Genomic DNA, 918,396 nt, shown 5'->3' with positions numbered 1-918,396 from the left:
GGACTAGTCTGCTCAGCCACACGGGCGGACCGGCGACGATCTCGGAAGTCGGGGCAGAAAACTCTCAAGTGGATACGTTGAGTGAACCCGTGGTGGGCCACCTTCGGGACGTCCAGGTCCGCCGGCTCAGAGTCGCCCCCGTGAAGATGTCCGGCGCTGGAGCCTCGCCCTTTGGGTAGGTGACCGGATCCGGGTCCCAGCGGAGTGCTCACCTTGACGCAGGCCGCCACAGCCGATGCTGGATCGTTTTGCGCAGGTCAGGCACCCAGCAGTACCGAGAATCTAAAGGGAGTCTTACTTCCAGCGGTCGAACGGCCGGTCCAGGGTGTACTTGCCGTCGTCCCCCAGAACGAGCATCCGCACCTCGCCGTTCCCGGGGTTCGACAGTGACTCGAACTCCGACACCGTCCAGTGGAACCACCGCATGCAGAACAGCCTCATGGCCAGGCCATGGGTGACGATGAGGACGTTCGGCGGGTGGTCGGGGTCCTCGAAGCTGCGGAACAGGCTCTCCAGGAAGCCGCCGACCCGGTCGTAGACATCGGCGCCGGACTCGCCCTGTGCGAAGCGGTAGAAGAAGTGGCCGTACGCGTCCCGGTAGGCCTTCTGAAGGCGGACCTCGTCCCGGTCCTGCCAGTTGCCCCAGTCCTGCTCGCGCAGCCGGGGTTCCTCGCGCACCCGTATGAGTCCGGGGTCGAGGTGGAACGCACGCAGGGTCTCGTGCGTACGACGGTACGGGGAGACGTACACGCTGACGTGCTCGTCGCCGAAGAGCTCGCGCAGCTGCTCGCCCGTAGCCTCCGCCTGCCGCCGCCCGCGCTCGGTCAGCGCCAGGGCGTGGTCGGGCTCACGCTCGTAGACGGAGTCATCAACATTGCCCGTCGACTCGCCGTGCCGGACAAGGACGATGCGCCGTGGTCGTGCCATGCCAAGACCCTAGATCGGGTGAGGGCCGGCGGAGCACTCCTACCGCACCCATACAGCGTAGGTCACACGATTCCTGCACCACAGGTCACATCGGTCGCACGCCTGCCCGAGTCGGAACGGTTCCGTCCGGGCCCCGCGGCGTCACACAGCGCCGCACCCCTCCGAGCAACCGCCGCACCGTCCGGGGCACCTGTGCTCCGCGCGAGCTCAGACCGTCCAGCCCGACTCCATGTCCACGACGTCCCCGGTGAGCGCCGCAACGTCCGCCTCCGTCTGGGCCCTCAGGGCGAGCCGCTCCACGCGTTCCGTGCGGTACTTGCCGTGCTCGGCGGCCGAGCGCCACATCGACAGCACCAGGAACTCGTTCCCCGGTGCCTCACCGAACAGCCCGCGCACCATGCCGGGCGAGCCCGCCATCGCCGGGTTCCAGACCTTCTCCTGCATCAGCACGAAGTGTTCGGCCCGCTCCTCGTGGATGCGGCAGAGCGCCACCCGGAGCAGGTCGGCGTCGGTGAAGCGCGGTTCGAAACCGGTCTTCACGTCGAAGCGATAGTCGAAGAGCCTCACCTGGGCGTCCTTGAACGTACCCGCCTGGGCCGACGCGAGCCGGTCGTGCGACCGTGCCATGAAGGAGTCGTAGAAGGCGCGGCTCTCCCAGAACGCGAAAATGTGCGCCACGTCCGGCCGTCCCCGGCTCCAGCCACCCCCCTGCCCGCGAAATCCCGGCTCCCCCAGAAGCCCCGCCCACTTCCGCTGCCCCCGCTCGAAACCGCGGCGGTCCACCACGGTGCAGCGAATCCACTTGACCAGCACCGCGCCATGGTAAGGCCCCCGAGCGTGGCGTCGGTCACTCTCGGGTGGACCACTCCCCCACGCGCTCACCCATGCGCGTGGCAGGATGGACAAACGGTCATGAGGGCCCGGCAGTTGGGTCCGACGGACGGGTCGGCACGGGGAAGGGGACTGTGGTGGACGGGCTCAACAAGGGGCTTCGCAAGGTCGAGATCGCGGTGCGGTGGGATCCCAGTCCGGCGGGGCAGCCGTCCACCGACCTGGACCTGGTCGCGGCTGCCTACCTGGCGGACGATCCGCACGGCGACCCCGCATACGTGGTGCACTTCGACAGCCGCTCGCCCGACGGCACGATCACTCTCAACCGGGACAGCAAGGACGGCCAGGGCTTCGGCTACGACGAAGTGATGACGCTGGAACTCGACCGGCTCGACGTCCGGTACGCGCGCGTGGTGGTCGGTGTCGTCATCCAGCAGCGCCCGGCGGAGCGCACCTTCGTCAGTGTGAGCAACCCCGGATTGCGTATCCGCGAGGGGTACACCGTCCTCGCGGAGGACGACTTCGGGAGTGTCCTCGCGGCGACGGCGGCGACGGTCGCGGAGTTCACCCGGGAGGGCTCCGGCCCGTGGGACTTCCGGTCCGGCCTGCGTGGTTTCGAAGGCGATCCCGTGGACTTCACCAGCACGATGGGCGCGGCACAGCGCCCCTGAGCCCGCCAGCGACGAGGCAGGCAGAACGACAGGGGCACCGCCCGCAGGCGGTGCCCCTGTCGTCATCGGCTCATGCGTTCGGCGTCAGCTGCAGCCGCTGGTCGAGCCGCAGCCCTCGCAGATGTAGCAGGAACCGGCGCGCTGCATCTTCGTGCCGCAGGAGAAGCACAGCGGGGCGTCGGCCTGGATGCCCAGTTGCATCTCCACCAGTTCGGCACTGGTGTGGGCCTGCTGCGGGACGGGCTTGGCCGCCTCCTCGGACTTCGGAGCGGTGACGGCCTTCAGCTCCTGAGCGCGCGGCGCCGACTGCGCCAGACCCTCGACGTCGACCTCGTCCTCGGACGGCTCGTACGAACCGGTCTCCAGGTGACGCTGACGCTCCTCGGCCGAGTGGATGCCGAGCGCGGAGCGCGTCTCGAAGGGCAGGAAGTCCAGCGCCAGGCGGCGGAAGATGTAGTCGACGATCGACTGCGCCATCCGCACGTCCGGGTCGTCCGTCATACCGGCCGGCTCGAAGCGCATGTTGGTGAACTTCGAGACGTACGTCTCCAGCGGCACGCCGTACTGGAGGCCGACGGAGACGGCGATGGAGAAGGCGTCCATCATGCCCGCGAGGGTCGAGCCCTGCTTGGACATCTTGAGGAAGACCTCACCGAGACCGTCGTCCGGGTAGGAGTTGGCCGTCATGTAGCCCTCGGCGCCGCCGACGGTGAAGGACGTGGTGATGCCGGGACGTCCCTTCGGCAGGCGCTTGCGGACCGGGCGGTACTCGACGACCTTCTCGACCGCGGTACGGATCGTGTCCTCGGTCTTCTCGGTGATCTCCGCCTTCTCCTTCTCCTTGGTCTTGGCGGAGAGGGGCTGGCCGACCTTGCAGTTGTCGCGGTAGATCGCGAGCGCCTTGACGCCGAGCTTCCAGGCCTCGAAGTAGATCTCCTCGACCTCCTCGACGGTCGCCGTCTCCGGCATGTTGACCGTCTTGGAGATGGCGCCGGAGATCCACGGCTGGATCGCGGCCATCATGCGGACGTGGCCCATCGGGGAGATGGCCCGCTCGCCCATGGCGCAGTCGAAGACCTCGTAGTGCTCGGGCTTGAGGCCCGGGGCGTCGATCACGTTGCCGTTCTCGGCGATGTGGGCGACGATCGCCTCGATCTGCTCTTCCAGGTAGCCCATGCGGCGCAGGGCCTGCGGGACGGTGCCGTTGACGATCTGCATCGAGCCGCCGCCGACCAGCTTCTTGAACTTGACCAGCGCGAGGTCGGGCTCGACACCGGTGGTGTCGCAGGACATCGCCAGGCCGATGGTGCCGGTCGGGGCGAGCACGGACGCCTGGGAGTTACGGAAACCGTTCTTCTCGCCGATGCGCAGCACGTCTCCCCAGGCCTCGCTGGCGGCGGCCCACACCGGGGTGTCCAGGTCGTCCATGCGGACGGCCTTGTCGTTGGCGTCCGAGTGCTGCTTCATGACGCGCTTGTGGGCGTCGGCGTTGCGGGCGTAGCCGTCGTACGGGCCGACGACCGAGGCGAGTTCGGCGGAGCGCCGGTACGCCGTGCCCGTCATCAGGGAGGTGATGGCGCCGGCGAGGGCGCGGCCGCCGTCGGAGTCGTAGGCGTGGCCCGTGGCCATCAGCAGGGCGCCGAGGTTGGCGTAGCCGATACCGAGCTGGCGGAACGCGCGCGTGTTCTCGCCGATCTTCTGCGTCGGGAAGTCCGCGAAGCAGATCGAGATGTCCATCGCGGTGATGACCAGCTCGACGACCTTCTGGAAGCGCTCGGCCTCGAAGGACTGGTTGCCCTTGCCGTCGTCCTTCAGGAACTTCATCAGGTTCAGCGAGGCCAGGTTGCAGGACGTGTTGTCCAGGTGCATGTACTCGCTGCACGGGTTCGACGCGGTGATCCGGCCGGACTCGGGGCAGGTGTGCCAGGTGTTGATGGTGTCGTCGTACTGGATGCCGGGGTCGGCGCAGGCCCAGGCGGCCTCGGCGATCTTGCGGAAGAGCCCCTTGGCGTCGACCTCTTCGATGACCTCGCCGGTCATCCGGCCGCGCAGCCCGAACTGGCTGCCCTGCTCGACCGCCGTCATGAACTCGTCGTTCACACGGACCGAGTTGTTGGCGTTCTGGTACTGGACGGACGTGATGTCGTCGCCGCCCAGGTCCATGTCGTAGCCGGCGTCGCGCAGGACGCGGATCTTCTCTTCTTCCTTGACCTTGGTCTCGATGAAGTCCTCGATGTCCGGGTGGTCCACATCGAGGACGACCATCTTGGCGGCGCGGCGGGTGGCGCCACCGGACTTGATCGTTCCTGCGGAGGCGTCGGCGCCGCGCATGAAGGAGACCGGGCCGGAGGCGTTGCCGCCGGAGGACAGCAGCTCCTTGGAGGAGCGGATCCGGGAGAGGTTCAGGCCGGCACCGGAGCCGCCCTTGAAGATCATGCCCTCTTCCTTGTACCAGTCGAGGATCGACTCCATGGAGTCGTCGACGGACAGGATGAAGCAGGCGGAGACCTGCTGGGGCTGCGGCGTGCCCACGTTGAACCACACGGGGCTGTTGAAGCTGAAGATCTGGTGCAGGAGGGCGTAGGCCAGCTCGTGCTCGAAGATCTCGGCGTCGGCGGGCGAGGCGAAGTACTTGTAGTCCTCACCGGCCTTCCGGTACGTCTTCACGATGCGGTCGATCAGCTGCTTGAGGCTGGTCTCGCGCTGCGGGGTGCCCACGGCACCGCGGAAGTACTTGCTGGTGACGATGTTGACCGCGTTCACCGACCAGAAGTCGGGGAACTCGACGCCGCGCTGCTCGAAGTTGACCGAGCCGTCGCGCCAGTTGGTCATGACGACGTCACGACGCTCCCAGGCCACCTCGTCGTAGGGGTGGACCCCAGGGGTGGTGTGGATGCGCTCGACACGCAGGCCCTTGCTCGCCTTGGGGCTCTTGGCGCGGGAACTCCGTGCCGGACCGCTCGCCGTCTCTGTCATGCCGCCTCCCTGTACGGGCGAAAACGCCCTGAAGTGCCCCGTTGTTCCCGTGGCACGGTGTTCTGTCTGGTGTTGCGGGCACCCACTCACATCGCCCGCAACAGGTCTTCTCGCCGCCGTCCGGCCGGGCCCGGAGCTGCCTTCCGGGTCCGGTCCGCCGGTCAGTCGGCGGCGCCGGCGGGCTGGGGGACCTGTTCCGCCCCTCCGGACCCGCGGTCGTCTTCTTGGCTCCCCGCGGCCGTGTCCTCGCGGTCTCCGTCGTCCGCGCCGGGGTGTCCCGTCTGCACCCTGAGCTCCTCGATGGCCGCCTCGAAGTCGTCCAGCGAGTTGAAGGCCCGGTAGACGGAGGCGAAGCGCAGGTATGCGACGAGATCGAGCTCCTGCAACGGGCCGAGTATGGCCAGCCCCACGTCGTGGGTGGTCAGCTCGGCGCTTCCGGTCGCTCGCACCGCCTCCTCGACCCGTTGGCCGAGCTGGGCCAGCGCGTCCTCGGTGACGGGACGCCCCTGGCACGCTTTGCGCACACCATTGATGATCTTCGTACGACTGAAGGGCTCGGTGACTCCGGACCGCTTCACCACCATGAGCGAGCACGTCTCCACGGTCGTGAAACGACGGGAGCAGTCAGGGCACTGGCGGCGCCTGCGGATCGACGTGCCGTCGTCGGTCGTACGACTGTCGACGACACGGCTGTCGGGGTGCCTGCAGAAGGGGCAGTGCATGGATTCCCAACCCTCCTCACAGCAGACTCAATAGCCTCGCGGGCCTCTTGCGCCCCACGAAGCAGCCCCAAGCATAGGCGATGACCATGGGCCTCAAGACCCGGGGGACCACAACTTCTGGGCTGCCGCCGCAATCCAACCACTAGATGTGGGGATTGGCTCATACATCCAGGCCGTTCCCGCGTGTCGCGCACGTAGGCGCAGGTGGCGTGCGGCGGGTCGAGCCGCACCGACCCCGCGCACCTCCGGAGGCACCGCCGCCGACGGCTCCATCCGGGACACGGCCGCATCCGTTCCGGCACAGCCGTATCGCCGCGGCACATGCGGAGATACCGTGGGCGCCGCGGGGAGGGGACGTGGGACTCCCGCACAGATGAGGGCTGCTCCCGGGCCAGGGGAATGCCGGATGGCAGACTGGGGCACCAGTCCACGAAGTGATCACCCCGGCGGTGAAGAGTACAGCAATGAGCCCTTTTGCCCGCCAGGTGGCACGGCTGCCAATACACCCGGACACATGATCGCGTCCGTTGATTCGCGATTTTTCACTCGAACGTGTGTTTGGCGCAACCTTTCGAAAGCAACTACCGTTGTCCAGCAGGGAGACCATCGAGAGGGGCCGACGTGACCACCACCGCAGACAGTGCCGCCATCGCTGCCCAGGACCACTCCCAGGGCCGACTGGAGCCGGTGCATGCGATGAACGAAGCCACGAACCCTGAGGGGCACAAGCGCTCCCTGCCGGGCCGACCTCCGGGCATCCGGGCAGACAGCTCCGGACTCACCGATCGCCAGCGCCGCGTGATCGAGGTCATCAGGGACTCGGTGCAGCGACGGGGCTACCCGCCGTCGATGCGGGAGATCGGTCAGGCCGTCGGCCTCTCCAGCACCTCCTCCGTCGCACACCAGCTGATGGCCCTGGAGCGCAAGGGCTTCCTGCGCCGCGACCCGCACCGCCCGCGCGCCTACGAGGTGCGCGGTTCCGACCAGGCCGCCTCGGTGCAGCCCACGGACACGGCGGGCAAGCCGGCCGCGTCATACGTGCCGCTGGTCGGCCGGATCGCCGCCGGTGGCCCGATCCTCGCCGAGGAATCCGTCGAGGACGTCTTCCCTCTCCCCCGCCAGCTCGTCGGCGACGGTGAGCTGTTCGTCCTCAAGGTCGTGGGTGACTCGATGATCGAGGCTGCGATCTGCGACGGCGACTGGGTCACGGTGCGCCGTCAGCCGGTCGCCGAGAACGGCGACATCGTGGCCGCGATGCTCGACGGCGAAGCCACCGTCAAGCGCTTCAAGCGCGAGGACGGCCATGTCTGGCTCCTGCCGCACAACGCGGCCTACGAGCCGATCCCCGGCGACGACGCGACCATCCTCGGCAAGGTGGTGGCCGTACTGCGGCGCGTCTGACACCGCGCACCGAGTCGGGCGGGCCGCTCGGGCCCGCCCTCAGACCGGGCCCCGGAACCCCTGCGCCGGTTCCGGGGCCCTGCGCTGTCCCGGGCCGTTGGTCGGACCGCGGTTCAGCTCCGGAGACGAGTGAGCTGTGGGGGTGGGCCGCGGCCCACCCCCACAGCTCACTCGTCTTCCGACTGCAGGGCAGCCGCGTCGATGGCCGCCAGCGACTTCCGTACCTGGTTACGGTCCGTGGTGAACCAGAAGTCGGGCAGTGACGCCTTCAGGTACCCCCCGTACCGGGCCGTCGCCAGACGCTGGTCGAGGACGGCGACCACTCCGCGGTCCCCAGACGCCCGAACGAGACGGCCGGCGCCCTGGGCCATGAGGAGTGCCGCATGGGTGGCGGCGACCGCCATGAAGCCGTTGCCGCCCGCCTCCTCGACGGCCTTCTGGCGGGCGCTCATCAGGGGGTCGTCAGGGCGCGGGAACGGAATCTTGTCCATGACGACCAACTGGCAGCTGGGCCCCGGGACATCCACACCCTGCCAGAGCGACAGCGTGCCGAAGAGGCAGGTCTTCGGATCGGCCGCGAAGTTCTTGATCAGCTCACCGAGTGTCTCTTCGCCCTGCAGAAGGATCGGATACTCGGGGATCCGGGAACGCAGCTCCTCGGCGGCCAGCTGGGCGCCCCGCATCGAGGAGAACAGGCCGAGGGTACGGCCGCCCGCCGCCTGGATCAGCTCCGTGAGCTCGTCGAGCATGTCCGCACGATCGCCGTCCCGCGCGGGACGGGCCAGGTGCTTGGCGACGTACAGGATGCCCTGCTTGCGGTAGTCGAAGGGCGAGCCGACGTCGATGCCCTTCCACTGCGGGACGTCGTCACCTTCGGTGCCTTCGGGGGCGAGGCCCAGGGAGGCACCAACGCCGTTGAAGTCGCCGCCCAGTTTCAGCGTCGCCGACGTCAGGACCACGGAGCGGTCCGCGAAGAGCTTCTCCCGCAGCAGTCCGGAGACGGACATGGGGGCGACACGCAGGGAGGCACCGAAACGGTCGTGGCGCTCGTACCAGACCACGTCCCACTCGGAGCCGTTCGTGATGCGCTCCGCCACGTCGTGCACGTTCTCCACGGAGGCGAGGGCCTGCTTGCGGACAGCGTCCTCGTCCTGGACGGATTTGTCGCGGGTCGCGCCGATCCCGGAGATGACCGTGCGGCACGCATCCCGCAGCGCCATGAGGGCATACCCAAGGTCCTCGGGAATCTCCTCCAGGCGGCCCGGCAGCGCCAGCTCCATCAGACGCTCGAAACCCTCGGCGGCGGTCTGGAGCTGGTCGGCGGCCTTCTCGTTGACGAGTTTCGCGGCACGGCGCACCGCGCGGTTGACCTGGCCGGGGGTGAGCTCGCCGGTGGCGACTCCGGTGACCCGGGAAACCAGTTCGTGCGCCTCGTCGACGATCAGCACCTCGTGCTGTGGGAGGACCGGGGCGCCTTCGATGGCGTCGATCGCGAGCAGCGCGTGGTTGGTGACGACGACCTCGGCGAGCTTCGCCCGTTCGCGGGCCATCTCGGCGAAGCACTCGGCGCCGTACGCGCACTTCGAGGCACCCAGGCACTCCCTCGACGACACCGACACCTGCGCCCAGGCCCGGTCCGAGATGCCGGGCGTGAGGTCGTCACGGTCGCCGGTCTCGGTCTCGTCGGCCCAGTCGCGCACCCGCAGCAGGTCCTGGCCCAGTTTGCTGGTGGGCGCGGCGGCCTCGAACTGGTCGAAGAGGCCCTCCTCCTCGTCCTGCGGGACCCCTTCGTGCAGCCGGTGCAGGCAGAGGTAGTTCGACCGGCCCTTGAGCATCGCGAACTCCGGACGGCGGCGCAGCAGGGGGTGCAGCGACTCGACCGTTCTCGGCAGGTCGCGCTCCACCAGCTGGCGCTGCAGGGCCAGGGTGGCGGTCGCGACGACCACCCGCTCCCCCTGCGCCAGCGCGGGTACCAGGTACCCCAGCGACTTGCCGGTACCGGTGCCGGCCTGGACCAGCAGGTGGGAGCCGTCGTCGATCGCTTCCTCGACGGCTTCGGCCATGGCCACCTGACCTGGGCGCTCCGTGCCGCCGACGGCAGTGACGGCAGCATGCAGGAGTTCGGGGAGTGAGGGCTTCGTCATAGCCCGACCACCCTACGACCCTGCACTGACAAACGGGTGATCAAGGCGAGGGTGGGGGCGGGGGCGGGGGCGGGGGACGGGATCAAGACCGTGGGCTCCTCGGGGGCATGGCGGGTGGGTGGGTGAGTGGCCGACTGCGAGGGCGAGGTCGTGGCGAAGCCGCTCCAAAGATTCGCGCGGCAGACGGGAACTGCGGCGGGACGGGCCGCGTTCAATGAGTGATGGCGCGGTTACACAGTGCTATTGGAAGGAGCCGGAGGGACCGGTCTCGGACCATGAGGGCGGCCCGCTTGGCGGGCAGGTCGACCTCGGCGGAGAGCCGGAAGCCGGCGGTCAGAAAAGCGGCGATGGAGGGGGTGTTGCGAATGTCAGGTTCCGCGATGACGCGTGCGCAGGAGGGCCGCCGCGCGAGAACGAGATCGGCCACGGTTCGCAGCAGCAGACCGCCGAGACCACGCCCCCGGTTCGCGACCGCACCGATCAGAAGGTGGATCCCGGTGTCATGAGGCCTGGCCGGGTAATGGCGGGCCAGCGGGTCGAGATCCGCCCGGTAGATCTCCCAGTAGCTCATCGGTGTTCCGTCCAGTAGACCGACGCACGGCACGCTGCGCCCGTCGCCGGCGAGCTGGGTCCGCAAGTGGTGCTCGACCACGTCCTGCGGTCCGGACAGCCCCCAGAACGCCGCGGCTATGGGGTCGTTCATCCAACGGCTGATGAGCGGAAGGTCGTGATCGATGCGCGCGGGGACGAGGTGGAACTCGCCTGCAGGCGTGTGGGCCGGACCCCATTCGGCGACACGGTCGAGGAGGTCGTCGAGGAGATTCTCGTGCCTGCCCGCTCGTGGCGGAGGCGTGCCGGGCACTGCGCCGGGAGCCGATGCGTCCCCGATGCCGGCACCGGGGACGGCACGGGACCGGGCACCGGAGACCACGTCAGTCGTGACAGGGGCGGTGATACCGGTCGCGGCGATCGGGTCGGAGGGAGGCACCAAACGCTCCTCTCGGTAGGTGGTGGGGCGTGTCCTCAGGGAGGAGATGAAGGAGGTTCAGTCGTGGTCAGCGTCGATCAGGGTGGTCAGGAGTGCAGGGGGTTGGCGATGCTCACGTAGACGGACTGGCTGTCGACCGGGCCGACCAGTTCGTCGAGGCCGTGCAGCCGGGTCAGAAGGTTGGCCTTGCAGCGCAGGACGGGCGAGTCGAGCAGCCGGGCGGGCAGCGAGCTGCGCAACCGGGCCGGACCGGAGGCCGCGTTTGAAAGGAAACGGCGGAAGGCGGCGAGCAGCAGCCGCTCGTCGGCCAGCCCTTGGGAGCCGAACCCGCCGATGAGGCCGAACACGTTGTTGACCACCAGGTAGTACACGAGGCGCTCGTCGGTGACCTCGTCACCTACGAATGTGTCGCTCCGCTCTCCGATCCCGGGCAACCGGGTGTCGAGCTCCACGCGCCGCGACTCGCGGAAGTAGTAGCCCTGGTTGTCGCGGTAGCGGCCTCCCGTGGGCCAGCCGTCTGGGTCCAGCAGAAGCAGGGTGTTCTGCTGGTGTGCCTCCAGGGCGATACCGGCCTCGCCGTCCAGCCAGAGGACGGGGCGCACCACATGGGCGAGGTAGCGCAGGAACCACTCGACGGCGACGGCTCCACGGGGGCGGCCGGTGCGCCGGGCAAGACGCGTGACGACCTCGGCGAGCCGGGATCGCAAGGCCGGGTCGTGCTCGGCCGAGTGTCCTGGCGGGTCCTCAGGCAGGGTCGGCGAGCACGGGCGTGGCGAGACGAGGCCGGCGACACAGGAGACATCGTCCGAGAGGCTGAACGGGTTGTGGCGGATCACCACGTCCAGGCCGGGCACCGGGGCTCCGTCGGGTGTGTCGACGGCGAGCCAGGCGGGGTCCCGAACGATGTCGAAGTCCGGGTGCGCGGCCCGCCACTGCTGTGCGAGGCCGCTGCGGAGCAGGCGGTGGACCTCGACGCCGCGATGAAGTTCCTTGCGGAGGTTCTCGCGACGGGAGTTGGTGATGCGCAGGCCCAGGGAGAGCTTGAGCATCGCGGGGGCATGGGTGCGGTAGACGGTTCGCACGGAGGAGGTGGGATGCCAGCGAGGGCCGCTGGTGCCGAGGTCTCGGAGCAGTCCGGCGTCGAGCAGGGCAGCTGTCTCCGGCCGGTGGCGGATCTCGTGTGCCTGCCAGGGGTGCAGGGGCAGCAGGACGTACTCGTCCGGCAGCGCCGGGGCGGGACCGGCGAGGCGGGCGGTGAGCCGGGGGGCGGCGACAGGGCGGCCGCGTTCGGTCCAGGAGGAGTCGGTGGCGAGGACGGAAGGAGCGACAGCCATCCAGTGCAACGGGAACGAGCCGCGCGACTCGGGTGAGTACAGGAGGGCTTGCGCCTCGGAGAGACCTTCGCGGCTCTTCGGGGTCGGGTGCAGGGGGTGTCCGAGGAGGAGTGCCTGCTCCGCTGACAGGAAGGGGTCGGGACCGTCGGCCGGTCGTTCCCGCCGGGCGGCGACGAAGCCGGCGACGCGTCGGAGGGAGTCGGCAACGCCCGAGACGAGCTCGGTGCCGTCGCCGAGGCCGGCGGTGATGGGGCTGGGGGTGGCCATGGGGAAGGAGTCGTGTGCGCGGTCGTCGCCAGGGCCGTCTGCAGACATCTCCCTGGTGAGCAGGGCGGCGAGCGTGAGGGCGTCGACCGGTGGGGCGCTGTCGGGAGCGTCGGCCAGACGAGGTGGGCCGAAGCGGTGCCAGCTCGTCGGAGACCAGTAGCGGACCGGGGCGGACAAGGCCGTGCCGCTGACGGGAAGGGGGATGCGCAGCAGGCCGTCGGCCGGGGCGTACTGGTTGGTCTCGCGCGCCCAGCAGCGGAGCAGGTTCTCCACGGTGGCGGCCTGGGCGACGGTGTGCGGGTCGGAATGCGTCAGAGGGTCAGGGCCATGGCCCTGGCTCAGCCCCTGGGCAAATTTCGCCATCGGCCGCTGATGAGGGACCCGCGGGTTCGGTGACATCCCAGACGGCCGGGCGCCGACGGAGCCTTGTCCAGGCGTCGGGGTGTGCGAGTCGGGGGGGGGGGGGGGGGTGGCGTTCACGGCGGGTACCTCTTGGGGTGGTCCGGATCATGCTGGCGTTGGCTGCGTTGGCTGCGTTGGCTGCGTTGGCTGCGTTGGCTGCGTTGGCTGCGGAGGAGCCTCACTCGGGGCCTGGCTGCGCGGCGCCAGGGAGCGGCGCGCGGGCTGTGATGGGGGGTTCTGGGCGTGCGGGCTTGTTGGTCATACGGGCTGTGGTCGTGCGGGCTTGTTGTCCGTGCCGACTGCGGGCGTGCGAGCTCATGGCGCGCCAGGCGGCTGACAGACGGGCTGCTGACATCCAGGCGGCTGACAGACAGGCGGCTGGCGAACAGACAGCCGGCAGGCAGACACAGGGCGGGCGGGCAGGCAGACACGGCAGGCAGGCAGGCGGCTGAGGGAAGACGCCTCGCGCGGGCACCGCGCGACTCCGGTGCCGTAGAAGCTCACCGCGGCTCAGGGTGCGGCTGCCGGGCCACCCCCACGGCATCGAGCCGCTGTCCGGACGGCGTCAGCCAAGCGGTCCAGTACGGCGGCCGCTTGTTCATCGGTGAGGGTCAGAGGGGGCAGCAGTTGTACGACGCTGGCGTGACGGCCGCCGAGTCCGACGATGAGGCCGCGCCGCAGGCACTCCTGCTGGACCGCAGCGGCCAGTTCGGGGGCAGCGGGCAAGGGGTGGCGTCCGCTGCGCGGCATGACCGATGCCGCCACGCCGCCCTCCACAGCACTAGGAGCGCCCGAGAAAACGGAGTCCCCCTCCGCCTCCGGATCCACCAGCTCGACCCCGATCATCAGTCCCCGCCCCCGCACATCCCCCACGCACGCCAACTCCGAGGTGAGTTCCTGCAATTGGCCCAGCATGTGCTGCCCCAGGGTCGCCGCGCGCTCGGCGAGGGCGTTCTCGCGGACGTGGGCGAGGGTTGCCGTGCCGGCGGCGACGGCGAGCTGGTTGCCGGGGAAGGTGCCGACGGGGGCACCGGGCTCCGCGATGTCGAGGTCGTCGCGGTAGACCACGACGGCCAGCGGCAGGCTGCCGCCGATGGCCTTGGAGAGCACCATCACGTCGGGGGTCACACCGCTGTGCTCCACCGCCCAGAAAGCGCCGGTCCGGCCCACGCCGGTGTGGATCTCGTCGACGATCAGCGGGATGGACCGGTCGGCGGTGAGCTGCCGCATGCGCCGCAACCAGGCGTGCGGTGCGGGGATCACGCCGCCCTCACTCTGGACGGGCTCGACGATCATCCCCGCGGGCAGCGGCACCCCGGGCCCGGGGTCGTCGAGGAGGGACTCGGTCCAGCGGGCGGCGAGGTCGGCGCCACGCTCGCCCCCGACGCCGAAGGGGCAGCGGTAGTCCTGCGGGTAGGGCAGGCGGGCGACCCGCGGGTCCGGGGTGTCCGCCAAGGTGCCGCCGAGGACCATGCCGGTAGTTCCGCGCCCGGAGCCGGTGAACGCAAGGAGGCCGCTCCGACCGGTCGCCGCGCGTACCAGCGCGTAGGCGGTCTCGACGGCTTCGCTGCCGGCCGGTCCGCAGAAGCGCACTCGTGCTCGCTCGGCGATGCCTGGCGGGAGGGTGAGGTACAGCTCGGCGAGGAAGGCATCCTTCGCGGGTGTCGCCAGATCAAGGGCGTTCAGGGGTGCGCCGGAGTCGAGGACCTTGCGGATGGCCTCCAGGACGACCGGGTGGTTGTGGCCGAGGGCGAGGGTGCCGGCGCCGGAGAGGCAGTCCAGGTAGCGGCGGCCGTCCGCGCCCTCGATCGTCAGTCCCCGCGCTCGCACCGGAACGATCGGCAGGGCCCGGGCGTAGGTCCGGGCGGCGGGTTCGCGCGCGGCTTGGCGGCGCAGGATTGCCTCGGGCCCGTTGCGCGATGCGAGCGCGGTGGCGTCAACGGCTCCGCCTGGGAGGGATTTCACCTGCGTACGCCCCACAGCGGCCTCCTCCGACGCACAACCCCCATGGGTGGACTCCGCCACGATTTCCCTGACCTCCCACTGGGCACGGGCACAGAGGACCGCGCACAGACAGCAGGCCCCCCACCGCTACCAACCCCGGATCACTCACCGGGTTACGGGTTGCCTCAAGATCCTTTCCGTAACGGAACTGTTGCGGACCCGTCGGATCGCCCCCACAGCCACCGCATAGTGTGTGGTGCCGTTCCCGGACGCCGTGCGCTCGTCCCGAACGTCCCGTGCGACAGCGGGAATCGGGGCTATAGCACCGGTTGCTCCACGTTCGTTCCGTATCAGGGGGAGTCAGATCATGCGATCCACACGGCCGTCGTCCCATGTCAGCCGAGGGGGAAGGGCGGGCCGCAGGAACTCCCCCGTACTGGCCGCCGTGGCACTCGCCTCGGCGCTCGCGCTGACCGCCACCGCCTGCGAGTCGGGCGACGCCACGGCGGGCGGTGAGGCCTCCGCGTCGGCCACCGCTTCCGACGACGGCAAGCTCAGGATCCCGGACGACATCAGGGACCGGCTCCGCGAGCACGGGATCGATGTCGACAAGTGGAAGAACGGCGCCTGGAAGAACTGGGACCGGGACGACTGGCTGCGCGAGGCCAACGAGTACATCAACCCGATCATCGAGGGGCTGTGGAACCCGGACCGGATGCGCGAGGCCGAGGAGCCCGACCAGGGCGTCGACGACAGCGACCTCTCCGGAGACCAAGGTGTGACCGACCCGACGCCCGAGCCGGTCGAGGCGCAGGCCCTGCCGCCGTCGTACCACGCCAACGCCCCGACGGCCGGGAAGGTGTTCTTCGATTCTCCCAAGGGCTCGGCCGTCTGCTCGGCGACCGTGGTGAAGGACCCGGCGCACCCCGGCAAGTCCAACCTGGTGTGGACGGCGGGCCACTGCGTGCACGCGGGCAAGAAGGGCGGCTGGTACCGCAACATCGCGTTCGTGCCGTCGTACAACGACGACGGCAGGCCGGTGGAGGAACTGCAGAACGCCACCCGTGAGGACGTCGCTCCCTACGGTGTCTGGTGGGGCGACTGGGCGCAGACCTCGGACCAGTGGATCGAGCAGGGCGGGTCGACGGGCGGCGACGGCGCGCCGTACGACTTCGCGGTCATCCATGTGACGCCGGAGAAGGGAAGCGGCGGCAAGTCGCTGGAGGAGATGGTCGGTTCGGCGCTGCCGGTCGACTTCAAGGCGCCCGCAGTGCCGCAGGCGAAGAGCCTCACGGCGATCGGCTACCCCGCCGCGCCGCCCTACGACGGGCAGAAGCTGTACCGGTGCGAGGACCGGCCCGGGCGGCTGTCCGTCACCGCGTCGGATCCGACGATGTACCGCATCGGCTGCACCATGACCGGTGGTTCGTCGGGCGGCGGCTGGGTCGCGACCGGCTCGGACGGCAAGCCGGCGCTGGTGTCCAACACCTCGATCGGTCCGGTGACGTCGGGCTGGCTGGCCGGACCGCGCCTGGGCGGCGTGGCCAAGGGCGTGTACGACTCGGTCAGCAAGAAGTTCGCCGGCCGGTGACCGCCGGCTCAACGGCACCGTCGGTGGGGCGGCACACCCCGCGGAAACCTTCACCGCCCCACCCCGGTACACCCTCAACTCCCCGGGCATAGTGGGGTGTCGCGCGGGCCGCCTACGCCCATGTTCATGACATGCGCACGTAGGACCTGCCCCCGCACCGCCACCAGGCCCAGCACCAGCACCAGCACCAGCACCAGCACCAGCACCAGCACCAGCACCAGCACCAGCACCAAATTCATACGCGCAACGGGGGTCATCTCACCATGCGTTCCACACGTACGCCCGCAGCCAGGCGCGGGCGGCGCACCGTCCTCGCCGCCACCGGGCTCGTCGCCGCCCTGGCGCTCACCGCCACCGCCTGTGGCGGTTCGGCGGACTCGGCGAGCGGCAAACCCGACGTCGCCTCCTCGCAGGCCGCGGCGAACGGCAGCGGCAGCGGCGGCAAGGTCAAGATCCCGGCCGATCTCGCGGGCAAGCTCAAGGAGCACGGGATCGATGTCGACCGCTGGAGGGACGGCGGCTGGAAGGACTGGGACAAGGACAAGTGGCTCAGTGACGCCAAGGACTTCGTCAACCCGGTGATCGCGGGCCTCTGGAAGCCGGAGCGGATGCAATCCGCCGAGGAGGCCGACAAGACGGTCACGACGAAGGACGCGTCGGCCGGCCAGAGCGTCAGCGACCCGGATCCGGCTCCTGTCCGGGCGCAGGCGGAGAAGACGCCGTACCACCGCAACGCGGCGCCGGTCGGCAAGGTCTTCTTCGACTCCCCCGACGGCCCGGCCGTCTGCTCCGGCACGGTCGTCAAGGACGTCAACCACCCGGGCAAGTCCAACCTGGTGTGGACGGCGGGCCACTGCGTGCACGCCGGCGGCAACGGCGGCTGGTACCGCAACATCATGTTCGTCCCGGCCTACAACGACCTCGGCAAGTCCGAGGCGGAGATCAGCAACGCGAACCCGGCCGAGGTCGCCCCCTACGGCAACTGGTGGGCGAACTGGGCCTCGACCTCGAACCAGTGGATCCAGGGCGGTTCGGAGAGCGGCGGTGACGGAGCCGCGTACGACTACGCCGTGCTGCACGTGAAGCCGGAGCAGGGCGCCAAGTCCCTGGAGGAGACGGTCGGCGCCGCGCTGGACGTGGACTTCTCCGCCCCGTCCGCGGCCGAGGCCGCCAAGATGGGCGCCTGGGGCTACCCGGCCGCGCCGCCCTACAACGGCGAGAAGATGTTCAAGTGCATCGACCTCCCGGGCCGGTTCTCGCTCAGCCCGTCCCTGCCGACGATGTACCGCATCGGCTGCGACATGACCGGCGGTTCGTCCGGCGGTGGCTGGTTCCGGGTCGTGAACGGCAAGTCGGTGCTGGTCTCCAACACCTCGATCGGCCCGGCCGACAACACCTGGCTGGCAGGTCCGCAGCTGGGCCGCGACGCCGAAGCCCTCTACCAGAACATGAGCAAGACGTACGGCGGTCAGTGACCCCTGCACGATGAAGGCCCGCTCCCCGGTAACAGGGGGCGGGCCTTCTGGCGGTCCCTCAGGTCACGGCGCCGACCGGGTCGTGCTCAGAGCGCCGGCGCCGGAACGTACGGCGTGAGTTCCGCCGCCAGTTCCTCATGTACCCGCACCTTGAGCAGGGTGCCCTCCGGGGTGTGCTCCTCGGAGATCACCTCGCCCTCGTCGTGGGCACGGGCGACCAGCTTGCCGTGCGTGTACGGCACGAGCGCCTCGATCTCGACCGATGGCCGCGGCAGCTCGTTGTCGATGAGCGCGAGCAGTTCCTCGATGCCCTGGCCGGTGCGGGCCGAGATGGCGATGGACCGCTTCTCGACGCGCAGCAGGCGCTGGAGCGTCAGCGGATCGGCCGCGTCCGCCTTGTTGATCACGACGATCTCGGGCACGTCGGTGGCGCCGACGTCCCGGACCACCTCGCGTACGGCGGCCAGCTGCTCCTCCGGGAACGGGTGCGAACCGTCCACCACGTGCAGGATCAGGTCGGACTCGCCGACCTCCTCCATCGTGGAGCGGAACGCCTCGACCAGGTGGTGGGGCAGATGACGCACAAATCCGACCGTGTCGGCCAGTGTGTACAGCCGTCCGCTCGGGGTCTCGGCCCGGCGCACGGTCGGGTCGAGGGTCGCGAACAGGGCGTTCTCGACCAGCACGCCCGCGCCCGTGAGGCGGTTGAGCAGCGAGGACTTGCCGGCGTTGGTGTAGCCCGCGATGGCGACGGACGGCACCTTGTGGCGCTTGCGCTCCTGGCGCTTGATCTCGCGGCCGGTCTTCATCTCCGCGATCTCCCGGCGCATCTTCGCCATCTTCTCGCGGATCCGGCGCCGGTCCGTCTCGATCTTGGTCTCACCGGGACCACGGGTGGCGAGGCCGCCGCCCTTGCCGCCGCCCATCTGCCGGGACAGCGACTGACCCCAGCCGCGCAGTCGCGGCAGCATGTACTGCATCTGTGCGAGAGCGACCTGCGCCTTGCCCTCTCGGGACTTGGCGTGCTGGGCGAAGATGTCCAGGATCAGAGCCGTCCGGTCGATGACCTTGACCTTGACGACGTCCTCGAGGTGGATCAGCTGGCCGGGGCTGAGCTCACCGTCGCAGATGACGGTGTCCGCGCCCGTCTCGACGACGACGTCGCGCAGTTCCTCGGCCTTGCCGGAGCCGATGTACGTGGCCGCGTCGGGCTTGTCGCGGCGCTGGGTGACGCCGTCGAGTACCAGTGCGCCGGCCGTCTCCGCGAGGGCGGCGAGCTCCGCGAGGGAGTTCTCCGCGTCCTGCACGGTTCCCGAGGTCCAGACGCCGACGAGGACGACCCGCTCCAGACGGAGCTGGCGGTACTCGACCTCGGTGACGTCCTCGAGTTCGGTGGAGAGGCCCACCACACGGCGCAGAGCCGCGCGGTCGGAGCGGTCGAACTGGTCGCCGTCCCGCTCTCCGTCGATCTCGTGGCTCCAGGCGACGTCCTCTTCCATCAGGGCATCGGCCCGAAAACCCTCGGGGTGGCTGTGCGCGAAGCGCTTGGAGTCCTGGGAAAAGGAAGAAGAGGAGGTCATTGGATCCTTACGTCGATGGGAAGCCGTTCACTGTCTGCAACGCGCGGGCGGTCCGGGAGATTCCCCGGCGCCCCGTACCGCGCCGACCTGAAGATGTTCGCACGGCACGGGGCGTCTCGTCACTGTGTTATCGGGCGGACGTCCTCACCGCGCTCGGGCCTGCTCCGCCTTGGCCTGCGAGTTCGCTGCCGGGGCCTGCGGGGCATCTGCCGGTGCTTGCGGCTTCGCTGCCTGGGCCTGCGGGCTAGCTGCCGGTGCTTGCGGCTTCGCTGCCGGGGCCTGCGGCTTCGCGGGCGTCTCCGGCTTCCAGTCCGGGTGCCCAGGCATCGGCGGGGTCTTCTCGCCGTACAGCCAGTCCTGGAAGAAGCCGTCGAGGTCGCGCCCGGAGATCTCGGAGGCGAGCCGGACGAAGTCTTCCGTGGTGGCCGTATCGTCCTGGTGGCGGACGACCCAGGCGCGTTCCAGGCGTTCGAAGGCCGGGCGGCCGATCTCCTGGCGCAGGGCGTAGAGGACGAGGGCGGCCCCGTCGTAGACGTTGGGCCGGAAGATGCCGGTCTTGCGGGCGGGGTCGGGGGCCTTGGGGGCGGCGGGGGGCCCACCGGCGGCGCGCCAGCGGTCGGAGGCGCCGTAGGCGGCCTTCATCCGGTCCCGCATCGGCTTGCCGGCCTGTTCCTCGGCGTACAGCGCCTCGTACCAGGTGGCGTGCCCCTCGTTGAGCCACAGATCGGACCAGGTCCGGGGGGTGACGCTGTTGCCGAACCACTGGTGGGCCACCTCGTGGACCATGATCGACTCGACGTACCACGGAGGGTAGACCGGCTCGGTGAAGAGTTCCCGTTCGAAGAGCGAGAGCGTCTGGGTCTCCAGTTCGAAGCCGGTGGTGGCGTCGGCCACGAGCAGGCCGTACGTCTCGAAGGGGTAGCGGCCGACCTTGCTCTCCATCCAGGCGATCTGACCGGGGGTCTTCTCCAGCCAGGGTTCGAGTGCCTCGCGGTGGCGGGTCGGTACGACGTCCCGTACGGGCAGGCCGTGCGGGCCGGTGCGGTGCAGCACCGTGGAGCGGCCGATGGACACCTGGGCGAGCTCGGTGGCCATGGGGTGCTGGGTGCGGTAGGTCCAGGTCGTCGAGCCGCCGGACTTCTCCACTCCGGCGGCCAGGCCGCCCGCGACGGCCGTGTGACCGTCGGGCGCGGTCACACGGAAGGTGAACATCGCCTTGTCGGAGGGGTGGTCGTTGCAGGGGAACACCAGGTGCGCCGCGTCGGCCTGGTTGGCCATGGCGAGGCCGTCGGCCGTGCGCACCCAGCCGCCCTCACGGCCCTCGGCGGGCACGGGATCACTGGTGTGCCGCACGGTGATCCGCATCCAGGTGCCGTCCGACACCGAGTCCTCCGGTGTGATCACCAGGTCCTCGCCCGCGGAGCGGAACTCCGCGGGGTCGCCGTCGACCTCGACCGACTCGACCTTGCCGTGGGCGAAGTCCAGGTTGACGCGCTCCAGGTCGGCGGTCGTCCAGGCGTCGATGGTGGTGACGGCCTGCAGCGGCTCGCTGTTGTTGCCCGGATAGGTGAAGGCGAGGTCGTACGACGCCACGTCGTAGCCGGGGTTTCCGAGGTACGGGAAGAGGCGGTCGCCGACGCCGAGCGGGACGACAGGGGCGCTCGCGGCGACGAGGCAGACGGAGACGGCCGAGGTCAGCAGGGCGGCTGCGGTCCGGCGACGGGTGGGGGTGTTGGCCTGGCTGTGGGGGGTCAGGAGCATGCCCCACGGCTATCAGCGCGCGGGCGGGCGGCGGGGACGGCGCGCTTTCGTCCCACCCGAACCGGGGACCGGGGCCTGCGCCGGGTGCCGCCCCGGCTGCCCGGGAGGCGCTCTTCGGAGTCGTCCTGCACTCCTCACGGAGGCCGTCCCGAGGCCGTCCGCACGCCCGGGCCGGTCAGCCGCCCTGCGGCTGCGGCTGCGCCCGGCTGACGTCGTACACCCCGGCCACGTTGCGCATCGCGCGCATCAGCGCGGGCAGGTGGCCGGCGTCCGGCAGCTGCACGGTGTAGGTGTGCCGCACCTGCTGCTGGGTCGGGGGCTCGACGGTCGCCGAGACGATCTCGGCGCCTTCGGAGGCCATGGCCTCGGTGAGGTCGGCCAGCAGATGGGGACGGACGAACGATTCGGCGACCAGCGTCACCCGGCACTCGGCGGTCTCTCCCCAGCGCACGCCGACCGCCGCACGCCCCGCGTCCTTCATGCGCGCCACAGCGGGGCACTCCACGCGGTGCACGGTGACCGCTCCCCCGCGTACGGCGAAGCCGGTGATCTCGTCGGGCGGTACGGGCGTGCAGCAGCGGGCGAGCCGGACGGTCGCTCCCGGCAGGTCGGAGAGGACGTGACCGGTGCCGGGGCGCCCGGCGGGCTGCTGGGGGGCCGCGTCCGGGTCGGGTGCGCCGACGGGCCGCGGAGCCGTCCGGTCCTCGGCGATCCGCGCCTCGCTCTGCTGCTGGGACTCCGCCTGAACCGGATGCGCGGTCAGCCACCGCTGGATGGCGATCCGGGCCGCGGGTGTGTGGGCATGCTCCAGCCACTCCCGGGAGGGCTCCGACGCCGGGTCCTGGCCCATGAGGAGCTGGACGGTGTCGCCGTCCTTGAGGACGGTGCTCAGCGTCGCCAAGCGGCCGTTCACCCGGGCGCCGATACAGGCGTGCGCGTCCTCGCCGTACTGCGCGTAGGCGGCGTCCACGCAGGTCGCGCCCTCGGGCAGGCCGAGTGTGCCGCCGTCCGGCCGGAAGACGGTGATCTCGCGGTCCTGTGCGAGGTCCTCGCGCAGGGTCGACCAGAAGTGGTCGGGGTCGGGTGCCGCCTCCTGCCAGTCGAGGAGCCGGGAGAGCCAGCCCGGGCGGGTGGGGTCGACGCGCTCACCGTCGGCCGGGTCCTCGGGGGCCGGCGCGTACGGGTTACCGAGGGCGACGACGCCGGCCTCGGCGACCTTGTGCATCTGGTGCGTGCGGATGAGGACCTCGACGACCTGGCCGTCCTCGCGCGCCACGGCCGTGTGCAGCGACTGGTAGAGGTTGAACTTCGGTACGGCGATGAAGTCCTTGAACTCGGAGACCACCGGCTTCATGCAGGTGTGCAGTTCGCCCAGGACGCCGTAGCAGTCGGCGTCCTCGTTCACCAGGACCAGGACGCGGCCGAAGTCGGAGCCGCGGAGCCGGCCGCGTTTGCGGGAGACGCGGTGCACCGAGACGAAGTGGCGGGGGCGGATGAGGACTTCGGCCTGGATGTCCGCCTCGCGCAGCACACCGCGTACTTCGTCGGCGACTTCGGCGAGGGGGTCGTCCGCGCGGGCGGCGTTGCGGACGATCAGCTCCCGGGTGTGCGCGTACTCCTCGGGATGCAGGATCGCGAAGACCAGGTCTTCCAGTTCGGTCTTGAGCGCCTGGACGCCGAGCCGTTCGGCGAGCGGGATGAGCACGTCACGTGTCACCTTGGCGATGCGCTCCTGCTTCTCGGGACGCATGACGCCGAGGGTGCGCATGTTGTGCAGCCGGTCGGCGAGTTTGATCGACATGACGCGAACGTCGTTGCCGGTGGCGACCAGCATCTTGCGGAAGGTCTCGGGCTCGGCGGCGGCGCCGTAGTCGACCTTCTCCAGTTTCGTGACGCCGTCGACGAGGTAGCGGACCTCCTCGCCGAACTGGTCGCGGACCTGGTCGAGTGTCACGTCCGTGTCCTCGACCGTGTCGTGCAGCAGGGACGCGGTCAACGTCGTGGTCTCGGCGCCGAGTTCGGCCAGGATCAGGGTCACGGCGAGGGGGTGCGTGATGTACGGCTCGCCGCTCTTGCGCATCTGGCCGCGGTGCGATGACTCGGCCAGGACGTAGGCGTGGCGCAAGGGTTCGAGGTCCGCGTCGGGGTGGTGGGCGCGGTGGGCCTCGACGACATGGCTGATGGCGTCGGGCAGCCGGCCACGGGCGGCGGGGCCGAGCAGGGCCGCGCGGCCGAGGCGGCGCAGGTCGATCCGGGGGCGGGCCTTTCTGCGGGGGGCTGTCGGCGTCACCGGTCCTGACACCGCGCCCGGCATCGGGCCTGGGGTCACGGAATTCGTGGCCTCCGCACTCATGGGCACCTCCGGCTGCGTCAACCGGCGGACGGGGTGCCCCAGAGCGGACACGGCTCAGGGGGCGGCTTCGGTCCCCGTCCGGGCCGGTGCTTGATGCTACCGAGCCCACCACGCTCGACTGACCGCCTCTCGCCGAGCGTGAAACTGATCACCCATTCGAGGGATGAATGTGAGGTTTGTACCCCTGTTGGTCACGACCTTCGCTGTGCAATTCCCGCCAAGTGGCCGGTTATCGACGATGGTTTCGGGTCGGGTGGCCGATGGGGCGCGGGTGTTTCAGGACGAGCGGTGCCGGCTCACGCGGACGTGGCGGCGTCCAGCCAGGCCGCGTCGATCTCGCCCTCGGCCACGATCACGGCCGGGCCCGTCATCTCGATCTCGCCGTCGGGCCGCTCGGTGATCACCAGGGTGCCGCCGGGGACGTCCACGGTGTAGGTCACGGGGGTGCCGGTGGCGGTCGGGTCGGCGCCGTCGCGGCGGGCGGTGGCCACGGCGACCGCACAGGCGCCCGTGCCGCAGGAGCGGGTCTCACCGGAGCCGCGCTCGTGCACGCGCAGCGCGACGTGCCCGGGGCCGCGGTCGGCCACGAACTCGACGTTCACACCGTCCGGGTAGGCGGCGGCCGGGCTGAAGGGGGGCGGGGAGAGCAGGTCGCCCGCGTGCGCCAGGTCGTCCACGAAGGCGACAGCGTGCGGGTTGCCCATGTTGACGTTGCGCGCGGGCCAGCTGCGCTCGCCGACGCTCACCGTGACGTCGCCGTCCGGGAGCACCGCCCGGCCCATGCCGACGGTCACGTCGCCGTTCTTGGCGAGGTGCACGGTCTTCACACCCCCGCGAGTGGCGACCGCGAGGTCTCCCTCGGTGGCGTGACCGGCGCGCTGGAGGTAGCGCGCGAACACCCGCACGCCGTTGCCGCACATCTCCGCGATCGAGCCGTCGCCGTTGCGGTAGTCCATGAACCACTCCGCCTCGGCCGCCATCCCCTCGGCCTCCGGGTGGGCGGCGGAGCGGACGACGTGCAGCAGGCCGTCACCCCCGATGCCCGCGCGCCGGTCGCACAGGGCGGCGACGGCGGCCGGGGGCAGGTCGATGGCGTTCTCGGGGTCGGGGACGATCACGAAGTCGTTCTCGGTGCCGTGACCCTTGAGGAAGGCGATCCGCGTGCTCATGCCTCGATCGTAACGGGGCACCCGTCCCCTACCGCAGGCGTGCCACCCGCCACACGGCGAGGACCACCACGAGGGCCACGACCAGGGCGTACGCGAGGACGACCCGCCAGTCGGGCCTGCGGCCGGAGCCGCGGGCCGGCAGGCCCGGCAAGGTGTAGCCGACACGGCGGGCGGCCATCATGCCCCAGCCTGCCGCGCAGGAGCAGATCAGCAGGCCCAGCATGGCGATGACGGCCCCGCTGTCGCCGAAGTCGAAGGCGAGCGGGAAGGCGAACATCAGGGAGCCGAGTGCCGCGAGCCCCACGATGGGGGCCAGCTGCCAGATGCGGAGCCGGCGCTGCGGGCGCAGCTCGACCTCGACCTCGTCGGCGAACATGTCATCGGGCTCGGGCCCGTCGTCCGTCACGCCCTGCGTCTCGTCGGGCCCGTCGGAGCTGAGGTGGTCCGCCTCCTGCTCGGGCGCGGCCGCGGGCTCCGGCTCATCCCGCTCGGCGGTGATGTGATCGGTGCTTCGTGCGGTGTCGCGAGGGCCGGCCTCCATCGCCACGCGCCCTCCCAACTAGGACTCAACTCGGTCGATCGAAGCTCGATGATGGCACGCCGTCGAAGGACCGGATGACGGCCTGTGCGTCCCGATGCCATGACGTGATCAGGCTGTAACCGGTCGTTCGACCAAGGACAGCGCGAGCTGCGGAAGTTCCGTGAGATCGGCTGCCGCCCCACTCAACCAGTGCACCCGCGGGTCGCGCCTGAACCATGAATCCTGGCGGCGCGCGAAGCGCTTGGTGGCACGGACGGTCTCGGTCCGCGCTTCCTCCAGGGTGCACTCCCCGGCGAGCGCCGCGAGCACCTGCTGGTAGCCGAGCGCGCGCGAGGCCGTACGCCCTTCACGCAACCCCTGCGCCTGGAGTGCGCTCACCTCGTCCACGAGGCCGGCGTCCCACATCCGGTCGACCCGCCGCGCGATGCGCTCGTCGAGCTCGGGGCGGGCCACGTCGACACCGATCTGAAGGGTGTCGTACACCGAGTCGTGGCCGGGGAGGTTGGCCGTGAACGGTTTGCCGGTGATCTCGATCACCTCCAGGGCGCGGACGACCCGGCGGCCGTTGCTCGGCAGGATCGCGCGAGCGGCCTCGGGATCGGCGGCGGCCAGGCGGGCGTGCAGTGCGCCGGGGCCGCGCAGCGTGAGTTCCTCTTCCAGGCGGGCGCGGACCTCGGGGTCGGTGCCGGGGAACTCCAGGTTGTCGACGGCCCCGCGCACATAGAGTCCGGAGCCGCCGACCAGGATCGGCCAGCGGCCCTCGGCGAGCAGGGCATCGATCCGTTCCCGGGCCAGGCGCTGGTACTCGGCGACGGACGCCGTGACGGTCACGTCCCAGATGTCCAGCAGATGGTGGGGGACGCCCCCACGTTCCTCGGGCGTCAGCTTGGCGGTGCCGATGTCCATCCCTCGGTAGAGCTGCATGGAGTCGGCGTTGACGACCTCGCCGCCGAGACGCTGGGCCAGGAAGACGCCCAGATCGGACTTTCCGGCCGCAGTAGGTCCGACGACGGCGATGACGCGGGGGGCGGGGGGTGCACTGCTCACCGCCCCAGTCTCGCAAACCTCGGGCCCTGGTCTCGAACGAGTTACGTGACGCCACGGCCGCGGGGTCGTTGCCCGTTGCGAGGTTCCTGCCGCCGGATCGCAGAGGCGGTGGCCCGGCCCGCGCAATCCGACGCACCGGGCAACGCGGGATTTCGCCCGCACGAGTAACGTATGGAGTGGATATGGGCGTTTTTGCACGACTTCTCCGGCGGTCGAAGGCCACGGCGGAGACGCCTGCGGCCGAGGCTCAGACCGACACGGCGAAGGCCGGGCCCGAGGAGGAGGAGGCCGAGGCCACGGAGGCGAAGGGCACCGACGGAGCCGGGGAAGCGGCGGAGCCGGCCGGTGAGGCCGCCGCCGAGGTCGCCGAGTCCGAGGGCGTCGAGATCCCCAAGCAGCAGTCCACCGAGAAGGCGGCCGACAACGAGGCCGGTGAGGGCGCCCGTACGTGACCGCCCGGCGGCGTGAGGGAAGGTGAGCCATGGGTCTCCTGCACAACGTGAAAGCCAAACTGGGCCCGGCCAAGGGCAAGGTCTCGGATCTCGCACAGCGGCACGAGGACAAGATCCACCACGGTCTCGACAAGGCCGCTCAGGCCGTCGACAAGAGGACCAAGGGCAAGTACAGCGACAGGATCCAGTCGGGCACGGGCCGGGCCAAGGGCGCCATGGGCCGCCTCGCGCACCAGGGCGGGAGTGGTCCGGACGGGGATGGCCCGACACCGCCGCCGGGCACAGGGGCCATGCCGCCGGAGGCGGGCCGCACGGCACCGCCGCGGGACCCGGGTGGCACCACGCCGCCGGACGACGCACCACCGTCTGCTTCCTGACGCGGACCTCGGCACTCTGAAGGGCACATCGGCGGACGGCCGCGGAGCACCTGCTCCCGGCCGTCCCCGCCGCTTGTCTCGTCCGCGACGCTGTTCGCTGCCCTGTCGGCCGGCCTCCCGCTCTACGACCAGCTGGCGACGATGTACCCCACGCCGTACGGAGCGTCCTCGTAGAGCAGCGATGCGCCGAGGTCCGCGCCCTCGGCCGCGCCCGCCAGGACCTGCCAGGGGGCCCGGCCGGACGCCTTCAGCTCGTGGGCCAGCCCGGTGTCGAGCGCGCTGAGCGCGGCCACGTCCGCCGCACCGAGTGCCCGTGCGACCTCCGCGTCGAACGGGGCCGCCCGTTCGTCCAGATAGCCCGGAGCCTTGAGCGTCCGGCACGCGCTGGCGTCCCCCATCACCAGCAGGGCCACTCGTTCGTCCCGGGCGGCGATGTCCCTTCCGGTGTCCGCGCACAGCTCGGGCGGGTACGACTCCCCAACCCCGAGGCCCTCGACCGGGGCGTCGGACCACCCGGTCCGCTCCAGCAGCCAGGCCGCCACCGCCAGCGCGTACGGCAGTCGCGGTCGCGGGTCCGCGCCCTCGGCCGCTCCCAGCCGTACATCGAGGCCGACGCCGAAGCCCCGGAAGGACCCCGCCGTTCCCTCCGGGTACGCCTCCGGCTCTGCGCCGTCCACCGGGCCGACGACCACGAGTCGGCCGGGTCGGGCGGCGGCGAGCACGCCCAGCGCGTCCGCGCAGGCGTCCCGCGCGGCGTCCAGTTCCGGGGCGGCGCCCGCGGCGACCTCGGGCACCAGCAGGGGCGGGCAGGGGCAGACAGCGGCGGCGACAAGCATGATCGGCAGAGTAACTCTCAGGAGCCGCTGCCACCGCACAGGGCGGCAGCGGTCCGGGTCAGTCGCAGCCGCACCCGCTCGCCACGGCCGACAGGGGCTCGGGGGCGCCGATCTTCGGCAGTCCCAGCATCACCCCGGCGGGCTTGGCCTTCTCGGCCGCGTTCCGCTTCTCCCAGGCGTCGCCCGCGCGCGTACGGCGCACGTCCAGCACGGTCCCCTCGGCCAGGAGGTGGTGCGGGGCGGCGTAGGTGATCTCGACGGTGACCACGTCGCCGGGGCGGACCTCCTGGTCCGGCTTGGTGAAGTGGACCAGGCGGTTGTCCGGGGCGCGGCCGGACAGGCGGTGGGTGGTGTCGTCCTTGCGGCCCTCACCCTCGGCGACCATCAGCTCCAGTGTGCGGCCGACCTGCTTCTTGTTCTCCTCCCAGGAGATCTCCTCCTGGAGGGCGACGAGCCGCTCGTAGCGCTCCTGGACGACCTTCTTGGGGATCTGTCCGTCCATCTCGGCGGCCGGGGTGCCGGGGCGCTTGGAGTACTGGAAGGTGAAGGCCTGGGCGAAGCGAGCCTCGCGCACCACGTGCAGCGTCTGCTCGAAGTCCTCCTCGGTCTCGCCGGGGAAGCCCACGATGATGTCCGTGCTGATCGCGGCGTGCGGGATGGCGGCGCGGACCTTCTCGATGATGCCCAGGAAGCGCTCCTGGCGGTAGGAGCGGCGCATCGCCTTCAGGACCGGGTCGGAGCCGGACTGGAGCGGCATGTGCAGCTGCGGCATCACGTTCGGCGTCTCGGCCATGGCGGCGATGACGTCGTCGGTGAAGTCCCGCGGGTGCGGGGAGGTGAAACGGACGCGCTCCAGCCCGTCGATCTTCCCGCAGGCCCGCAGCAGCTTGCTGAAGGCCTCGCGGTCGCCGATGTCAGAGCCGTACGCGTTGACGTTCTGGCCGAGCAGCGTGATCTCGGAGACACCCTCGGCCACCAGGGCCTCGATCTCGGCGAGGATGTCGCCGGGGCGGCGGTCCTTCTCCTTGCCGCGCAGGGCCGGGACGATGCAGAAGGTGCAGGTGTTGTTGCAGCCGACGGAGATGGAGACCCAGGCCGCGTAGGCGCTCTCGCGGCGGGTGGGCAGCGTCGAGGGGAACGCCTCCAGCGACTCGGCGATCTCGACCTGCGCCTCCTCCTGCACGCGGGCGCGCTCCAGCAGGACGGGCAGCTTGCCGATGTTGTGCGTGCCGAAGACGACGTCCACCCAGGGCGCCCGCTTCACGATGGTGTCGCGGTCCTTCTGCGCGAGGCAGCCGCCGACCGCGATCTGCATGCCGGGGCGGCTCGCCTTCTTCGGGGCGAGGTGGCCGAGGTTGCCGTACAGCTTGTTGTCGGCGTTCTCACGCACGGCGCAGGTGTTGAAGACGACGACGTCCGCCCCGTCGGCGCCCTCGGGGGCGCGGACGTAACCCGCGTCCTCCAGCAGTCCGGACAACCGCTCGGAGTCGTGGACGTTCATCTGGCACCCGTAGGTGCGTACCTCGTATGTGCGCGTGCCGCCCACTGACTGGCTCCGGTCGATGCTGCTCATGGGGACAAGGGTAGGCGGTCGGCGAAAGTGGCTCGGCCGCCTGTGGACAACCGCCGCCCCGGCCTCAGGGCTCGATGAGTCCCGCCCTGATCGCGTAGCGGGTCAGCTCCAGGCGGTCACGCATGCCGAGCTTCTGGAGGAGGTTGGCACGGTGGCGCTCGACCGTCTTGGCGCTGATGAAGAGGAGTTCGCCGATCTCCTTCGAGGTGTGGCCCTCGGCCACCAGCTTGAGGATCTCCTCCTCGCGTTCGGTGATGGCCCTCTCGGGCAGGCCGTCGCCCCGGTGCAGCCGCTCCAGGTAGGAGCGGACGAGGGCGCGTTCGGCGCCGGGGTAGATGAACGGCTCGTCGCGCACGGCCGCCCGGCAGGCCTCGACCAGGTCGCGGTCCGCGACGGACTTGAGGACGTAGCCGCTGGCCCCGGCCCTGAGCGCCTCGAAGAAGTACTCCTCGTTGTCGTACATGGTCAGGATCAGGATGTGCAGGCCGGGCAGCCGGCGGGAGAGTTCCCGGGCCGCCTGGAGGCCGGTCATGCGGGGCATGGCCACGTCCAGGACGGCCAGGTCGACGGCGGTCTCGCGGGCGCGTGCGACGGCCTCGGCCCCGTCGCCGGCCTCGGCGACGACCGTCAGGTCAGGTTCCCCGTCCAGGATGAGGCGCACGCCCCGGCGTACGAGGGTGTGGTCGTCGGCGAGCAGGACGCGGACCGGCGTGGACATCAGCGGGGTCCTTCCGTCGCCGGTACGCCTGTTGTCACCGGTATGCGCAGCCGTACGTCGGTGCCCCCGCCCGGGGCCGGTTCCAGGGCCAGGGCGGCGCCGATCAGCAGGGCGCGTTCGCGCATGCCCGTGATGCCGGCGCCCTCGACGGCGTGGCCGAGGCCCGTGCCGTTGTCCCGGACGAGGAGTTCGACGCCGCCGGGGACCGGCTGGAGGCGGAGTTCGGCGCGGTCGGCCGCGGCGTGCCGGGCGGTGTTGGTCAGCCCCTCCTGGGCGACCCGGTAGACGACGAGTTCCGCTTCCGGGGTCAGGGCGGGCAGATCGCCGGTGACGTGGTGGCGCACGGTCAGCCCGTGGGTCGTGAACTCGCCGGCGAGCGAGCGCAGGGCGCTGGCCAGCCCGAGTTCCTCCAGGACACCGGGGCGCAGCCGGCGGGCGATCCGGCGGATCTCGTCCAGGCCGGCCCGGGTCGCCTCCTGCGCCTGGCCGACCTCCTCGCGAAGGCCCTCGGGCGCCCGGTCGGCGACGCGCTTGAGCTGGAGGAGGACGGCGGTCAGGGTCTGCCCGACCTCGTCGTGGAGCTCGCGTGCGATCCGGTGCCGTTCGCTCTCCTGTGCGGACAGGGCCCGCGCGGCGCCCGCGGCCCGTTCGGCCTCCAGCCGGTCGAGCATGGTGTTGTACGTGGTGATCAGCCCGGCCGTCTCAGCCGGTCCCGCGACCACCGGCCGGGAGCCCGGACGCAGCAGGTCCGCGGTGGCCATGGCCCGGTCCAGCCGCTGCAGGGGCACCAGGCCGAACCGCAGCACGAGTGCGTTGCCCGCGAGCAGCACCACCAGGCCGCAGAGCAGGACTAGGGCCTCGCCCGCGAGAACGGGTGTGGACACGGTGACCGGGCCGAGCAGCAACGCCGTGGCCACGACCAGGCCGGCGGCGTTGAGCGAGAAGATCCGCCAGAACAACGACACGCTTCCGGATCCGCTCCTCCCCGCCTTCGCACCCTGCACGGCCCCCTCCACCCTCTCCGGCGGCCGGCCGCTGCGTATATCCGTCACGACACCCATGTCGCCACCGTACGACCGGATGGGAGCATGCGGACTTGACCCGTTCGATGATCGAGACCGTTCAGCAGACCGACCATGCACGACAAACAAGACGAACAAGGGGAAGTAACGTGTCAGCTCCGCGCCTGAGGGCGACGCCGCTGCCGGGTATCGGGGTCCAGTACGACCTGGAGACCCGTGAACACCGGCATCTGTCGGTGGTGGCACACCGCGACGGCACGCGCACGGTGAACGTGTACCGGCCCGACGACCCCGACTCCTGCGCCCAGTCCCTGAAGCTGACCAGCTCGGAGGCGGGGTCGCTGATCGACGCGCTGAAGCCGTCCCACCACAGCCCGAGCCTGCTGTACACCACGGATCTGGGACTGGTCGCCGAGCGGATCGAGGTGGCCGCGACCTCGCGCTGGAACGGGCGGCTGCTGGGCGACATGCGGATGCGGACGGAGACGGGCGCCTCGGTGGTGGCCGTGCTGCGCCGGGCCGAGGCCATCCCGTCGCCCGCGCCGGACTTCCGGCTGGCCGGTGGTGACACCCTGATCGTCGTCGGGACCCGTGAGGGTGTCGACGCGGCCGCGACCATACTCGAGCGGGAGTGAGCCGTTGCACTCCGCGGTTCTGCTCATCGAGTTCGGTTCCATCATTCTCGGCCTCGGCCTGCTGGGCCGGTTCGCCGGCCGCTTCCAGCTCTCGCCGATACCCCTCTACCTCCTGGCCGGTCTGGCCTTCGGTGAGGGCGGTCTGCTGCCGCTGGGCGCGAGCGAGGAGTTCGTCGCCATCGGCGCGGAGATCGGCGTCATCCTCCTGCTGCTGATGCTGGGCCTGGAGTACACGGCGACCGACCTGGTCTCCAACCTCAAGACCCACTACCCCTCCGGTCTGGTCGACTGCGCCCTCAACGCGCTGCCCGGCGCTGCCGTGGCGCTGCTGCTCGGCTGGGGTCCGGTGGCCGCCGTCGTACTGGCCGGTGTCACGTGGATCTCGTCGTCCGGTGTGATCGCGAAGGTACTGGGCGACCTGGGCCGGGTCGGCAACCGGGAGACGCCGGTCATCCTCAGTGTGCTGGTGCTGGAGGATCTGGCGATGGCGGTGTACCTGCCCATCGTCACGGCGCTGGTGGCGGGCGTCGGGCTGATGGCCGGGAGCGTGACCCTGGCGATCGCGCTGGGCGCGGCGGGGCTCGTGCTGTTCCTGGCCGTGCGCTACGGCAGGCTCATCTCGCGGTTCGTCTCCAGCGACGACCCGGAGAAGCTGCTGCTGGTCGTGCTGGGTCTGACGATCCTGGTCGCGGGTGTCGCGCAGCAGCTCCAGGTCTCCGCGGCGGTGGGGGCCTTCCTGGTGGGCATCGCGCTGTCGGGGGAGGTCGCGGAGGGTGCGCACACCTTGCTGAGCCCCCTGCGTGACCTGTTCGCGGCGGTCTTCTTCGTCTTCTTCGGGCTGCACACCGACCCGTCGAGCATCCCGCCCGTCCTGCTGCCGGCCCTCGGACTGGCCGTCGTCACCGCGCTGACGAAGATCGCCACCGGATACTGGGCGGCCCGGCGGGCCGGGATCTCCGTGAAGGGTCGCTGGCGGGCGGGCGGCGCGCTGGTGGCCCGCGGTGAGTTCTCCATCGTCATCGCCGGCCTGGCGGTCGCGGCCGGGATCGAACCGTCCCTAGGCCCGCTGGCCACGGCCTACGTCCTGATCCTGGTCGTTCTGGGCCCGCTCACCGCGCGCTACACCGAGCCGGTGGCGACCTGGTGGGCCCGGCGACGCGAGCCCAGCCGCCCCGAGCCCGCACCCCGGGCGGCCGAGGCCGAGGCACCGGTCGCCGACTGAGGAGGCGGTGGGCCGGGCGGCCCGGAGCGTGACCCCCTGGTCAGGCGCCCCCGCCCGGCACCCACCCCTGTCCGCGCAGCACCCCCCGTACGTCCGGCGCCTCGTAGTGCTCCCCCTTGAGGACCTTGCCGTCCTCGCGGCGGGAGACGGAGCCGTCGGGGCCGATCTTCGTCATGTTGGAGCGGTGGATCTCGGCGAGCACCGCGTCCAGGTCGATGCCGTGCACGAGGGCGGTGCCGTACGCGACGTAGACCACGTCCGCCAGTTCGTGCGCGAGCCGGTCGAGCGGACCCCGCACCGACACCTCGGCGACCTCCCGGGCCTCCTCCGCGAGAAGCTCACCCCGGTGGGCCGCCAGTTCCGGGGAGACCTCCGTGGGCGTGCTGCGGGCGTCCAGGCCGAAGGCCAGGTGGAACGCACGGACCAGGTCGGCGGGCGAAGAGCTCATGGGGGCGACTGTAGTGGCGACCACTGACAGTCCCCCGCCCCGCCCCTGTGACCCCTGCCCTGGTCAGCGGGCACCCCGGCTGGCAGGATCGCCCGCATGTCCAGAACGCTCCCCCCTGTCGGCAGGCGCCGGGCCCTGCTGGGCGGCACCGCCGCCCTCGTGGTCCTCGGCCTGCTGCTGTGGTGGCTGCGTCCCTGGGCGCAGGAGCCGCCGAGCGGGACGATCACGTTCAGCACGGGCACCCGCGCCGGGGTCTACCACGAGTACGGCGAACTCCTGCGCAACGAGATCGACAAGGACATGCCCGACCTGAAGGTGCGGCTGCTGACCAGCGCCGGCTCGCAGGAGAACGTCGCCGACGTGGCGAGCGGCGATTCCGACTTCGCGATCGCCGCCGCCGACGCGGTCGCCACGTACAAGCTCGACAACAGCCCGGGGGCCGACCGGCTGCGCGGCGTCGCCCGCCTGTACGACGACTACGTCCAGCTCGTCGTGCCGCCCGACTCGGACATCCGCTCCGTCGCCGACCTGCGGGGCAAGCGCGTGGCCATAGGGCTGCCCGACTCCGGCGTGCGGCTGATAGCCAAGGGTGTGCTCAAGGCGGCCGGCATCGACCCGGAGAAGGACATCGAGCCGTCCTCGGACGGCATCGACACCGGACCCAAGCGCCTGGGGCACGGCCTCGATGCGTTCTTCTGGTCGGGCGGACTGCCCACGGACGGTCTCAGCCGCCTGGCCAACAAGTCGGCATCGGCCTTCCGGTTCGTGCCCATCGACGCCACGCTCGTGGCCAAGCTGCACGACCAGGGCGGTGCCACGCGCTACTACCGCGCCACGAAGATGCCGGAATCGGCCTACCCCTCCATCCAGCGCGGCAAGCCGGTCCCCACTCTCGCCGTGTCCAACCTGCTGGTCACCCGCAGCGACATGGATCCCCGGCTCACCGAGTGGCTGACCCGTACGGTGCTGGACAGCCGGGACCTCATCGGGGCGACCGTCCACTCCGCCCAGCTGGTCGACGTCCGCACGGCGATCTACACCGACCCGCTGCAACTGCATGCCGGTGCCCAGCGCTACTACCAGTCGGTCAAGCCGTAGCGCCCGGCCTCTCCCGATCCTCGCCCTTTGTCAGGCCGTAGGCGCCGACCGCGGCACCGCCACCGTCACCTTCAGCCCGTGCGGCTCGTGTCGGTCGTACGTGATCGAACCGCCGCCCGCCGCGAGCAGCGCCCGGGAGATGGACAGCCCGAGACCCGAGCCCTTGATGTTCTGATGCCGGCCGCTGCGCCAGAAGCGGTCGCCGACGCGGGCCAGTTCCTCGTCGGTGAGGCCGGGGCCGTGGTCGGTGACGACGACGGTGGTGGTGTCGCCGTGGGAGGCGACGCTCACCTCGACGCTCTCGTCCTCGGGCGTGAACTTCACCGCGTTGTCGATGACCGCGTCCAGCGCGCTGGACAGGGCGACCGGGTCGGCCCACGCGGTCGTCGGCGGGCAGTCCCCCACCAGACGCACCCCCTTGGCCTCGGCGGTGGGCGTCCAGGCCGCGAGACGTTCGGCGGCGAGCTCGCCGATGTCGGTGATCTTCAGATCCGCCTCGGTGTGCTCGGCCAGCGCCAGGTCGAGCAGGTCGTCCAGGACCTGCGCGAGACGCTTGCCCTCGGCTTGCACCGAGGCGATCTCCTTGTTGCCCTCGGGCAGCTCGAAGGAGAGCAGCTCGATGCGCAGCAGCAGCGCCGCGAGGGGGTTGCGCAGCTGGTGCGAGGCGTCGGCGACGAAGGCGCGCTGCTGCTCCAGCACGTCCTCGACGTTGTCGGCCATCTCGTTGAACGACCTTGCCAGGCGCTGGAGTTCCGGCGGCCCGCCGGCGGCTGCGACCCGGGACTTGAGCCGCCCGGTGGCGATGTCGTGGGTGGTGGCGTCCAGGACCCGTACGGGCTTGAGCACCCAGCCGGTCAGCCGCAGGGCGGCACCGACGGCCAGCAGCATCGCGGCGAACTCACCCGTGGCGATGACCAGCCAGCCGTGCAGCGTGCGCGAGCGCATCTGTCCGGTGGGCGAGTCGGTGACGACGACCGCGACGACGTCCCCGTCCCGGATGACCGGCGAGGCCACCACGAGGTTGCGGCGCTGCCAGGGCCACACCTGCTTCGGATCGTGGCTGCGGCGGCTGAGCTTCGCCTCGGAGAAGGCGTCCCAGACCTCGCCCTCCCTCGGCAGGGACCAGTCGGCCGGGGCGTGGGCCATGGCCACGCCGGTGCGGTAGAAGACACCGGAGCGGATGCCGTAGACCTCGTAGTAGCTGCGCAGCTCGCTGCTGAGGGTGGCCAGCCGCTCGTTCTCGAACGCGCCGGTGGTCCCGTCGGGCGAGTCGGTGACGAACTGCGCGAGGGCCGCGAAGCGGGCCGTGTCGTCGATGCGGTCGACGACGACCTTCTGCTGCTGCGCGCCCGCGAGGCTGACGGCGAGCGGGATGCCGAGGGCGAGCAGCACGGCGGCCATCAGGATGATGAGCAGCGGGAGCAGACGAGTGCGCACCCGGCCCCGCTAACCGGCAGGCGCGACGAGCCGGTAGCCGACCCCGCGTACGGTCTCGATGAGGGCCGGCATCCGCAGCTTGGCGCGCAGGGACGCGACATGCACCTCCAGGGTGCGCCCGGTCCCTTCCCAGCTGGTCCGCCACACCTCGCTGATGATCTGCTCCCGGCGGAAGACCACCCCGGGCCGCTGCGCGAGGAGGGCCAGCAGGTCGAACTCCTTGCGGGTCAGCTGCACCACCGACCCGTCCACACTGACCCGGCGGGTGGGCAGCTCGATGTGCACCGGGCCGAGCCGCAGCTCGGTCTCGATGCCGCTGGAGGTGTCCTCGTGGGAGGTCCGCCGGCTGACCGCGTGGATGCGGGCGAGCAGTTCCCCGGTGTCGTAGGGCTTCACCACGTAGTCGTCGGCGCCGAGGTTGAGGCCGTGGATGCGGGAGCGCACGTCGGAGCGCGCGGTGACCATGATCACCGGGGTGCTGGTGCGCTTGCGGATCTTGCCGCAGACCTCGTATCCGTCCTGGTCGGGCAGGCCGAGGTCGAGGAGGACGACGCCGAAGCAGTCGACCTCCGGGACGAGTGCCTGGAGGGCCTCCTCACCGCTGCGCGCGTGGGTGACGTCGAACCCGTGCCGCGCCAGAACCGCCGACAGGGCGGCGGCGACGTGGTTGTCGTCCTCGACGAGCAGCAGTCTCACGTGGGCCCCCTTCGGTTCACTGGCCGTACGATCTGAATGTGTACAAAAAACGTGTGCACGCGCGCGCGTGCACCTTGTGCAGTCACGCTGATGGATGAGGACGGCGTCAAGAGGGTTCCGGTTGCGGACCGCTTCCGTTACCCGGCTGGTATGAGCGCCGCTCCCAAGTGCTACGACACGTGTCCGATTGCTATCGGATCGTGATGCTCAGATTCCCCTCAGATGTAATGACGCAGGTCGTACGGGGTCACTACTGTCCTCCGAAACCGAGGAGGACGGAGCCTGAGAGCGATGACCGAAGTATCGGTGGCCAAGGAAGATGTGGCCGCGACCGGAGAACTGGTCGTCCTGAAGAGCGTCAACAAGCACTTCGGCGCGTTGCACGTACTCCAGGACATCGACCTGACGATCGCCCGCGGTGAAGTCGTCGTGGTCATCGGGCCCTCCGGGTCCGGCAAGTCCACCCTGTGCCGCACCATCAACCGCCTGGAGTCGACCGACTCCGGCACGATCACGATCGACGGCAAGCCGCTGCCCGCCGAGGGCAAGGCGCTCGCGAAGCTGCGCGCCGACGTCGGGATGGTCTTCCAGTCCTTCAACCTCTTCGCGCACAAGACCGTGCTCGAGAACGTGATGCTCGGCCAGATCAAGGTCCGCAAGAAGGACAAGAAGGCGGCCGAGGAGCGGGCCCGGGCCCTGCTCGACCGGGTCGGTGTGGGCGCGCAGGCCGAGAAGTACCCGGCTCAGCTCTCCGGCGGCCAGCAGCAGCGCGTCGCCATCGCACGGGCCCTGGCCATGGAGCCGAAGGTGATGCTCTTCGACGAGCCGACCTCCGCGCTCGACCCCGAGATGATCAACGAGGTGCTGGAGGTCATGCAGCAGCTCGCCCGCGACGGCATGACCATGATCGTCGTCACCCATGAGATGGGTTTCGCACGATCGGCTGCAAACCGCGTGGTGTTCATGGCGGACGGCCGAATCGTCGAGGAGGCTGCGCCCGACCAGTTCTTCAGCAATCCGCGCAGCGATCGTGCCAAGGACTTCCTTTCGAAGATCCTGCATCACTGACGGCGCGGGTCGCGTCCGAGGCGATCCGCGTCACCCGCAACGACGGTTTTCTCTTCACGGCAAAGGATGTTCACCATGAAGCTCCGCAAGGTCTCCGCTGCGGCCGCCACCGCTCTCGTCCTCGCTCTGACCGCCACCGCCTGTGGTGGCGACGACGGCGGTGACTCCAACGGCTCCGGCTCCGGCGGCGGCGACAAGATCAAGATCGGCATCAAGTACGACCAGCCCGGTCTGGGCCTGAAGGAGCCCGACGGTTCCTTCTCCGGCTTCGACGTGGACGTGGCGACGTACGTGGCCAAGGAACTGGGCTACGAGCCCAACCAGATCGAGTGGGTCGAGACCAAGAGCGCCGACCGTGAGAACGCGCTGTCCCGCGGCGACGTGAAGATGATCGCGGCCACGTACTCGATCACCGACGAGCGCAAGCAGAAGGTCGACTTCGCCGGTCCGTACCTGCTGGCCCACCAGGACCTGCTGGTGAAGGCAGACTCGGACATTAAGGAAGGCACCGACCTCAACGGCAAGAAGCTGTGCTCGGTGACTGGCTCCACCTCGGCTCAGAACGTCAAGAACGAGATCGCCCCGAAGGCTCAGTTGCAGGAGCTCGGCGGCTACTCGGAGTGCATCGCGGGCCTGCAGAGCGGTGCCCTCGACGCCGTGACCACGGACGACGCGATCCTCGCCGGCTTCGCGGCGCAGGACCAGTACAAGGGCCAGTTCAAGCTCACCGGACTGAAGCTCAGCAACGAGAACTACGGCATCGGTGTGAAGAAGGGCGCCACCGAGACCCTGAACAAGATCAACGACGCGCTGGAGAAGATGGTCAGCGACGGCGCCTGGGACACGGCCGTCGAGGACAACTTCGGACCTGCGAACTACAAGAACGAGGAAGCCCCGAAGATCGGTCAGATCGTCCAGTAACGCGGGACTCCGCCGACGCAGGATCCCCGCGATCACAGCGGGGATCCGCAGGCGCGCCGCCGCCCATCGCTTCTCCGGCGGCGGCGCGGCACGTCCGCCACCTAAGCCACACACCCGGAAGCGCGGGAGATCGTGTTCGACTTTCTTTCTGACTATGACAACCCGACCCTGCTGGGTGCCTTCTGGGTCACGGTGCAGCTCACCGTCTTCTCGGCCGTCGGCTCCCTGATCTGGGGCACCCTACTGGCGGCCATGCGGGTCAGCCCTGTCCCGCTCATGCGCGGCTTCGGCACCGCCTATGTGAACCTCGTCCGTAACATCCCCTTGACCGTTATCATCGTCTTCACCTCGCTGGGCCTCGCCAACATCTTCGGGGTGACGATGGGCACCGAGGAACTAAAGGTCAGAGCCTTCCGCCTGGCGGTCCTGGGCCTCGTCGCCTACACCGCGGCCTTCGTCTGCGAGGCCATCCGCTCCGGCATCAACACCGTGCCCGTCGGGCAGGCCGAGGCGGCACGGGCCATCGGGCTCAGCTTCAGCCAGGTATTGAGGCTCGTGGTACTGCCGCAGGCGTTCCGCTCCGTCATCGGACCGCTGGCCAACGTGCTCATCGCGTTGACCAAGAACACCACCGTGGCGGCCGCGATCGGCGTGGCGGAGGCCGCCCTCCTGATGAAGGAAATGATCGAGAACGAGGCACAGACGCTGCTCATCGGCGCGGTCTTCGCCTTCGGGTTCGTGGTACTGACCCTGCCCACCGGCCTGTTCCTCGGCTGGCTGAGCAAGCGACTGGCGGTGAAGCGATGACGTCCGTTCTCTACGACGCCCCCGGCCCGAAGGCCAAGCGGCGCAACGTGCTGTTCTCGGTGGTCTTCTTCGTCCTGCTCGCCCTGTTGCTGTGGTGGGTGTGGCAGACGCTGGACGACAAGGGCCAGCTGAAGTGGTCCCTGTGGGAGCCGTTCACCACGTCCGAGGCCTGGACGACCTACCTGCTGCCGGGACTGGCCGACACGCTGAAGGCCGCAGCTCTCGCCATGGTCATCGCCCTCCCTCTGGGCGCCGTCCTCGGCATCGCACGCATGTCCGACCACCGCTGGGTGCGCATCCCGGCCGGCGCGGTGGTCGAGTTCTTCCGGGCGATCCCGGTGCTGCTGCTGATGCTGTTCGCCAACGAGTTCTACGTCCGCTCCACGGGTATCCCCAGCGACGAGCGGCCTCTGTACGCGGTGGTCACCGGCCTGGTGCTCTACAACGCCTCGGTCCTCGCAGAGATCGTACGAGCCGGCATCTTGTCCCTGCCCAAGGGCCAGTCGGAAGCCGCCATGGCGATCGGCCTGCGCAAGAGCCAGACGATGTCGAGCATCCTGCTGCCGCAGGCCGTCACCGCGATGCTGCCCGCCATCGTCAGCCAGCTGGTCGTCATCGTGAAGGACACCGCGCTGGGCGGCGTGATGCTCGGGTTCACCGAGCTCCTCAACACGCGGAGCACCCTCGCGGCCAACTACGCGAACGTCATCCCCAGCTTCATCGTGGTGGCGGTCATCTTCATCGTGCTGAACTTCATCCTCACGTCCTTCGCCTCCTGGCTGGAGGGCAGGCTGCGCCGCAGCAAGCGGAGCACGGGTGCTGTTCTCGGTGCCGACAAGGTGGACGACGTGAACGCGGCCGAGGTGGGCGGCACCTACGGGACCGGTGCCGGCGGCTCCATCTGACAGCCCGACAACCTCTCCTTTTGTGGCCCGCCGGGTATCCGGCGGGCCACAATTGTGCCGGTGCAGAAGCCGGCCGCTGACCCCCTTCCCTGACACCCCCTCAAGTGACGAGCGTGTCGCCCCGCTACCCTTGTTGCGTTGCATGATCGCCACCAGCCCTCGTCACTTGACGCAAGCACCGGCAATGGGTTGCATACGTTCTGTGATCGTGCACCCTGCTCCAACTTCCTGTTCACCTACGTCTCTCAGGACACCACCGCGGGCAGGGGGCGCCACGCCGTGGACCCGGTGATCATCGTCGGAGCGGGGCCCGTCGGGCTCACGCTCGCCCTTGCACTGGCACGTCAGGAAGTCCCTTGCGTCGTCCTCGACGAGGGCCCGGGCAAGGACGAACCCCGGGCGGCACGCACCGTCGTCCTGCGCGAGGACACCGCCGCCCTCGTGGAACGACTGACCGGCATGCCGCTCGCCCGAGCCGGTGCGCGCTGGGCCGGATGGCGGTCGATGCGGCGCAAGCAGGTGATGCGCGAGATCGTCTTCGACGGCGCCGAGCCCGTTCCCCTGCACATCGCCCAGCACGTGCTGACCGGCGCTCTGCGCGCCGCCCTCACCGGCGAACGGCTCGTCAGAATCGCCGTGGAGAGCCGCCTCGACGGGATCGAGCAGGAGCCCTCCGGCGTCACCGCACACACTCGCGGTCCCAAGGGCACCTGGTGGCGCGGCAGTTTCCTGGTCGGCTGCGACGGCCCCCGCTCGACCGTGCGCAAGCTGCAGGACATCCGCTTCCCGGGCCGTACGGCGGTGGAACGTCACGCCGTCGCCGCGCTCCGTACGGAACTGCCCTGGCACGACGAGGCGTTGCTGCACCGCCTGCCGCCCTGGCGCATGTCCGGCCCCTCCGCCGGCGAAGTCACCGCCCGGCCACTGCCGGACGGCGTCTGGCGCCTGGACTGGCTCCTGCCGCCCGGCAAGGACCTGGTCACACCCGAACTGCTGCTCACCCGCATCCGGGAGACCCTGGCCGGCTGGGCGGGTGGCACGACCCCGCCGTACGAGCTGCTGGACACCGGAGTCCACACCGTCCACCACCGGCTGGCCCGCCGCTGGCGCGCCGACCGCGTTTTCCTCGCCGGGGACGCTGCCCACCTGCTCGGCGCGCTGGGCACCCACGGGCTGGACGAGGGCCTGCGGGACGCCGACAACCTCGCCTGGAAACTGGCCCTGGCCTGGCACCACGGCCCGCACGAAGCGCTCCTCGACAGCTACCAGACCGAACGCCGGGCGGTCGTCGCCGCCCGGCTCCGCGCCGCCGACCAGGCGCTGCCGCTGCTGCGCGGCGGTGCGGGGCTGCGCGCCGTCGTACCCGGCTCCTCCCGGGGCCACGACGCCCTCCTCACGGAGGGTCACCTGGGGCACGGCCAGCTCGGCGCGCCGGGGGCGTACGCCGACTCGCCGCTCGCGCCCCAACGCCTCGACGGGCAGATCCCGGTCGAGACACCGCTAGGCGCACCCGTCACCGACGTACGGGTCACCGCGGAGGACGGCACCTTCGTACGGCTACGGGACCGGCTCGGCCGCGGCGCGCTGCTCGTGGTGCTGATCGCGCCGGGCACGGGCGTCTGGGAACGCAAGCACTGGGTCGGCGCCGGCATCATGCCGCAGCTCGCGGCGGCGGTGACGGCACTGCCGCACCCCGCCGAACTGCTGGTCGCCGAGAGTTATCCGGGCGCGGCCGCGCACACGGTGCTTCTGGTGCGTCCCGACGGCCACCTCGTCACCGCGCTGGGCGGAGTGCGCCCGGCCGACCTGTACGCGGCGGCGGAGGCCACCGTGGGCGGGCCGCTGAAGGCGCAGGCAGAGGCCGGTGCTTCGGCAGGCTCGCACTGACATCGACCCCCCGGTGATCTGCTCACTGTCACGGTGCGTCCGCATGGTGACAGTGAGTTGACCCGTCCAGGCGGTCGTGGTGTACTCCGGTGCGTGACCGACACCTGTGTGCGCCTGTGGCGGAGGGTCCATATGGACCTCGTCCGCTATGCGGGCTGCGTGTGTCGACCGTCCTGCTGACTTCGCATTCCACTTCGCACGGTGCGCGCCGCGCTCTGGCCGCGTCGGCTTCCGCGCCTCCTTCGCGAACCCTCATCAGGACCCTCAGGACGGCAACCCGTGTCTGTATCCCCATCTGTATCCCCGTCTGTATCCCCATCTGCGGCCTCCTCCGCCTCCTCCTCCGCCGGTTCGGCTCCCACGCAGGCCGATCTCTACGACTTCGTCCGGCGCACGGCCGCCGACACCGAGCTGATCAACTCCCTGCCGCTCGACCCGGAGGGCCGCACCTGGGTGCGGCTGGACGGGCCGGGCGGCAGCGAGGCCTGGCTGATCGGCTGGCCGCCCGGCACGGGCACCGGCTGGCACGACCACGCCGACTCGGTCGGCGCCTTCCTGACCGCGTCGGGCGAGCTCAAGGAGAACTCGCTCGCCGCGCGGCTGCCCACCGACGGCTGGAAGACGCTGGAACTCACCGAGGACGTGGACCGGGAACGCCGGCTGCGGGCCGGCCAGGGCCGCGCTTTCGGCCGGCACCACGTGCACGAGGTGCTCAACGAGTCCCCCGACCTGCACGCGATCTCCGTCCACGCCTACTACCCGCCCCTGCCGCAGATCCGCCGCTACAGCCGCAGCGGTCCGGTCCTGCGCCTGGAGCAGGTCGAGCGCCCGGAGGACTGGCAGTGAGCGCCGGTCCCGCGCCGGCGAGCCGCGACCCCCAACAGCCCGTCGGCATCGACGCGTTGCTGGAGCGGGTCCGGGCGGGCTACGAGCGCATCGAACCGCAGGAGGCGCACGAGGCCGCCCGGGCCGGCGACGCGCTCCTGGTCGACATCCGCTACGCCGCCCTGCGCGAACGGGACGGCCTCATCCCTGGCGCCCTCGTCGTCGAGCGCAACGAACTGGAATGGCGCCTCGACCCCCAGGGCAGCCACCGTCTCCCCGAGGCCACCAGCCACGCCCTGCGCATCGTCGTGATCTGCAACGAGGGCTATGCGTCCAGTCTCGCGGCCCAGTCCTTGCACCAGCTGGGACTGCACCGGGCCACGGATCTGGTGGGCGGCTTCCAGGCATGGCGAGGGGCGGGGCTTCCGGTGGCGTGAGCCGGAGCCCCGGGAGCCGAGTCGTCGGTCGGCTGCCTGCCGCTGCTGCAGGCCGTCTTCAACACCGCCCCGCTCGGCTCAGAACCCCTCGTCCGCCAGAAACTCCGTGTCCTCGCCCTCTTCCTCCAGCGCCTGCCTCACCACGCGCAGCGCCATGCCCTCGGGGTAACCCTTGCGGGCGAGCATGCCCGCAAGGCGGCGGAGGCGTTTGTCGCGGTCGAGGCCGCGAGTGGAGCGGAGCTTGCGGTCGACGAGGTCCCGCGCGGTCGACTCCTCCTGCTCGGAGTCGAGCTGGGAGACGGCCTCGTCGATCAATGTGGAGTCGACGCCCTTGGTTCGCAGTTCCCGGGCGAGCGCACGCCGGGCCAGCCCCCGTCCGTGGTGACGTGATTCCACCCAGGCGTCCGCGAAGGCCCCGTCGTTGATGAGGCCGACCTCTTCGAACCGGGACAGCACCTCCTCGGCCGCGTCGTCCGGGATCTGCCGCTTGCGCAAGGCGTCGGCGAGTTGCTTACGGGTCCGCGGGGTCCCGGTGAGCAGGCGCAGGCAGATCGCCCGAGCCTGCTCGACCGGGTCCCCCGGAGGTGCCTCCCGCTCGGCCCTCGACGAGGAAGGGGCACCCCCGTCCTCGGCGTCAGGGGCCGTCTCGCCGAAGCCACGCCGACGACGACCGCGCCTGCCGCGTGGCCCGCCGTCACGCGAGCCGCTTCCAGGCGAGCCGCCCCCGTACGGCCCGGTGTCGTCCCCGTCTTCGTGCAGCCGGTCCCCCTCGGGGGGTGTTTCCCCGGAGCCGTCCTCCCTGCCCAGGGCTGAGCACATGTCGCCTCCGGTGCCCCTCCCCCGTGGGGCACCGGAGGCGGCGTACTCGTACTCCGCCCAGTCGGTTCGCCGTGTCACGGGTCAGCTCTTGGCTGCGGCGGCCTTGGACTTGGCGGTCTTGGCCGGTGCCGGGGCGGGGACAGCGGGTGCCGCGTCGTCCGGTGCGGAGACCGCGGCGTCCTTGCCCGGCTCGGCGGCCGGCTCCTCGGGGCGCACGCCGACGCCCAGCTTCTCCTTGATCTTCTTCTCGATCTCGTTGGCCAGGTCGGGGTTGTCCTTCAGGAAGTTGCGCGCGTTCTCCTTGCCCTGGCCGAGCTGGTCGCCCTCGTACGTGTACCAGGCGCCGGCCTTGCGGACGAAGCCGTGCTCCACACCCATGTCGATCAGGCCGCCCTCGCGGCTGATGCCGTGGCCGTAGAGGATGTCGAACTCGGCCTGCTTGAAGGGCGGCGCGACCTTGTTCTTGACGACCTTGCAGCGGGTGCGGTTGCCGACCGCGTCCGTGCCGTCCTTCAGGGTCTCGATGCGGCGGATGTCGATGCGCACCGAGGCGTAGAACTTGAGCGCCCGGCCGCCGGTCGTGGTCTCCGGGGAGCCGAACATCACGCCGATCTTCTCGCGGAGCTGGTTGATGAAGATCGCGGTGGTCTTGGACTGGTTGAGCGCGCTGGTGATCTTCCGCAGGGCCTGGCTCATCAGGCGGGCCTGCAGACCGACGTGGCTGTCGCCCATCTCGCCCTCGATCTCCGCACGCGGTACGAGCGCGGCGACGGAGTCGATGACGATGAGGTCGAGGGCGCCGGAGCGGACCAGCATGTCCACGATCTCCAGGGCCTGCTCACCATTGTCGGGCTGGGAGAGGATGAGGTTGTCGATGTCGACGCCGAGCTTCTTCGCGTACTCGGGGTCGAGTGCGTGCTCCGCGTCGACGAAGGCGACCTGGCCTCCGGCCTTCTGCGCGTTCGCCACCGCGTGCAGGGTCAGGGTGGTCTTACCGGAGGATTCCGGTCCGTAGATCTCGACGACACGGCCGCGGGGCAGGCCGCCCACGCCTAGGGCCACGTCCAGGGCGGTGGACCCGGTCGGGATGACCTCGATGGGCTCGTTGGTCCGATCGCCCATGCGCATGACCGCGCCCTTGCCGAATTGCCGTTCAATCTGTGCGAGTGCGGCATCCAGGGCCTTCTCGCGGTCGGTTCCTGCCATGGGTTCCACCCGATTTGCTTGAGTCGATCGCTTCACGTCAAAGACGCTAACGCCTGCCACTGACAATGCGCCCCGACGCACGTCCGGCCTGTGGATAACTCGGGCATTTACCTACCCAAAGTACGTCGAAATGCCCTTCGTTGAGCCTCGCCGGTGCCCCCATGAGAATGGATGTTCGATTTTCGTGTCAAGCGCACCCCTCGGCACGGCGCGTCCCGCACCACCGCACCCCACGGCCCGTGTCGGGTCTGCTCGTGCCGGAGTACCGTGTGCTTGCACAGACGATGCGCACACTCAAGGGGGAGATGGGATGTGCCGGATCACCGCGGCGGGCAAGGAAGCCGCCGTCGCACGGTTCCTGCAGGAGTTTCCGGAGGCACCGCACACCGGCCGGGATCACCCCGCACTGCGCGGCTGTGACGACATCGCCTGGGCAGACTTCCCCGGGTGCCCCACCGGGGTCCCCGCCCTCCTGCGCAGTCTGCTCGATCCCACCGCGGCCGCCGAGGCCGAGCGGGTGCTCTGCAACGTCCTGATGGACAGTGCCTTCGCCCTGGGCCCGGCCATGCCGGCAGCGCTTCCGTTCCTGCTCCGCCTCGCCGCCGATCCGGCGGTGCCGGTGCGGACCGAGCTGGTCGAGGTCCTGTTCGTCGTCGCGGAGCTCTCGCACCCCGTCGACGGAAGCAGTGAGCAGGCGATCCGGTTCCTGGGCAGCGACCGCGACCACCCGGAACGCGCACGATGCCGAGCCGTGTTCTCTGAGCATGCCGAAGTGGTGCGCGGTCTGCTGGACGACCGGTCACTGCCGGGCGGGCTCATCCCGCCCGACGAGCGGGCGAGCCTGTTGAAGGCCGCGGCCGCGTAGCAGCCGCGCGGTCCGTGCCGCTCAGGAAGAGCTCTCCCCCGAGCCCCCGCTCCCGGGCCAATCCGCCCCCGGCCGCCGTGCCCACAACCCCCTCGCCCGCGCGAGCATGCCCGCCCCGTCTCCCCGTCGGTGGTGGCCGTGCACCCGGGGATCGTCCGTGACGTCGTAGCGCCTGACATACGCCCCGAGGAACGCCTGGAGTGTGGCGATGGCAGGGATGGCAATGAGCGCACCGACGGCGCCGAGGAGGGCGGTGCCGGCGATGACCGAGCCGAAGGCGACGGCGGGGTGGATGTCGACGGTCTTGGAGGTCAGCTTGGGCTGCAGCACGTAGTTCTCGAACTGCTGGTAGATCACGACGAAGATCAGCACCCACAGCGCGTACCAGGGATCCACCGTGAACGCGATCAGCATGGGCAGGGCGCCCGCGAGGTACGTGCCGATGGTGGGGATGAACTGCGACACCAGGCCCACCCACACGGCGAGCACGGGCGCGTAGGGCACGTCCAGAGCCTGCAACAGGACGAAGTGCGCCGCACCGGAGATCAGCGCCATCAGGCCGCGGGAGTAGATGTAGCCGCCGGTCTTGTTCACGGCGATCTCCCACGCGCGCAGCACCTCCGCCTGGCGGGCGGGCGGCAGGACGGAGCAGATCGTGCGGCGCAGTCGCGGGCCGTCCGCGGCGAAGTAGAACGAGAACAGGGCGATCGTGAGCAACTGGAAGAGGCCCCCGATGACCTGGGCGGACACGTCCAGGACGCCGGTGGCGCTGTTCTGGACGTAGTTGCGCAGCCAGTCGGAGCGGAGCACGCCCTCCTGGATGTCAACACGTTTCAGGTCGGTCTTGAAGTGCGTGTTGATCCAGTTGATGACGGAGTCGAGGTACTCGGGGAAGCCCTCGATCAGCTTGATGATCTGGTCCGCGAGGACGGAACCGAGCACGGTGACGAAACCGGCCGACACGACCATCACGCCGATGAAGACGACGAACGCGGCGAACCCTCTGCGCATGCCTCGCGAGGCCATCCAGCTCACCGCGGGCTCGATGGCCAGGGCCAGGAAGAATGCGATGAGGATGTTGATCAGCAGGCCGGTGAGCTGGTGGAAGGCCCAGCTGCCCAGCTGGAACACGGCGACGAGGGCGAGCGCGAGCACCATGGCACGGGGCAGCCAGCGCGGCATGCGACCGTTCGCCCCGGCCCCGCCGACCGGGGGGCGAACAGGCGGCGTCGTGCCGGAAGCTGAGGACTGCTGGGCTGCCTGCCCGGTCTCGTCAGTGGGTGCCACGGTCCAAGTCTCGCCCACGCCCCCGACAGCCGTCTGCCCGCCCTGCGATCTTCGTGACCGGGCAGCGATGTCCGGCACCGGCCGACCGGTCCGGCTGCTGCTCCCGCCCGTCGGTCCAACACCTGACGCCTGACTCCTGCTGGCCCCGCCCATCGGCCCGACACCTGCCGGATGATGCTCCCGCCCGTCGGCCCGACACCTGTCGGCCGATGGTCCCCGGCGCTCGCCGGCAGCGGTCAGCGCCTCTCCCGGGGCACGTCCATCACCGAGCAGACCACCTGCCAGACCTCTTTGGCGCCCCAGCCGGCCTCCAGCGCCTCGTTCACCGTGCGCCCGCCCAGCTCGGACATCACGTGATCACGCGCGAAGGTTTCGGCGTAACCAGGACCGAAGTGCTCCGCCATTCGCTGCCAGAAGACCGTCAACCGCATGCCTCCAGTATCCCGCCCCTGGGGTGGGCCTGGGCCGTGACCGCCTGCCGGCGCCGCTTCGCGCCCTACGGTCTGACCCATGGCCGAAACAGGAGCTACCGCAGTCCCCCCGACGCCCCCGTCGCACAGCCCCGTCGCGCGCGCGGAGCGTTTCGTCTGGCTCACCGCGCGCGTGCTCGAGCAGCGCCGCTTCGCCCACCACTTCCGGGGCGCCGCCGCCGACCCGGTGGAGACCGCCCTGGACGCCTACCGCAACGAGGACGGCGGGTACGGCCACGCGCTGGAGCCCGATCTCCGCGGCCCGGTCAGCCAGCCCTTGCACACCGCGCACGCCCTGCGTGTGCTGGACGCGGTCGGACGCTGCGCCGGCCAGCGCGTGGAACGCATGTGCCGCTACCTGACGTCCGTGTCCATGGCGGACGGCGCCCTCCCGGCGATCCACCCCAGCCAGCGCGACTACCCCACGGCTCCCTTCGTGACGGTGGTGGACGACCCGCCCAGCGACCTCCTGGCCACCGGGCCGGTGGTGGGACTGCTGCACCGCAACGGGGTGTGGCACGCCTGGCTCTTCCGGGCGACGGACTTCTGCTGGCAGGCGGTCGAGTCCCTGGAGAAGTCGCACCCGTACGAGATCGAGGCCGCCGTGGCCTTCCTGGACTCCGCCCCCGACCGTCCGCGCGCTGAGGCGGCCGCCGCCCGTCTCGGCCGCCTGGTCCGCGCACACCGCCTCGTGGCCCTGGATCCCGGCGACCTCGACGCCTGTCCGGTGTCCCCCGGCTACGCCCCGGGGGAGCACCACTTCCCGTACGACTACGCGCGGACACCGCGCTCCCTCGCGCGCGCGTGGTTCACGGACGACGAGATGGCCCGGTCCCTGGACCATCTCGCGGCCCAGCAGCAGGAAGACGGCGGCTGGCCCGTCCGGTGGCGGCGCTGGGCCCCGGCCCCCGCCCTGGAAGCACGCCCGCTCGTGACGATCGAGGCCCTGCGCGTGCTCAGCGCGTACGGCCGCGCCATCGACTGATCATCCGGCCCCCATGGCCCGCACCCCGGCGGTCACCAGCACGGCCGCGGCGACGACCAGCAGGAACGGGGCACGCAGCATCAGCGCGACGGCCGCGGCGGCGAGTCCGGCGGCCCGCGCGTCCAGCACCAGCGTCTGCCCGTCGGCGAAGGTCTGTTGGGCGGTGAGGGCCGCGAGCAGCGCGACGGGCAGCAGCGCGGCGAGGCGTTTGACGAGGGGCCGCTCCAGGGCTCCCGCCGGCACCAGGAGCCCGGCGAGCTTGACGGCGTAGCACCCGAGGACGGTCACGCCGATCGCGATCCAGACGTTCACCGCGCGTCCCCCCTTCCCCGGCGCCGGCCGTCCGCCCACAGCACGGCCGGCGCCGCCAGCGCGGCCAGGAGCACCGGTACCCCGGCGGGCAGGACGGGCAGCAGCCCGAGTCCCAGCAGCACGGCGAGCCCGGCGACGGCCCGCTCGGTGCCGGTCTTCAGCATCGGCGCGAGCAGCGCCAGGAACACCGCGGGCCCGGCGGCGTCCAGGCCCCACGCGTCGGTGTCCCCGATGGCCTCGGCGCCCAGGGCGCCGAGCACTGTCGTGAGGTTCCACAGGAGGTACAGGGTCAGCCCGGTCACGACGAATCCGAGCCGTGCGGCGCGTCGCGTGGGCTGGGCGAGTGCGACGGCGGCCGTCTCGTCGATCACCCACTGGGCGGCGAACGGCCGTACCGCGCGCGGGAGGGCCAGCAGCTGGGACAGACGCAAACCGTAGAAGGCGTTCCGCACGCCGAGGAAGAGGGCCCCGGCGGCGGCGGTGAACGGGCCGCCTCCGGCCGCGATGGCCCCCACCAGGGCGAACTGGGACGCGCCGGTGAACACCAGAAGACTGAGCGCGCACGTCTGCAGCAGCGTGAGTCCGCTGCCGGCCGAGGTCACTCCGAAGGCGAACCCGGACAGCCCGACGGCCACCCCGACCCCCAGGGCGTCGCGCACGACGGCCCGGTCCGCCTTCCCACCGATGTCCACGTCTTCATCTTCGAGAGCTGTCCGATCTGCCACACCCGCACGCTACGGCCGGCGGCTACCGCTGGTCTTGTACGTTCTTGCGCTCCCTCTGGTACGCGCCCGGGGGCACACCGACCATCCGGGTGAAGTGCCGGTTGAGGTGTGGCTGATCGGTGAACCCGACGGCGACGGCGACCTCGGAGGGCGCCGTCCCCGCGTCCAGCAGCTGCCGCGCACGCCGTACCCGCGCGTCTGTGAGCCACGCGTGCGGCGGCATGCCGTAGACGTCGCGGAAGGCCCTCAGCAGGGCGAACGGGCTGGTCCCGAGGTCGGCCGCCAGCCGCTCCAGGCTCGGCGGGCATGCCATCCGTTCCTCCAGCACACCACGCGCGCGTGCCGCGATGCGGGCTCCCGCCGTCCGCACCTCCCGCCGTGGCAAGGGCCCGCCGTTCAACCGCAGCAGCCTGGTCACCGCGACGCGCAGCAGCGTGTCCGCGGCCAGCGCGTTGCCTTCCTCAGCGGCCCGCAGCACCTGGTGCACCAGGCCCACGGCGTAGGGATCGTCCACGACCGGGCTGACGAACCCCGGCGTCCCCCGCAGAGCCGTCGTCTCGGCCGCGATCTCCGCCACCACGCCGGGCGGCGGGTACACGGCCCCGTACCGCCACCCTTCGGGCACCCCGGCTCGCCCGGTGTGCGGCGTATCGGGGTTCACCAGGGCGAGGGCACCGGCCCCCGCGTACTGATCACCCCCGCCGTGGTGGAACACCTCCACCCCGTCGGCGATGGCGGCGATCACGAAGTTCTCGTGCGTGTGCCGGACGAACGTCTTGTGCACGTACCGGGCCCGCAGCAGATCGACCCCGGGCAGCTCGTCGTACTGCCAGTGGCGTGCGCGCTCGTTCATACGACCATTGTCCGCGGGGGCGATCGGGGCGCGGCACCGCCGGCCGGCACCGACGCCCGGAACGGCAGGCCGGGAGGCAGGCGCGGGCCCGTTGTCAGTGCCGAGGTGCACGATGGACGCATGCCCAGCAATGCGCACCGAGCCCTGGACGGCTTCTCCCCCGCGACCCGCGCCTGGTTCACGGGTGCCTTCTCCGCGCCCACCTCGGCCCAGGCCGGTGCGTGGCAGGCCATCCACGAGGGCTCGGACGTGTTGGTCGTCGCCCCCACCGGCTCCGGAAAGACCCTGGCTGCTTTCCTGGCCGCTCTGGACCAGCTGGCCTCGGCGCCTCCCCCCGCCGACCCGAAGAAGCGCTGCCGCGTCCTGTACGTCTCGCCCCTGAAGGCCCTGGCGGTGGACGTCGAGCGCAACCTGCGCAGTCCGCTGACCGGCATCCGCCAGGAGTCCGTGCGCCTCGGCCTGCCCGAGCCCGAGGTCAGGGTGGGCATCCGCTCGGGCGACACCCCCGCCGCCGAGCGCCGCGCCCTGTCGACCCGTCCGCCGGACATCCTGATCACGACCCCGGAATCGCTGTTCCTGATGCTGACGTCGGCGGCGCGCGAGGCGCTGGCCGGCGTGGAAACGGTGATCCTCGACGAGGTGCACGCGGTCGCCGGCACCAAGCGCGGCGCCCATCTCGCGCTCTCCCTGGAGCGGCTGGACGACCTCCTCCCGAAGCCCGCCCGCCGCATCGGCCTCTCCGCGACGGTCCGGCCGGTGGACGAGGTGGCCCGTTACCTCTCGCCGCGCGGCAAGGTGGAGATCGTCCAGCCGGAGTCGGGCAAGGAGTTCGACCTGTCGGTGGTCGTCCCGGTCGAGGATCTGGGCGAGCTGGGCGGCTCCCCGGTGGCGGACGGCCAGGAGGGCGCCGAGCGCCCGTCCATCTGGCCGCATGTGGAGGAGCGGATCGCCGACCTCGTCCAGTCCCACCGCTCGACGATCGTCTTCGCGAACTCCCGCCGCCTCGCGGAGCGCCTCTGCAACCGCCTGAACGAGATCGCGTACGAACGGGCCACGGGTGAGACGCTCGACGAGCACCACTCCCCCGCAGAGCTCATGGGCGGCTCGGGAGCGGCCCAGGGCGCCCCCCAGGTCATCGCCCGCGCCCACCACGGCTCGGTCTCCAAGGAGCAGCGCGCCCTGGTCGAGGAGGACCTGAAGGCGGGGCGCCTGCCCGCGGTGGTGGCGACGTCCAGTCTCGAACTGGGCATCGACATGGGTGCGGTGGACCTGGTCGTGCAGGTGGAGTCGCCGCCCTCCGTCGCCTCCGGCCTGCAGCGCGTCGGCCGGGCGGGGCACCAGGTGGGCGCGGTCTCCACCGGTGTGGTCTTCCCGAAGTACCGCGGCGACCTGGTGCAGGCGGCGGTGGTCACCGAGCGCATGCGCACCGGCTCCATCGAGTCCCTCAAGGTCCCCGCCAACCCCCTGGACGTCCTGGCGCAGCAGGTGGTCGCCATGACGGCCCTGGACACATGGCAGTTCGACGACCTCCTCGCCGCCGTCCGCCGGGCCGCCCCGTTCGCCTCGCTTCCCGAGTCGGCCTTCACGGCGGTCCTCGACATGCTGGCCGGCCGCTACCCGTCCGACGCGTTCGCGGAGCTGCGCCCGCGCGTGGTGTGGGACCGGGTCACCGGCGAGATCACCGGCCGCCCCGGCGCACAGCGCCTCGCCGTCACCTCCGGCGGCACGATCCCCGACCGGGGCCTCTTCGGCGTCTTCCTCGCGGGCGCCGACCCCAAGAAGGGCGGCGGCCGGGTCGGCGAGCTCGACGAGGAGATGGTCTACGAGTCCCGCGTCGGCGACGTCTTCACGCTCGGCACCAGCTCCTGGCGCATCGAGGACATCACCCGCGACCGCGTCCTGGTCTCCCCGGCCCCCGGCGTGCCGGGCCGGCTGCCCTTCTGGAAGGGTGACCAGCTGGGCCGCCCGCTGGAACTGGGCCGGGCCGTGGGCGCGTTCCTGCGGGAGGTCGGCTCGCTGCCCGAGGACGACGCCCGCCTCCGGCTCCTCGCCGCCGGCCTGGACGCCTGGGCGGCGGACAACGTGCTGTCGTACCTGGCCGAGCAGCGCGAGGCCTGCGGCCACATCCCGGACGACCGGACGATCGTCGTGGAGCGCTTCCGTGACGAGCTCGGCGACTGGCGCGTGGTCGTGCACTCGCCGTTCGGCGCCCAGGTGCACGCCCCGTGGGCGCTGGCGCTCGGCGCGAAGCTGTCCGAGCGGTACGGCATGGACGCGCAGGTCATGCACGCCGACGACGGCATCGTGCTGCGCCTGCCGGACGCCGACCTCATGGGCCTGGACCTGCTGGACCAGGAGCCGGTGAAGACGGGCCGGGAGTACGACGCCGAGCAGGCCCCCGTAGGCGCGGCGGACGTCGTCTTCGACAAGGGCGAGGTCGACCAGGTCGTCACCGACCAGGTGGGCAGTTCCGCCCTGTTCGCCTCCCGCTTCCGTGAGTGTGCCGCCCGCGCGTTGCTGCTGCCGCGCCGCAACCCGGGCAAGCGCACCCCGCTGTGGCAGCAGCGGCAGCGCGCCTCGCAGCTGTTGCAGGTGGCGAGCGAGTTCGGCTCGTTCCCGATCGTCCTGGAGGCGGTCCGCGAGTGTCTCCAGGACGTCTTCGACGTCCCCGGCCTCGTGGAGCTGATGGGGGACCTGGAGTCCCGCAAGGTCCGCCTGGTCGAGGTCACCACGGCCGAACCGTCTCCCTTCGCGCGCTCCCTGCTCTTCGGCTACGTGGCCCAGTTCCTGTACGAGGGCGACTCCCCGCTGGCCGAGCGCCGCGCCGCCGCCCTGTCGCTGGACTCCCGCCTGCTGGCCGAGCTCCTCGGCCAGGCGGAGCTGCGCGAGCTGCTCGACGCTGAGGTGCTGACCGAGCTGGAGCGCGAGCTCCAGTGGCGCACCGACGACCGCCGGGTCAAGGACGCCGAGGGCGTCGCGGACCTCCTGCGTCTCCTCGGCCCGCTCACGGAGGCGGAACTGGCCGAGCGGGGCGCCGAACCGCAGTGGGCGCAGGAACTCGCCGGTGCCCGCCGCGCCATCCGGGTCCGGATCGCGGGCCAGGACCACTGGGCGGCGATCGAGGACGCGGGCCGCCTGCGCGACGCGCTGGGCACGGCCCTGCCGGTCGGTGTCCCGGAGGCCTTCACAGAGCCCGTCAAGGACCCGCTCGGCGACCTCCTCGCCCGCTACGCCCGCACCCACGGCCCGTTCACTTCGGTCACGGCAGCGGCCCGCTTCGGCCTGGGTGTCGCCGTCACCGAAGGCGCCCTCCAGCGGCTCGCGGCGGCGGGCCGGGTCGTACAGGGCGAGTTCCACCCGGCCGGGATCGGCCAGGAGTGGTGCGACGCTGCCGTGCTGCGCCGACTGCGCCGGCGCTCCCTGGCCGCCCTGCGGCACGAACTGGAGCCGGTGCCCCCGGCCGCCCTCGCCCAGTTCCTCCCCCAGTGGCAGCACATCGGCAAGGGCCACTCCCTGCGCGGCATCGACGGGCTGGTCCGGGCCATCGAGCAGGTCCAGGGCGCGTCCGTACCGGCGTCCGCCCTGGAGAAACTGGTCCTGCCCTCCCGAGTCGTGAACTACACCCCGGCGATGCTGGACGAGCTGACCGCAGCCGGAGAGGTGGTCTGGGCCGGGGCGGGTTCCCTCCCCGGCAAGGACGGCTGGGTCTCCCTCTACCTGGCGGACGCGGCCCCCCTGCTCCTGCCGCCCCCGCACCCCCTGGAGCTGACCGCCCTGCACCAGTCCGTCCTGGACACCCTCTCCGGCGGCTACGGCCTGTTCTTCCGCCAGATCGCCGACCAGATCCGCGCCACCACGCACCCCGAGGCCACCGACCCCCAGCTGGCCGACGCCCTCTGGGACCTGGCCTGGTCCGGCCACCTGACGAACGACACGCTCACCCCCATGCGCTCCCTGCTCGGCTCGGGCCGCACCGCGGGGTCCACGGCCCACCGCGCGAAGCGCGCGGTCCCGCGCGGCCGCTACGGCTCCCTGACGGCCGCGGCGCGCACCGCGTCCCGCTCCGGCCCGCCGACGGTCGCCGGCCGCTGGTCCCTGCTCCCCGCCCATGAGCCCGACCCCACCGTGCGGGCTCATGCCCTCGCCCGCACCCTCCTCGACCGGCACGGTGTGGTCACCAGGGGTGCGGTGTCGGCGGAGGGCGTCGAGGGCGGCTTCTCGGCGACGTACCGCGTCCTGTCCGTCTTCGAGGAGAGCGGCCAGGCCCGCCGCGGCTACGTGGTGGAGGGTCTCGGCGCCGCGCAGTTCGCGATGGACGGCGCGGTGGACCGCCTGCGCGCGGTGTCCAACGCCCGTGACCGCGGCGAGAACCTGCCCGGCCCCCCTCCCGCCTCCGGACCCGCCCCGTTCCCCACCACTGGTCTCATCGGCCCGGACGACTCGGCCCTCGCCCACGACTTCGCCGGACCGGACGACTCAACCCCCTCCCACGACCACACCGACGCCCCCGGCCCCGACGGCTTCCCCGACTTCGACGCCTCCTACGACGCCCCGCGCCCGTCGCCCGGCGAGTGGGTCTCGCCCCGCGACTACGCCCCGCAGGTGGCACCCTCCTGGCAGAACGGCGGGCGCGCAGCGTACGACCAGGGGTTCGCGGGCCGGCGTACCCGCCCTGACGGCGCCTCCCGGGCCGTCGTCCTCGCCGCCGCCGACCCGGCGAACGCGTACGGCGCCGCCCTGGCCTGGCCCGAGCCCCCGACCGGCGCCGGACACAAGCCGGGCCGCAAAGCGGGCTCCCTGGTAGTACTCGTCGACGGTGAACTGACCCTCTACATGGAGCGGGGCGGCAAGACTCTGCTGGCCTGGGCCGCCGACCCGGACGGCGCCCCCACTGACGACCCCCGTCTGCGCAGCGCCGCGGAGGCCCTCGCCGCGGCGGCCCGCGCCGGCTCGCTCGGCACGGTCACGGTGGAGCGCGTCAACGGCGCCCAGGCCCTGACGTCCCCCATCGGGACCCTCCTGGAAGGAGCGGGCTTCATCGCGACCCCCCGAGGACTCCGCCTGCGCGCCTGACGCCCCGGCCACACAGCCGATCGGGCCCAGCAAGCAGCCGGCCAGCCCCGCACACAGCCGCTCGGCCGCCCACACGGCCGTCGTGCCACCCTTGACCCATGCCCGAAGGTGACACGGTCTGGCAGGCCGCGAGGCGGTTGCACGACGCCCTCGCGGGCACGGTGCTGACCCGCAGCGATCTCCGGGTCCCGCGCTTCGCCACGGCCGACCTCACGGGCCGAGCGGTCCTGGACGTCACCGCGCGCGGCAAGCATCTCCTCACCCGTATCGAGGGCGGCCTCACCCTCCACTCCCACCTGCGCATGGACGGCTCCTGGAAGGTGTACGGGCACGGCCAGCGCTGGAGCGGAGGTCCCGGCCACCAGATCCGCGCGATCCTCGGCAACACCGACCGCACCGCCGTCGGCTACCGCCTTCCCGTCCTGGAACTGCTGCGCACCACCGACGAGCACCGCGCGGTCGGCCATCTCGGCCCCGACCTCCTGGGGCCCGACTGGGACCCCGACCGGGCCCTCGCCAACGTCCTCCAGGACCCCGCCCGCGAACTCGGCGAGGCCCTGCTCGACCAGCGCAACCTCGCCGGCATCGGCAATGTCTACAAGAGCGAGCTCTGCTTCCTGCTAGGCGTCACCCCGTGGCTCCCGGCCGGCGACCTTCCCCCCGACCGCGCCACGAAGCTGCCCGCGCTCGCCAAGAAGCTGCTGGAGGCCAACCGCGACCGCCCGATCCGCAGCACGACGGGCCGCCGCGGCCAGGACCTCTTCGTCTACGGCCGCGCACCCCGCCCCTGCCTGCGCTGCCGCACCTCGATCCGCGTCGCCGACCAGGGCGACGGCTCCCGCGAACGCCCCACCTACTGGTGCCCCACCTGCCAGCCCGGCCCTGCCCCAGCCTCGGCCCGGCGCAGCCACACCAATTGACGGACCGTCAGAAGCGCTCGTACGGTCCTCGTATGCCCGTCACGGCGTACGACCTCTCCGGCCGCACCGCGTTCGTCACCGGCGCCGCGAGCGGCATCGGCCGCGCCTCGGCGCTGCTGCTCGCCGAGGCGGGGGCGACCGTGCACTGCGCGGACCGTGACACCGCGGGTCTGCACGGGACGGCGGCCCTGATCAAGGACAGCGGCGGCACCGCCCGCACCCACACCCTCGACGTCACCGACCGGGCCGGGCTGCGGCAGGCCCTCACCTCCTGTGAACGCCTGGACGCCCTGGCCGCGGTCGCCGGGATCATGCACCGCAGTCCCGTGCTGGAGACCCGGGACGAGGACCTCGACCGGGTCCTCGACGTCAACTTCAAAGGAGTGCTGTACGCCTGCCAGGAGGCCGCCCGCCTCATGATCGACCGCGGCACCCGGGGCAGCATCGTCACGATGGCCTCGGGCGCCGTCGACACGGGCGGCCCCGGGCTGCTCTGCTACGGCGCGGCCAAGGCGGCGGTGGTGCAGCTCACGAAGACACTCGCGACGGAGGTCGGCCGGCACGGCATCCGTGTCAACGCGGTAGCGCCGGGCTGGATCCGTACGCCGATGACCGACCGCGGCGACAGCGGCTCCCAGGCACACACGGAGTCCGTCATGGCCCGGATGTCGCCGCTGGGCCGTGTGGGCGAGCCCGAGGACATCGCCCACACGGTCCTGCACCTGGTCTCCGACGCCTCGGCCTTCACGACGGGCCAGATCCTCCGCCCGAACGGAGGTGTGGCCATGCCGTGGTGACAGAGCCCCCGCCCGTCAGACACGCCCCGCGACCCAGACACGCCGCCGGGCCACCACCCCCTCGCAGCAGACTCCGCAGCAGCCGAAGCACCGCCTACCCTCCCCCCGACTTCGCCCGCGGCGCATGACCGCCTCCGGCCCGGGCCCCGACCCCGGCCTGCAGAACCCTCCGCCACCGCCCCGCCCCCACAACCCCCCGAGCCCGCCGCTTGGGCACGCAGTGCACGGGCAGCACGCTCAGCCCCCACCCCCCGGCCGCGACCGCCGCCTCCAGCGCCCCCGCCTCGGGCACGGCCACCACGCGCACCACGGCCCACCACCACAGCGCCCCCAGCCCCAGCGCGACCCCGTGAACCCCCCAGTGCCGGCTCCCCCAGCGCGCTATCCCCGCCATGGCCGCAACCCCCAGCCCGACGCTATGCAGCCACCCGGACCGGCGGACAGGGCGCACCACGGGCACACGGGCGCACCGCACACACCGTTCACGCCGCGCACGTCGCACAGACGGCGCACGCGCACACCGTGCACCGTCCCGCCAGCGCCCACCAGACCTGCACCGCACACCCCATCGGCCCCACGCACCCGACCCACGCCGCGCGGCCCTCCGCACAGCATGGGCATGGGTGCGGGACGCCGCGACGCGGTGGCGAAACTCGCGCCCGGCGCGTCACCCGCTCCCGCGCCCTCTTCCGTCACCCGTTCTCGGCCTGGAACATCCAGTGATGCTTCTCCAGGTCGGCCGTGATCCCGATGAAGATGTCCTGGCTCACCGGATCCGGCTCACCAGTCGACTCGACCCGCTCGCGCATCCGTGCGATCACCGCGCCCAGCGCTTCGACGAGCGTGCGCACGGCGGTCGTGTCGTCGACCCATCCTTCGGGGGTCACCCCGATCCCGCTGCCGACGGCCACCGTCGCGGCGCGCCCGTCAGGGGAGATCCCTAGGGCCGCGGCGCGCTCGGCCACGGTGTCGGAGTACTTCCGCGCGGTGTCGACGACCTCGTCGAGCTGGAGATGCACGGAGCGGAAACGCTGCCCCACCACGTTCCAGTGGATCTGCTTCGCCACGAGGGCGAGGTCCACCAGGTCGACCAGGGCACCTTGCAGCGCCTCGGACACGGTCTTCAGGCTCGCGTCCGACAACGGGCTCTTCACGACGTACATCCGCACCTCCGAGGACTGCCCCCGCCATCCCCTCAACGATGACCGTCGCACGCCCCACCGGCAAACGCACACACATCGGACAGGTCTGGGCGCGACGGCGACAGCCGGCCCCGGGCAAGCGAAAACCCCGGGCGGCACCCCTCCGGTTCTTCCGGAGAGGCCCGGCCGGGGCCTCGATCATGCCGTGGGAGCGCAGAGCCTCACGCGGCGACGACGTCCACCGCTTCGGCAGGCGCCTTGATGGTCACCCGTTCCGGTGGCACGCCGGTCACCGACACGGAACCCAGCATCGAGCGAACCGGCGTGGGTACAGGCTCGCTGGGGGTGGCCGCTGCAGACTGGGCCAGCTCGGCGAGGGCGAGCTCGTCGCTCACTTCCCGCATGAGCTCGGACATCCGTACGTCCAACGCGTCGCAGATGGCGGAGAGCAGCTCGGAGGAAGCCTCCTTCTGCCCCCGCTCCACCTCGGAGAGATAGCCGAGTGAGACTCGGGCGGACGAGGAGACTTCGCGCAGAGTACGGCCCTGGCGCTGGCGCTGCCGACGCAGCACGTCACCCAGCAGGCGACGGAGCAGAATCATCGGTGGCTCCCTCCTCGGACCGCGTAGCCGCATCCATTACGCCCCACCGTACCGCCTTGCGCCGCGGCCGTGCGGGGAGCGATGTCGTGTTCACTCAGGGCTGCAAACATCAAAACCCCCCGTTCCGTTCCGTATCCTGTGCCCGCTCATTCCCAGTCTGTTCGCTCGCAAGCTCCTTCAGAAGCAGTGCGAGTACGCTCCGTACACTCTCTCTACGAATTTCCGCGCGGTCGCCGTTCAACCGCAGAGCCTCCACTTTTCCGCCGCCGGCAGAACCGGAATCGGCTCGGGCAGGTCCGTCCACGGCGACGAAAACCGTGCCGACGGCCTGTCCGTCCTGCGGCTCGGGACCCGCGACACCGGTGGTCGCGATGCCCCAGTCGGTGCCGAGCGCCTTGCGTACGCCCGCCGCCATCTCGGCCGCGACCTGCGGATCCACGGCTCCACGCGCCGCCAGCAGGGCGGCGTCGACCCCGAGCAGGTCACGCTTCAGGTCAGTGGCGTAGGCGGTCACCGAGCCCCGGAAGACCTTGGACGCCCCGGGGACGGATGTGATGTCCGCCGCAACGAGGCCACCGGTCAGCGACTCCGCGACAGCGAGCGTCTCACCCTTCACCGTGAGTAGTCGCACCACGTCGGTGGCCGTGGAACTCACGCTTCCTTCTCCTCCAACGCGGCCTTGCGCTCGGCGATTCCCTGCCTGCGCAGCACAATGGCCTGTTTCACATAGTCGAGTCCGGTCACCACGGTCAGCACGACCGCCGCGGCCATCACCCACCACCTCAGAGTGGCCAGCCACCCCGTCAGAGCCAGCACGTACATACCGACGGCCACGCCCTGGGTGAGGGTCTTCAGCTTGCCGCCACGGCTGGCGGGGATCACGCCGTACCGGATGACCCAGAAACGCAGCAGGGTGACCCCGAGTTCCCGGCCGAGGATGACGCCGGTCACCCACCAGGGCAGATCGCCGAGCGCGGACAGGCAGACCAGCGCCGCCCCCATGATCGCCTTGTCGGCGATGGGGTCGGCGATCTTCCCGAAGTCCGTGACCAGGTTGTACGTGCGTGCCAGGTGACCGTCGAACAGGTCGGTGATCATGGCGATGGCGAAGGCGGCCCAGGCGAGGGACCGCCACGCCGGGTCGTAGCCGCCGTCGGCGAGCATCAGCGCGACGAAGGCCGGTACGAGGACCAGCCGGAGCATGGTCAGGAGGTTGGCGATGTTCCAGACGCTGGCCTGGTTGACGGCCGCGGCAGCGATCTTCCCGCCCCGCGGGGTCTTCCCGTCGCCCTGCGCGTCGAGGCCACCGTCCTCACCGGGCACGGCCTCGCCGGCACCGGACACCGCCCCGGCAGTCCCGCCGTCACCCACACCGGCCGAGGCTCCGGGCGCCCCGCCCTCGGCCGACCGCACGGCTGAGACAGCGGGCGTCGCAGCGGCCGCACCGGCCGCTGCCCTCCGCGCGCCGGAGGCGCCTCCCGCCGCGGATGCCGGGACACCGGTCATCTGCCCGCCTCCTCACTCCACGCAGGCGACGTGAGCGAGCCCTGGAGCGGCTCGGCCACCAGGTCGACACCCTCCGTACCGACCACCTTCGCTTCGACCATACGGCCGACACGCAGACCCGCGCCGCTCGTGAGGAGCACCTGGCCGTCCGTCTCGGGCGCCTGGTGCTCCGCACGGCCGTGCACACCGTCCTCGTCGACGGACTCGACGAGGACCCGCACGCTCTGGCCGACGCGGTCCTCGGCCCGCTGCGAGACGAGTTCCTCGGCCAATCGCGAGATGTGGGCCAGCCGCTCGGCGACGACGTCCTCGTCGAGCTTGTCGTCGTAGGTCGCCGCCTCGGTGCCCTCCTCGTCGGAGTAGCCGAAGACGCCGATGGCGTCGAGCCGCGCACCGTTCAGGAACCGCTCCAGCTCGGCGAGGTCGGCCTCGCTCTCGCCGGGGAAGCCGACGATGAAGTTGGAGCGCACACCGGCCTCGGGCGCCTTGCTGCGGATGGTGTCGAGCAGTTCCAGGAACCGGTCGGTGTCGCCGAAGCGACGCATCGCGCGCAGCACGCCGGGCGCGGAGTGCTGGAAGGACAGGTCGAAGTAGGGCGCGATCTTCGGGGTCGAGGTGAGCACGTCGATGAGACCGGGCCGCATCTCGGCGGGCTGGAGATAGCTGACGCGCACCCGCTCGATGCCGTCGACGTCGGCGAGCTCGGGCAGCAGCGACTCCAGCAGGCGGATGTCGCCGAGGTCCTTGCCGTAGGAGGTGTTGTTCTCGGAGACCAGCATGACCTCCTTCACGCCCTGCTCGGCCAGCCACCTCGTCTCGTTCAGCACGTCGCTGGGGCGGCGGGAGATGAAGGAGCCGCGGAAGGACGGGATGGCGCAGAAGGAGCAGCGCCGGTCGCAGCCGGAGGCGAGCTTGACGGAGGCGACCGGGGAGCCGTCCAGGCGGCGGCGCAGGGGTGCTCGCGGGCCGGAGGCCGGGGCGAGGCCCTCCGGGAGGTCCGCGGGCGCGACGGCGGGCTCGGCCGGGCCGTGCCCGGGCAGCGCGACGTCGGCCGCCGACTCCTGGCGCTCCGCCGGGCTGATGGGCAGCAGCTTGCGCCGGTCGCGCGGGGTGTGCGAGGCGTGGATGCCGCCGTTGAGGATGGTCTGCAGGCGGTCCGAGATGTCCGAGTAGTCGTCGAAGCCGAGCACGCCGTCGGCCTCGGGGAGGGCTTCGGCGAGTTCCTTGCCGTACCGCTCGGCCATGCAGCCCACCGCCACGACGGCCTGGGTTCTGCCGTGCCCCTTGAGGTCGTTGGCTTCGAGGAGGGCGTCGACGGAGTCCTTCTTGGCGGCTTCGACGAAGCCACAGGTGTTCACGACGGCGACGTCCGCTTCCTCGGCGTCCTCCACGAGCTGCCAGCCGTCCGCCTCCAAACGGCCTGCGAGCTCCTCCGAGTCCACCTCGTTACGGGCGCAGCCAAGGGTGACGAGTGCGACGGTACGGCGTTCAGGCATGGGCTCAAGACTACTTCGTCCCGCTGACACCCCACGTCGACGGGGTTGGCCGTTTCCCGGCCAACCCCGTATCAACTGGACCTTTCGGTCCGATCACCCGGCTTCGGGGTCGCCCTTCGTGTACGTCAGGCGTTCGACGGACCCACGCGGGAAGTTCTCCTCGATCTTCTTTCCGTTGACGAAGAGGTCGATCGCGCCGGCGTCTCCGAGGACGAGCTGGACCTTCGAGCTGTCCTGGAAGGTCTTGGTGTCGCCGTGCTTGAGAACACCGTCGAAGATCATCCGGCCGTTGTGGTCCTTGGCGGCGATCCAGCTGCGGTCTTCGGCGGCGACCACGCGGACCGTCACCTTGTCCTGCGGCACGGCCGCGATGGCACTGTCGGACGGCTCGGGCTCGGGGTCGGCGGGCTTCTTGGTCTTGGTGGTCGGGGAGGCGGAGTCGCCGGGGGTGGAGCCCTCGGCCACGTTCGCCTCGCTGCTGCCGTCGTCGCCGCCCTGGAACATCGTGAAGCCGACGAACCCGATCACGGCGACGATCGCGGCGACCATGGCCGCGGTCCAGTTGGGACCCCGCCGCTCCGGACGGATGCGTTCCGCCTCGAAGAGAGGAGCTGCCGGGGTCGGTGCCGGACGCCCGCCGTGCTCGTCGCCGTACTGTGCGAGCAGCGGAGCGGGATCGAGGTGGACGGCCTTGGCCAGGGTCCTGATGTGCCCACGGGCGTAGACGTCTCCGCCGCAGGGGGAGAAGTCGTCCGCCTCGATCGCGTGCACGATGTTCATGCGGACCCGGGTGGCGCTACTCACGTCGTCGACGGTCAGCCCGGCGGCGATACGAGCCTGCTGCAGGGCATGGCCGATGGAGGGGCGGGCTTCCTCGTGGTCTGCTTCGACGTGCTCGTTTTCGAACGGACGCTCGTCTTCAGGGGAGTTGCCGATGGACACGGGGGCGCCTTTCGAGCGTGTAGCCGCCTGTGCTGGAAGTTCAGTCTAGGGGGGTACCAAAAGGGTGGGGCAACCGGGCGGTGTCACTTTGTACGCCATCGGAATGGCCCGACATTCCGATGGTGGGCTCGCTGGTTGTCGCTTCCCTCAACTTGACGTACGCCGCAGGGAAACGGTTGCTCGATGATCCCTTACGGGTGAGTCACGATCCGGACACCCGTTTGCCGTAACGCCCCCGCGAGGCGATCACCGCGTCCCGTTTCCCTACCCTTCAGACTCCCCCCGGATCAGGGCGAGCACGCCATCCAGCTCGTCAGGCTTCACAAGAACGTCACGAGCCTTCGAACCCTCGCTCGGACCGACGATGTTCCGGGACTCCATCAGGTCCATCAGCCGGCCGGCCTTGGCGAAGCCGACCCGCAGCTTGCGCTGGAGCATGGACGTCGACCCGAACTGCGTGGAGACGACCAGTTCGGCCGCCTGGCACAGCAGGTCGAGGTCGTCGCCGATGTCCTCGTCGATCTCCTTCTTCTGCTTGGTGCCCACGACGACGTCGTCCCGGAAGACCGGCGTCATCTGGTCCTTGCAGTGCCGCACGACGCCCGCGATCTCCTCCTCGGTGACGAAGGCGCCCTGCATACGGGTGGGCTTGTTGGCCCCCATGGGAAGGAACAGCCCGTCGCCCTTGCCGATGAGCTTCTCGGCGCCCGGCTGGTCGAGGATGACCCGCGAGTCGGCCAGCGAGGACGTGGCGAACGCCAGCCGGGACGGCACGTTCGCCTTGATCAGACCGGTGACGACGTCCACGGACGGCCGCTGCGTGGCGAGCACGAGGTGAATGCCGGCCGCGCGCGCGAGCTGCGTGATGCGCACGATCGCGTCCTCGACGTCCCGCGGCGCGACCATCATCAGGTCGGCGAGCTCGTCGACGATGACCAGTAGGTACGGGTACGGCTGGAGCTCACGCTCACTGCCCTCGGGCGGTTTGGCCTTCCCCTCGCGCACGGCCTTGTTGAAGTCGTCGATGTGCCGGTAGCCGTAGGCCGCCAGGTCGTCGTAGCGCAGGTCCATCTCGCGTACGACCCACTGGAGCGCCTCGGCGGCCCGCTTGGGGTTGGTGATGATCGGCGTGATCAGGTGCGGGATGCCCTCGTACGCGGTCAGTTCGACCCGCTTGGGGTCGACCAGGATCATCCGCACGTCCTCGGGGGTCGCCCGCATCATCACCGAGGTGATCAGGCAGTTGATGCAGGACGACTTGCCGGAGCCGGTGGCGCCGGCGACCAGCATGTGCGGCATTTTCGCCAGCGAGTGCATGACGTAGCCGCCCTCGACGTCCTTGCCGAAGGCGACCAGCATCGGGTCGTCGTCCTCGGCGGACTCCGCCAGACGCAGTACGTCCCCGAGGTTGACCATCTCCCGGTCGGTGTTGGGGATCTCGATGCCGACCGCGGACTTGCCGGGGATCGGGCTGATGATCCGCACGTCCGGGCTGGCGACGGCGTAGGCGATGTTCTTGGTCAGCGCGGTGATGCGCTCGACCTTCACGGCGGGGCCGAGCTCGACCTCGTAGCGGGTGACCGTCGGCCCGCGCGTGAAGCCGGTGACGCTGGCGTCCACTTTGAACTCGGTGAAGACCGTCGTCAGCGACTCGACGATGAGGTCGTTGGCGGCGCTGCGCGCCTTGCCCGGGCCGCCGCGCTCCAGCAGGTCGAGGGAGGGCAGGGAGTAGGTGATGTCGCCGGAGAGCTGGAGCTGCTCCGCGCGCGGGGGCAGGTCGCGGGGTTCGGCGGGCGGGGACTTGGTGAGGTCGCGGACGCCCGCCCTCGGCTTCTGCGGCTCGGGCTCGTCCTGCTCGGGCCTGTCCTGCTTGGCCTTGCCCTGCTTGGCCTTGTCCTGCTGGGGGCGTGCGGCCGGGACGGGCGTCGGCGTGGTCGCCTCCTGGTCCCCCACCCGTACGCCCTGGGTCAGGTCGGCGACGATCGGGGAGGGCGGCATGCCGTGCAGCACGGCCCCGTCGAGCGCGGCAGCGGCCGCCGCGGCGACGTCCACGGCGTCCCTGCGCCGGTCCATGTCGGGCTGCGGCACCGCCGAGCGGCGAGGGCGGCCACGGCGCCGGGTGAGGGCCTCCTCCTCGGCGCTGTCCGGGTCGTACGCCGCGGGCGCCGGCGCGCGCCTGCCGCGCGGGCGCGCGGGCAGCGCCTCGCGCCACTGCTCCTCGTAGCGCTCGTCGTCCTCGGCGAAGGCGAACTCGTCCTCGGCCGGGTCGCGGAGGATGCCGAGACGCACCCCGAGCAGCCGCAGCCGCTGCGGAATGGCGTTGACCGGGGTGGCCGTGACGACCAGCAGCCCGAAGACGGTCAGCAGCACCAGCAGCGGCACGGCGAGCACGTCCCCCATGGCGTACGACAACGGCGTCGCCATGGCCCAGCCGATGAGACCGCCGGCGTCTCTTATGGCCTGCATGCCGTCACCGCGCGCGGGTGAGCCGCACGCGATGTGGACCTGGCCGAGCACGCCGATGACGAGCGCGGACAGGCCGATGACGATGCGTCCGTTGGCCTCGGGCTTCTCCGGGTGACGGATGAACCGCACGGCGATGACGGCGAGCAGTATCGGCACGAGCAGGTCGAGCCGGCCGAAGGCGCCGGTCACCAGGATCTCGACGAGGTCGCCCACAGGGCCCTTGAGATCGGCCCAGGTGCCCGCGGCGACGATCAGTGCGATACCGAGCAGCAGCAGGGCGACGCCGTCCTTGCGGTGGGCCGGGTCGAGGTTCTTCGCGCCCTGCCCTATGCCGCGGAACACGGCGCCGACGGCGTGCGCGACACCGAGCCAGACGGCCCGCACGAGTCGGTAGATGCCGCCGGTGGGACTGGGGGCCGGTTTGGGCGCGACCTTCTTGGCCGCGGCCTTCCTGGCGGGCGCCTTCTTCGCGGGAGCCTTCTTGGCGGCGGCCTTCTTCGCCGGAGCCTTGGCGGCCGCCTTCTTCGCGGGCGGCGGCTTCTTGGCTGCGGAGGGACGTGAGGCCATGGGTGTGAGGTTACCGGGGGAGACGACAGGGGACACGCGTGTCTACCGCTTCACCCGTTCGTGTCGCTCTGGGAGAGGCACCAAACTGACGCGCGGTCATGGCTGGACAATAATCCGGCCTGCGCACGCGTCAGTTCTGCGGGGACACCGAGGACGTGCTCCCGGTGCCCGGCTCCAGCGCGTCCAGCGCCCGCCGCAACCCCGTGAGCTTGCGCTCCAGATGAGCCGCCGTGGCCACCGCGGCGGCGTCCGTCGACTCGTCGTTGAGCTGCTTGGTCAGCGCTTCGGCCTGCTCCTCGACGGCCGCGAGCCGTGCGGAGAGCTCCGCGAGCAGCCCGGCCGACTCCTTGGCCTCGCCGCCCGCGTCCTTGCCGTTGCCCTCCAACTGGAGCCGCAGCAGCGATGCCTGCTCCCGCAGCTGGCAGTTCTTCATGTACAGCTCGACGAAGACGGAGACCTTCGCGCGCAGCACCCACGGGTCGAACGGCTTGGAGATGTAGTCCACCGCGCCCGCCGCGTAGCCCCGGAAGGTGTGGTGCGGGCCGTGGTTGATCGCCGTGAGGAAGATGATCGGGATGTCCCGCGTCCGCTCGCGGCGCTTGATGTGCGCGGCCGTCTCGAAGCCGTCCATACCCGGCATCTGGACGTCCAGCAGGATGACCGCGAAGTCGTCCGTGAGCAGCGCTTTGAGCGCTTCCTCCCCGGACGATGCCCGCACCAGCGTCTGATCGAGCGCAGAGAGGATCGCCTCCAGCGCCAGCAGATTCTCCGGCCGGTCATCGACCAGGAGGATCTTGGCCTTCTGCACCATGGCCCGCCCTCCTCGCCCCGGCGTGGGGCCTCCCCTGTCCGCAGGTCCTGCGGCAGCACCGGTGGGTGCCGCCCCAGGGGACGACTCCCTTGCGCCGCCCGTCCTTGTGCCGGTCATCGTAGCCGCACCCTGCCCGTCGCCACACCCTGTCACCGGGATGTCACTGTGCACGTAGCAGAAACGCAGCAGGAGACCAGAAGGTTCCCCAGATCTTGTACTTCTACACGACTATGCGCACACCGAGTCGGCGACTCCGCGTGAACACCGAACCTTCCCGGCATGGTCGCGCAACTGCCCAATCTTCCCCTCATTCCCCTCGCATCCACTGATCCATCACCGCCAGCAGGTGATCGGGGTCGACGGGCTTCGTCACGTAGTCGGAAGCGCCCGACTCGATCGCCTTCTCACGGTCGCCCTTCATCGCCTTCGCGGTCAGCGCGATGATCGGCAGCCCGGCGAACTGCGGCATCCTGCGGATCGCCGTGGTCGTCGCGTACCCGTCCATCTCGGGCATCATGATGTCCATCAGCACGACCGCCACGTCGTCGTGCTGCTCCAGGACCTCGATGCCCTCACGCCCGTTCTCCGCGTACAGCACGGACAGGCCGTGCTGTTCCAGGACGCTGGTCAGGGCGAAGACGTTGCGGATGTCGTCGTCGACGATCAGGACCTTCTGGCCGCCGAACCGGATGCCGCGGTTCGCCTTCGGCGCCGGCTCCTGCTCGGACGGGGTCCACTGATCCAGCTGCGCGGGGCGCGGCGGCAGCTCGGGCATCCTGCGGCGTCGCCGGAACAAGGCGGCGGGCCCGTTCTGCGTCTCGCGGTACGAACTCACCTCGGCCGGCGTCTCGGCCTCCACGTCCGACAGCTCCGACGTCGACGCCACCAGGTCGCCGGCCTCCAGGGCGGGCAGCTGCTGCTGGTAGCCCTGCGGCGGCAGTTCGCTGGGGTGCAACGGCAGATACAGCGTGAACGTCGAACCACGGCCGGGCTCGCTCTGCGCGTAAATCTCACCACCGAGCAACTGCGCGATCTCCCGCGAGATGGACAACCCCAGACCCGTACCGCCGTACTTGCGGCTGGTCGTGCCGTCGGCCTGCTTGAACGCCTCGAAGATCACCCGCATCTTGCTGGACGCGATACCGATGCCCGTGTCGGTCACCGAGAACGCGATGAGCCCGGCGTCCACATCGGTCAGCGACCCGGTCTCCAGCAGCTGCTCCCGGATCTTCTGCGGCACATCCTCCCGCGCCGGCCTGATCACCAGCTCCACCGACCCGGAGTCGGTGAACTTCACCGCGTTCGACAGCAGGTTGCGCAGCACCTGCAGCAGCCGCTGTTCGTCCGTGTGCAGCGTCGCCGGCAGCTCCGGCGAGACCCGCACGGACAGGTCCAGGCCCTTCTCCGCGGTCAGCGGCCGGAAGGTGGCCTCCACGTAGTCCACGAGCTGGACGAGTGCGATCCGTGTCGGGGAGACGTCCATCTTGCCCGCCTCGACCTTCGACAGGTCGAGGATGTCGTTGATGAGCTGGAGCAGGTCCGAACCGGCTCCGTGGATCGTCTCGGCGAACTCGACCTGCTTCGGGGAGAGGTTCCCCTCGGCGTTGTCGGCGAGCAGCTTGGCCAGGATCAGCAGCGAGTTGAGCGGCGTACGCAGCTCGTGCGACATGTTCGCCAGGAACTCGCTCTTGTAGCGCATCGACACCGCGAGCTGCTCGGCGCGCTCCTCCAGGACCTGCCGCGCCTCCTCGATCTCGGTGTTCTTCACCTCGATGTCGCGGTTCTGCTGGGCCAGCAGCTCGGCCTTCTCCTCCAGTTCGGCGTTGGAGGCCTGGAGTGCCTTCTGCCGCTGCTCCAACTCTGCCGAACGCTCGCGCAGTTGCTCGGTCAGCTCCTGCGACTGCGCCAGCAGCAGCTCGGTCTTGGTGTTGACGGAGATGGTGTTGACGCTCGTCGCGATCATCTCCGCGATCTGGTTCAGGAAGTCCTTCTGGATCTGCGTGAACGGCGTGAAGGACGCCAGCTCGATGACACCGAGCACGCTGCCCTCGAACAGCACCGGCAGCACGATCACCTGCGCGGGCGGCGCCTCACCGAGCCCCGAGGAGATCTTCAGATAGCCGCTCGGCGCGTTCTCCACGAGGATCGTGCGCTTCTCCTCGGCAGCCGTCCCGACCAGCGCCTCACCGGGCTGGAACGACGTCGGCATGGAGCCCATCGAGTAGCCGTACGAGCCGAGCATGCGCAGCTCGTACTGGTCCTCGTCCGTGGCGCTCATGTCCTCGCCGTCGACGAGCGGCATCGCCACGAAGAACGCCCCGTGCTGCGCCGAGACCACCGGCGTCAGCTCACTCATGATCAGCGAGGCCACGTCCTCCAGGTCGCGGCGGCCCTGCATCAGCGCCGAGATCCTCGCCAGGTTGCCCTTGAGCCAGTCCTGCTCCTTGTTGGCGATCGTGGTGTCGCGCAGGTTGGCGATCATCTTGTTGATGTAGTCCTGGAGTTCCTGGATCTCCCCGGACGCGTCCACGTCGATCTTCAGGTTCAGGTCGCCGCGGGTCACCGCGGTCGCCACGCGCGCGATGGCACGCACCTGCCGGGTCAGGTTCCCGGCCATCTCGTTCACCGACTCGGTCAGGTCCCGCCAGGTGCCGTCCACGTCCCGCACGCGTGCCTGGCCGCCGAGCTGCCCTTCCGTGCCCACCTCACGGGCGACCCGGGTGACCTCCTCCGCGAAGGACGACAGCTGGTCGACCATCGTGTTGATGGTCGTCTTCAGCTCCAGGATCTCGCCGCGCGCGTCGATGTCGATCTTCTTCGTCAGGTCACCCTTGGCGATGGCCGTGGTCACCATGGCGATGTTGCGCACCTGACCGGTCAGGTTGGACGCCATCTGGTTCACGGACTCGGTGAGGTCCTTCCACGTGCCGGCCACACCCGGTACGTGCGCCTGGCCGCCGAGGATGCCGTCCGTGCCCACCTCACGAGCCACCTTGGTGACCTGCTCGGCGAACGAACTCAGCGTCTTGACCATCGTGTTGATGGTGTCGGCGAGCTGCGCGACCTCGCCGCGCGCCTCGATGGTGACCTGCCGCGTCAGATCACCGTTGGCGACCGCCGCCGAGACCTGGGAGATGTTCCGCACCTGGGTGGTGAGGTTCTTGGCCATCAGGTTGACGTTGTCGCTCAGGTCCTTCCAGATGCCCGTGACACCCGGCACGTGCGCCTGGCCGCCCAGGATGCCCTCGGTGCCCACCTCACGGGCCACCCGGGTCACCTGCTCGGCGAAGGACGACAGCTGGTCCACCATCGTGTTGACGGTCGTGACCAGTTCGAGGATCTCGCCCTTGGCGTCGACGGTGATCTTCTTCGACAGATCACCCCGGGCCACCGCCGTCGTGACCTCGGCGATGTTGCGCACCTGGATGGTCAGGTTGTTGGCCATGCCGTTCACGGACTGGGTGAGGTCCTTCCAGGTGCCGGAGACGCCCTGCACCTCGGCCTGGCCGCCGAGGATGCCCTCCGTACCCACCTCACGGGCCACACGCGTGACCTCCTCGGCGAACGACGACAGCTGGTCCACCATCGTGTTCAGCGTGTTCTTCAGCTCCAGGATCTCGCCGCGCGCGTCCACGGTGATCTTCTGCGACAGGTCACCCCGGGCCACCGCCGTGGCCACCTGGGCGATGTTGCGCACCTGGCCGGTCAGGTTGGACGCCATGCCGTTCACGGAGTCCGTCAGGTCACGCCACACACCGGCCACACCCGGCACCTGCGCCTGACCGCCCAGCCGGCCGTCCGTACCCACCTCGCGCGCGACCCGGGTCACCTGGTCGGCGAAGGCCGAGAGCTGGTCGACCATCGTGTTGATGGTGTTCTTCAGCTCCAGGATCTCGCCGCGCGCGTCGACGTCGATCTTCTGCGACAGGTCACCCCGGGCCACCGCCGTCGTCACCTGCGCGATGTTGCGCACCTGGGAAGTGAGGTTCCCGGCCATCGAGTTGACGGAGTCGGTGAGCTCCTTCCACGTGCCCGACACGCCGTCCACCCGGGCCTGCCCGCCCAGGCGGCCCTCCGTGCCCACGTCCCGGGCCATCCGCGTCACCTGGTCGGCGAAGCTCGACAGCTGGTCCACCATCGTGTTCACGGTGTTCTTCAGCTTGAGCATCTCGCCGGAGACGTCGACGGTGACCTTCTGCGAGAGGTCGCCGTTGGCCACCGCCGTCGTCACCTGGGCGATGTTCCTCACCTGACCGGTGAGGTTCCGGAACGCCGTGTTGACGGAGTCCGTCAGGTCCTTCCAGGTGCCCGCCGCACCCGGTACCTGCGCCTGGCCGCCCAGCTCACCCTCGACACCGATCTCCCGCGCCACACGCGTCACTTCGGCACCGAACGCGGACAGCTGGTCGACCATCGTGTTGACGGTGTTCTTCAGCTCCAGCATCTCGCCGGCCACGTCCACCGTGACCTTCTGCGACAGATCACCATTGGCCACCGCCGTCGTGACGGCGGCGATGTCCCGCACCTGAGTGGTCAGATTCCGGAAGACCGTGTTCACCGAATCGGTGAGGTCCTTCCACGTCCCCGCCGCACCCGGCACGTTCGCCTGACCGCCGAGCTGCCCCTCGGCCCCGACCTCGTTGGCCACGCGCGTGACCTCGTCGGCGAAGATCCGCAGCGTCTCGGTCATCTGGTTGATCGTGTCGGCGAGCTGCGCGACCTCACCGCGCGCCGGCACGGTCACCTTGCGCGACAGGTCACCGTTGGCGACCGCGGTCGTCACCTCCGCGATCCCGCGCACCTGGGCCGTGAGGTTCCCGGCCATGGTGTTCACCGAATCGGTGAGTTCCTTCCACACCCCGGCCACGCCCGGCACCTGCGCCTGACCGCCCAGCGCGCCCTCGGTACCCACCTCGCGGGCCACCCGGGTCACCTCGGAGGAGAACGCGGAGAGCTGGTCCACCATCGTGTTGACGGTGTTCTTCAGCTCCAGCATCTCGCCGGCGACCTGGACCGTGACCTTCCGGGACAGATCACCCTTGGCGACCGCCGTCGTCACCAGCGCGATGTCCCTCACCTGGGCCGTCAGCCGGTACGCCATGGTGTTGACGGAATCCGTCAGGTCCCGCCACGAACCCGACATGCCCCGCACCCGGGCCTGCCCGCCCAGCTTGCCCTCGGTGCCCACCTCACTGGCCACACGCGTGACCTCGTCGGTGAACGTCGACAGCTGGTCGACCAGGTTGTTGACGGTCCGCCCGACCTTCAGGAACTCGCCCCGCAGGGGCTGACTGTTCCCGTCCGGCACCTGCGTCCGCAGCTCCATCCGCGGCGACAGGTCACCCTCCGCCACCGCCGACAGCACCCGGCCGACCTCGGAAACCGGCCGCACCAGGTCGTCGACCAGGGCGTTCGAGTTGTCGATCGCCGTCGCCCAGGAGCCCTCGCAGGCACCCGTCTCCAGCCGCTCGGTGAGCTTGCCCTCACGGCCCACCATCCGCCGCACCCGCGACAGCTCACCCGTCAGATGCAGATTGCGGTCGGCCACCTCGTTGAAGACAGCCGCGATCTCGGCCATCACGCCGTCGCCCGACACCGTGAGCCGCTTGCGGAAGTTCCCGTCCCGCATCGACACCAGGGCCGCCATCAGCCGGTTCAGGGCCGCCGTGTCCACCTCGGTCGTGCCACTACGCACCTTGCCCTGGTTGATCGGGGACTGTCCGCCTTTCGCGCGCGTCTTCTTGCCACGCGTCGCTGCGCCAGACTCCACTGTGTCCCTCCCGCAGGGGTCGACCGTCTCTGCTGTGCTCGGGTACCACGCTCGGCGTACCAGTTACTACTGCGTATTCTCTGCCCTGCATGCCAGGCCGTCTCCAGGGGGCTGCTGCCCAAGGTCACCTCCGGGCACACAGCCTGTCCCGACCTTCATCAGAAGCTTGCCCAGTGTTTCACCCTGGCCGAACCAGGCCATAACAGTTCGGCAGCTTCGCACATCGTCCGCACACCCTCCGGACGGAAACACTGCAGACCGGCATCCGCATGGACCGCGAAGGTAAGTAACCTTGCATCCGGCTGTCCAGCCGCGCCGGTCCGTCCGGCCTGGGCGGTGGCACGAAGACGAGCGGGCATCGGAGGGGCGGCCGCACACAACATGACCACCGGACTGATCCCGGGGGGACAGCCCCCGGACCCCCGGCCGACGGGCGCCCTGCCCCAGCAGCGGCGCGAGCCGGCCGGCCACGCAGCCCAGCACGTCGAGAACCGGTCGAGGAGTTCTGTGATCACCGCGCGCGCGGCCGCCAGTTTCGAGCCCGTCGGGCGCTCGGTCGCGAGCGCCCGCTCCTTCGTCCGCGACACCCTCCAGGGCTGGGGCTTCGCGGACATCGTCGACGACGCCGTCGTTCTCACGAGCGAACTGGTGACCAACGCCGTGGTCCACGCCGGCACCTCCGCCGACGTGCTCTGCCTGCGCAGCGACGACGGCGTCCGCATCGAGGTGGCCGACCGCTACCCCGAACGCGAGATCCCCCTCCAGGCGACGGCCGTCAACATGGGCAGCCCCGACCGGGAGGGCGGCCGCGGCCTCCAGCTGTGCGCGGCCCTCGCCGGCCGCTGGGGCGTCGAATACATCCCCACCCACAAGACCGTCTGGTTCCAACTGGACCTGCCCGCACGCGTGGTGGGCACCCGCTCGGCCGGACCGGCCCTCCCCTCCGACCTCCTCCCCCTCGCCGACAGCCGGGTCCGCGTGGCCGTCATCCAGGTCGACCGCACCGGCCACATCGCCGCCTGGAACGAGGACGCCGAAGACCTCTTCGGCTACGCGGCCGAGCAGGTCACCGGCAAGCCCCTCACCGACCTCGCGGCCTGGCCGCACACCCCCGGCACCAGCACCGGCATCGCGGAGGCCCTGCGCCTCTCCCGCTGGGAAGGCAGCTACGGCATCCGCGCCGCCACCGGCCGCGTCACCCCCGTCTACGCCTCCCACCTGCGCGTCCGCGACACCGGCGGCGAACCGTCAACCGTGTGCCTCCTGGTACGGGACCACGAACGGGCAGTTCTGCAGACCCCGCTGCGCGGCCCCGCCTCCGACACCTCCACCGGCTCCGAGGGCCAGAACACCGACCCCTTCGAGGTGTTCATCGGCTACCCCGCACCGGACGACCTCGACGGCCTCCTCCAGCGCACGGTGGAGCGCGCCCGCGACATGCTCGACGGCGACTCGGCGTTCCTCCTGCTGGCCACCGATGACGAGACGGAGCTGGAGGTCCGTGCCTCCACGGGCCTGCCCTCGGCCCGCCAGCGCTTCGCACGCGTCCCCGTCGAGGCGGGCCCCGGCCGCTACGGTTCGGCCCGCATGCCGGCCGTCCACGACGATCTGACGGCGGTCCCCGGCGCCGTACCGTTGCTGAACGGCACGGGCATGCGCTCGGTCGTCACGGTCCCGCTGAAGGTGGAGGGCCGCCTCACCGGCTCCCTCGGCGTCGCCGCGGAGGCGCCCGGCAGATACTCCAACGAGGAGGCCTTGCGCCTCCAGTTCGCCGCCGACCGCATCGCACTCGCCGTCGAATCGGCCCGCCTCGGCGAACTGGAACGCCTGCGCCGCGGCTCCCTGAACTTCCTCGTCGAGGCCTCCGACCTGCTCGCGGGCACCCTGGACCGCGACCAGACCCTGGCCCTGATGGCCCAGATGACGGTGCCCACCCTCGCCACCTGGTGCGCCGTCTACACCATCGCCCACCAGGCCTCGGAGCCGTATCTGTCGTACGTCCTGCATGAGGACGAGGAACTCATCGACGGCATCAAGTCCCTGCTGTCGAAGATCGCCCCGCCCGACCCGGTCCCCACCCCCGGAGCCCGCGTCTGGTCGGCCCCCGGCGAGATGGCCCACCAGGCGGCTCTGCGCAGCTCCATGCGCAGCCTCGGTCTCAGCGGCAGCCAGACCCGCCAGGTCACCCCCGGCATCGGCCCCACCCTCGCGACCGCCTCCGCCGTCGGCGGCGAGACCGTGGTCCTCCCGCTGGTCGCCCGCAACCGCGTCATCGGCATGCTGACCCTCGGCAAGCCCACCGACGAGCACTTCCGCCAGGAGATCCTGGAACTGGCCGAGGATCTCTCCCGCCGGGCCGCCCTGGCCCTGGACAACGCCCGCCTCTACTCGGAGCGCACGGCGATCAGCCAGTCCCTCCAGCGCAGCCTCCTGCCCCCGGAGCTCCCCGAGATCGACGGCGTCGAGGTCGAGGTCATCTACCGCGCCGCCGGCGAGGGCAACGAAGTCGGCGGCGACTTCTACGACGTCTTCCCCATCCGCGACGGCACCTACGGCTTCGCCATCGGCGACGTCTGCGGCACGGGCCCGAACGCGGCAGCGGTCACCGGCCTGGCCCGCCACGCCCTGCGCCTCCTGGCCCGCGAGGGCCTCACCGGCCCGACGGTTCTGGAGCGCCTGAACTCCGCGATCCTCGACGAAGGCGCCCGCAGCCGCTTCCTCACCCTCCTCTACGGCGAGATGCGCCCGCAGGAGGACGGCAGCGCGGAACTGAAGGTCGTCTGTGCCGGCCACCCGCTCCCGCTGCGCCTGCGCCAGGACGGCACGGTCGAACCGGCCGCGGAGCCCCAGCCCCTGCTCGGCGTCATCGAGGACCTGGAGCTCTACGAGCAGACCGTCACCCTCGACCCGGGCGATGTCCTCCTGTGTGTCACGGACGGCGTCACCGAACGCCGGGAGGGCGCCCGCATGCTCGGCGACGACGGCCTCGCCGACGTCCTCACCACCTGCACGGGCCTCACGGCCGGCGCGGTGGCGGCCCGCATCATGCGCGCGGTGGAACGCTTCGCGTCGGACGCCCCTTCGGACGACATGGCAATTCTCGCGATGCGCGTCCCCGGCCTCCACAAGGACTAGGAAATGCGAAAGGCCCCACCCGTGAGGGTGGGGCCTTTATGCTGGAGCCCCCAAGCGGAATCGAACCGCTGACCTTCTCCTTACCATGGAGACGCTCTACCGACTGAGCTATAGGGGCCTGTTGCTTTGCGAGGTCTCCCCCGCGGCAACGGAATAGATCATACCCCGAACAGACCCGTGCTCCCAACCACGTCAGAAGGCGGGCTGGAGAAGCCCTCCGAGGGCGTTGCAGGCCGACACGATCCGATGCATGTCCCGCTTGGTCAACGACGCATCCACGGGCAGCGCAAGAGTCTCATCGGAAGCCCGCTCGGTCTCCGGCAGCGCGACACAGCGACGGAATTCGGGCAGCCGGTGCACAGGCGTCTTCACCGGCACCCGGCACTCGACTCCCCTGGCCCGCACGGCCCGAGCGAAGGCGTCCCGATCGGGCCGCCCATTGCCCGGAACCCGCACGACGTACTGCTGGTAGGTGTGCCCGTCACCGTCGTCAGGCGTCCGCACACCCCTCAACTTGGCATCGAGATAAGCCGCGCGCTCCCTGCGCCGCGCTATCTCGTCGTACGGCGCCTCCGACTCTCCTTGCTCCAGCACCAGCAGCCCATGCCGCTGCCCGAGGGCGTGCAGCCGAGCGATGTCGGCGAGCCGGCCGAAGCGGTGGACGACGACCACGGCAGCGGTCCGCGAGGTGACCGCTGCTTCCACAGCAGCTGCGTCGAGACAGTAGGTGGCGGGGTCTATGTCGGCGAACACCGGCAGAGCCCCGGCCATGGTCACGGCTTCGGCGACCTCGACGTTCCCGAAGGCCGGCACGACGACCTCGTCACCGAGTCCGACCCCGGCAGCCCTGAGCATTGCAGCAGTACCCATGCAGTGGATGCTCGTTGCGCAACGTGAACTTCAAGTGACGCGCAACAAAAAAGGGTTGGACCCGGAACCGAAGTTCCAGGTCCAACCCTTTCAATGATTGTTCGGCGGCGTCCTACTCTCCCACAGGGTCCCCCCTGCAGTACCATCGGCGCTGTAAGGCTTAGCTTCCGGGTTCGGAATGTAACCGGGCGTTTCCCCTACGCTATAACCACCGAAACACTATGAAACTGTCGAACCATGCCACACCATACCGTGACCATGGCATGGGGCTGTTCGTGGTTTCAGAACCAACACAGTGGACGCGAGCAACTGAGGACAAGCCCTCGGCCTATTAGTACCGGTCAACTCCACACGTTACCGTGCTTCCATATCCGGCCTATCAACCCAGTCGTCTACTGGGAGCCTTACCCTCTCAAGGAGGTGGGAATACTCATCTCGAAGCAGGCTTCCCGCTTAGATGCTTTCAGCGGTTATCCCTCCCGAACGTAGCCAACCAGCCATGCCCTTGGCAGGACAACTGGCACACCAGAGGTTCGTCCGTCCCGGTCCTCTCGTACTAGGGACAGCCCTTCTCAATATTCCTACGCGCACAGCGGATAGGGACCGAACTGTCTCACGACGTTCTAAACCCAGCTCGCGTACCGCTTTAATGGGCGAACAGCCCAACCCTTGGGACCGACTCCAGCCCCAGGATGCGACGAGCCGACATCGAGGTGCCAAACCATCCCGTCGATATGGACTCTTGGGGAAGATCAGCCTGTTATCCCCGGGGTACCTTTTATCCGTTGAGCGACGGCGCTTCCACAAGCCACCGCCGGATCACTAGTCCCGACTTTCGTCCCTGCTCGACCCGTCGGTCTCACAGTCAAGCTCCCTTGTGCACTTACACTCAACACCTGATTGCCAACCAGGCTGAGGGAACCTTTGGGCGCCTCCGTTACTCTTTAGGAGGCAACCGCCCCAGTTAAACTACCCATCAGACACTGTCCCTGATCCGGATCACGGACCCAGGTTAGACATCCAGCACGACCAGACTGGTATTTCAACGACGACTCCCCCTGAACTGGCGTCCAGAGTTCACAGTCTCCCAGCTATCCTACACAAGCCGAACCGAACACCAATATCAAACTGTAGTAAAGGTCCCGGGGTCTTTCCGTCCTGCTGCGCGAAACGAGCATCTTTACTCGTAGTGCAATTTCACCGGGCCTATGGTTGAGACAGTCGAGAAGTCGTTACGCCATTCGTGCAGGTCGGAACTTACCCGACAAGGAATTTCGCTACCTTAGGATGGTTATAGTTACCACCGCCGTTTACTGGCGCTTAAGTTCTCAGCTTCGCCCAGACGAATCTGAGCTAACCGGTCCCCTTAACGTTCCAGCACCGGGCAGGCGTCAGTCCGTATACATCGCCTTACGGCTTCGCACGGACCTGTGTTTTTAGTAAACAGTCGCTTCTCGCTGGTCTCTGCGGCCACCCCCAGCTCACCGTGTAAAACGGATCACCAGACGTGGCCCCCCTTCTCCCGAAGTTACGGGGGCATTTTGCCGAGTTCCTTAACCATAGTTCACCCGAACGCCTCGGTATTCTCTACCTGACCACCTGAGTCGGTTTAGGGTACGGGCCGCCATGAAACTCGCTAGAGGCTTTTCTCGACAGCATAGGATCATCCACTTCACCACAATCGGCTCGGCATCAGGTCTCAGCCTCATGTGATCCGGATTTACCTGGATCACGGCCTACACCCTTACCCCGGGACAACCACCGCCCGGGATGGACTACCTTCCTGCGTCACCCCATCACTCACCTACTAACCGCTTGGTTCAGCGGCTCCACCACTTTCCTTTCCCCGAAGGGTCCGGAACGGCTTCACGGCCTTAGCATCACGATGCTCGATGTTTGACGCTTCACAGCGGGTACCGGAATATCAACCGGTTATCCATCGACTACGCCTGTCGGCCTCGCCTTAGGTCCCGACTTACCCTGGGCAGATCAGCTTGACCCAGGAACCCTTAGTCAATCGGCGCACACGTTTCTCACGTGTGTATCGCTACTCATGCCTGCATTCTCACTCGTGAACCGTCCACAACTACCTTCCGGTGCTGCTTCACCCGGCACACGACGCTCCCCTACCCATCACGATCCCCGTTGGGGGTATATATCGCAATGACACGACTTCGGCGGTACGCTTGAGCCCCGCTACATTGTCGGCGCGGAATCACTAGACCAGTGAGCTATTACGCACTCTTTCAAGGGTGGCTGCTTCTAAGCCAACCTCCTGGTTGTCTCTGCGACTCCACATCCTTTCCCACTTAGCGTACGCTTAGGGGCCTTAGTCGATGCTCTGGGCTGTTTCCCTCTCGACCATGGAGCTTATCCCCCACAGTCTCACTGCCGCGCTCTCACTTACCGGCATTCGGAGTTTGGCTAAGGTCAGTAACCCGGTAGGGCCCATCGCCTATCCAGTGCTCTACCTCCGGCAAGAAACACACGACGCTGCACCTAAATGCATTTCGGGGAGAACCAGCTATCACGGAGTTTGATTGGCCTTTCACCCCTAACCACAGGTCATCCCCCAGGTTTTCAACCCTGGTGGGTTCGGTCCTCCACGAAGTCTTACCTCCGCTTCAACCTGCCCATGGCTAGATCACTCCGCTTCGGGTCTTGAGCGTGCTACTGAAACGCCCTATTCGGACTCGCTTTCGCTACGGCTTCCCCACACGGGTTAACCTCGCAACACACCGCAAACTCGCAGGCTCATTCTTCAAAAGGCACGCAGTCACGAGAACAAGGCAAGCCTTGTTCCGACGCTCCCACGGCTTGTAGGCACACGGTTTCAGGTACTATTTCACTCCGCTCCCGCGGTACTTTTCACCATTCCCTCACGGTACTATCCGCTATCGGTCACCAGGGAATATTTAGGCTTAGCGGGTGGTCCCGCCAGATTCACACGGGATTTCTCGGGCCCCGTGCTACTTGGGTGTCTCTCAAACGAGCCGCTGATGTTTCGACTACGGGGGTCTTACCCTCTACGCCGGACCTTTCGCATGTCCTTCGCCTACATCAACGGTTTCTGACTCGTCCTGTTGCCGGCAGACAACAGAAGAGAGATCCCACAACCCCGCATACGCAACCCCTGCCGGGTCTCACACGTATACGGTTTAGCCTCATCCGGTTTCGCTCGCCACTACTCCCGGAATCACGGTTGTTTTCTCTTCCTGCGGGTACTGAGATGTTTCACTTCCCCGCGTTCCCTCCACACTGCCTATGTGTTCAGCAGCGGGTGACAGCCCATGACGACTGCCGGGTTTCCCCATTCGGAAACCCCCGGATCAAAGCCTGGTTGACGACTCCCCGGGGACTATCGTGGCCTCCCACGTCCTTCATCGGTTCCTGGTGCCAAGGCATCCACCGTGCGCCCTTAAAAACTTGGCCACAGATGCTCGCGTCCACTGTGCAGTTCTCAAACAACGACCAGCCACCCATCACCCCGCCCTCACAGGCGAGTTCACTGGGGCCGGCGACTGAGGAAGTTCATTCCCTCAGACACCCAACAGCGTGCCCGGCCAAGTCCCGTCCGGAGATCGTGCGTTCCACGCTCTTGCGAGCAGTACTAGCAGCCTCCGACCCGAGGTCCTGACCGAATAGTCAACGTTCCACCCATGAGCAACCAGCATCAGACATTCGCCGATGTACTGGCCTCTGACCTCACCCCGAAGGGATCGGTAAGAAGTGCTCCTTAGAAAGGAGGTGATCCAGCCGCACCTTCCGGTACGGCTACCTTGTTACGACTTCGTCCCAATCGCCAGTCCCACCTTCGACAGCTCCCTCCCACAAGGGGTTGGGCCACCGGCTTCGGGTGTTACCGACTTTCGTGACGTGACGGGCGGTGTGTACAAGGCCCGGGAACGTATTCACCGCAGCAATGCTGATCTGCGATTACTAGCAACTCCGACTTCATGGGGTCGAGTTGCAGACCCCAATCCGAACTGAGACCGGCTTTTTGAGATTCGCTCCACCTCGCGGTATCGCAGCTCATTGTACCGGCCATTGTAGCACGTGTGCAGCCCAAGACATAAGGGGCATGATGACTTGACGTCGTCCCCACCTTCCTCCGAGTTGACCCCGGCGGTCTCCTGTGAGTCCCCATCACCCCGAAGGGCATGCTGGCAACACAGAACAAGGGTTGCGCTCGTTGCGGGACTTAACCCAACATCTCACGACACGAGCTGACGACAGCCATGCACCACCTGTACACCGACCACAAGGGGGGCACTATCTCTAATGCTTTCCGGTGTATGTCAAGCCTTGGTAAGGTTCTTCGCGTTGCGTCGAATTAAGCCACATGCTCCGCTGCTTGTGCGGGCCCCCGTCAATTCCTTTGAGTTTTAGCCTTGCGGCCGTACTCCCCAGGCGGGGAACTTAATGCGTTAGCTGCGGCACCGACGACGTGGAATGTCGCCAACACCTAGTTCCCACCGTTTACGGCGTGGACTACCAGGGTATCTAATCCTGTTCGCTCCCCACGCTTTCGCTCCTCAGCGTCAGTAATGGCCCAGAGATCCGCCTTCGCCACCGGTGTTCCTCCTGATATCTGCGCATTTCACCGCTACACCAGGAATTCCGATCTCCCCTACCACACTCTAGCTAGCCCGTATCGAATGCAGACCCGGGGTTAAGCCCCGGGCTTTCACACCCGACGTGACAAGCCGCCTACGAGCTCTTTACGCCCAATAATTCCGGACAACGCTCGCGCCCTACGTATTACCGCGGCTGCTGGCACGTAGTTAGCCGGCGCTTCTTCTGCAGGTACCGTCACTTTCGCTTCTTCCCTGCTGAAAGAGGTTTACAACCCGAAGGCCGTCATCCCTCACGCGGCGTCGCTGCATCAGGCTTTCGCCCATTGTGCAATATTCCCCACTGCTGCCTCCCGTAGGAGTCTGGGCCGTGTCTCAGTCCCAGTGTGGCCGGTCGCCCTCTCAGGCCGGCTACCCGTCGTCGCCTTGGTGAGCCATTACCTCACCAACAAGCTGATAGGCCGCGGGCTCATCCTTCACCGCCGGAGCTTTTAACCTCCACCCAGGAGGATGGAAGTGTTATCCGGTATTAGACCCCGTTTCCAGGGCTTGTCCCAGAGTGAAGGGCAGATTGCCCACGTGTTACTCACCCGTTCGCCACTAATCCCCACCGAAGTGGTTCATCGTTCGACTTGCATGTGTTAAGCACGCCGCCAGCGTTCGTCCTGAGCCAGGATCAAACTCTCCGTGAATGTTTTCCCGTAATCGGGATGAACACCACGAGAGCGGAACAGTCAGGCGGAATAGGCCCGACCGTTCACAGCGTCCTCGCTGTGTTTTCTTCAAAGGAACCTCGCCCCAGCCGTTATGGCCGGAGACGGGGTATCAACATATCTGGCGTTGACTTTTGGCACGCTGTTGAGTTCTCAAGGAACGGTCGCTTCCTTTGTACTCACCCTCTCGGGCTTTCCTCCGGGCGCTTCCCTTCGGTCTTGCGTTTCCGACTCTATCAGATCTTTCCGATCCGATTTCCTCGGTGCTTTCCAGGTTCCCGCTTCCGCGTTTCCCTTTCCGGCGGTTCCGACTTTATCAGAAGTTCTGAGTCGGAATTCCCTCTCCGGCCGGACATGTTCCCTGGTGCCTGAGTTGGCCCGGGTGCCCCGTCGGGAGGAGTTGTAAACCTACTGGAGCGGGGCGCCTCGATGCAAATCGAGGCGCCCCGCTCCCAGTTGGCGTCGGCTCAGAGCCGACGGGCCGTCAGACCTCCACCACCACAGGCAGGATCATCGGCCGGCGCCGGTAGGTGTCCGAGACCCACTTGCCCAGCGTGCGGCGCACGAGCTGCTGGAGCTGGTGGGGTTCGACCACGCCGTCCTGGGCGGAGCGTTCGAGCACCTCCGTGATCCTGGGGATCACGTCAGCGAAGGCTGAGTCCTCGATGCCGGAGCCCCTGGCCTGGATGTGCGGGCCGCCGGTGATCTTCCCCGTGGAGGAGTCGATGACCAGGAAGACCGAGATGATGCCTTCGTCGCCGAGGATCCTGCGGTCCTTCAGGGCCGGCTCTCCCACGTCACCGACGGAAAGACCGTCGACGTAGACGTAGCCCGCCTGGACCTTGCCGGAGATCCTGGCCTTGCCCTCGACGAGGTCGACGGCGACGCCGTCCTCGGCGATGACGATGCGGTCGTGCGGTACGCCGGTCAGGGCGCCCAGTTCGGCGTTGGCGCGCAGGTGGCGCCATTCACCGTGCACCGGCATCAGGTTCTTCGGACGGCAGATGTTGTAGAAGTACAGCAGCTCGCCCGCGGACGCGTGGCCGGAGACGTGCACCTTGGCGTTGCCCTTGTGGACCACGTTGGCGCCCCAGCGGGTGAGGCCGTTGATCACGCGGTAGACGGCGTTCTCGTTGCCGGGGATCAGGGACGACGCGAGGATGACCGTGTCGCCCTGGACGATGCGGATCTGGTGGTCGCGGTTGGCCATGCGGGACAGGGCCGCCATCGGTTCGCCCTGGGAGCCCGTGCAGACCAGGACCACCTCGCTGTCCGGGAGGTCGTCGAGCGTCTTGACGTCCACGACCAGGCCCGGGGGGACCTTCAGGTAGCCCAGGTCGCGCGCGATGCCCATGTTGCGGACCATCGAGCGGCCGACGAAGGCGACGCGGCGGCCGTATTCGTGCGCCGCGTCCAGGATCTGCTGGATGCGGTGCACGTGGCTGGCGAAGCTCGCGACGATGATGCGCTTGCGGGCGCCGGCGAAGACCTGGCGCAGGACGTTGGAGATCTCCCGCTCGGGCGGGACGAAGCCCGGCACCTCGGCGTTCGTCGAGTCCGAGAGGAGGAGGTCGATGCCCTCCTCGCTCAGGCGTGCGAATGCGTGGAGGTCCGTGAGGCGGCTGTCCAGCGGGAGCTGGTCCATCTTGAAGTCGCCGGTGTGGACCGCCATGCCCGCGGGGGTGCGGATGGCCACGGCCAGCGCGTCCGGGATGGAGTGGTTGACCGCGATGAACTCGCAGTCGAAGGGGCCGATGCGCTCGCGGTGCCCCTCCGCCACCTCCAGCGTGTAGGGGCGGATGCGGTGCTCCTGGAGCTTGGCCTCGATGAGGGCGAGGGTCAGCTTGGAGCCGATCAGCGGGATGTCCGGCTTCTCGCGCAGGAGGAAGGGGACACCGCCGATGTGGTCCTCGTGCCCGTGCGTGAGCACGATGCCCTCGATGTCGTCGAGGCGGTCCCTGATGGACGAGAAGTCCGGCAGGATCAGGTCGATGCCGGGCTGCTCCTCCTCGGGGAAGAGCACTCCGCAGTCGACGATCAGGAGGCGGCCGCCGAATTCGAAGACCGTCATGTTCCGGCCGATTTCGCCGAGGCCGCCGAGCGGAGTGACGCGCAGGCCGCCCTCGGGGAGCGGCGGGGGCGTGCGGAGTTCGGGATGCGGATGACTCAAAAGACTCTCCTCACCACGCGCGCCACGTACCGGTGGGCACGTGGCGCGCGTGACGTTCGTGCAGAAGCAGTTGTCTGTGTGGGGTGTGCGGGCACCGGTGGCCCGCCTATTCAGTTGTGAAGCAGTTGCACGGAGATCCGCGCGAAGTCTGTTGTCAGAGCTGTACCCCGCCGGCGGCAAGATCGATCTTGAGCTGTTCGATCTCGTCGGGCGCGCACTCGACCATGGGGGCGCGCAGCGGCCCGCCGGGCAGTCCCTGCAGGGCGAGTGCCGCCTTGGTCGTCATCACGCCCTGGGTGCGGAACATCCCCGTGTAGACGGGGAGCAGCTGCTGGTGGATCTCGGTGGCCTTCTGGACGTCGCCGGAGGTGTACGCCTCGACCAGGGCGCGCAGCTCGGGGGTGACGACGTGGCCGACGACGGAGACGAAGCCGACCGCGCCGACCGAGAGCAGGGGCAGGTTCAGCATGTCGTCGCCGGAGTACCAGGCGAGGCCGGAGCGGGCGATGGCCCAGCTGGCGCGGCCGAGGTCGCCCTTGGCGTCCTTGTTGGCGACGATCCGCGGGTGCTCGGCGAGGCGGACGAGCGTCTCGGTGTTGATCGGGACGCCGCTGCGGCCGGGGATGTCGTAGAGCATCACCGGCAGGCCGGTGGTGTCGGCGACGGCCGTGAAGTGCCGGTAGAGGCCCTCCTGCGGAGGCTTGTTGTAGTACGGGGTCACGACGAGCAGGCCGTGCGCTCCGGTGCGCTCCGCCGTCCGGGCGAGCTCCATGCTGTGGTGCGTGTCGTTGGTGCCGACTCCGGCCACCACGTGGGCACGGTCTCCGACCGCCTCCAGGACCGCCCGTACGAGATCCGCTTTCTCCGCGTCGCTGGTGGTCGGGGACTCGCCGGTGGTGCCGTTGATGATCAGGCCGTCGTTGCCTGCGTCCACCAGGTGGGCGGCGAGCCGCTGCGCGCCGTCGAGGTCGAGTGCGCCGTCCGCCGTGAAGGGCGTGACCATGGCGGTGAGGACCCGCCCGAAGGGGGTCTGCGGAGTCGAGGTCGGAGCCATGGGTTACACGCTACTCGTTGCTCAGGACAGGGTCTGCCCGCGGGGCAGGCGACAAGTCGCGACAAAGGTGGAGCCCGGCACTGCCTGCTCGGGGGTTCAAGCAGTGCCGGACCCGTTTGATCAGGCTAGATGAACTTCTCCAAATGCCGCAATACGGACACTTCGCGCGGCTGAACCGTACATCTGTACCTGGCCGGGGGACGGGGGGGTGCGTGCGTTACGGCGCCACGCGTCCGTTCGCGTTGAAGGCGGCGTAGGTGAGCGGCATGAGCCGGGACCACTCGGCCTCCATCTTCTCGCCGACCATCTCGATCTCTCGCTGCGGGAAGGACGGGACCTTCGCCAGCTCGTGCTGGGTGCGCAGGCCGAGGAAGTGCATCAGCGAGCGGGCGTTGCAGGTGGCGTACATCGAGGAGTACAGGCCGACCGGGAGGACCGCACGGGCCACCTCGCGGGCGACACCGGCGGCGAGCATCTCCTGGTAGGCCTCGTACGCCTGCCGGTACGAGTCCTCCATCACACGGCCGACGAGCTCCTGCTGCGCCTGGGTGCCCTCCACGAAGACGTACTTGCCCGGGCGGCCCTCCTGGACCAGCTTGCGGGACTCGTCCGGGACGTAGAAGACGGGCTGGAGCTCGCGGTAGCGGCCGCTCTCCTCGTTGTACGACCAGCCGACGCGGTGCCGCATGAACTCGCGGAAGACGAAGATCGGGGCGCTGATGAGGAAGGTCATCGAGTTGTGCTCGAAAGGGCTGCCGTGCCGGTCCCGCATCAGATAGTTGATCAGGCCCTTGGAGCGCTCGGGGTCCTTCTTCAGCTCGTCCAGGGACTGCTCGCCGAGGGTCGAGACGCGGGCGGCGAAGAGGACGTCCGCGTCGGACGCGGTGTGCTTGACCAGCTCGACGGTGACGTCGCTGCGGTAGCTGGGTTTGAGGTCGTCGGCGGGAGTGTCGGTCACGGTTGGCAGGGCCTTCCCATCTCGTCGTGTGGCGACGCCACTCTACGGCCCGGCCAATTCAGTGCGATCGGTGGCGTGCCGCAATGAAGTCGGTGAAACAGGGCACCTCTGAGGGAGTTCGTTCGTCTCTACAGACGAAAGTGATCCGTTCCACCCTTGAAGGAGACGTACCCCTGATGTTCGGTCGGCGTGAACCCGTGCCGTTTGCCTTCGTAGCCGAGGCCGACAGGTTCCGCAGCAATGTCACTCCCCCACCGCGCGAGCGGTCGTCCGTCGGTGAAGTGGCCGGCCGCTGGCTGCTGGGGCTCACCATCGTGGCGGGTCTCGTGGGGTCCCTGGTCATCGGGACGCCCGCGCTGTCGCCCGGCAAGACGGCTGATCAGCCTCAGCAGTCGCAGGCGTCCGAGAGCCGCTGAACCGCACCGCTGCGGCGGTGACTCCATCCGGCCCCCCGCCAGTGGTGACCGGGGACACAGATCGGTAGCCTCACCGGGCACAGCCCACGCATGGATCGAGTGAGGACCAGCCGTGCCCCTGCCCTTCCTGACGGCCGACCGCGTTTTCGAGGCGGCGGACGACGTTCCGTTGCCCCACGACGACCGTGACCGCTGGCGGCGGCCGTACCGGCCCGGGCCGTGGCGCGTCGGAGTTGCGGCGCTCGCGCTGCTGCTCGCCTCGTTCGTGCTGTTCGCGGCGGTCATCATCGCCGCGACGGCCGAACTGACGTCGGCGGGAGTCGTGTTCGCCCTGGCGCTGCTCGTCATCGCCGCAGCGCTGCGGCTGCTGCGCATGGGCGTGTGGGTCAGCGCGCGCGGGCTGCGGCACGTGGGGTTCCTCACGACGCGTACGGCGTCCTGGGAGCAGGTCGCCTCCGTGCGTACGGTGCAGCAGCCGGTGCGCTGGCTGGGTCTGCCGCGGACCGTGCAGGGGCAGGCGCTGCTGCTCGGACGCCGGGGCGACACCGCCGGTCCGGTGCCGGTGATGACGACGCACAACGCGGACTTCCTGGGACGCGTGGTGGCTTTCGACCGGGCGGCGGACTCGGTCGAGGCGTGGGCCGAGGAGTACGGCCCGCGCTGATCTCCGCTACCTCATGCCGGCGGGGCCGGACCGTGCATACGGTCCGGCCCCGCCGGCATGTGTGTGGGCTGCTGTTCAGGCCGCTTCGGGCTGCTTGCCGTCGTGCAGGGCGATCGCGCGCTGCATCGCCTTGCGGGCGCGCGGGGTGTCGCGGGCGTCGTGGTAGGCGACGGCGAGGCGGAACCAGGTGCGCCAGTCGTCGGGGGCGTCCTCCGTCTCGGCCTTGCGCCTGGCGAAGACCTCATCGGCCGAGTCGCGGTCGATGCGCCCGCTGGGGGTGCGCCGCAGTTCGTCGACGGGCAGACCGCCCTCGGCGTCGAGTTCGGCGGCGAGTCGGCTCGCCTTGCGGGCGAACTGGGTGTTCTTCCACAGGAACCACAGGCCGATGACCGGCAAGATCAGCACGGCGACACCGAAGGTGACGGTGAGGGGCGTGCCGGTCTCGATGAGCAGGACGCCGCGGCTGCCGACCAGGACGAAGTAGACGACCAGGACGGCGGCCGTGAGGGCGTAGGTGAGCTTCGCGCGCATGACGGTCAGAGGCTCAGTTCAGGTCCAGGAAGTGTTCCAGGCCGAACGTCAGGCCCGGGGTGCTCACCACGCGGCGGGCGCCGAGCAGGATGCCCGGCATGAAGCTGCTGTGGTGGAGGGAGTCGTGCCGGACCGTGAGGGTCTCGCCCTCGGCGCCGAGCAGGACCTCCTGGTGGGCGAGCAGTCCGCGCAGCCGGACCGCGTGGACCGGGACTCCGTCGACGTCGGCGCCGCGGGCGCCGTCCAGGGCGGTGGCCGTGGCGTCGGGCGCCGGGGCGGTGCCGGCGACGCGGCGGGCCTCGGCGATGAGCTGGGCGGTGCGCGTGGCGGTGCCGGAGGGGGCGTCCACCTTGTTCGGGTGGTGCAGCTCGACGACCTCGACCGACTCGAAGTAGGGGGCGGCGAGCTGCGCGAACTTCATCGTGAGGACGGCCCCGATGGAGAAGTTCGGCGCGATGAGCACGCCCGTCCCGGGCGAGGCGGACAGCCAGCCGTTCAGCTGCGCGAGGCGCTCGTCGGTCCAGCCGGTGGTGCCGACGACCGCATGGATGCCGTGGCCGACGCAGAAGTCGAGGTTGGCCATCACCGAGTCGGGCGTGGTCAGTTCGACCGCGACCTGGGCGCCGGATTCGGTCAGCGTCTCCAGCTTGTCGCCCCGGCCGAGGGCGGCGACCAGTTCGAGGTCCTCGGCGGCTTCGACGGCTCGTACGGCTTCGGAGCCGATCCGGCCCTTGGCGCCGAGGACCGCCACGCGCAGCTTGCTCATCTCTTGTGCTTCCTTCACCGGGGAATGGTCAGGCGACGGCGTCGTTCAGGCGGGCCGCCTGTTTGTCCTTCAGCGGGCCGATGACCGACAGGGAGGGCCGCCGTCCCAGGATCTCGCGGGCGACCTCGCGGACGTCGTCCGGGGTGACCGACGTTATCCGGGCCAGCATGTCGTCGACGGACATCTGCTCGCCCCAGCACAGCTCGCTCTTGCCGATACGGTTCATCAGCGCACCGGTGTCCTCCAGGCCGAGGACCGTGGAGCCCTGGAGCTGGCCGATCGCACGCCCTATCTCGTCGTCGGAGAGGCCGTGCTCGGCGACGTGGTCGAGTTCGTCGCGGCAGATCTTCAGCACGTCGTGGACCTGCGAGGGCCTGCAGCCGGCGTAGACGCCGAACAGGCCGCAGTCGGCGAAGCCGGAGGTGTACGAGTACACGCTGTAGGCCAGGCCCCGCTTCTCGCGGACCTCCTGGAAGAGGCGGGAGGACATGCCGCCGCCGAGGGCGGTGTTCAGCACGCCCAGGGCCCAGCGCCGTTCGTCCGTGCGGGACAGGCCGGGCATGCCGAGCACGACGTGCGCCTGCTCGGTCTTGCGGTCGACCAGCTCGACGCGGCCCGCGGTGCGCAGGGCCCGCTTGCCGCTGCGCGGGGCCACGGGGTCGGCTGCGAGGTCCTTGAGGGCACCGGCCTTCTCGAAGGCGGCACGGACCTGTCGTACGACCTTGGCGTGGTCGACGTTGCCGGCGCAGGCGACGACCAGGTGCGTCGGGTCGTAGTGCTTCTTGTAGAAGCGGCGGATGCGGTCGGCGGTGAGGGCGTTGACCGTGTCGACCGTGCCGAGGACCGGGCGGCCGAGGGGGTTGTCGCCGAACATCGTGTGCGCGAACAGGTCGTGCACGCAGTCGCCCGGGTCGTCCTCGGTCATGGCGATCTCTTCGAGGATCGCGCCGCGCTCGACGTTGACGTCCTCTTCGAGGATGAGGGAGCCCGTGAGCATGTCGCAGACGACGTCGATGGCGAGCGGCAGGTCGGTGTCGAGCACGCGTGCGTAGTAGCACGTGTACTCCTTCGCCGTGAACGCGTTCATCTCACCGCCGACCGCGTCGAGCGCGGAGGAGATGTCCAGGGCGGACCTGCGGCCGGTGCCCTTGAAGAGCAGGTGCTCCAGGTAGTGGGTGGCGCCGTTCAGGGCCGGGGTCTCGTCGCGGGAGCCGACGTGCGCCCAGATGCCGAAGGTCGCGGAGCGGACCGAGGGCAGGGTTTCGGTGACGATGCGCAGGCCGCCGGGGAGGGTGGTCTTGCGGACCGTGCCGATGCCGTTCCGGCCCTTGATGAGGGTTTGGGTACGGGCGACGGCCCGCGCCTCCGAGGAGGTGCGGGCCGTCGCCTGGAAGCCGCGGGACGTCACTTGTCGCCGTCGTCCTTCTTCTCGTCGCCGTCTTCGCCCTCGATGACCGGGATCAGGGAGAGCTTGCCGCGGGAGTCGATCTCGGCGATCTCGACCTGGACCTTGGCGCCCACGCCGAGGACGTCCTCGACGTTCTCCACGCGCTTGCCGCCGGCGAGCTTGCGGATCTGCGAGATGTGCAGCAGTCCGTCCTTGCCCGGCAGCAGCGACACGAACGCGCCGAAGGTGGTCGTCTTCACGACCGTGCCCAGGTAGCGCTCGCCGACCTCCGGCATGGTCGGGTTGGCGATGCCGTTGATCGTGGTGCGGGCGGCCTCGGCGGACGGTCCGTCGACCGCGCCGATGTAGATCGTGCCGTCGTCCTCGATCGTGATGTCGGCGCCGGTGTCCTCCTGGATCTGGTTGATCATCTTGCCCTTGGGGCCGATGACCTCGCCGATCTTGTCCACGGGGATCTTGACGGTGATGATCCGCGGGGCGTTCGGGGACATCTCGTCCGGCGTGTCGATCGCTTCCATCATCACGTCGAGGATGTGGAGGCGGGCGTCACGGGCCTGCTTGAGGGCCGCGGCCAGGACGGAGGCCGGGATGCCGTCCAGCTTGGTGTCGAGCTGGAGGGCGGTCACGAAGTCCTTCGTGCCGGCGACCTTGAAGTCCATGTCACCGAAGGCGTCCTCCGCACCGAGGATGTCGGTGAGGGTGACGTAGTGCGTCTCGCCCTCGATCTCCTGGGAGATCAGGCCCATGGCGATACCGGCGACGGGGGCCTTCAGCGGCACACCGGCGTTCAGCAGCGACATGGTGGAGGCGCAGACCGAGCCCATGGACGTCGAGCCGTTGGAGCTCAGCGCCTCGGAGACCTGGCGGATCGCGTAGGGGAACTCCTCGCGCGTCGGCAGGACCGGCACCAGGGCGCGCTCGGCGAGGGCACCGTGGCCGATCTCGCGGCGCTTGGGGGAGCCGACTCGGCCCGTCTCGCCGGTGGAGTACGGCGGGAAGTTGTAGTTGTGCATGTAGCGCTTGCGGGTCACCGGGGAGAGGGTGTCCAGCTGCTGCTCCATGCGGAGCATGTTCAGGGTGGTGACGCCCAGGATCTGGGTCTCGCCACGCTCGAACACGGCGGAGCCGTGGACCCGCGGGATGGCCTCGACCTCGGCGGCCAGGGTGCGGATGTCGGTGACACCGCGGCCGTCGATGCGCTTCTTCTCCTTGATGACGCGCTCACGGACCAGGGTCTTGGTCAGCGAGCGGTACGCGGCGGAGATCTCCTTCTCGCGGCCCTCGAACTCCGGCAGGAGCTTCTCGGCGGCGAGCGCCTTGACGCGGTCCAGCTCCGACTCGCGCTCCTGCTTGCCGGCGATGGTCAGCGCGGAGGCGAGCTCCGGCTTGACGGCGGCGGTGAGCGCCTCCAGGACGTCGTCCTGGTAGTCGAGGAAGACCGGGAACTCGCCGGTGGGCTTGGCGGCCTTCGCGGCGAGGTCGGCCTGGGCCTTGCAGAGCACCTTGATGAAGGGCTTCGCGGCGTCCAGACCGGCGGCGACGACCTCCTCGGTCGGCGCCTCGGCGCCGCCCTCGACCAGCTTGATGGTCTTCTCGGTGGCCTCGGCCTCGACCATCATGATCGCGACGTCGCCGTCCTCCAGGGCGCGGCCCGCGACGACCATGTCGAAGACGGCGTCCTCGAGCTCGCTGTGCGTCGGGAAGGCCACCCACTGGCCACTGATCAGCGCGACGCGGACGCCACCGATCGGGCCGGAGAAGGGCAGGCCGGCCAGCTGCGTGGACGCGGACGCGGCGTTGATCGCGACGACGTCGTACAGGTGGTCGGGGTTGAGCGCCATGATCGTGGCGACGACCTGGATCTCGTTGCGCAGGCCCTTCTTGAAGGAGGGGCGCAGCGGGCGGTCGATCAGGCGGCAGGTGAGGATCGCGTCCTCGGAGGGACGGCCCTCACGGCGGAAGAAGCTGCCGGGGATCTTGCCGGCGGCGTACATCCGCTCCTCGACGTCCACCGTGAGGGGGAAGAAGTCGAGCTGGTCCTTGGGGTTCTTGGAGGCGGTGGTGGCCGACAGCACCATGGTGTCGTCGTCCAGGTACGCCACGGCGGAGCCGGCGGCCTGCTTGGCCAGGCGGCCCGTCTCGAAGCGGATGGTGCGGGTACCGAAGGCGCCATTGTCGATGACGGCCTCGGCGTAGTGGGTCTCGTTCTCCACTAGTGTTCTCTCCTCGTCCTCGTCTCCCGGCCCGTGTGGCAGGGGGACGGTTGCGGAGAAGCGCGCCGTGCTGTGCGGGCCGGTCTTCGATCGAAGCACCCGGGGGTCACTCTCCCGGGGGCCACTACCGAGGACCGGCGGCGGCTGGGTGCGCCTCTCCTCTTCTTGTCGTGCTGTGTCGTCTTCTTGTCGTGCTGTGTCGTCCGTATTGCGTTGTGCTACCACACTACAAAGCAGTGGTGACACTCCGCACGTACAGCAAAGGGAGCGGCCCCCATTCTCCGGGAACCGCTCCCCTCACGGCGTCTTACTTGGCGCCCGCCGCACCGCGGCGGATGCCGAGGCGGTCGACCAGCGCGCGGAAGCGCTGGATGTCCTTCTTCGCCAGGTACTGGAGAAGGCGGCGACGCTGACCCACGAGGATCAGCAGACCACGGCGGGAGTGGTGGTCGTGCTTGTGGGTCTTGAGGTGCTCGGTCAGGTCCGAGATGCGGCGCGAGAGCATGGCGACCTGGACCTCGGGAGAGCCGGTGTCGCCCTCCTTCTGGCCGAACTCGGTGATGATCTGCTTCTTCGTAGCGGCGTCGAGCGGCACGCGTACTCCTCGTAGTCTGTGATGGCCACCGAGTGCCCCCGGTCTGTGTCTCGGGGGAGCTTCCATGACTCGGAAGGCGGGGATCCGCTGGGCGCGGCCTCCAGAGCGGTGAGCTCCGGGGGTGCGTACACAAACGGCCGTCGACCAGGGTACCAGGCGGCCGGGGCCCTCTTTGCCCTGGTCCTTCGAACGCCCCGGCGGAGCGGAGGGGGCCACTAGGGTGGGCAGATTCGGATCGTTCGTACGTCGGGAAGGGGTCGCTGCGGCATGGCGGAGACGGCTGAGGAGATCAAGGCACGCAAGGAGCGGGAGCGGGACGAGCTCTACGCCCTCGACATCTCCGGTGTCGAGTGGCACAGCGCGCCGGGTACCGAGGGGCACGAGGAGCGGGTCGAGATCGCCTACCTGCCCGAGGGGGCCGTGGCGATGCGGTCGTCGCTCGACCCGGACACGGTGCTGCGCTACACGGAGGCGGAGTGGCGGGCGTTCGTGCTGGGGGCCCGGGACGGGGAGTTCGATCTTGAGCCGGGGGCGCGCAGTGGGGGGCCTGGCCCGGAGTGACGGGCGGGCACGGGAGGCCCTACCGGGTCGTCGGACAGTCCCGACGGCCCGGTCATCGAGTCGGCGAGTCCCTGTGCGGCGCTGCCTCGTGGCGGTCGGCGACGTGTCCGAGCGAGCGGGAAACGGGTTCCACGACGGCCCTGCCGCCGCCGCTGCCCCGCTGGACGGCGGACCGGCGCCCCGCGACGTCGGTCGACGCTTCCCGCAGGTCTGCTGGATTCGCCGCCCGGACGGACCGGGTGGACACGGATGGCAGCAGGGCGGGGCTCAGCTGGTCATCGAGCGGACTGCCGAGTACACGTCGAACACCGCCAGGGTCAGCGGCACCAGGGTCAGCAGCACGAAGCCCTCGGCGATCTCCAGGAAGCGTCCCCAGAACGGGGTGAGGCCACCGCGCGAGACGATCAAACCGATCGCCGTGAGGAGCGCGGCCGTCGCGGCGATCGCCGCGACGAGCCAGATGGTCCGGATGTCGAGGTCGCTGCGGTCGCCCGTGAGGGCCTCGCGGACGACCGAGTGCGGCGGATTGAGTGCCAGCCCCAGGCCGAGCAGTACGAGAGAGGCGAGACCGGCGGCCAGGACGGGGGCCACCTGGCCGGTGTACCGGAAGAGATGGGCGCGCATCAGCATGGCCAGGCCGGTCGCCAGGGCCAGGAGCTGGGCCCAGACATTCTCGGAGAACCCGAGGACCGCCGAGGAACCGACGGCGAGCAGTGCGCAGCCGCCCACCAGACCGACCAGGAGTTCGTGTCCACGCCGTGCCTGGGCGGCGACCCGCTCGGCGTCGACCGGCTCCTGGGGGGCGGGGTCTGTGTCGTACGCGCTGCGCGGGGCCGTGTTCGGGGTGTCGAAGCCGATCGGGAGCCGGGCGAAGCGCATCGACAGCCCCGGCAGGAAGGCCAGGCCTCCGACGGCGATCGGGGCGCACAGGGCGGCGATCTCGGAAGGCGACCAGTCGGCGAGGATCGCCGCGAACACGGCGATCAGACTGATGGCGGAGGCGACGACGAAGCCGACGAACGGGCCGTCCCCGCTCGGCGAGCACAGGGTGAGCAGGACCGAGGCCAGCAGCACCGCCGCACAGGCGAGGAGGAACTGGAGCCGGCCGATGCCCTGTCCGTCGGCGAGCGGCAGGAGCCCCGAGCCCGCCACGCCGACGTTGGGGAGCGCGCCGAGCCCCAGGGCGATGGCCGAGGCCCGGTCGTCGTAGACCCGGGCGCGCACGCAGGCCAGGACGACCAGGAGGACACCGGCGACGCCGGCGAGGATGCCGGGCAGGCTGTTCATGTCGTGCAGCGGGTCGCCCATCCAGGCCACGAAGGCCAGCAGGACAGGCAGTACGCCTCCCCCGACGAGACCCGCCGCGCGCGTCAGGTCGCCGCTCCACAAGGTGCGCTCGCTGGTCACGGCGGAGGCGACCGCCTCGGAGACGTCGTCGAAGACGGCGGGCGGCAGCGACTCGGCGAACGGGCGCAGCGCGAGGAGTTCGCCGTCGAGGATGCGCTGGGCGGCGAAGGAACGGGCACTGTCGAGGACAGTGCCGTCCCGGCGGACCAGGTGGTAGCCGACGGGCGCGCCCTCGGCGGGGCTTTGCCGGGTGAGTGTGAGGATCTCCGGATACAGGTCGGCGACCGGGATGTCGTCGGGCAGCGCCACGTCGATCCGGCTGTCGGGCGCGACGATGGTGACGCGGCAGAAACCGAGACCCGTGCCCGCCCCGGCGGGAGTTCCCGTTCCGGGTCCCCTTCCGGTGACTGCCGCGGAGGCCGTCATGCTCACCTGCTGCTCCCCCTCAGTGATGATTCTTTACCCACGGTACGAAAGTCCTGCGCGGTTTCCCGTCCCCTGTGACCGATCGTGCGGCGAGGTCGCGGGAACAGCCCTTGGTGCCGGTCGCCGGGCTTCCGCAGTCGGCGGGATCTGACGCAATGCCCCGTTCGCTCCGGCTCAAGTCGCGTGTGCCGACGAGAACTTCCGGCACCCTATCGCCCTTGCGTCCGAGGGAATCAGTAGGATCGCGCGGCGGCCTGCGTCCGCCTGACACGGGGCGGCGGACGGACTCTCGGGCTGGTCAAGGGAATGGATGCCAGTGAGCCACATCGTCGTGAAGCGCCCGCCTCGGGTGCTGCCGTCCGAAGTGTCCACGCAGGACATCATCCTGCAGCCTCCGCCGGAGCTTCCGCGGGGCCACCGGGAGAGCGTGCTGATGCAACTCCTGCCGACGTTGGGCATGGGTGGCTCGGTGGTCTTCTTCTTCACGAGCGGACAGCCGTTCATGAGGATCATGGGCATGGTCATGATCGCCTCGACCATCGCCATGTCCGTCGCGATGGTGATCCGCTTCCGTCGCGGCTCCCAGGGGGAGTTGGCGGACATGCGCCGCGACTACCTGAGCTACCTGGCGCAGACCCGGCGCACGGCCGTCGACACGGCGAAGGCACAGCGTGACGCGCAGTACTTCCTCCACCCCTCCCCCGAACAGCTGTGGGCCCTGGTCGCGGAGGGCAGCCGGGTGTGGGAACGACGCTCCGGTGACGAGGACTTCGGCCAGGTTCGCATCGGCCTCGGCGCGCAGGCCCTCGCCAGGGCCCTCGTCGCCCCCGAAACCGCCCCGGTCGAGCAGCTGGAGCCGCTGACCGCGGGTGCGATGCAGCGCTTCCTCGCCGTCCACAGCACCCTGGACGACCTGCCGATGGCGGTCTCGTTGCGTGCCTTCTACCACGTCACGATCAGCGGCGACCCGCACTCCGTACGGTCCTCCGCCCGGGCCATCACCGGCTCGCTGGCCGCACTGCACTCCCCGGAGGATCTGCTCATCGTGGTGGCGGCGGGACGCGAGGCCCTGCCCCACTGGGAGTGGGCCAAGTGGCTGCCGCACGTCCAAGCGCCCGGGGCCGTGGACGGAGCGGGCAGCCGCAGGCTGATCGACAGCGACAGCCGCGAACTGGAGAACCTCCTCGCCACCCGGCTGACCGGCCGCCCGCGCTTCCACCCGAACGGGGCGCCCCTGCCGGAGGAGCCCCACATCGTCGTCGTACTCGACGGTCTCACCCTGCCGCCGGACTCGGTCCTGGCCAATCCCGAAGGGCTCCAGGGGGTCACCGTCCTCGAGGTGATCCCCGGCGACCTCATCACGGGCGGCGGCGAGCTCTCCATCGTCGTACGGCCCGAAGCGCTGCACCTGGAGTCGGGACACGGCGTCGTCTACGAAGGGACCCCCGACGTCCTCTCCTACGAGTCCGCCGAAGCCCTCGCCCGGCAGCTGGCCCCGCTGCGGATGGCCTCCGGCGGTGACGACGACGAACCACTTCTCGCCAACCTGGAGTTCACCGATCTGCTGAACCTCGGTGACGCGGCGTCCGTCGACACCCAGCGCACCTGGCGGCCGCGGTCGCTGGCGGAGCGGCTGCGGGTGCCGATCGGTGTCGGCGAGGACGGCCGCCCCGTGATGCTGGACCTCAAGGAGGCCGCGCAGGAGGGCATGGGCCCGCACGGCCTGTGCGTCGGTGCCACCGGCTCCGGCAAGTCGGAGCTGCTGCGCACGCTGGTACTGGGCCTCGCGGTCACCCATTCGTCGGAGACGCTGAACTTCGTCCTCGCGGACTTCAAGGGCGGCGCGACCTTCGCCGGGATGGCGCAGATGCCCCACGTGGCGGCCGTCATCACCAACCTCGCGGACGACCTCACCCTGGTCGACCGCATGGGCGACTCCATCCGCGGCGAACTCAACCGCCGCCAGGAGATGCTGCGCGACGCGGGCAACTACGCCAACATCCACGACTACGAGAAGGCCCGCGCGGCCGGTGCCGCCCTGCAGCCCATTCCGTCGCTGGTGCTGGTCATCGACGAGTTCAGTGAGCTGCTGACGGCGAAGCCCGACTTCATCGAGATGTTCGTGCAGATCGGCCGCATCGGCCGGTCACTCGGTGTGCATCTGCTGCTGGCGTCGCAGCGCCTGGAGGAAGGCCGCCTGCGCGGTCTGGAGACCTACCTGTCGTACCGGGTCGGTCTGCGCACCTTCTCCGCCGCGGAGTCCCGCGCGGCGATCGGCGTACCCGACGCCTATGAGCTGCCGAACGTCCCGGGCTCCGGCCTTCTGAAGTTCGGTACGGACGAGATGGTGCGTTTCAAGGCGGCCTACGTCTCCGGCGTGTACCGCTCGGGCACGCAGCGAGCCGCGCTGGGCGGCGGCCCGCTGCCGATGGACCGGCGGCCGGTGCTGTTCACGGCGGCCGAGGTGCCGGTGCAGTACGTGGCTGTGCCACAGCAGCGCCCGTCGACTTCGGACGGTCCGGAGGTCGACGACGCGCTCGCCGACACCGTGCTCGACGTGATCGTGCGCCGGCTGGAGGCCCAGGGCCCGGCGGCTCACCAGGTGTGGCTGCCGCCGCTGGACAGTCCGCCGCCGCTCGACGAACTCCTGCCCGGCCTCACAGCGGTACAGGGCCGCGGCCTCACACAGCCGGGCTACGAGGGGGCTGGCCGCCTGGTCGTGCCCGCGGGCCTGGTGGACAAGCCCTACGAGCAGCGCCGCGACCCGCTCTGGGTCGACTTCTCCGGCGCGGCCGGCCACATGCAGATCATCGGCGGCCCGCAGTCCGGCAAGTCGACACTGCTGCGCACCCTGATCTCGGCGTTCGCCCTCACGCACACGCCGTACGAAGTGCAGTTCTACGGCCTCGACTTCGGCGGTGGCGGCATGGCGGCGGTGGCCGGCCTGCCGCACGTGGGCGGGGTCGCCTCGCGCCTGGATCCGGAGCGGGTGCGGCGCACGGTGGCCGAGGTGTACGGCGTGCTGAACCGTCGCGAGGAGTACTTCCGCTCCGCGGGCATCGCCTCGATCGCGGACTTCCGGGCCAGGCGGGCCCGGGGCGAGATCCCGGTCACGGACCAGCCCTGGGGCGACGTGTTCCTGGTCATCGACGGCTGGGGCAACTTCCGCGCGGACTACGAGGCGATGGACCAGGTGATCCACGACATCGCGGCGCGCGGTCTCGGCTACGGCGTCCACCTGATCCTCACGGCCTCACGCTCGATGGAGGTCAGGGCCAACCTCAAGGACCACCTGATGAACCGCCTGGAGCTGCGGCTCGGCGACACGATGGACTCCGAACTGGACCGCAAGGTGGCCGCGAACGTGCCGGCGGGGGTGCCCGGCCGCGGACAGGCGCCGCAGAAGCTGCATTTCATGGCGGCGGTGCCGCGCATAGACGGTCTCACCTCCGACACGGACCTGGCCGACGCCACGGCCGCCCTCGCAACCGAGGTCTCCCGGCACTGGCAGGCCCCCGGCGCCCCCGAAGTCCGTCTGCTGCCGCGCGAGTTCCCGGCCGATCGGCTTCCTCCGGGCGATCGCTTCCCGCGCCGCGGCGTCGCCTTCGCCCTCGACGAGGACAACCTCGAACCGGTCTTCGTGGACTTCGAGCAGGACCCGTTCTTCCTCGTCTTCGGCGAGAGCGAGTCGGGCAAGTCGAACCTGCTGCGGCTGCTGATCAAGCAGCTGACGCAGCGGTACTCGGGCGACGAGGCCAAGCTGTTCGTCATCGACAACCGGCGCTCGCTGCTGGACGTGACGCCGTCGTCGCACCTCGCCGAATACATCCCCATGTCCAATTCCATGGACCACCACATGGCCGCCCTGGCGGACCTGATGAAGCGCCGCACACCGACCGCCGACGTCACCGCCCAGCAGCTGCGGGACCGGAGCTGGTGGCGCGGACCCACGGTGTACGTCGTCATCGACGACTACGACCTCGTGGCCACGTCGAGCGGCAACCCGCTGGCGGGACTGACGGAACTCCTGCCGTTCGCCCGGGATGTGGGGGTGCGGTTCATCATCGCGCGGTCTACGGCGGGCGCGGGGCGGGCGTCTTACGAGGCGTTCATGCAGCGGGTGAAGGAGCTGGGGGCGCAGGGGGTTGTGCTGGCCGGCGATCCGGGTGAGGGAGATCTGCTGGGCGGGGTTCGGCCGCGTCCTATGCCTGCGGGGCGGGGGGTCTTTGTGTCTCGGCGGGGGGGGAAGCCGTTGGTGCAGGTGGGGTTGAGTCCGGAAGGAGCGTTCTGATGGTTGGGGTAGGGATCTTCCTGCTCCCGTTGGCTCTGGTGCTCGTCGGGCTCGGTGCGGCCGATCAGCGGGCGCTGTGATGGTGGATTTCTGGAGCGTTCGCTCTGGGATCCTGAGGTGAACGACCCGTCGAGCTCGAGGTATCGGTGGCAGCGGATCGTGGCGTTCGTCTGGGCAGTGGCAATGATTGAGGATGGTTGCGCGTAGGTTTGCGATCGCGGCTCAGATGTGACTTGAGGGGAAAGTGTGTGGGGTCCGAGACTCGCTTGAACGGGCTCACGAGCCCGGTCTGTTACGCGTTCGACAGAGTGACCGTGCATCGGACGGTATTACGGGGACACGGGGAAGGGGTCCGACGCCATGGCGTGGGATGAATGGGAGCAGCTGAAGTCGCAGGCAGCTCAGGACGGCTCAACGCGGATGCAACTGAACCAGCTGGACCCTGGCGACGGCGGACGACCTGCGGCGGATCCGAGCCACTATGGCGACCTGAAGGTCAGCCAGAAAGACCTGGCGAAGATCGGCCAGAACGCCTTCGACCTGTACGACGATCTGTGGAACAAGGGGCGCAGAGCGGTCCCCACCAGCGAGAGCGCCGCTGGAACCCTGACAAAGGGCGGGTTCGCCCTCGGCAGCGCACTCCAACACGTGGCGCTCCGCTGGGACCAGCAGCTGTCCTCCCTCCGTGACGCGTGCGCACACATCTCAAACCACATGCGAGTCACCAAGAATTTGCACGCCGACGACGACGGCTACATCCGCCGGCAGATGAGCAGCATCGACCTGCTGGACGCGGGCTTCGACGAGCGCGTCGGCCCTCCTGGCAAGCAGAACTCGGTCTACGGCGAACCCGATGACAAGAAGGGCAAGGACTAATGGATCTCGACGCCCTTCGCAAAGCCGACTTCAGTTTGCTCGACGATGCCGTTGACGACTGGTCGACGATGGTCAAGGACCTGGAGACACTGAAGGAAGAAGCCGAAAAGGGCCTTCGAGGCACTGCCAACAAGGCCGAGTGGGCGGGTGTCAACGCCGACGTCTCCAAGGAGTTCATCGGCAAGACGACCGAGGAGTTCAAGGACGCACACGGCCAGGCGGACTCCATCTACAAGATCCTCAGGGACACCCGGAACGAGCTGAAGGGCTACAAGGGGCAGCTCCTCGACGCCATTGAACGGGGCCGTCAGAAGAAGCTGACGGTGATCGGTTACGAAGGGGGCTTCACCGTCACCACGGATGTCCCGCCGGAAGGCCGCGTCCAGGAGGACAAGGACAACAAAGGCGAAATCACCGCGCTTCGAGACGAGCTCCAAAAGATCCTCGACAAGGCCACGGAGAGCGACAAGTCAGCCAGCACGGTCCTCAAAGCCATTGCCGACCAGAGCAGGCTGGGCTTCTCGGACGCCAACTACAACAGCCGGGACGAGGCGGCCGACGCGATCAAGAAAGCCGACGAGCTGGCCAGGCTGGCGAAGAAGAAGCCCGAGGACCTCACCCCCGCGGACTTCGACCGGCTCAACAAGGGGCTCAAGGACTACGCGGACGACGAACTGTTCGCGGAGCGCTTCGCCACGACCCTCGGACCGAACGGGACGCTCAACTTCTGGACCGGTGTCAACGATCCGCACAGCGCCTGGGAACTGGGCCATAAGCGGTCCGACAAGTTCGACGACCTGCAGAAGAACCTCAGTCTCACGCTTGCTACGGCATCACAGAGCGACAGCGCCGACATGTCGGACTGGAAGTACAGAATGACCGACCTGGCGGACAAGCCCGTGGGTCGCAACGGCGGTTTCCCCCTCGGGGTGCAGGTCATGACCAACCTGATGCGGTTCGGCAACTACGACGACCGATTCCTCGCCGACTACGGCGACAAGGTGATCGAGACGGAGAAGAAGTTCACGGGCAACGGGCGCCACGGGGCTTGGACCCGCACGGGCGGCGACCAGCTCCTCAACCGCACCGGCACCGACTCGGGCTGGGACCCGATGACTGGGTACCTCAAGGGGCTGTCCAATAACCCGGATGCGGCTACGGAGTTCTTCAACGGCACCTTCGTTACGAAGGATGAGGATCACGATTTCACGCACGACACTGACGGGGACGGGAAGGAGGGAAAGAGGACTCTCAGCAACTTTGACTACCTGTTCGAAGAGCGCGACTGGCCACAGGACACGGATAACAAGGGCGAGGACAGCATCGCCGGGCGGAACTATCTTGCTGCTGCTTTGGAGGCGGCTACTACGGGGCATCCGGCGGGAGAGATTCCTACAGTGGATACGCCATCGCACAATGCCGAGCAAAGCAAGCTCATGCAGAGCTTGGTTTCATCCATCGGAGAAGACCCCGAGCGCCTGACCAAGTACGGCTATATGTCCGACAGTGTCGGTCAGATCACTTCGGAGTATCTGCCGGACATGAACCGGGCCATGAGCGACGTTCCAAGGGACTCCACGTCGGAAAAGTGGCAGAGTATCGAGAGGCTGTACCCGGTTGCCGGCTTCGAGGCCAAGCTGGAGCACACAGACGTAACCAAGCTCCTTTTTGCTGTCGGTCAGAACGAACAGGGGTACGCCGCTGTCGAGGTCGGCCAGAAGGCGTACATGGGAAAACTGATGGACCACCACTTGGACCCGACCCTGCCGGCAGATCAGCGGGTCTCCGACGATCACAAGCTCGTCATCGAACAAATCGCATCGCGGTCGGGTGAAGTATCTGGGACCCTCAACCTCGGTGTGCGGGAAGCCATCGGGTCTGAAGCCTCAGACAAGGACAAGGACTACGAACACTCGGTTGCCCAGCGTAAGAACATGATTTCCGGCGGGGTTGGCACCGTCGTTGGGGTGGGAACCTCTTTCGTTGCAACCCCTTGGGTGGGAGCAATGGTTGGCGGGGCCGCGGGAACAGCGACCAGCACGGTACTGGAGTCGGTATATAAGGACGCTGAAGGTCACGCCCTAAGCGATGCCCAGAAGACCGGTGGGCAATTCTGGACTGAAGGGCAGGTAAGAAATGGCACGATCGCAGAGGATGGAGCGCGAGCCGCGGCGAGAGAACATGATTCGCTAGACGTCGACGATGCTGGAATGATTGCGCGCGAGGCCGCACGTCAGGGCTATCTAAATTCACAAGCAATTGTCGAAGGGCAAGCCCCCGGAAGCTTGACCGATTTCTGATCACTTCGACCTGATAGAGGACCCAGCATGACGCCCGACCGAACGACCCTTCGGAAGTTCCGTCTGATCTCAGCAGCCATACTCACAACCCTCACCTTGGCGATTACGGGATGCGGCGGCGATGAGCAGAAGCGCGAATATGCGATTCCTATCACTCTGTGCGGAACTGCTGTAGACAGCGACGCTCTTACTCCCTTCCTTCCCGCAGGACAGAAGATCACCGTGAAGGATAAATCCTACTCTGGAGCTAAGGGGTGTCAGGTCACTGTAGACAGCAAGTTGATTTTCACCACCAGCCAGGTATGGCTAGAAGAGGGTAATACGACGGCCTTCGTAGCGGCCAGGCAGTCCCTCAACAGGGCCAGCCATTCCGCAGAGTCAGGAAGGTTCCGGTACTCCGAATACGAAGCATTTGGAAAAGCCCGGGGCTGCGTCGACACCAAGTACAAGCAAGAGCTCTATACCATCATGCAAGCATCGGGCTCAAACCATAGGGACGCCGAAGCCATGAAACGCCTCATCATTTCATATACCAACGAAGTCGAGAAATCAGCTGAATGCAAGGCAGGAGCCTTGTAGCGAAGCAGCCAATCATTGCTGCCGTTGAAGGAACACTGGCCGATCACATCCTGAGGAATCGGATCACCCACCCGAAGCCGCACTCCTTGGACTTGTCGGGCAATATGAATACTCCAGACGTGTCGACGCGGCCGTCGAGAAAACGACCCTGCAGAGCATCTCCTAGTTTCTGGATCGTGTGGATCATCCGCTTGGGGCGGGAGTTGACGCGGCAACACCACCGGGCGTGAAGCTGGCGAACTTCAGAGGGCCTGAGGTGACCACCGACGACACATTCACCTAGCTACGCCAGCTCCATCGTTGAAAAATGGCCGCGCCATCTATCAGCAGAACTGACTGCATTACCCACCAACGCCCAAGTCATCGGGGATGTTCGGCTCATTGGTACATGCCAGCTCATCCCGCAGCGTGCGAGCCAGCTTGACGGCCAACTGCCGGTGGAACGCCTCCGAGACTCTCGGGGGACCCGGCGCGCTGACCCTAATTTCGAGAAGCACCTGGGCCTGCTCACTTGCGCCCTTGATGGCACAACGAAAAACAAGATCGACGTCCCGGCCCACGCCTGAGGGGTCAGCTGCGTAGACGTCCGCGGCTGCACGATGCCAGCGTTCGGTGTTGGTCTGCACGGCCTTCAGGGAGTCTGCTGCCCACCTCGCCGTCGAAGTAAAACGGCCGTTGCCCGAAATCCCACAGGCGTCGTACTCTTCGAATCCCATGAATTTGTCGTAGGGGTCAATCGCTTCTTGAGTCAGACCTTCCTTGAGCTGCTCAACAGAAAGAGCGCTATTGGAGAACTTGAGATCGCCGGAATCAAGAGTACCCCGCAGAGACTCCATGTTCTTTGCTCCGAGCAGGCCGTTACAGGTTTTCCACTGCGTGGGGTATTCTTCGCTCAGCTCAGCTCCGGAGCAGCCGGAAAGCACGACACCTGCGACAACGACGCTGAAAACCGGAAAGAGTTTGCTGCCGATCACGCCAAATCACCTTCCCTCCCATCCCAGAGGCGTCAGCCTGTTCCGGCCTACAGTTCGGGCGGCATCTTGAAGCCGGGCCGGAAGTCCCGCGTTGGACTTACAATCGAGCAGATCGGAAAAGCGCGGCTTGATTCGTAGATAATGCGCTAATTGTCCTCCTGAGCCACCTTCTCGGAATCGGAAACTTCAACTTTGGATCGGGATTCCCCCGCACCAACACCGTCGCTCCGGTGCCTGGATTGAACCTCTGCTGGAGCACTGGAAGTAGAGCAACTGATCAACGCAGTACAGGGTGGGCACCTCCCGTGCGTGCCCACCCTGGTTCTGCGATTGCGCGCTCCTACTGGAAGTAGCTGGCGCCCTTCAGGTCGCCGCCTCGGTAGTCACCGCCGGCGGTGCTGACTCGCTGTGAGATGTTGACCAGCGCCTGGTGGATGCCCCGCGCGTGTGTGTCCCACTGCTTGGACTTCTTCTGGAACTCCTCGTACGCTTCGCCGCCCCAGCCCGCGGACACGTTGAGCACGGCCTGCTTCAGGGCCTCGAGGTCCTCCTCGAGCTTCTTTGCCTGATTGCCGAGCTCGGTGGCGAGCGCATCCATGGTGCCGTAGGTGACGGCAAGTTCGTCGTAGTGGGCTCCGGACATCTTTCCCTCGTTTCTATGCAGATTTCAGCCGGACTGCGCAGCCCGGACCGCGGTGCGGCTCGCTGCCGCCGATGGCTCGTCAGCAGCCTCAGTAGCTGTTGAGCGCCGAAGTCTTGCCACCGAGATCGTCTACCGAGATCTGCTTGAGGTCGGCTTCGATCTGGTTCTCGAGGTTGCGCTTGTCGGTCTTGTTCAGGTTGATGCCCTCGAGGAAGTCGTCGAGCATCTTGCCGATCGCGACCATGTGCTGGTTGATTTCCGTCTGCTTCGTGTTGAACGCCTGGGCGCCCTGTCCCCTCCAGGCCTTCTCGATCATGTCGATCGTGCCCTGCAGCTTCGCGAGCGATCCCCTGATGTTGTCGTATCGATCGACGACCTCGGTCTGAAGCCTCTGTACGTCGCCTTCATTAAGCTTGCGGTCGACCATTTCGGCACTCCCCTTCGTAAGAGCTGTGGTTCGCTTCCGAGCGCGTCATCGCGCCGGAGAGGTCGTGTGTGACCGGTTGACGTGCGTGAGTTGTCATGCTTTTCGCCGCGAGCGGATCACCGCGAAGGCACCGCCGCCGATCACCAGGGCCGCCCCTGCGGCTCCGAGAGCGACCCACGTCGTGGTGTTGTCGGACGACTCCGAGGTCGATCCTGACGCCGAAGTCTGGCCGCCAGAAGTGTTCTTGGGGGCCTGTGACGAGCTTGATGCGGGAGCGGAGGGGGAGGCGGTGACGCCCGTGACACCGGTTCCGTTCTCGAAGCTGAGGGGGTCGGTTGCGGCCGACCCGGGGCTGATGTCGCTGTTCTCCAGCACCTTGCGGGGGCGGACCAAGCCGTAGCCCAGATAATTGCTCGGCTTATTCTTCGGCCAGTCGCGGCTCGCTGTGTCGATCAGACAGCGGAGAACCTGGTTGGCGGTCCAATTGGGGTGGGCGGACCAGATGAGGGCGGCTGAGGCGGAGGCGATGGCAGTGGCCATACTCGTTCCTCGTCCGTCGCAGTAAGAGCGAAATCTGGCGTCGCACCACGTGGGCACGTTGAGACCAGGAGCTGCCAGATCGACATAGTTGCCGTGCTCCGAGAATTCGCCCACTTTCCCCTTATCATCTGCGGCAGCCACCCCTACCACGTAGGGGTAGGCCGCAGGGTAGTCGATGAAGTTCTTGGATTCAGCATCGTTGCCGGTGCTGGCAAACATCAACTTGCCCTTGGAATGGGCGTACTTGATGGCCTTCTCCTCGTCCGGGTCGATGAAGCGACCGCCGTAGGACATGTTGATGATCTGAGCATCGCTGTCCGCAGCCGCCTTAATCGCATCCGCCGCGGAGGGGGTCTTCTTCTTGTCGGTCTCGTTCTTAACACCGTTGACGAGCATCCGAATGGGGATGATCTTCGTCCCAGGGGCCAAGCCCTGCATACCCCCTCCGGCACCAGTCCCGGCAATCAATTCCGCCATGCTGGTGCCGTGGCCGTCATAGTCCTCGGTAGCGTTGTACGAGACTGCATCCGGTACCTCGTCTCCGAGCACCTGACCCTTCAGGGAGGGTGTATCGGGATTCACACCGGTGTCCAGCACGGCAACCTTGACGCCCTTGCCGGTGCTGATCTTCCACATGCCTTCGGCGTGCATCGCGTTCAAGTACCACTGCTTCGACTGGGCGTCTGCGGCGGCCGCACTCGGAGCCAGCCCCGAAGACGCGACTGCGAAAGCACCGAGTGCCGCGTACACGGTGGACACCCGTCCTCCGGCACGTCCTGCGAAGAACGCCGTCAATCCACCACGTGGGCTGGTCCCTGTCATGCCTCTGTAGATCCTCGCTCTGATCAGTCAGTCACTGGTGGCGTGTTGCGTCGCGAGGTCTCCGGTTGGGACTCACCCTCACGATCCCTGCGGTTCGTGTTGCGTCGATTTCCCGTGCGGTCGTGCGGCGCGCCTGCGGCGCCTCCGGCCGGTCCACCGCTTCTCCCTGCTGGGGCTCGGCCCTTGGGTGTACCAACGACGCCGTCGGCATTGCCCGCGGCTAGACGCGCAGTCTGGCCCGGAGGAGCGCCAGGAGTGTTCGGCGCCCCGATCACTCCGCGCTGCCCGATTTGGCCGACGGGTGCACGGGAGCCGGTGTTGCCGCCGGCGCCGACGACCGGACCGCGCGGGACCTGGGAACCGGTCACCCCTTGAGGACCTGTGGCGGGTCTTCCTCCGACGATTCCATTACCGCGCGCCGCACCTGTGGAACTCGCACCGCCCACGCGGTCGCTCGTCGGTCCCCCGACGGTGCGTGGCATCCCGCCGGAGACGCCTCGGCCCACGGGGGAAGCGCTGCCACCTCGAGCACCTGACTGCCCCGGGTTGGTGGCGTGACCCATCGGGCCGGTCGTACCGCGACCGCCGACGGTGCCGCTCGAAGCACCTGTACGACCCTGAGCCGAGATCGGGGCCCTGTTGCCGTTCGCTCCGCCGAAGCCCGAGGTGCGGCCGGCCAACCCGCTCTTGGCAGGTGGAACCGTGCCGGAGGGGAAGGGTGGGGTGATTCCACCATTGCTGCTCGGACCCGTCACCGTATGTGGCGCATTGGTAAGCGGCCTTGTGGTTTCCTGGGGCGGCAGGGTGCCTACGCTGTCGATCCTCGTGCCAACGTTTCCATCCTGCGCAATGGCCGAGTCGTCCACTTTCCTCAGCGGCGGCGTGGTGTCTCCCGAACGCGGGTGTTCTGATCCCCTGTTCGGAGTGTCATGTCCGGCAACCATGGACTCACTAACGGCCGCAAGTCCACCGGAGCTTTGCGCTTCCCCAGCGTCGCGGGGGGACCGGTAGTTCGGATCCGGCTTAGGCACTCCCACATCCGGCATAGGCTCGAACGTCGGCGGCTCCTGCCCCGCCATGATCTCTTCCGACACTGCGTAGAAGGACGCCAGCCGGTTCATCTGGTTGATCGCCTCTTGGCGGTCCTTCTCGGCCTTGACCGCAGCCGCGTACTCCGCGTTGCTCTCGGTTTGCTTGGGCGTCGGAATGTCCGCGACCGCCTTGGGGTCCTCTCGGGTGTCGCGGGGCGGCATGGCGCTGCGGACGGAGGCGAGGCCCGTGGCCGCTGCCGTGATCTGGGTGCCGGCGGCGTCGGCGAAGGCGGCGAGTTTGCGGGCGTGGATGACGAGATTGGCGCCCCACTTGCGAAAGGCCTCGCCCGACTCGCCTTCCCAGTCGACCCGGGTGATGTGGCCTTCGAGTTCCTCGGCGGCGTCTTCGATGGCGGTCTGGGCGTTCAGCAGGGCAGTGCCCGCAAGTTCCAAGTCCTCCGGTTTTGCGGACTCGACCATGTCGATCATGGCGTTCAGGGCGTGGCCCTCGAAGTTCGTCTTGCCGAAGACACGGGGGACTTTCCAGCCGAAGGGGAGAAGCTGGGCCACGCCCGTCGCACCACTCACCATGTCGATGACGTTGACCTGCGCCGCGGCCTGTTCCCTCTCCGCCTGGTGCGGTACCGGGTGTTCCTGCTCTTCACTCATCAGTACAGGTCACCTGCCTGGTCGTCATCAGAACGTTCTGGCGCGGTCTTGCCCTGCTTCGCAGCCTCCGCAGCTTCCCTCTCCTGCTTCGCTTCAAGCTGCTGACGGCCGATCTCAGTCCTGATCTCCCAGAACCGCCGCCGCTCCTCCTCGTCGATGTTGCTGAAGTTTCCGCCCGCGCCCATGACGGCGATCTGCATCGCCTCGATCTGAAGGCCCAGGTTCTTGGAGAGTGCGGTGAGGCGTTCGTGGACGCGCTCGTACTGGCTGTGGAGACCCTTGGCCTCGGCGAAGCCGCCCGAGCCGCTGAAGGAGGCCTCGGAGAGGGCGTGCGCCGCGATCTTCTGCGGGCTGCCGGGTGAGCCCTCGAATGTGGAGAGCACGGCATCGACACGCTTCTTGAAGGTTCCCAGTGCCTCCAAGCCGACTTTGAAACCCTCCGCAGGCAGCATGCCTTCCCTCCCCGTTCCCCGTTTGTTAAGTCGTTGAGCGGTGCACAGGTGATCACCGATCGGCACACTCGATCACCACTGTAGTCAACGTGTGTGACACAACCAACTGAACTTCGTGGTATGCGAGTTGCCAGGGGGACCAGACCGGCTGAGCCACGAAGTCAGCAACCCCCCTGCCGCGTCGTCACCGCGAAGTCGTACGAAGGGACCGTCACCGTCCCCTCACCTCCCCCGATTCCCGGCGGCTCATAGTCCCCGTCCTTCGACCGGGTGCGTGTGACCTGCATACAGAAGGCCGAGTCACCGCCGGTGACCGTGTAACGCGCCTCGGAGGGCGTATTCGAGTCGGCGGGTGTCGCATTCACGCCGTACTGCGGGGCGTCGCCACCGCCGTGCTCGACGACTTCCTGCTCGATTTTTGTCGCGTATTCGTCGATCCAGCCGGTGTCGTCGTCCTCGGCATAGATGTCGCCGAAACCGGAACTGCCGTCCAAGGCGTCCGTGGCACCCTGCACCGCAGTCGTCAACTCGGTGTCGTCCCACGCCGTGTCATCGGAGACCTTGAAGCCCTGCACACACAGGTAGATGCCGACGCCGGCCAGGGCGACGAACACGACACGAGCGGCGATGAAGGAGGCGTCGGACAGTTCTTCGGCCGACGGGTTGGTGCCGGCGCGCCACGCCCGGACGCGGTCCGCCTTGACGCAGGCCATGGCCAGCAGCACGGCGGACAGGATGAGGCCGAGGACATTCAGTTCGGTCAGCGCGTCCATGGTCCGCCGCCCTCCACCCGTCGCTTCTGCCTGCGTCGCGCGTCCCGGATTGCCACCGCCGTGCCGCCCATCCCCGCGACGAGGACCACCGCGCCCACGGCCACGTAGGTGGCGAGGCGGGCGTTGCGTTCCTCGGCGGTTTCGCCGATCTGGAACTTGGCCGGGGTGGGGGCTTCCGGTCTGCCCAGGCCTGCTTGGGGGTTGGGGGACTCTATGGGGCGTTCGTCCTGCGTCAGGGCTCGTACGGGGTCGACCACTCCCCAGCCGACCAGACGGTCGTGGCCCGCGGTGGTGCGCTCCGCGGTCTGCTCGATCTGGGCGACGATCTGCCGGGCCGTCCAGTCGCGGTGTTTCGCCTTGATCAGAGCCGCGAGGCCGGCGACGTACGGCGCCGAGAAGCTCGTACCGTTGTCGGAGCAGTGGCCGCCCTTGGGGACGGTGGAGATCATGTCGACACCGGGGGCCGCGACGCCGACGAACTCGCCGGACTGGGAGAAGGCGGCGCGCTCGTTGTTGCGGTCCGAGGCGGCGACGGCGAGGACGCCCTCGTAGGAAGCCGGGTAGGTCTCCTTGACGTTGCCGCCGAGGCCGTCGTTGCCCGCCGAGGCCACGACCACGATCTTCCGGGCCAGAGCTTGGTCGATCGCCAGCTTCAGATCGGACGTCGACGTCATCGGCTTCGTGGTGTCCTGGGAGATGTTGATGACGTGGGCCCCGGCCTGAATGGCGTAGCGGATCGCTCTGGTCAGGGTGCCGACGTCGCCGTTGCCCTCCGCGTCGTTCTGCTGGATCGGGATGATCGTCGCGTCGGGGGCCAGGCCCACGAAGCCGGTGCCCTTGGCGGGGCGGGCCGCGATGATGCCGGCGACCTTGGTGCCGTGGCCGACCGTGTCCGTGGTGCCGTTCTCCTTGCCCCGCTCGATCGGGTTGCCGTCGTCGTCCTTGAGGTTCTCGGGCAGGAAATTGCGGCCGCTCTTCACGTCGACCGCGTCGGTGAGTTGGGGATTCGTCACGTCGACGCCGGTGTCGATCACCGCCACCCGCATGCCCTTGCCCGTGGACTGGCTCCACAGCTCGTCCAGGAGGACGCGCTGCAGGGACCAGGGGCGGCCCGGGTACTTGCCGTTGGGGAACGCGCACTGGTCCGAGTACGGCAGGTCGGCCGCCGTCGCCGGGGGCGCGAGGACGACGGGGGCGGTCGTGAGCAGAGTCGCCGCCGTCACCGCGGTCGCCCTGCGGAGGAAGGAGGGCACGTGTGGCATGTCCGGACCCCTCAGGAACCCTGCGGCTGGCGTGCCGCCGTCGTCGACAGGCGTGGGCCGGTCGGCAGGAACTCCGACCAGGCGACGGGGATCGGCGCGGGGTCCACGTCCTTGTAGCCGAGCCGGGTCTGGGCCTGCTGGGCCTCCTGCTGGGCCTGCCGGCGGTCCTTGGCCGTCGTACCGATGCCGGCGTCGTCCGCGCCGCTGTCGGCGTTGGACTGCAGGACGTAGCGCAGGCCCGTGTCGGTGACGAGGAAGACGGGGCCGGCCTTGGTCTCCCTGCCCTGGAACTGGCGGTAGAGCTGGCCGGAGCCGGGCGTGACGTAGGCGCTGGAGGAGCCGGTGGGGAGCTTGGCCGGGAAATCCGTGCCGGCCCAGGTGCTCAGGGTCGTGGCCCCCGAGCCGGCGTCGACGCCGCGCAGGACGTTGCAGACGGTGCCGCGGCCTCCTGCGGTGCCGGAAGCATCGTTGACGGGCTGGGGGTCCTCGGTGGGCCAGCGGTGCTCGGTACCGAAGGGCTTGCCGGGGACGATCGCACCCGGGCTCATGTCCTTGGCTGCACCGGCCTGGCCGAGGGAGGCCAGGTCCTCGCTGAACAGCAGGAGTTGGGCCACGAAGGCCGAGACGGGGGCGACCCGGCCGGGCAAGACCACGTAGTACTGATCGCTGTTGAGGTCGGACGCCTTGAGGACCATGCCGACCTTGTTGGTCTTGTCGTCCAGTTGGCCTGGGGCGTCGGCCGCGACACCGATCTGATCGGGGATCTTCGGGAAGGAGATCGGGTCGCCGGTGTGCAGGGTCTCCAGCCACTCACGGGAGACCTTCTGCGGCTTGCGTCCGGAGCCGACGACGGCGCGCAGCAGCAGTTCGTTGCTCTTGTCGACGGGGTACGAGCGTCCGCTCGCGTCCACCACGTAGTGCTTCCCGTCCGGGGCCACCACGTAGAGCAGTTGCCCGCCCGTCAGTTTCTCGCCCTTGCCCTCGGTCGCCTTCAAGTCGCGGGAGGCGAGGACCAGGGCGGCCTTCTGGATGGACTCCCCGCCCGCGCTGGGGCGTTCACAGACCGCCCAGCGCTTCTCGCCGCCCGCCTCGGACGCCGAAGGGAGACGGTCGGGCGCGTACGGGATGCCGATGGTGGCTCCGTGGGGGATCTTGCCGTTGTCGAGGACGGACTCGGCGACGGTCACCACATCGCCCTGGCCTTCGTTGAGGAGCAGCTTCGCGGAGGCCATGTTGAGGACCGGGTGCAGCTGGACCTGTTTGCCGGTCTTCAGGACGACGTAGCGCGTGGTCGAGTCGCTGGCGACGATCACCTTGGCGTTGGGTTCGTCCCAGCCTTTGGGCGCGGTGGGCTTGAACATGCCCCAGGCCCCGAAGACGGCCATGACGACCACGGCCACGATGGCGCCGGGGATGACCGCTCGCAGTGGACGCGGTGCCCCCTCGTCCGAACCGTCGGGCGACGACTGCAAGAAGGCCGCGAGCATGCGGCGCTTCGCGAAGGTGTAGGCATTGAGCTGGTCGCGCCGAGATGCCATCTCTGCTTGTCTCTCCCCGTGTTCAGATGTGCCGCGCTCGCCTGGTGTGTCATGGCCGACCGCCCCGGTGTCAGAGCGGCCCCCTACTATGCCTGGTATCCGCGGGGACTTGTGTTGCGGGTAGGGTGCCCGGGCCTTCACAGGCGTGGTGCGGTGCTGAGACACCAGCGAGTCGTCAGCAGAACGGGGGGATGGAGTGATGGTTTCCGGAACGCGCGCCCGGTCCCGCGACCGATCGCGGACGCGGGGTGCTTCGGCGCCCGGGCAGGGACCGGTGCAGCAACCGGCCTCGCCGGGGGCGCTCCACTCCAAGGTGCGTTCGGGTCAGGTCGGGGCGTTCCGGTTGCAACGCCTTGTCCTGTTCGAGGTCGCGGCCGCCGCCGTGCTCGTCGGATGGGTGATCGATCCCGTGGCCGTGGTGCCTGCGGCTGTCCTCGCCGGCTGTCTGGTGCTGCTCTCCTTCCTCCGTCGCCGCGGGCGTTCCCTGCCCGAGTGGTTGGCCACGGCTCAGGCGTTGCGTGCACGGCAGCGGCGGGCCGCGAGTACGCCGATACCGGAGGGCACGGAGCCGGGGCTGGCGCCGGCCGTGGAGTGCGACCCGAGTCTGCGGACGTACACGTACAGCGGCCGCGACCGTCGCCCCGTCGGAATCGTCGGGGACGGTACGTTCGTCACCGCGGTCCTGCATGTCGAGGCCGACGCCACCGCGCTGCGGGCCGAGCGGAACAAACAGCCGTTGCCGCTCTCTCTGGTGCACGACGCCTTGGATGTGGACGGTATCCGGCTGGAGTCGGCTCAGGTCGTGCTCCACACCCAGCCCGCGCCGGCGATCCATCTGCCCCGGCAGTCCGTGGCAGTCGCCAACTACGCTCCCCTGCAGGAGCAGACGGGTGCGCCGGCCGTACGCATCACGTGGATCGCGTTGAAGCTCGATCCGGAACTGTGCGCGGAAGCGGTGGCCGCCCGCGGGGGCGGCCTGGTCGGAGCGCAGAAGTGCGTCGTGCGTGCCGCCGATCATCTCGCGAGCCGACTCACCGGATCCGGATTCCGGGCGACCCTCCTCGACGAGGAGCAGCTGACCGCCGCCATCGCCACGTCGGCCTGTGCCAACCCGCTGGTGACGGCGGAGGCCGGGCGGACGGACACGCGGGAGCGGCGGACCGAGGAGTCGGGCCGGAACTGGCGCTGTGACAACCGCAGACACACCACGTACTGGATTCGCCGGTGGCCCGCCCTGGGTGGGGAGAGGGCGCCGTCGCTGCCGCAGCTCGTCGCTCTGGTGACGGCCGTCCCCACCCTCGCCACCACCTTCAGCCTCGCGCTCAGGCGGGGGGAGCGGAACGAGGTGTCCGTCTGCGGGCACCTGCGGGTGACCGGGCGCAGCGACGACGAACTCGTCGCCGCCCGGCGCGCGGTGCAGGCTGCGGCCCGGCACACAGGCATGGGGCTCTCCCGACTCGACCGGGAACAGGTGCCCGGCATGCTGGCCACTCTGCCCCTCGGAGGTGCCCGGTGACGGCGACGACCCCGCGCGTAGGACAGGCGGCGGCCACCGGACGGGGCGAACCGCAGTCCTCTGCCCCCGAGCGGGCGCGTGAACTACTGCGCCGCGGCTTCGGATTGATCGGTCCGAGACACCCTCGGCACTCCGTGACCGTCGACCAACTGGACACCCTCGCCCTTCCCGTCGCCGACGACGGCGTCGTCATCGGCGTGGACGCGGAGAACCGGCCCGCTGTACTCGGGCTCAACCGGCCGCTGCCGTACGACGTCGTGCTCATCGGCGGGCTGTGGACCGTGCAGGTCATCGCGCTCAGGGCGGCGGCGACGGGGACGCGGGTCGCCGTGGAGACGGCGCGGGCGCAGGTCTGGATGCCGATGGTGCACGCCATGGGGGGCGGTCAGAACGGGATGGCCGTGTACGACGTCGGGCGGGTGCCGCCTCTGGGTGCCTCGGCCGGTACGCCGGTGCTGGTGGTGCGGGACTGCGGGATGCGGCCACCCCGTGGTCGCGTGGTCTCCGGGCCCTGGCAGTCGGTGCTGACCCTGTTGCCGTACGTCAGCCCGGTCGCTCCGCGGCTCCTGCGGCAGGCGCGGCTGGTGGGCATTCAGAGGGTGTCGCCCGACGAAGCCACGGAACTGGGCCGCACGATGGCGCTCACCCGGGCCGAAATGGACTCCCTGCCGGGGCTCTCCGACGGCCTCACCCTGTGGTGTACCGACCGCGATCGGCAGTACGTGATGACACAGCCCACGGATGCGGAGACCGGGTTGTTGGGTACGCCACGTCGGATGGACTGACGGGCCTGGCAGCGAAACCGTTCACAGCACCCGGTTTGTCGACTGTTGCGCCAGCAATTGCGTCGCATTTGCCTGGTTTTCGAGGTCCAGCGTTGCTGTGGAGGGGCAGACAGGCCTGCCGGGTCGGGGCGTGTGGTGATTAGGCTGGGACAGGGATCGACGTCGGACCGCGTGGAGTAGGCGTCGGCGTCCCAGGGCAAGCGGGGGAGCCTGTGGAGCGGACGACCTCGGACGACCTCTGACACGCCTCAAACGACTTCGCACGACGTCGGACGACAAGCAAGGGTCGCCCCAGCACGGCATGAGGGTGCTCGACCACACCAGGAGGAACACTGTGAGCAGCGATCGGGACGGGAACCGCGGGGGCTGGGCGACACCCGGCGATGACCAGCCCGACGCGGAGTCCGCAGCGGAGATGACGGGCGAGTTCACCATCGACTACGCGCCGCCCGCCTGGTACACGCAGAACGCATCGGGGAACTCGTCCTCGGGACAGGGGGCGGGGGCGGGGGCGCCCGAGGAGTCCAGTCCTTCGGCGGCTGCCGGAGGGCCCGGGGGTTCCGGGGCGCCCGGGGGCTCAGGAATGCCGAAGGGGCCGGTGCCGCCGCTGCCCGGGCTGACTCCGCCGCCGCATGCCAATCCGTCCGGTGGGGCCTCGGCCTTCTCGGCGCAGAGTCCCGGTCAGGGACCGGCCTCGGCGTCGCAGCCGGCTCCGGCGCCCGGTGTGCCCTTCACGCCGCCCGCGCCGGCGCCCGCTCCGGGTGCTCCGTTCACGCCTCCGGCGCCCGCGCCGGGTGCGCCCTTCACTCCGCCGGCTGCCGGAGGCCCGGCCGGTGTGCCCAGGTTGCCGATGGGGAGCGGTTTCGAGCCGCAGGCGTCGCAGCAGGCGCAGTCCGAGGCGCCCCAGGCGGGCCCGGCCTCTCCCACCGCTGTGCCGCACATCCCCGTGGGTGGGTATCAGGCGCAGTGGACGCCGTCGGCTCCACCGGAGACGGCCCCGGCTGCTCCGGAGGTGGCTCCTGCCGCTCCGCACGCTCCCGAGGCTCCGGCCACTCCTCCTGCCACCCCTCCCGCCGCCTCCGGGACTCCCGAGGCTCCGGCTGTGGCTGCCGGTGCGGCAGAGCCGTCGGCCGGTGATCTGGAGAGCGGCGCCACCATGCGCTTCTCCGCCGTCGCCCTGAAGCGGGAGATCGAGGAGCGGGCCGCCGCGGAGGCGGTTTCCACGCCCGACGTGCCCGGCACCCCCGACGCCAACGACACCTCCGACACCTCCGACGCTTCCGACGCCCCCGAGGTGCCGGGTGTCGAGGACAAGGGCGAAGGCGAGATCGAGGCTGAGGGCAGCGCTGTCCGCGCGGATGACACGGAGGACCACGGCCCTGACGCGGAGACCGACGACGCCTCCGACAGGGTCTCGGAGTACGCGCTGGACGCGGACGCCTTCGCAGACGTGCCGTCGGCCGAGGAGGCCGAGCCGGAGGAGACGCGGCCGGAGGGCGCAGACGCGGAGCCCGTGGTTGTCGAACCGCCTGCCGTGGCAGCCGACGACAGCGAGTCCGACGACGCCGCCGTCCAGGACGGGGCGCCCGCCGACGACGCCCGTTCGGAAGAAGCCGAAGACAAGGACGCCGAGGCGGACAACACTTCGCTCGAGGACGCCCCGTCTCAGGCCCACGCACCCGAGGACGTCCGGCCCGAGGATGCCCTGCCGGCCGGCGCCGAACCCCCGCGTGAGGACGCCGTCGCTGCTCCTGAGGAGCCCTCCGACGCGCCCCACGCCGACCTCGCGTCCTCGGAGGGCGAGCCGGAGGACGCCGTACCGGCCGCCCCGGCCCCCGAAGCCCCGGCTCCGCAGAGCACGCCGTCCGACTCGGTTCCCCCGATCCCGCAGGGTGTCCCGCCGTTGCCGCCGTCGTACCAGCCGGCGGCCCCGGCGCCCGCGCACCAGTGGCCCGTGCAGCCTCAGCAGCAGCCCCAGCCGGAGGCGCGGCCCGCCGATCCGCAGGTGCCGGTGCAGGGTCAGGCGCCGGTGCCGCCGCAGCACTCGGTACCGGGCCAGCAGCCGCCGTTCCAGCCCCAGGCTCCGCAGCCCGCGCCTGCCGCGTGGAACCAGCAGCCCGCACCGACGCCGCCCAACCAGCCGCCGGCCCAGCCCGTACCGCAGCCCGGGGGTTACGGCTTCCCGCACCCGGGAGCCCCGGCCCCGGCCGCGCCGAACGCACAGGGCGGCTACGGCTTCCCGCACCCCGGCGGCCCCCCCCCGGCCGCGCAGCCCCCGGCCCAGCAGCCGGACGGCCCGCACGCGCCCCACGCGCAGGGCGGCTACGGCTTCCCCCAGCAGGGCGCCCCCGCCCCCGCCGCACCGCAGCCCCCGGCCCAGCACCCCGCCACTCCGCCCGCCCCCGCACCGACCCCTCAGGGCGGCTACGGCTTCCCCCGGCAGGGCGCCCCCGCCCCCGCCGCACCCACCCCCCGGGACGGCTACGGCTTCCCGCCGCCCGGCGTCCCCGACGCCCAAGGCGGGTACGGCTTCCCCCAGCCGCCGGTCCGGCAGCCACAGCCCCAGGCGCAGCCCGGCGTACCCCCGCAGGCCCAGCCGCAGCCCGAGGCCCAGCCTCCGCACGCCGGGCAGCCCGGCCCGTCGGGGCAGCCTCACCCCGGGCAACAGCCGCCGCAGCAGCCCGTGGACCCCCGTACCGGTGCCGCCTGGCCGCAGCCCATGCAGCACGACCAACGGCAGCCGACCAACCCCGGAGCGGCGCCGCTCGGTTACACCGCCGCCGTGGAGCTGTCGTCCGACCGGCTGCTCAACAGCAAGAAGCAGAAGGCGAAGAGCAGCCGTCCGGCGGCCGGTGGCGGCCGGTTCAAGATCGGCGGCAAGAAGGAGGAGGCCGAGCGGCAGCGCAAGCTGGAGCTGATCCGCACGCCCGTGCTGTCCTGCTACCGGATCGCCGTGATCAGCCTCAAGGGCGGTGTCGGCAAGACGACCACGACCACCGCGCTGGGCTCCACGCTCGCCACCGAGCGGCAGGACAAGATCCTCGCGATCGACGCCAACCCGGATGCCGGCACCCTCGGGCGCCGTGTGCGGCGCGAGACCGGCGCGACCATCCGTGACCTCGTCCAGGCGATCCCGTACCTCAACTCGTACATGGACATCCGGCGGTTCACGTCTCAGGCGCCCTCCGGTCTGGAGATCATCGCCAACGACGTCGACCCGGCCGTGTCCACGACCTTCAACGATGAGGACTACCGGCGCGCGATCGACGTGCTGGGCAAGCAGTACCCGGTGATCCTCACCGACTCCGGTACCGGTCTGCTGTACAGCGCCATGCGCGGTGTGCTGGACCTCGCCGACCAGCTCATCATCATCTCGACGCCGTCTGTGGACGGGGCGAGCAGTGCGAGCACGACCCTGGACTGGCTGTCCGCGCACGGGTACGCCGACCTCGTCTCGCGGTCCATCACCGTCATCTCCGGGGTGCGCGAGACCGGCAAGATGATCAAGGTCGAGGACATCGTGACGCACTTCGAGACGCGCTGCCGTGGTGTCGTCGTCGTGCCCTTCGACGAGCACCTCGCCGCCGGTGCCGAGGTCGACCTCGACATGATGCGGCCGAAGGTGCGGGAGGCGTACTTCAATCTCACGGCGATGGTCGCCGAGGACTTCATCCGCCACCAGCAGGCGCACGGCCTGTGGACCTCCGACGGCAACCCGCCGCCGGTCGCGGCCCCGCCGCTGCCCGGGCAGGCCGTGCCGGGTCAGCCCGGGCCCGGGCAGCCCTACGCCCAGCCGGGGCAGCCGCCGTACCCCGGGCAGCAGCAGCCGGCACCTGGTCAGCCGGGCCCGTACCCGCAGCAGCCACAGCCCGGCCAGCCCTACGCCCAGCCGGGACAGCCCTACGCCCAGCCCGGCCAGCCCTACGCCCAGCCGGGACAGCCGCAGCCGTACCCGCAGGCCGCGGGCCAGCCGCCCTACCCGCAGCCGGGGCAGCCGGGGCAGCAACCCGGGCAACCGGCGGCCCACCCCGGCCAGCCGTACCCGCAGCCCGGGCAGCCCCCGGCCGCTCCCCCGCAGCCGGGCTACGGCTACCCCCAGCCGGGACAACCCGGCCAGCCCGGCTACCCGGCCCAGCCCGACGGGCAGACCCCGCCGCCCCCGCCTCCGACGCAGTAATCACCTCACCCGATCGGCCCCTTCTCAGGGGCCGATCCCTGCCCGGCCCGCGCCGTTCCGACTCGGCGCGGGCCTCGGCGCGTTCAGGGGCGGAATTCCGTTGCCAGGCCCTGGCCAGGGGCGCGTCAGTGGTCTCCACCAATGAGTGCGAAAAGCTCGCCAATTCGTTATTTCCGCAGGCCACAAGGGGTGAACGCGCCGTTGACGGGTGGAGACGGCCGCTGGTACACACACATCACGCATCTGACAGCTGATCAACCCGTCCTTCCCGTCCGAGCGATGACGCGAGGTCCGACCATGGGCACGAACGATCAGAACCGCAGCCTCCCGCACGGCCTCCGGCTCGTCGCCCTGGCCGGGGCCGCCGCGCTCACCCTCACCGCCGGTCTCGCGACCCCGCTCGACCCGGCTCCCCAGCAGGCCCGGGCGGCCGACGACGGCAAGAAGGTGCTGACCGTCGCCGTGGCGCAGAGCGTGGACTCGCTCAGCCCGTTCCTCGCGGTCCGGCTGCTCAGCACGAGCATCCACCGGCTCATGTACGAGTACCTGACCAACTACGACCCCAAGGACAACCACGCCATCGCGGGCCTGGCCACCAAGTGGGAGCCGTCGCCGGACAAGCTGACCTGGACCTACACGATCCGCTCCAACTCCAAGTGGTCGGACGGGCAGCAGGCCACCGCCGAGGACGCGGCCTGGACCTTCAACAAGATGATGACCGACACCGGCGCTGCCACGGCGAACGGCAGCTACGTCGGGAACTTCCGGAAGGTGACGGCCCCGAGCCCCACCAAGCTGGTCATCGAGCTGAAGAAGCCGCAGGCCACGATGGCCGCGCTGGACGTGCCGATCGTGCCGAAGCACGTGTGGGAGAAGGTCTCGGACTTCTCCGAGTTCAACAACGACAAGAGCTTCCCCGTCGTGGGCAACGGGCCGTTCGTGCTCAGCGGCTACAAGGCCGACAGCTACGTCCGGCTCAAGGCCAACAAGAGCTTCTGGCGCGGGTCGCCGAAGTTCGACGAGCTGGTCTTCCGCTACTACAAGGACCAGGACGCGGCCGTGTCGGCGCTGCGCAAGGGCGAGGTGTCCTTCGTCGCCGGGTCCCCGTCCCTGACGCCCGCTCAGGCGGAGTCCCTGAAGGGCGCGGACGACATCCAGGTCAACGACGCCCCCGGCCGCCGCTTCTACGCCCTCGCCACCAACCCGGGCGCCAAGGCCAAGAACGGCGAGAAGTTCGGCGACGGCCACCCCTCCCTGCTGGACCAGCGGGTGCGCAACGCGCTGTTCCGGGCCGTGGACCGCGAGGCCATCATCGACAAGGTGTTCCGGGGCCACGCCGTCGAGGGCGAGGGCTACATCCCGCCGCGCTTCCAGGACTACTTCTGGAAGCCGTCCGCGAGCCAGAAGCTGGCCTACGACCCGGCCGAGGCGGCCCGGCTGCTCGACCGGGCGGGGTACAGGAAGAACGGTGACGGCAAGCGCGTCGGCAAGGACGGCAAGCCCATCACCTACCGCGTGCTGTGCCACGCCACCGACCCGAACGACAAGGCGGTCGGCAAGTACCTCCAGGAGTGGTGGGGCGAGCTCGGTATCGGCGTCCGGCTCAACTGCCTGGACAACGTGACGGACCCGTGGCTGGCCGGCAAGTACGACCTGGCGTTCGACGGCTGGTCGGTCAACCCCGACCCGGACTTCGTACTGTCCATCCACACCTGCGGGGCCCTCCCCGCGACGCCCGAGGAGACGGGCGCGACGGACAACTTCATCTGCGACAAGAAGTACGACGATCTCTACGCCCGGCAGCTGACCGAGTACGACCCCGCCAAACGGGCGGACATCGTCAAGCAGATGGAGTCGCGGCTGTACGACCTCGGGTACATGAACGTCATGGCGTATCCGAACGCGGTCGAGGCCTTCCGGACGGACCAGATCAAGTCGATCACGACCATGCCGGCGAAAGCGGGCAACATCTACGGCCAGGACGGCTACTGGAGCTGGTGGTCGGCGGTCCCGGCGGACTCCGGCGGATCCTCCGACAACGCCTCGTCGACCGGGGTCGTGGTCGGGATCGTCGCGGGTGTCGTGATCCTCGGCGGGCTAGGCGCCTTCGCGGCGATGCGGCGGCGGGCCACCGCCGAGGAACGCGAGTGAAGCGGCGAGCGGGTACTCATGACCGCTGACGCGACCCCCGCGCTGGTCGAGGACGAACAGCGGACGGCGGCCGGGCCACGGGTACGCAGGAGTTCCGCGTACCCGCGGTACCTGGCGGGGAAGGTGGCCGGTGCCGCCGTCTCGCTGCTGGCCGTCCTCGTGACCAGCTTCTTCCTCTTCCGGCTGATTCCCGGCGACCCGGTGAAGACCATGACGGGCGGCCGTCAGGTGTCGGCGGAGCAGCTGGCCGCCTACCGCGAGGAGTTCGGGCTCGACCTGCCGCTGTGGCGGCAGTTCACGGACTACTGCGGCAAGGCCCTCACGGGTGACTTCGGGACGTCGTACCAGTTCCGCGCCCCCGTCGTCGACAAGATCACCGAGGCGCTGCCGAACACCCTGCTGCTCACCGGTACCGCCTTCGTCCTCTACACCGCGCTGGGCATCTTCCTCGGCACCCGGTCGGCGTGGCGGCACGGCAAGCTGGGCGACCGCGTCAACACGGGGCTCGCGCTGACGCTGTACTCCATCCCGTCCTTCTGGCTGGGGCTGCTGCTGATCATCGTGCTGTCGGTGGGCATCGGCCCGCTGCCCGGGATGTTCCCGACCGGCGGCATGGAGTCGGGCGGCGAGGAGGGCTTCGCGTACGTGCTCGACGTGGCACACCATCTGGTGCTTCCGGTGGTGACCCTGGTGGCCGTGGAGTACGGGCAGACGCTGCTGGTCACGCGGTCGGCGCTGCTGGACGAGATGGGCAGCGACTATCTGACGACCGCGCGGGCCAAGGGGCTGCGCGACGACCTCGTCCGCCGCCGGCACGCCGTGCCGAACGCGCTGCTGCCGACCGTGACGCTGATCTTCATCAACCTGGGCCGGACGGTGGCGGGCGTGATCCTCGTGGAGACGGTGTTCTCCTGGCCCGGCCTCGGCGGGCTGTTCTACCAGGCGCTGAGCGTGCCCGATCTGCCGCTCGTGCAGGGCCTGTTCTTCGTGTTCGCCGCCGCGGTGATCCTGATGAACACCCTCGCCGACCTGGTCTATCCGCTGCTCGACCCCCGGGTGGCCCGATGACGACGTCGACCGGCACGGCCCCGGGCCCGCGCGCCCTCGCCCGGCAGCGCCGCAGGGCGTCCGTCGCCCGCTTCTGGCGGCAGTACCGCTCCGAACGGGCGGGGCTGTACGGCCTGACCGCGCTCTCGCTGTGCGCGCTGCTGGCGCTCTTCGCACCGCTGTTCGTCGGCTCCGACGTGAGCAGTGTGACGGACGCGCCGGGGCGTCCGATGCAGAGCCCGAGCGCCGAGTTCCCGCTCGGCACCGACCAGTTCGGGCGGGACCTGCTGGGCCTGGTGATCTGGGGCTCGCGGGTGTCGCTGCTGGTCGGGCTGCTCGCCGCCGTGCTGTCGGTGGCGATCGGCACCCTGATCGGTGTGACGGCGGGGCACTTCAAGGGCTGGTACGCGACGGTGATGATGCGGATCACCGACTGGTTCCTGGTGATGCCGACGCTGGTGCTGGCGATCGCCCTGGCGACCGTGATGTCCCGGTCGCTGACCACGACCGTCGTGGCGATCGGCGTGACCACCTGGCCGACCACTGCCCGGCTGGTGCGCGCCCAGACCCTCGCCGTGGAGACCAGGCCGTACATCGAGCGGGCGCAGGCGCTGGGCGGCGGCCACTGGCACATCATGTCCCGGCACGTCCTGCCGAATGTGATGCCGCTGGTACTGGCCCAGACGACCCTGATCATCTCCTCGGCCATCCTCGCGGAGGCGACCCTCGCCTTCCTCGGCCTGGGCGACCCCACGGTCGTGTCGTGGGGCGGACTGCTCCAGGACGCGCGCGAGGCGGGCGCGGTCAGTGCCGGGGACTGGTGGTACCTGGTGCCGCCGGGCATCGCCATCGCCGTGGTGGCACTGGCGTTCACGCTGTGCGGGCGCGCCGTGGAGTCCGTCCTCAACCCCAGGCTGGGGGTGTCGCGTTGAGCCTGCTCGACGTCAGGAACCTGACCGTGACGTACGCGGGCGGGGTGGCCGCCGTGCGCGGGGTCGATCTGCGCCTGGAGGCGGGTCACAAGCTCGGCCTCGCCGGGGAGTCCGGTTGCGGCAAGTCCACGCTGGCGCTGGCCCTGCTGCGGCTGCTGCCGGCGGGCGCACGGATCACCGGCGAGGTGCTCCTCGACGGCGAGGACGTGCTGGCCATGAAGTGGGGCCGGGTCCGGGCGGTCCGCTGGGCCGGGGCCTCCGTCGTCTTCCAGGGCGCGATGCACTCCCTCAACGCGGTGCACCGCATCGGCGACCAGATCGCCGAGCCGATCCTGCTGCACAAGAAGGCCACCGCGGCCGGGGCGAAGAGGAAGACCGGTGAACTGCTGGAGCAGGTCGGTCTCCCGGCGGCCCGCGCCGACGCCTATCCGCACGAACTGTCCGGCGGCCAGCGCCAGCGGGTCATGATCGCCATGGCCCTGGCCTGCGATCCCCGGCTGATCATCGCCGACGAGCCGACGACCGCACTCGACGTGATGATCCAGGCCCAGATCCTCCGGCTCATCGAGCAGCTCGTCGCGGACCAGGACCTCGGCCTGATCATGATCAGCCATGACCTGGCGGTCCTCGCCGACACCTGCGACCGGCTCGCGGTGATGTACGCGGGCCGGGTGGTCGAGGAGGGCCCGGCCGCCCAGGTGTACGAGGACGCCCGGCACCCGTACGCCCGGGCCCTGTCGGCCGCGTTCCCGCGCATCGGCGACCCGGCGTCCCGGTTCGCGCCGCAGGGACTGGCGGGCGACCCACCGGACCCGGCCGCGCTGCCGTCCGGCTGCACGTTCCATCCGCGCTGCCCGGTGGCGCTGGAGTCGTGCCCGGAGGAGGACCCGCTGCTGCGGACCGCGGGGCCGGAACGCCGGGCGGCGTGCGTGCTGGTCGGGCCACCGGCGGATGTACCCCGCGGTGCCCGAGAGGAACCAGAGCCCCTGGAGGAAGCGAGGCCCGGCACGCCATGACCACATCGCCCACCGCCCCCGAGGTCACCACGGCCCCGCTGCTGAGCGCCCAGGGCCTCTACGTCACCTTCCCCGGACGGCACGGCGGCCCCCGGGCCCGCGCGGTGGACGGCGTCGACCTGGACATCCGCCCCGGCGAGATCGTCGCTCTGGTCGGCGAGTCCGGCTGCGGCAAGACGACCCTGGCCCGCAGCCTGCTCGGTCTGGTCGAGCCGACGGCGGGCCGGGTCACCTTCGACGGTCGCCCCCTGGACTACTCCGGCCGGTCCCTCAAGGCCTACCGCAAACGCGTCCAGCTGGTCCTCCAGGACCCGAGCGGCTCGCTCAACCCCCGGCACACGGTCTACGACGCGGTCGCCGAGGGACCGCGCATCCACGGCTACGGCGGCGACGAACGCACGGCGGTCGCCGAGGCCCTGTCCCGGGCGGGCCTGCGCCCCCCGGAGCGCTTCTTCCTGCGCTACCCGCACGAACTGTCCGGCGGGCAGCGCCAGCGGGTCGTCATCGCCGGGGCGCTCGTCCTGGAACCCGAACTCCTCGTCGCCGACGAACCGGTGGCGTCCCTCGACGCCTCGGTGCGCGGCGAGATCCTCGCCCTGCTGCTCCGGCTGCGCACCGAACTGGGCCTGTCCGCCCTGGTGGTCACGCACGACCTCGGTCTGGCGTGGAACATCGCCGACCGGGTCACCGTGATGTACCTGGGCCGGATCGTGGAGACGGGCGCGGTGGAGCAGGTGCTGACGGCCCCCCGGCACCCGTACACCCAGGCCCTGCTGTCCGTCCTCCCCGAGGCCCCGGGCGCCCCGGTGGTCCTCACGGGCGAGCCCCCGGATCCGTCCCGCGTCCCGTCGGGCTGCCGCTTCCACGCCCGCTGCCAGATCCTCGCGAGCGGCGAGGCGGAACGGGCGGGTGTCGCGGACGCGTGCCGCACCCAGGATCCGGAGATCCTCGACGGCGACGGCACGGCCCAGGTGGCATGCCACTGGGCGACGCGCTGAAGGCCAAGGGCCCCTGAGCCATGCGGACAGCCCGGCTAGGTGTGAGACCCCCCGGCGTGGGCGAGGGCGCCGGGGGTCCGGCAGCCGACGATCGCCGGGGCCTCCTGGACGAGCGTGTCGTCGGTGAGCGCGTGCACCATGAACAGGGCGAAGTCCACCCGCCGCGTCAGGTTGCCGGCCAGTACCGGGTCGCCCACGTGCCGGCTCCACACGGGCAGGCCCTGGCTCTCGCCCTCCTCCAGGGAGCTGCCGCGCACCACGGTCCACCGGGTGTCGCTGGCGAACACCCGCCGGCACGCCTCGACCTGGTCGTCGAGTTCGACGGCGCGGACGAGCTTGGCCAGCACGGTGGCGATCCGTACGCCCAGTACGAACAGCCGTGAGTACGTGTCCTTGCCGTCGCGGCTGATGTGCCAGCCGCAGGAGAAGACCAGGCGCGCGCCCGGCCGTGCGTGGTCGAGCACCGCCTGCGCCGTGCCCGACGCGTACTGCCGTACACCCCACGGCACCAGTACCGTCAGCACCCCGTCGCACCCGGCGACCGCCCGCCGGATCACCTCCGGGTCGTTCGTGTCTCCGGGGACGACGGTGATCCGGCCCTCGAACGCGGCCAGCTTCGGCACGCTGCGTTCCCGGCACACCCCGACCACTTCGTAGCCGCGCTCCAGCGCGTGCCCGACCATGTACTGCCCGAGCTTCCCCGAAGCCCCGATGACGCAGACCTTCTTCACACGTTCCGTGTCCATGGCGCAGTCCCCTTCGCCGGGATGCCTACCTTATGTTGTAAGGCAAGCTAGCCTTATGCTGTAAGGCGGTCAAGGGGAGTGCACGGCGAAAAGCGAGCAGGAGGGCCGGATGGGCGCGGGGAACAAGGGCCGGCGGGGGGCGTCGGAGCGCACTCCGCTCAGCCGCGAGCGCGTGATCCGCACGGCGGTGGCGGTGGCGGACGAGAAGGGGGCGAACGCGCTCACCATGCGGGCCATCGCCGGACCACTCGGCGTCGAGGCGATGTCGCTCTACCACCACGTCGCGGGCCGGGAAGACATCCTCGACGGCATGGTGGACGCGGTGTTCGGCGAGATCGACCTACCGCCGCGCGACACGGACTGGAAGAGTGCCCTGCGCCACCGCGCGGACTCCGCCCGTGCCGTACTGCGGCGCCACCCCTGGGCCGTCGGCCTCATGGACTCCCGCTCCCAGCCCGGCCCGGCGACCCTGCGCCATCACGACGCCGTCATCGGAACGCTGCGCGCCGGAGGATTCTCCGTCCCCATGGCCGCGCACGCCGTCTCGCTGATCGACAGCTATCTGTACGGGTTCGTGCTCCAAGAGCTGAGCCTGCCCTTCACAGGCGCCGCCGAGCTGGACGAGGTGGCGGGCGCCATCGTGCGCGACATGCCCGCCGACACCTACCCCCACCTCACCGAACTGGCCACCGAGCACGTCCTCAAGCCCGGCTACGACTACGCCGACGAGTTCGCCTTCGGCCTCACCCTCATCCTCGACGCCCTCCACCCGGACGAGGCCGCGAGCGCGTAGCGAGTCGGCGGAGGTGCCAAGGAGGTGTAGCGAGTACGCGGAGGTGCCGGGGAGGTCAGGCGGATCGCTCGGCCGCCGCCACCAGCTCCCGGCAGCGCTTGACGTCCTCGGCCATCTGCTCCAGCAGCGCGTCCAGCGTGTCGAACCTGGCCTGCCCTCGCACGAACGACAGGAAGTCGACGGCGACATGGAGGCCGTACAGGTCGAGCCCCACCCGGTCGATGGCGTACGCCTCCACCGTGCGCTCGGTCCCCTCGAACTGCGGATTGGTCCCCACGGAGATCGCGGCCGGCATCGCCTCGCCCTGGGCGTGCAGCCAGCCGGCGTACACACCGTCGGCCGGGATGGCCGTGTGCGGCAGCGTCTCGACGTTGGCCGTCGGGAAGCCCAGTTCGCGCCCGCGCTGGGCGCCCCGGACGACGACGCCCTCCACCCGGTGCGGCCGGCCGAGGATCTCCGCCGCGCCCTCGACGTCACCCTCGGCGACCAGCCGCCGCGTCAGCGTGGAGGAGAACGGCTCACCGCCGCCCGCCGCACCGGTCACGTACAGGTCGACGACCTCGACCTCGAAGTCGTAGGTCTTGCCCTGCGTGGCGAGGAACTCCACGTTCCCGGCGGCCTTGTGGCCGAAGCGGAAGTTGGGGCCCTCGACGACCGCCTTGGCGTGCAGCTTGTCGACCAGGACCTTGACGACGAAGTCAGCCGGGGACAGCTTCGAGAACTCGGTCGTGAAGGGGAGGATGAGCACCGCGTCCACGCCCAGGTCAGCCATGAGTTCGGCGCGGCGGTGGTGCGGCGCGAGCAGCGGCGGGTGGCTGCCGGGGCGCACGACCTCGCTGGGGTGCGGGTCGAAGGCGACGACGACGGCGGGCACGCCCAGCTCCCGGGCGCGGTCCACGGCATGCCGGATGATCAGCTGGTGCCCGCGGTGCACTCCGTCGTAGGAGCCGATGGTGACGACGCTGCGCCCCCAGTCCTGGGGGATGTCCTCCAAGCCACGCCAGCGCTGCACTGTGCCTGCTCCTTGTCGAAAGCTCGTCGAACCCGTGTCCGGTCGTTGTCCGTGGTTGCCTCGTGCGCAGGACTAAGGGTGCCATGCCGGGTGTCTCCTGCCCGCATCGGCATGGGGGCTGTGACAGGGCGCACGACACCGTACTGCCGCCCGGCGCCTGGAGGCGGTCACGCGGGGACGCCGGCGCCCGCCAGGTTCTCGATCATCCGGTGGGAACTCGGCCCGACCAGCGCCGCCCACTCCTCGGGCGCCTCGGCCAGCCAGGCGGCCGCGCGGGCGGCGAAGCCGGGCACGTGCCGGCCCAGGTCGACCAGGGCGCGGTCGAAGCGGGTGGCGCCCTCCGGGGTGCGCACGAGGAGCAGTCCGATGCGGTGGACGAGGTCGCGCAGGTCGTCCCCGCTGTTGCGGGCGGCGGCGTGCAGGAGGGCGTCCAGGACGTCGGTGTCGTGCTCGCGGGCGAGGAGCGCGTCGCGCAGTTCACGGCGCAGCGGACGCGAGGCGGGGATGCCGGGCGGGGTGAGGACGGCGGCCAGGGCGCAGCGCAGCCGCACCGGGCCGTCCTCCAGCAGGCCCGTGATCAGCGGCAGGAGCACGGGCCGGGCGGCGGGGCCACGGTCGAGCCGCTGGTCGGCGTACGCGGCGGTGTACCCGGCGAGTTCCGGCCGCAGCGAGGCCGCCCGGCACACCAGTGCGGCGACCCGCCGGGCCAGGCCGGGCGGGGCGGCGTCGGCGAGTGCCCGCAGGGCCTCCTCCGCGTCCGGCCGCTCCAGCCGGGCCGCGAAGGCCCCGAGGACCGGCTCGGGATCGGTCAGGAGGGCTCCGGCGAGCGCGTCCGGTGAGAACCGCGGGTCGCCCGCCGCGAAGTACTCCAGCGCCCGCGGGAGGTAGCGGGCCCGGGTGTGCGGGTCCTGGACGAGGAGGGCGAGCGCGCCGCCGTGCAGGGCACGGTCGGCGGGGCGGGCGAGCAGGGTGAGGGCCGCATAGCGCAGGAGGGCGCGGTCGCCTCCGGTGTTCACGTGGGGTGCGACGCGCAGTCCGTGCACCACCGCGGCGCTCCGGCGCCCGGGCCGCTCGTCGCGCGCCCACCGGTCGACGGCCCGGCACACGACCGACGGCTCCTCCTCCGCCAGCACGGCGAGCAGTTCGTCGGCCCGCCGGTGCGCACGGTCGACGAGCACGTCCGTCAGACCGTCCAGCGCGCCGTGCCGGTGGGTGTGCAGGAGCGCCTGGGCAGCCGTGGCCACGGTCGCGTGCGGGGTGGCGGGCAGCGGCTGCTCGTCGTCGAACCAGCGGGCGAGCTGCGGTTGCACGGCGGCGGGGTCGGCGGCGAGGAGTGCGGCGACGGCGTCCAGGAAGCGGGGTCCGGACTCGCACGGCGGCCCGTCGGCGTGGACCAGCCGCCGCAGCAGGGCGCAGCGCGCCTCTTCCGGGAGCCTGACGCCGGTCCAGAAGGGGGGCCCGAGCTCGTCCGGCACGGGCCGCTCCTGCCGCCGCCAGGCCACGATCCGGTCGGCGAGCAGCCGCAGCACCTCTGTGTACGGTGCCGCGTCGGGCAGGGCCGACAGCGTCCCGGCGAGCAGCCGGGCGGCCCACCAGGAGCGCGGATCGGCGTCCAGGGCGTGCACCAGGTCGGCCAGACGGGAGGTCAGCCGACCGGGGCCGTGCTGGCGGCCGAGGCACAGCAGGGCCTGGACGACCGGCCCGATGCGGTGGTGCGGCACGGGGTCGGACGGGGCGTCCTCGGCGCGGTGGACGAGGGCGTGCAGGGCTTCGTCGAGGTCGAGGTGCATGCCCTGGAGCCAGTCGGCGAGCCCCTCGTGCGCGAAGCGGTAGCCGGGTCCGGCGGGCACGAGCAGGCCCTCGGCGAGCACGGCCGACGCCCAGCCGCTGCCGCCGCCGAGCCGCTCCGGGGCGGTCCCCCACGGGAACACGGCCGCGAAGGCCTCCGGGTCCAGGTCCCCCGGCCCCGGTCCGAGGCTGCGCCGGGCGGCCTCGTGCACCTGCCCGGCGACCTTCGCGGCCAGGCGGCGTACGGCGGTGCCGTGCAGGCCGTCGCCGGCGGCCAGGCGCTGGGCGATCCGCAGGGACATCAGGTCGAGGTAGGCCGCGAAGACGTCGTCCCGGTCGGCCGCGGCCGCCTCGGGGGGCTCGGTGAGGGCCGCCCGGACCTCGGCGAGCAGACCGAGGGTGAGGGGATGCCGGGCGTCGGCCGGGGCGAGGGCGTGATCGGCGAGGCCGTGACGCCGGTACGCCTCCCGCGCCTCGCCCTCGGTGAGGTCGCCGAGACCCACGCACGGCTCCGCGGGGAAGGGCGCGGTCTCCCAGTACTCCGCCCGGCACGCCACCACCAGCCGGGCTCCCGTCTCCCGCAGCCACCGCGTGGTCCCGTCCGTCCAGTCGGTCAGACGGCGGGTCAGCGCCGGGGGCATCTCCTCGGGGCCGTCGAGCAGGAGCAGCAGCGGGCGGCCCTCGGACCGGGCGAGGTGGGCCAGGCGCTCGGGCGTGATGTCGCCCGGGCCGGACGGGGCGGAGGCGGCCACGGCGGGGGCGGCCCGGTTCAGCGCCCGGTGTGCCGCGTCCGCCACCGACGCGTCGCCGTCCCGCAGTTCACTGCCGCGCAGCCAGAGCGTGGGCTGCCCGTCCCGCCGGCGCCGCGCCGCGAGCGCCGCGAGTTCCGTCGTACGACCGCTGCCCGGGGGGCCGACGAGGCCGAGCACGGCGGCCGGGCCGCCGGTGAACGCGCTGATCCCGGCCGTCACGGCCGCCCGTTCGACCGGGTGCGGGACGCCGGTGCCGCCGGGCGGTCCCTCCAGCGCCACCGAGGCGGCGGTCAGGTCCAGTACCCCGGCCAGATTGAGGTCCGCGCCGTACGCGGGAACCGTCGCCGCGTTCTCGTCGAGCACGTCGGCCAGTGGCTGTGCGGCACCGGGGAGCCGGGAACGCAGCGGTACGGCGAATCCGACGTCGCGGTGATCGGAGCTGAGGGCGGTGCCCAGCACCCCGATCACGGCACCGGTCCCGGCGTCGAGCACGGGGCCGCCGGCCGCTCCGCCGCCCAGCCGCAGCGCGTCCCGCCCTGCCGTGCCGACCGCCAGTTCCAGCGCGTCGTCGAGGCGGTGGAAGCGGTCCGTGGCCGCGTAGGTCACGGAGGTCGAGCCCAGCAGCCGTGCCTCGCGCCAGCCGCCGGCGGCGATCCGCACGTAGGTGCCGGTCCTGGCCCCTTCCCGCACGGTGACGGGCAGCGGCGGCACGCCGAGCCCCTCGGTCCGTACGAGGGCCAGGTCCAGCGCGGGCAGCGGGGTGACCGCGTCGGCGGACACGACCCGGCGGCGGTCCCCGGCGCCGTACAGGACGAGCCGGGGCAGGCCGTCGACGGCCTCGTGGCTGGTGATCAGCGTGCCGTGGTGGTCGGCCAGGAAGCCGGTGCCGCGGGGGCGGCCGACCAGGTCGTGGATGCGGACGAGGGCGTTACCGGGGACCGCCCCGTCCTCGTGCCGTGCTGGTCCGGGGAGGTCCGGGGAGCCTTGTGGGCTGTCGTCCGTCTCCCGGGACCGGTTCCGCGACGCCATCGTCGAGCCTCCCCGCCGTACACCCGTGCCCTTGTGTTCGACAGTAGGGGCGGGATGATCAGCGGGACAGATCGCTCTGCGAAAGCGCCCCCTTCCGCTCCCCCGGTTCACTCCGAGCGCCCGCACGGACGGGTGAAGGAACGGGGGAGCCTGGATACACCCTAGGGGTGGGGGAACCGAGGGGGACCGTGGAGCGGCGGCAGTGGAGGTACCCCGTGGCTGCCGCTCCACGGGCGGACCGGCCCCGGTTCCTCCCGTCAGGCGAAGACGGCCAGGCTCTTGGCCTTGCCCCGGTGGTCCTCCACGAGCGCGAGGAAGCGGCCCTCCGGGTCGAAGACGGCGACGGGGCCGGAGCCCGCGTACGTCTCGGGCATGTCCAGCCGCACTCCGTTGGTGAGCAGCTTGGCCCGGCGGGTGTCGACGTCCCAGCGGGGGAACGCGGCCGTGGCGGCCTCGGCGATCGGCATCACCGTCAGCTCCTGCTGGAGCTGGTCGAGGGTGCGGGCCGCGTCCAGCTTGTAGGGGCCGACGCGGGTGCGGCGCAGGGCGGTGAGGTGACCGCCTACGCCCAGGCCGGCGCCCAGGTCACGGGCGAGGGCGCGGATGTAGGTGCCGGAGGAGCAGACGACCGAGACGACCAGGTCGAGGACGGCAGTGCCGTCGTCGGCGACGGCGTCCCGGACGTCGTACACACCGAAGGAGGCGACCGTCACGGGCCGGGCCGGGATCTCGAACTCCTCGCCCTCCCGGGCCCGCTTGTACGACCGCACGCCGTTGATCTTGATGGCGCTGACCTTGGACGGCACCTGCATGATGTCGCCGGTCAGGGCGGCGATGCCGGCGTCGATGGCGTCGCGGGTGACCTCGGAGGCGTCCGTGGAGGAGGTGATCTCCCCCTCGGCGTCGTCCGTGAGGGTGTTCTGCCCGAGCCGGATGGTGCCCAGGTACTCCTTCTCGGTCAGCGCGAGGTGGCCGAGAAGCTTGGTGGCCTTCTCGACGCCGAGGACGAGGACGCCCGTCGCCATCGGGTCGAGGGTGCCGGCGTGCCCGACGCGTCGCGTTCTGGCGATGCCGCGCATCTTGGCGACGACGTCGTGCGAAGTGAAGCCCGACGGCTTGTCGACGATGACAAGGCCGTCGGGCGTGGTGTGCTTCTGGGTCATTCTGCGCCGGTGTCCGTCTCGTCGTCCTCGTCGGGCTTGCGGTACGGGTCGGCGTCGCCGGCGTACTTCGCGCCCGCGGACGCCTCGCGCACCTTCTCGTCGGACATGCGCGCCTTGTCGAGGAGGTCCTCGATGGCGCGGGCGTTGTCCGGGAGGGCGTCCATGACGAAGGCCAGGGTCGGCGTGAACTTCACCCCGGCGGCCCGGCCCACCTCGGAGCGCAGGATGCCCTTGGCGCTCTCCAGGCCGGCGGCGGCCGCCGCGCGCTCCTCGTCGTCCCCGTACACCGTGTAGAAGACGGTCGCCTCCCTGAGGTCGCCCGTGACCCGGGTGTCCGTGATGGTGACGTGCGAGCCGAGCCGCGGGTCCTTGATCCCGCGCTGCAGCTTCTGCGCCACCACCTCTCGGATGAGGTCCGCCAGCCTCTTGGCACGCGCGTTGTCGGCCACTGGTCCGTCTCCTTAAGTGCTTACTTGTTGCTTCAGTCTTCGTCGCTGTGGAGCCTGCGTCGAACCGAGAGCAGTTCGACTTCGGGCCGCCCGGCGACGAGCCGCTCACAGCGGTCCAGGACGTCGGTCAGGTGTCCCGTCTCCCCTGAGACCACCGCGAGCCCGATCTCGGCCCTGCGGTGGAGGTCCTGGTGACCCGTCTCGGCCGCGCTCACCCCGTACTTGCGCTGGAGTTCGGCCACGATCGGACGGACCAGAGAGCGTTTCTCCTTGAGCGAGTGGACGTCGCCGAGGAGCAGATCGAAGGACAGAGTCCCCACATACATGTGTGTATCCGGATGTCCCGCCGGTTCGGGGTACGGGCGCCACGCTTCGACGCCGATACGGGAACCGTACACGCAACGGCCGGGGCCGATCGACGGAATAAGTCCCGCCGATCGGCCCCGATCGTGACTCAGGTCAGACGCGCGGCTTCTCGCGCATCTCGTACGTCGCGATGACGTCGTCGACCTTGATGTCGTTGAAGTTGCCGAGGTTGATACCGCCCTCGAACCCTTCGCGAATCTCGGTGACGTCGTCCTTGAAGCGACGCAGACCCTCGATGTTGAGGCTCTCCGCGACCACCTTGCCGTCGCGGATGAGGCGCGCCTTGGTGTTGCGCTTGACCTCGCCGGAGCGGATGAGAACACCCGCGATGTTGCCCAGCTTGGACGACTTGAAGACCTCGCGGATCTCCGCCGTGCCGAGCTCGACCTCCTCGTACTCCGGCTTGAGCATGCCCTTGAGGGCCGCCTCGATCTCCTCGATCGCCTGGTAGATGACCGAGTAGTACCGGACGTCGACACCCTCGCGCTCGGCCATCTGCTGCGCACGCCCGGCGGCGCGCACGTTGAAGCCGATGACGATGGCGTCGGAGCCCATGGCCAGGTCGATGTCGGACTCCGTGACCGCACCGACACCACGGTGCAGGACGCGGATGTCGACCTCTTCGCCGACGTCCAGCTGGAGCAGCGAGGACTCGAGCGCCTCGACCGATCCGGAAGCGTCACCCTTGATGATCAGGTTCAGCTGCTGGACCTCGCCGGCCTTGAGCACCTTGTCCAGGTCCTCCAGCGACACGCGGCGCGTGCGCTTGGCGAACGCGGCGTTCCGCTCACGGGCGGCGCGCTTCTCGGCGATCTGACGGGCCGTACGGTCCTCGTCGACCACCAGGAAGTTGTCGCCCGCGCCCGGGACGTTGGTCAGGCCCAGGACCTGAACCGGCGTCGAGGGACCGGCCTCGGCAACGCTGTTGCCGTTGTCGTCGTGCATCGCCCGGACTCGGCCGTACGCGTCGCCGACCACCATGGTGTCGCCGACCCGCAGCGTGCCGCGCTGGACGAGGACCGTCGACACGGCACCACGGCCGCGGTCGAGACGGGACTCGATCGAGATGCCCTGCGCGTCCTGGTTCGGGTTGGCCCGCAGGTCGAGCGAGGCGTCGGCCGTGAGGATCACGGCCTCCAGCAGGGAGTCGATGTGCAGACCCTGCTTGGCGGAGATGTCGACGAACATGGTGTCGCCGCCGTACTCCTCGGCCACCAGGCCGTACTCGGTCAGCTGACCGCGCACCTTGGTCGGGTCGGCGCCCTCGACGTCGATCTTGTTGACCGCGACGACGATCGGGACCTCGGCCGCCTTGGCGTGGTTGAGCGCCTCGACCGTCTGCGGCATGACGCCGTCGTTGGCCGCGACGACCAGGATCGCGATGTCCGTCGACCGGGCACCACGGGCACGCATGGCGGTGAACGCCTCGTGACCCGGGGTGTCGATGAAGGTGATCTTGCGCTCTTCTTCGTTGACCTCGGTCGCGACCTGGTAGGCACCGATGTGCTGGGTGATGCCGCCGGCCTCGCCCGCGATGACGTTCGTCTTGCGGATGGCGTCGAGGAGCCGGGTCTTACCGTGGTCGACGTGACCCATGACGGTGACGACGGGCGGGCGGACCATCAGGTCCTCCTCGTCGCCCTCGTCCTCGCCGAACTCGATGTCGAAGGACTCCAGGAGCTCGCGGTCCTCCTCCTCGGGGCTGACGATCTGAACCGTGTAGTTCATCTCGTCGGCGAGGAGCTGCAGCGTCTCGTCGGAGACGGACTGCGTGGCAGTGACCATCTCGCCGAGGTTCATCATGACCGCGACGAGCGACGCCGGGTTGGCGTTGATCTTCTCCGCGAAGTCGGTGAGGGAAGCACCGCGCGACAGGCGAACGGTCTCGCCGTTGCCGCGAGGCAGCATCACACCGCCGACCGACGGGGCCTGCATGGCCTCGTACTCCTGGCGCCTCTGCCGCTTCGACTTGCGGCCACGACGCGCGGGACCACCGGGACGACCGAAGGCACCCTGCGTGCCACCACGGCCACCGGGACCGCCGGGACGGCCACCGAAGCCGGGACGGCCACCGCCACCGGGACCACCCGGACGGCCGGCGAAACCGCCGCCACCGCCACCGGGACCACCGGGACGGCCGGCGAAACCGCCACCGCCGCCACCGGGACGGCCGGCGAAGCCGCCGCCACCCGGACGGCCGGCGCCGCCACCGGGACGACCACCGCCGCCACCGGGACCGCGGCCGCCGGGGCCACCGCCGCCGGGACGCGGACCGGCAGCCGGACGCTGCGGCATCATGCCGGGGTTCGGACGCGGGCCACCGGGACCGCCGCCGGGACGCGGACCGCCGCCCTGCGGACGGGGCATGCCGCCCGGGGTCGGACGCGCGCCGCCCGGAGCCTGAGGACGAGGACCGCCGCCGGCACCCTGCGGACGGGGGCCGCCCTGGCCCTGGCCCTGCGGACGCGGGGCGCCACCGGGCGCACCGGGGCCGCCCGGACGCGGGGCACCGCCCGGACGGGGCGCCTGCGGGCGCGCCATGCCGGTGGAGCCACCAGAGGTGAACGGGTTGTTGCCCGGGCGGGGACCCGCCGGACGGGCACCGGGACGCGGAGCGCCGCCGCCCGGACGCTGGGCGCCGGGACGGTCGCCACGGTCACCGCGGCCCTGGCCGGGACCGCCCTGGCGCGGAGCACCCGGACGCGGCGCCTGGCCGGCCGGACGCGGGGCGCCCGGACGCGGGCCGGAGCCCTGGCCCTGGCCCTGGCTCTGGCCTTGGCCCTGGGAGGCGGCCGGTGCGGCGGGAGCCGCCGGGGGTGCCGTGAACTCGGGCGTGGTCGGAGCCGGGGACGCCGGGGCGGGCCGCGGCGCGGGCTTCGGGCCCGGGGTGGGACGGGGGCCGGGAGCGGCCGGCGCGGCGGGAGCCGCGGGCTTCTCTGCGGCGGCCGGCTTGGGGGCCGGCGGGCGCGGGGCGGCCGGACGGGCAGCCTGCGCGGGTGAGGGGGCGCCCGGCTTCGCCGGGGCAGCCTTGCGGGCAGGGGCGGACTTGCCGCCTCCGCTGCCCTGCTGGAGGGCGTCCGTCAGTTTGCGTACAACAGGCGCTTCGATCGTCGAAGACGCCGAACGGACGAATTCACCGAGTTCCTGGAGCTTGGCCATGACGACCTTGCTCTCGACGCCGAACTCCTTGGCGAGTTCGTAGACCCGGACCTTAGCCACTTCGCTCCTTTGAGGTCCGGGTTGCGTCCGGACCGTCGCTAGTTCATGGGCGTACTCATCGCGTACTCATCGAGTGCTCATCGCAATCTCGACCTGCTTTCGACTCGCGAGGTACCTAGCCGCACGGGGTTCCGTACGGCACGTCTTACGTTGTTGCCTGCTCGGCAACTGTTGTCTGCTCGACGTATCGGCGCAACGCCTTTGTGTCGAGCGGCCCCGGGACGCGCAGTGCCCGCGGGAACGCCCGGCGGCGTACCGCCTGGTCGAGACAGACCGGTGCGGGGTGAACGTACGCACCCCGGCCGGGCAGCGTACCGCGTGGATCAGGGACGCACTCGTCCTTGATCGCCACGGTCCGCAGCAGTTCGGCCTTGGCCGCTCGCTCCCGACACCCCACACAGGTGCGTTCAGGGCATGCGCGGGCGCGCGTCCGGCCAGACACTGTTAAGTCTACCTCCCCGTACGCCCCTCACCCCTTTGGGGCAGGGATCGAACAGTTGCCGCGCGTGAAGCTGTCGTGATCTGAACGACGCGCGGCTTGGATCTATTCCTCGGAGCTGTTCCCGGCCGGTTCGGTGTCCGGGCGGATGTCGATGCGCCAGCCGGTCAGGCGGGCCGCGAGGCGGGCGTTCTGCCCTTCCTTGCCGATGGCCAGGGACAGCTGGTAGTCGGGCACGGTTACCCGGGCCGACCGGGTCGCCATGTCCACGATCTCCACCTTGGAGACCCGGGCCGGGGACAGCGCGTTCGCCACCATGTCGCCCGGGTCCTCCGACCAGTCGACGATGTCGATCTTCTCACCGTTCAGCTCGCCCATGACGTTGCGCACGCGGCCGCCCATGGGGCCGATGCAGGCGCCCTTGGCGTTCAGGCCGGAGCGGGTGGACCGTACGGCGATCTTCGTGCGGTGACCGGCCTCACGGGCGATCGCGGCGATCTCGACCGAACCGTCGGCGATCTCCGGCACCTCCAGGGCGAAGAGCTTCTTCACCAGGTTGGGGTGCGTGCGCGACAGCGTCACGGACGGGCCGCGGACGCCCTTGGCGACCCGGACGACGTAGCTGCGCAGCCGCATGCCGTGCTGGTAGGTCTCCCCCGGCACCTGCTCCTGCACGGGCAGGATGGCCTCAAGCTTGCCGATGTCGACCAGCACGTTCTTCGGGTCGCGGCCCTGCTGGACCACGCCGGTGACGATGTCGCCCTCGCGGCCGGCGTACTCGCCGAGCGTGGCGTCGTCCTCGGCGTCGCGCAGGCGCTGCAGGATGACCTGCTTGGCCGTGGTGGCGGCGATACGGCCGAAACCGGACGGGGTGTCGTCGAACTCGCGGGGCTCCTGGCCCTCCTCGAGGTCGTCGGGGTCCTCCTTCGCCCACACGGTCACATGGCCGGTCTCCCGGTTGAGCTCCACGCGCGCGTGGCGGCGGCTTCCCTCGGTGCGGTGGTAGGCGATGAGGAGGGCCGATTCGATCGCCTCGACCAGCAGGGGGAAGGAGATCTCCTTCTCCCGTACCAAGCCCCGCAGGGCGCTCATGTCGATGTCCACGGCTACGCCTCCTCTTCCTTCTTGTTGTCCTTGCGGCTGAACTCGACCTGGACACGCGCCCGGACGATGTCGTCGAAGGCGATTCTGCGCGCGGTGGCCCTGCGGCCGTTCACTCCGGGCACCTCGGTGTCGACACCCTCGTCGTCGACCTTCAGGATCCTGGCGACCAGCTCGCCGCCCTCGGCCAGCTGGAACTTCACCAGCCGCTCCGTGGCGCGGACGTAGTGCCGGTGTTCCGTGAGGAGGCGCTCCGCGCCCGGGGTGCCGACCTCGAGGGTGTACTCGCCCTCGCCCATCGCGTCCGTCTCGTCGAGCTTCGCCGAGAGCACGCGGCTCACATCGGCGATCTGGTCCAGGTCGGCGCCCGTGTCCGAGTCGACGACGACGCGGAGCACACGCTTGCGTCCGACGGAGTCCACTTCGATCTCTTCGAGGTCCAGGCCCTGAGAGGTGACGAGCGGCTCCAGCAGTCCTCGCAGCCTCTCGCTCTGGGTGGTGCTCATCCGGGTGACTCCTCGGCCGCGTGTGCTGTTGTGGGATGGGTCGCGTGTCTGGTCAAAGGGTATCCGGTCGCAGGGAGTGTTGCCGTCCACCCGGTCACGAACGGTGCCGCTGAGTGATGCGGGGCGGGGGCCCGGGTACCGTGATCACGGGCGTGCAGCCCTCGCAGTCCCTTCTTTCTCGAATGTTTCTCGAAACGAGCCCCGAGGACGTCTGACGTGCCGTTCCCCCCATCGCCGCGTGCCCGCTCGGGGCCGCGCAGAAGGAGTCTGCTCGCCGTCGCCCCGGCAGCTCTCGCCCTGGCGGGCTGCACCGGCGGGGATTCCGGTGGCCCGGCCGGGGACGGCCTGCGGGCCGCCGACCGGGCACGCGCGCGTGCGGCCCGCGACAGCGAGGCTCTGGCAGAGCGCTACGACGCGGTGATCGCCGCCCGGCCGGGACTGGCGGGCCGGCTGCGGCCGCTGCGCGAGGAGGTCGTACGGCACGCGCGGGCCCTCGGCGGTGGCCGGAAAGCGTCGCCTTCGGCGTCCCCTTCGGCACCGGTGTCCTCTTCGGCACCGGTGTCCTCTTCGGCCTCGCCCTCGCCCTCCGCGGCCGTGCCGGACAACGACAAGGACGCCCTCGCCCACCTCGCCACGGCGGAGAAGGAGCTCGCCGACCGGCGGGCCAAGGCGCTGGGCGGGGTGCCGGGCGAGCTGGCGCGGCTGCTGGCGTCGGTGGCGGCGGCCGGAGCGGTGCACGTGTATCTGCTGACGGAGGGGGACGCGTGAGCGAGGAGAAGGACCGGGAGCTGCGGGCCCTGCAGGCCGCGCTGGCGGCCGAGCACGCGGCGGTGTACGGCTACGGCGTCGTCGGCGGGAGGATCGCCGAGGGCCGCCGCACCGAGGCGGTCACGGCGTACGACGCGCACCGGGCACGCCGGGATGCGCTGGTGCGTGAGGTGAAGGACCTGGGGGGCCGGCCGGTGGCCGCGTCCGCCGGTTACGCGCTGCCGTTCCAGGTGCCGGACTCGGCGGCGGCCGTGCGGCTCGCCGCCGAGCTGGAGGACCGGGTGGCCGGGGTGTACGCCGACCTGGTGCGCGCGGCGGGCGGCGGGCGGCGGGCCCTGGCCGCCGAGGCACTGCGGGAGGCGGCGGTACGGGCGGTGCGCTGGCGCGGCGAGAGCGTAGCCTTCCCTGGGCTCGCGGAGCGGGCCGGCACGGCCCCGCCCTCGGCGGCGCCGACGGCGTGACCCGCACGGGGCACGCACCGAGGACGGCACGAAGGGAACGACTCGCTCATGGTCTTCGAACCGCCGAAGCGCCTGGTCAGGGCGCTCGGTGAGACGGCGCCGGACGGTGACGACTGGCTGGAGGAGCTGCCCGGGGCGGCGCAGCGGGCCGTCACGCTACGCGAGTTGACCGTGGAGCGGGTGCAGGTACCCGGCGGGCGCAGCAGCCTGGTCGTGCTGGTGCGGGCGGCGGACGGGACGCCGGCCGTGCTCAAGCTGGCGCCGGGCCGGGCCCGCCCGGAGGCGGAAAGGGCCGCGCTGGCGCACTGGGCCGGGCGGGGTGCGGTGCAGCTGCTGGAGCCCTTCTCCGCGGAGGGGGTCCTGCTGCTGGAGCGGCTGCATCCGGACGTGTCGGTGCGGTCGCTGCCGGAGGCGAAGGCGCTGCTGGAGGCGGCGGGGACGTTGCGGCGGCTGTGGGTGGAACCGCCCGCCGGCTTCCCCTTCGAGACCGTGGCCGAGCGGACCGGGCGGCAGGCGGCGGCGATGCGGGCGCGCGCGCAGGCCGCTCCCGAGGTGGCGCCCCTGGTCGGCGTGGCGCTCGCGGCGCGCGAGGAGCTGCTGGCCGCGCCGCCCGAACACCGGCTGCTGCACGGCACGTTCCGGCAGAGCAAGGTGCTCGCCGGGGAGCGGATGCCGTGGCTGGCCGTGGGACCCGACCCGGTGGTCGGCGAGTGCGCCTTCGATCTGGCCCGGCTGGTCCGGGACCGGGTGGAGGACCTGATCGCCCAGCCGTCCGGCGCGGCCACGACCCGGCGCCGGGTGAAGCGGCTCGCCGAGTCCCTGGACGTGGACCAGGAACGGCTGCGGGGCTGGACGCTGTTCCGGGCGGTGGAGTCGGGCGTGCGCGCCGGGCGGGTCGGACGGCCGCGCGATGCGGAGCTGCTGCTGGAGTTCGCGAGCTGGCTGTAGGGCGTGGGGCCGCAGGGCCCGCGTGCTGCGCCCCGGGCCGCCGGCTCGGACCGTGTCGTCGGGCACCGGGCGGACTGATTCGGCCAGTCCGCCCGGTGCTGCCGGTGCTACGCCGTGAGGCGGGCGACGGCCTCCTCGACGGTCAGTTCCTCGCGCTCGCCGGTGCGGCGGTCCTTCAGTTCCACCACGCCGTCGGCCGCGCGCCGGCCGGCCACCAGGATCTGCGGTACGCCGATCAGCTCGGAGTCCGTGAACTTGACGCCCGGGGAGACGCCGGGGCGGTCGTCGACCAGGACGCGGACACCGGCGGCGGCCAGCTTCTGGGAGATGTCCAGGGCCAGTTCGGTCTGGAGGGCCTTGCCGGCGGCGACCACGTGGACGTCGGCCGGAGCGACCTCGGCGGGCCAGCAGAGCCCCTTGTCGTCGGCGCTCTGCTCGGCCAGGGCGGCGACCGCGCGGGAGACGCCGATGCCGTACGAGCCCATGGTGACGCGGACCGGCTTGCCGTTCTGGCCGAGGACGTCGAGCTTGAGGGCGTCGGCGTACTTGCGGCCCAGCTGGAAGATGTGGCCGATCTCGATGGCGCGGTCGAGGACGAGGCCCGTGCCGCACTTCGGGCAGGGATCGCCCTCCTGCACGACCACGACGTCGACGTACTGGTCGACCTCGAAGTCGCGGCCCGCTACGACGTTCTTCGTGTGCGTGCCGGCCTTGTTCGCGCCGGTGATCCAGGACGTGCCGGGTGCCACGCGCGGGTCGGCGATGTACGTGACCTTCTCCAGGCCCCGCGGTCCGACGTAGCCGCGGACCAGGTCGGGGCGGGCCGCGAAGTCCGTCTCGGTGACCAGTTCGACGGTGGCCGGGGCGAAGTGCGCCTCGACCTTGTCCATGTCGACCTCGCGGTCCCCGGGGACGCCCACGGCGACGATCTCGCCGTCGACCTTCACGAGGAGGTTCTTCAGCGTGGCCGAGGCCGGGACGCCGAGGGAGGCGGCGAGGGTCTCGATGGTGGGGGTGTCGGGGGTCGGGATGTCCTCGGCGGCCGGCACGTCCGAGGCGTCGACAGACGTCAACTCGTACGTGATCGCCTCGGTGTTGGCGGCGAAGTCGCAGTTCGGGCAGTCGGCGAAGGTGTCCTCGCCGGCCTCGGCGGGGGCGAGGAACTCCTCGGACTTGGAGCCGCCCATGGCGCCGGCCGTCGCGGCGCAGATGCGGTAGTCGAGGCCGAGGCGCGCGAAGATCTTCTGGTAGGCCTCGCGGTGCAGGGCGTAGGACTTGGCGAGGCCCTCGTCCTCGGTGTCGAAGGAGTAGGAGTCCTTCATGAGGAACTCGCGGCCGCGCAGGATGCCGGCGCGGGGCCGGGCCTCGTCGCGGTACTTGTTCTGGATCTGGTAGAGGATCACCGGCAGGTCCTTGTAGGAGGACGCCTGGTCCTTCACCAGGAGGGTGAAGATCTCCTCGTGGGTGGGGCCGAGGAGGTAGTCGCCGCCCTTGCGGTCCTGGAGGCGGAACAGCTCGGGGCCGTACTCCTCCCAGCGGCCGGTGGCCTCGTAGGGCTCGCGCGGGAGGATGGCGGGGAGCAGGACTTCCTGGGCGCCGACGGCGTCCATCTCCTCACGGACGATCCGCTCGACGTTGGCCAGCACCTTCTTGCCGAGGGGCAGCCAGCTCCAGATGCCGGCGGCGGTGCGGCGTACGTAGCCGGCGCGGACGAGGAGCTTGTGGCTGAGGACCTCGGCGTCCGCCGGGTCGTCGCGCAACGTCTTCGCCAACAACTGGGACATGCGCTGGACCGGTGCGTTCGCCATGGTTCCTCTGCTCCTGCTGCTGGGGGTCCCCCGCTCGAGCGGAGCCGAGAGTGGGGGAAGGTGATGGCAGGAGGTTATCCGGGGGGTGCGCGGCGGTGGAAATCGGTTAACGACGGAGGAGCGGGAGCGGGGCTCCCATCACGGCGTACGGCTTCGGGGCACTCGGGAAGAGGACCTGGCGGGCGAGGTCCTGGTAGCCGAGGGAGCGGTAGAGGGCGCGGGCGGGGCTCTCGGTGTCGATCGCGGAGAGGATCGAGCGGGGTTCGGCGGCGTCGTCGGTGATCGTGGTGATCAGGGAGCGTCCGAGGCCGCGGTTCTGGTACGCGGGGTGGACGTGCAGTTCGGTGATCACGAAGCTGTCGTCGAGCCAGTGGTCGTTGTCCTGGGCGCGGAGGTAGGGCTCCACGACGGTGGACCACCAGTGGGTGCGGTCGTTGGGCATGCCGTAGACGAAGCCGACGAGGCTGCCGTCGGCTGTGGCGCCGAGGGCGCGGGCCCCTGGGTACGTCATGTGGCGCAGGACGATCTGGCGTCGGACGGCTACCTCGTCCGGGCCTAGGCCGAAGGCCACGGCTTGGACGGCCAGCGCCTCGTCTACGTGGGCGGAGAGGTCGAGTGGGCCGATCACCAGGTCCATGGCGGGGAGCCTACAGGGGCGGATTCGGTTGGCGTACGGGTGCGGGCCGCATGTGGTTGCTCGCGCCCACGCGGCGGAGCCGCACAGCGGATACAGCCCCGCGCCCCTGAGGGCCCTTCAGAACAGGACGCTCATGAACGCTCCCACTTCCCGGAAGCCCACCCTCTGATAAGCCCTTCTGGCCGCCGTGTTGAAGTCGTTGACGTAGAGGCTGACCACGGGGGCGACGTCGGCCAGGGCGTAGCGCAGTACGGCCGCCATGCCGGGGGCCGCCAGGCCGGTGCCCCGGTACTCGGGGGCCACCCACACACCCTGGATCTGGCAGGCGCGGTCCGTCGCGGCGCCGATCTCGGCCTTGAAGACGACCTTGCCGTCGGCGTCGAAGCGGGCGAAGGCGCGGCCGGAGCCGACGAGTTCGGCTACGCGGGCCTGGTAGAGCAGGCCGCCGTCACCGGCCAGCGGGGAGACGCCGACCTCCTCGGTGAACATCGCGACGCACGCCGGCATGATCCTCTCCATCTCGTCCTTGCGGACGCGACGGACGTAGGGGTCCGGGGTGAGGTCGGCCGGGAGGCGGTCGGTGACCATGAGCGGCTGGTGCCGGCGGACTTCGCGGGCCGGGCCCCACTGCGGTTCCAGCAGCCGCCACAGGTCGGAGGTGGCGCCGGAGGGGCCGACGATGGAGGAGCAGCGGCGGCCGGCCCTGCGCGCACGGTCGGCGAAGGCGCGAATGGCGCGCGGGCCGGCGCAGATCGGGACCAGGTTGGCGCCGGCGTAGCAGAGGGAGGTGAGGATGCCGTCCTCGTACCAGCCCCACATCTCGCCGCCGAGCCGCCACGGGTCGAGTCCGGCGATCTGCACACGGGACGTCACGAAGGCGTTCGCGACCGGCTCGCGGTCGAGGACGGCGAGCGCCGCGTCCAGGTCGCTCGGTTCGAGGACCCGTGAGGTGGTCTGCGTCAACACGTGCGGGCCTCACGAACTGGGGTTGCTGGTCTCCGCACTATAGCTGCGCTGCTTGAGCGGGACGCCTCCGAGCTCGGGGCTTCTGGGCCGGCGGGCGGCTGCGGGTCGTCTGTGGCTGGTCGCGCAGTTCCCCGCGCCCCCAGGAAAGGGCGCGGGGAAACCGGCGACAACAACATCAGCCCGCGACCGCCACCGACGGCTCACCCGAGGTCACGCCGTCCTTCTCCATCTGCTCGGCCAGCTTCATGGCCTCTTCGATGAGGGTCTCCACGATCTTGGACTCGGGGACGGTCTTGATGACCTCGCCCTTGACGAAGATCTGGCCCTTGCCGTTGCCGGAGGCGACGCCGAGGTCGGCCTCGCGGGCCTCGCCGGGGCCGTTCACGACGCAGCCCATGACGGCGACGCGGAGCGGGACCTCCATGCCGGTGAGGCCGGCGGTGACCTCTTCGGCCAGCTTGTAGACGTCGACCTGGGCGCGGCCGCAGGACGGGCAGGAGACGATCTCCAGGCCGCGCTCCTTGAGGTTCAGGGACTCCAGGATCTGGATGCCGACCTTGACCTCCTCGGCCGGGGGCGCCGAGAGCGAGACGCGGATCGTGTCACCGATGCCCTGGGAGAGGAGCGCGCCGAAGGCGACGGCCGACTTGATGGTGCCCTGGAAGGCCGGTCCCGCCTCCGTGACGCCGAGGTGCAGCGGGTAGTCGCACTGGGCGGCGAGCTGCTTGTAGGCCTCGATCATGACGACCGGGTCGTTGTGCTTGACGGAGATCTTGATGTCGCGGAAGTCGTGCTCCTCGAAGAGGGACGCCTCCCACAGGGCCGACTCGACCAGGGCCTCGGGGGTCGCCTTGCCGTACTTCTGGAGGAGACGCCGGTCGAGGGAGCCCGCGTTGACGCCGATGCGGATCGGGGTGCCGTGGTCCCGGGCCGCCTTGGCGATCTCCTTGACCTTGTCGTCGAACTGCTTGATGTTGCCGGGGTTGACGCGGACCGCAGCGCAGCCGGCCTCGATGGCCGCGAAGACGTACTTCGGCTGGAAGTGGATGTCGGCGATGACCGGGATCTGCGACTTGCGGGCGATGGTCGCGAGGGCGTCGGCGTCGTCCTGGGTGGGGCAGGCGACCCGGACGATCTGGCAGCCCGAGGCGGTGAGTTCGGCGATCTGCTGGAGCGTGGAGCCGATGTCGGAGGTGCGCGTCGTGGTCATCGACTGCACCGAGACGGGGGCGTCTCCGCCGACGGCCACGGATCCGACCTGGATCTGGCGGCTCTTCCGGCGCTCGGCGAGCTTGGTCGGAACGGACGGCATGCCGAGAGAAATCGCAGTCATCTGCTGTGCAACCCCAAGTCGTGGATCAAGGTCCGGTCCCGTGAGCAGCGGGCTCCGAGCTTCGAGATTACGGCACATGCCTCGGGGCGGGCACATCCCACCCACCGTGCCACCCGATGGGAGGCGGCCCGGCGAAAAGCATGCCGGGCCGCCGCGAACGCCGTATGACTAGGAGATTCTCACCGGGTTGACCACGTCCGCGATCAGGACCAGGATCGTGAAGCAGATGAAGATCCCCGCGACGACGTAGGCGACCGGCATGAGCTTCGCCACGTCGAAGGGGCCCGGGTCGGGCCGGCGCAGCACCTTGGCCGTGTTGCGGCGCAGCGACTCCCACAGGGCTCCCGCGATGTGGCCGCCGTCGAGCGGCAGCAGCGGGAGCATGTTGAACAGGAACAGGGAGAGGTTGAAGCCGGCGACCAGCATGAGGGCCATGGCCAGCTGCTGGGTGGGCGGGATGTCGAGGGTGAAGATCTCGCCGCCGACGCGGGCCGCGCCGACCACGCCCATCGGGGAGTCGGCCTCGCGCGGGGCGCCGTCGAAGGCCGCGTTCCACAGGGCGGGGACCTTGCCGGGCAGGGCGGCGAGGGAGTCGACGGCCTCGCCGATGCGGTCGCCCATCCAGGTCACGGAGTCGCCGAAGTCCTGCTTGACCACGCCCGTGGCGGCGCTGAAGCCGAGGAAGCCCGCCTGGACGTACTGGCCTTCGACGATCTGACCGGAGGAGTCCTTCTTGGCGACCTGGTTCGTGGCGATCTTCGCGTGCAGGGTGACGTCCCGGCCGTCCCGCTCGACGACGAGCGGCACCTCCTTGCCGGGGGTGGCGCGGATCAGGTCGGAGAGCTTGTTCCAGTCGTCGGTCTTCACCCCGTCGAAGGAGACGATCTTGTCGCCCGCCTTGAGGCCGGCCGCGGCGGCCGGGGCGGCCGGGTCGCCCTTCTCGCACTTGTCGCGGTTCTCGTTCTGCGCGATGACGCACTGGGAGACCGAGCTGACCGTGGTGGTCTGCTGGGTGATGCCGAAGCCCATCAGGACGGTGAGGAACAGCGCCACCGCGAGGACCAGGTTCATGAAGGGGCCCGCGAACATCACGATCACGCGCTTCCAGGGGGAGCGCGTGTAGAACATGCGGTTCTCGTCGCCCGGCTTGAGCTCCTCGTAGGCGGCGGTACGGGCGTCCTCGATCATGCCGCGCCACGGGGAGGTGGAGCGGGCCTCCATCCGGCCGTCGGGCCCGGGCGGGAACATGCCGATCATGCGGATGTAGCCGCCGAACGGGATGGCCTTGATGCCGTACTCCGTCTCGCCCTTGTTGCGCGAGAAGAGGGTGGGGCCGAAGCCGACCATGTACTGCGGCACGCGGATGCCGAAGAGCTTGGCGGTGGACAGGTGCCCCAGCTCGTGCCACGCGATCGAGAACAGCAGGCCGACCGCGAAGAGGAGTATGCCGAGGATGAACATCAGGGTCGTCATGCACGGGCCTCCGCCGTCTGTGCCGCCAGTTGCCGGGCCCGGGTCCGCGCCCAGGTCTCCGCTTCGAGGACGTCCGACACGGTGAGTGAGGTTCCCGTACGCGGGGTGCCGTGCTCCTCGACGACCCGGGTGACGGTGTCCATGATCCCGTCGAAGGGCAGTGCGCCCTGGCGGAACGCCTCCACGCACTCCTCGTTGGCCGCATTGAACACCGCCGGGGCGGTGCCCGCGAGCTCGCCCACGTGCCGGGCGAGGTTCACCGAGGGGAAGGCCTCGTTGTCGAGCGGGAAGAACTCCCAGGTCGAAGCCTTGCTCCAGTCGAAGGTGGGCGCCGCGTCGGGCACGCGCTCGGGCCAGCCGAGGCCGATGGCGATGGGCCCGCGCATGTCGGGCGGGGTCGCCTGGGCCAGTGTCGATCCATCCGTGAACTCAACCATCGAGTGGACATACGACTGGGGATGCACGACGACCTCAATGCGGTCGAAGGGAATGTCGTAGAGGAGGTGCGCCTCGATGACCTCCAGGCCCTTGTTGACGAGGGTCGCGGAGTTGATCGTGATGACCGGGCCCATGGCCCAGGTGGGGTGCGCGAGGGCGTCCTCGACGGTGACGCCCGCGAGCTCGGCCTTCGTGCGGCCGCGGAAGGGGCCGCCGGAGGCGGTGACGACCAGCTTGCGGACGTCGGCGCGGGTGCCGGCGGCCAGGGCCTGGAAGAGGGCGGCGTGCTCGGAGTCGACCGGGATGATCTGCCCGGGCTTGGCGAGGGCCTTGACCAGCGGGCCGCCCACGATGAGCGACTCCTTGTTGGCGAGCGCGAGGGTGCGGCCCGCCTCCAGGGCGGCCAGGGTCGGGGCGAGTCCGATGGAGCCGGTGATGCCGTTCAGGACGGTGTGGCAGTCGGAGGCCGCGACCTGGGACGCCGCGTCCGGGCCGGCGAGGATCTCGGGGAGCGGCCCGCTCGTGCCGTACTGCGCGGTGAGCGCCTCACGCAGGGCCGGTACGACGTCCTCGCGGGCCACGGCGACCGTCCGCACCCGTAGCCGGTACGCCTGCTCGGCGAGGAGGGCGACCCGGCCGCCGTTGGCCGAGAGGCCGGTGACCCGGAACCGGCCGGGGTTGCGCAGCACGAGGTCGATGGCCTGGGTGCCGATGGACCCGGTGGAGCCGAGGATCACCACGTCCTTGGGGCCGTCTCCCGCTACGGGGTCGTAGACCAGATGCGGATCGGCGAGGGGGGCTGGACTGTCGCTCATTGCTCCATTGTTGCCGTAAGGCCGGTGTGTGAGGACAGCGCATCCCCCTCACGGGGGCGCGCGCCATACCGGCGCACGCCCCTGTGAGGGCCGGGTCTACCTGATGGGCCGGTGGACGTTCTCCCGCTGCGACGGTCCCGGTGTCGCGTCCGCGATCCAGGGCCCCTCGCCCGACGGGTCGACGATGCCCTGCTCCAGCCACTCGTACGTGCCGGACAGGACGCCCTTGACGACCTTGCGGTCGAGGTCGTCGGTGTTGGTCCACAGGCGGGTGAAGAGCTCCTCGACGCGGATCCTGGCCTGGCGGCAGAAGACGTCGGCGAGCTGGTAGGCCTCGCGGCCGTGGTCGCCCTGGCTGCGCAGGAGCTCGGCCCGCACGCAGGACGCGCTCATGGCGAACAGCTCGGCGCCGATGTCGACGATCCGGCCGAGGAAGCCCTGCTTGGACTCCATCCGGCCCTGCCAGCGGGACATGGCGTAGAAGGTGGAGCGGGCGAGCTTGCGGGCGGTGCGCTCGACGTAGCGCAGGTGCCCGGAGAGGTCCACCTCGTGCTTGAACTCGCTGTAGGAGGCGGGCAGCCGGCCGGGGCCCGCGACCAGCTTCGGCAGCCACTTGGCGTAGAAGACGCCGGCGTTCGCACCCGCCCTGGCCTTGTCGCCGAGGGACTTCTCGGGGTCGATGAGGTCGCCGGCGACCGAGAGGTGGGCGTCGACGGCCTCGCGGGCGATCAGCAGGTGCATGATCTCGGTGGAGCCCTCGAAGATGCGGTTGATGCGCAGGTCGCGCAGGAGCTGTTCGGCGGGGACGCCGCGCTCGCCGCGGGCCCTCAGGGACTCGGCCGTCTCGAAGCCGCGTCCGCCGCGGATCTGGACGAGCTCGTCGGCCATCGTCCAGGCCATCTCGGAGGCGTAGAGCTTGGCGAGGGCGCCTTCGATGCGGATGTCGTTGCGGTCCTCGTCGGCCATCTGCGAGGCCAGGTCCGTCACGGCCTCCAGGGCGAAGGTGGTGGCCGCGATGAAGGAGATCTTGGAGCCCACCGCCTCGTGGTGCGCGACGGGCTTGCCCCACTGCTCGCGGGCCGCCGACCACTCCCGGGCGATCTTCAGGCACCACTTGCCGGCCGCGACGCAGGACGCCGGCAGGGAGAGCCTGCCGGTGTTGAGCGTGGTCAGGGCGATCTTGAGGCCCTGGCCCTCCTCGCCGACGCGGTTGGCGGCGGGGACGCGGACCTGGTGGAAGCGGGTGACGCCGTTCTCGATGCCGCGCAGGCCCATGAAGGCGTTGCGGTTCTCGACGGTGACACCCGGCGCGTTCGTCTCGACGACGAAGGCGGTGATGCCGCCGCGGTGGCCCTCGCTCTTCGGGACCCGGGCCATGACGACCAGCAGGTCGGCGACGACGCCGTTGGTGGTCCACAACTTCACGCCGTCGAGGACGTAGTCGTCGCCGTCCGGGATCGCGGTGGTGGCGAGGCGGGCCGGGTCGGAGCCGACGTCGGGCTCGGTGAGCAGGAAGGCGCTGATGTCCGTGCGGGCGCAGCGCGGCAGGAAGCGCTCCCGCTGCTCCTGGGTGCCGAACAGTTTCAGGGGCTGGGGCACGCCGATCGACTGGTGCGCGGAGAGCAGCACGCCGATCGCGGCGCTGGCCGAGCCTGCCAGGGAGAGCGCCTTGTTGTAGTACACCTGCCCGAGGCCGAGGCCGCCGTACTTGGTGTCGATCTTCATGCCGAAGGCGCCGAGCTCCTTCAGCCCGTCGATCACCTCGTCGGGGATGCGGGCCTCGCGCTCGATGAGGGCCCCGTCGACCTTCGTCTCGACGAAGTCGCGGAGCTTGGCGAGGAACTCCTCGCCGCGCTGGGCCGCCTCGTCGTCCGGGAGGGGGTGGGGATGGATGAGGTCGAGCCGGAAGCGGCCGAGGAACAGCTCCTTGGCGAAGCTGGGCTTGCGCCAGTGCTGTTCCCGGGCGGCCTCCGCCACCTCACGGGCCTCCCGCTCGGTGACGGCGGGACGGGAAGAAGGGGTGGTGGAAGCGGACATGAGGGGCACCTCGCCGCAACTAGAAGATGGAGGACCGTTTCGTTACCGACCAGTGCTACTGGATCGTTGGTACCCGAATCCGGACGCTCCCACCAGTCCTCGCGCGTCCGTTCAGCCGAAGGGGGCGCGGCACGCCCGGCACTTGTCGCGCGCCCGACGACGGTGTTGCATCGAGGTGCCGTCCCGGTGGACGAGTCCTGCTCTGAGAGCGCTCCGGAAAATCCGCATCGAAGCGCTTCGACAACCTATGGACACCCACTCCTGCTGGAGCTACTGTCGAACCACCCTCCCCCACCCTTATCAGCTACGCGCACTGTCGAAGCGCTTCACAAGAGCTTGGAGAGCTGGATGGTCACCCTCGCCGAGGTCGCCCAGCACGCCGGAGTCTCGGCGAGCACGGTGAGCTATGTCCTCAGCGGCAAGCGGTCCATCTCCGCGAACACCCGGCAGCGGGTCGAGCGGAGCATCCGCGAGCTCGGGTACCACCCGAACGCCGGGGCCCGTGCCCTGGCCAGCAGCAAGTCGAACATCATCGCGCTGATGGTCCCGCTGCGCACGGACATGTACGTGCCCGTGATGATGGAGATCGCCATCGCCGTGGCGACCTCCGCCCGCGCCCACGGGTACGACGTGCTGCTGCTCACCGGCGAGGAGGGCCCCGACGCGGTGCGCCGCGTGGCGGGCAGCGGGATCGCCGACGGGATGATCCTGATGGACGTCGAGCTCGACGACGAGCGGCTGCCGCTGCTGCGCGCGACGGACCAGCCGTCCGTGCTGATCGGGCTGCCCGCCGACACCGCGGGGCTGACCTGCGTCGATCTGGACTTCCGGGCGACGGGCGCGCTGTGCGTGGAGCACCTGGCCAAGCAGGGGCACCAGGACATCGCCGTCGTCGGGGAGGCTCCTGCCGTCTACGAGCGGCACACCGGCTTCGCCGAACGCACCCTGGACGGGCTCAGGACCCGTTCCCGGGAGCTGGGCGTGCGGCTGCTGCACCGGCCGTGCGAGGGCGGGTACGACGCGATGGCGGTGACGCTCGCGCGGATCCTCGACGAGCGCCCGGACACCTCGGGGCTCATCGTGCAGAACGAGTCGGCGGTGGAGCCGCTGCTCGCGCTGCTGCGGCAGCAGGGCCGGGCCGTGCCGGAGGACGTGTCGGTGGTCGCGGTCTGCCCGGACCAGGTCGCGATGCAGGCCTCGGTGCGACTCACGTCGGTGGCCATCCCCGCGCAGGAGATGGGGCGGCACGCCGTGGAGCACCTGGTGGCCAAGCTCGACGGGCGCGGCAGCGACGACGTCGTGCTGATCGCGCCCGAGCTGACGGTCCGGGGGAGCACGGGGCCGGCGCCGAGCCGGTCGTAGTCACTCCCTGCCATTGAACAGCGCCCCTTCCGGGGCACCCCCATGTCTGCTTCCGCACAGGAGCCCGCCTCGTGAACAAGCCTGCTGAAACCCAGCCCCAGGTGAGCCTGGCGCAGTCCTCCCCGACCGTCGGCACGTTCCGCGAGCGGGACGGCGCGCTGGAGTGGAGCGGCCGCCAGGAGACCCTCCGGATCGAGCCGTGGGGTCCGGACGCGGTCCGGGTACGTGCCCGGCTCGGCGGCCCGGTCCTCGAAGGACTCCCGGGCGCCCTGCTCGACGAGGCTCCCGCGACGGCGGCCACGGTGAAGATCGAGGACGGCCGCGGGCAGCTGACCGTCGGCGCGCTCACCGTCGAGGTGAGCGCCGAGGGTCTGATCCGCTTCCTGCGCACGGAGGACTCCGAGGAGATCCTCGCCGAGGACCGCGCCCACTTCTGGTGGCCCGGCTCCCGCCTCTACACGGCCGTCGGCAACGGCCACCACCGCCTGGAGCAGCGGTTCGCCGCCTACGACGACGAGAAGCTGTACGGCCTCGGCCAGCACCAGCACGGGCGCCTCGACCAGAAGGGCCTGGTCCTGGACCTGGTCCAGCGCAACGCCGAGGTCGGCATCCCGGTGCTCAGCTCCAGCCGTGGCTACACCCTGCTGTGGAACAACCCGGCGATCGGCCGGGTGGAGCTGGCGCACAACGGCACCCGCTGGGTCGCCGACTCGGCCCGGCAGATCGACTACTGGATCACGGCGGGCGATCCGGCCGACGGCCAGCGCCGCTACAGCGCGGTGACCGGCCGCAGCCCGATGCTGCCGGAGTGGGCGGCGGGCTTCTGGCAGTGCAAGCTGCGCTACCGCACCCAGGACGAACTGATGGCGGTGGCCCGGGAGTACAAGCGGCGGGGGCTGCCCATCTCGGCGATCGTCTGCGACTTCTTCCACTGGACGCACCTGGGCGACTGGAAGTTCGACCCGAAGGAGTGGCCGGACCCGGCGGCGATGGTGCGCGAGCTGGAGGAGCTCGGCATCAAGCTGGTGGTGAGCGTCTGGCCATCGGTGTCGCCGCTCAGCGAGAACCACCCCGTCCTGGAGCAGCGCGGCTGGTTCATCGGCACCCAGTACGGGCCGATGGCGCACGCCGACTGGCCCGACAAGGAGGTCGCCTCCACCGTCCAGGTGGCCTTCTACGACGCCACCAACCCGGAGGCCCGGGAGTTCGTGTGGTCGAAGGTGAAGGAGAACTACCTCGACCCGTACGGCATCACGGCGTTCTGGCTGGACGCCTGCGAGCCGGAGCTGAAGCCCGGCTTCCAGGAGAACCTGCGCTACTGGGCGGGCCCGGGCCTGGAGGTCGGCAACGCCTACCCGGCGGAGAACGCCCGCACGTTCTACGAGGGCCTGGCCGCCACCGGCGAGGAGGAGATCGTCACCCTCAACCGCTCGGCGTGGGCGGGCAGTCAGCGCTACGGCGCCGCCCTGTGGTCCGGTGACATCGGCACGGACTTCCCGACCCTGCGCCGCCAGATCGCGGCCGGCCTCAACACCGCCCTGTCGGGCATCCCGTGGTGGAACACCGACATCGGCGGCTTCCACGGCGGCGACCCGGACGACCCGGCCTACCGGGAGGTGATGGTCCGCTGGTTCCAGTTCGGCGCGCTGTCCCCGCTGATGCGGCTGCACGGCTTCCGCGACCCTGGCATGCCGCTGGGCCCGGAGATGACGGGCGGCCCGAACGAGGTGTGGTCGTACGGCGAGGAGGCCGGGGCGATCCTGGAGCGGTACCTGCGGCTGCGCGAGCGGCTGAAGCCGTACGTTATGGACGTGATGCGGGCGGCCCACGAGGAGGGCCTGCCGGTGATGCGGCCGCTGTTCCTGGAGTTCCCCGACGACCAGGCGGCCTGGTCGGTCGACGACTCCTACCTGTTCGGCCCCGACCTGCTGGTCGCCCCGGTGCTGACGGCCGGCGCCACCGCCCGTACGGCGTACCTGCCGGCCGGGGCGTCCTGGACGGACGCGTGGACGGGTGAGACGTACGAGGGCGGCCGGGCCGTGACGGTCGACGCCCCGCTGGACCGCATCCCGCTGTTCCTGCGGGACGGGGCACGGCTGCCTGTAGCGGAGTAGCCGTGCGGAGGGGACGGCCGGGGCGCGGGCCGCAGTCGGGTTCCGGCCGTCTCCCCAACTCACCTGCGACAAGGAGCAGTTCGGTGGATAGGGTCTTGGCGTGGCCTCTTCACCGCTCGCCCTCACCGTGGCCGGTCTGCTGCTGCGGCCGGCCTTCGGGTCCCGTCATGATCCCGGCCGGGTCTTCGACCGCATCGTGGTGGAGGCCGGTGAGGCGCCGGGAGACCGGGAGTTCGTCGACGGCTTCCGGGCCCTGCTGGGCTGGTGGGCGAAGGCGGAGCACCTCACCCCGGTCGGCTGGCAGGCCGCGCAGGGGCACGTCCGGCGGCATCTCGCCAACCGGGCGCGGGTGCGGCGGCTGATCGCCGAGCACCCGGAGATCGAGCGGGAACCCGTCGAGAAGCCGGTGTTCGTCGTGGGGCTGCCCCGCACCGCGACCACCGTCACGCACTCGGTGCTGTCGATCTCCGAGGAGCACCGCAGCCCCCTGCTGTGGGAACTGCTGGCGCCGGACCTGGAGTTGCCGCCCCGGGAGCGGCGCAGGGCGATCGCGGCCGGGCGGCGGATGGTCCGGGGCACGGACCTGTTCGCGCCGCGCTTCCGCGACATCCACGCGATGGCCGCCGAGGGCCCGGAGGAGTGCACGTTCGCGCTGCCGCACGCCCTGATGCCGTTCTCCCAGGCGCGCATCCCCGAGTACCGGGCCTGGCACTGCGCGCGGGACTTCACCGCCGACTACCGGTACCTCAAGCAGGTCTACCAGGTGCTCCAGCACGGCCGTCCGCGGCGGCGCTGGATGCTCAAGTCCCCCATGCACCTGGAGAACCTGGACGCGCTGCTGACGGTGTTCCCCGACGCGACGATCGTGTGGTGCCACCGCGATCCGGTGACCGTCGTGGCGTCCTTCTGCTCCCTGATCGAGCACGGCATGGCCGTCAGCACCCGCCCCGTCGACCTGGCCGGCATCGGAGCCACCTGGCTGGAGCTGCTGAGCCGGGCCATGACGCGCGGCCTCGCGGCCCGGGCGGCCATCCCGCCGGAGCAGTTGGTGGACGCCCCGTACGCCTGGCTCGGTTCCGACCCGGCGTCCGGCGCGCCGAAGCTCTACGCCGCCGTCGGCGCCCCGTGGACCGAGACCGACGCGGCCCGCCTCCCCGCGGCCGTCGACCGCCCCAAGGGCACCCGCAAGCACACCTACGACCTGTCCCGCTACGGCCTGACCCGCGACGAGGTCGAGTCGGCCTTCGCGGACTACAACGTGCTGCGGGCCGGGGTCGACCGCGCCTGACGGCACGGCCGGCCCCGGCCCCCGCGACGGATCAGCTGCTGCTGACCGTCAGGTTGTTGGTGGTGAAGTTCAGCCCGCCGGACGACGAGGTGACCTCGTAGCCGAACTGCACGTCACCGATCGTCTCGTTGCCCATCCACTTCTTCGTGTCCTTGATCCACTTCAGGATCGGCAGGATGTTCACGGTGCCGGAGCTGGAGTTGGAGGTGCGGATGAACGAGAACACCTCGTTGGCGCCGTTGGTGCCCTTGAAGACGTTCCAGGAGTGGCCGCCGAGGCTGACGCTGCCCTGCGAGGAGCCGATCGGGCCGACGGGCCCGGTCTTGTTGACCCAGAGCATGATCTCGTAGTCGTGGTCGGTGTCCCAGATGTCGTACGACGTGTTGTACGCGCCGGACGACGGGACGCTGACGTTGTAGCTGCTGGAGAGCGAGCGCAGCGAGGTGATCGACTTGTTGATCGCCTTCGTCTGGTTCGGGTAGGACTTGATGCCGCCGGTGTTGGGGTGGTTGGCCCAGACGCCCCAGTTGGTACCGGAGTTGGCCCAGATGCACTGGCTGCCGGCGCCACTGCCCCAGATGTTGTTGTAGAGCGTGTAGCCGTTCAGGTTGGTCTGGCCCCACTGGTCGCAGGAGTTCCAGACGGCGGCGGAGGCGGGGGCCGAGGCGAGGCCGACGGTGGCGCCGAGGGCCAGGGCGGGGGCCAGCAGGGCCTTGGTGACCCTGCTCAGCGTGCGTGATGCCATGGTGTCCCTTCCATGGGGGGGGGGGATGGGGGGAACTACCACGTCCTCAGGGTGAGGAGGTGGTCTTCTCCGGCGACCAGGTGGAGGGATTCTGCGCCGGAGGAAGTCCGAAGTTCGACGCGGTGGGTGCGGCCGGGCCTGATGACGGCGGTGGCACCGTCCCGCGTCCAGGTGAGGTCGAGCTCGGCCCCGAACCGGGTGCGCACCCCGCGCAGGGCGCCCTCGGGGTACACCGACGGCAGCGCGGGCAGCAGGACCAGCCGGTCGGGGGTCGACTGGACGAGCATCTCGATGAGCACGGCGGGCAGGGTGTGCGCGGCGTCGGCGTTGTAGACGTCGCGCTTCGGGTAATGGGCGCTCATCAGGGAGGCGTGGAAGAAGTCGCCGTCCAGGACCTGGCCGAGGGCGTGGGCGACGCGGTCCGTGTCCCGGAGCCGGGCCGCGACGAGGGCGTGGTGGAGGTGGCCGTGCGCGGAGTCGTTCTCGGCGCCGCGCAGTTCGAGGGCCCGGTGTGCGGCGGCGGCCAGTTCGGGGGTGTCGTAGGGGGTGATCTCGTCGAGCGGCCAGACGCCGTAGAGGTGGCTGAGGTGGCGGTGGTCATAGGAGTCGGCGAGGCCGGGCCAGGCCCATTCGGCCAGGGCTCCGTCCTCGTTGATCCGGTACGGGGGGAGCCGGTCGGCGAGGGCGTTCCAGCGGTCGGCGTCGGGGCCCGGGTGGTGGGCGGCGGCCGTGCGCAGGGCGTGGCGGGCCGCGGAGAGGTCCATGGCGGCGTTGATCGTGCCCCAGCTCCCGCCCGCCGGCCGGTTCTCGGGCGAGTAGGACGGGACGACCACGAGGTGGCCGTTCTCGTCCGTCCTGGTGAGGAAGTCCTCGTAGAACAGTGCGACTTCGGCGAGGGCGGCGGCGGTGCGGGGGTCGCGGGTGCCGTGCGTCTCGTCGTGGTCGACGAGCGGCTTGAGCAGCCAGTCGGCGCCCGCGGTCCACAGGTGCAGCGGGTACTCGCGGTTGTAGTGGTAGGAGTGGCCGGACTCGCCGTCGGTGTGGGCGGGGGCGACGACGCCCCGGGTGCCGAAGATCGCGCGGGCGTTGTCGCGCCAGTCGGGGAGCTGGCGGTGTACCAGGTTCGCGAGGGCCTCGGTGACCTCGGGAAGGGCGGCGGCAGCGGCCGAGGCGGTCTGGAGGTTGAGGTTGGCGTCGTTGGTGAACGCACCCGACCAGGCGGTGTCCCAGTCGCCGGTCCACAGTCCGGTCAGACGGGGTGGGAAGAGGCCACTGGAGGACAGCAGGTGGTAGCGCCCGGCGGCGAAGAGACGCTCCAGCAGGGCCGCGCTGCGGGGCCTCGTCAGCAACTCGGATCCCGGCAGGGCCCGTTCGGCGGGGTCGGCGGCGAGGTCGAGGGTGACCCGCTCGTAGGCGGTGCGGTGCAGGGCGGTGTGGCGGTCGAGGAGCTCGTCGTAATCCGTGGGCAGGTCGCGCAGGGCCCGTCCCTCGGCGACCACGTCGAGCTCGCCGGTGTGCCGGTGCACCCGGGTGAGGAGCAGCACGGACCGGGCGCCCTCGATGCGCACGCCCGGAGGCACGAGGGCGGCCGTGCCGCCGGTGACGGTGACCTGGGTGACACCGGTGCAGGCCCGGTCGCCGTCCGGGTAGCGGACGCGCAGGCTGAGCAGGGCGCCCTCGGGGGTGAGGACGGCCCCGTGGCCGATGCCCAGCCGGACGGGGGCGCCGGGCAGCCGGGGGTCCAGGTCGATGTCGAGGGTGAGGCCGGGCCCGGTGACGTGCTGGACGATCACGTCGTCGGCGCGGGAGACGAAGACGCGGCCGGCCCACCCGGCACAGGTCGTGCTCACCACTCCGGTGGTGAAGTCGACGTCCCGCCGGTAGTCGTGGCCGCCGTCCCCGGGCCGTACCAGCCGGACCTGGAAGGCGGGGTGGAAAGGCTGCACCCACTGGTGGGGGCGCCCGTCGGTGAAGCCCTCGGCGGCGGTCGTGTCGCCCGCCAGGAGACGGTCCTGGAGCCCGGGCAGGTCAGCGGCGAGCTGCGGGGGGCGGGGATCCCGGCCGTTGGGCCGCACCAGCGTGTGGTGGGTGACGACGACCCGCTCGGCGTGCGGATCGCCGAAGACCAGGGCGCCGTGCCGGCCGTTGCCGCTGAGGAAGGCGTCCTCCCAGCGGGCGGCCGGGTGCGGCTCCCAGGTGCCGTGGACGGGGGCGGAGGCGGTCATGGCCGGAGCACCGCCGCCTCGTAGCGGCCGAGGGTGACCCGGTCGGTGACGTCGGTACCGGTCAGCAGGTCACGGTGGGTGCCGGGCACCTCGACGGTCACCGGCTCGCGGCCGTGGTTGAACACGAACAGCACCTCGCCCCGGCGTACGGCCTCGACCTGCTCGGGGAGCCCGTCGAGCACCGGCCGGACACCCGCTTTGGCGGCGATCGAGGCCAGCAGGCCCCGCAGCGCCCCGGGCTCGGGGAGCGTGGAGACGTACCAGGCCCGGCCCTTGCGCAGGACGGCGGGCAGTCCGTCGAGTTCGCCGCCCTTGTACGGGACGGTCTCCTCGGCGGTGCCGTCTCCCTCCAGTTCCTCGGACCACAGCGTTCCGCTGAAGCCCTCGCAGGCGACGGTCTCCCCCTCGTCCAGGGGCCACCACTCGTGCAGCGTGCGGATGCCGAACAGTTCGCGCAGCCGGGCGTCCATGCCGCCGGGGCGGACCCGGTCGTCCTCGTCGGCGACACCGGTCTGGAACCCGCAGACGAGGGTGCCGCCCTGCCGTACATAGGCGAGGAGGTTGTCGGTCGCGGTGTCGGTGAGGGCGTACAGCTGCGGCACGACGACCAGCGAGTACGGCGTCAGGTCGTGCTCGGGGTGGGCGAAGTCGGTGGTGAGGTGTGCCTGCCACAGGGCCCGGTGCCAGGCGCGCAGGACGTCCGGGTACTCCACCCGGCTGGACAGGCGGCCGTCCTGGGCGCCGGCCCACCAGGCGTGCCAGTCGTGCAGGACGGCGACGTTCGCGGTGAGGTGCCGGCCGCTCACCTCGGGCGCGATCCGCTCCAGGTCGGCGCCGAGCCGCTTGACCTCCTGGTACGTCCGGCCCTCCTCCCCCGCGTGGCTGACCATGCCGGAGTGGAACTTCTCCGCGCCCTGCCGGGACTGGCGCCACTGGAAGTAGCAGACGGCGTCGGCGCCCCGGGCCACGGCCTGGAGGGACCAGAGCCGGTTGAGGCCGCGCGGCTTGGGGTGGTTCACGCCCCGCCAGTTGACCGGCCCGGCCGCCTGCTCCATCAGCATCCAGGGCCCGCGCGCCTGGGAGCGGGTCATGTCCTGGACCAGGGCGCCGTTCTGCGCGCCGAGCGGGTCGCGCGGGTCCGGGTAGAGGTCGACGGAGACGACGTCCTCCTCCTCGGCCCAGCGCCAGGCGTCCTGTCCGAACCACAGCGGCATGAAGTTGCTGGTGACCGGCAGGTGCGGGGTGTGCCGCCGGACGATGTCCCGTTCGGCGGTGTAACACTCCAGGAGCATGTCGGAGGTGAAGCGGCGGAAGTCCAGGACCTGGCCGGGGTTGCGCAGGTAGTGCGGCAGGCGGGGCGGCAGGATGCCGTCCCAGGTGTCGTAGCCCTGGCTCCAGAAGGCGGTGCCCCAGGCCTCGTTGAGGGCGTCGAGCGTGCCGTACTTCTCGCGCAGCCAGCGGCGGAAGGCGGCGGCCGCCTCGTCGCCGTAGTCGTAGGTGCAGTACTCGTTGTTGATGTGCCACATCGTCAGGGCCGGGTGGCCGCCGTAGCGGGCGGCCAGGTCCTCGGTGATGGCGGCGGCGTAGCGCCGGTAGGTGGCGCTGGAGTGCGAGAAGTGCTGCCGGCCGCCCCACCACTCGGTGCGGCCGTCCTCGGTGACGGGAAGGGTGTCGGGGTGCAGCCGGCCCATCCAGGGCGGGGGCGAGGAGGTGGGGGTGGCGAGGACGACGCCGATGCCGCTGTCGTGCATCAGGTCCATCAGCGTGTCCAGCCAGCCGAACTCCCGCGCTCCCGGCTCCGGTTCGAGCGCCGACCAGGAGAAGACGCCGAGGGTGACCGAGTTGACGCCGGCGGCCTTCATCAGCCGGACGTCCTCGTGCCAGGTCTCCTCGGGCCACTGCTCGGGGTTGTAGTCGCCGCCGTAGAGGAGACGGCCCCGGGTCGCATCGCTGAGGGCGGGCACCGTCGGCTCCGGCATCAGACGGGCTCCCCGTACTGCACGCCGCGGCCGTTTGTGGCGATGTAGACCCGGCCGTAGACGCGCGGGTCGCCGGTGACGGCGGCGCCGATCCAGCCCCACTGGTGCTGGTCGTCGTTGATCCGCGTCCAGGTCTTCGCCTCGTCGTCCGAGCGGTACACGGCGGTGATGGTCTCCGTGGAGCCGACCATGTAGATCGCCGGGTAGGAGGCGCCCTCGGCCGCCTTGCCGAAGCCGAGGGTGTACGAGGCCCAGCAGCTGGCGACCTTGGTGAAGGTCGCGCCGCCGTCGGTCGACCGGTACAGCCCGTTCCACTTCAGGCTCAGCCACAGGTGACCGGAGCGCCCGGGCGTGACGGCGAGCTGGAATTCGGTGTCCCCCGAGTTCAGGCCGGTGGCCCGCGCGGTGAAGGTCCGGCCGCCGTCGGTGCTGGCGTGGAGCGTGCCGGTGGTGGTGTCGAAGGCGTAGAAGCGGGTCGGGTCGACGGGGTCCGCGACCGGCGCGGCACCCTTCGGGTAGGAGGTGACCTCGGTCCAGGTGGCGCCGTTGTCCGCCGAGCGGTGGGCCGGGTACTTGGTGCCGTCCCAGTGCGCGAAGGACCACAGCAGCACGCTGCCGTCGGCGTTGGTGACGATCGGCCCGGGCGCGTCCTTGGCGATGGCGGGCTGCGCCTTGAAGGGCGCCCAGGTCTTACCGCCGTCGTTCGAGAAGGCGCCGTTGCCGTTGTCGCCCCAGCCTGACCGGACCACGTACGACGGCTTGGCCGCGGCCAGGGACAGGCCCGTCGCCGAGCCGAACACCGGGTTCGACGCCATGCCGCGCGACGGCGATGCCGTGAGCCGCTCGTGGTACATCACGCCGACGTCCCCGGAGCCGCTGATCAGATGCGCCTCGCCGCTCGGAGGCGAGACCAGCTGGCGGACGGACGCCTCCTCCAGGCCGCGGATCTGCGGAGCCCAGTGCTTGAGGTCGCGGGTGCCGTAGAGGGTGGCGCCGGTGCCGTAGACGACGTGCCGGGAGTCGTACGGGTCGAGGCCGACGGCCTGGATCCACCAGCCGAACTTGGGCTTGTCGGCGCCGAACGTGAGGAAGGGCGTCTCGGAGACGTCGAGGACGGCCTTGTCCTTCAGGGACTTCCAGGTGCGGCCGCCGTCGGTGGTGCGGTACAGGGTGTCGATCAGCGACCAGCGGTTGTTGGTGGACACGACGACGGTGCCGGGGCGGCGGGCGTCGACGGCACAGCCGCCGTAGCCGAAGGAGTCGGTCCCGCCGTCGCCCGTCGGCCCGCCGGGCTTCACGGGTGTGACCTCGGTCCACTTCCCGGTGGTCGTACGCAGCTTGTGCACGCTGCCGTCGGACTGGCCGTTGGGGCCCGGCGCGTTGGCGTACGTCACGTACAGCTCGCAGGTGTGCCGGTCGTACGCGGCCCGGACCGGGACCTTGGCGGCGGTGCCCTTGGGCTGCCCGGGGACGGCCTTCCAGGTGGTGCCGTCGGCGGTTGTGTAGAGGTTCGCGGAGGTGCCGTCGGAGTCGCCCCAGCCGGCGTAGACGGTACGGCCCGCGGCGACGAGGAGTGTGATGCCCTGCCCGGTGGCGCTCGGGGCGGCCGGGAAGCTCACGGCCTGCCAAGTGGCTCCCCGGTCGGTGGACTTGAGCAGCCCGTCGTGGCGGGTGCCGAGCCACAGCGTGTCGCTGTCCCGGGGGTCGACCAGCAGTCGCTCACCGCAGCCGCGCCCGTCCTCGTTGGCTCCGAGCTTCACGGTGAGGTCGGTGCGCTTCCAGGTCGCGCCGCGGTCCTCGGACCGCAGCACGGCACCGTTGCCGGCCCAGGACTGCGCGTACGTACCCAGAGAGAGGTACAGCCGGTTCGGATGGGCCGGGTCGACGGCCATGGCCTCCACCCCGAGCAGGTTCCAGTCGTCCCAGCCGATGTGGTCGGTCAGCGGGACCCACCGGTCGGTCCGGTCGTCCCAGCGGTAGGCACCGCCGATGTCGGTGCGGGCGTAGGCGAGGCCGCGGACGGAAGGGTGGAACAGCACCCCGGTGACGAATCCCGTGCCGCCCTGGACGGCGTTGCGCCAGCGGTAGGCGGTCTCCGCGGAGGCGGCGGCCTGCGCACGCCCCTGGGTCATCGGAAGGGCGGTGACGGCGGCGGCGGCAGCGGTCCCGGCGAGCACGGCTCGTCTGCTGAGGTGGAACGTGCGCATGACATACCTCGGTTCTTGCACAAAGGGGAAGTGGATGCCCCTTCTCGGGGGCGCGGGGAACTGCGCGAACAACCACGACGAAGCCGCGCTCGACACACAGACCGACAGCTACGGCGAGCACTCATCCAAGGGGCATTACCCCTTGACGGCCCCCGTGAGCATGCCCTTCTTGAAGTGCTTCTGGACGAACGGGGAGAGGACGGCCACCGGCAGCAGGGCCAGCACCATCACCGCCATCTGGATCGCGAGCGGCGAGAGCTGGCCGGTGTTGATCTGTGCCTGGAGGCCCACCGGACGCTGCTGCATCTGCACCAGCTGGATCATCACGTTCTGCAACGGCATCATCTCCTGGTCGGTCAGGTAGATCGACGCGTTGAACCAGGCGCTCCAGTAGCCGACGGCGTAGAAGAGGCCGATCACGGCGAGGACCGCGCGGGAGAGCGGCAGAACGATCTTCCACAGGATCCGCCAGTCGCCGGCCCCGTCGATGCGGGCGCTGTCGATCAGCTCCTGGGAGATGTTCATGAAGAACGCGCGCAGCACCAGGATGTTGAAGACGCTCACGGCGCTCGGCAGGATCAGCGCCAGATAGGTGTCCGTCAGGCCGAGGGCCTGCACCAGCAGATAGGTGGGGATGAGGCCGGCCCCGAAGAACATCGTCGCCAGCAGCGTCATCAGGATTCCGCGGTGTCCGAGCGAGCCGCTGCGCGACAGGCCGTACGCACACAGGACCGACACCGTCATGCTGAACAGCGTGCCGACCACGGTCACACCGATGCTGACCAGGGTGGCCTTCTGGACCTGTCCGCCGCTGAGGAGTTCCTGGTAGGCGATGAAGGTGATGCCCTGGGGGATCACCACCAGGCCGCCGGCCTCGTCGATGGTCTTCTTGGACTGGAGGCTGGTGACGATGACGATCCACAGCGGGAAGAGGATGGCCAGGCAGGCAAGGGTCAGGGCGATTCCCTTGCCGGCCAGTCCGGCCTTGTTGGGCGGCTCCTCCCAGACGGGGCGGGGCGGGGCCGCCCACCGGCTCGGTTTCCTGACGCCATGCGCGTCGTCGGGCGGAGTGTCGAGGACGGCGGTCACTTCTTGTACACCCCCTGCTCACCCATGAGATGGGCCACCTTGTTGGCGATCAGTACGAGCGCCAGCCCGACCACGCCCTTGATGAGCCCGGCGGCGGCGGCATAGCTGAAGTCCTGGTTGCGGATGCCGTTCCACCACACGTAGGTGTCGAGGACCTCCGAGGCGTTGACACCCACGGCTTGTCGTTGGAGGAGCAGTTGCTCGAATCCGACGGTGAGGGCGTCGCCGACGCGCAGCACGAGCAGGAGGGCGATCACCGGCCTCAGGGCGGGCAGCGTGATGTGCCACATGCGCCGCCAGCGTCCGGCCCCGTCCATGGCGGCGGCCTCGTACAGGTCGCCGGAGACCGAGGAGAGCGCGGCGAGGAAGACGATGATGCCCCAGCCCGCGTCCTTCCAGACGGTCTGGGCCGTGACCAGGTACTTGAAGACCTCCGGGTCGGTCATCACGTCGAAGCCCTCGTAGCCGTGCTGGCGCAGGGTCTGGGCGATGATCCCGGCGCCGCCGAAGATCTGCATGAAGACGGTGACGACGAGGACCCAGGAGAAGAAGTGCGGCAGGTACATGACCGCTTGGGCCACCGCCCGCACCCGGGGCCTGACCACACTGTTGATGAGCAGCGCGAGCAGGATGGGGATCGGGAAGTAGAGCACCAGCTGCAGGAAGAACAGGACCAGGGTGTTCTGCACCGCGTGCCAGAAGGCCGAGTCGGCGAAGATCCGCTCGAACTGCTCGATGCCGATCCAGGGGCTGTTGAAGATGGCGACGAAGCCGTTGTCACCGGCGTACGGGTCGTAGTCCTGGAAGGCCACCACATTGCCGAGGATCGGTATGTAGTTGAAGACCAGGATCAGCAGGACCGCCGGCAGTGTCATGAGGATCAGCGTGCGGTCACGCCTGAATCTGAGCTTCAGGCTCAGCTTGCCCGGGTTCTTCTTCCCGCCGCGGGCCCGGCGTCCGGCGGCGCCGCCGGACGCCGCCGGAGTCCTCGCGGGGGTCTTCGCCTCGGTCGTCGTCCGAGGCACCGTGCTGTTGGACACGGCCTTCTCCTTGCCTGAGCCCCGGATCAGTTCGCCGAGCCGTTGTCGTCGAGCAGCTTCTTGTACCAGTCGCGCAGGTCGTCGCCGCCCTTCTTCTTCCAGTCGGCCACGGCCTGCTGCACGTCGCTGATCTTCTTCCGGCCGCGCACCACGTCGTCCTCGAGCTGCTCGAAGTCGTCGGCGAGGTTGGCCCAGCGGGTGGGCTCGGTGACGGTCAGCCCGTAGAAGGTGGACTTCTTGGTGAAGGCCCCCATGCGCTGCTGCCACTCGACGATGCCCCGGGTGATGTCCGGGAAGTCGGGGTAGGCGACGTACGGTGCGGGGTTGCCCGTGAGGTCGTAGGTGCTGCTGACCTCGTTGATGCCCTGCTGCGTCTTGGTCGGCAGGCCGTTCTTCACCGTGTAGTCGGTGCCCTCGACGCCGTAGGCGGTGAGCATGAACTCCTTGGTGCCGTAGGGAGCGGCGCAGAAGTTGCAGAGCGCGAGGAAGTCCTTGATCTGCTGCTTGCTCGCCTTCTTGCTGATGAAGGTGAACATGCCGCCCGGCTGGCCGGCCCAGAGCGTGGGATCGCCCCCGTCGGGCCCGAAGATGTCGAACACGCCCATCTCGAAGTCGGGGTTCTGGGTCCGCTGTTCGGCGGTCTTGCCCCACCAGTCGGAGATGTTGTTGTTGTAGACCAGAACCTGTCCGGCGGTGAAGCGGTTGGCCGCGCTGCCGCCGGCCTTGCCCGAGACCGCGTCCGGGTGGACCACCTTCGCCGCGTAGAGCTTGCGCGTCCACTCCAGGGCTTCCAGGTACTGCTCGGTCTCGATGCGGTTGACGAGCTTGCCGTCCTCCATGTTCCACCACAGCGCCTTGTCGCCGCCCGGCTGGACACCGAAGATCTGCAGGGCCGACCACTTCATGTCGTCGCAGGCCCACACCTTCGACTTGGCCCGGGTCGCCTCCTTCGCCCAGGACAGGAACTCCTCGGGGCTCTTCGGGACGGCGTAGCCCTCCTTGTCGAAGAGGTCCTTGCGGTACATGGCCGCCATGCCGGTGACGTAGGAGCTCGGCATCGGGATCGCGCGGAGCTGGCCGCCGAAGATCCCTCGCTGCCACGCGTCGGTGGGCACCGCCGCGAGGTTCGGGTAGTCCTTGACCTTGTCGCCGGACAGGTACGGGCCGAGGTCGGCGAACTTGGCGTTGATCGCGCTGGGTATCCGGCCCGTCAGGTTCCAGTCGGGCACCACCACGGCGTCGGGGATGTCGCTGGAGGCGAGGATCGCGCCGAGCTTCTGGTCGTAGGTGACGCCGTCCTGGTTCTGCCAGGTGATGTCCACGCCGATGGCCTTGTTCATGGCCGTGTAGTACGGGTTGTCGCCCTTGGGCGGGGCGCCCCAGTAGGGGGCCATGATGGTCAGCTTGCCGCCGCTGCCCAGCTTCTGCGCCACCGAGGTCTTCAGCTCGGCGGCCGGGATCGCCTTGGTGAAGCCGACCGGCGAGCCGTTCTTCGAGGGGATGTCCGGGGTCACGACCTGCGACGCGACGAAGGCCGGGAGGATCTTCGCGGCCTTCTTGCCCGACGTGGCCCCGTCCTTCTGTCCCTCCTGCCCGCCACCACAGGCGGCGAGCAGCGGCATCCCGCCCGCCACGGCCGCGGTGGCGACCGCCGTGGAGGCGAGGAAGCTTCTCCGGCTGGGTCCGGAGGAGGCGGAGGCGGCGTTCGTCATTGCGTCAACCCTTCATGGCGCACCAGGACACCCGGCGGAGGGCCGTCGGCTGCGGTGTCTCGAGTGGAACTGGCTGAGCCGAAGCGATACTCCGACGCGTGACGCGGAATGTGCACCACCGGGTGGCGGACTTCACAGTCGAAGCGCTTCGATGTTGCTGCGAGGTTAAGTGAACACCCAGGGGCGCACAAGGGGCGATTCCAAGATTCCTCCGAGGTGTGCACGATCGAAACCAGCCGCGCTCGCCGCTTGGAATGCCACCGAAAGCCCGGAGTTGTTGCACCGGTGTGTCTTGACACCCACCCCCACATCCAATGAGCATCGAAGCGCTTCGAAAGGGTCTTGCCGCTCCATCGCAAAGGGATTCCCACGTGACCGCACACCCGCCGCCCATGCCGCCGTTCCGCGATCCGCGCCTGCCGTTCGCCAAGCGGATCGACGACCTCCTGTCGCGGCTCACGATCGAGGAGAAGACCGCCTTCCTGCACCAGTTCGCGCCCGCCGTGGAGCGGCTCGGTATCGCCGCCTTCCGTACCGGCCAGGAGGCCCTGCACGGCGTGGCGTGGATGGGCCCGGCGACGGTGTTCCCGCAGGCGGTGGGCCTCGGCGCCACCTGGAACCCGGAGCTGGTGCGGCGCGTGGGCGACGCGGTGTCCAGGGAGGTCCGCGCGATGCGCGCCAAGGACGACCGGGTCGGCCTCAACGTCTGGGCCCCGACGGTCAACCTGCTGCGCCACCCCCTGTGGGGGCGCAACGAGGAGGGCTACTCGGAGGACCCGAAGCTCACCTCGGCGATCGCCACGGCCTACACGCACGGTCTGCGCGGTGACCACCCCACCTACTGGCGCACCGCGCCCGTGCTGAAGCACTGGCTGGCCCACAACAACGAGACCGACCGTTCCACTGCGTCGAGCTCGGTGCGCCCGCGCGTGCTGCACGAGTACGACCTGCGGGCCTTCCGCGAGACCGTCGAGGCGGGCGCGGTGGCCGGGGTGATGCCGGCGTACAACCTGGTCAACGGCCGTCCCAACCACGTCTCCCCGTACCTGTCCGAGCATCTGCGGACCTGGACCGAGGAGGACCTGCTGGTCTGCTCGGACGCGGGCGCGCCGAGCAACCTGGTGGACTCCGAGCACTACTTCGACACCCACGAGGAGGCCACCGCCGCCTCCCTCGTCGCGGGGGTCGACAGCTTCACCGACCACGGCACGGACTCCTCGCAGATGACCGGGCGGCTGCGCGGCGCCCTGGAGCGCGGTCTGCTGACCGAGGCCGATGTCGACACGGCCGTCCGCCGCCAGCTCTCGGTCCGTTTCCGGCTCGGCGAGTTCGACCCGGAGTACGACCCGCACGACGCGACCGGCGAGTTCGACACCCCGGCGCACCGCGCCCTCGCCCAGGAGGCCGCCGAGCAGGCGATCGTGCTGCTCAAGAACGACGGGGTACTGCCGCTCGCCCCGGACACCCGGATCGCCGTGGTGGGCCTGCTCGCCGACGAGTGCAAGCTCGACTGGTACAGCGGCAGCCTCATCCACCGTTCGACCCCGCTGGAGGGCCTGTACGAGCGGTTCGGCGCGGAGCGGGTGGAGTTCGCGGAGGGCGTGGACCGGGTCCGGCTGAAGACCTCCACGGGTGCGTTCCTGCACGTGCCGGTGGCCGAGGGGGCCGCCGCCGAGGCGCGCGGGGCCGAGGGCGCGCTCGACCCGGCCCTGCTCACGGGCCGCACCGACCTGCCCGCGCTCACGACCGACGCCGACGGCACCGAACTGGCGCTCGCCGACTGGGGCGGGGGCGTCCTCACTCTGCGCGCCCCCGACGGCCGCTACCTCTCGGTGGCGGACGACGGCTACCTCCGCGCCTCCGCCGACCAGCCGGGCGGCTGGATCGTGCAGGAGACCTTCCGCCTGGAACCGCACGGGAACGGGCACCTCCTCAAGCACCTGGGGACAGGTCGCCACGTGTGTGTCTCCGCCGACGGCGTGAAGGTTGCCGACGAAGGTTCCGAGGTCTTCGAGCTGGTCGTCGCCGAGCGGGGCGAGGATGCGGTGGCGCGTGCCGCCGCGGGGGCCGACGTGGTCGTGGTGGTCGCGGGCAACGACCCGTACATCAACGGCCGCGAGACCGAGGACCGTACGACCCTGCGCCTGCCGGAACACCAGGAACGGCTGTTGCGGGCGGCCCGCGCGGCGAACCCGGCCACCGTGCTGGCGCTGGTCTCCGCCTACCCGTACGCCGTCGACCCCGCCGGGCTCCCGGCGGTGCTGTGGACCGCGCACGGCGGCCAGGCGGCCGGCACCGCCCTGGCCCGTGTCCTGGCCGGTGACGTCTCCCCCGCCGGCCGCCTCCCGCAGACCTGGTACGCCGACGACGCCGACCTGCCCGGCCTCCTCGACTACGACGTGATCGGCTCCCGCCAGACGTACCTCTACTTCGAGGGGACGCCCCTGTTCCCCTTCGGACACGGCCTGTCGTACGCCCGGTTCGGGTACGGCGACCTGACGGCCCGGGCCGGCGAGGAGACCGTGCGCGTCTCCTTCTCCGTCACCAACACCGGTGACGTCACGGCCGACGAGGTGGCCCAGCTCTACGCCCGGGCGGTCGACGCCTGCGTGCCGCGGCCGCGCCGCGAGCTGCTGGACCACCGCCGCGTCACCCTCGACCCGGGGGCGACGGCCGAGCTGGGCTTCGACGTCCCGCTGAGCGCCTTCGGGTGCTTCGACGTCGCGCAGGACCGGTGGCGCGTGGCCCCGGGCGCGTACGAGCTGCTGGCCGGGGCGTCCAGTGAGGACGTCCGGCTGCGGGAGGTGATCACGCTCGACGGCGAGCCGGCCCTGCCGCGCGCGGTCGTCGCGAACGGCCTTCCCGCCGCCGGGTTCGACGAGCACGACGGCATCGAGATCGTCGACCGGACGAAGGTGTCGGGCGACGCGGTGACCCCGGCGGGCCCGGCGACGGGCGAACTGGTCTACCGCGCCTGTGACTTCGGGCGGGGCATCTCCGAGGTGACGGTGGAGGTGGCCGGCGAGGGAACGGTCGAGCTGTCCCTCGACGGCGGCCCGGTCCTGGCGGTGCTGTCGCCCGCCGCACCGACCCCGGGCCCGTACGACTACGTCTCACTGAGCGCGTCCGTCGTCGCCGCGGGCGTCCACGACGTGCACCTCAGGCTGCGCGGCCCGCTGCGGCTCGCGCACGTCGGCTTCTCCGGTTGAGGGTCCGGAGCAGGCCGGCGTAAAGAAGGGGCCCGGCACCGGAAGGCATCGGTGCCGGGCCTCTTCATGGAGCTTACATGAAAATGGTTCTCATCAGCTAGAGGTCGATGCCGGTGAGGACCAGCACCCGCTCGTACGTGTAGTCCTCCATGGCGAACCGCACGCCCTCACGGCCCACGCCGGACTGCTTGACGCCGCCGTACGGCATCTGGTCGGCGCGGTAGGACGGCACGTCGCCGATGACGACACCGCCGACCTCCAGGGCCCGGTGGGCGCGGAAGGCGGTCTGCAGGTCGTGGGTGAACACGCCCGCCTGGAGGCCGTACTTGGAGTCGTTGACGGCGGCGAAGGCAGCGGCCTCGCCGTCCGCCTTCTGCACGGTGAGGACCGGTCCGAAGACCTCCTCGCAGGAGATCGTGACGTCGGCGGGGACCTCGGCCAGGACGGTCGGCGCGTAGGAGGCGCCGTCGCGCTTGCCACCGGTGAGCAGCCGCGCCCCGGCGTCCACGGCCTCCTGGACCCACGTCTCGACGCGCTTGGCGGCGTCCTCGCTGACCAGCGGGCCGACGTCGGTGGCGTCATCGCCCGGGTCGCCGGTGACCTGGGCCTCGACGGCGGCGACGATGCGCGGCAGCAGCCGGTCGTACACCGAGGCGTCGGCGATGACCCGCTGCACGGAGATGCAGGACTGGCCGCCCTGGTAGTTGGAGAACGTGGCGATGCGGTTCGCCGCCCACTGAAGGTCCTCGTCGCTCGCCCAGTCGGCGAGGACGACGGCCGCGCCGTTGCCGCCCAGCTCCAGGGTGCAGTGCTTGCGCGGCACCGAGTCCATGATCGCGTAGCCGACCTTCTCGGAACCGGTGAAGGAGATGACGGGCAGCCGCTCGTCCTGCACCAGGGCCGGCATCTTGTCGTTGGCGACGGGGAGGATGCTCCAGGACCCCGCGGGCAGCTCGGTCTCGGCGAGCAGATCGCCGATGATCAGGCCGGACAGCGGGGTCGCCGGGGCCGGCTTGAGGATGATCGGGGCGCCGGCGGCCATGGCCGGGGCGATCTTGTGGGCGCAGAGGTTCAGCGGGAAGTTGAAGGGCGCGATGCCGAGCACGACACCCTTCGGGAAGCGGCGGGTCAGGGCGAGCCGGCCCTGGCCGCCGAGGTCGGTGTCGAGCCGCTGGGCCTCGCCGCCGTTGAACCGCCGGGCCTCCTCGGCCGCGAACCGGAAGACGGACACGGCCCGGCCGACCTCGCCGCGCGCCCACTTCATCGGCTTGCCGTTCTCGGCGGAGATCAGCCGCGCGATCTCCTCGGTGCGCTCGACGAGGCGCTTGCTGACGTGGTCGAGCGCGGCGGCCCGGACATGGGCGGGGGTGGCGGCGAACTCGTCCAGAACGGCGTGCGCGGCGGCCACGGCCTCCTCGACCTGCGCGTCCGTCGGCACGCTCACCGTGCCGACGAGCCGCCCGTCCCAGGGGGAGGTGACGTCGAAGGTGTCCTCGCCGGTGGCCTGGCGGCCGGCGAGCCAGAAGGCGTGGGTGGAGGTCATGGGTTCCGGCCCTTCGGCGTTGGGGGTGATCCTGTGCTGCGGGATCAACGGTAGGGGCGAGGTGACCGAACGGCGTTTGTCCGAGCCGTAGCAGTGCGGGACGCGGACACTCCGGTTTGGCTACTCGGTGGTGGCCGCCTTCAGGGCCAGCCACAGCTCCATCCGGACGTCCGGGTCGTCCAGGGACCGGCCGAGGATCTCCTCCACCCGGCGCATGCGGTAGCGCAGGGTGTGCCGGTGGACGCCGAGGTCGGCCGCCGCCGCGTCCCACTGGCCGTGCTTGGACAGCCAGGCGCGCAGGGACGCGACGAGGTCGCCGCGGCCCGTGGCGTCGTGCTCGTACAGCGGCCGCAGCATGCCGTCGGCGAAGGCCCGCACCGCGTCGTCCGCCAGCAGCGGCAGCACCGATCCGGCCGCCATCCGCTCGTGCTCCACGAGGACGCGCCCGCGCCGCCGCGCCACCGACAGCGCCTGTTCGGCCTGCTTGTACGCGGCGGACGCGGCGATGGGCCCGGCCGGTGCCGACAGGCCCACGACCAGTTCGTCCTCCTCGCCGCCCGGCACCTTCTCGCGTATCCCCGCCCGGGCCGTCTCCAGGGCGGCCGCGTACTCCCCGCAGGCCGCCGCGGCGGCGCCGCCGTCCGCGGCCAGCACCACCAGCCGCTCCCCCTCCGGCACCACCAGCACGGCCTCGCCGGCCCGGGCCGCCGCGGACTCCACGACGTCGGCGAGGGCCGCGAGGGGGTCGCCGCCGGGGTCGGCCGCGGCGAGCGCGGCGGCCGAGTGCCGCTCGGCGGGGGCAGCGCCCTTGTGGACCTCGGCGCGGGCCAGCGCGGCCGACGCCGACACCGGCACCCGCTCCGCGACCAGCATCCGGAACGGCGCGTCCAGCAGCCCGCCGTACAGGTCACCGGCGACCGCACGGGCGTGGTCCGGCTCTCCGGCCAGCAGCATGCGCAGCACCGCCGTACCGACCCGCTGCTCGGCGGCCTGGAGGGACCGGGAGCGTTCCGTGGTCAGGGTCAGCAGCGCGATGGCCGAGTGGACGGCGTAGCGCTCGGCGGTGCCCGGGGCGGCGGCCGTGCCCACGGCCAGGGCCGCCCGGGGGCGGCGGCCGGTGCCGAGGGTGTGCAGCTCGACCCGGTCCTCGTTCTCCGGGCCGCCGACCACGGAGGAGGCGGGCGCGGGACGGTCCCGCAGCTTCTGCACGTCACCGGTGAGGCGCGCGGCGCGCCGCGCCGCCCACTCCGGTGCCGTGGCGACGACCGCGCCCGAGGCGTCGTACAGCGCCGCCCAGCCGTCGACCTGCGCGGCCAGCGCGGCCAGCAGCCCCTCCGGCCCGCCGGCCTGGGCCTGCCGGGTCAGCTCGCGCTGGGCGGCGAACCCGGCGGTGACGGCCCGGTACTGGTCGGCGGCGATCGCGGCGGAGACGGCCTTGCTGATGGCGAGGAAGGGGGTGCGGCGCGGGACCTCCAGCAGCGGCAGGCCCTCCTTTTCGGCCGCGTCGACGAGCGCGGCGGGGATCTCCTCGTAGTTGACGCCGACGGCGAAGCCGAGCCCGGCCACTCCGGCCCCGGCCAGCCGTCGCACGTAGCGGCGCATGGCCTGAGGGTCCTCGGCGTCCAGCTTGAGCGCGGTGATCAGCAGCAGTTCCCCGCCCTCCATGTAGGGGACGGGGTCGGCGAGCTCGCTGGGGTGCGCCCAACGGACCGGCACGTCGAGGCGGTCTGCGCCCGCCCGCACGGTCAGCTTCAGCGCGGAGTGGTGGACGAGCGAGGCGAGCGTCGGGGGCATGAGGCCTTCTGCGTCAGGGCTGTGTGATCACTGTGTCTTTTGGCCGCCGCGTATGAACGACCTGTGACGATTCTGCCTCACCGTACGGTCCCTTCGTGCCCGCACGGGTGGGAAGGGGCCCCACGGTCCCTGCCTTCCACCCCGGCGGGAGGAGGGGTCAGCCCCGCAGATTCACCAGCAGCGGAGGCGCGTGCTCGCCCTTGACGTCGGTCAGCGACAGCACCGCGTGCCCAGCCGGTACCCCGTGCGCCAGCTCGGAGGCGGACCAGCGCTCCCGCTCGACCTGCCGCACGGTCACCGCCCGCGCGGTCGCGGCCTTGCCGGTGATCACCCGGCGCAGCATGTGGACGGCCTTGCCGGCCGGGGTCTCCGCGATGATCTGCCGGTCGGTGACGTCGCGGGCCTCGGTCCACTCCTTGCCCCACACCTCGGCGAAGTCCTGCCCGTCCCACGGGGTGAGCCCCGACAGCGCCATCCGGCAGCCGGTCGCGCCGAGCAGCGGCCCGCGCAGCGGCCGGGCCACGTCGTCCAGGGTCCGCAGGGTCAGCACGACCCCGGCGTTGCCGGACCGCAGCCGCTGGATGCCGCGCACGGCCTCGGGCGTCACCACGCCGGTGGCGTCGTCCAGCAGCAGGCAGGCGAACAGCGACCGGTCCTCGCGCACGGCGACACTGGCCGTGAACTGCGCGAGCACCAGCCGGGCCAGCATCTTGGAGGCGTCGGCGTGGCCGCGCTGGGGCAGGTCGACGCGCACCCGCACCGGGTGGTCGAGGGCCTTGAGCGTGAAGGGCCGGGACTGCCCGGAGGTGTCGAAGAACCCGGCGAAGGCCGGCCGGTCGAGCAGCGCGACACGGTCGCCGAGCACCCCGGCGACGTCACCGGGCTGCCCCATCTGCCGCTCCCGGGCGTCGAGTTCGCGCAGCAGCGACTCCTGCCCGGCTTCCTGGAGTCCCTGCCGCAGCGCGGCGAACGGCCCCGGCGCCCCGTCCAGAAGCTGCCGCAGCTCGGGTACTGAGGGGAAACGCCCGTGCACGGCCCGGAACGGCCCGAGCAGCTGGGCGAGGACGGTGGTGGAGCGGCGGCTGTCGCTGCCGGGGTGCGGATCGGCGAGGTCCCCGACGAGCGCCTCGGCGAGCACGGCCGCGGCCTCGTCCGGGTCGGTGCTGCCGCCGTAGAGATCGAGGTCGTACTCGGAGTCCTGGTTCCCGATCCGTACGACCACGTCGTACGCGTCGGCCGGTCCGAGCCCCGCGCCGGCCGCCCCGACGACGACCACGGCGGCGCGCCCGGCGAGGGCGTGCAGGCAGAGCGACTCGGCGAGCGGGCGGACGACGGTCCCGGTCTTGCCGGATCCGGCGGGGCCGACGACGACGAGCGAGGTGCCGAGCAGGTCGGGCCCGAGGGCGAGCCCCGTGCCGCGGTAGGCGTACGGGTTGCGGGCGTCGTCCACGGTGGTGCCGAGCCGCACCTGCCCGGTGACGAGGTCGTGCCGGGCGAGCCGGGCGGGCAGGTCGCGCTCCCCGGAGGGGTGCAGGCACGCGGCGGCGCCGTCCTTGAGGACGGCGCCGCTGAAGGTGGCGAGGCTGTGCCGTCCGGTGCGCACGCCCTGCCAGGCTCGGAGGATCCGGGCGTGGTCGACGTCCCGCATCAGCCCGGTGCGGGCCTCGGCGGCGAGGCGCTCGGCGGCGTCGGCGGCCCCGGCGGCGCGCAGCTCGTTCCACTGGGCCGGGTCGTCCTCGGGCGCGGTACGGGTCTCCTGCGGCTGAGACCGGCGGAAACGCGGGGTGACGAAGCGGCGCCACAGCTCGCCCCAGCGGCCGAGCCGGGCCGCCCCGACCATGATCGCCAGGGCGACGAGCAGCTCGTAACCCTGGTAGACGATGAACGTCCCGGTCTCCCCGAGATCGCTGTCGCCGCCGCGCCAGGCGTCGGGAACGATCAGGTCGAACGGCACCCACCACCAGGTGCCGAGGTAGCCGTTCTGCAGCAGCGACCAGACCAGCCATCCCACGAGGAAGGCGATCAGCGCCCCGCTCAGCAGCTGCCGGGTAGGGATCTCCTCGGGTTCCTCCGCGGGCCGCGGCCGGTGGCCGAACCGCCACACGCCCGGCGCGGCGTCGGGCCGAGGCGCGCGCAGCCAGGCGAGGAAGGCCGACCCGTCCGGCAGCGGCGGTGTCACCGGCGCCCGGGGGGGCAGGGGAGGCATCGCGGGCACCTCCGGAGGCCCCGCCGGGCGCGGTACGGGACTCGCATGCGTACCCCGCGCGTCCTGCGTCCCGTCGCTGTCCATCGCCCTTGCCCCCTGACCAGCCGCTCCGTCCACCATCAGCGAGCCAATCTAACGCCCTCCCCTGGGGAGTTCACCGCTTACACGGCCGGGTCGTGGGCACCGGGTCCACGAGACTGCCATGTCCACCCCGGACAAGGCGCTCCGCCGACAACGCCCACATGGAGCATGCCCACCCCCCTGTCCCCGCCCTAGCCTGCGAGAAAAGAAGCCAAGCGTCCGTCGAGACCATCCGCACCACCCCAGGAGCCCCGCATGACCGCACTTCCGCAGGAGCGCCGCGTCGTCACCGCCATTCCCGGCCCGAAGTCGCAGGAGCTTCAGGCCCGCCGTACCGCCGCGGTCGCGCAGGGCGTGGGGTCCGTGCTGCCCGTGTTCACGGCGCGTGCCGGTGGCGGGATCATCGAGGACGTCGACGGGAACCGGCTGATCGACTTCGGGTCGGGCATCGCCGTGACGTCCGTGGGTGCCTCCGCCGAGGCCGTCGTACGGCGGGCGTCGGCGCAGCTCGCCGACTTCACCCACACCTGCTTCATGGTCACGCCCTACGAGGGGTACGTCGAGGTCGCCGAGGCGCTCGCCGAGCTGACCCCCGGTGACCACGCCAAGAAGAGCGCCCTGTTCAACTCCGGCGCCGAGGCCGTCGAGAACGCCGTGAAGATCGCGCGGGCGTACACCAAGCGCCAGGCCGTCGTGGTGTTCGACCACGGCTACCACGGCCGCACCAACCTCACCATGGCGCTGACCGCGAAGAACATGCCGTACAAGCACGGCTTCGGCCCGTTCGCCCCCGAGGTGTACCGGGTGCCGGTGGCGTACGGCTACCGCTGGCCGACCGGGCCCGAGAACGCCGGCCCCGAGGCCGCCGCGCAGGCCATCGACCAGATCAGCAAGCAGGTCGGCGCCGAGAACGTCGCCGCGGTCATCATCGAGCCGGTGCTCGGCGAGGGCGGCTTCATCGAGCCGGCCAAGGGCTTCCTGCCGGCGATCAGCAAGTTCGCCGAGGACAACGGCATCGTCTTCGTCGCCGACGAGATCCAGTCCGGCTTCTGCCGTACGGGCCAGTGGTTCGCGTGTGAGGACGAGGGCATCGTCCCGGACCTGATCACGACGGCGAAGGGCATCGCGGGCGGTCTGCCGCTCGCGGCCGTCACCGGGCGCGCCGAGATCATGGACGCCGCGCACGCCGGCGGCCTGGGCGGCACCTACGGCGGCAACCCGGTCGCCTGCGCGGGTGCGCTCGGCTCGATCGAGACGATGAAGGAGCTCGACCTCAACGCCAAGGCGAAGAACATCGAGGCGATCATGAAGGCCCGCCTCGGTGCCATGGCCGAGAAGTTCGACATCATCGGCGACGTGCGCGGGCGCGGCGCGATGATCGCCATCGAGCTGGTCAAGGACCGCGCCACGAAGGAGCCGAACCCGGAGGCGACCGGCGCGCTCGCCAAGGCGTGCCACGCCGAGGGCCTGCTGGTCCTGACCTGTGGCACCTACGGCAACGTACTCCGCTTCCTGCCCCCGCTGGTGATCGGCGAGGACCTGCTGAACGAGGGCCTCGACATCATCGAGCAGGCGTTCTCCCGTATCTGAACCCCCTGACGCGCGCATCTGAGCCCCCGTCGGGGCAGGTGAGCCGCCCCGGTTCCGCTACCGGGGCGGCGAGCGGCAGAGCGTGTGAAGAAGGTGTGCGAGGTGGATGACAGGGGGCCCCATGGCCTGTCCTGCGCCCCGCCCCTGTCGTAGGTTCTACCCAGATGAGAGATACACCCCGCCCGCAGGGGACTGTGGGTGACATCAGGCCGGGGCCTCCCCAGCTTCGACCTGGTCGTGCCCTCGCGCACACAACCGGAGCCTGAGGCTCTGGATCTCCTCACCGATCGGACAGTCGCCCGCCCCAAACCCCCCGGGGCGCGCGACGTTCCGGTCCGTACGGCCGCCCCGGAACCACCCCCCCTGTTCCGGGGCGGCCGACCTCCGTTTCCGCCCCCTTGTACGGCATCGCGACTTCTGGTCAAGCCTTCGCGGGCTCCGGGCGGTGAATCCCCCGCGGGCGGTAGCCCAGGACGTCGGCGACGCCGACGACGTCCGCGAGCAGCCAGATGATCGCCAGCCACATCTCCGTGCCCTGAAGCCCGGGTTCACGTCCCGGGCCGGTGCCGTCGGACGTGGGGCCGAAACCGAAGCCCTGGCCGGGGTGCCAGCGGCCCAGGGCGGCGGAGAGCCGGGACGCCGCCCAGGCGCGGGCCTCCTCGCCCCGGTGGGTGGTCTGCCGGGCACAGAGCCACAGGGGGTGGATCACGTCCAGGACGTTGCAGGCGTTGTCCCGGCCCGGGGTGAAGTGGCGGGGGTCGCGCGCGTGGTCGAGGACGGTGTCGATCACCCGCTCCGGGTACGGCACGGGCAGGCCGAACTGCGCGAAGGAACCGCGGGTGAGCCGGTAGTAGCCGTTGACCATCTGCAGGCGCCCGGACTCCCGGGTGGGTGAGCCCCACATCCCGGTCCACGGATCCGCGTGGGTGTGCAGCCAGCCGAACAGCGCCTCCAGCGCGCCCGGCGCGGCCGCCTCGCCTCCGGCGCGCAGGTTCCAGTGCGCGGCGGTGGCCCAGGAGTCGACCCACGCCCCGGCGTGCCAGGCACGGTCGGTCCAGGGCAGTTCGCCGAGGTGCCGGACCAGCCGGCCGGCCGTCGTGGTCCGCACCGCGTGGACCGGGTGGGCGAAGGAACTGCCGAGCAGGTCGAGCGCGTAGCCGACGCACAGCACGTGGTAGGCGCAGTCGCCGTCCGGCGGCCCGGCGGGGCCCGGGAGCGGCGCGGGGGCACCGTACTCGGGGACCAGGCCGGTGGCGGGGTCCTGCAACGCCCGGAGCCGCTCCAGGTGTTCGGGGGCGGTCAGGTGCGGCGGTACGTCGCCGAGGAGCAGGTCGGCGATCTCGACGGCGTCGCAGTGGGCCCGGACGGTCGGCGCGGTGCCGGGCCGGTCGGCGTAGCGGCCGGTGTCCGGGCGCCAGGAGCGGTCGAGGAGGTCGGTCGCCTGGGCCCGGGCGGTACGGGCGAACGCCCTGAGTTCCTCGGCGAGCGCTTCGGGGCGGGCCGGGCGCTGCGCTCCGCGCGGCTCGCGCCGGTCACGGAGGCGGCGTGCCGGATTGCCCGCCGCCACCGACCACGCCGGCAGGTCCTTGGTGACGACCGCCCCCGCGCCGATGACGCAGTGGTCGCCGATGGTGACCCCGTCCACGACGACCACGTGCGAGCCGATCCACACGTCGTCCCCGACCGTGATCCCCCGGCAGGTGACCGGCTGCCGGTGAACCGGCAGGTCGGGCGCGGAGCCGTGGTTGAAGCCGAGGAGCGCGGTGTGGGCGCCGATGCGCACCCCGTCCCCGAGGGTGACGGTGCCCCGCACCACCGTGAAGGGGTTGACGGTGCAGTCCGCTCCCGTGCGTATCTCGCCGGTGACATAGGCCTGGGCCGCGATGTACGAGCGGTCGCCCAGGTGCAGGACGTCCGGGTGCACCGCGGCGCTCTCCGCGACGAAGCAGTCCTCGCCCAGTCGCACCTCCCCGGGCCCCGTGAACAGCCGCTTCTGCCGCTGCTCCTGGGCCGCCCGCTGCCGTTCCGAGGCCTGTCCGGCGAAGAGCCACGGACAGTGCTCGAAGAGGCCGTCGTCGGGTGACGGGTGGTTCACGTGATCCTCCGCAGGGGCCGCGAGTGGACGTCGGTGCTCGTGCCAAGCTGTGCCCCATGCCGATCGCCGCGAACCAGGAACGCACCGCGCTCCCGGGCTCCGTCGCTCTCCTGCTCGCCCTTCCGGCCCTCCTCTTCGCCGTGATCACCTGGCAGGTCGTCACCGACGGCCCGCTCGTGCGGCTCGACGAGCGGCTCAGCCGTGTCCTGGTGAACCCGGACCGCTGCTCCGAACTCCTCGCCGACCTGGGCAACGTCCAGGTCGCCGTCCCCGTCCTCGCCGTCGCGCTCGGGTACGTCGCCGTACGCCACCGCCGCGCGGGCGGAGACCGGTGGTGGCTGCCCGTCGCCGCGGGGGCGCTGCTCATGGCCCTGGTCCCGGCGCTGGTCGTCCCGCTCAAGGAACTCACCGACCGCCCGGGCACCCCGGTCGTCCCGCCCGGCACCGGCTACTACCCCTCGGGTCACACCGCCACCGCCGCCGTCGCCTACGGCTGCGCGACCCTGCTGCTGCTCCCCTGGCTCCGCACGGCCCTGGCCCGCCGCACCCTGATCACCCTCTGCGTCGCCCTGGTCTTCGGCGCGAGCTACGGCCTGGTCCGCCGCGGCTACCACTGGCCGCTGGACGTGGTGGGCAGTTGGTGTCTGTGTTCGGTGCTGCTGACGTCGCTGTGGCTGTCCGTCCGGGCGGTGACCATGCCCGGCCGGTCTCAACCACCAGGTCCCTGACCGTCGTTCTCCGTCGCCAGCCCTGCCGCCGCCTCGTGCATGGCCAGTTCCAGCAGGGCCGGGTCGGTCAGCAGTCCCGAGCCGTCGGGTGGTACCAGCCAGCGGACGCCACCGGGGGAGGAGCGGCCCGGGTACGGCACGACGATCCAGGTGCCGGCGCCCGCCGTGCGGATGCCGGTGCCGAGCCAGCGGGCGGCGGTGCCCGGGGGCACGAAGAAGCCCATGCGCGCGTCACCGAAGTCGACGAGCACGGGCCCCTGCCGGTCCAGGACACGGCTCAGCACGTCGAGCGTGGCGTAGCCGAGTTCGCCGGGCAGGATGAGCACGTCCCAGGCGCTGCCGGCCGGCAGCAGCGCCACCCCGAGCGGGTTGCGCTCCCACTCCCAGCGGCAGGCCTCGGGATCGGGTGCGACGGATGCGAGCCACTCCACCGCCGTCTTCGCACCGGTCATCGGAAAGACCCCCTTCTCTCTCGCGAACCTCACGGACGCGCGGGGCGTCCGGAGGGCATCACGAGGGAGAAGGGGGTGTCCCTCCGGCCATTACGCGGGTTCCGGCACCTCGTTGGAGTGAACCGGATCACACCCGGTCGGTCAGCTGTCGAATCCCAGCCCCAACCGGTCCATCGTGCGCAGCCACAGGTTGCGGCGGCCGCCCTGGGCGTCCGCGCGGGCCAGTGACCACTTGGTGAGGGCGATGCCCGTCCAGGCGAACGGCTCCGGCGGGAACGGCAGGGGCTTCCTGCGGACCATCTCCAGCTCGGTGAGCTCGGTGCGCTCCCCCGCCAGCAGGTCCAGCATCACCTCGGCGCCGAACCGGGTGGCGCCGACGCCGAGGCCGGTGTACCCGGCCGCGTACGCCACCTTGCCGTGGTGGGCGGTGCCGAAGAACGCCGAGAAGCGGGAGCAGGTGTCGATCGCGCCGCCCCAGGCATGGCTGAAGCGGACGCCCTCCAGTTGCGGGAAGCAGGTGAAGAAGTGCCCGGCGAGCTTTGCGTAGGTCTCGGGGCGGTCGTCGTACTCGGCGCGGACGCGGCCGCCGTAGGGGTAGATCGCGTCGTAGCCGCCCCAGAGGATCCGGTTGTCTGCGGACAGCCGGAAGTAGTGGAACTGGTTGGCGCTGTCGCCGAGGCCCTGGCGGTTCTTCCAGCCGATCGAGTCGAGCTGTCCTGAGGTGAGCGGCTCGGTCATCAGGGCGTAGTCGTAGACCGGGACGGTGTACGAGCGGACACGTCTGACCAGGTTCGGGAAGATGTTGGTGCCGAGGGCGACGCGGCGGGCGCGGATTTGGCCGTAGGGGGTGCGGACGGCCATGCCGGGGCCGTACGGCTTCAGGTTGAGGGCGGGGGTGTGCTCGTAGACGCGTACGCCCAGTTCCACGCACGCCCGCTTCAGGCCCCAGGCGAGCTTCGCCGGGTTCAGCATGGCGACGCCCCTGCGGTCCCACAGCCCCGCCTGGAAGGTGGGTGAGTTCACCTGCTCCCGTACGGCGTCGGCGTCCAGGAACTCGACGCCGTCGGCCAGGCCCTGCCGGGCCGTCTCCTCGTGCCACTCGCGCAGCTCACGGGCCTGGTAGGGCTCGGTGGCGACGTCGATCTCGCCGGTGCGTTCGAAGTCGCAGTCGATGCCGTGCCGGGCGACCGCGGCCTCGATCCCGTCGAGGTTGCGGGCGCCCAGCTCCTGGAGCCTGTGGATCTCGTCGGGCCAGCGGGTGAGGCCGTTGGGCAGGCCGTGGGTGAGGGAGGCGGCGCAGAATCCGCCGTTGCGGCCGGAGGCGGCCCAGCCCACCTCACGGCCCTCCACCAGCACCACGTCCCGCTGCGGATCGCGCTCCTTGGCGATCAGCGCCGTCCACAGCCCGCTGTAGCCGCCGCCGACGACCAGCAGGTCGCAGGTCTCGGAGGTGGTGAGGGCGGGTTCGGGGCGGGGCCGGCCGGGGTCGTCCAGCCAGTACGGAACCGGCTGGGCGTCGGAAAGCGAACGGGTCCACTGGTTCATGGCGCTCGGGGCCATGATGTCAACTCCCTACGGTTATGCCTTGTGCCTGTTGCGGCGGTTTCCGGCGATCATGGAAACCAGGACGAACAGTACGGCGACGACGAACATGGTCGTGCCGATGACATTGATCTGAACGGGCGTTCCGCGCTGCGCCGAGCCCCAGACGAACATGGGGAAGGTGACGGTCGAGCCGGCGTTGAAATTCGTGATGATGAAGTCGTCGAAGGAGAGCGCGAAAGCGAGCAGTGCGCCCGCCGCGATTCCCGGCGCCGCGATCGGCAGGGTGACCCGGACGAAGGTCTGGAACGGGCCCGCGTACAAGTCCCGTGCCGCCTCCTCCAGTTTCGGGTCCATCGACATCACACGCGCCTTGACGGCCGTGACCACGAAACTCAGGCAGAACATGATGTGGGCGATGAGAATCGTCCAGAAGCCCAGCTGAGCGCCCATGTTGAGGAACAGGGTGAGCAGCGAGGCGGCCATGACGACCTCGGGCATCGCCATCGGCAGGAAGATCAGCGAGTTCACGGCACCGCGGGCGCGGAACCGGTAGCGCACCAGGGCGAAGGCGATCAGGGTGCCGAGGAGCGTGGCGCCGAGGGTCGCCCAGAACGCGATCTGGAGGCTGAGGGACAGCGAGTCGCACAGTCCGGAGACGCCGCACGGATCTTTCCAGGCGTCCAGGGAGAACTGCTGCCATTCGTAGTTGAAGCGCCCCTTCGGTTTGTTGAAGGAGAACACCGTCACGACGACGTTCGGCAGGAGCAGATAGCCGAGGGTCAGCAGTCCCGCCAGGACGACGAGATTTCTCTTGAGCCAGTTGACGAAGGGCATTTAGACCAGATCCTCCGTCCCGGACCTGCGGATGTAGAGGGTGACCATGAGCAGGATGGCCGCCATGAGGATGAAGGAGAGCGCCGCGGCCGTCGGATAGTCGAGGACTCGCAGGAACTGTGTCTGGATGACGTTTCCGACCATGCGGGTGTCGGTGGATCCGAGCAGATCGGCGTTCACGTAGTCACCGGCCGCCGGAATGAAGGTGAGCAGCGTGCCGGAGACGACACCCGGCATCGACAGCGGGAAGGTGACCTTGCGGAACGTCGTCGAGGGCCGCGCGTACAGATCCCCGGCGGCTTCGTGGAGCCGTCCGTCGATGCGCTCCAGCGAGGTGTAGAGCGGCAGGATCATGAACGGCAGGAAGTTGTACGTCAGACCGCACACCACCGCGAGGGGCGTGGCGAGGACGCGGTCACCGGCGGTCATGCCGAGCCAGTCGGTGACGTCCAGGACGTGCAGCGTGTTCAGCGCGCCGACGACGGGGCCGCCGTCCGCGAGGATCGTCTTCCAGGCGAGGGTGCGGATCAGGAAGCTGGTGAAGAACGGCGCGATCACCAGGATCATGATCAGGTTCCGCCAGCGGCCCGCGCGGAAGGCGATCAGGTACGCGAGCGGGTAGCCGAGCAGCAGGCACAGGATCGTCGCCGTGCCCGCGTAGAGCACCGAGCGGACGAACTGCGGCCAGTACGCGGACAGCGCGTCCCAGTAGGCGGCGAAGTGCCAGGTGACCTTGTAGCCCTCCTCCAGGGAGCCCGTCTGCACGGACGTGGAGGCCTGGTAGATCATCGGCAGCGCGAAGAAGACGACCAGCCAGAGGATGCCGGGCAGCAGCAGCCAGTACGGCGTGAAGCGGCCTCTGCGTTTCGGCGGCTTCGGTTCGGGCGCCCCGGGCGCGAGCGGCGGTGGCGCCTCGGTGAGTGTGCTCATCAGACCGCCTCTTCCACTCCGGCGTCGGCGTCCTGGGCGGCGTCCAGACCGAAGGTGTGGGCCGGGTTCCAGTGCAGGACGACCTCGGCGCCGGGCACCAGGCGGGGGTCGCGGTCGATGTTCTGGGCGTAGACCTCGAAGTCGGAGCAGACCGGGCTGTCGACGACGTACTGCGTGGAGACGCCGATGAAGCTGGAGTCGGCGATCCGGCCCGTGATGCGGTTGCGGCCCTCGGGGATCTCACCGGCGTCGTCCGCGTGGCTGAGGGAGATCTTCTCCGGGCGGACGCCGACCAGCACCTTGCCGCCGGTCGCGGTGGGCGCGGAGCAGCGCGCCCCGGGCAGGACGAGCTTGCCGCCGCCCGCCTTCAGCACGATCTCCTCGCCGCTCCTGGAGTCGACCTCGGCCTCGATGAAGTTGGAGGTGCCGAGGAAGTTCGCGACGAACGTGGTGCGCGGGTTCTCGTAGAGGTCGGTGGGGGCGCCCAGTTGCTCGACGCGGCCGGCGTTCATCACGGCGACCGTGTCGGCCATCGTCATGGCCTCCTCCTGGTCGTGCGTGACGTGGATGAAGGTGATGCCGACCTCGGTCTGGATGCGCTTGAGCTCCAGCTGCATCTGGCGGCGCAGCTTGAGGTCGAGGGCGCCGAGCGGCTCGTCGAGCAGGAGCACCTTGGGGTGGTTGATCAGGGCGCGGGCGACGGCGACGCGCTGCTGCTGGCCGCCGGAGAGCTGGTGCGGCTTCTTGCGGGCCTGCTCGCCGAGCTGGACGAGCTCCAGCATCTCCTCGACCTGCTTCTTCACCGACTTCCATCCGCGTCGGCGCAGGCCGAAGGCGACGTTCTCGAAGATGTCGAGGTGCGGGAAGAGGGCGTAGGACTGGAAGACCGTGTTCACCGGCCGCTTGTACGGCGGGAGGGTGGTCACGTCCTGGTCGCCCAGGTGCACGGTGCCGGCGGAAGGTTCCTCCAGGCCGGCGATCATGCGCAGGGTGGTGGTCTTGCCGCAGCCCGAGGCGCCGAGCAGGGCGAAGAAGGAGCCCTGCGGCACGGTGAGATCGAGCGGGTGCACGGCGGTGAAGGCGCCGTAGGTCTTGGCTATGCCCGTGAGGCGGACGTCGCCGCTGGGACCGGTCTGGTTCGTCATGGTGGTCACGCCCCCGTCAGCTTCGCGAACTTCGCTTCGAACTCGGTCTCTTCCTTCGAGCTCAGCGAGCGGAAGGCATGGGACTTGGCGGCCATGGCCTTGTCGGGAATGATCAGCGGGTTGTTCGCCGCGTCCTCGTCGATCTTCTCCAGCTCGGCCTGCACGCCGTCGACGGGGCACACGTAGTTGATGTACGCGGCGAGTTCGGCGGCCGCCTTCGGCTCGTAGTAGAAGTCGATGAGCCGCTCGGCGTTGGTCTTGTGGCGGGCCTTGTTGGGGATCAGCAGGTTGTCGGTCGACGTCACGTAGCCGCTGTCCGGGATGAGGAAGTCGATGTCGGGGCTGTCCGCCTTGAGCTGGACGACGTCACCGGCCCAGGCGACACAGGCCGCGAAGTCACCGCTGGTCAGGTCCGAGGTGTAGTCGTTGCCGGTGAAGCGGCGGATCTGGCCCTTGTCGACGGCCTTCTGGAGGCGGGCGATGGCCGCGTCGTAGTCGTCGGCGGTGAAGTCGGCCGGGTCCTTGCCCATGTCGAGCAGGGTCATGCCGATGCTGTCGCGCATCTCCGACAGGAAGCCGACCCGGCCCTTGAGCCTGGGGTTGTCCAGCAGGTCGGATATCGACTTCACCTCGACGCCGTCGAGGGCCTTCTTGTTGTACGCGATGACGGTCGAGATGCCCTGCCAGACGTACGAGTAGGCGCGGCCCGGGTCCCAGTCGGGGCTGCGGAACTGGGCCGACAGGTTGGCGTAGGCGTGCGGCAGGTTGCTCGGGTCGAGCTTCTGCGCCCAGCCGAGGCGGATGAGGCGGGCGGCCAGCCAGTCGGTGAGGACGATCAGGTCGCGGCCGGTGTCCTGGCCCGCGGCGAGCTGCGGCTTGATCTTGCCGAAGAACTCGTTGTTGTCGTTGATGTCCTCGGTGTACTTGACCTTGATGCCGGTGCGCTCGGCGAACTGGTCCAGCGTGGGGTGGTGCTTGCCGCTGTCGTCGACGTCCATGTACTCGGTCCAGTTGGAGAAGTTCACCGTCTTCTCCTTGGCCGAGTGGTCCTCGGCCGAGACGCCGCCCTGCGCCTTGCCGGCCGCAGGGATGCCGCAGGCGCTCAGCGCCCCCAGTCCGCCGGCCGCGAGCGCCCCGCCCGCGGAGGCGCGCAGCAGGGACCGCCGGGTGAGGGCGGCCCTGCCGTTGGTGAAACTGCGCCTCATGGCGGCCCTTTGGGCCGCTGACAGGCGGTCGGGCTCGTACTGCTCCATGCGCGTGGTGCCCTTTCGGAGGATGGACGGCCGGTGGTCAGGCGGCCTGCATACGGCTATCGGTCCCCGAACACGGTGCGGTGCCAGTCCTTCGCGGCGGCCGCGGTGTTGTCGAACATGACGTGCTTGATCTGGGTGTACTCCTCGAACGAGTACGCGGACATGTCCTTGCCGTAGCCGGAGGACTTGTAGCCGCCGTGCGGCATCTCGCTGATGATCGGGATGTGGTCGTTGATCCAGACGCAGCCGGCCTTGATCTCACGCGTGGCCCGGTTCGCGCGGTACACGTCCCGGCTCCAGGCGGACGCGGCCAGCCCGTACGGGGTGTCGTTGGCGAGTGCGAGTCCCTCGTCGTCGGTGTCGAACGGCAGCACGACCAGGACCGGTCCGAAGATCTCGGCCTGGACGACCTCGCTGTCCTGGGCCGCGTCGGCGATCAGGGTGGGCCGGTAGTAGGCGCCCTTGGCGAGCTCCCCCTCGGGAGCCTCGCCGCCGGTCACCACGCGCGCGTAGGCCCGCGCCCGGTCCACGAACCCGGCGACCCGGTCCCGCTGCACGTGGGAGATCAGCGGGCCGAGGTCGGTGCCGGCGGCGAAGGGGTCGCCGAGCCGGACCGTCTCCATGAGCGCCGCGGTCCGCTCCACGAAGGCCTCGTACAGCGGCCGCTGCACGTACGCGCGCGTGGCGGCCGTGCAGTCCTGCCCGGTGTTGATGAGCGAGCCCGCGACCGCGCCGTGCGCGGCGGCCTCCGGGTCGGCGTCGTCGAAGACCACGAAGGGCGCCTTGCCGCCGAGCTCCAGGTGGAGGCGCTTGACCGTGGCGGTGGCGACCTCGGCGACGCGCTTGCCGACGGCGGTGGAGCCGGTGAAGGACGTCATGGCCACGTCGGGATGGCCGACGAGGTGCTCTCCGGCCTCCCTGCCGGTGCCGGTGACGATGTTGATGACGCCGTCCGGGATCCCGGCGTCGGTGGCCGCCTGGGCGAAGAGCAGCGAGGTCAGCGGGGTGAGCTCGGCGGGCTTCAGGACGATGGTGTTGCCCGCCGCGACCGCCGGGAGGATCTTCCAGGCGGCCATCTGGAGGGGGTAGTTCCAGGGCGCGATCGACCCGACGACCCCGATGGGCTCGCGCCGCACGTACGAGGTGTGGTCGCCGGAGTACTCGCCGGCCGACTGTCCCTGCAGATGCCGTGCGGCACCGGCGAAGAAGGCGGCGTTGTCGATGGTGCCGGGGACGTCGAACTCGCGGGTCAGCTTCAGCGGCTTGCCGCACTGGAGCGACTCGGCGCGGGCGAAGTCCTCCGCCCGGTCGGCGAGGACCGCGGCGAACCGGTGAAGGGCGTCGGAGCGCTCGCCGGGGGTGGTTCCCGCCCAGCCGGGGAAGGCCGCGCGGGCGGCGGCGACGGCCCGGTCGACGTCGGCCGTTCCCGCCAGTTCGTAGGTGAGGACCTCCTCGCCGGACGCCGGGTCGACGACGGCGTGCGTACGGCCGGAGGTACCCCTGGTCAGGCGCCCCGCGATGTACTGCGCGCCCTGCGCGAAGCGCTCCTCCGCCGGGAATCGGTCCGGGGTGGCAGTGCCCGGGTTGTGCATGTCGCTCTCCTCCGTGTCCCCTGATGGGGCCGGCGTGGCTCAGGCTCGATTTGAGTGCCGATCCTGACAGAGGTACGGCATGCCAACAAGTGATTCCGTTGTTGATTTTTGGTTACGCGACGGAATCTGTCGACCAGGTGTCGAGTTCGCCGCGAAAAGGCAGGACGCTGTGTCAGTGGTGCGTGCCAGACTCGCGTGCATGGAGAGGATCACGGGGGCGGTCGGCTCGCAGGAGGCCCTGATCAGGGCGGTCCGCGACGGGGCAAGGATCAGGTATCTGCACTTCTGGGGGCACCGGCCGCGGCCGGACGGCCGGATCGGGGCGAGCTGTCTCAGCCAGTGGTGGCCGGCGCCGTTCACGGTCGACGGCGTGGCCTACGCGACGGCCGAGCACTGGATGATGGCGGCCAAGGCCCGGCTCTTCGAGGACGCGGCGGCGGAGCGTGCCGCGCTGGCCGCGGGGCATCCCGCCGAGGCGAAGAAGGCCGGGCGCATGGTGCGCGGTTTCGACGAGGCGACCTGGGCACGGGAGCGGTTCCGGATCGTCGTCGAGGGCAGCGTCCACAAGTTCGGCGCGCATCCCGAGCTGCTGGCGTACCTGCTGGGCACGGGTGACCGGGTGCTGGTGGAGGCCAGCCCCGTGGACCGGGTGTGGGGCATCGGGCTGGCCGCGGACGACGAGGCGGCGATGGATCCGGAGCGGTGGCGGGGGTCGAATCTGCTGGGCTTCGCGCTGATGGAGGCGCGGGAGCGGCTGGGGACGGCGAGAGCATGAGTGAGGGACCGGTCCCGTGGACCGGCCCCTCACGAACCCCGGGAGCTGCCTTCAGGCCGCCGCGCCGAGCCCGCCCATGATGCTGGCGAACAGCAGGAAGCCGAGCAGCGGCAGGATCACGGTGGCGATGATGCCGCAGACCAGGCCCGCGGTGGCCGCGCCCTTGTTGGTGGCCTCACCCCGCGTGGCCTTGCCGCGGCCGACGGCGCCGAAGATGATCGCGAGGATGCCCAGGATCACGCCGAAGAACCACAGGATGAACGTCACGCTGCACACCACGCCGATGATGCCCAGCACCAGTCCCGTGGTTCCCATGCCGTTGCTCGGCTGCGCGGGCATCCCGTAGCCGGGCGCCTGCGGGTAACCCACGGGCGGCGCCGCCGGGTAGCCGGGGCTGCCCTGGGGGTAGCCGTAGCCCGGGCCGGGCTGCTGCGGATAGCCGTACCCCGGGGCCGGCTGCTGCGGCGGCTGGGCGGGCGGGCCGAACCCACCCGGGGGCGGATTGGTGTTGGACATGACGATCTCCCCTCCGTTGTCAGACCAGGGCATCGTAGTGGCCAAGTCGGCCCGCAGAGCCCGTGTTTCAGCGGTGGGACGGAGCGGTGGCCACCGGCCCGAGGGTTCCGTAGTACGGGTCGTCGTCGGGGTCGTCGCTGTTGATCGCGGCCGTGATGCCGACGGCGATCAGGACGATCACCGTGATGCCGAGGATGATCCCGATGATGCCCATGATCAGCCCGGCCTGGGCCTGCCCGTGGTTGGTGGCCACCCCGGCCTCGGCGCGCTTGCGGCCCTTGATGCCGAAGACGACGGCGAGGATCCCGGTGACCAGGGAGACCACGCCGTACAGGCAGAAGAGGGTGCAGGAGATGATGCCGAGCACCATCGCGGCGACGCCCATGCCGTTCTGCGGGGCCATGGGCATGCCGGGCCAGCCGTAGCCGGCCTGGGGGTAGCCGCCCTGGGGGTAGCCGCCCGGGTACCCGTAACCGCCTGGCGCTCCCGGGCCGGTGGGAGCCACGGGCGGGGGCGGGACGGCTCCGGTGCCGGCACCGGACGGGTCGAACTGCGGTGTGCCGGTGGGCGGGGTGAATCCCGGCATGGAGGTGACCGTGGCCTGGTCGTGCACGGACGGTGGCTGTGGCGCCGGGTTCTTGTCGAGCGAGGGCTTGCTCTCCGGTGGCGCCCACGGGTCGTGGCTGCCTCCGTCGGGCTGCGTCGCGTCCGTCATCGTGCGTCCCCCCTGGGTCGATCGTCCCGTCATGCTACGGGGCCGCCCGGTGCGGGCCGCAGGGCGGGTGCGCCGCGGCCTCCGATGCCCGTGGCCGCGTCCACCGGCGTCGGGTCGACCCCGCGCGGCCCGACGCGGCGGAGCCGCAGATCGCTGCGCCACCGCACCCCGGGAAGGGGCGCTGCGCCGCGGCCTGCCGGGAAGGGGTGCTGCGCCACGGCCTACGATGATGCCGAGTCATCGATCAGCCGATCACCCGCGCCCGCCCGCCCTGCGCCGGCCGGAGCGCCGTTCCGGGGAGGAACCTTGACCCAGCATCTCGTCGACCCGCACGCCCCTCGCGACCTCAGGGCTTTCATCGCCGATCTGCCCAAGGCCGAACTGCATGTGCACCACGTGGGATCCGCCTCCCCCCGGATCGTCTCCGAACTGGCCGCGCGGCACCCCGACTCGAAGGTGCCGACCGACCCCGAGGCCCTGGCCGACTACTTCACGTTCACCGACTTCGCGCACTTCATCGACGTGTATCTGTCGGTCGTCGACCTGATCCGCACGCCGGAGGACGTCCGGCTGCTGACGTACGAGGTGGCCCGGGACCTGGCCCGGCAGCGGGTGCGCTACGCCGAGCTGACCATCACGCCCTTCTCGTCCACCCGGCGCGGCATCGACGAGCGCGCCTTCATGGACGCGATCGAGGACGCCCGCAAGGCCGCCGAGGCCGATTTCGGGACCGTGCTGCGCTGGTGCTTCGACATCCCCGGCGAGGCAGGTCTGCAGGCCGCCGAGGAGACGGCCCGGCTCGCCACCGACGACCGGCTGCGCCCGGAGGGCCTGGTCTCCTTCGGTCTCGGCGGTCCCGAGGTCGGCGTGGAGCGGCCGCAGTTCAAGCCGTACTTCGACCGGGCGATCGCCGCCGGGCTGCACTCCGTACCGCACGCCGGTGAGACGACCGGCCCGCAGACGGTGTGGGACGCGCTGACCCACCTGCGGGCCGAGCGCATCGGACACGGCACCAGCTCCGCGCAGGACCCGAAGCTGCTCGCGCACCTCGCCGAGCACCGGATCCCGCTGGAGGTGTGCCCGACCTCGAACATCGCCACCCGCGCGGTCCGCACCCTCGACGAGCACCCGATCAAGGAGTTCGTGCGGGCCGGGGTCGTCGTCACCATCAACTCCGACGACCCGCCGATGTTCGGCACCGACCTCGACAACGAGTACGCGGTCGCCTCCCGGCTGCTCGACCTCGACGAGCGGGGCCTGGCCGAGCTGGCGAAGAACGCCGTCGAGGCGTCCTTCCTGGACGCGGCGGGCAAGGCCCGGATCGCCGGCGAGATCGACACCTACACCGCGCAGTGGCTCTCCCGGTGACGTCCGCGCCGGTCGCCGTCGCCCACCGGGGCGACCCCTACCGCGTCCGGGAGAACACCGTCGCCTCGCTGCGTTCCGCGCTGCGCCGGGGCGCGGACGCGGTGGAGATCGACGTACGGCTCACCCGCGACGGCGTGCCGGTGCTGCTGCACGACGCGACGCTGAAGCGGCTGTGGGAGCACGAACGGCCGGTGCTCGCGCTGTCGTCCGAGGAGGTGCGCGGGCTGACCGGCGGCGGGGTTCCGGCCCTGGCCGAGGCCCTGCCCGCGACCGACGGGCACCGGGTGATGATCGACCTGCCCGGGTCGCCCGATGTGCGGGCGGTGCGCCGGATCATGGGCGTCGTGGCGGAGTCCGGAGCGGCGGACCGGGTCTACTACTGCGCGGGCGCCGACGCCATGCTCGCCGTGCGCGCGGCGGATCCGGCCGCCGAGATCGCCCTCACCTGGACGACCCTGGCCCCGCCCCGGCCCGTGCTGCTGGAGGCGATCCGCCCGCGCTGGCTCAACTACCGCTTCTCGCTGGTGGACCGCCCGCTCGCCGAGCGCGTGCACGCCGACGGCTACCTGGTCTCCGTCTGGACCCCCGACACCCGCCGCTCCATGCGACGACTGCTTCGGGCGGGCGTGGACTCGATCACGACGAACCGCGTCGACGTGCTGTGCGCTACACGCGCGAGCGCTGCGGCACCGTCGCCGGATCGGCCGGGGCCGAGCGCGTGAGGTACTGCGGCACCGGCGCGCTGTCCGTGCCGGTGTCGCGGACGAGCCCGTAGCGGAGGGCGCCGTCGGCAGGACCCTCGTTGACGTCCTTCACCACCGCGTCCCGGTTCGACGGGGAGACGGCGATCCCGTAGTCGCAGCCCCGTTCGTTCTGGTTGAGGGTGACGGTGCCGTCGAGGTAGAAGTACTCGTTCTGCCACATCTGCTGGGTGCCGGGCGGGAGGACCGCGTAGCCGATGTCCGGGCCGCCCATGCCGGTGACGTAGCCGTTCGGGGCGCCGGGCAGCGGGTCGTCCATGCGGCGCGAGCCGCCGGAGGCCACGTGGAACAGCTTGCCCTTCAGACCGGTCCAGGTCGGCATGACCACCGCGCCGGGCCGGGCGTGCGGCGAGATCTGCCAACGGACCAGGACATAGCCCTGACCGCTCAGCGTCACACTGTCGCCACGGTGCTGCATGACGGCCCTCGGGCCGCCGGTGCTGGTGATGCCGGACTCGGGGCGTCGGGGCAGGGCGGCGGGCCGGGCGTCCGGGTCGGGGGCGCGGTCGACGGCGTCGACGACCGTGCCGTACGGGTCGGTCTTCCTCTTCGCCGACGGGGAGGGCGTGGAAGTGGGCGTGGAGGTGGGCGTGGAGGTGGGGCCGGCGGAAGGCGGCGGTTCGGACGTGGCCGTCGCCGTGGGCGTGACCGCGGCCCGGGGCGGCGGGGCGTCCGGCGGCTGGGTGACGACGAAGGCGCCGCCCGCGACGATCGTCGCGCTCGCCGTCACCGCGACGGCCGGCTTGGTGAGCGCGCCGAGCAGCTTGGACCAGCCGGCGGAGGTGGCGGCCACGGCCGTCTTGCCGCCGAAGGCGAGCGACAGGGTGAACCCGACGGGCAGCGGGACGAGGGCGATGCCGACCAGGAGGCGTTCGGCCGGGACGACGGCCTCGCGGGTGTCGCCGCAGTAGCCGCAGCCGCGGATGTGCCGGGCCAGCCGCTTGCGCCACACCGAGTCGGGCCGGCCGTCCCAGCGGCCGGTGACCTCGCGCAGGCCGGGGCAGGCACCGTCGAGGGCGCGGACGATGCCGCGCGAGGTCTCCAGGCGCTCCTTCATCCGCTGGACGCGCACGGCGGCGTGCTGCCGGGTGATGCCGACGGCGGCGGCCAGTTCGCGCCGGGTCAGCTCGCCCGCGACCTCCAGCCACCACAGCGACAGCAGCCGGCGGTCCTCGTCGTCGAGCCACCGCACCGCCTCGGCGACCTCGCGCCGCTGCCCTTCCAACTGGAGCCGCAGCACGGTCAGGTCGGCGAAGTCGGAGGCCGGTGCCTCCTCCAGCCGGTCCGGGGTCTTGCGCCGGGCCCGGTCGCGGATCTGCCGCATGGCGATCGCCACCAGCCAGGACCGGAAGCTGTCGGGGTCGCGCAGCGAACCCAGGTTGCCGACGGCGCGCAGCATGGTCTCCTGCACGACGTCGTCGACGTCGGCGTGACCGTTCAGGGCCCGGCCCACGATGTTGTAGACCAGCGGCAGCCAGCCCGCGACCAGTTCGTCCAGCGCCCGCCGGTCGCCGGCCTGCGCCGCCGTGATGACGGCGCGCCATTGCTCACTGTCCACGGGAGCCTCTCGCCTGCCGGGATCGGTACTTCTCCGCACGCACCCTCTCAGGCAGGACGGGGGTCTTGACCATGGGGGGGATCACATGCGGGGAGACGGCGTGAAGGTTCTCGGGATAACAGTTTTTCTCAGCCGCCGAACGCCGGGGCGGCCGGGGGCGCGGTCAGCGCCTCCAGCCGCTTGATCCGCTGCCGGACGACGTACAGCGGGATCACCCCGAACACTCCGAAGGCCATGTCGATCACGGACCACCAGAAGGGGATTCCGCGGAGCGGCCCGCAGATCAGGGCGAGCGGGATGATCCCCGCGCAGGCGATCATGCCGAACTCGACGACCCAGATGTTGCGGACGGGGTCGCGGTAGGGCCCGTAGAAGGCGACCGCGATCACCAGGTGCGCGAAGGCCAGCCAGTCCGTGCCGTAGAGGAGGAACGGGTACTCCGCGTCGGCCTCGTCGAGACCGGCCCGCACCCGCCCGATCCACTCCGTCAGCCCGGGCAGGTACTCCCCCACCGACAGCTCGCGCAACAGGTCCTCGGTCCAGCGCACTTCGTGCACCAGCGGGAAGGCCGTGGCACCGCTGAGCACCAGGCACACGACGAAGAAGACCAGCCACGCGCGAATGCCCTTCAGCAGGGCGGCTCTGTCGCTCATGGGGGGGCACTCTACGCTCGAAGTTGAACATGTTCAAAAATGCCCCTGCGGGCAGCACAACGGCCCCGGGCGAGGCGGAGTGCCGCCCGGGGCCGTGAGAACGAACGTGTGACTACGCGTCCAGCGACGTCATCACGTGCTTGATCCGCGTGTAGTCGTCGAAGCCGTAGCCCGAGAGGTCCTTGCCGTAGCCGGACTTCTTGAAGCCGCCGTGCGGCATCTCGGCGACCAGCGGGATGTGCGTGTTGATCCACACGCAGCCGAAGTCGAGCTTCTTGGACATCCGCATGGCGCGGCCGTGGTCCTTGGTCCACACGGAGGAGGCCAGCGCGTACTCCACGCCGTTGGCCCACTCCACGGCCTGCTCCTCGTCGGAGAAGGACTGCACGGTGATGACCGGGCCGAAGACCTCCTTCTGGATGATCTCGTCGGTCTGCTTCAGCCCCGAGACGACGGTCGGCGCGTAGAAGTAGCCCTTGTCGCCGACCCGCTTGCCGCCGGCCTCCACGCGCGCGTGCGCGGGCAGCCGGTCGATGAAGCCCTCGACCTGCTTGAGCTGGTTGGGGTTGTTGAGCGGGCCGAACAGCACGTCCTCGTCGTCCGGCTGCCCGGTCTTGGTCTCGGAGGCGGCCTTCGCGAGCGCGGAGACGAACTCGTCGTGGATGGACTCGTGGACGAGCACGCGCGTGGCGGCGGTGCAGTCCTGGCCGGCGTTGAAGTAGCCGGCGACCGAGATGTCCTCGACGGCCTTGGCGATGTCGGTGTCCTCGAACACCACGACCGGCGCCTTGCCGCCCAGCTCCAGGTGAACGCGCTTGACGTCCTTGGAGGCGGACTCGGCGACCTGGATGCCGGCGCGCACCGAGCCGGTGATGGAGGCCATCGCCGGGGTCTCGTGCTCGACCATCAGACGGCCGGTCTCGCGGTCGCCGCAGATGACGTTGAAGACGCCCTTGGGGACGATCGAGCCGATGATCTCGGCGATGAGGACCGTCGAGGCCGGAGTGGTGTCCGACGGCTTCAGCACGACGGTGTTGCCCGCCGCGATCGCCGGGGCGAACTTCCACACGGCCATCATCATCGGGTAGTTCCACGGCGCGACCTGCGCGCAGACACCGACCGGCTCGCGGCGCACGATGGAGGTCAGGCCCTCCATGTACTCACCGGCCGAGCGGCCCTCCAGCATCCGCGCCGCTCCGGCGAAGAAGCGGATCTGGTCGACCATCGGCGGGATCTCCTCGGAGCGGGTCAGCCCGACCGGCTTGCCCGTGTTCTCCACCTCGGCCGCGATCAGCTCCTCGGCGCGCTCCTCGAAGGCGTCCGCGATCTTCAACAGGGCCTTCTGGCGCTCGGCGGGCGTCGTGTCGCGCCAGCCGGGGAAGGCCTCGGCGGCCGCCGCCATCGCGGCGTCCACGTCCGCCTGCCCGGACAGCGGAGCGGTCGCGTACGCCTCGCCCGTGGCGGGATTGACCACGTCGGTGGTCCGTCCGTCGGCGGCGTCCTTGAACTCACCGCCGATGTAGTTGCGCAGACGACGCAGCTCGGTGCTCACTGCCGGCCCTCCAGTTCGGATGTCCAGTACTTGAGACACCCACCCTAGTCGGCCGACCCACGTTTTCAACACCCCCGCTCCCTTCGATCGTGCGGAATCCGCAGGAGTATGGCACTCAAACAACGAATTTCATCGATCCAGGCTTGCGGAAGTGTCGAGACCTCGTGCACAGTGACCTCGTGGCCAGTCGAAGCGCAGACCAGAAGGGCTCGCGGGAGCACCGCGAGCCCTCCCGCGAGTCCAGGAACGGCAGCTCGCCGCAGCTGGACGCCGTGTCCCTCGCCATCATCGAGCAGCTCCAGGAGGACGGCCGCCGGCCGTACGCCGCCATCGGCAAGGCCGTCGGCCTGTCGGAGGCGGCCGTGCGCCAGCGCGTCCAGAAGCTGCTCGACCAGGGCGTGATGCAGATCGTCGCCGTCACGGACCCGCTCACCGTGGGCTTCCGCAGACAGGCGATGGTCGGCGTCAACGTCGAGGGCGACGTGGAGGCGGTCGCGGACGCGCTGTCGGCCATGTCCGAATGCGAGTACGTGGTGATGACCGCAGGCTCCTTCGACCTGATGGTGGAGATCGTCTGCGAGGACGACGACCACCTCCTGGACGTCATCAACAAACGCATACGGGCGGTGCCCGGAGTGCGCTCCACCGAGAGCTTCGTCTACCTCAAGCTCAAGAAGCAGACCTACATGTGGGGAACCCGATAACCGTGAGGACCCGATAGCCGTGAGCAAGGACCTCTCCCAGTCCGCGTACGACCACCTGTGGATGCACTTCACGCGCATGTCGTCGTACGAGAAGGCCCCCGTCCCCACCATCGTCCGGGGCGAGGGCACGTACATCTACGACGACAAGGGCAAGCGCTACCTGGACGGCCTCGCCGGCCTCTTCGTGGTGCAGGCCGGGCACGGCCGGGTCGAGCTCGCCGAGACCGCCTTCAAGCAGGCGCAGGAGCTGGCGTTCTTCCCGGTGTGGTCCTACGCCCACCCCAAGGCCGTCGAACTGGCCGAGCGTCTCGCCGGGCACGCGCCGGGCGACCTGAACAAGGTCTTCTTCACCACCGGCGGCGGTGAGGCGGTGGAGACCGCCTGGAAGCTCGCCAAGCAGTACTTCAAGCTGACCGGCAAGCCCACCAAGCACAAGGTCATCTCACGCGCGGTCGCCTACCACGGCACCCCGCAGGGCGCCCTGTCCATCACCGGCCTGCCGGCGCTGAAGGCCCCCTTCGAGCCGCTGGTCCCGGGTGCGCACAAGGTCCCGAACACCAACATCTACCGCGCCCCGATCCACGGCGACGACCCCGAGGCCTACGGCCGCTGGGCCGCCGACCAGATCGAGCAGCAGATCCTCTTCGAGGGCCCGGACACCGTCGCCGCGGTCTTCCTGGAGCCGGTGCAGAACGCGGGCGGCTGCTTCCCGCCCCCGCCCGGCTACTTCCAGCGGGTCCGCGAGATCTGCGACCAGTACGACGTGCTGCTCGTCTCGGACGAGGTCATCTGCGCCTTCGGCCGCCTGGGCACCTACTTCGCCTGCGACAAGTTCGACTACGTGCCGGACATGATCACCTGCGCCAAGGGCATGACCTCGGGCTACTCCCCGATCGGCGCGTGCATCATCTCCGACCGCCTGGCCGAGCCGTTCTACAAGGGCGACAACACGTTCCTGCACGGCTACACCTTCGGCGGCCACCCGGTCTCCGCGGCCGTGGGCCTGGCCAACCTCGACCTGTTCGAGCGCGAGAACCTCAACCAGCACGTCCTGGACAACGAGGGCAGCTTCCGCGCCACCCTGGAGAAGCTCCACGACCTGCCGATCGTCGGCGACGTCCGCGGCAACGGCTTCTTCTACGGCATCGAGCTGGTGAAGGACAAGCACACCAAGGAGTCCTTCAACGACGAGGAGACCGAGCGCGTCCTGTACGGCTTCCTCTCCAAGGCGCTGTACGGCAACGGCCTGTACTGCCGCGCCGACGACCGCGGCGACCCGGTCGTCCAGCTCGCCCCGCCGCTGATCTCCGACCAGTCGACGTTCGACGAGATCGAGCAGATCCTGCGCGCCACCCTCTCGGAGGCGTGGACCAAGCTCTGACCCGCGTCGCTCCGATCGTCTGCCTGGATGATCAACAACGGCCCCGGTGCCGCCCGTTCGAGTGAGAAACGGCGGCCCGGGGCCGCGTGCTGTCCGGCGCCCCGCCGCCTTCTGCCTAGCGTGCCCAGTGACCGATCGGCCCTGCCTTCGTTCCCCCGCACGGGGGATGGACACGGGAACTACGGATCTGAACCGAGGTGTACGCGCATGGAGGCCCTGCCGGACGACGACGTGCTCTGGGCACGCGCCCTGCACTTCCAGCACGACGACGGCTCGCCCGCGCTCTGCGGCGTCTCGCTCGGCGTGCGCGAGGGGGAGATCCTCGCCATCGGCGGACCGCGCGGCAGCGGCAAGACGACCCTGCTGCGGTGTCTGTCCGGCCTGGTGCCCGTCCGGCGCGGCGAGGTCTGGTTCAACAGCGTGCCCGTGCACACCATGGGCCCCCTCACCCGCGAGCGGTTGCGCCGCGACCGCTTCGGCTGGATCGACCCGGCCCCCTCCCTGGTGCCGGAGCTCAACGCCTGGGAGAACACCGCCCTGCCGCTGATGCTGCGCGGCACCAGCAGGCGGCGCGCCAAGACCGCGGCACTGGAGTGGCTGGAGCGCCTGGACATCGGCGACAGCGCCCGCAAACGGCCGCACCAGCTGGTGCAGGCCGAGCGGCAGCGGGTCTGCATCGCCCGCGCCCTGGCCCCCGCCCCGTCGGTGCTGTTCGCCGACGAGCCCACGGCGCCCCTGCACCGCGCCGACCGCGCCCATGTGCTGCGCACCCTCACCACGGCGGCCCGCTCCCACCGCATCACCGTCGTCCTGGCCACCCACGACGCCGAGACGGCGGCCCTCGCCGACCGCACGGTGTCGCTGCTCGACGGGCGGCGCGTGCAGACGGTCCACCTTCCGCCGGTCGCCGAGACCAGCGAACCGGAAGGCCGGGCCGCGTGCTCGCTCTCCGTCTGACCCGCGGCGCCCACCCCGCCGTCCAGCTGCGCCGCCTGATGGTCACGGCGGCCTCGGCCGGCACGGGCTTCCTGCTGCTCTGCGCCCTGGGCTACGCGCTGGGCCACCCCGGCTCCCCCGGCTCCGCCGCGCTGCGACTGGCCTGGTGCGCGGCCCCGCTGGCCGCCACGGTGTACTTCGCGGTCGCCGTGGCCCGTACCGACCCCGGCACCAAGCCCCGCTCCGGCCTCTCGGCCATCGGCCTCGGACCGGTCCGCATGATGGCCCTCTCGGCGACGACGACGGCCCTGTCCTGCACGCTGGGGTCGATGCTGGCCCTGCTCGCGTTCCTGCACCTGCGGGGCGACCTGACGGGCATGCCCTTCGACGGCGCCGCCGCCGAGTCCCTCGCCGCGGGCCGGCCCCTGCCGCTGCCGGGTGCCCTGACCCTGCTGGCGTTCGTGCCCGTCGGCGCGTCGGTGGCGGTGGCCCTGGCCGTGCGACCGCGCGAGGCGGGGCGCGCCGCGCCCCGGGCGGCCCGGACGTACGGCCGCTTCGGCGCCTACCGGCGCACGAGCACCCGCGAGACCTTCGGGGCGTACGGCCGGTTCGGCCGGCAGATCGTCCGGCCTACGGACGGCCGTGCCGCAGACCCCGCCGCGAAGAGCGGTCCGCCGGCGGCCCGGACCGGCGGGTCGGCCCCGGCTGCGGCCGCGGGCCCGGCCGGGACCGTGAGCGTGGTCGCGGACCCCGCTCGACCGCCCGCGGTGGACCCGGGCGCCGTGGACCCGGGCACCGTGGACCCGGCCGCCGTGGACCCGGCCGCCATGGACCCGGCCGCCGTGGACCCGGGCACCGTGGATCCGGGCACCGTGGACCCGGCCGCGGGAGTTGCTCCGCCCGCCACCCCGCACCCGGCCGGCGTGAGGGGTCAAGCCGGCGATCCCGCCCAGCGGCTCAGCGCGCACGCGGCGGCGCCGGACGCGGCCGGAGCCATCAGCCCCGCCGGAGCCCTGGCCCGGCACCCGGTCCCCGCGGCGCCCGACGCTCCCGACGAGGCCTCCGACGCGGCCCTGCCGGACACCGTCGCCGCTCCCTCCGGTCTGCCGTGGGGCATCACCGTGCTGGCCGCGGGCCTCGCCGTGGTGAGCTACACGAGCCGTACCGCTCCGACACCCCCCGACCTCTCCTTCTCGGGCGCCTCCCCGGGCGTGCTGGCGGGCTGGGTGCTGGCCGCCGTCGGCCTGACCCTGGCCGGTCCGGGCCTGACCCATCTGTGCGGACGGCTGCTCCAGTCGGCCCGCCCCGGCGCCCTGCGGCTCCTCGCCGGCCGCATCCTCATGGCGGAGGCCGTCCGCATCGGGCGTCCCCTGGGCGTCGTCTGCGCGGTGCTGTCCGCCGCCTGGGCGATGGTGCTGCTGCACGCCCCGGACGGGCTCTCGCTCGGCCCGCTCACCACCCTCGGCGTGCTGCTCGTGACCGGGTGCACCACGGCGACGCTCCTCACGGCGGCCGTCGAGGCCCGGCAGGCCCGCGCCGGCACCACCGCCGCCCTGATGCGGCTCGGCGCCCCCACCACGACGCTGCGCAGCGCCGCCGCCCTCCGCGCCGGCGCGCTGCTCGCCGTGTTCGGTCCGCTCACCCTGACGGTCGCGGAACTGGCTGCGCTCCCCCTAGCGCGCTGAGTCCGCGGCCGCCGCGGGAAGGTCCGCCGGAAAACTCGTACGAAAAAGATTCCCGTAGGGCGATGAGTTCCGGACGGGCGCCCGGTCTATCCCCGCGTAACGACACGGACTTGATGGGAGAGACCTCGCATGTACCAGCAGATGATCTTCGTGAACCTGTGCACCGGCGACCTCGGCGCCTCGAAGAAGTTCTTCACGGAGCTGGGCTTCACGATCAACGAGCAGTTCAGCGACGACACGACCGCCTCGGTCGTGATCAGCGAGACCATCGTGGTGATGGTGCACACCAAGGAGAAGTACGCGCAGTTCACGAAGAAGGACATCGTGGACTCGACGAAGACCAGCGAGGTCCTGATCGCGCTGAGCGCCGAGAGCCGCGAGAAGGTCGACGAGCTGGTCGAGAAGGCGGTCGCGGCGGGCGGTTCCGTCTCGGGCGAGACGCAGGACCACGGCTTCATGTACGGCCGCGCCTTCGACGACGTGGACGGCCACACCTTCGAGGTCGTGTGGATGGACCCGGCGGCCGTCCAGGGCTGACGGCGGCTGTGCCAGCATGGGCGAGTGCAGACGATGCCCGCCCATGCGGCCCACCACGACGACCGTGAGATAGAGACCCTTCAGGAGTTCGACGCCACCGTCTCGGCGCGCGGCACCCTGGCCGGACACCGCGTCCAGGCCGTCGACCTGACGGACCGTACGCGCGAGCTGCTCACCACGGACACCGCGGGCGCGGTCTTCCTCGGCTGCGCGATGCGCGAGGACGCGGACGCGAAGGTCCGGGCCGACGGCGCCCTGGTCTTCCCGCCGGTCCCGGGTCTGCCGTTCGACCCGTACCGCGGCCTGGTCTACTCGCCGGACGAACTCTTCGCGTCGCTGGCCGACGGCTACGAGGCCACCCCCGACGCCCTCGCCTACGCCTGGTTCCAGCGCACCAAGGCCGACCGCGACATCTACGCCTCGATGCTGCGCTCGGTCCACGACGACTCCGTCTCGGACGCGCTCGACGAACTCCTGTCCGGCGCCCGGGTCGTGGGCGTCATGGGCGGCCACGCGATGGCCCGCGGCACCGAGGAGTACGCGGGCGCCGCACGGCTCGGCCGGGAGCTGGCCCGCGCCGGCTTCACGATCGCCACCGGCGGCGGCCCGGGCGCGATGGAGGCGGCGAACCTCGGCGCGTACGCCGCCCCCTTCGGCGACGAGATGCTCACCGAGTCGCTCGAACTCCTCGGCAAGGCGCCGCACTTCACCCCGTCGATCACCCAGTGGGCCGCGGCCGCCTTCGAGATCCGCACGCGCTGGCCGCAGGGCGGCCGCTCGGTGGGCATCCCGACCTGGTTCTACGGCCACGAGCCGCCGAACGCCTTCGCCTCCCACATCGCCAAGTACTTCGCCAACGCCACCCGCGAGGACGGCCTGCTGGCGCGGTCCAATGCCGGTGTGGTGTTCCTGCCGGGCGCCGCCGGGACCGTACAGGAGATCTTCGACAACGCGACGCCCAACTACTACGAGTCGCGCGGCGAGCCGACGCCGATGGTGCTGGTGAACCGCGTGCACTGGACGGAGAAGCTGCCCGCGTGGCCGCTGCTCCGGTCGCTGGCCGGGGGCCGCTCGATGGAAGCGAGGATCGCGCTGGTGGACCGGATCGAGGAGGCGCCGGAGGCGTTGAAACGTCTCGGCGGTTAATAAGAAGGCAAAGCAAGTGCTTGCAAGCTGCATATGCGTTGACACTGCTTATGCAGCGCTTATAGACCTGTGAGCCTCCCGGTAGTGCTGACGCCCGGTCAACACTGCCTCAACCCCCCGCTTGAGCAATCCTGTAAAGGACAAACGTGGCAGTTCTGTCCGTATCCCGCCGCGCCCGTGCCGTGCGCGTCCTCGGTGTCGTCTCCGCTTCGGCCGCGCTCGCGCTCGGCGCCTCCGGCAACGCGCTCGCCTGCGACATCAGCGAGTTCTCCGCCGAGGCGAAGTGCGATGGCGACAAGGGCGTCATCACCGTCACCGACGTCGACCCCGCCGGCATCCCGGCGACGGTCACCGTGTACCTGGAGAACAACGGCGCCGACGTGAAGAAGATCGGCGAGCAGGAGGTGAAGGGCTCGCGCGAGGGCACCACCATCACCTTCGCCGAGAACTGGAAGCCGGACGCCGAGTACCGCATCCACGTCAAGGCCGCCGGCTACGTCGACGAGGACATCAAGCCGAACCTCGTCACCCCGGCGACGGCCTGCAAGAAGGAGGAGGAGCCTCCTTCGACTCCTCCGGCCTCGACTCCCCCGGCGACGCCGACCCCGTCGGCCTCCCCCTCCCAGCCCGCCGAGGAGAGCGAGAGCCCGGCTCCGGAGCCGTCGGAGAGCCAGAGCACTTCCCCGGCGGGCAACGTGCCCGCCCCGGCCGGTGACTCCAACCTCGCCGAGACCGGTGCCGACTCCAACACCGGCATCATCGCCGGCATCGCGGCGGCCCTGGTCGTCGTCGGTGGCGGTGCGGTGTTCTTCGGCATGCGCCGTCGCGGGGCGAACCACGACAGCTGACGCCCGCGGCACCCACCCTGATGTGGCCCGTCCCCTCCCGGGGGCGGGCCACGTCCCGTCTCAGCCGAAGGTGGCCCGCTCCAGCCAGAACTCCAGCAACTCCCGCTCGCCCAGGACCTCCAGCTCCTTCGCGTCCAGCGGCAGCCGACGGTAGAACGCGAGCAGCACGAAGGTGAGCGGTCCGCGCAGGGCGACCGTGGCCTTCTCGTGGCCCCGCCGCCAGCGGACACCGTCCTCGGTGAGCTCGACGACCCACTCGGCGTTCAGGTCCGGTCCGGTGTCGGTGGCGTGCAGATGGATGCTGCTGCCCGGGCCGACCAGCTCCCCCACCACGTCCTGCGGCTCCGTCCGCTGCACGTACTCCACGATCTGGAGCCACTCGTCGATCGCGTCGGCGGCGACCTCGGGCGCGACCTCGTAGGGCAGCCCGGCGGCCAGTGCGGCGTCGGCGCGGTGCACGGTGATCTCGTGCGTCATCCTGCGGGCCCAGAACCCGGAGCTCTGGATCCCGGCCCAGCCCCACACCTTCGCGTCCGGCCCGGCCTTCCGCAGCGTGGCGACGATCCGCTCGCCCGTCTCCGCCAGCCAGGCGTCCAGTGCGGCGGCGTCGCCGACGGCCTCGGGACCGGCCACGCCCGGCACCTGCTCCTCCGGCACCTCCTCCTCGGCCCCGGTCCGCACCATCAGCTCCGCCCAGCGCAGCGCACCGCCCGTGTGCCGGACGAGTTCCTCCAGCGACCAGTCGGGGCAGGTGGGCACGGTGCCGGACAAGTCTGCCCCGGAGGTCACCACCTGCCGCAACAGGACGATCTGGTAGGCGATTTCGTCGCAGTAGCGGTCGTGCGCGAGTGGCGTCATACCTCGCACCCTAGGCAGAGGACGATCAGCCGAGCACCACCATTTCCGCGGCGTCGAACTCCACGCCCACCTCGTCCCCGACCTCCGGTGCCGCCCGCAGCGCGCACGCCGCCTCCAGGCGCGGTGCGCCCTCGGGCTGGAGGTGCACGGCGACATGCGTGCCCCGGAAGGTACGCGCGGCCACCGTGCAGCGCAGGCCGGAGTCCGCGGGCACCAGGTGCACCCCGGCCGGCCGCACCAGCAGGGTCCGGGTGCCCTGCGGCGCGCCCTCCGGCACCGGCACCTTGCCCCAGGGCGTGTCCGCGGCCTCCGCCCCGACCGTCGCCTCGACCACGTTCTCGAACCCGAGGAAGCGGGCGACGAACGCGTCGGCGGGCCGCTGCCATACCTCCAGAGGCGTACCGGACTGGGCGATCCGCCCGTCCCGCATCACCACGACCCGGTCGGCCAGTGCGAAGGCCTCGCCCTGGTCGTGCGTCACGGCGAGCACGGTCGTGCCCAACCGGCCGAAGAGCTCCCTCAGTTCGACGACCAGCCGCTCGCGCAGCGACCGGTCGAGCTGCCCCAGTGGCTCGTCCAGCATCAGCAGCCGCGGGCTCGGCGCGAGAGCCCGGGCCAGCGCCACCCGCTGCTGCTCCCCGCCGGACAGCATCGCGACGGACCGGCGGCCCGCGCCCGGCAGCCCGACCAGGTCCAGCAACTCCTGTACCCGCTCGGCCTGTTGCCGCTGCGGCTCGCCGTGCATCCGCAGCCCGAAGGCGACGTTCCCGGCCACGTCCCTCTGCGGGAACAGCTGATGGTCCTGGAACATCAGCCCGACGCCGCGCCTGTGCGCGGGCACGCCCGCCTGGTCGCGGCCGTCGAGCACCACCTGCCCGGAGTCCAGGGGTTGCAGCCCGGCCACCGCCCGCAGCAGGGTCGACTTGCCGCTGCCGCTGGGCCCGAGCACGCACACGATCTCGTGCTCGGCGACCTCCAGATCGACGGCGTCCAGCACCGCCGGCCCGCCGAATCGGACCGTCGCGCCCCGCAGAGCCAGCAGCATCAGAACTCCCCCGTCCGGTCCGTGCGAAGCCTCTCCAGCACCAGCAGGGCCACGGCGCACACCACCATCAGAATCGTCGAAAGGGCCATCGCCTGGCCGTAGTTGAGGTCACCGGGTCGCCCCAGCAGCCGGGCCACGGCCACCGGCAGCGTCGGGTTGTCGGGCCGTGCGATGAACACCGTCGCGCCGAACTCCCCGAGGGACACGGCGAAGGCGAACCCGGCCGCGATCAGCAGCGCCCGCCGTACCATCGGCAGGTCCACCTCCCGCCACACCCGCCAGGGCGAGGCCCCCAGCACCGAGGCCGCTTCCCGCAGCCGGACGTCCACCGCCCGCAGCACGGGCAACATGGTCCGCACGACGAACGGCACCCCGACCAGGGCCTGCGCGAGCGGTACCAGGATCCAGGAGGACCTGAGGTCCAGCGGCGGCTCGTCGAGGGAGATCAGGAACCCGAAGCCGACGGTCACCGCGGACACCCCGAGCGGCAGCATCAGCAGCGCGTCGAAGCCGCGCACGAACCGCCCGGCGTCCCGACGGGTGAGCGCGACCGCGGCGAGACCGCCGATCACCACGGCGATGAGCGTGGCGGCGACGGCGTACGACAGGGAGTTGCCGACCGCCTCGATCGGCGGGACCAGGAAGACTCCGCCGTCCTCTCTGGTCAGCGCCCGGTAGTAGCCGAAGCCCGGGGCGCTCAGGGACCGCTGCACCAGCACGGCGAGCGGCAGCACGAGCAGCACGGCGACGGTGACGAGCACCCCGCCCAGCAGCGCCCACTGCCCTGCGCCGCGCGGCCGGCGCGCGGTCACGGACGCGTCCACCAGTCGCAGCGCGGTCTCCCGCCGCCGCACGGTCCAGGCGTGCACCGCGAGAATCGCCCCCACCGCCACGAACTGGATCATGGTCAGTACGGCGGCGGTGGACAGGTCGAAGATCTCGGACGTCTGCCGGTAGATCTCCACCTCCAGGGTGGAGAAGGTGGGCCCGCCGAGGATCTGCACGACGCCGAAGGAGGTGAAGGTGAACAGGAAGACCATGAGCGCCGCGGCGGCCACGGCCGGGGCGAGGGCGGGGAGCGTCACCTGCCGCCAGGCCCTCAGCTCAGACGCCCCGAGCATCCGAGCGGCCTCCTCCTGCCGCGGGTCGAGCTGTGCCCAGAGCCCGCCGACCGTCCGGACGACGACCGCGTAGTTGAAGAAGACGTGCGCGAGCAGGATCGCCCACACGGTGGTGTCCAGGCGTACGCCCCACAGTTCGTCGAGCAGCCCGCCCCGCCCGACCAGCGCCAGGAACGCCGTACCGACGACGACCGTCGGCAGCACGAACGGCACGGTCACGACCGCCCGCAGGACTTGCTTGCCCGGGAAGTCGAAACGCGCGAAGACGTACGCGCCGGGAAGCGCGACGATCAGCGTGAGCACCGTGGAGACCAGCGCCTGCCAGGTGGTGAACCACAGCACGTGCCGGACGTCGGACTGCGCCAGCACCTCCCCGATCCGCCCGAGGTGCCACGTCCCGTCGGTTTTCAGGCCGCGCGCGACGATCGCGGCGACGGGGTAGGCGAAGAAGACCGCGAAGAACGCGACGGGCGCGGCCAGCAGACCGAACCGCGCCGCCGCGCTCCGCTTGCGTGCGGCTACTTCAGTACGAGTGAGGTCCACGACTTGACCCACTGGTCACGGTGTTCGGCGATCTTCGCCGGGTCCATGGTCTCCGGGTCCTTCGCCTGCGGCCCGTACTTCACGAACTCCGGCGGCACCTGGGCGCCCTCGGTCACCGGGTACACGAACATGTTCATCGGCATGTCCTCCTGGAACCTCTTGCTGATGAGGAAGTCGAGGAGGGCCTTGCCGCCCTTGGTGTTCTCGGCGTTGCTGAGCAGTCCGGCGTACTCGACCTGCCGGAAGCAGGTGCCCTCGGCGACCCCGGTCGGGGCCGTGCCCGGCTTCGGGTCGGCGAAGACGACCTCGGCGGGCGGCGAGGAGGCGTAGGACACCACGAGCGGCCGGTCGCCCTTGGCCTTCTTGCCGCCGGCCGAGCCGGAGAACTCCTCGTTGTAGGCCTGCTCCCAGCCGTCGACGACCTTCACACCGTTGGCCTTGAGCTTCTTCCAGTACCCCTCCCAGCCGTCGTCGCCGTACTTGGCGGCGGTGCCGAGCAGGAAGCCGAGGCCGGGCGAGGAGGCGGAGGCGTTCTCGGTCACGAGCAGGTTCTTGTACTGCGGCTCGACCAGGTCGTCGAAGCTCTTCGGCGGCTCCAGCTCGTGGTCGGCGAAGTACTTCTTGTCGTAGTTGACGCAGATGTCGCCGGTGTCGATGGGCGTGACGCGGTGCTTGTCCTGGTCGACGCGGTACCCCGTCTCGATCTGCTCCGACCCCTTCGCCTCGTACGGCTGGAAGAGGCCGTTGTCGAGGGCGCGGGACAGCAGGGTGTTGTCGACGCCGAAGAGGACGTCGCCCTGCGGGTTGTCCTTGGTCAGGATGGCCTTGTTCACGGCCTGCCCGGCGTCGCCGTCCTTGAGGACCTGGACCTTGTACCCGGACTGCTTCTCGAAGGCCGCGATGACGTCCTCGGACGCCGCCCACGAGTCGTGGCTGACGAGCGTCACGGTCTTGGAGTCGCCGGACCCCTGGCCGCCGTCGGACGACCCGCACGCGGCGAGCGTGCCGGCCATGCCGAGCCCGACGACCGCCGCCGTCAGCCGCTTTGCGTTGATGCTCACTGGATTCCTCCTGGAGTGACCAGGAGAAGACGCGGCCCCGCCCGGGACTTCCGGGGTCCCGGGCAGGGCGCAACAGCTCGAGTGATGACCGATCTCCCTACCCAGAATGACCTGGGCCAGGTTCGGAGGGTCTGCGACCGTGTGCCGCACTCTCAGCGCTGTGGCGCTCCCCTGTCGGAATATGCAGATGTTCTTACGGCGGTCAGACTACCGTTCGGTGGCCGCTAGCTGACCACACGCCCCGTCGATCTCCTGACCACGGGTGTCCCGGATCGTCACCGGCACACCATGAGCGGCGATCGCCTCCACGAACGCCTTCTCGTCCTCGGGCCTGGAGGCGGTCCACTTGGAGCCGGGCGTCGGGTTCAGCGGGATCAGGTTCACGTGCACGGGCTTGCCCTTGAGCAGCCGCCCGAGCCGGTCACCCCGCCAGGCCTGGTCGTTGATGTCCCGGATCAGGGCGTACTCGATGGACAGCCGGCGCCCGGACTTGGCGCTGTACTCGAAGCCGGCGTCCAGCACCTCCCGGACCTTCCAGCGCGTGTTCACCGGCACGAGCGTGTCGCGCAGCTCGTCGTCGGGGGCGTGCAGCGAGATGGCGAGGCGGCACTTGAAGCCCTCGTCGGCGAACCGGTGGACGGCCGGGACGAGCCCGACCGTCGAGACGGTGATGCCGCGCTGCGAGAGCCCCAGCCCGTCGGGCTCGGGGTCGGTGAGCCGCCGGATGGATCCGATGACCCGGTTGTAGTTGGCGAGCGGCTCGCCCATGCCCATGAAGACGATGTTGCTGAGCCGCGCGGGACCGCCGGGGACCTCCCCGTCGCGCAGCGCCCGCATGCCGTCCACGATCTGATGGACGATCTCGGCGGTGGACAGATTCCGGTCGAGACCCGCCTGCCCGGTCGCGCAGAACGGGCAGTTCATCCCGCACCCGGCCTGGGAACTGATGCACATGGTGACCCGGTCCGGGTAGCGCATCAGCACGGACTCGACGAGCGTCCCGTCGAACAGCCGCCACAGCGTCTTGCGGGTGGTGCCCTGGTCGGTCGACAGATGCCGCACGACGGTCATCAGCTCGGGCAGCAGCGCCTCCTGCAGCCGCCCCCGGGCACCGGCCGGAATATCGGTCCACTGCTCCGGATCATGCGCGTACCGCGCGAAGTAGTGCTGCGAGAGCTGCTTGGCACGAAACGGCTTCTCCCCGACAGCGGCAACGGCCTCCTTGCGCTCGGCAGGAGTGAGATCGGCGAGATGCCGCGGCGGCTTCTTGGCTCCGCGGGGGGCTACGAAAGTGAGTTCTCCGGGTGCAGGCATAACCCATCCAGTGTGGCAGATCAACTCCGGTTGCCCAGGCCAGAGTGGGGTGGGGGTGGTCACCTGTGGGTGCCGTCTGTCGGCGTTGGTCGGCTTCGGACGGCCCAGGGACGGCCCAGGCGCCGCCTCGCACACTCACCGTCCCGCGAGAACAGGAGTCAAGTCCAGCAGCTTCACACGCAAGGCAACGCGGAATTCGCGTGCGCCGAAAGTGACCTGCGTGACAGCATCTCAGCAAACAAAGGTAGAGGAGTGTTGATGCCAGACAACAATCGATCGCTAGTTCGCTTTTTCATTACACTGCCCGACCCCTTCCCCGTACCTGATGGATACATCTACAAGGGTGCACCCGTAGTCCCTGAGCCGTATGCCTCCCGATCAATGAATCACCTTTTCGTTCATCTGCGATTCATGCAATCGCGTAACACATCAAGGCGCCACGGTTCATTCTCCTCTGCGGCCGAAGCAATTAAACGTCTCGGACAAGTAGCAGATGACGACAGCGAGAGCATGCCGTCGAATCTAGATGGCAATTACACCACCGTCATCGCGACCACTCTAAGCAACGCCGAAATTGCATCAGATGACGAATGGATGTCCCCCCAAGACGTCCCCATTGAACATGACGCCCTAAATAGATGCATCTATACGCTACAGGAAGTAATCCGCGCATACAGGGCGGCTTTTGAGGTTCCCTGCACACTCCCCTCGTATGAGCTGCTGGACATCTTCATTCCATTCCAAACGACTCAATCAGTCGTTATGACGCAAGAAGAAGAAGGATTCTCTCTGGATTCCTCTGAGTGGGGTCCCGTCAACGCCCTCATGCTGGATCACGTCAACATTCCAGACGTTACGGACGGGCCGGAGATAAGCCAGGAGAACATAGGTCGCCTAGAGTTCTTTGAAAATCTCAGGCATGCAGGAGCCCCGCTCTTCGTTTGGCGGGAGCGATTCGTCGAGGCCCACAGGGCACTGAAGATCGAAGGCCAGTATGGCGCGGCTGTGACGTTGAGTAATACCGCCAGCGAAGTACTACTCGACTCCCTCTTGGCAACTCTGCTATGGGAGGCAGGGAACGATGCAGAAGACGTGGCGGAGGTTTTCGCCGAAGGGCGGCTAGCACGGCGAGTCAAGTCGCAGTTTGCAAGCCTTCTCGGAGGAAAGTGGACTCTGGACGGGAACACGCCGGTAGCCGAATGGTTTCATCGGTGTTACCGACTGCGCCACAGAGTAGTCCACGGCGGGTATAGCCCCACCCGTCTCGAGGCGCAGACCGCTCTGGAATCAGTACATTCGCTATCCTCATACTGCTGGGATCGCCTCGCCGCCAAGAGGAAAAGTTCCCCGAGGACTGCCCTGCTATTTTTGGGAGAGGAAGGACTAAGGCGGCGCAATAAATGGTGCAGCTTCATGCAACACTTCTCGTCGGACGTTGCACCGCACGAAGACTCCTGGTTGCGACAGTCTCAAAAGTGGCGGGATGACGTGCAAGCCAAACTCATGTCAAGCGAGTGAAGCTTCTGCAAGAATGCAGGCAGGGCGCATAGAGCCAGGTCGGCGGAGCGGCTTTGGGCTGGAGCTGCTTTGGGGCGAGTGATCATGGCCCCGTAAGCTTCCGGCGAGTCGGGCAGTCTGTGGACCTGCCCGCTAAAGCACGACGTTGGGGCCATGATCTTAGAGGCTCGCCCCAAAGTGGCTGCCTAACTGGCCGTTCTCTATCCGTTCGTGTGCTCGGTCTGCTTCGAACAGCGCGCTGGATCGGGTGAGTTGGCCGACGTGGGGGCATGAAGGAAGGGCCTCTTGGTAGCTCGCGGTTGTCGAGTCCAGCGAGAAGCAAGAGGCCCTGTTGTCGAAGTGTCGCGTGGTCGTGGTTGCCGGGTCCAGTCCGGCCACTCCCAGGTGTGACTGTCTCGCCCATCGGTTCGGGAACGCGGCCGACCGGCCAGAGCGTCGGCCTCGGTATGGCTCGGACATGAGCGATGCCGAGTGGGCTCTGGTGCGGGATCTGTTGCCGGTGCCGGGATGGCTGGCGGGCCGGGGCGGGCGGCCGGAGGGCTACTGCCACCGGCAGATGATCGACGCGGTGCGCTATCTCGTTGACAACGGCATCAAATGGCGGGCGATGCCGTCCGACTTCCCGCCCTGGCCGCGGGTGTATGCCTTCTTCGCCCGCTGGCGGGATACGGGGCTGGTGGCCGAGCTGCATGAACGGCTGCGCGAGGGCGTCCGCCGGGCTGAGGGCCGTGACCAGGAGCCGAGTGCGGCGGTCGTTGACTCGCAGTCGGTGAAGGCGGACGCCACTGTTGCTCACCACTCGCGGGGGTTCGACGCAGGGAAGAGGATCAACGGGCGCAAGCGGCACTTGCTGACCGACACTCTCGGGCTCCTGCTGGCCGTGCTGGTCACGCCGGCTTCCACGACCGACCGGGATGCCGCCCGCGTCCTGCTACCCGCAGCGAAGAATCACTTCCGGCGGCTGGCGCGGATCTGGGCCGACGGCGGTTACACCGGCCACCTCACCGACTGGACCACCCAGCACCTCGGAGTCGTCCTCGACATCGTCCGCCGCAGCGACGACGTCCAGGGTTTTCAGGTCCTGCCCCGCCGCTGGGTCGTCGAAAGATCCTTCGCCTGGCTCCTGCGCAGCCGGCGCCTGGTCCGTGACTACGAACGGCGCACCGAGACCAGCGAAGCCGTCGTTCTGTGGTCGATGACCATGCTCATGAGCCGCCGCCTGACCGTCCAGCACCAGGAACCTGTTCCGGTATCGGCGGCTTGAACCTTCCCGGCTTCTCCTCGACCAGCCAGCCCCGTTCCACCAGCCGCTTCAGCCGGGCCCTCGCTCCCTCGACACGGGAGGCGGAGGCGCTGTCCCAGCCCAGCACCACCGCTGCCCGCCGGGCACCCAGCCCATCGGCTCCTGCTTCCACCGCGGCGGCCATCAACGCCTGATAGTCCGGCGACAACTCCTCTGTTCCGGTGGCGTTCTGCCGGTGAGGCACCGCCCGGCGCGGTCCCACCGGCTTCCGCTGTGACACCCCGCCGATCACTTCGGCGGGCGCATCCGCCTCGGCCAGTGCCTCCAGATACTGCTCCAGGCCGATCACCCGGCGCCTGAGCGCCTCTTCCGCGTCCGCCAGAGCCGCCCGCACCCGCTCCAGCTCGGCTTCGAGTTCCTCCACCCGCACCGCCGCGGACTTCCGCCGCGCTTCCAACACCGCCCGCATCGACGGCATCCGCCACCCCCACGACATCTCAGCCAGCAACGAGCCGAGACTCCCGCGACCGCGGCCATCTCATGCCTGACCAGCGAGAACCACACACGAGGTTCGGAAAGAGAACGACCTCTAAAGCCGTGGAGCCGACCGCCCCAGCCACCGACGTCTGGACCTGTCAGGCAAGGCTTTCGAGACCAAGTTTGGCCAGTCGTGACCGGATGGCGCTGGGCTTCCGGCCGAACTGCTTCCCGAGGGCGTCGAAGTCGCGTTCTCCTTGCTGGTAGAGCGCAAGGAGGTGGGCGTCGTCCTCTGGTGACCATGGGTGGCCCATCCGCGGAAAACGGGCCCGTAGCTCTTCTGGCGCCTCACGCTTCCTGTCGGCATCGCCGTGAGGGCAGACGGACTCGATGATGTCGAGCGGGAACTCTCCGACGTGGGTGCCCGTGAGCCAGAGGTTCAGGTGGCCGTCGTCGAACGTGATCCGGTCGGCATGGATCGTCACTGCTCGCCGGAGGACGTCGCTGTCGTTCGGGTCCTGGTGGTAGTCGGTGAACGTCAGACGGAACGCTGTGCGCTCGATGGATTCCCCCATAAGCGCCATCATGGTGTGCCCGCTGGGCATGCGGTAGATCGTTTTCCGTCCTTGTCCGCTGCACGTAGCGCGCCGCCGGGCGGGGCCGCCGCTGGCGAAGACAGGGCGGCGGCCCCGCCGACAAGGCGGTGCGCACCCGCGCTGTGCGCGGGCCTTGATGAGGTAGAGAAACCTGTAACAGCTTCGCTGTCGCCGGGTCAGGCTGAAGATGCACCGCTGGTCAGGAGTCGACTCGTGAATCCGGCTTGGCAAAGGCGCTCGTACGCCTCGATCACGTCGGCAGGTAGGGGCTGGCTGATCATGAAGCCCTGCTCCGGGTAGACCATCAACCGCTGGAGCGCACCGACCAGCATGTCGATCACCAAGCGGGCATCACCGATGGAGTCGACGTACTCGTCCAGCGTCATCGGACTGGAGGCGCTGACGACCTCGACTCCGGGCCAGAGCTTCCGCGCGGTGGCGTACGCCCGCCGCTCCTCGTACGGCTTGCTGATCAGGAGCACCGAGGACACCTCCACCCCGACCTCCTCCAACAACTCTCGCGAGAAGCGGATGTTCTCGCCAGTGTTGCGGGCGCGAGGCTCGACCAGAACGTCACTGCTGGGGACCCCGAGTTCCACTGCCCGCTCCCGGTAGTGGACGGCCTCGCCACGGGGCATGCGTTCCCGTGTCGTGGGGCTCGTGGCACCGGTGAAGAGGAGCAGGGGGGCCATGCCGCGCTTGTACAGGTCCACTGCTCTATCGGCTACGCCCAGGTCGTGGCTGCCAAGTCCGATGGCCACCGAGCACGGCCGGGGAGAGTGGCCCATCTGGTGGTAGTCCCACACGCGTCGGGCGTCTGCCCAGTTCTGTGTCGAGATCACTGCTGCCCCTTCCTGTCCTTGGCCGAGTCGGGCACCTTGAAGTCGTACTCCCATGCGAAGCGGGATGCCGCGTGGACCCCAACGGCGAATTCCACGACGGTGCCCGCGGCCGTGTACGTCGTCCGGTGCAACTCGACGACGGGTTCGCCCGGCGGTAGCTGCAACTGCTTCACCTCGTCCGGTGTAGCAGCACGGGCAAAGAGTCGCTCCCTCATGTGATCGATCTCGTAACCCGCGTCGTACAGCACGCGAAATCCGCCGCCTCGGCCGGCGGGCCCCGGCGTGGGATCCACCAGGCGTGTTCCCTCAACATGCTCGGGACGGTAGTAGCTGGTCAGCGTGTGTGTCGGCTGGTCGCCTTCCTTGACCAGTCGCGCGCGGGCGTAGACCTCGGCGCCTTCCGGCAGCCCATGTGCGGCCGCCACCTCTGGTGGCGCTACAACGCGAGTGACCGTCTGGGTCTGCTCGTTCCGCCGGTACCCCCGTCCGGAAGCCACACGGTCCGCGATGAAGGCGACCTCGTCGCCGTCCCGCCACTTCGCCTTGTCGTACCTGGCGATGCCGAGACGCTTCAGAGGCACTCGCTCCCGCACCACGGTTCCGTGACCGCGAGAAGACGTCACCAGGCCCTCTGCCTCAAGAGCCTTGTACGCCTGGTGGACGGTGGACTTGGAGCCCTCACCCGCTGCGACCAACTCCCTGATCTGCGGGAGCTGCTGGCCGGGCGCGTACTCACCCCTCTTGACCTGTTCAGCCAGCTTGTCCGCCAGCTCCCGCCACTTGGGCGTCATTGCATGACTCCTCTCGACACCTCCAGTCAAGCACAGTCCTAGGACTGCGTGCCACAGTCTTGCCAAGCCCGCCGCAGTCCTAGGACAGCGGGAAGGAAAGGCCTTCTTTGGGCTGCTTCAAAGCCGTGAGACATCAGGAGTACCCATGCCGTCGTTCAAGATCGACACTTCGTCCGCTGTCGTGTTCGTAGCGACCGCACCCGTGCCGAAGCTGGCCAACGCCAAGACGGGTGAGCGGGCCATGGACCGGGAGACCGGCGCCCCGCTGTCGACCGTGGGTCTGCTGGTCTCGGACGAGGGGGAGGGGAACCTCTACCAGGTCACCATTCCGGAGACGGGCTACCAGGAGGGTCTGGCGCCGGGCATGCCGGTGAAGGTCGTCGGCCTGAAGGCGCGTGACTGGGAGAACGAGTTCAACGGCCAGAAGCGGCACGGGATCTCGTTCCGCGCGGTCGCGATCACCCCGGTGGCCTGACCATGAGCGACCTGACGATGTGGCTGGAGGCCACGGGTGCCTTAGCGGGCGCCGGTGGTCTCGGCTACGCGAAGGTGCGTGCGCCGCGCGTGTACTGGTCGCTGGTCGGGATGCCGGTCACCTGGGGACGCTTCACCCTCTCGTACCGCTCGACGATGGACGTGTGTGGACTGACGGTGCACCCGTCGGGTCTGCGGGCGTTCATGACCCGCAACGTGGCCCGCCGTGAGGTGCAGCCGGTCCCGCCGAAGATCCGCCGAGTACGCGGCACCTCGACCGGGCTGCGGGTCACCCTGCGGCTTCCCGCCGGCCTGGAGCCCGCGGATGTGATGGCCTCCTCGGAGCGACTCCGGCACGCCTGGGGAGTCCACTCGGTGAGCGTGGTCGAGACGAAGCCCGGTTTCGTCGAACTGCGGATGACCGGCTATGACGTGCTGCGCCGGGTGCGGATGCCGCGCAAGGCCCGCCCGCACGACATGGCCGTGCCGGTCGCGGTGCGCGAGGACGGGACCGCGTTCGAGCGGGACTACCGCAAGGCCCCGATGGCGCTCACCCTCGGCGCGAACCACTCGGGCAAGTCCATGTATCAGCGCAACCTGATCAAGGGTCTGGCGCAACTGCCGGTGGCCCTGATCGGCATCGACTGCAAGCGCGGGGTGGAACAGTCCGCGTTCGCGCCCCGGCTGTCGGCGCTGGTCACCACCCCCGACGATGCCGCCTCACTGCTCGGCGTGCTGGTCGCGGAGATGGAGGACCGCTTCGACCTGCTGAGCCGTCATGGCGTCTCGGACCTGTGGGAGCTGCCCGACGAGGTGCGGCCGGTGCCGGTGGTCGTGCTGGTCGACGAGGTGGCGGAACTGTTCCTGATCTCCTCCAAGAAGGATGAGGAGCGCCGGGAACGGATCGTGACCGCGTTGATCCGGCTCGCACAGATGGCCCGCGCCATCGGTATCCATCTGGAGATCTGCGGGCAGCGCTTCGGCTCCGACCTGGGCAAGGGTGCCACCATGCTCCGTGCTCAGCTCACTGGCCGTGTGGTGCACCGCGTCAATGACAAGCAGACCGCCGAAATGGGCCTGGCGGACGTGGCCCCGGACGCGGTCCCGGCAGCGAGCCTGATCCCCATGAACCGCCCCGGAACCGCTGTCGCGGCGGACCCCTCGGGCGGCTGGTCGAAGATCCGCACCCCGGAAACCTCGCGGGACGAAGTGGTATCCGTCTGCCGGGAGTTCGCCCACCTGGTCCCGGACCTGCCGTTCCTCGAACCGTTCCGCCCCCACCTGCCCGCTGTGGCGCCGGCGGCCGGTCCATCGCTGGTCAAGCCCCGCCCGGTCACCGAGTAACACCCCGTACCGCCACGGACGGCGCGACCGCATCGCGCCAGGTCCCTACCCCCGCCATGCCGCTGGGCGGCCGGACATCGATCTCCGCCCGCCCCGGCCCGACTCCCTGAAGGGAGGTGCCCACGTGTCTCGCTCGATCCGCCCGGACGCCGTTCTTATCCAGGCCGTCATTGCCGGTGCGTTGTCCTTCGCCCACCTGCACGACCTGGCCGAAGCTGCCGGACAGACAGGCTGGAAGGCCTGGGCCTACCCGGTCTCAGTTGATCTGCTCCTGGTCGCCGCCTGGCACCGGCTGCGCACAGCCCGCCGCGACCGCTCCGCCTGGACCTGGTTCGTCATCGCCCTGGCTGCGTCGCTCGGCGCGAACATCGCCACCGCAGGCCTGCTCGACCTGCAGGACGTGCCTGCGTGGCTGCGCATCCTCGTCGCTGGCTGGCCCGCGCTGGCCTTCCTCGGCGGGACCCTCCTGGTCCACACCCCTGCCGAACCGCCCGCCCCTTCGACACAGCCTGTGGACGACGAGCCACCCGTGCCGGAAGTCGAGATCCACCGCACCGCCGAAACCGCCCCCGGCCTCTCACCCGCCCCGGAGCCTGCGGCGACCGCGCCCGAGCTGACTCAGGCACCGCCACAGCGAGCCTCCAGTGCCCCTGCTGTTCCGGCCGCGCTCCTCGACCACGCCCGGAAGATCGCCGACGCCCACCAGGCCACCACCGGGTCACCGATGCCCGCCGAAGCCCTGTCCGCCCGGCTTGGTCTGCCTGCCCCGGTGGCCGACGCCATCGCCGCCCAACTCCAGCTCGCCTGATCCGAAGGGAGAACCGCCCGTGCCTGCTTACCGCCGCTTCCGCAACGTGATCCGCATCGGCCCCGTGCAGGTCGCCACCGCCTACGACGGCCGGGGCCGCGACAAGCACACCGCCGCCTGCACCGCCCCTGGCTGCGGCTTCGCCGCCGACTACGACACCCGCGCCGGCGCCGAACTCGCCGCCCGCACCCACTGCTGCAAGGCCTGACAGGAGACCGCGCCATGGACGTACCGCTCTGGCTCGCCCTGCTCGTCGTCGGATGGCTCGGCGTCAAGCTCGCCCGCCCGCCGTGGTGGCTGGTCGCCGTGCTCCTGGTCGGCGGCTACCTCGCCGCCAGCAGTTTCCTCGCCCCCGCCCTCAGCACCGTCCTCAAATAGAAGGGAACCGCCCTCGTGTTCACGCCGAAATACCCGCCCCAGGACACCGCGCTCCCGGTCACCGCCACCACCTCGGCGACCGCCCACAACCCGGCGCCCGGCCAGCCGACACGCGCCCCGGCCCCGGCCTCGGTCGCGCCCGTCGCTTCGAACCGGCCGACGGTCCAGCTCACCCCGGGCAGCACGCTCGCCCTCGCTGCCGGTGGTGGCGCGGTGGTCCTCGTCGTCGGCGCGGTCCTGGTCTCCATGCTCCTCGCGGTCGCCATCACCGGCGTCTCCGTCGCCGTGGTCGCGGTCGTCTTGCGGCTGCTCATCAAGGACCTCAACAACCACCGCTGAACGGCCCCCGGAGCGGCCTCGGTCGCCAAACTTCCGCCGCTCCGGGCGCCTTCCCACCTTCCAGATCCAACGGACATGAAAGGCAAACCCATGATGCCCCAGCACGCCCCGGCTGCGCGGATCTGCCGTGACTGCGACGGCTTCGCCGCCGTCGTCATCACCACCGGCAGCCGCCACACCGACGGCACCCGCGTGACCCTCACCGTGGGCTGCCCGGCCTGCCACGGCACCGGCAACGCGCCTGCCGCCCGCTTCGCCCGTGTCGGGAGGTGACCGCCGCCATGAGGACCATCACCACCTCAGCTCACCTGGAGCCGGACACCACCGCCCGCGTAAGCGTGTTCGCTCCCACGCCCGAGGACGAAGGCTTCGTCAGCCTCCGTGTCGGGGGAGAGTTCGTCGACCTTGCGCTGATCGCCCGTCAGGGCACTGCCGACGCCCTGCGCGCCCTGGCCCGTGCCGCTGAGGAAGCCGCGTCGGCCCTCGACCGGATCACCGAAACCACCTCGGACGGTGCCGTGTGACCGACACCGCCACCATGGCGGGCCTGGACCCGGCCACCCTCGCCGACGTGCTGAGGCTGGCCGGGTCCCCCGGCTTCGACCGCATCCAAGACCAGATCCGCCGCACCGGCGGCTGCTCCGACCCCATCCACCTGCAAGGCACCACCGTCACCCGCGACGCCACCACCGGGCAGGTCCTGCACTCCTACTCGACCGACACCCAGCCCGGCGGACGGCTCCGCGTCGCCTGCGGCAACCGCCGCGCGTCCCGCTGCCCGGCCTGCGCCTGGACCTACGCGGGCGACACCTACCATCTGATCCGCGCCGGCCTCGTCGGCGACCCTGCCAAAGGCACCCCGCACACCATCCGCGACCACCCCAGGGTCTTCGCCACCCTCACCGCGCCCTCGTTCGGCCCGGTCCACAACCGCCCCGGAAACCGGCCCTGCCGCTGCGGCACCCGCCACGGCGAGGACGCACCCGAACTCGGCACCCCGCTCGACCCCGACGGCTACGACTACGCGTGCGCGGTGCTGTGGAACAACCACGCTTCCGAGCTGTGGCGCTACTTCACGATCTACCTGCGCCGCGAGATCGCCAAGCGAGCCGGGCTCACACAGAAGGCTGCCAAGGAACAGTCCCGCGTCTCCTTCGGCAAGGTCGCCGAGTACCAGAAGCGCGGGGCCGTCCACTTCCATGCCGTGATCCGCTTCGACGGACCCGACGGGCCGGACGATCCGCCGCCGGCATGGGCCACCCTCGATCTGCTCACCGACTCCATCCATGCCGCCGCCGCCCGCGTCGCGGTCGACGTGCCCGCCGCCGGGGACCAGCCCGCCCGGACGCTGCACTGGGGCACGCAGCTCGACGTGCAGCCGATCGGAGCCTTCGGCAACGGCGAAGAGATCACCGAACAGGCCGTCGCCTCGTACGTCGCCAAGTACGCCACTAAAGCAGCCGAGACCACCGGCACCGTCGACCGCCGCATCGGCAACAAAGAGGCCCTGGTCCTGCTCGGCGTACCCGACCACCCTGCCCGGCTCATCGAGGCCTGCCTCGACCTGCACGCGCTCTACCCGGACCGCAAGCTCCGCGACTGGGCTCACATGCTCGGCTTCCGCGGCCACTTCTCCACCAAGTCCCGCCGCTACTCCACCACCCTCGGCGCCCTCCGCCAGACCCGCGCCGACTACCGCGCCGCCCAGCAACGCGAAGCCCTCGGCCTGCCTGACCCCGACCACGAGGAAGCAACCACGCTCACCCTCGCCCACTGGAGCTACGCAGGCCACGGCCACTCCCCCGGCGAATCCTGGCTCGCCGCCAACATCCGCCGCGACATCCAACACAACCGCGAAACCGCTCGTGAAGAACTGCCCACCCTGCTCGCCGACGAAAGGGATTGTTGACCATGGCGTCAGAGCTGCCGAACCGGTTCCTGACCCCTGAGGACCTGGTCGAGATGTTCGAGCTTCCCAGCGTCGAGACGGTCTACCAGTGGCGCCGGAAGCACACCGGCCCCCGCGGCTTCCGGGTCGGCCGGCACCTGCGCTTCGACCCGCGTGACGTGCGGGCCTGGGTGGACTCGCAGCTTGCGGAGGCTGCCTGATGGCTGGCCATATCCAAGACCGCTGGTACAAAACCGAGCCAGGACCCGACGGCAAGCCGGTGAGGGTCAAGACCGACCGCTACGGCAACGGACTCCGCTACCGGGCCCGGTACGTCGGCCCGGACGGCACAGAGAAGAGCAAGTCCTTCCCAGACCGCCAGAAGCGCCGGGCGGAAGAGTGGCTGGCCGAGACGGCTGCCGACATGTCCCGTGGTCAGTACGTGGACCCCAGGGCAGCGCAGACTACCTTTCAGCAGTACGCAGAGCGCTGGATCACCGGGCAGACGACCGACCTGAACACGCGCATCGGGGTGGAGACCCGGCTTCGGCTGCACGCCTTCCCGCGTATCGGGGCTCGACCGCTCGGGTCTTTCCGCCCGGTCCACATCCGCGAGTTCGTGCGCGACCTGGAGAACGGTCCGATGGGCGGCACCTACGCCCGCAACATCTACGCCAACGTCCGTGCCGTGCTCTCGGCCGCCGTGGATGACGGCTTCCTCGCCCGTAATCCGTGCTCGGCCGCGTCAGTGCGTCCGCCCGCCGTCTCGACTGCCCGGGTCGTGCCCTGGCTTCCGTCGCAGGTACGTGCGGTCCGCGACGCCCTACCCGAGCGCTACCGAGCCATGGTCGACGTCGGCAGCGGCTGCGGCCTCCGCCAAGGCGAGATCATCGGCCTGGCCCAAGACACCCTGCAGCTCGACGGCGACACCCTTCGGGTCACCGCTCAGGTCAAGCTGATCCGGGGCGTCGCCGTCTTCGCTCCACCCAAGGGCAACAAGGAACGGGACGTACCGCTGCCGTCCTCGGTCGCCTCCGCCTTGCGGCAGCACATCAAGAATCACCCGCCCGTAGCAATCAAGCTGCCGTGGGCCAGGCCGGACGGCCCGCTCACCGAGCGCCGCCTCATCTTCACCAACACGGCCGGCGGAATCGTCTGGCGAAGCAACTTCAACATCCAGGAATGGAAGCCCGCCCTCGCAGCCGCCGGCCTCATCCCGACGCCCGAACCCGGCAAGCCGTACGCCTCCGCCCGGCAGCACGGAATGCACGCCCTCCGCCACTTCTACGCCTCGGTCCTCCTGGACGCGGGCGAGAGCATCAAGGCCGTGAGCGAATACCTCGGGCACTCCGATCCGGCGATGACGCTGCGCGTGTACGCCCACCTGATGCCCAGCAGTACCGAGCGCGCCCGCCGTGCCCTGGACGGTGTCTTCGGCACGGCCCAGGAGCCGTGACGGCCCAGAGACGGCCCAGCAGGCACAAGACAGCCCCCTATTGGCGACAGCATCGCTGGTAGGGGGCTTCTTCGTGCCCGGAGCACATCAGTTCTCCGGGCTTAGGCATGGCCGTACCAGTGTCGCAGATCGATTCAGGTGACCTGCGGCCCCGGCCGACGGAACCGAGTGTTCCTGGTCATGGCTCCGGGCACGCGCGAGCCATGACGCCCTTCTCCGCGGCACCGGTTCTCCTGGCGGAAGACGGCAAGGCCCCCGTGCGAGCCCTCCGTGCGAGCCGCCGGGGGCGGAGGCGCTCTACTCGCCCGTCTGTTCCAGCCGGTCCTTGAGGAGCTGCTCGTTGCGCGGGAGTTCCTTGCGGACCTGGGGGCGTACGACGAGCGGGACCAGGACCTTGCCCATGCCGTGGCCCTCGAAGTCGATGTCGATCGTGACGTGGGAGCGCCGGCCCTCGTCGTACGGTTCGACCTCGCCGTGCACCTGTGCCCGGACGGGGCCGTCGACGCCGCGCATGCCCCAGCTGTGCGGCGGGTCGTACTCGGTGACCTCCATGGTCATCGGCATGACACGACGGCCGATGTGCCGGGTCACCCGGACCTGGGTGCCGACGCCGACGGGCCCCTCGTCGAGGCGCTCCGCGGACACGGCGCTCAGCTGCCACTCCGGCATGCGCTGGGTGTCCATGACGTACTGGTAGACCTCCTCCGGACGGCGGTCGACGTCGATGCTCTCTCGGATGATGGCCATGATGGCCTCCTTTGGGAGGTACATCTGAATCGTCCCACCTCAGGCTCCCGGGCGTCTCCCCGGGACGACAGCGAGCCCCCGCCCAGCAGGGCAGGGGCTCGCCGGCAGAGGTCGCTTCAGCCCGACCCGACGAACAGCACGAGCAGCAGCCACACCACCGGAGCCGTGGGCAGCAGCGAGTCGAGCCGGTCCATGATGCCGCCGTGGCCCGGCAGCAGCGTGCCCATGTCCTTGATGCCGAGGTCCCGCTTGATCATGGACTCGCCGAGGTCGCCGAGCGTGGCGGTGACCGCGACCGCGAGACCCAGCACCAGTCCCTGCCACCAGGCACCGTCGTCGATGAGGAACTGCATGCACAGTGCCCCCGCGACCATGGCGAAGGAGACCGCGCCGAGCAGGCCCTCGCGGGTCTTGCCGGGGCTGATGCGCGGGGCGAGCTTGTGCCGGCCGAACCGCCAGCCGACGGCGTAGGCGCCGGTGTCGCTGACGACCGTGAGCAGCAAGAAGGTGAGCACCCGCTGCGGCCCGTCGTCCGCGGTCAGCATCATCGCGACGAAGGTCGCGAGGAACGGCACGTAGAACGCCGCGAAGACGCCCGCGGTGACATCCCGCAGGTAGCCCTCCGGCGGTTCGGTCATGCGCCAGACCAGGACGGCCAGTGCCGTGAGCGCCATCGCCACCCAGGCGCCCTCGGCGCCCCGCACATACCCGGCGACGACCATCGCGGCACCACCGAGCGCGAGCGGCACCAGGGGTGCCCGGATGCCCTTGCGTTCCTCCAGCCGCTTGGTCAGCTCCCACAGGCCCACCACCACGGCCACCGCGACGACGCCGACGAACAGGGCCTTGACGACGAACAGCGACGCGACGATCACCGCACCGAGCCCGACACCGACCCCTATCGCGGCACTCAGGTCGCGACCCGCGCTCTTCTTCGGCGGCTTGGGCGCCGGCTGCGAGGCGTCGGGCATGGGCTCCGGATTCGTGTCGTTTCGGACCGGGGTGCCGCTCAGCCGAGCAGCCCCCCGGTCGTCATCCTGGTTACCGCCGAATTCGGTCACGTCGGGCACGATGGGCATGGGGCGAGTCTGAGGCGCTTCATACGCATCGTATGCGGGACCCGCCGCAGCGGCCCCCTGGACGTGCCCGTGGCCTGAGCCCTGGACGTGCCCACGACCATGCCCTTGGTCGGTGGGCCCCCAGTACCCGGCCTGTGGCGGCGCCCCCCAGGAAGAGTCGTTCATCAGACCTCGAGCAGCTCCGCTTCCTTGTGCTTCAGGAGCTCGTCCACCTGCGCCACGTACTTGTGGGTGGTGTCGTCGAGCTCCTTCTCCGCACGGCGGCCCTCGTCCTCGCCGATCTCGCCGTCCTTGATCAGCTTGTCGATGGCGTCCTTGGCCTTGCGGCGCACGGAGCGGATGGAGACCTTGGCGTCCTCACCCTTGCTCTTGGCGACCTTGATGTACTCGCGGCGGCGCTCCTCGGTCAGCTCGGGGAACACCACACGGATGATGTTGCCGTCGTTGCTCGGGTTGACGCCCAGGTCGGAGTCGCGGATCGCCTGCTCGATGTTGCGCAGCGCGCTCTTGTCGAAGGGGGTCACCACGGCCATACGCGGCTCGGGCACGGAGAACGAGGCCAGCTGGTTGATCGGCGTCGGCGCGCCGTAGTAGTCGGCCACGATCTTGTTGAACATCGCCGGGTGCGCACGGCCGGTGCGGATCGCGGCGAAGTCCTCCTTGGCGACCACGACGGCCTTCTCCATCTTCTCCTCGGCCTCGAGGAGGGTCTCTTCGATCACCACTTGCTCCTGCGTGTCTTGAGTAGGCCCGGCTGCGGTTCCATGTGGGGCGGCGGCCGGCTGCGTCGCGTCTTCTTCTGAACGGTTCCCGACCGGCGGGACATTGTCCATCCCCCGGCCCGGCTCCGTCCCGTCCGTCCCCCGGACGGGGTGGTTCTCGGGTCTCAGTCCCGGCTGCCGGGGTCCCCCACCAGCGTGCCGATCTTCTCACCCTTGACGGCGCGCGCGATGTTGCCCTCCGCCAGCAGCTCGAAGACCACGATCGGGAGCTTGTTGTCGCGGCACAGCGTCACGGCGGTGGCGTCGGCGACCTTCAGGTCGCGGGTGATGACCTCGCCGTAGCCGAGGTGGTCGAACTTCACCGCGTCCGGATTGGTCTTGGGGTCGGAGTCGTAGACCCCGTCCACGCCGTTCTTGCCCATCAGCAGCGCCTCGGCGTCGATCTCCAGGGCGCGCTGGGCGGCGGTGGTGTCGGTGGAGAAGTACGGCATGCCCATCCCGGCGCCGAAGATGACCACACGGCCCTTCTCCAGGTGCCGCACGGCGCGCAGCGGGATGTACGGCTCGGCGACCTGTCCCATGGTGATGGCGGTCTGCACGCGGCAGTCCACGCCCTCCTTCTCCAGGAAGTCCTGGAGGGCCAGGCAGTTCATGACGGTGCCGAGCATGCCCATGTAGTCGGAGCGGGCCCGGTCCATACCGCGCTGCTGGAGTTCGGCGCCACGGAAGAAGTTGCCGCCGCCGATGACGGCCGCGATCTGCGCACCGTCGCGCACGACGGCCGCGATCTCGCGGGCGATCTTGTGCACCACGTCGGGGTCGACGCCCAGGCCGCCGCCACCGGAGAAGGCCTCTCCGGACAGCTTCAGCAGAAACCGGCCGCGCACTTTGCCGTCGTCGCTCTTCTGGGCCTTGGTGGTCATGGGGGATCCCGCCTCTTTCACGTGTTGCACATACCAAGAAGGCCATTGCCGGTGGGGCGTGTTTCGCATCCCATACGGCAATGGCCTCCTTGTCAGATCTGCTGTCGTCCGCCACTCATGTGACGGCGTACGCGGACGACTGCTGTCGACCCTATAGGGGTCGGGCGTCGAGCGCGGTACGGACTCAGATGCCGACCTTGATGCGCGTGAAGCGCTTCAGGGTGACACCGGCCTCGTCCAGGACCTTCTGGACGGACTTCTTGTTGTCGAGCGCGTACGGCTGGCCGAGCAGCGTGGCGTCCTTGAAGAAGCCGTTGAGGCGACCCTCGACGATCTTCGGCAGGGCGGCCTCGGGCTTGCCCTCGGCGCGGGTGGTCTCCTCGGCGACGCGGCGCTCGGACTCGACGACCTCGGCCGGCACGTCCTCCTTGGAGAGGTACTTCGGCGCGAAGGCGGCGATGTGCTGGGCAACGCCCTTGGCGATCTCCGCGTTCGGCTTGTCCAGCTCGACGAGGACACCGATCTGCGGGGGCAGGTCGGGCATCGTGCGGTGCATGTACGCCGTCACGAAGCCGTCGGAGTACTGCGCGAAGCGGTCCAGGACGATCTTCTCGCCCAGGTTGGCGTTGGCCTCGTCCACGAACGCCTGGACGGTCTTGCCGGCCTCGATCTCGGAGGCGAGCAGGGCCTCCAGGTCGGCCGGGGAGGTCTTGGCGACGTGCTCGGCGATGGTCTTGGCCACGGCCTGGAACTTGTCACCCTTGGCGACGAAGTCCGTCTCGCACTTCAGCTCGACGAGGACACCGGAGGAGTTGTCGTCGGCGATGATCGAGACGACGGCACCGTTCTCGGCGGAACGGCCCTCGCGCTTGGCGACGCCCTTCTGGCCCTTGATGCGGAGCGCCTCGACGGCCTTCTCGACGTTGCCCTCGGCCTCGTCCAGCGCCTTCTTGCAGTCCATCATGCCGGCGCCCGTGAGCTCACGGAGCTTCTTGACGTCGGCGGCGGTGTAGTTCGCCATGAGTCTGTGAATCTCTCTCGAAGTCTGGAAGATCGAAGATCTGCGGAATCTGCGGTTGCGCCCCCATGGAGCCGGAGGGCGCTGTCCTTCCGCTGACCTACGGGTGAACGGCGGGAGCGGACTTCACCGCGCCGAGGGCGCTGGTGGATGCAGTACCGCTCCCGCCGTCACCACGGGACTGACGGGTCAGGCCTGCTCGGCCTCGGCCGGCTTCTCGGCCTCGGCGGCGGGGGCCTCGGCGGCCGGAGCGGCCTCGGCAGCGGGGGCCTCAGCAGCGGGGGCCTCAGCGGCCGGAGCGGCCTCAGCGGCCGGAGCGGCCTCAGCGGCGGGGGCGGCTTCGTCGGCCTTCTTCTCGCCCTCGAGCAGGTCTCGCTCCCACTCGGCCAGCGGCTCGCCCGCGGCCTTCTCGCCCTTGCCCTCGGTGGCGACACCGGAGCGGGAGATGAGGCCCTCGGCGACCGCGTCCGCGATCACACGGGTGAGCAGGGTGACGGAGCGGATCGCGTCGTCGTTGCCCGGGATCTTGTAGTCGACCTCGTCGGGGTCGCAGTTGGTGTCGAGGATCGCGACGACCGGGATGTTCAGCTTCCGGGCCTCACCAACGGCGATGTGCTCCTTCTTGGTGTCCACGATCCAGACGGCGCTGGGCACCTTCTGCATCTCGCGGATACCGCCGAGGGTCTTCTCCAGCTTGGCCTTCTCGCGCGAGAGCACGAGAAGCTCCTTCTTGGTCAGACCGGACGCGGCGACGTCCTCGAAGTCGATCTGCTCGAGCTCCTTGAGGCGCTGCAGACGCTTGTAGACGGTCGAGAAGTTGGTGAGCATGCCGCCCAGCCAGCGCTGGTTGACGTAGGGCATGCCGACGCGGGTGGCCTGCTCGGCGATGGCCTCCTGCGCCTGCTTCTTCGTGCCGACGAACATGACCGTGCCGCCGTGGGCGACGGTCTCCTTGACGAACTCGTAGGCGCGGTCGATGTACGACAGCGACTGGAGCAGGTCGATGATGTAGATGCCGTTGCGCTCCGTGAAGATGAAGCGCTTCATCTTCGGGTTCCAACGACGGGTCTGGTGACCGAAGTGGACGCCGCTCTCCAGCAGCTCCCGCATCGTGACGACGGCCATGGCCGTATCTCCTTGTGCTTCTCGGTTGTGCCGCGGATGCCGGACGGCTTCCGCGCCTGACGCCCACTGCGCGCCGTGCCACGAGGGACCGAGGGGCGCTGATACGGGCCCGTTGCGGGGTTCGTATCGGGGCGTGCGAAGTCGACCCGGTGACCCGGATCGCCACCAGAAGTGTACGGGACCAGCGGGGTGCCGGGTGACGCCGTTGTCCACAACCGCGCAGCCACCCACAGCCGCGAGCTGCGGCACCGGCACTCCGGGACGCTTTCCGCATGCGAGCGAACCGATGTGTGCGCGTCTGCGCACGCCTGATCCTGCTGCTGATCGTCACGGCGACGGCCCTGCTGGCCCCACCGCCACCGCTGTTCGCGGCGGACGCGCCCCAAACGGACGCCGACGTGCCGGCGATGGGCCGCACCTGGCCCGTCGGCTTGCGCCCCCCGGTCCTGCGAGGCTGGGAGCCCCCGGCTACGGCCTACGGTCCGGGCCACCGGGGCGTGGACCTGGCGGCGCCCGCGGGCACACCCGTTCGAGCGGTGACCGCGGGCCGGGTCTCCTTCGCCGGCCGGGTGGCCGGCAAGGGAGTCGTCTCGGTGGACCTCGCGGGGACGGGCGATCCGCCCTTGCGCACGACGTACGAACCGGTGACGGCGACGGTCGAGAAGGGCGACGAGGTGGAACCGGGCCAAGTGATCGGCACGGTGGACGCGAGCGGCTCGCACTGCACGGCGGTCCCGTGCGTCCACTGGGGGCTGCGCCGCGGCGAGGTGTACCTGAACCCGCTGTCGCTGCTGCCGCCGTGGCTCCTGCACCGGGGCCCGTCACGGCTGCTGCCGGTACTGGGCACCCGGCCGCCCCACTGAGGCACCCCGCCCCTGGCCCGGCGTCGGCGCCGTCAGCCCCGCACACCCCGCAGAGCCATGGAAACCGCCGCATCGACGATGGCGGCCGGCTCCTCCGCCGCCCCCAGCTCGATCCTCCGCACGGCCGCGTCCACGACCCCCTGCAACAGCATCGCCGCCAGCCGGGGCTGCGCATGCCCCAGCTCGCCCAGCGCCTCGACGATCATCGCGACCAGCCCGCCGTGCGCCGCCCGGATCTTCTCCCGCGCCCCCGCGTCGAGCTCACTTGCGGAGATCGCGACCACGGCCCGGTGCCGCCGGTCCCCGACCAGCTCCAGCTGCTGCCGCACGTATGCCTCGACCTTGGCCTCGGCCGTACCGGCCCGCTCCATCGCCGCCGACACGTCCGCCGCCCAGACCGGGAAGTCGACCTCGCACAGCTCCTCGACCACGGCCGCCCGTGACCGGAAGTACTCGTAGACGGACGATCGCGCGAGGCCCGTCCGCTCGGCGAGGGCCGGGAAGGTCAGCGCCTCCGTACCGCCCTCGGACAACAAGGAACGAGCCGCGTCCAGCAGGGCGGCTCGCTGCATCGACCGGTGCTCGGCCACGGAGGCCGCTCGAATCCTTGGCACGTCAACACTCTACGGACGCGTCCCGCCGTACGGGAGTGGTTGATGCCGATCCGAGGGCGTCCGGCCTGGTCAGCGGCCGAAGCTCGCCAGCTTCGCTCTCAGTTGCAGCACCGACTTGGTGTGGATCTGACTGACCCGGCTCTCGGTCACACCCAGCACGTTCCCGATCTCGGCCAGGGTGAGGCCCTCGTAGTAGTACAGCGTCACGACGGTCTTCTCCCGGTCCGGCAGCGTGCTGATCGCCCTGGCCAGGAACCTCCTCAGCTCCCGGTCCTCGGCGACCTCGACGGGGTTGTCGGCGGCGGTGTCCTCCAGCGTGTCCATGACGCTGAGCCCGTCGCCGCCCTCGCCGCTCCCGTGCAGCAGCTCCTCCAGGGCCACCACGTTGGCCAGCGACAACTGGCTGAACACCGCGTGGAGTTCCTCGACGGCGATGCCCATCTCGGAGGCCACCTCGCCCTCGCTCGGGGTCCGCCGCAGCCGCGCCTCCAGCGTGGCGTACGCCCGCTCCACGTTGCGCGCCTTCTGCCGCACCGAGCGGGGGATCCAGTCCAATGCCCGGAGTTCGTCGATCATGGCGCCGCGGATCCGGGTGATCGCGTACGTCTCGAACTTGATCTCGCGGTCGATGTCGAACTTCTCGATCGCGTCGATCAGTCCGAACACCCCGGACGAGACGAAGTCCGCCTGCTCGACGTTGGACGGCAGGCCCACGCTGACCCGTCCCGCGACGTACTTCACGAGGGGCGAGTAGTGCAGGATCAGCTGCTCCCGCAGCCGCTCGTCGCCCGTCGCCTTGTACGACCGCCACAGCTCGTCGAGCGTCGAGGGAGCGGGCGGCCGCACGCTGCCACCGTCACGGGCGGCTGGGGGGATCGCCGCCCGGTCGGACCCGGAGGTGTGCTGGGGCATTCGTCGCCTTGTGCCGTTCTGCTGCGGAGTGGTGCTGCTGAGGTGAGCTGTCTGTCTGATGTCGAGTTGCCTGTCCGTGTCGGGATCCTCGTGAGCGTAGCGTGACTGCGGCGTCGCGGTGCGCGAAGGAAGGAGGCCAAGGCGGGCGCGGAAACGTTCCCGACGACCTCCTGCCAGGGCCTCGCGGTGGTCCGGTGTGATCACCCGAAGGCCTCAACTGGGCGCATTTCCAAGGGGTGTGGGGATTCCCCCGGACGGCCGAACAGGCACGGTCAACCCGGTCCGCGACCGTCGCGGACCGACATCACCGCCTGGCGTGTCAACTTCCAGCCGTCGCCGTGTCGTTCGACGTATCCGAGTGCTCGGAGTTCGTACAGTCTCGCGATCGCGTCGTCCTGAGCGGTCTGTGCGGAGCGAGCGATCTCGTGCGGCCGGGCCGCCCCACGCCCGGGCAGTGCCGCGAGCACCTGCCGGGTGGCCGGTTCCAGCAGGTCCCGGGGCAGGACGGGGCCGCGCCGGTCGGGGGCCAGCTCTCCGATGTCACCGACCAGTTCGACGACGTCCGCGACATCGGTGACCAGGACGGCCTCCCCGCGCAGCAGATCGTGCACTCCGGCGGAGAGCGCGCTGGTGGCGGGGCCCGGCACGCCCATCGTGTGCCGGCCGAGGCGCTGTGCCGCCCGCGCGGTGACCAGGGAGCCGCTGCGGTGGGCGGCTTCGACGACGACCGTGCCACGGGTGAGTGCGGCGATCACTCTGTTCCGCAGGATGAACCGGCTCGGTGTCGGGTGATCGCCGGGCGGCAACTCGCCGATCACCAGTCCCTGTTCGGCGATCCTGCTGATCAGCCGGGTGTGGCCGCGGGGGTAGGGCCGGTCGACGCCGCAGGCGAGGACGGCGACGGTGGCGCCGCCGGCTCCGAGCGCTCCGCGATGGGCGGCGCCGTCGACTCCGTAGGCGCCGCCGGACACCACGACCCAGCCCTGCTCGGCGAGGCCGGCGGCGAGGGTCGCGGCCATATGCGCCCCGTACTCGGTGCAGGCCCGGGCGCCGACCACGGCGACCGATCTGAGCGCCCACATCCGCAGACTGGGCCGCCCGCGCACCCACAGCCCCAGGGGCCGGGCATCCCCCAGATCGTCGAGCTGCCCCGGCCACTCCGCGTCCCCGGGAGACACGAACCGCACTCCCGCGTCCCGGGCGGCCTCCAGATCCCGGCGCGGCCGGGCTGCCCGCGCCCTGGCCACCAGCCCGGCCCACCGCGTCCCGCTCGCACCCGGCAGAGGGGCCCCGCCCTCCCCGAGCCGCCGAACCACTTCGGCGACGCCGAGCTCACGCACCCACTGCCCGCCGGCCTCGTCGCCGGGCTCGATGACACGGGTGAGCAGGACCCGGGCGAGCAGCTCGCCACCCGGTTCGTCGACGCTCATGTCAGTGCCCCGATGGCCATGGGGACGCCTCGCGGCACTCCGGTGCGCAGCTGGAGCGCGAGGGCGACATCCGTGGCGTCGGGCCGGTCGTGGCCGACGAGGTCGGCGACGGTCCAGGCCACGCGCAGGACGCGATCGAGGCCGCGGGCGGTCAGGACGCCCCGCTCCAGGTTCCGCTCGGCCTCGTCCATCGCGCCCGGCACGGCGTACCAGCGGCTGCGCAGCTCCCGGCCGGGTACCTCGCTGTTCGTGCACCAGGGTGTGCCGGCAAGGCGGCCCGTGGCCCGTTCGCGGGCCGCCCTGACCCGGTCGGCGACCGTCGCGGTCGACTCGCCCCTGGCGCCGGAGGCGGTCAGCTGGGTGCGGGTGACGCGGTCCACCTCGACGCGCAGGTCGACTCGGTCCAGCAGCGGACCGGAGAGCCTGGCCTGGTAGCGGCGGATGGCCGAGGGCGGGCATTCACACAGGTCGTCACGCTGCGAGAACCGGCCGCACGGGCACGGGTTGGCCGCGAGCACCATGAGGAACTTCGCCGGGAAGCGCACGACTCCCGCACTGCGCGCGATCACGACATGCCCCGCCTCCAGGGGCTGCCGCAGCGCGTCCAGGGCATGGCTGCTGAATTCCGGCGTCTCGTCCAGGAACAGCACCCCGCGATGGGACAGGGACACCGCGCCGGGCCGCGCGACGCCAGGGCCGCCGCCGACGAGTGCCTGCATGGTGGCCGAGTGGTGCGGGGCGCAGTAGGGCGCGACGTCGATCAGCGGCTTGCCCGGGGGCAGCAGGCCCGCCACCGAGTGGACCGCGGTGACCTCCAGCGACTCCTGCCGGCCGAGCCGGGGCAGAACGGCCGGCAGCCGCTCGGCGAGCATCGTCTTGCCGGCACCGGGCGGCCCTTCGAGGAAGAGGTGGTGCCCACCCGCCGCGGCCACCTCCACCGCCGTGCGGGCCGAGGTCTGTCCGACGACGTCCGCCAGGTCATGGCCGTGGTCGTGCTGGGCCGCGCCGCCGCTGTGCATGCCCGTGGCCGCGCCGGTCCCCGGCATGCGCAGCCCGGCGAGCAGGGGGTCCGGGCGGCCCTGCTCGTCCGGATCCTCGTCGGGCACCGGTTCGTCGGCCAGGATGGCGATCAGCTGCCGCAGGCTGCGGACGCCCAGCACCGACACGCCGGGCACGAGGGACGCCTCGGCGGCGGCGCACTCGGGCACCACCACCTGCTCGTACCCCGCACCGGCCGCGGCCAGAACCGCCGGCAGCACCCCCCGCACCGGCCGCACCCGACCGTCCAGCCCGAGTTCGCCGATCATCACGATGTCGGCGAGGACGCGCGGGTCGATGCGCTCCGCCGCACCGAGGACGGCCGCCGCGACGGCCAGGTCGAAACCGCTGCCGGACTTCGGCACCGAGGCCGGGCTCAGGCCGACGGTGAGCTTCTTCTGCGGCCAGGCGGCGCCCGAGTTGACGACCGCGGCACGCACTCGGTCCCGGCTTTCCGTGAGGCTCTTGTCGGGCAGCCCCACCAGCGTGAACGCCGCGACGCCGGGTTCCAGATCGGCCTGGACCTCGACGACCACGCCCTCGACGCCCACCAGCGCCACCGAACACGTACGGGCGAATGCCATTCAGGCCACCCCCCGCACATGCTCGACCACGGCGGCACCGCGGGCCGGCAGCAGTACCCCGACCACGTCGATGCGGACTCCGCCGGGCGGTGCGCCTCCGTGTGTCTGGATCCACCGCTCGGCCAGGTCCCGCAGCCGCCCCGCCTTCTGCGGGGTCACGGCCGCCATCGGATGCTCGAACGGACCCTCCCGGCGGGTCTTCACCTCGCAGACGACCAGGACGTCCCCGTCCCTGGCCACGATGTCGATCTCTCCGGTGCGGCCGGAGCGCCAGTTGCGCTCCAGGACCGTCAGACCTGCCTCGGCCAGCCGCCGCGCGGCCAGGCTCTCCCCGTACTTGCCCATGGCACTGCGTGCCAGATGTGCGGTCATGTCGGCACCACCTCCGGTGCCAACGATCACGCAGCGGCCTCCAAGAAGTTGATCTTGGTGGATGACTCGGTAGTTGTGGACAACCCCGTCACCCGCTCGGCAGCTCCAGGTCGCTCTTGTTCAGCTCCTCGATGTTCACGTCCTTGAACGTGAGGACCCGGACCTGCTTCACGAACCGGGCCGGCCGATACATGTCCCACACCCAGGCATCCGCCATGGACACCTCGAAGAACACCTCACCCTGGACCGAGTGCACCTGCATCTCGTAGTCATTGGTCAGGTAGAAGCGCCGCTCGGTCTCGATCACGTATTTGAACAGACCGACGACATCGCGGTACTCCCGGTAGAGCTTCAGCTCCATCTCGGTCTCGTACTTCTCGAGGTCCTCGGCGCTCATGGCATGTTCCCCTTCAGCCGTGCGATCCCCCCATTGTGCGCCAGTCCCGTGAGCCCCTAGACGATTTCCGGGTCAAGGATCACAGGCCTGGCCGGGGGACCTTCGTCGAGCAGCGTGCGCAGCAGCCCGGCGAGTCTGGTCGGATACACCGTCTCATGTGCCCGGCTCAGTTCTGGACACGTCCACCAGCGCGCTCCGGCGACACTGCGCCGTTCCAGCTCGGTCAGCCCGGTGGCGGCCACCGCCGTACGGTCCGTGCGGGCCAGGTAGTACCACTCGTCCTGGTCCCAGCGGCGTCCGGCGAACGGGAAGGAGCACCTCCGCCGCCACAGCACCGGACCGAGCTCGACCTCGGTGATGCCCGTCTCCTCGGCGAGTTCCCGCCGGGCGGCCTGTTCACGGGTCTCGTCACCCTCCACACCGCCGCCGGGGGTGAACCACCAGTCGTCGGCCGGATCGTCCGGCTCGTGGCCGTGGAGCAGCAGGATGCGGTCCTGCGGGTCGAGCAGCACGACCCGGGCGACCTTGCGCAATCCGCCCTCGTAGGTGTCCCGGCCCGTCCCCACGGGCTCAGCGGGCACCTGCGGGCTCCGCACTCCCCCGACGGGCCCGGGCGGCGCCCGCGCGCTTGGCGATGGGCCCGTAGGCCCCTCCGCCCAGGACGAGCACCGCGCCGGCGATCACGAGGAAAGTGATCGTCCGCAGCGGGCCGGGTGAGGAGAGGGTGCTGAGCGCCTCGAAGCCGGTGGGGCGCTCCAGCATGCCCTTCATGGGCCAGACGACGGCGTCGACACGGGCGTCCACGGCGGAACGCGCCACCGTGCCGCTGGCGGCGTCGGTCAGGTGGGCCGTGGAGTCCACGGAATTGCCGCGCTCGTCGCCGAGCAGGAACAGGCGGCCCTCGGGGACGGTCACGGTCGGGAAGTTGCTCATCTCGGCCGGAGTGCCCTTGGGCAGGTACGTTTCGTCGATCTCCTTGCCGTTGACCTTCAGCTTGCCGTCCTGGCAGCAGGAGACCGTGTCGCCACCGACGGCGACCACGCGCTTGACCATGGGCGCGTTGGCCCAGGTCGCGTCCCTGAACACGACGACGTCCCCGCGGCGCACCTCGCCACCGTCGACACGCTGCGCCAGGATCCGGTCGCCCGCGTCGATCGTCGGTGTCATCGAACTGGTGGGGACGGTGTACGGCCGGTAGACCACCGCTCCCCAGGCGAACCCGCCGAGGAACAGCACGAGGCCCAGTGCGACGGCCAGCCCGGACAGTCGCTGTCCGGTCCGGCTGCCCACCGGGCCCGTCCCTGAGCCGCCGCTGCGCGGGGCCGTGTGCGTCACGCTCTCGCCACCCATGGGTCCGCACCCTACCCGGGGGTACCGGCCGGGGTCAGCCCATGGTCGGGATCACTGCTTCCGGCGACGCCAGAGCACCACCGGCACCACGCCGAGGAGCGCGATCCCCTGCGGTGCGACCGGCAGGCCCGCCGCGTTCGGCTGGGCGTTCAGGCCGGACTGGTCGAAGGTGTCCGGCACCGGCAGGGTGTCCCAGCGGTTGATCGGCCAGGCGACGACCACGGCGCGTCCGACGACGTCCTTCACCGGGACCATGCCGTGGTGCTTGTCGGCCTGCTGGTAGCGGGAGTCCCGCGAGTTCTGCCGGTGATCGCCCATGACCCAGATGAAGCCCTTGGGGACCTTCACCTTGAACTGGCCGCCCTGGTCGTCGACACTGCACGGCGTGTTGCCCGCGTAGACGTACGAGCGCTCGTCCAGCGCCTTGCCGTTGACCGTGAGCGGGCCGGTGCCCTTGCACTCGATGGTGTCGCCGCCGACGCCGATGACGCGCTTGATGAGGTCCTTCTCCTCCACGGACGGCATGAGACCGATCCAGCTGAGGAAGGTCTGCAGGGCGTTCGGGTCCGTGGTCGGCTCGCCGGCCAGCCACTTGTCCGGGTCATGGAAGACGACGACCTCGCCGCGCTCGGGCTCGGAGCCGAACCAGGGGGTGAGCTTGTCGACCAGGACGCGGTCGCCCTGCTGGAGGGTGTTCTGCATCGAGTCGGAGGGGATGGAGAACGCCTGCACCAGGAAGGTCTTGATCAGCAGCGCCAGTACCAGCGCGATACCGATCAGGATGGGCAGCTCCTTCCAGAAGGAGCGCGGCTTCTTCGGTGTCCGGGCCGGTCCGCCCGGCCCCTGGTCCTCGGCTGTCGTATGTTCGCCCGTCACCCTGCCGTCCTCGGCTGTCCCGGAGTCACTCCCGGAGGTCACGGCGCTGTCCGCGGCCGGGACGGCGGATTCCGCGGGGCGTCCGCGGTGCTCCTCGCCGTCGTGTCCGGACCGTGCGCCAACCGCCACATCCCCCACGCCAACTCCTCACTGTGTGCCGCCGCCTGCCCCATACGCGGCGCAGGCCCACCACTCCCATAACGAGCGGGAGTTCCGCAGGGGTCGGGAGCTGGATCGTTCCGTTCGAATCGTAGGAGGCAACCCTATGCGACAGTTCGGGAGCAGCGGTCGACCCCGTGGCCGAGTCGGACACGGAGGCGTACGTATTCGGTTCCTCCAGCATGTTCCAGTGCCCGAAGGGCCAGGCGATGACCATGGCGCGGCCCACCACCTCGTCCTCGGAGACGGTGCCCCCGTAGTCGGTGTCCTGGTGGGCGCGGGAGTCCGCGGAGTTGTTGCGGTGGTCGCCCATCACCCACAGCCGTCCCTGGGGGACGGTGATGTCGAACGGCGTGTCGGACGGGGCGATGCCGGGATAGAGGTAGTCCTCGACCAGCGGGACTCCGTTGACGGTCACGCGCCCCTGCGTGTCGCAGCACTTGACGCGGTCGCCGCCGACGCCGACGACCCGCTTGATGAGGTCCTTCTCGTTCTCGGACGGCAGCAGGCCGATGAAGGTGAGCCCTTCCTTGACCTGTTTGATGACGACGGGGTCCGCCTTCTGCGTGGTGGGCTGCTCGTCCTGGAGCCAGCCCCCGGGGTCCTTGAAGACGACGACGTCCCCGCGCTGCGGCTTCGAGCCGAACCACGGGGTGAGCTTGTCGACCAGGACGCGGTCGCCGATCTGGATCGTCTGCTCCATGGAGCCGGACGGGATGACGAAGGCCTGGACGAGGAACGTCTTCAGCACGAGCGCTATCAGGACCGCCACGCCCACGAGGAGCGGTATCTCCTTGACGGCACCGCGCCTGCGGCGCCGCTTGACCTTGCGCTGGAGCTTGCGCCGCTCGGCGCGCGTCCGGCCACTGGAGGCTCCGGCGGCGCGCCGGGCTCCGGTGGGCAGCAGGTTCTCCGCGGGGCTCGCGGGGACGCCGCGCGGTTTGCCGCGGTTACCCATGGGCGCCCGCCCTTCCGGCGGCGGGCACGCGCGCGTAGGCGTCAGGGCGGTGCAGCCGGGTGGCGTGGCCGAAGGGCCAGACGATCCCGTCGGCGCGGCCGATGACGTCGCCGACGGGGATCATGCCTCCGCCCGGCGAGCCGAGGTGGTCGCGGGAGTCGCTGGAGTCGCTGCGGTGGTCACCGAGGACGAAGAGGGTGCCGCCGGGCACGACGACGTCGAAGGGCACCGCGGACGGGCTGTCGCCGGGATACAGGAAGCCCGACTCGTCGACCGGCCGGCCGTTCACCTGGATCCTCCCCTCCCTGTCGCAGCAGACCACGCGGTCTCCCCCCACACCGACAACGCGCTTGATGTAGTCCGCGTGCCCGAAGTACCCGGTCCCGTCGAACACGACGATGTCTCCCCGCTGCGGCACGGCACCGAAACGGTACGCCAACTTATTTACGAGAACCCGGTCCCCGATCCTCAATCCCTGCTCCATGGATCCGCTGGGGATCTGGAACGGGCGCAGCACGAACGTACTGAGCAGCAGCAGGAACAGCAGGCAGACGAGCAGGGTGAGGGTGATCCGGCCACCCGGGACCCAGGAGCCGATACGCGACACCAACGCGAAACGCGACCGGTCCTCCGACCCTGCGGCCTCCGAGGTCGTTCCCTCGGATGCGGAAGAGTGGGAGGAGCGGTCGCGCTCCGTCGGCTGTGCTTCGGTGTCCATCGGAGCCAGATGCTATCCGGCCCCGGTGTGAACCCCGGAGAGCGCTCAGTTCTCGCGCTTCTCCTTGATCTTCGCGGCCTTGCCGCGCAGCTCGCGCAGGTAGTACAGCTTGGCGCGACGGACGTCACCCTTGGTGACGAGCTCGATCTTCTCGACGATCGGGGTGTGCACCGGGAAGGTGCGCTCGACGCCGACGGAGAAGGAGACCTTGCGGACCGTGAAGGTCTCGCGCACGCCGGAGCCCTGGCGGCGGATCACAACGCCCTTGAACTGCTGCACACGGGAGCGGTTGCCCTCGATGACGCGGACGTGGACGTTGACGGTGTCGCCCGGGCGGAACGCGGGGACGTCGCTGCGCAGCGACGCGGAGTCGACGGTTTCGAGCAGGTGAGACATGAGTCTGCTTTCCTCGCTGATGCCACAGGTCATCAACGGAAACTAGGTGTTTCGGATCAGGGGTGTGCGGGTCGGGGCGGACGTCGTCTCCCCCTGTGGCAGGGGCGCACGCCGGACGGACGCACAACAGCTGGCTATTCTTCCACGCCGTCGGTCCTGCGCCAAAATCGGCCGTACGGCTCCCCCGCCGGGTCGGGCGCCCAGCCGAGGATGGAGAGCATCTCGCGGTCCTTCTTGTCGAAGGCCTTGGGGTCGCACCGCTCGATGAGGTCGGGCCGGTGGGCGGTCGTGCGCTTCAGGGCCTCGTCGCGGCGCCAACGGGCGATCTTGCCGTGGTGGCCGCTGAGCAGCACGTCGGGGATGTCCCGGCCGCGCCACTCGGGCGGCTTGGTGTAGACGGGCCCCTCCAGCAGGCTCGCCATGGCGCCGGGCGCGAAGGAGTCGTCCCGGTGGGACTCGGCGTTGCCCAGGACCCCGGGCAGCAGCCGCGCCACGGCCTCCGTGACGACGAGGACGGCCGCCTCGCCGCCGGCCAGGACGTAGTCGCCGATGGACACCTCGTAGACGGGCATCCGTGTCGCGTACTCGTCGACGACGCGGCGGTCGATGCCCTCGTAACGGGCCGGGGTGAAGATCAGCCAGGGGCGCTCGGAGAGCTGGACGGCGAGTTCCTGGGTGAAGGGGCGGCCGCTGGGCGTGGGCACGATGAGGGCGGGCGCCCGGGAGCCGGTCTCGTAGCCGTCGGCCAGGACCGAGTCCAGCGCATCCCCCCACGGCCCGGTCTTCATGACCATGCCGGGGCCGCCGCCGTAGGGGGTGTCGTCGACGGTGTTGTGGCGGTCGTAGGTCCAGGAACGCAGGTCGTGGACGTGCACGTCGAGCTGTCCACGCGCGCGTGCCTTGCCGACGAGGGAGACGTTCAGCGGTTCCAGGTACTCGGGGAAGATCGTGACGACGTCGAGGCGCATTACGACTCGTCCCGGCTGGAGGCGATCTCCGCGCGGTCGTCGATCAATCCCGGCGGCGGGGTGATGACGGCCTTCTGCTCCTCAAGGTCGATCTCCCTGACGATCTCCTCGACGAAGGGGATCATCACCTCGCTGCCGTCGGGGCGCTCCACGATGAACAGGTCCTGGGTGGGCAGGTGCGAGATCTCCGTGATCCGCCCGACCTCGGTGCCGTCCGCGGTGACCACGTCGAGGTCGATGAGCTGGTGGTCGTAGTACTCGTCCTCGCCCTCGGGCAGTTCCTCCGGGTCGATCTCGGCGATCAGGAGGGTGTTGCGCAGGGCCTCGGCGCCGCTGCGGTCGCTGACGCCCTCGAAGCGCAGCAGGAGGCGGCCGCTGTGGACGCGGCCCGTCTCGATGGTGAGCGGTCCCGCGGAGGCGGGATCGGTGGTGAGTACGGCGCCGGGGCCGAGCCTCAGCTCCGGCTCGTCGGTCCGCACCTCGACGGTGACCTCACCCTTGATGCCATGGGCACGGCCGATCCGTGCGACTACCAGCTGCACGTGTCCAATCTCCTGTCGTGTGCCTACGGCATGACTTCGTATACGACTGCGGGCCGGGGAGGGCCCTCAGGCCCTCCCCGGCCCGAGCCGGTTGCGCGTTGAGCGTCAGCGGACGTGGTCCACGTCGACGAGGTCGACGCGGACGCCGCGACCGCCGATGGCGCCCACGACGGTACGCAGAGCGCGCGCGGTGCGGCCGTTGCGGCCGATCACCTTGCCGAGGTCGTCCGGGTGGACCCGGACCTCGAGCACGCGGCCGCGGCGCAGGTTGCGCGAGGCGACCTGCACATCGTCAGGGTTGTCGACGATGCCCTTCACGAGGTGCTCGAGAGCCTCCTCGAGCATGCTCAGGCCTCGGTCGAAGCGGACTCAGCGGCGGCCTCGTCCTTCTTCTCAGCCTTCTTCTTCTGGGTGATGGCCTCACCCTTGCCCTCGTCCTCGCCGCCGATGGCCTCGAAGGACGGACGCGCGGCCTTCTCCGGCTGCGTCAGCAGCGGAGCCGGGGCGGGCTCGCCCTTGAACTTCTGCCAGTCGCCGGTCTTCTTGAGGATGGCCATCACGGGCTCGGTCGGCTGGGCGCCGACACCGAGCCAGTACGCCACGCGCTCGGCGTCGACCTCGATCACCGACGGGTGGTACGTCGGGTGGTACTTGCCGATCTCCTCGATGGCCCTGCCGTCACGGCGGGTACGGGAGTCGGCGACGACGATGCGGTAGTGAGGCGAACGGATCTTGCCCAGACGCTTCAGCTTGATCTTGACTGCCACGGGAGTGGGTTCTCCTGGATTTGACGTGGTTGGGCACGGCGGAAATGCCGCGTGGGGTTGCGGTACCCGAGTGCCCGATGGACGCGTCAGCCGGAGGCGAGAGGGTTCCTGTGCGGCTGTCGAGTACAGCTAGCCATTGTGCCACACCCTGGAGGTCGCTCCGGGCCGGGGGCCTGCTGCGCCAGAGTGCGGGCACACCGAAGGCGCACCCGGCGTGGAGGTGGGGCACGACGGGTGCGCGACACGGGCCGAGCCCTGCGCCGACGACCGGCAGCCACGAGATGCCGGTGGGGCGTCAGCTCGCTACCGCTCCCACGACGTCCGGGATCCGGAACGGCTTGCCGCAGCCGCCGCAGACGATCGGGGCCTGGGCGAGGACGGACGGGACGACCCGGACGTTGCGGCCGCAGTCGCAGACCGCCTTGACGCGGACGCCGCCGCCGGAGGAGCCGTGCCGGGCGGCCGGACCCCGGAAGGTGCGGGAGGTGTCGGAGGAGGTCGCCGCGGTGTGGGCCTTCAGGGCGCGCTGGAGCCGCTCCATCGTGGGGCGGTAACGGCGCTTCGCCTCGGGGGTGAGCGTGACCAGGGAGAAGCCGCTGCTGGGATGCGGTTCCTCGGGGTGGTCCAAGCCCAGCTCCTCGGCGATCGCGAGGAATCTGCGGTTGTGGTAGCGGCCGGCACGGGAGGTGTCGCGGACGCCGCGCGAGGCGGCGATGCCATGGACTGCCTCATGGAGCAGTCGCTCGAAGGAGAGCTCGTGACCGCACGCGGACGACGACTCCCCGATCAGGGACTCTGGCGCGGCAAGGTCGGGCAGCTCGGGGTGGTACCGCTGAATGTCGGCCCACGCCTGTGCCAGCTCTGCGGCGAGAACAGGTGGTGTCTGTGTCGTGCTCACGTAATGACAACGAGCCGGGGTGCCTCAGTGTTCCGATTCCGGGCCATCCCAAATAATTTGCACGTACCCGTCAGTTGCCTCTGATGCGTCCTGACGAGGGCGGGTGCGCTGATCTGTGGAGAAGTCTCGCAGCTCACCACAAGGTGGTGCGTAGTTCCGCGTACGCCCCGGCGCGTAAAGCAAGTCCGCGCGCCGGGGTGACAGGGGCCCGCTGATGCGCAAGAGGTGTTTCGGTCGCCTTGCACCCCACACGGTCAGCGTGTGCCACGGTTCAGTAAGCGCGTGCGACGACCGCGACGTTACCGGGCGCGTCATCGGCGTCCGGCACCGACCCGCCCTCGGCGACCGGACACCGTACGGTCACCGCGTGCCCGGCGAGCTCGGCCGGCGCCCGAGGACCTTCGGCATCTCGGAGGGACGCCTTCGGGGCGCCCGTCTCCTTGCTGCGCGCGTGCATCTGCGCCTGCATCCGCCCCCGCGGCCCGTATCCGTCCGGTCGGACGACCATGGTGCCGCGCAGCGGACCGTCGGTGAGAACGGGTGCCTTGGCCATGGCGGGATGGTACGGGCCCAGGTTGCCGGAATGTGAAATCTCGCCATAGGCACATGACAACTCATAAGCCCTGCCGCATTCCACTGGACGACAGGTCGAGGGGGGAGTTTCCTGGCATACGGGGGTAGTGCGAGCGCACTGTCACGGGGGCCATGGAATCGGGCAAGAGGCAACTCTCGGCGGATTGGGGCGCTTACTTATGACACCTACGCTCGTGCGGCAGCACCTGCCTCACGCGGGGGCCGCACCCCGCGTGGACCTGCGTGCACGCGCGCGTGACTGGTCCGAGATCCAGGAGCGGATGCTCGTACCGCTCTACGAGGCCGTCTACGAGCGACTGGAAGTGGGTCCTGCCACGCGGCTGCTCGGCCTCGGCTGCGGTTCCGGACTCTCCCTGCTGATGGCCGCCGCCCGGGGAGCGGCGGTCACCGGTGTCGACGCTTCCCCCGAAAGAATGGCCCTGGCGCGGGAGCGGCTGCTGCCCGGGACGCCGGGCACGCGGACGGGTCCGGACGCGCGGCTGGTCGACGGCTCGCCCCGGGACACCGCGGTGCCGGGCGCTCCCGGGTACACCCTGGTGACCGCCTTCGAGCCGATCGGCTGCCTGGCGGGCGATTCGGAGGGGCTGGGCGGGCTGCTCGCGGAGGCGACACCGCTCACCCAGCGCGGTGCGGCCGTGGTGCTGGCCGGCTGGGGTCCGCCTGAGCGCTGCGCCACGGCGTCCGTGATGCGGGTGGCCACGAAGCTGGCGGAGCCGCTGCGCACCTCGGGCAGCTGGCGTCCCGCCTGCCGCGACGATCTGGAGGACGTCGCCCAGCGGGCCGGGCTCAGGCCGGACGGCTCGGGGCGGGTGGCGTGCCCCTTCGGCTATGCCGATGTGGACAGCGCGGTGCGCGGCCTGAAGTCGACGGGCTTGTTCGACGCGGCGATGACGGCGACGGACCAGGTGCAGGTGGACAAGGAGCTGACCGAGGCCCTGCATCCGCACCGGCGGCAGGACGGCACGGTGTGGATGCCGAACGTGTTCCGGTACCTGATCGCCCGGACACCCTGACGAACGCGTTTCCGATGCAGGTGTGAATGGTGTGAAGAAAGCACCACGGGGTGCTTTTGGTTTCACCAAGTGGATCATGAACACCTAATGTGATCCACCGCTCGGGGACCTACACATCTGCATACAGGAGCTGCTGTGCCGCACCACCAGACCGCGCTGCGCCTCGTCGCGCCCGTCGCCGTCCTCGCTCTGACGCTCACCGCCTGCGGGGGCGGCGACGACACCGCCGACGCGAAGAGCACGGGCACCGCCCAGGCCAAGGCCTCGCCGTCGCCGGAGCCCACCTCCGGCGGCGAGATGGGGGCCGGCGAGAGCGCCACGGGCAAGGTCGCGGAGGACCCGGGCGAGGTCACCTACGAGGTCCTGGCACAGAAGGTCGACGTGGGCACCGAGGCGGAGGCGGCGAAGGCCGTCTCGGAGCCCGACAAGGTCAAGGGCAAGGTGCTGGCCGTCGCGTACCTGAAGTACACGCACAAGAGCGGGCCCGCCCTCACCGAGGGCTCCGACGTGCACGACAGCACCACGGTCTTCGCCGACGGGCAGCGCGGCAGCGTCCTCATCGGCGCCTCCGAGGACGCTGCGGGCTGCGAGGACCCGTACGACGTCGAGAGCTGGAAGCAGGGCGAGAGCCATGTCTTCTGCGAGACGTACGTGATCCCGGCGAACGCCAAGAGCGTCGAGGTCCACTGGGCCGAGGAGGACGGCGAGCCGTACATCTGGAAGTTCCCGAACGGCTGATGACCGGCGAGCCGCCGGCACACCACTGAGGGCGCCCCCTCCAGACAAGGGGGGCGCCCTCAGTGCGGTTCGGTCGGGACGTCAGCCCATGAACTTCTTGAACTCGTCGGGGAGTTCGAAGTCCTTTCCGCCCTGCTGCGGCAGTCCGAAGGCTCCGCCGCCCTCGGCCGCGGCGGCCCGGCGGGCTGCCTCCTCCTGCTCCTGCTGCTTGCGCTTCATCGGGTTGCCGGAGCGCTGCTTGCCCTTGGCCTGCTTCTGCTTCTTCTTCGTCCGGCCGGGGCCGCCGCCCATGCCCGGCATCCCCGGCATCCCCGGCATGCCGCCGCCCTGGGCCATCCGGGACATCATCTTGCGGGCCTCGAAGAACCGCTCGACCAGGTTCTTGACCGCGCTGACCTCGACACCGGAGCCCTTGGCGATACGGGCGCGGCGCGAGCCGTTGATGATCGTCGGCTCCTGGCGCTCGGCCGGGGTCATCGACTTGATGATGGCGGCCGTGCGGTCGACGTCCCGCTCGTCGAGGTTGTTGATCTGGTCCTTCATCTGGCCCATACCCGGCAGCATGCCGAGCAGCTTGGAGATGGAGCCCATCTTGCGGACCTGCTCCATCTGTGCCAGGAAGTCGTCCAGGGTGAAGTCCTGGCCCTTCTTGGACGCCAGCTTGGAGGCCATCTTCTCGGCCTCTTCCTGGCTGAACGTCTTCTCCGCCTGCTCGATCAGGGTGAGCAGGTCACCCATGTCGAGGATGCGGGAGGCCATCCGGTCAGGGTGGAAGGCGTCGAAGTCGTCGAGCTTCTCGCCGTTCGACGCGAACATGATCGGCTTGCCGGTGATCTGCCGGATGGACAGCGCGGCACCACCGCGGGCGTCACCGTCGAGCTTGGAGAGCACCACGCCGTCGAAGCCCACGCCGTCGCGGAAGGCCTCGGCGGTGTTGACGGCGTCCTGGCCGATCATCGCGTCGACGACGAACAGGATCTCGTCCGGGGAGACGGCGTCGCGGATGTCCGCGGCCTGCTGCATCATCTCCTGGTCGATGCCGAGGCGGCCGGCGGTGTCCACGATCACGATGTCGTGGACCTTCGACTTGGCGTGCTCGATGGAGTCCCTGGCGACCTTGACCGGGTCACCGACGCCGTTGCCCGGCTCGGGGGCGTAGACCGCGACACCGGCACGCTCGGCGACGACGCTGAGCTGGTTGACGGCGTTGGGGCGCTGGAGGTCACAGGCGACCAGGAGCGGCGAGTGGCCCTGCTCCTTCAGCCAGTGGCCGAGCTTGCCCGCGAGGGTGGTCTTACCGGCACCCTGCAGACCCGCCAGCATGATCACGGTGGGGGGCTGCTTGGCGAAGCGCAGACGCCGGGTCTCGCCGCCGAGGATGGTGACCAGTTCCTCGTTGACGATCTTGAGGACCTGCTGGGCGGGGTTCAGCGCCTTGCTGACCTCGGCACCGAGAGCACGCTCCTTGACGTTCTTGATGAACGTCCGGACGACAGGAAGCGCCACGTCCGCCTCGAGGAGCGCGATCCGGATCTCGCGCGCCGTGGCGTCGATGTCCGCCTCGGAGAGCCGTCCCTTGCCGCGCAGGTTCTTGAAGGTCGCTGAGAGGCGATCGGAAAGAGTATCGAACACGGCGCTCGCGGTCCTCGGGGTCGGTGGCTACAGGGAATCGCTCTCCAGCGTATCCCGGCGTGACAAGTCGCCGGGTCGGCCTCACCCCCGCAGTGTCTCCTCCAGCTTCCGCGCCACCGACGCCGCCTCGTCCCCGGGCAGGGGCGCGCCCTCCGGGCCGGTCACGTAGAAGGCGTCGACGGCGTTGGCGCCGAGCGTCGAGACGTGCGCGCTGCGCACCCGTACGCTCGCGTCCTCCAGAGCGCGGCCGATGCGGAACAGCAGGCCCGGCGCGTCCTGCGAGCGGACCTCGATCACCGTGGCCAGCCGGGAGGCCGCCGGGTGGACCGACACCCGGGCCGCGGGGGCGACCACGCCCCGGCGGCGCGGATAGGCCGCGTCCCGTTCGGCGAGGCGCCCGGCGATGTCCAGGGAGCCGTCCAGGGCCCGGACCAGGTCCGCGCGCAGCCGGGCGGCCTGCGGCAGGGAGCCGTACTCGGCGGCGACCCGCCAGTCCAGCAGCAGGACGGACCCGTCGACACCGTCCGGGAGGTGCAGGGAGCGCAGCTCGGCGGTGCGTACGGTCAGCCGGTGCATGGCGAGGACACCGGCCACCGCGGGCAGCACCCCGGGCTGGTCGGGGACGGCGATGAGCAGCTCCACGCCGAGCGGCTCGGGGTCGCCGGACGGCTCCTGCCCGGCGGGCGGCTCGGTCTGGGCCCGCAGCGAGAGCACCGGGCTGCCCGTCGCCACCGCCTCCAGGGCGAGCCGCTCCTGCTCGGCGGTCGGCGCGGCCTCCTCCGGGTCGTCGGGGACGTCTCCGGCGAGTACCGCCGAGACCCGTTTGACCAGGTCGGCGACGAGCGAGCCGCGCCAGGACGACCAGGCGGCCGGGCCGGTCGCGAGCGCGTCGGCCTCGGTGAGCGCGTGCAGCAGCTCCAGGGTGCCCTGGGAGCCGACGGCCTCGGCGACGGAGCGCACGGTGGCCGGGTCCTCCAGGTCGCGCCGGGTGGCGGTGTCGATGAGCAGCAGGTGGTGCCGTACGAGGGTGGCGACGACGGCCACGTCGTGGCGGTCGAAGCCGATGCGGGCGGCCACGTCCTTGGCGATGATCTCGCCGGCCACGGAGTGGTCGCCGGGCCAGCCCTTGCCGATGTCGTGCAGCAGCGCGGCGACCAGCAGCAGGTCGGGGCGGCTGACCCGGCGGGTGAACTCGGAGGCGCGCACCGCGGTCTCGATCAGGTGCCGGTCGACGGTCCACAGGTGCACGGCGTTGCGCTGCGGGCGGCAGCGCACCCGCTCCCAGTCGGGCAGCAGCCGGGTGATCAGCCCCTCGGCCTCCAGTGCCTCCCACACCTCGATGGTGGGGCGGCCGGAGCCGAGCAGGGTGACGAGCTGTTCGCGGGCCTCGGCGGGCCAGGGCGTGGGCACCGGGCGCACGGTGGCCGCCAGGCGCCGCACGGCGTGCAGGGAGAGCGGGAGTCCGGCCTGCGCGGCTGCGGCGGCGGCGCGCAACGGCAGCACGGGGTCGCGCTCGGGGCGCGCGGCGCGGGCGAGCACCACCTCGCCGTCCTGCTCCACGACGCCCTCGGCCAGCGGGGACCGCTCGGCGGTCGGCTTCCCGCCGCCCAGCATGGCGCGCAGCCGGGGCCGCACGGCGCGCGAGCGCAGGACGCGCCCCACCTCGCGCCAGGTGACGTCACTGGCGTACGAGACGAGCCGTGCCGCCTCGTACACCTGCCGCAGCAGGGTGTCCGCGTCGAGCAGGCCCAGCTCGGCGGCCACCTGGTCCTGCTCCTGGAGGGCGAGCCGGTCGGTGGCCCGCCCGGTGGCCAGGTGCAGGGCGTCCCGGACGTCGAGGAGCCGGCGCCGGGCGTCGGCGAGGCCCTCGCGCGGGGCGTCGGCGAGCCAGGAGGCGGCGACGGCCCGCAGGGCGGTGGCGTCCCGCAGCCCGCCGCGGGCTTCCTTGAGGTCGGGCTCCAGCAGGTACTGCAACTCGCCCTGGCGTTCGGCACGCTCGGCGCACAGTTCCTGGAGCTCGGGGAGGCGTTTGGGTGCCTGGTTGCGCCAGTCGGCCAGGACGGCGGTGCGCAGTCCCGCGGTGAGCCCGAGGTCGCCGGCGATGTGCCGGGCGTCGAGCAGGCCCAGCTGCACCTTGAGGTCCTCACCCGCGGTCTTGCGGGCCTCGGCGGGTGTGCGGACGGAGTGGTCGAGGTCCAGGCCGAGGTCCCAGACGGGGTACCAGAGCCGGTCGGCGAGGGTGGCGACCGCCTTGGTGTCGCCGCCGTCGTGCAGCAGAAGCAGGTCGAGGTCGCTGCGCGGGGACAGCTCCCCGCGTCCGTAGCCGCCGACGGCGACGAGTGAGACACCGCGCAGCCCCTCGGCGCCCGCTGCGAACAGGCCGGTCAGCCAGTCGTCCGTGAGTTCGGCCAGGGCCGCACGGCGCGGCGGCCCGGACCGCGCCTCCTCGTTGAGGAGACGCAGCCGGGCCGCCGCGTAGCCGCTGGGTCCCGAGTCCTCTGCTTCCTTCTGCACGTCCGTACCCGTCACCCAGTGGCTCCTGTTCTGTTCGCCTGCCTCAAGGGCCTTCAGAGCGCGTCGGGACCGCGCTCGCCGGTCCTGACCCGTACGGCCGTGTCGACCGGGATGGACCAGACCTTGCCGTCACCGATCTTGCCGGTGCGGGCCGCCTTGACCACCACGTCGATCAGCTGCTCGGCGTCGTCGTCCTCGACCAGGACCTCGATGCGGATCTTGGGGACCAGGTCGACGGTGTACTCGGCACCGCGGTAGACCTCGGTGTGGCCCCGCTGACGACCGTAGCCGCTGGCCTCGGTGACCGTCAGGCCGTGTACTCCGAAGGCCTGCAGGGCCTCCTTGATCTCGTCGAGCCGGTGCGGCTTCACGACGGCGGTGATGAGCTTCATGCGTCCACCTTCTTGCTCGCGGCCGCGGCGACCGGGGCCGTGGCGGCGGTCTTGGCGGCACCGCCACCGGCGCCGCTGAAGTCGTATGCGGTCTCGGCGTGCTCGGCCTGGTCGATGCCGGCGACCTCGTCGTCCTCGGGGACCCGCATGCCCATGGTCTTGTCGAGGATGAAGGCGAGGATCGCGGAGACGATCAGGGAGTAGGCGAGCACCGCGAAGACACCGGCGCACTGCTTCCAGAACTGGGTCAGGCCGCCGCCGTAGAAGAGGCCCTCGACCTCGGACTGGCCCTTGCCGCTGGCGAAGAAGCCGATCAGCAGGGAGCCGACGACACCGCCGACCAGGTGGACGCCGACGACGTCCAGGGAGTCGTCGTAGCCGAACTTGTACTTCAGGCCGACGGCCATGGCGCACAGCACACCGGCGATGGCGCCGACGGCGATCGCGCCCATCGGGGTGACCGCACCACCCGCGGGGGTGATGGCGACCAGACCGGCGACGGCGCCGGAGGCGGCGCCCAGCGTGGTGAACGCGCCGTGGCGGATCTTCTCGTAGATGAGCCAGGCGAGCATGGCGGCGGCGGTGGCGACCTGCGTGTTGACGAACATCAGCGCGCCCACGCCGTCGTCGTTGCCGAGCCAGGAGCCGGCGTTGAAGCCGAACCAGCCGAACCACAGCAGACCGGCGCCGAGCATGACCAGCGGCAGGCTGTGCGGGCGCATCGGGTCCTTCTTGAAGCCGACGCGCTTGCCGATGACGAGGATCACGCCAAGCGCCGCGGCACCCGCGTTGATGTGCACCGCCGTACCACCGGCGAAGTCGATGACACCCAGTTCGAAGGCCCAGCCACCGGCGCCCCAGACCCAGTGCGCGACCGGGAAGTAGACGATCGTGGCCCACAGGGTGATGAAGAGCGCCCAGGCGCTGAACTTCACGCGGTCCGCGAGGGCGCCGCTGATCAGGGCGGGCGTGATGATCGCGAACATCAGCTGGAAGACCAGGAACACGAAGACCGGAATGGTGTAGCCGGGCCACAGCTCCGTCAGGCCGATGTTGCCGAGTCCGACCCAGTCGGAGTTCCAGCCGATGAGGCTGCCGGAGTCGGTGCCGAACGCCATGGAGAAGCCGTACAGCACCCACAGGATGGTGACGATCCCGAGGCTGATGAAGCTCATCATCAGCATGTTCAGGGTGCTCTTGACGCGGACCATGCCTCCGTAGAAGAAGGCCAGACCCGGCGTCATGAGCATCACCAGGGCGGAACAGATGAGCATGAACCCTGTGTTCGCGGCAGAGAGCTTGGGCGCTTCTGCGGCAAGGGTGATGGCTGGTGCCATCGGCGTCTCCTCGTCGTTGGTACGGCCCCGTGCGGGCGAAGCCTCGAGCGGAATGAGGGGTGGGCCGGTTATGCGCCACGAGATTGGCGCAGCGCGGTTTCGGTGGAAGCCCCTCGTTGTTTCGCGGCCGTGACGAAGGCGCGTTCTGTGTTACGCGTCGATGAACTGCCGGATTGCGGGCGGGCCGATCGTTATCGTGGCGCAACCTTCGGCTTCGGGGAGCCGTGGGCACGCGGACCGGCCGCGGTCGGCCTTCCGATGACCTGGCATGGGGGAGCCGAGTCGGGCAGTTCGGGAGGGCCGGCCGCGGCCGGGGTTCCGGGGGTCGTACGGCTGCTCAGACCGCCTCGGCGGTCTCGGGCAGTTCGACGGCGAGCCGCTCGGTGAGGTCGACGACTTCACCGAGGTCACCGAAGTCGCGGGCGGCGGTGTCGACCGTCTTCCGGATACGGGTGTTGACGCGCTCGGAGCGGACCTTCTTGGCGACCTGCATGGCCTCGGTGGCGAAGACCGTGCTCCGCTCGGGCTCGCGTTGCAGGAGGTGCACCGTGGCCATGCCGATCAGGTTCAGCGCGTACGACCGCTGGTGCTCGTCGTCCTCGGCGAAGAGCTGTACGGCCCGGTTCATCAGCGGCTCGGCCAGCGAGGCGTACGTGGGGCTGCGGCCGGCGACGTAGGCCAGGTCGCGGTAGGAGTGGGAGTTCTCGCCGTACAGCTCGGCCTCGGAGAAGAAGCGGATCCAGTCGGGATCCGGCTCGTCCCACTCGTCGGCCTCGGCGAAGGTGTCCTCGGCCATCCGGACCGCCCGCTTGCACTTGCCGGGCTGCCCCATGTTGGCGTAGGCGCGGGCCTCCATCGCATACAGCATGGACTGGGTGCGCGGGCTCGCGCAGTCCCGGCTGCCGTACTGCGCGAGGTGGATCAGCTCCAGCGCGTCGTCGGGTCGGCCGAGGTGGATCATCTGGCGGCTCATGCTGGACAGCACGTACGAGCCGAGGGGCCGGTCACCGGCCTCCTTGGCGGCGTGCAGCGCGAGGACGAAGTACTTCTGCGCGGTCGGCTGCAGCCCGATGTCGTACGACATCCAGCCGGCCAGCTCGGCCAGCTCGGCGGCGACCTTGAACAGCCGGCGGGTGGTGGACTCCGGCTGGGGCTCCTGGAGGAGGTCGGTCACCTCGTGCAGCTGGCCGACGACCGCCTTGCGGCGCAGGCCGCCGCCGCACTGGGCGTCCCACTGCCGGAACATCACCGTCGTGGACTCCAGGAGGTCCAGCTCGGGCTTGGAGAGCCGGCCGCGGGCGCGTCCGGAGCCGCCCGCGGGCTCGGGCTCGGAGCGCGGGGCGGGAGGTGAGGGGACGAGCCAGCGCTGCATGGGTTCGATGAGGGCCGGGCCCGCAGACAGGACCAGCGAGCTCCCGAGGAAGCCGCGCCGCGCCAGCATCAGGTCGCTGCGCGAGAACTCGCTGAGCAGGGCCACGGTCTGCGGGCCCGTCCAGGGCAGGTCGACGCCGGTCGCTGAGGGCGACTGGCGGGCGGTGCGCAGCCCCAGGTCCTCGACGGAGACGACGACGCCGAAGCGCTCCGAGAACAGCTCCGACAGGATCCTGGGGATCGGCTCGCGGGGGTTCTCGCCGTCGAGCCAGCGGCGCACGCGGGAGGTGTCCGTGGAGATGTGGTTGGCGCCCAACTGCCGTGCTCTGCGGTTGACCTGGCGGGCGAGTTCCCCCTTGGACCAGCCGCTGCGCACGAACCAGGAGGTGAGCAGCTCGTTCGGGCGCTTGTCAGCGTGCGTCGCGCTCGCAGCGTTCGTTCCGCTTCCGCCGTTGCCGCTCACTGGAACGCCCCCATCCCTGAGACCACTTGTCGCCGAGTGCGCCAAGCCCTATCAGCATGCCGGTCCGTACGGCCGTCCGTCCGGCCCTTGTCACCCTTCGAACGGAATGACGACTTGCCTCCGGCATACCCACGAGCGCATGTACCCCCAGGGCTCGTGCACACAAAGTAATCCTACGATCACCCGTCCAGCCACGGCTCGCACGGAAACGCCACCATTCGCCACCCCTTCGAATGAACTCACGTACGGCAACGCGCGATTGACTTGACACAGCACGAGCAGCAGCGGGTGCAGTGACGCACTCAGGGGCGCGCGTCGTCGGGCACGCAACCGTGTGCGCGTCAGGGCGCTGAATGAACCGACCGCCGCCGGAAAGGCGGAAACAGAGAGTCACGCATCACGATCGCAGCGTAACCACCGGTGCGGCGGACCCGTTGGAGGGGGCATGGGCTTCACGATCGGCATCAGCCGGGGCATGCGCGACATCCGGTCCGGCGCACGCCGCCGCGGCCGCACGTCGGACGGTACGGCCGTGGCCGAGTACACCGGCCTGTGGGGCTGGGACGTGGTGCCGGGCGCCCGGGCCTCGGCGGGCGCCTGCTCCTGCGGCCGCGGTGACTGCCCGGCGCCGGGCGCGCACCCGCTGGACTTCGCGCCGGTGCTCGCCGCAGGAGCGACGCTGGACGACGTGACCGACATCTGGGGCGAGTTCCCCGGCGCCTCGGTGATGCTCCCGGTCGGCCGGGCGTTCGACGTCATCGAAGTGGCCGAACCCGCCGGCTGCCGTGCGCTGGCCCGGCTGGAGCGCATGGGCCTGCCCGTCGGCCCGGTCGCGGCCACCCCGGACGGCCGCGCCCACTTCCTCGTCGCCCCCGGCGCCGCCGCCGACCTGCCCGGCCTGCTCTACCGCATGGGCTGGGACGACCCGGACTCCCTCGACCTGCGCGGTCTCGGCCCCGGCGCGCACATCACGGCGCCGCCCTCCGACCGCGGCGGCCTCGGCCCGGTGCGCTGGCTCCGCTCCCCCGCCCTGGACTCGGCCTCCCGGCCGCCGGAGGCCCGTCTGGTGCTGGGCACACTGGCCTACGTGGCGCACCGGTCACGGGCGTAGGCGCGGCAAGGACACAGAGCGAAGCGCCCGGCCCCGACTGCACCTCGGGGGCGGGCGCTTCTCGCGCAGGTACGGTTCTTCGCAGGTCGTGCCGCGGCTGGTGCCGAGCTCACTCCCCGATAAGGGCGTCAACGAACGCCTCCGGCTCGAACGGAGCCAGGTCGTCCGCGCCCTCGCCGAGGCCGACGAGCTTCACCGGCACGCCCAGCTCACGCTGGACCGCGACCACGATGCCGCCCTTGGCCGTGCCGTCCAGCTTGGTGAGCACGATGCCGGTGATGTCGACGACCTCGGAGAAGACCCGGGCCTGGACCAGGCCGTTCTGGCCGGTGGTGGCGTCCAGGACGAGCAGCACCTCGTCGACCGGGGCCTGCTTCTCCACGACCCGCTTGACCTTGCCGAGCTCGTCCATGAGACCGGTCTTGGTGTGCAGGCGGCCGGCGGTGTCGATGAGCACGACGTTCGCGCCCATCTCCTTGCCCTCCTTGACCGCGTCGAAGGCGACGGAGGCGGGGTCGCCGCCCTCCGGTCCGCGCACGGTGTGGGCGCCGACCCGCTCGCCCCAGGTCTGGAGCTGGTCGGCGGCGGCGGCCCGGAAGGTGTCGGCGGCGCCGAGGACCACGCTCTGGCCGTCGGCCACCAGGACGCGGGCGAGCTTGCCGGTGGTGGTGGTCTTGCCGGTGCCGTTGACGCCGACGACCATGACGATGCCCGGCTTGCGGTCCTCCGGCTCGGTCTTGACCGCGCGGTCCATGTCGCGGCCGACCAGCGTGACCAGTTCCTCGCGGAGCAGGGTGCGCAGTTCCTCGGGGGTGCGGGTGCCGAGCACCTTCACGCGCTCGCGCAGCCGCTCGACCAGTTCCTGGGTGGGCTGCACACCGACGTCGGCCGTGAGCAGCGTGTCCTCGATCTCCTCCCAGGTGTCCTCGTCGAGGTGCTCGCGCGACAGCAGGGTGAGCAGTCCCTTGCCGAGGGCGTTCTGCGAGCGCGAGAGCCGGGTCCGCAGCCGGACCAGACGGCCGGCGGTGGGTTCCGGGATCTCGATCTCGGGGGCTTGGGCGGGCGGCTCCTCGACTACGACCGGAGCCGAGCCGTCCGGGAGATCCACCTCCTCTATCGTGCGCCGCGGTTCCTCCCGCGGCGTCTCGGCCTCGTCGCCGACGTGCGGCTCGGCCGGTGGGGCGGTGATGTCGGGCGCTGCGGGCGGGGGCGGGGGCAGCTGCTTCTTGCGCCGGCTGCCGACGATGAGCCCGCCGAGCGCGCCGAGCACGACCACGGCGATGACTACAGCAAGGATGACGATGTCCATAACGGGTCCAGTATCAGTCATGGGCCCCCGGGGCACCCCGATCGCACCGCCCCGCAGTGCCGCGGGGCGTGGGATCTCCACACCCCTGGCTGTCTGACGCATCGTCAGCTAACGTCCCCCGGACACCCGCCCGGTGGAGGGAGACGCCGCCATGCCCGTCACGGTCGCACGCTTCAACCTCGTGGCTCCCGGGGCCTCTCCCGCCGAGCTCGCCGCCCGGTACCGGGCGGCTCTGGAGATGGCCGCGTACGCCGACGACCGGGGCGTCACCACGGTCCAGACGGAGGAGCACCACGGGGCCGAGAACAAATGGCTGCCGTCTCCGTTCGCCTTCGCCGGGGCGGTCTTCGGTGCCACCCGGCGGATCGCGGTCACGGTCTCGGCGATCATCGGCCCGCTGCACGACCCGCTGCGGCTCGCCGAGGAGATCGCCGTGCTGGACCTGCTGAGCGGCGGCCGGCTGGTGACGGTCGCCGGGATCGGATACCGGCCGGAGGAGTACGACCTGTTCGGCGTGGACTACGCCCGGCGGGGGCGGCTCCAGGACGAGCTGCTGGAGACGCTGCTGCAGGCGTGGACCGGCGAACCCTTCGCCTTCCGGGGCCGCACGGTCCGTGTCACCCCGCGCCCGTACACCGCCCCGCACCCGCTGCTCCTGGTCGGCGGCTCCTCCGAGGCCGCCGCCCGCCGGGCCGCCCGGCTCGGCCTGCCCTTCTTCCCCAGCGCGCACCTGCCGGAGCTGGAGGCGTACTACAAGGAGCGGCTCGCCGAGTACGGCACCGAGGGCTGGGTCATGATGCCCGCCGCCGAGACGCCCCTGCTGCACGTGGCCGAGGACCCGGACCGGGCCTGGGCGCAGTACGGTCGGCACTTCCTGCACGAGGCGCGGACGTACGCCTCCTGGCAGTCGGGCGGAGTGCGCTCTGCTGTGAAATCGGGCGCGACGACGGTCGAGGACCTGCGCGCGGAGGGCGTGTACCGGATCCTCACCCCGGACGCGTGCGTGGCGCTCGGGCTGGACTCCTATGTCCTGCATCCGCTGTCCGGCGGGATGCCGGTGGAGGAGGGGTGGCGGAGTCTGCAGCTGTTCTGCGAGGAGGTGCTGCCGGGGCTGGCGGGCTGACACCCCCGTTGTCCGACGGCACGTCGCCGCCCTCCGGTGATGGACTGCGACCGGTTCGTCGCGCGCCGGCGAAGTGGCCGGACGCGATGAACGACAGACCGTCGCCCCGGCTCGGGCAGTGGCCGACCCGGGGCGACGGCGGGTTACGGGGAGAGGGGCAGCGGGGACTTTGGCCCCTTCTCCCCGAGTCGCGGGACGGGCCTAGCCCATCTCCTCCAGGGTCTTGCCCTTCGTTTCCTTGACGAACTTCAGGACGAACGGGATCGAGAGCGCGGCGAACGCGGTGTAGATCACGTACGTGACGGAGAGGTTCCAGTCGGCCAGTGACGGGAAGCTCGCGGTGATGGCCCAGTTGGCGATCCACTGCGCGGCGGCGGCCACGCCCAGCGCGGCGGCGCGGATCCGGTTGGGGAACATCTCGCCGAGCATGACCCAGACGACCACACCCCAGGACAAGGCGAAGAAGAGGACGAAGATGTGCGCGGCGATCAGGGCGATCCAGCCCTGCGCGGCCGGCAGCTTGCCGTCGACCAGGTGGTACGAGAACGCCCAGGCCTCCAGGGCGAGGCCGACGACCATGCCGACCGAGCCGATGATCGCGAGCGGCCTGCGTCCGATGCGGTCGACGAAGATCATCGCGATGACGGTGCCGAGGATGTTGATGATCGACGTGGTGAAGGAGTAGAAGAACGAGTCCGTCGGGTCCACGCCGACCGACTGCCACAGCGTCGAGGAGTAGTAGAAGGCGACGTTGATGCCGACGAACTGCTGGAAGACCGACAGGCCGATACCGATCCAGACGATCGGCTTGAAGAAGAAGCTGCCGCCCAGCAGGTCCTTGAAGCTCGACCTGTGCTCGCTCTTCATGGCGCCTTCGATCTCGGCGACACGAGCGTCCAGGTCGACGTCCTTGCCCTCGACCTCGGTGAGGATCTCCCGGGCGCGCTCGTGCTTGCCGACGGAGATGAGGAAGCGCGGGGACTCGGGGATGGCGAAGGAGAGCAGCCCGTAGAGGATGGCCGGAACGACCATGACGCCGAGCATGACCTGCCAGGCCTCCAGGCCCATCAGCTTGCCGCGCTGGTCACCGTCGGCGGCGTGCAGCAGGCCCCAGTTGACCAGCTGCGACACGGCGATGCCGATGACGATCGCGGCCTGCTGGAAGGAGCCGAGCCGGCCGCGGTAGGCGGGCGGGGCGACCTCGGCGATGTAGGCCGGGCCGATGACGGAGGCCATGCCGATGGCGAAGCCGCCGACGACGCGCCAGAAGGCGAGGTCCCACAGGGCGAAGGGGAGCGCGGAGCCGACGGCGCTGACGGTGAAGAGGACCGCGGCGATCTGCATGCACCGGATGCGGCCGATGCGGTCGGCTATGCGGCCGGCGGTGGCGGCGCCGATGGCGCAGCCGATGAGGGCGATGGCGATGACCTGGGCGAGGGCCGCGGAGCCGACGTCGTAGCGGTCACGGATGGCTTCGACGGCGCCGTTGATCACGGAACTGTCGTAGCCGAAGAGGAAACCGCCCATCGCGGCCGCCGCCGCGATGAAGATGACGTGCCCGAGATGATCGGGGTGAGCCGTCCCGGCTCCTGACTTGGGTGCCTGCGCTGTGCTGGTCACGTGTACTCCTCGGGCCACCGGCAACGCTGCCGGAGGGGATCTGCCCTTCGAGGTCCACCTGAAGGTACCTGAAGGTAAAAGGAACGTTGCCGAGACTATTCCTTCAAGTTTCGAAGTCAATAGGTCGGCAGCTGTGAATCTGAGGCAGGAGTGTGGGGGCCGTGTGTTCAAGTATTGAAGTCACCGAGAGCGCGCAGGTGAGACCGGTGTAGAGCACACACAATTAGCGGAGGCGCTGGCTGATGACCTTCGACACACCGTCGCCCTGCATGGAGACGCCGTAGAGCGCGTCGGCGACCTCCATCGTGCGCTTCTGGTGGGTGATCACGATCAGCTGGGAGGCTTCCTGGAGCTCCTGCATGATCCGGATGAGCCGCTGGAGGTTGGTGTCGTCGAGGGCGGCCTCGACCTCGTCCATGACGTAGAACGGGCTGGGCCGCGCCTTGAAGATCGACACGAGCATCGCGACCGCGGTCAGCGACCGCTCCCCGCCCGAGAGCAGCGACAGCCGCTTGACCTTCTTGCCCGGCGGACGCGCCTCGACGTCCACGCCCGTGGTGAGCATGTTGTCGGGGTCGGTCAGGATCAGCCGTCCCTCACCCCCCGGGAACAGGCGGGAGAACACGCCCTCGAACTCCCGGGCCGTGTCCCGGTAGGCCTCGGTGAAGACCTGCTCGACGCGCTCGTCGACCTCCTTCACCACCTGCAGGAGGTCCGCACGCGTCTTCTTCAGGTCTTCCAGCTGCTCACTGAGGAACTGGTGGCGTTCCTCCAGCGCCGCGAACTCCTCCAGGGCGAGCGGGTTCACCTTGCCGAGCTGCTGGTAGGCGCGCTCGGCAGACTTCAGGCGCTTCTCCTGCTCGGCCCGGAGATACGGCCTCGGCCGGTTGCGCGGGTGCTCCGGGTCCTCCGGCAGCTCCTCGCCCTCGGCGGGGGGCGAGGGCGGCACGAGCTGGTGCGGGCCGTACTCCGCCACCAGTCCGGCCGGTTCGACACCCAGCTCCTCCAGCGCCTTGGTCTCCAACTGCTCGATGCGCAGCCGCTTCTCGGCGCCGAGTACCTCGCCTCGGTGAACCGAATCCGTCAACTTGTCGAGTTCCGCCTTGAGATCGCGCCCCTCGGTGCGGGCGCGGGCGAGTTCCTGCTCGCGGAGGGCCTTGGCCGCCTCGGCGGCGGTGCGCTCCTCGTCGGCACGGGCCAGGGAGACCTCGACGTGTGCGAGCAGCTGCCTCGCACCCGCGCCGACGGCCTCGGCGACGGCCGCCTCGTGCCGGAGCCGGGCCCGTCGCTGCTCGGCACGCGCGCGTGCCTCGCGTTCCGCGCGGGCGGCGCGGTCCAGCGAGTCGGCCCGTCCGGCCAGGCCCTTGACGCGTTCCTCGTGCGTACGGGCCTGAAGCCGGGCCTCCATCTCGGTCTGGCGTGCGTTGGCGCCGTCGGCGGCGAGCCGGTCCCGGACGGAGGTGTCGGGCTCCTCCTCCATCGGCATCTCCTCGGCGACGGCGAGCCGCTCTGCGAGTTCCTCGACCTCCTGGAGCGCGTTGTCGAGGGCGTCCTGGGCACGGGCCGCGGCGGCGGTGGCACGTTCCGCCTCGCCGGTGGCACCGCGCGCCTGGCCCGCGAGCCGCCCGAGCTGCTGGGCGACGGCCGACTTCTCCCGGTCGGCGGCCCGGCGCCGCTCCCCCAGCTCCTCGACCAGCGCGGCGGCGTCCCTTCGTCGGTCGACGGCCGCGTGCTGGGCCTCCGTGAGCTCCTCGCAGCGGACGGCGAGCTCTTCCAGCTCGGCTGCCGCCTCGTCGACGGAGGCCTGAACTTCGAGGAGGCTGGGGGCGCCGGCGGAGCCGCCGTGGGCGAAGTGGGCGCCGAGGAGGTCGCCTTCGGCGGTCACGGCGGGGAGGTGGGGGTGGGCGTAGACGAGGTCTTCGGCGTCTTCGAGGGTGTTGACGACGACGATGCCGTGCAGCAGCCGGCGTACGGCCGGCATGAGGTCGGTGGGGCCGCGGACGAGGTCTGCGGCGAACGTGTGCCGCGCGTCTGCGGGTCCGTTGTGGTCGTTCGCGCAGTTCCCCGCGCCCCCAGGGTGGGCATCTCCTGCCAGGAGCAGGGTGGCCCGGCCTCCGTCCTGTTTGCGGAGGAGTCTGATCGCGTCCGCCGCAGAGGCCGGGGTCGTGACGGCGATCGCGTCGGCTGCCGCTCCGAAAGCCGCGGCGACAGCGACCTCGTGGCCCGGGGTCACCGTCAGCAGTTCCGCCGCCGGCCCCAGCAGGCCGGAGAGGCGGTCCTTGGCCGCGAGCAGTATCCCGGTGCCGTCCTTGCGGCGCAGGCCAAGGGCGAGGGCCTCGTGACGGGCCTGGGTCGCGGCGCGCTTGCGTTCCGCCGTCGTGGCGGCCTCGCGGGCTGCCGTGAGGGCGGCCTCGGCCTCGGCCAGTTGCTGCTTGGCCCTCTCGTGCTGCTCGGCGAGTTCCGCGTCGCCGGCATCGAGGCCGTCGACCTCGGCCTTGAGGGCCTCGTACTCCTCCTGGGCGGCGACGGCACGTTCCTGCGCCTCGTCCCGGGCGGCCGCCAGGCGTTCGATCTCGGCCTGGGCGGAGGCGGCTCGGGAGCGGGCGGCGTTGACCTGGCCGCTGAGCCGGGCAAGGCCCTCGCGCCGGTCGGCGATGGCGCGGGCCGCGTCCTTCAGGCGCCGTTCCTCCTGGGTGAGCGCGCGTTCCAGCTCGGCGCGGTGGGCGACCGTGTCCTCCAGGGCCCGTTCGGCCGCGTCCAGGGCCGCCTCCAGCTCGGCCTCCTGCTCACGGATGCGGGCGGCCTCGCGCTCCATGTCCTCGGGGTCGCGACCACGCCGCTCCTCGGGGGGCGCGGAGGTGGCGCTCTTCACGCGGGCATCGGCCAGCGAGATCGTGCCCCGTACGCGTTCGGCGAGCTGGGAGAGCTCGTACCAGGTCTGCTGGGCGCGCTGGAGCCGCGGGGTGAGCTGCCGTACCTCGTCCTCCAGGAGGGCCTCGCGCTGGAGCGCCTTGCGCAGTTCCTGTTCGGCGGACTCCTTGCGCTCCTTCAGCGCGGCCTCGTCGGCGACCTCGGCCTTGAGGGCCTCCCGGAGCCGTACGAGGTCGTCGGCCAGGAGGCGCAGGCGGGCGTCGCGCAGGTCGGCCTGGATGACGGCGGCCCTGCGGGCGACGGCGGCCTGCCTGCCCAGCGGCTTGAGCTGCCGTCTGAGCTCGTCGGTGAGGTCCTGCACGCGCGCGAGGTTGGCCTGCATCGCGTCCAGCTTGCGCAACGCCTTCTCTTTGCGCTTGCGGTGCTTGAGGACGCCGGCGGCCTCCTCGATGAAGGCGCGTCGGCCCATGGGATCGGCGTGCAGTACGGAGTCGAGCTGGCCCTGCCCGACGATGACGTGCATCTCGCGGCCGATGCCGGAGTCGGAGAGGAGCTCCTGGATGTCGAGGAGGCGGCAGGTGTCGCCGTTGATCTGGTACTCGCTGCCGCCGTTACGGAACATGATCCGCGTGATGGTGACCTCGGCGTACTCGATGGGCAGGGCCCCGTCCGAGTTGTCGATGGTCAGGGACACCTCGGCGCGGCCCAGTGGGGGGCGGCCGGTGGTGCCGGCGAAGATGACGTCCTCCATCTTGCCGCCGCGCAGCGACTTGGCGCCCTGCTCGCCCATGACCCAGCTGAGCGCGTCGACGACGTTGGACTTGCCCGAGCCGTTCGGTCCGACGACGCACGTGATCCCCGGCTCGAACCGGAGGGTGGTCGCGGAGGCGAACGACTTGAACCCGCGGAGGGTCAGGGCCTTGAGGTGCACGCCGCCGGACTCTACCGCCCGGGTCGGTCCCACTCCATGAACCCACGGTTTCGCCGCTGAACGCGCAGGGCACATCAGACGTTAAAGACGGTGAAAGGATGCGGGGGCAAGCAAGGCAAGAAAGAAGGGACGCCGACGGGGCGTCCCTTGCACTTCAGACAACTAGGCGGTTGTGACGGGCGGCCCAACCACTGCTGTGCTGTTGTGGAGCGGTGCAGTGATCAGGTGAGCGCAGGCTCCGCCTGGTGTGCGTCAACGCTCTCCATGATCCTGTCGTGAGAAGCGGCAGCCGTCAGCGCTTCGTTCTCCGCCTGGATTCGTCCGAGCTCGGATTCCAGGTCCTGGACGCGCTGCTGGAGCCGTCGCATCTCGGCGAGGAGTCGAGGGTCGGAGCCGCCGACGTAACCGAGAAGCGCCTTTGCCATGATGGATGGTCCTCCACAATGCGTGACCGACCGCTGCGGTGTGGGTCGTGAGGGATTCGCACCCGCGGTCTTGGCATGGCCTGGAGTTGTGCTGCCGTTCAGCCATGCCAAACAGCTAAGGTGCGCGGGGCTTTCAGCGTCTCACCAAAAAGTTTGACGGTCAACACGATCACGCCCCGTATTGGGGGCGACCCGGGCACGCGCGGCCTGGAACGGCCGTACTGCGGCTTGTGCGGGGCCCTTGGGGCGTGGCGATCATCTTTGCGGGTGGAGCGTGCCGAGGCAAGCGGTTCTCGGCAATCACCAGCGAGTTTCCGTCCGGGGCGGTCGCCCGCGGGCCGTCCGCGGGCGGCCTGGGGGCCGCCCGGCGGGCGTGCTCAGCGGATGGCGAAGCCGTCGTAGCCGCCGCGTGGTGTGTCCCAGATCTCGGTGACGCCGTCCACGCGGCCGGGCGTGTCGTCACTCTGGAGCCACTCCAGGAGCCCTTCGCAGCCCTCGCGCCCGCCCTCGGCGACCACCTGAACCCGCCCGTCGCCCAAATTGAGAGCAAAGCCACTCAGGCCGCCGATCTCCAGAGCCTTGGCCCGCGTGAACCAGCGGAAACCCACACCTTGGACGCGTCCACGCACCCAGGCGACCAATCGCACATCCTCGCTCATGACTGCAACCTAACCGCCCAATCTCCCTCCGGGCACTTCCTCCACTTGCGCCATGCGGTACCGTCCCCCCTCAACGAATCTCATATGAAACTCACACGATCGAGTGAGTTTGGTGTTGATCTCGAGGACGAGTCGACCGCCAGGACGAGGAAGGCCAGGACATGGGACGCCACCGACGCTCCGACGCCGGCCGCGCCGCCACGGGCCGCGCCACGGGGGACACCCACGCCGACGGCTTCGCGGAGGGTCACGATCCGCTGTACCCCGACGCGGACGACGCCCCGACGATGGGCATCGCGCCCTATCTGAACCCGGAGGCGTACTCCGGCAGCTACGCGAAGAGCGAGGCCTACCTCTTCGGGGCGGAGGGGTCCGCCGCGGGTGACCGCTACGGCGACACGGCCGTCTTCGCGAGCGACGGCTTCGCGAGCGACGGCTTCGCGAGCGACGGCTTCACGCCCGACGGCGGCGCCCGCCGCTCGGGTTCGCACCGCCGCCGCAAGAAGACCGCCCGGCCGATGCGCACCGGCCTGCTCGGCGTCTCCGCCGCCGTCGCCCTCGGCACGGTCGCGGTCGCCACGGGCGCGGTGCCCGGCCTGGACGACTACAAGCTCGGCGGCAACGGCGGGGCCGACAAGGTCCAGGCCGGGGACACCCCGACGAACACCCCGATCGAGCAGGGCGGCACCTCCGGCAGTGCCGAGAGCCGGGACGACACGTCCACCAGCCGGGACGCCGAGCGCTCCGGTTCCCCGTCGCCCTCCGCCTCGAAGTCCTCCGCCGCGCCGACGAAGACGCCGGAGAAGACGGAGAAGACGCAGGAGAAGACCCCGGAGAAGAAGAAGCCGACGGCCACTCCCAGCGAGAAGCCGGACAGCACGCCCTCCCGTACGGCCACCAAGGCCCCGAAGGCTCCCGGTGCCTCCGCCGCCCTGGCCGGCGATTCCGCCGCCGCGGCCCAGGTGCTCAGCCTCGTGAACGAGGAGCGGGCCAAGGTGGGCTGCAGCCCGGTCGCCGCCAACAGTGCCCTGGCCGGTCTGGCCCAGAACTACAGCGAGGACATGGCCGCACGGGGCTTCTTCGACCACACCGACCCGGACGGCCGCACACCGTGGGACCGGGCCGAGAAGGCCGGGATATCCAACCTCGGCGGCGAGAACATCGCCCGCGGCCAGGCCGACGCCGCGGCCGTGATGGACGCCTGGATGAACAGCCCCGGCCACCGCGCGAACATCCTGAACTGCGACTTCAAGACGCTGGGCGTCGGTGTCGAGTTCGGCTCCGGCGGCCCCTGGTGGACCCAGAACTTCGGCTACTAGGGCGCCCTGAGGCACCCCCACAGAAGGCACTAACCTCTGGTTAGTGCCTTCTATCGGTTAGCGCTGTGCTGGCGTACGCTTGGGCATATGACCACCACCCAGGAGCTCGCGGAGGGGCTCGACGACCTCCCGTACAACGTGTTCGCCAAAGCCTGCCCGTCGCGCGGCACGCTGGAGCACGTCACGGGCCGCTGGGGCGGCCTCGCGCTCGGCGCCCTGTACGAGGGCTCGCTGCGCTTCAACGAGCTGCGCCGCCGTGTCGACGGGGTGAGCGAGAAGATGCTGTCCCAGACGCTGCACGCCCTGGAGCGGGACGGCCTGGTCCACCGCGAGGCCCAGCCGACCAATCCGCCCCGGGTGGACTACGAACTGACGCCCCTGGGGCGCGACGTGACGCAGCGGCTGCTCGCCCTGATCCACTTCGTGGAGGGCAGCATGGACGAGGTCCTGGCGGCGCGCGAGCGGTACGACTCCGCTAGGGCGTGATCCGCGGCGGCCGCTGGCACTTCGGGCAGTAGTAGCTCGACCGGTTCATCCAGGGCCGCCGCCGCATAGGCGTGCCGCAGCGCCGGCAGGGCAGGCCCTCGCGCCCGTACGCGTCGAGCGACCGGTCGAAGTAGCCCGACTCCCCGTTGACGTTGACGTAGAGGCTGTCGAAGCTGGTGCCTCCCACGGCGAGGGCCGCGTTCATCACGTCCCGCACATGCCCCAGGAGCATCAGGGTGCGCGGGCGTGTGAAGGTGGCGGTGGGGCGCTCGAAGTGGATACGGGCGCGCCACAGGGCCTCGTCCGCGTAGATGTTGCCGACGCCGCTGATCAGCGACTGGTCGAGCAGGGCGCGTTTGATCGTGGACCGCTTGCGGCGCAGCGCCTGGTGGAAGGCCTCGTCGTCGAAGAGCGGGTCCAGCGGGTCGCGGGCGATGTGCGCGATGACGTCGGGCAGGCCGTCGGGGGTGTTCTCGTGCAGCGACAGGCCGCCGAAGGTGCGCTGGTCGACGAAGCGGAGTTCGGTGTCCAGGGCGTCGGTGAAGCGGACGCGGATGCGCAGGTGCTTCTCGTCCGGGGCCGTGTGCGGCTGGACGAGGAGCTGGCCACTCATGCCGAGGTGGGCCAGGATCGACTGGTCCGTGTCCTCCAGGGGCAGCCACAGGTACTTGCCGCGGCGGCTGGGGACGCCGATGCGGTGGCCCTTCAGGCGGTGGGCGAAGTCGTCGGCGCCCGCGAGGTGGCGGCGCACGGCGCGCGGGTGCCGTACCTCGGTCTCGGCGACCGTCCGGTGGGCGACCCACCGCTCGAGACCGCGCCGTACGACCTCGACCTCGGGCAACTCGGGCATGGGGTCCCCCGTCACAAACCTGCGGATGACCTGAGCGCCCGCCCCGGCAGGGGCGGGCGCTCGGGTGCGCTGTGCTGTGCCGACCGCCGGGTGAGGGCGGGCGGCTGTCAGCCGTCGACGCTGCCGTCGACGGCCGTGTGGGCGGCCTGAGCCGCTGCCGTCTGCGTCGCCTCGGCGGCCTTGGCCGCCTTGGCGCGCTCGTCCGCCGCGGCCCTGATGGACCGCCATGCGGACTCGGCGGCCTGCTGCTCCGCCTCCTTCTTGCTGCGGCCGGTGCCGGTGCCGTACGAGACGCCTCCGACGCGGGCGGCAGCAGTGAAGGTCTTCTCGTGGTCGGGGCCGGTCTCCGTGACCAGGTACTCGGGCACGCCGAGTCCTTCTGTCGCGGTGAGCTCCTGGAGACTGGTCTTCCAGTCCAGGCCGGCTCCGAGGTTGGAGGACTTCTCGATCAGCGGGTCGAACAGGCGGTGCACCAGCTCCGCCGCCGAGTCCAGTCCCTGGTCGAGATAGACGGCGCCGATCACCGCTTCGAGGGTGTCGGCGAGGATGGATGCCTTGTCCCGGCCGCCCGTGCCCTCTTCACCGCGGCCGAGCCGGATGAAGGAGCCCAGGTCGAGCCCGCGGCCCACCTCGGCGAGCGCACGCGAGTTCACCACCGCGGCCCGCAGCTTGGCCAGCTGGCCTTCTGGCAGGTCGGGGTGGGTGCGGTACAGCGTGTCCGTGACCACGAGGCCGAGTACGGAGTCCCCGAGGAACTCCAGGCGCTCGTTGGTCGGCAGACCGCCGTTCTCGTATGCGTACGACCGGTGGGTCAGTGCGCGCACCAGAAGGGCGGACTCGAGCTTGTAGCCGAGCCGCCCTTCCAGAAGCGTGTGGGACGAGGCCTGGTTGTTGTCCGCCGGAGCACTCCCGCTCGCACGGGAAGACTTGTTCTTAGGCGTGGACACAGTGCCTCTCACCAGCCGCTCAGACCTCGAGGACCTGGCGCTTGTTGTAGGTGCCGCACGACGGGCACGCGATGTGCTGCTGCTTGGGCTCGTGGCAGCGCTCGCACGCAACCAGGGTGGGGACCGCAGCCTTCCACTGCGACCGGCGGTGGCGCGTGTTGCTGCGCGACATCTTCCGCTTCGGAACAGCCACGGCTACTTCTCCTGCTTCTCGTCGGCGCGTGCTGACTGAGGCGCGCCGCCGCTCATCTCGTCCTTCTCGCCGTCCTTCATGGTGCCGGCGAGTCCCTGCAATGCCGCCCAACGGATGTCGACGGCGTCATGGTGGTGGTCCGGGTCGTCCGCCAGCCGCGCGCCACATTCGGCGCACAGACCGGGGCAGTCTTCCCGGCACACCGGCTGCATCGGCAGTGCGAGCACCACCGCATCACGCAGCACGGGCTCGAGGTCGAACAAGCCGTCCTCGAGGAAGAGCCTGTCCTCGTCATCCTCGGCGTCGTCGCCCGGTTCCGCGATCACGCGGCCCCGGTCGTCGGCGTCAGGGTACGAGAACATCTCCTGGAACTCCGCTTCGAGCTGCTGCTCGAGCGGCTCCAGACACCTTACGCACTCCCCCTCGGCCGCGGCACGGGCGGTGCCTGTGACGAGCACCCCTTCCATGACCGACTCCAGGCGGAGTTCGAGCTCCACCGGGGCGCCTTCCGGCACTCCGATGACTCCCTTGATACCGAGGTCCTTGGGAGCGTCGACCGTGCGGGTCAGGCGCTGCAGCGCACCAGGCCGCCGACCCAGCTCGTGTGTGTCGAACACGAGGGGGTTGCGGTGGTCGAGGCGGGCGTTCAGAGCCATTCCTGCTTTCGGTGAGAACTCGGGGACGCCGCCCTTCGGTGTTCCCGGGCAGCGTTGATCGCGGACGTCCACGCGACCGAAGAGCCAGGATACTGGACCTTTCGCTGTCGGCCCAATCCGGTCCTCAGCCCTGGCCCCGGCCCTGCTCGTAGGCCCGCAACTGCTCGGCGCTGATCATGCTGGTGTCGAAGAGACTGGTCTCGTCGAGGGCGTAGCCCTGGTGGCCTTGTTGCCCTTGGGAGGCCTGCTGCTGCTGGGCCTGGTTCGGGTCGTAGGCGGCCTGCTGGGGGTCGTAGCCCTGGTAGGCATACGGATCGGCCTGCTGGTAGCCGTAGGGGTCCTGCTGAGCGGCGTAGGCCTGCTGCGGGTAGCCGCCGTAGGGGTCGGGCTGTTGCTGGTAGCCGTACACGGGCTCCGGCTGCTGTGGCTGTGCGTAGTCCTGCTGCTGGGCGGGACGTCCGGCCGGGGGCTTCTGGTCCGTGAGGGCGGCCAGGTCGGCGAGGTAGTCGGCGTCGCTGGAGTGCTGGACGGTGCTGGTGTCGTCGGCGAGGGCACCGAGGTCGTCGCTGGCGATCCGGCCGTGCAGCTTCTGCCGGCCGCGGCCGACGGCCTCCAGGGTCTTGGCGAGGACCGCCTCGAAGGCGCCCAGCTTGACGTCGACGTACTCGTCGGCGCTGCGGCGCTGGGTCTCGGGGTCGTGGCTGCGCTCGGGGGCGTCCTCGTCGTAGTAGCCCTGCTCGTCGGTGCCGGGGCCGGTGCCCAGGAGCTTCTCGCGGCCGCGGCCGACGGAGCCCAGGGTCTTGGTGAGGACGACCTCGAAGTTGGCGAGCTTGGAGTCGACGTACTCGTCGGCCTCGGCGCGGATCTCCTCGGCCTCCTGGCGGGCCTCGGCGAGGATCCGGTCGGCCTCCTCCTGGGAGCGGCGGGCGACCTCGGTGCCGGAGATCAGCGACCCGCGCTCGGCATGCGCGCCCTCGATGATCCGCTGGGCCTCCTGGCGGGCCTGCTCGACCATGTGCTCACGGCCGCCGATCAGCTCCTGCGCCTGGGCGAGGGAGTCGGGCAGCGCCGCGCGCACCTCTTCCAGCATCGCGAGCAGGTCGGCGCGGTTGACCACGCACGAGGCCGACATGGGCATGGACCGGGCGCCGGAGACCGCGGAGACGATCTCGTCCAGCTTCTTCTGCACGTCCACCGTGTGCTCGCCACTCTCTACAGATGCGTTGGAGACGGACGGGACGACTGTACGGCCACGGGGTCGCCCCGGAACACCGGGTGACGGGCAGTCAGGCCCCGGGGGAACGTCCGTGCCGGTTCAGTCCTTCCGCAGGCGCTCGGTGAGGACGCCGAGGACCTCCGCGGGTACCAGGTGGGAGACGTCGCCGCCCCAGGTCGCGACCTCCTTGACCAGGGAGGACGACAGGAAGCTGTAGGTGGGGTTGGTGGGGATGAAGAGGGTCTCCACGCCCGAGAGGCCATTGTTCATCTGGGCCATCTGCAGCTCGTAGTCGAAGTCACTGACCGCGCGCAGGCCCTTGACGATGGCGGGGATCTCGCGCTGCTTGCAGAAGTCGACGAGCAGGCCGTGGAATGCCTCCACTCGGACGTTGCCGTACTCGGCGGTGACCCGGCGGATCAGGTCGATCCGCTCCTCGATCTCGAACAGGCCCTTCTTGGCCTGGTTGATCATCACCGCGACATAGACCTCGTCGTACAGCCTGGAGGCGCGGGAGATGATGTCGAGGTGTCCGTTGGTGATCGGGTCGAACGACCCGGGACAGACGGCGCGGCGCACTTGTGTTCCCTCGCTCTCCGGTCCGGTCATCGTGCGTCTTCGCACGTAGAGGCGGCGCGACCGTACCAAAACGTTCCCTCGCCGTAGCGACGGGCCCGGAGGGGTTCGAAACCCCCGGGCCACCGGAATTCACCGCCTCTGGTGCTGCGCTCCACGGTGACGAGGGCTTCCTCGGCGAGCCAGCCCTCGGTGCGGAGTGTGAGGAGGATCTCCCGAAGATCGTCGTCCGTGACGGCGTACGGGGGGTCGAGGAAGACGAGGTCGTACGGGGCGCCGGGGGGTGGCGTACGGATGATCTGTTCCGCTTTGCCGGATCTGACCTCGGCGCCGGGGAGGCCGAGGTTCTTCACGTTCTCGCGGACCGTGCGGACGGCTTTGGCGTCGGCTTCGACGAGGAGGGTGTGGCCCGCGCCCCGGGACAGGGCCTCCAGGCCCACTGCGCCCGAGCCGGCGTAGAGGTCGAGGACGCGTTCGCCTTCCAGGGGGCCGCCGAGGAGGGACTGCCAGGTGGAGAAGAGGCCTTCGCGGGCGCGGTCGGAGGTGGGGCGGGTGCCTGTCCCTGGCGGGACGGCCAGGCGGCGTCCGCCGGCCTGGCCGGCGATCACGCGGGTCATCGTTGGTCCTTGGTGGTCGGCGGCTTTCCGGTATCAGTGTGGCTGGTCGCGCCCGCGCGGCGGTAGCCGCATATGGCTCACGGCCCGCGCCCCTGGGGTGCCGTCACTCATCCCTTTTCCAAGTACTGTTCCCTTTCCTCGTCCAGGAGGGCGTCCAAAGCCGTCCGGAGTGCGGGAAGGCCGGTCAGCTCCGGATCGGCCGCCACGACAGCCGTCGCCTCCTCCCTCGCCTCCGCGATGATCTCCTCGTCCTCGATGACCGCGAGCATCCTGAGGCTGGTGCGGGCTCCCGACTGGGCCTGGCCGAGGACATCGCCCTCGCGGCGTTGCTCCAGGTCGATGCGGGAGAGTTCGAAGCCGTCGAGCGTGGAGGCGACCGCGCCCAGGCGCTGACGGGCCGGGCTCGCCTCGGGCATCTCGGTGACCAGGAGGCAGAGGCCGGGGGCCGAGCCACGGCCCACACGGCCGCGCAGCTGGTGGAGCTGGGAGACGCCGAAGCGGTCGGCGTCCATGATCACCATGGCGGTTGCGTTCGGGACGTTGACGCCGACCTCGATGACCGTCGTGGCGACGAGGACATGCGTCTCGCCGGCGGCGAAGCGGCGCATGACGGCGTCCTTGTCGTCGGGGTGCATCCTGCCGTGCAGGACTTCGACCCGCAGGCCCTTGAGGGGGCCCTTGACCAGCTGATCGGCCACGTCGAGGACGGCGAGGGGCGGGCGCTTCTCCGCGGCGTCCTCCGGAGACTGCGACGGCTTCTTCCCGCCGGACTTCTTCGGGTCGTCCTCCTCGTCACCGATGCGGGGGCAGACCACGTAGGCCTGGTGGCCGTTCTCCACCTCCTCGCGGACCCTGTCCCACGCGCGGGACAGGAAGTGAGGCTTGTCCGCGGCCGGGACCACATGGCTGGCGATCGGCGAGCGGCCCGCCGGGAGCTGGTCCAGGACGGACGTCTCCAGGTCGCCGAAGACGGTCATGGCGACCGTGCGCGGGATGGGCGTGGCCGTCATGACCAGCAGATGCGGGGGCTGTTTGCCCTTGCCGCGCAGGGCGTCGCGCTGCTCCACGCCGAAGCGGTGCTGTTCGTCGACCACGACCAGGCCCAGGTCGTGGAACTGCACCTTGTCCTCGATCAGCGCGTGCGTGCCGATGACGATGCCGGCTTCGCCGGTGGTGAGGTCGAGCAGGGCGTGCCGCCGGGCCGCCGCCCCCATGGAGCCGGTGAGCAGCACCACCTTGGTGGCCTGCTCGGCCCCGCCCAGCATGCCGCCCTCGGCCAGTTCGCCCATCATCTCGACGATGGACCGGTGGTGCTGCTGGGCGAGCACTTCGGTGGGCGCGAGCATGGCGGCCTGGCCCCCGGCGTCGACGGTGGCGAGCATGGCGCGCAGGGCGACCATGGTTTTCCCCGAACCGACCTCCCCCTGCAACAGCCGGTGCATCGGATGGTCCGTGGCCAGGTCGTCGAAAATCTCCCGGGAGACGCGCTGCTGGCCGTCGGTGAGGGTGAAGGGGAGGCGGGCGTCGAAGGCGGTGAGGAGGCCGTCGGGGGCAGGTCTGCGGGGGACGGCGGGCAGTTGGGCGTCCGCGTGGCGGCGGCGGGCCAGGGCGACCTGGAGGACGAAGGCCTCGTCCCACTTGAGGCGGGAGCGGGCGTCCTCGATGTCGGCCTTGGTGTGCGGGCGGTGGATCTTCAGCAGGGCTTCGGGGAGGGGCACCAGGCCGCGGCCCTCGCGCAGGGACTCCGGGAGCGGCTCGACGGCCTCCCGGGCCGTGGGCAGGACCGTCTGGATCGCCTTGCCGATCTTCCAGGACTCCAGCTTGGCGGTGGCGGGGTAGATCGGGATCAGCGCGCCCGCCCAGGTCTCGACGGACTCCTCCGGGTCGCCGCGCAGCAACTCGTAGGCCGGGTGGGCGAGTTGGAGGCGGCGGTTGAAGACGGAGACCTTGCCCGCGAACATCGCGCGCGTGCCCGGCAGCAGTTCCTTGTGGGGCTTGTGGACGCCTGCGCCGAAGAAGACCAGTTGCAGCCGGCCGCTGCCGTCCGTGATCGTGACCTCCAGGCGCTGGCCCTTGCCGCGCGGGGCCTTGGCGGAGGCGAACGTGTGCAGGCGGGCGTCGGCGACCTGCGCGACCACCGTGACGTGCTCGTCCATGGGGAGGTCGGCGAGGTGCGTGAGCTGGCCGCGCTCCTCGTATCTGCGCGGGTAGTGGTGGAGGAGGTCGCCGACGGTGAGCAGGCCGAGGTGCTCGGCCATCACCTTCGCGGTGGCGGGGCCGAGCACCGACTTCAGCGGCTGTCGCAGGGGTTCTTCCAGTGCGGGCACGAGATCCATTGCACACCACGCCACTGACAATGGCTCCCAGGCCGCGGCCGGATCGCCGTAAAGATCCCGGAAACCCCTGGTCAGGCGGCTGGTTCGGGCCTTAGGATGACGCGCTCCCGGCTCCCTTTCGCGGTCACCGCCCCACCGGGACCGCCCTACCCCGCGCCGTCGCGAGTCCCCCACCGGCGCCGTGAAGATGGACTCCCAGACCTCACAGGCATCCCAGGCACCCCATTCGCCCTCCTCACCTCATACGTTCCAGGTCGACCTGCGTGGTCTGGTGGACCTGCTCTCCCACCACCTCTACTCCGGTCCGAAGGTGTATCTGCGGGAGCTGCTGCAGAACGCCGTGGACGCCATCACGGCCAGACACGCGACGGAACCCGACGCTCCGGCCCGGGTGCGGCTGTACGCCGAGGGCGGCGCCCTGCGGATCGAGGACACCGGCGTGGGCCTCACCGAGGCCGACGTGCACAGCCTGCTCGCCACCATCGGGCGCAGCTCCAAGCGGGCCGAGGGACTTCAGGAGGCGCGGTCCGGCTTCCTCGGGCAGTTCGGCATCGGGCTGCTGGCCTGTTTCGTCGTCGCCGAGCGGATCCGGGTCGTCAGCCGCAGCGCCCGTACACCCGGGGCACCGCCGGTGGAGTGGACGGCGACCGACGACGGTTCGTACACCGTGCGGACGCTGCCGGACGCCGAGCGGCCCGAACCGGGCACGACCGTGCACCTGGTGGCCCGGGCGGGTGCCTCGGAGTGGCTCTCGCCCGAGCGGGTCGAGGCGCTGGCCCGGGACTTCGGGTCGCTGCTGCCGTACGACGTCCGGGTCGGCGACGAGGCGGTCACCGACCTTCCGGCGCCCTGGGACCGTCCGTATCCCGGCCCGGCCGCCCGGCGCGTCGCCCTCGCCCGGCACTGCCACGACCTGTTCGGCTTCACACCGCTGGACACGATCGACCTGTCCGTGCCGCTGGCCGGCATCCGCGGGGTGGCGTACGTGCTGCCGTCGGCGGTCAGCCCGGCCCAGCGCGCCGTTCACCGCGTGCACCTCAAGGGCATGCTGCTGACCGAGCGGGCCGAACAGCTGCTGCCCGACTGGGCGTTCTTCGTGCGCTGTGTGCTCGACACCGACAGCCTGCGGCCCACGGCGTCACGCGAGTCGCTGTACGAGGACGAGACGCTGGCGGCCGTACGGGAGGCGCTGGGCGAGCGGATCCGGGCCTGGCTGACGGGTCTGGCGGCCGGTGATCCGGAGCGGCTGGCCGCGTTCTTGTCGGTGCACCACCTGGGCGTGAAGTCGCTGGCCCGGCACGACCGGGAGATGCTGCGCACGATGCTGCCGTGGCTGCCGTTCGAGACGACCGACGGGCGGCTGTCCCTGGAGGAGTTCGCGCAGCGGCACCCGGTGGTGCACTTCACGCGGACCGTCGAGGAGTACCGGCAGGTCGCGCCGATCGCGTCCGCGCAGGGCATCGGCGTGATCAACGGCGGCTACACCTACGACAGCGAGCTGGTTCAGGCGCTGCCGTCGGTGCGACCGGGGACCGTGGTCGCCGAGCTGGACGCGGAGACGGTGACCGCGCATCTGGACGCGGTCGACCCGGCCGAGGAGCTGACCTTGTCCGGCTTCCTGGCGGCGGCCCGGGCCCGGCTCGACCCACTGGGCTGTGACGTCGTCCTGCGGGCCTTCCACCCGCTGTCCGTGCCCGCGCTGCACCTCGACGACCGGGACGCCCGGCACGAGCAGGCCCGCGCGGACGCCGAGGAGCGGGCCGACGACCTGTGGGCGGGGATCCTGGGCTCCCTGCGGGGCAGCGCACCCCGCGCGCGTCTGGTGCTCAACCACCTCAATCCGCTGGTCCGGAGGATCAGCGCGCTGCCCGACCCGGAGCTGATCGGCACGGCCACGGAGTCGCTCTACGGGCAGGCGCTGCTGATGGCGCAGCGACCGCTCAGGCCGGCCGACTCGGCACTGCTCAACCGCGCGTTCATCGGCCTCCTGGAGTGGGCCACGCACAGCGAGGACGGTCAGGCATGACGGAGATCACGGACTTCGACGCCCTGCGCGAGGCGATGGCGGAGAACTCCGGGCAGCCGGAGGGGCCGGCCCGCAACGCGCGCGCGGAGGAGCTGCTGACCGCGGCCGAGAAGCTGAACGTCCCGCTGGCCGTCATCGAGGCGCTCGGCCACCAGCTGAAGGTCTACAACTACAGCTCCGAGAAGGGGAAGATGTTCGTCCCCTTCGCGCGCCTGCTGCGCATGTGGGACGAACGGCCCGAGGACTTCGACGCGTACGAGACCCACTCGCTGCACTGGGTCTTCAAGTGGGTTTCGGCCGGCATGCTCGACCAGCCGCACGTCCCGCTCGCCTCGATCGAGAAGTGGCTCGGCGAGATGGAGCACCGCTACCGGCTCGCCGGGCACTCCGAACGGGCCGTGCGCAGCGCCGAGCACAGTGTGGCCGCGCACGTGGGGGACGTGGCGCGGGCCGAGCGGGCGTACGCCGCGTGGCTGGCGGCCGACCGCGACAGCATGGCCGACTGCCACGCGTGCGAGCTGCACGGGCAGGGCTGGTGGCAGGCGGAGCAGGGGCGGGACGCACAGGCGCTGGAGCTGTGGGGGCCGGTGCTGGAGGGCGAGTACACCTGCGCCCACGAGCCGCACACGGCCCTCGCGTCGTCCCTGGTGCCGCTGCTGCGGCTGGGCCGCGAGGAGGAGGCCCGGGCCAACCATCTGCAGGGCTTCCGGCTCGTCCGGGCGATGGAGAGCATGCGTGGCGCCTACGCGGAGCACGTGGAGTTCTGCGCGCTCACCGGCAACGAGGCGCGGGGCCTGGAGCTGCTCGCGGAGCGGCCTGCGTACTTCACGGACGACGGACATCCGCAGAGCAAGCTGGACTTCATGAGCGTGGTCGCCCTGCTCATGGACCGGCTGACCGGGCTCGGGCTGGGCGACCGGCAGGTGCCGGGCCCGGCCGGCCGGGAGTGGACCGCCCGCGAACTCGCCACGCACGCGCGCGAGGTGGCCCTCGCCCTGGCGGCGCGCTTCGACGAACGCAACGGCACGACGCACGTGAGCGAGCGGACACGCGCGCGTATGGCACGGCGACCGCTGGTGGAGCGGCTGCCGCTGGGAGTGCGGTCGGTACGGCCGGCTCCCCCGCCCGCTCCCGCCGCGGCTCCGGCTCCCGCCACCGGGCAGCCGGATCTGCCTGCCCTGCTGGCCGAGGCGCGGCGGCTGTCGGACACCCTGCGGCCGGGCGCCGTGGAGGCGTGGGCGGCTGCCGCCGCGGCTGCTGCGGGCACGGAACTCGACCCGCGCGATCGTGCCGAGATGGCCGACCACGAGGCGATGTCCCTCGGCCCCGAGGGCAGCGAGCTCTTCGAACGGGCCGCCGGTCTCTACGCGGAAGCGGGCGACCCGGGCGAGGCCCTCGCGGCACGCGCGCGTGGGGCGTACGTCCGCGCACTCGCGGGTGATGCGGAAGGTGCCGTCGCGGCGGTGACCGGCCTCTACGACGAGGTCCTCGCGCTGTACGCCGCCGACGGCACGGCCATCCGCCAGACGGCGTCCGTCGTGATGAGCCGGGCGCGGATCCTGACGCGCCGGGCGCACGGCGCCGAGGGCGACCCGGCGGCTCTCGCCGAGGCCGAGGGCGCCGTCCGGGAAGTCCTCGCGCTTGTCGAGGGCCGGACCGAGGAGGACGTACGGCTGGCCGCCCGGGTCGCCGAGGCCCGGGCGATGCTCGGGGAGCTGGCGGGGCTGGCCGGGGATCTGGAGAGCGCCGCGGAGCTGTTCGCCCGGGGCGCGGCGGAGTTCGTGGCGGCGGGGCTGCCGTGGTTCGCGGTGGAATACGAGGCCCGGCTCGCCTCTCTGGCCCACCATCTCGGCGACATGGCGGAGGCGGAACGGGCGCTGCGGGCGGCCCTGGAGCACGGCGGGGCGCAGCTGGAGGCGCCCGGGCGGGCCCAGCTGCACCTTCAGCTCGCCGAGGTCGTCGGCGGCCGGGGTGAGGCCGCGGAGGCCGCCCGGCACGCCCTGGAGGCCGCCCACTGGGCCGACGAGGCGGGCGAGTCGGCGACGCTGGGGGCGTGGGCGCGACAGCAGCTCGGCGGCTTCCTGCTGCGGCAGGGGCGGTGGGCCGAGGCCGCGGAGGTGCTGGAGTCGGCGCTGCCCGACCTGACCGCCGAGACGCACGGCGACGGGGCGGTCGTGCAGACGCAGTGGTGGCTCGGCGACTGCCTGAGCGAGCTGGGCGAGCACCGGGCCGCCGCCGAACGGCGCCTGCAGGCCGCCGAGATCGCCCGGCACTGGCCCGAGCAGCACGACCACGCGACCCTCGCCCACCTGGCCGGGGAGTCCCTCGGGCAGGCCGGACTGGCGGCGGAGGCGGACCAGGCCTACGCGCGCGCGGGCGGGCTGTGGCGCGAGCTCGGCAACACCCACGGCCTGATCCGCTCCCTGCGCGCCCGCGCCTGGCTGGCGCTCCGCGCGCAGGACGGGCTGGGAGAGGCACGCGATCTGATGGCGGACGCCGTCCGGGAGTGCGAGGCGGCGCGGGAGGCAGCCACCGACGAGGAGTCCCGGCAGCAGCTCGTCGCCGAACTCGGCCACACCCACCAGCAGTTCGGCGACCTGCTGGCCCGCTCCGCCGCCGAGGACGCCGAGGGCGCCCCGGTCCGTGAGGTGTTCGAGGAGGCGCTGGCCCAAGTGGTGCGCTCGGCCGACGTGTTCGCCTCCCTCGGGGACGGCGCGCTGCACAGCCGCACCGGCGCGGAACTCACCGCGGGCCGGCTGGAGGCCGACCTGGGCCGCCCCGCCGACGCGGTGGCACGCGCGCGTGCGGTGCTGGCGGCGTACGAGGGACACGGCATCTCGGAGGCCGGGGACGGCGAGGGCGAGGCGGTGCGGGCCCGCCGGGCGGAGGCGGAGCAGCTGCTGCGGCTGCTGCCGGCGGAGCGTCCGGACTGAGCGGCCCCGGCCCTACTCCACGCCGATGAGGAGCAGGGCCCCCTGCCGCCCGCCCCGGTACACGACCGTGTCGACGGCGAGGTACCCCTCGCGGACCCTGCCCTCCAGATGCTCGGCGACGACGTCGGGGACGTCGTCGCCGAGGACCAGGGTGACCATCTCGCCCCCGGCCGAGAGCATGCGGTCGAGAACGGTCTCGGCGGTCTCGGCGACGTCCGAACCGATCACGGCCACGTCCCCGTCGATGAGGCCCAGGACATCGCCGGCCTGGCAGATGCCGGCCATCGTCCAGGACTGGCGTTCGGCGACGGTGACCTCGGCGTAGCGGGTGGCCCCGGCGGCGGAGGTCATGGACACGACGTCCTCGTCGAAGCGGCGGTCCGGCTCGTGCACGGCCAGGGCCGCGATGCCCTGGACCGCCGAGCGGGTCGGGATCAGGGCGACCCGGATGCCCTCCGTGCGGACCTGCTCGGCGGCCGCCGCGGCGGTGTGGCGCAGATCGGCGTCGTTGGGCAGCAGCACGACCTCGCGCGCGTGGGCCCGCCGTACGGCCTGGACGAGCTCGCCACTCGCGGGCGGCTCCCCGGGGCGTGCGAGCACGGTCGTCGCGCCGGCCTCGGTGTACAGCCCGGCCAGCCCCTCGCCGGGCACGACGGCCACGACGGCCCGCTGGGCGCGTTCCCGGGGCGGCCGCTCGGCGCCGGTGGTGTGGACGTCGCCCGCGCCGAAGTGCGTGATGCGGATCCGGTGGGGCCGGCCGGCCTCGATACCGGCCTCGACGGCGGCGCCCGCGTCGTCCACATGGACGTGCACGTTCCACAGCCCGTCGCCGCCGACCACGACGAGGGAGTCCCCGAGGGCGTCGAGCCGCTCCCGCAGCCGCTGCACGGCCCGGTCCTCGGCCTCCAGGAGGTAGATCACCTCGAAGGCCGGCCCTTCCCGGCCCGGCACGACGGCGGCGCCGTCGGCGCACTCGTCCAGGACCCCGTCGGCCGGCTCGGGGCCCACGGCGGGCTCCACGCGCGCGTGGGGGTCCCTGGAGGGGCCGGTGCCCGCACTCGCCGCCACCCCCCGCGCCCTCTCCCCCGTGAACGTCTCCACCAGCGCTCCGAGCACCGCGACCAGGCCCCGCCCCCCGGCGTCGACCACTCCGGCGCGCTCCAGGACGGGCAGCTGGCCCGGGGTCGCTGCGAGGGCCGCGAGGGCTCCGTCGTAGGCCGCCCGGGCCACGGCCCCGCAGTCGCCCTGGACCCGGTCCGCGGCGTCGGCGGCGGCCGATGCGACCGTGAGGACGGTGCCCTCCACGGGATGGGCGACGGCCCGGCGGGCGGAGTCGGCCGCCTGCCGCAGGGCGAGCCGCAGGTCCCGGCCGTCCGTGTGGGCGGGTTCGCCGTCGGCCAGTACCTGGGCCATGCCGCGCAGCAGCTGGGCGAGGATCGTCCCGGAGTTCCCGCGGGCGCCGATGAGGGCCCCGTGCGCCATCGCACGGGCGGCGTCGGCGAGGGTCGGCCCGTCGGGGCCGGAGCCCGCCGCGTGTCCGGCGAACACCGCCTCGACGGCCGCGACCGCCGACTCCACGGTCAAGTACAGGTTGGTGCCGGTGTCGCCGTCCGCCACGGGATAGACGTTGATCGCGTCGATCTCCTCGCGCGCCCGCCCCAGGGTCTCCAGCGCGAGACCGCACCAGGTGCGCACCGCGAGAGCATCGAAGAATGTCTGCGGCACCTGCGCCACTAGGCCTCCCTGAGCTGCTGGACGTGGCTCGCAGCGTAGACCCCGGGGCGGTGTTCACCGGAAGAGGGAGGGGACCGGGCCCCTGAGCTGCCATGGTAGTTTCGTTCTACGGGTGCAGCCGTTGTATGCTGCTCCGGTTGCCCGATCTGATCGGGCCTTCCCCCTGGCAACGCCACTCAGATTTCGACCGGCTCAGCAGAGCCCGAGAATCTTGATCCCGGCCTGCCGGGATCAACCGTAAGTGCATCTGAAGTCTTTGGAGTGACCCGTGGCTGCCAACTGCGACGTCTGCGGCAAGGGGCCGGGCTTCGGCAACAACATCTCGCACTCGCACCGCCGTACGCCCCGCCGCTGGAACCCGAACATCCAGCGAGTGCGTACCGTGGTGGGCGGGACGCCGAAGCGCGTGAACGCTTGCACCTCGTGCATCAAGGCCGGCAAGGTCTCGCGCTGACGCTCAGCTAGCGCGCGGCCACTGCTGGTTCGCTGCAGAGCCGGTCCACCTCTGGTGGGCCGGCTCTTTGCGGTGCCCGGACACGGGTGCTCAGGTCCCGCACATCAGCGCTCGGGCCCCGCCCGGAAACGCCAGCCGTGATCCACCGGGCCGATCCCCCCGCCGAGCGCGAACCCGGCCGCGACGGCCCCCGTGACGTACTCCTTCGCCGCCGCCACCGCCTCCGGCACGGGCTGCCCCTTGGCGAGCTGGGAGGCGATCGCCGAGGCGAGGGTGCAGCCGGTGCCGTGGGTGTGGCGGTTGTCATGCCGGGGCGCCCGCAGCCAGTGCTCCTCGGATCCGTCGGTGAGCAGATCGACGGCGTCGCCGGGCAGGTGCCCACCCTTGATCAGCGCCCAGCGCGGCCCGTACGCGAGAACGGCCGCAGCAGCCTGCCGCATCTCCCCCTCCGACGCGACCCGTACGCCCGTGATCTGGGCCACCTCGTCGAGGTTCGGTGTGGCCACAGTGGCCACCGGCAGCAGCTTCGTACGAACGGAGTCCAGCGCAGAGGCGGCGAGCAGGGCATCGCCGTGCTTGGAGACGCCCACCGGGTCGATCACGGCAGGGGCGTCCGTCTCCGCGATCAACTCGGCGACCGCCTCCACGAGTTCCGCGGAGGCGAGCATCCCGGTCTTGACCGCCTGGACGCCGATGTCGTCGACGACGCTGCGGTACTGGGCCCGCACGGCCTCCACGGGCAGTTCCCAAGCCCCCTGCACACCGAGCGAGTTCTGCGCGGTGACCGCCGTGACGACGCTCATGCCGTGCACGCCGAGCGCGAGCATCGTCTTGAGGTCGGCCTGGATGCCCGCGCCCCCACCGGAGTCGGAGCCCGCCACCGTCAGGACGTTGGGGATCATGACTCTATGTCCCCGAAGTGGTCCCAGCCGCCCTTGCTGGTCCACGGCGCCCCGTCGACCGTCACCTGGGGCAGTGCCGAGGGGTTGAGGACCTCGCCGATGACCTTCCAGCGGGCGGGCAGCTTCACGTCCGGCGGGAACGTCGCCACGATCGCGTGATCCTCTCCCCCGGTCAGCACCCACTGCATGGGGTCGACCCCGACGGCCTGCCCGATGTCGTTCATCTGGGACGGGATGTCGATCGCCCCGGAGCGGATGTCGATGCGGACCTTGCTCGCCTCGGCGATGTGCCCGAGATCGGCGATCAGCCCGTCGCTCACGTCGCACATCGCGGTCGCCCCGAGCCCGGCTGCGGCCGGACCCGCGTGGTACGGCGGCTCGGGCCGACGGTGGGCCTCCACGAACGCCCGCGGCGAGCGGAACCCCCGCGACAGCACCGCGAACCCGGCGGCCGACCAGCCCAGCCAGCCGGTCACCGCGACCCGATCGCCGGGCCGGGCGCCCGCCCGTGTCACCGGCTCCTGGTTGCGCAGATCGCCGAGCGCGGTGATCGACACCATGATCGAGTCGCCGCGTACGACGTCACCCCCGACCACGGCGGCGCCCGCCACCTGGCATTCGTCGCGCAGGCCGTCCATCAGCTCGCTCGGCCACGTCACCGGCAGTTCGGCCGGGACGACCAGGCCGAGCAGCAGCGCGGTCGGTACGGCGCCCATGGCGGCGATGTCGGCGAGGTTCTGCGCGGCCGCCTTGCGGCCCACGTCGTAGGCCGTCGACCAGTCGCGCCGGAAGTGCCGGCCCTCCACCAGGATGTCCGTGCTCGCCACGACCCTGCGGTCGGGTGCGGCCACCACGGCGGCGTCGTCGCCGGGGCCGACCCGGACCGCCGGGGTGGTGGTCAGACGGGAGGTGAGCTCCCTGATGAGCCCGAACTCACCGAGCTCACCAACAGTGCCCTTCATTGCCCTTTCTCCCCTTCTGTCCCTGTCCGTGCCCGGTCGCGAGGCATCTCCGTGCTCGCTACCGTCGAAGTGACCGTCAAGTTCTGCCGGACCTGCACCTCGGCGCGCAAGACCCGGTCCCCGCAGGTCTCCCCGCGGCGAGCGGCGACGCGATACCGTGGCGTTCCTTTTCCCCACATGATCCTCGTGGCCGCCCTGGAGGTTCCGTGGTACAGGCGTACATCCTGATCCAGACCGAGGTCGGGAAGGCCTCGGTCGTCGCCGAGACGATCAGCAAGATCCCTGGGGTCATCCAGGCCGAGGACGTGACGGGACCGTACGACGTGATCGTGCGGGCGCAGGCCGACACCGTCGACGATCTCGGCCGCATGGTGGTCGCCAAGGTTCAGCAGGTGGACGGCATCACCCGCACCCTGACCTGCCCGGTCGTCCATCTGTAGCCCCCGTCTACCCTGTGCCGGTGAACTCTTTCCGTCACCGGCACCGTTGTGTCCTCCGCGTGCTCCGCCTGCCCGCTGTCGCGCTGTTGATCACTGTTGCGGGCTGCTCCTCAGCAGACGACAGCGCGTCGGCGGCGGTTCCCAGTCCGGACGCGAAGGTCGCGGAACTGTGCCGGAACCTGGACAAGGTACTGCCCGCGAAGGTGAACGGTGAGCGCCGTGAGGATCCCGAGCCCGCGTCGGCACTGACGGCGAGCTGGGGCAGCCCGGCGATCATACTTCGCTGCGGTGTGCCGCAGCCGCCGAAGATGGTCGATCCCAAGGTCGCCGACGGACATGACCCCGATGCCGTGGCCGGGGGCGTGAACGGTGTGGACTGGCTGATGGAGAAGCAAGGTGACGAGGGGTACCGGTTCACCACGGCCAACCGTGAGGCCTACATCGAGGTCCGGGCGCCGGAAGGCGTGGACAGTTCGAGCGTGCTGATCGATCTGGCCGCCGCCGTGAAGAAGGCGATCCCCGAAGGGATCGCCTCCTGAGCGCCGCGCCCGTGCTCCCGTCCTGAGTCCGCGGGCCGTTCGTGGCTGATCGCGCGGTTCTCCGCGCCCCTTGAGGGTCGGTTCAGCGCAGGCCCGTCGACCTGCGCAGTGCCGCCTGCACCAGCAGGTCGATCAGCTCCGGGTAGCTCACCCCGCTCGCCTGCCACATCTGCGGATACATCGAGATGGGCGTGAAGCCGGGCATGGTGTTGATCTCGTTGATCACGAACTGCCCGTCCTCGGTGAGGAAGAAGTCCGCGCGGACCAGGCCCTCGCAGGACGCCGCCTCGAAGGCGTCGACCGCCAGGCGCTGGACCTCGGCCGTCTCCTCGGGGGTGAGGGGCGCCGGGACGAGACCCGGGGTGGAGTCGATGTACTTGGCCTCGAAGTCGTAGTACGCCTGCGCCTCGGGCGGGGGGATCTCCGCGGGCAGGGAGGCCCGGGGGCCGTCCTCGAACTCCAGGACACCGCATTCGATCTCACGGCCGCGCAGTGCGGCCTCCACGAGGATCTTGGGGTCGTGCCGCTGGGCCTCGGCGATCGCCTCGTCGAGGCCGGAGAGGTCGTCGACCTTGGTGATGCCGATCGAGGAACCGGCCCGCGAGGGCTTCACGAACAGCGGCCAGCCGTGCTCACCGGCGAAGTCGACGATCTTCTTGCGGGCGGCGGCCTCATCGTGTTCCCACTCGCGCGGCCGGATCACCACGTACGGGCCCACCTTCAGCCCGAAGGAGGTGAACACCCGCTTCATGTACTCCTTGTCCTGGCCGACGGCCGAGGCGAGCACGCCCGAACCCACGTACGGGACGCCGGAGAGCTCCAGGAGGCCCTGGAGGGTGCCGTCCTCGCCGTACGGGCCGTGCAGCACCGGGAAGACCACGTCGACCTCGCCGAGGGCCTTGGGCACCGATCCCGGCTCGCTGTAGACGACTTCGCGGCTGGCGGGGTCGACCGGGAGGATCACCGCGCCCTCGGCGGACTCGGCCAGGGCGTCGACGCTCGGCGGGCGCCGGTCGACGATCGCCATCCGCTCCGGTTCGTCCGCCGTGAGCGCCCAACGCCCGTCCTGCGTGATGCCGATCGGCAGGACGTCGTACTTCGTCCGGTCGATGGCCTTGAGGACGGCGCCGGCGGTGACCACGGAGATCCCGTGTTCGGAGCTGCGCCCGCCGAACACGACGGCCACACGCGGCTTGCGAGGCGGCTGCTCGGGGCTCTGGGGGAGGTTCTCGGTGCTCATATCGCGTTGAGAGTACCCGTTGGTAGGGCCGGTAGTAAGCGCCGTCGGCCCCGCGTCGCTCAGCGTCGTTCGGGCTTCGCGCTGCGCGACATCAGCTCCTTGAGAGCCACCACCGGGGGCTTGCCCTCGTGCACGATGCCGACGACCGTCTCGGTGATCGGCATGTCGACGCCGTGCCGGCGGGCCAGATCCAGCACCGATTCGCAGGACTTGACGCCCTCCGCGGTCTGCTTGGTGACCGCGATGGTCTCCTGCAGGGTCATGCCCTTGCCGAGGTTGGTGCCGAAGGTGTGGTTGCGCGACAGCGGCGAGGAGCAGGTGGCCACCAGGTCGCCCAGGCCCGCGAGTCCGGAGAAGGTCAGCGGGTCGGCGCCGAGCGCCATGCCGAGCCGGGTGGTCTCGGCGAGACCGCGGGTGATGAGCGAGCCCTTGGCGTTGTCGCCGAGTCCCATGCCGTCCGCGATGCCGACGGCGAGGCCGATGACGTTCTTCACGGCTCCGCCCAGTTCGCAACCCACCACGTCCGTATTGGTGTACGGGCGGAAGTACGGCGTGTGGCAGGCGGTCTGGAGCCGCTGGGCGACGGCCTCGTCGGTGCAGGCGACCACGGCCGCGGCCGGCATCCGCGCGGCGATCTCCCTGGCCAGGTTGGGCCCCGTCACCACGGCGATCCGGTCCGGGCCGACCTTGGCGACGTCGTCGATGACCTCGCTCATCCGCATCGCGGAGCCGAGCTCGACGCCCTTCATCAGTGACACGAGGACCGTGTCGGGGGCCAGCAGCGGGCTCCACTCGGCGAGGTTGGCGCGCAGGGTCTGCGAGGGCACCGACAGGACCGTGAAGTCGGCGTCCGCCGCGGCCTGCGCGGGATCGGTGGTGGCCCGCACGTTCTCCGGGAGCTCGACGCCCGGGAAGTAGTCGGGATTGGTCCGCGAGGAGTTGATCGCCTCCACGACCTCAGGGCGGCGCGCCCACAGGGTGACCTCGCACCCCGCGTCGGCGAGCACCATGCCGAAGGCCGTACCCCACGAACCGGCGCTCAGGACCGCCGCCTTGACCGGCTTGCTCACTTGCCCAGCCCCTCTTCCTGCACGGTCTGTCCGGACTTCTGGTGCGTCTGCGTCTGTGTCTGTGCCTGCGTGCGGTGCCGCTGCTCGATCCGCTCCCTGCGCGGGTCGTACGGCGTCTCGGGCGCCTTCTCGCCGCGGATCAGCTCCAGCTGTGCGGTGACGGCGGCCATGATGGCCTCCGTGGCCTCCTTCAGCAGGTCCGCGGTCATCTCCCGGTCGTAGAACCGGGCGAGGTCCACGGGCGGCCCGGCGAGCACGCGGTGCGTCTTGCGCGGCAGCAGATGCGGCTTCTTCGCGTACGGCGGCAGCAGCTCGTTGCAGCCCCACTGGGCCACGGGGATCACCGGGCACTTGGTCTGCAGCGCGACCCGCGCGGCCCCCGTCTTGCCGGTCATGGGCCAGCCGTCCGGGTCGCGGGTGAGGGTGCCCTCGGGATAGAAGGCGACACATTCCCCGCGGTCCACGGCCTCGATCGCGGCCCGGAAGGCGCTCAGCGCGTCCGTGCTCTCGCGGTAGACGGGGATCTGCCCGGTGCCCCGCATCGCGGCCCCGACGAATCCCTTCTTGAAAAGCGCGCTCTTCGCGAGGAATCGCGGGACGCGCCCGGTGTTGTACTGAAAGTGCGCGTAAGCGAAGGGGTCGATGTGCGAATTATGGTTCACCGCGGTGATAAATCCGCCCTCTGCCGGAATGTGCTCCATTCCACGCCAGTCCCGCCTGAGCAGAACCACCAGCGGCGGTTTGCAGATCACCGCGGCGAAGCGGTACCAGAAGCCGATTCTGCGGCGGGGCACGCGGACACCTTCCTCTAGGGCCTGAAAGCCGGGGCCACGGGGGGCCGCACAAGTGTCGCCCCAGGCCGCCGGTCTGTCGAGAACACCGTACGCCCCGGCACGCCGCCCGCCCGATGCCCCGGGTGACAATGACCGCGACAAGAGGAGGACGGAACACCCGTGCAGTGGACCCTGGTCGTACCCCTGAAGCCCCTGGCCCGGGCCAAGAGCAGGCTTGCGGACACCGCGGACGACGGGCTGCGGCCGGACCTGGCGCTGGCCTTCGCCCAGGACACGGTGGCGGCCGCGCTGGCCTGCCCGGCGGTAGGGGATGTGGCAGTCGTCACGGACGACGCCCGGGCGGGCCGTGAGCTGGCGGCGCTGGGCGCCGCGATCATCCCCGACGAGCCGGGCGGCGGCCTCAACGCCGCCCTCGCACACGCGACACGGGTCGTACGGTCGGCCCGCCCGGCCCGTGCCGTGGCCGCACTGAACGCCGATCTGCCGGCCCTGCGCCCCGCGGAATTGTCGCGGGTACTGGAAGCCGCCGCTGAATTCCCGCGCGCATTTCTCCCGGACGCGGCCGCAATCGGCACGACCCTGCTGGCCGCCGCTGCGGGCCGCGAATTGCGCCCGGCCTTCGGCTCGGATTCCCGGGCCCGGCACCGCGCGTCCGGCGCCGTGGAACTGCCCCTCGCCGCGGTGGATTCCGTACGCCAGGACGTGGACACCGGCGAGGACCTGCGCAGCGCGCTGGCCCTGGGAGTCGGCCCTCATACGGCCGCGGCCGCCGCGCGATTGCTGATACCCGGGCAGTAGGCTGCGGCCATGCAGGCGACCGCGTACACATACGACCCCGAAAGCCGCAGCGGGCAGGTGCTCCTGGACGACGGCACCCCGGTGCCCTTCGACGCGGCCGCGTTCGACGCGGGGGGCCTCAGGCTGCTGCGCCCGGGCCAGCGGGTGCGCATCGAGGTGGAGGGTGCGAAGGACGCGCCCCGGATCACTCTGGTGACCCTGCAGACCCTCTGACCACTTGCTGAACACGCCGCGGGCCGGACTCCGTGCGGAGTCCGGCCCGGCGCGTGAGTACTCCAGCGCCCTTACTTCTTGCGGGCGGTGGTCTTCTTGGCGGTGGTCTTGCGCGCCGTCGACTTCTTGGCGGGCGCCTTCTTGGCCGTGGCCTTCTTCGCCGGGGCCTTCTTCGCGGTGGTCTTCTTCGCGGCGGTGGTCTTGGACGTCGCCGCGGTCTTCTTGGCGGGCGCCTTCTTCGCCGTGGTCTTCTTCGCGGCCGCGGTCTTCGTGGTGGCCTTCTTCGCCGTCGTCTTCTTGGCGGTGGTCTTCTTCGCGGCGGCCGACTTCGTGGTCGCCTTCTTCGCGGCGGCCTTCTTGACCGTCGCGCCGGCACCGCCGGTCAGGCTGCCCTTCGGCGCCTTCTTGACGGCGACCTCGCCGCCACGCGGGAGCTTCTTCGAGCCGCTGACCAGGTCCTTGAAGCCCTGACCGGCGCGGAAGCGCGGAACGGAGGTCTTCTTGACCCGAACCCGCTCGCCCGTCTGGGGGTTACGGGCGTACCGGGCCGGACGGTCGACCTTCTCGAACGAACCGAAGCCGGTGACCGAGACCCGCTCACCCGAGACGACCGCGCGGACGATGGCGTCCAGTACATGGTCGACAGCATCGGCGGCCTGCTGGCGGCCGCCCATCTTGTCGGCAATCGCTTCTACGAGCTGCGCCTTGTTCACGTCTTCCCCTTCGGAGACATCGCCAGAACGAAAGTGTTCAAGCTTTTTCGCACGTTAGGCAGATATATACCGCAAATCAAACACGAAACGGGCTTATCACCCTTGTGCCGCAACGAACTCGACGGTGTCGAGGGGTTCAGCGTTCCTCGTCGGGGATTCGTCCCTCGTCGAGGTCCGCGGAGAACCGCTCCAGCCGCCTTGCCGCGTCGGCGAGATCGTGCTTGGCCGCGGCCGTAATGACCAGCAGCTTCCGGGTCAGCGCCATCCGTACGCCCTCCGGGACTTGCAGTGCGCGCACCCTTGTGTGCGCTTCCTTGAGTCGGTCCGCGACTGCCGCATAGAGCTCGAGTTGGCCGTCGTGTTCCATGCACAGATTGTGCCATCTGGGGCGAGTTGTCGCCTGCCCAGGGGACAACTGACGCCTCAAACGGCCTTCCGGGCACACGTGGAAGTCACGGCTGTACCCCTCGCGTACCCCAGCAACCACCGGCATAACGCGGGAAGTTGGCAGCTGAACAGGGGGTGGGCAGGGCCGTTCGGGTGCAGACACGGCTGTACCCCCGATCGGGCTGATCGGGGGTACAGAGGGGGTGTTGCGGTGGCCGAAAGTCGCCTTGTTCGGAGGCGGTGGGCCGTGCCCGGGTCAGACCGGGAGGGTCCGCGGCTTGAATGCCGGGCGCTTGGCTTCGTAGGCGGCGATGTCGGCTTCGTTCTGGAGGGTGATCGAGATGTCGTCGAGGCCGTTCAGCAGCCGCCAGCGGGAGTTCTCGTCCAGCTCGAAGGAGGCGGTGATGCCCTCGGCGCGCACCTCGCGGCTCTCCAGGTCGACGGTGATCTCGGCCTGTGGGTCCTTCTCGACGAGCTCCCACAGCGCGTCCACGGTCTTCTGCTCCAGAACGACCGTGAGCAGGCCGTTCTTGAGCGAGTTGCCGCGGAAGATGTCGGCGAAGCGCGAGGAGATCACGGCCTTGAAGCCGAAGTTCTGCAGCGCCCAGACGGCGTGCTCACGCGAGGATCCGGTGCCGAAGTCGGGGCCGGCGACCAGCACGGTCGCACCCTTGCGCTCGGGCCGGTTGAGCACGAACGTCTCGTCCTTGCGCCAGGCCTCGAACAACCCGTCCTCGAACCCGTCCCGGGTGACCTTCTTGAGCCAGTGGGCGGGGATGATCTGGTCGGTGTCGACGTTGGAGCGGCGCAGCGGCACGGCCCGGCCGGTGTGGGTGGTGAATGCTTCCATGACTGATCAGACTCCAGCGGGCGTGGGGGCGTCGGCGTCGGCCAGGTCGGCCGGGGAGGCCAGGTGGCCCAGGACGGCGGTGGCGGCGGCGACCTGCGGCGACACCAGGTGGGTGCGGCCGCCCTTGCCCTGCCGCCCCTCGAAGTTGCGGTTGGAGGTGGACGCGGAGCGCTCACCGGGGGCCAGCTGGTCGGGGTTCATGCCCAGGCACATCGAGCAGCCCGCGTGCCGCCACTCGGCGCCGGCCTGCTTGAAGACGACGTCCAGCCCCTCGGAGACGGCCTGCAGACCCACCCGCGCCGAACCGGGGACGACCAGCATCCGTACGCCGTCGGCGACTTTGCGGTCCTTGAGCAGCTCGGCCGCGGCACGCAGGTCCTCGATACGGCCGTTGGTGCAGGAGCCTACGAAGACGGTGTCCACCGTGATGGAACGCAGCGGCTGCCCGGCCTCCAACCCCATGTACTCCAGGGCCTTTTCGGCGGCGTAGCGCTCCGATGCGTCTTCGTACGAAGCAGGATCGGGGACGGACGCCGAAAGCGGTGCGCCCTGCCCGGGGTTGGTACCCCAGGTGACGAACGGCGACAGCGCGGAGGCATCGATGACGACCTCGGCATCGAACTCGGCGTCGTCGTCCGTCTTCAGCGTCTTCCAGTACGCGACGGCCGCGTCCCAGTCGGCGCCCTCGGGGGCGTGCGGGCGGCCCTTGAGGTAGGCGAACGTCGTTTCGTCCGGGGCGATCATGCCCGCGCGGGCGCCGGCCTCGATCGACATGTTGCAGATGGTCATCCGGGCCTCCATCGAGAGCTTCTCGATGGCCTCGCCGCGGTACTCCAGGACATAGCCCTGCCCGCCGCCCGTGCCGATCTTCGCGATGATCGCCAGGATCAGGTCCTTGGCCGTGACACCCTCGGGCAGTTCACCGTCGACCGTGATCGCCATGGTCTTCGGGCGGGACATCGGCAGCGTCTGGGTGGCCAGCACATGCTCCACCTGGGAGGTGCCGATACCGAACGCCAGCGCACCGAAAGCACCGTGCGTGGAGGTGTGGGAGTCACCGCACACGACGGTGGTGCCCGGCTGCGTCAGACCCAGCTGCGGACCCACCACGTGCACGACACCCTGCTCGACATCGCCCAGCGGATGCAGACGCACACCGAAGTCGGCGGCGTTCTTGCGCAGCGTCTCCAGCTGCACCCGCGAGACCGGGTCCGCGATCGGCTTGTCGATGTCCAGGGTCGGGGTGTTGTGGTCCTCGGTCGCGATGGTGAGGTCCAGCCGCCGCACGGTCCGGCCGGTCTTGCGCAGACCGTCGAACGCCTGCGGGCTGGTCACCTCGTGCAGCAGGTGCAGATCGATGAAGAGAAGGTCGGGCTCGCCCTCCGCGCGCCGGACGACATGGTCGTCCCAGACTTTCTCCGCGAGTGTCCTACCCATCGCTGTTCCCTCCGGTCGGCTACGGTCCGCCGACCCAACTAGAGATCGTGAGGAGGCGGCGCCCGTTCCCCTGATTCCGGGCACACACCACCAGGCCCTTACGTCACGGGCCGTTGTGACTTCGTGATTCCAGGGTGGCGCGTTCCACGGAAATTTGAACTTGCGTTTCACAGAGTGAGACGCAAGTATCGTTTCATGGACAACAGTAGCGGCGTCGGCGTTCTGGACAAGGCGGCCCTCGTCCTGAGCGCTCTGGAGTCCGGCCCGGCCACCCTCGCGGGGTTGGTCGGTGCCACCGGACTGGCACGACCCACGGCCCACCGCCTGGCCGTGGCCCTGGAGCACCACCGCATGGTGGCGCGCGACATGCAGGGCCGTTTCATTCTCGGCCCTCGTCTGGCAGAGCTTGCCGCGGCCGCGGGTGAGGACCGTCTCCTCGCCACCGCCGGCCCGGTGCTCACGCACCTTCGTGACATCACGGGCGAGAGCGCGCAGCTCTATCGCCGTCAGGGCGACATGCGCATCTGCGTCGCCGCGGCGGAGCGCCTGTCCGGTCTGCGGGACACGGTCCCGGTGGGTTCGACGCTCACGATGAAGGCCGGATCCTCGGCGCAGATCCTGATGGCCTGGGAGGAGCCGGAGCGGCTGCACCGCGGCCTGCAGGGGGCGCGCTTCACGGCGACGGCCTTGTCGGGTGTGCGGCGGCGGGGCTGGGCGCAGTCGATCGGTGAGCGGGAGCCGGGCGTCGCGTCGGTCTCCGCGCCGGTGCGGGGGCCTTCGAACCGGGTGGTGGCCGCGGTGTCCGTGTCCGGGCCGATCGAGCGGCTGACGCGTCACCCGGGGCGTATGCATGCGCAGGCTGTGATCGATGCGGCGGGGCGGCTCTCCGAGGCACTTCGGCGCACCGGCTGAGCGTTTTCGGGGAGGGTCGGCCTCAACGCCGCGGCAGGCTTTCCCCGACCAGGCGCCGTTGCGGCTTGGGGTGTGCCGTCGCGTGCGGGTTGTCCGTGGTTGATCGCGCAGTTCCCCGCGCCCCTGAGCGGACGTACGACGAAGGCCCCCCACCGAAGTGGAGGGCCTTCCTCTTACGTACCCCCGACCGGATTCGAACCGGCGCTACCGCCTTGAGAGGGCGGCGTGCTAGGCCGCTACACAACGGGGGCCTGGACACTGCGTTTCCGCAGGTCCGAGCTGGTCTACCTGGACTCGAACCAAGACTAACTGAACCAGAATCAGTCGTGCTGCCAATTACACCATAGACCAATGTGGTTTAGACCAGTCAGTACCCCCGACCGGATTCGAACCGGCGCTACCGCCTTGAGAGGGCGGCGTGCTAGGCCGCTACACAACGGGGGCCCTAGCAGTCCCGAGATGATCATCGATCGCTCGGAACCAGTACCCCCGACCGGATTCGAACCGGCGCTACTGCCTTGAGAGGGCAGCGTGCTAGGCCGCTACACAACGGGGGCGATGCAGATGAGCTCTGCGAGCTGGCCTACCTGGACTCGAACCAAGACTAACTGAACCAGAATCAGTCGTGCTGCCAATTACACCATAGGCCACTGGAACGCAAGCCCCCGAGGGGGATTTGTTCTAGTAGTGCGCCTGGGGTTCCGGCCTTCCGGCCCGCTCCCGCGGCGCAGGAAGAACATTACCCGAAGGTGGACGGGGCTCCAAAACGAGTATCCGAGCCGAGCAGGGACGGCAGTTCGGCGAGGGAGGCGATGCGGTGCGGCCCGACGGGCGGGTCGATCGTGGCGTACAGACCGCCCCGGTCGATCCACACCGACAGCAGTCCGGCGTCGGCGGCACCCCGTCCGTCGATCTCCGGGTGGTCGCCGACGTAGGCGACCTGGTGCGGCGGCAGTCCGAGGTATTCGCAGGCCGCGAGGAACGCCCCGGCCTCGGGCTTGGAGATGCCGAGCTCGGCCGCGCACAGGATGGTCTCGAAGCGGTCGTGGACGCCGAGGGCACGCAGCTTGCGGTCCTGGACGTGGAGGCTGGAGTTGGAGAGCACGGCGTGCCGGTGGCTGACGGAGAGGGCGTCGAGGACGGGCAGGACGTCCGGGAAGAGGGACCAGACCGCCTCGTAGTGGGCGATGTACCGCTGGAACCACGCGTCGGCCTCGGCGTCGGTGAGGTCCCGGTCGAGGAACACCCGCACGCGGTCGCGCCGCTGGCCCTCGAAGGTGGACTCGCCGGCCGCGAAGCGTGCCCATTGCAGGTCGGTGATCTCCCGCCAGCGGGCGATGGCCTGCTCGACGGTCTCGTGGTCGTCGAGCAGGCCCTCGGCCGTGAGATGGGCGCGCATGCCGAGGCGGTCGGCGGAGGTGTAGTCGAAGAGGGTGTCGTCTACGTCCCAGACCACGGCGTGGATGCGCATACTCCGACCGTACCCACCGCGTTCCGCTCTCAGCCCGGGTTCATGGTCCCGGAGAGCGTCAGGTCGGGGCCCTGGCCGTCGCGGGGGTGAGCGGTGAGCTTCCAGGTGTAGGGGCCGCCCGTGGCGCCGCCGCCGCTGTCGGTGGTGCCGTCCCAGGCGGGGCGTACGGCGGCCCCGGTGGAGGCGCCGGTCAGCGTGCGGACGGGCTTGCCGAAGGCGTTGATGAGGGTCAGGGTCCAGGTGGAGGGCTTGTTCAGCTGCCAGACCGGGGCCCAGGGGAACGCCTTGCCGATCACGGACGGCGCGTGGACCTGGGCTTCCATCTGCGCCAGGGGCGAGGTGGGGACGCCGCTGGGGACGATCGACACCTCGCCGTACGTGCCGTTGAGGTAGGCGATGGGGCCGCCGAAGCGGTCGACGGCCCAGCGGCCGTTGCTGCCGCCGGTGTTCTGGTCCGTGGCGGGCAGCTTGACCAGGGTGCGGGTGGTGGCCGTGCCGGTGTGGAAGTCGGTGAGCAGCAGCTCGTGGGTGGTGCGGTTCTCCCGGAGCAGGAAGCCGTCGGCGAGGCGGGCCGGGCCGAGGTCCGCCGGGACCGTGATCTTGCGGCCGGTGGCCCGGTCGTGGACGCCCGCCGAGCTGCCGCAGGACCAGTACAGCCAGGTGTTGACGGCCTGGATGTCGGTGAGGGTGCAGGCGGCGCCGGTGGTGATGGTGGTGGTCGAGCCGGTCTTGAGGTTGCGGCCGGTGACCTGGCCCTGGGTGCTGCCCGGGGCCCACAGGGTCTGCCCCCAGACCGCGGCGGCGGTGCGGTCGCGGGTGAGAGTGGTCTCCCCGGCGGTCGCCCCGCGCGGGAAGTCGACGACCCGCTGCTTGCCGGAGCCGCCGTTGTACAGCACGTAACGGCCCGTGCCGGCGCCGATACGGCCGCGGGAGTCGCCGTCCGTGGGCTCACTGAGGACGGTGGTGGTGTCGAGGCCCACGCCGACGACGGATTCCTCGCCCGTCCCGGCGGTCCACAGGTGACTGACCCGGCCGTCGCCGAGGGCCTCCAGCTGGGGGCAGGCGGCGTCGCCGGTGAGGCAGGTGGACGGGCTCAGCCCCGGGCTGCGGCGGGTCTGGGGGCCGTCGGGTCGGCCGGTGGCGTCCAGCCGGAAGCTGCTGTAGCGCAGTGAGGCTCCGGGCGTCGCGCCGTAGAGGAACAACTCCCCGCCGGCGACGGCCAGTCCCTGCACGCCGGTCGCGGCGGCGCGGACCCGGGCCACTTCGGTGGTGGCGAGGCCGCCGGTGCCGGTGGAGGTGATGCGGTGGATGTTCCAGTCGAGGCTGGAGGGGCCCGCGGTGGCCAGGGCGCCGCCGTCCAGGGTCGGGCCGATGCCGCCGAACGACGAGGCCAGCACGGTGGTCGACGCGCCGGTGACCAGGGAGCGGGCGGTCAGCGCGGCCTCGGTGCCGCCCAGGACGAAGGCCGGGTTGCCGATCAGGAGTTGATCGCCGACGACGGCTTCGAGCTGGGCGTCGGTGCTGGTGAGGGCGGTGGGCTCGGTGCCGGGTCCGGCGTCCACCCGGATCGCCTGCCAGTCGGCGACGAGCCAGCGATCGTTGAAGGCGAGCTGCGGGGTCGCGGTGTCGCCGGTGACGTACGTGCGGAAGGCGCCGTCGGAGAGGTCGACCAGGCCCACGGACGTCTTGCCGTCCAGCGTGTAGACGATCGCGAGGCGGGCGACCGAGCCGCCGGTGCGGTAGAGGACGGGCCGGGCGCCCGCGGGGAAGCCGGTGACCGGGGTGTCCACGGGGAGGGTGCCGTCGACGGTACGCAGGACGTGCAGGGCGCCGGTGCCGTCCATGGTCAGCACGCTCCAGCCGACGGCGGCCCGGTAGGCCTGGCCGGTGGGGATCGTGACGGTGGCGGTGGCGCCCGTGGAGCGGTGTTTCTGGGCGACGGTCCGGCCGTCGAGGGTGTTGAGGACGTCGGTGCCGCTGGCGAGGTCGTCCGGGCCGGCGTGGGCGGGCGGGACCGCGTCGGGGTAGTCCACCGTGGTGACCGTGGTGGTCCCCGGCCGGTACTGGAAGCCGGACGCGCCGGCCCACGGGTAGTCGACGGTCACGCGCTTCTCGGTGACGAGCCGCACGGTGCCGGACGGCTCGTCGGCCTCGGGCGCGGCCTGCGCGGGTGCGGTGAGCACCGTGCAGGACAGGGCGACCAGCCCGCCGACGGCCGCGCGGACGAGTCTTCGTGAACGGATCATGCTTCTCCCCCTGTACCAGGGCGCACACGCGCACCGTGCGCACAGGGGGCATCCAACGTCCCGTGCGGGGACGGGAGTTGCCCGGAAGAGTGAACTCCGGGTGACGGCTGGGCGGACACGGCGAGGGCGGCGCCCGAACCGGACGCCGCCCTTGCCGCTCGGAGTGTCGCGTTACGCGGCCAGCTTCGCCAGCGCCGCGTCGATCCGGGCCAGGGTGGTCTCCTTGCCGAGGACCTCCAGGGACTCGAAGAGCGGCAGGCCGACCGTGCGACCGGTGACGGCGACGCGGACGGGGGCCTGAGCCTTGCCGAGCTTCAGGCCGTGGGCCTCACCGGCGGCCAGGACGGCCTCCTTGAGCGACTCGGCGGAGGTCCAGTCGGCGGCCTCCAGCTTCTCGCGGGCCGTGCGCAGCAGGGCGTCCGAGCCCTCCTTCATGGCCTTCGCCCAGCTGGCCTCGTCCTCCACCGGCTCCGGCAGGAACAGGAAGTCGACGTTGTCGGTGATCTCGGAGAGCACCTTGAGGCGGGTCTGGGCGTGCGGCGCGATGGCCTGCCACTTGGCCTCGTCGAAGGCCTCCGGGGCCCAGGGGGCGAACGGCGCCTGGAGCCACGGGCGGCAGCGCTCGGTGAAGTCCTTCACGTCCAGCATGCGGATGTGGTCGCCGTTGATGGCCTCGCACTTCTTGAGGTCGAAGCGGGCCGGGTTCGGGTTCACGTCGGAGATCTCGAACGCCGCGATCATCTCATCGGTCGTGAAGATGTCCTGGTCGGCCGAGAGGGACCAGCCGAGCAGGGAGAGGTAGTTGAGCAGGCCCTCGGGGAGGAAGCCGCGCTCCCGGTAGAGGTTGAGGGAGGACTGCGGGTCGCGCTTGGAGAGCTTCTTGTTGCCCTCGCCCATCACGTACGGCAGGTGGCCGAAGGACGGGATCTCCTTGGCGACGCCCAGCTCCATCAGCGCCTTGTAGAGGGCGATCTGGCGCGGGGTGGAGGAGAGCAGGTCCTCGCCGCGCAGGACGTGGGTGATCTCCATCAGGGCGTCGTCGACCGGGTTGACCAGCGTGTAGAGCGGGGCGCCGTTGGCGCGGACGATTCCGTAGTCCGGGACGTTCTCCGGGGTGAAGGTCAGCTCTCCGCGGACCAGGTCGGTGAAGGTGATCGTCTCGTCGGGCATCCGGAAGCGGACGATCGGCTCGCGGCCCTGGGCCTGGTACTCCTCGACCTGCGCGGCGGTCAGCTCACGGCAGTGGCCGTCGTAGCCGGAGGGCTTGCCGGCGGCGCGGGCGGCCTCGCGGCGGGTGTCCAGCTCGTCCTGGGAGCAGTAGCAGCGGTAGGCGTGGCCGGCGTCGAGCAGTTTGGCCGCGACGTCCTTGTACAGGTCCATGCGCTGCGACTGGCGGTACGGCGCGTGCGGGCCGCCGACCTCGGGGCCCTCGTCCCAGTCGAAGCCCAGCCAGCGCATCGAGTCGAGCAGCTGGGTGTACGACTCCTCGGAGTCGCGGGCGGCGTCGGTGTCCTCGATGCGGAAGACCAGGGTGCCCTGGTGGTGCTTGGCGAACGCCCAGTTGAACAGGGCGGTGCGGACCAGGCCCACGTGGGGGTTACCGGTGGGCGAGGGACAGAAACGGACGCGTACTGGAGTGCCGGGTGCGCTAGCCACGCTTGACAACCTTGTTGGTGAGAGTGCCGATGCCTTCGATGGTGACGGCGACCTCGTCGCCGACGTTCAGGGGGCCGACCCCAGCCGGGGTGCCCGTGAGGATCACGTCGCCGGGGAGCAGCGTCATGGCCTCGGAGATGTTGACGATCAGGTCCTCGATGGAGTGGATCATCTCGCTGGTCCGGCCCAGCTGGCGCTGCTGGCCGTTGACCGTGAGCTGGATGGTGAGGTCGCTCGCGTCCAGGTCCGTCTCCACCCAGGGGCCGAGCGGGCAGGAGCTGTCGAAGCCCTTGGCCCGGGCCCACTGCTTCTCGCGCTTCTGCACGTCGCGGGCGGTGATGTCGTTGGCGCAGGTGTAGCCGAAGATGACGTCCTTGACGCGCTCGCGCGGGACCTCGCGGCACATCCGGCCGATCACCACGGCCAGCTCGGCCTCGTGGTGCACCTCCTCGGAGAAGGAGGGGTACTGGATCTCGTCGCCCGGGCCGATCACCGAGGTGGACGGCTTGAAGAAGGCGAAGGGGGCGTCGGGCACCTCGTTGCCCAGCTCGCGGGCGTGCTCCGCGTAGTTGCGACCGAAGGCCACGACCTTGTTGGGCAGCACCGGCGGCAGCAGCCTGACCTTGCTCACCGGCACCTTCGTACCGGAGAGCTCGAAGTCCGCGAACGGGATGCCCTTGATGATGTCCAGGACGAGTTCGTCCTGCTTGTCGCCCTCGATGGCGCCGAAGGCGACGTTCCCGTCGATGGAGAACCTGGCGATGCGCACGGGATGCTTGGCCCCTTGACTGAAGCGGCTGGAGTCTGACGGTCCAGGCTAACGCGGGGAGGTCCTCCCGCCCCGCGCATTGTGAAGGGGCGCCCCGTCACGCGGGGCGCCCCTCCGAAATCCGTGTCCTGCCGCCCTGAGCATCCGGCGGCCGGCACGCGTACTACCAGGTGTCATTCCGCGGCCGCGGCGGCCGCGACGGGGATCTCCATGAGGACGGTGCGCTTGGGGTTTGCGGTCTGGGCCGGGAGTTCGACGGGGTGCTCCGGCCGCTCCGGCGTCTGCAGTTCGTCGGCGTCGTCCAGGTGAGCCAGCGTCGTGCGTCGCGGGTTGGCGATCTTGTGGAACATCGTCGTCGTCTTCACTGTTTACTTGACCCTGTCCTGTGACGGGCGCCGGGAGGGTGTGTGAAACCTCCGCACGGGCGCGGGTTGTCGGTTGTGTCATCGCTGTAAAGCGCCAGGCTAAACATGCGATTCCCCGGCTCGTTCGCGCGAAGGCCATGATCGGCATGTGAGTTTCCTCACGAATCAGAGGGCGAATCGGTCAATTCGGACCCCTGCCTCACGGCACCGAAACGGACATTGACTCACTGAAGCCATCATTCCGCTCCTGATCATGGCGACTGGGACACCCGGCACCGCTCGGCGACTCGCGGACTAACGCCCGAAATGGGTGAACTCGCCTTCCACGGCCGGTGATCCGGCCCTCACGTGGTGTCACCTACATCACGGCTCGGCCTACGGGCCTTGTTGGAGATCCTGTGCTGTGCTGGAATCTCACGGACCGCCGCAGGATCGAGCCGGCGCACAGGGGGCGCACAGTCGCGCCGGGTGGCGGCGAGAGGGGGAGCCAGCGCCGGTCACTCAAGACCACCACGGGGGCGTTTTTCAGGGCGTCCCCAGAACGCCGACACCGTGCCCCGCCGTTCAGGCGACGGGGTGCCTGGTCCAGAGGTTGCGACGCTAGTGCAGGGACGTTTCAAGAGGGATGGCAACGCTTCGGCGGGGCCGGAGCCGCACGGCGGGACTGGCCCCATGACTGGCGGCCCCTCGCCCCAGCACGCCCAGAACCAGGGCCCGGCCGGTGACGGCGGTGAGCGCTCCGGGCGCCCCGGCACGTCGACCCCCTCGGGGTCCGCGAGCCCTTCCCCGGCGCTGAAGCCGCCCACGGGCCCGACCGGCCCCGGGCCGCGAATAGCCCTGCGCAACTGGCGCATCTCCACGCGACTGGTGTCGCTGCTCGCCCTCCCGGTGGTCGCGGCCACCTCGCTGGGCGCGCTGCGTATCAACCAGTCCATGGACGACATCCAGCAGCTCGACAACATGAAGCTGCTGACGGACATGACCAAGCAGGCCACCGAGCTGTCGGCCGCGCTCCAGGAGGAGCGCGACCAGTCGGCCGGCCCGCTCGCGCACGGCGGCAAGGCGACCGACTTCACGGTCAAGGGGCTTCGCGAGAAGACCGACCGGGCGCGCACGAACTTCCTCGACTCGTCCGAGGAGATCGACAGCGCGAGCAAGGACGGCAACCTCAAGGGCGTCCGCGACTACCTCGTCCAGATCGCCGGCGAGCTGAACAACCTCGAGCAGATCCGCAAGGGCGCCTACGCCTCCGAGGGCAACTCGACGCAGACGATCGAGGGGTACCACCGTCTGATCGAGAACCTGATCGACCTCTCCCAGGACATGGCCGAGGCGACCAGCAACCCGGACATGATCCAGCGTACGCGTGCGCTCGCGGCGTTCTCCTCCGCCAAGGAGTACTCCTCGATCCAGCGCGCGGCCCTCGCCGCGGCGCTGCCCGCCAGCAACACCACGGCCGGCGAGCTCTCCCCGAACGACCGGCTCTACGCCCAGTCGGCCCTGGAAAGCCAGGACTCCGAGCTCCGCACCTTCAAGAGCATCTACGGCGAGGACGCCGCCACCGAGTTGCTCAAGCCGATCGAGGACGGCGGCAACTCCACGATCAAGGCGACCGACACCTACGCGGGTCGCGCCCTGGTCTCCGCGAGCGGTCTCGCCCAGCAGGACAAGCGGTCCTACCGCGACTGGCTGGACGACAGCTCCACCAAGATCCAGCAGATGAAGAACATCGAGCACACGCTGCTGGAGGAGATGGAGCAGAAGGCCCGCGAGCTGCGCAGCGCCACCGAGCGCGACGCGATCATCTCCGGTGCCCTGATCCTGATCGTGCTGGGTGTGTCGCTGGTCGGCGCCTTCGTCGTGGCCCGCTCCATGATCCGCTCGCTGCGCCGGCTGGAGGACACCGCGACCAGGGTCGCCTCCGACCGTCTGCCCGAGCTGGTCAAGCAGCTGTCCGAGTCCGACCCGCAGGACGTCGACACGTCCGTCGAGTCGGTCGGCGTGCACTCCCGGGACGAGATCGGCCGGGTGGCCGCGGCCTTCGACGACGTGCACCGCGAGGCGGTCCGCCTCGCCGCCGAGCAGGCCCTGCTCCGGGGCAACGTCAACGCGATGTTCACCAACCTCTCGCGCCGCTCCCAGGGCCTGATCCAGCGCCAGCTGTCGCTCATCTCCGAACTGGAGTCCCGCGAGGCCGACCCGGACCAGCTGTCCTCGCTGTTCAAGCTCGACCACCTCGCCACCCGCATGCGCCGTAACGGTGAGAACCTCCTCGTCCTCGCGGGTGAGGAGCCCGGCCGCCGCTGGACCCGTCCGGTGCCGCTGGTCGACGTGCTGCGCGCCGCCGCGTCCGAGGTGGAGCAGTACGAGCGCATCGAACTGGCCTCCGTGCCGACCACCGAAGTGGCCGGCCGGGTCGTCAACGACCTCGTGCACCTCCTCGCCGAGCTGCTGGAGAACGCGACCTCCTTCTCCTCGCCGCAGACCAAGGTCAAGGTCACCGGTCACGCGCTGCCCGACGGCCGGGTGCTGATCGAGATCCACGACACCGGTATCGGCCTGTCGCCGGAGGACCTCGCGGCGATCAACGAGCGGCTCGCCTCTCCCCCGACGGTGGACGTCTCCGTCTCCCGCCGCATGGGCCTGTTCGTGGTCGGCCGTCTGTCCCAGCGGCACGGCATCCGCATCCAGCTGCGCCCGTCCGACTCCGGTGGTACGACCGCGCTGGTCATGCTGCCCGTCGATGTCGCCCAGGGCGGCCGGAAGCCCCAGCCCAAGCAGCCCGGTCAGTCTCCCGTCGGTGGCGGTCCCGCCGCCGCGCAGGCCGCCGCCGGTGCGGCAGCGGCCCGGCGTGCCGCCGGTGCCGGCCAGGGGGCCGGTGCCCTCGGCGCCGGTGCGTCCGGCGGTGCCTTCGGTGGCGGTGCCTCCGGCGGTGGCCGGCTCGCTCCCGGTCAGGGCCCGCGGGCCGCGCTGCCCGGGCGTGACGGGGACGGTGGCCGTCCCGGAGCGCAGGGCGGTGCGCGCGGACCGCAGGGTCCCGGCCCGTCGTCGTTCGAGCAGAGCGGCCCCCCGCAGGGCCGTCCGTCCCCGGCCGGTGCCGGTGGCGGGTTCGGTCAGCAGGCGCCGGGCGCCCCGCAGGGTCTGCAGGCCGCGGGCACCAACGGGCCGCAGCAGGGCCAGGACGCCTTCGGCGGTGGCCGGAGCCGGAAGAAGCAGGGCGGCAACGCCGAGCAGGGCAAGGGCCGCAGGCCGCAGCTGCCGCCGCGCGGTGGTCCGCGGGCCGAGCTGCCCGGTGGCGACGCGCAGCAGCGTGTGCCGAGCTGGAGCGACGAGAACGCCCAGCCGCCGGTGCCGCGCGCGTCGCTGGACGTCCCGCGCGGCCACGAGGAGCAGCCGGACGTCTCCCGTACGTCCGCCCTGCCGCGCGTGGACGACCGTCAGGGTCCCGGCGCGACGGCGGAGATCCCGGCCGTGCCGCGCGACGACGACCGGCAGGGCTTCGGCTCGCCGACCGACTTCGGCACCGCCCAGGACCCGTTCGGTCCCGGCGCGAACGCACAGCAGGGCCAGGGCCAGTTCGTCCGCCCGGACGTCTTCGGCACCCCGGGCGGCCGACGCGACTCGTCCACGTCGGGCCAGTACCCGGCGCCGCAGTCCTACGACAACGGCTCGACGGGCCAGTACCCGGCGCCGCGCCAGGAGAACGGGTCAACCGGCCAGTACCCGGCCCCGCACCAGGAGAACGGGTCAACCGGCCAGTACCCGGCGCCCCGCCAGGAGAACGGGTCAACCGGCCAGTACCCCGCACCGCGCCAGGACAACGGCTCCGGGCGGCCCACCCTCCCGGGTCCGGCCACGCCGGCCGACCCCGCGGGCACGGGCCGGTACGAGCAGCCGCAGGTCAACGGCGGCCTGGGACCGGCCGACTTCGGCGCCCCGCGTCCGCCCGCCCCGCAGGCCCGCCCGGTCCGGCAGGAGCCCGAGGCCCTGCCGCCGGCGTCCGGTCCCGGCGATGGTCGTACGCCGCTGTACGACACGCTGGAGACCAACTGGTTCCACGGCCAGCAGGAGCAGCAGCCGCAGAACAACGGCTCCGCTCCGGCCGCCCCGCAGCAGCCGCAGGGACCCACCGGTCCGCAGCGGTCCGCCGCCCCCGCCGGCTGGCGCACCTCGCCGAACGACGACCTCGTCCGCCAGGCCGAGCGAGTCCGCCAGCCCGCCGCGGGTGGTGTCACCACCTCCGGCCTGCCGCGCCGGGTGCCCCGGGCGAACCTCGTCCCGGGCACGGCGCAGCAGCAAACCCACCAGAGCGGTCCTCAGGTCTCGCGTGCGCCCGATGACGTGCGCGGCCGGCTGACCAATCTCCGTCGGGGAATCGCACAGGGTCGTCAGGCCGGGTCCACCCAGACCGGCAGCCACCCACGGCCCACTCACCAGCAGGAGCGTTAGTTGAGTCCGATGAGCCAGGCGGCACAGAATCTCAACTGGTTGATCACCAACTTCGTGGACAACACCCCCGGGGTGTCCCACACCGTCGTCGTGTCCGCCGACGGTCTCCTCCTGGCGCTGTCGGAGGGCTTCCCGCGCGACCGCGCGGACCAGCTCGCGGCCGTCGCCTCGGGCCTGACGTCGCTGACGGCGGGCGCTTCCCGGATCTTCGAGGGCGGTGACGTGGCGCAGACGGTCGTGGAGATGGAGCGAGGATTCCTCTTCCTCATGTCCGTCTCGGACGGCTCGTCCCTGGCGGTCCTCGCCCACCCCGAGTGCGACATCGGCCTCGTCGGCTACGAGATGGCGCTCCTGGTCGACCGCGCTGGCGCGGTCCTCACCCCCGACCTGCGAGCTGAGCTCCAAGGCAGTCTGCTCCACTGATCGGCCCCGGCACCACCCGTCTCACCACATCACCGTCCGGCTGCCACACACCCCACAAAGGCCCCGTCAGACGGCTTGCTGACCGACTTGCTGTCCCGCCCGGAGGACCCATGACCCCGCCCACCGCCTCTCATGATCCGTACGCGGAGCCGTACGAGGACGAGGGCGACCAGCCGCTGGTTCGGCCCTATGCCATGACCGGCGGCCGGACACGGCCGCGCTACCAGCTGGCCATCGAGGCACTGATCAGTACGACCGCGGACCCCGCCGCACTCATGGGACTGCTCCCTGAGCACCAGCGGATCTGTCACCTCTGCCGTGAGGTGAAGTCGGTGGCCGAGGTGTCGGCGCTGCTGAACATGCCGCTGGGCGTGGCCCGGATCCTGGTCGCGGACCTCGCCGAGGCCGGTCTCGTCGCGATCCACCAGCCGGGCGGCGACGACGCCACCGGTGCGCCGGACGTGACACTGCTCGAAAGGGTGCTCAGTGGACTTCGCAAGCTCTGACCCGGGTCGATCCACCACCTCCGCGAAGATAGTGGTGGCGGGTGGCTTCGGCGTGGGCAAGACCACGTTCGTGGGCGCCGTCTCGGAGATCAACCCGCTGCGGACCGAGGCCGTGATGACCTCGGCCAGCGCGGGCATCGACGACCTGACCCACACCGGGGACAAGACCACCACCACGGTGGCCATGGACTTCGGCCGTATCACCCTGGACCAGGACCTGATCCTGTACCTCTTCGGTACGCCGGGCCAGGACCGCTTCTGGTTCATGTGGGACGACCTGGTGCGCGGCGCCATCGGCGCGGTGGTGCTCGTGGACACCCGGCGCCTGGCCGACTGCTTCCCCGCCGTCGACTACTTCGAGAACTCGGGTCTGCCGTTCGTCGTGGCCCTCAACGGCTTCGACGGGCAGCAGCCCTACCAGCCGGAAGAGGTGCGCGAGGCGCTGCAGATCGGACCGGACACCCCGATCATCACGACGGACGCCCGGCACCGGGCCGATGCGAAGAGTGCCCTGATCACGCTGGTCGAGCACGCTCTGATGGCACGGCTGAGGTAGCACCCAATTCAGGAGCGCCATACGGCAGTTGTCGTAGATACACCGGAGCCGGCTGTGTCCTTTGACACGGTCGGCCAAGGTGTTCATAACGTTTCGGCAGAGGAATCTGGTGGTACGGCCACGCGTCGCGCACATCCGGTCTCGCTGCGCTCACAACAGCCCCGCCTTTTGGCGGGGCTCGCTCTTTATGACCGTTTTATCTGGGGCTTACATCACGTCGAATCCCCGCCCCGGACTGTTTGGAAGAGCGCAGGTCGTCGTGCTGGAATGCCTGAACTGCCCAATAGTCAATGACGTACTCGTCCATCGAGTCGTGTTGGGCTCTGAACACTGCGGCACAACGTTGGTGCCGACCGCCGAGAGGTTGTTGGTCGAGTGAGGCGAAGCAAGAACAGTCCCGAGCCGTCGGCCCGGGGCAACTTCACCCCGCCGCCGCGCACAGCGGCGCCCGCCCCCGTGCCCGGTTCGGAACCGACGGCCGCACCCGCCGAGAGCGGCGGCCGTCTCTCCCCGCGCAACTGGCGCGTGGCGACCAGGCTCAACGCGATCCTGCTCATACCCGTGCTGGTCGGCCTCGTCATGGGCGGCTTCCAGGTGAAGGGCTCGATCGACACCTGGCAGGAGGCCGAGGACGCGGAGAACACCGCGCGCCTCGTCCGCGCATCGCTCCTCTACGCCAACGCCCTCTACATCGAACGTGACGCGTCGGCGGCGCCCCTGCTGAAGGGCAGCGCCCAGAGCGCCCAGGACAAGGCGACCGTCACCCAGGTCCGCAAGGCCACCGACGAGGCGTCCGACGCCTTCGACGCCGCGGCCCAGAACATGCCGGCCAAGCCCGGCCTGGAGCGCCGGCTGAAGCTTTTCCGCAAGGTGGAGCCCGAGCTGGCCACCCTGCGCCAGGCCGCTTACACCAACAAGCTCCAGGGCGTCCAGACCGAAGAGGGCTACGTCGAGGTCGCCCACCCGCTGACGGAGTTCGCCAACGAGCTCGGTCTCGGCACCGGCAACATCACCAGCTACGGCCGGACCGTGTACGCCATCGAGCTCACCAAGGCGGCCCTGTCGCTGCAGCGCTCCATCGGCATGCACATCCTGGTCAAGCCGGGCCCGGACGCCGGCAACCTGGCCAGCCAGCGCATCGCCCTCTCCTCGTACGCCTACCTCGAGCGCATCGCCGTGCAGGAGTACATCGGCGGTGGCACCGAGCAGGACGCGGCCAAGCTCGAGGAGGCCGAGGCCAAGATCAGGGCCGACGGTGCCGCGATGGCCCGGGAGGCCAAGGCCAAGAACCCGGACTACGTCCCGCCGCCCGCCAAGCTGACGACGATGATCTCGGGCGTGGCCACGCTGCAGAGCACGGACCCGAGCGCGCGCGCCGCCCTCGCCGAGCGGGGCATCACCGCCGAGAACTGGTGGGCGGTCAACACGCTCAAGTTCAACGCGTACGAAAAGATCGAGACGGACCTGGCCGACAAGGCCGTGAGCGAAGCGTCCGACATCGCCGACGACGCCCAGCGTGACGCCTACATCACCGGTGCCGCCGTCGTGGTCGCCCTGCTTCTCGCGTTCATCCTGGCCGGCGCGGTCGCCCGCCAGATGAGCCGCTCGATGCGCCAGCTGCGCAACGCCGCCTTCGGTATCGCCGAGCAGCGTCTGCCGATGCTGGTCGACCAGCTCTCCCGTACCGACCCCGGACGCGTCGACACCCGCGTCCAGGCCATCCCGATCTCCACGACCGACGAGATCGGCGAGGTCGCCCGCGCCTTCGACCAGGTCCACCGCGAGGCCGTCCGGCTCGCCGCCGAGCAGGCCCTGCTGCGGGGCAACATCAACGCGATCTTCACCAACCTGTCGCGCCGCAACCAGTCGCTGATCGAGGGCCAGCTGACCCTGATCACCGACCTGGAGAACAACGAGGCCGACCCGGACCAGCTGGAGAACCTCTTCAAGCTGGACCACCTGGCGACCCGTATGCGCCGCAACGGCGAGAACCTCCTGGTCCTCGCCGGCGAGGAGCCCGGCCGCCGCTGGGACCAGCCGGTCCCGCTGGTCGACGTGCTGCGCGCCGCCTCCTCCGAGGTGGAGCAGTACGAGCGCATCGAGCTCTCCGGCGTCCCGGAGGCCGAGATCCACGGCCGTGCCGTGACCGACCTCGTGCACCTGCTCGCCGAGCTCCTGGAGAACGCCACGACGTTCTCCTCCCCGCAGACCAAGGTCCGCGTCACCGCGACCCGTCTCCCCGACGGCCGCGTGATGATCGAGATCCACGACAAGGGCATCGGCCTCACCGCCGAGGACTTCGCGGACATCAACCACAAGCTGGCCAACCCGCCGACCGTGGACGCCGCGATCTCCCAGCGCATGGGCCTGTTCGTGGTCGGCCGGCTGTCCGACCGGCACGGCATCCGGGTCCAGCTGCGCCCCTCGGGCGAGCAGGCCGGCACGACCTCGCTGGTCATGCTGCCGGACGCGATCACCCACGGTGGTGGCGGCGAGCAGCACGTGGACCGCGACGAGTTCACCGTCTCGCAGATCATCCCGGAGCAGAACTTCGGCGGCGGCGGCGAGAACTTCAACCAGCAGCCCATGCGCACGGCCGCGGAGCTCGGCTTCGACGACAGCCGTTACTCCGAGGTCCCCGACGACATACGCGAGCTGGACCCCGTCGGCCGCTCCCTGATGCGCGAGGAGCGCCGGGCGGCCCTGGAGGCCCAGTCGCACGAGCAGCCCGCTCTGCCCGGGCAGAGCGGGCAGGAGCCGAACCAGGCGACGGGGTACCGCGACGAGTACAACGCCGGACAGGGCTACGACACCGGGCAGGCCTACGACACCGGCCAGTCCGGCTACCCGGAGCAGCAGCCGTCCGCGTACGACCGCCAGGCGCCGTACGAGGAGCAGCAGGCGCCGTACCAGGAGCAGCAGGCGCCGTACCAGGAGCAGCAGCAGGCGTCGTACGAGGAGCCGCAGCGGTCTGCGTACGACGAGCAGTACTACGCGCCGAACGGTGGTCTGCCGCAGAACGACACCTTCTCGCCGAACGGCGGCTACCCGGAGCCCTCCTATCCGGAGCCGGCCCAGGAGGAGCCCTCGGCTCCGGGCACGGGGGGGCAGGGCGGTTTCGCCGCGTTCGAGCAGCGGCGCCACCAGGACGACTGGCCTCAGCAGGACGGTTACCAGAACGGCTACCCGAGCCAGTACCCTTCTCAGGCCCCGGAAACGGAATCTGCGCAGGCCGCTGACGCAAGTGAGCAGGACCGCGTAGGCTTCGACCGTCCGGGATCGAGCCCCTCCGCCGCTCACACGATGACCGACGCCGGGCTTCCCCGCCGTGGGGCCACCGCGAGCGGTGCGAACGGCACGGGTGGCGCACGGCATGTGAGCCAGGAGCCGCCGGCCTCCGCTCCGGAGAGCAACGGCGACGACTGGCGCTCGGCCAACGACGAGCGGTGGCAGCAGGCTTCGCAGCTCCGGAAGCCCAAGGCGGGCGGGGTCACCTCCTCCGGCCTGCCGAGGCGGGTGCCCAAGGCCAACCTGATCGAGGGGGCCGCCGAGAGCACCCCCCAGGGAGGCCCACAGATCTCCCGCGCTCCGGAGGACGTCCGGGGCAGGCTGAGCAACCTGCGTCGGGGCGTCCAGCGCGGACGCAGCGCAGGCAGTGAAACGAACGGCCAGGGCTTCGGTCCTGACAGCACCTACAACCAGGAGCGTTAGTGTGAGCCCGATGAGCCAGGCGGCACAGAACCTGAACTGGTTGATCACCAACTTCGTGGACAACACCCCGGGGGTGTCCCACACGGTGGTGGTCTCCGCCGACGGACTCCTTCTGGCGATGTCCGAAGGCTTCCCCCGCGACCGCGCCGACCAGCTCGCGGCCGTCGCCTCCGGTCTGACGTCGCTGACGGCGGGCGCTTCCCGGATCTTCGAGGGAGGCGCCGTGAACCAGACCGTTGTGGAGATGGAGCGGGGGTTCCTCTTCATCATGTCCGTATCCGACGGTTCGTCGCTCGCCGTTCTCGCACATCCGGAGGCGGACATCGGCCTCATCGGGTACGAGATGGCGCTGCTGGTCGACCGAGCCGGTACGGTCCTGACACCGGACCTTCGCGCAGAGCTCCAGGGGAGCCTGCTCAACTAACAGACGGACGGTGCGTTTTGGCGTCCCGTGGCCGTAAGGTTTCGGGACGCGGCTCCACAGCGATGGGTGCCAGGCACAGTCGGAGGAGGAGAAAGTGGCAACACCCCCAGGCGGTTCGCCTTCGGGCAACTGGTCGTACGGCCCTGCCCAGGGCCAGGGCGACGGTGGTCAGAACCCGAACCGTTACAACTTCCCCTCCGCACCGAGCCACCGGCAGCCGTACGCGCCGCAGGGCCCCGGCCCGTCGCCGTACGACCAGCCGCCGGCCCCGCGCATCCAGCCCGTGCAGCCGCAGCGCCGCGCCCCGGAGCCGGCGCCCGGCGGGGCGTCGAACACCCACAATCCGTTGGTGCGTCCGTACGCCATGACCGGCGGCCGGACCCGCCCGCGCTACCAGCTCGCCATCGAGGCGCTGGTGCACACCACCGCGCAGCCGCACCAGATGCAGGGCCAGTTGCCCGAGCATCAGCGGATCTGCAACCTCTGCCGGGAAATCAAGTCGGTCGCCGAGATCTCGGCGCTCCTCACGATCCCTCTCGGCGTGGCCAGGATCCTCGTCGCCGACTTGGCGGAGGCGGGACTGGTCGCCATCCATCAGCCCGGCGGCGACGAGAACGCCGGCGGCCAGCCAGACGTGACACTGCTCGAAAGGGTGCTCAGTGGACTTCGCAAGCTCTAGCGGAGGGCCTTCCCGCTCCACCACGTCCGCGAAGATCGTGGTGGCTGGCGGCTTCGGCGTGGGCAAGACCACGTTCGTGGGTGCCGTCTCGGAGATCAATCCGCTGCGCACAGAGGCCGTCATGACGTCCGCTTCGGCCGGCATCGACGACCTGACCCACACCGGGGACAAGACGACCACGACGGTCGCCATGGACTTCGGCCGTATCACCCTGGACCAGGACCTGATCCTGTACCTCTTCGGTACGCCGGGCCAGGACCGCTTCTGGTTCATGTGGGACGACCTGGTGCGCGGCGCCATCGGCGCGATCGTGCTGGTCGACACGAGGAGGCTCGCCGACTGCTTCCCCGCCGTCGACTACTTCGAGAACTCGGGCCTGCCGTTCGTCATCGCCCTGAACGGCTTCGACGGCCAGCAGCCGTACACGCCGGACGAGGTCCGCGAGGCGCTCCAGATCGGCCCCGACACCCCGATCATCACGACGGACGCCCGCCACCGCGCGGACGCGAAGTCGGCGCTGATCACGCTGGTCGAGCACGCGCTGATGGCTCGTCTGCGGTAGTTCCCCCGCTGTGGGACAGCCCCTGGCGGCCTCTGGGCTGCCGGGGGCTGTCGCGTTGCCGGGTGCAGGTGGATCGTGGCTTGTCACGCAGTTCCCCGCGCCCCTCACGGCGCGCACCCCCAGGGCTACGAACAAAGGGCCCCTCCGTGTGGAGGGGCCCTTTGTTCGAAGGGTGGTCAGCGCCAGCTGTGCGGGGCGCGGAAGCCCGGCTCGCGCTCCAGGCGGCGCCAGCCGGCCTTGATGCGGCCGCGGTGGGCCGGGGCCGGGTCGGTGGGGCGGGCGGCGGCGCGGGCCAGGAGGATGGCCGTGATGGCGGCGACCTCCTCGGGCTCGGCGTGGCCCTTCTCGACGCGGATATCAGCAGATTCCATGAGTGTCAGTCTCCGTGAGGAAGATGTCCGCCGGGTTACTGCGGCGGGTTGCCGTGCTTGCGGGACGGCAGGTCCGCGTGCTTGGTCTGGAGCATGGCGAGGGACTTGATGAGCACCTCGCGGGTCTCGGCGGGGTCGATGACGTCGTCGACCAGACCGCGCTCGGCCGCGTAGTAGGGGTGCATCAGCTCGGACTTGTACTCCTTGACCATGCGGGCCCGCATGGCCTCGGGGTCCTCGGCGTCGGCGATCTGGCGGCGGAAGATGACGTTGGCCGCGCCCTCCGCGCCCATGACGGCGATCTCGTTCGTCGGCCAGGCGTAGGTGAGGTCGGCACCGATGGACTGGCTGTCCATGACGATGTACGCACCTCCGTAGGCCTTCCGCAGGATCAGGGAGATCCTGGGCACGGTCGCGTTGCAGTAGGCGTAGAGGAGCTTCGCGCCGTGGCGGATGATGCCACCGTGCTCCTGGTCGACGCCCGGGAGGAAGCCGGGCACGTCCAGAAGAGTGATGATCGGAATGTTGAACGCGTCGCACATCTGGACGAAGCGGGCCGCCTTCTCGGAGGCCTCGATGTCCAGCACACCCGCCAGGGACTGAGGCTGGTTGGCGACGATGCCGACGACCTGGCCGTCCATCCGGCCCAGCGCGCAGATGATGTTGCGGGCCCAGCGCTCGTGGACCTCCAGGTAGTCGCCGTCGTCGACGATCTCCTCGATGACCTTGGCCATGTCGTACGGCCGGTTGCCGTCCGCCGGGACGAGGTCCAGGAGGACGTCCGAACGGCGGTCGGCCGCGTCCGAGGGCTCCGTGCGGGGCGGGTTCTCGCGGTTGTTCTGCGGGAGCAGGGAGATGAGGTAGCGGACCTCGGCGATGCAGGTCTCTTCGTCGTCGTAGGCGAAGTGACAGACACCGGACGTCTCGGCGTGGACGTCCGCGCCGCCCAGGCCGTTCTGCGTGATCTCCTCGCCGGTGACCGCCTTGACGACGTCGGGGCCGGTGATGAACATCTGCGAGGTCTCGCGGACCATGAAGACGAAGTCGGTGAGGGCGGGGCTGTAGGCCGCGCCGCCGGCGCACGGGCCGAGCATCACCGAGATCTGCGGGATCACGCCCGAGGCCCTGGTGTTGCGCTGGAAGATGCCGCCGTAGCCGGCGAGCGCCGAGACGCCCTCCTGGATGCGGGCGCCGGCGCCGTCGTTCAGCGACACCAGCGGGGCACCGGCCGCGATGGCCATGTCCATGATTTTGTGGATCTTCGTGGCGTGGGCCTCGCCCAAGGCGCCGCCGAAGATGCGGAAGTCGTGCGCGTAGACGAAGACCGTGCGGCCCTCCACCGTGCCCCAGCCGGTGATCACACCGTCGGTGTAGGGCTTCTTGGCCTCCAGGCCGAAGCCGGTGGCCCGGTGCCGGCGCAGCTGCTCGACCTCCCGGAAGGAGTCCGGGTCGAGGAGGAGTTCGATGCGCTCCCGCGCGGTCAGCTTGCCCTTGGCGTGCTGCGCGCTGGTCGCCTTCTCGCTCGGTCCGGCCACCGCCTGCGCACGGATCTCGTGCAGTTCGGCCACGCGTCCGCGCGAGTCGGTCGGCTCACCCGGCGCCTCATCCAAAACGGTCATGTAGTGACCTTACGAAGCCGAGCGAGGAATGCGGGCCGTCGACTCCTCACAGTCTCCGGCGTGTTTTCCTGGTACCCCTGAACAGAACCGAGGCGGAGTTGACCCTTTCCGACTGCTCAGGGGGCGTGTCGCTTGTAGGGGTCGCACAAAGCGGTCAGGCGAGAGTCACCTCACAGACGTGGGTGGCACATGCCTCCCCCGGAGTGACGCGCACGCGCAGCCGGCGGCCTGTGGAGAGCACCTCGACCGTCTCGTCCGCGCGGTCGACCCGGCGGACCGGGTGGTCCCAGACGACCTCCAGCGGTTCGCCCGTACGGGGCGGTTCGCTCACGCAGAGGGTAGCGGTACGGTCCCGGCGGACCACCAGCACGCTCGCGCCGCCGGAGGCGGAGAGCGGGCCCGCCGTCCCCGCCCGCCAGAAGGTGGCGGCCGTACAGCCGAGGGAGGGCACGCTGACCGCCTGGCGGCCGGGCTCGTTGGCGAGGACCGACAGCCAGCGGCGGTCGGTGGCACGGCGCGCGACCGCGTGGCGGGACGCCCCGGGCATCAGGACGTAGGCGTACGTGGCGTCCTCGGGGTCGGTGCCGTGGTCGAGCCAGAGGGTCTGCCAGCGGCGGGTGCGCCGCTCCGGCGTGCCGCCGGTGTTGATGTCGGACCAGGCGCCGGTACGGTCCTCGCGCAGCGCCTTCGGCTCGCGGCCGAGCAGGATCCAGCCGCCGTGGTCCTCCAGATGGGCCCAGTTCGGGCCCTTGACGAAGCGCTGGGTGCCGGAGGCGCCGAGGTTGCGGTTGTCGACGATCGTCTCGACCGGGACGCCGTCGGAGCAGGTGATCCCGGCGCCCAGGCAGATCACCGCGTCCGCGACGCAGAACCAGGACTTGCGGGCTTCGAGGGTGGAGCCGAGGCCCTTGAGATGCTGGCCGAGGGCCGCGCAGGTGCCGTCGGTGGTGCCGCCGACCCAGCGGGCGTCCGGACGGGCCGTGCCCCACTCGCCGCCTTCGCGGTCGGCGAGCCGCTTGGTCGAGACGGTGGTGCCGGGCAGGCGGTACCAGTCGACGGTCGGCCAGAACCAGTCCGTGTACTGGTCGCCGGTGCCCTCGGCCCACCAGCTGACCATGCCGGCGCCGGTGTGCCAGCCGCGGGGGTTCTCGCCGTTGCCGCACTCGTAGTGGGCGATGCGGTCGCTGGCCATGGCGATGTTCACGGTGAATCCGGGGCCGCGGTGGACGGCGCGGTCCATGGCGGCGAAAAGGTGGTGACCGGGGGGTTCGGGCGCGGCCGGGACGGGTGAGCGTGCGATGGCGTGCAGCCGGGCCAGGTCGGCGACGCCGAACTGGGGAGCCGTCAGCATCGGGCTCACGGTGTCCCGTTCGATCCAGCCCTTGACGCGGGCGTGCCAGCGCGTGCGTTCCGCGGGGCTCGCACCGGCCGCGAGCAGGGCGATCGCGGCGATGAGCTGGTGGCCGTGGTAGTGGTCGCCGCGCAGGATCTTGCGGTCGTCGGCGGTGAGGTGACCGCGGCTGATGGCCCGGCCGTTGACGCTGTCCATGACGAGCCCGTCATGGATGAGCGGGGCGTAGGCGCGCTCGACGCTGTCGAGGACGATCTGCCGGTTCGGGTCGGTGACCTCCCAGTCGGATCCCGCGAGCAGGGCGAAGAGCCGCCCGAGCCCGTCGAGCACGACCTGGCCGTACGTGCCCGAGTAGGCGACCCAGGTGTGCTGCACGAACGAGCCGTCGGCGTAGAGGCCGTCGCCCCGTGTCACGTACGGGAAGACCGGGGAGAGGGCGTCCCGGGCGAGGGCGATCTTGGTGGGGTCGCGGCCGAGGATGCCGCGCAGGACGACGGAGCGGCACAGGTCGACGCGGTTGGCGCCGGTGGAGGTGCCGCTGTAGTCGGCGAGGGCCGAGTCGGGGACGAAGTGGTCGACCGCGGCGCAGGCGGCACGGACGCGGGCCTCTCCCAGCTCCTCGTACAGGGCGGCCGTGATGTCCGTCAGCAGGCGGGGGCTGCCGATCTGCCACTCCCACCAGTTGCCGTAGCGGGTGGTGGCGGGGTTGTAGACGGTGGCGGAGAGGTGGTCGAGGCCGCGCAGGATGCCGTCGAGGAGGGCGGGGTCGGCGGTGGAGCCGGTGCCCTGCTGGAGGTAGGCCCGGGTCATGGTCCAGAGCCGGCCGTAGCTGAGGGTGATGCCGGCCGGCGGGTCGAAGGGGTGGCCGGGCCATAGGGAATCCGCCGCCGGGGCCATGCTCGTGTGCAGGTCGCGGGCGAGTGCGCCGGTCTCGGCGAGGCGGGCGGCGTAGGGCTCGGCCGTCGGGTCGTAGCCGGTGCCGAGCGCGATGCCGAGCCAGCGGCCGCGCAGGGTGTCGTACGGATCGCCCGGCGCGTCGGTGCCCCTGCCCGCGGGGGCCGCGCTCCCGGTCGCCGCCAGGGCCGCGGTGGCCAGCAGCAGCGCGCGGCGGCTGGGGCGGAGCAGGGCGGCGGCCCCGGCCGTACGACGGGGGAAGACGCGGCGCTGGGGACTCATGCCCCTGCCCTACCACGCGGAGGCGGTCACCTGAACGGTGGATTCGGCCGGAGTGACCGGAACGGGGGAACGGCGGGCGGGAGCGCTGAGCTGTCATCCAGACGGCAGTCCCTGGCCGAAGCGGTTCAGCAGGCGGCGGTACAGGCCCGGCGCGAGGCCGCGGACCCGGCCGGGGACGGTCAGCCAGGTGGGGACGTAGGCCTCGTCACGGTTCTGCCGGACGGCCTCCCAGATGGTGCCGGCGACGCTGCCGGGCGAGAGGAGGCCGGCGCGGGTGCCGTCGTAGGGCCTGCTGCGGCGGGTGTGGAAGGGCGTGTCGACGGCTCCGGGCACGACGAAGGTCACGCCCACGCCCGTGCCGCGCAGTTCCTGGCGCAGCGCCTCGGCGAAGGCGGCCAGGCCTGCTTTGGCGGCGGAGTACACCGCCTCCTCCCGCAGGCCCACGCAGCCGGCGACCGAGCCGAGCAGCACCACGCGGCCGCGTCCCGCCGAGATCATGGAGGGCAGTACCTCGCGCACGAGGTGGAGGGTGGCGTTGAGGTCCAGGGTCAGCACCCGGTCGATGTCGGTGTGCGGCATGGTGGCGAAGGGGCCTGCCCAGCCCATGCCCGCTCCGGCGACCAGGACGTCGATCCGGCCGGTGGTGTGCAGCGCGGACTGGGCCAGCAGGCGCGGGCCGTCGGGGGCGGCGAGGTCGGCGGGCAGTACGACGGCCGTGGTGCCGGACGCGGTCTGCTCCAGGCGGTGCCGGTCGCGTCCGCTGAGGAGCAGTTGCCAGCCGTCCATCGCGAACCGCCGGGCCGTGGCCGCCCCGATGCCGGAGGAGGCTCCGGTGACCAGGGCGACGCGCCGGTCGAGACGTCGCGGCGGTCCGTACTGGTTCACCCGGGCGGGGACGGGGGCGGTGGAGCGGCGCGGGGCGGGATCCGCCGGTGGGTCGTAGGCCGAGCCGGAGCCGGTGAGTGTCACGAGTCGCTCTCCCCTGCGCTGTGCGTCCGCCGTGGTCTCGTCTGTCTCCATACGGTCACTGAAAACGGAACCCCGTCTCGCCGGACGCCGCCACCGCAGGGTGTGCCGGCGAGGGCCGGGTGGCCCGGCTCCGTCGGGCTCCGGGCCGTGGGACGACCGCGTGCCGGGGCGCGGTGCGCCGCATCCGGCAGGACCACTCCCGCGGGCCGGGGGATTCGGCCAAGCGGGCGTACGGGCCGACACACTCCCAAAGATGTTGAACATTGAACGGAATAGGTCTACGGTGGGTCGCGTTGGAGTAGTTAAAGATTCAACATCCTACCCAGGAGGCGTACACACCATGAGCATCTTCAGCCGCAACGACGCCCAGACCGCCACCGCCACCGCCACCGCCACCGGTGCCGTGACCCCCGAGCCGGCCGCCCTGACCGGCGACTACACGATCGACCCCGCGCACTCGACGATCGGCTTCGTCGCCCGGCACGCCATGGTCACCAACGTCAAGGGCGGCTTCCAGGACTTCACCGGCACGCTGCACCTCGACGGCAGCGACCCGTCCCGGTCGACGGCCTCCATCGACGTCGTGATGGACAGCATCAGCACGGGCAACGACGACCGCGACGGCCACCTCAAGAGCGCGGACTTCTTCAAGGCGGACGAGTTCCCGGCCATGACGTTCCGTTCCACCAAGGCGGAGGCGCTCGGTGGTGACGATTACCGGATCACCGGCGAGCTGACGATCCTCGGCACCACCCGCCCCCTCGCCATCGACCTGGAGTTCAACGGCGCCGCGAAGGACCCCTTCGGCAACGAGCGCGTCGGCTTCGAGGGCAAGGCGGAGATCCTGCGCTCCGAGTGGGGCCTGACCTGGAACGCCGCGCTGGAGACCGGCGGCGTCCTGGTCTCCGACAAGATCAAGCTCAACTTCGACATCTCGGCCATCCGGAACGCGTGAGCCTCGCGGGACCGGCCCGGTGACCTCACCCCCGGGCCGGTCTGGCCGGTTCCCGACCCTTGTGCAAAGACTGTCGGCGTTCTCATAATCCAGCAGCGATATTTTGACCAGTCCATGCCAGCACATGGACGTTCTTTTTGCCCCTGCTGCTGTCATGCACTCGTCAATCTGATGCTTCGGTTGCACCTCCCCAGTCAACCCCCCCACGGAAGGCATCACGTTGAAGAGACTCCTCACGGCTCTCAAGAGATGCGCGGCCCTCGGCGCCGCCGCGCTCGCGATCGCCAGCCTCCAGCCCGTTTCCGCCGCGCAGGCCGCGCCGTCGCCCGTCGTCGGCGGGACCCGGGCCGCGCAGGGCGAGTTCCCGTTCATGGTCCGGCTCTCCATGGGCTGTGGCGGCGCGCTCTACACCCAGCAGATCGTGCTCACGGCCGCGCACTGCGTGGGCCGCTCCGGCAACAACACGGGCATCACCGCCACCGCGGGGGTCGTCGACCTGCAGTCCACCAGCGGCCGGGTCCAGGTCCGCTCCACCAAGGTGCTGCGCGCCCCCGGCTACAACGGGACCGGCAAGGACTGGGCGCTCATCAAGCTCGCCCAGCCCATCAACCTGCCGACGCTGAAGATCGCCACGACCTCGCAGTACAACACCGGTGACTTCACCGTCGCCGGCTGGGGCGCGAACCGCGAGGGCGGCTCCCAGCAGCGCTACCTCCTGAAGGCGACCGTGCCGTTCGTCAGCGACGCCGCGTGCAAGGCCTACGGCGGTCTGTACAGCGGCCTCGTCGCGAACGAGGAGATCTGCGCCGGCTTCGACGCGGGCGGCGTCGACACCTGCCAGGGCGACTCCGGCGGCCCGATGTTCCGCAAGGACAACGCCGGCGGCTGGATCCAGGTCGGCATCGTGAGCTGGGGCGAGGGCTGCGCCCGGCCCGAGGCTCCCGGCGTCTACACGGAGGTCTCCACCTTCGCCCCCGCCATCGCCTCGGCGGCGTCGACCCTCTGACCGACGGCTTTTCAGGGCCCGACGCCGCTGCGGTGTCGGGCCCGTCCGGTGCGGCGGACAGGTGGCGGTCGCCACGCCGGTCGTTCCCGGGCCGGTGGGTGCCGGGCATGCCCGAGTGGCCGACGCGGCCCGCGAGCCCACAGTGCTCCCACCGGTGCGCTCCAGCAGGCTCAGCGGGTCGAGGCCCGGGCCTCCAGGTTCCTCACCGTCGCCGTCACCTGCGCAGCGCGGCTTCTCGTCGTCCTGGCCCGGAGCACGCCGAGCATCGCCAGGTAGCGGTCCGTGCGGCCCAGGGTCGCGAAGGCCGCGGCGGCGCGGGGGCTGCGGGCCAGGGCCGCCGCCAGGTCGGCCGGGACCTCCGCCTCCTTCTGGGACGCGTACGCCGCATCCCACCGGCCGTCCGCCAGGGCGGACGCCACCTCCGCGCGGCCGCCGGGCCGCATCCGCCCGGCGGCGGTCAGTTCCGGGCGGAGCCGGAGGAGAACCGGTGGACCCGGGCGACCGGGTCCTGCCCGAATCAGAATCCGCCCCCGAAGTCCCCTCCACCGCCGAAGCCTCCACCCCCGCCGATGTCCCCGCCGCCGAAACCGCCACCGAAATCGCCGGTGTCGAAGTCCGCGCCGGAGACGTCGCCGCCCTCGTAGCCGCCGAAGTCGCCGTAGCCCGAGCCGTAGTCGGCCGCGTAGGCGGGGCCGGCCATCATGCTGCCGAGCATGGTGCCGACGAGGAGGCCGGGCAGCAGGCCGCCGCCGAAGTAGCCGCCGGCCCAGGGGCCGTACGCCGGTCCGGCCTCCCAGTAGGGGCGGCGGCCGTAGTCGGTGTCGACCTCGCGGATCGCCGGGTCGCGGCCCTCGGCGAGACGCCGCTCGTCGGCCGCGCAGACCGGGACCTCGCGGGCTGCGCCGCCCGGGGGCGTCCAGGTGGCGTCGGCGACGGCGGGGCCGTGGCGCGGGTCGAAGAAGCAGGGCGGGCGGCGCTCCGGCAGGGCGCCGCCCTCGCGGCGGGCCGCGAGCCGGGCCAGGGAGAACCGGCCGTCCTCCACGGCCTGGGTGACGGGCCGGACGTCCTCCGGTTTCACCGCGGCCGCCATCAGGGACTTGGCCCGCTCGTAGGAGTCCAGGGCACGCTCGTAGTCGGTGCGCATCGCGTCGTCGGCGCCGGGCTCCCCGGGGTGGAAGTCGAGGCGGTCCAGTTCCTCACCGAACGCGGTGATGTCCTCGTCGACGACCACCCGCAGCTTCTCCAGCGCGGCCCGCTGCTCCTCCTCGTGGCGGCGCCGGTTGCGGCGGGCCAGGGCGTAGGCGCCCGCGCCGCCGGCCGCGACCAGGGCGCCGACCGTGATCAGGCCGCCGACCGGCACGTCGGTGCCCGAGCCGTCGCTCCAGCTGCTCGGCGCCGAACCGCCCACGTTGCGCAGGGCGTCGTCGACGAAGTCGTTCAGCTGGGCCTTGGTGTCGCCCGCGTCCTGCACGGCCGTGACCAGGTTGGACACCGCCTGCCGGCTCATCACCGAGCTGTCGGCACGGGCGTCGAACCGGTCACCGAGGTGGATGCCGTAGAGGCCGGTGATGCCGGTCTCGGTGCGCAGGTTCCGGAAGAGGTCCTGCGTGGGGTAGCCGGCGGGGAGGACCGCCACGAAGACGGGCTTGTCGGCGTCCTTGATCTTGTCGGCGAGCGCCTCGGCGTCCGATGCCGCCAGCTGCCCGGAGACGGCCGGATCGACGTAGACGGGGTTCTCCCGCAGTGCCTGGGCGACCTCCGAGAGGTCGGTGACCGCGTGCGCACCCGGCGCACCGGCCAGCAGCACCGCCAGTACGGCGGCAACCGGCACGATCAGCAGACGTACGACGGTACGCACCAGTGCGGCCTTCATATATTCGAAGCTACCCGAAACTACCCATAAAGGGTTATCCGTCGAGGCAGGGATTTGTGGCCGCGGCTGGGCCTAGGATGCCCTCTGGCCATGGGCCATCCAGGAGGGGCGGTAACAGGGGCATGTTCGGAAGACGCAGGGCCGCGGACATGACGGTGTCCGAACTGACCGAGCTGGACCGCTCGCGCACGCGGGCCGACCTGCTGTGGGAGCTGTTCCGGCATGCCGAGGCGGAGGTGACGTCGGCGATCGGCTGGTATCTGGCGCGGCGCCGCGGACCGTCGCTGTGGTCGCGCTCGCTGCGGGCGCTCGCCACGCTGCTGGGCATCGTCGGCACGATCACGCCGCTGGTGCACGCGGCCGCGCCCACGGCCGTGCAGCCCGAGTGGGGTTTCGTGTTCCTGGCCGGCGGAGCGGGCTGCGTGCTGTTCGACCGGATCTTCGGGTTCTCGGCGTCCTGGACCCGCTACATCCGAGCGGAGCTGGCGTTGCAGCAGATCCTCAAGAAGGCGCAGTCCGACTGGGCGCAGGCGTTCCTGCGGACCACCGACTCCCCCAGCGACAAGGAGCAGGCCGCCCTGCTCGGGGTGATCGAGCGGCTGCGGGCCGACGCGCAGCGGATCATCGAGGACGAGGGCACGGCGTGGGTCGGCTATCTGGCCGACGGCGTCGAGGAGCTGACCCGCTCCACCACCAGCGCCTCCGGCCAGCGCCCCCACACGGCGGGGCTCTTCCGCCTCGACCGGACCCCCGGCCGCGACCGGGGCGGCGAGGTCCCGGTCCCGCGGTCCCGGGACACGGCGATGTGACACGCGCCCCGGGACCCGGCCCGGCCGGGCCGCGGCTACTCCGCCGGTGTGACTCCCGCGCGCAGCAGCCCGTAGGTGTACGCGTCCTCCAGGGCCTGCCAGCTCGCGGCGATGACGTTCTCGGCGACACCGACCGTCGACCACTCGCCCGTGCCGTCGGACGTGGAGATCAGCACGCGGGTCGTGGAGTTGGTGCCGTGCTTGCCCTCCAGGATGCGGACCTTGTAGTCCACCAGCTCCAGCTTGGCGAGCTGGGGGTAGATCTTCTCCAGGCCCACGCGCAGGGACCGGTCCAGGGCGTTGACCGGGCCGTTGCCCTCGGCGGTGGCGACGATGCGCTCGCCCTTGGCCCACAGCTTGACCGTGGCCTCGTTGGCGTGGGAGCCGTCGGGCCGGTCCTCGACGATGGCGCGCCAGGACTCGACCTCGAAGTAGCGCAGCGGCATGCCCTGCACCTCGGCGCGCAGGAGCAGTTCGAAGCTCGCGTCGGCCGCCTCGTACGTGTAGCCCTTGAGCTCGCGTTCCTTCACCCGCTCGACCACCCGGCCGACCAGCTCGCGGTCGCCGCCGAGGTCGATGCCGAGTTCCTTGCCCTTGAGCTCGATGGAGGCGCGTCCGGCCATGTCGGAGACCAGCATGCGCATGGTGTTGCCGACCTGCTCGGGGTCGATGTGCTGGTACAGGTCCGGGTCGACCTTGATCGCCGAGGCGTGCAGTCCGGCCTTGTGGGCGAAGGCGGAGAGGCCGACGTAGGGCTGGTGCGTGGAGGGGGTGAGGTTGACGACCTCGGCGATGGCGTGCGAGATGCGCGTCATCTCCTGCAGGTGCCCCTCGGGCAGGACCCGCTTGCCGTACTTCAGCTCCAGGGCCGCCACGACCGGGAAGAGGTTGGCGTTGCCGACGCGTTCGCCGTAGCCGTTGGCCGTGCACTGCACGTGCGTCGCGCCCGCGTCGACGGCGGCCAGGGTGTTGGCGACGGCGCAGCCCGTGTCGTCCTGGGCGTGGATGCCGAGCCGGGCGCCGGTGTCGGCGAGGACCGTGGAGACGACGGCCTGGATCTGGGCCGGGAGCATGCCGCCGTTGGTGTCGCACAGGACGACGACGTCCGCGCCGGCCTCCGACGCCGTGCGGACGACCGCCTTGGCGTACTCGGGGTTGGCCCGGTAGCCGTCGAAGAAGTGCTCGCAGTCGATGAAGACGCGGCGGCCCTGCTCCTTGAGGAAGGACACGGTGTCGCGGACCATCGCCAGGTTCTCGTCCAGGGTGGTGCGCAGGGCGAGTTCGACATGGCGGTCGTGCGACTTGGCGACGAGCGTGATCACCGGGGCGCCGGACTCCAGGAGCGCCTTGACCTGCGGGTCCTGGTCGGCGGTGGTGCCGGCGCGGCGGGTGGAGCCGAATGCGACGAGCTGGGCGTGCCGGAAGTCGATCTCCTGCTGGGCGCGGGCGAAGAACTCGGTGTCCCGGGGGTTCGCGCCGGGCCAGCCGCCCTCGATGAAGCCCACGCCGAAGTCGTCCAGGTGCCGTGCGATGGCCAGCTTGTCGGCGACGGTGAGGTTGATGCCCTCCCGCTGGGCGCCGTCGCGCAGGGTGGTGTCGAAGACGTGGAACGAATCGTCGAGGTCGCTGGTAGCGGTCATGGTCTCAAGGCTCCTGAGGATGGGATCTCGGTCGTACCGGAATGACCGGCTCCACCGCCCTCACATACTCCCTCGCGCTCTCGCCTCCGGCTGTGGGTGGGCCAGAAATGCGAAAAACCTCTCGCGGGTGCGAGAGGTCTGCGCGCGGGTCGAGGACGACGGTGTCCACCCGTACCTGGTCGTACGTGGTGGTCACTGCGGACCGGCGCGCCTGCTGCCAATAATCATGGCGAACGAGAGCACGGGGGCAGTCTGGCACAACCCCCGCGCTTCGCTCACGGTTGTCTCAGGATGCGGTCGGTCACCTCATGTGACGGACGTAGACGTGCGAGGTGTCGTACGTGTCGCCGGGCACGAGGTCGGGTGAGGAACTGCCGAAGCCGACGGTGCGGCCGTCGCGGTCGATCACCGGGGCGGACACGCTCTGGTCGTTCGGGCCGCCCTGGGCGTCCGGGCTGGCCAGGACGGTGCGCCCGGTGCGCAGGTCGCGTACGTACGCCCGGGTCGTGCGGTGCGTGTCGCCCGGGTCGGCCGAGACGAAGGCCAGGTGGCGGTTGTCGGCGCTGAGAGTCGGATACGCGGTGAAGGCGGCCGGGTCGGTGGCGTCGATCCGGCGCAGCTCGCCCGTCTTCAGGTCGCGGACGAAGGCGTTGTGCCCCTGGTTGGTGTCGCCCGGGGTGAGCCGTGAGTCGAGGGAGTTGAAGACCGCGTACCGGCCGTCCGCGCTGACCTGCGGGAACTCGCTCTGCCCGTCGGAGGTCAGGCCGTCCGGGGCCCGGTCGGCCTGGATCAGCTCGCCGCTCGGGACGTCGCGGACGTAGGCGTCGCTCCAGTCGCCCGAGGCGGGGTGCGGGACGAAGAACCGGTAGCCGACACGCTTGCCGTCGGCGCTGATGGACGGGTTGGCGGCGGCGGTTCTGCGGTCGCCGGCGGCGGGCACCTGGCTGATGCGGACGGCCTTGCCACTGGTGCGGTCCACGCGGTAGACGCGGCCCCAGCGGTCCTCGCCCTCCCCGAGGCCGGACTGCTGGGCCACGAAGGCGACGTAGCGGCCGTCGGCGCTGATGGCGGGCTGCCGGCCGGTGTCGTAGCCGGTGGCAACGGTGTCCTTGACGCGCTGTACCGCGCCGGTCCTGAGGTCCTCGACCCAGATGTGGCTCAGGCCGTCGCCGGGGTCGGTGGCGCTGAAGGCCAGGTACCGGCCGTTGCCGCTCAGGGCGACGTCCTCCACGGAGCCGTCCACCGAGCCGCCGGCCAGTCGGGTCGTGCCGGATTTCAGGTCGCGGACGAAGGCGTCGGCGGTGCCGTCGGTGTCACCGGCGACGAGGTTGTCCGCGCTGGAGACGAAGGCCAGATGGCGGCCGTCGGCGCTCAGGCTCGGCCTGCCGGAGGGGCCGTTGCCGTCGGTGCCGTCCGGGGCGATGCTCGCCTTCTCCGTCCGCGGCGCCGGTGCGGGCGCGGCGGACGCGGACAGCGCGGCGGCGGCGCCGAGCGTGACGGCCAGGGCCACGCCGAGCGCGCCGGACGTGGCCCTCCTGGTGCTGGTCATGTGCTGTTCCCCCTGTTTTCCCCGTGTCCCCGTGTCCCCGCGTCCTCGTGTCCTTGTGTCTGCGCGGACGCGGTTCCCCCGGCCCCGCGCCGAGGGCTTCCCAGAGCCAACATCACGACGGCCCACCGGGTCAATCCGTCGTATTGAGTACAACCCGGGCGGGCGTTCAGGTGTCCGCGAGGAGGCTGTCGGCCAGGAACTCGCGCACGTGCCCGAGGACTTGGGTCCGGTCGGTGCCGCGCAGGCCGATCGCCACATGGATGGAGAAGCCGTCCAGCAGCGACCGCAGCCGGGTGGCGAACCGGTCCGGGTCGACCCGGCGGAACTCACCGCGCGAGATGCCCTCGGCGAGCAGGGCGACGAGGTCGCGGTGCCAGGCGCCCTCGATGGCGGCCTGCCGGTCGCGGGCGTCGGCGTCGGCATTCTGCGAGCGGTTCCAGACCTCCAGCCACAGCGTCCAGTGCGGGTCGCGGTGGCTGTCGGGGACGTACAGGTCGACGTAGGCGTCGAGGCGTTCGCGGGCGGGTGCGGTCCGGGTCAGCAAGCGCCCCCGCTCGGCCCCGAGCCGGCCCTCGCTCCACTCCAGGGTGCGCAGCAGCAGTTCGTCCTTGGAGCCGAAGTAGTAGAGCAGGTGGCCGCTGCTCATGCCGACCTCGCGGCCGAGCGCCGCCATGGTGAGCTTCTCCAGGCCGCGCTCGGCGATCATCTCCATGGCGGCGGCGAGGACGTCCTCGCGGGGCGGGGCCTGCCTGCGCCCACCGGCCATCTGCGCTCCTAGGTCCTCGGCTGCTGCTGGGTGATGCAGTGGATGCCTCCACCGCCCGCGAAGATCGTACGGGCGTCCACCAGGGTCACGGTCCGCTCGGGGAAGAGGCGGCGGAAGATGCCGGCCGCGATCTCGTCGCGCGGGTCGTCGAAGCCGCACAGGACCACGCCGCCGTTGCAGAGGTAGTGGTTGATGTAGGAGTAGTCGGCCCAGTGGCCCTCGGCCTCCAGGACGGTCGGGGCGGGGACCTCGACGACCTCCAGGCGCCGTCCGCGCGCGTCCGTCTGGGACCTGAGCAGGCCGATGACCTCCCGGCTCACCTCGTGGTCGGGGTGGGCGGGGTCGGGCTGGGAGTGGGCCACGACGACGCCCGGGCGGGCGAAGGCCGCGACGATGTCGACGTGGCCCAGAGTGCCGAAGCCGTGGGGAGGGTAGTCGCCGGTCAGGCCGCGCGGCAGCCAGATCGCCTTGCGGGTGCCGAGCTGGGCGTGGATCTCGGCCTCGACCTGCTCGCGGGACCAGCCCGGGTTGCGCTCCGGGCCGAGCTGGACGGTCTCGGTGAGCAGGACCGTGCCCTCGCCGTCGACGTGGATCGCCCCGCCCTCGTTGACGAGCTTCGAGGCGTACGTCCGCGCCCCCGCGAGGCCGGCGACGTACCCGGCGATCTTCGCGTCGTGGTCCCACCGGGCCCACTCCTGCGCGCCCCAGCCGTTGAACGTCCAGTCGACGGCGGCCAGTTCCCCCTTCCAGTTGGTCAGGAAGGTGGGTCCGATGTCGCGCATCCAGGCGTCGTCGAGGTCCCGCTCGACCGTGTCGACGCCCTCCCCCAGCAGCGCACGCGCCTCGCCCGACCGCCCCGGCCCGCACACCACCGTCACCGGCTCGAAGCGGCGCACGGCCCGGGCGACCGCGGCCCAGGAGACCCGGGCGGCGGCCAGCTCCCCGGGGTCGTCGAAGGTCTCGTTCGGGCCCGGCCAGGCCATCCAGGTCCGCTCGTGCGGGACCCATTCGGCGGGCATGCGGAAGCCGTCGGCGGCTGCGGACATCGCTGATCCTCAGAGGAAGTAGAGACGGTTGAGGGAGACGGACTCGGCGGGTTCGGAGCGCAGCGGTTCGCCGTCGAGGGTGACCAGACCGCTGCGCTGGTCGACGTCGACGGCTCCGGTACGGCAGTTGCGGCGCAGGTCGGCCGGGCCGATGCCGCGAGTGCCCCGCACGGCGACCCTGCGGCGCCGGGTGGGCAGGGTGTCGTTCCCCTGGTCGAGCGCGGCCTGCGCGACGAACGCCACCGATATCTCGGCCGGTGTCGCCCCGTACGCGCCGAACTGCGGCCCGAGGACGAGGGGTTCGCAGGTGTCGGTCGCCGCGTTGGGGTCGCCGGTCACGCCGTACGCGGGGAAGCCGGCCTTCAGCACGAGCTGCGGCTTGGCGCCGAAGTACTCGGGCCGCCACAGCACGAGGTCGGCGAGCTTGCCGGTCTCGATGGATCCGACCTCGTGCGAAAGCCCGTGCGCGAGGGCGGGGTTGATGGTCAGCTTGGCGATGTAGCGCAGGACGCGCTCGTTGTCGTGGCCGTCGTCCGGAGCGCCGAACTCCGCCTTCATCTTCCCGGCCATGGCGAACGTACGGCGGACCGTCTCGCCCGCGCGCCCCATGCCCTGCGCGTCCGACGAGGTGATGCCGATCGCGCCCAGGTCGTGCAGGACGTCCTCGGCGCCCATGGTGCCGGGCCGGATGCGGTCCCGGGCCATGGCGGCGTCGCCCGGCAGGTCCGTCTTCAGGTCGTGGACCGAGACGATCATGCCGTAGTGCTCGGCGACGGCGTCCCGGCCGAAGGGCAGGGTCGGGTTGGTGGAGGAGCCGATGACGTTCGGCACGCCCGCCATCTTCAGCACGTTCGGCACGTGCCCGCCGCCGCAGCCCTCGATGTGGAAGGCGTGGATCGTCCGGCCCTCCAGCACGCGCAGGGTGTCCTCCACCGACAGGCATTCGTTCAGCCCGTCGCTGTGCAGGGCGACTTGGACGTCGTGCTCCTCGGCGACGAGCAGCGCGGTGTCCAGGGCGCGGGTGTGGGCGCCCATGTCCTCGTGCACCTTGAAGCCGCTCGCCCCTCCCTCGGCGAGGGCCTCCACGAGAGGCGCGGGGCGGGACGACGAACCCCGGCCCAGGAAACCGATGTTGACCGGCCAGGCGTCGAACGCGCCGAACGCGTGCCGCAGCGCCCAGGGCGAGTTGATGCCGACGCCCCACACGGGCCCGAACTCCTGCCCGATGACCGTGGTCACGCCGGACGCCAGCGAGGCCTCCATGACCCGCGGCGACAGCAGGTGGACATGGGTGTCTACGGCCCCGGCGGTGGCGACCAGGCCCTCGCCGGAGACGATCGAGGTGCCCGTGCCGACGACCACGTCGACCCCGTCGAGGGTGTCGGGGTTGCCGGCCCGCCCGATCGCGTGGATCCGGCCCTCACGGATGCCGATGGACACCTTCCGGATGCCCTGCACGGCATCGATCACGACGACGTTGCTGACCACGACGTCACAGGTCTCCCGGACCGCGGCGGCCTTCAGGTGCAGCCCGTCACGGGCGGTCTTGCCGAATCCGGCGAGGAACTCGTCGCCGGGGCGCTGGGAGTCGGACTCGACCTCGACGACCAGCCCCGAGTCGCCGAGACGGATGCGGTCGCCGGCGCGGGGCCCGTGGGTGGCGGCGTACTCGTGCGGGGTGAGGCTGCGGGCCTCGGCGGGGTGGCCTCCTGGGCGGCTCATCGCTCGGCCTCCTGATCGGCTGCTGTTTCCGGTACGCCGAGATAGCCGCAGGCGGCGGCCCGCCGCAGCGCCTCCCGCTTCACGCCCGGCGCGTCCAGCGGCCCGTCGACGAGCCCGGCGAACCCGATCGCGATCCGCTCGCCCCCGATCGGAACCAGCCCGACCTCGGCACCCTCCCCCGGCCCGAACCGCACGGACGACCCGGCGGGCACGGCCAGCCGCATGCCGTAGGCCCGGCCTCGGTCGAAGCGGAGCCGCGGGTTGGCCTCGAAGAAGTGGAAGTGGGAGGTCACGGAGACCGGCACGGTCGCGGTGTTGGTGACGGTCAGCCGTACGGCCGGCTCGGGCCCGGGGTGCCCGGGCCCGGGCAGCAGTGCGCCCGGGGCGTCCGGCCCCGAGCCGCCTTCGATGGGGTCGGAGACGACGGCGAGCCGTGAGCCGTCGTCGAAGACGGCCTCGACGTGCACCTCGGTGACGACGTCGGCGACACCGGGCAGCACGTCACCGGCTCCGAGGACGGACCGGGCGGCCTCGACGGCCTCCGCGAGCCGCTTGCCGTCCCGGGCGGCCTCGCACACCGTGTCGGCGATGAGCGCGGTCGCCTCGGGGACGTTCAGCCTCAGTCCCCTGGCCCTGCGGGCGCGGGCCAGCTCGGCGGCGCCGAAGAGCAGCAGCCGGTCGCGTTCGGTCGGGGTCAGCCGCATGTCACTCCCTCCATTTAGAGCAACACTCTAAACGTAAATTCCTCACGCCCGAAAGGTTGACGACGGTGCACTGGGCACATCACATTGAACGTCGCTCTAACCGAGGGAGACCAGCATGCCGATCGAACAGCGCGGAGTCGACACCATCCCCGAAAAGGAACGCACCAGCGGGCCGCGGGATCTCGTCTCGATCCTGCTCGGCTCCAACCTCTGCCTGGGCGTGATCGTCTTCGGCTGGCTCCCGCCGTCCTTCGGCCTGGACTGGTGGTCCTCGGTCAGCGCGGTGCTCGCGGGCACGGTGGTGGGCGTGCTGTTCACGGCCCCGCTGGCCCTGGTGTCGCTGCGTACCGGCACCAATCTGTCGACCTCCTCCGGCGCCCAGTTCGGGGTCCGCGGGCGGCTGGTCGGCTCGGTCGTCGGGCTGCTGCTGGCCCTCGGCTACACGGCGCTGACCGTGTGGATCGGCGGCGACGTGCTGGTGAGCGTGCTGGGCCGGCTGGCGGGGCTGCCACAGGGCGGGGTGTCGTACGGCGTCGTCTACGGGCTGCTCGCCGCGGCCACGGTCGCGGGCGCCGTCTACGGCTACCGGGTGCTGCTGGCGATCTCACGGGTGCTGGCGTTCGGCATGACGGCCCTGCTGGCGCTGGGCGTGATCGCCTACGCCCCCGGCTTCACCACCGCCGCGCTGCCGGAGGCCGGCGGCTATCTGCTGGGCGGGTTCTGGCCCACCTGGCTGCTCGCGGCCGTGGCCGCCGGGCTGTCCGGTCCGGTCGCCTTCATCACGCTGCTCGGCGACTACACCCGTTACATCTCCCCGGTCCGCCACTCCTCCCGCCGGGTGCTGCACGCGACCTGGCTGGGGCTGATGCTGGGGCTGCTGGTGCCGCAGCTCTTCGGTACGTTCACGGCGTACGCGGCCGGGGCGGCCCTGGACTACGCGGGCCCGCTGGTCGACGCGGCCCCGTCCTGGTACCTCGTGCCGCTGCTCCTCGCGGCCTCGGCCGGCTCGGTCGGCAACGCCGGGCTGATGCTCTACTCGATGGGCCTCGACCTGGACGCGATCCTGCCGCGCGCCTCCCGGGCCCGGGCGACGTACGTAGTGGCGGCCGTCGCCACGGCCTGCGTCTTCGCCGGGCACTACCACTCGACCGCGCAGGACGCGATGACGTCCTTCGTGCTGCTCCTGACGGCCATCGGCACACCGTGGGCCGTCATCACCCTCATCGGCTTCGCCCGCTGCGGCGGTGTCTACGACGCGGACGCCCTCCAGGTCTTCAACCGCCGCGCCCGGGGCGGTCTGTACTGGTACCGCGCCGGCTGGAACGTCCCGGCGACCGCGTCCTGGGCGGCCGGCGCGACCGTCGGGGTCCTGGCGGTGTCCCTGCCCTCGTACGAGGGGCCGCTGCTGGCGCTGACCGGCGGGGTGGACTGCAGTTTCCTGCTGTCGGGGGTGGTGGGAGGGGTGGCGTATCTGGTCTCGTCCCCGGGGTCCGTTTCGACGGAACCCGGGGTCGAGGCCCCTGCACCGGCTTCTGTGTCCGACTGATTCGGGCGGTGGGTGGGCACAGGCCCGGGGGTCCGGGGGCGGAGCCCCCGGGAACCCAGGAGCACTCAGCCCAGTCGGTGCATCCAACCGTGGGCGTCCGAGGCCGTACCCCGCTGAATATCCAGCAGCGCCTGACGCAGCCGCAGCGTGACCTCGCCCGGCTCTCCGCCGCTCTGCTTCCACTCCGCCCCGGCCCGCTTCACCGTACCGACCGGGGTGATCACCGCGGCCGTACCGCACGCGAAGACCTCGGTCAGCGACCCGTTCTCCGAGTCCCGCTGCCACTGGTCGACCGAGACCCGGCCCTCCTCCGCCTCGTACCCGAGGTCACGGGCGACGGCGAGCAGGGAGTCGCGCGTGACGCCCTCCAGGATCGAGCCGGTGAGCGTCGGCGTGACGATCTTGTTCCCGTACACGAAGTACAGGTTCATGCCGCCCAGCTCCTCGACCCAGGTGTGCTCCACGGCGTCGAGGTAGCAGACCTGGTCGCAGCCCTTCGTGGCGGCCTCGGCCTGCGCGAGCAGGGACGCCGCGTAGTTGCCGCCGGTCTTCGCGTCGCCCATGCCGCCGGGGACGGCCCGGACCCGGTCCTCGGAGACCCAGATGGAGACCGGCTTCACACCACCGGGGAAGTACGCCCCGGCCGGGGAGGCGATCACCAGGAAGAGGTACTCGTTGGCCGGCTTCACACCCAGCCCGACCTCGGTGGCGATCATGAACGGGCGCAGGTAGAGGGACTCCTCGCCGCCGTGCGCCGGCACCCACGCCTTGTCCTGCTGCACCAGGGCGTCGCACGCCTCGATGAACGTCTCGACCGGCAGCTCGGGCATCGCGAGCCGGCGGGCGGAGCGCTGGAACCGCTCGGCGTTCTTCTCGGGGCGGAAGGTGGCGACGGAGCCGTCGGGCTGGCGGTAGGCCTTCAGCCCTTCGAAGATCTCCTGGGCGTAGTGCAGGACCGTGGTGGCGGGGTCGAGGGAGATCGGCGCGTACGGCACGAGCTGGCCGTCGTGCCAGCCACGGCCTTCCGTCCACTTGATCGTCACCATGTGGTCGGTGAAGTGGCGGCCGAACCCGGGGTTGGCCAGGATCCCCTCACGTTCCGCGGCGGAGAGCGGGTTGGCGGAGGGCTTGAGCTCGATCGTGGGCGTCGTCATGGGTTGATGTCCTTCACCGGTTGTAGTGACGGGCCGCGCTCGGTACTGCTCTGATGGTGACCAGTGCTAGGACGTCCGAGCATTCCCTCATTCCGCGGCCTCGCGTTCGATTATCGCCCGGGGGCGTCGGTGGAAGGAACGGGGTGAATGCGGCCCGGTGGTCGATGGTGACACCCGGCGGGAACATGCGGAAGCCGCCGGGCGCGGTGAGCGACCCGGCGGCTTGCGGTGTGCAGCGGCGGGTCAGCCGGCTACGCGTACGGCGAGCGCGTCGCCGATCTCCGAGGTGGAGCGGGCGGGCTTGCCGGTGCGCTCCGACAGGTCGGCGGTGACCGCGTCGTCGATGCGGGCGGCCTCGGCCTCGTAGCCGAGGTGGCGCAGGAGCAGGGCGACGGACAGCACGGTGGCCGTCGGGTCGGCCTTGCCCTGGCCGGCGATGTCCGGGGCCGAGCCGTGCACGGGCTCGAACATCGACGGGAAGTCCCCGGAGGGGTTGATGTTGCCGGAGGCCGCCACGCCGATGCCGCCGGAGACGGCCGCGGCGAGGTCGGTGACGATGTCGCCGAAGAGGTTGTCCGTGACGATCACGTCGAACCGCTCGGGCTGCGTGACGAGGTAGATCGTCGCCGCGTCCACGTGCATGTACTCGGTGGTGACCTCGGGGAACTCCTCGGCCACCTTGTTGAAGATGTTCGTCCACAGGTGACCGGCGAAGGTCAGCACGTTGTTCTTGTGGATCAGCGCGAGCTTCTTGCGGGGCCGGGCCTGGGCCCGCGCGAAGGCGTCACGCACCACGCGCTCGACACCGAAGGCCGTGTTCACGGAGACCTCGGTGGCGACCTCGTGCTCGGTGCCCTTGCGGATCGTGCCGCCGTTGCCCGTGTAGGGGCCCTCGGTGCCCTCGCGGACCACGACGAAATCGATCTCCGGCTCGCCCGCGAGCGGGGTGGCGACACCCGGCAGGAGCTTCGACGGACGCAGGTTGACGTGGTGGTCGAAGGCGAAGCGGAGCTTGAGCAGGAAACCGCGCTCCAGGACGCCGGAGGGCACGGACGGGTCACCGATCGCGCCGAGCAGGATGGCGTCGTGCCGCTTCAGGGCGTCGAGGTCGGCGTCGGTGAGGGTCTCACCGGTGGCGTGGTAGCGCCGGGCACCGAAGTCGTACTCCTCGGTCTCCAGCTTCACATCCTGCGGAAGGACGGCGGAGAGGACCTTGAGACCTTCGGCCACGACCTCCTGGCCGATGCCGTCACCGGGGATCACTGCGAGATTGATGCTGCGAGACATGCGGGCACCCTACTCCTCGTCCCATGGAATGACACGGGGTGTCCGTGATGCGGACAGCAGGTCGGCACCCGACCGGGGGACGGCACGCGTCCGTCGGCTTGCGTTCACCCGTACGTGGTGGGGACGTTGGCCGTCGCTGGGAAGTTCACCGGACATGGAGATCCCCCACTTCGGCATCCCGCCCGAGCTCGCCCGCCGGATGAGCATGGCGGAGCAGCACGAGTACCTGCGGACGCGACTGTCGCGGCGGCGCACCCTGGTGACCGCGGGCGCGGTGGCGGGCGGGCTGCTGACCGGCTGCTCCGGTTCCGGCTCCCGGTCCGGGCAGGGCGGCGCCACGACGGCCGGGAGCCCGTCGCCCGGCACCTCGACGGCGCCCGGCTCCCTCGTCACGCCCTTCGGCCGCCATCTCGCGTTCGGCGCCGACCCGAAGACGCAGATGCGGATCTCCTGGCAGGTGCCGCTCGCGGTGAAGAAGCCCTACGTCCGGGTGGGCCTGCGTCCCGACGACCTCGGCCGGAAGATCGAGGCGGAGCTGCGCGACCTGCACACCCCGGAGCTGAAGGGCGTACGGCCGGCGGTCGACCAGTACTACCTGCACGCCGCGCTGGACGGCCTGCGCCCGGACACCACGTACTACTACGGCGTCGGCCACGAGGGCTTCGACCCGGCCTCCCCACGACACCGGCGGACCGTCACGTCCTTCCGCACGGCACCCGCGCGCCCGCCGGAGCGGTTCGTGTTCACGGCGTTCGGCGACCAGGGCGTGGGCGACGAGGCGGCCCTCAACGACCGTACGCTGCTGCGCCGGGAGCCCGTCTTCCATCTGCACGCCGGCGACATCTGCTACGCCGACCCGACCGGCAAGGGCAAGGAGTCGGACGTCTTCGACGCGAGCCAGTGGGACCGGTTCCTCAAGCAGACCGAGCCGGTGGCCAGGTCGGTGCCGTGGATGGTGACGACCGGCAACCACGACATGGAGGCCTGGTACTCACCGGACGGCTACGGCGGCCAGCTCGCCCGCTTCTCCCTGCCGGACAGCGGCTTCGACGCGCGTACGGCACCGGGCGTGTACGCCTTCACGTACGGCAACGTGGGCGTGGTCGCGCTGGACGCGAACGACGTGTCGTACGAGATCCCCGCCAACTTCGGCTACACGGAGGGGAGGCAGACGAAGTGGCTGGACGCCAAGCTCGGCGAGCTGAGGTCCTCCAAGGACGTGGACTTCATCGTCGTCTTCTTCCACCACTGCGCGTACTCGACGTCCACGCACGCCTCCGACGGCGGGGTGCGGGCCGAGTGGCTGCCGTTGTTCGCCCGGCACGAGGTGGACCTGGTGATCAACGGGCACAACCACGTCTACGAGCGGACCGACGCGATCCGGGGCGGTGAGGTGGGCAGGCCGGTGCCGGTCGGCGGGACGACGGATCCGCGGCGGGACGGGATCGTGTACGTCACCGCGGGCGGCGGCGGCAAGGAGCTGTACGGCTTCCCCGACGGTGTGAAGGAGAGCTACGAGGGGAACACCGCCGACCACGAGCCGGTCACCACGTTCCGGTGGACCAGGCCCCGGGACACCAAGGCGGAGTCGGCGCAGTGGTCGCGGGTGCGCTACCGCGGCTTCTCGTTCCTCTCGGTGGAGGCGGAGAGCGGCGCCAGGCCGAGACTGAAGGTGTCGGCGCTGGCGTCGAGCGGTGCCCGGATCGACCACTTCGAGGTGCGGCGCGGGGCGTGAGGCCCCGCACCGCGCCTCGTCGGGCGGCTCCCGGTCCTGGTGCGGTGTGCGGCTCAGTGGCCGCTGGATCCGCCGTTGTCCCTGCGGTCGAGGGCGCGCTGGAGCGCGGCGGCTGCGTTCTTGCGGTCGGACTCGGTCGTACGGGAAACGTGACGGACTCGGCGGCGGACGGTCGTCTCGGCCATGGGAAATCGACTCCTTCGACAGCACGGAGTGCAACAGGGAGGGTTACGAGACGCCGGAAGGGGCGGGGAGCGGTGCCGCAGGGGTTGCCTGCACGGGGCCCGGCTCACGACCGCCATTCGCTTGGTCGAGCGAGACGTTCGGCTCCTACAAAGCTAAGGGAGCGCGGAGCGTCTGTCTCCACAATTACTCGGACTTCCTACTATCTGAGACGGTGGACTGGGTCACACCGCTCTGACCTGCGGTGATTTCTAGAGCACGTCGCCGTCGCGCCAGTCGAAGAGCAGTGCGTGCGCGGGGTCGAGGGGACCGGCCAGGGCTGTCCGTACGTAGGTGCTGCCCTCTTCGTCCGGGAGGCGGACGATGCCGTCCCGGGGGCTGAGGGCGTGCACCTCCCCGGTCCACGGCTGCCAGCCGCGGCAGGTGTAGAGCCGGGCTCCGTCGTCGCTCGCGGAGAGGGCGCCGAGGTCGTAGGCGCGGTCGACGACGCGTTCCAGTTCCGCCATGACCAGCCCGCCGAGGCCGGTGCGGCGCGCGTCGGCGCGGACGGCGACGTTCTCGACGTACCCGGTGCGCAGCCACCGGCCGCGGTGCCGCACCCGGCGCATCACGACCGCGCCGTGCGCGGCGAGCCCCGAGCCGTCGTGGACGAGGGCGTGCATGCCGCCGAGGCCGTGGTCCCAGTCCTCGTCACCGAAGTCGCCCTCGAACGCGGCGTCCAGGAGGCGGCGGACGGTGTCGAGTTCGGCGGGGCTGAGGTCGGCGGTGTGGACGGTGCGCACTCGGGTGGTCATCGGCCCAGTCTTTCCCCCGGACATGGCGACGGGCCAGGTCTTTTCGACCTGGCCCGTCGGTGCGCCGCGGGGTGTCAGCCCATGTGCGGGTACGTGTAGTCCGTCGGCGGGACCAGCGTCTCCTTGATGGCGCGGGTCAGGGTCCAGCGCATCAGGTTCTGCGGGGCGCCGGCCTTGTCGTTGGTGCCGGAGGCCCGGCCGCCGCCGAAGGGCTGCTGGCCGACGACGGCACCGGTCGACTTGTCGTTGATGTAGAAGTTGCCGGCCGCGTAGCGCAGCTTGTCGGCCGTGTAGGCGGCCGCCGCACGGTCGTTGGCGATGACCGAGCCGGTCAGCGCGTAGTCGGAGACGGACTCCATCTGGGTCAGCATCTCGTCGTACTTGTCGTCCTCGTAGACGTACACGGCGATGATCGGGCCGAAGTACTCGGTGCGGAAGACCTCGTTCTCCGGGTCGGTGCACTCGATGACGGTCGGGCGGACGAAGTAGCCCACCGAGTCGTCGTACGTGCCGCCCGCGACGATCGTGCAGGAGGCGTCCTCCTTGGCGCGGTCGATGGCGGCCTTGTTCTTGGCGAAGGCACGCTCGTCGATGACGGCGCCGATGAAGTTCGACAGGTCGGTGACGTCACCCATCTTGATGCCGTCGACCTCGGTGGCGAGCTCCTCCTTGAAACCGGAGTTCCAGATCGAGGCCGGGATGTACGCCCGGGAGGTGGCGCTGCACTTCTGGCCCTGGAACTCGAAGGCACCGCGGGTGAACGCCGTCTTCAGGATCGCCGGGTCGGCCGACGGGTGGGCGACGAGGAAGTCCTTGCCGCCGGTCTCGCCGACGAGGCGCGGGTAGGTGCGGTACTTCTCGATGTTGTTGCCGACCGTCTTCCACAGGTACTGGAAGGTGGGGGTCGAGCCGGTGAAGTGGATGCCGGCGAGGTCGCGGTGCTCCAGGGCGACCTTGGAGACCTCGATGCCGTCACCGGTGACGAGGTTGATGACGCCCTTGGGCAGACCGGCCTCCTCCAGCAGCTGCATGAGCAGCACGGCGGCGTGCGTCTGCGTCGGGGACGGCTTCCAGACGACGACGTTGCCCATCAGGGCCGGGGCCGTCGGCAGGTTGCCCGCGATGGCCGTGAAGTTGAAGGGCGTGACCGCGTAGACGAAGCCCTCCAGCGGGCGGTGGTCCAGACGGTTCCACACGCCCGGGGCGTTGGCCGGCGGCTGCTCGGCCAGCAGGTTGCGGGCGTAGGAGACGTTGAAGCGCCAGAAGTCGATCAGCTCGCAGGGCGTGTCGATCTCGGCCTGCTGGGCGGTCTTGGACTGGCCGAGCATGGTCGAGGCGGCGAGCGTCTCGCGCCACGGGCCGGACAGCAGCTCGGCGGCGCGCAGGATGATCGCCGCGCGGTCGTCGAAGGACATCGCACGCCAGGCGGGAGCGGCGGCCAGGGCCGCGTCGATGGCGTCCTGGGCATCCTGCTGCGTGGCGTTGCGGTACGTGCCGAGCACGGCACGGTGGTTGTGCGGCTGGACGACCTGGAAGGCCTCGCCGCCGCCCATCCGCTTCTCGCCGCCGATGGTGCAGGGCAGGTCGACGGGGTTGTCGGCCAGCTCCTTCAGCTTGGCCTCCAGCCGGGCCCGCTCGGGCGAGCCGGGGGCGTAGCCGTGCACCGGCTCGTTGACGGGGGTGGGGACCTGGGTCACAGCGTCCATGTTTTCCGTAACTCCTTACTGAGCGGTGTGTCGGTCTCAGCCCGTGTAGAGCTGTCAGCCCTTGGTGAGCATCGAACGGGCGAAGAAGCGCAGGTTGGCCGGCTTCTCCGCGAGACGGCGCATGAAGTAGCCGTACCAGTCGGTGCCGTAAGCGGTGTAGACGCGCATCCGGTGGCCCTCGGCGGCCAGCCGCAGGTGCTCGTCGGTGCGGATGCCGTAGAGCATCTGGAACTCGTACTCGTCGAGCTTTCGCCCGGCCTGGTGGGCGAGCTCCTGGCCGATCGCGATCAGGCGCGGGTCGTGGGACCCGATCATCGGGTACCCCTCCCCGTCCATCAACGTCCGCAGAATACGGACGTATGCCCGGTCGATCTCGTGTTTGTCCTGGTACGCGACCGAGGCGGGCTCCTTGTACGCGCCCTTGACCAGGCGGACCCGGCTGCCGCTCGCGGCGAGGCGGCGGGCGTCGGCCTCGGTGCGGAAGAGGTAGGCCTGGATGACGCAGCCGGTCTGCGGGAAGTCCTTCCGCAGCTCCTCGTGGATGGCGAACATCGAGTCGAGGGTGGAGTGGTCCTCGGCGTCGAGCGTGACCGTCGTGCCGATCTCGGCGGCGGCCTCGACGACCGGGCGGACGTTCTTCAGGGCCAGCTCGTGGCTGTCCTGGAAGGTGCGGGTGGGCCCGGAGGGCCCTTCGAACAGGGCGGCGGTGGGCGACGGGAGGGCCTGCCCGAACATCGACAGCTTCACCGACATCTCGGCGCGGGTGCCGAGCTCCAGCGGCTTGAGGCGGTCGACGAGCTCCAGGTAGGCGTCCCGGGCGGCGGCGGCCTGCGCGGGGTTGGTGATGTCCTCGCCGACGACGTCCATCGTCAGTTCGAGGCCGTGGTCCGCGAGGTCCCGGACGACGGGGACGATGTCGTCGACGTCCTCGCCCGGGATGAAGCGGTCGACGACCTGCTTGGTCACCGGGGCCGCCGAGATCAGGCGTCGCATCCGGTCGCTGCGTGACGCGGCGAGAATCACGGGACCCAGCACGGGGCACCTCCAGAGCACAAGCAACGTGATGGCCGGACCTCCCGCGGATGACGCGTCGGGTACGGCACGGAGAACCACCGTGAAACCTAAGGATCCCTCCGATCGTCGGCCATCGACAGCTGTCACGCATTCGTGCCGCAGATCTCAGACAGATGTATGAAGGGGTCCGGGAAGTGCGCGACAATGCCCGTGTGACGTCGGAACACAGGGGCGACTACGAGGAGCTGGTCGACGAGATCTCGGAGCTGCTCGGCGCGCCCGCGACCTTGGAGAACCGGGACTTCGAGCTGATCGCCTTCGGGGCGTACGACAGTGAGGTCGACCTCGATCCGTCGGCCCTGGACCCGGTGCGCACCCGCTCGATCCTCACCCGCCGCTCGACCGCCGCGGTCCGGGCGTGGTTCGAGGGCTTCGGCATCACCCGGGCGACGGGGCCGGTCCGTATCCCTCCGACCCCGGAGGCCGGGGTCTACCGGGGCCGGATCTGTCTCCCCGTCCGCCACCGGGGCGTGGTGCACGGCTACGTCTGGCTCCTGGACGACGATCCCGGCCCGGGCGAACCCCGGCTCGACGCCGCCATGCGGGTCACGGCCCGCATCGGCGCCCTCCTCGCGGACGAGGCCCAGCACGGCGCCGACCTCAGCCGCGAGCTGCGGGCGGTGCTCACGGCCGAGCCCGGCTGGCAGAGCGACATGGCGATCGCGGAGCTCCGCACCGCCCTCGGCCCCCGCGCCGACGGCCCCCACACGGTGGTGTGCGTGGCCCCCTGGCCCTCGGCCGACCCGGACGACGCGCCGTCGGTCCGCACGATGCCGGGCGCCACGGCTCTGTGCACGTTGCCGTGGGGGCCGGCCGAGCAGTGCGTGGCGCTTCTGATGCGCCTGCGCTCGACGGACGTGCTGACACCGGCGACGACGGCGGCGGGACGGCTGCTGGAGCGCGGGCGTGCGGGTAGCGGGCCGGGGGGACCCTCGGCAGAAGCGGGCCCGGCCCCGGGCGGATCATTCCGTGGCGGTGCGGCCGTCCGCGAAGCGGCTGCCCGCAGGGCGGGCGGACAACGGACCGACGCCGCCCCGGGCGGACCGACGCCCGGCAGTCCTGGCGGAGCCTCCTCCCGCGGCCCGAGGCGACCACCCACAGACACCACCCCGGACGCACCGGCCCCCGGCGTCGCAGGTGCGGCATCCGCCGGCACCTCGCGAAAGACCGGGGGCCCGTTCGCGCCCGGGCCGGCCGGGAGCGCCCCACGCGGACCCGCCGCCGGTGTCGCCACCCCCCGCTCCGGTCTCGCCGAGCTGGGGCTCGCCTGGCGGGAGGCCTCTGCCGCCGCTCGGGCGGCGCTCGCGGAGCCCCGGTTCGGGCCGGTCGCCGAGTGGTCCGCGATCGGGCCGTTCCGGCTGCTCACCGCCCTGCCGCCGGAGTTGGCCCACGACCCCGCCGTACAGGCACTGCTCTCCCCCGCCCACCCCGAACTCGCCCGCACCGCCGAGGTCTTCCTGGACCGCGCCGGCCAGGCTGCCCGGGCCGCCGCCGAGCTGGGCATCCACCGCCAGACCCTGTACTACCGCCTGTCCCGGATCGAGAAGCTCACCGGCCTGGACCTGGACGACGGCGAGGACCGGCTGCTGCTGCACATGGCCCTGAAGGCACACCGACTCTGAGGACCGGCCCGCACATGCCGCTGCTGCTGCTCGACCTCGACAACACCCTGATCGACCGGGATGCGGCGTTCCGCGGCGCGGTGACGGCGTTCCTCGCCGGGCACGCGCTGCCCCCGCACGACGTCGAGTGGGTGATGACCCTCGACGCGAGCGGATACGCCCCCCGCCATGAGGTCGCCCGGGCCTTGGGCAGCCGGTACGGCGTCGCCCAGGGGGTCGTCCGTTCCTTCCTCGACCGGGGCGCGGCCGACCGCGTCGTCCTGGACGGCCCCACACGCACCGCGCTCGACCGGGCGATCACCGGCGGCTGGACCCTGGTCATCGTCACCAACGGCCGTACCGCACAGCAGGAGGCGAAGATCCGGAACACCGGCCTTGACGAGCTGACCCACGGCTGGGTCGTCTCCGAGGCGGTCGGCCACAAGAAGCCCGCGCCGGAGATCTTCCACGCCGCTGCCGCCACCGTCGGCTCCACCCTCGACGGCGCCTGGGTGATCGGTGACTCCCCGCACGCCGACATCGGGGGCGCCGCGGCCATCGGCGCCCGCAGCGTCTGGGTGTCGGCCGGGCGCCCCTGGCCCGACGCCCCCCACCGCCCCACCCGGAGCTGCTCCGACGCCGCCTCCGCCATCGAGTCGGTCGTCCGCACTCCCATGTGATCCAACCCTCAATTGTTGAAAACGATTGTCAATGCTAAGGTCGGCGCAACCGCTCTCTTGACCACCCCTTTACCCGGAGTGCCCCGTGCGCGTCCCCGCCCGTCTCGTTCCCCTCACCGCTCTGACCGCGGCCTCCGCCCTGCTCACCGGCTGCTTCGCCGGCGGGCAGCCGGCCTCGGACGACTCCGGGGCGGGAGGGAAGCGCATACGCGTCGCCATGATGCAGCCACCCCGCTCGGGGCTGTCCCCGCTGTCGGACGACGCCTTCAAACTGTCGCGCTGGTCGACGGCGGAGACCCTGGTCAAGCTGAACGCGGACGGTGACGCCGAGCCCGCGCTCGCCACCGAGTGGACCCAGGCAGGAACGAACTGGACCTTCACCCTGCGCGACGGCGTCACCTTCCACGACGGCACGAAGCTCACCGCCGAAGCCGTCGTCAACTCCCTCACCAAGGCCGCCGCGGCCTCGCCCAAGCCCCGCATCCTCGACGGCGTGGACCTGACCGCGAAGGCCGACGGCGACAAGGTCACCGTCACCACCGCCACCGAGGACCCCCTGGTCCCGCAGCGGCTCAGCTCCCCGCAGCTGTCGATCCTGGCTGCCAAGGCCTACCGGGGGAAGACGGTCGACCCCGTCGGCGCGGGCACCGGGCCCTTCGAGCTGACGAAGGTCAACGGCACCTCCTCCGCCGCCCTGGACCGCTACGACCGCTACTGGGGGAAGAAGGCGAAGGCCCCCGGGATCGACGTGCGGTTCGTGCCCGACGGCACCGCCCGCGCGGCCTCCCTGCGCAGCGGCGAGGCCGACATCGTCGAGGCCGTCCCGGTCTCGCAGGCGGCGGTGCTGGACCAGGACCTGATCACCGAGGTCCCCATGCCACGCACCAACACCCTCTACCTCAACACCGAGAAGGGCGCCTTCAAGAACGCCGGGCTGCGGGCGGCGGCCCGTGAGGCGATCGACGCCGAGTCGATCGTGAAGGGCGTGTACGAGGGGCGCGCCGACGTCGCCGAGGGGCTGCTCGGCCCCGCCCTGCCCTGGGCCGCGGAGCTGCGCAAGCCGGTGAAGCGGGCCGCGGCGGGCGACCCGGCCGGCCGGACGATCACCATCGGCACCTTCACCGACCGCGCCGAGCTGCCCGAGGTCGCGGCGACGCTGCAACAGCAGCTGCAGAAGGCCGGGTTCAAGGTGAAGCTCGACGTGCGCGAGTACGCCAACATCGAGTCCGACGCGCTGGCGGGCAAGTTCGACGCGTTCATCCTCTCCCGCGCCACCGTCCTCGACTCCGGCGACCCGGCCGCCTATCTCTACAGCGACTTCGCCTCCGACGGCTCCTTCAACATCGCCCAGCTCGCCGACCCGGCCGTCGACAAGGCCTTGAAGAAGGCCGGCGAGACCAGGACCGGTGACCCGCGCCGGGCCGCCGTCATCGCCGCCGAGGCCGCCGTGCTCGGCACCGACGCGGCCGTGCCGATGCTGCACGAGCGGGTGATCCAGGGCGACGCCGAGGGCGTCACCGGCGCCGCCCACGACCCGCGTGAGCGGGAGCTCGTCACGGCGGACACCCACGTCAAGTGAGGTCCCGTATACGGAGGTTGGCCGGTGCCGCCGCGCTGACCCGGCTGTGCTGCCTGATCGCCGTCCTGGCCGCCGTCGGCCTGCTGCCCTGGCTCTCCGGCCGGGACCCGGCGCTGGCCGTGCTGCGGGCCCGCTCCGCCGAGCAGGACCCCACCGAGGAAGCCCTTCAGTCCGTACGGCGGGACCTCGGCCTGGACGCCGGGCCGCTGTCCCTGCTGGGCGGCTGGGCCTCCGACCTCCTGCACGGCGACCTCGGCACCTCCTGGGTGTCGGGCACCGAGGTCCTGCCCTCCGTGGTCGCCGGGCTCCAGGTGTCACTGGCGCTGATGGGCGCCTCGCTCGGCGTCGCGGTGCTGCTGGCGTGCGCGCTGGCCGCGCCGGTGCTGGTGCGGGGCCGGGCCTCGGCCGGGGCGTGGGCCGCGATGCTGGCCGCCGTACCCGAGTTCCTGCTGGCCACGGTCGCGTTGCTGCTGTTCGGGGTGTGGCTGGGATGGCTGCCGACGTCGGGCTGGGTGGGGCCGGAGAACATGGTCCTGCCCGCCCTGGCCCTCGGCGTCCCCGGCGGCGGGCTGCTCGGCCGACTGGTCGCGGACGCCCTGCCCGCCGTGCTCGACGAGCGGTGGGTGGAGCTGTGGCGGGGTGCCGGAGTGAGCCGGGCGCGGATCGCGGGCGCCGCGCTGCGCCGCGTCCTGCCGCCCCTGGTCCCGCAGTTCGGCATGGTCGCCGTCGGGTTCACCGGCGGCGCGGTCGCCGTGGAGACGGTCTTCGCCGTGCCGGGCATCGGCCGTACCGCGCTCGGTGCGGCCAAGTCGCAGGATCTGCCGCTGCTCCAGGGCTCGGTGCTGGCGCTGCTCGCGCTCGGCCTGGTCACGGGCGCGCTGGCGGCACTCGCCCGGCGGCGGCTGCTGGGCCCCGCCCTGCGGGACGCCTCGCTGGCGCTGCCTCCGGCACGGCCGGTACGAGCGCGTCCCGCGGTCCCGGCGACGCTGTTCGCCGTCCTGGCCGTGACCATCGGCTGGGGCCTGCTGCGGGACCCGTACGCGGTGAACACCACGGCCAGGCTGGCCGCCCCCTCGTGGCAGCACCCGCTCGGCACCGACGGCCTCGGCCGTGACGTGCTCGCCCGGCTGGGCCACGGCGCCGCCACCACGGTCGGCACGGCGGCGGCCGTCTGCCTGCTGAGCCTGCTGGTGGCGCTCGCGATGGGGTTCTGGCCGCGGATCGCGGAGGGCGCGGCGGACATCGCCAACGCCCTGCCCCCGGTGATCGTCGGCATCCTCGTCGCGGCGGCCGTCGGGCCCGGCACCGGCGGTGCGGCCCTCGCGGTCGCGCTGATCTCCTGGCCGGCCCTGTCCGCGCACGCGGCGGCTCTGGTGCAGGAGGTGCGCGCGTCGGCGTTCCTCACCGCCCAACGGGCCATCGGGGCGAGCCCGTTCTGGATCCTCACCCGGCACGTCCTGCCGTCCGTGGCCGCCCCGGTCGCCCGGCACGCCCTGCTACGGCTGCCGGGCATCGCCCTGGCCCTGGCGTCGCTGGGCTTCCTCGGTCTGGGCGCGCAACCACCGGCTCCCGAGTGGGGTCTGCTGCTCGACGAGTCCCGCGCGTATGTGGAACGCGCTCCGTGGGCGGCCCTCGCCCCGGCGGTGGCGCTGGCCCTGCTGGCCGGTCTCGCGGTGTCGGGGGCCGCGCTCGCGCAAGGCGGCAGAACACGGCGCATCACCCCGGCTCCGGTCACGAAGGAGGCCCCCGTTGGAGTCTGAGCCACTGCTGTCGGTGCGCGAGCTGCGGATCGCCTTCGACGATGTCGAGGCCGTGCGCGGCGTGTCCTTCGACGTCCGCCCGCGCGAGGTGCTGGCCGTCGTCGGCGAGTCGGGAGCGGGCAAGTCCCTCACGGCCCGGGCTCTCCTCGGCATGCTCCCGCGCTCCGCGACGACCAGCGGGACGATCCACCCGGACCTCTCGGCCCACCGCGGCCGCCGCATCTCCCTGGTCCCGCAGGACGCCCTGTCCGCTCTCTCCCCGGTGCACCCGGTGGGCGACCAACTGGCCGCAGCCGTACGGTCGGTGGCCGGCGTGTCCCGCAAGGAGGCGCGGGCGAGGGCGGTCGCGGCCCTGGACCGGGTCGGCATCCCGGACGCGGCCCGCAGGGCACGGGCGTATCCGCACGAGTACTCCGGCGGCATGCGGCAGCGCGCGGTGATCGCCATGGCGACGATCAACGAACCGGACGTCGTCGTCGCCGACGAGCCCACCACCGCTCTCGACGAGGAGCGGCGCGACCAGGTGCTGCGACTGCTGGCGGAGCAGCGGGAAGCCGTCGGGGCCGCGCTGGTCCTCGTGACGCACGACATGGACGTCGTCGGCGGCCACGCGGACCGCGTGCTGGTCATGTACGCCGGGCGTCTCACCGAACTCGGCGCGGCGGGCGAGGTGCTGGCCCGTCCCCGGGCCCCCTACACGGCCGGCCTGCTGGCGTCGCTTCCCCAAAACGCGCTCCCCGGCCGCCGTCTCCCCGCCCTGCGGGGTACCCCGCCCGTCCCGGGCGCGCTCCCGCCGGGCTGCGCCTTCGCCCCGCGCTGCCCGCTCGCGGCGGACGCCTGCCGCACGACGGAACCGGAGCCCCGGGAGCTGGACGGACGCCTGCTCGCCTGTCACCGCGCCGAGGAGCTCCCCCATCCCGCCCACGCGTTGTTCTCGAAGGAGCGCCGGACCGCATGAGCGACGACCTTCTGCTGGACGTCCGGGACCTGGTCGTCCGCTACGGCCCGGTCACCGCCGTGGACGGCGTCTCCTTCTCCCTGGCCAGCGGCGAGACCCTGGCCCTGAACGGCCCGTCCGGCTGCGGCAAGTCCTCCACGGCCCTGGCGGTGCTTCAGCTGCGCCGCCCGGACGCGGGACATGTGCGCTTCGAGGGACGGGAGTTGACGGACCTCTCCGATCGCGAGCTGCGTCCGCTGCGCCCGCGCCTGCAACCGGTCTTCCAGGACCCCTACGGCACCCTCAGCCCCCGCCACCGCATCCGGGACGCCATCGCCGAGCCGCTGAAGGTCCAGGGCCGCTGGCATCCCGCCGACGGCCCCGCCCGGGTCGCCGAACTCCTCGACCGGGTCGGACTCGACCCCGCGTACGGCGACCGCAGGCCGCACGAACTCTCCGGCGGCCAGTGCCAGCGGGCCGGCATCGCCCGCGCCCTGGCCTCCGGCCCACGCCTGCTGGTCCTGGACGAGCCGGTGTCGTCACTCGACCCGTCGGTGCGGGCGGGTGTGCTGAACCTGCTCGCCGACCTCCAGGACGACCTGGGCCTCGGCTACCTGTTCATCTGCCACGACCGGGCCGTCGTACGGCACTTCGCGGACCGGGTCGTCGAGATGCGCGAGGGGCGCGTCACGTCCGGGTAGCGCCCTCGATCGCCTGGCGGAGCCCCGCGGCGAGCTGACCGGCCTCGGGTGCGCTCTCGGGGTCGAAGGTCCACTGCGCCATGAGCCCCATCATCAGGGTGAGGTAGAAGTAGCCGAGGGTGTCCACCCGCTCCTCGGGGACGTCCTCCTCGCGCCCTCCGTGGAAGAGCGTGACGATCCCGCGCGCCCCCTCACGCTGCGCCCGCGCCAGATGCTCCCGCACCTGCGGCAGCTGGTCCCCCATGGCCACGATCTCCATGCTGAGCCGCCAGAGGGAGCCGGGCTCCCGCATGGTCCCGATGATGTTCGCCCAGACTTCGGTGAACCGCTCCAACGACCCCGGCTCGCCCCGTAGTTCGCCGCCGCCCTCGAAGGCGTCGGACATGCCCTCCACCATCTCGACGTACGCCCGCGCCAGCAGCGCGTCCTTCGAGCCGTAGTGGTAGCCGATGGACGCCAGGTTGGTCCCCGACTCCTTGACGATGTCGCGCGCGGTCGTGCGCAGGAAGCCCTTCGCCAGCAGGCAGCGCTTGGCACCTTCCAGCAGATCCTCACGGTGTCCCATGGCACGCCAGCCTACCCCGGTGTCCAGACGAGCGTCCTAAACGACCGTACTAGACAAGCGTTTAAGACGCCCGTACAGTCCTGCTCATGACGACGACACCCCACCCCCCGGCCCGCGCAGGCGGTCGCGAGTGGACCGCTCTCGGCGTGCTGATGCTGCCGCTGCTGCTGGTCTCGATGGACGTCTCGGTCCTCTACTTCGCGATCCCGGCGATCAGCGCCGACCTGGAACCCAGCGCCACCGAGCAGCTGTGGATCTTCGACATCTACGGCTTCGTGCTGGCGGGTCTGCTGATGACGATGGGCTCGCTCGGCGACCGCATCGGCCGCCGCAGGCTCCTGCTGACGGGCGCCGCCGCCTTCGGTGCGGCGTCCCTGCTGGCGGCCTACGCGAACAGTGCCGAGACCCTGATCGCGGGCCGCGCCCTGCTGGGCATCGGCGGCGCGACGCTGATGCCCAGCACGATGGCGCTGGTCCGCACGATGTTCACCGACCCCGGGCAGCGCGCGAAGGCCATCGGGTTGTGGTCGGGCGTGATGACGGCCGGCATCGCCCTCGGCTCGGTGCTGAGCGGCGTCCTCGTCGAGCACTTCTGGTGGGGCTCGGTCTTCCTGGTGAACCTGCCCGCGATGGTGATGCTCCTGGCCCTCGGCCCGTTCCTGCTGCCGGAGTCCAAGAACCCGCACCCCGGCCGCTTCGACTGGCCGAGCGTTCCGCTGTCCATGGCCGCGGTGCTCCCCGTGATCTACGGTCTGAAGGAACTCGCGTCGCAGGGCTGGAACGTGCGGTACGCGCTGGCGGTGTCGGCCGGACTGCTCTTCGCCGCGCTGTTCGTGCACCGTCAGCGCACGGCGGTGTCCCCGCTCATCTCACCGGAGCTGTTCCGGCGCCCCGGCTTCAGCCCGGCCATGGCCCTCAACCTGATGGCGGCCTTCGGCATGATGGGCTCGGCGTACTTCACGACCCAGTACATCCAGTCGGTCCTGGACAAGAGTCCACTGGAGGCGGCGTTGTGGAGCCTGCTGCCGTCGGTGCCCATAGGCCTGGCGGCCCCGGTCAGCGCCCAGCTGGTACAGCGGGGCGTGCCCAGGGCGCACGTCGTCGGCGGCGGCTTCGCGGTCACCGCGTGCGGCTATGTGCTGCTGGCCCTTACGGGGACGGACTCCCTCTGGCTGCTGCTGGCCGCCTGCGCCGTCCTGGCCTGCGGCGTCGTCACCGTCATGTCCCTGGTGGTCGACCTGGCCATGAGCGCCGCTCCGGTGGAGAAGGCGGGCGCCGCCTCGTCCCTGGTGGAGACCGGCACCGAGTTCGGCGGCGCGCTCAGCATGGCGTTCCTCGGCTCCATCGGCACAGCCGTCTACCGCCATGAGATCCCTGCCTCGGCACCCGCCGCGGCCCAGGAGACCCTGGGCGGCGCCCTGGCGGTGGCCGACCGGATGCCGGGGCGCGCGGGGGACGCCCTGGCGACGGCGGCACGCGAGGCCTTCACGAGCGGCATGCACGCGGCCGCGGTCACCGGGACGGTGCTGATGACTGTGGCGGCAGCAGCGGCGGCGGTGACCCTGCGGCGGGTCCGTGCAGCGGAAAACGCCGGACGAACCGATCAGCTCAGCTCGTCCGGCGTCTGAGGTCCGGGGGCGGAGCCCCCGGGAAGGTCAGGCGAGGTTCACCGACCGGGCCGAGGTCGCCCCGATCTCCGCGGCCACCTCGGCCAGCACGGTGGCGGTCACCGTGTCGTCCACGGTCAGCACCGCCAGCGCCTCGCCGCCGGCCGCCGCCCGCGACACCTGCATGCCGGCGATGTTGAGGCCCGCCTCGCCGAGGATGCGGCCCACCGTGCCGACGACACCGGGGCGGTCCTCGTACTTCAGCACGATCATGTGGTCGGCGAGCGCGAGGTCGACGTCGAACTCCCCGACGGCGACGAGCTTCTGCAGGTGCTTGGGGCCGGCCAGCGTGCCGGACACCGACACCTCCTCGCCGTCGGCGAGGGTGCCGCGCACCGTGACGACATTGCGGTGCTCGGTCGCCTCGGAGCTGGTGGTGAGGCGCACCTCGACGCCACGCTCCTGCGCGAACAGCGGGGCGTTGACGTACGACACCGTCTCGTCGACGACGTCCTCGAAGACACCCTTGAGGGCGGACAGTTCCAGCACCTTCACGTCGTGCTGGGTGATCTCGCCGTACACCTCGACGTCGAGGCGGACCGCGACCTCACCGGCGAGCGCGGTGAAGATCCGGCCCAGACGCTCGGCGAGCGGCAGACCCGGCTTGACGTCCTCGGCGATGACGCCGCCCTGGACGTTCACCGCGTCCGGCACGAGCTCACCGGCGAGGGCGAGCCGCACCGAGCGGGCGACGGCGATACCGGCCTTCTCCTGCGCCTCGTCGGTGGAGGCACCGAGGTGCGGGGTGGCGACGACCTGGTCGAACTCGAAGAGCGGGGAGTCCGTGCAGGGCTCCTTCGCGTACACGTCGAGACCGGCACCGGCGACCCGGCCCTCCTTGAGGGCGGAGTACAGCGCCTCCTCGTCGACGATCCCGCCTCGCGCGGCGTTGACGATGCGCACGCTCGGCTTGACCTTGCGCAGCGCCTCGTCACCGATCAGGCCGAGGGTCTCGGGGGTCTTGGGGAGGTGGACGGTGATGAAGTCGGATACCTCCAGCAGCTCGTCCAGCGACAGCACCTTGACGCCCATCTGGGCGGCGCGCGCGGGCTGCACGTAAGGGTCGTAGGCGACGACCTTCATACCGAAGGCCGACATGCGCTGCGCGACGAGCGCGCCGATGCGGCCGAGGCCGACGACGCCGAGGGTCTTCTCGGCCAGCTCGACGCCGGTGTACTTGCTGCGCTTCCACTCGCCGTTCTTCAGCGCGGCGTTGGCCTGCGGGATGTTGCGGGCCGTGGCGACGAGCAGACCGCAGGCCAGCTCGGCGGCGGTCACGATGTTCGAGGTGGGGGCGTTGACGACCATCACGCCGGCCTTGGTGGCGGCGGAGACGTCCACGTTGTCCAGGCCGACGCCGGCTCGTGCGACGACCTTCAGCTTGTTCGCTGCGGCGATCGCCTCGGCGTCGACCTTGGTGGCCGAACGGACCAGGATCGCGTCCACATCGGCGATGGCCGGGAGCAGCTCGGCTCGGTCCGCGCCGTTGCAGTGCCGGATCTCGAAGTCCGGGCCCAGCGCGTCGACGGTGGCGGGCGACAGCTCTTCAGCGATGAGTACGACGGGTTTCGAGCTCACGTGAGTCCTCACAAGTCCAGTGCTGCGGACGGCCGTCCCGACGGCCGCAGGCGGTGGAGGGTGGTGGGCGCGTGGAAGACGCACGACGCTGTGGGCCTGACGCGTATGTGTGCAGCAGTCTAGTGGCGCACGGGGCGTCGTCTTGTGCCGCTGCGGAAGGATCACCCGTCCGTGGCCGGACGGGATGGACAACGCCGTACCACCGACGTTACCCCGGGTTCGCCGAAGGGGCCGGAGCGGGGATGCTCCGGCCCCTCGGCCGTGAGGCTTACGCCTCCTCGTCGACCCAGCTCATGAGCTTGCGCAGCTCCTTGCCGGTGGTCTCCAGCAGGTGCTCGGAGTCCTGCGTCTTGTACTCGTTGTACTTCTTCAGACCGCCGTGGTACTCGTCCATCCAGGTCTGGGCGAAGGTGCCGTCCTGGATCTCGGCGAGGACCTTCTTCATCTCGGCCTTGGTGGCGTCCGTGATGATGCGCGGGCCGGTGACGTAGTCGCCCCACTCGGCGGTCTCGGAGATCGACCAGCGCATCTTCTCCAGGCCGCCCTCGTACATGAGGTCGACGATCAGCTTCAGCTCGTGCAGGCACTCGAAGTAGGCGATCTCCGGCTGGTAGCCCGCCTCGGTCAGCGTCTCGAAGCCCGCCTTGACGAGGGCCGCGGTACCACCGCAGAGGACGACCTGCTCACCGAACAGGTCGGTCTCGGTCTCCTCGGTGAAGGTCGTCTTGATGACGCCGGCGCGGGTGCCGCCGATGCCCTTGGCGTACGACAGGGCCAGCGCGAAGGCGTTGCCCGTGGCGTCCTGCTCGACGGCGGCGATGCAGGGAACGCCGCGGCCCTCCTCGTACTGGCGGCGGACCAGGTGGCCCGGGCCCTTCGGCGCGACCATGCAGACGTCGACGCCGGCCGGGGGCTTGATGAAGCCGTAGCGGATGTTCAGGCCGTGGCCGAAGAACAGGGCGTCGCCGTCGTTCAGGTTCGGGGCGATGTGCTCCTCGTAGACCTGGGCCTGGATGGGGTCCGGGACGAGGATCATGATGACGTCGGCCTCGGCGGCGGCCTCCGACGGGCTCACCACGCGCAGGCCCTGCTCCTCGGCCTTGGCCTTGGACTTGGAGCCCTCGTGCAGACCGACGCGCACGTCGACACCCGAGTCACGGAGCGACAGCGCGTGGGCGTGGCCCTGGCTGCCGTACCCGATGACCGCGACCTTGCGGTCCTGGATGATGGACAGGTCGGCGTCGGCGTCGTAGAACAGCTCGGCCACTTTGGGTTCTCTCCTCGGGAGTGCAGGTGTTGCGTCCCACCGTATGACGGGGGGCGGAAGGGACGTCCGATGGTCTCGGAATACGGGCGGCCGACGGCGCGTCGACCGCCCGCTTCGGGTCTCAGGCCGACCGGTCCAGGGCGCGCAGCGACCGGTCCGTGATGGAGCGGGCGCCGCGTCCGATCGCGATCGTGCCGGACTGGACGAGCTCCTTGATGCCGTACGGCTCCAGCATCTTGAGCATCGCGGTCAGCTTCTCGCCGGATCCGGTGGCCTCGATGGTGACGGCCTCCGGGGAGACGTCGACGGTCTTGGCGCGGAACAGCTGGACGATCTCGACGATCTGGGAGCGCGTCTCGTTGTCGGCGCGCACCTTCACCAGGACGAGTTCGCGCTGCACCGCCTGCGCCGGCTCCAGCTCGACGATCTTCAGCACGTTGACGAGCTTGTTGAGCTGCTTGGTGACCTGCTCCAGCGGCAGGTCCTCCACGCCGACGACGATGGTGATGCGGGAGATGTCGGGGTGCTCGGTGACACCGACGGCGAGCGAGTCGATGTTGAAGCCGCGGCGGGAGAACAGGGCGGCGATCCGGGCGAGGATGCCGGGGGTGTTCTCCACCAGGACGGAGAGCGTGTGCTTGGACATGATCTGCTTCCTCTGCTTGAAAGTCCTGGGTGGCTCTCAGTCGTCTTCGTTGTCGCCGAAGTCGGGGCGGACGTCCCGGGCGGCCATGATCTCGTCGTTGGAGGTGCCGGCGGCGACCATCGGCCAGACCATCGCGTCCTCGTGGACGATGAAGTCGACCACGACCGGGCGGTCGTTGATGGAGTTCGCCTCTTCGATGACCTTGTCGAGGTCGTCCGGGGACTCGCAGCGGATCGCGTAGCAGCCCATGGCCTCCGACAGCTTCACGAAGTCGGGGACGCGGGTGCCGCGGGCCTCGGGGTTGACGTCGTCCGGGCCGGAGTGCAGGACGGTGTTGCTGTACCGCTGGTTGTAGAAGAGGGTCTGCCACTGGCGGACCATCCCGAGGGCGCCGTTGTTGATGACGGCGACCTTGATCGGGATGTTGTTCAGGGCGCAGGTGGCGAGCTCCTGGTTGGTCATCTGGAAGCAGCCGTCGCCGTCGATCGCCCAGACGGCCCGCTCGGGGGCTCCGGCCTTGGCGCCCATGGCGGCCGGGACGGCGTAGCCCATCGTCCCGGCGCCGCCGGAGTTCAGCCAGGTGCCCGGCTTGTCGTACTCGATGTAGTGCGCGGCCCACATCTGGTGCTGGCCGACGCCCGCCGTGAAGATCGTGCCCTCGGGGGCGAGCTGCCCGATGCGCTCGATGACCTGCTGCGGGGAGAGCGAGCCGTCGCCGGGCTGGTCGTAGCCGAGCGGGTAGGTCTCACGCCAGCGGCTCAGGTCCTTCCACCAGGCGCTGTAGTCGCCCCGGTGGCCCTCACTGTGCTCCTTCTGCACCGCCTGGACCAGGTCGGCGATGACCTCGCGGGCGTCACCGACGATCGGCACGTCGGCGGCGCGGTTCTTGCCGATCTCGGCCGGGTCGATGTCCGCGTGGACGATCTTGGCGAAGGGCGCGAAGCTGTCCAGCTTGCCGGTGACGCGGTCGTCGAAGCGGGCGCCGAGGGCGACGATCAGGTCGGCCTTCTGCAGGGCGGTGACGGCGGCCACCGAACCGTGCATGCCGGGCATGCCCAGGTGCTGCGGGTGGTTGTCGGGGAACGCGCCGAGCGCCATCAGGGTGGTGGTGACGGGCGCGCCGGTGAGCTCGGCGAGGACCTTCAGCTCGGCGGTGGCCCCGGCCTTGAGCACGCCGCCGCCGACGTACAGCACGGGCCGGCGGGCCTGGGTGATCAGCTTGGCGGCCTCGCGGATCTGCTTGGCGTGCGGCTTGGTCACCGGGCGGTAGCCGGGCAGGTCCATGGCCGGTGGCCAGGAGAAGGTCGTCTTCGCCTGGAGGGCGTCCTTGGCGATGTCGACCAGGACCGGACCGGGACGGCCGGTGGAGGCGATGTGGAACGCCTGCGCGATCACCCGCGGGATGTCATCGGCCTTGGTGACGAGGAAGTTGTGCTTGGTGATCGGCATGGTGATGCCGACGATGTCCGCCTCCTGGAAGGCGTCCGTGCCGATGGCCTTGGAGGCCACCTGTCCGGTGATCGCGACCATCGGCACCGAGTCCATGTGCGCGTCCGCGATCGGCGTGACCAGGTTGGTCGCGCCGGGGCCCGAGGTCGCCATGCAGACGCCGACCTTGCCGGTGGCCAGCGCGTACCCCTCGGCCGCGTGACCGGCGCCCTGCTCGTGGCGCACCAGGACGTGACGCACGCGGGTGGAGTCCATCAGCGGGTCGTACGCCGGCAGGATGCAACCACCGGGAATGCCGAATACCGTGTCGGCGCCGACCTCCTCGAGAGAGCGGATGAGGGACTGCGCGCCCGTCACCTGCTCGGGGGCGGAGTGGTGTCCTCCGGATCGGGGCCGGGGCTGCGGGTGGTGGGCCCCGGTGGCCTGCTCGGTCATCGGCATTCTCTTCTCAGATGCTGAGGGTTTTTGCGAGGTTTGTACGGTCTTCGGCTGTTGCACGGAGGGTGCCTGTGCAACAAAAAACCCCTCGTGCCATAAGGCAAGCGAGGGGAGCGCGCCGGGTGGGGTCGCTGAGCGGTCGAGGCTCAGCGTCAGCCGACGCGCTTTCCAAGTACGAGAATTCGGGTGCGCATGGCACTGACCCTCCCCCCGGCACGCACTCACTGTCAAGTGGGTGGGACGGGAGTCTCATTATGTGAGCGGAGGGCCGTGCCGCCTCCGATGACGGCGGACACACCCGAGCTGTACACCCGCGGGGCGCCGCCCGCGAACGCCGGTTCGACCGGTCCGTTCGGCACCGGATAGCGGCCGGCGGCGAGCGCCCGGCGCAGCCGGTACTCGTCGAGCGGCCCGGAGAAGGCCATGCCCTGTCCGTGCGTGCAGCCCATCGCGCGCAGGGCGATCACCTGTTCGGGCAGATCCACCCCTTCGGCCACGGACTTCAGCCCGAGGTCGCCCGCGATCCGCAGCAGCCCGCTGGTGATCTTGTGCAGGCGGGCCGACTCGACGACACCCTCGACCAGACCGCGGTCCAGCTTCAGGACGTCGACGGGGAGCCGCCGCAGGGCCGTGATCGCCGCGTAGCCGCTGCCGAACCCGTCGAGGGCGATCCGTACACCGACCCGCCGCAGGGCGCCCAGACGCCGCTCCAGCTCGTCCAGCGAGACCCTTGGGTCGGCGTCCGACAGCTCGATGATCAGCGACCCGGACGGCAGCCCGTGCCGCGTGAGCAGCGCCTCGATCGAGCCGGGCGGCATCGACCGGTCCAGCAGCCGCCGGGCGCTCATCCGCACCACGACCGGCACGGACAGCCCGGTCGCGTGCCGCTCGGCGGCCTGCTCGGCGGCCTCCTCGATCAGCCACCGGTCCAGCTCGGCGGTCTTGTCGCTGTCCTCGGCCACGCGCAGGAACTCCGCCGGGGTGAAGAGCACCCCTTGCGAGGAGCGCCAGCGCGCCTGCGCGGACACCGACGTGATCCGGCCGTCCTCCAGGGACACCACCGGCTGGTGCAGCAGGGCGAACTCCCCGTCGTGCAGGGCGGCCCGCAGGCGGGTGGCGAGCTCGGCCTTGCGGGCGACGTCCTGCTGCATCTGCGGCTTGTACAGCTCGACCCGGCCCTTGCCGCCGGCCTTGGCCCGGTACATGGCCAGGTCGGCGTTGCGCAGCAGCTCGCCCGCCCCGAGGCCGGCCTCGGCGAAGGCCACGCCGATGGAGGCGTTGACCCGGACATCGTTGCCGTCGATGAGGTAGGGCTGGGACAGCGTCGTCCTGAGGCGGTCGGCGAGCTCCAGGATGTGCCGCTCCCGGGCGTCCCGGTCGCGGGTGTTGTCCCCGGCGATCAGGGCCGCGAACTCGTCTCCGCCGAGCCGGGACGCGGTGTCGCCGTGCCGGACGGAGTCCTGGAGCCTGCGGGCGGCCTGGACGAGCAGCTCGTCCCCGGCCTGGTGCCCGATCGTGTCGTTGACGGCCTTGAAGCCGTCGAGATCGATGAACAGCACCGCCGTGTTCCGCAGGGCCACGCCCCGGTCGGAGGCGCGACGGCCCGAGAGGGCGTGCTGGACGCGCTTGGTGAACAGGGCGCGGTTGGGCAGGTCGGTGAGCGGGTCGTGCTCGGCGTTGTGCTGCAACTGGGCCTGGAGCCGCACCCTTTCGGTCACGTCACGGCTGTTGAAGATGAGACCGCCGTGATGGCGGTTGACCGTCGACTCGACGTTCAGCCAGCCTCCCCCACTCTCGCCTTCGCTCGAGCGGGAGGTGCCCCCACCGCCCGAGCGGAAGCGGCACTCGATGCGCGTGGTGGGTTCCTCGACCGGGTCGGCGGCGAGGAATCTGCGCACCTCGTGCACGACGCAGCCCAGGTCCTCGGGGTGGATGAGATGAGCCAGTTCCGTGCCCACCAGCTCCTCCGCCGGGCGGCCGTACACACCGGCGGCGGCCGGGGAGACGTACCTCAGGACACCGCTGGGAGCGGCGATCATGATGACGTCGCTGGAGCCCTGCACCAGGGAGCGGAAGTGGTTCTCCTTCTGCGCCAGTTCCTGGGTGAGGGTGATGTTGTCGAGCAGCATGATGCCCTGGCGCACGACGAGCGCGAGCACGACCGTGCCCCCGGTCAGCAGGACCACGCGGTCGACGCTGCGGCCGTTGAGGACGTTGTAGAGGATCCCCAGGGTGCACACCGCGGCCGCGAGGTACGGCGTGAGTGCGGCCAGGGAGCCGGAGATGGGCCGGGCGGCCGGGTACCGGCTGTGATCGGCGCCCGGCAGGAGCACGGGGTGGTGGGGGCCGCTGCGCTGTCCCGGTACGTGCTCGTGCACCACGCGGGTGTGCCCCGTGGCACCGTGCCGGTCGGGGCCGTGCCGGTCGGCCTCCGCGCGGGGCGCGGCCCACGGGGCGTATGCCAGCAGCAGCGAGCCCGCGAACCAGCCGGCGTCGAGCAGCTGGCCGGAGCGGTAGTCGTGCTGCATGAGCGGCGAGGTGAACAGGGCATCGCACATCACGGTCAGCGCGAGGGCGCCGATGGCGGTGTTGACCGCGGAGCGGTTCACCGCGGACCGCCGGAAGTGCAGGGCGAGCACCATGCTGACCAGCGCGATGTCGAGCAGCGGGTACGCCAGCGACAGCGCGGTGTGCGCCACGCCCGGCCCTTCGGACTTGGCGGCCTGGGCGAGGGCGAGGCTCCAGGCCAGCGTCAGCAGCGAGCCGCCGATCAGCCAGGCGTCCAGCCCGAGGCAGACCCAGCCGGCCTTGGTGACCGGCCGTTTGGCGAGCACGAGCAGTCCGACGATCGCGGGCGGCGCGAAGCAGAGGAAGAACAGGTCGGCGTAGCTGGGACTGGGCACGGGCAGTCCCAGGACCACCTCGTACCACCCCCAGACCAGATTGCCCAGGGCGGCCATGGCCGAGGAGAGACCGAACAGCAGCCAGGCGGGCCGGAAGCCGGTGCGGCGGCTGCGGGCGTAGAGAACGCACGAGACGGCGGCGGTGCCGGCCGCGGCGCTGAGCCCGAAGTCGCCCATGATCAGGGCCAGGTCGGTCGAGCCCCAGCCGAACGCGGAACCTGCGGCGTATCCCGCGCAGACCAGGGCGAGGACGAGCTGGAGGGCCAGGCCCGGCCGGTGGCCGGTGGCCGGCGTGCGGGGCAGCAGCGCGCCCGGGGACGAAGGCTGTGCCCGCAGCGCTCCGTCCAGCGTGGGGGTGGGGGGCGCGCTCACCGGGCCCTCCCGGTCCGCTGCGCTCCCGGGCCCCGCGGGTCCCGGTGGGCCGGCTGGTCATGCCTCCTGTGGCTGCCGGGCCTGCGGTGGTGATGGCTGTGTTCGCTGTGGTGCCCGCTGTGGCGTTTGCTGTGGCGGGTGTGGTGGCCGACGTGATCGGCGTGCCGTCCGCGGCTGCCCGCGGCCGTCCGCCAGGGTCGCCGCCGGCAGCCCCGCCCCGTCGGATCGCTCGTCCCAAGGCCGTGCATCGCCTGTCGCCCCCCTCACAGTCCGAAGTGTCCATCCCCGGCGCCGGAACGGTCCCCGGCGCTGCCCCTGTCGGGACGATACACCAGTCTCGTCACTCAGGGACATAGGTTCTCTACGCTCCGTGACGATCAACAGATATATGAGTACCCACCGCACCCGGAGGATTGCGGACGGTGCTCGAAGGTCTCTCAGCCGGTTGATGCACCCGTCGTAAGGATCACGTTGCGGAGCGGCTCCCGGTTCACATAACGGTTCAACTGGTCCACCAGGAGCCGCTTGGCGCGCGGGAGGAACGCGGAGGTGGGTCCGCCGACGTGCGGGCTGATGAGTACCCCCGGCGCACGCCACAGGGGGTGTTCGCGCGCCAGCGGCTCCGGGTCGGTGACGTCGAGGGCTGCGGTGATGCGGCCGGTCTCCAGCTCGGCGAGCAGGGCCTTGGTGTCGACGACGGGGCCGCGGGCGACGTTGACGAGGAGTGCGCCGTCCTTCATCCGGGACAGGAAGTCGGCTCCGGCCAGGCCACGGGTGGTTTCGCTGAGCGGCGTGGACAGGATGACGACGTCCGCCTCCGGCAGCAGCGCGGGGAGTTCGGTGAGCGGATGCACCGGACCGCGCGCCGTGGTGCGCTCGGAGCGCGCGACGCGCGCCACCCGCGCCACCTCGAACGGAACGAGCCGGTCCTCGATGGCCTCGCCGATCGAGCCGTATCCCACGATGAGGACGTTCTTGTCGGCGAGGGCGGGCCGGAACCCGCCGAGCCACTCCCCGCGGTCCTGTGCGCGCACGAAGTCGGGGATCCCGCGCAGCGAGGCCAGGATCAGCGCGAGGGTGAGCTCGCCGGTGCTGGCCTCGTGCACCCCGCGCGCATTGCACAGCCGCACGCCCGCGGCCAGGCGTCCGAGCCCCGGCTCCACGTGGTCGATCCCGGCGGAGAGGGTCTGCACGACCTGGACGTTGCTCATCCGCCCCATGGGGCGCACGCACAGTGGGCTGGGCTTCATGTAGGGGACGACGTAGAAGGCGCAGTCGGCCGGGTCCGCGGGGAAGTCCTCCCCGCCGTTCCAGAAGCGGTAGTCCGGGCCCTCGGGGAGTCCGTCGATCTCGTCCGGCGGGATGGGCAGCCACACGTCAGCAGTCATGCTCTGGAGGCTATGTCAGGAGCGTGCGACGGCAGAGGTTAGGTTGGGGTGGCTCGAACAGGGAGGGTCACGACCAGGTGGAGCGCAGGACGATCGGCGCGGCGGCGCTCGCGGTGGGGGCCGTCGGACTCGGGTGCATGCCGATGAGCTGGGCCTACAGCGCGTCGAGGCGGCGCGGCGACGAGTCGCTCAGGGCGGTGCACCGGGCGCTCGACCTGGGCGCGTCCCTGCTGGACACGGCCGACATGTACGGCCCCTTCACCAACGAGCTGCTGGTGGGGCGGGCGTTGAAGGAGCGGCGGTCCGACGCGTTCGTGTCGACGAAGGTCGGGCTGCTCGTGGGCGACCAGCACATCGTCGCCAACGGCCGCCCCGGGTACGTGAGGCGGGCCTGCGACGCGTCGCTGCGGCGGCTCCAGACGGACGTCATCGACCTCTACCAGCTGCACCGGGCCGATCCCGAGGTGCCGGTCGAGGAGACCTGGGGCGCGATGGCGGAGCTCGTCCAGGCCGGGAAGGTGAGGGCGTTGGGCCTGTGCGCGGTGGGGGCGCGGGCCGGCCGCCGGACCGGGGCCCGGCTGCACGACGGGACGATCCGGCAGCTGGAGCGGGTGCAGCAGGTCTTCCCGGTGAGCGCGGTGCAGGCGGAGTTGTCGGTGTGGTCGCCGGAGGCGCTGGAGACCCTGCTGCCCTGGTGCCGGACGCGGGGGGTCGGTTTCCTCGCCGCGATGCCGCTGGGCAACGGCTTCCTGACCGGCAGGCTGCGGCCCGGCGCGGGCTTCGAGGCGGACGACCCGCGCGCCCGGCACCCCCGCTTCACGGCCGAGATGATGGCCGCGAACCAGCCGGTCGTCGCGGGGCTGCGCCGCGTGGCCCGCCGGCACGGCACGGACGTCACGCCCGCCCAGGTCGCCCTCGCGTGGGTACTGGCCCAGGGCCCGCACGTGGTTCCGGTCCCGGGTGCGAAGCAGGAACGCTGGGTCACGGAGAACACGGCCGCGGCGGCACTGCGCCTGACCCTCGACGATCTGAAGGAGATAGCGGAGCTGCCCCCCGCCCGGGGGTCGTGGGACTGAGGCCCGTTCCGCCCCGGGTGCGTTTCGGGCAAACCCCGTGTTCCCGGTTCGGCGTTCCGTGATCGGGAACCTGGGAGCCGCGAGCGGTGTATGACAGGGAGAGGACCCGCCCCGTCGAAGGGACCATGATCGTGCAACGTCGAGCCGTGCCGACCGTGTTGGCCGCCGCCGCGCTCCTGCTGACGGCCGGTTGTTCGTCCGACGGCGGAGGGTCGTCGGGCACCGGTGAGGGCGCCTCCCCGAGCCGTAGCGCACCGGGGTCGTCCGCGCCGCCGCGCCAGGCCGCCGAGGAGACACCTCCCGCCAAGGGCTCGGTGAAGGTCGTGCGTACCGTCGCCGAGGGCCTGGAGTCCCCCTGGGGGCTGGCTCCCCTGCCGGGCGGCGGCCTGCTGGTGTCCTCCCGGGACGAGGGGACGATCGTCCGGGTCGACGAGAAGACCGGCAAGAAGACCGAACTGGGCGAGGTGCCGGGGGTCTCCGCGGCGGGCGAGGGCGGCCTCCTCGGGATCGCCCTGTCCCCCGACTACGCCTCGGACCGCATGGTCTACGCGTACTTCACCTCGGCCTCCGACAACCGCATCGTCCGCATGATCTACGACGGGCAGAAGCCCCCCGGCGAGCAGCTCGGGGCGCCCGACACGGTCTTCAGGGGCATCCCCAAGGGGTTCATCCACAACGGCGGCCGCATCGAGTTCGGCCCGGACAAGATGCTGTACGTGGGCACGGGCGAGAGCGGCGACACCGGCCTGTCCCAGGACAAGGACTCCGTGGGCGGCAAGATCCTCCGCCTGACCCCGGAGGGCGAGCCGGCGCCGGGCAACCCGTTCCCGGACTCGCCGGTGTACTCCTACGGCCACCGCAATGTGCAGGGCCTCGCCTGGGACGGCAAGCAGCGGCTGTTCGCCTCGGAGTTCGGCCAGGACACCTGGGACGAGCTCAACGCGATCAAGCCGGGCGACAACTACGGCTGGCCGGAGGCCGAGGGCCGGTCCGACGACGGGGAGTTCCACAACCCCGTCGACCAGTGGACCACGGCCGAGGCCTCCCCCAGCGGCATCGCCTACGCCGAGGGGTCGGTCTGGATGGCGGGCCTGCGCGGCAAGCGGCTGTGGCGCATCCCGCTGAACGGCACCGAGGCCTCGGCCGAGCCGCAGGCCTTCCTGGAGGGCGAGTACGGCCGGCTGCGCACGGTGGTTCCGGCGGGCGGCGACCGGCTGTGGCTGGTCACCAGCAACACGGACGGCCGGGGCAGCGCGAAGGACGGGGACGACCGGATCCTCGAAGTGCGGGTGAAGTAGCCCCTGGGATTCCGGAGGGCTACTCCCCCTCGCCGTCCTCATGCTCATGCGGCGGGCGCACGACGACCTTCCCGGACGTGAGGTCTATCGGCCCGCGTCCGGGGTCGGCGTCGCCGACGTCCTCACGGGTCAGTTCCAGGCGGTTCTGCTCGTCGCGGGTGTGCTTGCGCCCGGGCGAGAACAGTTCCTCGAACATGTTGAACACGGAGCCTCCCTGGGCCGCGGAGCCGCGACGTCCTCTCCAGCGTAGGCCTCAGGGGTCCTCAGCCCGCCGGACCGGGCATGAGCATCTCGGCCGGGAACAGTCCCAGCCGGTGCGCCACCGCCGCCGCCTCGCCCCGCCCGGAGACGCCGAGTTTGCCGAGGATGTTGGAGACGTGGACGCTCGCGGTCTTCGGTGAGATGAACAGCTCCTGTGCGATGCGGCGGTTGGTGTGGCCGGCGGCGACCAGGCGCAGCACGTCCCGTTCCCGGCTGGTGAGGCCGAGGGACTCGGCCGGGTCGGCGGGCGCAGGGCCGGGCGCCACGGCGGGCGTGAGCGGGAGGCGGGCCCGTCGGCCGAGGGCGGTGGCGGCGTCGGCGAGCGGCCGTGCGCCGAGGTGGCGGGCGGCGGCGTGGGCGGGGCGGAGCAGTTCCGCGGCGCGCTCGCGCTCGTCCTCGCCGCCGCACGCCAGCAGGGACTCGGCCAGGCGGTACCGGACGCGGGCGAGGTCGTAGGGCCGGCCCAGGGGCTCGAAGGCGGTGACCACCTCCGACCAGGTGTCCGGGGTGCTCCGGTCCTCGGCGCGGTGGAGTTCGGCACGGACCCACTGTTCGTGGGCGTACCAGACGGGGACGTGGGTGGTGAGGCGCTTCACGGCGGCGAGGATGCCGTCCAGGACCTGCTCGCGGCCCTCGCGGGCGGCGGGCAGCGCCCGGGCGTCGGCCTCCGCGGTGGCCGCCTGGAGCAGCAGCGGCCAGGCGTAGCGCTGCGTGCCGAGCGGGAATCCGGACTCCAGGGTGCGGGCCAGTTCGGCACGGGCGTCGGCCAGGCGTCCCTCGGCGGCGGCGACGGCGATGGTGAGACGGGAGACCGGCAGGTCCTGCTGCGGCATGGGGTCGTGCGGGCCGTAGGAGGCGCGGGCCTCGGCGAGGTGGCGGGCGGCCTCGGCCACCTCACCGCGGGCGAGCGCGAGGAAGGCCAGGCTGTGGGCGCCGGATCCGTACGGAGCGGCCGTCCGGCCCATCCGCTGGGCGCTGACGGCCGCCTCCGCCGCCTCGTCCCAGCGGCCCAGGGAGATGAGCGACTCGGCGAGGTTGCCCCGGGCCCAGCCCTCGGACTCGGTCAGCCCCATCCTGCCGGTGAGCCGCAGGCCCTCGCGCAGGATGCCCACGGATTCCTCGGAGCGCCCGATGCCTTCCAGAACGGAGGGCAGGTTGACATGGCTGCGGCCCACGACGACCGCGAGACCTCGGGCCACGACGTCGTCCCTGACCTCGTACATGTGGGCCAGCCCTGCTTCGATCTGCCCGGCCTCGACCATGAGCCCGCCGAGGGTGAGCCGGGCGTTGGACTCGATCTCGTCGGCGCCCACCATGCGCGCGTACTCGACGGCCCGCTCGGCGGCGGTCAGGGCCTCCGGGCCGGGCCGGCGGAGCGTGGACCAGTGCGCGACGGTGGCCAGCACCTCGGCGTGCACCTCGGACGGCGGCAGGCCGCGGACCAGGTCCTGCGCAGTGGCGATCTCCTTCCATCCGCCGCCCCGGGCGAGCCGCTGCACCAGCCGGGAGCGCTGAATCCAGAACCAGGCCGCACGCAGGGGGTCGTGCTCGTCCTCCAGCAGGCCCAGCGCCCGCTTGGTGATCTTCAGGGCGCGTTCGCGCTCCCCGCAGAGCCGTCCGGCGACGGCCGCCTCGGCCAGCAGGTCCAGGTAGCGCAGCGCGGTGGTGGCCGGGTCGCAGCCGCAGGGCGGGTAGACCTCGGCGTGGTCGACGGGGCGCAGGGTCCTGCGTACGGCGTCGGGGGCGGCGTCCCACAGTTCCATCGCCCGTTCCAGGAGGCGGAGTTGCTCGGAGTAGGCGTGCGGCGGCGGGCCTCGACGGAGGCTTCGAGCACGGCGGGCAGGGCCTTGGCGGCGTCGTGGGCGTGGTACCAGTAGCTGGCCAGGCGCGCCGCCCGCTGGTCGGCGGGGACGAGGGCCGGGTCGGTTTCCAGGGCCTCGGCGTAGCGGCGGTTGAGGCGGGAGCGTTCGCCGGGGAGCAGGTCGTCGCTGACGGCCTCGCGGACCAGGGAGTGGCGGAAGCGGTAGCCCTCGTCGCCGGGTGCGGGGGCGAGGATGCCGGCGTTCACGGCGGCCCGCAGTGCCTCGATGAGATCGTCCTCGGCGAGCCGGGCGACGGCGGACAGCAGCCGGTGCTCGACGGTGGAGCCGCCCTCGGCGACGATCCGGGCGACCTGCTGGGCCGCCTCCGGCAGCCCTTCGACACGGACGAGCAGCAGGTCGCGCAGGGAGTCGGTCAGGCCGGTGCGGCAGCCCTCGTGGGCGGCGACGGCGAGTTCCTCGACGAAGAAGGCGTTGCCGTCGGAGCGTTCGAAGATCACGTCCACCTGGTCCGGCTCGGGTTCCTGGGCGAGGATCCCGGCGATCTGGCGGCCCACCTCGTCGCGGTTGAAGCGGGCGAGTTCGATGCGGCGGATCGTGCGGAGCCGGTCGAGTTCGGCGAGCAGGGGCCTGAGCGGGTGGCGGCGGTGGATGTCGTCGGAGCGGTAGGTGGCGAGGACGACGAGGCGGCCGGTGCGCAGGGTGCGCAGGAGGTAGGAGAGCAGATAGCGGGTGGAGGCGTCGGCCCAGTGCAGGTCCTCCAGGGCGAGGACGACGGTGTGCTCGGCGGTGACGCGCTCCAGCAGGCGTGCGGTGAGCTCGAAGAGGCGGGCCATGGCGTCCTCGTCGTGCCGCCCGGCCCTCGACTCGCCCAGCTCGGGCAGCAGCCGGGCCAGTTCCTCCTCCTGGCCGGCGGCCGCGGCGGCCAGTTCGCCGGGGAGTTCGCGGCGCAGGGCGCGCAACGCGGTGGAGAAGGGGGCGAAGGGCAGCCCGTCGGCGCCGATCTCCACGCAGCCGCCGAGTGCGACCACCGCCCCGCGGCTGCGGGCGGCCGCGGCGAACTCCTCGGCCAGACGGGTCTTGCCGACTCCGGCCTCCCCGCCGATGAGCAGCGCCTGCGGCTCACCCTCGCGGGCGCGGACGAGCGCGTCGTGCAGCGTGCCCAGTTCCTCGGCACGGCCGACGAACACGGGGCTGACGGACCGGGTCTCCACGGCCCCGAGCATCGCATGCGGGTCCGACGGTGCGGCACCGGTTTTCCGCCCAACGGCCACAGCAGCGGCCGCCGTTCCCGCAGGAACGACGGCCGCTGCCTGCCGGACGGTCACGGCCGGGGCCGGTCCCGCCGCGGTGTTCACGCGGTCCGGGCGGACCGTGGCCGCCGGAAGCGGCGGCTATGGCTTTCGTGCTCGGCGGCGTCCGTGTTCGCCTGGTGGCGGGCGGCGCGGCGGGCCCGGGCCGCCTCGCGGACCAGGCGCTCGTGGTCGGCCCGGCGGATGAGGTCGGAGGTGCGCAGCTGCTGGAGCTCGTACTCGTGCATGGCGTGTCCTTCGAGGAGAGGCCGGTCACGGAGTGTTTCTCCGCGATGACCTCACTCTCGTCTCCCAGGCGGGGCCGCCACATCGGGAGAGTTCCGCATCTTCGGCGACGGGAGGGGCCTTAGACACGGCTGAGGGGCCTCAGGGGCTCCGTAAGGTGCTTACGAGAACCGCCTGAGACCCCTCAGGAAGCGCGTGCTCTCAGCTCGCGGACGGCAGTCCGAGCAGGACGCCGGTGTACTTGAGGACGGCCAGGAACAGGCCGATGACGCCGAGCGCGACTCCCGCCCAGGCGACGGACTTGATCCAGGGCGCCTGGATCCTGCCGGGCGTGCCGAACGCGGGCCGGGCCAGCGTCGCGACCCCGACGACCAGCGCGATCAGCGCGAACAGCCCGCCCCACAGGGCGGTGGTCTGCCAGGCGTCGCCGTAGACCGCCTGGATCTGCTGGGCCACGCCCGCATTCTGGGCGGTCTCCAGCTGACCGACGAGGTTCTGGCGCGCGGAGGCGACGGTACCGATCCAACTGCCGGTGAGGGAGACGACGCCCAGTGCGGCGGAGACCACGGCGGCGGCGCCCTGTCCGACACCGGAGGGGCTCTCCTCCTTGGTCTGCGCGTCCTCGGCCGCGGCCGGGACCTCGCTCTGGGGCACCTCGTCGGACTTGGTGGTGTCCACCGCCTTCTCGTCGGTCGTGGCCTGGGCGGCCTCGGTCTCGTCCACTGCGTTCGTTGCCATGTCTCGCACCGTAAAGTCGCTGTCTGAGAAGTCTCTTAATGATCGTTGTGAGCGGCACGCGCGCGTGCCGCGCGCCACTCGGGTGCCAGCACCGACCAGACTTCGAGATCGTGCCGTAGGCCACCATAGGGGTGGGCCTCGCGCCGCACACCGTCCCGGGTCATGCCCAGTCGCCGCGCCACGTTCAGGCTCGGCTGGTTGCCGGAGGCGGCGACCCATTCGACGCGGTGGATGCCACGCTGCTCGACGGCCCAGTCGATGAGGACCCGCATGGCGCGCGTGACCAGGCCGCGGCCCGTGGCGGCCGGCTCCAGCCAGCAGCCGACCTCGCAGTTGCCGGTCGCCGCGTCGAAGTTCAGGAACAGCACCCCGCCCACCAGCGTCCCCTCCAGCCACAGGCCGTGCAGGGAGCCGGTGTCGGCGGCGCGCATGTCGGCGTAGCGCTGGAGCTTGGCCCGGGCCGACAGCAGATCCGTCTCGGTCGTGCCGAACGGGATGTACTGCCCGATGAACTCCCGCCCCCGCTCCAGGTGCGCCAGGAACTCCCCGGCGTGCCAGGGCTCCAGGGGCCTCAGCTCGGCATCGTCACCCAGGGATATCGCGTACATCCCGCTGCCGCTCCTCCTCCGCCAGGACGTCCGCCACCTCGGCGTCCGTCGCGGCGGCCAGCCTCTCATGGGCGGCGCGGCTCTCGGGCGGCTCGATGCTGATGCGCGGCATGCGCTTGTCCAGCCAGCGGGGCAGCCACCAGTTGGCACCGCCGAGCAGGTGCATCAGGGCCGGGACGAGGAGGGTGCGCAGGACGAAGGCGTCCAGGGCGACGGCGGCGGCCAGGGCGATGCCGAACATGGCGATCACCCGGTCGCCGCTGAGCACGAAGGCCAGGAAGACGGAGATCATGATGACCGCCGCCGAGTTGATCACCCGGCTGGTCTCGGCGAGGCCGACGCGCACGGCACGCCGGTTGTCGCCGGTCTCCAGCCATTCCTCGTACATCCGGCTGACCAGGAAGACCTGGTAGTCCATGGAGAGGCCGAAGAGCACCGACACCATGATCACGGGCAGGAAGGGCTCGATGGGCCCGGCGCTGCCGAGGCCGAGCAGTTCGCTGCCCCAGCCCCACTGGAAGACCGCGACCACCACTCCGAAGGCCGAGGCCACGGCGGCGACGTTCATCGCGGCGGCCTTCAGCGGGATGCCGACGGAGCGGAAGGCGAGCAGGAGCAGCAGACAGCCCAGGCCGATGACGGCCCCGACGAACACGGGCAGCTTGGAGACGATGACGTCGGCGAAGTCGTCGTAGCCGGCCGTCATGCCGCCCACCTGCACGTCGAGCGAGGTGCCCGACTCGGCGCGCGGCAGTACCTCGCCGCGCAGCCGGTCGACGAGGTCGCTGGTGTGCTTCGACTGCGGGGAGGACTCCGGGACGACGGTGAGGTACGCGGTGTGGCCGTCGGCGTCGAAGGTCACCGGGGTGACCGAGGCGACGCCGTCGGTGGCGCGGAGGGTGCCGTCGAGGTTGTCCAGGGCGAGCTTGTCGTCGGCTCCGTCGACCTTCGTGACGAGGGTGAGCGGGCCGTTCACGCCCGGCCCGAAGCCGTCGGCGAGCAGGTCGTAGGCCTGGCGGGTGGTGGCGGTCTTCGGGCCGTTGCCCTGGTCGGAGGTGCCCAGGTGCAGGGAGAAGGTGGGCAGCGCGAGGACGCCCATGACGACCAGGGCGACCGCGCCGAGCACCTTGGGGTGGCGTTCCACGAAGGCCGACCAGCGGGCCGCGAAGCCGGTGGGCACCTCGGGTTCCGGCCCGTGCTCGGCGAGGCGGCGGCGCTCACGGCGGCTGAGCGCGCGCATGCCGATGAAGGACAGCAGGGCGGGCAGCAGGGTCACCGAGGCGGCGACGGTGAGGATCACGGTGAGGCTGGCCGCGACGGCGACGCCGTTGAGGAAGCCCAGCCGGAGGATCAGCATGCCCAGCAGGGCTATGCAAACGGTGGCACCCGCGAACACGACAGCCCGTCCCGTGGTCGCGACGGCGTTCGTGGCGGCCTCGGTGACGGACAGCCCGCGTTTCAGCCCGCGCCGGTGCCGGGTGACGATGAACAGCGCGTAGTCGATGCCGACGCCGAGCCCGACGAGCATGCCCAGCATCGGTGCGAAGTCCGCGACGGTCATGGCGTGCCCGAGCAGCACGATCCCGGCGTAGGCGGTGCCGACGCCGACCAGGGCGGTGGCGATGGGCAGCAGGGAGGCGGCGAGCGAGCCGAAGGCGAGGAACAGCACCACCGCGGCGACCATCACGCCGACGATCTCGGCGAGATGCCCGCCGGAGGACTCGGTGAGCGCGACGGCGCTGCCGCCCAGCTCCACCTGGAGTCCGTCGGTCTCGGCGCTCTTCGCGGTGTCGACGACGGCCCGCGCCTCGCCCTCGGCGATGTCCTCGGCCCGGTCGCCGAAGGTGACCGAGGCGTACGCCGTGCGGCCGTCCTCGCTGATGCGGCCCGTGCCCGGGCCGTCGTAGGGGCTGGTGACCGAGGCCACCCCGGGGAGGTCCTCGATCCGGTCCAGGGTGCGGGTCATCGTCTGCTCGACGTCGGTGGCGCGGACGCTGCCGGAGGCGGTGTGCCAGACGACGGTGTCGCTGTCACCGCCGAGCTGCGGGAAGCCCTCGTGCAGCAGCTCGGTGGCGCGGCCCGACTCGGTGCCGGGAACCTGGTAGTCGTTCGAGTACGTGGTGCCGGCGACGGCGGCGCCGGCGGCGACCCCCGCGAACGCGAGGAGCCACAGCAGGACGCTGAGCAGACGGCGCTGGACACACCAGCGTGCGAGGGCTGCCACGAAACGTGCTCCCGGAGTTGCCTTGTGTGGATCTTTGGCCGGGAACAGTCGTGCATGAACTGAACAGCCAGCAAAGAACGCATGAGCAATGCGCTGCCACTCTTACAAACGGACGAGATCATTTGTCTGTTTCGTGGGCTTATTCACAGCGGCCGGGCTCAGTCGAACTGGTCCCCCAGCGCCATCACCATCACGCCCGCGACCAGCAGCCACAGCGCCCGCCGGGTACGGCCGCGCGAGCCCAGCACGGCGGCGGCAGCGCACACGGCGGCCCCGCCGGCGTATGCGGCCGGGACGAGGGCCGGCGCGGAGCGGGTGAGACGGAGCAGCGCCGCGGCGAGGCCCGCCAGGGTCAGCGCGGCGCCGGTGCCCGCCGCGGTCCAGCGGGCCCGGCGCGCGTCCTCCTCGCCCTCCGCCGGGTCCACGCCCTCCGCCAGGTCGTCGGCCTCGTCCTCTGCGGCGGTCGCCTCCGAGTCCGCCATCTCTCCATCGGTGTCGGAATCAGCGCGTCCACTCATGGCCGAGACGGTAGCGCGCCGGGTGGCGAAACCCGGGTGCGGGGCCGGAGGGCCGGCTGTTAGCGTCCGTTGGTCCGAGGAATACCCGCGGCCTCCCGCCGCCCGGCCGAAGCAGGTGCATTGTTTGACGGTCCGACCGAGCTCCTCCGCATCCCCCTTCTTCCTCAAGGACTCAAGGAGCCCGTTCACCGATGCCGGACATCACTTCCCGGACCTCGAACGACCCCCTCACTGACCGTGTGAGCCACCCCGGCTACCCGCGCAGCAACGGCTACGACGCCCGCTGGACCATCGACAACCAGATGGGCCCGCACGCGCTGTGGCTGCTGGAGTGGCTGGCCCCCGCCCTGGGGCTCGACAGCCTGAGCCCCGGCTCCCGCGTGCTCGACCTGGGCTGCGGCCGTGCCATGACGTCGGTCTTCCTCGCCAGGGAGTACGACGTGTCGGTCACCGCAGCCGACCTGTGGGTCAAGCCCGACGAGAACGCCGGGCGCATCGCCGAGGCGGGCGTCACCGACCGCGTCCTGCCCGTGCTCGCCGAGGCGCACGACCTGCCGTTCGGTGAGAGCAGCTTCGACACGATCGTCTCGATCGACGCCTACCAGTACTTCGGCACCGACGACCTCTACCTGCCCCACCTGACGCGGCTGCTGAAGCCCGGCGGGCGGATCGGCGTCGTCGTACCGGCGCTGCGCGAGGAGATCGACGGCGTCGAGCCGCCGGAGCACCTCAAGCCGTACTGGGAGCCCGACTTCTGGTGCTTCCACACCGCGGCGTGGTGGCGACGCCACTGGACCCGCAGCGGGGCCGTGGAGGTCGAGACCGCGGAGTGGCTGGAGGACGGCTGGCGCGACTGGCTGCGCTGGTGCGAGGTCGTGGCCGAGGAGCACACGGACGAGTGGCACATCCGGATGGCACGGCAGTGCGCCGAGATGCTGCGCCTCGACCGGGGCGAGACGCTGGGCTTCGTCCGGGTCGTCGGCCGCCGCCGCTGAGTGAATGACGTGGGGGGACGCACCGGGTCCGGTGCATCCCCCCACGTCGGGCCCACAGGGGCTCAGCCCTCGCTGACGCCCAGCTTCTCCAGGATCAGTTCCTTGACGCGTGCCGCGTCGGCCTGACCGCGGGTCGCCTTCATGACCGCGCCGACCAGGGCGCCGGCCGCGGCCACCTTGCCACCGCGGATCTTGTCCGCGACGCCCGGGTTGCCGGCGATGGCCTCCTCGACGGCGGTGGTGAGCGCGCCCTCGTCGGAGACGACCTTCAGACCGCGCTTGTCGACGACCTCGTCCGGGGTGCCTTCGCCCGCGAGGACGCCCTCGATGACCTGCCGGGCCAGCTTGTCGTTCAGGTCGCCCTTCGCGACGAGCTCGGTGACCCGGGCCACCTGCGCGGGCGTGATCGCCAGCTCGTCGAGCGCCTTGCCCGACTCGTTGGCGCTGCGGGCCAGCTCGCCCATCCACCACTTGCGGGCGGAGGCGGCGTCCGCCCCGGCCTCGATCGTGGCGACGATCGGCTCCAGCGCACCGGCGTTGAGGATCGCCTGCATGTCGGTGGCCGAGACGCCCCACTCCTCGCGGAGCCGGTTGCGGCGGACCAGCGGCAGCTCGGGCAGACCGGCGCGGATCTCCTCGACCCACGCGCGGGACGGGGCGACCGGGACGAGGTCGGGCTCCGGGAAGTACCGGTAGTCCTCGGCCTCCTCCTTCACCCGGCCCGAGGTCGTCGACCCCGTGTCCTCGTGGAAGTGGCGGGTCTCCTGGATGATCGTGCCGCCCGAGGACAGCACGGCCGCGTGCCGCTGGATCTCGAAGCGGGCCGCGCGCTCCACGGACCGGAGCGAGTTGACGTTCTTCGTCTCCGAGCGGGTGCCGAACTTCTCGGTGCCGTTCGGGCGCAGCGACAGGTTCACGTCGCAGCGCATCTGGCCCATCTCCATCCGGGCCTCGGAGACGCCGAGCGCCTTGATGAGCTCGCGCAGCTCACGGACGTAGGCCCGCGCGACCTCGGGGGCACGCTCGCCCGCGCCCTCGATCGGCTTGGTGACGATCTCGATGAGCGGGATGCCGGCGCGGTTGTAGTCCAGCAGGGAGTGGGACGCGCCGTGGATACGGCCGGTGGCGCCGCCGACGTGCGTCGACTTGCCGGTGTCCTCCTCCATGTGGGCGCGCTCGATCTCCACGCGGAAGGTCTCGCCGTCCTCCAGCTGCACGTCGAGGTAGCCGTTGAAGGCGATCGGCTCGTCGTACTGGGAGGTCTGGAAGTTCTTCGGCATGTCCGGATAGAAGTAGTTCTTCCGGGCGAAGCGGCACCACTCGGCGATCTCGCAGTTCAGCGCGAGACCGATCTTGATGGCGGACTCGACGCCGGTCGCGTTGACGACCGGGAGCGCGCCGGGCAGGCCGAGGCAGACCGGGCAGGTCTGCGTGTTGGCTTCCTGGCCGAGGGCGGTCGAGCAGCCGCAGAACATCTTGGTCTTGGTGCCGAGTTCGACATGGACCTCAAGGCCCATGACGGGGTCGTACGACGCGAGTGCGTCCTCGTACGACACCAGGTCGGTCGTGGTGGTCACGGTGAACTTCCCTCTCAGCCCAGCAGAACGTCTTCGTCGCCCAGCTGCTTCAGCTCGCGATAGAGAATGGCCAGGTTGGTGACGACCGCGGCGCCGGTCACGACGGCGTCGAACAGCCGCAGCGTGTCGTTGTCTCCGCGGGCCTTCTTGATCTGCTTGTAGACACCGACGGCGCCGAACGCCGACGTGGCCATCGAGATGTACAGACCGGACTTGGACTTCTTGAAGCCCTTGGCCTTGGACAGTGCGCTCACAGCGACGGAGCCTCCTCGATCAGCGGGTGGCCCCACTTTTCCACGAAGGCCGCCTCGACGGCTGCTCCCACCTTGTACAGGCGGTCGTCCTTCATGACGGGGGCGATGATCTGCAGGCCGACCGGGAGGTTGTCCTCCGGGGCGAGACCGCACGGCAGCGACATGGCCGCGTTGCCCGCCAGGTTGGTCGGGATGGTGCACAGGTCGGCGAGGTACATCGCCATCGGGTCGTCGGCGCGCTCGCCGATCGCGAAGGCGGTGGTCGGGGTCGTCGGGGAGACGATCACGTCGACCTGGTCGAACGCCTTGTCGAAGTCCTGCTTGATGAGTGTGCGGACCTTCTGGGCGCTGCCGTAGTAGGCGTCGTAGTAGCCGCTCGACAGGGCGTAGGTGCCGAGCATGATGCGGCGCTTGACCTCGGGGCCGAAGCCGGCCTCGCGGGTCAGGGAGGTGACCGCCTCGGCGGAGTTCGTGCCGTCGTCGCCGGTCCGCAGGCCGTAGCGCAGGCCGTCGAAGCGGGCGAGGTTGGAGGAGCACTCCGAGGGCGCGATCAGGTAGTACGCCGACAGCGCCAGGTCGAAGGACGGGCAGTCCAGCTCGACGATCTCGGCGCCCAGCTCCTTGAGCAGCGCGACGGACTCGTCGAACCGCTGGATGACGCCGGCCTGGTAGCCCTCGCCGCGGAACTGCTTGACGACGCCGACGCGCATGCCCTCGACGCTGCCGTTGCGGGCGGCCTCGACGACCGCCGGAACGGGCTCGTCGATGGACGTGGAGTCGAGCGGGTCGTGCCCGGCGATGACCTCGTGCAGCAGCGCCGCGTCCAGGACCGTACGGGCGCAGGGCCCGCCCTGGTCGAGGGAGGACGAGAAGGCGACCATGCCGTAGCGGGAGACCGCGCCGTACGTCGGCTTCACACCGACCGTGCCGGTGACGGCGGCGGGCTGGCGGATGGAACCGCCGGTGTCCGTGCCGATGGCGAGCGGGGCCTGGAAGGAGGCGAGCGCGGCGGAGGAACCGCCACCGGAACCGCCGGGGATCTTGGTCAGGTCCCAGGGGTTGCCGGTCGGGCCGTAGGCGCTGTTCTCGGTGGAGGACCCCATGGCGAACTCGTCCATGTTGGTCTTGCCGAGGATGACGACGTCGGCGGCCTTGAGCCGCTGCGTGACCGTCGCGTCGTACGGCGGGATCCAGCCTTCGAGGATCTTCGAACCGACGGTCGTGGGCACGCCCTCGGTGGTGAAGATGTCCTTCAGCGCCAGGGGCACGCCGGCCAGCGGGCCGAGCTTCTCGCCCCGCTCGCGCTTCTCGTCCACGGCACGGGCCTGGGCGAGGGCGCCCTCGCGGTCGACGTGCAGGAAGGCGTGCACCTTCTCGTCGACGGCCTCGATGCGGGCGAGGTGGGCCTCCGTGACCTGGACCGCGGTGAGCTCGCCGGAGGCGATCTTCGCGGCGGTCTCGGCTGCCGTGAGCTTGATGATGTCCGTCATGGCTGTTAGTCCTCCCCCAGGATCTGCGGCACCTTGAAACGCTGCTGCTCCTGGGCCGGGGCGCCGGAGAGCGCCTGCTCGGGGGTGAGCGACGGACGGACCTCGTCCGCGCGCATGACGTTCGTCAGCGGAAGCGGGTGCGAGGTCGGCGGTACGTCTTGGTCGGCGACCTCACTGACGCGGGCGACCGCGCCGATGATGTCGTCCAGCTGTCCCGCGAAGTGGTCGAGCTCTTCGGGCTTCAGCTCCAGACGCGCCAGCCGGGCGAGGTGGGCGACCTCCTCGCGCGTGATGCCAGGCATGCAGCGATCCTCAGGGGTGAGTGAATGTGGTTTGGCCTAATCCTATGGGGCGGGAGGGCGTGCCCGTGAAACGGTTTGCCGGACCTCCGCGCCCGGCCCGCCAGGGCGCGTCGGGTTCCCGTGATCAGCCGACCCGGCCCGAGTCGTCCGCCGCGGCCGCCGGCAGGGCGGCCCGGGGGCGCTGCCAGCCCCGGGAGCCCCGGGCGCGGAGCCAGGCCGTGGTCTCGTCCGGGGGCATCGCGGCGGCGACCAGCCAGCCCTGGACCGCGTCGCAGCCGAGGTCGCGCAGGCGTTCCCAGGTCTCGTCGTCCTCGACGCCCTCGGCGACGACGAGCAGGCCGAGGGAGTGGGCCAGATCGACCGTGCAGCGCACGATCTCGGCGTCCTCGGTGTCGACCGCGAGGCGTGCCACGAACGAACGGTCGATCTTCAGCTCGCTGACCGGCAGCCGGCGCAGGTGCACGAGCGAGGAGTAGCCCGTGCCGAAGTCGTCGAGGGACATCTTCACGCCGTGCGCGGTCAGCTGGTTGAGGGTGTCGGCGGCGCGCTGCGGATCCTCCAGGAGGACGTGTTCCGTGATTTCCAGTTGGAGCGCTCCCGCCGGGACGCCGTGCCGGGCCAGCCGGGCGGCGACGGAGCCGGCGAAGCCGGGGGTGTGCACGTCGCGCGGGGAGACGTTCACCGCGACCGGGACGAACAGGCCCTGCTCCCGCCAGCGCGCGACCTGGCCGAGCGCGGACTCCAGCACGTACTCGGTGAGGTGGGGCATCAGGCCCGAGGACTCGGCGATCGCTATGAACTCGTCCGGCGGCACCTTGCCCCGCTCGGGGTGCACCCAGCGGACCAGGGCCTCCAGACCCGCGACCTGCCCGTCGAAGCGGACCTTGGGCTGGTAGTGCAGATGCACCTCGCGGGCGTCGAGGGCGCGGCGCAGATCCCCCAGCAGGCCGAGGCGGTCGGGGGTGTTGGAGTCGCGCTTGGACTCGTAGACCTCGACGCCGGTGCGGTCCCGCTTCGCCTGGTACATCGCCACGTCCGCCCGCCGCAGCAGTCCTTCGGCGTCCAGGGCGTGGTCGGGGAAGACGGCGACTCCGGCGCTGGCCTCCAGGACGAGGGTGAGGCCGTCGAGGTCGAGGGGGGAGCTGAGGGCGGCGACGAGGCTGCGGGCGATCCGGGTCGCGGACGTCGTGGAGTCGGCGACCGGCAGTAAGACGGCGAATTCGTCCCCGCCGAGCCGGGCGGCCTCCGCCCCGCGCGGCAGCGCCACCCGCAGCCGGTCGGCGATCTGCAGCAGCAGCCGGTCACCGGCGAGATGACCGAGCGTGTCGTTGACCGACCGGAACCGGTCGAGGTCGATCAGCATGAGGGCGGCGCGGGCGTCGATCCGCTCCGCGTCGTCCAGCGCGGTCCAGATGCGCTCCAGCAGCCACTGGCGGTTGGGCAGCCCGGTCAGCGGGTCGCGCAGCTGCTCCTCCGCCCGGGCGCGGGCTATCCACAGGGTGGAGTCCAGGGCGATCAGGGGGATGGAGAACAGCGGCAGCAGGATCGGCTTGGCCACGGCGACCACGCAGACCAGCGGCGCGATGCCGAGCAGCGCGACGGCGACCAGGCCCTGCCTCGCCAGTGCGGTGCGGGCGACGGTGGGCAGCCCGGGGCGCGGGGCGTGCAGATACCAGAGCAGGACGCGGGTGACCATCAGGTAGGCGACGGCGACCAGGACCACCTGGGGCGCCGTGGCGAGCGTCCAGGCGGCGGGATCCGCCGGGGACTCGACGGACGGCACGGTTCCGAAGAGGGCCAGCACGAGCGCGCCGGCGCCGATGCCGAGGAGGTCGACGGCGCCGTGCAGCACGCCCTGGCGCCAGCGGTTGCGGCGGGCTATGCCCACCAGCACGACGACCGTGAGGCTGACCATGCCGGCCGGAACCCAGCCGTAGAGCAGCAGCACGGCGAGGGTGAGGGCGGCGCCCGAGCCGGTGCCGCCCCACCAGCGGGAGCGGCCCAGCATGACGAGGTGACCGACGATGATGCCGGTCAGCACGGCCAGCGCCCACCCGGCCGTGCCCGACGGAAAGAGCGCGTGGCCGCCGGTGAAGGCGCGGTAGAAGCCGGCGCCCAGGACGAACCCGGCCGCCGCGACGACGGCAGCGGGCAGCGCGGGCCAGGACTGGTGGCGTTCGCCGTCCGGGTCGTCCGCGCCGGCCGGCAGGGGCGTGTGTTCGGTGATCGGCTGTGCGCCGGGGCCGTCCACGGCGCGCCCCCCGTCACGCCGCCCGTCCGGCGTGTACTGTCCGACGGCGCGCACCTCCGCTCCCGGACGCCCCGCCGGCCGCACGGCCCCACGGACTGCACGCCATGCGACCGCCACACGGCGCAGCCGTGAGCCCGGCACGGCGCTCTCGGTCGGTTCCATTCCCGTCCCTCTCACAGCCGGCGGTGCCCACGCCCCGCGGCCCGGTGCCCGACATCCCTCAACGGCCCGCGCCCGAAAACCGTTCCCCGCGCTCTGTGCGAGCACGAAGATGCCCCGACCGCAGCTGGGCACGGCAGGCGCACATCTCAACAGTAGGCCGCAGAAGGCTTCCACGGGCAGCGGTCGCGGACGGTTGCCCGAATGCGCCCCGGCCACCCGTATGCATCTGGTATGCGCCGAACGGGTGGCCTTCAACCGCTACTCCTCGGCCGAAAGGGCGACTTCGGCCGCGGCTTCCGGTCCCTGCTCCAGCAGGACGCCGAAACCGTCCTCGTTCAGGACCGGAACCTTCAGCTGCATCGCCTTGTCGTACTTCGATCCGGGGCTGTCCCCCACGACGACGAACGACGTCTTCTTCGAAACAGAGCCGGTCACCTTCGCTCCACGGCTCTGCAGCGCCTCCTTGGCGCCGTCCCGAGTGAAGTGTTCGAGGGTGCCGGTGACGACGACGGTGAGGCCTTCGAGCGGGCGCGGACCCTCGTCCTCGCCGGTGCTCTCGGCCTCCATGCGGACGCCCGCGGCCTTCCACTTACGGATGATGTCGCGGTGCCAGTCCTCGGCGAACCACTGCTTGAGGGAGGCGGCGATGGTCGCTCCGACGCCCTCGGTGACCGCCAGCTCCTCCTCCGTGGCCTGGTCGATGCGCTCGATCGAGCGGAACTCGCGGGCCAGCGCCTCGGCCGCGACGGGTCCGACGTGACGGATCGACAGGCTGGTGATGACGCGGGCCAGGGGGCGCTCCTTGGCCGCGGCGATGTTCTCCAGCATGGCGACCGCGTTCTTGCGGGGCTCGCCCTGCTGGTTGGCGAAGATCGTGGCGACCTTCTCCTCGCCGGTCTTCGGGTCGCGCTTGGGCAGCCCGCTGTCCGGGTCGAGGACGTACGCCTTGATGGGCAGCAGCTGCTCGATGGTGAGGTCGAACAGGTCGCCCTCGTCGGCCAGGGGCGGGGTCTTGGGCTCCAGCGGGGCGGTGAGGGCGGCCGCGGCGACGTAGCCGAAGTGCTCGATGTCCAGGGCCTTGCGGCCCGCGAGGTAGAACAGGCGCTCGCGCAACTGGGCCGGGCAGGTGCGGGCGTTGGGGCAGCGCAGGTCGACGTCGCCCTCCTTCATCGGCCGCAGCGCCGTGCCGCACTCGGGACACTCGCTCGGCATCACGAACTCGCGCTCGCTGCCGTCGCGCAGGTCGGCGACGGGGCCGAGGATCTCCGGGATGACGTCACCGGCCTTGCGCAGCACGACCGTGTCCCCGATGAGGACGCCCTTGGCCTTGACCACGTCCTGGTTGTGCAGCGTGGCGAACTCGACCTCGGAGCCCGCGACCGTGACCGGCTCGACCTGGGCGTAGGGGGTGACCCGGCCCGTGCGGCCCACGCCCACGCGGATGTTGACGAGCTTGGTGTTGACCTCCTCCGGCGCGTACTTGTACGCGATCGCCCAGCGCGGGGCGCGCGAGGTGGAGCCCAGGCGGCCCTGGAGGGGGATCTGGTCGAGCTTGACGACCACGCCGTCGATCTCGTGCTCGACGGAGTGGCGGTTCTCGCCGAAGTGGGCGATGAACTCCCGGACGCCTTCGAGGCCGTCGACCACCTTGTTGTGCCGGGAGGTGGGCAGGCCCCAGGTCTTGAGGAGGTCGTAGGCCTGGGAGAGGCGGGTCAGGCCGGTGAAGCCCTCCAGGGCGCCGATGCCGTGGACCACCATGTGCAGGGGGCGGGTGGCGGTGACACGCGGGTCCTTCTGGCGCAGTGAACCGGCCGCCGCGTTGCGCGGGTTGGCGAAGGGCTTGTCGCCGGCCTCGACGAGGCGGGCGTTGAGCTCCTGGAACTTCTCCATCGGGAAGTAGACCTCGCCGCGGATCTCCACGAGGTCGGGGACGGAATCGCCCTTGAGGCGGTCGGGGATCTCGGCGATCGTGCGCACGTTGGGCGTGATGTCCTCGCCGGTGCGGCCGTCGCCGCGGGTGGCGGCGCGGGTGAGGCGGCCGTGCTCGTAGGTGAGGTTCACCGCGAGGCCGTCGACCTTGAGCTCGCACAGGAAGTGGTACTCCTGCTCGCCCAGTTCCCTGGCGATGCGCTCCGTCCAGGCGGCCATCTCCTCGTCGTTGAACGTGTTGTCGAGGGAGAGCATGCGCTGGCGGTGCTCGACCGCCGTGAACTCCGTCTCGTAGGACCCGGAGACCTTCTGGGTCGGCGAGTCCGGCGTGCGCAGCTCCGGGTGCTCCTCCTCCAGCGCCTCCAGGGAACGCAGCAGCTGGTCGAACTCCGCGTCGCTGACGACGGGAGCGTCCTTCACGTAGTAGCGGAAGCGGTGCTCCTCGATCTGCTCCGCGAGGCGCGCGTGCTTCTCCCGTGCCTCGGCGGGCACCGTCGTCGTCTCCGCTTGCTTGTCGCCGGCCACCGTGTCGTCCTCCCGTTACTCTGGGTTGTCCGCGAGGGATCTCGCCGCCCGGGCGCAGTGCGCGAGGGCCGTGCGCGCGTACCCCGGGGAGGCCCCCGCGAGTCCGCACGCCGGGGTGACCGTGACCGCCTCCGCGAGAAGCCCCGGAGACAGCCCCAGCCTGCGCCACAGCGTCCTGACACCCATGACGCTACCGGCAGGGTCTGACAATGGACCCTCCGTGCCCGGGACGACACCGGTGAAGAGCCGGGTGCCGCCCTCCACGGCCTCCCCGACCGCCTCGTCGTCACGCTCGGTGAGCAGGGAGAAGTCGAAGGAGACGGCGGCGGCGCCGGCCCGGCGGAGCAGGGCGAACGGCACGTCGGGGGCACAGGAGTGGACCACGACCGGGCCGGACGTGTGCACCCCGACGAGGTCGCGCAGCGTCTGCTCGACGACCTGCCGGTCGACGGCCCGGTGGGTGCGGTAGCCGCTGGCGCTCTTCACCTGCCCGCGCAGGACGGCCGTGAGGGACGGCTCGTCGAGCTGGAGGACGAGCTGCGCGCCGGGGATCCGCCGCCGCAGTTCGGCCAGGTGCTGGCGCAGTCCCTCGGCCAGGGAGGCGGCGAGGTCCCGGCAGGCGCCGGCGTCGGAGAGGGCCGCCTCGCCGTTCCTGAGCTCCAGGTTGGCGGCGAGGGTCCAGGGGCCGACGGCCTGGACCTTCAGCGGCCCCTCGTACTCCTGCGTGAACTCCTCCAGGGCGTCGAGGTCCTCGCCGAGCCAGGAGCGGGCCCGCTTGGTGTCCCGGCCCGGCCGGTCCCCGAGCCGCCAGCCGCTGGGCTCCACGCGTGCGTACAGCTCGACGAGCAGCCCGGCGGTCCGTCCGATCATGTCCGCGCCGGGGCCCCGGGCGGGCAGTTCGGGCAGGAAGGGGAAGTCCTCGAAGGTGCCGGTGACGGCTTTGGCGGCCTCACGGGCGTCGCCGCCGGGCATGGATCCCACGCCGGTGGCCGCGCCGAACCTGAACTGGCTGTTTTCGCTCACCGGAGAAGCCTACGCAGCCCCTTCACCGGGGTCAGCCTCCCGGGCGCACCGTGAGGTCGTTGACCTCCGCGTCCTTCGGCAGATCCAGGGCCATCACGATCGTCGTGGCGACCGACTCCGGGTCGATCCACTTCGAGGCGTCGTACTCCTTGCCCTCCTGCTGGTGGACCTTGGCCTGCATGGGGCTCGCCGTGCGGCCGGGGTAGACCGAGGTGACGCGGACCCCGTGGCCGTGCTCCTCGTGGCGCAGGGAGTCGGCGAGGGCCTTCAGGCCGTGCTTGGAGGCGGCGTACGCGGACCAGTCGGCGTGGGCGTTGAGTCCTGCGCCGGAGTTGACGAAGAGCACGTGGCCGCGGGCGGCGCGCAGTTGGGGCAGGAAGTGGCGGGTCAGCTCGGCGGGGGCGATGAGGTTGACGTTGAGCTGGTGGCGCCAGGCCTTCGGGGTGAGCTCGCCGACCGGGCCGAGGTCGACCACGCCGGCGATGTGCAGCAGCGAGTCCACGCGGTCCGGCAGCGACTGGTGGGAGAAGGCCCAGGAGAGCTTGTCGGGGTCGGCGAGGTCGCCGACCAGGGTGCGCGCCCCGGGGAACTCGGCCGCCAGTTCCTTCGCGCGGCCCGCGTCGCGCGCGTGCAGCACAAGGTCGTCCCCGCGCGCGTGCAGGCGGCGGGCCACGGCCGCGCCGATGCCGGAGCCGGCTCCGGTGATCACATGAGTAGCCATGCCCGCCATGCTCGCATCAGCACCGCGTCACTCGACGCCCCGGCTCTCCCGCCCTGCGCGCGCATCACAGACGGTTCACTCGATGCCCCGGCTCTCCTCCAGGTACGCCAGTGCCCCCACCGGCTCCTCGGCGAAGAACACCAGGTCGGTGAGGGGGCGGGGCAGGAAGCCCTCGGCGTCCATGCGGCGGAACTGCTCCTTCAGGCCGTCGTAGAAGCCCGCCGTGTTGAGCAGGACCACCGGCTTGTCGGTGTGCCCGTGCTTCTTCAGCTCCAGGATCTCGGTCGCCTCGTCGAGCGTGCCCGTTCCGCCGACCATGATCACCACGGCGTCGGCCCTCTCCAGGAGCAGCTTCTTGCGCTCGGCGAGGTCCTTCGCGACGACCATCTCGTCGACGCCCGGGCGGGCCTTGGCCGCGAGGAACTGCACGGAGACGCCGGCCAACCGGCCGCCCGCCTCCTGCACCCCGTCTGCGACCACCTTCATCAGGCCGACGTCGGAGCCGCCCCATACGAGCGTGTGACCGCCCTTGCCCAGGAGCGTGGCGAACTCCCGCGCGGGGCGCGTGTAACGCTCGTCGAGGTCGGCGGCGGACAGGAAGACACAGATGTTCATGAACCCACCGTACGGGCCCGGTCCACCGTGACGGTGACCCGCATTTTGGACTGCCGGTGCGGCAGGCGCTCCCAGTCGTCCATGAACCGGGCGTCCAGGCCGTGCCGCGCGGCGAGATCGGTGAGGGTCCGCGTCCGGTAGTAGAAGTCCTCGTGCAGGACTTGGTGCTCCTCGCCCTCGGTGCGGTCGAAGGTGAAGTCGAAGAACCCGCCGGGCGCGAGGATCCGGCCGACGTTCGCGAAGCACTCTTCGATGACGTGCAGCGGCGAGTGCGAGAAGACGCTGTGCGCGTGCACGACGTCGAAGTGCGCGTCCGGCAGGAAGGCGAAGGTGAGGTCGCCGGCGAGCGCCAGGTAGGGCAGCTTGGGCTGGAGCTTCTCGGCGACGAGGGTGTCCTGGGCGGCGAGCAGGATGTGCGGCGAGATGTCGATGCCGTAGTAGTGCCCGGTGTCGAGGTGGTCGATGAACAGCCGTCCGGCGCGCAGGTTGCCGCAGCCGATCTCCAGCATCCGGTGGTGCGGCTTCAGGCCGTGGCCCACCAGGTAGTCGAACTGCATGCGGCCGATCCGCGCCCACTGCTCGCGCGAGGGGTTGTGACCCACCGCCGCCTCGGCGCTGCGGGCCGCGTCCGAGGCCATCACGGCCCGGTAGTAGGCGATGTGGTCGGGATGGCGCAGCCGCAGCCACGCGTCGCGCACCGCACGCCGGGCGTGCGCGGGCACGCGCTCGGGGTGGTGCAGGGCGTACCGGACCTGGTGGAGCAGGTGGGAGCGGTTTCCGGCAGCCGGTTCCTTGGCGCGCATGGGGGCCTCCTGCGGCGAGGGAAGAACTCCGCTTCAGACTGCGCTGTACCGGAGGAGTCGGCTACCCAAGGAGGGGCGATCGTGACGACAGGGCATCGCATCACCATCGAGCGCAGCGACCGGCACGTGCGCGTGGTGCACGGCGGACAGGTGCTGGCGGAGAGCGACCGGTCGCTGGTGCTGCGCGAGACGGGCTGTCCCGAGCGGTACTACATCCCGCCCGAGGACGTGGCGCTGGACCTGCTGACGCCGTCCGACGCGCAGACGTACTGCCCGTTCAAGGGCACCGCCTCCTACTGGTCCCTGCCGGACGCGGAGAACCTCGTCTGGGCGTACCCGGACCCCAAGCCGGACGTCGCCGAGATCAGGGACCACCTGTGCTTCTACGAGGTGGAATTGTTCTGATCGGCTGACGCGCCGCCCGCCTCATCGATGAACACCGCGGCGTGCGGCAGTCTGCATGAGCATGGACAAGAAGATCCTTTCGCGTGACGGCACCCGCATCGCCTACGAGAGCACCGGCCGCGGTCCCGCGGTCGTCCTGGTGAGCGGCGCGATGTCGACGGGCGGCACCCTGGCGCCGCTCGCCGTGTCACTCTCGGAGCGTTTCCAGGCCGTGGTGTACGACCGCCGGGGCCGCGGCGCCAGCGCGGACACCGCGCCGTACGCCGTGGAGCGTGAGGTCGAGGACCTGGCCGCGGTGATCGAGGCGGTGGGTGGCGAGGCGCTCCTGTACGGCACCTCCTCGGGCGGCGCTCTGGCGCTGGAGGCGGCGGCGAGCGGACTGCCGGTGCGGCGCGTGGCGGTCTACGAGACGCCGTTCGCGATGTCCGAGGAGGGCGCCAGAGAGCGTGCGCAGTACACCGAGCGGCTGACGGAGGCGCTCGGCGAGGGGCGGCGCGGGGACGCGGTCGAGCTGTTCCTGCGGCTGACCGGTCTTGCCGAGGGAGTGATCCAGGGCGCCCGGCAGTCCCCCATGTGGGCCGGAATGGAGGCGATGGCCACGAGCCTCGCCTACGACGACGCCGTGATGGGCGACGGCACCGTCCCCCGCTCCCGGCTGGGCTCGGTCGGCGTCCCGGTCCTGGCCGTCGCGGGTGACGCGAGCCCCTCCTGGCTGCGCGAGGCGGCCCGGGCGATCGCGGACTCCGTCCCCGAGGGCACGTACCGCACGCTCCAGGGACAGACGCACATGGTCGAGCCGAACGTGCTGGCGCCGGTGCTGACGGAGTTCTTCAGCCGGGACTGACGGAGTTCTCCGGCCCGGATCGACGGGTTCCCCGGCCGGGGCCGAGGCGGGCGGCACGAAGGCACGCGCGCGTGGAGCCCGCCCCTGTCCCGCCAGTGGGATCAGGCCACGCCCGCCGTCGCCCGGGTCGTCGCCGCGATCGTCGCCGAGCCCACCACGCGCGTGCCGTCGTACAGCACGATCGCCTGGCCGGGGGCGACGCCGCGGACGGGCTCGGCGAACGTGACCTCCAGGGAGCCGTCGACGAGCTCGGCGGTCACCTCGGTCTCGCCGCCGTGGGCGCGCAGCTGGGCCGTGTAGGTGCCGGGGCCGGTGGGGGCGGCGCCGCACCAGCGGGGCTTGATCGCGGTCAGGGCGCCGACGTCCAGGGCGGACGCCGGGCCGACGGTCACCGTGTTGTCCACCGGGGAGATGTCGAGGACGTAGCGCGGCTTGCCGTCGGGGGCGGGGGTGCCGATGCGCAGGCCCTTGCGCTGGCCGATGGTGAAGCCGTACGCGCCCTCGTGCGTGCCGAGCTTGGCGCCGGACTCGTCGACGATGTCGCCCTCGGAGCGGCCGAGCCGGTTCGCGAGGAAGCCCTGGGTGTCGCCGTCGGCGATGAAGCAGATGTCGTGCGAGTCGGGCTTCTTCGCCACGGCCAGGCCCCTGCGCTCGGCCTCGGCGCGGATCTCGTCCTTGGTGGTGACGGTGTCGCCGAGCGGGAACAGGGCGTGGGCGAGCTGCCGGTCGTCCAGGACGCCGAGGACGTACGACTGGTCCTTGGCCATGTCGGAGGCGCGGTGCAGCTCGCGGGTGCCGTCCTCGCGCACGATCACCTGGGCGTAGTGGCCCGTGCAGACCGCGTCGAAGCCCAGCGCGAGCGCCTTGTCGAGGAGAGCGGCGAACTTGATCTTCTCGTTGCAGCGCAGGCAGGGGTTGGGCGTGCGGCCGGCCTCGTACTCGGCGACGAAGTCCTCGACGACGTCCTCACGGAAGCGGTCGGCGAGGTCCCACACGTAGAACGGGATGCCGATCACGTCCGCGGCGCGGCGGGCGTCGCGTGAGTCCTCGATGGTGCAGCAGCCCCGCGCGCCGGTCCGGAAGGACTGGGGGTTGGCGGAGAGCGCGAGGTGGACGCCGGTCACGTCGTGGCCCGCTTCGGCCGCGCGGGCGGCGGCGACGGCGGAGTCGACACCGCCGGACATGGCGGCCAGGACGCGGAGGGGGCGGGGGCGCTGCGGGGTCTCAGTCATAACCCTTCCAGGGTAAGGGGACGCGGGAACCAGGACCGCCGGGTATCCGTTGACGATCACATGGGACAGCGGAAGGCCTCGAGGGACGGCGACCGGAAGGTCGGCCGCCGCGCGCTGCTGATCGGTGGCACGGTGGCGGCGGCGGGCTCCGCCGTGCTGGCCCGGGACGAGCTGGCGCGGCTGTGGTGGCGCACTCCGGGCGTCGAGAAGCCGCGCGAGGCGGGCGCGGTCGACTACGCGGGCGCGCGCTGGGTGGCGGCGTCGGACGCGAACTGGCGCCGCGCGGACCGCCCCGACGACTTCGGCATAGACATGGTGATCGTGCATGTCACGCAGGGCAGCTTCGACAGCGCCGTGAAGGCCTTCCGGGACCCGGGGCACAAGGCGGCCACGCATTACATCGTCCGCCAGGACGGGCACGTCACGCAGATGATCCGCGAGCTGGACGTGGCCTACCACGCGGGCAACCGCGACTACAACGAACGCAGCGTCGGCATCGAGCACGAGGGCTTCGTGGACCGCCCGCAGGACCTCACGGACGAGATGTACGAGGCCTCGGCCCGTCTCACGGCCCGGATCTGCGCCCGCTACGACATACCCGTCGACCGCGAGCACATCATCGGCCACGTGGAGGTCCCGGGCACGGACCACACGGACCCCGGCCCGCACTGGGACTGGGACAAGTACATGCGCCTGGTGCGCCGGGCGCGCACGTCGCCGGCCTGACCGGTCGGAACAGGGCGGCGACGAGCGCGACGGCCGGTGCGGGCCCCTGGCCGAGGGCCCCGCGCCACAGCCGGGAGAACCACAGGGCGAAGACGGCGGCGGACACCACGAGGAATCCGCGAAGGCAGAAGACGCAGAGGCAGAATCCGCAGAGGTCAGGGGACGCCGCGCGCCCCTCCCGCGCCGTGCGCTACGTCAGCCCGGCCGCCCTGGCCCGTTCCACCGCGGGGCCGATGGCTTTCGCCAGGGCCTCGACGTCGGCCTCGGTGGAGGTGTGGCCGAGGGAGAAGCGCAGGGTGCCGCGGGCCAGGTCGGGGTCGGTGCCGGTGGCGAGGAGGACGTGGCTGGGCTGGGCGACGCCGGCGGTGCAGGCGGAGCCGGTGGAGCATTCGATGCCCTGGGCGTCGAGGAGGAGCAGCAGGGAATCGCCCTCGCAGCCGGGGAAGGTGAAGTGCGCGTTGGCCGGGAGGCGCCCCTCCGGGTCCGGGTCGCCGCCGAGGATCGCGTCCGGCACGGCGGAACGGACCGCGCTGACGAGGGAGTCGCGCAGGGCGCCGATCTCGCGGGCGAACCACTCGCGCTGCTCGGCGGCCAGCCGCCCGGCGACGGCGAAGGAGGCGATGGCCGGGACGTCGAGGGTTCCGGAGCGCACATGGCGTTCCTGACCGCCGCCGTGCAGGACCGGCACGGGGGTGTGCTCACGGCCGAGGATCAGCGCGCCGATGCCGTAGGGGCCGCCGATCTTGTGGCCCGAGACCGTCATCGCGGCGAGGCCCGAGGCGGCGAAGTCGACGGGGATCTGACCGAAGGCCTGGACGGCGTCGGAGTGCAGCGGGACTGCGAACTCGGCTGCCACGTCTGCGAGTTCACGGACGGGCAGGATCGTCCCGATCTCGTTGTTCGCCCACATGACGGTGGCGAGGGCCACGTCGTCGGGGTTGCGGGCGATCGCCTCGCGCAGGGCGTCCGGGTGGACGCGGCCGTGGGAGTCGACCGGCAGGTACTCGACGGTGGCGCCCTCATGTTCGCCGAGCCAGTGCACGGCGTCGAGGACCGCGTGGTGCTCGACGGGGCTGGCGAGGACGCGGGTGCGGGCCGGGTCGGCGTCACGGCGTGACCAGTAAAGGCCCTTGACGGCGAGGTTGTCGGCCTCCGTGCCGCCCGAGGTGAGGACGACCTCGCTGGGGCGGGCGCCGAGGGCTTCGGCGAGGGTATCGCGGGCCTCCTCGACGGTGCGGCGGGCCTGCCTGCCGGATGCGTGGAGGGAGGACGCGTTGCCGGTGGCACCCAGCTGCGCGGTGAGCGCCTCTGCCGCCTCCGGGAGCATCGGGGTGGTCGCGGCGTGGTCGAGGTAAGCCATGGTGAGCCCGATTCTACGGCTCCCCTTCGACCGGCCTCAGAGCAAGGCTGGTCGAACGTGGACCGCCGTACGGCGCTGCGACGGCCCGTCGTCCCCGGGCCCGGCCGCGGCGTACCGGCTCACGGTTGTCCGACGGCCACTCAGAAGCTCCACGAGATGGTGCTGTCGAACTCCATGAAGGCGGCGAGGACCAGCAGGTCGGCGACGCCCAGGCCCAGGCCCAGCAGCGCGCGGCCGCGGCGCTCGGTGCCGCGCCACAGGGCGATACTCGCCAGCACGATGGCGATCGGGCCGAGGAAGAGGTTGAGCACGAGCAGGCCGAGCAGGCCGAGGATGAAGGACGCGACGGCCATGCCGTCGGTGTCACGGATGCCGGTGCGGCGCGAGGCGGGGGCGGTGAGCTGCATGATGATCGACTCCTGAAGTCGGTTCGAGGGGTGGCGGACGGTGTCAGTGGGCCTGCGTGTGGCGCCGGCGGCCACGCTCGCGGACCGCGAAGATGCCGAGCCAGACGGCGATGACGGCGCCCGCGGCCAGGGAGAAGGTGAGCGGCGCGTGGGCCACGGTGCCCAGGACGACACCCAGCAGCAGGAGTGCGGCGACGATGAACAGCACGGGAAACAGCCCCCAAGATTTCGGTGAACGGTTGTGGTTACAGTTGTTCACTGACTTCCCAGTCTAGCGCTACTCATGACTTTCCAATTCCAGAGAACAGTTGTTAACTGCATGGTATGAGTCACACCCTCGGCATCCGGCAGGCCCAGAAGCAGAAGACCCGGCAGGCACTCCTGGACGCGGCCCTGGCGCTGCTGGAGGAGCAGAGCCTGAGCAGCCTGGGACTGCGGGAGGTCACCCGCGCCGTCGGCGTCGCCCCGACGGCCTTCTACCGCCACTTCCGCTCCACGGCGGATCTGGGCGTGGCCCTGGTCGAGGAGGCGCTGGGCAGCCTGCACCCGATGATCCGGACGACGGTGTCCACGACGGGTGACCCCGAAGAACGCGTCGCGCGCGCCATCGACCTGATCGCCCGTCACGTCGACGGGTACCCCGCCCATGTCCGGTTCATCGCCCGTGAACGACATGGCGGCGTCCAGCCGGTCCGGGAGGCGATACGGGACCAACTGGCCCGCTTCGCCCAGGAGGTCAAGGCCGAGCTGGCCAAGGACCTGGTCTCACGCGGCTGGAGCGAGGACGACCTGCTGATGCTCGCGCACCTCTACGTCGACCAGATGCTGAGCACGGCGTCGCTGTTCCTGGAGGCCCTGGAGGGGCCGGAGGAGGAGCGCGCGGACCGGACCCGGCACGTCACACAGCTGGCGACCCGCCAGATGCGGCTGATCGGCCTCGGCCGGCAGCACTGGCTGGATTGACCCCCTCGGGCGAGGCGCACACACGCGCATCCGCACAACGCACAGGGGCGGCGCGCCCGTTCGCCGGGCGCACCGCCCCTGCCCTACCCCGGGCGGAACCGGCGCCTCCACTACGCCTGCTGCTCCTTCTGCGACTGCTGAGGCTGCTGCCCCTGCCCCTGCCCGCCCGCGGCCTGGCCGCCGCCACCCGGGCCGCCGCAGCCGCCTCCCCGGCCGCCACCGGGACCGCCCTGGCCGCCCTGACCGCCTCCCGGCGCGCCGCCGGGCATCCCCGAAGGAGCCCCGGACGGTGTACCCGTGGGCTCGGCTCCCGCGGAGGCGGCACCCGAGGGAGCTCCGGAAGGGGCGCCGGAAGCCGCTCCCGAGGCCGCCCCCGACGGCGCCTGACAGGCCTGCCGCTGCCCGGACCCGACGCCGCTGTTCGAGGACGACGAGGAGTCACCCGACCCACAGGCCGCCAGGGCCAGGGGCGAGAGCGCCGGCAGGGCCACGAGGGGAAGGAGACGCGCACGCTTCATGGGAGACAACTCCGGGGAGGGCGAGGAAGACCTGAGGCGAGAACTCAACCAACCCCGCTTGGGCCTTCCTTGGGGCCGCCCTGTGACCTGCCTGTCAGCGCGGCAGAGTTCAGCCCAGCCGGACCCGCGCCAGCTGCCGGGACTGCGCGACCAGCCGGTCCGCGCTGTCCCACACCTCGGCGTCCTCCTCCAGGAAGCCACCGGCGAGGTTGCGCGTGGTGATCGACACCCGCAGCGGACCCGGCGCCGGACGGCAGCGCACGTGCACGGTCAGCTCGACCGTGGGGACCCAGCCCTTCAGCCCGATCTCGAAGGCGGTGGGCGGCAGCGCGTCCACCGCGAGCAGCAGGGACAGCGGGTCGGGGTCGCGCCCGTCCGCGAGGCCGAACCAGGACCGCATCTCGCCCTTGCCGGAGGGCTGCCCGAGGGCCCAGCCGAGGGTCGAGGGGTCGAGCTTGAGCATCAGCCGGTCCGCGATGGCCGAGCTGCCGTCGACGGGTGCGGGTCCGTCCTGCGGGCCGAAGCAGTGCTCCATCGGCGGGATCGCGGGGGGCCGGGCCGTCGTACGGACGTCGTCGGGCAGGGTGTCCAGGTCGCCGTAGGAGGCCAGCACGCGGATGCGTTCCACCTCGCGGCCCTCGTCGTCGTACTGGAAGAGGGAGGCCTGGCCGGTCGACAGGGTGCGGCCGGTGCGGACGACGTCCGTGCGGACGACCGCCGGGCCGGGCTGGGACGCGGTCAGGTAGTGCGCCGAGATCGTGAAGGGGTCGGCGTGCGGCAGGGCGTCCGCGAGGGCGCGGCCGAGGACGGCCAGCAGGTAGCCGCCGTTGACGGCGCTGATGATCGTCCAGCCGGCGGAGAGGTCGATGTCGTAGACGCCGGGCGCGCGGCGGGTGAGCGCGGTGTCACGGTCGAACTCGCTGTCGCCGATCGTGGCCCGGACGGCCGGGGCGGTGGCTGCTTCTGGCATGGCTGAACAGTACAAGATGTTACTACTAAGCGGTAGCTTTGCTCATCGGGCAGGCCGGGGTCACGCCTTGGTGAGACACGGGCAATTTCTCGGTAAGTGTCCGACTCGTCCGTAAACCCCGGAACCGGTCCCGGCCTCTGTAGGGGCATGAGCCTCACCGGGACACCGTTTCTCTGCACGCTGGTCGTGCTGTCCGTCGCCGCCCTCGTCAGTCCGCTGGTCCTCTGGTCGCGCATCCGCGGGCCCAGGGCCCTGCGCACCGCGGCCCGGGCGCTGATGCTGCTGTTCGCGCAGGGGACGGCCGTGGCCCTGGTCTTCACGCTGGTCAACAACGCCAACGACCTGTACGACAACTGGGCCGACCTGCTCGGCACCGGCGACCACGTGCAGCAGGCCGCCGACCTGGGCACCGACGGCACCGGCGGCATCGCGCTCACGAAGCTGCCCAGGGTGCGGCAGACCTTCGCGCCGGCCACCGGACCCGGGATGAGCGCGGCCGGCGGGGTGCGGGTGACCCAGCTCCGGGGCCGGGTGTCCGGGGTGAACGCCGAGGTCTACGTCTGGCTGCCGCCCCAGTACCGCGAACCGGCCTACCGGCACTACCGGTTCCCGGTCGTGGAGCTGCTGCCCGGCTACCCCGGTTCGGCGAAGGCGTGGTTCGGCTCGCTGCACGCGCACGAACAGCTGGAGCCGCTGATGCGCGACGGCCGGGTGGCCCCGTTCATCCTGGTCGCGCCCCGCACCAACCTGCTGGCCGGGGTGGACACCGGCTGCGCCAACATCCCGGGCACGGTCGACGCCGACACCTGGCTCAGCGTCGACGTGCCGAAGATGGTCATGGACAACTTCCGCGCCCAGGCCGCCCCGCGGGGCTGGGCCGTCGCCGGCTACTCGGCCGGGGCGCACTGCGCGGCCCGGCTCGCCATCGCCCACCCCGGCCGCTACCGGGCGGCCGTCAGCCTGTCCGGCTACAACGACCCGATCGGCGAACGCGACTCGCTCACCGCGCAGAGCGCCGCCCTGCGCGCCGAGAACAACCCGTACCTGATGCTGCGCAGGTCCCCCGTCCCGCCGCGCGTCGCGCTGTACCTCTCCGGCCAGCCGCACGACGGCTATGAGGCCGCCGTGGCCCTGGAGCAGACCGCGAAGGCCCCGACGACCGTGCACGTGGTGTACATCCCCAAGAGCGCGGGCGGTCACAACATGGCGCTGTGGCGGCCGCAGGTGGTCCCGGTGTTCCGCTGGCTGACCCAGCAGATGGGCGCCCGGCCCGTCACGGCAGGACGGGCTGCTCCTCCTCGCTCACCGTCGAACGCCGGTGCCACGCCCGCGGAGCTCGCCAGTGGTACCGCATCGCGAGCAGGCGCAGTACGAAGGCGGTGATCACCGCGAGTGAGCTGGTGAGCGGGTTCAGGGCGTCGTACCGGATGCACAGGGCGGCCAGGGCGGAGCCGACGATGGCCGGGACGGCGTACAGGTCGCGGTCCCAGCGCAGCAGCGAGGGAACCTCGTTGGCGAGCACGTCCCGCAGCACGCCGCCGCCCACGGCGGTGGTCAGCCCCAGACCGGCGGAGGCGGTCAGGCCGAGCCCGTACTCGTACGCCTTGATCGTGCCGGCGACGCAGAACAGGCCGAGGCCGGCCGCGTCGAAGACGTTCACCGCGACCTGGATGCGCTCGACCTGGGGATGCAGGAAGAAGACGAGGAGGGTGGCGAGCAGCGGGGTGAGGAAGTACCCCAGGTCCGTGAAGGCGGCGGGCGGTACGGCTCCGATGACCAGGTCGCGGAAGAGCCCGCCGCCCAGCGCGGTGACCTCGGCGAGGACGGCCATGCCGAACACGTCGAAGTTCTTGCGCACGGCCAGCAGGGCGCCGGAGATCGCGAAGACGAAGATGCCGATCAGGTCGAGCGTGTGCTGGACGGACGGGCTGAAGAGTTGCTGGAGCACACGGGCATTTTCCCCCACGGGTGAGCCCCCGCCCTGATGTGCGAGGGCGGGGGCTCGGCCTGTGCGAAGGGGGGCTCGGCCGGACTCACTTCTCCACGGGGGTGGCGCCGCCGTTCTCCACGGCGACCTCCTTGGCCGAGGACAGCAGCTTGGTGTCCTGCGGCTGCTGGTCCTCGAAGTTCTCCGGGTGGTGACAGGCGACCTGCTGCCCGGCCCGCAGCTCCTTGAGCGGCGGCTCGGTCGTCTTGCAGATCTCCGTCGCCTTCCAGCAGCGGGTGTGGAAGCGGCAGCCGCTCGGCGGGGCGATCGGCGAGGGCACGTCGCCCTTGAGCAGGATGCGCTCGCTCTTGACGCCCCGGCGCTTGGGATCCGGGATCGGCACGGCCGACAGCAGCGCCTTGGAGTAGGGGTGCATGGGCGACTTGTACAGCTTGTCGCGGTCGGCCAGCTCGACGATCTTGCCGAGGTACATCACCGCGATCCGGTCCGAGACGTGCCGGACGACCGACAGGTCGTGCGCGATGATCACGTACGTCAGGCCCAGCTCCTCCTGGAGGTCGTCCAGCAGGTTCACCACCTGCGCCTGGATCGACACGTCCAGCGCGGAGACCGGCTCGTCCGCCACGACCAGCTTGGGGTTGAGCGCGAGCGCGCGGGCGATGCCGATGCGCTGGCGCTGGCCGCCGGAGAACTCGTGCGGATAGCGGTTGTAGTGCTCGGGGTTGAGGCCGACCACCGACAGCAGCCGCTGGACCTCCTTCTTCACGCCGCCCTCGGGGTCGACGCCCTGGAGCCGGAAGGGGGCGCTGACGATCGTGCCGATCGTGTGGCGGGGGTTCAGCGAGGAATACGGGTCCTGGAAGATCATCTGCACGTCGCGGCGCATGGGGCGCAGCTCGCCGGTCTTCAGGTGGGTGATGTCCTTGCCCTGGAACTCGACCGAGCCGCCGGTCGGTTCGAGCAGCCGGGTGATCAGCCGGCCCATGGTGGACTTGCCGCAGCCCGACTCACCGACGACGCCGAGCGTCTCGCCCTTGCGCACCTCGAAGTCGATGCCGTCGACGGCGCGCACCGCGCCGGTCTGCCGCTGGAGCAGGCCCTTGCGGATCGGGAAGTGCTTCTGAAGGCCGGTCACCTTCAGCAGGACCTCGCCGTCGGCGGTGGCGCCCTCGGTGAGGGTGCTCCCGCTGGTGTCCGGTGTGCTCACCGTTTTGTCGTCGCTCACAGCTTCGGCGCAATCTCTTCGGTCCAGATACGCTCCCGCTGCTCCTGCGTCATGTGGCAGGCGGCCCAGTGCGAGCCGCCGACCTCGGTCAGCTCGGGGCGGACCGTGCGGGTGACGTTGTCCTTCGGGATGTCCGCGTACGGGCAGCGCGGGTGGAAGGCGCAGCCGGACGGGAGGTTGATGAGGGAGGGCGGCGCGCCCTTGATCGGGATGAGCCGGTCGGTCTCCTCGCGGTCCAGACGCGGCATCGAGCCGAGCAGGCCCCAGGTGTAGGGGTGGCGGGGCTCGGAGAACACGTCCTCGGCGGGGCCGCGCTCGATGCACCGGCCGCCGTACATGACCAGCAGGTCGTCGGCCATCTCGGCGACCACACCGAGGTCGTGGGTGATCATGATGACCGCGGAGCCGAACTCCTTCTGCAGATCGTGGATCAGGTCGAGGATCTGCGCCTGCACGGTGACGTCCAGGGCGGTGGTCGGCTCGTCGGCGATGAGCAGCTCGGGGTTGTTCACCAGCGACATGGCGATCATGGCGCGCTGGCGCATACCGCCGGAGAACTCGTGCGGGTAGCCGTCGACGCGTTTGGCCGGCTCGGGGATGCCGACGCGGTCGAGCATCTCGATCGCCCGCTGTTTGGCCGCCTTCTTGCTGACGTCGTGGTGGACGCGGTACGCCTCGACGATCTGCTGCCCGACCGAGTAGTACGGGTGCATCGCCGACAGCGGGTCCTGGAAGATCATGGCCATCTTCCGGCCGCGCAGTCGCCGTACGGCGTCGGGGTCGGCCGCGATCAGCTCCTGGCCGTCCAGCCAGACCTCGCCGGAGACCTTGGCGCGCGCCGAGCGGTGCAGGCCCATCACGCCGAGCGAGGTGACCGACTTGCCGGAGCCCGACTCGCCCACGATGCCCAGGGTCTTGCCCTTGCGCACGTCGAAGCTGACGCCGTCGACGGACTTGACCAGACCGTCGTCGGTGTCGAAGTGGATGCGCAGATCACGGACGGACAGGAACACGTCGTCCGGGACGGACGCGGCGGTGGTGTCCGGTTCGCCGAGCGCGGCTTTGTCGAGCTTGCTCACGAGTACCTCACCCGGGGGTCGATGGCGGCGTACACCAGGTCGACGATCAGATTGCAGAAGACGATGAAGAACGCGGCGACCATCGTCACGCCCATGATGATCGGCAGGTCGTTCGTCTGGATGGACTGGATGGCGTAGGCACCGATGCCCTGGAGCGAGAAGACGGTCTCCGTGAGCACCGCGGAGCCGATGAGGATGCCGAAGTCCATGCCGAAGATCGTGACGATCGGGGTGAGCGCGGAGCGCAGGCCGTGCTTGGCCACGACCGTGGTCTCCTTCAGGCCCTTGGCCCGGGCCGTTCTGATGTAGTCCTCGCTCATCGTCTCCAGCATGCCCGCCCGGGTGAGCCGGGCGTAGAGCGCGGAGAAGAGGAAGGCGAGGCTGATCCAGGGCAGCACCAGGTGCCAGGCCCATTCCGCGGGGTTCTCGGTGAACGGGACGTAGTCGACGCTGTCCCAGATGGGGATCTCGTAGACGAAGAGCGCGAGCAGGATCTGGCCGGTGAAGAAGATCGGGAGCGAGACGCCGGCGAGGGCGATGAACATGGCGGTGCGGTCGATCGGCTTGCCCTTGCGCAGCGCCGAGATGACACCGGTCATGACACCGAAGACCACCCAGATCACCGCGGCACCGACGGCCAGCGACAAGGAGACGGGGATCCGCTCCAGGAGCTGGGGCCACACCTCGACGTGGTTCTTGAAGGAGTACCCGAAGCAGGGTGCGCTGCAGTGCGTCGCGTCGGGACCGAACCGGTAGTCCGCGCCCGCCACGATGCCCTTGACGAAGTTCCAGTACTGCTCGTAGACGGGCAGATCAAGCCCAAGGTTCTGCTTGATCGCGGCGACGGACTCGGGGTTCGCGTCCTTGCCCACGTACTGGGTGGCCAACTGGTCGGCCGTCTGGCCCCCGAGGCGGGGGACCAGGAAGAAGATGGCGAAGGTGACTGCGCTGACCACCAGCAGCAACAGCACCGCGCCCATGACGCGTCGGAGGATGTACGCAGCCACAGCTGTACGGCCCCGGGTGGCCGCGGCGGGATCGTCCGCCGCGGCCACCCGGTGCCTTCACCTGCCTTTCGAAAGGATCCGGCCTGCTGAATTACTTCGAGGAGCTCATCAGCAGGTAGTCGTACATGCCGAGGTAGGCCTGCGTGACCGTGACGTTGTTCGCGGACGCCGGCCGGAGCAGCAGGTTCTTGCGGTAGACCAGCGGGACGACCGAGGCGTTGTCGAGGACCATCTTGTCGATGTCACCCCAGGCCTTGGTGCGGGCCGCGTCGTCGGTGTTGGCGATCGCGTCCGTCAGGGCCTTGTTGATCTTCGGGTCGTCCAGCTCCATCAGGTTGTTGCCGCCCGAGGGCTTGATGGCCGCACCGTTGATGATCTGGTCGAGGAAGCCGTAGCCGGTCGGCCAGTCGGCGCCCCACGCCATCGAGAGCATGCCGAGCTTGTTGTCGTGGACGTAGCTCGGGACACCGGCGAAGTTGGAGAAGTACTTGCCGGAGGGGAACTGCTTGATCTCGACGTTGATGCCGATCTTCTTCAGCGACGCCTGGGTGGCGGTCGCCGCGGCGATCTCGGCGGGGCGGTCGGAGCGGGCGGTCAGGACGGTGTTGAAGCCGTTCGGCTTGCCGCACGCCTTCAGCGCCGCCTTGGCCTTGGCGACGTCACCCTTGTGACCGTCGGTCGCGTAGGTGTCGAACTTGGTGTAGCCGTTCACCGACGGCGGCAGCAGCGTGGTCGCCACGTCGCCCTTCGGGGAACCGCCCATGGCGTCGAGCACCGACTGCTTGTCGAGGCCCCACTGCACGGCCTTGCGGCAGTCGGCGTTGTCGAACGGCTTCACGTTCACGTTGAGCGCGATGTACTGCGTGGCGCCCGCGTAGGAGCTGTCGGTCTGGTTCGCGAGCTTGCCGCGCAGCACCTTCGGCTGGGTCTGCGGCTGCACACCCGTGCCGGCCGCGTCAGCCGTGATCTTGTCGGAGATCAGGTTGTTGTCGACCGTGACCGGGTTGACCTTGAACTTGACCGTGATCTTGTCCGGCAGGGCCTTGCGGACCGGGTCGGTCTTGGCGTCCCACTGCGGGTTGCGCACGAGGGTGGCGCCGCGGCCCTCCTCGTAGGACTGGAACTGGTACGGGCCGGAGGACTGGATGGCCTGCACGTACTTCGCGCCGGTGTCCTTCGCCTTCGGCACGGGGGCCGTCTGCGAGAACGTCGCCAGGTAGTCGAAGTCGGCGAACGGCTGCTTCAGCTTGAAGACGATCGTCCGGTCGTCCGGCGTCTCGATGGACTTGATGCCCTCGGCGGACTTGTCCTTGTACGGGCCCTTGTACTTGTCGCCGCCCTCAAGGTACGCCTTGAAGTAGGTCGGGCCGTTGGACAGCGCCTCGGGCGCGAAGTTGGAGCGCTCGATGGCGTACTTCACGTCCTTGGACGTCACCGGGGTGCCGTCCTGGAACTTCACACCCGCACGCAGCTTGTACGTCCAGGTCTTGGCGTCCGGGCTGGACTTGCCGAGTCCCTCGGCGAGGTCCGGCACGACCTCCAGGCCTTCCTTGCCCGCGGCCGGCTTGAACGTGGTGAGCGTCCTGCCGTAGAGCCGGGAGAAGTTCTGGACCCAGCCGTAGTACGTGTTGCCGGGGTCGAGGGAGTCCGGCACGTCCGAGTGCTCGTACGTGACCGTTCCTCCCTTCTTGTCCGACGCGTTGACGATCGAGTTCAGCGCGGCGTCCTTCTTGCCGTTGCCTCCCCCGTCGTTGTCGTCGCCTCCGCCGCCGCACGCGGCAGCACCGAGCGACAGTGCCAGGACCGACGCAACGCCGGCGGTCACCCTTCTCGTCTTCACTGAGGAAGCCCCCTCATTCGATGGATCACTTGCTGCGAGGGTCGAGGGCGTCACGCAGCCCGTCACCCAGCAGGTTGAAGGCCAGGACGGTGATGAAGATCGCCAGTCCGGGCACGAACATGTACTGCGGATCAGCCGTGTAGAGATCCACAGCGTTGCTGAGCATGCCGCCCCAGGAAGCCTGCGGCGGAGCGATACCGACGCCGAGGAAGCTCAGCGCGGCCTCGAACAGGATGTTCGTCGGGATGATCAGCGTCGCGTAGACGAGGATCGGTGCGACGAGGTTCGGGAGGAGCTCCCGGAACAGGACGTACGGGCCGCGCGCCCCGAGGCTCGTGGCCGCCTCGATGAACTCCCGCTTGCGCAGGGTCATCGTCTGGGCGCGCACGATGCGGCCGATGTACGGCCAGCTGAAGAAGCCGATCACGAAGATCAGCACGCAGATGCGCAGCGGCAGGCCTTCGAGGCCGAAGAACCCGTCCTGCACGGAGGCGGAGATCGAGATGGCGAACAGCAGCAGGGGGAAGGCCAGGAAGGTGTCCATCAGCCTGCTGATGACGCTGTCGATCCAGCCGCCGTAGTAGCCGGCGACGACACCGAGCACGGTGCCGATGCACACGGACAGCAGCGTGGCGCCGCCCGCGACCAGCAGGGAGACCCAGGAGCCGTCGATGATGCGGGCGAGCATGTCCCGGCCGTACTGAGGGTCCACGCCGAGCGGGTGGTCCCAACTCATGCCTCCCCAGCCGCCCTTGGGCGCGAGCAACGCGGGGTCGATGAGGTCCTGGTTGAACTCGTTGGGATCGAGGTTGAAGATCCACTGGATCGGCTTGGAGAACACCGCCATCAGCACGAGCAGGATGACGACGACGCCTCCCGCCATCGCCACCTTGTCCCGCTTGAAGCGCATCCAGGCGATCTGGCTGAGCGAACGCCCTTCGATCTGGCTCTTCTTGACCCCGGAGAGCACGGCCTCGGGCTGTGCTCCGGCTTCCGCCCCGGTGGTCTCGATCGGTGCGGTCACGGTGCGATTGACCCCTCTCGGGCCGGCGATCGCCGAGCCCCTGGCTGCCGCTGTAGCGGTTTTGTTTGTCTCGTACACGAGACCGACCCGGCCCGTGTCTTGCCGGGAGTCTTCAACGCTTTGGCGATCAGTTGCCAGACTTGGCGGTGAAAGGATGCGTAAACGTGATGCTGTCTGGGGAGTTCCGTTATCCGGACAGCGGGTAACACGGGTCGGACGCGCGAGGACAAGGGCATTTTAGGACATAGGCGATCAACCTGCCCCGATCTACGCGCGCAGAGCTGAATGACCGTCACGTTCGGAGGGTGGTGCGGGAGAGGCCGCGGAGGGTGGCTTCCGGCCGGTCAGTACCGGCCTTGGGCCGGCGGGTATCCGTAGCCGGAGGCCGGGGCCTGGACGGGTGCGGTGGCGTGGGCCTCGCGGTCGTAGAAGGGTCGCGCCGTCGCGCGCAGCCACATGGCGACCGGGTCGTGCTCGTCGGACATGGCGACGGTCGACACGGGGAGCCCGTCCGGCACGGCGCCGAGGGACTGCTGCATCATCGCGCGCACGGAGTCCACGGCCGGCGGCGAAGTGTCGTACACATCCAGTCCGATGGCGAGGTACGGCGCCCCGAGCGCGGGCTGCACCCAGGCGCGGCGCAGCGAGCGGACCGCCGGGGTGCGATGGGCGTTCTGCGCGAGCAGGGCGTAGAACTGCGGGATCTCGATGGCGGGTTCGGACAGCCGCAGGGGGCCAGCGGGCTGGCGGTCCAGGCCGGTGGCGATTCGGCGCAGGTCGAGCCAGGGGATGCCGACGCCGCCGCCGGGGGCGTGCGGGTTGAGCCAGAGGCCGTAGTGGTCGGGGTAGAGCGCACGGGCGACGTCGACGCCGTCGACCACCTCGTAGGAGCGGTTCCAGCCACTGGCGGAGAGCTCCTGGGCGGAGGTCACGCAGGGGGCGTAGCCAAAGCCGTCGACGTCCATGTTTCCGTACTGGGCGTCCGGGGAGCCGGCCTGGCCGTGCCACAGGAGCATCCAGATCTGGCCGGTGTGCGGGGTCGCGAGCGCGCGCAGGAGAGCCTCGTAGGCGTCGTAACGCCCGGGCGTGACCTGGCGCAGCATGTGCTCGACCTGTCCGGCCGCGGCCGTGCCGCTCGCGCTCACCTTTACCGCCCCTTCGTACAACGCCTCGACGGTGCCCTAGCTTAAGCCCGCAGGGGAGCCCGGGGTTTGACGCCGTCGGGCGGGTGCGGGTCGTGTGTGGTTGATCGCGCCGTTCCTCGCGCCCCTGAGCGGGCTGCCCTACCGCTGGTAGAAGGGCCGGACCCGGTCCCGCATCCAGGCGCCCACCGGGTCCTCGGCCACGTCCAGGAGGACGAGGTTGACCGGCCAGGGGGCCGGGACGGCGCTGACGGCACGGGTGAGGGCGTCCAGGGGGAGGGCGCGCAGGTCACCTTCCCACTGGGAGAGTTCGACGCCGACGAACATCACCGGGTCGGCGGTTTCGATGGCCGCGAGGCAGCGGCGGGCCGAGGCGACGACTCCGGTCGCCTCGAACTCCGCGGAGGCGGCGGCGAGGAAGTCCACCGGGTCCTCCTGCCAGTCCGGCTCGAAGAGGCGGACCCGGCCGCCGCTCGCCGGGCCGTCCAGCGGGGTCCGGCCGGCCCGGCACAGCTCGGCCACCGCGGGCGGCGGGAGCGGGATACCGACCACGCCACCCGGGTTGACGGCGATGCCGGCGTGCGGGGGCAGGCCGCGGGCGAACTCCACGGCGGGCGCGATGGTGTACGACATGTGGGAGCCGACGACCTGCCGGAACTGCTCCTCGGAGCTGAACACCGGCACGAACGCCTGGCCGTCCATCTCGATGCCGGGCAGGTCGAGGGGGCCGCTGTGCGGGCCGCCGCCGCTGGGCAGCGGAATCCACACGAAGCTCCGGCCGAGCACCTCGACGATCCGCCCGCCGGCCGCGGGTCCGGCGCCGAGGGAGGCCGAGAGCACCTCCTCCAGCTCGTTGCCGGGCCAACCGCCGTGCGGGTGGGTCTGCGTCTGCGCCGGGAAGTCCGCGGAGAAGCCCGCCGGGATGTCCATCTGCCTACCGCCTGCCTGGAACCACTGCTGTGGCTCAAAGGCTAACGGCTGACGCATGTCGCTGGGCATGACCGTGGCCGGCCTGTGGACGGCGAAGGCGGCTCAGCCCGTGAAGCCGATTCTCTGGAGCGTGTTCGCCGCGTCGCGGTCGGCGAGGACGGCCGAGCCGCAGCCGGAGGGGAGGGCGCCGCGTTCGACCGCGCGCAGGAGTCGGGTACTGGCCGCGCGGTGGCGCAGGAACGCGTAGCGCGAGACGCCGCGGCCCCGGTCGCGCTGGCCGGCCAGGGCCTGCTCGGGGGTGACGTCGAGCAGGAGCAGGTGGAGCGTGCCGCCCCGGCGGCGGGCCTCGCGGGCGAGCCAGCGGCGGACCCAGGCCTGGGTGCCGCAGTCGTGCACGACGACGCCCTCGCCGGTGCGCAGGGCGCGGCGCAGCCCGGCGTAGTGGGCGAGGCGGACGAGCGGGCGGTAGAGCGCGTACGGCAGGGCGCGCGGCATGCGGCGGGCCCAGCGGTCACGGGTGTCCTGGGAGTCGATGCGCCGGCCCGGCACGCTGCGCCGCATCAGCGTGGACTTGCCGCTGCCGGGCAGGCCCGTGACCACGACGAGGTCGCGGGGGCCGAAGAGCAGCGCGTGCGGGCTGCGGCCGGCGCGGTCGCGCAGATCACGGACGACCGGCACCGGCGCCGGGGCGCGGACCGCCCGGGCCGGAGTGGCCGGCTGCTCGGGCAGCGCGATGCCCGTCGTCGCGTACGCGGTGGTCCTGTTCACCGTGATTGTCCTCCCCTGGGGCCAGGTACGGAGTCCCATCCCCGCCGAGTGTAAAGAGAAGGTAATGCCGCAGGCCTCTCATTTACGTTCTCGTCCTGCAACAGGGCTGCTACAGGTCGCCGTGTCCGGCGGGCGGGACTCGTGCACTCCTGGGAAAGGTCCCCCTGCCGCGCCGGAAGGATGCGTGCAATGATGTGCGCGCCAACTGCATACCGGCCGTTCGAATCCGCGCGGGAGAGTCCCCAGCACCGCAAACGCTGGGGCGCCGAAGGAGCAAGTCCCTCCCTTGAATCTCTCAGGCCCCGTTACCGCGCGGGCGAGGCACATCTGAAAAGCGGGTCGCCCCCTGTCCTGGACGGGGACGCGGCTCCACCCAAGGTGCAAGCCATGGACCCGTGCGGTCATGGCGAACCTCTCAGGTTCCGATGACAGATGGGGAGGAACGCCCTCGCCCTCCCCCACGCTCGGCTCCGCTCGCGTGGGAGGTGCCCCCATCGCCCCTTGGAGACGACCGCCCGTGAGCAGTACAGGAGAACTCCGTCACACCGCGCTCGATGCCCTGCATCGTTCGCTCGGCGCGACGATGACCGACTTCGCCGGCTGGGACATGCCCCTGCGCTACGGCTCCGAGCGCGACGAGCACATCGCCGTGCGCACGAAGGCCGGCCTCTTCGACCTCTCCCACATGGGCGAGATCACCGTCACCGGCCCGCAGGCCGGCGCCCTCCTCGACTTCGCCCTGGTGGGCAACATCGGCGGTGTGAAGCCGGGCCGCGCCCGCTACACCATGATCTGCCGGGCCGACGGCGGCATCCTGGACGACCTGATCGTCTACCGCCTCGGCGAGACCGAGGCCGCTTCTTCCGAATACATGGTCGTCGCCAACGCCTCCAACGCCCAGGTCGTCCTGGACGCGCTGACCGAGCGCGCCGCCGGATTCGACGCCGAGGTGCGGGACGACCGGGACGCCTACGCGCTGCTGGCCGTCCAGGGGCCGCAGTCGCCCGGGATCCTGAAGTCCCTGACCGACGCCGACCTCGACGGCCTGAAGTACTACGCCGGGCTGCCCGGCACGGTCGCCGGCGTCCCGGCCCTGATCGCCCGGACCGGTTACACCGGCGAGGACGGCTTCGAGCTGTTCGTGAAGCCCGAGCACGCGGTCGAGTTGTGGCAGGCCCTGACCAAGGCCGGCGAGGGCGTCGGCCTGGTCCCCTGCGGGCTGTCCTGCCGCGACACGCTGCGCCTGGAGGCGGGCATGCCGCTGTACGGGCACGAGCTGTCGACCTCCCTCACGCCCTTCGACGCCGGGCTGGGCCGGGTGGTGAAGTTCGAGAAGGAGGGCGACTTCGTGGGGCGCGAGGCCCTGCGCGAAGCCGCCGCCCGCGCCGAGCAGAACCCGCCGCGCGTGCTGGTCGGGCTCGTCGCCGAGGGCCGCCGGGTGCCGCGCGCCGGGTACGCGGTCGTCGCCGGCGGCGAGGTGGTCGGCGAGGTCACCTCCGGCGCCCCCTCCCCCACTCTCGGCAAGCCGATCGCGATGGCGTACGTCGACGCCGCACACGCCGCGCCCGGCTCGGCCGGCGTGGGCGTGGACATCCGGGGCAGTCACGAGCCGTACGAGGTCGTGGCGCTGCCGTTCTACAGGCGTCAGAAGTAGACACTGGCCGGAGGGCCGCGACAGCGCCCCCGAGCCCGTCGTCCCAGCTCACCAGTAGTCCCCCTTCCACAGCACTCCCGCGCGTACAGGAGAATCCAGGCCATGAGCAACCCCAATGAGCTGCGCTACAGCAAGGAGCACGAGTGGCTGTCGGCCGCCGAGGACGGCGTCTCGACGGTCGGCATCACGGAGCACGCGGCCAACGCGCTCGGCGATGTCGTGTTCGTCCAGCTTCCCGAGGTCGGTGACTCGGTGTCCGCCGGCGAGACCTGCGGCGAGCTGGAGTCGACCAAGTCGGTGTCCGACCTGTACTCCCCCGTCTCCGGTGAGGTCACCGAGGTCAACGAGGACGTCGTGAACGACCCGTCGCTGGTGAACTCGGCCCCCTTCGAGGGCGGCTGGCTGTTCAAGGTGCGGATCACGGACGAGCCGGCCGACCTGCTCTCCGCCGACGAGTACACCGCGTTCTCCGCGGGCTGAGGAGTCGTAGCCGTATGTCCGTCCTGAACACACCCCTGCACGAGCTCGACCCCGCGGTCGCCGCCGCGGTCGACGCCGAGCTGCACCGTCAGCAGTCCACGCTCGAGATGATCGCCTCGGAGAACTTCGCGCCGGTCGCGGTCATGGAGGCGCAGGGCTCGGTCCTCACCAACAAGTACGCCGAGGGCTACCCGGGCCGCCGCTACTACGGCGGCTGCGAGCACGTCGACGTGGTCGAGCAGATCGCGATCGACCGCATCAAGGAGCTGTTCGGCGCCGAGCACGCCAACGTCCAGCCGCACTCGGGCGCCCAGGCCAACGCGGCCGCGATGTTCGCGCTGCTCAAGCCGGGCGACACCATCATGGGCCTGAACCTCGCGCACGGCGGGCACCTGACCCACGGCATGAAGATCAACTTCTCCGGCAAGCTCTACGACGTCGTCGCCTACCACGTGGGCGAGGACGGCCGGGTCGACATGGCCGAGGTCGAGCGGCTGGCGAAGGAGTCCCGGCCGAAGCTGATCGTCGCCGGCTGGTCGGCGTACCCGCGGCAGCTGGACTTCGCGGAGTTCCGCCGGATCGCGGACGAGGTCGGCGCGTACCTGATGGTCGACATGGCCCACTTCGCGGGGCTCGTGGCGGCCGGGCTGCACCCGAACCCGGTGCCGCACGCGCACGTGGTCACCACCACGACCCACAAGACCCTCGGCGGCCCGCGCGGCGGTGTGATCCTCTCCACGGCCGACCTGGCCAAGAAGATCAACTCCGCTGTCTTCCCCGGTCAGCAGGGCGGCCCGCTGGAGCACGTGATCGCCGCCAAGGCGGTCGCCTTCAAGGTCGCCGCCTCGGAGGACTTCAAGGAGCGCCAGCGCCGTACGCTGGACGGTGCCCGCATCCTGGCCGAGCGTCTGGTGAAGGACGACGTCCGGGCCGTGGGCGTGGACGTCCTGTCCGGCGGCACGGACGTGCACCTGGTCCTGGTCGACCTGCGCCACTCGGAGCTGGACGGCCAGCAGGCCGAGGACCGCCTCCACGAGGTGGGCATCACCGTCAACCGGAACGCGATCCCGAACGACCCGCGTCCGCCGATGGTGACGTCCGGTCTGCGGATCGGCACACCGGCCCTGGCGACCCGGGGCTTCGGCACCGAGGACTTCGCGGAGGTCGCGGACGTCATCGCCGAGGCGCTGAAGCCGACGTACGACGCGCAGGCCCTCAAGGCCCGGGTGAAGGCCCTGGCCGACAAGCACCCGCTGTACCCGGGTCTGAACAAGTAACGAAGAAACCTTTCGGGTGCCGCGCCCGCCACAAGCGGTCGCGGCACCCGCCCCCTCTGCACCACCCCGTAGTCAGGAGTTCCCCGTGGCCATCTCGGTCTTCGACCTGTTCTCGATCGGCATCGGCCCGTCCAGCTCCCACACCGTCGGCCCGATGCGGGCGGCCGGCCTGTTCGTCCGGCGGCTGCGCAACGAGGATCTCCTGCGGTCCGTCGCCTCGGTCCGCGCGGAGCTGTACGGCTCGCTCGGCGCGACCGGCCACGGCCACGGCACGCCCAAGGCGGTGCTGCTCGGCCTGGAGGGCGACTCGCCCCGCACGGTGGACGTCACGAGCGCCGACGACCGGGTGGAGGCGATCAGGACCGGCGGCCGGCTCAACCTGCTCAGCGAGCACGAGATCGCGTTCTCCTTCGACGACGACATGGTCCTGCACCGCCGCAAGACCCTGCCGTACCACGCGAACGGCATGACGCTCCGGGCGTACGACGCCTCCGGGGCGGAGCTGCTGACGAAGACGTACTACTCGGTCGGCGGCGGTTTCGTGGTCGACGAGGACGCGGTCGGGGCGGACCGCATCAAACTCGACGACACCGTGCTGAAGTACCCCTTCCGCACCGGCGACGAGCTGCTGCGCCTGACCGAGGAGACGGGCCTGTCGATCTCCGCGCTGATGCTGGAGAACGAGCGGGCCTGGCGCACCGAGGAGGAGATCCGCGAAGGCCTGCTGGAGATCTGGCAGGTGATGCGGGACTGCGTGGCGCGCGGACTGTCCCAGGAAGGCATCCTGCCGGGCGGTCTCAAGGTGCGCCGCCGGGCCGCGAACACCGCGCGCAAGCTGCGCTCCGAGGGCGACCCGCTGGCCCTCGCCATGGAGTGGATCACCCTCTACGCCATGGCGGTCAACGAGGAGAACGCCGCCGGCGGCCGGGTCGTCACCGCCCCCACGAACGGCGCGGCCGGCATCATCCCGGCGGTTTTGCACTACTACATGAACTTCGTGCCGGGCGCCGACGAGGAGGGTGTGGTCCGCTTCCTGCTCGCCGCGGGCGCGATCGGCATGCTCTTCAAGGAGAACGCCTCCATCTCCGGCGCCGAGGTCGGCTGCCAGGGCGAGGTCGGCTCCGCCTGCTCCATGGCCGCGGGCGCCCTGGCCGAGGTCCTCGGCGGCTCGCCCGAGCAGGTCGAGAACGCCGCCGAGATCGGCATGGAGCACAACCTCGGCCTCACCTGCGACCCGGTCGGCGGGCTGGTCCAGATCCCCTGCATCGAACGCAACGGCATGGCCGCGGTCAAGGCCGTCACGGCCGCCCGCATGGCGATGCGCGGCGACGGCTCCCACAAGGTGTCCCTGGACAAGGTCATCAAGACGATGAAGGACACCGGCGCGGACATGTCGGTGAAGTACAAGGAGACGGCCCGGGGCGGGCTGGCGGTGAACATCATCGAGTGCTAGGGCCTGTCCGGCGCGGGGAGTGCCATCACGTCCCGGCGCGGCGGAGCTCACGGTTCGTGAACCACTGACCGGCGCCGCAGCCGAGTTCGAGGGCGCGCCTGCCGGTGACGTCGCCCAGGGCGTTCAGGTGCGCGTCGGGGATGGAGTACATGCCTCACAGCCGGGGTGCGGCGCAGGGGCGGTCGACACGATGAGGGCACCGGCCGGCCTCACCTCGGTCCGGCCCTGGCTCGGCCCGTGATCCGCCGCACGGCCGTAGGGCATCGAGTACCGGGGGGTGCCGCGCCTCGCCGTGCGTCACGGCCGCCGGGTCAGCACGAGGACGCGGGAACCGCGGTGGCGGGGCCCTGGCCGTCGCCGGGGGCGGGCCGGGTGAAGCGGTAGCACTGGTCGACCGCCGCCCCCGAGCTCGACACGACGACGGAGACGGTCGTCGTGTCCCTCTGACGCACCACGCTCTTGACCTCGAAGGAACGCCGTCCGGTGGGATTCAGAGCCTTCTGCACTCCGGCGCGCGTCAGGTCCTGGGCATACATGCTGGAGATGCGCGTTTGCGCGAGGCGTACCAGACCGCCGATCTCGGCGCCCGGACGACACACGTCGTCGTCGCGCTCGGATACCCGCGAAGTCCACCCCTGGCCGGGGTGCTGGGTGAAAGTGAAGACGAAGCAGCGGGTCACCTGGCCGGATCCTCCACCGGGAAGTATGGCCTTTGCATCGTAATGAGCAGATGATGCGGCCGTGGCGGTGAACTCGCGGTGGGACACATCGTGGGTGATGACCGGAGCTTTGGAGTGCTGCCAGATGACGCCGGTAAGGCCGTCGACGTCGGTGATACCGCTCGTCTCGAGCGCGCGGTCCGTGTCACCCGCCCTGGCATGGGCCTGCTCCAGGATCGCTGCGAGTGCCTGTCCCCTGCGCTCACTGTTGACGTTCCCGTCATGCCAGTGCCGATACCACAACCAGGAAACGACGATGCCGAGAACGGCGATCAGCGCGATCAGGACGGTCAGGCAGCCGGTGGTCACGAGGCGGTTCCCCCGCCTCGTGACCACCGCACCGCCGGTTGTGTCAGGTCCCACTAGCTGCCTTTGTATCCGATACCGGCCAGTTCCTGTTCCATGACCCGGGCGTAGCCCGCGGTACCGGCGTTCTTCGGGTGGAACGACTCCAGGCTGGCACAGACGTTCTCCCCGGGCCAGGGCAGGCACGGGGCCTGGTTGGCCGGGTCACCGGCGTGGAAGTCGCCGTCACCGTTCGGGCCGGCGACGACACGGTTGATCCACTCGTCGCCCTCACAGATCCCGTGTCCCCGGAAGGCGGGTATCGCATCGGCGAACGCCACCCTGGTCCCGGTCCTGCTCAGCTCCGCCACCTTGGCCTTCTGCTTGTCCCGGAAGTAGTCGGCCAGCTGGTTCAGGGCGTCGAAGTCGGCCGTGACACAAGGCTGTTCACCGACCAGACGCGGGTAGCCCATGAGCACGATCTGGGCGTTCGGCGCCGCGGCCGCGATCTGGCCGATGACCGTCCCGGTGTCCGTGACCGCCTGGTCGACCCTGCCGGTGTAGTCGGCCGCGTCACACGTCCCCCACATGACGTAGCAGTCCGTGATGGCTTCGGTGAAGTTGTCCCCGTCGTTGCCGCCGATGGTCAGCATCACCAGTGTGGTGTCCGCGCTGAGGGCACCGGAGTCGATCTGGCTCTTCTCACGGTAGTTGCCCATGTCTCCCCAAGGTGTGGGGTCTCCCGTGGTGACCTGCGAGGTTTTCGCGCCGGAGCAACTGACGTCCAGGAAGTCGACGGTGGCGCTCCTGTTGTTCGACAGTTCGCCGATGCCGGCGCTCTGGCCGGGCAACTTCATCTTGCGGGGCCAGGAGTTGTCGCTGCGTCGGCACGCGTTCCAGCTGCTCTTCCCGTGGCCCCGGTCGGACTCGGGAGAGTAGGCGCCGGCGCCCTCGCCGGAGGTGTAGGAGTCGCCCATGGCGACGACCATGTGCTTCGGCTTGCCCGCCAGTGGCTGGAAGGCGACGGCGTCCCAGGCGACGTCCTCGTCCGCGGTGCCGTCGTCGGTGGTGTTGGTCAGCTCCACCCGGGGGGTGCCGGTGAAGCGGTAGACGCCGAGTTCGACCCAGGTGTTCTTGCTGAAGTGGGTGTTGACGTAGCGGTGGCGGTCACCGCCCGCGACGCCCTTGATCACGTAGTGGGCCTGCTGGGTGTGCGCCCCGGTGTCCGGCATGTGCGCGAAGACGCGGGCCCACTCGACGTTGCGGCCCAGAGTCCAGGTGCCGTCGATGGTCATCCGGCCGCCGGGGCCGCCGAGATGAGCGGCGTCGCGGGTATGCGTGTACCAGAAGTGGCCGCCGTGCCCACCACCGATCTGGTGCAGGTCTCCCTTGGCCTCGAACGGGCCCAGCCCCGGCCCGGTCGCCGCCGGGTTGGGATGGAACGTGAACTGGAAGTTCCCGGCGTCGGTGCCCGACGATCCGCAGGAACTGTAGGTGTCGACGTTGTCCGGGACGGACTCCACGATCAGCGCCCCTGCGGGAGCGGCGCCGCACTCCGGCGTGCCGTGCTTCAGCCGAGTGCCGCGACCCGGCTCCTCGCGCAGCGTGACGTACTTGATGCTCTCGTTGCCGCAGTCGGCGTCGCAGTTCGCCTTCCACGTCACGTTCGCGCCGCGCCACCAGTACTTCTCGTAGCACTTGGCGTCCGGACAGTCCGGTGGGCTGGCGGAGTTGCAGTTGTTGGTGGTGTTGCAGAACGCGTCCAGTGGCGGCTTGACCCGGTCGCGCTGCCCCGGGTTGATCCACCAGGCGGGCCGGAAACCGGCGCTGGAGAAGCCGGACTCGCCGGGCCAGTCCTGGCGCCCGTCGCTGCCGTAGGAGTAGCCGGTGTCCATGGACCAGGCGGACCAGCCCATCACCTTCTCCTGGTACGGCCAGTTCTGGGGCTTGGCGGCGTCCCGCGGGTTGGACATGAACGGGTGCCGCGAGGCCGGGTAGGACGGGTTGGCGGGGTTGTTGTACCAACCCAGGCCCCACGGCTTGCCGTCGCCCTTGTTCTCGTTGAAGCCGAGGTTGTAGTTCCACAGCGCGGCGAACCAGTTCTCCGGCTTCGACGGGTCGTCGTTGTTGACGGTGATGGTCTGCCCGGCGGTGTGCACCTGGTTCCACTTGTCCGCGAGGATGTACATCGACGCGGCGATGTTGACCGCGTAGTCCAGAGCAACGGCCTTCTGCTTCGCCGGGGACAGAGAGGTCTCGCCGGGCTTCTCCAGGCCGGCGAGGCGCATGCCGTCGGTGACCTGGCCGACGCCGTAGCCGCAGTCCGACTGGTTCCAGTTGATCCTCCAGTACGCCTCGGACGTCTCCCCCTTGTGCCCGTAGAACCCGGCTATCGCCGCCTGCGGGTTGCCCATCTGGCCGGGGATGGCGCCGCCTTCGGCCTGCCACAGGTTCGACTCCTGGGCGAGTACGCCCAGCAGCACCTGAGCGGGGATACGCGCGCCGGCCTTCCCCTTCAGCGTCGGGGCCGGGAACAGCCCCTGCGGATCGACGGTGCCCAGGCCCGAGCGCCAGCCGCCCTGCTTGATCCACTTGGACCGGAGTTCGCCGCGGATCGCCATGTTGACGGCCCACTCGACCTGGTTGGGAGTGGGCTGCAGCGCGAGTTGCTTGATGTCGTTACGGGGGATGGAGCACCACCGGTCCGTGTCGACCGGATTGTGCGGGTCGGGCGCCTGTGCCGCCCGCCCGCTCCTCTCGGGCGCCCGCCCGCTCTTGCCGGACGCGCCCAGGGCGGGTGAGAAGGACTCCTTGCCCGTGCCGCTGGTGGTGTCGGCGAGCGTCTGGGTGATCTTCTCGCCGGTCGCGGTCGCGACACTGGTCACGGTCGGCGGCGCGGGGTCCCCGCCGGTGGGGTCCTGGGACGTGCGCGCCCGCGACGAGGGTTCGGCCTTGGTGAAACCCTTACCCGCGTTCCCGATCCGGTCCAGGCCCGCCCGCACGCCGGGCATGAGCACGGGGTCGACGGCCAGTCGGCCGTGGCTGGACACATCCGAATCCGACGGAACGTCCAGGCGCGCCACCGCGGTACCCGTGAGCTTCGCGTCCGTGGTGTCGCCGGTGAGGAAGGCCCGGCCCTCGGTTCCCTGTTCGAGGGCCAGGTCGCCGAGCTTCCCCGAGCCGAGCGTCGACGATGTGCCCCCGCCCTTCCACAGCTTGGCGCGAGCCGTGCCGCCACTGTGGTCGAGGAAGGCGATCCCCTTGCTGGTGGGGCGGATGTCGAACGGCACGCTGTCCGCGGCGGCCAGCCTTTGGAGCTTGCCGTCCGCCGGGGTGACGTGCACGAGGTGACGGCCGTGGGCGGCGACGAGGCCGTCCTTCACCGGGACGGCCGAGGTCACCTGTCCCGTGACAGTGGTGTCGCTGGTCGTCCTGCCGCTGGTGTCGACGGTGACGAGCCGGGTCTTACTGTCGCGGGACGCGGTGAAGGCCGCCGTGCGCGTCTCCGGGTTGCACGACGGGTCGAAGTAGGCCAGCGAGCCGGTGAACGGCAGCTTCGTGACCCCGCCGGACTTCAGGTCGACGACCGCGGTGAACGCGCCGCCCTGCATCAGGTCCGGCTTGTTCGTGAACGTACGCGGCGCGTACACGACCGCGGCGTGATCACGGTCCATGACGCAGGAGTTGCCGATCCACGTGTCCGCCGGCATGCCGGGCTCGGCCAGCGAGGCGACGGTCCGCCACCGGTAGGCGTCCTTGCTGTCCGCCACGAGGACCTTGAAGCCGCCGCTGTCCGCCGCGGTGGTCACGGCCCGGTCCGCCGAGGTCTTCCAGCCCTTCCCCAGCTTCTCGCCGGGATTCGGCACCCGTGTCGGCGGCTCGGACGACGGATTCCCGGACGGCTTCGGGTCGGGGGGACTGGTCTCGGCGAACGCCGGCGCGGCTTGTATGAGCCCGGTCAGGACCGCGGTGGCCGCAAGGCCCGCGATCCCGGCACGGCCCGGTCTGCGATATTTCAACTGCCGTCCTCCAATGGGGACTTCCGGGGCACGAGTGAGATACCGGCGCGACCTTCAGGGAGACGGAGGCCGCGGCGGTCGACGAACGGCATGTGAATGCCCCTCAGGAACTGGTCCATTTGAAGGAGGCGTTCTCGTTGTAGACCTTCGAGAACTTGCCGATGGTCTCGTTCGGGCTCAGCACGTCCTGCGCGCCCTTGTAGCCACTGCGGTAGTACACGCGGCCGATGTACTTGTAGTGGTCGTTCCTCGCGGATGCGGCGTTGTTCTTGATCTTCTGGTTGGAACCGGGCCACGGAGCGGACGCGCCCATCTGGCAGAACCGCAGGGGGTAGTGGTTGGGGTCACCCGCGCCCGCCTTGAGCGAGCCGAAGTCGTAGACGGAGTAACCGATGTTGCGGTACGAACCCTTCAGGTTCGAGTTGAAGAAGATGTGGAAGGAGAACGCCGACCTCCAGTGATCGTCACATGCGGACGGGGAGTAGAGGTTGTGGTGGTCGCCGTCCAGCGCTTGGGCGTTCGGGGCCATGGTGAACACGGCGGCGAGGGCGGCACCGACGACTGCGGCCCGCTTGACCAGATGGGACATGATCTGTGATCTCCTGACGTCGTTCGGTGGTCAGTCGAGGGCCCGAGCCTTGGCCACGGCCGTCTTGATGCCGGCCCGCTGCTCATCGAGCGCCGCTCGGCTCTTGCTGATCTCCTGCTCCTGGATGCGGGCTTCGGCGTCGAACCACGTCTTCTCGACGTTGGCCTTGTCCCGGCACGCGACATCCGCCACCGCGGTGTCCTTCTCCAGCTCGGTCGCCTCGTCGGCGCTGAGGAAACGGGAGTCCTCCGCGGCGTCCATCGGCTGGGCGTAGGCGAAGCCCTTGGTCTTCATGCACTCCGACCACTGCTGGAACGCCTTCTGCACTTCGGGTGCCTCGCGCGCCGTCTGGTAGGAGTAGCCGCCGATCTGATTGACCAGGGGGGACACGGCGAGGCGGGGCACACCGCCGTCCGCCTGGTCGACGCAGGAGCGCAGGGCACCGCGGTCGGTGTCGCCGGACTTGTCCCGGGAGAGGGCGTCGTCGTAGGCGTTCTGTGCCGCCGGGTCCGGGTGGTAGCCGTGCGCCCGGGCCTCTTGGGCGTCGTGGATGCCGTACCGCCAGTCGGTCAGAGTCGTTCCACCGAGGTCCGGGAGATCCGGGGCCGGGGTCCACTCGGGGAAGCCCTTGCCGTCCATGCAGGCGTCGATCAACTCGTCACGGGTGGCGCTGACCATGCGCGTCTGGGCCTTGGTCGGCGCGAACGTCTCCACGGGCAGCCGCCATGTGGCCGGATCCTCCGGGTCTCCGACGAAGGCCTTCGCCACCGGCGCCGCGGTCTCGGCCCGCGTCCCGGATTCCCCCTGGGCGAGGCTGGTCCCCGCGACGGCTACCAGGATCCCGCCGGCCACGGCGAGGGCCGGCAGGGCCAGTTTGGTCATCGGCTTCACGTCTCTGTTCCTTTCTGGTCAGGACTGCTTGCGGGCCGGCCGTTCGGCAGGTCCTCGCTGCGCTGTGCTGGGAATGGGCGACATGTTCCTGCGCGCGCCTTGCCGGGCCGGCCCGCCACCCCTCGGACGACACCGGGAGTCGGCGGGGGTGAGGAAGGCTCACGAGGCGGCTGAGGAAGGACCCGCTGCGGTGCCCGGAGCGGGGAAGCGGGGCGGCATCCGCACCGCCCGCGCCGGGGGGCGGCGCCGCAAGTCCCTTACGGACGTTGACGGCATGCCGCCGGCCGGTCACGCCACCGTCAGCGGCGGCCGACGTGGGCGGTGCTGCCGCTGTCGGAGCTCTTCCCCCTGGCCCAACCGTTTCCGGACGGCGTCCCCACGTGGACACGGGTCGGCATCGCAGCCGACTGCCGGCATGGCGGCATGACGAACTCCCCTCCCCCGTAGCGGCGCCGGTTCCCCCGGGCGCTCACTGAAGTCGTGCCGTAGCGGGTGGTCATGTCCCGCCGAGCACGACAGTCACCATAGCCACAGGCCGACAGCCGGTAACAGGGATTAACTGCGGGCTCACGCACTGCCTGGCGTGAAGCAGCCGCACAAAAAAGCGCACATTCCGACGAGCTACCTGTGTGATTCCTGTGAACTGTGTGACGCAGGTTGACCGAAAGTCGCCCGTGGAGTTGAGGGCTCCGATGGGGAGCAGCCACGAGCCGGACCGGGCATACCGGCCCGCACGGCACGGATCCCTCCTAAGCTGGAGCATCGAGCACCTGGGGGTGGGGCACAGTGGCGAGGCGGCCGGAGAGTACCGATGTCGTGGCGGCGGTGCGGCGGGTCTTCCACGACGGGCTGATGAGCGGGAAGTCCGCCTTCGCCGAGGAGTTCCCGGCCTGGACCGGTACGACGGCCTCGGATCTGCGCAGACGGTTCGTGGACCGGCCGGACGAGTCCTCGGACACCTTCCTGGTCAAACTGCGCCGGCAGCTCGACGGCGCCCCGGACGCGACCGTCGTGCTCGCCGCCGAGCTGCTGTTCGTGAACATGGCCCCGCTGGTGCCCGAGCAGATCGGGCCGGCCAAGAAGCGGCAGATCCTCGGCGAGGTGCTCTCCTGGGCCGACCGCCCGGTGGCCCTCCCGGCGGACCTGGAGCCGGGCCTGACGGGCTTCCTCAACGGCGGCCAGGGCTTCCTCAACTACCGGTGGGCGCAGTTCCAGATCCTGGTGCTGCTGGTGGAGCGGCTCGCGGGAACGGCCGCCGCGGAGCGGGAGGCGGTGCTGCGGGACCCGCTGGCGTTCAGGGCCCTGTGCCTGGACATCCAGGAGTCGGTCGGGCACAAGAAGGGGCGGGCGCAGATCCACGTCCTGCTGTTCCTGCTCTTCCCGGCATTCTTCCAGCCGATCGCCAGCGCCTACCACAAGCAGGAGATCGTCAAGGCGTTCGCGGACGAGCTCCCCGAACCCACCGGAGACGACGACCTCGACCTGCTGGAGCTGTGCCGCACGCTCCAGGAGCAGACCGGGCAAGCGGTCGACTTCTACGATGAGCCCTGGGTCGGCCGATGGCGCAAGGGTGCCGTCGAGCACGAGCAGCGCGGCTGGCTGGTGCGCGGGTACAACGTCGACGGACGCAACCTCGTCCCGGACTGGCTCCGGCAGGGCTACTGCTCGATGTCCTGGCGCGAGATCCCCGACGTCCCCGCCGGCTCCGCCAAGCAGGACGTCCAGCGGGCCGTCGCCGAGGCGATGCCCGAGGCCAGCGCCCAACTGCGCGGACAGGCCGCGTACCAGCTGCACGCCTTCCTCACCCTGATGCAGCCGGGCGACCTGGTCGTCACCGTCACCCCGGACGAGGTGCACGTCGGCACGGTCCAGGGCCCGGCCGCGTACGACGCGACGGACGGCCTCGACAACGCCCGGCGCCGCCCGGTGAGCTGGGCCACCGCCGAGCGGCCGCTCGTCCGCGCGGAGCTGCCCGAGCGGGTGCAGGCCCGGCTGCCGCTGCCGCCGACGCTCTACGACGTCAGCAGCATCGCCGCCGAACTCGCCGAACGGGCCGGCCTGGAGGACGTCGTCGCCGAAGAACTGGTCGACGTCGACGTCACCAAGCCGCTCGAACTGCCGCCCGTCACCGAGGAGCTGGCCGCGCGGCTGCTGATGCCGCTGGACTGGCTCCGGGAGACCGCCGAACAGCTCCAGGAGCAGGGGCAGCTCGTCTTCCACGGCCCGCCCGGCACCGGGAAGACCTACCTGGCCCGCGCCCTCGCCCGGCATCTGGCCGGACCCGACCGGGTCGAGCTCGTGCAGTTCCACCCCTCGTACACCTACGAGGACTTCTTCGAGGGCTTCCGTCCGGTCCGGGGCGAGAACGGCTCGGTGGTGTTCGACGTCGTTCCCGGGCCGTTCCGGCTGCTCGCCGAGCGCGCCGCGAAGGACCCGTCCAACCCGTACGTCCTGGTCGTCGACGAGATCAACCGGGCCAACCTGGCGAAGGTCTTCGGCGAGCTGTACTTCCTGCTGGAGTACCGCGAGGAGCCCGTCACCACCCAGTACAGCCCGCAGGCGCCGTTCACCCTGCCGGGCAACCTGTTCCTCGTCGGCACGATGAACACCGCCGACCGTTCGATCGCCCTGGTCGACGCGGCGATGCGGCGCCGGTTCGCCTTCCGCCGCCTCTCCCCCGAGAAGCCGCCGGTCCGGGGCCTGCTGGACCGCTGGCTGCGGGAGCGCGGCCTGCCGGACACCGCCGCCCGGCTGCTGGACGAGCTCAACTCCCGTCTCGGGGACACCGACCGGGCCATCGGGCCGTCGTACCTGATGAAGCCCGCCGCCGCCCGGCCGGACGGGCTCGACCTCGTCTGGCGCACCCAGATCCTGCCCCTGCTGGAGGACCAGCTCTACGGCACCGGGATCGACGTGGAGGAGGAGTACGGCCTGCCCGCGCTGCGTGCGGCGCTGGGGCGGGCCCCGGAGGAGGCGTGACCGGCCTCCTCCTCACCGTCCCGGAGACCGGCCCCGGCCTCGTGCGGGAGCTGACGGGCGACCAGCTCGCCGGACTGCTCACCGTGCCCGACCTGGTGCGGCTGACCCCCGCGGCGGGCGGACGCTGGCGGCTGCGCGGGAACCAGAAGGCCGGGCTGGTCCGGCTGCGCACCCCCTCCGGCGGGACCGTCCAGCTCCACCTGCGCCCCAAACTCCCCGTGCGGGACCTGCTGTTCCTGCTCTCCTACTCCTCCGACGACCCCTGGCGGCCCGAGCCGGTCGACGCGGCCGAGTCGGACGAACTCCTCCCCGCGGTCGCCGACCTGCTCGCCCGCACCGCACGCCGCACGCTCGACACCGGGGTGATGCACGGCTACCGCACGGTCGAGGAGGACCTGCCCCTGATCCGCGGCCGGATCCGCACGGCGGACCAGTTGCGCCGCGTCGGCCTGCCGCTGCCGGTCGCCGTGCGCTACGACGACCACACCCCCGACATCGCCGAGAACCGCGTCCTGCTCACGGCCCTGCGCCTGGCCGCCCGGCTGCCGGGCGTTCCCGTACGCACCCGGCAGGCCCTGCACCACCTCGCCGGCCGGCTCTCGGGCGTCCGTCCCCTCCGCCCGGGCGCGCCGCTGCCCCACTGGACACCGAACCGCCTCAACTCCCGCTACACGCGGGTGCTGCGGCTCGCGGAGCTGGTGCTGTCCGCCCGTTCCGTCCAGCCGGAGGGCGGCAGCTCCGTCACGGCGGAGGGCTTCCTGCTCCACCTGCCGGACGTGTTCGAGCGGTTCCTCACGACGGCGCTCGGCGACGTCCTGGCCCGCCGGGGCGTCCGGTGCGCCGGGCAGGAGGGGCACCACCGGCTGGACGAGGCCCGCCGGGTGCGGCTGCGGCCGGACATCGTGCTGTACCGGGCAAGCCGTCCGGTCTCCGTGATCGACGCGAAGTACGTGTTCCTCGACAGAGCCGCGCCCTCCACCGGCCACCTCGGCCAGCTGCTCGGCTACTGCACCGCGCTCGGCCTGCCGCACGGCCATCTGGTGTATGCCGCCACCACCCAGGACGGACCCACGGACCACGTCATCCGCCGCTCCGGCATCACCGTCACCGCCCACACCCTGGACCTCGCCCTCCCACCGGCCGGGCTGCTGTCGGCCGTCGCGGACCTGGCGGACCGGATCACCGCCACGGCGGCCGACACCCGCCCCGAGGCGCCTCGTGGAGCCTCGTGACCATGGTCGACCCGCGGGGCATGTGGACTGTTCCGTGCCTGGTGGGGGTCTCGTGCCCTTCTCTCCCGGCATGGCGAGGGGCCCGGTCCGGCGATCGCGGACCGGGCCCCTTCGCTGGGCTGCGCCCGGGCGGGCTACTTGCTCAGGTAGGCCCAGAACTCGTCGAAGCTCAGCCGCTTGTCGCCGTCGAGGTCGCGGGTCTTGATGACGACCTCGGCGACCGACTCGGTGACGTTCCAGTCCCCCGACCGGGCCAGGGCGGCCTTGAACTCGGCAGCGGTGATGAATCCGTCACCGTCCGTATCGATCCGCTCGAACTGCTTGCGTGCTTCCTCGATGTCCGCCACCGATCCGCCCCTCATCTCGTGCTGTGCGTCCTGATGACGCAGGTCTGACGGAGGTCAGGTTAACCGGCGGTGCGTGCCTCCAGCGCGGCGACCACCCAGGCGAACTCCTCCCGGTACGCGGCCTCGGGCCCGGCGCCCTTCACGACGGCGAGCAACTCGCGGTACCGGGCGACCCGGTGGGTGGCGTGCGACCGCAGCCGGGTGAGCACGGTCGCCGGGTCGGCGTCGCCCAGCAGTGCGCTCAGCACCTCGGCCACGTCCGGCGAGCCTGGGGCGATGCCCCGCTCGACGGCGTCGGCGCCCAGCCGCACGAGCCGCCGGGAGAACCACATGGACGCCCCGGCGGGCGCGTCGTGCCCGTGGTCGGCCGCGTTGAACTCGGCCACCTTGCGCATCTCGGCCCGGAAGTCCGGGTCCTGGAGCATCTCCGCCAGCTCCAGCCAGGCGTCGACCTGCTCGGGGGCGGGCTCCTCGGGCAGCTCGGCGGCGGTGCTCCGCATGCGTTCCCGGATCATCGGGTCCGCGGTGTCCAGCCCGTGGAACACCTAGTCCACGAACTCCTCCACGATCCGCCGCCGTTCGGCCGCCGACTGGCGTGCCAGTCTGTTCACGAGCCTCATCTCCTCCGTGTCCGAGCCCCGTTTCGCCACCGTTGACAGCACCGCGCGGGTCACCTTGAGCGACCGGATCTGCGCGTCCAGCGCGATCACGTGCGCCGCCGCGACCTGCGCGACGGTGGTCTCACCGGACAGGACCCGGCGTACGTCCGCCAGGCCGAGGCCCAGCTCGCGCAGGGTGCGGATCAGCTCCAGCCGGGCCACCGACGGCGCGTCGTACAGCCGGTAGCCGCCCGCGGACCGGGCCACCGGAGGCAGGGCGCCCTGGTCGGACCAGTAGCGGACGGTGCGCACGGTGAGTCCGGTGACCCGGGCCAGTTCCCCGATGGTGAGCAGTCCGGTGCCGTCATCGATCATGTCTGCGAGTCTGGACCCTCCATCGGGTGGAGACTCAAGGAGCGCGACGGTGGCGGACAGCCTCGGGGGCATACTCGACGCGGCGGCGCGGGGCGTCTTCCCGCCGGCGGACGGCGGGACGACGATCGTGTCCCAGCCCTCGCCCCGGGACGCGGGGGTACTCGCCTTCACGGCCCACTCGGTCGTCTTCACCGACGAGGACCCGGACTGGGTGCGCGACGCCCTCGCCCGGACCGACTGCGACGCGCTCGCGGCCACGATGAACGCCCGCTTCCTGACGGCCCTCATGGACCGGACGGGGCGGGTCTCCGACACGGTCGACGTGCTGCTGACCGGTGCCGCGCTGCCCGGCGAGCCGCCGATCGCGCTGACGGAGATCGACGACCCCGGGCATCCGCGCGTGGCGGCGGCCCGCAGGCGGCGTGAGGGCGTGCGGGTGTGGGCGGCGGACGGCGGTGTGCTCGTGCTGGGCCGTGGGGTGGCCGGTCGGTGGGAGGTCGCCGTCGAGGTGGACGAGGGGGTGCGCCACCGCGGGGTCGGACGGCGGCTGGTCACGGCGGCGCGGCAGCTGGCCGGGGGCGCTGCGGTGTGGGCGCAGGTGGCGGCGGGGAACGCCCGCAGTCTGCGGGCGTTCCAGGCGGCGGGTTACCGGCCGGTGGGCTCGGAAGTACTGCTGGCCCCCGGAGCCGGGCGTCACCGGAAGATGCCCGTATGGCCGAGCGAGTAGCGGCCGGGCTGCGGGTAGACCGCGAGGCCGTGCGGGCCGCTGCCGACCGGGATGCGGGCGAGCTGGGTGCCGGTGCGGGTGTCGAGGGCGTACACCTCGGCGTCGTAGCGGCCGGACAGCCAGAGCACCTTGCCGTCGGCGGAGACGCCGCCCATGTCGGGGCTGCCGCCGTCGGGCAGGTCCCACTTCTTGGTCAGCCTGTTCTGCGTGAAGTCGAAGACGGAGACGGTGCCCTCGCCGCGGTTGGACACGTACATCTCACGGGAGTCGCGGCTGACGTAGAGGCCGTGGCAGCCCTTGCCGGTGGGCATCAGGGTGGGCTCGGTGAACTTGTCGCCGTCCAGGACCCACATGCCGTGGGCCATCATGTCGGCGATGTAGAACTTCTTGCCGTCGGGCGAGATCTTCACGTCCTGCGGCATGGCGCCCTCGAACGGCAGCCGCTGCTGCCCGACGACCTCCATCCGCTCGGTGTCGACCTTGAGGAGCTCGCCGCTGAACTCGCAGGAGACGATGAAGTAGCGGCCGTCGAGGGAGAAGTCGGCGTGGTTGACGCCGTAGCAGGAGACCGGGACGGTCTTCTTGACCGCCATGGTGTGCGGGTCGCGGAAGACCAGCTCGCGGTCGAGGGAGGCCATGACGACGGCGTATCTGCCGTTGGGCGTGAAGTAGAGGTTGTAGGGGTCGTGGACGTCGACCGGCTTGCCCGCCTTGCCGGTCTTCGGGTCGATCGGGGTGAGAGTGTGGCCGCGGTTGTTGTTGACCCAGAGCGTCTTCAGATCCCAGGAGGGCACGACGTGCTGGGGCTGCCGGCCCACGGGGATCGTCTCGATGATCTCGTACGTCTTCGGATCGATGACGGAGACGGTGTCGGACTCGGTGTTGGGGACGTAGACCCGGGACGGGAAGTCCTTGACCACCGGGGACAGCTTGTTGGGGCGGTCGGCCGCGTACACGTCCTCGGGGTCCAGGACGGGCGGCATGCCGGGCAGGCCCTCCACGGGCTTCTTCTCGGGCGGGGCGGGCACGGCGGCCTTGGTGCCCCGTGCCTCGGAGGTTCGCTCCCCGCTGCCGGTACCGCAGGCGGCGAGGACGGCGAGGGCGGCTCCCGCGGCCAGGGCGCTCTTGACGAGATGGCGGTGCATTGCACCATTTAATGGGCGTCTTGTGGGGAAACCTGTGATTCATCCGTCCGGCGACCGGGTGAGGCATCGCAGGGTCAGCGGTCGGCGACCCGCATCTCGAACCAGGTGGTCTTGCCCCGAGGCAGCAGATCGACCCCCCAGCGGTCGGCCAGCTTGTCGACGAGGAACAGACCCCGGCCGCTGATGTCCATCTCCTGGACGGGCATCAGGCACGGCAGCCCTCGGGAGGGGTCGCGCACCTCGACGCGGATCCAGCCGCGGCGCCGGTGCAGGCGCAGTCCGAAGACACGGGCGCCGGTGTGGCGGACGGCGTTGCCGACCAGTTCGGAGACGAGCAGGACCGCGTCCTCGGTGGTCTTGGGGGTGAGTCCCCAGTGGCGCAGGACCACGACCTGGGTGAGCCGTCTCGCGGTGGCGGCGGACTCAGGACGGGACGGCAGTGGAACCTCTGCCTCCGTCGGGTTGCCGTACAACTCGAGCGCCTTGAGCGCGTGTTCGTCCTCGACGGTCGGCGACCAGCGCGCCGCGGCCGCATGAGCGTGTCCCCGCGGCTGTTCCATACCCTCCAGCCCCGCCATGCCCCCATCATGGCCGCCCGGAGCGCCGCACGGGGCCGTTCCCGGGGAATACGCCCCGGTGAACGGGCGGTGAAACGGCGGTCCCCTGTCATATGCCGGAGACACTTCGAAGTCGCCCGAAACCCTCCCGACCTGCTGGAACAGTCCGTTCCGGAGTGACCGGCGGTTCCCCCCGACCAGGCGGGCTTAAGACTGCCTTAAGACTGTCATAACCGCCCCATCGAGGGACCCCGGGTCAGACACCGTGTCAATTGCAAGCCCCTGGAGGGAGGTTCAGAGGAACTTCGCCTTGCCCGGCCCCTCCGCCACGAAGCTGCGCATCCCACGCTCGCGGTCCTCGGTGGCGAACAGACCCGCGAACCAGTTCCGTTCGATCGCGAGGCCCGTGTCGATGTCCGCCTCCAGGCCCGTGTCGATCGACTCCTTCGCGGCGCGCAGCGCGAGCGCCGGGCCCTGTGCCAGTTTGGCGGCCCAGGCGTGCGCCTGCGCGTACACCTCGTCGGCAGGGACGACCCGGTCCACCAGGCCGATCTCGCGGGCCTCCTCGGCCTTCACCATCCGGCCCGTGAAGATGAGGTCCTTGGCCTTCGAGGGGCCGACCAGGCGGGCCAGGCGCTGGGTGCCGCCGGCGCCGGGGATCAGACCGAGCAGGATCTCCGGCTGGCCGAGCTTGGCGTTCTCGCCGGCGATGCGGAAGTCGGCGCACAGGGCGAGCTCGCAGCCGCCGCCCAGCGCGTATCCCGTCACGGCCGCGACGACGGGCTTGGGGATCCGGGCCACCGCCGTGAACGAGTCCTGCAGGGCGCGGGCGCGCAGGACCATGGCGGTGTGGTCCATCTCCTGCATCTCCTTGATGTCCGCGCCGGCCGCGAACACCTTCTCGCCGCCGTAGACGACCACGGCCCGGACGTCCTCGCGCCGCGCGGCCTCCTCGGCGAGTTCCTTCAGCCGGTCCTGCGTGGCGATGTCCAGCGCGTTCATGGGCGGGCGGTCGAGACGGAGCGTGCCGACGCCTTCAGCGACTTCGAGAGAGACGGTCATAGGCAGCAGGTTAACCACGACTAACGGGTGAGGCCCCGGTGCGGTCCGTCACACCGGGGCCCTCTTGTCAGCGGCGGAGAACTACTTCTTCCACTTCTCCCACGCCATGTTCCAGCCGTTGAGCCCGTTGTCCGGGTCGACGATCCGGTCCTCGGAGTTCTTGACGACCACCACGTCGCCGACCATCGAGTGGTTGAAGAACCACGCGGCGGCCACCTTCTTGTCCCAGCCGCCGCGCACGTCGCGCAGGCCGATGCAGCCGTGGCTCGCGTTGTAGTTGCCGAAGGCGCCGCTCGCCCAGTAGTTGCCGTGCAGGAACGTGCCGGAGGTGGTCAGGCGGACGGCGTGCGGGACGTCCTTGATGTCGTACTCGCCGCCGTAGCCGACGGTCTCGCCGTTCATCCGGGTCACCGTGAGCATCTCGCTGATGACCATCTGGCCGTTCCAGGTCTCCATGCCGGGCTTGCCGGTGGTGACCGGGATGGTCTTGATGACCTTGCCGTCACGCATCACCTTCATGGTGAGCTTCTTGGCGTCGACGACCGAGACCTGGTTGCGGCCGATGGTGAATTCGACCTTCTTGTCCTGCTCGCCGTAGACGCCGGAGCGGCCTTCGACGCCGTCGAGGTTCAGGTCGACGGTCACCTTGGTGCCGGGCTTCCAGTACTTCTCCGGGCGGAAGTCGAGGCGGTCGTTGCCGAACCAGTGGCCCTCGACCTCGACGGCCGGCTCCGTCTTGATGCGGATGGCCTTCTCGACGTCCTCCGGGTGGGTGATGCCCCGCGAGAAGCGGATGGAGAACGGCATCCCGACGCCGACCTTGGAGCCGTCCTCGGGGGTGAAGGTGCCGATGAAGGTGTTCTTCGGGGTCAGCGTGGTGAAGCCGGCGTCCTCCGCGGCCGTGCGGCCCTCGGAGTCCTTGGCGACCGCGTGGACCGTGTACTTCGTGGCCCCGGCCAGGTGGGTGGACGGCGTCCAGCTGGCGCCGTCCCCGGATATCTCGCCGTCGACCTTCCTGCCCTCGGCGTCCTTGACCTCGACGTCGGTCAGCTTGCCCTTCTCCGCGGTGACCTTCAGCGCACCGCTCGTGTCGACGGACGTGGCTCCGTCCTCGGGGCTGATGCCGACGACCGCCTCGGACTGCTTGCTCTGCGCGGCCCCCGAGTCCTTGCCCTTGCTGTCGCTCCCGCCGGAACCGGAGCCGCTGCCCCCGCCGCCGCACGCCGTGACGGCGAGCAGCAGCACGCCGAGTATCAGCGCGAGCACTCCGTTCCTGCGCCCAACCGACGCCCCCGATATCGGTCGCCCGTTCAAGTGGTTCTCCCCTCCCCGGGCCTGGTCAGGCCCGCACGCGCACCCGCGCGTCCCCCGCGCGTCGGCGAATAGTAACCACAGGCCGGACGGCATCGGAGGCCCGCGATTGTCACTGTTCGGTCCCAACGGATCGCCGGGTCAACCGGCCCCCCTGTCCGGCTACTTCACCGCACTGCCCGCCTTCCATGCGTTCCAGTCCATATTCCATCCTCCGAGCCCATTGTCGGGAGAGACCTTTTTGTCATTGCTGTTGACGACTTCGACGACGTCCCCGATGAGGCTGCGGTCGAAGAACCAGCCGGCCGGGGTGTCCGAGCCGCCGCCCTTCACATCACGCAGTCCGATGCACCCGTGACTGACGTTGGTGCGGCCGAAGACGGTGCGGTGCGCCCAGTAGTTGCCGTGCAGGAAGGTGCCGGAGTCGGTCAGGCGCATCGCGTGCGGAACGTCCGGGATGTCGTACTCGCCCTTGCCGTCGCGCTTCTTGAAGCCGACCGTGGCGCCGTTCATCCGCGTGACGTCGAGCATCTCGGTCACCACCATCTTGCCGTTGTAGGTGGTCGTCTTCGGGGCGCCGGCGGTGACCGGGACGGTGGCGAGGGGCTCGCCGTCGCGCCGGACCTCCATGGAGTGCGCGGCGGCGTCGACCACGGAGACCTGGCTGCGGCCGACGGTGAAGGAGAACGTCTTGTGCTGCAGGCCGTAGACGCCGGGCGCCCCCTCGACGTCGCGCAGACGCAGGGTGACGGTGACCTGGGTGCCGGGTTTCCAGTAGTCCTCGGGGCGGAAGTCGAGGCGTGTCCTGCCGAACCAGTGCGGACGGATCTCGACGGCCGGGCGGGCGGTGACGCGCACCGCGCGTTCGACGGCGGCCCGGTTCGCGATCCTCCGGTTGAACTCCAGGGAGACGATCATGCCGGTGCCGACGGTGGCGCGGTTCTCCGGGGCGACGTAGCCGATGAAGCGTTCCTCGGGGACGTACGTGGTGAAGGTGGTGCGCCGCGCCGAGCGGTGGCCGTCGCCGTCCACGGCCACCGCGTCGACCGTGTACTTGGCGGCCAGCGCGAGCCGCTGCTCGTCGGGTTCCCAGGTCAGGCCGTCGGCGGAGAGGTGCCCGGGCACCGGGGACTCCTGCGCGTCCTGTGACCTGACGACCTTCACCTTCTCCAGCCGGCCGTCGGGCACGCGCACCCGCAGCCGCTTGCCGGGGCGCACTCCCCTGCTGCCGTCTCCGGGCGAGACCTTGATGACGTCCTCGGGCGCCGGGGGCGCGCCGAACGCCCCGGCGATCCCGCCCGCGTCGTCCGAGGTACAGCCCGTGGCCCCGGCGAGGAGCCCTGCCCATGTCACTACGGCGGCCAGCGCGGCCCTCGCGCGCCGCGCGCGCCCTTGTACGTGCCTCACGAGGTGCCCAACGACCGGCCGTGTCCCCGGAAACGACCATGCCCGCCCCCGGGGAAACGTGAGTGCGAGCCACCCTCTGGGCAGAACAGTGGGGAGGACGACGCGCAGGGGAGCCGCGGCCCGGGCCGCAGACAGGGCCGCACCCCTCTGTCCCCCGTCGTCCCACGAGCCGCGGGAGGCTGACAGGTGTCCAGCGCAGCCGAGCAGGAGGCGGTGGCCGGTCGTCAGGCCACCGGGAACGGGCGCCAGGCCGCCGCCGTGAACGGGGCCCGGCCGGCCGCACCGCCGCCCACCGTGCCCGCCTGGCCGGGCGCGCCGACACCGCTGGGCGCCCGGTTCCGGGTCGGCCCGGACGGGGTGGCGGGCACCAACTTCGCGTTGTGGGCGGGCGGCGCCGAGGGGGTTGAGCTGTGCCTCTTCGACGAGTCGGGCCGGGAGTCACGGGTCCGGCTCGCCGAGCTGACCCACGAGATCTGGCACGGCTTCGTCCCCGGCGTGCTGCCGGGGCAGCGCTACGGCTACCGGGTGCACGGCCGCTGGGACCCGTGGACGGGGGCCCGCTGGAACCCCGCCAAGCTGCTGCTCGACCCCTACGCCCGCGCCGTGGACGGGGACTTCGGCCTGCCGCCGGAGGTGTACGGGCACGTCCGCGACTGGCCGCAGCAGCATGTCGCCGACACCGTGCGCGACGACCGGGACTCGGCGCCGCACGTCCCGAAGGGCGTCGTCGTCCACGATGACGACGACTGGGCCGACGACCGCCGCCCGAAGACGCCCTGGGCGGACTCGGTGATCTACGAGCTGCACGTCAAGGGCTTCACGCGACTCCACCCGGGCATCCCCGAGGAGCTGCGCGGCACCTACGCCGGCCTCGCGCACCCGGCGGCCATAGAGCACCTGGTGAGGCTGGGTGTGACGGCGGTGGAGCTGCTGCCCGTGCACCAGTTCGCGCACGAGGACCACCTGCTGCGCCGGGGCCTGAAGAACTACTGGGGCTACAACTCCATCGGCTACTTCGCCCCGCACGCGGCCTACGCGGCCTCCGGGACGAGGGGCCAGCAGGTCGGCGAGTTCAAGCGGATGGTGCGCGCCCTGCACGCGGCCGGGATCGAGGTCGTCCTCGACGTGGTCTACAACCACACCGCCGAGGCGGGCGAACTCGGCCCGGCCCTGTCCCTCAAGGGCATCGACAACCGCGGCTACTACCGCCTCCAGGACGACGCCCGCCGCTACGCCGACTACACCGGCTGCGGCAACACGCTGCACGTGGTCCAGCCGCAGGTGCTGCGCCTGATCACGGACTCGCTGCGCTACTGGGTCACGGAGATGGGCGTGGACGGCTTCCGCTTCGACCTGGCGGCGGCGCTGGCCCGCTCCATGCACGACGTCGACATGCTCTCCCCGTTTCTCGCGGTCATCGCCCAGGACCCGGTGCTGCGCCGGGTGAAGCTGATCGCCGAGCCGTGGGACGTGGGGTCGGGCGGCTACCAGGTGGGAGCGTTCCCGCCGCTGTGGACGGAGTGGAACGACCGGTACCGCAACGCCGTACGGGACTTCTGGCGGCACGCCCTGCCGGACGTCCGCGAGATGGGCTACCGGCTGTCGGGCTCCAGCGACCTGTACGCCTGGGGCGGACGCAGGCCGTACGCGTCCGTCAACTTCATCACCGCGCACGACGGGTTCACGCTGCGGGACCTGGTGTCCTACGAGCGCAAGCACAACGAGGCCAACGGCGAGGGCAACCGGGACGGCACGGACGACAACCGGGCCTTCAACGGCGGCACCGAGGGCGAGACGGACGACGAGGAGGTGCGGGCGCTCCGGCGCCGGCAGCTCAGGAACCTGCTGACCACCCTGCTGCTGTCGACGGGCGTGCCCATGCTGGTCGCGGGCGACGAACTGGGCCGCACCCAGCGCGGCAACAACAACGCCTACTGCCAGGACAACGAGATCAGCTGGCTGGACTGGGGACTGCTGGAGGATCCGGGCTGGCATGCCCTGTTCGCGCTGACCTCCCGGCTGATCGCGCTGCGCCATCGCCACCCGGTGCTCAGGCGCCGGGCGTTCTTCTCGGGCCGGGCCCAGACCGCGGACGGGCTGCGCGACCTGGCCTGGTTCACGTCCCGGGGCACGGAGATGACGGAGCAGGACTGGTACGCGCCCGCCGCCACGCTGGGCATGTACCTGTCCGGCCGGGACATCCCGGGGCGCGACGAGCGCGGGGAACAGATCCTCGACGACAGCTTCCTGGCCGTCCTGCACGCGGGCGAGGGGCCGGTGGACTTCACCCTGCCCGGGCCGCCGTGGGCGGAGCGGTACGAGGTCGTCGTCGACACGAGCCGGGAGGAGCAGGGGGAGGCGCCGGGCGTGGAGCACCGGGCGGGGACGGAGATCACGATGCCGGCGCGGGCGGTGCTGCTGCTGCGGGTGGCGGGGTGACACCGGCGGGGCGGCCGGCGGGTGCGGACGGGCAGCGCGCAGCAGGCGGGTGAAGCCTGAGCCACTGTCACCTTCCCGGGGCATGCATGAGGATCTCCGCCGCATCCGGCCGGGTCGGCGGTATCGATGCGCTGGAGGCGACAGTGATGAACGAACGAGGCGGACAGACGGGTCCGCACACCATCAGCGTCCCGGTCCTCATCGTCGGCGGCTCCCTGGTCGGCCTGTCGACCTCGCTGTTCCTGGGACGGCTGGGCGTACCGCATGTGCTGGTGGAGCGCCACGCGGGTACCTCCATCCATCCGCGAGGACGTGGCAACAACGTCCGCACGATGGAACTGTTCCGGGTGGCGGGCGTCGAGAAGGCGATCCAGGACGCGGCCGCCACCCTGGCCGTCAACAAGGGCATCCTGCAAACGCCCACGCTGACCGGTGACGCGGGCGAGTGGCTGTTCAGGGACATCGACCCGGGGGGCGGGCTGGCCCGCTTCAGCCCCAGCTCCTGGTGCCTGTGCAGCCAGAACGACCTCGAACCGGTCCTGCTCGACCACGCCCGCGGGCACGGCGGGGACCTGCGCTTCTCCACCGAGCTGATGTCGTTCGAGGCCGGCACCACCGGTGTGACCGCCGTGGTCAAGAGCCGCGAGACGGGTGAGCACACCACCATCCGCGCGGACTATCTCGTCGCCGCGGACGGCCCGCGCAGCCCCGTGCGTGAGCAGCTCGGTATCGGTCAGAGCGGGCCCGGCGACCTGTTCCACAACGTCAGCCTCACCTTCCGCTCCCGCCGCCTCGCCGATGTCGTGGGCGAGCGCCACTTCATCGTCTGCTACCTGACGAACCCGGAGGCCGACGGCGCCCTGCTGCCGGTGGACAACCGCGAGAACTGGGTCTTCCACGCCCCCTGGCACCCCGAACACGGCCAGACCCTGGAGGAATTCACGGACGAGTGGTGCGTCGAGCACATCCGCCGGGCGGTCGGGGTCGCCGACCTCGATGTGGAGATCACCGGCAAGGCGCCGTGGCACGCCGCTCAGCGGGTCGCCCGCAGCTACCGGTCCGGACGTGTGTTCCTGGCCGGTGACTCGGCTCACGAGATGTCTCCCACCGGGGCCTTCGGTTCCAACACCGGGATCCAGGACGCGCACAACCTCGCCTGGAAGCTGGCCGCGGTACTGGACGGCTGGGCCGGGGAGCGCCTGCTGGACACCTACGACGCCGAGCGCCGTCCCGTGGCCGAGGCCACCAGCGCGCGCGCCGCGGCCCGGTCGGCCGAGCACAGCCACCCCGGATTCGCCGCGCCGGCCGGAGCGGGCGGCGGTCCCCAGCGCGGCATCCTCAACGTCGCCCTCGGGTACCGCTACCCGCAGGGTGCCGTCGTCGGCGCCGATCCCGAGGCCCCCGTGGTACCCGAGAGTCTCGACCTGACCGGTGGCCCGGGCAGCCGGGCCCCGCACCTGTGGGTGCGTCACGGGGACGAGCGGATGTCGACGCTCGACCTCTACGAGCGGTCCCTGGTGCTGCTCAGTGACGCCGCCGAGCCGAACGGATGGCACGAGGCCGCGCTCCGCCTGGCCGACGAGCTGACCCTCCCGCTCAGGTCGTACCGGGTGGGCACCGGGCCTCAGGCCGAGCTGGTGCCGGAGGACGCCGCCGACTGGGCGGAGCGCCACGGCACGGGACCCGGGGGCGCCGTGCTCGTCCGGCCCGACGGGTTCGTCGCATGGCGGTCGCCGGGTCCGGACCCGGATGCCGAGGGTGTGCTGCGCGAGGTCCTGAGGACCGGGCTGGCCGTCGGCTGAGTCCCCGCGGGCTCCGAACCGGCGAGTCCCCCGACGGGTGCTGAGGGGCGGGCGGCCACACGCCCATCACCCGGACGGGGGACCGCGACCGGCGGGCCGAGGATCACGCGGACGGCCCGGTTGTCCTGACCCGTGCCGTCCGACGGCCACCCGCCACGGTCACTCGCGGACGCCGTCCGAGTCGCGCGATGTGCGGGGACGGCCACAGGATCGAGGAACGCCGACGTCGCATCCCTGCGGCCGGCGTTCACGTTCCCCGCCGCGAAGGAGATGTGCGCAGGATGACCACCACGTCCGAACGGGGGGCAGGTTCGCGGGCGCGACAGGCCTCGCACCATGTCTCCCAGTCCGTGTTCGACGGTTCCCGGCTCCGAGTCGTCCTCCTGGTCGACGTCCACGACGGGGCCCAGCAGGAGTTCCTCGAAGCCTACGAACAGTTGTGCAACCAGGTCGCGTCCGTCCCCGGGCACGTCAGCGACCAGTTGTGCCAGTCCATCGAGAATCCCTCCCAGTGGCTCATCACGAGTGAGTGGGAGAGCGCCCCGCCGTTCCTCGCCTGGGTCAACAGCGAGGAGCACGTGCGGATGGTGGAGCCGCTGCACAGCTGCGTGCGGGACACGCGGTCGTTGCGCTTCCACGTCGTCCGCGAGACCGGCGGACCGGCGAAGGGCGCCGATCAGGCGGGGCGCCGCCTCCAGACGGCACCCCGGATCGGCGACGGTGTGATCCGGCACGCGCTCACGTTCACCGTGAAGCCGGGCAGCGAGGAGATCGTCGCCAAGATCCTCGCCGACTACGACTCACCCGAGCCGAAGGTCGACGACACCACCCGGCTGTGCCGCACCTCCCTGTTCATGCACGGCAACCGGGTGGTGCGGGCCGTCGAGGTGCGGGGCGACCTGCTGGCCGCGCTGCGCCACGTCGCCCGGCAGCCGGAAGTGCGGGCCGTCGAGGAGGCCATCAACCCCCACCTCGAGCAGGACCGGGACCTGGGCGACCCCGAATCCGCCCGGGTCTTCTTCACCAGGGCCGCGCTGCCGGCCGTCCACCATGTGACGGCGGGGCCGCGGGAGCCGCAGGGCGAGCGGTACGCCCTGTACTACCCGGCGCGGCCGGAGCGCGGAATGCAGCTCGCCGAACTCCTGGCCCATCGGGACGAGGCGGCCGCGGACGACCCGCGCAGCCCGGTCCTGCGCAGCACGATCTTCCAGCGCGACGACGTCGTCGTACGGCTGATCGACGTGCACGGCGCGATCGAGGAGGCCGACCCCGGCCACATTCTCGGTCTGTCCGACTCGGCGCAGGTGACCGAGCTGACGACGCTGCTGGACGACGCCGCGGACATGGACGTGGCCACGTCGAAGGACGGCAGCCTCGCCCGCCTGTTCGAACTGGCCCGTATGGACCTCGTCACCGACCGCCGCTCGCCCGACGCCTGATTCGCCATCCGGCGGGAGAGGCGACGCTGCCTCTCCCGCGTTGGCGCAGCACCTCAACGGAGGAACGCGTGATCACATCTCGTCCCAACATCGTGAGCCTGAGCGACGTCGAGCCCAACCGCCGCCGAGGCGGTGACCTGCGCGCCATGCTCACTCCGGCCGCGGTGGGCGCCACCAGTGGATTCATGGGCGTGGCGCTCATCGAGCCCGGTGACCGAATCGGTGAGCACTACCACCCGTACTCCGAGGAGTTCGTGTACGTGGTGTGCGGGCAGCTCGAGGTGGACCTGGACGGCGAGCCGCACCCGCTCCGGCCCGAGCAGGGGCTGCTGATTCCCGTCAACGTGCGCCACCGCTTCCGCAACGTCGGCAAGGAGGAGGCCCGGCTGGTCTTCCACCTCGGCCCCCTGGCGCCGAGTCCGCCGCTGGGCCACGTCGACACCGAGGAGACCGGCGCCGAGTCCGCGGTGGTGGGAGCGGAGGCGGCCGCACGACGTCAGGTCCACTCATGACCAGGCGAGTGGCGGTCACCGGCATAGGCATCGTCGCTCCCGGAGGCATAGGCGTACCGGCGTTCTGGAACCTCCTGGCGGCCGGGCGCACCGCGACACGGGCCATCACGTTCTTCGACCCGTCCGGTCTGCGTTCGCGGATCGCCGCCGAGTGCGACTTCGACCCCGCTGCCCACGGCCTGGACCCGCGGGACGTGGAACGGAGCGACCGTTACATCCAGTTCGCCATGGTCGCGGGCGACGAAGCGGTACGGGACGCCGGTCTCGACCTCCCCGCCGAGGACCCCTGGCGGGTCGGCGTCTCGCTCGGCACCGCGGTCGGCGGCACCACCCGGCTGGAGCACGACTACGTCCTGGTCAGCCACGGCGGGCAGCGCTGGGACGTGGACCCCCGGGAAGCGGGCCCCGACCTGCACCGGGCGTTCACGCCCGGCGCGCTCGCCTCGACGGTGGCGGAGCGGTTCGGGGCGCGCGGCCCGGTGCAGACCGTGTCCACGGGCTGCACCTCCGGGCTCGACGCGGTCGGCTACGCCTTCCACACCGTGGAGGAGGGCCGGGCCGACATCTGCATAGCCGGCGCCTCGGACTCGCCGATCTCCCCGATCACCATGGCCTGCTTCGACGCGATCAAGGCCACCTCCCCGAACAACGACGACCCGGCCCACGCCTCGCGTCCCTTCGACGCCGACCGCGACGGGTTCGTCATGGGCGAGGGCGGCGCCGTCCTCGTCCTGGAGGAGCTCGAACACGCCAGGGCCCGCGGCGCGCGCGTGTACTGCGAACTCGGCGGCTACGCCACCTTCGGCAACGCCTACCACATGACGGGCCTCACCAGTGAGGGCGTGGAGATGGCCCGCGCCATCGACGACGCCCTCGACCACGCGCGGCTCGACCCCACCGCGATCGACTACGTCAACGCGCACGGCTCGGGCACCAAGCAGAACGACCGCCACGAGACCGCCGCGGTCAAGCGGGTCCTGGGACCGCACGCCTACGAAACCCCCATGAGTTCCATCAAGTCGATGGTGGGCCACTCCCTGGGCGCCATCGGAGCGATCGAACTCGTCGCCTGTGTGCTGGCCCTGACGCACCAGGTGGTACCGCCGACCGCGAACTACGAGACCCCCGACCCCGAGTGCGATCTGGACTACGTCCCCCGCGAGGCCAGGGAGCGCAAGCTCGACAGCGTGCTCTCGGTGGGCAGCGGATTCGGCGGATTCCAGTCCGCGGTGGTCATGAACCGGCCGAGGGAGACATCACGATGAGCGAACCTCGTCCCCGCGTGGCCGTCACGGGCATCGGTGTGGTCGCGCCCAACGGCTCCAGTACCGAGACCTTCTGGAAGTCCACCAGGGAGGGCATCAGCGTCCTGGACCGCGTCACCCGGGAGGGCTGTGAGCATCTGCCGCTGCGGGTGGCGGGCCAGGTGCGCGACTTCGACCCGGCGGCGGCCATCGAGGAGCGTTTCCTGGTCCAGACCGACCGGTTCACGCACTTCGCGATGGCCGCGGCCGACCTCGCGCTGGACGACGCCCGGCTCCCCCGGTCCGTGACCGACGAGGTGCCGTTCTCCGTGGGTGTGGTCACCGCGGCCGGTTCCGGCGGCGGCGAGTTCGGACAGCGCGAACTCCAGCAGCTGTGGGGCAAGGGCAGTCGCTTCGTCGGCCCGTACCAGTCCATCGCCTGGTTCTACGCCGCCAGCACCGGCCAGATCTCCATCCGCCGCGGCTTCAAGGGCCCCTGCTCGGTCGTCGCCGCCGACGAGGCCGGCGGCCTGGACGCCCTCGCCCACGCGGCACGAGCCGTGCGGCGCGGCACCGACGTGATCGTGGCCGGGGCGACCGAGGCGCCGATCGCGCCCTACTCCATGGTCTGCCAACTCGGCTACGAGGAACTCAGCACGGTCGACGACCCGACCTGCGCCTACCGCCCGTTCACGTCCGCGGCCTGCGGGTTCGTTCCCGCTGAGGGCGGCGCCATGGTCGTGGTGGAGGCGGAGAGCACGGCCCGGGAGCGGGGCGCGCCCGTGCGGGCCCACCTGGCCGGACATGCGGCGACCTTCACGGGGGCCTCCCGCTGGGAGGAGTCCCGGGAAGGGCTCGCCCAGGCCGTCCGGGGCGCTCTGGCGGAGGCCGGCTGCGCCCCCGAGGAGATCGACGTGGTGTTCGCCGACGCCCTCGGCGTACCGGAGGCGGACCGGGCCGAGGCCCTGGCCATCGCCGACGCTCTCGGGGCCCATGGCACCCGGGTGCCCGTCACCGCGCCGAAGACCGGGATCGGCCGGGGCTACTGCGCGGCGCCGCTGATGGACGCCGCGGCGGCGGTGCTCTCGATGGAGCACGGTCTGATCCCGCCCACCCCCAACGTCTTCGACATCTGCCACGACCTCGACCTCGTGACAGGCCGGGCCCGTACCGCCGAGGTACGCACGGCGCTGGTGCTGAGCCGCGGACTCATGGGGTCGAACTCGGCGCTGGTGCTGCGGCACGGCGCCACCGGCGCCTCGTCGTGAGGCGCCGTGGAACCGGCAAGGAAGGGAATGGCATGACTGACCGCATCACTGTGGAAGAGCTGTCCGAACTCATGAAGAAGTGCACCGGTGTCACCGTCGCCCCGGAGGAACTCCGCCGCGACGACACGGCCTTCGAGAGCCTCGGCGTCGACTCGCTGGGCCTGCTGGGCATCGTGGGCGAGCTGGAGAACCGGTACGGCACGCCGATGCCGACCGACGCCGAACGCTCCAAGACGCCCCGGCAGTTCCTCGACCTCGTCAACGGTGCCCTCCTGGCAGGAGCGTGACATGGCCGGACACACGCAGAACGAGATCATCATCGCCGCGCCGGTGGACCTGGTCTGGGAGGTGACCAACGACCTGGAGAACTGGCCGCAGCTGTTCAGCGAGTACGCCTCCGTCGAGGTCCTCTCCCGGGAGGGCCACAAGACGACCTTCCGGCTGACGATGCACCCCGACGAGAACGGCACCGTGTGGAGCTGGGTCTCCGAGCGCGAGCCGGACCGCGAGACGCTCACCGTCAAGGCCCGGCGGGTCGAGACGGGTCCCTTCGCCCACATGGACATCCACTGGCGGTACGAGGAGGTCCCGGCCGGCACGCGGATGGTGTGGACGCAGGACTTCGCGATGAAGCCGGACGCGCCGGTCGACGACGCGTGGATGACGGACAACATCAACCGGAACTCCAAGGTGCAGATGGCCCTGATCCGCGACCGCGTCGAGAAGATCGCCGCGGAGCGCGGTGCGAGTGCCCCTCTGACCGACTGAGCCGGACGGAGAACAGCCCCATGCACCAAGCTCTGATCGTCGCCCGCATGGCCCCGGGGTCGGCGCCCGACATCGCCAAGGTGTTCGAGGAGTCCGACCGGGGAGAGCTGCCGCACCTCGTCGGTGTGACCCGGCGCAGCCTCTTCCAGTTCGGCGATGTGTACCTGCACCTGATCGAGGCCGAGCACGAGCCCGGGCCGGCCATCGCCAAGATCACCGGCCATCCCGAGTTCCGGGACGTCAGCGAGCGGCTGGCCGCGTACGTCAGCGCGTACGACCCCGCGACCTGGCGTTCGCCGAAGGACGCCATGGCTCAGCGCTTCTACCTCTGGGAGCGCGAACCGGCCGGCTGACCGCCGCCGGCACTCAACGGTCGCCGGGTCCGCAGCGTCGCGGACCCGGCGACCGTTGGTCTGACTGCATCGGGGAGTCCCGGGATCACCGGGTTCCCGCGGGACGCGATCGGATCAGCCGGGGATGTGGCAGTCGAACGCGTGCAGATAGGGATTGACCGGGCTGATGTCGTCGATGACCAGGCCGGCCTCGGTGAGCCGGTCCACCATGCTCTGCCGGGTGTGCTTCGCCCCGCCGACGTTGAGGAGCAGCAACAGGTCCATCGCGGTGCTGAACCGCATCGAGGGCGAGTCGTCGACGAGGTTCTCGATGACCACCACGCGCGTCCCCGGGCCGCCGGCCTCGCGGACGTTGCGCAGCGTGCGGGTGGTGCTCTCGTCGTCCCACTCCAGGATGTTCTTGATGACGTAGACGTCGGCCTGCACCGGGACGGCCGTCCGGACGTCGCCGGGCACGACGTGCGCGCGGTCCGCGAGGTCGCCGCCCGTGCGCAGTCTCGGGACGGCGTTCTCCACCACCCGGGGAAGGTCGAGCAGCGTCCCGCGCATGTCCGGGTACTTGTCCAGCAGGCTCGCCACGACGTGCCCCTGGCCGCCACCGATGTCGGCCACCGAGGTGCATCCCGTGAGGTCGAGGAACGCGGCGACGTCCTGCGCCGACTGCACGCTGGAGGTCGTCATGGCGCGGTTGAAGACGTCCGCCGACTCCGGGGCGTCCTCATTGAGGTAGGGGAAGAACTCCTTGCCGTACAGGCCCTCCACGACGTTCCGGCCGGTGCGCACCGCCTCGTCCAGCTTCGGCCAGACGTCCCAGGTCCAGGGCTCGGTGCACCACAGCGTGATGGCGCGCAGGCTGTGGGGGTCGTCCTCGCGCAGCAGCCGGGAGACGTCGGTGTGCGCGAACGTCCCGTCCGGGCGTTCCGCGAAGACGCCGTGGCTGGACAGGGCTCGCAGGAGCCGTCGCAGCGGTCCGGGTTCGGTCTTCACCGCGGCCGCGATGTCCTCCGCGGCCATGGGGTCGTCACCGAGGGCGTCGGCGACGCCCAGACGGGCGGCCGCGCGCAGGGCGGCGGCGCATGCCGCCCCGAAGGCGAGTTCCCGCAGCCGCATGGACGGCGGAGGCGCGGGCTGGGTGGTCGTCATGTGCCGCCTTCCTACTTCGATCACGTCAACGGTGGGGGGTCAGCACAGGCCGGCGGGCTGGGACAGCCGGCAGGTGTTGCCCTGGAACGTGTTGCCCTGACCCGGGTCCGTGTTGACCAGGTCCGCCGGGGCGTTGCCCTGGAGCAGGTTGTCGCTGACCCGGTTGCGCTCGCTGGTCGTGCCGACGAAACTCTTGAACACGACGATGCCGCCCGACAGCGGGGACGTGCCGACGTTGTCCCGGATCACGTTGCGGGTGACCAGGTTGTCCTCGGTGCCCGTCAGGACGATGCCGGATCCCTGCAGGGCGTCCAGCCGTGCGGTCTTCGGGCAGGACTTGTTGTTGCGTTCGATGCGGTTCTCGCGCACGGTCACGAGGCCGGCCTTCGGCTTGTTCTCGTCGCCGACGACGAACAGCCCCGCGCAGTTGCCCGTGAGGTGGTTGTCCGAGACGGTCAGGTTGCGCAGCCGGCGGACGGTGAGGCCGATCCGGTTGCCCTGCAGCCGGTTGTACTCGACCACCGTCCCCCCGGTGTCCATGGCCCCGAGCTCCTCCTTGACCGTGTTGGCCAGGAACAGGCCCGCGTCGCCGTTGCCGCGGGCGGTGTTGCCGCGGAACGTCCCGCGGGCCGACTGCTCCGTGGCGATGCCCCACACCCCGTTCTCGACGGCGTCGACGTTCTGCACGGTCAGACCGTCGGCCTCATGGGCGTAGACACCGGCCTTGCCGAAGCCGGTCACCCTCAGGGAGGCGATGGTGACGCCGTCGACGTTGTGGTCCCGCGTGCCCTCGACGCAGATGCCGTTGCCGGCCGCGGCGCAGCCGTCGGCGGCCCTCCCGGTGTCCGGTGCGGTCGCGGTCCCCGGGGCCGCCTGCGGCCGGAGCACCGTGCCGCGGCCCATGCCGCGCAGGGTGAGTCCGGGAGTGCTCACGCTGACGCTCTCGCGGTGGGTGCCGTGGGCCAGCAGGACGGTGTCGCCCGGCCGGGCGGAGTCGACCGCCTGCTGGATCGACTCCCCCGGTCTGACCAGATGGACCGTGTGGGTGGCGGTCGGCGCGGCGGCGCCGAGGCCCGTCCCGAGCAGCGCCGCCGCGCATGCCAGTGGCGCGATATGACATTTATTCATATTGCGCACATTAATGGTGAAAGGTGCCAAACCAGTGGGATGGGCCATCCAGCGGCGTGGCACCCAGGGCCTGATGTCGACGATGGGACTTTGCGGACACGGCCTAAGGCTCGGTGGCGGGCGTTTTGCCTGCATGGGTGGGGTGTTGAGGTGCGTGTCAGGGGCGGTCTTGCCCGACCGCCCCTCCAACGAGTGGCGTCGAGAACAGCCTCAGCTGTGATGAGGGCAGCCTCCGCGCGTGATCGACGACCTTGCCGACGTGACCTGGGACCGTGACTCGACGACCTCTTCCTGGGCATCGGCCACCGTTTCGGTCGCGCAGACCTGCGCCGCCGCATGCGCGACTCCGTGCGTGCCCTGCTCGGCCGGTCGGCCGCAGAAACGGCTGGCACCTGGCCGAACACACAGGCCACCGCACCCCCGACGGCCTGCAACGGCTGCTGAACGGAGCCACCTGGAACGCCGACGACGTCCGCGACGACCTGCAGTCACATCACCAGCAAGATCAGACCTGCGGCTGGAGTACTAGCCGAGGATCCCCCGGTCGTAGGCCACCGCCACCGCCGCCGCGCGGTCCTTGGCGCCGAGCTTGGCGTAGAGGTGGGTGAGGTGGGTCTTCACGGTCGCCTCGCTGATGAACAGTTCGCGGGCGATCTCGCGGTTGGAGGTGCCCTTGGCCACCAGGGCCAGGACCTCGCGCTCCCGGGCGGAGAGCGGCTCGTTGCCGGGGGCCCTGGGCGTACGGACCGCGGAGACCAGGCGGGACGCCACCGCCGGGGAGAGGACCGTGCGGCCTTCCGACGCCGCCCGGACCGCCGTGAACAGCTCCTCGCGCGGGGCGTCCTTCAGCAGGTAGCCGGTCGCACCCGCCTCGATCGCGGGGAGGGTGTCGGAGTCGGTGTCGTAGGTGGTGAGGACGAGGACCTTGGCGCGGGCGCCGGTGCGGCCCAGTTCGCGGATGGCGTCCACTCCCCCGCCGCCCGGCATGCGCAGATCCATCAGGATCACGTCCGGGTCGAGGCCCGCGGCGAGCGAGACCGCCTCGACGCCGTTCGGTGCCTCGCCCAGGACACGGAAGCCCGGCGCGGACTCGAACATGCCGCGCAGTCCGTCCCGGACGACGGGGTGGTCGTCGACGATCAGCAGCGTGATCGGGGCGTCCCCCGTCGTGGCGTCTTCAGTCATGGCGGACCAACGGTACGCGAGCGGAGACGGCCGTACCGAGGCCTGGTTCGGACTCGACGGTGAGGGAGCCGGCGATGCGTTCGGCGCGGGCGCGCATGCCGGGCAGGCCGAAACCGCCGGTACTGGTGCGTTCCCGTACGGCGGTCCGGTCGAAGCCGCGGCCGTCGTCGCGGATGTCCAGGGTGACCTCGTCGCCCATGAAGGACAGGGTGACGCCGGCCCGGGTGGCGTGCGCGTGCCGTGCGGTGTTGGACAGGGCCTCCTGGGCGATGCGCAGCAGGGTGGCCGCGACCTCGTCGTGGAGCTGCTCGACCGTGCCCGTGACGGTGAACCGCGTGTCCACGCCCGTGCGTTCGCCCCATTCCGACGCGGTCTTCTCCAGGGCCTCGGGCAGGCCGTCGTGCGCGAGGGCCACGGGGGCGAGGTTGTGCACGGAGCGGCGGGCCTCGCCGAGGCTGTGCCGGGCCAGGTCCATCGCGCGGGAGACGTGCTCGCGGGCCAGGTCCGGGTCCGGGGTGTTCGCCACCACCTGGAGCTGGGCGATGATGCCGGTCAGCCCCTGGGCGATGGTGTCGTGGATCTCGGCGGCCAGCCGCCGTCGCTCGTCGGCGACCCCGGCCTCCCTGGCCTGCACCAGGAGCTGGGCGTGCAGGGCCGCGTTCTCGTCGAGGGCCTGCTGCAACGCGGCGTTGGTGCGCTCCAGTTCGGCGATGGTGCCGGTCTGGATGCGGGTGCGTTCCTCCTCGCGCGCGGCCAGCCGGCCGAACACGGTGATCAGCACGATGTGGACGCAGAGCAGTCCGCCGAACAACGTCCAGTGCAGGATCCCTCGCGGGGGCATGCCGGTGGCCTGGGAACCCGCGACGGTCACCGCGGTGGCCAGCAGCCCGAGCTTGAGCGCGCGGCCACGCAGCAGCCGTTCGGCACCCACGTACCCGGCGGCGCCGTAGAACGCGAAGAACGGGTTGCACCAGCTGAGCACGAAGCCCAACGCCCAGCGCACGAAGTAGTAGCAGGCGCCCGGCGCCGAGGGAGCCGGCGGCCGGCCGCGGGACCACCACCCCCACCCCAGTTGCAGGACCACCGCGGCGGCGACGAGGGCGACGGCGGTGTACCGCTCCACCGTCGACATGCCGACCAGGGCGGCCGTCGCCGCGGAGAGCACCGTGCCGGCCGCGAGCATCCCGTACGGCCCCCAGCGGTGGTACGCCGCCCACCGCTGCTCCACTCCCGCCACGTCTGCCATGCCCTCAGTGTTGCCCACGGTCCGGGCCTTCCCTCCCGGCTCCGGTCATTGCCAGCGGAACCAGCGGGCGGCCGACACCGAGAGCACCGCCGTCCACGCCGCCAGCACGGCCAGGTGCCCCCAGCCCGGCCAGTCGCCGGCGGCCGCCTCGTCCAGGGCCCGGGCGGCGGCGCCGAACGGGGTGAACTCGACGATACGGGCCAGCACGTCCGGCATGGCCTGCACCGGCACCCACACGCCGGCGCTGAACAGCATCGGAAAGAACACGGCGCTCCCGATCGCGGTGGCGATCTTCGTCGTACGGGCCCGCGCCGAGACGACCGCGCCCAGCGAGAGGGCCGCGAGCACGGCGAGGAGCAGCGCGAACAGGTACCCGAAGGGCTGCTCGGGCAGCCGTACGTCGAAGGCGAGCCGTCCGACCGTGAGCGTGAGCAGCGCGGAGGCCAGCGCCGCCAGGCCGTTCACCAGCATCTGGGCCGCCAGCAGGGAGGCGGGCCGGACCGGGGTGGTGGACAGCCGGCGCAGGATCCCGTTCTCGCGGTAGCCGGTGAGGGTCGGGGGCATCGCCTGCACGCCGGCCATGATCAGGGCGATCAGGACGCTCACGGGCACGTAGACGTCGACGGTCCGCAGCCCGCCGAGTTGGTCCTGCGCCTGGCGGAAGGACGGCACGGAACCCAGGATGCCCAGCAGCAGGCTGGGGAACAGCATGACCCAGAAGAGGCTGCCCGGCTCGCGTCGGAAGAGCCGGAACTCGCTGCGCAGCACAGGGGGGTTGATCAGGGCGGTGCTCATGCGGAGGCCTCCGTCAGGTCCAGGAACGCGTCGTCCAGCGTGGCGTCGGTGACGCGGAGCTGGTGGGCGGTGATGTGGTGGCGGGCAAGCAGGGAGAGCACGGCGCTGACCGTGTCGTCGGTGCCGGACAGCGTGATGCGGCCGTCCTTGCGGTCGAGGGCGACCAGGGCGGGGAGGTCGTTCAGCTCACGGTCGTCCAGGGGTCCGGACGGGGTGAAGCTGATGACGGTGGCGCCCGCGGAGCGGCGGATCAGCCCGGCCGGGGTGTCCAGGGCGGCCACCCGTCCCCGGTCGATCACCGCGATGCGGTCGCACAACCGCTGCGCCTCCTCCATGAAGTGGGTGACGAGCAGCACCGTGACGCCCCGGGCGCGGACGTCCTCGATGAGCTGCCAGGTGTCGCGGCGGGCGCGCGGGTCGAGGCCGGTGGTGAGCTCGTCGAGCACCACGACCCTGGGGTCGCCGATCAGGGCGAGCGCGATGAACAGACGCTGCTTCTGGCCGCCGGACAGCTTCGCGAACCGGGTGGACAACTTCTCCTCCAGCCGGAGCCGTTCGGCCAGGGGGCGCCAGTCGGCGGGGGCCGGGTAGAAGGCGGCGTACAGCTCCAGCGCCTCGCGGACGGTGAGTTTCGGCTGGAGCCGGCTCTCCTGGAGCTGGGCGCCCAGGACCCGGGCGACCCGCTCGTGGTCGGCGACGGGGTCGAGGCCGGTGACACGGACGCGGCCGGAGTCGGGTTCGCGCAGCCCCTCGACGCATTCGACGGTGGTGGTCTTCCCGGCGCCGTTCGGGCCGAGGATCCCGAAGATCTCCCCTTCCTCGACGGTGAAGGAGACACCGTCGACGGCGGGACGGCCGGCGTAGCTCTTGCGTAGGTCGGTCACTTCGATGACGGGTGCGGTCGGCATACGAAGAGGGTCCCGGCGGGGCGGCGTCCGCCACATCGGCCGTCCCGCTCGAACGGCCATCAGCCGATCGGTTGATGCGGCCCTACGACCCGGCCGGTGCGGCCGTACGACCCGTCGAACGCCCAGGTCGTAGGACCAACGTCCGACCCGGGTCCGGCGGAAACTCGGTGGGCAGTGTCAGTGGCGATCCGTAGGCTCGCTGCTGATGGCCACCACACCAGCCCCCGCCCAGGACCGTTCCGCCGTGCGTACGCTGCTGCGCCTGTGGCCGTACGTGCGGCCCGTGCGGGCGCGGCTGTTCAGTGCCGCGTTGGTCGCGATAGTCGCCTCCTGCGTGGGCCTGGTGATCCCGCTCGCCCTGAAGTGGATGGTGGACGGGCCGATCGCCGACCGGGACCCGGCGGGCGTGTGGCTCGGCGCACTGTTCCTGCTGCTGCTCGGCTTCACGGAAGCCCTGCTGTTCGGGCTGCGTCGGTGGCTGGTGGCCCGCCCGCTCTCGCACGTCGAGGCGTCGATGCGGGCGGCTCTGTACCGGCACCTCCAGCGGCTGCCGGTGGCCTTCCACGACCGGTGGGCCTCGGGGCAGTTGCTCTCCCGGGGGACGACGGACCTGATGCTGCTGCGCATGTTCCTGGCGTTTCCGCTGACGTTCCTCCTGGTCAACGGGGTGACGATCCTGGTCGGCGTGATCATCATGCTGCTCCAGGACTGGACGCTGGGGCTGGTCATCCTCGGGCCCGCCGTCCCCGTCATGGTCACGTGCGTGATCTTCGAGAGGCGCTACGCGAAGCTGGCCCGGCGCGCCCAGGACCAGGTCGGCGATCTGACGACGGTCGTCGAGGAGAGTGTGCTCGGCATCCGCATCATCAAGGGCTTCGGCCGCCACCGGAGCCAGGAGCGGGCGTTCCGGGACCTGTCGAAGACGCTGCGCGGCACGGAACTGCGCAAGGCGCGGCTGCTGGCGACGATCTGGGGCGTCATCGTGACGCTGCCGGAGGTGGCCATCGCGGCGGCGCTGGTGGTGGGGGTCGTCCAGGTGGCCGACGGTGTTCTGTCGGCGGGGACGCTGGTGGCGTTCCTGTCGACGGCGCTGGCGTTGCGGTGGCCGGTGGAGTCGATCGGTTTCCTGCTGGCGATGAGCCAGGAGGCGGCGACGGCCACGGAGCGGTACTTCGAGGTGATGGACGCGGAGGCGGAGGGGGCTGCGGGCGCCCCGGCCGCCGCCCCGGACTCGGGCACCACCCCGAAGCCGGGCACCACCCCGGACTCGGGCACCACCCCGGACTCGGGCACCACCCCGAAGCCGGGCACCACCCCGAAGCCGGGCACCGCCCCGGACCCGGGCACCACCCCGGACTCGGGCACCGCCCCGAAGCCGGGCACCACCCCGGACTCGGGCACCACCCCGGACTCGGGCACCACCCCGGAACCGCCCCGGACTCGGGCACCGGCTCGGGCTCCGGCACCGACACCGGGCAGGTCCGGGACAGGGGGCTCCGTTTCCGCGGCGTCCGGTTCCGCTACCCCGACGCCCCGCCCGACAGCCCGCCCGTCCTTCACCACATCGACCTGCACATCCGTCCGGGCGAGTCCATGGCGCTGGTCGGTGCCACCGGCAGCGGCAAGACCACCCTCACCGCGCTCATCCCCCGCCTGTACGAGCTGACCTCGGGCCGCATCACCCTCGACGGCGTCGACATCACCGGCCTGTCCAGGGAGGCGCTGCGCGCCAAGGTCGCCGTGGCCTTCGAGGAGCCCACGCTGTTCTCCGCCTCGGTGGGCGACAACGTTCTCATGGGGGCGAAGGACACCGCCGGCCAGGCCGACCTGGAGCGCGCGCTCGCCGTCGCCCAGGCCGGCTTCGTGCACTCCCTGCCCCAGGGGACGGACACCCCGGTGGGCGAGCAGGGCCTCAGCCTCTCCGGCGGTCAGCGCCAGCGCCTCGCACTCGCCCGGGCCGTCGTCGCGCAGCCGGAGTTCCTCGTCCTGGACGACCCGCTGTCGGCCCTGGACGTGCACACCGAGGCCGCCGTGGAGGCCGCACTGCGGCAGGTCCTCGCGGACACCACCGCCCTGATCGTGGCGCACCGCCCCTCCACCGTGCTGCTCGCCGACCGCGTCGCGCTGCTGTCCGGCGGCCGGATCGCCGCGGTCGGCACCCACCACGAACTGCTGCGCACGAACGCCGAGTACGCGCATCTGATGTCGGGGGAAGAGGAGGGCGCACGATGACGGCGGCCACCGGCGCACCAACCGGCGACAAACCCTTCGACGACCGGCCCGGCAGGCAACCCGACGACCGGCCCGCCGCCACCGGCGACCCCTTCGACCGGGACGTCCTGCCCACTCCCCCGGGCGCCACCGGTAGCCTGCTGCGCTCCCTGCTCGCGCCCCTGAAGGCCCGGGTCGCGGTCACCACGCTCCTGCTGCTGCTCCAGCAGGCGGTCGTACAGGCGGGCCCGCTGCTCGTGGCGTACGCCATCGACCGTGCCGTACCGGCGTTCCGGGCGCAGGACCACGGGCCGCTGATCGCGGTGGGCGCCGGCTCTCTGGGGTGCGCGCTGGCCGCGGGCGGGCTGCAGTTCGCGTTCGTCGCCGCCGCGGCCCGGGTCAGCCAGGACGTGCTGCTCGACCTGCGCGGCCGGATCTTCCGCCACGCGCAGGCGCTGAGCGTCGACTTCCACGAGCGCTACACCTCGGGCCGGCTCATCTCCCGCTCCACGGCCGACGTGGAGTCGCTGCGCGAGCTGCTGGACGAGGGCCTCCAGGAGCTCGTGACGGTCATCCTGTCCTTCGTCTACATCTCGGCGATGCTGCTCTGGCTCGACCTGGGCCTCGGGAGCGTTGCGGTGGCGTCCCTGGTGCCGCTGTACGCGCTCGTGCGGTGGTACCGGCGGCGGGCCGCCCGGGTGTACCGGGCGCGGTCGACGGCCATCGCGGCCGTCATCGTCAAGTTCGTCGAGACGATGAACGGCATCCGGCCGGTGCGCGCCTTCCGCCGCGAGGCCGCCAACGACGCGGACTTCGGCGAGCTCAACCGGCGGCACGAACGGGTCAACGGCGACGCGCTGCTGGAGATGGCCCGCTACGTCACCGGCTCGCGGCTGGTCGCCAACACGGCGGTCGCCTCGATCGTGCTGTGGGGCGCCCACCGGGTCGCGGACGGCACGCTGGCCCTCGGCGTGCTGGCGGCCGCCGTCCTGTACCTGCGGCGGCTGTACGACCCCATCGACCGGCTCGGGATGTTCCTGAACTCCTACCAGTCGGCGGCGGCCTCGCTGGAGAAGATCGCCGGCCTGCTCGCCCAGACCCCGTCGGTCCCCGAGCCGGCCCCCCCCCGGCAGCTCCCGCCGCTCGAAGGCGAGCACCCCGGCCGCGAGGTGGTCTTCGACGGCGTCCGCTTCGGCTACCGCACCGGCGGCGAGGTGCTGCCCGCGTTCGACCTCACCCTTCCGGCCGGGCAGACGGTCGCGGTCGTGGGCTCCACGGGCGCCGGAAAGTCGACTCTGGCCAAGCTGTTGGCCCGGTTCTACGACCCTTCCGGCGGGCGGGTACTGCTGAACGGCGTCGACCTGCGCGACCTCGCCGTGCCCGAGTTGCGGCGCGGGGTGGTCATGGTGACGCAGGAGGCGTTCCTGTTCTCCGGCACGGTCGCCGACAACATCGCCATCGGCCGCCCGGACGCCACCCGCGAGGAGATCGAGCAGGCCGCCAAGGAGATCGGCGCGCACGACTTCATCAGCAGCCTGCCCGACGGCTACGACACCGACGTACGCAAGCGCGGCGGCCGCATCTCCGCCGGGCAGCGGCAACTGGTGGCGTTCGCCCGGGCGTTGCTGGCCGACCCGGCGGTGCTGATCCTCGACGAGGCGACCAGCTCACTGGACGTCCCCGGGGAGCGTGCGGTGCAGCGGGCCATGGCGACGGTACTGAAGGGCCGTACGGCGGTGGTCATCGCGCACCGGCTGTCGACCGTCGAGATCGCGGACCGGGTCCTGGTGATGGAGCACGGCCGGATCGTGGAGGACGGCGAACCGTCCGAACTCATCGCGGGCACGGGCAGGTTCGCGGATTTGCACCGGGCCTGGCGGGACAGTCTGGCGTAGGGCGGCGGCAGGAGGGCGGGCGGATGATCGACGCGTACGGGGACCCCGGCACACCCGACCGCCGTGGCGGCGCCCGCTATCTGTGGTGGCTGGTGACCCGGCAGCCCGGCCGGTGCGCCGCCGGGGCGATGTTCGGCAGCGTGTGGATGGTGCTGCTGGCGGCCACGCCGTACCTGATGTCCCGGGCGATCGACGACGGTCTCGGCCCCGGCGACATGGGCGCCCTGGCCGCCTGGAGCGGGGCGCTGTTCGCGGTGGGCGCGTTCAACGCCTGGCTGGGCACCATGCGCCACCGCACGATGACCCGCGTCCGCATGGACGCCAACTTCCGCACGGTGAAGGTCGTCGTCGGGCATGCGGTGCGGCTCGGCTCCTCCCTTTCGCGGCAGACGGGCGCCGGGGAGGTCGTCACGATCGGCGTGGGCGACGTGCAGACGATCAGCCAGGCCCTGACGGTCGTCGGTCCCGGCGTCGGGGCGGTCGTCGCCTACCTGGTGGTCGCGGTCATGCTCGTGTCGATCTCCCCGGTCATCGCCATGGTGGTGCTGCTCGGCATCCCGGTCATGGTGCTGCTCGTCGGCCCGCTGCTCGGCCGGCTGCAGGGATCCGAGACCGAGTACCGTGAGCGGCAGGGCGTCCTGACCGCACGGATCGGCGACCTGGCGGGCGGCCTGCGGGTCCTCGGCGGACTGGGCGGCAAGGGCCTGGTGGCGGACGCCTTCCGCCGTGACTCACAGCGGCTGCGCGAGCAGGGCTACCGCGTCGGCGCGGTGACCAGCTGGGTCCAGGCCCTGGGCATGGGCCTGCCGACCGTGTTCCTCGTGGTGGTGACCTGGATGGCGGCCCGCCTGGCCGCGCGCGGCGACATCACCGTGGGCCAGCTGGTCTCGGTGTACGGATTCGTGGCGATGCTGGTGCGCCCGGTGTCCTTCTGGGTCGAGTGCGGCTACCAGATCAGCCGCGGCGTGGTGTGCGCCCGGCGCGTCGTACGTTTCCTGCGCCTGGAGGCCATGCCGGACACGGGCACGCTGGACGCCCCGGCCGAGCCGTCCGCCCTGGACGACCCCGAGTCCGGTGTCCGCGTCCTCCCGGGCCGCCTGACGGCCCTGGTGGCCGACCGCACGGCGGATGCCACGACGGCCCTGGACCGCCTCGCCCGCTACGCTCCCTCCGACGTGACCTGGGGCGGAGTACGGCTGGAGGACATCGCCCTCCCCCAGATCCGGGAGCACATCCTGCTGGCCGACCACGACGCCGACCTGTTCGCGGACACCCTGCAGGGCATGATCCGACCCTCCGGGGGCGCGGGGAACTGCGCGACAAGCCACAACGGACCCGCAGACGTCACACAACACAGCGAGGCCATCCGGACCGCGCTCCACACCGCCGCAGCCGACGACATCGTCCAAGCCCTCCCCCAAGGCCTGGAAACCCCCATGAGCGCCCAGGCCCGCAACCTCTCGGGCGGCCAACGCCAGCGCATCCGCCTGGCGAGAGCCCTCCTCACCGACCCGGACATCCTCCTCACCGTCGAACCCACCTCGGCCCTGGACGCCCACACGGAAGCCAAGGTCGCAGCCCGGCTGAGGGAGGCCCGGGAAGGCCGCACCACGGTCGTCACCACCACCTCCCCCCTGGTCCTGGACCACACGGACATCGTCCACTACCTGGTCGACGGCAAAGTCGCGGCCACCGGCACCCACCACGAACTGCTCGACACGACGCCCGGCTACCGGGCCCTCGTCGCCAGGGACACCGAGGAGGCCGTCCGATGAGCCGCGGCCACCTCCCGGTCGCCGACCGGGCAGACGTCCGCCGCGCGATGCTGGATCTGGTCCGGGCGGACACCCGGGCCTTCACCACCGTCCTGACCCTCAACGCCCTCGCCGCCGCGGCCGGCCTTGCCGGGCCCTGGCTCCTCGGCCGCATGATCGACGACGTACGGGCAGGAGACGGGGTGGCCGCCGTCGACCGCCTGGCCCTCCTCCTCCTGCTCTGCGCCCTCGCACAGTTGTTCCTGGCCCGCTGGGCCCGCTACGCCGGCCACCGCTTCGGCGAACGAACCCTCGCCCGCGTCCGCGAACGGTTCGTGGACCGCGCGCTCGCGCTCCCCGCATCAGTCGTGGAACACGCCGGCACCGGCGACCTGACGGCCCGCGGCACCTCGGACGTGACGATCGTGGGCAACACCCTGCGGGACGCCGGTCCGATGCTGCTCATCAACCTCGTACAGGCGCTGTTCCTGGCCGGCGCGGTGTTCCTGCTGGACCCGCTGCTCGGCGCCCTCGGCGTGCTCGGGCTGACACCGATCTGGCTGGCGCTGCGCTGGTACCTGCGGCGGGCCCGGGACGGGTATCTCGCCGAGGGCGCGGCCACCTCGGACGTCGCCGAGATCCTCGCGGCGACCGCGGCCGGGGCGCGCACGGTGGAGGCGTTCCGGCTCCAGGAACGGCGGACGGCCGCGAGCCGTGACGCCCTGGAGAAGTCCCGCCGTACGCGCTTCTACACGTTGTTCCTGCGGTCGGTGTTCTTCTCGGCGGTGGAGGTCTCGTACGTGCTGCCCGTGGCGGGGGTGCTGATGATCGGCGGGGCGCTGCACACGTCGGGCGGGATGAGCCTCGGAGCGGTCGTGGCGGCGGCCCTGTATCTGCACCAGCTGAGCGGGCCGCTGGACGAGATCCTGGTCCGGGTCGAGCAGCTGCAGAGCAGCGGGGCCTCGTTCGCCCGGGTGGAGGGGCTGGCCCGGGCCCCGCGGACGGCCGGGGAGGCCGACGGTGCCGACCCGGACGGCGACCGCATCGACGTCACCGGTGTGCGCTACTCCTACGACGGGGGCGCCGAAGTGCTGCGCGGTGTCGACCTGACGGTGACGCCCGGGGAACGGCTGGCGGTGGTCGGGCCGTCGGGTGCCGGCAAGACCACGCTGAGCCGGCTGATGGCGGGGATCGACGCGCCGACCGTCGGCACGGTGACGGTCGCAGGCGTGCCCGTCGTGAATCTCGGGCCGGAGCGGCTGCGCCGCCAGGTCGTCCTGGTCACCCAGGAGCATCACGTGTTCCTGGGCTCGGTCCGCGACAATCTGCGCATCGCCGAACCGGCGGCCGCCGAAGGGCAGTTGTGGAAAGCACTGGCCGCGGTCGGCGCCGACGCCTGGGTGCGTGAGCTGCCTGAGGGCCTGGACACCCCGCTCGGCCAGGGCGGTTGCCGTGCCGACGCCTCGCAGGCCCAGCAACTCGCCCTGGCGCGGGTGGTGCTGGCGGATCCGCACACCCTGATCCTGGACGAGGCGACCGCGCTGCTCGACCCGACGACCGCCCGGCACACCGAGCGTGCGCTGGCCGCCGTGCTGGAGGGGCGTACCGTCATCGCCGTCGCCCACCGGCTGCACACGGCGCACGACGCCGACCGGGTGGCGGTGATGGAGGACGGCCGGCTGACCGAACTGGGCACGCACGCCGAGCTGGTGGCGGCCGGCGGGGCCTACGCGGCCCTGTGGCACTCCTGGCACGGCGATCCGCCCGAGGACGGCAAAGCGTCCGTATAGCGAACATGAACTTCCGGACAACGAACCGTTTCCGGCCATAGTTTTGACGCGGTCCTGACAGCAAGCGCACTCCCCTGCGACGCTTCCCGCGACTGCTCTACAGGAACCCCACAGCAACACCTCCACCTCCCCAGGCCGGGCGACCCCCGGTCCCGCAGAAGGAGTCAGTGTTGAGAAGCAGTTCCTCGCGAAGAGGCACCTCCCACAGACGCACTCCCCACACCCCCCGCCGCACCGCGGCCGTGGCCCTCGCCGGCGTCGCCGCGCTGATGGCCGCCGCCGTGCAGAGCGGCACCGCCACCGCAGCCCCGGAGAAGGCACCGTCGGCCGCGAGCAAGGCGAACCCCGGCTCCGAGTCGGTCAAGCTCACGCCCGCCCAGCGCGCCGCACTGATCCGTGAGGCCGACGCCGCCAAGGCCGAGACCGCGAAGGACCTGGGTCTCGGCGCCAAGGAGAAGCTGGTCGTCCGCGACGTCCTGAAGGACCGCGACGGCACCGTGCACACGCGCTACGAGCGCACCTACGACGGCCTGCCGGTCCTCGGCGGCGACCTGGTCGTGGAGAGCACGAAGGCGGACGCCACCGCGGCCGTCGTGAAGGCCACCCGCGCCGCCATCAAGCCGGCGACGACGAAGACCGCGGTGTCCGCCGCGAAGGCCCGGCAGCAGGCCCTGAAGGCCGGCGAGGCCGACGAGGCCAAGGACCCCGCCATCAACCGCGCGCCCCGCAAGGTGATCTGGGCCGCGAACGGCAAGCCGGTCGTGGCCTACGAGACGGTCGTCGGCGGCTTCCAGCACGACGGCACCCCACAGGAACTGCACGTCGTCACCGACGCCACCACCGGCGAGAAACTGTTCGAGTGGGAGGCGATCGAGACCGGCACCGGCAACACGGTGTACTCCGGCACGGTCGACCTCACCACCACCCAGTCCGGGTCGACGTACAACCTCACCGACGGCGCCCGCGGCAACCACAAGACGTACAACCTCAACCGCGGCACCTCCGGCACCGGCACCCTGTTCTCCGGCCCGGACGACGTCTGGGGCAACGGCACGCCCTCCAACCTGGAGTCCGCGGGCGCGGACGCGCACTACGGCGCCGCCCTCACCTGGGACTACTACAAGAACGTGCACGGCCGCTCCGGCATCCGCGGCGACGGCGTGGGCGCGTACTCCCGGGTCCACTACGGCAACAACTACGTCAACGCGTTCTGGTCGGACAGCTGCTTCTGCATGACCTACGGCGACGGCTCGGGCAACGCGAACCCGCTGACGTCGATCGACGTGGCCGCGCACGAGATGACCCACGGGCTCACCTCGAACACCGCGGGCCTCAACTACAGCGGCGAGTCCGGCGGTCTGAACGAGGCGACCTCGGACATCTTCGGCGCGACGGTCGAGTTCTACGCGAACAACTCCTCCGACGTCGGTGACTACCTCATCGGCGAGGAGATCAACATCAACGGCGACGGCACGCCGCTGCGCTACATGGACAAGCCGAGCAAGGACGGCGCGTCCAAGGACAGCTGGTACTCGGGCATCGGCTCGATCGACGTGCACTACTCGTCCGGCCCGGCGAACCACTTCTTCTACCTGCTGAGCGAGGGCAGCGGCACCAAGACCATCAACGGTGTCACGTACAACTCGTCCACCTCGGACGGCCTTCCGGTCACCGGCATCGGGCGGGACAAGGCGGAGAAGATCTGGTTCCGCGCGCTCACCACGAAGTTCACCTCGACCACCAACTACGCGGGCGCCCGTACCGGCACCCTCGCGGCCACCGGTGAGCTCTACGGCACCGACAGCGCCGAGTACAAGGCGGTCCAGCACGCGTGGGCGGGCATCAACGTCGGCACCCGGCCCGGCGACGGAGGCGGCGGCACGTCCTTCGAGAACACCGCCGACGTGGCGATCCCGGACCGGGGCGCGGCGGTCACCTCCTCGGTCACCGTCTCCGGCCGGACCGGCAACGCTCCGTCCAACCTCCAGGTCGCGGTGGACATCGTCCACACCTACATCGGTGACCTCAAGGTGGATCTGGTCGCCCCCGACGGCACGGCGTACACGCTGAAGGGGTACGGCACCGGCGGAAGCGCGGACAACCTGAACGCGACCTACACGGTGAACGCCTCCTCCGAGGTGGCCAACGGCGTCTGGAAGCTGCGGGTCCAGGACAACGCGGCCGTCGACACCGGCTACATCAACAGCTGGAAGCTGACGTTCCCGTAGAGCGCAGGCCCGCAGGCCCCCAGGCCCGCGGATCACAGGCCCGTAGGCCCCTCAAGTCAGGGCGTCGCCCCGGTGGGTTCGAATCCCCCGGGGCGGCGTCCGTTTCACGTGCCCTCGCGTACATCTCGTCGTCCAATTCCGGCCAACATCACGCCCACTCCTGACATGTACGCGCCCCAAGTGCCACTCTTCCCCCACGCCGCACAGCACTCCAGCACTTCCCCCACACCTAGGAGCTTGTGTGACCTCCCCTCTCTACGCGCGTCACAAGCGGGCCACGCTGGCCATCGCCACCGCTGTCGCCGCCGGCGCCCTGCTCACCACCGGCCTGACCCCCGGCAGCAGCGTCGCCGCGGACTCCCCGGGCAAGCCGGCGCTCGCCGCCGCCCCCGTCCTGCTCTCCGCACCCGCCCGCACCGCGCTCATCCAGGAGCAGCAGGCGGACGCCACGCGGACCGCGGACGAGATAGGCCTCGGTGCCCAGGAGAAGCTGATCGTCAGGGACGTCGTCAAGGACGCCGACGGCACCGTCCACACCCGCTACGAGCGGACCTACGCCGGTCTGCCGGTCCTCGGCGGCGACCTCGTCGTGCACGAGTCGAAGTCCGGCGCGGCCAAGGGCGTCACCAGAGCCACGAAGGCCACGCTCAAGGTCGCCACGCTCAAGCCGGCCGTCACCGCCGCCAAGGCGGAGAAGCAGGCCATGACCCTCGCCAAGGCGGCCGGCTCGGAGAAGACCGAGGCGAACTCGGCGCCCCGCAAGGTCATCTGGGCGGCCGACGGCAAGCCCACCCTCGCCTACGAGACGGTCGTCGGCGGCCTCCAGGAGGACGGCACGCCGAACGAACTCCACGTCGTCACCGACGCCGCCAGCGGCAAGAAGCTGTACGAGTACCAGGCCATCGAGACCGGCACCGGCACCACCGCGTACAGCGGCAAGGTGGACCTCACCACCACCAAGTCCGGGTCGACGTACACCCTGACCGACGGCACGCGCGGCGGCCACAAGACGTACAACCTGAACCGCGGCACCTCGGGCACCGGCACCCTGTTCTCCGGCCCGGACGACGTCTGGGGCAACGGCAACCCGTCCAACCTGGAGACAGCCGCCGCTGACGCTCACTACGGCGCCCAGGTCACCTGGGACTTCTACAAGAGCACCTTCGGCCGCAGCGGCATCCGCAACGACGGCAAGGCGGCCTACTCGCGCGTCCACTACGGCAACAACTTCAGCAACGCCTTCTGGTCGGACGGCTGCTTCTGCATGACCTACGGTGACGGCGCCGGCAACGCCAAGCCGCTGACCTCGCTCGACGTGGCCGCCCACGAGATGAGCCACGGCCTGACGTCGGCCACGGCGCGCCTCAACTACAGCGGTGAGTCCGGCGGCCTCAACGAGGCGACGAGCGACATCTTCGCCGCGGGCGCGGAGTTCTACGCCAACAACCCCTCCGACGTCGGCGACTACCTCATCGGTGAGAAGATCGACCTCCACGGCGACGGCACCCCGCTGCGCCACATGGACAAGCCCAGCAAGGACGGCGACTCCGCCGACGCCTGGTCCTCCAGCCTCGGCAGCCTGGACGTCCACTACTCCTCGGGCCCCGCCAACCACTTCTTCTACCTGCTGTCCGAGGGCAGCGGGAAGAAGACCATCAACGGCGTGGCCTACGACTCGCCGACGTCCAACGGCTCCACGGTCACCGGCATCGGCCGGACCAAGGCGCTGCAGATCTGGTACAAGGCGCTGACGACGTACATGACGTCGACGACCAAGTACGCGGCCGCCCGCACGGCGACCCTGAACGCGGCCTCGGCGCTGTACGGAGCGAGCAGCACCGAGTACAAAGCGGTCGCGTCCGCCTGGTCGGCCGTGAACGTCGGCTGACCGAAGCACGACCATGGGCGGTACCCGGACCCGAAGGGGGCCGGGTACCGCCCTACTCTTGGGGACCATGTCTTCGCAGGACTTCACCTACGCCGATGTCGGCGCCACCCGCGACCAGGGCTTCTGCCCGCCGGGCTTCCACCCCATGAACGTGCGCACCCGCCTCGGCGAGGGCGAGGAGGTCTTCCGCCGGGCCTCCGACGCGGTCCTGACCTGGGAGATGCACCGGGCCATGGGCGTGGGCATCGAGGCGACCGCGGACCGTGCCGCCCCCGGCGTGGACGTCACGGTCACCCTCGCCGGCATGATCAAGGCCCCCTGCCGCGTGGTCTGGACGGTCGAGGAACCCCGTCGGGCGGGCTGGGCCTACGGCACGCTGCCCGGCCACCCGGAGACGGGCGAGGAGTCCTTCGTCGTCGACCGCACGGGCGACGGCACGGTCTGGCTGACGGTGAACGCCTTCAGCCGGGCCGCCAAGTGGTACGCAAAGGCGGGCGGCCCGGCAACCAGGGGATTCCAGCACGCGTACGCACGCCGCTGCGGCAGTGTCCTACGGAACCTTGCGACGCGGGGTGGTGAGTCGGCTTAGGGGCGCGGGCCCGGGCCGTATCGGTGTGCGGCTCCGCCGCGTGGGCGCGGCCGGCCCCACGCCCCCGCAGACGGCGGACTACCGCATCAACAACCCCGCAGCCGCCACCAGTTCCTCGGAGGGCCCGGCCACCAACCCCAACTCCGCGCTGGAGGCCATGCGCCGATGCGCGGGAAGGATCCGCACCGTGTACCCGAAAGGCCCGGTGCGATCCAGCGACAAGGGCCCTTCATAAACCCAGCGCCCGTCCTGGTCGGGAGAACCCACCGGCTTCAGGGGGACGACCGCGGCGTCGGCGATGCGGTCCTCCTCGTCCACCCGCCCCGAGACGACCTGCACATCGACGTCGTCCGGCCCGAGATCGCCGAGGGCGACCCGCACGCGCAGCCCCAGCGTCGTACCGAGCTCGGCCAGCGCGTCGGACGCCGAGGTCTCCACGTGGTCGACCGTGACCCCCGGCCACGCCGCCCGCACCCGCCCCTTCCACTCGGCGAGGTCCCGCGCGGCATCCGGGCCCATGGACCGGTGGGAGAGGGCCGCGGGCGCGTAGAGCCGCTCCACGTACTCCCGGACCATCCGCCCGGCCAGCACCTTCGGCCCGAGCAGGCTCAGCGTGTGCCGGACCATCTCGATCCACCGGTCGGGCAGCCCACTCTGCCCGCGCTCGTAGAAGCGGGGCGTCACCCGCTGTTCCAGCAGGTCGTACAGCGCCGCGGCCTCTATGTCGTCGCGGTGGTCGGGGTCGGTCCCGGCACCGTCGGCCGTGGGGATGGCCCAGCCGAAGTCGGGCTGGAACCACTCGTCCCACCAGCCGTCGAGGACGGAGAGATTGAGACAGCCGTTGAGCGCCGCCTTCATGCCGGACGTGCCGCAGGCCTCCAGCGGCCTGAGCGGGTTGTTCAGCCAGATGTCGCAGCCGGGGTAGAGCTTCTGCGCCATCGCCATGCCGTAGTCCGGCAGGAACACGATCCGGTGCCGCACCCGCGGGTCGTCCGCGAACCGCACCAGCTCCTGCACCAGCCGCTTCCCGCCGTCGTCGGCCGGGTGCGCCTTGCCCGCCACGACGATCTGGACCGGCCGCTCGGGGTGCAGCAGCAGGTCCATCAGCCGGTCCCGGTCGCGCAGCATCAGCGTCAGGCGCTTGTACGACGGGACGCGCCGGGCGAAACCGATCGTGAGGACGTCCGGGTCGAGGACGCCGTCGATCCAGCCCAGCTCGGCCGTGTGGGCGCCGCGCTGCCGCCAGGAGGCCCGCAGCCGCTCGCGCACCTCCTCGACGAGCTGTTCGCGCAGGACCCGGCGCAGCTCGAAGATGTCCCGGTCGGGAATGTCGGCGACCGCGTCCCAGCGGTCGGAGCCGCCGACGGTCAGCGCGTCCTCCGCGCGCTGGGCGCCGATCTGCCGGGCGCCGAGCCGGAACACCTCGGGGGCGACCCAGGTGGGCGCGTGCACCCCGTTGGTCACGGACGTGATCGGCACCTCGTCCGCGTCGAAGCCGGGCCACAGGCCGGCGAACATCTCACGGCTGACGTTGCCGTGCAGCAGGGAGACCCCGTTGGCGCGCTGGGCCAGGCGCAGGCCCATCACGGCCATGTTGAAGAGGTTGGGCTCGCCGCCGGGGTAGCTCTCCATGCCGAGCCGCAGGATGCGGTCGACGTCGATGCGGGGCAGCTCGGCGTCGGGGCCGAAGTGGCGGGCGACCAGTTCGCGGTCGAAGCGGTCGATGCCGGCCGGGACGGGGGTGTGGGTGGTGAAGACGGTGCCGGCGCGGACCGACTCCAGCGCGGAGTCGAAGTCCAGCCCTTCGGCACAGAGTTCGGCGATCCGCTCCAGGCCGAGGAACCCGGCGTGTCCCTCGTTGGTGTGGAACACCTCCGGCCCGGGGTGGCCGGTCAGCCGGCAGTACGTCCGTACCGCCCGGACCCCTCCTATGCCGAGGAGCATCTCCTGGAGCAGCCGGTGCTCGCTGCCGCCGCCGTAGAGCCGGTCGGTCACGCCGCGCTCGCCGAGGTCGTTCTCCTCGACGTCGGAGTCCAGCATCAGCAGCGGGACCCTGCCGACCTGCGCCAGCCAGATCCTGGCGTGCAGCTGCTTGCCGCCGGGCAGGGCGAGGGAGACCTGGGCGGGGCTGCCGTCGGGCTCCTCCAGCTGGACGACGGGCAGCTCGTTGGGGTCGAGGACCGGGTAGTGCTCCTGCTGCCAGCCGTCCCGGGACAGGGTCTGGCGGAAGTAGCCGTGCCGGTAGAGCAGGCCGACGCCGATCAGCGGGACGCCGAGGTCGCTGGCCGCCTTGAGGTGGTCGCCGGCCAGGATGCCGAGGCCGCCGGAGTACTGGGGCAGGGCGGCCGTGATGCCGAACTCGGGTGAGAAGTAGGCGATCGCGGCGGGCAGTTCCTCGGGCTGGGTCTGGTACCAGCGGTCGCCGGTCGTGTAGTCGTGCAGATCGCCCGCGACCGCGGACAGGCGGCGCAGGAACGGGCCGTCCGCCGCCAGCTCCGCGAGCCGCGCGGGCGGCACGCTGCCGAGCAGCCGGACGGGGTCGCCGCCCGAGGCGGCCCACCGCTCGGGGTCGACCGACCGGAACAGGTCACGGGTCTCCGCGTGCCACGACCAGCGCAGGTTGCGGGCCAGATCACCGATGGGCCGGAGGGGGTCGGGGAGAACGGGTCGGACGGTGAATCGACGGATCGCCTTCACGGGTTCCACCTCGGCGCGTTCGCTGGATTTCGCAGGGCTTCGACGACGTCTCCTACGACAGTACCGGCGTCGGTGCCTGTGCCGCTGAGGCTCCGCCACCCGCCGCCCGATCGGCCTGAACAGGACCATCCGCGGATATGGCCGATTCCGCACCCATAGGCGTCCTTGTGGTGCTTCACCCGTCACGAGAGGCTGCCTCTGGCGTACCGGCCCGTGCCCGCCCTACGCGGCGCCGCACGGCAGCCGTACGCCGAGTCGAGGAGGGGAACTCGGACCATGGCTCGGGCGCGCGAGCGGCGTCTGCGCCGGACGGGGGGCCTGGTGGCGGCGGTCTGTACCGCGGCGTTTTCGGCCATCACCCTGCCCGCGCACGCCGTACCGGAGGGGCGGATACTCGGCGCCGGATCACCCGGCTCCGTGCACGGAAGTTACCTGGTGACGCTGGAGGAGGGCACGGCTGCCCGGTCGGCGGCCGGAAGGGGGCTCGCCGGACGGTACGGGGTGGAGATCAGCCACATCTACGGCACGGTCCTGAACGGCTACGCGATCCGCGCGGACGAGAGACAGGCCGGGCGGCTGGCCGCCGACCCCCGGGTCGCCTCGGTCGTCCAGGACACCCGGGTGCGGCTCGACGGCACTCAGACAAACCCCCCGTCCTGGGGGCTGGACCGCGTCGACCAGCCGAAGCCGCCACTGGACCGGAGCTACACCTGGCCCGGGAAGGCCGGCGCCGGGGTGACGGTCTACGTGATCGACACCGGCGTCCGGACCACGCACCGGGACTTCGCCGGCCGGGCGAGCCACGGCTGGGACTTCGTCGGGGGTGACGCGGTCGCCACGGACGGCAACGGCCACGGCACCCACGTCGCCGGCACCGTCGCGGGGACGGTCCACGGCGTCGCAAAGAAGGCCCGGATCGTCTCCGTGCGCGTCCTCGACGCCGCGGGCGGGGGCACCACGGGCCGGGTGATCGCCGGGATCGACTGGGTGACCCGGCACGCGAAGAAGCCCGCGGTCGCCAATCTCAGCCTGGGCGGCCCGCGCAACGACCGGCTGGACGCCGCCGTCCGTGCCTCCATCGCCTCCGGCGTCACCTACACGGTCGCCGCGGGCAACGACGGCAGGCCGGCCGGCCTGTACTCCCCGGCAGGAGTCGAGCAGGCCGTCACGGTCGGGGCGACCGACCGGAGGGATACGAAACCGGCCTTCTCCAACCACGGTCCGGCGCTCGATCTGTTCGCCCCGGGCGTCGGCATCACCTCCACGTCCGCCGCGAGCGACACCGCGCGGTCCACCTCTTCGGGTACCTCGATGGCGTCCCCGCACGCCGCGGGCGCCGCCGCGCTCTATCTGGACGATCATCCGAAAGCCACTCCGGCCCAGGTCGCAAGGGCCCTTACGGCCGGGGCGGCCACCGGGAAGGTCTCCGGCCGGGGCGTCGGTTCGCCGGACAAGTTACTGCGGGTGCCGCGCGGGTAGGGCGAAGGAGCAGCCAGGCCAGGGGGCCGGCCTCGTCCGTCGCGGACGAGGCCGGTCTTGTGTGTCGACATACGCGTGAGTAGTTAACAAAGTGCCGGATTGCCCACCCGAATAGGGTGGGAAGGCTCCTGCGGGTACCCCTCTCGGGAGCACCACGCAGGACCCACCTCCCCACAGACCTCCGCCCACCCACGTTGACGCGGACAGGAGCGGTCATGCCCGCCAAGCACCATTCGCCAGCACCCCCCAACCGCCGCACCACCGGGGCGCGCGCACCCGGCGGCGAAGCACGCCCCGCGCGCCCGGCCGATGCCGGTCCGCCGGCCTCGCCGCCACCACCTGGCGACGCGACCGCCGTCGGGCGCATACCCGTACTCGATGTCCGCCCGGTGGTCCAGCAGGGGCGCCGGCCGGCCAAGGCCGTCACCGGCGAGACCTTCGAGATCTCGGCGACCGTGTTCCGGGAGGGGCACGACGCGGTGGCGGCCAATGTCGTCCTGAAGGACCCCGAGGGCCGGCCCGGCCCGTGGACGCCCCTGCGGGAGGTGGCTCCGGGGACGGACCGCTGGGGCGCCACGGTCACCGCCGGGGAACCCGGCCTGTGGACGTTCACCGTCGAGGCCTGGGGGGACCCGGTCAGTACTTGGCGTCACCACGCCGAGATCAAGATCCCGGCCGGCATGGACACGGACGTCGTCCTGGAGGAGGGCGCGCGTCTGTACGAGCGGGCGGCCGCCGGTGTGCCCGAGGAGGAGGGACTGCGCGACGTGATCCGCACCGCCGTCGACGCCCTGCGGGACGAGGACCGCCCCGTGGCGGCCCGTCTGGCGGCGGCGCTGACGCCGGAGGTGGACGAGGTCCTGGCGCGGCATCCGCTGCGGGATCTGGTGACCAGCAGTGAGCCGCTGCCGCTGCTGGTGGAGCGCGAGCGGGCGCTGTACGGCTCCTGGTACGAGTTCTTCCCGCGTTCGGAGGGCACCCGCGAGCAGCCGCACGGCACGTTCCGCACCGCGGCCCGCAGGCTCCCGGCGATCGCGGCGATGGGCTTCGACGTGGTCTACCTGCCGCCGATCCACCCCATCGGCACCACGTTCCGCAAGGGCAAGAACAACACCCTCTCCCCGGTCCCGACGATGTCGGTGTGCCCTGGGCGATCGGCTCGCCCGAGGGCGGTCACGACGCGGTGCACCCCGATCTGGGGACGCTGGAGGACTTCGTCGGGTTCGTGCGGCGGGCGCGGGAGCTGGGCATGGAGGTGGCGCTGGACTTCGCGTTGCAGTGCTCGCCGGACCATCCCTGGGTGCAGAAGCATCCGGAGTGGTTCCACCACCGCCCCGACGGCACCATCGCCTACGCGGAGAACCCGCCGAAGAAGTACCAGGACATCTACCCCATCGCCTTCGACGCCGACATGGACGGTCTGGTCGCCGAGACGGTGCGGGTGCTGCGGCACTGGATGGACGCCGGGGTGCGGATCTTCCGGGTGGACAATCCGCACACCAAGCCGGTGGTGTTCTGGGAGCGGGTGATCGGGGAGGTCAACCGCACCGACCCCGATGTGATCTTCCTGGCCGAGGCGTTCACGCGGCCGGCGATGATGCACACCCTGGCCCAGATCGGCTTCCAGCAGTCGTACACGTACTTCACCTGGCGCAACACCAAGCAGGAGCTGACCGAGTACCTCACGGAGCTCTCCGGTGAGGCCGCCTCCTACATGCGGCCGAACTTCTTCGCCAACACCCCCGACATCCTGCACGCCTACCTCCAGCACGGCGGCCGGCCCGCCTTCGAGGTCCGGGCCGTGCTCGCGGCGACCCTCTCGCCGACCTGGGGCATCTACTCCGGCTACGAGCTGTGCGAGAACACCCCGCTGAAGGAGGGCAGCGAGGAGTACCTGGACTCGGAGAAGTACCAGCTCAGGCACCGTGACTGGGCCGCCGCCGAACGCGAGGGCCGCACCATCACCAGGCTGCTCACCCGGCTCAACACCATCCGGCGGGAGAATCCGGCCCTCCAGCAGCTGCGTGACATCCACTTCCACGACGCCGACCAGGAAGCGGTGATCGCCTACTCGAAGCGGAAGGGTTCGAACACGGTTCTGGTGGTCGCCAACCTCGACCCCCACCACACCCAGGAGGCCACGGTCTCGTTGGACATGCCGCAACTCGGCCTGGACTGGCACGAGTCGGTGCCGGTGCGCGACGAGCTCACCGGCGAGACCTACCACTGGGGCAGGGCCAACTATGTGCGCCTCGAACCGGGCCGCAGGCCCGCGCACGTCTTCACGGTTCTGCGACCGTCCACCCCGGAGATCGGAGGGTCACCCACAACATGATCGTCAACGAACCCGTTCCGGACACCTTCGAGGACACTCCCGCCCGGGACCGTGACCCGGAGTGGTTCAAACGCGCCGTCTTCTACGAGGTGCTCGTCCGCTCGTTCCAGGACAGCAACGGCGACGGCGTCGGCGACCTCAAGGGCCTGACCGCGAAGCTCGACTACCTCCAGTGGCTCGGCGTCGACTGCCTGTGGCTGCCGCCGTTCTTCAAGTCCCCGCTGCGCGACGGCGGCTACGACGTCTCCGACTACACGGCCGTGCTGCCGGAGTTCGGCGACCTCGCGGACTTCGTGGAGTTCGTCGACGCCGCACACCAGCGCGGCATGCGCGTGATCATCGACTTCGTCATGAACCACACCAGCGACCAGCACCCGTGGTTCCAGGAGTCGCGCAAGGACCCCGACGGGCCCTACGGCGACTACTACGTGTGGGCGGACGACGACAAGCAGTTCCAGGACGCGCGGATCATCTTCGTCGACACCGAGGCCTCCAACTGGACCTACGACCCCATCCGCAAGCAGTACTACTGGCACCGCTTCTTCTCCCACCAGCCGGACCTCAACTACGAGAACCCGGCCGTGCAGGAGGAGATGATCTCCGCCCTGAAGTTCTGGCTGGACCTGGGCATCGACGGGTTCCGGCTGGACGCGGTGCCGTACCTCTACCAGCAGGAGGGCACCAACTGCGAGAACCTCCCGGAGACGCACGACTTCCTGAAGCGGGTGCGCAAGGAGATCGACGCGCAGTACCCGGACACGGTGCTGTTGGCCGAGGCCAACCAGTGGCCCGAGGACGTCGTCGACTACTTCGGCGACTACCCCAGCGGCGGCGACGAGTGCCACATGGCGTTCCACTTCCCCGTCATGCCGCGCATCTTCATGGCCGTACGGCGGGAATCCCGCTACCCGGTCTCCGAGATCCTGGCCAAGACCCCGGCCATTCCGTCGAACTGCCAGTGGGGCATCTTCCTGCGCAACCACGACGAGCTCACGCTCGAAATGGTCACCGACGAAGAGCGCGACTACATGTGGGCCGAGTACGCCAAGGATCCCCGCATGCGCGCCAACATCGGCATCCGCCGCAGGCTCGCCCCGCTGCTGGACAACGACCGCAACCAGATCGAGCTGTTCACGGCCCTGCTGCTGTCGCTGCCCGGCTCGCCGATCCTGTACTACGGCGACGAGATCGGCATGGGCGACAACATCTGGCTCGGCGACCGGGACGCGGTGCGTACGCCGATGCAGTGGACGCCCGACCGCAACGCGGGGTTCTCCTCGTGCGACCCGGGGCGGCTGTTCCTGCCCACGATCATGGACCCGGTCTACGGCTACCAGGTCACGAGCGTCGAGGCGTCCATGGCCTCGCCGTCCTCGCTGCTGCACTGGACCCGCCGCATGATCGAGATCCGCAAACAGAACCCGGCCTTCGGGCTCGGCTCGTACACCGAGCTGCCGTCGACGAACCCGGCGGTGCTGGCGTTCCTGCGCGAGTACGAGGACGACCTGGTGCTGTGCGTGAACAACTTCTCACGGTTCGCGCAGCCCACGGAGCTGGATCTGAGCGCCTTCGAGGGGCGGCACCCGGTGGAGCTGTTCGGCGGGGTCCGCTTCCCCGCCATCGGCGAGCTGCCGTACCTGCTGACCCTCGGGGGGCACGGGTTCTACTGGTTCAGGCTCCGCAAGGAGACCATGTGAGGCCTGGGAAGGCCTGTTGAGGCCTGATCCGCCGGGCGGGCGGCAAAGCCCCGCGGCGGGGCGTTTCCTCCGCCCCGCCGGGGGCACGCATCAGTAACACCCCGCCCGCCCTCGTGAGCCGGAGGGGCGCCGTCCGGAGCCGGCCGCAGGCGCACCGAGAATGGGTGAAAGGACGCGACGCCATGTCGGAAGCCGTCACACGCACCGTCACCACCCCGCCCGGCCTCCTTGCCTCCCTCGATCCGCTGCTGCGGGAATGGCTGCCGCGGCAGCGCTGGTTCGCGGGCAAGGGCCGGCCGGTCACCGGGTTCACGCTCGTCGAGGCCACCGAGCTCCTTCCGGCCACGTCCAAGCTGGGCCTGTACCACCTGCTCGTCCGCGCTCATCAGCCCGTCGTGCCGTCCCACGGGGCACCCGGTCACCCCGGTGACTGCTACCAGCTGCTGATAGGCGTGCGCGAGGCGCTGCCGCCTCGGCTGGCGCCCGCGCTCATCGGACACGTGCCGACGGGACCGCTGGCCGGCCGGACGGTCTACGACGCCGTGCACGACACCAGGCCGTCCGAGCTGCTCCTGGAGGCGCTGCGCACCCGGGCCCGCGTCGGCAGGCTGCGCTTCGACCGGGATCCCGGCCAGGACATCCGCTCGGGTCTTGTGCCGCGTGTGGTGACCGCCGAGCAGTCCAACTCGTCGATCGTCTACGGAGATACGTTCATCCTGAAGCTGCTTCGCCGGATCGTGCCCGGAGTCAATCCCGATCTGGAACTGCCGCTCGCGCTCGCCCGCGAGGGCTGCCCCCGGGTGCCCGCGCCGACGGCCTGGATGGTCGCGGACATCGCCCCCTCGGCGGACCCGGTCGTCGCGGCGGGCCCGGTCGACCCCGCCGGCCAGCCGTACGTCCTGGGCGTGCTGCAGCCGTTCCTCCAGGGCGCCTCCGACGGCTGGGAACTGGCGCTGCGCGAACTCGCCAAGGGCGAGGACTTCAGCGCCGAGGCGCGGGCTCTCGGCCGGGCCACCGCCGAGGTGCACACCGCGCTGGCCCGGGCGTTGCCGACCGTCACCCTCGGTCACATGCAGCTCCAGCTCATGGTCGACGGCATGATCGAGCGGCTGGACGCGGCCGTCCAGGCGGTGGCCGCGCTGCGGCCGTACGCCGGCGGGCTGCGGTCCGCGTTCACCGCGCTGGGCGATCTGGCCACCGAGGGCCGCACCTGGACCGCCCAGCGGGTACACGGCGATCTGCACCTCGGCCAGTGCCTGCGCTCGCCGTCCGGCGAGTGGTGGCTGATCGACTTCGAGGGCGAGCCGGCCCGGCCGCTGGCCGAGCGGCGCATGCCGCAGCCGGCGGTGCGGGACGTCGCCGGCATGCTGCGGTCCTTCGACTACGCGGCCCGCTCGGCCGACCCGCCCCAGGCGGGCTGGGCCGACACCTGCCGCGCCGCCTACTGCTCCGGCTACGCGGAGGCCTCCGGCCGCGATCCGCGCACCGACCCGGTGCTGCTGCGCGCCTACGAGACGGACAAGGCGATCTACGAGGTGGTGTACGAGGCCCGGCACCGCCCCGACTGGCTGCCGGTGCCCCTGGCCGCCATAGACCGTCTCGCCTCGACCGGCCACCTGACCTGACCGACCACCCCTCGTCCTGGAGGCTCCGCCCGTGACCCCCCGCCCTGAGTCCAGCGGTTCGCGCCCCAAGGGGACCGCCGGGGAGAAGATCCCCGAGCAGCCCACGGCCGCCCAGCAGAAGAGCGCCGCGAAGAAGACGGCGGTGCCCAAACAGGCAGCGGCGAAGAAGGCGGCCCCCGCCAAGGCGACCGCCAAGAAGGCCGCCGCCGGCAAGACCACCGTCGGCAAGACCGTGGCCAAGAAGGCGGCGACGAAGAAGGCGTCCGCCGAGAAGACGGCCGCCGAGAAGACAGCGGTCGAGAAGACGGCGGCCGGGACGGCGGCGACGGCGAAGAAGACCGCCGTCAAGAACGCGGCTGCGAAGAAGACGGCCGGGAAGAAGGCGGCCGCCAAGAAGGCCACGACGGTCAAGGCGGCGGCGGCCAAGACCACTGCCGTGAAGGCCACGGCCGCAAAGTCCACTGCCGTGAAGGCCACGGCCGCAAAGTCCACGACCGCGGAAAGCATCGCCGGCAAGGCGGCGGCTGCGAAGTCCCCTGCGGCGAAGAACACCGCGAAGAAGGCTCCCGCCAGAAAGTCCGCCGCCGCCAAGAGCACCGCTGCCGAGACCACCGCCGCCAAGGCCCCCGCCAAGAAGGCCGCCGGGAAGAAGGCCGCCCCCTCCCAGAGCGCCGTCGCCAAGACCCCCGCGAGGACGACCACCGCCGGCGCGCCCGCGGAGAAGGCCCTCGCCAAGAAGAGCGCGGTCAAGAAGGCACCGGTCCGGAAGGCCGCGGCCGAGAAGGCCCCTGCCGGGAAGGCCGCGTCCGCCCAGGTCGTTCCGCCGGAGATGGAGGTCGCCGTCTCGCCCGCCGTCGACGCGGCGGACCGGGAGCGGCTGCTCGGCGGCACGCACCACGACCCGCACGGCGTGCTCGGCGCGCACCCGGTTCCCGGCGGCGTCGCCTTCCGGGCGTTCCGGCCGTACGCCCTGTCGGTGACCGTCGTCGCCGGGGAACTGCGGGCCGAGCTGCACGACGACGGGGAGGGGTTCTTCTCCGGCGTGCTGCCACTGCGGGAGGTCCCGGCGTACCGGCTGATCGTGGAGTACGAGGGGACGGTCCTGGAGACCGAGGACGCGTACCGCTTCCTGCCCACGCTGGGCGACCTCGACCTGCACCTGATCGGCGAGGGCCGGCACGAGGAGCTGTGGACGGCGCTGGGCGCGCACCCGATGACCCACGAGGGCGTGACCGGCACCCGGTTCGCGGTGTGGGCGCCGAACGCGCGCGGTGTGCGCGTGGCCGGCACCTTCAACTTCTGGGACGGCACCGGGCACGTCATGCGGTCGCTGGGCTCGTCCGGGGTGTGGGAGCTGTTCCTGCCGGACGTCGGCGAGGGCGAGCTGTACAAGTTCGAGATCACCCGGCCCGACGGTTCGAGGACGATGCGTGCCGACCCGCTGGCCCGCCGCACGGAGGTGCCGCCCGCGACGTCGTCGGTCATCACGTCCTCGGCGTACGAGTGGGGCGACGCCGAGTGGCTGGCCCGGCGCGCCGAGGCCCCGGCGCACAAGGCGCCGTTCTCGGTGTACGAGGTGCATCTGGCGTCCTGGCGACCTGGCCTGACGTACCGTCAACTGGCCGAGCAGCTCCCGGGGTACGTGAAGAACCTGGGTTTCACGCACGTCGAGCTGATGCCGGTCGCGGAGCACCCGTTCGGCGGCTCCTGGGGCTACCAGGTGACCGGCTTCTACGCGCCGACGGCCCGGCTGGGCACGCCGGACGACTTCCGGTACCTGGTCGACAGGCTGCACCAGGCCGGCATCGGCGTCCTCATGGACTGGGTGCCGGCGCACTTCCCGCGTGACGCGTGGGCGCTGGCCGAGTTCGACGGCCGGCCGCTGTACGAACACGAGGATCCGCTACGGGCCGCGCACCCCGACTGGGGCACGCTGGAGTTCGACTTCGGGCGCAACGAGGTGCGCAACTTCCTCGTCGCGAACGCCGTGTACTGGTGCGAGGAGTTCCACATCGACGGCCTGCGCGTGGACGCCGTCGCCTCGATGCTCTACCTCGACTACTCGCGCGAGCCGGGCCAGTGGACGCCCAACGAGCACGGCGGCCGGGAAAACCTGGACGCGGTGGCGTTCCTCCAGGAGATGAACGCGACGGTGTACCGCAGGGTGCCCGGCGTGGTCACGATCGCCGAGGAGTCCACCGCCTGGGACGGGGTCACCCGGGCCACCCACCACAAGGGCCCGAGCGGCTTCGGCGGGCTGGGGTTCGGGCTGAAGTGGAACATGGGCTGGATGCACGACTCGCTCCAGTACATGAGCCACGAGCCGGTGCACCGCAAGTACCACCACGGGGAGATGACCTTCTCCATGGTGTACGCGTACAGCGAGAACTACGTGCTGCCGATCTCCCACGACGAGGTCGTGCACGGCAAGCGGTCCCTGGTGTCGAAGATGCCGGGCGACTGGTGGCAGCAGCGCGCCGGGGTGCGGGCCTACCTCGGCTTCATGTGGGCCCACCCGGGCAAGCAACTGCTGTTCATGGGGCAGGAGTTCGCGCAGGGCGCCGAGTGGTCCGAGGCGCACGGCCCCGACTGGTGGCTGCTGGACCCGGGCTACGGGGCGGAGCCCGACCACCGGGGCGTGCGTGACCTGGTCCGCGACCTCAACACCGTCTACCGGGCTACCCCCGCGCTGTGGCGCCTGGACACGGACCCGGCCGGTTTCGAGTGGATCGTCGGGGACGCCGCCGACGACAACGTCCTCGCGTTCCTGCGGCTGGACCCGGAGGGCGTCCCGGTGCTGGCGGTGTCCAACTTCGCGCCGGTCACCCGCCCGGACTACCGCCTGGGCGTCCCCGAGGACGTGCCCGCCTGGCACGAGGCCGTCAACACCGACGCGGCCCGCTACGGCGGCAGCGACGTCACCCACCCCGACCCGGTCAAGCCGGAACCCCAGCCCTGGCACGGCCGCCCGGCGAGCATCCGCCTGACCCTGCCGCCCCTGGCGACGGTGTGGCTGCGGCCGGCGTAGGGGGCCCTGGCCCCCTGTGACACGGCTGTGACCGGAGGAGTGGCCTCCACCACAGCCCGGCCGGTCCGGCCCTGGTGGGGTGGCCGCATGGATGCCAATGCGTTCACCGCGCCGGGCCTGCCGTGCTGATGGGCTTCGGAGTCTCGATGGCCTGTGCCGTCGGTGCGTGCGCTCGTCGCGGGGGCGGGGGTCGTCGCGACGGGGCTGCCCTGTTCGCCGTCGGCGCGGGCTACGCGACCGAACTGCGCGCCCGCAAGGCGGCCCTGGCGTCATGACGCTGTTTCCCGTCTTCGCCGGGCTGGTGGTCGGCCAGGTCGCGCTCCGCGGGCTGCTGGCGCATCCGCTGCTGCCGCTGTGGGTGAAGACGTCGGTCTTCTGGACGGTGCCGCTCACCGCGGTCACCTGGATGTTCATCATGGCGGCGGACGATCCCTTCCTGTTCCCGGAGACCGCCCCCTGCCCCCGGGAGCCGTACCAGGAGGGCGTCATCGGGAGCGGAAAGGTCTCGGGAGTCTCCACCCCGTTTCCGCCGCGGGCCTACTGCGAGTGGGAGGACGGCACCGTCTACGAACTGGCTCCCGGGGCGGAGTTCGTCTTCTGGGTGTTCTTCGCCCTGACGGTCGTACCGCTCGCCGCCGGGCTGTGGCACGCCCTGCGGGATCCGCAGTCGCTCCTGCGGTAGGCGGCCCCGCACCCGGGCGGGCGGATGCGGGGCCGGCCCGTCACCCGAAGGCCTCCGCCAGGGCCTGCGGCAGGGGTCCGGTGTGCAGAACGCCCAGCCGCTGGGTGGCCCGGGTCAGGGCCACGTACAGGTCGCTGGTGCCGTAGCGGCCGGGCTCGACCACGAGGACGGAGTCGAACTCCAGGCCCTTGGCCTGGCGCGGGTCGAGCAGGACGACCGTCCGGGTGAGGTCGGGTTCGGCGCCCGCCGTGACGCCGTCCAGCCGTGCGGCGAGGGAGCGGTGGAGGTCGCGCGGGGCGATCACCGCGAGCCGGCCCTCGGCGGGGGTGAGTTCCGCCACCGCCTTGGCCACGGCGCCCGGCAGGTCGTCGGTGGCCCGGGCCCAGGGGCGCACGCCCGTGGAGCGGACCGAGCTGGGCGGTTCGAACCCCGGCTGCTCGGCGCGGACCACGGCCGCCGCGACGTCCATGATCTCGGCCGGGGTGCGGTAGTTGACGCCCAGCCGGGTGTGCTCCCAGCGGTCCTCGACGTACGGGGAGAGGATGCCCGACCAGGAGCCGACGCCGGCCGCCTCCGCCGTCTGGGCCGGATCGCCGACCAGGGTCATCGAGCGGGTCGGGCTGCGCCGCATCAGCAGCCGCCACGCCATCGGCGACAACTCCTGCGCCTCGTCGACGATGATGTGCCCGAACGCCCAGGTGCGGTCGGCGGCTGCGCGCTCGGCGGCGCTGCGGTGGTCGTCCTCCTCGTGCCGCTCGGCGAACCGCTCGGCGTCGATGATGTCGTGCGCGGACAGCACCTCGGAGCTCTCGGGGGCGCCCTCCTCCTTGTCCTCGAACTCGTAGGTGCGGGACGCGTACGACACGTCCAGCACGCCCTGCGCATAGGCGATCTGCCGCTCCCGTTCGCGCTCGGCGCGCTCGCGGGCGAGCCGGTCGTCGTCGCCGAGGAGTTCGGCGGCCTCGTCGAGCAGCGGCACGTCCGCGACCGTCCAGCGCCGGGTCACCGGGCGGCGTACGGCCTCGGCGTCCTCGGCGGGCAGGAACTCCTCCGGCGCGGCGAGGAAGTCCGCCACGAGCCGCTGCGGGGTCAGCAGCGGCCACAGCCGGTCGACGGCCGACCACACTTCGGGGTTCTCGGCGAGATCGTCGCGGATCTGGGTGATGTCGCTGGGGTCGAGCAGGCTGGACCCGTCGAAGGGGTCGGTGCCGATCCGCTCGGCGTACAGGTCGGTGAGGGCGTTGAGGATGTGGCCCTCGAAGTGCTCGCGGGCGGCGTTGTGCGGCAGCTTGGCGGCACGGGTGCGTTCACGGGCGACGTTGACCAGGCCGTCGTCGAGCATGAGGACCTCGCGGTCGTGCTCGATGGCGATCACCGGGTCGGGCAGCGCCTGCCGGCTGCGCACGACCTCGGCGAGCACGTCGGCCATGCCGGCCCGGCCCTTCACGGCGGCGGCCTCGGGTGTGTCGGTCGCGGTCGCCTTCACGCCGGGGAACAGCTCGCCGACGGTCGCGAGGAGCACCCCCGTCTCTCCGAGGGAGGGCAGCACCTCTCCGATGTAGCCGAGGAACGCCGGGTTGGGCCCGACGATCAGCACGGCCCGCTTGGCGAGCAGTTCCCGGTGCTCGTAGAGCAGGTAGGCGGCGCGGTGCAGGGCGACGGCCGTCTTGCCGGTGCCCGGGCCGCCCTCCACCACCATGACTCCGCGGTGCGGGGCACGGATGATGCGGTCCTGGTCGGCCTGGATGGTCTGCACGATGTCGCCCATGCGGCCGGTGCGCGCGGAGTTGAGGGCGGCGAGCAGTACGGCGTCGCCCGTCGGATCCTCGTGGCCGGTGCGGGTCTCGTCGCCGAGGTCGAGGATCTCGTCGTGCAGATGGGTGACCCGGCGCCCGTCGGTGGCGATGTGCCGGCGGCGCCTGAGGCCCATCGGGGTGTGGCCGGTGGCCAGGTAGAAGGGGCGGGCGACATCGGCGCGCCAGTCGATCAGGACGGGGGTGCGCTCGGCGTCGTCGGTGCGCAGGCCGATCCGGCCGATGCGGTGGGTGACGCCGGAGGTGAGGTCGATCCGGCCGAAGCACAGGGAGCCGTCCACCGCGTTCAGCGCGGCGAGCAGCCCGGAGCGCTCCGCCACGAGGATGTCCCGCTCCAGTCTGGCCTGCATGGGGGTGTTGCCCTGCCCGAGCGCGTCCGTGACGGAGGTCTCGGCGTCGCCGCGCAGCGCGTCCACACGCGCGTACAACCCGTCGATGAATTCCTGTTCCTGTCGCAATTCATCGTCCGGAAATTCGGTGTTTGACAATTCCACTCCCGCCCGGATATACTGTGCTCACTGAACTTCACTGTGACTTCAATCGACTTGAAGTCACGAACAGACAAATATACGCAAGGAAATCCCCCGAGCGCAATTGCTCGGGGGATTTCCTGTTGTCGGGGCGGGTCGCCCAGGAGGGTGCTGAAGATCTTGGCCGGATCAGCGAGCGGCGCCCGGCCAAGATCTTCTAGCACCCCCCTAGATCACGTCGGCGAGCTCCTCCAGCAGCTTCCGCTTGGCCCGCGCCCCCACCATCGCCTTCACGGGCTCGCCGCCGCGGAACACCATGAACGTCGGCATCGACAGCACCTTGTAGGCGTTGGTCGTCGCCGGGTTGGAGTCGACGTCGAGCTGCACCACCTTGAGCCGGTCCCCCTCCTCGGCGGCGAGGGCCTTGAGCACCGGCCCCATCTGCCGGCAGGGCGGACACCAGTCTGCGGTGAACTCCACCAGCACCGGCAGCTCCGCGCCGAGCACCTCCACCTCGAAGTCCGCGTCCGTCACGTCGGTCACAGAAGTCACTCCGGTCACCATGGGTCCCCTCCCAGCTCGCACACGGGCTCCGGACCGCCCGGAACCTCCGCCTCGGCGGCCAGCTCGGCCCGGGCAAGCTGCCGCGCGACCGTGTCCCGGACGGTGGTCAGCTCACCGATCAGGGAATCCAGTTCGCCCAGCTTGCGCCGGTAGACCGCGAGCGACGCCGGGCAGGAGTCGCCCTCGGGGTGCCCGGCCCGCAGGCACTCCACGAACGGCCGTGTCTCCTCCAGGTCGAACCCGAAGTCCTGGAGCGTCCTGATCTGCCGCAGCAGGCGCAGGTCGCTCTCGTCGTAGGTCCGGTAACCGTTGCCCGTACGCCGCGCGGGCAGCAGCCCCCGAGACTCGTAGTACCGCAGCGTCCGCGTCGTGGTCCCGGCCCGTGCGGCCAGCTCGCCGATTCGCATGTGCTCGAACGTAATCCTTGACCCCGGCGTCAAGGCAACAGCGGTTTCCGCTCCACCGGGGAGGTGAGCACGATCGACGTGGTGGTGCGGCCCAGCGCGGAGACCGCCTCCAGGACGTCCTCCAGATGGACGGTGTCCCGGACGGCGACCTTGAGGATCCAGCAGTCCTCCCCCACCACGTGGTGCACCTCGGTGATCTCCGGGCGCTCGATCAGCTCCAGCGTCCTGGGGTGCTTGAGGGTGTAGCCGCCGTGCGGGTTCACCCGGATGAACGCCTGGATGCCGTAGCCGAGCCGGGCCGGCACGACGTGGGCGCCGTAGCCGCTGATCACGCCCGCCGCCTCCAGCCGCCGCACCCGCTCGGTGACGGCCGCGGGGCTGAGCCGGACCCGGCGGCCCAGCTCGCTGAGCTTGATCCGGCCGTCGGTCTGGAGCAGCTGGAGGATCTGCCGGTCCAGCGCGTCGAAGGCCACCGAGGTTTCGTCGGCGGCGGTCCGCAGATGCCGTGGTTCTTTCGGTGCGGCGGCCTGAACTCCCATGGTTCCCCCTTCAGGGCGTGGATGAACGCCGGGAGAATTATGGCCATGGAAAAGACCCTGAACGTCCTGGTCATCGGCGGCAATCGATACGTCGGAAAGCGTCTCCTCGCCCGGCTGCTCGCCCAAGGCCACCGTGTCACCGTGCTGAACCGGGGTTCCTCCCCGCCCCCCCCCGGGGTGGAGCACCTGCGCGCCGACCGGGACGACGAACGGTCGCTGACCGACGCGCTCGGCACCCGCGTCTTCGACGTCGTCGTCGACCAGGTCTGCTACACCCCGCGCCAGGCCGCGATCGCCCGCCGCGTCTTCACCGGACGCACCCGGCGCTATGTGATGACCTCCACGGTCGAGGTGTACGAGTACGAGGACTCCGCCGCCCTGGTGCGCGAGGAAGCCGTCGACCCGTCCACCGTCACCGTCGACCCCGGGCTGCCCTGGGGCGATCCCACGTTCCTGGAGGCCCACTACGGAGAGGGCAAGCGGCAGGCCGAGGCGGTCCTCGCCGCCGGGCCGGGGTTCGGGTCCACGGTGGTGCGGGTGGCCCATGTGCTGGGCGGGGACGACGACTTCACGGGCAGGCTGGCCCACTACGCCGAGCGGATACGCACCGGCGAGCCGATCGCCGTGCCGACGGCGAACCGGCCGGCCACGTACGTGTACGTCGAGGAGATCGCCAGCTGCCTGGCCTGGGCGGCGGGCGAGGACTTCACCGGGCCGGTGAACGCCGCTTCCTCCGGGACGCTGAGCACCGAGGAACTGTGCGCGGCGGTGGCCGCCCATGTCCCGGGCGGCCGGGCCGAGTTCCGGCACGTCGAGGTCGGCGAGATCTCGCCGTTCTCCTTCCGCCGCTCCTACGGCATGGACAACGCCCGGGCCGCCCGGCTCGGCTTCACCTTCGGCGAGGCCCGGCAGTGGCTGCCGCGTGCCGTCGCGGAGACGCTCGGGAAGGGCGGCTGACGTGCGCTACAGGACTCTCGGCGGGCTGCGGGTGAGTGCGGTCGGGCTGGGCGCGATGCCGCTGTCCATCGAGGGACGGCCGGACGAGGAGCGTGCCGTGGCCACCGTGCACGCCGCGCTCGACGCGGGCGTGACCCTCCTGGACACGGCCGACTCGTACCACCTGCCGGGCGCGGAGCCCGGGCACAACGAACGTCTGGTGGCCCGCGCGCTCGCCGCCTACGGCGGTGACACCTCCTCCGTCCTGGTGGCGACGAAGGGCGGCCGCGGCCGCCCGGCGGGTGGCGGCTGGACGGTGAACGGCCACCCCCGGCACCTCAAGGCCGCCGCCGAGGCGTCGCGCAAGCGGCTGGGCGTTGAGGCGATCGGCCTCTACCAGCTGCACAAGCCCGACCTCGCCGTGCCCTTCGAGGAGTCGGTCGGCGCGCTGCGCGAACTGCTCGACGCGGGCACGATCCGGCTGGCCGGTGTGTCCAACGCGGACGCGGAACAGATCCGCCGGACGTACGAGATCCTCGGCGACCGGCTGGTGTCGGTGCAGAACCGGTACTCCCCGGCCGTCCGGGACGGTGAGCCGGAGCTGCGGCTGTGCGAGGAACTGGGGCTGTCGTTCCTGCCGTGGAGCCCGTTGGGCGGCCTGGCCCGCAGCTCCCTGGACGGGCCGTCGCGCACGGAAGGGGAACAGCGCTTCGCCGCCTTCCACGCGGTGGCGGCGGAGCGCGGTGTCAGTCCCCAGCAGATCGGGCTGGCCTGGCTGCTGGCCCGGTCCCCGGCGGTTCTCCCGATCCCGGGAGCGAGCCGGCCGCGGACGATCAGGGACTCGGCGGCCGCGGCGGACCTGCTGCTCACAGCGGAGGAGCGGGTACGCCTGGACGAGTCCACCGAGCCGGTTGGCGCCTAGGCCGTCTCGCGCCGAGGTACCGCAGGGGTACGTGCCACACAGGACGTGCCGGTTGCACGCCTTACGGGTGGGCCATGCGACGCGCGGGCGCTCCCGGAGCCCGGCACGCGCGTGGCGCCTGCCGCCTTCGGCAACAGGCGCCACTCTCGCGACCGGTCCTAACGGGCCCCGGCCGACTCCAGTTCCTTGTCCTGCCCGGCGGGCTCGTCCGCCGGCTTCGCCCTGCCGGGCAGCAGCAGCGCCACCGCCACCGTGCCGACGCCGAGGATCACGGCCCCGATCAGGCTGGTGTGCGCGACCGCGTCGGAGAAGGCGGACCCCACCGCGTCGGCCATCTGCCTGGCGCCGTCGCCGAGTTGCCCGGCCTGCGCGCGCAGTCGCTCCGCCTGCTGCGGGTCGCCGGTGTGCGCGGCCTGCTCGGTGAGCTGCCGGGCCTTGTCGCCGAGGCCCCGGGCGACGGCGTACCCGGCGCCGACGGAGTCCTGGGCCGTGGACAGGGCGTCGGCGGGGAGCTTGCTGCCGGCCGTCGCGTCCGAGAGGTGGCCGGAGTAGGAGGTCGCCAGCAGCGAGCCCAGAATGGCGATGCCCAGCGAGCCGCCGAGCTCCAGCGACGTGTCGTTCACCGCGCCGCCGACGCCCAGCTCCGCCTCCGGGAACGCCCCCATGATCGCGTCCGTGCAGGGCGACAGGGCGAGCCCGATCGAGAGGCCGAGGACGACCAGCGGCGCGACGAAGTCGCCGTACGACGAACCGGAGCCGACCTGGGTGAGCAGCGCCAGGGCCGCCGTGCCGCCGACCATGCCGGCCGTGACGGTCCACTTCATGCCGACCCGGGGCGTGAGGAGACCGGTGAGGGCCGCCCCCACGAACACGGCGCCCGCCAGCGGCAGCATGCGCACGCCCGTGTCCAGGGCGTCGTAGCCGAGGACGAACTGGAGGTGCTGCGTCAGGTAGTAGAAGGCGCCGAAGACCGCCAGGAAGAACAGGGCGACGGCGAGGTTGGAGCCGGCGAAGCCGCGGTTGGTGAAGCGGCGGACGTCGAGGAGCGGGCGCGGGTGGCGCAGTTCCCAGAGGACGAAGGCGACGAGCCCGGCTCCGGCGACGACCGCCGCCGTGACGGCCTTGACGCCCCAGCCGAAGTGCGGCCCCTCGATGATCATGTAGACCAGCGCGGCGATCCACGCCACCGAGAGCAGTCCGCCGCCGTAGTCGATGCGTCCGCGGTCCGCGGCCTTGGACGGCGGTACGAGGACGAGGGCGCCGATGAGGCCCAGGAGCGCGACGGGGACGTTGATGAGGAACGTCGAGGACCAGCCGTGGCCCTCCAGCAGCGCCCCGGCGACCAGCGGTCCGGCCGCGATGGCGAGTCCGGCCGTGGCGGTCCACAGGGTGATGGCCTTGGCGCGTTCGGCGCGCGGGAAGGTCGCGGCGAGCAGGGACAGCGTGGCGGGCATGATCATCGCGGCGCCGGCGCCCATCACGGCCCGTGCGGCGATGACCGTCGTCGCGCTGTCGGCCAGGTAGCCGAAGACGGAGCCGCCCGCGAACACGACCAGCCCGAGGACGAGCGCGCCCCGGCGGCTGTACTTGTCGCCTATCGCTCCGAGCAGCAGCATCAGCGCGGCGTACGGGACGGTGTAGCCGTCGATCACCCACTGGAGGTCGGCGCTGGACAGCCCGAGGTCCTCGGTCATGGCGGGCGCGGCGACGGTGAGGGCGGTGTTGGCCATCACGATGATCAGCAGGCTGAGGCAGAGCACGAGGAGCGCCCACCAGCGGCGTGCGTAGGGGCGGTCCATCCTCTCGGCCGGTTCGTTCATGACGAGTCGCATGGCAGGGGTTGCCTTCCTCGCTGTCTTGCACATGGATGTGCATTTACACAACGCTGTGCAATCTACGCCGTTGCACAGCGCTGTGCAAATCGCTGGGGGAAGGGGCACAATGGCGACCATGACCACGGGAACCAGCCGCGCCGACGCCAACCGTCGCCGCATCCTCGACGTCGCCCTCGCCGAGCTGCTGCGTGACCCCGACGCGTCCATGGACCAGATCGCACGGGCCGCGGGCGTCGTACGGCGGACGGTGTACGGGCACTTCCCGAGCCGTGAGGCGCTGATCAGCACGCTCGTCGACGAGGCGGTCCAGGCCCTGTCGGCCGCGCACGCGGCGGGCCGCGAGGACGTGCGGGAACCGGCGGAAGCGGTGGCGCGCTCGGTGCTGGCGGTGTGGGCGATCGCCGACCGCTACCGGTTGCTGGTCGCCCTCGCCCAGCGCACGGTCACCATGCAGGGCATCCGGGAGCGGCTCGCCCCGGTCCGGGAAGCGAGCATCGGGCTGCTGCAGCGAGGGCTGGACGAGGGCGTCTTCAGCTCGCCGCTGCCGGCTCCGGCTCTGGCGTATGTGCACGAGCAGATGCTGTTCGCCGTGATGGAGGCCGTGAACGACGGGCTGCTGGCAGCGCAAGAGGCGGGCCGCTGCGCCGCGGTCACCGTACTGACCGCGGCGGGCGTGCCCGCCTCGAAGGCCACCGAACTGGTGGCGAAGCTGAACGCGTGAACTTCTCGGTGTGTGGACCGGGCGGCTGAGCGACGGGGGGACACCCAGCCGCCCGGAGTCTGTGGGGCGGCGCGGCCGTCAGGCCTTCGCCAGCTCCTTCTCGGGGCCCTGCTCGGGCACCTCGACGTGGTCCTCGGCCGGACCGCCGTGGCCGTCGTCGAGCAGCGTCTTCTCGTCGAAGGGCAGCTGACCGGCGAGGACCTGGTTGACCCGCTCCTTGTCGATCTCCTTCGTCCAGGTGCCGATCAGCACAGTGGCCACGGCGTTGCCGGCGAAGTTGGTCAGGGCGCGGGCCTCGCTCATGAAGCGGTCGATGCCGACGATGAGGCCGATGCCGTCCACCAGGGCCGGCTTGTGCGACTGCAGACCGCCGGCCAGGGTCGCGAGACCGGCGCCGGTGACACCGGCGGCGCCCTTGGAGGCGACCAGCAGGAAGAGCAGCAGCGGGATCTGCTCACCGACCGACATCGGCGTGCCCATCGCGTCGGCGATGAACAGGGACGCCATGGTCATGTAGATCATGGTGCCGTCGAGGTTGAAGGAGTAGCCGGTCGGGACGGTGATGCCGACCACCGGCTTGCTGACGCCCAGGTGCTCCATCTTCGCGATGAGCCGCGGCAGCGCGGACTCGGAGGAGGAGGTGGACAGGATCAGCAGGAACTCCCTGCCCAGGTACTTGAACAGCGTGAGGATGTTCAGGCCGGAGATCACGCGCAGCAGGATGCCGAGCACGATGAAGACGAAGAGGAAGCAGGTGACGTAGAAGCCGAGCATCAGCACGGCGAGGCTCTTGAGCGCGTCCAGGCCGGCGGAGCCGGTGACGGCGGCGATGGCGCCGAAGGCACCGATCGGGGCGGCCCACATCACCATGGCGAGGATGCGGAAGACGAGCCGCTGGATGTGCTCGATACCGCGCAGGATCGGCTGGCCGGCCGAGCCCATGCCCTGCAGCGCGAAGCCGGCGAGCAGGGCGATCAGCAGGGTCTGCAGGACCGACTCGTTGGTGAAGGCGGAGACGATCGTGGTCGGGATGATGCCGAGCAGGAACTCCGTGGTGTCCTTGGCCTCGGCGTCGACCTGCGCGTGACCGGCGTCCTTGATCGCGTCGGTCACCGCGAGGCCGGTGCCCGGCTCCAGGATGTTGCCGACGACCAGGCCGATGCCCAGCGCGACCAGCGACATCACCATGAAGTAGCTGAGGGCGATACCGCCGACGGCACCGACCTTGGCGGCCTTGCGCACCGAGCCGATGCCCAGGACGATCGTGCAGAAGATGATCGGCGAGATCATCATCTTGATCAGGGCCACGAAGCCGGTCCCGATGGGCTTCAGCCCGACCGCGAAGTCGGGTGCGGCCAGGCCCACCGCGATACCGGCGGCGACCGCGATGATCACCGCGATGTAGAGATAGTGCGTGCGGTCCCGCTTGGCCTTGGGTGCGGCAGGTGCCGTATCGGCTGCGCTGGTCACGGCGGCCCTCCTTGACGACGTCGTCGGCATCACCGGCGTGCGGCTCACGTCCGGGGGAAAAGGGAGCGGGGAGCTCCCGGAGATGCGTTATGGGGAATGCCGTGACTATGTCCTGCTGTGTGAGCGCGGTCACCCTTCCGTTCATATAGTTCACAATCAGCCACGAGGCAGACTGACGACATGCGTCTCTCCGTCCCCGGCCCCCGCAGTCTGGCGGGCCAGCTCTTCGCCATGCAGGCCGTCCTGATAGCGGTCGTCGTGGCCGGATACGCGCTGTTCTCCTACGTCAGCGACCGCAGCCAGGCCGAGGAGGCCGCGCGGCGCCAGGCCAGGGCGGTGGCGCGGTCCGTCGCGGACTCCCCGTCCGTGCTGGCGGCGACCCGCACCGCCGACCCGTCGGCCGAGCTCCAGCCGTACGCGCTGAAGGTGATGCGGGACACCGAGGTCGACTTCATCACGATCATGGATCCGCGGGGCATCCGCTGGACGCACCCCGACCCGCGGCAGATCGGCCAGACCTTCCAGGGCCACACCGCGCAGGCGCTGCGCGGCAAGACGTTCACCGAGACCTACACGGGCACGCTCGGTCCGTCGGTCCGCGCGGTCACCCCGATCATGGACGGCCCGCGGGTGGTCGGCCTGGTCAGCGCGGGCATCAGGGTCGAGGAGATCACCCAGCGGGTGCAGGACCAGCTGACGGCCCTGCTCGGCGTCGCGGCCGGCGCGCTGGTGCTGGGCGCGGTCGGCACGTACGTCATCAACGCCCGGCTTCGCCGCCACACCCACGGCATGAACGCCGCCGAGCTGAGCCGGATGCACGACTACCACCAGGCCGCCCTGCACGCCGTACGCGAGGGGCTGCTGATGCTGGACGGGCAGTACCGTGTGGCGCTGATCAACGACGGAGGACGTGAATTGCTCGGCGTGGCCGGGGACGTGGTGGGCAGGTCGGTGGCGGAACTGGGGCTGCCGGCCCCGCTGACGGGCGCCCTGCTGGCGTCGGAGCCGCGGGTGGACGAGGTGCATCTCACGGCGTCCCGGGTCCTGGTGATCAACACCTCGCCGGTGTCGGGCGGCGAGCGGCGCGGCACGGTCGTCACCCTGCGCGATGTCACGGAACTCCAGTCGCTGATGGGCGAGTTGGACTCCGAGCGGGGATTCACACAGGCGCTGCGCTCTCAGGCGCACGAGGCGGCGAACCGGCTGCACACGGTCGTCTCGCTGATCGAGCTGGGCCGGGCGGAGGAAGCGGTGGAGTTCGCGACGGCCGAGCTGGAGCTGGCGCAGGCCCTGACGGACCAGGTCGTGGCGGCGGTGAGCGAGCCGGTGCTGGCGGCGCTGCTGCTGGGCAAGACGGCCCAGGCGAACGAGCGGGGCGTGGAGCTGATGGTCTCGGAGGACAGCAGCCTGGACGACGGCCTGCTGCCCGAGACCCTGCCGGCGCGGGACCTGGTGACCATCCTCGGCAACCTGATCGACAACGCCGTGGACGCGGCGCAGGGCAGCGTACGGGCCAGAGTGACGGTGGCGGCGTACACCCGGACCTCCGACGACACCCCGGAGCTGGTGCTGCGGGTCTCGGACACCGGCCCGGGCGTGGACCCCGAGCACGCCGAGGCGGTCTTCCAGCGCGGCTTCTCGACGAAGCCGGCGGGCCCGGGCGGCCGGGGCCTCGGACTGGCGCTGGTACGGCAGACGAGCCAGCGGCACGGGGGCTCCCTGGCGGTGGCGGAGGCCGACGGAGGAGGGGCGGAGTTCGAGGTACGGCTGCCGCTGCGGGAGCCCGGGACGGCGGCCGAGAGCGCGCCCTTGGCGGTTCCGGCGGCCAGAGGCGCTGGAGGCGACGCATGACGAGCAGCGGGAAGACCATCCGTGTCCTGGTGGTGGAGGACGACCCGGTCGCCGCCGACGCCCACGTCCTGTACGTCGGCCGGGTGCCCGGCTTCGTGGCCGTGGGCAAGGCGCACACGGGCGCGGAGGCCCGCCGGGTACTGGACCGCACGCCGGTGGACCTGCTCCTGCTCGATCTGCACCTGCCGGACGTGCACGGGCTGCACCTGGCCAGGTCCCTGCGGGCAGCCGGTCACCACGCGGACGTGATAGCGGTGACGTCGGCGCGCGATCTGGCCGTCGTCCGCGAGGGCGTCTCGCTCGGGGTCGTGCAGTACGTCCTGAAGCCCTTCACCTTCGCGACCCTGCGCGACCGCCTCGTGCGCTACGCCGAGTTCAACGCGGCGGTCGGTGAGGCGAGCGGCCAGGACGAGGTGGACCGGGCGCTCGCGACCCTGCGCGCACCGGGCCCGGCCGCGCTGCCCAAGGGGCTGAGCGCACCGACGCTGGAGCGGGTGACGGTGGCCCTGCGCGACAGCGCGGAGGGCCTCACCGCCGCCGGAGTCGCGGAGTCCGTGGGCATCTCCCGCATCACGGCCCGCCGTTACCTGGAGCATCTGGTCGACGCGGGCCGCGCGGCGCGCCGCCCGCAGTACGGCACGGTGGGGCGCCCGGAGTTGCAGTACCGCTGGGTCACGGGCCAGTGACGGTCCATCAGTCGCCGGCCTGAACCGCCCCACACCCCTTGATCTGCCTGGGCCACGCGACTCAGCTTCACGACGCGGCCGTCCCGGCCGCAACGCGGTGCGCCCTCATGGGGCCGCCGCCGTTCAGTCCGCCGCGCCCTCCGGGAGCACGCCCGCCCGGAACGGCTCGACCCCCTCCTGCCTCCGCACCCGCGTCGGCTCGATCAGCAGCATCACCCGGCGCTCGCCCGGCAGCAGCCACGGGTAGCGGTCCTCGCCGAGGTACTTCCGCGCCAGCCGGTCCATCGACCGCTCCGCGGCCTCCCCCTCCACGAACCGCACCACTTTCCCGCGGATCTCGGCGCGGTCGTAGGGGTCCGCGGGGTCGTGGTGCGACAGCGAAACGTACGGATTGCGCCGCAGGTTCTCCTCCTTCACCCGCCCCATCGAGGTGTTGACCATGACGTACTCCCCTTCGATGTCCGCCCACATGGGCGACACCTGAGGCGCCCCGTCCGCCCCCACCGTCGCGAGATGCCAGAAGTTCGGCGCGAGAAGACGCTCGCGCATATGCCCGTTGAGCTTGCCGTTCATGTGCGTCACTGCCTTTCCGGGCCCGCGATCACCGGACCCGGCGCCATCCTCGCCCCGCTTCCGCCCCGGCCGGAAGACGATCTCCGGCCCCGGTCGAACCCGCCGGTAGCCGTAGCTTCCTACAATCCGTGATCCTGGCCGAACAGACCGTAGTCAGCCCAGACCCACCGCCCTAGCTTGTGGCCCGTGCGCCGACCTTCAGCCCGCCCCAGCCACTCCCCTCCCTCTCCCCCGGCCCCGTCCGCCCCCACGGCCCCGCCCTTCAACGCCCCCGCCGCCCGCCGGCTGCGCGCCGCGCTCGGCATGGCACCCGAGCACGTCGCCTACGGCATGCGTGTCTCGTACGGGCATCCCCACATCACCCCGGACCACGTGATGGCCTGGGAACGCGGGGCCGCCGCCCCGACCAATGCCGAACTCACCGCACTCGCGGGCGTGCTGTGGTGCTCGCCCGCCGAACTCATCGGCAGACCACGCACCCTGCGCGAACACCGCATCGCCCGCTGCCTCGCCCCGGAGGACGTGGCCCGGGCCGTGGGGCACGACGTGCAGGCGTACCTGCGCATGGAGGAGACCGACACCTGGCGCGGCACGGACCGCCAGTCCGCCGCCCTCGCCGATCTGCTCGGGCTCGGCCTGCCCGACGTCGTCACCGTCACGGGCCGGGACGCCAAGCTCGGCGACCTGCTGCGCAGCGCCGCCACCACCCGCTGGCAGGCCTACGTGCGCCCGGTGGCCAGACTCGTGCCCCTGGACCGGCGGTTTTTGGAGGGGGCCCTGCGGGGCCTGCACGAGGACTACCAGGGGCACATGGCCGCCACCCTGAGCTGGGGCGGCGGCAGCGGTGACGCGGGCGGTGCCGGCCAGGACTTCCTCGACCGGATCGTGGAGCACTTCTGGACGAAGCTCCAGGACGACACCGACCTGGGGGCCGGCTAGAAGCTAGAAGACAGAGTCCCGGAGGACCGGGGCCGGGAAGACCGGGTCCTGGAAGACCGGGGCCGGGAAGACCGACTCCTAGAAGACCGACTCCGCCTCGTCCATCCGGTCCTTCGGCACCGTCTTCAGCTCGGTCACGGCCTCCGCGAGCGGGACCATCACGATGTCCGTCCCGCGCAGGGCGGTCATCCTGCCGAAGCGCCCCTGATGCGCCGCCTCCACCGCGTGCCAGCCGAATCGCGTGGCGAGCACCCGGTCGTAGGCGGTCGGCACGCCGCCGCGCTGGATGTGGCCGAGGATGACCGGCTTGGCCTCCTTGCCGAGGCGCCGCTCCAGCTCGTGGGCGAGGGCGGCGCCGATGCCCTGGAAGCGCTCGTGGCCGAACTTGTCTATGGCGCCCTTGCCGTAGTCCATGGTGCCGTCGGCGGGGTGTGCGCCCTCGGCGACGCAGACCACCGCGAACTTCTTGCCGCGGGAGAACCGCTCCTCGACCATCTTCACGAGGTCGGCGGGGTCGAACGCCCGCTCCGGCAGGCAGATGCCGTGCGCACCGGCCGCCATGCCGGACTCCAGGGCGATCCAGCCGGCGTGCCGGCCCATGACCTCCACCACCATCACCCGTTGGTGGGACTCGGCGGTGGTCTTCAGCCGGTCCATCGCCTCGGTGGCGACGCCCACCGCGGTGTCGAAGCCGAAGGTGCGGTCCGTGGAGGAGATGTCGTTGTCGATCGTCTTCGGGACACCCACGACGGGCAGGCCCGCGTCGCTCAGCATGCGCGCGGCCGTCAGCGTGCCCTCGCCGCCGATCGGGATCAGCGCGTCGATGCCGAACTCGTGGATCATGTCGGAGGCGTTCTCGCAGGCCTCCCGGAGCCGGTCGCGCTCCAGGCGGGACGAGCCGAGGATGGTGCCGCCGCGGGCGAGGATGCCGCTGACCGCGTTCAGGTCGAGGGAGCGGTAGCGGCCGTCGAGCAGGCCGGCGTAGCCGTCCTCGAAGCCGATGACCTCGTCGCCGTAGTTGTCGACCGCCCGGTGCACGACCGACCGGATCACGGCGTTCAGGCCGGGGCAGTCGCCGCCTGCGGTGAGAACTCCGATACGCATCGTGCTGTGTCTCCTGCTCGCTGTTGACACCGGTGAGCCACTGCCGATTGTTTCACGCTCCGCAGCCCGGTGCGGCACCCGACTCTGATGGGCGCCTTATCTACCGGCAGAGGTATTGTCAAGAGGGTTCTGCTCACCTCGGTGGGCGATTTTTGTGCCCCTGGCTGGATAGCAGTGGGGCAAGAGGCGTACCCCCATCCGAGACGAAACGGAGAGCGCGCGTGACCCGCAGCGTGTACGTGACCGGCATCGACCGAGGCGACGGACGCCAGGTCGTCGAACTGGGGGTCATGGAGCTCCTCACCCGTCAGGTCGACCGGGTGGGCGTGTTCCGCCCCTTGGTCCACGACGGGCCCGACCGCCTGTTCGAGCTGCTGCGCGCCCGCTACCGGCTCACTCAGGACCCGGCGACCGTCTACGGCATGGACTACTACGAGGCGTCCGCCCTCCAGGCCGAGGCCGGAACCGACGAGCTGGTGTCCACCCTCGTCGACCGCTTCCACCTGGTCGCCCGGGACTACGACGTCGTCCTGGTCCTCGGCACCGACTACGCCGGGACCCAGCTCCCGGACGAGCTGGCGCTCAACGCGCGGCTGGCCAACGAGTTCGGCGCGTCCGTGATCCCGGTGGTCGGAGGCCGCAAGCAGACCGTCGAGTCGGTGCTCGCCGAGACGCGCAACGCCTACCGCGCCTACGACACCCTGGGCTGCGACGTCCTGGCCATGGCCGCCAACCGGGTGGCCCCCGAGGACCGCGACGAGATCGCCGGCCATCTCGACTCCCGGCTGCCCGTGCCCTGTTACGTCCTGCCCGACGAGCCCGCCCTGTCCGCCCCGACCGTCTCGCAGATCGGTCACGCCCTCGCCGCCAAGGTGGTGCTCGGCGACGACTCGGGGCTCGCCCGGGACGTGCTCGGCTTCGTCTTCGGCGGCGCGATGCTGCCGACCTTCCTGGGCGCCCTGACCCCTGGTTGCCTCGTCATCACCCCGGGCGACCGGGCCGACCTGGTCGTCGGCGCGCTCGCCGCGCACAGCGCCGGCACCCCGCCGATAGCGGGCGTGCTGCTCACCCTGGACGAGGTGCCCGGTGACCACATCCTCACGCTCGTCGACCGCCTGGCGCCCGGCACCCCGGTGCTGTCGGTGGCCGGCACCAGCTTCCCGACCGCCGAGCAGCTGTTCTCCCTGGAGGGCAAGCTCAACGCCGCCACCCCGCGCAAGGCGGAGCGGGCCCTCGGCCTGTTCGAGCGGTACGCCGACACCGGCGACCTGGCACGCCGCGTCTCGGCGCCGAGCAACGACCGCGTCACGCCGATGATGTTCGAGCACAAGCTGCTGGAGCAGGCCCGCTCCGACCTGCGCCGGGTCGTCCTGCCCGAGGGCACCGAGGAGCGGGTGCTGCACGCCGCCGAGGTGCTGCTGCGCCGCGGCGTGTGCGAGCTGACCCTGCTCGGCCCGGTCGACCAGATCCGCAAGAAGGCCGCCGACCTCGGCATCGACCTCGGCGAGTCCCGGCTGATCGACCCGGCGGCCTCCGAGCTGCGCGACGCCTTCGCCGAGCAGTACGCGGCCCTGCGCGCCCACCGGGGCGTCACCGTGGAGCTGGCCTACGACGTCGTCTCGGACGTGAACTACTTCGGCACGCTGATGGTCCAGGAGGGACTCGCCGACGGCATGGTCTCGGGCTCGGTGCACTCCACGGCCGCGACCATCCGCCCGGCCTTCGAGATCATCAAGACCAAGCCGGACGCCGACATCGTCTCGTCGGTGTTCTTCATGTGCCTGGCCGACAAGGTCCTGGTCTACGGCGACTGCGCGGTCAACCCGGATCCGAACGCCGAGCAGCTCGCCGACATCGCCATCCAGTCGGCGGCCACGGCCGAGCAGTTCGGCGTGGAGCCGCGGATCGCGATGCTGTCGTACTCCACCGGCACCTCCGGCTCCGGCGCCGACGTGGACAAGGTGCGCGAGGCCACCGAGCTGGTCCGCGCGCGCCGGCCCGACCTGAAGATCGAGGGCCCGATCCAGTACGACGCCGCCGTGGAGCCGTCGGTCGCGGCGACCAAGCTGCCCGGCTCCGAGGTCGCCGGGCAGGCGAGCGTGCTGATCTTCCCCGACCTGAACACCGGCAACAACACCTACAAGGCCGTGCAGCGCTCGGCCGGCGCGATCGCCGTCGGCCCGGTGCTCCAGGGTCTGCGCAAGCCGGTCAACGACCTGTCCCGGGGCGCCATGGTCTCGGACATCGTCAACACCGTCGCCATCACGGCGATCCAGGCCCAGACCCCCGCCCCGTCCCCGAGCGAGAAGGCGACCGCCCAGTGAGCAGCCCGACCCGTGTTCTCGTCCTCAACTCCGGCTCCTCGTCGGTGAAGTACCAGCTGCTCGACATGCGCGACAGCAGCCGGCTGGCGGTGGGCCTGGTCGAGCGCATCGGCGAGCAGACCTCCCGGCTGAAGCACACCCCGGCCGGTGGCGAGAGCAGGGAGCGCGGCGGCGCGATCGCCGACCACGACGCCGCCCTGAAGGCCGTGGCCGAGGAGCTCGCCAAGGACGGACTGGGCCTGGACTCCCCCGAACTGGCCGCGATCGGGCACCGGGTCGTGCACGGCGGCAAGACGTTCACCGAGCCGACCGTGATCGACGACGCGGTGCTCGACGAGATCGAGCGGCTCATCCCGGTGGCCCCGCTGCACAACCCGGCGAACCTCACCGGCATCCGCACGGCCCAGGTGCTGCGGCCCGACCTGCCGCAGGTCGCCGTCTTCGACACCGCGTTCCACACGACGATGCCGGAGTCGGCCGCCCGCTACGCGATCGACGTGAAGACCGCCGACGAGCACCGCGTGCGGCGCTACGGCTTCCACGGCACCTCGCACGCCTACGTCTCCCGGGCCACCGCCGAGCTGCTCGGCAAGGACCCCGCCGAGACGAACGTGATCGTGCTGCACCTGGGCAACGGGGCGTCCGCCTCGGCCGTGCGGGGCGGCCGCTGCGTGGACACCTCCATGGGGCTGACGCCTTTGGAGGGGCTCGTGATGGGTACGCGCTCCGGAGACATGGACCCGGCCGTCATCTTCCATTTGATGCGTGTTGGTGGAATGTCCGCCGACGAGATCGACACTCTTCTCAACAAGAAGAGCGGTCTGATCGGTCTGTGCGGTGACAACGACATGAGGGAGATCCGCCGCCGCGTCGACGAGGGCGACGAGCAGGCGGAGCTGGCGTTCGACATCTACATTCACCGGCTGAAGAAGTACATCGGCGCCTATTACGCCGTGCTCGGGCGGGTGGACGCGGTCGCCTTCACCGCCGGTGTCGGCGAGAACGCGGCTCCCGTACGGGCGGCCGCCCTGGCGGGCCTGGAGGAACTGGGCCTGGCGGTGGACGGCGAGCGCAACGCCGTGCGCGGCGACGAGGCCCGGCTGATCTCGCCGGAGGGGGCCCGGGTCGCGGTGGCGGTGGTGCCTACTGACGAGGAATTGGAGATCGCGACACAGACCTACGCGCTGGTAATTGGTTCAGGGAATCACACCTGAGCGGCATCCCGCCCTTTTGTATTTTCCGCCAGACGGAATATTCCGTTGCGAAACAAACCGATAGGATCGCCCCCATGCGCCGTTCGAAAATCGTCTGTACTCTCGGCCCCGCGGTCGACTCCCACGATCAGCTTGTCTCGTTGATCGAAGCCGGCATGAACGTGGCCCGCTTCAACTTCAGCCACGGCTCGCACGCCGAGCACCAGGGCCGGTACGACCGGGTCCGTGCCGCCGCCAAGGAGACCGGCCGGGCCATCGGTGTCCTCGCCGACCTCCAGGGCCCCAAGATCCGTCTGGAGACCTTCGCCGAGGGTCCCGTGGAGCTGGTGCGCGGTGACGAGTTCACCATCACCACCGAGGACGTCCCGGGCGACAAGACGATCTGCGGGACGACCTACAAGGGCCTGCCCGGCGATGTCACCAAGGGCGACCAGGTCCTCATCAACGACGGCAACGTCGAGCTGAAGGTGACCGCGGTCGAGGGCCACCGCGTCAAGACGATCGTCATCGAGGGCGGCGTCATCTCCGACCACAAGGGCATCAACCTGCCCGGCGCGGCCGTCAACGTGCCCGCGCTGAGCGAGAAGGACATCGAGGACCTCCGCTTCGCGCTGCGCATGGGCTGCGACCTGGTCGCGCTGTCCTTCGTCCGCGACGCCACGGACGTCCAGGACGTGCACCGCGTCATGGACGAGGAGGGCCGCCGCGTCCCGGTCATCGCCAAGGTGGAGAAGCCTCAGGCGGTGCAGAACATGGAGGACGTCGTGATGGCGTTCGACGGCGTGATGGTCGCCCGTGGTGACCTCGCCGTCGAGTACCCGCTCGAGAAGGTCCCCATGGTGCAGAAGCGCCTGATCGAGCTCTGCCGGCGCAACGCCAAGCCGGTGATCGTGGCGACCCAGATGATGGAGTCGATGATCACCAACTCGCGTCCGACCCGCGCCGAGGCCTCGGACGTGGCCAACGCGATCCTGGACGGTGCCGACGCGGTCATGCTGTCCGCCGAGTCGAGCGTGGGCGCGTACCCGATCGAGACCGTCAAGACGATGTCGAAGATCGTCGCCGCGGCCGAGCAGGAGCTGATGTCCAAGGGCCTGCAGCCGCTGGTGCCGGGCAAGAAGCCGCGTACGCAGGGCGGTTCGGTGGCCCGGGCCGCGTGCGAGATCGCCGACTTCCTCGGCGGCCGGGGCCTGGTGGCCTTCACCCAGTCCGGCGACACCGCCCGCCGGCTCTCGCGCTACCGCGCGGTCCAGCCGATCATCGCCTTCACCACCGACGAGGGCACCCGCAACCAGATGGCGCTGAGCTGGGGCGTGGAGCCGCACGTGGTGCCGTTCGTGAACAGCACCGACGAGATGGTCGCCCTGGTCGAGCAGGAGCTGGTGAAGCTGAACCGCTTCAACGAGGGCGACATCGTGGTCATCACGGCCGGTTCGCCCCCCGGTGTGCCCGGCACCACCAACATGGTGCGGGTCCACCACCTGGGCGAGGCCAAGGGCTGATCCGCGAAGGGCCGTGCGGGCCCGTGCACGCCGCTGAGGGCGCCCCCTGGGATCCAGGGGGCGCCCTCGGTGTGTGCGGCTCCCGAACGGGCTCTGAGGGGCGCTCAGTCGGTGACGAAGTTGTGCAGCCCCGGCACGTGCAGGGTCCCGCCGAACTGGCCGGCCTGCTGCACCTTCACGTTGGTGAAGTAGATCAGCGGGATGTTCAGCGGCGGCGGGTGCTCCGGGTCGAACGTGATCGGTATCAGCCCGAGCAGGTTGCCGGAGATGCTCTCCGTGTACATCACGGTGTCGCCGGCGCGGATCGTGGACGTCGAGCCCTTGGCCGCCTGCACGTGGTAGGTCTTGCCGGACTGCTTGTCCTTGACGGTCTGGTGCAGGTCACCGATGTCGGTGCCGCCCGATATGACGTACTTCAGGACCTTCTTGACGGTGCCGTTGGCGGTGCGCACCTCGACGACGCCCTTGTAGTCGGCGCCCTTCAGCGTCAGCGAGCTGGCGTTGAGGAACCACGGGTCGTCGGGCAGCGGCACCTTGTTGTCGACGCCGCCCTCGGCGTCGGTGGCGGCCGGGCAGTCGTCGGGGTCCGTGCTGGCGCTCGGGGAGGGGCTCGGTGAGGCGGTGGCCTCCTTCGCCTTCTCCGCCGCGTCCTCGGCGGCCTTCTCGACGGCCTTGGTGGTGTCCTCCACCGTCTTGCCGGTGTCCTTCACCGGGCCGGACGCCTTGCCGGTGGTGTCCTTGACGGTGTCCTCGACCGTGCCGGCGGCCTTCTCGGCCGTGCCCTGCTCGGCGCCGGAGGTGTCCTCGGCCGGCTTCTCGGTGCTCTCCGACGCCGAGGCGGACGGGGCCGGGCCGGGGCTCGCCTCGTCCTCGCCCTCGCCGTTTCCGCCGTCGAAGATGCCGCCGATCGCGTCGCCGATGTCCTCCAGCACGTTGCCGCCGCTCTCGGACGGCGAGGGGGACGGCGTGGCCGCCGCGTCGTCGCCGCCCGTGGCGGGCGCGCTCGGGGACGGGGTCGGCTTCGGCTCGGCCTCGTCGTCGGCACCTGAATCCGACGAAGAGGAACCGCCGTTGTTCGCGTCCGTGCCGCCCGAGGGGGACGGCTTCGGAGCTGTGTCGCCCTGGTCGTCCTTCTCGTCCGTGGCGTCTTCGCTCGCCGAGGGGGACGGCGTGGGCGAGGCGGACTCGTCGCCCTTGGAGTCCTTCTCGGAGTCCTCCAGGGCCGCCACGCAGTCCTTGTACTCGTCGGCCGTCAGGCTCTTCGACGTCGGGGCCGCCGGGGTGTCGCTGTCGGCGATGGCGAGCGTCGATGTGAAGCCCATGCCCATGAGCACCGCCGTCGGCATCGCCGCCATGGCTATCGCCTTGCCGGTCGGCCTGCTGAACCTGGTGAACAGCGGCTTCTTGGGTGCCGCGTGGCGCGGCCCGGTTCTCACACGGGACGCCCCCACATCAGCCCCGTGGGTCACCTCGTCAGCCGGCACTGTGCCTCCCGTTCGCCCCGTTGGCCGGGTTCGTTCCTGACAGATCGTTCGGCTCGTCCACCCCGGCCACGGGCTTAAGCACCGTGGTCTCGTGGTCCGTTGCCTCGGGAGTCCCGCCCGTGCCGGTGCTGGCCATGGCGGCGGGCTGTCCCGCGGGACGTGCGCCCGGCGCCCAGGCCACGGCCATCGCCCCGCCCACGAGGGCGAGGAGGAAGCCGATGAGGAAGCCGCCGAGGTTCGACACGGGGAGGGACACCAGCGCCAGCAGGATGGCCGCGACTCCCGCGAAGACGCGGACGTGCTTCTGGAACCAGAGGCTCACGCCCAGTACGACGAGCAGCACGCCGATGATCAGGGACCCGGCACCCGCGGTGGTCGCCATCGCCAGCGTCAGGTGACCGATCTGGAGGTTCGCGTACGGGAAGTAGGCGATGGGCAGTCCACTGAGGAGGACGAACAGCCCGGCCCAGAACGGCCGCTCACCCCGCCAGGCGCGGAACTGCTGCCTCCGGACGGTGAACTGGCCGGTGGCGGCAGGAGTCTCGGCGCTCATCGAAAAACAGCTCCCTGGTACAGCGTTGCTGTGGTGGTGATGTGGGCCCCGCGTGAAGGCGCGGCCGGAAGGTGGACGGGCGGGGGCGCCACCGGCTCCCCCGCCCGTCATCGAGTGCTTAGTAGCACTCCTTGACACCCGTCGACAGCGACATCTTCAGGCCGCTGAGCTTGAAGGTTCCGGCGGTGGTCGCCCACGCCGTCTGCTTCACGTCGGTCAGGGTCGCCTTGTCGGCCTGCTGGGCGAAGCCGTACGGGTTCGCCGTCTCACCCTTCCTCATGGCCGGACCCTTGGTGGCGTCCTTGGCGGCCACACCGATGTCGATGTTCTCGAACGTCGCGTCGGCGCTGAGGTCGGCGACGTCGATGTAGAGGTTCTGAGCCTCGACCGGCTTCGCACCCTGACCCGCACGCAGGATCAGGCTGACGTTGCCGAGCACCGGAATGTTCGGGGTGACGACCGACTGGCACAGGTTCTTGATCGTCGCCTGCTTGAACGACGAGACGGCGACCGGGTGGACGGCCTTCTTGCCGTCCATCGTGTATCCCTCATCGAGGGCGCCGTACTGCGAGAAGCCCGTACCGACGAGCTGGTCGGTCGTGACCTTGAACGACTGCCCGGAGACACTGAACGACGCGGCGAGAGCGCCCTGCGCGAGGGCGACACCTATCGCAGCCGTGGCGGCGACGCTGGGCACCATGACCACAGCGAACCGCTTCCATCTGGTCCCGCCACGCACCTGGGACTCCATATTTCCTCCTTCTCGGACGTACATCTCCTGCCCTGACCAACCTCGAGTCGAGGCTCAGCCGGGCAGGGATGGGAGAAGTGCTACGTCCTCGGGAAGGGGAGCGCCTGCACTCGGCGGCGCAACTGCGCCCGAATCACCGGCGATCACCCCCGAGCGACAACCACTGGTCGCGCCTGACACGCATCACGCACAACCCTGCTGGACAGGCTTCACCCGAAGGGCGAAGACCCCCCTGTCCAAGAGCCGGCGCCACTGCCGCCGGCTCTGCTCGGTGGGGACCCAGGACGTCCCGTGACCCAACCGGCTGCCGGGGTACGGGATTGGACCGAGCGTGGCCGATCGTGGTGCATTCTCGCCGCCCGCACAAGGGGGTTCGTTACTCGCTAGTAACGGCCGGATAACCGAACAACGACCCATCGGTCTCGGCCGACGACACAGGGTGGTGTCCGACGGCGGCACAAAGCTGTTGATCGATGGACAGAATCCGACAGATCAACGCCGATGACTTACTCGTAGTAACAGCGGCCGCGATTACCAAGATTTGGTAAAGCGCGGCCGCAGTGACCCTCTATCGCCAAACTTTTCACGCGGGCACCACATGCCCGCGTGTTTAACGACTGGTCAGAATAGGGCGCGCGCCAGCGCCCTGCGCGCCGCGATCACCCGCGGATCGTCGGGCCCGACCACCTCGAACAGCTCCAGCAGCCGCATCCGTACGGTGTCACGGTCGTCACCCACCGTGCGCTGCACGGTCTCGATGAGCCGGCCGAAGGCGTCCTCGACGTGGCCGCCCACCAGATCCAGGTCGGCGGCGGCGATCTGCGCCTGCACATCGGCCGGCTTGTCGGCCGCGTCCCGGCGCACCTGCTGCGGGTCGACACCCTGCACCCGCTGGAGCAACTCGGCCTGGGCGAGGCCCAGCTTGGCCTCCTCGTTGCCCGGGTCCTCGTTCAGTACGTTCTTGTACGCCTGGACGGCGCCGGACAGATCGCCCGAGTCGAGCGCCTGCACGGCGGCTTCCAGGAGCCCGTCGTGCGGGCCGGCCGGCCGCTCGGAAGGCTGCGGGGCACCGCCCGGCTCGGCCTCGGGGTCGACGGTGAGACCGGTCAGGCCGAAGCGCTGTTCGCCGACCTGCACCAGCTGGTCCAGGGTCTGCCGGATCTGCGCCTCGCCCGCCGCCCCTTGGAAGAGCGGCAGCGCCTGACCCGCGACGACCGCGAACACCGCGGGGATTCCCTGGATGCCGAACTGCTGCATCAGCATCTGGTTGGCGTCGACGTCGATCTTGGCGAGCAGGAAGCGGCCGTTGTACTCGACGGCCAGCCGCTCCAGGACCGGGCTGAGCTGCTTGCAGGGCTCACACCACTCGGCCCAGAAGTCGATGACGACGGGCACCTCGGCGGAACGCTGCAGGACGTCCCGCTCGAACCCCGCCTCGTCGACGTCGATGACGAGATCGGCCGGGGAGATCGCCCCCGCCCCGCCTTCCCGGGCGGACTGCGCGCGCGCCTGCTCCGCCTTCGCCTTGGCCTCCTGGGCCGCCTTCACCGCGGCGAGGTCGACGACTCCGCTCATGGACATGTTCCGTGGCTGCATGCGCCTATCCTCCCCCGTCCTGCGCGCGCGTGTGAAAAACGGTGTGAAAACCAGGCCGGTCCGGTGCCTTTCGGCGCCGGGTCCCCACCCCGCGCCGGGTGCGCGAGGCCTGTGTACGTCCATCACAGGATTTCGCTACGAGTCGTAGCGTAATGCCCCACCGGGGCTCCGGGACACCACCCCCCGGTGATCTCCCTCACGGCCGCGACGGGAACCGCCGGGTCTATGGTCGTGAGATGCAGAGCCGCAGCCCAGCCAGCCGCACCGGGCGCCCCCGCAGCGCCACGGCGGACGCCGCGATCCTGGCCGCGACCCGCGAGGCTCTGGTGGAACTGGGCTGGTCCAAGCTCACCCTGGGGGACGTCGCGACGCGCGCCGGGGTTGCGAAGACCACTCTCTACCGCCGCTGGGCGGGCAAGAACGAACTGGTCGTCGACGCGGTCGCGGAGCTCTTCGACGAGCTGGAACTCCCCGACCGCGGATCCCTGGCCGCCGACATCGAGGGCGTGGTCCTGCAGTTCGCCTCGATCCTGGCTCTTCCGGAGGCGAGGAGCGGCCTGATGGCGGTGGTGGCGGAGGCCACCCGGGACGAGGCCCTGCGGGAACGCATCCGGGCGTCGGTCGTCGACCGCCAGAAGCGGCTGGTCCTGGAGGGCCGCTCGCGGGCCCAGGCCCGGGGCGAACTCCCCGCGGAACCGGACCCCGCCTCGTCCGCCCGCACGGTCGACCTGATCTTCGACATGGTGGCCGGCGCGGTGGTCCACCGCACTCTGGTGAGCGCGGAACCGGCGGACGAGGAATGGGTCCACCGCTTCACCGGCGTGCTGCTGCGGGGACTGGCGGGAGAGGCCGCCCACCCGGCCGACGGCTGAGCCGCGCCCCTGCCCGCCCCGGTGGGCCGCTCAGGAGGGACGGCCACCGATGGTGATGTCGCCGTGGATGTCCCGGCCCTGGATCACCGTGGTCTGGGTGCCACCGGAGATCTCGTTGTGCACGTCACCGGAAGGTGACGCGACCTCCGCGTCCGCCCGCCGCCGCCAGATCTCCAGCGCTGCGGCGAAGTCGGGGTCCTGCCCGGCGCGATCGTTGAGCAGCGCGGCGAGCTGCCCGGCCCGCTCCTCGGTACGCGGGGGTTCGGCGGGCACCGCCGGCTCTTCGTCGCCGGCGCGCGAACCCCTTCGGGTGACGAGGTCGCGCAGGGACGCCCAGATCTGCTCTCCGGCCGCACCTGCCGTCCCCGAGGCGAGAGCTACGAGCAGTCCTGCCGTGATGGGCTCCACGAAGGTCCTCCAGCCGTCAGCGGATCGTGCGTTGCTGCGTATGGTGCCGCACGACGGCCCGGGCGCACGGCTGCTCGGCGGATCTGCCCTGCGACGACCGGCTTCGTCGCCCTGGCCGGGCGACCGCGGCCCCGCGCGTGTGCTGGAGCAAGCTGTCCGGGGACGGGCCGGTGCCGGGCGTCCCCCGCCGCGGACGGCAAGGGCGCCCCGGCCGCGTCCCAGCCGCCGGAGGAGCCGCCCGCCCCCGGCTGGGCCGGGGGCCGGCACCGGCACGGGCCCCCGGGCCGGACGACTCAGAACCCGGCGGGTTCGGTGTACACCCCCCACTCGTCCCGCAGCACCCCGCAGATCTCGCCGAGCGTGGCCTCCGCCCGCACCGCGTCCAGCATCGGCTCGATCATGTTGGCGCCGCTGCGGGCGGCGGCCAGCATCGCGTCGAGCGCGGTGCGCACCGCGGCGTCGTCCCGGGCCGTCTTGCGGCCGCCCAGCGCCCGGACCTGCTCGCGCTCCACCTCGTGGCTGACCCGCAGGATCTCCAGGTCGCCGGTGACCGACCCGTCATGACAGTTCACGCCGACGACCCTCTTGTCGCCCTTCTCCAGCGCCTGCTGGTACCGGAACGCCGATTCGGCGATCTCCCCGGTGAACCAGCCGTCCTCTATGCCGCGCAGGATTCCGGAGGTGATCGGGCCGATGGGGTGCCGCCCGTCGGGGTGGGCCCGCAGCCCGCGTTCCCTGATCTGCTCGAAGATCTTCTCCGCGTCCGCCTCGATGCGGTCGGTCAGCTGCTCGACGTACCAGGAACCGCCCAGCGGGTCGGCCACGTTGGCGACGCCGGTCTCCTCCATCAGCACCTGCTGCGTGCGCAGCGCGATCTCCGCGGCCTGCTCGCTCGGCAGGGCGAGGGTCTCGTCGAGCGCGTTGGTGTGCAGCGAGTTCGTGCCGCCCAGCACGGCCGCCAGGGCCTCCACGGCGGTGCGTACGACGTTGTTGTACGGCTGCTGCGCGGTGAGGGAGACCCCCGCGGTCTGCGTGTGGAAGCGCAGCCACTGGGCCTTCTCGGACTTGGCACCGTAGACGTCGCGCATCCAGCGGGCCCAGATGCGCCGGGCGGCGCGGAACTTGGCGATCTCCTCGAAGAAGTCGACGTGCGCGTCGAAGAAGAAGGACAGGCCGGGGGCGAAGACGTCCACGTCCAGCCCGCGCGAGAGGCCCAGCTCGACGTACCCGAAGCCGTCCGCGAGGGTGTACGCCAGCTCCTGCGCGGCCGTCGACCCGGCCTCGCGGATGTGGTAGCCGGAGACGGACAGCGGCTTGTACGCGGGGATGCCGGCCGCGCAGTGCTCCATGAGGTCGCCGATGAGCCGCAGGTGCGGCTCGGGCTGGAAGAGCCACTCCTTCTGGGCGATGTACTCCTTGAAGATGTCCGTCTGGAGCGTGCCGTTCAGGACGGACGGGTCGACGCCCTGCCGTTCGGCGGCGACCAGGTACATGCAGAAGACGGGGACGGCCGGGCCGCTGATGGTCATCGACGTCGTGACGTCGCCCAGCGGGATGTCCTTGAACAGGACCTCCATGTCGGCCGCCGAGTCGATGGCGACGCCGCAGTGCCCGACCTCGCCGAGCGAGCGGGGGTCGTCGGAGTCGCGGCCCATGAGCGTCGGCATGTCGAAGGCGACCGAGAGCCCGCCTCCGCCGTTGCGGAGGATCATCTTGTAGCGCTCGTTGGTCTGCTCGGCGTTGCCGAACCCGGCGAACTGCCGGATGGTCCACGTGCGCCCTCGGTAGCCGGTCGCGTACAGGCCGCGGGTGAAGGGGTACTCCCCGGGCCAGCCGATCCGCTCGAACCCGTCGTAGGCGTCTCCGGGCCGCGGCCCGTACACCGGCTCCACGGGGTCGCCGGAGAGCGTGGTGAAGTCGGCCTCGCGCTTGCGGGCGGCGTCGTACCGGGCCTGCCAGCGGCGGCGGCCCTCCTCGATGGCGTCAGTGTCCATACCCTCGAATTTACTTGGACGTCCTAGTAAATGTCGATGGGAGAACCGCCGTCCGCGTCGGTACGGCGGTCTCGTCAGGCCTTGGCGACAGCCGGGGCCGGCTCGCTGACCAGGGGCTCGACCTGGCGGGCGACCTTGCGCTCGACGAAGAAGGCGGCGAAGGGAATCGTCCCGGAGAGCAGCACCCAGAGCAGCTTGCCGAACGACCACCTGGCCTTGGAGCCGAGGTCGAAGGCGAACACCAGATAGATGATGTAGAGGAAGCCGTGGACCTGGGAGACGGCGAGGGTGACGTCCTCGCCCATGTCGAAGCCGTACTTGAACACCATGCAGGTGCACAGCACGAGGAGCATGACGGCGGTGACGTAGGCCATCACGCGGTAGCGAGTCAGCACGCTCTTTTTCATGCCGTCGAGCGTAACGACCCGTTCCGGCAGATCTCGCCCCGGGTCACTCCTCCTGGAAGTCGCCCGCCGACAGGCGCAGCGGCCGCAGCATCGCGAAGATCTCCGCGCACTCCTCCGCGTCGTACACGCCGAGCCCGAAGTCCATCGCCATCAGGTCGCGGGTGGCGGACTCGACGACCTCGCGGCCCTTGTCGGTGATGCTGGCGAGGGTGCCGCGGCCGTCGTTCGGGTTGGGCCGTTTGCCGACCAGACCCGACTTCACCAGCCGGTCCACGGTGTTCGTCACGGACGTGGGGTGCACCATGAGGCGCTCGCCGATCTTGGACATCGGCAGCTCGCCGGACTTGGAGAAGGTGAGCAGCACCAGCGCCTCGTAGCGCGCGAACGTCAGCCCGTACGGCCTGACCACCGCGTCGACCTCGGCGAGGAGGATCTGCTGGGCGCGCATGATCGAGGTGATCGCGGCCATGGACGGCACGTTTCCCCAGCGCTGCTTCCAGCGTTCGTCGGCGCGCGCGATCGGATCGAAGGAGAGACTGAGCGGCTTCGGCACGAACCCGACCTTACCGGCCGGTCACATGGCGGTCAGCCCTGTCTCGCCCTTCGGGCGGGGGCGCCGGTTCCGGCAGGAGGTGCGCGGGGGCCATGTCCTTTCCAGGACGCCTCATCGCAGTGTGTAACGATTGGCGTCCCTTTCGTCACTGCACGTCACCTTTCCCCAGGGAGCGGCATGCCCCGGCTGATCCACGCCTTCGCGGCACTCGCGGTGCTCGGTCTCGCCGCGGGCTGCTCGTCCCACGCCGCGACGACATCCGGCGTCGACGCCGGGAAGGCCGCCTACGCGGCCGGCTCCTCACCCTTCTGGACCGATCCCGGGAGCCCCGCGGCCCGGCAGGCTCAGCTCTGGCAGCGGCAGGGCCGCGGGCAGGACGCCGAGCTGATCCGGCGGATCGCCGACCAGCCGGTCGCGCTGTGGCCCGCGGGCGAGACGGACCCGGCGCCGATGGTGAGGGCGGCGGCCTCGGCCGCGGGCCGGGAGGGGAAGACCGCGGTCCTCGTCGCCTACAACATCCCGCACCGGGACTGCGGCGGGCACTCGGCGGGCGGGGCGGCGGACGGCAACGCCTACCGGGAGTGGATCGGGAGGTTCGCCGACGCCCTCGGCAACGCCGAGGCCCTGGTCGTCCTGGAGCCCGACGCGCTCGCGCACGTCGTGGACGGCTGCACCCCGGACGAGTACCACGCCGAGCGCGAGCAGCTGCTCGGCGAGGCCGTCGCCCGGCTCAAGCAGCAGCCCGGCACCAAGGTGTACCTGGACGCGGGCAACGCGGGCTGGATCCGGGAGCCGGCCAAGCTGGTGGAGCCGCTGAAGCGGGCCGGGATCGAGCCGGCCGACGGCTTCGCGCTCAACGTCTCCAACTTCCAGACGACCGGGGTGACCACGGAGTACGGAGTGCGGCTCGCCCAGGCCCTCGGCGGCAAGCACTTCGTCATCGACACCAGCCGCAACGGCAACGGGCCCCTGCCCGGGGTGTGGTGCAACCCGCCGGGCCGGGCGCTCGGCACTCCGCCGACGACCGGCACCGGCGAACCCGTCGTGGACGCCTTCCTGTGGATCAAGCGGCCCGGGGAGTCGGACGGAACCTGCGAGGGCGGCCCGGCCGCCGGGCGCTGGTGGCCGGAGTACGCCCTGGAACTGGCCCGCAACGCCACCGGCTGACCCGGGCCCCGCTCCCGGCGGCTACTCGGCTACTCGGCGAGGTGCCGCTCCACGGTCTCCACCTTGGACGTGAGGCCGTCCGTCACGCCGGGGCGGATGTCCGCCTTGAGGACGAGGGAGACCCGGGGCGCCCGCCGCTCGACCGCGGCGACCGCACGCCGGACGACGTCCATGACCTCGTCCCACTCACCTTCGACGGAGGTGAACATCGCGTCGGTACGGTTCGGCAGCCCCGACTCGCGCACCACCCGCACAGCGTCGGCGACGTACTCCCCCACGTCCTCACCGACCCCGAGCGGCGTCACGGAGAAGGCGACGATCACGCGCCCACCACGCCTTCCTTGCGGGCCCGCGTCGCGATGACGGCGTCCTGGGCCTCACGGCGCAGCCTGCGCTCGGCGAAGAACCCGCCGGCGGGCAGCACCGAGAGGACGAAGTACAGCGCGGCGGTCTTCAGCGACCACTTCGCCCGGTTCCACGCGTCGGCCCAGAAGATCACGTACAGGACGAAGAGCGCACCGTGCACCGCGCCCATCACCGGCACGGCGTTGAAGTCCGTGGTCCGCTTCAGCACGGAGCAGACCAGCAGCAGGAGGAAGGAGATCGCCTCGGGCGCCGATACCAGGCGGAGGCGGCGGATGGCGGTGGCGGTCTTGAGGTCCACGGGTCACCTTCGGTGGGAGTAACGCGGCGGTCGGGTCGGTCGGGACGGCATGCACGGGTCCGACGGTTTGTGAACGCGCGCACAAGCGTCCCGCCCATTGTGGCAAACCGCAGCGGGCCCTCCGGCCCGGGGTCCGCCTCCCCGCCCCTGCGGGCCTAGGGGTGCGGTCAGGGTCGTTCTCCACCCACGGGCCCTGTCCGCGGGGCCCGGCCTGCGGCTACCTTCCAGTCGTGGCGATGTTCCGACTTCAGAGCAGCAAGGTGCTCGCCGTCGACATGACCGGGGATGCCGTGAAGGCGAAGAACGGCTCGATGGTCGCGTACGACGGGGAGATGGCCTTCAAGAAGCTCAGCGGCGGCGGCGAGGGCATCCGGGGCATGGTGACCCGGCGGCTGACCGGTGAGCAGATGACGTTGATGGAGGTGAAGGGGCGCGGGACCTGCTGGTTCGCGGACCGCGCCTCCGAGATCAACCTGGTCAGCATCCAGGGCGACAAGCTCTACGTCGAGTCGAGCAACCTGCTCGCGACCGACGCCGGGCTGCGCACGGGCACGGAGTTCACGGGTCTGCGCGGCGCCTCGCAGGGCAACGGGCTGTTCACGACGACCGTCGAGGGCCACGGTCAGGCGGCGATCATGTCGGACGGCCCCGCGGTGGTGCTGCGGGTGAGCGCGCAGTACCCGCTGACCGTCGACCCGGGGGCGTACGTGGCGCACCAGGGCAACCTGCGGCAGTCCTTCCAGTCCGGTGTGACGTTCCGCACGTTGCTCGGGGAGGGCGGCGGCGAGGCCTTCCAGATGCGGTTCGAGGGGGACGGGCTGGTGTACGTGCAGCCGAGCGAGCGGAACACGATCGCGGGAGACGTGTGAGATGGCCTTCCGGGAGATCAACGCGAAGATGATCGAGGCGACCGTCTCGCCGGGTCAGCGGCTGTTCAGCCAGCGCGGCGCGATGCTCGCGTACCGCGGCGAGGTGTCGTTCACGCCCAACACGGCGGGCGGGCAGGGCGGGATCATGTCGATGATCGGCCGCCGGGTCGCCGACGAGGACACGCCCCTGATGACCGTCGAGGGCAGCGGCACGGTCCTGTTCGGGCACGGCGGGCACCACATCCAGGTGATCCGGCTGACCGGCGACACGCTGTACGTGGAGGCGGACCGCCTCCTGGCCTTCGAGGGCTCGCTCCAGCAGGGCACGATGTTCCTGGGCTCGCAGGGCGGCGTCATGGGCATGGTGCGCGGGCAGGTCAGCGGCCAGGGCCTGTTCACGACGACGCTGAAGGGGCAGGGGGCCGTCGCCGTCATGGCCCACGGCGGCGTCATCGAGATCCCGATCACCCCGCAACGGCCGGTCCATGTGGACCCGCAGGCCTACGTCGCCCACCACGGCGACGTCCGCAACAAGCTGTCCACGGCCCTGGGCTGGCGGGACATGGTGGGGCGCGGCTCGGGCGAGGCGTTCCAGCTGGAGCTCAGCGGCAGCGGTGCGGTGTACGTCCAGGCGTCGGAGGAGAAGCTGTGAGCACGTACGGAAGCCCCGGCGCCGGCCCCGCGGTCTTCGACCCGGCGACGCTGCCGCCCGACGACAACGTCAACGCGTACACCTTCTGCGTGGAGCTCAAGGGGAGCCAGTGGTTCCTGCAGAAGGGGAAGATGATCGCCTACTACGGCTCGATCGACTTCAACGGCGTCGGACACGGCCGGCTGGACCGTCTCGTGCGTACGTCGTTCCATTCGCCACTGCACGCGAGCGACTGGGTCGTGGCGGCGGGCTCGGGCAAGATGCTCCTCGCCGACCGGGCCTTCGACGTCAACGCGTACGACCTCGAAGAGGGCAACCTGACCATTCGCTCGGGCAACCTCCTCGCTTTTCAGCCAACTCTGTCACTGAAGCAATCAATCGTGCCGGGTTTTCTGACCCTCATCGGAACCGGAAAGTTCGTGGCCGCGTCGAACGGGCCGGTGGTGTTCATGGAACCCCCGATCCGGGTCGACCCCCAGGCCCTGGTCGGCTGGGCCGACTGCCCCTCCCCGTGCCACCACTACGACCACGGGTACATGACCGGTGTCATGGGCGGTCTACGTGCACTGACGGGTCTCGGCGGGGCCTCCGGCGAGGAGCACCAGTTCGAGTTCGTCGGCGCCGGGACGGTGCTGCTCCAGTCGTCGGAGACCCTGATGGCGGAGCAGACCACGGGGACCGTTCCGCACCAGGCGGGCGTGCCCGGCGGCGGGGCGCACAGCCCCCAGGCCGGGCAGTCCGGCGTACCGCGTCTTCCCGGACAGCTGGGGGACCTCCAGCGTCGCTTCGGGCTGTGAGCGGTAGTCTGCGGAGTGTGACATCGAACGCCTGCGCACTGTTGTTCGCCAGGCGGTCGTCGTCACATGCCACCCCTCACTAGTTCGCCTTTCAACCTTTTAGGTAGACTTCATACATGGAGACCGAGACGGCCACCCGCTGGCTGACCGATGCGGAGCAGTGCGCCTGGCGCACCCACCTGGAGGTCAACAGGCTGTTGACGTACCAGCTCGAGAAGGACCTGCAGCCGTTCGGCCTGACAATGAACGACTACGAGATCCTGGTGAATCTCTCCGAGTCCGAGGGCCAGAGGATGCGGATGAGCGACCTCGCCTCCGCCACCCTCCAGTCCAAGAGCCGCCTCTCGCACCAGATCACGCGTATGGAGAACGGGAACCTGGTCCGGCGGGAGAACTGCGAGTCGGACCGCCGGGGCTCTACGCGGTCCTCACCGACCACGGCATGGCGACGATGCAGAAGGTCGCGCCCCACCACGTGGCGTCCGTGCGCAGGCACTTCATCGACCTGCTGTCCCCCGAGGCCCTGACCGAGCTCGACAAGGCCCTCAAGCCCATCGCGGAGCACCTGCGCGGCCATCGCGGACGCCCGTAGCCCCGTAGCCGGCCCCTCCTAGGCGAGCGGCAGGCGGAGTTCGAACAGGGCTCCGCCTGCGGGCCCCCGCCCGGCGGTGAGCGTACCGCCGTGCCGGACGGCCACGTCGCGGGCGATGGCGAGCCCCAACCCGGCTCCGCCGTCGTCGCGACTACGGGCCGCGTCCAGCCGGACGAACCGTTCGAAGATCCGCTCCCGGTCGCCGTCGGGCACGCCGTCACCGTCGTCGGCCACCCCGACCACAACCCGGTCGCCCTCGCGCCGCACCCTGACGGTGACGGCCGACCGGGCGTGCCGCTGGGCGTTGTCGAGCAGATTGGCGAGCACCCTCCCCAACTGCCCCCGCGATCCGGCCACCTCCACCGGCTCCGCGTCCACGGTCACACCCGTCCGCCCCTCGGCCTCCTCCCGGGCGAGCCCGGCGAGGTCGACCTTCGCGTCGTTCGGCCGCTCCCCCGCGTCCAGACGGGCGAGCAGCAGCAGATCGGCCGCCAGCCGCTGCAGCCGGACGGTGTCCTCCACGGCCCCGTCCAGGTCCAGGAGCTCGGGGTGCGCGGCGGCCACCTCCAGCTGTGTCCGCAGCGAGGCGATCGGGCTGCGCAGCTCGTGGGAAGCATCAGCGACGAACCGCCGCTGCCGCTCGACGGACGTCTCCAACGCCGCGAGCGTCTCGTTGGTGGTACTGGCGAGCCGGGCGATCTCGTCGTGCGTGTCCGGCTCCGGAACGCGCCGCGCGAGATCCTCCGACCGGGTGATCGCGGCCATCTCGCGCCGGATGCCCTCCACGGGCCGCAGGGCCCGCCGGGTCACCAGCCAGGTCACGGCGGCGACGACCCCGAGCAGCAGCGGGAACCCGATCAGCATCACCGTCAGCGCGGTGCGCACGGCCCCGTGCTCGGCGGCCAGCGGGGCACCGGCGTAGACCTTGAGGTGCCCCCGGTCGTGGGTCTCCACCTCGACGGCCGCGAACCGGTAGTCCTGCGCCTCCCCGTCGATCGTCGCGGACCCGTTGCTGAAGAGGCTCTCGCCGGAGACCTCACCGGGTTCCAGGGCCTCGCCCGCGTCATCGGAGTCGTCGTCGCCGTCCCCGGAGGGCGTTGTCACCGGCCGCGGCTTCACCTGGTCGCTGTCCGTCCCGCTGATCCGCTCCAGGTCCTCGCTGGCCGCGACCAGCCGCTCGCGCTCGTCCAGGACCTGCACCGGACCGTCGTCGCCGTCCAGCCCGGAGAGCTTGTCGTACGGCGTTCCGGCGGCGAGCTCGGAGGCGACCGCCCGCGCGGAGCGCTCCGCCTGCGTGCCGGCCTCGCCCATCAGGTTGGACCGTAGGGACAGCAGCACGGCGGCCCCGGCCGCGACGAGCGCCACCGCGACCACGAGCGTGGCTCCCAGCGTGGCCCGTGCCCGGACGGACCCGAACAGCCGCCTCACGGCGACGTCTCCAGCCGGTAGCCGGCCCCGCGCACAGTCCGGATCAGCCCGGCGCGCAGCTTCCGCCGCAGCGTGCTGACGTACACCTCGACGATGTTCGGATCACCGTCGTACGCGAAGTCCCAGACGTGCTCCAGGATCTCGGACTTGGACACCACCTCGCCGGCCCGCAGCACGAGCTGCTCCAGTACGGAGAACTCCTTGGCGGTGAGGGCGATCTCGTCCTCGCCCAGGAACACCCGCCGGGCCGCGGTGTCCACCTTCAGATCACCGTGCACATGCACGGGCGAAGCCCCGGCCCCCTGTCCGCGCCGCCGCAGCAGCGCCTTGACCCGGGCGACGAGCACGACGTACGAGAACGGCTTGGTCAGGTAGTCGTCCGCGCCGGTGTCGAGTCCCTCGGCCTCGTCGTACTCGCCGTCCTTGGCGGTCAGCATCAGGATCGGCACGTCGTGCCCGGCGGCGCGCAGGGCGGCGCAGACCCGGTAGCCGTTCAGGCCGGGCAGCATGATGTCGAGGATGACCAGGTCGTACGTGCCCTCCGATGCCCGGTGCAGCCCCTCCCGTCCGTCGTGGACGACGTCCACGGCGTACCCCTCGGCCGTCAGGCCCCTGGCGAGCGACAGGGCCAGCCGCTTCTCGTCCTCCACGATCAACAGGCGCATGCGTAAAGAGTGGCAAAGGGAAGCTGAAGATCACTTCAGGGGGCTTCAGGTTCCTCTCAGCCTGCGTCAGCCAGAGTCGAAGACGTCGAAAGCGAAACGACTCGGGAGGAATCCGCATGAAGCGCAACATCGTGATCGCCGCTGTGACTGCCGCCGCGCTGATCGGAGGCGGGACGGCCACGGCCCTCGCGACCACGGGAGACGACCAGGCCTCGGCGCGGCAGGCGGCGAACACGAAGCCGGCGGACGACGGCAACCGTGACGACCAGGACGACCGCGACGACCGCGACGACGACGCCGCCCAGGTCTCCTCCTCCGACGTCACCGCGCCCGAGGCCATCGCCTCCGCGCTGAAGCACACGTCGGGCACGGTCGTCTCCGCCGAGCTGGACGACGAGGACGACAGCGACAAGGTGGTCTGGAAGGTCGACGTCCTGTCGGGCGACAACACCTGGCACAGCGTGAGCGTCGACCCGTCCAACGGCAAGGTCCTCGGTGCGCAGACCGACGACGAGGACGACACGGCGCAGGTGCGGGCCGCTTTGAAGGGTTCCTCGGTGACGGCCGAGGAGGCCGCGAAGGCCGCCGCCGGCAAGGGCGTGGTGACGTCCGTCGGCCTCGACGAGGACGGCAAGGACAAGTCCTGGGAGGCCGAGACCCGCACGTCCGGCGGAGCCGAGCAGGACTGGAAGATCGACCTCACCTCGGGCAAGGTCACGGCGGACCGCGACGACCAGAACGACCAGGACGACGACCAGGACTGATCAGCAGCTGCCCCTCTACCTACACGGCCCCGGCGTCCCCGGACGGACGCCGGGGCCCGGTGGGTCCGCAACCCGGCGTAGCGGGGTGCCTCCCCCATCGCCGACCCGTGCCGCCCCCAGCGGCACGCATGCCCGCAGCTGCGCAGACCCGCACCCGCGTACGGCGAGAAGGGATCGTGTCGGGGGGTGTCCCGCCCGCAGCGGTTGGCGCGTCAACGGACAGTCAGTCGGTATGACACCCCAGCGCGCCGTTCCGAGGACGGACACCCCCCGGCGCGGCCCCGACCCACCCCGACCCACCACCGGCGAAGGCGAAGCCGACCTCAGCCCTGGGCCCTCGGCCCTCAGCCCTCCGTCAACCCCGCCACCAGCTCGTCGGCCGCCCGGTACGGATCCAGCTCGCCCGCCACGATCCGCTCCGCCAGCGCCCCGAGCCGCCGGTCCCCGTGCAGGTCCCCGATCCGCTCCCGCAGTGCCGTCACCGCGATCGTCTCGACCTCGCGCGAAGCCCGGGCCGCCCGCCGCTCCGCCAGCACGCCCCGCTCCTCCATCCAGGCCCGGTGCTTCTCCAGCGCCTCGACGACCTCGTCGACGCCCTCGCCCCGCGCGGCGACCGTCTTCACGATCGGCGGACGCCAGTCGCCCGGCCCCCGGGACTCACCCAACCCCAGCATGTGGTTCAGCTCGCGAGCCGTCGCGTCCGCCCCGTCCCGGTCGGCCTTGTTCACGACGTACACGTCGCCGATCTCCAGGATCCCGGCCTTGGCCGCCTGGATCCCGTCCCCCATACCCGGCGCGAGCAGCACCACGGACGTGTCGGCCTGGGAGGCGATCTCCACCTCCGACTGCCCCACACCCACCGTCTCGACCAGGATCACGTCACAGCCCGCCGCGTCCAGGACCCGGATCGCCTGCGGCGCCGCCCACGCCAGCCCGCCCAGATGCCCGCGCGTGGCCATCGACCTGATGTACACACCCGGGTCGGACGCGTGATCCGACATCCGCACCCGGTCCCCGAGCAGCGCACCGCCCGAGAACGGGGACGACGGGTCGACGGCGAGCACGCCGACCCGCTTGTCCTGCTTGCGGTACGCGGAGACCAGCGCCGAGGTCGACGTGGACTTGCCGACCCCGGGCGACCCGGTCAGCCCGACCACGTACGCCCCGCCCGTCAGCGGCGCGAGCGCCGCCATCACCTCCCGCAGCTGCGGGGACGCCCCCTCCACCAGGGAGATCAGCCGGGCCACGGCCCGCGGCCGGCCTTCCCTGGCCTGGGCCACCAGGGTGGAGACGTCCTGCATCACAGCTCCGTTCAGATAAGGGACGTACCGGGAAGGGACGTACCGGGACTCAGGCCTTGGGCACGCGCACGATCAGCGCGTCACCCTGCCCACCGCCACCGCACAGCGCGGCCGCGCCCACGCCACCGCCGCGCCGCTTCAGCTCCAGCGCGAGATGCAGCACGAGCCGCGCACCGGACATCCCGATCGGGTGACCCAGGGCAATGGCGCCACCGTTGACATTCACCTTTTCGGTGGACACCCCGAGGTCCTTCATGGACTGCACGGCCACGGCCGCGAACGCCTCGTTGATCTCGATGAGGTCGAGGTCCGAGACCTCCAGTCCCTCCTTCTTCAGCGCGTGCACGATCGCGTTGGACGGCTGCGACTGCAGCGAGTTGTCCGGCCCGGCCACGTTCCCGTGCGCCCCGATCTCGGCGATCCACTCCAGGCCGAGCTCCTGTGCCTTGGCCTTGCTCATCACGACCACGGCGGCGGCACCGTCGGAGATCTGCGAGGCGGACCCGGCCGTGATCGTGCCGTCCTTGGAGAACGCCGGACGCAGCTTCCCGAGCGACTCCGCGGTCGTGTCACCGCGAATGCCCTCGTCCTTGCTGAAGAGCACCGGGTCGCCCTTGCGCTGCGGGATCTCGACGGGCGTGATCTCGGCCTCGAACAGGCCGTTCTTCTGCGCGGCGGCGGCCCGCTGGTGCGACAGCGCGGCGATCTCGTCCTGCTCGGGCCGGGCGATGCCGAGACGGGTGTTGTGCTTCTCCGTCGACTCGCCCATGGCGACGCCGTCGAAGGAGTCGGTCAGACCGTCGTGCGCCATGGCGTCGAGCATCTCGACTGCGCCGTACTTGAAGCCCTCACGGGACTTCGGCAGCAGGTGCGGGGCGTTGGTCATGGACTCCTGGCCGCCGGCGACGACCACGTCGAACTCGCCCGCGCGGATGAGCTGGTCGGCGAGCGCGATGGCGTCGAGGCCCGACAGGCACACCTTGTTGATGGTCAGCGCCGGCACGTTCATCGGGATGCCGGCCTTGACGGCGGCCTGGCGGGCCGGGATCTGCCCGGCCCCGGCCTGGAGCACCTGGCCCATGATCACGTACTGCACCTGGTCGCCGCCGATCCCCGCACGGTCGAGGGCGGCCTTGATCGCGAAGCCGCCGAGGTCGGCTCCGGAGAAGGACTTCAGCGAGCCGAGCAACCGCCCCATGGGCGTACGCGCTCCCGCGACGATCACCGAGCTGTTCGCTTCGGAAGTTCCAGAAGACATGAGCTGCGATCCCCTTACCGGCTGCACAGCCGAGGAGTGAACGAGGGTTTACTTCGAATGTACTGAGTGGCACTCCGTGCCGTCATCGGGCTGTCGGTGTGATCGCGCGCACGTTGCGTAACCACCTCCGGGGCGTTGCACTGAATCCATGCTGACGCGAATCGACCACATCGGAATCGCCTGTTTCGACCTCGACAAGACCGTCGAGTTCTACCGTGCCACCTATGGCTTCGAGGTGTTCCACTCCGAGGTCAACGAGGAGCAGGGCGTGCGCGAGGCCATGCTCAAGATCAACGAGACGTCCGACGGCGGCGCCTCCTACCTGCAGCTCCTGGAGCCGACCCGCGAGGACTCCACCGTCGCCAAGTGGCTTGCGAAGAACGGCGAGGGCGTCCACCACATCGCTTTCGGTACGGCAGACGTCGACGGCGACGCCGAGGAGATCAAGGGCAAGGGCGTACGCGTGCTGTACGAAGAGCCGCGAGTCGGTTCCATGGGGTCACGGATCACCTTCCTGCACCCCAAGGACTGTCATGGCGTACTGACAGAACTGGTCACTTCGGCGCCTGTTGAGTCACCTGAGCACTGACCCTCGTACATAGGGGCCGGTAGGGTTGGGGGCGGTCGCCGCTCAGTCCAGGGTGACCGCGGTCCCGCCGTGCTACGGCAGGACCACCGGGGTCCGGGTTTCGGGGGACGAGCGTCGGGGCAGCAGCCTCTGCTCCGCCGATGATCTGACACCATTCCCCGGGGGCCCCGTTCGGCGGATGGACGGAGCTCGTTTGGAGAGTGTTGCGACCAGGGGACGGATGGGACCGCGCAGTGCGGGGCTACGAGAGCCAGGAGCGAGAGCCGGCGGCTGACGTCGACCACCTCTCTCGGTTCGAAGCCGAGATGAAGCGGCTGAAGACCGAACGGGAAAAGGCGATCCAGCACGCCGAGGACCTCGGCTACCAGGTCGAGGTGCTGCGCGCCAAGCTGCACGAGGCGCGGCGCACCATCATGTCCCGGCCCTCCTTCGACGGGGGCGACATCGGCTGGCAGGCCGAGCAGTTGCTGCGCAACGCTCAGGTGCAGGCCGACCAGATCCGCGCGGACGCCGACCGCGAGCTGAGCGAGGCCCGGGCGCAGACCCAGCGGATCCTCCAGGAGCACGCCGAGCAGGCCGCCCGGCTCCAGGCCGAGCTGCACCAGGAGGCGGTGACCCGCCGCCAGCAGCTGGACCAGGAGCTGGCCGAGCGCCGCCAGACGGTCGAGTCGCACGTCAACGAGAACGTGGCCTGGGCCGAGCAGCTGCGGGCCCGCACCGAGCAGCAGGCCCGCCGGCTGCTGGAGGAGTCCCGCGCCGAGGCCGAGCAGGCCCTGGCCACCGCCCGCGCGGAGGCCGAGCGGCTGACCACGGAGGCCCGGCAGCGGCTGACGGGCGCTGCCGAGGAGGCCCGGGCCGAGGCCGAGCAGATCCTGCGCCGCGCCCGCACGGACGCCGAGCGCCTGCTCAACGCCGCGTCCACACAGGCCCAGGAGGCCACCGACCACGCCGAGCAGCTGCGCACGTCCAGCGCCACGGAGTCGGAGTCGGCGCGCCGCGAGGCCCAGGAGCTGAGCAGGGCCGCCGAGCAGCGGATGGCCGAGGCCGAGGAGGCGCTGCGCAAGGCGCAGACCGAGTCGGAGAAGCTGGTCACGGAGGCCAAGGAGGCCGCCGCCAAGGCCCTGTCGAGCGCCGAGTCCGCGAACGAGACCCGTACACGCACCGCCAAGGAGCAGGTCGCCCGGCTGGTCGAGGAGGCCACGAAGGAGGCCGAGCACACCAAGTCCGAGGCCGAGCAGCTGGTCGCCGACGCCCGCGCCGAGGCCGAGAAGATCGTCGCGGAGGCCTCCGAGAAGGCCCGCACGCTCACCGCCGAGGAGACCGCGACCCAGCTGTCCAAGGCGGCCAGGACCGCCGAGGAGGTCCTCAACAAGGCGTCGGAGGACGCCAAGAAGACGACGAAGGCGGCGGCCGAGGAGGCCGAGCGGATCCGCTCGGAGGCCGAGGCCGAGGCGGACCGGCTGCGGGCCGAGGCGCACGACATCGCCGAGCAGCTCAAGGGCGCGGCGAAGGACGACACCAAGGAGTACCGCGCCAAGACGGTCGAGCTGCAGGAGGAGGCCCGCCGGCTGCGCGGCGAGGCCGAGCAGCTGCGGGCGGACGCGGTCGACGAGGGCGAGAAGATCCGCGCCGGGGCCCGCAAGGAGGCCGTGGCGCAGATCGAGGAGGCGGCGAAGTCCGCCGAGGAGCTGCTCGCCAAGGCCAAGGCGGACGCGGACGAGCTGCGCACGACGGCCCAGACGGACAGCGAGAGGGTCCGCACCGAGGCCATCGAGCGGGCGACGACGCTGCGCCGGCAGGCCGAGGAGACCCTCCAGCGCACCCGGCAGGAGGCCGAGCGGCACCGCGAGGAGGTCGTCGAGCAGGCCGAGGCGCTCAGGGAGGACGCCGAGCGCGCGGCGCGGGAGCTGCACGAGGAGACCGAGCGGGCCATGGAGGCCCGTCGCGCCGAGGCCGCCGAGGAGCTGACGCGGCTCCAGACGGAGGCGGAGGAGCGGCTGACGGCCGCCGAGCAGGCGCTGTCGGACGCCCGTGAGGAGGCCGCGCGGATCCGCCGCGAGGCCGCCGAGGAGAACGAGCGGCTGCGCGCCGAGGCCGCCGAGCGGATCCGGACGCTCCAGCAGCAGGCCGCGGCCGAGGCCGAGCGGCTGCGCGACGAGGCCGCGTCCGACGCGTCCGCGGCGCGTGCCGAGGGCGAGGCCGTCGCCGTACGGCTGCGTTCGGAGGCGGCGAGCGAGGCCGAGCGGCTGAAGTCGGAGGCGCAGGAGAGCGCCGACCGGATGCGCGCGGAGGCGCAGGCCGCCGCCGAGCGGCTCGCCGCGGAGGCGTCGGAGACGCTGGCCGCCGCCCAGGAGGAGGCCAACCGGCGCCGCCGCGAGGCCGAGGAGGTTCTCGGCAGCGCCCGGCAGGAGGCCGACCAGGAGCGCGAGCGGGCCCGCGAGCAGAGCGAGGAGCTGCTGGCCTCGGCGCGCAAGCGCGTGGAGGAGGCGCAGACCGAGGCCGTACGGCTGGTCGAGGAGGCCGACCGCCGTGCCACGGAGATGGTGTCGGCGGCCGAGCAGCACGCCCAGCAGGTCCGGGACTCCGTCGCGGGGCTGCACGAGCAGGCCCAGGAGGAGATCACCGGTCTGCGTTCCGCCGCCGAGCACGCGGCGGACCGTACGCGCCGCGAGGCCCAGGAGGAGGCGGACCGGGTCCGCTCCGACGCCTACGCCGAGCGGGAGCGGGCGAGCGAGGACGCGGGCCGGCTGCGGCGCGAGGCGCACGAGGAGTCCGAGGCCGCCAAGGCACTCGCCGAGCGGACGATGTCCGAGGCGATCTCGGAGGCGGAGCGGATCCGCGCGGACGTCGCCGAGCACGCCCAGCGGGTGCGCACGGAGGCGTCGGACGCGATCGCCGAGGCCGAGCAGAGCGCCTCGCGCACCCGGGCGGACGCCCGGGAGGACGCCAACCGCATCCGCTCCGACGCGGCGACGCAGGCGGACACCCTCATCACCGAGGCCCGCAACGAGGCGGAGCGGCTGACGACGGAGACGGTCCAGGAGACCGACCGGCTGCGCATGGACACGGTCGCCGAGGCCGAGCGGGTCCGTACGGAGGCGGTCTCCGAGGCCGAACGCGTCCGCTCCGAGGCGGCCACCGAGGCCGAGCGGGTGCGCTCGGAGTCGGTCGCCAAGGCCGAGCAGCTCGTCGGGGACGCCACGAGCGAGGCGGAGCGGCTGCGGGCCGAGGCCGCCGAGACGGTCGGTTCGGCGCAGCAGCACGCGCAGCGGATCCGCGCCGAGGCCCAGCGGGTGAAGACCGATGCGGAGGCGGAGGCGGAGCGGCTGGTCAGCGCCGCGCGCGAGGAGGCCGACCGCACGCTGGACGGCGCCCGCAAGGACGCCAACAAGCGGCGTTCCGAGGCGGCCGAGCAGGTCGACAAGCTCATCACGGAGACCACGGCCGAGGCGGACAAGCTGCTGACCGAGGCGCAGCAGCAGGCGCACAAGACCACCGCGGAGGCCGAGTCGCAGGCCGACACGATGGTGGGCGCGGCCCGCACCGAGGCCGACCGGCTGGTGTCCGAGGCGACGGTCGAGGGCAACTCCCTGGTGGAGAAGGCCCGTACGGACGCGGACGAGCTGCTGGTCGGCGCGCGCCGGGACGCCACGCAGATCAGGGAGCGTGCCGAGGAGCTGCGCGACCGCATCACCTCCGAGATCGAGGAGCTGCACGAGCGGGCCCGCCGGGAGTCGGCCGAGACGATGAAGTCGGCGGGCGACCGCTGTGACGCGCTCGTCAAGGCGGCCGAGGAGCAGCTGGCGAAGGCGCAGGCGAAGGCCAAGGAGATCGTCTCGGAGGCCAACTCCGAGGCGGGCAAGGTCCGTATCGCCGCGGTGAAGAAGGCGGAGGGGCTGCTCAAGGAGGCCGAGCAGAAGAAGTCCACGCTGGTCCGGGAGGCCGAGGAGCTCAAGGCCGAGGCGATCCGCGAGGCCAAGCGCACGGTCGAGGAGGGCAAGCGCGAGCTGGAGGTCCTGGTCCGTCGCCGCGAGGACATCAACGCCGAGATCTCCCGTGTCCAGGACGTCCTTGAGGCGTTGGAGTCCTTCGAGGCCCCCTCCGCGGGCAAGGACAACGGAGTCAAGGCGGGCGCGACGGTCGGCGCACCCCGTTCGGGTGGCAAGGGTTCGGATAGCTAGCCAAACGGGGCGAATCCGGTGTGTGCTGGGGTCTTTGACCAAGTCTTTGGCAAGCGGTCCGGGGGTTAGCCACTCAAAAGGGGTGTCATTTTCCAGATCAAACGCGCATCCGCTCGATGACACACCGTTTCGGCCCCTAGGATTCCACCTATCACCTCACCGGTCTCATTCGACAGGAACCCCATGAGCGACACTTCCCCCTACGGCTTCGAGCTTGTGCGGCGTGGGTACGACCGCGCTCAGGTGGACGAACGTATCTCCAAGCTCGTCTCCGACCGTGACAGCGCTCTCGCCCGCATCACCGCTCTGGAAAAGCGCATCGAAGAGCTCCACCTCGAGACGCAGAACGCCCAGGCCCAGATCACCGACGCCGAGCCGTCGTACGCGGGTCTCGGTGCGCGCGTGGAGAAGATCCTCCGCCTCGCCGAGGAAGAGGCGAAGGACCTGCGCGAGGAGGCCCGGCGCGCGGCCGAGCAGCACCGTGAGCTGGCCGAGTCGGCGGCCCAGCAGGTGCGCAACGACGCCGAGTCGTACTCGGCGGAGCGCAAGGCGAAGGCCGAGGACGAGGGCCTGCGGATCGTCGAGAAGGCCAAGAGCGACGCCTCCCAGCTGCGTTCCGAGGCGCAGAAGGACGCGCAGTCCAAGCGCGAGGAGGCGGACGCCCTCTTCGAGGAGACCCGTGCGAAGGCCGCGCAGGCCGCCGCCGACTTCGAGACGAACCTCGCCAAGCGCCGCGAGCAGTCCGAGCGCGACCTGGCCTCGCGTCAGGCCAAGGCCGAGAAGCGCCTCGCCGAGATCGAGCACCGCGCCGAGCAGCTGCGCCTGGAGGCCGAGAAGCTGCGCACGGACGCCGAGCGCCGCGCCCGCCAGACGGTGGAGACGGCTCAGCGCCAGGCCGAGGACATCGTGGCCGATGCCAACGCCAAGGCCGACCGCATCCGTTCGGAATCCGAGCGCGAGCTGGCCGCCCTCACCAACCGCCGCGACAGCATCAACGCCCAGCTGACGAACGTCCGCGAGATGCTCGCGACGCTCACGGGCGCCGCGGTGGCCGCCGCCGGCACGCCGGCCGAGGACGAGCCGATCTCCCGTGGGGTCCCGGCGCAGCAGTCCCGGTAACACGCGGGCATACGGAGGCTGAATCTCCGCAAAGCCCTCTGCCGCTCGGGTGGCAGAGGGCTTTGTCCCGCTCTAGCGTGGCGGGCATGATTGAGCTGGAGGGGCTGACCAAGCGGTACGGCGAGAAGGTGGCGGTCAACAACCTGTCCTTCACCGTGAGACCGGGCATCGTCACGGGCTTCCTCGGGCCGAACGGCGCGGGCAAGTCGACGACCATGCGGATGATCCTGGGTCTCGACCACCCGACCGCCGGCGACGTCCGTATCGACGGCAAGCACTACCAGCAGCTCAAGGACCCGCTGACGTACATCGGCGCCCTGCTGGAGGCCAAGGCCTGGCACGGCGGGCGCACCGCCTACAACCATCTGCTGTGCCTCGCCCAGAGCAACGGCATTCCGAGCCGCCGCGTGCGGGACGTGCTGGAGACGGTCGGGCTGACGGCGGTCGCGAAGAAGAAGACCAAGGGCTTCTCGATGGGCATGGGTCAGCGGCTCGGCATCGCCGCGGCGCTGCTCGGCGACCCGCGGATCCTGATGTTCGACGAGCCGGTCAACGGCCTCGACCCCGAGGGCATCCACTGGATCCGCACCCTGATGAAGTCGCTCGCCGCGCAGGGCCGGACCGTGTTCGTCTCCTCCCATCTGATGAGCGAGATGGCCCTGACGGCCGAGCACCTCGTCGTCATCGGGCAGGGCCGGCTGCTCGCGGACACCTCCATGGCGGACTTCATCGACCGCAACTCACGCTCGTACGTCCGGGTCCGCAGTCCGCAGCGGGAGCGGCTGCTCGATGTGCTGCACCAGGCCGGGATCGTGGCCGTGGAGAGCGGCGACGGGGTGCTGGAGGTGGACGGCGGCAAGGCCGAGCAGATCGGTGAGCTGGCGGCGCAGCACCGGATCACGCTGCACGAGCTGAGCCCGCAACAGGCCTCGCTGGAGGAGGCGTTCATGCAGCTGACCGCGGAGTCGGTGGAGTACCACGCACACAGCGGGACGAGCGCCACGGGCCCCGAGCCGGGGCGGCAGCAGTGGGGCGACGGCTGGAAGAAGGGCTGAGCATGGCGACGACACAGGTCGTACGGTCGGAGTGGACCAAGATCCGGTCGGTGGCGTCCACGGTGTGGACCCTCTCGCTGGTGGTGGTCGTGACGGTCGCCCTCGGCATGCTGATCTCGGCGCTGTCGAAGAGCGAGTTCGACTCGATGAACGCGCAGGACCGGGCCGAGTTCGACCCCACGTTCATCAGTTTCGCGGGGATGAGTCTCGGTCAGCTCGCGATGATCGTATTCGGGGTGCTGGTCGTGTCGAACGAGTACAGCACCGGCATGATCCGCACCTCGTTGGCCGCGGTGCCGCAGCGCGGCTCCTTCCTGTTCAGCAAGATCGCGGTCGCCAGTGGGCTCGCCCTGCTGGTCGGCCTCGTCACCAGCTTCGCCGCCTTCTTCCTGGGGCAGGCGATGCTCGGCTCGCACCGGGCGGAGATCGGGGACCCGGGGGTGCTGCGGGCCGTGTTCGGCGGCGGCCTCTACATGGCGCTGATCGCGATGTTCTCCATGGGCGTCGCCGCGATGCTGCGCTCGCCGATGCTGTCGCTGGGCATCCTGATGCCGTTCTTCTTCCTGATCTCCAACATCCTGGGCAATGTCGACGCGACGAAGGAGGTCGGCCGGTTCCTTCCCGACCAGGCCGGAAGCAAGATCATGCAGGTGGTCACGCCGATCGACGACGACACTCCGTACGGGCCGTGGGGCGGCCTCGGGATCATGGGGCTGTGGGTGCTCGCGGCGCTCGTCGGCGGTTATGTGCTGCTGAAGAAGCGCGATGCCTAGGGGGACAGGCTCGGCCTGACCTTTTACCTCCTCTTGGGCGGAACCGTCAGCGCCTCGATATCCTCCTAACCCTTACGGGGGCGTGTGCCCCGCTGTCCTGAACCTTGCGATGGGTGCGGAGCATGATCGAAGCAGTCGGCCTGACGAAGCGCTACGGCGACAAGACCGCTGTGTACAACCTTTCCTTCCAGGTGCGGCCCGGGGCCGTCACCGGCTTCCTCGGGCCGAACGGCTCCGGCAAGTCGACGACGATGCGGATGATCCTCGGCCTGGACAATCCGACGGCCGGGCAGGTGACGATCGGCGGCTATCCGTACCGCAGGCTGCCCAACGCCGCCCGTCAGGTCGGTGCCCTGCTGGACGCCAAGGCGGTGCACGGCGGCCGGTCCGCCCGCAATCACCTGCTCTCCCTGGCCCAGCTGTCGGGCATCCCGGCCCGGCGGGTGGACGAGGTGCTCGGGGTCGTCGGTCTGCAGGACGTGGCCAAGAGGCGGTCCAAGGGCTTCTCCCTGGGCATGGGGCAGCGGCTCGGCATCGCCGCCGCACTGCTCGGCGACCCGCAGGTGCTGCTGTTCGACGAGCCGGTCAACGGCCTCGACCCGGAGGGCATCCTCTGGGTCCGCAACCTGATGAAGGCGCTGGCGGCGGAGGGCCGTACGGTCTTCGTCTCCTCCCACCTGATGAGTGAGATGGCTCTGACCGCCGACCACCTCATCGTCATCGGGCGCGGTCAGCTGCTCGCCGACATGAGCGTGACGGACTTCATCTCGGCGAACTCCGCGGACTTCGCGCGGGTGCGCACACCCGACACCGAGCCGCAGCAGCGCGAGAAGCTGTCGGCCGCGCTGACCGAGTCGGGCGGGCACGTCCTGCCCGAGCAGGACGGCGCGCTGCGCGTGACCGGGCTGCCGCTCCCCCGTATCAGCGACATCGCGCACGACCACGACGTACGGCTGTGGGAGCTCTCGCCGCACCAGGCCTCCCTGGAGGAGGCGTACATGCGGATGACGCAGGGCGCCGTCGACTACCGCTCGACGATCGACCAGAAGGAAGGGCTCCAGCAGCCGCTGCCGCCCGGCGCGCAGCCGCCCATGCCGGTCCCCGGCCAGGGCCAGCCGGGCTGGTACGCCCCGCCGCCGCCCCAGCAGGGCGGCCAGCCGTTCCCGGCTCCGCCGCAGGGCGCACCCGGCCAGGCTCAGGCGTACGGCGCCCCGGGGGCTCCGAGCGTCGCTCCGAGCACCCCTGGCGCGGGAACGCCCAACCCGTACGCCCAGCCCGCGCCCCAGGCGCCCCAGGCGCCCCAGGCGCCCCAGGGCACCGCACAGCCCGCACCGCAGGCTCCCGCGGCCCCCGCCGCCCAGCCGGCCGCCTCGGCCCCCGCGCAGCCCGTTCCGGCGCCGCCGGCGCCCGCCGCCGCCCCGACCTCCGATCTGACCAAGCCCGAGGACGCCCGATGAGCAGCCCCCAGTCCCAGATGCCGCAGGCCGCGCCCGCCTGGCAGACGGCACCCGGTTCCGCCCCGTACGCAGGCGACCCCGGCTACACCTCGCCGATCCCGGTCGTGCGCACGCACCTCGGCAACGCCATCGCCTCCGAGTGGACGAAGATCAGGTCGGTGCGCTCCACGATGTGGACGCTCGGCGTGTTCGTCCTGCTCGTCATCGGCATCGGCACGCTGACCGGCGTGGTGGTGGCCAACTCCGACCCGGCCCTGGACGGCGAGAGCCCCCTCGGCCTGGGCTTCTTCGGGCTGCTGCTGGGCAGCATGTGCATCATCACGCTGGGCGTGCTGACCACGGCCTCGGAGTACGGCACCGGCATGATCCGCACCACGATGGTCGCGTGCCCGAGCCGGGGCAGGGTGCTGGCGGCGAAGGCCGTGGTGTTCTTCCTGACCGCGTTCGTCGTGACGCTGGTGTCCGCGTCCCTCGTCGCCTTCCTGCACGTGGCGATGCTGGAGGGCGACGGCGCCAAGTCGCCCTCCAGCGGTGAGTGGCTGAAGGGCACGGTCGGCATCTCGCTCTACATCGCGTTGCTGGGCCTGCTCTCGCTCCTCGTCGGCTCCATCATCCGGCACTCGGCCGGCGCCATCACCATCATGATCGGCGCCGTGCTGGCCCCGCTGGTGATCGCGCTGTTCATGTTCTCGGAGTCCCTGCAGGACGTGCGCGACGCCCTGTTCGAGTACTCGATCCCGAACCAGCTCAGCGTCTTCTACGCCAACTCCCTCAGCCAGTCCGGCCCGTCCGGCTGGGACCCGCTGTGGATCATCCTCGGCGTCACGGCCGCCGCGTTCGCCGGCGCCTTCGCGCTGCTGGAGAAGCGGGACGTCTGAGTCCGCTCAGAACTTCGGCGCGTTACGGGACCGCCGCACCCCCGGGGTGCGGCGGTCCCGCGCGTTCCAGCAGGCCTTGTGCCAGTGTCTGCGGTCGTCGACGCCCGTGTGCTCGGCCCAGGCCACCACGTGCGGCACCCCGTCCGGGATCAGCTGGTCGCAGCCGGGGCAGCGGTACGACTTGCCCTGCGCGCTCGCGCCGGCCACGTGCCGCACGCTCCAGTTCTCGCCCTGCCAGTTCTCCGAGGACTGCCAGCCGCCGTAGCGGCCGGGGCGGTCGTCCTCGGCGCTCCGGCCGGACGGAACGGCGCCCTTGGGTCGGTTGCGACGCGGGGACACGGGACACCTCTCGGGGCTATACAGGAAGCAGGGGCCGCGTCCAGCCTACGCGGCGCGCACAGGGGTACGCGTACGGCAACCAATCGCCACAAGTCCTTCGCGGGCGCGGCGGACCCGGCCCGGGTGCTCGCCCCCTGGCTCCCGGCGGAACGCCCCATTCTGCAGACAATCCGCAAAATACTCCGCCCGGCCGTGTCCTCGGCACGTGTCAGACGGTTATGCGCTGTGGGGGAGCTCCGTGTCGGAGCCAAGGAAGCAGGAAAGCAATGCGCGTTGGAAGTTTCGTGTTGGCGGCCCAGTTCCCCGGTCAGGGCGAGGGAGAGGCGCTGCACCGCGCGGTCCGCTCGGCCGAGGTGGCCGAGGAGGCCGGGCTCGACACGGTCTGGCTGGCCGAGCACCACTTCGTGCCGTACGGCACGTGCCCGTCGGCCATCACCCTGGCCGCCTTACTGCTGGGCCGCACCCGCCGCATCCGGGTGGGCACGGCGGTCAGTGTCCTGCCCACCGTCCACCCCGTGGCCCTCGGCGAACAGGCCGCGCTGCTGCACCACACGAGCGGCGGCCGTTTCACGCTCGGTGTCGGGCGCGGCGGCCCGTGGGTCGACCTGGAGGTGTTCGGCGCGGGCCTGGAGGCGTACGAGAAGGGGTTCCCGGAGTCCCTGGAGCTTCTGGTGCGGTGGCTGCGCGAGTCGTCCGTGGCGGCCCACGGGGAGCGCTTCCGCTTCCGTGAAGTCCCGGTGGTGCCCCGGCCGTCGGAGGCACTGACGGAGGCCGCCGGGCCCGAGCTGGTCGTCGCCTGCACCTCGCCGTCGAGTGTGCGGCTGGCGGCCGAGCGGGGTCTTTCGATGCTGCTCGGGATGCACGTGGGGGACGAGGAGAAGGCCGAGATGGTCGCACTGTGGCGGCAGCACGCGCGGGCCTGCGGCCGGTCGCCGGAGGAGATCCGGGGCGCGTCCCATGTATCGGCCGGCGTCTGCCAGATCGCGGACCGGCGGGTCGACGCGGCGGAGACGCTGATGAAGGCGATGCCGGGCTGGCTGAAGCAGGGCCTGGAGGCCCATGTCACGGTCGACGGGCGCACACGCCGGATGCGCGACCCGCTGGCGTACACCGAACTGCTCTGCGGGCTGCACCCGGTGGGCACCCCGCGGCTGTGCGCGGACCGGCTCGCGGCGACCAGCGAGCGGACGGGCATCTCCCGGTTCGCGCTGCTCGTCGAGGGCTCCGGAGACCTGGCGGCGACCGAGGAGAACGTGCGGCGGCTGGGCGCCGAGGTGCTCCCCCAACTCGTCTGAGCGCGGTGGGTTCCTGGGGCTTGCCGCTCCGGTACAGAACTGCACCTCCCGCGTACGGAGCGGCAAGCAAGCGGCGCCGCGTCAGCAGTCCCGGAACTCGGGTGACTGGTTCAGCACCTGACTGCGGACCGAGGTGAAGCGGTCCAGCTTCTCGTCGACCGAGGAGTCAAGCGGGAACACGGCCACCCGGTGGCAGTTCTGGAAAGCCAGCCGCACACCGAAGTGCCGTTGCAGCGCGCCGCGTATCGCGTCACTCGCAAGCGCACGCAGCAGCTGGCCGCGTGCCTGCTCGTCCGGCGGGGGCGTCTGGTTGTCGGCGAACGCGCCGCCGTCCACCTTCAGCTGGGCCACCAGTGAGCTGATCATCTCCCACGCATAAGGCAGGGAGGTCCGGACGCAGTCGACGAATTCCGCTTCGTCGACCTCGCCTCGCTCGGCCTGTTCGAGTAGGGCCGGTGAGACGTCGAGCGACATGAGTTCTCCTCTCGCACCCCCGACGAGCAGGGGTTGCCGGACAGATAGGGGGAGTTCGCGATACCGGACACGCTGCGTACACGCCTCGCGACCTCCCGTTCATACGGTAAGCACCGTACGGTGGCGGCACCAGGAAAATGCGCAGATGAGACACTCCCGCTGAGCACACCATGCACACAATCGGCCATTACCGAACACGTGTTTTCCAGGGCGAATCGCGTGGACAGGTGCCCGTCGAGTAGCGTTGCCGACCATGCGTCTCGTCATTGCCCGCTGCTCCGTGGACTACGCCGGGCGGCTCACCGCCCACCTTCCCTCGGCCCCGCGCCTGATCCTGGTGAAGGCGGACGGCAGCGTCTCGATCCACGCCGACGACCGGGCCTACAAGCCCCTGAACTGGATGTCGCCGCCCTGCACCCTGAAAGAGGGCACCGGCGAGGAAGAGGGCGTCTGGACCGTCGTCAACAAGGCGGGCGAGAAGCTCATCATCACGATGGAGGAAGTCCTCCACGACTCCTCGCACGAACTGGGCGTCGATCCCGGCCTGATCAAGGACGGCGTGGAAGCGCACCTCCAGGAGCTGCTCGCCGACCGCATCGAGACACTCGGCGAGGGCTACACGCTGATCCGCCGGGAGTACCCGACGGCCATCGGGCCGGTCGACATCCTGTGCCGGGACGCCGACGGCAAGACCGTCGCGGTGGAGATCAAGCGGCGCGGCGAGATCGACGGCGTGGAGCAGCTCACGCGCTATCTGGAGCTGCTGAACCGCGACCCCCATCTCGCCCCGGTGCGCGGCGTCTTCGCGGCCCAGGAGATCAAGCCCCAGGCCCGCGTCCTCGCGACCGACCGCGGCATCGGCTGCCAGGTCCTCGACTACAACGCGCTGCGGGGCATCGAGGACGACAAGCTGCGGCTGTTCTGACAGCCCGTACGACGACGAAAGGGCCGGGTCCGCGGAACGGACCCGGCCCTGCCGTGTGTACGGGTGTCAGATCACCGTCTCCGGGCCGCTCGGCGTGCCTGTGGTGCTCTGCGACGCGCTCGCCGAGGTGCTCATGGGAGCGCTGGGCGCCGGGCCGCTGGCCGAGTCGGAGGTGGACGGGCTGGTCGTCGGCGGCTCCGAGGTGGGCGGCTCGGACGTCGGCGGCTCCGAGGTCGGCGGCTCGGACGTCGGCGGCTTCGACGTCGGCGGCTTGGACGTCGTGGGGGGCTTGGACGTCGTCGGCGGCTTGGACGTGGACGGCTTCGAGGACGTCGGCGGCTTCGACGGCGACGCGGAGTCGCTCGGTTCCTGCGAACCGCTCGGGGAGTCCGTCGGCGTCGGGTCGTCCGACGTGCCGATCGTGCCGTCCGGGCCCGGGTCGGTCGGGCGGGCTGCCGCCTCGCCGGTGCCTCCCCCGCCCTCGTTCGCCGGCCGGTCGGCGCCGAGGCTGCCGTCGTCGACGCCCTGGCTGGCGGACGGGTTGACGCCGACCTGGTCGGACGGCGGGTTCTGATCCTTGTCGGAAGTGGCGCCGAGCGTCACCACCGTGCCCAGGACCGCGACGAGCAGGGCACCGGCACCGGCGGCCACGAGGTTGCGCCGGGCCAGGCCCTTGAGGCCGCCGCGCGCCTTGCGCGAGGGCGCGGGCGAGCTGCGGTGGGTGACCAGCGTCGGGGAGGGCGGCTTCTGGAGCGTCGGGAAGGCCGCCGGAACACCGCCGGGCGGGGACGCCGACTCCTCGTCCCGGGCGTCGGGCACCTCCTCCCCCGCGGTCGGCCCGAGCCCGATCGGCGTGCCCGAGCGGTCGGCGACCAGGACCAGGGCACGGCGGCCGGCGACGGTCCCGCGCTTGTCGGCGAGGGCGCCGCGCAGGCCGATGGAGGCCTCCAGTTCGGCACGGGCCCGGTCGAGCTGCCCCCCGCACAGGGCGAGGACGCCGAGCTCGTGGTGGAAGTAGGCCTCTTCGCCGACGTCCCCTGCGAGCCGGGCTGCCTCGGCGCCGGCCCGCAGGGCCCGCTCCCAGGCGCTCCAGTGCAGTCCGGCGGCGAACGCGGGGGCGGCGGTGCGGGCCAGGTGGACGGCCGCGCTCTCCTCGTCCTCGGCGGGCGGCCGGGTGGCGGGTCCGAGGAGGGCCAGGGCGGCGAGGACCGCGTCGGCCTCGGCGCACACCCGCTCGGGGGTGACCGAGGGGTGCCCGGCCCACCAGGAGTAGTGCTGGGCGGCACTGCGGGCTGCGGCCTCGGCCTCGTCGGCGTACCCGGCGGCTTCCAGCTGGGCCGGGACGCCGGCCGCGAGGCGGTAGCGGGAGCCGACCGGGGAGACGAGGCCGCAGGCGGCCAGTTCGCCGAGTGCGGCGTCCGCGTGGGTGTCGCCGACCAGGGCGGGCAGATGCGCCTGGTGCGGGACCTCGCCGCCCAGGGCGACGGCGAACCGCAGGGTGGCGCGGGCGGAGGCGCTCAGCCGGGAGGCGAGCAGCGGGGCGGGCGCGGCGGCCTCGCCGAGCGCCGGCAGCGGCACGTCGTCACCGAGGTCGTAGGAGTCGGCGGGGTCGTCCGGGGGCGCGTCCTCGAAGACGCCGAACTCGTCGACGGCGCCGGTGCCGGCGCGCAGCCGGTCGCGCTGCCGCAGCAGGGCACCGGCCTGGACGAAGCGCAGCGGCAGGCCCTCGGACTCGAACCAGAGGTCGCCCGCCCAGTTGGACTCGTCCTCGGTGAGGGTCCGGCCGACGGCGTGTTCCAGCAGGTCGAGCCCGGCCGCGCGCTCCAGCCCGCCGAGGAGGACCTCCTCGACGCCGGCGTCGGCGGAGGGGGCCGGCACGTCCGGGGTGGCGCCGAGCAGGAAGGCGCACTCGGGGGTCGCCTCCAGCAGCTCGTCGAGCGCGGCGCCGCCGAACTCCAGGTCGTCGAGGACGACGACCGCACCGATGTCACGGACGTAGGTGAGCAGTTCGTCCCGGTCCGGGCGGTGCAGGGGGGCGCTGTACACCGCGTGGAACAGGTCGTACAGCAGGTCGTCGGCGGTGCGTCCGAAGCCGTTGAGGCGGACGACGCCGTCGGGGGCGAGGTCGGAGCAGTCCTCGGCGACGAGGTCCAGGAGGCGGGTGCGGCCGGAGCCGGCCGCGCCGGTCAGGCGCGTGGAGCGGCCGCGGGCGAGCAGGCGCACCAGGCGCTCGCGCTCGTCCTGGCGGGCCAGCAGCGGCAGGACGGGCAGCGCCGGGCCGGGCGGGACGGGCGGGCGGGCGGCGCGCTCGGCCTCGGCCCGCTCGGCCGCGGTGAGCTTCTCGGGCCGGGCAGGCCGTTCGGCGGGCGGGCAGGCCTCTATCTCGCTGCCGTCGACGGGGTTGACGGTCAGCAGGAAGTCGCCGGAGACGAGCTGCACGGTGCGGGCGAGCGCCGGCGCGTGCTGCGCGAAGTCGGGTGTGAGGGATTCCCTGGGAGGGCGCTGGCGCGGCGCGGGGCCGTCACCTTCGTGGCCGTACTCCTCGGGTCCCTGGTTGTCAGGATCCATAGGTCAAGCCCCCCAAAAGCGTGTGTGTGCTTGGAAAAGCCCCTCCCGGCCTTGCTGCACACCGCGCTGTCGCTTCTGGTCCGGTCCCGCCGAAGGGTGTCAAGGCAGCGGGCAGCCGAACCCTAAACCTTCGCACAGTATCTACGACAGTCCGGGGTACCGCGCCGTCCGTAACGTCACGGTCTCGTGAGGATTGTGCGCGTCGCCCGATGCGACGACGTGCGTCCGGGTCTCCCCGGTCGCCCGGCTCACACCCGTACGCGGCGTCACACGCGGGGAAGCGTCTCCACCCCGATGCCCCCCTCGATCGCCAGGATCCGGTGCAGTCGGGTGGCCACCAGCAGGCGCTGCATCTGCGGCGGTACCCCGCGCAGCACCAGGCGCCGGCCGCAGCGGCCGGCCCGCCGGTGGGCTCCCATGATCACGCCCAGTCCGGTGGCGTCCCAGGAGTCCAGTTCGGACAGGTCGAGCACCAGATCGCCGACTCCGTCGTCGACGGCCGAGTGCAGGACCGTACGGGCGTCCGCCGCGCTCCGGACGTCGAGGCGGCCCCCGACGACCAGCTCGGCGTGGTCGCCCCTGATGTACATATGCGCTCCCCGTGCGTGCGAATCGTGCTCCGCGTTCTGGATGTGGGTGATGCAACCTCTGACTGTGTGGAGGAGTCAGAGGTTGCTTCTTGTAAGCGAACCGATACCGAATTCACCCTGGCGTGTGATGGGCCCGGGGCATGTGCGGTTTCAGTGCTTGTAGAAGCCCTGCCCGCTCTTGCGTCCGATGTCACCGGCGTCAACCATCCGGCGCATCGACTCGGGGGCCGCGAACTTCTCGTCCTGGGACTCGGTGTAGATGTTGTTCGTGGCGTGCAGCAGGATGTCGACGCCGGTCAGGTCCGCCGTCGCCAGCGGGCCCATGGCGTGGCCGAAGCCCAGCTTGCAGGCCAGGTCGATGTCCTCGGCGCTGGCCACGCCCGACTCCTGCAGCTTCGCGGCCTCGACGACCAGGGCGCAGATGAGACGGGTCGTCACGAACCCGGCGACGTCGCGGTTGACGACGATGCAGGTCTTGCCCACCGACTCGGCGAACCGCCGGGCCGTGGCGAGGGTCTCGTCGCTGGTCTTGTAGCCGCGGACGAGTTCGCACAGCTGCATCATCGGCACCGGCGAGAAGAAGTGCGTGCCGACGACCCGCTCCGGGCGCTCCGTGGCCGCCGCGATCTTGGTGATCGGGATGGCGGAGGTGTTGGAGGCGAGGATCGCCTCGTCCTTCACGATCTTGTCGAGCGCGCGGAAGATCTCGTGCTTGACCTCGAGCTTCTCGAACACGGCCTCGACGACGACGTCCGCGTCGGCCGCGGCGTCCAGGTCGGTGGTCGCGGTGATGCGGGCCAGGGCGGCGTCGGCGTCGTGCGCTTCCAGCTTGCCCTTGGCGACGAACTTGTCGTACGACGCCTTGATGCCGTCGGTGCCCCGCGTCAGTGCCTCGTCGGTGACGTCACGCAGGATCACCTCCCAGCCCGCCTGGGCGGAGACCTGGGCGATGCCGGCTCCCATGAGGCCGGCCCCGATGACGGCGAGCTTCCCTGCCACTGTGCGACTCCCCTGACGCGCTGCTTATGCCTGCTTCTCCGGCGGACACTAGCGCCCGCGAGAGCGCGTGTGAGCGCTTAGTAACGCGTTTCACGTCTCACGACGTGAGACGCGCGTCACGCGCCGCCTCGTACGGCGTAGTTGAGCACCTTCTCGCCCAACAACTCCTCGATGTCGTCGAGAACGACGAGCATCTCCCGTGACACTTCGTCCGGGTTGCGCCCCTTGACCATCTCGCGGCCGATCGCGACGAAAAGGGTGCCGTGGGCCCAGCAGATCTGACCGGCGATCAGGCCGGGCAGCGGATCGCCGACGGTGGCGCCGGTCTCCTCGCGGAGGGTCGCCTCCAGGTTGTCCTGGAGCTCCTGCTGGATGCTCCACAGCCGGGAGCGCAGCGGTGGCGCCTCTTCGATGCAGCGCATGAAACGGTCATAGCCCCCAATGAGGCCCATACGGGGCGAGACGGCCTCGATCTCGGCGCGCAGCTCGCGCAGCACCGCCCGGGTGGCCGACTCCCCCGCGTCCCGGCCGCGCACCCATCGCGAGAGCCGGTCGACGACGCCCTGGGAGCGGTCGAAGAAGAGGTCCTCTTTGGCCGGGAAGTAGTTGTAGACGGTGTTCACGGAGACGTCGGCCGCTTCCGCCACGTCGGCGATCGTCACCGTCACGAATCCGCGCTCCAGGAAGAGCCCGGTGGCGATGTCCGAGATGCGCTGCCTGGTCTCGCGCTTCTTCCGTTCCCTGAGCCCCTCAGCCATGTCCGAATTCTAGCTTCCCTGGAGGCTCTGAAAACTTGGGGTCATTGCAAATTTTAAGAGCCTCTGTTTTTCTGGGGCCATGGCAATCATCAGTACGGCCGGGCTGGCCCGCACCTTCCTGACCAAGAACGGCCCCGTTCAGGCCGTGCGCTCGATCGACCTGACCGTCCGCGAGGGCGAGATCCTCGGCTTCCTCGGCCCGAACGGGGCCGGCAAGACCACGACCCTGCGGATGCTGACGACGCTGCTGGCACCGTCCGGCGGCGCCGCCACCGTCGCGGGATGCGACCTGGCGACGGACGCGGCCGGGGTGCGGCGGGCCTGCGGCTACGTGGCGCAGTCCGGCGGGGTCGATCCGCAGATCAGCGTGCGGGAGGAACTGGTCACCCAGGGGCGGCTGTACCGGCTGACCAGGGCGCAGGCCGTCGAGCGCGCCGGGGAACTGGCCCGCGACCTGGACCTCACCGGGCTCCTCGACCGCAGGTGCGGCGCGCTCTCCGGCGGTCAGCGGCGGCGGCTGGACATCGCGATGGCGCTCACCCACCGCCCGAAGGTGCTGTTCCTGGACGAGCCGACGACCGGTCTCGACCCCGGCAGCCGTGCCGACCTGTGGGACCTGGTGCGCCGTCTGCGCGACGAGCACGGCACGACGGTGTTCCTGACCACGCACTACCTCGACGAGGCCGACGCCCTCTCCGACCGGCTGGTCGTCGTGGACCACGGCGTGGTCGTCGCCGAGGGCACCCCGAGCGCGCTGAAGCTGCGCCACGGCGGCTCGCTCGACGCCTCGCTCCAGGACACGTTCCTCGCCATCACCGGCCGCAGCGCCGCGCCGGCCGACCAGACCCCCGTCGCCGTCTAGGGCCCGGCGGACTCAAAGACTCAGAGGACCCAGAGGACCCAGAGGACCCACGATGCTGCTGCACGACACCGCCCTCGTCTACGGGCGCTACCTCCGCCAGTCACTGCGCTCGCGCTTCGCGCTGCTCTTCGGCGTACTCATGCCGCTGCTGTACCTGCTGTTCTTCGGCCCGCTGCTCACCGACCTGCCGCTCGGCACGGGAGGCAGCTCCTGGCAGGTGCTCGTCCCCGGGCTGCTGCTCCAACTCGGCCTGTTCGGGGCATCCTTCGCGGGCTTCTCGATCATCATCGAGAAGGGCCACGGCGTGGTCGAGCGCATGCGCGTCACCCCGGTCAGCCGGCTGGCCCTGCTGCTGGGCCGGGTGCTGCGGGACGCCACGGTGTTCGTCTTCCAGGCCGTGCTGCTGGTGCTGGCCGCGGTGGTGATGGGCCTGCGGGCGCCCCTGGCCGGGGTGCTGATCGGCTTCGCCTTCGTCGCCCTGCTCACGCTCTCGCTGGCCGCCCTGTCGTACGCACTGGCGATGAGGATGGACACCCCGCAGAGCTTCGGCCCGGCGATCAACGCGCTGACCATGCCGTCCATGCTGCTGTCGGGCCTGATGCTGCCGATGACCCTGGGACCGGCCTGGCTGGACGCCCTCTCGCACCTCATGCCGTTCCGCTATCTGGTGGACGCGGTGCGGGACGCGTACGTGGGCGACTACGCCACACCCCACATGCTCTACGGCGCGCTGGTGGCCGTCGGCCTCACGGCGCTGTCCGTGACAGTGGGCACACGCGTGTTCCGAACCGCCTGAGCGTAACTACGCTGGCCACATGGTCAATCTGACGCGCATCTACACCAGGACCGGCGACCAGGGCACCACCGCCCTCGGCGACATGAGCCGGGTCGCCAAGACCGATCTGCGGATCTCCGCGTACGCCGACGCCAACGAGGCGAACGCGGTGATCGGCACGGCGATCGCGCTGGGCGGTCTCGACGAGGAGCTCGTCAAGGTCCTCACACGCGTCCAGAACGACCTGTTCGACGTGGGCGCGGACCTGTCGACGCCGGTGGTGGAGAACCCGGAGTTCCCGCCCCTGCGGGTCGAGCAGTTCTACATCGACAAGCTGGAGGCGGACTGCGACCGCTTCAACGAACAGCTGGACAAGCTCCGCTCCTTCATCCTCCCCGGCGGCACCCCGGGCGCGGCCCTGCTCCACCAGGCCTGCACGGTCGTACGCCGGGCGGAACGCTCCACGTGGGCGGCGCTGGAGGTGCACGGCGAGGTGATGAACCCGCTGACGGCGACCTACCTCAACCGCCTCTCCGACCTGCTGTTCATCCTGGCCAGGACCGCGAACAAGGAGGCCGGAGACGTGCTGTGGGTGCCGGGCGGGGAGCGCTGAGGCGCCCCGGAAAGGGGCGCGGGGAACTGCGCGACCGGTCACGACGCCCGGGAAGCCGGGTTCCCGGCCTCAGCGGTCCACCCTCTGCTTCTCGATCGTCGCCCCGGGTTCGCCCTCCGGCGCCTTCCGCGGCCAGATCAGATAGCTCAGCGCGACCAGTCCGTGGATCCCGGCCGCACGCCAGGCCACGTAGCGCCAGCTCTCCAGCGAGGTGACGCGGCTCGGGTCGTCGACGTACCAGATGGCCAGCTGGAGCAGCACGGTCGCGACGACGGCCGCCGTGAGGGTGCCCAGCCACACCGTGCCCTCGTGGCGCGCCCGGGCCATGCCGTAGCGCGGCGGGCCGATCGGCTTCGGGGCGCCGCCCAGCCGGTGGGCGGCGTGGCCGTCCAGCCACTTCACCGTGCGGTGGCCGTGCCCGACGGTGTAGCCGATGTACAGCGCGGCCAGGCCGTGCGTCCAGTTCGGCTCGGCACCGTTCTTCAGGTCCAGCGCGGTGGCGACCAGCAGGACGACCTCCAGCAGTGGCTCGCACAGCAGCAGGCCCAGCCCGAGCCGTGGCATGCGCAGCAGGTAGCGGGCGCCCAGGCCGGCTGCCAGCAGCACCCAGAAGCCGATCTCGCAGGCGGCGATCAATGCGACGATCACGGTTCGCTCCTCTCGGTCACCTCTTCAGGCTCCCGTGCGGCGCGCCCGGAATCGTCGTCGCGACTGACGAACTCGCGGTACATCGAAGGATGCAGCCGGGGACCCTCCGCGGGGATCACGCGCAGGGCACGACGGCCGTGTTGGATGGTGACATGGCCGTACGACTCCCCCGTCCCCGCCGTTTCGACGTCTACGTCGCGCTGGGCGGCCTGCTCGGCGGGCTGCTGCTGTGGGGCGTCGGCCTGGCCACCCGGCCGCACACCGAGGCGTACGTCATCCTGCCCGGGCGCTGGCCGCTTCTGCTGCCGCTCGTCGTCATGGCGGGCTGCGAGCTGCTGCGCCGGAGCGCTCCCCGCGCCGCTCTGCTGATCGGCACGCCCGCGATCGTCCTGGACACCGTCACCCAGGGCAACCTGGTCACGATCCTGATGTACACCGATCTGATGTACGCGGCCGTCCTGTACGGCCCGCCCGCGTCGGCCCACCGCATCCCGCGGATCACCGGGCTGCTCTCGGTGGCCGCCGCGGCGGTGCCGTTCGCGATCTGGCGCGAGCCCGAGGCGCTGCTGATCGGCGTGATCACCGGCCTCGTGTCCTTCGGCCCCGCCGCGACCGGCCTGATCGTGCGCAACCACCGCGACGCGGCCGAGGCGGCCCGGCTGCGCGCCGAACAGACCGCGCTGCTCGCCGAGATGGACCGCACCCAGGCGGTCACCGCCGAACGTGCCCGGATGGCCCGCGAGCTGCACGACATGGTCGCCAACCACCTGTCCGCGATCGCCATCCACTCCACCGCCGCGCTGTCCCTCGACGACCCGAAGACCTCTCAGGAGGCGCTCGTGGTCATCCGCGAGAACAGCGTGGAGGGGCTCGCCGAGATGCGGCGGCTGATCGGCATCCTGCGCGACAGCAGCGGCGACATGGAACCGTCCGCCGCTCCCACGCTCGACGGTCTCGGCGCGCTGGTGGAAGGCGCCCGCACCAACGGCCTCGACGTCGCCCTCGACGCCGAACGGAGCGAGGTGCCCACACCCGTGGAGCTCGCCGCCTACCGCATCGTGCAGGAGTCGCTGACCAACGCGCTCAAGCACGCCGCCCCGGGCCGGGTCACCGTGTCCCTCGCCCGGCGGGACGGCTCCCTCGTGGTCAGCGTGACCAGCCCCTACGGGGACCGGGACGCCCCGCGCGCCCCCGGCTCCGGCGCGGGTCTGGTCGGCATGAGAGAACGGGTGGCCCTGCTGGACGGCACGTTCGAAGCCGCCCCCGAGGACTCGCCCGAGGGCAAGATCTGGGTGGTACGCGCCACCCTCCCCGTCAGCCACAGCCCCGAAGGAGACACCGCATGATCCGCGTCCTGGTCGCCGACGACCAGTCCGCCGTCCGCGCCGGGCTCGTCCTCATCCTGCGCAGCGCACCCGACATCGAGGTGATCGGCGAGGCGGCGGACGGCGAGCAGGCGGTGGCGCTGGCCCGCGAGCTGCGGCCGGACCTGGTGCTGATGGACGTTCAGATGCCGCGTCTTGACGGGGTGTCGGCGACCCGGCAGGTCGTCGCGGAGCGGCTCGCCGATGTGCTGGTGCTGACCACCTTCGACCTCGACGAGTACGTCTTCGGGGCGCTGCGGGCGGGCGCGTCCGGCTTCCTGCTGAAGAACACCGAGGCGGCGGAGCTGCTGGAGGCCGTGCGGACGGTCGCCCGTGGGGAGGGGCTGATCGCCCCGGCGGTCACGCGGCGACTGATCGCGGAGTTCGCCGCGAAGCCCGCCCGGGAGCCCGCGGCCGATCCGGCGGTGCTCGAACATCTGACCCGGCGGGAGCGCGAGGTGCTGTCCTGCCTCGGCCAGGGTCTGTCCAACGCGGGCATCGCGGAGCGGCTCGACATGGCCGAGGCGACCGTGAAAACCCACGTCAGCAGGCTGCTGGGGAAGCTGGAGCTGCGGAGCCGGGTGCAAGCCGCCGTGCTGGCGCAGGAGTTGGGTGTCTGAACCGCGTTCGGTGCTGGTGGTCCAGACCTATTGACCGGTGGTCCAGACCTTTCTATTCTCACCGCACCATGTGTGGCGTGAGGCTCAGTCACGCCCCCCACAACTCCATCAAGGAGGCGCAGCATGCGCTTCAGACACAGAGCCGCGGCAGGGTTCGCGACCCTGTTGCTCCCGCTGGCCGGCCTTGTCGGCCTGGCGAGCCCGGCCCAGGCCGCGACGTCCGCCACCGCAACCTACGCCAAGACCCAGGACTGGGGCTCCGGCTTCGAGGGCAAGTGGACGGTGAAGAACACCGGCACCACCGCCCTCAGCTCCTGGACCGTCGAGTGGGACTTCCCCTCCGGTACGTCCGTCACCTCCTCCTGGGACGCCGACGTGACCTCCTCCGGCACCCACTGGACCGCGAAGAACAAGTCCTGGAACGGCACCCTCGCCCCCGGCGCCTCGGTCTCCTTCGGCTTCAACGGCAGCGGCTCCGGCTCCCCCGCCAACTGCAAGCTCAACGGCGGCAGCTGCGACGGCGGCACCACGGAGCCCGGCGACAGCGCGCCGAGCGCCCCCGGCACCCCGACCGCCTCGGACATCACCGACACCTCGGTGAAGCTGTCCTGGTCCGCCGCCACCGACGACAAGGGCGTCAAGAACTACGACGTCCTGCGCGACGGCTCCAAGGTCGCCACCGTGACGGGCACGTCGTACACCGGCACCGGCCTCACCGCCGGCACCGACTACTCCTACTCCGTCCAGGCCCGGGACACCGCCGACCAGACCGGCCCGGTCAGCGGTGCCGTCCGGGTCCGCACCACCGGCGGCACCACCGAGCCGCCCACCGGCGACAAGGTCAAGCTCGGCTACTTCACCGAGTGGGGCGTCTACGGCCGCAACTACCACGTCAAGAACCTGGTGACCTCGGGCTCGGCGTCGAAGATCACCCACATCAACTACGCCTTCGGCAACGTCAAGAACGGCCAGTGCACCGTCGACGACACCTACGCCGCCTACGACAAGGCCTACACCGCCGATCAGTCCGTCAGCGGCACCGCCGACACCTGGGACCAGCCGCTGCGCGGCAACTTCAACCAGCTGCGCCAGCTGAAGGCGAAGTACCCGCACATCAAGGTGCTGTACTCCTTCGGCGGCTGGACCTACTCGGGCGGCTTCGGCCAGGCCGCGCAGAACGCGGCCGCGTTCGCCAAGTCCTGCAAGGCCGTCGTCGAGGACCCGCGCTGGGCCGACGTCTTCGACGGCATCGACATCGACTGGGAGTACCCGAACGCCTGCGGCCTGACCTGCGACACCTCGGGCCCGGCGGCCTTCAGGAACCTCTCCCAGGCCCTGCGTGCCGAGTTCGGCCCGAACTACCTGGTCACCGCGGCCATCACCGCCGACGGCTCGTCCGGCGGCAAGATCGACGCGGCCGACTACGGCGGTGCAGCTCAGTACCTCGACTGGTACAACGTGATGACGTACGACTACTTCGGCGCCTTCGACAAGGACGGCCCGACCGCCCCGCACTCCCCGCTCACGTCCTACCCGGGGATCCCGCAGGCGGGCTTCAACTCGGCCGACGCGATCGCCAAGCTCAAGGCCAAGGGCGTTCCGGCCAAGAAGCTGCTGCTCGGCATCGGCTTCTACGGCCGTGGCTGGACCGGCGTCACCCAGTCCGCCCCGGGCGGATCGGCGACCGGCGCGGCTCCGGGCACGTACGAGGCGGGCATCGAGGACTACAAGATCCTGAAGAACTCCTGCCCGGCCACCGGCACCGTCGCCGGCACGGCCTACGCGCACTGCGGCAGCAACTGGTGGTCGTACGACACCCCGGCGACCATCGCGGGCAAGATGAGCTGGGCCAAGAACCAGGGGCTCGGCGGCGCGTTCTTCTGGGAGTTCAGCGGTGACACCGCGAACGGAGAGCTGGCGACCGCCATCGACAGCGGCCTGAAGTAGGCCGGATCACAGAGAAGTTCGAAGGGTCGTCAAGACCTAGGCGACGTTGACGCGCTGACCGGGCGGGGCTGCTTCGAGCCACGCGAGGAAACCGGTCAGCGCGTCTTCGCTCATCGCGAGTTCGAGACGCGTGCCCCGGTGCAGACAGGTCAGGATCACATGGTCGGAGAGCAGCGCCAGCTCCTCCTCGCCCTCCGGGACGCGGCGGCCGGCGACCTCGATCGCGGACCGCTCCAGGACACGGCGCGGACGCGGCGAGTACGAGAAGACGCGGTACCACTCGACGCGGTCACCGTTGTAGCGGGCCACCCCGTACGCCCAGCCCTTGCCGCTCCGGTCGCCCTCCTCCGGGGTGTCCCAGCGCAGGCTGGCGTCGAAGGTGCCGCCCGAGCGCTGGATCAGCCGGCGGCGCAGACCGAAGACGAACAGGCCCACCACCACGAGGGCCACCACGATTCCGCACACAGTCAGAGCGAGGACCATCGACACCGACCTCCTCGTCTCCTAGGTAACGGAACGTAAAAATCACCCACATCCGCCTCAGCCGCGGCTGGGTCCGGATCTCTCCGGTACCCAGCCGCGGCTGAGTGACGTCATCACACGGCGGACTCGGTCAGCGCGCCGCCGTGGCAGCCCGCAGCCGGACGTCCGCGCGGCGCTGGGCCTCCGCGTCGTCCTCCGCCTTCGCGCGCTCGAGCTCCTGCTCCGCGCGCTGGACATCGATCTCGTCCGACAGCTCGGCGACTTCCGCCAGCAGCGAGAGCTTGTCGTCCGCGAACGAGATGAATCCGCCGTGGACCGCGGCGACGACCGTCCCGCCCTCACTCGTACGGATGGTCACCGGGCCCGACTCCAGCACACCGAGCAGCGGCTGGTGACCGGGCATGACGCCGATGTCGCCGGACGTGGTGCGCGCGACGACCAGGGTGGCCTGGCCGGACCAGACCTCACGGTCGGCCGCGACCAGCGCGACGTGCAGCTCAGCAGCCAAGGGTGGCTCCTCGGGTCACCACCCGGCGGGAGTGCCGGGTGTTGGTTACAAGTCTAGTAGGCGTGACAGAGGGGGCGGGACGAACCCCGCCCCCTCCGACGAGCACGGGGCTCAGGAGACGCCGAGCTCCTTGGCGTTGTTCTTGAGGTCCTCAAGACCACCGCACATGAAGAACGCCTGCTCCGGGAAGTGGTCGTAGTCGCCGTCGCAGATCGCGTTGAACGCGGCGATCGACTCGTCCAGCGGCACGTCCGAACCGTCCACGCCGGTGAACTGCTTGGCGGCGTGGGTGTTCTGGGACAGGAAGCGCTCCACGCGACGGGCACGGTGGACGACGAGCTTGTCCTCCTCGCCGAGCTCGTCGATACCGAGGATCGCGATGATGTCCTGCAGGTCCTTGTACTTCTGCAGGATGTTCTTCACGCGCATCGCGGCGTTGTAGTGCTCCGCCGAGATGTACCGCGGGTCGAGGATGCGGGACGTCGAGTCCAGCGGGTCCACGGCCGGGTAGATGCCCTTCTCGGAGATCGGACGGGAGAGCACCGTCGTCGCGTCGAGGTGGGCGAAGGTGGTGGCCGGGGCCGGGTCGGTCAGGTCGTCCGCGGGGACGTAGATCGCCTGCATCGAGGTGATCGAGTGACCACGGGTCGAGGTGATGCGCTCCTGGAGGGTGCCCATCTCGTCGGCCAGGTTCGGCTGGTAGCCCACCGCGGAGGGCATACGGCCGAGCAGGGTCGACACCTCGGAGCCGGCCTGGGTGAAGCGGAAGATGTTGTCGATGAAGAACAGCACGTCCTGCTTCTGGACGTCGCGGAAGTACTCCGCCATCGTCAGGCCGGCCAGGGCCACGCGCAGACGGGTGCCCGGGGGCTCGTCCATCTGGCCGAAGACCAGGGCGGTCTTGTCCAGAACGCCGGACTCTTCCATCTCCGCGATGAGGTCGTTGCCCTCACGGGTGCGCTCGCCGACGCCCGCGAAGACGGAGACGCCCTCGTGGAGGTTGGCGACACGCATGATCATTTCCTGGATCAGCACGGTCTTGCCGACACCGGCGCCACCGAACAGACCGATCTTGCCGCCCTTGACGTACGGGGTGAGCAGGTCGACGACCTTCAGGCCCGTCTCGAACATCTCGGTCTTCGACTCGAGCTGGTCGAACGCGGGGGCCTTGCGGTGGATGGACCAGCGCTCGCCCTCGTGGACCTCGTCGCTGTTCAGTACCTCACCGAGGGTGTTGAACACCTTGCCCTTGGTGAAGTCGCCGACCGGGACGGTGATGCCCGCGCCCGTGTCGGTCACCGGGGCCTGGCGGACCAGGCCGTCGGTGGGCTGCATCGAGATCGCGCGGACCAGGCCGTCACCCAGGTGCTGGGCGACCTCCAGGGTCAGCGTCTTCTTCTCGCCGGCCAGCGCCGGGTCTGCGACCTCGACGTGCAGGGCGTTGTAGATCTCCGGCATCGCGTCGACGGGGAACTCCACGTCGACGACCGGGCCGATGACCCGCGCGACGCGGCCCGTCGCCGTGGCCGTCTCAACAGTGGTGGTCATTTATCGGTCACTCCCCGCGGTCGCGTCGGCCAGGGCACTCGCGCCACCGACGATCTCGCTGATTTCCTGGGTGATTTCGGCCTGGCGGGCCTGGTTGGCAAGCCGGGTGAGCGTCTCGATGAGCTCTCCGGCGTTGTCGGTGGCCGACTTCATCGCCCGCCGCGTGGCGGCGTGCTTGGAGGCGGCCGACTGGAGCAGCGCGTTGTAGATGCGGCTCTCGACGTAGCGCGGCAGCAGGGCGTCCAGGACGTCCTCCGCCGAGGGCTCGAAGTCGAACAGCGGAAGGATCTCGCCCTTGGGCTTGGCCTCCTGCTCGACCTCTTCGAGGCTGAGCGGCAGCAGCCGGGCCTCGATCGCCGTCTGCGTCATCATCGACACGAACTCGGTGTACACGATGTGGAGCTCGTCCACGCCGCCCTCGGCCGTCTCCGTCTCGATCGCCTCGATCAGCGGGGCCGCGACCTTCTTGGCGTCCGCGTACGACGGCTCGTCGGTGAAGCCCGTGAACGACTCCGCGATCTTGCGCTCGCGGAAGTTGTAGTGGGCGACACCGCGGCGGCCGACGATGTAGCTGACGACCTCCTTGCCCTCGGCCTCGAGCTTCGCCGTGAGCTTCTCCGCGGCCTTGATGGCGTTGGAGTTGAAGGCGCCGGCCAGACCGCGGTCACTCGTGAGGAGCAGGACCGCGGCGCGGGTCGGGTTCTCGGGCTCGGTCGTGAGCGGGTGCTTGGTGTTGGATCCGCCGGCGACCGCCGTGACCGCCCGGGTGAGCTCGGTCGCGTACGGGGTGGAGGCCGCCACCTTGCGCTGCGCCTTGACGACGCGCGAGGCGGCGATCATCTCCATCGCCTTGGTGATCTTCTTGGTCGCGGTGACGGATCGGATGCGACGCTTGTAGACCCGGAGCTGGGCTCCCATGAGTCAGGTCCCTTCCGTCGTCACTTACCGGCAGCCGGGGAGTCCTCGCCGAGCAGCTTGCCGTCGGAGGTCTCGAACTGCTTCTTGAACTCCACGATGGCCTCGGCGACAGCCTGGAGGGTGTCGTCGGACATCTTGCCGCCCTCGCGGATGGAGGTCATCAGGCCCTGCTCCTTGCGGTGCAGGTACTCCAGCAGCTCCTTCTCGAAGCGGCGGATGTCGGCGACGGGGACGTCGTCCATCTTGCCGGTGGTGCCGGCCCAGACGGAGACGACCTGGTCCTCGGTGGCCATCGGCTGGTACTGCGCCTGCTTCAGCAGCTCGACCATGCGCTGACCGCGCTCCAGCTGCGCCTTGGACGCGGCGTCCAGGTCGGAACCGAAGGCGGCGAACGCCTCCAGCTCACGGAACTGGGCGAGGTCCACGCGCAGACGGCCGGAGACCTGCTTCATCGCCTTGTGCTGCGCGGAACCACCGACTCGGGAGACGGAGATACCGACGTTCAGCGCGGGGCGCTGACCGGCGTTGAACAGGTCCGACTCCAGGAAGCACTGGCCGTCGGTGATGGAGATGACGTTGGTCGGGATGAACGCCGAGACGTCGTTGGCCTTCGTCTCGACGATCGGCAGACCGGTCATCGATCCGGCACCCATCTCGTCGGAGAGCTTCGCGCAGCGCTCCAGCAGACGGGAGTGCAGGTAGAAGACGTCACCCGGGTAGGCCTCACGGCCCGGCGGGCGGCGCAGCAGCAGCGACACGGCGCGGTAGGCGTCGGCCTGCTTCGACAGGTCGTCGAAGATGATCAGGACGTGCTTGCCCTGGTACATCCAGTGCTGGCCGATGGCCGAACCGGTGTACGGCGCCAGGTACTTGAAGCCGGCCGGGTCGGACGCCGGGGCGGCGACGATGGTCGTGTACTCCAGCGCGCCGGCCTCTTCCAGAGCGCCTCGCACACCGGCGATCGTGGAGCCCTTCTGGCCGATGGCGACGTAGATGCAGCGGACCTGCTTGTTCGGGTCGCCCGAGCGCCAGTTGTCGCGCTGGTTGATGATCGTGTCGACGGCCAGGGCGGTCTTGCCGGTCTGACGGTCACCGATGATCAGCTGACGCTGGCCACGGCCGATCGGGGTCATCGCGTCGACGGCCTTGTAGCCCGTCTCCATCGGCTCGTGCACCGACTTGCGGACCATGACGCCCGGGGCCTGCAGCTCCAGGGCGCGACGGTCCTCGGTCTCGATCTCGCCAAGGCCGTCGATCGGGTTGCCGAGGGGGTCCACCACGCGGCCGAGGTAGCCCTCGCCCACCGCGACGGAGAGAACCTCACCGGTGCGGGAGACCGGCTGACCCTCCTCGATGCCACTGAACTCGCCGAGGACGACGCAGCCGATCTCGCGCTCCTCGAGGTTGAGGGCGAGACCGAGGCTGCCGTCCTCGAACTTCAGCAGCTCGTTGGCCATGACCGAGGGCAGACCCTCGACCTTCGCGATGCCGTCGCCGGCGAAGGTGACCGTACCGACCTCCTCGCGCGAGGCCGCGTCCGGCTTGTACGCCTGGACGAAGTTCTCCAGCGCGTCCCGGATCTCCTCCGGCCGGATCGTGAGCTCCGCCATCTGGGTTCCCTGCTCTCCTTGTTGGGCCCGAAGTTTCACTTTGGGGGTCTGGGGGCGACCCCCAGGATTCTTCTGCACGGCCCAACCAGGGCCGTCGTAAGTACGTACTGCCTATTGAGTTGCTGCTCAGCCGGTGAGCCGGCGGCCGGCGTCCTCGATGCGGTCCGCGAGGGAGCCGTTGATGACCTCGTCACCGACCTGCACCCGGATTCCGCCGAGGACCTCGGGGTCCACGTCCAGGTTGAGGTGCATCTTGCGGCCGTAGAGCTTCGCGAGGGCGGCGCCCAGGCGCTGCTTCTGCGGGTCGCTCAGCGGCACCGCCGAGGTGACGATGGCCACCATGCGGTCCCGGCGCTCGGCGGCGAGCTTGGACAGGGACTCCAGTCCCGACTCCAGGCTACGTCCCCGCGGCGCGGTCACAAGGCGCGTGACCAGACGCTCGGTGGCCGACTGGGCCCGGCCGCCGAGCAGGCTGCGCAGCAGCTCGCCCTTGGCCGAGGTGGTGGCCTTGCGGTCGGTCAGCGCGGCACGCAGCTCGGTGCTGCCGGAGACGATCCGGCCGAACCGGAACAGCTCGTCCTCGACGTCATCGAGCTTGCCGGCCTGCTGCGCGGCGGTGAGGTCGGCGGTCGCGGCCAGCACCTCCAGCGCGTCCACCAGGTCGCGCGACTGCGACCAGCGGGAGCGCACCATGCCGGCGACCAGGTCGGCGGCCGGGCCGCTGACCTGGGTGCCGAGCAGGCGCTGGGCCAGCTCGGCCTTGGCCTGCGCGTCCTGCGCCGGGTCGGTGAGGACCCGACGCAGCGACACCTCGCGGTCGAGCAGCGCGGTGACGGCGGCCAGCTCGTCGGCGAGCGAGCCCGCGTTCACGGACGTCGAGTCCGTCAGCGCGTCGAGACGCTCACGTGCGGCTGCCAGGGCCTCGCGGCTCGCTCCGTTCATCGTCCGGCCTCGGCCTTCTCCTCGAGCTCGTCGAGGAACCGGTCGATCACACGGCTCTGGCGGGCGTGGTCCTCGAGGGACTCCCCGACGAGCTTGCCGGCCAGGTCGGTGGCGAGCTTGCCGACGTCCTGGCGCAGCGCGGAAGCGGCGGCCTTGCGGTCGGCCTCGATCTGGGAGTGGCCGGCGGCGACGATCTCCTCGCGCTGACGCTGGCCCTCGGCCCGCATCTCGGCGATGAGCGTGGCACCCTGCTCCTGCGCCTCCTGGCGCAGGCGCGCGGCCTCGTGCCGGGCCTCGGCGAGCTGTGCCTTGTACTGCTCAAGGACGCTCTGGGCCTCGACCTTCATGGTCTCGGCCTCTTCGATACCGCCTTCGATCGCCGCGCGGCGCTCCTCCAGAACCTTGTTGATGTTCGGAAGCAGCTTCTTCCAGAAGAAGAAGAACACGATGGCGAAGGCGATGGTGCCGACGAGCAGCTCGGGGCCCGGAGGAACAAGCGGGTTCTGCTTCTCCTCGGCCGCCAGCTGCACCAGGTTGGCGATCACATCAGTGCCTTTCGTCGAAACGTGTCGGTGAGCAGAAAATTACTGACCGAACACGAACGGCATAACGATGCCGATGAGGGCGAGCGCCTCACAGAAGGCGAAGCCCAGGATCTGGTTGGCACGGATCAGACCGGCGGCCTCGGGCTGACGGGCCAGGGCCTGGGTGCCGTTACCGAAGATGATGCCGACGCCGATGCCGGGGCCGATGGCGGAGAGGCCGTAGCCGATGGAGCCGAGCGAACCGGAGACAGCGGCGAGGGTCTCAGTGGCAGCCATGCTGTTTCTTCCTTCTCTTTCACGGACCGGCGGGGGTTGGCCACCGGACGTTCTTGGGACTTGCGGGGCGGCAGGGGCTCAGTGGTGCTCGGCCAGAGCGCCCTGGATGTACGTGCAGGCGAGGAGTACGAAGACGTACGCCTGGACGGCCTGCACGAAAAGCTCGAAGACGATCATGGCCATGGTCATCGCGAAGGAGATACCGGCCGCCGGGATCATCCAGCTGTTGAGCAGGTACCAGGAGGCGACGGTGAACATGACCAGCATCAGGTGACCGGCGAACATGTTCGCGAACAGTCGGACGGCGTGAGTGAAGGGCCGGACGAGCAGGTTCGAGAAGAACTCGATGACCATCACGAGCGGCAGCACCGGGCCGAGCGACTTGTCGTAGCCGGTGATGTTCTTGAAGAACCCGACGAAGCCATGCCGCTTGAAGGTCAGCGAGACCCAGGTGACGTAGACGACCGCGGCGAGAACCGCCGGGTACGCGATGACCGACGACACCGGGAACTGCGCCAGCGGGATCACGGACCAGATGTTCATGATCCAGATGAAGAAGAACAGCGAGACCATCAGGGGGACGTACTTCTCGCCCTCCTTCTTTCCGAGGGTCTCGTAGACGATGCCGCGGCGGACGAAGTCGTAACCGGCTTCACCGACCATCTGCAGCTTGCCCGGCACCACCTTGGCCTTGCCGAAGGCCGCGTAGAAGAAGCCGATGACGAGGATGGTGGTGATGATGGCGAGCAGCATCACCTTGTTGAACTCGAACCCTCCAACCGTGGCGATCGGCTTGAAGAGGAACGAGTGCAGGCCCGGTGCCGGAAAACCACACCCGTCGGACATGATCCGACAGCTCCAGTCAAAGGCGAGCTGGGTCTGGTCAGCACTCACCGCGGGCTCCTTCGGCGTGACGCATAGGTACGGCAACCTCGTTGTGTCGGCGCGGCGCGCAGCCGCGGTTCGGCACGGGACTGGTGTTACGGATGTGAGGGCGGCTGGGGGGCATCGAGCCTCGCGTTCGAGCAGGCGTCAGCTCAGATGCCCGCGCCCGCGATGCCGCAGTTGGCACCGGACGATAGCAGGAGTTCCTACTGCCCTTTATCGCGCCCCTACTCGTCACGACGACGGTCCGGTCTTCTCGGGCTTCTCACTCTTCTCGGAGTCCGGGTCGATGTAGAAGATCTTGGCCTTCATATGCGCACGAGCCTGCGCGGCCATCCACACGACGGTGGCGATGACGAGCCCGAGGGCGAACGTCTTCGCGTTGAAGAGAGAGGTGTCCTTGAAGAGGGCGACGAAGATCAGGAGAAGCAGCAGCTGGGCGACATAGAGCATCAGCCCCATGGCCTGGAACAACTGCGGGAGCGTTTTTGCCGTCCACTGGAGAACGTAGAGACCGACTCCCATGAAGAGGATGGCGAGTACGGTACCGACGGCCGCTCCGACGGCTCCCTTGCCTCCGGCCACCACGCCGCTGACGGCGACCACGACCACACCGGCAGCGGCTGTGGGCACAGCGCACTGCAAGAGGTTCCGGGCGTCATTGGACGGCATGGCGGCAACTCCGCTTTCGCAGGGGGCAGGGGTGTCGTCATGGACGAGCGTAGTCCCGGGCTGAGTGGAGTCCTCACGCCAATGGACCGTCGCACTGCGGTCCTTCGGCTCTATCCGGGGGGTTCTCGTGAACCGTATCACAAACTATTTGATGCAGTCTTTACCTGGAGGTGTGCGGACTGTCACACATGAGAGTGAACCTGCGCGTCTGAGCGGGAAGCGCGCCGAGATGTCTGGTATTGGGACGCTTCGCACTCCCATCGCATCCCCACGACTTGGCAATGCTCTAGTCAGATTCTTACCTTGTCCCGGCCTTGCGCCGGTCGGCCAGGCGCGAACGGGGGCCGATGGCGGTCGCCCCGTTGACACCGGCCACCCCGGACACCACGGGGGTGCGGCCCTCGGCCCCGGCGGGGGCCTGCTGGTCCGCCGCGGACGCCGGGGTGGAGGCCTCCGGTGAGAGGGCCGCGACCGAGCCGCGACGCCGGTAGCGCGGCGGCACGAAACGCTCCATCCAGCGCGGGGCCCGCGGCGTGAAGCGCGGCAGCAGAAGCAGCAGGAGCCCGATCGCGCTGAGGAACACCACACCCAGCACGATCCACATGGACGCCGAGTTGACCGAGTAGGCGAGGGCGCCGAAGGCGATCAGCGCGGACCAGAAGTACATGATGAGCACCGCGCGGCTGTGCGAGTGGCCGATCTCCAGCAGCCGGTGGTGCAGGTGGCCGCGGTCGGCGGCGAACGGGGACTGGCCGCGCCAGGTGCGGCGCACGATCGCCAGGATCAGGTCGGCGGCCGGCACCGCGATGATCGTCAGCGGCAGCAGCAGCGGGATGTAGACGGGGACCGTCTGGTGCACGGCCTCCTTCTCGGAGCCCACGTACAGGTTGAGCGCGTCCGGGTCGACCTGCCCCGTGACGGAGATCGCACCGGCGGCCAGGACCAGGCCGATCAGCATCGACCCCGAGTCGCCCATGAAGATCCGGGCCGGGTGCATGTTGTGCGGCAGGAAGCCCAGGCACATGCCCATCAGGATCGCCGAGAAGAGGGTGGCCGGGGCGGCGGCCTCGATGCCGTACGAGTACCAGATGCGGTAGGCGTACAGGAAGAACGCCGTGGCCGCGATGCAGACCATGCCGGCCGCGAGGCCGTCCAGGCCGTCGACGAAGTTGACCGCGTTGATGGTGATGACGACCAGCGCCACCGTCAGCAGGGTGCCCTGCCACTGGGTGAGCGCGACCGAGCCGACGCCCGGGATCGGCAGCCACAGGATCGTCAGACCCTGCACGACCATCACGCCCGCGGCGATCATCTGGCCGCCCAGCTTGATCAGGGCGTCGATCTCGAACTTGTCGTCCAGCACACCGATCAGCCAGATCAGCGCCGCCCCGGACAGCAGCGCCCGGGGTTCGTTCGACGTCTCGAAGACCTGGTTGAGGTTGGTCAGGTGGTCGGCGACCAGCAGGCCCGCGCACAGGCCGAAGAACATCGCGATACCGCCGAGGCGCGGAGTGGGCTCCCGGTGCACGTCACGTGCCCGGATCTCCGGCATCGCTCCGGCCACGATCGCGAACTTCCGTACCGGCCCTGTCAGCAGATACGTCACCGCGGCCGTGATGCAGAGCGTCAGGAGGTATTCACGCACGGGCTTCCCCACAGGTCTCGCTGGCCATCACAGCCCCACACCCTAGCGATGCGCGCATATGAGTGGGGACTTCCGGGTAGCGACGATGGTTGCACGAGTGGCTGTGCACCCTGATGCGCTTACCCCGGCTCACGCCGGATACGGCGGAAATCCACCGGCCAGCTCCCGCACATCTTCACGTGCCCTTGAGGTCTCCGTCACGCCCTTGAGCACCCCGGCGAGCAGCTCGGCGATCCTGGCCATCTCCCGCTCGCCCATGCCCTGCGTGGTGACCGCGGCCGTGCCGAGCCGCAGCCCCCGGGCGTCCGCGTGCGGCAGGGCGCAGCAGTCCATGACCAGGCCCGCCGCGGCCAGACGGCCCCGGGCCGTGCGCCCGTCGACGCCGAGCGGCGCCGGGTCGGCGGTGATCAGGTGGGTGTCCGTGCCTCCCGTGGTGACGACCATGCCCGCCGCGGCCAGCCGGGCCGCCAGAACGCGCGCATTCGCCACCACCTGATGGGCGTACGCGGCGAACGCCGGTGTTGCCGCCTCCCCGAACGCGACCGCCTTCGCGGCGATGGTGTGCATCTGCGCACCGCCCTGTGTGAAAGGGAACACCGCCCGGTCGACCCGCTCGGCCAGCTCCGCCCGGCACAGGATCAAGCCGCCCCGCGGGCCCCGCAGCACCTTGTGGGTGGTCCCGCAGACGATGTCCGCGTACGGCACCGGATTCGGCGCCGCTCCCCCGGCGACGAGCCCGAGGGGGTGCGCGGCGTCCGCGATGAGGTAGGCGCCCACCTCGTCGGCGACCTCGCGGAAGAAGGCGTAGTCGAGGTGCCGGGGGTAGGCGATGGAGCCGCACACGATCGCCTTGGGCCGGCGGGTGCGGGCCAGGGTGCGCACCTGCTCGTGGTCGATGAACCCCGACTCGGCGTCCACCCCGTAGCCGACGAAGTCGAACCAGCGGCCGGAGAAGTTGGCGGGTGAGCCGTGCGTGAGGTGCCCGCCGTAGGGCAGGCCGAGGGCGAGGACGGTGTCGCCGGGGCGCAGCAGGGCGGCGTAGGCGGCGAGCACCGCCGAAGAGCCCGAGTGCGGCTGGACGTTGGCGTGGTCGGCGCCGAAGAGGGCCTTCGCCCGCTCCACGGCGAGGCGCTCGGCGACGTCGGCGAACTCGCAGCCGCCGTGATGCCGCGCCCCCGGGTAGCCCTCGGCGTACTTGTTGGCCAGCGGTGACCCGAGGGCGGCCAGTACGGCCGGGGAGCTGAAGTTCTCCGCGGCGATCAGCTGGAGCGTGGTCGACTGCCGCTCCCGCTCGCCGAGCAGGATGTCGGCGAGCTCGGGGTCCTGGCGGCGCAGGACGTCGGCCTGGATGGCAGGGGTGACCGTCATGATGGGCTCCGGGCGGCGTCGACGCTGACGTACGTCCAATGTAGGCCCGGGGCCCCCGGGGCGCTCGGCTGTTACATCTTTGCGGGGACGCCCGTCAGGGCCGTGACGACCGGATCGAGTGCCTGGTGTATCTCGTCCCCGATGGAACGGAAGAACGTCAGGGGCGCGCCATAGGGGTCGTAGACCTCGTCCGCCTCGGCGGTCGGCGCGAGCAGCCACCCGCGTAGAGCGGCCGCGGCCCGGACCAGGGCACGCGCGCGGATGACCACGCCCTCCTCCAGGGGCGGCAGGGTCGCCGGGTCGATGGCCTTGACCAGACGGGTGAACTCCTTGAGCGTGAAGGTCCGCAGGCCCGCCGAGTGCCCCATGGAGATGACCTGCGCCCGGTGGTCCCTGGTGGCGGTCAGCACCAGGTCGGCGCGGATCACGTGCTCGTCGAGGAGCTCGCGCCCGGTGAAGCCGGAGGCGTCCGCGCCGAAGTCGGCCAGGACGGTCTCCGCGTGGGACTCCATGGGCGCGCCCTCGTGACCCCAGGTGCCCGCGCTCTCCACGATCAGCCCGCCGCCCAGGATGCCGAGCCGCTCCCGCACCGCATGGCGGGTCAGCCGCTCGGTGATGGGCGAGCGGCACACGTTGCCGGTGCTGACGTGGAGGATGCGGAAGCTGTCGCGCGGAAGTCCCACGAAGGTCGTCGTGATCTCCGCCGCGCTTTCCCCGTTGCCTATGCCACGCCCCGATCCAGGGGCCGTCAATTCGCCACCTCGAGGTCGGGTACGACCTTTCGCAGCTCGTCCGCCGAGATGGCACCGGCGCGCAGCAGCAGCGGCACCTCACGGGTCACGTCGACGATCGACGACGGCACGATGCCGGGGGTCGGGCCGCCGTCGAGGTAGACGGAGACGGAGTCCCCCAGCATCTCCTGCGCGGCGTCGCAGTCCTCCGGCGCCGGGTGGCCGGTCAGGTTGGCGGAGGAGACGGCCATGGGACCGACCTCGGTCAGCAGCTCGATGGCGACCGGGTGCAGGGGCATGCGGACGGCGACCGTGCCCCGGGTGTCCCCGAGGTCCCACTGGAGGGACGGCTGGTGCCGGGCGACCAGCGTCAGGGCTCCCGGCCAGAACGCGTCGACCAGTTCCCAGGCCAGCTCGGAGAAGTCGGTGACGAGGCCGTGCAGCGTGTTCGGGGAGCCGATGAGGACGGGGGTGGGCATGTTGCGGCCCCGGCCCTTCGCCTCCAGCAGGTCGGCGACCGCCTCCGAGGAGAACGCGTCGGCGCCGATGCCGTACACCGTGTCCGTCGGCAGCACCACGAGCTCGCCACGGCGGACGGCGGACGCTGCCTCGCGCAGACCGGTCACACGGTCGGTCGCGTCGTTGGTGTCGTATCGCCGTGCCATCTTTAGCTGGCCTCCTCGTACACGTGCTGCTGGGATGAAGTCCGCGAAGAGCGCGGGGTGCCCGGTGTGCTCACGGCAGTGCCTTGCGGGCCGTGGCGAAACGCGGGCGGTTGTTGAGGTCCGGGTGGTCGGCCGCGTCGGTCCAGCCGCGGTCCTCGGCGAAGATCCACGGCACCTGGCCGCCCTGGGTGTCGGCGTGCTCGACGACGACCACGCCGCCCGGGCGCAGCAGCCGGTGCGCGGTGCGTTCCAGGCCCCGGATGAGGTCGAGGCCGTCCTCGCCGGAGAAGAGGGCCATGTCGGGGTCGTAGTCCCGCGCCTCGGGGGCGACGTACTCCCACTCGGTGAGCGGGATGTAGGGCGGGTTGGTGATGACCAGGTCGACCTGGCCGTCCAGGTCCCGGAAGGCCGTGAGGGCGTTGCCCTGCCGCAGGTCGACCCTGGACCCCTCGACGTTCTTGCGGGTCCACTTCAGGGCGTCCTCGGACAGCTCCACGGCGTGCACGCGCGAGCGCGGCACCTCCTGGGCGAGGGCGAGCGCGATGGCGCCGGAGCCGGTGCACAGGTCGACGATGCACGGCTCGACGACGTCCATGGCCCGTACGGCGTCTATGGCCCAGCCGACCACGGACTCCGTCTCGGGCCGCGGCACGAACACCCCGGGCCCGACCTGGAGTTCCAGGTAGCGGAAGTAGGCGCGCCCGGTGATGTGCTGGAGCGGTTCGCGGGCCTCGCGGCGGGCGATGACCTCCCAGTAGCGGGCGTCGAAGTCGGAGTCCTTGACGGAGTGCAGCTCGCCGCGCTTGACGCCGTGCACGAACGCGGCGAGTTCCTCCGCGTCGGTACGCGGCGAGGGCACGCCGGCGTCGGCGAGCCGCTGAGTGGCCTGGGCCACCTCCGCGAGCAGCAGGTTCACGCAAGTCCTCCGTATTACTCGTACGTGCTCGTGCGTGCCTTACGCAGCCGCCAGCTTCGCAGCCGAGTCCGCGTCGACGCAGGCCTGGATGACCGCGTCGAGGTCGCCGTCCAGGACCTGGTCCAGGTTGTACGCCTTGAAGCCGACGCGGTGGTCCGAGATGCGGTTCTCCGGGTAGTTGTACGTGCGGATCTTCTCGGAGCGGTCGACGGTGCGGACCTGGCTGCGGCGGGCGTCGGCAGCCTCCCTCTCCGCTTCCTCCTGCGCCGCCGCGAGCAGCCTGGAGCGCAGGATACGCAGTGCCTGCTCCTTGTTCTGCAGCTGGCTCTTCTCGTTCTGGCAGGAGGCGACGACTCCGGTCGGGATGTGCGTGATGCGCACGGCGGAGTCGGTGGTGTTCACGGACTGCCCGCCGGGCCCGGAGGACCGGTAGACGTCGATGCGCAGGTCGTTGGGGTTGATCTCGACGTCGACCTCCTCGGCCTCGGGCGTGACGAGCACACCGGCCGCGGAGGTGTGGATCCGGCCCTGGGACTCCGTCGCGGGCACGCGCTGCACGCGGTGCACGCCGCCCTCGTACTTCATCCGCGCCCAGACGCCCTGGCCCGGCTCGGTGGCACCCTGGCCGCCCTTGGTCTTCACGGCGACCTGGACGTCCTTGTAGCCGCCCAGCTCGGACTCGGTGGCGTCGATGATCTCGGTCTTCCAGCCGACGCGCTCGGCGTAGCGCAGATACATGCGCAGCAGGTCACCGGCGAACAGGGCCGACTCGTCGCCGCCCGCGCCCGCCTTGATCTCCAGGATGACGTCCTTGTCGTCGCTGGGGTCACGCGGGACGAGGAGAAGCCGCAGCTTCTCCGTCAGCTCCTCGCGGGCCTTCTCCAGCTCCTTGACCTCGGCGGCGAACTCCGGGTCGTCGGCGCCCAGTTCGCGCGCGGTCTCGATGTCGTCGCCGGTCTGCTTCCAGGAGCGGTACGTGGCGACGATCGGGGTGAGCTCGGCGTACCGCTTGTTCAGCTTGCGCGCGTTGGCCTGGTCGGAGTGGACCGACGGATCGGCGAGCTTCTTCTCCAGGTCGGCGTGCTCGGCGACGAGTTCCTCGACGGCCTCGAACATCTTGGGCTCCTGTGAACGGACGGGGGTGAAGGGCGGGCGACCAAAAACGCCGGTCCCGGAGCGCCCGGTGGAGGGGGCGCGCCGTGGACCGGCGAATTGAGGCTCGCTACTTCTTGGAGCCGGCGGCCTTGCCGAAGCGGGCCTCGAAGCGGGCCACACGGCCACCGGTGTCGAGGATCTTCTGCTTGCCCGTGTAGAACGGGTGGCACTCGGAGCAGACGTCGGCGCGGATGGCGCCGGACTCGATGGTGCTGCGAGTGGTGAACGACGCGCCACAGGTGCAGCTGACCTGCGTCTCGACGTACTCGGGGTGGATGTCGCGCTTCAAGGTGTCTCCTAGGTTCGGGAGGGCGCCGGGTCGCTGCCGCGGGGTGCGGGAGCGTGAACCGGAGCCGACGTACCAGTCTGCCAGGACTGGGGCCATCCCCAAAACCGGGGGTTGCCGTTGTTTGTTCCCCGCGGGTCGGGAACGGATCGCCGGCGAGGGTGGCGCTGGATCTCCGTGGGCGGCCGCGGGTCGTACGAGGCTGGTCGCGCAGTTCCCCGCGCCCCTTCGGGGAGCGGCCCTCAGGAGCCGCTGACGACGCCCTTGGCCTCACCGCTCGCCGTGCCCTTTGTCGCGCTCTTCGGGATCGGCCGGTCGTTCTCCAGGGCCTTCCAGATCTGGTCGGCCTTCTTCTCCTGGAGGAGGACGCGGTTGGGGTCGGCCGGGTCGTAGGCCACCGGCATCGTGACCATGTGCATGTTGGACGGGCTGATGCCCTTGAGTCCGTTCGCGAAGGACGCGAGCTTGTTGACCGAGCCGAGGTCGGAGTCGGCCGTCACCGTCTTGGTCGCGGTCTCCGCGAGGTCGAGCAGCTTCTTCGGGTCCGAGAAGACACCGACGTCCTTGATCTGGTGGACCAGGGCCTTGATGAAGGCCTGCTGGAGCTGGATCCGGCCCAGGTCCGAGCCGTCACCGACGCCGTGTCTGGTGCGGACCAGGCCGAGGGCCTGCTTGCCGTCGAGCGTGTGGGTGCCGGCCTCCAGCTTCAGATGGCTGTCGGGGTCGTCGATGCTCTTGGTCGTGGTGATCTCGACGCCGCCGAGGTCGTCGATGAGCTTCTGGAAGCCGGCGAAGTCGACCTCCAGGTAGTGGTCCATGCGCAGGTCGGTGATCGACTCGACGGTCTTCACGGCGCAGGCGGCCCCGCCGGTGGAGTACGCGGAGTTGAACATCACGCTGCGCGCGGCGGGGTGCTCGTTGCCCTTGGTGTCCGTGCACGCGGGACGGTCGATGAGCGTGTCGCGCGGGATGGAGACCACGCTGGCCTTCTTGTGCCCCTTGTAGACGTGCACGATCATCGCCGTGTCGGAGCGGGCGCTGCCGTCGTCCGTGCCGCCGCCGAGCTTCTTGTTGCCGCCGGCGCGGGTGTCGGAGCCGAGGACCAGGATGTTCTCCGAGCCGTTGTCGGCCTTCTCGGGCCGGTCCGTGCCGAGGGCCTGGTCGATGTCGACGCTCTTGAGGTTGCCGTTGAGCTTGAAGTACAGGTATCCGGCTCCGGTGCCGCCCAGCACGACGATGCCCGCGGCCGTCCAGGCCGTGATCATCAAGCCCTTGTTGCGCTGCGGGGGCTTACGGCGCCGGCCCTTGCCGCGGTGGCGCGCTCCACTGGTACCGGTATCGCCCGGTATCCCCGGGTCGGGTGTGCTCTCGGCGGACATGTACTCCTCAGCTCTTCTACGGTCGGTTACCCCCTGCGGTCAGTGCCAGGCGTGGCCGGAGAAGACCCTTCCTCGCACTATCGTCGCCCCACCTGGTCAGACGGAGAAACTCGGGAAAGGGTTGCACAACGGACTGCGCCCACCGCGTACGGCGGTGGGCACAGTGCGTGGCGGTCGCAGCGGACCGGAACCCGCTCACCTGCAATTTCAGCCGAAGATGTCGTACTGCTTGAAATCGGTGCCCACGGACTTCCTTGTGGCAAAGATCTCGCTTGTCCCCTTGCCGGTGCCCGCGTACAGGTACAGCGTGCCGCCGGGGGTACGGGCCAGGAAGTCGGCCTTGCCGTCGCCGGTGACGTCGCCGGGGGCGTCGAAGGCGTTGTACCCGGCCCAGGTGCGCACCTTGACCCGGGCCGAGAAGGCGCCAGAGCCGGCCTTGCCGGTGCCCTTGTAGAGGTAGATGGCGCTGCCGGACTTGCTGCGGGCGATCAGGTCGGTCTTGCCGTCCCCGTTGTAGTCGCCCTTGCCGCGCACGGAGTTGTACTGGTTCCAGCCGGAGCCGACCTTCACGCGGGGCGCGAAGGTGCCGTTGCCCTTGCCCGGGTAGATCCACAGGACGCCCGCCGAGTCGACCGAGAGCAGGTCGGGCAGGTAGTCGCCGGTGACGTCACCGGGGGTGATGATCCGGGTGCGCGTCTTCCAGTTGTCGGCGATCTGCTTGGTGGACCAGGTGCCGCTGGAGATGACGTAGTGCGTCCAGAAGACATCGCCGTCGCTGCTGCGCCGGTAGACCAGGTCCTGGTAGCCGTCGCGGTCGAGGTCCGTCTGCAGGACGACGTTCACGCCGTTCCAGTTGCCCCAGGACTCGCGGGCGGCGAAGGACGTGCCCTTGGAGTCCTTCGAGTAGCCGGTCTTGGTGGAAGCGTTGCGCACCCAGAGGTCGGCCTTGTGGTCGCCGCTGATGTTGGTGTCGTCCAGGCGCGGGTAGGCGGCGCCGACGTAGGAGCTGACCTTGGCGAAGACGCTGTAGGCGCCCTTCGCCACGCAGTCGGTCACGCCCCAGGAGACGACACCGACGATCCGGTTGTTGACGACCAGGGGGCCGCCGGAGTCGCCGTTGCAGGCGGAGACGGTGCCGGTGTCGCTGCCGGTGGCGGGCTTGCCCGCGCAGACCATGTGGCCCTTGACGAAGTCGCTGCCGTACGCGCCGGAGCAGGTCGTGTCCGACTGCATGGGCAGCGTGGCCGTCTTCAGCGTCTCGGAGATGTCTTCGCTGGTGGAGCTGGTGCGGCCCCAGCCGTAGACCTTGGCGCTGGTGCCGGCCTTGTACGACGTGGTGTCGCCGGAGGTCGTCATCCGGATCGGGGGGGCCTTGACCGGGACGGGCAGGGTCAGCACCGCGATGTCGTTGTCGATGGTCGTCGCGTTGTACGACGGGTGGTTCCACTGCCGCCAGACGCCGGTGACGGTGCCGCCGTGCAGGTCGGTGCCGTCGTCCGAGGGCAGCTGGGCGGTGCCGGTGACGACGGCGCCGTTGGCGTTCCAGTTGTAGCCCTTGACGCAGTGCGCGGCGGTGAGGATCTTCGTCGGCGCGACGACGGCGCCGCCGCAGAAGAAGCCGATGTCGTCGCCGGTGGTGGAGGTGCCCCGGTCGTCGTAGTAGTGGAGCTGTGTCATCCACGGTGCCGTGCTGATGGTGGTCTCGTTGCCACCGATGACCTTCGGGTCGATGCTGCCGGCGACGGTGCCCGCGGTGAGCGCGGCCTTGCTCGTCTTGCCGGCGATGTCGTCACCGGCCATGGCGCCCGCGACGCGCTTCTCCAGCTCGGCGAGCGACGGCGAGCTGACGGCGGGCTTGACCGTCGGCTGCGGCAGCGGGGTGGCCGCACCGGCGGACGTCGTCAGCAGCGCGCCGGCCACGGCGGCGGCGACACCGGCCGCGGCGACGGGCAGTGCGATGCGTATCCGGCGTCTGTGCCGACCGCCCCCGGGCATGGGTGTACCCACGTATGTCCCCCCTCGGGATCACAAGTTCGAAGAGAGCGTGATCCTACCCGCACACCAGCAGCACAAAGGGCCGCCCCCGTTCGGGAGCGGCCCTCTTGTGCGGTTCTTACCGGGTCGACCTGTCTCAGTCGCCGTTGCCCGGCGTCGGGGTCGTCTTCTGGATCTGCATCAGGAACTCGGCGTTCGACTTCGTCTGCTTCATCTTGTCGAGGAGCAGCTCGACCGCCTGCTGCTGGTCGAGGGCGTGCAGCACCCGGCGCAGCTTCCAGACGATGGCCAGCTCGTCGGGGGCCAGCAGGATCTCTTCCTTGCGGGTGCCGGACGCGTCGACGTCCACCGCCGGGAAGATGCGCTTGTCCGCGAGCTTCCGGTCGAGCTTGAGCTCCGCGTTGCCGGTGCCCTTGAACTCCTCGAAGATGACCTCGTCCATGCGGGACCCGGTGTCCACCAGCGCGGTGGCGAGGATGGTCAGCGAACCGCCGTCCTCGATGTTGCGGGCCGCACCGAAGAAGCGCTTCGGCGGGTACAGCGCCGTCGAGTCGACACCACCGGACAGGATGCGGCCGGAGGCCGGGGCGGCGAGGTTGTACGCGCGGCCCAGGCGGGTGATCGAGTCGAGCAGCACGACCACGTCGTGACCCAGCTCCACCAGGCGCTTGGCGCGCTCGATGGCGAGCTCGGCGACGGTGGTGTGGTCCTCGGCCGGACGGTCGAAGGTCGAGGAGATGACCTCGCCCTTCACCGACCGCTGCATGTCGGTGACCTCTTCCGGACGCTCGTCGACGAGGACGACCATCAGGTGGCACTCGGGGTTGTTGTGCGTGATCGCGTTGGCGATCGCCTGCATGATCATGGTCTTGCCGGTCTTCGGCGGGGCCACGATCAGACCACGCTGGCCCTTACCGATCGGCGCGACGAGGTCGATGATGCGGGTGGTGAGGACGCCCGGGTCCGTCTCCAGGCGGAGGCGGTCCTGCGGGTACAGCGGCGTCAGCTTGTTGAACTCCGGTCGCCCGCGCCCGGATTCGGGTGCCATGCCGTTGACGGAGTCCAGGCGCACCAGCGCGTTGAACTTCTCGCGCCGCTCTCCGTCCTTGGGCTGGCGCACGGCACCGGTGATGTGGTCGCCCTTGCGCAGGCCGTTCTTGCGGACCTGGGCGAGGGAGACGTACACGTCGTTCGGGCCGGGCAGGTAGCCGGACGTGCGGATGAACGCGTAGTTGTCGAGGATGTCCAGGATGCCCGCGACGGGGATCAGGACGTCGTCCTCGTTGATCTGCGGCTCGGAGGCGATGTCGTCGCGGCCGCGACGGCCCCGGCGGTCGCGGTAGCGGCCGCGACGGCCACGACGGCCACCGTCGAAGTCATCGTCGTCCTGCTGCTGCTGGCCGCGGTCCTGGCGGCCGCCGCCCTGCTGGTTCTGCTGCTGGCCGCGGTCCTGACGGCCGCCGCCCTGCTGGTCGTCGCCCTTGCCGCCGCGGCGGTCGCGGTCACGCCCGCGGTCCCGGTCGCGGTCACGGCGGTCGCGACGACGGCCCTCGCCGTCACCGGCGTCGGACTTGGCCTCGTTGTTCTGGGACTGCTGCTGCGACTGTGCCTCGGCCTTGGTGTCGGTCTTCGCCTCGGCGACGATGGTCTCCGCGGAAGCGGGGGCTCCGGCCTCGGAGGTGGCCCGGCGACGGCGGCGCTCGGGCGCGTCGTCTCCCGCGCGCTCGTTCTCGCTCGACCGGGATGCGCCTCCGGCGGGCTGGCCGGGGATCTCGATCTGCTGCTGGGCCACAGCCTGGTCGGCCTTGTCCGCGGGGGCCTTGGAGGCCTCCTTCGCGTCCGCCTTCTTCTCCGCCTTCTCGGCGTTGTCGCCCGTACGGGTCCGCGAGGTGGCGCGGCGCTTGGGCTTGGTCTCGGCGGCGTCGGCCTTCCCGGCCGGAGCGGCGCCGCCGGACGCCTGCGCCTCCTTGATGACCTCGATCAGCTGGCTCTTGCGCATCCGCGCGGTGCCCCTGATGCCGAGGCCGGATGCGACCTGCTGCAACTCGGCCAGCACCATGCCCTCGAGGCCGGTACCGCGGCGCCGCCGGGAGCCGGCACCGCTGGCAGGCGCGGAGGCGTCCGTGGCGGGCGCGGCAGCGGTCTCCTCGACACGTGCGCCCATCAGATCGGTGGTGTCGCTCACGAAGGGTCCTTCCCTGGAGCGGACGTCGGCCTGTCTGGCTCGGCGACCGGTTGTGCTGTCCGGCTTCGGTCCGTGTGGTGTGAACCGTGCCGGGGCGGTGGTCCGCCTAAGCGGCGGAGGAATCTGGTGATGGCGCTTCCTTGAGCCGTGGCACCCAGTGTCAGTGTCACGCGGCGTGGTCGCACCGGTTCCGGAGCGTGCCCTGCGCCCCGCTCAGTGTCCTTGTACGGCGTACGGTCCGACGTACGGAACACAGTGCGGCTTGGGGGGCTCCCGGAAGAATGTCTGTCCCGGACGGGGACACGAGGCACCTCGCCATGGTGGGGTCGGGTGCAGACTTGAGATTAACACTACCGGATCCAACAAACATTCCCCCTCTCGAAATCCGGTAACCGCGCGGTTTAGATGTCACCGGAGGCGGCGAGCGGCAGCACGCTCGCGCCCTGCTGATCGAGGGGCAGCCTGTTCGCCGCCCAGTCCGCGCCCGCCAGGGCCTCGACCTTTCCGGCGGTCTCCTCGTCGGCCAGCGCCATGACCGTCGGTCCGGCCCCGGAGATGACCGCGGGGATGCCGTCGCCCCGCAGCCGCTCCACCAGTGCCGCGCTCTCGGGCATGGCCGGCGCGCGGTATTCCTGGTGCAGGCGGTCCTCGGTGGCGGGCAGCAGAAGTTCGGGGCGGCGCGTCAGGGCTTCGACGAGCAAGGCTGCGCGGCCGGCGTTGGTGGCCGCGTCGACGTGCGGCACGGAGCGCGGCAGCAGACCGCGCGCGGTTTCCGTGAGTACCGGCTTCCCGGGCACGAAAACCACCGGAACGATGGAATCCGCGGGCTCCATCCTGATCGCGCGGGCGGCGCCGCCCTCCATCCAGGACAACGTGAAGCCGCCCAGCAGGCAGGCCGCGACATTGTCGGGGTGGCCCTCGATCTCGGTGGCGAGTTCGAGCAGGGCGGTGTCGTCGAGCTTCGCGTCGGCCCCTATGGTCACGGCGCGGGCGGCGACGATGCCCGCGCAGATGGCTGCCGAGGAGGAGCCGAGGCCCCGGCCGTGCGGAATGCGGTTGGCGCAGACGATCTCCAGACCGCGCGGCTGTCCGCCGAGCAGGTCGAAGGCGGTGCGCAGGGATCGTACGAGAAGGTGCTGCTCGTCGCGCGGGAGCGTCTCGCTTCCCTCACCCGCGATGTCGATGTGCAGCCCGGAGTCGGCCACCCGGACGACCACGTCGTCGTACAAGCCCAGCGCGAGGCCGAGGGCGTCGAAGCCCGGGCCGAGGTTGGCGCTGGTGGCGGGGACGCGCACCCGGACGGCGGCGGCGCGGAACGCTGGACCGGCCATCGCTCGATGACTCTCCTTGAGCTGCGTGATTGTCGAATGACGTTGGTGGACATTCGATGGCGTACGAGAACCCTGGGGGCCGCTGCCGACCGGGCTGGCCGGCGGCTGTCCCGGCCGCGGAGACGGCGCGGCACCGTGCTCCATGCGGAGGCATATGCGGCGGGCGGGTTCAGTACAGCCTATCGAAGGAAGGTTCTGTGGCGACATAGGGCGCACAGGAGGCGCACGATGCGTGTCGTAAGCCCCCTGTGCACCCCCCGTAGGGAATCTCCCCGGGCCGACGCCGTCTTACGCCGGAACGTGTCGGGCGTAACACCGGCGCTCGGTGCATCGGCGCACGTCAGGCCGGTCCGAGCGCCCTCAGGCGAGACCCAGGCGCTCCGCCGCGGCCGCGGAGTCGACGGGTACGGTGACCGGCTGCGGGGCACCGGCGACGGCCCAGTCGGGGTCCTTCAGCCCGTTGCCGGTGACGGTGCAGACGATCCGCTGCCCCGGGTCGACCTTGCCCTGCTCGGCGGCCTTCAGCAGACCGGCGACGGACGCGGCGGACGCCGGCTCGACGAAGACGCCCTCCTGGGACGCCAACAGCCGGTAGGCGCGCAGGATCTCACGGTCCGTCACCTCGTCGATGAAGCCGCCCGACTCGTCCCGCGCGGCGAGCGCGTACTGCCAGGAGGCCGGGTTGCCGATGCGGATGGCCGTGGCGATGGTCGAGGGGTCCTTGACGACCTCACCGCGCACGATCGGGGCGCTGCCGGAGGCCTGGAAGCCCCACATCCGCGGCTTGCGGGTCGCCACGCCGTCGGCGGCGTACTCCGTGTAGCCCTTCCAATAGGCCGTGATGTTGCCCGCGTTGCCGACCGGCAGGACGTGGATGTCGGGCGCGTCGCCGAGCATGTCCACGATCTCGAAGGCGGCCGTCTTCTGGCCCTCGATACGTACCGGGTTGACTGAATTGACCAGGGCGACGGGGTAGTTGTCGCTCAGGCCGCGCGCGAGGGTGAGACAGTCGTCGAAGTTGCCGTCGACCTGGAGGATCTTCGCTCCGTGCACGAGGGCCTGGCCCATCTTGCCGAGCGCGATCTTGCCTGTCGGCACGAGCACGGCGCAGACCATCCCGGCCCGCACGGCGTAGGCGGCTGCGGAGGCCGACGTGTTGCCGGTGGAGGCGCAGATGACGGCCTGCGCGCCCTCCTCCTTGGCCCGGGTGATGGCCATGGTCATGCCCCGGTCCTTGAAGGAACCGGTCGGGTTCGCGCCCTCCACCTTGAGGTGGACCTCGCAGCCCGTGCGCTCGGAGAGCACCTGCGCGGGCACGAGGGGCGTGCCGCCCTCGCGGAGCGTCACGACCGGCGTGCTGTCGGAGACGGGCAGCCGGTCCCGGTACTCCTCGATGATTCCGCGCCACTGGTGGGTCATTGCTGGTTACTCTCCTTCAACCCGCATGATGCTGGCGACACCACGCACGGTGTCGAGCTTGCGCAACGCCTCGACCGTCCCGGTGAGGGCGGCGTCGGACGCACGGTGCGTGACGACGACGAGGGAGGCCTCGCCGTCCTTCCCCGACTGGCGAACCGTATCGATCGAGACTCCGTGCTCGGCGAAGACGGTCGCGACCTGGGCGAGAACACCCGGTTTGTCAGCCACGTCGAGGCTGATGTGGTACCGCGTGACGACGTCACCCATCGGGGACACCGGCAGCGCGGCGTAGGCGGACTCGCCCGGTCCGGTCGCGCCGCCGATCCGGTTGCGGCAGACGGCCACGAGGTCGCCCAGCACGGCCGAGGCGGTGGGGGAACCGCCCGCTCCGGGGCCGTAGAACATGAGCTGCCCGGCGGCGTCGGACTCGACGAACACGGCGTTGTAGGCGCCGCGGACGGAGGCCAGCGGATGGCTCAGCGGGATCATGGCGGGGTGCACGCGCGCAGTGACGGACTGCCCGTCCTCGGCCCGCTCGCAGATGGCGAGCAGCTTGATGGTGCAGCCCATCTCCTTCGCGGAGGCGAAGTCGGCCGCGGTCACCTCGGTCATGCCCTCGCGGTAGACGTCGTCGAGTCCCACGCGGCTGTGGAAGGCGATGCCGGCGAGGATCGCGGCCTTGGCGGCGGCGTCGAAGCCCTCGACGTCGGCGGTCGGGTCGGCCTCCGCGTACCCCAGGGCGGTGGCCTCGTCGAGGGCCTCCTGGTAGCCGGCGCCGGTGGAGTCCATCTTGTCGAGGATGAAGTTCGTCGTGCCGTTGACGATCCCCATGACCCGGTTGATCTTGTCGCCGGCGAGGGACTCGCGCACCGGCCGGATCAGCGGAATGGCACCGGCGACGGCGGCCTCGTAGTAGAGGTCCTTGCCGTACTGCTCGGCGACGGCGTGCAGGGCGGCCCCGTCCTGGGCGAGCAGCGCCTTGTTGGCGGAGACGACGGAGGCGCCGTGCTCGAAGGCGGTGGTGATGAGGCTGCGCGCGGGCTCGATGCCGCCGATGACCTCGACCACGACGTCGATGTCGCCGCGTTTGACCAGGGCGGTGGCGTCGGTGGTGACCAGCTCGGGGGCGATGCCCTCACGCACCCGGTCAGGCCGCCGCACGGCCACGCCCGCGAGCTCCACCGGGGCCCCGATCCGGGCCGCGAGGTCGTCGGCGTGCGTCGTCATGATGCGCGCCACCTCTGAGCCGACCACTCCACAGCCCAGCAGCGCCACCTTCAGCGGACGCGTACGCATCATCCGACCTCGTTTCCTCTTCACCGTCTACGGTGGAACCAGTCTCACTCACCGGACGGGAGTTTCTGCCCCCGGTCCGGATCGTGAGATGTCTATTTCATTTTCACGGGGGCGGCGGACAGGAGATCTTCCGCCGCCTGCCGGTGCCGGCTTCGGGGGTCAGCCGACGTCGAGACGCAGCAGGTCCTCCTCCGTCTCGCGGCGGACGATCGCCCGGGCCTCTCCGCCGTCCACGGCGACGACCGGCGGGCGGAGCACATGGTTGTAGTTGCTGGCCATGGACCGGCAGTACGCGCCGGTGGCCGGTACGGCGATGAGGTCGCCCGGTGCCAGGTCGGACGGCAGGAACGCGTCCTTGACCACGATGTCCCCGCTCTCGCAGTGCTTGCCGACGACGCGGGCGAGCATCGGCTCGGCGTCCGAGGTGCGCGACACCAGCGCGACGCTGTACTCGGCGTCGTACAGCGCGGTGCGGATGTTGTCCGACATGCCGCCGTCGACGGAGACGTAGGTCCGCAGCCCGTCGAGGGGCTTGATGGTGCCCACCTCGTAGAGCGTGAAGGCGGTCGGCCCGACGATGGCACGCCCGGGCTCGACGGAGATGCGAGGAGTGCGCAGCTTGGCGGCCTCGCACTCCCGGGTGACGATCTCGGTGAGGGCCTTGGCGATCTCGTGCGGCTCGCGGGGGTCGTCGTCGCTGGTGTACGCGATGCCGAGGCCGCCGCCGAGGTCGATCTCCGGCAGCTCGACGCCGTGCTCGTCGCGGACGGCCTTCAGCAGCGAGACGACCCGGTGCGCGGCGACCTCGAACCCCGACATGTCGAAGATCTGCGACCCGATGTGGCTGTGGATGCCGACGAGCTCAAGACCGTCGAGCTGGAGCGCCCGCCGTACGGCCTCGGCGGCCTGCCCCCCGGCCAGCGGGATGCCGAACTTCTGGTCCTCGTGGGCCGTGGCGATGAACTCGTGGGTGTGGGCCTCGACGCCGACGGTGATCCGGATGAGGACCTTCTGCCGCTTCCCGAGGCCTTGCGCGATGTGCGCGACGCGGACGATCTCCTGGAAGGAGTCGAGGACGATGTGCCCGACGGCGGCCTCGACGGCCCGGGTGATCTCGTCGACGGACTTGTTGTTGCCGTGGAAGGCGATGCGGTCGGCGGGCATGCCGGCGGACAGGGCGGTGGCCAGCTCGCCGCCGGAGCAGACGTCGACGTTCAGCCCCTCCTCGTCGAGCCAGCGCACGACGGCGCGGGACAGGAACGCCTTGCCGGCGTAGAAGACGTCGGCGTCGGCCCCGAAGGCGGTGCGCCAGGCACGCGCGCGGGCCCGGAAGTCGGCCTCGTCCAGGACGTAGGCGGGGGTGCCGAACTCCTCGGCGAGCCGGGTGACGGGAATGCCGCCGACGGTCACGACACCGTCCGCGTCACGCTCCACGGTCTGGGCCCACACCTTGGGGTCCAGCGCGTTGAGGTCGGCGGGCGGAGCGGAGTAGTGGCCCTCGGGGAGGACATCGGCGTGACGGGGCCCGGCGGGGTGTGCGGAACGGCTCATGATCTGTTCGTGTCTCTCAGAGATGGTCGGGAGCGTCGATGCCGAGCAGGGACAGGCCGCCGGCCAGCACCGTCCCGGCGGCTTCGGCGAGCGCGAGCCGGGCACGGTGGGCGGCCGAGGGTTTCTCCTCACCGAGGGGCAGCACGGCGGGGAGCAGGGGCATCGCGGCATCGGCGACGGTGACGAGGTGCCGGGCCAGGCGGTCGGGGGTGTGGTGCGTGGCGGTGGCGGCGAGGACGCGGGGGTGATCGCCGAGTGCGGCGAACAGCGCTTCCGCTTCGCTCACGGGACCGGGCTCGGGATGGAAGCCGAGGTCGGCGGCGTTGCGCAGGAGGGCCCGGGTGCGGGCGTGGGCGTACCGGACGCGGAAGAGAGGGTTGCTCTCCCGCTGGACGAGGTGGTCACCGGGGATCCGCGGCCGGTCGTGGGCGGCGGGATGCAGCAGCGCCCAGCGGCCGGCGTCCCGGCCGAGGGGCAGCGGGTCGCCGGGGGCGGGAACGGGGCGGACGGTGACGTACCGGTCGGCGACGCGCGGCCCCCGGGCGGTGACATCCGCCCCGAGGACGGACTGCCACTCCGGGGCGGGCCGGCCCTCGCACTCGACACGGACGAAGTCGCCCTGGCTGCGCAGCACGCGGGCCACGGCGTCCGCGACCACGACGGCACGCACCTCGGCCGGGCATCGGAGCCGGACGGCGGTCCCGCTGAACCCGGTCGTCGCGTGCCCGTACCGGCGTCCGCGCCGCAGGATCTCCTCGACGAGGCCGGCGGAGGCGGTGCCGCGCAGACTGAGGTTGAGGAAGCCGGGCCCGGTGACGACGACGTCGGTGAACCGCTGCTCACCGAGGAGCCGTGCCCGCAGGATCTCGGCCACGTCACGCGGCGGCCGCCCTGCCGCGCGGGACAGCTGGAGGGCGATGTTGGTGGCGTAGTCGCCGCAGCCCCCCGGCCCCGGTGGAGCGACAACGGCCCGCTCCGGCACGGTCACGCTGAGCTCACCCGCGTCGACAGCGCGGCGCACGGCGTGCAGCACGGTGCGGGAGAGCTCGGCAGGGGTCACGGGACAAGCGTATGGGAGGAAGGGGGTGGGTATGCGAGCCGGTTTCCGTACGGTCCGGGATGTGGACGCGGTGCCGGTTCAAGGCCTGATCGCGAGCCTCGCGCCTAGGGCACGGCGGGCAGGTCCACTTCCTTGGCCTGCCCGTCGGCTTCCCTCGCGCGTTCGGTCGCGCGTTCCGTAGCGTGATCCATCACGTGATCCATCGCCCGGGTGCCGCCGCGCTGCCGTCCCTCGCTCCGGGCGCGCTCGACCAATTGCCGCACCATACGGACCAGTTCGGCGGGCTCGAAGGGCTTCGCGAGGAAGGCGTCGACTCCCGCCTCGAGTCCGGCCTCGACCTCGTGGTGCCCGCAGGCACTGACGATGGCGAGGGGCATGTCGCGGGTGCGCGGATCGGCCCGGAGGCGAGCGGCCGTCCGGATCCCGTCCAGCCGGGGCATGACGACATCGAGGGTCACGACATCGGGCCGCACCTGATGCACGACATCAAGACACTCGGCACCATCGGCCGCGGTCACGACCTCCAGCCCCTCCAGCTCGAGGTTGACCCTGATCAACTGCCGGATGACCTTGTTGTCGTCCACAACAAGCACCCGGCCCGACGCGCCTGGCACAACTCGAGAGTAGGTCGGCCCCGGCCATCGCGTCCGGGTTTTCCCCACTTCCACCCCGCACGAGCGACCGGCACCCCCGCCCCCGACAGCGAAAACCCGTTCATGACCACCCCGAGGGAGCTGGTAGTGTTCTACCCGTCGCCGCGAGCAATCGCGCCGGACACGCCCCCGTAGCTCAGGGGATAGAGCAACGGCCTCCGGAGCCGTGTGCGCAGGTTCGAATCCTGCCGGGGGCACTTCGCAGGAAGTGCCTAAAGACCCCGCCATCAGCGCGTTTGCTGAGTGCGGGGTCTTGTTGTGTGTGCAGGCGAATGCCGCCGGAAGCAGCTGTTTGCCAGTGATCACGTTGTAATAGCGTGTTGATCTTGGTGGGCTTCGCCGCTGGTCACATGCCGTTTCGCCGACCTTGAGAGTAGCCCTGTGGACTACCCGTGGACAGGCCGAAGCCCCGGACCTCTCACGGTCCGGGGCTTGGGTCGGTCGGTCATGGTCGGCTGTCAGTGCGTAGGTTCGTCCCCCCTCCCCCAGCCCTCGCATGATCCGGTCGTTCATCTCCTGCTCCTGACCGTCGATGCACTTGGCGTAGATCTTCAGCAGCACGTCCACCGAGTGGCCCGACTGGAGAACAGCCGGCCGTCCTTCGCCGTGCCGAACTCCTCCAGGTGCTCATGGAGCAGCCTCACCAGCGGAGCCGGAATCGGCACGATGCGTACCTCCCCGTGGGACCTCTGCTTCAGGCCGCGCTGGTCGTGCGCCTCCCCAGAGTCCGTCCACGCCTTGCCTGCCGTGGGGCGGGTCTCCGCCAGCTCTATGCGGCCCCAGCCTGACGCCGGAAGCGTGCAGTCGGAGCGGCGAAGGCCGAGGGCCTCCCCAGGTCGCATGGCCGCGTAGTACAAGCACCCGAAGAACGCCCGTAGCCGCCGGCCGCTCGCCCGGTCGTAGCCACCCACGTACGTGAGCGCAGTCAGCAGTTCCCGTGCCTGCCGAGGGTTGACGACCACCCGGCGGTCAACCTCCTGCAACGCCCGCTTGCCCCGCTTACGCCTGACCCGGCTCAACGGGTTGGAGGGCAGGTACTCCAGTTCCACGGCGTACTCAAGCGCGTTGAAGACCACGGCGCGCCGCCGCCGGTAGGTCTGCGTCGCCGCAGGCTTGCCGTCCAGCCGCCGACTCAGCGCATCGATCAGGTCGTGCGCACGGGTGATCTCCTGAAGCTCCGCCACCGGCAGCGAGGCCTTCTCGATCCACTTCACCGCCGCACTGATCTCCTCCGGCCGCTCCCGCTCCCTACGAGGCACAGGCAGGACGTACGACCGCAGCGCACGCCGCAGCACCTCGGGAGCGGGCCGCCCCCGCCCCGGCTTCACCAGAACGGGAAGGCGAGGCGGCCCCGGCGTCACGCGCCCGCGACCCTGCGCGCTGGCGGAATTCGGACCTCGCTCCTCTGTACCCGGCCATTCACAGACGAGACATACCGAGGCTGCGCACCACCTCCGCGAAGGCGCGAATGAGGTCGTTCTCGGTCTCGCTGCGCCACACCAGGGCGTACGGCAGGGCCGGCATGTCGGGGAGCGGCAGCCACCGGATGTGGGACATGGCCCAGTACTTGGTGACGTGGGCAGGGAACGTGTGGACGATCTCGCCGGTGCCGACGAGATTGATCAGGGCGTCGGGGGTGGTGACGGTGTCGACGCGTTCGATGGATCTGCCTTGGGGGGTCTGGAAGGGCAGGTACGCGTCCTCCCAGTAGTCCAGCATCTGGGGGGCCGTGGCATGCGGGAAGTCGGCGACCGCCTCCAGCGATACGGAGGATCGTTCCGCCAACTCGTGGTCGCTGGAGACGGCCAGCACGCGCGGGTCGCGGAACAGGATCGGGCCCACGGTGAGGTCGGGTTCCTCCACGGGCAGCCAGGCGACCAGGACGTCCATCTCCCCGGCGCGGAGCCGGCCGAACGGATCGACGTAGGGGGCTTGGCGCACCTGAAGCTGCCATTGGGGGTGGCGAGTCCGGAAGACTCGCCAATGGGGGTGCAGATCAGGCAGGTTGAAGGGCATCATGCCGATGCGCAGCGTGGCGGTGACGCCCTGAGCTGCGAGCCGGGCCCGTTCCAAGCTCGCCAGCAGATTCGCGTACACCGGCTTCAGATCGTCTCGCAGGAGTTGGCCCAGCGGTGTCAATCGGATGTCGCGACGGCTGGAGCGGTCGAACAGCTCGCCGCCGAGGCGGCGTTCCTGCTGCTTGATCGCCTGACTCACACGCGCCTGACTCACGTGCAGCCGCGCGGCGGTACGCCCGAAGTGCAGTTCCTCTGTGAGCGTCAGAAAGATCTCGATGTCCCGTACTTCCACGATGGCCCCCGCGTCCTCACGTTCCCCGACATAACCCTCCGGTTATCGGGGCCATTCCAGATCCGGCGTTGATCACGTCCACCGCCCCGAGGGAGCCTTGAAGCCACCGGAGAGCGACGCGCCGAACGGCGCCTGCTCACAGGAGATTTCACCATGCAGACACGTATGAAGGACCTGGCTGTCGTGCTCCCGGCCGGCAAGGCGCCCTTCTTCACCGACGCCGAGCGGGCGACGATGCGTCTTGCGGAAGCGGTCACCCGCCCCGCGGGCACCACCTGGGGGCTGAGCTGGCCGACGGGACACGGGCGCGGTCACGAGCAAGGAACGAGGACACGATGAACGACCGGCTCGACATGACCGTGATGTACGCGATGCACCACGCGCTTCGGCGCGACCTCCAGCACGTCGCCCGCATCACCTCGCGCGCCGATCGCCACCCGGGCGAGGCCCTGCGTGCCGCCGCGGGCTGGGACCTTCTCAAGGTGGCTCTGCATGTCCACCACCGCGCCGAGGACGACGCCCTGTGGCCGGCCTTGCGCGGCAACCTCACCGGGAGGCCCGACGACCTCGCCCTCCTGGAGGCGATGGAGGCCGAGCACGCGGCCCTCGATCCGCTGGTCGAAGCGCTCGACAAGGCCCTGGCGGACCCGGGAACGACGCCTAACCTGGTCGGCGACCTCGCGGACTCCCTCGTCACGGGCCTGACCGGGCACCTCGCCCACGAGGAGGAAGCAGCGCTTCCGCTCGTCCAAGAGGTCGTCACGCCGGTGCAGTGGGCCCACTTCGGCCAGGTCCACGCCCAGCGGATCGGCCCCGACGCGCCCCGGCTCCTGCCCTGGCTCCTGGACGACGCCGACGAGAGGACGATCACGAAGGTGCTGGCCCCCTTGCCCGGGCCGGCACGCCATGCCTACGAGCACCAGTGGCGGCCGGCGTACACGGCGCTCGCCCCGTGGGCCGGAACCCCTGTGGCCTGACCCGGCCCTGTGGAACATCAGCACCGCCCAGGCGGCGGACGCGAACTCGGCGGGTTCTGTCCTGTCCAGCGCTGACTCGCGGATGTTCTCCCGCTCGGTCTCCCTTTGTCTCCGCCATCCCGGCGAAGAACGCCGACAACAGCTTCCCGGGGCCGGTGGGGTCGTAGATACCGGGCAAGGGACCGGCGGCGCCACGCCGGGGCGGGTCTTGAAGATCGAACACTGTACGCAAGGAGATTCATCATGAGACAAAGCAACAGCGGCTTCTCCGAAGCAGGGCTGCGCAGGATGCGCGACGTGCTGGCGCGGTATGTCGAGTCCGGGAAGATTCCGGGACTGGTCGCGCTGGTCAGCCGGGGCGAGGAGACGCACGCCGCAGCGCTCGGGACGATGCGCCACGACGGCGGCCCGCCGATGCGCCGGGACACGATCTTCCGGATGGCCTCGACGTCCAAGCCGGTCGGGATGTCGGCGGCGATGATCCTTCTCGACGAGTGCAGGCTGCGGCTGGACGACCTGGTGGATCCGTGGCTGCCCGAACTCGCCGACCGTCAGGTGCTGAAGCGGATCGACGGCCCGCTGGACGACACCGTGCCAGCGCGGCGGCCCATCACCGTACGGGACGTGCTGACCTCCACGTTCGGGCTCGGCATGGATATGACGTCGCTGGGAACTCCGATCATGAGCGCGGTCTTCGAGCAAGGGCTCACGCCCAATCTGCCGACGCCGATGCCCGAGCCGGACGAGTGGATGCGCCGCCTCGGCGCGCTGCCGCTGATGCACCAGCCCGGAGAGCGCTGGCAGTACCACATCGCCAGCGATCTCCTCGGCGTGCTCGTCGCCAGGGTCACCGGCCAGTCGTACGAGACGTTCCTGCGCGAACGCATCTTCGACCCCCTGGGCATGAAGGACACCGGTTTCCACGTGCCCGCCGACAAGATCGACCGGCTGCCGCCCCTCTACGCCCCCGACCCGCAGAGCGGAGAGTTCCACGTGTGGGACGAGGCCAAGGGCGGCCGCCACAGCCAGCCTCCGGCGTTCCAGGGCGGCGGCGGCGGACTGAACTCCACCGCCGACGACTACCACGCCTACTTCCGAATGCTGCTCAATGGCGGGATGCACGGGACCGAGCGGATCCTGTCCCGGGCCGCCGTCAACCTGATGACCACCAACCGCCTCGCGCCCGAGCAGCAAGCCGCCCGACACGCCATGGCCGTCAACAACGTCCATGTGTCCTTCGGTCAAGGGCAGCACGGCGGCTGGGGCTTCGGGATGGCGGTGCGCACCTACCGCGGCGACTACGCGCCCGTCGGCCAGTTCGGCTGGGACGGCGGAAGCGGCACCTCGACCTACGCCGACCCGGAAAACCAGATCACCGGAATCCTGCTCACCCAGGTCGGGACGTCCGTCCCGGACCCGGCGCGGCTCTTCCACGATTTCTGGACCACGGTCTACCAGGCGATCGACGACTGACACCGAGCCGGCGTCCCGGTCCCGGTAGACCCGAGGGTGAGAGATTCCCTTGGGCGACCCCGACCTTCAGCAAGGACGCGGTAGGCCGGGAAGACGCCAGAGATGCTTTGGAGCTCGCCGAAGCGCTGCTCGACTACACCTGCGTCTTCACCGCCAAGTATGCAGAGTTGCAAATGCGTCGATCGACGACCCCAGGCGGCAGCCCCGCTGGCAGCCCTTGAAGATCTCCACCGTCTGATGGGCGTGCATGACATCCCCGGCTGACATCAACGACGCCGGACGGGGGCGTACATCAGCGCCCTTGTCCGGCCGTCGCACCAGTCCGCAACAGCACCCGAAGCAGGCTCGGACCGAACTCCTAAAGCGGTGCTCAGCCTCTACACCGCTCAGGACGAGGACGTGAAGCCAGTGGACTGGTCGAGGTGGAACGATGAGCCCGGAACCGTCGGAGTCCAACCCTCGCGCAAGGCAAGCCGAACAGCCGCGGCTACACCGGACGGCAGTACAGGCTCAGCCTCGCGGCCGACCCAGTTGCTCGGATGCGGCTGGTCGGTGATGACCACGAGCGTCGACTCCGGAGTGTTCGCATGCTCCACCGCGAACGTACACGGCGACCAGGCCAGCCCCTGGCAGTACGTCGGCCGGCCCCTCAGCCGCCAGCGGTAGACCGTGCCGTCGACAACGATCCGTCGCGATCCCTTGCCGACCAGTGCCATGACTCCCCCTTCAACAGCGAAGATGCTAGCGAGCCCGGCCCCACCGGCCGTCTCAGTTTCCGTCTCATTCAGCGCCGTTCATGGCCGTTCAGGCGGGACCCCGGAGCCGTCCCCACACTGGCGGCCGACCGCTCATGTACGCAGGTGAACGCCCCCGCACAAGCCCAGCCCCCCCCCCCCACCAACACAGTTGAAAAGCGTGTTGGCAAGGTCGAGCGCCCGCGGGCCTCGCGGTCAGCTGAGTTCGTCTGTCGACAGTTGGCGTCGTACTCGCCATGATGGGTCGATGTCCGAGTTCAGCTGGCCAGACCGCTCTCAGGTACCAACGCCGGAGGCCATAAACCGAAGCTGGCGGTCCACGGTCGCCGCCCTGCCCCTCGGATCTCATGTCAGCGGTCGGGTTGTCGCACGCCAGCCGTTCGGCGTCTTCCTCCTGATCGACGGCGTGTCCAATGCGCTTGGTCTTGCAGAGATCACCGCCATGCCCCATCACATGGAGCTACCCGCCATGGGGGCCACAGTCGCCGGCGAGGTCATCTGGCACGCAGATCGCAACCGCCAGGTGAAGATCCGGCTCGATGAGTGGGCCCTGCCGAACTCATCCCGTCTGGGCACCACGAGCTGCACCACTACCGCACCAGATTTAACGGGGAACAACGGGGAATAACGGGGAGACCGGCCGACCGAGCCCAAACCGAGAAGGCGGTTCTGCCAGGTCAACGCGCCAACGGGCCCTGGAAGAACGCAGCTTCCCAAGCTGATGTCCCTCCCCGAACTCGGTGCGTTCGAATTGTGCCCAGAAGGCTCCAACCCCCGTGCTTGCGGGGGTTTTTGCGTTCTCAAGGAGGCTCTGCACGTGCAGATCGTGGAGCTCTACCCCAGGGACCTTGTTTACGCTCATGAGGCAGAGGCTCAGACGGGGATCCCGCAGAGTGTGATCCGCAAGTGGGCAAGCAGAGGCAAGATTCATAGCTTTCCAGGCGACGGCCGGCTGTCGGGAAACGGACATGGGTACAAGACCATGTACGCGTTGCCGGAGATCAAGGAGCTGGCGAAGACCTATCGGCCTAGGCAACCGCGGGATCGATAGGCGCGGCACGGCTTTTCTGCCGTCAGAGAGTCCTGACGGTCGCACCAGCACTCACCCCATCTGGCACTCTCCTCCAGGCCCGAGCGAATCGCTCGGGCCTTTTGCATGCCCGGAATCGCGGGGTCCATCCAGAGTTCTGGAGATCTCCGGCTGCCCAGCGCCACGCGCCAGCGTGAGGTATGAAAGGGATCGATCGTGCGTTCTTCACTCGCCACCTACATGCTCGGCGCGACCAGCTCCAGCGCATCAGCGTTGAGCGGTGCTCCGTGGGGTGCAGTGCTTGCCCTCGCAGCTCTGACGCTACTGCTGCCTGTGATCCTCAAGGAATGGCGTGAGCGGCGACTCGACTGCCATCGGAGGACGGTTGACCGATGGGCAGAAGCGCGCCGCCGCCAGCAGGAGGATGAGCGTCGCGAGCTGCATCACCTGATCAGGCACGAGGTCAGACAGCTCCCAGACCCAGCGACGCGGGTTGAGACCTATCTACAGCTGTTCGAGAAGACTGCCGCTGATGACTCGCCGCAAGAACCACCACAGCCTGGCGAGGGAGCTGGAAACTCGCCCTAGGAGGACCTCCTCGAATGCTGGGGGAACCGATCAACGTTTCGCGGCCTTGCCGGGCCGTCCCTGGGCCGTCCGAGGTCAGTCAACAGCCACCAATGCCGACCAACGACGACCACCAGGCGCACGAGCCCACCGCCCTTGACCTGCAAGAACCCAGGTCACCAAGATCCCCGGTAACACCCCAGGGCAAGAAGAAGTAGGGCCACAGCTGTAAGCCCCCGAGTCGCCGGTTCTTCACGGAGCGGGGGCTTACCGGTGGGCTGGGGCCGTGCACGCCCCGTCTTCCAGATCCACTGCGCTACGCTCCGCGCCATGAAGCTGAAGGCAGCGGCCACAATGATTCTCATCGGCGCGGGCGGCATAGCCACCATCGCGGCAACGGGAGTGTGGGCGCTGTCGAGTGGACTGCTCCATGGCTGTACCAAGGCTGACGAAGAGCTCGCCCCCACACTGGCGTCCTCGTCCATCTTCGACGCGCACCCGAGCCAGACGCAGCCGCAGGACGAGCGGTACTCCGGATGCGACGAGGATGACGGATTCGCCTACGCCGGGCAGTCCTACCGATTCACGACGTCGCGAGCCGACGTGCTGACCTTCTATCGCCAGGCCGCCACAGAGGACGGCTGGCGACTCAAGAGCACCAATCCTTCGCCGTCCCCGGCACCTGACAGCCTCGCGGTCGACATCTCGGCGCTCTGCTTTGAGAAGCCCGTCGCGGGCACTACCGCCCATCTCGCTGTGTGGTTCCCCGGCGATCTCGGGGACAGCCCTGACAACTACGGCTTGGAAGTCACAGCCAGCCATGACGGCACCGCCTGGTGCTGACCCGGCATCGCCGCGTTCGAGAGAACCGAGGCGATGCCTCGCCCTCGACTCCAGGGCTGGCATGTGAAGGTCCGACCTCTGCCCAGTCCGCTCGACGAGGGGGCCTTGCCATTCGCGTGCCAGATCGTCCGGGGAACCACGGGGAACAACGGAGCCTGGCTGCCGGGGCGACCAGGGCGCCAGCACCGCTCCAGCACAGGTCAGTACGGCAACTGCCGCCAGAAGACCCAAGCTTCCCAAGCTGAGGGCACGTGGCCTGCCTGCAGTCAGCATCCATCGTCCCGGGTTGAGGGCTCCCGATTGGTCGGCATTGGAACCGATCGAGGTGTCTTGGGTTTTTGGGCTGTGTGAGTGGGGGCTGTGTTCCTACGCTGGGTCATCTGTCGCCGTGAAATCAGGGGTTCATGTGAGTGGTGAGATTGTGCAGTTGGTGGAGCAGGCGGGGCCGTATCTGACGACCGCGGTTGGTGCGTACGGGGTGGCGGTGTTCACCCGGGCAGAAAGTGCGGCAGTGGATGCCACGGCGAATCTTGGACGGCGGATCCTGCAGGCGGTGTGGCGCCGTCGGGACGAGCAGGGGCGGGCGGAGCTGGAGGCCTCGGTCCAGGACGCGGCCGAGGTGCCAGAGGACGAAGACGCTGCAGCCGCTGTGCGTCACCAGATCAAGCGTGCTCTGCGCGAGGACGCCGAGCTGCTGGCGGAGTTGACCCGGTTGATGCCCGTGGCCGGGGAGACGGTGAACGTCACAGCATCCGGTGAGCGGTCGATTGCCGCTAAAACCATCGGCACGGCCGTCACTGGGGACAACACGAAGATCCAGCCATGACGGACAGTGCGGCAGCCGGGAGCAACCCGCAAGCGACGGGTACTCGGTCCATGGCTGTAGGCGGCGATGTCGGTGTGGCGATCACCGGGGATGGCGCCCGGGTGGTGATGCTGCCGGTCGAGGCGGTGCGCTGGGCCAAAGAGGTGGACGCCCCGCCGGGGGCCGGGAGCCTACCCGGGTCCGCGTCCGGGGTGTTCGTCGGGCGTCAGGGCGAACTCGCCGAAATTCGTAGACTGCTGGCTGCCGAGGGGGAGGCTGCGGTCACCCAGAGTTCGGGGGCGCGGGCGGTCCACGGCTTGGGCGGGATCGGCAAGAGCACGCTCGCCCTGCACTACGCCCATACCTACCGGCGCAGCTACACGCTGGTGTGGTGGATCAACGCCGCGAGCACCGAGCAGATCGTCACCAGTTTGGCCGCTCTCGCCACGCGGCTGTGCCCGCAGTGGGCGGCATCTGCGGGTGTGCAGGAGAGGGCGGCCTGGGCGATGCTGTGGCTGCAGTGGCATCCCGGCTGGCTACTCGTCTTCGACAACGTTGAAGACCCCGCCGACCTGCGCCACTACCTCGGCACACTCCCCAACGGGCATCATCTGGCCACCAGCCGCACCGCCACCGGCTGGCACACCATCGCCCCCACCATGCCTCTAGGCCTGCTCGACTCCGATGCAGCCGTGGACCTGCTGTGCACCCTCGTCTTCGGGCCGGAGCATGTCCCCACGCCGAAGCAGCGACAGGACGCCGCGGCCCTGGCCGCCGACCTCGGCTATCTGCCCCTGGCACTGGAACAGGCCGGCGCCTATCTCTTCGAGACTGGCACCTCACTGGCCGACTACCGCGTCATGCTGGGACAGGTCATGGACGCGGCCGTGGGCGGCATCGATCCCGAACGGACCGTGGCCCGCATCTGGCACCACACCCTGACCGCCATAGAACGCCGCAATCCACGGGCCGTTACCCTGCTGAACGCGATGGCCTGGCTGGCCCCCGAGGACATCCCCCGTACCCTGCTCGCCCCGCTCTGCCCGGACTTGATCACCCTCGGCGAGGCCCTGGGCGCGCTGTACGCCTACAACATGATCGCCTACAGCGCCGACCGCCAGAGCATCAGCGTCCACCGCCTCGTACAGATTGTGCTGCGCCACCAGCCCACCGATTCCGACAACTACCGGCCCGGCCGACGGGACGCCGAACGCCTCATCCAACACGCCACACCCGACGAGGACACGGGCACCCCTCAGTGGGAACGGCTCCTGCCCCATGTCGTCGCCGTCGCCGACTCCACACCACCCCATAGCCCGGCATCGACCGACACCGCCGATGCCTACTACGCCGCCGCCCAGTACCTGCACCGCCAAGGGCGCGACGCCCACACCATCCCCCTGCGCACAGCCGCCCTCGCCCAGTATGAGCAGGTCCTGGGCGACAGCCACCCCCACGCCCTGTCCAGCCGCAACAACCTCGCTGGCGCCTATGAGGCGGCGGGGGACGTGGCGCGGGCCATCTCCCTGTACGAGACCACCCTCGCCCAGTGCGAGCAGGTGCTGGGCGACACCCACCCCCACGCCCTGTCCATCCGCAACAACCTCGCCGCCGCCTACCATGCGGCGGGGAACCTGGCGCGCGCCATCCCCCTGCACGAGAGCACCCTTGCCCAGTGCGAGCAGACTCTCGGCGACACCCACCCCGACACCCTGTCCAGCCGCAACAACCTTGCTGGCGCCTACCATGCGGCGGGGAACCTGGCGCAGGCCATCTTCCTGTACATGACCGTTCTCGCCCAGTGCGAGCAGGTCCTGGGCGACACCCACCCCGACACCCTGTCCAGCCGCAACAACCTTGCCGGTGCCTACGAGGCGGCGGGGGAGCTGGCGCGGGCCATCCCCCTGTACGAGAGCACCCTCGCCCAGCGCGAGCAGGTTCTGGGCGACACCCACCCCGACACCCTGTCCAGCCGCAACAACCTTGCCGGTGCCTACGAGGCGGCGGGGGACGTGGCGCGGGCCATCCCCCTGTACGAGACCACCCTCGCCCAGCGCGAGCAGGTCCTGGGCGACACCCACCCCCAGACCCTGACCAGCCGCAACAACCTCGCCTACGCCTACCGGGCGGCCGGGGACCTGGAGCGCGCCAGGTCCCTGTACGAGACCACCCTCGCCCAGTGCGAGCAGGTCCTGGGCGACACCCACCCCGACACCCTGACCAGCCGCAACAACCTTGCCGGTGCCTACGAGGCGGCGGGGGACGTGGCGCGGGCCATCCCCCTGTACGAGACCACCCTCGCCCAGTGCGAGCAGGTCCTGGGCGACACCCACCCCTACACCCTGACCAGCCGCAACAACCTCGCTCACGCCCGCCGAGCGGCGCAAGCTGTACAGCAGAGAAGTACAGCAACCTCAACCATCGACCATTGCCAATGACGACTCCGAAGGGACGAACAGCAGCTTGCGTAACCTCCGTTGTCCGATCCGCATGGGGCTACAGATCTGGAACTTTTGACATCAACGGCGCCGAACGGGGGCGCACATCAGCGCCCTGTCCTGCTCTCACATCAATCACAGGCAGCAGCCGAAGCAGGCTCGGATCGAACTCCTAAACGGTGGTCGGCGACAGCCCGTATCCTTCGCGTGCTTAGTCCGCTGGGGAGGTCATGGCGGCCGAGCCGCTCACACCCGGTCAGTCGCCGTTGCATCAAATCTCCCGCAAGTACCCGGTTGGTGAGGATCACTCACCGGTCCACCGAGGAGGATGAAGTGACGTATCTCGTCCGCCAGATCGTCATGGGCGTAGTAATAGGTGTCGTTGTTCTGGTCGTCGCCTTGATCGTGGTCCGTCACTCGGGTAGTTCTGATGTGGACGAGTACAGCTACACCAAGGGCTACAACACTTTCGGTGGAGCGATCGTGCCTACAGACGATCGGAGTCGCGAGCTAGTGGAGATGGACTGTGATTCCTTCTTGCGACGGCTTCAGCTCGCGTCCCCGGACTACAAGTTGGTGAAGGAGGACTGGATCCAGGGATGTGCCGATGCGGCACAAAACAAGGACGCCCGTTTCGAGTAGGCCAGGGACAGGCTGCCGCTTGGAAAGGTACCGCCGGTACGGCCGAGAAAAGGGAGGCGCTGCCAATGCAGTACGGGAACACTGTCGCTGACTACACGCCTCAGCGGGAACCAAACTTCACCGGGCACCGCAACAACATCACTGATTGACCCCCAACGCTGCCCAAGCTTGCGAATTGCGGATCGAAGTTTGCCAGGTGGCCTACAAGAAGGGGCACACCTGCAGGTCCATTCGCCGGCTCAGGCAGATCCTGTGGACTACCTGTGGACGGGGCCCAACCAACCGAACGTCTGCCGGTCCTGGGTCAGCGGCTTTGTCCGGGAGTCAAGCGGCCTCCGGAGCCGTGTGCGCAGGTTCGAATCCTGCCGGGGGCACCTTGCATGAGGTGCCCAAAGACCCCGCCATCAGCGCTTTCGCTGAGACGGGGTCTTCGCGTATGTGCAGGCGTATGCCGCTCGGAGCGGGCGTATGCCGGGGCCTGCGGACGAGGCGTGGACGGGATCTTGGGACGTAAGCGCAGGTCATGCCCGGTACCCCCCTTGAGCGTGTCACTCGTACCAACAGAAACCTCGACGGAGAAGTCCCTCAGCCGGTGGCTTTGGCGACGATGCGGTCCATCTCCTCCCGGCCGAAGGCTCGCAGGGTCGTGCTACGGACGTTGCCCAACGCGCCGACCTGTAGGAGCACTGCGGTGGCAGTCTCGTCGTCGGGCGCCTCCACGACAGCCACGATGTCGTACGGGCCGACGGTCCAGAAGAGGTTCAGGACCTTCACCCCGAGCTTCTGAGCCGCTGCCGTGAAGGCCTCGGCGCGTTGCGGGGTGTCCTTGTAGCCGCGGACTCCCTGGTCGGTCCAGTTCAGCAGCGCAACAAACGTCGGCATGATCCTTTCCCCCTGCAAGTAGACGCAACTGGTCGTGCTCAACTCTGGGCATCATGCGCGTAATGCGCATGAGAGGCGCCTCTGAACGAGTGATGGAAGCCGGCCTTACTTCATGGCCCGGCCCGACATACACCCCGGAGCCACCGGCGCGGAATTCCTGAGGACAGGAACGCCCCTCTCGGCCAAGGCATGCCGATGCCCCCCCCGGAACAAGTCCGGGGGCAGGCATCGGGGCTACCGTCGTCTGCGATCACTCGTACTCGCGCAACAGAATCCTCGATACGCCGGTTGGCGACGTCTTGCCGTCCGTCGAGGCACTTGGCGTAGCGGGTCAGCAAAACCTCCACACTGTTGCCGGCGCGCTCGGCCACCTCGGTGGGGTCGACACCGGCGTTGAGCCACGTCGACAGCGCCGAGTGCCGGAGGTCGTACGGCCGACTCGCGAGCGGCGAGGGCCGCGACGGCCGGCGGAAGCGCGAGGAGCCGAGCTTCCTGCCACACGCGGTAGTAGGTCGAGGACGGGACGACCGAGCCCTTCTCACTGAAGAAGAGCCGTCCGTCGTCCGCCGTGCCGAAGGTGGCCAGGTGCTCGCGGAGCACGGCGACGAGGTGGGGCGGGATGGGCACCCGCCTGAGGTCCTCGGTCGGCCGGTTCTTCAGCCCACGGTCGTCATGGGTTTCCCCCGAGTCGGTCCACTTCCACTGCTTGTACATGCGGCGAACAGGCGCACGAGGCGACGACCCAGCAAACCGTCAACCGAGCGCTGTCCACAGCACGGGCACCGGTCGAGCGGGGCGTCGCACAACTGAAGTCGTGGCGGATCTTCCGCAGATCCCCGTGCAGTCCGAATCGAATGTCGTCACTCTCCGCGGCCGTCCTCACCCTGGAGCGGCAGCGCTGAAAGAGCTCAGTGGGACCCGTTGGAGCAGGTCGTCGTTGGGCGTCAATGGTGGATCCGACCGTGCCAGTCGCGTGCGCCGGCACGGCCCGTGTCAGCCGCCCCACCGTGTGAAAACTGGGTCACCCTTGGTCACCTTCATGCGTCCGGTCTCAATGGACAGGCGGCGGAGAGCCCGCCCGTGCCTCGGCCACGGGCGCGGAACCCTGCAGGTGCCAAACCGGGGCAGGTCTCCGCAACTGACCGCTACGGCGGTCCTCACATATCTCCTACCGCCGAACGACGGCAACGCGATCTGGGCCCGCCCGTCACCCGAACGCACCACCCGCCCCGCTGCCCCGCGCGGGCCGACGTTGTCGCCGAGGCGCCCTGCTCGCTCTTTCTCATCGAGCCCGGGGCGGCGGGTAGCCGGGGTACATGTAACCGGGTCCCCAGAACGGCGGGTAGCGATAGTGGTTGTACACGAGGCTGTAGTAGTCGGGCTCCTCAACGAGGGCGGGATCGTACTCGGGAGCGCCCTCTACCTGCTCTCGCGAGGGGTCAACGTATACACAGTCATCGGTGATCTCCGTGACGGCGTCGACCGGAATGAACGTCTTCTTCTCCCCTATGCCGAGGAAGCCCCCGTGTTCCACGAGCAGGAAGCGGACCTTGCTCTCTTCCTCGTCGATGAGCAGATCACCTACCTTGCCCAGCTCGTCGCCGGCCCTGTGGGCCACCTTCCGGCCTCGGACGTCCTGGTCAAGGGACGCCACCGCCTGATCGGACTCGCTGATCTTCCTGAGAGTTGGAATCTTGTCTGCGGCCATTCCGAGCGCTCCCCTGTTCGATTTCGGGTGCTGCACTGTTCTCCGCCTCAAGTGCCCCTCTGTGCCGCATCCATCCAGCGCCACGTGATCCGCTCAACGGGGGGCGTCCAATACCGAGCCGCTTGGGCGCAAGGCCCGGCGTATACGCAACTGCCCGTCCCACGTTTTGTGCCCCGTCGTCCCATTGCTGTTGAGGACAGGCTCGGCCGGAGACTCGGCTCAGAAGGAGGCATGGATCTGTCCAACCGGGAGGGGCCATGATCACCGTCCGCAAACTGATCACGGCACGTCTCGGCCGGTATCCGCTCACTGAGCCGGAACCGCGGTTGTGAGCGACAGAACCGACGAACGAACGAGGAGAAAGGCGGGACAACCCATGCGGGCATTGACCGTACAGCCTGGCCAGAGGCACTCCCTCCAAGTACGGCAGCTACCCACCCCGTCCCCGGTGGGCGGCGAGATGCTGGTGCGCGGCTTGGCGATGGGGGTCTGCGGGACGGACCGGGAGATCGCGAACGGCCAGTACGGATGGGCGCCACCCGGCCGCGACTGGCACATCCTCGGGCACGAGTCACTGGGCCGTGTGGAGCAAGCGCCGCCGGACAGCGGGTTCTCGGCCGGCGACCTGGTGGCCGGGGTAGTCCGCCGGCCGGACCCCGTGCCCTGCGGTGCCTGCCGTCACGGAGAGTTCGACATGTGCCGCAACGGCCGCTACACCGAGCGCGGCATCAAGGAACTCGACGGCTACGGCGCCCAAGCCTGGTGCGTAGAGCCTGGCTATGCGGTGAGGCTGCAACCGCACCTTGAGCGTGTCGGCGTACTCATGGAACCCACCTCTGTGGTCGCCAAAGCGTGGGAGCAGGTCGAGCGTGTCGGTGCGCGCTCTTGGTTCGCACCGCGGCGCGTCCTGGTCACCGGTGCGGGCCCGATCGGCCTGCTGGCCGCCCTGCTCGCGACCCAGCGCGGGCTGCAGGTGCATGTACTGGACCGCGTCAGCGGTGGCCCCAAGCCCCAGCTGGTCCAGGATCTCGATGCCACGTACCACGTCGAAGACGCCGAGCAAGTGATCGAAAAGGTGTGCCCGGACGTCATCATCGAAGCCACCGGAGCGAGCGGCCTGGTCTTCGCTTCGATCACTGGCACCGCCGCGTACGGGGTGGTGTGCCTGACGGGCGTCTCGCCCGCCGGTCGCCGCGTCACCGTGGACGCCGGCACCTTCAACAGGGACATCGTGCTGCAGAACGACGCCGTGGTGGGATCCGTCAACGCGAACCTGCGTCACTACCGGCAAGCCGCCGACGCGCTGGCGAAGGCCGACATGACCTGGCTGGAACGTCTGATCACCAGGCGGGTACCGCTCGAACGCGCCAAGGAGGCATTCCAACAGCAGCCAGACGACATCAAGGTAGTCATCGACCTGCAGACATAGCCAGTCGACTGCAAACTGCCGTGCCGACAGGGTTCCGGCTGCTCATTCGTGATCCGCCCTGAGGCGCTGCGTGGGCATGCGCAGGGTCCTTCTCGGGTCCGAGCGCAGAAGTCCTGCACATGACCGAATGCACCCCTTCTATAGCTTCACCCGCGAACCGCGACTGAATCGACACCCGGCGCCCATCGCCGGGAAGATGCGCGATCGTGGCCAGGGCGGCCCCGCACATGCCGCCTCATCGCCGGCGGCAAGGCGGCGCGACACCATCGGTGGCGTTTGTCGTCTGTGACTATGGCAACCCGTCACCGCACGGAGACCGTGTTCGGCGGCGTGCACCACCCCTGTCCGCCGAGCACGTACACCGAGGAGACGATCATGCCCGTTCGTCGTTCTGCTGCACCGTCACTCGGCCCGCAGCCACGGCGGCTCCCCCACGGACGGCTGGCTGGTACTCCGAACGGAACTTCGATCCTGCCCGCCTCGCCGACCCTCAGGGTCAGCAGTGGAGGAGCAAGGACGACGCAACGACGTAAATATGGCTGCACAACAGGGCCCCGGACGCTGATCGGCTGATCCGGCACGCGAGTCCGGCTACCCGCTCCCTGCCCCGTCGTCTTCGCCGGCTTGTACGGACGGTGACTTCCTCGAATTTGACCATGCGTGTGGAAGAAGCAGGCTCCATGACGTGCAACGTGCCCCCGTAGATCCCACGTGCGACCAGGGCCCGTCCCCGCCCATAGCCCGTCGTGCACATCGGCACCGCTCGCCGTCGCCCACGGCCAGACCCAGCCAGGAGGCACCCATGACGCGCAGTCGTTCCACTGCTCAGCGCGCGGCCCCGCCGCCGCGCAGGCGTGAACTGACCCGGGAGGTGAGGAACTCGCTCATCAGCGCGATGATGCTGGCGGCGGGCATCTGGCTTTTCATCGGGGCTTGGATCATTGGGTACCCATTCAATGAGCCTGCGGTGGACGCGCACCTGAACGAGATGATCGTCGGTGTGGTGGTGTTCCTCGTCGCTGTCGCTCGCATGGTGCGCCAGCGCGGGCCCGTTTCCGAAATTGTCGTCGCGGCAGCAGGTGCGTGGCTTGTCGCCGCACCGTTCGTGGTGAGCTACGGCGACACGTCGAAAGCAGATGCGGCGCGGATCAACGACATAGCCACCGGCAGCGTGCTGATCTTGCTGGCCACCGTCTCGCTGTTGCTGGCGCGAGTGCGGCGGGCCTGAGTCAGGACTCCTTTTCGATGACGGACCGGAAGTGCACCGTCACGGCTGTACTAGGCTGAGCCGATGTCGCGCAACGTCGCTCCATTGATCGTCGTCATGGGTGTCTCGGGGTCGGGAAAGACAACCGTCGGTCACAAGGTCGCCCAGCGTCTCGGGCTGCCCTACGCCGAGGCCGACGACTTTCACCCGCCTCAGAACGTGGCCAAGATGCGGGCTGGTATTCCGTTGGACGACGAGGACCGCCGCCCGTGGCTCGAGATGATCGCCACATGGCTCGCCGAGCACGCCGGACGGGGTGGCGTGGTCACCTGTTCGGCTCTGAAGCGCCGCTACCGTGATCGGCTGACCGCTGTGGCACCCGACGTCTTCTTCCTCCACCTCGACGGCTCTGCGGAGCTGATTGCCAGCCGGCTAGCGGCGCGGCAAGGTCACTTCATGCCGCTGCATCTCCTGCAGTCCCAGATCGACGCTCTGGAGCCGTTGGCCGCCGACGAGTCCGGCGCGGTTGTGCCCATCGAGGGCACCCCTGAGCAGACGACCGCTCTGGCGCTCAACGCGGTCAAGGACCGATGACCAAGCAGCGGGACGGAGAACCTGTCAGCGCTCCCTGCTCCCTGCCGGTCGTTCATGCTTGCCGGCGGCCGGGCGGCGGTGGGCCGGGCCGCGCCGGCTCGCGAGACTGAACGCCGTGCTGACCAGCGGAATGTGGGACAGAGCCTGCGGGAAGTTGCCCATGAGACGCTTCGACTGGGGCTCGTACTCTTCGGAAAGCATGCCGAACCAGCGGCCGCCAGCTACGAACCAGCGGCCGCCAGCCACGAGGCACGGCCGCTGCGAGCGGGCCGACTGCGGCGACGCGTGCCGCGATCCCCGGGGTTCCCCCGAGAATCCGCAAACCCTCGGCGATGTCATTCATCCAGGGGGTGCGTATGTTCGCCAGACCCTGCGCAACCGCTCGGTCCCAGCCAGGCGGGTGTGCGCCCGCTCCGGCCTGGGCCCTCTGACGATGATTCCCAGGCCGTACAGGGCGTCGGCGATCAGAGTCCAGGCGACCAGGAGTGGCGTTTCAACGTTCGTCCGACTTGTCATGGTATGTAACGTGGGCTTGTGCCGATGCCCACGCACTTGCCCACTCCTCCTGCCTCGGCGGCTCCCTCGGTCCCGGCCGGGCTGCCGACTCACCTCCCCTGTGCTCATGCGTGACACGCTCCGGGCGCAGCTGTGGCCCCTGCCGACGCTGGGAGTCACGCTCGCCGTCGTCGCAGGCGTGGGAATGCCGCGGGTGGACAGACGGATCCAGCCCGACCTGCCCTCCTGGCTGAAGGACTATCTGTTCAGTGGCAACTCGGACGCCGCGCGCTCGGTGCTGGGAGCGATCGCCGGCTCCATGGTCACGGTCACGGCACTGACCTTCTCGCTCACGGTGCTGACGCTGCAACTGGCCAGCAGCCAGTTCTCGCCGCGCCTGCTGCGGACCTTCACCGCCGACCGGTACGTCCAGACGACTCTGGCCCTCTTCCTCACCACGTTCACCTACGCCCTGACCGTGCTGCGCACCGTACGCACCGACGAGGACGAGCAGACCGGCTTCGTCCCGCAACTGTCGGTCACGGTGGCCTTCCTGCTCACGCTGGCCAGCATGCTCGCCCTCGTGCTCTTCCTGTCGCACCTGGCGCGCGAGATCCGCGTCGAGACGATGATGAGCAGGGTCCACTCCGCCGCCGACCGCACCATCCAACGGCTCCTCCCGGACATGAAGGACACGCCACGCGGGGACCCGACTGCCAGAAACCACCGTGGCGCACCACCGGAACCACCCGCGAACGCGCTGCCCCTGACCGTCGGCGCTTCCGGCTTCTTGACCTCCGTGGACGAGGAAGGCCTTCTGAAGGCAGCCATGGAAGCCGACGCCGTCCTGCTCATCGACCGCAGCCCCGGAAGCTCTCTCATCACCGGCACGCCCATGGGAGCCGCCTGGCCGCGCGCCGGCGAGCCGTTCGCCCCCGAGACACGGGCACGTCTGATCGAAGCAGCCGCCGAAGCAGTGAGCACCGGTGCCGAACGCACCGACCTGCAAGACATCGCCTTCGGACTGAGGCAGCTCACCGACATCGCCGCTAAAGCACTCTCCCCAGGGATCAACGACCCGACGACCGCTGTCCACACCCTGTCCCACTCCTCCGCGCTGCTGTGCGAGCTGGCGCAGCGCGACCTCGGCCCACACCTGCTGTTCGACGACGACCAGCAGGTCAGAGTGGTGCTGCGACGCCCCAACCTGGAGGAGCTGCTGGATCTGGCGGTGGCCCAGCCGCTGCGCTACGGTGCCGCCGAGCCCGCCGTCCTCGCCCGCATCGCGATGCTGCTGAGCGAACTCGCCTGGAGCAGCGCACCCGACCGGCATCCGCCCGTGGTCGCCGCACTCACCCGGCTGCGCTCCACCATCGAGGCCCAGAATCTCCACCCAGCCGAGCGCGTCGGGCTGACCGAGCTGACCCAGCGCGTCGAACAGGCGCTGGCCGGGCGCTGGGCGCACAACCCGGCCCCCTGACCGCACGGCCGGGCGCCGCCGTTCGCTTACCGACGGGTGACACACCCGGCGTCGCGGAGGTCTGTTCCTGGTGCACGCCGACTGTTGCCGGCCTCCGATCGCCGTGCACCCTGCCTGCCGCGCTTCTGCACTCGCCGATGCCGGAGCGCCAGGCCGTCGGCTCGCGGTCCCCTTACCGTGCCCGCCTCCCTCACATCGGCGCATCCTCTCGGCATCCATACCCAACCGGCTCCCCGAGGAGAAACGCCCGGTGCGCATCCGATGCCCCTTCTGCTGCGGTGCCGACCACCGCGGCACCAGGCCGGGTTCCGCGCCTGGCCGGTACCTGCACCTCCGCAACCGCGACCGCACCCTTCCCTACGGCGCACCCCGTCGGGTGGCGGGCTCTGCGGAACACGGGCGTGCGTCGCACGACTACTCGGCACCGAGAGGGGCAGTCGGCGCTGTATGCCCCAAGTTCGGGCTCGTGCCGCGCGGTTCACCGCCGACGCCGTCCGTGCCACGGCGCTGGTCAGCGCCATCACTGTCGCCGCCCCCGTTTTCGACAGGCCGGCAGGTCCGGAAGGCAGGCCCGCAGAATGCCGATGCTCGGCGCCCCGCATTCCCGCGCATCGTCTTTGTGTCCCGGGCAGGACTGTGGGGTACGCGGTCAGCCTCCAGCGAGTACCAGTGGAACAACTCCTTCGAGGAGATGACCCAGATGATCGTCCTCGGATTGCTCCTCCTGGCGGCCACAGGGGCTTTCACCGGTCTGGTGATCGCCGACAACCTTTCTGGCGGGCCCGAGTACACCGTGTCCGTACTCGGTCAGGACATCGCCACCATGAACGCGCTGGCCATCTTCTGCTCCGGCCTGGCCCTCGCGCTGATCTTCTGCCTGGGCCTCAGCGCGGCAAGCACAGCCATCCATCGCCACCGCGCGCACCCTCGCGCGTACACGCCTCACCCTGGCAGCCCCGACCACTGAGGGACAGGCACTCCACACCTGCATGTCCTCAATCAATGTGACGGAAAGCACGTCTTCTCCGCAGCCAGCGCTGTGCTTCGGCCATCACACGATGCGGCCTTCTGTGGCGAACAGCCGCCTTGCGGAGGGCCTGTGCGTAGTCGCCCCCTATGAGGTGTAGCTTCACGCCCGCCGGGGCCGGCCTGGCCGCTGTCCAGACCGGCGGACGGGGCGACGTCACGCAGGGACGGCGAGCGGCGGGTGCTCCAGCACGCGGGGCTTGTACTCGACCAGTTGGATGCGGCCGTCGAAGGTGCGGTGTTCGGTCATCTCGAGGGCGACGTCCGGATAGCCGTCGTAGATGCGTTCTTCGCCCGTGGCCCCGGTGATCACCGGGAACATCACGACCCGGAAGCGGTCGACGAGTCCGGCTCGTAGCAGGGACCGGCACAGGCTGAGGCTGCCGATCGTGCTCAGGAGCCCCGAGCCACTCGACTTCATGGCGCGGACCGCCTCGACGGCGTCGTCGCGGACGAGCGTGGAGTTGGCCCACGTCAGCGGCTCCTCGAGTGAGGAGGAGAACACCACCTTGGACGCTTGTGTGAGTTCGTCGACGGACGCCTCTTCTTCGGGCCTGAACTCGTCTTGGCCACTCGGGACCTCGCCTGCGGCGAAGCCCGACATCAGGCGGTAGGTGTTCGCTCCCATCAGGTAGGTGGCCTCGGGCTGTTCGCCGAGCCATGCGAGGTACTCCGGGCCCTCGAGGCCCCAGAACCCGGGCCATCCCTCTCCCGATGCGTAGCCGTCGAGGGAGGTGATGAAGTCGACGAGAAGCTCCGACATGGCGGTGTCCTTTCCCAGGGTGTCACGAGCTTGGACCGGCCGGGAGCCACAAACTCATCGCGATGGGGAACGGCGGTTCGAGTTCTGTCAAAGCCCCGTGCCGCCCCTGCGCCAACGTCGTGCCGCTTTCAGCGTGCACGGGTGGGACGCGGGTGGCCTCACCCGGGAAGGGTGAAGCACACGGGGGAGCAGAACACCACTTTCGCCTCATACGCACCGTTGTTCTACCGTAGAGAGGAACGACGCTGCTCATTCCCCTCACCGATCATCGAGGTGACGGTCATGACGGAGACCACTCAGCGCAGTAACACAGCGGGCAGGCAGGACGGGGCGACATCGCAGGGCGGGAAGGGCGCTCCCGGCACTCGCGGGAACACCACCATCGCGGACACGGTCGTCGCGAAGATCGCGGGCATGGCGGCCCGGGAGATTCCCGAGGTGCACAACCTCGGCGGAGGAATGACCAGGGCCTTCGGGGCTGTGCGTCAGCGGGTGCCGGGCGGCGGCAGTGGGGTCACCCAAGGGGTGAAGGTCGAGGTCGGCGAGCGCCAGGCCGCCGTGGATCTCGATGTGGTCGTCGAGTACGGCGCGGCCATCGCCGACACCGCCGCGGACATCCGGACCAACGTCATCAACGCGGTGGAGCGGATGACGGGTCTGGAGGTCGTGGAGGTCAACATCGCCGTCGACGACGTCCATCTGCCCGACGAGGAGGACGACGAGTCCGAGCAGCAGGAGGGCAGCAGGCGGGTGGCCTGAGGGCCGAGGGCCCGGCTCAGTAGACCTCCGGGACCGCCCCGGGGCCGCACGGCACACGCACGTGCTCACCGTGGCCGCAGCGGACGATCCGGTCGCCGAGGCCGACGGCGTCGGCCTCGGCCAGGAACGCGGACAGCGGCGAGCGCATCACCGTGTAGTCCCCGTAGTGGACGGGCAGCACGAGCCGGGGGTCGAGGCGACGGGCGAGTTCGGCCCCCTGGGTGCCGTCCATCGTGACGACGACGCCCCCGGGGAGGCGCGTGCCGCCCAGGTGGAGGACGGCGAGATCGGCGGCCGGGAAGTGTTCGGTGATCTCGTCGAGGCCGTCGTAGACGAGTGTGTCGCCCGAGATGTAGAGCCGCATACAGGGCGGTCCACCGGCGGGGCCGAACTCCAGCATGCTTCCCATCACCGGCGGCAGCAGCCTGCGCAGCACGGCATGGCCGGCGTGTCGGCCCGGCAGGGCGGTGACCGTGACCTCGACGCCGCCGCGCTGGAGGGTGAGTGCCTTCCAGGTGCGCAGCCCCGCCGTGCGGTGGAACCCGTGCACGGTTCTGAGACGGCGGGCCGCGTGCGGTGTGGTCAGGATCGGCACCGTGTGGTCCAGGTGCCGGCGGGCGCGGCGGTCCCAGTGGTCGCCGTGCAGGTGGGACAGCACGACCGCATCGAGGCGGGGCAAGTCGTGCACGTCGAGGGCGGGTTCGGTCAGGCGGCGGGTCAGCAGGCCGTGGCCGAGGTAGGCGTACTGCCCTCGGTGCAGGAAGTTCGGGTCGGTGAGGAGGGTGAGCGGGCCGTACGACAGCAGCACCGTCGCGTTGCCGATGAAGTGGATGTCGATCGCGTCGCCGGTGAGGTGAGGGTGGTGGTTGTGGTGCTTGTCGTGGTCGTCGGGGTCCTCGGGGTCGTGGTGGTTCTTGGGCTGCGGCATGGCGCTCTCCGGTCTCCCTGAAGGGGCACCCGCTGGTTTCCCCCGATGGGGGTGCCCGCGCGGGAACCGTCAGGCCGAGCGTTTGCGGGGGGTCGACTTCTTCGCCGTCGTCTTCTTGGCGGTGCTCTTCGACGCCGTCTTCTTGCTCGTCCCCTGGCCCGACTTGGCCGTCGACTTCTTCGCCGCCGTGGTCTTCTTGGCCGCCGTCTTCTTCGCGGTGGACGTCGACTTCTTGCCGCCGGTCTGCTTGGGGGCCGCGCGGGCCGTCTTGCGCTGCGGGAGTGACTTGACCTCGGCGTGCTCGGCGTCCTCGCCCCGGGACTCGCGGGCCGCGCGGACGCTGTTCTCCAGGGCCGCCATCAGGTCCAGGACCTTGCCGCCCGTGGCCGGTTCCGGGGCCTGGGGCGGGGCCTCACCGGCGGCCTTCGCGGCGATGACCTCCTCCACGGCCTCGCGGTACTCGTCGTGCAGGTCCTCCAGGTCGACCTCGCCCAGGGTGTCCATCAGCGCGTCGGCCAGGTCCAGTTCCTGATCGCGGACAGTGACGTCGGTGTCGGGGGCCAGGCCCTCGGGGGCGCGGACCTCGTCCGGCCAGAGCAGACCGTGCATGGCGATGGCCTCGCCGACGACCCTGAGCATGCCCAGGCGCTCGCGCCCGCGCAGGGCGAACTTCGCGATCGCCACCTTGTTGCTGCGCTTCAGCGCCTCGCGCAGCAGCGTGTACGGCTTCGCCGCCGGGGCGCCACTCGCCTGGAGGTAGTACGCGGCGTCCATCTGGAGCGGGTCGATCCGGTCCGCCGGGACGAAGGCGACGATCTCGATCGTCTTCGCCGTCGGGAGGGGCAGGCTGGACAGGTCCTCCTCGGTGATCGGGATGATCGTGCCGTCCGCGTCCTCGTAGCCCTTGCCGATCTCCCCCTGGGTGACCTCGCGGTCCTCCAGTTCGCAGAATTTGCGGTAGCGGATGCGGCCGCCGTCCTCGGTGTGGATCTGGCGGAAGGAGATCGAGTGGCTCTCGGTGGCGTTCACCAGCTTGATCGGAATGCTGACCAGGCCGAACGAGATGGCGCCGTTCCATATGGATCTCACGTGCTGCACCCTTCCGGTCACGCTCGGGAGTGTTCGTCATGGTTTGCGTGGGATTCTTATCGTATGGCGCCTATCACAGTGGTGGAGGGGCGACGGCTCGCTCTCAGCAATCTGGAGAAGGTGCTGTATCCCGCCACCGGCTTCACCAAGGGCGAGGTGCTGCACTACTACGCGACCGTCGCCGGGGTCCTGCTGCCCCATCTGCGTGACCGGGCGGTGTCCTTCCTGCGGTATCCGGACGGTCCGGACGGGCAGGTGTTCTTCACGAAGAACGTGCCGCCGGGTACGCCCGAGTGGGTCACCACCGCCGAGGTGCCGCGGGTCGAAGGGCCCTCGCGGATGGTCCTGGTGCAGGATCTGCCGAGCCTGATGTGGTCGGCGAACCTCGTGGCCGAGTTCCACACCCACCAGTGGCGCGTCGACACCCCGGACGAGGCCGACCGGATCGTGTTCGACCTCGATCCAGGGGCGCCGGCGAGCATCGTGCAGTGCTGCGAGGTCGCGCTGTGGCTGCGGGAGCGGCTCGCGGCCGACGGCATCGAGACCTACGCCAAGACCTCCGGCTCGAAGGGGCTGCATCTGCTGGCCCCCGTACGAGGGGCGTCCTCCGAGCGGGTGTCCGAGTACGCCAAGGCACTCGCCGTCGAGGCGGAGAAGGCCATGCCCCGCCTCGCGCTGCACCGGATGACCAGAAGCCTGCGTCCGGGGAAGGTCTTCGTCGACTGGAGCCAGAACGCCGCCCGCAAGACGACGGCGACGCCCTACACGCTCCGGGCCCGCCCCGAGCCGACCGTCTCGGCCCCGGTGACCTGGGAGGAGGTCGAGGAGTGCCGGGCACCCGGCCGCCTGGACTTCCATGCGGTCGACATCGCCCCGCGGGTCCAGGACTACGGCGATCTGCTGGCTCCCCTGCTGGACGCGGAGGCGGCGGGGACGCTCCCCTAGCCGGACGGCCGACGGGTTCCCGACGGATTCCGACGGACCCGACGGATTCCCGACGGATCCCGACGGATCCCGACGAACCCTACGGGCGTCTGCCGTGGTCAGGTGCCGTGTCCCGCCCGGCCGACCCCGGTCGCGCCGCTCACACCCGCGCCCCCGTGTTCCGTCGCCTCCCTCACACCCCCGCCCACGTGTTCCGTCGCCTCCCTCACACCCGCGCCCACGTGTTCCGGTCGCGGGCCATCGCGTGCAGGGCCTCCACGTCGGCCGGTTTCAGGACCCCGCCCCGCTGGGACAGGCCCTCCACCTGCGCGGCCGTCAGCACATGGACCTCCCGGGGGGCGGTCGGGATCGACAGCGTCGCCGGGTCCACCAGGGCGAGCACCGGGCGGACCTCCGCCGTCAGGGCGTAGGAGGCGCGGTCGGCGTCGGAGCGGACGCGGCGCAGGAGGGGGTACGGCTCGCGGCGGCCCAGGGTGATCATGGGGTCTGCGATACGGACGCGCTGTTTGCGGGCGTGGAGGGTGTGGACGGCGTAGAGGCCGCCGGGGCCGATCAGCAGGTGGTGGATGCGGTCGCCGCCAGGGAGTGGCACGGAGTGCAGGGCGTGCCAGCCGGCGCCGTCGAGGCGGTCCAGGGCGTCGCCGACCGCCTGTTCGGCGGCCAGGGCCCTGCGGCGCGGGTCGGGTCGCAGCCGGTGGGTGGGGCCGGGGTCGCGGTCGAGGGCGACGACGAGGGACTCGCCGGGGCGGTTGGGGGCCAGGTCGTCGTCGGGGTGGAGGGCGAGGCGGGCCAGTTCGGCGGGGGTCGGCACCGGGGGCGGCCCCACGGTCACGGGGCCGGTGATGAAGGGGCCGAGGGCCCGCAGGACGTCGTCCTCGCGGTCCTGGCCGAGCAGATTCACCCGGGCGGCCTCACGGTCGTACCAGGCGATGTTCCTGCCGTCCGGGAGGCAGACGTACAGCCGTTCCCGGCCGTGCCGCCAGGTCGGTATGACGCGCAGTCCGTTCATGCACCATCACCCCAGTCCATGGGAACAGTCGGGGTGCTGCGGGGGCAAGAACCCGGTTACCTTGGAGAGGAGTTGGGCCTGCCCGCGGACCCTCGGGCGGTGATCGTGGGGAGGCGCCGTTGCGTACCCGCAGTAAACCCGACGTGCCCGCTCCGGAGAGTCCGTGGAGCGAGGTCGTCCCCGGGCTCTGGATGGGCGGTCACGAGTACACGGGGGCCTTGGGGCACCTGGAGTTCGCCGTCGTACGGAACGAGTTCGACCTCGTGCAGACGCTGCTGCGGCTGCCGGGGCACGGGCCCGATCCCGGCGTCCGGCACCATGTGTGGCCCATCCCCGACGGCCCCCTGGACGGAACGCAGCTGGCCGGGGTGATCCGGCTGGCCGAGGCGGCGTGCGAGGCGATGAGCGAGGGCCGCAGGGTCCTCGTCCGCTGTTACCACGGGTACAACCGCTCCGGTCTGGTCGTCGCGCACGCGCTGATGCGGCAGGGCAGCTCCGCCGAGGCGGCGATCCGGCTGATCCGGGACCGGCGCTCGCCCTGGGCGCTGCACAACGACCTGTTCGTCGACTACCTGCGGGCCGGGCTGGCCACGGCCCGGCTGCTGGAGGAACTCACCGAGTAGCCCGCTGCCGGAGGAGCTCACCGCGCAGCCCGGCACCCGTACGGCTTGCCGCCCGAGGGCGCACACGTCCTGCTGCCCTCTCCCGCAAATGGGACTTCCCTACGAATAAGGTGTACGCGGCCGACGGTCGCGTCCGCCCGTGTGATCGCCCACGAACGCCAGGAGTGCAGTGCCCCTCAGCCGCCCCGGACAGGCAGCCCGTCGCCTCGCCGTCGTCGCCCTCCTGCTTGCCGCCGCCGTGGGCTGCGGGGACGCCGGGGGGCTGGAGGGCACGGGGTCGACCCCGACGGCGCAGGGACCGGCCCGGCTCTGGCCGGAGCTGACCCCGGCGTCCAGCCCGGCCTTCGAGATCGGCGAGGTGAACACCGAGGTGGTCAAGGGGGTGAAGGTCCCCGGCGACGACATCCGCCGGGTGGACCCGGTCGGGATCGTCCGGGCCGAGATCGCCCGGCACCCCGGTGAGTACGACGGCGGCAAGGCGCCCTACCGCGACACGAAGCGCAGGATGGCCGAGTGTGCGCAGGGCCCGGGGCAGGGAAGGTGCCCGGTGCTCAGGCCGTACTACCGGGACCTGACCGGCGACGGGCACGACGACCTGACGCTGGGCTTCCCGCTGCTGCCCGGCAAGACGACCGCGGTCCGCGTCTACACCGTCGAGAAGCACCGGCTGGTGCAGGTGATGGCCTGGGAGGACGCGCTCAGCGGTGTCGAGCTGGCCGGACGCTCCCTGGTGATCCGCTCGCCGTCGGAGGTCGCGGGTTACGAGTACCGCCTGCAGTGGACCTGGGACCGGGACCAGCGGGCCATGCTCCTCACCCACGACGAGATGCTGCGCACCGGCCCGCGCAAGCACTCCCGGCAGCCGTCGGCCTCGGCCTCCCCCTCCGCCGCCCCGTCGGGCTCCGCCTCCGTGAGCGGCGGATGAGGCCCGTGCTGCCCCCGTGGTCGGGGACGCTCGCCGCGAAGGCCGCCGCCTTCATCACGGTGATGTGCTGCGCGCTGGCGGCCCTGCTCGGCGTCCTGGTGCACGTGCAGGTGACGAACCAGACCGTCGGCCAGGCACGCGACCAGGCGCTGCAGCGGCTGACGCAGGCGACGGAGCGGTACGAGGCCGGGGACACGCTGCGGCGGGGCGCCGGGGTGGATCCGCCGGGACTGCCCGGGGAACTGCGGGACCTGGCGGTGGCCGGGGACCGCGGCACGATGGTCGCCGAACGGGAGGGACGCCCCACGATGTGGGCGGCGGGTCCCGTCGACGGCGGGCGCGCGCTGGCCGTCGCGGTCGACTACGCGCAGCAGGCCCGCACGATCGAGGGTCTGGACCGGGCGATCTTGTGGTCGTCGGGCCTGGCGATCGGGGCGACGCTGCTGGTCGGGGCGTTCGCGGTGACACGGGTGACGCGGCGGCTGCACACCACGGCCCTGGTCGCGCGGCGGATCAGCGCGGGCGATCTGGACGCGCGCGTGAACGACCCCCGCACGGGCCCGCGCACGAAGGCCGGTCCGCAGGACGAGGTGGCCGCGGTCGCCGCCGCGCTGGACTCCATGGCAGCCTCGCTCCAGGGCAAGCTGCTCGCCGAGCAGCGGTTCACGGCGGATGTCGCGCATGAACTCCGCACGCCGCTGACCGGACTGCACGCGGCGGCCGAGCTGCTGCCGCCGGGCCGCCCTACGGAGCTGGTCCGCGACCGGGTGGCGGCGCTGCGCACGCTCACCGAGGACCTGCTGGAGATCTCGCGGCTGGACACCGGACGGGAGCGGGTGGAGCTGGACACCGAGCGACTGGGGCCGCTGGCCGAGCGGGCGGTGCGGGCGGCGGGGAACGGCACGGAGGTCAGGGTCGTACGGGATGTGTCCGTGGAGACGGACCGGCGGCGGCTGGAGCGGGTGCTGGGCAACCTCGTGGCGAACGCGCACAAACACGGGCGGGGGCCTGTGGTGCTGACCGTGGACGGTCCGGTGGTGACCGTTCGCGACCACGGGGACGGGTTCCCCGAGTACCTGGTCGTGCACGGGCCGCAGCGGTTCCGCACGGAGGGCGGCACGCGGGGGCACGGGCTGGGGCTGACCATCGCGCGGGGGCAGGCCGAGGTGCTGGGGGCACGGCTGGAGTTCGCGAACGCCCCGGAGGGCGGGGCGGTGGCCACCCTGAGGCTGGCGGCGGAGTGAGAGCCCGGGGCACGTGCTCCTATGGCCCAGCGTGGGGGGCGGCACCCCCTGGGCGCTCCTAATGTGGCGATAAGTCAGCTTCGGCACCCTCGCCCCCACATGGAGGTAGTCCCCATGTCCCTGCGCACCCGTCTCTCCATAGCCACCGCCGCCGGGCTCCTCGCCGCCGCGGCCGCCGTCACGCCCGCCGCCGCGAACGACGACTGGGACCCGAGCGGCGGCAACGGCGGCGGCAACGGCAACAGCCACCACGACCCCAGCGGCGGGAACGGCAACGGCGGCAACGGTAGCGGGGGTAACGGCAGCGGCGGCAACGGTAGCGGGGGTAACGGCAACGGCAACGGCAGTGGCGGGAACGGCCACGGCAACGGCAGCGGCGGCAACGGCAGCGGGGGTAACGGCAACGGCAACGGCAGCGGGGGTAACGGCAACGGCAACGGCAGCGGTGGCAACGGCCACCACGACCAGCGCCTCTACGAGGGCGTCGTCACGGCGGACACGCTGGCGCTGCGCAGCGCCCCGAACCGCGGTTCGCAGATCATCCGGTACGCCCACCGGGGCGACAAGGTCAACATCTTCTGCAAGACGGGCGGTGAGACCGTGCAGGGCAATCCGCTCTGGTACCTGCTGACGGACGGCACCTGGGCCTGGGGCGCGGCCCGGTACATCGACAACATCGGCCCCGCGCCACGCTGGTGCTGACACCCGGTCACCCAAAGGCGCACAAGACGCACTGTTTGGGTAGATTCCGGACATGAGTAAGGCCGGAATCACCGTGGCGACGGCGGACCCGCCCCCGCCCGCCGTCCGCCGCCTCCCCCGGCGCCGGGGCATCGAACTCGCCCTCATCGTGCTGGCCGTCCTGCTGTCGGTGTACGGCTACTGCGCCGTGGGCCTCGCCCGGCACGGAACGCTTCCGCCCGGTGCCGCGGGCTACGGCGCCGGGCTCGGCGTGCTCGCGCTGCTGGCCCACCTGGCGGTACGTCTGCGGGCCCCGTACGCCGACCCGTTGCTCCTGCCCATCGGGGTGCTCCTCAACGGACTCGGCCTGGTGCTGATCTACCGGCTCGACCTGGAGACCCCGGGGGACCGGGCGGCACCGGCCCAGCTGGTGTGGTCGACCCTGGGCGTGGCCCTGTTCATCCTGGTCGTCCTGCTGTTGCGCGACCACCGGGTGCTCCAGCGCTACACGTACGTCTGTGTGGTCGCGGCCCTGGTGCTGCTCACGCTGCCGATCCTGTTCCCGGCGGTGAACGGGGCCCGCCTCTGGATCCGGATCGCCGGGTTCTCCATCCAGCCGGGCGAGTTCGCCAAGGTGCTGCTCGCGGTGTTCTTCGCCGCCTACCTGGCGGCGAACCGCAACGCCCTCGCCTACACCGGCCGCCGCGTCTGGAAGCTCCAGCTCCCCACCGGCCGCGTCCTCGGCCCGATCGTCGCCGTCTGGCTGGTGAGCGTCGGCGTGCTGATCCTGGAGCGCGACCTCGGCACCTCGCTGCTGTTCTTCGGCCTGTTCGTGGTGCTCCTCTACGTGGCCACCGGCCGCACCGGCTGGATCGCGGTCGGCCTGCTGCTGGCCTCGCTGGGTGCGGTCGCCGTCGGCCGGCTGGAGCCGCACGTGCACGGCAGGATCGAGACCTGGCTGCACCCCTTCGCCTCCATCGAGGCGGGCGAGGGCGCGAACCAGCTCGCCCAGTCGCTGTTCGCCTTCGCGGAGGGCGGCCTGCTCGGCGCGGGCCTCGGGCTCGGCCACTCGTACCTCATCGGCTTCGCCGTGAAGTCGGACTTCATCCTGGCCACCGCGGGCGAGGAGCTCGGCCTGGCCGGCATCAGCGCGGTCTTCCTCCTCTACGGCCTGCTGGTGGAGCGCGGCTTCCGTGCGGGTCTCGCGCAGCGCGAACCCTTCGGGCGGCTGCTCGCGGTCGGCCTCGCCTCGCTGGTGGCACTCCAGGTGTTCGTGATCGCGGGCGGGGTGACCGGCCTGATCCCGCTGACCGGCATGGCGATGCCGTTCCTGGCGCAGGGCGGCTCGTCGGTGGTCACCAACTGGGCGATCGTGGCGTTGCTGGTCCGGGTGAGCGACTCGGCCCGGCGGAGTTACGACGGGCAGGACACCCGGTGACCCGGCACATCCGGCACGCCGGATACTTCTGCGCCCTGCTGCTGGTGGCCCTGCTGCTGAACGCCGCCCGCGTGCAGGTCGTCCAGGCACCGGCGTACGACCGCAACCCGGCCAACCGGCGCCCCGACATCACGCGCTACGAGCAGCCGCGCGGGGACATCCTGGTCGGCGGGCGGGCCGTCACCGGCTCCAGGGACACCCGCGAGCACCTGCGCTACGAACGGACCTACACCGACGGCCCGATGTACGCCCCGGTCACCGGCTTCGCCTCGCAGCTCTACGGGACGACGCTGCTGGAGAGCACCGAGGACGGCGTGCTGTCCGGCGCGGATCCGATGCTGGCGCCGTTCCCGCTGTGGAACGACTTCACGCGGGCGCGCAACGCCGGTGGAGACGTCGTCACGACACTGCACCCGGCAGCACAGGAGGCCGCGTACAAGGGACTCGCGGGCCGCAAGGGCGCGGTGGCGGCGCTGGAGCCGTCGACCGGCCGGATCCTGGCCCTGGTGTCCGCACCGTCCTACGACCCCCAGCCGCTGTCCGGCAACGGCTCGGCGGCGGCCCGCGCCTGGACGCGGCTCAACGCGGACAAGGACCGCCCGATGCTCAACCGGGCGGTGCGGCAGACGTACCCGCCGGGCTCGACCTTCAAGGTCGTCACCGCGGCGGCCGCGCTGGACGCCGGTGTGGTCACGGACCTCGAAGCGCCGACCGGCTCCCCCGACCCCTACCGGCTGCCCGGGACGCGGACGCGCCTGACCAACGCGCCGAAGGGCTGCAAGGACGCCTCCGTGCGCGAGGCCTTCACCCTCTCCTGCAACACGGTGTTCGCCAAGCTCGGTGTGGAGGTGGGCGTGACCGACATGACGGCCACGGCGCACGCGTTCGGCTTCAACAACGGGGAGTTGAGGATCCCCTTCCCGGTGGCCCGGTCCACGTTCGACACCACCCTGGACAAGGCACAGCTGGCGCTGTCGTCGATCGGCCAGTACAACACCCGCGCCACACCGCTGCAGATGGCGATGGTCGCCGCGGCCGTGGCCAACGGCGGCCAGGTGCGGGACCCCTACCTGGTGGAGCGCACGACCCGGCCGGGCGGCAGCACCCTCGCGACGGCCGGCTCGCGGGCGATCCGCCAGGCGATGTACCCGTCCACCGCTGTCCGGCTGCGGGCGATGATGCGGGACGTGGTCGAGAACGGCGGCGGACGCAAAGCCGCCATCCGCGGCGCCAAGGTCGGCGGCAAGACCGGCACCGCCCAGCACGGCCTCGGCAACTCCGGGACGCCGTACGCCTGGTTCGTCTCCTGGGCGCAGGGCGAGCGCGACATGGCGGCGCGGGTGGCGGTCGCGGTCGTCGTGGAGGACGCGGAGGCGAGACGCGGGGACATCAGCGGGGGCGGTGACGCGGCGCCGATCGCGCGGGCGGTGATGGAGGCGGTGCTCAAGTCTCCCTGACGGCTGCCCGGTTGGTGAGACGGGGCTACCGGCCGGAAAATGCCCGACCTAACGTTCGGTCCATGACTGGGACCACTGCCCCTTACGAACTCGCCGAGGTCAACATCGCCCGCCTGAAGGCCCCGCTGGACTCACCGCAGTTGAAGGACTTCGTCAACGCCCTGGACCCGGTGAACGCCGACGCCGACGCGGCCGACGGTTTCGTGTGGCGCCTGCAGAGCGACAGCGGCAACGCCACGGACGTGCCCGTCTTCGGCGACTCCTGGCTGATCCTCAACATGTCGGTGTGGCGCGACGCCGACGCACTGACGGCGTACATGTACCAGGGCAGGCACCGGGAGATGCTCGCCCGGCGCCGCGAGTGGTTCGAGCGGGTGGAGGAGGCCATGGTCACCTTGTGGTGGGTGCCGGTCGGTCACCGCCCGACCGTGGCCGAGGCGGAATCCCGCCTGCTGCACATCCGCACCCACGGCCCGACGCCGTACGCCTTCACCCTGCGGACGCGGTTCCCGCCCCAGGGTGCCGAGCCGCTGATCGGCGAGGTGCCGGAGGGACTCGGCTGCGCGCTCTGACGAGTGCGCGGGCGCACCCGAGGTAGACACCGGGTCAACAAGTGGCGCGCAGGGGATTGACTGGCTTGCTGACAAGCAGTCTCATAAGTGCATCAGTGACGTGTGCACAACGAGGTGGGCAGCCATGACGACCCTGACGGAAGCCGATGCGCTCGACGGCCTGCGCGACGCCCTCGGCCTGCTGAAGGACCGGGAGCAGGTGGCCCAGCGGCTGCTCGACTCCTCCGCCAAGCACTCCTTCGACCCGGACAAGGAACTGGACTGGGACGCGCCCTTCGAGGAGGGCAAGTGGTTCTGGCCGCCGGAGCTGGTGTCGCTCTACGACACCCCGCTGTGGAAGCGGATGGGCGAGGAGCAGCGGATCCTGCTCTCCCAGCACGAGGCGGCGGCCCTGGCCTCGCTCGGCATCTGGTTCGAGATCATCCTCATGCAGCTGCTGGTGCGGCACATCTACGACAAGGCGGCCACGAGCGCGCACGTCCGCTACGCGCTCACCGAGATCGAGGACGAGTGCCGGCACTCCAGGATGTTCGCCCGGCTGATCGCCCAGGGCGACACGCCCTGGTACCCGGTCAGCCGCGCGCACCAGCAGCTGGGCCGCCTGTTCAAGACCATCTCCACCACGCCGGGTTCCTTCACGGCGACCCTGCTGGGCGAGGAGGTCCTGGACTGGATGCAGCGGCTGACGTTCCCCGACGAGCGCGTCCAGACCCTGGTCCGCGGCGTCACCCGCATCCACGTCGTGGAGGAGGCCCGCCACGTCCGCTACGCACGTGAGGAACTCCGCCGCCAGATGGTGACCGCGCCCAAGTGGTCCCAGGAGTTCACACGCATCACCTCCGGCGAGTTCGCCCGCGTCTTCTCGGTGGCGTTCGTGAATCCCGACGTCTACACGAACGTGGGCCTGGACAAGCGGGAGGCCCTCGCCCAGGTCCGCGCGAGCGGCCACCGCCGGGAGGTCATGCAGAACGGCTCCAAGCGGCTGACGGACTTCCTGGACGACATCGGGGTGCTGCGGGGGGTCGGACGGCGGCTGTGGAAGTCGTCGGGGCTGCTGGCGTAGGGGCGCGCACCGCGGCACCCGATTACCCTGCGAGGCATGACACCAGCCGCCCCCACCCCCGCCTACCGGCGACTCAGCGTCGAGGAACGCCGCAGTCAGCTGCTGACCTCCGCGCTGGACCTCTTCGCCCACCGCGCCCCCGAGGAGGTGTCCCTGGACGACGTGGCGGAGGCGGCCGGGGTCTCGCGGCCCCTGGTGTACCGGTACTTCCCGGGCGGCAAGCAGCAGCTCTACGAGGCCGCCCTGCGCTCCGCCGCCGACGAGCTCCAGCACTGCTTCGACGAACCCCGCGAAGGCCCCCTCCTCCCCCGCCTGTCCCGTGCCCTCGACCGCTACCTCACCTTCGTCGACGAGCACGGCACCGGCTTCAGCGCCCTCCTCCAGGGCGGCAGCGTCGTCGAGACCTCACGCACCACCGCCATCGTCGACGGCGTCCGCCGCGTCGCCGCCGAGCACATCCTCAGTCACCTGGGCGTCACCGGCCCCGGCTCCAGCCTGCGCATGACCATCCGCATGTGGATCACCGCGGTGGAGGCGTCGTCGCTCATCTGGCTCGACGAGGACAAGCAGCCCCAAGCCGAGGAGCTCCGCGACTGGCTCGTCGAGCAGTTCGTCGCCATGCTGACCGTCACCGCCCGCCGCGACCCGCAGACCGAGGCCCTGGTCCGGGCGCTCGACGAGGATGTCCGACACTGATCCGGTGAAGAGCGAAGAGACCCCCTTCGAGGGCGGCCCGATGGACGGCAGGGTCCTGCCCGTCCTCCTCGGCATCACCGGCCACCCGCCCAAGACGTACCGCATCCCCGTCCCGGACCCCGACGGCGGACCGGACACCGTGCTCGTCTACCGCCGCGTCTCCCGGGGCCCGGGCCGGGTCGGCCTGTCCAACCGCTGGAAGTACGAGTACGCCCCGGAGGGCGTCCCGCCCCGCCGGCTCAACTGGCCCTGGTCGAAGCCAGACGCCACGCCGGGCGGCAAGCCGGACGACGCCGACGGGTGACCCCGTTGCGCCGAACCGCGCACACTCACCGCGCGCACCGCCCCCACACACCTGATCCTCACGATGTCCGGCGGCACCACGCCGCCCCCGCACCGGAGGTGATGGCATGTCAGGAAAGCTTCTCCGTCTGGTCTGCATCGCGGCGACGGCGGCCGGAACCGTCCTGGCGCCCGTCCCGGCCACGGCCGCTCCCGAGCCGGACGCGGAACAGCACGACACGGAACAGCACGACATCGCCGGTCTCCTGACAGATCTTCAGGGGCTGTACCGGAAGGCCGAGGAGGCCACCGAGGCCTACAACGCCACCGAGGAGAAGCTGAAGAAGCAGCGCGCCGGGACCGACCGTCTGGATCGCGCCCTCGCACGCGCCCGGCTCTCCCTGCACGACAGCCGGGGCGCGGCCGGCCGGCTGGCCCGGCAGCAGTACCAGAGCAGCACCGACATCTCCCCGTACGTACGTCTGCTCCTGGCCCGCGACCCGCAGCACGCGATCGAGCAGGGCCATGTGATCGGCCGGCTCGCCCGGGAGCGGGCCGACACCATCGGCCGGCTGACCGGCGACGAACGCAAGGCCGACGAACTGGCCCGCAAGGCCCGCACGGCCCTCGACCGGCAGCTCGCCCTCACCGAGCGGCGCAAGAAGGAACGGGACGAGGTCCGCGCCCGCCTGCACGGCGTCGAGAAACTGCTCGCCTCCCTCAGCCGCGACCAGCTCACCGAGCTCGCCGAGTTCGAGCAGAAGGGCGTCGCGAAGGCGCAGAAGGAGTTCATGGCGTCCGGCGCACTCAGCAGCGAACGCAACGGCGACGACGACAAGGCCGACAAGGCCGACAAGGCCGACGACGCCGGCGGGAACGACAAGAATCGCGGGGGCAAGGGGAGCAAAGGCAGCGAGGGGAGCAAGAGTGGCGTCCGTGCCCCGTCGGCCGAGGGCCGCCGGGCCGTGCGCTACGCCGTGCGGCAGCTCGGCAAGCCGTACGAGTGGGGCGCGGAGGGCCCGAGGACGTACGACTGCTCGGGGCTGACCTCCCGGGCCTGGGCGGAGGCCGGGGTGCCCATCCCCCGGACCAGCCAGGAGCAGTGGAAGCAGCTGGAGCGGATCCCGCTGGACGAGCTGCGCCCCGGCGACCTGGTCGTGTACTTCGAGAAGGCCACGCATGTGGCGCTGTACCTCGGGGACGGCATGGTGGTGCAGGCGCCCCGCCCGGGCGCGAAGGTGAAGGTCTCACCGATCGCGGCCAACCCCGTGCTGGGCGCCGTACGTCCGGACCCGGACGGGAAGCCCCTGCGGCGGTACGAGCCGCCGGAGCTCCCCGAGGGGGCCACGGACGGGTCGGACGAGGGCTACGAGGGTTACGCGGCGCCCGCCCCGGACACCTCGGCCAGGTAGGCCTGCGTCCTGGCCGGGTCGTAGAAGAAGTTCTCGAAGTCGGCCGGGTCGTTGAAGCCGTTGGCGAAGCGGTCGGCGACCGGCTGGAGCTCACCGGCGGCACCGATGAGGTTCAGGATGTGCTCCGGCGGCGGCGCGAGCATCGCGTTGGTCCACTTGGTGACGTGCTGGGCGGTGTTCCAGTAGCGGTCGAAGGTGGCCCGCATCCACTCCTCGTCGAACGGCTTGTCGCCGTGCTCGGTGATCGAGGAGAGGTAGGCGGCGGCGCACTTGGACGCAGAGTTGGAGCCCTGCCCGGTGATCGGGTCGTTGGCCACGACGACGTCCGCCACCCCCAGCACGAGTCCGCCGCCGGGGAGGCGGCCGATCGGGTTGCGGACGGTGGGGGCATAGCGCCCGGCCAGCGTGCCGCCGGCGTCGGTCAGTTCGACCTTGGTGGCCCGCGCGTACTCCCAGGGGACGTACCGCTCCATGAGTTCCAGGGTCAGGGAGAGGTGCTCCGCGGGGTCCTTGACGCCGGTGAAGGCGTCGAGCGGGCCGCCGGGTATGCCCTCCCAGAACAGGATGTCGGCGCGGCCGGACGTGGTCAGGCAGGGCATGACGAACAGTTCGCCGACGCCCGGGACGAGATTGCAGCGGACCGCTTCGGTGCCGGGGTGCTCGGGACGCGGGCCGAGGCCGTGGACGTACGCCACGGCCAGCGCGCGCTGTGGCTCGGTGTACGGCGAGCGCTCGGCATCGCGGCCGAACATCTGGACCAGTTCGCCCTTTCCGGCCGCGACGAGCACCAGGTCGTAGGTGCGGGAGAAGTAGTCGAGGTCGCCGACGGCCGCGCCGTGGATGACGAGCTGGCCGCCTCGCTGGGCGAACGTCTCCATCCAGCCGGCCATCTTCACGCGCTGGTCGATAGACTGGGCGAATCCGTCGAGCTTGCCCAGCCAGTCGATGGCACGGGCGGACGGGCCCTCGGCCCAGGAGCCGGGGGCGGCGACCGAGACGCCGAGTCCTTCGATCTTCGGGGCCTGGGACTCCCAGAAGTTCAGCTGGAGATCGCGCTCGTGCTGCAGGGCCGTGTGGAACATGCACTGCGTCGACATGACCCGGCCGGTGCGGATCTCGTCCGCCGTCCGGTTGGACATCAGGGTGACCTCGTACCCCTGTGACTGGAGGCCGAGGGCGATCTGGAGCCCGGACTGACCGGCTCCGACGACGAGTATCTTCCGCATGCGGGCTGTCCTCTACTCGGGGGTTTCGTCGAGCGCGTGGCCCACGAGGGCCAGGAGGGTCTCGATCACGGAGATCCGGCGACGCGCGTCCATGATCATGACAGGTATGTGTCGCGGGATGGTCAGGGCCTCCCGCACGTCCTCCGGCTCGAACAGCTCGCTGCCGTCGAAGTGGTTGACCGCGACCACGTACGGCAGCCCGGAGCTCTCGAAGTAGTCCAGGACCGGGAAGCAGTCCTTCAGACGGCGGGTGTCGGCCAGGACGACGGCGCCGATCGCGCCGCGCACGATGTCGTCCCACATGAACCAGAACCGCTGCTGGCCCGGGGTGCCGAACAGGTAGAGCACCAGGTCGTCGTCGAGCGTGAGGCGCCCGAAGTCCATGGCGACGGTGGTGGTGGTCTTGCCGGGCGTGGCGGTGAGGTCGTCGGTGGCCTCGCTCGCCTCCGTCATCAGCGCCTCGGTCTGCAGGGGCGTGATCTCCGAGACGGCGGTGACCAGGGTGGTCTTGCCGACGCCGAAGCCGCCCGCCACCACGATCTTCGTGGCGATCGGGGCACGGGTGCGGTCCGTCTCCCAGGCGTGCATGCTCTCGCCGGGCTGGACGAACGGGGATGAACCAGATACGCCGTGAGCGACGTCAGAGACGACGGAGTCCACTCAGCACCCTTTCCAGCAGAGCCCGGTCCGGGCGGCCCGTGCCATGACCGGTGCCCGTTCCGTACACACGGATCTTTCCCTGGTCCGCGAGGTCGCTCAGGAGCACGCGGACCACGCCGAGCGGCATCTTCAGCAGCGCGGCGATCTCGGCCACCGTACGCATGCGGCGGCACAGTTCGACGATGGCCCGCAGCTCCGGCATCACGCGGGTGGAGAGGTGGCCGTTCGTCAGTTCCCTGCGCTCCTCGGGGGCGTCGAGCGCGGCCGTGCTCGCCACGAACGTCTCCACGAGGAGGACGTGGCCGAAGCGGGTGCGGCCGCCGGTGAGCGAGTAGGGGCGGACCCGGGCGGGTTTGCGGTCGCCGCCGCGGACGGGCAGGTGCTGCTTCGGCTTGCTGCTCATCGGGCACTCCCCGCCGTCTGGGAATCCTCCAGGGATTTACGGAGCTCGCTGCGGAGTTCGGGCGTCAGCACGTGGCCGGCGCGGCCGACGAACAGGGCCATGTGGTACGCCACGACGCTCATATCGCACTCCGCGGAGCCGTGGACGCCGAGCAGCGAGCCGTCGCTGATCGACATCACGAACAGGCTGCCCTCGTCCATCGCGACCATCGTGTGCCGGACCCCGCCGAAGTCCATCAGCCGGGCGGCGCCGACGGTGAGGCTGCCGATGCCGGAGACGATGGTGGCCAGGTCGGCGGCGGAGCCGCGTGGGCCGGTGCGCTTGGTCCCGCGGGCCTGCAGGGCCTCCCTGGCCTCCTTGTTGCGGTGGTCGTCGGAGGAGAGCAGGAGCAGCCCGTCGGAGGAGACGACCGCGACGGAGAGGATGCCGGGCACCTCCTCGACGAGGTTGGTCAGCAGCCAGTGCAGGTTGCGGGCCTCACTGCTCAGTCCGATCAGTCCGAAGGTACTGGGCGCGGTCAACTGCTTGCCTCCTCGACTGTGCCCCCCGTGGATTCTCCGGATCCAGCTGGTCCTGCAGCGCCGGTGGCCGGCCGCTGGTGCGAGGCCGTCCTCTCGGCGATCTCCGCCTCCACGTCGCGGTAGCCGGCATGGGCGCCCTGGCGGAACCCGCCGAGTCGGCGGCGCAGGGCATCGGCGTCGACGGAGCCGCTGCGCTGGCGCGAGGCGGTGGTCTGTGCGGTGATCTTCGGGGTGCGCTTGGGGAGGCCCTTGTCGGTGACGCGGTCCTCCTCCTCGTCGGGAGCGCGTTCGTGCTCCGGGCTGTCGTCCCCGTCCGCGACGCTCCACGCGTCGGGCGCGGACGACCCGTGCGGGCCGTGCGACATGGCCTCACCGTCACCGGCCACGGCCTCCTCATGCCCGACCGGGTCAGAAGCCCCCGGCTGCACGGGAATCAGCAGCTCCATCGTGGTCTCCGCGGGGGATTCCACGGGCGCCGCGGCGTCGTCCAGCTCGGCGGATACCGGCGGGTCGGCGTGTACGTCCGATGCGGCGGGCGTCGCCGGGTCGGCATGGGCCACCGGATCTGCGGATGCGTCCGGGTCGGTGGATGCCGTCGGCCCAGTGGGCGCCGCAGGGTCGGCGTGAACGGGCAGCTCGGCAAAGGCCGACCGCTCAGCGTGCGCGGAGTGTTCGACGGACGTCTCCGACACGACGGACGTCTCCGACACGGCGGGCGCGGCCGACTCGGCAGGCGCGGCCAGGCCGGTGGATGCCGTCGGCCCAGTCGGCGCCGCAGGGTCGGCGTGAACGGGCAGCTCGGTGGACGTCCGCTCCTCGGCACGCGCGGCCCGCTCAGCGTGTTCGACGGACGTCTCCGACTCGACGGACGTCTCCGACATGGCGGGCGCGGCCAAGCCGTCGGGCGTCGAGTGTTCGGCGGGAGTCGTGGGAACTGCCGCCCCTGTTGCCCCGGCCGGTTCCGCCTCGGGCGTCGCGGTGGCTGCCTCGGCTTCGTCCTGGCGTACCGCCTTCTCCGCCAGGGCCACCAACGGGTCGTCGCCGGCCGCGCGGCCGTGCAGGACGTTGGAGTTGGCCTCGGCGTCGGCGCCCGGGAAGGAGACGGAGTGCGTCGTGCCGGCGAGGGGGCCGGAGGTCGGGACAGCCACGGCCGGGGCGGCGGCCAGGAGCGTGCGGGGCAGGACGACGACGGCCGCGACACCGCCCTGCTTCTGCTCGCGCAACTGGACGCGCACGCCGTGGCGGTGGGCGAGCCGGGCCACGACGTACAGGCCGAGGCCGAGACCGTCCTCGCCCTCCTGGTCGTAGGGCGCCTCGGGGTCGAAGTCGGTGAGGCGGGAGTTGAGGCGCTCCAGCCGGTCCTCGGCCATGCCGATGCCCTCGTCCTGGACGGAGAGCATGACCTCGCCGTTCTCCAGCAGCCAGCCGGAGATCTCGACGGGCAGGTCGGGCGGGGAGAACGAGGTGGCGTTCTCCATGAGTTCGGCCAGCAGGTGGGAGAGGTCGTCCGCGGCGAACCCGGCGATGTGTGCGTGCGGCGGCAGCGCGGCGATCCGGACCCGCTCGTACCGCTCGATCTCGCTCACCGCGGCACGGACGACGTCCACCAGCGGCACCGGCCCGGCGGCGTGCTGGACGTGCTCGGTACCGGCGAGGACCAGCAGGTTCTCACTGTGCCGGCGCATGACCGTGGCGAAGTGGTCGAGCTTGAACAGCGTGGCGAGCCGGTCCGGGTCCTGCTCGCGCTCCTCCAGGTTCTCGATGACGGCCAGTTGCCGTTCGACCAGTCCGAGGGTGCGCAGCGCGAGGTTGACGAACGTACCGCCGATGGCCGTGCGCAGCCGCTCCAGCTGGGCGGCGGACTCGGCGAGTTCACCGCGCAGTTCCTCGCGCGCGTCGGCCATCTTCTGGCGCTGGCCGACCAGGTGCTTGCGGTCGGACTCCAGCGTGGTGATCCGCTCGGTGAGGGCGGCCGCGTGCGCGTGCAGGGCGTTGACAGAGCGGACGGCCTGGGCGAACTCGTCGTTGCGGCCGGTGAACTTCACCGGCTCCTCGGCCGCCGGGTCCTCGGCCTCGGCGAGGCGCTTCGACCCCAGGCGCAGGACCGCGAGCGGCCGGGTGAGGCTGCGGGCCATGCCGGTGGCGACGCCGACGGCGAGCAGCATGAGGGCGCCGAGGACGGCGACGCGGATCTCCAGCGCGGTGACGTCGTCGTCGCGCAGCGCCTCGAGGTCCTTGATGCGGCGGTCGTAGAGGGCCGACTCCACGCCGCGCATCAGGTCGACGCGGGCGGACAGGGCCGCGTCCAGCCTCTTGGTGCTGGTGGCGAGGTCGGTGCGGGAGAGCGTCGGCTGGTCGGTCAGGGTGGCGAGGTACCTGTCGGCGGAGTTGACCTCGGTGCCGGTGACCGTGGAGTCGAAGGAGGCGCGGGCCGGCTTGGTCGCGGTGCCGCGGAAGTCGGCCAGGGCCGCGTCGGAACGCAGCCGGGCCTGCTGGGCGGCGGCGCTCAGGGCGTCGCGCTGCCGGGTTTCGGCGTCCGAGGAGGTGCTGGTCTCGGTCGGCAGGCCGGTGACGGGGTCGATGACCGTCTCCGTGCTGCGCGGCACGCTCAGCGCGGCGAGCAGCAGCCCGCGGGCCGAGGCGGCCTGCTGGACGGCGGAGTCCAGCTCGGCCAGCGCGTACGAGCCGGAGCCGGCGCGCGGCGGCGTCTGCTGCGCCAGCTGCTCGGCGAGCCGGTGGAGTTCGGTGATGGCGGCGGAGTACGCCTGGTGCGCTTCGAGGGCGCTGCTCTTGCCGGTGAGCGCCGCCCTGCGCACGGCCGCTATGCCGTCGAGGTCGGAGCGCAGCGAGGCGGATGTGTCGATGTCGGAGCGCAGTTCCTCGACCTGCCGGTCCACCCGGGCGCTGTGCTGCTCGGAGGGCGCCTTGGACTTGGGGCGCCCGGCGGCGATGTAGGAGGTGACGTCGTCCCGCTCGTCGGCGAGGGAGTGCGCGAGGGTGAGGGCGTCCCGCGTCTGCTCCGCGAGCGTCACCAGCTCCTGGGAGTCGTGGAGTTGCCCGGAGGCGGCGAGGACTGAGGGGGTGCCGGCACCGGCGATGGCCGCGGCGACCACGGCCACGGCCACGATCAGCCGGTTGCGTACATGGGTGGGGCGTCCCTTGCCGGTGGGGGGCGTCGGCTCAGCGCCCTGAACGGGGGCCGTCTGCTTGCCTGTGCGACGAGGCCGCGTCTTCTGCACCGGTGCTCGCATTCCTGACTCGTGAACCCATGGGCCCGGGTGACGCTCCGTCAACTGGCGCGTACTCCCGGTACATTTCCCGACCCTCCCAGCGCCGGTGGGCAGCGCACGCGCATCACCTGACCCGCCACCCGAAGGAGTGAACCCCGGACCGGAGTTGAGGGGCAAGTTCCGCAGGTCCGCGCAGGGACCTTGCGCGGCACGCCGGTTGGACGATGGCGACGGCCGGTGGCAGTATTCGCCACCACGCCTTCCCGGAACAAATCATTCCAGCCCAAACCCGGCGTCTGACCTGCGCGGCTGCGCCGGTACGGCAACCATGGGCAGCCTTCTGCGGACCTTGTGAAGGGCTCGTGCAGACTGGCTGGATGCGTACTGAACTCGCCTCGGAGCCGGGAGACGCCGACCGCCCCAACGAGGACTTCGCCGGTGTCGGGCTACCGGCCTCGGGGCAGGGCGGTTCGGTGGTCGTCCTGGACGGGGTCACGCCACCGAGGACCGGGACGGGCTGTCTGCATTCCGTCCCCTGGTTCACGGCGCGCCTCGGCGGCGCACTGACCGAACTGACCGTTTCACTCCCGGATGTCCCCCTCGTCGACGCCCTGTCCCGCGCCATCGCGCGTACCTCCGAGGCGCATGCCGCAACCTGTGACCTTTCTCACCCCCGAACCCCTCAGGCCACGGTGGTCGTGGCCCGGTGGAATCCGGACACCGTGGAGTATCTGGTCCTGTCCGACTCCGCGCTCCTCCTGGAGTCCCCGGACGGCGAGGTGACACCCGTCCTCGACGACCGGCTGGCCCTGCTCCCCCGCTCGGCGCTGGCGACGGACGCGCTGGTGGACTCCACGCTCCGCAACAGGGAGGGCGGCTTCTTCACGGCGGCGGCCGACCCCTCGGTGGCGGCCCGGGCGGTGACCGGAACCGTGCCCCGCGACGAGGTGCGTGCCCTGGCCGCGCTGACGGACGGCGCCTCCCGCTGGGTGGAACGGTTCGAGGAGGGCGACTGGACGGACTGCTTCCGCCTGGTCCGCAAGGAGGGCCCGCAAGCCCTGGTGGACCAGGTCCGGACACTGGAGCGGTCGGACACCGCCGGGACGTTCCTGGGCCGGAGCAAGCGGCACGACGACGCGACGGCCGTCTACGTCCAGTTCTGAGCGGCTGCCGGGCCTACTTCTCCATGCCCCGGTTGAGCTGGTTCAGCAGCCGGGCCAGTTCCGTGACCTCGCGGGAGTCCCAGTCGGCCAGGCGGCCGGCGTACCGGGCACGGCGGGCTTCCCGGACCCGGCGGACGCGGTCGTGGCCCTCTTGAGTGAGGGCGACGAGCCAGGCGCGTCCGTCGGCGGGGTCGGGCTCGCGCGCGACCAGCCCGAGTTCCTCCAGGGCGCGCAGCTGGCGGGACATCGTCGCCTTGCCGACCCCGATGTAGGCGGCGAGTTCGGTGGCCCGCTGCTTTCCGCACTCGTCCAGCCGGACCAGCAGGCCGTACGCGGACGACTCCAGGTCGGGGTGGACCTCGCGGGCCATCTCGCCCTGGCTGGCCCGGGCGCGCCGCAGCAACACGGTCAGCTCGCGTTCCAGTGCCAGGAAGGCGGGCTGGTCCACACCGCTCGCGGCCACACCGGCGTCGCGGTGTCCGTCGTTGCCTTCCTCGTGCACGTCAGCCCCTGCCTCGGTCGTCGCCCGGCCCTGGGAGTCCGGTACTGGAATTTTCCGCCACCTGCCGCCCTCGCCGCAGTCCGGCAAGTATTCCGCAGGTCAACGGCGTACGCGTACACAGGGTCACCACACGGTGAAGGCCCGGGCCTCCCTCACGGGGGCCCGGGCCTTCTCTCATCCGACGACCTCCGTCACGCGGCCACCGGAACCTCCGGCGTCACACCCGCGGTGGCGGGCGCGAGCGCCAGCTCCAGGACCTGGCGGACGTCGGTGACGGCGTGGACGTCGAGCTTGTCCAGCACCTCCGCCGGGACGTCGTCCAGGTCGGGCTCGTTGCGCTTGGGGATGATCACCGTGGTGACACCGGCCCGGTGCGCCGCGAGCAGCTTCTGCTTCACACCGCCGATCGGCAGGACCCGCCCGGTGAGCGAGACCTCGCCGGTCATCGCCACGTCCGTGCGGACCAGCCGGCCGGACAGCAGGGACGCGAGGGCCGTGGTCATGGTGATGCCCGCGCTCGGGCCGTCCTTGGGGACCGCGCCCGCCGGGAAGTGGATGTGCACGCCCCGGTCCTTGAGATCCGCCACCGGCAGTTCGAGTTCGGCGCCGTGGGAGCGCAGGAAGCTCAGCGCGATCTGCGCGGACTCCTTCATCACCTCGCCCAGCTGACCGGTCAGGGTCAGCCCGGCCGCGCCGGTCTCCGGGTCGGCCAGCGACGCCTCGACGAACAGCACGTCACCACCCGCTCCGGTCACCGCGAGCCCGGTCGCCACGCCCGGCACGGACGTCCGCCGCTCGGCCGGGTCCTGAGCGGACTCGGGCACGTGGTGCGGCCGGCCGATCAGGTCGCGCAGGTCCTCGTCCCGGACGGTGAGCGGCAGCTTCCGCTCGCCCAGTTCGTGCTGGGCGGCGACCTTGCGCAGCAGCCGTGCGACGGACCGCTCCAGGGTCCGCACGCCCGCCTCGCGTGTGTACTCGCCGGCGAGCTTGCGCAGGGCGCCCTCGTCGATGGTCACCTCGTCCTTGTCGAGCCCGGCCCGCTCCAGCTGGCGCGGGAGGAGGTGGTCGCGGGCGATGACGACCTTCTCGTCCTCGGTGTAGCCGTCCAGGCGGACGATCTCCATCCGGTCGGCCAGCGCCTCCGGGATCGCCTCCAGCACGTTGGCGGTCGCGAGGAAGACGACGTCCGACAGGTCCAGCTCGACCTCCAGGTAGTGGTCCCGGAAGGTGTGGTTCTGCGCCGGGTCGAGGACCTCCAGCAGGGCGGCGGCCGGGTCGCCCCGGAAATCCGAGCCGACCTTGTCGATCTCGTCGAGCAGCACGACCGGGTTCATCGACCCGGCCTCCTTGATCGCCCGCACGACCCGGCCCGGCAGCGCGCCGACGTACGTACGCCGGTGGCCGCGGATCTCGGCCTCGTCGCGCACACCGCCGAGGGCGACGCGCACGAACTTTCGGCCCATGGCGTGGGCGACGGACTCGCCCAGGCTGGTCTTGCCGACGCCGGGCGGCCCGACCAGCGCGAGCACGGCGCCGCCGCGCCGCCCGCCGACCACGCCGAGGCCCCGGTCGTCACGCCGCTTGCGCACCGCCAGGTACTCGGTGATGCGTTCCTTCACGTCGTCAAGGCCGGAGTGCTCCGCGTCCAGGACGGCCTGGGCGCCCCGGATGTCGTACGCGTCCTCGGTGCGCTCGTTCCACGGCATCTCTAGGACCGTGTCGAGCCAGGTGCGGATCCAGGAGCCCTCGGGCGACTGGTCGGAGGCCCGCTCCAGCTTGTCGACCTCCTTGAGGGCGGCCTCGCGGACCTTCTCGGGCAGGTCGGCGGCCTCCACACGGGCACGGTAGTCGTCGGACTCCTCACCCTCCTGCTCGCCGTTCAGCTCGCGCAGTTCCTTGCGGACGGCTTCCAGCTGACGCCGCAGCAGGAACTCGCGCTGCTGCTTGTCGACACCCTCCTGGACATCCTTGGCGATGGTCTCGGCCACGTCCTGCTCGGCGAGGTGGTCGCGCAGCTGCTGGGTGGCGAGCTTGAGCCGGGCCACCGGGTCGGTGGTCTCCAGCAGTTCGACCTTCTGGTCGGTGGTCAGGAACGGCGAGTAGCCGGAGTTGTCGGCGAGCGCCGAGACGTCGTCGATGGCCTGGACCCGGTCGACGACCTGCCAGGCACCGCGCTTGCGCAGCCAGGCGGTGGCGAGGGCCTTGTACTCCTTGACCAGTTCGGCGACATGCCCGGGCAGCGGGTCCGGAGCGGTGTCGTCCACACGGGTCCCCTCGACCCAGAGTGCGGCGCCGGGGCCGGTCGTTCCCGCGCCGATGCGCACCCGGCTCCGGCCGCGGATCAGGGCGCCCGGGTCGCCGTCGGCGAGCCGGCCGACCTGCTCGACGGTGCCGAGGACACCGGTGTTCGCGTAGGTCCCGTCGATGCGTGGCACCAGGAGTACCCGGGGCTTTCCGGGCGTTGACCGGGCAGCGGCCTGAGCGGCCTCCACCGCGGCACGGACCTCGGAGTCGCTCAGGTCCAGCGGGACCACCATGCCGGGCAGCACGACCTCGCCGTCGAGCGGCAGCACGGGCAGGGTGAGCGGTGTGGACGTCGAAGCCATGATCTCCCCTTCGGCAGTCAAGTTGAGCTATGCCGACTCAATGCTTGGGCGGGGCCGGATGTTCCCCACCCGCTGTTCGCTGTCAGCGATCACCTGTGACACCGGGAGCAGGAGGACGCGTAAGGTCCCGTCAGTAATAGATGATCACCCATCACGCTCATTACAGGGAGATGGCATGGACCGGACCGTGCAGGCATGGGTGGACGGATGGGTCGTCTCGCGCGGGGCCGCTCCGCCCACGCCCGAGCCGTGGGGCTGGACGATCGACATGGGGATGTACGGGCATGTCACGCGGCACGTGTTCGGCGCGACGGGCGAGGTCCTCGACGAGACGACCGTCCGCAAGGTGGCCGGGACGGTGACCGGGCAGGGCGTGTGGCTGAAGGCGTTCCGGGACCCCTCGGTGGTCGCCGGCTGGCTGGACGGCAACTGGTGGATCGACCCGGAGCCCGGCTACTTGATGACGATCCCGCTGGCGGCGGACGGCGCTCCCGCCGTCCCCGACGGCTACCGGCTGCGCGCGTGGTCGCGCGGAGGAGTGACCCGTGTGATGGTGGCCGCGCCGGACGGCTCCCTGGCGGCACGCGGCCAGATCGCGCCGACGGGCGAGACCGCTGTCGTCGACCAGGTCGAGACGGCCGCCGAGCACCGCCGCAGGGGGCTGGGCAGTCTCGTCATGCGGACGTTGCAGGATGTCGCCGTCCGCCAGGGGGCGCGGACCGGCGTCCTCGCCGGAACGCCTGCGGGGCGAGGGCTCTACGAGGCGCTGGGCTGGACGGTCGCGGCCCCGCTGACCAGCGCCAGGTACGCCCCTCCGGCCGCCTCCGGGAGCTGAGAGCCCCTCGTTCAGCCCCGGGCCGCGCCCAGGCGCGTCGCGTACCACCGCCGGACCAGCGGCCAGGTGGCGATCCCGATGCCCAGGGCGATGAGGTGCCCCCAGTTCGTCATGGGGTCGGCGAAGGCGAGCAGGTCCTGGAGGAGCATCCAGCCGAAGGCGGTCAGCAGCGGCAGGCGCAGCCGGAGCGGCAGCAGACCGGCCAGGGCGCCGATGCCGGCGGCGACGCCGAAGCTGACGCCGTAGTCGAGGCGGTGCAGGGAGCTGCCGGGGAGGTGCCCGGCCAGCACCGCGAACCCCACCGGCACCTCGGTCGCGAGGGTGGCGAGGACGTGCCCGAGCAGGAAGACACCGGCCGTGCGCAGACCCCCGATCCGCCGTTCCAGCGCGGTCAGCACCAGTACGAAGGCGATGGCGAAGGGCGAGGTCACCCCGCCCGCCACCCACAGCGCGCTGCCGATCAACACCAGTTCCGGCGAGCGCAGCAGGTGCGCCACGTCCGTGCTGGAGCCCTGGAGCAGCGCGTGCACCAGGGCCGGGTGCGCGTGGGCGGAGATCAGCGAGGTGAGGCAGAGGAGGGCGGCGTAGCCGAGGGTGAACGGCGTTCCGGTGGGGGTGGGCAGCAGCCGCCATGGGCGCAGCGTCCGCAGCCGGGGCACGGCCGCCGGGACGGGCTCCCGTACTCCCGCGGCCGCCGTCTCGTACAGGCCCCGCTGCCGCGGCATTCCGTCCAGCAGCCCCGACACGTCGGAGACTGGCGGCGGTGCCGCCGGTGTCGGCGGGGCCGTCTCGTGGGGCGGCGCGCTCCGTTCCACAGCGGGCGCTCCTTCCGTCGGGTCCCAGCCTTCGCCCCGGACACCCCGCTGTCTGTGATCCGCACCACGCGAGAGCCGATTCACAGCAACCCGAAAGCCTCACCCCGCGTCCCGCCCGGGCCGCGTGGAGACACCGGACGCCGCCCGCCCCCGCCCTGGCAGGATGCCCCCATGGCTACCCCGTACGACATTCCCGATGTCCTGGACCGCCGCGAGGGGCCGCACGGCGAGGTGGTGCTGCGCCGGCACGGCGACCGGCTGGAGATCATCGCCAACGGCTGTTTCCTGATGGACACCTCCGACGGCCGCTCGGAGCGGCGGCTGGTCGAGGCGGCACTGGACGCCCTGGCCGGCCGGGACCGCCCCGACGTCCTGATCGGCGGACTCGGCGTCGGCTTCTCCCTCGCGCATGCCGCGGCGGACCCGCGCTGGGGACGGATCACGGTGGTGGAACGCGAGCACGCGATCGTCGAATGGCATCGCGACGGCCCGCTCGCCGCGCTCTCCGCCCGGGCCCTGAGCGACCCCCGCACGGAAATCGTCGAGACCGATCTCGTCGCACACGTCAATGAGACATCCGACACGTACGACGCCCTGTGCCTCGACATCGACAACGGACCGGGCTGGACCGTCACGGACGGCAACGGAAATCTCTACCGGGAGGCCGGACTGGCTGGCTGTGCACGGGTGTTGAGACCGGGCGGGGTTCTCGCCGTCTGGTCCGCCCAGCCGTCTCCGGAATTCGAAGAAACCTTGCGGAATGCCGGGTTCCAACAGGTGCGTACCGAAGAGATCCCGGTTGCCCGGGGCGTTCCGGACGTCGTGCACCTCGCCATCAGCCCTGGATAGCAAAGGCGTACTGACTCCCCGTACGCTGCTCCCCTGACGCCGATCATTCAAGCGTCAATCGCAACCATGCGCAGGCATAGCCAGTCAGAAGGAATCACCCCACTGATTCCGGAAAGCACACCCCAGGGGCGGGCGATGGAGCAGACACAGACCTCCCACAACGGTTCGGCGACGGCTACTCCTGGCGCACAGCGCCGGGTCCTGGTGGTCGAGGACGACGCGACGATCGTGGACGCCATCGCGACCCGCCTGCGAGCCGAGGGATTCCTCGTGCAAACGGCGGGTGACGGCCCGGCCGCGGTCGACACGGCCGAGGCGTGGCAGCCGGACCTGCTGATCCTCGACATCATGCTGCCCGGCTTCGACGGTCTGGAGGTCTGCCGGCGTGTGCAGGCCGCCCGTCCGGTGCCGGTGATGATGCTCACCGCGCGCGACGACGAGACCGACATGCTGGTCGGTCTCGGGGTCGGCGCCGACGACTACATGACCAAGCCGTTCTCGATGCGGGAGCTGGCGGCGCGTGTGCACGTGCTGCTGCGCCGGGTGGAGCGGGCCGCCATCGCGGCGGCCACGCCCCGCTCCGGCATCCTGCGCCTCGGCGAACTGGAGATCGACCACGCGCAGCGCCGGGTCCGGGTGCGCAGCGAGGACGTCCACCTCACGCCCACCGAGTTCGACCTGCTGGTGTGCCTCGCGAACACCCCGCGCGCGGTGCTCTCCCGTGAGCAGTTGCTCGCCGAGGTCTGGGACTGGGCGGACGCCTCCGGCACCCGCACGGTCGACAGCCACATCAAGGCGCTGCGCCGGAAGATCGGCGCCGAGCGGATCCGCACGGTGCACGGCGTGGGTTACGCCCTGGAGACCCCGACGCCATGAGCGGTGGCCCGGCCGGACGGAGAGCCCCCGGGGAGCCGGATCCCTGGGGCGGGGTGAGCCCGTTCTCGATCAAGACCAAGCTGGGCGCGCTGGTCGTCATCTCGGTGCTGATCACCACGGGCCTGTCGGTGATCGCGGTGCACACGAAGACGGAGCTGCGCTTCATCACGGTCTTCTCGATGATCGCCACGCTTCTCATCACGCAGTTCGTGGCGCATTCGCTCACGGCACCGCTGGACGAGATGACGGCGGTGGCCCGTTCCATCTCGCAGGGCGACTACACCCGCAGGACGCGGGAGAACCGCCGCGACGAGCTGGGCGACCTGGCCGTGACGATCAACGCCATGGCCGACGAGCTGGAGGCCCAGGACAGCCAGCGCAAGGAACTCGTGGCGAATGTCTCGCACGAGCTGCGCACACCCATCGCGGGCCTGCGCGCGGTGCTGGAGAACATCGTCGACGGCGTCACCCAGGCCGACCCGGAGACGATGCGCACAGCGCTGAAGCAGACCGAGCGGCTCGGGCGGCTGGTGGAGACGCTGCTGGACCTGTCCCGTCTGGACAACGGCGTCGTCCCGCTGAAACAGCGGCGGTTCGAGGTCTGGCCGTATCTGTCCGGCGTGCTGAAGGAGGCCAACATGGTGGCCTCGGTGCGCGCGGGCATCGCCACCGGCTCGGGCAGTCACACCCGTACCGACGTCCATCTGCATCTCGACGTCCACCCGCCCGAGTTGACCGCGCACGCGGACCCGGAGCGCATCCACCAGGTCGTCGCCAATCTCATCGACAACGCGGTCAAGCACAGCCCGCCGCACGGCCGGGTGACGGTCAAGGCGCGGCGCGGCGCCCTGCCGGAGTCGCTGGAGCTGGAGGTCCTGGACGAGGGACCGGGCATTCCGAAGTCCGAGTGGCACCGCGTCTTCGAGCGGTTCAACCGCGGCAGCGCCAAGCGGCCGCAGGGTCCGGGCAGCGACGGCGGCACGGGTCTCGGCCTGGCGATCGCCCGCTGGGCGGTGGACCTGCACGGGGGCCGGATCGGAGTGGCCGAATCCGAGCGTGGTTGCCGGATTCTTGTCACCCTTCCGGGACTGTCATCTCTGCCAAATTGACGTAAAGTTCGAAGCGGAGCCACAAGATCCACGGGCGTCCGCGCTGACGGACACGTGTGATCAGGCACAGGCCCGCGCCATCGGCGCCCGGGGCCCGGCCCCGCCCATCCCTGCTGAAGCGGAACCACGCTTGTTTCCCGCCATTTCGAGGCCCGAAACGCAGTTCCAGATGTGACTTGCACGACGTTGAACGGGCCCGGCCTGACCTTCCCCGTCCGGGGGGCGTAGCCTTGATTCCCGCTGTCCATCATCTTGTGAAGCGGAAGAGGGCGGTTGCCGCCGTGTCGCCACAGTCCCCCAGTAACTCGAGCATCTCGACCGACACCGACCAAGCGGGGAAGAACCCTGCCGCGTCGTTCGGTGCCAACGAGTGGCTCGTCGACGAGATCTATCAGCAGTACCTCCAGGACCCGAATTCGGTAGACCGAGCCTGGTGGGACTTCTTCGCCGACTACAAGCCGGGGGCGGCCGCCGCCTCGGCTCCGGCGGGTACCGCGGCCGCGGGGGCCGCGGGGACCACCACCGCTCAGCCGGCCGCTCCGGCCGCTCCCACCCAGGCCCCCGCCCCGGCGGCCGAGAAGCCCGCCGCCGCGCCGGCTCCCGCCCCGGCTCCGGCCCCGGCGAAGCCCGCCGCGCAGGCCCCGGCCCAGGCCCCCGCCCCGGCGCAGGCCGCCCCGGCCGCGAAGCCGGCCGCCAAGCCGGCCGCGGCCCCGAAGAAGGCCGAGCCCGCCGCCGAGGCCCCCTCGGGCCCCGAACAGGTCGTGCTGCGCGGCCCCGCCGCCGCGGTCGCGAAGAACATGAACGCCTCGCTGGAGGTGCCCACGGCCACGTCCGTGCGCGCGGTCCCGGTGAAGCTGCTGTTCGACAACCGCATCGTCATCAACAACCACCTGAAGCGCGCCCGGGGCGGGAAGATCTCCTTCACGCACCTGATCGGCTACGCGATGGTGCAGGCCATCAAGGCCATGCCGTCGATGAACTACTCCTTCGCGGAGAAGGACGGCAAGCCGACCCTGGTCAAGCCGGAGCACGTCAACTTCGGCCTCGCCATCGACCTGGTCAAGCCCAACGGCGACCGCCAGCTCGTGGTCGCGGGCATCAAGAAGGCCGAGACGCTGAACTTCTTCGAGTTCTGGCAGGCCTACGAGGACATCGTCCGCCGCGCCCGCGACGGCAAGCTGGGCATGGACGACTTCACCGGTGTGACGGTCTCCCTGACCAACCCCGGCGGCCTCGGCACCGTCCACTCCGTGCCGCGCCTGATGCCCGGCCAGTCGGTGATCATGGGCGTCGGCTCCATGGACTACCCGGCGGAGTTCCAGGGCACCTCCCAGGACACCCTGAACAAGCTCGGCATCTCGAAGGTCATGACGCTCACGTCGACCTACGACCACCGGGTCATCCAGGGCGCCGCCTCCGGCGAGTTCCTGCGGATCGTCGCGAACCTGCTGCTCGGTGAGAACGGCTTCTACGACGACGTCTTCGAGGCGCTGCGCATCCCCTACGAGCCGGTCCGCTGGCTCAAGGACATCGACGCGTCGCACGACGACGACGTCACGAAGGCCGCCCGCGTCTTCGAGCTGATCCACTCCTACCGGGTCCGCGGCCACGTCATGGCCGACACCGACCCGCTGGAGTACCAGCAGCGCAAGCACCCCGACCTGGACATCACCGAGCACGGCCTCACGCTCTGGGACCTGGAGCGCGAGTTCGCCGTCGGCGGGTTCGCCGGCAAGTCCCTGATGAAGCTGCGCGACATCCTCGGCGTGCTGCGCGACTCGTACTGCCGCACCACCGGCGTCGAGTTCATGCACATCCAGGACCCGAAGCAGCGCAAGTGGATCCAGGACCGCATCGAGCGCTCGCACACCAAGCCGGAGCGCGAGGAGCAGCTGCGCATCCTGCGCCGGCTGAACGCCGCCGAGGCCTTCGAGACCTTCCTGCAGACGAAGTACGTCGGCCAGAAGCGCTTCTCCCTGGAGGGCGGCGAGTCCGTCATCCCGCTGCTGGACGCCGTGCTGGACTCGGCCGCCGAGTCCCGCCTGGACGAGGTCGTCGTCGGCATGGCCCACCGCGGCCGGCTGAACGTCCTCGCCAACATCGTCGGCAAGTCGTACGCGCAGATCTTCCGCGAGTTCGAGGGCAACCTCGACCCGAAGTCGATGCACGGCTCCGGTGACGTGAAGTACCACCTGGGCGCCGAGGGCACCTTCACCGGTCTCGACGGCGAGCAGATCAAGGTCTCCCTGGTCGCGAACCCCTCGCACCTGGAGGCGGTGGACCCGGTCCTGGAGGGCGTCTCGCGCGCCAAGCAGGACATCATCAACAAGGGCGGCACGGACTTCACCGTCCTGCCGGTGGCGATCCACGGCGACGCGGCCTTCGCGGGCCAGGGCGTGGTGGCCGAGACCCTGAACATGTCGCAGCTGCGCGGCTACCGCACCGGCGGCACGGTCCACATCGTCATCAACAACCAGGTCGGCTTCACCGCGGCCCCCGAGTCCTCGCGATCCTCCATGTACGCGACGGACGTGGCCCGCATGATCGAGGCCCCGATCTTCCACGTGAACGGCGACGACCCGGAGGCCGTGGTCCGCGTCGCGCGGCTCGCCTTCGAGTTCCGCCAGGCGTTCAACAAGGACGTGGTGATCGACCTCATCTGCTACCGCCGCCGCGGTCACAACGAGTCGGACAACCCGGCCTTCACCCAGCCGCTGATGTACGACCTGATCGACAAGAAGCGCTCGGTGCGCAAGCTCTACACCGAGTCCCTCATCGGTCGCGGCGACATCACCCTGGAAGAGGCCGAGCAGGCGCTGCAGGACTACCAGGGCCAGCTGGAGAAGGTCTTCACGGAGGTCCGTGAGGCCACCTCCCAGCCGGGCACGGTCGAGTCCACGGACCCGCAGGCCGAGTTCCCGGTCGCCGTGAACACCGCGGTGACCACGGAGATCGTCAAGCGGATCGCCGAGTCCCAGGTCAACATCCCCGACAACATCACCGTCCACCCGCGTCTGCTGCCGCAGCTGCAGCGCCGGGCGTCGATGGTCGAGGACGGCACGATCGACTGGGGCATGGGCGAGACCCTCGCGATCGGCTCCCTCCTGCTGGAGGGCGTCCCGGTCCGCCTGGCGGGCCAGGACTCGCAGCGCGGTACGTTCGGCCAGCGCCACGCGGTCATCATCGACCGCAGCACGGGCGAGGAGTACACGCCGCTGCAGTACCTCTCCGAGGACCAGGCGCGGCTCAACGTCTACAACTCCCTGCTCTCCGAGTACGCGGCGATGGGCTTCGAGTACGGCTACTCGCTGGCCCGCCCCGAGGCGCTCGTGATGTGGGAGGCGCAGTTCGGCGACTTCGTCAACGGCGCGCAGACGGTCGTGGACGAGTTCATCTCGTCGGCCGAGCAGAAGTGGGCCCAGACCTCCGGTGTCGTCCTGCTCCTGCCGCACGGCTACGAGGGGCAGGGCCCGGACCACTCCTCGGCCCGCCCGGAGCGCTTCCTCCAGATGTGCGCCCAGAACAACATGACGGTCGCCATGCCGACGTCGCCGTCGAACTACTTCCACCTCCTGCGGTGGCAGGTGCACAACCCGCACCACAAGCCGCTGGTGGTCTTCACGCCGAAGTCGATGCTGCGCCTGAAGGCGGCGGCGGCGAAGGCGGAGGAGTTCACGACCGGGCAGTTCCAGCCGGTCATCGGTGACTCCTCGGTCGACGCGGCCGCGGTCAGGAAGGTCGTCTTCTGCGCCGGCAAGGTCTACTACGACCTGGAGGCCGAGCGTCAGAAGCGCGGCGCCACGGACACGGCGATCATCCGCATCGAGCGCCTGTACCCGCTGCCGGGTGCCGAGCTCCAGGCGGAGATCAAGAAGTACCCGAACGCCGAGAAGTACCTGTGGGCCCAGGAGGAGCCGGCGAACCAGGGTGCCTGGCCGTTCATCGCGCTCAACCTGATCGACCACCTGGACCTCGCGGTCGGCGCGGACGTTCCGCACGGTGAGCGGCTGCGGCGCATCTCGCGCCCGCACGGCTCGTCCCCGGCGGTGGGTTCCGCGAAGCGCCACCAGGCCGAGCAGGAGCAACTGGTGCGTGAGGTGTTCGAGGCGTAATCGCCTTCGCGCAGTTGGCGCGTGGCCGGGCCGCATCCCCCGCTCGGGGGGTGCGGCCCGGCCGTTTGCGCGCACATATCCTTGGGGGCATGTACTTCACGGACCGTGGCATCGAGGAACTGGAGAAGCGGCGCGGCGAGGAGGAAGTCACCTTCGAGTGGCTCGCCGAGCAGCTGCGGACGTTCGTCGATCTCAATCCCGACTTCGAGGTACCGGTGGAGCGGCTGGCGACGTGGCTCGCGCGGCTGGACGACGAGGACGACGAGTAGGGACCGGCTCCGGCCGCTCCGGCCGCTGGTAGGGACCGGCTCCGGCCGCTCCGGGGGCGTCAGTCGCGTGGCCGTGTGAGGTCGTAGGTGAGGCCCAGTGCGCCGTGTGCGAGGAGCAGTGCCCCGGCCGTGGCCCAGCCGCTGCCCCGCCGCCGCAGGCCCCTGACCAGGAGCGGCAGTCCCGCCACCAGCTGCGCGAGGGCCAGCGCGCGGGCCCTCGGGCCGCCCGCCCAGGGCATCCAGGGGCCGAGGCGGGTGCGGTGGTCGACGGAGTCGCGCCCCGCGCCCGCCTCGCGCCGGCCGGGCCTCTCGACGGGCCTGCTGTCCGGTCGGCGGGCGGCGGCTTCCCGGAGGCGGCCGGCGGGTTCGCCGGGGACCAGTTCCGCGGGCAGAGAGACGCCCGCGCGCGCGAGGACCGCGAGCAGGCCGCGCAGGCGGCTGCGGGCGTCGGCCGCCGGGTCGGGTTCGGTCAGCCGGTCGAGATCCTGGACGTCCAGGACGGGGTCGAGGCCCATCCGTGCGGCGAAGGTGCGCATCGCCTCGTCCTCCCCCGCCGGGACACCGCTCGCGAGCCAGACGAACCCGACCGGGCGGCGGAAGCCGGACGCGAGCGTGAAGCCCGCGTGGTCGGTGTCCCACCACAGGGCGAGGACGGGCCAGGAAGCGCCGACGGTGAGGGCCGTGGCCCAGCCGGTGGCCACGCGGTCGACGGGTTCGGCGCCGTCCCGCCAGGGACGGCCCTCGGGGACGAGAGCGCTCCACTCGTCGCCCGCGGGGGTGAGCTGCATCGGTTCGCGCAGCAGATGCGCGACGGGGGCGACGGAGCCGGGCGCCGCCCGGCACAACAGCAGCGCCCCGGGGGCGGGACCGGCGCGGTCAGCTTCCGTCGACATGCTCACACGCTAGGGCGATTTGCCATGTCTTGATGACTTATGCGCACCCGACGTCGCCAGAACGGGTGCCTTGACTTTCCCGGTCCGCGATATATCGTGAATGCGAGAGGACGCGATATGGCGCGTCAAGTCGGGAGGTCTGCACCATGTCCGAGTGGTCCGTCACGGAACCGCGGAAGCTCACCTTCGACGAGCCCGTGAGCGATCTGCGCGTACGTCTCGTCAATGGAACGGTGAACGTGGTGGGCACCGACGATGCTTCCGCCCTCCTGGAGATTTCCGAGATCGAGGGGCCGCCCCTGGTGGTGACCCAGCAGGACGGCACCCTCACGGTGGCCTACGAGGACCTGCCGTGGAAGGGCTTCCTCAAGTGGCTGGACCGCAAGGGCTGGCGCCGCAGCGCGGTGGCCTCCCTGGCCGTCCCGGCCGACACCCGGGTGGAGGTCGGGGTGGTGGGCGCGGGTGCCGTGATCTCCGGGATCCAGGGCCCGGCGGTGGTGAAGGGCGTCACCGGCGACACGACTCTGGTCGGCCTCTCCGGCCCGGTCCGCGCCGAAACGGTCTCCGGCAACCTGGAGGCCCAGGACGTGACCGGCGACCTGCGGTTCAACTCGGTCTCCGGCGACCTCACGGTGGTCGAGGGCTCCGGCCCCTCCGTGCGGGCGGAGTCCGTCAGCGGCTCGATGATCGTCGACCTCGATCCGAACGGCCCGACGGACGTCCGGCTGACCAGCGTCTCGGGCGAGATCGCGATCCGGCTGCCGTACCCGGCGGACGCGGACGTCGAGGCGAACACGGCGAGCGGCTGCGTCTCCAACGCCTTCGACGGACTGCGGGTGCACGGCCAGTGGGGCGCCCACAAGATCACGGGCCGCCTGGGCGCGGGCACCGGCAAACTCCGGGCCACCACCGTGTCCGGCTCGATCGCCCTGCTGCGGCGCCCGGCCCGGGAGGACGAGGACGAGGAGCCGTGGGACACGCGGCCCGGTGGCAGCGGCTCGACGGCGGACCCGGCGGGCGACCCCCGGGGTGGCTCGGGAGACAATTCCGTCTCCGGCCCCGGCGATGACCCCACCACCGCCCCGGCCGACGGCACGACCGACAAGAAGGTGCTCTGACATGCCCCCCGTCTTCGCCCATGGCCGCCTCCGCCTCTACCTGCTGAAGCTGCTGGACGAGGCCCCCCGCCACGGCTACGAGGTGATCCGCCTCCTCGAGGAGCGCTTCCAGGGGCTGTACGCGCCGTCGGCCGGCACGGTCTACCCGCGCCTGGCCAAGCTGGAGGCCGAGGGCCTGGTCACCCACACCACCGAGGGCGGTCGCAAGGTTTACTCGATCACGGACACGGGCCGCGCCGAACTGGCCGACCGCAGCGGTGAGCTGGCGGACCTGGAGCTGGAGATCCGGGAGTCCGTGGCGGAGCTGGCCTCGGAGATCCGGGCCGATGTGCGCGGAGCAGCCGGCGACCTGCGACGCGAGATGCGCGCGGCGGCGACCGAGGCCCGCCGGGACACCGGCACCAGGGCAGACGGCCCTGCGGGTGCCCCTGACGGTGACTTCTCGCAGTACGGCGACAGGGAGGGCTGGCGCATCGCCAAGGAGGAGATGCGCCGCGCCCGCCAGGAGTGGAAGGAGCAGGCCCGGCGCGCCAAGGACGAGAGCCGCCGCGCCCGGGAGGACGCCCAGCGCGCCCGCCGCCAGGCGAAGGAGGCCCAGGAACAGGCCCGCGCCCAGGCCCAGGAGCAGGTGCAGCGCATCACCCGCCGCGTCCAGGAGCAGGTGCAGGACCACTTCGCCCGCGGCGACTGGCCGACGGGCCTGCGAGAGGGCCTGAGCGAACTGGTCAAGGAGGTGGGCGAGTTCGGAAAGGACTACGGCAAGGACTTCGGCAAGGACTTCGGCTTCGACTGGACCGGCACCGGCAAGCCCGCGGAGCCGACGCCCTCGTCACAGGCCCCGGAGGACTTCCCGGCCGCCTACGAACCGGCCTGGGCCCACGAGGACGCCGCGGACTCCACCGGCGACCCCGCCCGCGACCTGGACCGCCTCCTCGACCGCTTCCGCGACGACATCCGGGACGCGGCCCGCGACCACGGCGTCTCCCCCGACCAGCTCCGCGACGCCCGCCGCCACCTGTCGACGGCGGCGGCCCACATCGGAGCCCTCCTGCGCACGCCAAAGAAGTAAGCGCCCGGGGTTGCAGCTTCAGCCGGCCTTGGCCTCACCACCACTGCCGTACAGCACCCGCACCAGGTGTTCGTACGTCACCCCGTGGTCGGCGAGGACCTCGGCCGGCACGCCGGGACGCAGGGTCAGGGCCAGCAGGATGTGCTCGTCCCCGATGTGCCGGTCCCGCTGGGCGAGGGCGACCCTCAGGGAGCGCTCCAGCACGTCCTTGGCCCCCCGGCCGAAGGAGGTACGCCCCGACCACCACCGTTTGTCCTTCCGGTCACCGGCCAGGGCGCCGACCCCATGAGCCTCCTCCACCCGGGCGACGATCTCCTCCACGTCGATTCCCAGCCCGGCGAGCGCATCGGTCTCGGCCTGCGTCAGCCCGGCCCGCCGCCGCGCCTCACGCAACGCCTCCCGCACGGACTCCCGCCGCTCACCGAGGCCGAGAGCCGCGAGCGCGAAGGAGCCACGGCTGCCCTCCCGGTCGAGCAGCGCCAGCAGCAGATGCTCCGGCTCCACGACCTGCCCGCCCTCACCGCCCCCGTCCACGTGCGCGTACGCGCTCTTCACCACGTCGCGGGCGTCCTTCGTGAACCGCTCGAACATCAATGCCTCCCGTACTTCTTGTGCACGGCCTGCCTGCTCACACCGAGTTCGGTGGCGATCTCCTGCCACGACCAGCCCTGGTTGCGCGCGTTGCGCACCTGTACGGCTTCCAGCTGCTCCAGCAGTCGGCGCAGCGCGGCGACGGCCCGCAGGCCGACCCGTGGATCACGGTCGCCGGCGCGTTCGGCCAGATCGGTTGCTTCGGTCATGCCGTCAACCTACGTTGACATTCCGGCCTGTGTCAACCATCGTTGACGCGCGAGAACGGCCGGCCCACCCGGGACCGGCCGTCGACGCACCTTCAGAAGGAATCAGGGATTGGTCAGCACGACCTTCCCGAACTGCTCTCCCGAGGCCAGCCGCTCGAAGCCCTCACGCGCACGGTCCATGGGCATGACCTCGTCGATGACGGGCCGCACGCCCGTCGCGGCACAGAACGCGAGCAGGTCCTCCAGTTCGTCCTTCGTGCCCATGGTGGAGCCGACGACCTTGAGTTCGAGGAAGAAGATCCGGGTCAGCTCGGCGTGCGAGGGCCGGTCGCCGCTGGTGGCACCGGAGATCACCAGCGTGCCGCCGGGCTTCAGCGACTTCACGGAATGCGACCAGGTGGCGGCCCCGACGGTCTCGATCACGGCGTCGACCCGCTGCGGCAGCCGCGCCCCCGACTCCAGCGCCTCCACGGCCCCGAGCTCCACGGCCCGCTTCCGCTTGGCCTCGTCCCGGCTGGTGGCGAAGACCCGCAGCCCGGCGGCCTTGCCCAGCACGATGGCGGCGGTGGCGACACCACCGCCGGCACCCTGCACCAGCACGGAGTCACCGGGCCGGACCCCCGCGTTGGTGAACAGCATCCGGTACGCCGTCAGCCACGCCGTGGGCAGACAGGCGGCCTCCTCGAAGGAGAGCTCCTTGGGCTTGGGCAGGATGTTCCAGGTCGGCACGGAGACCTGCTCGGCGAAGGTGCCCTGGTAGCGCTCGGTGAGGATCGAACGAGGCTCCTTCGGGCCGACCCCGTGCCCGCTCTGTCCGATCACGGAGTGCAGGACGACCTCGTTGCCGTCCTCGTCGACACCGGCGGCATCACAGCCGAGGATCATCGGCAGCTTGTCCTCTGCGAGGCCCACGCCACGCAGGGACCACAGGTCGTGGTGGTTGAGGGAGGCGGCCTTGACCGTGACGGTGCTCCAGCCGGGACGGGCCTCGGGAGCCGGACGCTCTCCCAACTCCAGGCCGGACAGCGGCTGGTCGCGGTCGATTCGGGCGGCGTAGACAGCGAACATGGCCTTGACGATAGGTTCCGCGAGGGACCGAAGGAACCATCCGGCCCTGTGAGACACGCCCTCTTGCCAGGTACGGGCGGTGTTGCTTGGGCCGACGGCCTGCCCCCCCCCACGCACACACCCGCGTACGGCGAGAGAGGGCCGTGTCGGGGGGTGTCCGCTCGCAGCGGTTGGCGCGTCAACGGAGAGTCAGTCGGTGCGAGACCCCAGCGCGCCATGCCGAGGACGGACACTCCCCGGCGCGGCCCCGACCCACCACCCGGCGTCATGCGAAGCGGACGCGCACCCGCCCACACCACCCGAACAGCCGGATCCGAACGCAAAGAAATGACCCCGCCCGATCCCGGGCGGGGTCACATCACACAGACGCCGGCGTCAACGTCAGCGCCGAGCCACACCCTCGGCCCGAGCCGCAGCCGCCACCGCAGCCGTGACCGCCGGAGCGACCCGCTCGTCGAACGGCGACGGGATGACGTAGTCGGCGGCGAGATCGTCCCCGACCACAGCGGCCAGCGCCTCCGCGGCGGCCAGCTTCATCCCCTCGGTGATCCGGGAGGCCCGCACCTGCAGCGCCCCCGCGAAGATCCCCGGGAACGCCAGCACGTTGTTGATCTGGTTCGGGAAGTCCGACCGCCCGGTCGCGACGACCGCCGCGTACTTGTGCGCGATCTCGGGGTGCACCTCGGGGTTCGGGTTCGCCATGGCGAAGACGAACGCGCCCTCGGCCATCGTCGCCACCGCGGACTCCGGCACCGTCCCGCCGGACACGCCGATGAACACGTCGGCGCCGTCCAGCGCCGCCTCCAGCGACCCGTTGATCCCGGCCTTGTTCGTGAACCCGGCCAGCTCCTGCTTCACCGGCGTGAGGTCGTCCCGGTCCGCCGACACGACACCCTTGCGGTCGGCCACCGCGACATCCCCGATCCCGGCCTCGACCAGCATCTTCGCGATCGCGACACCGGCCGCACCGGCGCCGGAGATGACGGCGCGCAGCTCGCCCAGCGCCCGCCCGCTCAGCCGCGCAGCGTTCCGCAGGGCCGCCAGCGTCACCACGGCCGTGCCGTGCTGGTCGTCGTGGAAGACCGGAATGTCCAGCCGCTCCTGCAGCTTCCGCTCGACCTCGAAGCACCGGGGTGCCGAGATGTCCTCCAGGTTGACCCCGCCGAACGACGGCGCGAGCCGCACCACGGTCTCGACGATCTCGTCGACGTCCGTGCAGTTCAGGGCGATCGGAACCGCGTCCACGCCACCGAACTGCTTGAACAGGATCGCCTTGCCCTCCATCACCGGGAGGGAGGCCTCGGGGCCGATGTCACCGAGCCCCAGCACGGCCGTACCGTCCGTCACGACGGCCACGACCGACGACTTCCACGTGTAGTCGTGCACGAGCTCCGGCTGCTCCGCGATCGCGCTGCACACCTTCGCGACGCCGGGCGTGTACGCCAGGGACAGGTCGTCCTTGTCGCGGACCGGCACCGTGGCCTGCACAGCCATCTTGCCGCCGCGGTGCAACGCGAACGCCGGGTCGAAGGAGTCGAGGGGCTCCGCACCGCCCACGTGATCCGTATCGCCGGTCTTGCTCTCGCTGCGAGGATTGACGATCTCCGCTGCCACTTCGTTTTACCCCTTAAATCTTCATTGTTTTGAGGGTGGCCACTCCTGGTGAGGGGTGGGCGGGCACCGCGCAGGCCCATGTCGTGCTTGTACGTGTATACGTACGGGCGCGTACGCGACGGGCGCGCCGCACACGCGCCCTGAGCCCCGGATGAGGGGTGTAAAGACCCTTCTTACCGGACGGACGGCATCGACGACGAGTCCATAACGCGAAGGTCACATGACGGCGCCCTGACTCTTCGTCCAAAATCGGGACAAGGCCTGGACAAACCAGCCACAACCACTCAACCATCTGCGAAGCTCGCGGGCCCCGTCTTGAAATCCCGGGATATACCGAAGTTCTTCCGGCCGGAAGGGGTGATTCCCATAGAAGGTCCGGCCGTGATGTACCGGAGTGGTGCGGTTCGGGGGTCGCCCGTTATCCGATTTTGACATGGCTGGCCCCCAGAATCGCGCAGTCCGAATGGCAAGATGCCGTAATCACACGAGGTCGCGACACTCGAAGAGGTGTGCTCTCGTCGACCCACGGCACTGCCGAAACCTTCGGCGTGCCACGGCGTTGCCGAACCCATCGGCAGCGGCCCGCCCCATCGGCAACTCCACCCATCCGCCGGAGGAACCCACCATGACCGCAAGCTCCACCCGTCGTACGACCGCCGCGCACTCCCGGCTAGCAGCGGTCGGTGCGATCGCGGTCGCAGGCGCGCTGATGCTCACCGGCTGCGGTGACCAGACCAAGGACACCGGTTCGAGCGACACGGCGGCCTCGGCCCCGCTCGCCGACAAGCTGCCTCAGGCCATCCGCGACAAGGGCGTCATCAAGGTCGGCTCCGACATCGCCTACGCCCCGGTCGAGTTCAAGGACAGCTCGGGCAAGGTCGTCGGTATCGACCCGGACCTCGCCGCCGCCATGGGCAAGCAGCTCGGGGTCGACTTCCAGTTCGAGAACGGCACGTTCGACACGCTGATCACGGGCCTGCGCTCCAAGCGGTACGACATCGCCATGTCCGCGATGACGGACACCAAGGACCGCCAGGAGGGCATCGACTCCGACACCGGCAAGAAGGTCGGCGAGGGCGTCGACTTCGTCGACTACTTCACCGCCGGTGTCTCGATCTACACCAAGAAGGGCGACGACCAGGGCATCAAGACCTGGTCCGACCTGTGCGGCAAGAAGATCGTGCTGCAGCGCGGCACGGTCTCCGAGGACCTGGCCAAGGCCGAGTCGAAGAAGTGCCCGTCCGGCAAGAAGATCGCCGTCGAGCCCTTCGACAACGACCAGCAGGCCCAGACCCGCCTGCGCGCGGGCGGCGCCGACGCCGGCTCGTCCGACTTCCCGGTCGCCGCGTACGCGGTGAAGACCTCCGGTGGCGGCAAGGACTTCCAGCTGGTCGGCGAGCAGGTCGAGGCCGCTCCGTACGGGATCGCGGTCGCCAAGAACCAGACGCAGCTGCGCGATGCCCTCAAGGCCGCGCTCGACGCCGTCATCAAGAACGGCGAGTACGAGAAGATCATGAAGAAGTGGAACGTCACGGACGGCTCCGTGCAGGAAGCCACCATCAACGGCGGCAAGTGACCGCGCCCTAGCGGCACTGAAAGGCAACACCCGTGACTGTTGACATCGACAAGACGCCGGCTGACACGCCCCCGGCCGGGCCGGAGGCCATCAAGGCCATCCCGGTCCGGCACTACGGGCGGTACGTCTCCGCCGTCGTCGCCATCACCCTGCTGGTCGGGGTCGTGTACGCGTTCGCCCAGGGCAAGATCAACTGGGGCGCGATCCCGGACTACTTCTTCGACGACCGCATCCTGGACGGCGTGGGCAAGACGCTCCTGCTGACCGTGCTGTCCATGCTGATCGGCATCGTCGGCGGCGTCATGCTCGCCGTGATGCGCCTGTCGAAGAACCCGGTGACCTCGTCGATCGCGTGGTTCTACATCTGGTTCTTCCGCGGCACCCCGGTCCTGGTGCAGCTGATCGTCTGGTTCAACCTGGGCCTGGTCTTCGAGTACATCAACCTCGGGCCGTTCTACAAGGACGAGTGGTCGGACTTCATGACCCCGTTCCTGACGGCGCTGCTGGGCCTCGGGCTCAACGAGGCCGCGTACATGGCGGAGATCTGCCGTGCCGGTCTGCTCTCGGTCGACGAGGGCCAGACCGAGGCGTCGCACGCGCTGGGCATGAGCCACGCCAAGACGCTGCGCCGGATCGTCATCCCGCAGGCGATGCGCGTGATCGTGCCGCCGACGGGCAACGAGGTCATCAACATGCTGAAGACGACCTCGCTGGTCTCGGTCGTCCAGTACCCAGAGTTGCTGCGAGCGGCCCAGGACATCGGCCAGACCTCCGGCGCGCCCGCCGAGATGCTGTTCCTGGCGGCGGCCTGGTACCTGCTGCTGACCTCGGTCTTCAGCGTCGGCCAGTACTACCTGGAGCGGTACTACGCGCGTGGTTCCAGCCGGTCCCTGCCGGCCACGCCGTTCCAGAAGATCAAGGCGAATCTGCTGTCCCTGTCCAACCGCTCGGCGTCGACGGGAGGCACCGCATGACCGCCATGGTCAAGGCCGAGGGCGTTCACAAGTCCTTCGGTCCCGTAGAGGTCCTCAAGGGCATCGACCTGGAGGTGAAGTCCGGCGAGGTGTTCTGCCTCATCGGCCCCTCCGGCTCCGGCAAGTCGACCTTCCTGCGGTGCATCAACCACCTGGAGAAGATCAACGCCGGCCGCCTGTACGTGGACGGTGAGCTGGTCGGCTACCGCCAGAAGGGCGACAAGCTCTACGAGCTGAAGGACAGCGAGGTCGCGGTCAAGCGCCGGGACATCGGCATGGTCTTCCAGCGCTTCAACCTGTTCCCGCACATGACGGCCGTGGAGAACGTCATGGAGGCGCCGGTCCAGGTCAAGGGCGTGAGCCGGAGCCAGGCCCGCACGCGCGCCCAGGAGCTCCTGGACCGGGTGGGGCTGGCCGACAAGGCGGGCAACTACCCCTCGCAGCTCTCCGGCGGCCAGCAGCAGCGCGTCGCCATCGCCCGGGCCCTGGCCATGGACCCGAAGCTGATGCTGTTCGACGAGCCGACCTCGGCGCTCGACCCGGAGCTGGTCGGTGACGTCCTCGACGTCATGCGCGACCTGGCCGAGTCCGGCATGACGATGATCGTCGTCACGCACGAGATGGGCTTCGCCCGGGAGGTGGGCGACAGCCTGGTCTTCATGGACGGCGGCGTGGTGGTCGAATCCGGCCACCCGCGCGAGGTGCTCACGAACCCGCAGCACGAGCGGACGAAGTCGTTCCTGTCCAAGGTGCTCTGACGGTACGCACGGCGAGGGGGCGGTACGGAATCTCCGTACCGCCCCTTCGTTCCTCTGCGCCCGCTCTACCTCATGGCCAGCAGCAGGGTGTCCGAGGGCGAGCACCACACCGGCCTGGCCTCGCCGAAGCCCTTCTCGCGCAGCATGCGCGCGTGCCACTGGACCGACGGCATGTCGCCGTCGGCGTGGTCGCCGTAGATCTCGTAGCGCCGGGCCGTGGGTCCGGCGAGGACCGGGTCCTTGGCTGCGAGCTGCCACCACTCCGTCCAGCCGAGGACACCGGATTCCCTGGCCTGTTCCATGCGGGCGTGGCGCTGGGCCCGCTCGGCGGCGTTGATCCGCGGCGTCGACTCGTCGATCATGTGGTCCGCGTTCATGAAGACACCGCCGGCGCGGACGAGTCCCGCGACCTGGCCGTAGAGGTCCGCGAGGGGTTCCCGGTGCAGCCAGTGCAGGGCCGTCGCGGTCAGGACGGCGTCGTACGAGTCGTGCGGCAGCCGCGCCGGCCAGTCGGGGTCCTTCAGGTCGGCGGTGACCAGGGTGACCCGGTCGTCACTCGCGAAGGTGCCCTCGGCGATGGCGAGGAGCGCCGGGTCGAGGTCGACGCCGGTGCTGGTGGCGTCGGGGAAGCGGGCCAGCAGCCGGGCCGTGATGGTGCCCGTGCCGCAGGCGAGGTCGAGGACACGCGGGGCGGTGCCCACGGTGGCCTCGACCATGTCGAGCATGATCCGCAACCGCTCCTCGCGGTCGGGCAGGTACCACTCCTGCTGCCGGTCCCAGCTCTCCTGCCAGGCCTGCCAGTCGGCGGTGGTCGTCGTGATGTCCGCGTCCGTCATCGAGCCCCTTCCTCGTAATACCCTGGAAGCACCATCAGCTGTTACAAGTGCGCGCTCACGACCCTAAAGCCCCTCCGTAAGGACTACAAGTGGAACTGGCCTATTACTCGGACTATGCCGTGCGCCTCGTCAACACCGAGGAACCGGCCCGGGGCAAGGACGCCCTGACGTCGGTCGAGGCCGTCCGCGATCTGTTCGGGCCCAGCCAGTCGGCGGCCCGCCGTGCCACCGACGCGGACGTGACCCGCTTCCGCTCGGTCCGGGCCCGGCTGCGCGCGGTCTTCGAGGCGGCCGACGCGGGCGAGGAGAGGCTCGCCGTCGACCTGCTGAACTCGCTGCTGCTGGAGTTCCCGGTGAGCCCGCAGGTCTCCGGGCACGACGTCCGGGACGACGACGGCCGCCCCCTGTGGCACATGCACCTGGCGGACCACCCGTCGAACGCCACGGCGGGCTACGCGGCGATCGCGGCGATGGGCCTGGCGTTCCACCTGACCGAGTACGGCGTGGACCGCCTCGGCCTGTGCGAGGCCGCACCCTGCCGCAACGCCTACCTCGACACCTCCACCAACCGTTCCCGGCGCTACTGCTCCGACCGCTGCGCGACGCGGGCCAACGTGGCGGCCTACCGCGCCCGCAAACGCCTGGAGGCCGACCGGTCGGAGAGGACCGGCCTGGCGGCCGACAGCGCCCAGCCCAGCAGCGCCCAGGGCGACCTCCGGCCGGACCCGCGCGGCCGGTAGCGGAACCGGACCCGCCCCAGCACCAGGTCGTCGGGGACGACGCCGTAGTCGGTGCTGTCGCCGCCGGCGTACGCGTTGTCCCCGAGCACCCACCAGCCGCTCTCGCGCCGTTGGGCCACCCGCTTGACGACCAGCAGGTCCTGCTGGAAGGGATGCCGCAGGACGACGACGTCCCCGGGCCTGACCCGGCCCCCGTAGTGCACCAGGAGCCGGTCCCCGTGGTACAGCGTGGGCACCATGGACGGCCCGGTCACCTCGGCCACCCCGAAGGGCGGGGCGGGCCTCCCCCGCTCGGACTCCTGCGACAGCTCCGGCATCACCCGGCACCTCCCCGGTTCTTCCTCCACCAGTCTCAGTCTCACCCCGGACTTTTGTCCTAAGCCCATGGGGGCACCCGCGAAAAGCCGTCCCTCACGGAGTAATGTCCCCTGTGAGAAGACGATCACGAGGAAGGAATGCTCCATGCTTTCCCGCCTGTTTGCCCCCAAGGTCAAGGTCAGTGCTCACTGCGACCTTCCCTGCGGTGTGTACGACCCCGCCCAGGCCCGCATCGAGGCGGAGTCGGTGAAGGCCGTGCAGGAGAAGATGGCCGCCAACGACGACCCGCACTTCCAGGCGCGCGCCACCGTCATCAAGGAGCAGCGCGCCGAGCTCGCCAAGCACCACGTCTCGGTGCTCTGGAGCGACTACTTCAAGCCCCCGCACTTCGAGAAGTACCCGGAGCTGCACCAGCTGGTCAACGACACCCTGAAGGCCCTCTCGGCCGCCAAGGGCTCGACCGACCCGGCCACCGGCCAGAAGGCTCTGGACTACATCGCCCAGATCGACAAGATCTTCTGGGAGACCAAGAAGGCCTGATCGCCTTCGTACGGCGAAGGGGCCCGACCGAGAACCGGTCGGGCCCCTTCGTCATGGGCGTCGTCTGCTAGTGGAGCTGAGGGACGATCAGGTAGATCCCGTACGCCACCACGGCCGCGCAGGCGAGGAAGCACAGGACGGCCTGGGTGAGGCCGAGGGCGAAGGTGCCGCCCCGCAGGGCGCGGGTGCCCTCCAGGCGGGCGAGGCCGAGGACGCCCAGGGCGAAGACGACGACCACGGCGACGGTCGCGCCGACACTCACCGCGGCGACCTGGCCGAGTGCGGTCCAGTCCAGATGCATGTCGATCCCCGTCGCTCAGGCGGCCGCGCCGACCTTGGCCGGCGGCTCGGTGCGGATGCTGACTTCGTGTGCGTCGTTGACGTTGTGCGCGTGCACCGGGTTGCGGCGCGAGATGACCACGATGCCCGCGGCGAGGGCCGCGCCGACCATCGCGACGACCGCAGTGCCGAGGTCCCCGCCGTTCTGCACGACTGCGGCGGCCAGCCCCCCGACCAGTGCGGCGGCGGGCAGGGTGATCACCCAGGCGACGGCCATCCGGCCCGCGACGCCCCAGCGGACCTCCGCGAGCCGGCGGCCGAGCCCCGCGCCGAGGATGCTCCCGGAGGCCACCTGCGTGGTGGACAGGGCGAATCCGAGGTGGGCGGAGGTCAGGATGACGGTCGTCGAAGCGGTTTCGGCGGCGAACCCCTGCGGCGACTGGATCTCGGTGAGGCCCCTGCCCATCGTGCGGATGATCCGCCAGCCCCCGAGATACGTGCCGAGGCCGATGGCGAGGCCCGCGGACGCGATGACCCACAGGGGCGGGCCGGCGTCGTGGCCGAGCGCGCCGGCCGAGATCAGGGTGAGGGTGATGACGCCCATGGTCTTCTGCGCGTCGTTCGTGCCGTGGGCGAGCGAGACGAGCGAGGCGGAGGCGACCTGGCCGATGCGGAAGCCCCGGGTGACGGAGTCCTTGCCGGCCCGGTCGGTGAGCCGGTAGGCGAGGTAGGTGGCGAGCAGCGCTGCGACACCGGCCACGACAGGTGAGGCCACCGCCGGCACCAGCACCTTCTCGACGACCTTGCCGAAGTGGACGCCGTGGCTGCCCGCCCCGACCCACACGGCCCCGATCAGCCCGCCGAACAGTGCGTGCGAGGAGCTCGACGGGAGACCGACCAGCCAGGTCAGCAGGTTCCACAGGATCGCGCCGACCAGCCCCGCGAAGATCATGCCCGGGGAGACGAGGGTGTCGTCCACGATGCCGCCGGAGATGGTCCTGGCGACCTCGGTGGACAGAAAGGCACCGACGACGTTGAGGACGCCGCTGATCAGGACCGCCGTACGGGGAGCGAGCGCGCCGGTGGCGATGGACGTGGCCATCGCGTTCGCCGTGTCGTGGAAACCGTTGGTGAAGTCGAAGGCGAGTGCGGTGACGATGACGACCGCCACGAGGAACGTGATGTGGTCCATTCCTGAATGCAAACAAGCGCGGGCCAATGCACGGGGAACGGTACGGCAAAGGCTGGTCAAGGTTCACGCAGGTGGCGGCGGTGCGCCCGTCTACGATCGCGCCCATGAGGATCAGCTGGACGTACGCCTTCATCGACCGCCCGCGTGACGCCTTCGGCACCGCCTGCGACTTCTGGACGGCGGTCACGGACACCCGCCTGTCCGCACCGCGCGGTGAACACGACGAGTTCGTGACCCTGCTCCCCACGTCCGACGGCGCCGACGCGTGCGTGAAGGTGCAGGCGGTGGGTCCGGGCCCGGGCGGCGCGCACATCGACTTCTGCGTCGACGACGTACCGGAGTTCGCCGCCGCGGCGGTGCGGCGCGGCGCGGATGTGGTGGCCGACCTCGGGTCGCTCGTGGTGCTGCGCTCGCCCGGCGGGCAGTTGTTCTGCGCGGACCCCTGGCGCGGGCAGTCGTCGCGCCCGGGCGTGGTGCGGGGCAGCCGGCTCGACCAGGTGTGCCTGGACGTCCCGTCCTCGGCCTACGACAGGGAGGTCGGCTTCTGGAGCGCCCTGCTCGACGGCTGGGAGTCGCTGCCGGGCGCTCTCCCGGAGTTTCACGTGGTCAAGCCGCCGCCGGGCCTGCCGGTCCGTCTGCTCCTGCAACGCCTCGGCGAGGAACGCCCGGCATCCGCCCACCTCGACCTCGCCTGCGCTGACGTCGCGGCGACCCGGGCGCGGCACGAGGCGCTCGGGGCCGTCTTCGTGTCCGGCTTTTCCGGCTGGACGGTGATGCGCGATCCGGCGGGCGGCACGTACTGCCTGACGACCCGGGATCCGGTGACGGGCGGACTGCGCGGCCAGGAACGCTGACGGACGTCCGTTGAAGAAGGGGCGGCGTTCGGTGCGTCCGTGGCGGCGCGCGTGTGCGGGGCGATCCGTCAGCCCCGCTTGGTATACGTCCCGTACGCGCAGTCCGCGGCCCCGGCGCCCTCGGGCGTCGGGCAAGGCGGCAGGTCCGGGGGCTCGTAGGGATTCGTCCGCTCCCAGACGTACGGCCCCGCGGGCTCGGCCGAGTCCTGCATCCACAGCGTCAGGCCGCCCGTGACGGCCACGATCAGCGCCCACCCGATCACCACGCCGGGCCACACCGTGCGACGCCGCTCCCCCGGAATGCCCATGCTTCACACGCTAGTCGCTCAACCGCGCCGCCCGGGCCCGGAGGTAGCGCTGCTCGGGCAGGCTCAGGGTCTGTGCGGCGGCCGACTCGTAGGCGGCGCGGGCGGCTTCCGGCTCGCCCACCCGCTCCAGCAGATGGCCGCGCACGGCGTCCAGACGGTGCCCCTTCAACTCCCCCTCCAAGGCGTCCACTTCGGTCAGCCCCGCGCGCGGGCCGTGGACCATGGCGACGGCGACCGCGCGGTTGAGGCGTTCGACCGGGCCGGGGAGCAGACCGACGAGGACGTCGTACAGGCCCAGGATCTCGGCCCAGTCGGTCGACCCGGGCGAGGGCGCCTCGTCGTGCACGGCGGCGATCGCGGCCCGCAGCTGGAACGGCCCGGGGCGGCCCCGGGACAGGGCCCGGGTGACCAGTGCGACGCCCTCCTCGATCGCCGCCCGGTCCCAGCGGCCGCGGTCCTGCTCGTCGAGGGGGATCAGCTCGCCGCGCGGTCCGCCGCGCGCGTCGCGCCGGGCATCGGTCAGCAGCATCAGCGCGAGCAGACCGGCCACCTCGCAGTCGCCGGGCAACAGCCGGTGGACCGCGCGGGTCAGCCGTACGGCCTCCCCTGCGAGGTCGCGGCGCTGGAGCGCGGCGCCGGACGTGGCGGTGTAGCCCTCGTTGAAGATCAGGTAGAGGGTCTGCAGGACGGACGGCAGCCGCTGCTCCCAGCGGTCCGGCCGGCCGAAGCGCACGCCCCGCACCTTCTGCTTGGCCCGGCTGACGCGCTGGGCCATCGTCGACTCCGGGACCAGGCAGGCCCGCGCGATCTCCGCCGTGGTCAGACCACCCACGACACGTAGCGTGAGCGCGATCTGCGCGGACGGCGACAGGTCCGGATGGCAGCACAGGAACAGCAGCGAGAGCGTGTCGTCCTCACGGGGCGCCCGCTCCCCCGGTGGCGGCGCCGTGAAGGCGTCCCGGGGCGTGAGCGCTGCCGCCCGCTCCTCGCGCTGCCGCCGGGCCTGATCACTGCGCAGTGCGTCGGTGAGCCGCCGCGAGGCGACCTTGATCAGCCAGCCGCGCGGATTGCCGGGCACCCCCGCTTCAGGCCACTGCCCGGCCGCCGCGAGCAGCGCCTCCTGTACGGCGTCCTCGGCGGCGTCGAAGTGCCCGTACCGTCTGACCAGCGCACCGAGGACCTGCGGCGCGTCGCGGCGCAGCAGGTCCTCGATCTCCGGTGGGTTCCTCACCCGTGTGACCCCGTGTGTCCGTCGGCGTCGGCCGGTTCGTCAGATGTCCCCGGAACCGTCCATGATCGGGCGGATCACGACGGGGTAGTCGGGGGCGCCGGCCGGCTGGGGGCAGCGGGCGACACGGTCGGCGATCTCCGTGACCCGCTCCAGACTTTCGCACTCCAGGACCCAGTAGCCGGCCAGCAGCTCCTTGGTCTCGCTGTACGGGCCGTCGGTGATCACGGCCTTGCCGTCGTCGCCGAGGGTGACGTGCCGGGTCTGCGCCGGCTCGGCCAGGCCCTGCCCGTCGACGAGCTCGCCCGTCTCGGCCAGATCGTCGTTGATGGCGCCCATGTAGGCGAACATCGTCTGCAGCTCCTCCTCGCTCCAGGCCGGGGAGTGCGCCGACGCCTTGCCGCGCATGGCGTCGTAGTCCGCCTGTGTGCCCTGCACCATGACCAGGTACTTCATCAGTCCGCTCCTTCGGCTCTCACCGCCCCGGCGGGCGGCTCTTCACAGGGGACGTCGGAGCCGGGCCGCGCATCTCGACACGGGCTCAGGGATTTTTGGCGGCGGTGTCTCCGGAAGCCGGTTCGAGCGGGGTCGTGGCGGGCGGGGCGGTATCGCCGGGGACCGCGGGGGCAGGCCCGGGCCGGGTGCCTTGGGCGGTGCGGCCGCTGTCGGCGCCCTGCGTCTCGCAGGCCCCGCACTCGGGGTTGCGGCACGGGCCCGCCACCCAGCGCGGGACCCAGGTGCCCAGCGTCTTATGACGCCGGACGACCGTTTCCACTGGCTGTCCGCAGTCGGGACAGACGTATCCTTCGCTGCCCATGTCCTCAGAGTAGGCCGGTCGTGGGCTCAACGCTTCCTGCTGTACGTGCGCACCAGCGCGCCGTTGCCGAACGTGCGCACCGACTCCAGGGCGAACTCATCGCCTGTCCCCTCGACGGCTTCATCGGTGACCCGGGCGGCAACGGGACCGCGATATCGCGTTTCGCCGACGACGAGTCATCGCCTACCTCAAGGCGGAATACCCGAAGACCCTGCCCACCCAGGCCCGCCGGGCTTTCGGCGTCGACGACCTGCCCAAGCTTCCGCAAGCCGGTCCGACCCTCTTTTTCTCCGGCCCTGTTGGAGCTACGTCCGGAAGCCACCCGGCGTCCCGTGCCGTCGGCCTCCTACACGTGGCCGGCCCGGAGAGCGGGACCGCCGAGACGTAGGCGGAGCGTCCGCGAGGTCGCGTCGTCCGCCCGGGAGGAGACACCGGACGAAACGGCTGCTCGTCGGCGCACGGCAGCTGCCGCACGCGCCATACGGCCTAGGCGGGCCGCTGAGGCCTGGGCTCCCGCCACATCGGCCACATCGACGGACCGTCCGGCAGGTTGAGGGCCGGGCCGGCCGGCTCGAATCCCAGGCGCTCGTACAGGTTGCGGCTACGGACGTTGCTGGCCTCCAGGTAGGCGGGCAGCCCTTCACGGTCGCAGCGGTCGAGGACGGCCTCGATGAGCGCGGTGCCGATGCCCTCGTCCTGGCGGCCGGGGGCCACACCGATCATCCACAGGTACTCGTGGGCCCGCCCCGTGGGATGGACGGCGGCCACCAGCCGGCCGATGCTCTCCACACGCTCGTTGCCCGGGTCGACGGCCTCCCGCACCTGGGCCGGACCCTCGTCCTCCGCGTCGTCGTGGCCTTCGTCGGCAGGCATGGAGAGCCACAGCGCGCAGGCCGAGCCGTCCTCGGTGACGTCTATGCGGCCGGCCGCGAGCACGATGTCGGTGAAGGCTGCCATGAGCCGGGGGTGCTTGGCACGGCGGTCCTCCACGCGGGGGAAGACCCAGCCGCTCACCGGGTCGTCCTGGAACGCCTCGTCCAGAAGCCGGACGATCAGCTCCCTGTCCTCTGCGCCCGCCGTCCGGATGGCCACACCCATGCCGCACCCCTTCGCTCGTCCCGACGGGCGTTGATCGTAGGGGCGTTGGCCCTCACGGAGGGGTGCGGGCAGGATCTTGGCGCGATCCGATCGAACGTGTGCCCAAACTCGACGGATGTGGCGAGGTGGCGGGCCCCGCAGACCGTGGGGCAGTGCGGGACCCGCCGACCGGATGCCGACGGCCGTGCGGGGTCAGGAGCCGCACGGCCCCGGCGCTCCGGAGTCCTGCCCTTCGGTCACCCGAAGGGACGTTGCTGGTGCGGGCGGTCTTCTGCGGTTGCCGCCGTAGCGCTCACTGTTGGGGCCGTCCACCGGGCGGCCCGTCAACTGCTGCGCCGGGTCACGAACTCGGCGAGGGCGAGCAGGCCGCCCGCCGCCTCCGGGTCCGGCACCGCCCGGGCCAGCTGCTGCATCGCCCGGGCCATCCGGTCGGCCGCCTGGCCTTGCGCCCAGTCACGGCCGCCCGCACGCTCCACGGTCAGGGCGATGTGGTCCAGGTCCTCCTTCTCGCTGGTTCGTGCGTACAGCTCGGCAAGTTCGGCCGCCGCCGGTGTGCCGGAGGCGAAGGCCGCCACCACCGGCAGCGATTTCTTCCGGGCGGCCAGGTCGGCACCGGCGGGCTTGCCGGTGCGGCGCGGGTCGCCCCATATGCCGATGACGTCGTCGATGAGCTGGAAGGCGAGCCCGGCCTCCCTGCCGAACGCGTCCAGCGCCGCGACTTCCTCGTCCGAGGCACCCGCGTACAGCCCGCCGATCGCGCACGCACTCCCGATCAGGGCACCCGTCTTGGCCTCCGCCATGGCGAGCACCTCGTCGAGCGTGACCTCGCCTGGGGCGCACCGCTCCATGGCCGTGTCCGCGTGCTGGCCCGCGCACAGTTCCACCACGCAGTCCGCGAGCCGGGCGGCGGCGGCCGAGGACGCCGGGTGCGGATCCTGGGCGAGCAGCCGCAGGGCCAGCGCCTGCAGGGTGTCCCCGGCGAGGATGGCGTCGGCGTCGCCGAACACGGTCCATGCGGTGGGGCGGTGGCGGCGGGTGGTGTCCCGGTCCATCACGTCGTCGTGCAGCAGCGTGAAGTTGTGCACCAGCTCCACCGCGGCGGCCGCCCGAGCCGCCCCCGCCCGCGCCTCGGGCCCGCCGAGGGCGGCCGCCGCGGCGAGGACCAGCGCGGGCCTGATCGCCTTGCCGGAGCCCCCGTCCGCCGGGGTGCCGTCGGCCTGCTCCCAGCCGAAGTGGTGGAGCGCGACCCGGCGCATCGGTGCGGGCAGCGAGCCGAGCGCGGCCCGCAGCACCGGGTCGACCTCCGCCCGGGCCCGCTCCAGCAGCATGACCGCCTCGTGCCCTTCGGCCGGTTGCGGCCCGCCGTCCCCCTGTGTCCCGATGCCCCCCTGCCTTTGCGGAGCCCCGGCCGACGGCCGGGGTTCGGCGCCGCGCTGCCCGCCGCGGGCGGGCTGCGTCGTCCCCCTCCTGGACTTCGTGAGGGACTCACCCATGGGACCGCCTCGGAGAATGAGCGGACGGTGGCGCTTCCGCTGCCGCTGGGCTCGTACCCCGAGGGTGTACCCGCCCGGACGGGCGGGGACACGGCCGGCGTGCCGGCAGCGTCACCGCCAGCGGCCGATCTCGACGTTCTCCAGGACGCCGAGTGCGTCCGGTACCAGCACCGCGGCCGAGTAGTAGGCCGTGACCAGGTATTTGATGATGGCCTGTTCGTTGATGCCCATGAAGCGGACCGACAGGCTCGGCTCGATCTCGTCGGGGATGCCGGAGGCACGCAGACCGATGACGCCCTGGTCGGCCTCGCCGGTACGCAGGGCGATGATGGACGTCGTACGGGCGTCCGAGACCGGGATCTTGTTGCACGGGAAGATCGGCACACCGCGCCAGGTCGGGATGCGGTTGCCCGCCATGTCGATGGTCTCGGGGACCAGCCCGCGCTGGTTGAGTTCGCGGCCGAACGCGGCGATGGCGCGCGGGTGGGCGAGAAGCATCTTGGTGCCGCGGCGCCTGCTGAGCAGCTCGTCCAGGTCGTCCGGCCCGGGCACGCCGTCGTGCGGCTGGATCCGCTGGTCGTACTCGCAGTTGTGCAGGAGCCCGAAGTCGCGGTTGTTGATGAGCTCGTGCTCCTGGCGCTCCTTCAGCGCCTCGACCGTCAGCCGGATCTGCTGCTCGGTCTGGTTCATGGGCTGGTTGTAGAGGTCGGCTACGCGCGTGTGGATGCGCAGCACGGTCTGGGCGACGCTCAGTTCGTACTCACGGGGCCGGGCCTCGTAGTCGACGAAGGTGTGCGGGATGTCCGGCTCGCCGGAGTGGCCGGAGGAGAGGTCGATCTCCTTCTCGCCGTACTTGTTGGAGCGCTGCGAGGGGATGGAGCGGCGCTGCTGGAGGTGTTCGCGCAGGGTGTCCGACCGCTCCGCGATCTGCTCGAACTCCTGGCGGGGCAGCACGAGCACGGTGCACGCGGTGAGGGCCCGGGCGGTGTACTCCCAGATCGCGTCCTCGTTCAGCAGCGCGTCATCACCGAAGTAGGCACCGTCGGCGAGGACTCCGAGGGACTCGTCCTCCCCGTACGGTCCCGTACCGACCTTCTCCACCCTGCCGTGTGCCAGGAGGTACACCTCGTCGGACGGGCTGCCGAACGAGGCGATGACATCGCCTGCCGGGATCTCCCGCTGCTCGCAGCGGCGGGAGATCTCGAAGAGCACCTCCTCGTCGTCGTACGACCGCAGCGCCGGGAGCTCGCCCAGCTCGGCGGGGATGATCTCGACGCGGTCGCCGGTCTTCACGAACGTCAGCCGGCCGTCGCCCACGGCGAACGTCAGCCGCCGGTTCACCCGGTACGTACCACCCTGGATGTCGACCCACGGCAGCATCCGCAGCAGCCAGCGGGAGCTGATCTCCTGCATCTGTGGCACGGACTTGGTCGTGGTGGCCAGGTTCCGCGCGGCCGCCGTGCCGAGACTCTGCTGCGGCTTGGTCTGCTCCGTGCGGACCTCTTCGCCTACCGACATAGAGAACTGCCCTCCCGGTTGTGACCGACGCCCATACGACCCGGGCATCGATGTGCACGAGCAAGCCTTCCTCACTCGACGTCGCGGTGCTATTACACGAAAGAGCGGGAATGGATCTTTGCGCCGCTGGGCAGAGGGGGCCCGTCACGGCGTTCGAAGGCACGCGCGTCCGCGACCGGGCTGGGGGTGTCCGGCCCCAGAGCCTCCCGTCGGTCCCCGCGCTCCCTCCCTCACACTCCCGGGTGACAATGACCCGGTGACCAGCCCCGACACCCCCGGACTCGCCGCGCTGCGCCCCCGGCTCCCCTCGCCGTTGCAGGAGGTCGTGGACGGCCGGTTCGAGCGCCGGGGCGTGCGGCTGCTGCTGAAGCGGGACGATCTGATCCATCCGGAGCTGATCGGTAACAAGTGGCGCAAGCTCGCGCCGAACCTGACCGTGGCGGCCGGCCGGACCGTCGTCACCTTCGGCGGAGCCTGGTCCAACCATCTGCGCGCCACGGCCGCGGCCGGCCGGCTGCTCGGCATCCCCACGGTCGGTGTCGTCCGCGGTGACGAACTGGCCGGCCGGCCTCTCAACCCCTCACTGGCCCGCTGCACGGCCGACGGCATGCGGCTGCACTTCGTCGACAGGGCGATGTACCGCCGCAAAACCGAGCCGCCCGTCCTGGCCGGCATCCTGCGCGCGGCGGACGCCGAGGAGGCCTACGTCGTCCCCGAGGGCGGCAGCAATGCCGAGGCGGTGCGGGGCTGCCGGGCGCTCGGCACCGAGCTGCGCGGGCGCGCCGAGACCGTCGCCGTGGCCTGCGGCACCGGCGGCACGCTCGCGGGACTGGCCGCCGGCCTCGCTTGCGGCCAGCGCGCCCTGGGCGTGCCGGTGCTCAGGGGCGGCTTCCTGACCGCCGAGACGGAAGCCCTGCAGGGTGCGGCCTTCGGTGGTCGGCGCGGCACCTGGAGCCTGGACGACCGTTTCCACTGCGGGGGCTACGCGCGCGTGCCCGCCGAGCTCGACGCCTTCGCGGCGGACTTCGAGCAGCGGCACGGCCTGCCCGTCGAACGGCTTTACGTCGCCAAGCTGCTGTACGGGCTGGTCACCCTGGCCGGTGAAGGCGCCTTCGCGCGGGGGACGGCGGTGGCGGCCGTGGTCACCGGCCGCCCCTTCCCCTGAGGTGCCGCTCCGCTCCCCCTGAGGTATTGCTCCGTCGGAGGTGCCGCTCCGGCGTCACGCCGCCTCCCGGAAGGCCGCCGCCTCCTCCAGGTCCAGTCTGCGCAGCAGGGTCCGCAGCATCTCGTCGTCGATGTAGCGGGCGTCCCGGAGCTTGACGAACACCTCGCGCTCGGCACTGATCATCTCGCGCGCCAGCCGTCGGTAGGTGTCGTCGACGGACTCCCCGGTGATCGGGTTGGCCTGCCCGAGCCGCTCCCAGACGGCGTTGCGGCGGCGCTCCAGGACGATGCGCAGCCGGTCGGCGAGCGGGGCGGGCAGGGTGTTTCGCTCGTCGGTCAGGAGCTCGTCCAGGCGCCGTTCGGCGGCTCGGGAGGCCTGCGCCTGGGCGTTGGCCTCGGCGAGCGTCTCGGTCTGGGCTTCCCGCCCCGGGAGCTTCAGCAGCCGGATCAGCGGGGGCAGCGTCAGGCCCTGCACGACCAGAGTCCCGATGACCGTCGTGAAGGTCAGGAAGAGGATGAGGTTGCGCTGCGGGAAGGGCTCCTCACCGTCGTGCAGGGTGAGCGGGATCGAGAAGGCGATGGCCAGCGAGACCACGCCCCGCATCCCGGCCCACGCGATGACGAAAGGCCCCTTCCAGGTCGGGTCCTGCTCACGTTCCCGCACCCGGGCCGACAGCAGCCGCGGCAGGAAGGTGGCCGGGTATACCCAGACGAACCGGGCCGCGACGACGACCAGGAAGACGGCGGCCGCGTACCAGGCCGCCTCGACGCCCTCGTACTCGCCGAGGCCCTTGAGAACCACCGGGAGCTGCAGTCCGATCAGCGCGAAGACCGCCGACTCCAGGACGAAGGCGACCATCTTCCAGACCGCCTCCTCCTGCAGACGCGTGGCGAAATCGACCTCCCACGCGCGGTGCCCCAGGTAGAGCGCCACGACCACGACCGCGAGGACACCTGAGGCGTGCACCTGCTCGGCGACGGCGTACGCGACGAAGGGGATCAGCAGGGAGAGCGTGTTCTGCAGCAGCGCCTCCTTCACGTGCGTGCGCAGCCAGTGGATCGGTGCCATCAGCAGCAGGCCCACCACGACGCCGCCGATCGCCGCCAGCAGGAACTCGCCGATGCCCCCGGCCCAGGTCGCGCCCTCTCCGACGGCGGCGGCCAGGGCCACCCGGTAGGCGGTGATCGCGGTCGCGTCGTTCAGCAGGGACTCGCCCTGGAGGATCGTCGTGATCCGCGACGGCAGCCCGACCCGCCGGGCCACCGCCGTCGCCGCGACCGCGTCCGGGGGCGCCACCACCGCGCCGAAGACCAGGGCCGCGGTCAGCGGCATGTCCGGCACGATCACGTAGACGGCCCAGCCGACCACGAAGGTCGCGAACAGCACGTACCCGACGGACAGCATGGCGACCGGCCGCAGCTGCGCCCGCAGGTCGAGGTAGGAACTCTCGATGGCGGCCGTGTGCAGCAGCGGGGGCAGGATGAGCGGCAGCACGATGTGCGGGTCGAGCGTGTACTCGGGCACCCCGGGGACGTAGCTCACCGCCAGCCCCACGGCCACCAGCAGCAGCGGCGCCGGCACCGGGGTGCGCCGCGCCGCCGCGGCTATCGCGGCACTGCCCGCCACGAGCAGCAGCAGTGGCATCACGTCCATCGTTCTCGCCCGCCCTCGTTTTTCGACGCGGTCTTCCGCCCGACCGTCGTAACCTGGCAATCATGAAACAGTGCACGCACGCCGAGGCGCTGCCGCACCCCGAACCCGGCCCGCTCAGCGAGACGTGTCCGGAGTGCTTGGCGGAGGGCATGGATCCGGTGCAACTACGGCTGTGCCTCAGCTGCGGTCACGTCGGCTGCTGCGACTCCTCGCCAGGACGGCACGCGGCGGAGCATCATAAGGAGTCCGGTCACCCCGTGATGCGGACCCACGAACCCGGAGAGACCTGGCGTTGGTGCTTCGTCGACCATGTCCTGGTGTGACGCGACAGGACCCCGGCGCCGGACGGTTCGACCGTCTGACGTCTGGGTACGTCAACCCGGCGCGCGCTCTTCCCATTTGGGCCCGCCCAACCTCTAGACACGGAGCGTATCCACAGGTTTACTGTGAGTAACGACAAGGGGTTGGGGTCCCGGGGACAGGACCGTCAAGAGCGCGATAGCGTCACCGCTGAACCACGTATCGCGTTACCCCGGGGGGCGACCCTCGGCCCTGAAACGCTTGTACCACCATGGAGGTGAGGGTGTCCCAGATCGCAGGCGAGCCCGCGACCCAGGACTTCGTGGAAGTCCGGCTGCCGGCCGCGGGTGCCTACCTGTCGGTGCTGCGTACGGCCACGGCCGGTCTCGCGGCCCGTTTGGACTTCACCCTCGACGAGATCGAGGATTTGCGCATCGCGGTGGACGAGGCCTGCGCGATCCTGCTTCAGCAGGCCGTGCCCGGCTCGGTGCTCAGCTGTGTCTTCCGCCTCGTCGACGACTCGCTCGAGGTCACCGTCTCGGCACCCACCACGGATGGCCATGCCCCGTCGCGGGACACCTTCGCCTGGACGGTCCTGTCCGCCCTCGCGGGCAAGGTCTCCTCTGCCGTGGACAAGGACAAAACCGTTTCGATCAGCCTCTACAAACAGCGCGGCGCGGGACCCGGGCCGGCGTGAGGAGCGAGGACGGGCCGGTGCGGGACGAAGAGCGCGGCACACGAGAGCTGCCGGCCGGGGGCACGGGCACGAGCGGCCCGAGCGGCGCCCGGCGCATGGCGGACGGCATCGACGGCATCCCCGAGCAGGCCCGCCCGCACCCCGAGGACGACTCCACGGGGGCCGTCCTCCCGGGCGGCGGGCGGCCGGACCGGGACGGTGCCGTGCGGAGCGCGCCTCCGGGCGCGGGGGTCGCCGCATCCCCGGCCCAGGGGGGTCCCCCCACTCACGAGGAGTCGAGAGTGGCGGAGGAGGCGAGGGCTCGGGGAAGGGCGACGGGCGGGACGATGAGCGAGCACGAGCGAGACTCCGAGGATCAGGCGCCGCGCGCACACCACACATCAGGTGCGCAGCACGGCTCTCCGGACCGCAGCGGCGCGCGCGAGATGTTCCTCAAGCTGCGCACCCTGAGCAGCGGCAGCCCCGAGTACGCGGAGCTGCGCAACCAGCTGGTCCGGATGCATCTGCCGCTGGTGGAGCATCTCGCGCGCCGCTTCCGCAACCGCGGGGAGCCGCTGGACGACCTCACCCAGGTCGCAACCATCGGCCTCATCAAGTCGGTGGACCGATTCGACCCGGACCGCGGCGTGGAGTTCTCGACGTACGCGACTCCGACGGTCGTCGGCGAGATCAAGCGGCATTTCCGCGACAAAGGCTGGGCGGTGCGCGTGCCGCGCCGGCTGCAGGAGCTGCGCCTGGCGCTGACCACGGCCACGGCCGAGCTCTCGCAGCTGCACGGTCGCTCTCCCACGGTCCACGAGCTCGCCGAGAAGCTGGCGATCTCGGAGGAGGAGGTCCTGGAGGGCCTGGAGTCCGCCAACGCGTACTCCACGCTGTCCCTGGACGTCCCCGACACCGACGACGAGTCCCCGGCGGTCGCGGACACCCTCGGCGCTGAGGACGAGGCGCTGGAGGGCGTGGAGTACCGGGAGTCCCTCAAGCCGCTGCTGGAGGATCTCCCGCCGCGTGAGAAGCGGATTCTGCTGCTGCGGTTCTTCGGCAACATGACCCAGTCGCAGATCGCGCAGGAGGTCGGCATCTCGCAGATGCACGTCTCCCGGCTGCTGGCGCGCACGCTGGCGCAGCTGCGGGAGAAGCTCCTCGTCGAGGAGTGACGGCTACTTCTCCACGTTGCCGGCGTTGCCGGGCCCGCGGATCCCGAGGGCCCGGGTCGTCTCGGGGTTCACCAACAGGACGAGCGACGCTACGGCCACGACGGCGAGGGCGATCCCAGCCGGAATGGCCATGCTGTCGGCCTGCAGCAGGTTGTAGGCCACCGGCAGCGCCATGAGCTGGGTGATGACGGCCGGGCCGCGGCTCCAGCTGCGGCGGCCGAGCAGCCCGCGCGCGGCGAGCAGGGGCAGCAGCGCGAGCACGACCAGCGTGATGCCTCCGGTCACTGCCTGCTGCCGGTCGTCCGGATGGCCCGTGAGGCCGAGGACGAGGATCCAGACGCCTCCGACGACCAGTGCGAGCCCCTCCAGTGCGGCCAGCAGCGCGGCGTACGTCAGACGCCGGGGGCGGGGGCCGGTGGCTTCCTCGGTGGTGGGGGTCTGCTCACTGCTCACCCCTGAAGAGTAGCGCCCGTCGTACACGCCCCCCGGGGTGCGGTTCACCTCTGCTCTCTTACCTGATCACTACCTCGGTATGGGCCCGGTACCACCCAGTAGGTACGCTGCCAGTCATGCGTGCACTTCTCGTGGTCAATCCGGCGGCAACCACTACGAGTGCGCGCACACGCGACGTACTGATCCATGCGCTCGCCAGCGAGATGAAGCTGGAGGCGGTCACCACCGAGTACCGCGGTCACGCGCGCGACCTGGGCCGGCAGGCGGCGGACAGCGACGACATCGACCTGGTGGTGGCCCTCGGCGGCGACGGCACGGTCAACGAAGTGGTCAACGGCCTGCTGCACGCCGGCCCCGCTCCGGAGCAGCTGCCCGGCCTCGCCGTGGTCCCGGGCGGCTCCACCAACGTCTTCGCCCGCGCCCTGGGCCTGCCCAATGACGCCGTGGAGGCCACCGGCGCCCTGCTGGACGCCCTGCGCGACGGCAGCGAACGGACCGTCGGCCTCGGACTGACCTCGGGCACTCCGGGCACGGAGGACGAGGCGGTGCCGTCCCGCTGGTTCACCTTCAACGCGGGACTCGGCTTCGACGCCGGTGTGGTGGGTCGTGTGGAGCAGCATCGCGAGCGCGGCCGGAAATCCACACACGCTCTCTACGTGCGCCAGGTCATACGCCAGCTCCTCGGCGAACCGAATCGCCGCAACGGGACGATCACGCTGGAGCGGGCCGGCGAGGATCCGGTCACTGATCTGGTGCTGTCCATAGTCTCGAACACCTCGCCATGGACGTTTCTGGGGAATCGCCCGATCTACGCGGCGCCTAAAGCCTCGTTCGATACCGGCCTCGATCTCTTCGGTCTCAGCCGTCTGTCCACCGCGGCTGTTGCCCGGTATGGCACCCAGTTGCTCACTTCGTCCCCCGAGCGCGGACCCCATGGCAAGCACGCCACCTCTCTGCATGACTTGACAGAGTTCACCTTGCATTCGAAGGTCCCGCTCCCCCTCCAGATGGACGGTGACCACCTGGGGCTGCGGACTAGCGTGACGTTCACAGGCGTACGCCGTGCACTGCGTGTGATTGTGTGAGCAGAACTGGCTAAAGTCCTTTCACTCGAACGTTTAGGCCAGGATCCACCCCATGGAAGTACGGCTGTGACCTAGTCGACACCGAAGAATCAAAAAAAACTTTCCAGAAGGGGTTGTATCCGCCGCTGAGGTTTGCGAGTCTCTACGTGGCGATCGAGACGGCCCGCAACACCGGCCTCCACTGATCACCAGAACCCCTCTTCACATCACAGGACCTTCGCCGGGGAACCTGGCAGTCGGCCCTTCACTTGTTGAGGGATTCGTGAAAGCGTTCACATTCACAAGCAAACCTGCACGTAATACCAAGGAGAGGTAGCAGCCATGGACTGGCGTCACAACGCCGTTTGCCGCGAGGAAGACCCCGAGCTCTTCTTCCCCATCGGCAACACCGGTCCTGCGCTGCTGCAGATCGAGGAAGCCAAGGCCGTCTGCCGTCGCTGCCCGGTGATCGAGCAGTGCCTGCAGTGGGCGCTCGAGTCCGGCCAGGACTCCGGCGTCTGGGGTGGTCTCAGCGAGGACGAGCGCCGCGCGATGAAGCGCCGCGCCGCCCGCAACCGGGCCCGTCAGGCCTCCGCCTGACAACCCACCCCTGCTGACAGCCTGAGCTTGGCGGCGCGTGTGCCTTACGGCATTACTTCGTAGACAGCGAGTACGCATCTCCCGCCCCCGAGCCGCAGCGCGCAGTTCCCCCGATGCGCTTAGTTAAGCAGCAACGAGCTTTAGCCCCGGGCCACTTGGTGGCCCGGGGCTCATTGCTTTTCCGGCCCCCGTTCCGAGGCTCGGGCTCCACTACTTCTGCGACCGCACCGGGATGTCGAGGATCACGCGGGTGCCGCGCTCCGGAGCCGGGACCATGTCGAAGGTGCCGCCCAACTCCCCCTCCACCAGGGTCCGCACGATCTGCAGGCCGAGATTGCCTGCGGTGTGCGGATCGAACCCTTCCGGCAGGCCGACCCCGTCGTCCTGGACCGTGACCAGCAGTCGGGCCTCCTTGCTCGTGCCGCCGCGGACCGCCGAGACCTCGACCGTGCCGGTGTCGCCCTCACGGAAACCGTGCTCCAGCGCGTTCTGCAGCACCTCGGTCAGCACCATCGACAGCGGCGTCGCGACCTCGGCGTCCAGGATGCCGAAGCGTCCGGTGCGCCGGCCGGCGACCTTGCCCGGGGAGATCTCCGCGACCATGGCCAGCACACGGTCGGCGATGTCGTCGAACTCCACCCGCTCGTCCAGGTTCTGGGAGAGCGTCTCATGCACGATCGCAATCGATCCGACACGCCGTACCGCCTCTTCGAGGGCCTCACGCCCGCGGTCGGACTCGATGCGCCGGGCCTGGAGGCGGAGCAGCGCCGCCACCGTCTGGAGGTTGTTCTTGACGCGGTGGTGGATCTCCCGGATCGTCGCGTCCTTGGTGATCAACTCGCGCTCTCGTCGACGCAGTTCGGTGACGTCCCGGAGCAGGACGAGGGAACCGATGCGGGTGCCCTTCGGTTTGAGCGGGATCGCACGGAACTGGATGACCCCGTCACTGGCCTCGATCTCGAACTCGCGCGGCGCCCAGCCGCTGGCGACCTTGGCCAGCGCCTCGTCCACCGGGCCCCGGGTCGGGGCGAGTTCGGCGGTGGTCTTGCCCAGGTGCTGGCCGACGAGGTCGGAGGCGAGGCCGAGCCGGTGGTAGGCGGACAGGGCGTTCGGCGAGGCGTACTGGACGATGGCGTCGGCGTCGAGCCGGATCAGGCCGTCGCCCACACGGGGCGAGGCGTCCATGTCGAGCTGCTGGTTCGCGAACGGGAAGGACCCGGCCGCGATCATCTGCGCGAGGTCGGAGGCGCTCTGCAGATAGGTGAGCTCCAGGCGGCTCGGGGTGCGCACGGTGAGGAGATTGGTGTTGCGCGCGATGACGCCGAGGACGCGTCCTTCCCGCCGTACGGGGATCGACTCGACCCGGACGGGCACCTCCTCGCGCCACTCGGGGTCGCCCTCGCGCACGATGCGGCCCTCGTCGAGAGCTACGTCCAGCATCGGGCGGCGGCCGCGCGGGACGAGGTGGCCCACCATGTCGTCCTGGTACGAGGTCGGGCCGGTGTTGGGCCGCATCTGTGCGACCGAGACGTACCGGGCACCGTCGCTGGTGGGGACCCACAGGACCAGGTCGGCGAAGGAGAGGTCGGAGAGCAGCTGCCACTCCGAGACCAGCAGGTGCAGCCACTCGAGGTCCGTGTCGTCGAGGGCGGTGTGCTGGCGTACGAGTTCGTTCATGGAGGGCACGTCTGCGAGCGTACCCGGGCGTTCGTACGGCCCTGAAACACCCGCGGGCCGCGGCGCCTGAGAGGGACCCTCAACCCTCCCGGCACCGCAGCCCGGAGCAGCATCGGCCGTGGGGTGTGCGGTCCCGGTCGGCCGAGGATGAGGAGCCGGGGCAGTCAGGGCAGAGAGCCTCGGTTCCTCGGTCCGTCTTCCTGTGCGGGGAAGACGGAGGCTGGTGCGCGTTGCACACGCGCTCTCGTTACGCATTGTGGACTAGACCACTTATGGGTGTCCATGCGTTGGAGGCTGTTCGTTGTTGTCATTTCTGCGACGGCGTCGGACGCCCTGTCGTCCAGCAGGCAGCCTAACCCGTGTGGGTTCCTGTGCGGGGCCAGATGGACAGGGCAATTTCCGCGACCGCCTCCAGTTCCTCCCGGCTCGCCCCGTCGCGTGCCTGTTGTGACATGCCCTGGATCATCGCTCCGGTGTGCCGGGCCAGGGCGGCGGCGTCGGTGGTCGGCGGCAGCGCCCCGGCGGCGACATCCGCCCTGATGCGACTCTCGAACGCGGCGATGTTGGCGTTGCGGCGGTCCCGCAGCGACTCCTCCACCTCGGGGGTCGAGCAGTTCGTGGCGGCGTGGACGACGAGGCAGCCGTGCGGGTGGCCGGGTTCCGTGTACGCGGTGGCGGCCTCGCGCAGGGCGCGCTCGACGGCGGCCCGCGCGGTGGGCTCCTCGGTGAGGGCGCGGTCGGTGAAGGATCCGTACCTCGTGCCGTACATGCGGACGACCTCTTCGAAGAGGGACCGCTTGTCACCGAAGGCCGCGTACAGGCTGGGGGCTCCGATGTCCATGACGCGGGTGAGGTCGGAGACGGACGTGGCCTCGTAGCCGTGCTCCCAGAAGGCGAGGAGGGCCTTCTCCAGCGCGGTCTCGCGATCGAAGGAGCGGGGGCGGCCGCGGGACTTGGTCCTGGCCTTGCCGCCGCCGGCAGTTCCCTCGGCGGCTCCCGCGTTCGCGGCGTCAGACCCCGTCCGGGCCTTCGCGACTGCGTCGTCGTTCACCATGGGGTGCATTTTATAGCGGACACTAGAGAAATGAAGCCGGGCTGTTGTACGGTCATTTCTGTATCGATCGCTAGATAAATGAGGAGGGGGGCCGCCATGGGCGTGCTCACGGGCAGGACGGCACTCGTCACGGGGGCGAGCAGGGGCATCGGGCGAGGAATCGCCGAGCGGCTGGGGCGCGACGGCGCCCGGGTCGCGGTGCACTACGGCAGGAACGAGACCGCGGCGAAGGAGACGGTCGCGGCGATCGAAAGGGCCGGGGGCTCGGCGTTCGCGATGGGCGTCGAGCTCGGGGTACCGGGGGACGCCCAGGCGCTGTGGGAGGAGTTCGACCGGCACGCGGACGGGCTGGACATCCTGGTGAACAACGCGGCGATCGGCAACACGCGGCCGATCCAGGAGCTGGAGGAGCGGGAGTACGACAAGGCCTTCGCGGTGAATGTGAAGGCGCCGTTCTTCATCCTCAAGCACGGCATGACCCGCCTGCGGGACGGTGGCCGGGTCGTCAACATCTCGTCGGGGCTGGCCCGGACGGCGGTGATGCCGGACAACATGGCGTACGCGATGACGAAGGGCGCGCTGGACGTCTTCTCGCGCGACCTGTCCAAGGTGCTGGGGAGCCGGGGCATCACGGTGAACTCGGTGGCCCCGGGGATCATCGACACCGACAACACGGCAGCCCTGCTGCACGGCAGCCCCGACGGCTGGGCGAAGGCCGCGGCGATATCGGCGCTGGGCGGCGTGGGCGAACCCGCCGAGGTCGCCGACGTGGTGGCTTTCCTGGTGTCGGACGGAGGGCGGTGGGTGACGGGTAGCTGGGTGGATGTGACGGGGGGCTCGCTCACTTAGGAGTCCTGCCACTATGCCCGTCCGGGTCGCGCGGCCTGATGAGACGCTCATGGTGAATGGACCCCTTAGCCACTGCCGGCGAGCCAAGGAGGAGGGCATTGGCTGCGGAGGCCAGGTCGGGGCGTTGTGGGAGCGGTGACCAGCCCTTGCCGCGACGGCCGTGGCGTCCAGGAGCCCATGATGACGCCCGAAGCTCCCCGCCTCAGCGAGTCTCCGTCACCTTCGCCAGCGCCCGGGGCGCGTCCGGGTCCTGGCCCCGGGCGATGGTGACCTCGTAGGCGAGGAGCTGGAGCGGGATGATCTCCAGCATGGGCTGGACCTCCTCGGCCACGTTGTCCGTGGGCAGGACGAAGCCGGCCGATGCCTGCCCGACCTGGTGGCTGGGGCCGATGACGACGAGGTCGGCGCCGCGGCCGCGCAACCGGTCCAGGACGGGCTGGAGCGCTTCGCCGCCCCTGCCGTCGGTGACCACGGCGATGACCGGGGAGACGTTGTCGACCATGGCGAGCGGTCCGTGCAGCAGGTCCGCGCCGGAGTAGGAGAGGGCGGGGATGTAGCTGGTCTCCATCAGCTTGAGGGCGGCCTCCTTGGCCGTGGGGTAGCCGTAGCCGCGGGACGTGATCACCATGCGCTCGGCGAAGCGGTAGCGGGCGGCGAGGGTGCGCACCTCGTCCTGCCGGGCGAGCAACTGCTCGGCGAGATCCGGCAGCATCTGCGCAGGCGCGCCGTCGCCGCCGCGCAAGCCCTCGACGAAGAGGTAGAGAGCGAGGAGGGAGGCGGTGTAGGTCTTGGTCGCGGGGAGAGCCTTCTCCGGCCCGGCCATGATGTCGATGTGGTACTCGGAGACGCCGGCGAGCGGTGAGTCCGGGTTGTTGGTGACGGCCAGCGTGATCGCGCCGGCCTCGCGGGCGGCCCGGGTGGAGGCGACCAGGTCCGGGGAACCGCCCGACTGGCTGACGGTGACGACGAGGACGTCGGTGAGGTCGGGCCGGGCGCCGTAGGCCGTGGTGGTGGACATCGAGGTGAGTCCGCAGGGCAGGCCGAGCCGGATCTCCAGGAGGTACTTGGCGTACAGGGCGGCGTTGTCCGAGGTGCCGCGGGCGGTCAGCAGCACGAAGCGGGGCGCGCGGGCGGCGATCCGACGGGCGACGTCCTGGATGGCGGGGGCACCCTCGGACAGGATCCGGCGCAGGACGGCGGGCTGCTCTGCCATCTCACGGGCCATGGTCCGGCCCGGGAGCTCGCTGAGGGGGTCCGGTGTGGCGGCGGCGGTCATGGCGGGTCCTTCCAGGGGCGGGCCGGGCGGCTGCAGACCCCATTCCACTCCCCCGGGCCGGGCAACGCCCACCAGGGGCCTCAAATCCACACCCCGCGCCTGGCGCGGAACGGCAGGGCCGCCCCCTGGCCCACTGCCCGCACCATGGCCGGAGCCGCAGAGTCACCCCTTGCCCCACTCCCCGCACCATCTCCGGAGCGACGAAGTTCACCCCTCGGCGGCCCGGTCGCCACGTCGGCGCTGCCCGTCTGGGAGCGGCGGTTCCCACCCTGGGAGGGACGGGACCGCTCTGTTAGATTGGTCTAAACCACACGACCCCTTCCGGGTCCGGTCCCAGTTGAGCACTCCTCTCAGATCGGCAGGCCCAGCGTGGAAGTTGTCATCGTTCCGGACGCCAAGGCCGGCGGCGAGCTCATCGCCGGGGCCATGGCCCAGCTGCTTCGCCGCAAGCCCGGCGCCCTGCTCGGCGTGGCCACCGGCTCGACGCCGCTGCCCGTGTACGAGGCGCTGGCGGCGAAGGTGCGTTCCGGCGCCGTGGACGTCGGGCGGGCGCGGATCGCGCAACTCGACGAGTACGTGGGGCTGCCCGCCGATCATCCGGAGTCGTACCGCTCGGTGCTGCGGCGCGAGGTGCTGGAGCCGCTCGGGATCGGAATGGACCAGTTCACGGGCCCGGACGGCTCGGCGGAAGACGTACAGGGGGCGTGCGAGGCGTATGACAAGGCGCTGTCGGACGCCGGGGGTGTGGACCTTCAGCTGCTCGGGATCGGGACCGACGGGCACATAGGGTTCAACGAGCCGTGCTCGTCGCTGGCTTCGCGGACGCGGATCAAGACGCTGACCGAGCAGACCCGGATCGACAACGCGCGCTTCTTCGACGGTGACATCGACCAGGTGCCGCACCACGTGATCACGCAGGGCATCGGCACCATCCTGGAGGCCCGGCATCTGGTGCTGCTCGCCACCGGCGAGGGCAAGGCGGACGCGGTCGCGGCGACGGTGGAAGGGCCGATCGCCGCGGTGTGCCCCGCGTCCGCGCTCCAGCTCCACCCGCATGCCACCGTCGTCGTGGACGAGGCCGCCGCGTCGAAGCTGAAGCTGGCGGACTACTTCCGGCACACCTACACCAACAAGCCGGAGTGGCAGGGAATCTGAACCCTCCGGCCGGCCCGGGCAGCGCCGTGGCTCCCCTGCGCCCCGACCCGAGCGACGGTACTAGCGGCCCAGGGCGCCGGGCTCCAGTACGCCGTCGTCGGCCGGCTCGTTCTGGGCGTGCCAGCCGGCCACCCACAGGGGCATCACCCGGTGGGCGACGAGGACGGCGATGAGCAGGGGTGCCGCATAGGCCTTCGGGGCGTCTCCGGCGGCCCCGCCCATGATCAGCAGGGTGACCGCCACTGCCGCGAGGAGCAGCGTCGTCAAGCGGTGGGCCCGGGCCAGGACGCGGCTGCGTTCTGCCGACTGGCGTTCGTCCAGGACGTGTTCGCGCAGTTCCAGCAGGCCTCGGGTGGCGCCGTTGATCACGCCGGTCAAGACCATCCAGGGCAACAGCAGCACCGCCATCACGGCCACGGTCCACAGCGGCTCGCCCTCGGCGAGGAACATGTGGGCCATCAGACCGCCGATGGCCAGGGTGAGGGCGACATGGCCGCTGACGGCCAGGCGACGGCGTGCTGCCGTGGCGTACCAGGCCGCTGCGCGGCGGTCGTTCATCAGCCGCAGCATGCCCCGGTCGTAGCGGGTCAGGCGTGTCGTCGTCATGGCTGTTTCCTCCCGTAGACCTCGTCCGTGAGCGGCCGGAACGGTTCGAGGGAGAACAGGGCCTCGACCGGCAGACCGAAGAACTTCGCGATCTTCAGCGCCAGGTCGAGGCTCGGGTTGTACTGCCCCCGCTCGATGTAGCCGATGGTCTGGTAGTGGGCCCCCACTGCCTCGGCCAGGCTCTGGCGCGACACCTTGTGTTCGGCGCGCACCACGGCCAACCTGTTGTGCACCTGCTCGCTCATGTATAAGAAGTACTACATCTGGTGGCAGGCTTACAACCACGCTCATCGAAGAGGGGTTGCAGCGTGCTTCAGCGGCCCATGGCTCCGGCGATCACCTCGGCCGCCGCCCGGCCGCAGACGCGGGCCGCGCCGTGGGTGGCGATGTGCAGGGCGCCGCGGGGGGCTGCCTGGGGGACGCCCATCTCGACGACGACGGTGTCGGGGCGGGCGGCCAGCAGGGTGTCGAGGGCGGAGGCCATCCAGGGGTGACGGTGTTCGTCCCGGACGACGGCAACGATGCGGCGCGGTCCGGCGGCCTGGAGGGCTGCGCGGCCGGCGTTCTCCCCGGCCTCGCTCTCCGGGCCGTCCCCGGCGGCGAAGCTGCCGGTCACGGTGCCGGGCAGGAGGTGGATGAGCTCGGCGGCGACGCCCCAGGGCGTCTCGTCGCCGACGGCGATGTTGGCGACCGGGGTGAGGGCGGCGACGTAGGGCGGTTCGGTGAGGGGCTTGAAGGCCGCGGGGTCGCCGAGGCCGGGCGCGGCGGTCACGGTGAGAGCGCGGCGGGCGGCGTGCAGGCCGATCTCGGTGCCGTGGGTGTCGTCGGCCGGGTGGCCCGCCGTGCCCGCCCAGCGGGCCAGTGCCCGCACCCGGTCGGCGGCCTCGGCGAGGCGCTCCTCCGGGAGTTCGCCCGAGCGCACGGCCGAGACCAGGGCGTCCCGCAGGCGCAGTACGGTCGCGTCGTCGGCGAGACCGCCGCCCACGCAGATCGCGTCGGCGCCCGCGGCGATGGCGAGGACGCTGCCGCGTTCGATGCCGTAGGTGCCGGCGATGGCGCGCATCTCCATGCCGTCGGTGACGATGAGGCCGTCGTAGCCGAGTTCGTCGCGGAGCAGGCCGGTGAGGATGCGGCGGGAGAGGGTGGCCGGGCGGTCGGGGTCCAGCGCGGGGACCAGGATGTGGGCGCTCATGACGGCCCGGGTGCCGGCGGCGATGGCGGCGCGGAAGGGGGTCAGTTCGCGATCGGCCAGTACCTCGGGTGAGACGTCGATGCGCGGCAGGGCGTGGTGGGAGTCGACGGCCGTGTCGCCGTGGCCCGGGAAGTGCTTGGTGCAGGCGGCGACCCCGGCGGACTGCAGACCCGTCACATAGGCGGCGGTGTGCCGGGCGGCCAGGCCGGTGTCGGCGCCGAAGGAGCGGACACCGATGACCGGGTTGCGCGGGTCGGAGTTGACGTCGGCGGACGGGGCCCAGTTGAGGTTGACGCCGCAGGCGGCGAGGCGGCGGCCCAGCTCGTGGGCGACCTGGTGGGTCAGCTGCACGTCGTCGACCGCGCCGAGGGCGTGGTTGCCCGGGAAGGAGGAGCCGTTGCGCACCTCCAGGCGGGTCACGTCGCCGCCCTCCTCGTCGATGGCGACGAGGACGTCGTCGCGCTCGGCCCGCAGCTGTGCGGTCAGGGCGGCCAGTTGGCCGGGTGAGGCGATGTTGCGGCCGAACAGTCCGACGGAGGCGAGGCCCTCACCGAGGCGGCGCAGCAGCCAGTCGGGGGCGGTGGTGCCGGTGAAGCCGGGCTGGAGGACGGTCAGGGCGTCGCGGGTGAGTGTGTCGGTGCCGCTGGCGAGTGTCGTCATCGGGTGAGGTCATCCCTTCACGGCGCCCGCGGTCAGGCCCGCGGCCATCTTGCGCTGGACGAGGAGGAAGAGGGCGACGATCGGCACGGCCATCATCGTGGCTCCGGCCATCATCGGGGCGTATTCGGTGCCGTGCTTGGTGGTGAAGTTGCCGAGCCAGACGGTCGCGGTCTGGTTCTTCTGGCTGAGGAGCATCAGGGCGTAGAGGTACTCGTTCCAGGCCTGGATGAAACCGTAGACCGAGGTGGCGACCATGCCGGGGGCCAGGAGCGGGAAGACGACCCGGAGGAAGGCGCCGGTGCGCGAGCAGCCGTCGACCATGGCCGCCTCCTCCAGTTCCTTCGGGATGTTGACGATGAAGCCCCTCAGCGTCCAGACCGTGAACGGCAGGATGAAGGTCAGGTACGTGATGATGAGGCCGGTCAGCCGGTCGTACTGGCCGAGGTCGTTGAGCAGCAGGAACACCGGGATGATCATGGCGACCAGCGGGACCATCTGGACCGCGAGGATGCCCACGATCACGATCTTGCGGCCGCGGAAGGCGAACCGGGAGATGGCGAGCGCGGCCAGCAGCCCGACCACCATGCCGATGACGACCACCGCCAGCGACACCACCATGCTGCGGCCGACCGGGCCCCAGAAGTCGGCGATGTCCAGCGCCCGGGTGAAGTTGTCGAGGGTGATGCCGGTCGGCAGGAGGCTCGGGTCCGAGTCGATGGCGTCCTTGGCGGGCTTGAACGCGGTGTTGAGCATCCAGTAGAGCGGGAAGCCGGCGGTGACGAAGACGAGGAGGCCGAGGAGGTTCCAGCCCAGCCGCGACGTGTGGCGGCCGGCTGACGGCCGGCGGCCCGCTCCGGTGAGCGTGCTGAGCGTGCTCATTCGACCTCTCCGATCTTCAGCATCTGCCGCATGTAGACGGCGACCACGCCGAGCAGCAGCAGGACGGTGATCAACGCGATGGCCGAGCCCTGGGCGTAGTCGTTGACGACGAAGGCCCGGTCGTAGGAGTAGGTGTTGAGGACCTGGAACTCCGGCTCGGGGTGACCGTTCCGCATGACGAACACCTGAGGGAAGACGCCCATGTCCCAGATGACCGACAGGGTCGTGAGCATCACGATGATCGGCTTGAGGACGGGCAGGGTGACATAGCGGAAGACGCCCCAGGAGCCGGCGCCGTCCAGGCGGGCGGCTTCCTCCAGCTCCTTCGGGACCTGGGTGAGACCCGCGCTGAGCGTGATGACCACGAACGGCACCGCTCCCCAGATCACCAGCAGCATGATCACGGCCAGGCCCTCGGGTCCGCTGGCGAACCAGTTGTGGCCGACCATGTCGACGCCGGGCAGCTTGCTCAGCAGGGCGTTGAAGACGCCGTAGTCGGAGTCGAAGAGCCACTTGAAGACCGTCGTGGCCACGATCACCGGCATGCCCCAGCTGGCCACCAGGACGATGTTGATGAGCATCTTCAGCCAGCCGGAGACCCGCTGGAGGAGCAGGGCGAGGGCCATGCCGATCACCATCGTGAAGATGACGGCGCCGGCCGCGAAGACGATCGTGCGCAGGACGACGGCCCAGAACTCGCCGTCGCCCAGCACCTTGGCGAAGTTGTCGAAGCCGACCGACTCGGCCGGCTGGAATCCCCACAGCTGGGACTGGCCGAACTTCTGGAAGGACAGGGTGACCAGGCGGGCCAGCGGATAGCCCATGACCAGGGCGAGGATCAGCAGGCAGGGCGCGAGCAGCAGCCAGGGGACCGCCGGCCCGCCCGGCGTGCGCTGCCCGCGGGGCCGCCGGTTCTCGGGGGGTGGCGGGGGTGCCTGCCGCGGTGGCGGCACTTTGGCGGGGATGTGGGTGTCTGCGGCACTCATCGCGCGCTCCTTGGCGGTCCCTCAGGTCTTGGCGACGGCGGGGCCCCACCCGGTGGGGCCCCGCCCGAAGGTCACTTGGTGTTGATGACCTTGTCGATCGCGGCGTCCGCCTCCTTGGCGGCGGCCTCGACGGACTTCTTGCCGGTGCCGATGCTCTGCAGCATGGTCTGCAGGATCTGCGCCTTCTCGACCTGGCCCCAGCCGGGGGCCATCGGGACGAACCAGTTGGACTCGGCCGCGGTGGCGGGGACGGCCGTCTTCGGGTCGTTCTTGAGGGTGGCGAGGTCCGTCTTGTTGTTGGGCAGGTTGCCCTTGGCCATCAGGCCCTTCTGCCCCGAGGAGCCGGCGAACGCGTTGATCCACTCAGCTGCCAGGGCCTGCGCATCGGACTTCACCGGCACGGCGAGGTCGGAGCCGCCCAGGAAGACGGGCATGTTCTTGCCGGACGGGCCGGGCATCACGAAGTTCTCGAGGTTGCCCTTGAGCTTGCCGGTCTTGTCGTTCTTCGGATCCTCGGCGGTGGCGCCCTCCCAGGCGGCGGCGAAGATCATGGAGGACTTGCCCTGGCCGTAGACGATGTAGCGGTCGGACTCGTCCTTGGTCTTGTCGCCGTGCATGTACGTGTCGACGACGTTCTTGAACTCCTTCAGGCCCTTGAGGGACTCGGGCGAGGAGAGGGATGCCTTCCACTGGCCGCCCGACTCGGTGGCGATGGCGCCGCCGGCGTCGTAGACGAAGGACATGGCCGCGTACCAGTCGCGGGTCGGCTGGTACCAGGCGCTGAACTTGTCGCCCTGCTTCTTCTGGATCTTGTCCAGGGCGGTGGTCAGCTCCTTGTACGTCTTCGGAGCGGACTTCACCCCGACCGACGCCGCCACGTCCTTGCGCCAGTTGGCGACGCGGCCGCCGGCGTAGTACGGGACACCGTAGGTCTTGCCGTCGTAGGTCACCGAGGCCCTGAGGCCGTCCAGCCAGGCATCCGAGTTGTCGAATTTCGCCTGGTCGAGGGGGGCGAAAGCACCCTTGACCATGTAGCCGAGCATCTCGGTGTTGCCCATCTCGACCACGTCGGGGACCTTGTCCGTGGCGAGGACGGCGTCGAGCTTGGCGTTCTTGTCGGGCCAGCCGTAGTACTCGTGGTTGATCTTGAGGCCGGGGTGCTTCTTCTGCACCGCGGCGTCGGCCGCCTTCACCAGCTCGGGCCAGTTGTTCTGGGCGTCGACGGTGAGCCAGACGGTCAGCTCCTTGGCGTCCGCGCCCTTGTCGGAACCCCCGTCGCCCTCGCCCCCGCACGCCGCGATGGAGACCATCATGCCCGCGATACCGATCGCGGATATCAGCTTGCGCTTCACGCCACCCTCCTCAGGGATCCCACAACCCCCCTGGCTCCCCGCAGTGAACGTGGGGCCGGGCCTGGACCAATGGTGTAGACCAGTACGGGGAGCTTGGACCAGACCACGAAACCTGTCAAGGCTCCCGATACAGCCCTGACCAGCCGTTATGCGACCTACATATGCAGGAACCTTTAAGTAAGAAGCCAGCGAAAACCCCGGCGGGCACGGCATACTGCGGGTAGACCACAGGGAATGGTGGACTAGACCAAAAGAGGCGCCGACGGTATACAAGTGGGATCGTGTCGGCAGACCCAGCCGGGAAGGCGGAGCATGAGCACCGACGTCAGCAGTGCGGAGAACGAGAACGGGGTGCCCGTCCGTACCGCACGCGTGCCCAAGTACTACCGCCTGAAGAAGCACCTGCTCGACATGACGGAGACCCAGGCGCCGGGCACGCCGGTCCCGCCCGAGCGCACGCTGGCGGCCGAGTTCGACACCTCGCGCACGACCGTGCGCCAGGCGCTGCAGGAGCTGGTCGTCGAGGGCCGGCTGGAACGCATCCAGGGCAAGGGCACCTTCGTCGCCAAGCCGAAGGTCTCGCAGGCACTGCAACTGACCTCGTACACCGAGGACATGCGCGCCCAGGGACTCGAACCCACCTCGCAACTGCTGGACATCGGCTACGTCACGGCCGACGACCGCCTGGCCGGGCTGCTCGACATCACGCCCGGCGGGCGCGTGCTGCGCATCGAGCGGCTGCGTATGGCCAACGGTGAGCCGATGGCCATCGAGACCACCCACCTGAGCGCGAAGCGCTTCCCCGCGCTGCGGCGCTCGCTGGTGAAGTACACGTCCCTCTACACGGCGTTGGCCGAGGTCTACGACGTCCACCTCGCGGAGGCCGAGGAGACCATCGAGACGTCCCTGGCCACCCCGCGCGAGGCCGGCCTGCTCGGCACGGACGTCGGCCTGCCGATGCTGATGCTCTCCCGTCACTCCCTGGACCGGGACGGCCAGCCGGTGGAGTGGGTGCGGTCGGTGTACCGGGGGGACCGCTACAAGTTCGTCGCCCGCCTGAAGCGCCCCGTCGACTGAGGGGCATCGGCGGAGCTTCCGGCGCTGCTGAGGCCTGGTTTCGGTTGGGTACCGCATTGCGGACGAGGGGTTCCGCTGTCGCCGCCCCCTGACCTAGATTGCCTGCGCACTACAGGTGATCACCAAGGGGACGGAGCCGCCTGATGTCGCAAGCACCGGAAGTCAGCAGAGGGCCGGTGGTGACGCCCATGCGCGTCGTCATCGCCGTCTGCCTCATAGCGCCGTTCGTGGCCATGCTGTGGGTCGGCTCGTACGCCAAGACCGACCCGGCCTTCATCGGGATCCCGTTCTTCTACTGGTACCAGATGGCGTGGGTGCTCATCTCCACCGCCCTGACCATGATCGCCTACAAGCTCTGGCAGCGTGACCAGCGCGCCCGCTCGGCCACGAAGGGCGGTGCGTCGCAGTGAAGGACGGCGTGAACGGCGTCGCGCTCGGCGTCTTCATCTTCTTCTTCCTGGCCGTCACGGTCATGGGCTTCCTGGCCGCGCGCTGGCGCAAGGCCGAGAACGAGCACAGCCTCGACGAATGGGGGCTGGGCGGCCGCTCGTTCGGCACCTGGGTCACCTGGTTCCTGCTCGGCGGCGACCTGTACACGGCGTACACCTTCGTCGCCGTGCCGGCGGCGATCTACGCGGCGGGCGCGGCCGGCTTCTTCGCGGTGCCGTACACCATCCTGGTGTACCCGCTGATCTTCACCTTCCTCCCCCGCCTGTGGTCGGTGTCCCACAAGCACGGCTACGTCACGACCTCCGACTTCGTGCGCGGCCGCTTCGGTTCGAAGGGCCTGTCGCTGGCCGTGGCCCTCACCGGCATCCTCGCGACCATGCCGTACATCGCGCTCCAACTGGTCGGCATCCAGGCCGTGCTGGACGTCATGGGCGTCGGCGGCGGCGAGAACACCAACTGGTTCATCAAGGACCTGCCGCTGCTGATCGCGTTCGGCGTGCTGGCGGCGTACACGTACTCGTCGGGTCTGCGGGCCCCCGCGCTCATCGCGTTCGTGAAGGACACGCTGATCTACATCGTCATCGCGGTGGCGATCATCTACATCCCGATCAAGCTGGGCGGCTTCGACGACATCTTCGCCAAGGCCGGTGAGGCGTACAGCCAGACCAACCCGGCGACGGGCGCGCCGCGCGGTGCGCTGACACCGGCCGAGCCGGGCCAGTGGACGTACGCCACACTGGCGTTGGGCTCCGCCCTGGCCCTCTTCATGTACCCGCACTCGATCACGGCGACGCTGTCCTCGAAGAGCCGTGAGGTGATCCGGCGCAACACCACCATCCTGCCGCTGTACTCGCTGATGCTGGGGCTGCTCGCGCTGCTCGGGTTCATGGCGATCGCGGCCGGCATCAAGGTGCAGAACGGGCAGCTGGCGATCCCACAGCTGTTCGAGACGATGTTCCCGGACTGGTTCGCGGGCGTTGCGTTCGCGGCGATCGGCATCGGCGCGCTCGTGCCGGCGGCCATCATGTCCATCGCGGCCGCGAACCTCTTCACCCGCAACATCTACAAGGACTTCATCAAGCCGGACGCGACTCCCGCGCAGGAGACCAAGGTCTCCAAGCTGGTGTCGCTGCTGGTGAAGGTCGGCGCCCTGGCCTTCGTCCTCACGATGGACAAGACGGTCGCCATCAACTTCCAGCTGCTGGGCGGCATCTGGATCCTGCAGACCTTCCCGGCCCTGGTCGGCGGCCTGTTCACGCGCTGGTTCCACCGCTGGGCCCTGCTGGCGGGCTGGGCGGTCGGCATGGTCTACGGCACGGTCGCCGCGTACGGCGTGGCCTCCCCGACCCAGAAGCACTTCGGCGGCTCCGCGAAGGAGATCCCGGGCATCGGGGAGATCGGCTACATCGGCCTCACGGCGTTCGTCCTGAACGTGGTGGTGACGGTGGTCCTCACCTTCGTCCTGAGGGCCCTGAAGGCCCCCGACGGCATCGACGAGACCAAGCCGGAGGACTACACGGCGGACGCGGGCGACCCGGGGGTCAAGGTCGAACTCCCGCCCGCGACGGCCGGTTCCGCGCACTAGCCTCAGGGGCGCGGGGAACTGCGCGATCAACCACGAACAACCCTCAGTGGGCCGCCGTGAGCACTCCTCACGGCGGCCCACTGTCGTATCCGACACAACATCTGGGGGTGCCGTCGGAACCCAACACAAGATGTATGCTCATGCTCGCTGCCGCCGCAGGGGAATCCGGTGCGAATCCGGAACTGTCCCGCAACGGTGTACTTGTGCATGTTCCGTGCACAAGCGTCAGTCCGAGGACCTGTCGGCAGCGCACCCGGCCACCCGGCCGTGGTGCCCCGACGTCCGGGCCTCGTGGAATGGGCCGGTGGACGCGACGCCGCGTGCGCTCGCGTGCTGCCGCCTGCCCTCGACGAGGCCCCGTGCCGAGCGAGGGAGAGCCCCACGTGACCATCGCGCCAGCCGAAGAGGTCTCAGCCACCGAAGAAGCGCACGACGCCCCCGGCGCCGCGCTGTTGCGGACCCTGACCGAGCTGACCGCCGACCTTCCCGACGCCGAGCCCGGCCGGGTCGCCGCCGCCGCGCTGCGCGGCCGGTCCGCCGCCGCGGACGAAGCGGAGTTGCGGGAGCTGGCGACGGAGGCCGCGGCCGGTCTGATCTCCGAGGACCCCGCCTACTCCCGGCTGGCCGCCCGGCTGCTGACCATCGGCATCCGCGAAGAGGCCGCCTCGCAGGGCGTCACGTCCTTCACCGAGTCCGTGGCGGCAGGCCACCGCGAGGGCCTCATCGCCGACCGCACCGCCGAGTTCGTCCGGCTGCACGCGGCCCGGCTCGACGCGCTCATCGACACCCGCGCCGACGACCGCTTCGGCTATTTCGGCCTGCGCACCCTGCACAGCCGCTATCTGCTGCGCCACCCGCTCACCCGCAAGGCCGTCGAGACGCCCCAGCACTTCATGCTGCGGGTCGCCGCCGGTCTCGCCGAGGACGACACCCGCCGCTCCGTCGACGAAGTCGCCGCGCTCTACCGGCTCATGAGCCGCCTCGACTACCTCCCCTCCTCCCCCACCCTCTTCAACTCGGGCACCCGGCACCCGCAGATGTCGTCCTGCTACCTCCTCGACTCCCCCAAGGACGAGCTGGACTCCATCTACGACCGGTATCACCAGGTGGCCCGGCTGTCGAAGCACGCCGGCGGCATCGGACTCGCGTACTCCCGCATCCGCGCCCGCGGTTCCCTGATCCGTGGCACCAACGGCCACTCCAACGGCATCGTCCCGTTCCTGAAGACCCTCGACGCCTCGGTCGCCGCGGTGAACCAGGGCGGCCGCCGCAAGGGCGCCGCCGCGGTCTACCTGGAGACCTGGCACTCCGACATCGAGGAGTTCCTGGAACTGCGCGACAACACCGGCGAGGACGCCCGCCGCACGCACAACCTGAACCTCGCGCACTGGGTGCCGGACGAGTTCATGCGCCGCGTGAACGCGGACGCGCAGTGGTCGCTGTTCTCCCCCGCGGACGTGCCCGAGCTGGTCGACCTGTGGGGCGAGGAGTTCGACGCCGCGTACCGGGCGGCCGAGGCGAAGGGCCTCGCGAAGAAGACGCTGCCCGCCCGTGAGCTGTACGGCCGCATGATGCGCACCCTCGCGCAGACCGGCAACGGCTGGATGACCTTCAAGGACGCCGCCAACCGCACCGCCAACCAGACGGCCGAGCCGGGCCACGTCGTCCACTCCTCCAACCTCTGCACGGAGATCCTGGAGGTCACCAGCGACGGGGAGACGGCGGTCTGCAACCTGGGCTCGGTCAACCTGGGTTCCTTCGTCGACACATCGACCGGGGACCTCGACTGGGAGCGACTGGACGAGACCGTCCGCACGGCCGTCACGTTCCTCGACCGGGTCGTGGACATCAACTTCTACCCGACCGAGCAGGCGGGCCGCTCCAATGCCCGCTGGCGCCCGGTCGGCCTCGGCGCCATGGGCCTCCAGGACGTCTTCTTCAAGCTGCGCCTGCCCTTCGACTCACCCCAGGCCAAGGCCCTGTCCACGCGGATCGCCGAGCGGATCATGCTCGCCGCGTACGAGGCCTCCGCCGACCTCGCCGAGCGCAACGGACCGCTTCCCGCCTGGGAGAAGACCCGTACGGCCCGGGGCGTGCTGCACCCCGACCACTACGACGTGGAGCTCACCTGGCCGGACCGCTGGGCGGCCCTGCGTGAGCGCGTCGCCACGACCGGTATGCGCAACTCGCTGCTCCTCGCCATCGCCCCCACGGCCACGATCGCCTCCATCGCGGGCGTGTACGAGTGCATCGAGCCGCAGGTGTCCAACCTGTTCAAGCGCGAGACGCTGTCGGGCGAGTTCCTCCAGGTCAACTCCTACCTGGTCGACGAGCTGAAGCGGCTCGGCGTGTGGGACGCCCGCACCCGGGAGGCCCTGCGCGAGGCCAGCGGCTCGGTGCAGGACTTCGCCTGGATCCCGGAGGACGTGCGCGCCCTCTACCGCACGGCGTGGGAGATCCCGCAGCGCGGCCTGATCGACATGGCGGCGGCCAGGACCCCGTTCCTGGACCAGTCCCAGTCCCTGAACCTCTTCCTGGAGACGCCGACCATCGGCAAGCTCTCCTCGATGTACGCCTACGCCTGGAAGTCCGGGCTGAAGACCACGTACTACCTGCGCTCGCGCCCGGCGACCCGCATCGCCCGCGCCGCCCGGGCCACCGTCCCCGTGCAGGCCACCCCGGACCCCGAAGCGGTCGCCTGCTCCCTGGAAAACCCCGAGTCCTGCGAGGCCTGCCAGTAATGAGCACCCAGAACCTTCTCGACCCCGGCTTCGAGCTCACCCTGCGCCCCATGCGCTACCCGGACTTCTACGAGCGCTACCGGGACGCCATCAAGAACACCTGGACCGTGGAGGAGGTCGACCTCCACTCGGACGTCGCCGACCTGGCCAAGCTGTCACCGGCGGAACAGCACCTCATCGGCCGGCTGGTCGCGTTCTTCGCGACGGGCGACTCGATCGTCGCGAACAACCTGGTGCTGACGCTGTACAAGCACATCAACTCCCCCGAGGCGCGGCTCTACCTGAGCCGCCAGCTCTTCGAGGAGGCCGTGCACGTCCAGTTCTACCTGACGCTGCTCGACACCTATCTGCCCGACCCGGAGGACCGCTCGGCGGCCTTCGCGGCCGTGGAGAACATCCCGTCCATCCGTGAGAAGGCCTCGTTCTGCTTCAAGTGGATGGACTCGGTGGAGAAGCTCGACCGGCTGGAGACCCAGGCCGACCGCCGCCGCTTCCTGCTCAACCTGATCTGCTTCGCCGCGTGCATCGAGGGCCTGTTCTTCTACGGCGCCTTCGCGTACGTGTACTGGCTCCGCAGCCGGGGCCTGCTGCACGGCCTGGCCACCGGCACCAACTGGGTGTTCCGCGACGAGACGATGCACATGTCGTTCGCCTTCGACGTGGTCGACACCGTCCGCAAGGAGGAGCCGGACCTCTTCGACGACCGGCTCCAGCAGGAGGTGACGGACATGCTCCGGGAGGCCGTCGAGGCCGAGCTGCAGTTCGCGCGGGACCTGTGCGGGGACGGCCTGCCGGGCATGAACACCGAGTCGATGCGGCAGTACCTGGAGTGCGTCGCCGACCAGCGGCTCACCCGCCTCGGCTTCGCTCCGGTCTACGGCTCCGAGAACCCGTTCTCCTTCATGGAGCTCCAGGGGGTTCAGGAGCTGACCAACTTCTTCGAGCGGCGGCCCTCCGCGTACCAGGTGGCGGTGGAGGGCACCGTCGACCTGGACGAGGACTTCTGAGCCGGTACACCTTCCCGGGCCTCCTGAGCCTCCCTGATCTGACGGTCGATGCGCCGCTCGCGCACCAGGCCGATCACGGACGGGAGGATCAGGAGGGCCAGGATCCCGAACGTGGCGGTCAGTCCGATGAGTGCTTCGATCTGGTTCGTGTTCATGGACACCACTGTCGCGCCGATGACTCCTTACCGTCAGTGGCAGGACTGCCGTAGACCCTCGAATTACTGCCAATGGCGAGGCACACTGGAGGCATGCTGCAGAACGTGGCCGTCGCCCTGCTCGACGGCGTGAACCCCTTCGAACTGGGTGTGGTGTGCGAGGTCTTCGGCACCGACCGGAGCGACGAGGGTCTGCCGGTCTACGACTTCGCCGTCGCCTCGGCCGAGGGCCCGGTTCTGAGCATGAACTCGGGCTTCTCGCTCCAGGCCGAGCACGGCCTGGAGCGGCTGGAGACGGCTGACCTGATCGCCGTGCCGGCCGGCCACTCCTACGCGTACCGGGATTTCCCCCCGGAGCTGCTGGACTCCCTGCGCCGTGCGGTCGACCGCGGTGCCCGGGTGCTGAGCGTGTGCTCCGGCGTCTTCGTGCTGGCCGCGGCCGGGCTGCTGGACGGCCGCCGCTGCGCCACGCACTGGAAGCACGCCAAGGACCTCGCCCGGCAGTACCCGCGCGTGATCGTCGAGCCGGACGTCCTCTACGTCGACGAGGACCCGGTGATCACCTCCGCCGGCACGGCCGCCGGCATCGACGCCTGCCTGCACCTGGTGCGCAAGGAGCAGGGCTCCGAGGTCGCCAACAAGATCGCCCGGCGGATGGTGGTGCCGCCGCACCGCGACGGCGGCCAGGCCCAGTACATCGAGCGCCCGCTCCCGCACCCCGAGGGCGACACGATCGGCGACGTGCTGGCGTGGATGGAGCGCCATCTCGACGAGGAAGTCACCGTCGAGCAGCTCGCCTCCCACGCCCACATGTCCCCGCGCACCTTCGCCCGCCGCTTCCAGCAGGAGACCGGGACCACTCCCTACCGCTGGATCCTGCGCCAGCGCGTGCTGCTGGCCCAGCGGCTGCTGGAGGCGACGGACGAGACGATGGACGCGATCGCCGGCCGAACGGGGTTCGGCAACGCGGCCACGCTGCGCCACCACTTCGTCCGGGCGATCGGAACCACGCCGAACTCATACCGGCGGACGTTCAGAGGCCCCGAAGCAGCCTGAAGCCCTCCTCCGTCACCTCGGCACCGGCCGCACCCGCAGGTCGTGCGGCCGAAGCGTGATGCCGACGCGGGTGGCGTCCTTGGAGCCCGGGACCTGCTCGAACCGGTACCTGGTGGCCAGGGCCGCAGTGACCAGCGTCAGCTGGGCCATCGAGAAGTGATCGCTCGGGCACTTGCGGTTGCCCACGCTGAACGGGCTCATGGCGTGTTTCGGGATCTCCTTGACCCGATCCGGAAGCCAGCGGTCGGGGTCGAACTCCAGGTTCCGCTCGTACGACTTCGGGTCGCGCTGGATCGCGTACGGGCTGTAGATGATGTCCGCCCCGGACGGAATACGGTATCCACCGAGTTCCGTGTCCCGCACCGCCCGGCGCGTGAGAATCCAGACGGCTGGGCTCAAACGCATGGACTCGACGACGACATTGTTGGTGTGCCTGAGTCCTCGGACGTCTGCGAATGCCACCGGCCTCCCACCGGTGACCGCTTGCACTTCGTCGTGTACCCGGTCGGCGTGTTCGGGGTGCTCCGCGAGCATATGCAACAGCCACATGATCGTGGAGGCGATGGTCTCGCTGCCGGGGGTCAGGATGGCGACGACCTGATCGTGGATCTCCTGTTCCCCGATCGGGTCTCCATTCTCGTCCGTCGCCTCCAGCAATGCCGTCAGCAAATCGTCCGGCTTTTGACCGGATGCCCGGCGCTCGGCGACGATCTCGTCGACGAGGAGATGCAAATCGGCCAACGCCCGGTTGAATTCCCGGTTGGCCGGGAGCGGCAGGCTGTAGAGCGGTCCGAGCGGGACCACCATCCGCCGGTACATCCCCCGGAAGACGGTGGCGAGGGCGACGCACAGCCGTTCCGCCCGCTCGTCCATGTAGTCGCCGCGCAGCAGGCAGCGGGCCGCGATGCGCACGGCCACCCGGAAGGACTCCGAGGTGCAGTCGATGGTCTCGCCGGGTTTCCAGCGCTCGGTCAGCGCGTGGGCCTCCTCCTCCATGATCGGGCCGTAGGCGGGGATGGCGTCGAGCCGGAAGGCGGGCTGGATGGTGCGCCGCTGGCGCCGGTGGCGGGGGCCGTTCGCGGTGGCCACGCCCTCCTTGCCGAGCAGGCCCTCCAGGGACTCCCACAGCGGCCCGGCGATGATGAAGTCGTTGCTCAGCGCCAGGGCGCCGGTCAGGGCCGGGGTGGTGACCGCGTACACCGTCTTCGGCCCGAGCTTCAGCCGTACGACGTCGCCGTGGTCGCGCAGCCGTGCCATGAACGCCAGCGGGTCGCGCGCGAGCCTCCAGCCGTGCCCCAGGACGGGGACCCCGCCCCCCGCCCGGGGCGGCTCCCGCAGTTCCACGGCCGGCGGGATTTCGGGCTTCACAGACTCGACGGTCATTTCTCACCTGCCGCTTCGTTGTTGACGTACGGGGGCGTGGACCGGTCGTCCCAGCTGTCGACCATGTAACGGCCGGACTCGTGGTGGAACCAGTACACGGAACTGAACCAGTTCCGCATATTGCTCAGGCAGGCCCGCACGGCGGCGCTCAGTTCCTTTCCCCGCACGGAGCCGTCGGCGAGGTCTTCGGCGAACCGCAATGCCTCCCGCTCGACCTGGATGAAGTCGGTGATGCATTCCTCGACACGGCGCCGGACTTCCGCGACCGCCCGTTCCAGGGTCATCCCCTCATGGGTGATGAGACTGATTCCGAGATTGTGCACCTCGTCGCCCGCTATCTCTTTCGGAAGCGAGCACAGATCGTTGTACCAGGCGGCGAATTCCTGACTCAGCAGCGCCGCCCGCCGATATGCCGGATGTTTCCGCACCGCGTCGGGTAGTTCACATCCGGCGGTCGGCTCCAGCAGGTCCGTCCAGATCCAGTGCGCGAAGGTGAGCCGACGCAGCCGGAGGTATTCCTCGACCGTCGGGACGATTCCCTCGGTGCGATTGTGGAACTCCTGGTCGTACGCGTCGATCACCGCGTGGAAGTGCCGGGCGAACCGGAGGTTCCACGTCTGGGGCAGGAACGCGTACAGCCGCAGCACGCTGTCCGCGAACCCGGCGACCAGTGGGTCCTCGTGGTGCAGGTGCTCCCCTGGGGAGTCGAGGGCCGAGTGCAGCCGGTCCCGGAGCAGCCGCCAGGCGACCGGACGACCGTGCACGATGTCGCGGTCGTGACGGTCGTCCCAGACGAAGAACCATGCGCTGTAGTCGGCGATCGCCTGTATGACCTCGTCGGAGGCGCCGAGGTAGTACCCGGCCATGAGGTCGGTGTAGCAAAGTCCGTCGGCATATTCCTCCACCTTGTCCGCCGGCATGAGCCGCTTTTCGAGCAGCCAGGCCCGCGTCTTCTCCTGGCACTTCGGCCAATACGGGTGGAGTTGCCGGGGAAACGCCGCCTCGATCACCGGGAGAGAGAGCGACGGTGGAACTGCGATCGTAGCCGGTGCCGTTGTGGTGCCGTGTGACAAAGCATGCACGAACTAACCCCTCTCAGCCGCCAGTTGGCGCGGGCGCCCCTCCCTTCGTGCCGGGCGTGCGCCGTTGCATACCCCGCTCATCCCATTCAGCACTACAACTGACCGTTCTGGGAACGCATTTGCTTCATTCACTACCCCGCAGTGCCGGGAATCTCCCGTTGTGTGACTGCCGACGGATCGCCAGGAGAGCAGAAGCGATCGAACGTGCGACGGACAGGCGAACGGCACAGAGGAACGGCGCCTGTTCAGGGTGGTGAACCCGAACAGACGCCGTGCGAGGGGTGCGGCTGAGGTCTCAGTCGTTGGCCACCACGGGGTAGCGGGGCTCGTTCTCGGCCATCTGCCGCAGCGCGTCCTTGCGCTCGCGCTTGGAGAGCCGGTCGATGTACAGGTACCCGTAGAGGTGGTCGGTCTCGTGCTGCAAACAGCGTGCGAAGTACCCGGTGCCGCGCACCCGGATCGGGTTGCCCTTCTCGTCCTGCCCGGTCACCTCGGCGTAGTCGGGCCGGGCGAGCGGCGCGTACGCGGTGGGCACCGACAGGCAGCCCTCGTTGCTGTCGTCCAGGCGGCGCTTCTCGGCGGGCAGTTCCACGAGCTCGGGGTTGCAGACGACGCCGGTGTGCCGGACGCCCTCGTCGTCCGGGCAGTCGTAGACGAAGACCTTCGCGTCGACACCGATCTGGTTGGCGGCCAGGCCCACGCCCTCGGCGGTGCGCTGGCTGGCGAACATGTCCGCGACGAGCTGCTGGAACTCGTCGCCGAAGTCGGTGACGTCCTTGCACTCCTTGTGCAGCACCGGGTTCCCGACCACCGTGATCGGCCGCGAGGTCCCCCGCTCCCGCCAGGCCGCCTCGCGCTCCTCGCAGCCCTCCGTGTCGATCACATACCCCTCGTCATCGACGGGGAGCACGCCCGCGTGCTGCTGATCGGTGTCCTGCTGAGCCATGACGTCCGTACGCCTTCCTGAACAAATCCAACCCGGGATGCTGATACAGGGTACGGGGAAGGCGCCCCCTCGGGGGCGCGGGGAACTGCGCGAACAACCACGACGCAGCCGCACCCGGCAACGGCGCTAACAGACCTCTTCCAGATCCCGCCAATCCCGAGAATCCGGACTGTCCGCCACCCACCCGTCCAGCAACCCCCGGACCAGCGCAGCCGGCGCAGCCAGCCCGCACTCCCGCTCCGGCACCCACAGCTGCCCATCCGTCCGGTGCCCCAGCGGCCCGGGATGCCCCGGCTCACTGTGATCGTGCGGATCGAGATGCTCCCCGTCGCCTTCATCGGACGGCATCCGCGACTCCGAGCACATCCGGCACAGCAACCGCACCGAGGAGGACCAGTCCTCCGCGGCGAACCCGGCGTCGGCCGCCAGCTGCTCCAGCGCGTCCCGGTCCGCCTCCGTCGCCGCCTCCAGCAGCACCACCCAGGTCGGCACGGGCGACGGCGCCCACAGCTCGATCTCGTCGAACACCGGGTACGTGTGCCCGGCGGCCGTCGTCCGCTCGCCGTGCGGCACCCCGTCGTGCAGCACGACCTCGCCCCAGCGCCGCCCCGACGACGGCAGCGGGATGGACAGCACCTCGATCCGCGCGGGATCCAGCCGCCGTCCCCACACGACCTCGGCCTCCCCCTCCGGGGACAGCCGTACAGCCGCGCTGCCGAGGTCCATGCCGAGAGGCTCACCGGAGTCGTTGGCCGCCCCCGGCACCCGCAGCCCGTAGGCCTGCCAGGCGCGCCGGGCCAGTGGCCAGTCCTGGAGCGCGGTCGCGGCGATGCCGACGTTCCACCAGTCGGGCGCGCCGGTGTCCCGGTCGAGCAGCGCCACGGCCCTGAGTCCGGCCGTCCGCGCCTGCTCCCAGTCGTGCCGGAACTTGTGCAGCAGCGCGAGGTTGAACCAGGACTCGGAAAGCCAGGGCTCCAGATCGGCGGCACGTGTCAGCAGGGCGCCCGCGTCCTCGTAACGGCCGTCGCCGATGAGGGTGAACGCCCGGTCTGTGGCCTGCCGCCAGGAGGCGGAGGGCCGGTGCCGTCCCTTGCCGAAGATCCTCACGATTCCCGCCTGCCAGTTCCGTGCGGTGGGCTGGCCGTAGCTGTGTTTCGAGCCCCCGGACACCTTCTCCTTCGCATCCAACCACGTACGGCCTCAAGGGCGCTCATTACCCATGGGTTACCCAGCCACGGGCAGGGTCAGACTGCTCCTTGCCAGTACGCGGGCCAGTGATTCCACCACCTCCGGGGCGTACGTCCCGGCGGTGGCGAGCCGGAGTTCCTCCAGCGCCGTCAGCGGCCCGCCGGGCCCTCCTTCCCGGGACTTCTCCTCGTACGCGTTCACGGCCCGGACGATTCGCGCGGCGAGCGGCTGCTCGGCGAAGGGGTCGGCCTGCCGCTCCACGACGACGGCCACCGCCTCGTCGACGCCCGTCTGCCGGACGACCGCCCCGCCGAGCAGGGCGATCCGCCGCTGCTCCGCGGCGGGCAGCGCGGCGGTGGCGCCCGCCGGCACCGGGTCGACGAGGCTCAGCTGGCCGATGTCGTGCATGAGCGCGGCGTACTCCAGCACGGCCAGCTCGGGCTCGGTCAGCCCCAGGTCACGTCCCACCGCCTGGCTGACAGCGGCGACCCGCCGGGCGTGCCCGCACGGCGTGTAGCCCGCGACCTCCGTGGCCCGGGCCAGGGAGGCGATGGTCTGCCGGTAGGTCGCCCGGACGGCGGCATAGCGGCGGAACGACATCTGGGCGAGCAGCAGCGGCACGGAGAAGACCGGCAGGGCCCACAGGCCCACGACGGCGACCGCCAGCGCCATCACCGCCCCGGTGGCGATGACGGCGGACCCGATGCCGCACACGGCCCGCAGCTCGTCCCGCAGCACCGGACCGAAGGGCCAGCCGGTGCGGGTGTGGGCCAGGGCGGCGGCGAGCACCGCGTCGCACAGCGCGGTGAGCGACAGCAGCGCGAGCAGCAGCAGCGCGTAGGCGGGGCCGCCCCAGTCGTCGAACATGCCCCGGTTGTACGGAGGCTGGAAGCACACGGCGACGAACCCGACGGTGAGCACGCGGCGCGCCAGGTGATCGAGGGTGGGCCCCTGCCCGCGTGCGACGTGCGGGACGCTGCCGAGCAGCGAGGCGGCCAGCACCACGGCGACGACCTGGGCGGGGCCGTGGTGGGTGGCCCGTCCGCCGGCCTCTCCGAGCAGGGCGTAGGACAGGGCCGCGGCGGCGCCGAGCGGTGCCGGTTCCCGGACCTGCGCGCCGCTGCGGCGAGTGAGCTCGCCGACGGTGACGAGGACGCCGAAGGCCAGGGCGACCCGGCGCTCCTCCAGACCGTGGTGGAGGGTGACGGCGAGGGAGCCGGCGGCCAGCAGGGCGGCGCAGGCGTGGACGAGGGTGAGGAGGGGTGGCGGCCGGTACGCGCTCATCGGTGCGCTCCGGGGCGGCTGGACAGGGGTGCGCCGGGCGGGGGCACCCGGGCCGGGCGGGTCTCCTCGTCGTCGGCGGTCACCGTGGGGTGCCACCCGGTCCGCCCGACGGCTTCGACGAGCGCCGCGACCATCACCGGGTCGAAGTGACTGCCCGCACACCGCTCAAGCTCCGCCAGGGCCACGGCGACGGGCCGGGCCCTGCTGTAGCTGCGGGTGGAGGTCATGGCGTCGAAGGCGTCCGCGACCGCCACGACCCGTGCGGACTCGGGGATCTGACGGCCCACCAGCCCGTACGGGTAGCCGCTGCCGTCCAGCCGCTCGTGGTGGTGCAGCACGGCGGCGCGGGCCTCGCCGAGGAAGCCGATGCCGCGCACCATCTCGTGCCCGTACTCGGGGTGCAGCTCGATCACCCGCCGCTCCTCGGGCGTGAGCGGCCCGTCCTTCCTGAGCAGGCGGGTGGGCACGCCCAGCTTGCCCACGTCGTGCAGGATCCCGGCGAAGCGGAGCACCTCCACGCGCTCGTCGGCCATGCCCAGCTCACGGGCGATCATCATGGAGGCCTGCCCGACGCGCTCGCTGTGCCCGCGGGTGTACCCGTCCTTGATGTCGACGGCCTGGACCAGCGCCCGGATGGTCGCCTGATGGGCGGCGCGTTCCCGGTGGTACTGGGCGAACGCCCACCACGAGACGCACATGGGCAGCAGCACGAGCAGCGCGGCGACCGGGCCGTAGGGGCTGCGCCACAGGACCGCCATCATCAGACCGGCGAGGCCGTGCACGGCGATCGGCGCGAGCGAGCGCGCCACGAGACCCCGCCAGGCCCGCCGCACGGGCACCCGCTCCGCCGCGGCCAGGATGCCGCCGTCGAGCAGCGCGAGCACCAGGCAGAACGCCAGCACGGCGGCCCCCGCCGGACCGAGCGCGTACGGGACGTCGCCCGCGGCCACCGCGTCCCGTCCGCCGAGCAGCCGGTGCACCGTGGCGGCGGCCCACACGCCGAGGACGAGCTGGGCGGCCCGCCAGATGCGCCGCAGCGCCACGGGCCGCTGCCCGGCCTGTGAGAGCAGCGCGCCGGGCACGACCACCAGCGCCGCGGCGGGCGCCGGCAGCAGGAAGGCACCGGCGAGCAGTACGGGGTAGAAGGTGCCGGCCGGGTGGGAGATCCCGACGAACCGGCACCGGGCGACGCGCTCGCAGCCGGCGTACAGCGCGGCGAGCAGTGCGACCGCCCACCAAGGCGTGCGTACACCCGGCGGCGGCAGCAGGCAGAGCAGCGCGGCCATGGCGACACCGGCGATGTAGACACGTGCCCGTGCCGGTACCGCTTCCATGAGCCCCTCCCCCGGCCGCGTCCGTCAGGCCCGGAGCCTAGGACCGCAGCAGGGGGGTCCGCGGGCCGATAACCCGCGGATTAGCACGTTCGAGTGACGTGTTCGAGAGTGACTACCCGTTCAGAGGTGGGGTAGTTGAAAAGCGCAGGAGTGTCAGGACTCCTGGGACGTGGCGGGCGAGGCCGTGACGTCCTGCTCGGGGACGGCCTGGCCGGAGCGGATCAGCTCGATCCGCCCCATGACCTTGTCCCGCAGGTCGCCCGGCACGTCGTCGTGCCCGCAGCAGCGCTTGACGAGCTTCTTCACGGCCTGCTCGAGCCCGTACTTCTCGAGGCAGGGCGAGCACTCCTCGAAGTGGTGCTCGAACTTCACGCAGTCCGAGTCCGGCATCTCACGGTCGAGGAACTCGTAGAGATGATCGAGGATTTCGCTGCAATCCGTCTCGTGCGGCTCTCCGCAGCTCATGACCCCGAGCCTTTCGCTTCGTTCGACTCTCCGGCACCGGCCGGGACCATCCCGCGGTCACGGGCGTAGTCCTCCAGCATGCCGCGCAGCTGACGGCGGCCCCGGTGCAGCCGGGACATCACCGTACCGATGGGTGTCCCCATGATGTCGGCGATCTCCTTGTAGGCAAACCCTTCGACGTCCGCGAGGTAGACCGCGATGCGGAACTCCTCGGGGATCGCCTGGAGCGCCTCCTTCACGTCCGAGTCGGGCAGGTGGTCGAGCGCCTGCGACTCCGCGGAGCGCAAGCCCGTCGACATGTGCGACTCGGCGCGGGCGAGCTGCCAGTCCTCGATCTCCTCGGCCGCGGAGCGCTGAGGTTCGCGCTGCTTCTTGCGGTACGAGTTGATGAAGGTGTTGGTGAGGATCCGGTACAGCCACGCCTTGAGGTTGGTGCCCTCGCGGAACTGGTGGAAGGACGCGTACGCCTTGGCGTACGTCTCCTGCACCAGGTCCTCGGCGTCGGCCGGGTTGCGCGTCATGCGCAGCGCAGCCGAGTACATCTGGTCGAGGAACTCCAGCGCGTCCCGCTCGAAGCGCGCGCTGCGCTCCGCGGCCGTCTCCGCGCCCGTGCCGCCCCGGCCCTCGGGCTGCTCCGCCTGGCCGTGTTCGGTCCCTGCGTCGGTCCCAGTGACCGGACCCACCTCCTCGAATGTTCTCGTGAGACCGAGACCGGTCTCACCCGAATCGGAGGATAGACGACGATCCGGTCCGCCCGCCGCCCGAACAGGGGCGGTCCTGCCCGCGTGCAGCACCGTCCAGTCCAGGTCGGCGCGGCTGCTGCGGGTCGGGCAGATGGTCGAACCCATGCGGCGGACTTCCTCTCCTACGACGTCGGTGCTGGTCTCCAGCACGTACGTCCCGCACAACAGGGATCGCCGCCCCGGCATTCCCGAAGCTTTACCCGAGTGACCCGGTCCACTCCACAACCGCGTCCGTGATGAGAGACACGGCCTCGTCCTGCGAGATGTCCGCTCGCTTCGGCACGGCGAAGCCATGGTCCCCGTACGGGATCTCCACGAGCTCGAACGCCCCGTCGGGGAATTCCTCCGGCTTCCCGAACGGATCGTTGCCGCCCTGCACGACCAGGGTGGGCACTCCGGCTCCCAGCAGCTCCTCGGCGCGGGACTTCTCCGGCTTGCCCGGCGGGTGCAGCGGAAAACCGAGCGCGAGCACGGCGTGGGCACCCAGCTCGGTCGCGGTGCGACAGGCCACCCGGGCACCGGCGCTGCGCCCGCCGGAGATCACCGGCAGTCCGGACTTCGCCAGGGCGGGCCAGATGCCGCGCCAGCCTGCGTCCAGGGTCTTCGGCGCGGGCGCCAGCTTCTTCCCGGCCACCCGCCAGGGCTGCTCCACCCGGGCCACGGCCACGCCGTGGGTGGGCAGGACCTCGGCCAGCGCCACCAGGTCACGGGCCTCGATGCCACCGCCCGCGCCGTGGCTGACGGCGAGCACCAGCCGGGCCTTCTTCGCCCCGTGCCAGGTGATACGGGCGGTTCCGGCGTCGGTCTCGACGGTCTCGGTGGCGGTGCCGGCGGTCTTCGTCACATGCGTCACGTCAGAAGAGTGTGCCCTCTTCGGGACCTTCCAGCTCCTTGAGCAGCTCCGGCCCGTTGTTGCGGACGTTGCTGACGGCCGTGGCGACCGGGTAGGCCCGCATCAGCCCGGCGGGCGGCGGGGCGAGCAGCTCGCGCAGGCCGTCGGGGTCCGTGCGGGAGGGGTCCAGCCAGGCGTCCCAGCGGTCGGGCGTCAGCATCAGGGGCATCCGGGGGTGGATCTCGGCGAGCGCCCGCGGCCCGTCGGCCGGGGACACCGCGAGCGGGCTCTGCTCGGCCTCCGTGGTGATCACCGAGCACGTCACCCACCAGGCCTGCGGGTGGTCGTCGGGCAGCGTCTTGTCCCGCCAGAACTCGTACAGCCCGGCCATCGCGAAGACCGACCCGTCGGCCGGTGTCACGAAGTACGGCTGCTTGCGGGGCCGCTTCTTCTTGCCCTCGACCTCCAGCTCGCGCTCCTGGGTGCCGGTGACCCACTCGTAGTAGCCGTCGGCGGGCAGGATGCAGCGCCGGGAGGTGAAGGCACGGCGGTAGGACGGCTTCTCGTGGACGGTCTCCGCGCGGGCGTTGATCATCCGGGCGCCGCCCTCGGGGGTCTTCGACCAGGACGGGACGAGCCCCCACTTCAACGTGCGCAGCTGCCGAACCGGCCGCGGGTCGTCGGCGTCTTTCAGGGGACGGTCCAGGACGGCGTAGACCTCTTTGGTGGGCGCCACGTTGTAGTCCGGCGCGAGGGTCTCCTCGGGCTCCCACTTCTCGACCTCAAAGATTCCTGCGAGATCCTCTGGCCTACGACTCGCTGAATACCGTCCGCACATACGTGCCACACTGCCAGATTCCATCCCACCAGAGGGAGCCAACGCCACACATGGACAGCACCGCAACCGCCTCGCTCGCCTCCCTCTGGGACGAGGTGTCCGGCACGCAGCCCGATCCCGACCTGTGGGTGGTGATCGCGACCCTGGGCGCCGCGCTCGCCGTGGTGATCCCGCACGGCCTGTGGCGCATCTCCCGCAACGCGATCACCATCGCCCACGAGGGCGGTCACGGGATCGTGGCCCTGCTCACCGGCCGCACCCTCACGGGCATACGCCTGCACTCGGACACCAGCGGCCTGACCGTCAGCCGCGGCAAGCCGCACGGCATCGGCATGATCCTCACCGCGGCCGCGGGATACACCGCCCCGCCCCTGCTGGGCCTCGGCGGGGCCTCCCTGCTGGGCTCCGGCCGGATCACGCTCCTGCTGTGGCTGGCCACGGCCCTGCTCCTCGCCATGCTCGTGATGATCCGCAACGCCTACGGCGCCCTGACCATGCTCGTCACCGGCGGCCTGTTCGTGCTGGTGTCCTGGCTGGCCGGCCCCCAGGTCCAGGCGGCGTTCGCGTACGCGGTGGTGTGGTTCCTGCTGATCGGCGGAGTACGCCCGGCCTTCGAACTCCAGTCGAAGCGGGCCCGGGGCGGAGCCGGGGACTCGGACGCCGACCAGCTGTCGCGGCTGACGCACGTGCCGGCGGGCCTCTGGTTCTTCCTGTTCCACGCGGTGTCGCTGTGCTCGCTGATCGGCGGGGGACGCTGGCTGCTGGAGCTGTGACGGCCGCCCCGAGGAGGCGTGGGGCCTGTGAGCTGCGCGGCTCCACCACGCGGGTGCGACCGGCCCCACGGCGCCGCACTCGGACGACGGCCTGCTTATAAAGTGGGGCCATGGCCCCGAACACCCCAGACACCGCCCTCTGGCCCGCCCCGCACGCGAGCGGAGCCGTCGACGCGACGGTCCACGTGCCCGGGTCCAAATCGGTCACCAACCGCGCCCTGGTCCTCGCCTCCCTCGCCTCCGAGCCCGGCTGGCTGCGCCGCCCCCTGCGCTCCCGCGACACCCTGCTGATGGCCGGCGCGCTGCGCGCCCTGGGCATCGAGATCGAGGAGGGCGTCGGCCCGGACGGCACCGGCGAGGCCTGGCGTGTGCTCCCCACCGGCCTGCGCGGCCCGGCCACGGTCGACGTCGGCAACGCCGGCACGGTGATGCGGTTCCTGCCGCCGGTCGCCACGCTCGCCGACGGCCCCGTCCGGTTCGACGGCGACCCCCGTTCCTACGAGCGTCCGCTGAACGGCGTCATCGACGCGCTGCGGCAGCTCGGCGCCCGGATCGACGACGACGGCCGCGGCGCGCTGCCCTTGACCGTGCACGGCAGCGGCGCCCTGGACGGCGGCACGGTCGCCATCGACGCCTCTTCCTCGTCGCAGTTCGTGAGCTCTCTGCTGCTGTCCGGGCCGCGCTTCAACCAGGGCGTCGAGGTCCGCCACACCGGCGCCACGCTGCCCTCCATGCCGCATATCCGCATGACCGTCGACATGCTGCGCGCGGTCGGCGCCCAGGTGGACACGCCCGAGTCGGGCGGCGAACCGAACGTCTGGCGGGTCTCGCCCGGCGCCCTGCTCGGCCGGGACCTGGTCATCGAGCCGGACCTGTCGAACGCCCAGCCGTTCCTGGCGGCGGCGCTGGTGACCGGCGGCAAGGTCGTCGTCCCGGACTGGCCCTCCCGCACCACGCAGCCCGGTGACCGGCTGCGCGAGATCTTCACCGAGATGGGCGGCTCCTGCGAACTGACCGAGTACGGGCTGGTGTTCACCGGCTCCGGCTCGGTGCACGGCATCGACGTCGACCTGGGCGAGGTCGGCGAGCTGACGCCGGGCATCGCGGCGGTCGCGGCCCTCGCGGACTCCCCGTCGACCCTGCGCGGCGTGGCCCACCTGCGGCTGCACGAGACGGACCGGCTGGCCGCGCTCACCAAGGAGATCAACGAACTCGGCGGCGACGTCACGGAGACCGCGGACGGTCTGCACATCCGCCCGCGGCGGCTGCACGGCGGGATCTTCCACACCTACGACGACCACCGCATGGCCACGGCCGGCGCGATCATCGGCCTCGCGGTGGAGGGCGTGCAGATCGAGAACGTGGCGACGACGGCCAAGACCCTGCCCGACTTCCCCGATCTGTGGACCGGGATGCTCGGGGCGTAGGACGCAGGGATCACGTCATGCGCCGTTACGGCAAGCACACCGACGAGGACGACATCCGCACCCGTCCGGGCCGCCGGAACACCCGGCCCCGGACGAACATCCGCCCCAAACACGAGGACGCCGCCGAGGGACTCGTCCTCACCGTCGACCGGGGCCGCCTGACCTGCCTCGTCGAGGACCGTGTGGTCATGGCGATGAAGGCCCGCGAGCTGGGCCGCAAGGCGGCGGTGGTCGGCGACCGCGTGGCCATCGTGGGCGACCTGACGGGCACGAAGGACTCACTCGCGAGGATCGTGCGCATCGAGGAGCGCACCTCGGTCCTGCGGCGCACGGCGGACGACGACGATCCGTTCGAGCGGGTGGTCGTCGCCAACGCCGACCAGCTGGCCGTCATCACCGCCCTGGCCGACCCCGAGCCTCGCCCCCGCCTGATCGACCGCTGCCTGGTCGCGGCCTACGCCGGCGGCCTGGAGCCGCTGCTGGTCCTGACCAAGTCGGACCTCGCCCCGCCCGACAAGCTGCTGGAGCTGTACGGCCACCTCGACATCCCCTACGTCGTGACCAGCCGCGAGGAACTGCAGAACGGCACCGCCCTCGCCCGCGTGCGCGAGCAGCTCGACGGCAAGATCACCGCGTTCGTCGGCCACTCCGGCGTCGGCAAGACGACTCTGGTCAACTCGCTGGTTCCGGAGGAGCAACGGCGTACGACCGGGCATGTGAACGCGGTGACGGGCCGCGGCCGGCACACCACCACCTCGGCGCTGGCGCTGCCGCTGGCGGGCAGCGACGGCTGGGTCATCGACACCCCGGGCCTGCGGTCCTTCGGGCTGCACCACGTGGACCCGTCCCAGGTCATCCATGCCTTCCCCGATCTGGAGCCGGGCACCGAGGGCTGCCCGCGCGCGTGCAGTCACGACGAGCCGGACTGTGCGCTGGACGCCTGGGTCGCCGAGGGGCACGCGGATCCCGCGCGGCTGTACTCGCTGCGCCGGCTGCTGGCCACGCGCGAACGCAAGGAAGGCGACTGACCTCCGCGTTGTTTGTGCCGGTGTGCTGGCGGTAAGTGCATAATCGCACGCAAGCCGCATGCAAGCCTGGCCAAAGCCCGACGAGCGCGACGAAACTGACTGAGCGGTCACTGAACGTGGGATACGGGAGGACGACTCATGGCGTGGCTGCTGGTCATCGTGGCCGGGTTGCTCGAGACCGGCTTTGCGGTGTGTCTGAAGCTGTCCCACGGCTTCACCCGGCTCTGGCCGACGGTCGCGTTCTGCGTCTTCGCCCTCGGCAGCTTCGGCCTGCTGACCCTGGCGCTGCGACGACTCGACGTGGGTCCCGCGTACGCGGTGTGGACGGGCATCGGTGCGGCGGGGACGGCGATCTACGGCATGGTGTTCCTGGGGGACCTGGTGTCGACGCTGAAGATCGTGTCGATCAGCCTCGTCATCATCGGCGTGGTCGGGTTGCAGCTGTCGGGGTCGGCGCACTGACGTCCTGTCACTCCGCCTGCCGCTGAAGGGCGCTGCGGACCAGGCCGGCGACGCCGCCCTCGCCGGGTGGCGCGGCCACGCACGACAGGGCGAGCCGGACTGCGAGTTCGCAGGAGCGGGCCAGGTCGGCGGTGTCGGACTTGGGCGTGCCGGGACCGGCCAGTAAGGCGACGGCCCGGTCGCGGACGAGGGCGACGAAGTCGCCGGGTGAGGGCAGGGGCCCGTCGGCGCGGCGCTGGGCCGGTGCCGCGGAGGTGGACGGCACGGCCGTCAGGGCCGGGGCAGGCAGCCGCTCACTCCAGCAGCCGGTGAGCATGGCACGGACGAGGACGTTGTCCCGGGCCGCCGAGGCGGTCCACTCGGCGGTGGCGGTGAGCCGGTCGCGGGCGTCGCTGTACCCGGCGAGAGCGCGGTCCACCCCGGCGAGATAGCCGTCGGCCTCCCTCCTCACGAGCGCCCTGGCCAGACCGTCCTTGCTGCCGAACTCGTTGTACAGCGTCTGGCGGGACACTCCGGCCGCCGCGGCCACGTCCACCATCCGCACGGCGGACCACGGTCGGCGCACCAGCGCCGTGTAGGCGGCGTCCAGTAAGGATTCCCGCGCTGCAGGCATCTTCGCCTCCCCTTGGGGCGAGCGGCTCTGCGCCCAGGTTTGACGCGCACGGGAGCACTGTCAAGGGTTCGCGAGTGCGCGCGGGGGCGCGTTTCGGCCTTGCCGCGCGGTGCGTCGCCCCGGTGCCGGGGGCTCGCCCCAGGCAGAGGAACGGGCGGCGCACTCCGGCGGGATGCCGGTGTACGCCGCCCTGGGGTGGGACGTTCGCGGGAGGCGGCCCGCGTGGCCACGGCGGTTACCTCGGGTCGCCGTTGAACTTCGAGGTCGACCAGAAGTAGCCGAGCACCGCGAGGCCGAGGCACCAGGCGAGGGCGAGCCAGCCGTTGTGGCCGATCCCGGTGCCCAGGAGCAGGCCGCGCAGGGTCTCGATGGCCGGGGTGAACGGCTGGTACTCGGCGATGGGCCGGAACCAGCCCGGCATCGCGTCGAGCGGGACGAAGGTGCTGGACAGCAGGGGCAGCAGGATCAGCGGCATCGCGTTGTTGCCGGCGGCCTCGGCGTTCGGGCTGACCAGGCCCATGCCGACCGCGATCCAGGTGAGCGCGGTGGCGAAGAGCACGAGCAGTCCGAAGGCCGCGAGCCACTCCAGGACACCGGCGTCGGTGGAGCGGAAGCCGATGGCCACACCGACGGCGCCGACGAGCACCACGCTGATGACCGCCTGCAGCACGCTGCCGATGACGTGCCCGATGAGCACCGACCCGCGGTGGATCGCCATGGTGCGGAAGCGGGCGATGATGCCCTCGGTCATGTCGTTGGAGACGGAGACCGCGGTGCCGATCGTGGTGCTGCCGATGGTCATCAGCAGCAGGCCCGGCACGACGAAGGCGACGTATGCGGAGCGGTCGGGACCGCCGCCCCCGATGCCGGCGCTCATGGTGTCGCCGAAGATGTAGACGAACAGCAGCAACAGCATGATCGGGGTGAGCAGCAGGTTCAGGGTGAGGGACGGGTAGCGCCGGGCGTGCAGGAGATTGCGGCGCAGCATGGTGGAGGAGTCGCGGAGGGCGAGGCCGAGGGCACTCATCGGGTGGTCTCCTTGGGCTGGTCGGTGACGTCGGCGGGTCCGGTCAGGGCGAAGAACACGTCGTCGAGGTCGGGCGTGTGGACGGTCAGTTCGTCGGCTTCGATACCGGCGCCGTCGAGCCGGTCGAGGATGGAACGCAGTTCGCGCTGACTGCCGTCGCTGGGTATCCGCAGGGCGAGCGCTGCGTCGTCCGGGGTGACTGCGCGCAGGGTGGCGGCGGCGTGCCGGTAGGCGGCCGGGTCGGTGAAGCGGAGCCGGACGTGTCCGCCGGGGATGAGCCGCTTCAGTTCGTCGGCGCTGCCCTCGGCGGCGACGGTGCCGTCGTGGAGCACGGCGATGCGGTCGGCGAGTTCGTCGGCTTCCTCCAGGTACTGGGTGGTGAGGAAGACGGTGACGCCGCCGGTGACGAGTTCCCTGATGATCTGCCACATGTTGTGGCGGGCGCGGGGGTCGAGGCCGGTGGTGGGTTCGTCGAGGAAGATGATCCTCGGGTCGCCGACCAGGGTCATGGCGATGTCCAGGCGGCGCTTCATGCCGCCGGAGTAGGTGGAAGCGGGCTTCTTCGCGGCATCGGTGAGGTCGAAGCGCTCCAGCAGTTCGGCGGCGACGCGGCGTCCCTCGCGCTTGGGCAGGTGGTGCAGGTCGGCCATGAGGAGCATGTTCTCCTCGCCGGTGATCAGGCCGTCGACGGCGGAGAACTGCCCGGTGACGCCGATCGCGGCGCGTACGGCCTGCGGGTCGGTGGTGAGGTCGTGTCCGCCGACCCGCAGCACGCCGGCGTCGGCGGTGATCAGGGTGGAGAGGATCTTGACGGCGGTGGTCTTGCCGGCGCCGTTCGGACCGAGCAGGGAGAAGATCGTTCCTTCCGGGACGGCCAGGTCGACACCGTCGAGGACGGTTTTGTCGCCGTAGCTCTTCCGCAGCCCGTGCGCCGCGATGGCCAGGTCGGTCATGAGGTGTGCTCCTTCGAAGAGGCCGGGATTTCTACAGGCTGCGGGCGGTGATGTCGCCGTGGCCGGTCGTCGCGAGGATGGTCAGGCCGGCGGTGGCGCCGTCGGCGTTCATGAGGCTGTTGTGGATCCGGCCGTAGCCGGTGCCGGCGTCCAGGGAGGCGGAGACGCCGCGGGCGGCGCCGACCGAGATGTCGCCCTGTTCGGTGCGCAGCGCGACCGCGCCGCCGGCGGCCTCGGCGATGCCGAGGTCCCCCTTCTGGGTGCTGATCTGCGCGGGGCCGCCCAGGCGGCCGACCGAGATGTCGCCGGCGAGCAGGGTGAGGCGGGCGCCGCCGGTCTCGTCGAGCTTGACCGAGCCCTGCGCCGCCTCGAAGGCGACGTCGCCGAGCCGTCCGACGCCACGGAGTTCGGCGGCGGCCGCCCTCGCCTCCACGCTGGAGCCGGCGGGCAGCTGCACCGTCACCTCGACGGAGCCGGAGTGGCCGAGGATCCGGTTCTTCGCCGCCGGGGCCTCGATCCGCAGGACGCCGTCGCCGTAGGTCACCTCGATCTGCTCCGCGGCCTTCAGGTCGCGACTCTTCGAGGCGTCCGCGGGCAGGACCTCGACCGTGGTGTCGGCCCGGTCGGCCGCGATGAACCGGATGCGCCCGGCGGGGATGTCGAGGACGGCCGAGACTGCGGCGGGGCTGTCGAACTTCTGCATCGTGCTCTCCTTCGATCCGTTGTTTCCAACGATGGAAAAGCTACGTTGCATTCACGCACCTGGCAACAAGCTCGTTGCACTCTTGGGGCAAAGATGCAGTTCAGAGCTGCAATATCATTGCAATGACTATGCCGCCTAACGCAACAACGCACCCTTCTTCGTTGCAATGGAATGAAGGTGAACGCTAAGCTGCGGACATCACGCACCACGAAGGAGGCCACGATGCCGGGAGGCAGGCTCACTCAGCAGGAACGCCAGCAGATCGCGGTGGGGCTGGCCGACGGCCTCGCCTACGCGGAGATCGCCCGGCGCCTCGACCGCCCGACCTCGACGGTCACGCGCGAGGTCATGCGCAACGGCGGCCCCACGGCCTACCGCGCCGACCTGGCCCACCGCGCCACGGAACACCGCACCCACCGCCGTAGGCAGGCCGCACCCCGGGACCAGAAGACGCCCCCGCAGGCCGACGGGCGGGACGCCGAGGCCGTACGCGAGTTCGAGGAGACGTTCACCACCGTCCTGATGGGGTCGGGCATGCCCAAGATGATGTCCCGGGTGATGGCCTGCCTCTGCCTGACCGACTCGGGCAGCCTCACCGCGTCCGAACTCGCCCAGCGGCTCCAGGTCAGCCCGGCGTCCGTCTCCAAGGCGGTCGCGTTCCTCGACAGTCAGGGCCTGGTTCGCCGGGAGGCGGACGAAGGACGCCGCGAGCGCTATGTCGTCGACGACGACGTCTGGTACCAGTCGATGATGGCCAGCGCCCGGTCCATCGCCCAGGTCGTGGGGATCGCACGGCAGGGCGTCGGGGTCCTCGGCCCCGGCTCCCCGGCCGCCGCCCGCCTCGAGAACGTCGCCCGTTTTCTCGACTTCGTCTCCGAGAGCACCGCGCGCGCGGCGGAGCAGGCGCGCGACATCCTCCACAGCAAGCCCGAGACGGCATCCAACCCCGCCGACCCCGCCAACCCCCTGTAGCCCCACCCCCACCTCGGCAGATAGGTTCGTTGCATGCCCGACTACCTCGACGACCTGCGTCTCGCCCACGTCCTCGCCGACGCCGCCGACGCCGCGACGACGGACCGGTTCAAGGCCCTCGACCTCAAGGTCGAGACCAAACCGGACATGACCCCGGTGAGCGAGGCGGACAAGGCCGCGGAGGAACTCATCCGCGGCCACCTCGGACGCGCCCGCCCCCGGGACGCGATCCTCGGCGAGGAGTACGGCGTCGAGGGCACCGGCCCCCGCCGCTGGGTGATCGACCCGATCGACGGCACCAAGAACTACGTGCGGGGCGTGCCCGTCTGGGCCACGCTCATCTCCCTGATGGAGGCCGGCGAGGGCGGCTTCCAGCCCGTCGTCGGCGTGGTCTCCGCTCCCGCCCTAGGCCGCCGCTGGTGGGCCGCGAAGGGCCACGGCGCGTTCTCCGGCCGCAGCCTCACCAAGGCCTCCCGGCTGCAGGTCTCCCGCGTCTCCACGCTCTCCGACGCCTCCTTCGCGTACTCCTCGCTGAGCGGCTGGGAGGAGCAGGGCCGCCTGGACGGCTTCCTGGACCTGACCCGCGAGGTCTGGCGCACGCGGGCGTACGGCGACTTCTGGCCGTACATGATGGTGGCGGAGGGCTCCATCGACATGTGCGCCGAGCCCGAGCTGTCCCTGTGGGACATGGCCGCCACCGCCATCGTCGTCACGGAAGCCGGCGGCACCTTCACCGGCCTCGACGCCCGCCCGGGCCCCCACAGCGGCAACGCTGCCGCGTCGAACGGGCTGCTCCACGACGAGCTGCTGGGGTATCTGAACCAGCGCTATTGAGCCCCCCGGTTGTTACCGAGCGCCCTCTTGTTGACCCTCCCTTTGCCTGCCACTCTGAGAGTCCCCCAACTTGTGAACTTGTGAAACGCTGAACAAACGGCGGGGACACTCCCAGGAGGTGGCTCCATCCATGCTCGTCCGTGACGCCATGAGCACTGTCGTCCTCACCATCGGCCCGACCCACACCCTGCGCCAGGCCGCAGCGCTGATGTCCGCGCGCAAGGTCGGCGCGGCCGTCGTCCACGACCCCGACGCCGGCGGCATCGGCATCCTCACCGAACGCGACATCCTCAACTCCGTGGGCCTGGGCCAGGACCCGGACACGGAACGCGCCCATGCCCACACCACCAACAACGTCGTGTTCGCCACTCCGGCCTGGACGCTGGAGGAGGCGGCGGGCGCCATGGCACACGGCGGCTTCCGGCACCTCATCGTGCTGGACGGCGGCGAACCCGCCGGCATCGTCTCGGTCCGCGACATCATCCGCTGCTGGGCACCGGCACGGCAGCAGGTTCCCGCGTAGCAGCACGGACGGGCCGGGCCCCCGCAAGGGGACCCGGCCCGTCCACTACCGCAAGCGGTCCAGTGCTGGAGTTCAGCCGCGCAGGGCCTGGACCGCGGCCTCCAGCCGCTTGCCGTAGTCTCCGTCGGCCCGACGGAAGTTGTCGATCGCGCGCTCGACGATGTCGTCACGCGAGACCTTGGCGATGAAGCCCGCCAGGTTGGCGATCAGGCGCTCCTTCTCGTCCTCCGACATGAGCCGGTAGAGGTTGCCCGCTTGGACGAAGTCGTCGTCCTCAGCGTGGACCGGGGCCGGGTGGGTGCCCGTCGCGCCGCTCACGGCCGTGGCGGACCACAGCGGACGGTCCGTCTGGAAGGGACCGCCGAAGCTGTTCGGCTCGTAGTTCTTCGCGCCACCGTGACGGCCGTCGTAGAGGTACCCGTCACGGGAGTTGGTGCGCGCCACGGTGGCGTGCGGGCGGTTCACCAGCAGGTGGTCGGCGTTGATGCCGACGCGGTAGCGGTGGGCGTCGCCGTAGGCGAAGAGGCGGCCCTGGAGCATCTTGTCCGGGGACGGTCCGATGCCCGGCACGAAGTGGGCGGGGCTGAAGATCGACTGCTCGACCTCGGCGAAGATGTTCTCCGGGTTGCGGTTGAGTTCCAGCCTGCCGATCTCGACGACCGGGTAGTCCGCGTGCGGCCAGACCTTGGTCAGGTCGAACGGGTTGAAGCGGTACGTCGCCGCCTCGGCCACGGGCATGATCTGCACGCCGACGGTCCAGGTCGGGTACTCGCCACGCTCGATGGCCTGCCGCAGGTCGCGCTGGTGGGAGTCGGGATCCTCACCGGCGAGCCGGGCGGCCGCCTCGGCGGTCAGGTTCCTGATGCCCTGGTCGGTCTTGAAGTGGTACTTCACCCAGAAGGCCTCGCCTGCCGCGTTGCTCCACTGGAAGGTGTGCGAGCCGAAGCCGTCCATGTGGCGGTACGAGGCCGGGATGCCACGGTCACCGAACAGCCAGGTCACCTGGTGCGTCGACTCGGGCGACAGGCTCCAGAAGTCCCAGACGTTGTCCGCCTCCGTCGAGCCGGTGTACGGGTCGCGCTTCTGGGTGTGGATGAAGTCCGGGAACTTGATGGCGTCCTTGATGAAGAACACCGGGGTGTTGTTGCCGACGAGGTCGTAGTTGCCCTCCTCGGTGTAGAACTTCAGCGCGAAGCCACGCGGGTCGCGCACCGCGTCCGCCGCCCCCAGGTTGCCCGCCACCGTCGAGAAGCGCAGGAAGACCTCGGTCTGCTTGCCGATCCCGGAGAGGAAGGCGGCCCGCGTGTACGGGGTGACATCGGCGGTCACCGTGAAGGTGCCGTACGCACCCGCGCCGCGGGCGTGCACCACGCGCTCCGGGATGCGCTCGCGGTTGAAGTGGGCCAGCTTCTCCAGCAGGAGCTGGTCCTGGACGAGCACCGGGCCGCCGACGCCCGCGGTCTCGCTGTTCTGGTTGTCGGCGACCGGAGCCCCTGCCTCCGTCGTAAGCCGTCCCTGCGTCACGTGCGCCTCCTGCACCATTTCTGACCAGTCCTGTCCCTTGATCAAAGCTGTTCTCGATCCTACAATAGACATTGTCTAAAGCAAGTGAAACTCTAATCTCACACCTGTTCGGGACCTGGTCCCCTTAGCTGTTAGGCTGGTGGCCATGAGTGACCTTCTGGAACGCCTGCGCGGACGCGGATGGCGGATGACCGCGCAGCGGCGTGTCGTGGCCGAGGTCCTCGACGGCGAACACGTCCATCTGACGGCCGACGAGGTCCACGCCCGGGCCGTCGCCAAGCTGCCCGAGATCTCCCGAGCGACCGTCTACAACACGCTGGGTGAGCTCGTGACCCTCGGCGAGGTGCTGGAGGTTTCCACCGACCAGCGCGCCAAGCGGTACGACCCGAACGCCCACCAGCCGCACCACCACCTGGTCTGCGCCCAGTGCGGCGCGATCCGCGACGTCCACCCGACCGGCAATCCGCTGGCCGACCTCCCCGACACCGAGCGCTTCGGCTTCACGGTCTCGGACGTCGAGGTGACGTACCGCGGCGTCTGCCCGAACTGCGCGGCCGCCTAGCCCTGCGTACGGAAAAGCCCCGGCACCGTGGGTGCCGGGGCTTTTCCGTTACTCAGACGGGCCGCTGGGGCCCCGGAAACACCGAGAGCCGGAACCCTTTCGGATTCCGGCCCTCGGCCTTCAGTAGCGGGGACAGGATTTGAACCTGCGACCTCTGGGTTATGAGCCCAGCGAGCTACCGAGCTGCTCCACCCCGCGTCGTTGAATGCAACGTTACGTCACCGCGGAGGGCGGATGCAAATCCATTGCCCGGCCGCACCCCGGCCCCACCCGCAACATCTCACGCGGAGAGCTCCTGCCGCAGCGCGTCCCTCAGCCGCTCCGCCCGCTCGGCGACGGACGCCGGTCCCAGCGACACGGCCCGATCGGCCCAGCGCTGCCCTTCCGCCAGCTCTCCCCGACGCGCGTAGACCAGGGCCAGCCGCAACGCCGCCCGCCCGTGCCCGGCGTCGGCGGCCCGCTTCCACCACACCGCCGCCTCGGGCTCGCTCCCCTCCCGGGCCAGCAGCAGCCCGAGGTTGAACGCACCGTTGCGGGACCCGGCCTCGGCCGCCTCCCGGTACCACCGAGCCGCCTCGACGACATCGCCCCGGGCCGCCGCCAGCATGCCGACCCGCACCTGCGCCCGCCGGTGCCCCTGGTGCGCCGCCCGCTCGTACCACTCCTCGCACTCGCTCCGCCGGTGCACCGGCTCGCCGAGCTCATGCGCGGGCTCCGGCGGCCGCCGGGCGTCGAGCACCGTCGCCAGCCGGTAAGCGGCCTCGGCGCTCCCGCCGCCGGCGGCACACCGCAGATGCCGCTCGGCCTCCTGCTCGTCGCCGTCCCGCAGCCTCACCATGCCGACCTGGAGCGCCGCCTCGGTGTGCCCGGCGGCGGCGGCCCGCTCGTACCAGCGCAGCGCGGCCTGCTCCTCACCCCGCCCGGCATGCAGGATGCCGAGATTGAAGGCGGCGTCGACGCTCCCGGCCTCCGCGGCCTTGGAGAACCACGGCTCCGCGCCCGTCTCGTCGCCGCCCCGCAGCAGCAGGATCGCCAGCGCGTTCGCGGCCTCCCGGTGCCCTGCGTAGGCCGCGCGCCGGTACCACTGCTCGGCCTGCGGGGTGCGCCCCTGCTCGGCGCAGAGCAGGCCGAGGTTGTACGCGCCGTTCACGTCGCCCGCGTCCATCGCGGCCCGGTACCACCGCTCGGCGGTCTGGGTCTCGCCCCGCTCGGCGTGCAGCGCGCCCAGCGCGTTCGCCGCGTTGCCGTCGCCGTCCTGGGCGGCCCGCAGCCACCACACGGCGGCGCTCTCGGTGTCGCCCGCGTCGCGCAGCAGGAAGCCGAGCGCGCAGGCGGCACGCGCCTCGCCGTCCTTGGCGGACGTCAGGTACCAGCGTCCGGCCTCCTTGAGCTCGCCGCGCCGTTCCAGGATCGTCCCGAGGTGCAGGGCGGCCCGCCGGTGGCCGCGCGCGGCGGCCTGCCGGTACCACTGCTCGGCCTCCTCCGGCACCTGGACACCGTTGTCACCGTCGGCTTCCCGCGCCGCGCTCCGGTCCAGCGCCCGCGCCAGCCGGTACGCCGCCTCCCGGTGCCCGCGCTCGGCCGCGACCCGCATCCACTGCTCGGCCCCGGCGTCACCGCGGTGCTCCAGCAGGTCGGCGAGCGCGTACGCGCCCAGCGTGTGCCCCTGCTCGGCGGACTGGCGCAGCCAGTACTCGGCGGCGGGTTCGTCGCCGCGCTCGCGGTGGTGCCGGCCCAGGGCGTGCGCGGCGGCCGTGGATCCGGCGACGGCGGCGATCCGCCACCATCCGGCTGCCTCGTCGGCGTACCCCCGCTGGTGAAGGAGAACTCCCAGGTTGTTGGCGGCCGCCCGGTCGCCCGCGGCGGTGGCGGCACGCAGATGAGGCTCGGCACCGTCGAGGTCACCACGGCGCAGCAGCATGGCCCCGAGGACACTCATCGCCTCGACGTCGCCGGCCTCGGCGGCGAGCCGCTGGCGCAGCTCCTCGGCCGCCTCGTCGGCGATCTCCCCGGTCTCGTCCGGGGTCTCGGTGTCCTCCCGGCTGGAAGGCTGCACAAAACGCCCTGTCTCGAACAGAGTTGCCTTGTCCCCCATAACGTCCATCGTCGCACCACCTGCAACCTGGGTACACCTGGTATACCGCAGCCAGTGAGGTCACTTCAGCGTTTTGTCGACATGCCCACAGAGAGACAAGTCAAACACAGATTGCCCAACTCCCCCCGGCGGCGCGGCCACAGCCTGCGCCAGCACATGCGTTCACACATCACGAAGGCCCGGATTCCTTTGTGGAATCCGGGCCTTCGTGGCCGCTCCGTCACTCGGACATCACGACTTCAGTAGCGGGGACAGGATTTGAACCTGCGACCTCTGGGTTATGAGCCCAGCGAGCTACCGAGCTGCTCCACCCCGCGCCGTTGTGTTCACAACCGTATCACGGCGCGGGGTGAGCATTTGACCAGGCCAGGGCCCTAACTGCTCGGCTTCGGGCTCGGGCTGCCGCTGGGCTTGCTCTCGCCGCCCCCGGAACCGCCCGCCCGGCTCGCCGCGGCCTGGGCGTCCTCGGCACGCTGCAAGGCGTCCTCAAGGTCCTTCTGCGCCCGGCCGTACGCCTCCCAGTCGTTCTTCTTCAGGGCCTCCTGGCCCGCGTCGAACGCCTTCTGAGCGTCCTCCAGGGCCTGCTGGACCGTCGGGTTGTCGGACGTCGGCGGTGGTGTCGTCGTATCGCCCTCGTCCGGCGGCTCGGCGGCCGGGCCGTCTGCTCCGAAGACCTTGTTGAGGGCCTCGTCGAGGGTGTTCTCGAAGGCGGTCTGGCCTCCGTAGGTGACCAGCACCTTGCGCAGCAGCGGGTACTTCAGGCCGCCACCGCGGACGTAGACCGGCTCCACGTAGAGCAGCCCCCCGTCGAGCGGCACCGTCAGCAGGTTGCCGTACTCGACTTCGGAGTCGCCGCCTCTCAGGAGCCTGATGGACTCGGCGATGTCCTCTTGGGAGTTGAACTGGCTCTGGACCTGCTTGGGTCCGTTGACCGTGGTGTTCGTCGGCAGTTTCAGGATTCTGATCTTGCCGTAGTCACCGGCGCCCGCCTCGGCGTCGACCGCCATGAACGCGCTGAGGTTGTCCCGGCCTGTTGGGGTGAAGGTCGTCGTCAGCGAGAACGCCTGCGCCTTCTGGTCGGGCATCTTCATGCTCAGGTAGTACGGCGGCACCGCGCTGCCCGAACGGTTCGTCGGGTCGTCCGGCACCTGCCACACCTCGCTGCCGCTGAGGAACGTCGTCGCGTCCTTCACGTGGTAGCGCGTGAGCAGCTCCCGCTGGACCTTGAACAGGTCCTGGGGGTAGCGCAGGTGGTCCATCAGCGACTTGGAGATGTCGCTCTTGGGCTCCACCGTGTTCGGGAACGCCTTCATCCAGGTCTTCAGGACGGGGTCCTTGGTGTCCCACTGGAAGAGCTTGACCTTGCCCGTGTAGGCGTCGACGGTGGCCTTCACCGAGTTGCGGATGTAGTTGACCTGGTTCTGCTGGGCCACCACCGCGCGGTTGTCGTTGGTGGCGGTCAGCGAGTCGGCCGTGGTGTCACCCAGGGTCGTACGCGAGGAGTACGGGTAGCCGTTCGTCGTCGTGTACGCGTCGACGATCCACTGGATCCGTCCGTCCACGACGGCCGGGTAGGCGTCGCCGTCGATGGTCAGCCAGGGCGCGACCGCCTCGACGCGTTCCTTGGGCGTGCGGTTGTACAGGATGCGCGATCCGTCGCCGATCGCGCCGGAGTACAGGATCTGCGGCTCGCCGAACGCCACCGCGTACGCGGCCCGGTTGACCGAGTTGGAGAGGTTGACCCCGCTGTCACCCTTGTAGCTGGTGGTCTTCTCGCCGTTGTCGTCGGAGTAGTCGATCTCCTTCTGGGGACCGCCGACGATCGAGTACGTGGTGGTCTTCTCGCCGTAGTAGACCCGCTGCTCGTACGTGCCGAGGTCGCCCTCGGAGGGCAGGTCGGACTCCGTGAAGTTCGGCCGGCCCTGGGCGTCGGCGCTGGTGCCCTCGGCGGCGACCACTCCGTAACCGTGGGTGTAACGGAAGTGGTTGTTGATCCAGTTCTTCTTCGGGATGCCGGCGAGGTTGATCTCACGCAGGCCGATGACGGTGTCCTGGTCCTTGCCGTCCTTGGCATAGCGGTCGACGTCCAGATTCTCCGGGAACGCGTAGTAGTTCCTGATCTGCTGGAGCTGCTGGAACGTCGGCGAGACGATGTTCGGGTCCATGATGCGGATGCTCGCCGTGGAGCCGACGTCGTCGCGCAGCTTGGTCTTGTCCTCGGTGTTGCCGGTGCCCGAGTAGTCGGTGACCTTGGTGCCGTCGATGCCGTAGGCCTTGCGCGTCGCCTCGAGGTTCTTCTCGACGTACGGCGCCTCCTTGGCCTGCTCGTTCGGCTGGACCTGGAACTTCTGCACGATCGCCGGGTACAGGCCGCCGATGAGGATCGCGGAGAGCACCATCAGGCCGAAGCCGATCACGGGCAGCTGCCAGGTGCGTCGCCAGATGGTGGCGAAGAACAGCAGCGCGCAGATGACGGCGATGCAGAAGAGGATCGTCTTGGCCGGCAGATAGGCGTTGGCGTCGACGTACCTCAGGCCCGTCCAGTTGTCGGTCGCCCTGAAGTCGCTGGACTTCACGGCGAGTCCGTACCGGTCGAGCCAGTAGGCGACCGCCTTGAGGGCCACGAAGATGCCGATGAGCACCGACAGGTGCCCGGTGGCCGCCGCCGTGGCGCGGGCGCCCGGGCTCGTGACACGCAGCCCGCCGTAGAGGTAGTGGGTGAGCGCGGCGGCGATCACGGACAGGATCGCGGCGGCGAAGCCGAAGCCGAGCAGGAACCGGTACCAGGGCAGGTCGAAGGCGTAGAAGGCGACGTCCAGCTTGAACTGGGGGTCCTTCTCGCCGAAGGGCACGCCGTTGACCCACATCAGCCACGTCCGCCACTGGCCGGAGGCGGAGGCGCCGGCGATCAGGCCCACCAGGGCGGTGATCCCGAACAGCAGCCACTTCTTGTAGGGCGCGATGCCCATCCGGTAGCGGTCGAGGTTCTGCTGCTCCATCGACATGGCGCTCAGCGGCGGCCGCAGCCGGTGCGCCAGCCAGATGTTGAAGCCGACGGCCAGGGCCATGAGCAGGCCGAAGACGAAGAAGAGCCCGATCTTGGTCCACAGCGTGGTGGTGAAGACCGAGGAGTATTCCACCGAGCGGTACCAGAGCCAGTCCGTCCAAAAGCCCGCGAACATGGTGAACGCCATGCCGAGAACGGCCAGGACGCCCAGCGTCATGAGCAGGGTCCGGACACGCCGGGACGGGCGGCCCACTCTGATCCGCGGCCCCGAAGGGCCTCCGCCGCGGTCCGGCATCTGGAAAGCCAAGGTGCGCACCTCGAAGTTCGCTGTTGATTCGTCAGGCCCGCGTCTTCACGGACCGTGCGTGGCCCCCGTGATCGTGGGCCCCCACCTATGCAACTTACTCACCGTTTACTCGGTTCCCGATTCCGGCCGGGAACGAGAGAGGATTGTGACCATGTCCAACACTCCCATGGCTGCGAACCCGCTCACCCGGGCCGTGCTCGAGATCGACGAGTACGTCTCCGGCCTCGGCTGGGATCAGCCGGCCCGCCTTTTCGCCCTCGTCGACACCGCACGGCTGCGGGCCGAACAACCCTCACTCGCGGACCGGCTCGGTCTGGGCGAAGAGTCGGAGAACCCCGGCCTCACCCCGATCGAGCAGGATGAAGTTCCAACGGGCAAGCCGCTCGACGAGTTCCTCGCCACCATCGCCTGGCCCGACGCGGTGGTCGGCTGCGCCCTCGCGGTGGAGCGCCTGATGCTGCCGCCGTCCGCGGAGGCCCAGGTTCCGGAAGGCCTGAGCGAGGCCGCGCTCACGAAGTGGGTGGCGGACCACCCGGACCGCCAGGAGGTCCGCATGACGGTCGCGGTCCTGCGCGACGGCACGCGTGAGTCGGCCCTGCGGCTGCGCGAGAAGGACTCCCCCACCGAGGTCCTGACCGGCTCCGACCTGGTCCCGGGGCTGGCGGAGGCGCTGGCGGCGACGTTCGAGGAGTAGCCCGACGGACCGTGGGCCCGGTTCTCCGGGCCCGGTCCCTGATCTACTTACCGCACGTCTGCAGATCCGCGGTGTCGCCGCTGCGGATGTCCTTGAGAGCGCCGAGGGCGTCCTTGATGGTGCCCACCTTGATGAGGGTGAGGCCGTCGGGGGTGTCCTTGGCGGCGGCCGCGCAGTTGTCGGCGGGCGTCAGGAAGTACTGCGCCCCCTTGGCCCGGGCGCCCACGGTCTTCATCTCGATGCCGCCGATGGGCCCGACCTTGCCGGCGTCGTCGATCGTGCCGGTGCCCGCCACGAATCTGCCGCCGGTCAGGCTGCCCGGGGTGAGCTTGTCGTAGATGCCGAGAGCGAACATCAGCCCGGCGCTCGGCCCGCCGACGTCGGCGAGCTTGATGTCGATGGTGAACGGGAACGTGTGGTCGGTGCCCGCGGAGATCCCGACGATGGCGCGCTTCTCACCGGTGTCGTCGGACGTCGTGGTGGTCATGCTGATGTCCTGCGTCCTGGTCGGCGTCCGCTTCTCCTTCTCCGCGGCGGCCTGCTCCTTGGCCGGCACGATCGTGAAGCGGACGTCCTGGCCCGGCTTGTGCTTGGTGACGAGCTTCGCGACGTCGTTCGGCTCCTTCACCGCCGTACCGTCGACGGCCTTGATCACGTCCCCCGCGTGCAGCTTGCCCTGGGCCGGGGAGCCCTTGACGACGGTCGAGACGATCACCCAGGACTTCACGGGAACGTCCAGCTGCTTCAGGGCGGCGACCTTGGCGCTCTCCTGGGACTGGCTGAACTCCTCGGCGTTCTCCTGGGTGGACTGCTCCTCGGTCTTGCCGTCCGGATAGAGCGTCTCGTGCGGCACGACCTTGTTGTCGTGTGCGAGCCAGCCGTAGACGGCTTCGACCAGGTTCATCCGGTAGTCGGCGCTCGTGACCCGGACCGTCGTCATGTTCAGATGGCCACTGGTCGCGTAGGTCTTCTTCCCCGCGATCTGCAGCACCGGCTCACCGTCGTGATCGCCCAGCGTGTTCACCGTCGGCCCCGGGGACATCTCCGCGTAGGGCACGGGGATGAACACTCCCGCGCACAGGAGCGCGATCAGCATCAGGGTGGAGGCGAGCATCGTCGCGGTGCGGCGTGGCATGACTCGACAGTACGGGACGGTCCTGTCAGCGCACCGTCAGGGCCGCCCGTCCGGGGCGGCCCTGTGCTCACAGACGCCTGTGACCTGCTGCTTCTCGACCGTCAGGCGCCCGGCCGGGGCTTCTCCATGGCCTCGCGGAAGCGGGCGTAGCCGGTGAGCTCCGGGCCGTCGTTACGGACCTTGCGGGTCCGGTTGGCCCAACTGCCCCAGAGCCCCGCGCCGATGGCAGCCACAAGCGGAATCAGCAACCAGGCGAGCGCCGCCATGCCGACCTCCAACCCCTTTGAACGTCCGCAACTGACTGATCAGCAGATTAACGATCCGCAGTGACAACGCTCACGCCGGGGGTGCGGTTACGCAACCGGAAGGCGACTTCCCGGATCAGCAGGCGCCGACCCATTCCTCGGTGCCGTCGGAGAACTTCTGGTGCTTCCAAATGGGCACTTCGTGTTTGAGGTCGTCGATCAGCTTCCGGCAGGCCTCGAAGGCCTCGCCACGGTGGGGGCAGGAGACCGCCACGACCACGGCCAGATCCCCGACCCGGAGGTCCCCCACGCGGTGCACGGCCGCCAGGGCCCGCACCGGGAACTCGGCGGCGACCTTCTCGGCGATCCGCCGCATCTCGGCCTCGGCACTGGGGTGGCACGAATACCCCAGCTCCTCGACGTCGGCACCCCCGTCGTGGTTCCGCACGGTTCCCACGAAGAGCGCGGTGCCCCCGGCCGCGTCGTCCCCGACGGCCCGGAACACCTCGTCCAGGGAGAGGGCCGAGTCCCGGATCCCGATCAGCTTGATCGGGTCCTGCGCGGCCTGCTCACCCGGGTGATCGTTCGTGGTTGCCATGCCCCCATCGTGCCGCACGCGACCGACGGCAGGGAATAGAGCCATCGACCGGCCCGCGCGCGTACGAGTTTGGAGTCTCCTACAGGGGCAGGTTCCGGCCGCAGGTGCCTCAGATCCGCCGCCGGGCCTTGCGCGCCCGCCGTACCACCGCGGCCGCACCCAGCAGCGCCACCGTCGCGCCGGCGGCACCCGCGGCCGTCGCGTCCTTGCGGCCCAGTCGCCGCCCGGCGACCGTGTGCCGGCCCGCGACGTCCTCCAGGAGTTCCGCCAGCACCTCCTCGTTGGTGTGCTGCGGCCGCCACCCGGCGTCGTGCAGCCGGCTGCCGCTCACCACCCAGGGGTACATCGTGTACGCCAGGTCCCCGGCCGGGGACGGCGTGAGCCCGATCCGGTGCAGCCGCGCCGCCGCACCCAGCGCGACCGCCGACGGCAGTTCCATCCGCCGGATCCCGCTGAGCTCCTCGACCTCCTCCTGCTCCAGCCAGCCGTCGCACCCGACGGTCAGTTCCCCGTCGACCTTCTCCAGGACGGCGTACTCCAGCGCGCTGCACAGGTCCTCGACGTGGCAGAACTGCCACGCGGGCCGCGACCCGGCGACGACGAGGAGCCGGGGAGACTCGAAGTACCTGGTCAGCGCGGTGTCCGTGCCTCCACCCACCAGCACGGCGGGCCGTACCACGGTGACGTTGAGCCCCGGGTGCGCGCGGGGCGCGCGCCTCGCCAGCCGTTCGATCTCCAGGAGGTCGCCGACGCCGGTCGCCTCGGCCGTGGCGCGCAGCTCGGCGTCCTCGGACAGCGGCAGCTCGTTGTCGGGCAGCGCCCCGTAGACCATCGCCGAGGTACAGAGCACCACCCGGTGCACTCCGGCCGCCGCGGCGGCCGTCAGGACGGTCTGCGTCCCCCGCACGTTGTAGGCCGTTCGGGCGGCCGCGTCGGTTTCCAGATCGAGATCCAGTGCGAGGTGCACCACCACGTCGGCGCCACGCAGTTTGTCCGCGATGGCCGGATCCCGTACGTCCAGGATGTGCCACTGGGCCGCGGCGCACTCGCCGCGCCGCTCGTCGATGGCCACGACCTGCTTGACCTCGGCGGACGCGGCGAGCTGCTCGGTGAGCAGGGCTCCTACGCCGTACGCGGCGCCGGTGACCGCGACGACGGGTCCACGTGCCGCGGGGCTCGCGGAACTGGTTGACTGGTTTCGCGCTGCGCGAACCTGCGGATCTGGGGAACTCACCGGGCGTCTCCAGCGGTTGTCTTCAGTACGAGCGCGTCCGACGCGTGCGTACCAGGTGGCATCCATCCTGCCGCAGGCCGTCAGTCGGCGAAGCACCGAGGCCCGATCCGCCCCAGGTGTCTACGCTGGGTGGTGTTGTCGGGCAGCCGTGCCGCCGGAAAGAACCGGCGGCCCTACCAGCCGAGGAATCCCGTGAGTGACACCCCATTCGGATTCGGCCTTCCGCCGGAGGAGCCGGACGACGGCGACGAGGGCAAGAAGAAGGACCAGGAGAGCGGTGGTGGTCAGGGACCGGCCAACCCGTTCGGTTTCGGCGGCCTGCCCGGAGCCGGAGGCTTCGGCGGAGGCCCTGGTGGCCCCGGGGGCCCCGGTGCGGACAATCCGTTCGCAGCCATGTTCGGGTCGCTGAACCCCACCGACCTGGGTGCCGCGTTCCAGCAGTTGGGCCAGATGCTCTCCTACGAGGGCGGCCCGGTGAACTGGGACATGGCCAAACAGATCGCCCGCCAGACGGTCTCCCAGGGCAGTCCGGACGGCACCAAGGACGCCAGTGTCGGCCCCGCCGACCGCAAGGGCGTCGAGGAAGCCGTCCGCCTGGCCGACCTGTGGCTGGACGACGCCACGTCCCTGCCCTCCGGCGCCGCCTCCGCGGTGGCCTGGAGCCGCGCGGAGTGGGTCGAGGCCACCCTGCCCGCCTGGAAGGAGCTCGTCGACCCGGTCGCCGAGCGCGTCGGCACCGCCATGGGTGACGTCCTGCCGGAGGAGATGCAGGCCATGGCCGGCCCGCTGATCGGCATGATGCGCTCGATGGGCGGCGCCATGTTCGGCACACAGATCGGCCAGGCCGTCGGTGTGCTCGCCGGTGAGGTCGTCGGCTCGTCCGACGTCGGCCTGCCGCTCGGCCCGGCCGGAAAGGCCGCGCTGCTGCCGGTGAACATCGAGACGTTCGGCAAGGACCTGAGCGTCCCCCAGGAGGAGGTGCGGCTGTATCTCGCGCTGCGCGAGGCCGCCCACCAGCGCCTGTTCGCGCATGTGCCCTGGCTGCGCTCGCATCTGTTCGGTGCGGTCGACGGCTACGCGCGCGGGATCAAGGTCGACACGGCCAAGCTGGAGGATGTGGTCGGCCAGTTCGACCCGCAGAATCCGGAGCAGTTGCAGGAGGCCCTCCAGCAGGGCATGTTCCAGCCGGAGGACACGCCCGAGCAGAAGGCGGCCCTGGCCCGTCTGGAGACGGCTCTGGCGCTCGTGGAGGGCTGGGTGGACGCGGTGGTCCACGCCGCCGCGAAACCCCGCCTGGCGTCCGCCGACGCCCTGCGCGAGACGCTGCGCCGCCGCCGCGCCTCGGGCGGTCCGGCCGAGCAGACGTTCGCCACGCTGATCGGCCTGGAGCTGCGCCCGCGCCGCCTGCGGGACGCCTCCCGTCTGTGGGCCTCGCTCACGGACGCGCGCGGTGTCGACGGCCGGGACGCCCTGTGGCACCACCCGGACATGCTGCCGACGGCGACCGACCTGGACGACCCGGACGGCTTCGTGCACCGCGAGCAGATCGACTTCTCCGAGCTGGACAAGATGCTCGGCGAGGCGGCGGACAAGCCCGACCTCAAGAAGAAGGACGAGGGCGAGGGCCAGGGCAAGGACAAGGGCGACGACGCCGGGTGAGTCTGTACGACGACGCGGTCCTCGTGCTGAAGGGGTACGAGGACCAGACGGACCTCCGCCAGGCGTATCTCGACCATCTGGCGGAGCACCCGGACGGCTTGTGGAAGGCCTGCCACGCGGGGCACATCACGGCGAGCGCGCTGGTGATCGACCCCGAGGGCGGCCGGGTGCTGCTGACTCTGCACAAGAAGCTGCAGATGTGGCTGCAGATGGGCGGCCACTGCGAGCCGGGCGACGCCTCCCTGGCGGACGCGGCCCTGCGGGAGGCGACGGAGGAGTCCGGTGTCTCGGGGCTCTCCCTGCTGCCCGGCGGGCCGGTGCGGCTGGACCGGCATCCGATCCCGCCGCCGTGCCACTGCCACTTCGACGTCCAGTACGCGGTCGTGGCACCGCCGGACGCCGCGCACGCGATCAGCGACGAGTCCCTGGACGTGCGCTGGTTCGGGTATGACGAGGTTCCGAAGGTGGCGGACGAGTCGGTCCTACGGCTGTTGGAGGCGACGCGGGCAAGGCTCGCTCTCTGAGCAGGTGTAAGGGGCGGCCGCACAAGTGGCCGCCCCTTACATGTGGTCCTGACCGTGGGGTGCGCCCCCGTCAGGGGCGCGGGGAACAGCGCGACCAGCCACGGACGGACCAGCCACGGGCGGCCCACAGCCCGAGGCGGGACGAACAGCCCCCGATCGGCCGAACCCGCGGAGCGCTCAGCTCCAGACGTTGCCCTGGTTCTGCCCGCGCGCCCCTTGCTGCCCCATGCCGTACTGCGCGGCGATGCCCGAGCCGATCTGGGCGCCCTGCGGCGGCAGCAGCTCGCTCGGCTGGACGAGCGCGAAGCCGGTGCCCATGAAGCTGAGCTCCCAGCCCTCACCGGTGCTGCCGCGGCGCCGCCACACCCCGGAGGAGTGCGTCTGGGCCTGCATCTGCACGCGCAGGCTGGTCGACCAGGCGACGATCGCGTCGGCGTCGCAGTTGACGTACTTGTCGGGCGTCACCTGCAGCAGCAGCGGCATCCCGGAGGTCATCAGGGCGAGCTTGCCCCGGCCCGAGATGTTGAGCTGGTACTTCCCGGAGCCGGAGATGCCGTAGAGGCTGTCCACGGCGATGACCTCGTGGTGCAGGGAGGAGTCCATCGCCAGTACGTAGCTGCTGTCGACGGTGAGGCCGTCCTGGTCCACCTCCATGACGTGCACGTGCTGCTTGAGGTTGGCGAGGTAGACCGTGCCCTGCCCGTGGCAGCGCATCAGGTCGAGTCCCTCACCGGTGTGCGCACGCGCGCGTGACTGCTCGTTGCTCTGGTACTCGGCGTCGAACTCGACGAGGCCCTGGTAGGCGACCATGGTGCCCTTGCGGGCCAGGATGTCGTCGTGGCCCTCCAGGGCGACGCGCAGCATCTGCTTGTTCTGCAGACTCCAGCGCTCCTGGGTCTGCTGCTCGTTGTAGGCGAAAATCGGGCTCTGCATGGCGTGTGGTTCCCCCCTCAGCCCCGGACCCGGAGACGGTCGGTGCTGTCCTCGCTGGGCTGGACGACGACGATGCCCTGACCGGAGAAGGCCATCTGGTAGGCCTCGCCGCTGCCGCGGCCGATCAGCGACTGGGCCCGGAAGCTGCGCTTGCCCTTCACCTTGAGGTTCGGGGACCAGGCGACGAGCGCGTCGGGGTCGACGTACGTCTCGTCCTCGCCGCCTCCGCAGTCGACGACGATGGGCTTGCCCCGGGAGGTCAGCGCGACCCAGCCCTGCCCGGAGATCTTGGTGTTCCACAGGCCCTGCCCAGCGAACTTCGCCAGGCCCTTGACCCGCTCCACGCCCCACGTGAGGTGGGCGTCGAAGGCGAGCAGGTTGGTGGCGTTGACGGAGATGCCGTCGCCGTTGAGGTTGATGACGACGACGTTCGCCCCGTAGTCGGCGAGGTAGAGCAGGCCGTCGCCGGAGCACTTCATCAGGGGCGCGCCCTCGCCGGTCAGCCAGTCCTTGGCGATCTGGCGCACGGCCGGCGGATTGGGCTCGTACTGCACGAAGCCTTCGTAGGCGACCATCGACCCCACGCGCGCGAGGAGGTCGTTCCCGGTCTGCATGGCGACCTTCAGCATGTGGTTGCCGTGGTTCTCCATGCGGGCGGTGACGGGTGCGGGGGCATGGCCCGCGAGCTGCTGTGTCATGACGGGCTCCCTCAGACCTCGTACGGCTGGACGACGATGAAGTTGCCGGGCGCGCCCCGGAACTGGAGGTTGACGCTCTCCCCCGTGTCACCGGGGTAGGCGTTGCGGCGCATCCGCACCTGGCTGGAGACGACGACCTGGGCCGCGGCCGACCAGGCGACCACGGCGTTGCAGTCGGCGAACGTGGTGGGCGTGACGGGCAGCACCACGGGCGTGCCGTGCGTCTTCACGACGATCGTGCCGGTGCCCTGGAACTGCATGGTGAACAGCGCGCCGCCGGGGATGCCGTGGCCCTCGATGCGGCGGACCTCGTACTGGAGGCTCTCGTCGAACGCGAGGACGTTCTCGGCGGAGACGCAGACGGCGTCACCCTGCAGTTCGAGGGGGTGCAACATGGTCGAGCTCTCGGCGAGGAACACCTGGCCCTGGCCCGTGCAGCGCATCAGCTGCATCTCCTGGCCGGTCGCGTTGCCCACGATCCGGCCGGAGAAGCCGGCGCCCTTGTAGCTGAAGTCGACCTTGCCCTGGTACAGCACCATGCTGCCCTGCCGGGCCAGCACGGGCTGCCCGCCGATGCCGAGGTCGACGCGGACGAGCTTCTTGTTCTGCTGCGTCCAGCGCTGCCCGGTCGGGGTCTCCTTGAACTGCTGGAGCGCGGCGGACACGCCGGGTCCCTGGGGAGCGCCTTGAGGAGCACCTTGCGGGGCTCCGTGGGGAAGACCCTGCGGGGCTCCGTAGGGGGCCTGTCCGAACGGCGGAGGCTGCTGGCCGTAGCCCGGGGGCGGCGTCGGCTGGCCGTAGCCGGGCGGCGGGGCCGGGGCGTGGGGCGCCGGGGGCTGGCCGTAGCCGGGAGGCGGCGGCGCCGTCTGGCCGGGGACCTGGCCGTACTGCGGCGGCTGCTGGCCCGGCTGGCCGTACGGCGCGGGTGCCGGCGGCGGCACCGGGGAGCCGCCGGGCGGGGTGTTCAGGGGCGCGACGATCGTCGGGGCAGCGTGCACCTGGGGCGGCGGGGCCGGAGGCGGGGGGGGGCCGGGCGGGGGCGCGAAACCCTGCGCGGCGGGCTGAGGCACGGGAGCCGGAGGCGCCGCCGGGGCAGGCTCCGCAGTTCCGGGGACTCCGAACGCGGGCGGCGCGAAGCCCGGGGCCGCGCCGGCCTGCGACTGCTGCGGGGCGGGCGCGGGCGCCTCCTCCTCGGCCACCTCGCCGCCGAAGTTCTTCAGCAGCGCATCCAGGCCTCCGTCGAAGCCCTGCCCGACCGCGGCGAAGCGCCATACGTCCTTGAGGTAGAAGTCGCCGAGCATCACGGCCCGTTCGGTGGAGAACTCCGAGCCGTTGAAGGAGTAGCGCGCCACCTCCTCGCCGCCCGCGACGATCCGGATGTAGCCGGAGGCGATCTGCGACATCTGCCCGGCGCCGTCGATGGTCGCCGTGAAGGACAGCTTCTGGATCTGTGACGGAATCCGGTCGAGCGTCACCCGGAAGGACTCCGTGTCGCCCGCCTGGGCGCCCAGGAGCTGGATGGACTCCTCGGGGGACTTCGGCTGGTTGAAGAAGACGAAGTACCGGTCGTCCGACAGCCGTTCGTCGGCGTCGAGGCCGAAGCAGCTGATGTCGAAGGTCAGCCCGGGGCCGGCGATCTGTACGCCTACGTACAGATCCGTGCCCGCGGTGAGGTCACTGATCCTGGCCTTGTGGCCGCGTTGGAATTCCCTGGCCATGCGTAACGACCGTCCCCCATCCAGAGCGTGAGTGCGTCGCGCCAGGCTAACGGCAAACTCGGACACCGGACGAGGTCGGTACAGAGCCGGTACACAACGCCCGCACAGCCGTATCGGCTGTTCGCTCGCGGAAAGCGGTCGGTCACCCCACGGGGCTCTCACCGCGGGTGCCGGGCACATGGGGCAACCGCTCGGCGGCGGCCACGCCTTCGAGGTATCCCCGGGCCCGCTCCGTGCGCGGATAGGCCTCCAGGAGTTCCCAGAAGCGAGGTCCGTGTCCGGGGACGAGCAGATGGGCGAGTTCGTGGACGAGGACGTAGTCGACGACGTAGTCGGGCATGCCCTGGAGGCGGTGCGACAGGCGGATGCTGCCCTCGGAGGGGGTGCAGGACCCCCAACGCGTGTTCTGGTTGGTCACCCAGCGCACCGACGCGGGCCGGGCCCGACCCTCGAAGTACTGGTCCGAAAGACGCCGGGCGCGCTCGGCCAGCTCGGCGTCGCCGAGGGCCCGCTTGCTCTCCTGGGCGGCCAGCTTGTCGAGCATGACGTTCACCCAGCGCTGCTCCTCCGCCTCGGACATCCGGGCGGGGATGAGCACTACGGTGCGATCGCCCTCGCGGTACGCGGAGACCGTTCTGCGTCGGCGGGTGCTCCTGCGGACCTCGATCGCGCTCGCCCCCGAGCCGCTCGGCGGCTGGCTCGTCGTGCTGCGCTGTGCGGTTCCGGCGCGGTGCAGTGGGTCGGCGGGCACGCCCCGACGTTACCCGCTGCACACGGGGAAGTCCCGACTCCGGGACGGTTCCGTGCCGCCGCTCCCACCGGCCGCCGGATTTGTACGATGAATACTCGCACCTGTGGACAACTTTCGGCAGCCGACGGCGGGGTTGGGCATGCTGGATCTCGTCGGCGAAGCGATGACGGGTCGGTCCGGGACCAGAGGCCGGCCGTGCCCGCACTCGGACTCGGCCAGGGGCCGCATCCTCGCTCCGTCGACGTACGGGGACGATCTGCGGCATACGGGGGACTGTCATGCATCCGATGGTGAAACCCGCGCTCAGGCGCGGCTGGCGTGACCTCAAGACCGTGCAGTTCGGGATGACACCGGTGCACGCGATGACGCTCGGCCCGATGGACCTGGCCACGGGCAGCTTCCTCGACCTGCTGAACGGCACGCGGGGGCTGGAGCTCCTGCGCGAGGAGGGACGCCGCATGGACCTGCCCGACGGTCATGTCGACGGACTGGTGCGTGGGCTCGCGCGAGCCGGGCTGCTGGACGACTCCCGGGGCGGCGGACCGGCCGCCGACGCCCTGCGGAAGAAGAAGGAGGTGCTGGACCGGCTGCGCCCCGACCTTGCCTCCCTGTCCCTGACGACATCCACGCCCGGCGACGCGATCGGGCAGCTGGCCGCCCGGCGCTCGCAGCGTGTGCAGGTGCGGGGCGCGGGACGGGTGGGCGCCGTGCTGGCCTCGCTCCTGGCCGGGGCCGGCGTGGGCGAGGTGGATGTGCTCGACGGTGGCAGTGTGGAGCCGTGGGACGTCGCTCCGGGCGGGCTTCCCCCGGAATCCGTCGGCGACCGGAGGGACGAGTCGGCCCGCCGTGCCGTGCGCCGGGCGGCCCCGGACCGGCCGCCCCGCCGTGCATCGGCCCAGGCGACCGAGGAGGACGGCGACCCGGGATTCTCACTGGTGATCCTCGCCCCACGTGACGACGTCGCCGTGCACGCACCAGACCCGGCCGCCGCCGAGCCGCTGATGGCTTCCGGGACCCCGCATCTGTACGCCGGTGTCGTGGAGGGCACCGGTGTGGTCGGCCCTTTCGTCCTGCCCGGGGAGACGGGCTGCGCGGGCTGTCTGCACGAGGACCGCGTCGATCGGGACCAGGCCTGGCCGCGCCTCATCGCCCAGTGGCGCTCCGGCAGGCAGCGGCAGGTGCGGCCCTGCGATCTGACGCTGGCCACGACCGTGGCCGGACTGGCCGCCGCCCATGCGCTGGCCTTCCTGGACGGCCGGGTTCCGTCCAGCACCGGGGCCCGCTGGGAGGTCTCCGTCCCGGCTCTCCACTGGCAAGCGCGGCCGGTCCGGGCACATCCGGCATGCTCGTGTGCGGCGGCGGAGAGAGGAATAGGGGAGCACCTCTCGGAGGACGGGGAGTCGCACGAGACAATGGCGGTGCAACGGCCGTCGGAGCACTGCCGCAAGGCAGAGGCGGAGCGGCCGGCTGGGACTTGGAGGGCGCATGTCTGATCTTCCCCGGAAGGCGGTTACCCGGACCGCCAAGCTCGCCGCGCTCCCGCTCGGCATCGCCGGGCGGGCCACCTGGGGATTCGGCAAGCGGATCGTCGGCGAGTCCGCCGAGCTCGTCGGCCGGGAACTCCAACAGCGCACGGCGGAGCAGCTGTTCAAGGTGCTCGGCGAGCTCAAGGGCGGGGCGATGAAGTTCGGCCAGGCCCTGTCGGTCTTCGAGTCCGCGCTGCCCGAGGAGGTGGCCGGCCCCTACCGGGCCGCGCTGACCAAGCTCCAGGAGGCGGCGCCGCCCATGCCGACCCGCACCGTGCACGCGGTGCTGGAGGAGCGGCTCGGCGAGGGCTGGCACGAGCTGTTCCTGGAGTTCGAGGACAAGCCCGCCGCGGCGGCCTCGATCGGCCAGGTGCACCAGGGGGTGTGGCACGACGGCCGCGAGGTGGCGGTCAAGGTGCAGTACCCGGGTGCCGGTGAGGCCCTGCTGTCGGACCTGAACCAGCTGAGTCGCTTCTCGCGTCTGCTCGGTCCGCTGATCCCCGGCATGGACATCAAGCCGCTGATCTCGGAGCTGAAGGACCGCGTCTCGGAGGAGCTGGACTACGGCCTGGAGGCCCAGGCCCAGCAGGCCCACGCCGAGGAGTTCACGGACGACCCGGACGTGGTCGTGCCCCAGGTGGTGCACCAGTCCGACCAGGTCCTGGTCACCGAGTGGATGGACGGCATCCCGCTGTCGGAGATCATCTCGGACGGCACCCAGGAGCAGCGCAACCGTGCCGGTCAGCTGCTGGCCCGCTTCCTGTTCTCCGGCCCCGCCCGCACGGGCCTGCTGCACGCCGATCCCCACCCGGGCAACTTCCGGCTTCTGCCCGGCGGCCCGGAGGGTGAGGACGACTGGCGGCTGGGCGTCCTGGACTTCGGCACGGTCGACCGTCTCCCCGGGGGACTGCCGGCCACGATCGGCGAGTCCCTGCGGATGACCCTCGACGGGGAGGCCGAGGCGGTCTACGAGCTGCTGTGCGCGGAAGGGTTCGTCAAGGAGACCATAGAGCTGGACCCGGACGCCGTCATGGACTACCTGCTGCCGATCATCGAGCCGGCCCAGGTCGAGGAGTTCACCTTCACGCGGGGCTGGATGCGCAGCCAGGCGGCTCGGGTCGCCGACCCTCGCTCCCCCGCCTACCAGCTCGGCAAGCAGCTCAACCTGCCCCCGTCCTATCTGCTGATCCACCGGGTGACATTGAGCACGATCGGCGTGCTGTGTCAGCTGGGGGCGACGGTGCGGTTGCGCGAGGAGCTGGAGGAGTGGCTGCCGGGGTTCGTCCCCGAGGACCCGGTGGACGGCGAAGAGGCGGTGGCGCAGGCGTGAGTCCCGGTCGCGGGGTTCACCACCAGTCCGAGTCCAAGCGCCCCTCGATGGACCTGAGGTTCTCTCGGGAGCACATCTCGCAGTAGTACTGACGGATGCCGCTCTCCACGGAGTATGTCCAGGTGAGGGGTGGGCCTTCGGTCAGGACGTCGGCCGATGCGCCGCAGCGGGCGCAGACGAAGCGCCGCGGCTCGGTGGCGGAGCCGTCGTCGCCGCCTCCAGGAGGACTCGTCACCCGGCGACGATATCTCCGCGCCCGGCGCTTCGGTGGGCACAACGCCCGGCCGGACGAACACCGCGCACCAACTCGGGTGGCACCAAGCACCCGGCACCGGTGGGCGCCGCGTGCGCTCCTGGTCGGCCCAACGCACCGCGGGGACCGGCCCGTTCGGTACGGACCGGCCCCCGCGATGAGAGCTCTACGGCGGCAGCAGCGGGGCCTCCCTTGCCCGGAGGCCCTCGTTGGGTGGGCGGGTTACTGCATGACCGCCATGGCGAGCGCCCGACGGGCACGCATCGACGCGCGCTCCGCCCTGCGCTGCATCCGGCGGGCGGCCACCAGGCGCACGGCCTGGCGATCCCGCTCCGCTTCCTGCAGTCGCTCGCGCATATGCGCACGAGCCATGGCTTCTGGGATGAGTTGCATCTCTCGGGTCCTGTTCTGACGCGAGTCCTTCGCGCCGCTGATGGTGAAGTCTTGGGTCGCGGAGCCTGCGGGCTCGTAAGTGGACGGCTTCATCGGGGCCTGCTTCTGCGGGTTGTGCGTGAGGGGGCGGTCGATCGTTCCTGCGATGTTCATGCTGTGACCGGGTTCTTGCGCGGGCGGCCACGCGGCCGCTTCCGGGCGACGACGACACCCTGGACGAACAGCTCGCCACCCCAGACGCCCCAGGGCTCACGCCGCTCCTTGGCGCCGGCGAGGCAGGCCTCGACCAGCGGGCAGGTGCGGCAGAGGGACTTGGCGTACTCGACGTCCGCGGGTGACTCGGCGAAGAAGACCTCCGGGTCGTACGAACGGCACGGGACGGGTACGCCGAGGTTCTCGATGGCGTCGTCGAGCGCGGTGAGCGCGGTGAGCGGGGTCAAGGCGGGGTCCTCCGTGGAGCCGGGCTTGGGGATCGTGTCGGAAGGCGGTACGGACGGGGCGTGCGCTTCGAGTTGCACGGTTCGTCTTCCTCGTCTGGTCGTTCCGGCCTGTTGGCCGGGGTGGGTGGTACCGGGTTCTCTTCTTGTCCCGAGGCTCCTTCGGTCTGTCATCCCTGTTCAGGGACAAACAGAAGGGCCGCGGATCCCGGATGGGGTTCCGCGGCCCTGAAGGCGCCGGCCTGATCGGCGATCAGGCTGGATCACTCCAGGGTTCTGGCCCACGGAAGGCCCACATCTGGTGGTGCTGCGTCGTCTGCTTCCGGAATCCGGCACCGGTCGCCGTAAAGGCATAGGCCTGCGCCTGTGCCGCTACTGCCGCTTCCAGTGCCTTGGTCGGTCGCTCATTGCGCTCACGGACGGGAAGGCCCGCGGGGGCAACGGAGGAGGACGCCGGGCGGACGGCACGAATGCCGGACAGACCGGTGCCCAGGTTCGAAACGCCGAGCATGCACGCGGAGACGGCCGAGCGATCGGTCATTTTCACGGTGCTGACGGAGCTGGTGTAGATGCTGACCACTGGACTCGCCTCCTCTCGGCGTATCGGGGGACTGGGTGAACCAGTCCGACGGATATGCAAGTACAACACGGGATCAGGGCCTTCGAGAAGGCCGCTGCTCTCGTGCCTAAGAACCTATGGGGATTGCTGGGGCATGCGCAAACTATTTTTTCGACGAGTTCGTGTCAGTCCTGATCTGTGCTCTCCGCCGACGACTGGCCTGCGCAGATGGCCAGTACATCCGTGCCGTAGCGGGTGAGCTTGCGCATCCCGACACCCGGGATGCGGGCGAGCTCGCGCTCGTCGTCGGGGGCGGACTCGGCGATCGCCATCAGCGTCCTGTCCGTGAACACGCAGAAGGCGGGCTGGCCGCTGCTGCGTGCCTGGTCGGCGCGCCACTCACGCAGGCGCTCGTACAGGCCCTCGTTCATGTCGGAGGGGCAGTCGTCGCAGCGCATCAGCTTCATTTCCCCCGGGTCGGTCAGCGTGCGGCCGCAGACTCGGCAGCGGGCGGGGACTCGCTGCGCCCGTTTCGGGGCGGACCCCCTGGTTCCGGGGATTCCGCGCTCGATTCCGCCCGCTCCTCCGGCGGCGGTACGGCCCGCGGTAGCCGTCGAACCGGGGCGCAGCCCGTCGAGGAAGCGGCTGGGGCGGCGGTTGGGGCGTCCTCCGGGCGAGCGGGAGAGCGCCCAGGAGACATGGAGGTGCTCTCGCGCCCGGGTGACTCCGACATAGAGGAGGCGGCGCTCCTCTTCGATCTGTTCGTCGGTCTTGGCGTAGGTGATCGGCATCATGCCCTCGGCGACGCCGACCAGGAAGACGACATCCCACTCCAGGCCCTTGGCCGAGTGCAGGGAGGCGAGGGTGACGCCCTGCACGGTGGGGGCGTGCTGGGCGTTCGCCCGTTCGTCGAGTTCGGCGACGAGGTCCGCCAGGGTTGCGGCAGGTCTGGCGGCGGCGAAGTCCTGTGCGAGGTTCACCAGGGCGGCCAGGGACTCCCAGCGCTCTCTCACCGCGCCGGAGCCGGCCGGTGGCCGCGTCGTCCAGCCCTCTCCCGACAGCACGGCGCGCACCTGGGAGGGAAGGTCGACGACGTCGTCCAGGAGGGAGTCGTTGCCGCCGAAGCGGGCCGCCCCGCGCAGGGCGATGCCCGCCTTGCGCACCTCCGGGCGGTCGAAGAACCGCTCGGCGCCGCGCAGCTGGTAGGGCACAGCCGCGTCGGCGAGGGCCTGCTCGAAGGTCTCGGACTGCGCGTTCGTGCGGAAGAGGACGGCGATCTCGGAGGCCGGGACTCCCGAGTCGACGAGTTCGCGGATCCGGCGGGCCGCGCCTTCCGCCTCTGCGGGCTCGTCGGTGTACTCGGCGTAGACCGGCTCGGGCCCGGCGGCGCGCTGGGAGACGAGCTCCAGGCGGTGGTCTGCGGCCCGGCCCCGGGCCTGGGCGAGCAGACCGTTGGCGAGGTGGACGACCTGGGGCGTGGATCGGTAGTCGCGGACCAGCTTGACGACGGTCGCACCGGGGTGGCGGGTGCGGAAGTCGAGCAGATGGTCCGGAGTGGCCCCCGTGAACGAGTAGATGGTCTGGCTGGCGTCCCCGACCACGCACAGGCTGTCCCGCTCGCCCAGCCACAGTTCGAGCAGGCGCTGCTGGAGTGGGCTGACGTCCTGGTACTCGTCGACCACGAAGTGCTGGTACTGGGCACGGATCTGCTCGGCGATGTCGTGGCGGTCCTGCAAGACCGCCACGGTCAGCAGCAGGACGTCCTCGAAGTCGATGACGGACCGCTCGCGCTTGACGTCCTCGTAGGCGGCGTAGAGCTGGGCGATCTCGGCGGGGTCGCGGGGGGACTCACGGCCGGTCTTGGCGGCGGCGGGCGCGTAGTCGGCGGGGACGGTCTGGGTGACCTTGGACCATTCGATCTCGGCGGTGACGTCCCGCAGCTCGCCCCGGTCGAGCCGGATGCGGCAGGCGGCCGCCGCATCGGCGACGAGCTGGATCTTGCGGTCGACGAGCCGGGGCATGGCGCCGCCGATCGCTTTCGGCCAGAAGTACTGGAGCTGGCGCAGTGCGGCCGAGTGGAACGTACGCGCCTGGACGCCCGCGGCGCCGAGCTGGCGCAGCCGGCCGCGCATCTCGCCGGCGGCGCGATTGGTGAAGGTGACGGCGAGGACGCTGGAGGGGTGCAGGATGCCGGCGCGCACTCCGTAGGCGATGCGGTGGGTGATCGCCCGGGTCTTGCCCGTACCCGCGCCCGCCAGGACGCACACCGGACCGTGCAGGGCCGTGGCCACTTCGCGCTGCTCGGGGTCGAGCCCTTCGAGCACCGCGTCCGCGGAGTCCGGTACCTGCGGGAACAGGGTGGAGTGCGTTGCTGCTGTCACACAGCCATGCTGCCAGGTCGCGCGAGACGGCTGCGCCGGTTGTCCACAGGCAGGCACTGCTAGTCGTACTAATGCGGCAGGCGTCACGTCGGGCCTGGCCCGGGCACCGGGAATGGTGGACCTTTCACATACGTTCCTCCACTGCGACCACCCGCCCCGAGCCACCGAAGGAGCACCAGAGACATGCTGGGCACTGTGACGATGTACAGCACCACGTGGTGCGGCTACTGCCGCCGGCTGAAGAGCCAGATGGACCGCGAGGGCATCGCGTACACCGAGATCAACATCGAGCAGGACCCGGAGTCCGCCGCGTTCGTGGAGAAGGCGAATGGCGGAAACCAGACGGTGCCCACCGTCCTCTTCCCGGACGGCTCGACGCTCACGAACCCGTCGCTGGCGCAGGTGAAGCAGAAGATCGGCGCCTAGAGTCGCCGTGTGTCTGTACGAGAAGGCGGCTCCTGAGACAGCTCAGGAGCCGCCTTCTCGCGGTTTGTCCCACACCACGACGTAGCGCCACAGCAGCGTGCGGCGAACCCCGAGCCCGGCAGGAGACGGCGAAGCGCCCGTCTGATCTCCGCTCACGCCATGTGCACGTCTTCCATCGGCATGCCGGCCGGGCCGCGTTCGCCGCCGTGCCGACGGGCGTGCAGCTGGCTCACCGGCACGCCGCAGGTACTGATCAGCCAATCCAGAACCGTCCGGTTGGCGGCCATGCCGACGATCGTCGGACGGCCGCCGGGCGCGGTGAGCCGGGCGAGACGGGTGATGGCCTGTTCGAACCCAGCTTGATCATTTCCGGAAGCGGTCCACCCCTGTGACGGAGGCCGACCGTGCCGCCGGGTTGCGCGTGAGCAGCCCGTCGCCGCACCCGGCGGCCAGGGCCGTGCGGCAGCCGTTCGGAACGGCGGCCAGGACCGCCGGATGGTGATGGACGTTGTGGTTCCCGTACGGGTCGGTCATCCGGGCGGCCTCGTCAGGCGGCGCTCCGTGTCGGGAGCGGCTTGCCGTACCAGAGCTCGATCAGGCGGGCCGCGATCGAGATGCCGTAGGGCGGGAGCATCTCGCCGGACTCGAAGGCAGCGCCCAGCTCGTCGCGCGAGAACCAGCGGGCCTCGTGGATCTCGTCGCCGTCGACCTCGATCTCGGTGGAGGTGGCGCGGGCCATGAAGCCCAGCATCAGGCTGGAGGGGAAAGGCCAGGGCTGGCTGGCGACGTACTCGACCTGGCCGACGCTGATGCCGACCTCCTCGTGGACCTCCCGGCGCACGGACTGCTCGATGGACTCGCCGGGCTCGACAAAACCGGCCAGCGTCGAGAAGCGGCCCTCGGGCCAGTGGACCTGGCGGCCGAGCAGGATGCGGTCGTCCTCGTCGGTCACGGCCATGATCACCGCGGGGTCCGTGCGCGGGTAGTGCTCCGCGCCGCAGGCCTGGCAGCGGCGGATGTGTCCGGCGGCGGCGATGACGGTGCGTTCGCCGCAGCGCGAGCAGAAGCGGTGCGTGCGCTGCCAGTTCTCCAGGCCCACCGCGTGGACCATCAGGCCCACGTCGCGGGCCGACAGCAGGGCACCCGCCTCGCGCAGGCCCGCCGGGCGCGCGGACTGGTCCATGCGCCCGGGCAGGGAGTCCTTCTGGAGGGCGAAGTAGCTGACGCCGTCCTCGTCGATGCCGAGGAAGTAGCGGTGCGCTTCGGTGAGAGGGGCCTCGAAGGAGGGGATCATGACGAGTTCGGTGCGCCCGTCCGCCGTCTCGTCGATGAGGACCTGCCCGCCGGAGACCACGAAGCAGCGCGTCGTGGGGTGGCTCCAGGCCGCCGCGAGCCAGGCCTCGTCGAGCCGGTGGTGGGCGGCCCGGTCGATGCCGCTCGGGGCGGTGAGCGAGATGGGACGGTCGGCGTTGGGGTCGGTCCAGGTGGTCACGGGTGCTTCCAACTCCCCGGGGGAACGGTCGGGTTCGGCGGGCGGTTCAGTAGGACGTACGGCGGGAGGCGACCGGGTCCGGCGGGGTCGGGCGGTGCGGGGCGGCGCTTCCAGTGTGCCCCGCGCGCGTGCCCGGTCCGGCCGGAACAGGACGCTCAGGGCGCATGGCGCCAGTTCTCGGCGAGGTCACCCCACAGGTACGCGGCGGTCTCGACGCCTTTGAGGAGCAGGTCGAGTTCGACCTTCTCGTTCGGGGCGTGCCAGCCGTCCGAGGGGACGGAGATGCCCAGGAACAGCACCGGGGCGCCGAGGACGTCCTGGAGGTCCGCCGCGGGTCCGGAGCCGCCCTCGCGCGTGAAGCGGACCGGCTTCTCGAAGGCCCGGCTCATGGCGCGGGTGACCGACCGGAGGGCCGGGTGGTCCAGCGGTGTCAGACACGGGCGGGTGGCTCCGCTGAACGTGACCTCGCAGCGGATCCCCGGCGGCACCTGCTGCTCGGCCCAGGCGTGGACGGCTTTCTCCACCTGCCCCGGGTCCTGGCCCGCCACGAGGCGGAAGGACAGTTTCACCAAGGCGGAGGAGGGGACGATCGTCTTGCTGCCGGGGCCCTGGTAGCCGCCGCCGATGCCGTTGACCTCCGCGGTGGGGCGGGCCCAGATCCGCTCCAGGGTGGTGTACCCGGCCTCCCCCTCGGTGGCGTACGACTTGGCCGTGCGCAGCCACTGCTGCTCGTCGAAGGGCAGCGCGGCGAGGAGTTCACGCTCCCGGTCGGTGAGTTCGACCACGCCGTCGTAGAAGCCCGGGATCGCCACGCGCGCGTGCTCGTCGTGCAGGGCGGCGACGAGGCGGGCGGCGGCCGTCGCCGGGTTGGGCACGGCGCCGCCGAAGGAGCCGGAGTGGATGTCCTGGTCGGGGCCGTACAGGCGTATCTCGCATTCGGCGAGGCCGCGCATGCCGGTGCACACCGTGGGGGTGTCCTCGGACCACATTCCGGTGTCGGAGACGATCACGGCGTCGGCGGCGAGCCGCTCGGCGTGCTGCTCGACCAGGGCACGGAAGTGCGGCGAGCCGGACTCCTCCTCGCCCTCGACGATCAGTTTGAGGTGCACGGCCGGGGTGCTGCGGCCGGTGGCGGCGAGGTGGGCGCGCACGCCGAGGGTGTGGAAGAACACCTGGCCCTTGTCGTCGGCCGCCCCGCGCGCGTAGAGGCGGTTCTCGCGCACGACCGGCTCGAAGGGCTCGCTGTCCCAGCCGTCCTCCCGGGCGGCGGGCTGCACGTCGTGGTGGCCGTAGACCAGCACGGTGGGTGCTTGCGGGTCCTCACAGGGCCACTCGGCGAAGACGGCGGGCGCGCCGGGGGTCTGCCAGACCTCGGCAGTCGGGAAGCCGGTCTCCTTGAGCTTGGCGGCGAGCCAGTCGGCGCTGCGTCGTACGTCGGGCGCGTGGTCCGGCTGGGCGGACACCGACGGGATGCGCAGCCACTCGGCGAGGTCGTCGAGGAAGGCGGCGCGGTGCTGCTGGATGTACGTACGGACGACGCTGTCCGGGGTCTGGCTCATGGTCACGAGCCTATCGGCCCGCACGGACGTCCTCGGAGTGCGGTTCCTCACCGTGCTCCCCTTCCGACGGCTCGTCCAGGAGCAGCCGCTCCAGGGCGGCCCGGCCGGGCAGGTCCCGCGGGCGTACGACCTCGCCGCTGCGCACGTACAGGAACGCGGCCGTGACCGACTCCGGGGGCACGCCCTGCTGCTCGGCCCAGGCCAGCCGGTAGACGGCGAGCTGGAGCGGGTCGGCGGTGCGGGAACGACTGGTCTTCCAGTCGACGATCTCGTACGTCGCGTCCTCCCCGTCGCCCTCCTTGTAGACGGCGTCGATGCGGCCCCGGACGATCCGGCCGCCGATCGCGAGCTGGACGGGGGCCTCCACCCGGTGGGGCGTGCGGCGTGCGTACTCGGTGCGTTCGAAGGCCTCTTTGAGCGCCTCCAGGTCCTGCTCGTCTGCGATCTCGGCGTCGCTGCCGGGCAGTTCCTCCGGCTCCAGCATGGGCAGCGTGAGCTCCTCGAAGCGGGCCTCGACCCAGGCGTGGAAGCGGGTGCCGCGGCGCGCGGCGGGCTGGGGCGGGCGCGGCATGGGGCGGGCCAGCTCCTGGGCGAGGCCGTCCGGGTCGGCGGCCAGGTGCATCAGCTGGGAGGCCGTGAGGGACGCCGGGAGGGGCACCTCGGTGACGCTGTCGCGGGCGCGCAGGAGCTCTCCGGTGAGTGCGTCCAGGTCGCGGTCCCAGGAGGCGACGGTGCGGGCTTCCTCCGGGGTGAGGTGCGGATGGGCCCGGCCCCGGGGGCCGGGATGTCCGGTGGTCCCGGGATGAGGGCGGGTGGACAGGGGCTCCGGCGGGGCCGCCTGGTGGGGGACGGTGGGGTGGATCACGGGTGGGGCGTCCCCGCCCGCCGGGTCTTCGCCGGAGACCTCTTCGAAGGGCTCCTCGGCGAAGGGGACGCCATCGAACGGTGCCTCGTCGAGGGGTGCCTCGTCGAACGGTGACTCGTCGAGGGGTGCCTCGTCGAACGGGTCCGGTTCGCCGTACGGGGGCTCGCTGTACGGGGGCTCGTCGTCCTCGGGCGGCGGGGGCCATTCCGGGTCGTCGAGGGCGTCCGGGTCGTGCGTGGCCGCGGGGCGCCCGTCCTCGGGGGACGCGAGGTTCTCCAGGTGGGCCAGGACGGTCTCGGCTGCCGCGCGGCGGCGTGCCAGGGCTGTCGCGTCCAGGGGCAGGGGCCACACCTGGTCGGCCGTCGCCCGGTGCAGGGCCGGGTTCTCCTCGTCGTCGGCGGGTTCGTCCGCCCAGGCCTCGATCTCGCCGTACCCGGCCTCGCAGTGCTCGTACAGGGCCTGGAGGAACGCGGACGGCCCGCGGCGCTTCTTCTGGGTGGGCCCCCACCAGTGGCCGGAGCCCAGGAGGAGGGAGCGGGGGCGGGTGAAGGTGACGTAGCCGAGGCGGAGTTCCTCGGTGTGCTGGTGGTCCTTCATGGCCTCGTGGAAGGCCTTCAGGCCCTTGGCGTCCCAGGACGTCACGTCGGGCAGGGTGTCGGCGTCGCCGCGCAGCCCGTGCGGCAGGACCTTGCCCTGGGAGGTCCACTTCTCGCGGCCCTGGCTGCTGGGGAAGGTGCCGGTGACCAGGCCGGGGACGACCACGACATCCCACTCCAGGCCTTTGGACTTGTGGGCGGTGAGCACCTTGACGGTGTTCTCGCCGCCGGGGAGGGCGTTGTCGAGCCCCTTCTCGTACTGCGCTGCCGTGCGCAGGAAGCCGAGGAAGGCCAGCAGGGTCGCCTCGTTGTCGCCGGCGGCGAAGGAGGCGGCGACGTCCAGGAAGTTGGACAGGGTCTCGCGGCGGCGCGCTGCCAGGGCGTGCGGGGACGCCGACAGTTCGACCTCCAGGCCGGTGACGGCGAGGACGCGGTGCAGGACGTCCATCAGCGGGTCGGCCAGGGAGCGGCGCAGCTCGCGCAGTTCGGTGGCCAGCCGGGCGAAGCGCACGCGCGCGTCGGGCGAGAACGGCAGTCCGTCGTCGTCACCGCGGCCGTCCAGCGGTGTCTCCAGGAACGTGTCGAGGGCGTCCGCGAGGGAGATCACCTCGGACGGGTCGACCCCCTCGACGGCCTCGGCGAGACGGCGGTCCCGGTCGTCGTCGTCCGTCACGCGCGCGTGGGTGACGAGAAGCCGGGCGCGCCTCCCCAGGAGGGCGAGGTCGCGCGGGCCGATGCGCCAGCGCGGGCCGGTGAGCAGGCGTACCAGGGAGGCGTTGGCGCCGGGGTCCTGGAGGACCTCGCAGACGGCGACGAGGTCGGCGATCTCGGGCAGGTGCAGCAGCCCGGACAGGCCGACGACCTCGACGGGGATGTCCCGGGCGACCAGGGCGCCCTGGATCTCGGCGAAGTCGCTCGCGGTGCGGCACAGGACGGCGATCTCGCCGGGTGCCGTCCCGGTCCGGACGAGGTGGGCGACGGAGTCGGCGGCCCAGTCGATCTCCTCGGCGTGGGTGCGCAGCAGGGCGCAGCGGACCATGCCGTCGCGTTCGGCGCCGGGGGCCGGGCGGAGTGCCTCCACGCCCGCGTGCAGGGCGCGCAGGGGCTCCGCGAGGCCGTTGGCGAGGTCGAGGAGGCGGCCGCCGCTGCGGCGGTTCTCGCTGAGGGCCCGGCGGGTCGCGGGGCGGCCGTCGGCGTGGGCGAAGTGCTCGGGGAAGTCGTCGAGGTTGGCGACGGAGGCGCCGCGCCAGCCGTAGATCGCCTGGCAGGGGTCGCCGACGGCGGTGACCGGGTGGCCGGTGCCCTCGCCGAACAGGCCCGCCAGGAGGACGCGTTGGGCGACCGACGTGTCCTGGTACTCGTCGAGCAGGACCACCCGGAACTCGTCACGCAGGACGCGGCCCACCTCGGGGATGCCGGCGAGCCGGGCCGACAGGGCGATCTGGTCGCCGAAGTCGAGCAGGTCCCGATCGCGCTTGGCGGCCCGGTAGCGGGTGACCAGCTCGGCGAGTTCACGCCGGGAGGCGGCCGCGTCGGGGACCTTGCGCAGGTCGGCGTTGCTGAGCTTGGCGCCCCGCAGGGTCAGCAGCAGTTCGGCGTCGTACGCGCGCAGTGCCTCCGGGCGTACGAGGTGCTCGGCGAGCTCGGCGTCGAGGGCGAGGAGGTCGCCGACCAGGTCCGGGAAGGAACGGGTCAGGGCCGGGTAGGGCCCCGGGGCCTCGCGCAGGACGCGCGCGGCGAGCTGGAAGCGGGTGGCGTCGGCGAGCAGCCGGGAGGTGGGCTCGAGACCGAGGCGCAGGCCGTGGTCGGTGAGGAGACGGCCCGCGAAGGCGTGGTACGTGGAGATCACCGGTTCGCCCGGCGGGTTGTCCGGGTCGATGGCGTCCGGGTCGGTGACACCGGCCCTGACGAGCGCTTTGCGGACGCGCTCGGCGAGTTCGGCGGCGGCCTTGTTGGTGAAGGTGAGGCCGAGCACCTGCTCGGGGGCGACCTGGCCGGTGCCGACCAGCCACACCACGCGTGCCGCCATCACCGTCGTCTTGCCCGAGCCGGCGCCGGCCACGATCACCTGCGGGGCGGGCGGCGCGGTGATGCAAGCCGTCTGCTCCGGGGTGAACGGGATGCCGAGGAGCTCCTTGAGCTGGTCGGGATCAGTGATACGGGCGGGCACATCGAAAGGCTAGCGGCGGCCACTGACAGTGGTGACCGAACGGGTCTCCGTGGAGGACGAAGCGCAGGTCAGCACCTGTGGTGCGATAGCTCACTCCACGACGTGACGCCCCTCCTGCCGGGCGCTGCACGAGGCCCGGAACGCGCAGTGCGTGCAGTGCTGCCCGGCGGTCGGCGTGAACCGTTCGTCGAGGACCTTGCCGGCGGCGGTGACGAGCAGATCGCCGACCCACTCCCCCTCCAGCGGCTCCTGGGCCTGCACCTTGGGCAGGGTCTCGCCGCCGTCGCGTTTGGCCGCTCCCTGCCGGAGGTGCACGAGTTCGGCGCCGCCCGGCTCGGGGCGCACGCCGTCGAAGGCCTCGTCGACGGCGCCCTCGCGGACGGCCAGCTGGTAGACGGCGAGCTGCGGGTGGCGCTCCACTTCCTTGGAACCGGGCGCCTGCTTGCCGGTCTTGAAGTCGACCACGTAGGCGCGGCCGTCGCCGTCCGCCTCGACCCGGTCCATCTGGCCGCGGATGCGCACCTGGTAGTCGCCCGCTTCGAGGGTGACGTCGAAGTCGTGCTCGCTGGCCACCGGGGTACGCCCGGTGCGGTTCATGACGTGCCACTGGAGGAACCGTTCGAGCGCCACGCGCGCGTTGTCCTTCTCCTGGGCCGACTTCCACGGCGCGTCGAAGGCCAGCGCGTTCCACACGGAGTCGAGGCGTTCCATGAGGACGCCGAGGTCGGCCGGGGTGTGCCCGGAGGCGACCTCGTCGGCGAGGACGTGCACCACGTTGCCGAAGCCCTGGGCGGCCGTGGCGGGCGCGTCGGCCTTCACCTCGCGGCCCAGGAACCACTGCAGGGCGCAGGTGTTGGCGAGCTGGTCGAGGGCGCTGCCGGAGAGCACGACGGGCTGGTCGCGGTCGCGCAGCGGCACCTTGGACTCGGTCGGCTCGAACATGCCCCACCAGCGGTAGGGGTGCGCGGACGGCACCAGGGGGCGGCCGTCCTCGTCGGCGAGGGCGGCGAGCCGGGCCAGGCGGCGGGCGGCGGCCTCCCGGAGTGCGTCGGAAACGCGCGGGTCGACCGTGGTGGCCCGCAGTTCGGCGACGAGCGCCGCGACGGACAGGGGGCGGCGCGGGCGCCCTGTGACGTCCTTGGGTTCGACGCCCAGTTCGGTCAGGAAGCGGGAGGGCTGGTCGCCGTCGTCAGCGGGGGCCTTGACCGCGGTGACGACGAGACGCTCGCTCGCGCGCGTGGCGGCCACGTAGAACAGGCGCCGCTCCTCGGCGAGCAGCGCGCCGGGGGTGAGGGGTTCGGCGAGTCCGTCGCGGCCGATGCGGTCGGCCTCCAGGAGGGAGCCGCGGCGGCGCAGGTCCGGCCACAGGCCCTCCTGGACCCCTGCCACGACCACGAGGCGCCACTGAAGGCCCTTGGAGCGGTGCGCGGTCATCAGGCGGACGGCGTCGGGGCGTACGGTGCGCCGCGCGAGGGTGTCGGCGGCGATGTCCTCGGCGTCGATCTCCTCCAGGAAGTTCAGGGTGCCCCGGCCGCCGGTGCGTTCCTCGGCGCGGGCCGCGGTGGCGAACAGGGCGCAGACGGCGTCCAGGTCGCGGTCCGCGTTGCGCCCGGCGGCGCCGCCCCGGCGGGCGGCCCGCTCCAGTCGTGTGGGCCAGGGCGTGCCCTCCCAGAGGTCCCACAGCGCCTCCTCGGCCGTACCGCCGCCGGCCAGTCGCTCGCGGGCCTTGCGCAGCAGCGCGCCCAGGCGCTGGGCACCGCGCGCGTACGCGGGGTCGTGCACGGCCAGACGCTCCGGCTCGGCGAGTGCCTGCGCGAGCAGCACGTCGGAGGGCGGCGGCAGCGGGTTGCCGGCCGCCCGCTCCTCGTCGCGCAGGGCGCGGCCGAGGCGGCGCAGGTCGGCCGCGTCCATGCTCGCGAGAGGTGAGGTCAGGAGAGTGAGGGCGGTCTCGGTGTCGAGCCAGGAGGCGGTCGGCTCCGCGTCGGGAGCGCCGTCGGCCGCCGTCTCCCTCTCGGCAGTCCCTGCGGCCTCTGCCAGGGCCACCGCCCGCAACGCCGTCAGCAGCGGTGCCACCGCGGGTTCGTGCCGCAGCGGTACGTCGTCACCGTCGCCGTCGACGGGGACGCCCGCCGCCGTGAGGGCGCGGCGGACCGTGGGGATGGTGCGGGAGCCGGCGCGTACCAGGACGGCCATGTCCCTCCACGGGACGCCGTCCTCCAGGTGGGCCCTGCGGAGGATGTCGGCGATGTTGTCCAGCTCCGTCCCGGACGTCGGGTACGTGTACGCCTCGACGCGGCCGCCGTCCCGTACGGGGGCGAGTTCGCGGTGGGCGCGCACTTTCTCGGCGGGCAGCCGGGTCAGCGGCATGCGCTGGGTGAGCAGCCGGGTGGCGGCCAGCAGGCCCGCTCCGGAGCGGCGGGACGTGCGCAGCACGGTGACGGGGGCCGGGCGCCCGTCCACGCGGGGGAAGGCGTGCGGGAAGTCCAGGATGCCGTTCACGTCGGCCCCGCGGAACGCGTAGATCGACTGGTCGGGATCGCCGAAGGCCACGAGCGTGCGGCCGCCGCCGGCCAGGGCGTCCAGCAGTCGTACCTGAGCGGGATCCGTGTCCTGGTACTCGTCGACGTAGACGGCGTCGTACCGGGCGGCGAGCCACGACGCGACCTCGGGGCGGCGGGCGAGGAGCACCGCGCGGTGGACGAGCTCCGCGTAGTCGATCACGCCCTGGAGGTCGAGCACGTCGAGGTACTCGGCGAGGAACGCGGCCGCGGCGCGCCAGTCGGGCCGTCCCGTGCGGTGGGCGAAGGCGTCCAGGGCGTCGGGCCCGAGGCCGAGTTCACGGCTGCGGGCGAGGACCGCGCGGACCTCGTCGGCGAAACCGCGGGTGGTCAGGCAGGCGCGCAGTTCGTCGGGCCAGCGCACGTGTGCGAGCCCGAGCCGTTCCAGATCCAGCTGGCCCGCGAGCAGCTCGCGCACCGAGACGTCCTGCTCCGGGCCGGACAGCAGCCGCAGCGGCTCCACGAACAGGGCGCTGTCCTGGTGGGCGCGGACCAGGGCGTAGCAGAACGAGTGGAAGGTGGTCGCCTGGGGAGCGCGGGCGGCCCCGGCCCGCCGGGCCATGCGGTCGCGCAGTTCGACCGCCGCCCGGCGGCTGAAGGTCAGTACCAGGACGCGCTCGGGGTCCCCGCCCCGGGCCACTCGCTCGGCCACGGACTCGACGAGGGTGGTGGTCTTGCCGGTGCCCGGACCTGCGAGGACGAGGAGCGGACCCGCCGTGTGGTCAACCACGGAGCGCTGCGAGGCGTCCAGATGAGGGGGGTCCATGCGGGCAGGAGGGGTACGTACCAGTCGGTAAGCGCCACGGTTCCCCCGCCGCACCCGGGGGTGCGACAGGCCGCTGGTGGAGGAAGAGGAGCTCACGTGGTTCGCCGGTTCTGGTGGAAGTGCTGGTTGGCGGGCCACCGCGCGTGGCGGGCGGTGACCGCGGGGTGACGGGGGTACGCGCAGCCGACGCTACGCCGACGAGTGAGGCGGAAGCAGGGCTTCCCCTTCTTCCCGCCGACCACTCATGGCACTCGCGGCACTCATGCCCCTCGACTCACGAACGTACGTCATACCGCCGGTGTGCCCCGATTCCCCCGTACGGATCACGGGTCACACAGGAGGCCGTCCGATGGCGGAAGCTGTCAGGTGTGACCCTCCGCGCGATCACCGCCGTCCCACCGCGCCCGTCTCATGTCGATGCGCGGCAGGTGACCCTCGGCGGCGCGGCTCGCTTCCTTCAGGGGCGTGCCCTCCGCCCGGTAGTGCCCGAGCGCCCGTTGTTCGTGCCCCGGCAGCAGGACGCCGTCCGCGCGGACGACCCGCCACCACGGGGCGGCTCCCCCGTAGAGCGCCATGACCCGGCCGACCTGCCGCGGACCACCCTGCTCCAGCCATTCGGCGACGTCCCCGTAGGTCATGACGCGGCCCGGCGGGATCAGTTCGGCGACGTCGAGGACCCGCTCGGCGTACTCGGGCAGCGCATGCGCGGGCTCGTCCTCGTACCGGCCCCCCTCAGGGCTCTGCTCACTCATCCGCCCCATCCTGCCCCACCCCACCGACAACGGGCCGGGCGTGCTCCGGAGCGTTCTCCTCGCCCGGCAGGAGCGCGTCGGGCAGACTGTCCGCCCCCGCATGTGCACCCTGATTGTCCCGTGTGCCGGTGCGGCATGCCACCATCGTGCGGGCGGTGACCGGTGATACGAGACCAAGAAGAGACGATGAAGCAGCAGGGTGCGCACCCCGAGGGCACGGAAGGCACCTCTGACGCTTCGTCGCGCCCGGGCACCCCGGCGGACGCTCCGAAGGGGGCGGCGAAGAAGCCCCGGGCGGCCGCCGAGGAGCCCGACGTCGCACACATCGACGAGGTGGAGGGCGACGAGCCGCTGCTCCCCGCGCGCGTGCACCGCCCGTCCGACCTGATGCGCCTGCTGGTGGGTGTGCTCGCCGTCGTGATCCTGATCGGCATCGCCGCGTTCGCGCACGGCACCACCTCGGGCCTCGAACAGGACATCAACAAGGGCACCGGGCAGGCCCCCGACCTGCTCATCAAGATCGCGGGGCTGGCCTCCAGCATCGCCATCCTGCTGGTGCCGGTCGCCTTCGCCATCGAGCGGCTGATCAAACGGGACGGGCTGCGCATCGCCGACGGCGTGCTCGCGGCGGTCCTCGCGCACGGTGTGACCCTCGCCACGGATCTGTGGGTGGCCCGGGCCGCTCCCGACTCGATCCAGGAGGCGCTGACCCAGCCCTCCCCCGGTGACATCCACGCCCTGACCGATCCCGTGCACGGCTATCTGGCCCCGGTCATCGCCTACATGACGGCCGTCGGCATGTCGCGCAGACCGCGATGGCGCGCGGTGCTGTGGGTCGTGCTGCTCCTCGACGCCTTCTCGATGCTCGTCACCGGGTACACGACCCCGTTCTCGATCATCCTGACCGTGCTGATCGGCTGGACCGTGGCCTACGGCACGCTGTATGCGGTCGGCTCGCCCAACGTCCGGCCCACCGGGCAGACGCTGATGGCCGGTCTGCGGACTGTCGGCTTCCGCCCCGTCAGCGCATCCCGCGAGGACACCTCGGACAACCCGGACACCGGGGACCGGGGCCGGCGCTACTTCGTCACGCTGGAAGACGGCCCGCCCCTGGACGTGACGGTGGTCGACCGGGAGCAGCAGGCCCAAGGTTTCTTCTACCGTGCCTGGCGCAACCTCACGCTGCGCGGCTTCGCCACCCGCAGCAGCCTCCAGTCGCTGCGGCAGGCCCTGGAGCAGGAGGCCCTGCTGGCGTACGCGGCGATCGCGGCCGGCGCCAACGCGCCCAAGCTGATCGCCACCTCCGAACTCGGCCCCGACGCGGTGATGCTCGTCTACGAGCACAGCGGCGGACGCACCCTCGACTCGCTGTCGGACGAGGAGATCACCGACGACCTGATGCGCGACACCTGGCACCAGGTGAAGGCCCTGCAGTCGCGGCGCATCGCGCATCGCAGGCTGGTGGGCGACGCGATTCTGGTGGATCGTTCCCGCACAGTGATCCTCACCGACCTGCGTGTCGGCGAGATCGCGGCCGGTGATCTGCTGCTGCGCATGGACACCTCCCAGCTGCTGGTGACGCTCGGCCTCCGGGTGGGCGCCGAGCGGGCGGTCGCCTCGGCGGTGGGCGTGCTCGGTCCGGACGCGGTGGCGGACTGCCTGCCGATGCTCCAGCCCATCGCCCTCAGCCGCTCCACGCGCGCGACGCTGCGCAGACTGGCCCGGGAGCGGGCACAGCGCGACCGCGACGCGGTCCTGGAGGCGTCCCGGCAGGCCAAGCAGGCCCGTCTGGAGGGGGAAGCGGGCGAGTCCGTGCCCGTCCTGGAGAAGCCCGACAAGAAGGCCGTACGGGCGGAGCAGCGCGCCGAGAAGCGGGCGATCGACGAGGCCGTGGAGGAGGCCCGCGAGGAAGACCTGCTCACGCAGATCCGGCACGCGGTGCTGCGGATCAGGCCGCAGGCACCCGTCGAGCCGGCCCGGCTGGAGCGGGTGCGGCCGCGCACGCTGATCAGTTTCATGGCCGGCGCGATCGGCGCGTACTTCCTGCTGACACAGCTCACGCACATCGAGTTCGGGCCGCTCATCGCGAACGCCGAGTGGGGCTGGGTCGCCGCGGCCGTGCTGTTCTCGATGTGCAGCTACGTGGCGGCGGCGATGGCGCTGCTGGGATTCGTGCCCGAGCGGGTGCCGTTCGTACGGACCGTGGCGGCACAAGTCGCCGGATCGTTCGTGAAGATCGTCGCCCCGGCTGCGGTGGGCGGTGTCGCCCTGAACACGCGCTTCCTCCAGCGCGCGGGGGTGCGGCCGGGGCTCGCGGTGGCGAGTGTCGGCGCGTCGCAGCTGTTCGGGCTCGGCTGTCACATCCTGATGCTGCTGTCCTTCGGCTATCTGACCGGTACCGAGAAGACGCCGTCGCTGTCTCCGTCCCGGACGGTCATCGCCGGTCTGCTGACGGTGGCGGTGCTCGTGCTCGTGGTGACGTCGGTGCCGTTCCTGCGCAAGTTCGTGTCAACGCGCGTGCGGTCGCTGTTCGCGGGTGTCGTGCCGCGCATGCTGGACGTGCTGCAGCGGCCGCAGAAGCTGGTCACCGGCATCGGCGGCATGCTGCTGCTGACCGCCTGCTTCGTGATGTGCCTGGACGCCTCGATCCGCGCGTTCGGCGACGAGTCCACGTCGATCAGCCTCGCCAGCGTCGCCGTCGTCTTCCTCGCGGGCAACGCCCTGGGATCGGCGGCGCCGACACCGGGCGGTGTGGGCGCGGTCGAGGCGACCCTGACGGTCGGTCTGATCGCCGTCGGGCTCCCGAAGGAGGTCGCGGCACCGGCGGTCCTGCTGTTCCGTCTGCTGACGCTGTGGCTGCCCGTGCTGCCGGGCTGGCTGGCCTTCAACCACCTCACGCGCAAGCAGGCCCTCTGACCCGAGCGGGCCGGAAGCAGGTCCTTCGCACGGTCGGCTGCGCGAGCGTGGCGGTGGCGATCCGGGCCGTAGGTACCGATGGCCCTTCGGCCTCACCGAACCCTCTTGCCCCTCTTACCTCGTACGGCACGCGTCCCGCGCGCCCCGTTCGGTACCGCCGCAGGATGGAACCATGCCATCCCTCCTCCCACCGCGGGCCGCCGTCCTGACCGTCTCCGCCGTGCTGCTGTCCACCGTGCTGGCGGGCTGCGGCGACGACGCCCAGGGCGAGGACGTGACGCGGCAGGAACTGAGCTGGAAGGCCTGCCCGGCCCCGAACGAGGCCCAGGGCGGAGGTACCCCGCCCTCTCCCCTGCCGGACGACGGTGAGTGGCAGTGCGCCACCATGAAGGCCCCGCTCGACTGGGACGACCCGAAGGGCGACACGATCGGTCTCGAACTGATCCGGGTCAGGACGACCGGCGCCGAGAACGAGCGCATCGGCTCGCTCATCTTCAACTTCGGCGGCCCCGGCGGCTCGGGCGTCACCTCGCTGCCCGCCTTCGCGGAGGGCTACGAGACATTGCGCACCCGCTACGACCTGGTCAGCTTCGACCCGCGCGGGGTCGGCCGCAGCGACCCCGTGATCTGCGAGAACGACCAGCAGCTCGACGCCTACTTCCAGCAGGACGGCACCCCCGACGACGCCGCCGAACGCACCCAGCTCCTGGACAGCACCACGGATTTCAACGACGCCTGCGAGCAGAACTCGGGGAAGATCCTGCCGCATGTGCGCACCACCGACGCGGCCCGCGACCTGGACCTGATGCGCCAGGTCCTCGGCGACGGCAAACTGCACTACTTCGGCATCTCCTACGGCACCGAACTGGGCGGCGTCTACGCCCACCTGTTCCCCGAGCGGGTCGGCCGCGCCGTGTTCGACGCCGTCGTCGACCCCACGCAGAACGCCGAACAGGGTTCGCTGGGACAGGCCAAGGGCTTCCAGCTCGCGCTCGACAACTTCGCCGAGGACTGCGTGTCGAAGACCGATGAGTGCCCGATCGGCGACAGCGCCCAGGACGTGAAGGACCGTATCGCCCGCCTGCTGGACGACCTCGACCGCAAGCCGATCGAGGGCATCTTCCCGCGCCAGCTGACCCAGACCGCGGCGACCAGCGGCATCCTGCAGGCCCTGTACTCCAAGGACCTCTGGGAATTCCTCACCGATGGCCTGGAGGAGGCCTACGACGGCAACGGCAGCACCCTGATGTTGCTCTCCGACTCGATGAACGGACGCAGCGAGAACGGCGAGTACGACAACTCGACCGCCGCCTTCACCGCCATCAGCTGCGCCGACGCCAAACCTCGCTACGACGCCGCCTACGTCGAGCGGCGGCTGCCGGAGTTCCGGGCCGCCTCGCCCCTGTTCGGCGACTCCCTGGCCTGGGGCATGATCGGCTGCACGGACTGGGCCGTGCCGGGCGCCGCCGACCACCCGGACGTGAGCGCTCCCAGCGCGGCACCCATTCTGGTCGTCGGCAACACGGGCGACCCGGCCACGCCGTACGAGGGTGCCCGGGCGATGGTGAACGCGCTGGGCAAGGGCGTCGGGGTCGAGCTGACGTACCGGGGGCAGGGGCACGGCGCGTACGACAGCGAGAACAAGTGCGTGCAGGGCGCGGTGAACGGCTACCTGCTGGACGGGAAGGTGCCGCCTGCGGGCACCGTCTGCACCTGACGCCTCAGCGATCCCGGATACTCGCAGGTCAGAAGGTTATCCACAGGTCGAAACGGCCGACGCGGGATCTGCCTACCATGGCCTGACCGCCATCCGCGGCACAGAGCGGACGGCCTTCGAGGGGGGATGGGCAATGAGGCGCTTGGTTCGATGGACCGCTCTGGCGGCCGCCTCGGCCCTGCTGGCCGCGGGCTGCAGCACCGGCTCGTCCGACGACGGCAGGAGCGGGCTGTCGTGGGGCCGTTGCAAGGCCACCGCCGAAGGCCCCGCGCCGAGCAGCGATTGGCAGTGCGCGACGCTGAAGGTGCCGCTGGACTGGGCCGAGCCGGAGGGCAAGACGATCGGCCTGGGGCTGATCCGCGCCAAGGCCCGCGGTGGCGACCGCGTCGGATCGCTGCTGTTCAACTTCGGCGGCCCGGGCGCATCGGGCGTGTCCATGATGCCGTCGTACGCGCCGACCGTCTCCTCGCTCCGCGAGCGCTACGACCTGGTGAGCTGGGACCCGCGCGGCGTGGGCGCCAGCGAGGGCGTGCGGTGCCGGGGCGACAAGGAGATCCAGGCCGCCGAGTCGGTGGACGTCTCCCCGGACACCCCCGCCGAGGAGAAGGCGTACTTCGAGGACGCCGCCGACTTCGGCGAGGGCTGCCGGAAGAACGCCGGGAAGCTGATAGCGCACGTCTCGACCGCCGACTCGGCCCGCGACATGGACCGCATCCGGGAAGTCCTCGGCGACGCCAGACTGAACTACTTCGGCATCTCCTACGGCACCGAACTGGGCGGCACCTACGCCCACCTCTTCCCGAAGAAGGTGGGCCGTATGACGCTGGACGCGGTCGTCGACCCCGGCGCCGACACCGTGGGCCACGCCGAGAACCAGGCCCGGGGCTTCCAGCGAGCGCTGAACGGCTACCTCGCATCCACGGGCCAGGACCCCGAAGAGGGCACACGCAAGATCGCGGACCTGCTGCGGCGGATCGACGCCCGGCCCCTGTCCGCGGGCACGCCCGGGCGGAAGCTGACCCAGACCCTCGCGGTCACGGGCATCATCCTGCCGCTGTACAGCAAGGACAGCTGGCCGACGCTGACCAGCGCCCTCGACGCGGCCGAGCAGGGCGACGGCTCGGAGCTGCTGGCCCTCGCCGACCGCTACAACGAACGCGGTCCGTCGGGGCGCTACGGCACGACGACCCACTCCCAACGGCTCATATCGTGCCTGGACGACCGGCAGCGGCCGACGATGGCCGAGACGAAGCGGCTGCTGCCCCGGTTCGAGAAGATCTCCCCGGTCTTCGGGACGTTCCTCGGCTGGGACACGGCCGGCTGGTGCCACGACTGGCCGGTGCCCGGGCAGCACGACACTCCGCAGGTGAGCGCCCCCGGCGCGGCACCGGTCCTGGTGGTCGGCAACACCGGCGACCCGGCAACCCCGTACGAGGGAGCGCGGCGGATGGCCGACGAACTGGGCAAGGGCGTCGGAGTGCTGCTCACCTGGCGGGGCGAGGGGCATGGCGCGTACGGCAGTGGCAGCGACTGCGTCGACTCGACGGTGAACGCGTACCTGCTGGACGGCGCGGTGCCGAAGGACGGCAAGGTCTGCTCATGACGACGGCGGGGGCTCCACGCACCCGTGGTGCGCGAAGCCCCCGCCGCTCGGAGAGGGAGGACCGGTGCGGCTCAGTACACCGGCTTGGACGGCTCGATCTGGTTGACCCAGCCGATCACGCCGCCGCCGACGTGCACCGCGTCCGAGAAGCCCGCGGACTTGAGGACCGCGAGGACTTCCGCACTGCGGACACCCGTCTTGCAGTGCAGGACGATCTTCTTGTCCTGCGGGAGGCTCTCCAGGGCGGTGCCCATGAGGAACTCGTTCTTCGGGATCAGCCGGGCGCCCGGGATGGCGACGATCTCGTACTCGTTCGGCTCGCGGACGTCGATGATGTCGATGCTCTCGCCGTCGTCGATCCACTCCTTGAGCTGCTTGGGAGTGATCGTGGAGTCGGCGGCCGCCGCCTGGGCCTCCTCGGAGACGACGCCGCAGAAGGCCTCGTAGTCGATGAGCTCGGTGACGGTCGGGTTGTCGCCGCAGACCGCGCAGTTCGGGTCCTTGCGGACCTTGACCTGGCGGTACTGCATCTCCAGGGCGTCGTAGATCATCAGTCGGCCGACCAGCGGGTCGCCGATGCCGGCGAGGAGCTTGATGGCCTCGTTGACCTGGATGGAGCCGATGGACGCGCACAGCACGCCCAGGACGCCGCCCTCGGCGCAGGAGGGGACCATGCCGGGGGGCGGGGGCTCCGGGTACAGGCAGCGGTAGCAGGGGCCGTGCTCGGACCAGAAGACGGACGCCTGTCCGTCGAAGCGGTAGATCGAGCCCCAGACGTACGGCTTGTTCAGCAGCACGCAGGCGTCGTTGACCAGGTAGCGGGTCGCGAAGTTGTCCGTGCCGTCGACGATCAGGTCGTACTGGCTGAAGATCTCCATCACGTTGTCGGCTTCGAGCCGCTCCTCGTGAAGGATCACGTTCACGTACGGGTTGATGCCCTTGACGCTGTCGCGGGCGGACTCGGCCTTGGGGCGGCCGATGTCGGCCTGGCTGTGGATGATCTGGCGCTGCAGGTTCGACTCGTCGACCTCGTCGAACTCCACGATGCCGAGGGTGCCGACGCCCGCGGCGGCCAGGTACATCAGCGCCGGCGAGCCCAGGCCGCCGGCGCCCACACACAGCACCTTGGCGTTCTTCAGCCGCTTCTGCCCATCCATCCCGACGTCGGGGATGATCAGGTGGCGGGAGTACCTGCGGACCTCGTCTACGGTGAGCTCGGAAGCCGGCTCGACCAGGGGTGGCAGCGACACGGGGGCTCCGTTGGTCGGTCAATCACTACGGTTGTTCTCCCCGTAACAGTGCCATGCCCTTTTTCATTCCGAGACACCTGTTCCGACACGCGAGACGAATTCGTCCCAGTAGCCGGGCATGGCCTCCCAGGGGTCGGCGCCCCCGCCGCCGTCCGTGTGGTCCGTGATCCAGACCGTCGCGGCTCCCTGCCGGCGGGCGATGCTCAGCGCCTCGGTCAGGTGGGGGCGGGGCACGCCGTGGACGAAGTGGCAGAAGCGCTCGGGCGAATGGTCGGCGGTCCACTCGGCCACCTGCGACCAGCGGTAGTCGCTCCAGGGCCCGGAGAAGGTGACCAGCTGGTCGGCGAGGTCGGCGTAGCCGGGGTGCGGGTGGATGCCGTGGCCGAGGACGATGTGGGCAGCGTCACGGATCACGCGGAGCGTGGCGACCGTGCGGCGGACCTCGGGCAGCCCGGCGTGGTCCGCCGGGCAGCGCTCCAGGAGGAAGCCGTCGACCCGGTACCAGTCGACGAACCGGTGGGCGTCCGAGATCAGCTCGCCGAAGTTGCGGGTGCCGTACCGGGTGTCGAGGTGGCCGAGGACGCGGATGCCCGCGTTGCGCAGCCGGCCGGCCGCCTCCAGGCAGTGCGGGTCGGGGCGGGCACCGGGGCCGTCGGACACGTTGAGCACCACCCAGTGCAGCGGGGTGCCGGGGCGGGTCAGCTCGCCCCACTCGATGGGGGCGAGGAGGGGGTGCGCGTACCCCGGGACGCCGACGCCGGGGCGGAGCTCCGTGCCCGAGGCGTGCCGCCGGGTCCTGGTCAGATGCGGCATGCCGCCTCCATCCAGATGTCGGCGAGGGACTCCTCCAGGCCGATCCGGGGACGCCATCCGAGCCGGTCGCGAGCGGTGCGCACATCAGCCTGCTGCCAGCTGCCGCAGCCGTCGGGGTACGGGTATGCGACGGGGGGCGCGTGGTCCGGGTCGGGGCGGGGGTGGCCGATGGCCGTGCGCAGGGCGCCGGGCGGGCCGTCGAGTTCGTGGAGGGCGCCGCCGTATCCGGCGACCCGGGCGAGGACCGCGGCGGCGTCGCGCAGGCGCACCGCGCGGCCGGAGCCGATGTTGATGACGCCCTGCGCGGCGGAGAGCGAGGCGGCGTGGACGGCACGGGCCACATCGCGGACGTCGACGAAGTCGCGCTGCGCGCCGAGGCCGCCGAGTTTCAGCTCGCCGTCGCCGGACTGCATGGCGCGGCGCATGGCCTCGGCGAGACGGCCCAGCGGGGAGCCGGCGGGGGTGCCGGGTCCGGCCGGTGAGAAGACGCGCAGGACGACGGCGTCCAGGCCGGAGCCGAGGACGAGCTCGGTGGCGGCGAGTTTGCTGACCCCGTACGGACCGCCGGGCCGGGGCACGGCGTCCTCGGCGGTGGAGGAGCCGGGCTGGCTCGGACCGTACTCCGCGCTGCAGCCGATCTGCACCAGCCGGGCGCCGCAGCCGCTGCGGCGCAGGGCCTCGCAGACTGTGGCCACGGCGACGGTGTTGTGCCGGGTGAGTTCGCGGGCCCCGCCGCGGGTGGCGCCGGCGCAGTTGACGACGACACCGGGGTGGACCGCGTCGAGGAAGCGGGTGAGGGCGCCGGGGCTGCCGGAGGCGAGGTCGAAGCGAACGTCGGCGTCGTCACCGCGGCCGAGGGCGGTGAGTTGCACGGCCGGGTCGGCGAGCAGACGGTCGGCGACGAAGCGCCCGATGTAGCCGTTGGCTCCGATCAGCAGGACTCTCATCGCGCGGCTCCCCATGTCGCCGGGGTTCCTGGGTGGGTGATCATGCGGTTTCTCCTCGGGGTGGAAAAGGAAGGGAGCGGAAAGGAAGGGACGGGGCGGGTGCCGCCCGCGGCGGCGGGGCCGGTGTCCGAGGCGGTCACGGCGCGGGCTCCGGCGGTGCGTGGGCCGAGGCCCGGGTCAGCTTGCGGGTCGCGTGGACCAGGAGGGTCAGGGCCGCCGCTCCGCAGGCGAGCACGGGGACGCTGCCGGCGCCCCAGGTGGTGACGAGGGTTTCGACGGGGGTGGCGAGGAAGCGCAGACCGGGGAGGCGGGAGGCGAAGACCGTGGCGAGGGCGGCCGCCTCGGTCGTGGCCGCCGCGGTGAGGACCACGGAGGGGGCGTAGGTGAAGCCGTGCGTGGTGAGCAGGCGGGCCAGGAAGAGGAGGGAGCCCAGGGACAGGGCCTGCGCGAGAGCCGCGGGCTCGTCGAGGACTGCCGCGCAGAGGATGAGCAGGGCCGCCACGGCCCCCAGGAACAGGGCGAAGGTGCCGAGCAGGAGGGGGCGTACGGCGGCGGCGAAGTCCTCCAGGCCGCGACTGGCCCCGAGTCGGCGACGGGTGCGCACGGTGAAGAGGTGGGCGGTCCAGGCGGCGGGCGCGCAGGCCAGGGCGAGGGCCAGGACCGGGGCGGCGGTGAGGGGCCAGGGGCCGTCGGCCGTTCCGGTGGGCAGGGCGTCGGGGCCTCCGGCGAGGGCGCTGTCGAGCAGGCCGTTGCCCAGCAGGGAGTAGGCGACGAGCCAGACGGTCCAGGGGGCGGTCCTGCCGGAGGCCGCGCCGGGTCGCGGTCCGGGCCGGTCGGCATCGGTCCTGCTGAGGGGGCCTCGGCGCAGGGCCGCGCGGAGTGCCAGGGCCACGGCGAGGGCACCGGCTGAGGCCGCGAGCAGGCGCGACTGCCCATGGGTGAGGTGCACGGCGGTCACGGCGGCGGCGCACAGCGCGCCGGGCAGCAGGGTCAGAAGGGCCCAGCCTGCGCGCACCCGGGGCGTGACGGGTGGGGCGGGCAGGGGCGTGCCCCCGTCACGGGAGACACGCGCGTACATCTCCTCGGCGAGGGAGAAGACGTCCCGGTGGCGGAAGCGGGCGGCGGTCCGGTCGGTGATGCCGTGTGCCTCCAGTCCCGCGGCGATCTCGAGGGGGTCCACCGCGCGCTCGCAGAGCTCCCGGTGACGGTGCATCAGCGCTTTCACCGGATCGGCAGCGCCCCGACGCGGGGCGGACGCCTTGCGGCCGGCGGCCGGCTCGGGCGCCCCGGGCACCTTGGGGTCGGCGGCCGGCTCCCGGTTCTCGGGCGCCGTGTGATCGAGGGCCGGCTCCCGGCTGCCGGGCACCTTGAGAACGGCAGCCGGCTCCCGGCTGTCCGGTGCCGTGCCATCGGCGGCCGGCTTCCGACTTCCGGGCACCTTGAGATCGGCGGCCGGCTCAGGAGCTGTCGGGTCAGTGACGGCCGGGTGCGTCGCGGCCGGGTGCGTCGCGGCCGGGTGCGTCGCGGCCGAGTACGTCGCGGCCGTGTCCGTGGACGTCGCATCCCGTTCCTTCTCCGGGCGGACATCCCCCGCCCCGGCGCTGGTCGGGGTTCCCGGACGGTCCAGTTCGCCCAAGTCGCTCATCGGGCGCCCTCCGGGGCGGGGAGTGGAGTGGTCGCGCGTACGGGCCTGCTCGCAGCCCAGCCGGGGCCGCTGCGGACGGCGAGGCTGGGGGACGCGGCGGTCCAGCGGACGGACACATGAGCTTCGGCGGGAACCGCGAAGGGCAGCGGTTCTCCCGTTCCGTCGAGGAGGGCCCGGCGGACGGGCGCCCGGGAGACGATCTCCAGGTAAATGCCGTGAAACGCCTCGATGTTCTGCTCGACCGTGAACAGTTCGAGGGCGCGGGCACGAGCGGCCGCTCCCAGGCGCGCACGCCGCTCGGGGTCGCGCAGCAGCGCCACGCACGCCTCGGCGAGCGCCCGCGGATTGCGCGGCGGTACGACGAGCCCCGTGCCGCCGATGACTTCCACGACCGCGCCGACGTCCGTCGACACCGTCGCGCGACCGCAGAGCATGGCCTCCACGAGGCCGACGGGGAAACCCTCGACGACGCTGGAGAGGACGGTCACGGCGCCCGAGGCGTAGGCGTCGGCGGCGGCCGGGAGTTCGGGGCCGCCGGTCTCCTCGAAGGACACCGGGTTTTCTCCGGCGGCGTGCGGGCCCTCGGCCTCGTCGGGGAAGAGCTGGGCGGCCAGCGTCCTGCAGTGGCCGAGGTAGGCCGCGCCCTCGGGGCCGGCGGGCGCGCCGACGATGCGCAGGCGTGCCCTCGGCGACTGCTTGCGGACCTCCGCGAAGGCGTGCAGCAGCGAGACCAGGTCCTTGGCGGGCTCGACGCGACCGACCCAGACGAGCGTGTCGGGGTGCGCGTAGTCCGGGGACTCGCCCACCTCGGCGAAGGGCCGGGCGTTCATGCCGGGGTAGACCGTGCGGAGCTTCTCGCGCTCGGCACCGCAGCGCTCCTGCCAGCGGCGGGCGTGGGTGTTGCCGGCGGTGACGACCTCGGCCTGCCGGTAGGCCTCGGCCGCGAGTCGGCCCTCGAAGGCCGCCAGCAGGGACCGTACGGCGGGCGGGGCGTCGGGGGTGGTGAGGTAGTGCGTCCGCAGACGCACGCCGTACTCGGTCACCATCAGGGGCACGCCGGTGAAGTGCCGGGCGAGCAGGCCGGGCAGGGCGGCCGTGCCGCCGGACGTGGCGTGGCAGAGGTCGACCGCACCGAGCCCGTCGTCCTCGTACCAGTCGAGAGAGAGGGGGCGCAGGGCGCGTTCCAGGTGTGCGGCGACGGTGAGCAGATCCGGTACGCGCGCCTCACGGGCCGTGCGATGGGCGCCGGGCGCGCGACAGGCGCGTTCCAGGGTGCTCACGGCGGCCTCCGACCGGAGGGCTCCCATCAGCCCGCCCTCGTCGCGGGCGAGTTCGGCGAGTCCGTACAGAGCGTTGGCGAAACGGTCCGCCTCCGAGGTCGGCCCACCTCCGGGGGCACTGGAGGCCCTCCTGGAGATCGCCCCGGCAGCACTGGCGGAAGCCCCGGAGATCCCCGCGACAGCACCGGAAGCGCCCCCCGACGAAAGCCCCGGCGCCCCGCACAGCACGGCGGCCAGTTCCCCGAAGCACTCGGTGAACCGCCGGCGCGCGCGGCGCCCGAGCGCCACCTCGTCGTCCTCGGCCATCCACAGCGGTGCGGTGCGCACCCTGCGGACGTTCTGTGGCAGCGGGATCCAGCCCTCGTCCTCCTGGTGCTGGCTGCGGCTGAGCGCGTAGACGTCGAACTCGTGCTGGGCGAGTCCGTGCACCAGCCGGTCGCACCAGAGCCTGGCGTCACCGCTCACATACGGATAGCCACCCTCCGTAAGCAGTCCGATGCGCACGAGTGCACCCCCGATCTCCCGTATGGGGAGCCGCCGTTGCCCGGCGGCTCGCAGCGGGACGAACGTATGCGGACAAGGCGGTGGTGCGACGGACGGTTGTCCGTCGCACCACCAAAAGGGGTGAACGGTCGTAACTTTCCCGTGCGGATTGCGTTCTGTCGCGCTAGGAGATCAAGCGGTCACGGATCGTCATATCGAGGCCAATCGAACGTCCCGAGCAGGTCAACGCGAGCCGCGCCACACCCCAGTGACGCCCGTCAATTCCCGGGGTAGGGCCAGGGGTTGGCACGGCAGTGAATCCCGTCGTGGTCGAGGAACTTGGTCTGCTGCTGCATGACCGGCGCGAGGTCGCCGTCCTTGTCGCAGGTGACGTGGTTGTAGCGGAGGCGGTGGCCGACCTCGTGGTTGATCAGCATCTGCCGGTAGGCATGGATCTTGCTGTTGCCGTAGGTCGGTGAGCCCTGGGCCCACCGGTAGGCGTTGATCATCACGCGCTCGGTCGCGGCCGAGTCGCAGGAGACGTTGTCCTGGGTGGTGTCCAGGCCTGACTTGGCGCACCAGTCGGCGGTCGTGCCGGGGCTGGCGAGAGTGATCACGAAGTCGGGCTTGCCGGAGTGGATGCGCTCGAAGGTGCGGGCGCCGTTGTGGGCCCAGCTGCGCTGGTCGTTGAGCGTCTGCTGCACGGCCTCGGCGAACAGTGCGCCGTCGAGCCCGAGCCCCTGCTCCACGTCGACGCGGTAGGTGAACTTCTGCCCGGCCCCCGGCGCCTCGGCGATGCCGGGGACGGCGTCGAACCTCCCGGACCCCTTGAGCTTGGCGCCGAGCGGGTACGTCCTGCTCATCTTCTCGTCGTACGTCAGCGGCTTGACCTCGGGGGCGGGTGCCCTGCCGTCCGCGCGGGACGCGGAGTCCCGGACGTCGCGGGTCTGGTCGGGGGCTGACTGCGACTGCACGCCGACGCCGCCATTGCCGTCGGTGACCTGGCCGGCCACGACGACGGCCAGCACGGTGGTAACGGCCGCGGCCGCGATGCCGGTGAAGGCACGGCCCTTGCCGCCCTTGCCCGGTACGGGCGCGCCGGTGGGCCTCGCGTCCTCATGGCCGCCGGACCCAGACCCGGGCCCGGAGTCGGCGGCGGCGGCGGCGCCGGCGCCGGCGCTCCAGTCCGTGACGGAGGCGTAGGCGTCCGCTGCGTGCGCGGAGGCGGGCGTACGGGGCGCGAAGACGTCGTCCTCCTCGTCGACGAAGGCATCGAGATAGTCCTGCCGCGGCCCGGGCACGGATGCCCGGCGCTGCCGCGGTATGGGAGCACCGACTTCGGCGGGTGCCCCGCCGCTCCCCCTCAACCCACCCCAGCCGCCCCCGGTTTCGCGCTGCTCCGGATGCCCGCCGCGGGCTTGCGGAAACCCGTGCGCGGGAGTGCCGTCGGGTAGCCGCGGCACCCCGCGCGACGGCGTACCACCGGCCACCGGGGGGATCCCGTGCGCCCGAGTCCCATCCGGCAACCGCGAAACTCCTTGCGCGGGAGCGCCGTCGGGCAGCCGAGAAACGCCCTGCGCCAGGGTCCCGTCAGCCGGCCTCGACACACCATGCGCCGGAGCCCCGTCCGCCATCCGCGGAACACCATGCGCAGGAGTCCCCTCCGCCAACCGCGGAACACCCCGCACCGGCGTACCGTCCGGCAGGCGCGGGAGGCCCTGGGGCGGTGTGCCGTCCGGGTGCCAGCCGTCGGGAAGGCGCGGCATGCCCTGCGGCGGCGCGCCCTCCTTCGGCGCGGGCCGCGGCCCCGGCACCCTGCGCGGGCCCTGCGACGGCCAGCCGCCCTGCGGGATACCGGGCGGTGCGGTCCTGACTCCACGGCCGGGGTCCGGCGCCTGACCCGGGCCCTGGCCCTGGCCCGGCCTCTGAGCCTGCGCGGCCCCGGTCCGGCCGTCCCGTACTTCGGTTGTGTCCGCGCTGTCGCCCTTGGCGACCGGTCCGCGGCGGCTGTGGCGTCCCACGTCGCGCCTCAGCCCCCCATGCTTTCGTCGGTTCCTGCTTCGTCGACGGCGTCGCCCCCGGCGGCCGCCCGGCCGGCCCGCCTCGCTCGCTGCGCGCCCAACTCTCCCGCGTCTTCGAGGAGTTCACGAAACGCCAGAGCCACCGTCTCCGGGTACTCCATCATCGCCACATGTCCCGCGTCGGGCAACGTCACCAGCCGGGAGTCACGGAAGGCCCGGGCCGCTTTCTGGGCCATGCGGAAGCCGACGAGCTGGTCGCGGCCGCCGTAGACGAGGAGGGTCGGGGCGAGGACCCGTTCGGCCTGGCGCCACAGTCCCTGCTGGCCACCCAGGGTGTACGCGTTGACCACCCCGCGCGCGGAGCGGGCCATCGCGTCCCAGAAGTACGGCAGCCGCAGCCGCCGTTCCATCTCCTGCACGGCGTTGCGGAATCCTTCCGGCGTCACCCGCCCGGGGTCTCCGTAACACAGCGCCATCACGCCACGGACCCGCTGCTCCGCCGTCCACTCCCGGGTGAGGCGGGTGAACAGCAGGGCGACTCCGGGCACCGCCAGCAGCCCCGTGGGCACGGCGGCGCGCTGCACTCGGATCTCCGGCAGAGCGGGCGACACAAGCGTGAGCGTACGGACCAGATCGGGCCGGACCGCGGCGACACGTGTGGTGATGGCGCCGCCGAGCGAGTTCCCGAACAGGTGCACGGGGCCGCGCCCGGAGGCGTCCAGGTAACGGATGACGGCGCGTGCGTGGCCCGTGACCGAGTAGTTGCCGTCGTCCGGTGGCGGGGAGTCGCCGAAGCCGGGCAGGTCGAGGGCCTCGCCGTCGACGACGCCGTCCAGCAGTGCCATCAGCGCCGACCAGTTCTGCGAGGAACCGCCGAGCCCGTGCACGTACAGCGCGGGCGGCAGCCCCTCGCGCGCGGGAGGCCTCGACCGGACCGTCAGCGTGACGCCGGGCAGCTCGACCGACCGCAGGCGCTCACCCTCCGCGACCCGGACGGTCCCCACCTTCGGCAGCACATTGGCGGGCGGCACGAACGGCAGCTCGGTCGAAGACATGCGGCAATGTTACGAGACGATCACGCAGTGACTCATGTGTTCGCCTGTGTTCGCCGTCACAGGATTCAGCCCGTTGAGGGGGCGGAAGAGGAGGCACCCGGACGCACGTGGGTAGCAGTCAACGGGATGCGCACCGGGTCATGTCCCGGACGCGGATCGCATAGCGTCCGGATCGGGTGTCTCCTAGGCTCGTACAGAGGGCACCCGCGTGTGGCCCCTGCATTCCCAGGGACGTTCGTAGGAAGGGAGCCCAGCATGGCCGTAGACCCCACCGACCCCGAGACGTTCGAGGTCGAGGACGCGCCGGAGGCGCAGGAGTTCGACGTCGAGGCCCCCGAGGTCGACGCGGCCGAGCAGCAGGCGGACATCGCGCCGGACCGCGACGACCCGCTGACCGCCGTCGACCCGGACCGGGCCAGCGAGGCCGACCTGGTGGAGCAGGCCCGGATCGTCTCGCTCGACGAGGACGACTACCGGTGACACTCGCCGCCGACGGGCGGCGAGCAGCTCCTCCGAACAGGAAAGAGGCAGCATTTTGCCCGCTCTGACCCTGTTTGAAACCTTCGCAACCGCTTTCGAAACCGTCCGGTCCGTGAAATTCTGCGTTCTCACCGCGCACACCACGGTTACCGAAAAGTACGATGGCGACGCGGCCAGATCCGCACATGGACGAACATGGGAGGCGGCGTGACAGCCATCGAGCAGACAGAGGCGGTTCGCCCGCGGGGCACACGCCTGCCGCGCCGTGCCCGACGCAACCAGCTTCTGGGCGCCGCCCAGGAGGTCTTCGTGGCCCAGGGCTACCACGCGGCCGCGATGGACGACATCGCCGAGCGCGCGGGCGTCAGCAAGCCGGTGCTCTACCAGCACTTCCCGGGCAAGCTCGACCTCTATCTCGCACTGCTGGACCAGCACTGCGAGTCGCTCATCCAGTCCGTACGGAACGCGCTCGCGTCGACCACCGACAACAAGCAGCGCGTCCGGGCGACGATGGACGCCTACTTCGCCTACGTCGAGGACGACGGCGGCGCCTTCCGCCTGGTATTCGAGTCGGACCTGACGAACGAGCCCGCCGTGCGCGAGCGCGTCGACAAGGTCACGAACGAGTGCGCGGAGGCGATCTGCGACGTCATCGCCGAGGACACCGGCCTGTCGCGCGCGGAGTCCATGCTGCTCGCCTCCGGCCTGGGCGGCCTGGCCCAGGTGGTGGCGCGGTCCTGGCTGCACAGCGACCGCAGCGTGCCGCGCGACCAGGCCGTACAGCTGCTCACGTCGCTGGCGTGGCGCGGTATCGCGGGCTTCCCGCTGCACGGCATGGACCAGCCGCACCACTGACGGGCGCTTTGTTCCCGCCCGGTGTTCGCTCGTGGCGTTGTCGGGCGGAGCATGTGCGTCCCCTCACCGGGCTAATGTGTGCTGCGTACGGCGCGGAAGGTCGCGCACATCACTGACCGTCGGAGGGACATAGCCGTGGAGGTCAAGATCGGCGTGCAGCACGCGCCCCGCGAGATCGTTCTGGAGAGCGGTCAGACTGCCGAGGAGGTCGAGCGCGTGGTCGCCGAGGCACTGGCAGGCAAGTCGCAGCTGCTGAGCCTCGTGGACGAGCACGGCCGCAAGCTCCTCGTCCCGGCCGACCGTCTCGCGTACGTCGAGATCGGTGAGCCGGCCCCGCGCAAGGTGGGCTTCGGCGCGCTGTAGCGCATGCGCGGAGCGGGGCGGGACGGCTTCGGCCGACCCGCCCCGTTTGCGTTGCCGTCCCTCGGACACCCCTCCTGCGTGGCCCCGTACTTGCCTTGCGGCACACCGCTTCCTTCACGGATGGAGCACAAGTCGCCCACAGGGGTGGATTGGATTCCGCAGGTCAGGGGTAAGACGGGCTACGACCGAAGTGGGCAGCCGGCCGTGTGGGAGGGACCCCGACATGCTCTTGGAAGCGCTGAGCTCCGCGATCCTCGGCCTGGCTCTGGCGTGGGCGGCCGCACACCGCCTGTCGCACCGTCTCCCGGCCCGTCCCATGGTGCTGTCGACCGGTGTCGCGGGCTCCCTCTTCGGGGCCTTCGTCATGCACAGCGCGCTGGACGCCGGGCACGTGCTGATCGTCCTGCTCGGCGCGGTGATCGTCTCCGTGGCCTCGCTGTCGCTGCTGCTGCGCCCCGCGGGAAGACTGCGCCGCCGGTCGGCGACCGCCTGAGCAGTCGCCGACGGTGGCGGCGCTGACGACGTGGCCCGGCCGCCCGGCGATGGACTAGGCGGCCAGCCCAAGAGCGGCCATCCGCTTGGTGTGGGCCTCGGTGATCCGGGAGAACATCTTGCCGACTTCGGCGAGGTCGAAGCCGTCCGCGACCCCGCCGACCAGCATGGTCGACAGCGCGTCCCGGTCGGCGACCACCCGCTGGGACTGCGACAGGGCCTCCCCCATCAGCCGCCGCGCCCACAGCGCGAGCCGCCCGCCCACACGCGGGTCGACGTCGATCGCGGCCCGCACCTTCTCCACGGCGAAGCCGCCGTGTCCCGTGTCGTCGAGCACGGCCAGCACCAGGTTGCGGGAGTCGGAGTCCAGCCGGGCGGCGACCTCTCGGTAGAAGTCGCTGGCGATGGAGTCGCCGACGTAGGCCTTGACGAGGCCCTCCAGCCAGTCCGAGGGGGCCGTCTGCTTGTGGAACCCGTCGTACGCGGCGACGAACGGCTCCATCGCCCGCGTCGGCTCCTCCCCGATCTCGGCGAGCCGGTCGCGCAGCCTCTCGAAGTGGTGGAACTCCGCCGACGCCATCTTCGCCAGCGCCGCCTTGTCCGCCAGCGTCGGCGCCAGCTTGGCGTCCTCCGCGAGCCGCTCGAACGCCGCCAGCTCCCCGTACGCGAGCGCACCGAGCAGGTCCACGACCGCGGCGCGGTACTGCGGGTCGGCGGAGGCCGTCGCCCAGTCCCGGGCGGCGACTGAGGTGGGTTCGGCGGCGGCGGTGTCCGAGGCGTTCTCAGGCTTGTCAGAGCTCGTCATGCAGCGCACAATAGTCTGCCCGCCGGGGGGCGTAAGGCCCTGGTCAATCACTGTGACGACGACTACGTGACCGAATCGGCCATCGCATGTGCGCGATTCCGGGGTATGGTGGTAATGCGCCTGCTGGTACGTCGACGTACCTCGACAGGCCGCACGTATGAGGATGCCCGGTCGGTGGCCCGATCGGCTCCGACCCGACAGCCCTCCCCGGCCGTCCGCCTCAGTGCGTACGAGTCCCGGAGGGGGACACCCTCAGCGGCACGAGCGCTAGAGCGTCGGCGCGGTCCCGTGCTTTTCGGCCCGCCCGTAAGCAGCCGACGTCCCCGGCACGGTCTGACACGACCCCGCGCTCGCCTCGCGCCGCCCACACAGAAGAGGCAGCACCCTGACTACGTTCCGAGAGCTCGGAATCCTCCCCGAGACCGCCGAGGCCCTTGAAGCCGTCGGCATCATCACCCCCTTCCCCATCCAGGAGATGACGCTCCCCGTGGCCCTGACGGGCACGGACGTCATCGGCCAGGCCAAGACCGGCACCGGCAAGACGCTGGGCTTCGGTCTCCCGCTCCTGGAGCGCGTCACCGTCCCCGCCGACGTCGAGGCCGGGCGCGCCGAGCCCGAGGCCCTCACCGAGGCCCCGCAGGCGCTCGTCGTCGTCCCCACCCGCGAGCTGTGCACGCAGGTCACCAACGACCTGCTGACCGCGGGCAAGGTGCGTAACGTACGCGTCCTCGCCATCTACGGCGGCCGGGCCTACGAGCCCCAGGTCGAGGCCCTGAAGAAGGGCGTCGACGTGGTCGTCGGCACCCCGGGCCGGCTCCTCGACCTCGCCGGGCAGAAGAAGCTGAACCTGAAGCACGTCAAGAGCCTGGTTCTCGACGAGGCCGACGAAATGCTCGACCTGGGCTTCCTGCCCGACGTCGAGAAGATCATCAACATGCTGCCGGTGCGGCGCCAGACGATGCTGTTCTCGGCCACCATGCCGGGCGCGGTCATCGGCCTCGCCCGCCGCTACATGTCGCAGCCCACGCACATCAGCGCCACGGCGCCGGACGACGCGGGCAAGACGGTCGCGAACACCAAGCAGTTCATCTACCGCGCGCACAACATGGACAAGCCCGAGATGGTCGCGCGCATCCTTCAGGCCGAGGGCCGCGGGCTGGTCATGGTCTTCTGCCGCACCAAACGCACGGCGGCCGACCTCGCCGACCAGCTCAAGCAGCGCGGCTTCGCCTCCGGCGCGGTCCACGGCGACCTGGGCCAGGGCGCCCGCGAGCAGGCCCTGCGTGCCTTCCGCAACGGCAAGGTGGACGTGCTCGTCTGCACCGACGTCGCCGCGCGCGGCATCGACGTCGAGGGCGTCACGCACGTCATCAACTACCAGTCGCCGGAAGAGGAGAAGACGTACCTGCACCGCATCGGCCGTACGGGCCGCGCGGGCGCCAAGGGCATCGCGATCACGCTCGTCGACTGGGACGACATCCCGCGCTGGCAGCTGATCAACAAGGCGCTGGACCTGGGCTTCAACGACCCGCCGGAGACGTACTCCACCTCCCCGCACCTCTTCACCGACCTCGGTATCCCCGAGGGCACGAAGGGCGTCCTGCCGCGCTCGGAGCGCAAGCGCGCCGGGCTGGACGCGGAGGAGCTGGAGGACCTGGGCGAGACCGGCGGCCGGGGGCCGCGCGGTCGCGACGGCCGAGGTGGCCGCGGCGACCGGGACGAGTCCCGTTCGGCCGACCGCGAGCGCTCGTCGTCGCGTACGCCGCGTCGCCGCCGTCGTACGCGCGGCGGTGCCGCGATGGACGGGGCGCCCGAGTCCGCCGGCACCACCGCGCCGGACATCACGGCCACCGACGGCGCCGCCGAGGCGGACGCCGTCACGGCCCCGCGCACCCCGCGCCGCCGTCGCCGCACCCGCGGCGGGGCCCAGTCCGAGGCGGCTCCGGTCACGGCGGTCGAGTCCCCCGCGTCCGAGCAGGCGGAGACCGCCGTCGCGACGGCGGAGGGCACGACTGCCGAGGCTCCGGAGACGGCCGCGAAGCCGCGCCGACGTCGTACGCGCCGCTCGGAGACGCCCGCGGTGGAGACCGAGGCCGCGGTGGCCCCGTCGGCCCCGGAGCCGGCGATCGTCGCCGAGGCCCCCGCCGCTGCGGAAGCCACGCTGCCGGAGGCTGCCGCCGCCACGCCGCGCCGCCGCACCCGCAAGGCCACGGCGGCGTCCGCGGCCGAATCGGCGGTCGACACGGCCGCGGGAACCACCGAGTCCGCTGCGGAGCCGGCGGAGACGAAGCCGCGACGGACCCGCAAGACGGCCGCGAAGGCCGAGGCGAGCGTCGACACGGCCGAGGCGACCGAGGCCAAGCCGCGCCGCACCCGCAAGACGGCCGCAGCGGCACAGGACACCGCCGAGGCGCCCGCGGCGAAGCCCCGGCGTACGCGCAAGGCGACGGCAGCGGCGGCCGAGGCCGCCGTCGACACGGCCGAGGCCACCGAGGCCAAGCCGCGCCGCCGCACCCGCAAGACCGCCGAGACCACGGCCACGGCCGAGGTGCCGGAGGCCACGGAGACCAAGCCGCGCCGCACCCGCAAGGCAGCCACCCCGGCGCAGGACGCCGTCGACACGGCGGAAGGCACGGAGGCCAAGCCGCGCCGCGCTCGCAAGACGGCCGCAGCGGCCGTCGCCGAGATCCCGGCCCAGACGGCTCAGGAGCCGGAGACCGCCGAGGCCAAGCCGCGGCGCACGCGGAAGACCGCCGCCACCGCCCCGGACGCGGAAGCCGCCGAGGCCAAGCCGCGCCGCACGCGGAAGACCGCCGCAGCGGCCGAGGCCGCCGTCGACACGGCCGAGGGCACGGAGGCCAAGCCGCGCCGCCGCACCCGCAAGGCTGCCGAGCCCACCGAGATCCCCGCACAGGCGGATCAGGAGCCGGAGGCCGCCAAGCCGCGCCGTACGCGCAAGGCGACCACGGCCGCCACGGCTGCCGCTTCGGAGGACGCGACGGAGGCGAAGCCCAGGGCCCGCCGCACCCGCAAGGCCACGGCCGCCGCGGAGTTCACGGAGGGCTGACACACCCCTTTCCGACGGCCCGGCCCCCTCACGGGGAGCCGGGCCGTCGGCGTTCACCCGGAGCCCGGGGGCGGTTCCCACCCGCTACCCTCGCCCCGTGACCAGCCGCCCCGCCTTCCCCCCGCCCCCGGGCGCCCGCGCCTACCTCCTGCGCACCGCGCGCGGCGAGTTCGCCGTCGTCGACTCGTCGCCGGCGGCGGGTGAGGAAGGCAGGGGAGTCGTCCTGATGCTGCCGGGGTTCACCGGGAGCAAGGAGGACTTCCGGTTGCTGCACGAGCCGCTCGCACAGCGGGGGTACCGGGTCGTCGCCGTGGACGGGCGGGGGCAGCACGAGTCGGACGGTCCCCTGGACGACGAATCCGCCTACGCCCAGCGGGAACTGGCGCGGGACGTGCTCGCGCAGGCCGAGGCGCTGGGCGGGCCCGTCCACCTCGTGGGGCACTCGCTCGGCGGGCAGATCGCCCGTGCGGCCGTGCTGCTCGACCACTCCCCCTTCGTCTCCTTCACGCTGGTCTCGTCCGGCCCGGCGGAGATCTCCGTCTCCCAGCAACAGCGCGTGAAGCTGCTGCGGGACGCGCTCGCCGTGCTGTCGATGGAGGAGGTGTGGGAGGCCATCCAGGCCATGGGACCGCCGGAGGAAGTCGGCGGGCCCGCCCGCGGCCTCGGTGATCAGGACCAGCTGCGCCGCCGCTGGCTCGGCCACAGTCCCGCACAACTGCTCGCGACCGGACGTCAGTTGTGCACCGAGCCGGACCGGGTGGCCGAACTCGCCGCCGTCCCGCTGCCGTTCCACGTCCTGTCGGGCGCGCACGACGACACCTGGCCGGTGGCGCTCCTCGACGACATGGCCCTGCGGCTGGAGGCGCACCGCACGGTCGTCACCGGGGCCGAGCACTCCCCCAACGCCGACCGGCCGATCCCGACGGCCCACGCCCTCGCCGACTTCTGGGACGGCATCGGGCCGGGCCCGTCGAAGGCCGCTGCCGGCACGCCCTAGTACTGCGTCCGCAGGTGATCCCAGAAGCCGTCCCGCAGTGCCCGCCGCAGGTCCGCCTGGCCGCGCAGTGAGTACTGCAGGAGACCCTCCGCCTCCACGAGCAGGTCCTGGTCCACCGAGCCGGGCAGGTACGGGTGGCCGGGCAGCAGCTCGACCAGTGTGTCCCGGCCGCGTGCCGCCAGCCACTTCGCCGCGATCTGCGCGCCCACGAACCGCACGTCCTCGCGGGTGGGCCGGCCGGCGGCCGTCTCGTAGGCGGGGGCCGTGCGGCGGGAGACGTACGGCTTGAAGAAGTCGAGGTCGAAGGTGCGCTGGCTGTCGACCTCCCACAGGAGGGGCTCCGCCTGGTTGCGGCCCTCCGGGGCCTCGATGCCCCAGAGGTGGACCCGGGCGCCGTACCCCTGGGCCGCCTCCACCGCCGACACCAGGTCCTCGTCGCCGCCGAGCAGGGCCGCGTCGCTGATGGCGCGGTGCCGGGCGAGGGACTCCAGGTCGGAGCGGATGAGCGAATCGACGCCCTTTTGCTGGTTGTTGGCGTTGAGGTTGCCGAGGCGCACCTTGACGTCCGGCAGCTCCGCGATGGTCTGCTGCTCGGCCGTGTGGATGCGGCGGCGGGCGCCGTCGTACCAGTAGACCCGCAGCAGCCGGCTGTCCGCGAAGATCGTGCGGGCCTTGTCGATGAGGGCGTCGATCAGGCCTTCGGCGTCCAGGTCGAAAGCGCGGCGGTCCTCCGTGCCGGCGATGAGGCGTCCTCCGGCCGCGTACAGGTACCCGGCATCGACGAAGATCGCGTGGGTCGAGGGCGTCTTCGCCACCTCGGCGAGCATGCGCTGGAGCAGCTCGTTGGTGTGGTCGATGCGGGCGCTGAGGGCCGGGAGATCGTCGTTCATCACCTCCATTGTCCCGGCGGTCACGCTGTGAACACAACCGGTCCCGGTCGGTCCCGTAACGACACTCTTACGGCTTGGTAATTAGCAGTTCGAAAAATTTCCTTAGCGTAGGGAATGTTTGACACGTGCATCCCTGTTGACCCATACGGAACACCGAGCACCGATGCCGGTGGGCCGCACACCGAGTAGTTCTCCTCAGGAGGATGACCAGACGAAGGGAGAAGCCCTTGCGCTTCGAAATCATGCGACTCGACGACGTCGACGGCACTGCTGTGGACTCGACCGTTGTGGACGCCGCCTCCGTCAACCGCATCGTTCAGCAGGCGGCCGCCATAGGGCAGCGCCTCTGGATCCGCCCGGCCGGGACCACGGCCTCATAACGCGCGCAGCTCTCCCACACTTCGAAAGCCCCCGCCCGGCATCGGCCGTGCGGGGGCTCCGCTGTTGCGGACCTCCCTGGTCGGGGGCGTACTGGCTGAGGAGCCCAGCGCGAACCAGAACAGGACGGTGGAGCATGTCGGTGACGGACCGGTCACACCAGGAACTGCACGAGCAGGCAGCCGACGAGGCCGCACGGCGCTACGAGGACTCCGCCGCGGAGCGCGAGCGGGTGGAGGGCCGGCTGGCGGCCGGTGTGCGGTTCCCCGACTCCCCGGACGCCCTCGCCGTGCGCGCCGACCGGATCCTCGACCGGGGCGGTCTGTCGCCCTCGGCGGTGGTGGCGGACATCCACCGCGAAGCCATGGACCTGCCCGACGCCAACGAGCGGATCATCGACCTGTCCAACGAGCTCCAGGCCTGGAGCTTCCTGCCGCGCGGGGTCAGGGCCGGGGCCACGGTCGCCCGGATCACGCTGCGGCGCGACGGCCGCGAGCTGCCGCACGGCACCGGCTTCCTGGTCTCGCCGCGGCTGATGATGACCAACCACCACGTCCTGCCCGACGAGAGCTTCGCGCGCCGCTGCTTCGCGGAGTTCAACGCCCAGGTCACCGCAGACAACCTGCCCGACACGGTCGTCCGGATGGAGCTCGACCCCGGGACCTTCTTCGCGGCGGACCGGCGGCTCGACTTCGCCCTCGTGGCGGTCGCGCCCACCCTGGACGGCCCGCCTCCGGGCGAGATCTTCGGCTGGAACCGGCTGAGCGTGCAGCTCGGCAAGCTGGTGCTCGGCGAGAAGGTCAACATCATCGGCCACCCCTCGGGGCGGCTGAAGGAGATCGCACTGCGCGACAACGCGGTGCTGGTCCGCCTCGACGACTTCGTGCACTACACGACCGACACCGAACCGGGGAACTCCGGCTCCCCCGTCTTCAACGACCAGTGGGAGGTCGTGGCGCTGCACCACAGCGGCGTGCCCAAGAAGGACGACCAGGGCCGCGTCCTGCGCAAGGACGGCCGGCCCTGGCAGCAGGGCGACGGCGACGACGCCATCGATTGGGTCGCCAACGAGGGCGTCCGGATCAGCTCGATCCTCAAGCACCTGGCCGGGCTGGACCTCGACCCGGCGCGGCGTGCCCTGCTGGCCGAGATGGGTCCGGACGCCGGCCTGGACCAGGCCATGACCACCGCGCCGGCCCCCGGGGCACAGCCGCAGGGGACGACCGCGGTACCGGGTGTCACGATCCCCTCGGTCCCCGAAGCCGCCACGACGGCCCCCAGGGCCGGGGGCGAGCGGCCCAGGGTCGGGCTCCGGGCCCGCGCCGGCGCCTTCGGCGGCCGTCAGCACCTGGTCTTCCTGCACGGCCGTGACCAGCAGGACAACTACCCCGACGAGCTCCGCCGTACCTGGACGGCCGGCCTGAACCGCGGGCTCACCCTCGCCACGCTCCCTCCGCTGGACCCGGAGGACGTGTGGTTCCCGTTCTACGGCACGAGACTGCACGACCTCGTGAGCGTCAGGGAGAGCGCGGCCGGGCCCATCGGCCTCGACCAGCTGAGCGCCGCCGCTGCCGCCGAGATGTTCGCCGCGGAGTCGCCCACGGGCTCCTACGAGCGACTGCTCTACGAGGCGGCCGCCCGGGCCGGCATGCCCCAGAACGGTCCGGCGACCACGGAGGGTTTCGGCGCGGGCCTGGTCGGCGTGCTGCACCGGCCGCTGGCCTGGCTCGCCGCCAAGTCGGACCTGGACGAGTGGACCATCGCCACGTTCCTGCGGGACGTCGACCTGTACCTCGGGGACAGCGCCGTACGGCAGGCGGTGCTGGACAGCGTCATGGAGACGATGCCGACCAGCGGCGAGCTGGTGCTGGTCACGCACAGCCTGGGCACGGTCGTGGGGGTGGACCTCCTGACCCGGCTCCCCGAGAGCCTCGACCCCGTGCTGCTGGTCACCGCGGGCAGCCCGCTCGGCCTGGACGGGGTCAACGAGCGGCTCCTCACCCGCGGCCCGCACCAGCCGCCCCGGGTGCGTGACTGGGTGAACGTCTGGTGCCCCACGGACACGGTGGCCATCGGCTGTCCCCTGGAGGACGAACGGTGGGGGAAGCTCACCCAGCTGGCCGTCCCCAACGGCCGCGAGCGCGCGCACAAGATGGACGAGTACCTCGGCCACCCGGGACCGGCCCGGGAGATCCGCGGTGTCCTGCGCGCCTGACGGGGATCGTCAGCTGCCCTGGATCACCTGCGTGACGCCGTTGATGATCTGCTGCACGGCGATCGCGGAGAGCATCATGCCGGCGAGGCGGGTCACCAGGACCACACCGCCGTCCTTGATGATCCGGATGATCACCAGCGAGTAGCGCATCACCAGCCACAGCACGACGTGGATGGCGATGATCGCCGCCCAGACCGACACCTGGGTGGCGACGCTGTGGGCCTTCTGCACGGCGAGGATGACCGACACGATCGCGCCGGGCCCGGCCAGCAGCGGCATGCCCAGCGGTACGAGGGCGACGTTGACGTCCTTGGTCTGCTTCGGCTCGTCGGTCTTGCCGGTGAGCAGGTCCAGCGCGATCAGCAGGAGCAGCAACCCGCCCGCGATCATCAGCGCGGGCACGGACACGTGCAGGTAGTTAAGGATCTGGTGCCCGAGGAGACCGAACACGGTGATCACACCGCCGGCGACGCAGACGGCCTGGAAGGCCATCCGCTTCTGCACCTTGCCGGGCCGGCCGGCGGTGAGCGCGAGGAAGATCGGGGTGATCCCCGGGGGATCCATGATGACGAAGAGGGTCAGGAACAGGGAGCCGAAGACGGCGACGTCGAACATGAGTGAGCCTTGCGCAGGGGGCTGCCGCCACGGGCAGGCGGTGCGCAGTGCGGAACGCCTGGGCGCAGCGGACAGCGCCGGGTGAGAGAAAGAAGGAGAAGAGAGAGACGGGCACGGGCCTACAGGGGAGAGAGCTCAGACGGCTCCGCCGGCCCCCGGCACGGGAAACGCTCCGAAGGCCCGCCGCGTGATCTCCCCGTACACCTCGGGATCCGTCGTGTACTCCCCGAGTACGCAGGTCTTCCGGCTGCCGTGGTAGTCCGACGACCCGGTCACGAGAAGACCGAGCTCCTTGGCCAGCCCCCGCAGCCGCGCACGGGTGTCCGCGTCGTGGTCCATGTGGTCCACCTCGACGCCGTCCAGCCCGGCAGCGGCCATCTCGGCGATGGCGGCCTCCGGCACCGTGAGCCCCCGCTTGCTCGCGCCGGGATGCGCGAACACCGCGACCCCGCCCGCGCCCTTGATCAGCCGGATGGCCTCGAAGGGGTCGGTCTCGTGCTTCTCCACGAACACCCGGCCGCCGTCGGCCAGCCAGTCCGGTGTGAAGGCGTCGTTCACGGTCGGCACGACACCGAGCTCGACGAGCGCGCTCGCCACGTGCGGGCGCCCGACGGACCCGTCACCGGCGATCCGCGCCACCTGCTCCCACGTCACGGGGACGCCCAGCTCCTGAAGCTTGGCGATCATGCCCTGGGCGCGCGGCACCCGGTCGTCCCGGACCAGCTCCCGCTCGGCGAGCAGCGCGGGCTCCTCGGCGTCGAAGAGGTAGGCCAGCATGTGCATGCTGATCCCGTCGATCCGGCAGGAGAGCTCGGCCCCGGTGACCAGCGTGATGCCCTCGGGCAGCGCGGCGATCGCCTCGGCATGCCCGCGGGTGGTGTCATGATCGGTGAGCGCGACGACGTCCAGCCCGGCGACAGCGGCCTTCCGCACCAGCTCGGCGGGCGAGTCCGTCCCGTCGGAAGCGGTGGAGTGGGTGTGCAGATCGATACGCACGACACGGACTCCAGACACGGGCGGGACGACAGGACTGCTCAAGGATAACCAGCTTTTCAGCGCCCCATGTCACACCCGAACCCGGCAAGCGCCCCCTACACAACCCCTCAGGGCCCCAGCAAACGCGGCGACAGGGCGCCGCACGGCACCAGCTCGACCTCGGCGCCGGCATCCCGCAGATCCGTCAGCACCAGCTCGTCGTACATCAGCAACCCGGACTGCTCGGGCCACACCACCGCCCAGAGCCACATTCCGAGCGCCTCGCCCGCGAACACCGCCCGGTCGTCCGGCGCCCCGGCCACATGCCACAACGGCGTGGGCCGCCCGGCGGCCAGCACCTTCGCCTGAGGCGGCTTCTCGACGTTCATGTGCGGCCCGGGGTCGGGCCCGTCCATGCCGGCGTACCGCGCGCCGAGTCCGACGCCGAGCTCCTCGGCCACCAGGATCAGCTCGCCCATCCCGCCGAGCGGGCCGGGCCCCGTGCAGGCGACGGCGGTCGCCCGGCCGCCCGTGCGGTCGTCCCCCGCGCAGGCCACCCCCGTGAACAGCCACCCCACCGGCAACGGCCACGGCATCCACAGCGGCACCTGGGTGCGGTGCACCACGACGTTGAGGGCGTCGACGCTGGGCGGTATCACGGGCTGCACCGGATGAACGGTGCCGTGCACATCGCACTGCCACGAGTCGGAGAAGAGGCCGGGAGCCCTGACCCGGCCACCGCACTTCGGGCAACTGGGTTCGCCCCTCATAGGGCCCCACGGTCCTACCCCCGCCCCGCCGCGTCAAGGACGATCACCCATCCGGACGGAACCCTTCACCACCCACACTAGATGCAGCTTGCATTAATTAGTCTAGCTAACTTAATATGTGTAGATACCAACTACTCAGTCTCGGGAAAGGGAGCGAGCAATGGACCCCTTCGACGCCGGAGCGGGCGGCCTGTTGAAGCAGCCCAAGTCCGTGTGGGCGACCGCCGGGGCGTCAGTCGTCGCCTTCATGGGCATCGGGCTGGTCGACCCGATCCTGCCGTCCATCGCCCAGGGCCTCGACGCCACGGCGAGCCAGGTCTCCCTGCTCTTCACCTCGTACTTCCTCATCACCGCCGTCGCGATGCTGGTGACCGGCTTCGTCTCCAGCCGGATCGGCGGCCGCCGGACCCTGCTGCTCGGCCTCGCGTTCGTCGTGGTGTTCGCCGGGCTCGCGGGCACCTCCGGATCCGTCGGTGAACTGGTCGGGTTCCGGGCCGGATGGGGCCTCGGCAACGCACTGTTCGTCTCGACGGCCCTCGCGGTCATCGTCGGCGCGGCGGCCGGCGGCAGCGCCGCGGCGATCCTGCTGTACGAGTCGGCCCTGGGCCTCGGCATGGCCTGCGGCCCGCTGCTGGGCGCCCTGCTCGGGGACGCCAGCTGGCGCTACCCGTTCTTCGGCACGGCGTTCCTGATGGCCGTCGGCTTCCTCTGCATCGCGGTGTTCCTGAAGGAGCAGCCCAAGCCGGCCCGCAAGACCTCGCTGCTGGACCCGGTCAAGGCCCTCGGCCACGGCGGCCTCGCCTCCGCGGCGGCCTCGGCGTTCTTCTACAACTACACGTTCTTCACCGTGCTGGCCTTCACGCCGTTCGTGCTGAACATGAGCCCGTACCGGTCGGGAGCGGTGTTCTTCGCCTGGGGCGTGCTGCTCGCCGTCTTCTCGGTGATCGTCGCGCCCCGGCTCCAGAAGCGCTTCGGTTCGCTGAAGGTGCTCGGCGGTTCGCTGGTGCTGCTCGCGGCCGACGTGCTGGTGCTCGGCTACGGCTCGCACACGGCCGCCGTCGTCTGCACGATCCTGTCCGGCGCCTTCATCGGCGTGAACAACACCGTCTACACCGAGCTGGCCCTCGGTGTCTCGGACGCGCCCCGGCCGGTGGCGAGCGCGGGCTACAACTTCGTCCGCTGGTTCGCGGCGGCGGCCGCTCCGTTCTTCGCGCCGAAGATCGAGGAGTGGACCGACGTCCACGTCCCGTTCGTGGTGGCGGCCGTCACCGCTGTCGCCGGTGCGGCCGTGGTCGTCGTTCGGCGCAAGGCCCTCACCCACGAGGCGGAGGAGCTGGAGCCGAAGCACGCGACCGAGGACGGCGTCACCGTGTTCGCCAACTGACGCTACGCGGGCAGGCGTTGGTGAGCTTCCTCACTCCAGCGGGACGGACTTCCGGGACGGATCCCGGAGGTCCGTCCCCGAGGTGAGCCACTTCTCCTGAAGCGCCTGCGCGCCGTGCACGCGCTTCCAGGCGGCCTCGTTCGGGGTCATCGGCAGCAGCGGAAGGAACCGTACGGGGTCGAGTGGCTCGTCGAGCTCCAGGTCCTCCACCAGACCGCCCGGCTCGGCGACCAGGACGGAGGTGAACGGGGCGCCGGGCCACAGCGGCTCACCGACGTCCAGGGACGCGCCGGGAGCCACGACCAGGCCCTCCACCTGCGGGGACGCGGCGAGCACGGCGAGCGGCCGGAGCACCTTGTCGGTCTCGGCGAGCCCGGCACGGACGGAGAGGACCAGCTCGGCGCGCGGCCCCTTGACCGGGTCGGCGACCACCGCCGTGGGGTCCGTCATGGGGTGGGCGGACATGCCGAGCGAGGCGTAGCGGACGATGCCGGCCTCCTGGAAGCGGAGCACCTCGATGCGGTCCGTGCCCAGGAAGGTGACCGCCGCGCGCGCGTCCGGTTCGCCCAGCGCGCTGCGCAACCGGGCCTCGACCAGAGGAAGAACATCTGCCATGCGGCGAGCATAGAACTCGCCAGTAGCGGGCAAAGCAGCACCTTGACAGTTGCGTCGGCTGCTACTCTTGCCCGGTGGTTCGGGGCAGCACGCAGAAGCGTCGCGATCAAGCCCCGACGCCGAAGGAACTCCCTTACGAGGGACCGGCCGGAGGAGGTGGGGCTGCAATGGATCGAAGTCGACCGTGCAGTAGCACCACGCTCTTCGCGCCGCCGATGTAGCTGCTTCTGTCTCTGGCTGCCACCTCTCGCACTTGCTTCACCGCGGAAGAGCGCTTCGTTTCGCTTTGCCTGATCTGCCTCAGTAGCTGAATCAGTGACGAAACCGACCACCGCGACGGTGCGGTGCTCCCCGCTTTGTGGACGTGCCAAACATCAGCAGTCCCTACGTCCTCATTCCGGGTAGTTCCAGCCGTCGTCGGCCGGCGTTTCGTCGCCCGCCCGCGAAGGAGCCCGCCATGTCGATGATCCGCGACCTGCGCGCAGCAGTCGTCCGTCCGTCCCGTGTGTCGCTGCTCAAGGACGGCGGGACGTACGACGCCACCCGCAGCCCCGCGGCGTCCTCCGCCGTCGTCGACTGCGCCGTCTACCGCGACGGCCGCCGCATCGAGACCGGGACCGCCCTGACCCCGCACGAGGCGGTGCGTCTGGTGCGCCGCGACGGGGGCTTCGTGTGGATCGGCCTGCACGAGCCGACGGAGGCCGAATTCTCCGGCATCGCCAGTGAGTTCGGGCTGCACCCGCTCGCCGTGGAGGACGCCGTCCAGGCCCACCAGCGGCCCAAGCTGGAGCGCTACGACGACTCCCTCTTCACGGTCTTCAAGACCATCCACTACGTCGAGCACGACCAGCTCGACGCCAACAGCGAGGTCGTCGAGTCCGGCGAGGTCATGTGCTTCACCGGACGGGACTTCTTCATCACCGTCCGGCACGGCGGACAGGGCTCCCTGCGGGCCCTCAGGCACCGCCTCCAGGACGACCCCGAGCTGCTCGCCAAGGGCCCCTCGGCCGTGCTGCACGCCATCGCGGACCACGTCGTCGACGGGTACATCGCCGTCGCCGACGCGGTGCAGGACGACATCGACGAGGTCGAGACCGAGGTGTTCTCCCCGGGCCGCAAGGGCGCGCCACGCGGTTCGGACGCCGGCCGGATCTACCAACTCAAGCGCGAGGTACTGGAGTTCAAGCGGGCCGTGTCGCCGCTGCTGCGGCCGATGCAGCTGCTGAGCGAGCGGCCGATGCGGCTGGTCGACCCCGACATCCAGAAGTACTTCCGGGACGTCGCCGACCACCTGGCCCGGGTCCAGGAGCAGGTCCTCGGCTTCGACGAACTGCTCAACTCCATCCTCCAGGCCAACCTCGCGCAGGCGTCCGTCGCCCAGAACGAGGACATGCGGAAGATCACCTCCTGGGCCGCGATCATCGCCGTGCCGACGATGGTGTGCGGGGTGTACGGCATGAACTTCGAGTACATGCCGGAGCTGCACTGGAAGTACGGCTACCCGGTGATCCTGAGCTTCACGGTGGCCGTCTGTCTCGGCATCCACCGCACGCTGAAGCGGAACGGATGGCTGTGAGCAGCCTGGTTAGGCTGGGCCCCATGACAAGCGAGCTGCTCGACCAGGCCCTCGTCGAGGAGGCCACGAAGAAGTCCGGCCTCGTCTGGGTCCAGGGCCCCGACGGCCCGGCGCGTGCGCTGTGGCACGTGTGGCACGAGGGCGCCGCGTGCCTGGTCGGCGACGGGCCCGGCGAGCAGCCGCTGCCGGAGCTGGCCGACGGCGCCGAGGCGCAGGTGACGGTCCGCAGCAAGGACAAGGGCGGCCGGCTGGTCACCTGGACGGCCCGGGTCACCCAGCTCGCGCCGGGCTCCGAGGCGTGGGACGCGGCGGTCGCCGAGCTGAAGGGCAAACGGCTGAACGCGCCCGACGGCGAGGCCATGCCCGGGCGCTGGGCCCGCGAGTGCCGGGTGCTGCGCCTGGAACCGACCGGGGCGACGGCGCCGCTGCCCGACGGATCCCTGTCCGAGCCGCCCCTGCCCTCCCCGGCGCTCACCCGCCGGCCCGTCCCGGCGGGCCTGCCCCGCCTGCTGCTGAAGAAGCGCAAACGGACGTGACGGCCTAGGACGCCGGCAGCTGCGGGCCGTAGTCCACCGTCTCGTTCTTCTCCGGCTCCCTGAGGGAGAAGTCCTCACCCCAGCCGGAGAACGTGAGGGTGCCCGCGCCGCCGGCCCGCTCCAGGCGCAGCGGGTACGGCTTGCCCTCCAGGGACACCTCCAGGGTGCCGCCGGAGCCCTTGTCACCGGTGACGCGGATGGTGCGGACGCCCGCCTCCTCGTCGTGGCCGTCCGTGGCGAGCGTCCCGTGCAAGGTCAGCAGACCGTCGAGGAGGAGAGCCTTGTCCGTGAAACCGCTGAACTTCTTGTACGAGGGGTCGCCCTGCGGCACCTTCACGAACTTGCCGTCGAGCTTGGAGGCCGCCGCCGCGTCCGCCTTGCCGCTCCCGCCCTGGCCGCTGCCGTGAGTCCAGAACTCGGCGTCCGCCTTGACGTAGAGCTGCTCGCCGATGCGCAGCAGCTTGAAGGTCGCGCCCTTGGAGGTGACCGAGCCGTCACCGCCGTCGTCCTTCAGCCGCATGTCGAGCGCGTACGTCCGTCCGCCGCTGACGACGTTGCCGTGCACCCGGACCGCCCCGGCAGACCCGGCGGCCGACCGGGTCTTGCCCTGGATCTTGGCGGCGGGGAGTCTGCCGACCCCGTTGGTGCCCTCGTTCGGATCCTCCGCACAGCCGGTGAGCACCGTTCCCGTCACGAGCAGCGCGCACGTCGCGCCGGCGAGTGCGGCACTGCGGCCGCGGCTGAGGCTGCGGCTCTGGCGAATCGGAGTCACAGGTGGGGCTGCCTCTCTGACGGGAGACCTGAACGGCGTACCGCAGGGTACCGGGGTCGTGCGGGCAGGTCGGAGCCAGTCCGTCCGGACAGCCCGCCGACGCAGCCCCGATCGGGACGGGCTAGCCTGAAGCCCACCCGAGCGGGCAATTCGGAAGACACAGGCACAAAGACAGCCGCAAAGACAGCCACCACGAACCACCCCGCACGAAAAGGAGCCGCGGCCATGGCAGCGGGCGCCCCCCGGATCTTCGTATCGCACCTCCAAGGTGTCGCCGTCTTCGACCCAGCCGGTGACCAGGTGGGGCGGGTGCGCGATCTGGTCGTCATGCTGCGGGTGGGGCAGCGACCGCCGAGGCTGCTCGGCCTCGTCGTCGAACTCGCCACCCGCCGCCGTATCTTCCTGCCGATGACCCGGGTCACCGCCATCCAGTCCGGCCAGATCATCACCACGGGTGTGCTCAACGTGAGGCGCTTCGAGCAGCGGCCCACCGAGCGGCTGGTCTTCGGGGAGCTGCTGGACCGGCGCGTGACGCTCACCGAGACCGGCGAGGAGGTCACCGTCCTCGACCTGTCGGTGCATCAGCTGCCGGCCCGCCGGGAGTGGGAGATCGACCGGGTCTTCGTCCGCAAGGGCAGGAAGGGCAGTGCCTTCCGGCGCGCCAAGGGCGAGGCGCTGACCGTCGAGTGGACCGCCGTCACCGGCTTCTCCCTGGAGGAGCAGGGGCAGGGCGCCGAGAACCTGCTGGCCACCTTCGAGCAGCTGCGCCCCGCCGACCTGGCCAACGTCCTGCACCACCTCTCCCCCAAGCGCCGGGCCGAGGTCGCCGCCGCCCTCGACGACGACCGGCTCGCCGACGTCCTGGAGGAGCTGCCGGAGGACGACCAGATCGAGATCCTCGGCAAGCTGAAGGAGGAGCGCGCCGCCGACGTCCTGGAGGCCATGGACCCGGACGACGCCGCCGACCTGCTGGGCGAGCTGCCGACGGACGACCAGGAGCGGCTGCTGAGCCTGATGCAGCCCGGCGACGCGGCCGACATGCGGCGCCTGATGTCGTACGAGGACCGCACGGCGGGCGGTCTGATGACCACCGAGCCGATCGTGCTGCGCCCGGACGCCACCGTCGCCGACGCCCTGGCCCGGGTCCGCAACCGCGACCTCTCCCCCGCCCTCGCCGCCCAGGTGTACGTCTGCCGGCCCCCGGACGACACACCGACCGGCAAGTACCTGGGCACGGTCCACTTCCAGCGCCTGCTGCGCGAACCACCGCCGTCCCTGGTCAGCTCGATCCTGGACAGCGACCTCCAGCCGCTCGACCCCGAGGCGGACCTGCCCGCGATCGCGGGTTTCTTCGCCACGTACGACATGGTCGCGGCACCGGTCGTCGACGAGGCCGGCGCGCTGCTGGGCGCGGTGACCGTGGACGACGTGCTCGACCACATGCTCCCGGAGGACTGGCGGGAGACGGAGTTCCACTTGGACGAGGAGGTGGCCACCGATGGTTCCTGAGCGCGAGACCCTGCGCGAGCGCACGCCGGCGGGCGCCACGGCCGCCTCCCGGCCGCGCACCACCCGTCTGGACCAGCCGCTGCCGCGCCGGCGCCGGTTCCTGCCCGAGTACGACCCGGAGGCGTTCGGGCGGCTGTCGGAGCGCATCGCGCGCTTCCTGGGCACCGGGCGGTTCATCGTCTGGATGACGGTCGCCATCATCCTGTGGGTGCTGTGGAACGTCTTCGCGCCGCGCGACCTGCGCTTCGACGAGTACCCGTTCATCTTCCTGACCCTGATGCTGTCCCTCCAGGCCTCCTACGCCGCCCCGCTGATCCTGCTCGCGCAGAACCGGCAGGACGACCGGGACCGGGTCAACCTGGAGCAGGACCGCAAGCAGAACGAGCGGTCGATCGCGGACACCGAGTACCTGACGCGCGAGATCGCCGCCCTGCGCATCGGCCTGGGCGAGGTCGCCACCCGCGACTGGATCCGCTCGGAGCTGCAGGACACGATCAAGGAAATGGAGGAGCGGCAGAACGGCCACCGTCACGACCCCGTCGTATTCCCGGCGGAACGGTCACGGGGACGTGACGCAGACGACCGCTGAGACGCTTTCCTACGCACCGGTACAGCGCCGTACCATCGTCCTTATGGCTATGGAAGACGCGGTGCGCGAGGCACTGGCGACGGTGAACGACCCCGAGATCCACAAGCCCATCACCGAACTCGGGATGGTCAAGTCGGTGGAGATCGGCGCGGACGGGGCGGTCGCGGTCACCGTGTACCTCACGGTCTCGGGCTGCCCGATGCGGGAGACGATCACGCAGCGCGTGACCGACGCGGTCTCCGCGGTCGAGGGCGTCACCCGCGTCGACGTCACGCTCGACGTGATGAGCGACGAGCAGCGCAAGGAGCTGGCGAACGCCCTGCGCGGCGGCCAGACCGAGCGCGAGGTCCCCTTCGCCAAGCCCGGCAGCCTGACCCGCGTCTACGCGGTCGCCTCCGGCAAGGGCGGCGTCGGCAAGTCCTCGGTCACGGTCAACCTGGCCGTGGCGATGGCGGCCGACGGCCTCAAGGTCGGTGTCGTCGACGCCGACATCTACGGCCACTCCGTGCCGCGCATGCTGGGCGCCGACGGCAGCCCCACCCAGGTCGAGAACATGATCATGCCGCCGTCGGCGAACGGCGTGAAGGTCATCTCGATCGGCATGTTCACCCCGGGCAACGCCCCGGTCGTCTGGCGCGGCCCGATGCTCCACCGCGCCCTCCAGCAGTTCCTGGCGGACGTGTACTGGGGCGACCTGGACGTCCTGCTCCTGGACCTGCCGCCCGGCACCGGTGACATCGCGATCTCCGTGGCGCAGCTGGTCCCGAACGCGGAGATCCTGGTCGTGACGACCCCGCAGCAGGCGGCGGCCGAGGTCGCCGAGCGCGCGGGCTCCATCGCCGTGCAGACCCACCAGAAGATCGTCGGCGTGGTCGAGAACATGTCCGGCCTGCCCTGCCCGCACTGCGACGAGATGGTCGACGTCTTCGGCACGGGCGGCGGCCAGGCGGTCGCCGACGGCCTGACCCGCACGACCGGCACGAACGTCCCGGTCCTCGGCAGCATCCCCATCGACGTCCGCCTCCGCGAGGGCGGCGACGACGGCAAGCCGGTCGTCCTGACGGACCCGGACTCTCCGGCGGGCTCGGCCCTCCGGGCGATCGCGGGCAAACTGGGAGGACGGCAGCGCGGCCTGTCGGGCCTGTCCCTGGGGATCACCCCGAGGAACAAGTTCTGAACTGACCCAGGGGCGCGGGGAACTGCGCGACCGGCCATCGACGACCCGCGGCCGCCCGCACCCGAGACCGCCCACGGCGAAGGGGCGCCGAAAACCGGCGCCCCTCACGTCACGCGTACGCGGCGATGTCCTTCACCACGGCGAAGCCGAGCCCATACGCACTCATGCCCCTGCCGTACGCCCCGACATGCACCCCGGCCGAGGTGGACCCGGCGAGCACCCAGCCGAACTCCGACTCCCGGTAGTGGAACGCCGTCGGCACCCCGTCCACGGGAAGCGACAGCGTCGACCAGTCGTCCCCCTCCAGGTCGTCCGCCAGCACCCACGCCGTTTCCGTCTGCTGTTCCAGCCAGTCGTCCCGCAGGGCGTGGTCCATCTGCCCGGGCCAGGTGAAGGACAGCAGCCCCACCCCCGCGAGCCACGCCGCGGAGGAGACCGACGTGGCCTCCAGCAGCCCCGTTCCGTCCGCCGTGCGCCGGGAGGGGTTCGCCGCCACGGTCACGACGACCGCGAACTTCTCCTTGGCGTCCTGATCGCCCCCGGCGGCGTACTCGTTGCGCACCGTGGGTTCGTCTCCGTGCCCGATCGACCCGTGTTCCACGGCCCCGTCGGCCGTCGTACCGACCTGCATCAGCCAGCGCGGTCCCGTGAAGGCCTCGTCGAGGCCGTACCACGGGAAGGGCGCACGCAGGTAGCCGTCGACCGTACGCCGGGCGGAGGGGGCCGGTTGCCCACCCTCCGCGGCCGGCGTCTGCGCGACTGCCCGACTCGTCGTCTCCATGTGCCCGGACGCCTCCTCGCTCTAGTCGGACCGGAACGGCCCGCCCCCCTTCGGGCGTACTCGTCACGGTCCGCACAACAACTCGGCAGCATAGCCACACCGCTGCGAGCAGCAGGGAAACCGCCCGGCGCGTGGGCCGCACGGGCGCCCGGTTCAGGCCGTAGACAGCCCGACCGGAGTATGAAACGCGTCACGCGCTCGGGGGCGCACGCCCCTGCGTGTGTCGCTCAGGTGGCGTCCGCGTCGAAGGGCGGCCGGTCGTCCGGGTCGGGCGTCTCCGGCTTCTTCGTCATGTCGATGCGGCCACCGGACGAACCGGCGGCGCCGGCGGACGACGCGGAGGAGGTGTCGGATTCCCGGCTGTGGACGGCGTCGGTGACCTCGGCCATCTCCTTCTTCAGGTCGAAGCCGTTGCGGATCTCCTTGAGCCCCAGGTCCTCGTTGTCCAGCTGCTTGCGGATGAACGTCTTGGGGTTGAGGTCCTCGAACTCGAAGTCCTTGAACTCCGGGCCGAGTTCCTCCCGGATGTCGCTCTTGGCGCTCTCCGAGAACTCACGGATCTTCCGGATCGTGCGCGTCACGTCCTGGATGACCTTGGGGAGCTTGTCCGGACCGAAGACGAGCACGGCGAGGACGATGAGCGCCACCAGCTCGAGTGGTCCTATGTCATTGAACACCTGAAGCTCCTTGCGATGTCCTCGGTCCTCGGCCCTCGGGGTCGGTGCGGGTCTTGCCGTGGTCCGGGCCGGCTCCACGGTACCCGGCGATCCTGTCCGACCGGTACTGTCCCGGGACCTCCGAGTGCGGGAGGTGGGAGCGCTTTCCCGATTGTTTGCCCGGTACGTCCCCGATGGGACCTGTTGTGGCACCTCTGCGGATCCCGGATCTGCATCTCATGTCTCAGTCACCGGACGATCCGAGGACGAGCGAGACCCTCCGCTCCTTGCCGCCACGTTCGACGGTCAGCTCCAGGCGGTCGCCGGGGCGGTGCGCCCGGGTCTTGACGATCAGTTCCTCGCCGGAGTGCACCCGCCCGCCGTCGACCTCCGTGATGACGTCACCCGACTTGATCCCGGCCTCGGCGCCCGGGCCGCCCGCGGTGACCGGTGCTCCGCCCTCGCTGCCCTCGGTGGCGACCCGGGCGCCGTCGCCCGTGTAGTCCATGTCGAGGGTGATGCCGATGACCGGGTGGGTCGCCTTCCCGGTGTTGATCAGCTCTTCGGCGACGCGTTTGCCCTGGTTGATCGGTATGGCGAAGCCGAGGCCTATCGAACCGGAACGGCCGTTGTCCTGTGCGGAGCCGCTGTCCGCCGAGCGGATGGCCGAGTTGATGCCGATGACCCGGGCCCGGGCGTCGAGCAGGGGGCCGCCGGAGTTGCCGGGGTTGATGGGCGCGTCGGTCTGCAGCGCGTCGACGTACGACACGTCGCTGCCGTCACCCTTCTCGCCGCCTGCCGTGATGGGCCGCTGCTTGGCGCTGATGATGCCGGAGGTGACCGTGCCGGCCAGGTCGAAGGGGGCACCGATGGCCACGACCGGGTCGCCGACCTGCACGTTGTCCGAGTTGCCGAGGGGCAGCGGGGTGAGTCCGCTGACGCCCTTCACCTTGACGACGGCGAGGTCGTAGCCGCTGTCCCGGCCGACGACCTCGGCCTGGGCCGTCTGGCCGCCGTTGAAGGTCACGGTGATCTCGCCGCCCGATCCGGCGGGCTGCACGACGTGGTTGTTGGTGAGGATGTGCCCACGGGTGTCGAGCACGAAGCCGGTGCCCGTACCCTGCTCGCCCGCGCCGCTGACATGCAGCGTGACCACACTGGGCAGGGCCCGCCCGGCGATCCCGGCCACACTGTCCGCGTCCCGCGCGGCGGCCTCCTTCCCGGCCTGTGGCAGCTCGACGGTCCCGACGCCCCCGTTCCGCTCCAGATACGTCCCTACGACGCCGCCGATGCCCCCGGACACCAGCGCGAGCAGAACGGCACCGAGCACCAGGGACTTCTTGCCCCGCTTGCGCCGCTGCTCCGTGCTCAGCACGGCGGCGCCGTTCTGCTGGAGAGGGCCGTGACCCCCGGCGCCCGCGGGAGCGGCCCAGGGGTCGTAGCGCTGCCAGGGGCCGGGGGCGGGAGCCGGCGCATCGGCGTGCACCGGCACGGCCGGTGGGGGCACCGGGGCGCCGGGGGCCGGCATCCCGGCCGAGGCCGGAGGGGCGGGCATGTGCGCGGCGGGCGCGGGAACGCCGGAGGCCGTCTGCGTCTCGGTCGGCCCGTGAGACGCAGACCGGTGATCGCCGGAGGGCGTCGGCATCTCGGCCGACGCGGGCGCGGGAACACCGGAGGGCGTCGGCATCTCGGCCGACGCGGGCGCGGGAACGCCGGAGGGCGTCGGCATCTCGGCCGACGCGGGAACGCCGGAGGGCGGGGCAGGCGGGGTGGTGCCGTGCCCCGACGGCATGGCGGAGGTGCCCGGCACGGTGGGCTGCTGCCCCGGTGGCGCGACGCCCCGCGCGGGTGTCGTCGCCGGGTGCTGCACGGGCGGCGCGGGCGCCCAGGGGCCGGGTTCGCCGTAGGGCGGGGTGCTGTAGGGGTCGGGGTCGTGCAGCGGCCTGGGAGCGCCCTCGGCCGGCCCGGCGGACGGGACGGAGGAGACGGAGGCGTCCCCGGCGCCCGGCTCCCGGGCGGCGGGGACCGCGGCAGCGGCTCCGGCGGCGGCCCGGCCGGGAGCGGTCTCCCCCGCCCCGGGTGCCGATGCGACAGGCTTCTCCAGGCCCCCGGCCGGCTCCCCGGCCGGAACGGCCTCGGGGCGCCTCAACTCGTAGTCACCGTCCTCGGCGGGCCGAGCCGCCGGCCGCGCCCGCTCGAAGTCCCCGTCGGTGCCGGTCGGCTCCGCCGCGGCCGTCACCGGCCCGTGCGCGCCCGGGTCCGCCTCGACGGACCCGGCCGTACCCTCCGGCTCTTCCGCAAGGTCCTGCGGCCGTGGACGGCTCCACCACTTCGCTTTCGTGGGCTTCCCCTCGTTCATGCTCTCCCCACAGCCGCGGCACGGCTCGTCGCCGTGGCCGCGGTTCGTCGAATCGGCGCCCGGCCACACCTCGGCCGCGGGCGACAACCCCCGGATTCAATCAGGTTCGCGGGCCGGTGCGCAGAGCCCGGTCAGCGAGCCGTACGTGAGGAGGCGGAGGAAGAGGGGGACGGGGCCGGGTCCGCAACGGGCCCGGCGAACAGGGGGGCCGTGATCTCGGGGACCGCGGACCACGAGGTCAGGGCGGCCGGAGTGGCCGCTTCGAGCGGACGTATCAGCGGGGACATGACGGCCGCACCGGCCACCACCGGGGCGGTCAGCGCGTGCAGCGCGTGGTGCCGGGCGGCGGGCGGAACCCCGGGCAGCAGCGGCGCGGACACCTCGGTCGGGGCGACGGGGCCGTGACCGAGCATGTTCTGGCCGTGCACCTGCCCGAGCAGCGGCGCCGTACGGCGCCGCTGGGACTCCGGCGGGGCCGCGGGGCCGGTGCCCTGGGTGCGCGCCGGGGTCACATTGCTCCCCGAGCCCTGGCCGCCGCGGGCCTCCGTGTCGGCCGGGGTGACGGTGGTGACGCCGCCCAGCGCGATCGCGGCCAGGGAGACGGCACCGGCGGCGACGAACGCGAACCGCAGCCGCGACGAGGACCGGTCGGCGTCGTGCCGGCCGACCTCGTGGATGCGGAAGCCCCTCCCCGAGGGCAGACCCCGGTGGCCCGAGGGCAGAGCGCCGGTGCCGGAGGGCAGAGCGCCAGTGCCGGGGGGCAGGCTCGGGCTTCCCGGTGAGGCGGGCAGCCCGGGAAGGTGCGGCCGGGCCGGGGCATAGCCGAACTCGAACCGCTCGCCGCGCTTCACTCCGAACGCCCCGGACGATCCGAACCGTCCGGACAGTCCTCCGGGCAGCCCTCCCCCGCCCGGCGGTGTGAGATCACCGTCCGGGCCGCCGCCCGCGGGTAGTCCCTGCAGGCGGGCCAGGAAGCTCTCGGAGGGGGGCGGCGGGGCCGCCTCCGCGAAGACGTTCTTCAGCCGGCGCTGGGCGTCCACCTCCGCCTTGCACTTCGGGCAGGTGGCCACGTGCGCCAGTACGCGCTCGCGCGCGTCATGACCGAGCTCTCCGTCCACCAGGGCGGAGAGTCGGTCCCCCAGATGCTGCTCTGCGAGGTGACCCTCGGAGGCTTTCGGCCGAGATCCGCTCACGCGCTCGCGCCCCCTCCTCCCAGGGCGGGTACACGGGGCACGAAGGAGCGGCGCTCGGCACGCGCCTCCGGCGAGCGGTGCGCAAGGGCCTTGCGCAGCTGGGAGCGGCCACGGTGGATCCGCGAGCGGACCGTGCCGAGCTTGACGCCGAGGGTCGCTGCGATCTCCTCGTACGACAGACCTTCGATGTCGCACAGGACGACCGCGGCACGGAACTCCGGGGCGAGGGTGTCGAGAGCCTGCTGGACGTCCGCGTCGAAGTGCGCGTCGTTGAAGACCTGCTGCGGCGTGGGCTCCTTGCTGGGCAGCCGCTCGGCCGCGTCCTCGCCGAGCGAGTCGAAGCGGATGCGCTGCTTGCGGCGGACCATGTCCAGGAAGAGGTTCGTGGTGATGCGGTGCAGCCAGCCCTCGAAGGTGCCCGGCGTGTACGTCGACAGGGAGCGGAAGACGCGGACGAAGACCTCCTGCGTGAGGTCCTCCGCGTCGTGCTGGTTGCCGGTCAGACGGTAGGCGAGCCGGTAGACCCGGCCGCTGTGCGTGCTGACGATCTCCTCCCACGTGGGCGGAGTCCACGCCTGCCCGTCCGCGTCGGTGGTGAAGGTCGCGGTCTGGGCGAAGTCAGCGGCGTGACTGTGGTCAGCAGCGGTGTCGTTCACAGATGTCGGCCTGCCCGCCGATCCGAGGAAGCGCCGGAGCACTCCTGCGCGATCCACAGGCGCAGCCGCACCTCCCCTGTCAGCTCTGGTGGTGTCCAGTGGAGCCCCTACCATAGCCACCTCGCCCGTTAGGACCGGATAAGCGGTTTTACGAGAATTTGATGTGGGTGGATACCCCTCGTACTGCTGCGTTGGCACTTGCTCGCCGACCCGACCCACCGCCCGCCCCCCGTCCCGACCCGCGCCACTTGCTCATCCCTTTAAACGACCGGTCCCATCTGCGGGTTCCCGTGCCCAACGGATACAGTCACGCCCAGGCATTCACGGGGACAGGAGAGGGTCATTACCGGCAACCGGCAGACGAGCTGGGCGTTCGCCGACGCCTATGTCGCCGAGGACGAAGCGCTGCACTGGGCCCGGGACCGGGCCCGTGAGGCAGGGCTGCGCTCGGTGACGCCCGGCACGGGCGCCGCGCTGCGGTTGCTGGCCGCGTCCGTCGACGCGAAGGCCGTCGCGGAGATCGGGACCGGCTGCGGTGTCTCCGGGATCCACCTCCTGCACGGTATGCGGCCCGACGGTGTTCTGACGACCGTGGACCCCGAGCCGGAGCACCAGCAGTTCGCCCGCCAGGCCTTCCGTGCCTGCGGCTTCGCCAGCAACCGGGCCCGCTTCATCCCGGGCCGCGCCCTGGACGTGCTGCCCCGCCTCGCGGACGCCGGTTACGACCTGGTCTTCTGCGACGGTGATCGCCTGGAGGTCATGGACTACCTCGCTGAATCGTTGCGTCTGCTGCGCACCGGTGGGCTGGTCGTTTTCGAGGGCGCCTTCGCGAACGGCCGGACGGTGGACTCCGGTCCGCAGCCCACGGAGGTGCTGCGGCTGCGCGAGCTGCTGCGTGCGGTGCGCGAGAGCCAGGAGCTGGTGCCGTCACTGCTGCCGGTGGGCGACGGGCTGCTGTGCGCGGTGAAACGCTGACCGGACGGCACGTTAGCCGAGCCGGAGCCGGGGCAGGCGAGTGTCATCGGTGAGAAAACAGCCGCCCCGGCATCACGGATGATGCCGGGGCAACTGAAAGGGTATGGTCGCTTGCGCCTCAGCCGACGACCTTCTTGAGGGCGTCGCCCAGCGCGTCGGCCTCGTCCGGGGTCAGCTCGACGACGAGCCGACCGCCGCCTTCGAGCGGAACGCGCATGACGATGCCCCGCCCCTCCTTGGTCACCTCGAGCGGGCCATCACCCGTTCGCGGCTTCATGGCCGCCATGCTCGTTCCCCTTCCTGAAACCCAGCTCATCGTCAAAGCCGACGGCCCCTGAGAAGGGCACACGTGTGGTTCCTTGTGGCAGGACACGCGACACCGGCATCGAACACATTGCTTCCAAGCCATTATCCCGCATCTCAGGACCCGATGACCAACATCAGTAGGCATCGCTTGGGCAACGCACGCGAGCAAAACCACTCAATTCGGCGATGAAACTGCGATACTCCGCCGCCGCGCACACATCCACCGAACCGATCCGGACGAGAATTCTTTGACGCAGGTCACACGTCCGGTCCGGTTCCGCGTCCGCGATCTCCGTCATGCTGTCCTGCAGACCCGGGACGTACCGGCCGGTACGTCCCGATCCGCGACTCGGAGGGGATACGCATGACCGACACCGTGCTCTACGAGGTGAGCGACGGACTCGCGACGATCACGCTGAACCGCCCGGAGGCGATGAACGCGCTGAACGTGGCGACCAAGGTCGCCCTGCGGGAGGCGGTCGAGGCCGCGGCGGGCGACGGCGCCGTACGGGCGGTGCTGCTGACGGCCGCCGGTGACCGGGCGTTCTGCGTCGGACAGGACCTCAAGGAGCACATCGGGCTGCTGGTCCAGGACCGGGAGACCGGCTCGGGCCAGACCATGAACACGGTCCGGGAGCACTACAACCCGATCGTGCGGGCGCTGGCGGGGGCGGCCAAGCCGGTCGTCGCCGCGGTGAACGGGGTGGCGGCCGGGGCGGGCTTCGGCTTCGCGCTCGCCGCGGACTACCGGATCGTCGCGGACTCGGCGGCGTTCAACACCTCGTTCGCCGGGGTGGCGCTGACCGCCGACTCAGGGATCTCCTGGACGCTGCCGCGGGTGATCGGCCCGGGCCGGGCCGCTGACCTGCTGCTCTTCCCGCGCAGCATCAGCGCGCAGGAGGCGTACGAGCTGGGCATCGCCAACCGGCTGGTGCCGGCCGGTGACCTGCGGGCCGAGGCCGAGAAGGTGGCGCGGGCGCTGGCCGAGGGCCCGACGGTGGCGTACGCGGCGCTGAAGGAGTCGGTGGCGTTCGGGCTGACGCACTCCTTGGAGGAGGCCCTGGAGAAGGAGGACGAGCTCCAGACCCGGGCCGGCTCCTCCGAGGATCACGCGATCGCGGTGCAGGCCTTCGTCAACAAGGAGAAGCCGAAGTACCTGGGGCGCTAGCTGCACTACAGCCAGCGCCTGTCCCGCGCCCCCTACGCGCCCTTTCTGGCGACGCAGGTCTCCAGGTGATCGTCCACCAGGCCGCACGCCTGCATCAGCGCGTACGCCGTCGTCGGGCCCACGAAGCGCAGGCCCCGCTTCTTCAGGGCCTTGGACAGGGCCGTCGACTCGGGGGTGACGGGCGGGACGTCGGAGAGGGTCTTCGGGGCCGGGCGGCCGACCGGGTCGGGGGCGTGGGACCAGATCAGCGCGTCCAGTTCGCCCGGGGACCACTCCGTCAGCGCCCGCGCGTTGGCGAGGGTCGCGTCGATCTTCGCGCGGTTGCGGATGATGCCGGCGTCGGCCAGGAGCCGCTCGCGGTCGTCGTCGGTGAAGGCGGCGACCGAGGCGATCTTGAAGTCGGCGAAGGCGGCGCGGAAACCGGGGCGGCGGCGCAGGATCGTGATCCAGGACAGGCCGGACTGGAAGGCCTCCAGGCTGAGGCGCTCGAAGAGCGCGTCGTCGCCGTGGACCGGGCGGCCCCACTCCTCGTCGTGGTACGCCACGTACTCGGGGGCGGACAGGGCCCAGGGGCAGCGCAGCGCGCCGTCCGGACCGGCCAGGGCGGCGCCGTCGCTCACGGCCGGTCCTCCTTACCGGGGGCGGGCTTGTCCATGGACACGTGGTTCTCCCCGGACGCGTGCACCGGTCCGTGGCCGGCGCCGGACCGGGCTCCGGCGAGGGCCGACTCCAGATCGGCGATGCGGGCGTCGCGCTCGGCGAGTTCGGCGCCCAGGCGGCTGAGGGCGTCGTCCACGTCCGCCATGCGGTAGCCGCGGGCGGCGAGCGGGAAGCGCAGGTCCTCCACGTCCGCGCGGTCGACCGGGCGGTCCGGGGGCAGCGGGTCCCGCAGCCGCTCGGGGGCGGCCTCGGGCAGCGGGCCGTTCTCGCCGCCGCCCACCACGGCCAGCGTCACCGCGGCGACCACGACGGCGAGCGCGACGACCAGGAACAGGAACATAACCATCGCGGGGCCCCCACGGTCGGATGGATCGGACTCGTCGGAAGTCCTCCGAGTCGGATGTTGTCAGGCTCCGATCGTGCCATGAGCGTGTGACCGTTAGGGTCGCAGGCGGCGGAAGACGGGACGTACCAGGAAAGGTCACAGGGGATGCTCAGGCTGGGCAGGCGGGAATTCGGGACGCGCGAGCCGGTGATCATGGCGATCGTGAACCGCACCCCGGACTCCTTCTACGACCGGGGCGCCACCTTCCGCGACGAGCCGGCCCTCGTGCGCGTGGAACAGGCCGTGGCCGAAGGCGCCGCGATCATCGACATCGGCGGGGTCAAGGCCGGGCCGGGCGAGGAGGTCACGGCCGAGGAGGAGGCCCGCCGGACGGTCGGGTTCGTGGCGGAGGTACGGCGGCGGTTCCCGGACGTGGTCATCAGCGTGGACACGTGGCGGGCCGAGGTCGGCGAGGCCGTGTGCGAGGCCGGGGCCGATCTGCTGAACGACGCGTGGGGCGGGGTCGATCCGGGGCTGGCGGAGGTGGCCGCGCGGCACCGGGTGGGACTGGTGTGCACGCACGCGGGCGGGGCGGAGCCGCGGACCCGGCCGCACCGGACCGAGTACGACGACGTCATGGCGGACATCCTGGACGTCACGGTCGGGCTGGCCGAGCGGGCGCTCGCGCTGGGGGTGCCGCGGGAGTCGATCATGATCGATCCCGGCCATGACTTCGGGAAGAACACCCGGCACAGCCTGGAGGCGACGCGGCGGCTGGACGAGATGGTCGCCACGGGGTGGCCGGTGCTGGTGTCGCTGTCCAACAAGGACTTCGTGGGCGAGACGCTGGACCGGCCCGTGAAGGAACGGGTCGTGGGGACGCTGGCGACGACGGCGGTGTCCGCGTGGCTGGGGGCGCAGGTGTACCGGGTGCACGAGGTCGCCGAGACGCGGCAGGTGCTGGAGATGGTCTCGGCGATCGCGGGGCATCGGGGTCCTGCCGTCGCCCGGCGGGGGTTGGCCTAACCCGGGTACCAGGGGGCTCCGCCCCCTGGTCCCCCGGCCTATGCCCACCCGCCACCCGAATCACCCGGACAAGAGGCCCGGCCCGCCCGCCCGCATCACCCGGACAAGAACCCCGGCCCGCCCGCCCGAAGCGGGCCGGCAGGAGGCCGGGCTCGAAGAGATCCCTACCTGCCCGCCTCCTTCGACACCAGCGCCACCGCCTCGTCCACGTCGTCCGTCACGTGGAACAGCAGCAGGTCCTTCTCCGCCGCCTTGCCCTGGGCGATCACCGTGCCGCGGAGCCAGTCGACCAGGCCGCCCCAGTAGTCGCTGCCGAAGAGGACGATCGGGAAGCGCGTGACCTTCTGGGTCTGGACGAGCGTGAGGGCCTCGAAGAGTTCGTCGAGGGTGCCGAGGCCGCCGGGCAGGACGACGAAGCCCTGGGCGTACTTCACGAACATCATCTTCCGGACGAAGAAGTAGCGGAAGTTCAGGCCGATGTCGACGTACGGGTTCAGTCCCTGCTCGAACGGCAGCTCGATACCGAGGCCGACCGAGATGCCCTTGGCCTCCAGGGCGCCCTTGTTGGCCGCCTCCATCGCACCCGGGCCGCCGCCCGTGATGACGGCGAAGCCCGCGTCGACCAGGCCCTGGCCGAGCCGGACACCCGCCTCGTACTCGGGTGAGTCCGCCGGTGTCCGGGCCGATCCGAACACGCTGATGGCGGGCGGGAGTTCGGCGAGCGTGCCGAAGCCCTCGATGAACTCCGACTGGATGCGCAGCACCCGCCAGGGGTCGGTGTGCACCCAGTCGGAGGGGGCTCGCTCGTCCAGCAGCCGCTGGTCGGTGGTGCTGGCCTGCACCTGGTCCCGCCGCTGGAGGACCGGGCCCAGGCGCTTTTCCTCCGGCGGCTGCTTCTTCCCCTCGGGGTTGCCGGTCGCCATGTGCGCTCCCTCCGTCGTGCCTGTCTTTCCACCTCAGCGTAGATCTACGCGGGTTACGAACGAGGGACGTGAGCATGTCCGCGATGAAGCGCCGTAAACACGAGGGCGTCCCGGCGGGTCAGGCGGTCAGCCAGTTCCTCAGGCGCTCCTCGCCCGCGAGGATCTTGGCGATCTCCACGCGTTCGTCCCGCTTGTGCGCCAAGTGGGGGTTGCCGGGGCCGTAGTTGACCGCCGGGACGCCGAGCGCCGAGAAGCGGGAGACGTCCGTCCAGCCGTACTTCGGCATCGGGGTGCCGCCGACCGCCTCGATGAACGCCTTCGCCGCCGGGTGGGACAGACCGGGCATCGCCGCGCCACTGTGGTCGACGACCTCGAATTCGGCGACCCCGCAGTCCGCGAAGACCTCCCGGACGTGAGCGACGGCCTCCTCGGGCGTGCGGTCGGGCGCGTAACGGAAGTTGACGGTGACGACGCACTCGTCGGGGATGACGTTGCCGGCCACTCCCCCGCCGATGCCGACCGCGTTCAGGCCCTCGCGGTACTCCAGGCCGTCGATGACCGGTCGGCGGGGTTCGTAGGAGGCCAGGCGGGCGAGGATCGGGGCCGCGGCGTGGATGGCGTTGGAGCCCATCCAGCCGCGCGCCGAGTGGGCCCGCTCGCCCGTGGTCTTCAGCAGCACCCGCAGCGTGCCCTGGCAGCCGCCCTCGACCTGGCCGTCCGAGGGCTCCAGGAGCACCGCGAAATCGCCCTCCAGCCAGTCGGCGTGCGTCTCGGAGACGCGCTTGAGGCCGTTCAGCTCCGCGGCGACCTCCTCGTTGTCGTAGAAGACGAAGGTCAGGTCGCGGTTGGGGGCCGGGACCGTGGCCGCGATGCGCAGCTGCACGGCGACGCCCGACTTCATGTCGCAGGTGCCGCAGCCCCACAGGACGCCGTCCTCGTCGAGCCGGGAGGGGACGTTGTCCGCGATCGGGACGGTGTCGATGTGGCCGGCCAGGATCACCCGCTCCGAGCGCCCGAGGTTCGTGCGGGCGACGACGTTGTTGCCGTACCGGTCGACCGTCAGGTGGGGCAGGGCGCGCAGCGCGGTCTCGATCGCGTCGGCGAGGGGCTTCTCGGTGCCGCTCTCGGAACGGAAGTCGACGAGCCGGGCGGTGAGCTCCGCGGCGTCCAGCGTGAGGTCAAGCGAGGTGTCGGCCATGCCGTCGACCCTAACGCGCCAGTCCCCGGCCTCACTGTCCACACCCGGCACATGCCACTCCGTACTCTCCAGTACCTTGTACCGCGTGTCAGAGCAGTCCTCTCCCAAGCGCCGTGGCCGCCTTTTCCGATGCGGAGCCGCCTTCGTGGCCCTGCTCGCGGTCGCCGGGTACCTCGTCGTGCAGTACGTCACGGGGGGATCGGGCGGACCGGGCTGCAAGGTGGTCTCCGGCAAGGGCGACGGGGCGTCGTACGAGTTCACGCCCGAGCAGGGGGTCAACGCGGCCACCATCACCGCCGTGGGTACCGCGCGCGGTCTGCCCGAGCGGGCCGTGACCATCGCGCTGGCGACCGCGCTCCAGGAGTCCGCCCTGCGCAACATCAGCTACGGCGACCGGGACTCCCTCGGTCTGTTCCAGCAGCGGCCGTCGCAGGGCTGGGGCACACCGAAGGAGATCATGGACCCGGCGTATTCGGCCGGTGAGTTCTACGACCATCTGGTCAAGGTGCCCGGCTACACCCGGCTGCCGCTCACCGTCGCCGCACAGCGTGTGCAGCGCAGCGGCTTCCCGCAGGCCTACGCCAAGCACGAGCCGGACGCCGCGCTGCTCGCCGCGGCCCTCACCGGGCAGTCCGCGGCCACACTGACCTGCGAGGGCCGCCCGGCCGCGACCCGGGCCTCGGGCCCGGGCGGGGTGCGTGCCGCGCTCGTGCGGGACTTCGGGCGGGATGTGCTGGAGCCGGCCGGTGCCGCGGTGGACGGCTCCTCGGCGGCCACGCCGACGCCCTCCCCGAGCGCGTCGGACGGCTCCGGCGGGCGCACCGTCACGCTCCCGGTGAGCGCCGACACACCCTCCGCCGGCGGGCGGAGCCTGGACCAGCGCGGCTGGCAGCTGGCGCACTGGGCCGTGGCCAACGCCTCCGAGCTGCACATCGCCCGTGTCACCTACGCGGGGCGGGAGTGGGTCGCCGGGAACACCGCCAGCCAGTGGCGGGAACCCTCGGCGAAGGGCACCGCGGGCGCGGAACGGAACGCGGACGCGGACGCGGTCCGTATCGTCACGATGCGCTAGATCGCGCAGGGGTGCGGGGACTCACCCTGTGGGGTTACCCGCACGGCCCTGCGGCGAGGGTGTGCGCAGGTTTTCGCACCCTCGCCCGGGCCACCGTGAGAACCCTTGGGAACACAGGGCTGGAAGGATTCGGCGGAGGTTCGCACCCAGGCCTCTTTGACCGCTTTTATCCGCAGCCGATAATGCGACGCATTACCAACTCTTTACGTTGCGCCGCCGCAACCTTCGGGGGCTTCGAGCGGTAGTCACTGCGTCCGAGCCGGGGTGATCCACAGCCAGTCGATCAACTGCCGGACCCGGTCGGACACTTCACGAAGCTCATTGTTCTCTCCCGTCGAAGGAGCACCATGTCCCTCCCCCTGACCCGCCGGATCGCCCGTGCCGCGCTGATCGTCGCTGCGGGAGCGGCTGCCGGGGTCGGTGCGGCCGGCTCCGCCAGCGCGGCCCCCGAGCTGCCCGCCACCCCGAACCTCGGTGGCGTGACCGCCCTGGACGGGGCCAACGTCGGCAACACCGTCGACGGCGCGGCTCAGAACGTCACCGAGTCCGCGGGTGACACCGGCGGCAAGACCGTCAAGAAGGCGGTGCCGGCCGCAGGCAAGACCGGTGGCCAGACGGTCAAGAAGACCACGCCCGTGGCGCAGAAGGCGGCCGGCGACGCGGCGGGCTCCGCCGGACAGCTGGTCGGTGACACGGCCGGTTCGGCCAAGGGCGGCCTGCCCACGGACTCCCTGACCAAGGGTGGCGTGCCGTCCGCGGACTCCCTGCCGGTGAAGAGCCTGCCGGTCGGCTGACGCAGCGGCGTTGTGACGTCGAAGGGGCCCGGGGAGCTTCCCCGGGCCCCTTCGGTGTGCTCGGCCGCGGTCACAGCCGCTGTACGGCCGCCGCCACCCTCTCGTCCGTGGCCGTCAGCGCCACGCGCACGAACTGCGCGCCCGCCGGGCCGTAGAAGTCTCCGGGGGCCACGAGGATGCCGCGGTTGGCGAGGTGGTCGACCGTGTCCCAGCAGGATTCGCCCCTGGTGGCCCACAGGTAGAGGCTGGCCTCGCTGTGCTCGATGCGGAAGCCGTGGGTGACCAGGGCCTCGCGCAGCAGCTCACGGCGGGACACGTAGCGCTCGCGCTGGACGCGGACGTGGTCGTCGTCGCCGAGGGCCGCGATCACCGCCGCCTGCGTCGGGGCCGACGTCATCATGCCGCCGTGCTTGCGGATCTCCAGCAGCGGGCCGAGGACCGCCGGGTCACCGGCCAGGAAGGCCGCGCGGTAGCCGGCGAGGTTCGAGCGCTTGGAAAGGGAGTGGACGGCGACGATGCCGTCGTACGAACCGCCGTTGACGTCCGGGTGCAGCACGGAGACCGGGTCGGCCTCCCAGCCCAGCTCCAGGTAGCACTCGTCGGAGAAGAGCAGGATGCCGTGCGCGCGGGCCCAGGCGACGATCCGGGTCAGCTCCTCCTTGGACAGCACCTTGCCCGTGGGGTTCGACGGGGAGTTCAGCCAGAGCAGCTTCAGGCCCTCGGGGTCCAGCTCCGTCGGGTCGTCGTAGGCCTCGTACGCGGCGCGGGCCAGCCGCGCGCCGACCTCGTACGTCGGGTAGGCCAGGCGCGGGTAGGCCACCCGGTCGCCGGGGCCGAGGCCCAGCTGGGTCGGGAGCCAGGCGACGAGTTCCTTGGAGCCGACGATCGGCAGCACGTGGTGGTGGGTGACCTCCCGGGCGCCGAGGCGGCGCTCGGCCCAGCCGGTGATCGCGTCGCGCAGTTCGGGCGTGCCCCACACGGTCGGATAACCCGGCGAGTCGGCCGCGGCCACCAGGGCTTTCTGGATCAGCTCGGGTACCGGGTCGACCGGGGTGCCGACGGACAGGTCGACGATGCCGTCCGGATGGGCGGCGGCCGTGGCCTTGTACGGGGTCAGCTTGTCCCAGGGGAAGGTGGGGAGGCGGTCGGAGACTGCGGACACGGGTTCTGGCTCACTTTCTCGTACGTACGAGCCGGTTACGGCAAACGCCTCGGCCCCGTACGGCGATCAACGGGGTGATCGGGCCGTACGGGACCGAGGCGGCACGCAGTGCGGGCCGCTTTTACTGGTTCTGCGGCGGCAGCGCGGCGACGAAGGGGTGGTCGCGCTCGATCAGCCCCAGCTTGCTGGCTCCGCCGGGCGAACCGAGCTCGTCGAAGAACTCGACGTTCGCCTTGTAGTAGTCCTTCCACTCCTCGGGAGTGTCGTCCTCGTAGAAGATCGCCTCGACCGGGCAGACCGGCTCACAGGCACCACAGTCGACGCATTCGTCCGGGTGGATGTACAAGGACCGCTGGCCCTCGTAGATGCAGTCGACCGGGCACTCCTCGATGCACGCCTTGTCCTTGACGTCGACACAAGGCTGCGCGATGACGTAGGTCACGCTGTCGTTCCTCCTCGATAGGGCGCTGGCGGGCCTCCTCAGGCTCCGCCGCCTGGCGCGCGGGAGCGCGGCGTCGTCGATGCCCGCCCCTAGTATCTCCGTTCCTGGGCATGATCCGAACAGGAGGGGTGAACTGACCTGTGGAAATCTCTGCCGCCGGGCGCCTTGAGGTCCGCATCACCGCTGCTGACGTGGGCAAACGGGTCTCCGTCCGGAGCATGATCGAACATGGCCTCCCGGGTGAGAAGTTCACCGATACGGTCGGTGTTCTCACATCATGGGACAACGGTGTGCTGCTGATCACACGCAGGAGTGGCGAGAGCGTCCGTATCGCGGAATCCGCGCTGGTCGCGGCCAAGGCCGTGCCTTCCGCACCGGCGCGTCGCCGCGGTCCGGCCGCCTCCTACGAGGAGCTGGCCCGGGTCGCCGCGCGGGCCTGGCTGCCCGTGGAGAGCGAGCGGCTCGGCGCGTGGGAGCTGCGGGCCGCGTCCGGGTTCACCCGGCGGGCCAACTCGGTGCTGCCGCTGGGCGCGCCGGGCCTGCCCCTGGACGAGGCCCTGGAGGCCGTGCGGCGGTGGTACGGCGAGCGCGGGCTGCCCGCCTACGTCCAGACCGCGACCGGCGCCAAGGGTACGCAGGAGCTGCTCTGCGCCGAGCTGGAGCAGCGGGGCTGGGTGCGGGAGGTGACCGCCGAGCTGTGGACCGGGCCGCTGGCGCCGATCGCCGACCGGGGTGACCCGGCGGGGGTCGCGCTGTCCCGGGAGGCGGGCGAGGGGTGGCTGGCCCGATATCAGCGCAAGGGCGTGAGCGAGGTGGCGCTGCGGGTGCTCCGGGGCGGGCCGTCGGTGTGGTTCGCGACCGTTCCCGGGGCGGCCGAGGGGGCGCCTCCGGCCGCCATCGGGCGGTGTGTCGTCGACGGGCGGTGGGCCGGGTTCGCCGCCGTCGAGGTCGATCCGGCGCTGCGACGGCAGGGGCTCGGTACGGCCGTGATGGCCGCGCTCGCCCGGCAGGCGCTCGACGAGGGGGCGTCGGCCGCGTGGCTCCAGGTCGAGGCGGACAACGCGGGAGCGCGGGCGCTGTACACCGGGATGGGCTTCGCCGCACACCACGCCTATCACCACTACCGGGCGCCGGACGCCCACGGCACCGGCACCGGCACCGGCACCGGCACCGGCAGGTAACCGATCGTCGTGAGAGGGCACGAGCCAGTTATGCGTCCCCCGTACCCCCCGTCCCCCGAACGGTCCGCCGAGCTGCGGCGGCGGTTCGCCGAAGAGGCCCGGTCCGAGCGGCCCGACCTGTCGACGCTGTGCCTGCTGGTCGGCGCGGAGGCGGACCGGGAGCTGGACGAGGCGGGCCTGGACGCCGCGCAGGTCGAGCTGGACCGGCTGGCCGGGCTGCTGCCGTTCCGGCCCGGGGGGTCGCGGGCGTGGGCGGTGGCCCTGCGCGAGCTGCTCGGTGAGCGGATGGGGTTCCACGGCACCCCCGGCGACTACCAGCGCCTGGAGTCCTCGCTGCTGCACGAGGTGCTGGTGCGGCGCAGGGGGCTGCCGATCCTGCTGTCCGTGGTGTGGATGGAGGTGGCCCGGCGGGCCGGGGCGCCGGTGTACGGGGTGGCCCTGCCGGGGCATTTCGTGGTCGGGTTCGGGCCCGACGAGGGGCAGGTGCTGGCGGATCCGTTCGACGGTGGTCGGGTGCTGTCGGGAGCGGACGCCGAGCTGCTGGTGGTCGGGGCCACGGGGACGGGGGTCGATCCGTCGATGCTGCGGCCGGCCGATCCGCTGGATGTGGTGCTGCGGATCCTGAACAACGTGCGGGCGTGGGCGGCGGCCCGTCCCGAGCGGTCGGATGTGGCGTTGTGGGCGGTCGAGTTGTCGTTGCTGCTGCCGTCGCATCCGGCTCGGTTGCGGTACGAGCGGGCGCAGTTGCTGGTGCGTAGGGGGGAGTTCTTGGGCGGGGCCTTGGAGTTGGAGGCCTATGCGGAGGTGGTGGAGGCCGTGGATGAGGTCGCGGCCGAGCGGGTGCGGGGGGAGGCTTTCGCGGCCAGGGCGATGCTCAACTGACGCCCTTCGCCGTGCAGTTCCCCGGCCCCTGAGAGCTCTACAGCCAGCCCTTCTCACGTGCCACCCGGACCGCCTCCGCGCGGTTTCGCACCGCCAGCTTCTGGATGGCTGTGCTGAGGTAGTTGCGGACCGTGCCCTGGGAGAGGTGCAGGGACGCTGCCAGTTCGGCGTTGGTGGAGCCCTCGGCGGCGGCCCGGAGGACTTCTCGCTCGCGGTCCGTCAGCGGGTTGGCGCCGTCTGCCAGGGCCGCTGCCGCCAGGGTCGGGTCGATGACGCGTTCGCCGGTGAGGACCTTGCGGACCGCCTCGGCGAGCTGGGCAGCCGGGGCGTCCTTGACCAGGAAGGCGTCGGCTCCCGACTCCATGGCGCTGCGCAGGTAGCCGGGACGGCCGAAGGTGGTGAGGATGACCAGCTTCACGGCCGGGAGTTCCGTGTGCAGGCGGGCCGCGGCCTCTATGCCCGTCGCGCCGGGCATCTCGATGTCCAGGAGGGCCACGTCCACGGCGTGTGCCCGGGCCGCCTCCAGGACCTCGTCGCCGCGGGCCACCTGGGCGACGACCTCGATGTCCTCCTCCAGGCCGAGCAGAGCGGCCAGGGCCTCGCGGACCATCGACTGGTCCTCGGCGAGCAGGACCTTGATCGTGCGGCTCATGCCGGGGATCCTACGTCCGCCGGTCCGGCCGTCGGCACCCGGGCGACCAGGCGGAAGCCGGGCCTGAGCGGGCCCGCCTCCAGGGTGCCGCCCGCCTTGGTGAGGCGTTCGGTGAGGCCCGCGAGACCGTTTCCGTGGCCGGTGCCCGGGCCGCCCGAGCCGTCGTCCTCGACGGTGAGTTCCAGCACCGGGCCGTCGAGGGTCTGGCGGTGCAGCAGCTCGACCGTGCAGCGGCGGGCGCCGCTGTGCCGGACGACGTTGGTGACCGCCTCGCGCAGCGCCCAGGCGAGGGCGGACCCGCTCTCCTCGGGCACTCCGTCGAGGGCGCCTTCGGCGGGCAGTTCGGCGGTGACGCCGGCCGCGGTCAGGGCGGACCGGGCACCGGCCAGCTCGGCGTTCAGGCGGGGGCGGCGGTAGCCGGTGACGGCCTCGCGCACGTCGACGAGGGCCTGGCGGCTGACCTGCTCGATGTCGGCGACCTGCTGAGCCGCCTTGTCGGGCTGCCCAGGCAGCATCCGGCCGGCCAACTCGCTCTTCAGCGTGATCAGGGACAGGGAGTGGCCGAGCAGATCGTGCAGGTCCCGGGCCAGGCGCAGGCGCTCCTCGTTGGCGGCCAGCTGGGCGACGGTGGCGCGGGCCTCGCGCAGGGCGATGGTCGTGCGGACGAGTTCGCGTACGCCCGTCATCGCGAAGCCGCCGAGCAGGGCCGGGATGAGCAGTCCGGCCAGGTAGGAGTGTCCGCCCGGCACGGCGAACGCCACGGCGGTCAGCAGCGCGCAGGCGCCCGGGATCGTCCAGCGGGCCATGCGCAGCGGCAGGGCCGCGCCGGACGCGATCGAGACGTACACGAACAGCACCAGCCACTCGCGGCCCAGCGTGAGGGCGAGGAGCACGGACTGGGCGGCGAGGACCCCGAGCGAGCCGAGGACCAGGCCGTTGCGCTCGCCGCGGCCGGTGCGGAAGACCAGCACCATGTACCAGGTCACGAACGCGGCCAGGCCGAGCCAGCCGAGGATCCTGACGCCCGTACTGTGGCCGCCGTGCAGCAGGTCGGAGACGGGCGCGCCGAGGTAGACCAGCCAGATGCCGGTCCACAGCGACTTGACCGCCCGCTGCCGGCGGTTCACCGGCCGCTGCCCCATGCCGAACCCGACGCCGCTCACGCCTTCAGGGTGTCCTTCCGGTACAGCCAGGCCGCGCCGCCCGCGAACAGGACGAACGACACCACGAGGACGGCGAGGTCCTGGACGTGCGGGGCGTGGCTCTGCTCGATGGCCCGCCCGAGGGCAGCGTACGCGTGCGTGGGCAGCCACTTCGCGATGTCCTGGAGCCAGTCGGGGAAGCTCGTCGTGGGCATCCACAGACCGCCCAGCATGGACAGGCCGAAGTAGGTGAGCATCGTGATCGGGCGGACCGCGTCCCCGCTGGCCAGGTAGCCGATGGCGACGCCGAGCGCCGCGAAGACGAAGCTGCCGGCCCAGATCGCGCCGGTGAGGGCGAGCCACTGCCAGGCGTCCAGGGTCACGTCCTTCACGGCCGCGGCGACGGCGAAGACGATGACGATGGACGGCAGGCTGACGACGGCGGCGCTCGCGGTCTTGGCGAGGACGTAGCCGCGGCCCGGCAGCGTGGTGAGGCGCAGTTGACGCACCCAGCCGCCCTCGCGCTCCTTGGCGATGCGCTCGCTGTTGCCCATGAGGACGGCCGTGAGGGCGCCGAAGGACGCCATGGAGACCATCATGTAGGTCGGGACGGTCAGGCCGGTGCCGGGGACCTTCGTGGTGCTGTCGGAGTTGCCCGCGATGAGCAGGAACAGCACCGACGGGTAGATCACGGAGAAGAAGAGGAACTTGCGGTTGCGCAGGGCACGGGTGAGTTCCAGCCTGATCAGCGTGTTCACCGGGACTTCGCCTCCTCGGCGGTGGTGATGGCGACGAAGGCCTGCTCCAGGCCGAGCCCGGCGACTTCGAGGTTGCGGGGGTAGACGCCGAGCCCGTACAGGGCGTGGACGGTCGCGTCGGCGTCGGAGGACTGGATGCGCACGGTCCGACCGGAGATGTCGATCCCGGTCAGGAACGGCAGGGCGCGCAGGGCGGGTTCGTCGATGGCGCCCTCCACGTCGAAGGAGACCCGGCGGGCACCCGCCCTGGCCTTGATCTCGGCCGCCGTGCCGTCTGCGAGGAGCCGTCCGCGGTGCAGGACGAGGACCCGGTCGGCGACGGCGTCGGCCTCTTCGAGGTAGTGGGTGGCGAAGAGCACGGTCCGGCCCTGGTCGGCCTGTTTGCGCATGGTGGCCCAGAAGGCCTGGCGGGTGGTGACGTCCATGCCGGTGGTGGGCTCGTCCAGGACGATGAGGTCGCTGTCGCCCGCGGTGGCCAGGGCGAAGCGGACGCGCTGGGCCTGGCCGCCGGAGAGCTTGTCGACCTTGCGGTCGGCGATCTGCGCGACGCCCGCACGCGCCATGACCTCGGAGGGCCGGTACGGCTTCGGGTGCAGGTCGCAGGCGAGCCGCACGAGTTCGGCGACCGTGACCTCGTCCATGAGTCCGCCGCTCTGCAGCATGGCGCCCACGCGCCCGGCGACGATGGCGTCCCGGGGGCTGGTGCCGAAGAGACGGACCGTGCCGCTGACGGGCCTCTTGAGGCCGAGCAGCAGATCGAGGGTGGTGGACTTGCCGGCGCCGTTGGGGCCGAGCAGCGCCACGGTCTGGCCGGGGCTGAGACCGAGGGTCAGTCCGTCCACGGCCCGGACGGCGTCGTATGCCTTGCTCACCTGGTCGAACTCGACCACCGGGGCTGTCGTTGTCATACGGCCATCGTGGCCGCGGGGGTGCGGGCGGCGGCAGTGCCGGGCGTCCGGAGTGCCGCATGACAGGTGTCATGCCCGCCGGGTGACGACGAGAGCCCCCGCCGATCAGGGGCGGGGGCTCTCGTACGGCGAGTGGCCGGAGGTCAGTTCGGCTTGGTGTCGATGACTCCGACGCGCTCCGCGGGGGTCTTGCCGCGCAGGGCCTTGCGCAGCGCGCCGACGACGTCCTGCGGGGTGACGTCCCGCTTGCCGCTGGCGCCCTCGATCTGCACGCCCTCGAAGGTCTGGCCGTAGGCCTCTTGGAGCGCCTTGAGGTTGTAGGTGTCCACGAGCTTGCCGTCGACGGCCTTGAAGCTGAGGATCTTCGGCAGCGAGACCTTGCCGAAGTCGATGCTGTGGGCCGCGTCGGTGCGAATGGTGACCAGGTCGGACATCGCGGGCTGCGCGAACTCCTTGAGCATCCGGTCGACCTCGGCGTTCGAGACGGTCGGCTGCCGGGTGGTGGTCGGGAGGTTCACCGTGCCGGCCGTGCCGGTCTCCACCTGGGTGCGGTACGCCTCCTCCACCGTCGTCGTCGCCTTGGCGAGGTCGATGCCCTTGCCCACCTTGCCGTACACGGGGACGGCCTTGCCGCCCTTGAACTCGATCGTGCCGTCGGTCGACGCGCCGGAGCCGCCCGCCGCGTCCTCCAGGGAAGCGTGCAGCTTCTCCTCGTCGACGGGCATGACCGGCGTGACGACGCGGTGGTTGCCGAAGAGCGAGGCGATCACGGAGACCGGGTTGTAGTCGCTCTTGGCCGCCGCGTCGGCCGTGGCGTCCATGTCGAACTGCAGGCCCGCGTTGTCCGGGTCGAGGGCGACGGTCTTGCCGCCCACCGACAGCTTCAGCTCCTTGCCGACGTTCTTGTCGAAGGCCTCGTCGAGCTTCTTGACCGCGCCGTCGCGGGTGGTGCCGCCGATGTCGACGCCGAGCACGGTGGTGCCCTTGGGCACGTCGGTGCGGTTCATCAGCAGACCGGCGCCGTAGACGCCACCGGCGGCCACGACCACGCCGACCGCGAGCAGCACGAGCTTGCTGCGGCCCTTCTTCTTCGGCGCCTTGGAGGAGCTCGCCGGGGGCGGGGAGACCGGCTCGGGCAGCTTCGGGGCCGTGTGGGGCACCGGGCCGTCACCGGGCGCACCCGGGCCGAACGGCGAGGCCGCGCCGGAGGGCACGACGGGGATGCCGCTGGTGACCGTGTGCCCGGAGACGTTGTCGTGCCGGGGGCCGTAGCCCTGGCCGTCCGGCGGTTCGGGGGCCGGCTTCTGCGGGGTGAGGATGGCGGTGTCGTCGCTCATGCCACCGCCGGGACCGGGGCCAGGGCCTGCGGCGCCGGGAGCGGGGGTGCCGCCCTGGGTGCCGGGCCCGCCGGGGCCGCCAGGGGCTCCGGGTACGCCCGCCCCGGCGGGGCCGCCCGGGCCGCCGGGGACGCCGCCTATGGCTCCGGGCCCGCCGGGTGCGCCAGGGGCTCCCGGCCGACCGGGGGTGTTGAAGGCCTCGGGAGCACCGGGGCGCCCCGGGTCTCCGAAGCCGCCGGGGGTGCCTGGGCCGCCGGGGGTGCCGGGTCCGCCGGGGCCGCCCGAGCGGCCAGGGTCGTTGAAGGCGTCAGGGCCGCCAGGCCGGCCCGGGTCGCCGTAGCCGCCGGGCCCGCCAAGGGCACCGGGGCCGCCAAGGGCACCGGGCCCGCCAGGGGCACCAGGTCCGCCGGGTGCGTTGAAGGCGCCCGGGCCTGCCTGGCTTCCGGGGCCGCCCGGCTCGTTTCCGAAGCCGCCGGGGCCACCGGGGCCGCCGGGTGCGTCGAAGCCCGCCGGGGGCACCATCGGGCCGTCGCCGGTGACCGGTCCGCCGGTCGGGCCCGCCGGGCCCCGCGCACCGGGCGCGCCCGTCTCGCCGAAGCCGCCGGCAGTGCCCGGGCCGCCGTTCTGGCCGTCGTAACCGCCCTGTCCGTTCTCGGCGAAGTACGGCAGGTCGTCGCGGCGCGGTTCGCCGCCGCCCGGGGCGGGGCGCGAGCCGTTGCCCAGCGGGCCCGCCGCCAGGGCCTCGGTGACGTCGAAGGAGCCGGTGCCGCCGCCGTGCCCGGGCGCGACGGGGCCGCCGGTCGCGCCGCCCGGGAGCCCGGCACCGTTCGTACCGCCGGACCGGGAGCCGCCCGGCGCGCCCATGGAGCCGACCACGCCTCCGGGTCGCCCGGCACCCGGCCGGGACCCGGACGCACCGGCAGCGGGGCCGCCCGCGCCGGAACCGCCCGCCGCCGGGCCCGAACCGCCCGGCAGCCCGGCCCCGTTGGTGGAGCCGCCGCCCGGACCGCCCTTGCCTCCGCCGGACTTGCGCGGCGCGAACCAGTCGCTGGCCGGCTTGTCGTCGCCCGGCTGCGCGGGATCGGCGGGAGACTCGACCGCGCCCGCGGACGGAGCGGCGCCCGGCGCCGTCGGCTCGTCACCGCGCGTGTCGGTGTCGGCCGGGCCCTCCGCCTCCGCGACGGGCTTGCGCACCACCACGGGCGGAATCGGCCGCGACCCGGGGATGTTGATCCGGATCCGGGTCGTCAGCGTGGTCTCGGTCTTGCGTTCCTCCGGCCGCGTGGCGGAACGGCCCGCGTCCGCACCGGCGTCGGAGACCGTCGGGGTCCCGTACGGCGGCGTACCCGACGGGTAGGCGGCTCCGCCGCGCCCGTTGGGCCCGGAGGACGGAGTGTCAGTTTCACGACTCAAGGCAGGTTCTCCCGGTTGGCTCCGCCGCCCCACACGACCTCACGCGGGCAGCTCGGCGGCGCGCACCACCATACTGGCCACTTCTCGCCCGCATCCCGTGACCGCCGGGGAAACCCACACCGGACCCCCACCGTCACGTCCTGGCGAAGTGGTACGTCACTTGGCAAGTCGGACGGGATCGCCGTCCGGTTGCCGCCCCGGGGCGAGGGTGGCGCAGATCACAGCTACGGCGATGCCCCCGAGCAGGAAGAGATAGGAGCCGCTCCCGGCGGCGAAGACGAAGTCGCCCTCGGTGCGGCTGGCGGTGAGCAGGACGACGGCGAGCATCCAGCCCGCGGCGACCGCTACGCCCCCGGCCCGGCCGCGCAGGACGCGGGTCGCCCCCAGGACGGCACCGGCCTCACCGGCCAGGGCGAGCAGCAGCCCGCCCGGGAACCAGCCGGGCTGTACCAGCGCCCCGGCCACGCCGACCACGGCGCCGAGCACGAAGAACGCGAGGCAGGCGGCGGCGCGTCCGGCGGTGGGCGGCCGCATCGGCTGGGCGAGCATCGGCGTACGGTCGTTCATGAGGCCTCCTCGACGCCGGCGAACAGGTCCGTCTCCCGCGGGCCGGGGGCCCGCTCGCCTCGCACCAGCTCGTAGTACTCGGTCGTGAGGACCGGCTGGGCGAGTTCGTTGGAGAGCACGAAGTACGGTCCGGCCACGGTGATCTGGGTGGCGTGGGCACGCATCGCGGCGGCCTTGGCCCCGGCGTGGGCGGTGCCGTCGATCTCGGTGGTGATCCGCTCCTCGGGCACGACACCCGGGACGTCGTCGACGTCGGCGGCCTTGGTGAAGGGCGTGCCGGGCAGGTCCTCCCGGAGCCGTGCGAAGGACTCCTCCACAACCGGCCGGGGGACCCGGTTCCAGTACACCTTGGGGATCGGCAGCCCGGCGTCTGCGGCCAGCTCGACGGCGCGCATGGCGACGCGGTGGGCCTGGATGTGGTCGGGGTGGCCGTAGCCGCCGTTGTCGTCGTAGGTGACGAGGACCTGGGGGCGGACCTCGCGGATCACCTCGACGAGGTGCGCGGCGGCCTCGTCGACGTCTGCCTGCCAGAAGCAGGCGGGGTCGTCGTTGTCGGGCAGGCCCATCATCCCGGAGTCGCTGTAGCGCCCGGCGCCGCCGAGCAGGCGGACGTCGCGGACGCCGAGCTCGGCCATGGCGGCGGTGAGTTCACGGCGGCGGTGCTGGCCCAGGGCGGCGCCCGTCAGATGCGCGAGCTCGGGCGGGATGACCTCGCCGCGCTCACCGAGGGTGCACGTGACCAGGGTGACGTGGGCACCCCCGGCCGCGTACCTGGCCATGGTCGCGCCGTTGTTGATCGACTCGTCGTCCGGGTGCGCGTGCACCAGCAGCAGACGCCGGGAGGGCAGTTCCGTCATGGGACCAGCCTACGAGGCACAGGACCGCTGCCCGTCACCCCTCGTCGCCGAGCCCGTCGTCGCCCTGGTAGCGCGGCAGGCCGCTGGTGGAGATGGTCCAGTCACCGATGGTGACGTCCTCCCCGTAGACGAAGCTTGCCGGTGGCGTACCGGGGGCCGTCCGGAGTGGAGTGGATGTCGGTGAAGACGGCGCCACTGCCGGAACGGGGATCGAAAATCGCGTAGATCGGAATGCCGGGCAGCGGATAGTCGCGCATCTTGCCGACCCAGTCGTTCCCCGGGTTGGACCGGGAGACGAACTCGGGGGCACTTCGGTATGGCATCACCGGGCGCAGGCTCTCACGCCGCGTGAGTCGACCACCTTCATCGAACACCTGCTGGGGGAGACATGATCCACAAGACCTCGTACGGGGGCGCCTCCGACTTGGCGTGGTTCAAGAGCGGCTACAGCAGCGGCGCGGAGACGGACTCCTGCGTCGAGGTCGCCGAAGAACCCGGCACCGTGCACGTCCGTGACTCGAAGGTCGTCGAGGGTCCCCGGCTGGCCTTCGCCCCCGCCGCGTGGACCGGCGTCGTGCCCTACGCGAAAGGGAACTGACACAGGAGCGCGCAGCGCTCAGAACTTGATGCTGCCGATCATTCCCGCGATGTTCGTCGTCAGCTCGTTGATCGTCGGAGCGACGGTCGAGGAGGCGAGGTAGAAGCCGAGCAGCATGCAGACGATCGCATGCCCCGCCTTCAGACCCGACTTCTTGATCAACAAGAAGACGATGATCGCCAGCAGCACCACCGCCGAAATCGAGAGTGCCACGGCGGTTCACCTCCAAAGATCCACGAGGGCGCGGGGGGTCGGACTATGGGGGCATCAAATCAGTACAGCAGCCAGCAGGTTCATACCCACTATGCGACATTGATCATAACTATCCGTCTGCGCGCATCGGTCGGCGCACGGCCGCACAAGGGGGCGCATGGCCAATATGGTCAGGGCATGACGACCGAGCCTCACTCCTTCCCCCGACGGCACGCCCGTACCCAGCGCTTCACGCTCGGCGCGCCGCGTTCGTTCACCGTGGCGCCCGACGGTTCGCGTGTCGTGTTCCTGCGCTCCGGTTCCGGTACGGACCGGGCGAATTCGCTCTGGGTCCTCGATGTGGAGGAGGGCGGGGAGCGCGTGGCCGCCGACCCGCGCGCTCTGCTGGGCGGCTCCTCGGAGGAGCTCTCACCCGAGGAACGGGCCCGGCGCGAACGCAGCCGCGAGGGTGGCGCCGGCATCGTCGGATACGCCACCGACTCGGCCGTAGAATTGGCCTCTTTTGCCTTGTCAGGGCGGCTTTTCGCGGCCGAGCTGCGGGCCGGGACGGCACGTGAGCTGCCCGCGCCGGGGCCCGTGATCGACCCGCGTCCGGCGCCCGACGGGCGGCATGTCGCCTATGTCGCGCAGGGTGCCCTGCGGGTGGTGGGCGCCGAGGGGGAGGGCGACCGGGCGCTCGCCGAGCCGGAGTCGGAGAACGTCTCGTACGGGCTGGCCGAGTTCATCGCCGCCGAGGAGATGGGGCGTTCGCGGGGCTTCTGGTGGGCTCCGGAGTCGGACCGGCTGCTCATGGCGCGGGTGGACGACACGCCGGTGGGGCGGTGGTGGATCGCCGACCCGGCGCATCCGGAGCGGGAGCCGCAGCGGGTGCCGTACCCGGCGGCGGGCACGGGCAACGCGGAGGTGCGGCTGTTCGTGGTCGGGCTGGACGGGCTGCGCACGGAGGTCGCCTGGGACCGGGCGCGCTTTCCGTACCTGGCACATGTCCACTGGTCAGCGGCGGGCGCGCCGCTGCTGCTCGTACAGGCGCGCGACCAGCGCAGTCAGCTGATCCTGGCCGTGGATCCGGACTCCGGCGCGACGCGGATGGTGCACGCCGACGAAGATCGAACATGGCTTGATCTTTTCCCCGGCGTGCCCTGCTGGAGCCCGTCCGGGCAGCTGGTGCGGATCGCCGACGAGGGCGGTGCGCGGGTGCTGGCGGTCGGGGACCGGCCGCTCACCGGCGGGCAGTTGCACGTTCGGGCCGTGCTGGACGTCTCCGAGCACGACGTGCTGATCTCGGCATCGGCGGGTGCGGAGGCCGCCGGTGAGGCGGAGACGGGCCAGGTGCATGTGTACCGGGTGAACGAGCTGGGCGTGGAGCGGGTGTCGCAGGAGCCGGGCGTGCACGCGGCGGTGCGGGCCGGGGAGGTGACGGTTCTGGTCTCGGCGACACTGAACCGGCCAGGTTCGCGCGCGCAGGTCCTGCGCGACGGAAAACCGACCAGGACTGTCCCTTCGTACGCGGAAGATCCTGGTATGTCCCCCCGCGTGACGCTCACCGAGGGGGGCGCACGCCGCGTCCCGTGCGCCGTGCTTATGCCTCGGGACTACGACGGTGACACCCCCCTGCCGGTGCTCATGGACCCCTACGGAGGCCCCCACGGTCAGCGGGTGGTCGCCTCCCACAACGCCCACCTCACGTCGCAGTGGTTCGCGGACCAGGGCTTCGCGGTCGTGGTCGCGGACGGCCGCGGCACCCCGGGCCGGTCCCCCGCCTGGGAGAAAGCGGTCCACCACGACTTCACGTTGTCGCTGGACGACCAGGTGGAGGCGCTGGAGGATCTCGCGAAGCGCTACCCCCTGGACCTGTCCCGGGTGGCGATCCGCGGCTGGTCCTTCGGCGGCTGGCTGGCGGGTCTGGCGGTGCTGCGCCGCCCGGACGTCTTCCACGCGGGCATCGCGGGCGCGCCGGTGACGGACTGGGCCCTGTACGACACCCACTACACGGAGCGGTACCTGGGCACGCCCGCGGAACACCCGGAGTCCTACGCCAAGAGTTCGCTGGTGACCGCCGAGGGGTTGTCCTCCCCCGCCGAGCCGCACCGCCCTCTGATGATCGTGCACGGTCTCGCCGACGACAACGTGGTGGTCGCCCACGCCCTGCGCCTGTCCTCGGCCCTGCTGGCCGCCGGCCGCCCCCACGAGGTGTTGCCGCTGTCCGGCGTCACCCACATCACCCCGCAGGAACAGGTCGCCGAGAACCTGCTCCTGCTCCAGGTCGACTTCCTGAAGCGCTCCCTGGGCATGCCGACCGCCTGAACACGGCAACGGGCCGGGACGCCTGCCGGCGCCCGGCCCGTCTACGGCACCCGCACGGCCGTACGCTGACCAGCCTGACGTGTCCGTATATCGGAACCGGGTCAGCGAAGTTGCCTGCGTGTTAACGCAGTTGGGGCTGAGCGGTGCCGACGGCCCCGAGGGCCTCCTTCAGGGCCACAGACGCCGGTTCCCGGCACCCCCTGGAAGGTGCCGGGAACCGGGAACAGCCGGTCAGGCCGCGTGGACCACGTCCTTTTCCTCTGCGAAGTGGCAGGCGGAATCGTGGGCCGCCGGGGTGTCCTCGCCCTTGAAGCGCTCGGGGACCGCCAGGAGGGGGGCCTCCTGGGCGCACTTGTCCTCGGCCTTCCAGCAGCGGGTACGGAAGCGGCAGCCCGAGGGCGGGTTGGCCGGGGACGGGACGTCGCCGGTGAGGATGATCCGCTCGCGGCCCTCGCGGGACTCCGGGTCGGGGACCGGGACGGCCGACAGCAGCGCCTGGGTGTAGGGGTGCGTCGGGTGGTCGTAGATCTCCGTGTCCGTGCCGATCTCGGCCATCTTGCCGAGGTACATCACGCCCACGCGGTCCGAGATGTGCCGGACGATCGACAGGTCGTGCGCGATGAAGAGGTAGGACAGGTTGAACTCGTCCTGGAGCTTCTCCATCAGGTTGATGACCTGCGCCTGAACGGACACGTCGAGCGCGGAGACCGGCTCGTCGCAGATGATGATCTCGGGGTTCAGGGCCAGGCCGCGGGCGATGCCGATGCGCTGGCGCTGACCGCCGGAGAACTGGTGCGGGTAGCGGTTGATGTACTCGGGGTTGAGACCGACCACGTCCAGGAGGTCCTGGACCTTGCGGCGGCGGTCGCCCTTCGGCGCCACCTCGGGGTGGATCTCGAAGGTCTCCCCGATGATGTCGCCCACCGTCATACGGGGGTTGAGCGAGGTGTACGGGTCCTGGAACACCATCTGGATGTTCCGGCGGACCGCCTTCAGCGCCCGCCCGGACAGCTTGGTGATGTCCTGGCCCTTGTAGAAGACCTCGCCCGCGGTGGCCTTCTCCAGCATCATCAGCAGCTTGGCGACCGTGGACTTGCCACAGCCGGACTCGCCCACGATGCCGAGCGTCTCGCCCTGGTAGAGGTCGAAGGAGATCCCGTCCACGGCCTTGACCGCGCCGACCTGACGCTTGAACAGGATGCCCTGGGTCAGCGGGAAGTGCTTGACCAGGTTGCGCACCTGGAGGATCGGCTCACCGCGCTCCGCCGGCGCGTCGAGCGCGGCCACCGCCGCCTCCTCGGTCGCGACGTCGACCGTCTCGACCTCGGTGACGCTGGGGGCGGCGTCCATGGACTCGTCCTTCTTGCCCAGCTCAGCCATGGATCGTCTCCTTCCAGAAGTGGCACGCGCTGCCGCGGCCGGTCAGCTCGCCGCCGTCCCGCTCGGTGACGGGGTGCAGCGGCGGGATGTCCGTACGGCAGATGTCCTGCGCCTGCGGGCACCGCGGGTTGAAGGCGCAGCCGGACGGGATACGCGTCAGGTTGGGCGGCAGGCCCTTGATCGCGTACAGCTCCTGGCCCTTCTGGTCCAGGCGCGGGATCGAGTGCAGCAGACCCTTGGTGTACGGGTGCGCGGGCCGCTTGTACAGCTCGTGCACCGGGGCGTGCTCGACGATGCGCCCTGCGTACATCACCGCGATCTTGTCCGCGACGTCGGCGACCACGCCGAGGTCGTGGGTGATCAGGATCAGACCCATGTTGTACTCGCGCTGCAGCTCCGCGAGCAGGTCCATCACCTGGGCCTGGACCGTCACGTCGAGGGCCGTGGTCGGCTCGTCGGCGATGATCAGGTCCGGCTCCAGCGCGAGCGCCATGGCGATCATGATGCGCTGGCGCATACCGCCGGAGAACTGGTGCGGGTAGTCCCCGACGCGCTCCTTCGCGGCCGGGATCTTCACCCGGTCCATCAGCTCGATCGCCTTGGCCTTGGCGTCCTTCTTGGACATGCCCTGGTGCACGCGGAACATCTCGCCGAGCTGGTAGCCCACCGAGAGCACCGGGTTCAACGAGGAGAGCGCGTCCTGGAAGATCATCGCGATCTTGTTGCCGCGGATCTTCCGGCGCTCTTCGCCGGACATCTTCAGCATGTCCTGGCCGCGGAAGAGGATCTCTCCCTTGGGGATGCTGCCGGGCGGCATGTCGAGGATGCCCATGATGGCCTGGGCGGTGACGGACTTGCCGGAGCCGGACTCGCCGAGCACGGCGAGCGTCTCACCCGCGGCGACGGAGTAGTTGACGCCGTTGACGGCCTTGGCGACTCCGTCGCGGGTGCGGAACTCCACGTGCAGGTCACGGACTTCGAGCAGCGGGCGGCCCGCGCCCTGCGAGCCGTCGGCCGAGGGGCTCTCGGCCGTTTCATCGATGATGGTCACGTACGCCTCCCTCAGCGCAGCTTGGGGTCGAGGGCGTTGCGTACCGCATCGCCGAACATCAGGAACGAGAGCACCGTGATCGAGACCATCACCGAGGGGATGATCAGGGTGTGGGGGGCGATACGGAGCTGCTCACGTCCACGCGCCACGTCGCCGCCCCAGGACACGGCCGTGTCACCGAGACCCACGCCCAGGAAGGACAGGGTCGCTTCGGCCGCGATGTAGCCGCCGAGTGCGATGGTCGCCACGACGATGATGGGCGCGAGCGCGTTGGGCAGGATGTGCCGGAACAGGATCCGGGACGTCGAGGCACCGAGTGCCCTGGCGGCCACCACGTAGTCCGCCTGCTTGATGGTGATCACGGCACCGCGGGCGACTCGGGCGATCTGGGTCCAGCCGAGGAAGGCCAGGGCCATGATGACGACCCAGACGGTGCGCTCCTCGAAGGAGTTGAGCACCACCAGGGCGCCGAGCAGGAACGGGATGCCGAGGAAGATGTCGGTCATCCGCGAGAGCAGGGTGTCGGTCCAGCCGCCGAAGTAGCCGGCGATCATGCCGATGACCGTGCCGAGAATGGTGACGGCGACGGTGACACCCACACCCACGGTGATCGAGGCGCGGGCACCGTGGACGACACGGGCGTAGATCGAGCGGCCCTGGACGTCGTAGCCGAGCCAGTCCGGGGCGAAGAAGTGGCCCCAGTTCGGCTTGCCCAGGTAGTGCTTGGCCAGGTCGGCGTCGCGCGGCGAGGCGCTGGTGAACAGGCCCGGCCAGAGCGACATCACGAGCAGGAACACGATCAGCACGGCCGATACCAGGAACAGCGGGTTGCGCCGCAGGTCGTGCCAGGCGTCGGACCACAGGCTGCGCGCCTTGTCGGGAGCCGGACCGGAATCGGTCACGACGACGCCGGCAGTGCTCGCGGTGTCCCCGGGAAGGGCGTCGACCCTCTTCTCGATGGTCTTGTCAGGCATACCGGATCCTCGGGTCCAGGACCGCGTAAAGCAGGTCGACGATCAGGCTGGCGGCGAGGTAGATGAGCACCATCAGCGAGGCGATACCCACGACCGTGGCGCCTTCACGCCGGGTGAGCGCCTCGTAGATCTCGAGGCCGATACCCCGCACGTTGAAGATGCCCTCGGTCACGATGGCGCCGGTCATCAGGCTGCCGATCTCGATGCCGAGGAAGGTGACCACGGGAATCAGCGAGTTGCGCATCAGGTGGACGCCGATGACACGGCGGCGCGGCAGGCCCTTGGCCACGGCGGTGCGCATGTAGTCGGACCGCAGGTTCTCCGCGATCGACGTGCGGGTCAGCCGGGCGACGTAGGCGAGTGAGAGGGACGCCAGCACGATGGCGGGAAGCGCGAGCTGGGAGAAGTCCGTCGAGTCGGTCACGGTGGGCGTGGTGACCTGCCACTTGAACGCGAACTGGTACTGCAGCAGGAATCCCAGCACGAAGGACGGCATCGAGACGAGGAACAGCGTCAACGTCAGCAGTCCGCGGTCCTGCAGCGTGTCGGGGCGCAGACCGGCGACGACACCGAGGCCGATGCCCACGAGCGTGACGAAGGTGAAGGCGAAGAGCGTCAGTCTGATCGTCACCGGGAACGCGTCGGCGATGACGTCCGCGATGGGCCGCTGGCTGGCGATCTGAGTACCGAAGTCGCCCTGGAACAGCCCGGCCATGTAGTTCGCATACTGCTGAAGGAGCGGCTGGTCGAGGCCGAGTTCCTTCTTGATGCTCGCGACCACCGTCGGGTCGTACGCCTGATCCCCCATCATCGCCCGGACGGGGTCGCCGGGCAGGGCGTACATCATGCAGAAGATGAGCAGGGTTGACCCGATGAACACCGGGATCATCTGGAGCAGTCGTCGTGCGACATAGCGCCCCATAGGTGCCTCCGTGAGGGGTTAACGCAGGTGCGGGGGCCGCCTCCCGATGACGAGACGGCCCCACGCACCTCCCACCGCCGCCTGAATCGGCGGTGGGCTTACGGCCGAGTGGGAAAAGCCCGGAGGGCTCCTCTTACTTGGTGGTGACGGCCCACACTTCGAGGTCACCGTGGAAGTCGACGTTGACGTTGTCGACGTTCTTACCGTGGCCGCCGTTGATGCGGTAGTACCAGAGCGGGATGGCCGGCATGTGGTCGACCAGCTTCTTCTCGACCTCCTGGAAGGCCTTCACCGACTCGTCGAGGGACTTGGCCTTGTCGGCCTTGTCCATCAGCCCGTCGATCTCCTTGTTGGAGAACTTGCCGTTGTTGGCCTCGGCGGTGGTGTGGTACAGCTCCTTCATGAAGTTGGCGTTGACCGGGTAGTCGGCGACCCAGCCACCGCGGTACATGCCCTTCACCTGGTCGTTGTCACGGGCCTCGAGGTCCGTGGCGAAGTCCGGCTTGGGGTCGCCGGCGCAGTCGACGCCGGTGGCCTTGCGGATGGACCCGCAGACCGCGGTCACCCACTCCTTGTGGCCACCGTCGGTGTTGTACTGGATGGTGAACTTGTTGCCCGGGACGCCGCCACCCTCCTGGATGAGCTTCTTGGCCTTCTCCGGGTTGTACGTGAACACGTCGGTGTCCAGGTTCTGGTTGCCCTTGACACCGGGCGGCGTGAAGGACTTCGCCGGGGTCCGGGTGTTGTTCAGAACCGTCTTGGTGATCGTGTCACGGTCGATCGCCATCGACAGACCCTGCAGGACCTTCGGGTCGATGTCCTTGAAGGTCTTGGAGTAGAACGCCGGGGTCAGCGTCTGGATGGCCGCGTACGGCTGCTCGATGGCGCCGTCGCCGAGGTCCTGCTTGTACTTCGGCAGGTCCGTCGGGCCGACCTGGCGGATCATGTCCAGGTTGCCGGAGACGACGTCCTTGTAGGCGGCCTCGAGCGTCGTGTACGCCTTGAACTGGACGCCCTTGTTCTTCGCCTTGTTCGGGCCCTGGTACTCGTCCCAGGCCTTGACCTGGATGAGCTTCTTGTGGTCCCACTTCTCGAACTTGTAGGGACCGTTGCCGACCGGCTTCTGGCCGAAGGCCTTCGGGTCGTCGTAGAAGACCTTGGGCAGCGGGGCCCACGTGGTGTAGCCGAGCTTGTAGTTGAAGTACGGCATCGTGTACTTCAGCTCGATGGTGAAGGTGTGGTCGTCCACGGCCTTCAGACCGGACATGGTCTCGGCCTTCGGGTCACCCTTCTCCGGGTGGACATCGTCGTAGCCCTTGATGTCCTGGAACCAGAAGGAGTTCTGCTGGTTGTTCTTGATGTTGGCGTACCAGTTCCAAGCGTCGATGTACGACTTGGAGGTGACTTCTTCGCCGTTGTGGAACTTCCAGCCCTTCTTGAGCTTGACCGTCCACGTCTTGGAGTCGTCGGTGGTGACCGACTCCGCGTTCGTGTAGACGACATTGCCCTTGGCGTCGAAGTCCAGCAGCTGAGTGAAGAGGGACTGGATGACGTACGAGCCGTTGGACTCGTTGGTGTCAGCCGGGATCAGCGGCTTCTGGGGCTCGCCGACGTCGATCGAGACGTAGCCGGCAGGCCCGGAACCCTTGCTCTCACCCTCACCATCACCGTTGCCGCCGCAGGCGGTGGCGGCCAGGGCGACGACAATCGCCCCCGCGACCCACTTGGCGCTCTTGGCACCGCGCATGGGTTCCTCCTAAAGAAGTCATTGGTTCACCGCGAAGGGAGCACACGACACATCACGGCCCCCGCCCGTCGCCGGTGCCGGAATTCGTCGAGTGCCCCCGCGCTCGTGAGTCGCGCCGCTGTCGGCTACTGACCCGTACATCCGAGCTCTACGCGCCTAACTATCTGCCAAACGCCAGGGCCGAACCACACCCACGAGGTCTCGGTTCGATCACAGCTCGCGTATACATCTTCCAAAATCCGGACAAAGGGTTTGGTGAGAGATCCCTGCGAAACGGACTTGTTACACATCTATCGGTAACGACTGTCCGCATTCCGGACGCGAGAGTGAGAAAACCGCTTGCGACGTACCGTGGGTCCCGTGCAGGGTTCCACCGGAGTCTGTCGCGCGCTCAAGGGGCTTGTGCGGCAAGGCCGTTGTGCGTTCCCCGGAACCGGGGAGGCAGGGCACTTCCGCAGCAGGGTAGTGGGAGAAGACCGCCCCTGACGGCTGTCACCGGCAAGTCGAGGGTTTTCCCTACCCCCTGCCTGTGCGCCACCTCCCCTTCAGACAACGGCACCGGGCACCCCGCTCACGCGGAGTGCCCGGTGCTGTCGTACTGCGGCAGGCGTCAGCCGTGCTTGGCGCGGCTCGCGGCGCGGGCGCGCTCGCGGGCGTCCAGGTTCACCTTGCGGATACGCACGGCCTCCGGGGTGACCTCCACGCACTCGTCGTCACGGCAGAACTCCAGGGACTGCTCCAGCGACAGCTTGCGCGGCGGCACGATCGCCTCGAACGAGTCGGCCGACGAGGACCGCATGTTCGTGAGCTTCTTCTCCTTGGTGATGTTCACGTCCATGTCGTCGGAGCGCGAGTTCTCGCCGACGATCATGCCCTCGTACACCTCGGTGCCGGGCTCCGTGAACAGCACACCGCGCTCCTGGAGGTTCGTCATCGCGAAGGCGGTGACGGAACCGGAGCGGTCGGCGACCAGGGAGCCGTTGTTGCGGGTCTGCAGATTGCCGAACCAGGGCTCGAAGCCCTCGTGGATGGAGTGGCCGATGCCGGTGCCACGGGTCTGGGTCAGGAACTCGGTCCGGAAGCCGATGAGACCGCGGGACGGCACCACGAACTCCATGCGGACCCAGCCGGAACCGTGGTTCGACATGTTGTCCATGCGGCCCTTGCGGACACCCATGAGCTGCGTGACCGCACCCATGTGCTCCTCGGGCACGTCGATCGTCATGCGCTCGACCGGCTCGTACGTCTTGCCGTCGACCTCCTTGGTGACGACCTGCGGCTTGCCGATGGTCAGCTCGAAGCCCTCACGGCGCATCTGCTCGACCAGGATGGCCAGCGCCAGCTCACCACGGCCCTGCACCTCCCAGGCGTCCGGCCGCTCGGTGTCCAGCACCCGGAGGCTGACGTTACCGATCAGCTCACGGTCGAGGCGGTCCTTGACCTGACGCGCGGTCACCTTGCGGTCCTTGACGGCCGCCTTGTTGTCGGCGCCCTTGCCGGTGCCGCCACGACCGACCAGCGGCGAGGTGTTGGTGCCGATGACCATGGAGATCGCGGGCTCGTCGACCGTGATCAGCGGCAGGGGGATGGGGTTCTCGGGGTCCGCGAGGGTCTCGCCGATCATGATGTCCGGGATACCGGCGACGGCACAGATGTCACCGGGGCCGGCCATCTCCGCGGGCTTGCGGGTCAGCGCCTCGGTCATCATCAGCTCACTGATGCGGACGTTGCTGATGGTGCCGTCGCGCTTGATCCACGCCACCGTCTGGCCCTTGCGCAGCTCGCCCTGCTCGACGCGGAGCAGCGCGATACGGCCGAGGAAGTTGTCGGCGTCCAGGTTGGTGACGTGGGCCTGGAGCGGGGCGGCCTCGTCGTAGGTCGGGGCCGGGATGTGCTCCAGGATCGTGGAGAAGAACGGCTCCAGGCTGGTGGAGTCTGCCGGGACCGTGCCGTTGTCCGGCTTGGTCAGCGAGGCGATGCCGTCGCGGCCGCAGGCGTAGACGATCGGGAACTCGATCTGCTCCTCGTCCGCGTCCAGGTCGAGGAAGAGGTCGTACGTCTCGTTGACGACCTCGTCGATCCGGGAGTCCGGGCGGTCCGTCTTGTTGATGCACAGGATGACGGGCAGCCGCTGCTGGAGCGCCTTGCGCAGCACGAAGCGGGTCTGCGGGAGCGGACCCTCGGAGGCGTCCACGAGCAGGACGACACCGTCGACCATCGACAGACCGCGCTCGACCTCGCCGCCGAAGTCGGCGTGGCCGGGGGTGTCGATGATGTTGATGGTGATGACGTCCCCCCCGTCCTTCGGGTGGTACTTCACCGCCGTGTTCTTGGCCAGGATCGTGATGCCCTTCTCACGCTCCAGGTCGTTCGAGTCCATCATGCGGTCGTCGACGCCTTCGAGCTGGTGGGCGGCGAAGGCACCGGCCTGCTTCAGCATGCCGTCGACGATGGTGGTCTTGCCGTGGTCGACGTGGGCGACGATAGCGACGTTGCGGATGTCGTGGCGCGTGGCCATAAGAAGGCGTACTCCCGGAGTGTGAGGAATGCCCTGCGCGGACGTCTGCGGTGCGCGGGCCCTGCCGGGCTGAACGTGCCACGGCCTCACCCCATGGTACGGGTGCGCTGCCGATGGGGTGTGCCGGGAGACGTATACGCAGGTGGCGAGGGTTCCAGGGCATCCTTCACGGCACCCGGCGGCCCGGGCGGGGCACTGGGGCCGCTCGGGGACGGCTCGGCTCAGTCCGCCGCCCTCGCGGCACGGGAGTCCGCAGGGCACAGTTCACCGGCCGCCGCACGGCCTGCCACGCCTTCGGGCGGCTCGGAACAGGGCATGAAGCCACTGCCGGTGCCCTCCCAGGTCCGCACGTGCCCCTTGACGGGCTCGCTGTCTCCGCAGGTGTACGTGAAGTCGGCCGTGACCAGCTTGGTGTAGCCCCAGGAGTAGTACGCGCCCTTGAGGTCGCCGGTCGCCACCTCGAAGTAGTGGCCTTGCTCCGGGACCTCCGTCTCGGACGGGCCCGCGAGCGGTTCCTCGGCCTTCAGGTGCTTGCCCAGAGCCTTGATCACCCCTGCCGCGCCGACGCCGTCGGGTGTACCGGTCACCGAGGGTCGGTTCACCGTGTCGTCGAGGGGCTTGAGGCGGGAGGTGTAGGTGCTGGTCTTCTTCTTGAACATGATCGGGTCGGACAGCTCGGTCAGCCGCTCCTCGCGCCGGACGCCCGACCAGGCGTACGCACCGTCCGCGCAGGCCACGGCCTTGCCGTCCCCGTCGTCACCCGCCCCCGTACAGGCCGTCAGCCCCGTCACCAGTACCCCCGTGACCAGCCCGGCCGTGCAGGCCCGCCCCACCATGCCGCGCATCCGCCGGCTCCCGTCCCCCGTGTGCGGACGCCGCCCGGCGCCCAGACCATGATCGCTGCTGATCTCATGGTGCGGACGCCGGGCGGGGACGGCAAGGCGTTTGAGCGTACCCAGAGCTACCGGGCGTCGGATCCCTTCGCCGAGGGGCCCGACGCCGGCTTCGCGCCCTTCTTCAGGAAGCCCATGTCCTCGTAGACCGGTGTGCCGAAGCCGAAGGCGCCGGCGTTCACGAGGTTCTTGCGGGCCGCGAGGAGCTGGGGGCGCTGGAAGAGGGGGATCGAGCCGGCCGCCGCCCAGATGCGGGAGTCGGCCTTGCGGATCAGGGAGCGGGACTCGCCCTCGTCGAGGGTGGCCACGGCCTCGTCGAAGAGCTGGTCGACCTGGTCGGTGCCGACGCGTGTGTAGTTCTGCTCGACGTTCAGCGAGCCGTCGGCGGCCGGGACGGGCTTGGCGAAGACGGGGCGGGCGTCGGTGGCCGGGTACGCCGTGGCGGGCCAGGAGTACAGGGCGAGGTCGTACTGGCCGGAGGCGATGTGGTCCTTGAAGTAGGACTCGTCGGAGACCTTGGAGATCTCCGTGCCGATGCCGACGCGCTCCAGCATGCGGGAGATGCGGTCCGCGACGGTGCGCAGCGTCTGGGAGCCGGGCCCGGAGGGGAGCACGAAGCGGAGGGTGAGCGCCTTGCCGTTCTTGGCGAGCCGGGCGGCCTCCTGGTTCGCCGGGGCGGCGGTGCCCCGGGGGGCGTACGCGCCGGGGGCGCCGCCCTGGTGCGGCTTGTACTGCTTGCCGTCCTGGGCGAGGTGACCGGCCGGGTCCGGGCCGTGCTGGGCCTTGTTGTCCTCGCCGGTGTCGTCGGCCTGTTCGCCCTCGGGCCCGGCCGCCTTCTCCTTCTTCTGCTCCTTGACCGGGCCGCCGCGTACCCACCCGGCGTCCGCGAGCAGCGCCTGGGCCTCCTTGGTGTCCTGGCCGCCGAGGGCGCCGCTGTTGTCGGCGTAGTGGGCCTGGCCGGACAGGGCGAGGTGGCTGCCGACCGGGACGGCGGGCAGGCCGAGGGGCTTGAGGACGGCCTGGGCGAGTTCCTTGCGGTCCAGGGCGCGGGCGACGGCCCTGCGGACGCGTTCGTCGGTGAGCGGGCCCTCGGCGCCGTTCAGGGCGAGCTGGGTGTAGGCGGGCTCCAGGGACTTGCGGACCTCGAAGCCGCTGAGGGCCCGCTGCTGCCGGGCGTACTTGACGGCCGCCCGGCGCAGCTTCTTGCGGGCGACGGTCTCCTCGTCGGCGGCGTCCTCGTCGGAGCCGTTGGCGACGGCCCAGGAGTGCAGGGAGTCGGCGGCGGACCGCTCGGCGTCCGGGCCCATCAGCGGACTGCTGGAACTGTGGGGGCGGGCGGCGACGGTGATGCGGCGGGCCGCTGCGGGGTCGATCTCGGCCAGGTCGAGGGTGCCGGCGGCCAGCTCCGCGGCCCGCTTGTCGCGCGGGACGGTGCGCAGCACGATCTCGGAGAGCCTGGCCGGCTCGCCCCACCAGCGCGGGTTGCGGGTGAGGGTGATCTCGCCGTCCTCGCGGTCGGCCTTCTTCACAGTGAAGGGGCCGGCGGTGACCTTGAGCTTCTTGCGGGCTCCGTCGTTGAAGGAGTCCGGGGTGCCCATGACGTCCTTCGGGTACAGCGGCGAGAACAGCGAGCGCCAGTCGGCGTAGGGGCGGCTGAAGGTGACCCGGACCTCCAGGGCGCTGTCGCCGCGCTCGATCTTCTGGATGCGGTCGTAGCCGGCGTTGCGGGCGGTCCAGTAGGCGGTGTCCTTGCCGGACAGGGCGCGCCACTGGGCGGCGAAGTCGGCGGCGCCGATCTCCCGGCCGTCGCTCCAGACGGCCTGCTGGCTGAGCTTGTACAGGACGACCTGCTTGGGTTCGGTGTCGACGACCTCGGCGGACTCCAGGTAGTCGGGGTTGCGCTCCGGGCGGCCGGAGTCGTCCATGCGGAACATCGACGGCAGGACGGCCTGGGCGACGCGGGTGGTGGTGGCGTCGGCGTCCGACTGGAAGGTGTTCAGCGTGTCGGGCACGGAGTCGACGGCCCAGCGCAGGGTGCCGCCGTCGGCGATCCGGTCGCGTGGGGCGGACTGGATGTCCGGCGCGGCGAGCGGCTTGCCGGCGGGGTCCTCGGAGCCGCATCCGGCGAGCGCGGGCACCGCGAGCACTCCTGCGGTGAGGAAGGCGACCGAGCGCGTGACCGCGCGCGGGCCGACACCGTGCTGGGACATCTGTGCTACCTCCGGGAAGCCGCGGGCGTTATGATCACTTTTGGCGGTATTTGGAGTTCATCTGATGTATGCGGCCACTGAAGAGGAAAGGGTTCGGCAACACAGGGCGACACGGCGGTCACGGGCGGGAAGCCACCCGTGCGGCGCAACGCACCGCACAGTGCACCCACGCGCCTCGGCCAATCGATGCACATCCCTTCACAGCACAAGGTGTGACGCGCAACACTCGCAGGCGCATGAACGTTGCCGCCTTGGGCCGCGAAGGACCCGTGGAAGTGAGGGCAAGTCATGTCCGTTCACGACGAACTGACGTCAGTCCAGCGCAGTCTCGACGAAGTGTTCCGTTCGCTGGGACGCCTGGAGAAGCAGCTCGGCACCGGCGGCCTGGAGATGCGCCGCGTCCGTGCCGACGCCAACCACCTGCGCGAGAGCGTCGCCCTGCTGCGCGACGCCGCCGCGTCACCGGCCGCACCGACCCGCCCCGAGCTGGTCACCATCTCGGACACGCCGTACGACTCCGCCCTGTGGAGCGACTCGGACGACGAGGGGCTCGGCGCCCGGGACCGGCGCGCTCCCTGACCCGGGGAGGAGTCGAGCGCGACCGGCACCTCCCCCGAACCCGACCGGAGTCGTCACGTGGCCACTGGTACGGAACCTCCTGCCACCGAACCCAGACCTGAGAGCGGCGGTGTGCGGGGCAGCAGGCGCGCCGCGATCGCCGCCCCGCATCTGCGGACCGACCGCTGGTGGCTGGCCCCGGCCGGCACCGCGGCCGGTCTGCTCGCGTTCATCGTGTACTCGACCTGGCGGGCCTTCGCGAACGCCGACTACTACGCGGCGCCGTACGTCTCGCCCTTCTACTCCCCCTGCCTGGCGGAGAACTGCGAGCCGATGAAGGCCGGCCCGAACTGGGAGATCTTCGGGAGCTGGTGGGGCATCTCGCCCGCGATCATCATCCTGATCTTCCCGCTCGGCTTCCGCCTGACCTGCTACTACTACCGCAAGGCCTACTACCGCGGCTTCTGGGCGTCCCCGCCGGCCTGCGCGGTGGCCGAGCCGCACAGGAAGTACAGCGGGGAGACCCGCTTCCCGCTGGTCCTGCAGAACATCCACCGGTACTTCTTCTACGCCGCGCTCCTCGTGGCCGGGATCCTCACGTACGACACGGTGCTCGCCTTCCGCGACGAGACCTACGCGTGGGGCCACATGGGGCTCGGCACGCTCGTGTTCCTGGTCAACATCGTGCTGATCTGGGCGTACACGATCTCCTGCCACTCCTGCCGGCACATCGTCGGCGGCAAGCTCAAGCACTTCTCCCGGCATCCCGTGCGCTACCGGATGTGGCAGTGGGCCGGGAAGCTCAACGCCCGGCACATGCAGCTCGCCTGGGCGTCGCTGGTGAGCGTGGCGCTCGCCGACTTCTACGTCTACCTGGTCGCGTCGGGTGCCTTCGACGATCCGCGCTTCTTCTAGAGGGATGAGGCCCAGCTGATGTCCGTGGTCGACCGGCAGGAGTGGGACGTCGTCGTGGTGGGCGCGGGCGGCGCGGGCCTGCGCGCCGCCATCGAGGCCCGCGAGCGGGGCGCCCGTACGGCCGTGATCTGCAAGTCGCTGTTCGGCAAGGCACACACCGTGATGGCCGAGGGCGGCATCGCCGCGGCGATGGCCAACGCCAACGAGAACGACACGTGGCAGGTGCACTTCCGCGACACCATGCGCGGCGGCAAGTTCCTCAACCAGTGGCGGATGGCCGAGCTGCACGCCCAGGAGGCGCCACAGCGGGTGTGGGAGCTGGAGACCTGGGGGGCGCTGTTCGACCGCACCAAGGACGGCCGGATCTCCCAGCGCAACTTCGGCGGCCACGAGTACCCGCGCCTCGCCCACGTCGGCGACCGCACCGGCCTGGAGCTGATCCGCACCCTCCAGCAGAAGATCGTCTCCCTGCAGCAGGAGGACTTCAGGGAGACCGGCGACTACGAGTCCCGGCTGAAGGTCTTCCAGGAGTGCACGGTCACCCGCGTGCTGAAGGAGGGGGGCCGGGTCTCCGGGGTGTTCGCCTATGAGCGCGAGTCGGGCCGCTTCTTCGTGCTGGAGGCACCGGCCGTGGTGATCGCCACCGGCGGCATCGGCAAGTCCTTCAAGGTGACGTCGAACTCGTGGGAGTACACCGGCGACGGCCACGCGCTGGCGCTCCTCGCCGGCGCTCCCCTGCTGAACATGGAGTTCGTGCAGTTCCATCCGACCGGCATGGTCTGGCCGCCGTCGGTGAAGGGCATCCTCGTCACCGAGTCGGTGCGCGGCGACGGCGGTGTGCTGCGCAACTCCGACGGCAAGCGGTTCATGTTCGACTACATCCCCGACGTCTTCAAGGACAAGTACGCCGAGACGGAGGAGGAGGGCGACCGCTGGTACGACGACCCGGACCACAACCGGCGCCCGCCCGAGCTGCTCCCCCGCGACGAGGTCGCGCGGGCGATCAACGCCGAGGTGAAGGAGGGGCGCGGCTCCCCGCACGGGGGCGTGTTCCTCGACGTGTCGACCCGGATGCCCGCCGAGGTCATCAAGCGGCGGCTGCCGTCGATGTACCACCAGTTCAAGGAGCTGGCGGACGTCGACATCACCGCGGAGGCGATGGAGGTCGGGCCCACCTGCCACTACGTGATGGGCGGGGTCGCGGTCGAGTCCGACACGGCGGCGGCGCGCGGGGTCCCCGGCCTCTACGCGGCCGGTGAGGTGGCCGGCGGTATGCACGGCTCCAACCGGCTCGGCGGCAATTCACTGTCCGACCTGCTGGTGTTCGGCCGCCGGGCGGGCCGGCACGCGGCCGATCACGCGGCGGGGCTGTCCGGGGCGCGGCCCGTCGTGGACGACGTCCAGATCGACGCGGCCGCCGCCGAGGCCCTGCGGCCCTTCTCGGCCGAGGCGGAGATCGAGGAGCCCGCCGGCGGCCCGCCGGAGAACCCGTACACCCTGCACCAGGAACTCCAGCAGACGATGAACGACCTGGTCGGCATCATCCGCCGGGAGGCGGAGATGGAGCAGGCCCTCCAGAAGCTGGCCGAGCTGCGGGTCCGGGCGCGCCGGGCCGGGGTCGAGGGGCACCGGCAGTTCAACCCGGGATGGCACCTCGCCCTGGACCTCAGGAACATGCTGCTGGTCAGCGAGTGTGTGGCGCGGGCCGCGCTGGAGCGCACCGAGTCGCGCGGCGGCCACACGCGCGAGGACCATCCGGGGATGGACCGCGCCTGGCGGCGGATCAACCTGCTGTGCGCGCTCACCGACCCGACGGGCGGCCTGGCGGCGACGGACCCGGTCCGCGGCCAGATCGCCCTCACCCGTGAGACCACCGAACCCGTCCGTGCCGACCTGCTCGCCCTGTTCGACAAGGAGGAGCTGGTCAAGTACCTCTCCGAAGAGGAGCTCTACGAATGAGCGGCTATACGGCCCACTTCAAGGTGTGGCGCGGGGACGTGAACGGCGGCGGCCTGGAGGACTTCGAGGTCGAGGTCAACGAGGGTGAGGTGGTGCTCGACATCATCCACCGCCTCCAGGCCACCCAGACGCCCGACCTCGCCGTGCGCTGGAACTGCAAGGCGGGCAAGTGCGGTTCCTGCTCGGCGGAGATCAACGGCCGGCCGCGGCTGCTGTGCATGACGCGCATGTCGGTGTTCGACCGGGAGGAGACGATCACGGTGACGCCGCTGCGGGCGTTCCCGGTCGTCCGCGACCTGGTCACCGACGTGGGCTTCAACTACACCAAAGCCAGGGAGGTCCCGGCCTTCGTGCCGCCGGGCGGTGTCGCTCCGGGCGAGTACCGGATGATGCAGGAGGACGTGGACCGCTCGCAGGAGTTCCGCAAGTGCATCGAGTGCTTCCTGTGCCAGGACACCTGTCATGTGGTCCGTGACCACGAGGAGAACAAACAGGCGTTCGCCGGGCCCCGTTTCCTGATGCGGGTGGCGGAGCTGGACATGCACCCGCTGGACGCGGCGGCGGAAACCGGCCTGGACCGCAAGACCACCGCCCAGGACGAGCACGGCCTCGGCTACTGCAACATCACCAAGTGCTGCACGGAGGTCTGCCCCGAGGGCATCAAGATCACGGACAACGCGCTGATCCCGCTGAAGGAGCGGGCGGCGGACCGCAAGTACGACCCGCTGGTCTGGCTGGGCTCGAAGATCAGGAGGCGCTCTTCAGCAGGCTGAGCGCCTCGTGGAGGTTGTGCTCCGCTATCCCCCGCATGCGTCCCGGGTCCGGGAAGTCGCCCTCGATGAGGGTCAGCGGACCCGAGACCAGGCCGATGTGCATCGCCAGCCGGTACAGGCGCAGGCGTGCCTCGTCCAGGCCCGGGGCGCGCAGGGCGTCGTAGTGGGGGCCGAAGCGGAGCCGGAGGAAGACGTGCTCGTGCTCCACGTCGGAGTACATCAGGCCTTCGATGTCGATGAGCGCGGGCTGTCCCCCGGGCGTGAGCAGGACGTGGTCCGCCCCGAGTTCGCCGTGGATGAGGGTGTGTCGGTCGCGGGGCCGGACCTCGGCGACCAGCGCGTGGATCTCCTCCTCCAGCTCGCGGCGCGCGGCGGCCGCACGAGGGTCGCGTGCGGCGGCTTCGGCCACGGAGCGCAGGGCCCCTTCGGTGATGCGCTGCTCGCAGGAATCGCCGTAGGAGGAACCGCCGGCGTCCACGACGGCGACCTTCCCGAAGCGGGGACCGGTGTGGCTGTGCAGGGTGGCGAGCAGCTCCGCCATCCGCTCCAAGGCCTGCGGAGCCGCGCCGGGGTCGCGGGCCAGGGCGTCCTCCAGGCTGCCGCCGGTCAGGTCCTCGACGACGGCCGCGTCCGCGGGCAGGTGCGTGTGCGTGGAGTCGGCGAACCGGAGACGGGGCGTGCGGACTCCGGCTGCGGCCAGGCGGTCGTGGGCCGCCGTGAACAGGCCGAGGCCCGTGCCGTGGGAGAAGACGTCCCGGGGGTCGGGGTCCGGCTGGTCCCAGTAGTCCTCGTCGGCGGACCAGACGTAGGCGACGGCGGTGGAGTCGTCGTCGAGGATCAGCCGGTAGACGCCCTTCTTGGTGCCGCCGCGCACGCGTTCCACGCCGGTGAGGGTGCGGCCCGGGCCGAGGGCGGCGCGGGCCAGGGGGGCCAGGTCGGTGGTGGTGAGGGGGCGTCGGGTCGGGGTCACCCGACCCAGTCTTCCTTGTAGGCGCGCCAGTCCGCCTCGGTCGCGGCGAAATCGATGTACAGCGCGACGCCGAAGCGGGCCCGGTCCGCGTCCGTGCGGGACAGGCCGAGACGGACGCCCCGGACCGATGCGGGCACGGTCTCGGCGTGGCCCCAGTGGTCGAAGTTGCTCTCGTAGTAGAAGGGCAGGCCCATCAGCAGGTCGGTGGAGGGCGGGGTGACCTCCAGGGCGAGGGAGGTCTGCTGGGCGACGTAGCCGCCGTAGGTGCTCTCCAGCGGCTGCGCGGTGTCGTACGACATCACGGCGATCTGGTCGACGCGGCGGGCGACCTGGCCGAAGAACTCCTGCGACCACCACTTGGGGTGCTCGGTGAAGAGGCCGAACACGGTGTGGAGGGCCGGGAGCGGGTCGATCTGATGGGCGGCGACGGAGAGTTGGGCGTTGCGGGAGCGGGTCTCGCGGCGCAGGGAGTCGAGCAGGGCGAGGAAGTCGCGGTCGCCGGACGGCATGGGTTCCAGATCGAGGTGAATGCCCTCGTAGCCGGTGTCCAGGACCTGACGGGCGGAGCGGACGACGGCCGCGCGGGTGTCCGGGTCGTTCAGGAGCATGCCCTCGCTGTTCTCGGAGGCCAGGACGTCGCCGAGGAAGGCCTGGACGCGGACGCCGGGCAGCTTCTCGTGCACCGCGTCGATGAACCAGCGGGCCCTCGGATAGACCGACTTCGGGAGGGTGCCGTCGTGCTCCAGGGGACCCGAGTGGACGTAGAGGTCGCGGATGCCGGTGTCGCGCAGGCGGCGGGCCAGGGCGGTGACGTCGGCGTCCTTCTTGCGGCCGTCGACCCAGGCGTGGCCGAGCCAGAGGGCGTCGCGGTCGCGGGTGCGGGTGCCGTCGGCCGGGTCGCCCGCGTAGTTGATGCGGAGGGCTGTCAGAACGGCCAGGAGCGGGACCAGCAGGACCAGGACCACGGCGAGCGCCGTGCGTCTGATCCAGCGTCGGCGCCGCTTGCCTTCCCCCTTGGGTGCGGGAGCGTCCTGCGCGGGGCTCTCGGCGGCCGCCTCGGTCGGGGTGGTGCCTTCCGTGCGGTCCATGCCGTCTCCCAGGTGTTGCGGATGGTGTTGCCGGGGATGACGATCAGTACGGACGTTCGGTTGCCGTCAGAACAGGCTCAGCAGCGCCTCCGCCGGATCCGTCAGGCTGGTGTCGCCGCCCGGCAGGGGCAGTTCGAACCACACCGTCTTGCCCCGGGGCGTGCGGCGGGAGCCCCACGCGGCGCTGAGGAGGCCGACCAGCTGGAGGCCGCGGCCGCCCTCGTCGGTGTCGCGGGCGCGGCGCCGGCGGGGCTGGACCAGGCCGGAGTCCCAGACCTCGCAGACCAGGGTGCGGTCGAGGAGGAGGCGCAGGCGGATCTCGCCCTCGCCGTAGCGCAGGGCGTTGGTGACCAGCTCACTGACCAGCAGCTCCGTGGTGTCGACCAGGGGTTCCATGTCCCAGGCGAGCAGCTGGGCGCGGGCGTACTCCCGGGCCCGGCCCACGCTGCGCGGCTCGCGTGGCAGGGTCCAGTCGCCGACGGAATCCGTGGGCAGTCCCTGTACACGTGCCATCAGCAGCGCGATGTCGTCCTCGCCGTGGTGGGTGTCGAGGGTGTTGAGGACGTGGTCGCAGACGTCCTCAAGCGGCTGAGTGGGGTCGGCAAGCGCGCTGACGAAGGCCTGCAGCCCCTCGTCCAGGGGGTGGTCGCGGCTTTCGACCAGTCCGTCCGTGTAGAGCGCGAGCAGGGCGTTCTCGGGCAGGTCCACCTCGACCTCCTCGAAGGGCTCCCCGCCGACACCGAGCGGCAGGCCCGGCGGCACGTCGAGCATCAGCGCCGGCTCGCCCGGCTCGACCAGCACGGGCGGCAAGTGACCCGCGTTGGCGAAGGTGCAGCGCCGGGTGACGGAGTCGTAGACGGCGTAGACGCAGGTGGCGAGGTACACCTCAGACAGGTCCGCCTCGCGGGGGCGGCGGGCCGCCCGGGTCGCCTGCTGCACCCCGCCGGGGGCGCCGAGGCCGCGGGCGATCTCGTCCAGCTGGGAGAGCACCTCGGCCGGTTCCAGGTCGAGCTGGGCCAGGGTACGGACCGCGGTGCGGAGTTCGCCCATGGCGACGGCGGCGCGCAGGCCGCGGCCCATGACGTCGCCGACGACCAGCGCGGTGCGGTGCCCGGGCAGTTCGATGACGTCGAACCAGTCGCCGCCGACCTCGCTGGGCCGGCCGGTGTTGACGTTGCCGGGCAGGTAGCGGCAGGCGATGTCGAGGCCGGAGGCCTCCGGGTCGCCGGGCGGGAGCAGGGACCGCTGCAGTATCAACGCGCGTTCGTGCTCGCGGCGGTAGAGGCGCGCGTTGTCGATGCAGACCGCGGCACGGGCGGCCAGTTCCACGGCGAGGTCGCGGTCCCGGTCTCCGAACGGCTCGCTGCCCTTCGTCCGGGCGAACTGCACCAGCCCGACGACGGTGTCATGGGCGACCATCGGCACGGCGAGCGTGGACTGCACCAGCCCGCCGTCCTCGCCCGGGACGGTCTGCGGGCGGGCCGTGCGCAGGGCGTCCGCACAGGGCGAGTTGAACGGGTAGTGGTGGACGGCGCCCACCGCGACGGGCGCGCCGGTGCCGGTGAAGGGCGCGTCGGAGACGGCGCTGGCGAAGGCGACCCGGCGCAGCTCGGCGCTGCCGTCGGCGAGCCCGGGCGGGGTCTCGTCGCCGGCCAGCAGGCCCTGGTAGAGGTCGACCGTGGCCAGGTCGCAGAAGCCGGGGACGACGACGTCGAGGAGTTGCCGGGCCGTGGTCTCCAGGTCGAGGGAGTTGCCGATGCGGGCGCCCGCCTCGTTCAGCAGGGCGAGGTTGCGCCGGGCGGCGGCGGCCTCGCGGGCGGCGGCGCGGCGGGCGGTGATGTCGATGCCGAGCCAGGCGATCCCGATGGGGCGGCCCGAACCGCTGTGCACGCGGTAGAGGTTGACGGACCAGTGGCGGCGCTCGTCGGAGCCCGGCACGAAGCCGGTGACGTGCATGTCGGTGATGGAGCTGCCGGTCTCCAGCACCCGCCGCAGCGTGGCGGCGACCCGGTCGGCCTCGCTGCGCTGGAGGTAGTCGTGGACGCCCTTGCCGCGGTGGTCGTCGGGCGCGCCGCCGAAGATGGACGCGAACCGCTGGTTGACGCGGCGGACCCGCAGATCGGGGTCGATCAGCAGGAAACCGAACGGGGATTGACTGAAAATGGCCTGCGAGGCGGCGAGGTCGGTCTCGATGCTGCGCAGCGTGCGCACGTCGACGACGATGCAGACGGCAGCCTTGTCGCCCTCCTCGGTGCGCGTCGGCATGACGTACACCTCGGCGAGCCCCTCGTGGCCGCACTCCCCCTCGACGCCCCTCGGCATCCGGAAGGGCACCACGCCGGTCCATTCGCGGCCGTCGAGGATCTCGGCCATCTTGCGCATGCCGCGCTCGCGGTGGCGCGGATCGATGAACGCCTCGATGGGATCCATGCCGACGGCGCGGTCGGCGGGGATGCCGAAGAGGTGCTCGGCGCGCAGGCTCCACTGTTCGACCAGCCCGTCGGGGCCGATGGAGAAGGACGCGACCTTGATGTAGTCGTAGATGGATCCGGGGGGACTGCTCTGCCACATGGCGTCCCCCTGCGGGACCCCGTCGGCCGCGAGCGCACCTCCCACCGTGGAGGCCAGGCCGTCGGCAGCCCTCACCCTCGCGCCCTCCGACGGGTCCTCGGACTCCGTGGCCTTCGCTGGTATCTCGCTCACGCGAACCGTCCCCTCCAGCTCACCGCGCCCGGCACCGGTCACCGGGGGCGGCTGCCCGCAGTATCCAGCACTACGGTGCCGCACAACACGGTGTTCACGATCACAGCACGGTCCCGATGGTTTTCGGTCCGGACCGTGACAACACTTCCAGTCTTCTAACCAGGGGACACGTCGTCGAACCCCGTCCGCCGGCAACCGCCACTGGCCTGAACCAATCGCTCTACAGCGGTAGGACGTACGTACACCGGATTTTCACTCCGGCACCGCGAGTTCGAACCACACCGTCTTGCCCGAGACGCCGGGCCGGGTGCCCCACCGGCGGGAGGAGGAGGCCACCAGGTGCAGTCCGCGGCCGCTCTCGTCCTCAAGGCGGGCGGCGCGCTCACGGGGCGGGTCCGGGAGGGGGTCGGAGACCTCGACCAGGAGGACGCCGCCCAGGCCCGAGGGGCGTACCAGGCGGACGCCGATGGGGCCCGTGGCGTGCCGCAGCGCGTTGGTCACCAACTCACTGACCAGGAGCGCCGCGAGGTCGGTGAGACCGTCGAGGGTCCAGCGGCGGAGTTGGCCGCGCACGGCCTGGCGGGCGGTGCGCACGGCACCCGGTTCGGCGGGAAAGGTCCACTCGGCGCAGTCACCCTCGGTGTCGATCACCCCGATCACTTCCCAGACAGGAACCCTCACCCATGTCCGAATTCATGGGGTTAATGGGCACATACCCGATATCCGGGGTGGAGTACCACGCGGGGTGGCGCACCGTGACACGAAAGGCGCAGGGGGCGCTCCCATGACCATGCGATGAGTCCGTACGCCCCCGGCGAGCTTCAGGCGCCGGGCCCTTCCGGCCCGCCCGGGACAGGACCGCGAGGGACGAGGCCTTCGACGACTCCCAGGTGTGCGAGCGTCTGCCGTACCGCCGGGACGTCCTGGTCGAGCCAGGGCACGTCCCAGATCTCGCCGGGGCCGAGCCAGCGCAGCTCGTCGTGGTCCTGCAGGGGCTCGGGGGGTGCGGAGCCGGGTCGCAGCCGGGCGGTCCACACGTGCAGGACGTAGGGCGCTCTGAGGGGCCACTCCCCCGGGACGCGGCCGTCCACCTCGGCGTCGACGCCGAGTTCCTCGCGCAGTTCCCGCGCGAGCGCCGCATCGGCCGTCTCCCCGGGCTCGACCTTGCCACCGGGCAGCTCCCAGCGCCCGGCCAGCTCGGCGGGCGCGCTGCGCCGGGCGGCCAGCAGCCGCCCGTCCTCGACCAGCGCGGCCCCTACGACGATCCGCTCACTCATGCGGGGAGCCTACGGGAGCCCTGCCGGCCTCCGGGCACCTCCCCGGGCGCCCCGCGGGGTCAGTCGTGGGCCACGGCCGACCCGTTCTGACCGAGCCGCTCGACCCAGTACAGCTGCTTGTGGCCGCGACCGTCGAGGCTGTCCGCGATCTTCTGGGCCTCGGCCCGGGTCGCGTACCGGCCCACGCGGTAGCGGTTGCCGTTGTCGTCCTCTCGTATCACGAGCCAGGGAAGAGTGACCGTGCTGTCGTTCATCGCGCCCCTCCACTTCCCATCCGCGGCCTGTGCCGTACCCCACCCGCTAAGGAAACCGCAATACGCATATGCCCGACCCTACGCCTAACCTTCACGGAGCGAATACGGCTTTTCACAAAGAGGTACGCAACCAGCCAGAACCCAGGGGGCGCACGCCGACGAACGCGCCGTCCGCGTACCTCAGCGCAACCAGCCGGAGGCATACCGCAGACACGCCCGTCGACCTGCGCACATGACGAACGCCCCCGGGACGTGCACCACCGCGCCCCGGGACGGTCCGCACGGCGACGGTGTGAGCGGGGCGCGCGAGGAGCGCACCGCGGGGCGGATGTGAGCGCCGGCTACTTGACCGGAAGGTGGTAGGCGACCCGGTACCGGTCGGCCGGGATGACCACGTCGGCCGTCTCGACCGGGCGGCCGGAGGCGTAGAACGTGCGCTGGACGACCAGGACCACATGCCCCGGGACGCCGCCCAGGACGAGCAGTTCCTCGGCGAGGCCGGGACGGGCGCCGACCTCCTCCGTGACGTTGTCCACGATCACGTCGATGGCGCGCATGCGCTCGACGACGCCCATGCCGCCGACCGGCCCCTCCTCCGGCAGCATCACGGGCGTCCGGCCCGTCACGGCGAGGGGCTCCCAGGACGTGGAGAGCATCATCGCCTCACCGCCCTCGCGGTAGAGGTACCGCGTGCACATGACCCGCTCACCCGGCTCGATGCCCAGCCGCTCGGCGACCGCGACGCTCGCCTCGGACTGCTCGCTGCTGGACTCCCAGGTGCCGCGGCCCTCGCCGTCGGCCTGCTCCTGGCGGAACGGGGTGGCCCCGCCCGTCGGGCGGTAGCCGGAGCGGGAGATGCGCCGGGGCACGGGCCGCTCGCGCACATACGTCCCCGAGCCGGAGCGGCCCTCGACCAGGCCTTCCGCCATGAGCACCTTGCGGGCCTCCAGCGCGACGGTGTCCGAGACCCCGTACTCCTGGCGGATTCTGGCCTGGGAGGGCAGGCGGGTGTGCGGTGGCAGCTGACCATCGACGATCTTCTGGCGGAGATCACCCGCGACGCGCAGGTACGCCGGCTGCTCACCGAATGTCACTGGCCGCTCCCATCAGGTTGTACAGACAGCAACAGCGTGGCAACCGTAGGTTCTGCGGTGCAAGCAAAGGCCAGAGAATCACTCGATGTGATGACATGGTGGCCCTGAGGGCTTTACGCAGGCGGTTTCTCCCCGCTATGGCCGCCCTCACACCTGCGATTCGGAGTCCCCACTCTCGTCCTCCCCTCGGGCCGGCGGGGTCGCCACCAGCCCGAGGGCCTTGCGCGCCGTGACGGTCGCCGGGCCGCCCACGAGCCCGTACGCCTTGTCGTAGTGCGTGTAGTACGTGTCGGCGTCACGGGCGGTGCTCGCCTTCCGCCATTCCTCCCGGGCGTCCTCCAGGTCCGCCACCAGGCCGGCGACGGGCTTGCGGGCATCGGCCCGCCAGGCGTGCCCGCGCAGGGCCCCGATCTGCTCGCCGAGCACGCCGTGGACGCGGGTGGCCCAGGCCCGGTGGGCGGGGAGGTCGTCGTCGGGGGTCTTCTCGGGCTCCTCGTAGAGCGCCGCGTCGAGGGCGTTGGCCGTGGACAGGAAGGCGACCTGGTCGGTGTCGAGCGTGGTGGGATCGCCGCGCAGGGAGCCGGTCAGCTTGAGCCCGGCCTCGGTGTTGCCGAAGAGGCAGGTGATCGCGCGGTCGCCGAACCGCCAGCTCTCCCGGGACGGCAGCAGGTAGTACACCTCGACATCGGCCGGCATGGCCCAGGTGTCCATCGCGTACCGGTCCTGGAGGGCGTAGCACTTCTCGTCGGCGATGCCGGTGATCCTCGCGTCGCCCGGGAAGGCGCCGCCCGGCAGCGTGACGACCGCGAACACCTCGCCGTCGTGCCGGGCCTCGCACGGCACCCGGTCGACGTCGTAGGTGTCGCCCTCCAGCCCTCCGGGCGCGTCGAAGCAGTCGCCCTTGGCCAGCGAGAGGCTCCCGTTGCCCCGCGCACCGTCCTTGACGCCCTCCCAGACCTCGGACACGACTCCCGTGGACAGCACGACCGCCCACAGCACGATCCCGGCGGACGACAGCACCGACCCGGCGATCGCCATGCCCCGCCCGCTCTGCCCGGACCGCCGGATCTGCCGCAGGGCGATCAGCCCCAGCACGAGCCCGGCGGCGGGCAGGAAGCAGAGCACGCCGAGCACGAGGGCGGCGACGGCCAGGGCGTTGACGGAGACCGGGGTGCCGTACGGACGCCCGGCGGGGCCGTACGGGCCGTATGGCTGTGGCCGGCCGGCCAGGGGCGGGCCGTACGGGTCCGGGGGCCGCTGGTTCCCGGGGGGCGGGGGTATCGACACGGGTACGGTGCTCCTGGCTGAGGCGGTGGACGGGTCCGTCGTACGGCTGGGCGCATCGTAGGGGGCGGGGGACGGGGGCGGAATGCGGTCGATGCACACGGCGGTACGGGCGGCGAACCGGTTGACGGCCCGCTGGGCCTCGGAGGTCCGCGCGGGCACGGTGTTCTCGGCGGCGGGGGTCTGGCCGCTGCTGGCGCTCCTCGCGGACGGGGCGGCGGGCGCGGCCCGCGAGGAGCTGGAGGAGGCGCTGGGCCTGCCGGCCCGTCAGGCGGGTGCGGCGGCGCGGGAGTTCGTGCTGGTGCTGACCGGGATCGACGGCCTGTCGTCCGCCCTGGGGCTGTGGACCGCGCGGTTCGTGGAGCTGCGCGAGGAGTGGGCGGCGGGGTTGCCGGTGGGAGCTCACGGGGTCCTCACGGGGGATGCGGCGGCGGACGGGCGGGCGCTGGACGCGTGGGCCGCCGGGCGGACCGGTGGGGCGATCGAGCGGGTGGGGGCGGACCTGGTGCCGGACACCTCCCTGGTGGTGGCCAGTGCGCTGGTTCTGGGGGCGGACTGGGAGGTGCCGTTCGAGGGGCATTTCGGCGGCTGGCTCGGCCGCCACGACCGGGCGGGGCTCGTGCGGGAGGTTCCGGGCCTGGACGGCGTCACCGTGGCCCGCACCGGAGTGGGAGCCGTCACGCGGGTGGTCGTGCGCGGCGTGACGGGGGTCGACGTCCATCTGCTGCTGGGCACGGAGCGGATGGGACCGGACGATGTGCTGGGCGCCGGGACGGGCCTTCTGTCCGGCGCGCTGGACGCGGTGCCGGGAAGCCGGCTGCCGGAGGGTGGGGCCGGCCCGGGGCTGCACGTCTTCAAGCGGCGCACCCACACGCCCGAACCGCCGTCGCTGTCGCTGTTCACCGTGGAGTTCACCCTGCGGGCCGAGCACGATCTGCTGGCCTCGCGCGACCTGTTCGGTCTGGCGACGGCCGCCCGTAACACCCCGGGCGCCGCGCCCTATCCCGGCGTGAGCCGCACGCCGCTCGTCCTGGACTGCGCGCGGCAGACCATGACGGCCACGTTCGGGGCCGAGGGTTTCAGGGCGGCGGCGGTGGCGGCGTTCGCCGCGGTCTACCAGGGCCGGTCGCCGGAGGAGCCGCCGTACGAGACGACCCGGGTGATGGCCTGTTTCGACCGCCCCTTCGGGTTCCTGACGGTCCACCGTGAGAGCGGGCTGGTCCTCGCGGCCGGGTGGGTCGACGATCCCACGCCGTTTCCGGCGGACGAAGCCTCCTAGGGCTGACGCGTGCCCGTCCACCCCACCGGGAAGACCGCCTTCACGGTGAAGCCGCCGTCGGGCGTGGGGGCCGCGTGGAAGTCGCCGCCCAGCAGGTGGGCCCGTTCGCGCAGGCCCACCAGGCCGTGGCCGCCGCCGGGAAGGTCCGGCCGGGCGGGGAGGCGGCCGGGGGCGGTGTTGTGCACCTCGACGTGCAGGCCGGCCGCGCAGCGCACCCGTACCCGCGTCCGCGCACCCGGGGCGTGCTTGCGGATGTTGGTCAGCGCCTCCTGCACCGTGCGGTACGCGGCGCGTTCGACCGGCTCGGGCACCGGGACCGGGGGGATCGACACATCCAGGTCCACCGTGAGGCCGCTGTCGCGGACCAGGTCCGTGAGGTCGGCCAGTCCGGCCCCCGGGGCGCCCTGCGCGCCGGGGTCTCCCGTCGTACGCAACACCCCCACGAGGTGGCGCAGTTCGGTGAGGGTCTGGGCCGACAGTTCGTGGATCGTGCGGGCCGTCGTCCGCACGTCCGTGTCGCCGGGCCTGCCCACCTGCAGCGCACCGGCCTGGAGGCTGATCAGGCTCACCTTGTGGGCGACGACGTCGTGCATCTCCCGGGCCAGCCGGTTGCGTTCGGTGACCAGCACCCGTTCGGTCAGGACCTGGTATTCCCAGGCCCGCCGCTCCGTCGCCGCCCGCAGGCGCTCCTGCCGCGACCGGACCGACCGGCCGAGGACGACGACGCCCGCCGCCACCCCGCAGCAGTCCAGGGCCAGCAGCGCGGTCTCCCGGTCGAGGGCGAGCCAGGAGACGCCGGCCGCCGGGTGGGGCAGGAACCACGCCACCGCGACCGCCGCCGCGCCCGCCACACCGACGAGGGCATGCCCGCGCCGGACGGCGACGCAGTAGAGCGCGATCAGCGGGGCGAAGGCGATGTGCCCGAGGTACAGCCCCGGCAGGCCGGCGAGGACGGCCGCCTCGGGGGCCCGGCGCCGCAGCAGCAGCGCGCCGGCGGCGACCAGCGCCAGCCACGTCCCGTGCCCGGAGGTGAGGCCGTTGACCACCAGTCCGTCGACGAGGGCGACCACGACCGGAAGCGCCCCGGAGGCGATCCGCCGTACGGCACCGGGGGCCTGCGGCCCGTCGTCGCCTTCCGCGGCTGAAGGCGCACCGGACGCCGACACCCCGCTCATCGCCGCCCCGGTCCCGTGTCGACCAGGTTCGCCCGGTCCGCGACCACCGCCGCCTGCACCCGGTTGAGCCCGCCCAGCTTCGCCAGCACGGCGCTCACATGGTCCTTGACCGTGCCGTGCGCCAGGTGCAGCCGGCCCGCGATGGCCCGGTTGCTGAGCCCGGCTCCCACCAGGGCGAGCACCTGCCGCTCCCGGTCGGTGAGCGCCCGCACCCGCCGTACGGCGTCCTCGTCACGGCCGGAGAGCAGGTAGCCGTCGATCACCTGGCCCACCGCCTCGGGCGCCAGCACCCGGCGTCCGGCGGCCAGCGCCCGTACGGCGTCGATCAGTTGCTCCGGCGCGGTGTTCTTCATCAGGAACCCGGCCGCTCCCCGGCGCAGCGCCTCGTCCACGTGTTCACGGGCGTCGAAGGTGGTCAGCATCGCCACCGCGGGGGGCTGCGGGAGTGCGGCGACCTGCCGCAGCACGGTCGGCCCGTCCACGACCGGCATCCGGATGTCGAGCAGCAGGACGTCCACCCGCCCGCCCCGCACGGCCTCCACCGCGCCCGCCCCGGCGCAGTCGGCGACGACGGTGATGTCCGGCGCCGAACCGAGGATCACACGCAGTCCGGTGCGTACCAGTGGCTCGTCGTCCACCACCGCGACTCGTATCACTTCCGCCCCCCGCCCAGCGCGATCACCGTTCGTTACGACGTCCCTCCCCCTCGCGGCGTTGCACCGGCGCCGTGTGCCACCTGCCACACGGCGGCCCGGACCCCGCCGGTCGGCGGGGTCGGTTCCCGCCCTCGGACGGATGCCGCCGGCCGGGGCCGCGCTGCCACGATCCATCGGGACGACGATCACCACAGGCCCGTCGAACGGGCCGTCAGCACAACGCGAGGACGCACATGCACCACACCCAGGACCGCTCCGCCCGGCGCCGACGCACGCACGCCCGCATCCTGGTGGCGTGCTGCACCGCCGGAGCGGTGCTGCTGACCGCCGCGGGCGCGCATGCCGGGACCGGCGACGCCGGCTCCCGCGCGTCCCTGGCCGTCCAGGCGGCCGAGACGGTCGAGCGCGTCACCGGGACGTCCGACCTCGTTCCCGGCACGCCCGTCGCCGGCGGAGCCACCCGCGCGGAGGTGGGCGACGAGACGTCCGCCGCCCGCATCACGGCGCCGGCCACCGCCGACGGCGCCGTGGAGCTCGCCTTCGGCTCCGACGTGCTGCGCCTGACCCTGCCCGGCAGCGCCGACGCGCAGGCCACGACCAGCGCCAACGGCACGGTCGTCTACCCGGGCGCGGGCGAGGACGTCGACCTGGCCGTGCAGCCCAACCGGGACGGGGTGCGCGCCCTGATCACGCTCAAGGACGCGGATGCCGCGACCGAGTTCCGGTTCCCGCTCGGCCTGCCGGCGGACGCGGCCACCGAGACCCTTGAGGACGGTTCCGTCCTGGTCACCCGCGGTGAGGAGTACCTCGGCACGTTCGACGCGCCCTGGGCGAAGGACGCGCGCGGCGAGGCCGTGCCCACCGAGTACCGCGTCGAGGGCGGCGCCCTCGTGCAGACCGTGCGGCCGGGGCCGGGCACGGCCTTCCCGGTGGTGGCGGACCCGGCGTGGTTCATCCCGATCGCGATCGTCGCCGGGCGGCTGCTGCTCTCCCAGGGCGTCAAGAGCATCTCCAAGCACGCGGCCCAGCGCATGGCGCAGCGCGGCATCAGCCAGGAGATGGTCGCGCGTACGGTGAAGACCGGCAAGAAGACCAAGGGCAAGTCGCCGGGCACGTGGAAGTACACCACCGGCAAGATCTGGGTCGTGATCAACAAGGCCGGCAACGTCGTGTCCGTCGGCCGCAACTGAGCCCGTTCCCGAGAGGCGAAGCATGCACATCGAGTACGACCGCGAGAACGACACCGCGTATGTCTGTCTCGTCGCACACATCGCGGACGGCGCCGCCGTCCGGCAGATCCCCGTCGACGGGGTCGGGGCGGACGCCGAGGTGTTCCTCGACGTGGACGCGTCGGGGCGGCTGCTCGGCATCGAGGTGATCGGTGCGGGTGGGGCTCTGCCGGTGGAGGTACTGGAGCGGGCCTCCAAGGGCTGAGGGGGCGCGGGGGCGCCAGGCCGGTACCCCGGCCCGCTCCGCCGGCCCCGGTCGGCCGACCGGCCGACCGGGGCCGGCTGCCTTTGGCGGACCGGTGAGGCGCAACGCCCGCTTCGCGACCACCCGACCGACCGTCAGAGGTGCCGCAGGGGCGGCAGCGAGACGAGACTCCGCCTCCGCCGATCGGCCGTCCGATCGGCCGGCGAAGCAGGGGGCGGAGCGGCCTCGGCGACTGACGGGTCGTCACAAAGGTCCTGCCGGTCCGTGCAGGGACCCTTGTGCAATTCCTGTGGAGGCCTCAATCTTTCGCTGACGCACAGGAGTAGCCGCTGGCTTGACATGGTCATGACCCATTGGCCTCATCGGCGGCGACCGACGGGCGTGCACCACACCCCACAGCGCACCACCGATTGAGGAGGACCCCTCAGATGGCAGTGATGCGTACTCCCCACAGATCCTCCCGGCGAAGACTGGCCGCGCTCGGCGCGACGGCCACCGCGGCGCTCGTCGCGAGCCTCGTCTCCGCCCTCCCCGCCGGGGCCGCCCCGGCCGCCGCCGAAGGGCGCATCCAGTACGAGGGCGCCGCGAACGCCGTCGCCGGAAGCTACGTCGTCACCCTGAAGTCGGGGAAGGCCGCTTCCGCCGAGGGCCGCGCCCTCGCCCACAAGTACGGCGCCGACATCGAGCGGACGTACACCAAGGCCCTGAACGGCTACGAGGTCGAGGCGTCCAAGTCCGAGGCGAAACGTCTCGCCGCCGACCCGGCCGTCGCCTCGGTCGTGCAGAACCGGACGTTCTCCATCACCGGGACGCAGCCCAGCCCGCCGTCCTGGGGCCTGGACCGCATCGACCAGAAGAGCCTGCCGCTGAACAGCTCGTACACCTACCCGGACTCCGCCGGCGAGGGCGTCACCGCGTACGTCATCGACACCGGCGTCCGCATCACCCACGGCGACTTCGGCGGCCGCGCCTCCTACGGCTACGACGCCGTCGACAACGACAACACCGCCCAGGACGGCCACGGCCACGGCACGCACGTCGCCGGCACGGTCGCCGGAAGCGCCTACGGCGTCGCCAAGAAGGCCAAGGTCGTCGGCGTCCGGGTGCTGAACAACTCCGGCCAGGGCACCACCGCCCAGGTCGTCGCCGGCATCGACTGGGTCGCCCGGAACGCGGTCAAGCCCGCCGTCGCCAACATGTCCCTCGGCGGCCCCGGCGACACGGCCATCGACACGGCCGTCCGCAACGCCGTCACCTCCGGCGTCACCTTCGTCGTCGCGGCCGGCAACGAGTCCACCAACGCCTCCACCCGGTCCCCCGCACGGGTCACCGAGGCCGTCACGGTCGGTGCCACGACGTCGAGCGACGCCAAGGCGAGCTACTCCAACTACGGCACCGTCCTGGACCTCTTCGCGCCCGGCTCGTCCATCACCTCGGCCTGGAGCACGAGCGACTCGGCGACCAACACCATCTCCGGCACGTCGATGGCCAGCCCGCACGTCGCCGGCGCCGCCGCCCTGCACCTGGCCGCCAACCCCACGGCCACACCCGCGCAGGTCTCCGCCGCGCTGACGTCCGCCGCCACCACCGGCGTCGTCACCAGCCCCGGCACCGGTTCACCCAACCGGCTCCTGTACGTCGGCGGCGGTACGACCACCCCGCCCGGCCCGCGCTTCGAGAACACCGCCGACCAGGCCATCGCCGACAACGCCACCGCCGAGTCCCCGGTGACGGTCTCCGGCGTCTCCGGCAACGCCCCCTCGGCCCTGGCCGTCGAGGTGCACATCGTCCACACCTACATCGGTGATCTCCAGGTCCAGCTGATCGCCCCCGACGGCACGGCGTACACGCTGAAGTCGTACGGCACCGGCGGCAGTGCGGACAACATCGACACCACGTACACCGTGAACGCCTCCTCGGAGGCCGCGAACGGCACGTGGAAGCTGCGCGTGAGCGACAACGCCCGTTACGACACCGGGCGGATCGACGCCTGGGCGCTCCAGTTCTGACCTCGGCGACCTCAGTGACCTGAGTGAGCCGAGGTGCCCTGAGTGAGCTGAGCGCAGGGGCCGGGCTCGTACGAGTCCGGCCCCGACCCGTACGTGACGAACCCTCAGCCGGGGTCCCGGCGCAGCAGGGCCAGTTCCGCGTTCATCTCGGCGAGGAACCGGACGACCACCTCCAGCTCCGCGGGGGCGAAACGGCCCCGGGCCGCGTCGGTGCTCCGCGCCAGGGGGCGGAAGTAGTCCCGGGCCAGGCCCCTGGCCGCGTCGGCGTAGTGCAGGTGCACCACCCGGCGGTCGCCGGCGTCCCGGACGCGGTGGATGTGCCCGGCCCGCTCCAGCCGGTCGAGGCACGCGGTCACCGCGCCGGACGTCAGATTGAGCTGTCCCCGCAGCCGGCCCGGCGTCATGGGCTCACCCCCGGCCTCCGGGTCGGAGTCGGCGTCGAGGATCGCGATCAGGGCCTGCATGTCGGTGAGGTGCAGCCCCTGCGCCTGGGCGAACTCCTGGGCGATGCGGTTGAACTCGCTGTTCATCCGGCGCAGCAGGACGGCGAAGGACTGCAACCCGATCGGGTCGTCCGCCGGAAGAGATGCCGTGGGTACACCGGAGCCGCTCATCCCCCCAGCCTAGTATCTCTCAATGGTTGAGATACTTTATGAGTGAGTTACTTCCTCCGTGGCTCACTTCCTACGGCTTGGGATGCGCATGAGTACCGCACAGCGTTGGGCCCGGCGGCTCGTACCGCTCGTTCTGCTGCTCATCTGGCTGGGGGTGGGCGGAACGCTCGGTCCCTACGCGGGCAAGCTCGGCGAGGTGGCCACCAACGACCAGGCCGCCTTCCTGCCGCGGAGCGCCGAGTCCACCCGCGTCCTCGACGCCCGGAAGGCGTTCGACCGGTCCGAGACCGTGCCGGCCATCGTGGTCTGGACGGCGGACGGGGAACGGTTCACCGAGGACCGGCGGGCCGAGGCCACCCGGGCCGTCGGCGCGCTCGCCGGGAAGCCCGGCGTCGTCGGCCGCCCCTCGCCCGCCCTGCTCTCCGACGACCGTCAGGCGATGCAGGCCGTCGTCCAGCTGGAACCCGACCTCGGCGAGGAACTGCCCACCACCCTCGACGCGGTGCGCGAGGCCGCCCGGGCCGTGCCGGGCACCACGGCGCAGATCGCCGGACCGGCCGCCAGTCAGGCGGATCTGTCGGACGCGTTCGCGGGCATCGACGGACTGCTGCTGGGCGTGGCCCTCGGCGCCGTCCTGCTGATCCTGCTGCTGGTCTACCGCAGTGTCCTGCTGCCGTTCCTGATCATCCTGGGCTCGGTGTTCGCCCTGGGCCTGGCCTGCGCCGTGGTCTACGCGCTGGCGGAACGGGACGTGGTCCGGGTCGACGGGCAGGTGCAGGGCATCCTGTCGATCCTGGTGATCGGCGCCGCCACCGACTACGCCTTGCTGCTCGCCGCGCGCTTCCGCGAGGAACTCGCCCTGCGCCGAGACCGTTTCGGGGCCGCGACGGCCGCCGTACGCCGGTCGTTCGGGGCGATCACCGCCAGCGCGGCCACCGTGGCGCTCGGGCTGCTGGCCCTGCTCGCCAGTGACCTCACCAACAACCGTGCCCTGGGGCCGGTCGGCGCCATCGGCATCGGCTGCGCCGTGCTCACCACGCTCACCTTCCTGCCGGCCGCGCTGGCCCTGCTGGGCCGCACCGCCTACTGGCCGTCCCGGCCCAAACCCCCCGAGGAGCCCGGGGAGGGAACCGGCGTGTGGCGGCGGGTCGCCGGGGCGGTCGACGGCCGGCCGCGGCGGACCTGGGTGGTGACGGCGCTCGTGCTGGCCGTGTTCGCGGCCTTCTCGCCCTCCCTGTCCGCCAAGGGCGTGCCGCTGGACGAGATCTTCGTGAACGACGCGCCCTCGGTGTCCGCGCAGGAGACGCTCGGCGCGCACTTTCCCGGCGGGTCCGGCAACCCCGCCGTCATCATCGCCGACGCGGACCGGACCGCCGAGGTGACGACCGCCGCACGGAGCACCGAGGGCGTGGCCTTCGCCGGTGCCGTCGGCGCCTCCGGACGGCCCGGGGCGGGCGAACCGCTCGTCGTCGACGGGCGGGTGCGCATCGACGCCACCCTGGCGGCGAGCGCGGACAGCGACGCGGCCAAGGAGACCGTCGCGCGGCTGCGCGCCGCGGTGCACGCGATCCCCGAGGCCGACGCGCTGGTCGGCGGGTACACCGCCCAGCAGTACGACACCCAGCAGACCGCCGCCCGGGACCGGACGGTCATCGTGCCGATCGTGCTCGCCGTCATCCTGCTGATCCTGATGCTGCTGCTGCGTTCCCTGCTCGTGCCGGTGCTGCTGGTGGCGACCGTGGGGCTCAACTTCCTGGCGACCCTCGGGGTGTCGGCGCTGGTCTTCCAGCACCTGCTCGGGTTCAGCGGCACGGACGCGTCGGTGCCGCTGTACGGCTTCGTGTTCCTGGTGGCGCTCGGGGTCGACTACAACATCTTCCTCATGTCGCGCGTCCGGGAGGAGGCGCTCGGGCACGGCAACCGGCAGGGGGTGCTGCGCGGGCTGACCACCACCGGCGGGGTGATCACCTCGGCGGGTGTGGTGCTCGCCGCGACGTTCGCGGCGCTGATGGTGATCCCCCTGGCGTTCCTGGTGCAGATCGCGTTCATCGTCGCCTTCGGGGTGCTGCTCGACACCCTCGTGGTGCGCTCGCTGCTGGTGCCGGCGCTGATGATCGACATCGGGCCGCGGGCGTGGTGGCCGAGCGCCCTGGCCCGAACGGCCCCGCGGGGGCCGGACGGCGGTACGCCCTCCGGCTGAACCCTCGCCGGCGCCCGTGTCGTGCATCCGCCGCGGGCGCCGGGAGGGAAGTGTTCGCGTCAGGGCCGCCGTGAACCGACAGCACGGCGACGGCGTCGGCGGACGGAGACACGACCATGACGACGGACGGGCGGCGGCTGCACTGCCTGGTCACCGGGGCGTCCGGCTACATCGGCGGGCGGCTGGTGCCCGAGCTGCTGCAGGAAGGCCATCGCGTCCGGTGCCTCGCCCGCTCCCCGGCCAAGCTCCGCGACCACCCCTGGGCGGCGCACGCCGAGACCGTCCGGGGGGACGTCACCGACCCGGATTCGCTGGCGTCCGCGATGCGCGGCATCGACGTCGCCTACTACCTGGTGCACGCCCTCGGCTCCGGCTCCCGTTTCGAGGACACCGACCGCGCCGCCGCCAGGACCTTCGCCGAGCAGGCCCGGGCCGCCGGTGTGCGGCGGATCGTCTACCTGGGCGGTCTCACGCCACGCGGCGTCCCCGAGGAGTCGCTCTCCCCGCATCTGCGGTCCCGGGCCGAGGTGGGGCAGATCTTCCTCGACTCGCCCGTGCCCGCGACGGTGCTGCGGGCCGCCGTCGTCATCGGCTCCGGCTCGGCGTCGTTCGAGATGCTGCGCTACCTCACCGAACGCCTGCCCGTCATGGTCACCCCCAGCTGGGTGCACACCCGCACCCAGCCCATCGGGGTACGGGACGTGCTGCGCTACCTCGTCGGGTCCGCGACCATGCCGGACGACGTCGACCGGGCCTTCGACATCGGCGGCCCGGACGTCCTCACCTACCGGGACATGATGCTGCGCTACGCCGCCGTGGCCGGGCTGCGGCGGCGGTTCATCGTGCCGGTCCCGGTGCTCACCCCACGGCTGTCCAGCCACTGGGTCGGCCTCGTCACCCCGGTGCCCGCCTCCCTCGCCCGGCCGCTGACCGAGTCGCTGCGGCACGAGGTCGTGTGCCGCGAGCACGACATCGCCCGCTACGTGCCGGACACCCCGGGCCGGCCGCTGGCGTTCGACGAGGCGCTGGCCCTGGCACTGCGCCGGGTGCGGGAAGCGCAGGTCGCCACGCGCTGGTCCTCGGCGTCGGTGCCCGGGGCGCCCAGCGACCCGCTGCCCACCGACCCCGACTGGGCGGGCGGCAGCCTCTACCAGGACCACCGGCAGCGGCCGGTCGACGCCTCCCGGGAGGCGCTGTGGAGGGTGGTCGAGGGCATCGGCGGCGACAACGGCTGGTACTCCTCCCCCCTGGCCTGGGCGGTCCGGGGCCGGCTGGACCGGTTCGCGGGCGGGGTCGGACTGCGCCGGGGACGGCGTGACACCGAGCGTCTTCGGGTCGGCGACTCGCTGGACTTCTGGCGGGTCGAGGAGATCGAACCCGGACATCTGCTGCGGCTGCGGGCCGAGATGCGGCTGCCCGGGCTCGCCTGGCTGGAGATGTACGCCGAGACCGACGAGAAGGGCCGCACCCGCTACCGGCAGCGGGCCCTGTTCCATCCGCGGGGCCTGCTGGGCCACGCCTACTGGTGGAGCGTCGCCCCGTTCCACTCCGCCGTGTTCGGCGGCATGGCCCGCAACATCGCGCGGGCCGCGTCCGAGGGCACGAGCGGACGCCGGAGCGCCGCGCGCATCCGGCGGGCCCGCAAGCGGCGAAGTGCCCGGGAGCAACGAACGCGATCCGCACCACCGCACCAGGAGTGACGCCATGACCGCCGCGGTCGTCCTGTTCACCTCGGACCTGCGTCTGCACGACCATCCGCCCCTGCGCGCCGCGCTGAACTCGGCGGACGAGGTGGTGCCCCTGTTCGTCCGCGACCCCGCCGTGCACGCCGCCGGATTCGACGTGCCCAACCGCGTCGCGTTCCTCGCCGACTGCCTGGCCGACCTCGACTCCTCGCTGCGCCGGCGCGGCGGACGGCTGGTCGTGCGCACCGGGCCGGTCGCCCGGGAGGTCCGGGCGGTCGCCGCCGAGTGCGGCGCCACGGAGGTGCACATGGCCGCGGGGGTCAGCGGTTACGCCCACCGCCGGGAGGAGCGGCTGCGCGCGGAACTGGGCGCGGGCGGCGTCGCGCTGCGGGTGCACGACAGCGTGGTCACCGCCGTGCCACCGGGGAAGGTGACACCGCTCGGCTCGGACCACTTCGCCGTGTTCACCCCGTACCTGCGCCGCTGGTCCAAGGAGCCGCTGCGCGACCTCCTGCCGGCGCCGCGTGCGGTGCGGGTCCCCGACGCGGTGCGCGGCGAGGAGCCGCCCTCCCGCGCCAAGGTGGCGGACGTGTCGCCGGATCTCCCGGCCGGCGGGGAGAGCGCGGGGCGCGACCGTTTCGCCCGGTGGGCGGAGACCGGTCTGTCCCGGTACGAGGAACGGCACGACGACCTGGCCGGTGACGCGACCTCACGCCTGTCGCCGTACCTCCACTTCGGGGCGCTCTCGCCGGTGGACGTCGTCCGGCGAGCCCGTGAGAAGGGCGGCGCCGGGGCGGACGCGTTCGTCCGGCAGCTGTGCTGGCGGGACTTCCACCACCAGGTCCTCGCGGCCCGGCCCGAGGCGTCCGTCCAGGACTACCGCAGCCGGGGCGACCGGTGGCGCGGCGAGGAGGAGGCCGCCGAGGACATCGCCGCGTGGCGGGAGGGCCGCACCGGCTACCCGGTGGTCGACGCGGGCATGCGCCAGCTGCGCCACGAGGGCTGGATGCACAACCGGGCCCGGCTGCTGGTGGCGAGCTTCCTGACCAAGACGCTGTACGTGGACTGGCGGATCGGCGCCCGGCACTTCCTGCGGTACCTGGTGGACGGCGACCTCGTCAACAACCAGCTGAACTGGCAGTGGGTCGCCGGCACCGGCACCGACACCCGCCCCCACCGCGTCCTCAACCCCGTCCTCCAGGGCAAGCGCTACGACCCGGACGGCACGTACGTACGCGTTGGGTGCCCGAACTGGCGGCGGTCGGCGGCGCCGCGGTGCACGAGCCCTGGCGGCTGCCGGCGGGCGAGCGGGCCGGGCTCCGCTATCCGGCGCCGCTCCTCGATCTCGGCGAGGGCCTGGCCCGTTTCCGGCAGGCCCGTGGCCGCGGCTGAGAACCGGACACCCGACGCATCCGGAACACCACTCCCGGCCGAAGCACAGGAAGCACAGGAAGCACAGGAAGCACAGGAAGCACAGGAAGCACAGGACGCACACGACGCACTGAGGTGCGAAGGACCGGAAGCGAGAAGGGGTTGGGCATGCTTGGACCGCGGCCGACGGTGGCCGGAACGGCGGAGACGCAGCACGCCCCGCTCACCGCTCCGGGGGCCACGCGCGCCATGGAGACGGTTCTGGAGCGGGTGCTGGAGGACCGGCTGCGGCAGGCCCGCGACACCGACGCGGTGTTCGCCCGCGAGATGGCCGAGCGCGTCGCCGCGTTCGTCCGGCGGGGCGGCAAGCGGCTGCGGACGGCGTTCGTGTGGTGCGGCTGGCGGGCCGCGGGCGGCTCGGGCGACCCGGGCGCCCTCCTGCGCACGGGCGCGGCCCTCGAACTGCTCCAGGCCTGCGCCCTCATCCACGACGACGTGATGGACGGGTCGCCCCTGCGCCGGGGTGCCCCCGCCCTGCACGTGGACTTCGCCCGGGACCACCCGGCCGGCCGGACGGGCGAGGCCACCGAGTCGTTCGGGACGTCGGCCGCCGTGCTCGCGGGCGATCTGGCGCTGGCGTGGGCGGACGACCTGCTGACGGAGACGGCGCTCGCCTCGCCGCACGGCTCGCGGCTGCACGAGGAGTGGCGGGCCATGCGCACCGAGATGGTCGCCGGGCAGTACCGCGACCTGCGCGCGCAGGCGAGCGGCTCGTCCGGCACCGAGGAGGCGCTGACCATCGCCGTCCTGAAGAGCGCCCGGTACACGGTCGCGCGGCCCCTGGCGCTGGGCGCGGCACTGGCCGGCGCGGACGCCCGCACCCTGGGCGCGTTGCGGGCCGCCGGCCGGTGCGCGGGGCTGGCCTTCCAGCTGCGCGACGACCTCCTCGGGGCCTTCGGCGACCCGGCGCTGACCGGCAAACCGGCCGACGAGGATCTGCGCTCCCGCAAGCTCACCCCCCTCCTCGCCGCCGCCGTCCGGCTCGCGCAGGCCACCGGCGACCAGGAGGCCGCCGCCGTGCTCGCCCCGGACGCGGAGGCCCTGCCGGGGCACACCGTCGACCGGATGCGGGCGGCGCTGGAGCGGACGGGCGCCCGGGCCGAGGTGGAGGCGAGGATCGCGGACCTGGCGGCCACCGGGCTGCGGCATTTCGAGGCGACCGGCGCCGCCACGGCGGTGCGGCGGGAGTTCGCCGCCCTGGTCGAGCGGGCCTCGGGCCTCGCCCCGCGCCACGCGGAGGAGCTCGTATGAGGACGGTGACGGGACCGACGGACCATGTCGTCGTGGTGGGCGCCGGCCTGTCCGGGCTGGCGTGCGCCCTGCATCTGCTGGGCGCCGGCCGCCGGGTGACGCTCGTCGAACGGGACTCCGGCCCGGGCGGGAGGGCCGGGCGGGCACGGCTCGGCGACTACCTGGTGGACACCGGGCCCACCGTGCTGACGATGCCGCATCTGGCCGACGAGGCGTTCGCGGCGGTCGGCGAGAGCCTCGGCCGGCACGTCGAGCTGATGCCCCTGCACCCCGCCTACCGGGCCGGTTTCGCGGACGGGACCTCGCTCGACGTGCACACCGACGGCGACGCCATGGAGGCGGAGGTGCGGCGCTTCGCCGGACCGGCGGAGGCGGCGGGGTACCGCAGGCTGCGGGAGTGGCTGGAGCGGCTGTACCGGGCGCAGATGCGTCGTTTCATCGACACCAACTTCGACTCGCCGTTCCAGTTGGCGCACCCGGATCTGGCCCGGCTGGCGGCGCTCGGCGGCTTCGGGCGGCTCGACGGCCGGATCGGCCGCTTCCTCTCCGACGCCCGGCTGCGCCGGGTCTTCTCCTTCCAGGCCCTGTACGCCGGGGTGGCCCCGGCCCGGGCGCTCGCGGCCTACGCGGTGATCGCCTACATGGACACGGTGGCCGGTGTCTGGTTCCCCAAGGGCGGCATGCACGCGCTGCCCCGGGCCATGGCGGACGTGGCGGCCGGTGCCGGTGCCGAACTGCGGTGGTCGGCCGAGGTGAGCGCGCTGGAACGCCCGGCGGGCCGGGTGCGGGCCGTCCGGCTCGCCTCGGGCGAGCGCATCCCGTGCGACGCGGTGGTGCTGACCTGCGAACTGCCCGCCGCGCACCGGCTGCTGGGCCGGACCCCACGGCGCCCGGTGCCGCTGCGGCACTCGCCGTCCGCGGTGGTCCTGCACGCGGGGACCGACCGCACCTGGCCTCACCTCGCCCACCACACGCTGTCCTTCGGCGCCGCGTGGGAGCGCACCTTCGACGAACTGACCCGCTCGGGAGCGCTGATGAGCGACCCGTCGCTGCTGATCACCCGGCCGACCACGCACGACGCCTCCCTGGCGCCGCCGGGCCGCCACCTCCACTACGTCCTGGCGCCCTGCCCCAACACGGCCGTCGGCCCGTCCGCCGCCGCCTGGCGGGACCTGGGCCCGCGTTACCGCGACAGCCTGGTCGCCGAGCTGGAACGCCGCGGCCTCGACGGGTTCGCGGACAGCGTCCAGGAGGAACTGCTGGTGACCCCGCTCGACTGGACGGCCCGGGGTCACGCGGCCGGCAGTCCCTTCTCCGTGTCCCATACCTTCGCCCAGACCGGGCCCTTCCGGCCCCGCAACCTCGTGCGCGGACTGGACAACGTGGTGCTCGCCGGCTGCGGGACGACACCCGGGGTCGGCGTACCGACCGTGCTGATCAGCGGCAAACTCGCCGCCGCCCGGGTCACGGGCGGCCCGGGACGCCGCTCTCCGGCCTCCCGCCCGCGCCCGGCCGTACGGGAGGTCCCGTCCACCCCGACCGGAGCAGGTGCCCATGACCCGACGTGAACTGGACGCAGCGGGGATCACCGACCCCGGCCTGCGTGCCGCATACACCCGATGCCGGCAGCTCAACGCGCGCCAAGGCCGGACCTACTTCCTCGCCACCCGCCTGCTGCCACTGGAACGCCGCTCGGCGGTGCACGCACTGTACGGCTTCGCCCGCTGGGCCGACGACATCGTCGACGACCTGGACCGGCACCGGACCCCCGACGAGCCCGGCCTGATGCTGACGCGGCTGGAGGGCGAGCTCGCCCACGCGCTGCGCACCGGCAGCGGGTCCGAACCGGTGGTCCGGGCCGTGGCCGACACCGCCGACCGGTACGGCATCGACGTGACGCTGTTCGCCGACTTCCTCGTCTCGATGCGCGCCGACCTGACCGTCACCGACTACCCGACGTACGCCGACCTGCGGGCCTACATGCACGGATCGGCGGCGGTGATCGGACTGCAGTTGCTGCCCGTGCTCGGCACGGTCGTCCCGCGCGAGGAGGCCGCTGTGCACGCGGCGGCCCTGGGGGTGGCGTTCCAGCTCACCAACTTCCTGCGGGACGTGGGCGAGGACCTGGACCGCGGCCGCGTCTACCTGCCCGCCGACCTGCTCGCCGCGCACGGCGTGGACCGGCCGCTGCTGGAGTGGAGCCGGCGCACCGGACGCCATGACCCGCGCATCCGGGCGGCGCTCGTCGCGGCCGAGGCCCTGACCAGGGACGTGTACCGGGAGGCGGAACCGGGCATCGCGATGCTCGACCCGCGGGTACGCCCGTGCATCCGCACCGCGTTCACGCTGTACGGCGGCATCCTCGACGCGATCGCGCGGCACGACTACACCGTGCTGCACCGTCGCGCGGTGGTGCCGCGCCGCCGGCGGGCGGCCACCGCCGCGGCGGGGGCCCTGAAGGTGGCCGGCGCGCGATGGCGCGCGGCGCCCGCGGCGGCCCCGGCCGCACTGGAACGGAAGGGACCGGGTCGTGGGTGAGCGAGCGGACAGGGCACGCTGGACGTCACCGCTGCGGCGCCGTCGTGGACCGGCCTGGGCGGAGCAGACGCCGACCTGGCGCGCGGCGCGGCCGGCGCTGATCGCCGACGCGCTGAAACGGGCCTCCGCCCGGCCCTCCGGCAACTGGTTCGTGGCCGGTGCCTCCCGCGACGTGCGCCCCGGCCGCCCCTGCGGCAGGACCGTCGGCGGCGTCGAGGTGGTGCTGTGGCGCTCGGAGTCGGGCGACCTGCGGGCAGGTCCAGGTGCCTGCCCGCACCTCGGTGCTCCGCTGCGGAAGAGCCGGGTGGTGTGCGGCACGCTGGTGTGCCACTGGCACGGACTGGCGCTGGACGGCGGCGCGTTCGCCGGCTGGCAGCCCTATCCGGTCCACGACGACGGCGTGCTGGTGTGGGTGCGGCTGGACGCCGTCGGGGGTGAGGAGCCGTCGGAGCGGCCCGTGGTTCCGGCCCGTCCCGCTCCGGGCACCGGGGTGGACGCGGTGTTCACGGCGGCCGGGCGGTGCGAGCCGCAGGATGTGGTGGCCAACCGGCTCGACCCGTGGCACGGGTCGTGGTTCCACCCGTACTCCTTCGTCGATCTGACGGTCGTGCGGGAACCGCAGGGCGGCGAGGGGGCCGACGAGGACGACGCCTTCGTGGTCGACGTGTCCTTCCGGGTGGCGGGCCGTCTGGTGGTGCCCGTACGGGCCGAGTTCACCGCGCCGGAGCCGCGCACCGTCGTCATGCGCATCACCGACGGCGAGGGCGCCCCGTCCGTGGTGGAGACCCATGCCACGCCGCTGACCGCAGCGGACACGGACCGGCCGCGGACGGCCGTGATCGAGGCGGTCGTCGCCGCTTCGGAGCGGCGCGGCTTCGCCCTGGCCCGGGCCGCCGCCCCCGTGCTGCGCCCCCTGATGCGGGGCACGGCCGGGCGCCTGTGGCGCGACGACCTCGCCTACGCCGAGAGGCGCTGGGAGTTGCGCAGCACCGGGCGGTTCCCCGGCTGAGGCGACCCCGCCGGACGGGTCTGCGCGGGTCGTCCCGGGCCCGCCCGGCGGCCGGACGTCACCGGCGCGCCGGACGCCGTGCGAGCGAGCCGAGTGCCCGCAGCACCGGGGAGCGGCCCGCCCGTGGCACGGTCCACAGCACCTGGCCGCGGACGCCCCACCGGGCGAGCAGGGCGTTGGACGCCAGGAAGCCTGTGGTGGCGGCGCGTTCCATCAGCGCCACGGGCAGGTCGCAGCGGAGTCCGTCGCCGGCCAGCGTCAGCCACGGGTGCGGGGTCCGTACGGTGGGGCGCCGGTGGTGGGTGCCGACCGGGAAGAGCGGGCAGTCCGAGCGCCACTCGTGCCGGGCGTCGACGAGGCGCGCCCGACGCGTCTCCGGGTACACCCGCCGCAACTGCCCGAGCAGCTCGTCCTGCACGGCCTCCCGGTCCGCGCCGGGGTCGACGGCGTAGGCGTGCAGTTCGACCACGGAACCCCCGTGCTTCTCGGCCCAGCGGGCGGCCTCGCCCTCGTAGCGTTCCAGGACGCTGATGTTGTCGAGGCCGTCGTAGCCGCTGGTGCCGAGGAAGCCGGGGCGGTCGGCGCGGACCGGCCGGTCGAGCCAGAGCCGGGAGACGAGGAACGGCGGGACGGTGCGCAGGGCGGCGATGTCCTCGCGCCAGGGGGCGGTGCCGAGGCGGGGCGAGCCGGCGACGACCCGGCGCAGTCCCGCGGTGTCGAGGGCGAGCACCACCGCGTCGTGCCGGCCGGTGCCGGTGCCGGTGCGCACCTCTGCTCCCCCTGCGGAGCCGGGCTCCACGGCGAGGACGGGGGTGCCGGTGCGGACGGTCGCGCCGAGGCCCCCGAGGTAGTCGGCGAGCGGCTCCCACAGGGCCTGCGGGAAGGGCTCGTCGGGCACGTCGAAGAGCAGCCCTTCCGAGGAGCCGAGGAAGTAGATGTGGAACATCAGCATCAGCTCGGCGGCGGAGAGTTCGCGCGGGTCGGCGAAGAAGCTGCGGGAGAACACCTCGAACGCGAGGTGGTGCGCGGCCTCGGGGAAGCGGACGCGTTCCAGGAAGGCGGTCGCGCCGACCTGGTCGAACCGGGCGTACACGTCGGGCACGCGCACGTCCGTCAGCGGCAGTGCCGCCCGGGCGTCCAGGGCGGCGAGGTCGCGCAGGCCGAAGGTGGGGCTGAGGGCGACGAAGCCGAGCGCGCTGAGGGGCGGGGTGCGCGGGACGCGGGCGAAGCTGTCGGTCAGTCCGCCGCTGTGCCGCAGGGGGTAGTCGGGCAGCGGGGTGAGGCGGGCCAGGGCGGGGTCGGTGCGCCGCAGCAGGCCGCGCAGGTTGTAGTACTGGCGGAAGAAGGCGTGGAAGCCTCGGCTCATGGTCACCTCGGAGCCGTCGGCCAGCCGGGTGCGCCGGCCGGCGAGGCGGCCGCCCAGGGAGTCCTCCCGTTCGTAGAGGGTCACGCGGGCGCCCCGTTCGGCCAGTCCGGTGGCGGCGGCGAGACCGGCGATCCCGCCGCCCACCACGGCGACGGACGGCGCGTCCTCGCGCGTGAACCGGTCCCGGCCGGGCACGGGCATCAGGACCTCGGCCTTGCGGTCCCGGCCGCGGCGGGCGGCCGGACGGGTGCTCGTCGGGCGGCTCATCGGTTGGCCTGCCCCGCCGCGGCGACGAACGTGTGCGTGATGCCGGTCTGCCATCCGGCGAGGGGCAGGGCCCGGGCGCCCGTGAATCCGGCACGCGTCAGCCGTCCGGTGAAGCCGGCGGCGGTGTCGAAGTCGAGGACGCTGTGCCACAGGTGCCGGTACAGGGCCCGGTCACCGGTGAGCGTGCCCGCCGGGATGATCACCCCCTGGCACACGGCCGTCCACAGCGCCCGGTGCGCGGGTGAGCCGGTGAGGCTGTACTCGTGGACGGCGAGCCTCCCGCCCGGCCGCAGCAGTCGGCGCACCGTGCCGAGGACGCCGTCCGGATCGGAGACGTTGCGGAACAGGTAGGCGGCGAAGACCGCGTCGAAGGGCCCTTCGCCGGCCGCGTCGAGTTCCTCGGCACTCAGGTGCAGGAAGCGCACACCGTCGGGCCACGGCTTGGCCAGCGCCCGGCGCAGCATGCCCGCGGAGGCGTCCACCGCGGTGATCCGCGCCCGGGGCGCGGCCCGCAGCAGGGCCCGGGTGGAGGCGCCGGTGCCGCAGCCGAGATCGAGCAGGTGCAGGCCGGCCCCGTCCCCGGGGAGCTTCAGCCGGCGGGCCGAGCGCAGCAGGTCGGCGCGGTAGCCGGGGTTGAGGCCGGTGAGGCGGTCGTAGGTGCGGGACGCGTGGTCGAAGGCGTGTGCCAGGTCGTGGTCGCGCAGCAGGGTCATCGGTGGCTCTCTCCGGTTCCTGGGGCGGGGTGGGTGCGGCGTGGGAGAAAGGGCACTTCGAGCGCGGTGCGGAGCATCGGTCCCACCGGGGTGCGCAGTCCGATGCCCCACTCCTCCCGGAGTGAGGTGGCGCCGTCGAGGAAGCGCAGCAGGCGCGGCGCCGGCGTCCGGCAGAACAGGCCGGTGAAGAACGCGGGACCGTCGATCCGCCCGGTGTCCAGGGCCCGCAGCAGCACCGCGTCCATGGCGAGCGCCCGCCTCCCGTGCGGCGCGGGCACGGTGGCGCGGCCGCCCTGCAGGGCGGCGGCGATGGCCCGGCTGTGGCGCTGCACCGCCGCGAAGGTGTAGCCGGTGGCGGGACGGGTCGCGCCGCCCGCCGTCCCGATGCGGAAGACGGCAGCCCCGGCCCGCCGGGGGAAGCGGGCGTCGGTCATGGGGATGACGCCCTGCTCGGCCCTCTCCACGCCGAACTCGCCCAGGCGCAGCACCTCTCGGGCGTAGTGCCCGAGCGCCGCCTCGTAGGCCTCGGTGGTCAGCGGGGTCCGGGAGAACTCGGTGTACTCGACGAGCGCCCGGTCCGGGGCCAGCGGCAGGACGTAGCCGAAGGCGAGCCCGTGCCCGGGCTGGGGCACGCGGAAGTCCATGAGGTCGGCGACCGCCGGGTCGAAGCGGTCGCCGCGGGTGCGCACGAACCAGCCGCGGAAGTGCTGCAGCAGCTGCGTCCGGGCCGGTGGCAGGGCGCGCAGGGGCCGCGAGTCGAACACGTAGCGGGAGCGCAGCGTCAGTGTCCGGCCGTCCTGTGCCGTGCAGCGGACCTCCGCGCCTCCGGGTACGTCGCGCACGGTGTCGGCCGTGGCGCGCAGCAGCCGCCCGCCGGGCGCGTGCGCCAGCCGGGCGTGCACGAGTCGTTCGAAGGCCGCGGAGCGCACCATGCGGTAGCGCGAGGGGGCCGGATCGACGGTGAGCGGGCCGCCGTCGGGGCCGTGCACCCGCAGCAGGGGCCAGGTGGCGGTGACCGCTTCGCCGAAGTCGTCGTCGTCCTGGTCCCAGTAGCACCAGGTCCGCTCCGCGGGACGCGCGGGACCGTCCGGCGGTTCGACCACGGTCACGGTCGCGGCGCCGGTCTCGACCAGCCGGTACGCGAGGCTGAGCCCGGCGGCACCGCCCCCGACGACCACCACGTCCGACGTGCCGTCAGGTTCCCGGCTCACCGGGCCCACCACGCGCCGCTCATCTCCGCACTCCGCTCCCGGCCACCCGGTCGACTGTTCCCTGTCCGTCGTGTTCTGCCCGTCGTGTTCTGTCCGTCGTGTTCTGCCCGTCCACCGCTTCCGGCGGGTGCCCGTGCCTGGATGCAGCAGCCCCCCGGGCGCGATGCGGCATCCCCCTAACGGGGCACGACCGTCTCCAGAACCGCGACGGCCTCGGCAAGCCCCGTGGGGCGCGGCAGGCCGGGAACGGTCCGGCCGCTCCAGCCGGGCCCGATCGTCAGGACGACCGGCTTGCGGCGGGCGCCGCGCACGCCCCACTCCATCGCGGCCACGTGCTGGGCCAGCGGGCGGCTGGCGGTCGTCCGGGACTGCGCCCACAGCGCCACCGCGGCCGGTCCGGTTCTGCGGACGGCCGTGACGAGGGACTCCACGGGCAGGGCGCCGCCGAACATGCGCACCGGCAGGCCGCGTTCGGCGAGCGCCGCGGCCAGCACCTCCAGCGGCAGCGTGTGGTTCTCCCCCGGCACGCAGGCGAGCACGACGGTCGCGCCCGGGCGGTCGGCGGCCGTGGGCGGGGCGGCGCGCCGCAGTGCGCCGGAGACGTGCCAGGACAGGAAGTGCTCGACCTCGACGTACTTCTCGCCGGAGCTCTCCCACTTGCGGCCGACGGCCTGGAGGGTCGGCATGATCACCTCGGTCCAGGCGGCGACCAGCCCGTGCTCGGCGATAGCGGTTTCCAGCAGTTCGTCGAGTGCGGAGGCGTCGAGGCGCAGCGCGGCACGGGCGATGCCCTTGCACTCCTGACGCACGTCACCGAGGCGCAGCCCGCTGCCCGCCCGGCTGCGGGCGCGGAGGGACGGTCGCGGTGCCACGCCCTCGTCCCTCCGGGCCGGGGTCTCCTCCCCCGCCGCCTCCCCGGCCGCCTCCGGGGGTGCCGGGGCGGCCCGGGCGGCCGGGGCCTGCTCCTGCGTCGCTTCGCCGAGCACCGTGCGGGCCGCCTCGGCGGGCGGTATCCCGGTCGCCGTCAGGGCGCACATCCGCTCCAGCCGGGCCACGTCCCCAGGGGTCCACCGCCGGTGCCGGCCGCCCGTGTGGGCGGCGGGTCCGAGACCGTAGCGCCGGTCCCAGGTGCGGACCGTGGTGGGGGCGACCCCCAGCCGCCTGGCCACCTCCCCGGTGGTCAGTCCGACGCCGACCGGCGCGCTCTCGGGTCCGCGGCCCCGGCCGTCCCGTTCGTGACGGCCCCGGCTGTCCCGTTCGTGTACACCCATACCTCCGACTGTACGACGCACAAACGACGCACGTTGAGATGCGTCGTTTGTGCGCCGAACACTGGCTTCGAGCGCATGGTCGCGGCTCGGCACAGCGCGACCGGTGCGGTTCGGCAGACGGCCTTCCGTCCCCGCACGACGCACTGCAGGAGGAACCAGGCCATGATCACCAACACGCGCATCACCGCCCCCGCCGCACCCGCGGAGGAAACGCGGTACGAGGAGGAACTGGCCCGTGGCCTCGTCGCGGCCGACGAGGAGGCGTTCGCCGCGATCTACCGGCGATGGGGCTCGCTCGTCCACACCATGGCCACCCGACTGCTCGGCGACACCTACGAGGCGGAGGACGTGACCCAGCAGGTCTTTCTCGGCGCCTGGAACGGCCGGGCCGGATTCCGCCCCGAACGGGGTCCGCTCGGGGCCTGGCTGGTCGGCATCACCCGCCGCAAGATCGTCGACGCGCTGGCGGCCCGGACGAGGCGCCTGACGCTCATCGACTCGGCCGGCCGCGACGCGGACGCCACCGGATCCGACGAGGCGGCACCGGACCGCATCCTGGACCGGGTGCTCCTCATCGACGCCCTGGCACAGCTGCCGTGCCGGCAACGGCAGGTGCTGTGCATGGCCTTCTACGAGGACCTGACCCAGGCGCAGATCGCGGAGCGGACCGGCATGCCCCTGGGGACCGTCAAGAGCCACGCCCGCCGCGGCCTGCACCGGCTCCGCCAGGCGATAGAGCAGCCCCCGGCCCACGACACGGCCTAGCGGTGCCGCCGTACGCGCATCCGCGGCGGCCCTCGCGCCCGAAACAGGACCGAGACTCCGCACCGTACGGAGACTCCGTTCGAAGGGATGATTCCCATGATTTCACGCACCCGCATCGCCATCGCCGCCTCGACCGGCGCCTGCGCCCTGGCCCTCGGCGTCTCCGCGCCGGCCCTGGCCGCCCAGCAGCAGGACAAGGCCATGGTGTCCGTCTTCCACGGCATCCCCGGCATGACCGTGGACGTGTACGCCAACGGCGATGAACTGATCGGCGACTTCAAGCCCGGCACCGTGACGGACCCGCTGTCCCTCGACGCCGGGAGTTACGACATCCAGATCTTCGAAGCAGGCAAGGAACCGGGCGGAACTCCGGCCCTGGAGAAGAAGATCGAGGTGCCGGAGGGCGCGAACGCCACGGTCGCCGCCCACCTCTCCGCCGACGGCGATCCCCGGTTGACGGCCTTCACCAACGACGTCTCCCAGGTCGACGCCGGCAAGTCCCGCCTGACGGTCCGCCATGTCGCGGCCGCACCGGCCGTCGACGTCCGGGCCGGCGGACAGCCGGTGTTCAGCAACCTGACCAACCCGAAGGAGGACACCGCCGAGGTCGACGCGGGCACGATCAACGCGGATGTGGTGCTCGCCGGCACGGGCACCGTGGCCATAGGCCCGGCCGACCTGAAGCTCGGCGAAGGCACCAGCAATGTCGTGTACGCCTGGGGCAGTGCCGAGGACAAGAACCTGGCCCTGGCGACCCAGACGTTCAGCGGCATGGCGTCCTCGCCCCGAGGCGTCCCCGCCGGCGGCAGCGGTGCCGCCGTCGCGCCGAACTCCTCCGACCTGGGGCCGGCCTGGGTCGCCGGGGCCGGAGCGGTCGCGGTGGCGGGCCTGCTGGTGACCCGCCGGGTCGCCCGCCGGCGTGGCTGACGGCAGGCGACGGCTGACGGGACCGATGGTGGCGGCTGCCGCGCTGGCAGCCGCCCTCGGTCTTCCGGCCACGCCGTCGCAGCCGGCCGCGTACCCGCCCCACGCGGCGGCAGCGCCGTCGGAACGCGGGAGCGCGGCGGCAGCGCCGTCGGAACGCGGGAGCGCGGCGGCAGCGCCGTCGGAACGCGGGAGCGCGGCGGCAGCGCCGTCGGAACGCGGGAGCGCGGCGGCCCCAAAGGCGGCGCCCGGCACGGCGCAGGACCCGCCGCCCCGGCGGGTGCTCGTCCCCCGCGCCGGCCTCGACGCCGAGGTCGGTCCGGTGGGCGTGACGGATCGGGGGGACATGGCCGTCCCCGACGACCCGTCCATGGCCGGCTGGTACCGCTACGGCCCCGCGCCGGGCAGTGCCCGGGGCTCGGCCGTGCTCGTCGGGCACGTCGACTCCGAGTCCGGTGACCTCGGTGAGTTCCTGGCGCTGTACGACGTGCGGCGCGGAGACCGCGTCGAGGTGCGCCGGGCGGGGGGCGAGCCGGTGCACTACCGGGTCGTCTCGCGGGTCACCGTGCCCAAGGACGACCTGCCGCCCTCGGCGTTCCGCCGGAGCGGCGCCCCCGTCCTCACCCTCATCACCTGCGCACCTCCGTACGACCCCGAGCGAGGCGGCTACGTGTCCAACCTCGTCGTCACGGCGGAGCCCGTCGAGTCCCGACCAGCGGGGAACGGGAGGGCGAAGTGACCCACGTAGAGTCCGCGCACCTGGTGGAACTGGCGCTGCGCAACGCCACCCCGACCGACGCCGACGCCGAGGCCCTGCGGCACGTCGAGCAGTGCGACCGCTGCCGCGACGAACTCCGCATGCTGACCCGCGTGGTCGCGGCGGCCCGCACCGCGCAGCTCGTGGACCTGCCGACGGCACCCCCCGATCGCGTCTGGCAGCGGATCAGCCGGGATGTCTCCGCCACCCCGGACACCCCCCGGCCGCCCCCACCCGCCCCGGCCCCCCGAAGGCGACTACTCCTCGCCCTGCTGGCTATCGCTGCCGCCGCCGGCATCGCCGTCGCCCACCGGTTGCTGCGCGATCGCGCGGAGCTCGCGCCGCACGGGGTTGTCCGTCAGGGCCGGACGGTGACCATTCGACCTGCATGTTTGCCAGATCAGCGAAGTGGCGTTACGTCACCGGCTAGACGTTGAAGCGGAACTCCACCACATCCCCGTCCTGCATGACGTACTCCTTGCCCTCCATCCGCGCCTTCCCCTTCGCGCGGGCCTCCGCCACCGAGCCCGTCTCCACCAGGTCGTCGAAGGAGATGACCTCCGCCTTGATGAAGCCCTTCTGGAAGTCGGTGTGGATGACGCCTGCCGCCTCGGGGGCCGTCGCGCCCTTCTTGATCGTCCAGGCGCGGGATTCCTTGGGGCCGGCGGTCAGGTACGTCTGGAGGCCCAGCGTGCGGAAGCCGACGTGGGCCAGGGTCGCCAGGCCCGGCTCCTCCTGGCCGACGGACTGGAGGAGTTCCAGCGCCTCGTCCTCGTCGAGCTCGGCGAGGTCCGCCTCCAGCTTGGCGTTGAGGAAGATCGCCTCGGCCGGGGCGACCAGGGCCCGCTGCTCGTTCTTGAAGTCCTCGTCGGTCAGCTCGTCCTCGTCGACGTTGAAGACGTAGAGGAACGGCTTGGTGGTGAGCAGGTGCAGGTCGTGCAGGAGTTCCTCGTTGCCGGAGCCCTGGACGATGCCCGCGGAGAACAGCGTGTCGCCCTTCTCCAGGATCTCCTTGGCCTCCTCTACGGCCTTGACCTTCGGCGCGATGTCCTTCTTGATGCGCGACTCCTTCTGGAGGCGCGGCAGGACCTTCTCGATGGTCTGCAGGTCCGCGAGGATCAGCTCGGTGTTGATCGTCTCGATGTCGTCCTTCGGCGAGACCTTGCCGTCCACGTGCACGACGTTCTCGTCCTTGAAGGCCCGGATGACCTGGCAGATCGCGTCCGACTCGCGGATGTTCGCGAGGAACTTGTTGCCCAGGCCCTCGCCCTCGGATGCGCCGCGGACGATGCCGGCGATGTCGACGAAGTCGACGGTGGCCGGAAGGACCCGCTGCGAGGAGAAGATCTCCGCCAGTTTCGTCAGACGGGGGTCGGGCACGCCGACGACACCGACGTTGGGCTCGATCGTGGCGAACGGGTAGTTGGCCGCCAGCACGTCGTTCTTGGTCAGGGCGTTGAACAGGGTCGACTTGCCGACATTCGGCAGACCGACGATTCCGATCGTGAGCGACACGTTGCGACTTCCCGTGAGTGGAGGGCCAGGGGGCCAGGGGACCGGCCGATCCACCAGTCTACGGCGTGTCCGGAACCGCCCGGGCGGACTGTCGAACGCTTGGCCAAGCCGCGGCCGACGGCGTGTCTGAAGGGCTATTCGGCATATTGAACGACCTAAGTTGGTGCGGTGGAGCAATACAGGACGCGATCTCCTCAGTACGGACCGCGACAGTCCGGACCGCGACGGGACCGGCCCAGGCCTCCCGGACCGCCCCGGCAACCCGTGCCGTCCCAGGCGGGACGCGGAGCGGGGGGCGAGCCCGTGCGCGCGCCCCGGCCGCCCCGGCCGCCCGGCCCGCAGCGCCGCCCGGCGCCGGTACGACGGCCCGCGCCCGCACCGGCGCTCACCGCCGGCCGGCTGCCGAACCCCCGGCTGACCGGCCTGGGCAGCGGGCTGTTCTGCGCGGTGGTGATGTTCCTGCTGGGCGCGCTCTGCTCGGCGCTGCCCGGGGCGTCCCTGACCGCGTACGGCGTGCTGTTCCTGCCGGTGTGCGCGCTGACCGCCCTCTGGGTGCGCCGGGGGGACCTGATGACCGCGCCCGTCGTGGTGCCGATCGCGTTCGCCGTGGGACTGCTGCCGCTGGCCGACGGCGAGGGAGGGACCGGCAGCAGGCTGATGAGCCTGCTGACGGGGCTCGCCACGCAGGCCGGCTGGCTGTACGGCGGGACGCTGATCGCCGGGCTGATCGTGATCGTCCGGCGGATCAGGCTGGTGCACCGGCGGCGGACGGCCGGGGCCCGGCCGCCGGTGTGACCTCCCCCGTACGCCCGGCGCGTGACCCCGTACGGACGGGTCTCAGCGCCCGGCCGCCCGCATCGCCGCGCCCACGATCCCCGCGTTGTTCTGCAGCTGCGCCGGGACGATCTCGGCCTTGATGCCCTCGATGTGGGGCAGGAACTTGTGGGCCTTGCGGCTGACACCGCCGCCGATGATGAACAGCTCCGGCGAGAACAGCATCTCGACGTGGGCGAGGTACCTGCTCACGCGGTGCACCGCCCAGTGCTCCCACGCCATGTCGTGGTCCTCGCGGGCCTTGCTGGAAGCCCGCTTCTCGGCGTCGTGCCCGTCGAGCTCCAGGTGGCCCAGCTCGGTGTTGGCGACCAGGACGCCGTCGACGAAGACGGCGCTGCCGATGCCCGTGCCGAGGGTCAGCAGGATCACCGTGCCCCGGCGGTCGCGGCCGGCGCCGAAGTGCATCTCGGCGACGCCCGCAGCGTCCGCGTCGTTGACCACCGTCACCGGCAGTCCGCCCAGCCGCTCGCCGAGCAGCGCGCGGGCGTCGGTGTCGATCCAGCTGTCGTCGACGTTCGCCGCCGTGCGGATCGTGGCTCCGTCGGTGACCACGCCCGGGAACGTGACCCCGACGGGGCCCGTCCAGCCGAAGTGGCCGACCACCTGCCTGACGCCGTCGGCCACCGCGTCGGGTGTGGCCGGGTGGGGGGTGAGGACCTTGTGGCGCTCCTGCGCCAGGTCGCCCTTGTCCAGGTCCACCGGCGCACCCTTGATCCCGGATCCGCCGATGTCCACTCCGAAGATCTGCATGGCCCTACGTTACGACGAACGACTGACAGTCACAGGCCCGACAGCGGTCACTGCCCGGCCCGTACCCGGTCACTTCGCGGAATGTTCACCGGTCCCGGCGCCAACGCCACCGCGCTCGGCGACCAGCGACGCCGCCTCCTCGCGCAGGTCGCGGCGCAGCTCCTTGGGCAGGGAGAACGTGATGGACTCCTCGGCCGCCTTGACGATCTCGACGTCCTCGAAGCCGCGCTGCGACAGCCACTCCAGGACCTGCTCGACCAGGACCTCCGGGACGGAGGCGCCCGAGGTGACGCCGACCGTGGTCACGCCCTCCAGCCAGGCCTCGTCGATCTCGTCGGCGAAGTCCACGAGGTACGCCTCACGGGCGCCCGCGATCTTGGCGACCTCGACGAGCCGCTTGGAGTTGGAGGAGTTGCGCGAGCCGACCACGATGACCAGGTCGGACTCGGCGCCCATCTGCTTCACGGCCAGCTGGCGGTTCTGCGTGGCGTAGCAGATGTCGTCGCTGGGCGGGGAGATGAGCTGCGGGAACTTGTCCTTCAGGGCGTCGACGGTCTCCATGGTCTCGTCGACGGACAGCGTGGTCTGGGAGAGCCAGACGACCTTGGAGGGGTCGCGGACCTCGACCTTCGCCACATCGCCGGGCCCGTCGACGAGCTGGATGTGGTCGGGGGCCTCGCCGGAGGTGCCGATGACCTCCTCGTGGCCCTCGTGGCCGATCAGGAGGATGTCGTAGTCCTCGCCCGCGAAGCGGACGGCTTCCTTGTGGACCTTGGTGACCAGGGGGCAGGTGGCGTCGATGGTGGCGAGCTTGCCGCGCTCGGCTTCCTCGTGGACGACGGGGGCCACGCCGTGCGCGGAGAACATGACGATGTTCCCCGGGGGCACTTCCTCCGTCTGCTCGACGAAGATCGCGCCCTTCTTCTCCAGGGTCTGCACGACGTACTTGTTGTGGACGATCTCGTGCCGGACGTACACCGGAGCGCCGTACTGCTCCAGGGCTTTCTCGACGGCGATCACGGCGCGGTCCACACCCGCGCAGTAGCCACGGGGGGCGGCGAGCAGGACACGGCGGCCAGGCGAAGCAGACATGCGTCCCATCGTAAGGCCGCGTTGGGCGGGTCGAAGATCCCGTCCGTGTGACGCTCCGGCGAAGACCGGCACGGCCCCGCGCGGGGGACGTGAGCGGTGTTGTCGGTGGCGCCCACTACCCTCGCGGACATGGCTGTGAACACGACTCCGGAAGCCCCGCTGCCCGTCGGTGAGGTGTCGCGGCTCATCGGGGGCTGGATCGACCGGCTCGGGGCGGTGTGGGTCGAGGGGCAGATCACGCAGTTGTCGCGGCGGCCGGGCGCGGGGGTGGTGTTCCTGACGCTGCGGGACCCGTCGTACGACATCTCGGTGAGCGTCACCTGCTACCGGCAGGTGTTCGAAGCCGTCGCGGACGTGGTGAGCGAGGGCGCCCGGGTCGTCGTCCTCGCCAAGCCCGAGTGGTACGCCCCGCGCGGCCAGCTGTCGCTGCGGGCCGCCGAGATACGGCCCGTCGGGGTCGGTGAGCTGCTCGCGCGCCTGGAGCAGCTGAAGAAGGCCCTCGCCCGGGAGGGGCTGTTCGCGCCGGAGCGCAAGAAGCCGCTGCCGTTCCTGCCGCAGCTGGTCGGGCTGGTCTGCGGACGGGCCTCGGCCGCCGAGCGGGACGTCCTGGAGAACGCGCGGCACCGCTGGCCCGCGGTCCGCTTCGAGGTGCGCAACGTCGCCGTGCAGGGCGTGCACGCCGTGCCGCAGGTCGTGCAGGCGGTGAAGGAGCTCGACGCGCTCGACGACGTGGACGTGATCATCGTCGCCCGGGGTGGCGGCAGCGTGGAGGACCTGCTGCCGTTCTCCGACGAGCAGCTGATCAGGACGGTCGCGCAGTGCCGTACGCCCGTCGTGTCCGCCATCGGGCACGAACCGGACAACCCGCTGCTGGACCACGTCGCCGATCTGCGCGCCTCCACCCCGACCGACGCCGCCAAGAAGGTCGTGCCCGACGTCGGCGAGGAGTACGAGCGGGTGCGGCTGCTGCGGGACCGGGCGCGACGGTGCGTGGCGGCGCTGGTGGACCGGGAGGAGCGGGGGCTGGCGCAGGCGCTGGCGCGGCCGTCGATACAGGACCCGCACCGGATGATCGACATGCGCGCCGACCAGGTGGCGGACCTGCTGGACCGGGCCCGGCGCTGTCTGCGGCACCAGCTCGACCGCGCCGACTCGGAGCTGTCGCACACGCACGCGCGCGTGGTGGCCCTCTCCCCCGCCGCGACCCTGAAGCGCGGGTACGCCGTGCTGCAGAGGGCGGACGGGCACGCGGTGCGCGACCCGGGCGAGGTGACGGCCGGCGAGGCCCTGCGCGCGCGGGTCTCCGAGGGTGAGTTCTCCGTACGAGTGGACACATAGGGTGGGTGGATGACCAGCGAGGTTGACGAGACACCGGGCACGGGCGAGGCGCTCGGGTACGAGCAGGCGCGGGACGAACTGATCGAAGTCGTCCGGCGGCTGGAGGCGGGCGGTACGACGCTGGAGGAGTCCCTCGCGCTCTGGGAGCGGGGCGAGGAGCTGGCCAAGGTGTGCCGGCGGTGGCTGGAGGGGGCCCGGGCGCGGCTGGACGCGGCGCTGGCGGAGGAGACCGCGCAGGACGAGAACGCGGAGTGAACATGGGCGTTCGGTTCGTGGTGCACGACACTCCCACATTGGTTGAACGTTGAACTTCATTCGCGTACGGTCGAAGACGTCAGCCGGTCATCCGGATCGACAGTCGCGAGAAAGTGCATCCATGTCCCTCGTTCTTGACCCCGCAGCCCAGGACCTTCTGTTCCGTGAGGCCCGCAGCGCCAACACCTTCACCGACGAGCCGGTGACCGATGAGCAGGTGCAGGCGATCTACGACCTGGTCAAGTACGGTCCGACCGCCTTCAACCAGACACCGCTGCGCATCACCCTGGTCCGCTCCCCCGAGGCCCGCGAGCGTCTGGTGGCGCACATGGCCGAGGGCAACCGGCCCAAGACCGCGAGCGCCCCGCTGGTGGCGATCCTCTCCGCGGACAACGAGTTCCACGAGGAGCTGCCGCACCTGTTCCCGGCCGCCCCGCAGATCAAGGACGTCTTCTTCGCCGAGCGCCCGGTCCGCGAGAACGCCGCCGCGCTGAACGCCGCCCTCCAGGCCGCGTACTTCATCGTCGGCGTCCGCGCCGCCGGTCTCGCCGCCGGACCGATGACCGGCTTCGACTTCGAGGGTGTGCGCAAGGAGTTCCTGGACGACGACCACACCCCGCTGATGATCGTCAACATCGGCCGCCCGGGCCCGGACGCCTGGCACCCGCGCTCCCCGCGCCTGGGCTTCGACCAGGTCGTCACGACCGTCTGAGCGACGCGCATGAGGAAGGCCCCCGGCATCCGCCGGGGGCCTTCCTCATGCGCGCTCACTTCGTCCGCAGCGCCTCGGCCATCCTGGTCAGCTGCGCGAACGAGGCGGTGCCCGTCACGACCGTCGTCGAGCCCTTGGTGCCCTCCAGGACCAGCGCGTCGTACCGGCCGCCCTCGTAACGGGTCCACGTCTCACCGGCGATCTTCTCGCTCTTCCCGGTCTCCCGTGCACCCTGGGTCGCGTCGTCGAGGAAGACGGGGCGCCGCTGAGTGGACTGCTCGACCGCCACGTACTCCCCCTCGGGATCGTGGAAGCCGAGGTGCCAGGCGTCGAACTCGTCGCCCCGGAAGCGGACGGAGGTGGCCTTCCATGTGTCGGGCAGGCCCTGGGGCGCGGCCACCGGGTAGGAGGCGGCGCGGCGTGCCGTGAGCAGTTCGACCCGGTAGTCGACGGCCTTGACGTCGGGCGCGCTGTCGTCGTGCGGGATGAAGAGGTACACGAAGCCCGCCACCAGGAGGATGACTCCCATGGAGAGGATCATGTCCCGCGCCGTCTTCTGCTTGCCGTTCTCGCCTGCCACGTCCCCTATCGTCGCAGGTCCCTGCCGCGCTCATCCGTGGGGGCCCCTGCTCATTTTGCGGGCTCGGCGATAGAGTCGGCGGCAAAGCCCTCATCCGGCCGTCGTCGTACAGAAAGGTGCGCTCCGATGACCGAGCATCATCATTTGCCGTCCGAACTCGATGTGCCCTCCGAAGCCCCCGACCGCAACCTCGCCCTGGAACTGGTCCGGGTCACCGAGGCCGCGGCGATGGCCGCGGGCCGCTGGGTCGGGCGGGGTGACAAGAACGGCGCCGACGGTGCCGCGGTACGCGCCATGCGCACCCTCGTCTCCACGGTCTCGATGAACGGCGTCGTCGTCATCGGCGAGGGCGAGAAGGACGAAGCCCCCATGCTGTTCAACGGGGAGCGCGTGGGCGACGGGACCGGGCCGGAGTGCGACATCGCCGTCGACCCGATCGACGGCACGACGCTGACCGCGAAGGGCATGACGAACGCGATCGCGGTGCTGGCCGCCGCCGAGCGCGGGTCCATGTTCGACCCGTCCGCCGTCTTCTACATGGACAAGCTCGTCACCGGGCCGGAGGCGGCCGACTTCGTCGACATCAACGCCCCGGTGTCGGTGAACATCCGGCGGGTCGCCAAGGCGAAGCGGTCCGCGCCGGAGGACGTGACGGTGGTGATCCTGGACCGCCCGCGGCACGAGGGCATCATCAACGAGATCCGGGAAACCGGGGCCCGCATCAAGCTGATCTCCGACGGCGACGTGGCCGGCTCGATCCTGGCGCTGCGCGAGGGCACGGGCGTCGATCTGCTGCTCGGTATCGGCGGTACGCCCGAGGGCATCATCTCGGCCTGCGCGGTGAAGTGCCTGGGCGGCACGATCCAGGGCAAGCTGTGGCCCAAGGACGACGAGGAGCGGCAGCGGGCGATCGACGCGGGGCATGATCTCGACCGAGTGCTGACGACCGAGGACCTCGTCACCGGGGAGAACGTGTTCTTCGTGGCCACGGGCATCACGGACGGGGAGCTGCTGCGGGGGGTTCGCTACCGGGCGGAGAACGCCACGACCGACTCGATCGTGATGCGGTCGCGGTCGGGCACGGTCCGCCGGATCTCCTCCGAGCACCGGCTGAGCAAGCTGCGGGCCTACAGCGCGATCGACTTCGACAAGGGGAAGTAGCGCCGAGGAGCGGAAGAACGGCACAGCGAAAGGGCGTCCCCGGTGCGGTGGGGACGCCCTTTTCGTATGCCGTTCCTGTACGCCCTGCTGGGACGCCCTTCTCGGACGCGACGCCCCTTTGCGCGCTCGGCCGTCAGCCGGCCGCCGCTATCTGGTTCGCCGGGCGGGCCGCCTTCTTCAGCTCCATGTCACGGCGGCGGCGCCGGGCCAGGACCACGCGGCGCTCCGCGGCGGTGAGCCCGCCCCAGACGCCGTAGGGCTCGGGCTGGAGCAGGGCGTGTTCGCGGCACTCGACCATCACCGGGCAGCGGGCGCAGACCCGCTTCGCCGCTTCCTCCCGGGACAGTCTCGCGGCGGTCGGCTCCTTGGACGGGGCGAAGAACAGGCCGGCCTCGTCACGACGGCACACCGCCTCGGTGTGCCACGGGGCGTCCTGGTCCCTGTCTCGCGCTGGCACCCGCGGGGCCGGAACGGCAGCTACCTGCACGGACGAATGCGGCGGTTGCAGCACGGTCTACTCCTGACGACGGCTTCGCGAGCGAGAGACGATGCAGCAAGGCCTACCCGCTGTACGCGCGCCTATGCACTGAGTTCCGAACCGCCGGATTCGAGGGATTCGCGCCTGTCAATGCCCCAGGTGTTTGCGCAAACTCCTGTCGACCTTGCGCTGCACCCGGTCCAGGATGTCCGCGACCACCTTGCCCCGCTTCGGTCGCGCCTCGATGCTTCCCAGGACGGCCCAGCCGTCGACGTAGACGATGGGGGCCTGCGGATCACCCGAGTCGAGGGTGTCCACCTCGAAGCTGCCGAGGACGCCGCTGCCCGTGCCGCGCAGCGACACGTTCTCCGGGACGCGGATCTCGACGCTGCCGAAGATCGCGAACGACTTGACGACGACCTGCTGATGGTCGAAGAGGGCCTCGCTGAGGTCTATCTCGACACTGCCGAAGACCGCGTACGCGTGGATACGGCGGCCCGCACGCCAGCGGCCCTTGCGGACGGCGCCGCTGAAGACCGCGACCACGTTGTCGTCCGGGTCGATCGGGATGGCGCCGGCGGTGGGGCGGTGCGGGGCGGGAGCCGGGGAGGGGCCGGGGCCCTGGCGGTGGGCCGCGGGCAGGTCCCGTATGAAGACCTCCAGCTCGCCGACCGTCTTGGCGCGCAGCGCGCCCTCGACGCGCTCGGCGTGCTCGTCGGCGGTGAGGCGGCCTTCGGCCAGGGCGTCGTGCAGGATGTCGGCGATGCGGTCGCGCTCGGCGTCGGAGGCGCGGAGTTCGGACACGGCGGGCGCGCTCTGCTGAAGGTCCTGCTTCTGAAGGTCCACGACAGCAGCGTACCGAAACACGATAGATCGCGACACCCCTCGGTGGCGCCCCCGTGCGGTGCGGCCGGGTGTGACGAACTGAGCCTTACCTCACAAGCTCGCCGTCAGCGGCAGGTTCTACGCTGGTTGGCGCCCGCCAATGGAGGCGGGCCGCCGTCTGCCGAGTGAGGAATGGGCTGAGATGCCTGAGTTCGCGTACACCGATCTGCTCCCCCAGGGAGAGGACACCACCCCGTACCGGCTGGTGACCTCCGAGGGTGTCTCCACCGTCGAGGGGCCGGACGGGCGGACCTTCCTCCAGGTGGAGCCGGAGGCGCTGCGCAAGCTCGCCGAGGAGGCCATCCACGACATCCAGCACTACCTGCGCCCGGCCCACCTCGCCCAGCTGCGCCGCATCATCGACGACCCCGAGGCGTCGGGCAACGACAAGTTCGTGGCGCTGGACCTGCTGAAGAACGCGAACATCGCGGCAGCGGGCGTGCTGCCGATGTGCCAGGACACGGGCACGGCGATCGTGATGGGCAAGCGCGGGCAGAACGTGCTGACGGCCGGCCGCGACGAGGAGGCCCTGAGCCGCGGCATCTACGACGCGTACCAGAACCTGAACCTGCGCTACTCGCAGATGGCCCCGCTCACCATGTGGGACGAGAAGAACACCGGCTCCAACCTCCCCGCGCAGATCGAGCTGTACGCGGCCGACGGCGGCGCCTACAAGTTCCTCTTCATGGCGAAGGGCGGCGGCTCGGCCAACAAGTCGTTCCTGTACCAGGAGACGAAGGCCGTCCTGAACGAGTCCTCCATGATGAGGTTCCTGGAGGAGAAGATCCGCTCGCTGGGTACGGCGGCCTGCCCGCCGTACCACTTGGCGATCGTGGTCGGCGGCACGTCGGCCGAGTACGCGCTGAAGACCGCCAAGTACGCCTCCGCGCACTACCTGGACGAGATCCCGGCGGAGGGCTCCGAGCTCGGGCACGGCTTCCGGGACAAGGAGCTGGAGCAGAAGGTCTTCGAGCTGACGCAGAAGATCGGCATCGGCGCGCAGTTCGGCGGCAAGTACTTCTGCCACGACGTGCGCGTGGTGCGCCTGCCGCGGCACGGCGCGTCCTGCCCGGTCGCCATCGCCGTGTCCTGCTCCGCCGACCGCCAGGCCGTCGCGAAGATCACGGCCGAGGGTGTCTTCCTGGAGCAGCTGGAGACGGACCCGGCGCGGTTCCTGCCGGAGACGACGGACGAGCACCTCGACGAGAGTGACGTCGTCAGGATCGACCTGAACCAGCCGATGGAGACGATCCTCGCCGAGCTCACCAAGTACCCGGTGAAGACCCGCCTGTCCCTGACCGGCCCGCTGGTCGTGGCCCGCGACATCGCGCACGCCAAGATCAAGGAGCGGCTGGACGCGGGCGAGGAGATGCCGCAGTACCTGAAGGACCACCCGGTGTACTACGCGGGTCCGGCCAAGACGCCCGAGGGCTACGCGTCGGGCTCCTTCGGCCCGACCACGGCCGGCCGCATGGACTCCTACGTGGAGCAGTTCCAGGCCGCGGGCGGCTCCAGGGTGATGCTGGCCAAGGGCAACCGCAGCAAGCAGGTCACGGACGCGTGCGACACGCACGGCGGCTTCTACCTGGGCTCCATCGGCGGCCCGGCCGCCCGCCTCGCCCAGGACTGCATCAAGAAGGTCGAGGTCGTCGAGTACGAGGAGCTCGGCATGGAGGCCGTCTGGAAGATCGAGGTCGAGGACTTCCCGGCGTTCATCGTCGTCGACGACAAGGGCAACGACTTCTTCCAAGATCCTGCGCCGTCGCCCACGTTCACCAGCATCCCGGTGCGGGGCCCTGGCCTGGCGTAGTGGCTCGGGCGCGGCGGGAGACGGATCCCGCCCCCGCCGCCCCTGCCCGTCCCGCCCCAGGGGCTGCTGCCCCTGGGACCCCGAACCCAGGGGGCTCTGCCCCCTGAACCCCCGTCGGCCCTGAACGGGCCTCGTCCTCAAACGCCGGACGGGGCGAGTGGTGCCGCCGGACGAACAAGAGCAACGACTTCTTCCAGGACCCGGCGCCGACGTCCCGGTGCGGGGCCCCGGGCTGGCGTAGTGCCTCGGGCGCGGCGGGAAGAGGATGTCTCCGCCGCCCCTGCCCGTTCCCTTCCCCAGGGGCTGCCGCCCCTTCGACCCCTCTCCCGGGGCAGAGCCCCCTGGACCCCCGTCGGCCCGGAAGGGCCTCGTCCTCGAACGCCCCACGGGCCGAGTGACACGGGCGCGCGCGTTCGCCTCCATTCCGGTACGCGGCCCCGGACTCGCCCGAGAACGGCGGTGACGATTCACCTCCACCGGGAACAGTGGTCGCGGCGCTGACGCTGTGACACGTGGAGGTGATCGTCGATGACCGACGAGCAGGACAGCACCGAGTACCGCACCGAGCACGACTCCATGGGCGAGGTGCGGGTGCCCGCCCACGCCAAGTGGCGTGCCCAGACCCAGCGCGCCGTGGAGAACTTCCCCGTCTCCGGGCAGCGCATCGAGCGGGCGCACATCGAGGCACTGGCCCGGATCAAGGGCGCGGCGGCCAAGGTCAACGCCGAGCTGGGGGTCCTGGACAAGGACATCGCCGGGGCGATCCAGGAGGCGGCCGGGGAGGTGGCCGAGGGGAAGTGGGACGCGCACTTCCCGGTCGACGTGTTCCAGACCGGGTCCGGGACCTCGTCCAACATGAACACCAACGAGGTCATCGCCACGCTCGCGAGCGAGCGGCTGGGCAGCGCCGTGCACCCCAACGACCACGTCAACGCCTCCCAGTCGTCCAACGACGTCTTCCCCTCCTCGATCCACATCGCCGCCACCGCCGCCGTGACGCGCGACCTGGTCCCCGCCCTGGAGCACCTCGCCGCCTCCCTGGAGCGCAAGGCCGAGGAGTTCGCCGATGTCGTGAAGTCGGGGCGGACGCACCTGATGGACGCCACGCCGGTGACGCTGGGCCAGGAGTTCGGCGGGTACGCGGCCCAGGTGCGGTACGGCATCGAGCGGCTTCATGCCTCCCTCCCCCGGCTCGCCGAACTGCCCCTCGGCGGCACGGCCGTCGGCACCGGCATCAACACCCCGCCCGGCTTCTCCGCCGCCGTCATCGGGGAGGTCGCCCGCACCACCGGGCTACCCCTCACCGAGGCCCGGAACCACTTCGAGGCGCAGGGCGCCCGGGACGGCATCGTCGAGACCAGCGGGCAGCTGCGGACCATCGCGGTCGGGCTGACGAAGATCGCCAATGATCTGCGCTGGATGTCCTCCGGGCCGCGCACCGGCCTGGCCGAGATCGCCCTGCCCGACCTCCAGCCCGGCTCCTCGATCATGCCGGGCAAGGTGAATCCGGTTATTCCCGAGGCCGTGCTGATGGTCGCCGCGCAGGTCGTCGGCAACGACGCCACCGTCGCGACCGCCGGCGCCGCCGGGAACTTCGAGCTGAACGTGATGCTGCCGGTCATCGCGAAGAACGTGCTGGAGTCAATCCGGCTGCTCGCCAACGTGACGCGGCTGCTGGCCGACCGCGCCGTGGACGGCATCACCGCGAACCGCGAGCGGGCGCGGGAGTACGCCGAGTCCTCCCCGTCCGTCGTCACCCCGCTCAACAAGTACATCGGCTACGAGGAGGCCGCCAAGGTCGCCAAGAAGGCCATGGCCGAACGGAAGACGATCCGTCAGGTCGTGCTGGACGGCGGCTACGTGGAGCGCGGTGACCTCACCGCGGAGCAGCTCGACGAGGCGCTCGATGTCCTGCGGATGACACACCCGTGACAAGCCGAGGCGTTCGTGTGCCCGGCGCGTGAACCGTGACACGCGCCGCAGCGTCGTATGCCTACGGCACCTAATATCTGTTCATGGCAGACGGTGGAGCGATGAGACGCGTGGAAACGGGTGGTGCGGCAGGCTTCTGGGCGCCCGGGAGCCGGATCCTGTGGCGGTACCGGGAGAACGGCGGCACGCACGTGCACATCGCGCGCCCCGTCACCGTCGTCCGGGACGACGCCGACCTGCTCGCCGTGTGGCTGGCGCCCGGCACCGAGTGTGTGAAGCCCGTGCTCGCCGACGGCACGCCCGTGCATCTGGAACCGCTGGAGTCGCGCTACACCAAGCCGCGGACCGTGCAGCGCGACCGGTGGTTCGGCACGGGTGTGCTGAAGCTCGCCCGGCCCGGCGAACCCTGGTCGGTGTGGCTGTTCTGGGAGCCGGGCTGGCAGTTCAAGAACTGGTACGTGAACCTGGAGGAGCCGCTCACCCGTTGGGCGGGCGGCGTCGACTCCGTCGACCATTTCCTGGACATCTCCGTCCATTCCGACCGGAGTTGGCACTGGCGGGACGAGGACGAGTTCGCACAAGCCCGGCGGGACGGGCTGATGGACGACCAACAGGCGGAAAAGGTACAGGCGGCGGGGCGGGACGCCGTGGAGGTGATCCGCGCCTGGGGCCCGCCGTTCTCGGAAGGCTGGCAGCACTGGCGCCCGGATCCCTCCTGGGCTGTACCGTCACTGCCGGAGGACTGGGATCGTACGCCCGCGCATGTGTCCTCATGAGACCCTTGATGCGCCCCCGGGCAAGAAACGTAGGATCGTCCTCCGCAAGGGCGCGCGGTGGCAACTACCGGAGCACGCGCTGGGCTTGACCGATCGTCACCGAGGGGCGGCAGGACGTGAGCGAGGGGTACGAGGGCAACACCGGAAGGGCCTGCGCCACGGGCCCCAGGGGCCGTCAGACGGCCCCTGCGGGCCGCAGACGGTCCGCCGGTGGCACAGGAACAACCTCTGACCACGCGGGAATTCCGTTCCTGGGGCACGTATTCCGGGTATCGGAGTTTCGGCGGGACCAACTGCGCGCGCGGCGCGCAGCCCCGGACGGATGGATTCGACACGCGTGACGGAGCAGCCGACCTCGTTCGAACGCCCCCAGACGGGCGTCGACCCCGCGGATCCCCGCGGGGCGTTCGCGCATACCCCGACACCGGCGCGTGCGCCGGGCGCGGGCACCTTACCGGTACAGGGCCGCCCCGGCGGCGACGTCACCGTTCCGGCCACGACGGCACACAGCACGCCGGGCACGTCGGAGCCGGGCACTTCCACGCCGTTCGGCAAGGGCAAGGACACCGTGAGCGACCCCGCCTTCGAGCACTCTCAGCCGGGTGCCGAGCAGACCGCCGAGCGCGAGACGCCTCGGCCGCGCCCCGCACCCGAGGGCATCCCGGTCCAGCCGGCCGACGAACAAGACCGACCCGGGGTGAACGCCGACGGGCAGGAGCGGCGCAGCGGCCAGAGCCTGCCGCCGGGCCGGCCCACGCCCATGCGGCGGGACGGCGACCGGCTCAGGTTCGTGGGGGCCGCCACCCGGCGGATCGCCCGCGGCATCGACCTGGACGAGATCGTGATGGGGCTGTGCCGGGCGACCGTTCCCACCTTCTCCGACGCGATCCTGGTCTATCTGCGCGACCCGCTGCCCGTCGGCGACGAGCGGCCCACCGGCCCGCTGGTGCTGCGGCTGCGCCGCACCGACCGGATACCGGCGGAGCGCGACACGGAGAACGGCTTCCTGCCGGCCGCGCAGCCCGAGCCGAACGAGCTGGACACGGTCGGCGCCGAGCTGTGCGAGGTGCGGCCCGGCAGCGCGCTCGCCGAGGTCCTGCGGGGTGTGCGCCCGGTGTTCACGGACGCTCCGGCGGCCCGGGCCGCACTGCCGGAACTGCTCGGTGAAGGCGGCGAGTTCGGCGTGCCGGACGGGCAGCGGGCGATCCTCGCCCCGCTGCGCGGCCGGCGCCGGGTCATCGGTGCGGCGCTGTTCCTGCGCCGGCCCGAGCGCATGGCGTTCGAGCCGGACGACCTGCTGGTGGCCGCCCAGCTCGCCACGCACAGCGCCCTCGGCATCGACAAGGCGGTGCTGTACGGCCGCGAGGCCTACATCGCGGACGAGCTCCAGCGCACCATGCTGCCCGAGACGCTGCCCCGCCCGACGGGCGTGCGGCTGGCCTCCCGCTACCTGCCGGCCGCGGAAACGGCCCGGGTGGGCGGCGACTGGTACGACGCGATCCCGCTGCCCGGCAGCCGGGTCGCCCTGGTCGTCGGTGACGTCATGGGGCACTCCATGACCTCGGCCGCCATCATGGGCCAGCTGCTCACCACGGCCCAGACCCTCGCCGGCCTGGACCTGCCGCCGCAGGAGGTCCTGCACCACCTCGACGAACAGGCCCAGCGCCTCGGCGTGGACCGCATGGCGACCTGCCTCTACGCCGTGTACGACCCGGTATCGCATCGCATCACCATCGCCAACGCCGGTCATCCGCCGCCCGTCCTGCTCCACCTGGGCGGCCGCGCAGAGGTGCTGCGCGTGCCGGCCGGTGCCCCGATCGGCGTCGGCGGCGTGGACTTCGAGGCCGTGGAGCTGGACGCGCCCGCCGGTGCGACCCTGCTGCTCTACACCGACGGCCTGGTCGAGTCGCGCCTGCGCGATGTGTGGACGGGCATCGAGCAGCTGCGGGAGAAGCTCGCCGCGGTCGCGCAGCTCACCGGGCCGGACCATCCGCCGCCCTTGGAAGCGCTGTGCGACGAAGTGCTCGACATGCTCGGCCCGGGTGACCGGGACGACGACATCGCGCTGCTCGCCGCCCGTTTCGACGGGATCGCGCCCAGCGACGTGGCGTACTGGTTCCTGGAGCCGGAGGACGCCGCTCCGGGCCGCGCCCGCCGGCTGGCCCGGCGCGCGTTGCAGCGCTGGGGCCTGGAGGAGCTCAGCGACTCCGTGGAGCTGCTCGTCAGCGAGGTCGTCACCAATGCGGTGCGGTACGCCTCACGGCCGGTGACGCTGCGCCTGCTGCGCACGGACGTGCTGCGCTGCGAGGTCGGCGACGACGTGCCCCAACTGCCGCGACTGCGCCAGGCCCGGGCCACCGACGAGGGCGGCCGGGGGCTGTACCTGGTGAACCGGATGGCCCGGCGCTGGGGCGCGACCCGGCTCAGCACGGGCAAGGTGGTCTGGTTCGAGCTGAACCGGAGCTGAGCGCGCCTTCGACGAAGGGCCGGTCCCCGCGGTGCGGGGACCGGCCCTTCGTCGAAGCCCGTCACTTCCTGCGGGCTGCCGTTCGGTTCAGGACTGCTGCCGGGCGAGGCGTTCGGCGGTCCGCTTCCGCGCCGGCTGGAGCGGGTCGGCGCCCGATCCGGCACCCTTGCCGGGAACCCATTCCCAGCCCTGGATCTTCGCCGCGGTCGCCGCCAGCCGGCCGTCGCCGGGCTCGACGTCGAGGTAGAACAGCGCCTCGTCCGGGTGCTTGTCGTCCCCACCCCACCGGACCACGCCGTCGCACTCGGCGAGGATGTCCCGGACCACCACCGTCTGCTGCGGGAAGAAACCGCCCTGCGTGCCGGAGGGGTAGTGACCCGGCCGGATCTGGACCGCCGTGCCGGAGGCCTGGTTCGACTCGGCCAGGCCCTTGCGGACCGTCGAAGGGCGACGCCAGCCGGTGACATCGCCCCGGCGCAGTTCGCCGATCTCGTAGTGGAAGCGGCGGATCACATGGACGAGGACGGTCTCGACGTCGCCCATGCGGATCTGGACGCCGTCGACGGGAGTGCCGGGGACAGGTCTGGTGTAGACGTGCCCGTGGTCGTCCGCGGTTTTCTCCATCTCCCACCCGTTCGTCGACGGGGTGCCGCTGAGGACTCGCTTGTTGCGTTCCTGCGCCTTCCGTATCGCTTCACGGATCTTGTCCGGTTCGGGTTGCGTCGTTGCCGCGTGGACGGGAGACGTCAGCGTCCCCGCGGCGACGGCGGTGCCGGCGGCCAGGAAGGCGGCACGGCGCAGGGCCGCACGCCGCGAGATGTTCACAGTCACGCAGTTCTCTCCTTGTGGTGGGTGCGGGAACGCGCAGCGCATGCGGTGAGAGCGACAGCGCTCACCGCCGACACCCCCGCCACGGGGTTCAGGTAGCCCGGGATGGCGGCTTCGTACGTCTTCCCGCCCTTGACGTGGCACCCGAAGCGCAGGGGGACGAACGAGGTCTCATAGCGGTCGACGACGACCTCGGACCTTTTGTCAGGGCCTCCCAGCACCTTCGTGCAGGCCGCGGCCTGAGCGTGTTCGTCCAGCAACAGCAGGTGCAGGACACCCCAGGTGTACATGCCGACCGTCGCCACCCAGGCGAGGATCGCCGCCCCTTTGAGCAGGCCTGCCCGGGTCCGTCTCCGGCCGGCCCGGATCAGCGTCACGACCGCGTAGATCGCGAGCCCCGGGGTGGCGATGAGTCCGGCCAGCGACAGCAGGAGCACGACGACGGGGTTGTGGCCTGCGTATGGTTCGTCTCCCGACATGCTCGCAGCCTGTCACGGGTTACGGGCGATGGCGTTGTACTTCTCCATGACCTGATACAGCGCCAGACGCTTCTTGGCGTGCGCCTTCGCCTCGTCGTTCGTGCCCTGGTAGCGCCGCAGGACCTCGTAGACCTCGTTCTCCGTGTAGTCCAGGCGCATGGGACGCAGCGTGGTCTCGTCGCTCCCGCTGCCCGGCGCTCCGTCGGCGTTCCAGAGGTGGATCAGGGGCACGATCGACAGGGCGAACTGGTCGTCGTCCCGGCACTTGCGCCACATGCTGTAGAGGGTGTCGTCGTTGATGGCCTTGGCGCTGCCGGTTACGTAGCCCTTGCTGACGGCGTGGTTCCATGCCCGTGTCGCCGTGATGCCGAAGATCTGGCAGATGCCGGTGGAGGTGTCCTTGAAGGTTCCGGACATCTCATAGGCCGTGATGACGGCCAGGTCCGCGCTTTCGTCGACCGCGTCGACGTGTCGCATCTCCCAGTAGGCGGAGGTCTGGATGAGGGCCTTTCGCATCTTGTAGCGGTAGGCGTACAAGGTGATGTCGGAGTCGTAGTCGACCACGGTCGTCGTGAAGCACTTCCAGTGCTGCCACTTCCGCACGCCGCCGTCGTTGGGGAAGCCGATCGACTCCATGTACTTGCCGACGTCCGTCATCATGGCCTGCACGAGACCAGGGTCCAGGCTGGTGTCGGCGAGGACGCCCCTGGGCTTGTTGAAGGATCCCTGACCGGTGTCACGGCCGGACGCGATGTTCACGTCGATGTTGATCGATCCGCTGCCGGAGCCGACGGTCTTGGTGACGATCTGGTCGTAGGCCCAGTTCTCGGGGAGCGGGTAGCCGAAGTTCCCGGAGAAGCCGGAGGACATGTCGGAGACGAACGAGGCCGAGGCGTGGCCCGCGTCCGACACGCGCGTGCACACGTTGCGGGGGCCGTAGACGCCGACGCCGTAGCGGTTGCCGTCGTCGCGCATGGCGTCCTGGATGCCCTTGAAGTGGGGCAGGATGTTGTCGGTGACCTCGTAGTCGTAGGCGTCGAAGTCGACGGCGAAGAAGATCCTCGTACCCGACTTGAAGCCGTGGTCGAGTGCCGCGTTGATCGCGGCCTGCCCCGCGGCACGCCCCAGGGGGTAGCTGAAGTCGTCCGCGCCTCGCCCGAAGGTCTGGTAGATCGGGAAACAGCGCAGTCCTTGCTCGGCGATCGTCTGGAGCTCGCCGGGCTGGATCTCCTTCTCGGGGACCTTGCCGCCGCCGGGGATCGGGTTGGTCAGATAGCGCCCGACGTAGGTGATGCCTTCGGCCTTGAGCGCCTTGGCGCGATCCGGCGTGATCCTGGTGACGCCGTCGCAGGCCGCGCCCTTGCGGTTCTGGTCACCGTAGGAGACGAGGAGGGAGGCCCAGGTGGAGAAGTCGCCCTTCCCCGTCACGGGGAGCTTGACGAACGACTGGAACGAGCGGACCGCTTCCGCGTGGGCGGCGGTGAAGGTGCCGCCGAAGGAGACGGAGCGCTGGTTGAGCAGCATGCCGGCCGTGAACAACTGCACCCAGGTACCGGACGATCCGACCGACAGGGTGTGCTCCTTCAGACCCGCCTGGGTGCCCGGGCCGAACACCCCGTTGGCGACGCCGTCGGCCATGCCGATGGTGTACTGGACCGCGTAGAGCATCGCCTGGGCGACGGTACGGGAGTGATGGCCGTCGCAGGAGATGATGTAGAAGTCCCGGCGGTGGACGAATTCGCCGTTCATCCACTGCTGCACGGCGCGGATCTGGGCGGAGCCGTTGTTGACGGTGATGTACGGGTCCATGTTCAGAAGGCCCTTGAACACCTTCGGGACCACATCACCGCCGGGGTAGGCGAAGTCGACGCCCATGTCCTTCTTGAGCTTGATCACCGCGTCGCGGACACGGTCGTTGTACTTGCCGTCGATCTCGCCGCCGCCGTCGTACCCCTTGCAGTACAGGCCGGCCTGGACGATCCGGATGATGTTCGCCGGGACACCCGACGCACCGATGCGAGGGTACTTCGACTGGAGCGTGGAGAGCGTGCCGGGGCCGAAGTTGTCCGACAGGCCGGCGATGCCCAGCTCGTACTGGAGCGCCCGGGTGAGGGCGAACATGACGGTCCATCCGGTCTCGCCGTCCTCGACGAGCCGCGATATGCCCAGCTTCGCACCCTTGTCGTAGGTACTGTTGATGAACTGCTGGGCTTTGAGCACCATCGCATCGGCCATGGGCGTGGCTCTCCTTCACAAAGGTCGTGTCCGCGGACCGGGCGTGACGGCACCCCCATCCGGCACGGGACCGGGAGGGGTTGACGAGGGGCGGCCTCACCGGGAGGCGGGACAGCTCAGAGGCGCGGCGTGGCGGCACGACTGCGAAGAAGATGTGCGCATGACAGACGGCACGGCGACATCAGGAACCTCCCCCGTTCCGGCGGCATGGTCAGTACGCCGGATTCAGTGATCACCATAGGCACAGCGTGAACAGGAGGAGCAAGGGCTTAACTCCTGTGCCGGTCGATGCCGTGGCGTGAATCCGACCCCTCCCCGCGCACGGTTCCGGAACAGCCGTCGAGTCGACTCACCCGCCCGACAGCAGCGAAGAAGCCAGGAAGCGGAACGGCAGGGGGGAGGGACATATCAGGCTGGAAAAGCGTCCAAAACTGCATGCCCGGACAACTCGGCCGGCATTTTTGAGCCAGCTCTCCTACTGCCCGGCCACACTCACTCCCCCGCGTTCACGACGTACACACAGATCATCCCTGTTGCGGGCACACGAGCAGCCCTGCCGACGGGTGGTCTCAGAGGATCACCTTTCAGCCATATCGCACATCTATGCTGTTACGCCCCGCCGTTCCGTGCCTATGGTGATCGCCGCGCTCGACAGGTATGGACCGCTTTGCGTGCTGGACCGCCTTTCCGCAGCAGCGCGTCACCACTCCCCGCGGCTTGCTCGCCCCGATGCCGCGCGCCCCTCCGACCTCACCACCCCCAGGACCGGACGCCCGACACCGATCACCTTCCCGAAAGGAAGCGCTTACTATGCGTGACCTCATGCGTGCCCTAGCCCTCGGCACCACGCTCGTCGCCTCCGCTCTGGTCGCCCCCCAGGCGGTCGCCCAGGACGCTGCCCTCACGGGGCAGAGAGTCGCCGGCACCAGCGTCCAACTGTCGGCCGCCGGCGCCCAGGACGCGCAGACGCGCGCCATCGCCGCGGCGAGCCCCGCTGCCGTCCGCGCGTCGGCAACCCTCTGCGGCAGCGGCTATGAGCTGGAGTTCGCGGAGCGGCTTCCCGACTCCAGGCGCTACGGCACCCTCTTCTCCTACGGCAAATCCACGGTGGGCAAGCATGGGGTCTGTGTCGTGTTCGACAACAACACGACCAGCGCGAAGAAGATGAAGCTGAAGCTCTGCCCCAACCTGTCCGGGGCGACCTGCAAGGTCGACGAGGGCACCTTCAGTCAGTACGCGGGTCCCCTGAAGTACGAGAGCAGCAACGCCCTGCACGTCATGTGCTCCGAAGTCACGGCGCTCATGTGGGACTCCAGCGGCAAGGCGATCATCGACCGGGTCCAGTCGGCCACACTCTGCGACTGACGGTCGATCACGCACAGGCCCCAGGGCGCCCGGCGCTTCGCCGAGCGCCCCTGGGCGTCTCCTACTGGTCCTCGCCCGGCTTGACCGGGTCGAACGGGTCACGGCCGTCGTCCGGCGGTGTCGTCTGCGGGGACGTGGGCGGGGTGAGGGTGGGCGGTGTCGTCGACGGACTCGGCGGCGGGGACGAGGAGGGCTTCTCCGTCGTCGGCGGCGGGGACGACGACGGCTCCTCGGTCGTCGGCTCCTGCGTGGGCTCCTTGGTCGGCGTCTGCGAGGGCGTCGGCGTCCAGGTCGGCTGGACGGCCGCGCCCTGCTGGGTCTCCAGGTCGAACTTGCTGACGTCGCCCATCACACCGAAGGTGTACGCCGCCCAGATCCGCGCCGGGAAGTCACCGCCGTTGATGCGGGGCTTGCCTGCCGCCTTGTACATCGGTACCTGGGCGTGGGTCTTGGCGTCCTCGCCGAACAGGCCCACCGAGGTGACCAGGTTCGGCGTGTAGCCGGTGAACCAGGCCGACTTGTTGTTGTCGGACGTGCCCGTCTTGCCCGCGACCTGCTGGCCGTCGCGGCCGGGATTGTTGGCCACGGACTCCTGGGCGGTGCCGTCGTCGACCACGCCGGTCAGTACCGACGTGACGGAGTCGGCGGCCTCGCGGCTGATGACCTGGTCGCCGATCGGGTCGGGCATGGTGACCGTCCGGTTCAGGTGCTCGGCCGACTTCACGAGGGCCGGGGTGACCTTCTTGCCGTGGTTGTCGAGGGTCGCGTAGACCCCGGCCATCTGCAGGGGGCTCGCGCCCATGCTGCCCAGGGTCTGCGCGGGCACGGCCTCCATGTTCTCGGTGTCCATGCCGAGCTCGCCGGCGACCTTCACCACCTCCGACATGCCGACGTCGACGCCCATCTGCGCGAAGACCGAGTTGACGGACTTGTTCATCGCCGTCTGGACGGAGATCGGGCCGTAGTTCTGGTCGTCCTCGTTCTCGGGGGCGAAGCCGACCTTGCGGCCGTTTTCCACGACCGGGCGCTTGCTCGTGCCGTCGTAGACGGTGCTCGCGGTGATCGGCTTGCCGTCCTGCGTCTTCGCCTGCTCCTCCAGGGCCGCGGCCAGGATGACCGGCTTGAAGGTGGAGGCCGGCTGGTAGTCGGCGCGGGTGGCGTTGTTCATGTAGTGCTTGAAGTAGTCCTCGCCGCCGTACATCGCGACGACCGCGCCGGTCTTCGGGTTCACGGACGCGGCTCCGGCCTGGACGTCCCCGTCGACCTTGCGCTTCTCGGGGTCGAGTTTGCCGGTCAGTTGCCGTTTGACGGACTTCTCCAGCGCCGCCTGCTTCTTCTTGTCGATGTTGAGGGTGACGGTCCAGCCGCCGGCGTTGACCATCGCCTCGGCTTCCTTGGTGCTGTCGGCGGTGCCCTCGGCGACGAGCTGCTTCTCCAGTGCCACGTTGGCGGCGTTGACCAGGTAGCCCTTCTGGCCCTCCATGCCGGGGGCGGGCTTGGGCTCCTTCGGCACCGGGAACTTCATGCCGGCCCGCTCGGACGCGCTCAGCCAGCCCTCGTCGACCATGTTGTTCAGGACGTAGTTCCAGCGCGCCTTCACCAACTTCTTACCGTCCTTCGAGGCGACGGCCCAGTCGTACTGGCTCGGGGCCTGGAGGAGCGCGGCGAGGTAGGCGCCCTGCGCGACGGTGAGCTTCTGGGCGTCGGTGCGGTAGTAGGCCTGGGCGGCGGCCTGGATGCCGTAGGCGTTGCGGCCGTAGTAGCTGGTGTTGATGTAGCCGGCGAGGATGTAGTCCTTGGACTTCTCCCGGTCCAGCTTCAGCGAGATGACCATTTCCTTCAGCTTGCGCGAAACGGTCTGTTCCTGCGTCAGGTAGTAGTTCTTGACGTACTGCTGAGTGATCGTCGAACCGCCCTGGGCGCCCCGGCCGGACACGGTGTTGAGCAGGCCGCGGGCGGTGCCCCTGAGGTCGACGCCGGCGTCCTTGTAGAAGGTCTTGTTCTCGGCCGCGACGAAGGTGAGCCGCACGCCCTTGGGGACCCGGGACAGGTCGACGACCTCGCGGTTGACCTTGCCGTCGCGGGCCATGACAGCGCCGTCGCTGTACTTGTAGATGTTGCTCTGCCGCTTGGCGTCGGCGTTCCCCTCGGGGATGTCGATCACCATGTACAGCACGATGAAGGCGCCCATGCCCAGCAGGCACAGGCCGAGGAAGGTGCCGAGGATCTTCTTCCAGGTGAAGAGCCTGCGTATGCCGCTCTTCCCGGCCGTGGCCGATGAACGGCGGCTCTTGGGTGCCGCCCGGCGCCCACCGCGCTGTCTGGCGCGTCTCTCTTCCGCTCGCCCCATGGGTCCGATCCGCTCCGCTTCGTTCATGTGTGCTCACGCGTCACACAGGTTCGCCGCTCAGGTCAGCTCAGAAAGCTAACACCGGGAGATAAGAGATAGGGCTACCGATCTGGCCCTTTGCGGACGTGACAATCAGCACCCATCCCAACGGAACCGACGTACGAGACACGCGAAGGGTTGCCAGGACGCGATAAAGTGATATCACTTAGATAGACAGAAGCTATGCAGGAGTGGCTTCGACAGAAGAACGGGGGACCACCCATGTCCACACACGACACGCAGGTCACCGCCGACGTGCCGCAGATGCCGGCGCCCCGCGTGCGGGAGTTCACCGCGCACAGCATCGGCGGCGGACTGGCCCTGCTGCTCGGCCTGCTCGGACTGCTGGCCGGCGCGGGACTGATCGCTCTCGCTCCCTCGGTGGACGCGGGCGGCGCGAAGGCCGGGCTGATCATCGGCGGCATCCTGGTCGCGCTCGCGGCGTTCCTCGCCATGTGCGGGCTGAACATGGTGGCGCCGGGAGAGGCCCGGGTCGTCCAGCTCTTCGGCCGCTACCGCGGCACGATCCGCCAGGACGGCCTGCGCTGGGTGAACCCCTTCACCTCCCGCACGAAGATCTCGACCCGCGTACGCAACCACGAGACCGCCGTCCTTAAGGTCAACGACGCCTACGGCAACCCCATCGAGCTCGCCGCGGTCGTGGTGTGGCGCGTCGAGGACACCGCCCAGGCCACCTTCGAGGTCGACGACTACATCGAGTTCGTCTCCACCCAGACCGAGGCGGCCGTGCGGCACATCGCCATCGAGTACCCCTACGACGCCCACGAGGAGGACGGCCTGTCGCTGCGCGGCAACGCCGAGGAGATCACCGAGAAGCTCGCGGTCGAGCTGCACGCGCGCGTGGAGGCGGCCGGTGTGCAGATCATCGAGTCCCGCTTCACGCACCTCGCGTACGCCCCCGAGATCGCCTCGGCGATGCTCCAGCGGCAGCAGGCCGGAGCGGTGGTCGCGGCGCGGCGGCAGATCGTGGACGGCGCGGTGGGCATGGTGGAGGCGGCGATCGCCCGGATCACCGAGCGCGACATCGTGGAGCTGGACTCCGAACGGAAGGCGGCGATGGTCTCCAACCTGATGGTGGTGCTGTGCGGCGACCGGGCCGCGCAGCCGGTCCTCAACACCGGGTCCCTCTACCAGTGACGGTCCCTCCCGAAGGCCAGGGCCCGCAGCGCCGGCCGCAGCAGCAGCGCAAGCAGGTGCTGCTGCGGCTGGACCCGGCGGTGTACGAGGCGCTCGCCCGGTGGGCCGGGGACGAGCTGCGGTCGGCCAACGCGCAGATCGAGTTCCTGTTGCGCAAGGCGCTGGCCGAGGCGGGGCGGCTACCCAGGGAGACCGGGCCGCTGCCCCGGCGGGGGCGGCCGCCCGGGGGGTCCGCCTCCGGGCCCCCGCCGGCCTGAACACCCGGGCCGCACGGCTGTTGCGGAACCGTGACAACCCACTCCGACCTGGACGGTCGCACCCCGGGCCAGGAGCTGCACACTCGGCGTATACATGTCGCGTATACACACCGTGTACAGTCCTGGCCATGTCCATCGGTCACACTCTCCTGGGACTCCTGGAGTCCGGCCCGCGTCACGGTTACGACCTGAAACGGGCCTTCGACGAGAAGTTCGGTCACGACCGGCCGCTGCACTACGGCCAGGTCTACTCGACGATGTCCCGCCTGCTGAAGAACGGGCTCGTCGAGGTCGACGGCATCGAGGCGGGCGACGGGCCCGAGCGCAAGCGGTACGCGATCACCGAGGCCGGGGTCACGGACGTAGCGCACTGGCTCGCCACGCCCGAGAAACCGGAGCCGTACCTCCAGTCGACCCTCTACACGAAGGTCGTCCTCGCACTGCTCACCCACCGCGACGCCGGGGACATCCTCGACACGCAACGCTCGGAGCACCTGCGCAGCATGCGGATCCTCACCGACCGCAAACGCAAGGGTGATCTGGCCGACCAGCTCATCTGCGACCACGCCCTGTTCCACCTGGAGGCGGACCTGCGCTGGCTGGAGCTGGCCGCGGCCCGTCTGGACAAGCTCCGTGAGGCGGTGACCCGGTGACGATTCCCGCTGGTTCGCTCCTCACCGCCCAGGACCTGCGCAAGGTGTACGGGCCGACGACCGCCCTCGACGGCGCCGGGTTCTCCATCCACCCGGGCGAGGTCGTCGCCGTGATGGGCCCGTCCGGGTCGGGCAAGTCGACCCTGCTGCACTGCCTGGCCGGGATCGTCATGCCCGACTCGGGCTCGATCACGTACAACGGGCGCGAGGTGACCGCGATGAGCGACGCCGAGCGCAGTGCGCTGCGGCGCTCCGAGTTCGGGTTCGTGTTCCAGTTCGGGCAGCTCGTGCCGGAACTCACCTGCGTGGAGAACGTCGCGCTGCCGCTGCGGCTGAACGGCTCCTCCCGCAAGGAGGCCGAGCGGACCGCGCTGGCGTGGATGGAGCGGCTGGAGGTCGACGACCTCCGCAAGAAGCGGCCCGGCGAGGTCTCCGGCGGTCAGGGGCAGCGGGTCGCCGTGGCCCGCTCGCTGGTGACGAACCCGCGGGTGGTCTTCGCCGACGAACCGACCGGCGCGCTCGACTCGTTCAACGGCGAGCGCGTGATGGAGCTGCTCACGGACGCCGCCCGGTCTGCCAGCACGGCCGTGGTGCTCGTCACCCACGAGGCGCGGGTGGCCGCGTACTCCGACCGCGAAATCGTCGTCCGGGACGGCAAGTCCCGTGACATGGAGCGCGTCGTATGAGCGTCAGGCAGTGGAGCCGGGACCTGGGCATGGGGGCCCGGTTCGCCCTCGCGGGCGGACGCGAGGGGTGGACCCGGGCGCTGCTCACGGCCGTCGGCGTCGGGCTCGGGGTGGCGCTGCTGCTGCTCACCACCGCCGTCCCGGGCGCGCTGGCGGAACGGGACCGGCGCGAGGAGGCGCGCAGCGACCACACCTTCGGCCAGCAGGAGATACCGAAGGCCGACGACACCCTGATCGTCCTGGACGCGGACACCACGTTCCGGGACCGGGACGTGCGCGGGCGCATGCTGGAGGCCGAAGGCCCGAAGGCTCCGCTGCCCCCGGGGGTGCCGGCGTTCCCCGCGGACGGCGAGATGGTCGTCTCCCCCGCACTGAAGGAGCTGCTCGCCTCCGGCGACGGCAAGCTGCTGCGGGAGCGGCTGGACTACCGGATCATGGGCACCATCGGCGAGCAGGGGCTCGTCGGCTCGCAGGAACTCGCCTACTACGCGGGCGGCACGGGGCTCGCGGAACTGCTGAAGGGCTCCGCCAGCGGGGCGCGGATCGACAGCTTCGGCAACCCGGACCTGGGGTCGCCCGACCCGTGGGACCCTGTGCTGCTCCTGCTGGTCCTGGTCGTCTTCGTGGTGCTGCTGATGCCGGTCGCCGTGTTCATCGCCGCGGCCGTGCGGTTCGGCGGCGAGCGGCGCGACCGCAGGCTCGCGGCGCTGCGGCTGGTCGGCTCCGACAGCCGGATGACCCGTCGGATCGCCGCCGGCGAGGCGCTCGCCGGTTCCGTGCTGGGGCTCGTCCTCGGCACCGGGTTCTTCCTGCTCGGACGGCAACTGGCGGCGTCCGCCGAGGTGTTCCGCGTCAGTGTGTTCCCGAGTTATCTGAACCCCTCTCCCCTGCTGGCCGTTCTGGTCGCGCTGGCGGTGCCGGCGGCCGCCGTCCTGGTGACGATCCTCGCGCTGCGGGGGGTGGTCATCGAGCCCCTCGGTGTGGTGCGCACGGCCAAGCCCGCGCGGCGCCGGCTGTGGTGGCGGCTGCTGCTGCCGCTGGGCGGGCTGGCGCTGCTCTTCCCGATGATCGGGCAGGGCGACGACGGAGGGAACTTCAACCAGTACCTGGTCGTCGGCGGCGTGATGCTCCTCCTGATCGGTGTCACGGCGCTGCTGCCCTGGGTCGTGGAGACGGTCGTCGCCCGGCTCGGTTCGGGTGGGGTCGCCTGGCAACTGGCCGTGCGCAGACTCCAGTTGAGCAGTGGTGTGGCAGCTCGCATGGTCAACGGCATCGCGGTGGCGGTGGCCGGGGCGATCGCGCTGCAGATGCTGTTCGCCGGGGTGGAGGGCACCTACACCAGGGCGTCGCAGTACGACGTCTCCCGGGCCCAGATGAGCGTGGACGTGCCGGACGGCAGTGACACCGCAGCCACCATCGCGAAGTACCGCGACACCGAGGGCATGCGCAAGGTGACCGCCCTGGCCGATGTCCATCTCGGCGACCGTCGCGGCGAGGACGAGTCCATCATCCAGATCACTGTTGCCGACTGCGCTTCGCTGCGCGAAGTGGCCACGCTCCCCGGCTGCCGTGACGGTGACGTCTTCGCGGCCATGGGCTCGGAGTACGACAGTGAGAGCGATCACCTGGCCAAGCCCGGCACGACGCTGTCGACCGAGTCGGAGGACTCCGACCGCCCGGGCGACCGCGCGGTCTCCTGGACCGTGCCGCGGGACATCCGGCAGGCCGAGTCCCGCGAGGACCCCACCGGGTACGAGCGCGGCGGCATCCTGATCACCCCCGGCGCGCTGCCCGAGAAGCTCAAGGCGCTCATCTCCACGCGGCTCTTCCTGAGCGTGGACCCCTCGGTGCCGGATGCTTACGATCACGTGCGCAACACGGCCGCGCGGCTCGACCCGATGTCCCAGCCCATGACCTGGCGCAGCATCGAGAGCAACGACCGCTACGCCGCCATCCGCACCGGTCTGTCCGTCGGAGCCGCGTGTGTCCTGGCCCTGATCGGGGCGAGCCTGCTGGTCTCGCAGCTGGAGCAGTTGCGCGAACGCCGCAAGCTGCTGTCGTCCCTGGTCGCCTTCGGCACCCGGCGCCGCACCCTGGGCCTGTCGGTGCTGTGGCAGACGGCGATCCCGATCGGTCTCGGCCTGCTGCTCGCCGCGGCGGTGGGCATGGCCCTGGGCGCGGTCCTGCTGCGGATGACGAACACGTCGGTCCGGGTGGACTGGCCGAGCGTGCTGTCGGTGACCGGCATCGGCGCGGGCGTCGTCCTGGTGGTGACGCTGCTGAGCCTGCCGCCGCTGCTGAAGCTGATGCGGCCGGACGGGCTGCGGACGGAGTAGGTCCTCCTACGGGGCGTCAGGCGTCCCGGTCGACGACCCGGACGGGCAGCGGCCGCAGCGCCTGGCGCAGGGCGGCCGCCAGCTCCTCGTACTCCCCGCCGCGTGCGGCCCCCGCCCGCATCGCCAGCGCGATCCGGCGGGTGGGGGCCGGGTCGGCGAAGTACCCGGTGAGGAGCTGGTTGCTGCGGGAGGTCTCGACCTTGAGGGCGGTGCGCGGCAGCAGGGTGACGCCGAGCCCGCCCGCGACGAGCTGCACCAGCGTGGACAGCCCCGCGGCGGTCGTGGTGACCGGCACGTCGTCACGGCCGGCCTCCCGGCAGATGTCGAGGGCCTGGTCGCGCAGGCAGTGGCCCTCGTCCAGCAGGAGCAGGTTCAGCTCCCGCAGTGCCTGACGCGGGATGCCCTCCCGGCCGCCGAGCCAGTGGTCGAGCGGCGTGACGAGTACGAAGTCCTCGTCGAACAGCGGCAGTTCGGTCACGCCCGGTACGCCCAGGGGCACGGCGAGCAGCAGGAGGTCGAGCCGGCCGCCGGCCAGGCCGTCGAGGAGGCTGGCGGTCTGCTCTTCGTGCACCTGGAGGTCGAGGTGCGGGTACCGCTCGTGGACGAGCCGCAGGACCGTCGGCAGCAGATAGGGCGCGACCGTCGGGATCACCCCGAGCCGCAGCACCCCGGTGAAGGGCGCCCGGACCGCCTCGGCCTCCTCCATGAGCGCCCCCACCTCCCCCAGAACCGCCTTGGCGCGTACGGCGATCCGCTCGCCCTCGGGTGAGAGCAGCACCTTGCGCGTCGTACGCTCGAGGAGCGTCACTCCGAGTGTCTCCTCCAGGGCCGACACGGCGCCCGAGAGGGCGGGCTGGCTCATGCCGATCGCCGCGGCCGCGTCCCGGAAATGAAGGTGTTCGGCCACCGCCGCGAAGGCCCGGAGCTGGGCGAGGCTGGGCTGCCTGCGCTTATTACCGACAGTCACTGATAACTACCTCCGATCAACTCGACCGAGTGTAGCTATTTCCGTAATCAATCGAGCCTGTGCCAACATCAACACAGTCCAACCCATGGGAAACCCCCGCAATCCGGGGGTTTCTTCGCTGCAAGGAGTGTGTGTGCTCACCGTCGGTGACAAGTTCCCCGAGTTCGACCTGACCGCCTGCGTCTCGCTGGAGAAGGGCAAGGAGTTCCAGCAGATCAACCACAAGACCTACGAGGGTCAGTGGAAGGTCATCTTCGCGTGGCCCAAGGACTTCACCTTCGTGTGCCCGACCGAGATCGCCGCCTTCGGCAAGCTGAACGAGGAGTTCGCGGACCGCGACGCGCAGGTCCTCGGCTTCTCCGGCGACTCCGAGTTCGTCCACCACGCCTGGCGCAAGGACCACGACGACCTGCGCGACCTGCCGTTCCCGATGATGGCCGACTCCAAGCACGAGCTGATGCGCGACCTCGGCATCGAGGGCGAGGACGGCTTCGCCAAGCGCGCGGTGTTCATCGTGGACCAGAACAACGAGATCCAGTTCTCGATGGTGACCGCGGGCTCGGTCGGCCGTAACCCGAAGGAGGTCCTCCGGGTCCTGGACGCGCTCCAGACGGACGAGCTGTGCCCCTGCAACTGGTCGAAGGGCGACGAGACCCTCGACCCGGTCGCGCTGCTCTCCGGGGAGTGATCTGACATGTCGCTGGATGCCCTGAAGTCCGCCATACCGGACTACGCCAAGGACCTGAAGCTCAACCTGGGCTCGGTCATCGGCAACTCCGACCTGCCGGCCCAGCAGCTGTGGGGCACGGTGCTGTCGACGGCGATCGCCTCGCGCTCCCCGATCGTGCTGCGCGAGCTGGAGCCGGAGGCGAAGGCGAACCTGTCGCCGGAGGCGTACACGGCCGCCAAGGCCGCCGCCGCGGTGATGGCGATGAACAACGTCTTCTACCGCACCCGTCACCTCCTCTCCGACCACGAGTACGGCACCCTGCGCGCCGGCCTGCGGATGAACGTCATCGGCAACCCGGGCGTCGACAAGGTCGACTTCGAGCTGTGGTCCTTCGCCGTCTCGGCCATCAACGGCTGCGGCATGTGCCTGGACTCCCACGAGCAGGTGCTGCGCAAGGCCGGTCTCGACCGCGAGGTCGTCCAGGAGGCGTTCAAGATCGCCTCCGTGATCCAGGCGGTCGGCGTCACGCTGGACGCCGAGGCGGTCCTGGCCGAGTAACCCCCGGCCGCACGCCTCACAGAGCAGGGCCCCGCCCACCTGACCGGTGGACGGGGCCCTGCCGGTGTCCCGGGCTCCTGGACTACTCCGGGGCCGAGGGCGGCTGCGGGGCCGGCTCCGCGCTCACCGCCGTGGCCCCGCGCGGCCGCACCGAGTGCCGGAGCGCCGACTTCTGCGAGTACGACCGCAGATACCCGGCGACCGTGTTCGTCACCGCCACCAGCGGAACGGCGACCACCGCGCCGCCGATCCCGGCCACCATGCCCCCGCACGCCACCGCGAGCACCACCGCCAGCGGATGCACCCGCACGGCCCGTCCCAGGATGAACGGCTGCAGGATGTGGCCCTCGATCTGCTGCACCGCGAGCACCACCACCAGCGTCATGACGGCCGTGAACACCCCCTGGGTGACCAGCGCGACGACCACCGCCAGCGCCCCGGACACCACCGCACCCACCAGCGGGATGAACGCGAACAGGAAGATGAACACCGCCAGCGGCACGGCCATCGGCACATCGAGGAAGTAGATCCCCAGCCCGATGAAGATCGCGTCGATCAGCGCGACGATCACCGTGCCCCGCACATACGCCGTCAGCGTCCGCCACGCCGCCGGTCCGGCCCCGGCCACCCCGGGCCGCGCCGCCGCCGGCACCAGCTTCAGCGTCCACTCCCAGATGCGCTTGCCGTCGTAGAGCAGGAACAGCGTCGAGAAGACCGCGAGCAGGATCCCGGCGAGCGCCTCGACGACGACCGTCACGCCCTCCAGACCCGCGGAGGTGATCTGGTCGGTGTTCGCCCCGACCGCCTCCCGCAGGTTCTTGGCGATCTCGTTGATCTGCTTGTCCGTGACGTGGAAGGGGCTGTTCAGCAGCCAGTTCCGCAACTCGTCGATGCCGTCCTGGATCTGGCCCGAGAGGTCGTCGATGTTCTCCATGACCTGCCAGGTCACGAACCAGCCGATGAGGCCGATGACGACGAAGCCGAACATCGCCGTCAGCGCGGTCGCCGGCCCGCGCGGCACGCCGTGGCGCCGCAGCCGGGCCACGGTCGGCTGCAGGATCGCCGTGATGAGCAGCGCGATGACGAACGAGAGCACCACGAGCTGGACGGCGCTGATGACCCGCATCAGCACCCAGAGGGCGCCCGCGAGGACGAGGAGCCGCCAGCCGGCCTCGGCCGCGACCCGCATCCCCCACGGCACGGCCAGCGCGGGATCGGGGCGGGCGGCGCCGTCGGGGGCGTAGTCCGGGGGCGGCGGCACGTGGTCACCGGCGAGCGTCCCGGGCTCGGGGTCGTCCTGCTCCCGTTCGGCCTCGGCGCGGCGTTCGTTGTACCGCTCGCTGATCTCGGTCAGCCCGGCACCGAGCCGGCCGAGCCACCCTGGCACTCTCGACATGATCCGTCCTTTTCCCCCGTCTTGGCGCACCACTCCCCCGGGGAGCCGTCCGTCCGACCGTACATGGCGCGAGCCCCGCACCGGATGACGGTGCGGGGCTCGCGCGAAGGACGGGTTCGGCCGTGGGCCGGCCGGCTCAGTACCAGTTGTTGGCCTGCCAGAACGACCAGGCCTCACAGGGGCTGCCGTAGCGATCGTTCATGTAGTTCAGGCCCCACTTGATCTGGGTGGCCGGGTTGGTCCGCCAGTCGGCGCCCACGGACGACATCTTGGAACCGGGCAGCGCCTGGAACATGCCGTAGGCCCCGGAGGAGGGGTTGACCGCCTTGTAGTTCCAGTCGGACTCGTGGTCCACGATGTTGCTGAAGCACTGGAACTGGCCCGACGGCACCATCTGGCGTGCCATCGCCTGGAGCTGCGCGATGCTGTAGGAGGTCGCGACGGGGAAGTCGGAGATGTCCTTGGAGCGGCTGGCGGCGGCTTCCTTGGCCTCCGCGCGCTCCTTGGCCTCCTTGGCCGCCTTCTCGGCGGCTTCCTTCTTCGCGATGGCCGTCTCGGCGGCGGCCTTGCGGGCGGCCTCCTCGGCGTCCTTCTTCGCGCTCGCGTCCGCCTGAATGGCCTGTGCGTCGGCCTGCTGCGTCAGCGACGCGGTCTGCACCTGGGCCTGCTGGCCCGCGGGGATGTCCGCGAGCAGCGTGGCGCCGGTTGCCGTCGCCTCCGCGTCGTTGTTCTGCGCGGTGCTGCCCGAGGCAACGCCGACGACGCTTCCGACAGCGGTGACCGCCGTGGCCGAAGCCACTGCGAATCCCCGGACCGAGATCCGGCTCACACGGTTTCCTTCCAGCATCGCCCGCTTCGGTGACCCTCGCGGACGCAATCGTGCCCCTGGCACTGGCCTCCCCAACTGCGGGGTCACGGGAGGCGCGGGCCCGGTGGGCAACTCCCCCGAGGAGAGCGCCACGTGTTGCTCGGGCGGCATACGACATCGCTATGCAGTTGATGCTGATGCTTTTGTGGTGCCGTACCGCTGGGGGTACAGGTGTGTCGTATGCGGGGCCTGACAGGAGTGAGACTCTGCCGTAACCGGACGGGGCAAGGCAATTCCGAGTTGCGTGTGAAAGCTCACATCCCGTTTGACGCAGGAAATTCCACGGAACGGCCACACGCGAAGGCGCCGCCCGGCTAGGCTCTTGGCCTTTTCCGGGCGGCGCCAACTATCGCATAACCGCCAGTGTTTGGCGTGGTGCGGTCAGATGTGCCCGTCTTCGAGCATTTCGGTCACAAGGGCAGCGATCTGGGACCTCTCGGACCGCGTCAGGGTCACGTGCGCGAAGAGCGGGTGCCCCTTCAGCTTCTCCACGACGGCGACGACACCGTCGTACCGGCCGACCCTGAGGTTGTCCCGCTGGGCCACGTCGTGGGTGAGAACCACCCGCGAATTGGCCCCGATCCGGGACAGAACGGTGAGAAGTACGTTCCGTTCCAGCGACTGGGCCTCGTCCACGATCACGAACGCGTCGTGCAGCGAGCGGCCGCGGATGTGGGTGAGCGGCAGGACCTCCAGCATCCCCCGTGCGGTGACCTCCTCGATGACCTCGCGGGAGGTGACCGCCGACAGCGTGTCGAACACCGCCTGCGCCCAGGGGCTCATCTTCTCGGCCTCGGAACCCGGCAGATAGCCCAGCTCCTGCCCGCCCACCGCGTACAGCGGGCGGAAGACCATCACCTTCTGGTGCTGACGGCGCTCCAGGACCGCCTCCAGCCCCGCGCACAGCGCGAGCGCCGACTTGCCGGTGCCGGCCCGGCCGCCCATCGACACGATTCCCACGTCCGGGTCGAGCAGCAGGTCGAGCGCGATGCGCTGCTCGGCGCTGCGGCCCTTGATGCCGAACGCCTCACGATCCCCGCGCACGACACGGATGTTGCCCTCGGGCGTGACCCGCCCGAGGGCCTTGCCGCGCTCCGACTGGATCATCAGGCCCGTGTGCACCGGCAGTTCGGCGGCCTCGGGGACGTAGACGTGCCCCTCCTCGAAGAGGATGTCCACCTGCTCGCCGGGCAGGGTCAGTTCGGACATTCCGGTCCAGCCGGAGGAGTCCGTGATGGCGAGCTCCGCGCGGTACTCCTCGGCGAGGAGTCCGACGGAGGACGCCTTGATCCTGAGTGGGAGGTCCTTGGACACGACGGTGACGTCGAACCCCTCGGCCTGCAGGTTTCGGGCGACCGCGAGGATGCGGGAGTCGTTGTCCCCCAGGCGGTAGCCGCTGGGCAGCACGCTGGGGTCCGAGTGGTTGAGCTCGACACGGACGGTCCCGCCCAGATCCCCGATCGGGATGGGGGCGTCGAGGCGACCGTGCCGGACCCGGAACTCGTCGAGCAGGCGCAGGGCCTGCCGGGCGAAGTAGCCGAGTTCGGGATGGTGCCGCTTGGCCTCCAGCTCCGTGACCACGACGATGGGGAGCACGACCTCGTGCTCGTCGAAGCGGTTCAGGGCGTTCGGGTCGGCCAGCAGGACGCTGGTGTCGAGAACATAGGTGCGCCGGTCGGGCTTGTGGCGCTTTGTGCTGGTCACCACGGAAGGACGTACCCCCTCGGATGAGGTCGGGGAGCGACGGTATGGAGCTGGACCGGTCGTCGGCCGCCCTGCGCGGGCCGAGAACCGGCCCTCCGCCTCTTCGTCCGTGCTGTGACCGCACGATCGGGCTGGTGCAAAGGGCCTCCCGGGCGGACGGCCCCGTGCCGTCCGCTGAGATACGACACCCGTGGTTCGGGCGTCGACCTGTCTGGGTTATGCCCTCGAACGAGCGTCGCCATGCCACGGCATATGACGGCGAGCCGGTGAACTCCGTGTTACGCGCGTCCTCAAGGGGGTACCGGGAGGTGTCGTGACGTGGGACGTCCTGCGTCCGCGGTGCCCGGCAGCGGTACGTCAGCCGCCGTAGCGCCGGTGCCGGACGGCGTAGTCGCGCATGGCCCGCAGGAAGTCGACCTTGCGGAACGCCGGCCAGAACACGTCACAGAAGTAGTACTCGGAGTGGGCGGTCTGCCAGAGCATGAATCCGGACAGGCGCTGCTCGCCGCTGGTGCGGATCACCAGGTCGGGGTCGGGCTGGTCGCTGGTGTAGAGGTGACGCCCGATCATGTCGGTGTCGACGGCCTCGGCGAGCTCCTCCATCGAGGTGCCCCGGTCCTTGGCGTCGAGCAGCATCGAGCGGACGGCGTCGGCGATCTCCTGCCGGCCGCCGTAACCGATGGCGACGTTGACCACTATGCCGTCGACGTGCGCGGTGGTCTCCTCGGCCTCCTTGAGGACCGTCTGCATCCCCGAGGGCAGCAGGTCGGGCGTGCCCACGTGGTGCACGCGCCAGCGGCCGTCGGCGGCCAGGGTGCGCACGACGTCCTCGATGATGCCGAGCAGGGGGACGAGTTCCTCCCGCGGCCGGTCGAAGTTGTCCGTGGACAGCAGCCAGAGCGTGACGACCTCGACATCGGTCTCGGTGCACCAGCCGAGGAACTCCTCGATCTTCCCGGCACCGGCCCGATGGCCGTCGACGGTGCTGGATCCGGCGGCCTTCGCCCAGCGCCGGTTGCCGTCCATGATGACGCCGATGTGCTTGGGCACCTGAGCGTGGTCCAGGTGACCTTCCACCCGGCGTGCGTACAGCCTGACCAGCAGGCCACGCAGCTTGTCGCGCAGGTTCACGTGATCGTCAGCCCCTCCGTAAGGATCGGACAGGCCGCGGTGTGCGGCCCGGTCGTGGCCGCTGGCGGTCCCTGCCCGTGTGGCAGTCCCCGGGGGCGAAGCCTACCCCCGCTGCGGCGACGGGCCGCCAACCGGGGCGGAACGAACGGTTCCGGCCGGTGGTTCGAGCCGCCCGGCGGACCCACAAAAAACGGGCCGGTCCGTGGGGGGGAGACGGACCGGCCCGAGGGGGGGTTTCCACCATAACCCTTCGTAAGTGATGCTGCGTGCATCGGCGTGCCACAACTACTCTCCGGAGCCGTCCGGCGACGCGGCGATGACCGCGGAGGCCTTCGTTCAGGCCTCGCTTGTGGCCGAAACAGGGCGCATACGCAGGGGAATCGGGCACCCTGGGGCAGAATCCGGAGGATTTGCCGCGACTTGGGGCCCAGTCGGGTGACATGTCCCGGCATCCCCCCGACGGGTGACCCGACCCCGAACGCCCGCTTGACCCGGAGTCCCCCGGGCCGTCGCCGATTCACCGCTTTGCCGTCTCGACATCGCCGTCGGCGAGGCCCGATCGCCGCTGCGCAAGACCCGGCGGGAGGCCTGGCACCGCGCAGCCCCCTCCACTGCGCGGTACCGCCCGCGCAGCTTTGCTCACGCGAATCGCCTGGCTTCGAATCTACGCGAGTGGACGCAGGGAGGCGAGCCGCAGGCGATAACGATGTGAAAACCCTCGGCGGAAGATGCGCAAGTGCAGTGAGCGAAGGGAGTGACCTACGCCCGGTCGCGCGTCGGGGTGTCATAGCGAGCGTCGGGGGTGGGATATAGGACAGAAACTGGCCTCTTTGCCACCTAGCGTCGCACCATGACGACGAACGTGAGCATCACGTGGGACGCGGCCGGCGCACGCCGGGCGGAGCGGCAGTTCCTGGCCAGGCCGGCCGGGACCGGCACGCCGCTCGCCGAGGTGGCCGGCGCGATGCTGGGCGTGCACGCCCAGGTGCTGTCCGCGGCCGAGCTGTCGCTGGGGATGCGGGCGGACGGGGTGACACGGGCGGACGTACGGTCCGCGCTCTGGGACGACCGGTCCCTGGTCAAGACGTACGGCCCGCGCGGCACGGTCCATCTTCTCCCGGCCCGTGAACTCCCCCTCCTCTCCGCCGCGTTGACGGCGGTGCCGACCGGCCCGAGCCCGTTCCCGCCCGACGTGCGGCTCACCGAGGAGCAGTCCGCCCAGGTCGTGACGGCGATCGGCGAAGCGCTCGACGGCAGGTTCCTGACCCTCGACGAGCTGTCCGAGGAGGTCGTCGCCCGCACGGGACCCTGGGCCGGTGACCGCGTGATGCCGGCGTTCCAGGACCTGTGGCCGCGCTGGCGCCAGGTGATGCACCGGGCCGGCTGGGCGGGCACGCTGTGCTTCGGCCCCAACCGCGGCCGCAAGGCGACGTACACGCGCCCCGCCTCGGGGGACCGGACAGTGAGCGACGGGGCGGGCGATGCCCTGTCCGTCTTCGTCCGCCGCTATCTGCACGCGTACGGCCCGGCGACCCCGGCGCACTTCGCACGGTGGCTGGCGGCGCCGCCCGGCTGGGCCACGGCCCTGTTCGGCGAACTGGCCTCGGCGGGCCGCATCGAGGAGGCCCGGTTCGAGGGAACACCGGCGTGGGTGGCGGCGGGCGACACCGACTTCCCCGACGGCCCGGCGCGGGGTGTCCGCCTGCTCCCCTACTTCGACGCGTACGTCGTCGCCGGGCAGCCCCGCAAGCGGCTGTTCCCCGGGGCGGCGTACCAGCGCGCCCTCGGGGGCGGCCAGGCGGGCAACTACCCGGTGCTGCTCGTCGACGGTGTGGTGGCTGGGGTGTGGCACCAGCGGCGCCGGGGCCGTCGTACGACCGTCACGGTCGAGCCGCTCGTCCCGCTGACGGCACGGCAGGAACGGGAGCTGGGCGAGCAGGTGGAGCGGGTGGGTGAGGTGCTGGAGGTGACGCCCGAGCTGGTGGTGGGAGAGGTGGCGGTGGGCCCGCACGCGTGATCACGGACCCGGGGGCCTCAGTTCCTTTCACTATGAGCGTCCGATCAGGGCGCGTGGTCTCGTGGCGTGCATCGCAAGGCGCCGGGAAGCCCTTATAGCGGAGCTACCAGGGCTTCCCGGCAACGTGGCGAGGTGCGGTGCCAGGCCGCGCGACCCGGACGGGCACAGGGGAAGGACCCCTCAGCCCGGCTTGCGCGCGTCGAAGAGGTGGCGGGTGCTGTGGGCGACGAAGGGGCCCTCGGCCCGGATGCGCTCGTGCAGCTCCCGCAGCCGCGGCTCGTACGCCTCGACGGTGAAGCCGGGGACCATCCAGACCACCTTGCGCAGGAAGTGCACGACCGCGCCGATGTCGTGGAACTCCACGCGCAGCCGCTCCGCCCGCAGCCCGACGACGTCGAGCCCGGCGGCCTCGGCGTCGGCACGCTCACGGTCGGGGTGGCGGGCACTGCGCACGCCGTCCGGCTGGGGCCCGAGGAAGTACTCGACGAGTTCGAAGACGCTGTTCGGGCCGATGTGCTGGGCGAAATACGTACCGCCGGGCTGGAGGACGCGGGCGATCTCCTCCCAGTGCGGACGGACGGGATGACGGCTGACGACCAGGTCGAAGGCGCCGTCGGCGAAGGGCAGCGGGTCGTCCTCGGGCGCGGCGACGACCGCGACGCCGCGCGGGCGGAGCAGGGCGGTCGCCTTGGCGACGTTGGGGGGCCAGCCTTCGGTGGCGACGGTGAGGAGGGGCGGCTTCGGGGCGGCGGCAGGGGCGGTGGTCTCGGTGACAGCCCTGCCCGTGGTCTCGCCGGTGGACTGGCCCGTGTTCGCGTCGGCGACCCGGGAGAGGGCGAAGTCCAGCACCTCGCCGCCCCCGGTCTGCACGTCGAGCACAGCACTCGCCCCGCCCAGCCGCTCGGCCATCGAGACGGCGTACCCCCAGGAGGGGCGTGCCTCCGTCGCCCGCCCTTCGAACCAGGAGAAGTCCCAGCCGTCCGTGGGGACGGCGGCACCTTCGGCCACGAGGTCTTCGAAGGTGGTGGGGCGCGGGGGCCCGGGGTCGGGCAGGGACGTCACGTGGTGCTCCTTACGACAGGACGAATCACGACAGGACGAAACCGAAGTGCGGGTTCCGACGTGCTGGTTCTCACCGTGGCGTGGGAACCAGGGGCCGCACTTCCTCGGCGGCGAACCGCACGAATCCCTCCGGGTCGGGCTCGTCCGCCGTCGGCTGCAGTACGACGCTGTCGGCCCCGGCCTCGACCAGCTGCTCGACGGCCTTGGCGACGGCCCCGGCGTCCCCGGCGCCCCCGAGATCCGGGACGGCCTCGACGCCCTCGGCGGTGAGCTCCGCGCGCAGCCGGGCGGCGGCGTCGGGCCCGGTGGCGGTGAGGAGGTACACGACCAGACGATGGGGCCCTGCCCCCCGTCCGGCCGCGGCGCGCCCCTCCTGCACGAGCTGCCGCGCCTTGCGCACGCCCTCGGCGTTCGTGGAGGCGGTGAGGATGGTCCCGTCGGCGGCCTCTCCGGTGAGCCGCAGGGACCGCGGCCCGGTGGCGCCGGCCAGCACCCCGCCGTGGGGGACCTCGGGCGGCCAGTCCAGGGCGACGTCGTCGAGCTTGACGTACCGTCCGTCGACGGTGACCCGCTCGCCGCTCAGCAGAGCCCTGAGGGCGAGGAGATGCTCCCGCAGCAGGGTGACCGGCGACTCGACCCGGGCACCGACCTGCCCCATCCAGTCCTGCACGCCGTGCCCCACACCGAGGATCGCCCGCCCAGGGAACATCCGGTGCAGCGAGGCGGCCTCCATGGCCGTGATGGCGACGTTCCGCAGCGGCACGGGCAACAGCCCGACCCCGACCCGCACGCGCTCGGTCCACGCGAGGGCGGCCGCGGCGGTGGAGATGCCGCCCTCTCTGAAACAGTCCTCCCAGAGCCAGAGCTCTTCGAGACCGGCGTCATCGGCCAGCCGGGCCACGGACCGGAGTCGCTCGGGGGCGAGTTGGGGGCGGAAGACTGCGCCTAGTGAGGTCATGGGGGTTTCCTACCCGGCGCGGGAGGCGACGGACAAGATATTTAAGCGCCCCATGCCTTCATAAGGGTCACCAGCCGCCCTGGTCAGGCCCTCCTGCTTGAATCCTCCCGCGTGCCCACCAACGGCGAGCCGAAGCTCGTGAGCTCCGCCCGACCCTGTGCCTGAAGAGGTCAGCGGTTGACGGCCTGGATCTCCTGTACGACCACATCCTGGGTGGCGCCGAACGTGCCGTCGGGGAGGTCGCCGCCTGTGCCGCCCGTGCCGGTCCACGTGATCTTCCAGGTCACGGTCGCCTGGAGCGGGTATGTGCCGTCTCCCGAGGAGCGCAGGTATCTCACTCCGCAAGGTGGAGTGCGGTTCGCCTTGCCCTTGGCGTAGGGCTCGCCGATGCGGCCGTCGTTGATCGCGCAGACGCCGGAGGCCGGGTAGGTGACGGCGTCCTTGGTGCCGGGCTCTATGCGGAGGGACGTGGGTACCGCGGTCGCGGTCGCGGCGATGCCGATCACGGGTACGGACGCGGTGACGGAGACCGGCTTGAAGTCGGCGGCGTCCAGCCAGGCCCAGGTCGGCAGGTTGACCTTGGTCTGTGCGGCGGGCGCAAGGGTCACCTTGGTGCTGGGGACTCGGACCTCGGCGTAGGCGAGTTCGGCCAGGACCTCCGGAGTGACAGCGTTCTCGATGTTCGCCGGCGGGGGGTCGCCCTGGTCCACCCAGAAGATGGGCTTCTCACAGGAGTCCCAGCCCGGGGGGAAATCCTTGTTGACGAAGGAATCCCAGAAGTATCCCTTGCCGGTCTTGTCCTTGTTGAAGTCCTTGTAGGGGTGCCCGTTGACGTAGCGGTCCCGCTGTTTGGCGTCCCACTCATAGCCCGTCGAACCGGCCTCCCACGTCGGCTCAAGGTACTTCTTCAGCTGTTCCGGCGTGTACTTCGGGGCGTACCAGCAGGGGGGCGGGGACCATGACGTGGTCGACGTGAGCGCGCCCGCGGCGTTTCCGCTGCCGTTCTTCGAACGGTCGAAGACGACGCCGCCAACGGTGACGGAGACGGTGCCGTCCTTGCCTGCATCAGCGCTCTGCTGGTTGTCTCCGTTGTTCCCGTACTTGTCGCGATTGGCGAAGGCCGTCTGGGCAGCGAAGACAGAGCAACAAACCAGAGTCAGGACCGTTATGGCTCTCGCCGAGTCTCTTACGGCTGGCACGCCTTGCTCCCCCTGTCCGAGCCGATGTTGGACGTCTGCCAGACTCCATCGGCGTTTTTGGTGAGGCTGGTGTTGTACAGCACGTAGGAGTCCGCGTCCGCCGGTGATCTGTCGACCTTCTTGGTCTTCCGGTTCTTGATGTAGGACTTGCTCTCATCGGAGCAGTAGGTGACGTAGGCCTTCTTCTCACCGGTGAGAGTCACCTTGTAGTCGAAGTAGCGCGTCTCCCCGATCCATGTGTCGCCACCGTCGATGTACCGCTGGGCGTAAGAGATCGACGATTCCAGCGCCTTGCCGACGTTGTAGAAGCCGAGGGCCTTGGTGTCGGTGTTCCCCTTGAGGATCGCCTCGTCCACGGAGTTGACGCTGAGCGTGCTGTCCTTGAGGACCGCGTCCTTGGCGGCGTCGCCGGTCTTCTCGTACTCGAAGACGTTCTTGGCGTCGGGCGGGAAGGTGATCGTCGGTCGGCCGCCGGGTGATGCTTCGCTCTCACTCGGGGAAGGCGACGGCTTGTCCCCGGTGTCCGCGCCCGCGATCTTGTCGTTGTCCTTGCCCTTGGAGCTGTCGTCGCTCCCGCACGCGGACAGCGTCAAGGCCGCTGCGGTGGTCAGCGTGAGCGCTGCGAGGAGGGTGGGGCGGCGGTTCACGGTCGGCTCCCGGGAGGTGGCGAGGCTTCTCTTGAGCGAACCAAAGCTATACAGCGGGGTGCGGCCGCACCAGGGAGAAGGTTGTCAACTCGCGGGGCGTATGGGAAGAAATCGGTGATTCGTCGTCACCTTCGAGCCGTAACGGTTGCATAACGCGTCAAGAAGGGTGCACCAACGGCCCTGCCGCCGGGGGCGTTTCAGTCAGGAACGAGCAAAGGGCTTGGGTCCGTGGGCCCATGCGAGGGCCTGCCCTCTGCGGATACGTTCGGGTCCGAGAGCCAGCATGGGCAGTGGCGCGGTCGGAGGGGGTCCGGATGGGGCGGCGTTGGCGGGACGGGCGTGGGGAACTGGTCGCGCAGAGGGATGACGGTGGGCCGTCCGTCAGGGTGCCGCTGGAGATCGCCACCTCCTATCGGGCCCGCACGAAGGGGTTGTTGGGCCGGGACTCCGTCGACGGGGCGATCCTGCTCTCCCCTGCCAACAGCGTGCACACCTTTCGTATGCGCATCCCGATCGATGTCGCCTACCTGGACCGTCACCTGCGGGTCATCGCCGTGCGGACCATGCGACCGGGGCGGCTGGGGATGCCTCGGCTGCGGGCCCGGCACGTGCTGGAGGCCGGGGCGGGGGTCAGGGGCGGGTGGGGGGTGCGGGACGGGGTGCGGTTGGAGGTTGTCGTGCCGGCGGAGGAGGGTTAGGGCCTCGCCGTCCCCGGTTCTCCGGATTCCAGAGTGCGCCTTGTGCCGCTTCCGCGTTCTTCCAAGCTGCCGGGCCGTCCGGCTGCATCGACAGGCGCTCCAGCGCCGCCCAAGCCTCCGGGCCGCCCATCGCGCCCAGCAACTCGATGGCCGCGTCCGCACCAATGTCCTCGGTCACGCAACACTCGGCCAGAGCTACCGCCCAGTCGGCGAAGCGCCCCGGATCAGGGTCGAGGGCCAGCCAGCGGAACACCGAGTCGGCCACGTCGTTCCGCAGGGACGGGATCATGGCCAGCATCGCCGCCTCGACGTGCCGTACGACATGTCGCTGTAGCGGATACAGCTGCGGTCGCTCGCGCCAGGTGCGTACGAGCTCGTCCACACCGGTCCAGGTCACGTCGACCATGCGGGGCATGCTCTTGCCGACAGCCCGATGGAATTCCTCCCACACGTGCCACAACAAACCGGGCGACGGCGGCTCAGGCACAGGCGGAGACAGATCCCGGTCCTCCAGGAGTGCGGTGATCACTCGCTGGGCTTCCATCAACCGCTCGTCCGTGCGGGGCAGTTCCGCGATTCGATTCCAGTCGCCCTCGTTCCAGGGCTCCGGCAAGGTGCGCAGAGCCCGGGGCAGGACGTGGTCACCCTCCGGGTCGTGCCACCGCGGGATCTGCGGATCCCACATCTCCTCGTCATGCGGCACTCGCGCACGACTCACGGGGTCCCCTCCGCGCGGAGTCCGTGGGCAGTTCACCAGGGCACTCGGCGAGGAACACGATGCCACCACCACGGGGCCTCTCCCCCGGCCTCGGCCGGTGTGGGAGTGGGGTCGGTGTACTCGCTGAACGATCGGTCGAGTCGGGTCACAACGTCCCGCAGGGCATTTGTGCGTGGCTCGCCCAGCTCCAGGACGAGTCGTTCCAGAGCGTCTCTGGCCTCCAGGTCGCGGTGGTACAAGTCCGCTCTGTAGCGGCCCTCAGGGGCCCAGTCGGACTGGAGCCGGCTCGTCAGTCGTTCCCACACGCGCAGGTAGTGGTGGACGCGGCCTTCGACGCTGTCCGCCTTGCCTGTGGGGAGTCCGGCGAGGAACGCGTCGGATACGGGAGTGGGGAGGGGTTGTCTGTCCAGGATCTCCGGGAGGACTTCGACCGTTGCCCGGGGCAGGTCGGGGACCTGCTCCTCGACCGCGTCCACGCCGTACGCCGTGTCGTCGCCGCTGTCGTTCGCCTCCAGGCGGCACCTGACCGAGCGTCCGTCGGGTACGGCGACCCAGTAGGCGCTCGGCAGATCGAGCGTCGAGGGGTGGAGTACCGAACTCTTCACCCTGGCCGCCAGACCCAGTGCGAGTCCCTTCTCCGTGAGGGTGCCGGCGGTGGCCTCGTCCACGGTGATGTCCAGTTCCAGTGCCAGATCACCGGGAGGGAGCAGGCGGAAGGTGCAGAGCACGGGAGCGTCCCAGTGACGGTCTTCCCGGTCCACGTCCGCGACGTCGACGGCCACGTCCGGAACCTCCAGCATGTCCGCCAGCGCCTCTCGCAGGGTCGCCGCGTCCAGGTCCGCGACGGTGAAGAAGTTCCCGATCACCGGCCCGCTCCGATCACTCACCTGTACGTCCGCTCATTTGTACGTACCGTCGTAGACGGCCTTGGCCTTGGCGACCTTCTCGGGATTGCCGACGAACTTCGGGTCCCGCTGCAGCTGCTGCGACTTGCTCGCGTCGCCCTTGTTCCGCGCGATCTCCTTCAGCGCCGCGTACTCGATGCGGTCCATCTGGACCAGGCCGGGGCCGGACTTCGGGAAGACCGTTCCGCTGCCTTCCACCTCGTACGATCGGCCGTTGATCTCGTAGGTGTTCCCGTCCGGCGAGAGCGTTGCGCGGCCGTTCGCGATGCCGTCGATGTCGGCACGCACCAGGTCCTCGTTGCCTCTGAGGATCACCGTGTTGCGCTCCTTCACCTGTCCGCTGGACGCCCCGCTGACAGTGTGGCGCTTGTTCGGGAACTTGAGGACTTTGCCGCGCGCCGGACCGGGGATGTCGTCCCTGGCCTCCCATTCGTTGACCGGCCTCGTCCGCTGCTCTGCACCGTCGGCGGCCTTGTCCGCCTCGTTGGCCTGTCGGCGGGCCTCCCGCGCCTGTTCTTCCGCTTCCTCGTCGCAGCCGTCCTGGGCGAGGACGACGTACGGGGAGTCGGCCCGGGGTGCGGCCAGGACGGTGGTGCCGGTGCCGGGGGCGCCGCCGTATGGGGTCCTGCGGGAGGGGGCCGCGATGGTGCAGCCGGACTCGCGGGCCTTGCGTTCGGCTTCGTCCGCCGCCTCGTCGGCTTCCTTCGCCGCCCTGCGTGCGGCATCCGCGTCACCGGCCTTGGCGGCCTTTCTCGCGTCCTCCGCCGCGTCCACGGCCTTGTCGGTGAGCTTGCCCAGGTCACCGAGCTTCCCGAGTTTGCCCAGCTTGCCGAGTTTTCCTACGAGCTTGGCCTCACCGTAGCCGGGGATGAAGAGGGAGCCGACGTTCCAGATGACCGTGGTGACGGCGCGCGTCTCGTTGCCCTTGTCCCACTGGTCGCGGACCTCGTCCCCGATGAACATGTCGTCGAGGATCTTGCCGCCCGAGTTCACGGTCGCGCCGCCCCAGTCGGTGAGCGCGTCGAGGTAGTCGCCCTTCCCCCACTTGTCACCGGCGTCCTTGGCGTCCTGCGACCACTGGTCGGCTATGACGCCGCCGTAGTCCTTCAGGCCGTCCAGGGTGTCGAGCGGGTTGGTGACCGTGTCCCAGATGCCCTTGAGTTCGCCGCCGATGCCGTCGACGAAGAGGCCCTCACCGACCTGCTTCAACTGGTCGCCCGTGCAGCCGAAGAAGGCGCCGACGCCGCTGAAGCAGCCGTCGTCTTCCTTCTTCTCGCCTTCCTTCTCGCCTTCCCTGTCGGCGTTCCCTTCCTTCCTTGTGTCCTTCTTGTCGTCGTCCTTCTCGTCGCCGTCGGCCGTCTCGTCGGTCGTCTTGTCCTCAGTGACCTCGTCCCCGGCGGGGTCCCCCTGCCGAGCGGGCCGGTCGGCGGCGCCGGTCTCCGTCGCCGTTTCCCCGGGCGTCGCGGACGGGCAGGCCGTGCCCGTGACCTTGCAGACGGCCGACTGGAGACCGCCGGCGATCTGAGGGCCCAGGCCGCTGACGACGAGGGCCGCGATGACGGCGGCGACGACCGCGATGAGACCGGCGTACTCCACCGCCGTCTGACCCTCGTCCCGGCGCCAGCGGATCATCCGCGGCAGGGAGAAGGGACGGCGTTCGGCGCGCTCCATGTCGGGGAGGCGGTACCAGGCACGGCTTTCCTCGCGCGTGAGGAAGTAGAGGACCAGCGCCGGGAGGAAAAGCTGGGTGTAGCCGCGGGGGGATCCGTCCGTGATGTTCGTGAACGCGCCGAGGATCAGCCATGCCTGTACGGCGATCAGGCCGGCCCCGATGCGGGTCCCGCCCTGCCAGGTGCGGCGGGCGAGCCACCAGCCGAGGGCTCCGGGGGCTGCCGCGTAGGCGGTCAGGGCGAGGAGATGACCGTCGACGGCGTCGTACGAGGCCGCGGTGAGCAGCACGCCCAGACCGCCGAGCACCGTGATCGCGAAAAGGGTGTGGACGAGGACCAGGGCCGTCGCGAGGGAGGCCGGTATCGGTCGGCGGCCGCCGTGGGCCGGCGGGTGCCACGCCGCTGCGGCCCCCGAGTTCGGTGGTTGCCCGGTCCAGGCCATGTCCCCGCCCCCTCCCTCGGTCTACGACACCGCCCGAGAGTAGGGAGGGACGGGCGGGTCGGGATGGGTCCCTGGCCCCAAAACGGGGCCCAAGAATCGGGCGGTCCGACGGGGTGTGGGGAGACGCGGGCCGGCGTCCTGGGCCCGGCTTGTGCGGCCGGGCCCGGACGCGGGCGTGGGGGCCATCGCTCCCCCGGTCAGCTCTCCGTGCGCGGGAAGGAGACCTCGACGCGGCGGTTCTTCTTGCGGCCGGTTTCCGTGGAGTTGTCGGCGATGGGGTACTGCTCGCCGTAGCCGCGGACCTCGTACGTGACGTTGGAGTCGGTCAGTTCCTGGTCGAGGACGTTCTGTACGGCGTCGGCGCGTTTGCGGGACAGGACGTCGCCGTGGGCGGACGAACCGAGGTTGTCGGTGAAGCCGAAGACGCGGATCTTCGTCGCGTTCTGCGTCTTGATCTCCTCGGCGATCGCGGAGATCCGGGCCTTCGCCTCGGCGCCGAGTTTCGCGCTGTCCTTGCCGAAGAGGACCTCGGCCTGGAGGGCGAACTTGACGTCGGCGTTGGTGTCTTCCCGGCGTTCGTCGCCGCTTTGGTCTTCGACGACCTGTTTGATGTCGAGGACCTTGGGTTCGGCGAGGGTGCCGCCCTCGGGCAGTTTGAGGTCGGGGTCGTTGGCGTCGACCTCGACGGGGGCTGAGGCGGAGGCCTCGGTGCCGGGCGGGACGCCGGGGGTTTCGTCAGCGTGGGCCGACACGGCGCCGTAGACGTTCGTGGCGACCATGAGGCCGGCGGCGGTGAGGACGAGGGCGAGGCGTGGAGTCGCCGTTCGGGTTCGGGTGCGGGTCGTCATGGCCGGCCTCACCCGGAGATCTTGATGGTGCCGCTGGAGAACGTCGGGACCTGCAAGTCGACCTCGGTAGTGCTCGTCGGAGGCGCCGGGAACTGCATGAAGACCGGGAGGGTCTGTCCCGCCTCAAGGTTGCCGAGGCCGGTTGTCGTCAGTGGGCGCCCTTCCGTGTCGCGCAGCGTGTAATAGCGCTTCTTTCCCTTGGCGTCCACGAGCGTGGCACCGCCGAGCGAGGGACCGTGCGCGATGACCTCCGTTTCGTCACCGCTCGTCTGAGGAGGGACGACCACGGACTTGTCTCCGTCGTTCTTCACTACGCCGTTCACGGTGAGGAAGCCGCCCGAGTCCCTCGCGGCAGAGGTGATCTGAAGGAGCAGTCCGTCTGTGCCCTTGAGTTCCGCCAGTGGCGTCTCCGACTGCCCCTCCTGAGCACTCGGCTTGGATCCGCTTTCCTTGGAGGCGGATGCTGGCGGGGTCGGCTTGTCATCGTCGCCGCCACCGCCGCCGCAGCCGGCCACGCCGAGGGCCAGTCCGGCCGCAAGGGTCAACGCGACCGTTCCCCTGCGGGCCTTCGCAGTGAACCGAATGCTCATCTCTCTGCTTCCTTCATCACTCGTCGTGCGCTAGTGGCTCGGCCAGGTGGACGTCGAAGAGGTCCTCGGGCTCCGGCAGAACATCGAGATCGTCCGGGTTGAGCTCCCAGACCACGTCGTCGTCGCATGTGAGCGTCGGCAGAACGTCGGGACCGGCGTCCCCGGCGGGGAAGTCGAAGTCGCAGAGAGGCTCGATCACGGCGGTGGCGGTCGCGTCGGACTTCTGGTCCGCCGTGCCGGGAACGACGGACTCACCGACGGACTTGTTGGTCTCGACCTCGACCGTGAAACCCAAAAGGCCTTCCGGAACGCAGCCACGACCGGCTACTTGGGCATCGTTCTGTGCAGCCAGCTGATGCGCACGCCAGCATGAAGGGCCGAGTCCTTCTGCATTGCCGTCGAAGATCTGCTGCCACTTGGTCGGGTCGAGAAGGTCCTTCACCCACGCGTCCGCGAGTTGGTCCCGCCTGTCCTGCGCTGCCGCGAGAGCCGCCGCGTCGGCGGCTGTCTGGGCGCCGTTTCTGTTCGCCGCGGCCTGGCCGACCGCGAAGTACGCGAACGCGAGAAAGAGCAGGCCCCCCACCACCGTGATGTAGATGGGGAAAGCCTGCCCTGCGTCGCCGTACCGGCTAGGTCGCGTCAAGGAGCGACCTTGGCGATCTGCGCCTGGATCTTTCCGAGAATCGTCTGACCGATGTTCGTACCGGTGATCGCCAACACAATCGCCACCACCACCGCGATGATGCCCAGGTACTCGACCGCCGTCTGCCCCTTGTCGCCCGCGCGGCGGCGCATCGCCTCGGTCGTCGTGTTCTTCCAGCCGTTGACGCGGACCTTGGTCGCGACGGCGGTCTTCAGCATCAGGTCGCTCATGGTGTTCCCCTCCGGTTGCGGCTGTGTCGCTTTCGACACGAGGAACGTACGGCGGAACGACCTGTCCGCCGGAGGGCCCCTGGGCCCAATTCCGGGCCCAATCGCCGGGTCCCAGCCGTCGGTTGTCACCCCATCGCGTCACCGGAGGTCACCCCCGTCCCCGGTGTGCGTCCGGCGCCGTACCGATCCACTTCGCGGCGGCCTCGGAGCGGCTGGTGCTGTGGAGCTTGGCGAAGATGCGGTTGATGTGGTTCTTGACGGTCTTCTCGCTGATGAAGCACGTGGCGGCGATCTGCTGGTTGTTCATGCCGGATGCGATGAGGTCCATGATCTCCGCCTCCCTCGTGCTCAGTTGGAACCGCGCCCTGTCGGGAGCGGCCGGACGGCCACTCGTCCACTCAGACGAAGACTGTCCCATATGCGGTTGCACTTGCGAAAGGTTTTCTGAAGAAGTGGGTGCGTCCGCTCCCCCCGCGGGCCCCAAAATGCCTGGTAGAGCGGGCGGTTGAGTCTGCATATACGATTGTCCGGAGGTGGAAGTTCCGTATGCAGTCGCACTCCGCGACTGACCCAGGCCGTCCGGCAGGGATGGGCCCGGTGCCCGGTCCTGTCGGAGTTGGGCCAGCAGGGCGCCCGCCGCCGTGGGGGTGAAGTGGGCCCGGCCCTCCTTGATGTCCCGTACGGCATCGACCAGCTGATCGGCGGTGAACTCGCCGTGGACCAGGTAGCCGCCCGCCCCCCGGCGCAGGGCCTCCTGGACGATCTCCGACTCCCTGCTGTAGGTCAGCATCACCACGGGAGCGATCTGCACCAGGTAGGGCAGGGCCGAGATGCCGTCCACGCCGGGCATGCGGACGTCGAGCAGGACGACGTCAGGACGGTGCCGGTGGGCGGCCTCGTAGGCCTGGCGGCCGTCGGCGGCCTCCGCCACGACCTCGATGTCCGGGCGGCCGGAGAGCAGTGCGGTGAGGCCGGCGCGGACCACCGGGTTGTCGTCCGCCACCACGACCCGGAGACGGCGGGCCGGTTGGGCCGGCGGCGGGAGCGGAAGGTCGGCGAACGGAGGGTGCGGTGGCGGCTGCGGGGCGCCGGTGGGGTGGGGCATCTGGTCCGGCATCGGTGGCCTCCTCTCGGGTCGTTGGGTCATGCGGAGGGGGTGGTCAGGGCGGCCAGGGGGAGTTCCAGGCGGACCTCCGTGCCCTGAGGGTGGCCGCCGCGGCCTATGCGGATGCGGGCACCGACGGAGGCCGCGCGTTCGACCATGCCGACCAGGCCGAAGTGGCCCGCACGGCGCAGTTGTTCGAGGCTGGTGCCGGGAGGCAGGCCGCGGCCGTCGTCGTAGACGCTGATGCGGAGCAGGTCGCCGTGGACCCCCGCGCTGACGTCGACGCGGGTGGGGTGGGCGTGACGGTGGGCGTTCTCCATGGCTTCCGAGGCGATCGTGAGGAGCTGGCGGGCCACGGCCGGCGGCACGGGGGGAACGGCGTCGGCGCCGGTGGGGCGATAGACCGCCGTCAGGCCGGTGCGGGCGCTGAAGTCGCGCGTGCGGGCGGCGAGTTCGACCAGCACGTCCGTGGCCTGGTCGGGGTCCGATTCGCGGCGCAGGTCGGCCAGGAGCTCGCGGGATTCGGCGGCGGCCCGGCGGGCCGAACGGGCGACCAGTGCCGCCTGCTTTCGCACCAGGCCCGGGTCCATGCGGTCGGCGTTCGCCGAGGTGGTCAGGCCGTCTGCGGCCAGGGCCACGCCGTGCAGGGTCTTGGCGACGGAGTCGTGCATCTCGCGGGCCAGCCGGGCCCGTTCGGCACTGACCGCCTCCGTCACGGCGAGACGGGCCTGGACGGTGGTGAGGGCCTGGGTGGCCGCGCCGAAGCGGAGCATGAGGTTGCGCAGGCTGGAGCCGACGGCTCCGGCGATGACGCAGAGGCCGGGCAGGAGGGCGGACTCGGTGATGCCAGGGGCCGGGTCCTCCTGTGCCGCGTGGATGAGGAGCAGCAGGAGGGCCTGGAGTGAGGCGAAGACAGCCGCCCCGCGCCAGCCGTAGACCAGGCCCGCCAGGAGGGGGGTGCAGACGCTGACGTACGCGAGGGTGCTGTCGGGGCCGGCCGCGATGAGGAGCAGGGCGCCGAAGAGGGTGTCTGCGGCGAGGAGGGAGGGGTGGCGCAGCAGGAGGGGGCCGAAGCGTTCCCAGTCCCTGAAGAGGACGTAGGAGGTCATGAACGTGACGACCACGGCCGCGCCGACGAGGCGGGTGGGGAGGCCGTCGTTCGCGTTGACGAGGGCGGTGGGGGTGGCCAGGGCGATCATCGCAAGGCGGAAGCCGAAGACCTGGCGGCACATGGCTTGCAGGGCGTTGACCTGGATGCCGATCGCGGGGTTCGTGGCACCGGCCGGGCTCGCGGCAGGGATCGGGGCTTCGACCCGACCGCCCGTGCGGCCGTCGTCGTCGGGCGCGGGCGGCTCCTGCGGGGGCGCGGCGTCCTCGGGGGCCGAGCGACCGTGAGCATGCTGCCGTGGGCCGTCGGGCGCGGGCGGCTCCTGCGGGGGCGCGGCGTCATAGAGGGCAGAGCGACCGTGAGCATGCTGCCGTGGGCCGTCTGGCGTCGGCATCGGTCCCCGCGCAGGGGCATTCACCGCAGAGCCCCGACCCGCCCCCGACTGTCGGTGCCCACCCCCCTTCATCTGCAACGTCGGCCCTCCGGCCGCCTCCCACCCCGGTGGCAGCGCGGGCGTCACGGAAGTCACCGGTACGTCCGAAGCGCCCGTGCGGACGTGCGCCGGCAGCACCGTCCCCGCCGGAGGCGTCGTGATCTCCGGTGTCCGCTCGGCGCGGCGGCGGCGACGCCCCAGTAGGCCTGCCCGCTCCCCAGCCCGCTCCCCTGTAATCGACATGACGTCGCCCCTCCGCTACTTGCCCGTCACCGAGCCGAAGTCCGTACCCGAGCCGAGGATCAGGCCCGCGCCGAGCAGCAGCATCGTGGCCGGGACCATGAAGGTCGTGATCATCATCGTGGCCTTGGGGACGGCCCGGGCCGCCTTGCGGCGGGCGTTCTGCGCGTCCGTGCGGCGCATGTCCTTGGCGAGGGACACCAGCGTGTCGACGATCGGCGCGCCCAGTTCCTCGCCCTGTTGCAGCGCCGTCACGAACATCGCCACCTGCTCGGAGTCGTTGCGGCGGCGCAGTTCCGCGAAGGCCTGGCGACGGCTCATGCCGAGGTCCATCTGGCGCAGGGTGATGCGCAGTTCGTCGGCCCAGGGGCCCTCGTAGCGGGAGGCGACCCGGTCCAGCGCCTGGCGGAATCCGAGGCCGGCGCTCACCACGACCGCCAGGACGTCCAGGAAGTCCGGCAGGGTCCGTTCGATGACGTCCTTGCGGATGCGGATCGCCGACCAGATGCCGACCTCCGTCCAGAACGCGCCGAAGGCCAGCAGGAGCAGGGCGACCAGCAGCTGGCCCCGCATGAGGAAGACCAGGAACCCCACGGCGCCCAGGAAGCCGTAGACCGCCCGCCGCGCCGCGTAGCGGTCGATGGTCAGGCCGCCGGGGTTGCCCGCGAGGTCGATCTTGCGGCGGTACTTGGCCACCTGCTTGGGGCCCATCAGCCGCAGTACCGCGGGCGCGTAGCGCATGCCCATGCGGTCGATGAGCGAGTCGACCGCGCCGGTGCGGGTGGAGCCGACCTCCAGGGCCAGGGCGAGGTCGCCGGGCAGTTTGGCCTCCGCCCGGTACATGCGGACGCCGGCGAAGACGCCCCAGACGCTGAGGCCCATCAGCAGGGCGAGGAGCAGTCCCATGGTTGCCTCCGGGCTCTCAGACGTCGATGCGGGACAGGCGGCGGATGAGGACGAAGCCGACGGCGTAGAGCGAGAAGGCGATGATGACCGCTCCCTGGCCGAAGGGGGAGCCGGTCATGCGGTCCAGGGCGCCGGCCTTGACCCCGTTCATGAGGAAGAGGGAACCGACTCCCAGCACCGGGACGGCGTACGACGTCATGCTGACCTGGGAGAGCTGGGTGCGGACCTCGCGCCGGGTCTCCTTGCGTTCCTCCAGGGTCTCCGTGAGGTTGCGCAGGGCGCTCACCACCTGACCGCCGGCCCGGTTCGACAGGACCAGCGTGGTGACGAGGACGACCAGTTCGCGGGAGGGGAGGCGGTCGGCCAGTTCGCCCAGCGCGTCGTCCATCGAAGCGCCGACCGCCAACTGGTTGGACACCTTGCCCAGTTCCTCACCCGCCGGAGCCTCCATCTCCTCCGCGGCCATGCCGATGGCCGTGCGCAGGGCGAGACCGGCCTGGGTGGCGTTGGCGAGGATGCGGGCCATCTCGGGCAGCTGGTTGATGAACTTCTCGATGCGCTTCTGCCGCTGCCAGTTGAGGAACTGGAGCGCCGCCCACACGCCCAGCAGGCCCGCCAGCGGCCCGAAGAACGGAGCCAGGGCCGCCTGGCCGATCAGCCACAGGCCCGCGACCGTGGCGAGCATGTAGACGAAGAACTCGCCCGGCGTGATGTCCAGGCCGGTCGCCGCCAGGCGCAGTTCCAGCTTCTTGCCGGGCTTGGTGCGCCGCAGACGGCGGTCGATTCCGCGGAAGTTGCGGCGCCGGCCCCCCGCCGGGATCTGGCCGGTGGCGGACAGACGGTCGACCAGTGCCTGCCGCTGTGCCTTGCCCATGGCGTAGGAGTGCAGGCCGACGACCGCGAGGACGCAGGTCAGCAGGGTGATGCCGGTGGTGAGCGTGATGAGCTGTTGCAGTTCCATCGGTCGGTCCTACCTGGCTTCTCGGGTGGCTAGCTGGTCCGCGGACCGGGCGATGCCGAACGCCTGCGGGAGGGGCTGGCTCGCCATGTAGAGGCGGTCGGCGGTGCGGCGCGGGAGGGGGTAGTACTCGAAGGCCCCGTGGATACGGCCGTCGGAGGCCATCGGCTGCGCGTTGAAGCGGGCGACGCTGACCAGCCGGTACGGGTCGCTGCCGTGGCTGTCCATCAGGGCGATCTCGGTGATGCGGCGGGCGCCGTCGGCGAACCTCGTCAGCTGCACGATGACGTCGACCGCGCTGTTGATCTGGTCGTGCAGCGCCACGAAGGGGATCTCCACGTCCGACATGGACGCCAGGGTCTGCAGCCGCATCAGCGCGTCCTCGGCGCTGTTGGCGTGGACGGTGGCGAGTGAGCCGTCGTGGCCGGTCGACATCGCCTGGAGCATGTCGAGGGACTCGCCGCCGCGGACCTCACCGACGACGATCCGGTCGGGGCGCATGCGCAGGGAGTTGCGGACGAGGTCGCGGATCGTGACCTGGCCCTTGCCCTCGACGTTCGGGGGCCGCGACTCCAGCCGGATCACGTGGGGCTGCTGGAGCTGGAGTTCGGCGGAGTCCTCGATGGTGATGATGCGCTCGCCGTGGGGAATGAGGCCCGACAGGGCGTTCAGCAGGGTCGTCTTTCCGGTGCCCGTCGCCCCCGAGACGATGATGTTGAACTTCGCCTGCACCAGGCCCGCCAGCAGGTACAGCATGTGCTCGTCGAGCGAGCCGAGGCCGATCAGCTCCTGGAGCGTGAAGGAGCGCGGGAAGCGGCGGATGGTGAGGGTGGCGCCGGTCAGGGACAGCGGCGGGATGATGACGTTGACGCGCTCGCCGGAGGGCAGGCGGGCGTCGACCATCGGGTTCGACTCGTCCACGCGGCGGTTGACGGTCGAGACGATCCGCTCGATGGTCTGCATCAACTGGTCGTTGGAGGCGAAGCGCAACGGCAGTTGCTCGACGCGGCCGCCGCGCTCCACGAAGATCGCGTCCGGGCCGTTGACCATGATCTCGGTGATGGACGCGTCCTCCAGGAGCGGCTCCAGGATGCCGAGGCCGAGCGCCTCGTCGACCACCCTGCGGATCAGCTGCGAGCGCTCCACCGTCGACAGGACCGGGCCCTCACGGCTGATGATGTGCCCGAGTACGCGCTCCAGCCGTGCCCTGCGCTCGGCGGCGGCCAGCGAACTCATCTCCGCGAGGTCGATCTCCTCCAGGAGCTTGGCCCGGTAGGAGGCGACCATGTGGCCGTCCTCGCCCCGGTTGCCGTTCTCCTCGGGGGTGTTGATGCGTGCTCGCAGGCTCATGAGTGCGGTGCTCCTAGCTCGGTGCTCAGTGGTCGAGCGGCATCGTCGCGGTCTTGACGGCCGGGTCGAAGTCCCAGCCCGGCACGAGGGACGGGATCTGCACGGTGGCCGTGACCGTCACTTCGTCTTCGCCAAGAGACGGCAGGCAATCGGTTTCATCAGCAAGCCAGCTGCTCACCGCCGCCTGGCAGTCCGCCAGATACGGCCCGTCCAGTGATGCACTGCGCGCCCCGGTCCTGGCCGCCGTCCCCGCCTGCTGCGCCGTATAGGCGATCAGGCCGAGCTGCACCGCCCCCAGGGCGACGATCAGCAGGATCGGCAGGAAGCCGATGTACTCGATGGCGACCTGGCCGCGGTCGCGGCCCCTGCGGGTACGGATCATCTCAGTCCGCCTCCTCGACGGCGCCGGCGTGGCCCCGGACCGGGAACGGGAAGGACAACGTGCCCGGGAAGAGGATCGGGACTTCCATGCGGACGTCGGCCGTGATGAAGCCGGAGCCCGAGCCCCCGCAGGTCACACTGGCGCCGGACCGCCACGCCTCCGACAGGTGCTTGAGCCCGGCCGCCTCGCACGCGCCCTGCCGCGCTCCGGGCTCCGCCGCCGTGGCCTGCCGTACGGCCTCGTCCGCGGCGTTGCCCGCGAGCGTGAAGGTGTAGCCGACGAGGACGACCTGCCACAGCGCGATCAGCGTCACGATGATCGTCGGGGTCATGCCGAGGAACTCGATGGTGACCTGGCCCCGGTCCCGTAAGGCCGGCGGCGCGAGAACGGAGCGCATGCTCATGACTCCCTCCTGCGCCGGAAGCTCACCGGCCCGCGGCCCGCCTTGTGGGCGCCGTCCGCTGCCTTGACCAGGCCCAGCTCCCCCGCCAGTCCCCACAGGGCCTGCTTCACCGAGCTCTTGTTCTCCAGTTCGTGGATGCGGCCCGCGTCCACGACGCTCTGCAGTTCCTTGAAGTTGGCGGGGACGACGGTGGCCGCGACGGCCGTGCCGGTGATCTTCTGGATCAGGGGCGGCTGGATCTCCGTGGCGCGGCTGTGCCGGTTGACGACGACGGTCGTCTCCTCGGCCTTGCGGATCTGCAGCCGGTCCCACATCCGCACGGCCCGTTTGGCGCCCCGTACGGCGACCACGTCCGGCGTGGTGATCAGCAGGGCCCGGTCGGCCATCTCCACGGCCGCCGCCCCGGCGCCGCCGAGCTGGGCGCCGCAGTCGATGACGACGACCTCGTAGCGGGAGCGCAGGGCGCTGACGATCTGCCGGGCGGCGCGGTCGGTGACGTCCTCGCCGCGTTCCCCTTCGGCGGGGGCGAGCAGCAGGGCGAGGCCGGTCTCGTGCCGGAAGACGGCGTCGGCCAGGACGCGCGGGGAGATGTCGGTGATGGCGGCCAGGTCGACGACGGAGCGGCGGAACTGGACGTCCAGGTAGGAGGCGATGTCGCCGGTCTGGAGGTCCATGTCGACGAGGGCGGTGCTGCGGCCGGAGGCCTGGGCGGCCAGGGCCAGCTGGATGGCGGTCAGGGTGGTTCCGGCGCCGCCCTTGGCGCCGCTGACCGTGACGACGGTGCCGCCGACGCCGGTGAACACGTCGCCGCCGGCGCCCAGGTGCCGTCGTACGCCGACGGACCACTGGGCGACGGCCTGGACGCGGCTGGCGAGTTCCTCGTAGCTGAGCGGCAGGGCGACCAGGCCGCGGGCGCCGTAGTCCATGGCGGCCTGGAAGAGGCCGGGGCTCGCGTCGGAGGTGACGAGGATGACGCCGACGGCCGGGAAGCGCAGGGCCACTTCGCGGATCAGCTCCAGCGCCGGGACGGGACCGATCCGCTCGTGCACGACCACGACTTCCGGCAGCTCGTCGACGGACTCGGCGGCCAGCCGGGCGAGGGTGTCGATGAGCTGGGTGGAGTCGACCACCGGGGCGACGGGCTCGGCGTCCGGGAGCTGGCTGAGCAGCGTCGTGACGGACCGGACCGCGTCCGCGTCACCGACTGCCGGGAGGATCCTCGTGGGCATGGCAGCCTCTCACTTGTCCTTCGCGAGTTCGTACGTCCGGTCCCGCTCGGGGACGGTGGTGTCGCTGCCGGGCGCGACGAGGGCGAGCCGGACCCGCTTGGCGAACGACTCGGCGTAGGTGATGCGCTGGGCGTCGAGGGCGGACAGCGCGAAGGTGATCGGGACGGCGTCGGTGGGCTGCTGGGTGCGGTTGCCCTCGTCGGGCTTGAGCGGGGTGAATTCGCCGACGTCGAGGACCTTGGCGTTGGTGACGATGATCTTCGACTGGTCGGGGTCGCCCTCGCGTGCGCCCTCGAAGGTGGCGTAGACGTTGACCGAGGCGCCGGGCGTGATCTTGCCGGCCACGCCGGTCGCCGCGTCGATCATGATGGCGACCTCCTGCTGGCCGGGCTGGAGGGCCGGCTGGCGGACGATCATGTCGGACTGGAGCAGGGAGCCCGCTTCCAGCGTGGTCACGGCGATCTTGCCCTGGATCTCCCGCAGGTCGGTGACCGCGTTGTCGGACAGCCACCGTTCGGGCATCTTGATCTTCTCGAACTGGCCCGTGCTGAGGGCGGTGTAGGGCGGCACGTCGGATTTCAGCCGGTAGGCGGTGACCTCGGGGCCGACCTTCGACTTCACGTCGCTGATGACGGAGAGCACGCCGGCGAAGGCGCCGAGGGCGCAGACGACCGACAGGAGCAGGAGAATCACGCCGCGGCGCTGACGGGAGTTCATGAACCGGACAACCTCGTTGGGGATATCGGTCGGGCGGGATCGGAACAGTGCTGACGAGCGGTGTCAGGCCTCACCCGACGGCCGTCCGGTTCTCCAGCTGCCTGCGGGGCGGGCTGTCGTGGACGGGGGGCGTGGCCGAGCAGAACACGCACCGGTCGCCGATGACGTCGATGCCGCACCAGTGGCACTGGCTGCGCCGGACGGAGGTGACCAGCTGGTAGAGGACGGACAGGTCGGGCAGGTAGCTGCAGAACTCGACGAGTTTGCCGGTGCCCCACCAGCCGGGTGACTCGGCCGGAAGCCGGGTCTCGCGCAGCCCCTGCACCTTCCAGGAGGGGGCGAGGGTGGTGGTGACCCAGTCGGACGGAAGCTGGCCCTTGGCGAGGAGCATCCAGGTGCCGAACTCGGGGCCGGGGATCCCGGCTTCGGGGGTGATCCGGACGAGGTGCGGTTCGGGGTGGGCCAGGACGCCGAACTGGCTGCCGGGCATCCAGGACTTGGCGTGCGACTTCAGGCCGACGGGGACGCGGTCGAGGCGGGCGACGGAGCCAAGCAGCGCGCCGGCGTGGATGTAGTGGACGAGCAGCCGGCCGGCCGAGGCGAGCACGCCGGGGCTGATGTCGCAGGAGGCGAGCTGCCGTAACTGGCGGGCCAGGACGGCCAGTCCGAGGGGCGGCAGATCCGGTCGGAACAGGGCGATCCGGTCGCTCTCCATGAGGGAGCGCAGGGTGTACAGCCGTCGCTGCACCGCCGTGGGCGCGGCCTGTGAGCAGACCACGATCACATGGCCGTGGTGGTCGACCAGGGCCTGCATCTCGGCCAGGACCTGCTCCAGGGGGCGTCGTTCGACGTCCCGCAGCACGACGGCGGGCAGGGTGCGTTCGTCCTGTGGTGGCAGCGCCATGTCGGCGCTGGTCACGGCAATGGCAGTTGGCACGCGCAGCTCCCCGTTTCCCCATGCCCGTCGGAACGCCGCGTGTCACTCCGGCGCACCGTGTCGACTTCACTGCGTGACTACCTCAGCACTGTAACCACGGCTCTGTGACCGGAGAACAGCGTTTGTGTAGCTGGGGAGCAACTGCCGTTGCACAAGATGCGTCAAAACGGGGCAGGTTGAGCATCTTGCCGGTCGCGGGGGCGGTCCCGGGAGGTCCCGGGCGATAGGCCCAGCGGGCCCAGTGTTGACGGTGGGCCTTCGTTCGGGCCCCGAGGCCCACGCCTGACGCAGCGTCGCCTCCCTGATCGACGACGGAGGGCAGCGCGGTCACCGTCACCTACGACCCCCGTGATCCCGGGGGCACGGCGACGGCGGCGGGCCGGGGCAGCTGGTCCCCGGTACTCCAGTCGCCGGCCCTGGCCGCGGGCTGCGGCCAGGGCCACGGCCGGTCTCGCGCTCCTGCTGTACTTCGAGATCACCGGGGGTGATCGATGACTCTCGTCCGCTGCTGGGCCGTCGGCATCGTGGTGCCGGTCCTCACCGAGTACGTCCGGATGACGCTGATCCACGACCCGTCGGCCGGCCCGGACGGGGTCGGCTCCTTCGGTGCCGCGCCGGCGCTGGTGCACCTGCCGAACCCGGTGTGTGCCGTGCCGGCGACCTGGGCGGCGGCGCGGGTACATCCACAGCCGTGGCGTCAGACGCCGGTGCGGCATCCGACGGCGGCGTGCGCGGCTCCGGCGGCTGCGCAGGTGCTGCTGCCGGCCGTGCGGCCGGACGTGCTGGACCTGGCGGGTGCGGCGTTCTGGATGTCCACGGGCGTGCCGCCGGCGGGATGCGCGATGGGGCTGCTGCTCGACAGGTTGGTCTGGACCTCTTGACACCGCCTCTGGTCTGGACCATTTTCTTGTCATGTCCAGACACAGACGATCCCTGCGGCTGTGGTCGGGTGCCGTCACGGCTGCCCTGGCCCTCACTGTCACGACCGTCGGCCAGGCGAACGCCGCCGACGTCAACAACGTCAGGAACGCCGGCTTCGAGGCGGGCCTGAGCGACTGGACCTGCGCGGCGGGCAGCGGTACGACGGTTTCCTCCCCGGTGCGCACCGGCACGGCCGCGCTGCGGGCGACCCCCGCCGGTCAGGACAACGCCCGGTGCACCCAGACCGTGCGGGTGAAGCCCAACTCGACCTACAGCCTGGGCGCCTGGGTGCGGGGCGGTTACGCCTACCTGGGCGTGACGGGCACGGGTACGACGGACGTGTCCACCTGGACGCCCGACTCCGCCTCCTGGAAGCAGCTGTCGACGACCTTCACCACGGGCGCGTCGACGACCTCGGTGACGGTGTACACGCACGGCTGGTACGGGCAGGCCGCCTACTACGCCGACGACGTGTCCGTGTTCGGCCCCGACGGGGGCGGCGGCACCGACCCGGGCCCCACGGTCCCGGCCGCGCCGAGCGGACTGCGCGTCTCCGGAACGACGTCCTCGTCGGTGTCGCTCGCCTGGAACACCGTCTCCGGCGCCACGGGCTACACCGTCCACCGCGACGGCACGAAGGTCACGGCGGTCTCCGGCACGTCGGCGACGGTGACCGGCCTCGCCGCCTCCACGTCGTACTCCTTCCAGGTCACGGCGACGAACGCGGCCGGTGAGTCGCCGAAGTCGGCGGCGGTCACGGGGACCACGAACAACACGTCCGGCCCCGGCCCCGCCCTGCCCCAGCACGCGGTGACCGGCTACTGGCAGAACTTCGACAACGGCGCGGCGGTCCAGAAGATCTCGGACGTGCCGGCCCACTACGACATCGTCGCGGTGGCCTTCGCGGACGCCACGGGCACGCCGGGCGCGGTGTCGTTCACCCTCGACTCTGCCGGGCTGAACGGCTACACCGTCGAGCAGTTCAAGGCCGACGTGAAGGCCAAGCAGGCGGCCGGCAAGAAGGTCATCATCTCGGTGGGCGGCGAGCGCGGCACGGAGAGAGTGAACGACGCCGCCTCGGCGACGAACTTCGCCGACAGCGTCTGGTCCGTGATGCGGGAGTACGGCTTCGACGGCGTCGACATCGACCTGGAGAACGGCCTCGACGCGACCTACATGACGCAGGCGCTGCGCGCCCTGTCCGCGAAGGCGGGCCCGTCGCTGATCATCACGATGGCGCCGCAGACCATCGACATGCAGTCGACGTCGAACTCCTACTTCCGGACCGCGCTGAACATCAAGGACATCCTCACCGTCGTCAACATGCAGTACTACAACAGCGGTTCCATGCTCGGCTGCGACGGCAAGGTCTACAGCCAGGGCACGGTCGACTTCCTGACGGCCCTGGCCTGCATCCAGCTGGAGAACGGCCTCGCCCCCTCCCAGGTCGGGCTCGGCCTGCCCGCCTCCACCCGCGCGGCAGGGGGCGGCTACGTGTCGCCGACCGTGGTCAACAACGCCCTGGACTGCCTGACCAGAGCCACCAACTGCGGCAGCTTCAAGCCGCCGCGGACGTACCCGGCCCTGCGGGGCGCGATGACCTGGTCGACCAACTGGGACGCCACCTCCGGCAACGCGTGGTCCAACGCCGTGGGACCGCACGTGGACGCGCTGCCGTAGCGGCGTCCCGTCGCCCTAGAAGAACTCCCCCCACGGCTGGTCCCAGATCTGCTTCACGCACAGGATCAGGAACAGCAGCCCCGCGACGGCGAGCATCACGTTGCTCACCGGGCCGCTGCGCCACTCGCGGGGCGTACGGGGGGAGTTCAGGAGCCAGATCAGCGTGCCGGCGAGGAAGGGCAGGAAGGCCGCGCCGAGCACGCCGTAGATGATGATCAGGCGGAAGGGCTGGCCCTCGAAGAGCAGGATCATCGGCGGGAAGGTCAGCCAGAGCAGGTAGGCGCGGAACGGCCAGGAGCGCTCGCGCGTCCCCGAGGCGACCTCCTCGCCCTTGGACCGGCCCGTGCCCGTCAGGCGGGCGACGAAGTCGGCGAACATCAGGCTCACGCCGTGCCAGACGCCGATCAGCGAGGTGAAGGACGTGGCGAAGAAGCCGATCAGGAAGAACGTGGCGGTGGCCGAGCCGTACTCCTTCTCCAGGATGTCGCCCAGCTGGACCAAGCCCTTGTCGCCGCTCGCGATGGCGACGTTCGCCGAGTGGAGCAGTTCGGCGCCGACGAACAGCATGGCGATGACGAAGATGCCGGTCGTGGCGTAGGCGACGCGGTTGTCCAGCCGCATGACCTTCATCCAGCCGGTGTCGGTCCAGCCCTTGGCGTTGACCCAGTAGCCGTACGCCGCGAGCGTGATCGTGCCGCCCACACCGCCGATCAGGCCCAGCGTGTTGAGGATCGAGTCCTTCTCGTCCGGGAGGACCGGGAGCAGCCCGGCGAAGGCGTCGGGGATGTTCGGCGTGACCCGGATCGCCAGGTACACCGTCACCACGAACATGACGCCCACCAGGACCGTCATGACCTTCTCGAACACCGCGTACTTGTTGAACCAGACGAAGACCAGCCCGACCAGACCGCAGGCGATGCCCCACCACTTGAGGTCCATCACGTCGGGGAACAGCGCCTGCAGCGGCAGCGCGCTCGACGACATCGCCGCCGCACCGTAGACGAAGCCCCAGACGACGACGTAGACCGCGAAGAACCACGTCGTCCAGCGGCCGAGGCTGGCCCAGCCGTCGAACAGGGTGCGGCCCGTGGACAGGTGCCAGCGGCCCGCCGCCTCGGCCAGGGAGATCTTCACCAGACAGCCGATGACCGCGGCCCACAAGAGGGTGTAGCCGAAGTTGCTGCCCGCGATCAGCGTGGCGACCAGGTCACCGGCGCCGACGCCGGTCGCCGCGACGACGATGCCCGGGCCGATGTACTTCCAGCTCGCCTTCCGGGGCTGTGGTGGGGGTGTGGCCTCGTTCTCCGTGGTGTTGCCCGTGGTGTCCGCCATGAAGGTCAAGAAAGCCCAAAGGCGCCCGCGGGACAAGAGGGCCTGACCGGATCTTCACGCGATGCCCGTAGGACACCCCGACCGGTCAGGCCCGGCGGGACGTCACGGCCGCCGCCGACCACAGCCGTCCGCCCCGCACGTGCCGAGCTCGAACCACACGGTCTTGCCCGGCCCGTCCCGGTGGCAGCCCCAGCGCTGGGCGAGTGCGTCCACCAGGAACATTCCACGGCCGCTCTCCCCGCCGCCCGCCTCCAGTACCCGCGGCACGCGGCGCTCGCCGTCGGCGACCTCGCAGCGCAGTACGCCGTGCGCGGCGAAGAGCGTGAGCCGGAAGCGGCTCCCGGCGTGCACCAGGGCGTTGGTGACCAGTTCACCGACGAGCAGTTCGGCCACGTCCGCGACCTCACCGCGCTCGGCGAGCCCCCATCCCTCCAACTGCCTGCGGACCTCCGCGCGTGCCTCGCGGACGGCTGTGGGCCGGGGTGCGTACTCGACCCGCAGATGGCCCGCTCCCAGGGGTGGTTGCGGAAACGGGCCGTAGCGGGCGTCTGGGTCGGGGAGGTGCCGCCCGGAGAGTTGCAGCATGGCTCCAGGGTGATCCCCGGGGGTGGTCCGGCGCAGGGGGAGGACTACCCGATCCCCTACCTGCTTGTGCAGGTGGAAGCGCCCTGGGGCTCTGCGTGGGCTCTGCGTGGGCTATGCGTACTGGAGGCGGACCGTGGCTCCTGCGGCGTCGTCGCGGATGTCGACGTACGCGCAGACCTGACGCGCGTACCACAGCCCCGGGCCCGGTTCGGGGCCGGCGGCCGGCGGGACGAAGCCGGCGAGCGGGTCGTCCAGGCGCCGGGCCGAGCGCAGTTCGCAGACGCAGGCGGGGGCCTCGCCCCACAGCAGGGCGGCACCGCCGAGGGGCGCGAGGGACGCCGCGGTCTCCGCCACGGCGGCGGCGAACAGCTCGGCGTCGGCGGCGGGCAGTCCCCGGCCCACCGCCCAGCTCTGCACGGCCGCGGCGTGCGGCTCCGCGAGGGTCCGTGCTCCGGCCGGGGGCAAGGGCAGGGGCACGGCGTCGAGTTCGGCCGCGAGCCGCAGCGGGTCCTCGTACACCTCGGTGTCGGGGTGGGCGCGGCGGGCCGCGGCGATGACGGCGGGCCCGGCGGTGCGGGTGTCGTAGGCGCACAGGGCGGTCGTGGACAGCGGGGCGAAGAGGAGGTTGGCGAGGGCCTCGTAGCGGATCCACTCGGTGGTCTCGCGGGCCGAGCGGCCGGCCCGGCCGCTCCAGACGGGCTCCATGACGAGGTGGATGCGGCCGCCGGGTCCGGCGTGCGCGTTCAGGTACGCGGCGGCCTGCGCCACGGCGTTGGCGGCGGAGCCGGTGTACCAGTCGGTGTGCGGAATGCAGGTGACGTCCTTCGCGCCGGAGCCGAGGGCGTCCCGCAGGAGGTCCAGGTTGCGCGGGGCGGCGATGGCCACCGGCGGCGGTTCGCCGGAGGTGCCGAGGGCTTCGCCGAGGAAGGGCAGGGCGGCGGCGACGAAGCCGTCGTCGGAGTCGAAGACGGCCATGCGGTGGTCGAACGGGCCGAGTTGTCCGGTGGTCATGTGATCCCCTCGGGTGGGTGGGTGCGGTGGCGGGGTCAGCGCTGTGCCGTCATCCAGGACGCGATCTGGCTGCGGTTGCTGAAGCCGAGCTTGCCGAGGATGCGTTCCACATGGCCTTCGGCGGTGCGGCGGGCGATCACCAGGCGGTCGGCGATCTGCTGGTTGGCGAGCCCCTCGGCGACGAGCCGGGCGACCTCGGTCTCGCGGCGGGTCAACGGGCCCGTGGTGTCCTCGCGGGGCGGCTGGTCGGCGGCCTCCGCGCCGGGCGGGCGGCCCGGCTCCTGGAGCGCGTGTCCGGCCAGCTCCCGCAGACCGAGCGCCCCGCCTCGCCGGCGGGCCCGTTCGAACGCCTCGGGCCCGAGGGCCCGCACCGCCCGCTCCTCACTGTCCCGGCGTACGGAGTTGAGGGTGTGGGAGCCCCAGCGGCCGGTGTCGATGTCGGCCCAGACGCGGTCGGCGCCGCCCAGGAGCAGCGCGGCGTCCTCGGGAGCGCCGCGCCGGGCCTCGATCGACGCGAGCAGGTCGAGGGTGAGGGCGATGCCGATGACGTCGTGGACGGCGAGTTTCAGACGCAGCGCCTCACGGGCGTGCCGCTGCGCCCGGGGCCAGTCGCCGCGCACGGTGTGGGCGAGGGCGAGCATGCGCAGCACGTAGGAGCGGACCCACTGCTCGCCGTGCCGCTCGCACAGCCGCAGGGCCTGCTCGCAGACCTCGACGGCCCGCTCGGCCTCGCCCAGGAAGCCGAGCGCGCAGGCGAGTTCGACCTGGTCGAGGCCGACGAGACTGAGGTGCTGGCCGGGCACGGGGCCGCGGGCGACGGTGGACTCGAAGTGCCGCAGTGCTCCGGGCAGGTCGTCGCCGAACAGCCGGATGACGCCGATGACGTACTCGGCGTGCGCGGCCTCGGCGGTGTCGCCGAGCGCGTGGGCGAGAGCGAGGGCGTCGGCGGCGTGGCCGCGGCCCCGGGGGAAGTCCCGGGTGGCGGCGGCCAGCAGGCCGGCGACCCACAGGCCGCGGGCCCGTTCCCGGGTCGGCCCGGGGGCGGCGGCCAGGGCCCGGTCGAGCCAGTACAGGCCCTCGCGGGAGGCGCCGCAGGCGTGCCAGTGGAACCAGAGCGTGCCGGCCAGGCGCAGGCCGGCGAGGGCCTCGCCGGGGGCGGTGAGGCTGAAGTCGAGGGCGGCGCGCAGATTGTCCTGGTCGGCGCGCAGCAGGGCGGCGGTCTCCGGCTGTCCGGGGCCGAACCAGCCGCGCTCGTACTGCTCGGCCCGTCGCGCCATCCAGTCGCGCTGCCGTCGCCGGGCGGCCTCCTCCTGCCCGGTGTCCCGCCGCAACTGCTCAAGACCGTACTGCCGCAGGGTGTCGAGCAGCCGGTACCGCACGCCGCCGGGTCCGGTCTCCCGGCAGAGCACGGACTTGTCCACGAGCCCGGCGACCGCTTCGAGGACATCGTCCCGGCGCAGGCCGGGGGGCGGGAGCAGGGCGAGGGTGCCGGTGGGGACCGCCGCGGGCCGGAGGCGTGTTCCTGGACGGTCGGCGGGCTGGGCGCGTGCACCGGGGCCGTCCCCGAACCAGCCGCCGGCACCGGAGCACTCCCCGGTACGAACACCTGCTCCGGTACCGTCCGCTGGCCTGGCACCCGCTCCGCACCCCGCCGACGACTGGGCCGGCAACGCGGGCAAGGTCGCCGAGTGCGGGAGTGCGACGGGGTGACCCCGCTCTCCCGGAGGCCGGGCGACGGTCTCCGGGGTCGCGTCCGCGCAGACCGCCTCCGCCGTCTCCAGGTCGAAGCTGCCCGCCAGGACCGACAGCCGGGCCCACACGGTCTGCTCGGGGCGAGTGCACAGGTCGTGGCTCCAGGCGACCGCCGCCCGCAGGGTCTGGTGGCGGGGCAGGGCGGCGGGGCTGCCGGTGGTGAGGAAGCGGTAGCGGTCGTCGAGGCGGTCCAGGAGCTGGTCGACGTCGAGGACGCGCATGCGGACGGCGGCGAGTTCGATGGCGAGGGGCAGACCGTCCAGGCGGTGGCACAGCCGGGCGACGGAGGCGCGGTTGGCGGGGGTGAGACGGAAGCCGGGGACGACGGCGGCGGCCCGGTCGGCGAAGAGGGTGAGAGCCGGGTAGGCCTGGGCGGCGGACAGGTCGCCGTCCGGGTCGGGCACCGGCAGCGGCCGTACCTCCAGGAGGTGCTCCTCGGTGAGGCCGAGCCGGTGCCGGCTGGTGGCGAGGATCCGGACGCCCTCGGTGCCGTGCAGCAGGGCCGCGGCGAGCCGGGCGCACGCGCCCGCCACGTGCTCGCAGTTGTCGACGACGAGGAGCAGCCGCCGGTCCCGTGCCTGCTCGACGAGGGCGGCCAGGGGCGGCTGGGCGGAGCGGTCGTGGAGGCCCAGCGCGTCGGCGGCGGCGAGCGGGACGAGAGCCGGGTCGTGCAGTCCGGACAGGTGCACGAAGCGCACGCCGTCCGGGAAGGCGCGCTGCACCCGGGCCGCGATGCGCGCGGCGAGCCGGGTCTTGCCGACGCCGCCCGGTCCGGTCAGCGTCACCAGCCGTGCGCGGGCCAGCAGTTCGCGGCCCTGGGTCAGTTCGCCACGCCGGTCGACGAAGCTGGTCGTCTCGGCCGGCAGGTGGTGGTCCCGTCGTGGCGCTGATCCGCCCATGATCAGCCAGTCCTTCGGGGGGTGGGGGTCCGGGGATCCGGGCACTCCGGCTCCCCTTGCGCGGACCCTCACTCTCTCCCGGTGCGTACATATATGCACGCCAGGGCCACACCTGCGGGTGTACTTCCGTCGGGACACCTCGACCGTGGTGCCGCACGCGTACACTGCGCGGCCACTTTCAGTCTTGACCGGGTCATGCCATTGGCAGAACGATATGCGCCACCCGCACCACGTACGTCGCACGGACAACCCCACCTCCCACAAGGAGATTTCATGCGACTTCGCATACGAGGCTCCGGTGCCCGCACCGGCAGACGCACCGCCGCCCTCGCCGGCCTCCTCGCCCTCGCCCTCGCGGCGCCCCTGTCCGCGACGACGGGCGACGCCACCGCCGACAGCGCCCGCAAGCCGGCCGCCTCGGCCGACGACGTCCGGCAGTACGAGATCCATCTGCACTCGACGGCAAAGGACCGCACGGCACTTCAGCGCGCGGGCGTGACCGTGGACGAGGTCCACGGACACGGCGTCGTGGTCTCCGGCCGCGCCCGCCAGATCAAGAAGCTGCGCACGCTGGGCTACGAGGTCACCCCGCTCGGCGCGGTGCCCGACCGGTCCGCCGGCGAGGACGACGTCCGGCTCCTCGACTTCCCGTCGGCCGACTCGAAGTACCACAACTACGCGGAGATGACGAGCGAGATCAACTCGATCGTCGCGGCCAACCCGTCCATCGCGAGCCAGCGCGTGATCGGCAAGTCCTACCAGGGCCGGAACATCGTCGCCATCAAGATCAGCGACAACGTGAGCACCGACGAGTCCGAGCCGGAGGTGCTGTTCACGCACCACCAGCACGCCCGCGAGCACCTGACCGTCGAGATGGCGCTCTACCTGCTGCGCGAGCTGACCTCCGACTACGGCTCCGACTCGCGTGTCACCGGCATGGTGAACAACCGCGAGATCTGGATCGTCCCGGACATCAACCCGGACGGCGGCGAGTACGACATCGCCACCGGCTCGTACCGCTCCTGGCGCAAGAACCGGCAGCCCAACTCCGGTTCGTCTTACGTCGGTACCGACCTGAACCGCAACTGGAACTACCGCTGGGGCTGCTGCGGCGGCTCCTCGGGGTCGACGTCCTCGGACACCTACCGCGGTTCCGCGGCCGAGTCCGCGACAGAGGTGAAGGTCGTCGCCGACTTCGTGCGCAGCCGGGTCGTCGGCGGCAAGCAGCAGATCAAGGCGGGGGTCGACTTCCACACGTACAGCGAGCTGGTGCTGTGGCCGTTCGGCTACACGAACTCCGACACCACGACCGGGATGACCGCGGACGACCACGCGGCGTTCAAGACGGTCGGGCAGAAGATGGCCGCCAGCAACGGCTACACGGCGAAGCAGTCCAGCGACCTGTACATCACGGACGGGTCGATCGACGACTACCTCTGGGGTGTGCACAAGATCTTCGGCTACACCTTCGAGATGTACCCCCGCTCCGGTGGGGGTGGGTTCTACCCGCCCGACGAGGTGATCGAGCGGGAGACCTCCCGTAACCGCGACGCGGTGCTGCAGTTGCTGGAGAACGCGGACTGTATGTACCGGTCGATCGGAAAGGAAGCGCAGTACTGCGGTTAGTCCGCGGCTTCCTCTTCCTTCTCCTCTTCCTCGAAGTAGGCGTCCAGGACCGCGTCCAGCTGGGCGTCCCACTCCTTGAAGTGGCTCCTGGCCGGTGCCTCGATCTCGATCGGGTACCAGCGCCGGTCAGGGGTGTGGACGGTGACGGTGTACCGCTTGCCGAAGCGGGCGGTCTCCGTCTCGACCGCGCCGATCTCGTCCCAGCGGAACTCGCACTCCTGGTCGTCCAGGGACATGCGGACGCCTCTGTGGTCGGCGACCATCCTGGCGCGGCGGTCGGACGCCTCGAAGACGGGGCCGTCGATGTCGGCTTCGGTGTCCTCCTCCGGCTCGGAGGGGGACGCCTCGGCCGTCTCCTCCGACTCGGCGGCGGCCTCGTCGGCCTCTTCGACGTCCGCGACCTCAGGCTCCTTCTCCGGCCCGCCCTCTTCCGTCCGTCCGGACGCGGGTGACGTGAGCCCGGGGATGAAGGCCGGGTCGAATCCGGCGCCCTCCAGGGGCTGGCTGCTCGAACCTATGCGCTGCTCCACAGGGGAGCAGTATGGTCGAGAAACCTGTGCGGCACACAGTCGACCCCGACTTCGTTATCAGACGCCTACACGAACAGGCTCAATACCGCCGCCACCGCGAACCCCGCCCATGCATACGGCTTCTGGGTAGGGAGGGGGAGCGCGGCGCGGCGCATCGAGGGCGCCGCGCCTCGAAGAAGGCGGGGTGGGGCGGATCAGCCGAGGACGGCCAGCGCGTCGATCTCGACGAGGAGACCCGCGGGGAGGCCGACGTAGACCGTCGTGCGCGCGGCGGGCGGCCGGGTCAGGCCCTGCTCCTCGAAGTACGCGTTGTAGATCTCGTTCATCTCGGCGAAGTGGTCGACGTCCGTCAGGTAGACGCGGATCATCATCACGTCGTCCCAGGAGGCGCCGCCCTCCTCCAGGATGGCCTTGACGTTGGCCAGCGTCTGGAGGGTCTGCTCGCGCAGGGCCGGCCCGGCGGGCGTGGGCGCCTTGCCCTCCTCGGCGGGCAGGAAGCCGACCTGGCCGGCGACCTGGAGGATGTTGCCCTTCTTCACACCGTGCGAGAACTTCGCCGGCGGGGTGGTGTGGGTCTTCGGGGTGAGCGCGATCTTGTCCGTCATTCGGTGCCCTTCACTGGTGTTCTGCCGGAGTACTCGCCGCTGATGGCGTCCGCCGTGCGGCGCACCAGCGGCAGGAGGGTGAGGAGTTCGTCGGCGGTGACGACGACGTTCGGCGCGGAGACCGACATCGCGGCGACGACTCGGCCGTCGGCGCCGCGGATGGGCGCGGCGACGCAGTTGATGGACTCCTCGTGGCCGCCGAGGTCGGTGGCCCAGCCCTGTTCGCGCACCTTCTCCAGCTCCCGCAGGAACGCGCCGGCGTCGGGTGTCGAACGGGACGTGTAGGTGGGGTAGTCGAGCTTCTCCGCGACCGCCCGCCGCTCGTGCTCGGGCAGGTCCGCGAGCAGCAGCTTGGCGACCGCGGCGACGGTGATGGCGACGGGCTTGCCGATGCGCGAGTACATCCGCACGGGGTAGCGGCTCTCGACCTTGTCGATGTAGAGGACCTCGTTCTCCTCGTACACGGCGAGGTGCACGGTGTGCCCGCAGTCCTCGTTGAGGCGGACCAGGTGGGGGTGTGCGATCTCGCGGACGTCGAGGTTCTCCATCGCCTCCTGGGCGAGGGCGAAGAGCCGGGCGCCGAGGCGGTAACGCTGGTCGGACTGGCGGTAGACGAGCCCGTGCTCGTGCAGGGTGCGCAGCAGGCGCAGCGCCGTGGACTTGTGGACGCCGAGGCGGTCGGCGACCTGCCCCAGGTCGGCGGGGCCCTCGGCGAGCAGCGGCAGGATGCTGAGCGCGCGGTCGACGGTCTGGCTCATGACGTACGTACCTCCTCGTCGGCCCGCTGTGTCTCCTCGGTCCAGCCCGGGCCGAGTCGCAGTCTCCCCCATGCCGCGTCGTCCAGGGCGGCGAGCCGGTCGGCGTGCTCCCGGGCGGGCGGTGCGGCGAGGTCACCGGGCGCGGTCAGGGCGGCGGCGGCCATGAGGTGCCCGTGCCGCAGCCTGTCCCGTACGGGTAGTGCGCGCAGGGTGGCGGAGAGGAACCCGGCGGCGAAGGCGTCTCCGGCGCCGACGGCGGCCACGACGTCGACCCGGGGCGCGGGGACGAAGGTGACGTCCCGCTGCTCGAAGACGGTGGCTCCGGCGGCGCCCTGCTTGACGACCAGCACCTCGGGTTCGGGGAGGGCGGCGCGGACGGCCTCGGGGCTGTGCAGCCCCCAGGCCTCGTCCTGCCCGACGAACACGAGGTCCGCGCCCCGTGCGAGGTCGCGCAGCACCGTCGGGGCGTCCGTGTCGCGCCACAGCCCGGGTCGGTGGTTGACGTCGAAGGAGACCAGGGACCGGCCGGGCCGGCGGGCGGTCAGCTCGCGCATCAGGTCCAGGCAGCTGCCGGACAGCGCGGCCGTGATCCCGGACAGGTGCAGCACGCGTCCGGCGCGCACGGCCGCCGGGTCGGGGTCCGTCACGCTCATCGCGGACGCGGCGGAGCCGGCCCGGTAGTACGCCACCTCGTGGGCGTCGCCGGCCCGGTCCCCGGCGGTGCGGAAGTAGATGCCGGTGGGGCGGCCGGGGTCGCGCCGGACGTGCGCCACGTCGACGCCGTACCCGCCGATCGCCTCCACCAGGTGATCACCGAACGGGTCGGCTCCGACCCTGCTGATCCACCGCGCTGAGTGCCCGGCCGCCGCCAGCACACACGCCACGTTCGACTCCGCCCCGCCGATCCCCCGCTCGAACGACGGCACGTCGGCGAGGCGGCCCGGCCGGGTGGGCGCAAACGTGACCATGGACTCGCCGAGCGCGACGACGTCCACGACGTCGGGGGCGTTGCAGGGTCCGGTGGGGGTCACGATGCTCGTAGCTCCTCGGCGGCTTCGGTGGGTGGCGGCTTCGGTGGGTGACGGCTTCCGTGGGTGACGGCTTCGGTGGGTGGCGGTTTCATTGACCGGCGGTGGCCGAGATGTTAGACAGCGTTGAGCGCCATACGCAATGAAGGTTGCACATAATGCAACATCGCTGATCAGGAGGCCCCATGACAGCCGATACCGCCGCCGATTCCCTCGCCCGGCTCGCCGCCGAGCGCGTCGATCACCGCTTCAAGGGCCTCCCGCCGGACGCCGACGGGCTGACCGTCGCCGAGCTGGCCGGCCAGCGCCGCAACCTCTTCACCGGCGGCTTCGCGACACCCGTGCTCGCGCTGTCCGCGGAGCGCCTGGAGCACAACCTGAAGCTGATGGAGACGTACGCGGCCCGGCACGGCCTGGCCTTCGCGCCGCACGGCAAGACCTCGATGGCCCCGCAGCTGTTCCAGCGGCAGATCGAGCACGGGGCGTGGGGCATCACGCTGGCCGTGCCGCACCAGGTGCGGGTGGCGCGGGCCTTCGGGACACGGCGGGTCTTCCTCGCCAACGAGCTCGTCGACGCGGCGGCCCTGCGCTGGATCGCGGCCGAGCTGGACGCCGACCGGGATTTCGAGCTGGTCTGCTACGTCGACTCGGTGCGCGGGGTCGAGCTGATGGACGAAGCCCTGCGGGACGCCACGCGGCCCCTGGACGTCGTCGTCGAGCTCGCGGCCGGCGAGGGCGCCCGGACCGGGGTGCGCACGGAGGCGGAGTGCGCGGCGGTCGCGGACGCCGTGGCCGCCACGCGGACGCTGCGGCTCGTCGGTGTCGCGGGCTACGAGGGCGAGGTGCCGAAGGCCGACACCGAGCGGGTGACGGCGTGGCTGCGGCGGCTGGTCGCCCTCGCCGCCGACTTCGACAAGGCCGGGCGGTTCACCGGGCTGGACGAGATCGTGGTCAGTGCGGGCGGCAGCGCCTGGTTCGACGCGGTCGCCGAGGTCTTCGCGGAGATCCCCGAACTCTCCCTTCCCGTACTGAAGTTGCTGCGCTCGGGCGCGTACGTCTCGCACGACGACGGCCACTACCGCAAGCTGACCCCGTTCAACCGGATCCCCGAGGAGGGCGCCCTGGAGCCGGCGTTCCGGCTGTGGACGCAGGTGGTGTCGCGGCCTTCGGCCGAGCAGGCCTTCGTCAACTCGGGCAAGCGGGACGCGGCCTACGACCTCGGCCTGCCCTTCGCCCAGGTGATCCGCCGGGACGGCGCCGAGCGCCCGGCCACCGGCGTGTCGGTGACGGCCCTGTCGGACCAGCACGCCTGGCTCGCCACCACGCCGGACGCGGATCTGGAGGTCGGCGACTGGGTCGGGCTCGGGCTGTCCCACCCGTGCACCTCGTTCGACAAGTGGCAGCTGATTCCCGTCGCCGAAGCGGACGGCACGGTCGTCGACTACGTCCGCACGTTCTTCTAGGAGGCCGTCAGCGATGGAAGAGCTCGTCATCCGGGACGCCGACGTCGTCGACGGCTCCGGCTCGGACGCGTACCGGGCCGATGTCGTGGTCGACGGCGGCCGGATCGTGTCGATCGTCAAGGAGGCCGCGGCGGCCGGCTGCCAGCGGCCGAAGGCGCGCCGGGAGCTGGACGCCGAGGGCCTGGTCCTCTCTCCCGGTTTCATCGACATGCACGCCCACAGCGATCTGGCGCTGCTGCGCGACCCCGACCACAGCGCCAAGGCCGCGCAGGGCGTCACCCTGGAGGTCATCGGCCAGGACGGCCTGTCGTACGCGCCGGTCGACGACCGCACGCTCGGCGAGGTGCGGCGGGCGATCGCCGGATGGAACGGCCCGGGTGACGACATCGACTTCGACTGGCGCACGGTCGGCGAGTACCTGGACCGGCTGGACCGCGGGATCGCCGTGAACGCGGCCTACCTGATCCCGCAGGGCACGGTCCGGGCGCTCGCCGTCGGCTGGGAGGACCGCGCGGCCACCGACCAGGAGCTCGACCGGATGCGGCAGTTGGTGGCCGAGGGCATGGAGCAGGGCGCCGTCGGCATGTCGTCGGGGCTGACCTACACCCCGGGCATGTACGCGCGGGACGCCGAACTGACGGAGCTGTGCCGGGTGGTGGCGTCCTACGGCGGCTACTACTGCCCGCACCACCGCTCCTACGGTGCCGGGGCCCTCCAGGCGTACGAGGAGATGGTGGCGCTGACCCGGGAGGCGGGCTGCTCCCTCCATCTCGCGCACGCCACCATGAACTTCGGCGTGAACAAGGGCCGGGCGCCCGAGCTGCTGGCCCTGCTGGACGAGGCGCTCGCGGCCGGGTCCGACATCAGTCTCGACACGTACCCGTACACACCGGGCTGCACGACGCTGGCGGCCGTGCTGCCGAGCTGGGCGAGCGAGGGCGGCACGGAGGAGACCCTCAGGCGGCTGGCGGACCCCGGCACCGCGGAACGCATCCGCCACGACCTGGAGGTCACCGGCTCGGACGGCTGCCACGGCGTGCCCGTCGAGTGGGACACGATCGAGATCTCGGGCGTGAACGACCCGGCCCTGGCCGGTTTCGTCGGCCGGACCGTCCGGGAGTCGGCGGACCGGCGGGGCGAGGCCCCCTGGGAGACCGCGCGCGGACTGCTGCTGGCCGACCGGCTGGCCCCGACGATCCTCCAGCACGTGGGCCACGAGGAGAACGTCCGGGAGATCATGCGCCACCGGGTGCACACCGGCGGCTCGGACGGCATCCTCCAGGGCGCCAAGCCGCACCCGCGCGCCTACGGCACCTTCCCGCACTACCTCGGGCACTACGTGCGGGAGTTGGGGGTGCTGTCGCTGGAGGAGTGCGTCGCGCATCTCACGTCCCGCCCGGCGGCACGGCTCCGGCTGCCCGACCGGGGCCTGGTGCGCGAGGGTTACAGGGCCGACCTGGTGCTCTTCGACCCGGCGACGGTCGCGGCGGGCTCCACCTACGCGCAGCCGCGCACGCTCCCGACGGGCGTCCCCCACGTGCTGGTCGACGGCCGGTTCGTGATCGAGGACGGCCGCCGCACGGACGTGCTGGCGGGCCGGGCGGTCCGCAGGACTCCTCCCGCGTGACCGCCCGGCCGGCACCCTGCCTTACGGCTTGGGCAGGGTGCAGCCGCTCGCGCTCAGGTCGAGCTTGCTGTCGATCCCGAAGCAGGCCGGGATCCCGTAGGTCTGCTGGGCGTAGTTGATGCCCTTGCGGACGGTCACGGTGCCGTTCGCGTCGACCTCGCAGGGGTTGTTCACCGTGCAGCGCTCACCGTCCTCGTTGCCGGTGTTGTTGATGGCGACGACCTTGTTGGTGGCCTGGTCGACGACGGGCGAGCCGGACGTGCCGCCGATGGTGTTGCAGGCGGAGGTGTAGCGGACCGAGTCCTTCCAGGTCCAGTCGCCCTCCTTCAGGGTGGGCACGAACCCGTCGATGGAGCAGCTGTAGATCCGCTTCCAGTAGCCGGAGGGGATACCGATGGCGGTGCCGGCGACCGGGTGACTGTCGCTCAGCGTCAGCGCGTTGATGTTGTACGAGCTCTTGATCTGCGCGTACGTGGTAGTGAGCTGGTACAGCGCGACGTCCGTGTCGGTCATCGTGCCGTAGGCGAGCTTGGCGGCGCGCAGGGTGGCGACGCGCGAGCCGGAGGCGTTGAGCAGACTGAAGGTACGGCTGGAGGCCTTGTCGACGAGGACCTGCCCGGGGCCGGGGAACCCGGACTCCAGACAGTGGCCGTTGGTCATCACGAGCGCCGGGTCGTTGTCCTCCGAGTCCGGCATGCGGACGACAGAGCCGGAGCAGTTGCTGAGCGCGACGGTGCCGGCGAAGTTCACGGCTTTGGCCTGAGGGCCGCGGAGCCCGGACAGCGTCTGCTCCACGGACGTGACCACGCCGGAGACGGCGGACGTGGCCGAGCCCGTGTCCGCGGTCTTGCCGACGCCCGTGGGGGCGGCATCGGCAGCGGCCGCGGGGGCCGCGCCGGCCCCGGCTATCGCCAGGGCGCAGAACGCGGCGGCGAGAGGTTTTCTCATGGGGGGTCCCCTCTTGCGACGGAGGCGACCGGAAATCCTCCGGCCGCCTGCACTGTTGTCATGTGCATTGTGATCGTCGCGAGGGGGCGGGCACAAGAACCTGTTCCACGACCGGAATCCCGGCGTCCTGCCCGACCCTACTCAACCGCCCTTACAGCACGGTCACTTGGGTCCCTTGGTGCCGCCGCGGCCGTGTCCGGGTTTGCCGTCGGGCCTGCCGGGGGCCGAAGCCGTGGGGGTGGGGCTGGGGTCGGATTCCACCGGAGCGGTGGTCGTGGCGGCGGCCGGGGGTGGCGCGCCGTCCGAGTCGGACGCGGACGGGGTCCGGCTCGCCCCGGGCGACGGGCTCGCGGACGCGGCACCGGACGGCCCGTCAGACCGCCCCGGGCGGCCGGCGCGCGGGGCGTCGGGGTTCGCCGCCGGACCGGTGGTCGTGGGTGACGCCGCCGGCGACTCCCCCACCCCGGCCGCCGGGTCCGTGGAGCCACCCTCGCCGCCCCGCGTCCCGCCGGAAGGCGCACCGGAGAAGGAGAGCCCGGCGACGATGAGGGCCACCGACACGGCACCCACGGCCCCGGCGGCGACCGCCACACGGCGCGACCGCCGGGCGGGGGGCTTGCGCCGGGTGCGACGCCCGGCACCGGCCCGGCCTCCCGGCGCCGGCACCACGGGCAGCTCCCGCGTCTCACCGACGCCGTCCGCGCCGCCGGGGTGCGAGGGGGCGGGGGCAGGGGCAGGGGCAGGGGCAGGGTAGTCGGGCCCACCGCCGGAGTCGTGGGCATCGCCGGGGTACTCATGGCCGGTACGGGAGCCGCCGGCGGCATCGCCGGGGTACGCGGGACCGGCGGGAGAGCCCTCCGCACCACCGCCCGGATACACGTGCCCGGCACGGGAACCCTCCGCACCACCGCCCGGATACACGTGCCCGGCACGGGAACCCTCCGCACCACCGCCCGGATACACGTGCCCGGCACGGGAACCCTCCGCACCACCGCCGGGAAACACGTGGCCGCCGTGGGAACCCTCCGCACCACCGCCGGGAAACACGTGGCCGCCGTGGGAACCCTCCGCACCACCGCCGGGGTAGAGGTGCCCCCCGTGGGAGCCCCCCGCACCGCCGTCGGCGTACCGCTGGGCGCCGGTGCGGCCCGCGTCGCCCGTGGCCTGCGCGCCGTCGGCCGGATGCGGGGCCGTCGGCGTGATCGCCGGGTCCGTCCGGTCGTAGACGTCCTGCCAGCCGTGTGCCGCCGCCGGGTCCGCGAAGGCGTCGTACGCCGGAGGGGGCGCCGCCTGCGGCAGGTACACGTTCGGCGGTCCCTGCGGCTCGCCGCCCGTCGCTCCGTCGGCGTAATCGAATGGCTTGGACATGGCGGCGCATTCTAGGGACCGAAGGTGCTGGTGGGACAGCGTGCGGCGACATAGCCCCATATAGCCGCGTCTCACGTGGCGGAAAACACGACCCGGGAGCCATTACCGGGCCGTAAGCTCCCACACATGCAGGTGATCCAGTCGACCAAGCTCGCCAACGTCTGTTACGAGATCCGGGGCCCGGTGCTCGAGGAGGCGATGAGACTGGAGGCTGCCGGGCATCGGATCCTCAAGCTGAACACCGGAAACCCGGCCGCGTTCGGCTTCGAGTGCCCGCCGGAGATCCTGGAGGACATCCTCCGGAACGTGTCGTCGGCGCACGGTTACGGCGACGCCAAGGGCCTGCTGGCCGCGCGCCGGGCGGTCGTCATGCACAACCAGACCCTCGGCATCGAGACGGACGTCGAGCACGTCTTCATCGGCAACGGCGTCTCCGAGCTGATCGTGATGGCGATGCAGGGCCTGCTGGACGACGGCGACGAGGTCCTCGTACCCGCGCCCGACTACCCGCTGTGGACCGCCGCCGTCTCCCTGTCCGGCGGCACCGCCGTGCACTACCGCTGCGACGAGCAGGCCGACTGGATGCCGGACCTCGCCGACATCGAGCGCAAGGTCACCGACCGCACCAAGGCACTGGTGATCATCAACCCCAACAACCCGACGGGGGCCGTCTACGACGAGGCGATGATCAAGGGCCTGACCGACATCGCCCGCCGGCACAACCTGCTCGTCTGCTCCGACGAGATCTACGACAAGATCCTCTACGACGGCGCCACGCACACCCCGACCGCCTCCGTCGCCCCGGACCTGCTCACCCTCACCTTCAACGGCATGTCGAAGGCCTACCGGGTGGCCGGCTACCGGGTCGGCTGGATGTCGATCTCCGGGCCTCGCGCCCACGCCGACTCCTACATCGAGGGCCTGACGATCCTGGCGAACATGCGCCTGTGCGCGAACATGCCCGGGCAGCACGGGGTCGTCGCCGCGCTCAGCGGGCGCCAGACGATCAACGACCTGGTACTGCCGGGCGGGCGGCTGCGCGAGCAGCGGGACACGGCGTACGAGCTGCTGACCCAGATCCCCGGGGTGAGCTGCGTGAAGCCCAAGGGGGCGCTCTACCTCTTCCCGCGCCTCGACCCCAAGGTCTTCAAGATCAAGGACGACCGCCGCATGGTCCTGGACCTGCTCCGGCGCGAGAAGATCATGGTCGTCCAGGGCACGGGCTTCAACTGGCCGGAGCCGGACCACTTCCGGGTCGTGACCCTGCCGACGGTCGGGGACCTGACCGACGCCATAGGGCGGATCGGCCACTTCCTGGACGGCTACAGCCAGGCCTGACCCCCGCGACCGCACCTCACCGGACTGCCCGTTCACACTATGTGCGCGGGCAGTCCGGTTTTGTGAACAACTCAACTTTAGACGAAATCTAAGCTAGGATGGTTTCCTGCACTCAGGAGGCCTTCCCATGTACGAACCGATCCGCGCCAAGTCGGTCCACAGCACGGTGGACGGCCCCAACCCGGACTTCCCCCACCGTTCCCGTGAGGAAGAGCTGGACATCCAGCTCGCGGGCCATCTCGCCGCCCTGCTCGCCGTCACGGACGAGCTGCGTGCGGCGCAGGCCTCGGCCGACCTGGACACGGCGGCGGAGCGGCTTGCGGAGCAGGTGGGCCGGCTGCGCGGCGGGCGCACCCCGGTTCGCGCGCCGATGAGCGGTCGGCGTGAGCGGAGCACCGAGGCCCTGCACCGGCGGGCGCACGCCCTGGCGGGCCGCGCGCTGGTCGTCGCCGCCTCCCGCGCCGACACGGCGGCCGCGATCCTCGCCGCCGAGCGGATGGACGCCCACACCGCGGCGCTGGAGTCGCGCGCACTCGCGTCCCGCTGAGCCCTCCGGGGCTCCCCCTGACGGCCCCGGTCCGCGCGCACCCGCAGCGACGCGCGGACCGGGCGCCACCTTTCCGCGTCGGCGTGAGCCGGGTGTCCCCCTCGACGCCCCGGGCGGCCACCGGTTCAGCTCAGCGGCGCAGCGCCTCGACGGGTGGGATGCGGGACGCTCTCCACGCCGGGTAGAGACCGGCCAGCAGGCCGGCGACCAGGCCGAGGATCGGGGCGGCGGCCAAGGTGACGGGGTCGATCACCGGCGTCCACTGCCGCGCCGCGGCGACGGCGACCACGACGACGACGCCGATCGAGGTACCGACGAGACCTCCGAGGAGGCCGAGCGTCGCGGTCTCGGTGAGGAACTGCAGGGTGATGTGCACGCCGCGCGCGCCCAGAGCGCGTCGCAGGCCGATCTCCCCGGTCCGTTCCAGCACGGCCACCAAAGTGGTGTTCGCGATGCCGACGGCCCCGATGATGAGGCACACCCCTGCGAGGAGAAGGAACAGCTGGCTCAGGTCGTCGCTGACCGCGGTGCGCAGGGACCGCGGGTCGGGAGGCGCGGTCACCTTGAAGTACTCGGGGTGGTCCGGGCGCAGGGCTACGGCCGCCTCGTCCGCGATCTGGCCGGCGGCACCGAGCTGAGTCGAGATCAGCATCTGCGCCCCCTCGTCCGTGGGGGCTCTCCATGTCCGCTCGGCCACCGAACGCGGCACCGTGATGGACATCAGAAGCTCCGGCTTGCGCTCGACGTCCTTCAGAATGCCGATCACGGTGAAGGCGGTGCTGCCGATGAAGACGGCCGGCTGTGTTCGCAGCGTGGTGATGCCGAGACGTGCCGCGGTGGCCTGTCCGATCACGGCGACCGGCTGGTGGTGCGTGTCGTGAAAGCCGTCGAAGGCCCTGCCCTCGGCGAACTGGGCCCCTGACGCCTGCCAGATCCCGGGAGAGGCGGCGATCACCTGCGTCTGGGCGTCGACGCTGTTGGCCGAGCCGACGGGGGCGGCCCGCACCGCTTCCTGTGGCCCGAGCCGGACAGCCCAGGAGACACCTGCGGCGAGCGCGCCGTTCAGCCGGGTGACGCGGGCGTCGGCGTCCCGCGGGAACGACAGGTCCCGGGCTGCGGTGCCACCGGAACCGATGTCCGTGACGCTGACCTCGGTGGCCGTCAGCGCGTTGAACCGATGGTCGATCTGCGAGGTGGCTGTCCCGGTGAGACCCAGGACCGCGATGAAGGCGCCGACACCGAGAACGGTTCCGAGGGCAGTGAGAACGGACCGGGCCGGTCGCTGCAGCATGCCGGCCACGGCTTCGGACAGCAGATCGCGTACGGCCAGCCGGGACCGTTTCGGGGCGCTGCGGCGGTGCGTCGTCATACCGCCCCCGACCGGTGGCCGGAGTCGTGGAGAACGCCGTCGCGGATCGTGACGGTGCGTTGTCCGTGCTCCGCGACCTGACGGTCATGGGTGATCACGACGATGGTCATGCCGTCGCGGTGCAGGGCGTCCAGCAGGTCGAGCAGGGATGCGGACGTGGCGGAGTCCAGATTCCCCGTCGGCTCGTCGCACAGCAGGAGGGAGGGCTCCCCCACCAGGGCGCGTGCGACCGCGACGCGCTGACGCTCGCCGCCCGACATCTGGGTGGGGAGGGCGGTGGCACGGTGCGCCAGGCCCACGCGCTCCAGGACCGCGGTAGCGCGCGCACGGCGCTCCCGCCGGGGAACAGCCCGGTAGACCAGGGCCAGTTCGACGTTCTCCAGCGCACTGCGATGGGGCAGGAGGTGGAAGGCCTGGAAGACGAACCCGATCCGTTCGCCGCGCAGCGCGGCCAGACGAGAGGCGCTCAGGGCGGCCGTGTCGATCCCGTTCAGCAGGTACTGGCCCTGCGTGGGCACGTCCAGGAGCCCCGCGATGTTCAGCAGGGTGGACTTGCCCGAGCCCGACGGCCCCACCACGGTGACGAACTCCCCGTCCGCGATGCGCAGATCGCAGGGGCGTAGGGCGTCGACGGCAGGAGGACCGGGGTATCGGAGTCCGACGCCACGGAACTCGATGACGGCGCTGTCCTCGGTAGTGGTGGTCACGGGCGGCCCGCAGTCGCTCTCGTCTGCACGCCCACGACGACCCGGGCACCGGCCTCCAGGCGTGCGCCCTTGCGCGGAATGATCTCCACGTACCCGTCCCCCGACACACCAACGGTGACGGGGATCCGGCGCTCCTTGCGCCCTGTCCTCTCGGTGACGCTGGTCAGACCGTCGGCACCGGTCGAGACGGCCGACGAGGGCACGGCGAGCACCTTCCCCCTCGACGAGGCCGCCACCACGGTCAACTGCACGTTCTCGCTGTTCAGTTTCCTGGGCAAGGGCCGGGAGGGTGTCACCTCGACCGTGTACCTCTGCTCGCCCGACTCCTCGCCGCCGTCGTCTTCCGCGGTGGCACGTTCCAAGGCGACGGACTTCACTTCTCCGCTGTACTCGCGGCCCGCGGTGTCGGAGTAGATCCGCACCTTCTGCCCCACGCGAATCATCCCCTTCTCCTGCGGTGTCACGGAACCCTCGACGGTGAGTTCGCCGGAGGACAGGGACAGCAGATTCTCCCCGGCCTCGTCCCCCACTTCGGTGCGCACTTCCTCGACGAACGCGGGGAAGGAACGGACGAAGACCACTTCCGACATCGGGAAGGTGGGAAGGGCGCGCGGCGGGGCCTCCTCGGGCTTCGCCTCCGGGGAGGCCGATGCGCCGGGCTGTGGAGCCTCGGCCGGGCTCACGCTCCCGGGAGCCTCGGTGACCGGAACTTCATAACCGATGGAACGGTAGAAGGACGTCAGAGCCCGCGCGGTGCCCGGGCCGAAGACTCCTGAGAGGTCGTTGCCCGTGGGGTGGCCGGAGCCGTGGAGCGCCGACTGGAGCTGGGCGACGTCCTCGCCGCGCTTGCCGGGCACGAGGTCACGGTAGGCGGGGACGGCGCCCTTGAGGACGAACAGCGGACGGCCCGAGACTTCGAGAAGCACCTGCCCGGCAGTGAGCTTCCGGCCGGGAGCGGACGTGACCTTGGTGACCACCGACCGTCCGGCGTCCTCGCCTGCCCGGGGTCCGGAGGAGATGTCCGTGCGCTGGGAGGCGGTTACCTTCCCGCGGGTGATCAGGGCCTGGGAGATCACCCGGTTCTCCACCTCCGCCGTGAGGATGTCCGGTGGCGGAGGGGCCGTGTCCGCGGCGACCTGCGCCGGGGACTTGATGAGAAGGGTGGCGCCCGCGCCCGCCCCAGTACACACGAGACATGCCAGCACCAGGAGACCGAGAGCCTTTCGGCGCTGGGCCAGGCCACGAGAACGCATCAGGAGCCCGCTATGACTCGGGCGGCCTTCTTCACGGCCGAATTCAGGGATTTCCTCTCCCCGTTCAGCCGCTCGGCTCCCGACTCGATCTCTTCCTTCTGCATCGCCACCTCGGCGTCGAACCAGACCTTGGCGACCTTGGTCTTGTCCCGGCAGGAGATGTCAGCGGTCGCGGTGCTGATCTCCAGCGGCGTGACGCCCTGCGAACCGAACCGCGGGTCGTCGCTGGCGTCGAGCGGCCGCGCGTAGTCGAACCCGCTCTTCTTCATGCAGGCGGACCAGGCCTCGAACGCTTCGACGACCTCGGGGACCTGCTGGGACCGGGCGAAGGTCTCATTGCTGATCGTCTGGGCGATCGTGGTGTTCGCGCCACCGGCGGAGATCTTCCGGTCGGCCTCGCCGAGGCAGCCGCCCTCGGGTACGGGCTTGCCCCCGACCTCCTTGACGCCGCCCTCCAAGGCCCGCGTGTCCGGGCCGGTACCCGACGCACCGTCCAGGGCGCCCTTCTCGACGGCCCGGTCGTACGCCTCCTGTTCCTCGGCCGCCGGCTTGTACCCCCGCTCCTCGGCGAGCGCCATGTCGTGAATGCCGTAACGCCAGTCGACCAGGGTCTTGCCGCCCAGACGTGGCAGGTCGGCGGCCGGCTCCCAGGAGAAGCCGAAGCCCTTCATGCAGGTGCCGACGAGTATCTTCCGTGCCTGCGAGATCTGCTTCCGCTCGGTCTCCGACGGCAGATAGCCCTCGATCGGGAGCACCCATGTCGCGGGATCGGCCGCGTCGAACGGAACCGTGGGCTTCGGTGTCGCCACCGACGGCTTCGCCGTGGTCGCGTCGCCCGAACAACCGGTGACGGACACCACAGTCGCCGCGATCAACAGCGAACCGACGCCTGCCCGCCTGGCCTTCATACGCATGGGAGTACCTACCGCTGGAGGGACTACTGGGGGGAAGAGGAGAAAGTGCGGCGACGGCGGCCCGCTGCCGGCAGCGGGCCGCCCCGTGTGCCGATACGGATCAGAGGGTCTGCCAGGCGAACGAGGCGTTCTCGTTCTTCGTCACCGAGAGGTTGGTCTGGGAGCGCGGGCTGGACCAGTCCGCGGAGCCCTTGTAACCGCTGTTGTAATACGTCACGGCGTAATAGGTCGAGTGCTTGTTCTTCACCGACGCGGCGTTGTTCTTGATGCCCTGCAGGTTGCCGTTTCCGCCGTGGCAGAACTTCAGCGGCTGGGTGCCGCCCTGCGGCGCCCCGCCGATGCGCTCGTCGGCGAAGTCCCAGACGCTGTAACCAATGTTGCGGTAAGCGCCGCCGTAATTCGAGTTGTAGTAGATCGCGTACTTGAAATCGGACGCCGCCTGGGACTTCTGACAGGCTTCGGGGCTCATCTGGTTCTCGAAACCGGTGTTGGCATGGGCGGAAGGAGTCACGAACGCCCCCATCACCACGGTCGCCGCTGCCACGAGAGTGAGTTTTCTCTTCATTGCCTTCTCCTTGGTGGTCCACTGTGAAATGGAAAAGCCCGGGCCAGGCGCGAAGCGGCGTCAGGCCGCCTTCCGCTGGCGGCGGGCGAGGGCCTCGGCGGCCGAGCGGCGGCCCTTCTCGTGGACGTCCACGACAGTGCCGGCGCCCTCGCCCGGAGCCCGGTCGCCGCCGGCGCGGAGGCGTTCGGCGACGGCGGTCAGGCGCTTGTCGTCGGGGCCGACCGCGAGGTAGAAGAGGGCCTCGTCGACGGCGCGGTCGTCGCCGCCCCAGCGGACCACACCGTCGAGTTCGGCGAGGATGTCGCGCAGCACCGCGAGCTCCAGGGGGAAGTAGCCGCCCTTGGTGCCGGGCGGGTAGTGGCCGGGCCGGATCCGGACGGCGGTGCCGGAGGCCAGGTTGCGGACGGGCCCGCGCAGCCCCTTCGGAGCGGTCCAGCCGACGGCCTCGCCGGGCTGGAGCTCGGCGATCTCGTAGTGGAAGCGGCGGACGACGTGGACCAGGACGGTCTCGGGAGCGCCGAGCCGGACCTGCAGGTCCGTCACGGGGGTACCGGGCACGGGCCGGGTGGCGATGGATCCGCCCCGGTCGGCGGCGGTCTCCATGTCCCAGCCGTTGGCCGAGTCGGCCCCGGCGAGGAGTCTCTTGTTACGGGCCTCGGCCCGGGCGACGCCCTCGCGGACGGCCTTGGGGAAGGTGTAGTCCCGCGGCTCGGCGGCGTACGCGGGGGTGACCAGTGCCTGCGAGTACGGGACCGCCGCCGCGGCGGCGGTGACGGCGGCGGCACGCAGCAGGAAGCCTCTGCGGGACAGCGGGGCGGGAGCGTCGCTCACGTGGTCCTCTTCTCGGGGTGCTCGGGTGTGGTGGTGCGGCGGTGTTCGGCGAAGGCGATCAGAGCGAGCGTCACCGCGATCACCGCACTGACCGTCATCACGGGCGCGATGAAGCCGGGGACGGCCGCCGCGTACGAACCACCTGACGACATGCGGCAGTCGAGGGCGGGCGGCAGGTAGGACACGCTGTAGCCGCTCACCTGCCCGTACAGCGCGAGGTTCGCGTCCTGGCAGGCCTGGGCGGTGCCGCTCTCGTCGAGGAAGAGCGACACCAGACCCCAGATCCAGGCGACCGCGGCGAGGGCTCCGGCGAGCGCGGCGCCGCCGCGTGCCACCGCCCCCGGACCGCCCCTGCCGATAGCCGGGAAGCCGTACCCGACGAGAGCGAAGGCGGTCACGGCGGCGACGACGATGCAGAGCAGCAGGGGCAGGGCGGCGGGATACGAGGTGGTCATGGCGTCCACCTCACCCGCCGGCGAGCTGCCGGACAAGGTTGTTGTACTTCTCGAAGATGTGGTACAGCCCCATGCGCTTGGCGGCATGAGCCTCGGCCTCGTCGCCCCAGCCCTGGTAGCGGCGGATGATCTCGAAGATCTCGCCCTCGGTGTAGTTCAGGCTCATGGCGCGCAGCTTGGTCTCGCCGGCCGGAGGGTTCTGGCCGCCGGGCTTGCCCGCGACTCCCCAGAGGTGGATCAGCGGCACGGTCCGCATGGTGAAGGCGTTGTCCTTGTTGACCTTCTGCCACATCGTCCAGATGTCGGCATCCTTGGTCGGATCGAGGCGGGTGCCGGTGACGAAGCCGTTGTCGATGCAGTGGTTCCAGGCGCGGATGCCGTTCGCGCCGCTGATCTGCCCGATGCCGGTCGAGGAGTCCTTCTTGATGCCGACGCCGTTGAGGTGGTACTGGGCGACCGCGTGGTCCACGCCCTGGTCGATGAGGTCGTAGTGCCGCATCTCCCAGTAGGCGGAGGTCTGGATCATCGCCTTGCGCATGTTGTACGCACGGGACAGCTGGGTGGTCTGTGCGTCGTGCGACATGATCGTCTCGAAGCACTGGGTGTGCGTGAAGAGACGCGCGTTGGCGCCGGTACCGCCGTCGTCCTCGTAGCCGATGCTGCGCATGTACCGGCTGAGGTCCGCGTGCAGCGCGTTGAGGAAGGAGCCGTCGAAGCCGACGTCGGGGCGCGGCGGCCGGGGCGCGTTGAAGGAGGCCTGGCCGGTGTCGCGGCCGGAGGCGATGTTGACATCGATCTCGATGGAGCCGGCGCCGGAGCCGACGGTGCGGGTGACGATCTGGTCGTACGCCCAGTCGGCGGGCAGCGGGTAGCCGAAGTTCCCGGAGAAGCCGGAGGACATGTCGGAGACGAAGGAGGCGGTGGAGTGCCCGGCCTCGCCGACCCGGGTACAGACGTTGCGCGGCCCGTACACACCGACCGCGAACTCCGCGCCGTCGGCGGCCAGCGCGTCCACGATGCCCTTGAAGTGCGGCAGGACGTTCGACGTCACCTCGTGGTCAAGCGCGTCGAAGTCAACGGCGAAGAAGATCCGGGTGCCGGGCTTGAAGCCGTGGTCGAGGGCGGCGTTGGCGGCGGCCTGGCCCGCGGCCCGCCCGGCGCCGTAGTTGAAGCCGGCGGCGTCCCTGCCGTACGTCTGGTAGATCGGGAAGCAGCGTAGGCCGTTCGAGGCGATGGTGGCCAGCTCGCCGGGCTGGATGGCCTTCTCGGGGAGCGAGGTGGCGCTGGGGTTGGTGAGGTAGCGGCCTATGTACTTCACGCCGGCCGCCTTGAGGGTGGCCGCGCGCGCGTCCGTGATCTTGGTGACGCCGTCGCAGGCCTCGCCGCTACGGCTCTGGTCACCGTAGGAGACGAGGAGTGAGGCCCAGGTGGAGAAGTCGCCCTTACCGGTGACCGGGAGCTTCGCGAAGGACTGGAAGCTCTGGACGGCGGTGGAGACCGCGCTGGTGAAGTTACCGAAGGCGACCGTGCGCTGGTTGAGAATCATCGCGCCGGTGAAGAGCCGTGCCCAGTTGCCGGAGCTGCCGACCGACAGGGTGTGCGACTTGAGCCCGGACTGGGTGCCGGGGCCGAAGACACCGTTGGCGACCCCGTCCGCCATCCCCATCTCGTACTGGACGGCGAAGAGCATCGACTTGGCGACGTCGCGCGAGTGGTGGCCGTCGCAGGGGATGACGTAGTAGTCCTTGCGCAGGACGTACTGACCGTTGAGCCACTGCTGCACCGAGCGAACCGAGTTGGAGCCGCCGCTGACGGTGACGTACGCGTCCATGTTGAACAGGCCCTTGATGACCTTCGGCCACAGCGCGCTGCCCGGGTAGACCGCGCTCAGCCCCATGTCGGCGATGAGCTGGGTGACGGACTGCTGGACGCGGGCGCTGTAAGTGCCGTCGATGGCGCTGCCGTCGTAACCCTTGCAGTACAGGGCGGACTGGAGGATCCGGCAGAAGTCCGCGTGCGGCACGTTGTTGGCGTCGATCTTGCCGTACTTCTCCGCGATGGCCGCCAGGGTGGCCGGCCCGAAGCTGTTCGACAGGTTGGTGATGCCGAGTTCGTACTGGAGCGCGCGGGTCAGGGCGTACATGGTGGGCCAGCCGGTCTGTCCGTTCTCCTCGACGGTCATGCCGATGCGGCTGCCGTACACGCGGTTGATGAAGACCTGGGCTTGACGCACCATCTCGTCGGCCATGAAGCGCCCTCTCGGCTGTGGATGCGGGGCCGCGCCTGGATCGGGCGGCACTTGGTGGGTTGAGCGGCACTGGGCGGGTGAGGTCCCGCTGTTCGGACCGGGCACCTGGAGCGAAGGGCGCGCGTCGGATCAACGCCCCAGCGGAGTCGCTCACTTGACCATGTCACAACCGAGGCATCAGAAGATCTTGGATTGATCCCACCAATCACACCCAGACCGGACCCGGCGGGCGACCAGTTGTGATCGACCCGTACCCAAGGTGAGGCCGAAGGTGTGCACAACCTTTCGCGCACTCAGGCGTCCCAACTGCATGAACACATAAGGAATGTGTCGCGCCGTCACCTCGTTGGCCGCGCACCCGCCGTGAGGCGGCGCCGGAGCTGGTGCGACGCCCGCCTGTGAGCAAGGGGGCGCGACGGAGACATGCGAAAGGCAGGGGTCCGCACGCCGTTGTGCGAACCCCTGCCGATGGTGTTGTCACCGCGGCCGGCCGTGACGATGTTGCTGGTCAGGGCACTGTCGGTTCCAGCCGGCCGCGGAGTTCGGGGGTTGGGGTCAGCCCAGGCGCTGCACCAGCGCGCGGTACTGGTCCCACAGTTCCTTCGGCGTGTGGTCGCCGAAGGTGTTGAGGTGCTCGGGGACCAGGGCGGCCTCCTCGCGCCAGACCTCCTTGTCGACCGTGAGCAGGAAGTCGAGGTCGGACTCGGCGAGTTCAAGGCCGTCCGTGTCGAGGGCGTCCTTCGTCGGCAGGACGCCGATCGGGGTCTCGACGCCCTCCGCCTTGCCCTCCAGGCGCTCCACGATCCACTTCAGGACCCGGGAGTTCTCGCCGAAGCCGGGCCAGACGAACTTGCCCTCGCCGTCCTTGCGGAACCAGTTGACGTAGTAGATCTTCGGCAGCTTGGACTGGTCCTTGTCCTTGGCCACGTCGACCCAGTGAGCCATGTAGTCGCCCATGTTGTAGCCGCAGAACGGCAGCATCGCGAAGGGGTCCCGGCGCAGCTCGCCGACCTTGCCCTCGGCGGCGGCGGTCTTCTCGGAAGCCACGTTGGCGCCGAGGAAGACGCCGTGGTTCCAGTCGAAGGACTCCGTCACCAGCGGCACGGCGGTGGCGCGGCGGCCGCCGAAGAGGATCGCCGAGATCGGCACGCCCTTGGGGTCCTCCCACTCCGGCGCGATGATCGGGCACTGCGAGGCCGGGACGGTGAAGCGGGCGTTGGGGTGCGCGGCCGGGACGCCGGACTCGGGCGTCCAGTCGTTGCCCTTCCAGTCCGTCAGGTGGGCCGGGGTCTCCTCCGTCATGCCCTCCCACCAGATGTCGTTGTCGTCCGTGAGGGCGACGTTGGTGAAGACGGAGTTGCCCCACAGGGTCTTCATCGCGTTGGCGTTGGTGTGCTCGCCGGTGCCGGGGGCGACACCGAAGAAGCCGGCCTCGGGGTTGATGGCGTAGAGCCGGCCGTCCTCGCCGAAGCGCATCCAGGCGATGTCGTCGCCGATGGTCTCGACCGTCCAGCCGGGGATGGTCGGCTCCAGCATGGCGAGGTTGGTCTTGCCGCAGGCGCTCGGGAAGGCCGCGGCGACGTACTTGGACTCGCCGCGCGGCGGGGTCAGCTTGAGGACGAGCATGTGCTCGGCGAGCCAGCCCTCGTCACGGGCCATGACGGAGGCGATGCGCAGGGCGTAGCACTTCTTGCCGAGCAGGGCGTTGCCGCCGTAGCCCGAGCCGTAGGACCAGATCTCGCGGTCCTCGGGGAAGTGCGAGATGTACTTGGTCTGGTTGCAGGGCCAGGGAACGTCCGCCTGGCCGGGCTCCAGCGGGGCGCCCAGGGTGTGCACGGCCTTGACGAAGAAGCCGTCGGAGCCGAGCTCGTCCAGGACCGCCTGGCCCATGCGCGTCATCGTGCGCATCGAGACGGCGACGTACGCCGAGTCGGTGATCTCGACACCGAGCGCGGACAGCGGCGAGCCGAGCGGGCCCATGCAGAAGGGCACGACGTACATGGTCCGGCCACGCATCGAGCCGCGGAACAGACCGCCCTGGCCTTCGGAGCCCTGGAAGATCTCCCGCATCTCGGCGGGGGCCTTCCAGTGGTTGGTCGGGCCCGCGTCCGCCTCCTTCTCGGAGCAGATGAACGTCCGGTCCTCGACGCGCGCGACGTCGGTGGGGTCGGAGGCGGCGTAGTAGGAGTGGGGGCGCTTGATCGGGTCGAGTTTGCGGAAGGTGCCCTTCTCGACGAGCTCCTCGCACAGTCGCTCGTACTCGGCCTCGGATCCGTCACACCAGACCACGTTGTCCGGCTGCGTCAGTTCAGCGATCTCGTTGACCCACGAGATCAGTCCCTGATGGGTGGTGGGGACGGTGGGAGCCGCGATATCGCGCGCCACGATTGCTCCTAAATGAGGGATTTTTTGTGATGTGGAGGCCCCGTGGGGGCTGCGACCCGGACGCTTCGGTGGATCTTGGCGCTCATCCGGTGCCGACCGCACTCATTTGATCATCCGACGTACGCGCCCATCTGTCCAGAGGAGCGCACAGGTGAGCAACGTGAGGCTCGCCACGGTTTCCGCGCGCCGCTTTGCGTGCACGTTGCGTTCACCTGGCAGTCCGTTTGCGTGACCATCACCGGGCCGCGGTGAGAGGATGGCCACTCTTCACCGGTCAATCGGCGGCACCGACACGCCACTTACGGTTCCGTAGCTACCATTCGGCCATGACTGCGTTCGTCCCCGACGCGCCCACGGACTCGGCGGCCGACGGCCACGGTCCGAAGGCGCTCTCCCTGCCGCATCCGGTCAAGCCGAAGCTGCGCGGCTGGTTGCACCTGGGCATGTTCCCGGCCGTTCTGGTCGCGGGCCTGGTGCTGACCGCGCTCGCCGACTCCTCCAGAGGGCGTATCGCCTGCGGGATCTTCGCGCTGACGGCCTGCCTGCTGTTCGGTGTGAGTGCGCTGTACCACCGGGGCGACTGGAGCCCGCGCATGGACGGCGTGCTGCGCCGGCTGGACCACGCCAACATCTTCCTGATCATCGCGGGCACGTACACGCCGCTGACCATGCTGCTGCTGCCCGGCACCAAGGGGCAGTGGCTGCTGTGGGGCATCTGGGCCGCAGCCGTGGCCGGCATCCTCTTCCGGGTCTTCTGGGTCGGCGCCCCGCGCTGGCTCTACACGCCCTGCTACATCGCCATGGGCTGGGCGGCCGTCTTCTACCTGCCGGACTTCATGCGGACCGGCGGCATCGCCGTCCTCGTCCTGGTCATCGTCGGCGGCCTGCTCTACAGCGCGGGCGGCGTCGTCTACGGCATCAAGAAGCCGAACCCGTCACCGCGCTGGTTCGGCTTCCACGAGGTGTTCCACTCCCTCACCCTGGCGGCCTTCATCGCGCACTACGTGGGGATCTCGCTGGTGGCGTACCAGCACGGGTAGCGGCTGCCTCGTAGCACAGGGCCACGGCTTTCCGAGCCGTGGCCCTTTCTCATGCCCCCACACGTTGACAGTGGGAGTCTTATGAGAGTAACTCTCATTTCATGGCTACTGTCACTCCGCGCGGCTCGGGGCGGGGGCATCCCCGCCGCTGGTGGGCGCTCGGCGCCCTCGTCGCGAGCATGTTCGCGCTCGGTTTCGATCTGACGATCCTCAACGTGGCGCTGCCGACCATGGCCGCGCAGCTGGACGCGACCACCGGCGAGCTGCAGTGGATCGTCGACTCCTACGTCGTCGTGTTCGCGGCGCTCATGCTGCCCGCCGGGCTGCTCGGTGACCGGTTCGGGCGGCGCCGGATGCTGGTCACGGGCCTGGTGGTGTTCCTCGCCGGGTCGCTGGTCGGCACAGTGGTCGACACCCCGGAGCTGGTGATCACGGCACGCTCCCTGATGGGTCTCGGCGCCGCGCTGGTGATTCCGCTCGGCCTGTCCGTGCTGCCGTCGATGTTCGGCGAGGAGGAGCGCGGCAGGGCAGTCGCCGCCGTCACCGCGTCCATGGCCGCGGGGATGCCGCTCGGGCCGCTGGTGGGCGGGCTGCTGCTGGACCACTACTGGTGGGGCTCGATCTTCCTGATCAACATCCCCATGGCCGCGATCGGCATCGCCGCCTGTCTGCTTCTGCTCCCCGAGTCCCGCGACCCGTCCTCGCCCCGGGTCGACGCCCTGTCCACCGCTTCCAGCGCGCTGGGGCTCGGTGCCCTGGTCTTCGGCATCATCGAGGCGCCCGGGCGCGGCTGGGACAGCGGCCCGGTGCTCGGCTCGTTCACCGTCTCCGCGCTGCTCCTCGCCACCCTCGTCGCACGGGAGCGCCGTGCGGTGCGGCCCATGCTGGACCTGAAACTGCTCGGCCACCGGGGGTTCCTGTTCAACAGCCTGGCCGCGACGCTCGGCACGTTCGTCTTCTCCGGGCTGCTGTTCATGCTGCCGACGTATCTGCAGGAGGTCGGCGGCAGCGACGCCTTCGGCACCGGGCTGCGGCTGCTGCCGATGATGGGCGGGCTGATGGTCTCCGCGCGGCTGAGCACCCTGCTGGTGCGGCGCATGGGACCACGCCCGGTGGTGACCACGGGCCTGGTGGTGCTGTGCTTCGCCGCGCTGCTCGGCTCCCGCACGGAGCCCGGCTCCGGCTACGGCTTCACCGCCCTGTGGCTGACGATCGCGGGCCTGGGCTTCGGCCTGGCGATGGTGCCCGCGATGGACGCGGCGCTCGGCGGCATCCCCGCCGAGGAGGCGGGCAGCGGCTCCGGACTGCTGATGACGCTGCGTCAGGTGGGCGGCGCCATCGGCATCGCGCTGCTCGGCAGCCTCGTCGCGGGCGCCTACGCCGACCGGCTCGACACCGCCGGACTGCCCCGGTGGGCCGCGGACGCGGCACACGACTCACTCAGCGGCGCCCATGCCGTGGCCGGACAACTGGGACTGCCGGCGCTCGCCCGCTCCGCCGACGCCGCGTATGTGGACGGCATGGCCACGGTCCTCGTGGTCTGCGGCATCGCGGCCCTGGTGACGGCCGCATTGACGGCACTGCTGCTGCCCGACCCTCGGGGCGCCGCTCCGGTCGGACAACCCGGGGGACCCGGCGGGCCCAAAGGGGCCGGAGAGGCCGAAGAGGCCGGAGAAGCCGAAGAGGCCGGAGAAGCCGAAGAGGCCGGAGAAGCCGGAGAGGCCGGAGAAGCCGGAGAAGCCGAAGAAGCCGGAAAAGACGGGAAGGCCGGGAAGCCACAGGGCGAGGCGGCCTCGGACTTCGGACGTGGCCCGGCTGGAGGCGGATGACCGACAATGAGCCGTATGACCACGGCACGGACCCCTGTTCCCGAGGCGGCGCGGCAGCTGAGCCTGCGGGAGCGCAAGAAGATCAAGACGCGGACCGCGATCAGGGACGCCACGTACGCTCTGATCAAGGAGCAGGGGTACGAGGCCACCACGGTCGAGCAGATCGCGGAGCGCGCCGAGGTCTCGCCGAGCACCGTCTTCCGCTACTTCCCGACGAAGGAGGACATCGTCCTGACGGACGAGTACGACCCCTTGGTCGAAGACCTGCTACGGGCACGCCCTCAGGACGAACCGGTCCTGGAATCGCTGCGCTGGTCGATCCGCCAGGGAATGACCATGGCCCTCGCCGACACCGCGGACTTCGAGCAGGACGAGGTGATCCTGCGCATCCGGCTGATGGTCGAGGTTCCCGCGCTGCGCGCGCGGATGATGGAGAGCATGTCCCTCACCGGCCGCCTGGTGTGCCGGGCGCTGGCCGAACGCAGCGGCCGCGACGAGGGCGAGCTCGAAGTGCGGGTCTACGCGATGGGGCTGATGGGCGCCCTGCTGGAGGCGATGATCTACTGGGTCGAGCGGGACTTCCGGGACGACCTGCCGGAACTGGTGGACCGCACCCTCGACACCCTCAAGGACCTGCCGAAACGGGCACCCGCTTCCGAGACACCCGTGACATCCTGACCGGGTGAACGGTCCCGAGATCCACGTCGAGTTCGCCTCCGAGCTGCACGTGTTCGTCCCCCGGGCCCGCCGGGACGGCACGGTGCGGGCCGCCACCGACGGCGCCGCCGGCCTCGGCCATGTCATCGAGTCGCTGGGCGTGCCGCTGACCGAGGTCGGCGCGCTGCTCGTGGACGGCCGCGAGGTGCCCGTCTCACACGTTCCGGCGGCCGGGGAGTCGGTGACCGTACGGACCGTCGCGCGACCCCAGCGGGTTCCGGGCGCTCCCTTGCGCTTCCTCCTCGACGTGCATCTCGGCACGCTGGCCCGCCGGCTGCGGCTGCTCGGCGTGGACACGGCCTACGAGTCGACCGACATCGGCGACCCGGCGCTGGCGGCGCGCTCCGCGGCGGAGCAGCGGGTGATGCTGAGCCGCGACCGGGGGTTGCTGCGGCGGCGCGAGCTGTGGGCGGGGGCGTTCGTGTACAGCACCCGCCCGGAGGAGCAGCTGCGGGACGTACTGGACCGGTTCGAGCCCGAGTTGCTTCCCTGGACGCGGTGCACCGCCTGCAACGGGATGCTGCGCAAGGCCTCCAAGGAGGAGGTGGCGGACCAGTTGCAGCAGGGCACACACCGGTCGTACGACGTGTTCGCGCGGTGCGGTGCGTGTGGGCGGGCGTACTGGAAGGGTGCGCATCACGAGCAGTTGGAGGCGATCGTGGAGCGGGCGCTTGCGCTCCGCGCGGAGCGCCGTTGAGTCCTGAGCGCCGCGGGGAACTGCGGGACCGCCGTGGCCGGTCGCGCAGTTCCCCGCGCCCCTTGGGGGCGCACCCGTCGGGGCGCTTCTAGCGCCTTGCCGGATCCCCCTTGCCGCAGGCGATCCCGTCCCTGTTGGTGTCCAGGTTCAGCGGGTCGTCCTTGCCGTTGACCTTCAGGCGGCCGTATTCGTTCGTCTTGAGCCACGTGCAGCGGGCGGCCGTCGTCTTCTTCACCTCCGCCGGGAAGTCCGTCGGCACGCAGACGTTGACTGAGCCGTAGTGGCGGTCGCAGCCGGAGATCGTCGGGCTGACCTTCTGGGACGTGCGCTTCTTGCCGGGCTTCACGACCTTGCCCTCGGGTGCGTCCGCGAAGTCGTGGACGTGGGCCGAGGCGTCCGTCGCCTTCAGGGCCTGCGGGCCCTGGAGGTGCACCCACTTCGCCACCGACGGCACCCCGTTCGCGTCCACCGCGAAGAGCATGTACCAGCCGGGCGGGGCCAGGTTGGGGTTGCTCGTGACGTTCAGGTCGACGTTGTCGCCGTCGACGGACAGCGGCAGGTCCACGAACCGCTGGTTCGGGTCGGAGGAGTGCGTGACGGCGGCCGGACGGATGAGCTCGGCCTTGGCGATGGGCCGGTCGACGGTGATCCGCTGGGTGTCGCCGTAGTTCCACTCGGTGTCGATGACGGAAGTGATCTGCGGGCGCGGGCCCTTGAACAGGTAGGGCGGGCTGTAGACCGACACGTCGTGGTTCCACGTGCCGTTGCCCGGGTTGTCGCCGGTGGTCATCACGCGGCCGTCGGGGAGCAGGAACGCCGAGGAGTGGTAGCCGCGCGCCTCGGGGTCGACGGCCACCGGGTCGAAGGTCTCCGACGCGGGGTCGAAGATCGACGTCTCGTAGACCGGGTTGGCGCGGTTGTGCAGGGCGCCGCCCGTCTCCAGCACCTTGCCGTCGGGCAGGAGCACCGCGGAGACGTACATCTTGCCCTGGTTCCCGGTCTGCGGGACCGGGCCGTTGCCGAGGTCGACCGTGCCCTGCGGGATCGGCGGCCCGGCCACGTACGACGGGTTGGGCTGCTTGAGGTCGATGATGTCGGTCAGGCGGTTCGCCTCCGGGTTGGAGTCGATGTTGCCGCCGCCGAGGGTGAGGACCTTCTGGTCCTGCGCCGGGGGCAGCAGCACGCTGGCCGACTGGTCGCGCTCGTCCTTGTTGCGGAGGCCGGGCACCTGGGTGGTGGTGTTGGCGTCGTAGTCGTAGATCGCGGAGCCGGTGCCGGGGATGTTGTTGCCGAAGACGTGGCTGCCCGAGTAGAAGAGGCGGCCGTCCTGCATCAGGATCATCGACGGGTACAGACCCCAGTACGACCAGGTCTGGTTGACCTTCCACAGCGGCTGCCACTGCTGCTCGGCCTCGGAGAACAGCTCGGCGGTGACCGAGCCGGTGGAGTCCTCCTTCAGGCCGCCGAAGGAGATGACGTCACCGTTGCCGAGGATCGTCGCCGACGGGTACCAGTGGCCGTCGTTCATGTCATTGGTCTTGGAGTAGGTCTCGGTCTGCGGGTCGAAGACGTACGAGTCCTTGTAACCCTGGTAGCCGACGCGGCCGTCCGCCGTCGGGTAGCCCTTGTTGCCGCTCATGACCAGCACCCGGCCGTCCTGGAGCTGGACGTGGCCGGCGCAGAACATGTCCTTGGGCGTGGGGATGACCTTGTAGGAGCCGTTCGCCGGGTCGTACACCGCC

General features: G+C 70.9%; 799 protein-coding genes, 9 tRNA genes, 3 rRNA genes, 15 pseudogenes and 3 riboswitches (1 of these 829 cut by a window edge). Of the genes and pseudogenes, 323 read left to right on the top strand and 503 right to left on the bottom strand.

The window, feature by feature from the left end; all coding sequences use genetic code 11:
* Nucleotides 1-294 precede the first annotated feature (294 nt).
* Both A4E84_RS29660 and A4E84_RS29655 read right to left on the bottom strand, forming a co-directional pair.
* Nucleotides 295-927 (bottom strand): histidine phosphatase family protein, encoded by a 633-nt coding sequence (locus A4E84_RS29660; protein WP_062929463.1) that lies wholly within the window; start codon nt 925-927, stop codon nt 295-297.
* 207 nt (nt 928-1,134) lie between these two features.
* Entirely contained in the window at nt 1,135-1,740 is a 606-nt protein-coding gene (locus tag A4E84_RS29655) for a YdbC family protein (protein WP_062929462.1), read from the bottom strand.
* A gap of 155 nt (nt 1,741-1,895) precedes the next feature.
* Between A4E84_RS29655 and A4E84_RS29650 the strand changes: the two genes are divergently transcribed.
* Nucleotides 1,896-2,429, top strand: a complete 534-nt coding sequence (locus A4E84_RS29650) for a TerD family protein (protein ID WP_062931659.1) — start codon at nt 1,896-1,898, stop codon at nt 2,427-2,429.
* A gap of 84 nt (nt 2,430-2,513) precedes the next feature.
* Here the strand turns inward: A4E84_RS29650 and A4E84_RS29645 are convergent, their stop codons facing one another.
* The gene (locus tag A4E84_RS29645) at nt 2,514-5,405 is read right to left on the bottom strand and encodes a vitamin B12-dependent ribonucleotide reductase (RefSeq protein WP_062929461.1); all 2,892 of its coding nucleotides are present in this window, start codon (nt 5,403-5,405) and stop codon (nt 2,514-2,516) included.
* Nucleotides 5,406-5,566: 161 nt separating this feature from the next.
* Complete coding sequence (gene nrdR, locus A4E84_RS29640; RefSeq protein ID WP_062929460.1) at nt 5,567-6,127, bottom strand: transcriptional regulator NrdR; 561 nt, start codon at nt 6,125-6,127, stop codon at nt 5,567-5,569.
* Nucleotides 6,128-6,748: 621 nt separating this feature from the next.
* On the opposite strand from nrdR, the gene lexA reads away from it, so the two are divergent.
* A complete protein-coding gene (gene lexA / locus A4E84_RS29635; RefSeq protein WP_062929459.1) occupies nt 6,749-7,528 on the top strand; it encodes a transcriptional repressor LexA in 780 nt (259 codons plus the stop codon).
* A 167-nt stretch (nt 7,529-7,695) separates the two neighbouring features.
* On the opposite strand, the gene A4E84_RS29630 is transcribed toward lexA, so the two are convergent.
* From A4E84_RS29630 to A4E84_RS29615, 4 genes are all read right to left on the bottom strand, one after another.
* Nucleotides 7,696-9,672, bottom strand: coding sequence for an ATP-dependent DNA helicase (locus A4E84_RS29630; protein WP_062929458.1), 1,977 nt, complete (start codon nt 9,670-9,672; stop codon nt 7,696-7,698).
* Between the two features lie 211 nt (nt 9,673-9,883).
* Nucleotides 9,884-10,603, bottom strand: a complete 720-nt coding sequence (locus A4E84_RS29625; protein WP_418082266.1) for a GNAT family N-acetyltransferase — start codon at nt 10,601-10,603, stop codon at nt 9,884-9,886.
* A 143-nt stretch (nt 10,604-10,746) separates the two neighbouring features.
* A complete protein-coding gene (locus A4E84_RS29620) occupies nt 10,747-12,624 on the bottom strand; it encodes an IucA/IucC family protein (protein ID WP_237305018.1) in 1,878 nt (625 codons plus the stop codon).
* Nucleotides 12,625-13,173: 549 nt separating this feature from the next.
* Nucleotides 13,174-14,643 carry an aminotransferase class III-fold pyridoxal phosphate-dependent enzyme gene (locus A4E84_RS29615; RefSeq protein WP_418082227.1) on the bottom strand — a complete coding sequence of 490 codons (1,470 nt, stop codon included), beginning with the start codon at nt 14,641-14,643 and terminating at the stop codon, nt 13,174-13,176.
* A 331-nt stretch (nt 14,644-14,974) separates the two neighbouring features.
* Between A4E84_RS29615 and A4E84_RS29610 the strand changes: the two genes are divergently transcribed.
* Nucleotides 14,975-16,198, top strand: a complete 1,224-nt coding sequence (locus A4E84_RS29610) for a trypsin-like serine peptidase (RefSeq protein WP_062929455.1) — start codon at nt 14,975-14,977, stop codon at nt 16,196-16,198.
* Between the two features lie 74 nt (nt 16,199-16,272).
* Here A4E84_RS29610 and A4E84_RS43055 read toward each other — a convergent pair whose 3' ends face one another.
* Nucleotides 16,273-16,437 (bottom strand): hypothetical protein, encoded by a 165-nt coding sequence (locus A4E84_RS43055; RefSeq protein WP_159029630.1) that lies wholly within the window; start codon nt 16,435-16,437, stop codon nt 16,273-16,275.
* 24 nt (nt 16,438-16,461) lie between these two features.
* Here A4E84_RS43055 and A4E84_RS29600 point away from each other — a divergent pair, with 24 nt between their 5' ends.
* Nucleotides 16,462-17,673, top strand: a complete 1,212-nt coding sequence (locus A4E84_RS29600) for a trypsin-like serine peptidase (RefSeq protein ID WP_062929453.1) — start codon at nt 16,462-16,464, stop codon at nt 17,671-17,673.
* A gap of 86 nt (nt 17,674-17,759) precedes the next feature.
* On the opposite strand, the gene hflX is transcribed toward A4E84_RS29600, so the two are convergent.
* The 6 genes from hflX to miaA form a co-directional block, all read right to left on the bottom strand.
* The gene (gene hflX / locus A4E84_RS29595; protein ID WP_062929452.1) at nt 17,760-19,253 is read right to left on the bottom strand and encodes a GTPase HflX; all 1,494 of its coding nucleotides are present in this window, start codon (nt 19,251-19,253) and stop codon (nt 17,760-17,762) included.
* 144 nt (nt 19,254-19,397) lie between these two features.
* Nucleotides 19,398-21,014, bottom strand: coding sequence for a M1 family metallopeptidase (locus A4E84_RS29590; protein ID WP_079129165.1), 1,617 nt, complete (start codon nt 21,012-21,014; stop codon nt 19,398-19,400).
* A gap of 175 nt (nt 21,015-21,189) precedes the next feature.
* Nucleotides 21,190-23,367 (bottom strand): RelA/SpoT family protein, encoded by a 2,178-nt coding sequence (locus tag A4E84_RS29585; RefSeq protein WP_062929451.1) that lies wholly within the window; start codon nt 23,365-23,367, stop codon nt 21,190-21,192.
* A 296-nt stretch (nt 23,368-23,663) separates the two neighbouring features.
* Nucleotides 23,664-24,536, bottom strand: coding sequence for a diaminopimelate epimerase (gene dapF, locus A4E84_RS29580; RefSeq protein ID WP_062929450.1), 873 nt, complete (start codon nt 24,534-24,536; stop codon nt 23,664-23,666).
* 28 nt (nt 24,537-24,564) lie between these two features.
* On the bottom strand, nt 24,565-25,077 hold the full coding sequence (locus A4E84_RS29575) for a hypothetical protein (protein WP_062929449.1): 513 nt from the start codon (nt 25,075-25,077) through the stop codon (nt 24,565-24,567).
* Between the two features lie 108 nt (nt 25,078-25,185).
* The gene (gene miaA, locus A4E84_RS29570) at nt 25,186-26,124 is read right to left on the bottom strand and encodes a tRNA (adenosine(37)-N6)-dimethylallyltransferase MiaA (protein ID WP_062929448.1); all 939 of its coding nucleotides are present in this window, start codon (nt 26,122-26,124) and stop codon (nt 25,186-25,188) included.
* Between the two features lie 182 nt (nt 26,125-26,306).
* Here miaA and A4E84_RS29565 point away from each other — a divergent pair, with 182 nt between their 5' ends.
* Together A4E84_RS29565 and A4E84_RS29560 are read left to right on the top strand one after the other, a co-directional pair.
* Nucleotides 26,307-26,576, top strand: a complete 270-nt coding sequence (locus tag A4E84_RS29565; protein ID WP_062929447.1) for a hypothetical protein — start codon at nt 26,307-26,309, stop codon at nt 26,574-26,576.
* A 29-nt stretch (nt 26,577-26,605) separates the two neighbouring features.
* Nucleotides 26,606-26,953 carry an antitoxin gene (locus A4E84_RS29560; protein ID WP_062929446.1) on the top strand — a complete coding sequence of 116 codons (348 nt, stop codon included), beginning with the start codon at nt 26,606-26,608 and terminating at the stop codon, nt 26,951-26,953.
* Nucleotides 26,954-27,075: 122 nt separating this feature from the next.
* On the opposite strand, the gene A4E84_RS29555 is transcribed toward A4E84_RS29560, so the two are convergent.
* The 4 genes from A4E84_RS29555 to A4E84_RS29540 all read right to left on the bottom strand — a co-directional run bounded on the left by A4E84_RS29555 (nt 27,076) and on the right by A4E84_RS29540 (nt 31,045).
* The gene (locus A4E84_RS29555; protein ID WP_062929445.1) at nt 27,076-27,789 is read right to left on the bottom strand and encodes a class III extradiol dioxygenase subunit B-like domain-containing protein; all 714 of its coding nucleotides are present in this window, start codon (nt 27,787-27,789) and stop codon (nt 27,076-27,078) included.
* Nucleotides 27,790-27,847: 58 nt separating this feature from the next.
* Complete coding sequence (gene miaB / locus A4E84_RS29550) at nt 27,848-29,362, bottom strand: tRNA (N6-isopentenyl adenosine(37)-C2)-methylthiotransferase MiaB (protein ID WP_062929444.1); 1,515 nt, start codon at nt 29,360-29,362, stop codon at nt 27,848-27,850.
* Nucleotides 29,363-29,426: 64 nt separating this feature from the next.
* Nucleotides 29,427-30,080, bottom strand: a complete 654-nt coding sequence (locus A4E84_RS29545) for a response regulator (protein ID WP_062929443.1) — start codon at nt 30,078-30,080, stop codon at nt 29,427-29,429.
* On the bottom strand, nt 30,080-31,045 hold the full coding sequence (locus tag A4E84_RS29540) for a sensor histidine kinase (protein WP_237305017.1): 966 nt from the start codon (nt 31,043-31,045) through the stop codon (nt 30,080-30,082). The genes A4E84_RS29545 and A4E84_RS29540 overlap by 1 nt, the downstream gene beginning before the upstream one ends.
* Before the next feature lie 206 nt (nt 31,046-31,251).
* Here A4E84_RS29540 and A4E84_RS29535 point away from each other — a divergent pair, with 206 nt between their 5' ends.
* A complete protein-coding gene (locus tag A4E84_RS29535; RefSeq protein ID WP_062929441.1) occupies nt 31,252-31,737 on the top strand; it encodes a cation:proton antiporter regulatory subunit in 486 nt (161 codons plus the stop codon).
* Between the two features lie 4 nt (nt 31,738-31,741).
* A complete protein-coding gene (locus A4E84_RS29530) occupies nt 31,742-32,959 on the top strand; it encodes a cation:proton antiporter (protein WP_062929440.1) in 1,218 nt (405 codons plus the stop codon).
* A gap of 40 nt (nt 32,960-32,999) precedes the next feature.
* Here the strand turns inward: A4E84_RS29530 and A4E84_RS29525 are convergent, their stop codons facing one another.
* The gene (locus A4E84_RS29525) at nt 33,000-33,407 is read right to left on the bottom strand and encodes a pyrophosphohydrolase domain-containing protein (RefSeq protein WP_062929439.1); all 408 of its coding nucleotides are present in this window, start codon (nt 33,405-33,407) and stop codon (nt 33,000-33,002) included.
* 96 nt (nt 33,408-33,503) lie between these two features.
* Between A4E84_RS29525 and A4E84_RS29520 the strand changes: the two genes are divergently transcribed.
* Entirely contained in the window at nt 33,504-34,505 is a 1,002-nt protein-coding gene (locus A4E84_RS29520; RefSeq protein ID WP_062929438.1) for a TAXI family TRAP transporter solute-binding subunit, read from the top strand.
* Nucleotides 34,506-34,535: 30 nt separating this feature from the next.
* Here A4E84_RS29520 and A4E84_RS29515 read toward each other — a convergent pair whose 3' ends face one another.
* Entirely contained in the window at nt 34,536-35,942 is a 1,407-nt protein-coding gene (locus A4E84_RS29515) for a sensor histidine kinase (RefSeq protein ID WP_062929437.1), read from the bottom strand.
* Between the two features lie 9 nt (nt 35,943-35,951).
* Nucleotides 35,952-36,638, bottom strand: a complete 687-nt coding sequence (locus tag A4E84_RS29510; protein ID WP_062929436.1) for a response regulator transcription factor — start codon at nt 36,636-36,638, stop codon at nt 35,952-35,954.
* 291 nt (nt 36,639-36,929) lie between these two features.
* On the opposite strand from A4E84_RS29510, the gene A4E84_RS29505 reads away from it, so the two are divergent.
* From A4E84_RS29505 to A4E84_RS29475, 8 genes are all read left to right on the top strand, one after another.
* On the top strand, nt 36,930-37,706 hold the full coding sequence (locus A4E84_RS29505; protein ID WP_062929435.1) for an amino acid ABC transporter ATP-binding protein: 777 nt from the start codon (nt 36,930-36,932) through the stop codon (nt 37,704-37,706).
* Nucleotides 37,707-37,781: 75 nt separating this feature from the next.
* Nucleotides 37,782-38,627 (top strand): glutamate ABC transporter substrate-binding protein, encoded by an 846-nt coding sequence (locus A4E84_RS29500; RefSeq protein WP_174569470.1) that lies wholly within the window; start codon nt 37,782-37,784, stop codon nt 38,625-38,627.
* 132 nt (nt 38,628-38,759) lie between these two features.
* A complete protein-coding gene (locus A4E84_RS29495; protein ID WP_062929433.1) occupies nt 38,760-39,434 on the top strand; it encodes an amino acid ABC transporter permease in 675 nt (224 codons plus the stop codon).
* The gene (locus tag A4E84_RS29490; protein WP_062929432.1) at nt 39,431-40,339 is read left to right on the top strand and encodes an amino acid ABC transporter permease; all 909 of its coding nucleotides are present in this window, start codon (nt 39,431-39,433) and stop codon (nt 40,337-40,339) included. The genes A4E84_RS29495 and A4E84_RS29490 overlap by 4 nt, the downstream gene beginning before the upstream one ends.
* Nucleotides 40,340-40,618: 279 nt before the next feature.
* Complete coding sequence (locus A4E84_RS29485) at nt 40,619-42,226, top strand: FAD-dependent monooxygenase (protein WP_062929431.1); 1,608 nt, start codon at nt 40,619-40,621, stop codon at nt 42,224-42,226.
* 33 nt (nt 42,227-42,259) lie between these two features.
* The gene (locus A4E84_RS45840; RefSeq protein ID WP_418082226.1) at nt 42,260-42,406 is read left to right on the top strand and encodes a putative leader peptide; all 147 of its coding nucleotides are present in this window, start codon (nt 42,260-42,262) and stop codon (nt 42,404-42,406) included.
* Between the two features lie 99 nt (nt 42,407-42,505).
* The gene (locus A4E84_RS29480) at nt 42,506-43,072 is read left to right on the top strand and encodes a cupin domain-containing protein (protein WP_062929430.1); all 567 of its coding nucleotides are present in this window, start codon (nt 42,506-42,508) and stop codon (nt 43,070-43,072) included.
* Nucleotides 43,069-43,488 carry a rhodanese-like domain-containing protein gene (locus A4E84_RS29475; protein WP_237305016.1) on the top strand — a complete coding sequence of 140 codons (420 nt, stop codon included), beginning with the start codon at nt 43,069-43,071 and terminating at the stop codon, nt 43,486-43,488. Before A4E84_RS29480 ends, A4E84_RS29475 begins: the two co-directional genes overlap by 4 nt.
* 78 nt (nt 43,489-43,566) lie before the next feature.
* On the opposite strand, the gene recX is transcribed toward A4E84_RS29475, so the two are convergent.
* Together recX and recA are read right to left on the bottom strand one after the other, a co-directional pair.
* Nucleotides 43,567-44,385, bottom strand: coding sequence for a recombination regulator RecX (gene recX / locus A4E84_RS29470; protein WP_062929429.1), 819 nt, complete (start codon nt 44,383-44,385; stop codon nt 43,567-43,569).
* Between the two features lie 3 nt (nt 44,386-44,388).
* Nucleotides 44,389-45,513 carry a recombinase RecA gene (gene recA, locus A4E84_RS29465; protein WP_062929428.1) on the bottom strand — a complete coding sequence of 375 codons (1,125 nt, stop codon included), beginning with the start codon at nt 45,511-45,513 and terminating at the stop codon, nt 44,389-44,391.
* Between the two features lie 310 nt (nt 45,514-45,823).
* Between recA and A4E84_RS29460 the strand changes: the two genes are divergently transcribed.
* Nucleotides 45,824-46,378 carry a hypothetical protein gene (locus A4E84_RS29460; RefSeq protein WP_062929427.1) on the top strand — a complete coding sequence of 185 codons (555 nt, stop codon included), beginning with the start codon at nt 45,824-45,826 and terminating at the stop codon, nt 46,376-46,378.
* A 21-nt stretch (nt 46,379-46,399) separates the two neighbouring features.
* Here A4E84_RS29460 and A4E84_RS29455 read toward each other — a convergent pair whose 3' ends face one another.
* Nucleotides 46,400-47,665: an AI-2E family transporter gene (locus tag A4E84_RS29455; RefSeq protein WP_079129410.1), complete on the bottom strand. Its 1,266-nt coding sequence runs from the start codon at nt 47,663-47,665 to the stop codon at nt 46,400-46,402.
* 236 nt (nt 47,666-47,901) lie between these two features.
* Nucleotides 47,902-48,096: a DUF3046 domain-containing protein gene (locus A4E84_RS29450; protein ID WP_033308279.1), complete on the bottom strand. Its 195-nt coding sequence runs from the start codon at nt 48,094-48,096 to the stop codon at nt 47,902-47,904.
* 79 nt (nt 48,097-48,175) lie between these two features.
* On the opposite strand from A4E84_RS29450, the gene A4E84_RS29445 reads away from it, so the two are divergent.
* Nucleotides 48,176-49,120 carry a hypothetical protein gene (locus A4E84_RS29445; RefSeq protein WP_062929425.1) on the top strand — a complete coding sequence of 315 codons (945 nt, stop codon included), beginning with the start codon at nt 48,176-48,178 and terminating at the stop codon, nt 49,118-49,120.
* Here A4E84_RS29445 and A4E84_RS29440 read toward each other — a convergent pair whose 3' ends face one another.
* The 3 genes from A4E84_RS29440 to A4E84_RS29430 are packed head-to-tail and all read right to left on the bottom strand — an operon-like array spanning nt 49,121 to nt 51,010.
* Nucleotides 49,121-49,432 (bottom strand): AzlD domain-containing protein, encoded by a 312-nt coding sequence (locus A4E84_RS29440; RefSeq protein WP_062929424.1) that lies wholly within the window; start codon nt 49,430-49,432, stop codon nt 49,121-49,123.
* Nucleotides 49,429-50,157: an AzlC family ABC transporter permease gene (locus A4E84_RS29435; protein WP_062929423.1), complete on the bottom strand. Its 729-nt coding sequence runs from the start codon at nt 50,155-50,157 to the stop codon at nt 49,429-49,431. The genes A4E84_RS29440 and A4E84_RS29435 overlap by 4 nt, the downstream gene beginning before the upstream one ends.
* A 22-nt stretch (nt 50,158-50,179) precedes the next feature.
* Nucleotides 50,180-51,010, bottom strand: a complete 831-nt coding sequence (locus A4E84_RS29430) for a helix-turn-helix transcriptional regulator (RefSeq protein ID WP_062929422.1) — start codon at nt 51,008-51,010, stop codon at nt 50,180-50,182.
* Between the two features lie 120 nt (nt 51,011-51,130).
* Between A4E84_RS29430 and A4E84_RS29425 the strand changes: the two genes are divergently transcribed.
* The 3 genes from A4E84_RS29425 (at nt 51,131) to A4E84_RS29415 (ending at nt 57,800) form a co-directional block, all read left to right on the top strand.
* The gene (locus A4E84_RS29425; RefSeq protein WP_062929421.1) at nt 51,131-56,083 is read left to right on the top strand and encodes an ATP-dependent helicase; all 4,953 of its coding nucleotides are present in this window, start codon (nt 51,131-51,133) and stop codon (nt 56,081-56,083) included.
* 98 nt (nt 56,084-56,181) lie between these two features.
* Nucleotides 56,182-57,003 carry an Fpg/Nei family DNA glycosylase gene (locus tag A4E84_RS29420; protein WP_062929420.1) on the top strand — a complete coding sequence of 274 codons (822 nt, stop codon included), beginning with the start codon at nt 56,182-56,184 and terminating at the stop codon, nt 57,001-57,003.
* A 32-nt stretch (nt 57,004-57,035) separates the two neighbouring features.
* On the top strand, nt 57,036-57,800 hold the full coding sequence (locus A4E84_RS29415; protein ID WP_062929419.1) for an SDR family NAD(P)-dependent oxidoreductase: 765 nt from the start codon (nt 57,036-57,038) through the stop codon (nt 57,798-57,800).
* Nucleotides 57,801-58,492: 692 nt separating this feature from the next.
* Here the strand turns inward: A4E84_RS29415 and A4E84_RS29405 are convergent.
* The 9 genes from A4E84_RS29405 to A4E84_RS29365 form a co-directional block, all read right to left on the bottom strand.
* Nucleotides 58,493-58,963, bottom strand: a complete 471-nt coding sequence (locus A4E84_RS29405) for a Dps family protein (protein ID WP_062929418.1) — start codon at nt 58,961-58,963, stop codon at nt 58,493-58,495.
* A 200-nt stretch (nt 58,964-59,163) separates the two neighbouring features.
* Complete coding sequence (locus tag A4E84_RS29400) at nt 59,164-59,544, bottom strand: helix-turn-helix domain-containing protein (protein ID WP_033314530.1); 381 nt, start codon at nt 59,542-59,544, stop codon at nt 59,164-59,166.
* Between the two features lie 109 nt (nt 59,545-59,653).
* The gene (locus A4E84_RS29395) at nt 59,654-60,199 is read right to left on the bottom strand and encodes a CinA family protein (RefSeq protein ID WP_062929417.1); all 546 of its coding nucleotides are present in this window, start codon (nt 60,197-60,199) and stop codon (nt 59,654-59,656) included.
* Nucleotides 60,196-61,050, bottom strand: coding sequence for a CDP-diacylglycerol--glycerol-3-phosphate 3-phosphatidyltransferase (gene pgsA, locus A4E84_RS29390; protein WP_062929416.1), 855 nt, complete (start codon nt 61,048-61,050; stop codon nt 60,196-60,198). The genes A4E84_RS29395 and pgsA overlap by 4 nt, the downstream gene beginning before the upstream one ends.
* Nucleotides 61,047-62,546, bottom strand: a complete 1,500-nt coding sequence (gene rimO / locus A4E84_RS29385) for a 30S ribosomal protein S12 methylthiotransferase RimO (protein ID WP_079129164.1) — start codon at nt 62,544-62,546, stop codon at nt 61,047-61,049. Before rimO ends, pgsA begins: the two co-directional genes overlap by 4 nt.
* A 93-nt stretch (nt 62,547-62,639) precedes the next feature.
* Entirely contained in the window at nt 62,640-63,488 is an 849-nt protein-coding gene (locus A4E84_RS29380) for a helix-turn-helix domain-containing protein (RefSeq protein ID WP_062929414.1), read from the bottom strand.
* Between the two features lie 264 nt (nt 63,489-63,752).
* Nucleotides 63,753-66,521: a DNA translocase FtsK gene (locus A4E84_RS29375; RefSeq protein ID WP_174569469.1), complete on the bottom strand. Its 2,769-nt coding sequence runs from the start codon at nt 66,519-66,521 to the stop codon at nt 63,753-63,755.
* Nucleotides 66,522-66,651: 130 nt separating this feature from the next.
* Entirely contained in the window at nt 66,652-67,332 is a 681-nt protein-coding gene (locus A4E84_RS29370) for a response regulator (RefSeq protein ID WP_062929412.1), read from the bottom strand.
* Nucleotides 67,333-67,639: 307 nt separating this feature from the next.
* Entirely contained in the window at nt 67,640-73,102 is a 5,463-nt protein-coding gene (locus A4E84_RS29365) for a HAMP domain-containing protein (RefSeq protein WP_079129163.1), read from the bottom strand.
* A 381-nt stretch (nt 73,103-73,483) separates the two neighbouring features.
* Here A4E84_RS29365 and A4E84_RS29360 point away from each other — a divergent pair, with 381 nt between their 5' ends.
* Nucleotides 73,484-76,237: a SpoIIE family protein phosphatase gene (locus A4E84_RS29360; protein ID WP_062929410.1), complete on the top strand. Its 2,754-nt coding sequence runs from the start codon at nt 73,484-73,486 to the stop codon at nt 76,235-76,237.
* Between the two features lie 42 nt (nt 76,238-76,279).
* Here A4E84_RS29360 and A4E84_RS29355 read toward each other — a convergent pair.
* The 8 genes from A4E84_RS29355 to thyX all read right to left on the bottom strand — a co-directional run bounded on the left by A4E84_RS29355 (nt 76,280) and on the right by thyX (nt 86,576).
* Nucleotides 76,280-76,355 (bottom strand) — tRNA-Thr (locus tag A4E84_RS29355).
* Nucleotides 76,356-76,429: 74 nt separating this feature from the next.
* Nucleotides 76,430-77,092 (bottom strand): DegT/DnrJ/EryC1/StrS family aminotransferase, encoded by a 663-nt coding sequence (locus tag A4E84_RS29350; protein WP_062929409.1) that lies wholly within the window; start codon nt 77,090-77,092, stop codon nt 76,430-76,432.
* 114 nt (nt 77,093-77,206) lie between these two features.
* Nucleotides 77,207-77,323 (bottom strand): 5S ribosomal RNA (gene rrf, locus A4E84_RS29345).
* Between the two features lie 95 nt (nt 77,324-77,418).
* Nucleotides 77,419-80,539 (bottom strand): 23S ribosomal RNA (locus A4E84_RS29340).
* Nucleotides 80,540-80,847: 308 nt separating this feature from the next.
* A 16S ribosomal RNA gene (locus A4E84_RS29335) occupies nt 80,848-82,373 on the bottom strand.
* The 16S, 23S and 5S rRNA genes sit together here, the layout of an rRNA operon.
* Nucleotides 82,374-82,878: 505 nt before the next feature.
* Nucleotides 82,879-84,564, bottom strand: a complete 1,686-nt coding sequence (locus A4E84_RS29325) for a ribonuclease J (RefSeq protein ID WP_062929408.1) — start codon at nt 84,562-84,564, stop codon at nt 82,879-82,881.
* Nucleotides 84,565-84,718: 154 nt separating this feature from the next.
* Nucleotides 84,719-85,618, bottom strand: a complete 900-nt coding sequence (dapA, locus tag A4E84_RS29320; protein WP_062929407.1) for a 4-hydroxy-tetrahydrodipicolinate synthase — start codon at nt 85,616-85,618, stop codon at nt 84,719-84,721.
* 217 nt (nt 85,619-85,835) lie between these two features.
* Nucleotides 85,836-86,576, bottom strand: a complete 741-nt coding sequence (gene thyX / locus A4E84_RS29315; protein WP_033313015.1) for an FAD-dependent thymidylate synthase — start codon at nt 86,574-86,576, stop codon at nt 85,836-85,838.
* Nucleotides 86,577-86,752: 176 nt separating this feature from the next.
* On the opposite strand from thyX, the gene A4E84_RS29310 reads away from it, so the two are divergent.
* Nucleotides 86,753-86,992, top strand: a complete 240-nt coding sequence (locus A4E84_RS29310) for a hypothetical protein (RefSeq protein ID WP_062929406.1) — start codon at nt 86,753-86,755, stop codon at nt 86,990-86,992.
* Nucleotides 86,993-87,104: 112 nt separating this feature from the next.
* Entirely contained in the window at nt 87,105-87,656 is a 552-nt protein-coding gene (locus A4E84_RS29305; protein ID WP_062929405.1) for a PH domain-containing protein, read from the top strand.
* Nucleotides 87,657-87,731: 75 nt separating this feature from the next.
* Here A4E84_RS29305 and A4E84_RS29300 read toward each other — a convergent pair whose 3' ends face one another.
* The 5 genes from A4E84_RS29300 to rpsO form a co-directional block, all read right to left on the bottom strand.
* Entirely contained in the window at nt 87,732-88,187 is a 456-nt protein-coding gene (locus A4E84_RS29300; protein WP_062929404.1) for a tetratricopeptide repeat protein, read from the bottom strand.
* Between the two features lie 13 nt (nt 88,188-88,200).
* On the bottom strand, nt 88,201-88,953 hold the full coding sequence (gene dapB / locus A4E84_RS29295; RefSeq protein ID WP_062929403.1) for a 4-hydroxy-tetrahydrodipicolinate reductase: 753 nt from the start codon (nt 88,951-88,953) through the stop codon (nt 88,201-88,203).
* A 28-nt stretch (nt 88,954-88,981) separates the two neighbouring features.
* Nucleotides 88,982-90,361 carry a M16 family metallopeptidase gene (locus tag A4E84_RS29290; RefSeq protein ID WP_062929402.1) on the bottom strand — a complete coding sequence of 460 codons (1,380 nt, stop codon included), beginning with the start codon at nt 90,359-90,361 and terminating at the stop codon, nt 88,982-88,984.
* Nucleotides 90,358-92,574 carry a polyribonucleotide nucleotidyltransferase gene (locus A4E84_RS29285; RefSeq protein ID WP_062929401.1) on the bottom strand — a complete coding sequence of 739 codons (2,217 nt, stop codon included), beginning with the start codon at nt 92,572-92,574 and terminating at the stop codon, nt 90,358-90,360. The genes A4E84_RS29290 and A4E84_RS29285 overlap by 4 nt, the downstream gene beginning before the upstream one ends.
* 307 nt (nt 92,575-92,881) lie before the next feature.
* Nucleotides 92,882-93,169: a 30S ribosomal protein S15 gene (gene rpsO, locus A4E84_RS29280; RefSeq protein WP_003993372.1), complete on the bottom strand. Its 288-nt coding sequence runs from the start codon at nt 93,167-93,169 to the stop codon at nt 92,882-92,884.
* 267 nt (nt 93,170-93,436) lie between these two features.
* On the opposite strand from rpsO, the gene A4E84_RS29275 reads away from it, so the two are divergent.
* A complete protein-coding gene (locus A4E84_RS29275) occupies nt 93,437-93,730 on the top strand; it encodes a DUF397 domain-containing protein (protein ID WP_062929400.1) in 294 nt (97 codons plus the stop codon).
* A gap of 267 nt (nt 93,731-93,997) precedes the next feature.
* Here A4E84_RS29275 and eccD read toward each other — a convergent pair whose 3' ends face one another.
* Nucleotides 93,998-95,509, bottom strand: coding sequence for a type VII secretion integral membrane protein EccD (gene eccD, locus A4E84_RS29270; protein WP_418082225.1), 1,512 nt, complete (start codon nt 95,507-95,509; stop codon nt 93,998-94,000).
* Between the two features lie 310 nt (nt 95,510-95,819).
* Between eccD and eccCa the strand changes: the two genes are divergently transcribed.
* The 4 genes from eccCa (at nt 95,820) to A4E84_RS43050 (ending at nt 103,549) form a co-directional block, all read left to right on the top strand.
* Nucleotides 95,820-99,794 carry a type VII secretion protein EccCa gene (gene eccCa / locus A4E84_RS29265; RefSeq protein ID WP_167455421.1) on the top strand — a complete coding sequence of 1,325 codons (3,975 nt, stop codon included), beginning with the start codon at nt 95,820-95,822 and terminating at the stop codon, nt 99,792-99,794.
* Nucleotides 99,795-100,154: 360 nt separating this feature from the next.
* Complete coding sequence (locus tag A4E84_RS29260) at nt 100,155-100,670, top strand: hypothetical protein (protein ID WP_062929399.1); 516 nt, start codon at nt 100,155-100,157, stop codon at nt 100,668-100,670.
* Entirely contained in the window at nt 100,670-102,970 is a 2,301-nt protein-coding gene (locus tag A4E84_RS29255) for a DUF6571 family protein (protein ID WP_062929398.1), read from the top strand. Before A4E84_RS29260 ends, A4E84_RS29255 begins: the two co-directional genes overlap by 1 nt.
* Before the next feature lie 27 nt (nt 102,971-102,997).
* Entirely contained in the window at nt 102,998-103,549 is a 552-nt protein-coding gene (locus A4E84_RS43050) for a hypothetical protein (RefSeq protein ID WP_159029629.1), read from the top strand.
* Between the two features lie 341 nt (nt 103,550-103,890).
* On the opposite strand, the gene A4E84_RS43045 is transcribed toward A4E84_RS43050, so the two are convergent.
* The 9 genes from A4E84_RS43045 to eccB form a co-directional block, all read right to left on the bottom strand.
* Complete coding sequence (locus A4E84_RS43045; RefSeq protein ID WP_159029628.1) at nt 103,891-104,523, bottom strand: hypothetical protein; 633 nt, start codon at nt 104,521-104,523, stop codon at nt 103,891-103,893.
* A 340-nt stretch (nt 104,524-104,863) separates the two neighbouring features.
* Complete coding sequence (locus tag A4E84_RS29250) at nt 104,864-105,166, bottom strand: WXG100 family type VII secretion target (protein WP_062929397.1); 303 nt, start codon at nt 105,164-105,166, stop codon at nt 104,864-104,866.
* Between the two features lie 88 nt (nt 105,167-105,254).
* On the bottom strand, nt 105,255-105,593 hold the full coding sequence (locus A4E84_RS29245; RefSeq protein ID WP_031138371.1) for a WXG100 family type VII secretion target: 339 nt from the start codon (nt 105,591-105,593) through the stop codon (nt 105,255-105,257).
* 93 nt (nt 105,594-105,686) lie between these two features.
* Nucleotides 105,687-106,955 (bottom strand): S8 family serine peptidase, encoded by a 1,269-nt coding sequence (locus tag A4E84_RS29240; protein WP_079129160.1) that lies wholly within the window; start codon nt 106,953-106,955, stop codon nt 105,687-105,689.
* 23 nt (nt 106,956-106,978) lie between these two features.
* Nucleotides 106,979-108,655: a WXG100 family type VII secretion target gene (locus tag A4E84_RS43040; protein WP_159029627.1), complete on the bottom strand. Its 1,677-nt coding sequence runs from the start codon at nt 108,653-108,655 to the stop codon at nt 106,979-106,981.
* Nucleotides 108,655-109,107 carry a hypothetical protein gene (locus tag A4E84_RS29235; protein WP_063827519.1) on the bottom strand — a complete coding sequence of 151 codons (453 nt, stop codon included), beginning with the start codon at nt 109,105-109,107 and terminating at the stop codon, nt 108,655-108,657. Before A4E84_RS29235 ends, A4E84_RS43040 begins: the two co-directional genes overlap by 1 nt.
* A gap of 161 nt (nt 109,108-109,268) precedes the next feature.
* Entirely contained in the window at nt 109,269-109,880 is a 612-nt protein-coding gene (locus A4E84_RS29230) for a hypothetical protein (RefSeq protein ID WP_062929396.1), read from the bottom strand.
* The gene (mycP, locus tag A4E84_RS29225; protein ID WP_062929395.1) at nt 109,868-111,142 is read right to left on the bottom strand and encodes a type VII secretion-associated serine protease mycosin; all 1,275 of its coding nucleotides are present in this window, start codon (nt 111,140-111,142) and stop codon (nt 109,868-109,870) included. The genes A4E84_RS29230 and mycP overlap by 13 nt, the downstream gene beginning before the upstream one ends.
* Nucleotides 111,143-111,153: 11 nt before the next feature.
* The gene (gene eccB / locus A4E84_RS29220; protein ID WP_062929394.1) at nt 111,154-112,680 is read right to left on the bottom strand and encodes a type VII secretion protein EccB; all 1,527 of its coding nucleotides are present in this window, start codon (nt 112,678-112,680) and stop codon (nt 111,154-111,156) included.
* Nucleotides 112,681-112,879: 199 nt separating this feature from the next.
* Between eccB and eccE the strand changes: the two genes are divergently transcribed.
* From eccE to A4E84_RS45835, 3 genes and pseudogenes are all read left to right on the top strand, one after another.
* A complete protein-coding gene (gene eccE, locus A4E84_RS29215) occupies nt 112,880-114,196 on the top strand; it encodes a type VII secretion protein EccE (protein ID WP_079129159.1) in 1,317 nt (438 codons plus the stop codon).
* Nucleotides 114,193-114,981 (top strand): hypothetical protein, encoded by a 789-nt coding sequence (locus tag A4E84_RS29210; protein WP_062929393.1) that lies wholly within the window; start codon nt 114,193-114,195, stop codon nt 114,979-114,981. Before eccE ends, A4E84_RS29210 begins: the two co-directional genes overlap by 4 nt.
* Before the next feature lie 301 nt (nt 114,982-115,282).
* Nucleotides 115,283-115,396 (top strand): annotated as a pseudogene (locus A4E84_RS45835) (hypothetical protein); the annotation flags it as partial.
* 266 nt (nt 115,397-115,662) lie between these two features.
* On the opposite strand, the gene A4E84_RS45830 reads toward A4E84_RS45835, so the two are convergent.
* Nucleotides 115,663-115,923: a hypothetical protein gene (locus A4E84_RS45830; RefSeq protein ID WP_213084212.1), complete on the bottom strand. Its 261-nt coding sequence runs from the start codon at nt 115,921-115,923 to the stop codon at nt 115,663-115,665.
* A 214-nt stretch (nt 115,924-116,137) separates the two neighbouring features.
* On the opposite strand from A4E84_RS45830, the gene A4E84_RS29200 reads away from it, so the two are divergent.
* The 6 genes from A4E84_RS29200 to A4E84_RS29175 all read left to right on the top strand — a co-directional run bounded on the left by A4E84_RS29200 (nt 116,138) and on the right by A4E84_RS29175 (nt 125,302).
* Complete coding sequence (locus tag A4E84_RS29200) at nt 116,138-119,158, top strand: MinD/ParA family ATP-binding protein (RefSeq protein WP_062929391.1); 3,021 nt, start codon at nt 116,138-116,140, stop codon at nt 119,156-119,158.
* Nucleotides 119,159-119,455: 297 nt separating this feature from the next.
* The gene (locus A4E84_RS29195) at nt 119,456-121,309 is read left to right on the top strand and encodes an ABC transporter substrate-binding protein (RefSeq protein ID WP_062929390.1); all 1,854 of its coding nucleotides are present in this window, start codon (nt 119,456-119,458) and stop codon (nt 121,307-121,309) included.
* A gap of 18 nt (nt 121,310-121,327) precedes the next feature.
* On the top strand, nt 121,328-122,377 hold the full coding sequence (locus A4E84_RS29190; RefSeq protein ID WP_062929389.1) for an ABC transporter permease: 1,050 nt from the start codon (nt 121,328-121,330) through the stop codon (nt 122,375-122,377).
* A complete protein-coding gene (locus tag A4E84_RS29185) occupies nt 122,374-123,288 on the top strand; it encodes an ABC transporter permease (protein ID WP_062929388.1) in 915 nt (304 codons plus the stop codon). Before A4E84_RS29190 ends, A4E84_RS29185 begins: the two co-directional genes overlap by 4 nt.
* Nucleotides 123,285-124,304, top strand: coding sequence for an ABC transporter ATP-binding protein (locus A4E84_RS29180; protein ID WP_062929387.1), 1,020 nt, complete (start codon nt 123,285-123,287; stop codon nt 124,302-124,304). Before A4E84_RS29185 ends, A4E84_RS29180 begins: the two co-directional genes overlap by 4 nt.
* Nucleotides 124,301-125,302, top strand: a complete 1,002-nt coding sequence (locus A4E84_RS29175) for an oligopeptide/dipeptide ABC transporter ATP-binding protein (RefSeq protein ID WP_062929386.1) — start codon at nt 124,301-124,303, stop codon at nt 125,300-125,302. The genes A4E84_RS29180 and A4E84_RS29175 overlap by 4 nt, the downstream gene beginning before the upstream one ends.
* A gap of 35 nt (nt 125,303-125,337) precedes the next feature.
* On the opposite strand, the gene A4E84_RS29170 is transcribed toward A4E84_RS29175, so the two are convergent.
* Nucleotides 125,338-126,048, bottom strand: coding sequence for an NAD(P)-dependent oxidoreductase (locus A4E84_RS29170; RefSeq protein ID WP_062929385.1), 711 nt, complete (start codon nt 126,046-126,048; stop codon nt 125,338-125,340).
* Between the two features lie 109 nt (nt 126,049-126,157).
* Here A4E84_RS29170 and A4E84_RS29165 point away from each other — a divergent pair, with 109 nt between their 5' ends.
* Nucleotides 126,158-126,841, top strand: coding sequence for a TetR/AcrR family transcriptional regulator (locus A4E84_RS29165; protein WP_062929384.1), 684 nt, complete (start codon nt 126,158-126,160; stop codon nt 126,839-126,841).
* A 55-nt stretch (nt 126,842-126,896) separates the two neighbouring features.
* On the opposite strand, the gene A4E84_RS29160 is transcribed toward A4E84_RS29165, so the two are convergent.
* The 9 genes from A4E84_RS29160 to rimP form a co-directional block, all read right to left on the bottom strand.
* The gene (locus A4E84_RS29160; protein WP_062929383.1) at nt 126,897-127,853 is read right to left on the bottom strand and encodes a bifunctional riboflavin kinase/FAD synthetase; all 957 of its coding nucleotides are present in this window, start codon (nt 127,851-127,853) and stop codon (nt 126,897-126,899) included.
* A gap of 167 nt (nt 127,854-128,020) precedes the next feature.
* On the bottom strand, nt 128,021-131,422 hold the full coding sequence (locus A4E84_RS29155) for a trypsin-like peptidase domain-containing protein (protein WP_062929382.1): 3,402 nt from the start codon (nt 131,420-131,422) through the stop codon (nt 128,021-128,023).
* A 257-nt stretch (nt 131,423-131,679) separates the two neighbouring features.
* On the bottom strand, nt 131,680-132,585 hold the full coding sequence (gene truB, locus A4E84_RS29150) for a tRNA pseudouridine(55) synthase TruB (protein ID WP_062929381.1): 906 nt from the start codon (nt 132,583-132,585) through the stop codon (nt 131,680-131,682).
* Nucleotides 132,582-133,034 (bottom strand): 30S ribosome-binding factor RbfA, encoded by a 453-nt coding sequence (rbfA, locus tag A4E84_RS29145; RefSeq protein ID WP_062929380.1) that lies wholly within the window; start codon nt 133,032-133,034, stop codon nt 132,582-132,584. Before rbfA ends, truB begins: the two co-directional genes overlap by 4 nt.
* Before the next feature lie 32 nt (nt 133,035-133,066).
* Entirely contained in the window at nt 133,067-133,360 is a 294-nt protein-coding gene (locus tag A4E84_RS29140) for a DUF503 domain-containing protein (RefSeq protein WP_062929379.1), read from the bottom strand.
* Nucleotides 133,361-133,493: 133 nt separating this feature from the next.
* Complete coding sequence (infB, locus tag A4E84_RS41330; RefSeq protein WP_079129158.1) at nt 133,494-136,619, bottom strand: translation initiation factor IF-2; 3,126 nt, start codon at nt 136,617-136,619, stop codon at nt 133,494-133,496.
* A gap of 145 nt (nt 136,620-136,764) precedes the next feature.
* On the bottom strand, nt 136,765-137,061 hold the full coding sequence (locus A4E84_RS41325; RefSeq protein WP_079129157.1) for a YlxR family protein: 297 nt from the start codon (nt 137,059-137,061) through the stop codon (nt 136,765-136,767).
* 102 nt (nt 137,062-137,163) lie between these two features.
* Nucleotides 137,164-138,162: a transcription termination factor NusA gene (nusA, locus tag A4E84_RS29130; protein ID WP_062929377.1), complete on the bottom strand. Its 999-nt coding sequence runs from the start codon at nt 138,160-138,162 to the stop codon at nt 137,164-137,166.
* 2 nt (nt 138,163-138,164) lie between these two features.
* A complete protein-coding gene (gene rimP / locus A4E84_RS29125; protein ID WP_062929376.1) occupies nt 138,165-138,665 on the bottom strand; it encodes a ribosome maturation factor RimP in 501 nt (166 codons plus the stop codon).
* Nucleotides 138,666-138,881: 216 nt separating this feature from the next.
* Between rimP and A4E84_RS29120 the strand changes: the two genes are divergently transcribed.
* Genes A4E84_RS29120 through A4E84_RS29110 form a run of 3 tightly spaced genes read left to right on the top strand, consistent with a single transcriptional unit; the run spans nt 138,882 to nt 140,842 of the window.
* Complete coding sequence (locus tag A4E84_RS29120; protein ID WP_062929375.1) at nt 138,882-139,433, top strand: hypothetical protein; 552 nt, start codon at nt 138,882-138,884, stop codon at nt 139,431-139,433.
* Entirely contained in the window at nt 139,430-139,894 is a 465-nt protein-coding gene (locus A4E84_RS29115) for a ferritin-like domain-containing protein (protein ID WP_062929374.1), read from the top strand. The genes A4E84_RS29120 and A4E84_RS29115 overlap by 4 nt, the downstream gene beginning before the upstream one ends.
* Before the next feature lie 48 nt (nt 139,895-139,942).
* Nucleotides 139,943-140,842 carry an aminoglycoside phosphotransferase family protein gene (locus A4E84_RS29110; RefSeq protein ID WP_062929373.1) on the top strand — a complete coding sequence of 300 codons (900 nt, stop codon included), beginning with the start codon at nt 139,943-139,945 and terminating at the stop codon, nt 140,840-140,842.
* A gap of 107 nt (nt 140,843-140,949) precedes the next feature.
* Here the strand turns inward: A4E84_RS29110 and A4E84_RS29105 are convergent, their stop codons facing one another.
* From A4E84_RS29105 to A4E84_RS29075, 7 genes are all read right to left on the bottom strand, one after another.
* Nucleotides 140,950-142,650, bottom strand: coding sequence for a proline--tRNA ligase (locus A4E84_RS29105; RefSeq protein WP_062929372.1), 1,701 nt, complete (start codon nt 142,648-142,650; stop codon nt 140,950-140,952).
* A gap of 106 nt (nt 142,651-142,756) precedes the next feature.
* Entirely contained in the window at nt 142,757-143,287 is a 531-nt protein-coding gene (locus tag A4E84_RS29100) for a GNAT family N-acetyltransferase (protein ID WP_062929371.1), read from the bottom strand.
* Nucleotides 143,288-143,404: 117 nt separating this feature from the next.
* Entirely contained in the window at nt 143,405-144,253 is an 849-nt protein-coding gene (locus tag A4E84_RS29095) for a GNAT family N-acetyltransferase (RefSeq protein WP_062929370.1), read from the bottom strand.
* A 175-nt stretch (nt 144,254-144,428) separates the two neighbouring features.
* A complete protein-coding gene (ispG, locus tag A4E84_RS29090) occupies nt 144,429-145,586 on the bottom strand; it encodes a flavodoxin-dependent (E)-4-hydroxy-3-methylbut-2-enyl-diphosphate synthase (RefSeq protein ID WP_062929369.1) in 1,158 nt (385 codons plus the stop codon).
* A gap of 168 nt (nt 145,587-145,754) precedes the next feature.
* Complete coding sequence (locus tag A4E84_RS29085; protein ID WP_107308524.1) at nt 145,755-147,047, bottom strand: M50 family metallopeptidase; 1,293 nt, start codon at nt 147,045-147,047, stop codon at nt 145,755-145,757.
* Between the two features lie 8 nt (nt 147,048-147,055).
* A complete protein-coding gene (dxr, locus tag A4E84_RS29080; RefSeq protein ID WP_062929367.1) occupies nt 147,056-148,312 on the bottom strand; it encodes a 1-deoxy-D-xylulose-5-phosphate reductoisomerase in 1,257 nt (418 codons plus the stop codon).
* Nucleotides 148,313-148,408: 96 nt separating this feature from the next.
* Nucleotides 148,409-150,349, bottom strand: coding sequence for an acyl-CoA dehydrogenase family protein (locus A4E84_RS29075; RefSeq protein WP_062929366.1), 1,941 nt, complete (start codon nt 150,347-150,349; stop codon nt 148,409-148,411).
* Nucleotides 150,350-150,697: 348 nt separating this feature from the next.
* Here A4E84_RS29075 and A4E84_RS29070 point away from each other — a divergent pair, with 348 nt between their 5' ends.
* The 3 genes from A4E84_RS29070 (at nt 150,698) to A4E84_RS29060 (ending at nt 155,113) form a co-directional block, all read left to right on the top strand.
* Nucleotides 150,698-151,711 (top strand): LacI family DNA-binding transcriptional regulator, encoded by a 1,014-nt coding sequence (locus A4E84_RS29070; protein WP_062929365.1) that lies wholly within the window; start codon nt 150,698-150,700, stop codon nt 151,709-151,711.
* A gap of 71 nt (nt 151,712-151,782) precedes the next feature.
* Complete coding sequence (locus tag A4E84_RS29065) at nt 151,783-153,825, top strand: glycoside hydrolase family 31 protein (RefSeq protein WP_062929364.1); 2,043 nt, start codon at nt 151,783-151,785, stop codon at nt 153,823-153,825.
* A gap of 100 nt (nt 153,826-153,925) precedes the next feature.
* Nucleotides 153,926-155,113 (top strand): sulfotransferase family protein, encoded by a 1,188-nt coding sequence (locus A4E84_RS29060; protein ID WP_062929363.1) that lies wholly within the window; start codon nt 153,926-153,928, stop codon nt 155,111-155,113.
* Nucleotides 155,114-155,144: 31 nt separating this feature from the next.
* Here the strand turns inward: A4E84_RS29060 and A4E84_RS29055 are convergent, their stop codons facing one another.
* The 7 genes from A4E84_RS29055 to A4E84_RS29025 form a co-directional block, all read right to left on the bottom strand.
* Nucleotides 155,145-155,858: a glycoside hydrolase family 12 protein gene (locus A4E84_RS29055; RefSeq protein ID WP_062929362.1), complete on the bottom strand. Its 714-nt coding sequence runs from the start codon at nt 155,856-155,858 to the stop codon at nt 155,145-155,147.
* A gap of 35 nt (nt 155,859-155,893) precedes the next feature.
* A complete protein-coding gene (locus A4E84_RS29050) occupies nt 155,894-158,083 on the bottom strand; it encodes a glycosyl hydrolase family 95 catalytic domain-containing protein (protein ID WP_062929361.1) in 2,190 nt (729 codons plus the stop codon).
* Nucleotides 158,080-160,062: a beta-galactosidase gene (locus tag A4E84_RS29045; RefSeq protein WP_062929360.1), complete on the bottom strand. Its 1,983-nt coding sequence runs from the start codon at nt 160,060-160,062 to the stop codon at nt 158,080-158,082. Before A4E84_RS29045 ends, A4E84_RS29050 begins: the two co-directional genes overlap by 4 nt.
* Nucleotides 160,062-162,269, bottom strand: a complete 2,208-nt coding sequence (locus A4E84_RS29040; RefSeq protein ID WP_062929359.1) for a WD40/YVTN/BNR-like repeat-containing protein — start codon at nt 162,267-162,269, stop codon at nt 160,062-160,064. Before A4E84_RS29040 ends, A4E84_RS29045 begins: the two co-directional genes overlap by 1 nt.
* A 135-nt stretch (nt 162,270-162,404) precedes the next feature.
* Nucleotides 162,405-163,358: a carbohydrate ABC transporter permease gene (locus A4E84_RS29035; RefSeq protein WP_062929358.1), complete on the bottom strand. Its 954-nt coding sequence runs from the start codon at nt 163,356-163,358 to the stop codon at nt 162,405-162,407.
* A complete protein-coding gene (locus A4E84_RS29030; protein WP_062929357.1) occupies nt 163,355-164,398 on the bottom strand; it encodes an ABC transporter permease in 1,044 nt (347 codons plus the stop codon). The genes A4E84_RS29035 and A4E84_RS29030 overlap by 4 nt, the downstream gene beginning before the upstream one ends.
* A 26-nt stretch (nt 164,399-164,424) precedes the next feature.
* A complete protein-coding gene (locus A4E84_RS29025) occupies nt 164,425-166,110 on the bottom strand; it encodes a type 2 periplasmic-binding domain-containing protein (RefSeq protein WP_062929356.1) in 1,686 nt (561 codons plus the stop codon).
* A gap of 371 nt (nt 166,111-166,481) precedes the next feature.
* Between A4E84_RS29025 and A4E84_RS29020 the strand changes: the two genes are divergently transcribed.
* On the top strand, nt 166,482-169,319 hold the full coding sequence (locus A4E84_RS29020) for a glycoside hydrolase family 3 C-terminal domain-containing protein (protein ID WP_062929355.1): 2,838 nt from the start codon (nt 166,482-166,484) through the stop codon (nt 169,317-169,319).
* A 97-nt stretch (nt 169,320-169,416) separates the two neighbouring features.
* Here A4E84_RS29020 and A4E84_RS29015 read toward each other — a convergent pair whose 3' ends face one another.
* The 3 genes from A4E84_RS29015 to A4E84_RS29005 form a co-directional block, all read right to left on the bottom strand.
* Nucleotides 169,417-170,862, bottom strand: a complete 1,446-nt coding sequence (locus tag A4E84_RS29015) for an aldehyde dehydrogenase family protein (RefSeq protein ID WP_062929354.1) — start codon at nt 170,860-170,862, stop codon at nt 169,417-169,419.
* A gap of 120 nt (nt 170,863-170,982) precedes the next feature.
* A complete protein-coding gene (locus A4E84_RS29010) occupies nt 170,983-172,656 on the bottom strand; it encodes a PucR family transcriptional regulator (RefSeq protein WP_062929353.1) in 1,674 nt (557 codons plus the stop codon).
* Between the two features lie 157 nt (nt 172,657-172,813).
* Nucleotides 172,814-174,946 (bottom strand): hypothetical protein, encoded by a 2,133-nt coding sequence (locus tag A4E84_RS29005; protein ID WP_062929352.1) that lies wholly within the window; start codon nt 174,944-174,946, stop codon nt 172,814-172,816.
* 252 nt (nt 174,947-175,198) lie between these two features.
* On the opposite strand from A4E84_RS29005, the gene gabT reads away from it, so the two are divergent.
* Together gabT and A4E84_RS44775 are read left to right on the top strand one after the other, a co-directional pair.
* Nucleotides 175,199-176,533 carry a 4-aminobutyrate--2-oxoglutarate transaminase gene (gene gabT / locus A4E84_RS29000; RefSeq protein WP_062929351.1) on the top strand — a complete coding sequence of 445 codons (1,335 nt, stop codon included), beginning with the start codon at nt 175,199-175,201 and terminating at the stop codon, nt 176,531-176,533.
* 164 nt (nt 176,534-176,697) lie between these two features.
* Nucleotides 176,698-176,913 (top strand): annotated as a pseudogene (locus A4E84_RS44775) (phosphatase PAP2 family protein); the annotation flags it as partial.
* 41 nt (nt 176,914-176,954) lie between these two features.
* On the opposite strand, the gene A4E84_RS28995 reads toward A4E84_RS44775, so the two are convergent.
* Nucleotides 176,955-178,628, bottom strand: coding sequence for an acyltransferase (locus tag A4E84_RS28995; RefSeq protein WP_062929350.1), 1,674 nt, complete (start codon nt 178,626-178,628; stop codon nt 176,955-176,957).
* Nucleotides 178,629-178,684: 56 nt separating this feature from the next.
* Here A4E84_RS28995 and A4E84_RS28990 point away from each other — a divergent pair, with 56 nt between their 5' ends.
* The gene (locus A4E84_RS28990; RefSeq protein WP_062929349.1) at nt 178,685-179,356 is read left to right on the top strand and encodes a phosphatase PAP2 family protein; all 672 of its coding nucleotides are present in this window, start codon (nt 178,685-178,687) and stop codon (nt 179,354-179,356) included.
* Here the strand turns inward: A4E84_RS28990 and A4E84_RS28985 are convergent.
* The 7 genes from A4E84_RS28985 to A4E84_RS28955 all read right to left on the bottom strand — a co-directional run bounded on the left by A4E84_RS28985 (nt 179,338) and on the right by A4E84_RS28955 (nt 187,107).
* Complete coding sequence (locus A4E84_RS28985) at nt 179,338-179,808, bottom strand: hypothetical protein (RefSeq protein ID WP_062929348.1); 471 nt, start codon at nt 179,806-179,808, stop codon at nt 179,338-179,340. The two genes, A4E84_RS28990 and A4E84_RS28985, sit on opposite strands and share 19 nt — an antisense overlap.
* 141 nt (nt 179,809-179,949) lie before the next feature.
* Nucleotides 179,950-181,368, bottom strand: coding sequence for an NAD(P)/FAD-dependent oxidoreductase (locus A4E84_RS28980; RefSeq protein WP_062929347.1), 1,419 nt, complete (start codon nt 181,366-181,368; stop codon nt 179,950-179,952).
* Nucleotides 181,369-181,386: 18 nt separating this feature from the next.
* The gene (locus A4E84_RS28975; protein WP_062929346.1) at nt 181,387-182,187 is read right to left on the bottom strand and encodes an ABC transporter permease; all 801 of its coding nucleotides are present in this window, start codon (nt 182,185-182,187) and stop codon (nt 181,387-181,389) included.
* Nucleotides 182,188-183,117 (bottom strand): ABC transporter permease, encoded by a 930-nt coding sequence (locus A4E84_RS28970; RefSeq protein ID WP_062929345.1) that lies wholly within the window; start codon nt 183,115-183,117, stop codon nt 182,188-182,190.
* Nucleotides 183,117-184,262: an ABC transporter ATP-binding protein gene (locus A4E84_RS28965; protein WP_174569521.1), complete on the bottom strand. Its 1,146-nt coding sequence runs from the start codon at nt 184,260-184,262 to the stop codon at nt 183,117-183,119. Before A4E84_RS28965 ends, A4E84_RS28970 begins: the two co-directional genes overlap by 1 nt.
* 5 nt (nt 184,263-184,267) lie before the next feature.
* Nucleotides 184,268-185,515: a polyamine ABC transporter substrate-binding protein gene (locus tag A4E84_RS28960; protein WP_062929343.1), complete on the bottom strand. Its 1,248-nt coding sequence runs from the start codon at nt 185,513-185,515 to the stop codon at nt 184,268-184,270.
* Between the two features lie 56 nt (nt 185,516-185,571).
* On the bottom strand, nt 185,572-187,107 hold the full coding sequence (locus A4E84_RS28955; RefSeq protein ID WP_062929342.1) for a gamma-aminobutyraldehyde dehydrogenase: 1,536 nt from the start codon (nt 187,105-187,107) through the stop codon (nt 185,572-185,574).
* Nucleotides 187,108-187,306: 199 nt separating this feature from the next.
* Between A4E84_RS28955 and A4E84_RS28950 the strand changes: the two genes are divergently transcribed.
* A complete protein-coding gene (locus A4E84_RS28950; RefSeq protein ID WP_062929341.1) occupies nt 187,307-187,882 on the top strand; it encodes an NADAR family protein in 576 nt (191 codons plus the stop codon).
* A 51-nt stretch (nt 187,883-187,933) separates the two neighbouring features.
* Here the strand turns inward: A4E84_RS28950 and A4E84_RS28945 are convergent, their stop codons facing one another.
* Both A4E84_RS28945 and A4E84_RS28940 read right to left on the bottom strand, forming a co-directional pair.
* The gene (locus tag A4E84_RS28945) at nt 187,934-188,398 is read right to left on the bottom strand and encodes a DUF4190 domain-containing protein (RefSeq protein ID WP_062929340.1); all 465 of its coding nucleotides are present in this window, start codon (nt 188,396-188,398) and stop codon (nt 187,934-187,936) included.
* 67 nt (nt 188,399-188,465) lie between these two features.
* Nucleotides 188,466-189,113, bottom strand: coding sequence for a DUF4190 domain-containing protein (locus tag A4E84_RS28940; protein WP_062929339.1), 648 nt, complete (start codon nt 189,111-189,113; stop codon nt 188,466-188,468).
* 306 nt (nt 189,114-189,419) lie between these two features.
* Here A4E84_RS28940 and A4E84_RS28935 point away from each other — a divergent pair, with 306 nt between their 5' ends.
* A complete protein-coding gene (locus A4E84_RS28935) occupies nt 189,420-190,481 on the top strand; it encodes an adenosine deaminase (RefSeq protein WP_062929338.1) in 1,062 nt (353 codons plus the stop codon).
* Nucleotides 190,478-191,203 (top strand): glycerophosphodiester phosphodiesterase, encoded by a 726-nt coding sequence (locus A4E84_RS28930; RefSeq protein ID WP_062931651.1) that lies wholly within the window; start codon nt 190,478-190,480, stop codon nt 191,201-191,203. The genes A4E84_RS28935 and A4E84_RS28930 overlap by 4 nt, the downstream gene beginning before the upstream one ends.
* On the opposite strand, the gene A4E84_RS28925 is transcribed toward A4E84_RS28930, so the two are convergent.
* The 3 genes from A4E84_RS28925 to A4E84_RS28915 all read right to left on the bottom strand — a co-directional run bounded on the left by A4E84_RS28925 (nt 191,148) and on the right by A4E84_RS28915 (nt 195,005).
* The gene (locus A4E84_RS28925; RefSeq protein WP_062929337.1) at nt 191,148-192,800 is read right to left on the bottom strand and encodes an RNA polymerase sigma factor; all 1,653 of its coding nucleotides are present in this window, start codon (nt 192,798-192,800) and stop codon (nt 191,148-191,150) included. The two genes, A4E84_RS28930 and A4E84_RS28925, sit on opposite strands and share 56 nt — an antisense overlap.
* Nucleotides 192,801-192,928: 128 nt before the next feature.
* Nucleotides 192,929-193,453 (bottom strand): hypothetical protein, encoded by a 525-nt coding sequence (locus A4E84_RS28920; protein ID WP_062929336.1) that lies wholly within the window; start codon nt 193,451-193,453, stop codon nt 192,929-192,931.
* Nucleotides 193,454-193,565: 112 nt separating this feature from the next.
* Nucleotides 193,566-195,005: a gamma-aminobutyraldehyde dehydrogenase gene (locus A4E84_RS28915; RefSeq protein ID WP_062929335.1), complete on the bottom strand. Its 1,440-nt coding sequence runs from the start codon at nt 195,003-195,005 to the stop codon at nt 193,566-193,568.
* 164 nt (nt 195,006-195,169) lie between these two features.
* Here A4E84_RS28915 and A4E84_RS28910 point away from each other — a divergent pair, with 164 nt between their 5' ends.
* From A4E84_RS28910 to A4E84_RS28880, 7 genes are all read left to right on the top strand, one after another.
* Nucleotides 195,170-195,709 carry an Lrp/AsnC family transcriptional regulator gene (locus A4E84_RS28910; protein ID WP_062929334.1) on the top strand — a complete coding sequence of 180 codons (540 nt, stop codon included), beginning with the start codon at nt 195,170-195,172 and terminating at the stop codon, nt 195,707-195,709.
* Between the two features lie 13 nt (nt 195,710-195,722).
* Entirely contained in the window at nt 195,723-197,090 is a 1,368-nt protein-coding gene (locus A4E84_RS28905) for an aspartate aminotransferase family protein (RefSeq protein WP_079129155.1), read from the top strand.
* A gap of 207 nt (nt 197,091-197,297) precedes the next feature.
* Complete coding sequence (locus tag A4E84_RS28900; RefSeq protein WP_062929333.1) at nt 197,298-198,047, top strand: ABC transporter ATP-binding protein; 750 nt, start codon at nt 197,298-197,300, stop codon at nt 198,045-198,047.
* The gene (locus A4E84_RS28895; RefSeq protein ID WP_062929332.1) at nt 198,029-199,711 is read left to right on the top strand and encodes a hypothetical protein; all 1,683 of its coding nucleotides are present in this window, start codon (nt 198,029-198,031) and stop codon (nt 199,709-199,711) included. The genes A4E84_RS28900 and A4E84_RS28895 overlap by 19 nt, the downstream gene beginning before the upstream one ends.
* Before the next feature lie 129 nt (nt 199,712-199,840).
* Complete coding sequence (locus tag A4E84_RS28890) at nt 199,841-200,248, top strand: VOC family protein (RefSeq protein ID WP_062929331.1); 408 nt, start codon at nt 199,841-199,843, stop codon at nt 200,246-200,248.
* A gap of 24 nt (nt 200,249-200,272) precedes the next feature.
* Nucleotides 200,273-201,394, top strand: a complete 1,122-nt coding sequence (locus tag A4E84_RS28885; RefSeq protein ID WP_062929330.1) for an LOG family protein — start codon at nt 200,273-200,275, stop codon at nt 201,392-201,394.
* Nucleotides 201,395-201,549: 155 nt separating this feature from the next.
* A complete protein-coding gene (locus A4E84_RS28880; protein WP_062931649.1) occupies nt 201,550-202,242 on the top strand; it encodes an LAETG motif-containing sortase-dependent surface protein in 693 nt (230 codons plus the stop codon).
* Nucleotides 202,243-202,302: 60 nt separating this feature from the next.
* Here A4E84_RS28880 and A4E84_RS28875 read toward each other — a convergent pair whose 3' ends face one another.
* The 5 genes from A4E84_RS28875 to rlmN form a co-directional block, all read right to left on the bottom strand.
* Entirely contained in the window at nt 202,303-203,100 is a 798-nt protein-coding gene (locus A4E84_RS28875; RefSeq protein WP_062929329.1) for a maleylpyruvate isomerase family mycothiol-dependent enzyme, read from the bottom strand.
* 25 nt (nt 203,101-203,125) lie between these two features.
* Complete coding sequence (locus A4E84_RS28870; protein WP_062929328.1) at nt 203,126-204,145, bottom strand: ABC transporter ATP-binding protein; 1,020 nt, start codon at nt 204,143-204,145, stop codon at nt 203,126-203,128.
* Nucleotides 204,145-205,809 (bottom strand): ABC transporter permease, encoded by a 1,665-nt coding sequence (locus A4E84_RS28865; protein WP_062929327.1) that lies wholly within the window; start codon nt 205,807-205,809, stop codon nt 204,145-204,147. The genes A4E84_RS28870 and A4E84_RS28865 overlap by 1 nt, the downstream gene beginning before the upstream one ends.
* Nucleotides 205,785-206,822, bottom strand: a complete 1,038-nt coding sequence (locus tag A4E84_RS28860; RefSeq protein WP_418082265.1) for a thiamine ABC transporter substrate-binding protein — start codon at nt 206,820-206,822, stop codon at nt 205,785-205,787. Before A4E84_RS28860 ends, A4E84_RS28865 begins: the two co-directional genes overlap by 25 nt.
* A 255-nt stretch (nt 206,823-207,077) precedes the next feature.
* Nucleotides 207,078-208,184: a dual-specificity RNA methyltransferase RlmN gene (gene rlmN, locus A4E84_RS28855; protein WP_062929326.1), complete on the bottom strand. Its 1,107-nt coding sequence runs from the start codon at nt 208,182-208,184 to the stop codon at nt 207,078-207,080.
* A gap of 258 nt (nt 208,185-208,442) precedes the next feature.
* Here rlmN and A4E84_RS42490 point away from each other — a divergent pair, with 258 nt between their 5' ends.
* Complete coding sequence (locus A4E84_RS42490) at nt 208,443-209,702, top strand: hypothetical protein (protein WP_107308396.1); 1,260 nt, start codon at nt 208,443-208,445, stop codon at nt 209,700-209,702.
* 457 nt (nt 209,703-210,159) lie between these two features.
* Nucleotides 210,160-210,966: an IS5 family transposase gene (locus A4E84_RS28850; RefSeq protein ID WP_107308242.1), complete on the top strand. Its 807-nt coding sequence runs from the start codon at nt 210,160-210,162 to the stop codon at nt 210,964-210,966.
* Here A4E84_RS28850 and A4E84_RS28845 read toward each other — a convergent pair.
* From A4E84_RS28845 to A4E84_RS28830, 4 genes are all read right to left on the bottom strand, one after another.
* A complete protein-coding gene (locus A4E84_RS28845) occupies nt 210,908-211,441 on the bottom strand; it encodes a hypothetical protein (protein ID WP_237304726.1) in 534 nt (177 codons plus the stop codon). The genes A4E84_RS28850 and A4E84_RS28845 overlap by 59 nt on opposite strands.
* Before the next feature lie 139 nt (nt 211,442-211,580).
* Nucleotides 211,581-212,027 carry an SANT/Myb-like DNA-binding domain-containing protein gene (locus tag A4E84_RS28840; protein WP_062929325.1) on the bottom strand — a complete coding sequence of 149 codons (447 nt, stop codon included), beginning with the start codon at nt 212,025-212,027 and terminating at the stop codon, nt 211,581-211,583.
* A 167-nt stretch (nt 212,028-212,194) separates the two neighbouring features.
* Nucleotides 212,195-212,860, bottom strand: a complete 666-nt coding sequence (locus tag A4E84_RS28835) for a YdcF family protein (protein WP_062929324.1) — start codon at nt 212,858-212,860, stop codon at nt 212,195-212,197.
* Nucleotides 212,857-213,651, bottom strand: a complete 795-nt coding sequence (locus A4E84_RS28830) for a GntR family transcriptional regulator (protein ID WP_062929323.1) — start codon at nt 213,649-213,651, stop codon at nt 212,857-212,859. The genes A4E84_RS28835 and A4E84_RS28830 overlap by 4 nt, the downstream gene beginning before the upstream one ends.
* A 145-nt stretch (nt 213,652-213,796) precedes the next feature.
* Here A4E84_RS28830 and A4E84_RS28825 point away from each other — a divergent pair, with 145 nt between their 5' ends.
* The 11 genes from A4E84_RS28825 to A4E84_RS28780 all read left to right on the top strand — a co-directional run bounded on the left by A4E84_RS28825 (nt 213,797) and on the right by A4E84_RS28780 (nt 220,338).
* Nucleotides 213,797-214,126 (top strand): SCO3933 family regulatory protein, encoded by a 330-nt coding sequence (locus A4E84_RS28825; RefSeq protein WP_062929322.1) that lies wholly within the window; start codon nt 213,797-213,799, stop codon nt 214,124-214,126.
* A gap of 2 nt (nt 214,127-214,128) precedes the next feature.
* Entirely contained in the window at nt 214,129-215,469 is a 1,341-nt protein-coding gene (locus A4E84_RS28820) for an FtsK/SpoIIIE domain-containing protein (RefSeq protein WP_062929321.1), read from the top strand.
* Nucleotides 215,470-215,593: 124 nt separating this feature from the next.
* A complete protein-coding gene (locus A4E84_RS28815; RefSeq protein ID WP_062929320.1) occupies nt 215,594-216,277 on the top strand; it encodes a DUF2637 domain-containing protein in 684 nt (227 codons plus the stop codon).
* A gap of 19 nt (nt 216,278-216,296) precedes the next feature.
* Nucleotides 216,297-216,485 (top strand): mobile element transfer protein, encoded by a 189-nt coding sequence (locus A4E84_RS28810; protein WP_062929319.1) that lies wholly within the window; start codon nt 216,297-216,299, stop codon nt 216,483-216,485.
* A gap of 14 nt (nt 216,486-216,499) precedes the next feature.
* On the top strand, nt 216,500-216,655 hold the full coding sequence (locus A4E84_RS42485) for a hypothetical protein (protein WP_107308395.1): 156 nt from the start codon (nt 216,500-216,502) through the stop codon (nt 216,653-216,655).
* A 15-nt stretch (nt 216,656-216,670) separates the two neighbouring features.
* Entirely contained in the window at nt 216,671-216,994 is a 324-nt protein-coding gene (locus A4E84_RS28805; RefSeq protein ID WP_062929318.1) for a hypothetical protein, read from the top strand.
* A 93-nt stretch (nt 216,995-217,087) separates the two neighbouring features.
* Entirely contained in the window at nt 217,088-217,267 is a 180-nt protein-coding gene (locus A4E84_RS28800) for a hypothetical protein (RefSeq protein WP_062931647.1), read from the top strand.
* Between the two features lie 8 nt (nt 217,268-217,275).
* Nucleotides 217,276-217,518, top strand: coding sequence for a hypothetical protein (locus A4E84_RS28795; protein ID WP_159029626.1), 243 nt, complete (start codon nt 217,276-217,278; stop codon nt 217,516-217,518).
* Nucleotides 217,515-218,903: a replication initiator protein RepSA gene (gene repSA / locus A4E84_RS28790; protein WP_062929316.1), complete on the top strand. Its 1,389-nt coding sequence runs from the start codon at nt 217,515-217,517 to the stop codon at nt 218,901-218,903. Before A4E84_RS28795 ends, repSA begins: the two co-directional genes overlap by 4 nt.
* 2 nt (nt 218,904-218,905) lie before the next feature.
* Nucleotides 218,906-219,103: a helix-turn-helix transcriptional regulator gene (locus tag A4E84_RS28785; protein WP_062929315.1), complete on the top strand. Its 198-nt coding sequence runs from the start codon at nt 218,906-218,908 to the stop codon at nt 219,101-219,103.
* Complete coding sequence (locus A4E84_RS28780) at nt 219,103-220,338, top strand: tyrosine-type recombinase/integrase (RefSeq protein WP_062929314.1); 1,236 nt, start codon at nt 219,103-219,105, stop codon at nt 220,336-220,338. Before A4E84_RS28785 ends, A4E84_RS28780 begins: the two co-directional genes overlap by 1 nt.
* 297 nt (nt 220,339-220,635) lie before the next feature.
* Here the strand turns inward: A4E84_RS28780 and A4E84_RS28775 are convergent, their stop codons facing one another.
* From A4E84_RS28775 to rpsB, 6 genes are all read right to left on the bottom strand, one after another.
* Nucleotides 220,636-221,085 carry an SRPBCC family protein gene (locus tag A4E84_RS28775; RefSeq protein WP_062929313.1) on the bottom strand — a complete coding sequence of 150 codons (450 nt, stop codon included), beginning with the start codon at nt 221,083-221,085 and terminating at the stop codon, nt 220,636-220,638.
* A 116-nt stretch (nt 221,086-221,201) separates the two neighbouring features.
* Nucleotides 221,202-222,329 carry a phosphatidate cytidylyltransferase gene (locus A4E84_RS28770; protein WP_079129153.1) on the bottom strand — a complete coding sequence of 376 codons (1,128 nt, stop codon included), beginning with the start codon at nt 222,327-222,329 and terminating at the stop codon, nt 221,202-221,204.
* Nucleotides 222,329-222,886, bottom strand: a complete 558-nt coding sequence (frr, locus tag A4E84_RS28765) for a ribosome recycling factor (RefSeq protein ID WP_059422066.1) — start codon at nt 222,884-222,886, stop codon at nt 222,329-222,331. Before frr ends, A4E84_RS28770 begins: the two co-directional genes overlap by 1 nt.
* Nucleotides 222,887-223,050: 164 nt before the next feature.
* Nucleotides 223,051-223,809: a UMP kinase gene (gene pyrH / locus A4E84_RS28760; RefSeq protein WP_062929311.1), complete on the bottom strand. Its 759-nt coding sequence runs from the start codon at nt 223,807-223,809 to the stop codon at nt 223,051-223,053.
* A gap of 184 nt (nt 223,810-223,993) precedes the next feature.
* The gene (gene tsf, locus A4E84_RS28755; RefSeq protein ID WP_062929310.1) at nt 223,994-224,830 is read right to left on the bottom strand and encodes a translation elongation factor Ts; all 837 of its coding nucleotides are present in this window, start codon (nt 224,828-224,830) and stop codon (nt 223,994-223,996) included.
* Nucleotides 224,831-225,016: 186 nt separating this feature from the next.
* Nucleotides 225,017-225,952 carry a 30S ribosomal protein S2 gene (gene rpsB / locus A4E84_RS28750; protein ID WP_062929309.1) on the bottom strand — a complete coding sequence of 312 codons (936 nt, stop codon included), beginning with the start codon at nt 225,950-225,952 and terminating at the stop codon, nt 225,017-225,019.
* A 272-nt stretch (nt 225,953-226,224) separates the two neighbouring features.
* On the opposite strand from rpsB, the gene A4E84_RS28745 reads away from it, so the two are divergent.
* A complete protein-coding gene (locus A4E84_RS28745) occupies nt 226,225-226,815 on the top strand; it encodes a M23 family metallopeptidase (protein ID WP_062929308.1) in 591 nt (196 codons plus the stop codon).
* 32 nt (nt 226,816-226,847) lie between these two features.
* On the opposite strand, the gene A4E84_RS28740 is transcribed toward A4E84_RS28745, so the two are convergent.
* The 18 genes from A4E84_RS28740 to A4E84_RS43760 form a co-directional block, all read right to left on the bottom strand.
* Complete coding sequence (locus tag A4E84_RS28740; protein ID WP_062929307.1) at nt 226,848-227,405, bottom strand: TetR/AcrR family transcriptional regulator; 558 nt, start codon at nt 227,403-227,405, stop codon at nt 226,848-226,850.
* 93 nt (nt 227,406-227,498) lie between these two features.
* Entirely contained in the window at nt 227,499-228,341 is an 843-nt protein-coding gene (whiG, locus tag A4E84_RS28735) for an RNA polymerase sigma factor WhiG (protein WP_062929306.1), read from the bottom strand.
* A gap of 272 nt (nt 228,342-228,613) precedes the next feature.
* Nucleotides 228,614-229,771 carry a DNA-processing protein DprA gene (dprA, locus tag A4E84_RS28730; RefSeq protein ID WP_062929305.1) on the bottom strand — a complete coding sequence of 386 codons (1,158 nt, stop codon included), beginning with the start codon at nt 229,769-229,771 and terminating at the stop codon, nt 228,614-228,616.
* Nucleotides 229,768-231,393 (bottom strand): YifB family Mg chelatase-like AAA ATPase, encoded by a 1,626-nt coding sequence (locus tag A4E84_RS28725; RefSeq protein WP_062929304.1) that lies wholly within the window; start codon nt 231,391-231,393, stop codon nt 229,768-229,770. The genes dprA and A4E84_RS28725 overlap by 4 nt, the downstream gene beginning before the upstream one ends.
* Complete coding sequence (locus tag A4E84_RS28720; RefSeq protein WP_062929303.1) at nt 231,394-231,795, bottom strand: YraN family protein; 402 nt, start codon at nt 231,793-231,795, stop codon at nt 231,394-231,396.
* A 58-nt stretch (nt 231,796-231,853) separates the two neighbouring features.
* Nucleotides 231,854-232,162, bottom strand: a complete 309-nt coding sequence (locus A4E84_RS28715; protein WP_003993268.1) for a DUF2469 domain-containing protein — start codon at nt 232,160-232,162, stop codon at nt 231,854-231,856.
* 56 nt (nt 232,163-232,218) lie between these two features.
* Nucleotides 232,219-232,743 carry an NUDIX hydrolase gene (locus A4E84_RS28710; protein ID WP_062929302.1) on the bottom strand — a complete coding sequence of 175 codons (525 nt, stop codon included), beginning with the start codon at nt 232,741-232,743 and terminating at the stop codon, nt 232,219-232,221.
* The gene (gene lepB, locus A4E84_RS28705; protein WP_062929301.1) at nt 232,733-233,512 is read right to left on the bottom strand and encodes a signal peptidase I; all 780 of its coding nucleotides are present in this window, start codon (nt 233,510-233,512) and stop codon (nt 232,733-232,735) included. Before lepB (A4E84_RS28705) ends, A4E84_RS28710 begins: the two co-directional genes overlap by 11 nt.
* 51 nt (nt 233,513-233,563) lie before the next feature.
* The gene (gene lepB, locus A4E84_RS28700; protein ID WP_079129152.1) at nt 233,564-234,526 is read right to left on the bottom strand and encodes a signal peptidase I; all 963 of its coding nucleotides are present in this window, start codon (nt 234,524-234,526) and stop codon (nt 233,564-233,566) included.
* Nucleotides 234,414-235,505: a signal peptidase I gene (gene lepB, locus A4E84_RS28695; protein WP_062929299.1), complete on the bottom strand. Its 1,092-nt coding sequence runs from the start codon at nt 235,503-235,505 to the stop codon at nt 234,414-234,416. Before lepB (A4E84_RS28695) ends, lepB (A4E84_RS28700) begins: the two co-directional genes overlap by 113 nt.
* Complete coding sequence (gene lepB, locus A4E84_RS28690; protein ID WP_062929298.1) at nt 235,498-236,223, bottom strand: signal peptidase I; 726 nt, start codon at nt 236,221-236,223, stop codon at nt 235,498-235,500. Before lepB (A4E84_RS28690) ends, lepB (A4E84_RS28695) begins: the two co-directional genes overlap by 8 nt.
* Before the next feature lie 45 nt (nt 236,224-236,268).
* Nucleotides 236,269-236,619 carry a 50S ribosomal protein L19 gene (rplS, locus tag A4E84_RS28685; protein ID WP_062929297.1) on the bottom strand — a complete coding sequence of 117 codons (351 nt, stop codon included), beginning with the start codon at nt 236,617-236,619 and terminating at the stop codon, nt 236,269-236,271.
* 134 nt (nt 236,620-236,753) lie between these two features.
* Nucleotides 236,754-237,587, bottom strand: a complete 834-nt coding sequence (trmD, locus tag A4E84_RS28680) for a tRNA (guanosine(37)-N1)-methyltransferase TrmD (protein WP_062929296.1) — start codon at nt 237,585-237,587, stop codon at nt 236,754-236,756.
* Nucleotides 237,587-238,129, bottom strand: a complete 543-nt coding sequence (gene rimM, locus A4E84_RS28675) for a ribosome maturation factor RimM (protein ID WP_062929295.1) — start codon at nt 238,127-238,129, stop codon at nt 237,587-237,589. Before rimM ends, trmD begins: the two co-directional genes overlap by 1 nt.
* A 105-nt stretch (nt 238,130-238,234) precedes the next feature.
* On the bottom strand, nt 238,235-238,474 hold the full coding sequence (locus tag A4E84_RS28670) for an RNA-binding protein (protein ID WP_003973401.1): 240 nt from the start codon (nt 238,472-238,474) through the stop codon (nt 238,235-238,237).
* A gap of 2 nt (nt 238,475-238,476) precedes the next feature.
* Complete coding sequence (gene rpsP, locus A4E84_RS28665; protein WP_062929294.1) at nt 238,477-238,896, bottom strand: 30S ribosomal protein S16; 420 nt, start codon at nt 238,894-238,896, stop codon at nt 238,477-238,479.
* A gap of 295 nt (nt 238,897-239,191) precedes the next feature.
* The gene (locus A4E84_RS28660; protein ID WP_031107038.1) at nt 239,192-239,794 is read right to left on the bottom strand and encodes a hypothetical protein; all 603 of its coding nucleotides are present in this window, start codon (nt 239,792-239,794) and stop codon (nt 239,192-239,194) included.
* Nucleotides 239,795-240,065: 271 nt separating this feature from the next.
* Nucleotides 240,066-240,347, bottom strand: coding sequence for a hypothetical protein (locus A4E84_RS43760; RefSeq protein WP_062929293.1), 282 nt, complete (start codon nt 240,345-240,347; stop codon nt 240,066-240,068).
* Nucleotides 240,348-240,546: 199 nt separating this feature from the next.
* Here A4E84_RS43760 and A4E84_RS28650 point away from each other — a divergent pair, with 199 nt between their 5' ends.
* Nucleotides 240,547-241,401: a class I SAM-dependent methyltransferase gene (locus A4E84_RS28650; protein WP_062929292.1), complete on the top strand. Its 855-nt coding sequence runs from the start codon at nt 240,547-240,549 to the stop codon at nt 241,399-241,401.
* 135 nt (nt 241,402-241,536) lie between these two features.
* Nucleotides 241,537-242,139, top strand: a complete 603-nt coding sequence (locus A4E84_RS28645; RefSeq protein WP_062929291.1) for a hypothetical protein — start codon at nt 241,537-241,539, stop codon at nt 242,137-242,139.
* A gap of 81 nt (nt 242,140-242,220) precedes the next feature.
* Here the strand turns inward: A4E84_RS28645 and ffh are convergent, their stop codons facing one another.
* The 5 genes from ffh to nsdA all read right to left on the bottom strand — a co-directional run bounded on the left by ffh (nt 242,221) and on the right by nsdA (nt 249,848).
* The gene (gene ffh / locus A4E84_RS28640) at nt 242,221-243,771 is read right to left on the bottom strand and encodes a signal recognition particle protein (RefSeq protein WP_062929290.1); all 1,551 of its coding nucleotides are present in this window, start codon (nt 243,769-243,771) and stop codon (nt 242,221-242,223) included.
* An 81-nt stretch (nt 243,772-243,852) separates the two neighbouring features.
* Nucleotides 243,853-246,300, bottom strand: coding sequence for a [protein-PII] uridylyltransferase (locus A4E84_RS28635; protein ID WP_062929289.1), 2,448 nt, complete (start codon nt 246,298-246,300; stop codon nt 243,853-243,855).
* 38 nt (nt 246,301-246,338) lie between these two features.
* A complete protein-coding gene (locus A4E84_RS28630; RefSeq protein WP_003993253.1) occupies nt 246,339-246,677 on the bottom strand; it encodes a P-II family nitrogen regulator in 339 nt (112 codons plus the stop codon).
* Nucleotides 246,674-248,014, bottom strand: a complete 1,341-nt coding sequence (locus tag A4E84_RS28625; RefSeq protein WP_062929288.1) for an ammonium transporter — start codon at nt 248,012-248,014, stop codon at nt 246,674-246,676. The genes A4E84_RS28630 and A4E84_RS28625 overlap by 4 nt, the downstream gene beginning before the upstream one ends.
* A gap of 337 nt (nt 248,015-248,351) precedes the next feature.
* The gene (nsdA, locus tag A4E84_RS28620) at nt 248,352-249,848 is read right to left on the bottom strand and encodes a transcriptional repressor NsdA (protein ID WP_062929287.1); all 1,497 of its coding nucleotides are present in this window, start codon (nt 249,846-249,848) and stop codon (nt 248,352-248,354) included.
* A 445-nt stretch (nt 249,849-250,293) separates the two neighbouring features.
* On the opposite strand from nsdA, the gene A4E84_RS28615 reads away from it, so the two are divergent.
* The gene (locus A4E84_RS28615) at nt 250,294-250,959 is read left to right on the top strand and encodes a bifunctional DNA primase/polymerase (protein ID WP_062929286.1); all 666 of its coding nucleotides are present in this window, start codon (nt 250,294-250,296) and stop codon (nt 250,957-250,959) included.
* A gap of 109 nt (nt 250,960-251,068) precedes the next feature.
* On the opposite strand, the gene ftsY is transcribed toward A4E84_RS28615, so the two are convergent.
* A complete protein-coding gene (gene ftsY, locus A4E84_RS28610; RefSeq protein WP_062929285.1) occupies nt 251,069-252,268 on the bottom strand; it encodes a signal recognition particle-docking protein FtsY in 1,200 nt (399 codons plus the stop codon).
* A 151-nt stretch (nt 252,269-252,419) separates the two neighbouring features.
* Here ftsY and A4E84_RS28605 point away from each other — a divergent pair, with 151 nt between their 5' ends.
* Nucleotides 252,420-253,391 (top strand): LLM class flavin-dependent oxidoreductase, encoded by a 972-nt coding sequence (locus tag A4E84_RS28605; RefSeq protein WP_062929284.1) that lies wholly within the window; start codon nt 252,420-252,422, stop codon nt 253,389-253,391.
* A gap of 201 nt (nt 253,392-253,592) precedes the next feature.
* On the opposite strand, the gene A4E84_RS28600 is transcribed toward A4E84_RS28605, so the two are convergent.
* From A4E84_RS28600 to A4E84_RS28585, 4 genes are all read right to left on the bottom strand, one after another.
* The gene (locus A4E84_RS28600) at nt 253,593-255,011 is read right to left on the bottom strand and encodes a sugar porter family MFS transporter (protein ID WP_062929283.1); all 1,419 of its coding nucleotides are present in this window, start codon (nt 255,009-255,011) and stop codon (nt 253,593-253,595) included.
* 223 nt (nt 255,012-255,234) lie between these two features.
* The gene (smc, locus tag A4E84_RS28595) at nt 255,235-258,813 is read right to left on the bottom strand and encodes a chromosome segregation protein SMC (RefSeq protein ID WP_062929282.1); all 3,579 of its coding nucleotides are present in this window, start codon (nt 258,811-258,813) and stop codon (nt 255,235-255,237) included.
* 221 nt (nt 258,814-259,034) lie between these two features.
* Complete coding sequence (locus A4E84_RS28590; protein ID WP_030852030.1) at nt 259,035-259,238, bottom strand: hypothetical protein; 204 nt, start codon at nt 259,236-259,238, stop codon at nt 259,035-259,037.
* A 377-nt stretch (nt 259,239-259,615) separates the two neighbouring features.
* A complete protein-coding gene (locus A4E84_RS28585; protein WP_031138144.1) occupies nt 259,616-259,897 on the bottom strand; it encodes an acylphosphatase in 282 nt (93 codons plus the stop codon).
* Between the two features lie 161 nt (nt 259,898-260,058).
* Here A4E84_RS28585 and A4E84_RS28580 point away from each other — a divergent pair, with 161 nt between their 5' ends.
* Together A4E84_RS28580 and A4E84_RS28575 are read left to right on the top strand one after the other, a co-directional pair.
* Nucleotides 260,059-261,216 (top strand): CAP domain-containing protein, encoded by a 1,158-nt coding sequence (locus tag A4E84_RS28580; protein WP_062929281.1) that lies wholly within the window; start codon nt 260,059-260,061, stop codon nt 261,214-261,216.
* An 87-nt stretch (nt 261,217-261,303) separates the two neighbouring features.
* Entirely contained in the window at nt 261,304-261,702 is a 399-nt protein-coding gene (locus A4E84_RS28575) for a winged helix-turn-helix transcriptional regulator (protein WP_062929280.1), read from the top strand.
* Here the strand turns inward: A4E84_RS28575 and mutM are convergent.
* The 8 genes and pseudogenes from mutM to recG form a co-directional block, all read right to left on the bottom strand.
* Nucleotides 261,692-262,552 carry a bifunctional DNA-formamidopyrimidine glycosylase/DNA-(apurinic or apyrimidinic site) lyase gene (gene mutM, locus A4E84_RS28570; protein ID WP_062929279.1) on the bottom strand — a complete coding sequence of 287 codons (861 nt, stop codon included), beginning with the start codon at nt 262,550-262,552 and terminating at the stop codon, nt 261,692-261,694. The genes A4E84_RS28575 and mutM overlap by 11 nt on opposite strands.
* A gap of 107 nt (nt 262,553-262,659) precedes the next feature.
* Nucleotides 262,660-263,511 (bottom strand): ribonuclease III, encoded by an 852-nt coding sequence (rnc, locus tag A4E84_RS28565; RefSeq protein ID WP_174569468.1) that lies wholly within the window; start codon nt 263,509-263,511, stop codon nt 262,660-262,662.
* Nucleotides 263,512-263,518: 7 nt separating this feature from the next.
* The gene (gene rpmF, locus A4E84_RS28560) at nt 263,519-263,692 is read right to left on the bottom strand and encodes a 50S ribosomal protein L32 (RefSeq protein ID WP_003951102.1); all 174 of its coding nucleotides are present in this window, start codon (nt 263,690-263,692) and stop codon (nt 263,519-263,521) included.
* Between the two features lie 2 nt (nt 263,693-263,694).
* Nucleotides 263,695-264,348 carry a YceD family protein gene (locus A4E84_RS28555; RefSeq protein WP_062929277.1) on the bottom strand — a complete coding sequence of 218 codons (654 nt, stop codon included), beginning with the start codon at nt 264,346-264,348 and terminating at the stop codon, nt 263,695-263,697.
* Between the two features lie 124 nt (nt 264,349-264,472).
* A complete protein-coding gene (locus A4E84_RS28550; RefSeq protein ID WP_062929276.1) occupies nt 264,473-265,543 on the bottom strand; it encodes an ATP synthase F0 subunit B in 1,071 nt (356 codons plus the stop codon).
* Between the two features lie 120 nt (nt 265,544-265,663).
* Nucleotides 265,664-266,143, bottom strand: coding sequence for a pantetheine-phosphate adenylyltransferase (gene coaD, locus A4E84_RS28545; protein WP_033313182.1), 480 nt, complete (start codon nt 266,141-266,143; stop codon nt 265,664-265,666).
* A 26-nt stretch (nt 266,144-266,169) separates the two neighbouring features.
* Nucleotides 266,170-266,760: pseudogene (rsmD, locus tag A4E84_RS28540) on the bottom strand (16S rRNA (guanine(966)-N(2))-methyltransferase RsmD); the annotation flags it as partial.
* A gap of 104 nt (nt 266,761-266,864) precedes the next feature.
* Nucleotides 266,865-269,093, bottom strand: a complete 2,229-nt coding sequence (recG, locus tag A4E84_RS28535; RefSeq protein WP_062929274.1) for an ATP-dependent DNA helicase RecG — start codon at nt 269,091-269,093, stop codon at nt 266,865-266,867.
* A 187-nt stretch (nt 269,094-269,280) separates the two neighbouring features.
* Here recG and A4E84_RS28530 point away from each other — a divergent pair, with 187 nt between their 5' ends.
* Together A4E84_RS28530 and A4E84_RS28525 are read left to right on the top strand one after the other, a co-directional pair.
* Nucleotides 269,281-271,119, top strand: a complete 1,839-nt coding sequence (locus A4E84_RS28530; protein WP_062929273.1) for an HSP90 family protein — start codon at nt 269,281-269,283, stop codon at nt 271,117-271,119.
* On the top strand, nt 271,116-274,052 hold the full coding sequence (locus tag A4E84_RS28525) for a hypothetical protein (protein ID WP_062929272.1): 2,937 nt from the start codon (nt 271,116-271,118) through the stop codon (nt 274,050-274,052). Before A4E84_RS28530 ends, A4E84_RS28525 begins: the two co-directional genes overlap by 4 nt.
* A gap of 12 nt (nt 274,053-274,064) precedes the next feature.
* On the opposite strand, the gene A4E84_RS28520 is transcribed toward A4E84_RS28525, so the two are convergent.
* Nucleotides 274,065-275,786: a DAK2 domain-containing protein gene (locus tag A4E84_RS28520; protein ID WP_062929271.1), complete on the bottom strand. Its 1,722-nt coding sequence runs from the start codon at nt 275,784-275,786 to the stop codon at nt 274,065-274,067.
* Between the two features lie 268 nt (nt 275,787-276,054).
* Here A4E84_RS28520 and rpmB point away from each other — a divergent pair, with 268 nt between their 5' ends.
* A complete protein-coding gene (rpmB, locus tag A4E84_RS28515) occupies nt 276,055-276,240 on the top strand; it encodes a 50S ribosomal protein L28 (RefSeq protein WP_004924906.1) in 186 nt (61 codons plus the stop codon).
* A gap of 104 nt (nt 276,241-276,344) precedes the next feature.
* Here rpmB and thiD read toward each other — a convergent pair whose 3' ends face one another.
* Nucleotides 276,345-277,142, bottom strand: a complete 798-nt coding sequence (thiD, locus tag A4E84_RS28510) for a bifunctional hydroxymethylpyrimidine kinase/phosphomethylpyrimidine kinase (RefSeq protein WP_062929270.1) — start codon at nt 277,140-277,142, stop codon at nt 276,345-276,347.
* Nucleotides 277,139-278,104 (bottom strand): thiamine-phosphate kinase, encoded by a 966-nt coding sequence (locus A4E84_RS28505; RefSeq protein ID WP_062929269.1) that lies wholly within the window; start codon nt 278,102-278,104, stop codon nt 277,139-277,141. The genes thiD and A4E84_RS28505 overlap by 4 nt, the downstream gene beginning before the upstream one ends.
* 206 nt (nt 278,105-278,310) lie before the next feature.
* On the opposite strand from A4E84_RS28505, the gene A4E84_RS28500 reads away from it, so the two are divergent.
* Nucleotides 278,311-278,544, top strand: coding sequence for an Lrp/AsnC family transcriptional regulator (locus A4E84_RS28500; RefSeq protein WP_030851968.1), 234 nt, complete (start codon nt 278,311-278,313; stop codon nt 278,542-278,544).
* A 20-nt stretch (nt 278,545-278,564) separates the two neighbouring features.
* The gene (locus tag A4E84_RS28495) at nt 278,565-279,083 is read left to right on the top strand and encodes a DUF3515 domain-containing protein (RefSeq protein WP_062929268.1); all 519 of its coding nucleotides are present in this window, start codon (nt 278,565-278,567) and stop codon (nt 279,081-279,083) included.
* An 82-nt stretch (nt 279,084-279,165) separates the two neighbouring features.
* On the opposite strand, the gene A4E84_RS28490 is transcribed toward A4E84_RS28495, so the two are convergent.
* From A4E84_RS28490 to A4E84_RS28480, 3 genes are read right to left on the bottom strand one after another with little or no spacing between them, the layout of a single operon-like run.
* Nucleotides 279,166-280,323: a D-alanine--D-alanine ligase family protein gene (locus A4E84_RS28490; RefSeq protein WP_062929267.1), complete on the bottom strand. Its 1,158-nt coding sequence runs from the start codon at nt 280,321-280,323 to the stop codon at nt 279,166-279,168.
* 59 nt (nt 280,324-280,382) lie between these two features.
* Nucleotides 280,383-281,393 carry an NAD(P)H-dependent glycerol-3-phosphate dehydrogenase gene (locus tag A4E84_RS28485; RefSeq protein WP_062929266.1) on the bottom strand — a complete coding sequence of 337 codons (1,011 nt, stop codon included), beginning with the start codon at nt 281,391-281,393 and terminating at the stop codon, nt 280,383-280,385.
* Nucleotides 281,390-282,187, bottom strand: coding sequence for a lysophospholipid acyltransferase family protein (locus A4E84_RS28480; RefSeq protein ID WP_062929265.1), 798 nt, complete (start codon nt 282,185-282,187; stop codon nt 281,390-281,392). The genes A4E84_RS28485 and A4E84_RS28480 overlap by 4 nt, the downstream gene beginning before the upstream one ends.
* Nucleotides 282,188-282,346: 159 nt before the next feature.
* On the opposite strand from A4E84_RS28480, the gene cofC reads away from it, so the two are divergent.
* Nucleotides 282,347-282,985, top strand: coding sequence for a 2-phospho-L-lactate guanylyltransferase (gene cofC / locus A4E84_RS28475; protein ID WP_062929264.1), 639 nt, complete (start codon nt 282,347-282,349; stop codon nt 282,983-282,985).
* A 9-nt stretch (nt 282,986-282,994) separates the two neighbouring features.
* On the top strand, nt 282,995-283,198 hold the full coding sequence (locus A4E84_RS28470; protein WP_033313194.1) for a hypothetical protein: 204 nt from the start codon (nt 282,995-282,997) through the stop codon (nt 283,196-283,198).
* 71 nt (nt 283,199-283,269) lie between these two features.
* On the opposite strand, the gene A4E84_RS28465 is transcribed toward A4E84_RS28470, so the two are convergent.
* The 4 genes from A4E84_RS28465 to leuC all read right to left on the bottom strand — a co-directional run bounded on the left by A4E84_RS28465 (nt 283,270) and on the right by leuC (nt 286,585).
* Nucleotides 283,270-283,911, bottom strand: coding sequence for an HU family DNA-binding protein (locus tag A4E84_RS28465; protein WP_062929263.1), 642 nt, complete (start codon nt 283,909-283,911; stop codon nt 283,270-283,272).
* Between the two features lie 136 nt (nt 283,912-284,047).
* Nucleotides 284,048-284,278: an SCO5555 family protein gene (locus A4E84_RS28460; protein ID WP_062929262.1), complete on the bottom strand. Its 231-nt coding sequence runs from the start codon at nt 284,276-284,278 to the stop codon at nt 284,048-284,050.
* A gap of 276 nt (nt 284,279-284,554) precedes the next feature.
* On the bottom strand, nt 284,555-285,148 hold the full coding sequence (leuD, locus tag A4E84_RS28455) for a 3-isopropylmalate dehydratase small subunit (protein ID WP_062929261.1): 594 nt from the start codon (nt 285,146-285,148) through the stop codon (nt 284,555-284,557).
* A gap of 6 nt (nt 285,149-285,154) precedes the next feature.
* Entirely contained in the window at nt 285,155-286,585 is a 1,431-nt protein-coding gene (leuC, locus tag A4E84_RS28450; RefSeq protein ID WP_062929260.1) for a 3-isopropylmalate dehydratase large subunit, read from the bottom strand.
* A 195-nt stretch (nt 286,586-286,780) separates the two neighbouring features.
* Here leuC and ndgR point away from each other — a divergent pair, with 195 nt between their 5' ends.
* A complete protein-coding gene (ndgR, locus tag A4E84_RS28445) occupies nt 286,781-287,497 on the top strand; it encodes an IclR family transcriptional regulator NdgR (RefSeq protein WP_003993203.1) in 717 nt (238 codons plus the stop codon).
* Between the two features lie 178 nt (nt 287,498-287,675).
* On the opposite strand, the gene A4E84_RS28440 is transcribed toward ndgR, so the two are convergent.
* The 10 genes from A4E84_RS28440 to A4E84_RS28395 all read right to left on the bottom strand — a co-directional run bounded on the left by A4E84_RS28440 (nt 287,676) and on the right by A4E84_RS28395 (nt 294,004).
* Nucleotides 287,676-287,748 (bottom strand) — tRNA-Glu (locus tag A4E84_RS28440).
* 28 nt (nt 287,749-287,776) lie between these two features.
* Nucleotides 287,777-287,848: transfer RNA gene (locus tag A4E84_RS28435), tRNA-Gln, on the bottom strand.
* 20 nt (nt 287,849-287,868) lie between these two features.
* Nucleotides 287,869-287,941 (bottom strand) — tRNA-Glu (locus tag A4E84_RS28430).
* A 40-nt stretch (nt 287,942-287,981) separates the two neighbouring features.
* A tRNA-Glu gene (locus tag A4E84_RS28425) sits at nt 287,982-288,054 on the bottom strand.
* Nucleotides 288,055-288,075: 21 nt separating this feature from the next.
* A tRNA-Gln gene (locus tag A4E84_RS28420) sits at nt 288,076-288,147 on the bottom strand.
* Nucleotides 288,148-288,236: 89 nt separating this feature from the next.
* Nucleotides 288,237-288,968 (bottom strand): HAD family hydrolase, encoded by a 732-nt coding sequence (locus tag A4E84_RS28415; RefSeq protein WP_062929259.1) that lies wholly within the window; start codon nt 288,966-288,968, stop codon nt 288,237-288,239.
* A gap of 29 nt (nt 288,969-288,997) precedes the next feature.
* Entirely contained in the window at nt 288,998-291,214 is a 2,217-nt protein-coding gene (locus A4E84_RS43035) for a hypothetical protein (RefSeq protein WP_062929258.1), read from the bottom strand.
* 171 nt (nt 291,215-291,385) lie between these two features.
* Nucleotides 291,386-292,870 carry a glutamate--tRNA ligase gene (gltX, locus tag A4E84_RS28405; RefSeq protein ID WP_079129150.1) on the bottom strand — a complete coding sequence of 495 codons (1,485 nt, stop codon included), beginning with the start codon at nt 292,868-292,870 and terminating at the stop codon, nt 291,386-291,388.
* Nucleotides 292,863-293,639: a fumarylacetoacetate hydrolase family protein gene (locus A4E84_RS28400; RefSeq protein WP_033313200.1), complete on the bottom strand. Its 777-nt coding sequence runs from the start codon at nt 293,637-293,639 to the stop codon at nt 292,863-292,865. Before A4E84_RS28400 ends, gltX begins: the two co-directional genes overlap by 8 nt.
* A gap of 173 nt (nt 293,640-293,812) precedes the next feature.
* A complete protein-coding gene (locus A4E84_RS28395) occupies nt 293,813-294,004 on the bottom strand; it encodes a hypothetical protein (protein ID WP_062929256.1) in 192 nt (63 codons plus the stop codon).
* Nucleotides 294,005-294,607: 603 nt separating this feature from the next.
* Here A4E84_RS28395 and A4E84_RS28390 point away from each other — a divergent pair.
* From A4E84_RS28390 to A4E84_RS28355, 8 genes are all read left to right on the top strand, one after another.
* The gene (locus A4E84_RS28390) at nt 294,608-298,453 is read left to right on the top strand and encodes a sensor histidine kinase (protein WP_062929255.1); all 3,846 of its coding nucleotides are present in this window, start codon (nt 294,608-294,610) and stop codon (nt 298,451-298,453) included.
* A gap of 9 nt (nt 298,454-298,462) precedes the next feature.
* Nucleotides 298,463-298,876, top strand: coding sequence for a roadblock/LC7 domain-containing protein (locus tag A4E84_RS28385; RefSeq protein WP_030231800.1), 414 nt, complete (start codon nt 298,463-298,465; stop codon nt 298,874-298,876).
* A 110-nt stretch (nt 298,877-298,986) separates the two neighbouring features.
* On the top strand, nt 298,987-299,382 hold the full coding sequence (locus A4E84_RS28380) for a DUF742 domain-containing protein (RefSeq protein WP_030851927.1): 396 nt from the start codon (nt 298,987-298,989) through the stop codon (nt 299,380-299,382).
* The gene (locus tag A4E84_RS28375; RefSeq protein ID WP_062929254.1) at nt 299,363-299,938 is read left to right on the top strand and encodes a GTP-binding protein; all 576 of its coding nucleotides are present in this window, start codon (nt 299,363-299,365) and stop codon (nt 299,936-299,938) included. Before A4E84_RS28380 ends, A4E84_RS28375 begins: the two co-directional genes overlap by 20 nt.
* 375 nt (nt 299,939-300,313) lie before the next feature.
* Nucleotides 300,314-303,649, top strand: a complete 3,336-nt coding sequence (locus tag A4E84_RS28370; RefSeq protein WP_062929253.1) for a sensor histidine kinase — start codon at nt 300,314-300,316, stop codon at nt 303,647-303,649.
* Nucleotides 303,650-303,659: 10 nt separating this feature from the next.
* A complete protein-coding gene (locus A4E84_RS28365) occupies nt 303,660-304,073 on the top strand; it encodes a roadblock/LC7 domain-containing protein (protein ID WP_003993185.1) in 414 nt (137 codons plus the stop codon).
* A gap of 94 nt (nt 304,074-304,167) precedes the next feature.
* The gene (locus A4E84_RS28360) at nt 304,168-304,752 is read left to right on the top strand and encodes a DUF742 domain-containing protein (RefSeq protein WP_062929252.1); all 585 of its coding nucleotides are present in this window, start codon (nt 304,168-304,170) and stop codon (nt 304,750-304,752) included.
* Nucleotides 304,733-305,314 carry a GTP-binding protein gene (locus A4E84_RS28355; protein WP_014675207.1) on the top strand — a complete coding sequence of 194 codons (582 nt, stop codon included), beginning with the start codon at nt 304,733-304,735 and terminating at the stop codon, nt 305,312-305,314. Before A4E84_RS28360 ends, A4E84_RS28355 begins: the two co-directional genes overlap by 20 nt.
* A gap of 176 nt (nt 305,315-305,490) precedes the next feature.
* On the opposite strand, the gene A4E84_RS28350 is transcribed toward A4E84_RS28355, so the two are convergent.
* The 4 genes from A4E84_RS28350 to A4E84_RS28335 form a co-directional block, all read right to left on the bottom strand.
* Nucleotides 305,491-305,685: an acyl-CoA carboxylase subunit epsilon gene (locus tag A4E84_RS28350; RefSeq protein ID WP_033313207.1), complete on the bottom strand. Its 195-nt coding sequence runs from the start codon at nt 305,683-305,685 to the stop codon at nt 305,491-305,493.
* 35 nt (nt 305,686-305,720) lie between these two features.
* Nucleotides 305,721-307,304, bottom strand: coding sequence for an acyl-CoA carboxylase subunit beta (locus A4E84_RS28345; protein ID WP_062929251.1), 1,584 nt, complete (start codon nt 307,302-307,304; stop codon nt 305,721-305,723).
* Nucleotides 307,305-307,458: 154 nt separating this feature from the next.
* Nucleotides 307,459-309,831, bottom strand: a complete 2,373-nt coding sequence (locus A4E84_RS28340) for a polysaccharide lyase 8 family protein (RefSeq protein WP_062929250.1) — start codon at nt 309,829-309,831, stop codon at nt 307,459-307,461.
* A 93-nt stretch (nt 309,832-309,924) separates the two neighbouring features.
* Entirely contained in the window at nt 309,925-310,800 is an 876-nt protein-coding gene (locus A4E84_RS28335) for an SDR family NAD(P)-dependent oxidoreductase (RefSeq protein ID WP_062929249.1), read from the bottom strand.
* 340 nt (nt 310,801-311,140) lie between these two features.
* Here A4E84_RS28335 and A4E84_RS28330 point away from each other — a divergent pair, with 340 nt between their 5' ends.
* Together A4E84_RS28330 and A4E84_RS28325 are read left to right on the top strand one after the other, a co-directional pair.
* On the top strand, nt 311,141-311,755 hold the full coding sequence (locus tag A4E84_RS28330) for a YceI family protein (protein WP_062929248.1): 615 nt from the start codon (nt 311,141-311,143) through the stop codon (nt 311,753-311,755).
* 220 nt (nt 311,756-311,975) lie between these two features.
* Nucleotides 311,976-312,761, top strand: a complete 786-nt coding sequence (locus tag A4E84_RS28325) for a S1 family peptidase (protein WP_062929247.1) — start codon at nt 311,976-311,978, stop codon at nt 312,759-312,761.
* A gap of 170 nt (nt 312,762-312,931) precedes the next feature.
* Here A4E84_RS28325 and A4E84_RS28320 read toward each other — a convergent pair whose 3' ends face one another.
* Both A4E84_RS28320 and A4E84_RS28315 read right to left on the bottom strand, forming a co-directional pair.
* Complete coding sequence (locus A4E84_RS28320; RefSeq protein WP_418082224.1) at nt 312,932-313,180, bottom strand: YdeI/OmpD-associated family protein; 249 nt, start codon at nt 313,178-313,180, stop codon at nt 312,932-312,934.
* Between the two features lie 98 nt (nt 313,181-313,278).
* The gene (locus A4E84_RS28315) at nt 313,279-314,634 is read right to left on the bottom strand and encodes a hypothetical protein (protein WP_062929245.1); all 1,356 of its coding nucleotides are present in this window, start codon (nt 314,632-314,634) and stop codon (nt 313,279-313,281) included.
* A 149-nt stretch (nt 314,635-314,783) separates the two neighbouring features.
* Between A4E84_RS28315 and A4E84_RS28310 the strand changes: the two genes are divergently transcribed.
* On the top strand, nt 314,784-315,443 hold the full coding sequence (locus tag A4E84_RS28310; protein ID WP_159029625.1) for an SLATT domain-containing protein: 660 nt from the start codon (nt 314,784-314,786) through the stop codon (nt 315,441-315,443).
* Nucleotides 315,444-315,478: 35 nt separating this feature from the next.
* Here the strand turns inward: A4E84_RS28310 and cimA are convergent, their stop codons facing one another.
* The 6 genes from cimA to ureA all read right to left on the bottom strand — a co-directional run bounded on the left by cimA (nt 315,479) and on the right by ureA (nt 322,870).
* On the bottom strand, nt 315,479-317,083 hold the full coding sequence (gene cimA / locus A4E84_RS28305; protein ID WP_062929243.1) for a citramalate synthase: 1,605 nt from the start codon (nt 317,081-317,083) through the stop codon (nt 315,479-315,481).
* Nucleotides 317,084-317,384: 301 nt separating this feature from the next.
* Nucleotides 317,385-318,632, bottom strand: coding sequence for a TolB family protein (locus tag A4E84_RS28300; RefSeq protein ID WP_062929242.1), 1,248 nt, complete (start codon nt 318,630-318,632; stop codon nt 317,385-317,387).
* A 166-nt stretch (nt 318,633-318,798) separates the two neighbouring features.
* Entirely contained in the window at nt 318,799-319,398 is a 600-nt protein-coding gene (locus A4E84_RS28295; protein WP_062929241.1) for a TetR/AcrR family transcriptional regulator, read from the bottom strand.
* Between the two features lie 8 nt (nt 319,399-319,406).
* Nucleotides 319,407-320,444 (bottom strand): agmatine deiminase family protein, encoded by a 1,038-nt coding sequence (locus A4E84_RS28290; RefSeq protein ID WP_062929240.1) that lies wholly within the window; start codon nt 320,442-320,444, stop codon nt 319,407-319,409.
* A gap of 9 nt (nt 320,445-320,453) precedes the next feature.
* Nucleotides 320,454-322,166: an urease subunit alpha gene (locus A4E84_RS28285; RefSeq protein ID WP_062929239.1), complete on the bottom strand. Its 1,713-nt coding sequence runs from the start codon at nt 322,164-322,166 to the stop codon at nt 320,454-320,456.
* On the bottom strand, nt 322,163-322,870 hold the full coding sequence (gene ureA, locus A4E84_RS28280) for an urease subunit gamma (RefSeq protein ID WP_062929238.1): 708 nt from the start codon (nt 322,868-322,870) through the stop codon (nt 322,163-322,165). The genes A4E84_RS28285 and ureA overlap by 4 nt, the downstream gene beginning before the upstream one ends.
* A 115-nt stretch (nt 322,871-322,985) precedes the next feature.
* On the opposite strand from ureA, the gene A4E84_RS28275 reads away from it, so the two are divergent.
* On the top strand, nt 322,986-324,416 hold the full coding sequence (locus A4E84_RS28275; protein ID WP_062929237.1) for a cytosine permease: 1,431 nt from the start codon (nt 322,986-322,988) through the stop codon (nt 324,414-324,416).
* Nucleotides 324,417-324,481: 65 nt separating this feature from the next.
* Here A4E84_RS28275 and A4E84_RS28270 read toward each other — a convergent pair whose 3' ends face one another.
* Nucleotides 324,482-325,570 carry a branched-chain amino acid aminotransferase gene (locus tag A4E84_RS28270; protein WP_062929236.1) on the bottom strand — a complete coding sequence of 363 codons (1,089 nt, stop codon included), beginning with the start codon at nt 325,568-325,570 and terminating at the stop codon, nt 324,482-324,484.
* Between the two features lie 243 nt (nt 325,571-325,813).
* Nucleotides 325,814-326,857, bottom strand: coding sequence for a 3-isopropylmalate dehydrogenase (locus A4E84_RS28265; protein ID WP_062929235.1), 1,044 nt, complete (start codon nt 326,855-326,857; stop codon nt 325,814-325,816).
* A 154-nt stretch (nt 326,858-327,011) separates the two neighbouring features.
* On the opposite strand from A4E84_RS28265, the gene A4E84_RS28260 reads away from it, so the two are divergent.
* Nucleotides 327,012-328,592, top strand: a complete 1,581-nt coding sequence (locus tag A4E84_RS28260) for a purple acid phosphatase family protein (protein ID WP_062929234.1) — start codon at nt 327,012-327,014, stop codon at nt 328,590-328,592.
* 53 nt (nt 328,593-328,645) lie between these two features.
* On the opposite strand, the gene A4E84_RS45270 is transcribed toward A4E84_RS28260, so the two are convergent.
* From A4E84_RS45270 to A4E84_RS28245, 4 genes are all read right to left on the bottom strand, one after another.
* Nucleotides 328,646-328,777, bottom strand: a complete 132-nt coding sequence (locus A4E84_RS45270; protein WP_104781486.1) for a hypothetical protein — start codon at nt 328,775-328,777, stop codon at nt 328,646-328,648.
* Nucleotides 328,778-329,026: 249 nt separating this feature from the next.
* On the bottom strand, nt 329,027-329,569 hold the full coding sequence (locus A4E84_RS28255; RefSeq protein WP_062929233.1) for a GNAT family N-acetyltransferase: 543 nt from the start codon (nt 329,567-329,569) through the stop codon (nt 329,027-329,029).
* 74 nt (nt 329,570-329,643) lie between these two features.
* Entirely contained in the window at nt 329,644-331,275 is a 1,632-nt protein-coding gene (gene pruA / locus A4E84_RS28250; RefSeq protein ID WP_062929232.1) for an L-glutamate gamma-semialdehyde dehydrogenase, read from the bottom strand.
* A gap of 54 nt (nt 331,276-331,329) precedes the next feature.
* The gene (locus A4E84_RS28245) at nt 331,330-332,310 is read right to left on the bottom strand and encodes a proline dehydrogenase family protein (RefSeq protein ID WP_062929231.1); all 981 of its coding nucleotides are present in this window, start codon (nt 332,308-332,310) and stop codon (nt 331,330-331,332) included.
* 152 nt (nt 332,311-332,462) lie between these two features.
* On the opposite strand from A4E84_RS28245, the gene A4E84_RS28240 reads away from it, so the two are divergent.
* The 6 genes from A4E84_RS28240 (at nt 332,463) to A4E84_RS28215 (ending at nt 339,607) form a co-directional block, all read left to right on the top strand.
* A complete protein-coding gene (locus A4E84_RS28240) occupies nt 332,463-333,971 on the top strand; it encodes a PucR family transcriptional regulator (protein ID WP_062929230.1) in 1,509 nt (502 codons plus the stop codon).
* A 14-nt stretch (nt 333,972-333,985) separates the two neighbouring features.
* Complete coding sequence (locus tag A4E84_RS28235) at nt 333,986-334,630, top strand: HAD family hydrolase (protein WP_062929229.1); 645 nt, start codon at nt 333,986-333,988, stop codon at nt 334,628-334,630.
* 85 nt (nt 334,631-334,715) lie between these two features.
* On the top strand, nt 334,716-336,209 hold the full coding sequence (locus A4E84_RS28230; protein WP_062929228.1) for an ABC transporter substrate-binding protein: 1,494 nt from the start codon (nt 334,716-334,718) through the stop codon (nt 336,207-336,209).
* Nucleotides 336,206-337,969, top strand: coding sequence for an ABC transporter permease subunit (locus A4E84_RS28225; RefSeq protein WP_062929227.1), 1,764 nt, complete (start codon nt 336,206-336,208; stop codon nt 337,967-337,969). The genes A4E84_RS28230 and A4E84_RS28225 overlap by 4 nt, the downstream gene beginning before the upstream one ends.
* Nucleotides 337,959-338,927, top strand: a complete 969-nt coding sequence (locus tag A4E84_RS28220) for an ABC transporter ATP-binding protein (RefSeq protein WP_062929226.1) — start codon at nt 337,959-337,961, stop codon at nt 338,925-338,927. The genes A4E84_RS28225 and A4E84_RS28220 overlap by 11 nt, the downstream gene beginning before the upstream one ends.
* On the top strand, nt 338,924-339,607 hold the full coding sequence (locus tag A4E84_RS28215; protein ID WP_062929225.1) for an ATP-binding cassette domain-containing protein: 684 nt from the start codon (nt 338,924-338,926) through the stop codon (nt 339,605-339,607). The genes A4E84_RS28220 and A4E84_RS28215 overlap by 4 nt, the downstream gene beginning before the upstream one ends.
* On the opposite strand, the gene A4E84_RS28210 is transcribed toward A4E84_RS28215, so the two are convergent.
* On the bottom strand, nt 339,594-340,172 hold the full coding sequence (locus A4E84_RS28210; RefSeq protein ID WP_062929224.1) for a TetR/AcrR family transcriptional regulator: 579 nt from the start codon (nt 340,170-340,172) through the stop codon (nt 339,594-339,596). The two genes, A4E84_RS28215 and A4E84_RS28210, sit on opposite strands and share 14 nt — an antisense overlap.
* Before the next feature lie 86 nt (nt 340,173-340,258).
* Here A4E84_RS28210 and A4E84_RS28205 point away from each other — a divergent pair, with 86 nt between their 5' ends.
* Nucleotides 340,259-341,800 (top strand): MFS transporter, encoded by a 1,542-nt coding sequence (locus tag A4E84_RS28205; RefSeq protein ID WP_062929223.1) that lies wholly within the window; start codon nt 340,259-340,261, stop codon nt 341,798-341,800.
* Between the two features lie 27 nt (nt 341,801-341,827).
* Here A4E84_RS28205 and serA read toward each other — a convergent pair whose 3' ends face one another.
* The 6 genes from serA to A4E84_RS28175 form a co-directional block, all read right to left on the bottom strand.
* Nucleotides 341,828-343,417 carry a phosphoglycerate dehydrogenase gene (serA, locus tag A4E84_RS28200; protein WP_062929222.1) on the bottom strand — a complete coding sequence of 530 codons (1,590 nt, stop codon included), beginning with the start codon at nt 343,415-343,417 and terminating at the stop codon, nt 341,828-341,830.
* 268 nt (nt 343,418-343,685) lie between these two features.
* Nucleotides 343,686-344,684: a ketol-acid reductoisomerase gene (ilvC, locus tag A4E84_RS28195; RefSeq protein WP_062929221.1), complete on the bottom strand. Its 999-nt coding sequence runs from the start codon at nt 344,682-344,684 to the stop codon at nt 343,686-343,688.
* A gap of 121 nt (nt 344,685-344,805) precedes the next feature.
* Nucleotides 344,806-345,330 carry an acetolactate synthase small subunit gene (gene ilvN / locus A4E84_RS28190; protein ID WP_030851453.1) on the bottom strand — a complete coding sequence of 175 codons (525 nt, stop codon included), beginning with the start codon at nt 345,328-345,330 and terminating at the stop codon, nt 344,806-344,808.
* 36 nt (nt 345,331-345,366) lie between these two features.
* On the bottom strand, nt 345,367-347,214 hold the full coding sequence (locus tag A4E84_RS28185) for an acetolactate synthase large subunit (RefSeq protein WP_174569467.1): 1,848 nt from the start codon (nt 347,212-347,214) through the stop codon (nt 345,367-345,369).
* A gap of 230 nt (nt 347,215-347,444) precedes the next feature.
* The gene (locus A4E84_RS28180; protein ID WP_062929219.1) at nt 347,445-350,492 is read right to left on the bottom strand and encodes a putative bifunctional diguanylate cyclase/phosphodiesterase; all 3,048 of its coding nucleotides are present in this window, start codon (nt 350,490-350,492) and stop codon (nt 347,445-347,447) included.
* Nucleotides 350,493-350,929: 437 nt separating this feature from the next.
* Entirely contained in the window at nt 350,930-351,880 is a 951-nt protein-coding gene (locus A4E84_RS28175; RefSeq protein WP_079129148.1) for a 2-hydroxyacid dehydrogenase, read from the bottom strand.
* Nucleotides 351,881-351,957: 77 nt separating this feature from the next.
* Between A4E84_RS28175 and A4E84_RS28170 the strand changes: the two genes are divergently transcribed.
* Nucleotides 351,958-352,956, top strand: a complete 999-nt coding sequence (locus tag A4E84_RS28170; protein WP_062929217.1) for an aldo/keto reductase — start codon at nt 351,958-351,960, stop codon at nt 352,954-352,956.
* A 125-nt stretch (nt 352,957-353,081) separates the two neighbouring features.
* Nucleotides 353,082-354,254, top strand: a complete 1,173-nt coding sequence (locus tag A4E84_RS28165; protein ID WP_062929216.1) for a PQQ-dependent sugar dehydrogenase — start codon at nt 353,082-353,084, stop codon at nt 354,252-354,254.
* 19 nt (nt 354,255-354,273) lie between these two features.
* On the opposite strand, the gene A4E84_RS28160 is transcribed toward A4E84_RS28165, so the two are convergent.
* The 7 genes and pseudogenes from A4E84_RS28160 to A4E84_RS28130 form a co-directional block, all read right to left on the bottom strand.
* On the bottom strand, nt 354,274-354,459 hold the full coding sequence (locus tag A4E84_RS28160) for a DUF6191 domain-containing protein (RefSeq protein WP_062929215.1): 186 nt from the start codon (nt 354,457-354,459) through the stop codon (nt 354,274-354,276).
* A gap of 58 nt (nt 354,460-354,517) precedes the next feature.
* Nucleotides 354,518-357,561: pseudogene (locus A4E84_RS45370) on the bottom strand (helix-turn-helix transcriptional regulator).
* 128 nt (nt 357,562-357,689) lie between these two features.
* Nucleotides 357,690-357,875, bottom strand: coding sequence for a hypothetical protein (locus tag A4E84_RS28150; protein WP_062929214.1), 186 nt, complete (start codon nt 357,873-357,875; stop codon nt 357,690-357,692).
* A gap of 199 nt (nt 357,876-358,074) precedes the next feature.
* On the bottom strand, nt 358,075-358,611 hold the full coding sequence (locus A4E84_RS28145; RefSeq protein ID WP_107308392.1) for a hypothetical protein: 537 nt from the start codon (nt 358,609-358,611) through the stop codon (nt 358,075-358,077).
* Nucleotides 358,612-358,646: 35 nt separating this feature from the next.
* Nucleotides 358,647-359,219: a GNAT family N-acetyltransferase gene (locus A4E84_RS28140; RefSeq protein WP_062929212.1), complete on the bottom strand. Its 573-nt coding sequence runs from the start codon at nt 359,217-359,219 to the stop codon at nt 358,647-358,649.
* Nucleotides 359,197-361,443, bottom strand: coding sequence for an MMPL family transporter (locus A4E84_RS28135; protein WP_062929211.1), 2,247 nt, complete (start codon nt 361,441-361,443; stop codon nt 359,197-359,199). The genes A4E84_RS28140 and A4E84_RS28135 overlap by 23 nt, the downstream gene beginning before the upstream one ends.
* A 158-nt stretch (nt 361,444-361,601) precedes the next feature.
* Nucleotides 361,602-361,961 (bottom strand): hypothetical protein, encoded by a 360-nt coding sequence (locus A4E84_RS28130; RefSeq protein WP_079129147.1) that lies wholly within the window; start codon nt 361,959-361,961, stop codon nt 361,602-361,604.
* 191 nt (nt 361,962-362,152) lie between these two features.
* Between A4E84_RS28130 and A4E84_RS28125 the strand changes: the two genes are divergently transcribed.
* Complete coding sequence (locus tag A4E84_RS28125; RefSeq protein WP_062929210.1) at nt 362,153-362,956, top strand: SAM-dependent methyltransferase; 804 nt, start codon at nt 362,153-362,155, stop codon at nt 362,954-362,956.
* Nucleotides 362,957-363,018: 62 nt separating this feature from the next.
* Here A4E84_RS28125 and gatB read toward each other — a convergent pair whose 3' ends face one another.
* From gatB to A4E84_RS28075, 10 genes are all read right to left on the bottom strand, one after another.
* The gene (gatB, locus tag A4E84_RS28120; RefSeq protein ID WP_062929209.1) at nt 363,019-364,533 is read right to left on the bottom strand and encodes an Asp-tRNA(Asn)/Glu-tRNA(Gln) amidotransferase subunit GatB; all 1,515 of its coding nucleotides are present in this window, start codon (nt 364,531-364,533) and stop codon (nt 363,019-363,021) included.
* 14 nt (nt 364,534-364,547) lie between these two features.
* Nucleotides 364,548-364,787, bottom strand: a complete 240-nt coding sequence (locus tag A4E84_RS28115; protein ID WP_062929208.1) for a hypothetical protein — start codon at nt 364,785-364,787, stop codon at nt 364,548-364,550.
* Nucleotides 364,784-366,277 (bottom strand): Asp-tRNA(Asn)/Glu-tRNA(Gln) amidotransferase subunit GatA, encoded by a 1,494-nt coding sequence (gatA, locus tag A4E84_RS28110; protein WP_062929207.1) that lies wholly within the window; start codon nt 366,275-366,277, stop codon nt 364,784-364,786. The genes A4E84_RS28115 and gatA overlap by 4 nt, the downstream gene beginning before the upstream one ends.
* Nucleotides 366,278-366,282: 5 nt before the next feature.
* Nucleotides 366,283-366,579 (bottom strand): Asp-tRNA(Asn)/Glu-tRNA(Gln) amidotransferase subunit GatC, encoded by a 297-nt coding sequence (gatC, locus tag A4E84_RS28105; protein ID WP_018531282.1) that lies wholly within the window; start codon nt 366,577-366,579, stop codon nt 366,283-366,285.
* A 124-nt stretch (nt 366,580-366,703) separates the two neighbouring features.
* The gene (locus A4E84_RS28100; RefSeq protein WP_062929206.1) at nt 366,704-368,992 is read right to left on the bottom strand and encodes a putative bifunctional diguanylate cyclase/phosphodiesterase; all 2,289 of its coding nucleotides are present in this window, start codon (nt 368,990-368,992) and stop codon (nt 366,704-366,706) included.
* A gap of 258 nt (nt 368,993-369,250) precedes the next feature.
* Nucleotides 369,251-371,446: an NAD-dependent DNA ligase LigA gene (gene ligA / locus A4E84_RS28095; protein WP_062929205.1), complete on the bottom strand. Its 2,196-nt coding sequence runs from the start codon at nt 371,444-371,446 to the stop codon at nt 369,251-369,253.
* Nucleotides 371,447-371,461: 15 nt separating this feature from the next.
* On the bottom strand, nt 371,462-372,469 hold the full coding sequence (locus tag A4E84_RS28090) for a methionine synthase (RefSeq protein WP_079129146.1): 1,008 nt from the start codon (nt 372,467-372,469) through the stop codon (nt 371,462-371,464).
* 31 nt (nt 372,470-372,500) lie between these two features.
* Nucleotides 372,501-373,199, bottom strand: coding sequence for an SDR family oxidoreductase (locus tag A4E84_RS28085; RefSeq protein WP_079129145.1), 699 nt, complete (start codon nt 373,197-373,199; stop codon nt 372,501-372,503).
* A 66-nt stretch (nt 373,200-373,265) separates the two neighbouring features.
* Nucleotides 373,266-373,805 carry an LOG family protein gene (locus A4E84_RS28080; protein ID WP_033313276.1) on the bottom strand — a complete coding sequence of 180 codons (540 nt, stop codon included), beginning with the start codon at nt 373,803-373,805 and terminating at the stop codon, nt 373,266-373,268.
* The gene (locus tag A4E84_RS28075) at nt 373,802-374,608 is read right to left on the bottom strand and encodes a class I SAM-dependent methyltransferase (protein ID WP_062929203.1); all 807 of its coding nucleotides are present in this window, start codon (nt 374,606-374,608) and stop codon (nt 373,802-373,804) included. The genes A4E84_RS28080 and A4E84_RS28075 overlap by 4 nt, the downstream gene beginning before the upstream one ends.
* 81 nt (nt 374,609-374,689) lie before the next feature.
* On the opposite strand from A4E84_RS28075, the gene A4E84_RS28070 reads away from it, so the two are divergent.
* Complete coding sequence (locus A4E84_RS28070) at nt 374,690-375,013, top strand: DUF427 domain-containing protein (RefSeq protein ID WP_062929202.1); 324 nt, start codon at nt 374,690-374,692, stop codon at nt 375,011-375,013.
* A gap of 61 nt (nt 375,014-375,074) precedes the next feature.
* Nucleotides 375,075-375,857 carry an alpha/beta fold hydrolase gene (locus A4E84_RS28065; protein WP_062931644.1) on the top strand — a complete coding sequence of 261 codons (783 nt, stop codon included), beginning with the start codon at nt 375,075-375,077 and terminating at the stop codon, nt 375,855-375,857.
* A 101-nt stretch (nt 375,858-375,958) separates the two neighbouring features.
* Here A4E84_RS28065 and mnmA read toward each other — a convergent pair whose 3' ends face one another.
* The gene (gene mnmA, locus A4E84_RS28060; protein ID WP_062929201.1) at nt 375,959-377,089 is read right to left on the bottom strand and encodes a tRNA 2-thiouridine(34) synthase MnmA; all 1,131 of its coding nucleotides are present in this window, start codon (nt 377,087-377,089) and stop codon (nt 375,959-375,961) included.
* Nucleotides 377,090-377,149: 60 nt separating this feature from the next.
* Here mnmA and A4E84_RS28055 point away from each other — a divergent pair, with 60 nt between their 5' ends.
* Nucleotides 377,150-377,815, top strand: a complete 666-nt coding sequence (locus A4E84_RS28055; RefSeq protein ID WP_062929200.1) for an N-acetylmuramoyl-L-alanine amidase — start codon at nt 377,150-377,152, stop codon at nt 377,813-377,815.
* 190 nt (nt 377,816-378,005) lie between these two features.
* Here A4E84_RS28055 and A4E84_RS28050 read toward each other — a convergent pair whose 3' ends face one another.
* The 3 genes from A4E84_RS28050 to A4E84_RS43540 form a co-directional block, all read right to left on the bottom strand.
* Nucleotides 378,006-379,175, bottom strand: coding sequence for a cysteine desulfurase family protein (locus A4E84_RS28050; RefSeq protein ID WP_062929199.1), 1,170 nt, complete (start codon nt 379,173-379,175; stop codon nt 378,006-378,008).
* Between the two features lie 140 nt (nt 379,176-379,315).
* Nucleotides 379,316-379,582: a hypothetical protein gene (locus A4E84_RS28045; protein ID WP_033313286.1), complete on the bottom strand. Its 267-nt coding sequence runs from the start codon at nt 379,580-379,582 to the stop codon at nt 379,316-379,318.
* 43 nt (nt 379,583-379,625) lie between these two features.
* Nucleotides 379,626-379,790, bottom strand: coding sequence for a hypothetical protein (locus A4E84_RS43540; protein ID WP_107308391.1), 165 nt, complete (start codon nt 379,788-379,790; stop codon nt 379,626-379,628).
* Nucleotides 379,791-379,906: 116 nt separating this feature from the next.
* Between A4E84_RS43540 and A4E84_RS28040 the strand changes: the two genes are divergently transcribed.
* Entirely contained in the window at nt 379,907-380,545 is a 639-nt protein-coding gene (locus A4E84_RS28040; RefSeq protein ID WP_062929198.1) for a TetR family transcriptional regulator, read from the top strand.
* 627 nt (nt 380,546-381,172) lie between these two features.
* Here the strand turns inward: A4E84_RS28040 and A4E84_RS28035 are convergent.
* Nucleotides 381,173-382,033, bottom strand: a complete 861-nt coding sequence (locus tag A4E84_RS28035; RefSeq protein WP_062929197.1) for a thioesterase family protein — start codon at nt 382,031-382,033, stop codon at nt 381,173-381,175.
* 147 nt (nt 382,034-382,180) lie between these two features.
* Between A4E84_RS28035 and A4E84_RS28030 the strand changes: the two genes are divergently transcribed.
* Nucleotides 382,181-383,416, top strand: coding sequence for an alpha/beta hydrolase (locus tag A4E84_RS28030; protein ID WP_062929196.1), 1,236 nt, complete (start codon nt 382,181-382,183; stop codon nt 383,414-383,416).
* Here A4E84_RS28030 and A4E84_RS28025 read toward each other — a convergent pair.
* The 9 genes from A4E84_RS28025 to A4E84_RS27985 form a co-directional block, all read right to left on the bottom strand.
* Nucleotides 383,307-383,981 (bottom strand): trimeric intracellular cation channel family protein, encoded by a 675-nt coding sequence (locus A4E84_RS28025; protein WP_062929195.1) that lies wholly within the window; start codon nt 383,979-383,981, stop codon nt 383,307-383,309. The genes A4E84_RS28030 and A4E84_RS28025 overlap by 110 nt on opposite strands.
* A gap of 85 nt (nt 383,982-384,066) precedes the next feature.
* Nucleotides 384,067-385,206: an ABC transporter ATP-binding protein gene (locus A4E84_RS28020; RefSeq protein ID WP_062929194.1), complete on the bottom strand. Its 1,140-nt coding sequence runs from the start codon at nt 385,204-385,206 to the stop codon at nt 384,067-384,069.
* Nucleotides 385,203-386,285, bottom strand: coding sequence for an ABC transporter ATP-binding protein (locus A4E84_RS28015; protein WP_062929193.1), 1,083 nt, complete (start codon nt 386,283-386,285; stop codon nt 385,203-385,205). The genes A4E84_RS28020 and A4E84_RS28015 overlap by 4 nt, the downstream gene beginning before the upstream one ends.
* Entirely contained in the window at nt 386,282-387,292 is a 1,011-nt protein-coding gene (locus A4E84_RS28010) for an ABC transporter permease (protein WP_062931643.1), read from the bottom strand. Before A4E84_RS28010 ends, A4E84_RS28015 begins: the two co-directional genes overlap by 4 nt.
* 91 nt (nt 387,293-387,383) lie before the next feature.
* Nucleotides 387,384-389,117, bottom strand: coding sequence for an ABC transporter substrate-binding protein (locus A4E84_RS28005; protein WP_237305014.1), 1,734 nt, complete (start codon nt 389,115-389,117; stop codon nt 387,384-387,386).
* A gap of 40 nt (nt 389,118-389,157) precedes the next feature.
* Nucleotides 389,158-390,156, bottom strand: coding sequence for an ABC transporter permease (locus A4E84_RS28000; RefSeq protein WP_062929191.1), 999 nt, complete (start codon nt 390,154-390,156; stop codon nt 389,158-389,160).
* Between the two features lie 344 nt (nt 390,157-390,500).
* Nucleotides 390,501-391,301, bottom strand: coding sequence for an enhanced serine sensitivity protein SseB C-terminal domain-containing protein (locus tag A4E84_RS27995; protein WP_062929190.1), 801 nt, complete (start codon nt 391,299-391,301; stop codon nt 390,501-390,503).
* A 138-nt stretch (nt 391,302-391,439) separates the two neighbouring features.
* Nucleotides 391,440-392,228, bottom strand: coding sequence for an enhanced serine sensitivity protein SseB (locus A4E84_RS27990; RefSeq protein ID WP_062929189.1), 789 nt, complete (start codon nt 392,226-392,228; stop codon nt 391,440-391,442).
* 102 nt (nt 392,229-392,330) lie between these two features.
* Nucleotides 392,331-392,996 carry an AAA family ATPase gene (locus tag A4E84_RS27985; RefSeq protein ID WP_062929188.1) on the bottom strand — a complete coding sequence of 222 codons (666 nt, stop codon included), beginning with the start codon at nt 392,994-392,996 and terminating at the stop codon, nt 392,331-392,333.
* Between the two features lie 221 nt (nt 392,997-393,217).
* Nucleotides 393,218-393,317, top strand: a riboswitch (glycine riboswitch).
* Nucleotides 393,318-393,438, top strand: a riboswitch (glycine riboswitch).
* A 75-nt stretch (nt 393,439-393,513) separates the two neighbouring features.
* Here A4E84_RS27985 and gcvT point away from each other — a divergent pair.
* The 4 genes from gcvT (at nt 393,514) to A4E84_RS27965 (ending at nt 397,860) form a co-directional block, all read left to right on the top strand.
* Nucleotides 393,514-394,650, top strand: coding sequence for a glycine cleavage system aminomethyltransferase GcvT (gene gcvT / locus A4E84_RS27980; protein WP_062929187.1), 1,137 nt, complete (start codon nt 393,514-393,516; stop codon nt 394,648-394,650).
* A 102-nt stretch (nt 394,651-394,752) separates the two neighbouring features.
* On the top strand, nt 394,753-395,130 hold the full coding sequence (gene gcvH, locus A4E84_RS27975; protein ID WP_062929186.1) for a glycine cleavage system protein GcvH: 378 nt from the start codon (nt 394,753-394,755) through the stop codon (nt 395,128-395,130).
* Nucleotides 395,131-395,144: 14 nt separating this feature from the next.
* Nucleotides 395,145-396,407, top strand: a complete 1,263-nt coding sequence (glyA, locus tag A4E84_RS27970; RefSeq protein WP_062929185.1) for a serine hydroxymethyltransferase — start codon at nt 395,145-395,147, stop codon at nt 396,405-396,407.
* Nucleotides 396,408-396,492: 85 nt separating this feature from the next.
* Entirely contained in the window at nt 396,493-397,860 is a 1,368-nt protein-coding gene (locus A4E84_RS27965; RefSeq protein ID WP_062929184.1) for an L-serine ammonia-lyase, read from the top strand.
* Between the two features lie 61 nt (nt 397,861-397,921).
* On the opposite strand, the pseudogene A4E84_RS45265 reads toward A4E84_RS27965, so the two are convergent.
* The 5 genes and pseudogenes from A4E84_RS45265 to A4E84_RS27945 all read right to left on the bottom strand — a co-directional run.
* Nucleotides 397,922-398,032: pseudogene (locus A4E84_RS45265) on the bottom strand (class I SAM-dependent methyltransferase); the annotation flags it as partial.
* Between the two features lie 139 nt (nt 398,033-398,171).
* Nucleotides 398,172-398,888, bottom strand: a complete 717-nt coding sequence (locus A4E84_RS27960; RefSeq protein ID WP_159029624.1) for a hypothetical protein — start codon at nt 398,886-398,888, stop codon at nt 398,172-398,174.
* Between the two features lie 53 nt (nt 398,889-398,941).
* On the bottom strand, nt 398,942-402,883 hold the full coding sequence (locus tag A4E84_RS27955) for an SGNH/GDSL hydrolase family protein (RefSeq protein ID WP_079129144.1): 3,942 nt from the start codon (nt 402,881-402,883) through the stop codon (nt 398,942-398,944).
* Between the two features lie 103 nt (nt 402,884-402,986).
* A complete protein-coding gene (locus A4E84_RS27950; protein ID WP_062929182.1) occupies nt 402,987-403,472 on the bottom strand; it encodes a hypothetical protein in 486 nt (161 codons plus the stop codon).
* Nucleotides 403,473-403,502: 30 nt separating this feature from the next.
* Entirely contained in the window at nt 403,503-404,363 is an 861-nt protein-coding gene (locus A4E84_RS27945; RefSeq protein WP_062929181.1) for a hypothetical protein, read from the bottom strand.
* A 786-nt stretch (nt 404,364-405,149) separates the two neighbouring features.
* Here A4E84_RS27945 and A4E84_RS27940 point away from each other — a divergent pair.
* Entirely contained in the window at nt 405,150-407,342 is a 2,193-nt protein-coding gene (locus A4E84_RS27940; RefSeq protein ID WP_062929180.1) for an McrB family protein, read from the top strand.
* On the top strand, nt 407,339-408,574 hold the full coding sequence (locus tag A4E84_RS27935) for an McrC family protein (RefSeq protein WP_062929179.1): 1,236 nt from the start codon (nt 407,339-407,341) through the stop codon (nt 408,572-408,574). The genes A4E84_RS27940 and A4E84_RS27935 overlap by 4 nt, the downstream gene beginning before the upstream one ends.
* A 134-nt stretch (nt 408,575-408,708) precedes the next feature.
* Here the strand turns inward: A4E84_RS27935 and A4E84_RS27930 are convergent, their stop codons facing one another.
* Both A4E84_RS27930 and A4E84_RS27925 read right to left on the bottom strand, forming a co-directional pair.
* Nucleotides 408,709-408,921, bottom strand: coding sequence for an EF-hand domain-containing protein (locus A4E84_RS27930; protein WP_062929178.1), 213 nt, complete (start codon nt 408,919-408,921; stop codon nt 408,709-408,711).
* Nucleotides 408,922-408,980: 59 nt separating this feature from the next.
* Nucleotides 408,981-409,895, bottom strand: a pseudogene (locus tag A4E84_RS27925) (helix-turn-helix domain-containing protein).
* A gap of 49 nt (nt 409,896-409,944) precedes the next feature.
* On the opposite strand from A4E84_RS27925, the gene A4E84_RS27920 reads away from it, so the two are divergent.
* On the top strand, nt 409,945-410,622 hold the full coding sequence (locus A4E84_RS27920; protein ID WP_107308390.1) for a GNAT family N-acetyltransferase: 678 nt from the start codon (nt 409,945-409,947) through the stop codon (nt 410,620-410,622).
* On the opposite strand, the gene A4E84_RS27915 is transcribed toward A4E84_RS27920, so the two are convergent.
* From A4E84_RS27915 to A4E84_RS27895, 5 genes are all read right to left on the bottom strand, one after another.
* A complete protein-coding gene (locus A4E84_RS27915; protein ID WP_062929176.1) occupies nt 410,589-411,767 on the bottom strand; it encodes a YncE family protein in 1,179 nt (392 codons plus the stop codon). The two genes, A4E84_RS27920 and A4E84_RS27915, sit on opposite strands and share 34 nt — an antisense overlap.
* A gap of 74 nt (nt 411,768-411,841) precedes the next feature.
* On the bottom strand, nt 411,842-412,450 hold the full coding sequence (locus A4E84_RS27910; RefSeq protein ID WP_079129143.1) for an ATP-binding protein: 609 nt from the start codon (nt 412,448-412,450) through the stop codon (nt 411,842-411,844).
* Between the two features lie 168 nt (nt 412,451-412,618).
* Nucleotides 412,619-413,386, bottom strand: coding sequence for an enoyl-CoA hydratase/isomerase family protein (locus A4E84_RS27905; RefSeq protein WP_062929174.1), 768 nt, complete (start codon nt 413,384-413,386; stop codon nt 412,619-412,621).
* A gap of 81 nt (nt 413,387-413,467) precedes the next feature.
* A complete protein-coding gene (locus tag A4E84_RS27900; RefSeq protein WP_062929173.1) occupies nt 413,468-414,700 on the bottom strand; it encodes a L,D-transpeptidase in 1,233 nt (410 codons plus the stop codon).
* A 159-nt stretch (nt 414,701-414,859) separates the two neighbouring features.
* Nucleotides 414,860-416,104 carry a L,D-transpeptidase gene (locus tag A4E84_RS27895; protein ID WP_062929172.1) on the bottom strand — a complete coding sequence of 415 codons (1,245 nt, stop codon included), beginning with the start codon at nt 416,102-416,104 and terminating at the stop codon, nt 414,860-414,862.
* Between the two features lie 186 nt (nt 416,105-416,290).
* On the opposite strand from A4E84_RS27895, the gene glgX reads away from it, so the two are divergent.
* The 9 genes from glgX (at nt 416,291) to A4E84_RS27850 (ending at nt 425,929) form a co-directional block, all read left to right on the top strand.
* Nucleotides 416,291-418,543 carry a glycogen debranching protein GlgX gene (gene glgX / locus A4E84_RS27890; RefSeq protein WP_062929171.1) on the top strand — a complete coding sequence of 751 codons (2,253 nt, stop codon included), beginning with the start codon at nt 416,291-416,293 and terminating at the stop codon, nt 418,541-418,543.
* A gap of 146 nt (nt 418,544-418,689) precedes the next feature.
* On the top strand, nt 418,690-420,345 hold the full coding sequence (locus tag A4E84_RS27885) for an FAD-dependent oxidoreductase (RefSeq protein WP_062931641.1): 1,656 nt from the start codon (nt 418,690-418,692) through the stop codon (nt 420,343-420,345).
* Nucleotides 420,346-420,626: 281 nt separating this feature from the next.
* Nucleotides 420,627-421,784, top strand: a complete 1,158-nt coding sequence (locus tag A4E84_RS27880; protein WP_062929170.1) for a SchA/CurD-like domain-containing protein — start codon at nt 420,627-420,629, stop codon at nt 421,782-421,784.
* Nucleotides 421,785-421,852: 68 nt separating this feature from the next.
* A complete protein-coding gene (locus A4E84_RS27875) occupies nt 421,853-422,296 on the top strand; it encodes a cupin domain-containing protein (protein ID WP_062929169.1) in 444 nt (147 codons plus the stop codon).
* Nucleotides 422,293-423,561 carry a beta-ketoacyl-[acyl-carrier-protein] synthase family protein gene (locus A4E84_RS27870; protein WP_062929168.1) on the top strand — a complete coding sequence of 423 codons (1,269 nt, stop codon included), beginning with the start codon at nt 422,293-422,295 and terminating at the stop codon, nt 423,559-423,561. The genes A4E84_RS27875 and A4E84_RS27870 overlap by 4 nt, the downstream gene beginning before the upstream one ends.
* Entirely contained in the window at nt 423,558-424,808 is a 1,251-nt protein-coding gene (locus A4E84_RS27865) for a ketosynthase chain-length factor (protein WP_062929167.1), read from the top strand. The genes A4E84_RS27870 and A4E84_RS27865 overlap by 4 nt, the downstream gene beginning before the upstream one ends.
* 32 nt (nt 424,809-424,840) lie before the next feature.
* Complete coding sequence (locus tag A4E84_RS27860; RefSeq protein WP_033313356.1) at nt 424,841-425,095, top strand: acyl carrier protein; 255 nt, start codon at nt 424,841-424,843, stop codon at nt 425,093-425,095.
* Nucleotide 425,096: 1 nt separating this feature from the next.
* On the top strand, nt 425,097-425,576 hold the full coding sequence (locus A4E84_RS27855; protein ID WP_062929166.1) for an SRPBCC family protein: 480 nt from the start codon (nt 425,097-425,099) through the stop codon (nt 425,574-425,576).
* Between the two features lie 20 nt (nt 425,577-425,596).
* Nucleotides 425,597-425,929: a TcmI family type II polyketide cyclase gene (locus A4E84_RS27850; RefSeq protein ID WP_062929165.1), complete on the top strand. Its 333-nt coding sequence runs from the start codon at nt 425,597-425,599 to the stop codon at nt 425,927-425,929.
* Nucleotides 425,930-426,043: 114 nt separating this feature from the next.
* On the opposite strand, the gene A4E84_RS27845 is transcribed toward A4E84_RS27850, so the two are convergent.
* Both A4E84_RS27845 and A4E84_RS27840 read right to left on the bottom strand, forming a co-directional pair.
* Nucleotides 426,044-427,072: a methyltransferase gene (locus A4E84_RS27845; protein ID WP_062929164.1), complete on the bottom strand. Its 1,029-nt coding sequence runs from the start codon at nt 427,070-427,072 to the stop codon at nt 426,044-426,046.
* A 39-nt stretch (nt 427,073-427,111) separates the two neighbouring features.
* Nucleotides 427,112-428,200 carry a right-handed parallel beta-helix repeat-containing protein gene (locus A4E84_RS27840; RefSeq protein WP_062929163.1) on the bottom strand — a complete coding sequence of 363 codons (1,089 nt, stop codon included), beginning with the start codon at nt 428,198-428,200 and terminating at the stop codon, nt 427,112-427,114.
* A 259-nt stretch (nt 428,201-428,459) separates the two neighbouring features.
* Here A4E84_RS27840 and A4E84_RS45950 point away from each other — a divergent pair.
* A pseudogene (locus tag A4E84_RS45950) lies at nt 428,460-428,694 on the top strand (IS701 family transposase); the annotation flags it as partial.
* A 31-nt stretch (nt 428,695-428,725) separates the two neighbouring features.
* On the opposite strand, the gene A4E84_RS27835 reads toward A4E84_RS45950, so the two are convergent.
* From A4E84_RS27835 to A4E84_RS27820, 4 genes are read right to left on the bottom strand one after another with little or no spacing between them, the layout of a single operon-like run.
* A complete protein-coding gene (locus tag A4E84_RS27835) occupies nt 428,726-429,385 on the bottom strand; it encodes a response regulator (protein WP_062929162.1) in 660 nt (219 codons plus the stop codon).
* Nucleotides 429,378-430,631 carry a sensor histidine kinase gene (locus tag A4E84_RS27830; RefSeq protein ID WP_079129142.1) on the bottom strand — a complete coding sequence of 418 codons (1,254 nt, stop codon included), beginning with the start codon at nt 430,629-430,631 and terminating at the stop codon, nt 429,378-429,380. Before A4E84_RS27830 ends, A4E84_RS27835 begins: the two co-directional genes overlap by 8 nt.
* A gap of 45 nt (nt 430,632-430,676) precedes the next feature.
* Complete coding sequence (locus A4E84_RS27825) at nt 430,677-431,426, bottom strand: ABC transporter permease (protein WP_062929160.1); 750 nt, start codon at nt 431,424-431,426, stop codon at nt 430,677-430,679.
* On the bottom strand, nt 431,423-432,334 hold the full coding sequence (locus A4E84_RS27820; protein WP_062929159.1) for an ABC transporter ATP-binding protein: 912 nt from the start codon (nt 432,332-432,334) through the stop codon (nt 431,423-431,425). Before A4E84_RS27820 ends, A4E84_RS27825 begins: the two co-directional genes overlap by 4 nt.
* A gap of 205 nt (nt 432,335-432,539) precedes the next feature.
* On the opposite strand from A4E84_RS27820, the pseudogene A4E84_RS27815 reads away from it, so the two are divergent.
* The 7 genes and pseudogenes from A4E84_RS27815 (at nt 432,540) to A4E84_RS27785 (ending at nt 444,689) form a co-directional block, all read left to right on the top strand.
* Nucleotides 432,540-434,566 (top strand): annotated as a pseudogene (locus tag A4E84_RS27815) (ABC transporter ATP-binding protein).
* Nucleotides 434,563-436,440 (top strand): ABC transporter ATP-binding protein, encoded by a 1,878-nt coding sequence (locus A4E84_RS27810; RefSeq protein WP_062929158.1) that lies wholly within the window; start codon nt 434,563-434,565, stop codon nt 436,438-436,440. The pseudogene A4E84_RS27815 and the gene A4E84_RS27810 overlap by 4 nt, the downstream one beginning before the upstream one ends.
* 23 nt (nt 436,441-436,463) lie before the next feature.
* Complete coding sequence (locus tag A4E84_RS27805; RefSeq protein WP_062929157.1) at nt 436,464-438,215, top strand: ABC transporter transmembrane domain-containing protein; 1,752 nt, start codon at nt 436,464-436,466, stop codon at nt 438,213-438,215.
* A complete protein-coding gene (locus A4E84_RS27800; RefSeq protein ID WP_062929156.1) occupies nt 438,212-439,984 on the top strand; it encodes an ABC transporter ATP-binding protein in 1,773 nt (590 codons plus the stop codon). Before A4E84_RS27805 ends, A4E84_RS27800 begins: the two co-directional genes overlap by 4 nt.
* Before the next feature lie 170 nt (nt 439,985-440,154).
* Nucleotides 440,155-442,212 carry a M4 family metallopeptidase gene (locus tag A4E84_RS27795; protein WP_062929155.1) on the top strand — a complete coding sequence of 686 codons (2,058 nt, stop codon included), beginning with the start codon at nt 440,155-440,157 and terminating at the stop codon, nt 442,210-442,212.
* Between the two features lie 241 nt (nt 442,213-442,453).
* On the top strand, nt 442,454-444,100 hold the full coding sequence (locus A4E84_RS27790) for a M4 family metallopeptidase (protein WP_062929154.1): 1,647 nt from the start codon (nt 442,454-442,456) through the stop codon (nt 444,098-444,100).
* 67 nt (nt 444,101-444,167) lie between these two features.
* Nucleotides 444,168-444,689: a DUF1990 family protein gene (locus tag A4E84_RS27785; protein WP_062929153.1), complete on the top strand. Its 522-nt coding sequence runs from the start codon at nt 444,168-444,170 to the stop codon at nt 444,687-444,689.
* A 78-nt stretch (nt 444,690-444,767) separates the two neighbouring features.
* Here the strand turns inward: A4E84_RS27785 and A4E84_RS27780 are convergent, their stop codons facing one another.
* Nucleotides 444,768-447,386, bottom strand: coding sequence for a glycosyltransferase family 1 protein (locus tag A4E84_RS27780; protein WP_062929152.1), 2,619 nt, complete (start codon nt 447,384-447,386; stop codon nt 444,768-444,770).
* Nucleotides 447,387-447,662: 276 nt separating this feature from the next.
* On the opposite strand from A4E84_RS27780, the gene A4E84_RS27775 reads away from it, so the two are divergent.
* The 6 genes and pseudogenes from A4E84_RS27775 to A4E84_RS27750 all read left to right on the top strand — a co-directional run bounded on the left by A4E84_RS27775 (nt 447,663) and on the right by A4E84_RS27750 (nt 458,232).
* On the top strand, nt 447,663-448,865 hold the full coding sequence (locus A4E84_RS27775) for a S8 family peptidase (protein WP_062929151.1): 1,203 nt from the start codon (nt 447,663-447,665) through the stop codon (nt 448,863-448,865).
* Nucleotides 448,866-449,080: 215 nt separating this feature from the next.
* Nucleotides 449,081-451,200 (top strand): annotated as a pseudogene (locus tag A4E84_RS27770) (alpha-1,4-glucan--maltose-1-phosphate maltosyltransferase).
* Nucleotides 451,197-452,897 (top strand): maltose alpha-D-glucosyltransferase, encoded by a 1,701-nt coding sequence (gene treS / locus A4E84_RS27765; protein WP_062929150.1) that lies wholly within the window; start codon nt 451,197-451,199, stop codon nt 452,895-452,897. The pseudogene A4E84_RS27770 and the gene treS overlap by 4 nt, the downstream one beginning before the upstream one ends.
* Before the next feature lie 182 nt (nt 452,898-453,079).
* Nucleotides 453,080-454,522, top strand: coding sequence for a maltokinase N-terminal cap-like domain-containing protein (locus A4E84_RS27760; RefSeq protein ID WP_062929149.1), 1,443 nt, complete (start codon nt 453,080-453,082; stop codon nt 454,520-454,522).
* 31 nt (nt 454,523-454,553) lie between these two features.
* Nucleotides 454,554-457,550 (top strand): 1,4-alpha-glucan branching enzyme, encoded by a 2,997-nt coding sequence (gene glgB, locus A4E84_RS27755; RefSeq protein WP_079129141.1) that lies wholly within the window; start codon nt 454,554-454,556, stop codon nt 457,548-457,550.
* Nucleotides 457,551-457,821: 271 nt separating this feature from the next.
* Entirely contained in the window at nt 457,822-458,232 is a 411-nt protein-coding gene (locus A4E84_RS27750) for a hypothetical protein (protein WP_062929148.1), read from the top strand.
* A gap of 40 nt (nt 458,233-458,272) precedes the next feature.
* Here A4E84_RS27750 and A4E84_RS27745 read toward each other — a convergent pair whose 3' ends face one another.
* The 4 genes from A4E84_RS27745 to A4E84_RS27730 form a co-directional block, all read right to left on the bottom strand.
* Nucleotides 458,273-460,504 carry a HelD family protein gene (locus tag A4E84_RS27745; protein WP_062929147.1) on the bottom strand — a complete coding sequence of 744 codons (2,232 nt, stop codon included), beginning with the start codon at nt 460,502-460,504 and terminating at the stop codon, nt 458,273-458,275.
* A 240-nt stretch (nt 460,505-460,744) separates the two neighbouring features.
* Nucleotides 460,745-461,059 (bottom strand): thioredoxin family protein, encoded by a 315-nt coding sequence (locus tag A4E84_RS27740; protein WP_062929146.1) that lies wholly within the window; start codon nt 461,057-461,059, stop codon nt 460,745-460,747.
* A 14-nt stretch (nt 461,060-461,073) separates the two neighbouring features.
* The gene (locus A4E84_RS27735; RefSeq protein ID WP_062929145.1) at nt 461,074-461,487 is read right to left on the bottom strand and encodes a MerR family transcriptional regulator; all 414 of its coding nucleotides are present in this window, start codon (nt 461,485-461,487) and stop codon (nt 461,074-461,076) included.
* A 29-nt stretch (nt 461,488-461,516) separates the two neighbouring features.
* Entirely contained in the window at nt 461,517-462,026 is a 510-nt protein-coding gene (locus tag A4E84_RS27730; protein ID WP_237305011.1) for an Lrp/AsnC family transcriptional regulator, read from the bottom strand.
* 45 nt (nt 462,027-462,071) lie between these two features.
* Here A4E84_RS27730 and A4E84_RS27725 point away from each other — a divergent pair, with 45 nt between their 5' ends.
* Both A4E84_RS27725 and A4E84_RS27720 read left to right on the top strand, forming a co-directional pair.
* The gene (locus A4E84_RS27725) at nt 462,072-462,983 is read left to right on the top strand and encodes an NAD-dependent epimerase/dehydratase family protein (RefSeq protein ID WP_079129404.1); all 912 of its coding nucleotides are present in this window, start codon (nt 462,072-462,074) and stop codon (nt 462,981-462,983) included.
* A 1-nt stretch (nt 462,984) separates the two neighbouring features.
* Nucleotides 462,985-463,884 carry an aldo/keto reductase gene (locus tag A4E84_RS27720; protein ID WP_062929143.1) on the top strand — a complete coding sequence of 300 codons (900 nt, stop codon included), beginning with the start codon at nt 462,985-462,987 and terminating at the stop codon, nt 463,882-463,884.
* Nucleotides 463,885-464,042: 158 nt separating this feature from the next.
* Here A4E84_RS27720 and A4E84_RS27715 read toward each other — a convergent pair whose 3' ends face one another.
* Complete coding sequence (locus A4E84_RS27715) at nt 464,043-465,716, bottom strand: DHA2 family efflux MFS transporter permease subunit (RefSeq protein WP_062929142.1); 1,674 nt, start codon at nt 465,714-465,716, stop codon at nt 464,043-464,045.
* Nucleotides 465,717-465,825: 109 nt separating this feature from the next.
* Between A4E84_RS27715 and A4E84_RS27710 the strand changes: the two genes are divergently transcribed.
* Nucleotides 465,826-466,440, top strand: coding sequence for a TetR/AcrR family transcriptional regulator (locus tag A4E84_RS27710; RefSeq protein WP_062929141.1), 615 nt, complete (start codon nt 465,826-465,828; stop codon nt 466,438-466,440).
* A 78-nt stretch (nt 466,441-466,518) separates the two neighbouring features.
* Here A4E84_RS27710 and A4E84_RS27705 read toward each other — a convergent pair whose 3' ends face one another.
* Entirely contained in the window at nt 466,519-467,910 is a 1,392-nt protein-coding gene (locus A4E84_RS27705) for a cation:dicarboxylate symporter family transporter (RefSeq protein WP_062929140.1), read from the bottom strand.
* A 180-nt stretch (nt 467,911-468,090) separates the two neighbouring features.
* On the opposite strand from A4E84_RS27705, the gene A4E84_RS27700 reads away from it, so the two are divergent.
* Both A4E84_RS27700 and A4E84_RS27695 read left to right on the top strand, forming a co-directional pair.
* The gene (locus A4E84_RS27700) at nt 468,091-469,761 is read left to right on the top strand and encodes a sensor histidine kinase (RefSeq protein ID WP_062929139.1); all 1,671 of its coding nucleotides are present in this window, start codon (nt 468,091-468,093) and stop codon (nt 469,759-469,761) included.
* A complete protein-coding gene (locus A4E84_RS27695) occupies nt 469,758-470,447 on the top strand; it encodes a response regulator (RefSeq protein WP_062929138.1) in 690 nt (229 codons plus the stop codon). Before A4E84_RS27700 ends, A4E84_RS27695 begins: the two co-directional genes overlap by 4 nt.
* A gap of 123 nt (nt 470,448-470,570) precedes the next feature.
* Here the strand turns inward: A4E84_RS27695 and A4E84_RS27690 are convergent, their stop codons facing one another.
* Complete coding sequence (locus A4E84_RS27690) at nt 470,571-471,020, bottom strand: PPOX class F420-dependent oxidoreductase (RefSeq protein ID WP_062931638.1); 450 nt, start codon at nt 471,018-471,020, stop codon at nt 470,571-470,573.
* Nucleotides 471,021-471,197: 177 nt separating this feature from the next.
* Here A4E84_RS27690 and A4E84_RS27685 point away from each other — a divergent pair, with 177 nt between their 5' ends.
* Entirely contained in the window at nt 471,198-471,959 is a 762-nt protein-coding gene (locus A4E84_RS27685) for a transcriptional regulator (protein WP_079129139.1), read from the top strand.
* Between the two features lie 78 nt (nt 471,960-472,037).
* On the opposite strand, the gene A4E84_RS27680 is transcribed toward A4E84_RS27685, so the two are convergent.
* A complete protein-coding gene (locus A4E84_RS27680; RefSeq protein WP_062929136.1) occupies nt 472,038-473,063 on the bottom strand; it encodes an ATP-dependent 6-phosphofructokinase in 1,026 nt (341 codons plus the stop codon).
* Nucleotides 473,064-473,284: 221 nt separating this feature from the next.
* Here A4E84_RS27680 and pta point away from each other — a divergent pair, with 221 nt between their 5' ends.
* From pta to pyk, 3 genes are all read left to right on the top strand, one after another.
* A complete protein-coding gene (gene pta / locus A4E84_RS27675) occupies nt 473,285-475,387 on the top strand; it encodes a phosphate acetyltransferase (RefSeq protein WP_062929135.1) in 2,103 nt (700 codons plus the stop codon).
* Nucleotides 475,384-476,601 (top strand): acetate kinase, encoded by a 1,218-nt coding sequence (locus A4E84_RS27670; protein WP_062929134.1) that lies wholly within the window; start codon nt 475,384-475,386, stop codon nt 476,599-476,601. Before pta ends, A4E84_RS27670 begins: the two co-directional genes overlap by 4 nt.
* 74 nt (nt 476,602-476,675) lie before the next feature.
* Nucleotides 476,676-478,103 (top strand): pyruvate kinase, encoded by a 1,428-nt coding sequence (pyk, locus tag A4E84_RS27665; RefSeq protein ID WP_062929133.1) that lies wholly within the window; start codon nt 476,676-476,678, stop codon nt 478,101-478,103.
* Between the two features lie 104 nt (nt 478,104-478,207).
* Here pyk and A4E84_RS27660 read toward each other — a convergent pair whose 3' ends face one another.
* The 4 genes from A4E84_RS27660 to A4E84_RS27645 form a co-directional block, all read right to left on the bottom strand.
* Entirely contained in the window at nt 478,208-479,587 is a 1,380-nt protein-coding gene (locus A4E84_RS27660) for a hypothetical protein (protein WP_062929132.1), read from the bottom strand.
* Nucleotides 479,577-480,140, bottom strand: a complete 564-nt coding sequence (locus tag A4E84_RS27655; protein WP_062929131.1) for a DUF6114 domain-containing protein — start codon at nt 480,138-480,140, stop codon at nt 479,577-479,579. The genes A4E84_RS27660 and A4E84_RS27655 overlap by 11 nt, the downstream gene beginning before the upstream one ends.
* A gap of 118 nt (nt 480,141-480,258) precedes the next feature.
* Nucleotides 480,259-480,891, bottom strand: coding sequence for a DUF6230 family protein (locus tag A4E84_RS27650; protein ID WP_062929130.1), 633 nt, complete (start codon nt 480,889-480,891; stop codon nt 480,259-480,261).
* A 621-nt stretch (nt 480,892-481,512) separates the two neighbouring features.
* Nucleotides 481,513-482,487, bottom strand: a complete 975-nt coding sequence (locus A4E84_RS27645) for a tetratricopeptide repeat protein (RefSeq protein WP_062929129.1) — start codon at nt 482,485-482,487, stop codon at nt 481,513-481,515.
* Between the two features lie 236 nt (nt 482,488-482,723).
* Between A4E84_RS27645 and A4E84_RS27640 the strand changes: the two genes are divergently transcribed.
* On the top strand, nt 482,724-483,359 hold the full coding sequence (locus tag A4E84_RS27640) for a TetR/AcrR family transcriptional regulator (protein WP_062929128.1): 636 nt from the start codon (nt 482,724-482,726) through the stop codon (nt 483,357-483,359).
* Nucleotides 483,360-483,389: 30 nt separating this feature from the next.
* Here A4E84_RS27640 and A4E84_RS27635 read toward each other — a convergent pair whose 3' ends face one another.
* The 4 genes from A4E84_RS27635 to A4E84_RS27620 form a co-directional block, all read right to left on the bottom strand.
* Entirely contained in the window at nt 483,390-483,767 is a 378-nt protein-coding gene (locus A4E84_RS27635) for a hypothetical protein (RefSeq protein ID WP_062929127.1), read from the bottom strand.
* Nucleotides 483,768-484,060: 293 nt separating this feature from the next.
* On the bottom strand, nt 484,061-485,761 hold the full coding sequence (locus A4E84_RS27630; protein WP_062929126.1) for an acyl-CoA mutase large subunit family protein: 1,701 nt from the start codon (nt 485,759-485,761) through the stop codon (nt 484,061-484,063).
* Nucleotides 485,762-485,835: 74 nt separating this feature from the next.
* On the bottom strand, nt 485,836-486,168 hold the full coding sequence (locus tag A4E84_RS27625) for a DUF3817 domain-containing protein (protein ID WP_062929125.1): 333 nt from the start codon (nt 486,166-486,168) through the stop codon (nt 485,836-485,838).
* A 43-nt stretch (nt 486,169-486,211) separates the two neighbouring features.
* Complete coding sequence (locus A4E84_RS27620; protein ID WP_062929124.1) at nt 486,212-486,721, bottom strand: MarR family winged helix-turn-helix transcriptional regulator; 510 nt, start codon at nt 486,719-486,721, stop codon at nt 486,212-486,214.
* Nucleotides 486,722-486,898: 177 nt separating this feature from the next.
* Here A4E84_RS27620 and A4E84_RS27615 point away from each other — a divergent pair, with 177 nt between their 5' ends.
* Complete coding sequence (locus A4E84_RS27615; RefSeq protein WP_062929123.1) at nt 486,899-487,888, top strand: glycoside hydrolase family 6 protein; 990 nt, start codon at nt 486,899-486,901, stop codon at nt 487,886-487,888.
* Between the two features lie 29 nt (nt 487,889-487,917).
* On the opposite strand, the gene A4E84_RS27610 is transcribed toward A4E84_RS27615, so the two are convergent.
* Together A4E84_RS27610 and A4E84_RS27605 are read right to left on the bottom strand one after the other, a co-directional pair.
* Nucleotides 487,918-488,211 carry an MTH1187 family thiamine-binding protein gene (locus A4E84_RS27610; protein ID WP_030854324.1) on the bottom strand — a complete coding sequence of 98 codons (294 nt, stop codon included), beginning with the start codon at nt 488,209-488,211 and terminating at the stop codon, nt 487,918-487,920.
* On the bottom strand, nt 488,208-488,552 hold the full coding sequence (locus A4E84_RS27605; protein ID WP_062929122.1) for a DUF3817 domain-containing protein: 345 nt from the start codon (nt 488,550-488,552) through the stop codon (nt 488,208-488,210). Before A4E84_RS27605 ends, A4E84_RS27610 begins: the two co-directional genes overlap by 4 nt.
* Nucleotides 488,553-488,788: 236 nt before the next feature.
* On the opposite strand from A4E84_RS27605, the gene A4E84_RS27600 reads away from it, so the two are divergent.
* The 4 genes and pseudogenes from A4E84_RS27600 to A4E84_RS27585 all read left to right on the top strand — a co-directional run bounded on the left by A4E84_RS27600 (nt 488,789) and on the right by A4E84_RS27585 (nt 491,462).
* The gene (locus A4E84_RS27600; RefSeq protein ID WP_062929121.1) at nt 488,789-489,421 is read left to right on the top strand and encodes an AIM24 family protein; all 633 of its coding nucleotides are present in this window, start codon (nt 488,789-488,791) and stop codon (nt 489,419-489,421) included.
* A gap of 1 nt (nt 489,422) precedes the next feature.
* Nucleotides 489,423-490,073, top strand: coding sequence for an AIM24 family protein (locus A4E84_RS27595; RefSeq protein WP_062929120.1), 651 nt, complete (start codon nt 489,423-489,425; stop codon nt 490,071-490,073).
* Nucleotides 490,070-490,870, top strand: coding sequence for an AIM24 family protein (locus A4E84_RS27590; RefSeq protein WP_062929119.1), 801 nt, complete (start codon nt 490,070-490,072; stop codon nt 490,868-490,870). Before A4E84_RS27595 ends, A4E84_RS27590 begins: the two co-directional genes overlap by 4 nt.
* Before the next feature lie 116 nt (nt 490,871-490,986).
* Nucleotides 490,987-491,462: pseudogene (locus A4E84_RS27585) on the top strand (MarR family winged helix-turn-helix transcriptional regulator).
* A gap of 18 nt (nt 491,463-491,480) precedes the next feature.
* Here A4E84_RS27585 and A4E84_RS27580 read toward each other — a convergent pair.
* Both A4E84_RS27580 and A4E84_RS27575 read right to left on the bottom strand, forming a co-directional pair.
* Nucleotides 491,481-492,890 carry an ATP-binding protein gene (locus tag A4E84_RS27580; protein WP_062929118.1) on the bottom strand — a complete coding sequence of 470 codons (1,410 nt, stop codon included), beginning with the start codon at nt 492,888-492,890 and terminating at the stop codon, nt 491,481-491,483.
* Nucleotides 492,887-493,555 carry a response regulator transcription factor gene (locus tag A4E84_RS27575; RefSeq protein ID WP_062929117.1) on the bottom strand — a complete coding sequence of 223 codons (669 nt, stop codon included), beginning with the start codon at nt 493,553-493,555 and terminating at the stop codon, nt 492,887-492,889. Before A4E84_RS27575 ends, A4E84_RS27580 begins: the two co-directional genes overlap by 4 nt.
* A 116-nt stretch (nt 493,556-493,671) precedes the next feature.
* Here A4E84_RS27575 and A4E84_RS27570 point away from each other — a divergent pair, with 116 nt between their 5' ends.
* Entirely contained in the window at nt 493,672-494,319 is a 648-nt protein-coding gene (locus A4E84_RS27570) for a PepSY domain-containing protein (RefSeq protein ID WP_062929116.1), read from the top strand.
* A gap of 344 nt (nt 494,320-494,663) precedes the next feature.
* Here the strand turns inward: A4E84_RS27570 and meaB are convergent, their stop codons facing one another.
* Entirely contained in the window at nt 494,664-495,620 is a 957-nt protein-coding gene (gene meaB, locus A4E84_RS27565) for a methylmalonyl Co-A mutase-associated GTPase MeaB (RefSeq protein ID WP_062929115.1), read from the bottom strand.
* 49 nt (nt 495,621-495,669) lie between these two features.
* Nucleotides 495,670-496,878: an acetyl-CoA C-acetyltransferase gene (locus A4E84_RS27560; RefSeq protein ID WP_079129138.1), complete on the bottom strand. Its 1,209-nt coding sequence runs from the start codon at nt 496,876-496,878 to the stop codon at nt 495,670-495,672.
* 148 nt (nt 496,879-497,026) lie between these two features.
* On the opposite strand from A4E84_RS27560, the gene mce reads away from it, so the two are divergent.
* The 7 genes from mce (at nt 497,027) to A4E84_RS27525 (ending at nt 506,930) form a co-directional block, all read left to right on the top strand.
* Nucleotides 497,027-497,467, top strand: a complete 441-nt coding sequence (gene mce / locus A4E84_RS27555) for a methylmalonyl-CoA epimerase (RefSeq protein WP_031107947.1) — start codon at nt 497,027-497,029, stop codon at nt 497,465-497,467.
* Between the two features lie 233 nt (nt 497,468-497,700).
* A complete protein-coding gene (gene scy, locus A4E84_RS27550) occupies nt 497,701-501,648 on the top strand; it encodes a polarized growth protein Scy (protein ID WP_062929113.1) in 3,948 nt (1,315 codons plus the stop codon).
* 183 nt (nt 501,649-501,831) lie between these two features.
* A complete protein-coding gene (locus A4E84_RS27545; RefSeq protein ID WP_031140747.1) occupies nt 501,832-502,767 on the top strand; it encodes a coiled-coil domain-containing protein in 936 nt (311 codons plus the stop codon).
* An 86-nt stretch (nt 502,768-502,853) separates the two neighbouring features.
* A complete protein-coding gene (locus A4E84_RS27540; protein WP_062929112.1) occupies nt 502,854-503,822 on the top strand; it encodes an ABC transporter ATP-binding protein in 969 nt (322 codons plus the stop codon).
* Nucleotides 503,823-503,824: 2 nt separating this feature from the next.
* Nucleotides 503,825-504,595, top strand: a complete 771-nt coding sequence (locus tag A4E84_RS27535; protein ID WP_062929111.1) for an ABC transporter permease — start codon at nt 503,825-503,827, stop codon at nt 504,593-504,595.
* A 122-nt stretch (nt 504,596-504,717) separates the two neighbouring features.
* Nucleotides 504,718-506,052, top strand: coding sequence for an ABC transporter ATP-binding protein (locus A4E84_RS27530; RefSeq protein ID WP_062929110.1), 1,335 nt, complete (start codon nt 504,718-504,720; stop codon nt 506,050-506,052).
* Nucleotides 506,049-506,930, top strand: a complete 882-nt coding sequence (locus tag A4E84_RS27525) for an ABC transporter permease subunit (RefSeq protein WP_062929109.1) — start codon at nt 506,049-506,051, stop codon at nt 506,928-506,930. The genes A4E84_RS27530 and A4E84_RS27525 overlap by 4 nt, the downstream gene beginning before the upstream one ends.
* Before the next feature lie 6 nt (nt 506,931-506,936).
* On the opposite strand, the gene A4E84_RS27520 is transcribed toward A4E84_RS27525, so the two are convergent.
* The gene (locus A4E84_RS27520; protein WP_062929108.1) at nt 506,937-507,269 is read right to left on the bottom strand and encodes a hypothetical protein; all 333 of its coding nucleotides are present in this window, start codon (nt 507,267-507,269) and stop codon (nt 506,937-506,939) included.
* A gap of 266 nt (nt 507,270-507,535) precedes the next feature.
* Between A4E84_RS27520 and A4E84_RS27515 the strand changes: the two genes are divergently transcribed.
* Entirely contained in the window at nt 507,536-508,564 is a 1,029-nt protein-coding gene (locus tag A4E84_RS27515; protein WP_062929107.1) for an LLM class flavin-dependent oxidoreductase, read from the top strand.
* Nucleotides 508,565-508,645: 81 nt separating this feature from the next.
* Here the strand turns inward: A4E84_RS27515 and A4E84_RS27510 are convergent, their stop codons facing one another.
* Complete coding sequence (locus A4E84_RS27510; protein ID WP_003993005.1) at nt 508,646-509,038, bottom strand: SCO5389 family protein; 393 nt, start codon at nt 509,036-509,038, stop codon at nt 508,646-508,648.
* A 253-nt stretch (nt 509,039-509,291) separates the two neighbouring features.
* On the opposite strand from A4E84_RS27510, the gene nucS reads away from it, so the two are divergent.
* Nucleotides 509,292-509,963 carry an endonuclease NucS gene (nucS, locus tag A4E84_RS27505; RefSeq protein ID WP_031140730.1) on the top strand — a complete coding sequence of 224 codons (672 nt, stop codon included), beginning with the start codon at nt 509,292-509,294 and terminating at the stop codon, nt 509,961-509,963.
* A 66-nt stretch (nt 509,964-510,029) separates the two neighbouring features.
* On the opposite strand, the gene A4E84_RS27500 is transcribed toward nucS, so the two are convergent.
* From A4E84_RS27500 to A4E84_RS27485, 4 genes are all read right to left on the bottom strand, one after another.
* Entirely contained in the window at nt 510,030-512,531 is a 2,502-nt protein-coding gene (locus tag A4E84_RS27500) for an ATP-binding protein (protein WP_062929106.1), read from the bottom strand.
* 266 nt (nt 512,532-512,797) lie between these two features.
* Entirely contained in the window at nt 512,798-513,121 is a 324-nt protein-coding gene (locus A4E84_RS27495; RefSeq protein ID WP_030246483.1) for an STAS domain-containing protein, read from the bottom strand.
* Nucleotides 513,122-513,271: 150 nt separating this feature from the next.
* Nucleotides 513,272-514,120, bottom strand: a complete 849-nt coding sequence (locus tag A4E84_RS27490) for a 3-hydroxyacyl-CoA dehydrogenase family protein (protein ID WP_062929105.1) — start codon at nt 514,118-514,120, stop codon at nt 513,272-513,274.
* Nucleotides 514,121-514,236: 116 nt separating this feature from the next.
* Nucleotides 514,237-514,878 (bottom strand): TetR/AcrR family transcriptional regulator, encoded by a 642-nt coding sequence (locus A4E84_RS27485; RefSeq protein ID WP_062929104.1) that lies wholly within the window; start codon nt 514,876-514,878, stop codon nt 514,237-514,239.
* A gap of 79 nt (nt 514,879-514,957) precedes the next feature.
* Here A4E84_RS27485 and A4E84_RS27480 point away from each other — a divergent pair, with 79 nt between their 5' ends.
* The 3 genes from A4E84_RS27480 to A4E84_RS27470 are packed head-to-tail and all read left to right on the top strand — an operon-like array spanning nt 514,958 to nt 517,128.
* Nucleotides 514,958-515,740, top strand: coding sequence for an ABC transporter ATP-binding protein (locus tag A4E84_RS27480; RefSeq protein ID WP_062929103.1), 783 nt, complete (start codon nt 514,958-514,960; stop codon nt 515,738-515,740).
* Nucleotides 515,741-515,792: 52 nt separating this feature from the next.
* Entirely contained in the window at nt 515,793-516,536 is a 744-nt protein-coding gene (locus tag A4E84_RS27475) for an ABC transporter permease (protein WP_062929102.1), read from the top strand.
* Nucleotides 516,537-516,555: 19 nt separating this feature from the next.
* The gene (locus A4E84_RS27470) at nt 516,556-517,128 is read left to right on the top strand and encodes a cob(I)yrinic acid a,c-diamide adenosyltransferase (RefSeq protein WP_062929101.1); all 573 of its coding nucleotides are present in this window, start codon (nt 516,556-516,558) and stop codon (nt 517,126-517,128) included.
* Between the two features lie 69 nt (nt 517,129-517,197).
* On the opposite strand, the gene A4E84_RS27465 is transcribed toward A4E84_RS27470, so the two are convergent.
* A complete protein-coding gene (locus A4E84_RS27465) occupies nt 517,198-517,776 on the bottom strand; it encodes a hypothetical protein (RefSeq protein ID WP_062929100.1) in 579 nt (192 codons plus the stop codon).
* 152 nt (nt 517,777-517,928) lie between these two features.
* On the opposite strand from A4E84_RS27465, the gene A4E84_RS27460 reads away from it, so the two are divergent.
* From A4E84_RS27460 to A4E84_RS27450, 3 genes are all read left to right on the top strand, one after another.
* Nucleotides 517,929-519,122, top strand: coding sequence for a sensor histidine kinase (locus A4E84_RS27460; RefSeq protein WP_062929099.1), 1,194 nt, complete (start codon nt 517,929-517,931; stop codon nt 519,120-519,122).
* The gene (locus A4E84_RS27455; RefSeq protein WP_062929098.1) at nt 519,119-519,760 is read left to right on the top strand and encodes a response regulator; all 642 of its coding nucleotides are present in this window, start codon (nt 519,119-519,121) and stop codon (nt 519,758-519,760) included. The genes A4E84_RS27460 and A4E84_RS27455 overlap by 4 nt, the downstream gene beginning before the upstream one ends.
* 123 nt (nt 519,761-519,883) lie before the next feature.
* On the top strand, nt 519,884-521,707 hold the full coding sequence (locus tag A4E84_RS27450) for a glycoside hydrolase family 18 chitinase (RefSeq protein WP_062929097.1): 1,824 nt from the start codon (nt 519,884-519,886) through the stop codon (nt 521,705-521,707).
* A 36-nt stretch (nt 521,708-521,743) separates the two neighbouring features.
* On the opposite strand, the gene A4E84_RS27445 is transcribed toward A4E84_RS27450, so the two are convergent.
* From A4E84_RS27445 to A4E84_RS27320, 26 genes are all read right to left on the bottom strand, one after another.
* The gene (locus A4E84_RS27445; protein ID WP_062929096.1) at nt 521,744-522,190 is read right to left on the bottom strand and encodes a DUF2550 domain-containing protein; all 447 of its coding nucleotides are present in this window, start codon (nt 522,188-522,190) and stop codon (nt 521,744-521,746) included.
* A gap of 130 nt (nt 522,191-522,320) precedes the next feature.
* The gene (locus tag A4E84_RS27440; RefSeq protein WP_033312984.1) at nt 522,321-522,698 is read right to left on the bottom strand and encodes a F0F1 ATP synthase subunit epsilon; all 378 of its coding nucleotides are present in this window, start codon (nt 522,696-522,698) and stop codon (nt 522,321-522,323) included.
* Nucleotides 522,699-522,809: 111 nt separating this feature from the next.
* Nucleotides 522,810-524,246 (bottom strand): F0F1 ATP synthase subunit beta, encoded by a 1,437-nt coding sequence (gene atpD / locus A4E84_RS27435; RefSeq protein ID WP_062929095.1) that lies wholly within the window; start codon nt 524,244-524,246, stop codon nt 522,810-522,812.
* On the bottom strand, nt 524,247-525,164 hold the full coding sequence (locus A4E84_RS27430; protein WP_062929094.1) for a F0F1 ATP synthase subunit gamma: 918 nt from the start codon (nt 525,162-525,164) through the stop codon (nt 524,247-524,249).
* Between the two features lie 20 nt (nt 525,165-525,184).
* A complete protein-coding gene (gene atpA, locus A4E84_RS27425; RefSeq protein ID WP_062929093.1) occupies nt 525,185-526,774 on the bottom strand; it encodes a F0F1 ATP synthase subunit alpha in 1,590 nt (529 codons plus the stop codon).
* A 126-nt stretch (nt 526,775-526,900) separates the two neighbouring features.
* The gene (locus tag A4E84_RS27420; RefSeq protein WP_062929092.1) at nt 526,901-527,716 is read right to left on the bottom strand and encodes a F0F1 ATP synthase subunit delta; all 816 of its coding nucleotides are present in this window, start codon (nt 527,714-527,716) and stop codon (nt 526,901-526,903) included.
* Complete coding sequence (locus A4E84_RS27415; protein ID WP_062929091.1) at nt 527,713-528,261, bottom strand: F0F1 ATP synthase subunit B; 549 nt, start codon at nt 528,259-528,261, stop codon at nt 527,713-527,715. Before A4E84_RS27415 ends, A4E84_RS27420 begins: the two co-directional genes overlap by 4 nt.
* 39 nt (nt 528,262-528,300) lie before the next feature.
* Nucleotides 528,301-528,537 carry an ATP synthase subunit c family protein gene (locus tag A4E84_RS27410; protein ID WP_010040161.1) on the bottom strand — a complete coding sequence of 79 codons (237 nt, stop codon included), beginning with the start codon at nt 528,535-528,537 and terminating at the stop codon, nt 528,301-528,303.
* Between the two features lie 78 nt (nt 528,538-528,615).
* Nucleotides 528,616-529,383: a F0F1 ATP synthase subunit A gene (gene atpB / locus A4E84_RS27405; protein ID WP_062929090.1), complete on the bottom strand. Its 768-nt coding sequence runs from the start codon at nt 529,381-529,383 to the stop codon at nt 528,616-528,618.
* Between the two features lie 273 nt (nt 529,384-529,656).
* Nucleotides 529,657-530,094: a hypothetical protein gene (locus tag A4E84_RS27400; protein ID WP_062929089.1), complete on the bottom strand. Its 438-nt coding sequence runs from the start codon at nt 530,092-530,094 to the stop codon at nt 529,657-529,659.
* Nucleotides 530,095-530,392: 298 nt separating this feature from the next.
* Nucleotides 530,393-531,739 (bottom strand): MraY family glycosyltransferase, encoded by a 1,347-nt coding sequence (locus tag A4E84_RS27395; RefSeq protein WP_062929088.1) that lies wholly within the window; start codon nt 531,737-531,739, stop codon nt 530,393-530,395.
* A gap of 129 nt (nt 531,740-531,868) precedes the next feature.
* The gene (locus tag A4E84_RS27390; RefSeq protein ID WP_062929087.1) at nt 531,869-533,107 is read right to left on the bottom strand and encodes a serine hydroxymethyltransferase; all 1,239 of its coding nucleotides are present in this window, start codon (nt 533,105-533,107) and stop codon (nt 531,869-531,871) included.
* A gap of 71 nt (nt 533,108-533,178) precedes the next feature.
* Entirely contained in the window at nt 533,179-533,859 is a 681-nt protein-coding gene (locus A4E84_RS27385; RefSeq protein ID WP_062929086.1) for an arsenate reductase/protein-tyrosine-phosphatase family protein, read from the bottom strand.
* Nucleotides 533,856-534,503 (bottom strand): L-threonylcarbamoyladenylate synthase, encoded by a 648-nt coding sequence (locus tag A4E84_RS27380; protein ID WP_062929085.1) that lies wholly within the window; start codon nt 534,501-534,503, stop codon nt 533,856-533,858. Before A4E84_RS27380 ends, A4E84_RS27385 begins: the two co-directional genes overlap by 4 nt.
* Nucleotides 534,504-534,573: 70 nt before the next feature.
* Nucleotides 534,574-535,419: a peptide chain release factor N(5)-glutamine methyltransferase gene (gene prmC / locus A4E84_RS27375; RefSeq protein WP_062929084.1), complete on the bottom strand. Its 846-nt coding sequence runs from the start codon at nt 535,417-535,419 to the stop codon at nt 534,574-534,576.
* Between the two features lie 39 nt (nt 535,420-535,458).
* A complete protein-coding gene (gene prfA / locus A4E84_RS27370; RefSeq protein ID WP_062929083.1) occupies nt 535,459-536,535 on the bottom strand; it encodes a peptide chain release factor 1 in 1,077 nt (358 codons plus the stop codon).
* Nucleotides 536,536-536,641: 106 nt separating this feature from the next.
* Nucleotides 536,642-536,863: a 50S ribosomal protein L31 gene (rpmE, locus tag A4E84_RS27365; protein ID WP_031140670.1), complete on the bottom strand. Its 222-nt coding sequence runs from the start codon at nt 536,861-536,863 to the stop codon at nt 536,642-536,644.
* 239 nt (nt 536,864-537,102) lie between these two features.
* A complete protein-coding gene (locus tag A4E84_RS27360) occupies nt 537,103-538,239 on the bottom strand; it encodes an LCP family protein (RefSeq protein WP_062929082.1) in 1,137 nt (378 codons plus the stop codon).
* A 207-nt stretch (nt 538,240-538,446) separates the two neighbouring features.
* Entirely contained in the window at nt 538,447-540,234 is a 1,788-nt protein-coding gene (locus A4E84_RS27355) for a trypsin-like serine protease (RefSeq protein WP_062929081.1), read from the bottom strand.
* Nucleotides 540,235-540,370: 136 nt separating this feature from the next.
* Nucleotides 540,371-542,419: a transcription termination factor Rho gene (rho, locus tag A4E84_RS27350; RefSeq protein WP_062929080.1), complete on the bottom strand. Its 2,049-nt coding sequence runs from the start codon at nt 542,417-542,419 to the stop codon at nt 540,371-540,373.
* Between the two features lie 401 nt (nt 542,420-542,820).
* Nucleotides 542,821-543,750 (bottom strand): homoserine kinase, encoded by a 930-nt coding sequence (gene thrB / locus A4E84_RS27345; protein ID WP_062929079.1) that lies wholly within the window; start codon nt 543,748-543,750, stop codon nt 542,821-542,823.
* A gap of 360 nt (nt 543,751-544,110) precedes the next feature.
* Nucleotides 544,111-545,169 carry a threonine synthase gene (gene thrC / locus A4E84_RS27340; RefSeq protein ID WP_062929078.1) on the bottom strand — a complete coding sequence of 353 codons (1,059 nt, stop codon included), beginning with the start codon at nt 545,167-545,169 and terminating at the stop codon, nt 544,111-544,113.
* Nucleotides 545,170-545,175: 6 nt separating this feature from the next.
* A complete protein-coding gene (locus A4E84_RS27335; RefSeq protein ID WP_062929077.1) occupies nt 545,176-546,468 on the bottom strand; it encodes a homoserine dehydrogenase in 1,293 nt (430 codons plus the stop codon).
* A gap of 156 nt (nt 546,469-546,624) precedes the next feature.
* Entirely contained in the window at nt 546,625-548,016 is a 1,392-nt protein-coding gene (gene lysA, locus A4E84_RS27330) for a diaminopimelate decarboxylase (protein WP_062929076.1), read from the bottom strand.
* 16 nt (nt 548,017-548,032) lie between these two features.
* Nucleotides 548,033-549,076, bottom strand: coding sequence for an ArgS-related anticodon-binding protein NrtL (gene nrtL, locus A4E84_RS27325; RefSeq protein ID WP_062929075.1), 1,044 nt, complete (start codon nt 549,074-549,076; stop codon nt 548,033-548,035).
* A 104-nt stretch (nt 549,077-549,180) separates the two neighbouring features.
* Entirely contained in the window at nt 549,181-549,738 is a 558-nt protein-coding gene (locus tag A4E84_RS27320) for a response regulator (protein ID WP_079129137.1), read from the bottom strand.
* Between the two features lie 116 nt (nt 549,739-549,854).
* On the opposite strand from A4E84_RS27320, the gene A4E84_RS27315 reads away from it, so the two are divergent.
* Nucleotides 549,855-549,926: transfer RNA gene (locus A4E84_RS27315), tRNA-Arg, on the top strand.
* A 283-nt stretch (nt 549,927-550,209) separates the two neighbouring features.
* Here the strand turns inward: A4E84_RS27315 and A4E84_RS43855 are convergent.
* Nucleotides 550,210-551,114: pseudogene (locus tag A4E84_RS43855) on the bottom strand (tyrosine-type recombinase/integrase); the annotation flags it as partial.
* Between the two features lie 34 nt (nt 551,115-551,148).
* On the bottom strand, nt 551,149-552,039 hold the full coding sequence (locus A4E84_RS27305; protein ID WP_062929074.1) for a LysR family transcriptional regulator: 891 nt from the start codon (nt 552,037-552,039) through the stop codon (nt 551,149-551,151).
* 153 nt (nt 552,040-552,192) lie between these two features.
* Between A4E84_RS27305 and A4E84_RS27300 the strand changes: the two genes are divergently transcribed.
* The 3 genes from A4E84_RS27300 to A4E84_RS27290 all read left to right on the top strand — a co-directional run bounded on the left by A4E84_RS27300 (nt 552,193) and on the right by A4E84_RS27290 (nt 554,489).
* Nucleotides 552,193-552,378: a hypothetical protein gene (locus A4E84_RS27300; protein ID WP_062929073.1), complete on the top strand. Its 186-nt coding sequence runs from the start codon at nt 552,193-552,195 to the stop codon at nt 552,376-552,378.
* Nucleotides 552,375-553,016 (top strand): hemerythrin domain-containing protein, encoded by a 642-nt coding sequence (locus tag A4E84_RS27295; protein ID WP_062929072.1) that lies wholly within the window; start codon nt 552,375-552,377, stop codon nt 553,014-553,016. The genes A4E84_RS27300 and A4E84_RS27295 overlap by 4 nt, the downstream gene beginning before the upstream one ends.
* 243 nt (nt 553,017-553,259) lie before the next feature.
* Nucleotides 553,260-554,489: a serine hydrolase domain-containing protein gene (locus A4E84_RS27290; RefSeq protein ID WP_062929071.1), complete on the top strand. Its 1,230-nt coding sequence runs from the start codon at nt 553,260-553,262 to the stop codon at nt 554,487-554,489.
* Nucleotides 554,490-554,875: 386 nt separating this feature from the next.
* On the opposite strand, the gene A4E84_RS27285 is transcribed toward A4E84_RS27290, so the two are convergent.
* The gene (locus tag A4E84_RS27285; protein ID WP_062929070.1) at nt 554,876-555,205 is read right to left on the bottom strand and encodes a hypothetical protein; all 330 of its coding nucleotides are present in this window, start codon (nt 555,203-555,205) and stop codon (nt 554,876-554,878) included.
* A gap of 286 nt (nt 555,206-555,491) precedes the next feature.
* Here A4E84_RS27285 and A4E84_RS43745 point away from each other — a divergent pair, with 286 nt between their 5' ends.
* The 5 genes from A4E84_RS43745 to A4E84_RS27255 all read left to right on the top strand — a co-directional run bounded on the left by A4E84_RS43745 (nt 555,492) and on the right by A4E84_RS27255 (nt 561,569).
* The gene (locus tag A4E84_RS43745) at nt 555,492-555,872 is read left to right on the top strand and encodes a S1 domain-containing protein (protein ID WP_062929069.1); all 381 of its coding nucleotides are present in this window, start codon (nt 555,492-555,494) and stop codon (nt 555,870-555,872) included.
* A gap of 1,299 nt (nt 555,873-557,171) precedes the next feature.
* A complete protein-coding gene (locus A4E84_RS27270) occupies nt 557,172-557,684 on the top strand; it encodes a hypothetical protein (protein WP_159029623.1) in 513 nt (170 codons plus the stop codon).
* Between the two features lie 406 nt (nt 557,685-558,090).
* A complete protein-coding gene (locus A4E84_RS27265) occupies nt 558,091-558,510 on the top strand; it encodes a hypothetical protein (protein WP_062929066.1) in 420 nt (139 codons plus the stop codon).
* A gap of 50 nt (nt 558,511-558,560) precedes the next feature.
* Entirely contained in the window at nt 558,561-560,927 is a 2,367-nt protein-coding gene (locus A4E84_RS27260) for an ATP-binding protein (RefSeq protein WP_062929065.1), read from the top strand.
* Between the two features lie 333 nt (nt 560,928-561,260).
* The gene (locus A4E84_RS27255; protein ID WP_062929064.1) at nt 561,261-561,569 is read left to right on the top strand and encodes a hypothetical protein; all 309 of its coding nucleotides are present in this window, start codon (nt 561,261-561,263) and stop codon (nt 561,567-561,569) included.
* Between the two features lie 585 nt (nt 561,570-562,154).
* Here the strand turns inward: A4E84_RS27255 and A4E84_RS27245 are convergent.
* Nucleotides 562,155-562,451 (bottom strand): GYD domain-containing protein, encoded by a 297-nt coding sequence (locus A4E84_RS27245; protein WP_062931637.1) that lies wholly within the window; start codon nt 562,449-562,451, stop codon nt 562,155-562,157.
* Nucleotides 562,452-562,701: 250 nt separating this feature from the next.
* Nucleotides 562,702-563,150, bottom strand: a pseudogene (locus tag A4E84_RS44765) (tyrosine-type recombinase/integrase); the annotation flags it as partial.
* A 32-nt stretch (nt 563,151-563,182) separates the two neighbouring features.
* Here A4E84_RS44765 and A4E84_RS41260 point away from each other — a divergent pair.
* Nucleotides 563,183-563,353: pseudogene (locus A4E84_RS41260) on the top strand (IS5/IS1182 family transposase); the annotation flags it as partial.
* A 380-nt stretch (nt 563,354-563,733) separates the two neighbouring features.
* Here A4E84_RS41260 and A4E84_RS27240 read toward each other — a convergent pair.
* The gene (locus A4E84_RS27240) at nt 563,734-564,159 is read right to left on the bottom strand and encodes a PRC-barrel domain-containing protein (protein ID WP_062929063.1); all 426 of its coding nucleotides are present in this window, start codon (nt 564,157-564,159) and stop codon (nt 563,734-563,736) included.
* Nucleotides 564,160-564,535: 376 nt separating this feature from the next.
* On the opposite strand from A4E84_RS27240, the gene A4E84_RS27235 reads away from it, so the two are divergent.
* The 5 genes from A4E84_RS27235 to A4E84_RS27215 all read left to right on the top strand — a co-directional run bounded on the left by A4E84_RS27235 (nt 564,536) and on the right by A4E84_RS27215 (nt 570,331).
* Nucleotides 564,536-565,588: a glucose 1-dehydrogenase gene (locus A4E84_RS27235; RefSeq protein WP_062929062.1), complete on the top strand. Its 1,053-nt coding sequence runs from the start codon at nt 564,536-564,538 to the stop codon at nt 565,586-565,588.
* A gap of 802 nt (nt 565,589-566,390) precedes the next feature.
* Nucleotides 566,391-566,816, top strand: coding sequence for an SPW repeat domain-containing protein (locus A4E84_RS27230; protein ID WP_107308383.1), 426 nt, complete (start codon nt 566,391-566,393; stop codon nt 566,814-566,816).
* Nucleotides 566,817-566,879: 63 nt separating this feature from the next.
* Complete coding sequence (locus A4E84_RS27225) at nt 566,880-567,389, top strand: gluconokinase (protein ID WP_062929060.1); 510 nt, start codon at nt 566,880-566,882, stop codon at nt 567,387-567,389.
* Nucleotides 567,390-568,011: 622 nt separating this feature from the next.
* A complete protein-coding gene (locus A4E84_RS27220; protein ID WP_062929059.1) occupies nt 568,012-569,364 on the top strand; it encodes a DUF2254 domain-containing protein in 1,353 nt (450 codons plus the stop codon).
* Nucleotides 569,365-570,055: 691 nt separating this feature from the next.
* The gene (locus A4E84_RS27215) at nt 570,056-570,331 is read left to right on the top strand and encodes a hypothetical protein (protein WP_237305010.1); all 276 of its coding nucleotides are present in this window, start codon (nt 570,056-570,058) and stop codon (nt 570,329-570,331) included.
* A 216-nt stretch (nt 570,332-570,547) separates the two neighbouring features.
* On the opposite strand, the gene A4E84_RS27210 is transcribed toward A4E84_RS27215, so the two are convergent.
* Nucleotides 570,548-571,153: a dihydrofolate reductase family protein gene (locus A4E84_RS27210; RefSeq protein WP_062929058.1), complete on the bottom strand. Its 606-nt coding sequence runs from the start codon at nt 571,151-571,153 to the stop codon at nt 570,548-570,550.
* Between the two features lie 282 nt (nt 571,154-571,435).
* On the opposite strand from A4E84_RS27210, the gene A4E84_RS27205 reads away from it, so the two are divergent.
* Nucleotides 571,436-571,912 (top strand): Asp23/Gls24 family envelope stress response protein, encoded by a 477-nt coding sequence (locus A4E84_RS27205; RefSeq protein WP_062931635.1) that lies wholly within the window; start codon nt 571,436-571,438, stop codon nt 571,910-571,912.
* 16 nt (nt 571,913-571,928) lie between these two features.
* Here the strand turns inward: A4E84_RS27205 and A4E84_RS27200 are convergent, their stop codons facing one another.
* Together A4E84_RS27200 and ku are read right to left on the bottom strand one after the other, a co-directional pair.
* Complete coding sequence (locus A4E84_RS27200) at nt 571,929-572,840, bottom strand: MBL fold metallo-hydrolase (protein WP_079129135.1); 912 nt, start codon at nt 572,838-572,840, stop codon at nt 571,929-571,931.
* Nucleotides 572,841-572,909: 69 nt separating this feature from the next.
* On the bottom strand, nt 572,910-573,929 hold the full coding sequence (gene ku / locus A4E84_RS27195; protein ID WP_470661521.1) for a non-homologous end joining protein Ku: 1,020 nt from the start codon (nt 573,927-573,929) through the stop codon (nt 572,910-572,912).
* Between the two features lie 63 nt (nt 573,930-573,992).
* On the opposite strand from ku, the gene ligD reads away from it, so the two are divergent.
* Nucleotides 573,993-574,874, top strand: coding sequence for a non-homologous end-joining DNA ligase (gene ligD / locus A4E84_RS27190; protein ID WP_062929056.1), 882 nt, complete (start codon nt 573,993-573,995; stop codon nt 574,872-574,874).
* Nucleotides 574,875-575,079: 205 nt separating this feature from the next.
* On the opposite strand, the gene A4E84_RS27185 is transcribed toward ligD, so the two are convergent.
* Complete coding sequence (locus A4E84_RS27185; protein ID WP_062929055.1) at nt 575,080-575,883, bottom strand: nuclease-related domain-containing protein; 804 nt, start codon at nt 575,881-575,883, stop codon at nt 575,080-575,082.
* A gap of 119 nt (nt 575,884-576,002) precedes the next feature.
* Between A4E84_RS27185 and A4E84_RS27180 the strand changes: the two genes are divergently transcribed.
* The 11 genes from A4E84_RS27180 to A4E84_RS27130 all read left to right on the top strand — a co-directional run bounded on the left by A4E84_RS27180 (nt 576,003) and on the right by A4E84_RS27130 (nt 586,276).
* On the top strand, nt 576,003-576,506 hold the full coding sequence (locus A4E84_RS27180; protein WP_062929054.1) for a protein-tyrosine phosphatase family protein: 504 nt from the start codon (nt 576,003-576,005) through the stop codon (nt 576,504-576,506).
* A 169-nt stretch (nt 576,507-576,675) separates the two neighbouring features.
* Nucleotides 576,676-577,431 (top strand): hypothetical protein, encoded by a 756-nt coding sequence (locus A4E84_RS27175; protein ID WP_062929053.1) that lies wholly within the window; start codon nt 576,676-576,678, stop codon nt 577,429-577,431.
* On the top strand, nt 577,428-578,675 hold the full coding sequence (locus tag A4E84_RS27170) for an ATP-binding protein (protein ID WP_062929052.1): 1,248 nt from the start codon (nt 577,428-577,430) through the stop codon (nt 578,673-578,675). Before A4E84_RS27175 ends, A4E84_RS27170 begins: the two co-directional genes overlap by 4 nt.
* Before the next feature lie 114 nt (nt 578,676-578,789).
* Nucleotides 578,790-579,377 carry an SH3 domain-containing protein gene (locus tag A4E84_RS27165; RefSeq protein ID WP_062929051.1) on the top strand — a complete coding sequence of 196 codons (588 nt, stop codon included), beginning with the start codon at nt 578,790-578,792 and terminating at the stop codon, nt 579,375-579,377.
* Between the two features lie 52 nt (nt 579,378-579,429).
* Nucleotides 579,430-580,794, top strand: a complete 1,365-nt coding sequence (locus tag A4E84_RS27160) for an FtsW/RodA/SpoVE family cell cycle protein (protein WP_062929050.1) — start codon at nt 579,430-579,432, stop codon at nt 580,792-580,794.
* The gene (locus A4E84_RS27155; protein WP_062929049.1) at nt 580,791-582,251 is read left to right on the top strand and encodes a penicillin-binding transpeptidase domain-containing protein; all 1,461 of its coding nucleotides are present in this window, start codon (nt 580,791-580,793) and stop codon (nt 582,249-582,251) included. Before A4E84_RS27160 ends, A4E84_RS27155 begins: the two co-directional genes overlap by 4 nt.
* Nucleotides 582,252-582,313: 62 nt before the next feature.
* A complete protein-coding gene (locus A4E84_RS27150) occupies nt 582,314-582,823 on the top strand; it encodes a DUF3291 domain-containing protein (protein WP_062929048.1) in 510 nt (169 codons plus the stop codon).
* A gap of 124 nt (nt 582,824-582,947) precedes the next feature.
* The gene (locus A4E84_RS27145; RefSeq protein WP_031140626.1) at nt 582,948-583,886 is read left to right on the top strand and encodes an AurF N-oxygenase family protein; all 939 of its coding nucleotides are present in this window, start codon (nt 582,948-582,950) and stop codon (nt 583,884-583,886) included.
* Between the two features lie 36 nt (nt 583,887-583,922).
* On the top strand, nt 583,923-584,582 hold the full coding sequence (locus A4E84_RS27140) for a TetR/AcrR family transcriptional regulator (protein WP_062929047.1): 660 nt from the start codon (nt 583,923-583,925) through the stop codon (nt 584,580-584,582).
* 4 nt (nt 584,583-584,586) lie between these two features.
* Entirely contained in the window at nt 584,587-584,886 is a 300-nt protein-coding gene (locus A4E84_RS27135; protein ID WP_062929046.1) for a hypothetical protein, read from the top strand.
* Between the two features lie 106 nt (nt 584,887-584,992).
* Nucleotides 584,993-586,276 carry a C40 family peptidase gene (locus tag A4E84_RS27130; RefSeq protein WP_062929045.1) on the top strand — a complete coding sequence of 428 codons (1,284 nt, stop codon included), beginning with the start codon at nt 584,993-584,995 and terminating at the stop codon, nt 586,274-586,276.
* Here A4E84_RS27130 and A4E84_RS27125 read toward each other — a convergent pair.
* Genes A4E84_RS27125 through A4E84_RS27105 form a run of 5 tightly spaced genes read right to left on the bottom strand, consistent with a single transcriptional unit; the run spans nt 586,240 to nt 592,325 of the window.
* Complete coding sequence (locus tag A4E84_RS27125) at nt 586,240-587,502, bottom strand: styrene monooxygenase/indole monooxygenase family protein (protein ID WP_062929044.1); 1,263 nt, start codon at nt 587,500-587,502, stop codon at nt 586,240-586,242. The two genes, A4E84_RS27130 and A4E84_RS27125, sit on opposite strands and share 37 nt — an antisense overlap.
* A 12-nt stretch (nt 587,503-587,514) precedes the next feature.
* Nucleotides 587,515-588,162: a GTP-binding protein gene (locus A4E84_RS27120; protein WP_062929043.1), complete on the bottom strand. Its 648-nt coding sequence runs from the start codon at nt 588,160-588,162 to the stop codon at nt 587,515-587,517.
* Nucleotides 588,143-588,565: a DUF742 domain-containing protein gene (locus A4E84_RS27115; RefSeq protein ID WP_033313523.1), complete on the bottom strand. Its 423-nt coding sequence runs from the start codon at nt 588,563-588,565 to the stop codon at nt 588,143-588,145. The genes A4E84_RS27120 and A4E84_RS27115 overlap by 20 nt, the downstream gene beginning before the upstream one ends.
* Nucleotides 588,562-589,086 carry a roadblock/LC7 domain-containing protein gene (locus tag A4E84_RS27110; RefSeq protein WP_062929042.1) on the bottom strand — a complete coding sequence of 175 codons (525 nt, stop codon included), beginning with the start codon at nt 589,084-589,086 and terminating at the stop codon, nt 588,562-588,564. The genes A4E84_RS27115 and A4E84_RS27110 overlap by 4 nt, the downstream gene beginning before the upstream one ends.
* A complete protein-coding gene (locus A4E84_RS27105) occupies nt 589,083-592,325 on the bottom strand; it encodes a nitrate- and nitrite sensing domain-containing protein (protein ID WP_062929041.1) in 3,243 nt (1,080 codons plus the stop codon). Before A4E84_RS27105 ends, A4E84_RS27110 begins: the two co-directional genes overlap by 4 nt.
* Nucleotides 592,326-592,693: 368 nt before the next feature.
* Between A4E84_RS27105 and A4E84_RS27100 the strand changes: the two genes are divergently transcribed.
* Nucleotides 592,694-593,479 (top strand): protein phosphatase 2C domain-containing protein, encoded by a 786-nt coding sequence (locus tag A4E84_RS27100; RefSeq protein WP_062929040.1) that lies wholly within the window; start codon nt 592,694-592,696, stop codon nt 593,477-593,479.
* Between the two features lie 13 nt (nt 593,480-593,492).
* On the opposite strand, the gene A4E84_RS27095 is transcribed toward A4E84_RS27100, so the two are convergent.
* On the bottom strand, nt 593,493-593,981 hold the full coding sequence (locus tag A4E84_RS27095; protein ID WP_062929039.1) for a MarR family winged helix-turn-helix transcriptional regulator: 489 nt from the start codon (nt 593,979-593,981) through the stop codon (nt 593,493-593,495).
* Between the two features lie 191 nt (nt 593,982-594,172).
* A complete protein-coding gene (lon, locus tag A4E84_RS27090; RefSeq protein ID WP_062929038.1) occupies nt 594,173-596,587 on the bottom strand; it encodes an endopeptidase La in 2,415 nt (804 codons plus the stop codon).
* Nucleotides 596,588-596,762: 175 nt separating this feature from the next.
* Here lon and A4E84_RS27085 point away from each other — a divergent pair, with 175 nt between their 5' ends.
* Complete coding sequence (locus A4E84_RS27085; RefSeq protein WP_062929037.1) at nt 596,763-597,422, top strand: GNAT family N-acetyltransferase; 660 nt, start codon at nt 596,763-596,765, stop codon at nt 597,420-597,422.
* An 11-nt stretch (nt 597,423-597,433) separates the two neighbouring features.
* Here the strand turns inward: A4E84_RS27085 and A4E84_RS27080 are convergent, their stop codons facing one another.
* The gene (locus tag A4E84_RS27080; RefSeq protein WP_062929036.1) at nt 597,434-598,237 is read right to left on the bottom strand and encodes a rhomboid-like protein; all 804 of its coding nucleotides are present in this window, start codon (nt 598,235-598,237) and stop codon (nt 597,434-597,436) included.
* 171 nt (nt 598,238-598,408) lie between these two features.
* On the opposite strand from A4E84_RS27080, the gene A4E84_RS27075 reads away from it, so the two are divergent.
* The 5 genes from A4E84_RS27075 to A4E84_RS27055 all read left to right on the top strand — a co-directional run bounded on the left by A4E84_RS27075 (nt 598,409) and on the right by A4E84_RS27055 (nt 605,452).
* Nucleotides 598,409-599,086, top strand: a complete 678-nt coding sequence (locus A4E84_RS27075) for a spermine/spermidine synthase domain-containing protein (protein WP_062929035.1) — start codon at nt 598,409-598,411, stop codon at nt 599,084-599,086.
* Between the two features lie 135 nt (nt 599,087-599,221).
* Complete coding sequence (locus A4E84_RS27070) at nt 599,222-599,962, top strand: response regulator transcription factor (RefSeq protein WP_030851757.1); 741 nt, start codon at nt 599,222-599,224, stop codon at nt 599,960-599,962.
* The gene (locus tag A4E84_RS27065) at nt 599,959-601,071 is read left to right on the top strand and encodes a HAMP domain-containing sensor histidine kinase (protein WP_062929034.1); all 1,113 of its coding nucleotides are present in this window, start codon (nt 599,959-599,961) and stop codon (nt 601,069-601,071) included. Before A4E84_RS27070 ends, A4E84_RS27065 begins: the two co-directional genes overlap by 4 nt.
* 281 nt (nt 601,072-601,352) lie before the next feature.
* Complete coding sequence (locus tag A4E84_RS27060) at nt 601,353-605,183, top strand: multifunctional oxoglutarate decarboxylase/oxoglutarate dehydrogenase thiamine pyrophosphate-binding subunit/dihydrolipoyllysine-residue succinyltransferase subunit (RefSeq protein WP_062929033.1); 3,831 nt, start codon at nt 601,353-601,355, stop codon at nt 605,181-605,183.
* 89 nt (nt 605,184-605,272) lie between these two features.
* Nucleotides 605,273-605,452, top strand: coding sequence for a DUF6104 family protein (locus A4E84_RS27055; protein WP_003992906.1), 180 nt, complete (start codon nt 605,273-605,275; stop codon nt 605,450-605,452).
* A gap of 59 nt (nt 605,453-605,511) precedes the next feature.
* Here A4E84_RS27055 and A4E84_RS27050 read toward each other — a convergent pair whose 3' ends face one another.
* Nucleotides 605,512-606,345 (bottom strand): hypothetical protein, encoded by an 834-nt coding sequence (locus tag A4E84_RS27050; protein WP_062929032.1) that lies wholly within the window; start codon nt 606,343-606,345, stop codon nt 605,512-605,514.
* A 146-nt stretch (nt 606,346-606,491) separates the two neighbouring features.
* Between A4E84_RS27050 and A4E84_RS27045 the strand changes: the two genes are divergently transcribed.
* Nucleotides 606,492-607,463: a DUF4097 family beta strand repeat-containing protein gene (locus tag A4E84_RS27045; RefSeq protein WP_062929031.1), complete on the top strand. Its 972-nt coding sequence runs from the start codon at nt 606,492-606,494 to the stop codon at nt 607,461-607,463.
* Between the two features lies 1 nt (nt 607,464).
* Nucleotides 607,465-608,532: a PadR family transcriptional regulator gene (locus A4E84_RS27040; RefSeq protein ID WP_062929030.1), complete on the top strand. Its 1,068-nt coding sequence runs from the start codon at nt 607,465-607,467 to the stop codon at nt 608,530-608,532.
* An 18-nt stretch (nt 608,533-608,550) separates the two neighbouring features.
* On the opposite strand, the gene A4E84_RS27035 is transcribed toward A4E84_RS27040, so the two are convergent.
* The 4 genes from A4E84_RS27035 to A4E84_RS27020 all read right to left on the bottom strand — a co-directional run bounded on the left by A4E84_RS27035 (nt 608,551) and on the right by A4E84_RS27020 (nt 612,014).
* The gene (locus tag A4E84_RS27035) at nt 608,551-609,123 is read right to left on the bottom strand and encodes a Clp protease N-terminal domain-containing protein (RefSeq protein ID WP_062929029.1); all 573 of its coding nucleotides are present in this window, start codon (nt 609,121-609,123) and stop codon (nt 608,551-608,553) included.
* Nucleotides 609,123-609,332 carry an HTH domain-containing protein gene (locus A4E84_RS27030; RefSeq protein ID WP_003992902.1) on the bottom strand — a complete coding sequence of 70 codons (210 nt, stop codon included), beginning with the start codon at nt 609,330-609,332 and terminating at the stop codon, nt 609,123-609,125. Before A4E84_RS27030 ends, A4E84_RS27035 begins: the two co-directional genes overlap by 1 nt.
* Nucleotides 609,333-609,434: 102 nt before the next feature.
* Nucleotides 609,435-610,400: a zinc-binding dehydrogenase gene (locus A4E84_RS27025; protein WP_062929028.1), complete on the bottom strand. Its 966-nt coding sequence runs from the start codon at nt 610,398-610,400 to the stop codon at nt 609,435-609,437.
* 381 nt (nt 610,401-610,781) lie between these two features.
* Nucleotides 610,782-612,014 carry an NAD(P)-dependent malic enzyme gene (locus tag A4E84_RS27020; protein ID WP_062929027.1) on the bottom strand — a complete coding sequence of 411 codons (1,233 nt, stop codon included), beginning with the start codon at nt 612,012-612,014 and terminating at the stop codon, nt 610,782-610,784.
* 625 nt (nt 612,015-612,639) lie between these two features.
* Here A4E84_RS27020 and A4E84_RS27015 point away from each other — a divergent pair.
* The 3 genes from A4E84_RS27015 to A4E84_RS27005 are packed head-to-tail and all read left to right on the top strand — an operon-like array spanning nt 612,640 to nt 615,322.
* The gene (locus tag A4E84_RS27015; RefSeq protein WP_062929026.1) at nt 612,640-613,590 is read left to right on the top strand and encodes an ABC transporter substrate-binding protein; all 951 of its coding nucleotides are present in this window, start codon (nt 612,640-612,642) and stop codon (nt 613,588-613,590) included.
* 32 nt (nt 613,591-613,622) lie between these two features.
* Nucleotides 613,623-614,564: an amino acid ABC transporter permease gene (locus tag A4E84_RS27010; protein ID WP_062929025.1), complete on the top strand. Its 942-nt coding sequence runs from the start codon at nt 613,623-613,625 to the stop codon at nt 614,562-614,564.
* Nucleotides 614,561-615,322 (top strand): amino acid ABC transporter ATP-binding protein, encoded by a 762-nt coding sequence (locus A4E84_RS27005; protein ID WP_033313541.1) that lies wholly within the window; start codon nt 614,561-614,563, stop codon nt 615,320-615,322. Before A4E84_RS27010 ends, A4E84_RS27005 begins: the two co-directional genes overlap by 4 nt.
* A 65-nt stretch (nt 615,323-615,387) precedes the next feature.
* Here A4E84_RS27005 and A4E84_RS27000 read toward each other — a convergent pair whose 3' ends face one another.
* Nucleotides 615,388-616,158, bottom strand: a complete 771-nt coding sequence (locus A4E84_RS27000) for a class I SAM-dependent methyltransferase (protein ID WP_062929024.1) — start codon at nt 616,156-616,158, stop codon at nt 615,388-615,390.
* 89 nt (nt 616,159-616,247) lie between these two features.
* Between A4E84_RS27000 and A4E84_RS26995 the strand changes: the two genes are divergently transcribed.
* Nucleotides 616,248-616,898: a CGNR zinc finger domain-containing protein gene (locus tag A4E84_RS26995; protein WP_062929023.1), complete on the top strand. Its 651-nt coding sequence runs from the start codon at nt 616,248-616,250 to the stop codon at nt 616,896-616,898.
* On the opposite strand, the gene sodX is transcribed toward A4E84_RS26995, so the two are convergent.
* Nucleotides 616,781-617,215, bottom strand: a complete 435-nt coding sequence (gene sodX, locus A4E84_RS41245; RefSeq protein ID WP_159029622.1) for a nickel-type superoxide dismutase maturation protease — start codon at nt 617,213-617,215, stop codon at nt 616,781-616,783. The two genes, A4E84_RS26995 and sodX, sit on opposite strands and share 118 nt — an antisense overlap.
* A gap of 145 nt (nt 617,216-617,360) precedes the next feature.
* Here sodX and sodN point away from each other — a divergent pair, with 145 nt between their 5' ends.
* The gene (sodN, locus tag A4E84_RS26990) at nt 617,361-617,756 is read left to right on the top strand and encodes a superoxide dismutase, Ni (RefSeq protein ID WP_031140564.1); all 396 of its coding nucleotides are present in this window, start codon (nt 617,361-617,363) and stop codon (nt 617,754-617,756) included.
* Between the two features lie 67 nt (nt 617,757-617,823).
* On the opposite strand, the gene A4E84_RS26985 is transcribed toward sodN, so the two are convergent.
* Together A4E84_RS26985 and A4E84_RS26980 are read right to left on the bottom strand one after the other, a co-directional pair.
* Nucleotides 617,824-618,057, bottom strand: coding sequence for a hypothetical protein (locus tag A4E84_RS26985; protein WP_062929022.1), 234 nt, complete (start codon nt 618,055-618,057; stop codon nt 617,824-617,826).
* A gap of 15 nt (nt 618,058-618,072) precedes the next feature.
* Nucleotides 618,073-619,227 (bottom strand): inorganic phosphate transporter, encoded by a 1,155-nt coding sequence (locus A4E84_RS26980; RefSeq protein ID WP_062929021.1) that lies wholly within the window; start codon nt 619,225-619,227, stop codon nt 618,073-618,075.
* Between the two features lie 104 nt (nt 619,228-619,331).
* On the opposite strand from A4E84_RS26980, the gene A4E84_RS26975 reads away from it, so the two are divergent.
* Nucleotides 619,332-620,081: a VOC family protein gene (locus A4E84_RS26975; protein WP_062929020.1), complete on the top strand. Its 750-nt coding sequence runs from the start codon at nt 619,332-619,334 to the stop codon at nt 620,079-620,081.
* A 68-nt stretch (nt 620,082-620,149) separates the two neighbouring features.
* Here the strand turns inward: A4E84_RS26975 and A4E84_RS26970 are convergent, their stop codons facing one another.
* From A4E84_RS26970 to A4E84_RS26945, 7 genes are all read right to left on the bottom strand, one after another.
* On the bottom strand, nt 620,150-620,389 hold the full coding sequence (locus A4E84_RS26970) for a hypothetical protein (protein ID WP_063827518.1): 240 nt from the start codon (nt 620,387-620,389) through the stop codon (nt 620,150-620,152).
* 10 nt (nt 620,390-620,399) lie between these two features.
* Nucleotides 620,400-621,620: an RNA polymerase sigma factor gene (locus A4E84_RS26965; RefSeq protein ID WP_062929018.1), complete on the bottom strand. Its 1,221-nt coding sequence runs from the start codon at nt 621,618-621,620 to the stop codon at nt 620,400-620,402.
* A gap of 39 nt (nt 621,621-621,659) precedes the next feature.
* Complete coding sequence (locus A4E84_RS26960; RefSeq protein WP_062929017.1) at nt 621,660-622,073, bottom strand: YciI family protein; 414 nt, start codon at nt 622,071-622,073, stop codon at nt 621,660-621,662.
* Nucleotides 622,074-622,158: 85 nt separating this feature from the next.
* The gene (locus A4E84_RS44760) at nt 622,159-622,434 is read right to left on the bottom strand and encodes a hypothetical protein (RefSeq protein WP_079129132.1); all 276 of its coding nucleotides are present in this window, start codon (nt 622,432-622,434) and stop codon (nt 622,159-622,161) included.
* A 486-nt stretch (nt 622,435-622,920) separates the two neighbouring features.
* On the bottom strand, nt 622,921-623,532 hold the full coding sequence (locus A4E84_RS26955) for a GNAT family N-acetyltransferase (protein WP_062929016.1): 612 nt from the start codon (nt 623,530-623,532) through the stop codon (nt 622,921-622,923).
* A gap of 323 nt (nt 623,533-623,855) precedes the next feature.
* Nucleotides 623,856-625,025 carry a family 2 encapsulin nanocompartment cargo protein polyprenyl transferase gene (locus A4E84_RS26950; protein WP_062929015.1) on the bottom strand — a complete coding sequence of 390 codons (1,170 nt, stop codon included), beginning with the start codon at nt 625,023-625,025 and terminating at the stop codon, nt 623,856-623,858.
* 111 nt (nt 625,026-625,136) lie between these two features.
* Nucleotides 625,137-626,543, bottom strand: a complete 1,407-nt coding sequence (locus A4E84_RS26945; protein WP_062929014.1) for a family 2B encapsulin nanocompartment shell protein — start codon at nt 626,541-626,543, stop codon at nt 625,137-625,139.
* 256 nt (nt 626,544-626,799) lie between these two features.
* Here A4E84_RS26945 and A4E84_RS26940 point away from each other — a divergent pair, with 256 nt between their 5' ends.
* Nucleotides 626,800-627,708, top strand: coding sequence for a 1-aminocyclopropane-1-carboxylate deaminase/D-cysteine desulfhydrase (locus tag A4E84_RS26940; RefSeq protein WP_062929013.1), 909 nt, complete (start codon nt 626,800-626,802; stop codon nt 627,706-627,708).
* Between the two features lie 54 nt (nt 627,709-627,762).
* On the opposite strand, the gene A4E84_RS26935 is transcribed toward A4E84_RS26940, so the two are convergent.
* Nucleotides 627,763-629,361 (bottom strand): Na+/H+ antiporter, encoded by a 1,599-nt coding sequence (locus A4E84_RS26935; RefSeq protein WP_062929012.1) that lies wholly within the window; start codon nt 629,359-629,361, stop codon nt 627,763-627,765.
* Between the two features lie 62 nt (nt 629,362-629,423).
* On the opposite strand from A4E84_RS26935, the gene A4E84_RS41235 reads away from it, so the two are divergent.
* The 3 genes from A4E84_RS41235 (at nt 629,424) to A4E84_RS26925 (ending at nt 631,512) form a co-directional block, all read left to right on the top strand.
* The gene (locus tag A4E84_RS41235; RefSeq protein WP_079129131.1) at nt 629,424-629,684 is read left to right on the top strand and encodes a UBP-type zinc finger domain-containing protein; all 261 of its coding nucleotides are present in this window, start codon (nt 629,424-629,426) and stop codon (nt 629,682-629,684) included.
* A 260-nt stretch (nt 629,685-629,944) separates the two neighbouring features.
* Nucleotides 629,945-630,358, top strand: coding sequence for an ATP-binding protein (locus A4E84_RS26930; protein WP_003992877.1), 414 nt, complete (start codon nt 629,945-629,947; stop codon nt 630,356-630,358).
* Between the two features lie 17 nt (nt 630,359-630,375).
* On the top strand, nt 630,376-631,512 hold the full coding sequence (locus tag A4E84_RS26925; protein WP_079129130.1) for an RNA polymerase sigma factor SigF: 1,137 nt from the start codon (nt 630,376-630,378) through the stop codon (nt 631,510-631,512).
* A 3-nt stretch (nt 631,513-631,515) separates the two neighbouring features.
* Here the strand turns inward: A4E84_RS26925 and A4E84_RS26920 are convergent, their stop codons facing one another.
* Nucleotides 631,516-631,965 (bottom strand): hypothetical protein, encoded by a 450-nt coding sequence (locus tag A4E84_RS26920; protein WP_062931632.1) that lies wholly within the window; start codon nt 631,963-631,965, stop codon nt 631,516-631,518.
* Nucleotides 631,966-632,081: 116 nt separating this feature from the next.
* On the opposite strand from A4E84_RS26920, the gene A4E84_RS26915 reads away from it, so the two are divergent.
* Together A4E84_RS26915 and A4E84_RS26910 are read left to right on the top strand one after the other, a co-directional pair.
* Nucleotides 632,082-633,050 carry a diacylglycerol/lipid kinase family protein gene (locus A4E84_RS26915; protein ID WP_062929011.1) on the top strand — a complete coding sequence of 323 codons (969 nt, stop codon included), beginning with the start codon at nt 632,082-632,084 and terminating at the stop codon, nt 633,048-633,050.
* Nucleotides 633,051-633,371: 321 nt separating this feature from the next.
* On the top strand, nt 633,372-633,629 hold the full coding sequence (locus tag A4E84_RS26910) for a WhiB family transcriptional regulator (RefSeq protein WP_003992873.1): 258 nt from the start codon (nt 633,372-633,374) through the stop codon (nt 633,627-633,629).
* A gap of 210 nt (nt 633,630-633,839) precedes the next feature.
* Here A4E84_RS26910 and A4E84_RS26905 read toward each other — a convergent pair whose 3' ends face one another.
* Together A4E84_RS26905 and A4E84_RS26900 are read right to left on the bottom strand one after the other, a co-directional pair.
* Complete coding sequence (locus A4E84_RS26905) at nt 633,840-635,306, bottom strand: sensor histidine kinase (protein WP_062929010.1); 1,467 nt, start codon at nt 635,304-635,306, stop codon at nt 633,840-633,842.
* Nucleotides 635,307-635,658: 352 nt separating this feature from the next.
* Complete coding sequence (locus tag A4E84_RS26900; protein WP_062929009.1) at nt 635,659-636,360, bottom strand: TetR/AcrR family transcriptional regulator; 702 nt, start codon at nt 636,358-636,360, stop codon at nt 635,659-635,661.
* 96 nt (nt 636,361-636,456) lie between these two features.
* On the opposite strand from A4E84_RS26900, the gene A4E84_RS26895 reads away from it, so the two are divergent.
* The gene (locus tag A4E84_RS26895) at nt 636,457-637,209 is read left to right on the top strand and encodes an SDR family oxidoreductase (protein ID WP_062929008.1); all 753 of its coding nucleotides are present in this window, start codon (nt 636,457-636,459) and stop codon (nt 637,207-637,209) included.
* Nucleotides 637,210-637,411: 202 nt separating this feature from the next.
* On the opposite strand, the gene A4E84_RS26890 is transcribed toward A4E84_RS26895, so the two are convergent.
* Entirely contained in the window at nt 637,412-638,485 is a 1,074-nt protein-coding gene (locus A4E84_RS26890) for an SIS domain-containing protein (RefSeq protein ID WP_062929007.1), read from the bottom strand.
* Nucleotides 638,486-638,854: 369 nt separating this feature from the next.
* Here A4E84_RS26890 and nagB point away from each other — a divergent pair, with 369 nt between their 5' ends.
* Nucleotides 638,855-639,640, top strand: coding sequence for a glucosamine-6-phosphate deaminase (gene nagB / locus A4E84_RS26885; protein WP_062929006.1), 786 nt, complete (start codon nt 638,855-638,857; stop codon nt 639,638-639,640).
* A 60-nt stretch (nt 639,641-639,700) separates the two neighbouring features.
* Here the strand turns inward: nagB and A4E84_RS26880 are convergent, their stop codons facing one another.
* From A4E84_RS26880 to A4E84_RS26855, 6 genes are all read right to left on the bottom strand, one after another.
* Nucleotides 639,701-640,246: a hypothetical protein gene (locus tag A4E84_RS26880; protein ID WP_062929005.1), complete on the bottom strand. Its 546-nt coding sequence runs from the start codon at nt 640,244-640,246 to the stop codon at nt 639,701-639,703.
* On the bottom strand, nt 640,243-640,491 hold the full coding sequence (locus A4E84_RS26875) for a helix-turn-helix transcriptional regulator (RefSeq protein ID WP_062929004.1): 249 nt from the start codon (nt 640,489-640,491) through the stop codon (nt 640,243-640,245). Before A4E84_RS26875 ends, A4E84_RS26880 begins: the two co-directional genes overlap by 4 nt.
* A 68-nt stretch (nt 640,492-640,559) precedes the next feature.
* Nucleotides 640,560-642,098, bottom strand: a complete 1,539-nt coding sequence (locus A4E84_RS26870) for a glycoside hydrolase family 3 protein (RefSeq protein ID WP_062929003.1) — start codon at nt 642,096-642,098, stop codon at nt 640,560-640,562.
* 9 nt (nt 642,099-642,107) lie between these two features.
* Nucleotides 642,108-642,977, bottom strand: coding sequence for a carbohydrate ABC transporter permease (locus A4E84_RS26865; RefSeq protein WP_062929002.1), 870 nt, complete (start codon nt 642,975-642,977; stop codon nt 642,108-642,110).
* Nucleotides 642,974-643,963, bottom strand: coding sequence for a carbohydrate ABC transporter permease (locus A4E84_RS26860; protein ID WP_062929001.1), 990 nt, complete (start codon nt 643,961-643,963; stop codon nt 642,974-642,976). The genes A4E84_RS26865 and A4E84_RS26860 overlap by 4 nt, the downstream gene beginning before the upstream one ends.
* A gap of 71 nt (nt 643,964-644,034) precedes the next feature.
* The gene (locus A4E84_RS26855) at nt 644,035-645,315 is read right to left on the bottom strand and encodes an extracellular solute-binding protein (RefSeq protein WP_062929000.1); all 1,281 of its coding nucleotides are present in this window, start codon (nt 645,313-645,315) and stop codon (nt 644,035-644,037) included.
* A gap of 312 nt (nt 645,316-645,627) precedes the next feature.
* On the opposite strand from A4E84_RS26855, the gene A4E84_RS26850 reads away from it, so the two are divergent.
* From A4E84_RS26850 to A4E84_RS26830, 5 genes are all read left to right on the top strand, one after another.
* Nucleotides 645,628-646,392, top strand: coding sequence for a GntR family transcriptional regulator (locus tag A4E84_RS26850; protein ID WP_062928999.1), 765 nt, complete (start codon nt 645,628-645,630; stop codon nt 646,390-646,392).
* Between the two features lie 143 nt (nt 646,393-646,535).
* A complete protein-coding gene (locus A4E84_RS26845) occupies nt 646,536-646,802 on the top strand; it encodes a DUF3311 domain-containing protein (protein ID WP_079129129.1) in 267 nt (88 codons plus the stop codon).
* Nucleotides 646,799-648,427, top strand: coding sequence for a monocarboxylate uptake permease MctP (mctP, locus tag A4E84_RS26840; RefSeq protein ID WP_062928997.1), 1,629 nt, complete (start codon nt 646,799-646,801; stop codon nt 648,425-648,427). The genes A4E84_RS26845 and mctP overlap by 4 nt, the downstream gene beginning before the upstream one ends.
* Before the next feature lie 134 nt (nt 648,428-648,561).
* A riboswitch (cobalamin riboswitch) is annotated at nt 648,562-648,687 on the top strand.
* A gap of 123 nt (nt 648,688-648,810) precedes the next feature.
* The gene (locus A4E84_RS26835) at nt 648,811-651,168 is read left to right on the top strand and encodes a ribonucleoside-diphosphate reductase subunit alpha (RefSeq protein WP_062928996.1); all 2,358 of its coding nucleotides are present in this window, start codon (nt 648,811-648,813) and stop codon (nt 651,166-651,168) included.
* On the top strand, nt 651,168-652,175 hold the full coding sequence (locus A4E84_RS26830) for a ribonucleotide-diphosphate reductase subunit beta (protein ID WP_062928995.1): 1,008 nt from the start codon (nt 651,168-651,170) through the stop codon (nt 652,173-652,175). Before A4E84_RS26835 ends, A4E84_RS26830 begins: the two co-directional genes overlap by 1 nt.
* Here A4E84_RS26830 and A4E84_RS43270 read toward each other — a convergent pair.
* The gene (locus tag A4E84_RS43270) at nt 652,088-652,330 is read right to left on the bottom strand and encodes a hypothetical protein (RefSeq protein ID WP_062928994.1); all 243 of its coding nucleotides are present in this window, start codon (nt 652,328-652,330) and stop codon (nt 652,088-652,090) included. The two genes, A4E84_RS26830 and A4E84_RS43270, sit on opposite strands and share 88 nt — an antisense overlap.
* A 93-nt stretch (nt 652,331-652,423) precedes the next feature.
* Here A4E84_RS43270 and A4E84_RS26820 point away from each other — a divergent pair, with 93 nt between their 5' ends.
* Entirely contained in the window at nt 652,424-653,386 is a 963-nt protein-coding gene (locus A4E84_RS26820) for a GlxA family transcriptional regulator (protein WP_062928993.1), read from the top strand.
* 12 nt (nt 653,387-653,398) lie between these two features.
* On the opposite strand, the gene A4E84_RS26815 is transcribed toward A4E84_RS26820, so the two are convergent.
* The 10 genes from A4E84_RS26815 to A4E84_RS26770 all read right to left on the bottom strand — a co-directional run bounded on the left by A4E84_RS26815 (nt 653,399) and on the right by A4E84_RS26770 (nt 663,481).
* Nucleotides 653,399-654,769, bottom strand: coding sequence for a bifunctional albaflavenone monooxygenase/terpene synthase (locus A4E84_RS26815; RefSeq protein ID WP_062928992.1), 1,371 nt, complete (start codon nt 654,767-654,769; stop codon nt 653,399-653,401).
* A complete protein-coding gene (gene cyc1 / locus A4E84_RS26810; protein ID WP_107308381.1) occupies nt 654,766-655,851 on the bottom strand; it encodes an epi-isozizaene synthase in 1,086 nt (361 codons plus the stop codon). Before cyc1 ends, A4E84_RS26815 begins: the two co-directional genes overlap by 4 nt.
* Before the next feature lie 295 nt (nt 655,852-656,146).
* On the bottom strand, nt 656,147-656,797 hold the full coding sequence (gene def / locus A4E84_RS26805) for a peptide deformylase (RefSeq protein WP_062928990.1): 651 nt from the start codon (nt 656,795-656,797) through the stop codon (nt 656,147-656,149).
* A 126-nt stretch (nt 656,798-656,923) separates the two neighbouring features.
* Nucleotides 656,924-657,904, bottom strand: coding sequence for a tetratricopeptide repeat protein (locus A4E84_RS26800; RefSeq protein WP_062931631.1), 981 nt, complete (start codon nt 657,902-657,904; stop codon nt 656,924-656,926).
* Nucleotides 657,905-658,021: 117 nt separating this feature from the next.
* Nucleotides 658,022-659,269 carry an HD domain-containing protein gene (locus A4E84_RS26795; RefSeq protein ID WP_174569464.1) on the bottom strand — a complete coding sequence of 416 codons (1,248 nt, stop codon included), beginning with the start codon at nt 659,267-659,269 and terminating at the stop codon, nt 658,022-658,024.
* Complete coding sequence (locus tag A4E84_RS26790) at nt 659,266-660,603, bottom strand: HD-GYP domain-containing protein (protein ID WP_062928988.1); 1,338 nt, start codon at nt 660,601-660,603, stop codon at nt 659,266-659,268. Before A4E84_RS26790 ends, A4E84_RS26795 begins: the two co-directional genes overlap by 4 nt.
* Nucleotides 660,604-660,756: 153 nt before the next feature.
* Entirely contained in the window at nt 660,757-661,068 is a 312-nt protein-coding gene (rsrA, locus tag A4E84_RS26785) for a mycothiol system anti-sigma-R factor (RefSeq protein WP_031132298.1), read from the bottom strand.
* Nucleotides 661,065-661,751, bottom strand: coding sequence for an RNA polymerase sigma factor SigR (gene sigR, locus A4E84_RS26780; protein ID WP_062928987.1), 687 nt, complete (start codon nt 661,749-661,751; stop codon nt 661,065-661,067). The genes rsrA and sigR overlap by 4 nt, the downstream gene beginning before the upstream one ends.
* Before the next feature lie 256 nt (nt 661,752-662,007).
* The gene (locus A4E84_RS26775; RefSeq protein WP_418082223.1) at nt 662,008-662,664 is read right to left on the bottom strand and encodes an alpha/beta hydrolase family protein; all 657 of its coding nucleotides are present in this window, start codon (nt 662,662-662,664) and stop codon (nt 662,008-662,010) included.
* A 1-nt stretch (nt 662,665) separates the two neighbouring features.
* Nucleotides 662,666-663,481, bottom strand: coding sequence for an SOS response-associated peptidase (locus tag A4E84_RS26770; protein ID WP_062928986.1), 816 nt, complete (start codon nt 663,479-663,481; stop codon nt 662,666-662,668).
* Nucleotides 663,482-663,531: 50 nt separating this feature from the next.
* On the opposite strand from A4E84_RS26770, the gene A4E84_RS26765 reads away from it, so the two are divergent.
* The 4 genes from A4E84_RS26765 (at nt 663,532) to A4E84_RS26750 (ending at nt 667,171) form a co-directional block, all read left to right on the top strand.
* Nucleotides 663,532-664,254, top strand: coding sequence for a M50 family metallopeptidase (locus A4E84_RS26765; protein ID WP_062928985.1), 723 nt, complete (start codon nt 663,532-663,534; stop codon nt 664,252-664,254).
* A gap of 110 nt (nt 664,255-664,364) precedes the next feature.
* The gene (gene aroA / locus A4E84_RS26760) at nt 664,365-665,681 is read left to right on the top strand and encodes a 3-phosphoshikimate 1-carboxyvinyltransferase (protein WP_062928984.1); all 1,317 of its coding nucleotides are present in this window, start codon (nt 664,365-664,367) and stop codon (nt 665,679-665,681) included.
* Between the two features lie 17 nt (nt 665,682-665,698).
* Entirely contained in the window at nt 665,699-666,709 is a 1,011-nt protein-coding gene (gene rsgA / locus A4E84_RS26755; RefSeq protein WP_062928983.1) for a ribosome small subunit-dependent GTPase A, read from the top strand.
* A gap of 138 nt (nt 666,710-666,847) precedes the next feature.
* Nucleotides 666,848-667,171, top strand: coding sequence for a DMT family transporter (locus A4E84_RS26750; protein WP_062928982.1), 324 nt, complete (start codon nt 666,848-666,850; stop codon nt 667,169-667,171).
* Between the two features lie 7 nt (nt 667,172-667,178).
* On the opposite strand, the gene A4E84_RS26745 is transcribed toward A4E84_RS26750, so the two are convergent.
* The 4 genes from A4E84_RS26745 to A4E84_RS26730 form a co-directional block, all read right to left on the bottom strand.
* Nucleotides 667,179-667,784 (bottom strand): TetR/AcrR family transcriptional regulator, encoded by a 606-nt coding sequence (locus A4E84_RS26745; protein ID WP_062928981.1) that lies wholly within the window; start codon nt 667,782-667,784, stop codon nt 667,179-667,181.
* 235 nt (nt 667,785-668,019) lie between these two features.
* On the bottom strand, nt 668,020-668,811 hold the full coding sequence (locus A4E84_RS26740) for an ABC transporter permease (protein ID WP_062928980.1): 792 nt from the start codon (nt 668,809-668,811) through the stop codon (nt 668,020-668,022).
* Complete coding sequence (locus A4E84_RS26735; RefSeq protein ID WP_062928979.1) at nt 668,808-669,764, bottom strand: ATP-binding cassette domain-containing protein; 957 nt, start codon at nt 669,762-669,764, stop codon at nt 668,808-668,810. The genes A4E84_RS26740 and A4E84_RS26735 overlap by 4 nt, the downstream gene beginning before the upstream one ends.
* 31 nt (nt 669,765-669,795) lie before the next feature.
* Entirely contained in the window at nt 669,796-670,467 is a 672-nt protein-coding gene (locus A4E84_RS26730; protein ID WP_062928978.1) for a DUF4097 family beta strand repeat-containing protein, read from the bottom strand.
* Nucleotides 670,468-670,689: 222 nt separating this feature from the next.
* On the opposite strand from A4E84_RS26730, the gene A4E84_RS26725 reads away from it, so the two are divergent.
* From A4E84_RS26725 to A4E84_RS26715, 3 genes are all read left to right on the top strand, one after another.
* On the top strand, nt 670,690-671,439 hold the full coding sequence (locus A4E84_RS26725; protein ID WP_062928977.1) for a GbsR/MarR family transcriptional regulator: 750 nt from the start codon (nt 670,690-670,692) through the stop codon (nt 671,437-671,439).
* A 33-nt stretch (nt 671,440-671,472) separates the two neighbouring features.
* Nucleotides 671,473-672,273, top strand: a complete 801-nt coding sequence (gene hisN, locus A4E84_RS26720; RefSeq protein ID WP_062928976.1) for a histidinol-phosphatase — start codon at nt 671,473-671,475, stop codon at nt 672,271-672,273.
* Between the two features lie 130 nt (nt 672,274-672,403).
* On the top strand, nt 672,404-672,796 hold the full coding sequence (locus tag A4E84_RS26715; protein ID WP_062928975.1) for a CBS domain-containing protein: 393 nt from the start codon (nt 672,404-672,406) through the stop codon (nt 672,794-672,796).
* A 72-nt stretch (nt 672,797-672,868) separates the two neighbouring features.
* Here the strand turns inward: A4E84_RS26715 and A4E84_RS26710 are convergent, their stop codons facing one another.
* Nucleotides 672,869-674,320 carry a catalase gene (locus A4E84_RS26710; protein WP_213084211.1) on the bottom strand — a complete coding sequence of 484 codons (1,452 nt, stop codon included), beginning with the start codon at nt 674,318-674,320 and terminating at the stop codon, nt 672,869-672,871.
* Between the two features lie 145 nt (nt 674,321-674,465).
* Between A4E84_RS26710 and A4E84_RS26705 the strand changes: the two genes are divergently transcribed.
* The gene (locus tag A4E84_RS26705; protein WP_062928973.1) at nt 674,466-674,882 is read left to right on the top strand and encodes a Fur family transcriptional regulator; all 417 of its coding nucleotides are present in this window, start codon (nt 674,466-674,468) and stop codon (nt 674,880-674,882) included.
* 124 nt (nt 674,883-675,006) lie between these two features.
* Here A4E84_RS26705 and A4E84_RS26700 read toward each other — a convergent pair.
* From A4E84_RS26700 to A4E84_RS26685, 4 genes are all read right to left on the bottom strand, one after another.
* Nucleotides 675,007-675,080: transfer RNA gene (locus tag A4E84_RS26700), tRNA-Met, on the bottom strand.
* Nucleotides 675,081-675,162: 82 nt separating this feature from the next.
* On the bottom strand, nt 675,163-676,986 hold the full coding sequence (locus A4E84_RS26695; RefSeq protein ID WP_174569463.1) for a tetratricopeptide repeat protein: 1,824 nt from the start codon (nt 676,984-676,986) through the stop codon (nt 675,163-675,165).
* A gap of 234 nt (nt 676,987-677,220) precedes the next feature.
* A tRNA-Met gene (locus A4E84_RS26690) sits at nt 677,221-677,294 on the bottom strand.
* 57 nt (nt 677,295-677,351) lie between these two features.
* Nucleotides 677,352-680,279 carry a UPF0182 family membrane protein gene (locus A4E84_RS26685; RefSeq protein WP_062928971.1) on the bottom strand — a complete coding sequence of 976 codons (2,928 nt, stop codon included), beginning with the start codon at nt 680,277-680,279 and terminating at the stop codon, nt 677,352-677,354.
* 163 nt (nt 680,280-680,442) lie between these two features.
* On the opposite strand from A4E84_RS26685, the gene A4E84_RS26680 reads away from it, so the two are divergent.
* Nucleotides 680,443-680,985: a PPA1309 family protein gene (locus A4E84_RS26680; protein ID WP_062928970.1), complete on the top strand. Its 543-nt coding sequence runs from the start codon at nt 680,443-680,445 to the stop codon at nt 680,983-680,985.
* A gap of 43 nt (nt 680,986-681,028) precedes the next feature.
* On the opposite strand, the gene A4E84_RS26675 is transcribed toward A4E84_RS26680, so the two are convergent.
* From A4E84_RS26675 to A4E84_RS26665, 4 genes are all read right to left on the bottom strand, one after another.
* A complete protein-coding gene (locus A4E84_RS26675) occupies nt 681,029-682,120 on the bottom strand; it encodes a YlbL family protein (RefSeq protein ID WP_062928969.1) in 1,092 nt (363 codons plus the stop codon).
* Nucleotides 682,121-682,221: 101 nt separating this feature from the next.
* Nucleotides 682,222-682,386 (bottom strand): hypothetical protein, encoded by a 165-nt coding sequence (locus A4E84_RS43525; RefSeq protein ID WP_167455419.1) that lies wholly within the window; start codon nt 682,384-682,386, stop codon nt 682,222-682,224.
* Nucleotides 682,387-682,501: 115 nt separating this feature from the next.
* Entirely contained in the window at nt 682,502-682,963 is a 462-nt protein-coding gene (locus A4E84_RS26670) for a molybdenum cofactor biosynthesis protein MoaE (RefSeq protein ID WP_062928968.1), read from the bottom strand.
* Nucleotides 682,964-683,072: 109 nt separating this feature from the next.
* Nucleotides 683,073-684,197, bottom strand: a complete 1,125-nt coding sequence (locus A4E84_RS26665; RefSeq protein WP_062928967.1) for an SDR family oxidoreductase — start codon at nt 684,195-684,197, stop codon at nt 683,073-683,075.
* A gap of 192 nt (nt 684,198-684,389) precedes the next feature.
* Here A4E84_RS26665 and A4E84_RS26660 point away from each other — a divergent pair, with 192 nt between their 5' ends.
* Both A4E84_RS26660 and A4E84_RS26655 read left to right on the top strand, forming a co-directional pair.
* Entirely contained in the window at nt 684,390-685,856 is a 1,467-nt protein-coding gene (locus A4E84_RS26660) for a zinc-dependent metalloprotease (protein WP_062928966.1), read from the top strand.
* A complete protein-coding gene (locus A4E84_RS26655) occupies nt 685,853-686,380 on the top strand; it encodes an NUDIX hydrolase (protein ID WP_062928965.1) in 528 nt (175 codons plus the stop codon). The genes A4E84_RS26660 and A4E84_RS26655 overlap by 4 nt, the downstream gene beginning before the upstream one ends.
* 177 nt (nt 686,381-686,557) lie before the next feature.
* Here A4E84_RS26655 and A4E84_RS26650 read toward each other — a convergent pair whose 3' ends face one another.
* From A4E84_RS26650 to A4E84_RS26635, 4 genes are all read right to left on the bottom strand, one after another.
* The gene (locus A4E84_RS26650) at nt 686,558-687,313 is read right to left on the bottom strand and encodes an AIM24 family protein (protein WP_062928964.1); all 756 of its coding nucleotides are present in this window, start codon (nt 687,311-687,313) and stop codon (nt 686,558-686,560) included.
* Between the two features lie 17 nt (nt 687,314-687,330).
* On the bottom strand, nt 687,331-688,011 hold the full coding sequence (locus tag A4E84_RS26645; RefSeq protein ID WP_030854889.1) for an AIM24 family protein: 681 nt from the start codon (nt 688,009-688,011) through the stop codon (nt 687,331-687,333).
* An 11-nt stretch (nt 688,012-688,022) separates the two neighbouring features.
* Entirely contained in the window at nt 688,023-689,729 is a 1,707-nt protein-coding gene (locus A4E84_RS26640) for a TerD family protein (RefSeq protein WP_062928963.1), read from the bottom strand.
* Between the two features lie 142 nt (nt 689,730-689,871).
* The gene (locus tag A4E84_RS26635) at nt 689,872-690,480 is read right to left on the bottom strand and encodes a M48 metallopeptidase family protein (RefSeq protein ID WP_062928962.1); all 609 of its coding nucleotides are present in this window, start codon (nt 690,478-690,480) and stop codon (nt 689,872-689,874) included.
* A 278-nt stretch (nt 690,481-690,758) separates the two neighbouring features.
* Between A4E84_RS26635 and A4E84_RS26630 the strand changes: the two genes are divergently transcribed.
* Both A4E84_RS26630 and A4E84_RS26625 read left to right on the top strand, forming a co-directional pair.
* Nucleotides 690,759-691,973, top strand: a complete 1,215-nt coding sequence (locus A4E84_RS26630; protein ID WP_062928961.1) for a ThiF family adenylyltransferase — start codon at nt 690,759-690,761, stop codon at nt 691,971-691,973.
* Nucleotides 691,966-693,336 (top strand): ABC1 kinase family protein, encoded by a 1,371-nt coding sequence (locus A4E84_RS26625; protein WP_062928960.1) that lies wholly within the window; start codon nt 691,966-691,968, stop codon nt 693,334-693,336. The genes A4E84_RS26630 and A4E84_RS26625 overlap by 8 nt, the downstream gene beginning before the upstream one ends.
* 16 nt (nt 693,337-693,352) lie before the next feature.
* On the opposite strand, the gene A4E84_RS26620 is transcribed toward A4E84_RS26625, so the two are convergent.
* From A4E84_RS26620 to A4E84_RS26605, 5 genes are all read right to left on the bottom strand, one after another.
* Nucleotides 693,353-693,571, bottom strand: coding sequence for a hypothetical protein (locus A4E84_RS26620; RefSeq protein ID WP_062928959.1), 219 nt, complete (start codon nt 693,569-693,571; stop codon nt 693,353-693,355).
* Nucleotides 693,572-693,811: 240 nt separating this feature from the next.
* A complete protein-coding gene (locus tag A4E84_RS26615) occupies nt 693,812-694,135 on the bottom strand; it encodes a hypothetical protein (RefSeq protein ID WP_062928958.1) in 324 nt (107 codons plus the stop codon).
* On the bottom strand, nt 694,132-694,500 hold the full coding sequence (locus tag A4E84_RS26610) for a WhiB family transcriptional regulator (RefSeq protein ID WP_033313877.1): 369 nt from the start codon (nt 694,498-694,500) through the stop codon (nt 694,132-694,134). The genes A4E84_RS26615 and A4E84_RS26610 overlap by 4 nt, the downstream gene beginning before the upstream one ends.
* Before the next feature lie 172 nt (nt 694,501-694,672).
* Nucleotides 694,673-694,999 (bottom strand): hypothetical protein, encoded by a 327-nt coding sequence (locus A4E84_RS41230; RefSeq protein ID WP_079129127.1) that lies wholly within the window; start codon nt 694,997-694,999, stop codon nt 694,673-694,675.
* Between the two features lie 164 nt (nt 695,000-695,163).
* On the bottom strand, nt 695,164-697,359 hold the full coding sequence (locus A4E84_RS26605) for an ATP-dependent DNA helicase UvrD2 (protein WP_174569462.1): 2,196 nt from the start codon (nt 697,357-697,359) through the stop codon (nt 695,164-695,166).
* Nucleotides 697,360-697,542: 183 nt separating this feature from the next.
* On the opposite strand from A4E84_RS26605, the gene A4E84_RS26600 reads away from it, so the two are divergent.
* On the top strand, nt 697,543-697,785 hold the full coding sequence (locus tag A4E84_RS26600) for a mycoredoxin (RefSeq protein ID WP_003992805.1): 243 nt from the start codon (nt 697,543-697,545) through the stop codon (nt 697,783-697,785).
* Between the two features lie 152 nt (nt 697,786-697,937).
* Here A4E84_RS26600 and A4E84_RS45260 read toward each other — a convergent pair whose 3' ends face one another.
* The 7 genes from A4E84_RS45260 to A4E84_RS26575 form a co-directional block, all read right to left on the bottom strand.
* Nucleotides 697,938-698,072 carry a hypothetical protein gene (locus tag A4E84_RS45260; RefSeq protein ID WP_257784348.1) on the bottom strand — a complete coding sequence of 45 codons (135 nt, stop codon included), beginning with the start codon at nt 698,070-698,072 and terminating at the stop codon, nt 697,938-697,940.
* A gap of 76 nt (nt 698,073-698,148) precedes the next feature.
* Complete coding sequence (locus A4E84_RS44755; RefSeq protein ID WP_237305009.1) at nt 698,149-698,319, bottom strand: class I SAM-dependent methyltransferase; 171 nt, start codon at nt 698,317-698,319, stop codon at nt 698,149-698,151.
* Nucleotides 698,320-698,332: 13 nt separating this feature from the next.
* Complete coding sequence (nudC, locus tag A4E84_RS26595; RefSeq protein ID WP_062928956.1) at nt 698,333-699,277, bottom strand: NAD(+) diphosphatase; 945 nt, start codon at nt 699,275-699,277, stop codon at nt 698,333-698,335.
* Between the two features lie 155 nt (nt 699,278-699,432).
* The gene (locus A4E84_RS26590; RefSeq protein ID WP_062931629.1) at nt 699,433-700,836 is read right to left on the bottom strand and encodes a dipeptidase; all 1,404 of its coding nucleotides are present in this window, start codon (nt 700,834-700,836) and stop codon (nt 699,433-699,435) included.
* 10 nt (nt 700,837-700,846) lie between these two features.
* Complete coding sequence (locus A4E84_RS26585) at nt 700,847-704,467, bottom strand: ATP-dependent DNA helicase (protein ID WP_062928955.1); 3,621 nt, start codon at nt 704,465-704,467, stop codon at nt 700,847-700,849.
* 90 nt (nt 704,468-704,557) lie between these two features.
* The gene (locus tag A4E84_RS26580; protein WP_079129126.1) at nt 704,558-707,887 is read right to left on the bottom strand and encodes an ATP-dependent helicase; all 3,330 of its coding nucleotides are present in this window, start codon (nt 707,885-707,887) and stop codon (nt 704,558-704,560) included.
* A 266-nt stretch (nt 707,888-708,153) separates the two neighbouring features.
* Nucleotides 708,154-708,543 carry an MGMT family protein gene (locus A4E84_RS26575; protein WP_062928953.1) on the bottom strand — a complete coding sequence of 130 codons (390 nt, stop codon included), beginning with the start codon at nt 708,541-708,543 and terminating at the stop codon, nt 708,154-708,156.
* 186 nt (nt 708,544-708,729) lie between these two features.
* Here A4E84_RS26575 and A4E84_RS26570 point away from each other — a divergent pair, with 186 nt between their 5' ends.
* From A4E84_RS26570 to A4E84_RS26560, 3 genes are all read left to right on the top strand, one after another.
* Nucleotides 708,730-711,459 carry a lysylphosphatidylglycerol synthase domain-containing protein gene (locus A4E84_RS26570; RefSeq protein ID WP_062928952.1) on the top strand — a complete coding sequence of 910 codons (2,730 nt, stop codon included), beginning with the start codon at nt 708,730-708,732 and terminating at the stop codon, nt 711,457-711,459.
* 172 nt (nt 711,460-711,631) lie between these two features.
* Nucleotides 711,632-713,176, top strand: coding sequence for an alpha/beta hydrolase (locus tag A4E84_RS26565; protein ID WP_062928951.1), 1,545 nt, complete (start codon nt 711,632-711,634; stop codon nt 713,174-713,176).
* A 133-nt stretch (nt 713,177-713,309) separates the two neighbouring features.
* The gene (locus A4E84_RS26560) at nt 713,310-714,779 is read left to right on the top strand and encodes an alpha/beta hydrolase (protein ID WP_062928950.1); all 1,470 of its coding nucleotides are present in this window, start codon (nt 713,310-713,312) and stop codon (nt 714,777-714,779) included.
* Nucleotides 714,780-714,850: 71 nt separating this feature from the next.
* Here A4E84_RS26560 and moeZ read toward each other — a convergent pair whose 3' ends face one another.
* From moeZ to A4E84_RS26525, 7 genes are all read right to left on the bottom strand, one after another.
* A complete protein-coding gene (gene moeZ, locus A4E84_RS26555) occupies nt 714,851-716,029 on the bottom strand; it encodes an adenylyltransferase/sulfurtransferase MoeZ (RefSeq protein ID WP_062928949.1) in 1,179 nt (392 codons plus the stop codon).
* A gap of 63 nt (nt 716,030-716,092) precedes the next feature.
* On the bottom strand, nt 716,093-716,842 hold the full coding sequence (locus A4E84_RS26550) for a spherulation-specific family 4 protein (protein WP_062928948.1): 750 nt from the start codon (nt 716,840-716,842) through the stop codon (nt 716,093-716,095).
* Nucleotides 716,830-717,789, bottom strand: a complete 960-nt coding sequence (locus tag A4E84_RS26545) for an NAD-dependent epimerase/dehydratase family protein (protein WP_010047687.1) — start codon at nt 717,787-717,789, stop codon at nt 716,830-716,832. Before A4E84_RS26545 ends, A4E84_RS26550 begins: the two co-directional genes overlap by 13 nt.
* A 136-nt stretch (nt 717,790-717,925) precedes the next feature.
* Nucleotides 717,926-719,434 (bottom strand): hypothetical protein, encoded by a 1,509-nt coding sequence (locus A4E84_RS26540; protein ID WP_062928947.1) that lies wholly within the window; start codon nt 719,432-719,434, stop codon nt 717,926-717,928.
* Nucleotides 719,431-721,218, bottom strand: coding sequence for a DUF3492 domain-containing protein (locus A4E84_RS26535; protein ID WP_062928946.1), 1,788 nt, complete (start codon nt 721,216-721,218; stop codon nt 719,431-719,433). Before A4E84_RS26535 ends, A4E84_RS26540 begins: the two co-directional genes overlap by 4 nt.
* Nucleotides 721,219-721,475: 257 nt before the next feature.
* Entirely contained in the window at nt 721,476-723,218 is a 1,743-nt protein-coding gene (locus tag A4E84_RS26530) for a DUF3152 domain-containing protein (protein WP_062928945.1), read from the bottom strand.
* Nucleotides 723,219-723,226: 8 nt separating this feature from the next.
* A complete protein-coding gene (locus tag A4E84_RS26525) occupies nt 723,227-724,273 on the bottom strand; it encodes an alpha/beta fold hydrolase (RefSeq protein ID WP_062928944.1) in 1,047 nt (348 codons plus the stop codon).
* Between the two features lie 255 nt (nt 724,274-724,528).
* Here A4E84_RS26525 and A4E84_RS26520 point away from each other — a divergent pair, with 255 nt between their 5' ends.
* The 4 genes from A4E84_RS26520 to A4E84_RS26505 all read left to right on the top strand — a co-directional run bounded on the left by A4E84_RS26520 (nt 724,529) and on the right by A4E84_RS26505 (nt 726,464).
* Complete coding sequence (locus A4E84_RS26520) at nt 724,529-724,753, top strand: hypothetical protein (RefSeq protein WP_062928943.1); 225 nt, start codon at nt 724,529-724,531, stop codon at nt 724,751-724,753.
* A gap of 207 nt (nt 724,754-724,960) precedes the next feature.
* Nucleotides 724,961-725,608 (top strand): TetR/AcrR family transcriptional regulator, encoded by a 648-nt coding sequence (locus A4E84_RS26515; RefSeq protein WP_031132394.1) that lies wholly within the window; start codon nt 724,961-724,963, stop codon nt 725,606-725,608.
* Nucleotides 725,609-725,743: 135 nt separating this feature from the next.
* The gene (locus tag A4E84_RS26510; RefSeq protein ID WP_030854792.1) at nt 725,744-725,971 is read left to right on the top strand and encodes a DUF3107 domain-containing protein; all 228 of its coding nucleotides are present in this window, start codon (nt 725,744-725,746) and stop codon (nt 725,969-725,971) included.
* 223 nt (nt 725,972-726,194) lie between these two features.
* The gene (locus tag A4E84_RS26505; RefSeq protein ID WP_062928942.1) at nt 726,195-726,464 is read left to right on the top strand and encodes a hypothetical protein; all 270 of its coding nucleotides are present in this window, start codon (nt 726,195-726,197) and stop codon (nt 726,462-726,464) included.
* 54 nt (nt 726,465-726,518) lie between these two features.
* On the opposite strand, the gene A4E84_RS26500 is transcribed toward A4E84_RS26505, so the two are convergent.
* Nucleotides 726,519-727,268, bottom strand: coding sequence for a ferritin-like fold-containing protein (locus tag A4E84_RS26500; protein ID WP_062928941.1), 750 nt, complete (start codon nt 727,266-727,268; stop codon nt 726,519-726,521).
* 475 nt (nt 727,269-727,743) lie between these two features.
* Between A4E84_RS26500 and A4E84_RS26490 the strand changes: the two genes are divergently transcribed.
* Both A4E84_RS26490 and A4E84_RS26485 read left to right on the top strand, forming a co-directional pair.
* Nucleotides 727,744-730,335 (top strand): DEAD/DEAH box helicase, encoded by a 2,592-nt coding sequence (locus A4E84_RS26490; protein WP_062928939.1) that lies wholly within the window; start codon nt 727,744-727,746, stop codon nt 730,333-730,335.
* A 97-nt stretch (nt 730,336-730,432) separates the two neighbouring features.
* Nucleotides 730,433-731,332, top strand: a complete 900-nt coding sequence (locus A4E84_RS26485) for an alpha/beta fold hydrolase (protein WP_062928938.1) — start codon at nt 730,433-730,435, stop codon at nt 731,330-731,332.
* On the opposite strand, the gene A4E84_RS26480 is transcribed toward A4E84_RS26485, so the two are convergent.
* The gene (locus A4E84_RS26480) at nt 731,329-732,222 is read right to left on the bottom strand and encodes an NYN domain-containing protein (protein ID WP_062928937.1); all 894 of its coding nucleotides are present in this window, start codon (nt 732,220-732,222) and stop codon (nt 731,329-731,331) included. The two genes, A4E84_RS26485 and A4E84_RS26480, sit on opposite strands and share 4 nt — an antisense overlap.
* Before the next feature lie 227 nt (nt 732,223-732,449).
* Between A4E84_RS26480 and A4E84_RS43520 the strand changes: the two genes are divergently transcribed.
* Together A4E84_RS43520 and A4E84_RS26475 are read left to right on the top strand one after the other, a co-directional pair.
* Nucleotides 732,450-732,602 (top strand): hypothetical protein, encoded by a 153-nt coding sequence (locus tag A4E84_RS43520; protein WP_167455418.1) that lies wholly within the window; start codon nt 732,450-732,452, stop codon nt 732,600-732,602.
* Between the two features lie 134 nt (nt 732,603-732,736).
* Complete coding sequence (locus A4E84_RS26475) at nt 732,737-734,815, top strand: trypsin-like serine peptidase (protein WP_062928936.1); 2,079 nt, start codon at nt 732,737-732,739, stop codon at nt 734,813-734,815.
* A 9-nt stretch (nt 734,816-734,824) separates the two neighbouring features.
* Here the strand turns inward: A4E84_RS26475 and A4E84_RS26470 are convergent, their stop codons facing one another.
* From A4E84_RS26470 to A4E84_RS26460, 3 genes are all read right to left on the bottom strand, one after another.
* On the bottom strand, nt 734,825-735,430 hold the full coding sequence (locus A4E84_RS26470) for a MarC family protein (protein WP_062928935.1): 606 nt from the start codon (nt 735,428-735,430) through the stop codon (nt 734,825-734,827).
* A gap of 135 nt (nt 735,431-735,565) precedes the next feature.
* The gene (locus A4E84_RS26465) at nt 735,566-736,426 is read right to left on the bottom strand and encodes a PHP domain-containing protein (RefSeq protein WP_062928934.1); all 861 of its coding nucleotides are present in this window, start codon (nt 736,424-736,426) and stop codon (nt 735,566-735,568) included.
* A 107-nt stretch (nt 736,427-736,533) separates the two neighbouring features.
* The gene (locus A4E84_RS26460) at nt 736,534-737,175 is read right to left on the bottom strand and encodes a DUF6758 family protein (RefSeq protein ID WP_033311058.1); all 642 of its coding nucleotides are present in this window, start codon (nt 737,173-737,175) and stop codon (nt 736,534-736,536) included.
* A gap of 160 nt (nt 737,176-737,335) precedes the next feature.
* On the opposite strand from A4E84_RS26460, the gene A4E84_RS26455 reads away from it, so the two are divergent.
* Nucleotides 737,336-738,559 (top strand): MFS transporter, encoded by a 1,224-nt coding sequence (locus A4E84_RS26455; protein WP_062928933.1) that lies wholly within the window; start codon nt 737,336-737,338, stop codon nt 738,557-738,559.
* A gap of 30 nt (nt 738,560-738,589) precedes the next feature.
* On the opposite strand, the gene A4E84_RS26450 is transcribed toward A4E84_RS26455, so the two are convergent.
* A complete protein-coding gene (locus tag A4E84_RS26450) occupies nt 738,590-739,174 on the bottom strand; it encodes a suppressor of fused domain protein (RefSeq protein WP_062928932.1) in 585 nt (194 codons plus the stop codon).
* A 457-nt stretch (nt 739,175-739,631) separates the two neighbouring features.
* Here A4E84_RS26450 and A4E84_RS26445 point away from each other — a divergent pair, with 457 nt between their 5' ends.
* Complete coding sequence (locus A4E84_RS26445) at nt 739,632-740,750, top strand: magnesium and cobalt transport protein CorA (RefSeq protein WP_062928931.1); 1,119 nt, start codon at nt 739,632-739,634, stop codon at nt 740,748-740,750.
* A gap of 23 nt (nt 740,751-740,773) precedes the next feature.
* Nucleotides 740,774-741,286, top strand: a complete 513-nt coding sequence (locus A4E84_RS26440; RefSeq protein ID WP_062928930.1) for a hypothetical protein — start codon at nt 740,774-740,776, stop codon at nt 741,284-741,286.
* Nucleotides 741,287-741,290: 4 nt separating this feature from the next.
* Here the strand turns inward: A4E84_RS26440 and A4E84_RS26435 are convergent, their stop codons facing one another.
* Nucleotides 741,291-742,058, bottom strand: a complete 768-nt coding sequence (locus A4E84_RS26435) for a hypothetical protein (protein ID WP_062928929.1) — start codon at nt 742,056-742,058, stop codon at nt 741,291-741,293.
* Nucleotides 742,059-742,283: 225 nt separating this feature from the next.
* Between A4E84_RS26435 and A4E84_RS26430 the strand changes: the two genes are divergently transcribed.
* The 3 genes from A4E84_RS26430 to A4E84_RS26420 are packed head-to-tail and all read left to right on the top strand — an operon-like array spanning nt 742,284 to nt 745,333.
* Nucleotides 742,284-743,567, top strand: coding sequence for a magnesium transporter MgtE N-terminal domain-containing protein (locus tag A4E84_RS26430; protein WP_062928928.1), 1,284 nt, complete (start codon nt 742,284-742,286; stop codon nt 743,565-743,567).
* Nucleotides 743,557-744,156: a DUF1003 domain-containing protein gene (locus A4E84_RS26425; protein ID WP_062928927.1), complete on the top strand. Its 600-nt coding sequence runs from the start codon at nt 743,557-743,559 to the stop codon at nt 744,154-744,156. The genes A4E84_RS26430 and A4E84_RS26425 overlap by 11 nt, the downstream gene beginning before the upstream one ends.
* A gap of 43 nt (nt 744,157-744,199) precedes the next feature.
* Entirely contained in the window at nt 744,200-745,333 is a 1,134-nt protein-coding gene (locus A4E84_RS26420) for an Mrp/NBP35 family ATP-binding protein (protein WP_062928926.1), read from the top strand.
* 109 nt (nt 745,334-745,442) lie between these two features.
* On the opposite strand, the gene A4E84_RS26415 is transcribed toward A4E84_RS26420, so the two are convergent.
* The 5 genes from A4E84_RS26415 to sigE form a co-directional block, all read right to left on the bottom strand.
* On the bottom strand, nt 745,443-746,114 hold the full coding sequence (locus A4E84_RS26415) for a hypothetical protein (RefSeq protein WP_062928925.1): 672 nt from the start codon (nt 746,112-746,114) through the stop codon (nt 745,443-745,445).
* A gap of 227 nt (nt 746,115-746,341) precedes the next feature.
* Nucleotides 746,342-746,791, bottom strand: coding sequence for a sec-independent translocase (locus tag A4E84_RS26410; RefSeq protein ID WP_062928924.1), 450 nt, complete (start codon nt 746,789-746,791; stop codon nt 746,342-746,344).
* A 223-nt stretch (nt 746,792-747,014) separates the two neighbouring features.
* A complete protein-coding gene (locus A4E84_RS26405) occupies nt 747,015-749,129 on the bottom strand; it encodes a S1C family serine protease (protein ID WP_062931628.1) in 2,115 nt (704 codons plus the stop codon).
* Nucleotides 749,130-749,260: 131 nt separating this feature from the next.
* On the bottom strand, nt 749,261-750,322 hold the full coding sequence (locus A4E84_RS26400; protein WP_062928923.1) for an anti-sigma factor family protein: 1,062 nt from the start codon (nt 750,320-750,322) through the stop codon (nt 749,261-749,263).
* A complete protein-coding gene (gene sigE, locus A4E84_RS26395; protein ID WP_062928922.1) occupies nt 750,319-751,020 on the bottom strand; it encodes an RNA polymerase sigma factor SigE in 702 nt (233 codons plus the stop codon). The genes A4E84_RS26400 and sigE overlap by 4 nt, the downstream gene beginning before the upstream one ends.
* 234 nt (nt 751,021-751,254) lie before the next feature.
* Here sigE and A4E84_RS26390 point away from each other — a divergent pair, with 234 nt between their 5' ends.
* Entirely contained in the window at nt 751,255-751,953 is a 699-nt protein-coding gene (locus A4E84_RS26390; protein ID WP_269465895.1) for an O-methyltransferase, read from the top strand.
* Between the two features lie 118 nt (nt 751,954-752,071).
* Here the strand turns inward: A4E84_RS26390 and A4E84_RS41225 are convergent, their stop codons facing one another.
* Together A4E84_RS41225 and A4E84_RS43030 are read right to left on the bottom strand one after the other, a co-directional pair.
* Entirely contained in the window at nt 752,072-752,239 is a 168-nt protein-coding gene (locus tag A4E84_RS41225; protein WP_003966491.1) for a DUF3117 domain-containing protein, read from the bottom strand.
* Nucleotides 752,240-752,393: 154 nt separating this feature from the next.
* A complete protein-coding gene (locus tag A4E84_RS43030) occupies nt 752,394-752,558 on the bottom strand; it encodes a hypothetical protein (protein ID WP_159029621.1) in 165 nt (54 codons plus the stop codon).
* A gap of 59 nt (nt 752,559-752,617) precedes the next feature.
* On the opposite strand from A4E84_RS43030, the gene chcB reads away from it, so the two are divergent.
* A complete protein-coding gene (chcB, locus tag A4E84_RS26385; protein WP_470661540.1) occupies nt 752,618-753,427 on the top strand; it encodes a 2-cyclohexenylcarbonyl CoA isomerase in 810 nt (269 codons plus the stop codon).
* A gap of 32 nt (nt 753,428-753,459) precedes the next feature.
* Here the strand turns inward: chcB and A4E84_RS26380 are convergent, their stop codons facing one another.
* Together A4E84_RS26380 and A4E84_RS26375 are read right to left on the bottom strand one after the other, a co-directional pair.
* Nucleotides 753,460-754,047 (bottom strand): DNA-3-methyladenine glycosylase I, encoded by a 588-nt coding sequence (locus A4E84_RS26380; protein WP_062928920.1) that lies wholly within the window; start codon nt 754,045-754,047, stop codon nt 753,460-753,462.
* Nucleotides 754,044-754,433: a DivIVA domain-containing protein gene (locus A4E84_RS26375; protein WP_079129124.1), complete on the bottom strand. Its 390-nt coding sequence runs from the start codon at nt 754,431-754,433 to the stop codon at nt 754,044-754,046. The genes A4E84_RS26380 and A4E84_RS26375 overlap by 4 nt, the downstream gene beginning before the upstream one ends.
* A gap of 144 nt (nt 754,434-754,577) precedes the next feature.
* Here A4E84_RS26375 and folP point away from each other — a divergent pair, with 144 nt between their 5' ends.
* Complete coding sequence (gene folP, locus A4E84_RS26370; protein WP_062928918.1) at nt 754,578-755,438, top strand: dihydropteroate synthase; 861 nt, start codon at nt 754,578-754,580, stop codon at nt 755,436-755,438.
* A gap of 164 nt (nt 755,439-755,602) precedes the next feature.
* Here the strand turns inward: folP and A4E84_RS26365 are convergent, their stop codons facing one another.
* Nucleotides 755,603-756,361, bottom strand: a complete 759-nt coding sequence (locus tag A4E84_RS26365) for an LOG family protein (RefSeq protein WP_062928917.1) — start codon at nt 756,359-756,361, stop codon at nt 755,603-755,605.
* Nucleotides 756,362-756,479: 118 nt separating this feature from the next.
* Nucleotides 756,480-757,559: a succinyl-diaminopimelate desuccinylase gene (gene dapE / locus A4E84_RS26360; RefSeq protein WP_062928916.1), complete on the bottom strand. Its 1,080-nt coding sequence runs from the start codon at nt 757,557-757,559 to the stop codon at nt 756,480-756,482.
* 85 nt (nt 757,560-757,644) lie between these two features.
* Between dapE and A4E84_RS26355 the strand changes: the two genes are divergently transcribed.
* Both A4E84_RS26355 and A4E84_RS26350 read left to right on the top strand, forming a co-directional pair.
* Nucleotides 757,645-758,631: a VldE C-terminal domain-containing protein gene (locus A4E84_RS26355; RefSeq protein WP_418082222.1), complete on the top strand. Its 987-nt coding sequence runs from the start codon at nt 757,645-757,647 to the stop codon at nt 758,629-758,631.
* Between the two features lie 347 nt (nt 758,632-758,978).
* Entirely contained in the window at nt 758,979-759,425 is a 447-nt protein-coding gene (locus A4E84_RS26350; RefSeq protein ID WP_062928914.1) for a hypothetical protein, read from the top strand.
* A 70-nt stretch (nt 759,426-759,495) separates the two neighbouring features.
* Here A4E84_RS26350 and A4E84_RS26345 read toward each other — a convergent pair whose 3' ends face one another.
* Together A4E84_RS26345 and fdxA are read right to left on the bottom strand one after the other, a co-directional pair.
* Nucleotides 759,496-760,587 carry a bifunctional succinyldiaminopimelate transaminase/glutamate-prephenate aminotransferase gene (locus A4E84_RS26345; RefSeq protein WP_062928913.1) on the bottom strand — a complete coding sequence of 364 codons (1,092 nt, stop codon included), beginning with the start codon at nt 760,585-760,587 and terminating at the stop codon, nt 759,496-759,498.
* 121 nt (nt 760,588-760,708) lie between these two features.
* Nucleotides 760,709-761,029: a ferredoxin gene (gene fdxA, locus A4E84_RS26340; protein WP_003973842.1), complete on the bottom strand. Its 321-nt coding sequence runs from the start codon at nt 761,027-761,029 to the stop codon at nt 760,709-760,711.
* A gap of 140 nt (nt 761,030-761,169) precedes the next feature.
* Here fdxA and A4E84_RS26335 point away from each other — a divergent pair, with 140 nt between their 5' ends.
* Together A4E84_RS26335 and A4E84_RS26330 are read left to right on the top strand one after the other, a co-directional pair.
* Entirely contained in the window at nt 761,170-762,210 is a 1,041-nt protein-coding gene (locus A4E84_RS26335) for a GNAT family N-acetyltransferase (RefSeq protein WP_062928912.1), read from the top strand.
* A 30-nt stretch (nt 762,211-762,240) separates the two neighbouring features.
* The gene (locus A4E84_RS26330) at nt 762,241-763,092 is read left to right on the top strand and encodes a transglutaminase family protein (RefSeq protein WP_062928911.1); all 852 of its coding nucleotides are present in this window, start codon (nt 762,241-762,243) and stop codon (nt 763,090-763,092) included.
* 37 nt (nt 763,093-763,129) lie between these two features.
* Here A4E84_RS26330 and A4E84_RS26325 read toward each other — a convergent pair whose 3' ends face one another.
* The 8 genes and pseudogenes from A4E84_RS26325 to A4E84_RS26290 form a co-directional block, all read right to left on the bottom strand.
* Nucleotides 763,130-763,744: a response regulator transcription factor gene (locus A4E84_RS26325; protein WP_062928910.1), complete on the bottom strand. Its 615-nt coding sequence runs from the start codon at nt 763,742-763,744 to the stop codon at nt 763,130-763,132.
* Entirely contained in the window at nt 763,741-764,907 is a 1,167-nt protein-coding gene (locus A4E84_RS26320) for a sensor histidine kinase (protein WP_062928909.1), read from the bottom strand. Before A4E84_RS26320 ends, A4E84_RS26325 begins: the two co-directional genes overlap by 4 nt.
* Entirely contained in the window at nt 764,904-765,644 is a 741-nt protein-coding gene (locus tag A4E84_RS26315; RefSeq protein WP_062928908.1) for an ABC transporter permease, read from the bottom strand. The genes A4E84_RS26320 and A4E84_RS26315 overlap by 4 nt, the downstream gene beginning before the upstream one ends.
* Nucleotides 765,641-766,552 (bottom strand): ABC transporter ATP-binding protein, encoded by a 912-nt coding sequence (locus A4E84_RS26310; protein ID WP_062928907.1) that lies wholly within the window; start codon nt 766,550-766,552, stop codon nt 765,641-765,643. The genes A4E84_RS26315 and A4E84_RS26310 overlap by 4 nt, the downstream gene beginning before the upstream one ends.
* A 143-nt stretch (nt 766,553-766,695) precedes the next feature.
* Nucleotides 766,696-769,302, bottom strand: coding sequence for a hypothetical protein (locus A4E84_RS44750; protein ID WP_062928906.1), 2,607 nt, complete (start codon nt 769,300-769,302; stop codon nt 766,696-766,698).
* 156 nt (nt 769,303-769,458) lie between these two features.
* A complete protein-coding gene (locus A4E84_RS26300) occupies nt 769,459-769,869 on the bottom strand; it encodes a DUF6113 family protein (protein ID WP_062928905.1) in 411 nt (136 codons plus the stop codon).
* Nucleotides 769,866-770,726 (bottom strand): N-acetyl-1-D-myo-inositol-2-amino-2-deoxy-alpha-D-glucopyranoside deacetylase, encoded by an 861-nt coding sequence (gene mshB / locus A4E84_RS26295; RefSeq protein ID WP_062928904.1) that lies wholly within the window; start codon nt 770,724-770,726, stop codon nt 769,866-769,868. The genes A4E84_RS26300 and mshB overlap by 4 nt, the downstream gene beginning before the upstream one ends.
* 34 nt (nt 770,727-770,760) lie before the next feature.
* A pseudogene (locus A4E84_RS26290) lies at nt 770,761-771,037 on the bottom strand (Uma2 family endonuclease); the annotation flags it as partial.
* Nucleotides 771,038-771,114: 77 nt separating this feature from the next.
* On the opposite strand from A4E84_RS26290, the gene A4E84_RS26285 reads away from it, so the two are divergent.
* Complete coding sequence (locus A4E84_RS26285; protein ID WP_062928903.1) at nt 771,115-771,324, top strand: DUF397 domain-containing protein; 210 nt, start codon at nt 771,115-771,117, stop codon at nt 771,322-771,324.
* Nucleotides 771,325-771,342: 18 nt separating this feature from the next.
* Here the strand turns inward: A4E84_RS26285 and A4E84_RS26280 are convergent, their stop codons facing one another.
* Nucleotides 771,343-771,537: a hypothetical protein gene (locus A4E84_RS26280; RefSeq protein WP_030842840.1), complete on the bottom strand. Its 195-nt coding sequence runs from the start codon at nt 771,535-771,537 to the stop codon at nt 771,343-771,345.
* A 177-nt stretch (nt 771,538-771,714) separates the two neighbouring features.
* On the opposite strand from A4E84_RS26280, the gene A4E84_RS26275 reads away from it, so the two are divergent.
* The gene (locus A4E84_RS26275) at nt 771,715-773,841 is read left to right on the top strand and encodes a S9 family peptidase (protein ID WP_062928902.1); all 2,127 of its coding nucleotides are present in this window, start codon (nt 771,715-771,717) and stop codon (nt 773,839-773,841) included.
* A gap of 231 nt (nt 773,842-774,072) precedes the next feature.
* On the opposite strand, the gene A4E84_RS26270 is transcribed toward A4E84_RS26275, so the two are convergent.
* The 8 genes from A4E84_RS26270 to A4E84_RS26235 form a co-directional block, all read right to left on the bottom strand.
* Nucleotides 774,073-775,221: an ABC transporter ATP-binding protein gene (locus A4E84_RS26270; RefSeq protein WP_062928901.1), complete on the bottom strand. Its 1,149-nt coding sequence runs from the start codon at nt 775,219-775,221 to the stop codon at nt 774,073-774,075.
* Nucleotides 775,214-776,272, bottom strand: coding sequence for an ABC transporter ATP-binding protein (locus A4E84_RS26265; RefSeq protein WP_062928900.1), 1,059 nt, complete (start codon nt 776,270-776,272; stop codon nt 775,214-775,216). Before A4E84_RS26265 ends, A4E84_RS26270 begins: the two co-directional genes overlap by 8 nt.
* An 11-nt stretch (nt 776,273-776,283) precedes the next feature.
* Complete coding sequence (locus A4E84_RS26260) at nt 776,284-777,246, bottom strand: ABC transporter permease (RefSeq protein ID WP_062928899.1); 963 nt, start codon at nt 777,244-777,246, stop codon at nt 776,284-776,286.
* Nucleotides 777,239-778,168: an ABC transporter permease gene (locus A4E84_RS26255; protein WP_062928898.1), complete on the bottom strand. Its 930-nt coding sequence runs from the start codon at nt 778,166-778,168 to the stop codon at nt 777,239-777,241. Before A4E84_RS26255 ends, A4E84_RS26260 begins: the two co-directional genes overlap by 8 nt.
* Nucleotides 778,169-778,301: 133 nt before the next feature.
* Nucleotides 778,302-779,915, bottom strand: a complete 1,614-nt coding sequence (locus A4E84_RS26250; RefSeq protein WP_062928897.1) for a peptide ABC transporter substrate-binding protein — start codon at nt 779,913-779,915, stop codon at nt 778,302-778,304.
* A 610-nt stretch (nt 779,916-780,525) separates the two neighbouring features.
* Nucleotides 780,526-782,433 carry a translational GTPase TypA gene (gene typA / locus A4E84_RS26245; protein WP_062928896.1) on the bottom strand — a complete coding sequence of 636 codons (1,908 nt, stop codon included), beginning with the start codon at nt 782,431-782,433 and terminating at the stop codon, nt 780,526-780,528.
* Between the two features lie 221 nt (nt 782,434-782,654).
* Nucleotides 782,655-783,278 carry a hypothetical protein gene (locus A4E84_RS26240; RefSeq protein WP_237305007.1) on the bottom strand — a complete coding sequence of 208 codons (624 nt, stop codon included), beginning with the start codon at nt 783,276-783,278 and terminating at the stop codon, nt 782,655-782,657.
* A gap of 116 nt (nt 783,279-783,394) precedes the next feature.
* The gene (locus tag A4E84_RS26235; RefSeq protein ID WP_062928895.1) at nt 783,395-785,536 is read right to left on the bottom strand and encodes an ABC transporter family substrate-binding protein; all 2,142 of its coding nucleotides are present in this window, start codon (nt 785,534-785,536) and stop codon (nt 783,395-783,397) included.
* A 288-nt stretch (nt 785,537-785,824) separates the two neighbouring features.
* Here A4E84_RS26235 and A4E84_RS26230 point away from each other — a divergent pair, with 288 nt between their 5' ends.
* From A4E84_RS26230 to A4E84_RS26215, 4 genes are read left to right on the top strand one after another with little or no spacing between them, the layout of a single operon-like run.
* On the top strand, nt 785,825-786,115 hold the full coding sequence (locus tag A4E84_RS26230) for a hypothetical protein (protein WP_062928894.1): 291 nt from the start codon (nt 785,825-785,827) through the stop codon (nt 786,113-786,115).
* Between the two features lie 57 nt (nt 786,116-786,172).
* Nucleotides 786,173-787,009: a hypothetical protein gene (locus A4E84_RS26225; RefSeq protein WP_062928893.1), complete on the top strand. Its 837-nt coding sequence runs from the start codon at nt 786,173-786,175 to the stop codon at nt 787,007-787,009.
* 18 nt (nt 787,010-787,027) lie between these two features.
* Nucleotides 787,028-788,968, top strand: coding sequence for a fumarate reductase/succinate dehydrogenase flavoprotein subunit (locus tag A4E84_RS26220; RefSeq protein WP_062928892.1), 1,941 nt, complete (start codon nt 787,028-787,030; stop codon nt 788,966-788,968).
* A complete protein-coding gene (locus A4E84_RS26215; RefSeq protein WP_062928891.1) occupies nt 788,965-789,741 on the top strand; it encodes a succinate dehydrogenase/fumarate reductase iron-sulfur subunit in 777 nt (258 codons plus the stop codon). Before A4E84_RS26220 ends, A4E84_RS26215 begins: the two co-directional genes overlap by 4 nt.
* Here the strand turns inward: A4E84_RS26215 and A4E84_RS26210 are convergent.
* From A4E84_RS26210 to A4E84_RS26175, 8 genes are all read right to left on the bottom strand, one after another.
* Nucleotides 789,716-790,711 carry a phosphotransferase family protein gene (locus A4E84_RS26210; protein WP_062928890.1) on the bottom strand — a complete coding sequence of 332 codons (996 nt, stop codon included), beginning with the start codon at nt 790,709-790,711 and terminating at the stop codon, nt 789,716-789,718. The two genes, A4E84_RS26215 and A4E84_RS26210, sit on opposite strands and share 26 nt — an antisense overlap.
* Nucleotides 790,708-791,799: a glycoside hydrolase family 18 protein gene (locus A4E84_RS26205; RefSeq protein ID WP_062928889.1), complete on the bottom strand. Its 1,092-nt coding sequence runs from the start codon at nt 791,797-791,799 to the stop codon at nt 790,708-790,710. Before A4E84_RS26205 ends, A4E84_RS26210 begins: the two co-directional genes overlap by 4 nt.
* Nucleotides 791,800-791,865: 66 nt before the next feature.
* Nucleotides 791,866-794,502, bottom strand: a complete 2,637-nt coding sequence (locus tag A4E84_RS26200; RefSeq protein ID WP_062928888.1) for a SpoIIE family protein phosphatase — start codon at nt 794,500-794,502, stop codon at nt 791,866-791,868.
* 252 nt (nt 794,503-794,754) lie between these two features.
* Complete coding sequence (locus tag A4E84_RS26195) at nt 794,755-795,162, bottom strand: ATP-binding protein (RefSeq protein ID WP_174569516.1); 408 nt, start codon at nt 795,160-795,162, stop codon at nt 794,755-794,757.
* Between the two features lie 161 nt (nt 795,163-795,323).
* Entirely contained in the window at nt 795,324-795,779 is a 456-nt protein-coding gene (locus A4E84_RS26190) for a (deoxy)nucleoside triphosphate pyrophosphohydrolase (RefSeq protein ID WP_062928886.1), read from the bottom strand.
* A gap of 59 nt (nt 795,780-795,838) precedes the next feature.
* Nucleotides 795,839-796,033 carry an SPOR domain-containing protein gene (locus A4E84_RS26185; RefSeq protein ID WP_031132511.1) on the bottom strand — a complete coding sequence of 65 codons (195 nt, stop codon included), beginning with the start codon at nt 796,031-796,033 and terminating at the stop codon, nt 795,839-795,841.
* 341 nt (nt 796,034-796,374) lie between these two features.
* Nucleotides 796,375-797,127, bottom strand: a complete 753-nt coding sequence (locus A4E84_RS26180; protein WP_062928885.1) for a GntR family transcriptional regulator — start codon at nt 797,125-797,127, stop codon at nt 796,375-796,377.
* 147 nt (nt 797,128-797,274) lie between these two features.
* A complete protein-coding gene (locus A4E84_RS26175; RefSeq protein ID WP_062931626.1) occupies nt 797,275-798,414 on the bottom strand; it encodes a DUF4190 domain-containing protein in 1,140 nt (379 codons plus the stop codon).
* A gap of 91 nt (nt 798,415-798,505) precedes the next feature.
* On the opposite strand from A4E84_RS26175, the gene A4E84_RS26170 reads away from it, so the two are divergent.
* Nucleotides 798,506-799,690, top strand: a complete 1,185-nt coding sequence (locus tag A4E84_RS26170; RefSeq protein WP_335340837.1) for a serpin family protein — start codon at nt 798,506-798,508, stop codon at nt 799,688-799,690.
* On the opposite strand, the gene A4E84_RS26165 is transcribed toward A4E84_RS26170, so the two are convergent.
* Both A4E84_RS26165 and A4E84_RS26160 read right to left on the bottom strand, forming a co-directional pair.
* Entirely contained in the window at nt 799,687-800,865 is a 1,179-nt protein-coding gene (locus tag A4E84_RS26165; RefSeq protein WP_062928883.1) for a sensor histidine kinase, read from the bottom strand. The two genes, A4E84_RS26170 and A4E84_RS26165, sit on opposite strands and share 4 nt — an antisense overlap.
* Complete coding sequence (locus A4E84_RS26160; protein ID WP_062928882.1) at nt 800,862-801,521, bottom strand: response regulator; 660 nt, start codon at nt 801,519-801,521, stop codon at nt 800,862-800,864. Before A4E84_RS26160 ends, A4E84_RS26165 begins: the two co-directional genes overlap by 4 nt.
* Nucleotides 801,522-801,754: 233 nt before the next feature.
* On the opposite strand from A4E84_RS26160, the gene A4E84_RS26155 reads away from it, so the two are divergent.
* The 3 genes from A4E84_RS26155 to A4E84_RS26145 all read left to right on the top strand — a co-directional run bounded on the left by A4E84_RS26155 (nt 801,755) and on the right by A4E84_RS26145 (nt 804,964).
* Nucleotides 801,755-802,711, top strand: coding sequence for a DUF4258 domain-containing protein (locus A4E84_RS26155; protein WP_062928881.1), 957 nt, complete (start codon nt 801,755-801,757; stop codon nt 802,709-802,711).
* A 22-nt stretch (nt 802,712-802,733) separates the two neighbouring features.
* On the top strand, nt 802,734-802,955 hold the full coding sequence (locus tag A4E84_RS26150) for a DUF2283 domain-containing protein (protein ID WP_062928880.1): 222 nt from the start codon (nt 802,734-802,736) through the stop codon (nt 802,953-802,955).
* Between the two features lie 428 nt (nt 802,956-803,383).
* Entirely contained in the window at nt 803,384-804,964 is a 1,581-nt protein-coding gene (locus A4E84_RS26145; protein WP_062928879.1) for a S8 family peptidase, read from the top strand.
* Nucleotides 804,965-805,068: 104 nt separating this feature from the next.
* On the opposite strand, the gene A4E84_RS26140 is transcribed toward A4E84_RS26145, so the two are convergent.
* Nucleotides 805,069-805,578, bottom strand: a complete 510-nt coding sequence (locus A4E84_RS26140; protein WP_062928878.1) for a MarR family winged helix-turn-helix transcriptional regulator — start codon at nt 805,576-805,578, stop codon at nt 805,069-805,071.
* Between the two features lie 88 nt (nt 805,579-805,666).
* Between A4E84_RS26140 and A4E84_RS26135 the strand changes: the two genes are divergently transcribed.
* The 7 genes and pseudogenes from A4E84_RS26135 (at nt 805,667) to A4E84_RS26105 (ending at nt 815,692) form a co-directional block, all read left to right on the top strand.
* Nucleotides 805,667-807,778 (top strand): MMPL family transporter, encoded by a 2,112-nt coding sequence (locus A4E84_RS26135; protein WP_062928877.1) that lies wholly within the window; start codon nt 805,667-805,669, stop codon nt 807,776-807,778.
* 116 nt (nt 807,779-807,894) lie between these two features.
* Entirely contained in the window at nt 807,895-809,478 is a 1,584-nt protein-coding gene (locus A4E84_RS26130) for an SDR family oxidoreductase (protein WP_062928876.1), read from the top strand.
* A gap of 4 nt (nt 809,479-809,482) precedes the next feature.
* Nucleotides 809,483-810,855, top strand: a pseudogene (locus A4E84_RS43265) (cryptochrome/photolyase family protein).
* 147 nt (nt 810,856-811,002) lie between these two features.
* On the top strand, nt 811,003-812,145 hold the full coding sequence (locus A4E84_RS26120; protein WP_062928875.1) for a polyprenyl synthetase family protein: 1,143 nt from the start codon (nt 811,003-811,005) through the stop codon (nt 812,143-812,145).
* Nucleotides 812,142-813,713 carry a phytoene desaturase gene (locus tag A4E84_RS26115; RefSeq protein WP_062928874.1) on the top strand — a complete coding sequence of 524 codons (1,572 nt, stop codon included), beginning with the start codon at nt 812,142-812,144 and terminating at the stop codon, nt 813,711-813,713. Before A4E84_RS26120 ends, A4E84_RS26115 begins: the two co-directional genes overlap by 4 nt.
* On the top strand, nt 813,700-814,683 hold the full coding sequence (locus tag A4E84_RS26110; RefSeq protein ID WP_062928873.1) for a phytoene/squalene synthase family protein: 984 nt from the start codon (nt 813,700-813,702) through the stop codon (nt 814,681-814,683). The genes A4E84_RS26115 and A4E84_RS26110 overlap by 14 nt, the downstream gene beginning before the upstream one ends.
* On the top strand, nt 814,676-815,692 hold the full coding sequence (locus tag A4E84_RS26105; RefSeq protein WP_237305006.1) for a DUF5914 domain-containing protein: 1,017 nt from the start codon (nt 814,676-814,678) through the stop codon (nt 815,690-815,692). The genes A4E84_RS26110 and A4E84_RS26105 overlap by 8 nt, the downstream gene beginning before the upstream one ends.
* Nucleotides 815,693-815,750: 58 nt before the next feature.
* Here the strand turns inward: A4E84_RS26105 and A4E84_RS26100 are convergent, their stop codons facing one another.
* The 4 genes from A4E84_RS26100 to A4E84_RS26085 all read right to left on the bottom strand — a co-directional run bounded on the left by A4E84_RS26100 (nt 815,751) and on the right by A4E84_RS26085 (nt 820,520).
* Nucleotides 815,751-817,325, bottom strand: coding sequence for an FAD-dependent oxidoreductase (locus A4E84_RS26100; RefSeq protein ID WP_062928872.1), 1,575 nt, complete (start codon nt 817,323-817,325; stop codon nt 815,751-815,753).
* On the bottom strand, nt 817,322-818,038 hold the full coding sequence (locus A4E84_RS26095) for a class I SAM-dependent methyltransferase (protein WP_062928871.1): 717 nt from the start codon (nt 818,036-818,038) through the stop codon (nt 817,322-817,324). Before A4E84_RS26095 ends, A4E84_RS26100 begins: the two co-directional genes overlap by 4 nt.
* Nucleotides 818,035-819,249: an FAD-dependent oxidoreductase gene (locus A4E84_RS26090; RefSeq protein WP_062931624.1), complete on the bottom strand. Its 1,215-nt coding sequence runs from the start codon at nt 819,247-819,249 to the stop codon at nt 818,035-818,037. Before A4E84_RS26090 ends, A4E84_RS26095 begins: the two co-directional genes overlap by 4 nt.
* A 176-nt stretch (nt 819,250-819,425) precedes the next feature.
* On the bottom strand, nt 819,426-820,520 hold the full coding sequence (locus A4E84_RS26085) for a MerR family transcriptional regulator (protein WP_079129123.1): 1,095 nt from the start codon (nt 820,518-820,520) through the stop codon (nt 819,426-819,428).
* A 162-nt stretch (nt 820,521-820,682) separates the two neighbouring features.
* Between A4E84_RS26085 and A4E84_RS26080 the strand changes: the two genes are divergently transcribed.
* The 4 genes from A4E84_RS26080 to A4E84_RS26065 all read left to right on the top strand — a co-directional run bounded on the left by A4E84_RS26080 (nt 820,683) and on the right by A4E84_RS26065 (nt 823,403).
* A complete protein-coding gene (locus A4E84_RS26080; RefSeq protein WP_062928870.1) occupies nt 820,683-821,285 on the top strand; it encodes a sigma-70 family RNA polymerase sigma factor in 603 nt (200 codons plus the stop codon).
* 96 nt (nt 821,286-821,381) lie between these two features.
* Nucleotides 821,382-822,212, top strand: a complete 831-nt coding sequence (locus tag A4E84_RS26075) for a DUF4397 domain-containing protein (protein WP_062928869.1) — start codon at nt 821,382-821,384, stop codon at nt 822,210-822,212.
* On the top strand, nt 822,205-822,948 hold the full coding sequence (locus tag A4E84_RS41220; protein WP_237305005.1) for a class F sortase: 744 nt from the start codon (nt 822,205-822,207) through the stop codon (nt 822,946-822,948). Before A4E84_RS26075 ends, A4E84_RS41220 begins: the two co-directional genes overlap by 8 nt.
* A complete protein-coding gene (locus tag A4E84_RS26065; RefSeq protein WP_062928868.1) occupies nt 822,945-823,403 on the top strand; it encodes a hypothetical protein in 459 nt (152 codons plus the stop codon). The genes A4E84_RS41220 and A4E84_RS26065 overlap by 4 nt, the downstream gene beginning before the upstream one ends.
* Here A4E84_RS26065 and ychF read toward each other — a convergent pair.
* Complete coding sequence (gene ychF / locus A4E84_RS26060; protein ID WP_030842729.1) at nt 823,393-824,481, bottom strand: redox-regulated ATPase YchF; 1,089 nt, start codon at nt 824,479-824,481, stop codon at nt 823,393-823,395. The two genes, A4E84_RS26065 and ychF, sit on opposite strands and share 11 nt — an antisense overlap.
* Before the next feature lie 168 nt (nt 824,482-824,649).
* On the opposite strand from ychF, the gene A4E84_RS26055 reads away from it, so the two are divergent.
* Nucleotides 824,650-825,276 (top strand): DUF6542 domain-containing protein, encoded by a 627-nt coding sequence (locus A4E84_RS26055; RefSeq protein WP_062928867.1) that lies wholly within the window; start codon nt 824,650-824,652, stop codon nt 825,274-825,276.
* A gap of 42 nt (nt 825,277-825,318) precedes the next feature.
* On the opposite strand, the gene ppgK is transcribed toward A4E84_RS26055, so the two are convergent.
* Together ppgK and A4E84_RS26045 are read right to left on the bottom strand one after the other, a co-directional pair.
* Nucleotides 825,319-826,065: a polyphosphate--glucose phosphotransferase gene (gene ppgK, locus A4E84_RS26050; RefSeq protein WP_062928866.1), complete on the bottom strand. Its 747-nt coding sequence runs from the start codon at nt 826,063-826,065 to the stop codon at nt 825,319-825,321.
* Nucleotides 826,066-826,134: 69 nt separating this feature from the next.
* Nucleotides 826,135-827,166, bottom strand: coding sequence for a 4-hydroxy-3-methylbut-2-enyl diphosphate reductase (locus A4E84_RS26045; RefSeq protein WP_107308376.1), 1,032 nt, complete (start codon nt 827,164-827,166; stop codon nt 826,135-826,137).
* Between the two features lie 120 nt (nt 827,167-827,286).
* Between A4E84_RS26045 and xseA the strand changes: the two genes are divergently transcribed.
* The 3 genes from xseA (at nt 827,287) to A4E84_RS26030 (ending at nt 829,462) form a co-directional block, all read left to right on the top strand.
* Complete coding sequence (gene xseA, locus A4E84_RS26040; protein WP_062928864.1) at nt 827,287-828,495, top strand: exodeoxyribonuclease VII large subunit; 1,209 nt, start codon at nt 827,287-827,289, stop codon at nt 828,493-828,495.
* A 9-nt stretch (nt 828,496-828,504) separates the two neighbouring features.
* Nucleotides 828,505-828,750 (top strand): exodeoxyribonuclease VII small subunit, encoded by a 246-nt coding sequence (locus A4E84_RS26035; RefSeq protein ID WP_062928863.1) that lies wholly within the window; start codon nt 828,505-828,507, stop codon nt 828,748-828,750.
* Between the two features lie 121 nt (nt 828,751-828,871).
* Nucleotides 828,872-829,462: a malonic semialdehyde reductase gene (locus tag A4E84_RS26030; RefSeq protein ID WP_062928862.1), complete on the top strand. Its 591-nt coding sequence runs from the start codon at nt 828,872-828,874 to the stop codon at nt 829,460-829,462.
* Between the two features lie 55 nt (nt 829,463-829,517).
* On the opposite strand, the gene A4E84_RS26025 is transcribed toward A4E84_RS26030, so the two are convergent.
* Nucleotides 829,518-830,042 (bottom strand): DUF4245 domain-containing protein, encoded by a 525-nt coding sequence (locus tag A4E84_RS26025; protein ID WP_062928861.1) that lies wholly within the window; start codon nt 830,040-830,042, stop codon nt 829,518-829,520.
* Nucleotides 830,043-830,168: 126 nt separating this feature from the next.
* Between A4E84_RS26025 and glpX the strand changes: the two genes are divergently transcribed.
* Complete coding sequence (glpX, locus tag A4E84_RS26020; RefSeq protein ID WP_062928860.1) at nt 830,169-831,203, top strand: class II fructose-bisphosphatase; 1,035 nt, start codon at nt 830,169-830,171, stop codon at nt 831,201-831,203.
* Nucleotides 831,204-831,336: 133 nt separating this feature from the next.
* Here the strand turns inward: glpX and A4E84_RS26015 are convergent, their stop codons facing one another.
* On the bottom strand, nt 831,337-831,714 hold the full coding sequence (locus A4E84_RS26015) for a WhiB family transcriptional regulator (protein ID WP_079129121.1): 378 nt from the start codon (nt 831,712-831,714) through the stop codon (nt 831,337-831,339).
* A 114-nt stretch (nt 831,715-831,828) separates the two neighbouring features.
* Entirely contained in the window at nt 831,829-832,527 is a 699-nt protein-coding gene (locus A4E84_RS26010) for a DUF1707 SHOCT-like domain-containing protein (protein WP_062928859.1), read from the bottom strand.
* A gap of 181 nt (nt 832,528-832,708) precedes the next feature.
* Between A4E84_RS26010 and A4E84_RS26005 the strand changes: the two genes are divergently transcribed.
* From A4E84_RS26005 to A4E84_RS25990, 4 genes are all read left to right on the top strand, one after another.
* Nucleotides 832,709-834,376, top strand: coding sequence for a fumarate hydratase (locus A4E84_RS26005; RefSeq protein ID WP_062928858.1), 1,668 nt, complete (start codon nt 832,709-832,711; stop codon nt 834,374-834,376).
* A 528-nt stretch (nt 834,377-834,904) separates the two neighbouring features.
* Nucleotides 834,905-836,308 (top strand): class II fumarate hydratase, encoded by a 1,404-nt coding sequence (locus A4E84_RS26000; RefSeq protein WP_062928857.1) that lies wholly within the window; start codon nt 834,905-834,907, stop codon nt 836,306-836,308.
* Between the two features lie 83 nt (nt 836,309-836,391).
* Nucleotides 836,392-837,084, top strand: coding sequence for a cytidylyl-2-hydroxypropylphosphonate hydrolase (fomD, locus tag A4E84_RS25995; protein WP_079129120.1), 693 nt, complete (start codon nt 836,392-836,394; stop codon nt 837,082-837,084).
* A 322-nt stretch (nt 837,085-837,406) separates the two neighbouring features.
* Nucleotides 837,407-839,551: a SpoIIE family protein phosphatase gene (locus A4E84_RS25990; protein WP_062928855.1), complete on the top strand. Its 2,145-nt coding sequence runs from the start codon at nt 837,407-837,409 to the stop codon at nt 839,549-839,551.
* A gap of 87 nt (nt 839,552-839,638) precedes the next feature.
* Here the strand turns inward: A4E84_RS25990 and A4E84_RS25985 are convergent, their stop codons facing one another.
* Genes A4E84_RS25985 through A4E84_RS25975 form a run of 3 tightly spaced genes read right to left on the bottom strand, consistent with a single transcriptional unit; the run spans nt 839,639 to nt 843,093 of the window.
* A complete protein-coding gene (locus A4E84_RS25985; protein WP_062928854.1) occupies nt 839,639-840,382 on the bottom strand; it encodes a hypothetical protein in 744 nt (247 codons plus the stop codon).
* On the bottom strand, nt 840,379-840,858 hold the full coding sequence (locus A4E84_RS25980; protein WP_062928853.1) for a hypothetical protein: 480 nt from the start codon (nt 840,856-840,858) through the stop codon (nt 840,379-840,381). Before A4E84_RS25980 ends, A4E84_RS25985 begins: the two co-directional genes overlap by 4 nt.
* Before the next feature lie 12 nt (nt 840,859-840,870).
* Complete coding sequence (locus A4E84_RS25975) at nt 840,871-843,093, bottom strand: glycoside hydrolase domain-containing protein (protein WP_062928852.1); 2,223 nt, start codon at nt 843,091-843,093, stop codon at nt 840,871-840,873.
* Nucleotides 843,094-843,903: 810 nt separating this feature from the next.
* Between A4E84_RS25975 and A4E84_RS25970 the strand changes: the two genes are divergently transcribed.
* Nucleotides 843,904-844,458, top strand: coding sequence for a hypothetical protein (locus A4E84_RS25970; protein ID WP_062928851.1), 555 nt, complete (start codon nt 843,904-843,906; stop codon nt 844,456-844,458).
* 61 nt (nt 844,459-844,519) lie between these two features.
* Here the strand turns inward: A4E84_RS25970 and A4E84_RS25965 are convergent, their stop codons facing one another.
* The gene (locus A4E84_RS25965; protein ID WP_062931621.1) at nt 844,520-846,808 is read right to left on the bottom strand and encodes a transglycosylase domain-containing protein; all 2,289 of its coding nucleotides are present in this window, start codon (nt 846,806-846,808) and stop codon (nt 844,520-844,522) included.
* A gap of 261 nt (nt 846,809-847,069) precedes the next feature.
* Here A4E84_RS25965 and A4E84_RS25960 point away from each other — a divergent pair, with 261 nt between their 5' ends.
* From A4E84_RS25960 to A4E84_RS25940, 5 genes are all read left to right on the top strand, one after another.
* Nucleotides 847,070-848,005: an SPFH domain-containing protein gene (locus A4E84_RS25960; protein ID WP_062928850.1), complete on the top strand. Its 936-nt coding sequence runs from the start codon at nt 847,070-847,072 to the stop codon at nt 848,003-848,005.
* Nucleotides 848,002-848,262 (top strand): type II toxin-antitoxin system antitoxin, encoded by a 261-nt coding sequence (locus A4E84_RS25955; RefSeq protein WP_062928849.1) that lies wholly within the window; start codon nt 848,002-848,004, stop codon nt 848,260-848,262. Before A4E84_RS25960 ends, A4E84_RS25955 begins: the two co-directional genes overlap by 4 nt.
* 128 nt (nt 848,263-848,390) lie before the next feature.
* Nucleotides 848,391-848,915 carry a PadR family transcriptional regulator gene (locus A4E84_RS25950; RefSeq protein ID WP_062928848.1) on the top strand — a complete coding sequence of 175 codons (525 nt, stop codon included), beginning with the start codon at nt 848,391-848,393 and terminating at the stop codon, nt 848,913-848,915.
* A complete protein-coding gene (locus A4E84_RS25945) occupies nt 848,912-849,601 on the top strand; it encodes an ABC transporter ATP-binding protein (protein ID WP_062928847.1) in 690 nt (229 codons plus the stop codon). Before A4E84_RS25950 ends, A4E84_RS25945 begins: the two co-directional genes overlap by 4 nt.
* Nucleotides 849,598-851,937, top strand: a complete 2,340-nt coding sequence (locus A4E84_RS25940) for an ABC transporter permease (protein ID WP_062928846.1) — start codon at nt 849,598-849,600, stop codon at nt 851,935-851,937. Before A4E84_RS25945 ends, A4E84_RS25940 begins: the two co-directional genes overlap by 4 nt.
* Nucleotides 851,938-851,953: 16 nt before the next feature.
* Here the strand turns inward: A4E84_RS25940 and A4E84_RS25935 are convergent, their stop codons facing one another.
* Nucleotides 851,954-852,904, bottom strand: coding sequence for a LysR substrate-binding domain-containing protein (locus A4E84_RS25935; protein WP_079129119.1), 951 nt, complete (start codon nt 852,902-852,904; stop codon nt 851,954-851,956).
* A gap of 133 nt (nt 852,905-853,037) precedes the next feature.
* Here A4E84_RS25935 and A4E84_RS25930 point away from each other — a divergent pair, with 133 nt between their 5' ends.
* Complete coding sequence (locus A4E84_RS25930; protein WP_031132607.1) at nt 853,038-853,592, top strand: peroxiredoxin; 555 nt, start codon at nt 853,038-853,040, stop codon at nt 853,590-853,592.
* 6 nt (nt 853,593-853,598) lie between these two features.
* Nucleotides 853,599-854,132 (top strand): alkyl hydroperoxide reductase, encoded by a 534-nt coding sequence (locus A4E84_RS25925; RefSeq protein WP_031103031.1) that lies wholly within the window; start codon nt 853,599-853,601, stop codon nt 854,130-854,132.
* 82 nt (nt 854,133-854,214) lie between these two features.
* On the opposite strand, the gene A4E84_RS25920 is transcribed toward A4E84_RS25925, so the two are convergent.
* The 4 genes from A4E84_RS25920 to A4E84_RS25905 all read right to left on the bottom strand — a co-directional run bounded on the left by A4E84_RS25920 (nt 854,215) and on the right by A4E84_RS25905 (nt 859,231).
* Nucleotides 854,215-855,528 carry an AI-2E family transporter gene (locus tag A4E84_RS25920; protein WP_062928845.1) on the bottom strand — a complete coding sequence of 438 codons (1,314 nt, stop codon included), beginning with the start codon at nt 855,526-855,528 and terminating at the stop codon, nt 854,215-854,217.
* Between the two features lie 136 nt (nt 855,529-855,664).
* The gene (locus A4E84_RS25915) at nt 855,665-856,357 is read right to left on the bottom strand and encodes an aggregation-promoting factor C-terminal-like domain-containing protein (RefSeq protein WP_470661519.1); all 693 of its coding nucleotides are present in this window, start codon (nt 856,355-856,357) and stop codon (nt 855,665-855,667) included.
* Nucleotides 856,358-856,777: 420 nt separating this feature from the next.
* The gene (locus tag A4E84_RS25910; RefSeq protein WP_062928844.1) at nt 856,778-858,103 is read right to left on the bottom strand and encodes a PhoH family protein; all 1,326 of its coding nucleotides are present in this window, start codon (nt 858,101-858,103) and stop codon (nt 856,778-856,780) included.
* 354 nt (nt 858,104-858,457) lie between these two features.
* A complete protein-coding gene (locus tag A4E84_RS25905; RefSeq protein WP_062928843.1) occupies nt 858,458-859,231 on the bottom strand; it encodes an isoprenyl transferase in 774 nt (257 codons plus the stop codon).
* A gap of 850 nt (nt 859,232-860,081) precedes the next feature.
* On the opposite strand from A4E84_RS25905, the gene A4E84_RS25900 reads away from it, so the two are divergent.
* Nucleotides 860,082-861,248, top strand: coding sequence for a winged helix DNA-binding domain-containing protein (locus A4E84_RS25900; protein WP_062928842.1), 1,167 nt, complete (start codon nt 860,082-860,084; stop codon nt 861,246-861,248).
* 180 nt (nt 861,249-861,428) lie between these two features.
* On the opposite strand, the gene A4E84_RS25895 is transcribed toward A4E84_RS25900, so the two are convergent.
* The 4 genes from A4E84_RS25895 to A4E84_RS25880 form a co-directional block, all read right to left on the bottom strand.
* Complete coding sequence (locus A4E84_RS25895; RefSeq protein WP_237305004.1) at nt 861,429-862,310, bottom strand: methyltransferase domain-containing protein; 882 nt, start codon at nt 862,308-862,310, stop codon at nt 861,429-861,431.
* Between the two features lie 70 nt (nt 862,311-862,380).
* The gene (locus A4E84_RS25890) at nt 862,381-863,268 is read right to left on the bottom strand and encodes an LLM class flavin-dependent oxidoreductase (RefSeq protein ID WP_062928841.1); all 888 of its coding nucleotides are present in this window, start codon (nt 863,266-863,268) and stop codon (nt 862,381-862,383) included.
* 170 nt (nt 863,269-863,438) lie between these two features.
* On the bottom strand, nt 863,439-864,467 hold the full coding sequence (locus A4E84_RS25885) for a hypothetical protein (RefSeq protein ID WP_062928840.1): 1,029 nt from the start codon (nt 864,465-864,467) through the stop codon (nt 863,439-863,441).
* The gene (locus tag A4E84_RS25880) at nt 864,455-865,114 is read right to left on the bottom strand and encodes a hypothetical protein (protein ID WP_062928839.1); all 660 of its coding nucleotides are present in this window, start codon (nt 865,112-865,114) and stop codon (nt 864,455-864,457) included. The genes A4E84_RS25885 and A4E84_RS25880 overlap by 13 nt, the downstream gene beginning before the upstream one ends.
* A gap of 314 nt (nt 865,115-865,428) precedes the next feature.
* Between A4E84_RS25880 and A4E84_RS25875 the strand changes: the two genes are divergently transcribed.
* The gene (locus tag A4E84_RS25875; protein ID WP_062931617.1) at nt 865,429-865,812 is read left to right on the top strand and encodes a DUF192 domain-containing protein; all 384 of its coding nucleotides are present in this window, start codon (nt 865,429-865,431) and stop codon (nt 865,810-865,812) included.
* On the opposite strand, the gene A4E84_RS25870 is transcribed toward A4E84_RS25875, so the two are convergent.
* From A4E84_RS25870 to A4E84_RS25790, 17 genes are all read right to left on the bottom strand, one after another.
* Nucleotides 865,745-866,530 carry a hypothetical protein gene (locus tag A4E84_RS25870; RefSeq protein WP_159029620.1) on the bottom strand — a complete coding sequence of 262 codons (786 nt, stop codon included), beginning with the start codon at nt 866,528-866,530 and terminating at the stop codon, nt 865,745-865,747. The genes A4E84_RS25875 and A4E84_RS25870 overlap by 68 nt on opposite strands.
* A gap of 32 nt (nt 866,531-866,562) precedes the next feature.
* Nucleotides 866,563-867,417 (bottom strand): hypothetical protein, encoded by an 855-nt coding sequence (locus A4E84_RS25865; protein WP_237305003.1) that lies wholly within the window; start codon nt 867,415-867,417, stop codon nt 866,563-866,565.
* Between the two features lie 12 nt (nt 867,418-867,429).
* Nucleotides 867,430-869,547: a hypothetical protein gene (locus A4E84_RS45340; protein WP_062928836.1), complete on the bottom strand. Its 2,118-nt coding sequence runs from the start codon at nt 869,545-869,547 to the stop codon at nt 867,430-867,432.
* Between the two features lie 197 nt (nt 869,548-869,744).
* The gene (locus A4E84_RS25855; protein ID WP_062928835.1) at nt 869,745-870,395 is read right to left on the bottom strand and encodes an OmpA family protein; all 651 of its coding nucleotides are present in this window, start codon (nt 870,393-870,395) and stop codon (nt 869,745-869,747) included.
* Nucleotides 870,396-870,403: 8 nt separating this feature from the next.
* Nucleotides 870,404-870,985, bottom strand: coding sequence for a hypothetical protein (locus A4E84_RS25850; protein WP_062928834.1), 582 nt, complete (start codon nt 870,983-870,985; stop codon nt 870,404-870,406).
* Nucleotides 870,986-871,001: 16 nt separating this feature from the next.
* On the bottom strand, nt 871,002-871,628 hold the full coding sequence (locus A4E84_RS25845; RefSeq protein ID WP_062928833.1) for a pilus assembly protein TadG-related protein: 627 nt from the start codon (nt 871,626-871,628) through the stop codon (nt 871,002-871,004).
* Nucleotides 871,625-871,858 (bottom strand): hypothetical protein, encoded by a 234-nt coding sequence (locus tag A4E84_RS25840; protein WP_062928832.1) that lies wholly within the window; start codon nt 871,856-871,858, stop codon nt 871,625-871,627. The genes A4E84_RS25845 and A4E84_RS25840 overlap by 4 nt, the downstream gene beginning before the upstream one ends.
* A gap of 148 nt (nt 871,859-872,006) precedes the next feature.
* Entirely contained in the window at nt 872,007-872,975 is a 969-nt protein-coding gene (locus tag A4E84_RS25835) for a response regulator transcription factor (protein WP_107308375.1), read from the bottom strand.
* Between the two features lie 26 nt (nt 872,976-873,001).
* Nucleotides 873,002-874,747, bottom strand: a complete 1,746-nt coding sequence (locus A4E84_RS25830; protein WP_335340836.1) for a sensor histidine kinase — start codon at nt 874,745-874,747, stop codon at nt 873,002-873,004.
* A 15-nt stretch (nt 874,748-874,762) separates the two neighbouring features.
* Nucleotides 874,763-875,650 carry a DUF5936 domain-containing protein gene (locus A4E84_RS25825; RefSeq protein ID WP_033311231.1) on the bottom strand — a complete coding sequence of 296 codons (888 nt, stop codon included), beginning with the start codon at nt 875,648-875,650 and terminating at the stop codon, nt 874,763-874,765.
* Between the two features lie 16 nt (nt 875,651-875,666).
* The gene (locus A4E84_RS25820; RefSeq protein WP_062928830.1) at nt 875,667-876,611 is read right to left on the bottom strand and encodes a type II secretion system F family protein; all 945 of its coding nucleotides are present in this window, start codon (nt 876,609-876,611) and stop codon (nt 875,667-875,669) included.
* A gap of 9 nt (nt 876,612-876,620) precedes the next feature.
* Nucleotides 876,621-877,958 carry a CpaF family protein gene (locus tag A4E84_RS25815; protein ID WP_062928829.1) on the bottom strand — a complete coding sequence of 446 codons (1,338 nt, stop codon included), beginning with the start codon at nt 877,956-877,958 and terminating at the stop codon, nt 876,621-876,623.
* Between the two features lie 25 nt (nt 877,959-877,983).
* Nucleotides 877,984-878,340, bottom strand: a complete 357-nt coding sequence (locus A4E84_RS25810) for a TadE/TadG family type IV pilus assembly protein (RefSeq protein ID WP_062928828.1) — start codon at nt 878,338-878,340, stop codon at nt 877,984-877,986.
* 1 nt (nt 878,341) lies between these two features.
* Nucleotides 878,342-878,743 carry a pilus assembly protein gene (locus A4E84_RS25805; protein WP_174569460.1) on the bottom strand — a complete coding sequence of 134 codons (402 nt, stop codon included), beginning with the start codon at nt 878,741-878,743 and terminating at the stop codon, nt 878,342-878,344.
* Entirely contained in the window at nt 878,740-879,972 is a 1,233-nt protein-coding gene (locus A4E84_RS25800) for a CpaE/TadZ family protein (protein ID WP_062928826.1), read from the bottom strand. Before A4E84_RS25800 ends, A4E84_RS25805 begins: the two co-directional genes overlap by 4 nt.
* 9 nt (nt 879,973-879,981) lie before the next feature.
* On the bottom strand, nt 879,982-880,689 hold the full coding sequence (gene cpaB, locus A4E84_RS25795) for a Flp pilus assembly protein CpaB (protein ID WP_062928825.1): 708 nt from the start codon (nt 880,687-880,689) through the stop codon (nt 879,982-879,984).
* Between the two features lie 70 nt (nt 880,690-880,759).
* On the bottom strand, nt 880,760-881,593 hold the full coding sequence (locus tag A4E84_RS25790; RefSeq protein WP_079129398.1) for a hypothetical protein: 834 nt from the start codon (nt 881,591-881,593) through the stop codon (nt 880,760-880,762).
* A gap of 524 nt (nt 881,594-882,117) precedes the next feature.
* Here A4E84_RS25790 and A4E84_RS25785 point away from each other — a divergent pair.
* Both A4E84_RS25785 and A4E84_RS25780 read left to right on the top strand, forming a co-directional pair.
* Entirely contained in the window at nt 882,118-882,507 is a 390-nt protein-coding gene (locus A4E84_RS25785) for a hypothetical protein (RefSeq protein ID WP_062928823.1), read from the top strand.
* 31 nt (nt 882,508-882,538) lie between these two features.
* Nucleotides 882,539-884,227, top strand: a complete 1,689-nt coding sequence (locus A4E84_RS25780) for a chitinase (RefSeq protein ID WP_062928822.1) — start codon at nt 882,539-882,541, stop codon at nt 884,225-884,227.
* A gap of 15 nt (nt 884,228-884,242) precedes the next feature.
* Here the strand turns inward: A4E84_RS25780 and A4E84_RS25775 are convergent, their stop codons facing one another.
* The 4 genes from A4E84_RS25775 to A4E84_RS25760 form a co-directional block, all read right to left on the bottom strand.
* The gene (locus A4E84_RS25775; protein ID WP_062928821.1) at nt 884,243-885,559 is read right to left on the bottom strand and encodes an Nramp family divalent metal transporter; all 1,317 of its coding nucleotides are present in this window, start codon (nt 885,557-885,559) and stop codon (nt 884,243-884,245) included.
* A gap of 102 nt (nt 885,560-885,661) precedes the next feature.
* Nucleotides 885,662-886,144: an ATP-binding protein gene (locus tag A4E84_RS25770; protein ID WP_079129117.1), complete on the bottom strand. Its 483-nt coding sequence runs from the start codon at nt 886,142-886,144 to the stop codon at nt 885,662-885,664.
* Nucleotides 886,145-886,255: 111 nt separating this feature from the next.
* Nucleotides 886,256-887,155 carry an MEDS domain-containing protein gene (locus A4E84_RS25765; RefSeq protein WP_062928820.1) on the bottom strand — a complete coding sequence of 300 codons (900 nt, stop codon included), beginning with the start codon at nt 887,153-887,155 and terminating at the stop codon, nt 886,256-886,258.
* Between the two features lie 35 nt (nt 887,156-887,190).
* Nucleotides 887,191-889,806 (bottom strand): ATP-binding protein, encoded by a 2,616-nt coding sequence (locus tag A4E84_RS25760; protein WP_062931615.1) that lies wholly within the window; start codon nt 889,804-889,806, stop codon nt 887,191-887,193.
* A gap of 273 nt (nt 889,807-890,079) precedes the next feature.
* On the opposite strand from A4E84_RS25760, the gene A4E84_RS25755 reads away from it, so the two are divergent.
* Entirely contained in the window at nt 890,080-891,432 is a 1,353-nt protein-coding gene (locus tag A4E84_RS25755; RefSeq protein WP_062928819.1) for a M14 family metallopeptidase, read from the top strand.
* Here A4E84_RS25755 and A4E84_RS25750 read toward each other — a convergent pair.
* The 4 genes from A4E84_RS25750 to A4E84_RS25735 all read right to left on the bottom strand — a co-directional run bounded on the left by A4E84_RS25750 (nt 891,429) and on the right by A4E84_RS25735 (nt 894,356).
* Nucleotides 891,429-891,962 (bottom strand): hypothetical protein, encoded by a 534-nt coding sequence (locus A4E84_RS25750; RefSeq protein ID WP_062928818.1) that lies wholly within the window; start codon nt 891,960-891,962, stop codon nt 891,429-891,431. The two genes, A4E84_RS25755 and A4E84_RS25750, sit on opposite strands and share 4 nt — an antisense overlap.
* A gap of 194 nt (nt 891,963-892,156) precedes the next feature.
* Entirely contained in the window at nt 892,157-892,567 is a 411-nt protein-coding gene (locus A4E84_RS25745; protein ID WP_062928817.1) for a RidA family protein, read from the bottom strand.
* On the bottom strand, nt 892,564-893,325 hold the full coding sequence (locus tag A4E84_RS25740; protein ID WP_062928816.1) for an IclR family transcriptional regulator: 762 nt from the start codon (nt 893,323-893,325) through the stop codon (nt 892,564-892,566). The genes A4E84_RS25745 and A4E84_RS25740 overlap by 4 nt, the downstream gene beginning before the upstream one ends.
* On the bottom strand, nt 893,322-894,356 hold the full coding sequence (locus A4E84_RS25735; RefSeq protein WP_062928815.1) for a sugar kinase: 1,035 nt from the start codon (nt 894,354-894,356) through the stop codon (nt 893,322-893,324). Before A4E84_RS25735 ends, A4E84_RS25740 begins: the two co-directional genes overlap by 4 nt.
* 182 nt (nt 894,357-894,538) lie before the next feature.
* On the opposite strand from A4E84_RS25735, the gene A4E84_RS25730 reads away from it, so the two are divergent.
* Together A4E84_RS25730 and A4E84_RS25725 are read left to right on the top strand one after the other, a co-directional pair.
* Entirely contained in the window at nt 894,539-895,816 is a 1,278-nt protein-coding gene (locus A4E84_RS25730; protein ID WP_062928814.1) for an amino acid deaminase, read from the top strand.
* Nucleotides 895,817-895,829: 13 nt separating this feature from the next.
* Nucleotides 895,830-897,443 carry an N-acyl-D-amino-acid deacylase family protein gene (locus A4E84_RS25725; protein WP_062928813.1) on the top strand — a complete coding sequence of 538 codons (1,614 nt, stop codon included), beginning with the start codon at nt 895,830-895,832 and terminating at the stop codon, nt 897,441-897,443.
* 21 nt (nt 897,444-897,464) lie between these two features.
* Here the strand turns inward: A4E84_RS25725 and A4E84_RS25720 are convergent, their stop codons facing one another.
* Complete coding sequence (locus A4E84_RS25720) at nt 897,465-898,391, bottom strand: S1 family peptidase (RefSeq protein ID WP_062928812.1); 927 nt, start codon at nt 898,389-898,391, stop codon at nt 897,465-897,467.
* Between the two features lie 162 nt (nt 898,392-898,553).
* Nucleotides 898,554-899,759 (bottom strand): hypothetical protein, encoded by a 1,206-nt coding sequence (locus A4E84_RS25715; protein ID WP_062928811.1) that lies wholly within the window; start codon nt 899,757-899,759, stop codon nt 898,554-898,556.
* Nucleotides 899,760-899,885: 126 nt separating this feature from the next.
* Between A4E84_RS25715 and A4E84_RS25710 the strand changes: the two genes are divergently transcribed.
* The gene (locus tag A4E84_RS25710; protein WP_062928810.1) at nt 899,886-901,097 is read left to right on the top strand and encodes a pyridoxal phosphate-dependent aminotransferase; all 1,212 of its coding nucleotides are present in this window, start codon (nt 899,886-899,888) and stop codon (nt 901,095-901,097) included.
* 127 nt (nt 901,098-901,224) lie between these two features.
* A complete protein-coding gene (locus tag A4E84_RS25705; protein ID WP_062928809.1) occupies nt 901,225-901,644 on the top strand; it encodes an SCO4983 family protein in 420 nt (139 codons plus the stop codon).
* 130 nt (nt 901,645-901,774) lie between these two features.
* Here the strand turns inward: A4E84_RS25705 and A4E84_RS25700 are convergent, their stop codons facing one another.
* The 9 genes from A4E84_RS25700 to A4E84_RS25660 all read right to left on the bottom strand — a co-directional run bounded on the left by A4E84_RS25700 (nt 901,775) and on the right by A4E84_RS25660 (nt 912,371).
* Nucleotides 901,775-903,013 (bottom strand): ABC transporter permease, encoded by a 1,239-nt coding sequence (locus tag A4E84_RS25700; RefSeq protein ID WP_062928808.1) that lies wholly within the window; start codon nt 903,011-903,013, stop codon nt 901,775-901,777.
* A complete protein-coding gene (locus tag A4E84_RS25695) occupies nt 903,010-903,720 on the bottom strand; it encodes an ABC transporter ATP-binding protein (RefSeq protein ID WP_062928807.1) in 711 nt (236 codons plus the stop codon). The genes A4E84_RS25700 and A4E84_RS25695 overlap by 4 nt, the downstream gene beginning before the upstream one ends.
* Nucleotides 903,717-904,973: an RND family efflux transporter gene (locus A4E84_RS25690; protein WP_062928806.1), complete on the bottom strand. Its 1,257-nt coding sequence runs from the start codon at nt 904,971-904,973 to the stop codon at nt 903,717-903,719. The genes A4E84_RS25695 and A4E84_RS25690 overlap by 4 nt, the downstream gene beginning before the upstream one ends.
* Nucleotides 904,973-905,887, bottom strand: a complete 915-nt coding sequence (locus A4E84_RS25685) for a hypothetical protein (protein WP_062928805.1) — start codon at nt 905,885-905,887, stop codon at nt 904,973-904,975. The genes A4E84_RS25690 and A4E84_RS25685 overlap by 1 nt, the downstream gene beginning before the upstream one ends.
* A 100-nt stretch (nt 905,888-905,987) precedes the next feature.
* Nucleotides 905,988-906,452, bottom strand: a complete 465-nt coding sequence (locus A4E84_RS25680; RefSeq protein ID WP_062928804.1) for a hypothetical protein — start codon at nt 906,450-906,452, stop codon at nt 905,988-905,990.
* Nucleotides 906,453-906,512: 60 nt separating this feature from the next.
* Entirely contained in the window at nt 906,513-907,283 is a 771-nt protein-coding gene (locus A4E84_RS25675) for a twin-arginine translocation signal domain-containing protein (protein ID WP_062928803.1), read from the bottom strand.
* A complete protein-coding gene (locus A4E84_RS25670; protein ID WP_063827577.1) occupies nt 907,280-907,738 on the bottom strand; it encodes a hypothetical protein in 459 nt (152 codons plus the stop codon). Before A4E84_RS25670 ends, A4E84_RS25675 begins: the two co-directional genes overlap by 4 nt.
* Before the next feature lie 10 nt (nt 907,739-907,748).
* Nucleotides 907,749-909,986 carry a glycoside hydrolase domain-containing protein gene (locus tag A4E84_RS25665; RefSeq protein WP_062928801.1) on the bottom strand — a complete coding sequence of 746 codons (2,238 nt, stop codon included), beginning with the start codon at nt 909,984-909,986 and terminating at the stop codon, nt 907,749-907,751.
* 555 nt (nt 909,987-910,541) lie between these two features.
* Entirely contained in the window at nt 910,542-912,371 is a 1,830-nt protein-coding gene (locus A4E84_RS25660) for a phosphoenolpyruvate carboxykinase (GTP) (RefSeq protein ID WP_062928800.1), read from the bottom strand.
* Between the two features lie 326 nt (nt 912,372-912,697).
* On the opposite strand from A4E84_RS25660, the gene trhA reads away from it, so the two are divergent.
* The 4 genes from trhA to A4E84_RS25640 all read left to right on the top strand — a co-directional run bounded on the left by trhA (nt 912,698) and on the right by A4E84_RS25640 (nt 916,654).
* On the top strand, nt 912,698-913,411 hold the full coding sequence (trhA, locus tag A4E84_RS25655; protein ID WP_062928799.1) for a PAQR family membrane homeostasis protein TrhA: 714 nt from the start codon (nt 912,698-912,700) through the stop codon (nt 913,409-913,411).
* 101 nt (nt 913,412-913,512) lie between these two features.
* The gene (locus A4E84_RS25650) at nt 913,513-915,240 is read left to right on the top strand and encodes a DHA2 family efflux MFS transporter permease subunit (protein ID WP_079129116.1); all 1,728 of its coding nucleotides are present in this window, start codon (nt 913,513-913,515) and stop codon (nt 915,238-915,240) included.
* 15 nt (nt 915,241-915,255) lie between these two features.
* A complete protein-coding gene (locus tag A4E84_RS25645; protein WP_079129115.1) occupies nt 915,256-915,918 on the top strand; it encodes a TetR/AcrR family transcriptional regulator in 663 nt (220 codons plus the stop codon).
* A 4-nt stretch (nt 915,919-915,922) separates the two neighbouring features.
* Complete coding sequence (locus tag A4E84_RS25640) at nt 915,923-916,654, top strand: Mut7-C RNAse domain-containing protein (protein ID WP_062928797.1); 732 nt, start codon at nt 915,923-915,925, stop codon at nt 916,652-916,654.
* A gap of 88 nt (nt 916,655-916,742) precedes the next feature.
* Here the strand turns inward: A4E84_RS25640 and A4E84_RS25635 are convergent, their stop codons facing one another.
* Nucleotides 916,743-918,396: the 3' portion of a galactose oxidase-like domain-containing protein gene (locus tag A4E84_RS25635; protein ID WP_107308374.1), read on the bottom strand. 752 nt of this gene lie beyond the right edge of the window; only the last 1,654 of its 2,406 coding nucleotides appear in the window; the start codon falls outside the window, past its right edge — the gene reads right to left on this strand; the stop codon is at nt 916,743-916,745.

The sequence above is a fragment of the Streptomyces qaidamensis genome (genome assembly GCF_001611795.1).
GTDB classification, from domain to species: Bacteria; Actinomycetota; Actinomycetes; order Streptomycetales; family Streptomycetaceae; genus Streptomyces; species Streptomyces qaidamensis.
The sequence above is the reverse complement of the archived record's forward strand: the minus strand, read 5'-3'. Positions and strand labels throughout refer to the sequence as shown.

Coding starts and splice junctions, on each gene's coding strand:
- A4E84_RS45260 (WP_257784348.1), bottom strand. CDS start 698,072: ATGGCCGCCAACCGGACGGTTCTGGATTGGCTGATCAGTACCTGCGGC.
- A4E84_RS25790 (WP_079129398.1), bottom strand. CDS start 881,593: ATGGCGCTGCCACCACAGGACGAACGCACCCTGCCCGCCGTCGTGCTG.
- A4E84_RS28950 (WP_062929341.1), top strand. CDS start 187,307: ATGGAGAGGATCACGGGGGCGGTCGGCTCGCAGGAGGCCCTGATCAGG.
- A4E84_RS26120 (WP_062928875.1), top strand. CDS start 811,003: ATGCTTGGACCGCGGCCGACGGTGGCCGGAACGGCGGAGACGCAGCAC.
- A4E84_RS28825 (WP_062929322.1), top strand. CDS start 213,797: ATGCCGTCGTTCAAGATCGACACTTCGTCCGCTGTCGTGTTCGTAGCG.
- A4E84_RS26905 (WP_062929010.1), bottom strand. CDS start 635,306: ATGAACGAACTCGTACGCCAGCACACCGCCCTCGACGACACGGACCTC.
- A4E84_RS28920 (WP_062929336.1), bottom strand. CDS start 193,453: ATGAGCGACAGAGCCGCCCTGCTGAAGGGCATTCGCGCGTGGCTGGTC.
- A4E84_RS26215 (WP_062928891.1), top strand. CDS start 788,965: ATGAGCGGCTATACGGCCCACTTCAAGGTGTGGCGCGGGGACGTGAAC.
- A4E84_RS26470 (WP_062928935.1), bottom strand. CDS start 735,430: ATGTTCGACGTCGCCGTCTTCGGCTCCCTGTTCCTGACCCTCTTCGTC.
- A4E84_RS25710 (WP_062928810.1), top strand. CDS start 899,886: ATGCAGGTGATCCAGTCGACCAAGCTCGCCAACGTCTGTTACGAGATC.
- dapF (WP_062929450.1), bottom strand. CDS start 24,536: ATGAGCACGCGGATCGCCTTCCTCAAGGGTCACGGCACCGAGAACGAC.
- A4E84_RS28840 (WP_062929325.1), bottom strand. CDS start 212,027: ATGCCCAGCGGGCACACCATGATGGCGCTTATGGGGGAATCCATCGAG.
- A4E84_RS25950 (WP_062928848.1), top strand. CDS start 848,391: ATGTCCATCGGTCACACTCTCCTGGGACTCCTGGAGTCCGGCCCGCGT.
- A4E84_RS29360 (WP_062929410.1), top strand. CDS start 73,484: ATGACCACCGGACTGATCCCGGGGGGACAGCCCCCGGACCCCCGGCCG.
- A4E84_RS27290 (WP_062929071.1), top strand. CDS start 553,260: ATGAGACAAAGCAACAGCGGCTTCTCCGAAGCAGGGCTGCGCAGGATG.
- A4E84_RS27470 (WP_062929101.1), top strand. CDS start 516,556: ATGGTCAATCTGACGCGCATCTACACCAGGACCGGCGACCAGGGCACC.
- A4E84_RS26045 (WP_107308376.1), bottom strand. CDS start 827,166: ATGGGACGCATGTCTGCTTCGCCTGGCCGCCGTGTCCTGCTCGCCGCC.
- A4E84_RS25975 (WP_062928852.1), bottom strand. CDS start 843,093: ATGGCCGATGCGATGGTGCTCAAAGCCCAGCAGTTCATCAACAGTACC.
- A4E84_RS25890 (WP_062928841.1), bottom strand. CDS start 863,268: ATGACCTCACTAGGCGCAGTCTTCCGCCCCCAACTCGCCCCCGAGCGA.
- dprA (WP_062929305.1), bottom strand. CDS start 229,771: ATGAGCGTCGACGAACCGGGTGGCGAGCTGCTCGCCCGGGTCCTGCTC.
- A4E84_RS29425 (WP_062929421.1), top strand. CDS start 51,131: ATGCCCAGCAATGCGCACCGAGCCCTGGACGGCTTCTCCCCCGCGACC.
- A4E84_RS29235 (WP_063827519.1), bottom strand. CDS start 109,107: ATGCTGCCTGCGGAGGGTTTCAAAGTCGGCTTGGAGGCACTGGGAACC.
- A4E84_RS28745 (WP_062929308.1), top strand. CDS start 226,225: ATGCGAGCGAACCGATGTGTGCGCGTCTGCGCACGCCTGATCCTGCTG.
- A4E84_RS26630 (WP_062928961.1), top strand. CDS start 690,759: ATGCATCCGATGGTGAAACCCGCGCTCAGGCGCGGCTGGCGTGACCTC.
- A4E84_RS26030 (WP_062928862.1), top strand. CDS start 828,872: ATGTCCCTCGTTCTTGACCCCGCAGCCCAGGACCTTCTGTTCCGTGAG.
- A4E84_RS26310 (WP_062928907.1), bottom strand. CDS start 766,552: ATGACAACGACAGCCCCGGTGGTCGAGTTCGACCAGGTGAGCAAGGCA.
- hflX (WP_062929452.1), bottom strand. CDS start 19,253: ATGACCTCCTCTTCTTCCTTTTCCCAGGACTCCAAGCGCTTCGCGCAC.
- A4E84_RS26970 (WP_063827518.1), bottom strand. CDS start 620,389: ATGGGCATTCCGGGGGAGCGGCGTCGCACGGTGTGGCCCGGCGTGGTG.
- A4E84_RS26910 (WP_003992873.1), top strand. CDS start 633,372: ATGGACTGGCGTCACAACGCCGTTTGCCGCGAGGAAGACCCCGAGCTC.
- A4E84_RS29230 (WP_062929396.1), bottom strand. CDS start 109,880: ATGGACGCGCTGACCGAACTGAATGTCCTCGGCCTCATCCTGTCCGCC.
- A4E84_RS29075 (WP_062929366.1), bottom strand. CDS start 150,349: ATGTCCGCTTCCACCACCCCTTCTTCCCGTCCCGCCGTCACCGAGCGG.
- A4E84_RS26520 (WP_062928943.1), top strand. CDS start 724,529: ATGGCCGTAGACCCCACCGACCCCGAGACGTTCGAGGTCGAGGACGCG.
- A4E84_RS28295 (WP_062929241.1), bottom strand. CDS start 319,398: ATGGCCGGTGGGCGCAGGCAGGCCCCGCCCCGCGAGGACGTCCTCGCC.
- A4E84_RS26575 (WP_062928953.1), bottom strand. CDS start 708,543: ATGAGTGAGCAGAGCCCTGAGGGGGGCCGGTACGAGGACGAGCCCGCG.
- A4E84_RS27645 (WP_062929129.1), bottom strand. CDS start 482,487: ATGCAGCCACGGAACATGTCCATGAGCGGAGTCGTCGACCTCGCCGCG.
- mycP (WP_062929395.1), bottom strand. CDS start 111,142: ATGCCACACGTGCCCTCCTTCCTCCGCAGGGCGACCGCGGTGACGGCG.
- A4E84_RS27690 (WP_062931638.1), bottom strand. CDS start 471,020: ATGAACGGCAAGCTCAACGGGCATATGCGCGAGCGTCTTCTCGCGCCG.
- pruA (WP_062929232.1), bottom strand. CDS start 331,275: ATGGACGCTGTGACCCAGGTCCCCACCCCCGTCAACGAGCCGGTGCAC.
- A4E84_RS27185 (WP_062929055.1), bottom strand. CDS start 575,883: ATGAACGGACTGCGCGTCATACCGACCTGGCGGCACGGCCGGGAACGG.
- lon (WP_062929038.1), bottom strand. CDS start 596,587: ATGGCTTCGACGTCCACACCGCTCACCCTGCCCGTGCTGCCGCTCGAC.
- A4E84_RS26880 (WP_062929005.1), bottom strand. CDS start 640,246: ATGACGACGACACGCCTGACCCGCTACGACCGGGGCATGCTGCGGCTG.
- A4E84_RS41235 (WP_079129131.1), top strand. CDS start 629,424: ATGAAACAGTGCACGCACGCCGAGGCGCTGCCGCACCCCGAACCCGGC.
- rlmN (WP_062929326.1), bottom strand. CDS start 208,184: ATGCCTGCACCCGGAGAACTCACTTTCGTAGCCCCCCGCGGAGCCAAG.
- A4E84_RS26365 (WP_062928917.1), bottom strand. CDS start 756,361: ATGGCGACCGGCAACCCCGAGGGGAAGAAGCAGCCGCCGGAGGAAAAG.
- A4E84_RS25925 (WP_031103031.1), top strand. CDS start 853,599: ATGTCGCTGGATGCCCTGAAGTCCGCCATACCGGACTACGCCAAGGAC.
- prfA (WP_062929083.1), bottom strand. CDS start 536,535: ATGTTCGAGGCCGTCGAGGAACTCGTCGCCGAGCACGCCGACCTGGAG.
- A4E84_RS27655 (WP_062929131.1), bottom strand. CDS start 480,140: ATGAGCGCCGAGACTCCTGCCGCCACCGGCCAGTTCACCGTCCGGAGG.
- A4E84_RS26945 (WP_062929014.1), bottom strand. CDS start 626,543: ATGTCGGTAGGCGAAGAGGTCCGCACGGAGCAGACCAAGCCGCAGCAG.
- A4E84_RS25775 (WP_062928821.1), bottom strand. CDS start 885,559: ATGGCGGACACCACGGGCAACACCACGGAGAACGAGGCCACACCCCCA.
- A4E84_RS27025 (WP_062929028.1), bottom strand. CDS start 610,400: ATGTTCGCTGTCTACGCCGCCCGAATCGACCGCGACCAGCCGCTGTCC.
- leuC (WP_062929260.1), bottom strand. CDS start 286,585: ATGGGTAGGACACTCGCGGAGAAAGTCTGGGACGACCATGTCGTCCGG.
- A4E84_RS27165 (WP_062929051.1), top strand. CDS start 578,790: ATGTCCCTGCGCACCCGTCTCTCCATAGCCACCGCCGCCGGGCTCCTC.
- A4E84_RS25960 (WP_062928850.1), top strand. CDS start 847,070: ATGTCCACACACGACACGCAGGTCACCGCCGACGTGCCGCAGATGCCG.
- A4E84_RS26330 (WP_062928911.1), top strand. CDS start 762,241: ATGCGTCCCCCGTACCCCCCGTCCCCCGAACGGTCCGCCGAGCTGCGG.
- ppgK (WP_062928866.1), bottom strand. CDS start 826,065: ATGCAGATCTTCGGAGTGGACATCGGCGGATCCGGGATCAAGGGTGCG.
- A4E84_RS27235 (WP_062929062.1), top strand. CDS start 564,536: ATGCGGGCATTGACCGTACAGCCTGGCCAGAGGCACTCCCTCCAAGTA.
- A4E84_RS27445 (WP_062929096.1), bottom strand. CDS start 522,190: ATGGTCCTCGCTCTGACTGTGTGCGGAATCGTGGTGGCCCTCGTGGTG.
- A4E84_RS27065 (WP_062929034.1), top strand. CDS start 599,959: ATGAGCGGTGGCCCGGCCGGACGGAGAGCCCCCGGGGAGCCGGATCCC.
- A4E84_RS29490 (WP_062929432.1), top strand. CDS start 39,431: ATGACGTCCGTTCTCTACGACGCCCCCGGCCCGAAGGCCAAGCGGCGC.
- A4E84_RS28785 (WP_062929315.1), top strand. CDS start 218,906: ATGGCGTCAGAGCTGCCGAACCGGTTCCTGACCCCTGAGGACCTGGTC.
- A4E84_RS28860 (WP_418082265.1), bottom strand. CDS start 206,822: ATGGCCGGCACGCTCGCCGCGTGCGGGTCGTCCGACGGCGGCCAGGGG.
- A4E84_RS27860 (WP_033313356.1), top strand. CDS start 424,841: ATGACTGACCGCATCACTGTGGAAGAGCTGTCCGAACTCATGAAGAAG.
- A4E84_RS26165 (WP_062928883.1), bottom strand. CDS start 800,865: ATGAGCGGGGTGTCGGCGTCCGGTGCGCCTTCAGCCGCGGAAGGCGAC.
- A4E84_RS26450 (WP_062928932.1), bottom strand. CDS start 739,174: ATGGCAGATGTTCTTCCTCTGGTCGAGGCCCGGTTGCGCAGCGCGCTG.
- A4E84_RS25720 (WP_062928812.1), bottom strand. CDS start 898,391: ATGAGAAAACCTCTCGCCGCCGCGTTCTGCGCCCTGGCGATAGCCGGG.
- A4E84_RS25820 (WP_062928830.1), bottom strand. CDS start 876,611: ATGGAACTGCAACAGCTCATCACGCTCACCACCGGCATCACCCTGCTG.
- A4E84_RS26430 (WP_062928928.1), top strand. CDS start 742,284: ATGGCAGCGGGCGCCCCCCGGATCTTCGTATCGCACCTCCAAGGTGTC.
- atpA (WP_062929093.1), bottom strand. CDS start 526,774: ATGGCGGAGCTCACGATCCGGCCGGAGGAGATCCGGGACGCGCTGGAG.
- A4E84_RS27800 (WP_062929156.1), top strand. CDS start 438,212: ATGAGCCGCGGCCACCTCCCGGTCGCCGACCGGGCAGACGTCCGCCGC.
- A4E84_RS28265 (WP_062929235.1), bottom strand. CDS start 326,857: ATGTCTCGCAGCATCAATCTCGCAGTGATCCCCGGTGACGGCATCGGC.
- A4E84_RS28235 (WP_062929229.1), top strand. CDS start 333,986: ATGCCGCTGCTGCTGCTCGACCTCGACAACACCCTGATCGACCGGGAT.
- A4E84_RS26695 (WP_174569463.1), bottom strand. CDS start 676,986: ATGGACGTTATGGGGGACAAGGCAACTCTGTTCGAGACAGGGCGTTTT.
- A4E84_RS28650 (WP_062929292.1), top strand. CDS start 240,547: ATGACACCTACGCTCGTGCGGCAGCACCTGCCTCACGCGGGGGCCGCA.
- A4E84_RS27680 (WP_062929136.1), bottom strand. CDS start 473,063: ATGCGTATCGGAGTTCTCACCGCAGGCGGCGACTGCCCCGGCCTGAAC.
- A4E84_RS28385 (WP_030231800.1), top strand. CDS start 298,463: ATGAGCCAGGCGGCACAGAATCTCAACTGGTTGATCACCAACTTCGTG.
- A4E84_RS25700 (WP_062928808.1), bottom strand. CDS start 903,013: ATGACGACGCACCGCCGCAGCGCCCCGAAACGGTCCCGGCTGGCCGTA.
- lysA (WP_062929076.1), bottom strand. CDS start 548,016: ATGAGCCGTTCCGCACACCCCGCCGGGCCCCGTCACGCCGATGTCCTC.
- A4E84_RS43035 (WP_062929258.1), bottom strand. CDS start 291,214: ATGATCCGTTCACGAAGACTCGTCCGCGCGGCCGTCGGCGGGCTGGTC.
- A4E84_RS26455 (WP_062928933.1), top strand. CDS start 737,336: ATGGACCCCTTCGACGCCGGAGCGGGCGGCCTGTTGAAGCAGCCCAAG.
- A4E84_RS28575 (WP_062929280.1), top strand. CDS start 261,304: ATGACCACCACCCAGGAGCTCGCGGAGGGGCTCGACGACCTCCCGTAC.
- A4E84_RS26750 (WP_062928982.1), top strand. CDS start 666,848: ATGGCGTGGCTGCTGGTCATCGTGGCCGGGTTGCTCGAGACCGGCTTT.
- A4E84_RS28310 (WP_159029625.1), top strand. CDS start 314,784: ATGACGGTGTCCGAACTGACCGAGCTGGACCGCTCGCGCACGCGGGCC.
- A4E84_RS25850 (WP_062928834.1), bottom strand. CDS start 870,985: ATGAGCATTCGGTTCACTGCGAAGGCCCGCAGGGGAACGGTCGCGTTG.
- A4E84_RS26230 (WP_062928894.1), top strand. CDS start 785,825: ATGTCCGTTCACGACGAACTGACGTCAGTCCAGCGCAGTCTCGACGAA.
- A4E84_RS29590 (WP_079129165.1), bottom strand. CDS start 21,014: ATGCTCCTGACCCCCCACAGCCAGGCCAACACCCCCACCCGTCGCCGG.
- A4E84_RS26545 (WP_010047687.1), bottom strand. CDS start 717,789: ATGAGAGTCCTGCTGATCGGAGCCAACGGCTACATCGGGCGCTTCGTC.
- lepB (WP_062929298.1), bottom strand. CDS start 236,223: ATGGACACCGAAGCACAGCCGACGGAGCGCGACCGCTCCTCCCACTCT.
- A4E84_RS29460 (WP_062929427.1), top strand. CDS start 45,824: ATGTGCCGGATCACCGCGGCGGGCAAGGAAGCCGCCGTCGCACGGTTC.
- A4E84_RS26190 (WP_062928886.1), bottom strand. CDS start 795,779: ATGAGTGAGCGGATCGTCGTAGGGGCCGCGCTGGTCGAGGACGGGCGG.
- A4E84_RS28415 (WP_062929259.1), bottom strand. CDS start 288,968: ATGCGCATCCACGCCGTGGTCTGGGACGTAGACGACACCCTCTTCGAC.
- A4E84_RS27515 (WP_062929107.1), top strand. CDS start 507,536: ATGCGCGTTGGAAGTTTCGTGTTGGCGGCCCAGTTCCCCGGTCAGGGC.
- A4E84_RS27640 (WP_062929128.1), top strand. CDS start 482,724: ATGCAGAGCCGCAGCCCAGCCAGCCGCACCGGGCGCCCCCGCAGCGCC.
- A4E84_RS27830 (WP_079129142.1), bottom strand. CDS start 430,631: ATGGCAGACGTGGCGGGAGTGGAGCAGCGGTGGGCGGCGTACCACCGC.
- A4E84_RS27725 (WP_079129404.1), top strand. CDS start 462,072: ATGGAAAAGACCCTGAACGTCCTGGTCATCGGCGGCAATCGATACGTC.
- A4E84_RS28715 (WP_003993268.1), bottom strand. CDS start 232,162: ATGAGCGCCGAGGACCTCGAGAAGTACGAGACCGAGATGGAGCTGAAG.
- A4E84_RS28900 (WP_062929333.1), top strand. CDS start 197,298: ATGGAGGCCCTGCCGGACGACGACGTGCTCTGGGCACGCGCCCTGCAC.
- folP (WP_062928918.1), top strand. CDS start 754,578: ATGCTCAGGCTGGGCAGGCGGGAATTCGGGACGCGCGAGCCGGTGATC.
- A4E84_RS45340 (WP_062928836.1), bottom strand. CDS start 869,547: ATGGCCTGGACCGGGCAACCACCGAACTCGGGGGCCGCAGCGGCGTGG.
- A4E84_RS25855 (WP_062928835.1), bottom strand. CDS start 870,395: ATGACGACCCGCACCCGAACCCGAACGGCGACTCCACGCCTCGCCCTC.
- A4E84_RS26955 (WP_062929016.1), bottom strand. CDS start 623,532: ATGGGTGTGGCCATCCGGACGGCGGGCGCAGAGGACAGGGAGCTGATC.
- A4E84_RS26270 (WP_062928901.1), bottom strand. CDS start 775,221: ATGGCTGAGCTGGGCAAGAAGGACGAGTCCATGGACGCCGCCCCCAGC.
- A4E84_RS27915 (WP_062929176.1), bottom strand. CDS start 411,767: ATGCACCGCCATCTCGTCAAGAGCGCCCTGGCCGCGGGAGCCGCCCTC.
- A4E84_RS28460 (WP_062929262.1), bottom strand. CDS start 284,278: ATGGAACACGACGGCCAACTCGAGCTCTATGCGGCAGTCGCGGACCGA.
- A4E84_RS26950 (WP_062929015.1), bottom strand. CDS start 625,025: ATGGGTGAGTCCCTCACGAAGTCCAGGAGGGGGACGACGCAGCCCGCC.
- A4E84_RS27560 (WP_079129138.1), bottom strand. CDS start 496,878: ATGTCTTCTGGAACTTCCGAAGCGAACAGCTCGGTGATCGTCGCGGGA.
- A4E84_RS29175 (WP_062929386.1), top strand. CDS start 124,301: ATGACCACATCGCCCACCGCCCCCGAGGTCACCACGGCCCCGCTGCTG.
- A4E84_RS28035 (WP_062929197.1), bottom strand. CDS start 382,033: ATGCCAGAAGCAGCCACCGCCCCGGCCGTCCGGGCCACGATCGGCGAC.
- A4E84_RS28850 (WP_107308242.1), top strand. CDS start 210,160: ATGAGCGATGCCGAGTGGGCTCTGGTGCGGGATCTGTTGCCGGTGCCG.
- A4E84_RS26475 (WP_062928936.1), top strand. CDS start 732,737: ATGTCGGTGACGGACCGGTCACACCAGGAACTGCACGAGCAGGCAGCC.
- A4E84_RS26740 (WP_062928980.1), bottom strand. CDS start 668,811: ATGAGTGCCCTCGGCCTCGCCCTCCGCGACTCCTCCACCATGCTGCGC.
- A4E84_RS27510 (WP_003993005.1), bottom strand. CDS start 509,038: ATGTCGCTCGACGTCTCACCGGCCCTACTCGAACAGGCCGAGCGAGGC.
- A4E84_RS26570 (WP_062928952.1), top strand. CDS start 708,730: ATGAAGCAGCAGGGTGCGCACCCCGAGGGCACGGAAGGCACCTCTGAC.
- A4E84_RS29300 (WP_062929404.1), bottom strand. CDS start 88,187: ATGCGCGCGAAGCTCACCTACGCCCTCACGGCCGCCGTCCTGGTCGTC.
- A4E84_RS27420 (WP_062929092.1), bottom strand. CDS start 527,716: ATGAACGGAGCGAGCCGCGAGGCCCTGGCAGCCGCACGTGAGCGTCTC.
- A4E84_RS26560 (WP_062928950.1), top strand. CDS start 713,310: ATGAGGCGCTTGGTTCGATGGACCGCTCTGGCGGCCGCCTCGGCCCTG.
- A4E84_RS29375 (WP_174569469.1), bottom strand. CDS start 66,521: ATGGCCTCACGTCCCTCCGCAGCCAAGAAGCCGCCGCCCGCGAAGAAG.
- A4E84_RS28585 (WP_031138144.1), bottom strand. CDS start 259,897: ATGAGCGAGGATGTGCGATTGGTCGCCTGGGTGCGTGGACGCGTCCAA.
- A4E84_RS27335 (WP_062929077.1), bottom strand. CDS start 546,468: ATGATGCGTACGCGTCCGCTGAAGGTGGCGCTGCTGGGCTGTGGAGTG.
- mshB (WP_062928904.1), bottom strand. CDS start 770,726: ATGACGGAACTGCCCTCCCGGCGTCTGCTGCTGGTGCACGCGCACCCG.
- A4E84_RS27100 (WP_062929040.1), top strand. CDS start 592,694: ATGCGTACTGAACTCGCCTCGGAGCCGGGAGACGCCGACCGCCCCAAC.
- A4E84_RS28985 (WP_062929348.1), bottom strand. CDS start 179,808: ATGACCGGTGCGAAGACGGCGGTGGAGTGGCTCGCATCCGTCGCACCC.
- A4E84_RS26240 (WP_237305007.1), bottom strand. CDS start 783,278: ATGCGCGGCATGGTGGGGCGGGCCTGCACGGCCGGGCTGGTCACGGGG.
- A4E84_RS27885 (WP_062931641.1), top strand. CDS start 418,690: ATGAACGAACGAGGCGGACAGACGGGTCCGCACACCATCAGCGTCCCG.
- A4E84_RS27005 (WP_033313541.1), top strand. CDS start 614,561: ATGACCGCCATGGTCAAGGCCGAGGGCGTTCACAAGTCCTTCGGTCCC.
- A4E84_RS28990 (WP_062929349.1), top strand. CDS start 178,685: ATGCCGATCGCCGCGAACCAGGAACGCACCGCGCTCCCGGGCTCCGTC.
- lepB (WP_062929301.1), bottom strand. CDS start 233,512: ATGGGTGGCGAGAGCGTGACGCACACGGCCCCGCGCAGCGGCGGCTCA.
- A4E84_RS28960 (WP_062929343.1), bottom strand. CDS start 185,515: ATGGAGCAGTACGAGCCCGACCGCCTGTCAGCGGCCCAAAGGGCCGCC.
- A4E84_RS25765 (WP_062928820.1), bottom strand. CDS start 887,155: ATGACCACCGGACAACTCGGCCCGTTCGACCACCGCATGGCCGTCTTC.
- A4E84_RS29645 (WP_062929461.1), bottom strand. CDS start 5,405: ATGACAGAGACGGCGAGCGGTCCGGCACGGAGTTCCCGCGCCAAGAGC.
- A4E84_RS29610 (WP_062929455.1), top strand. CDS start 14,975: ATGCGATCCACACGGCCGTCGTCCCATGTCAGCCGAGGGGGAAGGGCG.
- A4E84_RS27950 (WP_062929182.1), bottom strand. CDS start 403,472: ATGTCCCATCTGGTCAAGCGGGCCGCAGTCGTCGGTGCCGCCCTCGCC.
- A4E84_RS25830 (WP_335340836.1), bottom strand. CDS start 874,747: ATGTCGATTACAGGGGAGCGGGCTGGGGAGCGGGCAGGCCTACTGGGG.
- A4E84_RS26820 (WP_062928993.1), top strand. CDS start 652,424: ATGCTGCAGAACGTGGCCGTCGCCCTGCTCGACGGCGTGAACCCCTTC.
- A4E84_RS26890 (WP_062929007.1), bottom strand. CDS start 638,485: ATGACCGCCGCCGCCACACCGGACCCCCTCAGCGAGCTCCCGGGCCGG.
- A4E84_RS29240 (WP_079129160.1), bottom strand. CDS start 106,955: ATGACAGGGACCAGCCCACGTGGTGGATTGACGGCGTTCTTCGCAGGA.
- A4E84_RS26640 (WP_062928963.1), bottom strand. CDS start 689,729: ATGGCCAGGGAATTCCAACGCGGCCACAAGGCCAGGATCAGTGACCTC.
- A4E84_RS26140 (WP_062928878.1), bottom strand. CDS start 805,578: ATGAGCGGCTCCGGTGTACCCACGGCATCTCTTCCGGCGGACGACCCG.
- A4E84_RS27835 (WP_062929162.1), bottom strand. CDS start 429,385: ATGACTGAAGACGCCACGACGGGGGACGCCCCGATCACGCTGCTGATC.
- meaB (WP_062929115.1), bottom strand. CDS start 495,620: ATGCAGGACGTCTCCACCCTGGTGGCCCAGGCCAGGGAAGGCCGGCCG.
- A4E84_RS25650 (WP_079129116.1), top strand. CDS start 913,513: ATGGCTACTGTCACTCCGCGCGGCTCGGGGCGGGGGCATCCCCGCCGC.
- A4E84_RS28490 (WP_062929267.1), bottom strand. CDS start 280,323: ATGAGCACCGAGAACCTCCCCCAGAGCCCCGAGCAGCCGCCTCGCAAG.
- A4E84_RS26220 (WP_062928892.1), top strand. CDS start 787,028: ATGTCCGTGGTCGACCGGCAGGAGTGGGACGTCGTCGTGGTGGGCGCG.
- rsrA (WP_031132298.1), bottom strand. CDS start 661,068: ATGAGCTGCGGAGAGCCGCACGAGACGGATTGCAGCGAAATCCTCGAT.
- A4E84_RS28260 (WP_062929234.1), top strand. CDS start 327,012: ATGGAGATCCCCCACTTCGGCATCCCGCCCGAGCTCGCCCGCCGGATG.
- pyrH (WP_062929311.1), bottom strand. CDS start 223,809: ATGACCACCAAGGCCCAGAAGAGCGACGACGGCAAAGTGCGCGGCCGG.
- A4E84_RS29055 (WP_062929362.1), bottom strand. CDS start 155,858: ATGGCATCACGCACGCTGAGCAGGGTCACCAAGGCCCTGCTGGCCCCC.
- A4E84_RS26505 (WP_062928942.1), top strand. CDS start 726,195: ATGCTCTTGGAAGCGCTGAGCTCCGCGATCCTCGGCCTGGCTCTGGCG.
- A4E84_RS45270 (WP_104781486.1), bottom strand. CDS start 328,777: ATGGCCGAGACGACCGTCCGCCGCCGAGTCCGTCACGTTTCCCGTACG.
- dapB (WP_062929403.1), bottom strand. CDS start 88,953: ATGAGCAAGCTGCGCGTGGCGGTCCTCGGCGCCAAGGGCCGGATCGGC.
- A4E84_RS26865 (WP_062929002.1), bottom strand. CDS start 642,977: ATGAGCACGCTCAGCACGCTCACCGGAGCGGGCCGCCGGCCGTCAGCC.
- A4E84_RS27085 (WP_062929037.1), top strand. CDS start 596,763: ATGGACCGGACCGTGCAGGCATGGGTGGACGGATGGGTCGTCTCGCGC.
- A4E84_RS27540 (WP_062929112.1), top strand. CDS start 502,854: ATGATTGAGCTGGAGGGGCTGACCAAGCGGTACGGCGAGAAGGTGGCG.
- A4E84_RS27600 (WP_062929121.1), top strand. CDS start 488,789: ATGTTCCGACTTCAGAGCAGCAAGGTGCTCGCCGTCGACATGACCGGG.
- A4E84_RS27355 (WP_062929081.1), bottom strand. CDS start 540,234: ATGCCCGGGGGCGGTCGGCACAGACGCCGGATACGCATCGCACTGCCC.
- A4E84_RS27575 (WP_062929117.1), bottom strand. CDS start 493,555: ATGCGCCTGTTGATCGTGGAGGACGAGAAGCGGCTGGCCCTGTCGCTC.
- A4E84_RS29575 (WP_062929449.1), bottom strand. CDS start 25,077: ATGGAGGCCGGCCCTCGCGACACCGCACGAAGCACCGATCACATCACC.
- A4E84_RS29505 (WP_062929435.1), top strand. CDS start 36,930: ATGACCGAAGTATCGGTGGCCAAGGAAGATGTGGCCGCGACCGGAGAA.
- A4E84_RS28350 (WP_033313207.1), bottom strand. CDS start 305,685: ATGGAATCTGCTGATATCCGCGTCGAGAAGGGCCACGCCGAGCCCGAG.
- A4E84_RS26005 (WP_062928858.1), top strand. CDS start 832,709: ATGCCTGAGTTCGCGTACACCGATCTGCTCCCCCAGGGAGAGGACACC.
- A4E84_RS25715 (WP_062928811.1), bottom strand. CDS start 899,759: ATGTCCAAGCCATTCGATTACGCCGACGGAGCGACGGGCGGCGAGCCG.
- A4E84_RS28525 (WP_062929272.1), top strand. CDS start 271,116: ATGACGGAGATCACGGACTTCGACGCCCTGCGCGAGGCGATGGCGGAG.
- gabT (WP_062929351.1), top strand. CDS start 175,199: ATGACCGCACTTCCGCAGGAGCGCCGCGTCGTCACCGCCATTCCCGGC.
- A4E84_RS28630 (WP_003993253.1), bottom strand. CDS start 246,677: ATGAAGCTCATCACCGCCGTCGTGAAGCCGCACCGGCTCGACGAGATC.
- A4E84_RS25755 (WP_062928819.1), top strand. CDS start 890,080: ATGCGACTTCGCATACGAGGCTCCGGTGCCCGCACCGGCAGACGCACC.
- A4E84_RS27205 (WP_062931635.1), top strand. CDS start 571,436: ATGACGGAGACCACTCAGCGCAGTAACACAGCGGGCAGGCAGGACGGG.
- A4E84_RS29025 (WP_062929356.1), bottom strand. CDS start 166,110: ATGACGAACGCCGCCTCCGCCTCCTCCGGACCCAGCCGGAGAAGCTTC.
- A4E84_RS27785 (WP_062929153.1), top strand. CDS start 444,168: ATGTCTTCGCAGGACTTCACCTACGCCGATGTCGGCGCCACCCGCGAC.
- lepB (WP_062929299.1), bottom strand. CDS start 235,505: ATGGGTAACCGCGGCAAACCGCGCGGCGTCCCCGCGAGCCCCGCGGAG.
- A4E84_RS27525 (WP_062929109.1), top strand. CDS start 506,049: ATGAGCAGCCCCCAGTCCCAGATGCCGCAGGCCGCGCCCGCCTGGCAG.
- glyA (WP_062929185.1), top strand. CDS start 395,145: ATGTCCGTCCTGAACACACCCCTGCACGAGCTCGACCCCGCGGTCGCC.
- A4E84_RS28175 (WP_079129148.1), bottom strand. CDS start 351,880: ATGACTGCTGACGTGTGGCTGCCCATCCCGCCGGACGAGATCGACGGA.
- A4E84_RS28670 (WP_003973401.1), bottom strand. CDS start 238,474: ATGCTCGAGGAGGCTCTCGAGCACCTCGTGAAGGGCATCGTCGACAAC.
- A4E84_RS27245 (WP_062931637.1), bottom strand. CDS start 562,451: ATGCCGACGTTTGTTGCGCTGCTGAACTGGACCGACCAGGGAGTCCGC.
- sodX (WP_159029622.1), bottom strand. CDS start 617,215: ATGCCGGAGCTGTCGCAGGAGTCCGAGCGGGGGAGGCCCGCCCCGCCC.
- A4E84_RS25740 (WP_062928816.1), bottom strand. CDS start 893,325: ATGAGCCAGACCGTCGACCGCGCGCTCAGCATCCTGCCGCTGCTCGCC.
- A4E84_RS28625 (WP_062929288.1), bottom strand. CDS start 248,014: ATGGCACCAGCCATCACCCTTGCCGCAGAAGCGCCCAAGCTCTCTGCC.
- A4E84_RS27485 (WP_062929104.1), bottom strand. CDS start 514,878: ATGGCTGAGGGGCTCAGGGAACGGAAGAAGCGCGAGACCAGGCAGCGC.
- A4E84_RS27215 (WP_237305010.1), top strand. CDS start 570,056: ATGACCCAGATGATCGTCCTCGGATTGCTCCTCCTGGCGGCCACAGGG.
- A4E84_RS26260 (WP_062928899.1), bottom strand. CDS start 777,246: ATGCCTGACAAGACCATCGAGAAGAGGGTCGACGCCCTTCCCGGGGAC.
- A4E84_RS29525 (WP_062929439.1), bottom strand. CDS start 33,407: ATGAGCTCTTCGCCCGCCGACCTGGTCCGTGCGTTCCACCTGGCCTTC.
- A4E84_RS27530 (WP_062929110.1), top strand. CDS start 504,718: ATGATCGAAGCAGTCGGCCTGACGAAGCGCTACGGCGACAAGACCGCT.
- A4E84_RS41225 (WP_003966491.1), bottom strand. CDS start 752,239: ATGGCGGCCATGAAGCCGCGAACGGGTGATGGCCCGCTCGAGGTGACC.
- dxr (WP_062929367.1), bottom strand. CDS start 148,312: ATGAGCGACAGTCCAGCCCCCCTCGCCGATCCGCATCTGGTCTACGAC.
- A4E84_RS28240 (WP_062929230.1), top strand. CDS start 332,463: ATGTATGAAGGGGTCCGGGAAGTGCGCGACAATGCCCGTGTGACGTCG.
- A4E84_RS26130 (WP_062928876.1), top strand. CDS start 807,895: ATGACGACGGACGGGCGGCGGCTGCACTGCCTGGTCACCGGGGCGTCC.
- A4E84_RS28285 (WP_062929239.1), bottom strand. CDS start 322,166: ATGAGCCGCCCAGGAGGCCACCCCGCCGAGGCCCGCAGCCTCACCCCG.
- A4E84_RS29520 (WP_062929438.1), top strand. CDS start 33,504: ATGTCCAGAACGCTCCCCCCTGTCGGCAGGCGCCGGGCCCTGCTGGGC.
- A4E84_RS27030 (WP_003992902.1), bottom strand. CDS start 609,332: ATGACCGAAGCAACCGATCTGGCCGAACGCGCCGGCGACCGTGATCCA.
- A4E84_RS28065 (WP_062931644.1), top strand. CDS start 375,075: ATGGACAAGAAGATCCTTTCGCGTGACGGCACCCGCATCGCCTACGAG.
- A4E84_RS26425 (WP_062928927.1), top strand. CDS start 743,557: ATGGTTCCTGAGCGCGAGACCCTGCGCGAGCGCACGCCGGCGGGCGCC.
- rimO (WP_079129164.1), bottom strand. CDS start 62,546: ATGCCTGAACGCCGTACCGTCGCACTCGTCACCCTTGGCTGCGCCCGT.
- A4E84_RS29100 (WP_062929371.1), bottom strand. CDS start 143,287: ATGGACCTGGTGATCGGCCCACTCGACCTCTCCGCCCACGTAGACGAG.
- A4E84_RS28050 (WP_062929199.1), bottom strand. CDS start 379,175: ATGGCTTACCTCGACCACGCCGCGACCACCCCGATGCTCCCGGAGGCG.
- A4E84_RS27400 (WP_062929089.1), bottom strand. CDS start 530,094: ATGCCGTCCAATGACGCCCGGAACCTCTTGCAGTGCGCTGTGCCCACA.
- A4E84_RS27750 (WP_062929148.1), top strand. CDS start 457,822: ATGACGCTGTTTCCCGTCTTCGCCGGGCTGGTGGTCGGCCAGGTCGCG.
- A4E84_RS27045 (WP_062929031.1), top strand. CDS start 606,492: ATGTCCGAGTGGTCCGTCACGGAACCGCGGAAGCTCACCTTCGACGAG.
- A4E84_RS29070 (WP_062929365.1), top strand. CDS start 150,698: ATGGTCACCCTCGCCGAGGTCGCCCAGCACGCCGGAGTCTCGGCGAGC.
- A4E84_RS29620 (WP_237305018.1), bottom strand. CDS start 12,624: ATGGCGAAATTTGCCCAGGGGCTGAGCCAGGGCCATGGCCCTGACCCT.
- A4E84_RS28505 (WP_062929269.1), bottom strand. CDS start 278,104: ATGAAGGGCACTGTTGGTGAGCTCGGTGAGTTCGGGCTCATCAGGGAG.
- A4E84_RS27130 (WP_062929045.1), top strand. CDS start 584,993: ATGTCAGGAAAGCTTCTCCGTCTGGTCTGCATCGCGGCGACGGCGGCC.
- A4E84_RS27595 (WP_062929120.1), top strand. CDS start 489,423: ATGGCCTTCCGGGAGATCAACGCGAAGATGATCGAGGCGACCGTCTCG.
- A4E84_RS26035 (WP_062928863.1), top strand. CDS start 828,505: ATGACCAGCGAGGTTGACGAGACACCGGGCACGGGCGAGGCGCTCGGG.
- A4E84_RS25805 (WP_174569460.1), bottom strand. CDS start 878,743: ATGAGCATGCGCTCCGTTCTCGCGCCGCCGGCCTTACGGGACCGGGGC.
- A4E84_RS29545 (WP_062929443.1), bottom strand. CDS start 30,080: ATGTCCACGCCGGTCCGCGTCCTGCTCGCCGACGACCACACCCTCGTA.
- ureA (WP_062929238.1), bottom strand. CDS start 322,870: ATGCGGCTGACCCCGACCGAACGCGACCGGCTGCTGCTCTTCGGCGCC.
- A4E84_RS28890 (WP_062929331.1), top strand. CDS start 199,841: ATGTACCAGCAGATGATCTTCGTGAACCTGTGCACCGGCGACCTCGGC.
- A4E84_RS27820 (WP_062929159.1), bottom strand. CDS start 432,334: ATGCCGACCGCACCCGTCATCGAAGTGACCGACCTACGCAAGAGCTAC.
- A4E84_RS27825 (WP_062929160.1), bottom strand. CDS start 431,426: ATGAGCACCGCCCTGATCAACCCCCCTGTGCTGCGCAGCGAGTTCCGG.
- A4E84_RS25665 (WP_062928801.1), bottom strand. CDS start 909,986: ATGGCCGACGAGATGGTGCGTCAAGCCCAGGTCTTCATCAACCGCGTG.
- A4E84_RS26110 (WP_062928873.1), top strand. CDS start 813,700: ATGACCCGACGTGAACTGGACGCAGCGGGGATCACCGACCCCGGCCTG.
- A4E84_RS27810 (WP_062929158.1), top strand. CDS start 434,563: ATGACGGCGGCCACCGGCGCACCAACCGGCGACAAACCCTTCGACGAC.
- A4E84_RS29005 (WP_062929352.1), bottom strand. CDS start 174,946: ATGGACAGCGACGGGACGCAGGACGCGCGGGGTACGCATGCGAGTCCC.
- xseA (WP_062928864.1), top strand. CDS start 827,287: ATGGCTGTGAACACGACTCCGGAAGCCCCGCTGCCCGTCGGTGAGGTG.
- gcvH (WP_062929186.1), top strand. CDS start 394,753: ATGAGCAACCCCAATGAGCTGCGCTACAGCAAGGAGCACGAGTGGCTG.
- A4E84_RS28380 (WP_030851927.1), top strand. CDS start 298,987: ATGACCCCGCCCACCGCCTCTCATGATCCGTACGCGGAGCCGTACGAG.
- A4E84_RS29250 (WP_062929397.1), bottom strand. CDS start 105,166: ATGTCCGGAGCCCACTACGACGAACTTGCCGTCACCTACGGCACCATG.
- A4E84_RS26900 (WP_062929009.1), bottom strand. CDS start 636,360: ATGGTGAACGACGACGCAGTCGCGAAGGCCCGGACGGGGTCTGACGCC.
- nrdR (WP_062929460.1), bottom strand. CDS start 6,127: ATGCACTGCCCCTTCTGCAGGCACCCCGACAGCCGTGTCGTCGACAGT.
- A4E84_RS26845 (WP_079129129.1), top strand. CDS start 646,536: ATGTCGCAAGCACCGGAAGTCAGCAGAGGGCCGGTGGTGACGCCCATG.
- A4E84_RS27475 (WP_062929102.1), top strand. CDS start 515,793: ATGCTGCTGCACGACACCGCCCTCGTCTACGGGCGCTACCTCCGCCAG.
- A4E84_RS27145 (WP_031140626.1), top strand. CDS start 582,948: ATGACGACCCTGACGGAAGCCGATGCGCTCGACGGCCTGCGCGACGCC.
- A4E84_RS25645 (WP_079129115.1), top strand. CDS start 915,256: ATGACCACGGCACGGACCCCTGTTCCCGAGGCGGCGCGGCAGCTGAGC.
- A4E84_RS27160 (WP_062929050.1), top strand. CDS start 579,430: ATGAGTAAGGCCGGAATCACCGTGGCGACGGCGGACCCGCCCCCGCCC.
- A4E84_RS26985 (WP_062929022.1), bottom strand. CDS start 618,057: ATGCATCTGGACTGGACCGCACTCGGCCAGGTCGCCGCGGTGAGTGTC.
- A4E84_RS25825 (WP_033311231.1), bottom strand. CDS start 875,650: ATGGGACTGCTCCTCGCCCTGCTGATGGGCCTCAGCGTCTGGGGCGTC.
- A4E84_RS26350 (WP_062928914.1), top strand. CDS start 758,979: ATGTCCCTCCCCCTGACCCGCCGGATCGCCCGTGCCGCGCTGATCGTC.
- A4E84_RS25970 (WP_062928851.1), top strand. CDS start 843,904: ATGCGTGACCTCATGCGTGCCCTAGCCCTCGGCACCACGCTCGTCGCC.
- A4E84_RS28145 (WP_107308392.1), bottom strand. CDS start 358,611: ATGGCAACGAACGCAGTGGACGAGACCGAGGCCGCCCAGGCCACGACC.
- A4E84_RS29255 (WP_062929398.1), top strand. CDS start 100,670: ATGGATCTCGACGCCCTTCGCAAAGCCGACTTCAGTTTGCTCGACGAT.
- A4E84_RS26615 (WP_062928958.1), bottom strand. CDS start 694,135: ATGAACATCGCAGGAACGATCGACCGCCCCCTCACGCACAACCCGCAG.
- A4E84_RS27730 (WP_237305011.1), bottom strand. CDS start 462,026: ATGGGAGTTCAGGCCGCCGCACCGAAAGAACCACGGCATCTGCGGACC.
- A4E84_RS26325 (WP_062928910.1), bottom strand. CDS start 763,744: ATGAGCCGCACGATCAAGGTCCTGCTCGCCGAGGACCAGTCGATGGTC.
- A4E84_RS28975 (WP_062929346.1), bottom strand. CDS start 182,187: ATGCCCTTCGTCAACTGGCTCAAGAGAAATCTCGTCGTCCTGGCGGGA.
- A4E84_RS28870 (WP_062929328.1), bottom strand. CDS start 204,145: ATGCTGCTGGCTCTGCGGGGCGCGACGGTCCGATTCGGCGGGCCGGCG.
- A4E84_RS29200 (WP_062929391.1), top strand. CDS start 116,138: ATGCGCTTCTCCGCCGTCGCCCTGAAGCGGGAGATCGAGGAGCGGGCC.
- pyk (WP_062929133.1), top strand. CDS start 476,676: ATGCGCCGTTCGAAAATCGTCTGTACTCTCGGCCCCGCGGTCGACTCC.
- A4E84_RS26415 (WP_062928925.1), bottom strand. CDS start 746,114: ATGGAGACGACGAGTCGGGCAGTCGCGCAGACGCCGGCCGCGGAGGGT.
- A4E84_RS28965 (WP_174569521.1), bottom strand. CDS start 184,262: ATGACGAACCAGACCGGTCCCAGCGGCGACGTCCGCCTCACGGGCATA.
- A4E84_RS27225 (WP_062929060.1), top strand. CDS start 566,880: ATGTCGCGCAACGTCGCTCCATTGATCGTCGTCATGGGTGTCTCGGGG.
- A4E84_RS27775 (WP_062929151.1), top strand. CDS start 447,663: ATGGCTCGGGCGCGCGAGCGGCGTCTGCGCCGGACGGGGGGCCTGGTG.
- ligD (WP_062929056.1), top strand. CDS start 573,993: ATGGCGCCTATCACAGTGGTGGAGGGGCGACGGCTCGCTCTCAGCAAT.
- A4E84_RS26645 (WP_030854889.1), bottom strand. CDS start 688,011: ATGACACAGCAGCTCGCGGGCCATGCCCCCGCACCCGTCACCGCCCGC.
- A4E84_RS26300 (WP_062928905.1), bottom strand. CDS start 769,869: ATGAACGACCGTACGCCGATGCTCGCCCAGCCGATGCGGCCGCCCACC.
- A4E84_RS28770 (WP_079129153.1), bottom strand. CDS start 222,329: ATGAACGACTCTTCCTGGGGGGCGCCGCCACAGGCCGGGTACTGGGGG.
- A4E84_RS28555 (WP_062929277.1), bottom strand. CDS start 264,348: ATGGCTCTGAACGCCCGCCTCGACCACCGCAACCCCCTCGTGTTCGAC.
- A4E84_RS25835 (WP_107308375.1), bottom strand. CDS start 872,975: ATGCCGGACCAGATGCCCCACCCCACCGGCGCCCCGCAGCCGCCACCG.
- A4E84_RS26550 (WP_062928948.1), bottom strand. CDS start 716,842: ATGCCGCATCTGACCAGGACCCGGCGGCACGCCTCGGGCACGGAGCTC.
- A4E84_RS29310 (WP_062929406.1), top strand. CDS start 86,753: ATGTTCGGTCGGCGTGAACCCGTGCCGTTTGCCTTCGTAGCCGAGGCC.
- eccE (WP_079129159.1), top strand. CDS start 112,880: ATGGTTTCCGGAACGCGCGCCCGGTCCCGCGACCGATCGCGGACGCGG.
- A4E84_RS28845 (WP_237304726.1), bottom strand. CDS start 211,441: ATGTCGTGGGGGTGGCGGATGCCGTCGATGCGGGCGGTGTTGGAAGCG.
- A4E84_RS25725 (WP_062928813.1), top strand. CDS start 895,830: ATGGAAGAGCTCGTCATCCGGGACGCCGACGTCGTCGACGGCTCCGGC.
- recA (WP_062929428.1), bottom strand. CDS start 45,513: ATGGCAGGAACCGACCGCGAGAAGGCCCTGGATGCCGCACTCGCACAG.
- A4E84_RS27850 (WP_062929165.1), top strand. CDS start 425,597: ATGCACCAAGCTCTGATCGTCGCCCGCATGGCCCCGGGGTCGGCGCCC.
- A4E84_RS27000 (WP_062929024.1), bottom strand. CDS start 616,158: ATGACGGACGCGGACATCACGACGACCACCGCCGACTGGCAGGCCTGG.
- A4E84_RS29140 (WP_062929379.1), bottom strand. CDS start 133,360: ATGTATGTGGGGACTCTGTCCTTCGATCTGCTCCTCGGCGACGTCCAC.
- A4E84_RS26155 (WP_062928881.1), top strand. CDS start 801,755: ATGCACCACACCCAGGACCGCTCCGCCCGGCGCCGACGCACGCACGCC.
- A4E84_RS26170 (WP_335340837.1), top strand. CDS start 798,506: ATGCACACGGCGGTACGGGCGGCGAACCGGTTGACGGCCCGCTGGGCC.
- A4E84_RS27200 (WP_079129135.1), bottom strand. CDS start 572,840: ATGCCGCAGCCCAAGAACCACCACGACCCCGAGGACCCCGACGACCAC.
- A4E84_RS27260 (WP_062929065.1), top strand. CDS start 558,561: ATGGCTGTAGGCGGCGATGTCGGTGTGGCGATCACCGGGGATGGCGCC.
- A4E84_RS28800 (WP_062931647.1), top strand. CDS start 217,088: ATGCCCCAGCACGCCCCGGCTGCGCGGATCTGCCGTGACTGCGACGGC.
- A4E84_RS27285 (WP_062929070.1), bottom strand. CDS start 555,205: ATGGCACTGGTCGGCAAGGGATCGCGACGGATCGTTGTCGACGGCACG.
- A4E84_RS29185 (WP_062929388.1), top strand. CDS start 122,374: ATGACGACGTCGACCGGCACGGCCCCGGGCCCGCGCGCCCTCGCCCGG.
- A4E84_RS26490 (WP_062928939.1), top strand. CDS start 727,744: ATGACGCTCCCCGTGGCCCTGACGGGCACGGACGTCATCGGCCAGGCC.
- A4E84_RS29560 (WP_062929446.1), top strand. CDS start 26,606: ATGGGTCTCCTGCACAACGTGAAAGCCAAACTGGGCCCGGCCAAGGGC.
- A4E84_RS26150 (WP_062928880.1), top strand. CDS start 802,734: ATGCACATCGAGTACGACCGCGAGAACGACACCGCGTATGTCTGTCTC.
- A4E84_RS27630 (WP_062929126.1), bottom strand. CDS start 485,761: ATGGACACTGACGCCATCGAGGAGGGCCGCCGCCGCTGGCAGGCCCGG.
- ispG (WP_062929369.1), bottom strand. CDS start 145,586: ATGACTGCGATTTCTCTCGGCATGCCGTCCGTTCCGACCAAGCTCGCC.
- A4E84_RS27570 (WP_062929116.1), top strand. CDS start 493,672: ATGAAGCGCAACATCGTGATCGCCGCTGTGACTGCCGCCGCGCTGATC.
- whiG (WP_062929306.1), bottom strand. CDS start 228,341: ATGCCCCAGCACACCTCCGGGTCCGACCGGGCGGCGATCCCCCCAGCC.
- A4E84_RS26460 (WP_033311058.1), bottom strand. CDS start 737,175: ATGAGGGGCGAACCCAGTTGCCCGAAGTGCGGTGGCCGGGTCAGGGCT.
- A4E84_RS27700 (WP_062929139.1), top strand. CDS start 468,091: ATGCGTCTCTCCGTCCCCGGCCCCCGCAGTCTGGCGGGCCAGCTCTTC.
- A4E84_RS26480 (WP_062928937.1), bottom strand. CDS start 732,222: ATGAACGACGATCTCCCGGCCCTCAGCGCCCGCATCGACCACACCAAC.
- fomD (WP_079129120.1), top strand. CDS start 836,392: ATGGCAGACGGTGGAGCGATGAGACGCGTGGAAACGGGTGGTGCGGCA.
- A4E84_RS26115 (WP_062928874.1), top strand. CDS start 812,142: ATGAGGACGGTGACGGGACCGACGGACCATGTCGTCGTGGTGGGCGCC.
- A4E84_RS28775 (WP_062929313.1), bottom strand. CDS start 221,085: ATGGCCATCATCCGAGAGAGCATCGACGTCGACCGCCGTCCGGAGGAG.
- A4E84_RS27625 (WP_062929125.1), bottom strand. CDS start 486,168: ATGAAAAAGAGCGTGCTGACTCGCTACCGCGTGATGGCCTACGTCACC.
- A4E84_RS28275 (WP_062929237.1), top strand. CDS start 322,986: ATGCCGATCGAACAGCGCGGAGTCGACACCATCCCCGAAAAGGAACGC.
- A4E84_RS25990 (WP_062928855.1), top strand. CDS start 837,407: ATGGATTCGACACGCGTGACGGAGCAGCCGACCTCGTTCGAACGCCCC.
- trhA (WP_062928799.1), top strand. CDS start 912,698: ATGACTGCGTTCGTCCCCGACGCGCCCACGGACTCGGCGGCCGACGGC.
- A4E84_RS25920 (WP_062928845.1), bottom strand. CDS start 855,528: ATGTCGAGAGTGCCAGGGTGGCTCGGCCGGCTCGGTGCCGGGCTGACC.
- A4E84_RS25815 (WP_062928829.1), bottom strand. CDS start 877,958: ATGAGCCTGCGAGCACGCATCAACACCCCCGAGGAGAACGGCAACCGG.
- A4E84_RS27230 (WP_107308383.1), top strand. CDS start 566,391: ATGACGCGCAGTCGTTCCACTGCTCAGCGCGCGGCCCCGCCGCCGCGC.
- A4E84_RS29500 (WP_174569470.1), top strand. CDS start 37,782: ATGAAGCTCCGCAAGGTCTCCGCTGCGGCCGCCACCGCTCTCGTCCTC.
- A4E84_RS28075 (WP_062929203.1), bottom strand. CDS start 374,608: ATGCGCGCCAAGGAACCGGCTGCCGGAAACCGCTCCCACCTGCTCCAC.
- A4E84_RS27115 (WP_033313523.1), bottom strand. CDS start 588,565: ATGAGCAGCAAGCCGAAGCAGCACCTGCCCGTCCGCGGCGGCGACCGC.
- A4E84_RS42485 (WP_107308395.1), top strand. CDS start 216,500: ATGGACGTACCGCTCTGGCTCGCCCTGCTCGTCGTCGGATGGCTCGGC.
- A4E84_RS25690 (WP_062928806.1), bottom strand. CDS start 904,973: ATGCGTTCTCGTGGCCTGGCCCAGCGCCGAAAGGCTCTCGGTCTCCTG.
- A4E84_RS27865 (WP_062929167.1), top strand. CDS start 423,558: ATGAGCGAACCTCGTCCCCGCGTGGCCGTCACGGGCATCGGTGTGGTC.
- A4E84_RS28040 (WP_062929198.1), top strand. CDS start 379,907: ATGAGTCACACCCTCGGCATCCGGCAGGCCCAGAAGCAGAAGACCCGG.
- A4E84_RS27500 (WP_062929106.1), bottom strand. CDS start 512,531: ATGGATCCTGACAACCAGGGACCCGAGGAGTACGGCCACGAAGGTGAC.
- A4E84_RS26980 (WP_062929021.1), bottom strand. CDS start 619,227: ATGGACCACATCACGTTCCTCGTGGCGGTCGTCATCGTCACCGCACTC.
- glpX (WP_062928860.1), top strand. CDS start 830,169: ATGACCGAGCATCATCATTTGCCGTCCGAACTCGATGTGCCCTCCGAA.
- A4E84_RS29190 (WP_062929389.1), top strand. CDS start 121,328: ATGACCGCTGACGCGACCCCCGCGCTGGTCGAGGACGAACAGCGGACG.
- A4E84_RS26745 (WP_062928981.1), bottom strand. CDS start 667,784: ATGCCTGCAGCGCGGGAATCCTTACTGGACGCCGCCTACACGGCGCTG.
- A4E84_RS28315 (WP_062929245.1), bottom strand. CDS start 314,634: ATGAAGGCCGCACTGGTGCGTACCGTCGTACGTCTGCTGATCGTGCCG.
- A4E84_RS43040 (WP_159029627.1), bottom strand. CDS start 108,655: ATGAGTGAAGAGCAGGAACACCCGGTACCGCACCAGGCGGAGAGGGAA.
- A4E84_RS43760 (WP_062929293.1), bottom strand. CDS start 240,347: ATGGCCAAGGCACCCGTTCTCACCGACGGTCCGCTGCGCGGCACCATG.
- A4E84_RS44760 (WP_079129132.1), bottom strand. CDS start 622,434: ATGGGCAGCGAAGGATACGTCTGTCCCGACTGCGGACAGCCAGTGGAA.
- A4E84_RS29170 (WP_062929385.1), bottom strand. CDS start 126,048: ATGGACACGGAACGTGTGAAGAAGGTCTGCGTCATCGGGGCTTCGGGG.
- sodN (WP_031140564.1), top strand. CDS start 617,361: ATGCTTTCCCGCCTGTTTGCCCCCAAGGTCAAGGTCAGTGCTCACTGC.
- A4E84_RS26770 (WP_062928986.1), bottom strand. CDS start 663,481: ATGTGCGGACGGTATTCAGCGAGTCGTAGGCCAGAGGATCTCGCAGGA.
- A4E84_RS27870 (WP_062929168.1), top strand. CDS start 422,293: ATGACCAGGCGAGTGGCGGTCACCGGCATAGGCATCGTCGCTCCCGGA.
- miaB (WP_062929444.1), bottom strand. CDS start 29,362: ATGAGCAGCATCGACCGGAGCCAGTCAGTGGGCGGCACGCGCACATAC.
- A4E84_RS27650 (WP_062929130.1), bottom strand. CDS start 480,891: ATGGAGTCCCAGGTGCGTGGCGGGACCAGATGGAAGCGGTTCGCTGTG.
- treS (WP_062929150.1), top strand. CDS start 451,197: ATGATCGTCAACGAACCCGTTCCGGACACCTTCGAGGACACTCCCGCC.
- A4E84_RS26705 (WP_062928973.1), top strand. CDS start 674,466: ATGAGTGACCTTCTGGAACGCCTGCGCGGACGCGGATGGCGGATGACC.
- A4E84_RS26540 (WP_062928947.1), bottom strand. CDS start 719,434: ATGAGCGACTTGGGCGAACTGGACCGTCCGGGAACCCCGACCAGCGCC.
- A4E84_RS27170 (WP_062929052.1), top strand. CDS start 577,428: ATGAGGCCCGTGCTGCCCCCGTGGTCGGGGACGCTCGCCGCGAAGGCC.
- A4E84_RS26960 (WP_062929017.1), bottom strand. CDS start 622,073: ATGAAGTACCTGGTCATGGTGCAGGGCACACAGGCGGACTACGACGCC.
- A4E84_RS25810 (WP_062928828.1), bottom strand. CDS start 878,340: ATGATCCGTACCCGCAGGGGCCGCGACCGCGGCCAGGTCGCCATCGAG.
- A4E84_RS29260 (WP_062929399.1), top strand. CDS start 100,155: ATGGCGTGGGATGAATGGGAGCAGCTGAAGTCGCAGGCAGCTCAGGAC.
- A4E84_RS25730 (WP_062928814.1), top strand. CDS start 894,539: ATGACAGCCGATACCGCCGCCGATTCCCTCGCCCGGCTCGCCGCCGAG.
- cimA (WP_062929243.1), bottom strand. CDS start 317,083: ATGACCGCTACCAGCGACCTCGACGATTCGTTCCACGTCTTCGACACC.
- A4E84_RS26735 (WP_062928979.1), bottom strand. CDS start 669,764: ATGACCGACCTGGCCATCGCGGCGCACGGGCTGCGGAAGAGCTACGGC.
- A4E84_RS28980 (WP_062929347.1), bottom strand. CDS start 181,368: ATGGCCCCGAGCGCCATGAACCAGTGGACCCGTTCGCTTTCCGACGCC.
- A4E84_RS26375 (WP_079129124.1), bottom strand. CDS start 754,433: ATGGTTATGTTCCTGTTCCTGGTCGTCGCGCTCGCCGTCGTGGTCGCC.
- A4E84_RS26445 (WP_062928931.1), top strand. CDS start 739,632: ATGTCGATGATCCGCGACCTGCGCGCAGCAGTCGTCCGTCCGTCCCGT.
- A4E84_RS26095 (WP_062928871.1), bottom strand. CDS start 818,038: ATGACCCTGCTGCGCGACCACGACCTGGCACACGCCTTCGACCACGCG.
- A4E84_RS26725 (WP_062928977.1), top strand. CDS start 670,690: ATGCCGGGAGGCAGGCTCACTCAGCAGGAACGCCAGCAGATCGCGGTG.
- A4E84_RS27390 (WP_062929087.1), bottom strand. CDS start 533,107: ATGACGGTCACCCCTGCCATCCAGGCCGACGTCCTGCGCCGCCAGGAC.
- A4E84_RS26075 (WP_062928869.1), top strand. CDS start 821,382: ATGATTTCACGCACCCGCATCGCCATCGCCGCCTCGACCGGCGCCTGC.
- A4E84_RS27615 (WP_062929123.1), top strand. CDS start 486,899: ATGCCCCGGCTGATCCACGCCTTCGCGGCACTCGCGGTGCTCGGTCTC.
- A4E84_RS27035 (WP_062929029.1), bottom strand. CDS start 609,123: ATGTTCGAGCGGTTCACGAAGGACGCCCGCGACGTGGTGAAGAGCGCG.
- A4E84_RS29450 (WP_033308279.1), bottom strand. CDS start 48,096: ATGCGGTTGACGGTCTTCTGGCAGCGAATGGCGGAGCACTTCGGTCCT.
- A4E84_RS28605 (WP_062929284.1), top strand. CDS start 252,420: ATGCCCGTCACGGTCGCACGCTTCAACCTCGTGGCTCCCGGGGCCTCT.
- A4E84_RS26145 (WP_062928879.1), top strand. CDS start 803,384: ATGGCAGTGATGCGTACTCCCCACAGATCCTCCCGGCGAAGACTGGCC.
- A4E84_RS45830 (WP_213084212.1), bottom strand. CDS start 115,923: ATGTGCGGCACAGCGGTGGGAGAGGCCGGGCCCGCCTGGGGCGCCTCG.
- A4E84_RS28215 (WP_062929225.1), top strand. CDS start 338,924: ATGAGCGACGACCTTCTGCTGGACGTCCGGGACCTGGTCGTCCGCTAC.
- A4E84_RS27805 (WP_062929157.1), top strand. CDS start 436,464: ATGATCGACGCGTACGGGGACCCCGGCACACCCGACCGCCGTGGCGGC.
- thrC (WP_062929078.1), bottom strand. CDS start 545,169: ATGACCCACCAGTGGCGCGGAATCATCGAGGAGTACCGGGACCGGCTG.
- A4E84_RS25965 (WP_062931621.1), bottom strand. CDS start 846,808: ATGGGGCGAGCGGAAGAGAGACGCGCCAGACAGCGCGGTGGGCGCCGG.
- A4E84_RS27845 (WP_062929164.1), bottom strand. CDS start 427,072: ATGACGACCACCCAGCCCGCGCCTCCGCCGTCCATGCGGCTGCGGGAA.
- A4E84_RS26250 (WP_062928897.1), bottom strand. CDS start 779,915: ATGCGCGGTGCCAAGAGCGCCAAGTGGGTCGCGGGGGCGATTGTCGTC.
- A4E84_RS25800 (WP_062928826.1), bottom strand. CDS start 879,972: ATGCCCACGAGGATCCTCCCGGCAGTCGGTGACGCGGACGCGGTCCGG.
- A4E84_RS28130 (WP_079129147.1), bottom strand. CDS start 361,961: ATGAGTGGACGCGCTGATTCCGACACCGATGGAGAGATGGCGGACTCG.
- hisN (WP_062928976.1), top strand. CDS start 671,473: ATGCCCGACTACCTCGACGACCTGCGTCTCGCCCACGTCCTCGCCGAC.
- dapA (WP_062929407.1), bottom strand. CDS start 85,618: ATGGCTCCGACCTCGACTCCGCAGACCCCCTTCGGGCGGGTCCTCACC.
- A4E84_RS29370 (WP_062929412.1), bottom strand. CDS start 67,332: ATGGTGCAGAAGGCCAAGATCCTCCTGGTCGATGACCGGCCGGAGAAT.
- A4E84_RS28210 (WP_062929224.1), bottom strand. CDS start 340,172: ATGGGACACCGTGAGGATCTGCTGGAAGGTGCCAAGCGCTGCCTGCTG.
- A4E84_RS26765 (WP_062928985.1), top strand. CDS start 663,532: ATGGACAGCACCGCAACCGCCTCGCTCGCCTCCCTCTGGGACGAGGTG.
- thiD (WP_062929270.1), bottom strand. CDS start 277,142: ATGATCCCCAACGTCCTGACGGTGGCGGGCTCCGACTCCGGTGGGGGC.
- A4E84_RS28150 (WP_062929214.1), bottom strand. CDS start 357,875: ATGCACGAGTACGAGCTCCAGCAGCTGCGCACCTCCGACCTCATCCGC.
- tsf (WP_062929310.1), bottom strand. CDS start 224,830: ATGGCGAACTACACCGCCGCCGACGTCAAGAAGCTCCGTGAGCTCACG.
- A4E84_RS25670 (WP_063827577.1), bottom strand. CDS start 907,738: ATGACCACCTCGTATCCCGCCGCCCTGCCCCTGCTGCTCTGCATCGTC.
- A4E84_RS26600 (WP_003992805.1), top strand. CDS start 697,543: ATGCTGGGCACTGTGACGATGTACAGCACCACGTGGTGCGGCTACTGC.
- A4E84_RS27840 (WP_062929163.1), bottom strand. CDS start 428,200: ATGAATAAATGTCATATCGCGCCACTGGCATGCGCGGCGGCGCTGCTC.
- A4E84_RS29430 (WP_062929422.1), bottom strand. CDS start 51,010: ATGAACGAGCGCGCACGCCACTGGCAGTACGACGAGCTGCCCGGGGTC.
- A4E84_RS27410 (WP_010040161.1), bottom strand. CDS start 528,537: ATGGCTGCCACTGAGACCCTCGCCGCTGTCTCCGGTTCGCTCGGCTCC.
- A4E84_RS42490 (WP_107308396.1), top strand. CDS start 208,443: ATGCCAGACAACAATCGATCGCTAGTTCGCTTTTTCATTACACTGCCC.
- A4E84_RS26850 (WP_062928999.1), top strand. CDS start 645,628: ATGAGCACCGACGTCAGCAGTGCGGAGAACGAGAACGGGGTGCCCGTC.
- A4E84_RS27050 (WP_062929032.1), bottom strand. CDS start 606,345: ATGTCGACGGAAGCTGACCGCGCCGGTCCCGCCCCCGGGGCGCTGCTG.
- A4E84_RS28045 (WP_033313286.1), bottom strand. CDS start 379,582: ATGCAGCTCACCGCCCCCGCCTCGCGCCGCACCGGCATCCGTGACACC.
- A4E84_RS26915 (WP_062929011.1), top strand. CDS start 632,082: ATGCGTGCACTTCTCGTGGTCAATCCGGCGGCAACCACTACGAGTGCG.
- A4E84_RS27855 (WP_062929166.1), top strand. CDS start 425,097: ATGGCCGGACACACGCAGAACGAGATCATCATCGCCGCGCCGGTGGAC.
- ndgR (WP_003993203.1), top strand. CDS start 286,781: ATGGACAACAGTAGCGGCGTCGGCGTTCTGGACAAGGCGGCCCTCGTC.
- A4E84_RS29445 (WP_062929425.1), top strand. CDS start 48,176: ATGGCCGAAACAGGAGCTACCGCAGTCCCCCCGACGCCCCCGTCGCAC.
- A4E84_RS43525 (WP_167455419.1), bottom strand. CDS start 682,386: ATGGCGGCGCTCGCCTGGTTGCTGATTCCGCTTGTGGCTGCCATCGGC.
- A4E84_RS28820 (WP_062929321.1), top strand. CDS start 214,129: ATGAGCGACCTGACGATGTGGCTGGAGGCCACGGGTGCCTTAGCGGGC.
- A4E84_RS27055 (WP_003992906.1), top strand. CDS start 605,273: ATGTACTTCACGGACCGTGGCATCGAGGAACTGGAGAAGCGGCGCGGC.
- A4E84_RS27460 (WP_062929099.1), top strand. CDS start 517,929: ATGGCCGTACGACTCCCCCGTCCCCGCCGTTTCGACGTCTACGTCGCG.
- A4E84_RS29105 (WP_062929372.1), bottom strand. CDS start 142,650: ATGGCGAACGCACCGGTCCAGCGCATGTCCCAGTTGTTGGCGAAGACG.
- A4E84_RS43270 (WP_062928994.1), bottom strand. CDS start 652,330: ATGAACACGAACCAGATCGAAGCACTCATCGGACTGACCGCCACGTTC.
- A4E84_RS27535 (WP_062929111.1), top strand. CDS start 503,825: ATGGCGACGACACAGGTCGTACGGTCGGAGTGGACCAAGATCCGGTCG.
- A4E84_RS28255 (WP_062929233.1), bottom strand. CDS start 329,569: ATGACCACCCGAGTGCGCACCGTCCACACCGCCGACCTCAGCCCCGCC.
- A4E84_RS27990 (WP_062929189.1), bottom strand. CDS start 392,228: ATGGACATCCCGGCGGGCTTCTCCGCGGACTTCCCGGCGCAGACGCAG.
- A4E84_RS26255 (WP_062928898.1), bottom strand. CDS start 778,168: ATGGGGCGCTATGTCGCACGACGACTGCTCCAGATGATCCCGGTGTTC.
- A4E84_RS43055 (WP_159029630.1), bottom strand. CDS start 16,437: ATGAATTTGGTGCTGGTGCTGGTGCTGGTGCTGGTGCTGGTGCTGGTG.
- A4E84_RS26875 (WP_062929004.1), bottom strand. CDS start 640,491: ATGAGCGAGCAGGTGCACAACAGGTTGGCCGTGGTGCGCGCCGAACAC.
- gatA (WP_062929207.1), bottom strand. CDS start 366,277: ATGACGGACATCATCAAGCTCACGGCAGCCGAGACCGCCGCGAAGATC.
- gatC (WP_018531282.1), bottom strand. CDS start 366,579: ATGCCTGGCATCACGCGCGAGGAGGTCGCCCACCTCGCCCGGCTGGCG.
- ilvN (WP_030851453.1), bottom strand. CDS start 345,330: ATGTCCAAGCACACGCTCTCCGTCCTGGTGGAGAACACCCCCGGCATC.
- A4E84_RS29045 (WP_062929360.1), bottom strand. CDS start 160,062: ATGCCGGAGCCGACGGTGCCCGCCCTCAGCGATGCGACCCGGGGCCGT.
- A4E84_RS28270 (WP_062929236.1), bottom strand. CDS start 325,570: ATGACGACGCCCACGATCGAGCTCAAGCCCTCCGCCAACCCGCTCTCC.
- A4E84_RS26000 (WP_062928857.1), top strand. CDS start 834,905: ATGACCGACGAGCAGGACAGCACCGAGTACCGCACCGAGCACGACTCC.
- A4E84_RS28165 (WP_062929216.1), top strand. CDS start 353,082: ATGATCGTGCAACGTCGAGCCGTGCCGACCGTGTTGGCCGCCGCCGCG.
- A4E84_RS25745 (WP_062928817.1), bottom strand. CDS start 892,567: ATGACGGACAAGATCGCGCTCACCCCGAAGACCCACACCACCCCGCCG.
- A4E84_RS27735 (WP_062929145.1), bottom strand. CDS start 461,487: ATGCGAATCGGCGAGCTGGCCGCACGGGCCGGGACCACGACGCGGACG.
- A4E84_RS27015 (WP_062929026.1), top strand. CDS start 612,640: ATGACCGCAAGCTCCACCCGTCGTACGACCGCCGCGCACTCCCGGCTA.
- A4E84_RS28940 (WP_062929339.1), bottom strand. CDS start 189,113: ATGACGGACGCGACGCAGCCCGACGGAGGCAGCCACGACCCGTGGGCG.
- A4E84_RS28875 (WP_062929329.1), bottom strand. CDS start 203,100: ATGACGCCACTCGCGCACGACCGCTACTGCGACGAAATCGCCTACCAG.
- nucS (WP_031140730.1), top strand. CDS start 509,292: ATGCGTCTCGTCATTGCCCGCTGCTCCGTGGACTACGCCGGGCGGCTC.
- A4E84_RS26500 (WP_062928941.1), bottom strand. CDS start 727,268: ATGACGAGCTCTGACAAGCCTGAGAACGCCTCGGACACCGCCGCCGCC.
- rimP (WP_062929376.1), bottom strand. CDS start 138,665: ATGAGCACCACCCAGAGCGAGAGGCTGCGAGGACTGCTGGAGCCGCTC.
- A4E84_RS26590 (WP_062931629.1), bottom strand. CDS start 700,836: ATGAGCCAGACCCCGGACAGCGTCGTCCGTACGTACATCCAGCAGCAC.
- A4E84_RS27140 (WP_062929047.1), top strand. CDS start 583,923: ATGACACCAGCCGCCCCCACCCCCGCCTACCGGCGACTCAGCGTCGAG.
- A4E84_RS28030 (WP_062929196.1), top strand. CDS start 382,181: ATGAGCCTCACCGGGACACCGTTTCTCTGCACGCTGGTCGTGCTGTCC.
- A4E84_RS26525 (WP_062928944.1), bottom strand. CDS start 724,273: ATGTCTTCGACCGAGCTGCCGTTCGTGCCGCCCGCCAATGTGCTGCCG.
- A4E84_RS28945 (WP_062929340.1), bottom strand. CDS start 188,398: ATGTCCAACACCAATCCGCCCCCGGGTGGGTTCGGCCCGCCCGCCCAG.
- A4E84_RS27360 (WP_062929082.1), bottom strand. CDS start 538,239: ATGTCCGCCGAGAGCACACCCGACCCGGGGATACCGGGCGATACCGGT.
- A4E84_RS27075 (WP_062929035.1), top strand. CDS start 598,409: ATGGCTACCCCGTACGACATTCCCGATGTCCTGGACCGCCGCGAGGGG.
- typA (WP_062928896.1), bottom strand. CDS start 782,433: ATGGCCACGCGCCACGACATCCGCAACGTCGCTATCGTCGCCCACGTC.
- A4E84_RS25705 (WP_062928809.1), top strand. CDS start 901,225: ATGTACGAACCGATCCGCGCCAAGTCGGTCCACAGCACGGTGGACGGC.
- A4E84_RS28530 (WP_062929273.1), top strand. CDS start 269,281: ATGGACTCCCAGACCTCACAGGCATCCCAGGCACCCCATTCGCCCTCC.
- A4E84_RS26625 (WP_062928960.1), top strand. CDS start 691,966: ATGTCTGATCTTCCCCGGAAGGCGGTTACCCGGACCGCCAAGCTCGCC.
- A4E84_RS28780 (WP_062929314.1), top strand. CDS start 219,103: ATGGCTGGCCATATCCAAGACCGCTGGTACAAAACCGAGCCAGGACCC.
- A4E84_RS29275 (WP_062929400.1), top strand. CDS start 93,437: ATGGCGGAGACGGCTGAGGAGATCAAGGCACGCAAGGAGCGGGAGCGG.
- A4E84_RS29565 (WP_062929447.1), top strand. CDS start 26,307: ATGGGCGTTTTTGCACGACTTCTCCGGCGGTCGAAGGCCACGGCGGAG.
- A4E84_RS27380 (WP_062929085.1), bottom strand. CDS start 534,503: ATGGCACGGCGATACGACACCAACGACGCGACCGACCGTGTGACCGGT.
- rsgA (WP_062928983.1), top strand. CDS start 665,699: ATGCGCCGTTACGGCAAGCACACCGACGAGGACGACATCCGCACCCGT.
- A4E84_RS26285 (WP_062928903.1), top strand. CDS start 771,115: ATGATCCACAAGACCTCGTACGGGGGCGCCTCCGACTTGGCGTGGTTC.
- pgsA (WP_062929416.1), bottom strand. CDS start 61,050: ATGACCGGTGTCCCGGCATCCGCGGCGGGAGGCGCCTCCGGCGCGCGG.
- A4E84_RS25770 (WP_079129117.1), bottom strand. CDS start 886,144: ATGCTGCAACTCTCCGGGCGGCACCTCCCCGACCCAGACGCCCGCTAC.
- A4E84_RS29405 (WP_062929418.1), bottom strand. CDS start 58,963: ATGTACGTCGTGAAGAGCCCGTTGTCGGACGCGAGCCTGAAGACCGTG.
- truB (WP_062929381.1), bottom strand. CDS start 132,585: ATGACCCAGAAGCACACCACGCCCGACGGCCTTGTCATCGTCGACAAG.
- A4E84_RS28185 (WP_174569467.1), bottom strand. CDS start 347,214: ATGACCGAGCAGGCCACCGGGGCCCACCACCCGCAGCCCCGGCCCCGA.
- A4E84_RS28970 (WP_062929345.1), bottom strand. CDS start 183,117: ATGAGCACACTCACCGAGGCGCCACCGCCGCTCGCGCCCGGGGCGCCC.
- A4E84_RS27710 (WP_062929141.1), top strand. CDS start 465,826: ATGGCGACCATGACCACGGGAACCAGCCGCGCCGACGCCAACCGTCGC.
- A4E84_RS28615 (WP_062929286.1), top strand. CDS start 250,294: ATGGGCTTCACGATCGGCATCAGCCGGGGCATGCGCGACATCCGGTCC.
- mce (WP_031107947.1), top strand. CDS start 497,027: ATGCTGACGCGAATCGACCACATCGGAATCGCCTGTTTCGACCTCGAC.
- A4E84_RS25685 (WP_062928805.1), bottom strand. CDS start 905,887: ATGCGTATGAAGGCCAGGCGGGCAGGCGTCGGTTCGCTGTTGATCGCG.
- A4E84_RS27040 (WP_062929030.1), top strand. CDS start 607,465: ATGCCCCCCGTCTTCGCCCATGGCCGCCTCCGCCTCTACCTGCTGAAG.
- atpD (WP_062929095.1), bottom strand. CDS start 524,246: ATGACCACCACTGTTGAGACGGCCACGGCGACGGGCCGCGTCGCGCGG.
- A4E84_RS25760 (WP_062931615.1), bottom strand. CDS start 889,806: ATGGGCGGATCAGCGCCACGACGGGACCACCACCTGCCGGCCGAGACG.
- A4E84_RS43030 (WP_159029621.1), bottom strand. CDS start 752,558: ATGACGGAGATCGCGGACGCGGAACCGGACCGGACGTGTGACCTGCGT.
- A4E84_RS27760 (WP_062929149.1), top strand. CDS start 453,080: ATGTCGGAAGCCGTCACACGCACCGTCACCACCCCGCCCGGCCTCCTT.
- A4E84_RS27295 (WP_062929072.1), top strand. CDS start 552,375: ATGAACGACCGGCTCGACATGACCGTGATGTACGCGATGCACCACGCG.
- A4E84_RS28725 (WP_062929304.1), bottom strand. CDS start 231,393: ATGGCATTCGCCCGTACGTGTTCGGTGGCGCTGGTGGGCGTCGAGGGC.
- A4E84_RS26680 (WP_062928970.1), top strand. CDS start 680,443: ATGTCCAACACTCCCATGGCTGCGAACCCGCTCACCCGGGCCGTGCTC.
- A4E84_RS29010 (WP_062929353.1), bottom strand. CDS start 172,656: ATGCCCCCGACGCTCGCCTCGCTCGTCCACCACTCCGCGCTGAAGCTG.
- A4E84_RS27880 (WP_062929170.1), top strand. CDS start 420,627: ATGACCACCACGTCCGAACGGGGGGCAGGTTCGCGGGCGCGACAGGCC.
- A4E84_RS26275 (WP_062928902.1), top strand. CDS start 771,715: ATGACGACCGAGCCTCACTCCTTCCCCCGACGGCACGCCCGTACCCAG.
- A4E84_RS28470 (WP_033313194.1), top strand. CDS start 282,995: ATGCAGGCGACCGCGTACACATACGACCCCGAAAGCCGCAGCGGGCAG.
- A4E84_RS28080 (WP_033313276.1), bottom strand. CDS start 373,805: ATGAACATCTGTGTCTTCCTGTCCGCCGCCGACCTCGACGAGCGTTAC.
- A4E84_RS29585 (WP_062929451.1), bottom strand. CDS start 23,367: ATGAGTGCGGAGGCCACGAATTCCGTGACCCCAGGCCCGATGCCGGGC.
- A4E84_RS25875 (WP_062931617.1), top strand. CDS start 865,429: ATGGGGCGGCGTTGGCGGGACGGGCGTGGGGAACTGGTCGCGCAGAGG.
- A4E84_RS28290 (WP_062929240.1), bottom strand. CDS start 320,444: ATGTCCGCAGCCGCCGACGGCTTCCGCATGCCCGCCGAATGGGTCCCG.
- dapE (WP_062928916.1), bottom strand. CDS start 757,559: ATGGCCGACACCTCGCTTGACCTCACGCTGGACGCCGCGGAGCTCACC.
- A4E84_RS26085 (WP_079129123.1), bottom strand. CDS start 820,520: ATGGGTGTACACGAACGGGACAGCCGGGGCCGTCACGAACGGGACGGC.
- A4E84_RS29600 (WP_062929453.1), top strand. CDS start 16,462: ATGCGTTCCACACGTACGCCCGCAGCCAGGCGCGGGCGGCGCACCGTC.
- aroA (WP_062928984.1), top strand. CDS start 664,365: ATGGCCCCGAACACCCCAGACACCGCCCTCTGGCCCGCCCCGCACGCG.
- A4E84_RS28100 (WP_062929206.1), bottom strand. CDS start 368,992: ATGGAACCGACCGAGAGCGCCGTGCCGGGCTCACGGCTGCGCCGTGTG.
- cpaB (WP_062928825.1), bottom strand. CDS start 880,689: ATGAACTCCCGTCAGCGCCGCGGCGTGATTCTCCTGCTCCTGTCGGTC.
- A4E84_RS26870 (WP_062929003.1), bottom strand. CDS start 642,098: ATGACGACACTCGCCAGCGGCACCGACACACTCACCCGCGACGCCCTG.
- eccB (WP_062929394.1), bottom strand. CDS start 112,680: ATGGCATCTCGGCGCGACCAGCTCAATGCCTACACCTTCGCGAAGCGC.
- A4E84_RS43745 (WP_062929069.1), top strand. CDS start 555,492: ATGTCCGAGTTCAGCTGGCCAGACCGCTCTCAGGTACCAACGCCGGAG.
- A4E84_RS29085 (WP_107308524.1), bottom strand. CDS start 147,047: ATGTTCATCCTCGGCATACTCCTCTTCGCGGTCGGCCTGCTGTTCTCG.
- leuD (WP_062929261.1), bottom strand. CDS start 285,148: ATGGAAGCATTCACCACCCACACCGGCCGGGCCGTGCCGCTGCGCCGC.
- rplS (WP_062929297.1), bottom strand. CDS start 236,619: ATGTCTCACCTGCTCGAAACCGTCGACTCCGCGTCGCTGCGCAGCGAC.
- A4E84_RS29630 (WP_062929458.1), bottom strand. CDS start 9,672: ATGACGAAGCCCTCACTCCCCGAACTCCTGCATGCTGCCGTCACTGCC.
- A4E84_RS27125 (WP_062929044.1), bottom strand. CDS start 587,502: ATGCGGAAGATACTCGTCGTCGGAGCCGGTCAGTCCGGGCTCCAGATC.
- A4E84_RS27545 (WP_031140747.1), top strand. CDS start 501,832: ATGAGCGACACTTCCCCCTACGGCTTCGAGCTTGTGCGGCGTGGGTAC.
- A4E84_RS29110 (WP_062929373.1), top strand. CDS start 139,943: ATGGTCTTCGAACCGCCGAAGCGCCTGGTCAGGGCGCTCGGTGAGACG.
- A4E84_RS28365 (WP_003993185.1), top strand. CDS start 303,660: ATGAGCCAGGCGGCACAGAACCTGAACTGGTTGATCACCAACTTCGTG.
- A4E84_RS26100 (WP_062928872.1), bottom strand. CDS start 817,325: ATGAGCCGCCCGACGAGCACCCGTCCGGCCGCCCGCCGCGGCCGGGAC.
- A4E84_RS27905 (WP_062929174.1), bottom strand. CDS start 413,386: ATGACCGTCTCTCTCGAAGTCGCTGAAGGCGTCGGCACGCTCCGTCTC.
- recG (WP_062929274.1), bottom strand. CDS start 269,093: ATGGATCTCGTGCCCGCACTGGAAGAACCCCTGCGACAGCCGCTGAAG.
- A4E84_RS29155 (WP_062929382.1), bottom strand. CDS start 131,422: ATGGCGTCGCGGAACCGGTCCCGGGAGACGGACGACAGCCCACAAGGC.
- A4E84_RS26935 (WP_062929012.1), bottom strand. CDS start 629,361: ATGGACGTGATGCCACTGCTGCTGCTCGTGGCGGGCAGTGCCGCGATA.
- A4E84_RS29245 (WP_031138371.1), bottom strand. CDS start 105,593: ATGGTCGACCGCAAGCTTAATGAAGGCGACGTACAGAGGCTTCAGACC.
- A4E84_RS27450 (WP_062929097.1), top strand. CDS start 519,884: ATGCGCTTCAGACACAGAGCCGCGGCAGGGTTCGCGACCCTGTTGCTC.
- A4E84_RS25785 (WP_062928823.1), top strand. CDS start 882,118: ATGACTCTCGTCCGCTGCTGGGCCGTCGGCATCGTGGTGCCGGTCCTC.
- ftsY (WP_062929285.1), bottom strand. CDS start 252,268: ATGGACATCGTCATCCTTGCTGTAGTCATCGCCGTGGTCGTGCTCGGC.
- A4E84_RS28345 (WP_062929251.1), bottom strand. CDS start 307,304: ATGACCGTTTTGGATGAGGCGCCGGGTGAGCCGACCGACTCGCGCGGA.
- A4E84_RS28140 (WP_062929212.1), bottom strand. CDS start 359,219: ATGTACGCGATATCCCTGGGTGACGATGCCGAGCTGAGGCCCCTGGAG.
- A4E84_RS25840 (WP_062928832.1), bottom strand. CDS start 871,858: ATGAGCGACCTGATGCTGAAGACCGCCGTCGCGACCAAGGTCCGCGTC.
- A4E84_RS28300 (WP_062929242.1), bottom strand. CDS start 318,632: ATGACCAGCACCAGGAGGGCCACGTCCGGCGCGCTCGGCGTGGCCCTG.
- A4E84_RS25980 (WP_062928853.1), bottom strand. CDS start 840,858: ATGTCGGGAGACGAACCATACGCAGGCCACAACCCCGTCGTCGTGCTC.
- A4E84_RS26685 (WP_062928971.1), bottom strand. CDS start 680,279: ATGCCGGACCGCGGCGGAGGCCCTTCGGGGCCGCGGATCAGAGTGGGC.
- A4E84_RS43050 (WP_159029629.1), top strand. CDS start 102,998: ATGACGCCCGACCGAACGACCCTTCGGAAGTTCCGTCTGATCTCAGCA.
- A4E84_RS27240 (WP_062929063.1), bottom strand. CDS start 564,159: ATGGCCGCAGACAAGATTCCAACTCTCAGGAAGATCAGCGAGTCCGAT.
- A4E84_RS26565 (WP_062928951.1), top strand. CDS start 711,632: ATGCCATCCCTCCTCCCACCGCGGGCCGCCGTCCTGACCGTCTCCGCC.
- A4E84_RS26670 (WP_062928968.1), bottom strand. CDS start 682,963: ATGGCAACCACGAACGATCACCCGGGTGAGCAGGCCGCGCAGGACCCG.
- A4E84_RS26235 (WP_062928895.1), bottom strand. CDS start 785,536: ATGTCCCAGCACGGTGTCGGCCCGCGCGCGGTCACGCGCTCGGTCGCC.
- A4E84_RS29555 (WP_062929445.1), bottom strand. CDS start 27,789: ATGCTTGTCGCCGCCGCTGTCTGCCCCTGCCCGCCCCTGCTGGTGCCC.
- A4E84_RS28955 (WP_062929342.1), bottom strand. CDS start 187,107: ATGCACAACCCGGGCACTGCCACCCCGGACCGATTCCCGGCGGAGGAG.
- A4E84_RS26730 (WP_062928978.1), bottom strand. CDS start 670,467: ATGCAGAAGTTCGACAGCCCCGCCGCAGTCTCGGCCGTCCTCGACATC.
- rpsB (WP_062929309.1), bottom strand. CDS start 225,952: ATGGCCGTCGTCACGATGCGGGAGCTGCTGGAGAGCGGCGTCCACTTC.
- mutM (WP_062929279.1), bottom strand. CDS start 262,552: ATGCCCGAGTTGCCCGAGGTCGAGGTCGTACGGCGCGGTCTCGAGCGG.
- A4E84_RS44755 (WP_237305009.1), bottom strand. CDS start 698,319: ATGACCGACCCGTACGGGAACCACAACGTCCATCACCATCCGGCGGTC.
- A4E84_RS28330 (WP_062929248.1), top strand. CDS start 311,141: ATGAGCATCTTCAGCCGCAACGACGCCCAGACCGCCACCGCCACCGCC.
- A4E84_RS28205 (WP_062929223.1), top strand. CDS start 340,259: ATGACGACGACACCCCACCCCCCGGCCCGCGCAGGCGGTCGCGAGTGG.
- A4E84_RS29015 (WP_062929354.1), bottom strand. CDS start 170,862: ATGACCTCCACCCACGCCTTCTGGCTCGCCGGCCGCCAGGCCACCGGC.
- A4E84_RS27220 (WP_062929059.1), top strand. CDS start 568,012: ATGCGTGACACGCTCCGGGCGCAGCTGTGGCCCCTGCCGACGCTGGGA.
- atpB (WP_062929090.1), bottom strand. CDS start 529,383: ATGTCCGACGGGTGTGGTTTTCCGGCACCGGGCCTGCACTCGTTCCTC.
- A4E84_RS26650 (WP_062928964.1), bottom strand. CDS start 687,313: ATGCAGAGCCCGATTTTCGCCTACAACGAGCAGCAGACCCAGGAGCGC.
- def (WP_062928990.1), bottom strand. CDS start 656,797: ATGGCTCAGCAGGACACCGATCAGCAGCACGCGGGCGTGCTCCCCGTC.
- A4E84_RS29195 (WP_062929390.1), top strand. CDS start 119,456: ATGGGCACGAACGATCAGAACCGCAGCCTCCCGCACGGCCTCCGGCTC.
- A4E84_RS29050 (WP_062929361.1), bottom strand. CDS start 158,083: ATGACCGCCTCCGCCCCCGTCCACGGCACCTGGGAGCCGCACCCGGCC.
- A4E84_RS29165 (WP_062929384.1), top strand. CDS start 126,158: ATGGGCGCGGGGAACAAGGGCCGGCGGGGGGCGTCGGAGCGCACTCCG.
- A4E84_RS28795 (WP_159029626.1), top strand. CDS start 217,276: ATGAGGACCATCACCACCTCAGCTCACCTGGAGCCGGACACCACCGCC.
- A4E84_RS26860 (WP_062929001.1), bottom strand. CDS start 643,963: ATGAGTGCCGCAGACACCCACATCCCCGCCAAAGTGCCGCCACCGCGG.
- A4E84_RS26815 (WP_062928992.1), bottom strand. CDS start 654,769: ATGACCGTCGAGTCTGTGAAGCCCGAAATCCCGCCGGCCGTGGAACTG.
- A4E84_RS26135 (WP_062928877.1), top strand. CDS start 805,667: ATGAGTACCGCACAGCGTTGGGCCCGGCGGCTCGTACCGCTCGTTCTG.
- A4E84_RS28590 (WP_030852030.1), bottom strand. CDS start 259,238: ATGGCAAAGGCGCTTCTCGGTTACGTCGGCGGCTCCGACCCTCGACTC.
- A4E84_RS25780 (WP_062928822.1), top strand. CDS start 882,539: ATGTCCAGACACAGACGATCCCTGCGGCTGTGGTCGGGTGCCGTCACG.
- A4E84_RS26185 (WP_031132511.1), bottom strand. CDS start 796,033: ATGAACGACAGCACGGTCACTCTTCCCTGGCTCGTGATACGAGAGGAC.
- A4E84_RS26420 (WP_062928926.1), top strand. CDS start 744,200: ATGGCTATGGAAGACGCGGTGCGCGAGGCACTGGCGACGGTGAACGAC.
- thrB (WP_062929079.1), bottom strand. CDS start 543,750: ATGGCCGGTCCAGCGTTCCGCGCCGCCGCCGTCCGGGTGCGCGTCCCC.
- A4E84_RS27695 (WP_062929138.1), top strand. CDS start 469,758: ATGACGAGCAGCGGGAAGACCATCCGTGTCCTGGTGGTGGAGGACGAC.
- A4E84_RS28055 (WP_062929200.1), top strand. CDS start 377,150: ATGGGACAGCGGAAGGCCTCGAGGGACGGCGACCGGAAGGTCGGCCGC.
- A4E84_RS26080 (WP_062928870.1), top strand. CDS start 820,683: ATGATCACCAACACGCGCATCACCGCCCCCGCCGCACCCGCGGAGGAA.
- A4E84_RS26795 (WP_174569464.1), bottom strand. CDS start 659,269: ATGAGCGCGTACCGGCCGCCACCCCTCCTCACCCTCGTCCACGCCTGC.
- A4E84_RS27300 (WP_062929073.1), top strand. CDS start 552,193: ATGCAGACACGTATGAAGGACCTGGCTGTCGTGCTCCCGGCCGGCAAG.
- A4E84_RS25680 (WP_062928804.1), bottom strand. CDS start 906,452: ATGAAGAGAAAACTCACTCTCGTGGCAGCGGCGACCGTGGTGATGGGG.
- A4E84_RS27270 (WP_159029623.1), top strand. CDS start 557,172: ATGAAGCTGAAGGCAGCGGCCACAATGATTCTCATCGGCGCGGGCGGC.
- A4E84_RS28340 (WP_062929250.1), bottom strand. CDS start 309,831: ATGAGTCCCCAGCGCCGCGTCTTCCCCCGTCGTACGGCCGGGGCCGCC.
- A4E84_RS27150 (WP_062929048.1), top strand. CDS start 582,314: ATGACTGGGACCACTGCCCCTTACGAACTCGCCGAGGTCAACATCGCC.
- A4E84_RS26675 (WP_062928969.1), bottom strand. CDS start 682,120: ATGCCACGCCGCACCGCGACGATGCTCGCCTCCACCCTGATGCTGATC.
- A4E84_RS28125 (WP_062929210.1), top strand. CDS start 362,153: ATGCCGGACATCACTTCCCGGACCTCGAACGACCCCCTCACTGACCGT.
- A4E84_RS27430 (WP_062929094.1), bottom strand. CDS start 525,164: ATGGGAGCCCAGCTCCGGGTCTACAAGCGTCGCATCCGATCCGTCACC.
- A4E84_RS26895 (WP_062929008.1), top strand. CDS start 636,457: ATGGGCGTGCTCACGGGCAGGACGGCACTCGTCACGGGGGCGAGCAGG.
- A4E84_RS27070 (WP_030851757.1), top strand. CDS start 599,222: ATGGAGCAGACACAGACCTCCCACAACGGTTCGGCGACGGCTACTCCT.
- A4E84_RS28830 (WP_062929323.1), bottom strand. CDS start 213,651: ATGACGCCCAAGTGGCGGGAGCTGGCGGACAAGCTGGCTGAACAGGTC.
- A4E84_RS29350 (WP_062929409.1), bottom strand. CDS start 77,092: ATGCTCAGGGCTGCCGGGGTCGGACTCGGTGACGAGGTCGTCGTGCCG.
- A4E84_RS26790 (WP_062928988.1), bottom strand. CDS start 660,603: ATGGAAGCGGTACCGGCACGGGCACGTGTCTACATCGCCGGTGTCGCC.
- A4E84_RS26440 (WP_062928930.1), top strand. CDS start 740,774: ATGACAAGCGAGCTGCTCGACCAGGCCCTCGTCGAGGAGGCCACGAAG.
- A4E84_RS29400 (WP_033314530.1), bottom strand. CDS start 59,544: ATGATTCTGCTCCGTCGCCTGCTGGGTGACGTGCTGCGTCGGCAGCGC.
- A4E84_RS27455 (WP_062929098.1), top strand. CDS start 519,119: ATGATCCGCGTCCTGGTCGCCGACGACCAGTCCGCCGTCCGCGCCGGG.
- A4E84_RS26715 (WP_062928975.1), top strand. CDS start 672,404: ATGCTCGTCCGTGACGCCATGAGCACTGTCGTCCTCACCATCGGCCCG.
- A4E84_RS27480 (WP_062929103.1), top strand. CDS start 514,958: ATGGCAATCATCAGTACGGCCGGGCTGGCCCGCACCTTCCTGACCAAG.
- A4E84_RS28085 (WP_079129145.1), bottom strand. CDS start 373,199: ATGGCGGGCATGGCTACTCATGTGATCACCGGAGCCGGCTCCGGCATC.
- A4E84_RS29040 (WP_062929359.1), bottom strand. CDS start 162,269: ATGCGCACGTTCCACCTCAGCAGACGAGCCGTGCTCGCCGGGACCGCT.
- A4E84_RS29420 (WP_062929420.1), top strand. CDS start 56,182: ATGCCCGAAGGTGACACGGTCTGGCAGGCCGCGAGGCGGTTGCACGAC.
- A4E84_RS26830 (WP_062928995.1), top strand. CDS start 651,168: ATGAGCACCCAGAACCTTCTCGACCCCGGCTTCGAGCTCACCCTGCGC.
- A4E84_RS26975 (WP_062929020.1), top strand. CDS start 619,332: ATGAGGATCAGCTGGACGTACGCCTTCATCGACCGCCCGCGTGACGCC.
- A4E84_RS28580 (WP_062929281.1), top strand. CDS start 260,059: ATGGGACGCCACCGACGCTCCGACGCCGGCCGCGCCGCCACGGGCCGC.
- A4E84_RS27495 (WP_030246483.1), bottom strand. CDS start 513,121: ATGTACATCAGGGGCGACCACGCCGAGCTGGTCGTCGGGGGCCGCCTC.
- A4E84_RS27715 (WP_062929142.1), bottom strand. CDS start 465,716: ATGCGACTCGTCATGAACGAACCGGCCGAGAGGATGGACCGCCCCTAC.
- A4E84_RS27210 (WP_062929058.1), bottom strand. CDS start 571,153: ATGTCGGAGCTTCTCGTCGACTTCATCACCTCCCTCGACGGCTACGCA.
- A4E84_RS26405 (WP_062931628.1), bottom strand. CDS start 749,129: ATGAACGAGGGGAAGCCCACGAAAGCGAAGTGGTGGAGCCGTCCACGG.
- trmD (WP_062929296.1), bottom strand. CDS start 237,587: ATGCGCCTCGACGTCGTCACGATCTTCCCCGAGTACCTGGAACCGCTG.
- mnmA (WP_062929201.1), bottom strand. CDS start 377,089: ATGACTGAGACCCCGCAGCGCCCCCGCCCCCTCCGCGTCCTGGCCGCC.
- A4E84_RS25940 (WP_062928846.1), top strand. CDS start 849,598: ATGAGCGTCAGGCAGTGGAGCCGGGACCTGGGCATGGGGGCCCGGTTC.
- A4E84_RS26205 (WP_062928889.1), bottom strand. CDS start 791,799: ATGGACCGCACGGAAGGCACCACCCCGACCGAGGCGGCCGCCGAGAGC.
- A4E84_RS29415 (WP_062929419.1), top strand. CDS start 57,036: ATGCCCGTCACGGCGTACGACCTCTCCGGCCGCACCGCGTTCGTCACC.
- A4E84_RS25900 (WP_062928842.1), top strand. CDS start 860,082: ATGACGACGAACGTGAGCATCACGTGGGACGCGGCCGGCGCACGCCGG.
- A4E84_RS29660 (WP_062929463.1), bottom strand. CDS start 927: ATGGCACGACCACGGCGCATCGTCCTTGTCCGGCACGGCGAGTCGACG.